This window comes from Geodermatophilus sp. URMC 64 (assembly GCF_053502555.1).
Map to the genome: position 1 here is coordinate 4,332,365 of NZ_CP199955.1, position 894,246 is coordinate 5,226,610.

The following is an 894,246-nucleotide window of genomic DNA, read 5'->3' on the forward strand; positions in this document are numbered from 1 at the left end:
CATCGACGCCGTCGGGCACGGGCTGCCGGCCACGGTACTGGCCAGCGTGGCGATCAGTGCCTACCGGCACGCCCGCCGGAACAGGATGGACCTGCCCGACATCGCCGCGGCGGTCAACACCGCCGTCGCCGGGCAGTTCGGCGCCAGCCAGTTCGCGACAGCTGTGCTCGCCCGCCTGGACGTCGACACCGGCCGGCTGCGGTGGATCAACGCCGGCCACCCCGCGCCGCTCATTCTGCGCGGCCCTTCCCTCGTGCAGCCGCCGCACTGCCCTCCCACCCGCCCACTGGGCCTGCAGGAGTCCAAGTCGACCTGCTGCGAGACGCGGCTCGAGCCGGGCGACCGGCTGCTGCTCTACACGGACGGCATCACCGAGGCCCGGTCCCCGACAGGTGAGTTCTTCGGCGAACAGCGGCTGGCCGACTTCATCTCCGCCGCAGTCGCAGCCGGGGAGTCGGCGCCGGAGACCGTGCGGCAGCTCATGCGTCACGTGCTCGCGCACCAAGGCGACCAGCTCCAGGACGACGCCAGCATCGTGGTCCTGGAGTGGCGGACCGGCAACGAGGCACGGTTGCAGTTGTAGACCTGGCTGACTCCGTGTCGAGTGGTCACGAGACGCTCGCTTTGCGTCCTGGCCATTGCTAGGCCGGCCCTGCGGGCTGTCCCCTCATGAGCCGCCGTGGGCAGCTCGACAGGGCTGAGGGTGGCGTCCGCGGCGAGTGTGGCTCGGTGACGCGTGGGCTGATCCTTCAAGCGCCGGTCACGTGGCCGACGGACGCGTCGACGGCGACGCCGGGACGTGATCAGTCGCTAGATGGCGGCCAGAAGAACGCATGACCGACAGCCCACCACGTCCGGCCGCCACTCGTTGCCACGCGACCAACTCGGAGTGCTTTGTGAACTGGATCCGATCGACCAGTCCGGCCCGCAGGGGAGCAGGTGGAAGAGCGGTCGCCATGAGGAGGTACCGCTGCTCGAAGAGGAAGCCGCCACGGTCGCGCCACAGGCGTACGATCTCGTCCTCGCGGAGGCGTCGGCCCTGAGTCGAGTAGCCACGGGGCTGCGCGGACGCCGGCGTACCCGGCCAAGTCTTGTTCTCCGAGCGTCGAGCCGCGCCATACACGACGCCAACAGCGACGGCCGAGTAGATGACGACGCCCACGGGGAACGCCGCGAGGCCGGAGTCGATGACCGACTTGATCGAAGCCAGCGGAACCGCAAGCAGCGTCGCGTCACCCCCGCCGGGTCTCGACCCGCCGCAGCATCCGGGCTTGCACAGCTTCCATGGGCCCGACCTCCCATTTCGACCCCAGGAGCCATCGGCAGGACGAGACCCAACTCGAGCGGAGGCAGGGCGCGACCCCGATCCCGGACCGCCTAACCGGCAATCGGAAGGTGCCAATCGCCGATTACCGAGGCACGTATCACCTCGCCGGGGGACGCAGCCTGTCGGTACGACAGCCCGTCGCGGCGGGCCGACCGTCCCAAAGCGGCCCGTCAAGGGACACCTGTCTTGCGGGCAACCAGCCCCGTGGCGCTGGTCAGCAGGCCGGCGCTCAGGCATTCGCCGAGCCACTGCTGGTACATGCCCGAGCTCCATCCGCGTTCGAGGACGAGCAGCCGGTACACCTCGGGCGAGATGAGCGTCCAGACGACATCGCGGGCCAGCTCTCGGGTCAGCCCGGGTGCGAGCGCACCTAGTTCGGCAAGGTGGTCGGTGAATCCGGTGGCGCCGATGAGCCGTTCGCGGCTGATGGTCTCAGCGAGCTCGGCGAGTTCGGAATCTGCGCTTCGTGCCGCCGACAGCAGCGCCGCGGCGAGGGGCCCCACTCGGGAGATGAGGTCGCGGGAGATCGCGGCGTAGCGCTCGACTGCTCGATGCGGGTCGGTCTCTGCCATGAGGTCGCGGAAGGCCGGCCGCTGTGCCAAGGGAACCGGGTCGAGGTCACCGGCGAGCAGAACGTCGTAGACCCGTTTCACCAGGGCCGGCTTCGGCCCGAACATCTTGTAGAGCCAGGGCACCGATACCCCCGCCGCAGCGGCGATGCCGGCCATCGTGGTGGCCCCGTAGCCGTCCGCGATCAGCATCTCGGCGGCCACTTCGGCCACCCGCAGTTGGCGGGCGCGGGATAACTGGGCGCGAGCGGAGTTGTCGTAGGACCGCGGCGCGCGCTTGACGGCCGGACTCATTAGGTAGACGCTCCTTCTATCTAATTTCTGGCCGAGGAGCTTGCCATGTCCGACGCGTCGATGCTCACAGACCTCGAAGTCGCCCACGATCTGGCGATCCGGGACTTCCGGCTCATGGAGAGCTGGGACGACGCCGAAGCTTCAACCATCCTCGCGCCGACCTACGTCAACGGCGAGGCCGCGCCGGAGCCACCAGCCGCTCGTGTGCCGGGCGTCCCCGGGGCCCGGGCGACCTACGACTGGCTGCACTCCGCGTACGAGGATCTGCGTTGGACCCTCCACACCGTTGTTGCCGAGGGCGAGTGGGTCGTCGCCCGTACGACGATGTCCGGGCGGCAGGTCGGCCCCTTCGTCACCTACATGCCGGACGGACAGGTGCGGGCGGCGTTCCCGGCAACGGGGCGAAGCTTCGCGGTGTCCCAGACCCACTGGTTCCGTGTCGCCGACCGCCAGCTCGTGGAGCACCACGCAGATCGCGACGACATGGCTCAAGCGGTGCAGCTCGGCTGGCTGTCATCCACTCCCGGCCATCCCGGTGAGGGCATTGCGTGATTGCACCGAGGGTTGCCGGCAGGCGTGCATCGGCGCCGCGCTGGAATCCGATCTTCGCCCCCGACACCAGGTGGGGACCTGATGTAGACGTAGCCGGCCGTAGGTCGCCGGCGTGCGAGCCGGCTCAGACCATCGCCGGGCCCTTGGAGACGGACCCAAGCCGAGAATCGCGGGTCCTCGAAGTCGCCTCTGGGACAACTGACCGTTGCCTGTCGAGTAACAGCTTCGTCGATGGTGACTGCCCACTCCGCTGCCCAGCATTCCTATTCCGCCCTCGGCCCGGCTACCGCAGCTCGGGAGTCGGCCGAAGGCCGAGCCCGTAGGGACGGGGAGCGCCCTCCCTGAGACCAAGACAGCCGGCGCACTGCTCGGGGCGGGGCGGGCGGACCATGGTTGCAGACGACGGCGGTCACCCAGACGCCGCCTGGCGGGCATCGGCATGAGCCCGAGGTCTGACCGCCGGGAGACACGGCACCCCCAGGTGGGTGGCATCACCCCACCGTGCCGCTGGCCGAGCGAACCGTGGGAAGCGCCGCCACGGTCACCGCGGGCCGACGCGCCGACGCCTCGGCGGCGCGCGCCGCGTCCATCCGCAGACGTTACCGCAGGTCAACGGCGCAGGGCAGCCCCCTGATCAGCGGCAAGGCGCCACCCGGAATGGACGAGGAATGGCGCCCGATAGCGGCTCTTCATCAGCGGGTTCGGGGGTCGAGGCCCTGATGGCGCACCCACGCTCCACCTGCGGCTTAGTCCTCTGGACGGGGCCGTTTCGTCGTGTACGGGCAGGCGCTGAGCCCTAGGTTGGGCCGGTGCCGTGGAAGCGGGGCGTCTTCGCGCTGTTCGCCGTCGCGGCCGGCACGAACGTCCCGACGCCGCTGCTCCTGCTCTACCGGGACCGCTTCGGGCTGTCCAACGAGGTCCTCACGGCGCTGTTCGGCTGCTACGCCGCCGGGCTGGTGCCCGCGCTGTTCGTCGCCGGCCCGCTGTCGGACCGGCTCGGCCGCCGGCCGGTGGCCGTGCCCGGCATCGCGCTGTCGGTGCTGGCCTCGCTCGCCTTCGCGTTCGCCGGCGACTCCGTCGCCCTGCTCTTCGCCGCGCGCTTCGTGCAGGGCGTGGTCAGCGGCGTCGTCTTCAGCGTGGGCAGCGCCTGGGTCGGCGAGCTGTCGGCGGCGTCGGGCGAGGCCGCCGGCGGACGGCGGGCGGCGTTCGCCATGACGGCGGGCTTCTCGCTGGGCCCGCTGACCAGCGGCCTGCTCGGGCAGTTCGCCCCCGCCCCCACCGTGCTGCCGTACCTGGTGCACGCGGTCGTCGCCACGGCCGGACTCCTCGTCGCCGCCCGGTTGCCCGAGACCGTGCCGCGCAGGGCACACGGCCCGGACGGCGCACCGGCGCCCGCCGTGCCCTTGATCCGGCCGGGTGACGGACGCCTGGTCGCGACCGTGCTGGCGCCCATGGCGGTCTGCGTCTACGCGTTCCCGAGCGCCGTCGTCTCGGCCGTCCCGTTGCTGGGGACGCTGCCCGGCAGCGGCGTGGCCGTCACCGGGGTGCTGGCCGGCGTCACGCTCGGGGCCGGCACGGTCGCCGCTCCCCTGCAGCACCGGCTAGGCCGCTGGACCGCCGTCGCCGGCGCCGCCATGGGCACGGTCGGCTTCGGCGCCGCGGCCGCCTTCGTCGGCTCCGGCGGGCTGGCCTGGCTGGTCGTCGCCGCTCCGCTGCTGGGCGCGGGCGGCGGGCTGTGCCTCGCCGCCGGCCTGACCCTCACCGCCCGCCTGGCCGCACCGACCCGGCGTGGCGCCCTGACGTCGGTGTTCCTGGCGCTGGCCTACGTGGGGTTCGCGGCGCCGTTCCTGCTCACCGCGGGCGCGCGGCTGGGCTCGGCGACCGCGGTGCTGGCGGTGGCCGCCGGCCTGACCGGGCTGCTGGCCGTGCGGCTCGTCCGGCCCGCCCGGCGCGGCCGGCTGTAGAACGCGCGAACGGCGTCCCCTCCCGGCGGGGAGGGGACGCCGTCCGTGCGATCGGGTCAGCCCTGCGCGTCGGCGAGGTCCGCGGCGAACTCGCCCTCGAACGGCTCCTCGGCGACGGTGGCGCCGCCCGGCACGTCGGCCGGCCGCTCGATGTAGCTCTGCAGGCTCGGCGACTTGCCGAGCTCGAACTTGTCGATCGGCACGATGACGCCGCCGGTGTCGATGTCGGTCAGGCCGTTGAACGCGTCGAGCACGCCCTGCCGGGTCAGGTCACCGTTCTCGCACGCCGAGTTCAGGACCTCGTTCATGACCTGGGCCATGCCGTAGCCGAGCAGCACGCCGCCGGCACTGGGGTTCTGCACGTCCGGGAACGCCGCCTGGTAGGCCTCGAGGATGTCCTCGTGCCCGTCGAACGTCGCGATCGGCGCCGCGACGTACAGGTGGTCCTTGAGCCACTGCGCCGTCGGACCGGCCAGCAGGCCCGGCGCGTAGACCGGGTTGCTGCCGAGGATCGGGACGTCCAGGTTCTGGGCCTGCGCGGCCGCGGCGACCGACGCGGTCTGCGTCGGCGCGACGGTCAGCGTGATCAGCTTCACGCCGGCCGCGGCGAACTGGCTGACCTGGGCGCTCATGTCCTGGTCGGTGGCCTTGATCTGGGCCTCCACCAGGTTCAGGCCCTTCGCCTCGGCGACGGCACGGCTCCCGGCCAGGCCGGTCGCGCCGTACTCGCCCTCGAAGTAGATGTGGCCGACGGTGTCGCCCTCGGCGAGCAGGCCCTGGTCGAACAGGTAGCTGTAGCCGTTGGCGATCTCGACGTCGTACGTCGGCCCCAGCACACCGGTGCCCGGGATCTGGGTCAGCGTCTCGCCCCACGCGGACGGGAAGTTGACGATCTGGTCGGCCTCGTAGTCCTGCGCCAGGGCCGTGTTGATCGGCGACCCGATCGTCTGCTGCATCGCCAGGATGCCGTCCTTGATCGAGCTGTACAGCTGGACGCCCTGCTGCGGGACGTAGCCGGTGTCCTGGACGTTGAGCTCGACGTCGTAGGTGTCGCAGACCTGGTTGTCCTGCCAGTACAGCGTGTTGCCGTTGGTGATGTCGTTGCCGAGGGCGGCGAAGACGCCGGTCAGGTCGGTGAGCACGCCGAGGCTGATCGTGGTGCCCTCGACACCGACGTCGGTGGTGACGTCGCCGGCGTCCCCTCCCCCGCCGCCGGAGTCGCTCGGGGCTTTTGTGCTGCAGCCGGTCGCTGTGACGACGACGGCGGCAGCACAGAGTGCCGCCGCACGCGAGTACTTCCCGATTCTCATCTCGTGGTGCTCCCTTGGGCTGGACGGTCGGACGGGGTGGTGCTGGGGGAAGCCTCGGCAGCGGACGACCGCGCCGCGGCGCCCGCCGCGGGAGGAGGTCGTCGCCGGCGGAACCGGTTCGCGATCCCGGCCAGGCCGCTGGGCAGGAACAGGATCACGAGGATGATCGCGGCGCCGTACAGGTAGCGGGCGGCCTCGCCGGCCGCCAGACCCTCCCCACCCGCCCCGGTGACGAACGGGATGGCCCCGGCGTAGCGCTGGAACACCAGGGGCAGCGCCGTGACGAACAGCGCTCCCAGCACCGCTCCGCCCACGGACCCCAGCCCGCCCAGCACGATCATGGCCAGGTACTGGATCGAGACGAACAGGCCGAACGACTCGGGGGCGATGCTGCCGATCGAGAGCGCGTAGAGCACCCCGCTCAGCCCCGCGTACATGGAGCTGACCAGGAACACCCGCGCCTTGTAGGCCTGCACGTTCACACCCATCACCGACGCGGCGACCTCGCTGTCACGCAGGGTCTGCAGCGCCCGCCCCGGCCGGCTGCGCAGCAGGTTGCGCGCGAAGAGGTACGCCGCGAGGGCGATGACCAGCCCGAGGTACCAGAGCCGCTCCGCCTCCCGGAACGGGATGCCGAGCACGAACAGCTGGGGGTCGGCGTTGCCGAAGCTGAACCCGAACAGCGAGAAGTCGGCGACCCGCCGCCCGTTGAAACCGCCGGTGACCGACGTCCAGCTGTTGAGCACGTGCTGGCCGATGAAGACCAGCCCGAGCGAGGCGACGCCGAGGTAGATACCCCGCAGCCGGGCCGCGACCGGGCTGAAGATCAGCCCGGCCAGACCGGCCAGCAGCACGCCGAGCACCAGGCCGGCCAGCGGCGGCCAGCCGAGCCCCTTGACGTCGGCGACGCCGAGCCCACCGGACTCCCCGGAGACGAAGGTGTAGGTGACCGCGCCCACCGCCAGGAAGAACGAGTGGGCCAGCGAGAGCTGTCCGCTGGTGCCCACCAGCAGGTTCAGCCCGATGGCGCCCACCGCGGCACCGAAGACGGCGAAGCCGGTGCGCAGCCAGAACTCCTCCACGTACAGCGGGAGCGCCAGCAGCACCACGAGCAGCACGATCAGGACCACCGGGCGCAGCCACGACCGGCCCGGGCGGACAGCGGCGGCGCGGGGGCCGGCGGTGCGCGTGGCCCCGGCCGGCACGGTCAGTTCAGACACGGGTCAGCTCCTTCGTGCCGAAGAGCCCCGACGGCCGCACGAGCAGGACGACGAGCATCACGATGTACGGGATGACGGCGGAGAAGCCGCGGCCCAGGAAGAGCAGCTGGTCCTGGTAGCCCGCGGCCAGCGCCTCGGTGACCCCGATGAGCAGGCCGCCGACCAGCGCTCCCCCGGTCGAGTCCAGGCCGCCGAGGATCGCCGCCGGGAACGCGCCGAGCGCGACCGTGTAGACCGCCGGGCTCACCCCCGGCGTGGGGGCGCCGACCAGGAAGAGCGCGGCCACCGCGGCCAGGGCGCCGGCCACGATCCAGGCGACCATCGAGACGCGGCCCTGCCGGATGCCCATGAGCGCCGCGGCCTCGCCGTCCTCGGCCGAGGCCCGCATGGCCACGCCCCACGTGGAGTACTTGAAGGCGAGGAAGAACCCACCGATCAGGACGGCGGCCACGAGGATGGCCAGGGCCCGGTTCAGGCTGATGCCGACCGAGCCGATCCGGAACACTCCGCCGCCCCAGGGGTGCGGCACGTTGAGGATGTCCGAGCCGATCCGCCGGATCAGATCGGTGAGCAGGATGATGTCGACGCCGATCGTGACGATGGCCAGGCTGATCACCGGGGCCCCGCGCAGCGGGTTGATGATCAGCCGCTCGACGATCAGGGCCACCAGCGCGGTCAGGACGACGGCGGCCAGGGTGCCGAGCCAGAAGCCGAAGAGGTCGGAGAACCGGACGATGGAGTAGGCGCCGAGCAGCAGCAGCGAGCCGTGCGTGAAGCTGACGACCTCGCTGGCCTTGAAGATGATCACGAAGCCGAGCGCGATGAGGGCGTACATCGCGCCCAGCGAGATGCCGTTGAGCAGCAGCGAGAGGAACTGGGTCACGAGCGGCCCCCCGGGGTCTCGGTGGTGGCGTCGGACGAAACGTCGTGGTGGGCGGCGGCCGAGGGGTCGATCTCGTTGCCCGACCCCAGGTAGGCGCGGATGACCTCGGGGTCGGTCTGCACCTCGGCCGGGGTGCCGTCGGCGATCAGCCGGCCGAAGTCGAGGACGGTCACCCGATCTGCCAGCGACATGACCATGCCCATGTCGTGCTCGACGAGGATGATCGAGATCTCGAGGGCGGAGCTGATCTCCCGGATGGCGTCGGCCATCCGGGTGGTCTCCTCCGCGTTCATGCCGGCCACGGGCTCGTCCAGGAGCAGCAGCCGCGGTTCGGTGCACAGCGCGCGGGCCACCTCGACCCGCTTCTGGTCGCCGTAGGAGAGGACGCCGACCGGCGTGTGCAGCTTGTCGCCGAGGTCCAGGAACTCGGCGATCTCGGCGACCCGTTCCCCGTGCCGGCGGCCCTCCCGGGTGGCGCGCGGCAGCCGCAGGCCCGCGGAGAGGAACCCGGCCTTCGTCAGGTGGTGGCGCCCCAGCATGAGGTTCTCGGCCACCGACTGCGCGCCGGAGAGGGCGATGTTCTGGAAGGCGCGGGCCACGCCCACGCCGGCGATCTGGTAGGGCCGCATCTGGTCCAGCCGGGCGTCGCCGAACCGGACCTCTCCCTCGGCGGCCTGGTAGACGCCGGACAGGACGTTGAACATCGTCGACTTACCGGCCCCGTTGGGGCCGATGACGGCGTGGATGGTGCCGGGGGTGACGGTGAAGGAGACGTCGGAGAGCGCCTTGATGGCGCCGAAGCGCACGCTGACGTGCTCGACCTCGAGCGTCGGCACGTCGGCCCGCGGCGCGGCGTCGCGGTCGAGGGTCTCGGTCATGGTGTCCACCTCGAGAGGGTGCGGCGCGGCCGGACGCGGCCGCGTTCCACGGGTTCGTCGGTGTCGTGGCCCAGGTAGAGGCGGCGGACCTCGTCGGTGGCGGCGAGTTCCTGCGCCGCCCCCGACAGGGACACCTCGCCGACGTCGAGCACGTAGGCGAGGTCGGCCACGCCGAGGGCCATCGTGGCGTTCTGCTCGACGAGCAGCACCGACGTCCCCTGGCGGTTGATCTCGCCGATCACCTCGCCGATCTGCCCGATCACCCGTGGCGCGAGCCCGAGCGACGGCTCGTCGAGCAGCAGCACCTTGGGGCTGGCCATGAGCGCCCGGCCGATGGCGAGCATCTGCTGCTCGCCGCCGGACAGCAGGACGCCGCGCTGGGCCGAGCGCTCGGCGAGGACGGGGAACAGGTCGTAGACCCGCTGCTGCGCCTCCGCCTTGGCCGCCCGGTCGCGGCTGCCCATCCCCCCGGCGCGGAGGTTCTCCTCGACCGTGAGCCGCCCGAAGATCCGCCGTCCCTCGGGCACCTGCACGACACCCGCCCGGACCGTCTGCCCCGGATCCCGGCGGGTCAGGTCGACGTCGCCGAAGCGCACGGAGCCTGCGTCGACCCGGCCGCGGTGCAGGCCGAGCGTTCCCGAGATGGTGCGCAGCAGGGTCGTCTTGCCCGCTCCGTTGCTGCCCAGCACGGCGACGACGGCGCCGTCGGGGATCTCCAGGCTCACCCCGCGCAGGGCCTGCACCGCCCCGCCGTAGGTGACGTGCAGACCCTCGACGGTCAGCATGTTGCCCGAACCAACGATTGTGACGTGGCCCACATGACGACGAACACTAGGGGTGATCGCGCCGCTGCGGCTCCCCGTCGTCCGCTTTCTTTCCCAAGTCGTCACCCGGACGTGTCGGCGGCGCGCCCGCACGGCGTGTCGCGTGTGCCGCCGCGGCCCTCCGGGCATCCGGGTTCCATGACGACGCCGAGCGCCTGGCGCACCCACCTCGACGGGCTGCCCCTCGAGGCCCGCCTCCGGGCCCTGCTCGTGTACGAACTCGCCGCCGACCGCGCCGCCGGCGCACCGCTGGAGGTTGCCGCGGCCACCCTGCGGGCCGCGGCGCAGGCCGAAGGCCTCGACGTCCACCAGCCCTGGATCGACGCCGCCGCGGCCCGGATCAGCGCCGGGGAGGAGAGCTCGCTGGCCGGCTGAGGACGGCGGTCAGCCGACCCCGATGGTGATCACCGGGCGCGCGGCCGGGTTCAGCCAGCGCATCAGCGTCTGCAGGTCGGCCCGCGGTATCGCCACGCAGCCGGCAGTGGCCGCGCTGTTCGCGATGTGCAGGAAGAACGCCGACCCGGCGCCGCGCACGCCCCGGCGGTTGACGTCGATGACCACGGCGTTGTCGTAGAGCGTGCCGGCCGAGGTCAGCCGCTCGCCCGCGCGCTCGTCGAACGGGCAGGTGCCGGGAGCGCAGCGGTGGTACCGGTTGTACTGGGCGCTGTTCACGTCCGACACCCACCAGTCGTAGCCGTCGATCACCCGGTACGGCAGCGCGGTCCCCGGGTTCGCCAGCCGGCCGAAGCCCTCGGTGAGGGTCCAGGTGCCGGCGGGCGTGCGCGCCGTCGTCTCGCTGGGCACCCCGATCCCGGCCGACCCGACGCGGGCGGTCACCGGGCCCAGCACCGCCGTCCACCCGGCGGCGCGCTTCTCCCAGGCGGTCAGCGTCGCGGTCGTCGCACCCGCCGACGGCGCCACCACGGTGACCAGCTGCGTGCCGGGCGGGGTCACGCCCAGCGGGACCAGCCCGCCGCCGGCCTTCGGCGCCCCGGTCACGACGACCCCGCCGGACGGCGTCCAGGTCAGGCGGCCGTACCGGAAGTCCTGGGCGCGGCCTCCGGTGATGCCGTACTCGTCGGAGACCGGGAAGCCGAGCGCGCTGTTCTCCGCGCCCATCGCGCCCCAGCGGGCCCAGATGGCGCCGTGGATGCTGTGCGCGCCGCTGGCCGGCGACCACACGATCGCCCCGCCCTGGAACAGGTTGTACCGGCCCTGCAGATCGGGGGTGGCCAGCTCGTCGGTGGTCGGGAAGCCGAGGCTGCTCTTCTCCCAGCCCAGGGCGGCCCAGCGCTCCCGGATCGCCCCGCCGACCTGGTGGGCGCCGGCGGCCGGCGTCCAGTAGACCGAGCCGCCCTGGAAGTGGTTGTACCGGCCGTAGACCCGCGGTGTCGCCCGCTCGTCGGTGAGCGGGTAGCCGAGCAGGCCCGCCGGCCCGCCGAGCACCTTGTACCGGTCGAGGATCGCGCCGATCACCTGGTGCGTGCCCGTCGCGGGTGAGCTGAACACGTCCGCGGCGGCGGGCGGCAGTCCCACCGCGACCACGGCGCAGAGCGCGGCGACCAGCACCGCGCATCGCCGTCCGACGTGCCGGACCCGTCCGCCGCTCCTCGACCGCACCCGGCCAGGAAACAAGCCGCCCGGACGCGCGACCAGGCACCGCGCGGGCGGCGCGCCCCACCCGCACCACCCGCCCCGGCAGTGGTCAGGAGGACGCGCGGACGACCAGCTCCGTGGGCAGCACCGCCGAGCGGTCGGTGCCGTCCGCCTCCCCCTCCGAGATGAGCCGGATCAGCATCTCGGCCATCTCCCGTCCCATCTCGTCGACCGGCTGGCGCACCGTCGACAGCGGCGGCTCGGTCACCCGGGACAGCGGCGAGTCGTCGAAGCCGACGACGGCGACGTCCTCGGGCACCCGCCGGCCGGCCTCGCGCAGCGCCCGCAGCGCGCCGATCGCCATGAGGTCGTCGGCGGCGAAGACAGCGTCGACGTCCGGCCGCCGCTCGAGCAGCGCGCGCATCGCCCGCACCCCGCTGACCTCGCTGAAGTCGCCCTCGACGACCAGCTCCGGGTCCACCTCCCGGCCCGCGTCGGCGAGGGCCGCGCGGTAGCCGGCGAGCCGGTCCTGGCCGGCGCCCATGTCGTGCGGGCCGGTGATCGTCGCGATCCGGCGGCGGCCACGCTCGAGCAGGTGGCCCACGCCGGCGCGGGCGCCCCCGACGTTGTCCACGTCGACGTAGGCGCCGTCGTAGCCCCCGGGCGGCCGGCCGCCGAGGACCACCGGGAGCCCGCGGGCGCGCAGCTGCCGCGGCAGCGGGTCGTCGCCGTGCAGCGACACCAGCAGCACGCCGTCGACGTGCTGCGGGCTGAGGTAGCGCTCCAGCCGCCGCTGGCCGTCCGGCCCGGCGGTGAGCGCGAGCACCAGCTGGCGGTCCGCGGCGGTGACGCCGGCGCTGATCCCGCGGACGACGCCGGCGAAGAACGGCTCGCCGAACACGCGGTCCTCGCTCTCGGAGATGACCAGGGCGACGGCGTCCGTGCGGCGGGTGACCAGGGCCCGCGCCGCCAGGTTGGGCACGTAGCCGAGCTCGGCGACCGCCGCCTCGACCATGGCGCGGGTGCGCTCGGAGACCTGCGGGGAGCCGTTGATCACCCGCGACACCGTGCCGCGCCCGACTCCCGCCCGCTCGGCCACCTGGTCGAGAGTGGGGCGCTGGCTCGAGGCGGTCACCGCGGCAGTATCCCGCCGGTCAGCACGGCCTCCTGGTGGCCCCGGATGAGGCCGGCGTACCAGAGGCCGCTGTCCTTGGGGCGGCGCCGCTGGGTCCGGTAGTCGACGTGCACCAGGCCGAACCGCTTGCCGTAGCCGTGCGCCCACTCGAAGTTGTCCATCAGCGACCAGACGAAGTAGCCCCGCAGCGGCACCCCGGCGGCGATCGCCCGCGCGCAGCCGTCGACGTGGGCGGCGAGGTACGCCGTCCGCTCGGGGTCGTGCACGGCGCCGTCCGGCGTGACCTCGTCCTCGTAGGCCGCGCCGTTCTCGGTGACGTAGAGCGGCAGCCCGCCGTACTCCCGGTGCAGGCGGCCGAGCATCTCGGGCAGCCCGCCGGCGTCCACGCCCCAGCCCATCGCCGTCGGCGGGCCCTCCGGCGGGGAGGTGGCGGCGATCGCGGCGCCGGGCAGAGGGGAGGTGCGCACCACGTGTCGGGTGTAGTAGTTGACGCCCAGCAGGTCCAGCGGCGCGGCGATCGTGGCGGCGTCGCCGTCCTGCTCGAAGCCGAAGTCGGTGACCGCCGCGAGGTCCGCGCGGACGTCGTCGGGGTACCGGCCGCGCAGCACCGGGTCCAGGAACAGCCGGTTGTGCAGCCCGTCGACCCGGCGGGCGGCGTCGAGCACCGCCGGGTGGTCGTCGGCCGGGGTCACCGGGTAGAGGTTCAGCGTGATGCCGACCTGCTCCGCGCCGCCGGCCCGCAGGACCGGGACGGCGAGGCCGTGCGCGAGCAGCAGGTGGTGGGCGGCGGCCACGGCGGCGCCCGGCTCGTGCCGTCCGGGGGCGTGCTCGCCGCTGGCGTAGCCGAGGAAGGCCGAGCACCACGGCTCGTTGAGCGTCGTCCAGAACCGCACCCGGTCGCCGAGCGCGGCCACGGTCAGCTCGGCGTAGTCGGCGAAGCGCTCAGCGATGTCGCGGACCGGCCAGCCCCCGGCCCGCTCCAGCTCGTCGGGCAGGTCCCAGTGGTACAGCGTCACCCACGGTTCGATCCCCTGGCCCAGCAGCTCGTCGACGAGCGCGCAGTAGAAGTCCAGACCCCGCTGGTTGGCCTGCCCGCGCCCGCCCGGTTGCACCCGCGGCCAGGACACCGAGAAGCGGTAGGACTGCAGGCCCAGGTCGGCCATCAGCGCGACGTCCGCCCGCCACCGGTGGTAGTGGTCGGCCGCGACGTCCCCGGTGTCGCCGCCCCGGACCCGGCCGGGGAGGCGGCTGAAGGTGTCCCAGATCGACCGGCCGCGGCCGTCCTCCGCCGCCGCGCCTTCTATCTGGTACGCCGCGGTCGCCGCGCCCCACAGGAAGCCGGCCGGGAAGGCTGCCGGATCGGGAGCCGGCGCGGCCGCGTCCTGGACGGGGAGGGGCAGGACCTCGGTCGTCACTTGATGCCACCTTCCATGATGCCGCCGATGATCTGGCGGCCGAACAGCACGAAGACGACGACGAGCGGCAGGGTGCCGAGCAGCGTGCCGGCCATGACCAGCGCCTGATCGGTGTAGTAGCCACCCGAGAGCCGGGAGAGCGCGACCTGGACGGTGGGGTGGTCCGGGTCGAGGGTGAGGTAGGGCCAGAGGAAGTCGTTCCAGCGCTCCATGAAGGTGAGCAGCCCCAGCACCGCCGCGGCAGGGCGCAGGGCGGGGAAGACGATCGAGAAGAAGATCCGCGCCGTGGACGCGCCGTCGACCCGGGCGGCGTCGACCAGCTCGTCCGGGACGGCGGAGACGGCGTACTGCCGCATCATGAAGACGCCGAAGCCGCTGACCAGGAACGGCAGGACCACCGCCGGCAGCTGCCCGTTGAGGCCGAGCCGGCCCATGAGCATGTACAGCGGCACGAGGCCCAGCTGGACGGGAACCATCATCGTGCCGATCACCGTGAGCAGCAGGACGTTGCGGCCGCGGAAGCGCAGCTTGGCGAAGGCGAAGCCGGCCAGGCTGGAGAGCAGCACGACCGAGACGGTGCAGACGCCGGCCACGATCAGGCTGTTGACCATCGCCCGGCCGAAGAGGATGTCGCGGTTGGCGAGGACCCGGCCGATGTTGTCGTCGAGCTGGTCGCCCGGGGTCAGCGGCGGCGGGATGCTGGTGATCTCGTCGTTGGGCCGGGAGGCCATCACGACCATGAACCACAGCGGCGCCACCGACAGCAGGACGGCGAGGACCAGGGCGAGGTAGGTCAGCGGGCCGGCCGACCACAGCCGGCCGCCGGCCCGGGACCAGCGGCGGGTGCGGCGGACCGGCGCCGGCGCCTCCTCCACCAGCCCGGGCAGGACGGCGGGCGCCGCGGCGGTCAGCTGCTGCTGCGTCATCGCCGTCCCCTACTCCGCCGATCGGATCCGCGTGATCAGCCAGACGTTGACCACGGCGACGACGGCGATGAGCAGGAACATGACCCAGGCGATGGCCGCGGCGTAGCCGAAGTCCTGGCCCGGGAACGCCTGCTCCACGAGGTACATCGCCACGGTCTGCGACTGCCGCTGGGTGCCGCCGAGCAGCGCGCCGGCGCCGGAGTTGAACAGCAGCGGCTCGGTGAACAGCTGCACGCCGCCGATGGTCGAGACGACGGTGACGAACAGCAGGGTCGGCCGCAGCAGCGGGACGGTGATGCTCCAGAACTGCCGCCACGCGCTCGCGCCGTCGATGGCCGCGGCCTCGTAGAGGTCCTTGGGGACCGCCTGCAGCGCGGCCAGCAGGATGAGCGCGTTGTAGCCGGTCCAGCGCCAGTCGACCATGACCGAGATCGCCGTCCAGGACGACAGCCGGCCGGCCTGCCAGTTGACCGCGTCGAGGCCGACGCGGTCGAGCAGCCAGTTCACCAGCCCGAAGTCCCGGGCGAAGATCAGCGTGAAGATGATCCCGACGGCCGCCACCGAGGCGACGTTCGGGACCAGCACCCCGAGCCGGAACGCGGTCCGCATCCGCAACCGGCGGTTGAGCACCTGCGCCAGGCCGAGGGCGAGCAGCAGCTGCGGCACCGTCGCCAGCACGAACATGCCCAGCGTGTTGCCGACGGCGTTCCAGAAGTAGGAGTCGGCCAGCAGCTCGGTGTAGTTGTCCAGGCCCACCCAGGAGTGGGTGCCGAGCAGGCTCCAGTCGTGCAGGGAGACCCAGAAGGTCCGCACCAGCGGGTACAGCCCGAAGACGGCGAACAGCAGGAAGAACGGCGCGACGAACAGGTAGGGGCTGTACCGGGTGTCCCAGCGGGACAGCGCCCGGCGCCGGCGGGTGCCGGGCCGGGCGTCGTCCCGCCGGGGCGGGGCCGGCGCGGTGGTCGCCACGGTCAGGACGCGGCCTGCTGCGCGGCGTCGATGGCCTGCTGCCAGCCCTCGTCGGGCGAGGCCTCCCCCGACTCCACGCCGCGGAGCACGTTCTCCACCGCGTCGCGGACCACCTGGTTCTTCGCGCCCAGGTAGACCGGCTGCAGCTGGCTGGCGCCGGCGACGAACAGCTGGCCGACGGGGGCGTCGTTGAAGTACTCGTTGGTGGCGTTCTGCAGCTCGGGCCGCTGGTAGAGCGTCGGGTTGCTTGGCAGGTTGCCCTCCGCCTCGAAGGCGGCCAGCTGGCCGTCGGCGGAGGTCAGGAACTCCACCAGCTCCACCGCGAGGTCCTGGTTGCTGCTCGAGCTCGGCACGGCGAGGAACGAGCCGCCCCAGTTGCCGCCGCCGCCGGGCACCGTGGTGATGTCCCAGTTGCCGGCGTTGTCGTCGCCGGACTGCTCCTGGATGTAGCCGGTCATCCAGGCCGGGCAGGCGATCGTGGCGAAGGCGCCGCTCTTGAAGCCGGCGTTCCACTCGTTGGAGAAGGACTTCAGCTCGGCCGAGAGCCCCGCGGCGTCCATGGCGACGGCGGTGTCCCATGCCTCGCGGACTGCCGGGTTCGCAGCGAAGACGAGGGTGCCGTCCTGGTCGAAGTAGGTGTAGCCGGGGTCGGTGCCGGCGGTCTGCATGAGCACCGAGTTGTAGGTGTTGGTCGCCCCGTCGACGAAGTGCACGTCGTCGCGGCCGATGCCCGCCTGGAACTGCTTGCCGGTCTCGATGTACGCCGTCCAGTCGGGCCAGAGGGCGCCGACCTGGGCGCGGTCGGTCGGCAGCCCGGCCTGCGCGAACAGGTCGGTGCGGTAGCACATCGCCAGGCCGCCGACGTCGGTGCCGAGACCGATCGTGTAGTCCCCCTCGGGGGTCGTGGCCTGGTCGAACTTCCAGTCCAGCCACTGGCTGCGGTCGGGCGAGGCGGCGTCCTGGAGGTTGACGAAGTTCTGGGGGTTCTCGAGGAAACTGACGATCTGGCCCTCCTCGATGGCCACCACGTCGCCCGCCCCGCTGCCGGCGGCGATCCGCTGCGTGAGCTGGGTGTTGTACTGGCCGAGATCGCCCTCGGCGGTCTCCACGATCTCGACCCCGGGGTGGTCGGCCTCGAACCGGTCGTAGAGGTCGGCGTAGCCGAACCGGCCGAACAGGTTGACCCGCAGCGTCGTGCCGTCGTCGCCGGAGTCGCCGCCGCAGGCCGTGACCAGGCCGCCGGCGACGCCGAGGACGGCGACCGCGGTCACCGCACGGCGAACCCTCCGTCCGGAGCGGGAGAGATGGGCCGATGCAGCGCGGCTACCTGTCACGGTGCCCTCCTCGGGGCGTCGGTGCCGATCCTGTGGGAGCGCTCCCGGCAGCGTGACGCAGGTCGCATCTCCGGTCAAGAGCTTGTGGGAGCGCTTCCACGAATCGTTGCGCGAGCGTGATCTCAGCCGTCGCCGGGAAGCCCGCGCGCCCCGCCGCCGTTCCCCTTCCCGTGACCCGCCCCCGCCCCGTCGACGTCGCCGTGCTCGGCGCCGGGCAGGCGGGGCTGGCCACCGCCTACGGACTGCTCCGCCAGGGCTTCGCCCGGGAGACGGGGTTCGTCGTCCTCGACGACAACACCCAGCCGGGTGGCGCCTGGCAGCACCGCTGGCCCTCGCTCACCGTCGGGACGACGCACCGGGTGCACGACCTCCCGGGCCTGCCCTTCGACGCAGGCGCCGACGACGACCGGGCGAGCAGGGTCGTGCCGGCCTACTTCGCCGCCTACGAGCGCGCGTTCGACCTGCCGGTGCACCGGCCCGTGCGGGTCACCGCGGTGCGGCCGGGCGAGCGTCTGCTGGTCGAGACCTCCGCCGGCGACTGGGCGGCGCGCGCGATCGTCAACGCCACCGGCACCTGGACGCGGCCGTTCGTCCCCCGCTACCCCGGTCAGGAGCTGTTCGCCGGCCGCCAGCTGCACACGGCCGACTACCGCTCGGCCGCGGAGTTCGCCGGCCGCCACGTGGTCGTCGTCGGCGGCGGCGCCTCGGCGGTGCAGCTGCTCGGGGAGATCTCGCGGGTCACCTCGACGACCTGGGTGACGCGGCGTCCGCCGATCTGGCGCGAGGGCCCCTTCGGGACCGACGAGGGCCGCGCCGCGGTCGCCCGCGTCGAGGAGGCCGTGCGGGCGGGCCGCTCCCCCGGCAGCGTCGTCGGCGTCACCGGGCTGGTCGTCACGCCGTGGGTCCGCGACGCCCTCGACCGCGGCGCGCTGCGGCGACTGCCCATGTTCGACCGCATCACCGCCGACGGCGTGGCCTGGGACGACGGCCGGTTCATGCCGGCCGACGTGATCCTCTGGGCCACCGGCTTCCGCGCCGCGCTCGCACACCTCGCGCCGCTGCGCCTGCGCGAGCCCGGGGGCGGCATCCGGATGGCCGGCACGCGCACCGCCCGGGACCCGCGGGTGCACCTGGTCGGCTACGGCCCCTCGGCCAGCACGATCGGCGCCAACCGCGCGGGCCAGACCGCCGCCCGCGAGCTGCGGGCCTTCCTCTCTCCCGCGTCGCTGGCCGCCTGAGCCGGCCTCAGCTGCCGCCGACCCCGATCGCGGTCAGGAACACGAGGACGACGGTCGCGACGGCGAACACGCCGTGCGCCCCCACCAGCCCGGCCGGGATGTGCCGTTCCGGTGCGGGATCGGTCTCGGCGACCGCGCCGCCCGCGCCTCCGGCGGACCCGCCGCCGACCAGCTCGCCGCGGCGGGTCTTGTTCCAGCGCAGCACGAGCACGTCACCGAGGACGGCGACCAGGACCAGGACGACGAACGCCACCCAGGTCAGCGCGTCGGCGTCCGCGACCAGGTAGATGATCCACACGACCAACCCGGCGGCGGCGAGCAGGAAGTGGCTGAAGACCACCGGGGGCCGGAAGGCACCGCTGGTCGATCGGGTGCCGCCGGCGCGCAGCCAGCGGCCGAGCATCGTGAAGCCCAACCCCGCCGTGACGATCCAGGTGATCAGCGCGGCAACGGCCATGTCAGTCTCCTCGTCTTCCGGGGGCTCGAACGTCGACGGGTGCGCCGGGCCGGGCGAACCCTTCGGCCTGCTCCGCCTCCTCGGCCACGCGGACCCCGTACCGGTAGGCGAGCTTGCCGCCGAGGGAGCCGGAGATCCCGAGGGCGGCGAGGCACACGGCGGAGAGCACCAGCGGCCCGATGCCGGTGGGCCCGTCGTCCGCGGACAGCCGCCAGAGGAAGCCGAGCGCGAAGCCGACGGTGATGGCCAGGTTCAGGCCCATGTGGACCAGCGCCGTCCGGTGGGCCGGGGTCCCCGACGGGATGAGCAGGAAGTCGAGGAAGCCGACCGCCGCGGCCGCCAGGGCGCCGAGGACGCCGATCGCGATCAGCCACAGCGCGCCGGTCGCCAGCGCGGCGCCGTCCCGGACCACGTGCGAGCCGATGTCCAGGACCAGGCTCGAGACCCAGGCGCCGATGGGGACGGTCACCAGGATCGGGTGGAAAGGATGCCCGTAGGGGCCGGCCAGCAGCGCCGAGGCCGGCCGCTTGGCGCGGGTGTCCACTGGCTCCATCGCGACCTCCGAGAGGGTCGGCATTTGCCAATGGATGTTGGTCTTTTAGCGCCGGGGCGTCAAGAGGAAGGGGATCGGCGCACCGATGTTGGCGATACGATGCCGCCCATGAGCACCCCGGGCCGGCAGCTCCCGGACCTCCAGGCCGTGGCCGCGCTCGCCGACCCGGTGCGCCGCGCGCTCTTCGAGCACCTGCGGCGGGCGGACGGTCCGGTGACGCGCGAGGCGGCCGCCGAGGCGGTCGGGATCTCCCGCAAGCTGGCGGCGTTCCACCTGGACAAGCTGGTGGCGGCCGGCCTGCTCGAGGCGCGGACCGGGGACGGCGGCGGCCGGGGCATCGGGCGCCGTCCGAAGGTCTACGCCCCCTCCGGCACGGAGGTCCGCGTGACCATCCCGCCGCGCAGTCCCGACCTGCTCGCCGAGCTGCTGGTCGAGGCGGTGCGCACCGAGCAGCCGACCGAGACGGCGGGCGAGGCGGCCCTGCGCGTCGCCCGTGCCCGCGGCGCCGCCGACGGCGCGGCCGAGCGCAGCGCGCGGCGCACCGGCCGGCTCGGTGCCGAGCGGGCGCTCGCCCTGGCCGGCGCCGTCCTGTCGCGGCTGGGTTTCGAGCCGGTCCGGGAGGCGGGCACCGCCCTGCGGCTGCGCAACTGCCCCTTCCACCCGCTCGCCGCCCGCGACCCCGAGCTGGTGTGCGGGATCAACCACGCGTTCGTGACCGGGCTGCTCGAGGGGCTGCAGGCGCGGACGGTCGATGCGGCGCTGGAGCCGACGCCGGGCCAGTGCTGCGTGCGGCTGCAGCCCGCGCGCCCCTGAGCCCGCGGTTTGGGACAGTGGAGGCGATGAGCACCTCCACTGACGACGCCGCCGAGGGCCGTACCCGCGCCGGCGAGTACCTGCGCCTGCTCGAAGCCGGCGACCCCGCCGCCGACGACCTGCTCGCCGGCGTGACCGGGATCCGCGAGCTGGTCTTCCTGGGCGCCGGGCTGACCGGCATCGCCCGCACGCTCGGCCGGCAGCTGCCCCCTGCCCAGCGCGCCCAGGCCAGCACCCGGCAGCTGCGCCTCGGCCAGCTCCGCGACGCCAACCGCACCGACCCGGAGGGGCTCCGGACGTGGCTGCGCCGGGCCGGGGAGGAGATCCTCTTCCTCCGCTCGCTGCGCGCCGCCGCGGACCGCGCCGTCAGCTGACCCGCGCCCTCAGCTGACCCGCGCCCTCAGCTGACCGGCGCGGTCAGCTGACCCGGACCGAGGCGCGGGCCAGCGGCAGCACCGCCACCAGCACCGCGCCGATCAGCGCGTAGGTCCACGGCAGGCCGAGGCCGACGGCCGCCAGTCCGGGCAGCAGCGCGCCGGCGCCGGTGCCGCCGTCGAACGCGGCGTTCCAGAACGCGCTCGCCGTCGTGGCGCCGCTGTCACCGGCCCGGCGGAACGCGGCCAGCAGCGTGAGGTTCTGCGTCGCGCCGTAGCCGAGCCCGAACACGGTCGCGCCGGCCAGCACGGCCGCCGTCCCCTCCTCCACGCCGAGCGCGAGGACGACGAGACCGGCGGCGGCCAGCACCACCGACAGCGGCAGCAGCACGCGCATCCCGATCCGGTCGGCCAGCACGCCGGCGCGCCAGCGGCTGACGGCGGCGGTGAGGTTCATCAGCAGCAGCGCCGTGGTCGCGATCGCGCCCTCCGGCCGCTCGATCGGCAGGAAGGTCACCACCGCGCCGCCGGCCAGGGTGACCACGAAAAGCAGCACCGACGGGACCAGCGCGCTGCGCACGGCGCGGCGGGACGCGCCCGGCCCGGCCGCCGCGGGCGGTGCGGACGGCGCCGCGCGGACCAGCCGGGGCACCAGCGGCAGGCCCAGCACCGGGGCCGCGGCCAGCCAGGCCAGCCACTCGGCGCGCCCGCCCAGCACGAGCGCCACCCCCAGCGGGACGGCGACCAGCTGCGGCACCGCGATGGCCAGCCCGTACAGACCGAAGGACTCCCCACGCCGCTCCGGAGGGGCGAGCAGCCCGGCCAGCGTCGCGCCCACCACGGTGAGAACCGCGAAGCCCGCGCCGCGCACCGCCGAGATGCCGGCCAGCCAGCCGAGGGAGTCGCCGGCCGCGTACAGCGGGGAGGGCGCGCCGAGCGCGAGCAGCCCGCCGGCCAGCACCGGGCCCAGGCCGAACCGCCGCGTCAGCGCGGGCACCGCCAGCTGGACCGCGATCGTGACCAGCAGGAACACCGTGGTGACGACGCCGGCGGCGGTCGCGCCGGCCCCGCCGGCGACCGCGTAGGCCGGCAGCGAGGCCAGCGTCAGGCAGAAGCTGACGAACCCGAGCGAGGTCGCCGCGATCAGCGCCCGCAGCGCCGGCAGCCGCCACAGCGACTCCCGCACCTCTGCCCCGGCCACGCCCCCACGGTATGCAGGGCCGGTGCCCTTGCTGACCATCGGCCACGGTCCCGACGACCGGGTCCGCCTCGGCGCCCGGCTGGCCGCGGCCTCGGTCGCGGTCCTGGTCGACGTCCGCCGGTTCCCCGGCAGCCGGTCGAACCCGGACGTCCGCCGCGAGGCGCTGGCCGACTGGCTCCCCGCGGCCGGCATCGGCTACCGCTGGGAGGAGCGGCTCGGCGGCCGGCGCCGGCTGCCCCGCGGCGAGCCGGTCGCGGACGGATGGTGGACCGACGCCGCGTTCGCCGCCTACGCCGCGCACACCCGGACGCCGGAGTTCGCCGCGGCGCTCGACGAGGTGCTCGCGGAGGCGGCAGGGGCAGCGGTGGCGGTGATGTGCAGCGAGAGCGTGTGGTGGCGCTGCCACCGGCGGCTGATCGCGGACGTCGCCGTCCTCGGGCGGGGGGTGCCGGTCGCCCACCTGATGCCCGACGGCCGGCTCGCCGAGCACCGCCCGTCGGACGGCGCCGTCCTCGCGCCCGACGGCCTCGTCCGCTGGCCGTAGCGGAGGAGATCCGTGCGCGTGACCGCGACGGATCTCCTCCGCTCAGCCCTGGTGCGGGTAGCGGTGGTCGGTCGGCGGGACGAACGTCTCCTTGATCGAGCGGGTCGAGGTCCAGCGCAGCAGGTTCTGCGCCGCGCCGGCCTTGTCGTTGGTGCCCGACGCCCGGCCGCCGCCGAAGGGCTGCTGGCCGACGACGGCGCCGGTCGGCTTGTCGTTGATGTAGAAGTTTCCGGCGGCGAAGCGCAGGTACCGCTCGGCGTGGGCGATCGCGGCGCGGTCCTGCGCGATGATCGACCCGGTGAGCGCGTACGGGGCGACCGACTCCATCTGCTCGAGCACGCGGTCGTACTCGCCGTCGTCGTAGACGTGCACCGCGAGCACCGGCCCGAAGTACTCGGTCGCGAACATCTCGTGCCCGGGGTCGGTGCCCTCGACGATCGTCGGGCGGACGAAGAAGCCCTCGCTGTCATCCACGGTGCCGCCGGCGACCACGGTCAGCGCCGGGTCGTTCTTCGCCCGGTCGATCACCCGCGCGAGCTTGTCGAACGAGCACCGGTCGATGACCGCGCCCAGGAAGTTGGCGAAGTCGGTGACGTCGCCCATGGGCAGCGCCTCGGTCTCGCCGATCAGGTCCTCGCGCAGCCGCGCCCAGACGCTGCGCGGCACGTAGGCCCGGGAGGCCGCCGAGCACTTCTGGCCCTGGTACTCGAAGGCGCCGCGGATCAGCGCGGTGCGCAGCACGTCGACGTCGGCCGAGGCGTGCGCGACGACGAAGTCCTTGCCGCCGGTCTCCCCCACGACCCGCGGGTAGGCGCGGTAGGAGGCGATGTTGTTCCCGACGGTGCGCCACAGGTGCTGGAAGACGGCGGTGGAGCCGGTGAAGTGGATGCCGGCGAGGTCGCGGTCGGCGAGGACGACGTCGGAGACGGCCACGCCGTCGCCGGGCAGCAGGTTGATCACCCCGGGCGGCAGGCCGGCCGCCTCGAGCAGCCGCATCACGAAGTGCGCGGCGAACTGCTGGGTCGGCGCCGGCTTCCACACGACGGTGTTGCCCATCAGCGCCGGCGCCGTGGGCAGGTTGCCGGCGATCGCGGTGAAGTTGAACGGCGTGATCGCGTAGACGAACCCCTCCAGCGGGCGGTGGTCGGTGCGGTTCCACACCCCCGGCGAGGACACCGGCTGCTCGGCGACGATCTCCCGGGCGAAGTGCACGTTCCAGCGCCAGAAGTCGATCAGCTCGCACGCGCTGTCGATCTCGGCCTGGTAGGCGGTCTTGCTCTGGCCCAGCATCGTCGCGGCGTTCAGCGTCTGCCGCCACGGCCCGGCCAGCAGGTCGGCGGCCTTGAGGAACACCGCCGCGCGGTCGTCGAAGGAGAGGGACTGCCAGGCAGGCGCCGCCCCCTTGGCAGCGAGAACCGCGTCCTCGGCGTCGGCGTGCGTGGCGTGCGCCGAGCGGCCCAGGACGGCGGCGTGCCGGTGCGGCTGCACGACCTCGAACTCCGGCCCGCCGGGCATCCGCTCCTGGCCGCCGACGGTCGCGGTCAGCTCGAACGGGGCGTCGGCCAGCTCGGCCAGCCGCAGCTCCAGCGCGGCCCGCTCCGGCGAGCCGGGGGCGTAGGTGAGCACGGGCTCGTTGCGGGGAGCGGGCACCCGGGTGACGGCGTCCATGGGGCTCAGCCTTTCGTCGCGAGGGAGCGCAGGAAGAAGCGCAGGTTGGCGGGGCGCTCGGCCAGTCGGCGCATGAAGTAGCCGTACCAGTCGACGCCATAGGGCACGTAGGCGCGCACGCGGACGCCGGCGGCGGCCAGCCGGCGTTGCTCGTCGGGCCGGATGCCGTAGAGCATCTGGACCTCCCAGGTGTCCGGCGTCCGCCCGTACTCGGCGGCCAGCCGCTGGGCCAGGCCGACCATGGCCGGGTCGTGCGAGCCGACCATCGGGTAGCCGGGACCGCGCATCAGGACGCCGAGGCAGCGGGCGTAGGCGGCGTCCACCTCCCGGCGGTGGGGGAAGGCGACCTCCGGCGGTTCCCGGTAGGCGCCCTTGACCAGCCGCACCCGTGAGCCGGCGGTGGCCAGCGCGTGGGCGTCGTCCTCGGTGCGGCGCAGCATGGCCTGCAGCACCGCGCCGACCCCGGGGTGGTCACGGCGCAGCTCGGCCACGGCGGCGAGGGTGGCGTCGACGGTGCGGGACTCCTCCATGTCGAGGGTGACCGTCGTGCCCAGCGCCTGCGCCGACTCGACGACCGGGCGGACCAGTTCGAGGGCCAGGTCCTCACCGCCGGGCAGTGCCTGCCCGAAGGCCGACAGCTTCACCGAGACCTCCGCGGCCGGGCCGAGGCCGAGCGGCGCCAGCCCGTCGAGGGCGGCCAGGTAGGCGTCGCGCGAGCGCTTGGCCTCCAGCCGGGTGGTGACGTCCTCGCCGAGGTGGTCGAGGGTCACCGCGATGCCGTCGGCCGACAGGGTGCCGACGACGGTCAGCGCGTCCGCCAGCGTCTCGCCGGCCACGAAGCGGTCGACCACCCGCCGGGTGGCCGGGGTGCCCACGACCAGCCGCCGCAGGGCGGGGCGGCGCGAGGCCGCCAGCAGCCCTCTCTGCATCAGCACGAGCCACCTCCGCACCGCTTGACGACGCCTCCGACGCTAAGCACCCGCGGGCCCGGGGACCAGCGACAGACGTACGACGTCCCCCGTACTGATTTCATACACCTGTACAGGAGGGAGGCGGTGTGCGCGACGAGCTGCAGGAGCTGGTCGACCAGGTGTCCCGGCTGCTGGCGGCGCCGGTCACGCTGGAGGACGCCGAGTTCACCCTGCTGGCGTTCTGCGCCCACGACGGCGCGGGGGGCACCGGCATGGACGCCGTCCGCACGCGGTCGATCCTCACCCGGGGCTCCCCACCGGAGACCCGCCGCTGGTTCGAGGAGTTCGGGATCGCCCGGGCCGAGGGGCCGCTGCGGACGCCGGCCGACCCCGGCGCCGGCATCCTCACCCGGCTGGTGATCCCGGTGCGGCACGCCGGCCGCACGCACGGCTACCTGTGGCTGCTCGACGAGGGCCGCACCGACCCGGACGACGCGGACGACGCGGCCCTGGCCGCCGCGGTGGAGCTCGCCGCCGAGGCCGGCCGGCTGCTGGCGGGCCGCGAGCCCGCGGAGGGCGCGCTGGACCGGGTGCTGCGCACGGCGCTCACCGGGGGCGGCACCGCCCGCGACCGCGCCTTCCGGACCCTGGGCGACCGGTTCGGGGCCGGCGCCGCGCAGCTCGTGGTGGCCCTCGCCCCGGCCGGCGGGGTGCTCCCGTCCGGCTGGCGGGCGCCCGGCGCGGGGGCCGTGAGCGCGGTGCTGGCCGAGGACGGCGAGCGGGTCGCCGTGCTCGTGCCGCTGCGGCGGGCCGGCGACCTGCGGCCGGCCACCGCGCTGACCGCCGCCGCGCTGTCCACGCTGCCGCCCGGCAGCAGCGCGGGGCTCTCGGCGGTGCGCTCCGGCATCGGCGACCTGCCGGGCCAGTGGGCCGAGGCCCGCGCCGCCGCCCGCGTGGCGGCCGGCGTCGAGGAGTTCGCGCCGGTCGCCCACTGGGCCGAGCTGGGTGCCTGGCGGGCGATCACCGCGCTGCCCGGACCCGACCCCGCCGTCGGCCGGCTGCTCGCCGAGCCGGTGCTCGCCCGGACGGCGGAGGTCTTCCTCGACTGCGCCGGCAGCGCGTCCCGGGCGGCGGCCGCCCTGGGCATCCACCGCCAGACGCTGTACTACCGGCTGGGGCGGGTGTCCGAGCTGACCGGTCTCGACCTCGCCGACGGGGCGGACCGCCTGCTCGTGCACACGGCGCTCAAGGCCGGACGGCTGGACCGTACGTGCAGTGGGCGGTGATGCCCCTCGCAGTCACCGCAGCCTCCGCCGGGCCACGGGTGCCGGTGGGTCGACGCCTCAGGCCCCAGCGAAGTAGTCCGTCACGGCCCGCTGGGCATTCGCGATCGGTTCTGCCTGCTTGGCCGCAGGGGGCGCGAACTCGGTGGTCTCGAGCTCATAGGTGAACAGGTCGATCGTCTGGTCCGCTTCCGCCCTGGTCCGCAGCTGCCCTTGCTCTGCGGGGAACATCAGGGTCTCGAAGACGCCGGCAAGGTGGCGCTTCAGCACATCTGCCTCCGGCCCCGGGAGGTTCGCAGCTGCCCTCGCTGGGCCCTCCGTCAGGCGAAGACCGAGGACGTCCGGCTTCAGCGGGTAGAGGCCGGGTGATCCAGCCACCTCCGCACCTCGGTGGTCGAAGGCGTGCAGGGGCAGATTGTTCAGCAGGCCGCCATCCACCCAGAAGCCGCCGTAGTCGTCGACCACCCCCCCTTCCCTCGCCGGCACTTGCGCCTCCACCAGCACCGGCTTGAAGAGGAGAGGCAGATTCATCGATATCCCAACCGCCTCCGCCACCGGAAAGTCCGGCGTCAACCGCTCCGAGAACATCGCTGGCTTGTGCGTGGTGACGTTCGCTCCCGTGACCACCAGGTCGATGCCGGTCAGCTGACGGAACGCTCGGAACGACAAAGCGTCGGCAGGGCGGACCCGACCGAAGTCCCCGCCTGCCATCCTCAGCAGCTTCCCACCCAGGAACGTGTTCATCTGGGACTGGAAGAACCGCCGGGGCTGGAACCCCGGGAAGAGGCCGCGGTCGAAGAGGAAGTTGTAGAGGTAGGCGTCCGGCTGCCGCGCCAACCGTTGCAGTATGGGGGTCGGCGGCCCCAGGACACCGAACCGGATCAGTTGCGGCAGGAGGAATTCCGCGGCCGCCAGCCGGCCCGAGACGCTCGCGGCGCGCGCGGCGACGAAGGCCCTGACATCCACGCCCGGCGGCGCATCGCTACGGACACCGGGCCGGTTGTCCTTGTCCACGACTCGGTAGCGCCCTGGATCGGGCCCGTCGAAGAACCGGGTGAAGGTCGACGGATTGGAAAGGATTCGCTCGAGCGCGGCGGCCGTCGCCCCCATACTGAGCAGCAGTGCCGTGATGGCCCCGGCGGAAGCTCCGCTGATCCCGCGGATCTGGCTTTGCCCGGGGCGGTCGATGTCAATGGGCAGGACGCCCAGTCGTTCAAGTGCCCGGACGGCCCCGAGGTAGGTCACGCCTTTTCCTCCGCCGCCCTCCAGCGCCAGGAAGTGCACGTCCTCGGGCCGCCGGATCCTCACGGCCGCCTCGTGGGTCGCGGCGGCCATGGTGCAGCGCAGGACAGGGGACCGTCCCTACCGCCGAGCCGACCGAGTCCTCGTCCGGCTCCGACCGGTGGCGACGCATCGGATCGGATCGTGCCGGCGGCGGCCACCGACTCCGACAGCGGGCTCACGGGTTCAGATCCGGTCCGGGCTGGAGGTAGATGAGGTTGGTGGGCGTGGTGACCGGCCAGGTGCTGCCTTGGAGCACGCCGGCTCCCTCGGCCTGAGCCGCTGCCACCAGTTCGGCGGCGATCGACACGTAGAGCGGGTCGGAGCTGCTGATCGGTGGCGGGGCGCCGCCGTACCACACCTGTCCTGTGGCGAAGAACCAGAGCGCCACCTGCTCGAATCCCGGCCTGACGGGCACCACTGCCCTGGCGAGCCCCGCCTCGAGGAAGGCGTCGTGCAGCACGTCCACGCCGTCACCGCTGGCTGCGTACGGCCATGCCGTGTGCCGTCCCCAGAAGTACGGATACAGGGTGTAGACGATGTTCTCCCACTCGAATGCCTGCTCGTAGAACGAGATGACTGCGGATTGACCCACCGCGGCTGCGTCGTCGATGAGTGGTTCGTCCTCGGGTGATGCCTGGACGATCGCGCCGAAGGAGCGCAGCGGCGAGCCGGACAGGAGGCTGATGACCGACTTCTTCAGCTCCGCGCGCTCCACTTGCCTGTTGAGGGCGGGGTTCTGGCCGGTCACGATGCCGGCGGAGCTGATGCTCGTCGCGCGACGGCGCTCCTCCCATGCGGAGTGCTGGGCCTCGTAGGCCTGCATGATCGCGTTGAACGTGCGGATCTGCCACTGCTCCAGCAAGCGGTCCGTGCGCTGGCACACGATCTCGACCGTGTAGGCGAATCCCCAGGCGTTGTTGATCGTGAAGGCGAGGGGCACCGTGCCGTCCTCGTCCGCGAGCAGCACGCTGAAGGGTAGCGGCATAGCGGCGTCCCCATTCGCGTCGTGAAACGTGGCGGCACCGACTGCGATCCAGACGTCGAACTTCCACGCGCTCGCGTGCATGACACCGTTGGCACGCACGGCCCGGTAGCCGTCCGGCACCTCCAGGCGGTCCTCGGAGCGGTAGAAGAGGAACGCCGGCGTGGCGGCGCCCGGCGTGTTCTGCTGGTACTCCTGCCGGCCGGACGCCGCGACCGTGGTGAAGAGAGGCGGCGGAGGCTCGACCGCCGCCGAGTACCGCCGGGCGACGTCACGGTAGTTGGCGGCGTCGAGCTGGTCCGGCGAGGTCAGGGGCCCGTCCTCCGGCAGGGCGGGAGCCGCGGGTTCCGGGTCCCCGACCTCCTGCGGCCCCTGCCCCGCCCGCCAGCGGAGGTACGCCCCCGGCTCGGGGACGTGCACCTCGAACATCAGCCGCAGACCGTAGCTGTAGGCGCCGACCTCCTGTACGTCGTCGACGAACCGGTAGATCCCGGCCTTGTTGGGCTGGGAGTCCCCGTTCGTCAGCTGGTGGCGGTTGGTCTCCTCGATCTCGCGGATGGTGATGCGCTGGCGTCGCTCAAGGGTCCGCTCCGCAACCCGCTTGACCGCCCTGTCGACCGTCTCCCGGGCGGTGGTGGTCGCGGTCCGCGTGGCGTTGCTCGTTGCGGACGACGAGGTGTAGCCAAAGCTGGCCGACGCCTGGACCGTCCCGTAGCTCCCGGAGACCTGCGCGCCGACCTGCAGCTGCACCTGCGCGTTGACCTCGTTGCGGGTCTCGGTCTCGAGGCTGAAGCGCTCCGTCGACTGGAGGTCCCGCTCGTCCACGACGGTGCGCTCCGTCTCGAAGAACGTCTGCTCCTCCGTGCGGTCGAGCCGCCGGTGCGTTCGTTCTCGGGTCTCACCGGAGAGGACGTTCTCGATGTAGGTGATCGTGCCGAGGACGTACTCGTCGTGCTCCCGCCGGACGCTGAGGAGCTCACCGATCCCCGGAGGCCGGACCATCCCGGCGACCGGGAGCCGCAGCGCCCCGTATCCGATCGGGAAGCCGCCGGTGGGATCGGGGACCCCATCGGCGGCCCTGGCCGATCGACGACCGGGCACAGCGCTCGCCCGCTCGACCGCATCGATGGCGGATATCGCGTTCACGACACCCGGCGCGACGCGATCGAGCAACGCCCGTGTGCCCTCCGACAGACGATCGCGCACTGCCCCCTGGAGGAGGACCTGCGGAGCGCTCAGGGTGACTGATTCGGTCGGTCGGAGGCGCCGGGGCAACTCATCCGGAGGGTCCTCCTCGAGGGCGGGCCGAAGTTCCAGTGCGTCGTCGGGGTTGACGAGGACCGCGACGAGTTCGGCCAGGGCTGCATCGCGATCCCGTCGGATCCGCTCCGGTTCCAGGATCTCGACCCCCTCCTCGTCAGGGGCGATTTCCTCGCGGATCCGGTCGGCGGCCGCCTCCTGGACGAGTAGAGCGGACACCGCCGGCGAGAGGACCGGCAAACAGGTGTCCAAGAGCTCGCGAAGCCGGGTGTCGAACTCTTCCTCCTCACCGCCCCGGACTTCACCCTCCCAGCGCAGCGCCTGCTGGGCGACCGCCGCCACGACCACCAGCCGGGAGATGTCGCCGCGGGCGTCACCCGCCAACTCCGACAGGAGGGCAACCGCGATGAGGGCGTCCTGAGCGGTCAGCCGAGCGTTGTCCACGACCGCCTCCACGTCCAGGATGGCGCGGATCTGCCGCACGAATCCCCTCAGGGTTAGCGTCTCGACTGGACCGAGAGACTCGTCGAGCCGCCGTAAGCCGGTGAGAGGCCCCTCGACCGAGCCGGGGCCCGCCAGCCATTCCCTAGCCACGGCGGCCACGTCTTCCCCGGCACCCGCGGCCGCCACCACGGCGTTCTCGAAGTCGCTGGAGGGCTCCGACCAAGCGCGGAGGACAGGCCCCAACTCCTGGGGCGTCGCAGGCTCTGCCCCTCGTAGCTGGACGAAGCGGAATAGTTCGTCGGGCATGGCATGCTCCTGCCGCTCGGGACGTGCGGCGTCCTCCAGGCGCGCCCACGGAGCATCGCGGGCAGCCGATGGCCATTCATCGTGCCGACGAGTCGTCACCGAGCCGTCAATCCGGTGTGAACCGGGCTTCGCACCTGGCCGCTGAGTCTGGCGCCCAGCCGCACGGTCCGGGGGACGCGCCTCGCGGACAAGCACGCCGTCTGCGGACACCGGGCTCAAGGCCGGACGGCTGAGCAGGTGATTCATAGTGCACCTAAGCTTGCGGCAATGGCTGCAGGGGAAGAGGCGTCGCCTCGTAGCGGCGTCGACGTCCTGCGGACGCTGCGGACGGCGACGGCGCGCGAGCACGAGCAGGTCGAGTCCGCGCTCGACCTGATGAGTCCCGACCTCGACCGGGCCCGCCTGGCCGACGTCCTCGGCCGGCTGCACGCGTTCTGGCGGGCCGCCGAGGCGGGGCTGGACGACTGGGCCGAGCGCGAGCCGGAGCCCGCGGGCGCGGTGGAGTGGGGCCGCCGACGGCGGGCGGCGCTGTTCGCCGCGGACCTCGCCGCCCTCGGCGCCGAGTCCGTCCCCGGCCTCCCCGTCCTGCCCGACGTCGAGGGGACCGACGAGGCGCTCGGCCGGATGTACGTGCTCGAGGGCTCGACGCTCGGCGGCACGTTCATCGACCGCCACCTCGCCGGCCTCCCCGGGCTCGGCGTCCGGGTCACCGCCTTCTCCCCCTACGGCGCCGAGACCGGTGCCATGTGGCACGCGTTCCGGCGGTTCACCCGCGAGCGCGTGAGCGATCCCGACCGCGCGGTCGCCGCCGCCGGCGCCACGTTCCGGGCGCTCGCCGCCTGGTGCGCACCGGTGGCCGCGTGAGCGGACCGGTGCCGGAGGTCGACTGGCTCGCCCCCGGCACCCCGGTCGACCTCGACAACTGCGCCCGGGAGCCGATCCACGTCCCCGGCAGCATCCAGCCGCGCGGCGTCCTGCTCGCGGTGAGCGAGCCGCACCTGGTCGTCCAGCAGGTGTCGGACAACGTGGCCGAACTGACCGGGGTTCCCCCCGCCGAGGCGCTCGGCCGGCCGCTCCGGGAGGTCCTGGGCGTCGCCCCCGCCGAGGCGGTGGCGCTCACCGCCAGCGCCTTCGGCGACCTGCGGGAGCGCAACCCGGTGGAGCTCACCCTCGACGTCGACGGGACGCCGGTGCCGGTCGACGCCATCCTGCACCGGGCGGTCATCCGGCCCGGCGACCCCCCGCTGCCCGGCCTGCCGGCGGACACCGGCGGCGAGGCGGTGTCGAGCCTGGTGGTCGAACTCGAGCCGGCCCGCGGCCCGCGGCCGTTCTCCTTCCCGAACACCTACCAGGCGGTCCGGGGCACGGTCGGCGAGCTCAACCGGGCCAGCACGCTGCAGGAGCTCTACGACATCACCGCCCAGGCGGTGCGCACGCTGACCGGCTTCGACCGCGTGATGGTCTACCGGTACGACGCCGAGTACAACGGCGAGGTCGTCGCCGAGGCCCGGGCCGAGCACCTGAACTCCTTCCTCGGGCTGCACTACCCGGCCTCCGACATCCCGGCGCAGGCGCGGGCGCTGTACGAGAAGAACTGGATCCGGCTGATCTCCGACGTCGACTACGTGCCGGCGCCGCTGGTCCCGACCGACCACCCCGGCAACGACCGGCCGCTGGACCTGACGTACTCGGCGCTGCGCAGCGTCTCCCCCATCCACATCGAGTACCTGAAGAACATGGGCGTGCGCGCCTCGATGTCGATCTCGCTGCTGCGCGACGACAGGCTCTGGGGCCTCATCGCCTGCCACCACTACGCCGGGCCGCACGCCCCGCCCTACGCCACCCGCGCCGCGGCGGAGTTCCTCGGGTCCACGCTGTCGCTGCGGCTGGTCGACCGCGCGCTGGAGGAGGAGACCCAGCGGGCGCTGCGGGTCCGCTCGACGCTGGCGTGGCTCACCGCGGCCACCCTCGACGAGGACCGCCCGCTGGCCGACACCCTGCTCGGCTCGCCGGACCTGCTGGACCTGCTGCCCGCCGACGGCGTCGTCGTCCGGCTGCAGGGGCACACCGGCAGCCGCGGCGTGACCCTGCCGGACGGCCTGGCCGAGGCCGTCGCCGGCTGGGCGGCCACCCGCGGGGCCGACGTCGTCGCCACCGACGCCCTGCCGCGGCAGGCGCCCGAGCTCGGCGTGCCGGTCGAGCTGGCCTGCGGCGTGCTCGTGCTGCCGCTGCCGGAGGGACAGTTCATCCTCTGGTTCCGCGGCGAGAGGGTGCAGACCGTCGACTGGGGCGGCGACCCGCACAACAAGGCGATCGCGATGCGGGAGGGGGACGAGGTCCGGCTCTCCCCGCGCCGGTCCTTCGACCGCTGGCGGGAGGTCGTGCGCGGCCGCTCGGAGCCCTGGACCGGCCAGCAGGTGGCCGAGGCGACCGAGCTGCGCACCCACCTGCTCGAGGCGCTCTACGCCCGCTCGCGCAGCATCGTGCGCGCCGCCGAGACGCTGCAGCGCAGCCTGCTCTCCGATCCCCCGCAGCCCGAGCACCTGCAGGTGGCCGTGCGGTACGTGCCCGCGGCGCGCGAGGCCCAGGTCGGCGGCGACTGGTACGACGTCTTCGGCCAGCCCGACGGGTCGACCATGCTGGTCATCGGCGACGTCGCGGGGCACGACACCGAGGCGGCGGCGTGCATGGCGCAGCTGCGTGGGCTGCTGCGCGGCATCGCCTACGACAGCGCCGACAGCCCGGCTGCCGTCCTGGCCCGGCTCGACGGCGCGATCGAGGGACTCCGCCTCGGCGCCATGGCCACCGTGCTGGTCGCCCGCCTCGAGGAGACCGGCGCCGGCACCCGGCTGCGCTGGTCGAGCGCCGGCCACCTGCCGCCGGTGGTGGTGGACCCGGACGGCGCCCAGCGGGTGCTGGCGGCGCCCGGGCTGATGCTCGGGGTCGCGCCCGCGGTATCCCGCGCCGACAGCGAGGTCGTGCTCGAGCGCGGCGCCACCGTCGTCCTCTACACCGACGGGCTCGTCGAGCGCCGGGACCAGGTCTTCGACGAGGGCGTGGAGCACCTGCGGCAGGAGCTGGCCGGCCTGCGCGAGCGGCCGGTCGAGGAGCTGTGCGACGCGCTCCTCGCCCGGCTGCTGCCCGAACGGGCCGAGGACGACGTCGCGCTGGTCGCCGTCCGCCTCCGGCCGCGGTAGCTCAGGCCTGCTCGGGGTTGGAGAAGCGCGGGTTCAGCCCGTCGTCCTGGGCACCGCCGGCCCCCGGCAACGGGGTCTCGTCCTCGGCCGCCTCCGCGACCAGGTCGGCGTCCTCGTCGGCGGGTGTTCGGTCGACGTCGCTCTCCAGCGCCTGCAGCAGCCGCTGCTCGTCGGGCCCCAGGTCGGCGGGGCCGAGGTGCTCACCCGGCGCGCCGGCGTCGGATCCGGAGGCCATCGCGCTGTCGGGGAACTCAGCGCTGTCGGGGAGGTCGTCGCGGTCCATCGCAGATCTCCTCAGCGGGGGAAGTTCGGCTCGAGGCGCGGCACGATCTGCATCTCGGGAACGTAGGCCGACGGGTGCAGCAGGAGCAACGTGCGGACGGTCTCGGCCACGGCGGAGGGCGGCATCATCAGGTGGGACGGGATGCCCCACTGCTCCATCATCGGGGTGTCCATCGCCGCGGGGATGACGCTCTGGACGCGGCAGGGGAACGGCCGCTCGCTGCCGTCGGGCAGCCGGATCGCCTTCTCCCGCAGCTCGCGCTGGATGCACCTGGTGGCGTTGCGGAACCCGGCCTTGGAGCCGTTGTAGGCGATCGCGCCGCTGCCGGAGGTGATCGCCGAGAGCGACACGATGTGGACGACGTCGGCGGTGCGGCCCTCCGGCAGGTGCTGCACGCGCTTCATGAACTCGCTGGTGAGGAAGATCGGGCCCTCGCAGTTGACCGCCTGCACCATCCGGTAGTCGGCGAGGTCGATGTCGGTGATGTAGCCCGGGCGGTCGATGCCCGCGACGTTGACCAGGATGTCGAAGGCGTCCCCGTGCCGGTCGAAGAGCGCCCCGACCACGCCGCGCCGGTTCTCGTCGTCGGTGACGTCCAGCGCGACGACGTCGGCCGAGCCGCCCGCCTCGGCCACCATCGCCCGGGTCTCCTCGCTGCCGGCGGCGTTGATGTCGCCGATGGCCACGTGCGCGCCGGCCTCGGCGAGGGCGACGCAGGTCGCCCGGCCGAGCCCGCTCGCCCCGCCCGTGACCAGGGCGACACGCCCCTTGAGCGACCCGGTGACGTCCATGCAGTTCTCCGTTCTGGGTGATCAGCGCCTGCTCGTGATCACTCTCGCGGACAACCGGGCGGCCCGCAGTTCGGGCGGTCAGCGGGTGGGCGCCCGCCCGGGTGCGGCCAGCCCGGGCAGCCGATCGGCGGGGGTGGCCCAGACGTCGGCGAGGGTGACCGTGCGCAGCTTGCGCTCGCTGATCAGGTCGAGCAGCTCCCCGTAGACCGTGGTGACCGCCGGGTGGTTGGCGTGACCGATCACGATCGCCTGTTCGATGAACCACTCGCGGGCGAACGCGACCAGCTCCGGACCCGTCAGCACGGTGGAGTCACCGAGGGTGCCGTTCCACATCGCGATCGTCGGGTGCCCCTGGTCGGCGGCGATGGCGTCCACCCGCTCGTCGTGCGACCCGAACGGCGGCCGGAAGAACGGCATGTCCCGGACGCCGAAGGTGTTCCGCAGGAAGTCGCGGTTGCGGGCGATCTCCTCGGCGATCTCCGCGTCGGACAGCGTCATCAGGTCCGGGTGCGACCAGGTGTGGTTGCCGATCGCCACCTGCCCGGAGTCGATCAGCGGCTGCAGCGCGGCGGCGTTGTCGGTCCAGGAGCTGTACATCCCGTTGGGGAAGAAGGTCAGCCGGACCCCGGTGTCGGCCGCGAACTGGGCGTAGGCGGCCACGACCTCGGTGCTGGTGCCGTCGTCGATGGTCAGCGCCAGCGACGTCCCCTCGCCGGGCAGGTCGGTCACCACCCCGAGCGGCGGATCGACCGGCACCAGGCCGACGACGTTCGCCGCGGGCTCCGCCGGTGGCCCGGCGGCGGCCGCCGGCGGGGCGGCGGCCGGGGGGGCTTCCGCCGCCCGGGCAGGCCGGATCTGCTCGGTGCCGTGGGCGACCGCCGCGCCCGAGACGCCCGCTGCCAACAAGAGGAGGAACCGCCGTCGGTCCATGGCCGGGACGCTAACGACGGCCGGACCGCGCCCCGGGCAGCGCGCGGGCGACGCGCCGCAGCCATTCGCAGGGTCAGACGCGATATACGGACAGTGATGGTGTCGGGTGCTCTCAGCGTACGCCCGGCCACGCTACGTCACTGGTGACGACGTACCCGGGGCCGCCGCCCCACCCCCCGGAGGGGTGAACCTGCGTCCTTTTCCCGCTGGGGTCCATCCAGCAACTCCCCCGCTGAGCCGAAGCCCTTCGCGCAAGGCATCGCAACCAACACACGGAGGTGCACGTGATGCTCAGCAGTACGAGGGGAAGGGCACCCGCCCTCGCCTCACAGGGCGTGACATGGGGCGGGCTGCCCCTGCACGCACGCAGGGTCGCGACGGTCGCGACCGCATTCCTCCTGGCCGCAGGCGTGGCCGGTCCCGCGATGGCGTCGGCCGCCTCGGCCGCGAGCCCGTCGTCGGCCGCTCTCGTCCCGGTCATCGTCCAGGAGCAGGAGGGCACCGAGAACGGTCCCGAGCGCGCCGTCGAGGCGTTCGGCGGCTCGGTCACCCAGCAGTTCTCGGTCTTCCAGGGCTTCAGCGCGAAGCTGCCGGCCGACCGGTTCGACGCGCTGCGGGCCGTGCCCGGCGTCGCCGCGGTGACCCAGGACGCGACGCTGACCCTCAACGGCCTCGGCGACGGTCTGATCGGGTCGGTCACCAAGACCGTCACCGACACGACCTCCACGGTGACCGCGCCGGTGACCTCCACGGTGACCGCGCCGGTGACCTCCACGGTGACCGACGCCACGACCGCCACGACGACGGCTGTCGCGGACACCACGACGGCGGTCGCCGACGTCACCGAGGACACCGTGACCGACGTGGCCGAGGTCGCGGAGGACACAGCCACGGCGGTCGGCGAGGTCGCGGAGGACACCACCGCGGCGGTCGCTGACGTCGCGGAGGACGCCGTGGCCGCGGTCGGTGACGTGGCGGCGCAGGCGGCTCAGGCCGGCTCGCTCTACACGCTCGCCAACGAGGTCACCGGCGCGTCGGCGATGTGGGACGCGGGCTACACCGGCCAGGGTGTGGACGTGGCGGTCATCGACTCGGGCACCGTCCCGGTCGCCGGCCTCGACGACCCGAGCCGGCTGGTCTACGGCCCCGACCTGTCCTTCGAGGCCGGCACGCCGGTGGAGAACCTGGACACCAACGGTCACGGCACCGCCATGGCCGGCATCATCGCCGGTCACGACGCCGACGCCACCGCCCCCTACAGCGGTGACTCGGACAGCTACGTCGGCATGGCGCCGGACGCCCGGATCGTCAGCATCAAGGTCGCTGACGCGCTGGGGCGCACCGACGTCTCCCAGGCGATCGCCGCGATCGACTGGGTCGTCGAGCACGGGGACGAGAACGGCCTGAACATCCGCGTGCTGAACATGTCGTTCGGCACCGACGGTGTGCAGAGCTACCTGCTGGACCCGCTGGCCTACGCGGCCGAGCAGGCCTGGCACAAGGGCATCGTCGCCGTCGTCGCCGTCGGCAACGAGGGCTTCGGCACCCAGAAGGTGAACAACCCGGCCTACGACCCGTACGTCCTCGCGGTCGGCAGCGCCAACGCCAACGGGACGGCCACGACGGCCGACGACACGGTCTCCTCGTTCTCGAACGACGGTGACGGCACCCGCAACCCCGACCTGGTCGCTCCCGGTGAGCGCGTGGTCAGCCTGCGGAGCCCGAACTCGTTCCTCGACCAGGAGCACCCGACCGCGCGCATCGGTGACCGGCTGTTCCGCGGGAGCGGCACCTCGCAGGCGGCCGCGGTCGTCTCCGGTGCAGCGGCGCTGCTCATCTCGCAGCGCCCCGACATCACGCCGGACGAGGTCAAGGCGCTGCTCATGGGCTCTGCCCAGGAGATCCCCGGCGCCAGTGCCGCCCGGCAGGGCAGCGGCCTGCTCGACCTGGCCACCGCCCTGAACACGCCCACCCCGGAGAACGCGGTCCAGAACTACCCGCGCTCCACCGGTGACGGTTCGCTCGAGGCCGCGCGTGGTTCGGTCCACGTCGAGGTCGACGGTGACACCGTGACCGGCGAGGTCGACGTGACCGGCACGGACATCGAGGACTCCTCGGCCGAGACGATCGCCGAGGGCGTCACCGAGCAGCAGGCCGAGCCGGCCGAGCAGCCGGAGCTCTCCGGCGTGACCTGGTCCGGGGTGACCTGGAGCGGCGTGACCTGGTCCGGGGTGACCTGGAGCGGCGTCACGTGGTCCGGGGTGACCTGGAGCGGCGTGACCTGGTCCGGGGTGACCTGGAGCGGTGTCACGTGGTCCGGGGTGACCTGGAGCGGCGTGACCTGGTCCGGGGTGACCTGGAGCGGTGTCACGTGGTCCGGGGTGACCTGGTCCAGCAACTCGTGGTCCTGAACGACCGGTAACTGAACCCAGAAGGAGGTGACGACGATGGCGAACGGTGCTCCTGTCACGGGATCGCGTGCGATCCGGCTCAATGTTCCCCAGCGGATCATGCTGCTCACGGCCGCCCTGGCCGCGGTGGCGGTGGCGCTGTTCGCCGTCGTCGTCCGCACGCTTCCCGGAGCGCCCACGGCCGTGGCCCTGCCGTGGGTGCTCTGGGCGGCGGCCTTCGCGATCAGCGAGGCCTTCCCCGTCCACGTCCAGGTGAAGAAGGACTCGCACAGCTTCTCGGTCAGCGACCTGGTGATGGCCGCCGGCCTCATGCTCACCACCCCGGGCGACCTCGTCGTCGCCTACTTCGCCGGCGTCGCGGCCGCTCTGTTCCTGCACCGCAAGCAGCGGGGCCTCAAGCTCTGCTTCAACACGGCCCTGTGCGCGCTGACCGGCTGCGTGGCCACGGTCATCGACGCGGTCCTGTCCGCGCCGCTGGCCACGTCCTGGTACTGGCTGGCCGCCCTGGTCGCCGTCGTCAGCGCGACCCTGGTCGGCAACGCCTGCATCTTCGCGGTCATCAGCATCTCCGAGGGCCGCGTCGACCTCAGCAAGTTCATGGCGATGTGCACGCCGACCGTGCCCGCCGCGATCGCGGCGGCGGCCGTCGGCCTCGTCGTCGCCCGCACCGCGGTCGACGACCCGGCCGCGCTGGCCCTGCTGGCCCTGCCGACGTCCCTGATCATCGTCGCCTACCGCGCCTTCACCAAGGCCCACCAGCAGCAGGAGAACCTGCGGCGGCTGCACGAGGTCACCGCGCTGCTGCACCACAGCGACAGCCACGCCGCCCTCGGCGAGTTCCTGACCTCGGTCCGGTCGGCCTTCCGGGCCGAGATGGCCGAGCTGGTCCTCCTGGACACGACCGACCGCGAGGCGCTCACCGTGAGCACCAGCCGGGAGGGCACCGAGCCGACCGTGCTGGCCCCGCTCGAGGACCGCGAGTCCTTCCAGGGCCTGCTGCGCACCGCCATGGCCGCGGGTGTGCTCACGACGCGCGCCGGCGTGGGCCGGGGCGGGCTGGAGACCTACGCCTCCGACCGCAGCCTCAAGGACGCCATCGCCGCGGTGCTGCGCACCGACGACCGGGTGCACGGCCTGCTCGTGATCGGCGGGCGCCACGGTGAGGTCACCACGTTCACCGACAGCGACCTCGCCCTGCTCGAGACGTTCTCCCGGCACGTGGGCACGTCCCTGGAGCGCGGCCGGCTGGAGGAGACGCTGCGCCAGGTCACCGACCTCAAGGAGCAGCTGCGCCACCAGGCGCTGCACGACCCGCTGACCGGGCTGCCCAACCGCACGCTGTACCTGGACCGGGCCAAGCAGGCGGTCGAGTCGGCCGGGCGCTCGCAGGTGTGGCCGGCGATCCTCTACATCGACCTCGACGGCTTCAAGCCGGTCAACGACACCTACGGCCACGACGCCGGCGACCTCCTGCTGCGCACCGTCGCCGACCGCTTCCGCGCCTGCCTGCGGCCGTCGGACACCGCGGCCCGCCTCGGCGGCGACGAGTTCGCGATCCTGCTGGGCGGCCCCATCGACCGCGAGGGCGTCGAGCGGGTCATCGGGCGGATCCGCTCGCAGCTGGAGGTCCCGGTGGACCTCGGCGACGGCCGGATCGCCACCGTCGGCATGAGCATCGGCGTCGCCCTGGGCGACGAGGGCATCGCGGACGCCGACGCCCTCATCCGCCAGGCCGACATCGCGATGTACGCCGCCAAGCGCAGCGGCGGCAACTCGCACCTGTTCTACGAGGAGGGCCTCGGCGAGCAGGGCGACATCCGTCAGGACGCCGAGTCCGAGCTGGCTGCGGCCGTGCGCAACGGCGAGTTCGTGGTGGCCTACCAGCCGCTGATCGACATGCGCACCGGCCGGCCGATCGGCGCGGAGGCCCTGGTCCGCTGGCAGCACCCGACCCAGGGCCTGCGGACGCCGGACCAGTTCATCCCGCTGGCCGAGGAGACCGGCCTGATCACCGACATCGGTGTCGTCGTGCTCCGCGACGCCTGCCGGCAGGCCGCGCGCTGGGTGCGCTCGATCGCCCCGGACGACGAGCTGCTGGTCACCGTCAACCTCTCGGCGCGGCAGCTGCAGCACGAGGGGCTGGTGGAGGAGGTCCGCGCGGCGCTGGCCGAGTCCGAGCTCGAGCCGCACCGGCTGGTCCTGGAGATCACCGAGACGATGCTCATGCACGACCGCGACACCGCGGCGGCCACCCTGTGGGCGCTCAAGGACCTCGGCGTGCGGATCGCGATCGACGACTTCGGCACCGGCTACTCGTCGCTGGCCTACCTGCGCCGCTTCCCGATCGACATGCTCAAGGTGGCCCGCGAGTTCGTCGACGGCCTCGGCCGCGACGCGCACGACGACGTCATCACCCGCGCCATCGTCGAGCTCGCCGGCACGCTCGGCCTGCTCACCGTGGCCGAGGGCATCGAGACGACGCAGCAGCAGGAGCACGTGGCGGCGCTGGGCTGCGACCTGGCGCAGGGCTATCTGTTCTCCCGGCCCGTGGACGCCGACATGGTCATGTCGCTGGTCCGCGGTGAGTCCTGGGAGGACATCCCCGGCCAGGAGACGTCGGAGGACCTGACCACCACCGCCTGACCGGCTACGGGACCAGACCCGCGGCCTCGATGAGGCGGGCCTGTTCGCGGCACCAGGGCGACCAGGCGTCACCCTCGGTCTCCTGCCGGCGGCGGAACGCGGCCCAGTCGAGCAGCTCGCAGTCGGCGACCTCGGTGGGGTCCGGCGCCGGGGTGCCGCTGAACCGGCCGAGGTAGACCGGGCACACCTCGTTCTCGACCACCCCGCGGAACTCCGCGCGGTAGCGGTAGCCGGGCAGCGCCGGCCGCAGCGCAGCGACGCCGAGGCCGAGCTCGAAGTCCGCGCGGCGGGCGATGGCGGCGGCGTCGTCCTCCCCCGGACCCGGGTGGCCGCAGACGGTGTTGGTCCACATGCCGGGGAACGTCTGCTTGTCCTCCGCGCGACGGGTGACCAGCAGCCGGCCGGCGTCGTCGAAGAGGTAGGCGGAGAAGGCCCGGTGCAGCGGGGTCTCGCCGTGGTGCACCTGCGCCTTGGGCAGCGTCCCGATCGCCGTCCCCGCGTCGTCCACCAGCACGATCAGCTCCTCCGCCACTCCCCCATCGTCCCAGGCGGCTGCCACCTGGGATCAGCCGAGCTGATCCCAGGGGCTCCTGGCTCACGGTGCAGCGTGAGCCAGGACGCGCTGCCGTGAGCCAGGACAGCGATCCGCGGCCCCCGCACGCGGACCGGGTTGCCGAGCGGCAGAGTTGACCCCGTGGACAGCTTCCGGCGCGGTGACATGGTCTTCGACGTCCAGGACGGCGGACCTCCCGACGGCGAGCCCGTCGTCCTGCTGCACGGGTTCCCGCAGGACTGCACGGCCTTCGACCGGGTCTCCCCCGCCCTGCACTCCGCCGGCCTGCGCACGCTGGCGCCCGACCAGCGGGGCTACTCCCCCGGCGCGCGGCCGGTCGGGCGGGCGCACTACCGAATCCGCGACGCGGCCGACGACGTCCTCGCGCTGCTCGACGCCGCGGAGATCGACCGCGCGCACGTGGTGGGGCACGACTGGGGCGGCGCGGTGGCGTGGGCCCTCGGCGCCTGGCACCCCGACCGGCTGCGCACGCTCACCTCCCTCTCCACGCCGCACCCGGCGGCGATGCAGCAGGCCGCGCTGCGCAGCGACCAGGGACTGCGCTCCTGGTACATGGCCTTCTTCCAGCTGCCGTTCGTGCCGGAGACCCTGCTGATGGCCCGGGACGGCGCGGCCCTGCGCCGGGCGCTGTCCCGCGGCGGGCTCCCGGCCGAGAAGGTCGACCAGTACGTCAACCGGCTGCAGGAGCCGGACTGCCTGTCCGGCGCGCTGAACTGGTACCGGGCCATCCCGTGGAGCGCCCGCCAGCCGGTCGGCACCGTGCGGGTGCCGACGCTGCACGTCTGGAGCACCGGCGACACCTTCCTCGGCCGCACCGCCACCGAGGCCACCGCCCGCTTCGTCGACGCGCCCTACCGGCTCGAGGTGCTCGAGGACGTGCCGCACTGGATCCCCGAACTGGCCCCCGAGCGCACCGCCGAGCTGATCACCGCGCACGTCAGGACGGCGTGACGGCCTCCCGGAAGTGCGGCAGCAGCGTCGACCACCCACCGAGGTTGCGCTCGCGCCAGGCGGGACCGCGCTCGCCGAGCCGCGCCCAGCCCGAGTGCTCGATCTCCACCCGGGTGGCCGAGTCCCCGACCGGGAGGAAGCGGATCTCGACGTCCGTGGCGTCGGCGCGGTCGGTGCGCAGGAACCACAGATAGCCCAGGCGGACCGGTGGCTCCCAGACGGTCACCTCGCCCCACTCGTGCTCGGCGCCGTCCGCCGTCCGCTCGTAGATCCGGCCTCCCACGCGGCCCTCGAGGACGACGGTGGCCTCCGTGGACCCGCTGACCGTGTGGTCGGCCGGCCACCACCCGGCGATGCCCGCCGTCCAGGTGCGGAAGGCGTGCTCGCCGGAGCAGGCGACCTCGAAGGCCAGCCGCAGGGGCTCGGCGGTCACGGCCGCTCCCTCGTGTTCTCGGCGACCAGCCGGAAGCGGACGGCGGCCTCACCCCACACGCGCTGCAGGTAGGCCTGCACCGCGTCGAGCCCCTCCTCGCGGAGGCGGTAGATGCGCCGGGTGCCGCGCGGCTCCTCGGCGACGAACCCCGCCTCCTTGAGCAGCCGCAGGTGCCGGGACACCGCCGGCCGGCTGATCGGCAGCGCCGCGGCGATCTCCTGGACCGAGCGGTCGCCGCGGCCGAGCAGGCTCAGGATCTCCCGCCGGTTCGGGTCGCCGAGCGCGTCGAACGGGTCCCGGGCGGCGGGCTCAGGCACCCGACTCGACGCGCTTGCGCAGCCCGGCGGCGAACTGGTCGAACGACGGCTGCAGATCGGGCATCGACCGCCAGATCAGACCGAGCAGCGGTCCGGTGTACTCCTCGCGCATCCGGAACAGGGTGCCGTCGCCGTCGGGGGTCAGCGTGTAGGTGCGCTCCCCGCGGAACAGGCCGAGCGGCATGCCGCCGCTGAACACCAGCCGGCGGAACGGCTCGACCGTCGTCACCCGGACCGGGAAGGCGCGCCCCGGCGCGGCCGCCGACCTGATCGTGATCTTCTGCCCCTCCGCGATCGTGCCCTCGACGGCGGCCACCCCGGAGTCCCAGGACGGCCACCCGGCCGCGTCGACGAGCACCGCCCAGACGTCGTCCGGGCTCGCGGCGATCGACGCCGTCGACTCGTAGGACCTCATGCCGGCTCCTCTGCTTCGGTAACGTGGCGGTTACCGTAACCCAAAGGTTACGGAGCAGGAAGGTGCTTTCTGTACCGAAAGCCCGGGTATCCGGGCCGGTCATGACGACCACGACCGCCGCGTCGACCCGGGCCGAGCGCCTGGACCGGCTGCCCTTCACGCGGGAGCACGGCCGGCTCGTCGTCGGCTCCGGCCTGGGCTGGGCGCTCGACGCGATGGACGTCGGGCTGATCTCGTTCGTCATGGCGGCGCTGGCCGCGCAGTGGTCGCTGTCGGCCGGCCAGCTGTCGTGGATCGGCTCGATCGGCTTCGTGGGTATGGCACTCGGCGCGACCCTCGGCGGGCTGCTGGCCGACCGGTTCGGCCGGCGGCAGGTCTTCGCGCTGACCCTGCTGGTCTTCGGCGTCGCGACCGGCGCCGCGGCGCTGTCGTGGTCGGTCGGCGCGCTGCTGGTCTTCCGCTTCCTCATCGGGCTCGGCCTGGGCGCCGAGCTGCCGGTCGCCTCGACGCTGGTGAGCGAGTTCGCGCCGGCGCGGGTGCGCGGCCGGGTGGTCGTCGCGCTGGAGGCGTTCTGGGCGGTCGGCTGGGTGCTGGCCGCGCTGATCGGCTACCTCGTCGTCCCGCGCAGCGACGCCGGCTGGCGGTGGGCGCTGGCGCTGGGCACCGTGCCCGCCGTCTACGCGGCGGTCGTCCGGCGGACGCTGCCGGAGTCGGTGCGCTTCCTCGAGCTGCGCGGCCGGACCGAGGAGGCGGAGGCGGCGGTGCGGCGGTTCGAGGACGCCGCCGGCGTCGTCCCGCCGTCGGCTCCCCCGGCCGCGCCGGCCGCCGCGCCGCGCGCCCGCGGGCTGTGGGCGGCCGGCACCCGGGTGCGCACCGCCGCGCTCTGGGTCGTGTGGTTCAGCATCAACTTCGCCTACTACGGCGCCTTCATCTGGCTGCCGACGCTGCTGGTCGAGGCCGGCTTCTCGCTGGTGCGCTCGTTCGGCTACACGCTGGTCATCACGCTGGCCCAGCTGCCCGGGTACGCGGCGGCGGCGTTCCTCATCGAGAAGTGGGGACGGCGGCCCACGCTCGCGGTCTTCCTCGTCGGCTCCGCGCTCGGGGCGGGCCTGTTCGCCGCCGCGGACGGCGCGACCGCCGTCCTGCTGACCGGGATGGTGCTGTCGTTCTTCAACCTCGGCGCGTGGGGCGCGCTGTACGCGGTGACGCCGGAGGTCTACCCGACCGCGCTGCGGGCCTCGGGCGCGGGCGCCGCCGCGGGCTTCGGCCGGATCGCCTCGATCCTCGCGCCGCTGTCCGTGCCGCCGCTGCTCGACGCCGGCGGCAGCGGGCTGGTGTTCGGCGTCTTCGCGTTCTTCTTCGCCCTCGGCGCGCTGGCCACCTGGGGGCTGCCGGAGCTGCGCGGCCGGGCCCTGGACGGATGACCGCGGACGAGGTGCGCGACCGGCTGCGCGGCAGGGGATGGCCACGCCGGTCGCTGCGGGCCAGAGTGACCGCCCATGAGCCTGGACCCCGGGGAGACCAACCCGGAGCACTACGCCGTCGTCTTCGAGAACGAGCGGGTGCGCGTCCTCGAGTACACCGACCGGCCCGGGGACCGGACGACGCCGCACGCGCACCCCGACAGCGTCATGCACACGCTGAGCTCGTTCCGGCGCCGGCTGATCCACGGCGACCAGGTCCGCGACGTGGAGATCGCCGCCGGGACGACCGGCTGGCTGCCGGCCCAGGAGCACGCCGGCGAGAACATCGGCGACACCGAGACGCACGTGCTGTTCGTCGAGCTCAAGGACGGGAGCGGCTCCGGCGGCCCGGCGCTGGGCCCCGCCTGAGTCCGGCTGACCCGGTGGGATCGGGCCGTTCCGGGCCGCAGGTGGCACGACGATGTGCGCAGATCGCCACCCAGCGCGGGGAGGTGACGGGGATGGATGAACTCAGTGTCAGGAGTTGGTTCCAGGCCTACCTGGCCGACTTCATCGCTCTCGGACGCGGCGACGATGACGACGCCCGGCGGCTGCTCGCCCACTACGGGGTGCCCCTGCTCGTCAGCACCGACTCCGGCTCCGTCTCCCTCTCCGACGAGGATCTGGTGCTCGCCGCCGCACGTCAGCAGATCGCCGGCATGCGCGCGGCCGGCTACGACCGGAGCGAGGAGCTCTCCGCGGCCACCACCGTGGTCAACCGGACGTGTGCGCTGCACCGCGCGGCCTTCGTCCGGCTCCGGGCAGACGGCTCCGAGATCGCCCGCGTGGACACGACCTACGTCATCACCGACGGCCCCGCCGGCCCCCGCATCTCTGCCCTGCTCGGCCACTCGGCGGGCTGACCGCCCCCACCGAGCGGGCCCCGCCGGAGGTCAGAGCTCGAAGGCGAGCGGGTGGCGGGCCTCGTAGACGCCCAGCCGCCCGCCGCCGGGCAGCCGGAGCGTGGTCACCCGCCCCCAGCCCTCGTCGCTGACGGGCGTCTCGAACTCGACGCCCTTGGCGGTCCACTCGGCGACCGTCGCGTCGACGTCGTCGCACACCAGGTACAGCTCGACCGCCCCGGAGGTCTCGGCCGGGTGGACGGCGACCTCGCCCGGCGGCAGCTGCGCGATCAGCCACCCGCCGCCGGCGTCGACCGACGGCCGGTCCAGCAGGTCGATCAGGAACGCCCGGTCGGCGTCCGCGTCGCTGCTGTACAGGATCACGTGTGCGCCCTTGATCACGCAGCGACCGTAGGTTCCCGGCGGTCCGGATGGGTAGCGCCCAGCGCATGGCGAAGCTCTCACCCGGCCACCTCCAGGGGCTGACCGTCGCGGTCACCGGCGCCAGCGGCAACGTCGGGACGGCGCTGGTGCGGCGGCTGACGGCCCCGGGGAGCGGCGTGGCCGAGGTCCGCGCGCTGGCCCGCCGGCAGCCGCCGGACATCGCGCCGTACGACCGCCTGCGCTGGCACCTGGCCGACCTCGGGGAGGCGGCCAGCGAGCAGGTCCTGCCGGAGTTCCTCGACGGGGCGGACGCCGTCGTCCACCTGGCCTGGGCGCTGCAGCCGGGCCGGCATCCCGAGCAGCTGCGCCGGGTCAACGTCGAGGGCACCCGCCGGGTGGTGCGCGCCGCGGTCGCGGCCGGCGTCGGCCACGTCGTCCACATGTCCTCGCTGGGTGCCTACGCCCCCGGCGCCCCGGCGCAGAAGGTGACCGAGGACTGGCCCACCACCGGCATCCCGACCTCGCAGTACAGCCGGGACAAGGCCGAGGCGGAGCGGGCGGTCCGCGAGATCATGACCCGCCACCCGGAGGTCGTCTCGAGCATCGTGCGCCCGACGCTGGTGCTGCAGCCCGAGGCGGCGAGCGAGATCGGCCGCTACTTCCTCGGGCCGGTGCTCCTCGGCCTCGGCCGGATGCTGCCCCCGGCGCTGGCCCACCTGCTCCCCCTGCCGCTGCCCGGCGTCGCCGTGGCGTTCATCCACGCCGACGACGTCGCCGACGCGCTCGGCCGGATCCTCGACCGGCGGGCGTCGGGCGCGTTCAACCTCGCGGCGGAGCCGCTGATGGACGGCGACGCGATCGCGCGGGCGCTCGGGGTCGTCCGCGTCCCCGTGCCGGCCCTCGCACTGCGGACGGCGCTGCGCGCGGCGTTCACCGCGCGACTGGTGCCCACCGAGCCCGGCTGGCTGGACATCGGCCTGCAGGCGCCGGCGCTGGACAGCACGCGGGCCCGCAAGCTGCTCGACTGGGCGCCGTTCCACCGCGGCGACGAGGTGCTCGCCCAGTTCGTGGCCGCGCTCGGCCGCGGGGAGGGCGCGCCCGGCCCGCTGCTGGAGCCGGCCGGCGGCCCCGCGCGCGACCCCGCCGGCGACCCCGCGAACGCCCCCGGCCCCCGCGCCAACTGACCCGGCGAGGGACCTCAGCCCGGGAACGCCTCGGGGCTGGGTCCGAACGAGCCCCCAGGGCGTTCCGGCCAGACCACCGTCTGCGCGGGCGCGCTGCCGAGCAGGACGCGGGTCATCGCGTTGCGGCTGTCGAGCAGCTCGTCCAGGGCTCGGGCGAGGTCGTCGGCCGAGACGGCGATCGCGGTGGCGTCCGGGGTGCGGGTGGCGGCGACCAGGGCCGCGCGGCGCAGCAGCTCCTTGAGGAAGGAGGCGGTCGCGCCCTCGGTCCGCGCGAGGACGTCGTCGAGCCGGGACGTGTCGACGTCGAGGTCGCCGCGGTAGAGCTCGAACAGCGCCCGCCGCGCCGCGGCGTCGGGGAGCTCGAGGGCCACCGCCTGGTCGACCCGGCCGGGCCGGGCGGCCAGCGCCGGCTCCAGCAGGTCCGGCCGGTTGGTGGTCAGCACGAAGAAGACGTCGGCGTCCTCGGCCAGCCCGTCCATCTCGTTGAGCAGCTGGAACAGCAGCGGGTGCTGGCCGGGGTGCATGCCGCGCTCCTCGGCGATGAGGTCGACGTCCTCGACGACGACCATCGCCGGCTGCAGCGCGCGGGCGATCGAGCAGGCTTCGGCGACGAACCGCAGGGCATCGCCGGTCAGCTGGACCACGGTCGTGCCGACCAGCCGGCTCATCAGGAACCGGACGGTGTGCGTCTTCCCGACCCCCGGGGGGCCGAAGAGCAGCAGCCCGCGCTTGAGGTGCTGGCCGGCGGCCAGCAGGCGGTCCTTGTGCCGCGCCACCTCGACGGCCTGCCGCTCGACCTCGGCCAGCGTCTGCGGGTCCAGCACGAGCTGCTCGACCGACAGCGTGGGACGGCGGTGGAAGGCCAGCAGGGCCTCGCTGGGGCCGAACACCTCCCCGCCGAACACCTCGCCACCGAAGGAGAGCACCTGCCCGCGGAAGACGTTGCGCGCCAGCGCCTCCGCGCGGATCTCGGCGGCGGCCCGCCGCGCCCGCTCCGGGTCGGTGCCGGCCACGTGCAGCGACGTCACCGGCATGCCGATCTCCGGCTCCGGCCCGCGGAAGAACACGGCCAGCCGGGTCTCCCCCTCGGTGATCAGGTAGAGGCCGCACCGGATGCACGGCCGGACCTCGCCGTCCGGGCCCGCAGCGCGGTTGACCCGGGACGGGTTGCCCGGCCGGGGCCCGAACGGGTCGTGGGGCGAGGAGTCCATGCCCGTGAGCAGCTCCCCCAGCCCGAACGGCCGGTGCTGGTAGCCGACGATGCCGACCAGCTGCGAGCTCCGCGCCGGGTCGGCGAGCCAGGCATCCAGCCCGGCCTGCATGTTGACGTGCTCGTAGCTCGGCCCGCGCTCCTGCACGACCTCGAGCCCGGCCGCGCCCTCGCCCAGGTGGTCGGTCAGGATCCGGGAGAGGGTGATCCGCTCGTCGGCACGGGCGGCGCCGACCACGGCTTTCACGCCGCGGCGCAGCAGCCGGCCGACGTCGGCCAGCTCGGGCCGCAGCGGCTCGGGCGCCCCGCCGTCCAGCTCCGGGGCCGGGCCGTAGCTCGCCCATCCCGCACCGTGCTCCACGGCCGCGGACCGTAGCGGAACCGAACCGCCTCGTCAGCCGCCTTTCGCCCCGGTCAGCCGTCCGAGGACTTCGACGTCCAGGCCCCCACCGCGCGGCCGGTCCGGGCGAAGACCTCCGACGCGCGCTCGGCGCGCAGCGACACGAGCAGCCCCTCCGCCTCGGCCAGCGTCGTGCCCGGGTCGTCCTCCGCCACCAGCCGCCCGACGGCCTTCGCCCGCCGGCCGTCGACGGAGAGCAGCTCGCCGGTGACCAGCAGCGGGACGCCGAGGTGCACCGGCCGCCGGTAGCTGACCGTCAGCGTCGCGGTCAGGCCGCCGTGGCCCGTGACGCGGGCCGACCGGGCCACCACGTGGTCGAGCAGCGTCGCGACGACGCCGCCGTGCACGAGGCCGGGTGGCCCCTCGTGCGGCTTGCCGACCGTGACCCGGCCGACGCAGCGGCCCTCGTCCGGGAAGTCCTCGACCGCCATCGGCGGCGCCACCGGGCTGCCCGGCCCGTACACCGGGCTGTACCAGCGCTCCCCGGTCTCCGGGTCGTCGACCGACGGGATCTCGTGCACCTCGCGCAGCTGGGCGCGCAGCAGCTCGGTCACCTCCCTGGTCATGAGGGCGGCCTTCTCCAGGTCGGCCACCGGCACCTCGGTGCGGACGGCGACGTCGACCAGCTCGCGCAGTGCCGACCCGAGCGCGCCCACGGCGTCCCGCCGGACGGCCCGCTCCTCAGCCACGGCTCATACCCGCCTCGCGCAGCAGCGCCCCGCCGATGATCAGCCGCTGCACCTCGCTGGTGCCCTCGTAGAGCCGGAACAGCCGGGCGTCGCGGTAGAAGCGCTCGACCGGGGTGGTGCGCAGGTAGCCCATGCCGCCGTGCACCTGCACCGCCCGGTCGACGGCGCGGCCGACCATCTCGGTGCAGAACAGCTTGGCCGACGACGGGCCGACCGAGGTGTCCTCGCCGGTGTCGTAGCGGGCGGCGACGTCGAGCACCAGGCTGCGGCCGGCCAGCAGCTCGGCGTGCATGTCGGCGAGCATCGCCTGGACCAGCTGGAACCGGCCGATCGGGGCGCCGCCCTGCTTGGCGGCGGCGGCGTAGGCGACCGACTCGTCGAGCACGCGCTGCGCCATGCCGACGCAGAGCGCGGCGATGTGCAGCCGCCCCCGCGAGAGCACGGTCAGCGCCTTGGCGTAGCCCCGGCCCTCCTCGCCGATCAGCGCCTCGGCCGGCACGTGGACGTCGTCGAAGAACACCTCGGCGGTCCACGCGCCGGACTGACCCATCTTCTTGTCCTTGGGCCCGACGCTCACCCCCGGCGTCGACCTCTCGACGACGAAGGACGAGATGCCGCGGCCGCCCTTCTCCTCGGGGTCGGTGCGGGCGAACACCATGAAGACGTCGGCGATCGGCGCGTTCGTGATGTAGCGCTTGGACCCGTTGATCACCCAGCCGTCGCCGTCCCTGCGGGCGGTGGTGCGCAGCCCGGCCGGGTCCGACCCGGCCTCGGCCTCGGTGAGCGCGAACGAGCCGATCAGCTCCCCGGCGGCCAGCCGCGGCAGGTAGGCCTTCTTCTGCTCCTCGTTGCCGAACTTGGCGATCACCTGGCCGGCGATGCCGTTGTTGGTGCCGAACAGCGAGCGGAACGCCGGCGTCGTGTAGCCGAACTCGAAGGCGAGCTGCACGTCCTCGGACATGGTGACGCCGAGCCCGCCGTACTCCTCGGGCAGCGCGTAGCCGAACAGGCCCATCTCGGCGGCCTGGGCGCGCAGGTCGTCGGGCACGCGGTCGTCGTCCTCGATCTGCTCCTCGCGCGGGATGATCTCCTCACGCACGAGCTGCCGGACGGCGTCGCGGATCTGGCGGAAGTCCTCGGCGTCCATGCCGCTCATGGTGGCCCCTCAGGAGCGCTGCGGCCGCGCGGGGTCGGGGCCGCCGGGAGGTGGCGGTCTGGCGAACTTCTCTAAACGCAACGGAGTCAAGTCATGACAATGTGTTGTGCCGGAGCGAGGAAACGGCATAGGGTCGGAACCGGCTGCAGCCCATGGCCCCCGACACAGCGCCCCGCCCGGAGACCCTGTGCCACTGCTCAACGTCGTCCTCGTCCCAGCCCCCGACCAGGTCGTCGTCCGCCTCACCGGCGACGCCGACCTCTCCACCGTCCCGCTGCTCTCCGACGCCCTCGCCCAGGCCGCCGGCCTCGGCACGCCGCACCTGGTGGTCGACGTGGCCGCCGCCCGCTTCTGGGACAGCTCCGCCCTGCGCACGCTGGCCGAGGTCGGCGCCGAGCTGGCCGGGGACGGGCGCGGCTGCCGGATCGTGGGCGCGGGCGCGGCCACCCGGCGGCTGATCCGCGCGGCAGGCCTGGCCGACGTCCTCACCCTCGACGGCCCGGTGTACCAGCGGGTCGCGCCGGAACCGGACCGTCCGGCACGCCGCCCGGCGAGCCTGCGCACGCGGCCGAGCCTGCGGCCCGCCCGCACCCCGGTGGGCGCGATCCCCCTCCACCGCTGGAGCTGACCGGCGCCGGACCGGTAGGAAGGGCTCCGTGGGCGAGGTCGTCGTGCTGCGGCACGGGCAGACGGAGTGGAGCCGCAGCGGTCAGCACACCAGCGTGACCGATCTGCCGCTGCTTCCGGAGGGCGAGGAGCAGGCGCGCGGGCTGGGGCGCACCCTGGCCGGCCGGTCGTTCGCGGAGGTCTGGGTCAGCCCCCGGCAGCGGGCCCGGCGCACCGCCGAGCTGGCCGGCTTGTCCCCGACGGCGGTGGACGAGGACCTCGTCGAGATGGACTACGGCGGCTACGAGGGCCGGACGACCAAGGAGATCAGCGCGGAGCTCGGCCAGGAGTGGTCGGTGTGGCGCGATCCCGTGGTCCCGGGAACGACGCCGGGCGAGACGCTGCAGCAGGTGGCCGCGCGGGTGGACCGGGTGCTGGACCGGCTGCGCCCGCGGCTGGCCGACGGCGACGTCGTCCTCGTGGCGCACGGGCACGTGCTGCGCGTGCTCACCGCGCGCTGGCTGCGGCTCGGTCCCGAGGCGGGCGCGCTGTTCGCCCTGCCGGCCGGCTCCTTCGGGGTGCTCGGGCACGAGCACGCCCGGCCGGCGCTCACCGGGTGGGGACTGCGCTGACCGGCTGCCACCCGGTGGCGGGCTCCTCGACCGCGGCGCGCGGCCGCGAGGGACGGCCGAACAGCCAGCCCTGACCGAGGTCGGCGCCGAGTTCGGTGACCTCGGCGGCGATCCGCTCGCTCTCCACGCCCTCGGCGACGACGACGGCGCCGAAGGTGTGCGCCTGCTCGACCACGGCCTGGATCATCGTGCGCGCGCCGTCCTCCGGGAGCTGGCGGACCAGCGCCTTGTCCAGCTTGACGACGTCCGGGCGGACCGCCGACAACAGCGACCGGCCGGCCCAGCCGGCGCCGACCTCGGCGAGGGCGACCCGGAAACCGGCCGAGCGCACGTGCTCGAGCACCGAGTCCAGGTGGCCGCGGGCGGCGATCGCCTCCGCCTCGCCGATCTCGAGGACGAGCCGGCGCGGCTCTATCCCCGCGTCGTGCGCGGCCCGCTCGGTGCTGGCCAGGCAGACCTGCGCGCGGAACACCGACCGCGGCGAGAAGTTGACGAACAGGTCGGCCTCGCCCAGCCAGCCGGCGGCGCCGTTCACCGCGGCCTCGCGGCCGATGCGGTCGAGCCGGTGCAGCCAGCCGGCCGACTCGGCCACGAAGAACAGGTCGCCGCCGGACACCTCCCGGCCGTCGACGATGCCGCGCAGCAGGGCCTCGTGCGCGACCTTGGCCCGGCCGTCCAGCGACACGATCGGCTGGTAGACCGACCAGAACTCGGCCTCGGCCAGGACGCCGATCTCCACGGTGATGCCGCGGCGGGCCAGTTCGACGGCGAGCGTGGGTGCGTTGAGCAGCGCGGAGGCGAACGCGTCGTCGTCCGCCGGCGGGTCGGTGGCGACGCGGACCACCTGGGTCTCGGCGTCGGTCAGCTCGTGCGCCAGGCGGGCGAGGAGCCGGTCGAGCCAGCGGCCGCCCCGCTCGTCGACGATGTCGAGCATCCGCGGCGCGGCGTGCACGGACAGGCCCATGGCGCGCGCGGTGCGCGCGATCGCCGGGAGGACGTGACTGATCGGGGTCGCGAGCAGGATCCGGGTCGCGCGCCCCGGCAGCTCCCATCCCGGGTGTTCCGCAGTGCCCACGAACCGAGGATGACCGATGCGCCACCCCTGTCCGGACAGGCGCGCGGTGCGGCAGGATCAGTTCCGGGCCGGGAAAGTTCCAACACGGGTGGGAACCTCTGGCGTTCCTGACTTAAGTGTCTAAAGTCTTGCCCCATGACCGCAGTCTCGGCCCTCGAACCTCCCCGATCCAGCCGGGGCGGTCGCCCCCGGGACCCCAGCCGGGACGGCGTGATCCGGGCCGCGATCCTGCGGTTGCTCGCCGAAGTCGGCTACGGGGCCCTGACCATGGACGCCGTCGCCGCCGAGGCCGGCGTGGGCAAGGCGACCATCTACCGGCGCTGGCGCACCAAGCAGGACCTCGTCGTCGACACCATCGCCGAGCTCAACCGCGAGGAGGCCGCGGCGCCCGACACCGGGTCGCTGGAGGAGGACCTCCGGGTGATGCTGCGCCGGCTCGTATCCGTGATCAACGGTCCGGTGGGCGCCGCGACGCTGTCCCTGCTCTCCACGGTGCCGCACCAGCCGGCGCTGGCCGAGGCCTTCCGCACCGGCCCGCTGGAGGTCTGGCGCAGCGCGTTCGACCAGGTGTGGGCGCGCGCCGAGCAGCGCGGCGAACTGCGGGCGGGGGTCAGCGGCAGCCTGTCGGCCGAGGCGACGAGCGCGCTGCTGGTCCAGCGGTGGCTGCTCACCGGCGAGCCGGTCGACGACGCCTACGCCGACCAGGTGCTGCAGACCGTCGTCCTGCCGCTGCTGAAGAGCTCGGGCGCCGCGACCTCCTGAGTCACCAGCCGAGCGTGGTCGGCCCGCCCTTGAACGGGCCGACCACCTCGTCGGTGATCCATCCGCCGTAGAAGTCGCCCGGCTGCGGTCGCACCACCTCGCCGTCGACCAGCGCGCGGTCGACGCGGCCCGGGTAGAACGCGACGGCGCCGCGCAGCAGCTCGTAGCCGGCGGTCGGCCGCTCGTAGGACCAGGCGACCGCAGGGACGCGCCGGCCGCCGACGACGGCGTCCCAGTACGTGGCGGCGCCCTTCCACTCGCACCACGAGGTGCCCTCCGCGCGTTGGAGCACGCCCTCGACGACGTCCGCGCGCGGGACGTAGTAGACCGGCGGGTGGCTGGTCTCGCAGACGCGGACCGCACGGGTGGTGTCGGCGACGACGCGGCCGCCGAGCTCGACGACGACGTGCCGCGGGGTCACGACGGCCGAGGGCGGGCGCGGGTAGTCCCACACCGACTCCTGGCCGGGACCGACGGGATCGGGGGTCACACCCCCGGTTTCGGCTTCAGTCGTGGTTGCGGATGCGCCGGACGACGGCGACGGTCAGCAGCAGCCCGACCGCGCCCATGGTGGCCATGCCCACCGGGGTCTGCAGGAAGCTCTGGACGGCGGCCTGGCCCTTGGCCCGCAGCCGCGTGGGGCTGCTCCGGTAGACCAGCTGGTCCAGGGTCGCCGCGAGCGACTCGCGGGCGGCGTCGATCTCCAGCTGGATCTGTCGAGGGTCGCGAGGCACGGCGACAGCCTGCCAGACGGCGCTGCGTCCAGCGCGTCTGCGTATCTCGGCGGCACCCGTCCGGGCGACTTCCTAGACTGCTGGTCGCGCGGGAGTGGTGTAACGGCAGCCACGCCAGACTTAGGATCTGGTGCCTTCGGGCGTGGGGGTTCGACTCCCCCCTCCCGCACTCGATCGTCGGCGTTCCCGCGACGCGAGGTTCGCGTCAGCTCCGCAGCTGCCGCCACGCCGTGGGGACGGCGGAGCCGTACCGAGGCCGAGCATCCGGAAGGCCTCGGTACTCCTCGGCCGGTCCCTGTGCAGACACCGCTCGACGAGCCGGACGACGCCCACGGCGCCGTCCAAGCAGCCGGACGACGTGCGCGAGAGCGGCCCCGCTGCCCACCAGCTCGAGGGGCCTGACCGCGATAGTCCCCCGGGAGATCACCGCGGCTGCCTGACCGGTTACCTGCGAGCCCACTCCTCCGGGTCAGCGCTTCTGCCCCCGCAGCTCGCCGGTGCGGACGAGGTGGTCGGCGACGTCGCGAACCTTCGTGTTGGTGGTCATGGACGCATGGGCCAGCAACCGGAACGCCTGGTCGGCGGTGACCTTGTGGCGCTCCATCAGGATGCCCTTCGCCTGGTCGTTGACAGCCCGGGAGTCCAGTGCGGCCTGCAGGTTCCCGGCGAGGTCCCGGGTGCTCTGGTAGTCCTGCATGTTGGCGATGGCGACGGCGGCGTAGGGAGCGAAGCCCGTGGCCGCCGCCCGGCCCGCGTCGTCGAAGGCGTCGGCCTCACGGGCGTAGATGTTCAGCGCGCCCGAAGTCGTCTCGTCGATGATCAGCGGCACGGACAGCGAGCTGAGGTTGCCGCGCTCGGCGGCGCGGCGCGCGTAGTCCGGCCAGCGCTCCTCGGTGCGGGTGTCGACGATCTCGGTCAGCTCGTGGGTGGCGGCCGCGTGCAGGCACGGCCCGTACCCCTCGCTGTACTGCGCCTCGTCGAGGTCCATGGCGAGCTGGCCGGTGAAGGCGACGGTGGCCGCCGCCCGCCCGGGGGCGAGGACGGAGATCGACGCCTCGGGGGTGCCGGGCATCACCGTCCTGGCCGAATCGGCCACGGCCTGCAGCAGCGATTCCATGGACTGCTCGCGCAGCGCCAGGCGGCCGAGGCGCTCCAGGGCGGCTGCGCCCCCGGTGGAGGCCGGCCGGCTGTCGCTGGACATGGGCGTACTCCGACGCGACCGCGCCCCCGGTGGAGGCCGGCCGGCTGTCGCTGGACATGGGCGTACTCCGACGCGACCGCGCCCGCTCCCGAACGCGACGACGCGAGCTCTTTTCGCTCGGACCGGGAGCCTACGCCCGAACGCGGCGTCCAGGGCCCTCATCAGGCCGAGCGCCCGGGCTACCGTTCCGGGAGGTCTCCGGTCGCGGAGAGCTCCTCGGCGATGTCGAGGAGCCGGCGGTTCGTGCGGGAGGACGCCCCGACCAGCAGCGCAAACGCCTGGTCACCGGTGAGCCGGTACCGCTCCATGAGGATGCCCTTGGCCTGCCCGATCAGGTCCCGGCTGCTCACCGCCCGCTGGAGGTTCTCCTCCTGCTGGGCACCCGACAGCGCGACGGCGGCGTGCGTCGCGAAGACGAGCCCGACGTCCTCGGACTCCTCGCCGAAGGCGTGCGGCCGACCGGCGTACAGGTTGAGCGCGCCGAGGTTGTCGCCCTCGACGAAGAGCTGGAGGCTCAGGTTGCTGCCGATCCCGAGACCTGCCGCCTCGGCGGCGAACCGCGGCCACCGCTCCTCTGCGGCCATGTCGTCGATGCGCACCGTCTTCTGGTGCCACACCGAGTCCAGGCAGGGACCTTCCTGCAGCCGGGTCTGCACGTCGTCCACCTTCCGGGGAAGGTCGCCGGTGGCTGCGCGGGACTCCACCCGCCGCCGGCCCTGCACGTAGCTCACGCTGGCCGCCTCGGCGCCCGGCACAGCCCCGACCGCGCCGGCGGTGATGGCTTCCAAGGTGGCCTCGACGTCGCCGTGCTGACGCTGCAGCGAGCGCGCCAAATGGCTCATGACGTCGCCGAGGGTCGTGATCGCCGTGCCGCCGCCGGTCGGTGCGCTGTCCCGCTCCCGCCGGCTCTGCTCGGACCTGCCACCCCGGTCGGGTTGGCTCCCCATCGGCTGAATGTAGCCCCGTCAGGAGCCGATCAGTGCCTGATCCAGGACGGCGATCAGCTCGGTGCGGGTGACGATCCCGGCGAGCCGCCCGGCCCGGTCGCAGCGCCGCCCGTCAGGCCCGGAGGTCCGCGTGCACCCGAGGACTCCCCCGGTCAGCGCGGGCTGAGCGCCTCGGCGACGACCGGCACCAGCGCGGCGAACGCCTGGCCGCGGTGGCTGCGGGCGTCCTTCTCGGCCGGCGCGAGCTCGGCGGCGGTCACGGTCAGTCCCTCGGGGACGAACACCGGGTCGTAGCCGAAGCCGTTGGTGCCGCGCTTCTCGTGGATCACCCGGCCCCGCCACTCCCGCTCCAGCACGTGCTCGGTGCCGTCGGGGGTCACCAGCGCCGCGGCGCACACGAACGCGGCTCCGCGCCGCTCGTCGGGCACATCGGCGAGCTGGCCGAGCAGCAGGGCGGTGTTCGCGTCGTCGTCCCCGTGCCGGCCCGACCACCGGGCCGACAGGATGCCGGGCATCCCGTTCAGCGCGTCCACGGCGATGCCGGAGTCGTCGGCGACGGCGGGCAGCCCCGTGTGGCGCACCGCCTCGCGGGCCTTGAGCAGGGCGTTCTCGGCGAACGTCGCGCCGGTCTCCGGCGCCTCCGGGTACTCGGGGACGTCGGCCAGCCCGACCACCGCCACCCCCGGGACGGCGGACTCCAGCAGCCGCTGCAGCTCGGCGAGCTTGCCCTGGTTCCGGGTGGCGAGCAGCAGCTTCATCGCGCCAGCGCCTCCTGCTGGATGCGAGTGAGCTCTTGACACCCCGCGACGGCGAGGTCGAGCAGCTGGTCGAGGGTGCGGCGGTCGAACACGGCGGCCTCGGCGGTGCCCTGGACCTCGACGAACCCGCCGTCCCCGGTGCAGACCACGTTCATGTCCGAGCCGGCGCGCACGTCCTCCTCGTAGGCGAGGTCGAGCCGCGGCTCCCCGTCGATGACGCCGACGCTGACCGCGGCCACGGAGGTGACGATGGCGTCCTTCTTGGCCAGCTTCTTGCGGTCGGCCAGCCACGTCACCGCGTCGGCCAGCGCCACGTAGGCGCCGGTGATCGCGGCGGTACGGGTGCCGCCGTCGGCCTGCAGGACGTCGCAGTCGATGGCGATGCTGTTCTCGCCCAGCGCGCCGAGGTCGATCGCCGCGCGCAGCGAGCGGCCGATCAGCCGGCTGATCTCGAGGGTGCGCCCGCCGATGCGGCCTTTCACCGACTCGCGGTCGCTGCGGGTGTGGGTGGCCCTCGGCAGCATCGCGTACTCGGCGGTCACCCAGCCCAGGCCCGAGCCCTTGCGCCAGCGCGGCACGCCCTCGGTGACGCTGGCCGCGCACAGCACCCGGGTTCGGCCGAACTCCACCAGCACCGAGCCCTCGGCGTGGTCGAGCCAGTTGCGGGTGATCGTTACCGGGCGGAGCTGGTCGGCCGTGCGGCCGTCGGGGCGGGTCACGGGTGGCCAGCCTAGTTCGGCCGGCCGGTCACCCCGTCCGCGTGGCCAGGAAGACGAACCGGTCGAGGCTGAAGAACCAGTCCCGGCCCTGAGCACGCAGGTCGTCCGCCCACGCCTCGGCGTCGGCCTCGGTCAGGCCGTCCCGGCCGGCCACGAAGGCGGCGATCATGCCGAGCAGTCCCGCGCTGAAGGTCCGCGGCTCGTAGCCGACGTTGAGCAGCGTCAGCGCGTGCACCCCCTGCACCTCGAAGCCGGCCTCGCGCAGGCAGCCGCTGAGCCGGCGCGGCAGATGCGGGTCGGCGAGGTGCTGGTCCCACGCCGCGAGCACCCGCCGGGTCCGGGCGTCGTCCCCGGAGCGCCAGACGACGGAGTCCCAGTCGGTGTCGAGCAGCAGCACCCGCCCGCCGGGGCGCACGACCCGGTGCAGTTCGGCGAGGGCGGCGGGGACGTCGGCGACGTACTCCAGGACCTGGGTGGACACGGCGACGTCGAAGGCGGCGTCGGGGTACGGGATCGCGGTGGCCGCGCCCTGGCGCAGCTCCAGCGTCGCGCCGCCGGTCACGCTCGCCCGCCGCTGCGCGAGGGCCAGCATGCTGGCGCTGACGTCGATGCCGCAGACGCGGCCGCCCGGGCCGACCGCGCGGGCCGCCTCGGCGGCCAGCAGGCCGGGCCCGACGCCGACGTCGAGGACCCGCTCCCCCGGCTGCAGCGCGAGCCGCTCCAGGACACTGCGCCGCTGCCCCACGACGTCGTCGGTCGTGTAGACCTCCTCGAGGCGGCGGGCGCCGTCGGCGTCGAACGCGAGCACCGCGCCACTCTGGCACGCCGGCCCCCGGCCCGGCGGCCACCGGAGCACCGCCCGGGCGGACCCGGCAGGATCGCGCCATGCGATCGGAAGTCCGCAGCGTCCGCACCGGCGGCGTCCCCTGCGTGGTCGACCTGACCGACGAGTGCGCCGAGTTCGTCTCCGCGGAGGCCGACGGGCTGCTGCACGTCTTCGTCCCGCACGCGACCGCCGGGCTGGCGATCATCGAGACCGGGTCGGGCAGCGACGACGACCTGCTCGCCCAGCTCGACGAGCTGCTCCCGCGCGACGACCGCTGGCGGCATCGGCACGGCAGTCCCGGCCACGGCCGCGACCACGTCGTCCCCGCGTTCGTGCCGCCGTACGCGAGCGTGCCGGTCCTCGAGGGCCGGCTGATGCTGGGCACGTGGCAGCGGATCTGTCTGGTCGACACCAACACCGACAACCACACCCGGCACGTCCGGTTCTCGTTCGTGGCGGGGTGAGCTCCCCCGTGTCCCCGCGTCGGCAGGGCAGGGCAGGATGCCGAGCATGACCGAGACCGACGTCGCTCCCGTCCGCCTCTCCCCCGGCGACCCGGCACCGGACTTCACCCTGCCCGACGCAGACGGCAACCCCGTCTCGCTGTCGTCGCACCGCGGCCGCCGCGTGATCGTCTACTGCTACCCCGCCGCGCTGACCCCGGGCTGCACCACCCAGGCCGTCGACTTCACCGCGGCCGCCGGTGAGCTCGCCGAGGCCGGGCTGGACATCATCGGCATCTCGCCGGACCCGCCGGAGAAGCTGATGCGCTTCCGCGAGAAGGAGAACCTGGGCATCACGCTGGTCTCCGACCCGCACAAGCAGGTGCTCCGGGCCTACGGCGCCTACGGCCCGAAGAAGATGTACGGCAAGGAGGTCGTCGGCGTGATCCGCTCGACGTTCGTCGTCGACGCCGAGGGCCGCATCGAGCGGGCCGCGTACAACGTCAAGGCCACCGGGCACGTCGCCAAGCTGCGCCGCGACCTCGGCCTGGCCTGACCTCTCCCCACGACGACCCGGGTCCGGCGACCGGGGTGTCCCCCGGCCGGTCGGGTCCGGCACGATGCCGGGCATGACCTCTCAGATCGGCGTCACCGGCCTCGCCGTCATGGGTGCGAACCTGGCCCGCAACCTCGCCCGCCACGGCCACCAGGTCGTGCTGCACAACCGCACCAAGGCGCGGACGGACGCGCTGATGGCCGCGCACGGCGGCGAGGGCGACTTCGTGCCGACCACGACGACCGAGGAGTTCGTGGCCGCGCTGCAGCGCCCCCGCAGCATCCTGATCATGGTGCAGGCCGGCCCGGCGACCGACGCCGTGATCGACGAGCTGGTGCCGCTGCTCGACGAGGGCGACATCGTCATCGACGGCGGCAACGCGCTGTTCACCGACACGATCCGGCGGACGAAGGCCCTGGCCGAGCGCGGGCTGCACTTCGTCGGCACGGGGGTCAGCGGCGGCGAGGAGGGCGCGCTCAACGGCCCGAGCATCATGCCCGGCGGCTCGGAGGAGTCCTACGCCATCGTCGGGCCGATGCTGGAGAGCATCGCCGCGGTCGTCGACGGCACACCGTGCTGCACGCACGTGAGCACCGACGGTGCCGGCCACTTCGTGAAGATGGTGCACAACGGCATCGAGTACGCCGACATGCAGCTGATCGCCGAGGCCTACGACCTGCTGCGGCGCCGGCTCGGGCTCTCGGTGCGGGAGATCGGCGACGTCTTCGCCGGCTGGAACGAGGGCGACCTCGACTCCTACCTGATCGAGATCACCGCCGAGGTGCTCCGCCACGAGGACGCCGCGACCGGGCAGCCGTTCGTCGACGTCGTCCTCGATCAGGCCGAGCAGAAGGGCACCGGCCGGTGGACCGTGCAGTCGGCGCTCGACCTCGGGGTGCCGGTGAGCGGCATCGCCGAGGCGGTGTTCGCCCGCGCGCTGTCCGGCCACGCCGAGCAGCGGGGACCCGCGCAGAAGGTGCTGCCCGGCCCGGCGGCCGAGCCCGAGCCCGTCGAGGACCGCGACGGCTACATCGAGGCCGTCCGCCAGGCGCTCTACGCCTCCAAGGTGGTGGCCTACGCGCAGGGCTTCGACCAGATCGCCGCCGGCGCCAAGGAGAACGGCTGGGACATCGACCGCGGCGCGCTGGCCACCATCTGGCGCGGCGGGTGCATCATCCGGGCCCGGTTCCTCGACCGGATCCGCCAGGCGTTCGCCGACGACCCGGACCTGCCGACCCTGCTGGTGCACGACTACTTCCGCGACGCGGTCGCCGCCGGCCAGGACGGCTGGCGGCAGGTGGTCGTCGACGCCGCCCGCTACGGCATCCCGGCTCCCGGCTTCGCCAGCGCACTGGCCTACTACGACGGGTTGCGCGCGGAACGGCTGCCCGCGGCGCTCATCCAGGGGCAGCGCGACTTCTTCGGCGCGCACACCTACCGCCGCGTCGACCGGGAGGGCTCCTTCCACACCTTCTGGGGCGCCGACCGGCGGGAGGAGCCGAGCTGAGCTACCGCACGAGCATCCCGGCGTCGACGGGCAGGGCGACGCCGGTGATGTAGCGCGCCTCGCCGGAGGCGAGGAAGGCCACGGCGGCGCTGATGTCCTCGGGCTCGACGAGCATCACGTCGAGCAGGTTGGCGACGTCCTCGGTCGGCTTCGGCGGCTCGTGCTCGAAGCCGCCGCCGAAGAGCTCCTCGACGGCGGGGTTGAGCACCATCGGGGTGGCGACGCCGGACGGGTGGACGGAGTTGACCCGGACGCCGTGCGGCGCTAGCCAGGTGGCGAAGGTACGCATCAGCCCGACCACGCCGTGCTTGCTGGCGACGTAGCCGTCGTCGCCGCCGCGCCCGCTGCCGCCCCGGCCGGTGAGCCCGAAGACCGAGCTGGTCAGCACGATCGCGCCGCCCCGCCCCTGCTCGATCAGCACCGGTGCGGCGGCCTGCACGGTGTTCCAGACGCCGACGAGGTTGACGTCGAGCTGGTCGCGGAAGGCCTGCCGCGGGTCGGCGGCGCGGTCCATGAGCCCGATCCCGGCGTTGGCCAGGACGACGTCGAGCCCGCCGAGCTCGGCGACGCCGTCCCGCACGACCTGCCCCAGCGCCTCGGGGTCGCGGACGTCGACCTGCGCGGTGACCACCCGCCGGTCCTGCGCTTCCACCAGCCGGGCGGTCTCGGCGAGATCGGCGGGGGTGGCCAGCTCGTAGGCGACGGTGGGGATGCCGGCGCACAGGTCGACGGCCAGGACGTCGGCGCCCTCGCTCGCCAGCCGGACGGCGTGGCTGCGGCCCTGCCCGCGGGCGGCACCGGTGATGAACGCGATCTTCCCGTCGAAGCGACCCATGTCAGCACCGACCGCCGACCGATCCGGGACTCATCGGGTCACCCGTGCCCGTGTTCGGCCCGGACGGCCGCGCGGGCCTCGGCGTAGCGCACGACCTCGAAGCAGATGAGCGCGACCAGGACGGCGGCGAGCACGCCCAGCTGGGCCAGCGCCGGTAGCGTCCCCACCGCGAGCGGCGCCAGCAGCAGGACGACGACGGTCACCGCGCGCGGCCGGTTGATCGAGCCGACGTTGCGCTCACGGAAGGCCAGGTGCGCCAGCAGGTAGACGGCCACGCCGGCGTAGAGCGCCCACAGCGGGGTGCCCTTCAGCGGGTCGGCCAGCGTGTGGTGGCCGGTGTCGGAGACGTACTCGGCGACCTTCTTCAGGCCGAGGGCCAGGTAGATGATGCCGGCGACCATCGGGAAGTGCAGGTAGGTGTAGGAGTCGCGGGCCAGCCGGACCCGCTCGGCGCCCTGCTTGCCGCGGAGCACCCGCTCGGCGACCGGCGCGACGACGTCGAAGTACAGCCACCACAGCGCGACGCTGACGGTCAGCCCGAGCAGGGCGGCGACGATCGTGGGCACGGTGACCGGCAGGTCGCTCGCGCCGACGCCGACCGCGATCAGCGACTCCCCCAGCGCGATGATCACGATCAGGCCGTACCGCTCGGCGAAGTGCCCGGGCGCGGGCAGCCGCCAGCCGCCGCCGAGCAGGTAGACGCCCGAGTAGTCGACGATCAGCGCCAGCGCCCACAGCGCGGTCTGCGCCGCGCCACCCAGCACCGCCCCGACCACCAGCAGGACGGCGGCGGCACTCACCGGCACCGCCGTGCGCAGCACCGTCCGCCGCAGCGCGGCGTCCCCGCCCGCGGCGATCACGTAGACCGCGAGATGCCCGAGCCGGACCAGCGCCAGGCAGACCGCCAGCAGCACCGGGGCGCTGATGCCCCCGCCCTCGTCGCCCCACGCCTCGGGGATGGCCAGCGCGACCAGGAACAGCGCGGCCATCGCGACGATCACGGCCGCGCGCACCACGCCCTCGTCGGCCCGCGCCTGGTTGCCCAGCCAGGCGTAGCTGCACCACGCCCACCACAGGAGCAGGAGCAGCACGAGGCCGCGCAGCGCGCCGCGCCAGCCGAGGTCGTCGGCCATGAACGCGGTCACCTGGGTGATCGCGAAGACGAAGACCAGGTCGAAGAAGAGCTCCAGCGTCGTGACGCCGGAGCTCTCGCTCGTCGGCCGGATCCAGATGTGGCCCCGGCGCGGGCGCCCGTCGGCCCCGTGCGGCGCTGCCTCGGCCGTCACGGGCGGGCGACCCCCCGCGTCACCGGCACCCCGCTCACCGGCTCGCCGTTCACCGGCACCCCGTTCACCGCCCCCTCCTTCGCCGACCCGTCGCCGGCCCGCGTGGCGGCGCCGGCGGTGGTGCGCAGCCGCAGCCGCGCGGAGCTGTTCTTCTTCAGCGGGACCGCCCGGCCGGCGGCTGCCAGACCCGCCTCGGGCAGGTCGCTGTAGATGGCCTCGTACTCGCCGGCGCGCACGAGGAAGGTCTCGTGCCAGATGCCGGTGCGTCCCCTCGGATCCCGCCGGTACCAGTTGAGCCAGGCTTCCCGGTGCAGGAGCTCCTCGTCGCGCGCGAAGGCCTCCAGGTGCTCGAAGCTGCGCCAGTACTGGACGATCGTGGCGAAGCCCATGCGGTAGCCGAGCAGTCCCTTCTCCGGGTGCTCGGTCAGGTAGTCGAGCATGGCCTGCATCCCGCGCCGCCGACCGCCGAGGTCCAGGAAGCTCCGCACCGCCAGCCACGGCTTGTTCAGCCGCGCGCCGATGAGGAACACGACGAAGTCGCCGTCGATCTCGGCGGCGTACTGACCGCGGTGGATCTGGGCCATCGGGGCCTCTCCTCTCGTCCGCGCCCCCCGAGCGGACGCCGGTCATCGTGGGAGGTGTGCGCCGCCGGCCTCCAGAGCCGCCCACCCCTGGAGGACCGGCCCGGCTGCCCGGCGGCGCGCCGGAGGCACACGGTCAGCCCGCTGTCGCGCTCCGACACGACACCCGGCCCCGGTCAGGCCCGCCACGTGCCCGGCCGTGGCTGGCACTCCGGCCCGCACGGGTAGCCGTCGTCCCACGGGAACGTGCCCTCCCGGTGCGGCCAGGCGAGCTGGTAGGCGGGCACCGAGAACTCGTCGGGGCGGTGGTAGAAGCGGTTGGCGCCGAAGAGGATCTCGCCGGGGTTCGGCAGCTCCTCCACGACCAGGCTGCCCGCCCAGTCGGGCCAGGTCAGCCGCTCGCCGGCCACCAGGTCGCGGCCGCCGACGACCAGCCGCGCCGCCCGGTCGAGGTGGTGGTGGGTGGGCTCCTGGCTCAGCCCCACGATCACGAGCTCGGGATGGCCGAGGCCGAACAGGCCGGTCGTGTAGCCGAAGGCCGGCTCGGCGGGCCCGTCGCCCCAGACGTAGGTCACGGTGAAGCGGTGCTCCCGGATCATCCGGGCGGTGTGCGCGTCCTCCTGGTCGAGCCAGGCGGTGAGCTGCGGATCGGTCGTCATGGGCGGAAGGGTGCGCGCGGGCACCGACAACCGGACCGGAGCCGATCCGGATCTGTGGACGACGCCCGCCCCTGTGGACGGGCGGCCCCGTCAGCCGCCGTCCGCGGCCCCCGGCCCACCGCCGTCCTGGCTCACGGCAGGACGTCCTACCTCACGGCAGCGGGTCCTCCCTCACGTCCCACCGTGAGGGAGGAGCCCCTGGGATCAGCTCACCTGATCATGGGCGCACCGACGGCGGCGTCAGCGGCCGTCCGCCTGCGCGGCCCGCTTGCGTCGCTTGCCCTCGTGCATGGCGGCCACCCGGGCGACCGGGATGGTGTGCCCCTCCGCGACCAGGTCGGCCGGCAGCTCCTGCGGCTCCGGCAGGGCCGCCGCCCACGGATCGGCGTCCCCGAGCCGCCCGGCCGCGGTCGTGACGGTGACGTCGCCGGGGCGGGCGTCGGCGAGCGCGTCCCACGCGACCGGCGTCGACACCGGCAGGCCGGGCCGGATCCGCGGGCTGTAGGCGGCCACGATCGTCGACGAGCCCGAGCGGGTGGAGTCGAGGAAGACGCGGCCGTGCCGGTCCTCCTTGATGTACGCCGTCGTCGCGAGCTCGGGGTCGTGCGCGGCGGCGCGCGCCGCCAGCGCCCGGGTGGCCGCGGCGACATCCTCGGGGCCGGAGCCGCGCACCGGCACCACGACGTGCACGCCCTTCGAGCCGCTGGTCTTGACCGCGCCGGCCAGGCCGCTGTCGTCCAGCGCCCGCCGGACCAGCCCCGCGGCCTGCACCACCACGCCGAACTCGGCGCCTTCGGGCGGGTCCAGATCGATCACCAGGCCGGTGGGCTCGGCCTCGGCGCCGGCCCGGAAGAACGGCACGTGGTACTCCACCGCCCGCTGGTTGGCCAGCCACAGCAGGGTCCGCCGGTCGTCGCAGAGCACCTGGTGCACCTCGCGGTTCGCCCCGAAGGACCACACCGCGACGGTGCGCACCCACTCCGGCGCGCCCTTGGACACGTTGCGCTGCATGAACGGCGCCTGGCCCGGGCGCACCCGCTTCACGGACAGCGGCCGCCCCGCCAGCTGCGGCAGCAGGCGGTCGGCGAAGGCGTCCACGTAGTCGACCAGGTCCCCCTTGGTGACCTCGAGGCCGTCGCCCAGCGGCGCGTCGAGGCTGCTCAGCGCGACGCCGTCCCGCTCCTCGTCGCTCACCGCACCTCCTCAGACGTCGTACGAGGCACCCGGCGCCACCAGCTCGGCCGCCGAGAAGGCCGACCGGGCGTGCGACAGCTGCGCCCCCGCGTCCACCCAGGCCGGCACGTGCGTGACCAGCAGCCGGCCGACGCCGGCGGCCGCGGCGTGCTCGCCGGCCTGCCGGCCGGTCAGGTGCAGACCGGAGGGCTGGACGCGGTCGCCGTCGGGCTGCGCCGCCTCCGCGAGCAGCACGTCCGCGCCCCGGGCCAGGTCGATCACCTCGGGGCTCGGCCCGGTGTCCCCGGTGTAGACCAGCGAGCGACCACCGGCGGTGAGCCGGATCGCGTAGCACTCGACCGGATGGGCGGTGCGGGCCAGCGCCACCTGGAACGGGCCGATCTCGAGCGTGCCGGGGCCCACCGGGACGAAGTCGAACACGTCGCTGAGGCCGTCGCCGTCGAGGTCGTAGGCCAGGGCCAGCCGGCGCTCGGCACCCACCGGCGCGTAGAGCGGCACGAGTCGCCGGCCCGACCGGCCCGAGTACCGGTGCCACACGACGAACGGGGCGACGTCGAGGCAGTGGTCGGCGTGCAGGTGGGAGAGGAAGACGGCGTCGACGGCCGCCGGGTCGATCACCGTCTGCAGGGTGCCGAACGCGCCGTTGCCCAGGTCGAGCACCAGCCGGAAGCCGTCGTGGTCGACCAGGTAGCAGGACGCCGGGGAGTAGGGGCCGGGTGCGCTCCCCGAGCAGCCGACGACGGTGAGCCTCACGCGGCGCCCACCGAGGAGGCGTGCAGCACCGCGCCGACCTCCGGCCCGAGGAAGCGGCGGCCCAGCCGGGCGAACGGTTCCGGGTCGCCCGTGGCGAGGAAGAGGTGCTCGGGCGGCGGGGCGTCCTCGTCGCGCAGCAGGTCGGCGCGGGTGAGCACCCGGTAGACGTCCTTGGCGGTCTCCTCGGCGCTGGAGACCAGCGTGACGTCCTCGCCCATGACCAGCGAGATCACGCCGGTGAGCATCGGGTAGTGCGTGCAGCCGAGGACGACGGTGTCGACGCCGGCCACGAGCAGCGGGTCGAGGTAGGACTGCGCTAGGCCGAGCAGCTGGCGGCCGCTGGTGACCCCGCGCTCGACGAAGTCGACGAAGCTCGGGCAGGCCGCGCTGGTGACCTGGATCTGCGGGGCGGCGGCGAAGGCGTCCTCGTAGGCGCCGCTGGTGACCGTGGCCTGGGTGCCGATCACGCCGACCCTGCCGTTGCGGGTGGCCGCGGTCGCCCGGCGGACGGCGGGCAGCACGACCTCCACCACCGGGACGTCGTAGCGCTCGCGGGCGTCGCGAAGCGAGGCGGCGCTGGCGGAGTTGCAGGCGACGACGAGCATCTTGACCCCGCCGGCCACGAGGTCGTCCATCACCGCGAGCGAGTGCCGGCGCACCTCGGCGATCGGCAGCGGGCCGTAGGGACCGTGGGCGGTGTCGCCGATGTAGCGGACCGCCTCGTGCGGGAGCTGGTCGAGGACCGCCCGGGCGACGGTGAGCCCGCCGACCCCCGAGTCGAAGATTCCGATGGGGGCATTCGGCCCCGGCTGCGTCGTCCTCATGTCGCAGGTCAGGCTAGCCGTCGGCGCCGACAGAGCGCGGTCCGACGGCCGGGAGAGCCGTTCGCGTGCGCGAAGGGCCCCCTCCCGTCCCGGGAGAGGGCCCTCGTGGTGCACCGGCGGCCGTCAGCCGGACAGCCGGCTCCGCAGCAGCGCCTTGCCCTGCTCGGCGCCCTTGCGGCTGTCGGACTGGGCCTTGCGGAACAGCTCCGCTGCCTCGTTGTCGCCGTCGCGCTCGGCGTCCTGGATGTAGGTCTCCAGCCGCAGCGCATTGCTCAGGCACTGCTCGGTGAACCAGATGAGGTTGTAGTCCTTGTCCTTGGTGCCGGTGACTCCGCCGGTCTCGCTCGTGGCTGTCATCTGCATTGCCCCCTCGTCTCAGGCGACTGCGGAGAGATGCGCCGGTGCCGCGGCACCCACGCACCGACTAGTGCAGCGCACCCGACCGGCGGGCGCCACTCAGGCCCAGAGCTGACCCTCGAGCTGCGCGGTCGCCTCCTCCAGGGTGCCCGCGTAGGCGCCGGTGGACAGGTACTTCCAGCCGCCGTCGGCCACCACGAAGCAGATGTCGGCCCGCCTGCCCGCCGCGACCTCCTTGTCGGCGATGCCGAGCGCCGCGTGCAGGATCGCGCCGGTGGAGATGCCCGCGAAGATGCCCTCCCGCTCCACCAGCTGGCGGGTGCGGTGGATCGCGTCCTCGGGGCCCACCGAGAAGCGGGAGTCCAGCAGGTCGGGATCGTAGAGCTCGGGGATGAACCCCTCGTCGATGTTGCGCAGCCCGTAGACCAGCTCGCCGTAGCGCGGCTCGGCGGCGATGACCTGCACCTCGGGCTTGTGCTCACGGAAGTAGCGCGAGCAGCCCATGAGCGTGCCGGTGGTGCCGAGCCCGGCGACGAAGTGCGTGATGGACGGCAGGTCGGCCAGGATCTCCGGCGCCGTCCCGTCGTAGTGGGCCTGCGCGTTGGCCGGGTTGCCGTACTGGTAGAGCATCACCCAGTCGTCGTGCTCGGCGGCCAGCCCCTTGGCGACGGCGACGGCCTGGTTCGAGCCGCCCGCCGCCGGGGAGGAGATGATCTGCGCGCCGTACATCTCCAGCAGCTGCCGCCGCTCGATGGAGGTGTTCTCCGGCATCACGCAGATGAGCCGGTAGCCGCGCTGCCGGGCCACCATCGCCAGTGAGATCCCGGTGTTGCCGCTGGTCGGCTCCAGGATCGTGTCGCCCGGCTTGAGCTTCCCCTCCTTCTCGGCGCTCTCGATCATCGAGATGGCGGCGCGGTCCTTGATGGACCCGGTGGGGTTGTGGTCCTCGAGCTTGGCCCACAGCCGGACGTCGGGGGTCGGCGACAGGTTGGGCAGCCCCACGAGGGGCGTGCCCCCGAGGGAGTCGACGAGCGAGGCGAAGCGGGCCATGAGAACTCTTCCGGACGAGGTGACGGGCGGGGGTTACCCCGTCAGCAGCCGCCCGCGACCGCCGGCAGGATCGTCACCGAGTCGCCGTCCTTGACCTCGGTGTCCAGCGCACCGGTGAAACGGACGTCCTCGTCGTTGACGTAGACGTTCACGAACCGGTGCAGCTTGCCCTCCTCGGTCACCAGGCGGTTCTTCAGACCGGGGTGCTTGCTGTCGAGGTCGTCGACGAGCGCGGCGAGGGTGCTGCCGCTGCCCTCCACGGTCTTCGCGCCGCCGGTGTGGGTGCGCAGGATGGTCGGGATCCGGACCTCGATGGCCATGGGTTGCGGTTCTCCTCGGAAGGGTGGGGGTCGCTGCGCAGAGTGCGCCGGCGATCGTGGCAGGTCGACCGGGGCAACGCCTCGTCGCGCCGGGGGATTCCGACGGCGAGGCGGATCACCCGTCAGTCGTAGACGACGGTCGTCGGCGAGTGGCCGAACAGGTAGGACTCGACGACCTCGACGTCCTCCTCGCGGACCTCGCCGTCGACGATGCGGAAGCTGCGGAACTCGACCTGGTCGCCGGCCAGTCCCGTCTCGGCGCCGTGGTGCCGGGTGGAGACCAGGACGTAGTGCGCGTTCGGCTCGGAGGCGTAGCTGATGTCGGTGCGCGAGGGGTAGGCCTCGGTGGCGGTGTGCGAGTGGTAGATGACCACCGGCTCCTCGTCCCGGTCGTCCATCTCCCGGTACAGCTTCAGCAGGTCGGCCGAGTCGAACTCGTAGAAGGTCGGCGACCGGGCCGCGTTCAGCATCGGGATGAACCGCTCCGGGCGGTCGCTGCCCTCGGGGCCGGCGACGACGCCACAGGCCTCGTCCGGGTGGTCGTCCCGGGCGTGGGCCACGATGGCGTCGTAGGTCGCGCGGTCGATGCGCAGCACGCCGCCAGTCTAGGTGGGCGTTCCGAGGGCCCGGCCGGACGGCCCGGCCGGGCCGCGGGACGGGGCTATCCGACGGTGACCTGGATCTGCTGCATCACGGGCGTCCCGTTGACCACGACCGGCGGGTCGGCGCCCTCGACCTCGCCGAACTCGTAGGTGCCGATGGTTCCGTCGTCGAGGTGCAGCATCGGCCAGTAGGCCCCCGAGGCGATCGGCTCGTCGGCGGTGATCTCGACGTTCGTCGAGGTGCCCTCGGGGATCTGGGCGAAGTAGTGCACCGGGCCGGGCTTGCCGTTGTCGTCCTCGTGCAGCGCGATCCAGCCGCCGTCCGGCGCGCCCTCCAGGGTGACCGACGCGACGACGACGGTGGTGCCGTCGCTGTTCTGGTCCTCGGCCGTCAGGGTTCCGGTCGCGGCGGCCCCCGAACCGCTCGCCGACGAGGACGCCGAACCGGTGTCGGCGGCGCTGGAGGTGGCCGCGGACGTGCCCTCGTCGTCGCCGCCACCGCAGGCGGCGAGTGCGCCGGCCGCCGTGATGAGGATGGTGACGCCCAGCAGGAAGGATCGGGTTCGGGGAACGGCCATGGTGGCTCCTCCGGCGAGTGGCGGCGGGCGAGCGGCCGCCCGCGCACACGGGTGGTCATGAGGGGGCACGCGCGGAGCCGGGAGTTCGGTTCAGCCTGCGGGCACGGCCGGATACGGTGCGGTCTCGTGTTGATCGAGTCGCTCCTGGTCGCCGGCGTGGTGGCGCTGCCGCTGCCCGCGATGGCGCTCGGGGTGCGCGGCGTGAGCCGGCGGCGGGGGCTGCGCGCCGAGGACCGCGCCTCGTTCGTGACACTGGTCGCGCTGCGGGTGCTGGTCCTGCTGCTGGTGTTCGCCCTCTCGGGCATCACCCTGCTCTCGGCGATCGGCGCGATGATCCGCGATCTGGAGCTGCCGAGCCTCGTCTACACGTTCTTCGGGCTCGACCTGCTGCTCGGCCTGCTGATCCTGCTCACCTTCGGCCGGCGCGACCGGCGGCGAGTGCGTCGACCAGCGAACCCTGCAGCGCGGTGAGCCAGTAGTAGACGGCCAGCTGCTGGCCCTCGTCGCCGGTGAGGTCCTCGGGCGGCTCGGTGTCCTCGGTGATCTCCAGCCGGGTGCCCAGGGCCAGGCGCAGGTCGTTGCTGCTGCGCAGCCAGGCGGCGGCCTGGTCGGGGTCGAGCCGGACGTCGCCGCCGTCCGGCGGCAGGGTCGCGCGGACGGTGGCCAGGTCGTCGGCCTTGCCGCTGCGCAGCGCGGACTCGGTCAGCTCGCGGTAGTCGGCGGCCAGCCGCGGGTCGCCGCGGTGCCCGTCGGGCAGCAGCCGGGCCAGCACCGGGTCGTCCCCGATGTCCTCGGCGTCGGCGGCCAGCAACTGCTCGAGCTGGTCGAGCAGCAGCCCGAGGATGCCCGCCTCGGCGGGGTCCAGCCGGGCCACGACGTCGTCGCCCTTGCGCTTGAACGGCCTCATGAATCCCGCTGGTAGCTGGCCCACAGCCCGTAGGCGTGCAGCCGGCTGGTGTCGTGCTCCATGCGCTCCTTGGGGCCCGAGCTCACGATCGCCTTGCCCTCGTGGTGCACCTGCAGCATCAGTTTCGTGGCCGTCGCCTCGTCGTAGCCGAACAGCTCCTGGAGGACGTAGGTCACATAGGTCATGAGGTTGACCGGGTCGTTCCACACGACGGTGACCCACGGCCGGTCGAGGTCGGTCTCCTCGTCGACCGTGACGTCCGGGGTGCGAGCAGGCGCGAGCGGTCCGGCCACGGCCCCCACTCTAGGACGCCCGCCATCCCCCGGACGCCGACGCGGCGCAGCCCGCCTACGCTCCGGAACCATGCCGATGACCGAGGCGCCGCCGACGCATCCCGCGCTGCTGACCGACCGGTACGAGCTGACGATGGTGGCCGCCGCGCTGGCCGACGGCACCGCCGACCGCGACTGCGTCTTCGAGGTCTTCGCCCGCCGGCTGCCGCACGGCCGCCGCTACGGCGTGCTCGCCGGCACCGGCCGGCTGCTCGAGGCGCTGCCCCGCTTCCGGTTCGGGGACGACGAGCTGGCCACGCTGCGCGAGCAGGGCCTCACCGACTCCCGGCTGCTCGACTGGCTGGCCGACTTCGCCTTCACCGGCGACATCGAGGGCTACGCCGAGGGCGAGCTGTACTTCCCCAACTCCCCCGTGCTGATGGTGCACGCCCCGTTCGCCCAGGGCGTGCTGCTGGAGACCCTCGCGCTCTCGGTGCTCAACCACGACAGCGCGATCGCGTCGGCCGCGGCCCGCATGGTGGGGGCGGCGTGCGAGCGGCCGTGCATCGAGATGGGCTCCCGGCGCACGCACGAGGAGGCCGCCGTCGCCGCGGCGCGGGCGGCGTACCTGGTCGGCTTCGCGTCCTCCTCCAACCTGGAGGCCGGCCGGCGCTACGGCGTCCCGACGACCGGCACCAGCGCGCACGCCTTCACCCTGCTGCACGACGACGAGGCGGCCGCCTTCCGCGCGCAGGTCGCCACCCTGGGCACGAGGACGACGCTGCTGGTCGACACCTACGACGTCGACCAGGGCATCCGGACGGCGGTGGAGGTGGCCGGCCCCGAGCTCGGCGGCATCCGGCTGGACTCCGGGGACCTGCCCACGGTCGCCGCGCACGCCCGCGAGCTGCTCGACTCCCTCGGCGCCACGAAGACCCGGATCATCGTCACCAGCGACCTCGACGAGTACGCGATCGCCGGGCTGATGGCCTCCCCGGTCGACGGCTACGGGGTGGGCACCTCGCTGGTCACCGGCTCGGGCGCGCCCACGATGGGCATGGTCTACAAGCTGGTCGAGCGCGAGGGCGTGCCGGTCGCCAAGAAGTCCGAGGGCAAGAACTCGGTGGGCGGGCGGAAGAACGCCGTCCGACGGCACGACCCCCAGGGGACGGCGACCGCCGAGGTGATCAGCAGCGGGCCGATCGAGCCGCAGGACGGCGACCGCGACCTCGTGCTCCCGCTGGTGAAGGGCGGCACGGTGCTCAGCACCGCCACCCCGGCCGAGGCGCTGGCCGAGGCGCGGGCGCACCACGAGCGGGTGCGCGCCGCGCTGCCGCCCGAGGCCTGGGCCCTCTCCCGCGGCGAGTGCGCGCTGGAGATCATGGCCGCATGACGCGGGCACTGATCGTCGTCGACGTCCAGAACGACTTCTGCGAGGGCGGCAGCCTCGCCGTGGCCGGCGGCACCGCCGTGGCGAGCGCGATCACCGAGCACGTCCGCTCCGGGGCCGGCGGGTACGCGCACGTCGTCGCCACCCGTGACCACCACGTCGACCCGGGCGGCCACTTCGCCGAGCACCCCGACTTCCTGGAGACCTGGCCGGCGCACTGCGTCGTCGGCACCGGCGGGGTCGAGCTGCACGAGAACCTCGACCGCGAGCCGATCGAGGCGGTGTTCGACAAGGGCGAGTACGCGGCGGCCTACTCCGGGTTCGAGGGCCGGGCGGACGGCGTCCCCCTCGCCGACTGGCTGAGGCAGCACGGGGTGGACGCCGTCGACGTCGTCGGCATCGCCACCGACCACTGCGTGCGGGCCACCGCGCTCGACGCCGTGGGCTCCGGATTCGCCACCCGGGTGCTGCTGCCGCTGACCGCCGGCGTGGCCGAGGCCTCCACCGACGCCGCGCTGGAGCAGCTGCGCACCGCGGGCGTCGAGCTGGAGGGCGAGGTCCACCGGGCCTGAGGGCCAAAGTGGCCATTTTGGCCCTCAGGGTGCGGCATCGAGGACCTCGTCGCGGGTGAAGCCGAGCACCTGCAGGACGGCGTCGAGGTAGGGCAGGTTGAGCGCGGCGTGCGCCTGCTCGCGGACGACGGGCTTGGCGTTGAACGCGATGCCCAGGCCGGCGGTGTTGAGCATGTCCAGGTCGTTGGCGCCGTCCCCGACCGCGACGGTCTGCTCGAGCGGGATGCCGTGCTCGGCGGCGAACCGCGCCAGCGCCTTGGCCTTGCCGGGGCGGTCGACGATCTCGCCGACGAGCCCACCGGTCAGCCTCCCGTCGGCGACCTCGAGGGTGTTCGCCGCGGCGAAGTCCAGGCCCAGCTGCTCGGCGAGCGGGTCGGTGATCTGGGTGAAGCCGCCGCTGACGATGCCGCAGCGGAAGCCCAGCCGCTTGAGCGTGCGGATCAGCGTGCGTGCACCCGGGGTGAGCACCAGCGCCTCGCGCACCTCGTCGAGGACCTCGACCGGCAGGCCCGCCAGCGCGCCGACCCGCTTGCGCAGCGACTCGGCGAAGTCCAGCTCCCCGTTCATGGCCGCCGAGGTGATCCGGGCGACCTCGGCGGCCCGCCCGGCGCGGGCGGCCAGCTCGTCGATGACCTCGCCGCGGACCAGCGTCGAGTCGACGTCGAGCACGATCAGCCGCTTGCTGCGCCGGGCCAGCCCGGCCTGCTCGACGGCGATGTCGGCGCCGGTGGCGGCGGCGATGTGCGCCAGCTCGGTGCGCAGGGCCGTGGACTCGGCGCCGGAGACGGTGAGCTCGAAGCTGGTGACCGGGTAGTCGGACAGCCGGCGGATCGCGTCGATGTTGCCGCCCAGCGCGGCGATCGCCTGGGCCGCGCCGGCGACCGCGCCGGGGGGCACCGGCCGGCCGAGGACGATCACGTGGTGCGGACGGCCGGGCCGCTCCGGCTCCGGGTCGGAGGCCGGCTCGACCCGCACCTGCACCCCCGTGGCCGCCGACACCTCACCGGCCAGCCGCACCAGCCGGGCCAGCAGCGCGTCCTCGCTCTCCTGGCCGCCGCCGTCCACCGGCAGCTCGCCGACGACCACGCCGAGCACGAGCTGGCCGTGGACGACGACCTGCTCGACGTCGACGACCACCAGGGGCGACGTCCCGTCGGACGCCCCCGCCAGCGCGCCGAACAGGCGGGCCGTGACGCCGGGGCGGTCGACCCCGGTCACGGTCAGCAGGGCGCGGGGGCCCTCGCCGGTCACGACGGCCGGGATCTGCGGGGCGGGGTGGAGCGACACGTCGTCATGGTGCCCCACCGGCCGCGCCGCCCCGGGAACCGGCTCGGCGCCGTCCCCTCGTGGCGCACGAGCGCCGGCCGCCGGACACGCGAACGCCCCGCCGGCCGAGAGGCCGACGGGGCGGACGCGACGGACCGGGCGGCCCTCGTCAGCTGGGGTCGGGGTCGTTGGGCCCCTGTCGCCGGCCCTCGGTGAGGCCGATCTCGCTGACCCCGGCGTACGGCTCGTGCCGCTTGCCGGAGTGCGCCTCGGCGTGCAACCGCTCGACGAGGTGCGGGTAGTGCGCCTCGAACGCCGGCCGCTCCGAGCGGATCTTCGGGATCTCCAGGAAGTTGTGCCGCGGCGGCGGGGACGACGTCGCCCACTCCAGCGAGTTGCCGTGGCCCCAGGGGTCGTCGCGCAGCGCCAGCTGCCCGTACTTCCAGGACCGCACCACGTTGTAGAGGAACGGGATCACCGAGGCGCCGAGCACGAAGCTGAAGACCGTCGAGATCGTGTTCAGCGTGGTGAACTCGTCGGTCGCCAGGTAGTCGGCGTAGCGCCGCGGCATGCCCTCGTTGCCCAGCCAGTGCTGGATGAGGAACGTGCCGTGGAACCCGACGAACGTGAGCCAGAAGTGGATCTTGCCCAGCCGCTCGTCCATCATCCGGCCGCACATCTTCGGGAACCAGAAGTAGATGCCGGCGTAGGCGGCGAACACGACGGTCCCGAACACCACGTAGTGGAAGTGCGCCACGACGAAGTAGGTGTCGGAGATGTGCCAGTCCAGCGGCGGGGAGGCGAGCAGCACGCCGGTCAGCCCGCCGAGGAGGAAGGTGACCAGGAAGCCGATCGACCACAGCATCGGCGTCTCGAAGGTCAGCTGCCCCCTCCACATGCTGCCGATCCAGTTGAAGAACTTGATCCCGGTCGGGACGGCGATCAGGTAGGTCAGGAAGCTGAAGAAGGGCAGCAGCACCGCGCCGGTGGCGAACATGTGGTGGGCCCACACGGCCAGGGAGAGGAAGCCGATCGCCAGGGTCGCGAAGACCATGCCCTTGTAGCCGAACAGCGGCTTGCGGCTGAACACCGGGATGATCTCGGTGATGATCCCGAAGAACGGCAGCGCGATGATGTAGACCTCGGGGTGGCCGAAGTACCAGAACAGGTGCTGCCACAGCATCGGGCCGCCGTTCTCATCCGAGTAGATGAGGGCGCCGAGGTTGCGGTCGGCCAGCAGCCCGAACAGGGCGGCGGTGAGGATCGGGAACGCCAGCAGGATGAGGATGCTGGTGACCAGGGTGTTCCAGGTGAAGATCGGCAGCCGGAACATCGTCATGCCGGGGGCGCGCAGGCAGACGATGGTGGCGACGAAGTTGACGCCGCCGAGGATCGTGCCCAGGCCACTCACGGCGAGGCCGGCGATCCAGAGGTTGGCGCCGGCCCCGGGGCTGTTCACGACGTCCGAGAGTGGTGTGTAGGCCGTCCACCCGAAGTCGGCCGCACCTCCCGGGGTCAGGAAGCCGGACACGGCGAGCAGGCTGCCGAAGAGGAACAGCCAGTACGAGAAGGCGTTCAGCCGCGGGAACGCGACGTCGGGGGAGCCGATCTGCAGCGGCATGATCAGGTTCGCGAACGCGAAGAACAGCGGCGTCGCGAAGAACAGCAGCATGATCGTGCCGTGCATGGTGAACAGCTGGTTGTACTGCTCGGGTGAGAGGAACTGCAGACCCGGACGGGCCAGCTCACCGCGCATGAGCATCGCCATCAACCCGCCCACCAGGAACCAGGTGAACGCGGTCGTCAGGTACATCAGGCCGATGAGCTTGTGGTCCGTGGTCCGCAGCAGGTTCGAGAGCCGCGACCCCTTCTGGGCCACATGAACCGGGCTCGGCCGGCTCACGATGGGCGCAGGTGCGATCGTCACAGCCGGAGCTTAGACGGTGGCTGTCAGCTCGCCCGTCGGGTCCCTGGAGGCGCGCCGGGCATCGCGACCGGGTCGTGACGACCCGGCGGCGCGGCGATCACGACCGCGCGGACGGACCTCCGCGGCGGGCACACTCCCCGGCATGCCGAGGCCGATCGTCAGCCGCGCCCGGGTCCTCGCCTGGCGCCTGTCGGCCCACGGCCTGGCCGCCCGCCTGCCGGCGGAGCGCCGCGCCGAGGCGGTCCGCCCGGCCGGGTTGCGGACCGGAGGGCCGGACTCCGCCGTCGTCGGCTGGCACGCCCGGGCGGACGGCGTCGGGGCGGACGACGTCCGCGACGCCCTCGGCGCCCGCCGCTGGGTCGAGGCCCCGACCGCGCGCGGCGCCCGGGTGCTGGACCCCCGCGACCTCGGCACGCTGACCGCGGGCGCGCTGCCGGTCGACGACGACGCCCTCGTCGACCGGCTCCGCCGCCGCGGCGTGGCCGCCGGGCAGCACCCGGCCGCGCTGCTGCGCGACGGGGCCGACGCGGCACGGGCCGCCCTCGACGCGGCCCCCCGGACGCAGGGCGAGCTCTCCCAGGTGGTGACCGCCGCGCTGCCGCCGTCCGTCTCGGCCTTCTGCAAGCCCTGCCGTGCCGTGCACGTCGACACCGGGTTGTTCGCGATGGTCGGGCTGGCCGTCGGCTGGGTCCGTGCGGCCGACCGGGAGGACGGCGCCTTCGTCCGGCCCGAGCAGTGGCTGGACGACCCGCCGGTCAGGGATCCCGCGGCGGGCGCGGCGGCACTGCTGGGCTGGTTCCTGCGCGCCCACTCCCCCACCACCCCGGGCGAGCTGGCGACGTGGCTCGGCCTGGGCGCGGCCGAGGCGCGGCAGCGCTGGACCGCCGCGCCGGAGCTCACGGAGGTCGACCACGACGGCCGCCGCGCCTGGGTGCCCACGGCCGACCTGCCCGGGCTGACGGCGGCCGAGCCGGCAGAGGGGGTCCGACTGCTGCCGCCCTACGACGCGGCGCTCGAGGGCCCGGACCGGTCGACGCTGGTCCCCGACCGGGCGCAGCAGAAGGAGGTCTGGCGGATGGTCGCCAACCCCGGCGTCGCCCTGGTCGACGGCGCCGTCTCCTGCGCCTGGCGGGCCCGCAAGCAGGGCCGGCGGCTGGACGTGCGGCTCGTGCGGCTCGACGGCTGGCGGCCGGCCCACGAGCGCCGGATCACCGAGGAGCTGGCGGTCGTCGCCGCGCTGCGCGGGGCCGAGCTCGGCGACGTCCGCACGGACGCCACCGGCCCGGTCAGCCGACCGGGACCCAGGTCGTGACGTCGACGGCCACCGTGACCCGCACCGGCTCCGGCAGGGCGGCGATGCGCGCGGTCAGCTCGGCCGGGTCCACGTGCCGCGCGTGCGGGCCCATGCCCACGAGGGTCCGCACGGCCGCGCGCCCGAGCGCCAGCACCTCCCGGTGCCCGGCCGCGGCCACCGGCCGCAGGTGCGGCTCGAGCGACGCCGCGGTGCGGGCGCCCTTGTCCGGGTCGACGCGCAGCAGCCCGAGTGGCGTCACCAGCTCGGCGAGGTGGTCCGCGCCGGGGGTGACCACCACCAGCCGGCCGTCGGGGCGCAGGACGCGTGCGGTCTCCGGGCCGTTGCGCGGCGCGAAGACGACCAGCACGCGGTCGACGGCGCCGTCCCGGATCGGCAGCCGCGCCCAGGTGTCGGCCACGACGGCCATCGCCCGCGGATGCGCGCGGGCGGCCCGCCGGACGGCGTAGGGCGAGGAGTCGAGCACGATCCCGGCCGCGCCGGGCGCCCGGTCGAGGACGGCGGCCAGGTGGTGGCCGGTGCCGCCGCCGAGGTCCAGCAGCGTCCCGGGCGTCCCGCCGGCGAGCACCGCCGCGGCCAGGGCCGCCGTGACCCCGGCGTAGGCGCCGGCGGCCAGGAAGGCGACCCGGTCGGCGACCATCTCGGCCGAATCGCCGGACGGCGGCCGGTGACCCGGCGGCAGCAGGGTGACGTGGCCCTGCCGGGCCCGGTCGAACGCGTGCCCGGCGGCGCAGCGCAGCCCCTCGGCGGTCGCCGTCATGCCCGCGCCGCAGACCGGGCAGGCGAGCAGCGCAACCGCCCGTTCGGGCAGCGGAAACGAGGCCGGCACGTCAGCGCGGCACGGTGTGGAACGTGACCTCGTGCAGCGCGCCGTCCGCCGCGACGGCCGTGACGAAGGTGCCGTACGGCTGCCGGCGCCGGTCGGTCGGCGAGCCGGGGTTGAGCAGCCGCAGGCCGGCGGGCGCGGTGGTGTCCCACGGGATGTGGCTGTGCCCGAAGACGAGGACGTCGGCGTCCGGGAAGCGGGCCGCGCAACGCTCCTCCCGGCCCTTCTTGTCCCCCGTCTCGTGCACCACCGCCAGGCGCAGCCCCTCGATCTCGGCCCGCGCCACCTCGGGCAGCCGCTCGCGCAGCGGGCCGTGGTCGTTGTTGCCGTGCACCGCGACGAGCCGGCGGGACCGCTCCTCCAACCGGTCGAGCAGCGCGACGTCGACCCAGTCGCCGGCGTGGACGACGACGTCGGCCGCCTCGATCGCCGTCCACACGCCATGAGGTAGGTCACGTGCGCGCTTCGGCACGTGCGTGTCGGAGATCACCACGAGCGAAACAGGCACGACGACATGCTCGCAGCCCGCTAGGTTCATCGATCGGCCGGCGACCCGGCCGTTCCGTAACCGCTCCCGAGGACGACCTGTGACAGACCCCGCGACCACTTCCTCCACTCCCGTCGCCGAGGACCCCGGCGAGCCCTATCCGCGGCGCTGGCTGGCCCTGGCGGTCATCGCGGTGACGGTGCTGATGATCATCCTCGACGCGACGATCGTGAACATCGCGCTGCCGTCGGTCTCGGCCGACCTGGAGATCAGCGCCGCGACCCAGCAGTGGATCGTCACCGCCTACACCCTGACCTTCGGCGGCTTCCTCCTGCTCGGCGGCCGCATCGCCGACTTCTGGGGTCGCAAGCGGACCTACCTGGTCGGCGCCGCCGGCTTCGCGATCGCCTCCGCCGTCGGCGGCCTGGCGGTCAACGAGGGGATGCTGTTCATCGCCCGCGCGGCGCAGGGCGCGTTCGGCGCGCTGCTCGGGCCGGCGTCCCTGGCCCTGCTGACGGTCCTGTTCACCGATGCCAAAGAGCGCGCGAAGGCGTTCGCCGTGTACGGCGCGATCGCCGGCGGGGGATCCGCGGTCGGGCTGCTGCTGGGCGGCGTGCTGACCGAGTACGCCGACTGGCGCTGGTGCTTCTGGGTGAACGTGCCCGTCGCCGTCGTGGCCATCGTGGCCGCGATCCCCTTCGTGCCCGAGAGCAAGGCCCCCGGCGACTCGAGCTACGACGTCCCGGGTGCGGTCCTGGTGACCCTCGGCCTCACCTCGTTCGTCTACGGCTTCACCAAGGTCGCGCAGGCGGCGCAGGAGAACCCGACCGAGAACGCGTGGGCCAACGGCTGGGCATGGTTCTTCATCATCGGCGGGGCCGTGCTCGTCGCGGCCTTCGTGGTCGTGGAGCTGCGGGTGAAGAACCCGCTGCTGCCCATGCGGCTGATCCTCGACCGCAACCGCGGTGGCGCGTACCTCACCTCGACCCTGGTGGGTGCCGGCCTGATCGGCGCCTTCTTCTTCCTGAGCCTGTACTTCCAGCTGGTGCTGGGCTACAAGCCGGTGGAGGCCGGGTTCGCCTCGCTGCCGACCACTCTGGGCGTGCTCGTGTCCGCCGGCGCCGCGAGCGCCCTGGTCCCGAAGCTGGGGCCGAAGCCGCTCATGGTGGTCGGCGGCCTGCTGGCCGCGGGTGGCCTGTTCCTCATGTCCTTCCTGGACGTCGACACGTCGTTCTGGGCGCTGGCCTTCCCCGGTGAGCTGCTCCTCGGCCTGGGTCTCGGGTTCACCTTCGTGCCGCTGTCGAACCTGGCGCTGGTCGGCGCGGGCGAGCACGACGCGGGCGCGGCCAGCGCGGTCCTCCAGGCGGTCCAGCAGGTCGGCGCCTCGATCGGCACCGCGCTGCTGGCCACCATCTCGGTCGCGGCGATCACCTCGTCGCTGACCGCGGACCCGAGCAAGGGCGTCCCGAACCCGGCGGCGCCGGGCACCCTCGTGCCGGGGCCGGTCGCGCTGACCGACGGCTACACGACGGCGTTCGTCTGGGGCGCCGTCCTGCTGCTCGCCGGCGCGCTGGTCTCCGCCGTCCTGGTCAAGGCGACCAAGGAGGACCTGCCCGCCGAGGGCGACGCCCTGGTCCACGCCGGCTGAGTTCCCCGGCGCCGGTCGCCACGATCAGCTCAGCTCACCGCAACGCGTCCTGGCTCACCTCGCACCGTGAGCCAGGACGCGCGGGGATCAGCTGGGCTGATCGTGGCGGGCCGACGCTCAGCCGCGGTTCTGGGCGGCCATCGCCCGCAGCCGGGCGTTGTAGGCCTCGAGGTCGGCGTCGGCGTCCCGCTCGGCCTGGCGGTCCAGCCGGCGGCCGCGGCGCTCCTCCGACCCGGCCCACGAGAAGAACACGATGGCCAGCACGACCACGTTGGGCAGCTCGGCGAAGGACCAGGCGATGCTGCCGGCGGTGCCCTGGTCGGCCAGCAGGTCCACACCCCAGGACGACGGCGGCGCGGCGAAGGACCCGACGACCAGCGACCCGGCCATCATGATCGCGACGCCGAAGAAGGCGTGGAACGGGATCGGGACGAGCAGCTCCAGCATCCGGCCGGGGTAGCCCAGGGTCCGCGGCCACGGGTCCTGCCCGAGGATCGGCCCGAAGAACAGCAGGCCGGTGACCAGGAAGTGGGCCAGCATGAACTGGTGGCCGAGCGGGTTGGCCATCAGGTCGTCGAAGACCGGCGTGAAGTAGACGCCGTAGAGGCTGCCGAGGAACAGCGGCACCGTGAAGAACGGGTTGGCGAGGAACCGGGCGACCCGGCTGTGCAGCGCCTCCAGCAGCAGCGCCCGCGGCGCGCCCGCGGCACCCCTGCCGCGCGGCAGCGCCCGCAGCGCGAGCGTGACCGGGGAGCCGCACAGCAGCAGCAGCGGCGCGACCATCGACAGCACCATGTGCTGGGCCATGTGCACGCTGAACAGCACCATGCCGTAGCCGGACAGCCACGTGCCGGTGACCGCGAACAGCGACACCGCGCCGGCGGCGAAGGACGCCGTCCGCCACCACGGCCAGGCCACGCCCGAGCGGCGCAGCCGCACGACGCCGACCAGGTAGGCGACGAGTGCGACGACGCTCGCGAACGCCAGCAGCGACCAGCCGTCGAGGTGGGGCAGGAACATCCGGCCCCACGTGGGCGGCTCGTCGGGCATCCACATGCCCGAGTGGTCCGCGTGCCGCACCGACGCCTCCTGCCCTGCCGATCAGTTGTGCGCCCCCACTGTCCCACCGGAGGGCTTCAGTCGTGGACGGGCGCCTCGTGCTCGGCGTGCGTCCCGGCTTCGAGTTGGAAGGTGCAGTGGGCGACGTCGAAGTGGTCGCCGAGGCAGGCGCAGAGCGCGTCGAGCACCCGCCCGCCGTGCCCGGCCTCGAGGGCATCGTCGGTGACGACGACGTGCGCGGAGAGCACCGGCAGCCCCGAGGTGATCGTCCAGGCGTGCAGGTCGTGCACGCCGAGGACGCCGTCCACCTCGAGGATGTGCGCGCGGACGTCGTCCAGGTCGACCCCCCGCGGCGCGGCCTCGAGGAGCACGTCGAGCGCCTCGCGGAGCAGGTGCCAGGCCCGCGGCAGCACGAGTCCGGCGATCGCCAGGGAGGCGAGCGCGTCGGCGTAGCTCCACCCCGTCGTGGCGATGACCACCCCGGCGACGAGGACGGCGAACGAGCCCAGCGCATCGCCGAGCACCTCGAGGTAGGCGCCGCGCACGTTGAGCGACTCGCCGCGGCCGCGGTGCAGCAGCGTCAGCGCGACCATGTTGACCAGCAGGCCGACGCCGGCGACGGCGAGCATCAGCCCCGAACCGATCTCGGGGTTCCGGCCGATCCGCCGGACCGCCTCGACCAGCACGTAGCCGGCGACGCCGAGCAGCAGCAGCCCGTTGGCGACGGCGGCGAGGATCTCGATCCGCTGCCAGCCGAAGGTCCGCCGTCCCCGGGCGGGGCGCTGGGCGAGGGTCACCGCGCCGAGGGCGAGCGCGATGCCCGCGGCGTCCGTGGCCATGTGGCCGGCGTCGGCGAGCAGGGCGAGCGACCCGGACAGGACGGCGCCGACGACCTCGGCGACCAGCATGCCGAGGGTCAGCCCGAGGACGACGAGCAGCCGCCTGCGGTGCGCGGCGCCGGCGGTGCCGCCGTGGGCGTGGGCCGCGTGGTCGTGTCCCATCAGGCGGCCTCCCTCCCTGCCCGCTGCACACCGGGCAGTGTGCCCGACGCGCGACGCCCCCGGCCGGATCGATCCGGCCGGGGGCGTCGTCGGTCGGCCCCGTCCCGAGGCTCGCCCGAGCCTGCGAGGGGTGAGGAGGACGGGGTCCTTTCTCAGATCCGGACGCCGCGGTCCCGCAGCCACGGGATCGGGTCGACCTTCGCCCCGTCGAGGCCGCCGACGTGCACCTCGAAGTGCAGGTGCGGGCCGGTGGACTGGCCGCGGTTGCCGAGCAGCGCGATCGTGTCGCCGGCCTTCACGACCTGGCCGGGCACGACCAGGATCTGCTCCATGTGGCCGTAGACGGTCACGTCGCCGTTCTCGTGCTGGATGTAGACGGCCAGGCCGTAGCCGCTGGCCGGCCCGGCCTCGAGGACGACGCCGTCCATCGCGGCGTACTCGGGGGTGCCGATCGGCGCCGCCAGGTCGATGCCGGCGTGCAGCGTGCCCCACCGCGATCCGAAGCCGCTGGTGAGCCGGGCTCCGTCGACCGGCAGGACCGCCTTCGGCCGCGCCGCCTCGGCGATGGCCGCCGCGGCCACCCGGTCCGCCTCCTGCTGGGCCGCCACGGCGGCGTCCTGCTCGGCCTCGCGGGTGGCCCGGCTGGCGGCGAGCTCGGCCAGCCGGTCGGCGTCCTGGGCGTCGGGGGCGAGCGTCGTCTGCTGCGAGGAGATGCCGAGCTCGGCGGCGACGCTCATCGAGTGGCTGGGCTGCTCGACCGGGTCGGCCTGGGCGGCGGAACCGGCAGAGACCGCGCCGATGGCGATCGCGCCGATCACTGCGGCGGCCAGGTACATCGCCGGACGGCGGCGCAGCCGGCTCCAGCGGCCGGGCGCCGAGCCGGTGGACGGCGCGATCTCCGTGACGACGACGACGTCCGCGGGGGCCTCGCTGAGCTGCTCGACGACGGCGCGGCTGCGGGCCTCCTCGACGGCGACGAGCGACGCGGCGTCGGCGAGGTCGCGGACCGGCTCCGCGGCAGCCACCACGAGGACCTCGGGCGCCGGCTCGGCCGCGGCGGGGCGCGGGCGCGGCGTGGGCCGGGGCCGCGGCCGGGGGGCGGGCGCCTCGGCGGCCGGGGTCGCAGCGGGCTCGGGGGTCGCGGACTTGGTCCTCGCGGCCTTCGCAGGCGTGGTCTTCGCGGGCGTGGTCTTCGCGGTGGCTGCCTTCGGCGCGGCGGTCTTCGGCGCGGCGGTCCTGGCGGGCTTCGCCTTCGCCGTGGCGGGCTTCGCGGTCGCGGGCTTCGTGGTCTTCCCAGGCGCGGCCTTGACCGTCGCCGCCTTCACGGCCTTCGCCACCGCGGGCTTCGCCGTCGCGGCCGTGACCGTGGCGACCTTCGCCGCCTTGGCCGCGGCGGGCTTCGCGGTCTCGGCGACCTTCGTGCCGGCCGTGCGCGTGGCCGCGGCCGCGGACCGGGCCGCCCCCGCGGCCCTGGTCACCGTCGCCTTGGCGGTCGCACGGGCGGGAGCGGTCTCGGCCGACCCGCGGCCACCGGTGCGGCGGGGAGTCGTGGTGCCCCGGGTCGACCGCGCCTGCCGCTGGCGCGGCTCGGGGGTGCTCTCCAGAGCCTTCTCCCCTGCCCGGGCGGCCGGCCGCCGCCGGGACCGCGTGCCACCGGCTGGAGCGAGGGTCGATCCGGTGCGCGTGCGGGGCTCCGGGGCCTCGTCGAGAAGGTGGTCGTGGTCGAGCGAGCTCATGCACCTGACTTCCGTCGGCGGACAGGACAAAGCCCCGGGGAAGAGGGCGGTGGAGCCCGCAGCGGTGCGAGCGGGAGCTATGTAAACACGCCGTGACCTGTTCGTGATCTGAGCGCCGTGGGTATAGACCCTCAAATCGTGGGCGGCGTCACTAAGGCCCATCGATGTCGTTCGACCACCCGTCAACAAGATCCGAACAGAGAGTCACGGACACGCCGCACCGGGGCTGTCCCGGGCGCGACGTGGGTCACGAAGGGGCAGGAGGCCTTCTCGACAGCCCCTTTAGGGCCCGATCGAGGGAGAAGACCTTCATGCGCGCAGTGACCTGGCACGGTCGTGCCGACGTCCGAGTCGAGACGGTTCCCGATCCGACGATCCAGGAACCGACCGACGTCATCATCGAGATCACCTCGTCCGGGATCTGCGGCTCCGACCTGCACCTGATCGAGGTCATGGCGCCGTTCATGACCGTCGGTGACGTGATGGGCCACGAGCCGATGGGCGTCGTCCGGGAGGTGGGCGCCGAGGTCACCGCGGTCAAGCCCGGTGACCGCGTCGTCGTCCCCTTCAACATCTCCTGCGGCACCTGCTGGATGTGCTCACAGGGCCTGCACTCCCAGTGCGAGACGACCCAGAACCGCGACCAGGGCTTCGGCGCCTCGCTGTTCGGCTACACCAAGCTCTACGGGCAGGTGCCCGGCGGTCAGGCCGAGTACCTGCGGGTGCCGTTCGGCAACACGCTGCCGATCAAGGTGCCCGACGGCCCGCCGGACGACCGGTTCGTCTACCTCTCCGACGTCCTCCCCACGGCCTGGCAGGCGGTGCAGTACGCCGACGTCCCGCAGGGCGGCAGCGTCCTGGTGCTCGGGCTCGGCCCGATCGGCGACATGTGCACGCGCATCGCCCAGCACCTCGGCGCCGGGCAGGTGTTCGGTGTGGACGACGTCCCGGAGCGGCTGGCGCGGGCCCGGGCGCGGGGCGTCTCCACGATCGAGACGACGAAGAAGGACGAGGTGGTCGCCGCCGTCCGCGACGCCACCGACGGCCGCGGGCCGGACGCGGTGATCGACGCGGTCGGCATGGAGGCGCACGGCTCGCCGCTGGCCAGCATCGCGCAGAAGGCCACCGCGATCGTGCCCGACGCGATCATGGAGAAGGTCATGCAGGTGGCCGGCGTCGACCGGCTCGCCGCGCTGAACACCGCCATCGAGGCGGTCCGGCGCGGCGGCACGATCTCCCTGTCCGGCGTCTACGGCGGGGCCACCGACCCGCTGCCGCTCATGCGGATGTTCGACAAGCAGATCCAGCTGCGCATGGGTCAGGCCAACGTGTGGCGCTGGATCCCCGAGATCCTGCCGCTGGTGGAGGCCGAGGACTTCCTCGGCGTGGAGGGCTTCGCCACCCACCACGTCCCGCTGGAGGAGGCCCCGCAGGCGTACATGAACTTCCGCGAGAAGAAGGACGGCGCGGTGAAGGTGCTGCTCAAGCCGTGACGCACGGCGCCCGGGCCGGTTCTCCCGGCCCGGGCGCATGGCGGGGCCCGGCCGGGGCAGGAGCGGGGCATGACCGTCACCGCGGAGAAGTCGGGCCGGTTCCCCCTCGGGGACCACAAGGTGCACCGCATGGGCTACGGCGCCATGCAGCTGGCCGGCCCGGGCGTCATGGGTCCGCCGGCGGACCGGGCGGGCGCCGTCGCCGTGCTGCGGCGGGCGGTGGAGCTGGGTGTGGACCACATCGACACCAGCGACTACTACGGGCCGCACGTGACGAACGAGATCATCCGCGAGGCGCTGCACCCGTATCCGGAGAACCTCACGATCGTCACCAAGGTCGGCGCCCGGCGGACCGCCGACGGTCACTGGCCGGAGGCGCTCTCCCCCGACGAGCTGCGCCAGGCGGTGCGCGACAACCTCGACCGGCTGGGCGTCGACGCGATCGACGTGGTCAACCTGCGGATGCCGGGCTTCGCGGCGCCGGTGCAGCGATCCCTCGCCGAGCCCTTCGAGACCCTCGCCGAGCTGCAGCAGCAGGGGTTGATCAGGCACCTGGGCGTCAGCAACGTGACGACGCAGATGTTCGCCGAGGCGCACGCGATCGCACCGGTCGTGTGCGTGCAGAACCACTACAACCTCGTGCACCGGGACGACGACCCGCTCATCGACGCCCTGGCCCGCGAGGGTCTGGCCTACGTGCCGTACTTCCCGCTCGGCGGGTTCACGCCGATCCAGTCGGCCGCGCTGGAGACGGTGGCCCGGCGCCTGGAGGCCACGCCGATGGAGGTCGCGCTGGCCTGGCTGCTGGCCCGCTCCCCCAACATCCTGCTCATCCCGGGGACCAGGTCGATCGCGCACCTGGAGGAGAACCTGCGGGCCGCGGCGCGCGTGCTGGGCCCGGTCGAGCTCGCGGAGCTCGACCGCATCGGCGGCACCGGCGACCCCGACGTCGACCTCTAGAGACGTACTGACCAACACGTTGGTCGAGGGCGTGTTCGGCTTCGACGCGGTGACCGGCGCCGGAGAACGGCGAAGGCGCGTAGGCTCGGCCGGACGCCGGCGGAGCGCGGCTGTCGGTGTTGCGTCCAGCAGCGGCGTGGCGCATTGCGGAGCCCACCTCGGGCTTCGCCGCCGAGGTCGCCCCCCGGTATCGATCAGACCGGAGGCCGCCGTGGCCCGCAGCGAGAGCCAACGATCCACCGAAGCCGCCGAGGCGCTGGAGCACCTGGGCCGGCTGTCCCTGCGGGAACTCTCCATGGAGAGCCTGCTGCAGTCGATGGCCGACCTCACCAAGAGAGTCATGCCGGGCGACCCGGAGGCATCCGTGACGCTGCTGATCAGGGACGCGCCGAGCACGGTCGTCGACACCGGGCCGCTGGCCCTCGGCCTCGATGAGGTGCAGTACAACCGCGGCGACGGCCCGTGCCTGCACACCGCCCGCAACGGCGTCCTGGTCGAGATCGGCGACACGCGCGCGGACGGCCGGTGGCCGGACTATGCGCGGTACGTCGCCGCGCACGGCGTCCTCAGCATGCTCGCCGTTCCGCTGACCGTCGCCGGGGAGGAGCAGCTCGCGGGATCGCTGAACATCTACGCCCGGTCGCCGCATGCCTTCGACGAGGCCAGCCGGGCGGTGGCCACCGGGTTCGCCCCCTACGCGGCGGTCGCCGCCGGAACCGTCCAGGCGTACCGCAGCGCCCGGGAAACGGCCGACAACCTCCAGATCGCGCTGGAATCCCGGGCCGTCATCGAGCAGGCCAAAGGCATCCTCATCGAGCGCCACAAGCTGACCCCCGACCAGGCCTTCGAAGCCCTGGCCACCGTGTCGATGAGCAGGAACGTCAAGGTGCGCGACATCGCCGAGCGCCTGGTTCTCACCGGCGAACTCCCACTCGTCCGGACCCGGTCCGCGCCGGTCCGCTGACCAGGCCGTCGAGCAGCGACACCGACAGCCTTCCCGCGCAGGCGCCCTGTGCAGCCGCGGCGCCCACCCGGGGGGTTTGCCGCGGTCAGGCCCCGTCACTCCTGACCGTGGGGTGGCGGGGCCGCCCTGCCTGATGCGGTGGGCCCAGCACCCGGTCGAGGTGCTCGTTGCCCAGCAGACCCGTGGGGTCCAGCCGATCACGGACGGCGATGAACTCGCCGAACCGCGGATAGCGCTGCCGGAGGACGTCGGCGTCCAGGCCGTGCAGCTTGCCCCAGTGCGGCCGGCCGCCCACCTCCCCGGCGATCTTCTCGAGGATCTGGAACCAGCGACCTGGATCGGTGTGCGCGGGCACGTGCGCGGCGATGTAGGCGCTGTCGCGCCCTGAGGCGGTCGACAGCGGGATGTCGTCGGCGGCGGCCACACGGACCTCGACCGGGAACGCCTCCCGCCAGTCGCTGGCCTCGTGCGCGCGGCGCAGCTCGCCGAGGACGGCGGGGGCCTCGGCGCGCGGCACCGCGTACTCCATCTCCAGGAAGCGGACCCGGCGGCGGCTGACGAAGACCCGGTGGGCGTGGTCGGTCCAGGTGCGCTGGGTCAGCGCCCGCGCCGACAGCCGCGCCAGCGGCGGCACCAGCGCCGGCACGCGCTTGCCGGCGGCGATCACCCCGGCGAAGGCGGCGTTGGAGAGCACCTCGTCGTCCCAGACGGCGCGCCAGCGCGGCAACGGGTCGAGCCCCTCGGCCAGCGGCACCCGGGTGTTGCACTTGATCAGGACGGCGTCGGTGTGCGGGAACCAGTAGAACTCGACGTGGTCGCTGCCGGTCATCAGCTCGTCGAACTCGGCCAGGGCCCGGGTGAGGGTGCCGGGGCCCTCGACCGCGCGCAGCGCGAACGCCGGCTCGGCCTGCAGGGTCAGGGCGGTGACCACGCCCAGTGCGCCCAGGCTGATCCGCGCGGCGGAGAACACCTCGGGGTGGTGCCCGGCGTCGCAGTGCAGCACCTCGCCGGCCGACGTCACCAGCTCCAGCCCGCGGACCTGGGTGGCCAGCCCGCCGAAGCGCGCCCCCGTGCCGTGGGTCCCGGTCGCCAGGGCGCCGGCGACCGTCTGTCGGTCGATGTCGCCGAGGTTGGTCAGGGACCAGCCGCGGCGGGCGAGCTCGGCGTTGAGCCGGTGCAGCGGCGTCCCGGCGCCGACGGTGACCAGCCCGTCGTCGGTGATCTGCCGGATGCCCACCAGCCGATCGGTGAGGAGCTGCACGTCCTCGGGCCGGCCGATGCCGGTGAAGGAGTGGCCGCTGCCGATCGGGCGCACCCGCCGGCCGTGCGCGGCGGCCCGGGTCAGCACGTCGGCGACCTCGTCGGCCGAGGAGGGGCGGACGACGTCCACGGTGGCCTGCTGGTTGCCCGCCCAGTTCCGCCAGCGGGTGCGCTCACCGCTCAGGCCGGCAGGTCCTGCTTCCTGCTCCACGGCGCCGCACTCAACACGGGCGAGGCGCCCCGGGTCAACGGGTTGACCAGGCGTGATGGAGCCAGCACGCTGCCCGGACATGGTCACGTCGACGCCCGCGGAGGTCGCGCCGCGCGAGGAGCGACAGCGGCTGGACCGCGCGACCGCCGACCTCGATCCCCCGTTCGCCGTCGTCGACCTCGACGCCCTGGACGCCAACGCCGGGGACCTGGTGCGGCGGGCCGGCGGCAAGCCGGTGCGGGTGGCGAGCAAGTCGGTGCGCTCGCGCGCGGTCCTGCGGCGCGTGCTGGCCCGGCCGGGGTTCGCCGGCGTCCTCGCCTACACGCTGCGCGAGGCGCTCTGGCTGGCCGGTGGGGACGACCCGGTGAGCCCGGACGTCGTCGTCGGCTACCCGACCGCCGACCGCGCCGCCCTGCGCCGGCTGGCCGCCGATGCCGAGGCCGCCGCGCGCGTCACGCTGATGGTCGACTCGGCCGAGCACCTGGACCTGCTCGACCAAGTCGTCCCTCCGGGGACGCGGCCGGCGCTGCGGGTCTGCCTGGATCTCGACGCCTCCTGGCGGCCCGCCGGCGGCCGCGTGCACGTGGGCGCGCGTCGGTCGCCGGTGCACTCCCCCGCCGACGCGGCCGCCCTGGCGCGGGCGGTGGCGCGGCGGCGCGGGTTGCGGCTCGTCGGCGTCATGGCCTACGAGGCGCAGATCGCCGGGGTCGGCGACGCGCCGCCCGGGCGGCCGCTGCGCGGCTCCGCAGTCCGTGCGATGCAGCGGCTCTCCGGCCGGGAGCTCGCGGCCCGGCGGGCCGAGGCGGTCGCCGCCGTCCTCGCGGTGGCCGAACTGGAGTTCGTCAACGGCGGCGGCACCGGCTGCCTCGAGCGGACCGCCGTCGAGGACGCCGTGACCGAGGTGGCGGCCGGCTCGGGGCTCTACTCCCCCGGCCTGTTCGACGGCTACCGCGCCTTCCGCGGCCGGCCCGCGGCGCTGTTCGCGCTGCCGGTGACCCGGCGCCCCGCGCCGGGGCTGGTCACCGTGGCCGGCGGCGGCTGGATCGCCTCGGGGCCGCCGGGCGCCGACCGCGTGCCGGTTCCCACGCACCCGGCCGGTCTGCGGCTGCTGCCCGCCGAGGGTGCCGGGGAGGTGCAGACCCCGCTGCGCGGACCGGCGGCCGACGACCTGCGCATCGGCGACCGGGTGTGGTTCCGGCACGCCAAGGCCGGCGAGCTGTGCGAGCACGTGGACGCGCTGCACCTCGTCGAGGGCGACGCCGTGGTCGACGCCGTCCCCACCTACCGCGGCGAGGCCAGGCCTTCGGCTGACGCGACGCCCGCGCATCAGCGGGGGCGGAGGGGCGGGTGGTGAGGCCGGTTCCCCGCGTCTTCCGCGAGGCCCCGGCGGTGCCGATACGAACGCATACGGTCCCGTCCGTATCGAACCGCCCCTCGAGGAGTGAACGTGTCCCGCCCCGGCCCCGTCCGAGTCGTACGGTCCGCCGACCTACGGTCAGCCGGCGTACGGCCCGCCGACCTTCGGGCCGCCGCCGAAGAAGGGTGCCGGCCTGGCGATCGCGTCGATGGTGCTCGGCATCGTGGCGCTGCTGCTCAGCTGGATCCCGATCATCAACAACGTCGCCGCGGTCGTCGCGGTCGTCGGACTGGGCCTGGGCATCCCCGCGCTCATCCGTGCCCGCCGCGGCACGCACGGCGGGCAGGGCCCGGCGATCACCGGTCTGGTGACCTCGGTGGTCGCGATCGTGCTGGTCATCCTGACCCAGATGCTCTTCGTGAAGGCCATCGACGAGGCCACGCAGGGCCTCGAGGAGGCCATCGCGGAGTCCGAGGTGGCCCCGGCGGAGGGCGCCGAGCCGGTCATCGAGGAGGACGTCGACGCCACCGCCGACGTCGTGCCGCTCGGCGTCCCCGTCCAGATCGGCGACTACGAGGTGACCGTCGACGCGGTCGAGCTGAACGCCGACGCGACCGTCGCGGCCGCCAACCAGTTCAACGAGCCGCCGACCGGCCAGTACGTCATCGCCCAGCTGAGCGCCACCTACCTCGGCGCCGAGGAGGGCACGCCCGGCTGGGACCTGACCGCGGTCTTCCACGGCAGCGACGCCCGCCAGTACAGCGACAGCGAGTGCATGGCGACCCTGCCCGACGATGCGATGGACGCCCCGACCCTGAACAGCGGTGGAGCGGACACCTTCCAGTTCTGCATGGACGTGCCGCCGGCCGCCATCGACGGCGGACAGCTCTCCGTCGAGCCGACCGTCTCCTTCGACTCGTCGGAGCGCGTGTACTTCGCGCTCAGCTGACCCGCAGTTCCTCGCGCCGCCGGTCCTTCCCGTTCGGGTCGGGCCGGCGGCGCGGTCGCTGACGACCCGCTCCGGGCGCCGCGCCGGTTGACCATCGGCGAGTGGCTGTCCGGCACGCCGGCGGGGGCAGCCACCTGCCGATGATCAACGGGGCTTGTCGCCGGCGAGGGAGCGGGCGGCCGCCGTCTCGTCGGCGTCGAAACCGATCTCGCCGGCGGTGCCGTGCTGGGCGGCCTGCTGGTCGATCCAGCGCCGGTGCGCCTCCCACGCGGACTGCCGGGTGGTCCCGAGCGCCGAGCCGATCGCCGCCCACGAGGCCCCGCGCGCCCGCGCGGTCCGGACGGCGAGCTGGCGCCCGTAGCCGCTCTTGCGGGCGATGACCTCCCCGAGCGCCAGCAGCTCCAGCGCCTCGTCGTGGCTCAGCGGCGGCTCGTCCAGCGAGTCGCGGAGCCGCAGCTCCTCGAACCGGGCGACGGCCGCCGTCAGCGTGACTCGCCGCTCCAGCTCCTCGACGTCCATGCCTCAGCATCTGTCAGGTCAGCCTGACAGTCAACGGGCGCGCTGGACTCGGGTCTCGTCGAAGACCGGCTCGGCCGACTCGTACACCCTGCTGTCGGCGCCGAACACGAGGAACCGGTCGAAGGAGCGGGCGAACCAGCGGTCGTGGGTGACGGCGAGGACCGTGCCGTCGAACGCGGCGAGTGCCTCCTCCAGCGCCTCGGCCGAGAGGATGTCGAGGTTGTCGGTGGGCTCGTCGAGCAGGAGCAGCGTCGCGCCGGAGAGCTCCAGCAGCAGGATCTGGAACCGCGCCTGCTGCCCGCCCGACAGGGTGCGGAACAGCTGGTCCCCCGACTCGGCCAGGCCGTACCGGCGCAGCGCGGCCATCGCCCGGCCGCGGTCGACGCCCGGCCGCCCCGGCTCGCCGTGCCAGAGAAGGTCGACCAGGGTGCGGTCGGACCACTCGGGGTGGGCGTGCGTCTGGGCGAAGAACCCCGGGACGACGCGGGCGCCGAGCCGCCAGCCGCCGGTGTGCGCGACGTCGTCCCCGGCGAGCAGCCGCAGGAAGTGCGACTTGCCCGCGCCGTTGGCCCCCAGGACGGCGACCCGGTCGCCGTACCAGACCTCGAGGTCGAACGGCTGCATGAGCCCGGTCAGCTCCAGCTGCTCGGCCATGACCGCCCGGACGCCGGTGCGGCCGCCGCGCAGCCGCATCGCCACCTTCTGCTCGGGCGGGCGGTCCGGCGGCGGCCCGGCCGCCTCGAACTTGGCCAGCCGCGTCTGCGCCGCCGAATAGCGCGACGCCATGTCGGGCGAGTTGGCCGCCTGCTGCTGCAGCGTGCGGACCAGGTCGATCAGCCGCTGGTGCTCCTCGTCCCAACGCCGGCGCAGCTCGGCCAGCCGTTCGTGCCGCGCCGTCCGCGCCTCGGCGTAGGTCGCGAACCCGCCGCCGTGCACCCACGCCGTCCCGCCCTCGACGGTGACCACCCGGTCGGCGACGCGGGCCAGCAGCTCGCGGTCGTGGCTGACGAACAGAAGCGTCTTGCGGGTCTCGAGCAGCCGCTCCTCCAGCCACCGCTTGCCGGGGACGTCGAGGTAGTTGTCGGGCTCGTCGAGCAGCAGCACCTCGTCGGGGCCGCGCAGCAGCGCCTCGAGCGCGAGCCGCTTCTGCTCACCACCGGAGAGCGTGGACAGCTCGCGGTACTTGCACCGCTCGTAGGGCACGCCCAGCGCCGCGACCGTGACGGTGTCCCAGGTGACCTCGGCCTCGTAGCCGCCGGCGTCGCCCCACTGGGCGAGGGCGTGCGCGTAGGCGATCTGGGCCGGCTCGTCGTCGGTCTCCATGAGGGTCAGCTCGGCGGCCTCGACGGCGTCCCACGCCGCGCGGACGGTGGGCGGCGACAGTCGACGAGGAACCGCTGGACCGTGGTGTCGTCGCGGACGGAGCCGATGAACTGGCGCATGACGCCGAGGCCGCCGCTGCGGGCCACCGTCCCGGCCTCGGGGGTCAGGTCGCCGCCGATGATCCGCAGCAGCGTCGTCTTGCCCGCCCCGTTCTCGCCGACCAGCGCGGCGCGGACGCCGTCCCCCACCCGGAACGAGACGTCGTCGAGCAGGACCCTTCCGTCGGGCAGGGTGTGCCGCACACCGGAGACGTCGACGAAGCCCACCCGGCCATCCTCCCGGCACGGGCAACCGGCTTTCAGCGGACGGCCACCGTCGCCTTCGGGATCCCGTTGAACTCGCAGGCCGTCACGCTGGTGTAGGCCCCCATGAAGGGCGCCACCACGAGATCGCCGACCTCCAGCGCCGGGAGCATGGCCGTCGTCGTGATGACGTCCGTGCTGTCGCAGGTCGGCCCGGCGACGACGCTGGGGACGGTCTCGCGGTCCTCGGCCCGGTACGCGTAGAGCGTGGGCTGGACGTGGTCGCTCAGCACGTTCGAGAAGCTGCCGTACACGCCGTCGTCCAGGTAGTACCAGGGCGCCCCGCCGCGCCGGGTCACCCCTACGACGGCGGCCACCGCCAGCATCGCCGGCGCGGCCACGAACCGCCCGGGCTCGGAGATCACCCGGATCCCCCGGCGGATCAGCGGGCGGATCTCCTCCTCGATCGCGGCGACGAAGCCGTCCAGGTGCGGGACGGCGGCGTCGTAGGGCACCGGCAGGCCGCCGCCGATGTCCAGGACCTCCAGCGGGAAGCCCACGCCCGCCAGGCAGTCGAGCAGCATCGCCGCGTGCCGGATGTCCTCCACGAGCGGGTCGACGCTGCTCAGCTGGCTGCCCGGGTGGAACGACAGACCCGTCACCGCCAGGCCCTTCCGCCGCGCGGCGCGCAGCAGGTCGAGGGCCTCGTCGGGCTCTGCGCCGAACTTGTAGGACAGGTCGATGAGCGCCGCCGGGTTGCGGTACCGGAGCCGGAGCAGCAGCTCGACCCGGTCCTCGGCACCGGCGAACTTGTCCAGCTCGCGCTCGGTGTCGAAGACGAACGTCCGGATGCCCGCCCGCACGGCCGCCGCGACGTCGGCCGGCTTCTTGACCGGGTGCGTGTAGATGCACCGGTCCGGCGCCACGCCCAGCCCGGCCACCAGCGCGACCTCCTGCGGCGAGGCGACGTCGAAGAAGCCGCCCTCGTCGCGGAGGGCGGCCAGCGCCGACCGGTGCGCCAGGGCCTTCACCGCGTAGTACGGCCGCACGTCCGGCAGCGCCCGCCGCAGCACCCGGTACTGCTCCGTGAACCGGGCCGGGTCCAGCACCAGCAGCGGGGTGCCGTGCCGCGCCACGAGGTGCGGCAGGTCGAGCCCGGCCAGCTCCCGACCCAGGTCGGCCGCCGTCGGCACCGCCCACGTCGGCTCGGTGAGGGTGGCCATCACGCGGGCGCCCGGCCGAGGAGGTAGATCCCCACCGTGCCGGCCAGGATCAGGCCCAGGCACACGTACTGCGCCGCCGAGATCGTCTCGCTCAGGAAGATCCGGCCGAGCAGCACCACCAGGACGATGCTCGCCCCCGCCCACACCGCGTTGGCCAGGCCGGCCGGGATCGTCCGGGTCGCGAAGGAGAACATGACGAACCCGAGCAGCAGGGCCAGCACCCCGCCGATCAGGTGGCCCGGCCGCTCGAAGCCGTGGGCCTTGCCCAGCAGCACGACGCCGGTCACGTCGGCCACCACCGTCAGGGCCAGGAACACCATGCCGGGGAGAGCGTCCCCGCCTCCCCGCAGATACCTCCCGAGGGGTGGTCAGCCGGCCGCGGCGGCGTTGCGTCCCGCGGCGGTCGCCGCCACCGCGTCGCGGACGACGGCGGAGAGCTCGTCGGCGTCCACCTTGTCCAGCGAGCTGAACCGGATGCAGCTCTTCCCGCAGGAGACGCTGCCCAGCCGGTCGGCGCGGGCCTCGGCGAGGTAGGCGCCGTCGACCACCGCGAACACGTACAGCGACAGGTGCCGCTTCTGCGCCGCCAGGGAGATCAACGGCGTCCGGGTCGCCTCCTTGGCCGACCTCGGCTTGTACGGCATGAGGCCGTAGCCGAGCATCCGGCCGCTGCCCGCCGGGACGAGCTGCCGGTCGATCCCCGGCGCAGCCGCCATGACCAGCGCGTCGACCCGGCGCAGCTCCTCCTCGCGGGGCCCGGCGGCGGCGAACCAGTCCTCGATCTCGTCGGGCATGGCCGTCACCCCGCCAGCGTCGACACCAGGACGGCGGCGACGCCCAGGACGAGCGCGAACACGAGGACCCCGGCGACCATCCGCCGCCGTCGCTGCCCCGCCGGACCCGAGGTACCACCCATCCCCATCACGGGCGGGGGCTAGCGGCAACCGGTGACCGAACGACTCAGTTGATCGACTCCTGCAGCCGGTACCGCGCCAGCCGCTCCACCAGCTCCGGCATCGCCCCAACCGGCGAACCCCCGAGGTCCCGCCGGCTCTGCCGCACGACCCGCACGATCAGCTGCGGGCGCAGCGTGTCGCTGAACTCCTCGGCCAGCCGGGCGACGGCGGAGTCGACCGAGATGTCGACGGAGGGGTCGGCAGCGGTGGGGACGACCGAGGTCATGGGCGGTCCTCTCGCGGATGCGGGGTCATGGGGCGGCGGGCGGTCTGCGCCGTTCCGTATCGGGTGCACACCTTGACCGATGGGACGGGCGTGGCGCCAGGGACCAAGGTCCAATGGGCAGCTAACCCGGCCGCCGTCCCCACAGGAGCGTGTCGAGGGCGATGCCCTCCGGGGTCTCCCGACGCACCTGCTCGAGCCGGTCCGTCTCCAGCAGCGCCGCGACCGGCGCCAGCCGCGCCACGCTGTGCAGGATCGCCGGCTCCTGCGGCCCGCCCACGCCGGCGGCGATGTTCGCCACGTCGTGCCCGAGCACCAGCAGCCGCCCGCCGGGCCGCAGCCAGCCCACCGCCCGGGTGAGCAGCGCGACCGTGTCCGCCTCGGGCAGGTGCAGGTAGGCGACGAGGACCACGTCGAGCGACGCCGCGGGCGCGTCCCAGGACAGGACGTCGGCCTCGACCCAGGTGACCCGGTCGGCGCCCGGCTGCGTGCGCCCGCGGTCCAGGCCGACGGCCGAGAAGTCGACGGCGGTCACCCGCCAGCCGAGCCCGGCCAGCCACAGGGCGTGCCGCCCCTCCCCCGCGGCCAGGTCCACCGCGTCGCCGGGCGGCAGCTCCGCGAGCAGCGAGGCGATCAGCGCGTTCGGGCCGGTCGACCACTGCTGGCGCTCGGCGTACCTCTCGTCCCACTCCGCGGCGCGCATGCCGGGGAGTGTGTCAGTGCACGGTCATCCCCCCGGCGACGTTGAGCGCGTCACCGGTCAGGAAGTTCGAGTCGTCCGAGGCGAGGAACAACGCCGCGCGGGCGACGTCCTCCGGCTCGGCCAGCCGGCCCAGCGGCGACAGCGCGGACCACGCGGCGATGTCCTGCACGCTCCGGTCCGCGGTCCCCATGTCTGTGCGCACGAAGCCCGGGCACAGGCAGTTGACCGTGATGCCGTGCGGGCCGAGCTCCTGGGCGGCGGCCTGGGTCAACGCCACGACGGCGGCCTTGGAGGCGGCGTAGTGCGCGTACCCGGCGCCGCCGGTCCGGCCACCGGCGCCGGCCATGTTCACGATCTTGCCTGCGGAGTCGTCGGACGGCGTCCGGAAGGCGATCATGGCCCGCGCCGCCATCTGGGTGGTCACGAGCATCGCCCGCGTGTTGACCCCGAAGACCTCGTCCCACTCCTCCGGCTCGAGGTCGAGCAGCGCGCCGAAGCGCAGGATCCCGGCGTTGTTCACGAGGACGTCGAGGCCGCCGAGCCAGGCGATCGCGCGGTCCATGGCCTCCCGCGTGGCGCCGACGTCGGCGAGGTCGACGGTCCAGGCCCGGCCGCGGACGGTATCGGCCAGGGAGGCCGCCTCGTCGGCGCGGCGGTCGAGCAGCGCCACGCGGGCGCCCTCGGCGGCGAAGGTGCGGACGATGGCGGCGCCCACCCCGCGGGCGCCGCCGGTCACGATGACGCGGCGGCCGGCGAGGCGGGTCACGAGAACTGCGACATGGTGCGACATCCCTCCGTTCCGACGCGCCGGTACCCACGAATCCGCGTCCCTCACGGTCGGGCGCCAGGGAATTGCGGCCGGACGTCGTACCGGCCTGTCACAGTCGCGCCATGACGACGTCGCACGAGGTGGCGCTGCTGCGGCTGGTCGCGCAGCGCCTCGCCGGCCCGCCCCTGCCGAGTGCGGCGGAGGCGGTCCGGTGGCTGACCGCCGTCCAGGCGCAGGACTACCCCGGCGCGCTGGCCTCGGTCGCCCTGCGCACCGCGGGCGCCACGCGTGCCGGCGTCGAGGCGGCCCTGGACGCCGGCGAGGTCGTGCGCTCGTGGCCGATGCGCAGCACGCTGCACCTGGTCGCCGCCGAGGACCTCGGCTGGCTGCGGGACCTCTGCGGCCCCCGCGTGCTGGCCGGCGCGGCCAAGCGGCGAGCCGGCCTCGGCCTGACCGAGGCCGACACGGAGCGGGCGCGGGAGCTGGCCGTCACCGAGCTGACCGGCGGCGGCCGCCGGACCCGCGCCGACCTGCTGGAGCTGTTCGACAAGGGCGGCGTCGCCCCCACCGGCCAGCGCGGCTACCACCTGCTCTGGTACCTGGCCCAGACCGGCACGCTGTGCCTGGGGCCGACCGCCGGCCCGGGCGGCGAGCAGCTGTTCGTCCTCGCCGACGAGTGGATCCGGGCGCCCCGCCTGCTCACGGGAGAAGACGCCCTGGGCGAGCTGGCGCTGCGGTTCTTCCGCAGCCACGGCCCCGCCACGGTGGCCGACCTCGCCCGCTGGTCCGGCCTGACCCTCACCGCCGTCCGGGCCGGGCTGGCGCGGGTCCGTCCGCAGCTGGCCGCTATCGACGTCGACGGTGTCGAGCACCTGCTCGACCCGGCGACGCCGGACCTGCTGGCCGACGCCCGCCGCGCGGCGCGGGGGGTCCTCCTGCTCCCCGGGTTCGACGAGTACGTGCTGGGCTACGGCGACCGCAGCGCGATCCTCGACGCCGCGTTCGCCGACCGGATCGTCCCCGGCGGCAACGGCATGTTCCGGCCGACCGTGGTCAGCGACGGCCGGATCGTCGGCACCTGGCGGTGGAACGGCAAGGGCGCGAAGCGGGTGCTGGTCGCCGAGCCGTTCACCGACTTCCCCGACGACGTCCGGACGGCGATCGAGGCCCGTGCGGCGGCTCTTCCCTAGACGACTCGCTGGACGACGCCGTTGCGCCGGAGGACGGAAACGGCTCCGACCGTCGCGTAGCCGCGCCACTCCACCGCGGCGGCCGGCGAGTAGGAGGCGAAGTCGACCCGCCAGCCGCCGTCGGGCTGCTGCGCGCCGGCCAGCCGGGCCAGGTCCGCCTCCACCACGCCGGCGCGGAACAGCCGGCGGGACGGCGCGTCGGGCTCGGGGCTGAGGTCCAGCGGGTGCAGCGCCTCCCCCGGCGAGCCGCCGGCCACCGGCACCGCGCCGTCGGGGGGCACGAACGCGCCGAGCACCTCGAGCAGCTCGTCGGCCTCCGGTACGGCCCCGGCCGCGGCGTCGGCGAAGCGCACCGCGAACAGCAGCTCGTAGGCGTGCGGGGCCTCCTTCATCCCGCGGATGGCCGCCGTGCAGTACGCGGTCGCGGTGCGCAGCCACGGCGACGCGGCGACGTCGGGCCGCACCCGGGCCAGCCGGTGCGCCTGCGCGGCGACCTGGCTGGTGGTCTGCAGCGCGGACGCGGTCGGGTCCCCGCCCACCCAGAACGGCGCGCAGCCCGCCGGATCGCGCACCGGCAGGGCGAACGGCAGGCCGCCGTCGGGCAGGGTCACCCGCTGCAGCCAGTCCAGCAAGGCCTGTGCGCGCGGCTCCCCGGGGTCGGCCGCCTCGACGAGCACCTCGAGCGCGTGCATGGCGCCGGCCGGCTGGCTCTCCGGCGCCCGCAGGTCGGGCTCGAGGCCCCAGCCGTAGCCGCCGTCGGCGTTGGCGTAGCCGTCCAGCGCGGCGAGCACCGCGCCGCGGTCGCCGCCGCCCAGCAGCAGGTCGAGGCGCCGGCGGTCGAGCAGCCGGGCGGAACCGGTGACGAACGTGGTCGCGGCGTGCAGGTCGACGTCCATGGCGGGAAGCCTCCCGCCCTGGTCAGCCCGCGTCTTGCACGTTTCGGTCATCCGCGCCGCGCAGCCGCCGCGCCCGCTCGCGCAGCTGCGCCGGGGTGCGCCCGGAGAGCTCGACGGCGTCCCGGGTCAGGTGGGCCTGGTCGGCGTACCCGGCCTCGACGGCCGCCCCGGCGAGGTCGGCGTCCGGGGAGGCGGCCAGCCGGCCGAGGAAGCGCTGGAAGCGCAGCACCCGGTGCAGCCGCTTGGGCCCGTAGCCGACCGCCCGCTCGAAGCGCCGCAGCAGCTGCCGCTCACCGAACCCCGTCGAGCGGCTCAGCGCCCGCACCAGGCCCGGTCCGCGCCACCGCCGGGCACCGGCGACCGCCGCCAGCACCGCGGGGTCGGGCTCCCCCGCCCGCGCCCGCCGCTCGAGCGCGAGCCGTTCCAGGACCGCCGCGGCGTCGGCCGGCCGCCGCGCCGCGGCGAGGGCGTCGGTCCACCGGTCCAGCGGGCCCCACAGCTCAGCGAGGCCGGGCCGTTCGTCGACCAGCGCGGAGGCCGGTACCCCGAGCAGCGCCGGTCCGCTGCCCGGCGGCAGCCGCAGTCCGACGACGAACCCCGACGCCGGCTGCGGCGGGACCCACCACCGCCGGTCCGGGCCGGCGACCGAGAGCCGCGCGCCGTCCCAGAGCAGGTCGGTGCAGCCGTCGGGCACGACCGGGCCCACGTCCCCGCGGGCCACCCACACGCAGGTGGCCAAGTCGGCCAGCGGTGCGCCGACCGGGCGCTCGGCGTAGCCCACGGGTCCGAGCGTGCCACGCCCGAGGGGTGGCAGCGCGGCCGTCGGCGCACCAGGGTGGACGCATGGAGTACACGCGCCTGGGCGCCACCGGTCTCGAGGTCTCGCGGATCTGCCTGGGGATGATGAGCTTCGGCGAGCCGGACCGCGGGGCGCACCCCTGGAGCCTGCCCGAGGAGGAGAGCCGCCGGCTGATCGAGAAGGCGATCACCAGCGGGATCACCTTCTTCGACACCGCCAACGTCTACTCGGCCGGCTCCAGCGAGGAGATCACCGGCCGCGCGATCCGCGACTTCGCCAGCCGGGACGACGTCGTCCTCGCGACCAAGGTGCACGGCCGGATGCACCCGGGGCCGAACGGCGCCGGGCTGTCCCGCAAGGCGATCCTCCGCGAGCTCGAGGACAGCCTGCGCCGGCTCGGCACCGACTACGTCGACCTCTACCAGATCCACCGCTGGGACCCGCACACGCCGATCGAGGAGACCCTGGAGGCGCTGGACTCCGCGGTGCGCTCGGGCAAGGTGCGCTACCTGGGCGCGTCGAGCATGTGGGCCTGGCAGTTCAGCAAGGCCCTGTACCTCGCGGGCGAGCACGGCTGGCACCGCTTCGTCTCCATGCAGGACCACTACAACCTGCTCAACCGCGAGGAGGAGCGGGAGATGCACCCGCTCTGCGCCGACCAGGGCATCGGCGTGATCCCGTGGAGCCCGCTGGCCCGCGGCCGGCTGACCCGCGACTGGGACGAGACGACGGCCCGCTCGGACACCGACCGGTTCGGCCAGACCCTCTACGACGAGAGCAGCGACCGCGCGATCGTCGAACGGGTCGCCGAGATCGCGCGCGAACGCGGCATCCCGCGGGCGCAGGTCGCGCTCGTCTGGGTGCTGGCCAAGCCGGTCATCACCGCGCCGATCGTCGGGGTCACCAAGGACGCGCACCTCGACGACGCCGTGGCCGCCGTCGACGTCCGGCTGACCGACGAGGAGATCGCCCGGCTCGAGGAGCCGTACACGCCCCACGCGGTGGCGGGCTTCTGAGCACCCTCGGCGGGATCAGCGTGCGCAGGGTGTCAGGTCCCGCGTCAGGAACCGACTGCCTGCGCACATCGTCGGCCGCACGGTGGTCCCGATGATCGCGGCAGGACCCCCGCCCGGCCCGCGCGTCAGGCCGCCCGCTCGACGAGGAAGACCGGGATGAGGCGGTCGGTCTTCTCCTGGTACTCGGCATAGGGCGGATAGGCCTCGACGGCACGCTTCCACCACAGGTCGCGCTCCTCGCCGGAGAGCTCGCGGGCCACGCCGTCCCAGGGCTCCGGGCCGTCCTGGACCGTCACCTGGTCGGGCGCCCGGCGCACGTTGGTCACCCACGCCGGGTCGGTGGGGGCGCCGCCCTGCGACCCGACCATCGCGTAGGCGCCGTCGTGCTCGACCCGCATGAGGGCGTTCTTGCGGACCTTCCCCGACGTGGCGCCGCGGGTCCAGAAGATCGCGATCGGCAGGCCGGTGTCGCGCAGCGTGTTGGCCTCGCGGCCGCCGGTCGCCTCGTAGCGCGCCACCTGCTCGCGGACCCAGTCCTGGGCGCTCGGCTCGTACTCACCTTCCAAGGGCATGACCCGAATCTAGGTCGGCTCCCCGGCCCCGGCAGGACGACGCGCGCCGAGCTCTCGCCGGTCCGCGGCGCATCGGTCTGGCTGCGCCGCTCGCGCCGCGTCGGCGACCTCGGCTGGGGCCTGCTCGGGGCCTGCGCCCGGGACGACGAGCAGCTCGCTCAGCGCGTCGCCGCCGCCATCCGCGCCGACCTGGGCTGAGCACCGCGTTTCCGGAGCGGCGATCCGGGAAGCCAGCGCAGATGAGGTTCAACGAGGGTGCCGACCTCGACACGTCGGACATCACCGATGTCCGGGGCGGTGGCGGCGGAGGTGGGTTCGGAGGCCGCGGCCTCGCGGTCGGCGGCGGCGGCCTGGGAGTGGTGGGCCTGCTCGTCGTGGTGCTCATCAACGTCCTCGGCGGGGGCGGCGGCTCCGGCGGCACGGGGTTCAGCGGCTTCGGCAGCATCGGGCAGGGCCAGTCGGCCGACAACACGCAGCTCGAGCAGGAGTGCCGGACCGGCGCGGACGCCAACCAGCACGAGGAGTGCGCCGTCGTCGCCTCCATCAACTCCATCCAGGAGTTCTGGGAGCAGGCCCTGGGGCAGCGCTACCAGCGGACCGACACCGTGTTCTTCTCCGGCTCCGTGCAGACGCAGTGCGGCGGCGCGACGAGCGGATCGGGGCCGTTCTACTGCCCGGCGGACCAGCTCGTGTACATCGACCTCACCTTCTTCGACACCCTGCAGCAACAGTTCGGCGCCGAGGGCGGGCTGTTCGTCGACGCCTACGTCCTCGCGCACGAGTACGGGCACCACGTGCAGAACCTGCTCGGCATCAACCAGCAGGTGAACCCGGGCGAGACGGGGCCGACCAGCGGCACCGTGCGCCTCGAGCTGCAGGCCGACTGCTTCGCCGGCGCATGGGCCAACCACGCCGAGAACGTCCCCACCGCGTCGGGACGGCCGCTCATCACCGACATCACGCAGGACGACGTCGACCGGGCTCTCGACGCCGCCTCCCGGATCGGTGACGACTTCATCCAGCGGGAGCTCGGCGGCGGCACCGTGGACCAGGACGCCTTCACGCACGGCTCCTCGGAGCAGCGGCAACGGTGGTTCACCACCGGCTACCAGACCGGCGACCCCAACCAGTGCGACACCTTCGCGACCGACGACCTGGGCTGAGCGGGCCGCACTGTTGGATGAGGGGGTGAGCGACCTCCTCACCGTCGAGCGCGACGGCGCCGTGGCCGTGCTGACCGTCAACCGGCCCGCCAAGCGCAACGCCATGACCGCGGGCATGTGGGCCGCGCTGCCCGACCTGCTCGCCGGCCTGGCCGACGACGCCGCCGTCCGCGTCCTCGTCGTCACGGGGGCCGGGCCGAGCTTCTGCGCCGGCGCCGACATCGCCGATCTGCTCAGCGGGCCGGACGCCGAGGACCCGATGGCCGCGGTCCGCCGGGACAACCTGGCCGCCCAGGCGGCGCTGCGCGCCTTTCCGCACCCGACGGTTGCGGCGATCCGCGGGCACTGCATCGGCGGCGGAGTGGAGCTCGCGGCCTCCTGCGACCTGCGCTTCACCGACCCCACCGGCGTGTTCGGGGTGACCCCGGCCAAGGTCGGCGTGGTCTACGCCCCGGCGTCGACCCGGGCGCTGATCGACCTGGTCGGGCCCGCGATGACGAAGTACCTGCTGTTCAGCGGCGAGCTGATCGACGCGCCGACCGCGCTGCGCGCCGGGCTGGTCGACCGGCTGGTGCCGGCCGCCGACCTCGACGCCGAGGTCCGCCGCTTCGCCGACGTCCTGGCCTGCCGCTCGGCGCTGAGCCAGCGGGCCACCAAGGAGGTGGTCGCCGCGCTGACCGCCGGCCGGGACGGCGAGGCCGAGGTCGCCCGCTGGTACCGCGAGACGATCAGCAGCGGCGAGCTCTCGGAGGGGGTCGCCGCCTTCGCCGAGCGGCGGTCCCCGCGCTTCCCCTGGGCCGGCTGAGCCGACCGCTGCCGGGTCGGTTCCGTTTCGGTTGGGCGCCACCGGGTAGCAGCCCGTCGCACGACGGCGCTCCCCCCGCCCGAGGCGCATGGACGCGCCCGGCGATGCCCTGCTGCCCCGGAACCGAACCGGTCGGGCACGTGTGGGAGATCCACTACGGGGTAGCGCCAGGTGCGACCACAAACGACCGCCGAGGAGGACCGATGACTCACTCCATCGACGCCCCATTCCCGCCCCCGCCTGCGACCACGACCACGGGCACGACCACGAGCACCAGCGGCGCCACGAGCGTCGGTGGCACGTCGTCCACGACCGAGGTGGCCAAGGACGAGGCGAAGAACCTGGGGCAGACCGCCCAGCAGGCCGGCAGCCAGGTCGCCTCGACCGCCGCCGATCAGGCCAAGGAGGTCGCGCAGGAGACCCAGCGGCAGGCCAGGGACCTGCTCGACCAGGGCCGCTCGCAGCTGAAGGAACAGACCATCTCCCAGCAGCAGAAGGCCGCACAGGGCCTCTCGTCGCTGGCCCAGGAGATGCGCGGGCTCGCCGACGGCACCAGCTCGGGCGCCCCCGGCCCCGCCCGTGACCTGCTGCAGCAGGCCGCAGGCTTCGTCGAGAGCTTCTCCCACAAGCTGCAGAACCGGGAGCCGGCCGACCTGCTCGACGAGGTCCGCAGCTTCGCCCGCCGCAAGCCGGGCACCTTCCTGCTCGGCGCGGCCCTGCTGGGCGTCGCCGCCGGCCGGCTGACCAGCGGCGTCAAGGCCGCGCACAGCGACTCCGGCTCCTCCGGCGGCCAGTACCGTGCGACCGGCTACACGACGAACTACGTCGACCCGGCCCCGACCTACTCCGGCTACACCGACACGACGGTCTACGCCGAGCCGGCCTACACCGAGACGGTCACCACCGGCACCACCGGCACGACCGGCGGCGCTCCGCTGCCCCCGCCGCCGTACGGCACGGTGCCACCAGCCGGCAGCGCCGTCCCGCCGACCACCCCGGCCGGCTGGGACGACCCGAACCGCGGCCCGGGCGGGGTGTGATCGATGAGCACCCCCTACACCGGCTCCACGGCCGGGTCCGCCCCCGGCTACCAACCCGGCTACCAGCCGCCGCCGGGGGACCCGAACTATGCGGTGCCCCCGGAGTCCTACGGCTCGCACAGCGGCGCCATGGGCACGCCCATGACCGACCAGGGTCGCCCCGACGTCGAGGGCACCTCGGTCGGACAGCTGCTCGGTGAGGTCAGCAAGGACCTGTCGACGCTGATGCGCCAGGAGCTCGAGCTGGCCAAGGCCGAGCTCAAGGTCGAGGCGAAGAAGGCGGGCCAGGGCGCCGGGATGTTCGGCGCCGCCGGCTTCGCCGGCTACATGGTCCTGCTCTTCCTCTCCATCGCCCTGTGGTGGGCGCTGGAGAACGTCATGGACGCGGGCCTGGCCGCGCTGATCGTTGCCGTGATCTGGGCGGTGATCGGGGCCATTGCCTTCGTGATGGGCCGCAAGAAGTTCCGCGAGGTCAACCCCAAGCCCGAACGGACCGTGGACACGCTGCAGCAGGTGCCCGGCGCCCTCAAGCCGAACTGATCAGACTCAGGAGTAGTGAGACATGACCAGCAGTGACCCGGACGTCATCCGGCGGCAGATCGAGGACACGCGGCGCGAGCTGAGCTACGACGTCGACGCCCTCAACGAGAAGGTCAACCCGGCCCGTGTCATGGACCGGCGGGTGTCCGCCGCCAAGGGCCGTTTCGCACGGGCCAAGGAGAAGGTGATGGGGAGCGCTTCGGACACGACCTCGTCGATGCAGTACCGGGCCCAGAACGCGGCCGGCTCGGTGCAGGGCGCCGCGTCCAGCGCGGCCGAGTCGGTGCAGAACGCGGCGTCCTCCGCCGTGAGCACCGTCCAGGAGACGCCGGACATGGTGGTGCGGCAGACCCAGGGCAACCCCCTGGCCGCCGGGGTGATCGCCTTCGGCGTCGGCTGGCTGGTGTCGAGCCTGCTGCCTGCATCGGAGAAGGAGAAGCAGCTGGCCCAGCAGGCCGAGCAGGCGGTCCGCGAGAACAAGGACGCGCTGCTGGCGCCGGCCAAGGAGGCCGCGCAGCAGATGGGCGAGCAGCTCAAGCCGGCCGCGCAGGAGGCCGCCGAGTCGGTGAAGGCCACCGCCCAGGACGCCGCCCAGACGGTCAAGCAGGAGGGCCAGGCGGCCGCCCAGGACGTCCAGGGCCAGGCCCAGCAGTCCAAGGACACGGTGCAGAGCCAGGCGCGTTCCTGACCTGACCCACCGGCGGCGCCGTTCTCACCCCGAAGGGGTGGGGACGGCGCCGTCGTGCTGCAGGCGGCTCCCCGGACCGCCGTTGCCCTTCTCGTGGACGATCCGACGGCGCCGCGCGTGCTCGTGGCCGACGACGAGGAGGACATCCGCGCGCTCGTCGGCCTGGCGGTGCGCAAGGCCGGCTGCACCGTCGCGGCCTCCGTCGCCGACGGCGACGCCGCGCTGTCCGCCACCCGCGCCGAGCTCCCTGACCTCGCCGTCCTCGACGTCTCCATGCCCGGCCGCACCGGGCTCGAGGTCTGCACCGCGCTGCGCGCCGACGAGGCCACCGCGGGCATCCGCGTGCTCCTGCTCTCCGCCGGCGCCTCCGCCGACGACGTCGCCCGCGGCCTGGCCGCCGGTGCCGACGCCTACCTCGCCAAGCCCTTCGGCCTCGCCGCGCTGGTCGCCCGGGTGCGGGAGCTCGCGGCATGACCGAGCTGGCGAACCCGACGCACGTGATCCAGGAACTGCGGCGCACCGTGGCCCGGCAGGCCGCGCAGATCGAGCGGCTGGAGGCCGAGCAGGCGACCCTGCACGCGCAGATGCAGACCCGCGGCGAGGAGCTCGAGGTCGCCACCCGCATGCTGCGCGCCCGCGCGCGCACGATGACCAGCGTCATCGACGCGGTCACCGAGCAGTCGATCATCGGCACCGACCGGGACGGCGTCATCCGCGTCTGGAACCCCGGCGCGGAGCGGATGCTCGGCCTGCCGCGCGCCGCCGTCGTCCGCCAGCGGTCGATCACCGAGTTCCACCTGCCGGAGGAGCTGGAGGAGGCGGGCGAGGCAACCGGCGTCCCCGACGGCATCGAGGCGCTCGTGCACGCCGCGCAGGAGAACGGCAGCGACGTCCGCGACTGGACGTACGTGGCCGCCGACGGCACGCACCGCGCCGTCTCGGTGGCCATCACGCCGCGCACCGACGACCGCGGCGTGCAGGCCGGCTGGAACTTCGTCGGCACCGACGTGACCGAGGCCCGCGCGACCGAGCGCATGAAGGACCAGTTCGTGAGCCTCATCAGCCACGAGCTGCGCACACCGCTGACCTCGATCCTCGGCTACCTCGAGCTGGTCCTCGACGACGAGGACGAGCCGCTGACCGAGTCGCAGGCCGGCTACCTGCGCACCGTCGAGCGCAACGCGCAGCGGCTGCTCGCCCTCGTCGGCGACCTGCTGTTCACCGCGCAGGTCGAGGCCGGCCGGTTCACGCTCACCCCCGAGGACGTCGACCTCGCCGCCGTCGCCCGTGCCGCGGAGGAGACCGTCCGCGTGACCGCCGCGGCCGCCGGCGTGGACGTGCGGGTCGACGTCCCCGCGGAGGGGCTGGTCGTCTCCGGCGACGCGATGCGCCTGGGCCAGGCCTGCGACAACCTCGTCTCGAACGCCGTGAAGTTCACGCCCGCCGGCGGGCGCGTGACGATCGCGCTGCGCGCCGCCTCGCGCGACGGCGTCCCGGTGGCCGAGCTGTCGGTCAGCGACACCGGCATCGGGATCCCCGCCGGCGAGCAGGGCAAGCTGTTCACCCGCTTCTTCCGCGCCTCGACCGCACGGCGCGCCGCCGTCGCCGGCGTCGGCCTGGGCCTGTCGATCACCAAGGCGATCACCACCGCGCACGGCGGCACGCTGGAGCTCTCCAGCGCCGAGGGCGCGGGCACCACCTTCACGCTCGCCCTCCCCCGCTGACCCACTCCGCGCTCTATCCCGATAAAGCACGCTTGTCGGGCCGCGAGAGCGCGAGATCCCGGGGTTCTCTGCCGATCTGAGGCTTTCCCGAACGAGCCTTGCGGATTCCTTGCGGATTCCGGGCGGGTGCCCTGCGGTTGGCCGCTCAGAGTTCTCCCTGTCGCCGGGAACGCCCTGCGACGACACGGACACAGGGAGAACGGACATGAGCAGCAAGACCCGCCGGAGCACCACCCGCAAGGTCGTCGGCTCGCTGGCCATCGCCGGCACCGCCGCCGCCGTCGCCGGTCTCGGCACCTTCGGTACCTTCACCGACAGCACCACCCCGGTCGCGACCACGGTCCAGACCGGCACCCTGGACATCAACCTGAACCAGCCGGCCGGCGCCTACGCGATCCCGGTCACCACGCCGAACTTCGTCCCGGGCGACTCGGTCACCCGCGCGGTGAACCTGTCGAACGACGGCAGCACGGCGCTGTCCTCGGTCACGCTGACCTCGCTCTCCACGGGCGCGGCCAACAACCTGACCACCGACACGGTCAACGGCCTCCAGCTGGCCGTGAAGGCCTGCTCCGTGGCCTGGACCCAGGGCGGGACGGCGGCCGCGCCGGCCTACACCTGCTCCGGCACCGAGCGCGCGATGTACAGCGGCCCCGCCGCGATCAGCGTCGCCCTCCCGAGCCCGGCCAGCCTGAACCCGGGCGGCGTGGACTACCTCGCCTTCTCGGTCTCGCTGCCGACGTCGGCCGACAACACGTTCCAGAACAAGACCGCCTCGCTCAGCCTGACCTTCACCGGTACGCAGCGCGCCGCTGCGGCCAAGTGATCGCGGTCTGACGACTCCCAGGGATCTCCGATGACCGCCGTGCTCCCCGTCCGCCGTCCGGGGGCAGCCCTCGCGCTGCCCCCGGAGGTCGAGACGGCCACCTCCGCAACCGCCCGCCGGGCCGACCTGGCGCGCGCGCTGCTCGCCGGCACCACCCGCTGGTTCGTCCGCGGACTGGTCGTCGTGGCGGCGCTGGCGTTCGCGATCCTCGCCGTCGGTCCGCACGTCCTCGGCTACCGCACGATGACGATGCTGACCGGCTCCATGTCGCCGCAGATCGACCCGGGCGACGTCGTCATCTCGACTCCGCTGCAGATCGAGGACGTCACCGAGGGCATGGTGATCAGCTACCACATCCCGATCGACGACCACCGCGTCGTCACCCACCGGGTCATCTCGGTCGAGCACGGGGCCGACGGCAGCATCACCGTCCAGACCAAGGGCGACGCGAACAAGGCGGTCGACCCGTGGAAGGCCACGCTGCAGGGCGACACCGCCTACCAGGTGCAGGCCGTGATCCCGGAGCTCGGGCACGTCATCCAGGCGCTGCGCAACCCCGTCGTCTCCAAGGCGCTGATCTACGGCGCCCCCGCGCTGCTCGCCGGCTGGTTGATCCTCTCCATCTGGCGGCCGGCCGAGGACGACGAGGACGACGAATGACCCGCATCGTCCTGGACGAGGACGGCGTGCAGCGGCTCCTGGCGCGGCTGGCTCATCCCTCCGCGGCCCTCGAGCCGATCCACGACGCCGACGACCTCCACGAGGTCGACCTCGACGCCGAGCTCTGGAACCGCCTGCCGGAGACACCTTCCGGCTCCCGAACCCACTGACCAGCCACATCCCGAGAGGAGGCCCCGACAATGACCCGCATCCGGCGCACCGCCGTCCTGCTGAGTACCGCCGCCGCCGTGCTCCTGGGCTCCGCGCTCCCGGCCGGCGCCCAGTTCGCCGACACCGCGACCGCGCAGGCCGCCGTGATCACCACGGAGACCGTGGCCCCGCCGACCAAGGTGCGGGTCCAGACGTCCTGCACCCTCACGACGACGACGACCAAGGTCACCACGGACCCGACGACGGGTTCGAGCTGGTCGACGACGACCACGTCCATCACGTCGACCAGGTCGATCATCTCGGACCGGACGACGTCCCAGAGCGGCAACACCACGACCACGACCACCCGGTACACCACGGCCTACGTGGACGTCTCCTGGACTGCGAGCAACTCTCGCGGCGTCACCGGCTACGGACTCTTCGCGTACGTGAACGGTGCCGGCACCTACCCGCTGGGGCAGACGCCCGCCACCCGGATGAGCGACACCGTCGACGCGCAGTACCTGGTCCCCGGCGTGCAGCTCACCGTCCGCACCCTCACCAGCTACGGCTGGACCGCGGACGCCCCCCGAACGGACACCATCACATGCTGACCGCCCTCGTCGTCGACCCCTCGCGCAACGCCCGCCACCGCGTCGGCGTGCTGCTCCGGCTGGGCGGCTGGCAGGTCGTCGAGGCCGCCGGCTCCCGGGACGCGCTGCGCGCCGCCGCCGGCCACGACCTCGACCTGGTCGTGACCGAGGCGGTCCTGCGCGGCGAGAGCGGCCTGGCCCTGCTGGCCGAGCTGCGCCGGTCCGGCTCCCGCGCCCGGTTCCTGGTCGTCACCGCGAACCCGACCCAGCGGATCCGCACCGCGGCCGCCTCCGTCGGCGCCCTCGGGTGCCTGGCCAAGCCGATCGACCCGCGGGCACTCATCGACTTCCTCCGCAGCCGGATCGCAGGATCCGCCGCGCCGGCCCGGCCCCGCCACCTGCGGGTCGTCCGCGAGGTGGAGGACCTGCACCAGGCCGACATCGACGCCGACACGATGGACCGGCTGCAGGAGATGTACGTCAGCGCGCTGCCACACCGGCTGTCGCTGATCACCGACGGCGCGCGCTCCGGCGACGCCATGGCCGTGGCCTCGGCCGCGCAGACCCTGGCCGGGGCCAGCGGTCAGCTGGGCCACCCGGAGATCGCCACCGTGTGCCAGGACATCGCCGCCGAGGCCCGCCGCGGCGTCGTCACGCAGAGCCGGCTGATGGAGCTGCAGCTGCTCAGCCTTCGAGCCACCAGCGGGAGCCGGTCCGCGACCAGCGCCCTGCTGGCGGGGGTGGTCTGAGCTCTCGTCGGAGTGGCTCGGGGACGCGATCGGGCGTCGGAGTGGGCACGTGCCCACCCCGACGCCCGCTCGCGTGTTCGGCGCGCGGGATCAGCTGACCTGATCGAAAGGGGTCCTCCCTCACGGTGGGACGTGAGGGAGGACCCCTTTCGGTGAGCTGAGCTGATCGTGGCGGCCGGGCGGGCCGGGCGGACCTGTCAGGCGACGAGGCGGTAGCCGACACCCCGGATGGTCTTGATCTCCGGCGAGCTGAGGCCGGCGGCCTGCAGCTTGCGGCGCAGGTTGGACATGTGGGCCTCGACCAGCCGGAGGTTGCCCTCCCAGTCGGTCTGCCAGACTTCGCGCAGCAGCGTCTCGCGCTGGAGCACCCGGCCCGGTCGCGAGGCCAGCGCCGCGAGCAGGTCGAACTCGGTGCGGGTCAGGTCGACGACGGCGCCGTCCACCCGGACCTCGCGGCTGTCCTCGTCCACCTCGAGCTCGGCGAGCCGGCGCACCGTCTCCTCGATCGGCTCACGCGGGGTGGGGACGACGGCCCGCGGACGGCGCAGCATCGCCTGCACGCGGGCGACCAGCTCGCGGGGCGAGAACGGCTTGGCCATGTACCCGTCCGCGCCGACGGCCAGCCCGATCAGCAGGTCCACCTCCTCGGCGCGGGCGGTGAGCATGAGGACGTAGCACTCGGTCTCGGCGCGCACCTGGCGGCAGATCTCGGTGCCGTCGGCGTCCGGGAGGCCGAGGTCGAGCACGATCAGGTCGGGGGTCTGCCGGCGGACCTCCGCCATGCACTCCTCGCCCGTGCCGACCGCACGGACGTCGAACCCGGCCTTGCCGAGGACCGTCGCGACGAGCTCGCGGATCTCGTCGGTGTCCTCGACGACGAGCACGGACTGATCGGGCAACGACCTCTCCTCCTCACGTCTGACGGTCGCAGGCAGGCAGGGCGGTCCTGCGTCACCTGCTCGGGTGATCGGCAGGTCGCTGTCCGTGCTTGAGCGGGACGGCTGCGCCCAGCCGGCGCCCCTCCCCCGTCCGGGTGAATACGGCGATCGGCCGCCGGGTAGATGAAACGCGTCACAGCAGGGTCCGCTGACCGGGAAGGATGACGGAGAGCCACTGGACGACTCCACTCTTCCCCTGCGAGCGCCAGCAGCCGCCCCTACCGTCGAGAACGATGCCGTCGCTTCGGAGACACCGCACCGCACCGGCCGCCGGCGCCAAGGGCCGCCGGCTCGACCTCGACGTGATCCGGGGCACGGCGATCGTGCTCGCCCTCGGCTGGCACTTCAGCGGCCCGAGCGGCAACGTCGTCATCGACGTCCTGCAGTGGCCCGGCAAGCAGTTCGGCTGGGCCGGGGTCGACCTGTTCTTCGTGCTCAGCGGCTTCCTCATGGGCCGGATCGTGCTCGGCGAGCACGCCCGCACCGGCACCTTCGACGGACGGCGGTTCACTGTCCGCCGCATCTTCAAGCTCTGGCCGGTGCTGTACCTCTTCCTCGCGGTGCACGCGCTGTTCGGCGCCGAGCCGCTGGGCTCCTACCTGTGGCAGAACGCGCTGCACGTGCAGAACTACGCCGGCACGTCGCTGTCGCACCTGTGGTCGCTGGCCGTCGAGGAGCACTTCTACCTGGCGCTGGCCCTGCTGTTCCCGGTGTTCGCCCGCCGCCGGGGGTCGCTCAAGCTGCTCGCCGGGATCCTCGTCGGAGTTCTGGTCGCGGCGCTGGTCTTCCGGGTAACCGGCAGCCTCGCCGGGGTCAGCGAGACGCGGCTGCAGTGGCGGACGCACTTCCGCGTCGACTCCCTCGCCGCCGGTGTGCTGCTCGCCGTCGCCAGCGTGCGCTGGCCGGAGTGGTTCGCGGGGCTGCTGCAGCGCCGCCGGCTGTGGCTGGGCGTCACCGCGCTGGGGGTCGGGTTCCTCGCCACGGTCGGCAAGTCCGGCCCGGTCGGCAGCACGGTCGGCTTCACCGTCGCCTACCTGACCGCCGCCGCCGTCCTCCTGCTGCTGTACCAGGCCGCCTGGGTGCCGCGAATGCGCTGGGTGACCGCGCCGATGGCAGCCCTGGGCCGCTTCTCGTACGGCATCTACATCTGGCACGTCTTCGCCGCGCAGCTCGCGCTCGGCTGGCTCGGGATGGACTGGGAGGCCTCGACGCCGGGTGCCCTGGCGGTGAAGTACGGCGTCGCGATCGGGGTCGGCATGGCCGCGACGGTGCTGGTCGAGCGCCCGGCCCTCGCGCTGCGCGACCGCATCCTCCCGGCGACCCCGACGCCGCAGATGGTCGCGGACCCCGCGCCGCGGCCGGTGCCGTCGCGGATCGAGCAGCCGCACCATGCGCACCTGCTCGAGGGGCCGGTGCTGCCCGCGCGCCTCGCCGCCGCCTGACTCAGTTGAGGGTGCGGGTGCCGGCGGGCAGGGTGCCGCCGGCGAGGAGCTCCGCCGTCGCGTCCTGCAGCGCGGTCAGCGCGACCCGCTGGGTGAACGGGCCGGTGGAGACCCGCGCGACGCCCAGCTCCTCGAGCTCGCGCACCGCCGGCGAGACCTTCGGCACCGCGATGACGCTGAGCTTGCGGGGGCCGAGACCGTCGACCAGGGCGGCGATCTCGTCCCGGTCGACGGCGCCGGGCACGAACACCACCGGGGCGCCCGCCTCGAGGAACGCCCGGCCCCGGCGGACCGCCTCGGCCACGAGCGAACCGCGGTCGGCGTCCCGGCCGGCGTGCAGGAACGCGTCGGTGCGGGCGTTGAGCACGAAGTCGATCCCGGCGTCCCGGCCCGCGCGCAGCACCGCCTCCACCGCGGCGACGGCGTCGTCGAGCGGCCTCATCCGGTCCTCGAGGTTGCCGCCGACGGCACCGGCCGCGATCGCCCGCCGCGCCGTCTCTCCCGGGTCGCCGTAGCCGGCCTCGAAGTCCATGGTCACCGGCAGGTCCACGGCCGCGGCGATGCGGGCGACCATGTCCAGGTGCAGGTCCAGCGGGATGTTCTCGCCGTCCTCGTAGCCGAAGGTGGCCGCGATCGAGTGGCTGGCCGTGGCCAGCGCCCGCACCCCCTGGGTCGCCGCCACCACCTGCGCCGAGACGACGTCCCACACGTTGGCCAGCACCAGGATCTCCGGTGCGGTGTGCAGGTCGAGCAGGGTGCGGGCGCGGGCGGCGAGATCCGGCATGCCGGACAACCTACGGGGCCAGCAGGTCCGCGAGGTCGTCGAGGATCAGGGTCGCCGCGGTCAGGCCGATGCCGGTGAAGAAGACGTCGTCCTCGACCTGGTAGGCCCGGCCGGCCTCGACCGCGCTCAGCCGCGGCCACAGCGGTCCGCCGACGACGGCCTTCTGCCCGGAGTCCACGGTGTCCCCGAAGGAGGAGTAGAGGACGACGTCGGCGTCGGCCAGCGACAGCTCCTCCGGGCTAAGCTCGGCGAACTGCGGCACCTCGCCGGCCGGCAGCTCGGGCTGGGGCAGCCCGACGTCGGCGAGCACCGTGCCCAGGAACGACTCCGGCCGGTAGGCGCGAACCGTGCCCTGCACGAAGCGCACCGGGCTCACCGTCGGCAGCGGCTCCCCGAGCCGCTCGCCGAGGCCCGCCGCCTCCTGCTCGTAGTCGGCCAGCGCGGCCTCCGCCTCGTCCTCCAGACCGAGCGCCTCGGCGGCCAGCAGCAGGTTGTCCTTCCAGACCGCACCGACCTGCTCGGCGAACACCGTCGGGGCGATCGCCGACAGCTCGTCGTAGAGCTCCTCGTGGCGCACCTCGTTCGACAGGATCAGGTCCGGCCGCAGCGCGGCGATCGCCTCGAGGTTGGGCTCGCCGATCGTACCGACCTGCTCGACGTCAGCGGCGTCCTCGGCCAGGTAGCTGAGGAAGCCGGAGGAGACGTCCGTCGTCACCGCGCCGACCGGGGTGACGCCCAGGGCCAGCGCCGAGTCCAGCTCGCCGGTGTCGAGCACGACGACCCGCACCGGTTGCTCGGCGATCTCCGTCGATCCCATCGCGTGCTCGACCGTCCGCGGGAAGGCGCCGTCGGCGGCGGGCGGCGACCCGGCGGCGGGCTCCTCCCCGGACGTGCCGCCGCAGGCGGCGAGCGGCAGGGCGGCGGCCAGGACGAGGACGGCCAGCCGGAGGGAACGGTGCGCGGTCACGATTCTCCTTGCTCTCGGGACGTGCGGGAACTCCCGACGGGGACGACGAGCACGCCGTCGGACACCGGGTCGGGCAGGACGACGGCCTGCAGACCGAACACCTCGGCCAGCAGGTCCGGTGTGAGCACCTCGCGCGGCGGGCCGGCGGCGACGATCCGGCCGGCGCGCATCGCGACCAGGTGGTCGGCGTAACGGGCGGCCAGGTTGAGGTCGTGCAGCACCATGACGACGGTGCGGCCGCGGGTGTGCAGCCGGTCGACCAGGTCGAGCACCTCGACGGCGTGCGCCAGGTCCAGGTGCGTCGTCGGCTCGTCCAGCAGCAGCAGGTCGGTGCCCTGGGCCAGCGCCATCGCGATCCAGGCCCGCTGCCGCTGGCCGCCCGACAGCGCGTCGACCGGGCGGTCGGCCAGGTCGAGGACGCCGGTCTCCTCCATGGAGCGCGCCACCACTGCCTCGTCGTCCTTCGACCACTGCCGGAACCACGCCTGGTGCGGGTGCCGGCCCCGGGTGACCAGATCGGCGACGGTGATCCCCTCCGGCGCGACCGGCGACTGGGGCAGCATGCCGAGCACCCGGGCGACCTCGCGGGTCGGCTGCCGGTCGATCCGCTTGCCGTCGAGCAGCACCTCGCCGCCGCGCGGGCGCAGCAGCCGGCCGAGCGCGCGCAGCAGCGTCGACTTGCCGCAGCCGTTGGGCCCGATGACGGCGGTCACCGCGCCGTCGGGGAGGGCGAGGTCGAGGTCGCGGACGACGACGCGCTCGCCGTAGCCGAGGGTGATCCCGCGGGCGGCCAACCGCGAGGTCACGGGAGCGTCCACGGTCAAGGTCATGCGTCGGTCCTCCGGGTGCGACGGGCGAGCAGGTAGATGAGGTACGGGGCGCCGATGACGGCGGTGAGGATGCCGACCGGCAGCTCGGCGGGCAGCAGCGTCCGCGAGACGACGTCCCCGCCGACGACCAGCAGCGCGCCGACCAGGCCGCCGGCCAGCACCGGCGGCCCGGCCGAGCGGACCAGCCGCAGCGCCACCTGCGGCGCGATGAGCGCGACGAACGGGATCGGCCCGGCGGCGGCGACCGCCACGGAGGCCAGCGCCACCGCGAGCGCGACCTGTCCGGCCTGGGCCGTCTGCAGCCGGATGCCCAGCGCCCGCGCGCTGTCCTCACCGAGCCGCAGCGCGCGCAGCGATGCGCCGGTGACGACGCACAGCAGCGCCGCGAGCCCGACGACGATCCCGACCGGGACGACGTGCTCCCAGCCCCGGCCGTTGAGGCTGCCGGTGAGCCAGACGGTGGCCCGGGTCGCCTCGGTGATGTCGGCGAGGATCAGCAGGTAGTTGGTCAGCGACGCGAGCACCGCGGCGACCGCGATGCCGACCAGCACCAGCCGGAAGCCGGTCACCCCCTGCCGCCAGGCCAGGGCGTAGATCGCCGCCGCGGTGAGCAGCCCGCCGAGCAGCGCAGCGACCGGCAGCCCGACGGTCGCCAGCGCACCGGCCCCTCCCCCGCCGATCACGATGACCGCGACGGCCGCGGCCGACGCGCCCCAGCCGATGCCGAGGACGTCCGGGCTGGCCAGCGGGTTGCGGGCGACCGACTGGAGGATCGCCCCGGACATGCCGAACGCCAGCCCCACCAGGACGGCGGTCAGCGACCGGGGCAGCCGCAGCTCCAGCACGATGAACCGGTCGGCATCGGCACCCCCGCCGACGAGCACCTGCAGGACCTGCGGCACGGTCAGCGGGAAGTCGCCGCGGCCGACGTCGACGGCCATCAGCAGCAGGACGACGGCGGCCAGCAGCACCGGCACGGCCACCGCCCGCGGCCGCCAGGCGGCGGAGACCGGGCCGAACCGCACCGCCCGCCGCACGGCCAGCGTCACAGCGTCACCAGCTTCCGGCGGCGCACCAGCGCGATGAAGAACGGCGCCCCGACGAAGGCGAGCACGAGCCCGACCGGCAGCTCGGCCGGCCGGGCCAGCAGCCTGCCGACGACGTCCGAGGTGAGCAGCAGGATCGCCCCGAGCAGGCCGGCGTAGGGCAGCAGCCAGCGGTGGTCCGGGCCGGTGATCGCGCGGGCGAGGTGCGGCACGACCAGCCCGACGAACGCGATCGGCCCGGTGACCGCGACCGCGGCGCCGGTCAGCAGGGTGACCGCGGCGATGCCGGTGCCGCGGGCGAGGACGATCCGCTGACCGAGGCCGCGGGCGACGTCCTCACCCAGCTGCAGGGTGTTGAGCGCCGGCGCGTTCAGCGCGGCCAGCAGCAGGCCGGCGAGCAGGAACGGCAGCACCCGGACGACGACGTCCTCGCCCCGGCCGACCAGCGAGCCGACCACCCAGAACCGGTAGGCGTCCAGCGTGGTCTGGTCGCTGAGCACGAGCGTGCTGGTCAGCGCGGAGAGCAGCGCGGTCACCGCCGCCCCGGCCAGGGCCAGCGTGACCGGCGTCCCCCCGCCCTCGCCGAGCGTGCCGAGGACGAAGACGACGACGCTGGCGACCAGCGCGCCGCCGAGGGCGAACCACACCGAGCCCGTGACGGAGGTGACGCCGAAGGCGTAGACGGCCAGGCAGACGGCGAACGCCGCGCCGGAGCTCACCCCGAGCAGCCCCGGGTCGGCCAGCGGGTTGCGGGTGTGGCCCTGGATCAGCCCGCCGGCGACCCCGAGGGCGATCCCGACCGCGAGCCCGAGCCCGGTGCGCGGCAGCCGCAGGGATCGGACCACCACGTCGTCGTCCGACCCGGTCGGGGAGAACAGCGCCGACCAGACGTCGCCGGGGGAGATCGCGCGGGCGCCGGCCGCGATGCTCGCCGCCGCCGCGACGGCGAGCAGCACCAGCAGCGCGAGCAGCCCACCGAGCAGGAGGGCACGCCGCCGGGACGCGGGCGCCTTCCTCGCGGGCGCCCGCACCGCCGGTGCCTGGACCACGGTCAGGCCGCGGCGTTCTGCGCGGCCGCGGCCAGCTCGTCGACGAGCTGGTCGAGCGCGTACGGGATGGAGAGCACGCTGACCGAGCTCACCGCCGCGGCGAAGCTCTGGTCGTCGATGAGCACCGCCGAGTCGCGCTGGATCGCCGGGACCTGCGCGTACACCGGCAGCGCCGCCACCTCCTCGGCGGTCAGCCCGTCGGCGAAGCCGACGACGACGTCGGCGGTGATCTCCGGCGCCCGCTCCAGCGAGATCTGCGAGTAGAAGGTGCTCGCCTCGCCGGTGGCGGCGAGGGTGTCGACGGCCGGGTCCAGGGTGAGGCCGAGTTCCTCGATGAGCTGCACCCGCGGGTCGGCACCGAGGTACAGGTACAGCGCCTCGGCGCCCATGCTCGTGTAGGCGAAGCTCAGCCCCGCGAACTCGGGGTGCTCCGCGGCGATCTCCGCCACGGACGCGTGCGTGTCCTCGATCAGCTGCTCGGCCTCGTCGCTCCTGCCCAGGGCCTCGCCGATCATGCGGGTCTGCTCCTCCCACGGCGTCGCCCACGCCTCGCCCGGGTAGGCGACGGTCGGCGCGATCGCGCTCAGGTCCTCGTAGACCGACTCCTCGAAGCCCTCGTACGGCGCGAGGATCACGTCGGGGCGCAGCGCCGCGATCTCCTCGAGCGGCGGGCCGTCGGTGGTGTCGAGCAGGGTCGTCCGCTCCGGGTCGTAGAACTCGTCGTCCCACGGGAGGACGCCGTCGTCCCCGCCGCCGTACGGGTAGGACGGCATGCCGACCGGTGTGACGCCCAGCGAGTAGACGATGTCCTGCGCGCTCCACCCGAGGACGACGACCCGCTCGGGCCGCTCCTCCACCGTGGTCGCCCCGAAGGTGTGCGCGATGGAGACCGGGAAGGCGCCGCCGGACGCGGCCGTGCCGGCGTCGTCGCCCTCGCTCTCGGTGCTGCTGCCGCAGCCGGCCAGCACGGTCAGCGCCGCGAGCGCGGCCAGGGTCGCACGGATCCGCATCCGACAGTTCTCCTCGATCTCGTCACGGGACCTTCCCGCGGAAGTGAGGGAAGGCTAGCCTAACTTTGATCGAGGTCCGCAACCGCCGGGGAGAACGCCGATGACCGTCCAGACCGTCGAGGCCGTGCCGGCCTACCGGCCGTTCGCCGTCCGCGCCCTCCGCGTCCGGCGGCTGACCCCGAGCTTCGTGCGGGTCACCTTCGGCGGCGCCGACCTCGACGAGTTCGCCTCGGGCGGCCTCGACCAGCGGATCAAGGTGCTCCTCCCCCTGCCCGGCCGCGGCCTGGCCGACTGCCCGAGCGGGCCGGACTGGTACGGCGAGTGGCGGGCGCTGCCGCCGGAGCGGCGCAACCCGATCCGCACCTACACCGTGCGGGCGAGCCGGCCGGCGGATCGGGAGGTCGACGTCGACTTCGTGGTGCACGACGGCCCCACCGGGCCGGCCGGTGAGTGGGCGCTGGCGGCGCGGGCCGGCGACGAGGTCGTGCTCATCGGCCCGAACGCCCGCTTCGCCGGCGACACCGGCGGGGTCGAGTGGCGGCCGCCGGCCGGGCCGGTGCAGCTGCTGCTGGCCGGCGACGAGACGGCGGTGCCCGCGATCTGCGCGATCGCCGAGGCGCTGCCGGCCGACGCGACCGGCCGCATCGTCCTCGAGGTGCCGTCGGCCGAGGACGTCCTCCCGGTCCGCGCCCCCGCCGGCGTCCGGGTCACCTGGCTCCCCCGCCGCTCACGGGCGGGCGTCGCGCCGCACGGCGAGCGGCTGACCGCGGCGGTCCTCGCCGCCGCGCCGCTGTCCGGCGAGACCAGGGCGGCCCCGGCCGACCCCGAGCACGACCACGCGCTCTGGGAGGTGCCGGAGGGCACGGCCGCGGCGGCCCACTACGTCTGGCTGGCCGGCGAGGCCGGCGCCGTCACCGCACTGCGCCGCCGGCTGCTGGCCGACACCGGCCTGGACCGCGCGGCGGTCGCGTTCATGGGCTACTGGAAGGCCGGTCGCGCCTCGGCCTGACGGTGTGCCGACGCCGGAAGTCGAGCACCCTCGAATCGACCGGCGGGCTCGGGGTGCTCTCCGGGTTCTGATCCGATCGAGTGGATCTCTCCGCGGTTCCGCTGGAGATGCCCCTGACCGGCGCCGATGAGGCGGGTGCCCACCGAAGGGCGACGTCGGGGCCCGCTGCCCCGCCGACCGAGAAAGGGACCGCTCATGATCGGTCTCACCCGCACCACCGGCGAGCGCTGCTGCCTGGACCCGGCCGCCATCGAGCGCGTCGAGGCCGACCCGGACACGGTCGTGTTCCTGACCGACGGCGCCAAGTACGTCGTCGTCGAGTCGCCGGACCAGGTGATCGGCAAGGTCCGCGACTACCGGGCCGCGGTCATGGTCAACGCCTGGCGGCTGATCGACACCCCGACGCACCGGGCGGAGGTCACCGGGGCCGGCATCGTGCCGTTCTCCACGCGCCGCCAGCCCTGAGCCCGCCGCTCCCGGGGTCGAGTTCGCCCTGTCGGGGTCCTGCAGCGCCCCGGAGGCACGAGTTCGCCTGCCGGAGCCGCGCTGGACGCCGTGCTCTTCGCCCGGACGGCTCCGGTGGGCGGGCCGGCGGTAAGCCGCCCCGAGCCGGGCGGATTCCGCACCGGCAGGGGTAAGACCGGGGCGCCCCGCTGACACTCATCAGACATGCGCACCGACTGGCAGAGCACGCGGGACGCCGTGCAGGAGGAGCAGATCGTCGCGTGGCGGCGCGGCCGGCTCCTCGAGGCCGGGTTCGGGTTCGACCTCGCCGACGCCCTCGCCGGGGAGTTCCGGGTGGATCTGCACGCCCTGCTCGAGCTGGTGGAGCGGGGCTGCCCGCCGGTGCTCGCCGCACGCATCCTGTCCCCCGTGGACGGCGAGGGAGCCCACCGGTGAACGACGCCGACGTGGTGCCGCAGGCCGCCGTCCGCCCCCGGCGCGCGCCGGACGACGGCTCCCGCGCGGACGACGCCGAGACCTGGCTGGGGCCGCTGCGGGCCGGGGGCGAGCAACGGGAGCTGGCGATCGGCCGGCTGCACGCGCTGCTGCTCCGGGCGGCGCGGTTCGAGGCCTCCCGGCGTAGGGCCGCCCTCTCCGGGATCGGCGGCCGCGAGCTCGACGACCTGACCCTGCAGGCGGCCGACGACGCGCTGGTCGCCGTCCTGGCCCGGCTGGACACCTTCCGTGGCGCCAGCCGCTTCACCACCTGGGCGTACAAGTTCGCGATCTACGAGACGTCGGTCAAGCTGCGGCGCCGGGCCTGGCAGGACCGCGAGATCCCGCTCGAGCCGCAGTCCTGGGCGCTGCTGCCCGAGCGCGGTGAGCAGCCTTCCCAGCACGCCGAGACGGCGGAGGTCCTCGCCGCGGTCCGGCACGGGATCGCCGCCCTGACGCCGCACCAGCGCCACGTGCTGGTGGCCCTGACCCTCAACGACGTGCCCATCGACGTCCTCGCCGAACGGCTGGGGACCACCCGGGGCGCGCTCTACAAGACCCTGCACGACGCCCGCCGCGCACTGCGCGGCCGGCTCACCGAGCGGGGCCTGCTGTCCACTGCCACCGCCATCGCCGAGGAGGCGCGGTGAACGACCCGCGACGTGCCCCCGCACTGAGCCGTCTGCTCGGCCCCAGCCGGGAGGAGGTCACCTGCGAGGTCTGCTTCGACGAGCTGGACCGCTACGTCGAGCTGGAACTCGCCGGGGCCGACGCCGAGGCCGCGGTGCCCGGGATGGCCGCCCACCTGCAGGGCTGCCCCGCCTGCTCCGAGGAGCACGCCAGTCTCACCGCGCTGCTCACCCCCGGGGCGGCGCGGTGACCATCCGTCCGACCCCCCTGCCGCGGCTGCGGCAGGGGGCCCTCCGATCCCTCTCCGGGAGCAGGCCATGAGTCTCCTGAGCCTCGGACACGGCGGTGCGAGCCCGCTGCACCGGGTGTCCTTCCTTCCCCGCCTTCCCCGCCTTCCCCGCCGGACCGCGGAGCACGTGCCCGCCCCGGTCGCCGTGGACGACCAGCCGGCGGTCGACGGGCGGGTGTTCGCCGTCCAACGGCTCGGCGCGGTGGGCGTCGGGACGTTCCTGCTGGTCTTCGGCACGCTCGGCCTCACCAGCGGCGTGCCGTTCCTCTCCACCCACGGGCAGCGCCTGCTCGGGCTGTCCTCCAACGGCCTGCTGTCGGTGCTCTCGGTGGTCGTCGGCGCGGTTCTCGTCGGCGCCGCGCTCCGCGGCCCCCGGGTCGCGTCGACCGTGATGATGGTCCTCGGGTCGCTGTTCCTGCTCTCGTCACTGGTGAACCTGGCGCTGCTGCAGACCGGCTTCAACGTGCTGGCCTTCCGGATCAGCAACGTCCTCTTCTCGATCGGCGTCGGCGTCCTGCTGCTCGTGCTGGGTGCCTACGGCCGGGTCAGCGGCAACCTGCCGGAGACCAGCCCCTATGCGCACCCGCACCCCCACGTCGTCGAGCCGCCGGAACTGCCGTCCACGCCCGAGGAGGTCGCCGCGGAGGCGGCGATGCGGGAGGCCGAGATCGCGGTCGTCGAGCACCGCGCGACCGAGGACCAGCAGCGCCGCGTGGCGGCCATGGCCCGGGTGCACTCGCGGCCGGACCGGCGCCACGTGTGGATGGAGTTCGACCGGCCGACGGCCGGCCCCGGCAGTCACTCCCCCGCGGCGGTGACGAGGGCCAGCAGGGCGGCGTAGAGGACCAGGCCGACGACGAACCAGCCGAAGCTGGACCGCCGTCCCGACGGGATCTCCTCCTTGAACACGTTGAGCAGCACCGACCCCGCCAGCAGCGCGGTCAGCAGGGCGACCAGCAGCGTGCTGGACGGTGCGAGGACCGCCGAGAGGAGCCAGCCGGCGATCAGTGCGCCGGCCAGCGCGAGCCTGCCCCGGCCACCGAAGCGGTCGGGGTAGCGCTCTTCCAGCCCACGGTCGGTCAGGACGAAGTGCAGCCCCATGGCCACGGTGAACAGCAGGGCGAAGGCCAAGCCGGTCCGCAGCCGCAGCACCATCGTGTAGGTGATCAGCGCGTTGTAGACCAGGAACGACCCGAGGTGCAGGCGGTACACCCCGGCGCTCTCCCGTTCCGGGCGGCTCCCGCCGGAGCCGGAGCCGGCTCCGACACCGGCGAGCCGGGGGCGGCGCTCCCGGTCGGCCAGCCGCTCGAGGCCGTAGAAGACGGTGAACCCGGTCAGCGCCACCGCGAAGATGCCGAGGTCGATCAGCGGGGTCGGACGCAGGACGTCGGCCAGCGCCTCCCCCACCGCCTCGTTGCCCTCGGCCAGCTCGGGGAGCAGGTGCACGAAGACGTAGGCGACCGCCAACCCGCCCGCGAACGACCCGGTCGCCGCCTCGGGAACGAACGGCAGTCCGCGGATCCGCGGCGCGGCGAGATGCAGGCCCGCCAGCACGACCGCGACGAGGAGGGCGACGGCCACCGCCGCCCCTGTGCTCAGCTCGACGTCCACCCCAGGGGCATGGGCACTGTTGGCATCAGCCAAACGTCAGGCAGGATCCCGTCCGAGCAACGGCATCATCACCTCGTCGACGACGGCCGCCGGCAGGTCGGGACCGATCTCGCGGCCGCGCAGCAGCCAGCGCTGCAGCACGAGGGACGGTCCGGCCTCGGCCGCCAGACTGGTTCCCGCGTCCGGCGGCACCTCACCGCGGGCGGCCGCCCGGGCGAAGGCCGCCGCGAAGGCGCGGTCCCAGCGGTCGAGCGGGCCACGGCGGTAGGCCTCGGCGAGCGCCGGCTCCTCGTCGAGCACGCCCAACAGCGCGCGGCTGGCCCCACCGCCGGGGCCGGCGAGGATCTCGGTGAGCGCGCCCAGCAGCGCCACGAGGTCGTCGCGCAGCGATCCGGTGTCGACGACGACGAGGGTGTCGTCGCTGGCCGCGTCGATGACGCTGACCAGCAGGTCCACCTTGCTGGGCCAGCGCCGGTAGATGGTCGCCTTGCTGACCCCGGCCACCATCGCGACCTCGTCCATGGTCAGCCCGCGGTAGCCCACCTCGGAGAGCACCCGGAGGACGGCGGACCGGATCGCCTCGTCGAGCGACGGGTCGAGCGGGCGCCCGCGACGGCGGCGGTCCGCGGTCACCCCCGCACCGTACCGATCTCACCGCCCACCCCGATCGCGTCCCGGGCCAGGGCGCGCACACACCGGAACTCGCCGGTTTCCGTGTTCGCTGCCTACCGTCGCGCCCGGACGCGGTGCCGATCCGGCACCGGCAGACCGCGGCAAGGACGCCGCGGACGGGGGGAAGCGTGCACAGCCGGCTCAGCTGGGAGTCGCCGAGTTCGCGGCTGGTGCTGCGCGCCGTCCTCGAGGCGCTGGTCGACCACGGCTACGCGGGCGTGACCCGCGAGACCATCGCGCTGCGGGCCGGCGCGGCCGCGGCCGCGCTGGGCGAGGATCCCGACATCGAGGACCTCGTGGCCACCGCGATCTCCGGCGTCGAGCTCTTCGGCACGCCGCCGTCGACCGGCTCGCTCCGCGGCGACCTGCGCGCGCTGCTCAACCCGTGGCGCAGTCCCCGCACCGCCGACGAGATGGCGGTGGCCGCGGTGCTCAGCGACGCGGAGTGGCACGCCCCGCTCAAGGCCGCGACCGCGCAGGCGCTGGACCTTCCGCTCGCCCAGGCGCTCGGCACCGTGCTCAGCCGGGCCGCCGGGGGCGAGGCCCCGCCGTCGGCGCTGCAGACGCTGAGCTGGGTGCTGCGCGGGCTCATGCTCGAGCGGCTGCGCTCCGGCTCGCGTTCGGCGGTCGACCTGGACCTGCTCGTGGACTTCCTCGTCGCCGGTCTCGAGCGGCAGGCCCCGGCGGGCGACCGAGGGTCGGCCTGACGACCGCGGCGGGGACTTTCCTGTTCGACCCCGCCGCGGTCCCCCGTCGTCAGACGGCGGCCGGGCTGCGGGCCGGGACGGCCTCGCCGAGAGCCAGCGCGATCGGGGCGGTGTCCATCACCTCGGTGAACGACGTCACCCGGCCGCCGCGGAGGGTCCAGATGTGCACCCACGGGACGCCGTCGAAGGAGTTGCCGGCGACGGTCCGGCCGCGGTGCCGGCCCTGGACGACCACGGTGTCGCCGGCCTCGAGGTAGCTCTCGGGCTCCACGTGCAGCTCGGCGAAGTTCTGCGGCAGCTTGCTGAAGAACTCCCCCGCCCCCTGTGGCCCGCGGTAGACGCCGCCGAACCGGATGCTCTCCGGCGTGGACCACACGAGGTCGTCGGCGAACAGGCCGAGCACCCCGGGGATGTCGCCGGCGGCGAAGGCCGCGTAACCGCTCCGGGCGATGTCCGCGTTCCCGGACGTGGCGACGTCGGGCGTCTCCGTGGCGGCGACGACGCCGGCCCGCGGCGTGAACACCTCGTGCGCCGGGTGGAAGGTCACCTCCGGCTGCACGTCCAGTCCGAGCGAGGCCATCGCCGGGCCGAGCCGCTGCTCGCCGAACGCGCCGAAGGCCGCCTCGCTCTCCCAGGCGTCGGCGTTGTGGCAGTCCGGCCCTTCCCACCAGGTCAGGTGCGCGTGCCCGCCGTCCGGCGGCCGCTGCAGCCACCCGGTGCGCTCGCGAACGGCGTCGTACTGCTCCGGCGTGATGCCGCGCAGCACGACCTCGGCGATGACCGTCATGTCGAACCTCCTCCGATGGACCCCCGTCGACGTGCAGCAGTGCGCCACGGCCGAACCGGCCGGATCACCGAGAACGCGGTGATCCGGTGGCGGCTCCGGTGACGCATCGAGGACGTGCAGGCGCCCCTGGCCGTCGACCCGACGGCCGTCCGACGGCACCACCGCGTGCGGCCGAACGGCTGTCGTCCGGGGTGGCGCAGCGGTACGGTCCGCGCCGTGGAGTCCTCCGGCTCCCTGCTCGCCGCTCGGCTCGCCGCCGGTGACGACCGCGCCCTCGCGGAGGTGTTCGACCAGCTCGGGGCGGCCGTCCATGCGACCGCGCTGCAGATCCTCGGCAGCTCGGCGGCGGCGCAGGACGTGGTGCAGGACGTCTTCGTCGACCTGTGGTGCCACCCGCAGCGCTACGACCCGACGCTGGGCAGCCTGCGCACCTACCTGACCCTCTGCGCGCGGCACCGCGCGCTGGACGTCGTCCGCAGCGAGCTGCGCCGCGCCGGCCGGGAGGAGCGGCACCAGCGGCTGGTGCCCGAGCCACGTCAGGCGACGCCCGGGGAGCAGGTCGCCGATGCCGACACCGCCGCGGCCGTGCGCGCCGCGGTGCGCTCCCTGCCACCGGACCAGCGGCGGGTCGTGGAGCTCGCGTACTTCGACGGGCTGAGCTACCGCGACGTCGCCCAGCGGATCGGGATCCCGGAGGGGACGGCGAAATCGCGCTTGCGCCTCGCCCTCGCCAAGCTCGAGCACCTGCTCGACCGCCAACTCCTGGAGCCGTCGTGATCACCGGTGCGTCGCTGCCCGCGGGGCTGCGCGAACGCGTGCTGACGGCCGCGCGCGAGGCCCGCGCGGCCGGCCGCGCCCTCCCCGAGACCCCGGACATCTCCCCCGTCGAGGCGTTCAGCCGGGCCGCGGACGCCTTCGCCGGCCTGCTCGCGGCGCTCGAGGACGCGCACTGGCGGCTCCCCGTGCTGCGCGACCTCGACGTCCAGGGACTGGTCGGGCACCTGGTGGGGGTCGAGGAGGACGTGCAGCGCGCGCTCGCCGGAGATCCGGACGTGGCCCGCGTCGACCACATCGCGTCGACCCAGCCGGTGGCCGAGGAGCAGGCGGGGCGGCTCCCGGAGGAGACCCGCCGGACCTGGCGCGCCGCCGCGGAGCGCACGGTGGCGCAGGTGCGCGGCCGCCGCCTCGACGGGGTCGTCGCCGTGCACGGGCTGCGGCTGCCGCTCGGCGCGCTGCTCGTCGTCCGGGCGTTCGAGCTGTGGACGCACGAGAACGACATCCGGACCGCGGCCGGCCTGCCCGCCTCCGTGCCGGACCCGTCGACGCTGCGGCTGATGACCGACCTCGCCGTCGGCATGCTGCCCTTCGGGGTGGCGCGGGTGGCAGACGACCTGCCGGCGCTCGACGTGCACCTCGTGCTCACCGGCGCCGGCGGCGGCACGTGGGACATCCCCCTCGGCGCCCGGGCGGACGGCGAGGTCCCGGAGGTGGCGATCGTCGCCGACGCCGTCGGCTTCTGCCGGCTGGTGGCCGACCGGATCGGACCGGACGCGCTGGGCGCGCACGTCAGCGGGGACGTCGAACACGCCCCCGCCGTGCTCGCCGGCGCCGCCGCGCTCGCCCTCGACTGAGCCGACGCACCGGGTCAGCGGCACTCAGTGCAGGTACTCGTGCCGCCGCCACAGCAGCATCGGCGCGGCCATCGCCGGGAGCATCAGCAGGTGACCGGCGGTGAACACCAGGTCGGCCGAGACGGCGCCGGCCCAGTACGGCACGAGCAGGACGAGGAACGGCACGTACATCGCGGCGGCCATCTCGGCGATCGCGACGCGGGAGTGCTTGCGGAAGGCCATCCAGGCGGCCATGCCGATCGCCATGTTCGTGGCCATCAGCAGGACGTGGACCTCGAAGACGTCGGTCCAGCCGGGCCAGACCAGGCTCCAGACCGGCCCGAGCGCCATCATGCCGACGAGCATGGCCACGACCATCTCGAGGTAGTGGCGGACGAAGTGCCAGACCACCCGGCCGCGGCTGCGGGTGTGCGCGCTGTGCTCCGTGTGCAGGATCTCGGTCGTCATGGCCGCAAGGCTGGCGGCGGACGGCGTCCCGCAGACGTGCCGGAGGTCATGACCGGGGGTCACGACCGGGCGTGACCCGGCTGTCAGAGCAGGTCGAGGGCGCGGGCGCGCAGCGCGGCCTGGGTACGGTCCCGGGCGCCGAGCTTGGCCAGCACGTTGGTGACGTGGTTCTTCACCGTGCCCTCGGCGAGGAACAGCGCCTGCGCGATCTCCCGGTTGCTGCGGCCGCCGGCGAGCAGCCGGACGACGTCCAGCTCGCGGTCCGAGAGCGGCACGACCAGCGGCTGCGGCCGCGGTCGCGGGTCGTCGGAGAGCCGGGCGAACTGGGCGACGACCTTGGCCGCCACCGACGGCTGCAGCACCGACTCGCCGCGCCGGGCGGCGAGCAGCGCCTCGACCAGCCGGTCGGACGACACGTCCTTGAGCAGGTAGCCGACCGCGCCGGCCCGCAGCGCCGCGAACACGTCCTCGTCGTCGTCGAAGGTGGTCAGGGCGAGCACCCGGACGTCGGGCTGCTCCACGCGCAGCCGGCGCGTGGCGGCGATGCCGTCGAGCACCGGCATGTGCAGGTCCATGAGGACGACGTCCGGCTCCAGCACCGCCGCGCGGTCCAGCGCCTCGGCGCCGTTCCCGGCCTCGCCCACGACCTCGACCTCGGGCCGCGCCTCGAGCAGGGTGGTCAGCGCCTCGCGGAACAACGCCTGGTCGTCGGCGAGCAGCACCCGCACCGGCGTCACCCGGGGACCTCCACCAGCAGCGTCGTCCCGGCGCCGGGCGTGGACGTGACGTCGAGCCGGCCACCGAGCCGGGCCGCCCGCTCGCGGATGCCGACGAGACCGAAGCCGGACGCGTCCTTGCCCGGCAGGCCGCGGCCGTCGTCGCAGACCTCCAGCCGCACCGTGGCCGGCCCGCGGAAGTCGAGGACCACCCGGGCGGAGGCCGCGTCGGCGTGCTTGCGCACGTTGGTGAGCGCCTCCTGCGCGGCGCGGAACAGCGACTCCTCGGCCTCGGCCGGCAGCTGCCGCACCTCGCCCTCGACGTCCAGCCGGGTCGGGACGCCGGCAGCGGACGCCTCCGCGGCGAGCGCCTCCAGCGCCGTCCGCAGCGGCGGCCGGGTGCGCTCGGCCCGCAACGCGCCCACCGACCGCCGGACCTCGGCGAGCGCCTCCGTCGCGGAGTCCTGCGCCTTGGCCAGGACGGCGTCGGCGCGGGCCGGGTCGGCGGCCAGCACGGCGCGGGCGGCCTGGACCTGCATCTGGACGACGGTGAGGTGGTGGCCGAGGCCGTCGTGGATGTCGCGGGCGACCCGGTTGCGCTCCTGGGTGGTCGCCAGCTCCTCGGCCTGGGCGGCGTACGCGCGCAGCTGCTCGTGGGCCGCGGCCAGCTCTTCACGGGACCGCTGCTCGCGCAGCAGCAGCACGGTGACCACCGCGGTGAACACGGCCGCACCGAGCATGCCGAAGCCGTTGCGGACGAAGTCGCCCCAGCCCATACCGAGGTGCACCAGCGGCACCACGGCCGTGAGCGCCACGGCGGCGGGCAGGGGCAGCAGCAGGTAGCCCTGGCTGACCAGCACCAGCAGCAGGAGAGTCGCGCCCACGCCGGCCCCACCGAGGCCGAAGACCGCGTAGCCGACCGCGAGCTCGAGCAGCACGTACCCGACCGCCAGCCGCCGTCTCCGCCGCGCCGGCTGACGGTCGACCCAGCCGAACCCGAGTACGGCGATCAGCGTGTAGACCGCGGCGACCGCGATGGCCGCGACCGGCTGGGGGTCGGCGGTGACCTCCACGGCCAGGACGGCCAGCGCCACGCCGGCCATGACCGCCAGGGCTCGCCTCACGTGATCACTCTGCGACCCGGGGTCCGGCGGGTCAACGACCTCACCCGCGCACGCGGCGCACGGGGCAGACGACGGGGGTTCCGGTGACCGGATCGGCCAGGACGACGGACTCGACGCCGTACAGGTCGAGGACCAGCTCCGGCGTCACGACGTCGGCCGGCGCCCCCTCGGCCATCACCGTCCCGCCGCACATCGCGACGAGGTGGTCGGCGTGCCGGCACGCCGTCGACAGGTCGTGCAGCACGAGGACGACGGTGCGCCCGGACGCCGCGAGGTCGTGCACCAGCTCCAGCACCTCGAGCTGGTGGCCGAGGTCGAGCGCCGACGTCGGCTCGTCGAGCAGGACCACCGCCGTCTCCTGGGCGACGACCATCGCGATCCAGGCGCGCTGGCGCTGCCCGCCGGAGAGGGTGTCCAGCGGCCGGTCGGCCAGCCCGTGCAGGTCGGCCGCGGCCAGCGCGCGGTCCACGGCGGCGGCGTCGTCCGGCGACCACTGCCGCAGCAGGCCCTGGTGCGGATGCCGGCCGTAGCGGACCAGGTCCCGCACGGTCAGCCCGTCCGGCGCCTCGGCGGTCTGCGGCAGCAGCCCGATCCGCCGGGCCGCCTCCCGCGGGCGCAGCCGGGCCAGGTCGCGGCCGTCGAGCAGCACCGCCCCGGCCTGCGGCGCGTGCACCCGGGCCAGGGCGCCGAGCAGCGTCGACTTGCCGCAGCCGTTGGGGCCGACGATCGCCGTCACCCGGCCCGGCGGCAGCGCCAGGTCCAGCGCGCGGACGACCGGCGCACCGCCGTAGCCGACGTCGAGCGCGGCGGTGCCGAGGCCGGCGGCGCCGGTGCGGGTCTCCGTGAGCGTCACGGCAGCCTCCGAGTGCGGGTGGTGAGCAGCAGCCAGAGCAGGTAGGGCCCGCCGACCACGGCGGTGACGATGCCGACGGGCAGTTCGACCGGCGCGGCCAGCGTCCGGCCGAGCAGATCGGCGAGGACGAGGACCAGCGCGCCGGCCAGCGCGGCACCGACCACGGGGACGGCGCGCGGCCCCGCGGCCTTCCGGGCGATCTCGGGCGCGAGCAGGGCCACCAGCCCGAGCGGGCCGGCGACGGCCACGGACAGGCCGGTGGCGACCACCGCGGTGGCGACGACGGCCAGGCGGATCCGCCGCACCCGAGCGCCCAGGCCGATCACCACGGCGTCGGCCAGGCGCAGCAGCCGCAGCTGCCGGCCGAGCAGCACGGCCACCGGCAGCACCACGGCCAGGCCGGCGGCGAGCACCGCGACCGCGGTCGGCGACCGGCTGTTGAGGCTGCCGACGGTCCACGGGAACGCCCGGTTGGCGTCGTCGATCGCGGCGCGGGCCAGCATCAGCTGGGTCAGCGCGCCGAGCGCGGCCCCCACCCCGAGCCCGACGACGAGGAAGCGGTAGCCGCGCGAGCCCGCCCCGCCGGCCAGCCCGATCGCCAGCGCCGCGGCCGTCGCGGCGCCCACCAGCGCGAAGGACGACGGCGCCAGCGTCGTGGGGACGGCGACGACACTGGCCACGGCGAACGCGGTTGCGCCGTCGTCGAGCCCGACCGTGTCCGGCGTGGCCAGCCGGTTGCGCGCCAGCGTCTGCAGCAGCACGCCGGCGGTGCCGAGCGCGGCGCCGACCGCCAGACCGCCCGCGATCCGCGGCAGCCGCAGCTGCTGCACGAGCAGGACGTCGCGGGCCTCCCCGACGCCGAACACGGCCGGCAGCGTCCGGACCGGCGGCACCGACGCCGTGCCGACGGCGAGGCTCACGGCCACGGCGCCGACCACCAGCACGGCCAGCACCGACGCGGACACGGCGGCGCGGCGGTCGAGCAGCACCGAGCGGCCGAGCGCGGCCAGACGCCACGTCCCGGGCGGCGCGGCGACGGCGGAGGCGCTCACAGCGCGGGCAGCCGGCGCGAGCGGACGACGGCCACCAGCACCGGGGCGCCGAGCAGCGCGGTCACGACGCCGAGCGGCATCTCGTAGGGCCGGACCAGCAGCCGCGAGGCGACGTCGGCCACGAGCAGCACCGCCGGGCCGAGCAGCACGCAGACGGCGAGCACCCGCCGCAGGTCCGGGCCGACCAGCGCCCGGGCGAGGAAGGGGACGACCAGGCCGACGAAGGCGATCGGGCCCGCCGCGGCGACGGATCCGCCCACGAGCAGCGCCACGGCGGCGAGCGCCAGGACCCGCGCCCGGGCCGGCGAGTGGCCCAGCCCCCGCGCGGCGTCGTCCCCCAGCGAGAGCGCCGAGAGGGGGCGGGCCACGGCCAGCGCCACCAGCAGGCCGGCGGCCAGCACCGGCCCGACCTGGGCGAGCGTGCCGAGGTCGCGCCCGGCGACGGAGCCGACGGTCCAGAAGCGCACCTCGTCGGCGGTCCGCTGGTCGAGCAGCAGGAGCACCGAGGTCGCGGCGTGCAGCAGGCTCGACAGCGCGGCACCCGCGAGCACCAGGCGGATCGGGTCGTCGCCGGTGCCGCGCAGCCGGGCCGCCCCGGCCGCGAGCAGGCAGCCCGCGGCGGCGCCGAGCACGGCCACCCCCGGCCCGAGCGTCGCCGCGCTCGCCCCGAGCGCGATCACCAGGACGACGGCGAACGAGGCGCCGGCGCTGACCCCGAGCAGCCCCGGCTCGGCCAGCGGGTTGCGCGCGGCGGCCTGCAGGACGGCGCCGGCGATGCCCAGCGCGAGACCCACGGCGACGGCCACGAGGGTCCGCGGCACCCGGAGTTCGAGGACCGCGAAGCGCGCGTCGTCGTCCCCGCCGCCGGCGAGGACGGCCAGCGCGCGGCCCGGCCCGACCTCCCCCGCGCCGAGGGCGAGGCCGGCCAACACGGCCAGCGCCAGGGCGATCGCGGCAGGCACCAGCCCGCGCACCAGCACCCGGCTCACGGCACCCTCCCCTTGACCCACCCGACTTAGGTGAGGCTAACCTACGCCCCGGTGCCGAGGGACGGCGCCGTCCGATAGCAGGAGGAAGTTCGTGACCCACCCGCCCGCGGCGCTCCGGCGCCGGGCTCTGCTCCCCGTCGCCGCCGCCTCCGCGCTGGCCCTCACCGCGTGCGGCGGCGGGGCCGAGGCCGCGTCGTCCTCCTCGGCGAGCCCGGCCGCCGCGGACACGACCGTGCGCACCGCCTACGGCGACCTCGCGGTGCCCGCGGAGCCCGAGCGGGTGATCACGCTGGCCGAGTCGGCGCTCGACGTGGCCCTGGCCGTGGGCGTCACCCCGGTAGGCACGACCGCCAGCCGCGGCGGGGACGCGCCGCCGGCCTACCTCGGCGACGACGCCGCCGCGATCCCGGTCGTGGCCAGCGTGGCCGAGCCGAACCTGGAGGCGATCCTCGAGGCCAGGCCCGACCTGATCCTGGCCGCGGCCGGCCTCGAGCAGGAGCAGTACGACGCGCTGTCGGCGATCGCGCCGACCGTCGTCCCCGAGACAGCGGCCCGGGGCGAGTGGGAGGCGCCGCTGCACACCTACGCCGAGGCCCTCGGCGCCGACGACGAGCTGTCCGAGCGGCTGGACGCGGTGGACGAGCGGGCCGAGGCCGTGGCGCTCGACGGCACGGTCGCCGTGATCCGCTGGATGGTCAACGGGCCGGTGCTCATGAACTCCGGCCACATGCCCGGATCGCTGCTGGCCGCGGCGGGCGCGGAGCCGATGCAGGCCGCGGTCGACCTGGGCAGCAAGCCGCACAGCGACCCGCTGTCGCTGGAGAACCTGGCCGAAGTCGACGCCGACCGGCTGTTCCTGGCCGCCTTCGGCACCGACGGCGCCGCCGCCCTGGAGGCCGCGGAGGACCAGCCGGCCTTCACCCGTCTGAAGGCGGTCCAGGCGGACACGGTCGCGGTCGTCGACGGCGGCGTGTGGAGCAGCGCGTCCGGCCCGATCGCGGCCGAGCAGGTCATGGACGACATCGAGGAGGCGGTCTCCTGATGGCCGAGCGACGGCCGCGGACGCCGCGGGTGGCCGAGGTGCTGCGCACCTCCCGCGTGACGCCGCACATGATCCGCGTGGTGCTCGGCGGCGAGGGGCTGGCCGGCTTCCCCGCCGGGTCCTTCACCGACCACTACGTGAAGCTGCTGTTCCCACCGCCCGGCGCGACGTACGCCGTGCCCTACGACGTCGAGCAGGTGCGGGCCGAGCTGCCGCCCGAGCAGTGGCCGGTCACCCGCACCTACACCGTCCGGGCGTGGGACGCCGACGCCAGCGAGCTGACCATCGACTTCGTGCACCACGGCGACGAGGGGCTCGCCGGCCCGTGGGCCGCCGCCGCGCGGCCGGGCGACCGGATCCAGCTGCTCGGCCCCGGCGGCGCGTACACCCCCTCCCCGGACGCGGACTGGCACCTGCTCGCCGGCGACGAGTCGGCGCTGCCCGCCATCGGCGCGGCGCTCGAGCGGCTGCCGGCCGGGGCGCGAGCGCTGGTGTTCGCGGAGGTCGCCGACGCCACCGAGGAGCAGGACCTGGCCACCGGGGACGGCGTCGAGCTCGTCTGGGTGCACCGCGGCGCGGGCGCGCCCGGGGAGGCGCTCGTGACGGCGGTGCGGGCCGCCGTTCTGCCGGAGGGCACCGGGCACCTGTTCGTGCACGGGGAGGCCGGCGCCGTCCGGGAGCTGCGCCGGCACCTGCGGACCGGGCGCGGGCTCGCGCCGGAGTTCACCTCGATCTCCGGCTACTGGCGGCGCGGCGACACCGAGGACCGCTGGCAGGCGACCAAGCGGGAGTGGAACGCCGCGATCCAGGCCGAGGAGGTGTCGGTCGGCGCGTGACGTGCGGCGAATCACACTGAGGCGTTCGCGCAGGTCAGCACCGTGTTGAGCGTGGGAACGGAGCCGACGCCGGGGCGGCTGAACCCGTAGCCTGGACGGGCAGCCCGCTGTGCGCCGCCGCCGGCCGGGCGCCTCCTCCCTGCACAAGCCGTCCCCTCCCCCGGAGCTCATGACTTCCCCGCGCACCCAGATCGCCCCGAAGACCGACGAGACCGAGAAGCCGAAGGCCGGCCTGTCCGCCGTCCAGATCGCCTCCGGCGCGCTCGCCGCGGTGTCCTCCGCGGTGCTGCTCTCCTTCTTCGGCGTCGCCGGCACCCTCATCGGCGCCGCGCTGGCCAGCGTCATCAGCACGGTCGGCGCCTCGCTGTACACCACCTCGCTGAAGAAGACCAACGAGCGGCTGCGCCGGGTGCTCACCCGGGAGCAGGCCGCGGCCACCGAGCCGGCGACGGCCCCGGCCGAGCCGGCCACGCAGGTCCTGCCGGCCCGTCTCGACCCGCGGCGGGCGCCGGCGAAGCGCTTCGAGCCGCGCTGGGGCCGGGTCGCCGCCTACGCGGTGGGCGTCTTCGTGGTGGCCATGGGCATCGTCACGGGCATCGAGCTCATCGGTCAGCAGCCGGTGTCGGCGCTCGTGGGCGGCTCGTCGTCCACGGGGACGACGACGCTCGGTGAGCTGACCAACGCCTCGTCGTCCTCGGACACCACGCCGTCGACGCCGTCCACCCCCACCACGACGGCCCCCGCGACCTCCACCGCCGACAGCTCGCCGGCCGAGCCGACGGAGACGACCTCGACCGACGAGGACGACACCGAGTCGGCGTCCCCGTCGGCCACGACGTCGTCGTCCGGGTCGTCCGCCTCGAGCTCCGCGGCGTCGCCGACCCGCTCCGCAGGCACGAGCTCGGCTCCCACGCAGGGCGCGGCGCCGACGCCCTGACCCGCGCCACCTGAGAAGCCCCGGCCGATTCCCGGCCGGGGCTTTCTCGCGTCGTGGTCTGCCCACCGCGGGCACGGGTCAGCGGCGGCCGCTGCGGCGAGTGGCGTCGCGGACCTCCCCGACCAGCTCCTCGAGGACGTCCTCGAGGGCGACCACCCCCAGCGGGCGGCCGCCGTCGACGACCTCGGCGAGGTGGGCGCCGGTGCGCTGCAACAGCGACAGCGCCTCGTGCAGCGGGATCCCGGCCGCCACGGTGGGCAGCGGGCGGACCGCTCCGGCGGGCAGCGGCCGGTTCCGGCGCGCGAGCGGCACGTGCAGCACGTCGGCCAGGTGCACGTAGCCGACCAGCCGCCCGTCGCCGGCGGCGACCGGGAAGCGGGAGAACCCGGTCTCGGCCACGCGCTGCTCGACCTGCCCGGCCGTGACCGTCTCGGGCACGGTGACCAGCCGCTCGCGCGGCAGCAGGACGGCGCGGGCGGTGCGCTCCCCGAAGGCGAGCGCGTCGACGACGTGCTCGTGCTCCTCCCGGCCGAGCAGACCCTCCCGGCGCGCCTCGTCGACCAGCCCGGCGACCTGGTCGGCGGTGTAGACGTGCCCGCCCTCGTCGACCGGCGCGACGCCGAACAGCCCCAGCACCGCGGTGGCGGCCGCGGTGAGCGCGACGATCGCCGGGCGGAAGATCCGGATGAACCCCAGCAGCGGCGGGGCGAGCAGCATGGCCGCGCGCTCCGGGCCGGCGAGCGCGATGTTCTTGGGCACCATCTCGCCGAGCAGCATGTGCAGCACGCTGGTGGCCAGCAGCGCGAGGGCGAACGCGAGCGGGTGCAGCACCGCCTCGGGCAGGTGCACGGCCGCGAAGACCGGCTCGAGCAGGGCGGCGACCGCGGGCTCGGCGACCGCGCCGAGGCCGAGGGAGCAGATGGTGATGCCGAACTGGCAGCCGGAGATCATCAGCGGCAGCTGCTGGGCCGCGCGCAGCGCCGACCGGGCGCGGCGCGAGGTCTCGGCGAGGCCGGCGAGCTTGGTCTGCCGCGCGGCGAGCAGGGCGAACTCGACGCCGACGAAGAACCCGTTGCCGGCGATCAGCAGCGCGGCCAGCAGCAGCGCCACCGGCGTGCTCATCGCGCGTCCTCCGCGGCCGGCCGGGCGGGCGGGGGCACCAGCACCACCCGGTCGACCCGCAGGCCGTCCATCCGCTGCACCCGCAGCGACGCGCCCCGGGGCAGCTCGACGACGTCGGCCACCCGGGGGATGCGGCCGAGGGAGGTCTGCACCAGCCCGCCGAGGGTCTCGTAGGGCCCCTCGGGCACGTAGACCTCGGTGAGCGAGGTGACCTCGTCGGGGCGCAGCAGCCCGGACAGCAGCCAGGAGCCGTCCCGGCGGCGGCGCGCCGGCGCCGCGGCCGGCCGGTCGGACTCGTCGGCGACCTCGCCGACCAGTTCCTCGACGATGTCCTCGAAGGTGACCACACCGGCGGTGCCGCCGAACTCGTCGACCACGACCGCCATCTGCAGGCCGCGCTCGCGCAGCAGGTCCAGCAGCGGGTCGAGCTCGATCGAGGTGGGCACCTGCACCGGCGGCACCATCACCTCCCGCACCCGCGTGGCACTCCGGCGCCCGAGTGGCACCGCGACGGCGTGCTTGACGTGCACCAGGCCGACGACGTCGTCGGGGTCGTCGCCGATGACCGGGAAGCGGGAGTGACCGGAGGCGCGGGCGGCGTCGAGGACGGCGGCGACCGGGTCGGCGGCGCGGACGAAGCGGACCTGCACCCGCGGGGTCATCACGTCGGAGGCACGCTTGTCGCCGAAGGTCAGGGAGCGGACCAGCAGCTGCGCGGTCGCGGTGGCCAGGGCGCCGCGGTCGGCGGACTGGCGCAGGACCAGCGACAGCTCGTCCGGCGTCCGGGCGCTGCGCAGCTCCTCGGTCGGCTCCACGCCCACGGTGCGCAGCAGCCGGTTGGCCGTTCCGTTGAGCACGGCCACCAGTGGCCGGGACGCCGCGGCGAAGCCCAGCTGCACCGGCAGCACCGCGGTCGCGGTGGCGAACGGGCGAGCCAGCGCCAGGTTCTTGGGCACCAGCTCGCCGAGCACCATCTGCACCACCGAGGCCAGCAGCAGCCCGACCGCGACCGCGACCGGCTCCACCGCGCCCTCGGGCAGGCCGAGCGCGGTCAGCGGCCCGTGCAGCAGGGTCGCGATCGACGGCTCGGCGACCAGGCCGACGGCCAGCGAGGTGACGGTGATGCCCAGTTGCGCGGCCGACAGCTGCGTCGACAGCCGCCCCAACGCGCCGCGCAGCCGGCGGGCGCGGGGATCACCGGCCGAGGCGGCCGCGTCGACCTCGGTGCGCTCGACGGTGACCAGCGCGGTCTCCGCGGCGACGAACAGCGCGTTGCCGGCGATGAGCAGGACTCCCACGCCGAGCAGCAGCCACGGCGTCACGCGCCGGCTCCCGACGGCGGGGCGCCGGAGCGCGTGCGGGCAGACATGAGGTGGTTCAGCCGTCCTTTCCTGGAGGCGCCGGCCGCACGCGGTCAGGGCCCGGACACCCGCGACGCTCTGGCGGGCAGGCTCCACGGTGCCACCCCGGCCGACGACGGCCACGACCCGAGTCGGCGAAGGGCATGGCCGGGACGGGGAGCCTGCGCTCGGAACCCGACCCGGTGCCCCGGCCGGGGAGTTCCCCCTCCACCCGGCCGCGGCATGGTCCGTCGATGGGTTCCCGGGCCGCGGGCGGCCACCGGAAACCTGTGCATCACCTTGACACGGACTGTGCGGACCGACATCTCGGACGGCGGATCGCGCCGTCTGGCAGGTTGACGCCCGTGGCCGATGCCCCGCCGGTGCGCCTGCTCTACGTGCCCTACGACTCGGCGGTCTACGACGCCCGCATGGGCGCCGGCCCGCTCGCACTCGAGCGGGGCGGCGCCGCGGGACGGCTGCGCGAGCGCGGGCACGACGTCTCCGAGCAGGTGCTCGAGCCGGCGTCCGCCTGGCACGCGGAGGTGCAGACCGCCTTCGAGCTGCAGCGGGCCGTGGCCGACGCGACCGACGAGGCCCACCGCACCGGCCGGCTGCCGCTGCTGCTGGCGGGCAACTGCAACGCCACCGTCGCCGTGCTGGCCGGCCTGTCGCGGCCGGGCCGGCGGCTGGGCCTGATCTGGCTCGACGCCCACGGGGACTTCAACACCCCCGAGCTGACCGAGTCGGGTTTCCTCGACGGCCAGGCCCTCGCCATGGTGGTCGGCCGCTGCTGGCGGGCCATGACGGGCACGGTCGGCTCCTTCACGCCGCTGCCCGAGGACCGGGTCCTGCTCGTGGGCGCGCGCGACCTGGACGCCGCGGAGCGGACCGCGCTGGAGGAGTCCGGGGTCGGGTGGCTGCCGCCGGCACGGGCCCGGGACGACGGCGCCGTGGCCGCGGCGCTGGACGACCTGGCCGGCCGGGTCGACGCCGTGCACGTGCACGTGGACCTCGACGTCCACTACCCCGACGCCGTCGCACCGGCCAACCAGTTCGCCGCCGCCGACGGGCTCCTGGCCGACGACGTGCAGCGGATCGTGCGGCAGGCCGCCGACCGGATGCCCGTCGTCGCAGCGACCCTCGCTGCGTTCGACCCGGCCTGCGACGACACCGGCCGGATGCGGGAGACCGCCCTGGACCTCCTCGATCTCCTCGCCGCCGTCGGGACGTGAGCGCGGCGCTCCCCAGGTCGCAAGCCGAGCACCTTGCGGTCAGGCCGGTGCGGTGCGCCAGTGGCTACAGTCCCGCATACCCCCAATTTGGGGGGGCAGGGTCCGAGAGAAGGAGCCGAGAGTGGGGACCATCCGGCTGCTCTGGGTCGAGCCGCCCCGCGGCGTGCGGGCAATCGAGGCAGAAGCCGACCGGAGCCTCCTCGATCGCCGCGCCATCGAGCCGCGCGCCGCGGCCGGCTTCCCAGGACCGACCGGGAGCTACGGGCTCCTGCCCGAGGAGTGCTGGCGGACGATGGAGCCGCAGGACCCGGCGCCCGTCTTCCTCCACGAGTCCTACGAGGCTGTTCTCGAGAAGTGGGTCAACTCGCTGCCCGACGCCGCAGCCGAGGTCAGCATCGTGGCCAGGGTGCGAGACGCGGTGATGCAGCTGGTCGAGACGCGGCTCGCCGCCGATCCCGCGGCGATCTCGGTGAGCCCGACCGTGACCACGACGGAGCCCACCCCGCAGGGCATGGCCGTCGTCGGCCGTTGCGTCGTCCTGAGGCCCGCGCGCGGACTGCGCCGATCGGCCCCGGAGACCACGCCGGGGCGCATCAGCCCGTCCGGGTAGCGGGCGCCGCGTCGGCCGGCAGCACCTTTCCCGGGTTCATCAGCCCGGACGGGTCCAGCGCCTGCTTGATGCCCTGCATCAGCTCGAGCTCGAGCCGGTCCTTGTAGCCGGCCAGGACCGCCCGCTTGGCCTGCCCGACCCCGTGCTCGGCGCTGATGCTGCCGTCGAACGCGCACGTGGCGTCGTAGACGACCCGGGCGAGGGCGTCGGCTCGCGCCCGGAACTCCTCGTCATCGCTGCCGACGGGCTTGCTGAGGTTGTAGTGCAGGTTGCCGTCGCCGATGTGGCCGTAGGTCACGATCCGGATGCCGGGGACCGCCTCCCGCAGCGCCCGGTCGGTGCGTTCGACGAATGGCGGGATGCGGCTGACCGGCACGATTGCTGCGTATCGCCGGCGCGGTCGACGCCTCGGTGATCGTCATCGGCCTGCGCCGGCGTTCCCCGGTGGGCAAGCTGCTCATGGGCAGGACGGCGCAGCGCATCCTGCTCGACGCCGATCGGCCGGTGCTCGCCGTCAAGCCCTGACGTTGCCCTGATCCGTGGCGGTGAGCGCCCGGCCCAGGCACAGGAACCACACCGGCACGGCGAGCCCGCCGAGGACGCCCGGCGCCCCGCCGACGACGAAGGCGACCCACCGAGCGAGCGATTTCTCCGGCAGCAGCAGCCCGGCGCCCGCCACGGCACCGCCGGCGAGCACTCCCCCGCTGCACAGGACGCCGAGCCGGGTCACGTCGTCCGGCAGGGTTGAGCGCCGGCCCCGGCTGCTCTGCAGGATCCAGGCGGCCAGGCCCTCGAACGCGCCGATCGCGATCGGCATCTGCACCCTGAGGGGCACCAGACCGGCCACCAGCGCCGGTCCGGCGAGGGTGAGCACGCCGGTCGAGGTCAGCCCCAACCGGCGGGTCCACCGGCCCGGGCTGACGGCCAGCACCACCGGAACCATCAGCGCGGTGCCGACCGAGCCGACGACGTCGTTCGCCGACCCCAGCGACACGGGCAGCGGCCGGCGCCGTCCTTCCTCGACCGCGTAGAACGCCACGAGCAGGACGTTGGCGGCCATCCCCGTGACACCCGCGGCGCGGGCCCACGGGGCGGCGCGACGAAGGTCCACCTCGCCGAGGTGGCTCCGTCCGTCGCCGGACGTCCAGGGACGCAGGTCCCGGTCGACGCTGGCTGCGTCAGGCGGCCGCGAGGTCCCGCGAGATCGCCTCCGCCGCGGACTGCAGCGCGGCGGTCCAGGCCGGCAGCCGGTCGCGGGAGAACCGCACGCTGGGCATGGCCAGCGAGATCGCGGCCGGCGGTGCGCCGGCGCCCAGTGCGACGCCCACCGCGGTCAGACCGCTCTCGGTCTCCTCGTCGTTCACGGCGACACCCCGCCGGCGGACGCTCCGGAGCTCCCGCTCGAGCCGGCTCGCCGTCGCCTCGTCCAGCGCGCCGAGCACCGCCGCCAGCTCCGGGCGCGGCAGCCCGGCCAGCACCGCCTTGCCTCCGGAGCTCAGGTGCGCGGGCAGCGCCCGGCCGGTGCGGTCACCGACGCGCAGGACGCGAGCGCACTCGACCGTGGCGACGAACCGGACCTCCGAGCCGGCCAGCACCGTGAGGTTGACCGTCTCCCCCAGCTCGTCGACCAGCCGCCGCATGTACGGCAGCGCCGCCTCGCGCAGCCGCGGGACGGCGGCCTGCGGCGGCGCACCACCCTGCAGCAGCCGCCCGGGCCCGTAGCGCCGGTCCGGGAGCTGCTCGGCGAAGTCGCGGTAGACCAGCATCCCGAGCAGCCGGTGGGCGGTGGACACCGAGACGCCCAGCCGCTCGGCGGCATCGGTCACCCGCATCGGCCCCTCCTGGTGCAGGAGGGTCGCGAGCAGCAGGGCCGAGTCCACCGACGAGATCGCGTACGCCGGACGATTCCTCACAGCAGAAAAGCGTATCCCTCCGCACGGAATCGTCGGACAGTCGATGGTGCGGACACCTGCGCCGAGGAGGATTTCGAGCATGACCCAGCAACTGGCCTCGCCGGTCTCCCTGACCGCCGTCGACGCCCCCGACCAGCCGACCCCCACGCCCGAGCTCGAGCAGCTGTACCGCGGCTTCGAGCAGGAGCTGCTGGTCCCGCTGTGGACCGAGATCGGCGACCTGATGCCGGTGCACCCGCGCTCGCGCGCCGTGCCGCACGTCTGGCGGTGGCAGAACCTGCTGGAGCTGGCCGACCAGGCCGGCCACCTGGTCCCCGTCGGCCGCGGCGGCGAGCGGCGGGCGATCGCCCTGGCCAACCCCGCGCTCGGCGGCAAGCCCTACGCCACCCCGACCCTGTGGGCGGCGATCCAGTACCTGATGCCCGGCGAGAACGCGCCGGAGCACCGGCACACCCAGCACGCGTTCCGCTTCGTCGTCGAGGGCGAGGGCGTGTGGACCGTCGTCGGCCGCGACCCGGTGCCGATGAACCGCGGCGACTTCCTGCCGCAGGCCGGCTGGAACTGGCACGCCCACCACAACGCCGCCGACCGGCCGATGGCCTGGATCGACGGGCTGGACATCCCCTTCCAGTACACCTCCGAGTCGCAGTTCTTCGAGTTCGGCCGCGACACGATCAGCGACGAGGAGCGGACGACGCCGGAGCGCTCCCGCTCGCAGCGCCTGTGGGGCCACCCCGGCCTGCGCCCGGTGTCGGCGCCGGGCGCCACCCCCGGGACTCCGCTGCTCAACTACCGGTGGTCCGACACCGACGCAGCGCTGACCGACCAGCTGGACCTGGAGGCCGAGGGGTACGCCGGCACCGTCGAGCCCGGGCATGCCGCCGTTCGCTACACCAACCCGACCACCGGCGGTGACGTGCTGCCGACGATCCGGGCCGAGATGCACCGGGTGCGCCGCGGCGCCGAGACCGCCCCGCGCCGCGAGGCCGGCTCGTCGGTGTACCAGGTCTTCGACGGCAGCGGCACGGTGACCGTCGGCGAGCACTCCTGGAGCGTGAGCCGCGGCGACCTGTTCGTCGTCCCCTCGTGGCAGCCGCTGTCGGTGACGTCCGAGGCGGGCACCTCCGACTCCGACTCCGGCGCGCTGGACCTCTTCCGGTTCAGCGACACCCCGATCTTCGAGGCCCTGCACCTGGACCGCGTGGCGGTGGACCGGTGAAGCTGGCGACCATCCGCACCCTGGAGGGCACGACCCGCGCGGTCCGGGTCGAGGACGACGAGCTGGTCGACCTCGGCGCCGCCGACGTCGGCGAACTCCTCGCCGACCCGGGCTGGGCCGAGCGGGCCGCGGCCGCGACGGAGCCCGCGTCCCACCTGCGGGGCGCGGCCTTCGCGCCGGTCGTCCCGCGTCCCGGCAAGATCGTCTGCGTCGGGCTGAACTACCGCAACCACATCCTCGAGATGGGCCGGGACCTGCCGGAGCACCCGACGCTGTTCGCCAAGTTCGCCGACACCCTCGTGGGCTCGGGCGACGACATCGTCAAGCCGCCGGAGACGACCGAGTTCGACTGGGAGTGCGAGCTCGCGCTGGTCATCGGGACGCCGGTCCGCCGGGCGACCGGCGCGGAGGCCGAGGCGGCCATCGCGGGCTTCGCCGTCCTCAACGACGTCACCTGCCGGGACTGGCAGTTCCGCACCCGCGAGTGGCTGCAGGGCAAGAACTGGGAGGCCAGCACTCCCCTCGGCCCCTACCTGGTCACGCCCGACGAGCTGCCCGGCGGGGTCCGGCCCCGGCTGGAGATCAGCACGAAGATCGACGGCGAGACGGTGCAGAAGGACACCACCGGCGACCTGCTCTTCGACCCGGTCGCCCTGGTCGAGTACGTCTCCACGATGATCACGCTCCGCCCGGGGGACGTCATCGCCACGGGCACGCCGGGCGGCGTCGGCCACGCCCGCACGCCGGCCCGCTACCTCGAGGTCGGCCAGCGCCTGACCACGGAGATCGCCGGTCTCGGCCGCTGCGAGAACACGGTCGTCGCCGATCCGGCCGTCGGGTAGGGATTGCGCCGTGGAGATCCTGATCGTCGGGACGATCACCGTCGACCCCGCGCGACGCGACGCACTGCTCGCCGCGATCCGGCCGCTGGTGCAGAAGACCCGGCAGGAGGAGCCGGGCTGCCTCGCGTACGCGTTCACCGCCGACACCGTCGACGAGAACGTGGTCCAGGTGCTCGAGCACTGGCAGGACGAGGCGTCGCTCGCCGCGCACTTCACCCATCCCAACTTCTTCGCCACCAAGACGGCGCTGCACGAGAACGGGTCGGGCACGTCGTCCATCCGGAAGTTCCGTACCGACCTGAGCGAACCGGTACGGGACGGCGAACGCCGGTACCGCGCCGACTTCTTCACCGCCGAGGACTGAGAGCCCCGAGTCAGTTCATCCGGCGGCGGGCCTCCTTCAGCTCGCGGTCGACGGCCCAGGCGTCGGCGACCGGGCCGAGGTGACCGAGCTTGTCGGGATTGACCACGCCGCGGATGGTCTGGATCTGCCCGTCGAGCACCTCGAGGACCAGGGCGTAGAGGACCCTGCCGCCGCGGTCGCGGAAGATCGCGCCCGGCTGGCCGTTGATCTCCTGCGGCTCGAACGTCACGTCGATCCGGATCAGCCAGGGGAAGACCGAGCCCAGCACCCGGGCCACGTTCTCCGCACCCAGGACGGCCCGCGCCAGCTGCGGGGCCTTGCCTCCGCCGTCCCCGATCAGCTGCACGTCGCCGGCGAGCAGATCCTGCAGCCGGCCCACGTCGCCGTCCCTGAGGGCGTCGAAGAACCGCGCCGCCAGCTCCTGCCGCTCCTGACGGTCCGCCGCGAACCGCGGCCGCCCGTCGGCCATGTGCCTCCGCGCCCGCACCAGCAGCTGCCGGCAGGCCGCTTCCGAGCGCTCCACCGCCGTGGCGATCTCGTCGAACCCGAAGGCGAACACGTCGCGCAGCAGGAAGACCGCCCGCTCCAGCGGGCTGAGCCGCTCCAGCAGCAGCAACGCCGCCATCGAGACCGAGTCGGCCAGCTCCGCCGACCGTGCGGGGTCCTGGTACGGATCGCTCAGCAGCGGTTCGGGGAACCACGGCCCGACGTATTCCTCCCGCCGCACCCGCGCCGAGCGGAGCACGTCGATCGAGATCCGGGTGACCGTGGCCGACAGGAAGGCCTTGGCCGAGTCGGGCCGGGTCGCGGAACGGTCGAACCGCAGCCAGGTCTCCTGCACGGCGTCCTCGGCCTCGCTGACGCTGCCGAGGATCCGGTAGGCGATCGAGAACAGCAGCGGTCGCAGCTCCTCGAACTCCTCCACCTTGCTCACGCCGCCTCCCCTCCCCCGGCCACGCTGGGGGCGTTCAGTTGAACTGCCCGGGTCGATAGTCGCCGGCAGGCTGCTGCGTGATGATGTTCAGCCGGTTCACCGCGTTCATGAAGGACACCAGGATCACCAGGGCAGTGACCTGCTCCTCGTCGTAGTGCTTGGCGGCGTGCGCCCACACGTCGTCGCTGACCCCGACGGCCGCATCCGCGACGCGGGTCCCCTGCTCGGCGAGCTCCAGCGCGGCACGCTCGGCCTCGGTGAAGACCGTGGCCTCCCGCCACGCCGCCACCAGGTTCAGCCGCACCGACGTCTCGCCGGCAGCGGCGGCGTCCTTGGTGTGCATGTCGACGCAGACGGCGCAGCCGTTGATCTGGCTCACGCGCAGCGCCACGAGCTCCTGCGTCGCGGTCGGCAGCGGCGACTCCTTGAGCACCCTGCCCAGCGGCATGAAGTGCGTGAAGGCCTTGCGAGCGATCGGGCTGGCGAAGTAGTTCAGTCGCGCGTCCATGGTGTGCTCCTCCGTGGGTGTCGGTGGCTACACCCCTGAGACGAGATGGCCCGACGCCCAGTGACATGGACGGACGTGACCTGCGCCTCATGCGATCTCTTTGGAGCGGCGAGTCGGCCGGAAGGGGTAGTGACCCGTCCGTGGACCTGGTGACCTTCCTTCTGGCCCGCGTCGCCGAGGAACACTCCGAGGCGTTGGCGGCAGGGAACTCGCGAGGCGTTGCCGACTCTCGGGTCAAGCGGTGGGTCGTGGCCGAGCACATGCCCGTGTCCGCCCCGAACGAGCCGACGCACTGCCGCGTCTGCCGACGTCCCGACGACCCGCTTGCCGGATACGTCCTCTCCCCGTGCCCGACGCTGCGCTACCTGGCCTTCGTCTACGCCGACCACCCCGACTACCGGGCGGAGTGGCGGCCCTGACCTTCCCTCGCCCCGCGTTCGATGCTCAGGCGGCTGCCGACGCGACGAGCAGTTCGCACGGGGCGACGAAGCCGTCGCCGGTCTCGAACTGCCCGAGGGCGTGCTCGATCTGCTCCCACACGGCGGGCCTGTCGCTCTCCGGGACGCCGGCGAGCATCTGGTGCAGGGCGCCGAAGGACTCCTGCTCGAATCGGACGCACTCGGCCGCCGACGGCAGGCGCAAGGGTGCGGGGACCGCCTCGACCCGGATGTCGTCGAAGCCGGCGGTGCTCAGGGCCTCGTCGAGGACACCCGGTGAGCCGAGGGTGAAGGGTCCTGGCTGGCCTGGCGCGGGCGCCGGGAGCTGGGCCGCGCGCCGGATGATCGAGACGGGGACGGAGAAGAAGGCGTTGCGTTCCGGCGTGGAGAAGACGATGGCCGCGATCCTGCCGCCGCGCCGCAGCGCCCGGTGCATTCCGGCGAGGGCAGCCCGCCGGTTCGGGAAGTACATGAGCCCGAGACGAGAGATCACGACGTCGAAGGACGCCGCCGGCAGGACGTCGAGCGCCTCCCCGTCGGCCTCGCGGGTCTCCACGTTCATCAGCCCGGCCTCGGCCGTGACCTTGGCGGCGTACGCGAGGATCCGCGGGGAGATGTCGGTCGCCAGGACGTGACCGCTGGCCCCGACCCGTCGTGCAGCCGCGAGGGTCTGTCCCCCTCCGCCGGCGGCGACGTCGAGCACGCGGCTGCCGGTGGTGACGTTCCCGGCATCGAGCATCTGCTCCGTTGCCGGGCCGAGCCATGTCTCCAGCGTGGGTCCCCAGCGGTGCCAGGCGTCGGCGGCGCTCTCCCACTGATGCCTGGTCGTGGCCTTGTACTGGTCGGGATCGAACGTCATGGCGCCCTCCGATCGGAGTGCACCCGACTTCCCGCACGGGTGCCGGTGAACGGGGATTGCGATCGTGCGCCGAGGCCGAGCCGGTGTCGATACCCGGTCACGTCGCGAGGGGAGGGCGAGGGCGGGCTCCGAGTGGCGTGTCCTACGACCAACGTCGTCTTCCCATGTCGATCCGACGCGTGGATTAGTACATGTATGGGGGACACCTCGCGCCGGCGGGATCGCTGACGGAACGGATCACGACCTGGATCTCGAGGAGAGACGTTGAAACCGATCAGAGTTCTGCGCATGGCGGCCGTGCCGGCAATTCTGCTGTCCCTCTTTACCGGCCAGGTCATCCTCGCGAACAGTGCGTCAGCTGTGACGGTCGCCAAAGCCGAACTGAAGAGCGGTCAGCTGAAAGTCGAGGGAGTGTCGACACCTGGCATCTTCACCATTGCCAGTTCCACGACGAGTTCAGCGGGCGCCCGCTCGGGTGCCGACGGCAGATTCGTCATCCAGGCATCCGATTTCACCGCTCCTGACTGCAAGATCACGGTTTCCGACGGTGGAAGGTCGCCGATCATGACCGCAGCCCTGTCCGGCTGCACGCCGTCCACCAAGCCGGTGACCGCGCCGGCCGCTCCGACCGGCACCTGCGTCATCACCCCGGCTGACCCGGCAACGCTGACGCTCAACCGGTCAACGAGCTACCTCTTCACCACTTCAGGCTGCAACACCACGTTCAACACGGGCGCCACCCCGACGCCGGTGCAGTGGAAAGTCGTGGCGGGAAGCATCCCCACCGGCATGACCGGCCCCAATTCGCAGGGCACGGACGCCGGCAACATCATCGGCACACCGACGGTGGCCGGCACCTACACGTTCACCCTGCAGGTGACCGACTCGGCCGACCAGCGCGACCAGGAGAACGTCACCCTGACGGTGGCCTGAACTCGAACCGGCGCCCGTCACAGCCGCCACCGTTCGGCATTCCCTCCACCTTGCGACCCGGTTGCCCGGCAGCGGCCGGGTCGCTAGGCGTTCCGGGAGCCAACCGGCTCCGTCATGTACGCGGTGACCGCGCTGGTTCTTGCTGTCGCCGGCGCGGTGGTGGCCCTGCCGCGGTCACCGGCGACTTCCCCCGGCCCCGGAGAGTGAGGAGCCGGTCGACGACACCAGAGGTCCGTGCCGCGCGCCGACAGTTCCGGGACGTCGACACGGCGAGCACAGAGTCCGGCCTCGCAGCGGGCACCGTACGGAAGTCTGAGCACCCGACCGCCGCAGGTCATACGACGTTGGATGACCACCGCGGGCTGCGCAAAGTCGAACCACAGACTCAGGTGCTGCAACTCGAACCCCTGACCCCACACTGCCCAGCCGTCAGATCCGGGTTCACAGCAGTTCACGGTCGTTCCGCCGGTGCTTTCAGCGCGCCTGTCGCGGAAGCCCGCAGAAAATTGCACCCGAACCACTGAACAACGGTGGGACGACGACAATGCACCCAAATGGCATACCGTGATGCCGCCTGCGCTGTCGATCTTCGACTCCCACATCGCTCTCGAAGTCCCTGCTCGAGGCCACCCAGTCTGCGAAACGACCATGCCGCCGGACGAGTGCGAAGTCGCATTGACGAAACGGTGACAGGAGCGTGACGGGGATGACCTAACGTCGCGGGTTGCGTACGCAGAGCGCGGCGACTTATCCGACGATGCCGAGTGGTGACGGTCCATGGCATTGATCCGCCCTCGGAGGCCCAGTGTGGCCTTGGTGGCCGCCGTCATCTTCGGAGCGATCGGGGTGTTCACCTTCTGGGTGGGCCTGCTGGATTTCCTGTCCGCCGCCAACCTGCAGTACAAGTTGATCGGGTTCGCGTTCGCCGTGGCCGGACTGGTTCTGCTCACGGGGAGCGCGGTTCTCGGTCGGGAGCAGTGGCGGAGGAAGCGCGGTCGCGTCGCGGCGGTCACCGCAGGCATCGCCGGGGCGTTCGTCGGCGGCTACCTGCTCTTGATGCAGTACCGGGCGCCCGGCCTTTCTCCGAGTCGACTCCCTCCGTTCCCGGCGTGGGTGCCGTGGGCCGGCATCGCAGTGGCCTCGGTCGCGGGCGCCGTCCTCGGGTGGATGAGCACCAAGGGCCATGCCGACGAACAGGTGTGGACCGCTTTCGGAAAGCCCGTGTTCGCCGGCGGGCTCTCCGTGACCGTGCTCTTGAGCGGGGTGCAGTGGTGGTACACGCAGCAGTACCAGCCGAACGCGACCCCGGCGGCACTGACGGTCACGACGGAGCTGAGGCCGGCGGCCTCGGCATCGACCGCCGCGGGCGCGGAGGACATGCCGAACCCGCACATGTTCGAGGGCACGATCACGGTCAAGAACGTCAGCGACGCCAAGGTGCAGATAGTCGCCTCCCTGTATCTGGTCACGAGGATCACCGACGCCCTGCGTGAAGGGATCGAAGGGATCAACGAGGTCGACCAGGAACGGCAGCAGGTGGCCTGCTTCCTCGAGGAGCTCGCACCCGTGACCGACCCTGAGTGCGACGACCCTGGAATCTTCCGGTACGGCCAGTTCAGCGCTGGGGATCCGAGGGGCGAGGACGACTATCCGATCTCCCGCACCACCACCCCGGGAACATTCCAGACACTGCAATTGGGAAAGATAGTCGATGACATGTCCTGGCTCGAGCCCGAGGAAGAGTTCGAGCACAACGTGCTCATCCACGTCCCGGAGGAGCAGGGGGAACCCCGCGCCCCAGACGAGTCCCCCACCCTGACATCGCTGGAACTGTCGGCATGGTTCGCCGTGGCTCAGGGATCGCGACTCGTTCTCGAGCGGATTCCGAGCCACGGGCCGGAAATGGTGCCGCAGGCCCTCATGAGCAATGAGGAGTACCGCGACTACAAGGAGGCGGCCAGGGCCGCCCAGCTCGATGCAGAGCCGGTCCAGGACAGCGCCAACAGCACGGCAACAGACGCTGACGCCACCGAAGAAGTGGAGATCGGACGTCGGCAGGCGTACTACGAGGAACTCACCATGTCGACGAGTCCGAGAGATGCTCCGCTCCCTGTGACAGGGGAGCCAAGGAGGACGCCCCGTCCATACCCGCACCGATACTCCGTGGTGGAGCGGCCGATCGAGGACTTGAGCACCCTCCACCGTCTCGTCTGGGGGTCTCAGGCCGTGGACACGGTGCAGGTCCTCAGCATGCGGCTGTACGACCCAGGGAATCCGTCCGCTCCCATCGATCTCACGGAGGTCGAACTGGCCGACATGGTCACGTGTATCAGCCCTGCCGGCACATTGGGGGACGCGGCCGAGGATTCCGAGATCCGACGCGACCCGACCGCGGTGTGCCCCGGATTCTGGTACTCCCTCGCTGACGACGAGGGGCGCCTGGCGAACGACTACGAGCGCCGATACCAGGAGATGGCCGATTACAGAAAGGACATGGCGGACTTCTACGGACTCGTCGAGACAGGGTCGGCAGACGTGGTGTCATTGACGACAGAGGCCGAGGCAGAGATCGCCGCGACCACGATGCCCGCGTCGCCATCGGTCCAGCCTCTGCCCAGCGAGGTCTTCCAGCAGTGCAAACCGGCGCTCGAGTCCGCGAAGCAGCTCACGGACTACTACAAGGAGAACATCCGGAGCGCCTTCGAACGCCATGCCGCCGGGATGAGTGGAGCGCCAACCCTGCAGGACGGTGCCGACGCAGCCGAGGTCTTCGACGCGTACGTCGAGCGAGCGATCAGTGCGCTGCTGGCCTGCAGCAACAGCGAGGCCCCGGAGGACAGTCCTGCGGCTTCCTGCACCAAGGCCGCGGCCAACGACATCGATGCCCTGAGGTACGCCCGTGACCTCGGTCAGGCATTGCAGGAGGCCGAGTCGACGGACGCCTGGCTCGCACGCGGACGGGATGCCGTGCAGGCGTACCAACGGGCCGAGGATGCGGTCGGCCCGTGGCTCGCGGCATGCCGCTGAGACAAGGAAACGGTGCAGAGATGGACGGCACACTGCTGAGCCAGCCGGATGGATCACGAGGCGTTCGGGCTCGAGGCCCGTCGTACCGACACGCTGCAGGTTCGTGGTGCAGACAGGTGCGGATGTGGTTCGGGCCCCGGCGTTCTCTGCATCCACGGGCAAGGGGGGCGGCCATGTCGACCACGCTCATCCGCCGGATCGGCTCCGCCGCCTCGGTCCTCGTGGCCTTCTTCGCCCTGATGCCGGCGGCTCAGGCGGCCCCGGCCGATGATGAGCGCGTCAACACCGAGGTGGCGGGCGTGCAAGCGGCGCTCGTGCGCATCAAGGTGATCACGGACGTGACCATCGCCCACATCAATCACTCGACGGGTGACGTGGTCATCCACCAAGGCACCTACGAGGTGCCTCAAGCTGAGGCGACCGGCGTGCTGGTCACCGGGGACGGCGTCGTCGCCACGCTGTACCGGTTGCTCCGGGAGAACCTGGACGTGGTCACCGTCCCGGCCGCCAACCGACTCTTCGTCGAACAGATCGGCGCGCAGTTGGTGGACGGGAACAACACGAGGGGTCGCACACACGCGACGGACCCCGCGCTGGACGAGCATCTTCAGCACTGCTACCAGCGGGTCGAGCACTGCGTCGTCGTCCCTCACGCGCGTTATGAGGTCGTGCTGCTCAGCGCGGACCAGCAGGACCCCGTTCCGGCCACCCTGATCAACGAGCCCTCCGGCCCGACCGACGTGGCCCTCCTGCGCGTCGGCGCCGGAGGCCTCCCGACCGCCAGCCTGTCCCCGACCGAGGAGGCCGTCGACGATGCGGCGGTCGTCGGGCTCACCTGGGCGGTCTCCCAGTCGAATCCGGGCACGCGCGCCTGGCAGCCCGCAGACGTGTCTGCACGCTTGAGGGGCAGCACGCTGACGGGGAGCCGGGACCTGACGACCTCGCTGGCGGGTGGGCTCAACGGCGGACCCGTCATCGATCGGGCCACCGGCGGCGTCCTCGCCCTGGCCGACTGCGACCCGGCTACGAACGCCGTCTCCGCGGTCGGAGCCGCCAGCGTCGAGGCTGCGCTGATTGCCGCCGATATCCCGACAGCCCGGTCCGGGTTCGACATCGCGTTCGCCGACGGGCTCACGCAGATGAACCAGCACGAGTACGCGGCGGCTGTCGAACGGTTGGAAGCGGCGACGACGTACTTCGACTCGGCTCTGGCCCGCCAGTACCTCGAGGTCGCCCGCGAGCGCGCCAATGCCGAGGAAGACGCCGCCGACACCCCTATCGCCGACGGCGGTGGGATCGCGTGGTGGATGTGGGGCTTGGTGGCGCTGCTGGTGCTCGCAGCCCTGGCCGCGGGGCTGCTGATCGGACGACGCCGCCGACCGGCCGGCCCGGACAACGGGCCCGCGCGTTCCCGGGCGGCCGGCCCCAGTTCCGACGGCGCCGACCACGATGTCGTCGCGCCCCCCCGCCCGAGGGATGGAACAGCCCCCGCGGAAGGGACCGCAACCGCTGCCCCGCGTCATGCTGACGAGTGAGCCAGCCGTCGCCCAGGAGCACGGCTCTCGGGCCTCGTGGCTGAAGATGAACGCCGCTCCGCTGTCCATGACGGCGACCCAGCACCGGTCGCGGAGATGGCCGCGACCGTGAGCGCGGATGAGGGCTTCTCCGAGAACGTGTATCCGTTCGGGAGGAGGGACGCGCCCCGGCCGGAGAGCTCCACTCCACCGGATGAGGACTCCCCTCCCGGCAACACGTCGCCCGCCTCCTCGACGTCGTCCCCAGAGCGGGTTGCCCCCGGGGACCGGCGACGCCGCCGGTGGCCGGTGTGGTCCGTCGTCGGAGTAGTTCTGCTGGTGGCCGCTGGGGTGCTTCTCGTGGTCTGGCGACCATGGGAGCGCGGGGCCGACCGGGTCACGCGCCAACTCGGGGTCGGCGGGTACTCGGCGGACGTGCCGCGCGACTGGGAACTGTGGCGCCGGCCGGGAATCGAAGGTCAGACCGTGTTGGCCCCCGCCGACTGGTCCGGGATCTTCCTCGGCGAGCCCAGCGCACGACGGGACGCCTCCCTCACGGTCCAACGAGACCCGGAATCGGTGGTCGGCCTGTACGTCGCCGAGAGGCCCCTGCTGGACGCGAGAGACCCCATCGGGCAGCGGGACCAGATCCAGGCGACGTTGCCCTCCGCCACGATCGCTCCACCGGGCGAGCCGACACAGCTGGCCGGCCGAGACACCAGCACGTTCGACGGGACTCTGCAATTGGCCTCGGGGGAGGTACTGCACCTCCACCTGTACTTGATGGAGGGACTGTCCCCGGTTCTCCTCGTGTTCTTCGCTCCCGCCGAGCTGGACCACGCGTGGGTGCCGACGTTCCGCGAGGTCACCACCTCGATACGGGAGTAGAGCGTCGCCCTCCCGAGGGAGATCGTCCGATGAGAAGGGTGGAGCTGAGGGACGGTCGTCGGCTCCCACAACCATCCGAGCAGCGGGTTCGCCGCCGCGCGAAGCAGCAGCGGACGAACGCGAACAGCCGCGGACTGCAACCGTCGAGGGCGGTCCGTCAGCGGCGGCGAGCCCCGGCAGTCAGCTCGTGTGCGCCGTAGCTGTTGTCGTCCGGGTTGACGGTGACGCCCGGCGCGAGGAGCTCGTCGATGCGGTCGAGCACGTCCGTCGACAGCCGGATGTCGGCCGCCGGCAGGTAGGACTCCAGCTGTTCCATCGTCCGGGGGCCGACGATCGCCGACGTGACGCCCGGGTGCTCGAGGACGAAGGCGATCGACATCTCGATGAGGGTCATGCCCGACTGCTCGGCGAGCTGGGCGAGGTCCTCGACGATGTCGAGCTTGCGCTGGTTGGCGGGACTGCTCATGTCGAACCGGGCGCTGGGCCGGGCGCTCGAGGTGGGGGTGCCGGCGGCGTCCTTGCGCCACCGCCCCGACAGCCAGCCGCCGGCCAGCGGACTGTAGGTGAGCGTCCCCATGCCGTACCGCTGGGTGGTGGGCAGGACGTCCTCCTCGATGCCGCGCACGAGGATCGAGTACGGGGGCTGCTCGGTGACGAACCGCTCCAGGCGCCGCTCGCGGGAGGCCCACTGCGCCTCGACGATCTGCGAGCCGGAGTAGGACGACGACCCGAGGTAGCGGACCTTCCCCTGCCGGACGAGGTCGGTCAGCGCGCCGAGGGTCTCCTCGACGTCGGTGTCCGGGCTGGGCCGGTGCACCTGGTAGAGGTCGATGTGGTCGGTGCGCAATCGCCGCAGCGAGTTCTCGACCTCGCGAATGATCCAGCGGCGGGAGCCGCCGCGGGAGTTCGGCTCCTCCCCCATCGGAAAGAAGAACTTCGTCGCGAGGACGATGTCGTCGCGCCGGCCCTGCAGCGCCTCGCCGAGGATCTCCTCCGAGACGCCGGCGGAGTAGACGTCGGCGGTGTCCACGAAGTTGATGCCGGCGTCGAGGGCGCGGTGGATGATCCGGATGGAGTCGGCACGGTCGTCGTTGCCCCACGGGCCGAACATCATCGCCCCAAGGCACAGCGGACTGACCTGCACGCCGGTGCGGCCGAGCGGACGGAATTCCATAGCGCGATCCCTACCCTGACCCGCGGGGGGCAGGCGTCGAATGCGTGCTCGGCGACCCGGGTGGCGGATCATGACCGCGGCCACCCGATGTGGAAGGGCGCGCTGGCGTGCGGTTCTGCGGGCCCGGCCTCACGCCGGCACGAACGGACGAGGGCCCAGGTGCGCCCATGGGGGCACGGGCACAGCAAGCAGGTCCGCTGCACCGGGCGCCATCACGTACGCCACCAACGTCGGCGCCACCAGTCTGAGGGGCAGGACGTGCTCGACACAGCCGGTGGCGAGGGCGGCGTTGGGCATGCTCGGCGCCGCGGCGTCACCCGGGTCCTGCGCGAGCACCCGGCCGCCGGCCCGCCGAACCGCGCGCACCCCCGCGGCCCCGTCGGAGAGGAAACCGGTCAGCACGACGGCCAGCACCCCGCCTCCGAATGCGCCGGCGGCGCTGATGAGGAGCTCGTCGGCCGTCCGGGCGGTGTCGCAGGGCCGCAGCGTCATGCGGCCGTCGGACTGCAGGTCCGCGGTGGTCCTCGCCGGCAGGACCGTGACGCCCGGCTGCAGGACGCCGGAGGCAGCGGTGTGCACCGGAAGGCCGCCCCGGATCTGCAGCAGGCGGGTGAGCACTCCGGGCGTGCCCGGGCCACGGTGCTGGACCACCAGGACGGGGACCGGGAAGTCCGCCGGCAGCCCGGACACAACGGTGCGCACAGCGACCACACCGCCGGCGCTGGCCGCGAGCACCACGACGGAGAAGCCCTCACGTCGGTCCGAGGTCGTGCCTACCGCCACCGACCGAAGGTACCCGACTATGTCAGGTGCCGGACATAGCCAGGAGAGCGTGTACCGGCACCCGACCGCCCTGGCCACCTGGTCGCTGTGTCAGGTGACGTGCACAGGGGTACCGGCCCTGCGGCGTGGCCCAGCCGTTCGCGCCGACACCCGGCACGGTGCCGGGTTGCGGCACGGCCTGCGGGTCGGGCCACGAACCGACCGGGACAGAGCCGACCACACTCCCGAGCCCAGGGACGTCCGCCCCAAGTCGGGAGCCGCCCCATGTCCTCGGAACAGCAGTCACCACAGCCCATGGCGCGGCTCGACGCCCGGCGCAACCTGATCCTCCGCGCCCTACCCGACGACGAGTACGAACGCCTGATCCCTGCGATGCAGCCGGTCTCGCTGCAGGTGCGCGATCAGGTCTACCTGCGCAACGGCAACATCGACGCGGTGTACTTCCCCGTCTACGGCGTGCTCTCCCTCCTCGCCACCGTCGAAGGCGAGGCTGTTATCGAGGTTGCCACCGTCGGCTACGAGGGCATGTCGGGGCTGCCTGCCTTTCTCGGCACGGCGACCAGCCCCCACGACGCCTTCTGCCAGATCGAGGGCGGCGCCATGTGCCTGCCGACCGACCGGATGCGGCAGATTCTGCGGGGCAACGGGGCACTGCACGACCTGCTGCACCGCTACACACAGGCCACGATCGTCCAGCTGTCGCAGGGCGTCGCCTGCAACCGGCTGCACACCACCGAGGAGCGCTGCGCGCGCTGGCTGCTGCAGACCCGCGACCGGGTGGGCGCGGACGAGTTCACGCTCACCCAGGAGTTCCTCGCGCAGATGCTCGGCGTGCGGCGCGGCACGGTCTCGCTGACCGCCGGCGTCCTGCAGCAGGCGGGGCTCATCCGCTACACCCGCGGCCGGATCACCATCCTCGCCCCCGAGCGCCTGCACCAGGTCTCCTGCGACTGCTACGACATCATCCAGGAAGAGTTCCGGCGGATCGGCTTGCTTCCGCACCCCCGGGACGACGGGACATCCGCCAGGTCGTGATCGGACGTCGGCCGTCCCACGTGCCCATGTCTGCCGCGTCGGCGTGGAGCCCGCCCGGTGCACCGTCCGCGTACCGAGTCGCCTGGTCGGCGCGCAGCTCCTCCCACGCGTCCAGGTCTGCCCACAGGGCGTCGAGCGCGGATCCCTGGGACGGTGCCGAGCCGCCCAGCGCCACCGACTCAGGACACGGCGGCCCGCACGAGCGCGGCGACCTTGTTCTCCACCTCGGGGGTCCACGTGACCACTGCGAACCCCACGGGCCAGAGGTCGCCGTCGTCGAGGTGCGCCGAGTCCTGGAACTCCAGGGTCGAGTAGCGCTGGCCGAACTTGCCGGCGTTCTTGAACGCCAGGACGACCTTGCCGCCCGCGTTGGTGTAGGCCGGCATGCCGTACCAGGTCTTGGGCGCCAGGTCGGGAGCGTTGGCGGTCACCGTGACGTGGACGCGCTCGGCGATCGCCCGGTCAGCCGGATCCATCTTCGCGATGCTGTCGAGCAGGGCCTGCAGCCCCTCGGCCTTCTTCGCGCCGCTCTTTCCCTCGGCGCGCAGTTCCTCCGCACGCTGCTTCATCGCGGCCCGCTCTGCAGCGCTGAAGCCGTCGGTCGTGTTCGTGCTGGTGTGGGTGGACATGCTGGTGCTCTCCTCTTCGCCGTCCGGCCTCGTCACCATGGTCCGGGACGAGGTTCGCGTGGATCTGTCGACGGAGCGTCGTGCTCCTTGATGGATTGACACGTCCCGGCCCACGTGTGTGACACCGGATCGACCGACCACCCCGTGGACGCACCCGGGGGCGGCGGCCGCACCACTCCGGCAGGGGATCGGGGGCTGTGCCCGGCATCTTCGGACAAGGCCCCGACCTGCCCCTCAGCCGTCGTCAGCCGGCCGTACGGCTCGCCGCGCCCGGGGTCGTATCGCTGATCTCTCCCGCGCCTTCAGGAAACAGCACCTCGCACGGGGCATCCGCCGACCGGAGCCCCCGCCGGTGGACCGCGGGAGGTGCCACAGACGTTTCCGCCATGGCTGCGCGGGCACGACTTGCACTGCGGGTCGAGGGCGACGCGGCGCCAGCCGAGGGCGCGTGGGCCGCACCGAGGAGGGCCTCTCCCTGTGGACGTTGCCGATCGCTTCACCACGGCCCTCGCCGCCGACCCCGGCGTCGAGCCGGACGATCAAGAACTGCTGCCGGTGCGGCTGGTGCACGCCGCGGCCGCCGTGCTGCCCGCCGACGGGGTCGGGCTGAGCATCCACGGCGAGGCGGACCTCCGCACGCCGCTGGCGTCCAGCAGCGAGGACGCCGCCACCGCGGAGCGGCTGCAGTTCACCGCAGGAAGCGGGCCGTGCCTGCTCGCCGCCGAGTCCGCGCTGCCGGTGTTCGCCACCGAGGACCTCCTCGCCCGGCGGTGGCCGCCCTTCCTCGACCTGCTCGCCACCCGGACGCCCTTCCGCAGTGTGCTGGCCCTCTCCCTGCCCGGTCGGTTGCGCGGCATGGGCGCGATGGACCTGTACTTCACGCGCCCCGACGGTGTGACCGCCATCGACGTCCTCGAGGCCCGGTGCGTCGCCGAACTCATCTCCGGCCACCTCGACCGGGCCGCGGACTGGTCGGCCTGGACGCCGACCGAGCAGCCGCCGTGGATGAGCACGCCGGACGCGCGGCGCCGCGGCCGACTGTGGCTGGCCGTGGGCATGCTCACGCTCGCCCTCGGGCGGCCGGCCGCGGACGCGCTCGCGTTGCTGCGCGGCCACGCCTATGCCGCCGGCCGGACGGCCGACGACATCGCCACCGAATTGGTCGAGCGCCGCCTGCATCCCGGCCAGCTGGGCGAGGACGCGGGCAGCGAACAGTGACCCGCCCGCCCGGGGCCACGGAGACAGCCCCGCTCGGCAGGCCGGCCCGACCAACCGTTCGCCGCTAGGACCGAGTCAGCCAATCCATCGCGGGACGGCGCCGGTCGGCGAACCGGCGGAGCGATTCGACCGTCAATCGACACCCCGCCGGGCAGTCGAACTCGACAGGACTATCCCCCCGCCAGCCAACGGCCGCGGGGCGCTGACATTGGGGACAGGTCTCCCAGGTGACACGCTCGTTCATGGCGCAACCCGAACGCCCAGGGCAGCGCTCGAGCCCGGCTGTTCGGGCACCGCTGCAGCGGGGACGCTACTCCTAGAGGCGCCTCCACTGATGGCTGAGGTCCGTCGCCGGAGCGGTCAGGCCGTATGGTCGTCCGTCGCCCTGTCCCGGTCAGCGGCCCCCGCTCGCGGCCTGATCCAGCTCATCGACTCCGACGAGCCGCCACTGCGCTGGGCCGCCGGCGCCGCCTTCGAGCAGGAGGCCACCCCTGACCCCTACCCTGCCAGGCCGTCATGATCAGGTTTATACGGGTTCACCGTCGTTCCGTAAGACGTTTCACCTGGGTCTTTGATCCTGTGCGAACGTCACCGAACGGCCTCGGACAAGTGCAATGGCAACCACAACTGCAATCAGCTCCCCCAGCTCTCAGCAGTGCTCATGAGTGGGAGAAGGAGTCTTGCCCCTTCTGCGAACAGGCTCAGGGGGCCGACGCGGCCGACAACGCCATCAGTGGGACGTCAAGAACGCGGGGCCTCTCGCTGACGGATCGTCAAGATCACAGAGTTCTGGCGCCCGGCCGGCTTCGAGCCGTGACGTCGGTAACCGATCGCCGCATGGCCGCCCGCGGAGCCCGCCGGCGTTTCGGATCAGCGATCCTGACGCGACCGCGACGCCGGCCCGTAGCTCCGCGGGACCGGCTTCGGCCGCTGAGGAACGGCAGTCACTGCAGTTCCACGAACCGCTCGACGTCGTCGGGGCGACCGGCGATGACGATCACGCTGCCGTAGGTGAGCACCGTGTCCATGCCGGCATGCGTGAACGACGCCTGTCCCTCCGGCTTGACCGACACGACGGTGACGTGGTGCTTCTTGCGCAGCCCGGACTCGCCGAGGGGGACGCCGACGAGCTCCTGCGGCGGCTTGGTCTTGGCGAACACCCACTGCGGGTCCAGTTCCACCCAGTCCAGCAGCCGGCCGGCGACCAGGTGGGCGACCCGTTCGCCCATGTCCTGCTCGGGGAAGACGACGTGGTGGGCGCCGACGCGCTCGAGAATGGTGGCCTGCTGGCGGCTGACGGCCTTCGCCCAGATGTCGCGGATCTCCAGTTCGGCGAGCAGCGCCGTGGTGAGGATGCTGGCCTCGAGGTCGTTTCCGATGGCGACGACCACGCGGTGGAAGTCGCCGATGCCGATCTCCTCGAGCGCGTCCGGGTCGGTGGAGTCGGCGGCGACGACGTGGCCGAGCTGTCCGGACAGGCGCTGGACGATGTCGGGGCGGCTGTCGACCGCGAGCACCTCGGTGCCGCCGCGGGCCAGTTCCAGGGCGAGGGCGGTGCCGAACCGGCCGAGGCCGATGACGGCGACGGGTTCCTTGTGACTAGCCAACGATGGTCCTCTCCTCGGGCAGCTGGTGACGGCGGGCACGCTCGCGCAGCGCCAACCCGGAGGCCAGGGTCAGCGGCCCGATGCGGCCGACGTACATGAGCACCACGAGCAGCACCTGCGCGGCCGCGGGCAGGTCGGCGGTGATGCCGGTGGACAGCCCGACGGTGGCGAACGCGGAGATTGTCTCGAACAGGACCTGGTCGAAGGAGAAGTCGCTGAGCGCCTCCATCAAGAAGGTGGAGACGGCCACCAGGCCGATGCCGAGCAGCGCGATGGCCAGCGCCTGCCGCTGGTTGGTGGCCGGGACCCGGCGGCGGCCGACCTCGACGTCGGGGTCGCCGCGCATCTCCGCCCAGAGCACGTAGGCCAGCAGGCCGAAGGTGGTGACCTTGATGCCGCCGGCGGTGCCGGCACTGCCGCCCCCGATGAACATGAGGGCATCGGTGAACAGCAGGGTCTCGGGCGCGAACGCGGCGATGTCGAGGTTGTTGAATCCGGCCGTGCGGGGCATCACCCCGGCGACGAACGCCGCCAGGATGCGGTCACCGGTCGGCAGCCCGCCGAGCGTGTCGGGGTTGCCGCCTTCGAAGATCAGCATCCCGGCCCAGCCGAGCACGAGCAGGACGACGGTGACGACGACGGTGATGCGGGTCAGGACAGACCACGTCCTCGGCCGCCGCCAGGTCCGGGCGAGCTCGAACACCACGGGGAAGCCGAGGCCGCCCACGATGACGGCCGCGGCGATGGGCAGGCTGATCCACGGGTCGCCGGCGAATCCGATCAGGTTGTCCCGATAGGGCGAGAAGCCGGCGTTGTTGAACGCCGAGATCGCGTGGAAGACCCCGTCGTAGATCGCCCGGGGAAGGAACTCGTCGTAGCCGACGGCGAACCGGACCGCGAGCACGGCCGCGACCACGGCCTCCGACGCGAGACTGAAGAGGACCACACGGCCGACGACCCGGCGGACGTCGGACGGGGACAGCGCCTTCGTCTCCGCCTGGGCGATCAGCCGCGCCCGCAGACCCAGCCGGCGGGACAGCAGCAGCGCGACGAGAGTCGCCAGCGTCATGATGCCCAGCCCGCCCACCTGGATGAGCAGCAAGATGATCGCCTGGCCGAAGCCCGACCAGTAGGTGCCGGTGTCGACGGTCACCAGCCCGGTCACGCACACCGCCGAGGTCGAGTGGAACAGCGCGGTGAGGATGTCCGCCCGGCCCTCTCCGGCTCGCGCGACCGGCAGCATCAGCAGCGCGGTGCCGACGACGACCGCGGCGGCGAACGCGGCGGCGATCACCCGGCCGGGGTGCGGCACGCCACTGGCCGAGCGGGACCGGCCGGGCCGGCCACGGAGGACGGAGGTCACCGCGGCTGCTCCTGTCGGATGCGACGGCTCCTGGACACGGCGCCACCCTGACACAGTGCCGCCCACGGCACGGCCGAAACCGGAGGCAGCCGGCGATGGCCAACACCGCCGCGACAGCGAACATCCCGACCGCGCCTGGAGCGTTCCACGGCTCGGCCGGGACGTCGTTCAAGTGAACGAACGGCGAGAACCAGCGCACCGCGCCCGGCCACCCGAAGGAGTCGGCGAACACCAGCAGCAGGTAGCCGCCGACCGCCGGTGCCACCCCGACCGCGAGCACGGCCGACGGCGCCCAGCCCCGCGCGGCCAGGGCCGCGCCAGCAGTCCGAACGGGGTGAGCCCTCATCCGCCGCAGGTGTGACGGTCCCTCAGCGCACTGCGAGGGCTCGACCGCGGGCGCGGCCTGGAGGAGCGAAACGCTGAGAACCCGCCTGCCACCCGCCGCTGACGACGGCGGACGCCGTGCCACCACGCAAGACACGGACAACCCTGCTCACAAGGGTGGAGCTGAGGGGACTCGAACCCCTGACCCCCACACTGCCAGGCCGTCTTGACCGCGTTCATCGCGGTTCGCCGACGTTCCGGAAGCCGGTTGAAGTGCACTTGTGGACGGCCACGAAAGTGAGCGCGCAACCGCGGACGACGCGAACTGCAACACAATTGCAACCAAGGTGGCCAGCCCTTAGCCACGCTCATCAGTTGCCTTCGCGGTAGGAGGGGCCGCGCCATTCAGTCCGCGTTGCCCGCTCGCACCCGCCCGTCGGAGACCTGCCTCAACGACCGTGAACGCCGTGGGTTGGCCACCATGGTGGCACCAAGGTCAGGCGGCCCGACCGGCCCGACCTGGCGCCGCCGACGTCCTGATCTTGGAATGGTTCGCTCCCTTGGCGAATGCCGACTGAGCCGTTCGAAAGAGAGGTGCGCACATTTGGCCGGGAGGCGCCCAGTGGCCATTGGCGGCCATATTGGATGCATAAAGGGTGCACGGAACTCGGCGGTTGAGCTCGCTCTGCGACCGGTCGTGCTCATGTAGGTCCGCGTCAGCCCTGGCAGACGTCGGGCACGGCCCGCTCGGCCATCGACCGGTCCCGCGCTGTCCCGGCGGGGAGCAGCGCGGGACCGGTCGGCGGTGGTCCTCCGCGTGAGATGGCTGCTACTTGGTGTTCCACCCCGCGTCGACCCGGTGCGTGCCGCCGGTGACGTAGCGGCCCGAGTCGGCGGTCAGGTAGAGCACCGCCTCGGCGACGTCCTCGGGCTGCACCCACGGCACCGGCAGCAGGTTGAGGCTCTGGAACGCAGGGGCGACGTCGTCACGACCCGGGTTCTCCAGGTCGGGCCGGAACAGCTTGTAGGCGCTCTCGTTCTGGATCAGCGTGGTGTCCACGTTGGTCGGGTGCACCGAATTCACTCGGATCCTGTCGGCGGCGAGCTCCTGCGCCAGCACCTTCATCAAGCCGACGACGCCGTGCTTGGCCGCCGTGTAGGCGACGGTGTTCGGGTTGCCGCGCAGGCCCAGCGCGGAGCTGATCAGGACCAGCGCCCCGCCGTCGCCCGTGCGCCTGATGTGCGGGATGGCCGCCTTGGCGGTCAGGAAGACACCGGTCAGATCCACGTCAACGACGTCGCGGAAGGCCTGCGCCGGATAGTCCTCCACCGGTACGTTCGGCCCCCCGATGCCCGCGTTGGCGACCGCGATGTCCAGCCGGCCCAGCTCGGCCACGCCGTCGGCGAGGGCCCGGGTCAGCGCCGCCTCGTCGGTGACGTCGACCGTGGCGGTGACCATACGCCGGCCGTACTTCTCGACCAGAGCGACCGTCTCCGCCATGTCCTCGGGGGTCGACACCGGCGCCGTCGCACCGGGAATCGGGCCGAGGATGTCGACGCCGATGATGTCGGCGCCCTCCTCCGCCAGCCGAACGGCCGTCGCGCGGCCGATGCCCCGCGCGGCACCGGTGATGAAGGCCACCTTGTTCTCGAGCTTGCCCATGACAGTCCCTCTCCTTCTGGCGCCTGAAAGACGCCGCTCAGTCGGTCCTGATCTCGCGCGGTCCCAAGCGCGAGCACAGACCGGGCCTCAGACGCGCGTGCTGATCGATGGGACGGCCGGGAGTCCTCGCACACCCACGATGCCGCTCACGGTGCGGGCCAGCGTGCTCAGCGCGTCCTTCTCGGTTTCAGCCGGCACCTCAGGGGTGCCTCGTGTGCGCTGGATCGTCGCCACTCCCTCGCTGACCGCCACGTTCCAGCAGCCGGGCTCACCGGTGTAGCTCTCGATCAGCCGGAGCAGATCGGCCCGGAGTTGCTCGTCCGGGCGGACCAGCGTGCGCACGAGGTCACGACGGCTGACGATGCCCACCAGCCTGCCGCTGTCGACGACGGGGATGCTGCGCAATCGCTCGTCGACGAAGAGCCGGGCGACGTCGGCCACGTCAGCTGTGGCCTCCACGGTCCGGACGTCCGCCGTCATCACCCCGCGAACGAGCGCCGGCGGAGGAACTGACCCGGTGTCCTCATCTCGGCGCAGGCGCAGGCGCGGGTCCGGCAGCACCCTGCCCCTGAGGACATCGGCCTCGGTGATGATCCCCAGAAGCCGATGCTCCTCATCGACCACGGGGACGGCCGCGAAGCCCCGGGTCGCCAGGATCTCGGCCACGGACTTGACCGACGTGTCCGGTGCGACGGTGACGACCTCGCGGGTCATGACGTCTCGAGCTTGCACGGTGCTCCTGCCTATGCGATCGGTTGACCAGGGGTGGCGGACCCTCGGCTGGTGCGGCGAATCCCTCGCCGCCGAACCCTGTCCGCGTCCCTTCGACTTCGACGATGCCCTGCCAGACGCCGCCCGACCAGGGACGACGTCGGACAGCTGTGACCGCCCGCATTGCCGGTCGTCGGCAATAACTGCCAAAGGAGCGAGCGTCCGGATGACTAGTACATGTGCCGGCCACCGGCACCCCGATCTCCGGCCGATCCGGCGGTCGGTGGTCGCCCACGCCACCATCGCCGCGACCTGGGCGCTCACCGCACGACCGCCCCTCTGCGTCTGCCGACACAGAGGGCTCGGCGGGATGAACTGCGGCGTCCAGCGCGGTTCAGTCCTCCTCTGACCAGCGCCAGAGGCGGCCGTGATAGGCCATCTCCACCGGCCGGCGCGTCCTCCGGTCCGTGAGGGATGGCGTCTGGGCCGGCGACCGGGTTGCTGTGCTGCGGCTGCTCCTCGGCAGCGGCGAGTAGCGCCAGACCGCCAACCCCAGCGCGGCAGCCGCGGCGACCACCAGCCCAGCGACCTGTGCGTCGAAGAGCACCAGGAAGATGGCCCCCCAGACGCCGCCGATCACCGCCACCGGCGCGTCGTCCAGCTCCCTCGGCACCGCCCTTTGCCGGACGTTCGCCCGCCGGCCGGGGCGGGCGGGCTCCTGGGCGTCCTCCGCCCAGAACCGCTCGACGTCGTCCCACACCCGCTGCTCGGAATCGCTGAGCACATCAACCTCCTTGCCGACACCCACCCTGCGGCTCGGCGGGACTGGTCGGCTACCTGCCCATCCGGTCGGACTTTGCGGCCCGGCATTGCCGGTCCCCGGCAACCCGTGCGTTCACCCGTTGCTCTGCCGCGACAGGGCGGGAGGCACGGTGCACGACGCGCCATGCTGAGCGGCGGCCTCCCGGTCGGGGCGCGCGTCGGCGTCTTGCTAGGAATGTCGTGGTGGCCTCCCGCCGTAAGCCACCCGATCATCGAGCGGACCGTTCGCTGGTCGCCGGTCACCGCTCGAGTGGCAGCCCGGATCGGCGGTCACGGTGGTCGCGCTCCCGCGGTGCCGTGGCGCCGGTTGACGAGGCCGCGAGGGCGACTCCGGCGATGCCGGCAAGCAGGCCCACGATGCCCACCATCAGGGCGGTGATGACCAGTCCGGGGATGCCGCCGTCGCTCGAGCTCGCGGCCGACGGGGTGGAGGACCGGTCGGTGCCGGCCTCCCTGGGCGCAGCGGCCAGGCTGAGAACCGGCGCCGGCTGGTCCGGCTCGGTCTGGCCCTCGACGGCGGGCTCGATCCAGGCGACGGTCGTCCCGTCGGAGTAGCCCTGCAGCGCTGGGAAGGTCAGTGCATCGACACCCTCGGGCAGCGGGCCTGTGCTGATGCTGAAGGCCTGGTACTGACCCGAGCCGATGCCATTGCCGGAGTCGGCCGTCCAGATCACCTCGGACACGGCCTCGGTGATCGTCGAGCCCTCGATCTCGATCGGCGTGTCCAACTGCGACGTAGTCGTCCTGGCGGTCCAGCCCGGCGCCGGCTTCACGCTGACGAACGCCAGCGGCGTGTCGGTCGGCAGCTGCACCCGCAGGGAGGTGGTCTCGGCGGTGTCGGACTCGTTCGGGACCCGGAACGTCAGCTCCGCAAAACCGCCGGGGGCGGCGTCCGGTGCGCTGACCGACACGTGGGCCAGCGCCGAGCCGACCCCCAGGGCCAGGACGGCCGCGATGACGCCGGCGACGACGGGAGCGGCCCAGCGCAGTCGAATGGTCACGGGTCCTCCTCAGGGCTGTTCCTGTACGGCCAAGGCCGTTCGGTCATTTCTCTGGCGAGCCGACGCCCGCAGTGCCGCACCGAAGGGTTGGCACAACGCAAGACCTGGTCCCCACCGTCGGGCTGATCACCGAGGCCGCGAGCAGCACCCGCGAAGTCCCGCGCCTCCGGCGTCCATCACCAGGGGAACGACGGCGGCATGTCCGCGGAGCCGTCTGCGGTGCCCTCCGTGGCGGACGAAGGGCTCTCCCGATCCCAGCGGCGCAGGAGGAGCCACACCAGAGCCGTCCCGAGTCCGACCACCGCGCCGGCGAGGAGCGCGCCGAGGACGACCAGGAGAGTCGTGACGTAGACGCCTAGGACCACCGCAGAGACGCCGGCGAGCACCGCGGCCGACACGTCCTCGAACCCGCTGGCATGCCGCTTCCGCGGCGCGTCCTGATCCACGTGGACGCGGGCTACCTGATCGGCCTCGGCCGCGTAGATGCGCTCGATCTCGGCCCATATCTGCTGTTCGCGTTGGCTCAGCACGTTTCCCTCCCGTGCTTCCACCGTGCCGCCCAGGTCGGCCCGCCGGCTAGGCCCGAGGGCGGTGACCTCCGGGAGGTTGTGATTGCCGGCCCCCGGCAACGACCTCAACCCCCACTGGTACCGAGGCCGCGGCTGAACCGCCGGCCGCACGCTGGTTCCCGACCTGAACTGGGAGGCGACTGCCCGCCGCCTCCCGAGTCGGCCAGCCAGGCGACCTCGCGGGAATCGCCTCCCCGCTCCGAGGCCCGAGGGACCGGCCCAGCGCTAGTGGGTGAGCTTGAGCCCGATGACGCAGCCGACAATGCCTGCCAGGAGGAGGACCCGGAGCGCCGACACCGGCTCCTGCCCTGCCCACATCGCATAGCCGGCGGTCAGGGCAGCACCGATACCGACCCAGACGGCATACGCGGTGCCGATCGGTAGGCCGCGCATGGCGTAGGCAAGACCCGCCATGCTGCTGGCGAGCGTCACCGCGAAGACGATGGTCGGCGCCAGGCGGGTGAACCCCTCGGACCGGCCGAGAGCCGTAGCCCACACGGCCTCGAGGACGCCGGAAAGGATCAGAACAAGCCAATACACGGTGTCTCCAGGGACGCCGTCTTGTCGCTGTCCGGGTACGGCGGCTCGTCCGGGAGTCCTTCTCCGGACTCACTTCCACCTTCTCACGAACGGCGCCGAGCCCGTGGTGATCGTCACCACGTGCCGGATCGTCTCGCTCGCCGTCCTCCGGCAATGACTTCGCACCACCCGCAGAAACCTTGCTACGACCCGCGCAGGCGATGAGACGCGTCACGGCGCAGCGCGTTCCGCGACGCCCGCAGCGCGCGACAGCCGGCTGGCTCCGTCTCCATTCTCGAGTTGCCGAGGGACGGCAACGACGGCCACCACCACGTGACCGGTGCACACCCTGTCTGGACGCGGAACGAGCCTGCATCGTCGTAGTCGCACAGATGTCGCGATGCGACCATTCTGAAGGGAGTGCGACCCATTGACTGCTCTGGCATTTTTCGGCCTCTTCTTCGCCGTGGTAGCGGCCGCCCGTCTCCACCATTGGGCTGGCAAGACCCGGGAAGCGGACCACCGACCTCGCGAAGCGCCACCCGCGCTCGCTGCAAGCCGGACGATGTGACGAGGCCGTGGAAGGCGACCTGGCCACGGTGGCTCTGGCCGCGAAGTCCGTTGACGCTCACTTGTCACCGCCGCTTCGACGCGTGAAGGACGCTCCCCATGCGCAAAGAGCAGCAGACGCTCTCATCGCCGGCAGGAGCCGCCTCCTCACAGCCACCGTGCTCGCGTGGATGTTCTGGGCGCCAGTGGCGAGAGCTACTCGATAACGCAATCGCCGCCTCAGAAATGGATCGCGAACTGCAACCCACCGGCTGATCGGGAACGCATGGCCGGCGACACGCCGCACGCCGGCTGATCACCTCCGGTCAGACCGTGGAGCCCGAACGGGATACGCCAACTGACCCTGTTCATCAGCACCTGGTCAAAGGACAGAGAGGAATTCACGATGCCGTCCGAAATGGTGCGGATAGACCGCCCGATCGTCCACGCAGCAGCGCGTCCAACGAGGGACCGGCGGCCGAACGACTCACCGCCCCTTCCGACGGCGGGGCAGGTGATGTCTCGTCATCCCGCAGTGGTCGATGCCGACACGTCGCTGTTCACCGCCTGGGGGCGCCTGCGCGGTGAGCACCATCGGCATCTTGTCGTGATCGACGACGGCGTGCGCCCGATCGGGATACTCGACGAGCGGGACATCGCCCTCGAGTGGCCGCCGGGTCCACTCGCAGCACACCACCTGCCGGTTTCCCAACTGCTCCGGTTCCGGACCGGGCCCCGGGTACGCGGCTCGGACGACCTGGCCAAGGTTGCACGAACCATGCTGGATGCTCGCACCGACGCGGTTCCTGTCGTGGACGAGGACGGCCGGTTGGAAGGCCTCGTCACGGTGCGGCACTACCTCGAGTTCATCGCGGCCGCTCGGTAAACGGCTGGTCATCGGCGTTCCATGGGAGCGCCGACCTGCCCGTCCCGGCGGCGACGGCCGACTGAGGTCAACCTCGCTCTGGCAGTCAACGGGGGTAGGTGGAGCCTGGGTGCGCTATGACACGGCCGGCGTCCCTGAGCGGGCGCTGACCTCGGGGAGCGAGCGGGCGGCGACCACCCCGGCCGCGCCGAGCAGAGCCAGGAACGCCAGCGCCGCCTCGGCGCCCAGCAGGGCCAGGGCGCTGGAGACGACGCCGGCCCCGAGCAGCAGCGCACCCATCAGCGTGTTCGCCACGGCCACGTACTCCGTGCGGCGGTCGCCCCCCGCCATGTCGACGAGGTAGGTCTTGCGCGCCATCCGCACGCCGGTGTGCGTCAGCGCCAGCAGCAGGTGGACCACGGGGTAGAGCAGCACCCACTCGCGCACCGCAGGGACGGCGAGCAGCGCCAGGAGCGCGAGGATGACCGCGGAGGCGGTAGCGGCGCCCGCGATCATCATCTGCCGACTGGAGCGATCGGCCCAGCGTCCGAAGGGGCGCCCACCCACGACGCTCGCCACGCCCGACGCGATGACGAACGCGCTCAGCCCACCCAGCCCACCGCCGTGCTCGGCGGCGAGAGCGACGACGAAGGGCGGACTCAGAGCGGAGACCAGCAGCAGAGTGCGCACCACGATGAAGCGCCGGAAGGCGGCGTCCACCCGCAGGAGCGTGACGGAGCGCCTGGCCCAGCCCGGACTCTCGTCCGTGATCGGGACGGCGTCCCCGGTCGGCTCGCGGATCCCCGCATAGACGGCGAGCGCCACGGTCCAGGCGAGGGCACCGGCGGCGAGCAGCGCGACGAGGGGTCCGGCGTCGCCGCCGTGGACGAAGCGGATGCACACACCGACGGTGATGGCGACGACGCCGGAGAGCACCGTGGCCAGCCCGGTGACCTGTCCCCGCTGGCCCTTGGGAACGGTGCGGCCGAGGACATCCTTGCCGACCAGAGAGTTCAGGGCACGAGAGAGGGAGAAGACGGCGAGGGCCGCGAGGATCGCAATGCCGGCAGCCGTACCGCTCGCGGTCGCCGCTGTGACGGCCATCGAGGCGGTGGCCAGCGCCTGGCCGGCCGAGCCCGCCACCCACAGCCACTTGCGCACCCGGTGGCGTCGCACCCACGGCACGAGAACCGCCTGGGGCAGCATTGAGCCGGATTCGCGGATCGGTACGAGCAGGCCCACCAGCACACCCGGAACTCCGAGCGCAGAGAACAGCCACGGCAGCACCGTCTTGGCGTTGACGATCTGATCGCCGGTGCTCTGGAGTCCCTGAGCGGCGATCTGGCGAAGGCCGTTGGTGGCAACGTCGCTCACGCGCGCGTCCGGGATGTCGGCCGCCTCCCCATCGGGTGGACGGACGAGCCGCCTGTAGAGGCTCACCATCGTCATCATCTGGTTCCCGTCCTGGTCGTCGTCCGTCTCAGCCCGCCAGCCCGCGGCGGACTCCGGCGCCGCGGGCGCATCGCTGGGCAGACCTCGCCGCATGGCGCCGGAACACGTCGGCGCGCGAGTCCATGGCCACTGGGCAGGAGCCACCGCGATGCAGCGACGGAACTCGTCACTGCTCCGTCCCGCGGGTGTCGATCCTGGGCCCAGCCGGTCGTGCTCGAGTCTGCCGGGGAAGGCGCGGGGTCTCGATGGCGACGACGGGACAGCTGCGTACAGCAATCACTGCCGGAGTCCGGCAAGCGCGTGAACTCGTCGCGCCGTCATGGTCAGGCCTCGATGCCCGGCACGTGCGGGCAGATCAGCTCGCGCTGCTTGCTGGACTCCGGCAAGCAGCCCGTCCGTGACATGGCCGGCCGACGCCATGGATGCCGGCCCCGAATCGGACGACGCTTGGTGTATCGCCACGACGAAGGGAGCCGATGTGACGACCGTTCTGATCCGCGGTGCAGAGTTGGAAGTTCCGGAGATGCGGTCGCCCGCAGCGCGGGCCCCAGCGATCCAGACGGTGGAGCCTGCCCGGGTACGGCCCGAAGACGTCGGAGTGCCCGTTGACGAGGGGGCCGCCTCCAGTCCGCCGATCGACATCGTCGATCAGTGGGGAATGCAGTCGTTCCCCGCCAGCGACCCGCCCGCGAACTGGTGACGGACGCATAGCGACGTCCTTCCCCGCTGCTCCGGTGAGCTGAGCGCCGCTCAGCCTCCCTGCCGGCCTCGGCCATCCCGCGAGGCGGGTGGCCGCCCAGCATGGCTCCCTCGGTACTGTTCTTGCCGATCGTCGGCAATGCGGGAGGAGGGAAGATGCCCCGTAGCCAGGAAGGGGCGCGTCCCGACCGGAGGGCAACGCCGGGTGCCTCCGACGAGTGGCTGGCCTCGGTGGCAGCCTCGGCGGCGTCCGCCGTCCAGGCGCCGGCGGAGCTGCTCGGCGAGTACCTGCCGCTGCTGGCCGAGGCCGCGATCAACGGCCGCCGGCCCGACGACGTCGAGCTCGAGGCCGTCCGCGAGCTCGGCCGGCGCGCCGCCGCGCAGGGCGTGGGGGCGCGACGCGCGGTGGACCTCTACCTGTCCGCGGCCTGGCGGCTGTGGCGGCAGCTGCCGGTCGTGGTGCGCTCCGCCGATCCGGAGAAGGTCCGCCGGGCGGCCGAGGCGGTCCTGCGGGTGCTCGACGACGCCATCGGCGTGCTCGTCGACGGCCACCAGTCCGAGCGCCGCGACATGATCCGCCGGGAGGAGGCGCTGCGCGCGGAGTTCGTCGACGACCTGCTGCGCGGGGACGCCGACGTCTCGCGCATGGTGCAGCGCGCCGAGCCGTTCGGCATCGACCTGGGCAAACCCCACCACGTCGCGCTGGTGGCGCCGCGGGACGGGGAGGCCGCGCTCGACCGCGCGGCCACCGGCCTGGAACGGGCCGTCGTCGACCGGTTCGGCGATCGCGAGGTGCTGGTCGCGACCAAGGACGGCCGGGTGGTGGTCGTGCTCCCCGGCGGTGCCGCGCCGGCCCTCGCCCGCACGCCGGGCGGCGACGTGGGCAGCGTGCTGCACCAGGACCTGCGCCGGCTGCGGGTGCCCGGCCGGTGGCGGGTCGCGGCCGGGCGCGCCTTTCCCGGCGCCTTCGGCGTGGCCCGCAGCTACGAGGAGGCGCTGGAGGCGGTCACCGTCGCCGACCGGCTCGGCCTGGAGGGCGACGTCCTCGACGTCCGCGACCTGCTCGTCTACCGCGTGCTGGGCCGGGACCAGGCGGCCATCGTGGACCTGGTCCGCGACGTGCTCACGCCCCTGGAGCGGGTGCGCGGTGGCGCGCAGGTGCTGCTGGAGACGCTGCGGGCGTACTTCGCCGCCGGCGAGGTCGCGACCGAGGCCGCCCGGCGGCTGCACGTCTCGGTGCGCACGGTCACCTACCGCCTGGCCCGGGTCGCCCAGCTGACCGGGTACAGCGTCGCCCAGCCCGACCAGCGGTTCGCGCTGCACACCGCCGTGGTCGGCGCCCGGCTGCTCGAATGGCCCGCGAGGCCGCTGCCCGGCGAACCCTGACCGGGCGCGACACCCGGGAAGGCGGCTCGATGCGGTCACCCGGTGTCGCGACACGGCGCTGGACGGCCAGCCCCAGCGCGACGCCGACGATGAAGCAAGCCAGGCCCACAGCCACCACGGTGGCGGCCAGACCGGCGGGCGCACCTTCGTCCGGGCCGGAAGCGCCCGAGATGCTGACCGGCGTATGAGCAAGGGCAGTGCCCGCTCCTACGGTCAGCGCGGTTACGACGGCGGCGAGCACCGTCAGGACGGCTCGGCGCCAGCGGGTGATCACGACGCTCTCCTTCCGCTGAACAGGTCGGGGGCCGTCCCGGCCATCGGGGGCCGTCCGTCCGCGGACGCGATCGGCGCCCCTCGGAGGGGTCGCCTGGCTGCGCCCAGCTGGACGCGCACCCGGGCCTCGGTGGCGCTGGCCAGTCCCCGGCGCACCCCGGCCCGCAGCAGTTCGGCGCGACAGTGGGTCACCGCGCGTATGACGGCCCCGGCCGGCAGCGCGGGATGGAACTCGCGGACGAGGGACTCGGTCCGCGCGAGCAGCGCCTTGCGCTCGGCGACGACGGTCGCGGCCTGACCCACCTCGGTCACCCCTCGCCCGTCGTCCCGGCGGTGGACCCGCTCGGTGGCCCCTCCTCGCCAGTGCCCGCGGCCAGTTCGGCGAAATGCCACAGGGTGACCAGCCCGAACAGCCGTCCGTCTCGGCCCACCACGGGCACCGCGTCGGCCTGGGCGCTCAACATGGTCCGGGCGACCGTCGCTACGTCATCGCCGGCTCCTACTCGGGGGCGGGCACGGCCGCGCAGCAGGGTGTGCACCGGCGTGCGGTGTGGGTTCATCGGTCCGGGCGGCCACTCCAGGGCGACGGTGCGGTCATCGAGCACGCCCAGCGGCCGGTGGTGGTCGTCGACCACCACGAGATGCCGGAGACGGGCGCGATGGAGCAGGTCCCACGCCCGCCACATCGAGTCACTGTGGTGCACGGTCGACGGCAGGCGGGTCATCAGGTCGGCGGCGGTCAGGTTGCGGCGAGTGGTGGACCGCGCCTCCACCAGCGCACCGGGCAGCGGCTGGACCGCAGGTCGCGGCATCAGTTGCGCGCCGTCTGCAGCCGCTCGGCCGAGATGGACCAGGGAGCTCATCCTCTACTCCTCTCCACGGCCTTCGCCGTGTCTCCAGGGGATTCGGCCTCGATCCTGCGGGGAAACCGACGCGCGCACGAGAGCCTCGGCGGGACAGATGCGTCGGCGATGGATTGCCGACCCCCGGCAATGGAGCGCCGCAGCGGTCGAGCCGCAGCGCGCATCGCTTGCCCGGTGGCGGCGATGTGGGCGGTCGCACCCGGAGCCGTCCCACCGGGAGGCGACGCGGCTACGCGTCGGACCGCGGTTCCTCCGGGCGGCCGCTGCGGCGGTTGGCGGCGAGGGCCATGGCATGGCCCGACGCCGGCGAGGTGAGCGCCACGAAGGCGATGCCCAGCACCGCGAAGGTGATGATGCCGGCGTTCTCGGTCGCCACCGACGAGGCGAGGACGGCGATCACCCCGGGACCGGTGGCCAGGCCCTGCGCGTGCAGCTGGCTGTAGGTGTCCGGCAGGCGCAGCAGGCCGATGAGGCTGATGGTCAGCAGCACCAGGCCCACCAGCAGCAGGGCCACCCCGACGACGTCGAGCACGACGGCGATCATTCGAACGGTCCTCCCGAGGACAGGTACCGCGCAGCGGCCGCGGAGGAGACCAGGGAGAGCAACGCGAGCGCCACCGCCGCGTCGAAGTAGTAGGGCTGGTCGCGCAGGTACGACACCAGCGCGAGCAGGGCGATGACGACCACGGCGAGCAGGTCCAGCGCGACGAGGCGCTGGACGGCGTCCCGGGCCCGGAGCAGCACCAGCCCCCCGGCCACGAGCAGCAGCGTGACCCACACCAGGGCGACGACGAGGAGAGGGGTCGGCACGGCGATCAGGGGAAGACCCGGCGCTGGCGCCGCTCGTAGATGTCCAGCTGCTCGCGGCGCACCGCGTCCGGGTCGCGTGCGTCCAGGACGTGCAGCAGCAGCTCGCCGCGCTGCTCGTCGGCCTCCACGACGATGGTGTCCGGCGAGAGCCCGACCCGGATGCCCCAGGCGGCCGCGGAGCTCGCCCGGGGACCGATGGGCACCGTGACCAGGCCCGGGGCGGGGAGCCGTCCGCGGAGGCAGCAGAGGGCGACCTGCCACGAGGCGCGGGCCATGTCCACGACCGTGCCGCCGAGCAGCGCGGGCACGCCGGCCAGCCGCCGCGCGGGTGTGATTGCCGCCGGTGTGGGATCCGGGCGGCGCACGGAGCGTGTGGTCGCGACGATCGCGAGGGCGAGCAGGGTCCCGACGAGGACGTCGCCGGGGCCCACGCTGGTCAGGACCAGCAGGTAGACGGCGACGAGCACGATGACGCGACCGGCGTCGGCGATCATCCCTACCTTGGTCAACTCTGCCTCCCGGACAGGACTTCGGCGGCGCGTTCGCTGAGCGCCACCAGGGGCTCGGGCCACAGCCCGAGCGCCAGGACGACCAGGGCCAGCGCGGCGAGGACCAGCCGACCCGGCAACGCGGTTGCGCCGCGCTCGGAGTGGTCACCGCGCCAGAACGCCCGCTGGTAGGTCTGGAACATGTAGACGAGCGACAGCGCGCTGCCCAGCAGCAGGAGGACGACGAGTGCGGCACTGCCCGCGGCGACGGCGGTGCGGAACAACTCGAGCTTGCCGACGAAGCCCACCGCCGGCGGCACGCCGGCGACGCTGAGCGCGCCGATGACGACCGCTCCGGCGACCAGACGTCCCCGCAGCCCCGTGGTCAGGAACAGCAGCGCCTTGTTCAGCGCGTTGACCAGGGCGTACAGGACGGCGGCCACCAGGCCCACCGCGCCCCCGACGCCCAACGCCACCAGCACGTAGCCCACCTGGCCGATGGCGGAGTAGGCCAGGGTCTCCGGGAGATCACCCCGTGACGTCGCCAGCACCGCGCCGTAGAGGATCGACGCCACGCCGATGACCACGAGGGCGGTCGAGGCCAGCCACAGCTGCTCCGGGAACATGCCGCCACCGAAGCGCAGCAGGCCGTAGCCGCCGATGTTGGCCACCGCCCCGCTCAGCACCGCCGCCACAGCGGGCCGGCTGCCGGCGTAGACCGTCGGCAGCCAGAAGTGGAACGGGAACAGGCCGAGCTTGACGCTGAAGGCCACGAAGAAGCCGACGGCGACCAGCAGTCCCGCGTTGGCGCCGACCGCCGGCATGCGCGCGGCGATGTCGGCCATGGCCAGGGCACCGGTGACGTGGTAGGTGCCGGCCACCGAGATCAGGAAGATGAACGAGCCGAGCAGGTTGACCGCGGCGAAGATCAGCGCCGCCCGCAGTTGCCGGGCCGTTCCCCCGTACGCCGTGAGCGCGTACGAGGCGGTCATCGAGATCTCGAAGAAGACGTAGAAGTCGAAGAGGTCTCCGGTGAGGAACAGGCCGGTGAGCCCGGCGGCGAGCAGGACCAGCAGGCCGGGGAAGGTCCGTGCCTGCGGCCCGGTGACTGCCTCGTGCGCCGCCGCGGCCAGGAGCACGAGCGCCGACACCAGCGCGAACGCGATGCCGAGCGCGTCGGCCCGCAGCACGATCCCGATCCCCGCCGGCCAGCCGCCGGTCACCAACTGCTCGGGGCCGGAGGCGATCACGCGCACGGTGAGGACGGCGACCAGCGCCAGGGTCGCCGCCAGCGCCGCGACGGCCGCCCACGCCACTGCCGGTCGTCGCCCGTCGAGCACGACGAGCAGCGTCCCCGCTGCCCAGGGCACCAGCAGGGTCACCGAGAGGACCGTCATGTGGCCTCGTCGCAATCGCGCTGCTGGTCCGGCTCGAGGGCCTGCTCGTGCTCGGCCTCCCGCGCGGCCAGCGTCTGCCGGTGCGCCGTCCGGAAGACCACGACGACCCGGTGCACGAGGGCGAGCAGCAGCGCGAGGGTGGCCAGCCCGATGACCAGGGCGGTGAGGACGAGCGCCTGCGGAACCGGGTCGCTGACCGGCCGGCCCGGGTCGGGCGCGATCGGTGCCTGACCGCGGGTGAGGCTCACCCCGATCAGGGTCACCGCCGCCGCCTGGGAGACGAGCGCGATGCCCCCGACGACGCGGAAGAGGTCGCGCTGCTGGAGCAGGTAGGCACCGCTCCCGAAGAGCACGCCGGCGGTCAGCGCGAAGGCGAGGATCATCGCCGTCCCCCGTCGGCAATGGAGTCGTCGACGGGGTCGCCGGCCTCGCTGTCCGGGTCGGCGAGCTGGTGCAGCAGCACGGTCAGCACACCGACGACGAGGAAGAACACGCCCAGGTCGAACAGCAGCGGCGTGAACAGCTCGAGCGCCCCGACGGTGGCGACCTCCTCCCCCGGCCCCGGGAGGTGACTGAACGGCTGCTGCCCGAGGGCGAGGGGGAAGAAGCCCGCGAGCAGCGACAGGACCAGGCCGCCGACCGCGAGGGCCGGGGTGAAGCGCAGGAACGGGAGCTCGCGCTCCGCCTGCGCGGCTCCCAGCGCGACGAACGACAGCGCGACCGCCAGGGCGACGACCACTCCCGCGGCGAACCCGTCACCGACTTCCGAGTAGGCCTTGACCATCAGGCCGACGGCGACGACGAGGCTCGGCCCCCGCACCAGCCGGGCCACCTCTCGCAGCACCGTGTCCGATCTCTTCACCACAGCCTGCCCTTCCGCAGCAGCGTCGCGACCCCGACGCCGGCGATCAGCAGCACGGTGATCTCGCCGAGGGTGTCCAGGCCGCGGAAGTCGGTGATGATCACCGTGACGACGTCCTTGCCGTGCGCACTCGGAGTCAGCCGGATGAAGTCCTCAGCGATGCTCGGGGCCTTGGTCGGGGCGGAGAGGAAGCCCCAGACGCCGGCGAAGGCCGCCAGCCCCGCGACGCCGCTGGCGAGCATCTTCCGGCGCCGGCGCTCCCGGGGCGGGACCGCCGACTGCGGACGCGTGGGGAACCGCCCGACCAGGGGGCCGTCGCGGGGCTGCCGGGCCAGTGCGGCCAGGAAGACCAGCGTGATCGTCGTCTCGACCAGGACCGACACCAGCGCGATGTCCGGCGCCCCGACCAGCGCGTAGACACCGGAGAGTGCGAAGCCGGCGACCGCCAGGGCGAGCACCATCCCCAGCCGCGCCGCGGATCGGGCGGCCACGAGGGTGGCGACCGCGACCAGCCCCAGCAAGGGCAGGACCAGCCAGTCACTGCCGCGGAGCGTGCCGACGGCGAACGCGCCCACCGTCGGGGTGACGAGCAGCGCCAGTCCCGTCAGCACCCCCGCCGGCACGAGCACTGCCGCCACGCTGGTCCGCAGATCGCGCACCTCGCGGTCGTGGACGGCACCGGAGACCCGGAACAACACCCGCAGCGTCCGGTGGTAGACCCGCAGCGGGCCCAGCTTGTCCCCAGACCGCGCCAGCACGGCCGACGCCCGGCCGGCGCCCCGCGGGAGCGCCACGAGCAGGCCGCCCAGCACCCAGGCGCCCAGGGTCATCAGCGTGGCCGGCGAGGCGTCGACGTGGTAGCCGGGCGAGAGCGTCACCGGCGCACCCTGGGTCACGCTGCCGGCGTCCTCGGCCAGGCGCTCGAAGGGCCCGGGCACCAGGCCACCCGCCACGCTGACCACCGCGAGAACGGCCACCGGTGCGGTGAGCAGCACCGAGGTGGTCCCCACGGCCGTGCGCGTCCGCCCGAGGAACAGCAGGGTCCAGAAGCGCGCGATGTACCCGAGCGTGAGGCCCGCGGCGAGCACCGCGATGGCCGTCGTCCAGGGCCCTGCCTCCTGGGCCGCACCGAAGAACAACTCGTCCTTGAAGAACCCGACCGTGAGCGGCAGCCCGGCGAGGTTGGCGGCGGCCAGCCCGGCGGAGGCCGCCAGCACCGGCATCCGCCGTCCCAGCCCCCCGAGCCGGGACAGCCGGTCCTCCCCCGTGGCCATGGTGACTGCGCCCGCGGTCATGAACAGGGCGCTCTTGGCCACGCCGTGGGCGAGCACGTAGAACGCCGCGGCACCGCTGGCGGCGGGTCCCCCGATGCCGTAGAGCACCACCACGTACCCGTACTGGGAGATCGTCGAGTAGGCGAGCACCTGCTTGAGCACGTCCTGGCCGAGCGCGAGGATGCCCCCCACGACGATCGAGACCGTACCGATCACCAGCAGACCGGTGAGCACCGCTTCGCTGCGGGCCAGCAGTGGATTGACCCGCCCGAGCACGAGGACGCCGGCGGCCACCATGGCCGCCGAGTGCAGGTAGGCCGACACAGGGGTGGGCGCGGCCATCGCCTTGGGCAGCCAGAAGTGGAGCGGCACCTGGGCGCTCTTGGCCAGCCCCGCCACCGCGAGCAGTGCCGCGGCGATCGTGGTCGTCGCCCCCGGCTCCGCGCGATCGAGCAGCTCCGGGATGGAGAAGGTGCCGTACCGGGCATAGAGCAGGACGGCGGCGATCAGCAGCGCCACCGCGCTGACCACGGTCACCAGCAGGGCCATCAGCGCCGACCGCCGCGCCTCGGTCTCGGCGCGGTCGAAGCCGATCAGGAAGTAGGAGCAGACCGCGGTCAGGTCGAAGAAGACGAAGAGCAGGACGAGGTCCTGCGCCATGGCCAGCCCCACCATCGCGAACGCGAACAGGGCCATCCACGGCCAGAACCGCCACCGCTCCCCCGCCGAGCGGCCCTGGTGCGTCAGGTGCCGCGAGAGGTACGCCGTGCCGTACGCGAAGACCAGGGCCCCGATACCGGTGGCCAGCAGCGCGTACAGCGCGCCCAGCCCGTCGAGGGAGAAGCTCAGGTGCAGGTCCAGGGTCGGCGCCCAGGGCACCGACCAGGTGCCCCCGCCCCCCGTCCACGCGATCAGGCAGCCGAGGAACGCGGCCGCCGCGAGCGCACTGGACAGCCACCCCTGCCAGTCCGTGGCTCGGTCCCGTCCCGGTGTCGTCGCCGTGGCGACTTCGGCGTGGGCGCGCGCGACCATGGCCACTCCCTGTCGACCGCCGCTGCTGAGCGCCGGAGCGAAAGCGGCAGGACGCACGTCCTCGCCGCGAGCGGTGGAACCGAGCGCGCGGCACATACCCGGGCGCGTGTCCGCGAATCGACGCGGTTCGGTGCCGGGGCCGTACTCGGCGGGGTCAGGGCTCGATCAGGCCTGCGCGGACGGCGACTCGTGGCGGCCGGTCCGGGGAGACTACGCGTTGATCTTGTGGGTCTCGTCACGGATGGCCGCACCGGCAGCCGCAAGGGCCGCCAGGTTCTCCCGGCCGTGGTGGGCGCAGAAGATCAGGTCGTTGCCGGTGGGCAGGACGGCGCGGATGAAGCCCTGCGCGCCGCAGGCCCCACGACCGGTCCTGCCGTTGGGGCCCCATACGACGGCACGTGCATCGCAGCGGTCGGCGAGCGTCAGCGCGCCGACGGTGGGCGCGGAGACCCTGACGTCCCCGTCCCGAGTGGCGGTGGGCATCGAAGCTCCTCCTGTTGTCGATCGTTCAGGTCGATGGACGCGTGGCGCCGGCCCGGCGCCGATCGCGTGGGGCGGGTTCCTCGCCGTGACGGCGTGGGAACCGCTCGAGGTCGTCCCAGAGCTGCTGGTCGTCCTGCTGAGCACTGCCCCGGTTGCTGAGCTCGACCATGCCCTCCGGAACGCACCCCGGCCAGGGGCATGACCGGTCACCCGGTACACCTCGGGCTTGCCGGTCGTCGGCAACCGGATCCGCGGCGCCGCCTGCTGCTGGGGGGCGGGAGCGCCACCCGAGAGGCGGTGATCGGCCTCGGTGCGGCCTCCGGCCGTGACCGCGTCAGAAGCGAGCGGACGCGGCACAGGCCGGGCTATCCCGGTGTCACGGGGGTATCCCAGCTCGCGTGCCGGACCTGACCGCCGTCCTCGCCCCCGCGTCCCCGTGCTGGACGTCGTCATCCGCGGCAGCGTGACGTTCATCGCGCTGCTGGTGACGCTGCGGATCGTCGGCCAGCGGGAAGCGGGTGGGTTCGGCATCACCGGCGTGCTGCTCGTGGTCCTCGTCGCCGAGGCGGCGGCCGCCGGACTGCACGAGGAGGCCAGCTCGGTCGCGGACGGCCTGCCTGCTGGTGGCCACGATCCTGTTCTGGAGCGTCGTGTTAGACGCCGTCGCCTACCGGTGGCCCCGGCTCGGCCCGCTCCTCAAGGCTCGACCGCGGCCGCTCATCAGGGCCGGGGAGATCAACCGCGAGGTGCTCCGGCGGGAGTTCATGACTCGCGACGAGGTGCTTCCCAGCTCCGGCTGCACGGCATCGAGGACCCGGCCGAGGTCGAGCGTGCCTCCATCGAGCCGAACGGCATGATCAGCATCGTCCGCCGCGACCGGGAGGAGCCCGAGGACCCCGTTCGCCGGAGACCGCGTTCTGACCCCGGTCCTCGACCGGGCGACGGCGATCAGCCGGCCACCGGCACCTGGGTCACCGGGCCGCCGGACGCGACGGCTGCGCCCGTCGCCGCGGGCGGTCCGGGCGGGCGGGGGATGCCGGCGGCCGCGTAGATCGCCGGCTCGTCGAGCGTCTCGTGCTCCAGCAACTGCGCGGCGATCGCATCGAGCTCGTCGCGGTGCTGCCGCAGCAACCGCCGCGCCTCGGCGTAGGCCTCGTCGCTGATCCGCCGCGCCTCGTCGTCGACCGCGTCCAGCATGGCGTCGGACACGCCGGCCATCCGCGGGTCGGCGTCCTTCGGGAGCACCGAGACCCGCCCGACACGCTCGGACATCCCCCACCGCCCGGCCATCGCCCGGGCGATCGTCGTGGCCGTCTCCAGATCGCTCTCCGCACCCGTGGTGACGATGCCGAAGACCTCCTCCTCGGCCGCCATCCCGCCCAGTGCGCCGATGATCCGCCCGCGCAGGTAGCGCTCGTCGTAGCCGTAGCGGTCGGCCTCCGGGGTGGAGAGCGTGACCCCCAGGGCGTGGCCGCGCGGGATGATCGAGACCTTGCGGACCGGGTCGGCGCCCGGCTGCAGCATGCCGAGCAGGGCGTGCCCGGCCTCGTGGTAGGCCGTCCGCCGGCGCTCCTCCTCGGGGATGATCACATTCCGCTCGGCGCCCAACTGGATCCGCTCGAGCGCGTCGGAGAAGTCCCGCTCGGTGACCGAGTCGGCCCCGCGCCGGGCGGCACCGAGGGCGGCCTGGTTGACCAGGTTCGCCAGGTCCGCACCCGTCATCCCCGGCGTGATCGCGGCGACGCGGCGCAGGTCGACGTCCGGCGCGAGCGGCACCCCGCGGACGTGCACCTGCAGGATCTCGTGGCGGCCGGTCAGATCCGGCGGGTTGACGTGGATGGTGCGGTCGAAGCGGCCGGCGCGCAGCAACGCCGGATCGAGGACGTCGGCCCGGTTGGTCGCGGCGAGCACGACGACGCCCTCGGAACCGGAGAAGCCGTCCATCTCCGTCAGGACCTGGTTGAGCGTCTGCTCCCGCTCGTCGTGCCCGCCCTGGGCCACCGCGCCGCCGCGGGCCCGTCCGATCGTGTCGATCTCGTCGATGAAGACGATCGACGGCGCGACCTTGCGGGCCTCGGCGAACAGCTCGCGCACCCGCTGGGCGCCCACCCCCACGATCATCTCGATGAACTCCGAGGCGCTGGCCGAGAAGAACGGGACGCCCGCCTCCCCGGCCGTCGCCCGGGCCAGCAGCGTCTTGCCGGTGCCCGGTGGGCCGGCCAGCAGGATGCCCTTCGGTGCACGCGCGCCGAGCCGGCGGTACTTCTCGGGATTGCGGAGGAAGTCGACGATCTCGGAGATCTCTGCCTCCACCTCGTCGATGCCGGCGACGTCGTCGAAGCTGACCCGCACGCTCTCCGGGGCCACCGGCTTCTGCCTCGCGCCACCACCGAACATCCCGCCGCCGAGCGCCCGGGCCTGCCGCCGCACCAGCCACCAGTAGAAGGCGATGATCGCCAGGAACGGGAGGAACGAGATCAGCAGATTCCACAACGCGCCGCGCTGCTCCACCACCGGGGTGGCGCTCACGGTGGCGCCGGAGTCCTCGAGCGCGGCGAGCAGGTCGTCCTGGGCGAAGGTCGGCCGCTCGGTCGTGAACTGCTCGTACGTCTCGTCGGCGCCCTCCGAGACCGGCGCCGCCGTCCGCAGGTCTCCTTCGAGGGTGTCGCCGCGGGCGAAGATCTCCGCCACGTTGCCGGCGTTCACCTGCTCGAGGAACTGGGTGTAGGAGATCTCCCTCGCTCTGCCGTCGTCCTGCCAGCTCACCGCGCCGAAGAGCAGCAGGTAGCCGATGAGCATGGCCAGGAGGGCGGGCAGCCACCGCCCGCGGCCCGACGACTCGCCGCCATCGCCGTCCCCGCGGGGTGCCGGCATCCCCTCCGTGCGCCAGGGCCGGTCAGGTGCCTGGGCAGGTGGCCGAGGGCTGGGGTGGTCGCGGTCCCCCCGCACCGGCTGCCGGAGCCTCCCGTCGCTCATCGCGGCACTCATCGCTCCCACCCGCTGCGCATGCTCGCCGTGATCCGCTGGGCACCGGCCCGGCCGACGCCGTCTCGATGTGGCCGGAAACGCCACAGCAGCAGACCGACAGCCGTCCCCGCCCCGACAGCCGGTCCGGCCACGGTCGCGCCGAAGAGGACCAGGAAGACGGCGACCCACAGGCCGACCGCGAAGATCCCCGGCGCTTCGTCCAGCCGACGCGGCCGCCACCCGTTCGCCACCTCGGCGACACGGCTCCTGGCCACCCGGTCGGCCTCCGGCCCGTACCTGCGGTCGATCTCGTCCCAGATCTCCTGTTCACGTCGGCTCAGCACGACACACCTCCCACTGACTCGAGGGTCCGCCGGCGGAACGTGGCCCACCCAGGAACCGCGCCGGTCGATCCGGCGCACCGGGCTTGCCGGTCCTCGGCAACGTCGTCCGCGCTGACCGGAAGCACCCCCCGGCTCCTCCTCGGACTCAAACCCGGCTGTCCTCCGGAAGGCGGGGACCCGGGGAGCCCAGGACGTACTGCTCGGCGAAGGCCGCACCAGCCGGATCCACCTGCGGGAAGAAGCGCCACAGCAACCACATCAGGCCGGCGGCCGCCCCGACGGCGACACCGGCCATCGGAACGCCGAAGAGCACCAGGAGGACGGCACCCCAGCCGCCACCGACCACCACCGACGGGAGATCGCCCCGCCGGCGCCGCCACTTCTCCGGCCTCGCGGCGACGCAGGCTCCGGCCGCCTCCTCGGTCTCGGGGCCGCATCTCCGCTCGATCCGATCCCAGGTCTGTCGCTCGTGTTCGCTCAGCACGTCATCCCTCCCGTCGACCGCGGAGGCCGGCCCGCGCGACTCGACCTGCACGCCCACGTCGTTCCGAGGGAAACCATGCCTGTGTGAACGGTGCCCCGGCAGGGCCCGCGCCGGTCAGCGTTTGCACGGCTGCATTGCCGACCGTCGGCAATCGCCCCTGCCCCGGATGGGTTCGCGGAGTGTGTTCGCCTGAACCCCTGGGAGCAGGAATTACTCACCCGCGACCGCTTCCTCGCCCGGGTGTTCCTCGGCGGCCTACCCTTCGCCGCCACGCCCGGGACTCCCACCGTTCGTTGCCGAGGTGTTGCCCCGACCGCGGCTCCAGGAGGCGCCATGACGCAGGCCGGGACCCCCAGTCGGCAGCTGATGCCCGCGGCGTTCTTCGGGCACGGCAACCCGATGAACGCGCTCGAGGTCAATCGTTACAGCGCGGCGTGGCGGGTATTCAAGCAGGCCGTCCCCCGGCCTCGCGCCGTCCTCGTCACAGCGCGCATTGGTACATCAACGCCACCCCGGTGACCGCGATGCCCAGGCCACGCACGATCCACGTTTCTTCGGCTTCCCTCAGGCGCTCTTCGATGTCCAGTACCCGGCTCCGGGGCTGCCCGAGCTGGCCGACGAGATCAGCGACGTGGTCCATCCCACCTGGGTCGGTGCCGACGTCGACAGCTGGGGCATCGACCACGGCACCTGGTCGGTCCTCGTGCACGCCTTCCGGATGCGTCCATCCCGGTCGTGCAGTTGTCGATCAACGCCACCAAGGGCTTCGAGCACCACCTGGAGCTCGACCGGACGCTGGCGCCGCTGCGCGAGCGGGGCGTGCTCGTCATCGCGAGCGGCAACGTGGCCGGCCTGGCCGGGGCCGCGGTGGGCGACAGCACGGACGTCCTGGTCACGGCTACGCCTACGGGTCGCTGTCGATGACCGCCTACACCCTCGGCCTGACCTGTCCGGCCGTCACCGCCGACGACGGAGCCCCACGTCCGCCGGCCGAGACCCCGGCGGACGAGTCCAACATCTGACCGGTCGCACGGGCCCGACCTCGTCGGCGGGCGGCAGTTCCGGCACGGCGGACGCCAGGTCGAGACGAGCGGCTGGTCGCTGACCGAACTCCGCTACTGCCGAGGCCGTGGAACTCGGACACCTCTGCCGCCTCGGCGCTTCCTGCCTCGAGCCGAATCGGGCTCGCTGTCGGCTCACATCCGCCCGGAGGCGCAGGTCGGCCAGGCGCCCGACCCGATCATCTGCTGGCGGTCGGCAAGGAGTGCGACCCGAAGATGACCGACCGGAAGCATGGAGCAACTGCCTCGTGTGCGCGATTTTGACCATGGATCACAAGAGCAAAGAGGTTCGTAGACGGCCGTTCCCAGCATCCCGAGTGGGAGCTCCTGGGGAAGCAATCCTTCGCGCTCACCGACGATTGGTGTGCCGGCTCCGAAACGGCACCGCGCGGCGAAACGGAGATCGCATGAATGAATTTCTCGCCGAGGATCTCGTCCGGCTGAAGGGCGAGGTGGGAGCGCCGCGACTCTCCCTGTTCCTACCGCTGTCTCCCGGCACCTCTCGATCGTCCAAGGTCCGCATTCGCGCCAAGAATGCGCTGCTGCGCGCGGACAAGGCCATGCGAGAAACGAGCTCGGCGCGACCAGACACGGCACATGTCCTGGGCCTCGTGAAAGAAGCCCTGGATCAGGCACGCCCCATGGGTGGCAACCATCTCGGCCTGGCAGTGTTCGCCGATTCCGAGCGCGTGCGTCGATACGTCGTCCCGCTACGCCTGCCTGAACTGGCGGCGGTGGGAGACAGGTACACGATCGCGCCGGTGCTTCCGGCACTCAACGGGCAGGGTCGCTTCTACGTGCTGACTCTGAGCCAGGATGAGATCCGGCTCCATCAAGGGTCGCCGCTGTCGCTGGAGCCGGTCGAGGTGGAAGGACTGGAACTCTCGGCATGGAGAACCATGCCGCGGCTGCGGACTCCTGAGGTGCATGCGTTCGTCGCCGACCGTGGCGGACAGCGAAGCCGGGCGATCTTCCACGCCGTCGACCGGGAGTCGAATCAGCGCAAGGAGCGGGCGCTGCAGCACTTCCGCGGCACAGATCGCGCGCTGCGCGAGGTGCTGCAACCTTCCGGCGCGCCACTCATCCTGGCCGGCGTCCAGCACCTGCAGGCGCTGTACCGCGCGGTCAACACATATCCCCACCTGCTCGAGGCCGGCATCGACGGCACCGCGGAGCAGACGGACCTCGAGCAGCTGTACCGCCTCGCTCGGGCCGCCGCGGAGCCGGAGATCCGGCGGCACCGGAGGGCCGCCCTCGAGCGCTACCACGAGCTGCGCGGAACCGGTCGCACGGTCGGCACGGTCACCGACGTCCACCGCGCCGCGGTCGAGGGACGTGTCGAGACCGTGCTGATCAACGAACGAGCCTGCTCCTGGCCGTCCGCGAGCGCCGAGCACACACTGCTTCCCTTGGACAGCACGGCGTCCGCCGACGAAGAGATCGAACTGGCCGTAGTGGAGACGCTTCGGCAGTCGGGTACGGCTCTGGTGATCCCCGAGGGGGAATGGCCAGCGGCCGAGGACGTGGTGGCGGTGCTGCGCTACTAGCCGCGCCAGACCGACCCTCTGCTGCGGCTACAGGGTGGCGGGTCGCCTCGCCGCCGACCAGTCCTTCCCGCGCCGGGCGATCACCCCTCGATGTGGAAGGCGTCAAACATCGCCGTGCGTATGCGCGCGCCTCGTGAACGGGTCACGCACTGAATGCCGAATCGAGAGACGACAATGAACCATCCGAGTCCATCTCGGGCCGTCGTTGACTTTGTCGGACTGTGTCAGGGCCTCCCGGCGGACCTCTTCGAGGTTTCGCGACAGCCCGGGGGCGGTCGGCGGGTACTTGTCGTACGCCCGCGACCCGACACGCCCCCTTACCGGTGGGGTTTTGCCTTGCCATTCGAGACCGCTGTCTCTCGGGGCACGTCCCCGTGAGCCCGGCAGCCAGCGCGCTGTACCTGATCCTGGCTCTGATCCTCGCCTCGGTCGGTTCCTGGCTCGTGTTTCCGGCGCATGGGCGGAATGACTCATGGAGACCCCTGCGCGGGCTGCTCCTCATCATGTCCGCCGGCATCCCCGCCACCGTTTACGGAGCGATCTCCAGCTAGCGCCCGCCCGCCGCACTCCCGGCACTCCTCACGGCGCCACGGGATGGTGATGCTCAGCGGGGAGCCGGCCAATAGCGGTGGCCCACGGACGCAGGCGGTCACCCCGGGGTCTCGATCAGAGGAAGCGTCCGAGCGATGGAAGGAGTGCCGACTCCGAGCCCGGCCGGCGTCCGGCAGTCGCCGCCGGCACCGCCCGGTGACCACACCATGGCGCCGACCGCGACGGTGCGAGGTCCGCCCGAGACGAACCGCTCGTGACCACCGAGCACGCTGACCCCTCCCGGGAGTCTCACGGGCCTTCGGTGGCAACAAGAGTATCGTAGTACGATGTATCCTCGGGGCAGGAGGCGGACCATCACGGCTCCGCCGACTCGCTCAAGGCAACAGAAGGAGCCGATCGATGAATGAGCAGATCGAGATCGAGCGGCAAGGCGATCACGAGTTCGTCGTGCGCCTGGGGACCGGCGAGCAGGCCGTGGAGTCCTGGTTCAACCTATCTCCCGGCGTCCTCGGTCAGCTCGGCGTCGCTCCTGCGGCAGAGGAGGACCTCGTGCGACGGACCGCCGACTTCCTCCTGCAGCACCAGGACCTCGCCGATTTCCCCCAGGTCGTCGAGTTGGAGGACGTCCTTGCCGTCTACGACGGATACCGGGACAGCGTGTGCTCCCCGGTCGACGGCTGACGAGCGGTCTGCCCACGGCGCGGCAGGCAGCCGGTGCCGCGCTACCAGCTGCTGCTGAGGACGGGCGCTCCGTGCCCGTTGTGCTCGCCGCGAAGGGCGACCAGCTCCTCCGCGAGCTTGCCGCGCTCCACCGCGACGCGCGGCATCGCAGAGAAACGGCGCTGACCCTGCCCGCGTGGCATGCGGAGACGTAGCACCGCGCAACAGAACCCCTCGGAGGTCAGCGACCGTGGATCCGACCACTGCCGAACTGCTCGTCGATGAGCACGCCGTCCTCATCGAGCAGGTCACCACCCGCACCGAGAAGATCCTGCAAGCCGTGGCCGGACACCGGTGGCCGGCGGACCAGCTCCAGCGATTGATCGACTACCTCCACGACGAACTGCTGGATCAGACGGTCCATGAGGAGCGATTGCTCTTCCCCGCAGCCGGAGGGTGCTCGGCCGAGCAGATCCGTCCGCTGCTCGCCGATCACGCGGCTCTGCGGCGATCGGTGGAAGAACTCACGCGACTGGCCGCGGACGCCGCCCCGACCCCGGACGCCGATCAACTCCTGCGGGTCATGCGATCCCTCCGGCGGATGCTGAGTGCCCACGCGGTGCGCGAGGAGCGTGCACTGGCGCCCGTCACCCTCGACGGGGTCGGGGCTCGGCGCCGTCCGGCGTGGTCACGCACGTGGTACTGGCTGCTCGAGACCCCCGTCCTGGACCTGGACGCGCTACCGGCCTGTTCTGTCGCCGAAGCGGTCACCCGACGACTGGCCCGGCTGAGGGTCGGCGACAGCGTCGAGATCCGATGCAGCAGAGATGCGGCGGCGGTGCGTACGACGCTGGCTCGCCGTAGGTCCGCTGGATTCAGCGAGACAGGCATCACCGGAGGTCCGCAGGAGTGGAGGAGACGGATCACCCGCCTCGAGTGACGCCTTCTGACACGGCTCCGGCTGCGCATGTGGGACGACGACTGGCAGCCGACCGGGCCTCCGCATCGCCGGTCTCGCCGGCCCACAACCCCGGCCAACGGCGGCCCCTGCCGCGCAGGCCATGCAGCTCGGCCGCGCCTGGGGCGCTACCTGGCCACGCGACCCCGACCCGGGCCAGCGCGTCACCGAAGAACAGTCCGTCGGTGACCCGGTCCGCGTGCGCGACGGCATCGGCTGCTCCCCCGAACGCGCGGGGGACGATGCCGGGGATGGCGCCATCCGGCTCCGCCACTGCCCGTCAGCCCTCTGCGTCCTGAGCCGGCGGCCGCCCGTTCTCCTGCCGGGCCCGCGGGTAAGGAATTCCGCCAGCGGTCCGGGTCGTGGGCGAACCACTTGCGGAGCTCGTGGCTGGGCCCGACAGCGGGCAGCCAGCTGTCCAGCCGGAGGTGGTCCCGGCGGATGCCGCGAGGCCAGAGCCGTTCGACCAGGAACCGGCGCCCGCGCACGTCCCGCTCGCGGTCGTTGACGCGGACCAGCGCGACCTCGCCCATGAGCCGCTCCATCCCTCGATATCCCGGTTCAGGCGGCGTCGGTCATGGGACGGCGGGCGCCAGCCCCTGGCCCGGCTGGCCACACCGCCTCGGAGCGGACGACGACCACGGGACTGTGCGCCCGCCGGACGACTGTTCTGCTGACCGAGCCGAACAACCGGGTCCGCAGCGAACCGCACCCGCGGGAACCGACCACGACGAGCGCCGCCCCTCTCGACTCGGCGATCAGCGAAGTAGCCGGATCCCCGGGCAGCACTTTCCGTTCCACATGGACGTCGGCGAACCGGTGGCGCCAGTAATCGAGGACGCGGTCTACGCCGGCCCGCGCGCGGCCCTCGGTGGCTTCGGGGTGTTCACACGCCGCCTCCATGTCGGCGGGAAGGTCAGGTCGCCACGCATGCACCGCCATGAGCGGGATCCCGCGCTGTGCGGCCGCCCGAAACGCGAAGCCGATGGCGGGAGCGCCGCCAGGCGAGGGGCCGATCCCGACGACGACGCGCGGCCTCGTCGCTCCCGAGCGCACGCCCGGCCGAGAACGGACGACGACGACGGGACAGCGAGCGCGGCCAGCCACCTGCTCGGAAGCGGATCCGGAAAGGGCGCTGTGCCTGCCGGTCGAGATGCGGCCGCCGAGGACGAGCAGTGCGGCGTGCCGGCTCAGTTCCGTGAGGACACGGGAAGGACCGCCGGGGAGCAGGAGGGCCGAGAGGTCGAGGTCCGGTGCCACCGACCTGGCCCGCCGCACGGCGGCGCGGAGCAGGTAGGCGGCGTCCGCCGGCGTAGTCGACACAGCATCGGCTACCGGGACCATCACGTACGGGTCGAGGGCGAGGGGTGGGCGGAAGGCATGCACGAGGACGAGTGGCGCGTGTCGCGTGGCCGCCTCGGCGGCGGCCCAGTCGACGGCCTCGTCGGAGGAGGCGCGATGGGCCCCCACCACGACTGCGCCCCGGCACCCGTCTGCGGTCATCTCCCGCCCCTAGCCGGTTGCGGCGCGACAGGCACCACGCCGATCACGTGGCCGTCCGTCGGGACGGCCACCGGTTCCGCGTCGGGTTTCGGCGGAGCGGGCGGCGGTGCCATCGCGGTCGCCGGGGGTTCGCTCGCCCTCCCTGTCCCGAGCTCTGCGGGGGTCGACCGCTCCAGGAAGCGGAGCAGCTCCACCGGGAACGGCAGCACCACGGTGGAGTTCTTCTCCGCCGCCACCTCGACCACGGTCTGCAGCAGCCGCAGTTGCAGCGCCGCCGGGTGGGCGGCCATCACCTCGGCGGCCTGGGCGAGTTTCTCCGACGCCTGCAGCTCGCCCTCGGCGGTGATCACCCGCGACCGGCGTTCCCGCTCGGCCTCGGCCTGCCGCGACATGGACCGCTTCATCGACTCCGGCAGGGTGACGTCCTTGATCTCCACCCGGTCGATGTGCACACCCCAATCGACCGCCGGGCTGTCGAGCATCAGCTCCAGCCCCTGGTTGAGCCGCTCCCGGTTCGAGAGAAGGTCGTCCAGATCGCTCTTGCCGATGATCGACCGCAGCGACGCCTGCGCCACCTGCCCGATCGCGGCCTGGTAGTTCTGCACATCGACGACGACCCGCACCGGGTCGTAGACCTGGTAGTAGAGGACCGCGTCGACCTTGACCGTGACGTTGTCGCGGGTGATGCCGTCCTGGGCCGGGATCGGCAGCGTGACGATCTGCATCGTGACCTTGTGCAGCCGGTCCGCCCCCGGCGCGATCAGGGTCAGGCCCGGATTCCGGACATCTCCGTGCAGCCTGCCGAAACGCAGCACCACCCCGCGCTCGAATTGGGTGATGACCCGCACGCTCGACCCGAGCAGGACGAGGAGCACGACGAGGACGGCGCCCAGCACGTAGATCACCATCACTCGGCCTCGGCGATCCGCCCGGACGGACGAGGCCGCCCCTGTTGCTTCTTCCTGCGCCGGTGTTGCGACCGGTCCCGCCAAGGGGCGGTGCCGACTCCGCGGGGGCCGATGCCACGGTCCGCCGTCCTCAGCGCCGGCCCGAAGCGCCAGAGCAGCCAACCGAGCCCGGCAGCTGCGGCGATCGCCAGCACGCCGGCTGCCGCACCGGCGCTCAGCAGCGTGAGCGCGAGCGTGATCGAGACTGCGACCACGATGGTCGCCGAGGCACGTGATGGGTGACGGCCCCGGGATGGACGGCGCCAGCGGCCGCGCCCTGGTCGAGGCCCTGGTCGCGGCGCTGGTCGAGGAGGCTGCGCGGCCTCGGCGTGGTAGTTGCGCTCGAGTTCGTCCAGGACACGCTGTTCCCGATCGCTGAGCATGACCAACCTCCTCAAGGCGGCCTGTCCGATGTCGGACGGGTGTCGCATCGCAGGAAGTATCGTAACACGATATTCTTGGCCGTGGCAGAGGCCGAGTCCGCGCTCAGGGAGGAGAATCCCTTCGTGACAGTGGAGCGCTCGGAAGCTGGAGAACCGCTCACCAAGCAGGACTTCGAGGCCCTGGCACGCTTTCGCTTCGGCATCCGGCGCTATCTGCGCTTCAGCGAGGAGACGGTCCGCCGCCACGGGGTGACGCCTCAGCAATACCAGCTCATGCTGGCACTCAAGGGCTTCCCGGATCGGGACTGGGCAGTCGTGCGGGAGCTGGCCGACCGCTTGCAACTGAGGCATCACAGCGTCGTCGAACTGGTCAGCCGGGCACAGGGCGAGGGCTACGTGACGCGGACGGCAGACCCGGACGACGCACGCGCCGTTCGAGTTTCGTTGACCGACGAAGGCGAACGGCTCCTGGGGCGGCTCAGCGCCCTGCACCGTGACGAACTCCGCCGGATGAACAGGATCCTCGCGCTGCCCGAGTGGGCGGCGGAGTGACCGACACCCGTCCAGAAGGACCGTTGGCTCGGCCTCGGGGGGCCCAACCCGGCGATCAGACCGCGCGCGACCGCGGCGGCGACGCTCCTCCGTCGGATCCGGCCTCAGGGCGCCGCCAGGTGGGCTGAGCGCGGCGTCCCGGCCGGGTGTGTCGATGGGCGGTGCATCGTGCGCCCCAGGCCATCTTCGCGACCGCCAGGAGGACCGCAGCGTCGGTCGCCGCCTGCAGGCTGTGCCGAGTCGGCGGGACGACGAGACACAGCGTCATCTGCACCCACGAAGGCGGCGGGACTCGCCCACCACGCCCCCGGCCGGCCCTCGGCCGGGACGCGGCGGACCGGATGGGGCGCGCTGCGGGATTGAGCCGGCACCGATCGACTCCAGTGGCCACCACGGTGGGATCAGAAACGACTCAGGCCGCACTCCCGACGGGAGAAAGGACTGGTCGGAGGGGTGGAGCTGAGGGGACTCGAACCCCTGACCCCCACCCTGCCAGGCCGTCATGATCGCGTTCTCGGACGTCCGCTGACGGCCGCTACGACCGCCTGACGTGCCTGTTCTCGCAATCGGCGACACCCGTTGCGGGGCGACGGGGACTGGACACCGTGCGGGGGAACGAGCGAGCGACCTGCGGCTCCGGCGCTGGGTCACCACTGCCCGTGCTCACCTTGCCGCTGCCCGGCAAGGGAGCGGCACTCAGGTTGGCCGGTCGGCCCGCTGTCAGTCCTGCCGTCGGCAAGGCACCGTGAGGTCAGGTTCTTCGGAGGAGCGGAACCCGCCGCCGGGAACCGATGGCGGCCGGACGCACAGCGTTCCGGGCCGCCACCCTCCGCATCGGCTCCGCGATGGGCGGAGCCGCGAGATCTGCTGCCCGCTGGGACAGCGAGGGAGTGCGATCTCGACCGAGCGGTGCACGACGGACACCCGGAAGAGAGGCAACATCGTGGCAGGACGAGTGCAGGGGAAGGTCGTTCTCATCACCGGGGCCGCCCGCGGCCAGGGCCGGGCCCACGCGATCAGGCTCGCCGAGGAGGGGGCGGACATCATCGCGGTGGACATCGCCGCCCCAATCGCCAGCGTGACCCCTGAGTTCTACGAGGCGGCGACGCCCCAGGACCTGGCCGAGACGGTGCGGCAGGTGGAGAAGCTGGACCGGCGGATCGTCGCCAAGCAGGCCGACGTCCGCGACATCGAGGGCCTGACCGCTGCGATCGACGACGGCGTCGCGGAACTCGGTCGACTCGACGCGGTGATCGCGAATGCCGGGATCTTCACGTTCGGCACGGAGACCCACAAGGTGTCCGAGCAGGCGTGGCAGGACCTGATGGACGTCAACCTGACCGGGGTCTGGCACACCGTCAAGGCGGCGACACCGCACCTGCTCGAGGCCGGCGCCGGTAGTTCGGTCACCATCATCAGCTCGCTCGCCGGCTTCAAGGGCCTGGCCAACGTCGCGGCCTACACGGTCACCAAGCACGGCGTCGTGGGTCTGATGAAGGTCCTGGCCAACGAGCTGGGCCGGCACGGCATCCGGGTGAACACCGTCCACCCGAACGCTGTCGACACCCCCATGGTGAAGAACGCGACGACGTACAAGCTGTTCCGCCCCGATCTGGAGAACCCGACGCTGGAGGACGCTGAGCCGGCGTTCGCCGGCCTGAACCCCTTCGGCATCGGCTTCATCGACCCCCTGCACGTGGCCCACGCCGTCCTGTTCCTGACCTCCGACGAGGCCCGGTACGTCTCCGGCACGCAACTGTCGATCGACGCCGGCGCGGCCATCCAGTGAGCGCGGGCGGGTGGGACGGGCACGGCTCGTCCCACCCGCCGGTGCACGCAACACCTTTGACGACAACACGAGGAGGACGACGACGATGGGCAATCCCTGGTTCGAGACGGTGGCCGAGGCACAGCGGCGGGCCAAGCGCCGGCTGCCCAAGGGTGTCTACGGAGCCCTGGTCGCCGGCGCGGAGAAGGGCCTGACGGCGGCCGACAACACCGCCGCCTTCGACGAGGTCGGCTTCGCCCCGCACACCGCCGGCCTGGCCAACGCCAAGCAGATGGCCACCCGGGTCATGGGCCAGGACCTCTCGCTCCCGGTGATGATCAGCCCCACCGGCGTGCAGGCGGTGCACCCCGACGGCGAGGTCGCCGTCGCCCGCGCCGCCGCCGCCCGCGGCACCGCGATGGGCCTGTCGTCGATGGCCAGCAAGCCGATGGAGGAGGTCATCGAGGCCAACCCGAAGACCTTCTTCCAGCTCTACTGGGTCGGCTCCCGCGAGGACATGGCCGCCCGGGTCGACCGCGCCCGCCGGGCCGGCGCCGCCGGGCTGATCGCCACCCTGGACTGGTCGTTCTCCTACGGCCGCGACTGGGGCAGCCCGTTCATCCCGGAGAAGGTCAACTTCGAGGCGGTCCGCCGCTACGCCCCGCAGGTGGCGCTCAAGCCGCGCTGGCTGCTCGACTTCGCCAAGACCAAGAAGCTGCCCGACCTCACCGTTCCGAACATGGTCGCCACCCCCGGGGACCCGGCGCCGACCTTCTTCGGCGCCTACGGCATGTGGATGTCCTCCCCGATGCCGACCTGGGAGGACGTCGCCTGGCTGCGCTCGCAGTGGGACGGGCCGTTCATGCTCAAGGGCGTCATGCGGGTGGACGACGCCCGCCGCGCGATCGACGCCGGCGTCACCGCCATCTCGGTCTCCAACCACGGCGGCAACAACCTCGACGGCACCCCCGCCTCCATCCGGGCGCTGCCCGCGATCGCCGAGGCGGTCGGGGACCAGATCGAGGTGCTCCTGGACGGCGGGATCCGCCGCGGCGCCGACGTCGCCAAGGCCCTCGCCCTCGGCGCGAAGGCGGTCATGATCGGGCGGGCCTACCTGTGGGGGCTGGCCGCCAACGGCCAGGCCGGCGTGGAGAACGTCCTCGACCTGCTGCGCGACGGCCTGGGCGCGGCGATGGTCGGCCTCGGCAAGAGCTCGATCGACCAGCTGCGCCGCGACGACCTCGTGCTGCCGCCCGGCTTCGAACGGCGCCTCGGCGTCGGCGGCCCAGACGCCCCCCTCGGCATCCGGCCGGTTGCGCGCTCGGCCTGACCCGCGCTCGGCGGGGAAGCGCGGATCATGACGGGACGCGGACAGGGCGGGTCCTCGCCCCCGCCCTGTCCAGGCCCAGATGTACTCCTCGGCGATCGCGCCGTTGACCCTCGTGGCCACCGTGACCATGCGCCCCCGCGTTCTTCCCCGACGACGACCGTCCACTCACCGGCGAGAGCTGACCGCGCGCTCCCGTCAGGACGGCAGCTTGCCGGCCTGCAGGCCCAGGACCGCCTCCAGGCGGCGGCAGGTGCCGGCGTCCGGACACGTCCGCCCGGTCTCCCAGCCGTGCACGGTCTGGCCCGACCGGCCCACCGCGCGGCCCAGCGCCACCTTGGTCAGGCCGGCCGCCACCCGCGCGGCGCGCAACCCGGCCGGGACGTCCCCGGAGTCCCAGCGAGCGCCGGCAGGCAGCGGCAGCAGCTCGATGCCGGCCGCGGCGAGCACGAGGGGGGCCGGGAACCGGTACACCGCGGCCATGCGGCGCCCCACCGCCACGGATGGCCGCCGCTCCGCCGCCCGTAGCGGGCGAGGGACCCGATCGCGATCCCCAGGTGCGCGGCCGCCTCGCGCTGCGACATCCGCGCCTCCCGGCGCATCCGCCGGAGGGGCCGCGGATCGGGCACCCGCACCGGGACGCACGGCGCCGCCAGCGCGGCCACGTCGGTGCCCAGCAGTTTCGCGAGCCGGGCGGCGCGCGCGGGCGGGACGGCGATGCCCGCGGTCTCCCACATGGACAGCGTCGTGGCCGCGACGCCGACCGCCGTCGCGAGCGCGCGCTGAGTCACACCGCGCCAGCGGCGGACGGTGGCCAGCGAGGGCAGCGGCTCGCTGTCCAGGCGGGCAGGCGGAGCGGTGGCGAGCGGGCGCTCGATCTCGGGTTCGGCCAGCCCCAGCACCGCCCCAGGGAGGGCCAGCGGTACGCGCGCAACCGCACGCTGATCGCCGCCAAGGCTCACGGCGCCACGTCATGCCGGCCCTCGCCCGCGAGGCAGCCGACCGGATGAGCGCCGTGCTGCTGACAAGTGAGGCAGGGCTAACTGCAACCACGGAGATGGGTGAAACCGCACAGGACGAAGAAAGTCCTGCTCACAAGGGTGGAGCGGAGGGGACTCGAACCCCTGACCCCCACACTGCCAGGCCGTCCTGATCGCGTTCAGGGCGGTTCGCCACAGTTCCATAAGCCGTGTGACCACCGGATCAAACGGCCGCGCACGGCTACGAATGACCGCGAACGCGGCCAACTGCAACCAGAACTGCAACCACCGACGGCGGGCTCACCCGGCAGCAACGACTGTGACCGTCGCCCCTCAGCCGTGGGCCAAGGACTCCCGCTCGTCTCGAGCCGCGATCCGTCTGTAGCTGTGCGTGACCGAGCGTAGGGGTCAGGCCACGGTCGCTCGAGTGCCCTACGCGCCTGAAGGGCCAGCGCCGGGCCGGGCCGGCTCGAGGATGCCCAGGTCGCGACCGAGTCCTTCGAGGAGGTCGCTCACGGCGTCGGCACGGGAGTGCCCGTAGAGCACGAGGTCGGGCCGGACGAGGATTGCATCAGCCTGCATGTCGTCGAACATCCGGCCGTAGACACCGTCGACGTCCTCGACACCATCGGCACCATCGGCGCCCACGACGACGGGTGTGATGCCGACATCGTCGAGGATCTGGCCGGCGCGCGGCGAGAGTCCGGACAGGACGTCGCCGCGCGTGAGCAGGACGAACCTGAACCCGGTGAGGTCGTCAAGGCGCTGCACCGTGCCATCGACGCCGACCCGTCCCTGGCCCGGAACCGTCCCGGCCTGCGACTGCAGCTTGCCCTTGTCCGCTCGCGCGAGCACTCCGTCGGTCAGGACAGGAAACTTCGGTGTCGGTGCCAGCTTCAGCCGGAACATCAGGTCGCGCAGGGTGGCGAGGACAGGGTTAGTGGTGTTGGCGATCTTGCCGAGGGCGCGGGCGTCGAGCATGAGCTTGCGCACGTGCGGCGTCCGTTCGAGCTCGTAGGTGTCGAGGAGGTCGTCACCGGCGACGCCGCGCAGGATCAGGTCGAGCTTCCAGGCGAGGTTCGACGCGTCGCGCATCCCTGAGCACGCACCCTGCCCGAGGTAGGGCGGGTTGGTGTGCACCGCGTCGCCGGCCAGGATCACCCGTCCTTGCTTCCAGCTCTCCGCGAGCCGGCACTCGAAGGTATAGACGAGGACGCGGATCAGTTCGACGTCGTCGGCCTTGATGCCGTGGTACTCCTCGAGCAGTCGCAGGGCGGCCTGCGGCGTCTCGATGTCCTCGGTCTTCTCCTCCGGGAGGACCGCGAACTCGAACCGCTGCCGCTGCCGGCCGATCGGCATGAACATGTAGCCCCGTTTGGGGTCGCAGACCTGCACCGCGTTCTCGTTGAACTTCGCGGGCAGCGGCGCCTCAGGGGTCGTGTCGACGCACAACCAGCGCTCGTTGAAGCCGAAGTCCTTGCGCGGAATGCCCAGGCTCTCCCGCACGAAGCTCTTGGACCCGTCGGCGCCCACGAGGTACTTCCCGCGGATACGGACCTCCTGATCCGGCTCCGCGTCGGCCGCCGGGCTCCGGCGCCACTCCGTACAGATGAGCTGGACTCCGTCGCCGTCCTGGGTGAGCGCCGTGGCCAGGTACCCCCGCAGCAGCCGCACGTTCCCCGTGGACTCGATCCGCTCGAGCAGCGCCTCCTCGATGTGCGGCTGGTGCACCGAGATGTGGTCGTCCCAGACCATCTTCTTGGTGTTGCCGGCCGCGACGTCCAGGAGCACCTGCCCCTTGCCGTTGATCCACTCGTAGTGCGGTGTCACCCACGAGTCACGCAAGGCCCGGTCGACGTCGCAGGAAAGGTTCAGCAGGCGGGCCGTCTCGCCGTCGATGTGGGTCAACCGGGGCTTGCCGTACAGCGTCGGCCACTTCTCCACCAGCACCACGGAGTGGCCGAGCCCACCCAGTAGCGATGCCAGCGTCAGCCCCGTGGGGCCCGAGCCCACGACGACGACGTCGGCCTCGATGTCCTGCATGTCCACGGTCAGACCTCTTTCTCGGAAGCGCGCTGGGGCGTCAGGTGGTCGGCGAACCAATCCGCGACCACGGAGTCGCGTTCGGGGGCGTGGTTGTAGAGCGTGTGCTCGCCGTCGGGCCACTCACGGAGCTCGCCGCGGGACCCGGCCGCTTCGGCGAACGGTGCTTGGACGGCGGCATCGGGAATGAGGGGGTCGGCGCCGCCGTGCAGGACGAGGACGGGGCAGTCGATGCGGTGGCGGGCGGGATCGAGGCGCAGCGTGTCGAGAACGCCGGTCAACTGCTCGTCGTCGTCGGTGCCGAGCGCAGCGGCGAACTGCGCGCGAGCCATGCGGAACGGCGGCAGCTGAGGAGCGGGCGGGGCGCCGTTGACGACGCACGCCCCGACCCGCCGGTCCTGGGCAGCGAGGTGGGCGGCGAACAGGCCGCCGAAGCTGTTGCCCTGGACGCCGATGCTGTCGCCGAGCCGAGGGTCTGCCTCGACGGCGTCGAGGAAACGGGCAAAGCCCTCGGCGACCTGCGCGTCGACGTAGAGCCCGTCGACGAGCCTCGGCTCTCCCTGCCCCGGCCCCTCGGCGAGCAGGCAGGCGAGCCCGCGGGCGGTGAGCGCCTCGGCGGCGCCGAGATAGGCGGCTCCCCAGCCGGAGAGTCCGCCCCAGACGACGACCGTCGCGTCTGCTCGGCCGGACGGCGGCAGGCAGAGCCAGCCGACCAGCCGCCCGTGCCGGTAGGGCACCTCCACCCGCTCGATGGCCGGCTCGTTCCAGCGGGCGACCTGGGCGACGTGTCGGACGTAGCTGCGGTAGAGCTCCTGCTTGAGCGGGGTGTCCGCGTTCTCGGCCATCTGGGCGAACAGTGCCGCGCCCATGGCCCAGCGGGCGGACTGCGCCGCGGTGAGCCGATGCCCAGCGGCGAACGCAAGCTCCCCGGCGGCACGGCGCGCGTCGGCCAGCTCGGTCGCGACGTGCGCCCACTCGCGGCCGGCCGCGGTGCCGGTGAGCAGGGCCCGGGCGTCGGCCGCGTTCATGCCGCAGTCGACCAGCCTGGTGTAGGGCATCCCTCGGTGCAGCGCTGCCACGGCGGGATCGAGCAGCGATGCGTTGTCGGCCAGGTCGTGCACGCCACGCGCCTTTCGTGCAGCCGGGGATCGCCGGCGGCGGAGCAGCGCTGCACTGTGGCCGCGCCCACGAGAAATGTGAGCGATAGTTCACACACTTTGGCGAGGGCTGTCAACCCTCGCCGCTCAGCGGGCCGTCAGCGATGTCTCGCCGAACCCAGCCGTCTCGAGCAAGTAGGCCGTGACCGCGACGCAAAGCTGGTCGATCAGCTGGTCCCACGACAACGGGCGGCTCGACTCCAAATGCTCACCGTGGATGACGCGGTGCGCGCAGCCGGCATAGGTGAGCCGGTAGGCGAAGTCGATGGCCGCCTCGACGTCGGGATGGTGGCGCAGTGCAGCGGCGGCCAGCATGACCGTGTCCCGGAAGGTGCGAGCGCCCTCCATGCTCGCGGTGGCCCCCTCCTCCAGGACGACCGGATTCTGGGTTCCGAGCAGCATGAACACCCGCAGCAGAGGCGCGTGCGCCCGGAAGGTCTCGGCCACCCCGGTCACCGCGGCGGCGATCACCTGGGCCGGCGGCGTCGCAGCGGTCAGCCCGGTGTCGGAGACCCGCTGGCGGAACTCGGCGCGGAAGTCCTCGGTGAACCTCGCCTGGATGGCTCCCAGCAGTCGTTCCTTGTCGCCGAACCGGCGGTAGACGCTGCCCACCGCCACCCCGGCGGCCGCGGCCACGGCCGCCACCGTGAGCGCCTCCGGCCCACCTTCCTCGAGCAGGCGGGTGCCGGCGACGAAGATCCGGTCCTGGGTGACACGACTACGTGCCTGCAGCGCCGGCGGCACGATCGACGGGTCGCTGCTCACAGCCGCAGCCTACGGGCGGGGTTGACCCGCGTCACCATTGATGTGAACCTCTCCTCACATCGAGGCGGCGCGGAACCGCCACCGATTCAGGGAGGGCGGCGATGGGAGCTGACGCGGCAACGCGGGAGCTGTTCAGCGAAGATCGGTCGGCGGACGTGGTCGCCGCAAGTTTCGAGGCCACGCCGGATCCGCGGCTCCGGCAGGTGCTGACGTCGCTGGTGCACCACCTGCACGCGTTCGTCAAGGACGTCGAGTTGACCGAGGCGGAATGGGGCGTCGCGCGCGACTTCCTGACCCGCACCGGGCAGATGTGCTCCGACGTGCGGCAGGAGTTCATCCTGCTTTCCGACGTCCTGGGCGTCTCGATGCTGGTCGAGACGATCAACCACCGCACCGGCGGGACGTCGACCGAGTCGACGGTGCTGGGCCCGTTCCACATGGTCGAGTCGCCGCGGCGCGAGCTCGGTGACGACATCAACCTCGACCGCAAGGGCACCCCGTGTCTGGTGTCGGGGCAGGTCACCGGCCCGGACGGCGAGCCGCTCGCCGGCGCGTCGGTGGACGTGTGGCAGGCCAACGAGGAGGGCTTCTACGACGTCCAGCAACCCGGCATCCAGCCGGCGGGCAATCTGCGCGGGCTGTTCACCACCGACGACCAGGGTCAGTTTTGGTTCCGCTCGGTCGTGCCGCGCTATTACCCCATCCCCGACGACGGCCCGGTTGGTCAACTGCTGGCCGCGACCGGTCGGCACCCCAACCGGCCGGCGCACCTGCACTTCATCGTCGCCGCTCCGGGCTACCGACCGGTCACCACGCACGTGTTCGTCGCCGACTCCCCCTACCTGGACTCCGACGCGGTGTTCGGGGTGAAGGAGAGCCTGGTCCGCGACGTGCCCGAGGTCGACGACCCCGCCCGCGCCGCCGAGGTCGGGCTGGCCAACCCCTTCCGTGCCCTGACCTTCGACATCACGCTGCTGCGTGAGCACCAGGCACCGCCGGCGGACCCCGAGGTGGCCACCGTTCCCGGACCGCCGTTGTGACCCGCGCCTTCACCTACACCGCCCTGCCCATGCGGGTGCGTTTCGGCGCCGGCTCGCTGGCCCAGGTGCCCGACGAGGTCGCCGCCCTCGGGCTGACCCGGGTACTGGTGCTCTGCTCCCCGGAGCAACAGAACACCGGAAAGCTGGTCGCCGATGCGCTCGGCGACCGCGCCGCCGAGGTGCTGCCGGAGGCCCGCATGCACGTCCCGGTGGAGGTCGCGCATCGCGCTCGCGCACTCGCTCGCGAGCTCGGCGCCGACGGCTGCGTCGCGGTCGGCGGTGGCTCGGCGGTAGGCCTGGGCAAGGCCATCGCGCTTGAGCACGGGCTGCCGGTGATCGCCGTCCCGACCACCTACGCCGGGTCGGAGATGACGCCCATCTGGGGCGTGACGGAGGGGGGCACCAAGCGCACCGGCCGCGATCCGCGGGTGCTGCCGGCCAGCGTGCTGTACGACCCCGAACTCACCCTCACGCTGCCGTCGGCCCTGTCAGCCGCCAGCGGCATCAACGCGATCGCCCACGCGGTCGAAGGTCTCTACGCGCCGGACGCCTCGCCGATCGTCTCGCTGATGGCCGAGGAGGGCGTCCGTGCCCTGGCCGCCGCGCTGCCCGCTGTCGTCGCCGACGGCGCCGATCTCGACGCCCGAGCCGAGGCCCAGTACGGAGCCTGGCTCTGCGGCGCTGTTCTCGGCGCGACCACCATGTCGCTGCACCACAAGCTGTGCCACACCCTCGGCGGCACGCTCGACCTTCCGCACGCGCAGACGCACACCGTCGTCCTGCCGCACGCCCTCGCCTACAACGCGCCGGCCGCACCGCAGGCGGTCGCCGCGCTCTCTCGCGCCCTGGGTGTGGTCGGCGATCCGGCCAGGGGCCTGTGGGAGCTCGCCGGCAGGCTCGGCACACCGCGGTCGCTGCGCGAGCTCGGCATGGCTGAAGCCGACATTCCCAGAATCGCCGAGCTAGCGGTCGGAAATCCCTACGCGAATCCCCGCCCGGTCACTCAAGAAGGCATCACCGCACTTCTCCGCAGTGCATGGACCGGCGACCCACCGCGATGAGCTAGCTAGCAGCCGCGGCGAGGGAGGCGCCACCTCAGCCGCCCGACGGCTGGTCCGGGGCGTTCTGTGCGGCGCTGGCGGATACGGCCGCGACCACGAGGTCGGTGAAAGCGCTCAAGACCAAGACCGGCGGTGGAGCTGAGGGGACTCGAACCCTGACCCCCACTGCCAGGCCGTCATGATCGCGTTCGCGGCGGTTCACTGCCGTTCCGTATGCCGGTTGACGTGCACTCATGGACGACCACGAACGTCTGCGCACATTCGCGGACGGCCCGAACTGCGACCACAACTGCAACCAGCCCTGTCGGCCTCGAGCCACGCTCATCAGTTGCCTTGGCTCGGCGCCATCTGCGCCGCCTGGCGCAGCGCTTCGATCATGCTGCCGACCTCGGCCTTCCCGGTCCCGGCGATGTCGAAGGCCGTGCCGTGATCCACCGACGTCCTGATCACCGGGAGACCGACGGTGATGTTCACGCCCGCCTCGATACCGAGCACCTTGACCGGGCCATGGCCCTGGTCGTGGTACATCGCGACAACGAGGTCGTAGTCGCCCCGGCCAGCGACGAAAAAGGCGGTGTCTGCTGGCAGCGGCCCGCGGGCGTCGATGCCGTCGGCTTGCAGCCGCTCGATCGCCGGGACGATCTTCTCCTCCTCCTCGCCGTAGCCGAACAACCCGTTCTCGCCGGCGTGCGGGTTGATACCGCATACGGCAATCCTCGGCGACGAGACGCCGGCCCGGATGAGCGCCTCGTGCCCGCGGCGGACGGTGCGCTCGACCAGGCCGGGCTCGATCCTGGCCACTGCGTCGAGCAGGCCGATGTGCGTCGTCACGTGGATGACTCGGAGCCGCGTTGAGCTGAGCATCATCGACACCTCCTCGGTGTCGGTGAGGTGCGCCAGCAGCTCGGTGTGCCCGGGAAAGACGTGACCGGCGGCGTGGAGCGCCTCCTTGTTGAGAGGCGCCGTGCAGATCGCCTGGACGCGACCCTCCATCGCCAGCTCGCTGGCCACCCGGATGTACTCGTAGGCGGCGTGGCCGGCAACCGGGGACAACCTGCCCCACGGCAGGTCGGCCGGCAGCAGGTCGAGATCGATGACGTTCACCCGGCCGGGCGGGAACTCCGCCTCGTCGATCGAGTCAACGGCGACCACGTCGGCGCCCACATCGAGGATCTTGGCTGCCGCCCGGAGGCGGCGCGCATCCCCGACCACGACGGGCCGGCAGAGCTCGGCGATCTCAGGGGCGGCCAGGGCGCCGACGACGATCTCCGGGCCCACGCCCGCTCCGTCGCCCATGGTCACGGCGATGATCGGTCGAGGGGCTGCGTCGCTGGTGGGGGTGCCGGCCGGTGCGGGGACAGCGTTCATGGTGTGCCTTCCTTCGAGCCTCGGACCGAGGCGGTCGTCGGTGGTGTGGTGACGGGGCCGATGGAGTGCAGCGCCGCGAGCATCGAGAGCAGGGAGTCGGGGCCTCCGAAGCTGCCCGGCCGGGTGACGACACTGGCACCGTCGGGCATCCGGCAGAGGACGGCACCGTGGTGCACCTGCCCGAGCGGAGTCAGCCGGGTGACGCCGAGGGCGTCGAGGACCCGGCGTGCGGTCTCGCCACCGGTGAGCGCCATGTCGACGGGCGCACCGATCCTGGCCAGCGCACGCGCGACGAGGTCGCTGAGCCCAGCTGACAGACGCCGTGAATCCGCGGGGACGAGCGGTGCCGCCGGGTCGGGGCGGACGACGACCGGTCCTGCGGCGACCGCGGTGGCAAGCTGCTCGACCGCGCCCGAGTCGGATGCCGGCGCCAGCAACGCGGCGGTCGGCAGACGCATCTCGTATACGCCGGCGTCGACCAGGCGCGCCACCTGCTGCGCGACGATCTCCTCGGCGGTGCCCACGACCAGCAGGGGGCCGCGGCTGTCCGGTCGCGGCGGCGGAGGTGCGCCGGGCGCGGCTGACCAGGTGCGCCCGAGGGCAGCCGCGAGGCCGGCGGACCCGGCCAACGCGACGTCCGGCAGATCGGGCGACAGCGCCGCCACCGCAGCGACGACCGCCTCCAGATCGGCATCCGTCTCGCCGTCGCAGATGGGGACAAGACCGGCGCGGAGTGCGTCGGCGATGGCCATGGACAAGTGGTCCGACCGCACGGCCTGCAGGTTCAGCGCCACAGTCCGCAGCGGCGCGCAGGCCACCGCGACCGTGTCCGGTGCGGGCACCCCCTGGGCCGCCCAGGCACGCGTCTGCGAGAGGGGCGCGCCGTCGATGCTGAGGATGCCGTCGCGTACCACCCGGTGGAGGGCGGGCAGGGCGGGGGCGAGGACCACGCCACTCCGGGCGTGCAGCACATCGAGTCGCGCCGCCACATTTCCCCGCAGCAGGGAGTCCAACTTGGCCAGCACGCGCGGTGCCGGCTCCGTCGTCGTCACCGCGCTGAGCACGGTCCTCGCCCGCGAGGCTGCTGCCGCAGGCGTCTGCTCGCGGTCGTCGAGGTCGACGACGAGCACGTCGGCGTCGGCGGGGAGATCGTCGGCCGGCGGGGCGAGAACCAGTTCGGTGCGCAACGTGCGCGACATGAGCACGGATGCGGTCTCCGCCGCGCCGGAGAGGTCGTCGGCCAGGACGAGCACCCCGCGGGCGTCTTCTGTTGTCAGCGCCAAGCCTGCTCCCTCCATCCTCGCGCGATCCCGATCCACGCTGGATTGCCCGAGCGGACAGCCCAGGTACTCCCCCATGACGACGACGGAGGCGAGGTCAGCTTCGGCGGAGGACGGCCCGCAGGGTGCGCAGCGCCACCGACAAGGCGACGAGATCGGTCCGCCCGGACGTCTCCAGCTCCGCGAGGGTCTGGCGAGCACGTCGCACGGCCGGCGCGTGCTCCGCTTCCCACCGCGCGACCGCGGAGTCGACGTCCGAGGGCGCCGGGGAAGCCGGCAGGCCGCCGCGCGCGTGGCCGAGTACGGCCGTGGCCAGTTCACGGTGCACGGTGTAGAGGTCGTCGCGAAGCGCCGCCCTGGCGAGGGTCTCCCAGCGGTCCGTGCGCCGGAGGGCGGAGACCTCCGTGAGCAGGCTGTCGAGGCCGTACCGCTCCGAGAGCACGAACCAGGTCGCGGCCACGTCGGCGTCGGGCACCACCGTGTCCTCCGCCACCTCAGCGATGTCGAGGAGCGTGAAGACCGAGAGCAGAGCGGCCGTGCGCAGCGCCTCGACGGCGTCGACGCCCCCCGAGGTGAACTGGCCGGCCAGGTCCTGCACGTAGTCCAGGTCTTGGCCGAGGAGCAGGTCGGGGATCCGCTCGCCGAGCTCGCGGATTACCGGGCCGAACCGCTCGGCCTCGCGCAGCACGTCGATTCCCTCTGGCCGGGCGTGGAGGAACCACCGCACGGCGCGGTCGAGGAGCCGCTGGTGATGGTGTCGCAGCCGGGCCTGGACGTCCGCGGGCACGCGTCCGTCCAAGGCCTCGGCTGCCGCCCGCCGCGCCTCGAGATCGAACACGTGCGTGGCGACGGCGTGCGCGCGCACGACCTCGGCGGCGTCGGCCCCCGTTTCCTCAGCTGCGCGGAAGGCAAAGGTGATCCCCGCCGAGGCGACCACCCGGTTGACCAGAACCGTGGTGACGATCTCCCGGCGGAGCGGGTGCTCGTCGAGCCGATCGCCGTAGCGCTCGACCAGTTCCACGGGAAAGTACTCACGCACAGCTTTCCGCGCCCACGTCTCGTCCGGCAGCGGGCTGGCGAGCACGGCCGCGCCGAGCGAGATCTTGGCGTAGGCCAGCAGAACGGACAGCTCTGGCGTCGTGAGGCTTCCGCCCGCCCGCCCACGCCGATCGAACTCGGCTGTCGTCGGCAGCGCCTCCAGCTCGCGGTCGAGCTGACCCGCGTCCTCGAGGGCCTGGAGAAACCGTCGGTGCGCCGGCAGGTGCTCACCGGCGAAGGCGGTCTCGATGGACAGCACCCGGTTCTGCTCGTCGTTGTCCCGGAGCACGAGGCGGGCGACGTTCTCGGTCATCCGCGCCAGCGTGCGGTTGCGTTCCTCGGCGTCGAGCACGCCGTCCATGACCAGCCGGTCGAGCAGGATCTTGATGTTGACCTCGTGGTCGCTGCAATCGACCCCGGCCGAGTTGTCCACGGCATCGGTGTTGAGCTTCACCCCGGACGATGCGGCCTCGATCCGGCCTCGCTGGGTCAGCCCGAGGTTCCCGCCCTCGCCCACGACGCGGACGCGCAGGTCGGCGGCGTTGATCCGGACCGCGTCGTTGGCCTTGTCGCCGACGTCGGTGTGCGGTTCGGTCGAGGCCTTGACGTAGGTGCCGATGCCGCCGTTCCAGAACAGATCGACCGGTGCGGCGAGGATCGCCCGAACCAGGTCGTCGGGGTTCAGCCCCGTCGTGCCCACCGGCAGCCCGAGCCGGGCCGCGACCTGCGGTGTGATCGGCACGGACTTGGCCATGCGCGGATGGACACCCCCACCGGGGCTGAGCACCGCCGGGTCGTAGTCGGCCCACGACGACCGGGGCAAGGCGAACAGACGCGCCCGCTCGCGGTAGGACACCGCCGGGTCGGGGTCTGGGTCGAGGAAGACGTGGCGGTGGTCGAACGCCGCGACCAATCGGATGTGCTCGGACAGCAGCATGCCGTTGCCGAAGACGTCGCCGCTCATGTCGCCCACCCCGACGACCGTGATATCGGTGGTCTGCGGGTCGACGCCGAGCTCGCGGAAGTGCCGCTTGACGCTCTCCCACGCGCCCCGGGCGGTGATGCCCATGGCCTTGTGGTCGTAGCCGTTGGACCCCCCGGAGGCGAAGGCGTCACCGAGCCAGAAGCCCCGCTCGGTGGCGATGGCGTTGGCGATGTCGGAGAAGGTCGCGGTGCCCTTGTCCGCGGCCACGACGAGGTAGGGATCGTCGCCGTCGTAGCGGACGACGTCGGCCGGTGGCACCACGACCTGCCGGCCGCCCGCGTCGACGAGGTTGTCCGTCACGTCGAGCAGCCCGCTGACGAAGGTGCGGTAGCAGGCCACCCCCTCGGCCCACCACGCGGCGCGGTCGGCGGCCGGATCGGGTAGCCGCTTGGCGACGAATGCGCCTTTGGCGCCGGTCGGGACGATGACGGCGTTCTTGACGACCTGCGCCTTCACCAGGCCCAGCACCTCGGTGCGGAAGTCCTCAGGCCGATCGGACCAGCGCAGCCCGCCGCGGGCGACCTCACCGAAGCGCAGATGCACGCCCTCCACCCGGGGGCTGTACACCCAGATCTCGTACGCCGGCCGGGGCTCGGGCATCCCGGCGACCTGGGCCGGTTCGACCTTGAAGGACAGGTGTTCGGGCGGCTCGCCGTCGGCTCCGCGCTGGAACGCGTTCGTCCGCAGGACGGCACGGACGGCGGACAGCAGGGCCCGCAGGATGCGATCGGCGTCCAGACCCTCGACGGCGTCGAGCGCCGCCCGGGTCTGCTCCTCCAATACCCGCACGTCCCGCTTGCGCGACCGCTCATCCGGATGCCGACGGGGGTCGAAGCGGGCCTCGAACAGCTCGACGAGGAGTTGGGTCGTCGCGGCCTCGGACACGAGGATACCGGCGACGTAGTCCAGGCTGTACGACAGACCGGTCTGTCGCAGGTAGCGCAGGAGAGCCCGGACCACGGACACCTGGCGCCACGTCAGCTCAGCGGCGAGCACGAGCCGGCTCAGCGCGTCGCTGTCCGCGCGCCCGGCCCAGGCAGCGGCGAAGGCAGCGCAGAACCGGTCGCGGTCCTGCCTGTCGTCGGCTCGGGACGGCCCCCACGGGAAGGACGCTGGCAGGCGGAGACCCACGTCGTACACCCAGACCCGCTGGCCGTCGACGCGCTGGAGCAGGTGCGGGCGCTCGTCGGTGACCTCCACTCCGAGATCGGTGAGCAGCGGCAGCACCTCGGACAACGTGGCCGGGGTGTACCGGTAGAGGCTGAGTTGCCAGGTGCCGGGCTCGCCCGCGGCAGCCTCGCGTAACGCGAGGACCGGTTCCGATGGCGTGTGCGACTCCGCTGTGGCGATGGTCGCGAGCAGGCTCTCGACCCGGCGGAGGTCGTCGACGGCGCGCCGCGCCGGCACCTCCGCGCGGTAGCCGTCGGGAATGCCCGCCAGCCAGCGATGAACCAGGGCTGCCCCGTCCTGCTCGCCCAGCTCCCCCCTGGCCGCGTCCAGCAGGTCGTCCTCCCAGGAGCGGACCGTGGCCGCGACGGCGGACTCCAACTCGGCGGGGTCGGGCTTGCAGAGCGACTCACCGGGCCGGGGACGCACGACGACGTGCAGCCACGCCAGCGCCGACTCGGACACGTGTAGGGCACTCTCGGTCGTCCACCCCCCGAGCGTCTGCTGGAGCAGGTCCGCGACCGCGCCGCCGACTCGGGTCGTGTAGCGGTCGCGGGGCAGGAAGACCAGGCAGGAGACGAACCCGCCGGTGACGTCCGAGCGCAGGAAGACACGGGTGCGCCGGCGCTCCTGCAGCCTGGTGACGGCGAGCGCGGTCGGCAGAATCTCCTCGACCTCTGCCTGCAGCAGCTCGTCGCGGGGAAAGCGCTCCAATACGTTCAGCAGATCGCGCCCCGAGTGGCTGTCGGGAGCAAGACGCGACCGCCGCAGCACCTCCGCGACCTTGTCGGCGACCACCGGGACGCGGCGCACGCTCTCGGTGTACGCGTCCGAGCTGAACAAGCCGAGCAGGCGGATCTCGCCGATGATCTCGCCCTGCTCGTCGTACCGGCGGACCCGCACTTCGTCGGCGTACGCGGAACGGTGCACGGTGGCGCGTGCCTCGGCCTTGGTCACCTGCAGCAGCCGGCGTCCGGCGGGCAGGAGGGCTGACCCGCGGTGGTGCCGCTCCTCCGCCAGCACACCCAGCGCACTGTCCTGGCGGGGGGCCAGCCACGGGCCGCCGTGCCCGTCCGCCCGGTCGTACTCCAGCCAGCCGAGGAAGGTGAACCGGTCGTCGGCGAGCCAGCGGAGGAACCCTGCCGCGGATCGCGCCTCGTCACCGCCACGCTCGAGCTCCTGGGCGAGCCGCAGCACCGCGGCACGGATGGGCCGCCCGTCCCGGTCCGCCGCGCGCACGTCCGCGAGGACGTCGACGAGCTCGGCCACCAGGGTGGCCTGGGCCTCCGAATCCGCCTGCCGGTCGACCTCCACGCGGATCCAAGCCTCGACGACGTCCTGGTCCTCCGCCGAGGCGGCGGGGGCGAGGCCGAGCAGCGCGCCGGTCTCGTCTCGACGGGCGGCCAGTCGGGGATGCGCGACCGAGTGGATTCCTCTGCCGAGCCTGGTGAGTGCGGAGGTGATGCTGTCGACGAGGAACGGCATGTCGTCGGTGACGACCTCCACGGTCGTGCGCACCGGGCCTGCGCCGGACGCCGACCCGTCGACCGCCCGGACCACGGCGTGCCCCGGCGTGCGCCGGAGGCCGGCAGTCAGATGTGAGACGACGGCGGCGGCCAGGTGATCAGCCGAACGCTCCGCAAGTTCCCCGGACGCGTCCGAGGTGGACCACTCGCGGCTCAACAGCCCCGCCGAGGCCGCTGAGCGCAGCGCGGGGGGCAGGGTCTTCCCCCAGGTGGTCGCGGTGACCGGTCGCGTCGGGGCGGGGTCGGCGGGCACGGTGGTCGGAGGCATCGTCGGCTCCTGCTGTCAGGCGGTGCGGTCGGGGATCCGGTGCGACAGGAAGGGGATTCGAGGGCCCGCCCCCACCCGAGGCGGACGGGGGATCGGCGGCGACGCGCCCCGGCGGGGCCGAGACTTCCTGCGACGCTCGTACGCGCCCGTGGGCGAACAGGCACCGACGGCGCCCGCGGGGTCAGCCCATGTGCGGATAGCGGTAGTCGGTGGGCGGCACGAACGTCTCCTTCACCGACCTCGGGGACACCCAGCGGAGCAGGTTCAAGATCGAACCCGCCTTGTCGTTTGTACCGCTGGCCCGGGCCCCACCGAACGGCTGCTGGCCGACGACCGCACCGGTGGGCTTGTCGTTGACGTAGAAGTTGCCGGCCGAGAACCGCAGCACCTCCATGGCCTCCACGATCGCGGCACGGTCCTGCGCGATGATCGACCCGGTGAGTCCGTACGGAGCCGCGTCGGCGGCTTGCCGGACGACCCGGTCGTAGTCGGCGTCGTCGTAGACGAACACGCCGAGGATCGGCCCGAAGTACTCCGTGGTGAACACCTCGTGATCGGGGTCGTCCGCCTGCACGACCGTGGGACGGACGAAGAACCCCTCGCTGTCGTCGGCGGCGCCACCGGCGAGGAGGTCAACCCCGTCCTCGCCGCGGACACGGTCCAGGACGCCGACGAGGCGGTCGAAGGAGCGCTGGTCGATGACCGCGCCGAGGAACATCGAGAAGTCGGTGACGTCTCCCATCGGCATGCCCTCGACCTCGTCAAGGAAGGAGTCGCGCAGCCGGTTCCACACCGACCGAGGGATGTAGGCGCGGGAGGCCGCGGAGCACTTCTGTCCCTGGAACTCGAACGCGCCGCGCACCAACGCGGTCCGCAGGACGTCGACGTCGGCTGACGGGTGGGCGATCACGAAGTCCTTGCCGCCGGTCTCGCCGACCAGGCGCGGGTAGGCCCGGTAGGCGGTCAGGTTCTCGGTGACCGTCCGCCAGAGGTGGCCGAAGGTCGCGGTGGAGCCGGTGAAGTGAATCCCAGCGAGGTCCTGGTCGACGAGAGCGACGTCGCTGACCGCCCGGCCGTCTCCCGTGACCATGTTGATGACACCCGGCGGCAGACCGGACTCCTCGAGCACGCGCATCGTGTAGTGCGCGGCGAGCTGCTGGGTCGGCGAGGGCTTCCAGATCACCGTGTTGCCCATCAGGGCCGGTGCGGTGGGCAGGTTCCCCGCGATCGCGGTGAAGTTGAAGGGGGTGATCGCCAGCACGAAGCCCTCGAGGGGCCGGTGGTCGAAGCGGTTCCAGACACCGGGTGAACTCAGCGGCTGTTCCTCGAGGATCTGGCGGCCGAAGTGGACGTTGAACCGCCAGAAGTCGACCAGCTCGCACGGTGCGTCGATCTCGGCCTGGTAGCACGTCTTGCTCTGACCGAGCATCGTGGCCGCGTTGATCGTGTGGCGCCACGGTCCGGCCATGAGCTCGGCAGCCTTGAGGAAGACCGCGGCCCGGTCGTCGTAGGACATCCGCTGCCACGCCGGCGCGGCGGCGCGAGCGGCCTCCACCGCCGCTCGGACGTCGCCCTGCGTCGCGTTGTGCATCGTGCCGAGGACGGCGTCCTTGCGGTGTGGCTGGAGCACGTCGATGGGTTCACCGCCGCCGAGCCGCTGCTGCCCACCGATGGTCATGGTGAGGTCGACTCGCTCGGCGGCGAGTTTCTTCAACCGGTCCTCGAGTACGGTGCGTTCCGCGCTTCCCGGGATGAAGGTGTGCACGGGCTCGTTGACGGGCGGGGGGACCTGGGTGACGGCGTCCATGATCGCGGAATCACGCTCCGGGGTGTCGGGTCTACCGGCTGACGAGGGCTCGCAGGAAGAACGCGAGGTTGGCGGGGCGCTCGGCGAGACGGCGGGTGAAGTAGCCGTACCAGTCGGTGCCGAAGGGGATGTAGATGCGAACGGTGTGGCCGGCGTGGGCGAGGCGGCGCTGCTCGCCGGAGCGGATTCCGTAGAGCATCTGGAACTCGGCGTCGGCCGGGCCCTTGCCGCGGTCGGCGAGGAATCGCTCGGCGCCCCGGACCATGCGCAGGTCGTGGGTGGCGATCATCGGGTAGGCGCCGCCGTCGACAAGGATGCGCGCGCACCTGACGTACGCCCGGTCGGTGTCGGCCTTCTTCAAGTAGGAGACGGACGCCGGCTCGGCGTACGCGCCCTTGACCAGCCGGACCCGTGAACCCGGGTACGCGAGGTCCCGGGCGTCGGCCTCGGTACGGAAGAGCATGGTCTGCAGGACGCACCCGACCCGGGGGAAGTCCGCGCGCAGCGTGCGCAGGGTTCCCAGGGTGTGGTCGACGGTGGTGTGGTCCTCCATGTCGAACGTGACGTCGACGCCGCGGGCGGTGGCGTGCTGCACCAGATCGTGGGCCCGTTCCGTGGCCTCCTTCGGCCCGTCCGGCCCGAGGGACTGACCGAGGGCGGAGAGCTTGACCGAGATCTCGTTGCCCTCGGCCAGTCCGGTGTCGGCCAGCCGGGTCACGAGCCGGCGGTAGGTCTCGACGGTCTCGACGGCTTGGGCGACGTCGGTGATGTCCTCGCCGAGATAGTCGAGGGTGGACCTGAGCCCGGCGCCGGTCAGGGTGCGGACAGCGCTCTCCGCTGCGTCGACGTCCTCGCCGGGCACGAATCGCGACACGACCGAACGGCTGAGCCGGCTGCGGGTCATCGCCCTGCGGACCGCCGGGTTCCCCGTCACTCCCTGGAGCGTCTGAGCGAACACGCTGTCCCCTTCATGCTTCATCGGCTTGCAACCGACGGTAAGGTGTCACACCTTACCGGTCAAGAGACGGCCGGGTCACCGAATGGACGACGTCCTCGTCGACTGGCCATTCGTCCAAGGACGCCCACCGCTCATCGCAGGACGAAGCCGGGCACCTGCGGGTCGGCGGGGTCGACGACGAAGGTGTGCTCACCGGTTCGGTACGCCATGCCGGTGACCTGCGGGACGATGGCCGATCGGCCGGCGGCACTAGTTGCGGCCACGACGGTGCCGGTGAACTGGGAGCCGACGATCGACTCGTGCCGGAGCTGCGGCCCGTCCGGGGACACGCGGCCCTGGTCGGCCAGGACGGCCAGTCGGGCGCACGTGCCCGACCCGCAGGGTGAGCGGTCGACCTCGCCGTCGGCGAACACCGTCACGTTGCGTTGGTGCACCGATCCGCCGTCCCCCCCGAGATCCTCGTGCAGGATCGTGCCGTAGATCCCGCTCAGTCGCGGATCGTCCGGGTGAGTGGCGTGGTCGGTGTCGTTGAGCGCCCACTTGACCTCGCGGCCGAGCGCGATGAGGTCCTGGTAGTGGGTTGGCTCCACGGTGAGCCCGACACTAGTGGCGTCGATGCTCGCGTAGATGGCCCCGCCGTAGGTGACGGTGACCGCGACCTGGCCGCGACTGGTCCTCAGCGGGACGTCGCGGGCGAGCACGTAGCTCGGCACGTTGACGAAGTCAACCGCGACGGAGCGGCCGGCGTCGCGGTGCACGCGCGCCGTGACTCTGCCGGACGGAACGTCGATGACGACGTCGACGCTGCCGTCGTCGGGCGCCCGCACCACGCCGGTGTCCACGGCCCACACGCCCAGCGCGATCGTGCCGTGCCCGCAGGCGGTGGAGAAACCGTCCTTGTGCCAGAACAGCACGCCCAGGTGAGCTCCGTCATCGTCCGGCGGGACGAGGAAGCCGCCGTACATGTCGGCGTGACCGCGGGGCTCGAAGCAGAGCAGCTCCCGCAGCCGCTGTGCGTCCGGGCTGTCCATCGCGCGTGCCCGTCGGTCGGCGACCGTTGTGCCGGGCAGCGGCACCCCGGGTTCGGCGACGATCCGGAACGGCTCCCCGGCCGTGTGGTAGTCGGTCGTCGACACGGACCACGCGTTCACCGGAGCACCTTCTGGGCCAGGGCGCGGGCGATGGCCCAGTCCTGCACCGCGACGCCGACCGTCTTGAACACCGTGCGGTCGCGTCGCACAGGCGGGTCGGCGAGAGCATGGCCCAGTTCGGTGAGGTCGTTCGTGGTGATCGCGCCCGCCGACAGCGCGTGATGGATCTCCCCTGACTCCTCGAGGATCGCGGGCAGGTCGTCGATGACGACCGTGGCCTCCGCGAGCAGGTCATCCGGAAGCTCCCGCATCGTCAGGCGGAAGGCGCCGATGGCGTTGACGTGGACCCGCGGCGACAACATGGCGGCGGTCACGAGCGGCTCCGTCGCCGGGGTGGCGCAGGTGACTATGTCCGCGTCGGCCACCGCGTCGGCGATGTCGCTACTGACCGCGGTGGCGACGCCGGACAGTTCCGGGCCGAGCACCTCGACCAGCGCCGCGGCTCGGTCCTTGTCGACATCCACCACGGTGAGCTCCTGCAGTGGCCGGACCGCGTGCACGCCGCGCACCTGATCCGCGGCCTGCCCCCCGGCGCCGATGATGGTCATCCGGCTGGCGGTGTCGGGCGCGAGCAGATCGGTCGCCACACCGGAGATCGCGCCGGTGCGCAGCGCGGTGACGGCGGCGGCATCGGCCACCAACTGCTGCGTGCGACCCACCTCGGCCCAGGTCACCGAGCCGATGATGGCCGGCTGCCGCGCGAAGTTGAGACTCAGCGTCTTGACCATCGCCGTGGCGCTCGGGCGGTGGTGGGCCGACATGACCAGGAACTGACCGTCCCTCATCGCCGTCCGGGTCGGCTGCTCGAAGTGCCCCGCGGCGAGGTCGAGGAACGCCTGACGGACCGCGTCGATCGCCTCGCTCATGGAAGTGGCGGCCCGCACGTCTGCGGCGTCCAGCGTGACGGTCTTCATCCGTGTCCTCCTGAGGAGTGATCTCGGGCAAGGGAAGCATGTGACATGTAGCACCTTACACACCGCATGGCATGCTTAGAGAAGATTCGAGCCCGGCGTAAGCGAGGGAGTGCCCAGATGGCGCGCGGCCCGTACGAGAAGGACGACGAAAGTCGACTGGCGTTCCCCTCGTTCTCCAGCAGGCGGAACCTGCGTGAGGAGATCAGGGACATGCTCCGTGGCGCCGTGATCTCCGGCCAGCTGCAGCCCGGGATCGTCTACTCGGCACCCAGCCTTGCCGAGGAGTTCGGAGTCTCGGTCACGCCCGTCCGCGAGGCGATGCTCGACCTGGCCAGCGAGGGACATGTGGAAGCCTTGCGGAACAAGGGGTTCCGGGTGACCGAACTGTCGCCGGCCCAGCTCGACAGCATCACCGATGTCCGCGTCCTGATCGAGGTGCCCACCGTGCGCGCCGTGGCAGAGGCGGGTGCGAATCCGAGCGAGATCAAGCGGTTGAACGCTCTGGCAGACCTGATCATCGAAGCCGCCGAACGACACGATCTTATCGAGTACGTCACCGCGGACATGGAGTTCCACCTGGCTGTGCTGGGGCTTGCCGGCAATCCCGAGCTGGTGGAGGTGGCCCGGTCGTTGCGGACGAAATCGCGCCTCTACGGACTGCAGTCACTGACTCCGGACCAGATCTTCCCCTCGTCGCGGGAGCATGCGGACCTCGTCCACCTCATCGAGGCCCGCGATGGCGACGGCGCCGAACGACTCATGCGGCAGCATCTCCGACATGTCCGGGGCATATGGGCCGGGGGCAGCGAAGCGAGCGAGGACAGCGCACACGTCGCCGAAAAGAGCAGCACCCCTATGGGCTGATCCGCCCGCCCAGGGGTCCCGCTCGTCCCGCATCCTCCCGGCCGCTGTGCCGGAGCCAGCACCCGTCGGCCCGGGGTCCCCGTACCGCGCTTGGTCGGATCCGACAGGCCGCTGTGAGTAGGGGAACGGACAAGCCCTTCCCACGGCTGCGACTTCGTTGACCGTGGCGTCCTCGCGCCGACGCGGCAGGTGAGCGGTCGAGGGGAGCCACTGCTCGCCGGGCTGACCAATCCTCCCGCCCCCAGTCGGCTCGGCCTTCACGGCCTCGCGCTGTCCGGTTCCCGGGGAAAGTTCGAACGGGCATTGTGCCCCTAATCGGCCAGTAGTATGTTACCCATCACATGTGACGCCTCTTACCGGCAGTCCGGAGCTCTTCCCCGCCAGGGCGCGTCATCCCATGACGCTCGTTCGACTTCGAAGGGACCTGAGCAACATGACGAAGACGCGCAGCACGCGAGTGCGCCGGCGCACCCGCCTGACGCTCACCGCAGCATCCGTCGGCCTCCTGACCGCGATGACAGCGTGCGGTGGGAACACGTCGAGCGGCGACGAGGAAGCCGCCGGAAGCAGCGGACAGATCAAGGTGGCGGAGGTCGAGGCCATCTCGGCCACCGTTCCGGAGGAAGTCGCCAAGACCGGCACGTTGCGGGTTGCCTCCGAGGTCTACCCGCCGGCCGTCATCGTTCCTCCCGGGGGCGGCGACCCCTCCGGCTGGGAGGTCGCAATCGCGAAGGACATCGCCACGATCATGGGCCTGAAGGCGGAGATCACGATCGTCCCGTTCGACGGTCTGATCGCCAGCCTGCAGGCCAACCGATTCGATGTCGCCATGGGCGAGATCTACGTCGCCCCGGAACGCCAGGAGCTTCTCTGGTTCGTGTCCGACCACGAGTCGGGCGACTCCTTCCTGGTTGCCAAGGACAGCGAGATCGAGGAAATCTCGAAGCAAGAGGATCTCTGCGGTCTGACGGTCGCCGTCCAGCTCGGATCCATCGAGCAGCAGCGGATGGACGAGGCGGCCGCCGCCTGCAAGGAGCAGGGTTCGCCGACGCTCACCGTCGATACCTACAAGGAACAGGCACAGGTCAACCTGGCTCTGCAAGGCGGCAACGCGGACGTGAGCATCGGGTCGACCAGCCAGCTCGCCTATGTCCTGGACCAGGCCCCCAACCAGTTCCGGCTGCTCGACGCAGACTTCCTCCCGACCCTGGCCACCGGTATCGCGCTCGCCGACACGCCCTACGAGGCGGACATGGCAGAGGCCGTGCGGGCGGCCACCCAGGAGCTCATCGACTCCGGTCGGATGCAGGAGATCCTCGACGAGTTCAACGCTGGAAAGGGCAACGTCGAGAAGGCCGAGATCCACGCCCAGACCGGGGTATGACGACGGCTCGACGACGAGACGACGGGTGAGGCCGGCGCGCCGATAGCGCCGGCCCGCGCCGGATCGGGCGGAGGCTCACGCCAGGCACGACTCACCGCCGCCGGCCCCCCGCGCGCCCTCAGGAATGCGGCGCCAGGGATGCAGGGTGACGAAGAACGTGGTTCACCAGTTCGAGAGGCACTGACATGCACGGCTCCGACGCACCATCGGCGACTCCCTATCCCACCACGATCGTCAGGCGACTGCCCTACGGGCAGTGGCTGGCAGTCGCGGTCCTGGCCGTGCTCCTGGCCATGCTGGCCCACACCCTCCTGGTCAACGATCGCTTCGGCTGGGCCGTCGTGGGCGAGTTCTTCTTCAGCGACCAGATCCTGCAGGGTCTCTGGCGCACGCTGTGGTTGACGGCGCTCGCGATGCTCATCGGCGTGGTCCTCGGCACCGCGCTGGCGGTGGCTCGGATGTCGACGAACCCGGTGCTCTCTCAGACCGCGGGCGCCTACATCTGGTTCTTCCGAGGAACGCCCCTCCTCATCCAGTTGGTCTTCTGGTACAACCTCGCCGCGCTCTATCCGAAACTCAGTCTCGGCATACCGTTCGGCCCCGAGTTCGTGACCGCGGAGACGAACGCCCTGGTCACCGTGTACGTCGCGGCGGTCCTCGGCCTCGGCCTGAACGAGGCGGCCTACATGGCGGAGATCATCCGTAGTGCCCTTCTGTCGGTGGATTACGGCCAGACCGAGGCGGCCCACGCGCTCGGGATGACCGGCATGTTGACGTTCCGGCGAGTCGTCTTTCCACAGGCCGTCAAGATCCTGCTCCCGCCGACCGCCAACCAGACGATCGGCATGCTGAAGTACACGTCGTTGGTGAGCGTCCTGGCCCTGCCGGAATTGCTCTACTCGGCGCAGCTCATCTACTCGCAGAACTTCCAGACGATTCCGCTGCTCATCGTCGTGGCCCTCTGGTACCTGGTCGTGACGACCGTGCTCACCTACGTCCAGTACTTGCTGGAGAAGAAGTACGGACGCGGAGACACCCGGCGCCCGGCACGGAAGGAAGCGACCTTCCTTCCGCACTGGAGGCGGCGCGACAAATCCCTTCTTCCCACTGATGTTGCTGCGTCACAACCCACTGCGGAGGCCCAGCGATGACCCTGGCACCGGACGGACGAGAGCGTGTGCGGGAGACCGCGGAGGGCGGTGGTCGGGACGCAGTGGTGCAGATCATCGACCTCCACAAGAAGTTCGGCTCCCTCGAGGTCCTCAAGGGCGTCGACCTGAAAGTCACCCAGGGAGAAGTCATGTGCATTCTCGGCCCGTCGGGGTCCGGGAAGAGCACCCTCCTGCGGTGCATCAACCACCTGGAAGTGCCGCACCGGGGAGCTGTCCTGGTGCACGGCGAGCCGATGGGCTACCAGCGCCGAGGGGACAAACTTCACGAGCTCCGCCCGCGAGAAATAGCGCGTCAACGGACGCACGTCGGAATGGTCTTCCAAGACTTCCGGCTCTTTCCGCACATGACCGTGCTCGAGAACGTCATCGAGGCACCTATCAGGGTCCAGGGCCGCAGTCGTGCGGACGCCGTCCAGACGGCACAGACGGTTCTTGGGAGTGTGGGGCTCCGGGAGAAGGAGAACGCCTACCCCAACCATCTGTCCGGGGGGCAGAAGCAGCGGGTGGCCATCGCCCGCGCCCTTGCCATGTCCCCGTCCATCATGCTCTTCGACGAACCGACATCGGCGCTCGACCCCGAACTGGTGGGTGAGGTCCTCGAGAGCATGCGGAGGCTGGCCAACGAGGGCATGACGATGGTCGTCGTCACGCACGAGATCGGTTTCGCTCGCAACGTCGCCGACACCGTTGTCTTCATGGCCGACGGGGTCATCGTGGAGCAGGGTCGTCCCGAAGCCGTCATCGACAACCCCCAGCATCCGCGCACCAGATCCTTCTTGAAGAGCATCCTCTAAGCCCCCTGAACCATCTTTCTCCAGTCGACGTCACTTTGAACGGAATGCGATGAAGCCCCTGTCGAACGACCCGCTCCTGCAGCCGCTCCAGATCAAGCACCTTACCTTGCGCAATCGCATCTTCAGCACCGCGCACGCTCCCCTGTACTACCTCGAGGACAACGGCGTGCCGGGTGAGAAGTACGCGATGTACACGGAGGAGAAAGCGAAGGGCGGCGTCGGGCTCACGATCATCGGTGGGTCCAGCAACGTCGCCATCGACTCGGCTAACGTCTTCGACAACTTCGACGCCTTCGATCCGCGAGTCGTGGATTTCTACCGAGACGTGTCCCGGCGGGTGCACGGCCACGGCGCCGCCATCATGGTCCAGATCACGCACCTGGGGCGCCGGTCGGTGGACGTCCGTGGCGACTGGCTGCCCACCGTGTCACCGTCCGCCATCCGGGAGCGCGCGCACCGGAGCTTCCCGAAGGAGATGGAGGACTTCGACTTCGAGCGACTCGTCCGGGCGTATGGCGACGCCGCCGCCCTGGCGAAGGAGGGCGGCCTCGACGGCGTTCAGGTGCAGGCCTCCGCAGGCCACCTCATCGACCAGTTCTTCGCGACACGGACCAACGCCAGAGACGACGAGTACTCGCTCGCGACCGGGAAGCTGAAGTTTGCCCTCGACGTCCTTCGTGAGGTGCGTCGCCGGGTCGGCGACGACTTCATCGTGGGGGTGAAGATCGCCGGCGACGAGGGCGCCGAAGGAGGCGTCCGGCTGTCCGAATCGATCGAGATCGCTCGTGCGCTCGGAGCGTCGGGGCTCGTCGACTTCCTCGACGTGATCTACGGCAGCGGCTACAACGACGCCGAGCTGGCCGACATCATCTCCGGCTTCGGCCGGGCCCAGGGCGAGCACCTGGGAATGGCGGGCAGCATCCGCGCCGCGGTCGACCTGCCGGTCTTCCACGCCGGGCGGATCGCGGACCTGGCGACGGCGCGACACGCGCTGCGCGAGGGGTTCGTCGACGCGGTCGGGATGACCCGGGCGCACATCGCCGACCCGCACATCGTCACCAAGCTGCTCGCGGGCAAGGAGGACGACATCCGCCCCTGCGTGGGGGCGCTGTCCTGCATGTCCCCGAACGGCACGTACTGCGTCCACAACCCGGCCACGGGCCGGGAGCAGTACATCCCCCAGCTGATCCAGCCGACCAGCGGGCGCATCGAACGGGTCGTCGTGGTCGGCGGGGGTCCGGCGGGCCTGGAGGCGGCCCGTGTCTGCGCCGAGCGGGGGCACGAGGTCACCCTGCTCGAGGCGGCCGACGTCCTCGGCGGGCAGCTGTTGCTCGCGTCACGCAGCCATCGGCACTCGGAGAAGGCGGCGATCATCCACTGGCTCGCCGCCCAGGTGAAGGCCGCCGGCGCGACCGTCCGACTCAACACCTACGCCGACGCGGCCGATGTGCTGCAGCTCGACCCGACCGTGGTCATCGTGGCCACCGGTGGCATGCCCAACACCGACGTGCTGGACGAGGGCAACGAGTACGCCGAGTCGACCTGGGACGCCGTGGGGAGCAGCCGGACCACGGACGGGTCGGTGCTCGTGTACGACGACCACGGGACCGAGCAGGCAGCCCTGGCCGCCGAACATCTCGCCGGACTTGGGGCCCGCGTCGAACTCGTCACCCCGGACCGGACCCCCCTGCAGGACGTCGTCCCTCTGCTCACCCCCGACTACCTGCGGGCGCTCTACGGCAAGGGCGTTGTTCTCACCGCCGACCACGAACTGGTCACGGCCCGCAAGGAGGGGACGGCCCTGCGGCTCGAGCTGCGCAATGTCTTCACCGGCGAGATCCAGGAGCGGACCGTCGAACGCCTCGTCGTGGAGCACGGGACACTGCCGGTCACCGAGGTCTACGACGAGCTGCGCTCGAAGTCGGTCAACGGCGGCCAGACGGACCTGGCCGCCTTCGCCAAGGGCGCCCGGCAACCCACGCTGGATGCCCCGACCGGCTCCATCGCCCTGTTCCGCATCGGGGACGCGGTCGCGCACCGGGGCATCCAAGCGGCGATTTTCGACGCCCGTCGTCTCTGCATGAACCTCTGACCGCAGCGAGCGAAGCTGCTCCGTCAGTAGCCGCAGGCCTGGATGGCTGCTGGCGGGGCAGCGCTCCGACGAGCCGGCCGTCCACGAGCGCGGTGCGCCGGCATGGCAGTCGGTTCCCAACGGAAGGAGGACGCGGACCCATGCCGACCAATCGCCTTGGCAGCAGTACGCAGGCGATCTACTCGGCCCGGCTCGATTGCGGTTCCGCGCTGGCGTACGAGGCAGCGACCTTCGTGCCAGCTGTGGGTGAGGTGGTTCCCTGTCGTCGCCATGGCTTCTGCCCCGTCACCTCCCGAGATGGGGGGGACGGCCGAGGGGTGGATCGAGTCGGTCGCACGACACGTCGCAGGTCGCTCGGCGACCTCATGGCGTTCATGAACAGCCGGCCCGTCACGACCCTCCATGCGCTGAGGCACCATCGCTTCACGCTCCGACTCCTGAGCGCGGCTCAGAATTCCGGCCTGCTTGACCTCGATCTTGCCACCGGCCGCGTCACTCTCGCCCGCCCGTCCCCCGCCATGTCCGCCGCGGTGGGCCGTCGACCCGATGACGATCAGCCTCGACGGCGCGAGGCATTCCTCGCCGGCGAAACCTTCCATGACGCGGGACGCAGGTCATGACCGTCCTCGATCGTTTCAGCCTCGTGGGCAAGGTCGCCCTGGTGACCGGCGGCAATCGCGGGCTGGGTCTGGCCATAGCGAGGGCGGTGGGTGAGGCCGGCGCTTCGGTGGCCCTTGCTGCGCGTTCTGCAGAGGCGGCGGCTCACGCCAGAGCGGAACTTGCCGCCGCCGGCATCACAGCAATCGACGTGCGACTCGACGTGACCCGACGCGACGAGATCGAGGCGGGCATCGACCGAGTTTGTAGCGAGTTCGGGCGTATCGACGTGTTGGTGAACAACGCTGGCGTGGGCACCATCCGCACGGCGCTGGAAACCTCCGATGATCTCTGGAGGCGGACCTTCGCGACGAACGTGGACGGCGTGTGGGAGACCTCGCGGGCCGTCGCGAGCCGGATGATCGAACGCCACAGTGGTTCCATCGTCAACGTCGGCTCCGTCGGAGCGACCATGGTCTTGCGCCGACCGCAGGCCGCCTACATGAGCTCAAAGGCTGCCGTACATCAGCTGACGCGGGCCCTTGCCGTGGAATGGGCCCACCACGGCATCCGGGTCAACGGCGTGGCCCCCGGGCCCTTCCTCACGGACATGACGGAACCGGATCAGCCTGAGTACCTGGACCGCCTCCCGCTGCGTCGATACGGAGCCCCGGATGAGCTTGGTCCCGCCGTGGTGTACCTCGCCAGCGAGGCGTCGAGCTACGTGACCGGCGAGATCCTCACGGTCGACGGGGGCGTCGGCTTGTGAGATAGAGCCTGCGCCTCCGTCCGCGCCGACCAGGAGTCGCGCGGTAGACCAAGCCCACTGGCGTCCCGCAGCCGCTCGAGGCGCCCCACGAGTCCCTGGACTCAGTGTGTCGAGACCCGACCGTCTGCCTGGGCGGGCCGTTGACCGTGCAGCCGTGCTCGTGCTTGACCGCTGTGCGAGGGCGGCAGAGATTGCTCATGGACCCGTGCAGCCGGGTGCCGGTGCCTCCCGGGACGCATTGACCCGGGAGTCGGCGATGTCGGTGCGGCGAGGGCAAGCACGATGAGCGTGGCGCAGATGAGCGCGAGGCCGATCCAGCCCATCATCGTCAGTCGCTCATCCACCACGAGAACTGCCAGCACCGCCGCGACGGCCACCGAGGTGAGGGTGAGGGTCGTGGCGGTGCTGGGGCGTAGGCGGGTGAGCCCGTAGCCGAACAAGAGATACCCGAGGAACATCGGCACCAGGGCCATGTAGGCGACCACTGCGACCGACTGCGTCGACGCCAGCAAAGGCGCGCCTGTGATCAGGAGGACGGGGATCAGAAGGCCTCCGCCGGCCCCGAAGACGGCGCCCATCGACGCCGCCCGCGGTATGTCGCTGTCCATCAGCCGATGGACCACCCAGGAGTACAGCGCGTAGCTCGAGCCGGCCAGCAACGCCAGCCCGACGCCGGCGGCTGTCGCCGTGGCGGTCGCTGCCGGTCCGCCCGCCTGCGACAGGCATAGAAGGACGCTGCCGAGGATGCCCAGGGACGCGGCCAGCATCCACGACCTGCTGAGGAGCCGGCGTTCCAGGACACGTTCCAGGACGCTGGAGGCCAGTGGCGCGGCCGCCCCTGAGACGACCGTCCCGATCGCCACGCCACTCAGGTGCATCGAGCTGTAGTTCGCCAGCGGATAGATGCCCAGCGCCACCGCCCCGACGGTCACCAGTCCCGCGTGCCCCCGCAGCGCCTGCCTCGAGCGGCGCAGGGACGACAGGCCGATCACCGCTTGCAGCAGGCCGCCGATGCCCAGTGCGGCCGCTCCGATCGCCAACGGGCCGGCGTCAGCGGCGAAAGTCGCGGCGGTTCCCGTCGTGCCCCACAGAACCGAGGTGACGAGGACCGCGGCAAAGCCGCTGGTCCTCGGGCTCACAGCGCGGCCAGCATCTGGGCGGCAAACGCGCGAGCATGGTGCAGACGAGTCGACTGGCCCTCCAGGCCAGCGCGGGCCATCGCCCCTTCCAGCAGGAAGCTGAAGTGCTCCGCCAGCCGCTCCGCCGCCGCGCTGTCGGTCAACGAACTCAACGACTCGAGAAGGAGGCGCTCGACTTGCTGCTTGTGGCGCCGCACCGCCATCCGTCCAGGATCGCCGACGGGAAGTTCGGCGGCGGCGTTGAGCAGGCCACAGCCTCGGAAACCGTGGTCATAGGCGGCGGCAGCGTGATCGATGTAGGCGTCGAACACCGCCAGCACCCGCTCCCGAGCTGTCGCGGCGTCTAGGATCCGGGCTCGGTACAGGTCGAGCCACTCTTCGTTCCGCCGGTCGATGTAGGCCTCCACGAGCGCGGCCTTCGAGGCGAAGTTGTTGTACAAACTCATCTTCGCCACGCCCGCCGTGGCGGTGATCGCGTCGATGCCGGTGGCACCGATGCCCTCGGCGTAGAAGCGCTGTGCGGCAGCATCCAGAATCCGTGCGCGGGCGGAACCATGGCCACGACCCGCGCTGGGCTTGTGTGTAGTGATGACTGAACCCCCCTGCCCTAGGTAGACCAGTCTACCTAGGCCGAGAAGCAGCGCAATCGAGAGGATCGGCGGGGCCTTCGGAAGGACACTTCGACCGGGTTGTGGTTCCGATCGCCGCTGCTACGTGCCGGTCGACGGGGGCCTGGCCACCCTCCACGCCAAGCAACAGGCCGCCGCACGTCTGACCGCGGCCGAACACAGAGCCCTCCAAGGCACACGGCGCATCCACGGTCCGGTCCGCTCCGCTCCAACCTGCCGGCTGGGTAGCGCCCGATACGACGCGAAGAACAACCGCAGCCACAAGGACACCCTGGTCGTCGCGGTGATCGACGGCGGCGGCCGGGTAATGCTGGTCCGCCAGCTGCCCAACGATCCGGCCGGCTTCACCGCCCTGGCCGCCCTCGCCGTTGAGCACCGAGTCGAGCGGGTCGGCATCGAGGGCTCGACGAATTTCGGCTGGGCCCCCGCCATGCACCTGATCGAGGCCGGCGCAACCGTGGTGGAGGTGCCGCCGCTGCTGACCTCCCGGGAACGGCTGTCTCGACCGGGTCAGGGCAAGACCGACCCGGTCGACGCGGTCTGCATCGCCCGGATCACCGCCCGGGAAGAGAACCTGCCGGCGGTGCGGCCGATGGACGGGCTGCCGGCCGATCTACGGGTGCTGATGGACTACCGCGAGCAGCTCATCTGCGAGCGCACCGCCATCGTCAACCGGGTGCACACCGACCTGGGCTGGCTGCGCCCCGGCTATCAGTACCACCTGCCCCGGCTGACCAGCCCGACCCACCTGCGGGCGGCGCAGGAGCTACTGGAGAACGACTCGAGCATCCGCGCCACGGTCACCCGCGCCCGGTTGGCTCGGTTGCTGGCCATCCACGCCGAACTGGCCGGCCTGCGCGAGCAGATCACCGCCCTGGTACAGCAGAGCGGCACCACGCTGACCGGCATCTACGGCGTCGGGGTGTTCGTCGCCGCGCGGATCCTGGCCGAGGTCGTCGACGTTTGCCGCTATCCCTCCCGGCATGCCTTCGCCGCCGCCAACGGCTCCGCGCCCATTCCCGCCTCCTCCGGGCGCACCGTGCGCCACCGGCTCAACCGCGGCGGCAACCGGCAGCTCAACCGCGTGCTCTACACCATCGCGATCACCGAGATCCGCGCCGACACCGAAGGCCGCGCCTACGACGAGCGCAAACGCGCCGAGGGCAAGACACCCCGCGAAGCGCTGCGCTGCCTCAAGCGCCGGCTCTCCGACGTCGTCTACCGGACCCTGCGCGCCGACCAGGCCTGCAGCCAACCCGTGCCGATCGCGGCCTGAAGGGCGGTGGACGTGAGGTCGGCTAATGGGACACGGCTCTACGGCCTCAGCCGGCTGCGTGGCAGGACTTCCAGTCCCTCTCCCGCTCTTCGCCTCAGCCTGACTCCCACGCCCACCGCAGCCCTCAAGGTAGAACTTCGGCGGCGCTAGACATAGAGGCCCATCTCGGCCCTCGCCATTCGTTGTGACGAGAAGGCGTTGACGGAAGCCGACGGCCGCACGACTGACGGCGGGCCGAGCACGCAGCCGTTTCCCGCGTGCGCCTGACTGCCGGGTGGGCACGAACCCGATCCGATATGGGGTGCGACCTCGGTCCTCCAGCAACCGGACCCAGAGCGGCGCTGAAGGCGGCCACGGTTGGGGCGCAGTCGCCCGGCTCGACGCCGAAGACACGACGCCGAAGATGCCGAGCCATGTCAACGCCACCCTCACTGGAGAATGCACAAGATCAAGTGCTACACACCTCATGCACCGTCGGGTTCCGCAATTCGTGGTGACGAGTTACGGGAGGCTCGTCTGCACCGTTGTCTTCATGGGAAACAGCGGAAGCTCGGAATACCGTGCACGACGGCGCGAGCGCGAGCGGCAACGGCGTCAGCAGGCCCAACGAACCCCAACCAGGGAGGCCCGCACCGAGGTGAAGCCCGCCGGAGTAGACGGCCCCGCACGACGGACGGCCGCCACGACCTGCGGATGGTGCGGTGGGCCGATCACTCCGCGAACCCGAGGGCCGATCCCCAAGTGGTGCTCGGCCACCTGCCGGCACCGCGCCTGGGAGCAGGCCAAGGCAGCGGCCCCGGGCCGGTCTGCTGTGGAGCTCGTCGAGCGGGCGTGGAGGTCCCGGTTCCTCTGGTGCCCACGCGCCGTGAGTGGCCCACGCTGCTCAGCGCGCTCGCCTCCCAGCTGAACGACGAGCGGGTCTACGACCGCGACCTGCCCGCCCTGGCCCGAGCACTGCAACCCGCACTGGAGGCCTACCGGAGACGTGCTCACCTCACCGGCGCACCCGTCGTCGTGCGCTGACCACGAACTTCAGTACTTCTCCAGTAGGGAAGAGAAGGCCGCCGCTCGAGTCTCCGGTCCCCACGGTCGCCACCGGGTTACGGGAGAGGTGGGGGGACTGGAGATCGGCGGCAGGGCCCTCCCCCACTGTGGTGAGGCAGTCAGGAGGCAACGCCCACGCACGGTGGAACCGGGAGATGTCGACATGGCTTATCCGGAACATCCGAGAGCCGACCTGGCCGCCGATCCGCTCCTGGTCACGCCCGAGGAAGCCGCAGCGGTGCTCCGCGTCGGCCGGACGACGGTGTACGCGCTCATGAAGACCGGCCAGTTGCGGCCGGTTCACATCGGCCGCAGCTGCCGACTTACTCGCGCCGAGCTCGAGCGATACGTGAGCCGACTCGCGGGTCCCCAGCCGGTCCACAGCCTCCGCCGGACGCCGCATGAATCCACAGCCCGCCTACTCCCGGTGTGCGCGACCCCTGAGACTGAACCTCCGGCCCACGACCCCGGGGTAGCCGATGGCAGGACGCACGTCGAACGGCGAGTCGACGATCTACAAGGGCGCCGACGGGCGCTGGCACGGGTACGTCTCGGTGGGCTTCACGCTGAACGGCAGGCTGGACCGTCGGCACGTCAGCAGCAAGAGCTGCGGCGTCGTGGTCGCGAAGGTCCGCGAGCTCGAGCGCAAGCGCGACTCCGGGACGGTCACCGAGGCCTCCACCCCCACAGTGGCCGCCTGGCTCGAGCACTGGCTCAACACCATCGCCCCACGCCGCGTTCGCCAACGGACCCTGGAGACCTACGAGTCCGCCGTCCGCCGGCACCTGATCCCGGGCATCGGACGTCACCGGATCGACCGACTACGGCCGGAGCACCTCGACCAGCTCTACGCCGCCCTGCTCGACGACGGCTACTCCCCCGCCACGGTGCTTCGCCACCACCGCATCCTGTCGAGAGCGCTGACCGTGGCAGTCCAGCGCGGACACGTCCCGCGCAACGTCGCCGCGCTCGTCGACCCGCCCGCTCAGCGGCAGAGCGACTTGGCCACCGCCCTGAACCTCGAGGAGGCCCGGGCCGTCCTGGAAGCGGCGGCCCAGGTCCGCAACTCCGCCCGCTGGACCGTCGCCCTCGCCCTCGGCCTGCGCCAGTCCGAGGCCCTGGCGCTGCAGTGGAAGGATGTCGACCTGCTCAACAACACCTTGACCGTGCGGCGCAGCATCCACCGCGTCCGGGGTGGCGGGCTGATCTATGAAGAGCCCAAGAGCAAGCGCAGCCACCGCACGCTGGCCCTTCCGCTGCCACTCGTCGCCGAGCTGCACCGGCACAAGGCCGCGCAGCTCGGCGAGCGGATGCTGGCCGGCTCCGAGTGGCAGGACGAGGACCTCGTCTTCGCCCAGCCCAACGGGCGGCCGATCGACAAGAAGAGCGACTACGACGACTGGACGCGCCTGCTGCAATCCGCCGGCGTCCGCCACGTCCGCCTGCACGACGGCCGGCACACCGCCGCCACCTTGCTGCTGAGCGAGAACGTCCACCCGCGGGTGGTCATGGAGCTGCTCGGCCACAGCCAGATGCGCACGACGATGGACATCTACAGCCACGTCATGCCGGCGCTGGCCCGCGAGGCGGCCGACCGGATGGGCGCCGTGCTGCTCATGAGGCCTGCGTCAACTGCAACCACAATTGCAACCAGAGACGACTCAGGCCGCCCTCCCGAGGGAGAACGGCCTGGTGAGATGGGTGGAGCTGAGGGGACTCGAACCCCTGACCCCCACACTGCCAGGGCGGCTGGTGGGGGTTCGTGGGGGTTCACCGGAGTGCGTTTGTGCACGTCAGGCGACTGTGCGGTCTTGGATGAACCCGCTCGAACGACTCTGAACGCCTCACTTTGGCCACCAGCGTGGCACCACGCGGAGGCCGCCTGATCGGAGCGGACCACCACGCACAGCAGCCTCGTCGGCCGATCATGATCGGCCTGCATGTGGCGAGCTGACTCGAACCCTGCGATTTGGTGAACAGCCCGGGTCACCGGACCGGACAGGGTGCCGCCACCGACGCGCTGCCGTCCAGACCACACACCATGTCGGCGACTACGTGCGGACGGCCGCCGCGTACCGTCCGAGCGACCGCGGGCACGGCGCGACGGGGTCGTCGACTGTCTCTCCTGTCCGGAGCCAGAGGGGGCTTGCCGACTGATGACCAACGGAGCACGACCGCCGTCCGGGGCCCTAACCGACGCCAGGCTGCCCCTTGTCCCCCCGTCCGCCCTGGCGACCCGGGCCACCGCGCCGCTGCTGGCGGAGGACGGGCGGGTCGAGGAGCCCGCCCTACTGGTTGATCTCGGCGCCCGACCGGAGGAGGTCGCGGCGGCAGCGGCGGCCGCCGCCGGGAGCGATCGGGTCCTCATCGGCTTCTCCCCAGACGGCGCCCCGGACCCTCGCTGGAACCCGCTCGTGCGGGCGCTGGACCTGACCCTGGTCCCGAGCGGGGAGGACCGTGGCGCCCCGGAGCTGGTGGCGGTCACCGACCCGGCGGCGGAGGCGCTGGCCGTGCTACGCGCTGTGCACGCCAACCCCGGGGCGAGCACCGTTCTCGCCGGCCTCCTCCGCTGGAGCGGGGCACTGGACGTGCCGGCCGCTCTCGACGCCGAGTCCCTGGCGTACTCGACCCTGCTCGGCGGTCCCGAGTTCGCCGTCTGGCTGGCCCGCCGGGGTCCTCGGCCGCTGCCGCCGCCGGCGTCCGAGGAGCCGGTCCTGCTGCGGCGGGACGGCGACGAGGTCCGGGTGACGCTGAACCGGCCGCAGCGCCGCAACGCCTACGGGCGGCAGCTCCGGGACGCGCTGGTGTCGGCGCTCCAGGCCGTCGCCTGGGACGAGAGCATCGTCCGGGTGGTTCTCGACGGCGCCGGCCCGTCCTTCTGCTCCGGCGGTGACCTCGACGAGTTCGGCACCACGCCCGACCCGGTGACCGCGCACCTCGTGCGCACCCGCGCCGGGGCCGCCCTGCCGCTGCACCGCGTGGCCGATCGCGTCGAGGTGCGGCTGCACGGCGCCTGCGTCGGAGCGGGTATCGAGCTGCCCGCATACGCGCATCGGATCGTCGCCGCGCCGGACACCCGCATCCGGCTGCCGGAGATCGGCATGGGCCTCATCCCCGGAGCCGGGGGCACGGTGAGCATCCCGCGCCGCATCGGCCGGTGGCGGACCCTGTACCTGGCGCTCAGCGACATTTTCCTCGACGCGCAGACAGCCCTGTCGTGGGGGCTCGTCGACGAGGTCGTCCCGGCCCAGGGCCCATGGAAGGACTGAAGCCGCGGACGGGTGGAGCTCTGCCAAGCAACCCCGGGGCGACCGCGACAGGGGTCACCAGTCGAGGTCGCCACGTTCCAGACGTGAGGTCAACCGACGTGCACGGTCTGCCGCGTCGCGAGCGGCAAGGTCGGTGTCGCCCACGCGAGCTCCCAGTCGTCCGAGCTGCGCGGTGAGTACTCGGCGACGGGCCCGCAGGGTTCGCCCCCCGCTGGACAGTGCGTCTGCGTTCCCGAGGACCGTGTCGGGCGCCTGCTCCGGCGCACGCCGGCCGCCGGAGTCGGAGAACTGATTGTCGGGAACGACGATCTTCACGGGAATCACCTCTTGTAGCTGCGTCGAAGACCGTGTCGGACTACGGCGATGGGGATCAACCACGGAGCACGAGACTCATCGCCTCGCCGCGGGTGGCCTGGTTGTCTCGGAAGAGCCCGCGGACGGCGGACGTGACCGTGGTCGAGCCGGGCTTGCGGATACCGCGCATGGCCATGCACAGGTGCTCGGCCTCGATGACCACCAGCACACCCCGCGGCTTGAGCACGTCGGAGAGCGCGTCGGCGATCTGCGACGTCATCCGCTCCTGCACCTGCGGGCGCCGGGCGTAGACCTCCACCAGCCGGGCCAGCTTCGACAGCCCCGTCACCCGGCCGTCCACGCCGGGGATGTAGCCGATGTGCGCCACCCCGTGGAAGGGCACCAGGTGGTGCTCGCAGGTCGAGTACATCGGGATGTCCTTGACCAGCACCAGCTCGTCGTGGTCCTCGTCGAAGACGGTCGCGAGGATCTCCCCCGGGTCCTGCCAGAGGCCGGCAAAGGTCTCGGCGTAGGCCCGGGCCACGCGGGACGGGGTGTCCTTCAGGCCAGGCCGGTCGGGGTCCTCCCCCACCGCCAGGAGCAGCTCCCGGATCGCGGCCTCGGCACGGGCGGCGTCGAAGCAACGAGCCACCTGTCCCTCCCCTGCTCATCACCACTGAAGTCGCTGGCGAACGCCAGACGGCCGCCCCGCGCGGCGAGCTCGATCAGCCGTCGCCGTACACGGGCACTTGCGCACCGCTGACCGGCCACGCGTCAGGGCCGACGAGAAACGCGATGACCTTGGCAATCGCGGCCGGCGGCACCGCCCGGGCGGCCAGGTCGGCTGACATCCACGTACGGTTGTCCGGGGTGTCTATGACAGACGGCAGCACGCAGTTGACGCGGATGCGCTGCCCCCGGAGTTCCTCCGCAAGCAATTCGGTGGCTCGAACGACGGCGGCCTTGCTGGCTGCGTGGGCCACCGGGGCGTCCCCCCGGACTGCCGTCCTGGACCCTACGGTCACCACGGCTCCGCCGCCCCCGCCGGCCATTCGGGGGGCCGCTTCCTGCACGCACCACAGCAATGAGGCCACGTTCGACTGCCACATCTCTTCGAGCAGGTCCTCGGTGAGACCGGCCAATGGGCTCGGCCGGAATCCCCCGGCCAGCGCCACGAGCGCCGTCGGCACACCCATGCGGTCGATCGCCTTCCATGCAGCGTGGACGGCGGATCGGTCGCCCAGGTCCACCGCGATCGCGTTGACGTCCGGCTGCGCACCGATCTCGTCAAGTCGTTCACCGGCGCGGTCTAGGGCGACCAGGGACCAGCCCGATTCGAGGAACTCTGTGAGCACGGCTCGTCCGAGGCTGCCCGCCGCCCCAGTGACCACCGCGATCGGGCGTCCGTTCGCCGTCATGTCCGCTCCCTGTCCGCACACGCTGAGACGGTCATCGCTTCCACACGCACGCGGTCCTCGACGTGCTCGGTCGCTTCGATGCCGCCCTGCGCCGCGAACCGGTCGCGCCGAGGGAGAGCGTCACCGCTCCACGAGGACGTCGCCATGGCTTTGGTCACCACACCTCTGCTGCGACCGCCCGGACCGCAAAAGAGTATACGACAATCCACCCGCGTAACGGAATGCCGCTGGTAGACCGACTGCTACCCGGCCAGGAGGCCGAGGACCTCCTGTCGTTTGTCCAGGACCTGGCGGATCGGCGCTCGCCGTCCGCGTCGAGGAGCATGAGGCCCGAGCAGGCGGGCGTTACTCACCTTCCGGGCCGCATGCCGGGTCGGATGCTGCGCACTGCCCTGCCGTGCCGAGCGGGTCGACGGCGGCTAGCAACACGCGTGCACGCCGTCCCGACGACCCTGGCGAACTGGGATGGGCCCGCTCGGCTCGACCGACTGACCGGCTCGGGGGAACAGGGGCTGAGCAGCGCCTTTCGGCGCTGGACCGGCCGGCAGGCCAACAGCCCTTGCTTCACCGCCGACTCGTTTGAGTATACTCAGTGTTAGATGCGGGTCTGGTCAAAGGGGTGGGCACCATGAATCTCGGGATATACCTGGACATGCGCAATCCTCCGGGGTGGCGCCGGGACTGGTCACGTCTCTACGGGTTCACCCTCGAGCTGTGCGAAGAAGCCGAGCGACTCGGGTTGCACTCGGTGTGGACCAGCGAGCACCACCTGTTCCCCGATGGCTACCTGCCGCAGCCACTCACCTTCAACGCAGCCATCGCCGCCCGGACGAAGACGATCCGCATCGGGACAGGCATCATCGTCGCGCCTCTGCACTCGGCGGTCGAGATCGCGGAGCAGGCCGCCATCGTGGACATCGTGAGTGGCGGACGGCTCGACCTCGGCCTCGGGGCGGGTTATCGGCCCTCCGAATTCGAGCTCTTCGGTGCGGATGTGACGAAGCGCTATTCGTCCACCGATCAGCGCGTTCGGGATATCCGTCAGATCTGGGCCGAGGGAGCGGTGACTCCACCGCCCGTCCAGGAACGGCTCCCCATCTGGCTCGGTTACCTGGGGCCCCAGGGCGCGCGACGGGCGGGCCTGCTGGGCGAGGGCCTGCTCTCCGTCAACCCCGCCCTGCTCGAGCCCTACCAGCAGGGGCTGCTCGAAGGAGGGCACCCGGCTTCCGCCGCACGCATGTCGGGCCACCTGAACGTCTTCGTGAGCAACGACCCCGAGCGCGATTGGCCACTCGTCGGGCCGTACCACAAGTACCAGTGGGACTCGTACCGCGAACTGATGGTGGAGGGCACGGACAATCCGCCGCCCCGGCCTCTGGACCTCGACGTCGCGCGATCGCGTGGTCTGACGATGGGTAAGGGGAACAACCAGGGGATGGGGAACATCCTGGTGGGGACGCCAGAGGACGCCGCGCGCCAGCTCCGCGAGTACATGGGTGACGCCCCCGTCGAGACGCTCTTCATCTACGTCTCGCCCGGTGGCCTGCCGGAGGATCTCACCATGCAGCATCTGCAGGTCCTCGGAGGTCAGCTCGCCCCGCTTCTCAAGTGACGACCCAGTGGGTCCGTCCGGAGGCCAGAGGTTCTGGTCGATGTGCTTCGGCGGGAGACGCTGCGACGCCGTGCCCGTGAGAGATGCACTCCTGCTGCACGGTCAGGCGCCATCCAGCCCGCTGGCCACGCCGGCCGCCATTCCTGGCACGCCCGAGCGCGAGCTTGCGCCGCTACGGCGATCTGACAGCCAGGGGCAGCGTCGCGCTCTGCGTTGCAGGATCGGCAGCCAGGAACGGCTCACGCAACATCTCAGCACGACGCCATGTTCCGACGCGCCGGTGCGGAACCGCCGGCGCCCGTGATGGCGTCCGTCGGATCAGAGGACGAGGTTGAAGTTATGGCGTCGCCGTCCAGCCCTGGCATTTATCTTCCGGAATGGCTTCGCGCCATCGGCCGTCACCGCGGGAGTGACGTCGCTCTGCGTGATCCAACCGGGACGGTGACCTACGCCGAGTTGGTCGACCGCATGGATAACTGCGGTCGGGCGCTGCTCGGGTCGGGGTTCCAGCCCGGGGATCGCCTCGTCACCGCCATGCAGCCCTCGACGGCACACGTGGTGGCCGTCCTCGGGTCCATGGCCGCCGGTATCGCCCCGGTTCCGATGAACACGCGCAGCACAGCGGTCGAAGCCAAGGCATTCTTCGAGCGATTGTCACCGGCGGCCGTCCTCGCCGAGCCGATGTTCGAAGATCTGGCCCGAGCGACGGGACGTCCCCAGCTCGAGGTGCCCGACTCGCTGTCCACGGGGGCCACCGCGCCCGTCGCCGTGATCGGCGACGCCAGAGCGCTCCCGCGGCCGGATCGCGAGTTGCCGGCCCTGATCCTCCCGACCGGCGGGACGACCGGGACTCCGAAAGCCGCTTGGTGGGACCATGCGCGGCTGATGGAACGACTTCAGCTCATCGCGATGAACAATCCGGTGGCTGCGACGGACGTAGAGCTCTACTACTCTCCCTTCTTCCACGTCACCTTGCCGAACATGCTGCTCAGCGTGCTGCTGCAGGGCCGGACGGTGCTGATACAGCCGCGCTTCGACGCCGCTGCCGCTCTACGGGCCCTCGAGCAGGGCGCCTCACGATTGAGCGGTGCACCCACGATGTATGCCGCGCTCAAGAGCGCGGCCGGCTTCGCCGAGGCTCCGCGCTCACGGGTGACCCGTGCCATCTTCGGGTCCGCACCCGCCACGGAGGCCTTCGTCAGGGAGCTCCTCGTCGACTATCCGAACGCGCGCGTCGCCAACGGTTACGGGGCTACCGAGTTCGGTGGGACCGTCTGCGTACTGGAGCACGAGGACCTCACCGCAGGTCGCATTCGCGGGATCGGCCGGGCCTATCCGGGTGTGGTCATCCGCGTGGTCGACCAACGAGGCGAGGAGGTGGCGCCCGGAGAGACCGGTGAGATCGTGGTGACCGCACCTGGAGTCAGCAACGGCTACTTCGGGGACCCCGAGCAGACGGCCGACACGTTCCGGCCGGACGGCGTGCACGTCGGGGACCTCGGGGCCATCGACGAGCACGGGTACCTGCACCTCCGAGGACGCCTGAAAGACATCATCATCACTGGCGGTGAGAACGTGTGGCCGGCCGAGGCGGAGACAGCCCTGGCCGAGCATCCAGCGGTCTCGCAGATCGCCGTGTACGGCATTCAGGACGATCACTGGGGTGAGATGGTCTGCGCAGCAGTGACTCTTCGTCCAGGTCGCACCCTCACCCTCGAGGATCTGCGGACATTCGGACGGACGGCTCTGGCCGGATACAAACTCCCTCGGGAGATGGTCGTCTATGACGCGTTGCCGTTGACCAGCAACAACAAGATCGACAAGCGGGCTCTGCAGCGTCAACACCGGCTGACGCACGCCGCGCGCCCGAGCTGACGGGCTTCCTGTTTTGGGGTTCGGTGCTGCTGCGTCACAGGCGCCCCCATCGGGGTGCAACGCGTGCACTGCTCGAGTTCCTGCCCCAGGCCGACGCCACGGTCATCGGGCAGCAAGGAGGGACCGCCCGGTTGACGCGGCCGTGCTCAGGGAGCTGGGACCGCGCTCCGACACCGCGCGTGCGGACCCTCGATAAGTTCCGAGTCACCGAGCCGCGATCGCCCGGAGATCACGCCGGCGCTGGGATCGATCGCGGGATCGAGCGGCTCCTCGGTCGGGCCCACCGCGTCGCCACCGGTAGCGAACGGTTGCTGCCGGGCAACAGCTGTGGGTTGCGGGACGTCGCGGTCATCCGGCAGTAGAGGGTGCCCTACCCGGCCGGACTCGGAGGGGTGAAGTCCAACTGTGTGTGGACTTGTCACGCGACTCGACACGCTGGCAAGACAGTATAGTGGACTAATCAGGGCTCCGACGCATTGACGTGACCCTGCCACAACCCCGGGCAACCGGGGTACCGAGGTGCATTGTGCTTGCGAGGGGTCACGGGTGACAAAGGGCAACCCTGTCGGGGTCGATAGCGCGGTCAATGCTGACGCAGGACCAGGCGGGGCGGCACGCGCTTCGACGCTTGCCTCGGCGATCGCCCGCCGCATCGAGGGAGAGATCGCCGCCGCGGGCTGGCCTGTTGGCCGGGTACTCGGATCGGAGAGCGACCTCTGTGTCCGCTACGGCGTGAGCCGGGCGGTCCTCAGGGAGGCCATCCGTCTCGTCGAGCACCACGGCGTCGGGCACATGCGCCGAGGCCCGTCCGGAGGCTTGGTGGTGCGGGCTCCCGAGGCTGGTCCCCTGACAGCTGCCATGGTGATCCACCTCGAGTACGTCGGGACCACGGTCGAGGACCTGCTCGCTGTTCGTCTGCTGTTGGAGCCACTGGCCGTGCGTCTGGCTGCCGAACACATCACCGAGGAAGGCATCGAGACCCTGCGGTCGGTGTTGGAGGAGGAACGGTCCCAGACCACCGAGCAGAATCCGCTGGGCGCGAACCTGCTCCACGTCACCCTCGCCCGGGTCAGCGGCAACCCCGTGCTGGAGCTCTTGATCGGCGTCCTGGTCCAACTCACCGAGCGCTACGCCAAGCTCCCGGCGCAGAGGAACGGGTCCGCATCGGATGTCCGGGCCGCCTCGGAACGAGCGCACGAGAAGCTCGTCGATGCCGTGGTCGCCGGGAACGCGACCGTGGCCGAGTCCCGCATGGTCCGGCACCTGACGGCCATGCGGGACTGGATGTTGTCCACCCGCCAGCGGCCCATCGGCCGCTCACCTGGCTTCCTCACCATGGGGCTGGACGGCAAGCACAAGCTCGCAGAGATCACTGCGCGCCGGATCATCGCCGACATCATCAGGTCCCGCGCCAAGGACGGGGAGGTCGTCGGCTCCGAGGCGCAGCTCTTGCAACGCTATGACGTGAGCCGCGCCGTGCTCCGGGAGGCTGCGCGGCTCCTCGAATACCACTCGGTGGCCCGGATGCGGCGCGGACCAGGCGGTGGGCTGGTGGTCTCCACCCCGGATGTGAGCGCCAGCGTGCAGGCTGCGGCGGTGTATCTGGACTACCGCGGCGTTGCCCTGGACGACCTCAAGGCCGTCCGCAACGTCCTCGAGCTCGGTGCGCTTGAGCTCGTCATGGCGCGGCAGGACGCCCCCGAAGTCGCGAACCGACTGGCCGAACACCATCAGGTGCGACCGGACACCCCACTGGCCGTCATCGACGACTTGTCCCGCTTGCTGCACCGTGCGATCGCAGAGCTGTCGGGCAATCCGGTGCTGGAACTGTTCGTCGCCCTGCTGACGGAGGTCTGGGCCCGTCACCACCACAGCCCTGTCGACGTCTCCGCCGAGGACGGGGAGGCCGCCGCGCACGTTGCCAGCGTGCACGACCGCATCGTCGAGGCCGTCGTGGCGGGCGACCTGCCCCTGGCGCGCCACCGGATGCACCGGCACCTCGAGACGCTGAGTGCCTGGTGGGAGTGAGGTTCGACCTGGGTCAACGAGGCCGCGCGCGCCCGCGATGAGCTCCCGACCGGGACCGATGATCATCGCGGGAGACAGCCGGCGAATGACCCTGCCGCTCGAACTCGTGCGCCGCACGCTGACGGCGACCGGGTGAACCGACGCCGCGGACGCCGGCCCGACTCGGAGCTGGTTTCTCGGACCGGCGCGGCCCCGTGCCGCACCGGTGAGCCACTGACCACTGAGGCGGAGAGGGCAGCTCATCGCTGCACGTCGGCTGCTCGCGGTTCCTGGTGAGCGATCCGCTGGGGGGTCCGCATGAACCGCTCGGACTCCGCATGTCGTTCCTGCGGAGGCCGTCCGCCCGGCTAGGTGTACTGCCCGGAGACGTTGGTGCACCGGCTTATGGGCGGGAGGTTGCCCAGAGCGGTGTGGGGCCGGTGGTGGTTGTAGTGGTGCAGCCAGCCTGACAGGGCGGCTCGCCGGTTGGTCTCGGTGGGGTAGAGCCGCTTGTAGGCCCACTCCTCGAGCAGCGTGCGGTTGAGCCGTTCGACCTTGCCGTTGGTCTGCGGCCGGCGGACTCGGGTGCGGGAGTGCTTGATGCCCAGCTGGGCGTGTGCCTCGCGCCAGGCGTAGCTGCGGTAGGCGCTGCCGTTGTCGGTCAGGACGCGTTCGACGGTGATGCCGTGGCCGGCGAAGAACGCTCGTGCGCGGGCCCAGAAGGCCAGCGCGGTGGTGGCGGTCTCGTCGTCGAGGGCCTCGGAGTAGGCCAGCCGGCTGAAGTCGTCGACGGCGGTGTGCACGTAGCAGTAGCCGAGGTTGGGATGCCCTCCGCCGCCCTTCTTGCGGGGGCGAGCGGGATCGCGGTGGGCGCTGCTGTTGCGCTCGCCCTGGTCGCGGCCGAGCTTGCGCCAGCCACCACCGTCGGGAATGTTGCCCAGCTTCTTCACATCGACGTGCACCAGCTCGCCGGGCCGGGTCTTCTCGTAGCGGCGGATCGGTTCGCCGGTGACCCGGTCGACGTGCCAGAGCCGGTTGATCCGGCAGGCGACCAGAATCCGGTGCACCGTCGAGGGCGCCAGCCCGACCCGGGCGGCGATCGCCACCGGCCCGAGTCGCTTCTTCCAGCGCAGATGCACGATCCGCCGGACGACCGGCTGCGGCGTGCGCCGCGGCGAGGAGTGCGGCCGGCTGGAGCGGTCGACCATGCCGGCCGGGCCGAGCTCGAGATAGCGGTCCCGCCACCTCGTGGCGGTGGTGCGGGCGACCTGGAACCGCTCCGCGGCCCGGGCGACCGGCCACCCGTGGTCGACGATGCAGCGGGCCAGGCGAAGCCGGCCGGTCTCGGTCATCGGCGCATTACGGTGAACCACGAGGGACCTCCTGGGTCTGGCTGGGTGCTTGGCGGCTCCCAAACCAAACCCGGAGGTCCCTCCCTACATCAAGATCCGAATCCCTCGGACGCGGTGCACCAACCTGTCCGATCAGTACAGCTAGGCGTCGTACCGGTCAGCTCAGCCGGCGGGCTGATGGAGCAAGGCTCGAACACCGTCCGATCCTGCGTGCCCGTGACTGCGGCCCACGCTGAACCTGCCACACCCCTCTGCTATTCGGTACACTGAGATAGCGCACGAGGTCGACATAGACGAAAGCTGAAGGGGTCCCCTTGGATCACATGGCGATGCGATCGGTATGCGGTATCGAGCTCGACTCCCTCGGGGCGCGCTTCGATCACGTAGGGGTGGCGGTACCACGCATCGCCGACGCCGTACCGATCTACATGACCTTGCTCGGCGGGCGGTTCTTGTTGGCGAACATCGAGGAGGCCGACGGTTTCGCCGCCCTCCAGCTCTCGTTCGGGCAGGACGGGAAGTTCGAGATCATTCAGCCGTACGGTCCCTCAAGCCCTCTTGCCCGCTTCCTGTCCTCGTATTCCAGCGGCGCGTTGCACCATGTGACCTTCAAGGTCGACGACGTCCGGTCCTCGATCGCCGCCGCCGCGAGGATGGGTCTGGAGGTGGTCGGCGTCGACTTGGAGCGGCCCTTCTGGCAGCAGGCATATCTGCATCCCCGGAACTCTCTCGGGGCGCTCGTACAGATCGTCCAGTCCGATGCACCGTTCCCCCAAGATCCGGAGATGACACTGGACCGGCTGCTGGAACTCCTGGACGAGTCCTGAGGCCGCGACACCTCAGCCGCCCTCAGGGACGTCTGTGCTGGTCCAGCCGGTGGCCTGCGCCGCACAGACGGCCTGCTCGTGGTCGACCGCTTCGGTTCCCGGAGCGGTGATCATCGCCCGCTGCCGCGCCGCGAGGAGCACTTCCATGTAGGGCGGCCGGGAGTGGTCGTCAAGGCGTATGCACGTAGTCGAAGCCGATGAGTTGCCAGCTCGTGCCGGTGATCGGCGGTGGCTGTGCGCCCGCCGTTGACACGGCCGTCGGGATCCGGCCGAGCATCATGACGTCGACGGGCAGCAGGTCGCTGTGCCGGCCCGCACGGCATCTTCCCGGGCAGCCGGTCCACCTCGGTACCGGCTGCGGTCGGGCCGGTCCGGCCGAGCATGGCGCTACTTCTCGGCACGCCCGGCAGGACTCGGGTGGCCGTAACTCCTGCGGCCCGTACCGGTCCGGCCAGCCGGCCAGTGGACTCCGATCAAGGCACGTCGACGAAGAAGTCCATTTCAGGCCGCTGGCCTCCCCCGTACTGCGCCAGGTCGACGACCCCGCACTCGGCGAGGATGTCCACGTCGAGCAATGTCTCTCCGGTTCGGTCGGCTGGGAGTCGGAGGACCGCTGTGGCGGCGTCGGCCATGATCTGCGGGGACCGAGCCCGTGCGGCTGCCTCCTCGCCGCCGAGGAGGTTGAGCACCGCGGCGGTCGCAATGGTGCTCTGCGGCCACAGGCAGTTCGCGGCGATGCCGGCGTCCGCGAACTCGGCCGCCCATCCCAGCGTCAGAAGCGTCATCCCGTACTTCGAGAGCATGTAGCCGGGGAACCGACCCAGCCACTGCGGCGCCAGGTTCAGCGGCGGGGAAAGGGTGAGCACGCGAGCGTGCTCCGACCGTTTCAGGTAGGGCAGCGCCGCACGTGTCAGCAGGAACGTGCCCCGCGAGTTGACCTGCTGCATGAGGTCGAAGCGCTTGACCGTCAGTTCCTCGGTACCGGCGAGCGTCAGCGCGCTGGCGTTGTTCACCACGATGTCGATCCCGCCGAAACGCTCGGTGGCGGTCGTGACCGCGCGATCGACATCCGCGTCATTGCGGAGGTCGCCGACGACGGCGAGTCCGCGACCGCCGGCGGCCTCGATCGCAGCCACAGCGGTGTGCACGGTCCCGTCCAGGCGGGGATCTTCCTTGTCGGTCTTGGCCAACAGGACGACGTTCGCGCCGAGACGGCCGGCCTCGACGGCGATGGCCAGCCCGATGCCGCGACTCCCCCCGGACATCAGGATCGTGCGACCGGATAGCTGCGAATCCACGTGTGACTTCCCTCGATCGAAGTACGGCGGCAGCGCGCCGGCTGACAGCGACGACCCCTCACCGCTCGCAAGGGAGGTCGTCTCCCCACCCGCTCAAGCAAGTCCGTCGACGGAGCTCCGTGCAGCCGTGCGCCAACACCCTCGGTAGTGGTAATAAGTACACGGATTGTAGAGGACCAGACCCGCCCGGAGAAGAGCACCTGATCTGTTCGCACCGGCGCCGATCAGCTCTACCGTTCACGCGTCCGCGGCTGTGAACCGTGACGCCAGGCCGCGGAACCAGGTTCGCGCGAAGACGCGGGGCGCATGACTCGAGTCGATCCCTGATCCGACTCCTGGTCTGACTGTGAGCAGCGAGGCGGGCCTTAGGGCACGCCTCGCTCATCCGGTGGTCCACCGCGGCGCGCGCTTCTCGGCGAACGCACGGGCGCCCTCCGCGAGATCGGGGTGGTTCCAGTGCATGCGCACCAGCGCCCAGCCGTACTCCATCGCCTGGTGGTAACCCATGTCCTGCGCCGCCCAGATCGCCTGCTTCGACAGGGACGTGGCGTGCGGTGAGTTGTGGACGATGTCCGCGGCGATGGCATCGGCTGTGGAGATGAGGTCCTCCGGTGCGACCAGCTCGTCCACGAGGCCCAGTTCATAGGCTCGGCGTGCCGGCAGCCGGAAGTTGCGCCCCTGAAGCGTCATGCGCAGCGCGGTGCCGAGCGGCAGGCGTTTGGCCAGTCCGATGTTCTCGATGCCTCCGACCATCCCGACGTTCACATGCGTGTCCACGAAAGCGGCTGAATCGGCGGCCACGACGATGTCGGCATCGACGACGAAGTGCAGACCGCCACCGGCGACGAGGCCGTTGACGGCCACGATCACCGGCTTCCAGACGCGGTTGTGGATGGGAGACCACAACACCTCCTCCGTCAAGGGCCCGTCGGAGTCGTGGGCGCGTCCGCTCTCGGCGATGTCGCCCATGTCGGCACCCGTGGAGAAATGGCGCGTCCCCGCACCCGTGACGATGACGCACCGGACATCGGGGTCCTCACGAGCGTCGTCCCAGATGGCGCGGATGCGTGAGTGCATGGCCCGCGTCAGGGCGTTGCCGCGCTCGGGACGATTGATGGTCATCCGGGCGACGTGCCCTTCCTTCTCGTACAGCACGTCCTCGAACGGCTGCGAGAGGTCGGCCGGCTTGATCATCATGTTCTCCTATGCGCGCGCCGCAGCCGCGGACGCCACCAGTCGAGCCGGCAGGTCACCGGCACCCTATTCCTTATACTTTATCATGGTATCGGTCTCGCATACCAGGTGGCACGCGTGAGCCACGGGGGGCAGCCGGGCCGCTGTCGACTCTTGGGATGCGTTCCCGGGACGATCCCGTGGGATCACGTCACCACGATGCACCACCGAGGCGACATGGAGAAGCGACTGCTGGGCGCCGGCGACACTGGCATCTGCCCGCACTGCTCAGCGTCGCCGCCCGCGCCACCGAGTGCGCGGTCGCGCAGCCGCCTACCTGCAGAGGGACCCGGGACGTCCTGAGGCGAGCTGCGCGGTGCCCGCGAACGGCGCCCCGGGTTCGCGCGACGAGCGGAGACGGCGAGGCCGGAGAGGCTCGGCACCGAGTTCCGGCGGCTCGTGAGAGTGAGGCCGGCGTCCACTATGCGGACCGGGTCGAGGCACGTGCCCGCGAGAGCGTGCGTGCGGCCGTGCACTTGACAGGTACCGATCGCGACACCGAAGCTATCTTCCGAAATCAGTATCCTCCACTGGGTCGTCCCTCACGACGCAGTTTCCCCGCGCGATCGTCCCGCCGCGGTGGAGCCACGCCAGAGGACGAGCCGAGTCCATCCGCCTGATCCGGGAGCCGCAATGGACGTCGCCGAGCCGGGAAGCTTCGACAGCAAGCGCTTCCGCCAGGTCCTGGGGCACTTCCCGACGGGAGTCGTCGCGGTCACCGCCGTCGATCCGGACGGTCAGGCGGTGGGCATGGCCGTGGGCTCCTTCACCAGCGTGTCGCTCGACCCGCCACTCGTCGCGTTCCTGCCGGACAAGAGCTCGTCCAGCTTCCCGAAGATCCGCTCGGCCGGCGCGTTCTGCATCAACGTCCTCGCGGATGACCAGGAACAGGTGTGCCGGGCACTCGCGGCCCGGAGTCCCGACAAGTTCCGCGACATCCCCTGGCAGTCATCGCCGTCCGGTGCTCCGCTCATCGACGGCGTCGTGGCCTGGATCGACTGCGAATTGGAGACGGTCCACGAAGCTGGTGACCATTACATCGCCATCGGCCGCGTCCGCCACCTCGCCACGGGCGGACCGGACCTGCCGCTTCTGTTCTTCCAGGGCGGGTACGGCCGGTTTGCGCAGCTGTCGCTCACGGCCCAGCCCGAGACGGACATCCTCGAGCAGCTCACCCTGGTCGACGCCGTCCGCCCGCACATGGCGGAGCTCGCGGCGCAACTCGGCGTCGAGTGCCTGGCCGCAGCCGTCGTGGAGGACGAGATAGTCATCCTCGGGAGCGCAGGACAGTCACGGCACGGGGTGGGCCCCTCGAGGATCGGCCAGCGCATCCCCTTCGTCCCCCCGCTCAACGCCATCTGGGTGGCCTGGGCCCCTGAGGACGCCGCGGAGCGGTGGATCAGCAAGCTCGACCACCCCGAGGGCGCTCGGCGAGCGGAGCTCCGTACACAACTGGAGCGTGTCCGTCAGCGGGGATGGTCGCTCGGCCTCGGCAACGAGGAGCATCGGGTGCTGGAGGCCGCCGTTGCCCGGACGCCGGCGGCTCCTGTCGATCCGAACGCGAAGCGAGCCGCCCGCGGGCTCGTCGACCGGCTAGCGGGCAAGTACGAACCGGGCGATCTGGAACCTGGCGAGAGCTATGACGTCCGCAACCTGACCGCACCGGTGTTCGACGCGAACGGTCAGGTCGTTCTCACCCTGACCGTGTACGGCCTGCCTCCGCAGTCGACGAGGGAGGATGTCGATCGGTACAGCACTCACCTGCTGGCTGCGACCGACGCGGCGACGGAGGCGATCGGCGGAGTACGGCCTGGTAAGGGGCGGACGGTCTTGAACCCCTAGCTGCCCTAGCGCCGAGGCCGGTCGGTCAGGCCCGACTCCGGTCCGTCGGGGGTCGGGACGGCGAGGAGCTCGATGCTGACGGGGCCTCGTAGCCGGGGGCCCGGATTCGGACTTCGGTCGTGCCCGGGGCGCCGAAGAGCTACACGGCAGGACAGAAGCCCCGACACACCACCGTCCTCCCGCAACCGCATGGGCGCCCGCTATGGGGCGGCCGGCTCCGCCAACGCCGGTCCGGCTCGAAAACACACGCTGACTGAGCGGCCGGTCAGCAACATGTGATTGGGGGAAAGCTGCCCACCCAGACGCCGTACCGGGGCTGTCAGCAGCAGCGCGGCGATCGACAGATTCGGACTTGACGATTGGGCCACCGATCCCTATCTTGAAGGAACAAGGTATACTCTTTTACATAGCCCACCAACGTCGACATGACCGGTGAAGCTCACAGCAATCGGCCCAGGGAGTACACGTGGAGTTCGACTGGAGCGACGAGCAGGCCGCTCTCCGGGGCGAGATCCAGACGTTCCTCGACCGGGAACTGGACCACGACCTCATGGTCAACGAGCCTGAGATCGACAGCTACGAGCGCGGCATGTATGCGAAGAAGTTCGCCGCAGCGCTCAACCGCGAGTCGCTGCTGGTGCCCGGGTGGCCCGAGGAGTGGGGTGGCACGGGGGCGGGTCCCTGGGACCAGCTGATCCTCTCCGAGGAGCTGGTGGCCCGGGGCGAGCCTCGAGCCGGGCAGATCATGAACACGCAGTGGGTCGGGCCGATGATCATGAACCACGGTAGCCCCGAGCAGAAGGAGTACCACCTCCGCCGCATCCGGGCCGGTGACATCGTCTACTGCCAGGGCTTCTCCGAGCCGGAGGCCGGCTCGGACCTCGCCTCGCTGCAGACCGAGGCCGTCCTCGACGGCGACGACTACGTGGTCCGCGGCCGCAAGATCTGGACCTCCTGGGCGAACACCGCTGAGTGGTGCATCCTGCTGGCGCGCACGGACCCCGACGCACCCAAGCACAAGGGGATCACGATCCTCCTGGTCCCGCTCGACACACCGGGCCTGCAGATCCGGAGCATTCCGGCGTTGATCGGTGACTACTACTTCCACGAACTCGTCTTCGACAACGTCCGGGTGCCCAGCAGCAACCGGCTGGGCGCCGAGAACGCCGGCTGGGAAATCGTCCGTGAGGCCCTGGCCAACGAGCGAACCGGTCGCCTCCGGTACGCCCATCAGCTCGTGCGCCTGGATCAGACAATCGCGTGGGCCGCTGAGCGTTCGAGGCTTGACGACTCGGCCACACAGGAGCTCCTCGGGCGGGCCTACGCGGCCGCTCACGCCGCCCGGATCCTCGTGTACCGCACCGTCGACGAGCAGGCGCGCGGCGCGCAGTCCGGTGCGACTCCCAGCATCACGCGCATCGCCCTGGCCTGGGCGGAGCGCGAGGTCGCAGAGTGCATCAACCGCATCATGGGCACCGAAGGCCTGGTCATCCGGACCGCGGCAGACCTGCAGTTCAAGGACTCGATGATGGTCGGCGTCAGCTCCGGAACCTACGAGATCCAACTCAATCTGATCGCACGTGCACTCGCTCTGCCTGGAGGTCGCTGACATGGACTTCTCGTTGACCGGCAAGCAAGCCGATCTCGTGCGTCGCTCCGACGAGGTGTTCCAGAAGCGGGCCGGTGGCGACCGCGCACGCGCGCTCGCCGGCGCAGGGCAGTCCGACAGGGACCTGCTGGGCGCCCTGCGGGACGAGGCTCTCCTCGACGTGTCGCCCCTCGACGCCGTCCTCATCTCAGAGGCCGCTGCATACGCCGCCGCATTCGCGCCGGTCTCGCAGCGTCTCCTGGTGGCGCCGGTCGTGCTCGACCAACCGCCGCTCGTCGTCGGACTGGCCGAGCACGTCGACGAGCCGCTCGTGCGTTTCGGGGCGGACGCCGATGTGGTCCTCGCCCTGGACGGGGACGACGTGCAGGTCTTCGATCAGCAGGGCTTCACGGCGGAAGCCGCACATGTGCGCACGAGTTTCCCCATGGCCCGCCTGAGGTTCGATCGACCTCTCCGAACCCTGCCGGGCGCGGGGCCCGCGCTGCGGCGCAGGTGGCAGCTCGCACTCTCGGCGGAGATCGTCGGGTGCGCCAGTGCGGCGCTGGACCTGACCCTCGCCTTCGCTCGTGAGCGCAAGCAGTTCGGTCGGGCGATCGGGTCCTTCCAGGCCATTCAGCACCGCCTCGCGGAATGCACGGTGGCGGTCGAGACCGTTCGTTGGCTGGTGCGTGAGGCGGCGTACCACGGGGCGCCTGCCCTGCTCGCAGGGATCGCGGCGACCACGGCGACCAACCACGCATCCCGGCTGCTCATCGACACCCACCAGGTCATGGGCGCACGGGGGCTCATCTACGAGACAGACCTGCACCTGTGGACGCTTCGCATCCGCGCCCTCCGGGGCGAACTCGGCGGTGTCGGCGCTCATGCCCGAACGGTCTTCCAGGCGGCCGTGGAAGCACTGCCGGCGGTGCAGGGAGCCCGGAGCGGGCCGAGCTGAGCGGCGACGTCGGTGCTCGGCCGTCGACGGCGCACCGCCCGGCGGTCGTCCGCCACCCGTGCCCGCGGACAGCAGACCGATTGTCGTCGGACACGCCCGGTGCTCCCCACGGTCGGTCTGATCGCCGCGGTGCTTGACCGCCGCCGACGAGCTTCTGCGTCCTTCCAGGATGTAGGGCGGCACGGCGCTGGCAGCCACAGCCCGTTCTGATGCCGGCCGACCGATCCGGTCCGGAAAGAGCGACCTGATTTTGCATAGCCGCCCATGGGCGGTCCCTGACGGAAGGAGTCCACAGTGCGTGACGCAGTGATCGTGGAAGCAGTCAGGTCGCCCGTCGGGAGGCGGAAGGGCGGACTGGCGGGAGTACACCCGGCGGACCTGTCGGCTCACGTGCTCGATGCACTGGTCGAGCGCGCGAACCTGGATCCCTCACTGGTCGACGACGTCGTGTGGGGGTGCGTCTCCCAGGTGGATGAGCAGACCTTCGACATCGCGCGAACCGCGGTGCTCACCGCGGGCTGGCCCGAGACGGTCACCGGTGTGACGGTGGACCGGCAGTGTGGCTCCGGTCAGCAGTCGGTCCACTTCGCTGCCGCTGGTCTGATCGCTGGGCACTACGACGTGGCCGTCGCCGGCGGGGTGGAGTCGATGAGCCGGATGCCCATGGCGTCCTCGCTGGTGAACGGCAGCCCGTACTCGGAGACCTTCCTCGGCCGATACGGCGGAAGCGCCCCGAACCAGGGAATCGGTGCGGAGATGGTCGCCGAGCAGTGGGGTCTGTCGAGGTCCCAGTGCGACGCATACGCCGCGACCAGTCACGAACGGGCTGCCGCCGCTCAGGACGAGGAACGGTTCGTCGGCCAGATCGCCCCGGTGACGCAGCCCGACGGATCGGTCGTCTCGGCCGACGAGGGAGTCCGCCGTGGGACGACGACGGAGATCCTGGCGGGCTTGAAGCCGGCCTTCCGACCTGACGGCGGGATCATCACCGCCGGCAACTCTTCGCAGATCTCCGACGGTGCGGCGGCCCTGCTGATGACCACCAGCGAGAAGGCCCGGGAACTGGGCCTGACCCCGATCGCCCGCGTGCACACCGCCGTGCTCGCCGGCGCCGATCCCGTGATCATGCTCACTGCGCCGATCCCGGCGACGCAGAAGGCGCTCACCAGGTCCGGCCTCTCGGTGGACGACATCGGCGCGTTCGAGGTGAACGAGGCCTTCGCGCCGGTACCGCTGGCCTGGATGGCTGAATTCGGCGCGGATCCCAAAACGCTCAACCCCAACGGCGGCGCGATCGCCCTCGGGCACCCGCTGGGGGCTTCCGGAGCCCGGATCATGACGACCCTTGTGCACCACATGCGTGACAACGGCATCCGTTACGGCCTGCAGACCATGTGTGAGGGCGGCGGCCAGGCCAACGCGACGATCCTGGAGCTCCTGTGATCCTGGCTTCGCGCGCGTGTCCGAAAGACCCACCGGTGGTCACCACGTCACCGGCACGTCGTGCCTCCCGGCCAGCGAGCCGGGTCCCCCGTCGGCGGGTGTGAGCATCGTCCGAGCCCCGCAGTGCGTCGCGACCGCGACCGTGACGCGCGAGCAAGAGCCGCCGCATCGCCAGCGCTGCCTCCACCGGTCGAGCCTGCCCTGCCGTCCCCCTCACGCCTTCGACGATCCTCCGGGCAAGGCGCGGGGACCGGTCCTCACCGCGGTCCGACGGCCCAGCGTCCCGCCGGACCGAGATCCATCAGCTCAGGCCCACCAGGGGCGCCACGGCCGCGAGGTGCCACTCCAACTGCCGTCGCAGCGCCTCCGGGAAGACCTCCGCCGGAGGTCGAACCGCGGAGTCGTGGATGAGACCACGGCTCCGTAGGCACTCCTTCCGTACGGCCAGCGCGATCTTGGCCTGCTGCTCGAAGTTGACCAGCGGCAGGTATGGCAGGAAGGCGGCGCGGGCCGCATCCTGGCCCTCGGAGCGGAACGCGGACACGCAGGCGACGAGCGCCTCGGGAAACGAGAAGCCGGTCATGGCCCCGGCCGAGCCCGCGGCGAGTTCGTCGAGCAGACCGATGCCACCCAGCCCTCCGAACACCGGACGGTCCAGCAGCGCGCTCAGCACGGCGATCGCCGGCGGGGTTGGGGGAGACTCGGCCTTGACCGCAGCCACGCAGGCCAGGTCGGTCAGCGCCGAGGTAAGGTTCGCAGTGGGGATCGAGACACCGCTGACCAACGGGTAGTCCTGCACCACCAGCGGCACACCGGTGGCCCGGTACACCGCCTGCAGATGAGTCGCCAGCGGAGCCGGCTGCGGCGAATTGACCTGCACCATCGCCGAGGTCATCCGGTCGCCCACGGTGTCGCGGGCCGCCAGGATCTCTTCGACAACCGGCGCGGTGCTCAGCGAGGTCGCGCCGACCACCAGGGGCAGGCCGCAAGCGCCGGCCACCGTCGTCAACACGTTCCGGCGCTCGGCGGACGACAGCTGGGCGGCCTCACCGAACACGCCGAGAACGGTGAGCCCGCTGACGCCGACGTGCTCATAGTGCTGGACCAGCCGCTCGAGACTGCGTTCATCGACGTCACGTCCCGGCCCGTGGAAGGGCGTGGGCACGACGGCCCAGACACCCGCTTCCAGGGCGATGCTCACGACGGACCTCGCGAGGAGTCACCGCCTGGCAGGGTCAGGTCCGCGAGACGCCGGCGGTGCCAGCGGGAGTCGCCGAAGAGGGTCTGGTTCAGGACCGCTCGTTTGAGGAACAGGTGGGCGTCGTGCTCCCACGTCATCCCGATCCCTCCGTGCAGCTGCACGCTGTCGGCTGCCACCGCGGCGGCGACGTCGGCGACGTAGGACTTGGCCCGGGCGGCGGCCACCGCTGCCTCGGGGCCGTCGAGGAACTGCAAGGCGTCGGACACGACCAGCTCCGCTGTCTGCACCTGCATGAGCATGTCCGCGCACCTGTGTTTGATCACTTGGAAGGAGCCGATCGGGCGATCGAACTGGACCCGCGTCTTGACGTAGTCAACGGTGCGGGCGAGCACCTCCCCCGCGATGCCCAGGCTGTCCACCGCCACCCCGACGGAGGCTCGCTGCAGAAGGGCGGTCACCTCCGCCGTGCCGGCCTCCCCGGCGGCGAGGACGGCGTCTGCGGGAACCACGAGGCCGCGGGCAGTGACCTCGTCGAAGGAACGGGTCAGGTCCAGCATGGGTGTCGGCGTAATCTCCAGGCCCGCCGCCTCGCCGTCGACGATCGCCAGCAGCTCACCGTCGTCAGTGGTGGCGCGGAGCACCACCAGGTCGGCGCCATGGGCGTCCGGCACGTAACCGCTCGTCCCGTCGACGATCCAGTCGTCGCCGTCGCGGCGGGCGCTGAATCCTGCTGCCACGATGCCGCCGTCGCGGTCGGACAACGCGGCGGTGCCGCGGCGGCTGCCGTCGGCCAGCGGGCCGAGCCAACGCTCCCAGAGCTGGGGCGTTCCGCTGCGGATCAGCGCACCGGCGGCCAGCACCGCGGAGGCGAAGAGCCGCCCCGGGGCGAGGCTGCGGCCGAGCTCTCCCAGCACGACGGCGAGGTCCGCGAACGAGGCACCGCCTCCGCCGGCCTCCTCGGGTACGTCGATCCCGGTCCAGCCGACCTCGACCAGCCGGGGCCACAGCGGGTCGTATCCGTGCTCCTCGCGACCGATGCGGTCGCGCAGAGCATCCGGTCCCGCCAGGTCGAGCAGCATCATCCGGGCTTCACGGCGCAGTTCTTCCTGGTCGAGGAGGAGTTCCTCACTCATCGGGCGCTCCTCCCGGTCGTCGCATCGGCCGGACGCGGCTCGCGCGGCAGGCCGAGCACTCGTTCGGCGATGACCGTGCGCTGGATCTCGTTGGTGCCGCCGCCGATCGTCCAGCTCCACGACCCCAGGTAGTCCAGCATCCACAGACCCGACGCCGAGTAGCCGGCACTCGACGGCTTGTCGCCGCGATGTTGACCTGCCGGCCCCTTCAGGTCGACACCGAATCTCATGAGGTCCTGCAGCAACTCGCTGTAGTAGACCTTGATCAAGGAGGCCTCGGGCCCTGTCCCGCCTCTGCTCACGAGATCGGTGAGCACCTTTCGACAGAGCAGTCGCAGGATCTGCACCCGCGTACCGAAGTCGGCCAGGGCCTCCCGGACCGCTACGTCATCCACGGCCCACCCACCGGCCAGTGGTGTCTCCGCGGCCAACTCCACCAGGAGTTCCGCTGCCTGGTTCATGCGCTCGACCAGCTCCAACACCGCCGGGCCCCGCTCGGCGCTGAGGGTGGCCTGGGCGATCGCCCAGCCGTCGTTCTCCTCCCCCACGAGGTTCTCTGCCGGAACCACCACGTCGGTGAGGAAGATCTCGGCGAACTCAGCTTGCCCCGTCGACTGCTTGATGGGTCTGACCTCTACTCCCGGAGACTGCAAGTCCACGAGGAGGAGGCTCAGTCCCCGCCGCTTGGGCGCATCGGGATCGGTCCGCGCCAGCAGCAAGCAGTAGTCGGACCTGTCGGCACCGGAGGACCAGACCTTCTGACCGTTCACCACGAAGTGGTCCCCTGAGCGGACAGCCCGCGTCCGCAGCGAGGCCAGGTCTGACCCCGCTTCCGGCTCGGAGAAACCCTGGCACCACGTCTGCCCACCCAGGATGGCGGGGAAGAACCGGGCCTGCTGGTCCGGGCTGCCCCCCTCTACCAGAGTGGCGTAGACGTGGTTCAACGCCACGTCGAAGGAGTTGAGGCGTGGCGCGTTGGCCCGGCTCAGCTCCTCGAAGATCACCACCTGTTCGGCCAGGGAGAAGCCGCCCCCGCCGTGCTCGCGGCTCCAGTGCGGCGCGGCGTACCCGCCGGCACGCAGCTGCTTGAGCCACCGGCGCTCGAACTCCAACAGCGCCGGCCCGTCGGCGTGGTGCAGCTCGTGCTCCCAATCGGACGGCACGTGTCGAGCGGCCCAGGCGCGCACGTCCGCGCGGAAGGCGGCCAGGTGGTCACGGTTCTCACTCATCTCGGATCACCCCTCCACGTCGCCTGCACCGGCCCCGCGGTAGCCACTGCAGCCGGTGTCCCTGTCGTCGCCGTCCCCGTCACTGCAGACTCGCGTTGTCCGCGCGCCTCGGGTGAAGACCCGTCGCTGGATGCGCCAGCCGTCTTGCGTCCGGACGACGTCGTCCACGTAGCTTCCCGACCCGACCCGCTTGTCGGGGAGGATGGTCAGCACCCTGCTGTGCAAGCGGACCGGTCCGTCGTCTGCCACCCAGACGTTGGCGATCAGGTGTGCCGCCACATGGCCACCGAAACCCACCAGTTGGTCGCGGATGGCCTCCACCCCCTCGGCCACCCCGAAGCCGATGTCACGGAAGTCGAACGTCGCGTCGCCCACGAAGACGGACGTGAGACTCGGCCAGTCGCAGGCATCGAGGATGTCGCAGTACCGGGCGGCGAGCTCGTGCAGCTCGACCCGGTCGGCCGTGCTGATCGTCATGGTGAGGCCTCCATCGGCAGCATGCGGAGCAGGGGTGCTCGCGTATGTGGCGTCATCTCCGGCAGGGCGATCAGGCCAGCAGCGGCGGGTTCGTTCGTCCGTGGAGCACTTCGAGGTGCGGAATGGCGACGTCCAGCACGTCGCCCCATGAGGCAGTGGACTGGAGCGGGTGGACGGCGACCGGGTACGGGATGGCGCGGCGTCCGGCCGCCCAGCCCCGATCGTCGCCAGTTCACGACGAGGTCGGGAGCGGAGACCCCGTCCACCCCTGGGCACCGGTCACCGTCCGTCGGCGGACGTCCCCCGAGCACCCGCTGGGCCGGGCCGGAGCACCGACAGGACGCGAGTCACGGCCGGCCGACACGCCCCGGCGACCGCTCATGCGTGCGGCCACGGAACGGAGGCAGCCACATTCCATCCGGCACCTCGCTCCGTTCGACCAGCCGCTTCAGAGTATCCTTAATTCTCTACGGCCACAACCCGATCCATGGCGCTCGCTGCCCCGCCAGCGATCCCGGATCGGACGGCGCCCGCGACATTCCGGCTCACCTCATGCGGGCGTCGCTGTCGGCGGGGTGGGAACGAACGGACCGGCTCCTGCCCCTCCCCTGTGCAGACACCACCGTGCCCGTGACCCAGCGGGAGAGGTGCCCGGTCAGCCGAGATGCCGGAAGGAGCGGCCGTGGTGATGTTCGGGCAGGTACGGCCCTCGCCCTGGGAAGAGCTTCTCGCGTAGGGTGCCGGGGCTGTACTCCCGTTGCATCATCCCCCGCCGCTGGAGCTCCGGGGCGACGTGGTCGACGAAGTCGGCGAAGGTGCCAGGCGTGATCATCTGGATGAAGCTGAAGCCGTCGATCCCGGCGTCGGCCCACTCCTGCATGTGGTCCGCGATGGACTCCGGGGTGCCGACGATGCGCGACTTCTGCGCGAAGAACCGCCCGAGGTCGGCCACCGTCAGCTGATCACCGTTGGGCTCGTTCTCGATCCACAGCTGCAGGTTGCCGCGGAGGCCCGGAGCTCGCTCGAGGACCTCGGTCACCGGAGTCTGCGGATCCAGGGTTGCCAGGTCGATCCCGAGCGCCCCACCTCGCATCGCCGCGGAGGCCTCGATGTCGATGTACTCGTCGAGCTCCGCGGCCTTGCGCTGCGCCTCCTCCTCGGTGGAGCCGACGACCAGGCTCATGCCCTGGAGGAACACCACGTCCTCGGGTGACCTACCGGCCGCCTTCACGCGCTCGCGAACGTCCCGCACGACCGCTGGGACGTCGCGCGGCGTGTCGACCATGAGGAACACACCCTCGGCGTGGCGGGCGGCGAAGTTGCGGCCCGCCGGCGACGCCCCGGCCTGGAACAGCAAGGGAGTCCGCTGAGGGGACGGCTCTACCAGATGCGGCCCCTCGACGCTGTACCGACGGCCCTTGTGATGAATCTTGTGGATCTTCTTGGAGTCGGCGAAGATCCCGCGCTTGACATCGGCGAGGACGGCGTCGTCCTCCCAGGACCCTTCCCACAACTTGTAGACGACCTCGAGGTACTCCTCGGCCCACTCGTAGCGCTCGTCGTGCTCCAGGATCTGGTCGAACCCTACGTTGCGGTAGGCGTTCTCGGTGGCGCTGGTCACGACGTTCCAGCCCAGACGACCGTTCGAGAGGTGGTCGAGCGTGGAGGCCTTCCGCGCAAAAGTGAACGGCGGGTACTGGATGATGGAGCTGGTGTAGACGAACCCGATGTTCTCCGTGGCATGCATCATCGCCGGCAGGAGTGTCGCGGGGTCGCCGATCGGAATGTGGATGCCGCGCTCAGGAAAGATGTCCCAGCCGCCGCGATAGTCGCCCTGCAGGCCCGCGACGTCGGCGATGAAGATCGAGTCCATGCACCCGCGCTCGGCGATCATCGCCAGCTCGACCCAGGTGTCCAGGTCGTGGCGAGCCAGGCTCTTGGTCTCCGGGTGTCGCCACATCCCGTGATAGATGTGAGAAACCGAATCCATCGTGAAGATGTGGAATTGCAGTCGGCGCGACATTCAAGACCTCTCTGATGCTCGACGAGCGGACCCTCGACGCTCCGGTCGCCCGTTCCTCGACTCGGCATCCGCGTACGGACGCCCCGCCTTCCCAGCAGTCATCCTCCAGCCCGGCATCGGCCGACGTCAAGACTTGAGGATACTGTTTTGGTCACCGGGCAATGGCGGCTCGGGCCGTCCGCCAGTCCACCCGCGTCGGACATCGTCTCGCAGAGAGTGGGGCCGCACGTCCCGCGGCGCATGCCGCGCCTCGTCCTGGTCTGATGTTGTCCAGCGGATCCACCTTGTGAGTGGACTACCGGAAATAGGTATCCTATACTGCGTACGGCGGGGCAGCTTCCGGCCATCTCCGTGACGCCACAGCCGGTCGGTCGCACTGCACGACCGTGTGATCGCCGGCCGACGTTCGCCGTCCGTGCAGCAATGCACGGCGGCCATGGTTCGTCGTGGACGTGGTGTCGAGAGGTGCTCTCGGGACAACGGTCGATCTGGAGGTGGACGTGGTCCCCACACGTGGAGCGGCTGCTGGGGCACGCCGATGAGTCGCGCGGACCGGGTGCGGCTGGACGGCGTCGAGGACGCCATCGCCGCGATCAAGGCCGGCCGCGCGGTCGTCGTGGTGGACGACGAGGACCGCGAGAACGAGGGGGACCTCGTCTTCGCCGCCGAGCTCGCCACTCCGGAGCTGGTGGCCTTCATGGTGCGCTACACCTCCGGCTACATCTGCGTGCCGGTCACGGAGGCCGACGCCGACCGGCTGGACCTGCCGCCGATGTTCCGGGTCAACCAGGACCGCCGCGGCACCGCCTACACCGTCACCGTCGACGCTCGCGAGGGCGTCAGCACCGGCATCTCCGCCAAGGACCGGGCGCGCACGATCCGCCTGCTCGCCGCCGCGGACACCACGTCCACCGATCTGTCCCGCCCTGGCCACATCGTGCCGCTGCGGGCCAAGGACGGCGGCGTCCTGCGCCGGCCCGGCCACACCGAGGCCGCCGTCGACCTGGCGGTGCTCGCCGGGCTGAAGCCGACCGGAGTGCTCTGCGAGATCGTCAGCGAGAAGGATCCCACCGGCATGGCCCGCGGCGACGAGCTGCGGGTGTTCGCCGACGAGCACGACCTGTGCCTCATCTCGATCGCCGACCTGATCGCCTACCGCAAGCGGTTCGACAAGCTGGTCGAGCGCGTCGCCGAGGCGACGGTGCCCCTGGCGCCGGGCACGTTCACCGCGGTCGGCTACCGCGGAGCCTACGACGACCGCGAGCACGTCGCGTTCGTCGCGGGCGACATCGGCGACGGCGAGGACGTGCTGGTGCGCGTGCACTCCGAGTGCCTCACCGGCGATGTCTTCGGCTCGCTGCGCTGCGACTGCGGCCCGCAGCTGCAGGCCGCCCTCGCCGCGGTCGCGCAGGAGGGCCGCGGCATCGTCCTCTACATCCGCGGGCACGAGGGCCGCGGCATCGGCCTGCTGCACAAGCTGCAGGCCTACCAGCTGCAGGACGCCGGTGCGGACACCGTCGACGCCAACCTCGACCTCGGCCTGCCCGCCGACGCCCGCGACTACGGCACCGGCGCGCAGATCCTGGTCGACCTCGGCGTGCACACCATGCGGCTGCTCACCAACAACCCGGCCAAACACGCCGGGCTGGAGGGCTACGGACTGAAGATCGTCGGCCGGGTGCCGCTGCCCAGCCACGTCACCGAGCACAACGTCACCTACTTGCGCACCAAGCGCGACCGCATGGGCCATCTGCTCGACATCCGCGAGCCGCAGACTCAGCCCTCGAGCAGCCCAGCGGGTTTCGGCGATGCCTGGGATATGCCGGCCGCCAGCGGCCTCTCGGCCGGACGAAGCAGCGGCTGAGGAGATGGGGACGCGCGGCGAGCCGCACAACGGATGAGGGCACGGTGTCGGGTCGGTAGGTGCCGTGGAGGAACTGGTCGTGGGTGCTCGTCGGCAGCGGACCGCCGGGGATTGGCCGTGCCCTCACCGCAGCTCGACATCCTGGCCTGGAACGCCGACGGCACCAACCTGCCGGCCGCGCTGCACTCCGAGTTCCTCGACGTCTTCCGGTCCAACAGCCTGGCCACCGGCGCCCTAGAGGTGATCGGCACGCCGGTCAGCTTGGACCGGATCGACGTGCCGCTCTTCGTCACCGGCGCGCTGAACGACCACCTCACCCCCTGGACCGGCTGCTACCGGACGACGCAGCTGGCTGGCGGGCCGAGCACTTTCGTGCTGAGCAACGCCGGTCACGTGGCCAGCCTGGTCAACCCACCCGGCAACCCGAAGGCCAGCTACGCCATCGGCGGCGAACCGGGGACGGACCCGGAGCACTGGCGCCGGACGGTGGAGCAGCGAACCGGGACGTGGTGGGAGGCCTGGGCCGACTGGGTCCTCGAACGCTCCGGCGACGACCGGCCCGCACCGGCCGGCACCGGCTCCGCCGATCACCCACCCATGGAACCCGCCCCGGGGTCCTACGTCCTGGACCGGACGCCGCCCCGACGATATGCCATCCCGTCGGGATCGACATCGTTCTCGATGGTGCCGCCGACCCGGCTGTCAGCTGTCGCGCCGGGTGGCGGCCGTCGCCCGGCGGGCGAACCAGGGCAGCACGTCGGGACGGTCGACCGCGTCGGCGGACACCACGCGGTCGATCGGCGCTCCCTGGAGCAGGCGCTTGACCGGGACCTCGAGCTTCTTGCCGGTGAGGGTCCGGGGCACCGCCGGGACGGCCACGATCTCGTCCGGGACGTGCCGCGGGGACAGCTGGCTCCGCAGAGCCGCGGCGATCCGGTCGCGCAGCACGGCGTCGAGCTCCACGCCGGCGGCAGGAACGACGAACAGCGGCATCGCGTAGCCGCCGTTGGGGAGCTCGACGCCGACGACCAGACTGTCGCTGACCTCCGGCAGGGACTCGACGACGCCGTAGATCTCGGCCGAGCCCAGCCGCACGCCCCCGCGGTTGAGCGTGGCGTCGGAGCGGCCGGACACCACCACGCTGCCCCGGCGCGTGACGGTGACCCAGTCACCCTGCCGCCAGACGCCGTCGTAGGTCTCGAAGTAGGACGACCGGTACCGGCTCCCGTCCGGGTCGTTCCACAGGCCGATCGGCATGGAGGGCATCGGCGCGGTGACGACGAACTCGCCGACCTCGTCGACGACCGAGCGTCCGTCCGGGTCGTAGGCGGCCGTGGCCACACCGAGCCAACGGGCGGAGATCTCCCCCTGCCACACCGGCAGCAGCGGGCTGCCGCCGAAAAAGGCCGTGCAGACGTCGGTTCCCCCGCAGACGCTGTCGATCCGCACGCGCGGGGGCAGCTGCTCGCCCAGCCAGCGCCAGCCGTCGATTGGCAGCGGTGCCCCGGTCGGGATCACGGTGCGGACGCGCAGCGCGCCGTCCGGCGGCAGCGTCACGCCGGCTCTGGCACATCCGGTCACGTACGCCGATCCCATGCCCAGCACGGTCGCGCCCGTGCGCGCCGCCAGCCGCCAGAGGGCGTCGACGGAGGGATGGGCGGGGCTCCCGTCGTAGAGCACGACGGTGCAGCCGTGCAGCAGGCCCCCGATCAGGAAGTTCCACACGCCATCCAGCTGGTCGAGCTCGGGAAGAGGAACGTGTCCTCGGCGCGCAGGTCCAGGCAGAGGCCCAGCGCCTTGAGGTGTTCCACGACGATGCCGCCGTGGCTGTGCACGATCCCCTTGGGCAGGCCCGTCGTCCCGGAGGTGAACAGGACCCACAACGGCGAGCCGAACTCGACCTGCTCGAACACTGGCTCCCTGGGCGCGGCCACCAGGTCCGCGTACCGCAGTGCACCCGGGATTGCCGGGAGTTCGCCGTTGGGGTCGAGCGACTGCACCACGATGACGGCGCGGACGGTGGGCAGCTCGCTGCGGAGCTGCGCGACCACCTCGCGCCGATCGTGCGCCTTGCCCGCCCACCGGTAGCCGTCCACCGCGATGAGCACCACGGGCTCCACCTGCGCCAGACGGTCGACGACGCTGCGCAGCCCGAAGTCCGGGGCGCACGAGGTCCACACCGCGCCGATGCTGGCCGTGGCCAGCAGCGCCACCACCGCCTCGGGGATGTTGGGCAGGTAGCCGGCGACCCGGTCGCCGGGGCCGACCCCGAGCTCGCGGAGCGCGGCGGCCAGCGCGCCCACACGGCCGCGCAGGTCGTCCCGCGTGATGTGGTGGGGCACCAGGTCCTCGGCGACGGCGACGATCGCGGGCCGGTCCCTGGGAGCGCGGTCGAGCACGGCCTGGGCGTAGTTCAGCCGCGCGCCGGGAAACCAGCGCGCGGGCATCCCCCGGTCCCCGAGGACGGCCGAGTACGGGACGGTCGCGGGCACGGCGAAGAACTGCCACACCGAGGCCCAGAAGTCCTCGAGCTCCTCGACCGACCAGCGCCACAGGGAGTCGTAGCCGTCGAACGACAGGCCACGCTCCCGCTGCAACCAGCGGAGGAACTCGCCGACCCTGCTGGACTCGACATCACCAGGGCTCGGCAGCCAGGTGACCGGCGGCACGGACCGGACGGCATCGTCGCCGGCAAGGGTCATCGACTCTCCTCGGGGATGAGGGCACCGCACGGCTCATGCATTTCCGCCAAGGGCTCTCGCGGACTCAGCTCGCGAGGACCGCCGGACGCAAACGGTACACACTTCTCGTACCGGTCCGCCGTCTCGGCGCGCTCTCGCGCTCGGGGTCCCTTAGCCTGCACTGGGCGTGGCACGGTCCACATGACGAGAGGCAGGCGGATGCTCTACACCGCGTACGAATGGCAGCGGCGGCTCACCGCTCCCAGCCGGGCCACGACGCAGTTCCTCGGCCGCACCCTGGAAGGGTTACCTGCGCCGGTGGCCGGCCTGACGGCTTCCCGCCGGCTCAGAGCCGCCTGTCAGATCGTGGCCGCCTCTCAGCCCACTCACGTCCGCCCGGACTGGGGCATCGACTCGGTGGCTGTCGAGGGCGGGGTGGCCGCGGTCGACGTGACGCCCGTGCTGTCGACACCGTTCGCCACCCTGCTGCACTTCGCCAAACCATCGGTCAGCGGCCAGCCACGGGTCCTGCTCGTCGGGCCCATCTCTGGACACTTCGCCACGCTGCTCGGCCCACGGTCCGCACCCTGCTGGCCGACCACGACGTCCACGTCCTCGACTGGCACAACGCCCGCGACATCCCGCTCGACGAGGGCCGGTTCGGGCTCGACGAGTACATCGACCATGTCATCGACGCCCTCCGGCAGCTCGGACCCGACAGCCACGTGCTGGCGGTCTGCCAGCCGGCGCCGCTCGTCCTTGCCGCTGTGGCCGTGCTCGCGGCCGCCGGCGACGCCGCCGCGCCGCGCAGCCTCACGCTCATCGCCGGGCCGATCGACACGCGAGTCAACCGGAACCGGATCAACAAGAGGGCCCACCGCCATCCGCTGTCTCTGTACGAGAGGCTCCTCATCTCACGGGTCCCCGACCGCTACGCCGGTGCGGGGCGGCGGGTCTACCCCGGGGTCGCCCAGCTGACCGGCTTCATGTCGCTGAACCCGCGCCGGCATCTCGACGCCCACGCGAAGCTCTACCGGGCGCTGGTCTCCGGCGACGTGCAGACGGCGACCACCGTCCGGGACTTCTACGACGAGTACGGCGCAGTCATGGACGTGCCCGCGGAGTTCTAGCTGGAGACCCTGCAGCGGGTCTTCATGGAGCACGACCTCCCTCGCGGGGTCTTCTCCTGGCGTGGGCAGCCCGTGGACCCATCCACCGTCCGAGACACCGGACTGCTCACCGTCGAGGGTGCCCAGGACGACATGTGCTCGCCCGGGCAGACGGAGGCGGCACACCGGCTGTGCACCGGGATCCCGCCGGAGCGCAAGCGCCACCACCTGCAGGACGGCGTCGGGCACTACGGCGTCTTCGCCGGGTCCCGCTGGGAGGCCGAGATCTACCCGGCGATCCGGGGCTTCATCGCCGAGCAGCACGCGCTGCGCCCAGCACCAGCTACCCGGGCCTGAACCGCCGGCCGTACCCGAATGTCGGCTACGTCAGCCTCCCTCGGACCCGGCGCGGGACAGACTGACTCTCGGCATGCCAGCCGCTCCCTGCGCCGTTGACTCCCGCCAGCCACAGGCACGATGGCCCATGCGCGTTGCCGTCTTCGCGGGGTCTCGGACCGGCCCGCCATCGCACTGCCAGGCGGCCGCGGACCTCGGAACCGGACTTGCCCGTGCCGGTGTCGGGATCGTCTACGGCGGTGGGCACGTCGGCCTGATGGGCAGCTTGTCCGACGCCGCGTTGTCTGCCGACGGCGAGGTCATCGGCGTGATACCGCAGGAACTCGTGGACGACGAGCTGGCCCATCCGCGGCTGTCGGAGATCGAGATCGTCATGTCGCTGCACGAGCGCAGGGTCCGCATGGCCGACCTCGCCGATGCGTTCCTGGTACTGCCCGGCGGCGCCGGCACCCTTGCTGAGTTCTTCGACGTCTGGTCGTCGGGGATGCTGGGCCTGCACGCCAAGCCGACAGCTCTGCTGGACGTGGACGGTTGCTGGCGGCCTCTGCTCGCCCAACTACGGCTGCTGTCGGAGGACGGCTACCTCGAGGACCGCTTCCTGGGTGCCCTCGGCGTGGTCAGCAACGCCGCTCGGCTGCTGGCGTTCATCGGCACCTACGAGCACCCTGGGCGCAGACGGAGGTCACCCGGTCACGAGTGACTCACGCAGGGCGGAGGCTGCTGAACAGCGAACGTCGACCGGCGCGTCCGAACCCTCGACGCCGAGGCGCCGCTCGAATGCCCCGACTCAAGCAGTGTCCGCACCCAAGATGAGGGAGACCGGGTCGCTCTGCCTGGCGGTCGGCCAGCTACCCGGCGGATGCCGTGGATCCGAGGCGCGAAGGGAGGATGGTGCGCGCGGACGTCGCGGACTGGCACGCCGGCGCACGTTCGGCGCACCGTTCACGGCCGAGAACGCAAGCGCGCCCACCACGACGTCGGTGATCGTCCCGGCGCTCGACGAGGAACCCACGGTCGGACTGGTCGTTCGCGGTGGCGTCGACGTGCTGGTCGCCCAGGGGCGGCTGGTCGACGAGGTCGTCGTGGACTCCGGCCCGACCGCCGCGAGGCCGCGCGCTCGGGCGGATGCCCAGGACTGTCGTTCAGACCGCGCTGGAGCGGCTGACCGAGGAAGGGGCCCTTACCGAGGCCCGCGTGCGCAGCTGCGAGCCTTTCGGTATCCTCTTCGTCGCGCACATCGTTCGCGGAGCCTTATAGACCGGCACGCACGTCCGCGCACTCGGGTTCCGCGGCTGCGAAGGTGACGGAGGCGGCTGCTGTGTACGTCTGCATCTGCGAGGCCGTGAGCAGCGTGACCGTACGGCAGGTCATCGCCGACGGCGCCAGAACCGTCCGGCAGGTTGCCGAGGCCTGTGGCGCAAGCAGGGACTGCGGACGGTGCGTGGCGCACATCCGGACCTTGCTCGAGGAAGGGCATGGTCCGCGAGCGCGAGGCCGGGTCCGGGTGGCGCCGTGAGCAGGGGCGAGGAGGGTGATCCCACGATGGTGTACCTGGTCACGATCCATCCCGTGAGCGACTACACGCGATGGAAGGCGGAGGTGGACCGATATGAGCCCGCGCTGGCCCGTCTCGGCGTCACCCGGCGCTGGATCTACCGGGGCGCCGACGACCCGGACGACGTCATGACCGTGCTGGAGCTGCCGAGCGTCGGTCACGCCGAGCGGCTGATGAGATCCATGCCGGCCGAGCTACCGGGGTGGATGGAGCGCAGCGGGCTCGAGATCTACCCGACCTTCTTCGTCGGCCAGGAGACCGAGGTTCGGGAATTTCGGCCGCCGTCAGATGCCTGACCTCCGGCCAGCGCCTCCGCCGGTCGGTCGTCCCTCTCGGCGGCGAGCGCCGCCGCGCCCGCGCGTCGAGCTCGTCCGGCGCGACCACGTCGTCGATCGCCCGGCCAGCGCCCGCTCGGCGCCGACGGGACGACCGGCCATGAGCAGGCACGTCACCAACGAGGGCCCGGCCAGCACGGCGCCGGGTCGAGCCACCGGTGTCGATCATCAGCCGTGACCGGTCTCAACAAGGCTGTGCGCAACACGTCGCTCCCCCGCCACCCGACCCCGAGCTGCGTGGTGCCTCGCCCCGAGCAGAACGGTGCCGGTTCGGCGAGACGGTCGCGACCCCGGCCTCGGTGTGTCCTTCGACGAGGCCACGTGCGTCCTCCTCGTCTGCCGGTTCAGACGTCGGTCACCCGGATGCCGGCGTGCACCTTGTACCGACGGTTCACCGACACGAGGTTGATGGTCAGCGCCTCGACCTGCCGGGCGTTGCGCAGCCGGCCCGCGTAGATCCCGCGCAGGCCCGGCAGCCGCCCGGCGAGTGCCTGCACGGTGTCAGTGGCGTCGCGGTCGTCACCGACGACCAGCACGTCCCCGTCCAGGGCCGGCTCGGACAAGTCCTCCAGCAGCACCGCCGACAGGTGGTGGAACGCGCCGACCACCCTCGAATCAGGCAGCAACGCGGCCGCCTGTTGGGCGACCGAGCCCTGCGGCACGTCGATGACGTAGGCGCCCTGCTCGTCGAAGCCCATGGGCACGACGCAATCGACCACGATCTTGCCGGCCAGCGGTGCCGTCAGGTCGGCCAGCGTGGCGGCGTGCCCGCCAAAGGGGACGGCGACTATCACCAGATCCGCCGCACCGGCGACGTCGGTGTTCGACCCGCCGTACACGGACACCTCGCCCCCGCCCGCGGCCACGGACGATGCGCGCTCCGCCACCTCGGCCGCGACGCCCTCGCAGCGTCCGGCGTCCCGGGAGCCGAGAAGAACCCGCTGCCCGGCGGCGGCCAGCCGGACGGCCAGCCCGCGGCCCTGTGGCCCGGTGCCACCCAGAACGCCGACGGTGAGGGAGCTGACGTCGGGCAATTCGCGGGCACGAGGAGCGGCAGCAGCGGCGGTCACCCCCTCATACAATCAGGACACCCTTTGGACGTCAAGCAATGCCTCGCCGACGATTCTGGACTAGGCGGCGTGGCGCTTCCCACGGAGCGTCGCCGTCACCTGCAGCGCGCCGGGTCGGGGCCAGGCGCCGCAGCCGCCCGGCGGGTGACGCGGCACCATCGCGACGTTGTTGGAGGAGAGGGTCTTCGAGTCCGCCCCGAGCGTGGACATCCGCTCACTCGAGCCTTGGTGAATTCGCGGGCCTCTCCGACGTCGTCGTCAGCAGCGCCCCCACTCGTCGGTCGGTCCGCCGCCGATCGTGCCACCGTGGAACGCGCCGCGCTGGTCGGGCACAGGTGCTCGGTCCTCCCCCGGACGCAACTAGGGCCGGATGCGCCAACCCCGTGCGGCTGCACGGCGACGACGCTGCCGTCGTCGACATGCCGGCCGAACTCGTGCCCGAGGACGACCGGCACCCACCCCGGCATGCAGGTCGCTGCCGCAGATTTCCGGCCCGTGGTTACTCGCATCTTCCGACGGCTCGCGAGATTCCGTATACTGAATTCGTGATCATGAATCGCTGCACCACATCTCGTCATCTTGCCGATTTCTCGCGGATCGCCGCCGAACGGCCGGAGCTCAAGCAGGCAGCGGTGGCGCTCTGCGTCACCATGCACGAGGGGGCACCCTCCCTCCTGCTCACCCGCCGGGCGGCCCGGCTGCGCGGCCACGCCGGGCAGTGGGCCCTGCCGGGCGGTCGGCTCAACCCCGGCGAGACCGCGGTCGAGGGGGCGCTCCGCGAGACACAGGAAGAGGTCGGCCTGGAGATCGGCGCGGACGCCGTCCTCGGTGTGCTCGACGACTACGTCACACGGTCGGGCTACGTCATGACGCCGGTCGTCTGCTGGGCCGGTGAGGTGGGCGAGCTCACGCCCGCCGAGGCGGAGGTCGCCGAGGTGCACCAGGTGCCGCTGGCCGACCTCGACGTCGAGCCGCGGTTCATCTCGATCCCGGAGTCCGACGCCCCGGTGATCCAACTGCCGCTGTTCGGCCGGTACGTGCATGCCCCGACGGCAGCGATCATCCACCAGTTCTGCCGGATCGCCTGCCGTGGCGAGGTGCAGCGGGTGGCCGGCTACGAGCAGCCGGTGTTCGCCTGGAGCTGAGCCCGAGGCTGGAGCGACGCGGTCGCGTCAGCCGGTCTCGGGGGTACCGGTCACCCAGAGGGCTGCGACGACGTGCGGCGGACGATGCCGATCCGGTCCGGGGGGCCTTGGCGCCGCCTGCGTGTTTCCGAACCCGCAGGTCCTCGTGCAACAGCGTGCTGCCGCCCGCCCGACCCCACCCAGGCAACTGTTCGTGGTCAGCACAGCCGGGCGGTCGAACCGGGGCAACGACCCGCAGAGAACGCAGACGCCCTCCTCGGAATCGCCGTCGTCAGCCGGCCTGCGCCCAGGCACTCAGCTGTACCGGACCAGGGCGACGACCGGGATCAGCCGGGCCGTCATGGCCTCGTACTCCGCATAGACGGGGTACCGATCCTTGAGCATGACCCACACCCGATCGCGCTCAGCGCCGAAGAGCGGCGCGGCCCGGGCGCCGAACGTTTCGTCTGCGTACTCGACCGTGACCCCAGGCTGCGCGAGGATGTTCAAGAGCCAGTCGGGGTCACGAGCGGCACCGCGGCTGGAGGCGACAACCAGTAGCCTGTCGTCCTCGGCGTGGCACCGCAGGGGAACTGTCCGGCGCTCACCCGTTCGCCGTCCGACGGTGGTCAACAACAGCATCTCGTCGCGGGAGATGAGGCTGCCTAAACCGGCGGCCCCGGCCCGATAGCGCTCGATGACCCGGCGGTCCTGCTCCTTCATGTCCATCACCTGTCCTCGGGTCGACGGCGGCCGGTTGCACCTGCGCTGACCCAACTGCCAAGACCCCGGTGCTCACGACCCGCATGGACGCCTTCCGAGCGACGGTCGACCCCGCGCGCTCGACCGACCGTTCCCGGCAGGCAGGAGCAGCGCGCGGGGTGCACGCCGCGACAGGGTCAGCCCCCGTCGCCCGTCAGCGCCGCAGCACTCCGGCGGCGCAAGCGGGTGAAGTCGCGGTGGCGGATCCGCCAGCCGTCCGGGGTCCGGATGACCCGATCGATGTAGGTCCCGGACCCGGCCCGCCGGTCCGGCAGGATGCCCAGCACCCTGCTGTGCAGCCGGACCGAGTCGCCGTCCACCACACGGATGTTGGTGATGAGGTGCGCCAGGGGGCGCTGCTCACTTCTGTCCATCCACGCCCGGATGGCCTCGAGGCCGCACAGCGGCTCCACCCCGATGTCGGTCAAGTCGAAGACGGCGTCCTCGGTGAATACGCTGGCCAGACCCGGCCAGTCGCAGGCGTCGATGAGGTCCCCGTACCGTGCGGCGAGCTCGTGCAGCTCCATGCGGTCGGCGGTGGTCAGCGGCACCCGGTTCCCCTCCGAAGGGTCATATCCATATCCGTATGCATTCGACGAGGGGCGCTCTCCGCGCGGCAGATCGCCGACCACCTCCGTCACAAGTGGCAGGCAGTCCTCGAAGCGGTCACGCGGCGGCGAGGGCCTCGTCCTAGCCGGCCCCGGCCGCGAGAAGCTTGCGGTACGGCATCAGCTGCTTGATCGCGGCGAAGCCGATGACCGACTGGAGCAGGCCGTCGCCGCCGGTCAGTGCGACGAAGGCGCCGTCGAGGTCGCCGTGGACGACCCGCAACTCGTCCTGTGGCCGCACCCGACCGAAGACCTGTAGCCGTCCGCCGAGCTGATCGGTCCAGACGTATGGCGCGGAGTCGTGGACCGTAGGCGTGCCGGTCAGGTTGGCCGCGACCACCCCGGCGGTCTCGATCGCGTTCGTCCAGTGCTCGACCCGCACGTCCTCGCGATAGCGCGGATGCCGCCACCGGGCGACGTCGCCCACCGCGTAGACCCTGTGGGCGCCGGCGGCCGCGAGGTGCTGGTCGCATACCACGCCATCGCGCAGGTCCAGTCCGGAGTCCGCCAGCCATGCGGTCTCCGGGACGGTGCCGAGCCCGAGGACGACGACGTCGGCCCGCAGCAGGGTGCCGTCGATCAGGCGCACGCCTTCCACGCGGTCGGTGCCCTCGATGGCGGCGACGGCCGACCCCAGCCGCAGGTCGACGCCGGCCGCGACGTGCCGGCGGGTGAGCGCGGCACCGATCTGCGGCCCCAGGCCGCGCACCATGAGGCTGGGTAGCGGTTCCACGATCGTCACCTCGTGGCCGAGGCCGCGCAGCGTCCACGCCACCTCCGCGCCGATGAATCCGCCGCCGACGACGACGACGCGGCCGCCTGCGGCGCAGGCGGATCGGATCGCCGCCGCGTCGGTGGCCGACCGCAGGACGAACACGCCGGGTCGCGGCTCGAGCTCGGGCAGGGTGCGCGGCGTGGATCCCGTCGCGATCACGAGCGCGTCGAATGCCAGGCTGTCGCCACCGTGCAGGGCGAGCCGACGAGCCTCGAGGTCCAGGTCGGTGGCGCGGTCGGTCACCAGCCGCACGCCCAGCTCGGCCAGCGCCTCCCCGCTGATCAGCGCGGGCGCCTCCGTGCCGGTATCGGCGAGGAACCCCTTGGACAGCGGCGGCCGGTCGGCCGCCACGCCGTCCGGCGCACCCCGCTCCTCCCCCACCAGCAAGATCTCCGCGTCACTGCCCTTGCGCCGCAGGGCCTGGACGGTGCGGACACCGGCGAGGGACGCGCCGACGACGAGGATGCGCTCCGCCATGACCGATCCTTTCGTGCTCGTTCTCATCCGCGTGTCCGCTAGCCGCCGTCCGCGTGGCATGGCGACCCGGTCACCAAGCCGGCCCGATCGGAGGCGAGGAAGGCCACCACCTCGGCGACCTCCTCGGCTGTCCCCGCCGGCGCAGCGGATGCTGGCGACCAAGGGAGTCCCGCTGTTCCGGCGGGGTGCGGGTCCTGCGCAGCATCAGTCACCGTCTGCCAGGCGTCGAGGGGCGGTCCGTGAGCGGCGCCCGACCCTCCCGGCGCCCCGGAGGGCGCCGACGGGATCGGCTCCCACCCCGGGTGCACCCTGGTCCTCCTGTCGCGGAGGAGCAACCGCTCGCCTCCCCTGACCCTCGGTTCGGCCCACCGGTCCGGAGGACTACGACAAGGTCAGCCAGAGCTCGTGCGGAGCACGAGGGTTGCCCGAGTACGTGAGCGGCTTCCCCGCCTGGAGCTGGTAGTCCGGGACCCGCTCGTGCCATACCTGGAGGGCGGTCTGGAGCTCCAGCCGGGCCAGGTGCGAACCGAGGCATCGGTGGAACCCGGCGGCGAAGGCGATGTGCGGGTTGGGCTTGCGCTCGAAGTCCACCCGCAGGGGCTCCTCGAATGCCTTCGGGTCGAGGTTCGCCGTGTGCCAGTTGATCTGCATCCACGAGCCGGCGGGGATCGTCGTGCCGCTCGGCAGGTCCAGATCGGCGCGAGCGATCCTCTGCCCCTGCAGGACCGGGCTCTCGAAACGCAGCAGTTCTTCCACGGCACTCGTGATGAGCTCAGGGTTCTGCACCAGCTTGGTCCGGTCCTCGGGGTGCCGCGCGAGGTAGCTGAGGAAGCAGGCGAGCGACGAAGCCACCGTGTCCAGACCGGCGACCATGAAGAGACCCAAGATGTCCAGCATCTCCTCGCGGCTGAGTCGGTGACCGTCAACCTCCGCGGCGAGCAGCCAGCCGATGATGTCCTCTTTCTGCTCCGTCGTCTTCTCCCGCTCGTCCAGCTCACGGGTGAAGTAGGCCTGGATCCAGGCGACGGCCTCGCTCCGAAGGGTCGCGAATTCGTCCGCGCTCAAGCCGACCATCGACGGCTCGGCAGCTAGCGACACACGCTTGAACCTCAGGAAGTCGCTGACGTCATCCATCGGCAGCCCCATGATCGACAGGAAGATCGTCGACGGCAGCGGCTCGCACCAGCGGGAGATCGCCTCGACCTGTCCCTCGTTGATGAAGTCATCGATCAGCGAGTTCGCCTGCTCACGAACGCGGTCCGCCAGCGGAGCGACCCGCGCAGCTGTGAAGACCGGCTCGAGCAGGCGCCGGTACTTCTTGTGCTCGGCCCCGTCCAGACCCAACGGGATGGCGGGGCGATCGCTGCCGAGATACTTGAACCCCTGCTCGACCTGGGGGTGCTTGGTGACATAGCGGATGTCGTCGCGCGTCTGGATCGCGTAGAAGTCACCGATCTTCCGGACCGGCTGGTGGACCACCAGGTCGCGCAGCATGTCCTGGGGCTGCGGCGAGGCCATGGCCGCCGCAAGCTCCGCCTCGGCGAAGGGCTGAGTCATGATCGCGTAGATCATCCGCATCTGCTCGTCCATCGACAACTGCGGGGTGGCCTCGTCCTTCGGCAGCTCGGTGCTGGTCATCCAATCCTCCCGGGACACGTGCGGGCGCGCGGTCTTGCCGCGCGCTCCGGTCCGACGCCTGCCCACGCGCTCATCGAGTGACTTCTGGCGATGTCGCTCAATGCCTCTCCGATCACCACATCCACCTCGTGGTCCGCGGAACCCGCGAGACGGAGCGGTGTGAGCGTGTGGGGCACCATCGGCTTGTACTGGGTATACTCATGTGGGAGAGGTCACTTCCGCAAGAGTCATGTGAGCGGCGCCCACGAAAACCCGGTTTCCGCATAGGGTGCCCGGATATCTCGGGCGACCGAGGGATCTGCGGTTACGCGGCCGAGCCGCCTCGATCGCCGAGGACGCCTGTACGGCGATCCCCCACCCGCGCGCAGACCGGGGACGGCGATGGCTCCTGCCGCACCTCGTGTGCGGCCTTCACCGAGTCCCGCGCCGGACGCCGGAGCTAGAAGCCCGCCCCACACGAGCACCCGATCGTCGAGCGGGTCATCGCCGACCTCGGACGTGGTCCGCTGCGCCTATCTCCCGTCGGGCGCCTTCGCAGCGACATCCCCCTGGCCGGCCCACCCGCGAAGGCTTCACACCGCAACCGCCCGCGCTCAGTTCGTCGCCGTCCCCCGCCCGGCTGGCCCGGCCCGTCTGCCGGCTGCCGTCTGCACCCACCCGCGCGACGACCCTGGCAGGCCGCCCGGAACCAGCCATGGATGCCACCTACGGGCGCCGCGCCGGCCCCACCACCGACCCCGCATGACCCGGACCGGGACCAGCAAAGAAATGCCCCACCGCTCAGTGGCTCACCCACGCCACCCCCCGCGATCAGATCAGCGGTTCAACGAACCGACGCGTCGGAGGGTGGATCGACGATCAGCCCTGCGTCACTCGAGAACGATGGCTCCCTCGGGACACTCCTCGGCAGCCAGGCGGAGCGCTTGCTCCGATTCTGGACTCACCACTTCGGTGACGGGCCGGCCATAGCCCTCATCGTTCGGCTGGAACAGCTCAGGGGCAGTGGCATAGCACCTACCGTGACCACTGCAACGTCCTTCGTCGACGAACACCTTCATCGTTGCCTCCCGCTTGTTCCAGGGTGACGGCGGAGCCACGTCGGTCGCGCGGTGTTCCAGCTCTCTGCCTCGGCGGAACTCGGACCGGCGCGCTCCCGAGTAAAGCAGCCATGGTCGACGCTGTCGACAGCTACGGCCGCATTGAGTGCACGGAGTCGCACACCACTCGCCGGCCAGCCGATGGCGCCACATGCCCCGCGATGACCCCGAGCCGCCGTGGCTGCCCGGGCTCCGTTCGCTATCGCGGACGCATGGAAGCCCCTGCCGAGTGGAGCGGTGGGCTGGTTTCCCCAAGCCTCATCGGGCGAGCGGCTGGTTGCAGGCGAGCGCGTTCAGTGTACCTTTTGGGGGCGGTTACGCTCCGCGCCGTCAGCGCAGACGGCGCTTCGACGGCGAGGAGACCCTGCATGGTCGCGGCCACCGACGAGGAGCTGCTGGAACGGCTCCCCGATCTCCTGATCACGCACGACAACAAGGAGTTCTACCGGGGACTGCTCGAGAAGGAGCTCCGCCTCGGCTGGTGCGCCGATTGCGGCAGGTGGCACCACCCGCCCAAGCCCGTGTGCGCCGAATGCTGGTCGACGAACGTGTGTGCCACCCCGGTCAGCGGCCGGGGCACGGTGCACCTCCTGATCTGGTTGCGCCAGGGCCCTCCGGCGGAGGGGGTCGACTACTCCACTCCCCACCCTGTGGCGACCGTGGAGCTGGAGGAACAGGCCGGGCTGCGCTTCACCAGCACCGTGATGGACGTGACGATGGACGACCTCGCCATCGGGGACGCCGTGGAGCTGGCCTGGGTCGAACGCTCCGGCGCGCCATACCCCGTGTTCCGGAAGACGCGGCCGTCCCGCTCCGGCCGCTGAGCCTGCGCCACCACACGAAGAAGGCAGGACAGATGGCGCGCAACCCCATCAAGGACCAGATCGCCATCGTGGGTGTCGGGTCGACCGGCTTCTCCCGCGACTCCGGCCGCCAGTCCCGCGACTCGCTCGCCGCGAGGGCCGCTATCGCGGCGATCGAGGACGCAGGGCTGTCCAAGGCCGACATCGACGGGGTCTGCGGCACCACGCCGAGCGCGGCGCGGATGGTGTCCCTGCTCGGACTGCCGGAGGTCACGCACTACACCAATCAGCCCAGCCCCATGGTGTTCACCATCGTCGACGCGATGAACGCCGTGTTCTCCGGCTCGGCGGACACCGTGCTGGCATACCACTCGGTGTACCGCAGCCCGGCCGTCTCACGGTCGGCCGCGGCCGACCCGTTCCGGCGCAACCTCGGCTGGGGTGGCGAGCCGGCGGGGCGACACTGGCGCACGGACCCGGAGTCTGTCGAGGGCGCGGTCGGGTACACGGCCTGGGCCAGTCGGTACTTCAAGGAGTACGGCGCCAAGCGCGAGCACCTCGGGTACGTGGCGATCAACGGCCGGACGAACGCGGCGGGCAACCCGCTCGCGGCCATGCGGGAACCGCTGTCCATGAAGGACTACCTCGGCGCACGGATGATCCGCGACCCGCTGTGCATCCTCGACATGGATGTGCCGGTCGACGGGGCGGACGCGTTCGTGATCACCACGGCCGAGCGCGCCGGCGACCTGACCGACCACCCCGTGCTCATCCACGCCGCGACGTCAGGGATCGTCGCCAAGAACGAGGAGGACCAAACACCCGGACTGCACCACCACGGCCAGCACGTCGTGGTGAAAGAGCTTCGGGAGAAGAGCGACATCCGGATCCCGGACGTGGACCTCTACTTCCCCTACGACGGCTTCAGCTTCCTCACCCTGGCCTGGATGGAGAACGTCGGATGGTGCGGTCCGGGCGAGGCCGGCGCGTTCATCGAGAGCCACTGGGACAAGGACGCGAACCGGATCATGATCGACGGCCGGATCCCGGTGAACCCGCACGGCGGTGCGCTGTCCGAGGGAGGGACGCAGGGGTCGGGCCACATCCGCGAGGCGGTCCTGCAACTGCGTGGCGACGCCGGTGCGCGGCAGGTCGCCGACGCGCGCACCGCGTTCCTCACCCCTGGCGGCTTCTTCTACAACGCGCAGGGGCTGGTGCTGCGGCGCGACTGAGGCACGCGCCGTCGGCCGCTCAGGCACCCGCGGGTACGGCGCCCGCTCGGTCGGCGACGGGGGTCAAGGGCGCCAGCGCCGACATCCGTCGGTCGCCCGACGGAGCCGGCGACGCGACGGTGGGCGACCCAGGGGCGGCCCACCGTCGCGTCGATCAGGCGTTGGCGGGAGGTTCGCCGATGTGCGGAAAGAGGTCGAGGAAGGCCCCGATGGTGACTCGGTGGCGCACCGCTTCCGGCACATCGTCGAAGAGCTCGTGCAGCGTCTTCTGCGTGTGTCCGTAGGTGCCCTCCAGGTGCGGGTAGTCGCTACCGAACATGACGTTCTGATAGCCCATGCCCATCACCGTCTGCACCGCCGTCTCGTCATGCTGGAACGAGACGTACACCTGCCGGTAGATGAATTCCTTCGGCGCCATGGACAGGACGGGCCGCACGAACATCGAGTGCTGCCGGTAGCCCTCGTTCATCCGGTCACCGAGGAAGGGCGCCCAGGCGGCACCGCCTTCGGAGACCAGGACCTTGAGGGTGGGGTGACGGTCCAGTGCTCCGCCGGCGATCAGCTGCGTGACCGCCCGCTGACCGCCGTAGGTCGTGTCCACGTAGTTGAGGACCGCGCCGCCCGGACCCCGGAACATCACGGTCTCGCCGTCGGTGCCGATGTGGATCGAGAGAACCATCCCGGTCTCCTCGACCGCCTGCCACAGCGGCTCCCACTCGTCGTTGTTCCAGGTGGGGCGGCTGAGCGGCGGCACGGTGGGGATGAAGACGGCGTGGAAGCCGGTGTCCGCCAGCCGATGGACCTCGGCGACCGCGTCCTCGACACGCAGCAGCGGCAGGGTGCCGGTGGCGATCAGCCGGTCGGGCGCGACGTCCTGGATCTCGGCCTTCGCCCAGTCGTTGAGCGCCTTCGCGCCCTCCGCCACCAGCACGGGGTCCTTGATCATGTTGGCCCACATGCCCAGCGACGGGAAGACCACCTCGCCCCAGATGCCCTCCTGGTCCAGGTCCTTCAGCCGCTCGCGGGTGTTGCCGGAACCCGGCGGACGCGTCGACAGCGTCATGATGTCCTCGCCCGCAAACTCGCCGTCCTTGATCGGCTTGGGCAGTGGACGACGCATCGACTCCCCGTCGATGTACACGGTTTCCCAGCCGTCCTCCTTGACCGACCGCGGCATCCGCTCAGCGAGGGCCGGCGGCAGGATCTGCTGGAACAGGTCCTGCGGCTCGAGGAAGTGCGAGTCTCCGGAGTGTGCCCAGATCTTCTTCTGCATCGGTTCCCTGCCTTTGGTGAGAGTGGGACGGTGAGACCGCCGTCAACGGTTGAGCGCCTCGCGCCCATGAGGATACGTCGTTTAGTACACTCAACCAAGACCGCTGGACTGATGACGAGGAGTTCCGATGTTCGACGACCACGACGAAGAGGTCATGGGTGAGCCGACCTTCGAACTGCGCCTGAAGGATGGGGAGCCTCAGGTGAGTGGCTGCTACTTCATGCATCCCGTGCTCCAGGTGCTGGACGCCCGTTGGGACGAGGACCGGCCGGGGCGCATTCTCGTGACGGCTTCCGACGGGAGCCGGTGGTGCGCCGACGGGGTCCACCGCCGCGGCACGGTGAATGTGACACTCAAGCCCGTCGACGCCTGAGCTGACCTCAAGGCCCGGGTCAGACCTGCCAGTCGACCCGGGTGGGGTCGGAATACCTTCGCCGCGCTTCGGCCTGCGCGGCTCCGGGGGCCCATCGGGCAGGGTCCTCCGATTCGAGACGAAGGTCGGGCGCGAAGGTCGGCGTCCGGAACACCAGGGGGAACACCTGTGGCGGAGGACGGAACGCCGGCGGACACGGAGGCGGCCCACGGTGCGCCGAAGACTCCCCGGTGGTGGACGGAGCGGGTCATCCCCGTGCCCCCCGCCGGCTACGCCGAGATGATCGAGGCAGTGCGCACCCTGCAGGACCGGGTGGCAGCTGCGGTACCGGACGCGGACCTGGTCAGCGACGTGACCACGTGCCTCCTGCACGCCGCGGAACTGTTGGGACCTGCGGAACGGGACGAGTGGTATCGGCTCAGCGGTGTCCTGGAGGACGTCCCCGGCCGCGGGTCGGCGCTGATCCCGGTGCTCGAGGACGTCGAGAGCGACCCGACGTCGCTGCGGGGACGGGTGCGCTTCCGGCCGTTCCACCTCGGCGGCAACGGAGCGGCGCACGGCGGGGCGGTCCCCCTGCTGTTCGACGACGTCCTGGGTCGCTTCGCCAACGCGTACGGTCGGCCCCTCTCCCGCACGGCCTACCTGCACGTGAACTACCGGAGCATCACGCCCGTCGGACGTGATCTCGTGCTCGAGGTCACTTTCGAACGGGAGGAGGGTCGCAAGCGGTACGTGTCTGGGGTGCTGCGCGACGGGGACACGATCTGCGCCGATGCCGCGGGGCTGTTCGTGGAACTGCGCGTCGGACAGCCGTGACCCCCTCTGCACGCTGATCAGCAGCCGGTCCACCGACCGGCCCGCCACGGTCGCCGTGATCGGGCGGACCTGCACAACACCTCCGTCGTCCACCACGACGTCGAGTCGCCCGACATCACCAGCTCGACGGCGAAGGCCCCCGGGGTCACACCAGCCGGCCGGTCACACCTTGGTGGCGCCCTGGTCCACGGTGAGCTGCGTTCCGGTGACCGCGCGCGAGAGGTCGGATGCCAAATACACGACCGCGTCCGACAGGTCGTTCGGCTCCGCAACCGGCAGGGCCGGCAGCAGACTCCCGAAGAGCAGCCCGTAGGACGGATGCTCAGCGAGCACCTTCTCCAGGGTCGGATCCTCGGCCATCGGTGTCGCCACGCCCCAGGGATGCACCGAGTTGACGCGGATGCCGTACTCCCCCAGTTCGATCGCAGCGGTCTTGGTCAGCCCGACGACGCCATGCTTGGCCGCGCTGTAGTGGCCTTGCGCAGGCAGCGACTTGATACCGGCGACCGAGCTGATCGTGATGATCGACCCTCCGTTCCCGGCGGCGAGCATGTGCGGCACGGCCGCCCGCAGCGTCCGCCAGACACCGGTCAGGTTGATGTCGATCATCGTCTGCCACTGCTCCTCCGACATCTCCCAGAACCTGTTCCAGTTGGAGATCCCCGCATTGGCGACGACGACGTCCAGCCGCCCTCCTAGCTCCGGCACCGCCTCGGCCAGCAGCCGGTCGAGTGCGGCGGAGTCCCGCACGTCCATCTGCCGGGCCACGATCCTTCGACCTTCGGCCTCGACCAGTCTGGTGGTCTCCGCGAGGTCGTCCGGTGTCGCGGGTGGGTAGGTGTTCTCCGCCGCCACCGGAGCGGCGACGTCGATCGCGACGATGTCCGCGCCTTCGCGGGCCAGCCGCACGGCATGGCTGCGACCCTGGCCCCGTGCTGCGCCGGTGATGAACGCGACCTTCCCCTGCAACAACATGACCTACCTCCAAGCGCCCGGTACGGTTCAAGAAAAGTACATGCAATCGAGGTGACCGTCGGGGCCACGCGGCACCCTCTACCGTTTCCGCCCCGACGAGGTCCGCAGAAGTTGCCCTTGCATCGGTCGAACTCTTGGCGCAGAGTATACTCTATGTCCGTATCTGCGGAGGTCTTCCGCTGCTGCCGAACCGGACCCAAGCTGCCTGCCGTGCGGGTCGGCCCAAGTCGTGTTCGCCCAGGTCGTCCGGTCTCGGGCTGGAATCGTCCGGCGCCGGCGACTGTCGCGGCCAAAGGCCACACCCAGCCCGACGGGGTCCTGGACGACTCCCCCACCGCCGGGTCCGTAGCCGGTGCACCGTCCTCGGCACCTGGCGCCGTGGACCCATCACGTTCCACTAACTCACTCACCGTGGAGGCCGAGAGATGCGGTTGCAGGGCAAGACGATCGTGATCACGGGCGCGGGCTCGGGCCTCGGCCGAGAGAGCGCGCTGCTGTTCGCCCAGGAAGGCGCGAACATCATCGTCACCGACAAGATCGAGAAGAGGGTCGACGACGTCGTCGCCGAACTCGAGAAGGCCGACAAGCGTGCGGTCGGCCTGCGTGCCGACGTGACCTCGGAGGAGGACATGAACGCGGCCGTCGACCTGGCGGTCTCCGAGTTCGGGCGGCTCGACGTCATGTTCGCCAATGCCGGGATCATGCCGGAGGGCTTCGGCTCCATCAACCTCGAGGACACGACCCTCGAGCAGTGGAACGCGGTCAACGACGTCGTCCTGACGGGCGTCTTCCTCGCCGCCAAGGCCGCGGTCCGCGTCTTCAAGCAGCAGGGTGGCGGCGGCAACATCGTCGTCACCGGGTCCGCGGGCGGCATCGTCGCCTACCCGGGCTTCTTCTCCTACTGCGCGGGCAAGGCCGGGGCGCACCAGCTCGTCAAGGCGATGTCCCTCGACCTGGGCAGGTACGGCATCCGCGCGAATGCGTTGGCCCCGACCCACGGGATGAGCATCAACTTCGCCATGCCGCCGGACGCCGACGTGCTCGGTCTGTCCTACGAGCAGGCGGAGGCCGCGGAGAAGGGCGGCTGGAAGCCCGACGCCTCCCCGATCCCGCTCAAGCTCGACACCCCGCCCACCATCCGCGACAACGCCAACGTCGCCCTGTTCCTCGCCTCGGACGAGTCCCGCTACATGTCCGGCGTGGTGGTCCCCGCCACCGACGGCGGCACCCTCTCCCGGGTCGCCATGTACTTCGAGGACACCTGGGAGCAGAACCTGGTCCCGGACGACGTCGAGAAGGCGGCCGGCGCCTGACGGCCATGGCGGCGCTCGGGAGCTCGACCGGGCGCCGCCAGCCGCGACAGCACCGTTGCTCTTAGGAGAACTCGCATGAAGGCTTGGCAGTACATCGGAGCCGGTCATCCGCTGACGCTTAATGAGGTCGAGGAGCCCGTTGCAGGTCCCGGTGAGATCGCGGTCTCGGTGAAGGCCGCGGGCCTCTGTCACACGGATGTCGGCATTCTCGAGGGAACCGTTCCTGAGTGGGTCCTTGCCGGTGTTCCACACACCCTCGGCCACGAGGTCGCGGGCGTCGTGCAGGCGGTCGGCGAAGGTGTCTCGAAATTCGCTGTCGGCGATCGCGTGGGACTTCACCAAAGCGTAGAAGGCCCAGGGCTCGGTATCCCAGGGGGGTATGCCTCGACCGTGGCGATCAGTGCGGACCTGGCCGTCAGGATGCCTGATGAGGTCAGTTTCCCGGAGGCAGCAGCCGGGACTGACGCCGGAATGACGCCCTACCACGCCATCGTCACGGTCGGTGCCGTCACCAGGGGCACCAAGGTGGGCATCATCGGTCTAGGTGGGCTCGGATTCAACGGCGTGCAGATCGCGGTCGCTCTCGGGGCCGAGGTCTACGCGGCAGAACCCCGCCTCAGCGTGCACCAGCTCGCCAAGGATCTCGGCGTCAAGGAGGTCGTCACTGATGCGACCGAGCTGGAGCCCTTTGGTCTGGACGTCATCGTCGACTTCGCCGGGTTCGGTACCACCACCGCCGGCGCGATCCTCGCCATCAAGCCCAAGGGAAAGATCGTCTTGGTCGGAATCGGCCGCAATGAGGCCACCATCAACACGACGGTCTTCATGAACAAGAATCTCGTGTTGGAGGGCTCGACCGGTGGTTCGCTCGAGGACCTCGCTGCCTATTACGAGCTGGTTGCTGAGGGCAAGGTGAAGCCCGTCATCAGCACCACCTCCTTCGACCAGATCAAGGAAGGGCTCGACCAGGTCGCCGCCGGCGCGGTCACGGGACGGCTGGTCGCGGTCCTCGACGAATCCTGACGAGCCGACGCACGGCGAGGGATCGGCCAGAAGTGCGATCCCTTCAGCGAGGACGGGTCGCGCCAGTCCGACACGATCTTCGCCGAGGATTGATGTCCCCACGTCGCGTCGGATCGCCGGGGGGCCTACACACCCGGATCGACCCTGGATGCCCGGCCGCCGCCACCGGTCCGAATCGGCACCTGCACGTCGGAGTCGCTTGATCGTTCTCCGCGTGCGCGGTGACCGGGGGCTTCGACGCCGATGACCACCGGCGCGGCCGCGTCGGTGCCCTGGCCGGGGCGTGCTTGCCGGCCAGCGTCCACGCCCGCGGGTCGAGCCTGCGGCGACGGCGCCGAGGCAGCGAGACACCGTGCATCCGAGGCGACCGGGCAGAACGCCCGAGTGCGCCCGCCGCGGCGCGATGTCGCCAGGCGGGCGCCGGGCACGGCCGGCGAGACCGCCGATGCGTGCGGGCCAGCAGCACGTCGTCGGCTCCGGAGACGACCGTGTGCCCCGGCCCCGTCGACGGTCGGATCGGGATACAGACCGCTCGCCTCCTCACCCGAGGAGGTGCTCCCACGGTCGCACTGATCAGGCCCTCGACGAACTCGGCCCTGCAGGTCAGGGGCATCTTTCGTGCATCTGCGGAACGGCCTCATTCCTCGAGTGCGGAGAAGCCCGGGCGAGTCGACGGAGCTGCTCTGCGGCGATACGCTGTGTCATCGGATGTCGAGCGTCTTGCGTCGGAGGTCACCTCGTCGAATCGTGAGGAGCCCCCGAGGGCTGTAGTTGCGTCGAGCCCGGCCTGGTCACCACGCTCGAGCGTGTCCACCCGGCGGGAGATCACGCCTGAAGAGGAGCAGACCCTGCTGCTCGACTCGGCTGAGGTGATCCTGGCACGCGGGGGTGGGCGGGGATTCAAGGTCGACGCGGTCCTGCGGCACGCCCACCTGTCCACGCGGTCCTTCTACCGGCATTTCCGCACGAAGAACGATCTGTTCGTCGCGCTGATCGTACGAGACATGGCACGGCTGACCGAGCGGTTCGTCGCCCTGACCGAGCGCCCTCAACCGGCGTCGACGGCCGTCGCCGAGTACGTGCACCTGATCCTCGACTTCGCCTACGGCGACGGACCCGCCCACACCGTTCCCGTCTACACGACGATCTGGCACGAGTTGCGCGCGGAGTACCCCCAGCTGTTCGACGACGTCGAGGGTCGACTTCTGGCCCCGCTCGTCACCCTCCTCCGACGAGGCCTGGATGACGGCGAGTTCCCGAGGTGCGTTCCGGAGGATGACGCGTATGCCATCCGCGCGATCGCGTCGTGGAGAACCATGGAGCAAGTCGCGTCGACGCCCACGCGGCCCCGATATCCCCGATATGAGGTGGAGGCGAGCATCCTCCGGATTGCCGCTCGCCTCACCGGCGGATCGTTCGTCCCGTTCACCCCGCGGTAGGCGCTGAACCCGGACCACCACACGGTCATGCACCGCGAGCGCTGAAGGGGCCGTTCCTGTGCCCTGTGCGCCCGGGTCCGGGCCACCGTAGCCGGCGCGGCGCCGTCATGCGGGACCGCATGGAGGACGGGATGCGGAGAGGATTCATCGATCGAAGACGGCGCGCTCCGGGCGATCCCGAGCCTCGAACCGGCTCTCCTCGACCTACCAGCCGTCTGGGATGGCCGGGCGCAGCGGGAGCCCCGTGGCCCTGGTCATAGGCGTCGAGCAGCCTTCGACGTCTGCCAGGTTCCGCTCACCGGACCAGACGTAGCGGGCGACGAGCACGGGGGTGCACGCATGGAGGACGGACTCCCCGCTAGGGGTTGGGCGGTCCTGAGCGCGTCCGCGAGGGAGGCCGCCAGGATTTTCCAGATCCGCGCTCACGAGCGGACCACAGATGTCCGACAGCTCGGGGCGAATCAGCCGGACCGCGTCCGCCTCCGCCGTGACCAGCAGCCGACATGTCGTCCACGCTCATGTTCCGCTGGGCGCCGAAGTTGCGGTTGAGGCGTCGAGCATCCAGAGCACCGCTTCCGCCCGAGCCCGCTCGCCCGCCTTGGCGGAGCGGTGACGTGACGATGGAGCGCGGCCGCCTCAGCGTCAGGGCGTTGCCCAGCATTCACACCGGCCCATGATCGTCGTAATCCGATCACCCTATCGGCGGAACGAGGTTTTCATGTCCGGGTTGTCAGCCCCTTGCGGAAGTGACCTCTTCCACATGAGGATACCCAGTATCGACCGGCTGCTGCCCACGCCAGGAGCGCGTCGGCAGGCGTCGGACGAAGGCGAACCGGCGGTGAGGTGTTTCCCGAGGGCGTGCTGCCGTCTGCAGCTCGGGGCGAGGACGGCTCCGACGTCCTCCACGCACGATGACCATGAGGCGAAGGAGCCCTCGCATGTCCGAAACGATCCTCGACGGCCTCACCGTAATCGAGTTCGGCGCAGGCAGTCGCGCTGCAGCGCTGGCCGGCGTCATCCTGGCCGACCACGGTGCCCGTGTGCTCAAGGTCGAACCGCCCGAGGGCGACAGGTTCCGCGCCTCGGCGCCGTCGGCGTTCCTGGTCCTCAATCGGGGCAAGGAGAGCGTCATCGCCGACCTCCGCACGGAGGAGGGCCGTGCCACGGCGCGGGAGCTCGTCAGCCATGCCGACGTGCTGATCGAGGGCTTCCGGCCCGGCACCGCCGAGCGGTTCGGCCTCGGGTACGACGACCTCGCAGAGCTCAACCCACGCCTTGTGTACTGCTCCATCACCGGGTTCGGCCGCTCCGGCCCGTACTCGCGGATCCCCGCGTACGAGGGCGTCGTCGCGGCCAAGGCGGGCCTCTTCATGCTGAACGGCGAGGGCGAGTTCGGCTATCGCGAGGACCCGATCTACGTCGACGCACCCATCGCCAGCAACGGCGCCGGACAGTACGCGGCCTCGGGCATCCTCGCGGCCCTCATCGTCCGCGAGACCACCGGCCGGGGGCAGCGGGTCGAGACCGATCTTCTCCGGGGCATGTCCGCGGTCGACTACTACGGCATGGCCGAGCAGCAACTCCGGGCCGGCATGATCAGTGCGCCGGCGAAGCCGGTGTCCGGCGGTCGCAAGACGATCGCCGCCACCCGGATGGCGATGATGCCGTGCACCGCTGACGGCAGGTACGTCTTCTTCACTCATCTGCTGTCCCACCAGGCGAAGGGCATCCTGCGGGCACTGGAACTCGAGTCGCTCCTGGAGGACCCGCGGTTCGCCGGGGCTCCCTCCTTCACGTCTGCCGAGGATGCTGAGGAGTACGAGAACCTGGTCTGGGAGCGGTTCCGGGAGCGGGACTACGCCTACTGGGAGCCCCGGCTGCTGGCCGAGCCCGACGTCGCCTTCGAGCTGGTCCGCAGCGGCGAGGAGGGTCTCGATCACCCCCAGGTCCGGCACAACGGTGACGTCGTCACGATCGACGACCCGGTCCACGGCCCCGTCGAGATGGTCGGCCCCCTGGCCCGCTTCCCCGCCACGCCTGCGCGCCTGGAGCGCAGCGCCCCGGCGCTGGGTGCCAACGACGGACCCGTCCCCCCGGCACAGACTGCGCCGACCACGGACGCCGCCCCGGAGCACCCCCTGGCCGGTATGAGGATCGTGGAGTTCGGCTACTTCTACGCCTCGCCGTTCAGTGTCGCACTGGCCGCGTCACTCGGGGCGCGGGTGATCAAGATCGAGCCGGAGACGGGCGACCCGATGCGAGACGCCTACGGGGCTCCCGAGATGGGCGCGACCAAGACGATGGAGGGCAAGGAGAGCATTGCTCTGGACATGAAGTCCCCCGACGCGCGCCGGATCATCCACGAGCTCGTGGCCAAGGCCGACGTGTTCGTGAACAGCTTCCGGCCGGGCATCGGCGAGAAGTTCGGGGTGGACGCTGACACGCTCACGGCGATCAACCCGGATCTCATCTACGTCCACGCCACCGGGTACGGCAGCGACGGGCCCTACGCGTTCCGCCCGATGTACGCGCAGTGCGCGAGCGCCATCGCCGGGGCGGTGCAGCGGCAGGCGGACGGATGGGCCGACCCGGCCCGGACCGAGGGATTGCCCGCGATGGCGATCCAGGCGGTCTACCAGCCCCGGCTGCGCACCTACGTCGACGGCGACTCCAACGCCTCCATCGCACAGGTCACCACCCTGCTGCTGGCGCTGCTGCACAAGCGGCGCACCGGCCGGGGGCAGCGCGTGGATCGCAACATGGTCGGCGCCAACCTCTGGGCCTACGCCGACCAGGCCATCCGCTACGCGGGCAAGCCGCCGCTCCCCCAGCCGGACGAGGATCTCAACGGCCTGAATGCGCTGTACCGGCTGTACCCGACCGCCCGAGGGTGGGTCTTCCTCGCGGCACCCCGTGACAGTGAGTGGGTGGAGCTGGTCAAGGGTCTGGACCGCGTGGAACTGCTGGATGACGAGCGGTTCGCCACCGCCGGGTCGCGAACGCGCCACGACGCGGAGCTGGTGCAGGTGCTCGAGGAGGCGCTGAGCCGCCGCGACGCCGACGAATGGGAGAAGCTGCTCGTGCCGCGCGGGGTCGGGTGCGTCACCGCCTTCCCGCGCTCGTTCTCGGCGTTCGCCTGCACCGATCCGGTCCTCCGGGAGACCGGCCAGATCGTCGAGGTCGAGCACCCGTGGTTCGGCCGGATGCTGCGACACGGCCTGCCCGTGGAGATGTCGGAGACGCCGGGCCGGGTGGCCCCGGGTTGCCTCGCCGGCCAGCACACTCGCGCCCTCCTCGCCGAGCTGGGCTACTCCGAGGAGCGGATCGAGCAGCTTCTCGACAGCCGTGCGGTGTTCGTCCCCGCCTGAACCGCCCGTCGACGGAGGTCACGTCGTAATCCGGCGCACGCGCATCTCGATCATTCCCCACTCCTGACAAGAGAGGACCCGCACGATGAAGCCAAGCGTGGGCACGACCCTGAAGAGCACGAGCGATGAGACGACGGTGGTCGTCGTCCGGTGGGGCGGCGCCGACGGCGACCTGACGTGTGGGGGGACACCCATGGTGGACGCCCGGGGGCCGGACGCCCAGACGACGCATGAAGCCGACCCGGCCCAGCAGGCGGGCACCCAGATGGGCAAGCGCTACGTGGACGACGACAAGGGTGTCGAGCTGCTCTGCACGAAGGCAGGCCGCGGCACCCTGTCCCTGGACGGCACGCCCCTGCTGCTCAAGGGCGCGGCGCCGTTACCTGCTTCGGACTGAGGCGGTGCCAGCACCCGGCCCCACCACCTGAGGGCACCGACGTGGCCGCCCTCGCAGCCATCCCGTCATCCTTCCGCGTTCCGCGGTACCGGCGTCGCCGAGAGAACCACCCGGCTGCACCCCGTCCCGCGTCTACACACCGATCAGGAGAACAGCAATGACCGCAGCATCCGAGATCAGCCGCGAGGGGATCCCGGTCCACCTCCACATCGGCTCGGACCAGCTGACCAGCGGCAGTGGAGGAAGCCACGACCACGTCAGCCCAATCACGGGCAAGGTCACCGGGACCATCCCGCTCGCCGGTGCGGAGGAGATCGACCGGGCGGTCCGGGCCGCCCACGAGGCCTTCCAGACCTGGCGGCGGACCCCTCCGGTCGAACGTCGCCGACTCCTGCTGCGCCTGGCCGACCTTTGGGACCAGCACGACGCCGAACTCAGCCGGCTGACCACCCTCGAAACGGGGTTCAACTACACGCCACCCACCGGCGAGCAGTCCTTCTTCACGGCCTACACCCGCTACTACGCGGGCTGGGCGGACAAGTACACGACCGACGTCGTCGCGACCTGGTCAGAGCAGAAGCAGTTCGCGTACACCCTCGCCCAGCCCTACGGGGTGGTGGGGGTGATCGTCACCTGGAACGGGCCCCTCGGCTCGATCGCGATGAAGGTGCCCGCCGCGCTGGCCGCAGGGAACACCGTGGTGATCAAGCCCTCGGAACTGACCCCGTACGGGCCCGAGTACTTCATGGGCCTGGTCCGGGAGGCCGGGTTCCCGCCCGGCGTGATCAACATCCTGCCCGGTACCGGTGAGGCGGGCGCGGCCCTCGTCCAGCACCCGCTGGTCAAGAAGGTCACCTTCACCGGTGGCTCCACCACCGGAGAACAGATCGTGAAGTCCTGTGCCGGCTCGTTCAAGCCGCTGGTCCTCGAGCTGGGCGGCAAGTCCGCCAACGTGATCTTCGACGATGCGGACCTGGACGTCTCGTGCACCCACGGCGGGCTGCTCTCCGTGGGGGTCCTGGCGGGGCAGGGCTGCTCCTTCCCCAGCCGGATGCTGGTTCAGGAAACGATCTACCCCGAGGTGGTCGACCGCATGGAGGCGATCGCGAAGTCCTTCACCGTCGGCGACCCCTTCGACCCCGCCACCGTCACCGGTCCGGTGATCAATCAGGCCGCGCTCGACCGCATCCTCGGCATGATCGAGCGGGCGCCGTCCGAGGGGGCCCGACTCGTCACCGGCGGTTCCCGCGCCCAGCTGCCCGGCGAGCTGGCCGGTGGCTACTACATCGAACCCACGGTCTTCGCCGACGTCGATCCCCAGTCCGAACTGGCGCAGAAGGAGGTCTTCGGTCCCGTCCTCGCGATCACCCCGTTCAAGGACGAGGCTGAGGCGATCGAGATCGCCAACTCCACCCAGTACGGACTCGCGGCGTACCTGCGTACGAACGACGTCAGCCGGGCGCTCCGGGTGGCCGAACAGCTCGACGCGGGCGACATCCACGTCAACGGGGCCGGCAACCTGATGATCAACCGCCCCTTCGGCGGCCGTGGCCTCAGCGGTCAGGGCAAGGAAGGCGGCAAGGCCGGCTACGAGGAGTTCTTGCAGTTCAAGAGCGTCGGAATCGGCATGGGCGAGGGGCCGATCATGTCCTACGGATCCTGACGTCCCGCGGGCGGGGCCCCTCCCCGGCGTCGACGCCGGCGAGGGGCCCCCGGGCGCATCGAGTCCACAGCTGAGCGTCCTCTCCGTCCCCGTGGCTCATCCGTGCCACGACGCCAGGGAACGTCCCAGTCCCCCTCCCCCATCGACCGGAGTGCACCCATGAACGTCACGATGCTGCTGGACATGGTCTCCGACGCCCTCGGCGACCGGATTCTCGTGGGCTCGCGCGAGGAGGGGCTATCCGCGACACGGCTGCGGGAGCTGTCCATGGGCGGGGCCGCCCTGATCGCGGAGGCCGACGCCGACGCACTGGTCTACCTCGCGGTCAGCGGCCCGGCGTTCCCGGTCGCGCTGTTCTCGGCCGCCCGAGCGGGGGTGCCGCTCGTGCCGGTCAACTACCGGCTCGGCGCCGAGCAGCTCGAGGCGCTCCTGCGGAACCACCCCAGGGCCCTGGTGGTGGCCGACACCGGCCAGACGGCCCTCCTCGAGCAGGCCGGCCTGAGCCCACGCTCCCCCGACGACTTCCTCGCCGCGGCCGCGGCGGCCGCCGTGGCCGAGCCCGCAGCGGAAGAAGCCTTCGTGGACCCCACCTCGGCCGCCGTGATCATCTACACCTCGGGCACCACATCGGCTCCGAAGGGCGTCGTCCTACGCCACTCCAACCTGGTCTCCTACGTGCTCGGTACCGTCGAGTTCGCCAGCGCGGACGAGAGCGATGCCGCCCTGATGAGCGTGCCGCCCTACCACATCGCGGCGGTGTCCAACGCCCTCACGAACCTGTACGCGGGCCGCCGGGTGATCGTGCTGGACGCGTTCACACCGCAGGAGTGGGTGCGCACCGTGCGGGAGCAGGAGATCACCAACGCGATGGTCGTGCCGACCATGCTGGCCCGGATCATGGACGAACCCGATCTCGATCGGTCGGTCCCCTCGCTGAAGGCGCTGGCCTACGGCGGCGCCGCGATGCCGCGCCGGATCATCGAGCAGGCCCTCGCCGAGTGGCCACATGTCAGCTTCGTCAACGCCTACGGGCTGACCGAGACCTCCTCCACCATCACCGTTCTGGGCCCCGACGAGCACCGCGCGGCCCAGACCTCGGACGACGAGGCCGTCCGGGCCCGCTTGTCCTCGGCCGGCCGCGCGGTGCCCGGCATCGAGATCGAGGTGCGCGACCCTGACGGACAACCGGTCCCCGACGGCTCCCCCGGGATTGTCTGGGTGCGTGGCGAGCAGGTCTCCACGGAGTACGCCGGGAAGGGCTCCTCGATCGACGAGCAAGGCTGGTTCTGCACCCGGGACCAAGGCCGGCTCGACGCCGACGGTTACCTGTTCATCGAAGGCCGGGTCGACGACACGATCATCCGCGGCGCCGAGAACATCGCCCCCGCCGAGATCGAGGACGTCCTGCTGCGCCACCCGGACGTCGCCGACGCCGTCGTCGTGGGGGTACCGGACGAGGAGTGGGGACAGCGCATCGAGGCCGTCGTCGTCCCCCGGCCGGGAATCGAGCTCGACGATGCCGTCCTTGGGGAACTGCGGGAGACCGTGCGCGGCACGCTGCGCAGCTCCAAGACACCGGACCGGATCCTGTGCTGGCACGAGCTCCCGCGCACACCCACCGGCAAGCTGCTCCGCCGCGACGTCCTCTCCGGCCTCCGGTCCGCGTCCGACTGATCGGCCGGCTCCCTGACTGCGCGGACGAGCCGCCAGCTCCCCTCACAAGCGTCGCCGTGGCCCGATCGGGACCGTCTTGTCCATCACGGCACTGCTGTCGCTTCGAGGCGTCGCAACTCCGAGACATTCCCCTTGTGGCCGCCTGCGTGGCAGCCCTTGAATCTGAGGCCCGGAGCCAGAACGGAGACTCCCGTGCACACCGCACACGACGAGGTGGACCTGCACCTGCAGGTGGCCACTCGGACGACGGGCGCCGAGGGTGTCGTCGTCCTCGACCTGCGCGACCTCTCGGGGGCCGAACTTCCCGCCTGGGCACCGGGCGCGCACATCGACCTCAAGCTGCGCGACGGCCTGGTGCGCCAGTACTCGCTGTGCGGCGACCCGAATGACCGGTCGGTGTGGCGGGTCGCCGTGCTGCGGGAGCCGACGAGCCGCGGCGGATCCGAACACGTGCACGAGGCGCTGTCCGAGGGCAGCGAGGTCGCCGTCCGCGGCCCGCGCAACAACTTCGAGCTGGTCGCATCCCCGAGTTACCTGTTCATCGCCGGCGGCATCGGCATCACACCGATCCTGCCGATGCTCGCCGCCGCCGAGGCCGCAGGCGCGGACTGGGAGCTGCACTACGGCGGGCGCAGCCGCCGCTCCATGGCCTTCCTCGAGGCGCTCGAGGACGCGACCGGAAACCGGGTCACCCTGCACCCGCAGGACGAGGTCGGGCTGATCGACCTTCCAAAGATCCTCGGCACCCCTCGGCCGGATACGCTGGTCTACTCCTGCGGCCCCGAGCCGCTGCTCAACGCCGTCGAGCAGCACTGCGGCGCCTGGCCCGAGGGCAGCCTGCACGTGGAGCGGTTCAGCCCCAAGGAGCAGGGCGAGCCGGTGCTCGCCGACTCCTTCGAGGTCGAGCTGGCCACGAGCGGCCTGACCTTGACCGTGCCCCCGGACAAGTCGATCCTCGACGTCGTCGAGGAGGCCGGGATCGAGGTGTTCTCCTCGTGTGCGGAGGGGACGTGCGGCACCTGCGAAACGCCGGTGTTGCAGGGCGAGGTCGACCACCGCGACTCCCTGTTGACCCCGGCGGAGCAGACGGCCAACGACACGATGTTCATCTGCGTCTCCCGGGCGGCCTGCCCCAAGCTGGTACTCGACCTCTGACGACCCGCTGTCCGCACGGCCTCCGACGCCGCGGCCGCATTGGGCTGCGCTGTGTGAAGAATCTCGGACAGGTCCTCGGGTCGGTCAGGGGCGGCGGTCGCCGCGGTGCGGTAGTCGGTGAGCGTTTCGAACGGGGTCCCATACCCCAGGTGGACATCACGCAGGATCTCGGCGATCGCGTCGTGCGGCGCGTACGTCTCGTCGACCGCGGGCAGAGCCGTGGTCCCGGAACATCCCGCCCGCCCGGCCAGTCGGATGCGCTCGCCGTCGTCCCAGCACCGGGCGGCTGCGATTCGGCCGCCCTGTGCGAGCGGCTGGTCGACCAGGAGCAGTCCCCAACGGATGGCGCGTCGGAGCCGGGGAGCTCGAAGGCGGGCCACCTCCGGGCGACGGCCTGCCGATCAGCCCAGGATGCCGCACGAGTGACCTGTGCGAGCCGCCTCCCGGTGGTTGGCGGCTGTCGGCCGTCAGGACATCGATGCCAAGAGCGCCAGTCGAGGGCGGATCCGGCGGTCCAGGAAGTCCTGGAGCGCGTCCCCGAAGACCGCGTTGTCGTCGCCCGCGACCATGTGACCGGCGTGGGCCACGGTCGCAATCTCGGCGTGCGGTACCAGATCGAGGAATCGAACGGCGTCCTGGACGCTCAGCACGTCGGATTCCCCGCCCCGCACGAGGAGGGTGGGCACGCGCAGCGTCGCGGCGGCCGCCCCGAGGCGGGCCGGGTCGATGAGCGGGTCGCGTTGCACCGCTTGGTCGGACGGCGAGCTGAGGAAGGCCGGGTCCCAGTGCCAGAACCACCGGTCGCCGACCCTGCGGAGGTTCTTGCGAAGACCATCGAGATTGGTCGGCCGCGGCCGGTGCGGCAGATACGCGGCCACCGCATCGGCCACCTCCTCCAGCGAGCCGAAACCGCCCTTGGCGTGGGCACTCATGAAGTGGCGGATCCGGCCCGTTCCCGAGGGCTGGAGGAAGGGAGAGACGTCCACCAACACCAGTGCCGAGGCGAGGCGAGGCAGCTGGCCGAGCGCGGCGAGCGAGGCATTGCCACCCAGCGAGGCACCGATCAACACCGGCGGTCGGCCGACGTACTCGACGATCCCGGTGATGTCGCCGGCGAATCGATCGAGCCCGTAAACGCCATCGGGCGACCAGTCGCTCTCACCGTGGCCCCGGAGATCCACGGCGAGCGCATACAGGCCCGAGCCCGCCAGCGCCGCGGCACTCCTCCCCCACGAGTGGCGGGTCTGCCCGCCGCCGTGGAGCAGGACCACCGGTGCATTCGCCGGGTCGCCGTAGGCGTCGGCCCTCAGCACGACATCTCCCGTAGGGATGTCGAGGGTCGTCGGGACTGCCGTGGCGGGGACTGGCTGGGGCATCGGTGACCTTCCGTAGCGGGCGACAGGGCTCACGGTCGTTTGCGCAGGTGTCCGCGGTCCTACGGAGGCAGCGTCGACGAAGCGGAGCTGCTCGAGCTGCACAACCATCCGTCAGCCCACGCCGACGGAAACGGGGCCAGTGCGCAAGCGCACTCACCGTCGGCCGGTTCGGGAGGGCTCACTGTTCGTCGCGACCCATGTACGTCTGGAAGAGATCGGTGTCGGCCAGTGCGGCGGCCGGTCCGCTGTGCACGACCCGGCCGCGACGGAGGACGTAGGCCGTGTCCGCCAGGGCCAGTGCGCGCGAGACGAACTGGTCGACCAGTAGCAGGGACGATCCTTCCTCGACCAGTTGGCGCAGGAACGCGAAGATCTCGTCGACGACGATCGGCGCGAGGCCGAGGGAGGCCTCGTCCACCAAGACGAGGGACGGGCGCCGCACATACGCGGCCGCCATGGCCAGCATCTGCTGCTGACCACCGCTCATCGTCCCCACGATCTGATCGAGTCGCTGGCCCAGGATGGGAAAGGCCGTGCGGGCGCGATCAACCGCCTCGTCCTCGGCCCCTCGATGCGACTGGAGGAGCAGGTTCTCCTTCACCGTGAGTCCGCGAAAGACTCCACGCCCCTCGGGCACCAGGCAGAGCCCATCGGCCGCCCTGCGATGGGCCTTCACCTTGGTGATGTCCCTGCCCTGCATCCGCACCGTGCCACTGGTCGCCGGCAGGAACCCCGACACGGTGCGCAGCAGGGTCGACTTGCCGGCGCCGTTCGGTCCCAGCAGGGCCACCGCCGTCCCTGCAGGCACGGTCAGGGAGACGTCCCACAGCACCCGCGTGCTCCCGTAACCGGCGGACAGCCGCTCGACGTAGAGGGCGGCAGCCCTCGTGCCATGGTCGCCGTGTGCCGCATGGGCCTCGCCCATCACAGCCTTCGCGCGCATAACGTCCGACGCCTCCCCCTGGCCGAAAGCATGTGCAGTCAGCGGCCGGTCCGGGGCCGCGCCGGTCGTCACGAGACACCTCCCGCGGGGCTGTGGCTCACCGTGGCTTCCGCGGCCATCTCGAGTTCCGCGTCGACCTCACCCAGGTAGGCGGCTTGGACGACGTGACTCGACGCGACCTCCGCCGGCGTGCCCTCGAAGATCAGACGTCCGAAGTCCAGGACGTACAAGTAGCTGCAGATCTCCATGACGAGCCCCATGTCGTGCTCCACCAGCAGGACGCCGATGCCGCGCGAGGCGACCACTCGCTCGAGGATCTGGCCGAGTCGCGCGCTCTCCTCCTGGTCCAGACCTGATGACGGCTCGTCGAGCAGCAGGACGTCGAAAGGACCGGCGAGGCACCGGGCCAGCTCAACGAGACGCCGTTGGCCCGTGGACAGGGCACCGACCTGCTCCTGCGCCAAGTGGGCGATGCCGCACAGCTCCATGGCGTCCGCCGCGCTGCGGCGGGCCTCGCGCCACTCGGCGGGTCGAGCAGCGAACTGACTGATGACGTTGGCGCCGGCCTGAGACGCCTCGTGCCCCAGGAGCACGTTGTCCTCAACAGTGAGCGTCTCGCACAGCTCCATACGCTGGAAGGTCCGCCCGAGACCGAGGCGTCCTCGGGCAGCCGGCGGGGCCGTCGTGACGTCCCGGCCGTGCAGGCTGACCGTTCCCTCGAAGCGGCGGTTCAGCCCGCTGCAGGCGTTGAAGGTCGTCGTCTTGCCCGCGCCGTTGGGTCCGATCAAACCGGTGATGCGGCCCGTCGGCGCCTCGAAGGTCAGGTCCTCCACAGCGTGGATGCCCCCGAATGTCACCCGCAGGTCACGCACGGCCAGACCGGTTCGGTCCGCCGACAGCCGGATGGGCTCCGATTCCTCCGGCGCGAGCTCCTCGGGCGCCGTGCTCGCCGGTGCCACGGCTGCCGCGGGCACGCTGCGCCGCCCACCTGCCCGATCCAGCAGCTCGCGGAGCCGGCGCGGCATCGGAGGCGTGCCGCCCTCCATGCCCACGAGCACCGCGAAGACGCCGAAGATCGTGTTGATCACGTGAACCGTGTCCCCACCGGGGATGTAGCCCGGCAGCACGCTCGACACCGCCACCAGCGCGTACCACGGCTCGGCGAACGGAGCAAGGGCGAGCATCGCCAGCAGGAGCAGCGAGTAGAAGGGCTGGAAGGCGGCGTCGGCACCGACGGCGAAGCCTCGGGAGACCCCTAGAAGGACGCCGGCAAAGCCGGCGATGAAAGCGGACGCGCAGAAGACGATGAGTTTGCTGAGCTGGGTGCTCAGGCCCAGCGACGTGACTGCGGTCGGAGAGCCGGACATGCCCTGCAACATGCGGCCGAGGCGGCTGCGCTGGATGACGACGAGCAGGACCGAAACGACCACGAGGGCGCCGAGGACCACGTAGTAGAAGTCCTGAGCAGTCGGCGCCCACTCCGGCCGAGGCATGCGGCGGCCCTCTGCGACCGTGGTGAACATCCAGGGCTGTCTGTAGAACAGCTGCTGGACGAGGATGCCGAATCCGAACGTGGCCAGCGCGAGAAACAGGCCGGAGAGCCGGATCGCCGGTAGGGCGATCAGTGCGCCGACCGGCACGGCGACCAGCGCGCCGAGCACGGCTGCCGCGAGCCAGGGCAGGCCGAGGTCGACGTGGAACTGGGAGAAGGCGACAGCGCCGATGGCCGCGAACGCGGCGTGACACAGCGAGACCTGACCCGAGGTACGGACCAGGAGACCGAGCGACAGCAGGAGGATCGCGGTCACCAGAGCGACGATCCAGAAGGAGAGCTTGCCCCCGACCATCTGCGGCACGAACAGAGCAGGCACCAGCAGGAGGATGCCGAGACCCACCCGCAGACGCGTCGGCGCACGGTACTGCAGCGGCGGGCGCACCTCCGCCCGTCCAGGCCCTGCCAACTTGGACTTGGGCAGGACCAGCAGCACCGTGAACAGGACGAGGAAGGGCAGGGCCGACGGAAGGCCCGTCAGCCACGGGATGTCGAGGACGAAGTTCTTCGACATGTCGGCGGCGACCCCGATGAGAATCCCGCCGAGGAAGGTCAGGGGAACGCTGGAGAACGCACCGATCGCGGCAGCGCCGAAGGCCTGGACGACGAGAAAGGTCAGGCCGATGGCGTCGAGCCCGATGATCGGGATCACCAGCACCCCGGAGAGCGCCGCGAAGGTCGACCCGATGATCCACGCGACCCGACGGACGCGCTGCGGGTCGGTCCCGCGCATGGCGAGCAGGTCCGGGTCGTCCACGACGCCTCGCATGGCCACACCGGTGCGGGAGAAGCGGAAGAGCGCGTAGAGGGCGGCGACCGCGATCACCGCGACGGCGGTGATGATCACCTGGTCCCCGCCGATGACGACGCCGCCCAGGGTGAAGGTCTCAGTGCCGTACGGCAGGTACTGAGGCACTCGGATGGGATTGGGTCCGTAGACGATCGAGGCGAGACCCTGAACGGCGAGGATGAGTCCCACGGTCGCGACGATCTGCAGCGCGATGCGCTGAGGCGCCAACCGGGCGGCGATCCTCTCCATGACCAGACCCATCAATGGGCCGAGCACCACGACGGCGATGAAGAATGCCCAGCCCCACTCGAGCTCCAGCTCCTCCTGCAGCCCGTAGAAGACATAAGCGGCGAGCGTGGCGAGGGCGCCGTGTCCGAAGTTGAACAGCCCTGATGTCTTGTACGTGAGGACCAGGCCGGTACCGGCGAGGCCGTAGATCGCGCCAGCTGCGATGCCGCTGACGATGAAGGGCAAGAGGTGGCTCATGGAAGTCCCGTCCTTGTCCGGCACATCTACGCCTGGCCGGTGCCGTTGAAGAAGGGCTCGGCGCGGATCGGCCGAGTCTCCTTGCGGTGCGCCTGCGACAGTCTCGAAAAGAGTGTACTAAACGGCACTCTATGGTCAAGTGCTTTGGCGAGCCGGAACGAGCGCGGGGTGGCCCACCAGGCGCCCCCGACGGCCTTGGCCGGCTCCCGTCGCCCAGATGGCCGACCGCTACCGCATGCGGCGAGCACGGCAGCGACGACAGGGTTCGCACAGCGACCATCGGTTCTTCGGCCGGTGCGCGTGGCAGCGGATCGAGACACGTCTCATGCGGTACGCGCGACGCACGACCGCCCGGACGATGAGCCATCGACGCTGGGGGGACGGGCGAGACCGCCCGTCCCCCCAGCGTCATCAGCCGGCGGGTTCCTCGCAGACCGGATCCCCCACATCCGGGTCAAACTCGCCGTCCTCGAACTGGTAGAGCCAGTAGCAGCTGATCGTCGGTGACGGCTCGCCGGGCGAGAAGGACACGGGCTGAGGAAGCAGCCCGTCGAGAGTCTCATCCGAAAGGGCGGCGTAGGCGTTGGCGACGGTCTGGCGGGTGACGTTCTCGTCCTCTCCGATGCCCGAGAGAGCCTTCTTGAACAGCTCGCCGGCAGCCCACGCGCCAGTGGAGTAGGGGCGCTCCCAGGAGCTCTCCTCGACGCCGTACTCGTCCATCGCGTCGCGGTATTCCTGAACCGGCTCGGAGTCGATCCACCACGGAAACGCGTTGATTCCGCCCGCCATCCGGATGTCGGGCACCTCGTACAGCTCAGGCCCGAGGGTCGAGTTGGACGCGCCGAACCAGCCCTCGTATCCCTGCCTGATGCAGTCGCCGGCGAGTTTGGCCCCCGATGTCGCCTGCAAGGAGACCTGAAGGTACTCGGTGCCGCGGTCAATGATCTCCAGGCACTCGGCCGTGTAGTTCGGCGCCGTGGAGGCCACCTGAAGGGCGCCGGTGTAGTCCACCCCGAGGTCCTCGGTGGCCGCCTCGAACACCGGGGCCGCCGCGAGACAGGAGGGGTCCTCCGCGCACGCCACCGCCGCGACCGACTGGGCCCCGACATTCACGGCGGCGGCGACCTGCAGGTTGACCGCGTGGGGGAACGACGTCGTGAGCATGTTCCAGTTCGGAAGGGCTCCCCAGACCGTGGGGTTGTAGCCGTACCCGCCGACCACGGCGAGGTCGGACTCGGCGAACACGTCCCCCACCGCGCCCTCGGTGATCACACTGAGGTGCACCACCCCGACGACGGACGGGTCCGCGACGAGCCCCTCGGCGCCGGCGACGGCCGTCGCCGGGTCCCCGCGCGTGTCCTCGACCCGGAGTTCCACCGGGTGACCGCTGATGCCTCCGTTGTCGTTCGTCCAGTCTGCCCAGGCCTCGAGCACTTCGAGAGCCTCCGGATCCCCCTGGACGATGGGGCCGGACGCGTTGGCCAGTACGCCGAGGACGACGGGAGACCCCGACAGATCCGCGCCGGAACCGCCACCTCCGTCGTCACCGCAGGCCGCGGTGAGCAGCGCAGCGACCCCAACGACCGCGATGCCGCGACCTCGAAGCTTACCGGTACGACGCATCTGTGTTCCTCCGACGACAAGGGTGAGGCGAGCGGACAGAAGAGTAGACGGAACCGTCACTTCTGTACAGATCTCGTATACTCTTTCTCGGCATGGCTACGGAGCGTGGCCGCCGCCTGTTGCTCGAGTGCGGGCCGGAGCTTCGCTCGTCGACAGCCCGACCTCCGTCCCAGGGGCAACGGCTCCGAAGGCGTCGGCATGACCACGATCGCCGTCGTCGGCAACCCCAAGCCGCACTCCCGCGCGCGCGGCGCCGCCGGCCTTGTCGTCGAACGGCTCACCGGCGCGCCGCCGGACCGCGTCATACACGTCGTCGGGCTCGGAGCCGGCCTGCTCGAGTGGGGCGACCCCGCGGTGGCAGAGGCCGTCGCCGCACTGAAGGCCGCCGAGGTCGCCGTCGTCGCCCAGTCCTACCTACAAGGCAACGTACACCGGCCTGCTCAAACTGTTCCTCGACCAGATCGCCACCGGCGACCTGACCGGCGTGGTCGCCGTCCCGCTGATGCTCGGTCGGCGGACCCACCCACGCGCTGGCCCCCGAGCTGCTGCTCAAGCCGGTGCTGGTGGAGCTCGGCGCGACCGCGCCGACCCGCGGCCTGTACCTGATAGACAAGGTCTGGGACGACCCGGCGCAGCTCGACCCGTGGCTGGCCGTCGCGAAGCCGCAGATCGACGCAGCCCGCACGATCGGACGGGCTGACTCCGCCGGCGGCACCGCCCAGGCCTTTTCACGGTGCTCATCGGTGACGACCCGGCCAGCGAGGTCTACGTCCGCAACAGGCTCCCGGGCCTGCATCGCGGCCGGCATGGCCGACCGGCACCGTCAGCTGCCCCGCGAGGTCGACCAGTCGACCGCCGCCGCCTTGGTCGACGAGCTCGCCGCCGATCCGGAGGTCTGGGGGCTCCTGCTGCAGCGGCCCACGCACCGGCCAGTTCGCGAACGCGATCTCTAGCTGGCCCGTACAGTGTGCCGGTCCATCAAGGCGACCAGCCGCGCGAGGCCGCCGTCCGGGCCCGTTCTCGCGTCCCAGGTGAGCAGCACCTCGTCCTGGGCAATTCCGTCGACGCGGAGGTTGTGGGCGGGTTGGACGTAGCGGGACCACTTTAGACCTGGTTGTCGCGCCGCTGAGTGGTCCGCAGGGTGCATGCCCTCCACTCAACTGCTCATGAGTAGAGACATGATCAGGTCGGTGCGCCTGGGCATTCGAGGGGTCCCCGAAGATCTGCAGCGCGCTGACCTGCACGCACGATGTGTACAGGCGGCCTCGTGTACCCATCGAATGCAAGACCCGGGTTGACAAGCCAGGGGGCGCGTGCATACATACAGTGTCCTTTATCGCCCCGGCGTTGCTGTCGCCACCCGCCGCCGACCGATCGCGACGCGCAGAGATGACGGGTGACTGCGATTCGGCTTCAGGCCGTAGCCAACGCCCGGAAGAAGGGAATCACGGATCGTGATAAGACGAACTGCGCAGGTCCTGGCGAGTGTGGCAGGAGTGCTGCTGGCGGCAGCAAATATCCCAGCGGCAACTGCGGACGCAGTCGCCGTGTCGCCTAGTGAAGAAGACGTTGGGCGCGCCGACCGGACGCCGGATGGTGATTGCGAAGCAGACGGGCCTATCGGGTTCATCTGTGGGCAGAACAACCCCGAGGACCTGGCCGATATCCCTGGCTCGCCGTGGGTCATAGCCTCGACGTACTCGACCACCGCCGACGACGGTTACCTGTCCGCGCTCCACCAGAGGAACGGCTGGAGCGTGCGGCTCTACCCCGATGAGTCGGCGGGCACGGCCCCTGACAACACGTACAGCGGATGTTCCCAGAAGCCCGACGCCTACAACTCACATGGCATCGGCCTGCTGCCCGGCAGGAATGGAGTCCACACGCTGGCCGCCGTTCGGCACAAGGGACGGGACTCGATCGAGATCTTCCGCGTGGACGCGCGTGGTTCCCAACCAAGACTCACCTGGGTCGGATGTGTTCTCGAGCCTGCTGGCCACGACGTCGATTTCAACTCTGTTGCATGGCTGCCCGACGGTGGCCTCGCGGTGACCGGGTTTGCGACGAACAACGTCTGGGAGTGGCGCCCTGGCACTGGCTGGTCCGAGGTCCCGGGAACCAGGGGCATCGACCAGCCCAACGGGATCGAGGTCTCGCCGGATGGCAGGTGGCTCTACATCGGCGCCTACGAAGGCCGGACCATTTACAGGATTTCGCGTGAGAGTACCCCTGAGCCCACGACCACGCTGCCAGTCGACTTCAAGATCGACAACCTCCACTTCGACGATCACGGGCAAATCCTCGCTGCTGGCGCCGAAGCGACGCCCGAGCAATCACGGGATTGCGCCCTCCTAGGGCAGTGTGCCGGTGTGACATCACGAGCCATCCGTGTCGATCCGGACCTCAGCGAGGTGGAACCGCTGTTCACCTACCCGGCGAATGATCGATTCGGAATGGCAACGACAGCGATTCAGGTGCACAGCCGGATCTGGATCGGCAGTTTCGGACCGAGCGTCGCAGTGATCAAGGACCGAGGTCGACACCGCTGAACCGCCGCATGGCGTCACGAGGTCGCGCCGCAGGGTGTGCCCTGGCGCGGATGGCTGCGACACGCCGGTCGGGCGATGGGCAGGCATGGCAGCTCGCGGGTGATCATCAAGGTCCATACGTGAGGATCGTCATGAGGTGCCACGCCTGCTGAGTGACCGTCCACCAAGGTGGGGCCAGGAGACGAGGACATGGGCCATTCGCAGCCGGTCCGCGGCATGCCTGCCGGCGACCCGCTCCTGCTGACGCCCGAGGAAGCCGCACGGGTGCTCCGCGTCGGCCGCGCGACCATCTACACGCTCATGAAGGCCGGCGAGATCCACCCGGTCCACATCGGCCGCAGCTGCCGGATCTCCCGCGCGGAGCTGGAGCACTACGTCCGCCGGCTCGACGCTCCCCCGCAGAGTGCGTCGTCCCGACGGCGCCGACCTCGGCGAACTACCACGGACCAACGCGGCTTGTTCGAGCTCCCGCGCGATCCGGTGGACCGAGCGTGACCTGTGCATTTCCGGGCTTCGGTGTCAGAACACACCGCGACACTCGATGCCGCTTCAGTAAAGCGACGCAGGGAGCGATCGATGACGGACATCGAGGAACGAGACAGCTCCGGTCCGTGGCGTCGGGCGACGTCCGCGAACAGAAAGCGTGCCAGCGGCGAGTCCTCGATCTACCAGGACGAGGACGGTCGGTGGCACGGCTTCGTCTCGATGGGCAAGAAGGAGAACGGCCGACGCGACCGCGGCACGTCTCCGGCGCCAGGCGCGCCGACGTGGTGACGAAGGTCAGGGCCATCGAGGCCAAGCGGGACGCCGGCATGGTGGAGGCGGCCGGCCACCCACGGTCGGCGAGTGGCTGGACCACTGGATCGACAACATCGCGGCACGCAAGGTGCGCGCCAGGACCCTGGAGAGCTACCGAAGCACCGTGCGGCTGCACCTTCGGCCGGGGATCGGACACCTCCGGCTCGACCGGCTCCAGCCCGAGCACCTGGAACGCCTCTACGCCGGGCTCGCCGACAAGGGGCTGAGCCCGGCCTCGACCCTGCGGGCGCATCGAGTGCTGTCCCGCGCCCTGCGCGTCGCGACCCAGCGCGGCAGGGTCGCGCGCAACGTCGCCACCCTGGTCGATCCGCCGGCCGTGAAGCGGCCGCAAACCGCGTTGCCGCTCAGCCAGCAAGAAGCCAGGCAAGTGATGGCCGCCGCCCAGACGCACCGCAACGCCGCTCGGTGGACAGTCGCGCTCGCCGTCGGCCTACGGCAGTCCGAGGCCCTCGCCCTGCGGTGGGCCGACGTCGACCTGGATCACGGAGCACTCACCGTCCGGCGCGGCCTCCATCGCGTCAGCGGGCGGGGCCTGGTGTACGAGGAGCCCAAGGCCGATCGCAGCCGCCGCACCCTGGCCCTCCCAGCCCCGCTCGTCGAGGCGCTGAGCGCCCACCGGACCGCCCAGCGCGAGGAGCGCATCGCCGCTGGCCCGCTGTGGGAGGACCACGACCTGGTCTTCGCCCAGCCCAACGGCCGGCCGATCGAGCGCAAGTCCGACTGGCGCGCCTGGAAGGCCATCCTGCGCGAGGCAGGCGTGCGCGAGGTCCGGCTGCACGACGGCCGGCACACCGCGGCGACGCTACTGCTGGCCGAGGGCGTCCATCCGCGGGTCGTCATGGAAGTGCTCGGCCACGCACAGATGCGGACGACCACGGACACCTACAGCCACGTGATGCCGGCCCTCGGCCGGGACGCGGCGGACCGGATGGGACGAGCGCTGTGGCACTGAGCCGGCACCGAGATGGCTCCAGTGGCCACCACGGTGGCACCAGAAACGACTCAGGCCGCTCTCCCGTAGGAAGAACGGCCTGATCAGAGGGGTGGAGCTGAGGGGACTCGAACCCCTGACCCCCACACTGCCAGTGTGGTGCGCTACCAGCTGCGCCACAGCCCCGCACGACCCGGTCTGGTGCGTCCGAGCCGTTGGCAACTGTACAGGGCCGCGGCGGCGGTCCGGTGGCAGGGGTGGGTGCGCCGCGTCACGCCGTCCCACCCCTGCCGGTGACGGTCAGCCCTGCTTCATCTGGGCGATGCGGATGTGGTTGCCGAACGGGTCGCGCAGTCCGAAGTCGATGCCGTAGGGCTGGTCGACCGGCTCTTCCGCGATCTCCACGCCCTTCTCCTTCAGCTCCGCGTACGTCTTGTGCGCGTCGTCGCAGCGGAAGAAGAGGTGGCCTCCGGTCGAGCCCTTGCTGAGCAGTTCGCGGACCTGGGCGGCGGTGTCCTGGCTCATCGACGGCGGGCCGGGGACCTCGAGGAGGATTCCCCGGTCGTCGCCGGGGACCTGCACGGTGAGCCAGCGCATGAAGCCGAGATCGACGTCCTCCCGGACCTCCATGCCGAGCTTGCCGACGTAGAAGTCCAGGGCCTGGTCCTGGTCGGTGACGTAGATCTGCGAGGTGCCGAGTGAGTTCAACATGCGCAGAACGCTAGAAGGCCTCACTGACCTGGGGCTTCTCCAAAACTGCTCGGTCTGGTCCAGGCCATGGCGAAGCAGGAGGGAACTGGCGGCAGCGGCCCGCGCCGCCGGTACTCACTCGGCGGCTCGCCGACGATGTCACGGAACACCCGGCTGAACGTGCCCAGGCTGGCGAACCCGACGTCCATGCAGATGTCGGTGACGCTCTTGTCCGTCGACCGCAGCAGCCACATCGCCCGCTCGACCCGGCGCCGCTGCAGGTAGCGGTTCGGCGTCTCGCCGAACGCCGCCCGGAACTGCCGGATGAAGTGCGCCTCCGAGACGTGCGCGATCCGCGCCAGCGTGGGGACGTCGAGCGGCTCGGCGTACGCCCGGTCCATCGCGTCGCGCGCCCGCAAGAGTCGCCGGTTGTTCTCCTCCGACGCCCGCCTCACGGCCGCGATTGGACCAGATCAGACCTCGACGCCGCGGGCGTTCAGCCACGGGAGCGGGTCGATCCGCTTGCCGTCGATGCCGCCCTGGTGCACCTCGAAGTGCAGGTGCGGGCCGGTGGACTGGCCCCGGTTGCCCAGCAGCGCGATCTCGTCGCCGGCCTGCACGTACTGCCCGACCTCGACCAGGATCTTGTCCATGTGGCCGTAGACGGTGACGTCGCCGTTCTCGTGGAGGATGTAGACCGCCAGGCCGAACCCGCTGGCCGCGCCGGCCTTGAGCACCACGCCGTCCATCGCCGCGTACTCGGGCGTGCGCATCGGCGCGGCCAGGTCGATCCCGTAGTGGAACGTGCCCCAGCGGGCGGCGAACGTGCTGGTCAGCCGCGCCCCCTTCACCGGCAGCACCGCCTTGGGCCGCGCGGCCTCCCGGGCGGCGGCCTCGGCCTCCGCGCGGGCGGCACGGGAGGCGGCGACCTCCTCCAGCCGGGCCTGGGCCTCGGCCTCGGTGATCGAGGCCATCGGCATGAGCTCGACGTCCTCGTCGCTGGTCGCCAGCATGTCCTGGGCGGCGAGCACGGACGTCGATTCCGCGGCGGCCTCCGAGGTGCCCTGGAAGCTGATGACCCCGGCGCCCAGCCCGCCCGCGACCAGCGCGGCGAGCAGCAGCATGGGACGGCGCCGGTGACCGGAGGACCGCGTCCTGGAATGGCGTGCCGAACGCTCGAGGAGGTCGGCGTCGTCGTTCCGCGCGCTCATGCACCTGCCCGTCTCGGGGGAAGCGGCCCGGATCCGGGCCCGATTCGGTCGATGCAGATACAAACACCGCGTGATCTGTTCGTGACCCCCCGTGCGGCGTGTCCCGCCTTGACACGCCGTGTGAACCGTCTCACGAATCACACCGGTGTCATCACGGTGCGAAACCGTCAGACCCCACTGCCCGCTCCACGGCGGCGAACCAGGCGGCGCTGAACGCAGCACCGTCGACCTCGGTGACCACCTCGACGCGGCGCTCCCGCGGGTCCGCGCCCCAGTGCAGGACGCCGTCCTCGACCCAGGCGTGCAGCCGTTCGGTGCGGGTGCGCACGCCGTCCCAGCCGCCCGCCACCGCGCAGGCGACGGGGTCGAAGTGGAAGTTCACGAGGTCGTCCGGCAGCCCGGGGTGGGCGCGCCCCAGCTCGGCGTAGCCGGCCTCGTCGCGCCGGGCTTCGCTCTGGTGGGCCAGCAGCTCCCCCACCGGGCCCAGCGCCCGCAGCCGCGGCAGGTCGCGCCCGGTCAGCGGCGCGGACAGCGTCGCCGGCAGCGGCACCAGCGTGAGCCGGCCCGCGGCAGCGGCGACGACCTCGGCGGCCCGGGTGTCCCACTGCACGTTCCAGTCGCGCTCCGGCCCCCAGGCGGGGAACCCAGGCGCGGGCGGGTCCACCCAGCCGCCCATCACCACGAGATCGGCGGCGGACAGCGCGCCCGGCCGCAGCAGCTCGAGCGCCGCGAGATTGGTCAGCGGCCCGATCGCGGCGATCCGCACACCGTCGGCCACCGCCCGCTCGAGCACGTCCAGCGCCGCGCCGGCGGGTGCGGGGCGGGGCGTGGTCGGCGGGAAGAGCGCCTCGTTGGGCTCGGCGAGCTCCCGGGTGGTCAGCGACATGCCCGCGCCCGCGGTCACCGGGACGTCGGAGCGGCCGAGGAGGTCCAGCAGCGCGGCGACGCAGCCCGCCCGCCGTCCGCCGGGGTCGATCGTCGTCGTGATGCCGGCGAGCTCCACGCCCGGCCAGCCGAGCAGCATGGTCAGTGCGCAGGCGTCGTCGGGGTCCCCGCCGAGGTCGGTGTCGAGGTGCAGCCGCATGCCGCCACCTTGGGCCAAAGTGGCCACTTTGGCCCGAGCACTCAGGCGGGGAGGACGGCGTCCTCGCGGGCGGCCGGGCGGGCCGTCTCGCGGAACCGCCGCGCGGCCGCGATGCCGCCGACCACCAGTCCCGCCCCCAGCGCGATGAGCACCGCGACCGCCGCCCGCGCCAGCCACTGCGGTCCGTTGGACAGCACGTGCGCGCTCCACAGCACGTCGACGTCCGGCAGGCCCTCGATCAGCAGCAGCCAGCCGAGCAGCAGGGCCATCAGCCCGGTCATCACGCCGCGCCCGCGCACCGCCGCCCGCAGTCCCAGCCCGGCGACCAGCAGCACCATGGCCGCCGGTAGCAGCGCCGAGACGATCGCGCCGGCGTGCGAGCCGAGCGAGGCCGGCGGCGCCGGCGTCGCCAGCGCGTGCCACAGGGCGGCGACCGCCCCGACGGAGAGCAGCGCCCCCAGCGGCCGCGGCGAGCGGGCCAGCAGCCCGGCGAGGGCACCGGCCAGCGCCAGGACGGCGTACACCGGCCAGACCACCCACGGCGACGGCGGCGGGCTCCAGGTCAGCTCCCCGGCCACCGTCACCTCCTGCCCGCCGTAGAGCATGGGGATCTGCCACTCGAACACCCGGTGGGTGCGCGTGGGGTCGGCGGCGATCGGCGGCGGCAGCTGGCCCTGGCTCATCCAGTGCGTGCGGTGGTCGTGCCACACGTAGGACGGCTCGGTGGAGACCTGCTGCCAGTCCGGCTCGGCGGCGGGGTCGGCGTCCGCCGGCAGGGTGACCCGCCCGAAGCGGTCCAGGTTGATCCAGGTCGCCGGGCTGTGCGCGTTGCGCCAGACGCCGTCCGGGCCGATGCGCAGGTACGGCTCGTCGGAGTAGCCCGGGACGAGGACCTCGGTGTTGCTCGTGTTCACCAGCTCGAACTCGTCCCCGAACTGCAGCACCCGCACCGAGACCCCGGGCATGGCCGGGGTCACCGCGAGCACCCGCCCGTCGAAGTCGCTGCCGGCGGCGCCGCCGCCGACGTGCGCCTGCGCGGGACCGGCCACGAGCAGCGCCGCGATCGCCGCGAGGACGACGAGCAGCACCCGTCTCACGAGCCGGCCACCGTCGCGAGGTCCTCGGCGATGTCGCGCGGGGTGTTGCCGGCGTCGAAGGCCACGTGCGCCTCGTCGTCCGCGCCGTACAGCAGCAGCAGCGACGAGTGCACCTGGCCGTTCTCCTCGGCCAGCGGCACGCCGGCCGACAGCTGCGCCTGGTCGATCGCCGCCTGATCGCCGGTCAGCCCGACGAAGGAGGTCGGCAGGTCGGCGTCGAACCGGTGCAGGTACTCCCCCAGCACCGCCGGCGTGTCCCGCGCCGGGTCCGTGGTCACGAAGACCACCTGGACCTGCTCCGCCGTCGCCGGGTCCATGCCCCGCAGCGCCACGGCGACGTCGGCCATCGTCGTCGGGCAGACGTCGGGGCAGTTGGTGTAGCCGAAGAACAGCAGCGTCGGCCGGCCGCTCGTGGCGCCGGCGAAGTCGTACGGCGCGCCGCTCGTGTCGGTCAGGGTGAACGTGGGCCGCTGGTAGGGCGGGTCCAGGTCGATGCCCGCGTACGCGCCGCGGGGCCCGGACACCTCGGCCGGCGCGGAGCCGTGCCCGTGCGCCGATCCGGCCTGCGACACCGCGGTGTCCCCGGAGCCGCCGGACCCGCCGCAGCCGGCCAGCAGCAGCCCCGCCCCGAGCAGGGCGGCCAGCCGGCCGCGGACAGGGGTGGTCACGAGGACACGGTACGTCGCCCCGCCCGCCACCCCAGGACGACGCCGCCGCCACCGACGAACAGCGCGAGCAGGGCGAGGAAGAGCGCCAGGCCGGCCGGCTCGTTCGTCGTCTCGCCGTCGTGGGTGTGGTCCGCGGCGGCGCTCGTGTCGCCGCTCCCGTCGGACGTGGCGGCCAGCGTCAGCACCGGCGCCGGGCGCTCCGGCTCGGGCTGGCCGGCGACGGTGGGCTCGATCCAGGCCGACTCGGTGCCGTCGCTGTAGGTCTGCACCGCGCTGAAGCTCAGCGAGTCGACGTCCGGGAACTGGCCGAGCGAGAGCGCGAACTCCTGGAACTGCCCCGGCGCGATGCCCGCCCCCGGGTCCGCGGCGAAGTCCACCACCGACACCGCCTCGGTGATCTCGTCGCCGTCCTCCCCCGTCACCGGCGGGTCCAGCTGCGTCCGGGTGAGCGTCGCCGTCCACCCCTGCACCGGCTGGTAGCTCACGAAGGCGAACGGGGTGTCCGCGGGCAGCTGGATGCGCAGCCGCACGGTGCTCGCCGTGTCGCTCTCGTTGGGGACGCGGAAGACGACCTTGCCGAACCCGCCGGCCGCGGCGTCCGGCGAGGACACCGTCACGTGCGCCGAGGCGACGCCGCTGCCGAGGGTGAGCAGGCCGATCAGCGCGGCCAGGACGATGCCGAGCCGGGTGGCCGGGCGGGGCAGGGACACAGTTCTCCTCTGTCGTGGGGGATGGCGCGGGTCAGCGGACGGTGAAGTCGGTGCTCGCCGTACGGGCGGTGAACTCGTCCACGCGGACGGTCACCGTGAGCGTCCATGAGCCGGCCGCGGGGATGGTCATCCCGTCCGCGACGTAGTGGCCGGGGCCACCCGGCAGGAGGGGGACGTCGATCGGGCCGAGCTGCTGCTCGGACTCGGTGATCGTCACGCCGATGTCCGCCGGCTGGGTGAGCTGGCCGGCGTCGTCGAAGAGGTAGACGTGCAGCGTGTTCGGCCCGGTGCTCGCCGGGTCGACCGAGATCTGCACGCTGCCCTCGGACCCGCCGCTGCCCTGCAGCGGCACGGTCACGTCGACCGGCTGGGCCAGCTCGGACTCGGCCGGCGGCGTGCCGACCAGCACCGACGTCACGCCGAGGACGACGAGGGCGAGCAGCAGCTCGACGAGCACCGATCGCCGGAACGGCGGCAGGTCGTCGGCCGCTCCCCGGGCCTGCGCCTTGGCCCGCCGGCCCACGGCGGGGTCCTCGGTCTCGACCGTCGACTCGGCGGCGAAGGCCTGCGCGGTCACCCGGCGGCGGGGCCCAGGCACGCCCAGGTGCTGCTGGACCCACACCCGCGAGACGCCCGCCGCGGCGAGGATCACCGCGACCAGCAGCAACTTGGCGACCAGCAGCCAGCCGTACCTCGTGCCGACCAGGGCGGCCGGCGAGCCGACCTCGCGCACGGACTGGACGATCCCGGTGACGACCAGCGCGACCACCGAGCCGAACGCCAGCCGGGAGAACCGCGGCAGCGCCACCGCGAGCTCGCCGGCCGGCACGCCGGGCCGCAGCAGGCCGGCCAGCAGCCCGGTCAGCCCGCCGAGCCAGACGGCCATCGCCGCCGCGTGCACCGCGGTCACCGGCAGCGCCAGCCCCGGCCACGCGCCGGCGACCGGGTGGCCGACCGCCGCGGTGGTGATCACCAGGCCGGCCGCGGCGGCGCCGTTGAGCGCGAGCATGCGTGCCGACGGCGGCGTCCCGCGGCGCCAGGCCGAGGCCAGCCCGGCGAGCAGGTAGAACGCCAGCAGCGTCCGGACCATGAGGACGACGCCGTAGCCGGTGCCCGCGGTGGTGTCGAGCAGCGACAGGTCGAACACCGACCCGAGCCCCGACCCGGCGGCGTAGGGGCCCTGCAGCGCGAAGCTCGCGAGGGCGCCGACCGCGACGGCGACCGCGCCGGCCTCGCTGAGCCGCCGCAGCCGCTCGGAGCGCCAGCCCGCCGGCCAGCACACCAGCAGCAGCACCGGGATGCCGACGGCCAGCGCCAGGCCGGCGAAGCCGAGCCAGCGGGCGATCGGCAGGGCAGCGGCGATGCCCGGGTCGGCGGCGTCGCCGACGTCGCCCGCCCCGGCGCTGAGCAGCTCGCCCTCGCCGACCACGAAGGAGTACGCGCCGGCGACCGGGTGGGAGTCCGCCGAGATCACCCGGTAGGTGACCAGGTAGCCGCCGTCGGGCAGGTCCGCGCGCAGCGGGATGGTGAGGACATCGCCGTCGACGGACGGCGCCCCGGTGTCGACCCGCGCCTGGCCCGAGTCGAGCACCCGCGCGTAGCCGGCGCCCAGCGAGACGCCCTCGGTGAACGTCAGCGTCACCTGGGCGGGGGCAGCGTCCAGCCGGGCGCCCGACTCCGGGCTGGTCGACTCCAGTTCCGCGTGCGCCGCCGCCGGCCCCGCGACGACGATCCCGGTGAGCAGCCACCCGCCGAGCAGGGCGACGAGCAGCAGTGCCGCGCGCCGCCTCATGCCGCCACCCGGCCCCGGACGGGCGCCGTCGCCGTGCGGCGGCGCCGGCCGCGCCAGGCCATGCCCGCCACGAGCAACACCCCGACGACGAGCAGCAGGTGCAGCACGGCCCGGTCGGCGTGCACGTGGCCGTCGGCCAGGTCGCGCACCGTGACCACGGTGAGCAGGGTCGTGAACGTGCCGAGGAACGGCAGCGCCCCCGCGGCCAGCCGCGGCGCGGCGGCGACGGCCAGGAAAGCCGCGGCCAGCGCCAGGTTCCAGGCGCCGGTCTCGTGCGCCATGTGCACCGGCGCGCTCATCGCCCCTGATCCCGCGGCGAGCGCGGGCCAGGCGATGCCGGCCTGCGCCACCCCGACCGCCAGCAGCGCGAGCCGCAGCGCGGTTCCCACCAGCCTCGCCCGCGCGGCGGCGGCGGTGCCCGGCAGCTCGCGCGGCAGCGCGGCGAGCACGCGCGCGGTCAGGTCCGGCACGGGCGGGGCCGGTGCCAGTCGCGCCCGGCGGGTGACCGCCGCCGTGTCGTCGGCCCAGGCGGCGCACCGGGGGCAGCCGGCGAGGTGGTCGTCGAGGACCCGCTCGGGCATGCCGAGGGCCTCTCCGTCGAGCCGGGCGGAGAGCGCCTCGCGGTAGGCAGGACACTGCATGTGGGAATGGTCGCTCCCCAAAGCGCGGGAGTTCCCGTCCATTCGGCCTCTCCGCAACGAAGATGAGGACGTGGACGAACTCGAGCGGCTCGCGGCGGACGCCGTCGACGGCGATCCGGTGGCCACCGCGGCACTGGTCCGGGCCACCCAGTCCGACGTCTGGCGGCTGTGCGCGGCGCTCGGCGACCGGCAGTCGGCCGACGACCTGACGCAGGAGACCTACCTGCGTGCCTTCGGCGCCCTGCACCGCTTCGAGGGCCGCTCCTCGCTGCGCACCTGGCTGCTGTCGATCGCGCGGCGGGTGTGCGCCGACGCCGTCCGCGCGCGCCGCCGGCGACGGCTGGCCCTGGTCCGGGAGGACGCCGACCTCGAGGCCCTGGCTCGTGGCGACGGCGCCGACCGCGTGGGCGAGGGCGCCGTGGTCAGCGACCTGCTGGGCCGGCTGGACGCCGACCGGCGCGAGGCGTTCGTCCTCACCCAGCTGCTCGGCCTGCCGTACGCGGAGGCGGCCGAGGTGGCCGGCTGCCCGGTGGGGACGATCCGCTCCCGCGTGGCCCGCGCTCGCGCCGACCTGGTCGACGCCCTCGCCGAGCGGAGCGACACGGCCCAGGGCTGAATGAACGTCGGCGGGCGAGAACCTGAACAACAGGTGAACGCCGGGGCACCCGATGATTCACCGTTCGGACGGGTACCTATGCTCCCCGACGGCCTCCGTCCGCCGGCGGCCGTCCCTTCACCGATCCGGAGCCACGCGTGCCCTTCAGCCTGTCGCCCAAGGACTCGAGCTTCTACCCGCTGTTCACCGCATCGGCGGAGAACCTCGTCGCGGCGACCAACGTCCTCTCCGAGTTCATCCACGACCACGCCCGGCGCGAGGAGCTCGCCAAGGAACTCCGCGACCTCGAGCACAACGGGGACCAGTCGACGCACGCGATCTTCCGGCAGCTGAACACCAGCTTCGTCACGCCGTTCGACCGCGAGGACATCTACAACCTGGCCAGCGACCTCGACGACGTCATGGACTTCGTGGAGGCTGCCGCCGACCTGGTGATCCTCACCGGCCTCGGCACGCTGCCCGCGGAGATGAGCCAGCAGACGGCGCTGCTGCAGCGCGCGGCCCAGACCACGGCCGAGGCCATGCCGCGGCTGCGCACGATGAAGGACCTCTCCGACTACTGGATCGAGGTCAACCGCATCGAGAACGAGGCGGACAAGCTCTACCGCCGGCTGATCTCCCGGCTCTACAGCGGCGAGTTCGACGCGCTGGAGATCCTCAAGCTCAAGGAGGTGGCCGACCAGCTCGAGGAGGCCGCCGACGCGTTCGAGCACGTGGCCAACGTGGTCGAAACGATCGCGGTCAAGGAGTCCTGACCCCGCATGGACGGGCTCCTCCTCGCCGTCATCGTCATCGTGGTCGTGGCGCTGGCGTTCGACTACACCAACGGCTTCCACGACGCGGCGAATGCGATCGCCGTCGCCGTCTCGACCAAGGCGCTCACGCCGAAGGCGGCGCTGGCCCTGGCCGCTGTCGCCAACCTGATCGGCGCGATGATCTCGACCAAGGTCGCGAAGACCGTCGGGGAGGGGATCATCTCGACCCCGTCGGGCAGCGAGGGCCTGCACATCGTCTTCGCCGCCGTGATCGGCGCGATCACCTGGAACCTGATCACCTGGTACTTCGGGCTGCCCTCGTCGTCGTCGCACGCGCTGATCGGCGGCCTGGTCGGCGCGGCACTGGCCGCGGCGCACAGCGTGCTGTGGGCGGGCGTGTTCGACAAGGTGATCGTGCCGATGGTCGTCTCGCCGCTGGTCGGCTTCGGCCTGGGCTACCTGTTCATGCTGGCGATCCTGTGGGCGTTCCGGCGAGCCAACGTCAGCCGCGCCAACCGCAACTTCCGGTACGCGCAGATCATCAGCTCCACGACCATGGCGCTCGGGCACGGCCTGCAGGACGCCCAGAAGACGATGGGCATCATCACCCTCGCCCTCGTCACCGCGGGCGTGATCAGCGACTTCACCGTGCCGCTGTGGGTCATCCTCGCCGCGGCGCTGGCGATCAGCGCCGGCACCTACGCCGGCGGCTACCGGATCATGCGGACGCTGGGCCGGCGGGTCATCCAGCTCACCCCGGCCGGCGGCTTCGCCGCGCAGACGGTGGCCTCCGGGGTCATGGTGGCGACCGCGACGGTGTTCGCCGTCCCGGTGTCGACCACGCACATCACGACCACGTCGATCATGGGCGTCGGCTCGACCCGGCGGCTCTCGGCGGTCCGCTGGGGCGTGGCCGGCAACATCGTGGTCGCCTGGATCGTCACCCTGCCGGCCGCGGGTCTCGTCGCCGCGGCCGTCTACTTCCTGACGAGCGCCCTGCTCGGCTGACACCATCAGCGGGTGACCGGCAGCCAGCTCGAGCAGCCGGTGGCCCTGGGCACCGTGCGCGGCCGCTGGCTCATCGCCGTCACGGTGCTCGCCTCGGGGATGGCGTTCCTCGACGGCACCGCCGTGCAGGTCGCGCTGCCCTCGATCGGGCGGGACCTGGGCTCGACGCTGTCCGGCCTGCAGTGGACGATCACCGGCTACGTGCTGACCCTGGCAGCGCTGATCCTGCTGGGCGGCGCGCTGGGCGATCGGTACGGCCGGCGCCGGGTGTTCCTGCTCGGCGTCGCCTGGTTCGCCGCGGCCTCGCTGCTGTGCGGCCTGGCCCAGTCGCCGGGGCAGCTCGTCGCCGCCCGGGCGCTGCAGGGCGTGGGCGGCGCGCTGCTCACCCCCGGCAGCCTGTCGCTGATCCAGTCCTCCTTCCGGCACGGCGACCGGGGGAAGGCGATCGGGCTGTGGTCGTCGCTGGCCGGGATCGCCGGGCTGGTCGGCCCGTTCGTCGGCGGCGCGCTGGTCGATCTCGCCAGCTGGCGGCTGGTCTTCCTCGTCAACGTCCCCGTCGCGGTGGTGATCATCGCGATCGCGGGGCGGCACGTGCCCGAGAGCCGGGACGACCGCCACCACGGCCGCTTCGACGTCCTGGGCGCGGTGCTCGGAGCGCTCGGGCTCGGCGGGGTCACCTACGCGCTGATCGCCGCCGGTGAGGACCCGGGCCGGGCGGACGTGATCGTCTCCGGCGCCCTCGGCGTGCTGACCGGGATCGCCTTCGTCGTCCGCGAGCGACGGATCGCCGACCCGATGCTGCCGCCACGGCTGTTCCGGGACCGGCAGTTCACCGGCGCCAACGCGTCCACCTTCGCCGTCTACGGGGCCCTGGGCGGCTTCTCCCTGTTCCTGGTGCTGCAGCTGCAGGAGGTCCTCGGCTACGGCGCGACCGCGGCCGGCGCGGCGATGCTGCCGTCGATCCTGCTGATCACCGTCCTCTCGCCGCAGGCGGGGGCGCTCGCCGAACGGATCGGCCCGCGGCTGCCGATGACCGTGGGCCCGTTGATCACCGCGGCGGGCACGCTGTGGCTGGCCGGGGTCGACGGCGGCCAGCCGTACTGGGTCGAGGTGCTGCCCGGCTCGGTCCTGCAGGGACTGGGCATGGCGACGACGGTGGCGCCGCTGACGGCGACCGTGCTCGCCGCGGCGCCGGACGTGATGGCCGGGGTGGCCAGCGGTGTGAACAACGCGGTCGCGCGGGCCGCCCAGCTGCTCGCGGTGGCCGCGCTGCCGGTCGCCGTCGGGCTCTCCGGCACCGACTACGCGCGGCCCGAGGCGTTCACCGGCGCGTTCCGGAGCGCGATGGTGATCTGTGCGGCGCTGTTCGCGGCCGGGGGGATCATCTCCTGGCTGACCATCCGCAACGACGTCCTCGAGCCCGGCTGACGGCCCATCCCGCTCCCCGGGACTGGGGGTGCGTCATTCTCGATCGACCTGATAGACATAGTGCGTGGCTTCGACGGCGGTGCTCCTCGTGGGGCGCATCCATGTCGACCTGCTGCGTGTCTGCACCGCGACCTGTCCGGGCTCCTGACCCCCGGCGTCTGACCGGCGCCCTCGTCCTGTTGCTCGTCCACGGCTCGACCGCGCCGTCGAATCCCCGGAGTTCCAGCCCCCGTGAAGACCCTCGTCCTCATCGCCCTGGTCGGCCTGGGCGCCCAGCTCGTCGACGGCAGCCTCGGCATGGCGTACGGCGCCACCTCCTCGACCCTGCTGCTCGCCCTCGCCGTCAACCCGGCGAGCGCCTCGGCCAGCGTGCACCTCGCCGAGATCGGCACCACGCTGGTCTCGGGGCTGTCGCACTGGAAGTTCGGCAACGTCGACTGGAAGGTCGTCGCGAAGGTCGGCGTCCCCGGTGCGGTCGGCGCGTTCGCCGGCGCCACGCTGCTCTCCCACCTCTCCACCGAGGTCGCCGCGCCGGTGATGTCGCTGATCCTGCTGGCCATCGGCGTCTACCTGCTCGTCCGGTTCACCCTGCGCGGCCTCGACCGGCGCAACCTGGGCAAGCCGGTGCGCAAGCGGTTCCTGGGCCCGCTCGGCCTGGTCGCCGGCTTCATCGACGCGACCGGCGGCGGTGGCTGGGGCCCGGTCGGCACCCCGGCGCTGCTGGCCAGCGGTCGGATGGAGCCGCGCAAGGTGATCGGCTCGATCGACACCTCCGAGTTCCTCGTCGCGCTCGCCGCCAGCCTCGGCTTCCTGCTCTCGCTCGGGTCGCAAGGCATCGACCCGGTGTGGGTGCTGGGCCTGCTCGCCGGCGGCCTGGTCGCGGCGCCGATCGCGGCCTGGCTGGTGCGTCACCTGCCGCCGCGGCTGCTGGGCTCCCTGGTCGGCGGGATCATCGTGCTGACCAACACGCGCACGCTGCTGAACAGCGACTGGCTGGACGCGCCGGGCGGGGTCCGCGCCGCGGTCTACGCCGTCCTGGTCGCCGTCTGGGCCGCGGCCATCGTCCACTCCTACCGGCAGTTCCGCGCGGAGCGCGTGCTGGAGTCGGCGGACGCGATCGCGGCCGAGGCCGAACTGAACGCGGCGGCCGAGAACGACGTCGCGCTGGAGCGGCCGGTCGAGGCCCCGCTGACCGCCGGGCGGCCGAGCGCCCCGCAGGACTGAGCTCGCCGCCGTCCTCAGCGGTCGGCGAGCAGCTTCTCCTCCAGCTCCGGCGGCAGGCCGGGCAGCGAGCGACCCGGCGGCGGTGCCGGTCGCTCGCTGCGCCGCATCCACGCCCAGGTGTCGGCGATCGACTCGCGCAGCGGCCGGCTGGGCAGGCCGAGTTCCCGGGCGCGCGCGGTGTCGACGTCCCACGCCGTGACCGCGACATCAGCGGGCAGCCAGAACGGCAGGTGCTGCCAGGGCTCGACGCCGGCGGCCAGCAGGTCGGCCTCCGGCACCAGCACCCACTCCGCGTCGCCGCCGGTGACCTCCCGGCAGAGCTCCAGCACGCCGCCGACGGTGGTCATCCCGGCCGGGCCGGTGGCGTTCACCGCGCCGCCCTGCCCGCGCTCGGCCATGAGGACGAGCCAGCCGGCCAGGTCGCGGGCGTCGACCGCGGCCATCGGCTGGTCGAGGGTCTCGGGGACGACGACGCGCCCCCCGCGGGCGATGCGGTCCAGCCACCAGCCGAGCCGGTAGAGCGGGTCGTGCGGGCCGACGATCAGCCCGGCGCGCGCGGTGAGGAACCGCTCGCCCAGCGCCGCGCCGAGGATGCGCTCGGCCGCGGCCTTGTTCGGCCCGTACTCGTCGTCGTCGGTGTCCCAGGTCGGTTCGACGTCCTCGCGGCCGATCGGGCCGGGCGGCCATGTCCGGTAGGCGTTGAGGCTGCTCACGAACGCGTAGCCGGCCACGTCTGCCAGGGCGGCGGCGGCGTTCCCGGCGGCGGCGCGGGTCTGGCACGAGGTGTCGACGACGAGCTCCGGCCGCCAGTCGCCGAGCGCGGCGGGCAGCGCGGCCGGGTCGTTCCGGTCGCCGCGCAGCGCCCGGGCCCCCTCGGGCGGCGCGCCGGACACCCCGCGGGTGAACGTGGCGACGTCGTGGCCGCGCTCGAGCGCCGCGGTCACGACGTGCCGGCCGAGGAAGTGGGTGCCGCCGAGGACGAGGAGCCGCATGCCCCCACCCCAGCCGAGCGGGCGGACCGTCGTCCAGCCGGTTCGCGGGAAGCGGAACCGTTCAGCCCGCGGGCGTCAGCTCCGGTACCTGCGGGATCGGGGTGGCACGGGCCGCGGCGAGCACCATCTGCGGCGACCGGGGCAGCCCGCGGCGCGTGCACAGCCGCAGCGCCCGGGCGCCGGTGACGACGTCGGTCTCCGGCGGGACGACGAGCAGGTCGGCCCGCCGCGCCCCGCCGTCCCAGCTGATGCAGACCACCTGCGCGTCCATGCTCTGGAAGCCGCCGGTGCGGATGACCCGGCCCAGCACGGCGATCTTGCGCGGGATCTGCTCCCACGCCTCGAGCGAGTAGGTGAACCGCTCGACGCGGACGCCGCGGCGGCCGAGCTCGGCGATCAGCTCGGGCAGCTCGACCGTGAGGTCGTGCCCACGGGGCCACCAGGCGCCGTCGAACGCGGAGTCGTTCGCGACCCCGGCGTCGTGCCGGAGGCTCACCCGGACGTCGATACCGCCCCGGAAACCGTTCCTGCCCAGGGCCGTTCGGGTGATGACCATGCGCGCTCGCGCCGCCTCTCGTGCTCTGTCGTCCGACCCGCGGGGAGACGGGTCCGAGCAGAACGTAGGCGGGTAGAACCGCAGGTCAGTGGCGGGACGATGCGGGCGTGGCGGACCGGTCCGGCCGGTCGCCACCGCCCGTGATCAGCCCGCCACTGGACCCTGACGCACGACGAGGGGACGGTGCTTACGCCTTGGGCTTACGGTTGCGGGACTTGGCGCGCTCGGTCTGGTCGAGGATCACCTTGCGGATGCGCACCGTGGCGGGCGTGACCTCGACGCACTCGTCCTCGGCGCAGAACTCCAGGGCCTGCTCGAGGTTGAGGATCCGCGGCGGCACCAGGCGCTCGAGCTCCTCAGCGGTCGACGACCGCATGTTGGTGAGCTTCTTCTCCTTGGTGATGTTCACGTCCATGTCGTCGGGCCGGGAGTTCTCGCCGACGATCATGCCCTCGTAGACCTCGGTGCCCGGGGCGACCATGAGCGAGCCGCGCTCCTGCAGGGAGAACATCGCGTACGAGGTCGCGACGCCGGTGCGGTCGGCGACCAGGGAGCCGGTGGGCCGGGCCCGCATCTCGCCCTGCCACGGCTCGTAGCCCTCGAGCACGTGGTGCAGGACGCCGGTGCCGCGGGTCTCGGTGAGGAACTCGGTGCGGAACCCGATCAGCCCGCGCGACGGGACGATGTACTCCAGCCGCGCCCAGCCGGTGTCGTGGTGGATCAGGTTCTCCATCCGCCCGCGGCGGGTGGCCAGCGCCTGGGTCAGCGTGCCGACGTACTCGCCCGGGGTGTCGATGGTGACGCGCTCGACCGGCTCGTGCAGCTTGCCGTCGATCTCCTTGGTGACCACCTGCGGACGGCCGACGGTGAGCTCGAACTCCTCGCGGCGCAGCTGCTCGACGAGGATCGCCAGCGCCAGCTCCCCGCGGCCCTGCATCTCCCAGGTGTCGGGGCGCTCGGTGGGCAGCATTCGCACCGACACGTTGCCGACCAGCTCCTGGTCGAGCCGGTTCTTGACCAGCCGGGCGGTGAGCTTCTTGCCCGAGCGGCCGGACAGCGGCGAGGTGTTGATGCCGATCGTGATCGAGATCGACGGCTCGTCGACGGTCAGCGGCGGCAGCGGGCGCGAGTCCTCGGGGTCGGCGAGGGTGTCGCCGATCATGATGTCCTCGATGCCGGCGACGGCGACGAGGTCACCGGGGCCGGCGCTGTCGGCCGGCGTCCGGGTGAGCCCCTCGGTGACCAGCAGCTCGGTGATCTTGACCCGCGAGATGGTGCCGTCGGTCTTGCACCAGGCGACCTGCTGGCCGTTCTTGAGCGTGCCGGAGTGGATGCGCAGCAGCGCCAGCCGGCCGAGGTAGGGCGAGGCGTCGAGGTTGGTGACCTGCGCGCGCAGCGGCTCCTCGGCGTCGTAGACCGGGGCCGGGATGGTGTCCAGCAGCGTCTTCACCAGCGGCGCGAGGTCGGGGCTGTCCGGGCTGGAGCCGTCGGCGGGCCGGGTCAGCGAGGCCTGGCCGGTCTTGCCGTTCGAGTACACGATCGGGAACTCGAGCGCGTCCTCGCCCAGGCCGTTGTCCTCGAGCAGCTCCATGAACAGCTCGTAGGTCTCGTCGACGACCTCGGCGATGCGCGCGTCGGAGCGGTCGGTCTTGTTGACCACCAGGATCACCGGCTTGCGCTGGCCCAGGGCCTTGCGCAGCACGAAGCGGGTCTGCGGCAGCGGGCCCTCGGAGGCGTCCACCAGCAGGACGACGCCGTCCACCATCGACAGGCCGCGCTCGACCTCGCCGCCGAAGTCGGCGTGGCCGGGGGTGTCGACGATGTTCACCGTGACCGGGTTGCCGTCCTCGTCGGCCAGCCGGATGGCGGTGTTCTTGGCGAGGATGGTGATGCCGCGCTCGCGCTCGAGGTCCATCGAGTCCATGACGCGGTCCTGCGTCGTGTCGGCGTCGGTCCCCTCGCCCTTCGCCCGGCCGAGCGCGCCGGCCTGGCGGAGGAGGGCGTCGACCAGGGTGGTCTTGCCGTGGTCGACGTGGGCGATGATCGCCACGTTGCGCAGGTCGTCGCGGGTGGGCATGCGGAGAGGCACCTCAGAGGAGTTCGGGGAGTCCGCGGCGTCCACGCGCGCGGCATCTCGTGCAACAGTCGCCGGCCCGGCGACCTTCCCACTGTACGGACTCAGGAGCGGACGACGTCCCGGTCGGCCACGACGTACGTCACCCCGGCGGCGGCGATCGTGACCAACGCCACGGCCAGCCAGGAGTTCAGCCCGACCCCCAGGGCGAGCACGTGCGCCAGCACGAAGGCCGCCAGGTAGAGCACGCCGAGCCCGATCGCGACGGCCCAGCCGCGGCGGCGCACCCACAGCGCGGCCGCGCCGATCCCGCAGGCGGCCAGCAGCGCCCCGCCGAGCGCGCGCACGCCCGTGCCCTGCGCGACGCCGAACCCCGCGACCAGTCCCACCGCCACGAGCAGCGACGACGGGAAGCGGGTGCGGGTCAGCGTGCGGTCGGCCATGCCGCCAGTCTCCCCCGGCCCGGTTCCCCGGCGGCGGCCGCGGTCAGGAGGGACGCGGGGCGAAGATGCGGAAGGTGTTGTCCTCGGGGTCGCGGAGCTCCACCCAGCGCGCGACCCCGGCGACCTCGTGCTCGGCGACCCGCCGGGCGCCCAGCGCCTCCACGCGGTCGGCCTGCGCGCGCCAGTCCTCGCCGCCGCCGAGGTCGAGCATCAGCCGGTTGCGACCGGTGCCCGGATCGTCCGAGTGGACGAACATCCACGTCGGCCCGTCGCCCTCGAAGCCGATCGTCGCGAAGTCGCGGGTGGCGCCGCCGTCGACCGGGCGCTCGAGCACGCCGGACCAGAAGCCGGCCAGCGCGGCGGCATCGGCGCAGTCGAACGAGTACATCCCCACGGTCAGGCCCATGCAGGGCTGACGACGCGGCGTGGCCGGACTCATCGGTCCGGCCGCAGCGTCAGCTCGCCTGCGCGGACCGCACCGCCGCGGTGACCCCGCTCGCCGTGAGGTCCTCGAGCTGGTGGCCGTCGACGAAGACGGTCGGCGTGCCGGTCACGCCGTCCTTCGACGCCTGGTCGGTGATCTGGTCGACCCAGTCGCCGTAGGCCAGCCCGCGGATCGCCTGCTCCACCGCCTCGCCGCTCGCGCCGGCCTGCTCGGCGTAGGCGATCAGCTGGTCGTCGGTCAGCCCGGAACCACCCTCGGCCGGCTGGTTGGTGTAGAGGAGGTCGTGGAACGTCTGGAAGGCGTCCGGCCCGGCCGCGTTCACCACCACCGCGGCCGCGTTCAGCGCGCGCGTGGAGTAGTCGTCGTTCGCGTTCGTGTCGAGGAACGCCATGCCGTGGTAGTGCAGCTGCACCGTGCCGTCGGCGACCAGCGAGGCGAGGGTGCTGCCGGCGGAGTCCTCGAAGGACTTGCAGACCGGGCACTGGAAGTCCTCGTAGAGGTCGATCGTCACCGGGGCGTCGGCCGCGCCCACGACGACCACCTGCCCGCTGTCGGTCGTGTTCGCCGGCACCGCCGCGCTCGCCGCGGTCGCCGTCCGTGAGGTCTGGACGGCGATGACCACCACGACGGCCACCACCAGCAGCACCGCCGCCACCACGCCGCCGATCACGGCGTGCTGCCGGCGCTGCGCGCGGGCGCGGGCAGCGGCCTCGGCGGCGCGCTTCTGCTCGATGCGGGCGCGGGCGGCGCGGCGCTTGGCGCTATCGGGCACGGGCGAACTCCTCCTGGGGAAGCGGGCGGCCGCCCAGCGCCAGCCGGGAGCGCGGCCATCGGGCGAGGGCGAGCGCGACGATCAGCAGCGCGGTGTCGCGCAGGACCTCGGCGGGGTAGGCGGTGCCGGCCGCGGCGACCTGACCGCCGCCGCCGAAGCAGCCGCAGTCGATCTGCAGTCCGCGGGCCCAGGCCGAGCCCACGCCGACGAGGAAGACCGCCAGCAGCACGGCCGAGGCGATCGCCGCCGTCCGGACGAAGACGCCGGCCAGCAGCGCGAGCCCGACCGCGATCTCCACCACCGGCAGGCCGAAGGCGACCGGTGCGACCAGCGCCTCGGGCAGCAGCCGGTAGGCGCGCACCGCGCGGACGGCGACCGCCGGGTCCGGCAGCTTCAGGGCGCCGGCGACGACGAACACGCCGCCCAGCACCAGCCGGGCCGCGGTCGCGAGCCAGGGCGCGGCGGATCTCACGACATCACGGTCCGCCGCCTGCCTGCGAGTTCGGTGCCGGTGACCTGTGAGAACGCCGGACATGCGACGTCCGATGCGCGTTGCTCAGCCGCGGGGCGACCGGCCACCATGAGGGCGTGTTCGCGCTTCCGGCGGTCTTCGCCGCGCTGCCCGGTCTCCGCCGCTGCGGCTGCTGCGGCGGGGTGTTCCCCCGGGGACGGATGCGCGCCCTGGCCGCGACGCCGGGCAGGGCCGTGTGCGGCGACTGTGCGCGGTCGGCCGTCGCGCACGGTGGGGGGACGACGACGCTGAGACCGAACGCCCGGTAGGCGCCGGCCACGGCGGTCGCCTCCTGCCATGCCCCCCGGATACAGCTGTCCCCGCCTCACCGGACGGCGAGGCGGGGACGAAGGCTGGGGTGTGTCAGGCGGTGCGGAGCACGGCCTCGATCTCGAGCTCGACGGTGACCTTGTCACCGACGACGACGCCGCCGCCGTCCATCGGCATCTTGATGTCGACGCCGAAGTCGTTGCGGTTGATCTCGGTCTTGGCGGAGAAGCCGGCGCGGGTGCCGCCGTAGGCGTCCGGCCCGAAGCCGTTGAGCTCGAGGGCCAGGGTCACCGGCTTGGTGTTGCCCTTGAGGGTCAGCTCGCCGTCGACGAACCAGTCGGCGCCGTCGGTGCGCACCGCGGTGGACCGGAAGGTCATCTGCGGGTGGTTCTCGACGTCGAAGAAGTCGGCGGAGCGGATGTGCGCGTCGCGCTGGTCCTGGCGGGTGTCGATCGAGGCGAGGTCGATCGTGGCGGTGACGGAGGACTGCTCCGGGTTCTCGGCGGTGACGAGCTCACCGGAGAACTCGCGGAAGTAGCCGCGCACCTTGCTGACCATCATGTGGCGGACCGAGAAGCCGACGGTCGAGTGCGACGCGTCGATGTCCCAGGTGCCGACGACGTAGCCGGGGATCTGGACGGCGGTGCTGCTGGTCATGCGGATTGCCTCCGAAATAGTTGAGCGCTTGACCTTCTGCTCGGCTTGAGCGTAGTTGAAGGCTTGACTATTCCGCCAGTACCCTGGAGGCATGAGTACGCAGGTGTTGCCTTCGTCACAGGGCAGGGCGACCGCGGGCGAGCCGCGCTGGCTCGACGAGGACGAGCAGCACGCCTGGCGGGCGTGGCTGTTCAGCTCGATGCTGCTGCAGGATCGGCTCGACCGGGAGCTCACCCGCGAGACCGGCATCTCCCACGCGTACTACGAGATCCTCGTCGCCCTGTCCGAGGCCCCGGACCGGATGTTGCGGATGAGCCAGCTGGCCGACCGCTGCCTGTCCTCGCGCAGCCGGCTCTCGCACGCGGTCTCCCGGCTCGAGGAGCGCGGTTGGGTGCGCCGGCAGGTCTGCCCCGACGACGGCCGCGGACTGCTCGCCGTCCTCACCGACGAGGGGTTCGCCGCGCTCGAGGGCGCGGCCCCGGTGCACGTCGAGGGCGTGCGCACGCACCTGTTCGACCAGCTCTCCCCCGAGCAGGTCGCCGCGATGCGCGACATCGGCGAGACGCTGCTGCGCCACCTCGACCCGCAGGCCGGCGCCTTCTCCACGTAACCGCTGGTGCTTCATCGCGATCAAGCGCAGGGCGAGGCTCGTACCGGAACTCCGCCCCGTCGACCCGCAGCGTGATCTCGGTGTCGACGGCGCGCTCCTGCCCCGGCGGCGGGGGCGGAACGAACGGTGAGTGATCTCCCGGCCGGTCCGGGATCGCGCCCCCTGCCTCCCGGGAGCGGAGGACCGGCAGCGTCCACGGCGCCGGACACGTTCCTTCCCCCGAGGAGTCCCCCGATGACCGCTCCAGCCACGAGGCACGCAGCGACGGCCACGACCGTCGGCGCCGCTCTCTGGACCCTCGTCCCCGTCGCCTTCTCCGCCGTCGACCTGGAGAACGCCGACCGGGGCACGCTCTCCTTCGTCGCCTCCGTGACGGCCGCGTGGCTCTGCCTCGCCATCGCCCCGCTGCTGCTCGTCGCCGGGTTGCCGCCGCTCCGCCAGGCCATCGCGCCGGAGGGCGGACGCTTCGTCGCCACGGGCGCGGCCGTCGCCGGCGCCGGCTTCGCCGCCATGGGCCTCGGCAACGGGATCGAACTCGCGTCGATCACGGCCGGGGGCGGCACCGTGGCCGCCGGCCACGCGATCTTCCTGGTCGGCTACCTGGTGTCGATCGTCGGCGGCGTGCTGCTGGGCATCGCCGTCCTGCGCCGGTGCCCCGACGTCCTGGGGCGCATCGCGGGCACGCTGCTCACCCTCGCCTTCCCGATCGGGCTGGCCATCGGGTTCGTCGGGACGTCGCTGAACCCCGACAACGACGCGTGGTTCTTCGCCGCCGTGACCGTCCCCACGGGCCTGGCCTGGCTGCTGCTGGGCCGTCGGCCGGCGGGCTCGCGGACGGGCGTGCCGACGGCCACCGCCGCCTGAGCGCCGACGCCGGGGACCGCCGCGGTCCCCGGCGTTGACGCGCAGGGCGCGGACGGTCATGGTGCCGACGACGAGGGGTGGCGAGGTGAGCGCGCAGCAGATCACCACGGCGGGGACGGTCCGGGTGGCCCGGGCCGGAGCCCTCCTCCGCGTGGTGGCGTGGGCCATCGTGCCGCTCTACGCGGCGGGCCTGGTCACGTCCCTGGTGCTCCGCGCCCGGGTCGACGCGGCGCAGCGGGTGAACCCGGCCGAGGGGGTGCCGATCCTCGTCGGCTTCGGCCTGTCGGCCGTGCTCGGCGCGCTGCTGGTCTCGCGCCGGCCGGGCAACCCGCTCGGCTGGCTGCTGTCGGGCACCGCGGTCCTGATCTCGCTCGCGGTCGCCGGGGACGCCTGGGCCGAGTACGTCGTGACGACGACCGGCCGGGCCGACGCCCTCGCGACGTTCGGCGCGTGGCTGCAGAGCTGGTACTGGTTCGTCCTCCTCGGCCTCGTCGTCGTCGGCCTCCCGCTGCTCTTCCCCGACGGCCGGTTGCCCTCCCGGCGGTGGCGGCTGGTGACCGCCCTGCCCGTGGCGGGGGTGGGGACGGCGGCCGTGCTCGGGATGCTGTCGGAGACCATCAGCCCGCACGAGGTCGACTTCCCGATCGACAACCCGATCGGCATCGCCGGCCTGCCGCCGGTGGAGCAATCGCCGGTCTTCGGCGTGCTGAGCGCCCTGCTCGTGGTCGGCCTGGTGGAGGGCGTCGCGGCGGTCGTCGTGCGCTGGCGGCGCTCGCACGGCGAGGAACGGCAGCAGATGAAGTGGTTCCTCTTCGCCGTCGCACCGGTGGTGCTGCTCCCGCTGGACCAGCTGCCCTGGGTGAGCGGCGTGGCGTTCGCCTGGGTGCTGATCGCGCTGCCGGTCGCGGTGGCGGTCGCCGTGCTGCGCTACCGGCTCGACGGCATCGACGTCGTGCTCGACCGGACGCTGGTGTACGCGGGGCTCACCGCTGTCGTCGTCGCCGTCTACGTGCTCGTCGTCGGCTGGCTGGGTGGGCTGCTGCACCGGCAGGACGACCTGGTCGTCTCGCTGGTGGCGACCGGCCTGGTCGCGGTCCTGTTCGCCCCGCTGCGCGACCGGCTCCAGCGCGGCGTGAGCCGGCTGCTCTACGGCTCGCGCGCGGAGCCGTACGCCGCGCTGTCCCGGCTCGGTGAGCGGCTGGAGGGCACGCTCGCGCCGGACGCCGTCCTGCCCACGATCGTCACCACCGTCCGCGAGGCGCTGCGGCTGCCGTACGCCGCGATCGTGCTCCCGGACGACGACCGCCCGGTGGCCGCCGCCGGCGAGCCGGTGCCCGAACCGGTCCGGCTGCCCCTGACCTACCGCAACGCCGAGGTCGGCGCGTTGCTGCTCGCGCCGCGGAGCGGCGAGAGCGGGTTCTCCCCCGCCGACCGCCGGCTGCTCTCCGACCTGGCCCGGCAGGCCGGGGTGGCGGTGTCCGCCGTCCGGCTGACCGCGGACCTGCAGCGCTCCCGCGAGCTGCTGGTCGGCGCGCGCGAGGAGGAGCGGCGGCGGCTGCGCCGGGACCTGCACGACGGGCTCGGCGCGCAGCTGGCCGGGCTGACCGTGCAGGCCGGGGTGCTGCGGTCGCTGGTCGCCCGGGACCCGGCCGCGGCGCAGGAGCTGGCCGGCGAGCTGCGGCAGGAGCTGCGGACGGCGATCGCCGACATCCGCCGGCTGGTGCACGGGCTGCGCCCGCCCGCCCTCGACGAGCTGGGCCTGCGCGGGGCGCTGGAGCGGCTGGCCGAGCGCTCGACGGCGGACGACGGCCTGCGCGTCGCGGTCGAGACGCCGGCCGAGCTGCCCGCGCTGCCGGCCGCGGTCGAGGTGGCGGTGTACCGGATCGTGCAGGAGGCGCTGGCCAACGTCGTCCGGCACGCGGCAGCGGCGACGTGCACCGTGCGGCTGGACGTCGACCCCGCGGAGGTGTGCGTGACGGTCACCGACGACGGCGCCGGCTTCGCCCCGGGGTCCCCCGGCGTCGGGCTGGCGTCGATGCGCGAGCGGGCGGAGGAGATGGGCGGCGTCTGCACGGTCGGGCCCGGCCCCTGCGGCGGCACCGTCGTCCGGGCCCGGCTGCCGCGCACCGGAGGCACCGCGTGACCGCGCTGCGCGTGCTGGTGGTCGAGGACCACCCGCTGTTCCGCAAGGGCGTGGTGGCCCTCCTCGACACCGTGCCCGACGTCGAGGTGGCCGGCACCGCCGCCTCCGGCGAGGAGGCGGTCGCCCGGGCCAGGGAGCTCGCCCCCGACCTGGTGCTCATGGACCTGCAGCTGCCCGGGATGAGCGGCATCGAGGCCACCCGCGCGATCGTCGCCGCCGACCCCGCCGTGCGGGTCCTCGTGCTCACCCTGTTCGAGGACGAGGACTCGGTGTTCCTCGCGCTGCGCGCCGGGGCCCGCGGCTACGTGCTCAAGGACGCCGACGAGGAGGAGCTGGTCGGCGCCATCCGGGCCGTCGCGCGGGGCGAGGCGGTGTTCGGCGAGGCCGTCGCGGGGCGGGTGCTGGCGTTCTTCGCCGCCCCGCGGCCGGCGCCCAAGGTGTTCCCGGCGCTGACCGACCGGGAGCGCGACATCCTCGAGCTGATCGCCCGCGGCCAGCCGAACCCGTCGATCGCGCGCACGCTGTCGCTCTCGCCGAAGACGGTGGCCAACTACGTGTCGGCGATCTTCGCGAAGCTGCAGGTGGCCGACCGCGCGGAGGCGATGATCCGCGCCCGCGAGGCCGGCCTCGGGGGTTAGGGCCAAAGTGGCCACTTCGGCCCTCAGTCGGGGGGGACGTCGTCCGGCGGGGCGGGCCAGCGGGGGACGCCGGCGACGTCGGGGCCGTCGCCGAGCGGGGTGCTGAACTGCGGCGGGCGCTTCTCGAGGAACGAGGTCACGCCCTCCGCGGCGTCCGGGCCACCGCCGAGCCGCATGAGCGCCTGCGACTCCAGCCGGTGCGAGTCCCACGGGGACGGCGCGCCGAGCATCGACCACAGCAGCCCGCGGGCCGCGGCGACCGCGACCGCGGACGTGTTGTCGACGATCTCCGCGGCGAGCGCGCGGGCGGTGGGCAGCAGCTCGTCGTCCCGGACGACGCGGGAGACCAGCCCGCCGCGCAGCGCCTCCGCCGCGTCGAACACCCGCCCGGTGGCCACCCACTCCATCGCCTGGCTGATCCCGACCACCCGCGGTAGGAACCAGCCGGACGCGGCCTCGGTGATGATGCCTCGGCGGGCGAACGGGAAGCCGAACCGCGCGGACTCGGCGGCGATGCGCACGTCCATCGGCAGCGTCATCGTCGCCCCGACGCCGACCGCGACGCCGTTGACCGCGGCGATCACCGGCTTGCGCAGCGCGGCGAAGGCCAGAGAGACGACCCCGCCGCGGTCGCGGGGGACGCCGCCGATGGTCTCGCTCATCGGCCCGGCCGGCCGGTTGGCCACCCGGTTCGCGTCGAAGGTGTCCCGGCCGCCGGAGAGATCGGCGCCGACGCAGAACGCCGTCCCGGCACCGGTCACCAGGACCACCCGGACCGACTCGTCGGCGTCGGCGGCCGCGGCGGCCTGCACGAGCTCGTCGGCCATCGTCCCGGTGAACGCGTTGCGCTTCTCCGGCCGGTGCAGCGTGATCGTCGCGACCCGGTCGGCGACGTCGTAGCGGATCTGGGCGAACTCCGTCACGCGAGCGCACCCGCGACCGCGAGGCGGGCGACGGCGTCGAGGTGCTCGGCCTCGTCGCCGAGCAGCAGCCGGTCCACCTTCGCCCGGCGCCAGTACAGGTGCGCGTCGTGCTCCCAGGTGAAGCCGATGCCGCCGTGCACCTGGATCAGGGTCTCCGCGGCCCGCTCCAGCGTGCTCGCCGCCTGCGCCTTCGCCGCGGACGCGGCCAGCGGCAGCTCGCCGGGTGCGGCGTCGGCCGCCCAGGCCGCCCACCACACCAGCGAGCGCAGCTGGTCCACGGCGACCCACGCGTCGACCAGCATGTGCTTGACCGCCTGGTAGGAGCCGATCGTCCGGCCGAACGCCTCCCGCTCCTTGGCGTAGGCCACCCCGAGGGCGACCGCGCGGTCGGCGGCGCCGAGGTCCTCCGCGGCCAGGACGACGGCGCCGACCTGCCGCGCCCGGGCCCACAGCTCGGCGGCGTCCTCGACCAGCACCCGGCGGGAGGTCAGCCGCACCGACGCCAGCCCGCGGGTGGCGTCCAGCGGCCTGCCCGCGGTCGCCTCCCCCTCCCCCACGACCAGCGCCCGGCCGTCCAGCGCGAGGAACGTGGTGGCGTCGGCGGCGTCGATCGACGGGTGGGAGCCCTCCGGGGAGCCGTCGACGACGGCGAACGCCGCCGACCCGTCGGCCAGCTGCGCGGCCAGGTCGGGGTGGTCGGCCAGCAGCACCGCCGCGCGGGCGGCCGTCACCAGCGAGGGACCGGCCAGGACGGCGCCGCCCTGCTCGGCGACGACGGCGAGATCGAGCAGCCCGCGGCCGGCGCCGCCGGCCGACTCCGGCACGGTGATGCCGAGGAAGCCGACGTCGGCCAGCGCCTTGCGGCCGGGCCGCACCGGTCCGGCGCCCTCGAGCGCCTGCCGAGCCGCGCCGGCCGAGGCCTGCTCGCCGAAGAACTCCCGCGCCGCCGCGGCGGCGTCGCGCTGGTCCTGATCGAGGTCGAAGTTCATCGCGCACCCCCGGAGAACGGCGCCGTCTTGTCGGAGCGGGGTTCCGGCGGCAACCCGAGCACGCGCTCGCCGAGGATGTTGCGCAGCACCTGGTCGGTGCCGCCGGCGATCGCCAGGCCGGGGAGGTAGGCCTGGGTCCGCTGCCAGGTGTCGTCGCCGTCGGCGGTGGTCCAGTAGACGGCGTCGTCGCCCAGCAGCCGCACGCCGGCGTCGGCGACCAGCTTGGCCGCCGCCGTGCCGGCGAGCTTGCCGGCGCTGGACTCCGGCCCGGGGAGGCCGCCCTGGCTGAGCACGGTGAACCGCCGGTAGCCGGTGTAGCGGGTGGCGAGCGCGGCGACGACCGCGCGGCCGACCGCCTGCCGGGCGAGCAGCTGCCGCTCCGGGTCGAGCCCGGGCAGCCGGTCGCGGGCGTGCGCGACGAAGGTCTCGACCGGCAGGCCGAGGTCGCTGCCGGCGCCGCCGATGGCGACCCGCTCGTTCATCAGCGTGGTCAGCGCGACCCGCCAGCCCTCACCGGGCTCCCCGAGCCGCTCGCTGTCGGGGATGCGGACGTCGTCGAAGAACACCTCGTTGAAGCCCGCGCCGCCGGCCATCTGCCGCAGCGGCCGCACGGTCACCCCGGGGGCGTGCATGTCGACGACGAACATGGTCAGCCCGGCGTGCTTGGGCCGGCTCGGGTCGGTGCGGGTGAGCAGGATGCCGTAGTCGGCGACGTGCGCCAGCGTCGTCCACACCTTCTGCCCGTTGACGACCCAGTCCTCGCCGTCGCGGACGGCGCTGGTGCGCAGCGCGGCGAGGTCGGAGCCGGACGCCGGCTCGCTGAACAGCTGGCACCAGACGTCGTCGGCGCGCAGCAGCCGGGCGAGGTAGCGGGCCTTCTGGTCCTCGCTGCCGTGCGCGATGACCGTCGGCCCGCACATGCCGATGCCGATGTGGTTGATCAGCGCCGGGATGCGCGCGCGGGCCAGCTCCTGGGCGACGATCGCCTGCTGCACGAGGGTGCCGCCCTGGCCGCCGTGCTCGGTCGGCCAGGTGACGCCGACCAGGCCCGCCTCGGCGAGCACCCGCTGGGTCCGGCGCATCTCCGCCTCGTGCCGGCGCGCGTCGGGGGCCTCCTGCCCCGGCTCGACGTGCAGCAGCTCGCCCGCGTGCTCCTCGAGCAGCGACCGGACGTGCGCCCGGTACGCGGCCTCCTCGGGGGTGTCGTCGAAGTCCACGGCGCGCCTCTCGTCGTCGAGCAGGGGGAGGTCTGCGAGCCTCGCACCGCGGCGCGGTAACGGTCAACGGTGACCGGAAGGGGTCCGACGTCCTACGCTCTCGCGGTGGTCGCGCCGCCCTCCGCCCCCGCCTCCGACGGCGCGCGGGCCCGGCGCAGCGCGGACAGCCGGGCGCTGATCCTGGAGGCGGCGGTCGGCTGCCTGGTCGAGGAGGGGTACGCCGGCGCCTCGACCCTCGCCGTCCAGGCGCGGGCGGGGGTGTCCCGCGGCCGGCTGCTGCACCACTTCCCCTCCCGCGCCGAGCTCCTGGTCGCCGCCGCCGAGCACCTGGCCACCACCCGGCTGACCGAGCTGCGCGAGCGCGCGGCTGCCCTCATGGCCGACGAGCCGACGGGCCCCGCGCGGGTCGACCGGGCACTGGAGCTCATGTGGGCGACGTTCCAGGAGCCGCCGTTCTGGGCCGCCATGGAGCTGTGGGTCGCCGCCCGCACCGACGGCGAGCTGCGCGGCTCGCTGCAGGCCCAGGAGCGGCGGCTGCGGGCGGCCATCCGGGCGGTCGCCGACGAGATCTGGGGCCCGGAGATCGCCGCCGCCCCGCTGTACGCCGAGCTGTGCGAGCTGCTGTTCACCAGCATGCGCGGGGTCGCGATGGTCTACGCCTTCGAGGAGCGCCCGGCGGCGACCGACCCCCACCTGGACCTCTGGAAGCGGCTCGCCCGCCGGCTGCTGTACGCCGATCCCGGTCAGGGTTGACTGCCACGTCACCTCACGGCGAGCATGGCGCGCATCACACCGATCCGAGGAGCGATGCGATGAGCGTCCAGATCCCCGTGCTGCAGGGCCGCGGCATGACGATGAGCGACCAGCTGGCCCGCTGGGCCCGCAAGACGCCCGACGTCTTCGCGCTGCGCTTCGACGGCGGCGGCCGCACCTACGCGGAACTGGACGAGCGGGTGACCCGGCTGGCCCGCGCCCTGGAGGAGCGCGGCGTCGGGGTCGGCGACCGGATCGCGGTGCTGGCGCTGAACGGGATGGAGGTCTGGGAGGCCTACCTGGCCGGGGTCCGGCTGGGCGCGATCGTCGTCCCGGTCAACTTCCGCCTCGTGGCCGACGAGATCGCCTACGTGCTGGCCGACAGCGGCGCCGTCGCCCTCGTCGTCGACACCCCGCTGGCCGAGGTGGCGGCCAAGGCCCGGGAGCAGGTGCCCGACGTGCGCACGGCGCTGGTGATCGGCGGCGGGAACGCCGGGCCGGGCAGCGAGGACTACGAGACGGCGGTGCAGGCCGCGTCGGCGGAGCCGCTCGACCGGATCATCGACGAGTCCGCGCCCGCGTTCATCATGTACACCTCCGGCACGACCGGCCGGCCCAAGGGCGCGGTGCTCACCCACCACAACCTGCTGATGCACGTCTTCAGCCAGGTGGCCACCTACGGCGTGGACCCCACCACCGAGAAGGTCGGCGCTCCCGGGGCCCCGATGTTCCACATCGCCGGGCTCGCCGGCGGGCTGCCGCCGCTGCTGCTCGGCGGCACGCACGTGATCCTGCGCTCCGGCGGGTTCGACCCGGTGGCCACGCTGGACCTCATCGAGCGGGAGCGGATCAACAGCATCTTCCTGGTGCCGGCGATGTGGGCCGCCGTGGTCGCCGTCCCGGACATCGCCTCGCGGGACCTGTCCTGCCTGACGCGGATCTCGTGGGGTGCGGCGCCGGCGTCGACCACGCTGCTGCGCACGATGATCGACACCTTCCCGCAGGCCGAGGTGATGACGGCGTTCGGGCAGACCGAGTGCAGCCCGGTCACCACGCTGCTGCGCGGCGAGGACTCCGTGCGCAAGATCGGCTCGGTCGGCACCCCGATGCTCAACGTCGAGGTCCGGGTGGTCGACGAGCTGATGAACGACGTCCCGCGGGGCGAGGTGGGCGAGATCGTCTACCGCAGCCCGATGGTCATGAAGGAGTACTGGAACAAGCCGGAGGCGACGGCCGAGGCGTTCTTCGGCGGCTGGTTCCACTCCGGCGACCTCGTGCGCGAGGACGAGGACGGCTACTACTACGTGGTAGACCGCAAGAAGGACATGATCATCTCCGGCGGGGAGAACATCTACTGCGCCGAGGTCGAGGATGTCCTGGCCGGGCACCCCAAGGTCGGCGAGGTCGCGCTCATCGGCGTCCCCGACGAGAAGTACGGCGAGGCGCCGCTGGCGGTGATCAGCCCGCGCGACCCGGCCGACCCGCCGACGCCGGAGGAGCTGTCGGAGTTCTGCCGCGAGCGGCTGGCCCGCTACAAGACCCCGAAGCACTACTCGATCGGCGGCCCGCTGCCCCGCAACCCCAGCGGCAAGATCCTCAAGACCGAGCTGCGCACCCAGCACAAGGCCGGCTCGCTCGTCGCCGACCCCGCCGTCTGAACGGAGGCCGAGAGCGCAGGTTTCCTGCGCTCTCAGCCTCCGTGCCAGGCCTCGGCGACGCGGTCGAGCACCGACTTGGCCTGCGCGCGGCCGGCGCGGGCCGACGGCGCACGGGCGGCCGGGTCGAGCACGTTGCGGCCGATCGCCGCGCGGCTGGCCTCGTCGGGCGTGACGACGGCGACCCGCGCCACCAGCCCGGTCACCTGCGCGTCGACACTGGCCATCGGGCCGGCGCCGCGCGCGATCGGCGCCAGGACGACGACCCGGTCGTGGCCGGCCGCGAGGTCGGCGTTGGCCGCCGAGCGCATGCCGCCGTCGACGTAGCGTCGGCCGTCGATGGTCACCGGCGGGTAGACACCGGGCACCGCGCACGACGCCGCGACGGCCTGCAGCAGGGGCACGCCGGAGTCGCGGTCGAGCGCGCGGAACTCGCCGGTGGCCGCGTCGACCGCGGTCACCACCAGTCGGCGGTCGGGCCACGCCGTGCTCAGCAGCCGGGAGCCGATGACGTCGAGCCGCTCCTGCTCGGTGGGCGTGAGGCCGGCCGCCTCCGCCTTCATCGCGAGCGCGCCGACCCGGCGGCGGAACTCCACGTCGCGGCCGCGGCTGGTCAGCATCGCCCACGCGTAGCGCGCCAGGTTCGCCCGCGTCATCCGCGCCACGCGCTCGCTCGACGGCGGCTCGAGCTGCCGCTCGAAGAGGAAGTCGGGGGCGCCGCCGCAGGTCACCTGCGCGCCGACCACCGAGCCGGCCGAGGTGCCGACGACCAGGTCGGCGGTGGTGAGGTCGACGCCGGCCTCGGCCAGGCCGGCCAGGACGCCGATCTCCCACGCGATGCCGGTGATACCGCCGCCACCGAGGACCAGTGCTGTCCGGTTCACCACGCCATCGTGGCAGGTCCTGTCGGTTGTGACGTGAGCCACGCTAACGTTTTTATACGGACCCGTACCGAGAGGACACCGATGACCGCCACGGACCCCGCAGCCGACACCGCCGCCAGCTGGCCCCCCGGGCTGCCCCGCTCGCTGGACTACCCGCAGGTGCCGGTCGGCTCGATCCTGCGCGCGGCGGTACGGCGCTGGGGCGACCGGACGGCGTTCCTGCACCACGACGTGCCGCTGACGTTCACCGAGCTCGGCCGGCGCGCGCACGCGGTGGCGAACTGGCTGGCCGACTCCGGCGTCGGGCCGGGTGACGTGGTCGCCGTCCACCTGCCCAACTGCCGGCAGTACCCGGCCGTCTACTACGGCGTGCTGCTGGCCGGGGCCACCTTCTCCCCCACCAACCCGCTGCTGACCCCGCCCGAGCTCGCCGCCCAGCTCGCCGACTCCGGGGCGCGGGTGCTGGTCACCTGGGAACAGGTGCTGCCGGCGGTCCGCGCGGCGGTGCCCGCGACCAAGGTCGAGACGGTCGTGGTCACCGGCGCCCCGCACGTCACCGACTTCGGCGCCCGGCTCGAGCTGGGCGAGGGCGAGACCGACCTCGCCGAGCTGCTCGCCGCCGACGACACAGACCGGCACCTCGACGCCGGCCTCGACGTGGCCGACACCCTCGCGCACCTCGCCTACACCGGCGGCACGACCGGGGTCAGCAAGGGCGTGGAGCTGCCGCACCGCAACGTCGTCACCAACGTGCTGCAGTCCGCCTGCTGGACGTCGGGCTCGCTGCCCACCCTGGACGCCGAGGGCGACGTGACCCTCGACCAGATCGGCGGCGAGGACGAGTTCCCCACCCGCCTCGGGACGGCGACGATCATCAACCTGACGCCGTGGTTCCACGCCATGGGCGCGATCGGCTACCTCAACGGCATGGTGCTGGCCGGCACCACCGTGGTCATCCACGACCGGTTCGACCCCGCGCGCTACGTCGCCGACGCTCAGAGGTACCGGGTGACCAGCATCGGCGGCGCGCCGCCGGTCTTCGTGGCGCTGCTGCAGGTGCCCGGCATCTTCGACGCCGATCTGTCCAGCGTCCGTGGCATCTCCAGCGGCGCGGCGCCGCTGCCGGTGCCGCTGATCGAGAAGCTCGAGGCGCTGCTGCCGGGCGCCGTGATCGGCGAGGGCTACGGGCTCACCGAGGTCACGATGATGGCGACCGGCAACCCGTCGTTCCGGTCGGGCACCCGCAAGGCGGGCACGGTCGGCGTGCCGATCTTCGACACCGAGATCAGCATCCAGCCGCTCGGCGGCGGCGCGCCGCTGCCGCCCGGCGAGCGCGGCGAGGTCTGCATCCGCGGCCCGCAGGTGATGCGCGGCTACGCGCACCGGCCGGAGGCCACCGCCGAGGCGATCGACGCCGACGGCTGGTTCCACTCCGGCGACGTCGGCATCCTCGACCAGGACGGCTACCTGTCGATCGTCGACCGCACCAAGGACATGCTGCTCTACAAGGGCTACAACGTGTTCCCGCGCGAGCTGGAGGAGATCCTGTTCTCCCTGCCCGGCGTGGCCGGCGCCGCGGTGGTCGGCCGGCCCGACGAGGAGGCCGGGGAGCTGCCGGTCGCCTACGTCGTCCGCAGGGCCGACGACGCCGGCGCCGCGCTGACGGCCGAATCGATCCTGGCCCAGGTCAACGAACGCGTCGTGCACTACAAGCGGCTGCGCGACGTCGTGTTCATCGACGCGATCCCGGTCTCGGCGGCGGGCAAGGTGCTCAAGCGGGAGCTGGCGGCGCGGGAGCGGGCGGCGGCCTCGGCGTAGGCGTCGTCCACCTCGTCGCCGTGGGAGATCCCGGGTTCTGGCGCGCGCTCGGTTACCGTCCCTCCCGTGGTCGACGGCATGGAGGACCCGCACACCGGAGTGCGGTTGGCGCACGTGGAGGATTCGCCGCTGCGCCAGGTGGGCCGGCGGGTGGTGCTCGCGCTCGCGGTCCTGGCGGCCACCGTGCTGATCATCTACCTCGACCGCGACGGCTACCGCGACGGTGACAACGTGGGGCTCTCGCTCCTCGACTCCGTCTACTACGCCACCGTCACGCTCTCGACCACGGGCTACGGCGACATCACCCCGCTCACGCCGGCCGCCCGCATCGTGAACATCCTGGTGATCACGCCCCTGCGGATCGCGTTCCTGCTCATCCTCATCGGGACGACCCTGGAGGCGCTGACCGCGCGCTCGCAGGAGGAGTTCCGCATCCGGCGCTGGAGGTCCCGCGTGCGCCATCACGTCGTCGTCTGCGGTTTCGGCACGAAGGGGCGCAGCGCGATCCGCTCCCTCCTGGCCACCGGTACCCCGGTGGAGGAGATCGTCGTGGTCGACCCCGCCCCCGCGGCGGTCGAGGAGGCCACCTCGACCGGGCTCACCGGGATCATCGGCGACGCCAGCCGCACGGAGGTCCTGACCCGCGCGGCAGTGCAGCGGGCGAGGGCCGTCATCGTCGCGGCCAACCGGGACGACGCGGCGGCGCTGATCACGCTCACCGTCCGGCAGCTCAACCCCGGCGTGCCGATCACGACGAGCGTGCGCGAGGAGGAGAACGCCAAGCTGCTGCGCCAGTCCGGCGCCGACACGGTGATCACCACCTCGGCCACCTCCGGGCGGCTGATGGGCCTGTCGACGGCGTCCCCCGGCGTGGTGGCCGTCGTCGAGGACCTGCTCACCTCGGGCACCGGGCTGGACCTCACCCAGCGCCAGGTCGCCTCCAGCGAGGTAGGCCTGAGCCCGCGGCAGCTGCGCGACGTCGTCCTGTCGGTGACCCGCAGCGGCCAGACGTTGCGCTTCGACGACCCGCTGATCGGCACGCTGCAGTCCGGGGACGTGCTCGTGGTGGTCAAGTCGCACGGCCCGGCGGCGGCCGTCGTCTGACAGCAAGGCCCGCCGGGCGTGGCGCTCGGTCCAGTCGGCGGACCCACGTCGCGGTGGGCTCGCCGCGGCCGCGAAGCACGACGTCGGCGTCGCGGACCCAGTGCGCGCGCTCCTCCGGCGGCGCCGCGCGGACCGTGGGCTCGCTGGCCACCGCGCGTCCCGGGTGGTCCTTGGCCAGCTCGGTGAGCCGGGCGGCCTCGTTCACCGGGTCGCCGATCACCGTGTACTCCAGCCGGCTGGCCGCGCCGACCTGGCCGGCCCACACCCGCCCGCACGCCACGCCGACGCCGATGTCGAGCTCGCCGGCGGACCGGACGGCGTCGCAGATCCGGCGGGCCGCGCGCAGCGCCGCGCCGGCCGGGTCGGCGTGCTCGGCCGGGGCGCCGAAGACGCACAGCACCGCGTCGCCCTCGAACTTGTTGACCAGCCCGCCCTCGTCCTCGACCGCATCGACGACCACGGCGAAGAAGCGGTTGAGCAGGCCCACCATCTGCTCCGGCCCGGTGCGGCGGACCAGCGAGGTGGAGCCGACGACGTCGACGAACAGTGCCGCGGCCGTGCGCAGCTCGCCGCCGAGCTCGACGCCGGCGTCCAGCGCGCGCTGGGCGACCGTCGTCCCGACGTGCCGGCCGAACAGGTCGCGCAGCCGCTCCCGCTCCGCCAGGCCCGCGGCCATGCTGTTGACGCCCTCCTGGAGCAGGCCGATCTCGCCGGCGTCGTCGACGACCACGCTCGCCGCGTAGTCGCCCTCCCCCACCCGCTGGACCGCGCGGCGCAGGTCGCGCAGCGGCTGGCCGACGTAGCGCGCCGTGAGCAGCGTGGCCAGGCCGCCGACCAGCAGGGCGACCACGGAGAGGAAGACGACGACGGCGCGGCCGGGACCGTCGGGGTTCGACGGGTCGAGGACGAGCAGCACCAGGCCGAGGAGCGGCACGCCGCTGGTCAGCCCCCAGGTGAGCAGCAGCCGCGGGCGGACACCGAGGGTCAGCCGGCCGGCCGGCGGGTGCGCGGCCAGCGCGCGGGCGGTGACCGCGCGGGCGGCGCGGGCGACGAGCAGGTAGGTGACGCCCGCGGTGACGACGCCGCCGAGCAGCGTCGCGATGCCGGTGCGGAACCCCACGCGCGCGTCGGGGAAGGCGGCCGCGGAGACGACGCCGACGAGCGCCGCGGCCACCAGCCAGACGAGCCCGGCGACCAGTGCGGTGTCGACCGGCAGCCGCAGCGCGTGCGCGGCCTCCTCGCGGGTCGGCGCGCGGCCGGCCATGAGCCAGGCGTTGGTGACCCGCTGGCGGCGCATCCCGATCAGGGTGCCGGCCGGCAGGGCGACGGCCGTGTAGCCGATCGCCGTCCAGAGGACCGTCGAGCGGCCGGTGTCGGCGCTGCCGTCGGAGACGCCGATCAGCAGCAGGATCACCGTGGCGACGCCGACCAGGTTGGCGACGGTGACCAGCAGCACGATCAGCGGGACGGCGCCGCGGCCGCTGGGCGCCCACGAGGCCCACCCGCCGCGCCGGTCGCTGCTCATGACCGGGTCAACGAGACCCGTCGCCACCGGCAACGGCCCGCTCCCCGATCGTGATCATGCCGTCATGATCGCGGACGGGGCGGATCAGCGCTGGTCGAGCAGGGTGCGCAGCCGGGCGAGGTCGGCCCGGTTCGCCCGGCGGACGGCGGTCGCCATGACCGGCGCCGCCCAGCGGGCGAAGCCTCGCGGCCGGCCGCGGTTGCGCAGCGTCATCCGGGTGCTAGTTGGGTCCAGCGACTGCCAGGTGTAGGTGGTCTCCATCGGGAAGGGGCCCTGCGCCGTCCGCATGACCAGGCGTTCACCGGGCACCAGGTCGGTGACCTCGTAGGTGTAGGCGAGGCGGCGACCGAGGAACCGGGCGACGAAGTCCATCCGCGAGCCCACGGCGAGCGGTGGCGCGGTCCGCCACGCGACCGAGTCGATGTTCGCGTACCACTCCGGGGCGTTCGACGGGTCACTCGCGTAGGCCGCGACCTCGGCGCGGGGACGGCGGATCACCGTCTCGGTCACCACGTCGATCTCCCGGCCCATGGCCTACCCCAGACCGTGGGGCGCCAGGACCAGCTCGCACTTCGGGCAGCGCAGGTCCCGCCGGACGTCGACCCACGCCCAACCGTCGATCCGGAGGAGCCGGTCCGCGTCGACGAGGTCGCAGAACGACGTGCCGTCACCGTCGACCGCGTGCACCGTGCCCGTACGCGGGGGCGCCCCGGACGACGTGCCGGCGCCGGGGACGACCGCGTCCACCGTGCGGTCCGCCGGACCGGGCAGCCGTCCGGCGCGCAGCCGCACGGTGAAGCCGTCGGCGTGCGGGATGAGGGCGATGTCGAGGTCGGCGAGCTGGTGGCACAGCCACAGCCCGAGTCCGGGACCGGCCGAGCCCTCCGGGGCGGGGATGAGGCCGGTGAGGGGGTGTGCCGGGCCGGCGCCGGTGTCGTGGACGCACACCACCATCCGGTCGGTCGCCGTCCAGACCCGGACCGTGGTGGGCGGGCGTCCGTGCAGCTCCGCGTTGACGACGACCTCGGCCAGCGCGAAGAGCAGGTCGTCGAGTGCGGCGGGGCCGATCCGGCCCGCGGCGACGTCCGCGACGCGGCGCCGGGTCTCCTTCAGCGACGCGCCGGTCAGTTCGAGGGCCGGGGCGGTGGACTGCAGCGGATCGAACTCCGGGGGCAGGCTCTCGAACGCGTCGACGTCCTGGTAGCGGGGGCTGTCGGCCGCACCGCCGTCGGGCGTGACCAGGCGACGGTGGGTGCGTTCCACGACGTCACGCACGTCGTCCGGCACGCTGGTGGCGTCGTACAGGCAGCGGCTCCAGACGGGGTGGTCCTGCCAGACGGTGTTGACGGCGGACTCGTACCGGTCCCAGCCCGCGAAGCGGCCGCCGTTGCCCTCGTGCGGAACCTCCCCGGTGATCCGGATCTGGCCGGCACCGGCGGACAGGTGCCGGTCGAACTCACGCCGCCACGCTTTGAGGGCACGTGCGGGCGAGGCGTACAGGCGCGCGTCGCCGATGAACGTGACCCCGTCCGTTCGGGGCAGCGCTCGCCGGATCAGGTCGCACTTGCGTTCGTCGTACCCGATGACGACCGGTTCGCCCGCGGCCACCCCGCCGGTCACGAATGGCACGATCAGCGCCAGGAACTCGCCGTCGTCGACGTAGAACCCGCCCTCGTGGAAGTTCCCGACCCAAGCGCGCGCCGCACCTGTCCTCATGGCTTCGCCTCCAGGACCCGGTGAGAAACGCTACGCCGATCACTCGACGTGGTCGCGTCGGAGGCAGGCTTCCAGTTGCTCGGGCGCGTCGCCGACCACGCGGCCCGTACCCGACCTGACGCCCGCCTGCTCTCTCCCGGCCTCCGCGCCGGGCGGCAGGTCACGCGGAGGCCGGGACGGCGGCGTCCTCCCCTTCCTCGGCGGCGACGAGCCCGCTCGTGTCGGCCGCTCCCCACAGCTCCGCGACCTTGCCGTCCACCACGCGGTACACCTCGATGCCGGTCAGGGTGACCGTGCGCCCGCTGGGCGGGATGCCGAACAGCGTCCCGCCGTGGACGGCGCGGGTGGTGTAGCGGACCGCGACCCGGTCGCCCTCCGCGATCAGGTCCTCGATCTCGTTGCGGCAGTCCTGCAACCCGGCGTGGAGCAGGACCGCCGACTGCACGAGCCCGTCGGCGTCAGGGCTGCAGCCGGGCGGCATGCCGTGCGCGCGGAAGTCCGGCGCGAGGAGCGACGTCAGGCCGTCCCGGTCGACGGCGGCGAACGCGGCGTACAGCCGCGTCACGATCTGCTTGTTCATCTCTGCGGTGTCGGTGGTCATGACCGACGAGGGTGGAGCGGTCCCGCGCCGCGAGCATCGGGGGAATCCCGCATCTTCGGCCTGGTCCGCGGTCAGCCCGTCCGGACCGCGTGCGCCACGGCCTGCGCGCGATTGCGCAGTCCCAGCTTGGCCAGGATCCGCCCGACGTGGTGCTCGACCGTCTTGGCGCTGATGAACAGCCGGTCGGCGATCTCGGCGTTGGTCAGGCCGTGGCCGAGCAGCTCGAGGACCTCGGCCTCCCGCCGGGTCAGCGGCGCCGAACCCCTCGGACCGGGCAGGGACGCCACGCCGAGGAGACGGAGAAGGGCGGCCGCGGCGTCGGCGTCGCGCCGCGCCCCGGCCCGGGAGAAGGCCTCGTGCGCGCTGCTCGCGTGCGCGACGGCGACCTCCGGGCAGGTGGACGCCACGTCCCGGGCCAGCTCCAGCTGGGTCTGCGCGGCGTCCACCGGGAGATGCGCCCGCGCGAACGTGGTCAGCGCCTCGTGCAGGCAGGCCCGGGCGTCGCCTGCCCCCGTTGCGATGCACAGCCTGCCCCGCGCCAGGGCCGCGACGGCCTTGAGCGGATCACCGGACTGGTGCGCGGCCAGGCCCGACAGTCGATCGGCCACCCGGGCGGCGTCCTCGACCGCGCCCGCCGCCAGGTGCACGTCGACGAGCAGGGCGAGCAACGCGCCCTCCGTGGCGTCCTCGAGGCCCGTCGCGGTCAGGGAGCGCTCGAGCAGGTCCTGGGCCAGAGCCGTCTCGCCGCGGGCGAGATGGAGCGCGGCGAGCGGCCGGACGGCGCTCTCGTGCTGCCCGAGCCCGGTCAGCAGCTGGCCGGCCTCCTCCGCCCGGCCCTGGCGCAGCCGCAGGTCGGCCAGGCGGCACAGGACGTTCGCCCGGATCTGCTCGTGCTCGGCCGGGAAGCTGCGCAGCGCCGCGGTGAGGGCGTCCTCGGCCTCGGGCCACCGGCCTGCGGCCACCAGGAGCCCGCCGTAGTACGCCCGGCAGTACCCGCCGATCGTGGAGAGCCGGCGGCGCCGGGAGACGTCATCGGCGGCGCGCAACCACTGCTCGGCACGGACGACGTCGTTGGTCCGCTCGCAGACGTTGAACAGCCCGCAGAAGACGCTCTCCGCCACGGAGACGTCGCCGACCTCGCCTGCGCACACCGAGGCCAGGGCCTCGTCCAGGTACCGCAGCCCGCGGGGGAACCCGGAGAGGACCAGCATGATCCCCAGAGAGGCGAGCGCCTCGCACTCGAGGTCGCCGTCCCCGCATCGGCGGGCCACGTCGATCGCCTCGAGGTAGAGCCGCTCCTGCGCGTGCAGGTCACCGCCGCCCTGCGCCTCGGCCACCAGCACCCAGCCGTGCTCGTTACCGTCCTCCCCGGCCTGCTCGAGCAGGGTGCGGGCCCGGGCGACCCAGCCCCCGTACACCGCCCACTGCCCGTGGACGGAGCCGTGGAGCCAGCCGAGCGACCGGGCCGCCCGGGCGGCACCCAGGAGGTCGCCGTCCCGCCGGTAGGAGAGGTACGCCCGCTCGTAGGCGGCCATCGCCGCGGCGTAGTCGGCACCGAGGTGATGTGCCTGTGCGAGACCCTCGTGGACCTCGCCGGTGTCCCGCTCCTGTGCGACCAGCTCGAAGATCTGCCGCGCGGTCTGCGCGTCCCCGCGGCGACAGGCCTCCTGGCCGTCGCGGATCCTGGCGTCGTCCGACGCTGCAGTCACCGGGCGATCGTGGCACGCCCGAGCGCCTCGATCGCCGTCCGCTGCCACCCGCGGGACGACAGCGCGCCCGACTGACCGGACCACGCGCGACCAGGCCCGTCAGACGTTGGCCGCGTACGCCTGGGTGAGCAGGTCCACGACCTCGTCGTCGACGTCGTCCGGGACGCCGAGGCCGAGCCGCACCGTGCAGGCACCGTTGCCGACGCTCCGGGCGGGCAGCAGCCGACCGCCCGGCTCGCGGTCGGGCAGCCGCAGCCCCAGGTCCACCCGGGTCCGCGTCGTCGCCTGGACGACGGCGAACGTGCGCCGCGGGCTGACCAGCGACACGTATCCCTTCCGCGCCTGCACGTGCACCTCGCCCACGCCGAGGGCGGCGGTGACCACGGCGTCGTACACCGGCCGCAGGGCGGGCTTGCCGGCGTACTGGCCGTCGACCAGCTCGTCCGCCGTGGCCGTGAAGAAGTCCGGGTACCCGAACCGCTCCATGACCAGCAGCATCTGCGGGTAGCCGGTGATGCCCCGGTCCGCGAGCCACGTCCGCACGTCGGGCTCGCTCGCCAGGCCCGCCTCCCGGACGCGCGCCGACCAGGTCGCGACGTCGTCGCCGGTCGCCTCGACCAGCCGCCGCTCGATCCAGTCCCGCATCTCCGCCCAGCTGCGCATCTCCGCCACCCGACCATCCTGGGACACGCGGCGGCGCGCGCTCGACCGTGCCCTTCGCCCACTACTCCCCGGGCCAGCTGCACGACGCCCGGCTGATCGACGCGCTGCGGCGGGCAGTTCGGCGCGGCATGGCCTCGGCGCGGCGTCCCGCTCGATCGCGCCCGGCGACCGGCTCGTGCTGTGCAGCGACGGCCTGTTCAACCACGTGCCGGACGACGAGCTCGGCGCCCTGGTGCTCGACGGGCGCACACCCCAGGCCGCGGTCGACGCACTCCTGGAGCGGGCGCCGGCGCGCGGCGGCGACGACAACCTGTCCGTCGTCGTCGCCGATGTGTGCGCTTGACCGCGGACTAGGCTCCGGCGTACCACGGCGGCGAGGTGAGCCATGCGGGAGATCAGCACCGTCCTGGACGGCCTGTCCTACCTGGAGTGCCCGCGCTGGCACGAGGGCCGGATCTGGGTCTCGGACTTCTACACCCACCAGGTGCTCTCGGCCCGCGAGGACGGCGGCGACCTCCGGGTCGAGGCGGAGGTGCCGGGCCAGCCGTCCGGACTCGGGTGGCTGCCGGACGGTCGGCTGCTGATCGTCTCCCAGCACGACAGTCGGCTGCTCCGTCGCGAGGCCGACGGGTCCCTGGTGACACACGCCGACCTGTCGGCGCACGTCACCGGCGAGCCCAACGACATGGTGGTCGACGAGCAGGGGCGCGCCTTCGTCGGCAACTTCGGCTTCGACCTGATGGCCGGCGCCCCGGTCGCACCGACCGTCCTGCTGCGCGTCGACCCCGACGGCGCGGTGAGCCAGGTGGCCGACGACATGTGGTTCCCGAACGGCAGCGTGATCACCGACGACGGCGTCCTGCTGGTGGACGAGTCGTTCGGCAACCGGATCACCGCCTTCGACATCGGGGCCGACGGCGCGTTGACCAACCGGCGGGTGTGGGCGTCGTTCGGTCCGCTGCCGACCGACCGCGACCTGCAGGCGGCGCTCGGGCAGCTGGCGGTCGCGCCGGACGGGTGCGGCCTGGACGCCGAGGGCGCGCTGTGGGTCGCCGACGCGCTCGCCGGCCGGGTGCTCCGCCTCCGAGAAGGCGGCGAAGTCCTGGAGGAGCTGCCCGTCGGCACCGGCGTGTTCGCGTGCATGCTCGGCGGTTCCGACGGTCGAACCCTGTTCCTCTGCAGCGCGCCGGACTTCGACCGCACCGCCCGGAGCGCCGCGCGCGAGGCTCGCCTGCTCTCCTGCCGGGTCGACGTGCCGCACGCCGGCCTTCCCTGACACCACCGTCCCCCAGGAGGAGTGCATGCAGGTCTCCGTCGCCTTCCCGACCGCGCTGGACTCGCACGAGAACATCGCGCTCGCGGAGGAGCTCGGGTACGAGCGGGCCTGGCTCTACGACACCCCGCAGAACAGTCCCGACGTCTGGATGGCACTGGCTCTCGCCGCGGAGCGCACCACCCGCATCGGCCTCGGGCCGGGCGTCCTCGTGCCCTCGCTGCGGCATCCGATGGTGAACGCCGCCGCGACAGCGGCCCTGGTCGCGCTGGCACCCGGCCGCGTCGAAGTGGCGTTCGGCACGGGGTTCTCCGGACGGCGGGCCATGGGCTATCGAGGCATCCGGTGGTCGTTCATGGCCGACTACATCCGGGCCTACCGGGGGCTGCTGCGCGGGGAGGTCGTCGAGTGGGAGGGCGCCAAGATGCAGATGCTGCACCCGGCCGGTCACGCGCCCGCCCGACCGATCGACGTGCCGATCCTGATCAGCGCCCTGGGCCCGAAGGGGGCCGAGGTCACCCGGGAGCTGGCCGACGGGCTCTACGCGACCCTGCAGCTCCCCGACTTCGCCCGGGAGTTCTCGCGCGTCTCCTACCTGGCCTGGGGCACCGTGCTCGACGAGGGGGAGGACCCGACCTCCGAGCGCGTCCGCCTCGCCGGCGGCCCGGGCACTGCCCTGGCCTGGCACGGCGCGTACGAGTTCGGCGGCCAGGCAGCGGTGGCCGACCTGGCCGGGGGACAGGCCTGGAACGACGTGGTGAGCCGGACGCCCGACGAGCTGAGGCACATCGCCGTGCACACCGGTCACTGCGTCGAGCTGAACGAGGCCGACCAGGCCGCCTGGGACGCGGGGGGTTCCACGCTGCTCGAATCGACCACGCTCAGCGGAACGGCCGAGCAGGTGCGCGGCAAGCTCCAGGATCTGGCCGACGCCGGTGTCACCGAGATCGTCTTCCAGCCGTGCGGGCCCGACGTCCGCCGTGAGCTCGAGAGGTTCCTCGAGGCCGCCCGCAGCTCGACGGCTGCGGCCAGGAGCTGAGCGACCGGCGTCGCAGACGCGAGAAGGCCGGGGACCACTGCTGTCCGCAGTGGTCCCCGGCCTTTCGGTGGTGGGGTGGAGGTGGCGGGAATCGAACCCGCGTCCTACGACGCCAGTCCAGGGCTTCTCCGAGCGCAGTCCGCTGTGCCTCTGCTCGACCCCACCGATCTCACGAACAAGTCGGTGTGACGGGCCCAGTCGCTGTGAGATGTCCCGTACGCGCCCGCGACCGGCACGCACGGTGAGTCATCTAGCTGATGCCAGGATCCGGACCGATGACGAACCCGGGCTGACAAAGGCCTACTTCGCTAGCTGTCAGGCAGCGAGAGCGAAGTTGGCCTTGGCGTCACTCTTGGTGGCGCTTATAGGTGTGCAACGCGTGGTTAACGAGCTCATCGTTGCCTTCCTCGGCTCGCTTCCCCTGGTCGAACGACCGCAGTCGAGACCATTCACCCCCTGTGTAGTTGTGCAGACAGGGTAACCGCAGGCCCCCGCCTGATGTTCCCCGCGCCACGCGCCGGTCACCCGACAGTGGGCCTCAGATCCAGTCGCGGCGCTTGAAGACCAGGTACAGCGTCACGCTCACCCCGAGCATCAGCACCAGGGCGAACGGGTAGCCGAGGTGCCAGCGCAGCTCCGGCATGACGTCGAAGTTCATCCCGTAGACCGTCCCGACCAGCGTCGGCGCGAACAGGATGGCGGCCCAGGCGGAGATCTTCTTGACCTCCTCGCCCTGCGCGATGCTCGCCTCGGTCAGCTCGCGGATCTCGTCGTTCTGCCGCTGCGCGACCAGCGTCGCGTTCACCGTCAGGATGTCGCGCAGCTGCAGCCGGAAGCCCTCCACGCGCTCGTTGACCTGGACGACGTGGTCGGCGACGTCGCGCAGGTAGCTGCGCAGGTCCTCGTCGACGCCGTACTTGTCGAACCCGGCGGTGATCGCGGCGAGGATGCCGGTCAGCGGCTGCGCGGCCCGCTGGAAGTCCAGCACCTCCTGCGACAGCTCGTAGATGCGCCGCGACACCCGCGGGTCGCCGCGGAACACCTCGGCCTCGATCTCGTCGATGTCGTTGGCCAGGCCGTCGACCACCGGCCGGTACCCGTCGACGACGGCGTCGAGGATCGCGTAGAGCACCGCCTCGCTGCCCTTGGCCAGCAGGTCCGGCTCGCTCTCCAGCCGCCGCCGCACCCGGGAGAGGTCCGGCGACTCGCTGTGCCGGACGGTGATCGCGAACTCCCGGCCGAGGAAGAGGTGCAGCTCGCCGAACTCGACCTCCTCGAGCTCGTCGACGTAGCGCGCGGCCTTGAGGACGACGAACAGCGTGTTGCCGTAGCGCTCGAACTTCGGCCGCTGGTGGGCCTTGATCGCGTCCTCGACCGCCAGCTCCGGCAGGTCGTACTGCTCGGCCAGCTCGCCGAGCTCCGCCGGCTCCGGCCGGTACAGACCGAGCCAGACCAGGCGGTCCTCCCCCTGCGCCAGCTCCTCCCGGCTCTCGGCCGCGGTCGCCGGCGTGGCCACGCGGCGGCCCGCCGAGTAGACGGCGTTGTCGACGATCCGCGACGAGGCGCCGCGCGGGTCCCGCGTCGGCTGGGGCTGCGTCACGGGCACGGTCGGCGTCGGGCGCGGCTCGACCCGCGGGCGGCGGGTGAGCGTGGAGAGGGCGGTCAGCGGAGTGCGGCGGTCGGCCATGACGGGCTCCCGGGACGACGCGGGGACGGGGGACGCCGGAGAGGTCCTCCCCCGCGCCGACCGGGCGTCAGGCGGGGCGAACCTCGGGACTCGGACTGGGAGGCTCGCTGCGCATCGCTCGGCCCTCCCCTGTCGTCGCGGGCCGCCGTCCGTCGCGGAGGCCGTCGTCCATCGTGACACGCCGTGTCCAGCGCGCCACCCCCGGGCGGGTGAGCGCCGCTCAGCCGGCGACCTCGCCGTCCGGCGGCGGCACCCGCAGGGCGACGAGGAAGCGCGACACCATCGCGTACCCGGCGACCAGCGCGGCGAGCTCCACGACCTGCCGCTGGTCGAGGTGCTCCTGCACGGCGGCGAAGACGTCGTCCGGGACGTCGACCGCGCGGGTGGAGGCGTCGGTGAAGGCGAGGACGGCGGCCTGCGCGGGAGACCAGACCGGCTCCTCGCCCCCGGACCGCAGCACCCGCAGCTGCAGGTCGGCGAGCCTGGCGCGGCGGGCGATGGGCTCGTGCGCCGCCCACTCGAACGCCGCGCCGTTGAGCACCGCGACGCGCAGGATCACCAGCTCGCGCAGGTCGGCCGGCAGGGTCGTCCCCGACCGCAGCGCGCCGAGCAGCGCGTTCCAGCCCTCGGCGACCGGCGGGCTGTGCAGCAGCAGCCGGTCCAGCGTGGAGAGCTCCCCGCCGCGGCGGGCCCGCATCAGCTCGGCGACCGGTCCCTCGTCGGGCGCCTCGGGCAGCCGCGGCGGGTTCATCAGCGCCCGGCGAGCAGGCCGCTCGGGTAGGCGCCGGCCGCGACCAGCCGGGCGGAGAGCGCCTTGCCCAGGTCGACCACGCGGGCGGTGCGCTCGGCGCCGAGGTGTTCCCAGGGCGCGGCCGACATCTCGTCGGTCTCCACCTCGATCTGCGCCCGCAGCGCCGCGCCGTCCGGAGTGAGCTGCCCATCGGCGAGCAGTTCCCGCTCGGTCAGCGACGCCGTCGTGGCGGCCCAGTCCTCGTCGCTCCAGCCGCGGGTCGCCTTGGCGCCGGACTCGGTGAACCCGCGGCCGGTGACCGTGTGGGTGATCAGCGCCTCGAGTCCGGTCAGCCCGGCGCGCAGCAGGGCGGCGAGGTGCCCGTCGCCGCGGTGCTCGCGCAGCAGCGTCGCGCCGTGCCACAGCACCAGCAGCGGCTCCTCCGGCCAGGGCAGGTCGGCGTGCCCGGCGTAGAGCGGACGCGCCTCGGCGGTGAGCACGCCGCACGCCTCGCGCACCAGCTCGGCCAGCTCCGCGATCTCCGGGGAGCCGGCCACGTCGGCGCCGAGCAGCCGGGTGAGCGACGCGCGGGCAGCGTCGAACCGGGCGGCCACCACCTGCTCGGGCTCGGCGAGCGTCCAGGCGCGCGGGATGTGCCGGGCGACCAGCGCCGGCGCGAAGTTGTAGAAGGTCGCCGCCACGACACCCGGGCCGACCCGGCCCATCGGCGCCGCCCGCCCGGCGAAGTAGCACATCCGCCCGGGCCGCAGCCCCACCGCCGTCAGGTGCTCGTCGTGCTCCGGGGCGAAGTAGAGGTGGTTGTGCAGCGGCTCCACGGCACGGTGGGCGCGGGCCACCACGCGCGGATCCAGGGCGAGGTGATCGACGCTGACCATGCGCCGCACCCTAGCTACGCGCGGACGGGCGCCAGAGCGCGGGCCCAGGACACCTGGCTGCGCCGCGTGGTGAAGCCGAGGCCCTCGTAGAGGCGCAGCGCCCCGGTGACGTTGTCGCTGTCCACCTGCAGGCCCGCGGTCTGGCAGTCCGAGTCGACGGCCACCTGCATCGACCGCACGATGGCCGCGCTCGCCAGCCCGCGGCCGCGCGCCTCGGGCAGCGTGCCGATCTGGCCGAAGTGGGCCTCGCGGACGCCGGTGGCGCGGGTGTCGGACTCGTAGACGTAGACCAGCGTGTAGGCGACGACGGCGCCGTCGGCGAGCGCGAGCACCGAGAGGTCTGGCCGGAAGGCGCGCTGCCCGGTGAACATGACCTCCCACGAGGCCGGATCGCGCTCGCTGGACCCGTGGTGCGCGGTGAAGGCGGCGTTGTGCGCGCGGCGGACCTCGTCGTCGCGGTCCCAGGTGAACGGGACCAGGTCGACACCGGACACCGTGGGGACGTCGGGCAGGTCGGTGAGCGGGCGCTCCATCATGCGGTACCAGCGCACCGCGGTGAGCTCGGCGCGGCGGACCAGCGCCTCCAGCGACGGCATCGTGGTGGGGACGGCGACCGCCAGCCGGCCCGGCGCCTCGGGGTGCCGCTCGGCGTGGATCTCCGCGCCGCGGGCGAGCTGCCACGCCAGCAACGCCCGCCCGATCCCGCGGCCGCGGTGCGCCGGGTGCACCCGCCCCTCGAGGTAGACGGCGAAGGCGTCCCGGAACGTGGGCGGGGCGATCGCGGTGGCGTATCCGAGCAGGGCGCCGTCCGCTCCGTGCACCGCGAGCCCGTCGCGGCGCAGGTCCACCAGCTCGTTGACCCACCACTCGGTGAGGTCGTCGGCGTCGAAGTGCTCGCCGGTGTCGTCGGCCTCCTCGGCGGCGTCGAGCAGCGCGGCGACGGCATCGACGTCGTCCGGGGTCAGCGGCCGCGAGGTCAGGCCCTCGGGCAGCGCGGGAGCGGTCGGCACGCAGCGAGGCTAGGGAGCGGGGCGCGGCGTCGCGAACCGAATTCCCGACCCGACGGCTGGTCGCCGCCGCGCCGCCCTCGCGCGAGGCCGTGAGCGCCCCCGTTGTGCGACTCCGGAGACGTGCGGACCATCGCCTGCGCACGGGGACCGAGTGGAGGCGGGTGCCATGCCTCACTACATGTTCATCGCCAACTACTCCGCGCAGGGCACGCGGGGCCTGCTCGCCGCCGGGGGGAGCTCCCGGCGGTCCGCGGTCGAGAAGATGGTGTCCGGTGTCGGCGGCCGCCTGGAGAGCTTCTACTACGCCTTCGGCAGCGACGACCTGTACGCCATCCAGGAACTTCCCAACGCCGAGACCGCCGCGTCACTGGCGCTCACCATCAACGCCAGCGGAGTCGGCAGCGTGCGCACCGTCGTCCTCATGACGCCCGAGGAGGTCGACGCCGCCGCGCAGATCCACCCGGACTACACCCCGCCGAGCGCCGGCTGAGAGCTAGCCCCGGGTCCAGAGGCAGAACGGGTGGCCGGCGGGGTCTAGGTAGACCCGGACGCCGTCCTGCGGCTGGAACTCGGCCGGGCGGGCGCCGGCGGCCTCCGCGACGGCGCTCGCGGCGGCGAGGTCGTCGACCTCGATGTCGAGGTGCACCTGCATCTGCTGGTCGCCCGGGCCGGCGGGCCACACCGGCGGCACGTGCTCGGGCTCCTCCTGGAACGACAGGCCGGGGCCGCCGTCCTCCGGGCGGAGGGTCACCCACCCCTTCTCGGTCGACCCGAACGGCCAGCCGAGCAGCTCCTGGTAGAAGGTCGCCAGCGCGGCGGGGTCCGGTGTCCCCAGGACGGCGGACGTGAGCGTGAAGCGCGGCATCAGGACTCCACTCCGAACAGTCGGGCGCCGTTGCCCCACAGCACGGCGCGCAGCCACTCCTCCCCCAGGTCCAGCCGGTGCAGCGCCGCGAGCTGGTGCGCGTACGGGTACGGGATGCTCGGGAAGTCGCTGCCCAGGAGCACCTTCTCGCCCAGCGCGGCCAGCCGCGACCGGTCGGCCGGGTCGAAGGGCATCAGCCGCTCGGTGAAGTCGGTGGCGAACATCGTCGTGTCCAGGTGCACCCGCTCGTAGCGCTCGGCGAGGTCGAGGAACGCGCCGTACTCCGGCATGCCGAGGTGGGCGATCACCAGCCGCAGCCGCGGATGCCGCTCGAGCAGCCCGGTCATCGGCTCCGGCCCGGTGTGCTCGCCGGCCAGCGGCCCGGAGCCGCAGTGGATCACCACCGGGGTCCCGGTCTCCTCGAGCCGCGCCCACACCGGCTCCAGGAGGTGGTGCCGCGGATCGAAGGCGCCGACCTGCACGTGCACCTTGAACACCCGGGCGCCGCGGTCGAGCGCCTCGGCCACGTAGGCCGGCGCCTCCGGCTCCGGGTAGAACGTCGCCGACTGCAGCACCCGCCGGTCGCGCTGGGCGAAGTCCGCGGACCAGTCGTTGAGCCAGGCGGCCATCCCGGGCTTGTGCGCGTAGGGCAGCGTCGGGAAGGCCCGGACGCCGAGCCGCTCGAGCACCGCCAGCCGCTCGTCGTCGTCGGGGATCGCGTAGGCGATCGGCCAGTGCGCCCCGTAGTGCGCCTCGGCGTCCTCGAAGTACTTCCAGACCTTGGCCTGCACGCGGTCGGGCAGGAAGTGCACGTGCGCGTCGATCAGCCCGGGCAGCCCCAGCTCGCGCCAGTACCGGGGGACGTCGGCGTCGTCCTCGGGAGGCCTGATCACAGCGTCACGACGACCTTGCCGCGGACGTGGCCGTCGCCCACCAGCCCCTGTGCCTCGCGGACCTGCTCCAGCGGGAACGCCTTGGCGACCGACACCCGCAGCTGGCCGGCGTCGGCCATGCGGGCCAGCTCCTCGAGGTCGTGCTGGTCGGGGCGGACGAAGACGTAGCGGCCGCCGAGCTCGCGCACCCCGGGGTCGACGACGGAGGCGATGCGGGCGGGGTCGCGCACCTGCCGCGGCGCGTCGGCGAGGGTGTCGCCGCCGACCAGGTCGAGCACGGCGTCGACCGGCTCGGGGAGCTGCCCGCCGACCGGCCCGGCGGAGTAGTCGAACACCTCGGCGGCGCCGGCGTCGCGCAGGAAGCCGTGGTTGCGGGGACTCGCGGTGGCGACGACGTGCGCCCCCAGCGCGGCCGCGATCTGGACGGCGAAGAACCCGACCCCGCCGGCGCCGCGGTGCACCAGCACCCGGTCGCCCTCGCCGACGCCGAGCGCCTCGGTCAGCGCCTGGTAGGCGGTCAGCCCGGCCAGCGGCACCGCCGCTGCCTCGGCGAACGACAGCGACCGCGGCTTGAGCGCCACGCAGCGCTGCGGCGCCGGCACCAGCTCGGCCATCGCGCCCCACTGCACGTCGTCCCGCCGGACGTAGGCGAACACCTCGTCGCCGGGCGCGACGTCGGCGACCGCGGGCCCCGCGGCCTCGACGACGCCGGCCAGCTCCCAGCCGGGAACGATCGGGAAGTGGTGCGGGAACGCCCCGGCCAGGCGCCCGGCGCGGATGGCCAGGTCGACGGGGTTGACGCCGGCGGCCCGGGTGCGCACCAGCACGGTGTCGGGCCCGACCGGCGGCTCGGGCAGGTCGTCGCGCACGCTCAGGACGCCGACGTCCCCGAACCGGTCGTAGCAGGCACCCCTCACCGGCGGCCCTTGACGTAGCGGCCGAACGCCTTCTGGATCTCCCGCCGCGAGTCGCGCTCGGCGAGGTCGTGCCGCTTGTCGTAGGACTTCTTGCCGCGCGCGAGCGCGAGCGTGGCCTTGACCTTGCCGTCCTTGAAGTACAGGTCCAGCGGGACGAGCGTGAGCCCGCCCTCCTTGGTCTTGCCGATGAGCTTGTCGATCTCGGCCCGGTGCATGAGCACCTTGCGCTTGCGCCGCGGCGCGTGGTTGGTCCAGGTGCCCTCGGTGTACTCGGGGATGTGCACGTGCTGCAGCCACACCTCGCCGTTGTCGACTGTGGCGAACCCGTCGACCAGCGAGGCACGGCCGGCACGCAGGCTCTTCACCTCGGTGCCGGTGAGCACCAGGCCCACCTCGTAGGTGTCGAGGATCGAGTAGTCGTGCCGCGCCTTCTTGTTCTGGGCGATCAGCTTCCGCCCCTGTTCACGCGGCATGCCCCCAGGCTACCGAGGACGGCGTCCCGCCCGGTCAGCGCGGCAGGTTCTTCTGCACCGCCGACCAGGTCATCAGCAGCGCTGACGTCGCTCCCCAGGCGGCCGTGCAGACCAGCCAGAGCGGCGTGACGGCGACCGCGGTGGCCCGCTCCGCGGCGCTCACCGGCACTCCCCGCAGGGGCACAATCCGCTCCAGAGGGTGCGCAACCGTTCGCGCATGCTCGATCAGCCCTTTCCACGCCATCGGGGAACGCCTGCTGTTTACCCGCCAGTAATCCGGCTCACACACCGGCCTCGCGTGGTGATCAGGGTCACGGACGCAGGGTGGCGACACACCGCCGCACGGACGGTGTGTCGCCACAGATCGAGGACCCTGGGGGCGGCAGTTCCCTACATGCGGACGTAGAGGCGCAGCGTCACGTAGGCGGCGATGCCGGCCAGGCCGACACCGGCCGCGGCGATGATCGGGCTGATCGTCGCGATCGCGCCCCAGTCGACCGGCGGGATGATCCCGGCCTTGATCGGGCCGGCGAGCGTCTTGTCGACGAACAGCACCTTGGTGAGCACGAGCCCGCCCACCGCGAGCAGCGCGCCGATGAGCCCCGCGACCGCGGCCTCGAGGATGAACGGCAGCTGGGTGTACCAGCGGGAGGCGCCGACCAGCCGCATGATGTTGGTCTCGTTGCGCCGGTTGAAGGCCGCGAGCTGGATCGTGTTGGAGATCAGCAGCAACGCCGCCAGGGCTTGCACGACGGCCACCGCGATCGTCGCGTTGCGCGCGCCGTTGAGCAGGCTGAACAGCCGGTCGAGGAAGTCGCCCTCGTCGCGGACCTGGTCCACGCCGTTCTCCCCGTTGGGGAACTCCGCGGCGATGACCGAGTAGCGCTCGGGGTTGACCAGCTCCACGCGGAAGCTCTCCGGAAGCGCGTCCGGCGGGGTGTTCTGCACCAGCTCGGGCTGCTGGCTGAACTGCTGCTGGAAGCGCTCGTAGGCCTCTTCCTTGGACTCGTAGACGTAGCTCGCCACCTCGGGGGAGCCCTCGAGCTTGGTCGCGATCGCGTCGCGCTGCTCGTCGGTGACGCCGTCGGCCAGGAAGATGGAGACCTGCACCTTGTCGTAGTAGATCTCCTTCATGTCGGAGATCATCCCGGCGATCAGCAGGCCGGTGCCCATGAGCCCGAGGGAGATGGCCGTCGTCAGGATCATCGCGACCGTCATGGTCAGGTTGCGACGCAGCCCGGTGGCCACCTCGGAGAGCACGAAGTTGACGCGCATGGAATCCCTGTCGTAGGTGTCGCTCGTGAAGCGGGGTCAGCGGCCCGGCAGCTATCGGCCGACGCCGTAGACGCCGCGCGACTGGTCGCGCGCGATCACGCCGCCGTTGAGCTCGATGACGCGCCGGCGCATGGAGTCGACGATGTGGTAGTCGTGCGTCGCCATGATCACCGTGGTGCCGGTGCGGTTGATCCGCTCCAGCAGCAGCATGATCCCCTCGCTGGTCTCGGGGTCGAGGTTGCCGGTGGGCTCGTCGGCCAGCAGCACGAGCGGGCGGTTGACGAACGCGCGGGCGATGGCCACCCGCTGCTGCTCACCACCGGAGAGCTCGTGGGGCATGCGGTTGGCCTTGCCCTCGAGCCCGACCATCTCCAGCACCTCGGGGACGACGCGCTTGATAGTGCGCTGCGGCTTGTTGATCACCTCGAGCGCGAAGGCGACGTTCTCGGCCACGGTGCGGTTGCGCAGCAGGCGGAAGTCCTGGAAGACGCAGCCCATGGTGCGGCGCAGCTTGGGCACCTTCCACTTGCTCATGGTGTTGAGCGTCTGGCCGTTGACCGTGATCGTGCCCTCGGTGGGGTCGTCCTCCTTCAGCAGCAGCCGCAGGAAGGTCGACTTGCCCGAACCGGAGGACCCGATGAGGAAGACGAACTCGCCCTTCTCGATCTCGGTGGACACGTCATCGAGGGCCGGCCGTCCGCTGGCCGGGTAGAGCTTGGTGACGTGTTGCATTTCGATCACGAGGTTCCACGGTACCGGTCCCCTGCCACCCGGCGCCGCGTACGCCACGGAACGCTCCGGAGTTGATTCTCCCCAGCCGCGTGATCAGCGGCCCGGGGAAGGTCAGGAGGCGGGCACGGACTCCTGCTGACGGCGCCAGCGGATGCCGGCCTCGATGAAGGAGTCGAGGTCGCCGTCCAGGACGGCGGTGGTGTTGCCGGTCTCCTGCTCGGTCCGCAGATCCTTGACCATCTGGTACGGGTGCAGCACGTAGGAGCGCATCTGGTTGCCCCAGCTGCTGCCCTCGCCCTTCAGGGCGTCCATGGCGGCCCGCTCCTCCTCCTGCCGCTTGGCCAGCAGCCGGGCCTGCAGCACGCGCATCGCGGCGGCGCGGTTCTGGATCTGGCTCTTCTCGTTCTGGCAGGAGACGACGATGCCGGTGGGCAGGTGGGTGATCCGGACGGCGGAGTCGGTCGTGTTGACGCTCTGCCCGCCGGGACCGGACGAGCGGAAGACGTCGATGCGGATCTCGTTCTCCGGGATGTCGACGTGGTCGACCTGCTCGACGACCGGCAGCACCTCGACGCCGGCGAACGACGTCTGCCGGCGGCCCTGGTTGTCGAACGGCGAGATCCGCACCAGCCGGTGGGTGCCCTGCTCGACCGAGAGCGTGCCGTAGGCGTAGGGGTGCTTCACCGCGAAGGTGGCCGACTTGATGCCGGCCTCTTCCGCGTAGGAGATGTCGTAGACCTCGACGGGGTACTTGTGCCGCTCGGCCCAGCGCAGGTACATGCGCATGAGCATCTCGGCGAAGTCGGCGGCGTCCACCCCGCCGGCCTCCGAGCGGATGGTGACCAGCGCCTCGCGGGAGTCGTACTCGCCGTTGAGCAGGGTGCGGACCTCGAGCTCGTCGATCTCCTTGCGCAGGGTCTCCAGCTCGCGGTCGGCCTCGGCGAGGCTGCCGGCGTCGCCCTCCTCCTCGGCCAGCTCGTGCAGCACGGCGGCGTCGTCGAGCCGGCGGCGCAGGTCCTCGACCCGGCGCAGGTCGCCCTGCAGGTAGGAGAGCTTGGAGGTCAGCGCCTGCGCCCGCTCGACGTCGTCCCACAGGTCGGGCGCGGCGGACTGCTGCTCCAGCTCGGCGATGTCGCGCCGCAGCTTGTCGACGTCGAGGACAGCCTCGATCGACTTCAGGGTCGTGTCGAGTTCGTCCAGGACGACGGAGAAGTCAGCGGCCACGTCCACCCAGGGTAGTCGCGCCGCGAGGATCGCCGGAGTAGGGACGAGGGGCATGGAGGAACCCCGTGAGAAGCGGTCCCGCGAGGACTACGAGCGCGGCCTGCCCGACTACCACGATCCGACGGCGGGCTTCGGCGGCGCGCCTCCGGCGCAGTCGGCGCTGACCCTGCGCCTGGTGCTGGCGGTCTTCGGTCTGCTGGTCTGCGTCGCCGGCGGCGTCGTGCTGCTGGTGGCCGGCGTTCCGGTCTGGGTCGCGGTGGTGTTCTTCGTGCTCGCCGCGGTGGCCCTGGTCGACCTCGTGGTCGTCGTCCGCCGCAAGGCCCGCGGCGAACCCGGGTAGGCGATGCCTCAGCGGGCGGAGGACGTCGAGAGCCGCGGAGCCCGGCGCCAGACCGACATCCAGCGCTCGAGCTCGTCGGCGGGCATCGGCCGGGCGATGTGGTAGCCCTGCGCGAAGGTGCAGCCCAGCTCGGCCGCCAGCTGCAGCTGCTCGGCGGTCTCCACGCCCTCGGCGAGGGTGCGCGCGCCGCAGGCCGCGGCGAGCCCGACGACGGCGGCGATGGCCGCGGCCGCGGAGCCGGCCCGCCCGTCGATCCCGGCGACCAGGCTGCGGTCGATCTTCAGCACCCCGGTCGGGATGTTGATCAGCTGGTTGATCGACGACCAGCCGCTGCCGAAGTCGTCGATGGAGACCTCGACGCCGGAGCGCCGCAGGGCGGCGAACTGCGCCGCGGCCCGCTGTGGTTCCTCGGCGACCGAGGTCTCGGTGAGCTCGATGACCAGCCGCTCCGGGGGGAGGCCGGCGGCGGCGAGGGCGTCGGCGACGTCCTGCACGAGCGTGCCGGTGGCGAAGTGGCTGGCGCTGATGTTGACGCCGGTGACCAGCTGCAGGCCGCGCCCGTGCCACTCGGCCGTCTGCCGGGCGGCTTCGGTGAGCACCCAGCGGGCCAGCGGGGCGACGAGGTCCTGCCGCTCGGCCGCCGGGAGGAACTCCCCCGGCGGCAGCAGGCCGCGCTCCGGGTGCTGCCAGCGGACCAGCGCCTCGACGCCGCTGCACTCGCCGGTGGGCAGGAACATGATCGGCTGGTAGTGCAGGACGAGCTGGCCGTCGTCGATGGCGTCGCGCAGCTCGGCGGCGAGCAGCGCCTTGTGCTCGGCGGCGTGCCGCAGATCGGTGGTGAAGACCCGCACGCGGTTGCGCCCGGCCGCCTTGGCCGCGTACATCGCCAGGTCGGCGTCCCGAACCAGGTCGGTGGAGCGGACGGCAGGCACGTCGCCGGCGCCGGTGGTGGCGATGCCGATGCTGGCGGTCAGCCGCGCGGTGCGGGCACCCAGCGCGAACGGCTCCTCGAACGCGCTCTGGAAGCGGGCCGCCAGCGCCTCGGCGCCGGCGGCGTCGCAGTCCCGGCAGAGGACGACGAACTCGTCGCCGCCGAGCCGGCCCACCGTGTCGCCGGCGCGGGTGCGGCCGGTCAGCCGCGCGGCCAGCTGCCGCAGCAGCTCGTCGCCGACCTCGTGGCCCAGCGAGTCGTTGACCTCCTTGAAGCCGTCGACGTCGAGGAAGAGGACGGCGACCGCGCCTCGGCCGCGACGCTGCAGTTCCTCGTCGATCAGCTCGTGCAGGTGGGCGCGGTTGGGCAGCTCGGTGAGGTGGTCGTGGCGGGCCTGCCAGGCCGACGTCCGCTCGGCGCGCACCCGGCCGGTGATGTCGGTGTGCGTGAGGACGATCTGCCCGGCCTCGTCGACCCGCGAGGCCTGCAGGTGGATCCAGCGGGTGCCGTCGGGCCGCGGCACCGCGTAGTCGACGGAGACCGCGTCGCGCTCGCCGCGGGAGAGCTCCCGCAGCGACTCGATCACCGAGCGGGTCGCGGCGTCGTCCCGCCGGCGCAGCGCGGTGTCGAAGTAGTTCTCGTCGACGCCGACGACGATCCGGCTGGCGGCGAGGTCTCCGGTCACGGCCATCCAGGCCGCGTTGGCCAGCAGCACCGTGCCGTCGGCATCGAGGAGCAGGGTCGGCGAGGGCAGCGCGTCGAGCACCGCGTCGACCCGTACGGCCTGGTTCGCCGCTCGTGCTGGCACGCGCCCTCCCGAACCCGCGGAGCGTCGTCCTCGTCGCTCCTCTCCCGTCCACCATCGGCCGGGGGCGCCCTGTTGTTCAGTTCCGCCACGCGGTCGGACCCGTTTGGGTGAACGCGGGCGGCGTGTCGGTCCGGACGCGCGGTTCAGGCCTCCCGCGTCTCGGCGGCCAGCCATTCCAGGTAGGCGGGGTTGCCGCCGACGACCGGCAGCGCGAGCACGCAGGGGACGTCGTAGGGGTGCAGGTCACCGGCGCGGGCCACGATCGCCGGCACCAGCGAGCGGCGGGTGTGCAGCGCGACGCGGGCCTCCACCTCGTCGTGGACGGCGCCCTGCCAGCGGTAGATCGAGCGGATCTCGCGGGTCGTGTGCCCGCAGGCGGCCAGCCGCTCCTCGACCAGCGTGCGGGTGAAACCGGCCAGCCAGTCGGCGTCGTCCGCGGTGACCACGACCTCGCAGAACTCCTCGCTGTCCACGCGGCGATCCTGCCGTGGGTGCAACGCCCGCAGGTCGGGGTAGGGCGCTGCCATGAGCGACTTCGTGACGATCAAGCTCGACGGCGAGGAGTACGTGCTGCGGCCCCAGGAGGGGCAGCTGCAGGTGGGCCGCCGGGTCGGGGGCGACGTGACCTGGCTGGACGACGTCGACACCAGCGTGTTCCCCGATGCCGCCCGCAGCGCGATCGAGCGGGGCGACGCCGCCGACCCGGCGCTGCTGACCGCGCTGCGCGGTGTCGTCCAGGCGGAGGTGGAGCGCGGCGGCTGAGCCGCCGCGCTCCACCGGGGGTCACCTCAGTTCGACGACGAGGTGCATCCCCATGACGGCGTGCGGCATGCCGGTCTCCTCGTCTGCGACGAAGCAGAGCAGCACGTAGGTGCCGGCCGGCAGGTCGTAGGTCACCTTGATCCGCTCGCCGGGCGAGACGACCTCGTTGCCGACCGACGGACGGGACGGGTCGAGGAACGCCGGGGGTTCCTCGCTCTCGCTCTCGAGCGCCGCCTGCACCTGCTCGTCGGTCGTCCCCGCCACCACCGGCTCCATGATCATGAAGTGCGGCGTGTCGTCCTCGTTCGCGAAGCTGTAGGTGCCCTCGGCCGGCCAGACGCGCGGGGCGTAGAAGCGCTCGTCCACCGTCGTCACCAGCACATCGCTGTCCACGCCGCTGTCCCGGTCCCCGTCGTCGGTGACGGTGAGCGTCGTCACGGCCGGCGCGGTGCCCTGGAAGTTGGCCAGGTCGACGAGGTTGTAGGTGCCCGCCTCGAGTCGCGTCGTGACGACCAGCGGCGTGTCCTCGGCGACGTCGGCGAGCCCGTGGAACGTGGCCTCGTCGTCGATCTCCCGGGTCGACCGGGCCCGGGCCTCGGCGTCCTCGCTGAACTGGTCCGCCAGGTCGGCGAAGAACTCGTCGAGCGTCACGCCGTGGTCCAGCTCGAACAGCTCGATCGCGCTGCCTCCGCCGCCTTCCGGCGTCTCGGGGTTCGTGGTGGACACCTCGAACCGGATGGGCCCGGCCGGCACGCTGTCGGGGGTCACGGTGACCGAGTCGCCGTCGCCGACCACTTCGACGGTCGGGATGTCGGCTCCGTGGTGGTCACCGTGGGGATCGTCGTGCGCGAGCGCCGAGGGGGCGCCGGTGACGACGAAGGCGGTAGCGGTGATGAGGACGAGGGTGTGACGGAGCATGCGACGTCGCACGGGTGTTCCTCTCGCAGTCCGGACAGTTCGGCTCCCCCGCTGCGTGCCACCGGCCGCGACCAGCCGACGGCCCGGGCAGGATGTCAGCGCTCTGCAACCGCCGGAACCCGGAGCGCACGAAATCGGTCCACCGGTGCGGCCGGTCGGGGCAGGCTGTCTCACGGCGAGTTCACAGCGCGACGGACCTGTGACTGTTCGGGAACGGGCGCGCCCGGCGACGTCAACGGTCGCGAAGCCGCCGCACGAACGCCAGCCCGGACCACGTCGCGTCGACCGCGCACACCTTGACGTCGACCAGCCCCTCGGCGAGGCCGAAGTCGCGGACGACGTTCTCCGTCAGGTCGGTCGGCACCCCGCTGCTCTTCTTGGGCCAGCACACCCACAGCCGTCCCGCCGTCTCCAGCCGCGGGACCAGCGCCGGCCAGCGGCTGCGCAGCCGGGCGGCGTCCGGGGCGAACAGCAGGACGACGTCGTAGGGCTCGCGGCCGGGCCGGCGGTGCGGGGTGACGCCGTCGGGCAGCGGCTCCAGCGGCAGGTCGCCCGGGGCGCCGTCGAGGAGCACGCGGGCGCCCGGCTTGATGCCGAGCTTGGCCGGCAGCGGCGTCCCGCTGTAGCCCGCCGTCACAGCTGGTCCGGCCACAGCAGCCGCGCGGTGTCGTCCCAGGTCTCGAGCCCGCGGCCGCCGCCGAGCGCGATGCCGTCGAGCTCGAGGTCGGCGAGCAGCCCCCAGTGGTCGGACGGCGCCGCCTGCGCGTCGCCCTTCAGCACGACCCTGGCCGAGCGGACGACGACCCGCGGCCGCCAGGTGAACGGCGAGCCGACGAAGACGTAGTCGATGCGGCGCGCGTGCTCCGGCTGGGCGAACACCGCGGCGGCGAACGGCGCGACGTACGGGTTCGCCGACGACCACGTCGCAGGCTCCCCCTCCCCCGCCAGCGCGAAGGCGTCGGCCCAGGAGGTGCTGCGGCCCTGCAGGCTCTGCAGCCCGGTGAGGAAGCGGATGCTGGCCGCCTCCGGTGTCGCGTCGAAGTCGCCGGCCAGGATCGGCGGGTACTCGTCCCCGGCGGCGAGCTCGGCGAGCCCGGCGTCCAGGGCGACGACGGCGTCCTCGCGCAGCGCCTCCTGGTGCGGCCAGCCGTGGGCGGTCGTGGCCGAGCAGAACCAGAGGTGCGCCCCGCCCACGGAGACCCGGACGGCGAGCCCCACGCCGCCGTGCGGCAGTTCGATCACGCGCCTGCCGCGGACGGGGTGCCGGGTGGCCACGGCGATCCCGGGGTCGCCGCGGTACTCGCCGTCCCGGCGCTCGTAGACGACCTCGTAGCCGAGCGGGGCGAACAGCTCCTCGGCCTGGTTGCCCGACCCTGGCCCGCTGTCGACCTCCTGCAGGGCGATCAGGTCGGGCGCCAGGAGGCCGACCTCCTGGCGCAGCAGCCGGGCACGGACGTCGTAGGGGCCGCTGCGGGCCCAGATGTTCGCCTGGAGGACGCGCACCCCGCGCAACCTACGGGGTCCCGTCGTCCCCGATCGTGCGCAGCCCGGCGCCGGGACAGGACGACGTCCGCGAGCCGACGCAGCTGAGGAACGCGGTCTCGCGCGCCTGGTAGGCGGTCGGCTCGGCGTTCCAGGAGCGGACGTGCCCGGCGCCCTCGACGAGCACCTCCTCCACCAGGTCGGGGTGCGCCGCGCGCAGCGCGTCGCTGGTGGCGACCGGCACGGTGTCGTCGGCGGTGCCGTGGAAGACCAGCGCCGGCACGCGCAGCCAGTCGCCGGGCAGGTAGTCGACGGCGTCCCAGTCCAGGTCGTAGCGCCGGCCGGCGATCCACTCGGCCGTCGCGGTGAGGACGTCGGGGATCGGCGTCCCCAGCACCGGCAGCTCGCGCCGGCTCGCGCCGTGCTCGACGGCGGCCCGCAGGTCGAGCGCCGGCGCGTCCAGGACCACGCCGGTGACCAGCGACGCGGACCCGGAGTGCTGCAGGAACGACGCGACGATCGCGCCGCCCATCGACGCGCCGAACAGGACGACGCGCTCGGCCCCGTGGTCGACGGCGAACGCGACGGCCTGCTCCAGGTCGCGCCACTCGGTGGCGCCGTAGCCGTACCGGCCGCTGGAATCGGCCGGCGCGTCGGGGTCGTTGCGGTAGCCGATGAGCAGCACCGGCATGCCGACCGTGATCGCCGGCCCGGCCGCGCGCAGCGGCTCCGCGGGCGAGGAGCCCTTGCCGTGCACCCCGATGAACCAGGTCGACGTCGGTCCGTGGACGTACCAGGCGGGGCACTCGCCGCCAGCGCACGGGAAGGTGGCGTCCTCGTAGGCGACGCCGTAGGCGGCCTGCGGATCGGCCCAGACGTCGGCCTTCAGGGCTGCGGGGGTGCCAGGGTCGGGCGGGGTCCCGGTGGTGACCGTGAGCGTGCGGGTGACGCCGGCGCCGTCCTGACCCGGCTCGCCCCCGAGCACGCCGGCGCCGTCGGGCCAGACCAGGCCGTAGATGTCGCCGGTGATCAGCGGATCGGGGTCGGGGTCGCCGTCGGTCCGGCGCAGCACGACCGACGACCCGGCGGCGGACTCGACGACGAGGTCGTAGCGCTGGGGCTCGTCCTCGTGGTCGGCGGCGAGCGCCTCCGACTCGATCTGCCCGGCGTAGTACCAGCCGCCCCCGCCCAGCAGGACGGCGACCAGCAGCACGAGCACGCCGAGGACGACGAGCAACCGGCGCAGCAGCCGCCGCCGGCGAGGGCGGACGGGCCCGGCCTCCACGACGCCCTCGCTGACCATGGCCGCAACCTATGCGACCGGATGTCAGCCGCCGGGCGAAGGTGGCGGTGAGGGTCAGAGGCCGGGTACGCCCGCCAGGACGCTCCCCGTACCGCTGATCCGCTCCGACGGGGAGCTGCCGTGGGTGTACCGGACGGTGCGCCACTGCCCGGGCGCCCAGGCCCGCATCATCAGGCCGTCCTCCGAGAGCGCGACGAGCGCTGCGCTCTCCGTGACCAGCAGGCCCGCTTCCACGAGCTCGTCCTCGCCACCCGCGTTCTGGACCGTCCACACCGGCATGCGCGCTCCCTGGCTGTTCGGAGACGTCGGCGCCTGTGCTCGGCGCACCCATGCACCCAACCGAGCACGGCGAGTCATCGTCAACGGGCAGCGGGCGTGGCATCGCTGTCCGTCAACGGAACGGAATGGACCGGAATGGGCGCAGGTCAGGCGACCGCGGAGAGCCGTCCGGTTGACGCACGGCTGCCCCGTTCAGTAAGCACCGGCCCGAGCGCGGTCTCGGTATCCACGCGGCCTGCTCTCGCCATGCATGGACTCGTCGAGGAGGAACCGATGGCAGGACGTGTAGAGGGAAAGGTCGCCTTCATCACCGGCGCGGCCCGCAGCCAGGGCCGCAGCCACGCGCTGCGGTTGGCCCAGGAGGGGGCCGACATCATCGCCGTCGACATCGCCGGGCCGGTCCCGTCGATCCAGATGTACCCGCCGGCGACCGAGGAGGACCTCGAGGAGACCGTCCGGCAGGTCGAGGCGCTGGACCGCCGGATCGTCGCCACCAAGGCCGACGTCCGCGACACCGGGGCGCTCAAGGCCGCGCTGGACGAGGGGATCGCGCAGCTGGGACGGCTGGACATCGTGCTGGCAAACGCCGGCGTCTTCGAGCTCGCGCCGTCCCTGGAGCTCTCCGACGACGCCTGGCAGGAGATGCTCGACATCAACCTGACCGGCGTGTGGAACACCTGCAAGGTCGCGCTGCCGCACCTGATCGAGAACGGCGGCGGGTCGATCGTGATCACCAGTTCGACCGCGGGGCTCAAGGGAACGCCCAACACCATCCACTACACGGCGGCCAAGCACGGCGTCATCGGCATCATGCGGACGCTGGCCAACGAGTTCGGCAAGCAGTCGATCCGGGTCAACACCGTGCACCCCACCGGCGTCGACACGGTCATGATCCAGAACCCGAAGGTCTGGGGGCTGTTCACGCCCGACGACCCCGAGCCGACCAAGGAAAAGTTCACCGAGCTGTTCGAGACGCTGCACCCGCTGCCGGTCCCGTACGTGGAGGCTGTCGACATCTCCAACGCGATCCTGTTCCTCGTCTCCGACGAGGCCCGGTACATCACCGGCGTGACCCTCCCGGTGGACGCCGGCTACACCGTCAGGTGAGCCGCCGGAGGGACGGGACGGGTGAACCCCGTCCCGTCCCTCCGGAGCTTCGCTGCAGCAGCGGGGCCCATTGCACGAGTACCGCTGCACCATCCGACCAGTCCTCAGCCGTCGACGTAGCGGTCGCGTTCGACGACGAACTGGCCGGTGGCGGTGTTGGCGTCAATGAACTCCGGCAGCAGCGGGATCCGCACGGTCACCGTGACGCAGACGCTGAACTCCTCCCCCGGCGTCAGCGCCGGCGCATAGGAGCCGGCCGCGCCACATCCGGCCCCGGCCGGCGCGTAGGCCACCACGACGTCGGTGGCGTCGACCGACTGGTCCTCCACCGCCAGCTCCGCGGCCCGCTCGGCCCGCGCCAGCCCGGTCGCGACGTCCGGCGCGGTGCCGATCGCCCGGCCTGCCTCCCGCGCCGCCTCGGTCGAGGCGAACACCCCGCGCTGCACCGCCGAGAACCCGGCCACGATGTAGACCAGCGGCACGAAGACCACCAGCGCGATGAACACGAACTCGACCAGCGCCGAGCCGCGCTCCTCGCGCAGCCGGTCGCGAAGCCTCCTCACGGCTGCTCCTTGACCGCGCGGCCGGCCACCTCGAGCGGCAGCAGGTTGCCCAGCGCGGCGAACAACGTCGGCACCGACCCCGAGCAGCGCACCACCACCAGCCTCAGCCCGGTGGCGTCGACCTCCTCCGCCGACATGCACGCCAGCCCCTCGGCCGTCTGCACCGACGTCGCCCGGGCCACCACCTCGACCGTGCGCGCGGCGCCCAGCGCGGAGTCGACGTCGGCGTTGGCCGCGTACCGGGCGCCCTCCTGCGCGCTCGCCGTCACCACGTTGCGCACGTGCACGTAGACCGCCACCTGCAGCACCGCGAGCAGCAGCGCCAGGATCAGCACCGAGACCAGCACGAAGTCGACGACGGCGCTGCCGCGCTCGCCGTCGTCCCGACGCTCCAGGCGCCGCCTAGCCACCGCTCGTGACGGAGGACAGCGCGTTCTGCACCGCGGAGACGATCGCCTCGCGGAACGGGATGAGGATCGCCAGCACGAGCGCCGCCGTCATCACCGTGATCATGACCCAGCCGGGGACGTCGCCCCGCTCCGGATCCTCTCCGCGCACCCGCTCCGCCAGCGCGACCAGCGCCGCCCACAGCCCCCGCGTCATGTCGTCGTCCTTCCTGTCGGCGTCCGCGGGCTCACTGCGCCAGCGAGACGATGCTGATCAACCCCGGGAACAGGGCGAAGAGAACGGTCACCGGCAGGATCAGGAAGACGACCGGGACCATCATCGCGATCTCCTTCCGCCCGCCGGCCTCGAGCAGCCGCCGCTTGCCGGCCTCCCGGACGTCGGCCGCCTGCGCACGCAGCACCTCGGCGAGCGGCGTGCCGCGCTCGATCGCGACCAGCAGGCCGTCGATGAAGCGGGCGAGCGGCTCCAGCGACGTGCGGTCGGCCACCTGCTGCAGCGCCTCGGTCAGCGGCACCCCGGCCCGCGCCCGGCCGAGCGCCGACCCGAGCTCGCGCGCCAGCTCGCCGCCCGACAGCCGGATCACCCGCGCGATCGCCGCGCTCGGGCTCTCCCCCGCCGTCACCGCGAGCGCCAGCAGCTCGGCGACCACCGGGAACTCGGCGAGCAGCAGCTGCTCGCGCTTCTGGACCTGCTGGGTCAGCCACCAGTCGCGGCCGAGCACGCCGCCGACCAGCCCGGCCACGCAGAGCAGGCCGGCGGAGAGCACGTTGAGGCTGCCGGCCATCACCGAGCCGACGACCGCCAGGACGGCGGCGCCGAGCAGACCCAGTCCGCCCCAGACCACCTGCTCGATGCGGAAGTCCTCGACCGTCGCCTCGCCGCCGAGCGCGTCCAGCCGGCGGCGCACCGCCGACCGGCCGCCGAGCACGCGGTCGACCAGTCGCGCGCCGTCCCCGATCACCGGTCCGAAGATCCGCCGGACGGCGGTGAGCAGCCCGGCCTCGGTCGCGGTGCCCAGCAGCCGGGACGGCGGAGGCGTGTCGTGCACGTACGGGGCCAGCCGGTCGACCAACCGCACCGACCGGAACGGCGGCGCGTAGGTCAGCACCAGGACGAAGCCGACCGCGGCCATGAGCCCGAGCAGCATCCCGACCAGGCCGGCGGTCACTGCAGCACCCGCACGTCCTCGGGCAGCCGCCCGATCCGCAGCATCAGCCGGTAGGCCACCACGCAGACCACGCCGCCGCCGACCAGCAGCGCCGTCCCCACCGGGGAGTCGTAGGCCGCCAGCGTCGTCGACTGGGTGGCCAGCAGGAGCAGCACGACCCAGGGCGCCGCGACCGCGAGCCGCGCGGCCGAGACGACCCAGCCCTGCCGGGTCTCCAGCTCGGCGCGGGCGCGGGCGTCCTCCCGCAGGAAGGTGGCGAGGGTGCGGAGGACCCGGCCCAAGTCGGTGCCGCCGACCTCCCGCGCGACCCGCAGCGTCTCGACGATGCGATCGCCCACCGGGTCGGCGAGGTCGTCCTTGAGGTGGTCCAGGCACGGGCCGAACCGCCCGCTCGACCGGTACTCGGCGGCGAACCGCTCGAACGGCGGCCGCAGCACCTCCGGCCCGCGGGTGGCCAGGGCCGAGAGCCCCTCGGGCAGGGAGAGCCCGGCCCGGACCGCGGAGGCGAGGTTGTCGACCACCTCCGGCCACACCTCGCGCAGGTCGGCGCGGCGCTTGCCGGCCAGCCGGCGGACCTGCGCGTACGGGAGCGCGAAACCGAACACCCCGAAGACCAGGCTGACGGTGACGGTCCCGGTGGTCAGCAGGACGACGACCAGCGCGAGCAGGCCCAATCCGATCTGCAGGGCGAGCAACTGCGCGGCGTTGATCCCGGTCAGCCCCGCGGCGGCGAGCAGCTGCTGCCGGCGGCCGGGACGGCGGGGATCGGTGCGCCGCCGCGGCGCCCGCGACCCGCTGCGCCAGATCAGCAGCAGCCCGACGCCGAGCAGCAGCCCGAGCAGGGCGCCGGTCATCGGAGCAGCCCGGCCAGGTCGAACCCGGCCGCGGCGAAGCGCTCGGCGTGCGGCGGGTAGCCGTCGGCGCGGACCAGCCGGCCCTCACGCGTCGTGAAGACGTCGGCGGCTTCGATCACCCCGCCCTCGGCGCGGCCGGGCAGCGCGACGATCTCCCGCAGCCGCCGCCGTCCGTCGGCGTCGGTGCCGACGTGCACGACGAGATCGACGCTGGCCGCGACCGTGGGGACGACGAACGCGGTGCCGATGTTCTCCCCCGCCAGCAGCGGCAGGGTGCACATCTTCACGATCGCCTCGCGGGCGCTGTTGGCGTGCAGCGTGCACATGCCGGGCAGGCCCGAGTTCAGGGCGATCAGGAGGTCGAGGCACTCCTCCTGGCGGACCTCGCCGACGACGATCCGCGAGGGCCGCATCCGCAGCGCTTCCTTGACCAGGCGGCGCAGCGGGATCTCGCCGGCGCCCTCCAGGTTCGGCTGCCGGGTCTGCATGGCGACGACGTCCGGAAGCGGAACGCGGAGCTCGAAGACCTCCTCGCAGGTGATGACCCGCTCGCGCGCCGGGATGGCCGCGCAGAGGCAGTTGAGCATCGTCGTCTTGCCGGCCTGCGTGCCGCCGGAGACGAGGACGTTGAGCCCCGACGCGACCGCCGCCTCGAGGAACCGCGCCGCCTGGGGGGTCAGCGTGCCGAGGGACACGAGCTCGTCGAGGCTGTGCGCCTGCAGCACGAACTTGCGGATGTTGACCGCCATGTGCCGGCGGGTGATATCGGGGATGACGACGTGCAGCCGCGAGCCGTCGGGCATCATCGCGTCGACGAACGGCGTGGACATGTCGATCCGCCGGCCCGAGGTGCGCAGCATCCGCTCGACCAGGTCGGCCAGCTCACCGGGCTCGAGGATCGTCGTCGTCAGCTCCGACCGGCCACGGCGGGCGACGAACACCCGGCCGGGCTCGTTGACCCAGATCTCCTCGATCTCCGGGTCGTCGAGGTAGCGCTGCAGCGGGCCGAACCCGGCCACCCGGTCCAGCACGTCGCGGACGACGGACTCGGGGTCGGCGATCGGCGGCAGTGCCGAGGTCAGCGACCGCTCCGAGTAGTCGGCGACCACGTCGCGCACCAGCACGCGCACCGGTGCGGGGTCGGTGAACGGGTCCAGGCCGCGACGGCGGATCAGCTCACGGACCTCGCCGTCCACGACGTCCAGCGCAGTCGGCACCCGCGGACTGTAAGAGGACCGGCCGGTCCGCGGGCGGCCGCGCTCACGATCTGTGGACAACCGAACGCGAGGTCCACCCGATCAGGCGACCGCCGCACCGAGATGCGTCTGAGGGGCGGATCCCGGCCGGGGTTCCGCCCCTGCGGCGCATCTCGGCGGAGACGACGACCCGCGCCTCAGAGGGTGTCGGCGAACCCCCGGATGTCGCGTACGGCCGCCTTGTACGACTCCGGCACGGCGGCCCGGAAGGACATGTCCGCCGCGTGCGTGAGCCCCAGGTTGACCCGCCCCACCACCGGCACGCCGGCGCGCTGCAGCAGCCGGAAGTAGGCGATGCCCTCGTCGCGCAGCGGGTCGAGCTCGTTGACCGAGATGACGTGCGGCGGCAGCCCCTCGACGTCGGCCTCGGTGGCGAAGTACGGCCAGCAGAGTGGGTTCTCCGCGTTCTCGCCGGTCGGGTCGTAGACCGCGACGAGCATGTCCATCATCTGGCAGTTGATGTAGTGCCCGTCGTTCTCGACCATCGACGGCAGCTCGCGCAGCTTGCGCTCCCGGCTCCAGCCGTAGCCGCCGCTGATGTACGGCACCATCGCGTAGACGCCGTCGATGCGGTCCAGCCGCCCCTCGCGCTTGGCCTTCAGGGTGGTGGCGAGCACGAGGTTCGCCCCGCCCGACTCGCCCTGCAGCACGATCCGGGTGATGCCGAGCTCGTCGCGGTGCTCGTGCACCCAGTCCAGCGCGGTGCTGCAGTCGTCCAGGCCGGCCGGGAAGGGATTGGGGCCGTCGGCGGTCCACGCGTTCCGGAAGCCGACGGTGACGACGACCATGCCGGAGGCGGCGAGGTCCTCGCTCCAGCGCCGGTGCACCGCGTTGTGCGCCTCGAGGATCGTCATGCCGCCGCCGTGGATGTAGATCAGGCACGGCAGCGGCCCCTCGACGCCGGCCGGGCGGAACACGTGCAGCGGGATGTCGTTGCCGTCGACCCCGCGCACCGTCTCCTGCCGATAGTCCACGTCGGCGCGCACCTCCTCGGGCCAGTCGCTCGGCAAGGCGGCGTACAGCCCTTCGAAGCCGGCGTGCGACTGGCCCACGAACTCCGCGATCTCCTCGGCCGAGGCGGTGCGGTCGAACGGCGGCGCGGCGGCGTGCCCGTCCAGGCCGAACGCGGCCAGCGCGGCCCGCAGGCCGGGGTGCAGCCGGGGATCGGTGCGCAGCTCGACGTCCGGGTCGGCCAGGCGGCCTTCCTGCCGCGCCCGGACTTCCTGCGTCATCTCGCCCATGTGTTCTCCCGGTGCGACACGTTGCCGACATGAGGCACGGGACTGTGGCCTGGGTCACGGACGCTGTCAAGGTGACCGGGAGGCGTTCCCCGTGCTGGGATCACACCGTGACGGAGACGGACGTCGAGGCGGCCAAGCGGGCACGCGCGCAGCAGGTCTACGACCGGACGGGCAGCCTGGCGACGGGCAACCTCATCGCGCAGGGCGCCAGCGGGTTCTTCGGCTTCGCCGCCAACCTGCTCGTCGACGCGGCCGCCGTCCCCTTCTACGCCCAGCTCTGGAACGAGATCCGCGGCATCTACGGCAAGGGCGAGATCACCGCCGAGGCGGTCAAGGCCTACCTCAAGCCCAACCTCGGCTTCCTGGCGCAGGACCTCCTCTGGGACAAGGTGGTCGGCTCGATCCCGATCATCGGCGTCCCGTTCAACATCGTCTTCGCCAAGGCGCTGACCTGGCGGCTCGGGGCCTGGTTCGGCCTGCTCTCGGCCATCGCGGACGACGACAGCGAGGCGCTCACCCGGGACACGCTGCGGCTGACCCGCGAGGTGTTCCCGTCGTCGCGCAGCGTCTTCGACTTCGCCGCACCCGACCGCGACGTCGACGTCTTCGTGTCGTTCATCGCCTCGGTCGACGGCCTCACCACCGACGAGGTGCGCAGCCGCACCGAGCGGGCGCTGCAGGCCCTTCGCGGCGAGTGATCCGACACCTTGTGACGCGGGCCTCCCACCCGGACGGGTGACGCGACGATCCGACCCCAGAAAGTTGTGCACCGCATTCTGCCGTTGGCTGGCTGTAGTGAGAACAACGATGTTCATCGACAGCGAAGCAGCGGAGAAGAAGCGATGAGCGAGCACGACGCCAACCGGCCGGTGGAGACGTCGCAGGCCGACGTCACCCTGGTCACCCGCGGCATCACCGTCACCGCGGTGGTGGACGTCTCCAACGAGTTCGGCCTGGTGGTCCGGCCGGCCGGCGAGCACGCGGCGTGGCAGACGTCGGTCAGCACCGGCGACCCGGTCGAGGTCTTCTGGGTCGCCGGCAACGAGGAGCGAACCCTGCCGGCCAAGATGGTCGAGGTCGAGGACGGCGAGGAGCCCCGGTGGCACCTCGCCCCCACCGGCCCCGCCGAGCGCAGCCAGCGCCGCAAGGCCGTCCGCGCCCGCCTCGAGCTGCCGGTGGTGATGCCGTGGTTGGACTCGCAGCTCACCGGCAGCACCGTGGACCTCAGCGAGGCCGGCATGCGCGCGCTGATGGACGGCTGGGGCCTCCCGCCTCAGGCCGGCACCCGCGTCGCGTTCACGATCTCCCTCGAGAACACCTTCGTCGACCTGCACGGCGACATCGTCTGGGTGACCGCGCGGGGGCCGAAGTGGCTGATGGCCGTGCAGTTCCAGGACGTCGCCGAGCGGGACGGCGACGTGCTCCGCAAGCGGGTGTTCGAGGCCCTGCGCGCCGAGCGCGCGCTCGCCGCGCGGTAGCCCCTACCGGGCCAGCACGACGGCCGTGTAGATCGCGATGTTGAGCAGCACCATGCTGCCGAAGAACGCCGTGACCCCCGAGATGCGCGACCGCACGGCCGTCCGCTTGCTGCCCGGCCGCTGCTGCACCGTCATCCGGCTCCCCCTCGTCGACTCCCCCGGCCCTGCCACCGTCCGTCAGGGCCCGGCGGGTCGCCAAGCGCGCCACGGCACGCGACGGCGCGCACCGGTGTGTCAGCAACTCCCTCCGGCGTACCCGGTCACAGCGGGCCACGCCTCCGCCGGCGTCGTCGGCCAGTCGTAGATCGACACGCCCACCGCGCCCCGCTCGCCGGCCGCCCGCGCCATCTCCGCGTAGTCGGCGGCGGTCTCGGCGGCGTCGAAGCCGCCGACGACCGACACGACCGCGCACTCGTCGCCCAGGTGCGCGCGCAGCCGGGCCACGTTCTCGCTCACGTAGCGGTAGGGGTCGGACCACTCCGGCTCCGTGCGGTTCGACCAGTACGCCATCGGCAGCCACACGTCGTAGACGTCGCTGATCTCCGCCCACGGGAAGTCCGGCCAGTAGCCGGGGTTGAGCAGGTCGGTCACCACCGGCGGCAGCACGATCGCACCGAGGACGACGTCCGGCGCGGCCTCCCGCAGCCGCCGCGAGAGCTCCACCAGCGCCGCCTTGCGCGGGCCGAGTTCGGTGTCCTCGGTGAACTCGATGTCGACCGCCACCGCGTCGAAGCCCTCGCCCGAGGCGCGGAAGTCCAGCATCTCCTGCAGCCGCCGCAGGTCGCCGTCCACGTCGGTGAAGTGCGGCAGGTACCAGGCGACCACCTGCATCCCGCGCGCGTGCGCGCGGACCAGGAACTCCCCCAGCAGATCGCTGCTGAGCAGCCCGGGGAACCGCGGATCGTCGGCGGCCGGCTGCAGGTAGAGCGTGCGCACACCGGCGTCGGCCATGGCGTCGACGTCGGCCGGCGCGACCGGCGGCGCCGGACCGCCGAACTCGCGGGTGAACCGGTACCGGGACAGCCAGGTGCCGACGCCCTCGTACGGCGACGGTGCGACCGCGGCCCCGGTCGGCGATGCCTCGATCGGCGACGCCTCGGCCGGCGACGGGCTCGCGGAGGTCTCGGACGAGGCGCCGCGCGGCTCGCCCAGCGTCTCCGCGGTCAGGAGGACGGCGCCGATGACGACCACCAGCAGGGCGAGCAGGACCGGACCGAGGTGGCGCGCCCGCCGCCGATGCCGCCCCATGACCACCCCCGTCGCAGCATGGAACCCCGTACCCCCGTCCCGGGCAACGACGCGCCGTCAGCGCCCGAGCCCCGCCTCCCGGGCCCGCAGCGCCGCCGCTGTCCGGTCCGGCAGCTGCAGCTTGGTGAGGATCGCCGAGACGTGGTTGCGCACCGTCTTGTCGGTCATGCCGAGCTGCCGGGCGATCGCCGAGTTCCGCTCCCCCGCCGCCAGCAGCTCCAGCACCTCCCGCTCCCGCCGGGTGAGCTCGGGGAACACGGCCGGCTCGGGCCGCCCGCCGGTCCAGAACTCGACGATCCGCCGGGCCACGCTCGCGTCGTAGAGCGCCTCCCCCGCGGCCACGGCCAGCACGGCGCGCACCAGCTCGTCGCGGCCGGCGCCCTTGAGCAGGTAGCCGCGCGCCCCCGCCCGCAGCGCCCGCACCACCGACTCGTCGTCGGCGTGCATGGTCAGCACGAGGACGCCGAGCCCGGGGTCGCGCGCCAGCAGCGCCCGGGTGGCCGCGGCGCCGTCCAGGTCGGGCATCGCCAGGTCGGTGAGGACGACGTCCGGCGTCGTGGCAGCGACCACCGCGAGCAGCTCGCGCCCGTTCGCCGCCTCGCCGACGAGCTCCACCTCCGGCGCGGTCGCGAACGCCGCGGCGACGCCGAAGCGGACCATCGGGTGGTCATCGGCCAGCACGACGCGCACCGGCCGGGTCACGGATGCCCCACTGGCAGTCGCACGACGACCGCGCCGCCGTCCCCGCCCGAGCGCACGGCGAACGAGCCGCCGAGCTCCTCGGCGCGCTGGCGCATCGAGGTCAGCCCCACGCCGTCGCGCGGGCGATCGGGCAGGCCGCAGCCGTCGTCGCGCACCTCGAGCACCAGGTCGGGGCCGACGCTCACCCGTACCAGGCAGTGCGCGGCGCCGGAGTGCCGGACGACGTTGTTCACCGCCTCGTCGACGATCCGGTAGGCGGCCGCCTCGACGTCCGGCGGCAGCGCCGGCATCGGCTCGGGCGCCTCCACGTCGACGGCCAGCCGGCCGGCGACGCCGGCGGCCCGGGCGCGCAGTGCGGGCACCAGCGCCTGGCCGTCGAGGGCCGACGGGCGGAGGGCGTCGATGATCCGGCGTACCTCGTCGACCGCCCGCTCGGCTTCCTCGCGCAGCCGCCCGACGACCCGCTCGGCGGCGTCCGGGTCGGTCCGCACGGTGGCCGCCACCGCGTCGAGGCCGAGCACCACCCCCGACAGCGACGGCCCCAGCCCGTCGTGCAGATCGCGGCGGAGCCGGGCGCGCTCGTCCTCGGCGCCGCGCTGCCGCCCCTCCGCGAGCGGGTCCGGGCGCGGGCCGCGCACCAGGCGGTCGACCCCGCGCTGCAGCCGGTTGCGGGCCGGCACCAGCAGCACCGCGACCAGCGCGGCCCCGACCACCTCGGGCAGCGGGCCGGTCGGCACGAGCGCGGAGACCGCGACCGTCGTCCCCACGTAGACGGCGAGCACCAGGGCGGTCAGGACGCCGTAGAGCAGCGTCCCCCGGACGACGACCTCGACGCCGAGCAGCCGGTAGCGCAGCACGCCGACCGCCACGGCCAGCGGCACGAGCGCCAGCCCGGCGCTGAAGAGCCACCCGGGCGGCTCCGTCACGGCCAGCACGAGCACGCAGCTGACCGCCACCAGCAGCCACAGCAGCTGCGCCCGGGCGGCGCCGCGCGCCCGCGCCGTCCGCACCAGGGTGCCGGTGAGCGCGGCGAGGACCGAGCCCAGGAACAGGACGGCGCCCCCCACGCCCAGCGCGAGCCCCGCCGGCACCGGCAGCTCGACCACCGGCCGGCCGACCGGGCTGACGTCGTCGAAGCCGGACGCGGTCGCCAGCGCGAGGGTGACCAGCAGCGCGCCCGCCGCACCGGCCACGCACACCCACCGCGACCGCGGCGAGGGCAGCCGGCCGTCCGGGTAGAGGAGCAGCAGGAGGGGGACGAGCAGGTAGAGGCCGGGCACCCACAGCGCTCCGCCCGCCGACGCCGCGAGCGGGCCCAGCGGCAGGTGCAGCTCGGGGCGCAGGAAGGCCCAGGCGGCGTAGACCGTCGCCAGGTTCTGCGCCGCGCCCACGAGGGCGAAGGCCAGCAGCAGCCAGCCGATCGCGTTGCGCGGGCGGCTCACCGCCAGCAGCAGGCCGCCGGCGACCACGCCCGCATCGACGACGAGGTCGCCGGGCGAGTAGGGGTCGACGCGCACGCCCCGGAGGTCGGCCTGCCCCAGGAGCGCCGTCACGACGAGCACGGCGACCGCTGCTGCGGCCAGGACGACGGCGAGCACGCGACGGCCCGGCACCCGCTGCCGGACCGCCCGCGCGTCCACCGGCCCAGTGTCGATCCGCGCGGTCGGTCTGTCAGGGGGCTCGCGTCCCGGACCGGGTCGGGAGAACCGCCCGGTCCGACCGGGACGGCGGCCTCATGGCGGCGCGCATTTCCGTCGCCAGCCTCGACAACCACGCCGCGGCGCCGTGCCGCGGTCGAGCGAGAGGAGGAGCCATGTCCCACCCCACCACCACGACGGACGCCCGGCGTCCCGCCGTCCCGGTCCCTGGCGGGACCACCGACCGCCGTGGATCGGCGGTTGCCGCCGTCTCCGGGCTGGTGCTGGTCGTGCTCGGGCTGGTCGCGACCGTGCCCGAGGGGCCGCCGGTCGGGCAGGCGTCGGCTGACCGGATCCGGGCCTTCGTCGGGGGCGACGAGGTCGGGCTGCGCATCGGGCTCACCGGCGGGCTGCTCGTGGCGGTGGCGCTCGTGGTGTTCACCGCGGCGCTGGCCGGGCGCATCCGCGCGGTCCGGCCGGGCTCGGCGCTGGCCGGCACGGTGGCCGGCGCCGGCCTGCTGCTCGCCGTCGTCCAGCTGCTCGACGTCGCCGCGGTGGGAACGCCGCTGCTCCTGCCGGAGCTGATCGACACCAGCCTGGCGGAGGTCGACGACGCGGTCCTGCGCGGCTGGTACGGGCTGACGGCGTTCACCCACTTCCTCGCCGTCCTGCAGATGACGCCGGTCGCGATGGTGATCCTCGGCGTCTCGATCGCGGCCCTCCGGCTCGGGCTGCTCCCCCGGTGGCTCGGCTGGGGCGGGACGGTCATCGGTACCGCGGCCGCCCTCGGCGTCGTCGCGGTGATGGTCGGGGTGAGCCCGCTGTACCCGCTGTGGTTCGTCGGCCTGTACGGCTGGTGGCTGTGGACCCTCGCGGTGTCGGGATGTGCCGCGGTGCGCCTGTGGCGGGCCTCTCGTCCGGCGTGACAGCCGGCGGCACGCCGCCGTCCGCACGGGGACGGCGGCGTGCCGGGCGGGTCAGGCGCCGGGGCGGGCGCCGCCGATGAAGCCGGACCAGCGCATCGAGGCGATGCGGACGGTCTTGCCGCTCTCCGGGGCCTCCAGGATCCGGCCGTCGCCCAGCCAGATCGCGACGTGGTAGATCGTCGACGGATTGCCCGTGTTGCTGGCCCAGAAGACGAGGTCACCGCGCTGCAGGTTGCTCCGCGACACCTTGGGCAGGCTGCGGTACTGGTCGCGGCTGGTGCGCGGGATCGAGATCCCGGCCTGGTAGTAGGCGTAGCGGGTCAGCCCCGAGCAGTCGAAGCCGACGACGCCGGCGTCGATGCCCCATCCCATGCTGGGCCCGGACAGCGAGCCGCCGCCCCAGGCGTAGCGGGTGCCGAGCCAGCGCTGCGCCGCGGCGATCGCGCCCTCCGCCGCCGACGACGGGGCCGGCCCGGCCGAGTCGCCACCGGACGGCGCCGGCTCGGGGGCGGGAGCGGGCCCGGGTGCGGGAGCGGGGGCAGGGGCGGGCGCGGGCTCCGGCTCGTCGGCGACGGCCTCCGCGGCGGCGGCGGCCTGCTCGCGGTCGTACGCGTCGGCGGCGGCGCGCTCACCCTGCAGGTCGGCCAGGGTGTCCTGGGCGGCGTCGAGCTGCTCCTCCAGCTGGGCCCGCTGCGTCTCGACGGCGGCGGCCTGCTCGCGGGCGTCGGTCTCCAGCGCGGTGGCCGCGTCGAGGGCCTCCGACGCATCCTGCTGCAGGGTGTCGGCGGTGGTGAGCGCGGTCTGCGCCGCGCCCCGGGCCCGCTCGGCCTGCTGCTCGACCACGGTGACCCGGGTCAGGACGTCGGCGCGGTGGTCACCGGCGGCGTCGAGCAGGGCGGCCCGCTCGAGCATCTGCGCCGGGCTGCCCGAGGAGAGCAGGCCGGTCAGGCGCGAGCTCGTGCTGCCCGACATGTAGCTGTCGCGGGCGAAGGTGGCGACGTCGGAGCGCGCGCCGGCCAGGTCGGCCTGCGCCTGCCGGGCGGCGGCGTCGGCGGCCGCGGCGGCGGTCTGGGCCGCCTCGTACTCGGCCTGCTTGGCCAGGAACGTGTCGAGCGCGATGTTGGCCTGCGCGTGCGCGGCCTCGACCTGGGCCTGCGCGGAGGCGATCTGCGCGGAGATCCGGCCGACCTCCGCGGCGGCGGCGTCGGCGGCCGTCCGGGCCTGGCGCAGCTCGCTGTCGGAGGGGTCCTGCGGGCGGGCCGCGGCCACGCCGGGCGCGATCCCGAGGCCGACCAGGGTCGCCACGGCCACCCCGGTGACGCGGGTCGCCCAGCGCAGGAGCGTGCGTCGTCCCGTTCCGTTCTCGACCGGCAGCCGCACCGAAATCGACTCCTCGCGTCCGTTCGCGCATTCCTCGTGAATGCGACTGGAAAGGAATCGACCCGATCGGGTGAATGCTTGAGAACCTTTTTCCAGGACTCAATGCGAAATGCGCTAGCCCCATGTCGACAAGGGGATCGCGCCTTTCTCCACGCGGCGCCAGGCAGCCGGCGGCACACCGTGCGCGGTGCGGAACCGGCGGATGAAGTAGCCAGGGTCGGCATAGCCCACCCGGGTGGCGACGGCCGCGACGGTCAGCCTGGGGTCGGCGAGCAGCCGCCGCGCCTCGGCCATCCGCCGCTCGGTCAGCCACTGCTGCACCGTCCGGCCGGTCCGGCGGCGGACGACGGTGGTCAGGTGCCCCGGTGTGAGACCGACGGCGTCGGCGACGTCGCGCAGCGAGATCGGCTCGGCGAAGCGCCGCTCGATCACGTCGAAGACGGCGGCCAGCAGCGGCTCGTCGGCGAGGCGCAGGTGCCGGGAGACGTCCGCGGCGAGCCGGGCGAGGTCGACGAGCAGCAGCGTGAGCAGCGCCTGGGCGGCCTCGGCATAGCCGTCGCGGGCGCCGGCCAGCTCCTCGGCCAGCTCGGCGAACCGCCGGGTCCAGGTGGGCCGGTCGACCTCGGGCACGTGCAGCCGCTGCGGACCGCCCGCGCCGGTACCGACGAACGGGAACAGCAGCGGATGGGCACGCCACGAGATCCCGGCGCCGGCCCGTGCGTCCACGGCGTCCACCGGGAAGAACACCGTCCACGCCGACGCCCCGGCCACGTCGCCGGTCCACTCCGGGCCCACGACCTCGTGGGGCGCGATGACGAAGACGTCGCCGGCGCGCACCGTCCACGCGCGATCGTCGACGCGCAGCGTGCCGCCGCCACGGTCGAAGTAGGCGACGACGACGAAGTCGTGCGCGTGCGCCTGGAAGCGTGGGGCGCCTTCGGGGTGGTCGTCCGCGCTGAGCCGTGCCACGGCGATCGGCGGCGTCCCCGGCACGCGCGGGTAGCCGAAGACGGGCGCGCCGGCCACCCGACGGCCCGTGGGAACGCTGCGTCCCCAGCCCGGCGCGGCAGCCACGGAAAGTCCTCCTGCGCCCGAGGATCGCCCCTGGTCGCGGCTCTGACGAGGGCGAACAGTGGACGTACCCGGCCGACGATCGTCCGATCCCGGCCATCGGTCAAGGGAGAGACGACGCCATGAGCACCGACCTCGCCGAGGAGCAGCACGGTCACCTGCCGCCGATGGGCAGGGAATGGCTGCTGCCGCTCTACGACCCGTTCACCCGTCTGCTCGGCGTCCGCCGGCTGCACGAGCACCTGGCGGAGACCGCCGCCGTCCGCCCCGGGCACCGGGTGCTGGAGATCGGCTGCGGAACCGGCAACCTCGCCCTGCTGGTGAAGGCCCGGTGCCCGGAGGCCACGGTGACCGGTATCGACCCCGACCTGCCGGCGCTGGCCATCGCCACCCGCAAGTCGCGCCGCCGGCGGCTGCCGGTCCGGTGGGACGTCGGTTCCGCGGCCGAACTGCCCTACGCCGACGGCAGCGTCGACCGGGTGCTGTCCTCGCTGATGCTCCACCACGTGCCGGACGGGCAGAAGGCACGCGCCATCGCGGAGGTGCACCGGGTGCTGCGACCCGGTGGCGAACTGCACCTGCTCGACTTCGGCGGCCCGCGCCGGTCGCACGCCTCCGTGCTGCTGCGGCGGGCGCAGGCGGATACGCGTCTGCGGGGGCAGTGGGAGGAGGGCATCGCCGACCTGCTGCGCGGAGCCGGCCTCACCGAGGTGGCGGTGACCGGGCGGTTCACCAAGCTCGGCAGCCCGATCACGGCCTACCGGGCGGTCAACCCCGGCGCATGACGACCCGCGGAGCGCGGGACACGCCGGTCGGCACAGGGACGGCGGAAGACCCTCCCGAGCCGCACCCGCCCGGCGTAGCGTGCCCGCCACCGGAGCCGTTCCGGCCCTCCGCGAGGGAGCGAGAGCCATGGCCGACAAGTCGCCCCACGACGCCCACTCCGCGAAGAAGTCGGGCAAGTCGCTCAAGGAGAAGCGCAGCGAGCGCAAGGAGAAGCAGCAGGTCGCCGCGCAGATGGAGCGCCTGCTGCACCCCCGCGAGGCGCCGCGCCGCTGACCGCGGCTACGCCCCGATCGCGTTGTCGGGCCCCATCCGGCCCGCGTCGTCCTTGCCGCACACCGAGCAGGAGCGGTAGCGCGCGCCGTCCTCGGTGCTGTGCAGCCGCCAGTCGTGCATCCGCAGCACGCGGCAGCGGAAGCGTCGTCCGAACGACGACATCTGCACCTCCTCCGGGGAAGTGGGGATCAGAGACCGAGGGGCGGCGCGAAGCTGCTGGTGCGCTCCCGCTCGCAGACGGCGCACGCCCGGTAGCGCTCGCCATCGGGGTTGCTCGTCGTCCGCCAGTAGTGCAGGCGCAGGACGTGACAGCGGAACGAGCGCCAGGGTGAGGTGGTCGGAGCCATGGCGGCCCTCCTGGAGGATGGACGGAACCGGTCAGCCGGCCGCGCCGGCCAGCCAGTGGGGTGGATCGGGCTTCTCCTTCGCGCAGACGGCGCAGGCGAGGTATCGCCGGCCGTCCGTCGTGGCGAAGGTGCGCCAGTGGTGCCAGTGCAGGTGCCGGCAGAGGAACCTGCGCCAGGGCGGGTCCGCCGACCCGGGGACCACCGGCAGACGGACAGCGGCGCCCAGCGTGCTGCGCAGCGCGTGGGCCCGGGCGAGCACGCCGGCGGCGTAGCGGAGCTGGCGACCCACCGGCAGGCCGTAGAGCTCCGCGACGAACTCGGCCTGGTAGCGCCTCCGGTCGGCGGGGGTCGGCAGGAACCGCGCGACGGTCTCGACCGCCAGACGCGCCGCCGCGGTCGGTGGGCGGACGGGCGCGGTGCCGGGCGGGGCCACCTCACGCCTCCCCCGCCTGCGGACGCAGCTGCCGCACCGCCGACGGGTAGTGGGCCCTGGCCAGCGCCGTCCGCGCGGCGAGCAGGCCGTCGGCGGTGAACCGGTAGTAGCGGCGCGGCGGGCGGCCCTCGGCCTGCGGGTCGATGTCCTCCCACCTGGAGGTGAGCCAGCCGATGCCCTCCAGCCGGGCGAGGATCGGGTGCACGGTGCCGCTGCGCAGGCCCGCCCGCTCGCCGATCTCGAGGCCGTAGAGCTCCTGCTCCGGGTAGCGCAGCAGCGCCTCGAGCACCAGCTGCGTCGGGATGGTCATCCGGGGCTCGGCGTCCATGGTCGTACTCTACCTAGCCCCCTAGGTAGAGAACAAGCATGGCGACGGCGCGAGCTACCTCCGGGGCAGGACGGCGTCGATCAGGTGCGGCCCCGGCTCGGCGAGCGCCCGCCGCAGCTGGTCGGCGAGCTCCTCCGAGGTCTCCGCCCGGGTGGCCGGCACGCCCATGCCCTGCGCCAGCGCCACGAAGTCCAGATCGGGGCCGCCGAGGTCCAGCAGCTGGGCGGCCCGCTTGCCGTCGCCGGCCGCCCCGACCCGGGAGAGCTCGTTCTCGAGGATCGCGTAGGAGCCGTTGTCGCAGACGACGGTGGTGACGTCGAGCTGCTCGCGGGCGTAGGTCCACAGCGCCGAGATCGTGTACATCGCGCTGCCGTCGGCCTGCACGCCGATCACCGGCCGGCCGGGGGCGGCCACCGCCGCCCCCGCGGCCATCGGCAGCCCGTCGCCGATCGCCCCGCCGGTCAGCGACAGCACGTCGTGCCGCGGTGCGCCGGCGGTCAGCTCGCCCAGCCCCACGCCGGACGTGATCGCCTCGTCCACGACGATCGCGCCCTCGGGCAGCAGGGCGCCGAGCACGGCCGACAGCGACCGCGGCGTCAGCGGGCCGGTGGGCAGCTCGGGCCGCGCCGCCTCCAGCAGCTCCGGCTGCGCGTCCTCGGCGATCGCCTCCGCGAGGGCCTGCAGCCCGGCGACGGCGTCCTCCCCCGGCGCCGCGAGCACGTACACGGTGCAGTCCTCCGGCACCGGATGACCGGGCAGCCCCGGGTAGCCGAAGAAGTGCACCGGTGCCGGAGCGCCGGCCAGCACGAGGCGCCGGGTCCCGGCGAGCGCGGCCATCGCCATCTCCGGCGGGTACGGCAGCTTCGGCAGGTCGGGCAGCCCGGCACCGCGCGGCAGGCGGGACGGGAAGGTCTCGCAGATCAGCCGCGCCCCGGTGCCGGCGGCGATCCGCGCGGCCGCCAGCTGCCCCTCCTCCCGCAGGGCGTCCCCGCCGAGGAAGAGCACCGCCGGCTCCCCCGCCGTCAGCGCCGCGGCCGCCTCACCGACCGCCGCGGGGGCCGGGAAGGAAGCGGGATGCACCGGCACCGGCTCCGCCACGGCGGCGCCGTCCTCCCACGAGACGTCGGCCGGGAGGATCAGCGTCGCGATCCCGCCGGGCGCGGTGAGCGCGGCGGCCACCGCGTCGGCGGCGTCCGCGCCGACGTCGGCGGGGGTCAGCGACCGGTGCACCCAGGTGGAGAAGGTGCCGGCGACGGCGTCGATGTCGGACTCCAGCGGCGCGTCCAGCCGCTTGTGCGAGCGCGCGTGGTCGCCGACGACGTTGACCATCGGCGTCCGGCCGCGCCGCGCGTTGTGCAGGTTGGCCAGGCCGTTGCCCATCCCCGGCCCCAGGTGCAGCAGGGTCGCCGCCGGCCGCCCGGCCATCCGCGCGTAGCCGTCGGCGGCGCCGGTGGCCACGCCCTCGAAGAGGGTCAGCACCCCGCGCATCTCGGGGACGTCGTCCAGCGCCGCGACGAAGTGCATCTCCGAGGTGCCGGGGTTCGCGAAGCAGACGTCGACCCCGGCACCGACCAGCGTGCGGATGAGGGCGTGCGCCCCGTTCACGGCATCTCCGGCAGCCCGACCTGGACCTCGTGCACGTCGAAGTGGTACATCGTCGCCCCACCGGTGGCGAAGTTGGCGACGTCCTCGGCCGTGGCCTTGCCCTCGTTCGAGGCGAACGCCTTGCCCATCGCCGCTTCCGACTCGAAGTCGAGCTCGGCGACCAGATAGGGCGCCTCCTGGGAGGGGTCCAGCGACTGCGGCTGGCGGCCCACGGTCAGCCGGATCAGGCCGGGCATCTCCATCGCCAGCGGCGTGTGGGTGTCCCGGTAGTAGTCGTCGAACGCCCCCGGGTCCTCCGGCTTGCCGTAGTTGACGACGACACGATGCACCATGGTCCGTACCTCCGTTGGTCGCGGGCGTTCTCCCCCGCCAGCCAAGCAGCCTCAGAAGGTGAGCACCAGCCGACCACGGATCCCGCCGCGGGCGAGCAGCCGGTGCGCCTCGGCAGCCTCGGCCGCGGGGAACGTCCGTGCCACGCGCAGGGTCACCACGCCCTCCTCGGCCTGCTGGCGCAGCCGGTCCAGCGCGGCCCGGTCCTGGGCCACGCGGCGGACCAGGGTCGGGAACACCCGCAGGTCGCGCTGCCCGTCGCCGCGGTAGCCGCGCACCGTCGCCACCGCTCCCCCGTCGCGGACGGCGGGCAGCACGAGCGCGTCCTGCACCGAGCCGTCGGCCAGCCCGTCCACGCCGTCGGGGAACTCGGCGCGGATCCGCTCGGCGACGTCGTCCCCCCGCCGGACGACGACGTCGGCACCGAGGTCGCGCACCAGCTGCTCGTCGGCCTCCGACGCGTCGGCGACCACGGTCAGGCCCTCGGCCTTGGCCAGCTGGACGACGTAGCCGCCGTACGCGCCCGCCGCGCCGGTCACCGCGAGCACCTGCCCCGGCCGCAGCCCCATGAGGTCGAGGGAGAACCGGGCGGTGAGGCCGTTCATCGGCAGCGTGGCGGCCTCGACGTCCGTCGCGTTCTTCGGCGAGCGGACGACGGAGTCGGCGGGCAGCACCAGGCTCTCCCGGTACGCACCGTGCGCCCCGGTCGGGACGACGATGCCCATCACCGGCGCCCCGATCTCCAGGTCGGGCCGGTCGACGCCCTCGCCGATCTCGTCGAGGACCCCGGCGGCGTCCATGCCCGGGACGAACGGCGGCTCCTTGACCGGGTCGCGCTCGGCGTAGGCCCCCTTCACCAGGTGGGTGTCGGTCGGGCTGACCGCCGCCGCGGTCACCCGCAGCCGGACCTGCCCCGGCCCGGCGTGCTCCTCGGGCACGTCGACGATGTGCAGGGCCTCCGGCCCGCCGAACTCGGTCACCCCGGCTGCGCGCATGCCGTCCTCTCTACCCGGTCACTCTGTGTGAGTTCGCTGTGTACAGAGAACGCACAGCCGCTCTCCGGCTCCGCTCCAGCTGGCCCCACGACGGTGATCGCCATGCCACCGTTGCTGGAGAGCGCCGCCGCACGCGCCGAGGACCCCCTCCCCTGGCGCCCCACCCTCGACGTCGTCGTCCCCGTGCACAACGAGGAGGCCGACCTCGAGCGGTGCCTGCGCCGGCTGCACGCCCACCTGTCCGGCCTGCCCTGGCCGTTCCGGATCACCGTCGCGGAGAACGCGAGCACCGACGGCACCCTGGCCGTGGCCCGGCGGGTGGCCGCCGAGCTGCCCGGCGTCGAGGTGCGGGTGCTGCTCGAGCCCGGCCGCGGTCGGGCGCTGCGCGAGGTCTGGCTGGCCTCCGACGCCCCGGTGCTCGTCTACACGGACGTCGACCTGTCCACCGACCTCGCCGCGCTCCTGCCGCTGGTCGCGCCGCTGATCAGCGGCCACTCCGACCTGGCGATCGGCACCCGGCTCTCCCGCTCGTCGCGGGTGGTCCGCGGCCTCAAGCGCGAGGTGATCAGCCGCGGCTACAACCTGCTGCTGCGCGGGGCGCTGGCCACCTCGCTGTCCGACGCGCAGTGCGGCTTCAAGGCGATCCGGGCCGACGTGGCGCACCGGCTGCTGCCGCTGGTCGAGGACACCGGCTGGTTCTTCGACACCGAGCTGCTGGTGCTCGCCGAGCGGTCCGGGCTGCGCATCCACGAGCTGCCCGTCGACTGGGTCGACGACCCGGACAGCCGCGTCGACATCGTCCGGACGGCGAAGGCCGACCTCGCCGGCATCGCCCGGATGCTGCGCGCGTTCGCCACCGGCCGGCTGCCGGTCGCCGAGCTGCGCGCGTCCATCGGGCGGGGGCCGCTGCCCGACCCGGTGCCGGGCGTGCCCGCGGGCATGGTTGGCCAGCTCGCGCGCTTCGCCGTCATCGGCGTGCTGTCCACGCTGGCCTACCTCGGCATCTTCGTGCTGCTGCGCGGCGTGGTCGGCGCGCAGGCGGCCAACCTCACCGCGCTGCTGCTGACCGCGGTCGCCAACACCGCCGCCAACCGGCGGATCACCTTCGGCATCCGCGGCGGCTCCGGCGCCGCGGTGCACCACGCGCAGGGCCTGGTCGTCTTCGGCCTCGGCCTCGTGCTGACCAGCGGCTCGCTCGCCGTCCTGCACGCCGTCGCACCGGGCGCGTCCCGGGCCGCGGAACTCCTGCTGCTCGTCGCCGCCAACGCCGTCGCGACGCTGCTGCGCTTCGTCCTCTTCCGCGGCTGGGTCTTCCGGCCGCGCCCCGCATCCACCCCTGCCGACGGCGCCCTGGCCGTCCTCGAGATGGAGACCGTTCGATGACCACCACCCTGCCCGCCGCTGCCGCGGAACGCACCGCGCCGCCACCCGCGCCGCCCGCTCCTCCGGCGCGGCCGTCCCGGTCGCGGCGGCTGATCCGCGGCCGGGACGACGACCCGGGCTGGGTGCGGCCGGCGCTGCTCGGCCTGCTCGCGGCGACCGGCCTGCTCTACCTGTGGGACCTCGGCGCCTCCGGCTGGGCGAACGCCTTCTACTCGGCGGCGGTGCAGGCCGGTTCGCAGAGCTGGGAGGCGTTCTTCTACGGCTCCTCCGACGCGGCCAACTCGATCACCGTCGACAAGCCGCCGGCCTCGCTCTGGGTGATGGCGCTGTCGGTGCGGCTGTTCGGGCTCTCCTCGTGGTCGATCCTGGTGCCGCAGGCGCTCATGGGCGTGGCCACGGTCGCCGTCCTCTACCTCGCCGTCCGCCGGGTGGCCGGGTACGGCCCGGCGCTGCTCGCCGGGGCGGCCATGGCGCTGACCCCGGTGGCCGCGCTGATGTTCCGGTTCAACAACCCGGACGCGCTGCTCGTCCTGCTCATGACGATCGCCGCCTACGGGGTGACCCGCGCCGTCGAGAAGGCGAGCCTGCGCTGGCTGCTCGCCGTCGGGGCGCTGATCGGGCTGGCGTTCCTGACGAAGACGCTGCAGGCGATGCTCGTCGTCCCCGGGTTCGCGCTGGTCTACCTGGTGGCCGCGCCGACGACGCTCGGCAAGCGGATCGGGCACCTGCTGGCCGCCGGCGCCGTGCTGGTGATCACCGGCGGCTGGTGGGTCGCGATCGTCGAACTGGTCCCCGCCTCGATGCGGCCCTACATCGGCGGCTCGCAGACCAACTCCGTGTGGGAGCTGATCTGGGGCTACAACGGCCTCGGCCGGCTGACCGGGGACGAGACCGGCAGCGTCGGTGGCGGAGGCGGCTGGGGCGAGACCGGCCTGACCCGGTTGTTCGACGCGGAGATCGGCGGGCAGATCGCCTGGCTGCTGCCCGCGGCGCTGGCCCTGCTCGTCGCCGGGCTGGTCGCGGTCGGCCGGGCCCCGCGCACCGACCGCCGCCGGGCGGCGCTGCTCACCTGGGGCACCTGGCTGGTGGTCACCGGGCTGACGTTCAGCCTGATGGCCGGCATTTTCCACGCCTACTACACGGTGGCGCTGGCCCCGGCGATCGCCGCCCTGGTCGGCATCGGCGGCGGGCTGCTGTGGCAGCGCCGTGCGGCGCTCTGGGCGCGGATCGCGCTGGCGGTCGCGCTGGTCGGCACCGCCGTCTGGTCGTGGGTGCTGCTCAACCGGTCGACGGACTTCCTGCCCTGGCTCGAGTGGCTGGTGCTCGTCGCCGGCGTCCTGGCCGCGCTCGGGCTGCTGGCCGTCGACCGGCTGGGCCGCGCCGTGGTGGCCGCCGTCCTCGCGACCGGCATCCTGGCCGGGCTCGCCGGACCCGCGGCCTACGCCGTCCAGACGGCGGGGACGGCGCACACCGGGTCGATCCCCAGCGCCGGGCCGTCGGTGGCCGCAGCGGGCTTCGTCCCGGGCGGCGGCGGGTTCCGCGGCCTGGGCGGCGCCCCGCCGGCGTTCGGTGGCGGGACCGTCACCCTGCCCACCCCGCCAACCGGCGGCACGACCGGCACCGGCGGGTTCGGCGGCCTCGGGAGGGCCGGCGGCATGGGCGGGCTGCTCGACGCCGGCGCGGTGAGCGACGAGCTCGCCGCGACCCTGGCCGAGGACGCCGGCTCCTACACCTGGGTGGCCGCGACCATCGGTGCGAACAACGCGGCCGGCTACCAGCTGGCCACCGAGCTGCCGGTCATGCCGATCGGCGGGTTCAACGGCAGCGACCCCTCGCCCACGCTGGAGCAGTTCCAGGCCTACGTCGAGGCCGGCCGGATCCACTGGTTCATCGGCGGCGGCGTGGGGATGCGCAGCGACGGCGGCAGCGACTCCGGCCAGGAGATCGCCGCGTGGGTGGAGGAGAACTTCACCGCCGTCACGGTCGACGGCGTCACGATGTACGACCTCACCCAGCCGGCCGCCTGACGCCACCTCCCGGGCTTTCGGTACAGAAAGCCCGGGAGGTTGGGTCACCGCTTGAGGGCGTACTCCTTGAGCAGGCCGCGGCTGATGATCGTCTTCTGGATCTCGCTGGTGCCCTCGCCGATGAGCAGGAACGGCGCCTCGCGCATGAGCCGCTCGATCTCGTACTCCTTGGAGTAGCCGTAGCCGCCGTGGATGCGGAACGCCTGCGTGGTGACCTCGGCGCAGTACTCGCTGGCCAGCAGCTTGGCCATGCCGGCCTCGACGTCGTTGCGCGAGCCGGCGTCCTTCAGCCGCGCGGCGCGCACCATCATCGCGTGCGCGGCCTCGACCTTGGTCGCCATCTCGGCCAGCTGGAAGGCGATCGCCTGGTGCTGGGCGATCGGCCGGCCGAAGGTCTCCCGCTGCTGGGCGTAGGCGATCGCCAGCTCGAACGCGCGGATGGAGATGCCGCAGGCGCGGGCGGCGACGTTGACCCGGCCCACCTCGACGCCGTCCATCATCTGCGCGAAGCCGCGGCCGGGCGTGCCGCCGAGGATGTCGTCTGCGGAGACGGCGAAGCCGTCGAAGACCAGCTCGGTGGTGTCGACGCCCTTGTAGCCCATCTTGTCGATCTTGCCGGGGATGGTCAGCCCCGGGAGGACCTCGCCGAAGCCGGCGGGCTTCTCGATGAGGAACGTGGTCAGGTTCTGGTGGGCCTTCTCTGCGCCCTCGTCGGTGCGCACCAGCGCCGCCACCAGCGTGGAGGACCCGCCGTTGGTCAGCCACATCTTCTGGCCGTCGATGACGTAGCCGCCGTCGGCCTGCCGGACCGCCTTGGTGCGGATCCCCGCCACGTCCGACCCCAGCCCCGGCTCCGACATCGAGAAGGCACCGCGGACCTCGCCGGTGGCCATGCGCGGCAGCAGCCGCTCCTTCTGCTCCGGCGTGCCGTGCTGCAGCACCATGTAGGCGACGATGAAGTGGGTGTTGATGACGCCCGAGACGCTCATCCAGCCGCGGGCGATCTCCTCGACCACCAGCGCGTAGGTCAGCAGCGACTCCCCCAGACCGCCGTACTCCTCGGGGATGGTCAGCCCGAAGATGCCCAGCTCCTTGAGCCCATCGACGATCGCCTGCGGGTAGACGTCGCCGTGCTCGAGCTCCTGCGCGTTCGGGATGATCTCCTTGTCGACGAAGCTGCGGACGGTCGCCAGGATCTCCTGCTGGATGTCGGTCAGGTCGGCGGTCTGCGCCAGGCGGGTCATGCGGGCTCCTCCGGGGACTCCGGTGTCCGTGGGTTACCGGTGAGTATGGGCCACCGGCCGGTGCCGCTCCCGGTGTCCCTGGTCACGTCCGGGCGCCCGGGACCGTTACCGTCGCCCGCGTGAGCACCCGCTCCGCCCGCCTGGCGACGCTTCTCGCGGCCGCCGTCCTGCTGGCCGGCTGCACGGGCGACGGGTCCTCGTCGGAGCCCACCTCCGGATCGGCCGCCGAGACCTCCCCGGAGCCGGCCCCGGCGGAGGCCGAGGCCTCCGCGGAGGCCGCCGCCGACCCCGCCGACGCGACGGACGCGCCGAGCGCGGCGCTGTCGATCGCGCTGCGCGCCGAGGACCTCCCGGACGGCTGGACGGTGCAGGCCAACCCCGTCCCGGACGGCGACCTGGCCGGCAACCCGAGCCTGGCCGGCATCTGCGGCGGGACGTTCCCCAGCGAGGCCGCGCGGACGGCGAAGTTCCCGGTGACCGGGGTGGACCCGGACGGCACGCCCGCCGTGGTGTCCGAGGCGATCAGCTACCGGACGGCCGGCGACGCGGCGGGCGCGCTCGGCGAGCTGCGGGCGGCGTTCGCGGCCTGCCCCGCCGGGGACCGCACGATCGTCGACCCGCCCCCGCGCGTCGACGGGCTCGCGGCGGACACGGTCGTGGTGGAGTACGAGCTGGCGTCCGGCGCCCGGCAGCAGGTGGTCGCACAGGCCCGCGGCGCCGTCGTGTCGGTGCTGCTCGGCGAGGACCCCACGGCGACCGCCGGCGCGGCGCGGTCCATCGCCGGGCGGCTCGCCGCACTACCCCCCGCCGCGATCGGCCTCTGAGGCCGGAGGAGAGAGGAAGCACGATGAGCGGACCTGGCTACGGCCCGCCGTCCGGACCGCCGGTCTACGGGCCGCCGCCGTCCTACGGGCCGCCCGGGTACGGCCCGCCGCCCTACCCCGTCTACGGCCCGCCGACCAACGCGCTCGCCATCGCGGCCCTCGTCTGCGCGCTCACCATCGCGCCGGTCGGGCTGGCCCTGGGCATCGCCGCGCGCAAGCAGATCCGCCGCACCGGCGAGCAGGGCGACGGGCTGGCGCTGGCCGGGATCATCATCGGCGGCATCGTCACGGGCATCTTCGTGCTGATGATCGCTGTCCTGATCATCGCCTGGTTCGCCCTCGCCCGGTCCTCCTTCGGGCCCTGAGCGCAGTTCATCCCGATGAAGCGCGGGTGCCTTATCGGGACAAAGCGCAGTTCCTCTACTCCTCGGGCGGGGTGAAGGACGACGAGCGCTGCATGCCGGCGGCGCGGCCCTTGCCGGCGACGACCAGGGCCATCTTGCGGCTGGCCTCGTCGATCATCTCGTCGCCGAGCATCGCCGAGCCCTTCTTCCCACCCGCCTCGGACGTGTAGTACTCGTAGGCGTCCAGGATCAGCTCGGCGTGGTCGTAGTCCTCCTGCGACGGCGCGTAGATCTCGTTCGCCGCGTCGATCTGGCCGGGGTGCAGCACCCACTTGCCGTCGAAGCCGAGCACCGCGGAGCGCTTGGCCACCTCGCGGAACGCGTCCACGTCGCGCACCTGCAGGAACGGGCCGTCGATCGCCTGCACGCCGCGGGCGCGGGCGGCCATGAGGATCTGCATGAGGATGTAGTGGAACGGGTCGCCCGGGTAGTCCGGGTGCAGGGCGCCCACCACCAGCGACTTCATGTTGATCGACGCCATGAAGTCGGCCGGGCCGAAGATGATCGTCTCGATCCGCGGGCTGGCGAACGCGATGTCGTTGACGTTGATCAGGCCCTGCGCCGTCTCGATCTGCGCCTCGATGCCGATCCGGCCGACCTCCAGGCCGTTGGCCTTCTCGATCTGGGTGAGCAGGAAGTCCAGCGCCCGCACCTGCGCGGCGTCGGCGACCTTCGGCAGCATGATGCAGTCGAGGTTCGCGCCGGCGCCCTCCACGACCTCGATGACGTCGCGGTAGGTCCACTCCGTCGTCCAGTCGTTGACCCGGACGACGCGGATCTTCTCGCCCCACCCGCCCTCGTTGAGCGCCGCGACGATGTTCTTGCGGGCGCCGGGCTTGGCCAGCGGCGCGCACGCGTCCTCGAGGTCGAGGAACACCTGGTCGGCCGGGAGGCCCTTGGCCTTCTCGAGGAACCGGGGGTTGCTCCCCGGGACGGCGAGGTTGGAACGGCGGGATCGGAGCTCGGCCACGGTGCCTCCGCTTGGGTCGGGTTCTTGCTACCGGAGAGTAGCGACGGCGATTCCGGACCGCCCCGCCGGCGTGAGCAACGCCTCAGGTGGCCGGCTCCACCAGGGTCGCAGGCCGGCTCGCCCGGACCACGAGCCCCACCCCCACGACGACGGCGGCCATCCCGGGCAGCGCGAGCAGCGGCGGCAGCTGCTGCAGCAGGACCAGCGCGACGATCAGCGAGCCCGGCACCTCCAGCAGGACGGCGAGGCTGACCACCGTCGGCCCGACCGAGGACAGCACCAGGTTGAGCAGCGTGTGCCCGAAGATCTGCGCGACGACGGTGATCGCGGCGATCAGCCACCAGTCGCGAGCGGAGAACCCGGCCAGCGGCACGCCGACGACCAGCGCGGCCATAGCGATCGCCAGCGCGCAGACCGAGTAGCAGGTGATCGTGTACGCCGAGGTCGCCAGGCGCTGCCGCGCCCGCGCGCCGGCGAGCACGTAGCCGCCCGCGCAGATCGCGCCGAGGGTGGCCAGGCCGTCGCCGGCCAGGGCCTCGAGGCTCACCGTGACGTCCACGCCGGCGATCAGCGCGGCACCGACGACGGCCAGCACCAGCCCCCACCAGACCTGCGCGGGCAGCCGCACCCCGCTGATCCGCGCCGCCAGCGCGGTCCAGATCGGCGTCGTGGTGACCAGCGCGATCGAGGCGGCGACCGTCGTCATGTACAGGCTGGGCAGCCAGGCCGCGAAGTGCCCGGCGAGGAAGAGCCCGGCCACCACGGAGCTGCCGAGGTCCCGCGGCCGCAGCCCGGCCAGCGTGCGCCGCTCCCGGGTGGCCAGCACCGGCAACAGCAGCGCCGCGCCGGCGGCATTGCGCCAGAAGGCGATGGCGAGGAACGGGGCGGCCACCAGCGCGGTCAGCGGGCCGGACAGGGAGATGCCGACGACGGCCACGCCCATGAGCGCGAACTCGCGACCACCGGGCCGGCGGACCGCCCAGGCGTCGGCCGCCGAGCTCAAGGCACCCGGATGCGACCGCTCGCCACCGGCACCACCGCGCCCTGCACCGTCGCGGACTCCGCGCGGCCGGCGCTCGCGGTGACCGTGCAGGTGAGCACCGACGGGCGGCCCAGCTTCTCGCCCTGGCGGATCCCGTAGGACGACGTCCCGTCGGGGGCGACCAGGCCGGTGGCCACCAGCCACACCCCGGCGCCCAGGGCTGCCGACCCCGTCGCGGGGTCCTCACCCCACTCGAGGTCGTGGGCGAACGCCCGGGCGTAGGAGGTCGCGGTCTCCGCCGTCCACGCGCAGACCACGACGCCCTCCCCCACTCCCAGCTCGCCGAGAGCCGCGGGGTCGGGCCGCGCGTCGTCGACGACCTCCGGGCGCACGGCGAGGAAGGTCCACGGCAGGCCGCAGCCGGCCACGTGCGCGGGCAGCCCGACGGCGTCCACCGCCGACAGGCCCATGGCCTCGGCCAGCGTGCCGGGGTCGGGGCCGTCCTCGAGCGTGGGCCGCCCGCCGGTCAGGGTCGCGCCGTCGTCGTCGACCGCGATGGGCAGGACGCCGGCGCCGCACTCCTGCCGGACCGTGCCCGCCGGCAGCCGACCGGAACGCACGAGCGTGTGCGCGGCCCCGACGCTCGGGTGGCCGGCGAAGGGAAGTTCGGCGAACGGCGTGAAGATCCGCACTCTGTAGTCCGCGGCGGAGTTCGCGCCGTCCTCGGTCGGCGCCATGAGGAACGACGTCTCCGAGAGGTGGAACTCGAAGGCCAGCGCCTGGCACTGCTCGGTGGTCAGCTGGTCGGCGTCGTAGACAACGGCCAGGGGGTTTCCGGCGTACGCCCGCGGCGCGAACACGTCGACGACCTCGTACTCCAGGAACTCCGGGCTGCTCACGGCGCCGACGGTAGCCTTCGGCCGTGACGACGGCGACGAGGGCGTATGTGTCCCGGCTCGCCGGGCTGACCGTCTTCGACCCGAACGGCGACCGCGTCGGCAAGGTGCGCGACGTCGTCGCCGCCCTCCGCGTGGGCACCGCGCCGCCCCGCGTGTTGGGGCTGGTCGTCGAGGTGGTCGCGCGCCGCCGCATCTTCGTGCCGATGGGCCGGGTCACCGGCATCGACCAGGGCGCGGTGCTGCTCGGGTCGGGGACGCTGAACCTGAAGCGCTTCGAGCAGCGCCGCGGCGAGACGCTCGTCCTCGGCGAGCTGCTCGACCGGGCCGTGTCCATCCGCGAGTCCGGCAAGAGGGCGACCGTCGTCGACGCCGGCATCGAGCAGACCCGCACCGGCGACTGGCTGCTGACCAGGCTGGCCGTGCAGGAGCCCGGCCGGCTGGGCCGGCGCGGCCAGCTGCACCAGCTGGCCTGGGACGAGGTCGTCGGGCTGGCGCTGGCGCAGGGCGGCCAGGGCGCCGAGACGCTGATCGCCACGTACCGCGAGCTCAACGCCGCCGACCTCGCGCACGCGCTGCAGGAGCTGCCGATCAAGCGCCGGCACGAGGTCGCCGAGGCGCTGGACGACGAGCGGCTGGCCGACGTCCTCGGGGAGCTGCCGGAGGCCGAGCAGATCACCATCCTGGGCACGCTCAGCGAGAGCCGCGCGGCCGACGTCCTCGAGGAGATGGACCCGGACGACGCCGCCGACCTGCTGGCCGAGCTCTCCAACGTCGACCGCAACCGGCTGCTCGAGCTGATGGAGCCCGACGAGGCCGAGCCGGTCCGCCAGCTGCTCAAGTACTCCGAGGACACCGCCGGCGGGATCATGACCAGCGAGCCGGTGATCCTCACCCCGGACGCGACGATCGCCGAGGCGCTGGCGCGGGTCCGCGACCCCGAGCTCACGCCGGCCCTGGCCAGCCAGGTCTACGTCGCCCGGCCGCCGTCGGCCACGCCGACCGGGCGCTACGTCGGCCTGGCGCACATCCAGCGGCTGCTGCGCGAGCCGCCGTCCAGCCTGGTCAGCGGCGCGCTCGACGACCTCGACCCGCTGCGGCCCGAGGCGCCGCTGGCCGAGGTCACCCGCTACTTCGCCACCTACAACCTGGTGGCCGCGCCGGTGGTCGACCACCAGGGGCGGCTGGTCGGCGCGGTCAGCGTGGACGACGTCCTCGACCACCTGCTGCCCGACGACTGGCGGGAGCGGGCCCGCCGTGGCTGAGGGCCGGCGGCTCGACGTCCCGCGGGGTCACGCGCGCACGTTCGGCAACTTCCTGCGGCTCAACCCCGACGCGGTGGGGCGCTTCGCCGAGGGGATCGCCCGCTTCCTCGGCACCGGCAGCTTCCTCGCCGTCCAGACGATCATCGTGGTCGCCTGGATCGGGCTGAACGTCTTCGCCGTCCGGCTGCAGTGGGACCCCTACCCGTTCATCCTGCTCAACCTGGCTTTCTCCACCCAAGCCGCCTACGCCGCGCCGCTGATCCTGCTCGCGCAGAACCGGCAGGCCGACCGGGACCGGGTGCAGGCCGAGGAGGACCGGGCCCGCGCGGCCACCACCCGCGCCGACACCGAGTACCTCGCGCGCGAGCTGGCCGCGCTGCGCGTGGCGATCGGCGAGCTGGCCACCCGCGACTTCATCCGCAGCGAGCTCGCCCGGCTGGCCTCCGACGACGGCGAGCCGCGCGAGCGCAGGCGCCGCGACGCCGTTCCGTGACCGCGGCCGGGAGGCTGTCCACCACACGGCTGGAGCTCGAGCCGCTGCGTGTCGAGCACGCCGCCGAGGCCGCCCGGGTGTTCGACGACGAGCGGCTGCACCGCTTCACCGGCGGGACTCCGGCGACCGAGGCACAGCTCCGCGAGCGCTACGCCCGGCAGGTGACCGGGCGCTCCCCCGACGGCAGCGAGGTCTGGCTCAACTGGATGCTGCGCCGCCGCGACACCGGGGAGCTGGTCGGCACCGTCCAGGCCACCGTGCGCGGCCGGACCGCCGAGCTGGCCTGGGTGGTGGCCGTCGCGCACCAGGGCCAGGGCTACGCGCGGGAGGCGGCGCTCGCGACGGCGGTGTGGCTGCGCGGTCAGGGCATCTCCCGGTTCGCCGCGCACATCCACCCCGACCACGCGGCGTCCGCCGGCGTCGCCCGCGCGCTCGGCCTCTCCCCCACCGGGACGGTCGTCGACGGCGAGACCCGCTGGACCGGCACGTGAGAACTGTCGGTTCCAGACCTCACAATCGCGGTCTCCGGAGCGTCTACCGGGCATGGAGACCACAACGATGAGCAGGACGCACACCGTGGTGCCCTCGCCGATCGGCCCGCTGACCCTGGTGGCCGAGGACGGCGCGCTGGTCCGGCTCGCCATGTCCCCGCCGTCGCGGTTCGTCGACGCCGAGATCGGCGAGCGCAGCGACGAGGGGTTCGGCGACGTCGTCGGCCAGCTCGGCGAGTACTTCGCCGGCGAGCGCACCGCCTTCGACCTGCCGCTGCGGCCGGTGGGCAGCGACTTCGAACTGGCCGTGTGGGAGCAGCTGACCCTGATCCCCTACGGCGAGACCCGCTCCTACGGGTACGTGGCCAAGGCGGTCGGCGAGCCGGGCGGCGCCCAGGCGGTCGGCGCGGCGAACGGCCGCAACCCGCTGGCGATCGTGGTGCCCTGCCACCGGGTGATCGGGGCCGACGGCAGCCTGGTCGGCTTCGGCGGCGGGCTGCCCCGCAAGCGGTTCCTGCTCGACCTCGAGCAGCGCGGCGACCGGCTGTTCTGACGTGCGCCTCGAGCCGTTCGAGGCGGTCGTGCGGCGGCACGGGCCGACGGTGCTGCGGATCTGCCGCGCCGTCGTCGGCCCGGACGCCGCCGACGACGCCTGGTCCGAGACGTTCCTCGCCGCGCTGCGGGCCTATCCCGACCTGCCGCCGGGCAGCAACGTCGAGGCGTGGCTGGTGACGATCGCCCACCGCAAGGCGATCGACCAGCTGCGCGCCGCCGCCCGCCGCGCCGTCCCCGTCGCCGACCTGCCCGACGCGCCGAGTGCCCTCGGCCGGCCCGGCGACTCCGACGGGGACCTGTGGGCGGCGCTGGCCGCGCTGCCCGACAAGCAGCGGCAGACCGTCGCCTACCACCACCTCGCGGGCCTGTCCTACGCCGAGGTCGCCGCCCTCGTCGGCGGCACCCCCGAGGCGGCCCGCCGCGCCGCCGCCGACGGCGTCGCCACCCTGCGCCGCTCCTACCGAGGAGAGCTCCGATGACCCTGGACCACCTGACCGCGCGACTGGCGCACGCGGCCGACGAGGCCGGCCTGCTCGACGTCGCCTTCACCACCCTCGACTCCCCCGTCGGCCCGCTGCTGCTGGCCGCGACCGGCCAGGGGCTGGTGCGCGTGGCCTACGCCGCCGAGGACCACGACGCCGTGCTGCAGTCCCTCGCCGACCGGATCAGCCCGCGGGTGCTGCGCGCCCCGGACCGCCTCGCCCCCGTCGTCCGCCAGCTCGACGAGTACTTCGCGGGCCGGCGCACCGCCTTCGACGTGCCGCTGGACCTGCGGCTGTCGGCCGGGTTCCGCCGCGCGGTCCTGACCCGGCTGCGGGAGGTCGGCTACGGGACGACGGCGAGCTACGCCGCGCTGGCCGCCGCAGCGGGCAGTCCGCGGGCGGTCCGCGCCGTCGGGACGGCGTGCGCGACCAACCCGCTGCCGGTCGTCGTCCCCTGCCACCGGGTGGTGCGCAGCGACGGCGCGCTCGGCAACTACGTGGGCGGGGTCGCGGCCAAGCGCGCGCTGCTCACCCTGGAGGCGGCGGCATGAGGGACCGCGTGGACGCCCTCGACTGGACCGCCCTGACCGCGGAGGTCGACGCGGCCGGCAGTGGGCAGACCGCGCCGGTGCTGACGCCGGAGGAGTGCCGGGAGATCTCGGCGCTCTACGACGACGTGGGCCGGTTCCGGTCGACGATCGACATGACCCGCTACCGGTTCGGCAGCGGCCAGTACCGCTACTTCGACCACCCGCTGCCCGACGTCGTGGCCGCGCTGCGCCAGGCCTTCTACCCGCACCTGCTGCCGATCGCTCGGGAGTGGGCGTCACGGCTGGGCCGGCCGGCGCCGTGGCCGGACACCCTCGACGAGTGGCTGGCGAGGTGCCACGACGCCGGGCAGGCCAAGCCGACGCCGATCCTGCTGCGCTACGGCGCCGGCGACTGGAACGCTCTGCACCGCGACCTCTACGGCGACCTGGTCTTCCCGCTGCAGGTGGTCGTCGGGCTCGACGAGCCGGGCGTCGACCACACCGGCGGCGAGTTCCTCACCGTCGAGCAGCGCCCGCGCGCCCAGTCCCGCGGGTACGCCGCGACCCTGCGGCAGGGCTGCGGGATCGTGTTCACCACGCGGGAGCGGCCGGTGCGCTCGGCCCGCGGCTGGTCGACGGCGCCGATGCGACACGGGGTGAGCACCGTGCGCTCCGGCGTCCGCCACACCCTCGGCCTCGTCTTCCACGACGCGGCCTGAGGCGTGCCGCAGGATCGCCCCGTGTACACCCTCGTGGGTGCCGACAGCCGCCCCTACTCCAGCGAGACGCCCGGCGAGTTCGGCGGCAACTCGAGGCTACGGATCTACGGGCGATTGGACTGCTGGAGTGCACGCGCTGCCCTGCCCAAGGGATACGCCAAGATCCGCGTCTTCTTCGCCGACGAGGCCACCGCGATCGCCGCCGGCTACCGGCCGTGCGGCAACTGCATGCGCAACGAGTACCGCGAGTGGAAGGGCCGTCAGCCAGGGACTCGGTAGTCCTCCGCCGAGATGCGCGATGTGGTTGTCATCAGCGCCTGATGGCCACCACATCGCGCATCTCGGTGGGGATGGTCAGGCCAGCACGCCGTAGAGGACGGCGGGCCACAGCCGGGTGCTGCGGTGCCGCGGCAGCAGCAGGATCAGCGCGAGCACGGTCAGGACGTCGACCACGCCCTGCACGAGGTGCGGCCCCGACCACGCACCGATCACCCAGTACCAGGGCCGCGGCGCTCCCTCACCGCCGAGGACGATGCCTGCCGCAGCGGCGATCAGCGCACCCGGCAGCGGACCCGGCCGCCGGGTCGCCCACTGCGCGGCGACGGCGGTGACCGACACCGCCTTCGCCGACAGCAGCAGCCAGGCCCACAGCAGCCAGGTCCAGCCGAAGCCGAGGACCAGCGCCGCGCCCGCGGCGGCGGACCGCGGCGCCGACGCGCCGTACCGTCGCCGGGTGCCCGCATGGCAGCCGGAGCGCGCCGTCGACACGGCCCGTGCCGAGGCCCTCATCGGCGCCGCCTTCCCGCCGCTGCGCGGGCTCCCGGTCACCCCGCTCGGCGAGGGCTGGGACAACACCGTGTTCGCCGTCGGCGGTACCTGGGTCTTCCGCTTCCCCCGCCGTGCGATGGCCCTGCCGGGTTTCGCCCGCGAGCTCGCCGTCCTGCCCGCGGTGGCGCCGCGGCTGCCGCTGCCGGTTCCCACGCCGGCCTGGGTCGGTGCCGACGACGACCCGGACGAGCCGTGGCCGTTCGCCGGCGCCCGGCTGCTCCCGGGCACCGAGCTCGCCGATGCCGCGCTGCGCGACGCCGACCGGGTGGCGGCCGCCGTCGGGCTGGGCCGCTTCCTCCGGGTGCTGCACGACCCCGCCAGCCGCGCCGGGATCGACGCCGTGCTCCCCGTGGACCCCATGCACCGGGCCGAGCCCGCCGCGCGGGCCGAGCAGACCGACGCTGCGCTCGAGGAGCTGGTCACGCTGGGCATCTGGCCCGGCGACCCCGCGGTGCCCGAGCTGCTCACCGAGGCCCGCCGGCTCGGCCGCCCGAGCGGCGATCCGGTCCTGGTCCACGGCGACCTGCACGTGCGCCACCTGCTGGTCGACGGCGCCGGCCGGCCCACCGGGGTCATCGACTGGGGCGACGTCTGCCTCGCCGATCCCGCCCTCGACCTCGCCCTGGCCTTCGCCGCCTTCTCCGGCGCCGCCCGCGCGGCGTTCCTCGACGCCTACGGCGGGCTCGACGCCGAGCGGGAGCTGCGGGCCCGCGCGCTCGCCGTCCGGCTCTCCGCCCTGCTGGCGGGGTACGCGGCCGGCGACGGCCGCCCCGGGCTGCTGGCCGAGGCCCTCGCCGGCCTGCGCCGCGCGGTCGGGTGACCGGTCACCCGCCCCACAGCACGTGCACCAGCGCGCCGGTGGCCCCGGCCAGCACGAGGACGACGATGAACGGCGCCCGCAGCGCCAGCGCCACCGCGGCGACGGCGAGACCGGCCAGCCGGCCGTCGACCACCAGGTCGTGCCCCGAGGCGACCGCCTGCACGACGACCAGCGCGGCGAGCAGCGCGGCCGGCACGAAGTCGACGACGCGGGTGACCCACGGCTGCTGCACCCACGCCGCGGGCACGGACAGGCCGGCCAGCTTGAGCAGGTAGCAGCCCAGCGACCCGGCGAGGACGACGGTCCACAGCACGCCGCCGCTCATGCCTGCTCCTCGACCGTTCTCCGGGGCCGCCCGGCCAGCGCCACCGCCACCACCGCCGCGATCACCTGCACGCCCGGCGGGACGAACGGGGTGAGCACGAGGGCGACGACCGCGCCGCCGAGAGCGACCCGGCGTTGCACGGCGACCTCGGGGAACGGCGCGCGCAGCCGCGGCCACAGCAGGGCCAGGAAGGCGGCCGGGACGACGGCGTCGAGGGCCGCCTTGGCCGCTCCGCCGAGCGCGGCGGCACCGAGCGCGCCCACCAGCGTCGTCGCGTTCCACATCAGGAAGATCGAGCCGCCGCCGACCAGGAAGGCCAGCCGGGCCAGCCCGCGGTCGGGCGCGGCGACGGCCAGCGCCGTCGTCTCGTCGATGACCCAGTGCGCCGTCCCGAACCGCCGGATCCCCCGCGGGGCGAGCAGCGGCAGGAGGCGGACGCCGTAGACGGTGTTGCGGGTGCCCAGCAGCAGGGCGCTGCCGACGGCCGCCAGCGCGCTGCCGCCGGCGCCGATCACGCCGACGAGCGCGAACTGCGAGGCGCCGGTGAACATCAGCAGCGACATCGCCGAGGCCTGCCAGGCGGACAGGCCGGCGGAGACGGCGGCCGCGCCGAACGCGGCGCCGTAGAGCCCGACCGCCAGCCCCAGGCCGAGGGCGTCGCGCAGCGTCTCGGAACGGGAAGCGGCGGACGACGACACTCCGGCGACCTTAGCCAGGGCCGGTTGCGCCGCAGCCGGCCCCGCCGTCGTCCCGGGGTGCGTCGGTCAGCGCCCGGCCCGCGCGAGCGCCTCGTGCAGCTGCGCGTGCAGCGCCTTGGCGGCGGGAAGGAGCCCGTCGACCGCCCCGGCCTCCGCATCCGGCGTCCCGGCCCGGTCCAGCAGCCGCACGGCCGCCGCGAGCTCGCGCACCACCACGACCCCCGGGGCGGACGTCAGCGGCATCCCCGGCTCGGTGCCGAGTGCGCCCGCCGCCTCCCGGGCGACCGCCGCCAGGGACAGCAGCGTCCGGCCGGTCGCCGTCCGGCTGTCGAACGACTCGGCGGCGTCGTCGGCCGCGACGGTGAGCGCGTCGTGCATCAGCTCGCGGAGGAGCTCGGCGCCGGAGGGGGTGCGGGTCGTGCTGTCGGTGCGAACCAGGGTCGTCGTCATGCCGAGAAGACTGGTTCTGAGGGGTGTCCCCCGGCATCGGGCGACCGGGCAGTCCTCCGGTCGGCCCGGGGCTCAGCCCGCGTAAGGGGGTTCTGAGGGCCTCAGGCCGGCGGTGCGCAGCAGATCACCTCGCCGACCGGCGGCCCGGCGCGCCGGCGGCCGTACAGTGGCGGGTGATCAGGTCCGCGCCGGTCGCCGCAGGCGCACCGGGCACAGGGCCCCGTCGAAGGAGACACACGCACTGATGTCGGACACGCTGACCGGCTCGCCGGCGCTCGACGCCGTCACCGCGGCTCTGGGCACCGTCCAGGACCCGGAGATCAACCGCCCGCTGACCGAGCTCGGCATGGTCAAGGACGTGCAGATCGGCGCCGACGGCACCGTCCGCGTCGAGGTGTACCTGACCGTCGCCGGCTGCCCGATGCGCGAGACGATCACCAACCGGGTGACCGAAGCGGTCTCCGCCGTCCCCGGGGTGACCTCCGTGCAGGTCGGCCTCGACGTGATGAGCGACGAGCAGCGCGCGGAGCTGCGTCGCACGGTCCGGGGCACGGACGCCGCCGACCCGGTGATCCCGTTCGCCCAGCCGGGCTCGCTCACCCGCGTCTACGCGGTCGCCTCGGGCAAGGGCGGTGTCGGCAAGTCCAGCGTCACCGTCAACCTCGCCGCGGCCCTGGCCAGGCGCGGGCTGTCGGTGGGCGTGGTGGACGCCGACATCTACGGCCACTCGGTGCCGCGCATGCTCGGCGTCGACGACCGGCCCACCCAGGTCGACAACATGATCATGCCGCCGCAGGCCCTCGGCGTGAAGGTCATCTCGATCGGCATGTTCACCCCCGGCAACACCCCGGTGGTGTGGCGCGGGCCGATGCTGCACCGCGCACTGCAGCAGTTCCTCGCCGATGTCTGGTGGGGCGACCTCGACGTCCTCCTGCTCGACCTGCCGCCCGGCACCGGTGACGTCGCGATCTCCATCGCGCAGCTGCTGCCCAACGCCGAGATCCTCGTGGTGACGACGCCGCAGCAGGCCGCCGCCGAGGTGGCCGAGCGGGCCGGCGCCATCGCCACGCAGACCCACCAGCAGGTGGTCGGCGTCATCGAGAACATGTCCTGGCTGGACCTGCCCGACGGCAGCCGTATGGAGATATTCGGCTCCGGCGGCGGCGAGGCGGTCTCCGACGCGCTGACCCGCACGCTCGGTGCGCGGGTGCCGCTGCTCGGCCAGATCCCGCTCGACACGCGGCTGCGCGAGTCCGGCGATGCCGGCGCCCCGATCGTGCTCGCCGAGCCCGACTCCCCCGCGGCGCGGGCGCTGACCGCGATCGCCGACGGCCTGGCCACCCGCCAGCGCGGCCTCTCCGGGATGAGCCTGGGGCTGACCCCGGTCCGTCACTAGAAGGACCCCGTCCTCCTCACCCCTCGCAAGCTCGGGGCGAGCCTCTGGACGGAGCCGTCAGGTGGCGTCGATGTCGAAGGGCGGGGGCGTGCCGGCGTCGCGCGGCTTCGCCGTGGCCGCGGCCACCGGGGCGCCGCTGGGCGCCGGCGGGGCGTCGTCGGCCAGCAGCTGGTCGCGGATGAACGTCCGCGGGTGGTACTTGCGCAGGTCGAGGTTGCGCAGCTGGGCCAGCTCCTCGGGCATCGACTCGTCCACCTGGGCGCGGAGACCCGTGACGGCCTCACGGATCTTCTTGATCCCCTGCGCCGCGTCCTTCGCCAGGCCGGGCAGCCGCTCGGGGCCGAAGATGAACAGCGCGGCGAGCGCGAGGACGACGATCTCGCCCCAGCCGATCGAGTCGAACACCCGCCCGCTCCCGTTCCGTCGTCCGTCCGCCGCTCATCCAGGGTAAGGGGCCACCCGGCGCGCGGCCGTCCCCCAATTCGGGCCGGTTCAGGCCTGGTCGAGCGTCGCCTCGAGCGTCTGCGACGAGCCGTTCCGGACCACCTCGACGGTGACCCGGTCACCCGGCTTGTGCGCGTCGACGGCGACGGTGAGCTCCTCGGAGCTGCCGACCGCCTGGTCGTCCACAGCGATCACGACGTCCTGCTCGCGGATGCCGGCCTCGGCCCCGGCGCTGCCGGGCTCGACGTTGAGCACCAGCGCGCCGTCCCGGGTGCCGTCGGTGACCGACCGGGTGTTGACCCCGAGCGTGGCGTGCACGGCCGTGCCGGTGGAGATCAGTTGCTCGGAGATGTCGCGGACGGTGTCGATCGGGATCGCGAAGCCCAGGCCGATCGAGCCGCCGGTGGTGCCGTTGCCGCCCAGCGAGGCGATCGCGGTGTTGATCCCGATGACCGCGCCCGAGCCGTCGACGAGCGCGCCGCCGGAGTTGCCCGGGTTGATCGGGGCGTCGGTCTGGATCGCACTGATGACGGCGTTGGTGTCGCTGCCCTCACCGGACAGACGCACCGGGCGATCGAGCGCGCTCACGATGCCGCTGGTCACCGTGCCGGCCAGGCCCAGCGGCGAGCCGATCGCGACCACCGGGTCCCCGACGACGACCGAATCGGAGTCCCCCAGTGACGCGGTGACCAGGCCCGGCTTCTCGACCTTGAGGACGGCGATGTCGCTGGCGGGGTCGCGGCCGACGATGCGCGCGTCCGACCCGCTGCCGTCGGAGAACACGGCCCGGATCTCGGCGTCGTCGTTGCCGTCGGCGCCGGAGACCACGTGGTTGTTGGTGACGATGTAGCCGTTCCCGCCGTCGACGACGACGCCCGACCCGGTGGCGCCGGCGTTGCCGAGCCGCACCTCGATGGAGACGACCGACGGCATGATCCGCTCGGCGATGTCGGCGACCGAGCCCGGCTCACGGGAGACCCCGGGGTCGACCTCCGACAACTGCGTGCCGGGGGCGAGCAGCGGCGTCTCGGCGGCCTCGCGGGTGAGGTACCAGCCCACCCCGCCGCCGATCGCGCCGACCAGCAGGACGGCGAGGAGGACCAGCGCGGAGAGCCGGATCGACAGGTCCCGCAGCCGGACCTTCCTGCGGCCCTGCGCGTCGACGACGAGCGGGCCCTCCTGCTCCTCCTCGTCGTAGACGGCTGGTGCGCCGAGGCCGGCCGGCGAGTGCGGGTCGCGCCAGGGATCGGAGGCCGCGTCGGGCTTCCACCAGGGTCCGGTCGCGGTGCGCCGGCGGCCGGGGCGGCCACCGGGCGGCTCCTGCAGGCCGCGGCCGGGTCCGGACGGCGCGAACGCCCGCAGCACCGCCTCGGGAGGCGGCGGCGGGGCCGGGGGCGCGGGCGGCACGGGGCGGTCACCGGCGAAGCTGCCGGCCACGCTGGCCGGGCGGCCGAACGCCGCCTGCTGCGCGGGGCTCGGGTCGGGGACGGCGCTGCGGCGGGGGGTCACCCGGTCGCCGGGCGCGTCGAAGGAGCCGGTGGCGCCCTCGGGACGCCCGAAGACGGCGTCGTGCTCCTCGTCCTCCGGCCGGCGGTCCCCGGTGCTGCTCAGGGGGTCCCGCCCGGGGCGGACGCGGGCAGGTTCGCCTTGCCGAAGGTGAAGGCGCGGACGACGGGCGGCACGACCTCAGTCTGCTCCTCGGGGGCCGACGGCCGGGCGACCGGCCCGGACGGCGTGCCGCGGTCGGCGCCCGTCGCCGGCAGGCTCAGGGCGAGCGCGGCGACGCCGAGCCCGAGTCCGGCGAGCGTGCCGGTGACCCCGCGGCGCAGCCAGCGGGCGGTCGAGTCCGAGCGGTGCGGACGGTGCGGCCGCAGCGAGTGCGCCCACGAGCCCGCATCGCCCGAGACGGTGAGCGAGTCCGGTCCCGCGGCCAGCGTCCCCGAGCCTCCGCTCCCGGGTACGTCGGTGGTGAAGGGGATCGCGCACAGCCGGGAGAGCAGGTCCCCCGGGACGGCGACCTCCTGCGAGCGGTGCAGCGCCTCCTTGGCCTCGCGCTGCGCCTGCACCGCCATCCGGCACTGCGCGCAGCCGGAGAGGTGCGCGGCGGCCCGCCGGGCGGGACCGGGGGGCAGCTCGCCGTCGACGAGGGCGGCGATCGCCTCCTGTGCGAGGTGGCTCTCGGGGATGGTCATGCGGCGCCTCCCTCCACTGCAGCGCTGTCGACGGCCGGGTCGGCGGCGGGACGGCGGGGTGCCAGGTGGGCCAGCGCCTCGCGCAGCTGCACCCGCCCGCGGTGGATGCGGCTGCGCACCGTCCCGAGCTTGATGCCCAGCGTCGCCGCGATCTCCTCGTAGGTCAGCCCCTCGATGTCGCAGAGCACCACGGCGACGCGGAACTCCGGCGAGAGCGCGTCCAGCGCCGCCTGGATCTGCGGATCGAGGTGGGTGTCGGCGTACACCTGCTCCGGGCTGGGCGTGCTGCCCGGCAGCCGCTCGGTGTCCTCAGGCAGCGCGTCGAACCGGATCCGCTGCCGGCGCCGCACCATGTCCAGGAACAGGTTCGTGGTGATCCGGTGCAGCCAGCCCTCGAACGTGCCCGGCGTGAACTCCGCCAGCGACCGGAACACCCGGACGAAGGTCTCCTGGGTGAGGTCCTCGGCGTCCTGCGCGTTGCCCGACAGCCGGTAGGCCAGCCGGTAGACCCGGGCGGAGTGCTCGCGCACGACCTGCTCCCAGGTCGGGGCCACCCAGACCTCGGCGGCCTCGGGGACGACGGGCTCGGACACGTCCCCAGGATCGCAGACGAGTGCCGTCCCCATGCCCTCCTCGGGCGCAGGGGTGGGCGATGCCGCTCGGATCAGGCGCACATGGCCGTCAACGGACGGGGCCTGCGGGGGTGTTCCCGCCCACAGCCGACTCCCAGCCGGTCCCTGCGCGCACACCCGTCACGCCGCAACCCGATCGCGGGAGCGGGGCCCACTAATCTCGCCCGGTGATGAGCGCCGAGGGACCGCCGCCGGCAACCGGCAGCGCCGAGGCCGCCGCCTACGCCGACCGGTTCGCCACCGAGTCCCCGGCGATGCTGGCCACGCGGGCCCGGCTCGCGCACCACCCGGGCGCGGTGTCCGTGGAGCCCGCGGCCGGTGCCGCGCTCGCCGTCCTCGCCGCCCAGGGGCGGGCCCGCTCCGTCGTCTCGATCGGCGGCGGCGGGATCGCCGGGCTCTGGCTGCTCAAGGGCATGCGCCTGGACGGCGTCCTGACCGCGCTCGACGGCGACCCCGAGCAGCTGCGCGCCGCGCGCACGGCCTTCGCCGAGGCCGGGATCCCGCAGGGCCGCACCCGGCTGATCTTCGGCACCCCCGGCGAGGTGCTCCCCCGCCTCTCCCCGGGCGCCTACGACCTGGTCTGCTGCGCCGGCGCCCCGCGGGAGTACAACGGCCACCTGCCGGCGCTGCTCGACCTCATCCGGACCGGCGGCAGCCTGGTCTGCCACGGCCTGCTCGCCGGCGGCCGGATCGCCGACCGGGCCGCGCGCGACCCGCAGACGGTCGCCTGGCGGGAGCTGGCCCGCACCGTCCGCGAGGACGAGACGCTGCTCTCCGCCGTCCTGCCGGTGGGCAGCGGCCTGCTCGTCGCGACGAAAAGGGATTAGCCGACGCAGTCGGTCCTGCTGCCCGTCGGCCCCGTCCCGGGTCCCACCTCGAGCCTGCGAGGGGTGGGGAGGACGGGGTCCTTTCAGAGGACGGCGCGGGCGCCCTTCCCCAGGACGGCGACCCCTCCGGCGGAGACGTGGTAGTGCTGCCGGTCGGCCTCGTGGTCCACCCCGATCCGCGCCCACGCTGGGACGACGACGTTCTTGTCCAGGATCGCGCGGCGCACGTAGGCGCCCTCCCCGATCTGCACGCCGTCCATGAGCACGCTGTCCTCGACGCGGGCGCCGCGGTCGATCCGCACGCCGGGCGAGACGACGGAGTGGTGCACCGAGCCGCCGCCGATGATCGCGCCGGCGCTGACCATCGACTCCTCCGCGCGGCCGCCCAGCACGAACTTGGCCGGGGGCAGCTGCGGCGGCGAGGTGAGGATCGGCCAGCGGTCGTTGTAGAGGTTGAAGATCGGCGTCACGGACACGAGGTCCATGTGCGCGTCGAAGTAGGCGTCGATCGTCCCGACGTCGCGCCAGTAGCCGTGGTCGCGCTCGGTCGACCCCGGCACGATGTTCGTGGAGAAGTCGTAGACCCACGCCTCACCGGCGTGGGCCAGCATCGGCATGATCGAGCCGCCCATGTCGTGCGCGGACGACTCGTCCGTGGCGTCCTTCCGGAGGGCCGCCAGCAGCGCGTCCGTGGTGAACACGTAGTTGCCCATGGAGGCGAAGCTCTCCTCCGGCGAGTCGGGCAGACCAGGCGGCTCGGCTGGTTTTTCCAGGAACCCCCGCACCTTGCCCGCCGCGTCGGCGTCGATGACGCCGAACTCGGTGGCCTCGTGCCGCGGCACCCGCAGCCCGGCGATGGTCACGCCCGCACCGGTCTGCAGGTGCTGGTCGATCATCTGGCCCGGGTCCATGCGGTAGACGTGGTCGGCCCCGAAGACCATCACGATGTCCGGCCGCGCGTCGTAGATGAGGTTGAGGCTCTGGAAGATCGCGTCGGCGCTGCCGGTGTACCAGCGCGGGCCGAGCCGCTGCTGCGCCGGCACCGGGGTGATGTAGTTGCCCAGCAGCTGGGACAGCCGCCACGTCGTGGTGATGTGCCGGTCGAGGCTGTGGCTCTTGTACTGGGTGAGGACGGCGATCTGCCGGACCTCGGCGTTCACGAGGTTGGACAGCACGAAGTCGATGAGCCGGTAGTTGCCCCCGAAGGGGACCGCAGGCTTGGCCCGGTCCTGGGTCAGGGGGGCGAGCCGTTTGCCCTCACCACCTGCCAGGACGATGCCGAGCACTCGAGGACCGCCGCGCATGCTCGGCAACGTAGCCGGTCAGCGCGCGATCCGTCCCGCTGGACCAGCGCCTCCCGCCCCCTAGGGTGACGCCGTGCGCATCGGGATCGTCACCAGGGAGTGGCCGCCGGACGTCTACGGCGGCGCCGGAGTCCACGTCGAGCACCTCGTGGCGGCGATGCGCTCGCTGCCCGCGGGCCCCGACATCGACGTCCACTGCTTCGGCGGGCCCCGGCCGGACGCCGTGGGCCACGAGGTCCCGGCGAACCTGAAGGACGCCAACGGTGCCCTCCAGGCGGTGGGGATCGACGTGGAGATGGCCGCCGCGCTGGGCGGTGTCGACCTCGTCCACTCCCACACCTGGTACGCCAACCTGGCCGGGCAGCTCGCCTCACTGGTGCACGGCGTGCCGCACGTGGTCAGCGCGCACTCGCTCGAGCCGCGGCGGCCGTGGAAGGCCGACCAGCTCGGCGGCGGCTACCGGCTCTCGTCGTGGGTGGAGCGCACGGCCTACCTCGCGGCGGACGCCGTCGTCGCCGTCAGCCGCGGGATGCGCGACGACGTCCTCGCCGTCTACCCGGAGCTCGACCCCGCCCGGGTGCACGTCGTCCACAACGGCGTCGACGCCGAGGCCTACAAGCCGATCGAGGCCCCGGACGTCGTCCGCTCGCTCGGGGTCGACCCCGACCGGCCGTACGCGCTGTTCGTCGGCCGGATCACCCGGCAGAAGGGCGTGGCCCACCTGCTGGCCGCCGCCGAGCAGCTGCCCCCGGAGGCCGGGCAGCTGGTGCTGTGCGCCGGTGCAGCGGACACCCCCGCCGAGCGGCAGCAGGTCGCGGACGCCGTCGGCGCCCTGCAGGCCCGCCGGGGCGGCATCGTGTGGATCGAGGCGATGCTGCCCCGCGAGCAGCTGGTGCCGCTGATCACGGGCGCCACGGTGTTCGTCGTCCCCTCGGTCTACGAGCCGCTGGGCATCGTCAACCTCGAGGCCGCCGCCTGCGCCACCGCCGTGGTCGCCAGCGCGGTCGGCGGCATCCCCGAGGTCGTCGACGACGGGCGCACCGGGCTGCTCGTCCCGTACGACGCCGACGACCCTGCCGCCTTCGAGGCCGGGCTCGCCGCCCGCATCGCCGAGCTGCTGGCCGACCCGACGCGCGCGGCGCAGATGGGCGCCGCCGGCCGGGAGCGGGTGCTCTCGGAGTTCGGCTGGCCCGCGGTCGCGCAGGAGACCGTCGGGCTGTACACCGCCGTCCTCAACGGGCAGGCCTGAACCGGAGCACGTCTCCGGGGCGGAGCTGCGCGGCGGCCGGGAGGTCGGCGGTGACGACGACGGCGAGCACGGGGTAGCCGCCGGTCACCGGGTGGTCGGCGAGGAAGAGCACCGGCGCGCCGTCGGGGGGCACCTGCATCGCGCCGGGCACCAGGCCCTCGCTGGGCAGCTCCGCCTCGATGGCACGCTCCAGCCGGGGACCGGTGAGCCGGATGCCGACACGGTCGCTGTCGGCGCTGACCGCCCACTCCGCGGAGACCAGCCGGGTCCACGCCTCACCGGTCAGCCAGTCGCGTCGCGGGCCGGGCAGCACCCGCAGCACCGGGGCGTCCGCCGGCGCGGGCACCGGCGCGACGTCGACCACAGGCTCGTCACCGGCGCTGTCCCCTACGGCCAGGAGCGCTCCTGCCGTCAGCGGTTCCGGCCCCAGCCCGCTGAGCCGGTCGGTGCTGCGGGAGCCGAGGACCGGCGGCACGTCCACTCCCCCGCGGACGGCGAGGTACGAGCGCAGCCCGACGGCCGGCACCCCGAGCAAGAGCTCGGCACCGGCGGGCACCGTCGTCGGCGCGTTCATCGACGCCGGACGGCCGCCGACGGTGAGCGCGGCCGGGGCGCCGGTGAGCGCGACCAGCACCGTCCGCTCGGCCCGGGCCCGCAGGCCGCCCGCGGTGATCTCCACGGTGGCCGCGCCGGGGAGGTTGCCGACCAGCCGGTTGGCCAGGTCGTGCGAGGCCCGGTCAGCCGCGCCCGACCGCGGCACGCCGATGCCGGCCCAGCCGGTGCGCCCGGCGTCCTGCACGGTGGCCAGCGGGCCGGGCGCGAGGATCCGCAGCACGTCAGCGCACCTCCCGCAGGCGGACGCGGGTGCCCGGGCTCAGCAGGGCCGGCGGGTCCCGGTCGACGTCGAACAGGACGGCGTCGGTGCGTCCGACCAGCTGCCAGCCGCCGGGCGAGGCCCGGGGGTAGGCGCCGGCGAACGGCCCGGCCAGGCCGACCGAGCCGGCGGGCACCCGGGTGCGCGGCGTGCTGCGGCGCGGCACGTGCAGGTGCTCCGGCAGCCCGCTGAGGTAGCCGAAGCCGGGCGCGAAGCCGGCGAAGGCCACCGTGAGCTCCACGCCGGTGAGCTCCTCCACCACCCGGGGCACCGGCCGGCCGGTCAGCTCCGCCACGTCGTCGAGGTCCGGGCCGTCGAAGACCACCGGCAGCTCGATCGACCGGACCGCCCCGTCGCCCGCCGGCGCGGTCAGCGGCAGCCGGCGGAGCCGGGCGGTGTCGGTGTCGACCGGCGCGCGGTCGAGGAGGACCAGCACCGTGCGCGCCGCCGGGACCAGGTCGACCTGACCGGGCAGCGGCTCGCGCTCCAGCGCGGTGCGGACGGCGGCGACCGCACCCAGGTCGGGCACCTCCACGAGCAGCGCCCGGTCCCCGTACGGCAGCACGGTGATCCCGTCGTCCGCCGCCATGCCGCCATGATCCCGCCACCGGCCGGGGACCGCCCCGTGGAGCCGGGCGCCGCCGGGAGGCGGACAATCGGGGAGTGACCATCGCCGGACGGTTCGAGGACGCCCTGGTGGCGGCTTCCGAGCCCGGCTCGGAGGGCCCGGAGCTGCTGCCGGTCCGGCTGGCGCGCGCCGTGGTCCGGATGCTGCCGGTCGACGGCGCCGGGATCAGCCTCGCGGGCGACCACGCGCAGCGCATCCCGCTGGGTGCGAGTTCCGAGGCCGCGGCCATGGCCGAGCGGTTGCAGTTCACCGTCGGGGCCGGGCCGTGCATGGCCGCGCAGACGGGCCGGGAACCGGTGTTCGCCCTCCACGAGGACCTCCGCCGCCGCTGGCCGCCGTTCGCCGATCTGCTGGCGGCACGGACGCCGTACTGCGCGGTGGTCGCCCTGCCGCTGCGGGAGGCGATCGCCGGCCTCGGTGCCATCGATCTCTACTTCACCCGCGACGACGCCGTCGCGGAGGTCGACGTCTTCGAGGCGCTGGCCGTCGGCGACCTGATCACCTCCGCGCTGTCCGAGACGGCGGTGTGGTCGGTGTGGTCGCCGGCGCGCGGCCCGGAGTGGCTGCACGGCCCGGCGGCGGAGCGGCGGGCGGCGGTGTGGGAGGCGATGGGCACCGTGTCGCTCCACCTCGACGTGGACCCCGCCGAGGCGCTCGCCGTCCTCCGGGGCGCCGCCTACGCCTCCGGCCGCAGCGTGGACGACGTCGCCGCGGACGTGCTGGCCGGCCGGATGGACCTCGGCGACCTGGACCCCCCGGAGGAGTCCGCCTCGGCCGACCCTGCTCCGGCCGGGTGACCGCCCTCAGGCGGTGAACGACCCGACCCGCAGGCCGGCGCGTTCGAGCGCGCTGCGCACGCCCCGCGCCAGCTCCACCGCGCCGGGGGTGTCGCCGTGCACGCACACCGAGTCGACGGCGACGTCGACCGTCGTGCCGTCGACCGCCACGACGACGCCCTCGGCCGCCATCCGCACCGCGCGCTCGGCCACCGCGCGCGGGTCGTGCACCAGCGCGCCGGGCGCGCGCCGGGACACCAGCGTGCCCTCGGGCGTGTAGCCCCGGTCGGCGAAGCCCTCCGCCACGGTGCGCAGGCCGGCCGCCTCCGCCTTGCGCAGCAGCACCGAGCCGGGCAGACCGAGGACGGGCAGCCCGCGGTCGTAGGCCGTGACTGCCTCGACCACCGCCTTCGCCTGCGCCTCGTGCGTGACGACGGCGTTGTAGAGCGCGCCGTGCGGCTTGAGGTAGGAGACGCGGCCGCCGCTCGCGCGGGCCACCCCGTCGAGGGCGGCCAGCTGGTAGAGCACGTCGTCGGTCAGCTCGGTGGGTGCGACGTCGATGAACCGGCGGCCGAAGCCGGCCAGGTCCCGGTAGGACACCTGCGCGCCGATCGCCACGCCGGCCGCGACGGCGCCCGCGCACACGCGGCGCATCGTCGACGGGTCGCCGGCGTGGAACCCGCAGGCGACGTTCGCGCTCGTGACGACGCCGAGCAGCGCGTCGTCGTCCCCGAGCCGCCAGACGCCGAACCCCTCGCCGAGGTCGGCGTTGAGATCGATGGCCCGGCCGTCGGATGTGGTCACCGGCGCAGTCTGGCACCGCATGCGCGGTCGGCTCCTGTCGTGGGTACCCCCCGGCGCGACCCGACCGGACCCGGATCGAGGACCGTCATGAGCAGCACGGACGAAACGGCGACCGCGGCACGCAGCCCCCGGAAGGTGATCGTCGCCAGCCTGATCGGCACGTCGCTGGAGTGGTACGACTTCTTCCTCTACTCCACCGCGGCCGCCGTGGTGTTCAACCGGTTGTTCTTCCCCGACTTCGCGCCGGCGACCGGGACGCTGCTCGCCTTCACGACGGCCGCCGTCGGCTTCGTTGCCCGGCCGCTGGGCGGGATCGTCTTCGGCCACCTGGGCGACCGCCGCGGCCGCAAGCAGGTCCTGGTGATCACCCTGCTGATGATGGGGCTCGCCACGATGCTCATCGGCGCGCTGCCCACCTACGACGCGATCGGCATCGCCGCCCCGCTGCTGCTCGCGCTGCTGCGGTTCGTCCAGGGCCTCGGCCTCGGCGGCGAGTGGGGCGGCGCGGTGGTGATGACGCTCGAGCACGGCGCCGGCGACCGGCGCGGGCTCAACGCCAGCTGGCCGCAGGTCGGCGTCCCCATGGGCAACCTGCTGGCCGCCGGCACGCTCGGGCTGCTCGGCGCGGTGCTCAGCGAGGACGCGTTCCTGTCCTGGGGCTGGCGCATCCCGTTCCTGCTGTCGGGCCTCCTGGTGCTCGTCGGGCTGTGGATCCGGATGTCGGTGGCGGAGAGCCCGCTGTTCGCCGAGGTGGAGCGCGCCGGGGCGAAGGTGAAGATGCCGCTGGTCGAGGTGGTCAAGCGGCATCCCCGCCAGCTGCTGGTGGCGATGGCCGCCCGCATCGGGACCGACGTCGCCTTCTACACCTTCACCGTCTACAGCCTGGTGTTCATCACCGACAGCGTCGGGCGGGAGCGCAGCGTCGGGCTGACCGCCGTCCTCGTCGGCTCGGCCTTCCAGCTCGTGCTGATCCCGCTGTTCGGCGCGCTGTCCGACCGGTTCGGCCGGCGGCCGGTCTACGCCCTCGGCGCGGTGGCGGCCGCGGGGTGGTCGTTCGCTCTCTTCCCGCTCCTCAACAGCGCCTCGACGGCGGTCATCGTGTTCGCCGTGTCCGTCGCGCTGCTGACCCACGCGGCCATGTACGGGCCGCAGGCGGCGTTCATCGCCGAGCTGTTCAGCACCGAGCTGCGCTACAGCGGCGCGTCGATGGGTTACCAGCTCGCCGGCGTCCTGGGCGGCGGCATCGCGCCGATCGTGGCGATCGCTCTGGTCGACGCCACGGGCACCTCGTACTCCGTCTCCCTCTACGTGCTCGCCATGCTGCTGCTGACGCTGATCGCGCTGGCGGTCGCGCCGGAGACCTCGGCGCGCTCCCTGCGGGAGGACTCGCAGGTGGCGGCCGCCACCCGCTGACCGGCCTCTGAGGAAGGACGCGATGGTGCGGCCCAGCCAGCCGGCGACGGTCGAGAGCGGCCCCAGCAGCCCGGTCGCGGCCGTGGCGAGGGCACCGGCCGAGTAGCGACGAACTGACCCGACTGCGGACCGGTGTACAGCGTGCCCTCGACGTTGTTGATGTTGACCGCGTTCTGTGAGCCGATGTGCACGCGGGCCTCCTCAGCGGTACCGGTACGGAACGGGGAAGCGCTGCTCCACCTGCCGTCTGCCGGCGGTGGCCGTCACGTGCAGCACGATGCCGACCACGATGAGGACGGCGCCCGCGAGCGCGGCGACGTAGCCGACGAGGAGCACCGGGCTGAACAGGTCCAGGTCACCACCGTTCGGCGGGTCTGCGTCGTCGCCGCGTCGTTGAGGGCGGCGAGGAACGGGAGCATCCGCGACAGCACCGCGGCCAGGCCACCCACCACCAGGACCAGGCCGAGTCAGACGAACCACCGGGCGCGGGTATCTCGTGCGCGCTCTGGCTGGGCACGACCATGCCGCCGCCCCCGGGCGCAGCGGCCGGATAGGCCTGCGTCGCGGGATGGGTGGCCCCGGCGGGCCGTCGAGGCGCAGCCGCTGATGGCCGACCCCGATCAACGCCCCGCCGCCGACCTCGGTCGAGCAGGTGACCCGCAGGCCGCCGACCGTCGTCCCGTTGGTGAAGCCGAGGTCATGGCGAACCACCGGTCGGCGATCCGGGCGAGCTCGGCGTGGTGCCAGCTGACCCGCCGGCGTGCCGTGCGGCGCGAGTACGACCAGGCGCGACGCGAGGGCGTCCACCACGCGCACCTCCCGGCGCGGGGATCGGGACCCCGACGCCAGGGGCGCCCCGGGACCCGGCCCAGGCCCCTCCGGCTCTGCCGAGCGGGGGCGGTCAGCCGGTCTGGCCGGTGTCCGCGTGCGCCACCCCGACCGGCTTGGACTCCGGCGATCCGCGCTGGCGGAGGTAGACGGAGAAGATCGCCATCGACCCGACGGCGAGCATCTCCGACTGCCAGTTCTGGAAGGACCGGTTCCAGAAGTCGGCCTCGACGAGGTAGCCGCCGAAGCTCACCGGGTCCTGCCGCTCGCTGAGCTGCTCGCTGTTGAACGCCGCCCACCCGGCCACGGCCGAGGCCGCCCAGGTCAGGAGGAACAGCGTGCCCATGAGCACGCCCAGCGACCGGGAGAACAGCGTCGTCCGCCAGTTCCCCGCCTTGGCCCACGCGGGCGAGTCCTCGTCGGCGTGCCGGCCGACCTTCTGCTCCTCGTCGGACTCGGTGCCCTCCTCGCCGGGCTGCTTCGACTCGGCCGAGCCCTTCTGCACGAGCCACACCGTGGCGAATATGTAGAGGAGGAACTGCAGGTACTCCGACTGCCAGTTCTCCATCACGTCGACCATGAAGGACGACGACGTCACGTAGTCCAGGAACGAGACCGGCTCGAGACCGTTCGAGATCTGCTGGGCGTTGAAGTCGGCGGTCCCCGAGATCGCCTGCCCCACCAGCGTGGCCAGGAAGAGCGTGCCGAAGGCGAGGCTCAACGCGTTGTTGCGCAGGAAGCCGTAGCTCGGTTCCTTCGTCGTCACCGCCCGGTCACCCCCAGCACGACGGCGTAGGCGATGCCCAGCAGGATGATCACCAGGTAGGTCGCGAAGACCGCGCGCACACCCTTCACGGCCCCTCCACCTCGCAGTCGTAGGGCGCCTCGCCCCGGGGCTCGCAGCCGGCCGCGGCGACCCGCCAGCCCGCGTGGGTCTCGGTCAGGAAGACCGTCTCGTCGCCTAGCCGGACCTGCGCGTCACCGCCCCACACCTCGACCGCGGTCACCTCGCCGCCGGGCAGCGGCACCTGCGTCAGGGCGTCCTCACACGGTGTGGACTCCTCGGACTCGAAGGCGACCAGCGTCGCCGGCGCCAGCAGGTCGCAGCGGGCCTGCGGATCGCCGGCGGGGTCCTCGAACGCGGTGGCCACCCCGGCCACGTCCGGTTCAGCGGCACTCGAGCACCCGGTCAGCAGGAGGGCGAGCAGCCCTCCCCCGCCGAGCAGCACCCGTCCCGGAACCACCCTCGACCTTCCCCTGGGCACGGCACTCTCCTCGGGGTCGGCGGCCCGGGGAAGTCCCGATGCGCCCGGCGGACCGCGCAGCGATGGCCGGCCTGGGTTCGGCCGGGCACCGAGCGGCTACCCCCGTTGCCTGCCGGGCCAAACGATCATCACCCGAGCGGGGGACCGGGCCGGCCGATCTACCGTGGCCGCGTGGCACGGGTCGTGGTCGTCGGGGCGGGGCTCGGCGGGTTGGCCGCGGCGGCCCGGCTGGCCGCGCTCGGTCACGCGGTCACCGTGCTGGAGCAGGCGCCCGAGGTGGGCGGCAAGCTCGGCTGGTTCGCCCGCGAGGGCCACGGCTTCGACACCGGGCCCAGCCTGCTCACGCTCCCCCAGCTCTATCGGGACCTGTTCGCGGCGACCGGCGGTCCGCTGGACGACGTCCTCGACCTCGTGCCCCTGGACCCGGCGGCCGAGCTGCGGTTCGCGGACGGCACCCGGCTGCGGATGCCCGGCCGCCGCGCGGACGTGCCCGGCGCGCTGGACGACGCCCTGGGCGCGGGCGCCGGGGCGCAGTGGGCCGCGCTGCTGCGGCGGGCCGAGGCGATGTGGCGGGTGGCCGAGCAGCCTTTCCTCCGGTCCCCGCTGGCCGGCGCGGCCACGCTCGCCGGCCTCGCCCGCACCCCGGCCGACGTGGCCACGATCGCGCCGTGGGCCACGCTGCGCGGCCTGGGCCGGCGCCACCTGCGGCACCCGCACCTGCGGACCCTGCTCGACCGCTACGCCACCTACTCCGGCTCTGACCCGCGGCGGGCCCCGGCGGTCCTCGCCACGGTCCCGTACGTCGAGCAGGAGCACGGTTCCTGGTACGTGCGCGGGGGGCTGCGCCGGCTCGGCCTCGCCGTGGCCGAGCGGGCTGCCGAGCGCGGCGCGGTCGTGCGGACGTCGTCGCCGGTGGCGTCGGTGATCGTCGAGGGCGGCCGGGCGGCCGGCGTCCGGCTGGCCACCGGCGAGTTGGTGCCCGCCGACGTCGTCGTCTCGGCCGCCGACGCGACCGCGCTCTACCGCGACCTGCTGCCGGCCGACCGCCGCACCCGGGCGGTCCGCGCGGCGCTGGCCCGGTCGACGCCGTCGCTGTCGGGCTTCGTCCTGCTGCTGGCCCTGCGCAGACGCACGCCGGGGCTGGCCCACCACACCGTGCTGTTCCCCGACGACTACGACGCCGAGTTCGATGCCGTCTTCGGCACGGGACGCTGCCGCGGCGCACCGCGGCCGGTCACCGACCCCACCGTGTACGTCAGCGCACCGGACGACCCCGCGACCCGCCCTGACGACGACAGCGAGTCGTGGTTCGTGCTGGTGAACGCGCCGCGGCACGACCCGGACGGCGGGGTGGACTGGACCGCCCCAGGCCTGGCCGACGCCTACGCCGCGCGGGTGCTCGCGACGATGGCGCGGCGGGGCCTGGAGGTGCGGGAGCGGCTGCGCTGGTGCGTCGTCCGGACGCCGGCGGACCTGGCGCGCGACACCGGCAGCGTCGGCGGCTCCATCTACGGGACGTCGAGCAACGGCACCCGGGCGGCGTTCTTGCGGCCGGCCAACGCCTCCCCCGTCCCGGGCCTGTTCCTCGTCGGCGGTTCCGCCCACCCCGGCGGCGGCCTGCCGCTCGTCGCGCTGTCGGCCGAGATCGTCGCGGGGCTGGTCGGGCGCGCCTGACCCGTCCGGGCGCTCTGAGAGACCCGGCGCCGTGCAGGTCGCATACCTGTGGCCGCTGGAGGTCCGCGCCGCGAGCGGACCCTCGCAGTGCCGGGTGTGCGGCTACGGCGGCCGCTGACCGCGCTGGCCCTCGACCCGGTCCAGGCGCCGAGGTGGACGCCGTCCAGCGCCTGTGTCTCGCCGAAGCGCTTGGTGAGGCCCTCGACCTCGATCCCGTAGGTGGTCGTTCTCCCGTCGTCGCCGCCGACCATGACGAAGGGTGCTGACCGACCGCGCACACGACGTTGACACGGCTTGGGGCAACGTCTCAGGTCAGTACCGCTAGAACGGTGGCGGGTCGTCGGCCGGATCCGGCGGTGGCGGCGGTGGGGGTCGCCGGCGCATCGCCCAGGGGCGGGTGGTGCGGGTGACGCCCGACGGGGTGGTGACGTGCAGCGTGCCGTCGGGGTCCATGGCGAACCGCCAGCCGCGGAAGAGGGTCTTCAGCCGGTGGTGGGTGCGGCACAGGCAGCACAGGTTGGTGCAGTCGGTCGGCCCGCCGCGGGAGTGGGCGACGACGTGGTCGTGGTCGGCCCAGCCGACCCGCTGCCCGCAGTAGGGCATCCGGCAGGTGCGGTCGCGGGTGCCGATGAACTCCCGCTGCGCGCCCGTGGGGGTGTAGCGGTCGGTCGCCGCCGGCGGGTTCAGGCCCGCGCCCCGCTTCACCAGGCGCTGCAGGTCGGCCAGGGACGCGGTGGCGAGCAGCCGGCCGGTCTCATCGGTGAGCGCGAAGGTCAGTGACCCGCCCTCGGGGGTCTGCAGGCCGAGCGCGCCGATCCGGCGCAGCAGGTCGGCCAGGTGCGCCGGGGTGATGGCGAAGCCGTTGACCTGCGCCGGGGCGGTGCTGGCGCCTTTCAGTGCCTCCAGCGCGGCGGTGATGGTCAGGCTGGCCCGGGCACCGGCGGCGCCGATGGCGGCGCCGCGCACGAGCAGGGAGAACAGCTCGTTGCGGAGCTGCCCGATCGGGCGCGGATCGCCGTCGGCCTTGGCCTGCTGGGCCAGGGTGTTGAGGAAGTCGAAGCCCTCGGCGGCCTCCTCGGCCGGCAGGTCGGCGCCGAGGGTGGCCCGCCCGTCCGGGCCGGGCTCGACGAACACGTCGGCGTTGCGCTCCGCCAGCGTGCGGCTCTCGTCGGCCGCGGCGGGGTCGAGGTCGAGCAGCACCTCGAGGATGCGCCGCTTGAGCGCGGCGAAATTCAGCCCGGCCGCCTCGGGCAGCACCACCGCCTCCACCCGGGCGGCCAGCGCCGGGCGGGTGTGTTCCAGGGTGTCGGCGAGGATCTGCGCCCGCCGCTCGTCCAGCGCACCGCGCCGCAGCGCGGCGCCGGTGGCCGGCAGGCGGTGCCGCCAGGTCCAGGCCCGGCGCAGCCTGTGCGTCGCGGTACCCCGCCCGACGCCGAGCACCAGGCCCAGCTCGTCGGGAAAGGACTCGCTGATCCCGGGGAACTCCGGCTCGGTCTGCCGCCAGTCCCGGCTGCGCGCCCCCGGGTGATCGTCGGCCGGGTCGTCCTCATCGGGCCGGTCGGCGGCGAACCCGAGGATCAGATCCGCCTCGCGGGCGGCCAGCCGGGCCCGCTGGGCCTGCAGGCGCTGCAGCTCGGCGGCCTTCTGCTCCGCGGTCAGCCAGGAGACCGGCAGCCGCGGTTCCGGCGCCGGCCGGGTCCGCACCCAGTCGACCAGAAAGCCCTCCACCGTGGAGGTGCCCGCCGTCTGCTGCATGACCCCAACCTAGGGACGGGGTCTGACAGTTCTGGCGCCTTCAGCAGGACATCTGTCTGCGGCGCCTGACAAGGTCGCCCGGTGCGCACCGACCCGCCGAACTCCGGTTCCGAGCTCGAACTGCTCAGCGGATTCCTCGACTTCCTCCGCGAGACCGTGCTCCTGAAGACCGAGGGCCTGACCCGCGAACAGCTTGCCCAGCCGCATCCGCCGTCGACGCTGACCCTCGGCGGCCTGCTCAACCACCTGGCGCTGGTCGAGGACTGGTGGTTCCGGGTCAACGCCCTCGGCCTGCCGCACGTCGAGCCGTGGGCCGCGGTGGACTGGACCGCGGACCCCGACTTCGAGTTCCGCACGGCGGCCGACCTCGAACCGGAGGAGCTCCGCGCCAGGTACCGAGAGGCGTGCGACCGGAGCCGTGAGGTCGTCGCACGCGCCCAGAGCCTCGATCAGCCGACCGCGCAGCCACCGCGCGAGGGCGGCACCCGGAACCTGCGCTGGGTGCTGATCCACATGATCGAGGAGACCGGACGCCATGCGGGCCACGCGGATCTGCTCCGCGAGGCGATCGACGGGACGACCGGCGAGTAGCGGCCTCAGCGGCCGGTCGCGCCCTTCCCCATGTCCCGCGCCGCACCCGGCAGCCCCGCCACGGGCCATGCTGGCGCGATGCCCGAGCCCATCGACCTCGCCGCCGTCCTCGCCACGTTCGCCGAACCATGGCAACCACGCACGGTCGCCACACTGAACGACTACGACGTCCGTGTCGTGCGCACGCACGGTGAGTTCACCCGGCACAGCCACCCGGAGACCGACGAGTTCTTCCTCGTCCTGCGCGGTTCGCTGACCATCCGGCTCGACGACGGCGACGTCGAGCTCGGCCCCGGCCAGGCCTACGTCGTCCCACGCGGCGTGCCGCACCAGCCGGTGTCCAGGGACGGCGCCGAGGTGCTCCTGGTGGAGCCCAGCGTGACCGTCAACACCGGGGACAACCCCGGCGAGCTGACCGCCGAACGCCATCTGGCCAGGTGAACGCCCCGCCCACGGGCACACAATTCCATTACGCGCGATCAAGGTTCTGATTACGCACTGTGGCGACGCCACGGGAGAAACTTCTCCAGTCAAGAACGGGGGCCCACAGGCCCTGTTGGTGTCTGTGTACCTCAGGTGCTAATGGGGCAACTTCCGCCCCGGGACCACCCAGGGGAAACACGAACATGTCGGGGGACCACATGCCGCAGGCCGTAATGCAGAACGCTCGGGGGCTCGAGGGCGCACGCGTGCTCATCGTCGACGACCACCGGACGTTCGCCGAGCTACTCAGCGGCGCCCTGGCCTCGGCCGGCATGCAGCCCATCGGGACGGCGTCCTCGGCGGCCGAGGCGATCGCGATGGTGGAGCAGCTGCGCCCCGACGTGGTCGTCATGGACATCGAGATGCCACGCCAGGACGGGCTGGCCGCCACGCGGCGCATCCGCGAGGTCTGCCCCGAAGCGATCGTCGCCGTCGTCACCGCGCACCGTGATCCGGAGTGGGTCATGCGGGCGGCGCAGGCCGGCGCCTCGGCGTTCGTCCCCAAGGACGGCTCGCTCGTCGAGATGCTCGACGTGCTGCGCAACGTCCACGCCGGCCAGATGCTCGTCGCCCCTTCCGCCTTCGGCCGCACCGGCGCGTCGTCCGGCCCCGCCCCGCGCGACCCCACCGTCCCGCAGCTGACCAAGCGCGAGCAGGAGGTGCTCGAGTACCTCGGCCAGGGCATGCAGGTGAAGGGCATCGCCCGCGTCCTCGGGATCACCCTGGAGACCTGCCGCGGCTACGTGAAGTCGCTGCACGCGAAGCTCGACGCGCGGTCCCAGCTGGAGGCCGTGGTCAAGGCCCAGCGCCTCGGCCTGCTCGACAAGCGCGACGCCTCCTGACCGGAGGCCACCTCAGGCACCGCAGGCCCAGCGGCGCGCGTCCGGACGGACGCGCGCCGCTCGGGCATGCCGGCACCGTCGCGTCCCTCGCCGGTGGCGACGACCGGGCGTGTAGCGCCGATCCCCCAGCTTGTGGGGGGTGTCCACACCCCAGGTGGCGGCTTGGACGACGGGCACTCCCGCGGCACAGTTGTCCGCAGCAACGAGCCCGTGACCGAGCGAGGGAGACCCGATGGAGACAGCCGGCGACCTGATGACGCTGTCCCTGTTCGGCGGCGCTGCTGTCGCGTCGGAGACCCTCCGGTGAGCGCGGCCGTGGACACCGCGGGCGAGCTCTCCGCCGCTCGGGTCCGCGCCCGCCGGACGACGGCGGGGTGGTCGTGGACGGCGATCCTGGCGTTCGCGGCGTCCGGTCTGCTGCACCTGCTCGTGGCCGCCCGCCACGTCGACCACAGCACCGCGGTCCTCGGCTTCTTCCTGATCGTGGCCGCCGGGCAGGTCGGGGCGGCAGGTCTGCTGTTCGTGCTCACCCGGCCGGGACTGCGGCCGTCAGCCGGCCTGCTGACCGCGGGCATCGCGGGGACCGTGGGGCTCATCGGCCTCTACCTCGTCGCGCAGCGCACCGGCCTGTTCACCGACCTCCTCGGCACGAGCAGCGCCGCCGCAGGGCAACACGCCGGGCACGGGGACCCGGTGCCGGCGGAGTCGGGTGCGCGCGATGCCGCCGTCCTGGGTCTCGAGGTCCTCACCGTCGTCGCGCTCTCCGCCCTCCTCCCGCGCACCTGGCGCGGCCGGGTGGTGGACGCCCTCTGCGCGCTCGGCGCGCTCACCTGGCTCCTGTGGCTCACCGGCGTGCTCGGGTGAGCTCCTCCCCCGGAACCCCGGGCTCGGCGGCCGTCCCCCCCGTGCGGTCGCCGGGCCCGGCCCGGGTTCTGCGCCGAGCGGGGACCGTCGTCCTGGTCCTGCTCATGCTGCTGGTGGTCGGCTCGACCATCGGCGTGCTGCCCGTGCAGCTCGAGCGGGTCGGCTCGGACAGCATGATGCCGACCATCGACCCCGGCGACCTGCTGCTGGTCCGCGAGTGGGGCGGTCCACCCGAGCGGCGCGACGTCGTCACCGTTCCCGATCCCGACGGCGGCGAGCTCCTGGTGAAGCGGGTGGTCGCCGTGGGCGGCGACACCGTGGGCATCGAGGACGGCGTCCTGGTGGTGAACGGGACGCCGGTGTGCGAGGCCGCCATCGACCCCGCCCTGATCGACGGCGAGTTCTTCGGCCCGGTCGACGTGCCGGCCGGGCAGATCTTCCTCCTGGGCGACAACCGGGACCGCTCCATCGACTCCCGCCACTTCGGCACCGTCGCGGCAGCGGACGTGGAGGGCGAGGTCGTCGGCCGGGTCTTCCCGTCCCCGGGCTCCCTGCCCGACCCGCGCTGCTGAGCCCGGATCAGCCCCGGGCGGCGCCGTACCCGAGCAGCGCGGCGAGCCCGAGCGCGCTGCGGGCCGCGTACGGCATCCGCCACAGCCCGCCGTGCACGGCCAGGTTCGCCTCGTCCTGCCACGGGTGCTCGTGCGCGGGGCCGCCCTGTGTGTGCAGGTCGTGCACCAGCAGCGCGGCCATGAGCACGTTGGACGTCGCCGGCTCGAACACCTCGACCCCGAAGCGGTGCGCCCCCGCGTAGGCCGCGGCCAGCGCCCGGTTCTTGACCACCGAGCGGGTCCGCGTGGGCGGAGCGACGTTCATCGACACCGTCGCCCCGGCGGCCCGGGCGGTCGTCGCCCGCCAGCGCTGCAGCCGCTTGGCCAGCGCGTAGTTCGGCCCCTGCTGCGCCACCAGGACGTCGCTGATCCCCGGGTCGGCGCCGGGCACGTAGGCGCGGCGCAGCAGCCGACCGGCAGACAGCGTGCGCAGCGGCCGGCTGATCAGCTTGGCCCGCGCCGAGCGCCCGGCGTAGGCGGCGGCCGAGTGCGCGACCGCCTCCCCGGGGACGGCGAACACGTCGGTGGGCGTGGCGAGGAAGGCCAGCGCCAGCTCGGGGCGGGCCTGCTGCATCCGCACGGTCAGCGCGTCGACCGCCACCGACACCCGCACGTTGGCGGCGCCGTCGGCGTAGACGTAGTTCCCGAGCACCGGCGTCCCGGGCAGCCCGGCGAGCCAGTCGCCGATCGCCGGCACCTCGGTGACCAGGTCGGCGCCGGCGTGCCCGGCCACCTGCCGGTCGTCCGGATCGCCGCCGGAGGTGACCGGCAGCAGCAGGGTGCCGGCGTTGCGCCGCGCGGTCTCGACCACCCGCTGCCACAGCGGCGGGCGGGGCAGGTCGACCCCGGCGACCCGTGCGCCCCAGCGCAGCAGCGAGGGCAGCGGACCCATCTCCGCCCCGGCACCGAGCACGACCACGGTGGTGTCCGGCAGCCGCAGCCACTCGGGGTGCGCGACGACCGCTCGCACGGCCTCAGCCGCCGAGGGCTCCAGCACCCCGCGCTCGGCCCAGTCGTCGAGCCGGCGCAGCAGGTCGTCCCCGCGCAGCCGCCGCCCGGCGTAGGGCAGGGAGAACTCCTCCTCGCGCTCGCCGGTCCCGTGCACCTCGACGGTGTCCAGGGCGCGTGGCGGCGGCGCGGTGGCCCAGGCGTCCAGCGGGACCTCCGCGTTCGGGGGCAGCGCGACGCACATCCGCCGGTGCAGCGAGGCGAGCCCGGCCGTGGCGATCGAGCGGGCGGCCTCCCCCGAGGCGAGCCCGGCCTCGACCAGCCGGCGGAAGTGCACCAGGTAGCCCGCCCGCCAGTTGGTCTCCTGCTCGGCGGCCAGCGCGCCGGCCGGGTCGACCGGGCGCAGCGCGTCGGCGACGACGGCGCGTCCCAGGGCGGCGGTGCTGCGCCGTCCGTCCGGGCCGGCGGGGAAGACGACGCCGCTGTCGTCGCTCATGACACTCCTCGTCCGTGCCGGCCGGCGCCGGCCGCGAAGCGGGCCGCCCCGGGCAGCGCGTCGACGGCCAGCGACGCGCGCCCGTGCCGGAACTCGTTGGCCAGCGCGGCCGCCTCGTCGAGCCCCTCCTGCTCCAGCAGGGAGGTGCGGTCCTGACGCAGGCAGGTCTGCGGGAAGGCGGCGAGCTGGGCGGCCACGGCGACCGCGGCCTCGTCGTCGGCGTCGCGGCCATCCTTCAGGGCCCCGCGCCGAGCGTGCGAGGTGTGGGGGGAAGGGTGGTCCTTCTCCGGCCCCGACCGCTCGACCGTCACCGCGCTCATCAGCGCTCCAGGACCGAGGGCGGCGGAGCCACCGGTGCGCCGGCCTCCAGCCACCGCACCAGCGTGCGGGCGCCGAAGCCGGTGCCGCCCTTGACCACCTCGGCGTCGTCCGAGGCCGCGCGGGCGGGGCCGGCGACGTCCAGGTGCGCCCACGGCAGGTCACCGGCGAACGGCCGCAGGAACAGCGCCGCCGTCGTGCTGCCGGGGTTGCCGGGCGCGTTGTTCGCGTCGGCGACGTCGCTGTCGAGCAGGTCCCGGTACTCATCGGCCAGCGGCATGCGCCACAGCGCCTCGCCGGCGTGCGCCCCGGCGGTGGCCAGCGCGTCGGCCAGGCCGTCGGTGGTGGTGTACAGCCCGGCGGTCTTCGTGCCCAGCGCGATCTTCATGGCGCCGGTGAGCGTGGCGACGTCGACCAGCACCGTGGCGCCCAGCTCGAGGCGGGCGTAGGCCAGCCCGTCGGCGAGCACCATCCGCCCCTCGGCGTCGGTGTTGAGCACCTCGGTGGTCCGCCCGCCCACGTGCCGGACGACGTCGGCCGGCCGGTACGAGGAGCCGGACACCGCGTTCTCGGCGGCGGGGACGACGGCGGTGACCGCGACCGGGAGCCGCAGCCGCGCCGCGGCGTCGACGGCGGCCAGCACCGCGGCGCCGCCGGCCATGTCGGTCTTCATCTCCCGCATGCCGGCGTTGGGCTTGATCGAGATGCCGCCGGTGTCGAAGGTGATGCCCTTGCCGACCAGGACCGGGTGCCCCTCGCCCGCGCCGGCCGGCCGGTAGGAGGCGACGATGACGCGCGGCGGCGTGGCCGAGCCGCCCCCGACGGCGAGCACGCCGCCGAAGCCGCCGGCCCGCAGGTCGTCGGGCTCCAGCACGGAGACCCGGACGTCGTCGAGGCCGGCCAGCCGCTCCCCCGCCTCGGCGGCCAGCCAGGCGGGGTTCTTCGTGTTGCTCGGGGTGTTGACCAGGTCGCGGGCCCAGGCGACCGACTCGGCGGTCACCTGCCCCGCCCGCGCGGCGGAGGCGAGGTCACCGGCGTCGGTGGCCACCACGGTGACGGTGTCCAGGCGCGGCGGGTGCGGCGTCGACGTCTCGCGGAACCGGTAGCCGGCCAGCAGCGCGGCCTCGACCGCGGCGCGCACCTCGTCGGCGCCGGCCGGCGCGACGCTGGTGTCGACCGGGAGCACCAGCCGGCGCGCGCCGTGCTCGGCGAGGGTCTGCGCGCGCCGGGCGGCGGCCGCGGCGTACCCGCGCAGGTCGGGCACGGTGCCGTCGCCGACGCCCACCGCGACGACGGTGCGCGGGCGGCGGCCGGGCACGGGGACGTCGGTGAGCCCGCCGGGCTTGCCGCCGTTGCCGGTGTCGGCCAGGACACCCGCGACGTAGTCGGCGCCGACCTCGGCCGGCAGCCACGCGGGCAGCGCGCCGCGGGCCCCGACCGGGACGGCGAGAACGTCCTCCTCGGTCAGCGCGGGGAGGGTGGCGAGGAGGTCGACCCGCGGCAACGGCGCGGCCCCGGTCGCCGGCGGTCTGCCGGTGGCCGGGGCCGTGTCGTCGTGCGCGGGGCTGCCCGGGGGCAGGCTCGCGGCGCTGGTCAGCTGGTCGCGCCCTTCAGTGCCTCGGACAGCGCGGCCGCCTCGTCCGGCGACAGCTCGACGACCAGGCGACCGCCGCCTTCGAGCGGTACGCGCATGACCAGCCCACGGCCCTCCTTGGTGACCTCGAGGGGACCTTCACCCGTGCGCGGCTTCATGGCCGCCATGCGTGCCTCCTTCGCCGGCCGTCCGCACCCTCCCGCGGGAGAGCGAACGGCATCCGTCGCTGCTGACCTCTCCGGTCAATGATCCCGTATCGCGAGCTTCCGTCCAACACGAGCCCCCTCAGCGGGTGGCGCGGAAGCAGGCGGCGACGTGGTCGTCGACCATGCCCGTGGCCTGCATGAGGGCGTAGGCGGTCGTCGGGCCGACGAAGACGAAGCCCCGCCGCTTGAGCTCCTTGGCCATCGCGACCGACTCGGGGCTCGTCGCCGGGACGTCGGCGATCGTGGCCGGGCGCGGCCGCGGAGCCGTGGGCGCGAACGACCACAGCAGGGCGTCGAGGCCCTCCGGCAGCTGCTGCGCGGCCCGTGCGTTGCGGACCGCGGCGGCGATCTTCGCGCGGTTGCGCACGATGCCGGCGTCGGCCATCAGCCGCGCCTCGTCGTCCTCGGTGAACTCCGCGACCGCGTCGATGGCGAAGCCGGCGAACGCCTCGCGGAACGCCGGCCGCTTGCGCAGGATCGTGATCCAGGACAGCCCCGACTGGAACGCCTCGAGGCACACCCGCTCGAAGAGCGCGTCGTCGCCGTGCAGCGGCGTCCCCCACTCCTCGTCGTGGTAGGCCACGTACTCCGGCGCACTCGTGGCCCACGCGCAGCGCACCGTCCCGTCGTCCACGGCGGGCACGCTAACCCGGGCCTGCGACAGAACCCGTCCGGCTACCGTTCCGGATCGTGACCACGCTCGCCGAGGACCGCCACCCGCGGACGGCGCACCGCCCGCCGGTGGCCTGGGCCCTGCTGGCCGCCCTCTCGGCGGCGCTGACCGTCCTGCTGCTGGCGTTCGCCGGCCGCTACGGCTACCACCGCGACGAGCTCTACTTCCTGCGCGCCGGGCGCGAGGCGGCGTTCGGCTACGTCGACCAGCCGCCGCTGACCCCGCTGCTCGCACACGCCATGGACACGCTGGCCCCCGGGTCGCTGGTCGCGCTGCGGACGCCCTCGGCGATCTCCGCCGGGCTGGTCGTGCTGCTCACCGGGCTGATCGCCCGCGAGCTCGGGGCCCGCCGGGGCGGGCAGGTGCTGGCCGCGGCATCGGCCGCGGTCGCGGCGGTGTTCATCGCCGTCGGCCACCTGCTGTCCACGACCACCTTCGACGTGCTCGCCTGGACGGCGCTGTCGTGGCTGCTCGTGCGGGCCTTCCGCGACGGCGGCCCGGTGTGGCTGGCGGCCGGCGCGGTCGCGGGCCTGGCGCTGCAGAACAAGACGTCGCCGGCGTTCCTGCTGGCCGGGGTGCTCGTCGGCGTGCTCGCGGCCGGGCCGCGGAGCGTGTTCCGCTCCCCGTGGCCGTGGGCCGGCGCCGCGGCGGCCCTGCTCCTGTGGGCGCCGAACCTGGTCTGGCAGGCGGCGCACGGCTGGCCGCTGCTCGATCTCGCGGGCGCGATCGCCGGCGGCAGCTCCGGGACCAGCGAGCCCTGGTACCTGTTCGTCCCGATGCAGCTGGTGCTGGTCAGCCCGGTGCTCGTGCCCGTGTGGGCGGCCGGCTGGTGGCGGCTGGCCCGCGATCCGGAGCTGCGGACCTGGCGGGCGTTCGCCGTCGCCTACGCCGTCCTGACCGTGCTGTTCGTGGTCACGGGGGGCAAGCCGTACTACATCGCTGGCCTGTACCCGGTGCTGCTGGCCGCCGGCGCCGACCCGGTGCTGCGCTGGGCCGAACGCGGCGCCGGGGCTCTGCGCCGCCGGCTCGTGGCCGCCGCGCTCGTGCTGAGCCTGGCGATCGCCGCGTTCCTGTTCCTGCCCGTGGTGCCGGTGGCCGCGCTGCACGCCACCCCGGTGCTCGCCGTGAACTACGACGCCGGCGAGACGGTCGGCTGGCCGCGGTTCGCCGCGCAGGTCCGCGACGTGCGGGCGGGCATCCCGGCCGGCGAGCGGGTCGCCGTCCTCACCGCCAACTACGGGCAGGCGGGCGCGGTCGACCGCTTCGCGCCGGAGCTCGGGCCGGCCTACAGCGGGCACAACTCGTACGGGACGTGGGGACCGCCGCCGGACGACGCCACGACGCTGATCGTGGTCGGCTACGACCGCGCGACGCTGCAGCGGTGGTTCGGCGACGTGACGCCGGCCGGGCGGATCGACAACGGCGTCGACCTCGACAACGACGAGCAGGGCACGCCGCTGTGGGTCGCGCGCGACCGGCTCGAGCCGTGGTCGCGGCTGTGGCCGGAGGTCCGCCACATCGGTTAGGGGACGGGCGCCTCGACGGCCTCGGCCGGCTGCGGTGCGCTGCGCCGCGTGGCGAGCACGCAGCCGGCGAGCACCAACGGCAGGCCCAGTGCGATGCCGAGCGTGAAGTCCTCACCGAGCAGGAGCACGCCGAGGAGGACGGCGACCGCCGGGTTGACGAAGGTGATGACCAGCGCCCGCTGCGGCCCGACCTCGCGGATGAGCAGGAAGAAGACCGCCAGCGCCAGGGCGGTGCAGACGACGCCGAGGCCGGCGACCGCCAGCAGGGCTCGCGCCGGTGCGTGCACGGCCTCGTCGAGCTCGGGGATCGCGAACGGCGCGTAGACGATCCCGGTGACGGTGAGCGCGAGCGCGCTGGCGGCGACCCCCGGCACCTCCGGCAGCGCGCGGGTGACCACCATCGGCCCGGTCGCGTAGCCGACGACGACGACGGCGACCGCCACGATCGGCAGCAGCTGTGCCCCGCTCACGTCCAGGCCGAGCAGCGCGACGATCCCGACGACGCCGAGCGCCATGCCGGCCAGCCGGACCGCGGTGAGCCGGTCCTCGTCCCCCGCGATCCGCCCGGCCAGGGCGGCGACGAACGGCGTCGTGGCGACGAGCAGCCCGGTCAGCGAGCTGGACAGCGACGTCTCCGCGTAGGAGAGCAGCAGCCACGGCACGGTCATCTCGAGCGCGGCGAACAGCAGCAGCGCCTTCCAGTGCCGCAGCGCCGGGCGCAGCCAGCCCTTCGTGGCGGCCCACGGGAGCAGCAGGACGGCGCCGACGACGCAGCGGCCGAAGACGACGAGCACCGGCGAGAGGTCCTCCACCGCGACCTTGATGAGCAGGTACGGGATCCCCCAGATGACCGACATCGAGAGGAACAGCACCCAGCCACGGCGACTCACGGGGCGATCCTGCCAGCCAGGCGGGTCGGTCCACGTTGCGCTGCCCTGCCCGAAACCGCTGGGATCGTGCCCATGGACGCCGAACAGCGGTTCGCCGCCCTGGTCGAGGCCCTCGCCACGCGGCCCGGCGTCGGGCCGCCCGGTGCCGGCGGACGGCGGGGGTTCGGGTCCGCCGCGCTGACCGTGGACGGCCGCATCTTCGCGATGGTCGTGGGCGGCGGGCTCGTGCTGAAGCTGCCGCGGCACCGGGTCGAGGGGCTGGTCGCCGCGGGCACCGGGCTGCCGTTCGCCGCCGCCAACGGCACCCCGATGCGGGTGTGGGTGGCCCTCGACCACGGCACGCCGGAGTCCGACCTGGCCCTGGCGGAGGAGGCGCTGGCGTTCGTCCGCGGCTCGTAGGCTGGGTTCGTGGACTGGTCTGCCTACGCCTCCTTCCTCGGGCTGGCGACGCTGCTCGTCCTGGTGCCGGGCGCGGACTTCGCCGTCGTCACCCGCAACGCCCTGGTCGGGGGCCGCCGGCGCGGCTGGTGGAGCGCGGTCGGCGTCACCACGTCCAACGTCGTCCAGGGGGCCGCGGCCGCGGCCGGGCTGGCCGCCGTCATCGTGCGCATCGAGCCGCTGTTCCAGGCCATCCGCTGGGCCGGGATCGTCTACCTGGTCTGGCTGGCCGTGCAGTCGCTGCGCTCGGCGGTGCGCGGCGAGTACGCGTCGGCGCCGGACCCCCAGACCTCCCCCGGCCAGGCGTTCGCCGGCTGGCGGCAGGGATTCCTCTCGAACATCACCAACCCGAAGGTGCTGGTGTTCTACCTGGCGGTTCTCCCGCAGTTCCTCGGCCCGGACGCGCCGCTGTGGACCCTGCTGCTCTTCGCGCTGACCCACGCCGTCGTCGGCCTGGTCTACCTCGTGGCGCTGGTCGGCGTGCTGGACCGCGCCCGGGGCTGGCTGGCCCGCCGGCGGGTGCGCCGGTCGCTGGACGCCCTGACCGGCGTGGCCCTGCTCGGCTTCTCCGCCCGCCTCGCCGTCGAGTAGCGGGCTTTCTGTACCGAAAGCCCGTCATTCGGGGCGGCTGAACATCCAGGCGGCGACGGCGAGCAGGAGGCCGCCGACGCCGGCGACGATGACCACGTCGAGCCAGACCGGCACCGGCCACGAGCCCCAGTGCAGCGCGATCGAGGCGTCCAGGCCGGGATCGACGTAGTGCAGCACCAGCCGGCGCACCGCATCGACGCCGTAGGTCACCGGGTTGACCAGCGCAAGGACGTGCAGCCAGGCCGGGAGCGCGCTGCTGACCGGGAAGAACGCCCCGGACAGGAACATCAGGGGCGCCAGGAGCAACTGCACCCGCGGCATGACGGTCTGGATCGACTGCACCCGCACCGCGAGCACCAGCCCGAACGCCGTGATCGAGAACGCGATGACGAACAGCAGCACGATGGAACCGATGATCATCAGTGGCGCGTAGGGCACCCCGACCAGGCCGGCCAGTGCGAGCAGGACGACGGACTGCAGCGTGGCCACGGTCGCCCCGCCGAGCGTCTTGCCCAGCACGATGCTGGTGCGGCTGACCGGGGCCACCAGCATCTCGCGGAGGAACCCGAGCTCGCGGTCCCACACGATCGAGATCGCCGAGAACACCGCGGTGAACATGACCGAGGTGGCCAGCACACCGGGGAAGAGGAACGTCGAGTAGTCGGCGTCGCCGAACGCGTTGCCCGGGATCGAGGCGCCCAGCCCCTTGCCCAGCACGAAGAGGAACAGCAGCGGCTGGGCGAAGGAGGAGAGGATGCGGCCGCGGTCGGTGCGGAACCGGTAGAGCTCCCGCTGCCAGACGACCTTGGCCGCGCGCAGCTCGTGGAGGGGACCGCGGGTCGCGACCCGCACCGGTGCGATCGTCGTCATCGCCGTCCTCCGAACATGAAGGCGGTCATCCGGTTACCGCCGGAGGCCTCCTGGCGGTCGGCCATGCGCGCGCCGGTGTAGGCCAGGAACACGTCGTCCAGCGTCGGCCGGGAGACGCTCACCGAGCGCACCGTCAGCCCGAGCTCGAACAGCTTGGGGACGAACTGCTCGCCGTCCGGGGTGAGGACGACGAGCGCGCCGCCCTCCCGGGTCGTCTCCACGCCGAGCCGCTCCCGGATCAGCGCCTCCGCGGCGTCGTCGTCCGTCGTGACGACCCGCACCCGGTCGTGCCCGACGCTCGCCTTGAGCGCCGAGGGGGTGTCGAGCGCGCCGATCCGGCCGGCGTCGATGATCGCGATCCGGTCGCAGCGCTCGGCCTCGTCCATGTAGTGGGTGGTGAGGAAGACGGTGATGTCCTCCTCGGCCCGCAGCTGGTCGACGTAGCGCCACAGCGTCGCTCGCGACTCCGGGTCCAGGCCGATGGTGGGCTCGTCGAGGAAGAGCACGCGCGGGGAGTGCAGCAGCCCGCGGGCGATCTCCAGCCGGCGCTTCATGCCGCCGGAGAAGGTGCGCACCTTGGAGTCACGGCGGTCGGCGAGGCCGACCATCTCCAGGACGCCGTCGAGCCGCGGGCCGACGCTCGCCCTGGGCATGCCGTAGATCTCCGCGTGGAAGCGGAGGTTCTGCTCGGCGGTCAGGTAGTCGTCGAGCGTCGTCTCCTGGAACACCAGGCCGATGTGCCGGCGCACCTCGGTCCGGTCGCGGACGACGTCGAAGCCGGACACCCGCGCGGCGCCGGCCGTCGGCTGCAGCAGAGTGCACAGGATCTTGATGGTGGTGGACTTGCCCGCGCCGTTGGGGCCGAGGAACCCGAAGAGCTCCCCGGCGCGCACCGAGAGGTCGATGCCGCGCACCGCCTCCACCTCGTCGTAGGTCTTGACCAGGCCGCTGGCCTCCACCGCGGGCGGGCGGTCGACGGCGGCTTCCCCGGCAGGGGTCCCTAACGTTGTTAGAGCCACTCCCGCAGCCTGCTCTAACGCCGTTAGAGTGTCAACCGTGCCGATCACACGGAACGACGTCGTCCGCGCGGCGATCGACGTCCTCGACGACGAGGGGCTGGCCGGGCTGACGCTGCGCGGCGTCGCGGCCCGGCTCGGCGTCAGCGCGCCGACGCTCTACTGGCACGTCAAGGACAAGCGGCACCTGCTGGACCTGGTGGCCGAGCAGGTGCTCGCCGAGGCGCCGGACAGCGCCGGCGCCCCGCGCGAGGGCCAGTCGGTCTGGGAGTGGCTGGCCGAGAGCACCCGCCTGCGCCGGGCGCTGCTGCTGGCGCACCGCGACAGCGTGCAGGTCGTCGCGGGCAACCGGCCCACCGAGGAGGGCCGGCCCGGCATCGAGCGGACCCTCGAGGTGCTGGTGGCGGCCGGCCTCGAGCCCGGGGAGGCGGTGCGGGTGCTCACGGCGCTGGGGTCGTTCCTGCTCGGCGACGCCCTCGAGACCCAGGCGGCGCGGGACCGCCCGCTGGAGGAGCTGCCGGCCGGCGACCCGGGCCGGTTCCCCCTGCTGACCGCGGCGACCCGCACGGTGGGTGGCGACGACGAGCGGTTCGAGGAGGGGCTGGGCCTGTTCCTCGAGGGCCTGCAGGCGCGCCTGGAGCGCCGCCGCGCCGCCGCCGTGACACCGGTCGGCGAGATCACCCCCGCCTGAGAGCGGGAATGCACGTCGACCCCGAGGGCGTGGCGCCCTGGGCGATGCAGCTGGTGGCGCACATCGAGAAGAGCGCCCCGCCGACCCGGACCGCGGTCTGCGCGGCCGCGGCGGTCGCCGTCGTCCGGCTGCTCGCCGACGACCGGGCCCGGCCCGGCGGTGAGTGGTTCCCGCCGGTCCGGCGGTGGACCGACGGGCGCATCCGCAAGCACTGCCGGCGAGCCCGGGGCGCGGCCTGGGAACGGCTGGGGGCGCTGCCGGGAGTCACCGCCGAGGTCGGCGGTGCCGAGGTCCGCGCGCTCGTGCCCACCGCGACCGACGAGATCCCCCGGGAGGTGGCGAAGCTGCCGCTGTCCGGCAGCGAGCTCGACGACCCGGAGGCGTGCCCGGCGATCGACCCGGTGCCCGGCGGCCCCGTCGTGGTGTCGATCTGCCCGGAGCCGTTCCTGCCGCTGGGCAAGGCCGCCGCGGCCGCCGGGCACGCCGCGCAGGTGACCGCGCTGCGGATGCCCGCGCAGCGGCTGGCCGCCTGGTCGGACGCCGGGTTCCCGCTGGTCGTCGAGCACCCCGGCATCGCCCGGTGGGCGCGGCTGCGCTCGCGCGCTTCCGTGGAGATCCTCGACGCCGGCTTCACCGAGGTGGCACCCGGCACGTGCACGGCGCTGGCCCGCTGGGCGTAGTCGGCGCACCTGTCGCGCCGTCCCTGTCGCGGCTACGGTCCGGGCATGAGTGAGAAGTCGCTCGCCAACGCCCACCGCCGCATCGCCGATGCCGAGCACCGGGTCGAACGGATGATGCTCGATCAGGCCGACGACGTGTCCGACCCGGCGGACATGCGGCAGCGCGCCCACGAGATCTCGGCGAACGCCCGCGACCACGAGAAGTCGGCGAAGCGCATCGAACGCCGCGCCGAGCGGAGCGGTGGGTGACCGCTCTCGAGGACGCGGCGGCCCTCGCCGCGCGGGAACACGGCCTGACCGTGGTGGCCACGCTGCGCGGCGACGCCACGATCCAGACCTCCGTGGTCAACGCCGGCCGGCTCCCGCACCCGGCCACCGGGCGGCCGGTGCTCGCGAAGGTCACCTACGGCCGGGTCAAGCTGGCCAATCTGCGCGCGCGCCCCCAGGTGACGCTGACCGTCCGGTCCGGGTGGGAGTGGGTCGCCGTGGAGGGCCGGGCCGAGCTCGCCGGCCCCGACGACCGGCAGCCGTGGCTGACCGACGCCGACCGCCTGCGGCTGCTGCTGCGCGAGGTGTTCACCGCCGCCGGCGGGCAGCACGACGACTGGGCGGAGTACGACCGCGTGATGGCCGAGCAGCGGCGCACCGCGGTCCTCGTGGAGCCGACCCGGGTCTACAGCAACCGCTAGGACGTGTGGTCGCGGGCGAACGCGGCGAACCGGCGCAGCGAGAAGCGCATGCCTGCCCGCATCCCCGGCTCGACCAGGGGCCAGCCGAGCCGGCCCAGCCCGCCGAGCGGCAGGTCGACCTGCTCGGTCCAGACGAACGTCGAGTGCGCCCCGTGCGGCCGCACCTCGAAGATGCCCGCCCCGCGCACCACGCGGCCGGTGTGCCGGACGTCGACCCGGGCGGGCGGCTCCCAGCGGACGATCTCCATGGTGTCGACGACGCCGATCCGCCCGCGCCGGGGCAGCGGCAGCCCGGTGACCGCGATCAGCCGGCCGCCGACGCCCCGCGCCGGCCCGACGACCGGGCGGACGTCGGTGGCCACCATCCACTCGCCCTGCCGCGCCCAGTCGGTGAGCGCGGCCCACACCTGCGCCGGCGGGGCGTCGACGTCGATGCTCTCGGTGAGCTCAGGCATCGCTGCGCTCCCCGTCGGCCGGTGCGGCGTCGTCGGACTCCCCGGCCTCGGGGCTGCGGTGTGCGCCCTCCCCCAGCCGCGCCCGCAGCGTCGCGAGCTCGGCGTCGCGCTCGTCGAGCGTCTGGGCGAACTGGCCGAGCAGCCAGTCCACCTCGGTCATCCGGTAGCCACGGAAGGCGACCGAGATGCGCAGCGCGCGGATGTCGTCGCCGACCACCGGCCGGTCGTCGGGCAGCTCGACCGGCGAGCGGTCCAGCTCGGCCGGCGGCTGGGTCTCGCCGCGGCCGAGCAGCAGCGAGCCGACGAGGAAGAGCAGGCCCCCGACCAGGAGCACCCCGACGACGAAGAGCAGGAAGGACAGCACCTCAGCCCTCGACGGGCCCGCCGGCCGGCGTCTGGTCCGACCGGATGCCGTGATAGCCGACCGGCGCGCGCATGCCGCCGCCGCTGTCGCCGGCGGCCTCGCGCTCGGCTTCCGACTTCTGGATGACCCGCACCGCCTCGTCCACGTCGTCGGTGACGTGCAGCAGATCGAGGTCCCCCGGGCTGATCGTGCCGGTCTCGACCAGCGTCGTGCGGACCCAGTCCACCAGCCCGCCCCAGTACCCGGTGCCGTAGAGGATCACCGGGAACCGGGTGACCTTGCGGGTCTGCACCAGGGTCAGCGCCTCGAACAGCTCGTCGAGGGTGCCGAACCCGCCGGGCAGGATCACGAACGCCTGCGCGTACTTGACGAACATCGTCTTGCGCACGAAGAAGTAGCGGAACGAGATGCCGACGTCGACCCACTCGTTGAGCTCCTGCTCGAACGGCAGCTCGATGCCCAGGCCCACCGACAGCCCGCCGGCCTCCGAGGCCCCGCGGTTGGCCGCCTCCATCACGCCCGGCCCGCCGCCGGTGATGACGGCGTAGCCGGCCTGCGCGAGCGCCGCGCCGAGCTCGACGCCGGCGGCGTAGTGCGGGTGGTCGGGCGGGGTCCGGGCGCTGCCGAAGACGCTGACCGCCCGGGGCAGCTCGGCCAGCAGGCCGAACCCCTCGACGAACTCACTCTGGATCCGGAGCACGCGCCACGGGTCGGTGTGCACCCAGTCGGTGGGGCCGCGCCGGTCGAGCAGCCGCTGGTCGGTCGTCGTGCCCTGGTAGGCCGGGTCCGGCTCGCCGCCGCGCAGCAGGATCGGGCCGCGCTGGCGGGTCGGCCGGGGACGGCGGCCGTTCTCAGGGGGCTGGGTCATTCGGCGCTCCGGGACAGGTAGGCGGTCAGGGCGTCCTCGGCCGGCTTCAGGGCCGCGACGCGGACGGATTCCTCGCGGGTGTGGGCGAGCTGCGGGTCGCCGGGGCCGTAGTTGACCGCTGGGATGCCGAATGCGGCGAAGCGGGCGACGTCGGTCCACCCCAGCTTGGCCCGCGCCGGGCGGCCGACCGCGGCGACGAACGCGGCCGCGGCGGGCTCGGCCAGGCCGGGCAGCGCGCCACCGGCGTTGTCGGTCACGGTGAGGGTCGCGCCGGTCGCGAGGGCGTCGGCGAACACCTCCCGCACGTGCGCCTCGGCGGCGTCCTCGTCCCGGTCGGGGGCGTAGCGGAAGTTCACCGTCACCGAGCAGGCGTCGGGGATCACGTTGCCGGCCACCCCGCCCTCGATCCGCACGGCGTTCAGCCCCTCGCGGTAGGTGCAGCCGTCGATCTCGACCTCGCGGGCCTCGTACCCGGCGAGCGTGGCAAGCACGCCGGACGCCGCATGGATCGCGTTGACCCCGAGCCAGCTGCGGGCGCTGTGCGCGCGCCGGCCCTTGAACTCGAGGACGGCGCGCATCGTCCCCTGGCAGCCGGCCTCGATCTCGCCGTCCGTCGGCTCCAGCAGGATCGCCAGGTCGCCGTAGAGCCAGCCCCGGCGCTCCCGCGCCACCCGGCCGAGACCGTTCTTGGCCGACTCGACCTCCTCGTTGTCGTAGAAGACGAACGTCAGGTCGTGCGCCGGCTCCGCCCCGGGGACGCCGAAGCGCGCGGCCAGCCGCAGCATCACCGCGTCGCCGGCCTTCATGTCGCTGGTCCCGCAGCCGAACAGCCGGTCGCCGTCGAGCGTGCTGGGCACGTTGTCGGCGATCGGCACGGTGTCCAGGTGCCCCGCGAGGACGACGCGGCTGGGCCGGTCGAGGTTGGTGCGGGCGAGCACGGCGTTGCCGACCCGCTCCACCTCCAGGCCGCCCAGCCCGCGCAGCGCCGCCTCGACCGCGTCGGCCAGGACGTCCTCGGTGCCGGACACCGACGGGATGTCGACGAGGGCACGGGTGAGCGCGAGGACGTCGGCGGACAGGTCCAGTTGCGCGTTCCCCACGACCGTCGAGCCTACGGGCGCCGTCCGGCTCCGGCCGGAGGTGGATGCCAGCGCCTCGGTAGCGTCGTGACCCGTGACGAACGCCGAACCGCAGCGCGCCTCCGGAGTGGGCCTGGCCACCGTGACCACCGACGGGACCGTCCTCGACGTCTGGTTCCCCTCCCCCGCCCTCGACGCCGGCAACGGGAAGCCGGGCACGCACCAGATGGGGACCCTGGAGCTCGGCGGCGCCCTCGGACCCGACTACTCGGGTCTGGTGCGCAGCGACGAGGCCCGCGGGGTGCAGGTCATCCCGGTGCAGACCACGATCGAGGACCTCGCCGCACCGCCGGCGGACACCTACGACGTCTGGCTGCGGCTGCACCTGCTCTCGCACCGGCTGATCCGCCCGCACGGCGCCAACCTCGACGGGATCTTCGGCCTGCTCACCAACGTGGCGTGGACCAGCGCCGGGCCGGTGCTCGCCACCGAGGTGCAGCGCCGCGCGGCCATGCTGCGCGCCGCGCACGGGCACCTCACCGTCTTCGGCGTCGACAAGTTCCCGCGCATGGTCGACTACGTCGTCCCGACCGGTGTGCGGATCGCCGACGGCGACCGGGTGCGGCTGGGCGCGCACCTCGCCGAGGGCACCACGGTCATGCACGAGGGGTTCGTCAACTTCAACGCCGGCACGCTGGGCCCGTCGATGGTCGAGGGCCGGATCAGCGCCGGCGTCGTCGTCGGCGCCGACAGCGACGTCGGCGGCGGCGCGTCGATCATGGGGACGCTCTCCGGCGGCGGCAAAGAGGTCGTCTCGATCGGCAGCGGCTGCCTGCTCGGCGCCAACGCCGGTGTGGGGATCTCCCTGGGCGACAAGTGCGTCGTCGAGGCCGGCTGCTACGTCACCGCCGGCTCGCGGGTCACGCTGCCCGACGGCTCGGTGGTCAAGGCCCGCGAGCTCTCCGGCCGCGACGGGCTGCTCTTCCGCCGCAACAGCGTCAGCGGCGCGCTGGAGGCGCTCCCCCGCGACGGCGACTGGGGTGCCCTGAACGCCGCTCTCCACGCCAACTGACAAGGGGCTTCCCCCGCGCTCCTAGTAGGGCCAAAGTGGCCACTTTGGCCCTACTGGGAGGGACGCCGTGGCCGGGACGCCGTACAAGATCCTGCTGGACGAGTCGCAGCTGCCGACGCAGTGGTACAACGTCGTCCCCGATCTGCCGAGCCCGCCGCCCCCGCCGCTGCACCCGGGGACGCTGCAGCCGGTCGGGCCGGACGACCTGGCGCCGCTGTTCCCGATGGACCTGATCCTGCAGGAGGTCACCGGGGAGCGGTACGTCGACATCCCCGGCGAGGTGCTCGACGTGTACAAGCTGTGGAGGCCGTCGCCGCTGTTCCGCGCGCACCGGCTGGAGAAGGCGCTCGGGACGCCGGCCCGGATCTACTACAAGTACGAGGGCGTCTCACCGGCCGGCTCGCACAAGCCGAACACCGCGGTGCCGCAGGCCTTCTACAACGCCAAGGCCGGGGTGCGGAAGCTGACCACCGAGACCGGCGCCGGTCAGTGGGGGACGGCGCTCGCCTTCGCCAGCGCGCTGTTCGACCTCGAGTGCGAGATCTGGATGGTCGGCGCCTCCTACGACCAGAAGCCGTACCGGCGCACGATGATGCAGACCTACGGTGCGCAGGTGCACCGGTCGCCGTCCGACCTCACGCAGGCCGGCAAGGCGATCCGCGCCGACAACCCCGACCACCCCGGCTCGCTCGGCATCGCGATCAGCGAGGCGGTGGAGGTCGCCGCGCAGGAGCCGGACACCCGCTACGCGCTGGGCAGCGTGCTCAACCACGTGCTGCTGCACCAGACGGTCATCGGCGAGGAGGCGCTGCTGCAACTGGCCGTGGTCGATGAGCAGCCCGACGTGATCGTCGGCTGCACCGGCGGCGGCTCCAACTTCGGCGGCATGGCCTTCCCGTTCCTGCGGGAGAAGCTGGCCGGCCGGATGGCGCCGACGATCCGCGCGGTGGAGCCGGCGTCCTGCCCGTCGCTGACCCGCGGGGTCTACGCCTACGACTTCGGCGACACGGCCGGCATGACGCCGCTGCTCAAGATGCACACGCTCGGCCACCGGTTCATCCCGGACCCCATCCACGCCGGTGGCCTGCGGTACCACGGGATGTCCCCGCTGCTGTCGCACATCTACGAGCTGGGTCTGATCGAGGCGATGGCGCTGCCGCAGACGGAGTGCTTCGCCGCCGCGCTGCGATTTGCGAAGACCGAGGGGATCGTGCCGGCGCCGGAGCCGTCGCACGCGCTGGCCGCCTGCATCCGCGAGGCGCTGGCCTGCAAGGAGTCCGGCGAGGAGAAGGTGATCCTCACGGCGCTGTGCGGGCACGGCCACTTCGACCTGGCCGCCTACGACGCCTACCTCTCCGGCCGCATGGTCGACGAGGACGTCCCCGACGAGCGCTTCGCCGGCGCCCTCAGCGAGCTCCCGCAGGTCCCCGCCGGCGCCTGAGGCCCCGTCCCGGGTCCCACCCCGAGCTAGCGAGGGGTGGGGAGGACGGGGTCCTTCGACTGGTCGGCGGGGACGTCGAGGTGCTCGAGCAGGGCGACGACGAACTCCTGTGGCCGCTCGACGTGCGGCGAGTGGCCGACCTCGGGGAAGACGACCTCCCGGTAGGAGCCTCCGGCGGCCGCGTACCGGTCGAGCACCGCGCGGGTCTGGGCGATCATCGGCTGCGGCGGGAACTCCTCCGCGCCCGGCCAGCCGGGGACGGCGCCGACCGAGCCGAGGAACGCCAGGTCGAAGGCCGAGGTGTCGGAGACGATCTGGTCGGCGTCGCCGCGCACCCACAGGATCGGCGGCTTCTCGGCCAGCTCCACGATGCCCGACAGGTCGAAGACGGTCGGCGCCATCGTGTTGAGCACGCCCCGCTCCCCCGGCGCCGCGCCCGGCCAGCTGTCCACGACCTGCGCGTCGCCCGGGTAGTGGTCGGTGCCGCACCGGGTGGTGTTCATCGACGCGACGAAGATGTCCTCGAGCTGCGGATCGATCGGCAGCGAGCCGGGCGCCACGTAGAACGCCCGCAGGATCGACCGCGGGCTGGTCGGGCTCGCGTCACTGGTGTCACCGGCCTCGAGCGCCGCGACGAACTCCGGATTGGCCGCGCCGCCGCCGGAGCCGCAGCCGGCCGGGTGCACGAGCCGCCCGTCGGCCCCCGCCGTCCCGCCGAAGCCGTACGGCGAGACCGGGGCGACCAGCGCCACCGAGGCCACCGTCGCCGGGTGGTCGAGCAGGTACTGGAGGACGACGCCGGCGCCCATGCTCCAGCCGACGAGGTGCACGCGGTCGAGGCCGAGGGTGTCGACCAGCGCGGCGACGTCGTCGGCCCAGTCGCGCACACCGCGCCGGGCGTCGATCGGCAGCGGGTCGGTGCCGCCGTAGCCGCGCAGGTCGACGGCGAGCGCCCGCACCCGGCCGGTGTCGGCCAGCGCGAGCAGCGGCTGCTGCCAGAACAGCGACGAGCTCACGTTGCCGTGGACGAAGAGGACCGCCTCGCCCGGACCGGAGAGCTCGGTCCCCTCGGCGGCGAGGACCTGCTGGGTCAGCCGGGACGTCTCGACACGGGTCGCGGTGATCCCGGGCAGCAGGTGGTCGGCCATGGGGGCTCCTCTTCTCGCAGGTCGGCGGCTCACCGTAACGATCACCGACCCGCGGCGACAGCGACTCGTGTCCGGCACGACGTCCTCGGGTGACCGGGACCGAGGGTCTGCGCACCTACAGTCGACGGTGATGAGCCCCGCACGCACGGTCGCCCGCCGGCCCACGGCCCGGAGGACGACGGCCAGGCCCGGGGTCCGCCGCCGTCCGGTGCGCCGGCGGTCGAAGCCGTCGCGGACGAAGGCGTCGCGGTCGAGGTCGTCGCGGCTGACCACGCTGCGGCCGGCCCAGCTCTGGCCGCCGATCCTCGTGCTGATCGTCGTCCTCGTCGGATTGGCGTGGGACGCCGACGGGCAGGACGTGCCCGTGGCCACCGCCGAGTGCACCCTTCCGGCCACCGGCCTGACGCTGACCGGTGAGCAGATCGCCAACGCCCGCACCATCGCCCAGGTCGCCTACGACCGCGGGCTGCCCGAGCGGGCGGTGGTGATCGCGCTGGCCACGGCCATGCAGGAGTCGCGGCTGCGCAACCTCGACTACGGCGACCGCGACTCGCTCGGGCTGTTCCAGCAGCGGCCGTCGCAGGGCTGGGGCACGCCGGAGCAGGTGCAGGACCCGATCTACGCGGCCGGCACGTTCTACGACCACCTGGTGCAGGTGCCCGGTTGGGAGACGATGCGCTTGACCGACGCCGCCCAGTGGGTGCAGCGCAGCGGCTTCCCGGAGGCCTACCAGAAGCACGAGGGCATGGCGGTCGAGCTCGCGGCCGCGCTCGGGCACGACGACCTGCCTTGCGGCTGACCCGCGATCCGCGCCGTTTCCGGGCCGCGACAGCGGCACGGATCGCTGTCAGTGCCGGTCCCCATCCGGGCGTCGGCGTAGAGCTTCGGGGACCGCACGGAGTCCATGCGGGGCGGCCGTCGGTGCCGGTACCCCACGGGGCACGTGAGCCGAACCGGAGAGGGCCGGCAAACGACGCGTACAGGCAGAATCACCGTCCCGGGGGCCGGTTCACCCGGTCGTGCGGATGAGCCGCAGGGTTGAGACCCTTAACCTGAGGCCGTGACCCAGCGGGGGGTTGGTGACCGGCGTCGTTCACCGGCGGTCGTGGTGACGTGGGTGGCCGCTGCAGCGGCCACCGTGACCGTCGCCGTGGTCGCCCTCCCGTTCATCCGTTTCGCCTACCGGGCGCCCGCCGTGCACGTGGCGCTCGAGACCGCGGACGCCATCATCGCGCTCCTCGTCGCCTATCTGATCTACGGCAGGTTCCGCGACAGTCGCAGAGCGCAGGAGCTGCTGCTGGTGCTCGCGCTGTGCACCCTGGCGACGGCGAACCTGGTGCTCAGCGCGCTGCCCAACGCCGTCGCGCTCGCGGAGGGCGAGGAGTTCAGCCGCTGGGCCGGGCTGGTCATCCGATTCGCGGGTGCCCTGCTGCTCGTGGGAGCGGCGCTGACGTCCCCGGCGGCGCGGCTCGCGCCGCGCCGCGCCGGAGCGGTAGGCGCCGGTGTGACCGCGGGTCTGGTGTTGCTCGCCGCGGCGGGGATCGCCTTCGGCGACCGACTGCCGCCGACCGTCGACGCGGCGCGGTCGCTGGCGGATGCCAGTTCCCCGGTCCTGGCGGCGCATCCCGCCGTGTTGGTCGTCCAGGCCGTGGCAGCGCTCTGCTATGCCCTGGCGGCCATCGTGCTCACCCACCAGGCACGGGCGACCGGGGACCAGCTGATGCCCTGGGTGGCGGCCGGCTGCGTGCTGGGAGCGGCGGCCCGCGTCCACTACCTGCTCTTCCCGTCGCTGTACTCGGAGTTCGTGTACACCGGAGATCTGCTCCGGTTGTCCTCCTACCTGCTCATGCTGGTCGGCGCGGCACGCGAGATCCGGTCGTACTGGGAGCTGCGGACGAGGACCGCCGTCATGGAGGACCGCAGGCGCACGGCTCGGGACCTGCACGACGGGCTCGCCCAGGAGCTCGCCTACATCACCGCCCAGTCCAAGCGGCTCGCCGCGCAGCCGGACGACGTGACCGTCGCCGAGCGCATCGGCGCAGCGGCGGCGCGCGCCCAGTTCGAGGCCCGGAGCGCCCTCCGTGCCCTGACCCGGCCCGTGGACCTGCCGTTCCCCGAGGCGCTGCAGCAGGTGGTCGACGACCTGGCCCTGCGGTACGAGATCAAGGCGGTCACCGACCTCGCACCCGACGTGCGTCTGGGTTCCGACGATGCCGAGGCGGTGCTGCGCATCGTCGGCGAGGCCGTGCGCAACGCCGTCCGGCACGGCGAAGCGCAGTGCATCGAGATCCGCCTGGAGGAGGAGCCGCTCTGCCTGTCCATCACCGACGACGGCCGGGGCTTCGCCACCGGCCCTGCCGACGGACAGCGGGTCGGCGGCTTCGGTCTCACGAGCATGCGCGAGCGAGCGTCCCGGCTCGGGGCGGACCTGAGCATCACCTCTGTTCCGGGCGCGGGGACGACGGTGCGGGTGACGTGGCGGTGAGCACGCTGCGCGTCGTCCTGGCCGACGACCACGCCCCCACGCGGGAGACCGTGGCGGAGGCGCTGAGTGCTCAGGGCGTCGAGGTCGTGGCCTCCGTCGGGAGCGGCGACGCCGCCCTGCTGGAGGCGCGGGAGCACCGGCCCGACGTCTGCCTCCTCGACATCCACATGCCGGGCAACGGCATCGTCGCCGCGGCGGACATCACCCGGGAGGTTCCGGGCGTCGCCGTCGTGATGCTCACCGCGTCGGGGGACGACGAGGACCTGTTCGCCGCCCTACGAGCCGGGGCCTCCGGGTACCTGCTCAAGGAGATGGATCCCGACCGGCTCGCGCCCGCGCTGCGCGGCGTGCTCGCGGGCGAGGCCGTGCTCCCCCGGTGGCTGGTCAGCAAGGTCGTCGACGAGTTCCGCTCCCGTCCACGACGCCGGATCCCGCTGCCCAACCGCGGGCGGCCGGCGGAGCTCACCGAGCGGGAGGCCGAGACCCTCGACCTCTTGGCAGCCGGGTTGTCCACGGAGGAGATCGCCCAGCGGCTGTTCCTGGCCCAGGTGACCGTCCGCACGCACATCGCCGCCATCCTGCGCAAGCTCCGCGTCACGGACCGGGCCGCGGCGATCAAGCTTGCCCGCGAGGCCTCCGGCGACAACTGACCGGGTCGCGTTGAGGGATCTCAACGGGCTGGCCATGGGCGTGCAAGCGATTGCGCCCTAGCGTCTCTACCGACAGACCGCGACGCACTGATCCTGGGCCTTCATCTGGTCGCTTGGGCCCCGGGGAGCGAGCAGCGAACCCCTCGCGGTGTCCTCCGGGCTCTGCTGAGCCCTCTTTCGGTACGGGGGTACCTCCATGCGGACGCGCACGCGATCCCAGGTCCTGACGGCACTCGTCACAGGCCTGCTCATCACCGGAGGCGGCCTTGCGGCCGCCGACGACATATCGAACACCATCGACGCGACGGTTGACACCGTCGCCGAGGTCATGCCGCTGAACGTCGGCGGCGCCAACGGCACCACTCAGCTCACCGTGACCCCGCGGAACGGTGACGGCAAGAGCGGCTGCAACCTGACCGCCGCCAGCAAGCTGAGCCTCAGCGTCACCTCGAGCAATCCCGCTGTGGCGACCGTGTCCCCGTCCTCCGTGACGTTCGAGAGCTGCGGTGACACCAAGACCGTGACGGTCACCCCGGTGGCGCTGGGCTCGGCGACCGTCTCCGTGTCGCAAACGAGCAACAACACCGGGGGAACGTTCAACCTCGCGCCCGCGGCGTTCACGGTGAACGTCGTCCCACCCCCGAACACCGCCCCCGCGATCGCGGTCACGGGTGTCACGGGTGGAGCGATCTACGACAAGGGCGCGGTGCCGACTGCCAGCTGCCAGGTCACGGACGCCGAGGACGGCAACAGCTCGTTCGTCGCCACGCTGAGCCCGCCCACGGGCATCTACGCCTCCGACGGTCTCGGCAACCAGACGGCGAGCTGCTCGTACACCGACGGCGGCGGCCTGACGGCGAGCGCGTCCGAGACGTACACCATCGTCGACCCCTCGGCACCGGTGATCGCGTCCAGCGTGAACCCGGCGTCGCCGGACGGCGACAACGGCTGGTACAAGAGCAACGTCTCGCTCACCTGGAACGTCAGCGAGCCGGAGTCGCCGAACTCGCTGCAGAAGACGGACTGCGCCGACCAGAGCATCACGGCCGACCAGGCGGCGACGACCTACAGCTGCTCGGCGACGAGTGCCGGCGGGTCCGCCGGCCCCGTCGACGTGACGATCAAGCGGGACGCCACAGCGCCCTCGGTGAGCTACACGAGCGCCGCGGGCACCGCCGGCTCGAACGGCTGGTTCGTCACTCCCGTCACCGCGACGTTCACCGCAACGGACGCCACGTCCGGGCCGGCGAGCGCCACTGCCACGGCCGCGTCCGTGGGACAGGGTTCCAACGTCCTGGTGGGCAGCCCGGCATTCACCGACAACGCGGGCAACACGACGCCGGCAGGCCAGGTCACCGAGAGCTTCAAGATCGACCTGGACGACCCGACTGCCACCTTCAACGGCAACCCCGTCGGCTCGGTCTACTTCGGCTCCGTGCCGCCGGCTCCGACCTGCTCGGCCAGCGACCCCACGTCGGGGCCGGCCGGCTGCTCCGTCACCGGGTACAGCACGGCGGTCGGCTCCCACACCCTCACCGCCACGGCGACCGACAACGCCGGGCGAACCGGCACGGCCACCCAGGCCTACACGGTGCTCCCGTGGACCGCCCGCGGCTTCTACCAGCCGGTCGACATGGGATCGACGGTCAACACGGTGAAGGGCGGCAGCACCGTTCCGGTCAAGTTCGAGCTGTTCGCCGGCAGCACCGAGCTCACCGCGACGGACATCGTGAGCCTGAATGCCGTCCGGACCTCCTGCAGCCCGACCGCTCAGGTCGACGAGATCGAGGTCCTTGCCCCTGCCGGCAGCACGGTTCTCCGGTACGACACGGTGGCCGGGCAGTACGTCTACAACTGGAAGACGCCGACCGGTGCCGGTAGCTGCTACCGGCTCACCATGACGGCGGCCGACGGCTCGACCCTCTCGGCCAACTTCCGCACGAAGTAGCCCCGCACCACCACGGAGGCGCCGGTCCCGCTCAGGGGCCGGCGCCTCCTGCCGTTCAGGCGAGGACGGCGGCGACCGCGAGGCTCTCCTCCTCGATCCCGAGCCCGTCCTCCGCGCTCCACAGCGCGGAGACGACCGCGTAGACCGCCGTCCACGCGCGGCCGCGCTCGAGGTCGACGTCCATCGCCGGGCAGATCAGCGCCAGCCGGCGCTCCAGCAATCGGGCGAGCGCGGAAGGCTCCTGCGGCAGCGTGCCGAGCGGGTTGAGCATCGCCACCGCGACGTCCAGCGCGGGCTCGGCCCACACGCCCCGCGGATCGATCGCCACCGCGCCGTCGCCGCGGCGCAGGACGTTGCCGTGGTGCAGGTCCCCGTGGCAGAGCACCGCGGCGGCCGACGTGCTCAGCAACTCGTCGCGGAGCACGGCGGCGGCCGCGGTCAGCCCGTCCGGCAGCAGCGGATGGCCGGTGCGCAGGTCGGCGAGGCCGGCGGGGTCGAGCGCGACGGCCGGACGCGGCGTCCCGGCCTGGTGCAGCGCCCGCGCCACCCCGCCGATCAGGGGGAACGCCTCGTCGTCCGGCAGCTCCGTCAGGTCGGTGCCCGGCCGCACGCGGGCCAACAGCAGCGCGACGGCGTCCGGATCGTCGAGGTCGGCGTCCAGCAGCCGCACTGCGCCGCAGCCGTCCCAGGCGGCGAGGATCCCCGCTTCCCGCGCCAGATCCTGTTCCGCGGTGGCGATCCCGAGCTTGAGGACGACCTCCTCGCCGGCGCGCCGCCCGGGCGCCACCAAGTGGTGGTCGGCGGCGAACGGCGCGTCCAGCCACAGCCCCCACCGCCGCGCGCGGTCGGCCACCAGCGAGGGCAGGCGGGCGCACCAGTCCGCGCCGCGCGACCCGTGGACGGCCGTCATCGACGCCGCCAGCCCGGGTGGGACGACGACCCCCGCGGTCACCTGCCCAGGCGCTCGACGGCCGCGTCGATCCGCTCGTCGGTGGCGGTCAGCGCCATGCGCACGTGCTTCGCGCCGGCCGCGCCGTAGAAGGTGCCGGGCGCCGCGACGATGCCCAGGCCGGCCAGCCAGTCGATCGTCGTCCAGCAGTCCTCGTCGCGGGTGACCCACAGGTACAGCCCGGCCTCGGAGTGGTCGACCCGCGCCCCGGCCCGGCGGACGGCGGCCAGCAGCCGCGCCCGCCGCGCCCGGTAGCGCTCCTTCTGCTCCGCGACGTGCGCGTCGTCGGCGAGCGCGGCGGCCATCGCCTCCTGCACGGGCCCCGGGACGAGCAGCCCGAGATGCCGGCGCACCTCCCAGACCCGCCGCACCAGCGCCGGGTCGCCCGAGAGCAGGCCGCCGCGGTACCCGGCGGCGTTGGACTGCTTGGACAGCGAGTGCACGCCGAGCAGGCCGATGTGGTCGTCGCCGGCGATCGCGGGATGCAGCAGCGACCGCGGCTCGACGTCCCAGCCGAGCGTCACGTAGCACTCGTCGGCCACGACCGGCACCCCGTGCGCGCGGCCCCAGGCGACCCAGCCCCGCAGCTGGTCGTCGGTCAGCACGCGGCCGTGCGGGTTGCCCGGCGAGTTGAGCCAGACGAGGACGACGCCGGTCGCGTCGTCCGGCGGGACGTCGGTCCGGTGCGCGGCCAGCCCGGAGAGCACCGCGCCGACCTCGTAGGTCGGGTAGGCGACCTCCGGGATCAGCACCGTCCCGCTGCCGGACAGCCCGAGCAGCGTGGGCAGCAGCGCGACCAGCTCCTTGGAGCCGATCGTGGGGATGATCGAGGGGTCCGCGCCGTGGGGGTCGGCGAGCACGACGCCGAGCCGCCGGCGCAGCCAGTCCGCCGCCGCCGTCCGCAGCGCCGGAGTGCCCAGCGCCGTCGGGTAGCCGGGCGAGTTCGCGCCGGCGCTCAGTGCCTGTGCCAGCACCGCGGGCGTGTCGTCGACCGGGGTGCCGATCGACAGGTCGACCACGCCGCCCGGGTGCCGGGCCGCGCGGGCCCGTGCCTCGGTCAGGGCGTCCCAGGGGAAGTCGGGCAGCCGCCGCGCGGCCGCGCCGGCTTCAGCGGTGGTCAGTGGCCCTCGCCCTGCGGCGGCAGCGCGGCCACGAGCGGGTGGTCCTTGGCGATCTTGCCGGTCTTGGCGGCGCCGCCGGGGCTGCCGAGGTCGGAGAAGAACTCCACGTTGGCGTTGTAGAAGTCCTTCCACTTGTCCGGGACGTCGTCCTCGTAGTAGATGGCCTCCACCGGGCAGACCGGCTCGCAGGCGCCGCAGTCCACGCACTCGTCGGGGTGGATGTAGAGCATCCGCTCGCCCTCGTAGATGCAGTCCACCGGGCACTCGTCGATGCAGGCCCTGTCGAGGACGTCGACACAGGGCTGAGTGATGACGTAGGTCACGGTGGTTCCCTCCCGGGGACGCGCGGGCAGCGACCGCCGGCCGCAGCCGCGATCTGTTTTGTCGCGGCAATAAGTATCACCTCCCGCGGACGGGCGAGCGCGACGCCCTCCCCCGCGGCCCGGACCTCCCCCGCAGGGGTGGTGCCCGGAGAACCGGCTCAAGCCCCGCGGGCCGGTGCCGATCTCGCCAGCGTGACATCGGTCCAGGCTCGACGGGCACTCGGGACGCGGCCGCGCGTCCCCGCGCCGCGCCCCGGTCTGCCGCCGCACCGGCCGGCCGCGCCCGGCTCGCCCTACGACGCCGGGGCCGCCCTCGACCACGAGCTCGGCCGGCTGAGGAGAGCGCTCGGCGCGTCCCGTGTCTCGGTCTGGGTGCACGAGGCGACCACCGGCACGGCCACGCCGTACCGGCAGTCGGTCTGCCCCGGGGCCGCCGTGGCCGACGACACGCTGCTCAGGAACCCGCTCACGGTGTCGCGCTCCCCGTTCGTCTCCGCGGTGATCAACGGTGGCCGGCCCGTCGTCGTCCGCGCGGACGGCCGCCGGGCCGCCGACAAGGAGGCCGCCCGCTACGGCATCCGGTCCGCGCACGGCGAGCCGCTGATCCGCAACGGTGAGGTGGTCGGCGTCCTCACGATCGAGCCGGCCGCGGCTGCCTCCCCCGCTCCCCTGCGCCAGGCCGTGCCCGGCATCGCGCTCGCCCTGACCGAGGCCTGGCGGCGGCGCACCGAGCGCCGCCGGCTGGACTCCGCCGAGGTTCTGCTCGGGCTGGTCGAACGAGCCCACCAGGCGGACTCGATCGAGGACGTGCTGTCCGTCGCCTGCCGTCAGCTCGCCGAGCTCGGCGAGGTCGAGCGGGCCTGCGTCTTCCTGCTGGAGGACGGCCGGCTGGTCCCCCGCATGGCCGGCTACGCGGACGGACGGCGGGACGAGGCGGAGTGGCAGCAGTTCCGCACCGCCGCGGCTGCGCTTCCGCTGGCCGAGACCGTGCTGCGCACCGGCGAGCCGATGGCCGCCGACCGGGACTCCGAACTGCTCTCCGGATGGTGGGCCGACACCTTCTCCATCGCGTCCGCGCTGGCCGTGCCGCTGGGCCGCGCGCCGGACGTGGCCGGTGTCCTCATCCTCGACAGCCCCCGGCTGCGCCCCTTCTCCGAGGAGGTGCGCCGGATGGCCTCGGCCGCCGGCGCCTACCTCGGCGGCGTCCTCGAGCAGGTCAGCACCAGCCACGCCCGCGCGGCGTCGCTGGCCACCGCCGAGGTGGTCCGCCGGCTGCTGGTCGACGGCGCGCACGCCACGAGCGTCCCGGAGGCGGCCGAGGTGCTGGCCCGGGCCGTGCAGGGGCTGGTGGGCACCGAGCGCAGCGCCGCCTACAAGGTCGACGCCGACGGCTTCATCGAGGACGTGCGCCACGTGGGCTGGCCCGACGCGCACAAGGAGGTCATCCAGCAGCAGGTGATCGGCAGCCCGGCGGCCGACGTCAAGCTCTGGCGGCACACCGTCGAGGAGCGGCTGCCGGTGTTCGTCGAGGACGCGGCGGCCAGCGACCTCATCGACCCGCGACTGACCGAAGCGCTGGACCTGAAGTCCTACGTGAGCATCCCGCTGCTGGCCGGCGACCGGCTCATGGGCCTGGTCGTCACCGGCTCGACCACCTCGACCGGCGCCTGGTCGCCGGAGATCCGCGAGGCCGTGCGCCGGGTGACCCTCGAGGGTGCGCTGGTCGTGGAGAACGCCGTGCTGCGCGCCGTGGAACAGATGCGGCTGAAGCAGCTGGCCGACGAGGCGCACCACGACCCGCTGACCGGCCTGCCCAACCGCCGCCGGTTCATCGAGGAGCTGGAGCGGACCGTCTACGACGACGCGGCCCGCAGCTGCGCCGTCCTCATGATCGACCTCGACCGCTTCAAGGAGATCAACGACAGCTTCGGGCACAGCGTCGGCGACGACCTGCTCTGCCTCGTCGGTCCGCGGCTGGAGAAGGCGCTGCAGCCCGGTGACCTGCTCGCCCGCATGGGCGGCGACGAGTTCGCCGTCCTGCTGCCGGACGCCGACCGCCCCCGGGCCCACGAGGTGGCCCACCGGCTCGGAGCCGCGCTGCGCGATGCCTTCGTCCTCGACGGGATGCCGCTGCACATCGACGCGAGCATCGGCATCGCGCTCTGCCCCGACCACGGCCGCGACCGGTCCCTGCTGCTCGCCCGCGCCGACACCGCCATGTACGCGGCCAAGCGCGACCGGCACGGGTTCGAGGTCTGGGCGCCCGACGGCACCCCGGACTCCCGCAACCGGCTCGAGACGCTGGAGCAGCTCCGGTCGGCCCTCGACACCGAGGAGCTGGTGCCCTACTACCAGCCCAAGCTGGACCTGCGCACCGGCTCGGTGGTCGGCGTCGAGGCGCTGGTGCGGTGGCAGCACCCGCGGCGCGGACTGCTCACCCCAGACGTCTTCCTGCCCCTGGCCGAGCAGGCCGGGCTGATGCGCCGGCTCGCGCTGCGGGTCCTGGAGCGCTCGCTGTCGGACCTGCGGTCGTGGCGCGCGGCCGGCCACGAGCTGTCGGTCGCGGTCAACCTGTCGGTCTCCAACCTGCAGGACGTCGCCCTGCCCGAGCAGGTCGCGATGCTGCTCGACAGCCTCGACGTGCCCGCCCCGGCGCTCACGCTGGAGATCACCGAGGACGTCCTCATGGCCGACGCCGCCCGCAGCCAGCAGGTGCTCGACGGCCTGCGCCGGCTCGGCGTGAAGCTCTCCATCGACGACTACGGCACCGGCTACAGCTCGCTGGCCTACCTGCGGGCGCTGCCGGTCCATGAGCTCAAGCTCGACCGCAGCTTCGTCCGCAACCTCACCTCGGACCCGCGGGCGGCGGCGATCGTCCGCAGCACGCTGCAGCTGTCGCGCGACCTCGGCATGACCATGGTCGTCGAGGGCGTGGAGGACGCCGACGCGCTCGCCGCCCTGTGCGCGTGGAACTGCGACATCGCCCAGGGCTTCCACGTGGCCCGGCCGATGCCCGCCGGGCAGTTCCTCGACTGGCTGACCGCCCGGTCCCTGCCGGCCGACCTGCACCGCTGAGGCACCATCTCCTGGTGCCCACCGTCGCCGAGCAGCCGACCGTCGCGGAGCTCGAGCGGATCTCCGCGGAGAGCTGGCGGGGGCTGGAGCGGGAGCGCTACGGCGACTGGCTGCTGCGCGCCGGCGGCGGGTTCACCGGCCGGGCCAACTCCGTGCTGGCGGTCGGCGACCCGCCGGAGACGGCCGCGGTCGAGACGGTGACCCGCTGGTACACCGCGCGCGGGCTGCGGCCCCGCGCGCAGGTGCCGCTGCCGGGTGCCGAGGCGGCCGACGCGGCGTTCGCCGCCGCGGGGTGGTCCCGGGACGAGGACGTGCTGGTGCTGACCGCGCCGTTGGCGGGCTGGCCCGTCCCGGCGGTCGCCGTCGACCTGGCGCCCGAGCCGGACGAGGCCTGGCTGACCGGCTACCGGTACCGCGGGACGCCGCTGCCGCCGGTGGCGCGGGAGGTCCTGATGGCCGCCGACGAGCCGGCGTTCGCCGCCGTCCGCCTCGACCCGGACCCCGCCCCGCTGGCCGCGGTCGCCCGCGGCGTCGTCGTCGACGGCTGGCTCGTGGTGACCGCCGTGACCGTCGACGAGCGGCACCGCCGCCGCGGCCTGGCGACGGCGGTGATGGCCGGCCTCGCCGGATGGGCGGCCGAGCGCGGCGGGCACTCCTGCCTGCTGCAGGTGACGACCTCGAACGCACCGGCTCTGGCGCTCTACGGCCGGCTGCGCTTCACCGAGCACCACCGCTACCACTACCGGGTGGCGCCGTCGTCCTCCTGAACCGGTAGCGGCCGCGGCGCGGCCAGCACACGGCCGACCGCGAACGCCGCCGCCACCACGCCGAGCCCCAGAAACGCCAGGCCGACGTACCCCAGCGCCCCCGTGCCGACGACGACCAGGTCGCCCTCCGGGCGACGCTGTGTCGCGGCGATCGCCACGGCGCCCCACGCCAGGGCGGGCAGGACGGCGACCACGCGGGACCCCGACCAGCGGTACGCGGTGCCGACCACCAGCAGGTTGCCCACGACCGCGGCCGGCACGGAGACCGGGACCAGCACGCCGCCGACCCGCAGCGGCAGCCAGAACACCTCGACCAGCGCCAGCCAGGCGCCGACGACGAGGGCCGCGACGCCCCAGCCGGCGAGCGCGAGCAGCCTCATCCGGTCAGGCCGGCGAACAGGTCGTCCTCCCAGCCCTGCTCCCCCGGGCCGGCCGGACCGCGCTCGCCGCGGACGAGCCGGTAGTACTCGGTGCCCAGCACCTCCTGCCCGAGGTTGTTGGACAGCGCGAAGAACGGCCCGTCGACGGTGATCTGGGTGGGGTGGGCGCGCAGGGCGGCGTCCTTGCGGTGGGCGTGGGCGCGGGCGTCGACGGCGGCGGTGATCAGCTCGTCGGGCACGACGAAGTCGACCTCCTCGATGTCGCCGAGGCCCTCGAACGGCGAGGCCTCACCGAGTTCGGCCATCGCCGCGATGCCCTGCTGCACCACCGAGCGCGGCAGGGCGCACCAGTAGACCTTGGCCACCTGCCACGGCTCGCCGAGCTCGGGGTGGAAGTCCGGGTCGGCGGCGGCCTCGACCGCGCGCATCGCCACGCGGTGGGCCTGGATGTGGTCCGGGTGGCCGTAGCCGCCGTTCTCGTCGTAGGTGACGACGACCTGCGGGCGCACCTCGCGGACGACGGCCACCGCGTGCGCGGCGGCCTCCTCGAGGTCGGCGTTCCAGAAGGCGCGCGGGTGCTGGTTGGCCGCCGTGCCCATCATCCCCGAGTCGCGGTAGCGGCCCGCCCCGCCCAGCCAGCGGTGGTCGGTGACGCCGAGCGCGGCCATCGCGGCGGAGAGCTCGCTGATCCGGTACCCGCCGAGCTGGTCGGCCTGGTCGGCGGCCAGCTGCGCCAGCTCAGGGACCAGCACCTCGCCTTCCTCACCCAGCGTGCAGGTGAGCAGGGTGACGCCGACGCCCTCGGCGACGTAGCGGGCCATGGTGGCGCCGTTGTTGATGGACTCGTCGTCCGGGTGGGCGTGCACGAGGAGGATCCGCCGGTCTGAGATCACGCGGGCCATCTTCCTATGCCGCCGTCCCGACCCGTCGGGGCATCGGAAGCTCTACCCCCCCGATCCGCGCGGATCGAGGGGTAGAGCTTCCGTTGCCCTACAGGACCTTGACCGCCTCGGCGTAGTGGCAGGCGTTGGGGTGGCCGGCGCCGCGGTCCTCGAGCGCGGGCTCCTCGTTGATGCACAGCTGCCGCTCGCTGTCGCTGAGCACGTTGGCGAACTTCTGGCAGCGGGTGCGGAACCGGCAGCCGGACGGCGGGTTCGCCGGGCTGGGGACGTCGCCGCTGATGATGATCCGCTGGCGCTCCCGCTCGCGGCGGGGGTCGGGCAGCGGGATCGCCGAGAGCAGCGCCTGCGTGTACGGGTGGGCCGGCCGCTCGAACAGCTCGTCCCGGCCGGCCACCTCGATGATCTTGCCGAGGTACATGACCGCGATCCGGTCGGAGATGTGCCGGACCACCGACAGGTCGTGCGCGATGAACAGGTAGGACAGGCCCAACTGGTCCCGGAGGTCCTCGAGCAGGTTGATGACGCCGGCCTGGATCGACACGTCGAGCGCGGAGACCGGCTCGTCGAGCACCAGCACCTTCGGCTCGAGCGCCAGCGCCCGCGCGATGCCGATGCGCTGCCGCTGGCCGCCCGAGAACTCGGCCGGGTACCGGTTGGTGTGCTCGGGGTTGAGCCCGACCCGCTCCACCAGCTCGCGGACGCGCGCCCGCAACTCCTGGTCGTTCTTCGTCAGGCCGTGGATGATCAGCGGCTCGGCGACGATGTCGAACACCGGCAGCCGCGGGTTCAGCGAGGCGTACGGGTCCTGGAAGACGATCTGGATGTCGCGCCGCAGCGGCCGCATCTCCTTGCGGCCCAGCCCGACGAGCTCCCGGCCCTCGAACTTCACCGAGCCGCCGGTGGCCGGCTGCAGGTTGAGGATCGCGCGGCCGGTCGTCGACTTGCCGCAGCCGGACTCACCGACCAGCCCGAGCACCTCGCCCGGGTAGAGGTCCAGGTCCAGCCCGTCGACGGCGCGGACCGCGCCGACGGTGCGCTTGATCAGCCCGCCGCCCTTGATCGGGAAGTGCTTCTCCAGCCCGCGCACCATCAGGATCGGCTCGCCGTTGTGCCGCGCGGCGGCGACGCGGTCTGCGGCAGGGGCACTCACTTGGCCTCCTCGCTGGCGCTCGTCGACCGCGTTCGCGGCACTGCTGCACTCATGGGTGAGCTCGCAAGCTCGCTCACGTCTGGGTTCCCTTCGGGCTGACCACGGTGCCGGTCTCGTCGTCGGTGCCGGCGGTGGGCTCGGTCTGGTCGTGCGGCGGCGGGGTGCGGACGTCGGTGTCGCGCCCGCCCTCCGGCGACGCCGTCGCGGCCTCGACCGGGTAGGCGTCGCCCCCGAGCAGCGTGTCAGCACTGGTCTCGTCGAAGACCTCGGCGGCGTGGCCGTGCGCGTGCTCGACGATCTCGGTGCGGATGCACGCCGCGGTGTGCCCGCGGCCGACGTCGAACAGCGGCGGCTCGGCGGCGTCGCACTCGGGGATGTGCAGCGGGCAGCGGGGCGCGAAGGGACACCCGGGCGGCATGTTCACCAGGGACGGCGGCGAGCCGACGATCGGGGTCAGCCGCTCCCGGCCGGTGCTGTCCAGGCGGGGCAGCGAACCGAGCAGGCCCAGCGTGTACGGCATCCGCGGCTCGTAGTAGATCTCCTCCACGCTGCCGACCTCGACCGGCCGGCCGGCGTACATGACCAGCACGCGGTCGGCGACCCCGGCGACGACGCCGAGGTCGTGGGTGATCAGCACCATGGCGGCGCCGGTCTCCTCGAGCGCGGTGTCGAGCACCTCGAGGATCTGCGCCTGCACCGTGACGTCCAGCGCCGTCGTCGGCTCGTCGGCGATGATCACGTCCGGCTCGTTGGCCATCGCGATCGCGATCACGACGCGCTGGCGCATGCCGCCGGAGAACTCGTGGGGGAAGGAGCGGACCCGGCCGGCGGCGTTCGGGATGCCGACCAGCTCGAGCAGCTCGACCGCGCGCGCCTCCGCCGCCTTGCGGGACAGCCGCTTGTCGTGGACCCGCAGCGTCTCCTCGATCTGGTACCCGACGCGGTACACCGGGTCCAGGGACGTCATCGGGTCCTGGAAGATCATCGAGACGCCCTTGCCGCGCACCCGCGACATCGCGGGATCGGCCTGGCCGAGCAGCTCCTGGCCGCGGTAACGCACCGAGCCGGTGATCTGCGCCGAGGCCGGCAGCAGGCCCATGACGGCCAGCGACGTCACCGACTTTCCCGAGCCGGACTCACCGACGATGCCGAGCACCTCGCCGGAGCGCAGCGTGTAGTCGACGCCGCGGACGGCGTGCACGAGGCCGTCCTGCGTCGGGAAGCCGACCCGCAGGTCGCTGACCTCCAGCAGCGGTGCGCTCGGGTCGAATCCGGGCAGGCTGTGCGCCCGCTCGGGCTGGAGGGTGCCGGTCGAGGTGGCACCCGCCGGGGCGGTGGTCATGGAGCCCCTTTCTCAGGCCCGCACGCGGCGGTTGCTCGGGTCGAAGGCGTCACGGATGCCGTCGCCGATCAGGTTGATCGACAGCACGATGATCAGCAGCGTGATGCCCGGGAAGTAGAACAGCCAGGGCCGGGTGCTGGCGGCCTGGACACCGTCGGACACCATGCGGCCGAGGGAGGTCTGGTTCGCCCCGTTCACACCGAAGCCCAGGTAGGTCAGGGACGCCTCGAGGATGATCGCGGTCGCCGCGGCCAGCGTCGTCCAGACGATGAGCGAGCCCAGGGCGTTCGGGATCAGGTGCTTGAAAATGATCCGCGAGTTCGATGCGCCCAGCGCGTGCGCCGCCTCGACGTACTCCTTCTCGCGCAGGGAGAGGAACTGGCTGCGGACGATGCGGGCGAGGTCCAGCCAGCCGAAGAGCCCGAGGATGATGCCGACGCCCAAGGGGGTGCGCGAGCCCGGGAAGTTGCTGGCCACGACCAGCAGGACGACGAGCAGCGGCACCGTGAGGATCAGGTCGACGATCCGCATGAGGACGTTGTCCACCCAGCGGCCGAAGTAGCCGGACAGCGCGCCGACGAGGACGCCGAGCGGCAGGGCGATGACCACGAAGAGCAGCACGATGAACATCGACCGCTGCACGCCCTGCATGAGGCCGGCGAGCACGTCGCGGCCGATCTCGTCGCTGCCCATGATGTAGCCCGCCGTGCCGGGGGCCACCGACTGAGCGTTCCGGTTCTGCGTCGCGTAGTCCACGCCGTGGATGAACGGCCCCACGAAGCCGAACAGCAGCATGATCACGAAGATCACGAGGCCGGTCATGCCGACCTTGTTGTGCAGGAAGTGGCGGATGACCTGCTGGCGCTGGCTGCGCGCCTCGACGGTGAACTCGCGGTCGACGCCGCCGGTCGGCGGGGTGCCGGCCTCGGCGGGGAGCGCCTGGGCGCCGGTGCTGGCCTGGGTGGTGGCCATGACTCTCTTCTCTCTCGCGCACCGGGCCGGTCAGGCCAGGCGGATCCGCGGGTCGAGGACCGCGTAGAGGATGTCGGCGATCAGGTTGAACAGGACGATGACGGCGGCACTGACGATCAGCCAACCGAGCACGACGTTGATGTCGTTGTTGGCGATGCCGTCCTCGAGCAGGTAGCGCCCCATCCCGTTCCAGACGAACACCTTCTCGGTGATGACTGCCGATCCGAACAGCGTGCCGATGCCGAGCGCCACCACGGTGGTCAGCGGGATCAGCGCGTTGCGCAGGCCGTGGCGGTACACCGTGCGCCGGTAGGTCAGGCCCTTGGCCCGCGCCAGCCGCATGTAGTCCGAGCCGAGGACGTCGAGCATCGACGCCCGCTGGAAGCGGCTCCACGCGGCGAAGGTGAGCAGCGCGAGGCTCAGCGTCGGCAGCACCAGGTGCCCCAGCCGGTCGGTGAAGATCTCCCAGTCGCTGGTCGCGAACTGCTGGATGCCGGGTGTCTCCTCGCCGATCGTGTAGAGCACCTGCTGGCCGAAGAGCCGGTTGATCCGCACCGCCAGGAACTCCTTGAGGAGCGCGGCGAACCAGAAGGTCGGCAGCGCGATCAGGATGTAGGCGATGAAGGTGAAGACGTAGTCGGAGGGCTTGTACTGCCGGACCGCGCCGATGACGCCGACGATGACGGCCAGCAGGACCGCGAGGATCACGGCGGCGAGCATCATGCGGCTGGTCACGCCGGCGCGGGTGAGCAGCTCCCCGCTCACCGGGGTGCCGTTGACGCTGGTGCCGAAGTCGCCGGTGACCACGCCGGTCAGCCAGTTCCAGTAGCGCACGAAGAACGGGTCGTTGAGACCGAGCTGGTCGGCGACGTTGTTCAGGAACTCCTGCGTGGGCGGCGGCTGCCGCTGCCGGTAGTGGGCCAGCGGGTCGAAGCTCTGCGCGCACAGGAAGAAGACCAGGAAAGAGCTGGCCAGCAACACGAGGACGGACCCGATGATCCGCCGGATCGTGAAGAAGAACATCAGCGCACCTTACGTCGAGGAGCGAACGTCCTCCGCGGATAGGTTCCCACGCCCGGAGGTACCCCCGCAGGGCGCGCGGGAGACCGGAGATCCTCGTGCACGGAGGCCGGAACCGAGCCGGCGCACGCCGGTTCCACGAGGGGAACGCGGGCCGCGGGGGAGACCGTGGGCGGGCAGACCGCGGCCCCCGGGGCGGAGCGCTCCGGGGGCCGCGGTGGTGCTGGCTGCCGGGCGGGCCGGCGAGGGTGGCCGAGCGCGCCGGCAGCGCGCTCGACCACCTCATCTCACTGGGACAGCGCCCACTGCTCCGAGTTCCAGAGCGGACCCGCCTGCGAGGCGTTGTCCTCGACGTTCTGGATGTTCGCCTGGTAGGCGATGAACGTCGGCTTCTGGTACAGCGGCAGCGTCGCCATCTGCTCCCACAGCGCCACGTCGACCTGGTTGGCCAGGGCGGCGGCCTTGTCGGGGTCGGGCTCCGACACCATCTGCGCCAGCAGGTTGTCGATCTCCGGGGTACCGGTCCGGGTGTAGTTCTGGCCCAGGCCGTTGGCCGGCGAGTAGTAGATCGACTGGTTCGACGCGACGAACGGCGTCGACACCCAGGCGAACAGCGCCGCCTGGAAGCCACCGGCCACGAGGCTGGTCGGCTTGTCGACGTCGGCGAAGATGTCCGGGTTCGCGTTGAACGTGGCCTCGATGCCAGCCTCCTTGAGCTGCGGGATCATGACCTCGATCGTGGTCTGCCGGAGCGGGTTGTTCGCCGTCGTGTCGATCTGGATCGCCAGGCGCCCGCGCTGCGGGTGGGTGTAGATGCCGTCCGGACCCAGCGTGTAGCCCGACTGCTCGAGCAGCTGCTTGGCCTGGTCGGTGTTCTTCTCCTTGTACTCCTCAGGAGCGTTGTCCTGGTACTCCGGCTGGTTGTTCACGTAGAGCCGGTTGTCGAGGACCTGCGCGTCGGAGGAGAACTGGGCGACCGTCTGGTCGACGATCTCCTGGCGGTCGAGCGCCATGGCGAACGCCTTGCGGACGTTCGGGTCGGCCAGGTGCACGTCCTGGGTGTTGAAGTCCACGTGCTCGAAGGACAGGCCGAAGGTGATGTCACTGGTGACGTTCGGCTTCAGCGCGTCCACCTGGTCCACCAGGTCCAGCTGCGGCTGCGGGTAGATGACCCCGAGCTCCTGGTTCTGCAGCCCCTGGACGGCGGTCGTCGGGTCGTTGCCGATGCCCTGGACGACGAGCTGGTCCAGCGCCGGCTTCTCGCCCCACCACTTCGGGTTCGGGGTGAGGACGACGACCTGGGCGCCGACGTCGATGTTCTTCTTGAGCAGCTGCCACGGGCCGCCGGAGATGTCGCTCGGGATGCCGTCGGCGATCGGCCAGCCGTTGGTGAAGGTCTGGCACTGCGCCACCGGGTCCGGGTTGGCCATCAGGTGCGCCGGGTACAGCGGCGTGAACAGCGCCTGCCAGTCGGCGTACGGCTCCGCGAAGGTGACCACGACCTCCTTGTCGCTGGCGCCGGCCTCGACGCTGGCGATGTTGGCGTAGCCGTTGGTCGAGAGCACCGACTCACAGCCGCCGTCGGCCGGGTCCGCGCTGCGCTGGGAGTTCCAGGTGTAGGCGAAGTCCTCGACGCTGATCGGGGTGTCGTCGCTCCAGACGGCGTCGTCGCTGATCGTGTAGGTGATCGTCTGCGTGCCGCCACTGGTGTCGAGCGTGGGCTCCTCGGTCACCAGGTTGGTGTCCGGCTCGACCGAGAAGTCGGGCTTGACGATGAACGGGCCGGGGAGGACCCGGCCCATGATGTTCTGCGTCGAGGTCGCGTTACCGGCCGAGATGCTCTGGAAGAGGTTCTCGGGCCAGTCGGTCGCCTCGCCGTAGATGACGCGGCCGCCCTGGGACTCGGAGCCCTCCTCGCCGCCGCCGCCACCACCCCCACAGGCGGTCAGCGCCATCGCACCGGCAACGCCGGTGGCGATCAGCGCGGCATGGCGCTTGCTCAACTTCACGTGCAATGCCTCCCTCGTCCCGCGCGCGCGGGGGGAATGGACTGGTCGGCCAGCCGCCGGGCCGCGAGTGCCCAGCACTGACTCTCACTCGAAAGGCGCGCCGAGCAGGCAGAGGCCTGCTCCGCACGTCGGGGCGACCCTAGGCACGGTGCGGACGGAGCGTCCACGACCGACACCGATTTGTGACCTGCACCCACGACCCGCCCCGCCAGCCTCAACTTCCGCTCGTGTCACGGGCGTGGAACGAGACCACTTCCGGCCCATGACCCTCAGCTCAGCAGACCTTTCGGCAGATCGCCGTGGAAGCTCCGTGTGTCGGCGCGGCGGCGCGCGGGTATCGCAACGGCTCCAGCGGATCAGAGGAGGTCTCATCCGATGAGCGACAAGATGGAGAACAAGGCGCAGGAGCTGGCCGGCCGGGCGAAGTCGGCGGCCGGCGCGGCCACCAACGACCGCGACCTTCAGGCCGAGGGCGAGAAGGACAAGACGGCCGGCAGCCTCAAGCAGGCCGGCGAGAAGGTGAAGGACGCCTTCAAGTAAGCCCTCGTCACCGGCGACACACGCAAGGGGCGCCGGTCCCGCTCGCCGGGACCGGCGCCCTCCCGCGCCCCCGATTTTTCGGGCTGACCCGCCGCGCCTTTTCGGGCTGAACCACCGCGGCTTTTCGGGCTAAACCACCGCGGGCACATCAACCGACAGCGTCGGACTCCGCCAGGGCCTCGGCAACCCTGCTCACCACCGAGGCAGGGTCGTGCAGATCGAACGAACTGAGCCGGATGACGCGCCACCCCGCGGCGACCAGGCGCTCATAACGCGCATCGTCCCTGCGGATCTGCAGCTCGTCGAAGTGGTAGGCGCCCTCGTATTCGATGATCAGCTTCGCCTCCGGCCACGCGAGGTCGACCTGGCCGAGGAAGACGCCATCCACCCACACCTCGAACTGCGGCACGGGACGTGGCAGGCCGGCCCGCACGCAGGCGACCCGGACACGGGACTCCGGCGGACTCATCGCCCTGCCGTCGACCAGCGGGAGGACGGCCTGCGCCCTCTTGCTCCCCCACCGGCCTCGGCGCGCGTCGAATTCGTCAGCCAGCGCTCGCTCGGTCAGCGGACCGTCGTCGAGCTTCGAGTCCCTGAGCATCCCGTCGAGCAGGGCCACGGCCGTCGGCAAGGTCTCGATCGTCGCGATGTCCCACGCCGTCCGCCGAGCAGTCGTGAGCCGGACGCCGTCATCCGTCGTCCAGACCTCCGAGGGCCGGAGATCGGTCTTGTGCACGCGAACGCCGCGCGGTCCGTCCCAGGTGGATCCTCGCGGTGCGATCACCAGCACGGGGTCGGCGAGGCCGGCGAACGGAGCACCGAACCATGCGGCAGCTGAGCGACCGCCGATCGCCGCCTCCGGCGGCATGACCAGTGCGGCGGCACGGGCTCTCAGCCGGTGGTCGTCAACCATCGAAGGATCCACGTACACGTTGTGCATGACCCGGCGGAAGACCCCGGACTCCAGCTGCCTCCGGGTGAGGAGCCCCTCAGCCACGGCATGCGAACCGAGAAAGAGGCCCCCGAGGAACCGCCGGTGCGATGTCACGCCGCCAGCCTGTCGCAGCCGGGACGTGTGGCGATGCGTCCGTCCACAGGGTCGGCGCGACGTGGGTCAGCCCGAAAATCCGCCGTGGATCAGCCCGAAAAAGTGCGTCAGGTGCGGGCGAGGAGGGCCTTGACGTCGGGGAGGAGCGGGCGGTCGGCGGGGATCCAGTCGAGGTCGTCGAGTTCGTCGGCGCGCACCCAGCGCAGCTCGGCGTGCTCGCGGGCCACCAGCTCTCCCCCGGCCAGCCGCGCCCACCACACCCGCAGGGTCGAGGCGCCCGGTTCGCCGCCCGCGACGACGCCGTCCAGCAGCACCTCGCCCACAAACGCCTGGGGGACGACGTCGACGCCGAGCTCCTCGCCGATCTCGCGTACCAGCGCCGACAGGTCCGACTCCCCCGGCTCCACCTTGCCGCCCGGGAACTCCCAGCAGCCGTCGTACGGGCCGCCGGACCGCTGGGCGACGAGCACGCGGTCGCCCTCCACGACGGCGGCGCCGACCACCTGCACCACCTCGAGCGCGCGGCGCGACGCGGCGGCCGCGTACAGGTCGAGGTGGGCCTGCATCGCCCGCAGGACCCGCCGGCGCAGCACCAGCTGGTCGACGAGCCCGCCGAGCGGTCCGGGCAGGCCGGTCTCCCAGTCGACCTGCTCGTCGACGAGCGTGCCGGCGCCGGTCGCGGAGAACCGCCGGGAGTGGGTCAGCCAGCCCCGCCCGCGCCGGGCGGCGTAGACGTCGCGCACCGGCCGGATCGACACGACCTCCTCGAGCGGCTCCGTCCAGGGCCGGCCGAGGGTGCGCGCCACGTCGAACGCGACGGTCAGCGGCGCCTCCACCAGAGTGGTGAAACGCAGCTGGAACACGGATGCACCTTCCCAGACAGGGCAGGATGGACCCGCAGCACCCGGGAGAAGGAGCACCGTGCGCATCACCGCCCGCGTCGACTACGCCGTCCGCGCCGCCCTCGAGCTGGCCGCGGTCGCGCCCGACGCCCTGACGTGCGAGCGGATCGCGACCGCGCAGAACATCCCGAACCGGTTCCTCCAGGCCATCCTCGGCGACCTGCAGCACGCGCGGCTGGTGATCAGCCAGCGCGGCCGCGAGGGCGGCTACCGGCTGGCGCTGCCGCCGTCGGAGATCTCCGTCGCCCGGGTCATGCGGGTGGAGCAGGGCTTCCTCGCCGACGTCCACGGGCAGCGGCCGGAAGAGGTCGAGTACCCCGGAGCGGCGGGTCCGCTGTCCCGTGTCTGGGTCGCCGCGCGCGAGGCCTACCGCCGGGTGCTCGACGAGGTCACGCTCGCCGACGTCGTCGCCGACAAGTTCCCCTCGCACGTGGCGGAGCTGGTCGCGATGGAGAGCGCCTGGCGCTCGTTCGGCGACAGCCGCACCGGCTGACCAGCGGCCGCGGGCCCTCAGGAAGACTGGGCCCATGTCCGACGGCGTCACCGTGTTCCTCACCGGCCTGTCCGGGGCCGGCAAGTCCACCATCGCCGACGCCCTCGTGACCGATCTGGAGTCCGACGGCGTCCCGGTGACCGTGCTCGACGGCGACGTCGTCCGGACCCACCTCTCCAGCGAGCTGACCTTCTCCCGCGAGGACCGCGACCTCAACATCCGCCGGATTGGCTTCGTCGCCGGTGAGGTGGTCAAGCACGGCGGCACCGTCGTGGTCGCGGCGATCGCCCCCTACGAGCAGGCCCGCGAGGACGCGCGGAAGCTGGTCGAGCAGCACGGCCGGTTCGTCCTCGTGCACCTGTCGACCCCGCTCGAGGTCTGCGAGCAGCGGGACGTCAAGGGCCTCTACGCCAAGGCCCGCGCCGGCGAGCTGCCCGCCTTCACGGGCGTCAGCGACCCGTACGAGCCGCCGGCCCGCGCGGAGGTCACCATCGACACGTCGGTCACCCCGCTCGAGGAGTCGGTCGCCCGCATCCGCGCGGCGATGGACGGCGGAGTGACCTGAACCACGCCGCCGTGTTGCGGGAGTGTGACACCATGGAGCGCATGACAGACCGTGGCGCTCTGCTCGTCGCGCGTCTGCACATCGACTTGGCGCTCGTCTCCAGCGCCGTGTGTCGCGCCCTGCGCTGACACCGGTCCCCTCGCGCGACACTGCGCACCCCGATCTGGCCCAAGCGCACCTCCCCGCCCGGGTCGCTGCCCCGTGCGCGGACGGCGCAGGAAGAAGTCCGACGTGACCACCCCACCCCGCACCAGCACCCGGCCCAAGCGCGGCGAGGGTCAGTGGGCCCTCGGCTACCGTGAGCCGCTCAACCCCAACGAGCGGATGAAGAAGGACTCCGACGGGCTCGACGTCCGCCAGCGGGTCCTCGACATCTACGCGCACACCGGCTTCGACGGCATCGACCCCAGCGACCTGCGCGGCCGGTTCCGCTGGATGGGCCTCTACACCCAGCGCGCCCAGGGCATCCCCGGCGGCAAGACCGCCGTCCTCGAGCCCGAGGAGCTCGAGGACTCCTATTTCATGATGCGGGTGCGGACCGACGGCGGTGCGCTCACCAGCGAGCAGCTGCGGGTCATCGCCGGCATCAGCACCGAGTTCGGCCGCGACATCGCCGACATCACCGACCGGCAGAACATCCAGTACCACTGGATCCGCATCGAGGACGTCCCGGAGATCTGGCGGCGGCTGGGCGCGGTCGGCCTGACGACGACCGAGGCGTGCGGGGACACCCCGCGCGGCATGCTGAACTGCCCCCTCGCCGGCATCCTCGAGGACGAGGTCCTCGACGCCTCCGGCGTCCTGGCCGAGACGGTCGCCAAGTACGTGGGCGACCGCGAGTTCAGCAACCTGCCGCGCAAGTGGAAGACGGCGATGTCCGGCTGCGCCGACCACTGCATCGGGCACGAGATCAACGACGTGTCGTTCGTCGGCGTGCGGACCGAGTCCGGCGAGGTCGGCTACGACCTGTGGGTCGGTGGCGGCCTGTCCACCAACCCGCGCTTCGCCGAGCGGATCGGCGTCTTCGTCCGCCCGGAGCAGGTTCCCGACGTGTGGGCCGCCGTCACCGGCATCTTCCGGGACTACGGCTACCGGCGGCAGCGCAACCGCGCCCGCATGAAGTTCCTGATGGCCGACTGGGGCCCGGAGAAGTTCCGCCAGGTGCTCCAGGACGAGTACCTGCACGTGGCGCTGCCCGACGGCCCCGCCGCCGCGCCGCCGAAGCACGACCAGCGCGACCACGTCGGCGTCATGAAGCAGAAGGACGGCACCAACGCCCTCGGCTTCGCGCTGCGCACCGGGCGGATCAGCGGCTCGCTGCTGGCCCGCATCGCCGACCTCGCCGACCGGTACGGCCAGGGCCGGGTCCGGACCACGGTCCAGCAGAAGATGGTCATCCTCGACGTCGCCGACGCCGACGTCGAGCCGCTGATCGCCGCGCTCGCCGAGCACGACCTGCTCGTCCGCCCGAGCGCGTTCCGCCGCGGCACCCTCGCCTGCACCGGCCTCGAGTTCTGCAAGCTGGCGATCGTCGAGACCAAGCAGCACGCCCAGGACCTCTACGCGGAACTGGAGAAGCGGCTGCCGGAGTTCGACACGCCCGTCTCGATCAACGTCAACGGCTGCCCGAACAGCTGCGCCCGGTTCCAGACCGCCGACATCGGCTTCAAGGGCTCGATGGTCCGCGACGACAGCGGCGAGATGGTGGAGGGCTTCCAGGTCCACCTCGGCGGCCACCTCGGCTTCGAGGCCGCCCTCGGCCGCAAGTTCCGCGGCCACAAGGTGACCAAGGCCGAGACGGCGGACTACTGCGAGCGGGTGCTGCGCGGCTACGTCGAGCGGCGCCAGGACGGCGAGTCGTTCGCCGCCTACGTCGCGCGCGCCGAGGAGGCCTGGCTGCTGTGACCGAGGGCGCGCCGGACGGGACGCGGCACCTGCCCGTGTTCTTCTGCCCCTACTGCGGCGAGGAGGAGCTCACGCCGCACGAGGAGCCCGGGGCCTGGCGCTGCAGCGCGTGCCTGCGCACGTTCACCGTCCGCCTGATCGCGACAGGAGTGCAGCAAGGATGACGACCGCCGTCCGGCCGACGCCGGAGCTCGCCGCCGAGGCCGACGCCCGCTTCGAGGGCATCGCCGACCCGGTCGAGCAGGCGCTCGCCGTCCTCACCTGGGCCGGGGAGACCTTCGGCGAGGACTTCGCGATCGCCTCGTCGATGGCCGACGGGCTGCTGGCGCACCTGGCCAGCACCGCGATCCCCGGCGTGCAGGTGGTCTTCCTCGACACCGGCTACCACTTCGCCGAGACGATCGGCACCCGCGACTGGATCACCAGCGCCCTGCCGATCACCCTCGTGAACGTCACCCCGCCGCAGACCGTCGCGGAGCAGGACGCCGAGTTCGGCGCGAAGCTGCACGACCGCGACCCCGACCTGTGCTGCTCGCTGCGCAAGGTGCAGCCGCTGGCCAGGACCCTCGCCGGCTTCGCCGCCTGGGGCTCGGGTGTCCGGCGCGACGAGTCGCCGACCCGGGCGGGCACCCGGCTGGTCACCTGGGACGCCAAGCGCGCGATGATCAAGATCAACCCGATCGCCGCCTGGACCCAGGACGACGTCGACGCCTACATCGAGCGCCACCAGGTGCCGGTGAACCCGCTGTTCGAGCTCGGCTACGGCTCCATCGGCTGCGCGCCGTGCACCCGCCCGGTCGCGCCGGGCGAGGACCCCCGCGCCGGGCGCTGGGCGGGTCGCGGCAAGACCGAGTGCGGCCTGCACACCTGACGAAGGACCTCGTTCCACCCCACGACGCGCTTCGCGCGCCGCGGGGCCCTGGAACGAGGCAGCTCCAGCACGGCACCATGAGCGGCATGGCATCGCGCCTCTCCCCCGACGAGCTGTCGGCCGCGCTGCACGGTCTGCCGCTGTGGTCCGGCGACGGCGAGGGCCTCCACCGCAGCGTCGAACTGCCGAGCTTCCGGGACGCCGTCGCCGCGATCGGGTCGATCGCCGACGTCGCCGACGAGATGGACCACCACCCCGACATCGACCTGCGCTGGCGCACCCTGCACCTGCATCTGGTCACCCACTCGGCCGGTGGGGTGACCGAGAACGACCTGGCGCTGGCCCGCCGGATCGACGGGCTGCTCCCCGGCTGAGCGCGGACCTCCGTCAGGCGGCGAGGAGCTGCTCGAGCTCGGCCCGGTCGACCGGGTCGGGCGCGGGCGGCGGCAGCTCGGCGGCGACCTCGGCGACGCGGGCCCGCAGCGCGGGATCGCCGAAGACGTCCGCGCTCGTGCGGTGCACGTTGAGGATCTGCAGGAAGGCGCGGTAGAGGTCGTCGTCGTGCGCGGCGGCTCGCAGGAAGAGGGCACGGGGGTCCGGCTCGGGGAGCCGCCCGGGCTCGGCCAGGGCGGCGCCGATGCCGCCCAGCCGGCTGCGGTCGAAGCCGACGGTGTCGGCGTACCAGGCGCGCACCTCGTCGTCGATCCGCCGGGCGTGGTCGAGCGCGACGTCCTCCGGCGGGACCTCCCGCAGGGCGTCGCGCAGGTGCTGCGCGTGCCGCAGTCCGAGCGCCAGGCCCCGGCCGAGCATCGGGTTGTTGCAGGCCACCGCGTCCCCGACGGCCACGAGGCCCGTCGCGCACGGCGCCTCCCCGCGGATCAGCCGGCGCCACCGGCTCTGGATGCTGGCCATCGGCGCGACCCCGCCCACGGGTGTGGCCACGGCGGGGTCGACCCAGTCGCGGGTCGGCGGCAGGACGGCGGTCAGAGCCCGCAGCCGCGACGGGTCGCGCAGCCCCCGCAGGAGCCGGTCGCGGGCGGCGCCGACGACGGTGACGGAGAACCAGCCGTCGTCGGCGGTGAACCGGACGACCGTGAAGGTCCGGTAGTGGGCGAACGGCAGCGCGCTGTCCGGCGGGACGACGCTCCCGGAGAGCCGGAACCACTGGGTCCAGTAGGTGAAGCCGTCGAGCTCGGCCTCCTCCAGCGGAGCGGCGGCGCCGATGTCCTCCAGGAGCCGGGGCAGCGGTGAGCGGCGCCCGGCGGCGTCCACCACCAGGTCGCAGTCCACGACCGCGCCGGCAGTGGTCTGCACCCCGACGACGTGCGGCACTCCGGGGTCCCGGCCGGGGACGGCGCGCAGTCGCCGGGCACCGACGCCCGGTAGGAGCGTGATCCGGGGATCCGCCGCGGCGCGCCGGTGCAGCACCATCTCCAGCGTCGTCCGCCGGACACCGATACCGACCAGGTCCTCGTCCCCGGCGCGGCGGGGGCGCTCGCCCAGGTAGTCCAGCTGCGCCGCGCCGGCCGCCGCGAGGTCGTCGAGGACCTCCGGCGCCTCGGTGCGCAGGATCTGCCGGACCCGTCCGAAGAAGGCGTGCGTCTGCCGGAGCTGGGGCACGCCGTGGCGGTCCCAGTGCGCCCACACGTCCTCCGGGTCGGTGCTGGGCGGGGCGCCGTCCCGCTCCAGCACGGTGACCTCGTGCCCGTCCGCGGCGAGCAGCAGCGCCGTCCCCAGCCCCACGATGCCCGCCCCGATCACGCACGTCCCGGCCATGGGGACCAGCGTGGGACGCCGACCTGTACTGCGACCTGCCCGCCGGGTTCACACTCGTTTCATGTCCGTGGCGGTGTGCCTTCTCGGACCGGTGAGGCTGGTCCGGAACGGCGCACCGATGCCGCTGACCCGGGCCAAGGAGCGGGCACTGCTCGCCCGGCTGGCCCTGGCCGTGCCCTACGCCGTGCCGGTCGACGATCTCGTGCGGGACCTGTGGCCGGCCGATCCGCCGGCGCGGGCGGTCGACGTCCTGCGGGTGCACGTGTCCAACCTGCGACGGCTGCTCGGCGGGCCGGACACCGCGGGCGGGGAGCTGCTCGCGACCGTGCCCCGGGGCTACCGGCTGGCCGTGCCCGCCGACGCGGTGGACCTCCATCGCTTCGAGCGGGCCGTCCGCGCCGCGCGAGACGCCGCCCGGGAGCGGGACGGCGGTGCGGCGGGGCACGTCGCCGTCCTCGAGCAGGCGCTGGCCCTGTGGGAGGGGTCGCAGGAGGCGCTGGCCGACGTGGACCTGCCGTTCGCCGAGCTCGAGCGGATCCGCCTGACGGAACTGCGCCTGTCCGCCGTCGAGGCACGGCTGGACGCGGGCCTGCGGGCCGGCCGCGCCGGGGATCTCGTCGCCGAGCTGGAGGTGCTCTGCCACCGGCACCCGCTGCGCGAGCGGTTCTGGGCCCAGCTCATGACCGCGCTGTACCGGGCGGACCGGCAGAGCGATGCGCTGGCCGCCTACCGGCGGGCGCGGACGCGGCTCGGCGAGCTGGGCGTATCCCCGGGAGCGGAGCTGCAGCAGCTGGAGCGTGCGGTCCTGACCCAGTCGCTCGCCCCCGCCGCGGAGCCCGCGCCGTCGGCGGACCGCCCGAACGTGCAGTACGTGGACGTCGACGGCGCCCGGGTGGCGTTCGAGGTCGTCGGCCGGGGCCCGACCGACCTGCTCCTGCTGCACGGCGGGTTCCTGCCGTGCGACACGCTCTGGGACGCCGCCCTGCCGGCCACCTTCCTGCAGCGGCTCGGGCGGCGGTTCCGGCTGGTGCTCTGCGACCGCCGGGGCGTGGGCATGTCGGACCCACCCGGCGGCCCCCTCACCTACGACCACTGGGTGGAGGACTGCCTGGCCGTGCTCGACCGGGTCGGCAGCCAGCGGGTGCTCGTGTACGCCCACGAGCACGCCGGGCCGGCCGCGGTCCGGCTGGCCGCCGAGCACCCGCAGCGGGTCGCCGGGCTCGTGCTGCACAACACGCGGGCAGCGGCCGCGGACGACGGCGATCGGCTGGCCCGGACCGAGCGGATGATCGACGCCGGACCGGCCAGCGGGGTGGACCTGCTCGACGCGGTCGCCCCCAGCGCCGGTCACGACCCCCGCCTGCGGGGCTGGCTGGAGCGGGCCGGCCAGCTCGGGGCCGGCCCCGCCCGCGCCAAGGAGCTGCACCGCCTGTTCCACCGCGAGGACGTCCGCGACCTGCTGCCCGCCGTCCGGGCGCCGGTGCTCGTCCTCCACTCGGCCCGCAACCGCTTCTACGACGTCGCCGGCGCGCGGGCGCTCGCCTCGGGCCTCCCCCGCGGCCGGCTGGTGCTGCTCGACAGCGCCGACCACGTCGCCTGGGCCGGCGACACCGACGCCGTCCTGGGCGAGCTGGTCCGCTTCGCCGATGAGCTGGCGGCGGGATCGGGCTCCCGATCCGTGCTGGCCGCGCTCGTGGCGGTGACCGGCGACGACCTGGCCGAGGCCGCCGAGGAGCTCCGCGGGCGGGCGCTGTGGGGTGTCACGGTCGGGGACGGCGCCGCCGTCGCGGCGCTCGGGTCGGCCTCCGGCGCGGAGGAGCTGGCCGCTCGGCTGTGTGCGGGACGGCTGGGCCGGCGCGCGGCGGTGGACGTGGCGGAGCTCGGCCCCGGAGCGGACTGGCCGGCGGTGTCACGGGCGGTGCGCGCCGCCCGGGACGCCGCGCCCGGGACCGTCGTCCGCTGCCCTGCCGCCGCGGTGGTGCTCGGCGGTGACGGATCGCAGCCGGTTCAGCCGGGGAGGGGGCAGAACAGGTCCACGCGGTAGCCGTCGGGGTCGGCGACGGTGGCGTAGCGCTGGCCCCACGGGGCGTCGAAGGGCTCGTGCACGACGCTGCCCCCCGCGCCGGCAGCCCCTCCGGCGGCGTCGTCCACCTCCGCCGGCGAGTCGAACAGGACGGCGAAGGCCGCGGTGTTGCCCGGCCGCGGCGGCTCGCCGTGCAGGCCCTCCAGCAGGGCGGCGGTGTCGATCATCAGCCGGACGCCGGCCTCGGCCTCGACGTGCTCGGTGCCGGCCTCCAGCGGCGGGAACCGGAAGCCGAGCCCTTCGTAGAACGCGACGGTGCGGGCCAGGTCGGTGGCGCTCACGGCGACGGCGGCGATCTGCATGCCCGGGGTCTACACCCGGGCGGTGACAGGACGGCTCAGCTGCGGCACTCCACGTTGGTCAGGCCGCTGCGGGCACCGGACGCGGTGTTGTCGCAGGTGACGGTCGTGCTCTCCCGCATGCCTCGCGGCCCGGCGGCGTTGATGCCGTAGCCCGGCCCCTCGACGTGGGCGGTGTTGCCGCGGAAGACGTTGTCCCTCCCCCACCCGTCGACCACCTCGTGCACCTGGAATCCGTCCTCGGGACTGGTCGTGCCGACGTTGTCCTCGATGACCCAGCCGTTGCCCTTCACGTCGACCCAGGAGTCGCCCTCCACCATCCCGGCCCCGTCGAACCGGTTCCCGCGGACGACGCCGTCGCTGGTGCCCTCCTTGACGTCCACGGACTCGGCGGTCGTCGCGGCGATGTCGTTGCCCTCGACCAGGTTGCGGTCGCTGCGGTCGGGCCGGCAGTCGGAGAGGTCGCACCAGTTGCTCTCGGCGCTGCCGACGTACACGCCCTCCCCGAACTTCGGCTTGCGCAGCCCGGTGTCGCGCACGGTGTTGCCGCGGACGACGTTGTCCGTGCTGCCCGTCCGCAGGTGGATCGCCTCGTCCCCCACCGACTGCACCAGCAGCCCCTCCACCAGGTTGCCCACGCCGGCGTCCACCATCAGCCCCTTCTGCCCGCCGGTGAGCGTGAGGCCGACGACCCGCCAGTGGGCGGCGCCGTCCAGGTGCAGCGTGTAGCCGCCGCCGTCGACGTCCCCGCCGTCCAGCACCGCACCGCGGCCGCCGCAGAGCGTGATCGGTGCGCCGGCCGTGCCCCGGGCCGTGGCGACGAACGTGCCGCGGTAGCGGCCGTCGGCCACGTGGATGGTCGTCCCGGGCCGGGCCGCGGCGAGCGCGGAGACCAAGTCGTGGGCGGAGCGCACCTCCACCGCACCCGCCGTCTCGCAGGTCGCCGCCGGCGGCGGGGACGGTGCCGCGGTCGAGGCGGACGGGGAAGCGGGCTGCCGCGACGGCCCGGACGGCGACAGGGAGGGCGACGCGCCGGACCCGCCGCGCCCGCAGGCGACGAGCAGGAGCACGGCGACGGCGAGCGGGACCAGACCCCGCGGCCCCCGGCTCATCCGCCGCCGCCTCCTCCCGATGCGGCCGGTGCGCCGGCCGCCCGCGGAACGAAGACCGGCGCCGCGCGCAACTCGTCGGTGTAGGGCAGGGTGCCCGGCGCCGGCCGTCGCCGCCGGCCGCGCAGCGAGGCCAGGACCGGCACCAGCAGGACGACGACCCACAGCACCACCATGGGGTGCCGGGGGATGAAGCGGGACCAGTAGACCCAGTCGTCCTCGTCCACCGTCCAGCGGTCGGTGTCGTTGCCGGCGACCCGGACCTCGGCGTCGTCGTCGAGGCGGTAGGTGTCCACCGCGGCCGGGCCGCGGCCGGTGACGGTGTTGGCGACGACCGACGCGGCGGACGTGCCCGACACGGAGACGCCGTAGTGGGCGGCCGCCCGCACGTCGTTGGCCCGTACCGCGCCGTCGGCGTCCTCCAGCCGGATGGCGGTCCGGCCGCCGCCGATCCGGTTGCCCTCGAGCCGCGCGACGCCGTCCTGCAGGGAGATGCCGAAGCGGCGGGTGCCCCGCACCACCGTGTCGCGGACGGTGGTGGGGAACCGGGTGCCCACCAGGACGACGCCGTCCCGGCCGCCGCCAACGGCGAGCCGGCTGATCGACACCGCGGAGCTCTGGACGATCCGCACCCCGGTGCGGCCGTTGCCGTCGGCCCGCCCGCCGGTGACGGTGAGACCGCCGAAGATGCGGGTGGAGGCGCCGCCCGCGGACGGCCCGTCGGCGAGCGGCGCGCCGCTGAAGGAGATGCCGGACACCGCGTTGCGCGAGGCGTCGACGCCGGTCAGCCGCACGTCCTCGGTGCCCATGTCGGCCGAGACGCCGTGCCGGCCGTTGCCCGTCGCGCGGCCGCCGGTCACCTCGGTGCCGACCGTGCGGCGGTGCAGCCCCAGCCCGTCGACGGCGTTGTCGACGAAGGCGGAGTCGGTGATCGTCAGGCCGCGGGCGCCCGAGGCGAACACGCCGTAGTGGCCGCGGGCGAACAGCGACCCGCGCACCGAGCCGCTGGTGGCGGCGCGGGGGCTGCCCGTCCACGCCACCCCACCGGTGCGGCCGGACCAGAAGCCGAGATCGCGCGCCTGCACGAAGTCCAGGGTCATGCTGCCGCCGGCGGTGCGCACGTAGGCCCGGCCGTCCAGCGGGCTGGGATCGGCTGCCGCGGGCCCGGGGCTCCAGCTGGTCACGCTCAGCGGGGACCCCGGGTCGCCGGCGAGGACGAGCGTGGCCTTCCACGCGACCAGCGAGACGAAGCGGCGGCCGTCGCTGCGCAGCCGCAGCGTGGTGCCCGGCGCGACGATCCGCAGACTCGCGCCCGGGGCGACGAGGACGTGCCGGACGACGTCCACGCCCCCGTCGGGAGCGCGGACCGCGGCGCCGAGCGCCTCGAGGTCGGGCAGCCCGTAGTCACGGCCGATGGGAGGGAGCACCACCGTGGCGTCCCGCCCCGCCCCGGCCGTGTACGGCGGCGCACCGAACGGGACCGCGGCGACCAGGTCGAGCAGCCGCCGGTCCTCCGCCTCGAGCAGGCGGCTCTGGCGCTCCGCCCGCACCCCGGCCAGGTCGTGGCGGAGGACGGCCAGGCGGGCACCGGGGGCGTGCGCGCCCGGCTCCGGGTCGCCGCCCGGCACGGGAGTCGTCGGCAGCACGGCGGCACCCGTGACGACGGCGGCGGTCAGCACGAGCAGGCAGCTCAGCGCGACGCGTGAGGGCACCCGCGACCGGCTCACGAGGACACCGCCACACCCTGGGGCCGGGCCATCCCCGGAGCGAGGCTCGCCTCGTCCTGGCCCTCGCCTCCGACGAGCGCCGAGCGCCGGGTGAGCCACCCCTGCCGGTTCATCGTGAACAGCGCGTAGGTCTTGATCGGCAGGGCCACCAGCGCGATGACGACCACCACCACCGGCAGCAGGACGATGTCCGCGGGCTTGCGGCGCAGGTGCGAGAGGCTGCGGATCGTACGGCCGATCAGCAGCCAGGCCCCGGCGAAGAGCAGCCCGCGGACGCCGGCCGGGCCCGTGCCGGCGAGGATCACGTAGTAGACGGCGGCGAACATGGTCACCGGCGTGAAGAGGATCTGCAGCACCGTGACCTGGCTGACCAGGGGCACCTGCCACAGCCACCCGTTCCAGGCGGCGGTCAGGTAGCAGCGGTAGGAGTTGCGGCTCCAGCGCACCCGCTGCTTGCAGAACGCCCGGAACGTGTTCGGGAACATCGACAGCGCCCGCGCGCTGCTCTGGTGCACCGTCCGGTACCCGCTGGCCAGCACCAGCCAGGTGAGCCGGCCGTCGTCCCCGGCGATGCAGCGCCGGCCGAGGAAGAACTCGTGCTCCAGGTGCTCCAGCACGGGGACGACGGCGCTGCGCCGGTAGGCCGCCGTCCGGCCGGAGACGCAGACGACCGCGCCGGCCAGGCCCGTGGCCGGCACGTAGTCCAGGTACCGCAGGTCGATGATCCAGTCCGCCACCCGCCGCCAGACGTTCCAGCCCGGCCGGTAGACGTTCTGCCGGGTGCCGACCGCGCCCACCCGGAGGTCGGCGAAGGGCATCTGGACGGCGGAGAGCAGGCCCGGCTGCCAGGCGGTGTCCGAGTCGCACAGCACGAGCACCTCGCCGCGGGCCGCCCGGATGCCGACCCCCAGGGCGGAGCGCTTGCCCCGGTGCGGGAAGACGATGACCGTCAGCCGCGGCTCCCGCCGCTGCTCGAGCCGGCGCTGCGCCTCCCGGTCCTGCACGTCCAGGACCACGATCACCTCGGTCGGCCGCTGGGCCAGCCAGGTGTCCAGGCAGCGCTCGAGGACGTCGGGGTCCTCCCGGAACGAGGGCACGACGACCGACGTCGTCGTCCGGAAGTCGTTGACCACCGACCGGTACCGGTTGGACAGCAGCTTGCGGATCAGCCAGATCGACCAGGAGAGGATCCCGATGACCCCGATCGGGACGAACAGGTGCCAGTCACGGGCGAAGGCGGACAACAGGTCGGACACCAGGCGCTCCCCCATCGGCGGGCGGCGCCGTTCCCCTTCCCCCCGTCACCTCGGGCAACGACACGCGTGCTCCGCGATACGTCTTCGTCTCGGCAACGGTGCGGGAGCGTAAGGGCAGGTCCACGACGTGGACCACCATTTCGGGCCCGGCGCGTCCCGGTGGCGCGGCCCGGTCACGCTCAGGACGCCGACACGACGGGGCCGCGGGTGACTCGCCGTGAGCGGCCTGATACGGCTCAGCCCTGGACAGGGGCTCCGGCAGGACGGCGCCGTCGGCGGACGGCGATGAGGAGCAGCAGCCCCCAGAGCAGGAACCAGGGGTCCCAGAGCAGCACGTGCCAGCGCAGCGCCCGGGGGTCCGCCGGCTCGCCGAGCAGACCGGTCAGCGCGAGCCCGCCGAGCAGCATCTGGGCGGCCCCGTACAGGGCGAGGGCGACGCCGACGGCCAGCGCGGTACGCGCCAGCAGGAGCGCCGGCACCCGGGCGCCGAACGGCCGGACCAGCGCCAGGGCCAGCACCCCGCCGGCGAGCTTGGCCAGCACGGTGACCAGTCCCAGCACCACGCCCGCCGCTCCGCCGCCGCGCGCCAGGCGCTCCAGTCCGCCGCCCACCGTGTCCAGCAGCGCGGTGCCACCCGCCGTCCAGTAGGCGCTGACCGCGGCGTAGGCGAACGCGAGCGCGGCCGCCGCCCAGGCGGGACCGCGGGCCGACCTCACCGCTCGACGGGCAGGACCAGCAGCCGGAACAGCCGGTCGGCCTCGGCGTCCGGGTCGTCGGTCAGCCCGGTGTGCACCGGCCCCGGCTGGACGACGGTGCTGCGCGGCGCGGTCAGCCAGCGGAACCGCGAGCCCAGCGCCTCCCGGCCGGCCGCGCCGGCGACCGGATCGGCGGCGCAGACGTCGGCCGCCGCCTGCAGCGCCCGCCCGATCGCGCCGGCGTCCGCCGTCGGGTCCAGCGCCCGGAGCCGGTCGGCGTCGAGGTGCACCCGCGAGCCCAGGTAGTCCCGCTGGCGGCAGTACACGAGGACGCCGGCGTTGAGCACCTCGCCGCGCTCCACGCGCGGCACGACCCGCAGCACCGCGTACTCGAACACATCTCTCCGAGGGGCGGACCTCACCGCTGGGTCACCCCCTCGGGCGGCGGCGGCCCCAGCCATCCCGGCCGGTTCTCCCCGCGCGGCGCCCGCCGCCGCCCGGCGCCGCCCGCCGCGGCCGCGGCCACGACCCCGGGCAGCCACGAATCTCGGGCGCCCAGGCGGGCGAGCAGCTGCTCCACGTAGCGCGTGCGGACGGCCTCCGGCGGGTCGTCCGGCGACGGACCCTCGAGCCACTCGTCGGGCACCAGCGCGAGCACGCCCTCCAGCAGCCGGCCGGTCACGCGCGCAGCCAGGGCGTCGTCGGCTCCGGCGACGTCCGGCGCGCACTCGATCAGGGCGTGCTGCGTCGCGTCGTAGGGCCGCTCGACCGCGGCCGCCGCGCCCGGCCAGTGGTGGTGGAAGGTCAGCGCGGCCCCGTGGTCGATCAGGTACAGCGAGCCGTGCCAGAAGAGCATGTTCGGGTTGCGCCACGACCGGTCGACGTTGCCGATCAGCGCGTCGAGCCAGAGCACCCGCCCGGCCAGCGCCGGCTCGACCGACGCCACCCCCGCCTCGAAGTCCAGCGCGCCGGGCAGGTAGTCCAGGCCGAGGTTGCGGCCTGCGGAGCGCTGCATCAGCTCCTGCACCTCGACGTCCGGCTCGCCCACGGCGAGCTCCGCGGCGACGTCGACGGTCACGAGCGCGGGCACGGGCAGGTCCAGCGCGCGGGCGAGCTCGCCGCAGACCACCTCGGCGACCAGCACCTTCACGCCCTGGCCCGCGGCGCGCCACTTGACCACGTAGGTGCCGAGGTCGTCGGCCTCCATGAGCCCCGGCAGCGAGCCACCTTCGCGCAGCGGGGTGACGTAGCGGGTGGCGGTGACGTCGGGCAGCACAGTGCGCGAGACGTTACCGGCAGGCAGGGTGACGACGTGGGCCTGTTCCGAGCCGCCGACCTGGACCGGCTCGCCGCCGCGCCGTTCACCTACGCCGAGGTCGGCGCGACGAGGGAGGGACCGCTGCCGCCCGGCTACGCGCACGCGGAACGCACGGCGGTGGTCGGCGAGGGCCGCGCCGCGTTCGACCGGGCCGTGGCGGCCGTCTTCGACTGGCGCATGCAGCGCGGCGCCGGCCTGCGCGTGCGGGCGAGCGGATCGCCGCGGGAGGCCGGCACCGTCGTCGTCCTGACCGCCGGGTTCCGGCGGCTGGGTTACGACATCCCGTGCCGGGTCGTCTGGGCACGGACGGACGGCGACGAGCAGGGCTTCGGCTACGGCACCCTGCCCGGGCACCCGGAGAGCGGCGAGGAGGCCTTCGTCGTCACGCTGCGGCCGGACGGCGCCGTCGTCTTCACCACGCGGGTGTTCTCGCGGCTGGCCTCGCCGCTGGCCCGGCTCGGCGGGCCGGTCAGCCGGGCGGTGCAGGCGGCCGCGCTGGACCGCTACGTGGCCGCCGTGCGCGGTTAGACGTCCCGCCGCTCGAGCAGCAGCGCGGCGAGCGCCCAGGCCGCCACCGCCCAGCCGCCGACGACGGCCAGCCCCACCGGCCAGCCGGTGCCCGCGGCGAGGAAGGCGTCCTCCCCCACCCGGAGTGCAGGCAGCACCTGCGAGGCGCGCTCGGCTCCGGCGATCGCCAGCACCGGCGGGAGCACGAACACCAGGGCCGTGCCCAGCCCGGCCCCGCCCGCCGTGGAGCGCAGCGACGTGCCCAGCCCCACCGACAGGACGGCGACCAGCGCGGCCCACACCACCTGCAGGAGCAGCTGCCGCAGGACGGCCGGCGCGGCCAGGTCGACCCCGCCGGGCACCACCGTCAGCGTGCGCGCGGCCAGTCCGCACCCCGCGGCGGCGACGGCGGTGAGCAGAGCGCACCAGCCGGCCACGACGGCGGTCTTCGCGGCCAGCAGCCGGCTGCGCCGCGGCACCGCGGTGAACGACGCCACCGCCAGGCCGGTGGTGAACTCGCCGGCGCCGGCCAGCACCCCGAGGACGACGAGCACCAGCTGGGCGAAGCCGAAGCCGGTCAGCGCGCCGGAGATGGCGACCTCCGCGCTGGGCGCCCGGTCGGTGGTCGCCGCGGCCAGCCAGCCGAGCGCCAGCGCGGCGACCAGGTAGACCGCGGTGCACACCCAGGTGGACGACAGCGAGCGCAGCTTCGTCCACTCGGCGGCGAGCAGGTTCACCGGGCACCCGCCCGGTACTCGACCTCGTCGCCGGTCAGCGCCAGGTAGGCCGACTCCAGCGACGCGGTGACGCGGGCGAGCTCGTGCACCGGCACACCGGCGGCGAACGCCACCTCCCCGACCGCGGAGACCTCCATCCCGGTGACGCGCAGCGCGCCGTCGTCCTCCAGGGCCACCTGCGCGCCCGTCCGGGTCAGCGCGGCCGCCAGCAGCCGGGACCCCGGCGTGCGCACGCGGACCCCCGCCCGCGCGCCGAGCAGCTCCTCGATCGGGACGTCGGCGAGCAGCCGCCCGCGGCCGAGGACGACCAGGTGGTCGGCGGTGTCCTCCATCTCGCTCATGAGATGGCTGGAGACCAGGACGGTGCGCCCCTCGGCGGCCAGGTCGCGCAGCAGCTGGCGGACCCAGCGGATCCCCTCGGGGTCCAAACCGTTGACCGGCTCGTCGAGCAGCAGGACGTCGGGGTCCCCGAGCAGCGCGGCGGCGATGCCCAGCCGCTGCCCCATGCCGAGGGAGAAGCCGCCGACCTTCTCGTCGGCGACGTCGGCGAGGCCGACCAGCTCCAGCAGGTCGTCGGCCCGGTGCCGCGGCAGTCCGTTGCTCTGCGCCAGCGCCCGCAGGTGCGCGCACGCCCGCCGCCGGGGGTGCCGGGCGCGCGGGTCGATCAGCGCCCCGACCCGCCGCAGCGGCGAGTCCACGTCGCGGTAGGGCATGCCGAGCACGGTCGCCGTCCCCGCGGTGGGCCGGGTGAGGCCGACGATGCAGCGCATCGTCGTCGTCTTGCCGGAGCCGTTGGGGCCGAGGAAGCCGGTGACCCGGCCGGGCTCGATCCGCACGGTCAGGTCGTCGACGGCGACCCGCGCGCCGTAGCGCTTGGTGAGGCCGTCGAGCTCGATCACCCCGACAGCATCGCCACCGGGACGGCGAAGTCGCGGGAGGCGCGGCCGTCAGCCACCGTCCGCGGCCACCGCGCGTTCCCGCTCGATGAGCTCCTTGGCCCGGAGCAGCCGCAGGAAGGTGACCACGAGCAGACCGCCGGCCATGTTGAGCAGCGCGGTGTACCAGAACCAGCCCAGCCAGTCGGCGTAGCCGAACGGGGCGCCGGCGTGCAGCGCGCTGAAGATGATCAGCGAGTCCAGGATCGAGTGGAACAGCGACAGCCCGGCCAGCAGGAAGCCGCCGGCGACCGCGGCCACGATCTTCGCCGGGTCCGACGTCGTCCCGTGCTGCATGCGGGTCATCAGCGTCAGCGTGCTGCCGGCCAGCAGCGCCAGGCAGACCGCCCGCAGGTCCAGGGGCGCGTCGACGAACGGCACCGCCGACTCGATCGCCGTGGGCGCCAGCTGGGGAAACGCGGTCATGATGAGCCAGGTCACCAGCCACCCGCCGGCCAGGTTGGCGACCAGCGTGCCGCCCCACAGCTTGGCCAGCTGCGACCACGACGCCCGCCGCGCCACCACCGCCGTCACCGGGACCAGGAAGCCCTCGGTGAACAGCTCGCTGCGGGCCAGCAGCAGCGCGATGAAGCCGATGCTGAACGCCAGGCCAGCCAACAGGTGGCTGCCGGTCTCGGCGAGGACCGCGAACAGCGCGAGCACGCCGGTGGCCACCTCCAGGCCGCCGGCCAGCCCGGTCGAGAGCACTTCGCGCCAGGTGCGGTGCAGCCGCTGGGCACCCTCGCTGACGATCGTGTCGAAGGCCTCGGTCAGCTGGTCCTCGGCCGGGGCGTCGGAGTCGCCGAGCTCAGCGCGGGTGTCATAGGTCGTCACGGCGTAGCCCGGTACCCGTCGGCACCACGGCATAGCCTCGCGGTGGTGGACGGCGACCCGGTGGTGACGCTGCACATGTGGGGCGTGCCGGGCCGCGCGGTGCCCGGCGCGCTGCTGCGCATGGCCGCCGACCGCCGGCCGCTGCGCCGCACGCCCGGCCTGCGCTTCGCCAAGCTGCTGGGCACCGGCAGCGGCCGGACGTTCACCGTCCGGGACGCCGACCCGCGGCGCTGGGCGCTGCTCGCCGTCTGGGACGACGACGCCGCGGCCGGCGCCTTCGCGGACGGTGACGTCGTCGGCCGGTGGCGCCGGCTCGCCGACGAGGAGTGGACCGCGCGGCTGCGCCCGCTCGCCGCCCGCGGCCGCTGGTCGCGGCGGGAGCCGTTCGGCCGGCCCCCGCCGCAGCGGTGGGACGGGCCGGTCGCCGCGCTCACCCGGGCCCGGCTGGTGCCCCGCACGGCGCTGCGCTTCTGGCGCGCCGTCCCGCCGGTGTCGGCCGATCTGCACGAGAGCCCCGGGCTGCGGCTCGCCCTCGGCGTCGGGGAGGCGCCGATCGGCCTGCAGGGCACCTTCAGCGTCTGGGAGTCGGCGGCCGCGCTCAACGCCTTCGCCTACGGCCGGGCGCCGCACGCCGCCGTGGTGGCGCGCACCGCGCGGGAGGGGTGGTACGCCGAGGAGCTGTTCGCCCGCTTCGGGGTGGTGTCGTCCTCCGGCACGGTGACCGGCCGGGACCCGCTGTCCGACATGGTGTGACGGCTGGCCGGGACCGGCCGCCCGCGGCGCGCGGAACGGCACCGTCCTCTGACTTCGCGCGCTGACGAGCGTCACGACGCATCGCTGGAGCGGCCATGCATCGCAAGGGGCGATAGTGGCAACCGTGACCCTGTCCGGCGTCCTCGACCCCGGCGCCGTGGGGATCGGCGACTTCACCCCGGGGAAGCCCGTTGAGCTCGGCTGAGCACGGCATGCCGGCGCCCCTCGAACCGCCGTGGGGCACCGGCACGCCCGGCCTGCTGCGGCTGCCCTCGGGGCGGGTGGTCCGCGGCCGCGGCGTGCGCCGGCCGCTGCCCGACGGCCCGCTCCCCCAGTTCGGCGTCTACCTGCTGGGGCGGGCGCCCGAGGTGGCGTGGGAGTCGGTCTGGGTGCGCTGGCCGGACTTCCGGCTGCCCACCGACCCGGCCGCCGCCCGGGCCGCCCTCGAGCAGGCCTGGGCGCGGGCCGCGACCGAGCGGGTCGAGGTGGCCTGCGGCGGCGGGGTGGGCCGCACCGGCACCGCGCTGGCCTGCCTCGCCGTGCTCGACGGCGTGCCGGCCGACGAGGCCGTGGCCTACGTGCGCGCCCACTACCACCCGCGCGCCGTCGAGACGCCGGGGCAGCGGCGGTTCGTCAGGGCCTTCGGCTGAGCGCCCTCGGCCCGGGGCCCGGCCGGCCGGTCAGGACGACGGCCCGGCGGAGCGGCCCGCGGCGAGGACGGGCACGTCGTCGACGAACGGGATCTTCGTCGAGTACTGCTGGAACAGCTTGACGCCGTCGTCCACGGACAGGTGGCCGAACTCGAGCAGCGTGGACAGCCCCTCCAGCTCCGCCTTCGCCGCCTCGGCGGTGGTGAGCCGGTTGAGGGCGGCCTCGTGCGACTTGGCCAGGTTGCTCATCACCGCGGCGCCGATGGACACCAGGAGCGCGAGCAGGCACAGCGTCCGCCAGACGTAGGAGTCGCTCGAGAGCCCGAAGATCTTCTGGACGCCCTCGGCGAAGGTCTCCCCGCCGACGGCCGGCCCGGCGGTGAAGACCGCGGCCAGCGAGCTGAGCACGATGGCGATGGTGGCCTGCCGCCGGATCCCGGGTCTGTTCGCCCGGAGGAACTGTGCGACGGACGCCCGCCGTGCCTCGATGCGCGCCACCAGGTCCCGCCGCAGCTGGTCGTTCTCGTCCATGGTCGCCTCCCCCGGCGCAGCGTCCTCCTCGCCGGGAGACGGCGACAACCCGTTCCGGAACGTCACACACACCGGTGCACGGCGGCCCAGAACTCGTCGGGCTCGTCGTGCGCGCCGGTCATCATGCGCTGGGTCAGCAGCACGGCGGCGAGGTCGCGTGAGGGATCCACCCAGGCGGTGGTCCCGGTGCCGCCGTCCCAGCCCCACCGGCCGGGCGAGCGCCACGGCCGCACGCGTTCGGTGTCGACGCCGACCTGCAGCCCCCAGGAGCGACCCCGGCCCAGGAACTCCCGGCCGGCCGCCCGCTGCTCCGGGGTCAGGGCGTCGCGGGTCATCGCGGCGGCCGACGCGGCGGAGAGCACCGGCCCGCCGCCGTCGGCGACGGCGCACAGGAAGGCCAGCACCTCGGGGGCCGTGGACACCAGCCCGCAGGACAGGCTCTGGAACCGCGGCCGCCCGGCGAGGACGCCGTCCGGGGGGTCGACGACGTCCAGCCCCCCGTCGGTCGGCCAGTACAGCGGGGGCAGCCGGTGCGGATCGACCGCGCGGAGGCCGGTGTCGGCCAGCCCGAGGGGGCCGGTGACCTCGTCGGCGAGGAGGTCGGCGACGCTGCGGCCGGTCGCGCGGGAGAGCAGGACGGACAGGACGTCGGAGCAGGTGTGGTAGTTCCAGGTCTCCCCCGGCTGTCCGGACAGCGGCAGCTCCCCGAGCCGGGCCAGGTACTCGTCCGGCGAGAGCTCGGGCGGCAGCGCGCTCGGGCCCACGCCGCGGTCGTTCATCGCCTGCTCCAGCGGGCCGAGACCGGGCGCCCAGCCGAGACCGGCGGTGTTGGTGAGCAGGTGCCGGACGGTGATCGGCCGGACCGCGGGCACGGTGTCCTCCAGCGGCCCGCCCCGGCGGGCGGTCACCCGCGGCTCGGCCAGCTCCGGCAGCCACCGGCCGACGGCGTCGTCGAGGCCGAGCACGCCGTCCTCGGCGAGGGCGAGGGTGAGCGCGCCGCCGAACGGCTTGGTCACCGACGCGAGCCGGAACAGGGTGTCCGGCTCCATCGGGGCACGGCCGTCGACGGCGAGCCGACCGCCGGCCAGCACCTCCGTGTCCCCGTCGTGCCGCACCGCGGCGACGAAGCCGGGTAGCCGGCCGGAGTCGACCTGGGCCTGCAGGACGTCGGCCACGGGCCGGAATCTCCGCGTCATGCAGCGAGAGACCTCGCCGCGGCCCGGAAGTCATCGCCGGGCTCAGCCCGACGGACCGAACCGCTCCACGCGGATGTCGTGGTCGGGCACGCCGACGTCGAGCAGCAGCTGGCTGGCCGCCTCGGCGAACCGCGCCGACCCGCAGACGTAGGCGGTGTGGCCCGGCTCCCACAGCGACCGCAGCTCGTCGACCATCAGCCGGGCGGCCGCGCGATCGCCGTAGGGCTCGCGGGTCAGCACGATCAGGGCGCCGGCGTCCATGAGCTCCATGGCGTAAGGCAGCTCGACGAGCGTCCGGCTGGAGACGGCGATGCGCAGGAGGTCGGTGCGGCCCAGCCGGCGGGCGTGGCGCAGCATCGCCAGGAAGGGCACGACCCCGGTGCCGCCGCCGACCAGCAGCGCCGGCGACTCGCCGTCCCAGATGAACCAGCCGCCGATCGGCCCGCGGACCTCCAGCTCGTCGCCGGGCTCGACGACGTCGGCCAGGAAGGTGGAGACCTCGCCCTCGTCCAGCCGCTCCACGAACAGCTCCACCTGCGGGTCCCCGGGAGCGGACGCCACCGAGTAGGAGCGCTGGGCCCGGTAGCCGTCGTCGGCGGTCAGCCGGACCACGTAGTGCTGGCCGGCCAAGTGCTCGACCCGGTCGGGGATGTCGAGCCGCAGCTCCACCGTGCGCGGGATCGGGTGCCGCACGGTGGCGACGGTCGCCGTCCGCCAGCCCCCGCTGGGCGCCGACGGGCGCGTCGCGAGCTCAGTCACCCTGATACCTCTGCTCGCGCCAGGGGTCGCCGCGGTCGTGGTAGCCGTTCTGCTCCCAGAAGCCGGGCTGGTCCCGGTGCATCAGGGTCAGCTTGGTGACCCACTTGGCGCTCTTCCAGAAGTAGAGGTGCGGCACCAGCAGCCGCACCGGCCCGCCGTGCTCGATCGGCAACGGCTTGCCGTCGAACTCCCAGACCACCCAGGCCTTGCCGCCGGTGACGTCCTCGAGCGGGAGGTTGGTGGTGTAGCCGGTCTTCGACGTCGCCATGACGAAGTGCGCGTCGGGCAGCGGCTGCGCCGCCTCGAGCAGGGTGTCGACGCTGACCCCGGCGAACCAGGTGTCGAACTTCGACCAGGTGGTGACGCAGTGGATGGCGCCGCGGTACTCCGAGGGCGGCAGCGCGTGCGCCTCGTCCCAGGTCCACGTGCGGGACTGCGCCACCCCGCCGTCGACGGTGATGCTCCACGTCTCGGGGGCGATCCGGGGCGTCGGCTCGGCGGTCAGCACCGGCCAGTCGCGGCCCACGTCGTACTGGCCCGGGGGCAGCCGCGGGTCGCGCTCGCGCCGGCGGCCGAGGAAGCCGCGGGTGGTTCCGGCCATGTCGGGGTCCTCCTCCGCGCAGGCGGGTCGAGGGACGGACGAACCCTAGCGGTCGAAGGCCGGTAAGGGCGTCCTTACATGAGGTTGATCACCTCGTGTTGACATGGCCGCAACCCCTGCGGCGGCTTAGCGTGAGATCTCGTGGCAACGGTGACTTCTTCGGGCCAACGACGGACCCCGAAGGTGGCGAAGACCAACTCGGTCGCGAAAAAGATCGTCATGGCCGTCAGCGGCATCATCATGGTGCTGTTCCTGATCGCGCACATGATCGGCAACCTGCACGTCTACCAGGGCGCCGAGTCGTTCAACGACTACTCGGAGTGGTTGCGCACGTTCGGTGAGCCCGCGCTCCCACCGCGCACGCTGCTCACGGCCATCGAGGTCGTGCTCGTGGTGTCGGTGGTCGCGCACATGTGGTCGGCCATCTCGCTGTGGCGGCAGGCCCGCGCGGCCCGCCCGGAGCGCTACGCGGTCAAGAAGTCGGTCGCGCAGAGCTACGCCTCCCGGACCATGCGCTGGGGCGGCGTGATCATCATCCTCTTCGTCGTCTACCACATCCTCGACCTCACGTTCGGGGCCGCGAACCCGGCGGGCACGGACTCCACCCCCTACCAGCGGCTGGTGGAGGGCTTCCAGAACCCGATCGTGACCGCCGTCTACGTGATCACGCTGATCCTGCTGGGCATGCACCTGCGCCACGGCATCTGGAGCGCCACGCAGACGCTCGGTCAGAGCAACCGCCGTCGGGAGAAGACGGTCAACCTCTTCGCGCTCGGCTTCTCGGTGCTCCTCATCGCCGGGTACCTGATCGTGCCGTTCTCCGTGCTCTTCGGGCTCGTCGACTAAGGACCTCCATTGCCTCTCGATCTGTTCACCGTCGGCAACCCGATCGCCGACACCAAGGCACCGACCGATGTGCCCATCAACGAGCGCTGGAGCGAGCGCCGCTTCCGCGGCCGCCTGGTCAACCCCGCCAACCGGCGCAAGCTGACCGTCATCGTCGTCGGCACCGGGCTGGCCGGCGGCTCCGCCGCCGCGACCCTCGGCGAGGCCGGCTACAAGGTCAAGTCGTTCTGGTACCAGGACAGCCCGCGCCGGGCGCACAGCGTCGCGGCGCAGGGCGGCATCAACGCGGCGAAGAACTACCGCAACGACGGCGACAGCGTGCACCGGCTGTTCTACGACACGGTCAAGGGCGGCGACTTCCGCTCCCGCGAGAACAACGTGCACCGCCTGGCCGAGGTCAGCGTCAACATCATCGACCAGTGCGTCGCGCAGGGCGTCCCCTTCGCCCGCGAGTACGGCGGCCTGCTCGACAACCGCTCCTTCGGTGGCGCGCAGGTCTCGCGCACCTTCTACGCGCGCGGCCAGACGGGCCAGCAGCTGCTCTACGGCGCCTACCAGGCGCTGGAGCGGCAGATGGCGGCGGGCAACGTGGAGCAGTTCGCGCGCACCGAGATGCTCGACCTGATCGTCGTCGACGGCCGGGCCCGCGGCATCGTCGCCCGCGACCTGGTCAGCGGCGAGATCAGCACCCACTACGCCGACGCGGTCGTGCTGGCCACCGGTGGCTACGGCAACGTCTTCTACCTGTCCACGAACGCCAAGGGCTCCAACGCCACGGCGATCTGGCGGGCGCACAAGCGGGGGGCGTACTTCGCCAACCCCTGCTACACGCAGATCCACCCGACCTGCATCCCGGTCAGCGGCGACTACCAGTCGAAGCTGACGCTGATGAGCGAGTCGCTGCGCAACGACGGCCGGGTGTGGGTGCCCAAGGAGCGCGGCGACACCCGCGACCCCCGGGACATCCCGGAGAGCGAGCGGGACTACTACCTCGAGCGGATCTACCCCTCGTTCGGCAACCTGGTCCCCCGCGACATCGCCTCCCGCCAGGCGAAGAACGTCTGCGACGAGGGCCGCGGCGTCGGCCCCAACGGCCTGGGCGTCTACCTCGACTTCGGCGAGGCGATGCAGCGGCTGGGCCGCAAGGCCATCGAGGCCAAGTACGGCAACCTCTTCGACATGTACGCCCGGATCACCGGCGAGGACCCCTACGAGGTCCCGATGCGGATTTACCCGGCCGTGCACTACACCATGGGTGGCCTGTGGGTCGACTACGACCTGCAGTCGACGATCCCCGGCATGTTCGTGATCGGCGAGGCCAACTTCTCCGACCACGGCGCCAACAGGCTGGGCGCCAGCGCGCTCATGCAGGGCCTGGCCGACGGCTACTTCGTGCTCCCGGCGACGATCAGCGAGTACCTCGCCGACGGCCCGTTCGAGAAGATCGACGACAGCCACCCGGCCGCCGCCGACGCGATCAACGGGGTCAAGGCGCAGATCCACAAGCTGCTGACCATCGACGGCAACCGCAGCGTGGCGTCGTTCCACCGCGAGCTCGGCCGGCTGATGTGGGACCTGTGCGGCATGGAGCGCTCCGAGGAGAGCCTGCGCAAGGCGCTGGACCGGATCCCCGAGCTCAAGCAGGAGTTCTGGACCAACGTCAAGGTCGTGGGCGACTGGAGCTCGTTCAACCAGAACCTCGAGCAGGCCGGCCGGGTCGCCGACTTCATCGAGCTCGCCGAGCTGATGTGCATCGACGCCCTGCACCGCAACGAGAGCTGCGGTGGCCACTTCCGCGCGGAGAGCCAGACCCCCGAGGGCGAAGCGCTGCGCGACGACGAGAACTTCGCCTACGTCGCGGCATGGGAGTGGACGCCGGACGGCCAGCCGCCGGTGCTGCACCGTGAAGCCCTCGAGTACGAGTACGTCCACCTCGCGCAGCGGAGCTACAAGTGACGATGACGGCCCCCGGCCCGCACACGGAACGGCGGACCATGAACCTGACCCTGAAGATCTGGCGGCAGAAGGGTCCGTCGGTCAAGGGCAACCTGGTCACCTACCAGGTCAGCGACATCTCCCCGGACATGTCGTTCCTGGAGATGCTCGACGTCCTCAACGAGAAGCTGATCCTCGACGGCGACGACCCCGTCGCCTTCGACCACGACTGCCGCGAGGGCATCTGCGGCATGTGCGGCGTCATGATCAACGGCATGGCGCACGGTCCCGAGCAGACCACCACGTGCCAGCTGCACATGCGCTCGTTCAAGGACGGCGACACGATCGTCATCGAGCCCTGGCGGTCGCGGGCCTTCCCCGTGATCAAGGACCTCGCCGTCGACCGGCGGGCGTTCGACCGGATCATCCAGGCCGGCGGCTACATCAGCGCCCCGACCGGGACCGCGCCCGAGGCGCACTCCATCCTGGTGGACAAGAAGTCCGCGGACGCGGCCTTCGACGCCGCGACCTGCATCGGCTGCGGCGCCTGCGTCGCGGCCTGCCCGAACGGCTCGTCGATGCTGTTCACGGCGGCCAAGGTCACCCACCTCGGGCTGATGCCGCAGGGCCAGCCGGAGCGCAACGACCGGGTGATCAACATGGTGGCCCAGCAGGACCGCGAGGGCTTCGGCGGCTGCACCAACATCGGCGAGTGCTCGGCGTCCTGCCCCAAGGGCATCTCGATGGAGACGATCTCCCGGCTCAACCACGACCTGCTCGGCGCGCTGCGCGCCGGCGCACGGCCCAAGAGTTGAAGGACCCGCCTGCCCCCACCCCTCGCACGCTCGGGGCGGGACCCTGCAGGCGGGCCGACCAGTACGTGCGCGGGCGGAGATCCCTTCGGGGGTCCCCGCCCGCTCGCGTTCCAGCCCCCCGGGTGGCGTCCGCTGAGTTCAATGTGCGAACCTAGATCCATGACGGCTGAGATCGCCCCCGACCTGTCCCCCGCCGCCGAGTTCCCCGCGGCATGGGGAGAGGCCCGCTCACGCACGGTGGCCTGGCACGACCCGCGGATCACCGCCGCAGGCGCCCTCGAGCGCTCGGGCCTGGAGACCCTGCAGGCGATCCGGGACGGCGTGCTCCCGCCGCCGCCGATCGCGCTGCTGATGCAGATGGACATCGTCGACCTCGCCGAGGGCCGGGTCGAGTTCGGCTGCCGGCTGGACGAGTCGGTCTACAACCCGATCGGCGTCGTCCACGGCGGGCTCGTGTGCACGCTGCTCGACACGGTGGCCGGGTGCGCGGTGCACACGACGCTGCCGCAGGGGCTCGGCTACACCTCCATCGAGCTCAAGGTGAACTACCTGCGGCCGGTGCACGCCACCAGCGGTCCGCTGACCGCGATCGGCACCGTGGTCAAGCCCGGGCGCCGGGTCGCCTTCGCGGAGGGCGAGGTCCGCGACGCCGCCGGCCGCACGGTGGCCACGGCGTCCAGCTCGCTGCTGGTCTTCCCCATCCCCACCACCTGACGGGCTTTCGGTACAGAAAGCCCGTCAGGAGGCGACGGCGGCGGGCGAATGGTCGGCCAGCCAGGCCCACAGCGCGTCCGGCGGCAGCGGCCGGCTCAGGTGGTAGCCCTGGACGATGTCGCAGCCGAGGAAGGTCAGCGCGTCGAGGGTGGCCTGGTCCTCGACCCCCTCGGCGACGAAGGTCAGCCCCATCGCGTGGGCGAGCTGCAGCGTCGAGGTGACGATCGACTCCGCCCGCGGGCTGCCGGCCATCTCGCCGACGAAGGCGCGGTCGAGCTTCAGCTCGGTCACCGGCAGCGTGGCCAGGTAGGCGAGGCTGGAGTAGCCGGTGCCGTAGTCGTCGATGGCCACGCCGACGCCGGCGTCCCGCAGCCGGGCGAGGACCCGCTCGGCCCGCTCGCGGTCGGCCATGAGCAGGCTCTCGGTCACCTCGAGGACCAGCACGCCGGAGGGCACGCCGTGCGTGGCCAGCAGGCGCGCGACCTCGTCCGGGAACTGTTCGTCGACCAGGTTGGAGGGACTGACGTTGACCGCCACCGTCAGCCAGCGGCCCTGGTCGGCCCACGCGCGGCACTGGGCCAGCGCCAGCTCGATGACCCGGGTGGTCAGCGGGCCCATGAGCCCGGCGGACTCCGCGAGCTCGATGAACTGGTCGGGGAAGACCAGGCCGCGCGTGGGGTGCTGCCAGCGCACGAGGGCCTCCACGCCGTCGACGTCACCGGTGGCCAGCGCCAGCTTGGGCTGGTAGTGCAGGACCAGCTGGTCCTCGGCGATCGCCTGGCGCAGCTGGGCGACGTCCTCCAGCCGGTGCCGGCCGGAACCGTCGCGGGCCTCGTCGTAGACGGCGGCGCCGGACCGGGCCCCCTTGGCGGAGTACATCGCCAGGTCGGCCAGCTGCAGCAGCTCCTCCGCCGACGACGCGTGGCCGGGACCCACGGCGATGCCGAAGCTGGCGTCGACGGTCAGCCCCATGCTGCCGTGGCGGAACGGCCGCTGCAGCTCGCTGCGCAGCCGGCCGGCGAGGGCGAGCGCGCCGTCGGCGTCGAGGTCCTCGGCGAGGACGACGAACTCGTCACCACCCAGCCGGGCGAGCAGGTCACCGGACCGCAGCAGGCCGGCCAGGCGGGGCCCGACCTGGCGGAGCACCGCGTCGCCCGCGGCGTGGCCGAGGGAGTCGTTGATCTCCTTGAACCGGTCGAGGTCGATGATCAGGACGGCGAACGACCCACCGGAGGCCAGCCGCTCGTCGGCCGCCTCGAGCGCCTCGTACACGGTGCGCCGGTTGGCCAGGCCGGTGAGCTCGTCGGTGCGGGCCTGCCGGCGGCTGTCGGCCAGCGCCCGCACGTCGCGGAAGGTCAGCGCGGTGCGCGCCAGCGCCGCGAGGACGGCGCCGAGCCCGAGCACACCGGCGACCGGGTCGCCCCCGTTCTGGTAGCCCTGGAAGAGCAGGCCGAGCGCGGCGAAGGCGCAGGCGGCCGGGACGACGAGCGCGGTCATGCCCTCGGGCCGGCCGGGCTCCCCCTCGCCGGAGGGCAGGCAGGCGGCGACGCCGAAGCAGACGAACGCCAGGCCGTAGCCGGCATCCAGCGAGCCGGCCTGGTAGCCGCCGTGCACGACCGAGTAGGCGAAGAGGGTGTCGGTCGCGGCGAAGATGACCATGCCGCCGGCCAGCCACCACCAGCAGCCGCCGGCCGCGCGCCCGACGATGACCAGTGCGCCGCCGACCAGGACCAGCAGCAGCAGGTCCGCGATCGGATAGGCGGCGCCGGCCAGGACGACGGCGACGCTGCCCCCGGTCAGGCGCAGCGAGGCGCCCAGGGCGAACGCGGCCGCGAACGCCGCCGCGGTGAGTCCGGTGACCACGCCGTCGAGCAGCATGCTGGGGGTCAGCCGCTGGACCCGGGCGCGCAGCATCAGGAACACCGCCGCGTACGCCAGCGGGTAGAAGGCGATGAACCCCGCGTCGGCCCACGAGGGCCGCGGGACGACGTCGGCGCCGGCGTAGAACACCTGGTGCACGAGCGCTCCGCACAGGTAGGCGCCCACGCCGGCGGCGAAGCAGAGCCAGGCGGCGCGATCCCGGCCGCCTCCTCGCGCGCGGACGACCAGGACGACCACCAGGCCGACCATGAAGAGGATCTTGCCGCCGCCGGCCATCAGCGCGACGACGCCCGTGGCGTCCAGCGCGCTGGCCAGCAGGCAGAGCAGGTAGGTCCCGCCGAACACGCCGGCGAGCGCGCGCACACCGAGCAGCGACCGGTCGGCTCCCTGCCGCCGGCCCCGTTCTCCCCGGAGGACGCCGAAACGCATCAGGACCATGCGAACAGCGATCGGCCGCTCCCCCACCGTCCTTCAGTCGCCCGGCCGCCGGTTTCCTCCCGAGGGGGGAGAAGAGCGGGAACCGCCCCGGCCTCGCTCGGCAGGGTGATTCCCGGCGAAGCCTGATGACACGCACTGTTGTGAATGCGCTACTAAGCGTGCTGCCCATGGACCGGGTGGCGTTGTGCCCTCACGGAGAAAGCGCAGGCAGTCCATGACGATCTACACCGGAGCGCGGCCATGAGCCGCGGCATCCCCGGCCGCACCCTGCGCGCGCTCACCGCTCTCACCACCGGTGCACTGGCCTCCGTCGTGCTCGCCGCGCCTGCGGAGGCCGCCGACCTCGGCTACGACACCAGCGGCAAGGGGGCGCTGTTCAACATCGCGCAGGTCGTGGGCGCGCACGCCTCGTACACCGCCGGGTACACGGGTAAGGGTATCGGCGTCGCGCTCATCGACACCGGCGTCAGCGAGGTGCCGGGGCTCGACACCGGCAACGTCTGGCACGGCCCCGACCTGTCCTTCGACAGCCAGTCCCCCGAGCTGGCGCACCTGGACGCCTACGGGCACGGCACCCACCTGGCGTCGGTCATCGCCGGACGCGACCAGGCCGGGACGCCGGCGTCCTACCTCGACCCCACCCGGTTCACCGGCATCGCGCCCGACTCCACGCTGGTCAGCCTCAAGGTCGGCGCCCACGACGGCGCCGTCGACGTCAGCCAGGTGATCGCCGCGATCGACTGGGCCGTCGAGCACCGCAACGACCCGGGGCTCAACATCCGGGTCATCAACCTCTCCTACGGCACCGACTCGAGCCAGGACCCGGCCGTCGACCCGCTGGCCTTCGCCGTCGAGAACGCCTGGAAGCACGGCATCGTCGTCGTCGCCGCCGGCGGCAACGACGGATCGTCGACGTACTCCCTCGCCAACCCGGCCCGGGATCCGTACGTGGTCGCGGTCGGCGTCGACGACAGCAAGGGCACGGTCGACACCCGCGACGACGACGTCCCTGCCTGGGGTACCCGCGGGACCAACCAGCGCCACGTGGACGTCGTCGCGCCGGGGGTCTCCGTGGTGGGCCTGCGCGTGCCCAACGGCTACGCCGACCTGCAGCACCCGGAGTCCCGCGTGGGCAGCCGGTTCGCCAAGGCGTCGGGTACCTCGCAGGCCGCCGCGGTGGTCAGCGGTGAGGTGGCACTGCTCCTGCAGGAGAACCCGGCGCTCACGCCCGACCAGGTCAAGCAGAAGCTGATGACCACGGCCGAGTCCGTGCCGCGGGAGAGCAACCAGTACCGCGGCAACGGCGTCGCCGACGCCCGGATCGCCCAGGTGGCCGGCGACAACGCCGCCCGTCAGTCCGTGGCCTTCTACGGCACCGGCACCGGCTCGCTCGAGGCGGCGCGCGGCTCGTCGCACGTCTCCGACGGGGTGGCGCCGATCTCCGGCGAGGTCGACATCTTCGGCAACGCCTGGGACGGCGCCGCGTGGGCCGCGGCCACCGCGAACGAGACCGTCTGGGACGGCGGCACCTGGCGCGGCCTGCCGATGACCGGCGACGGCTGGGACGGCCGGACCTGGCGCTCCGCCGACTGGTCGGGCCAGTCGTGGACCGGGCAGAGCTGGACCGGGCTGCGGTGGACCGGGCTGCGGTGGACCGGGCAGTCCTGGACCGGGCAGAGCTGGACCGGGCAGAGCTGGACCGGGCAGTCCTGGACCGGGCTGCGGTGGACCGGGCAGTCCTGGACGGGGCAGAGCTGGCGCAGCGCCGACCTGGCCAGCGTGGGCTGGAGCTGACACCTCCCCGATCACCCCTCCGGGGTGCCCGGGCCCGGCAGGGGCGGGTGGAACTTCAGGTTCCGCCCGCCCCTGCCGACGTCTCGGTGAGGAGGTGACGCAGATGCCGACGACGACCACGCCCGGCCGGGGTGCCGCCGGTGGCCTCCGCCTGCGCCGGGAGTCCCTCCTGGTGCTGGGCACGGTGGCCGTCCTGCTCGGGATCGCCGCGGCCCTGGCGCCGACCGTGGCCGAGACGGCCCCCTTCCTGCCGGGCACCGCCGTCCCGTGGTGGGCCCTGGCGCTGGCGTTCGCGGCCACCGAGGTCTCGGTCCTCACCATCCAGGTCAACCGCGAGGCGCGGTCGGTCTCACTGAGCGAGCTGCCCCTCGTCCTGGGGCTGTTCTTCGCCTCCCCGCTGGCCCTCGTCGCCGGGCGGGTGATCGGCTCCGCCGCGGCCCTGGTCCTCAAGCGCCGGGCGCCCGTCCTGAAGACCACGTTCAACCTGGCGCTGTTCACCGCCGAGACGGCGGTCGCGGTCGCGATCTTCCGCGTCCTCGCGCCCACCGGCGCCGACGGCCTGCACCCCTGGACCTGGATCGCCGCCTACGCCGGTGCCTTGGTGGCCAACATCCTGGGCGGTCTGGCCATCGGCGTCGTCATCTCCATCTACGACGGCGGACTGCGCCCGGTCCGGCTGGCCCGCGACGCGGTGAGCGCCGCGGCCACCGCCCCCATGGTGGTGACGCTCGCCCTGGTCGCCGTCACCAGCCTGTCGGCCGCCGTCGAGAGCGCCTGGCTGCTCGTCGCGTTCGGCGCCCTCATCCTGCTGGCCTACCGCGGGTACGCCTCGCTGGCCGACCGCCACCTCAACCTGGAGCGGCTCTACCGGTTCAGCCAGGCGGTGACCAGCGCGCCGGAGATCGACGGCGTCCTCACCAGCGTGCTCGGCGAGGCCAAGGAGCTGCTGCGCTCCGAGCGCGCGTCGGTCGGGTTCGTGTCCGAAGGGGGGCACGTCGCCCGCGTGCGGCTGGGTGCCGGCAACCGGCTGTTCCGCACCGAGGAGCCGCCGAACGACGTGGACGCCTGGCTGCTCCGGCGGGTCGTCGAGGACGGCGAGTCCCAGCTCTTCGCCCGCGGCAGCCGGGACCCCGCCGTCCGCCGGCTGCTCGACCAGCACGCGATGCGCGAGGCCGTCGCGGTGCCGCTGCGCGGGGCCGCCGGCGTCATCGGCGTGCTGCTCGTGGCCGACCGGCTGGGCGACGTCCGCACCTACGACCACGGCGACGTCCTGCTGCTCGAGACGGTCGCCAACCACGCCGGCGTCGCCCTGCAGAACGGGCAGCTCATCGGCCAGCTCAGGCACGACGCCCAGCACGACGCGCTCACCGGCCTGCCCAACCGGGCGTTCCTGCAACGCGCCCTGACCGGCGCGCTCGACGCCGTCGCCGCCGGCGGCTCCCCCGGTGCCGCCGTCATGATCCTCGACCTCGACGAGTTCAAGGGGGTCAACGAGACCCTCGGCCACCAGCAGGGCGACCGTCTCCTCGTCGAGGTCGGCGCACGGCTGACCACCGCGGTCGGCACGGCGGGCACCGTCGTCCGCCTCGGGGGCGACGAGTTCGCCGTCGTGGTGCCCGGCACGGCCGACGAGGACCGCGTCCTGCACCTCGGCCGCCGCATGGTGCGGGCGCTCGAGCAGCCGGTCGCGCTCGACGGGCTCGAGGTGGAGATCGGCGCCTCCGTCGGCGTGGCCCTTGCGCCGCTGCACGGCACCGATCCGGCCACGCTGCTCAAGCGGGCGGACCGGGCGATGTACGACGCCAAGATCTCGACCCGCCGGCTGCGGCTCTACGAGCCCGAGCTCGACAACGAGAACCCCCGCCGGCTGACCCTCGTCTCGGCGCTGCGCACCGCCCTGCAGGACGGCGGCATCTCCGTGGTCATCCAGCCCCAGGCCCGGCTCGCCACCGGCGAGGTGGTCGGCGGCGAGGCACTGGTCCGCTGGGACCACCCGGAGCTGGGCCCCGTCTCCCCCGACGAGTTCATCCCGGTCGCGGAACGCAGCGGCCTCATCGGCCCGCTCACCACGCTGGTGCTCGACTCCGCGCTGGCCGCCTGCGCGCAGTGGCGGGCCGCCGGCGCCGACTTCGGCGTCGCCGTCAACCTCTCCGCGCGCAGCCTGCACGACGCCGATCTGGTCGACGAGGTCGCGCGTCTGCTGCGCCGGCACGGCGTCCCGGCCGGCCGGCTGACCCTCGAGGTCACCGAGAGCTCGGTCATGGCCGACCCCGCCCGCGCGGTCGCGCTGCTGCACCAGCTGCGCGACCTCGGCGTCCGCCTGTCCGTCGACGACTTCGGCACCGGCTACTCCTCGCTGTCCTACCTCAAGCGGCTGCCGGTGCACGAGGTGAAGATCGACCGCAGCTTCGTGAGCGGGCTGCGCGAGCAGGGCGAGGACGTGGGCATCGTGCGGGCCATCGTCGACCTCGGCCGGCACCTCGGCCTGGAGGTCGTCGCGGAGGGCGTCGAGGACGCCGACACCCACGAGATGCTGGTGGACATGGGCTGCGACCTGGTGCAGGGCTGGCACCTGGCCCGGCCGATGCCGCCCGGGGAGTTCCTGCCGTGGCTGGCGACCCGTGCGCACACGGCCCGGCGACGGGGGCTGCGCGTCGTCTGACACTCGCGGCGGCGCTCGCGCGTGCCAGCATGCGCGGGACCGCTCCGAGCGAGGGAGAGAGCCGTGGCGACCTGGGACGACGTCCGCCGCGCCTGCGCGGCGCTGCCCGAGACGAACGAGAGCCTCTCCGGCGAGGGCACCCGGCAGTGGCGGGTGAAGGACAAGCTCATCGTCTGGGAGCGCCCGCTGCGCCGCCGCGACCTCGAGGAGCTCGGGGCCGCCGCACCCGACGGCTCCGTCCTCGGCGCGCGGGTCCCCGACGAGGGCGCGAAGTTCGCGTTGATCGCCGAGGAACCCGGCGTCTACTTCACGACGTCCCACTTCGACGGCTACCCGGCGGTCCTCTGCCGGCTCGACGCGCTCGACCCCGCCGGGCTGGAGGAGCTGGTCACCGAGGCCTGGGCCTGCCGGGCCCCGAAGCGGCTGCTCGCCGAGCACCGCCCCGGCGACTAGGTTGCCCGCATCCACGACGGCGCTGGGGGCGCGATGGAGGTCCGGCTGCTCACCGCCGACGGCGTCCGCGCGGCCAAGCCGGGAGACCTCCCGGACCTGCTCGCCGCCGGGACCGGCGTCGTGTGGGTCGACGTGCCGGAGGGCGATCCGGATGCCGCCGGCGTGCTCACCGACGTCTTCCGGTTCCACCCCAAGGCCGTGGCGGACAGCCTGGGCCGCAGCCCGGTGCCGAAGGTGCACGTCTACGCCGACCACGTCTTCGTCGTCCTGCACGCGCCCGAGCCGGGACGGGGCGGCCACATCCACTACGTCGAGCTCGACCAGTTCGTCAGCGAGCGGTACGTCGTCACCGTGCACGGGCCGGTGAACCCCGCCGTCCCTCCCGCGGCGATGCTGGTCGAGACCGAGGCGGTCGCCGCCCGCGTGGCGGGCGGGCGGTTCCGGCCCGCCTCGGGCTACCAGCTGTCCACCGCGATCGTCGCGGCGCTCACCGGGCGGATGCGCGAGCACGTCAGCGCCCGGACGGCCGAGGTGTGGCAGTTCGAGCAGCGGGTCACCGCCGACCACTTGGCCGACCCCGAGCAGTTCCTCGACGGGATGTTCCGCGTGCGGCACGGGCTGCTCAGCGTGCGGACCATGGCCGCGCAGAGCGCGGAGGTCTACGGCCGGATGCACGCCCTGGCGGTGTACGGCCCCGAGGGGCAGCGGCTGCTGGACGACAACGTCGACCAGTTCCGCCGGATCGCCACGATGGCCCGCAGCCAGGAGGACTACCTGCAGGGCGTGATCGAGTTCTACCAGACCCGCACCAACACCAAGATGACGATCGCGGCCGAGCGGCTGGCGGTCATCGCCGCGGTCACCCTGCCGATCACGGCGCTCTCCTCGGTCATGGGCATGAACGTGATCGTCAACAGCAGCACCCACTGGGTCACGCTGGGGGTCCTGCTGGTGATCATGGCCATCTCGTCGGTGCTGCTGCTGGTCTGGGCCAAGCGGCACGGCTGGTGGTGACCCCTGCGGGAGGGGCACCGCGAGCTTGCGGAGATCTTGCGGCTTCCTCGCGGGGAGGATGCGGTCCGGGGCCGAGAGTCCGATCTGCCGGCTGGCACCCGCCGGGCGGAGCGGATCGGAAAAGGAGCACATCGGCATGCGGATCAATCGTCCCGGGCGGGCGCGCACCGCCCGGAAGGTGGCCGGTTCGGTCGCCGTCCTCGGCGTCGCCGCCGCGGTGGCCGGCCTCGGCACCTACAGCACGTTCACCGACAGCACGAGCCCGGTGAACACCGGCGTCGCGACCGGCGTCCTGTCCCTCTCGCTCAACGACGGGAACGGCGCCGCCGCGGTCCAGCCCTTCCCGGGCGGCGGCCTCATGGCCGGCGACTCGGTGACCCAGGCGCTCGACCTGGTCAACGACGGCAGCACGGCCTTCGGCTCCGTCACGATGAAGATGTCGGCGACCGCGTCGACCATCCTCGACACCGACACGACCACCGGCCTGCAGCTGTCCGTCAAGTCCTGCTCGGTCGCCTGGAGCGGCTCGGGCGCCTCGTCGTCGTGCGCCGGCAGCCAGTCGTCGGTCTACTCCGGCCCGATCGTCATGTCAAAGGCCCTGACCGGCGCGGCCAGCCTCGCCCCGGGTGGGGTCGACCACCTGCTGCTCACCGCGAGCCTGCCCGCCTCGGCCAACGGCTCGGCCTACCAGGGCAAGGCGAGCACTCTCAGCCTGGTCTTCGACGGGGTGCAGCGTGCCGGCGCCGGCCGCTGAGCGCGCGGAGGTCACGTACCTCGCGACGGTGCAGCTGCCCTACCGCGACGTGCGCAGCGCGACGCTGGGCCTGCGGGCCGAGCTGCGGCACCGGGTGTCCGTGGTCGGCGGCGGAGCCCCCGACTGGGACAGCATGGTGCTGCGCGGCCCGGCTCCGGTGGTCGACGGCCGGGGACGGCGGTGGTTCGAGTACACCGCCACCGTCCGCGGCCCGGGGGGAAGGGACGTCGCCGTCCCTCAGGTCTGAGGGACGGCGGCGGCCACCGCGGCCAGGTGCCGCTCCCTGTCCGCGGGCGGCAGGAAGCTGGCCCGGAAGCTGTTCTCGGCCAGACGCCGGCGTTGATCCGGCGTCAGGCCGAGGGCTCGGGTCACCGCCACGACGTTGTCGTGCAGGTAGCCGCCGAAGTAGGCCGGGTCGTCGGAGTTGACGGTGGCGACGAGGCCCGCGTCGAGCATCGCGCGCAGCGGGTGGTCGGCCAGCCGGTCGACGCAGCGCAGCGCCACGTTCGACAGCGGGCACACGGTGAGGGGCACCCGCTCCTCGCGCAGCCGGGCGACCAGCGAGGGATCCTCCACGCTGCGGATGCCGTGGTCGATGCGCTCGGCGCCGAGGCGGTCGAGCGCCGCGGTCACGTACGACGGCGGACCCTCCTCGCCGGCGTGCGCCACCCGGTGCAGCCCCTCGTCGGCGGCCATCGCGAACACCCGCTCGAACAGCTCGGGCGGCCGGCCGGCCTCGGCGCTGTCCAGGCCGACCCCGATCACCAGGTCGCGGTAGGACAGGAGCCGCGGCAGCAGCGCCTCGGCCTCGGCCGGGTCCCGGTCGCGCAGGAAGCAGGCGATCAGCCGGGCGGACAGCCCGTGCCGCTGCTCGGCGGCCCCGAAGGCCTCCCCCAGCCCCTCGAGGACCACCTCGAGCGGCACCCCGCGGGCGAGGTGGGCCTGCGGGTCGACGAACACCTCCGCGTGCCGGACGCCCTGCGCCGCGGCGCGGGCCAGGTAGGCCTCCGCGAGGTCGGTGAAGTCCCGGGGCTCCCGCAGCACGGCCATGAGCTCGTAGTACAGGTCGAGGAAGGACTGCAGGTCGGAGAAGTCGTAGGCGCTGCGCAGCGCGTCCAGCCCGTCGAAGCGCAGCCGGACGCGGTTGCGGGCGGCCAGGCGCAGCGCCAGCTCCGGCTCGAGGGTGCCCTCGATGTGCAGGTGCAACTCGGCGGTCGGCAGCGGCGGGACGTCGTCGGCGGGCACGGTCCGATCCTGGCTCACGCGGCGGCCGGTGCGGGCAGCCGGCGCCGGACGTCGCGCACGGCCACGGCGAGGGCGGCGAGGGTGAACGCGACGCTGACCAGCAGTCCCCGCGCGTAGGCGGAGCCGTAGTCCGCTTCGCGGACCGCTCCGCCGGCCGCGGCACCGGCCGCCGAGGCGTAGAACACCGCGGTGATGACGGCGGCGCCGACGGCGTTGCCGATCCGCTGCGAGGTCTGCAGCATGCCGCCGGCCGTCGACCCGCCGCGGACGTCGACCTCCGCGAGCGACAGCGCCTGGTTGGGCGTGATCACCGCACCGCCGCCCAGGCCGGCGACGAACAGCGCCGGAGCCATGAACAGCGCGACGGAGAACGGACGGACGCTGCCGGCGGAGGCCGCGGCGATCAGCGCGGCCGCGCCCACCCCGAGCCCGAAGAGGACCAGGGCGGCGACGAGCACCCGCCCGCCGGCGCGCGGCAGCAGCCGGCCGGCGATCGGGGCGGCCAGCGCCGCCCCGACGGCGTACGAGGAGGCGGTCAGGCCCGACTGCAGCGGGGTGAAGCCCAGGCCGTCCTGCAGGAACAGCGCCAGCACCAGCGGCGTCCCGGTGTAGGCGCAGAAGAACAGCACCGCCAGGACGACTCCGTCGGCGTAGGAGCGGATCCGGAACAGGTCCAGGTCGACCAGCGGGTGCCCCCGCCGCCGGGCCGGGCCGCGCTCCCACGCCACGAAGCCGGCGAGCACGGCCAGTGCCGGGACGACGAGGACGAACAGCCGGGCGTCGTGGCTCGCGTCGAACTCGACGGCGGGGAACAGCAGCCCGAACACCCCCACGGCCAGCAGCCCCACGCCGGGCAGGTCGAGGGCCGGCGTGTGCGTCCGCGGCGGCGGGTCGGGCAGCAGCCGCCGGCAGAGCAGGAACGCGACGACGCCGATGGGCACGTTGACGAGGAAGCACAGCCGCCAGCCGAACTGCTCGCCGCCGACGGCGATGATCGCGCCGCCCACGACGGGGCCGGTCGCGGTGGCGATGCCCACCGCGGCACCGAGCGCCCCGAACGCCTTGCCCCGCTCGGCCGGCGCGAACAGCTGCTGCACCAGGCCGGACACCTGCGGGTTGAGCAGGCCGCCGGCCAGGCCCTGCAGCACCCGGGCGGCGAGCAGCACCCCGGGCGTCGGCGCGAGACCGACCAGCGCGCTGCAGCCGACGAAGGCGCCGATGCCGAGCAGCAGCATCCGCTTGCGGCCGCGGTCGTCGCCCAGCCGGCCGCCGATGATCGGCACCATGCCGAACGCCAGGGCGTAGCCGGAGACGGTCCACTGCAGCTCGGCCGGGTCGGCGGACAGGCCGCGGCCGATCGAGGGCAGCGCGACGTTGACGATGCTGATGTCGAGCAGGGTCAGGAAGACCGCGGTGATGCACGCGGCGAGAGCCGGCCACCGGCGGGGATCGAGGTCGCCGGCAGCCGAGGTCACCGTTGCATCCTGCAACGCTTGTCTGTGCCGGCGGGGACGGCCCCCGCCGGCAGGATCCCTACAGGACCAGGTCGGCCAGGCGCGCCAGCCCCAGGTACTGCGGCCGGCCGGTCGCTGCCTCGTCCGCCGACCGGGCCAGCGGGTCGGCGTCCGCGTACGCGGCGAGGTCGTAGCCGGTGGCCTCGGCCAGGTCGCGGACGGCGATCTGGAACGTCCGGTAGGCCCCGAGCTCGAAGCCCTCGACGGCCTCCGTGCGGTCGTGCTGCTCGAGCAGCTCCCGGATCAGGTCGCCCTGGCTGAGCAGGTACGCGGTGGCGTGCAGCCCGGTGCCGTCGCCGTTCGGCATGACCACGATTTTCCAGAACTCCCGCGGCGCGACGACGCCGGGCGTGATCTCCGGGTCGTCGTCCCGGACGACCGGGCCGGTGAACACGCACACCCGGAACCCGTGGGTGCGGGCGCTGGTCAGGATGTACTTCTCCAGCCCCAGCCACAGGTCGCTGCCCCGGTTCATCTCCGCGTGCTGGGGTGCGGCGTTGGTGTAGTGGAAGGTGTCGCCGTCCGCCCGGACCGCCAGGGCGGTGGCATCCGCCCGGTCGGCCGCAGCCGGGTCCCAGTTGGGGTCCTCGCGGCGCACCAGGTGCCCCCGGTCGATCTCCGGGTCGTCGAAGTCCGACTCGCGCAGCTGGCTGCCGGCCGGCAACCGGCCGTCGGCGAACCAGCGGTCGTCCCCGCGCTTGATCCGCACGGTGTGGGCGCCGTCGATGTTGACCGCGGTCATCAGCGGCTGGCGCCGGCCGGTGGAGAACCGGACGCCGAAGTGCGTGTACCGCAGCTCGAAGGGCTGCTCGGGGAGCTCGTCGCCGGGCCGGGCGAGGTCGGCCAGCACGGCGTCGGGGAGGCCGGGCCAGGGCGCGGCCAGGCCCTCGCCCAGGAAGCCCGGGTCGTAGCCAGGACGGTCGGCGAGCTGCTCCGGGGTGTGGACGCCGGCCGAGGCCGCCTCGGTGTCGTCGGCCGCCCGCCGCGGCACCGGGATCACCGCCGGGCCCGTGCCCGCCAGCGCCGCCTTGATGCTGCGCACGCCGACCGCGCTGTTCTCCACGCCGTAGACGCCGGCGAAGTGCAGGCCGACGACCCGCCCGGTGTCCAGCGAGATCAGCGGCGACCCGGAGTTGCCGCCGAGGCTGGTGCAGTCGTGCGTGAGCTGGGTTCCGGCGGAGAGCGCCTGCATCACCCGGCCGGGCGCGAAGCGCTTCACGTCGAACAGGTCGTGGAAGTACTGCGCCTGGGCGTCGACGTCGTTGCGGCTGTCGAACGCCGGGTAGCCGATGAGCGCCACGAGGTCCTCCACGCCGGCCTCCTCGTCGGCCAGCGGCAGCGGGTCGGGCAGGCCCTCCCCCACGATCCGCAGCAGCGCGACGTCGGGCGCCGTGTCGTCGGCGAGGTAGACGATCTCCCGGACGGCGAACGGGCGGGCGTCGGTGCGCAGCGACCCGACCTCCTCCTTGAAGTCGAGGTTCACCCCGTACCGGCTGCCGGTGGACGGCGAGCGCAGCAGCACCCCGCGGCCGTCGGCGGCGCGCCGGGCGACGAGCTTGGCGACGTGCCGGTTGGTGGCCACCACGCGGGAGTCGGCGTCGTTGCTGATCACCCAGCCGGTGCCGCCCCAGGCCATCCGGTGGTTGACGAACTCGACCCGGCCGACGGAGAGCACGTCGGCCTCCACGGCCTTGATCCGGGCGTCGGTCCCGGCCGGGAAGTCGGGCAGCGGCTCGAGCTCGACCGCGTCGTTGCGCACGAGCAGCGGCGGGCGGCCGACCCGCTGCACGATGGCCTCCAGGGCGTCGGTGGGTACGACGCTCTCGAGGGGCTCGCGGTCGGCCTCGAGGAGATCCGGCGCCTCCGGCGGGATCACGTCCCGGGCCGCGGCGGGCACCGTGCCCGCGGCGACGGCCGCGCGGACGGCCGCCTCCAGCGCGGGGTTGTTCGCCAGCCGGGCGCGGACGCCCTCCAGCCTGTCCTCGGCGATCGTCATGCGCGCTTCTCCTGTCTTCTACAGCTCCCGGTGGACCAGCAGGACGGCCAGGGCTGGGACGAAGGCCGCGGGCACCCGGCGGCGCAGCAGCACGGCGGCGACGGCGGCCGCGCCCTCCGGAACGGCCTCCCGCGCCGCGAGCAGCGCGCCGGGCAGCCGGCGGGCGACCCGCCCCGTCGGGTCGGGGCGGTCGTCCCCGGTCCAGGCGGCGAGCTGCTCGCGGCTCGCCGCCGCGGGGTCGCCGGCCGCCTCGAGCGCGACCAGCCGGTCGGCGAGGGTGACGTCGAGCGGGCGGGACCAGGCACGCCACGTCGCCGGGGGCGCGCCGTAGGACCACTGGCCCGCGGCGGTCCGGCGCCAGCGCTCGGCGCTCTGGGCGATCAGCCGCAGGTCCGGATCGCGCAGCCGGAACGCCGCCGCGCCGGCCCACTCGGCGAACAGGCCGAGGGCGGCCAGGCCGTCGACCGGCTCGACCGGCTGGGCGGGGCCGGCGGACGGCGGCACGCCCGCCGGCGGCAGGCCGCCGAGCCCGACGAGCCGGCGGTCGGCCGCCGCGGCGTGCCGCTCCGGCGCCGGGTCGCCGCGGACCCGGCCGAGCGTGACCGCGGCGTCGACGTAGGGCGTCAGGACCGCCAGCAGGCGGGCGGACCCCGGCGGCGCGTCCGGGGACACCGGCCCGAGGCGGCGGGCGAGCCGCTCCCCCGCCGCGGCCAGCGCCGGCGCGACGCCGCCCTGGGCCAGCCAGGTCGCCGCCGCGGCGCCGACGGCGTCCGCACCGTGCCACGCCGACGCCCGCGAGGACAGGCCCACCCGCCGCGCGGCGAACCCCAGGGCGCCGTCGCTGAGCTCGGACCGCAGGCCGCAGTAGGCGACGTCCTGGACGACCCGGGCCAGCCGCTCGTCGCGGCCGAGCGCCCGGACGAAGGCGGCGAAGAACAGCTCGGCCCGCATCTCGAGCCGTGGGGCGGCGAGGTGCGCCGGCAGGTCGGCCAGGTCGCCGTCGTCGGGGCGCGGCCGGTCGCGCTCGCCGAGCAGCCGCCGGGCCGCGGTCCACCGGCCGGCCCGCCACAGGAAGGCCAGCGCCGCGTCGGCCACCGCCGAGCGGGGGTCGAGCTCCCGCCCGGCGACGGCCCGCTCGTACACGTAGCCGGCCTCCTGCCAGTCGCCGCGCTCCACGAGCGCGCCCAGCTCCGCCGCCGTCCCGGCCGCCGGCGCACCGCCGGGCACCGGGCCGCCGCGGGCCAGCGACGACCGCTCGCCGCGCGCCCGGCGCACGACGTCCTGGGCCCCCGGCGGGAGGTCGGCGAGGCTGCGCGCGTCGACCCGCCGCAGGACCGCCCGGTCGATCTCCGGCGGCGCCGGGTCACGGCGCATCAGCTGGAGGCGGTGGTACGCGGCCTCGACGGCGGCCCAGGACTCCGGACGCCGGGCGAACCAGCGCGCGGCGGCCCGGTCGATCGCCGCGGCCTGCGCCGGCCGCGTCTCGTACACCCGCCGGAGCAGGAGCCGCCGGACCTCCGGCCGGTACCGGAGGAAGCCGGCGGCGACAGGGTCGGGTGCGACCAGCCAGGTCTGGCCGGCCAGCTGGTCGAACAGCTCCGCGGAGCGGCCGGCCTCGACCCGGCCCAGCCCGACGTGCGGTCCGACGACCTCGGCGAGCACGGCGGCGTCGAACCGGCGGACGACCAGGCCCGGGAGGAGCAGCCGGCGCACCCGCTCGTCGGCGAGGGACGCCCGGGCCCAGCGGCCGAGCAGCGCGGCCTCCGACCGCTCGTGCCGCGGGGAGGTCACCGCCCCCGTCTCCCGGGCCACGGTCGCAGCGACCCGCAGCAGCAGCGGGTTCCCCCCGGCCGCCGTCCGGACGGCGGCCGAGGTCTCGGGAGCGACGTCGAGGGCGGCCAGCACCTGGTCGGCGCCGGCGTCCGGCAGGCCGGCCAGGTCGATCCGCCCGCCGATCCGCTGCGGCGCGCCGTCGAGGGCGTCGCCGCGGCCGGCGGCGAGGACGGCGACCGGGTGCAGGCCGAGCCGGACCAGGACGTCGAGCCAGTCGAAGATGCGGGCCGGATGCGTCTCGCCGCGGGCGCGCAGGGCCTCGAGCGTGTCGAGCACGAGCAGAACCGGCCGGCCCGCGCTGCGCACCTGCTCCCCGATCGCCTGCCCCAGCCGGACCGGCAGCCGTTCGCGGGACCTGCCCTTCAGGCGCAGGGGGCCGGCCGCGGGCGCCCCGGACGCCGCCAGCCGGGCCTCGCGGAGCGCGTGCGTCTCCTGGCCGGTCTCCGCGGCCAGCTGACGGGCGAGCTCGACGGTCAGGCCGGTCCGGTCCTGCGCGTCGAGGCCGGCCCGCTCGAAGTCCAGCCGCACGGCGAGCCAGCGCTGCGGCGCGGAACGGGCCCGGCGGACCGCCTCCTCCAGCAGCGTGGTCTTGCCGAGCCCCGCCGGTCCGCCGAGGAACAGCGCCCGGACCGGTGGGGCGACCGCCGGGGTGCGCAACCAGGCCGCGATCGCGGCGAGCTCGTCGTCCCGGCCGACGACGCCCCCGGCGAGGAGGGTGCTGCGGCGCTCGTCGGCGTCCAGCCGGGCCAGCGCCGCGCGGACGTCGTCGAGCAGGCCGGCGGCCGGCGCCGGCGGGCCGGCCCGGTCGAGGGCGACCGCCAGGCGGGCGAGCGCGTCCCGCGGGCCACCCGCCGCGACGGTGCCGCGGACCGCGGCGGGCGCGCACTCACCCGCGCCGACCAGGGCGTCGAGCAGCTCGCCCGTCTCGCCGTCCGCCGCGCCCAGGCCACGGCGCCAGGCGACCGCGTCGGCGATGCCCCGCCGGTTCTCGACGTCCGCGAGGGCCCACCGCCGCTCGACCCCGCGCATCAGCCAGGCGCCCTGCCGGGTGTCGCACACCCGGGCGAGATGGGCGCTGAGCTCGACCAGGCGGTCGGGGTCCGGAACGCCGCCCTGGACCGCGCGCAGCGCCTCCCCCGGGTCGAACACCCCCGAGAGCGCGGCGTAGTCACGCAGCTCCTGCTCCTGGAGGTCGGGGGCCACGCTGGTCATCCCGCGCCCCCGCGCCTGGCCCGCCAGGCACGCAGGTCCGCCCGCAGCGCCGTCACGACGGTCTCCACGTCGTCGGCCCGGTAGATCCCGTTGAACGAGGTCAGCGGCGTCAGCGCCCGGTCGGCGATCTGGTCGAGGACCGCCGGGTCCGCCGGCCGCCCGGTGAGGTCGGCGTGGGCACGGGCCAAGAAGTCGAGGACGGCGCCGCGCGGGAACCCGCCGAGGTACTCGACCACGAGCCCGGGCGGACCCGCGCCGGTCGCCGCGGACGGCGCGGCGAACTCCTGACCCGGCAGGGCGACGGTCTCGAACCCGGCCACGACCAGGCGCAGGTGCGGCTGCAGCAGCGCCGCGGCGACGAACCCGTCGAGCAGGAGGCGGGCGGACTCCGACAGGGCGACCGAGGGGTTGTCGAAGAAGAACCACACGGTGCGGCCGGCGGCCGCGGCGGCCTCCTCGACCGCGGCGGCCAGCTGGCGCGTCCGGTCGCGCGCCGCGGACTCCGGGGTGACCGGCCCGGGTCCGGCCGGGTCCGGCAGCGGGTGCAGCGGCAGGCCCGCGGCGGTGACCCGGCGGCAGATGTCCGCGACGAGGTCGGTGACCAGCTCGTCGAACCCGATCCGCACGAGCGTGGAGCCGGCGCCGTGGCGGTGCAGCAGCCGGCTCAGCAGGTCGTGGGAGAACGCCAGCCCCGTCGTCCCGCCGGCTGCGACGTCGCGCCGCTTGAGCCGCAGGCCGCGGACGCGGCCGGTGGCGTCGCGGGCGGCCGCGACCGCCTCGAAGAAGAGGTCGCGGCCCAGGACGAGAGCGCCGGACTCGGTGCCGTCGAGCGACCACAGTGCCGTCGGGCCGGTGTCGGCCGCCACCAGCGGCCGCAGATCGGCCAGGAACCGGGACAGCGGGACCAGCCGTCCGCCGCCGTCCCACTTGCCCTGGTGCACGCCGGCCAGCTGCAGGGTGGCGTCGAAGCAGGCGCCACCGGACGAGCCGCCCTGCGTGGTGATGTCGTGCCGCCAGCGCGCGGTAACGTTGCGGATCTTGGCCAGCTGCCCCACGCCGTAGCCGCGGTCCGCGCCCTCCGGGTAGTGGACCAGGAACAGCACGCCGTGCGTCGCGGTCGCAGGCGCCGTGGCGGGCAGCCCCGCGAAGCCCAGGTGCGCGGCCGCCGGCCGGCGCATGAGAAGGACGGCGACGTCGTTGCGCCCCTCGACGTCGGCGTCCCGCCGCGGCGCCCGCCCGTCGTACTCGGCGTCCCCGCAGAAGGAGGCGAAGCTCGGCGGGACGATGACGTCCTGCTCGGTGGAGTCGGCCAGGGCCACCCGGATGGACGGCGCCGGCTCCTGCGGTCCGCCCGGCGGGCCGACGGCGACGACGTGCCAGGCCGTGAGCACCAGACTCGGCCCGATCAGGCAGCCGCTGCCGGCGACCTTGCCGTTGACCAGGACCCGGCAGCGGAAGGACTGCGCGCGGGCGCTGAACACGGTGAACGTCGCGGGGTCCACGTGGTCGGCGAAGTCCGCCGGTTCGGGCCGGGTCAGCGGCACACCCTGCCCCTGCAGCGCCGCGGCGAAGGCGTCGACCAGGCGGCGGTGCTGCAACTGCTCGAGCCAGAGCTCCGCGGGGTCACGGCCGAGGAGGTCGGCCGCGGCGGCCAGGCTGTCTGCCGTCAGCCGCGGGCCGTCGCCCTCCTGCACCGCCGCGAGCGCCGCACCGGCCTCCAGCGGGTGTCCCCGGATGGCCTCGGCCAGCTCGGCCTCGTCCCACATCCCCCGGCCCCGCCGATCACCCGACGGGAGCGGGCACGGTCGGCGCCATGGCAGATCGCCTCGTTCCCCCAGCGATGAGGGGCCTCACTGTCCGCCCCTCCGGCAGGGGGCGGAAGTGATTTCCGCGCGATCCGGAACCCCCCGGGGACGCCGCTGCCGGAGGAAGGCTCAGGCGGGGTCGGCCATCGCCTCGGCGGTCAGCGTTACCGAGCGCAGCCGCTCCTCGGTCGTGGGCGACTGGAAGGCGACGATCAGCTCGTCGGCGTCGGCCTGCTTGACGAACCCCTCGAGGTAGTCCCGGACCTCCTCGCGGGTGCCGACCGCGCTGTAGGTGAGCATCTTCTCGACGTGCCGGCCGGCGGGTGACCCGAGCAGCAGGTCGGCCTCCTCCTCGCTGTAGTCGTGGTCGCGCCGGCCGAACAGCCCGGTCGCCCGGATCCGGCGGGTCTGCTGCAGCTGCCGCTGCGCGTCCTCGGTCGTGTCGGCGGCGAGGACGTTGACGCCGGCGATCACGTAGGGCCGGTCCAGCTGCGCCGACGGCCGGAACTCCTGGCGGTACGTGGCGACGGCGGGCTCGAGCATCGCGGGCGCGAAGTGCGAGGCGAACGCGTACGGCAGGCCCAGGGCGGCGGCGAGGGTGGCGCCGAACAGTGACGAGCCGAGCACGTAGAGCGGGACGCGCGAGCCCTTCCCGGGGATGGCGTCGACGCCGGGGACGCGGGTCTCGCCGGCGAGGTAGGCCTGCAGCTCCAGGACGTCCTGCGGGAAGCGGTCGGCCGAGCGGTCGTCGCGGCGCAGCGCGTACATCGTGTTCTGGTCGGATCCCGGCGCGCGGCCGAGGCCGAGGTCGATCCGGCCCGGGTACATCGCGTCGAGGGTGCCGAACTGCTCGGCGATGGTCAGCGGCGAGTGGTTGGGCAGCATGACGCCGCCGGCGCCGAGCCGGATGGTGTTCGTGTGCGCGCCGACGTGGGCGATGAGCACGCTGGTCGCCGAGGAGGCGATGCTCGGCATGTTGTGGTGCTCGGCGTACCAGACCCGCGAGTACCCCGTCTCCTCCGCGCGCTGCGCCAGCGCGACGCTGGCCGCGATGCTCTCGCGCACGGTGCTGCCCCGGGCGATCGGAGCGAGGTCGAGGACGGACAGGGGGATGCGCATGAAGGAGCCTTTCCGAGGGGGTACCTCCAGGGGAACCCCTCGGACAGGCATCCGCTTCCCGCGTTCGGTTCAGCCGGCCGTGTCACGCCTCCGCGGCGCGGCGCCCAGCCGGCCGCCGCGCAGGGCCGCGACCCAGCCGACCAGGACGACGTTGGCGGCCAGGTCCAGCCCCGCGCCGATGCGGGCGCCGAGCAGGTCGGTCTCCAGGCTCTGCTGTGCGGCCTGGACGGGGTCGATGTGCGTCACCGCACCGCCGTCCCCGGTGGTGTGGTTGGCGTGCTGCACCTGCAGCAGCTCCGACTGGAACCGGTAGTCCATCGCCGCGCTGATGCCGACCTCCGCGGTGCCGACCAGCGCGGCGGCCGCGGCGATCAGCAGGGCGGCCGGCACCACGGTGCGCAGCGAGTGCAGCGCCGGCCCGAAGCGCCGCCGGGCGATGGTGTGGGCGCCCAGCACGACGGCGAAGAAGATCGGCAGCGTGAACGCGGTGGTCTGCAGCCAGCTGACGAACGGGCCCTGGCTGCGCTCGATCGCGCCGACGGCCCCTTGCACGGCGGTGAGCACGAACCCGTCGGCGGCGGCGAGGAGCACGGCCAGGGTGGTGACCGTGCCCCAGGGGACGGGCCGGGGAGCCGGCAGCGCCCGCGAGCGCTGCCGGACCGCCGGGGTGAGGGTGGCCGTGGTCACGGCGTGATCTCCCAGCCGAACATCATCGCGTGGTCCTCGTGCGCCAGGTTGTGGCAGTGGGCCACGTACTGGCCGACGAAGTCACGGAATCCGCGGTAGATGATCACCGACTCGCTCGGGTCGAGGGCGACGAGGTCCTCGCGCGAGTAGTCGTCCGGGTGCCCGGGGCTGCCGTTGCGCGCCGACACGTCCTTGCCGTTGCGCATCACGGTGCGGTGCTCCTCCATGTGCAGGTGGAAGGGGTGCACCCAGCCGCCGCCGCCGTTGCGGATCTCCCACAGGGCGAAGCTGCCCTTCTTCTGCGTCGCCGGCAGCATCCGCCCCGCGGGGTTCTTCAGGCTGGTCGCCGGCTTCGTCGGGTCGAAGGCCTGGCCGTTGATCAGCCACTCGGTCTCCCCGCCGGCACTGCCGCGCTGCACCTCGAAGACCAGCCGGTTGTCGAGCATGGTCTTCCAGTTGCTCGGCAGCGGCGGCAGCTCGCGCAGCGGCGTCCCGTCCTTGACCTGGCTGTAGTCGGGCTCCATCTTGTCGTCGTCGATGACGATCTTCATCATCGGGACCTTGTAGTTCTTGTCCGGGGAGAAGCGGGACGAGTTCGACCACATCCGGCCGTCGGGCATCTTCATGACGTTGGTCAGGTAGATGACGTCGTCCTTCTTCGTGGGCGAGCCGTCCATGTACCGCGTGAAGTCCACGACCATCTCGCGCCGCTTGGCCGGCCACAGCTCGAACGAGTCGCGGTTGAACGCGAACGGCACGAGCCCGCCGTCCGAGGCGACCTGCAGCCACTTCATGCACTGCTGCCCGTCGGGGATGCGGTACTGCCCCTGCAGGTCGGCGTCCTTCATGCCGAGGTCGCGGGCGGAGACCGGGCCCTTGGTCGACGTCATGAGCTGCAGCTCGTAAATGCGGGCGATCGAGGCGTCGAGGAACCGGAAGCGGTACTTGCGCCGCTTCACCTTGAGCGTCGGGTAGGCGACGCCGTTGACCGTGAAGATGTCGCCCACGAAGCCGTGGTTCGGGAAGTGCTTGAAGAACGTCTTGCCCCACCACTCCGGGTGCGCCTTGTTCGCCGACTCCGGGAACTCGCTGTCGTGGAAGTCGTGGTGGGTGGTGACGCCGTCGTCGAGCCGGCAGTCGTAGAGGGCCAGCGGGATGTCGTACTCGACGTCGAACGCGCCGTCCTGACGATCGATGCGCTTGCCCGGCAGCCGCAGCCCCTTGGTCTCGTCGCCCGGGTCCAGCTTCGGGTCGTAGATCGGGTAGAGCCCGACCATCCCCTTGTAGACGTTGGACCCGGTCTGGTCCATCCGGTGGTCGTGGAACCAGAAGAAGCTCTGCTTCTCCCGGTCGTCCCCGCCGGCCGGCCAGTTCAGGTACAGGTTGTCGCACCACATGCCCGGCCGGTAGCCCTCGTACTTGGGGCCGTTGCGCATCGAGTAGTGCGGGTTGCCGTCGCTCTCCGGCGCGGTGTGCCCGTTGTGCAGGTGGGTCAGGAACGAGTAGTCGTGCGTGCCGAAGTCCTGCCGGTCCAGGTTGTCGGGGTTCTCGTCCAGGTGGTTGGCGAAGCGGACCAGGGCCGGCTTGCCGTACTCGGCGTTGATCATCGGCCCGGGGAACGTGCCGTTGAAGCCGTAGATCGTGCTCGGCGGCAGGTCCCGCAGCGTCCCCGCGGCGACCGGCTTGCCCGCCTCGTCGAACGACTGCGTCGGCTGCCCGTCCGGGCCGATGGCCAGCACCTTCGACGTGGTGAACGAGTGGGTGTTCACGCGGACGTCGATCTTGTAGACCAGCGGATCCGGGTAGCCGGCCGGCTTCCAGATCTGGTGCCGCTCGTTGTTCAGCGAGCTCTGCTGGCCGGGCCCGGGGCCCGGCGCGCCGCCGGCCATGCCGGCGATCTCCGAGCTCGGGACCGGCGCCAGCGCCTTCGGGATCGGCAGCTCGTCCTTGAACGGCTCGAGGATCAGCGGGCTGGTGGGCCACACCTCGGTGTAGACGGAGTCGGCGATGGCGATCGAGGCCGCGCCGAACACCCCGTCGGCCGAGAGCAGGCCACGCGAGCCGAGGCTCGGCAGCAGGGCGTTCCCGGCGGCGTAGAGGCCGACGGCCGCGGCGCCGGTCGCCCCGACCCGCAGGAACATCCGCCGCGAAACCTCGTGCGCGCTCGGCGTCGCCTCGTGCGTGGTGGCCGGTCCGTGGTTCAGGGTGTCGGAGCTCACCGGGCTCCCCTTTCGAACTCGCCCCGTGTGTGTTGAGGAAAGGGTTCCGCCCGGACGTGTCGGGCGGCAGCCCGTCAACAGGGGGGTGCAACACCCGAAAGTTGGGGAGGGCAACCCCGGGTGGCCGCGGCTGCACTCGATTTCCGTAGCGCAGGGTGAGTCAGCGGCTCTGCTGCGAGGCCAGGGGGGATCTGGTGCCGGCCGGTCGTCGGAGGCGACGGTCAGGACAGGCCGACGGGCCGGGTGGAGGCGTGCCGGTCACGCACACCTCCACCCGGCCCGCTCGGTGCCGTCGGTCAGGTTTCCCGGCGCCGGGGCGCGGCGTCGAGCCGGCCGCCGCGGAGCGCCACCACCCAGCCGACCAGGACGACGTTGGCGGCCAGGTCCAGCCCCGCGCCGATGCGGGCGCCGAGCAGGTCGGTCTCCAGGCTCTGCTGTGCGGCCTGGACGGGGTCGATGTGCGTCACCGCACCGCCGTTCGCGCTGGCGTGGTTGGCGTGCTGCACCTGCAGCAGCTCGGACTGCAGGCGGTAGTCCATGGCCGCGCTGATGCCGACCTCGGCGGTGCCGACCAGGGTAGCGGCGGCGACGACCAGCAGCCCGGCCGCGGCCACCTTCCGGGCCGAGTGCAGCGCCGGCCCGAGCCGGCGCCGGGCGACGGTGAACGCGCCCAGCACGACGGCGAAGAAGACCGGCAGCGTGAGTGCGGTGATCTGCAGCCAGAAGACGAACGGACCCTGGCTGCGCTCGATCGCGCCGACCGCACCCTGCACGGCGGTGAGCACGAACCCGTCGGCGGCGGCCAGCAGCACCGCGAGCGCGGTCACCGTCCCCCACGGGACGGGCCGGGGGCCCGGCAGCACCCGCGAGCGCTGCCGGACCGCCGGGGCCAGGGTGGCCGTGGTCACGGCGTGATCTCCCAGCCGAACATCATCGCGTGGTCCTCGTGCGCCAGGTTGTGGCAGTGGGCCACGTACGGACCGACGAAGTCCCGGAAGCCGCGGTAGATGATCACCGACTCGCTCGGGTCGAGGGCGACGAGGTCCTCACGGGATTTGTCGTCCGGGTGACCCGGGCTGTTCACCGTCACGTCCTGGCCGTTGCGCATCACCGTGCGGTGCTCCTCCATGTGCAGGTGGAAGGGGTGCACCCAGCCGCCGCCGCCGTTGCGGATCTCCCACAGGGCGAAGCTGCCCTTCTTCTGCGTCGCCGGCAGCATCCGCCCCGCGGGGTTCTTCAGGCTGGTCGCCGGCTTCGTCGGGTCGAAGGCCTGGCCGTTGATCAGCCACTCGGTCTCGCCGCCGGCACTGCCGCGCTGCACCTCGAAGATCAGCCGGTTGTCCATCAGGCTCTGCCAGTTCGGCGGCAGCGGCGGGAGGGGGCGCAGCTTCTTGCCCTCCGCGATGTCGCTGTCGTCGGGAGCCATCCCCGCTCCGTCGATGACGAACTTCAGGATCGGGACCTTGTACTGCGGGTCCGGCGTGAAGCGGGGTGTGTTGTTCCACATCCGGCCGTCTTCCATCTTCGTGACGTTGGTCAGGTAGATCTCGTCACCGTCGCTGGTCGGCGAGCCGTCCTGGTACTTGGTGAAGTCGATGACCATCTCGCGGCGCTTGGCCGGCCACAGCTCGAAGGCGTCCCGCTCGAAGGCGAAGGGCAGCAGCCCACCGTCGGAGGCGATCTGCAGGAACTTCATGCACTGCTGGCCGTCGGGGATGCGGTACTGCCCCTGCAGCTCGCCGTCCGTGTATCCGAGGTCCTTGGCGGCCTTCGGGCCCTTCGTCGAGCTCAACAGCTTCAGCGTGTAGATGCGGGCGATGGAGGCGTCGAGGAACCGGAAGCGGTACTTGCGCCGCTTCACCTTGAGGGTCGGGTAGGCGACGCCGTTGACGGTGAAGATGTCGCCCACGAAGCCGTGGTTCGGGAAGTGCTTGAAGAACGTCTTGCCCCACCACTCCGGGTGCGCCTTGTTCGCCGACTCCGGGAACTCGCTGTCGTGGAAGTCGTGGTGGGTGGTGACGCCGTCGTCGAGCCGGCAGTCGTAGAGGGCCAGCGGGATGTCGTACTCGACGTCGAAGGACCCGTCGGAGTTGTTCTTGCGGACGCCGGGCAGGCGCAGGCCCTTGGTCTCGTCGCCCGGGTCGAGCTTCGGGTCGTAGATCGGGTAGAGCCCGACCATCCCCTTGTAGACGTTGGACCCGGTCTGGTCCATCCGGTGGTCGTGGAACCAGAAGAAGCTCTGCTTCTCCCGGTCGTCCCCGCCGGCAGGCCAGTTCAGGTACAGGTTGTCGCACCACTCCCCCGGCCGGTAGCCCTCGTACTTCGGCCCGAACCGCATCGTGTAGTGCGGGTTGCCGTCGCTCTCCGGCGCGGTGTGCCCGTTGTGCAGGTGGGTCAGGAACGAGTAGTCGTGCGTGCCGAAGTCCTGCCGGTCGTAGTTCTCCGGGTTCCCGTCCAGCATGTTGTTGAACCGGACGAGCACGGGCTTGCCGTACTCGGCGTTGATCATCGGCCCGGGGAACGTGCCGTTGAAGCCGTAGATGCAGCTCTTCGGCAGCTCGTACCCGGCAGCCGGGTCCACGGGAACCGGGTTGCCGGTCTCGTCGAACGCGTTCGTCGGCTGACCCAGGTTGGTGATCGGCAGCACCTTCGACGAGGTGAAGGAGTGGCCGGCGACCTTGATGTCGATCTTGTAGACGATGGGATCCGGGGAGCCGACCCGGGGATCGGTGGGCCAGATCTGGTGCTGCTCGTTGCCCAGGGAGTTCTGCTGCCCCTGGCCCGGGCCCGGAGGCTTCGCCCAGGACTTGTAGTCGGCGCTCGGGGCGAGCGCCTTGGGGATCGGCAGCTCGTCCTTGAACGGCTCCAGGATCAGCGGGCTGGTCGGCCACACCTCGGTGTAGACGCCGTCGGCGATGGCGATCGAGGCCGCGCCGAACACGCCGTCCGGAGAGAGCAGGCCACGCTGGCCGAGGCTCGGCAGCAGGGCGTTCCCGGCGGCGTAGAGGCCGACGGCCGCGGCGCCGGTCGCACCGACCCGGAGGAACATCCGCCGCGAGACCTCGTGCGCGCTCGGCGTCGCCTCGTGCGTGGTGACGGCAGCGGCCTGCGTGGTGGCCGGCCCGCGGTCCATGGTGTCGGAGCTCACCGGGCTCCCCTTTCCAACTCGCCCCGTACGTGTCGAGGGAAAGGGTTCCGTCCGGGCGTGTCGGGGGGCAGCCCGTCAACAGGGGGATGGCACACCCGAAAGTTGGGGAGGGCAACAGCCGGGTGGTCGACGCCCGTTGCCGACGGTCACTCAGCGGCTCTGCAGCGCATCCAGAGCGACGGCCATCGCGGCCGCGACGCGGAAGTCGAGCCGGGGATCCGGGACCGTCACCGTGTAGCGGTCCCGGATGGCCTTGCGCCGCTCGCTGACCAGCACGACCCGGCCGGTGGCGGTGTCGACGAAGTCGAAGTGGAAGACGAACGGCACCCAGATGTCGCCGAGGTAGGGGATGAAGTCCCAGATCCGCCGCAGGATCGCGATCGCCGGACGGCGCTCCCGCCCGACGGCCTGCAGGCCGGGCACGCTGAGGTTCCAGGTCGAGCGCAGGAGGCTCGCGCCGAACTGCTTGCTGAAGCTGCCCAGGACGACGCCGTTCTCGTCGTAGACGTCGTGCTCGGCGTGGACGTCGAGCACCTGCCGGGCCTTGAAGGAGAACACCCGGCGGGTCTTCGCCTCGTCGGCGTAGAAGTCGACCTGCTCCTTGAGCTTCATCCGCTTCTGCTCGGCGAACGCGAGGAGCTGCCCCTCGCTGCCGTCGGGGTTGGCAGCCCGGATCTCGTACCGGTTGACCATCACCGTGATCCGCTGGCTGATGAGGAAGTTCGGCACGACCATCGCGGCCGCGGGCGGCCCTCCGGCGTAGTCGGTCACGGTGCGCTCCCAGGGCTCGTCGCGGGCAGGTCCGCCCATCCTGGCGTCGTCCCGACCGGACGTCGACGTTCTCCTTGCCCGCCGGTCCCGGGCGGGGCTAGCGTCCGCGCGCATCGCTGCGGGGGGCGAGCCCACACGAGCACTCGGGAGCACCCCATGTTGAGCGACAGCCGGGTCGAGGCGAACATCCCCGCGGCGGACCTCGGGCGGGCGCGGGAGTTCTACGCGGACAAGCTGGGCCTCACCCCGGTCCACGAGTTCGGCGGCGTCCAGCTGACCTACGAGACCGGGGGCGGCACCCGGTTCAACCTCTACCAGACCGCCTACGCCGGGCAGGCCGGCCACACCATCGCCCAGTGGCACGTGGCCGACATCGAGGCCGAGGTTCGCGACCTCAAGGCCAAGGGCGTGGCGTTCGAGGTCTACGAGGGCATGCCGGGTGTCTCCTGGGACGGCGAGATCGCGTCCCTGCCGGGCATGGGCAGGGCGGCCTGGTTCAAGGACAGCGAGGGCAACATCCTCTGCGTCGACCAGCCCGAGGCCTGAGCCGGACGTCCTCGCCGACGCGTGTACTAATCCCCTTCCTCGCCGCTCTGGGGAGGAGTAGACCTGCCCGCGTCCGCGGGGGTCGGATACCGAGAGGGGAACACGGTGAGGCAGACCTATCGAGTGATGGCCGGGCTGATCGCGCTGGGGGTCGTGGTGCAGGCCGCAGCCATCGCGTTCGGCTGGTTCACCGCGATCAGCGACCTGGACTCCGGCCTGGTCATCGACGAGAACTACGAGGGCAACGGCGGGCACGCGCTGCACGGGATCGTCGGCCTGTACGTCATGCCCGCCCTCGGCCTCATCTTCCTGATCGTGGCGCTGGTGGCCGGCCGCGCCGTGCCTCGCGGGCGCACGTGGGGCGCCATCGTGTTCGTCGCGATCCTCGTCCAGGTCGTGCTGGCCATCGTCGCGTTCAGCGCTCCGGCGATCGGCGCACTGCACGGGCTCAACGCGCTGGTCATCCTCGGGACCGCCGGCCGGGCGGCGATGCTGGCCCGCACCCCGGCCCCCGCGGTGGACCGGTCCGCGGCCGGGACGTCGCTCCCTGTCTGACCGGCCCCGCCGCCGCTGGCGGCTGTACGTGCCGCTGGCCGTCGGCGTCCTCGTCCTGGGCGCGCTGGGCTGGTACTGGATGGCAAGCCTGGTGCCCTCGACCTACTCGGTCATGGACATGGGCTACGTCGACTCCGGCGGCGGGCCCGCGCACGCCCACGGCGCCGGCCGCAGCGTCGCGGACCTGACCGGTCCGGAGACGGGGCAGCCGGCCCTCGCCGTCGAGCTCGAGGCACGCCGGGGACCGGTGCGGCTGGCCAGCGGCGAGGTGGTGCAGGGCTACACGCTGGGCGGCACGTCGCCGGGGCCGGCGCTCGAGGTCACCCAGGGCGACCTGGTCGAGGTCACGCTGGTCAACGTCGACGTGCCGGACGGCGTCACGCTGCACTGGCACGGGGTCGACGTCCCCAACGCGGAGGACGGCGTCGCGGGGGTCACCCAGGACGCCGTGGCCCCCGGGGACAGCCACGTCTACCGGTTCGTCGCCGAGGACGCCGGCACGTACTGGTACCACTCGCACCAGGTCTCGCACGAGCAGGTGCGCGGGGGGCTGTTCGGCACGCTGGTCGTCCTGCCCCCGAACGGCGTGGCGGAGACCGACGTCGTCGCCCCGGTGCACACCTACAGCGGCCGGCGCACGCTGAGCGGGAGCACCGGGACGACGGAGGTCGCCGCCGACGCGGGAACCCGCGTGCGGGTGCGCCTGGTCAACACCGACTTCGGTCCGCTGCGGGCGTGGGTCAGCGGCTCGCCGTTCCGGGTGCTGGCCGTCGACGGGTCCGACCTGGCCGGGCCCACGGACCTCATCGACGAGGGCGTGGTGGTCACCGCCGGCGGGCGGACCGATCTGCTGGTCACCGCGCCCGCCCGGGTCGACGTCGGCGGCGGCGCCGCGCTGGTGCTCGGCCCGCCGGGTACGGCGGTCGAGGCGCGCACGGCGCCGTCCCGCCAGGTCGACCTGCTGGCGTACGGCAGCCCGGCGGCGCTGCCCTTCGACGCCGAGCACCCGGACCGGCACTTCCGCTACGACATCGGCCGCCGGATCGGCCTGATCGACGGCCGGCCGGGGTTCTGGTGGACCATCAACGGCGGCCTCTACCCGGACGTCCCGATGTTCCACGTCGAGGAGGGCGACGTCGTGCGGATGACCATCCGCAACGACAGCGGCGACGTCCACCCGATGCACCTGCACGGGCACCACGCGTTCGTGCTGTCCCGCGACGGCGTCCCGTCCACGGGCAGCCCGTGGGAGGTCGACTCGCTCAACGTCCTCGACGGCGAGACCTACGAGATCGCGTTCGTCGCGGACAATCCCGGCATCTGGGCCGACCACTGCCACAACCTCGAGCACGCCAGCGACGGACTGGTGGCCCACCTCGCCTACGCCGGGGTCACCGAGCCCTTCCGGGTGGGGGACGACGCCGGGAACGACCCGGAGTGACCCCGGTCAGCCCCGCTGCTCGACCACCTCGGCGGTCACGATCGGGTGCTCGGACGTGCTGTCGGACATCGGCATCTCCCGGGCGACGTTGCCCTGCGCCGCCGCGGCCCGCTCCGTGGCGGGGGCCCCCCGCTGCGCCGGCGTCCGGAGAGGTGCCTGCGGCAGGGCCGAGGGCTCCGCGCGGCCCCACTCGGACTCCACGTCGGTGAGCAGCGCCTCCAGGTACGCGCGCAGCTGCGTGCGGCAGGCCTGCGCGAACGCCTTGAGGTAGGCGACCTGCTCCTCGAGCTCCTCGGTGGTGGCGCTGCGCTGGGGAGCGGCCGGCTCCTCGGCGGCCGGCGTGCCGGTGCCGACCATGCGGGCGGCCTGCTCGTGCGCGGCCTGGATGATCGCGCCGGCGCTCTCCCGCGCCGTCCGGAGCGACTCCTCGTAGCGCGCCCGGGCGTCGGCGGTCATCTGCCGGCTGAAGTCCTCCGCCTCTGAGACGTACTGGTCGGCCGTCTGCTGGGCCGTGGCGAGCAGCTTCACGGCCTGGTCGCTCGGGGCCTCGTGGGTCACGGCCTCCTCGACCTGGTCCTGCAGCGCACGCACCTGCGAGCGCAGGTCGGCCTTCTCGGCGTGCAGCTGGCTCACCTCCTGCGCGACCCGGTTGAGGAAGCGGTCGACCTCCTCCTCGTTGTAGCCGGGGCGCAGCATGGTGCCGCGGGAGAACTGCACGCTGTGCAGGTCGTTCGGGGACAGCCGGCGTCCCCGCTCTCCGGACCCGCGCTCGTTCGTGGTCATTCGGTCACGTCCCCCTCAACGTTGGGTCCCTGTCGGCTGGCGGCGAACACCTCGGCGCGGATGCGCTCCCGTTTCAGGCCGGACGCCACGAGCCGGGACTCGGTGTCCTCGACCATGGGCGCCGGCCCGGCGACGTACACGTCCCGGCTCAGCCACGGGCCGTGCCGGAGGACGACGTCCCCGATGTCTCCGTGTTCGAGCGGTGACTCCTTGTCATCGGAGACAGCGTAGGTGACGGACAACCACGGGTACTCCTGCACCAGGCGGTCGAGCTCGGGCCGGTCGTAGAGCTGGTCCTCGATGCGGGCGCCGACGAACAGGTCCACCCGCCGGGCCGGGCCGTAGCGGGCGACCTGGTCGACCAGTGCCTTGAGCGGCGCGAGGCCCATGCCGCCGGCGACGAGCAGCAGGTCGCGGTCGGCCTCGGCGTCGAGGGCGAGGTGGCCCAGGGGCGGGCCGAGGCGCACCCAGTCCCCCACCCCGGCCTGCCGCACGAGGGCCGAGCTGACCGGGCCGCCGTCCCGGGCCTTGACGTGGAGCTCGATGTGCCCGTCCTGGCGCGGCGCATTGGCCGGCGAGTAGTAGCGCCAGAGCTTCGGCCGCAGCTCGGTCTCGATGGAGATCGACTGCCCGGCCGCGTAGGGCAGCTCCTTCTCCGGCCGCAGCCGGAGGACGGCGATGTCGAACGTCCGGCGCTCGTGCGCGACGATCTCGGCGTCCCACCACGCCGGCTGGTCCTCGGCGGCCAGTGCCGCGTCGATCATGACCTTGGCGACCAGCTGGTAGGCCGCCGTCCAGTCCTGGGCGAGCTGCGGGTTCCACTCGTCGTCGAAGTGCCGGAGCGTGGCCAGCAGGCTCTCGCCGACCGGCGGGTAGTGCTCGGCGACCGTGCCGAACTTGCGGTGGTCGCGGCCGAGCGCCTGGAGGACCGGGATGACGCTGTCGAGGTCGTCGAGATAGTTGACGACGTCCCCCAGGGCCTGGAACAGCCGGTCGCGCTGGTGCGCCATCGAGACCGGGAACAGCCGCCGGGTCTCGGGATGGGTCAGGAACAGGTGGGAGTAGAAGTACAGCGGGGCCTCGTCACCGGCGGCCGCGGCCTTGGCGAAGTTGGCCCGCATCGCAGCGATGTCCACGCGGTAGAGCTCCTCCGGACGGCGGTCAGCGGGCCGCGCTGCGCGCGCGGACGAGGGCGTGCGGGGCGAGCCCCGGATGATCGCGGGCGCCGTCCCCGGCAGGCCCGCAGGTCTGCTGTCCGCATGGTCGTTCGTCGGTCGACATCACCTGCTCCGCCTTCTCCCCCGTGATGTCGGTGTCCTCCACCCTGACATGGCGATCGAGATCTCACGACCCGGGCTGCGAGGACGACGGCGTGTCCGGCCGATGTCGGCAGGCAGCGGCCGGACTCAACCCGAGACCCGCGAGAAGGCATCCGGGGCTCTTCGTCAGATCGTGGCCGTGTGCCCCGGCCCCCGGCGGGGGACCGTCCCGCATCATCGTTGGGCGCTGGCAGGAGGCCGCGCCGCAACACTTTTCCAAGGAGGACGCCGGTGCACATCCGTGCCTGCACACGGCGTCCGATCGTCGGCCGGCCCGTCGCGCGCCGCCGGCCGGCCGGCCGGGGCCGCCCGCGGTGGGTGCACTCCGGGACGGGCGCCGCGGCCGACCGCCGCGGCGACCTCGGGCTGGCCGATCCCGCCGCCGAGGACTTCCGCGACCACAGCTGGCGGGGCCCGATCCGCTAGCAGCGGTGTCACCCCGCGGGCCCGCTGATCGGCGCGGTCACCAGCGGGACGCCGGAGCCGTCGAGGATCCGCACGCTCTCCGCGCCGCGGGGCGGCAGCGGCGCGATGCCGGCGCCGTCGACGAGCGGGACCGTGGCGGCGAGCGCGCCGTCCAGGAGGAGCACCTCGGCCCGGGCCCCGGCGCTGGGTCCGCTCACGACGAGGGAACGGGACAGGCGCAGGGCGAACACCCGGTCGAGCACCGCGGTCCCGGCCGGCGCAGGCCGGACCAGCGTGCAGTAGGTCGGCCGCCCCGAGGTGGACCGCGGGTCCGTCCGGTAGGTCGCGACGTAGGCCGTGGTGGCGCCCGAGGGGAACGTCCCGCCCACGAGCAGCGCGCCCGGGGTGCTCAGGAGGAGGGTCAGGGCGATGTCGTCGGCGTTCGCGCCGTACTGCGCGGCCAGGACGCCGACGGCGAAGTCGAGCTGCCCCTCCGGGACCGAACCGCGGAGCCCGCGGGGATCTGCCGGCTCCACCGGGAAGGGCCGCCCGTCGCCGTCCGAGCGGTCGGTGAGCTCCGGGTAGAACGGAGCGACGCCCCCACCCTGGCGCAGGATGCGCACCGGTGGCGTCCCGAGCCGGCTCGCCAGCGGGTCGACGCGCACCGCGCCCGCGCCGTCGTCGCTCGGGACGTGCGCCCATCGCTCCTGGGTCTGGCCGGACGCCGTGACGGTCCGCCCGGTCACGACCTCGATCCGGTCTCCGGGGAAGGACACCACCGTGACCACGGTGCTGTCCGCCCGGGCGGGGACGTCCCACAGCGCCAGGGGGTCGTGCGGCCCCACCTCCGCCGGCCTCGCGGCGAGCCGCATCCGGCCCGGATCGGCGTTCTCGGGGCCGGTGAACCAGGCGTGGAACACCACCGCGCCCTCGGGGCGCGCGAGCACCAGTGCCACCCGTCCCCCGGGGACGTCGCCCGCGAAGGCGACCGTGCGGGTGCCGGCCGGTGGGTCCACCGGCTCGCTCACCGGCCGCGCGCCGGCGGGGTCGCGCCACGCCCAGCTCAGCGCGGCCACGCCGGCCAGCCACTGCCCGTCGCCGGCCAGCGAGCCCCGTGTCGGCTGGTCGACGAGCTCGCGCGGCGCGACGGTGCGGGCGACCTCCTCCGAGCGAGCGGCGGGCTCGGCCTCCCGCGCCTCGTCGACCCCGCCTCTCAGCAGGGGTACGGCGGCGAAGGGCAGGAGGACACCGAGGCCCGCGCCCGCCAGCCACAGCCGGAGACGCCGCTGCCGACGGGCGTCGTCCCCGGGCCCCATGAGGTCCTCTCCGCTCGAGGGATGACGGTTCCGGCGGCGATCAGGCCGACGGCAGGCCGCGGTCGCGCGGGTATCCGAAGAAGCCCCGCTTCTTGATCAGCTCGGCCACCTCGGTCGGCACCTGCGACTCCCAGCCGGTGTCCTCGGTGGGGATCCGCCGGAGCACGTCCCGGCTGAGGATGGGCAGGTAGTCGGGCTTGTAGTTGTCCAGGCAGACGAAGCTGCCGCGGCGGTAGAGGTAGTCGAACAGCGGCCGCAGGTCCTCGGCGACCTCGACGGTGTCCACGGTGACGACGGAGCCGTCCCGGAGCATCGGGTAGACGAACAGCCGCAGGTCGTTCTTGAACAGCCGGCCGAAGCTCTCCAGGATGCCGCCGGGCAGGTCGGCGTGGCGCGACTCGTCGAACAGGCCGAGCAGGCTCGGGACACCCATGACCATCCCGATCCGGCCGTCGGTGCGCAGGGCGAGGTAGGCGGCGAGCCGGTGGTAGGCGAGGAAGTCGCTGATCAGCACGGTCAGGCCGCACGCGGAGAGCAGGTCGGCGCGGGCCAGGAAGTCCTTCCGCGAGACCTCGCCCTCGGCTCGCAGGTTGGCCATGGTCAGCTCGGTGAGCATCAGGATGTCGCGGCCTGCGACGGCGGGATCGGCCTCGAACTTCTCCCTGGCCGCCTCGAGCATGTCGATGTTGACGACGGTCGGCGGCCGGAAACTGCCGCGCTCGACCAGGATCGCCTTCTTGCGCAGCACCTCGCTGGGCTGGAGCACCTGACGGTCCGGCGCGAACATCGCCGCGCCGCTGAGGCCGAGCTGGACCAGCTTGAGCGCGAGCACCCGGTTGTCGACCGCGCGGAACTCGATGCCGCGCATCTCGATCAGGTCGATCTCGATGCGGCCGGTGGTCAGCTGGTCGAGCAGGCTCTCGACGACGCGGTCGGGCTCGTGGTGCTGGAAGAAGGCGCCGTGCAGCAGGTTGATCCCGACGACGCCGAGGGCCTCCTGCTGCTGCCCCGCGTCGTCGTCGAGCATCCGCACGTGCAGGACGATCTGGCTCGGTTCGTCCCGCGGGTGGGACTGGAACTTCACACCGATCCAGCCGTGGCACTCGTTGCCCCCGCGATAGCTGCGGGCGACCACCGTGTCGGCGAACGCGAAGAAGGAGGTGTCGTCGCCGCGCTGGTCGCTCAGCCGCTCCAGGTTGAGCTCGAACTCGTGGTCGAGCATCGCCTGCAGCCGGCCCTTGGAGACGTAGCGGTCGGCCTTGCCGTAGACGGCGTCGCTGACGGCCATGTCGTAGGCCGACATCGTCTTGGCGACCGTGCCCGCCGCGCCGCCGGCACGGAAGAACCAGCGCGCGACCTCCTGCCCCGCCCCGATCTCGGCGATCGTGCCGTACCAGCGCAGGTCGAGGTTGATCTGCAGCGCCTTCTGCAGGGTGTCGACGCCGGCGTCCATGCGGGCTCCCCTTCCGGTACCCCCGCGGGTGGCGCGGAGCCTAGCCCGAGGCGGTCCTCATCGACCCCTGAGCGCGCGCCCGATCCGCCACCACGAGGCGCCGTCCGCCCGGGCTCGCGCGACGGACCTGCCGATCTCCCGGTCGAGCCGGCGCCGGACGGCGGCCCGGGCGGCCACCAGCTTCTCGATGCGGGCCAGCGCGCGTCGCCCCGGTTCCCGCCGGTTCACGGCGCCGCTTCCTGCCCGGCAGGAGCGGCCCGCCAGGCGGCCCGCCACTCGGGCGCCTCCCAGGGCTCCATGGAGTAGTCGGTCTCCCGGGCGACCTTGCCGCCGCGGAACTCGGCGATGTCGACGCCGTACTTCCACGGGCCGCCGTCGTAGCGGAGGCGGAGCTCGATGACCCACACGGCGCCACCGCCGCGGACCCGGTCGATGACGAAGTCGACCTTCGCCGGGAACTGCGCCCGCCACTCGCGGAAGTTCTCGACGCCGGCGAACCGCTCCCCGGACTGCGGGAACTCGAGCACGGCGTCGTCGGTGTAGACCTCGTGCGCCTTGGCCATGTCGATGGCGGCGAGGTCGAAGTGGTGCTGCATCGTCGCGCGGACGGCGTCGGCGTCCAGGGTGCCCGCGGCCGCCCCGGCGGCGGGCTCGTCCGCCGTCCCGGGCGCCCGCCAGCGCGCCCGCCACTCGGGGGCATCCCAGGCCTCGGTCCAGTAGATGGACTCGCGGGAGACCAGCGCACCGCGGAACTCCAGGATGTCGACGCCGAAACCCCACGGCCCGTCGCCATAGCGGACGCCGAACTCCGCGACCCAGACGTCGCCGGAGCCGCGGACCCGGCGGAGCTCGAGGTCGACCGACGGGGCGGGGTACTGCCGGCGCCACTCCTTGAAGTTGGGGACGCCCTCGAACCGCTCCCCCGACTGCGGGAACTCGAGAACGGCGTCGGGGGCGTAGATCTCGTGCGCGCCGTCCTCGTCGCCGGCGGTGCTCCGGTCGATGTAGTGCTGCAGGGCGGCTCGGACGGCTGCGGCGTCCATGACTCCCCCTACGGAACGAGGCGGTACCGGCCGAACGTACCGCCGTCCGCGCCCGCGCAAAACGGTGCGCCGCAGCGCCGTTGCGGCACTACGGTCCGCCGCGTGACCCTGCCCCGTGAGCGCCCGCCCCGGATCGCCGACGAACGGACCCAGCTGATCGGGTGGCTGGACATGCAGCGATCCCTGGTGCCCTACAAGTGCGAGGGGCTCGCCGAGGAGGACGCGCACCGGGCGCTGCTGCCGAGCTCTCCCCTGATGACCGTGGCCGGCCTGGTGTCGCACCTGCGCTGGGTCGAGCACTGCTGGTTCGAGGTGGTCTTCCTGGGGCGCGGCGAGGAGGAGAACCCGCAGTTCGGGGACGTCGACGACGCCGACTTCATGGTCGACGACGTCCCGCTGTCCCGGCTGCTGGACGAGTACGCCGCCCAGTGCGCGGCGTCGAACGAGACGATCGCCGCCGCGTCGTTCGACGACGTCGGGCGGCATCCCGAGTACGGCGCCGAAACGCTGCGCTGGATGCTGCACCACATGCTCGAGGAGACCGCCCGGCACGTCGGGCACCTGGATCTCCTGCGCGAGCAGCTGGATGGGACGAAGGGGTACTGGTGAGGCGACCGCGTGGCCGACGCCACGTCGCCCGGGTGCGCGGGGTCGGGCGGCGGTCACCCTAGAGTCGGTGCACCGCCGGCCCCGAGGGCCGTGCACCTCCTTCACCTCCCCACGAGCGGCGCCGGGCATGCCGGTGCCCGTTCGTCCCGCTGTTCGGGTCCGCCGTTGCGGGTGGCGCGACGGGGGTGGGAACGTTCGGCAGTCGACGACAGGGAGCTCTCCGCGTGGCCCGGCACAGCGTCCAGCACGTCCTGGCGGCAGCCAGGGCCGCCGACCCGCGCGTCGTCGCGCCGGCCCGCCCCCTCCGGGGCCGGCCGCCCCGCCCGCTCTCGACCGGCAACCTGCTGGCCGACTGCGAGCGGTGGTGCCGCGACCACCTGACGCCCGGCCCCGCGGGATCATGCAGCACCCGGCCCGCTGACCGCGGACAACAGATCCGCAGCGGGCGCTGAAGATGCTCACGTCATGAGCTGACCGGCGGGGACTCCTTCTCCGTCGCGTCGAGTGCCGACTCGACCCAGGAGACGGCCGGCCAGACTTGGCTCGATTCCTCGGCCGTCAGCGCGGCGTCCAGACGTCGGCGGGCCAGGGCCACGCCCTTCTCCGGCAGGCTCCATCGGCGCTCCGCGGCGTCCAGCTCCCAACTGGCCACGGCCAGATATCCCCGCCGTCCGTGCGGGCGCCAGGAACGCTCGTTGCGCATTATCGCGCGCTCGTACTCCGCCAAGGCGAACTCTTCCCGGTTCAGGGCGAGCAGCGCCAACGCGAGATCGAAACCCTCGGACCCGGATCGGCGGGGGACGGTGAGCCGGAGCAGGCGGTCGACCGCTGCCTCGAAGTTCCCGAGCTGGAACTGGCAGACTCCTTCGTCGAGCAGCGATGCCCCGGCCAGCGAGAGCCCCTGCCCGAAGGCCTCGACGGCGCCGTGCGGGTCATCGAGCGCGAGCCGCGCCTCGCCGAGCCGCCGGTACAGCCAGCTGCTCGGCCCCTGCTCGCGCAGCACCCGCTCCACCGTCTCCGCGTAGGCGGGCCCGGCGTTCGGCTCGTGGCGCAGCGCCCAGATGAGTGGCTGGAGGGGACGGGGATCGGCCGGCGATCGGATGACGGCCTGATTGAGGGCACGGTGGCTGGTGGTGAAGAAGCCGGCGTCATTGAGCAGTACCCCGGCCAGCGTGAGCCCCTCCGGAGTGGGCGAGTCCGACAAGAGGAGCCGTGCGATCGTCCACGCCTCGTCGGGGGCATCGAGCTGGACGAGGCGTTGGCCGACGTCGAGAAGCAGGCCTGGCTGATCCGACCGCTCCTGCCAGAGCTTCTGAAGCCGCTCGAGTGCCTGGTCAGGCTCGTCGAGGAGGTCGTAGGCCTCCGCCAGGTCCATCAGCAGTTCCGCGTCCGGTCCGCCGGACGGCGCGGGCGTGTCCGACGAGCCGGATCGGCTGGTGGCGCGCTCGAGGACGGCAACGGCTTCGTACGCGTTCCCGCACTCCAGCTGCGCCCGCCCCAGCCCGTGCAGGAGCTCCACGTTGCCCGGCTCCAGATCGACAGCTCGGGTCAGGCTCGCGATGGCGCCGTCCGTGTCCTTGGATTCGAGCTGGGTCCAGCCCAGCTGCGACCAGCCCTCTGCGTCGCCCGGGTAGTCCGTGACGTACGCGTTCGCCTTGGCCAGGGCCTCGGACCGGCGCCCGAGGAGGCGAGCCAGCCGGATGTACTCGAGAACCACCGACCGCTCGGATTGACGTCCCAGCACGGCAAGGTGGCGGAGAGCCTCCTGCGACATCCCCAGCTGCCAATAGACCTCGGTCAGCATGGCGCGGGCCTGCATGGCCGACTCATCGGTCCCCACCACTCGCTCCAGCACCTGCCGCGCGGGGTTGAGTCGACCCAACATCGCCAATGCATAGCCTTCGGCCTCGAGCATCGACGCGCTGTCCTCCCCGGCACCTCGAGCCTGCTCGACCAGCTCGAGGGCGCCTTGCGCGTCGCCCGCGGCGAGCGTTGCCCAGGTCAGCCGCTCCCGAAGTCTGGGGTCCGTGGGATTGCTCTCCCGGATCTCGGTCCACAGCTGAGCCGCCCCCCGGAAATCGCCCCTCTTCTGCAGCACCTCGGCACGGAGCTCGTCGACGGGGAGTCCGGGTGCCGCCTCCGGACCGATGGCGGACAAGGAGCGTTCGGCCCCGTCGGCGTCACCCAGGTCGAGGAGGAGCTGCGCCCGCCGGAAGAGCAGCCTGGGATGGCGAGGCCATGCCGACAGGGCGGCATCCAGCTGCTGGCGTGCCCGGCCTGATTCCCCCAGGTCGACGAGCACGTCGGCGCGGCGGACGGACAGTTCTGGCGACCCGAGCTCGTCTGCTGACTGCTCCAGCAGCGCCAGCGCCCGCTCACGGTTCTCCGGACCGAGTGCGGTGGCGAGAAGCAGATCCACCTCGGCGTTCGGCCCGAGAGCGTCCCGTGCCTGGGTCAACGCCGTGACCGCGTCGTCCGCATCGCCGGCGTAGAGGTGCAGACGCCCAAGCTCGAGGAGCAGGCTTCCTCGCAACCTCTTCTGAGCCCTCGGAGAGACGAGCGCTCGGGTGGCCAGGCCCGTCGCCAGCCGGTCGAGCCGCCGGTCCACGAGCTCGCTGACGAGCGGCAGGACGACGTCCTCCTCGATGGCAACCGACGCCAGGAGTGCGTCGGCCTCCCCGGATCGATCGGTTCGTTCGTACGCCTCGGCCAAGGACGCCACGACGAGGGGATGTCGGTAGCCGGCGTCGACGGCCGGCTCGAGAGCCTGCACTGCCTCGGGGAATCGACCGAGCGCCGCGAGATCCAGGCCTCGGACGACCAGGAGCGACGGCTCCCCCGGTCGGAGCTCCAGTGCACGCTCGGTGACGGACAGGGAGTCCTCGTGCCGATTGAGCCGAAGCAGGGACTCGGCCAGTCGTGAGAGCAGCTCCGGATCGGCATCGCGCGACTGGACCGCCGGACCGAGAAGCTCGACGACTTCCTCCGGCCGACCCGCGTCCCGGAGCAGGTCGGCCAGACTCGCCAGCACGTCAGAGTCGTCCTCCGTTGCCTCGTGGACCAGTCGCAGGACGTCGATGGCGTTGTCGACACGCCCGGCGAGTCGAAGCTCGTCGGCGTAGCGAAGCCACGCGGACGTGGGCGTTCGGTCCAGCGCTTGAGCTCGCAGGAGATCCGCCCGCGCGGCTCGCTTGTCACCGACAGCCGCGCGGCGGGCGAAGAGCACCGGGTGCCGGACTCCGGCAGCGATCGCTCGATCCAGGACCTCCTTCACCTCGCTCGCTCTGTGCAGCCGCAACAGCAGGCGAGAGAGCTCATCGGCGACCTGGATGTCGTTCGGCGCCCTGGCCCCGACAGGGGACAAGTAGTCCACAGCCCCCTCGAGATCCCCCTCGCTCTCGCGGACGGCTGCTTCGAGCAAGTCGTCGATGACGCCGGGGGACGTGCCGACCGCCCCAGGGTTCGCGTCGACGAGTTGGTGGAGCAGCCTTCTCGCTCGTCGCGCGTCGCCGAGTTGCGCGTATGCCAGGGTCTCCACCCGAAGGGCTGCCACCGAGGTGCCCGTTTGCGTTGCGTCCATCGGTGCGCGCGCGACCCGGTCCGCCTCCTCGGCCGCAGCAGCGAGACGGCCGGACAACCGCAAAGCCTCAGCGAGCACGAGCCTCGCGCCGGCACGTTCGGGATGCGTGGTGATCACCTGCTCGAGCTGGTCCACCGCCAGATCCGCCTGGCCCAGCGCGAGGAAGGCATGACCGGCGCGTTCGCGCAGGGCCGTGCCATCGGCGTCCGCCTGCTCCAGCAACCGCGCGCAGGACGCCTGGAGATGTGCGTCCGAGGGCCGGCGGGACGCCGCCTCCGCCAGGAGGTCGACCGCAGTCCGGTGGTCCTTTCCCGCGATGCGCAGCATCGCCACCGCGGCCGCAGCCCACGGGTCGAGAACGGCTCGCCGGCCCGCCAATATGGCGAGCATCGAGGAGGGGTCGTCCCTGCGGAGCGCGAGGACGGCGACCGACTGTGCGTCCAGGCTCTCGATGGGGCATTCCCCCAGCCGCTTGTCGGCATCGTCCCAGTCCGTGGACCTCCCGGTGCACCACGCGCGGCCTCCGGCGGCCGAGGCCAGGACTACCTGACCGGCCAGGGCATCGGAGAATCCGTCGGCCGCCTTGGCCGCCGCGGCGAAAAGACGCACAGCGTGCTCGTTGTCGCCGGAGACCGCGGCCCTCCATCCCTCCGCGAGGAGGGAGGCAACTCGCGTGACGTCGGCCTGCGGTCGCGTGGATACGACGCCGGGCATCAACCAGTTGCTAATCACGACGCTCACCCACCGCTCGACCCCTTGGCCACGCTCCCCATGCTGGGCTTGGACACCGATCCCGCACGCGGCGGCTTCCCCGTCGACATGCGCATGCGGAGGTTCGCCAGCTCACCCGCCCATTCCTCGGTCGCCACAACGTCTCGGCCGAGTCCGAGACGAGCCCACCACGCCGCATTGAGCACGTGACGAAGACCCACCTCCGGGCTCTTCACGAACTCCTTGGCCGCCTCGACGTCGGACAGCAGCGCCAGATCGATGGCTTTGCCCCAGTCGCCCAAGGAAAAGGGACTGTCGAGGCCGATCTCCACGGGCAACCCCGCGGCGATCTCCGCGAGACGGGAGCTTCTGCTCTCATCGATCTTGGGTGCGCGCGCCTGCTTTTCGGCGGCTCGCCACCGCGCGAAGAGGGGATCGACGACCTTCGCCGGAAAGTCGTATCCGAGTAGCGACCCACGAGGTTGATCGACGAGGGCGCAGCGCGCGATGCAAGCACGGTCGGCGTCTGTGAGTCTGCCTCTTCCGATCGGCTTGCCGCGCGGATCGAGTTCCAGGTAGAGCAATGCTGCTACATAGGCCGGCCCGAGCGCCCACGTCGCTATGACGTCAGCGGCGAGCGTCTCCAGCCCCACCGCTCCGAACAGAGCGCGATCACCACGTGCAGAGGCGGCGTGCGCCCTGATCCAGGCAGCGATCTGCTCGCCCGCGGCCAGCCGGCCGAATTCGTGCGCGACGAGGGGCAGGCCCCACAGTGACCACTGCCCGACGCCGAGGGTCAGCACCGGCAGATCGACGAAACGTAGCGCGGCTTCCCGGGCCGGGATCATGAGTGAGTACCTGCCACCGGACGACAAGGACTTGGACAACTCCCCGGAGGCAAGGGCGTAGGAGATGTCACAGAGATCATCGATCCGCTGTCCCGTCATCGAGACGCCCCGCTCGCGGATGGAGATTCCCCCGAGGAGATCCACGTACTGAGCGAGGACTCGCTGCGTTGCTGGAACGACGTCGTCCCCTATCGCCGCCCATGCCTGCGCGACCTCGCCGCGGCGAGCCGTCCGCCCGACGTCGTCGAGCTTGGACCTCCAGTGGTCGGCCACCTTCTTGACCTGACCGGCGAGGTCCGGGTCGAAGGCCACGAGCTGTTGTTCGCTCACCCTCGCGGACCCGGCGATCCTGGACAGTTGCTCAGCCGCCTTCGTCAGGTCGTCCTTCAGGGTGGCTGCCGGGCCGGCGACCTTCTTGATCACGAGGTAGAGCTTCTGCGCATCCAGTTCTTCGAAACTGTCCTCACCGTCTCCTCCCGCGCCTTCGTCCGAGAGGGCCTTCCCGAGCAGGTCCACCAGCGATTCGGCCTGCGTGACGAGGAGCTCGAGCTCCGTTTTGGCCATGGCGGAAGCACGGGACAACTCCTTGATCCTCTTGGCACTCTCGGCGAGAACCATCGACAGTTCGGCCACGTGGGTCAGGCCCCGAACCAGCGAGGCCACGCGCTGGTTCAGGATGTCCGGCATCTCCGAGACTGCCGACGTCCCCGAGACGTCCGCCATCTCTGCAGGGTTCACGCCACCGCCCCCCTCAACGCCGCGGCGATTCGGCCGGCAGCAGCGGGTTCCTCGCGCCAGTCGTGGCGCATCCGGATGAGCCAGGCCGCGTTCAGCAGAGCCACCAGGTCTCCGGCCACCGGTTGCCTCCCCTCTTCCAGCTCAGTGGCCGCTGCGAGGGCGGCGCGCCATACCGAGAAGCGGTTGCGGGGCACCACCGCCGCCTCGAGCTCCTGGCGGACTTCCGACAGGAACTCGACCCATTCCGCACCGGCGTCCACCGCACCACCCTCGGCCGCCCACGCCTGCTCGAGCCAGGCGACGACGTCCTGGGGAACCTCCCCTGTTCGCTGAAGGCTTTCCAGAAGGTCGAGGGAGAGGCCGACGCGGAAGCTCCACGCGGGGTGGTTGGACTCGACCGAGCGCCGGACTCTCGGCGATGCTCGCCAGACCAGCGCCGCGGTGTAGGCGGGACCCAGGAGCAGGGTGGCCAGGCCGTCGGCCAGGAGTTCCTGCACCTTGGAAAAGTTCAGCCAGCCGGGCTTCCTCTTCCCAGCCACCTGCTCGGCGAAGGCGCGCAGGCTCCGCTCGCCCCGGGAATCCTCCAACCTATCGACAGCGACGTGACCCAGTTCGTGGACAGCGATGGGCAGCGACCAGGCATCGAGGGGATACCGGACGTAGACGACCCATGCGCCCTTGCGCGTGTGCTCGCCGGTGGCGACGAGGACGAGACGATCGAACGGCAGGTCGAGGGCACCGGCCAGCCGGGCGAGGAGGGCGTCCGCGACCTTGCCCATGCCGGCGTCGACCGACGTCCCCCGGAGGCAGGCACCGGCCACGACCTCCAGGGCATCCTCCACCGCTTCCCGGCCAAGGGTTTCCGCGTCGAAGAGGTCTGCCCAGGCCTCCTGCCATTCCGCCTGGTTCTCCGCAGTGACCTGCAGAGAGTCGTCGAACGCTGGCACGGCCCGGAGAACGTCGCTGACGCGCTTGTCGAACCATCCGGTCAGGCGCCGGACGACCGCGGCTGACTCATCAGCCCCTCGAGCCTTCCCGCGAACGAGCTCCTGCGCGGCCACCATGCGTTCCAGCAGGGCCGCGCGCCTCGACTCGAAGAGGAGCATCTGTCGGTTCGCCGGCGTATTCATGGCACTCGAAGTGGAGCTCGCGACTACGTCTTCTTCTCGTCGCGGAAGATCTCATACCTGAATTCCAGGTCGTCCTTCCGGAACCGCTCGCCGTCGGAGGGGTGCACACCGAGACCGAAGTCGTCGCGGTTCTGGAACCAAGTTGCCCGGTAGAGCCCGATGGCTCGTCCCGTGGCCTGCGACAACAACCGGAAGACGACGCCGCTCAGGCGTGCCGCCGCGGCGGCGGCAGCCGTCACCACACCGACGGCGGGAACTCCGAAGGCGAGCTTGCTCACGTCTCCGAGCGCTCCGGAGATCTCCGCCGACTCCTTCGCCAGCAGTTCGGCGAGATCCGGCTGGTCATCGGCCGCTCTGGAGGCAGCGATGGTGACGTCGAGGAAATAGGCAGGGTATCCGGAGTAGAGCAGCATGCCCTTCGCCTCTTTGTCGATCGGCAGCTGCTCGTGGTCCCGCACGCCAGAGAAGCGGAACGTGGTGGGCGAATAGAGGTCCGGCACACCATCCGATGGGACCGTTACGCAGATCGCGTCGAGGCGGATGTCCGCGGCTCCGAAGAGCCGCCGGGTGTCGTGAATGGTGACATCTCGAATGGTCACGGAGATCGGCGTCGCGCTGACGCCTTCGAAGCCCGCGGTCGTCGAGATCTCGAACTGCTCCTGAACGCGGGACAAGGTCTCCGTTTCGTCGATGAGCCAGTCGGACATTGCTCCCCCCTCATGCCCTGCTCGCCGGCATGATGACACGGCTGCGCCCTCTTTTGGAGCCCTGACCGACTCATATCTCATTGCCACACGTGTGCCTACGCTGCGCAACTCCCTCGCTGGCTGTGGTCTCACGGTCGAGCGGAAAGACCCCGCTGGATCAGGAAGGCCCCGTAGCCGACGACCCGGCGGGGATCCGCGCCGACGTCGGCGGAGGTGGCCAGCCGCAGCAGTTCGACGGCGAGATCGCGCTCCGCGGCGAGGTGCAGCAGGCCGCACAGCGGCCAGTAACCGCACGCGTCGTCCGGCCGGAGCGCGGACGCGTCCCGGGCGAAGACGGCGGCGGCGGTGCGGTCGTCCCGTTCCCGGGCGGTCCGCTGGTCGAGGTAGTGGCTGAGGTCGGTGGAGACGACGGCGACCGCACCGGGCTCCAGCAGGCGGGCCAGCAGGTCCGACACCGCGGACGGCGGCGTGCGGCCGACCACGACGGGGAGCACGCGGACATCCGGGGTCAGGCTGCGCTGCAGGAACGGCAGCTGGGTCTCCAGGGAGTGCTCGGGCGCGTGCGGGGCGTCGTCCACCGCGACATCGGGGGATCCGGCGGCGACGGTCCTCGCGTCGTCGTCGATCCCGACCGGCCCCAGCGGGGTGGCGAAGGCGTCGACGCCGGGAACGGCCATCCCGTCCAGCGGCACGAAGTGCGCCGGCCCGAGGACGACGACGCGGGTGATCTCCTCGCGCCACGGGACGAGCTGCGCGTAGGCGTGCGCCGCCACTGCCCCGGAGTACTGGAAGCCGGCGTGCGGGGCGACGACCGCGACCGGGCGGGCTCGGGGTTCCTCGGCCGGCACGTCGCCCAGCAGCTCGTCGACGAGGGCGGCAAGGGCGTCCGGGTCGGCGGGGTAGAACCGGCCGGCGACCGCGGCCGGTCGGACGCGCATCGGTCAGCTGCGGGCGAGGGACACCGGCAGCCGCCGGGCTCCCCACCGGCCGACCGGCCCGTCGAACCGGCCTGGGACGGCGGTGCCGCAGGCCGTGCAGCGCCCGTCGTCGGTGAGCCGGTAGCCGCCGATGACGTACCAGTCGCGCTCGACCACGGCCTGCCCGCAGCCGGGGCAGGTGGTCCGTCCGCCGTCGGCGTCGTGGACGTTGCCGGTGTAGACGAAGCGCAGGCCGTGGCGCAGCGCGATCCGGCGGGCCCGGGTCAGCGTCGACGGCGGGGTCGGCGGGACGTCGCGCATCTTGAAGTCCGGGTGGAAGGCGGTGAAGTGCAGCGGCACGTCGAGGCCGAGGTTCGCCGCGATCCAGGCGCACTCGGCATCGATCTCCTGGTCGGAGTCGTTGTGCCCCGGGATGAGCAGCGTGGTGATCTCGAACCACACGTCGGTCTCGTGCCGCAGGTAGACCAGGGTGTCGAGCACCGGCTGCAGGTGGCCGGCGGAGACGCGGCGGTAGAAGTCCTCGGTGAACGCCTTGAGGTCGACGTTCGCGGCGTCGACGTGCGCGTACAGCTCCCGCCGCGCGGCGTCGCCGATGTAGCCGGCGGTGACGAGGACCGACCTGATGCCCCGGGCCCGGCAGGCGTCGGCGACGTCCACCGCGTACTCGAGGAAGATCGTCGGGTCGTTGTAGGTCATGGCGACGCTGCGGCAGCCGAGCCTCTCGGCGGCCTCGGCGATGTCGTCCGGGCCCGCCGCGTCGGCCAGCCGGTCGATCTCGCGGGACTTGGAGATGTCCCAGTTCTGGCAGAACCGGCAGGCCAGGTTGCAGCCGGCGGTGCCGAACGACAGCACCGCGCTGCCGGGCAGGAAGTGGTTGAGCGGCTTCTTCTCGATCGGGTCGACGCAGAAGCCGCTGGACCGCCCGTAGGAGGTCAGCACCACCTGGTCGCCCGCGCGGCCGCGGACGAAGCACAGCCCGCGCTGCCCCTCGTGCAGGCGGCACTCCCGCGGGCAGACGTCGCACTGCACGCGCCCGTCGTCCAGCCGGTGCCAGTGGCGACCCGGAACCGTGTACCCGTCGTCGAGACTGATCTCGGTCATCGCGCCCCCCGGCCCACGATAGGCCGCTCGGAGCCCCGGGTTTCCCCCAACGGACACGGCGGTACCGGCGCGGCATGGGGACGCCGCCACGAGCGCTGCTCCTCGACCTGGCCGGGGTGCTGGCCGACTTCGACCGGGAGACCCGCCTCGACCGGCTGGCCACCGCGGCCGGTCTGACGTCCGACGAGGTCGCGGCCCGGCTCTACGACAGCGGGCTGGTGGCGGCCGCCGACGCGGGGCAGCTGGGCGCGGAGGAGTTCCGGGCGGAGCTCGTCGACCGGCTCGGCCTGCCGGACGGCGCCGACCTCGACGAGCTGTGGACCTCCGCGTTCAGCCCCTACCCCGGTGCCGTCGCCCTGCTCGAGCGCCTCGACCCGGCGCTGCCCCGGGGCCTGCTGACCAACAACGACGCGCTGCTGGCGACGCTGCTCCCCCGCCGCTTTCCCGACCTGTTCGCGCGCCTGGACCCGGTCGCGTTCGCCGGCGCCCTCGGCGTCGCCAAGCCCGACGCCGCTGCGTACCTGCGCGCGATCGAGCAATGGGCCGTCGGCCCCGGCGAGGTGCTGTTCGTCGACGACTCGGGGAAGAACGTCGACGGTGCCCGCGCTGCGGGCCTCCGGGCGGAGCGGGCGACGGGTGTGGACGAGCTGACCGCCGTCCTGGTCGCCGCCGGGCTGGTGGGTTGAGCAGCCGCGCTCGACTACCGACCGTGCTGCATGCCGCGGACCATGCGGATCTCCCGCACCCCGTCCTCGACCTGGGCGGTCCCGTCGGCGACGAAGCCGTGCTTGCGGTAGAACGCCTGTGCGCGAGGGTTGGGGTCGGCCACCCACAACGCCGCCGACTCACCGGGATCGACGACCGCCTCCAGCAGCGCCCGCCCCGCACCCGTGCCGTGGTCGGCTGCGATGACGTAGAGCACGTACAGCTGCCTCGCCCACGCCGCCGCGGCGTCCAGCGGCGGGCCCGACATGGCGATCCCGACCAACTCGCCGTCCCGCTCGCCGACAGCCACGCGGTTGGCGCGATGGCGCTCGTCGGTCAGCGCGGCGGTCCAGAACCGCTCCCGAGCAGCCGGGAAGCCCGGGTCGTCGAGGACTGCATCCGGCACGAGCCCTCGATAGGTCTCCTGCCAGCACCGGACGTTCACGCGCGCCATCTGCGCGACGTCCTCGACCCGGGCCGGGCGAACCGTCAGCGAGGAACTCACCGCCGAACCGTAGTGCGGCGGTTCGCTGAACTCACGACTCTGCCGGGGACCCTGGTCGCGGGCCGACCGTACTGACTCTTACGCGCACACAGAAGGAATGTTCCGGCAATCCCTTTTCGCGGACGGCGCAACAATTCAGCGGTCAGCGGAAAAGGTGTGATATGGGCATGTCGCACGGCCATTCGGAGCAGACTCCGACCCATCGGCACAGTCACCGATCCGGAGGTTCCGCCCATGCCCGCTCCTGCGTCGACGAGCGGCGATGGTGTACGAATGCTGAAGGTAGGACGATCGGCGAGCCTGCACGACGCGATCTTCGACCGGCTGCTCCGCGAGCGGATCATCTTTCTCGGCCGCGAGGTGGACGACGAGATCGCCAATCAGTTCGCCGCGCAGATGCTGCTCCTCTCGGCCGAGGATCCGAAGCGCGACATCCACCTGTACATCAATTCTCCGGGCGGCTCGGTCAGCGCGGGCTTGGCCATCTTCGACACCATGCGCTTCGTCGACTGCGACGTCGCCACGTACGGCATGGGGCTGGCGGCGTCGATGGGCCAGTTCCTGCTCACGGCCGGGACGCCGGGCAAGCGCTACGCCCTGCCGCACACGCGCGTGATGATGCACCAGCCCTCGGCCGGGGTCGGCGGCACGCAGTCGGACATCGCGATCCAGGCCGAGCTGTTCGGACGGCTCAAGCGTGAGGTCAACGAGCTGCAGGCGCTCCACTCGGGGCAGACCGTGGAGCAGATCGAGCGGGACTCCGACCGGGACCGCTGGTTCACCGCGGAGGAGGCCCGTGCGTACGGACTGGTCGACCACGTCGTCGCCTCCGCGGCGGCGCTGCCGGCCCCGCCGGAGGGACGACCGGACGCCGGGTGACTGCGACGGGTGACCGCGACGGGTGACCGCTGCTCCCGAGGCGCACGACGCGCCGCCCGATCCGCAACCCCCGGCACCGGAGGCGGCATCGGGGCGCGCCCTCGCCGGCGTCGGCGGATGGCCGGTTCCCGCCGCGACCGAGCCCGTCCGGTGCGCCGGGCGATCAGCGAACCGTTCGGCCGCATCGCGCCCGACGGGCTGCTCCGGCCCGGCACAGAGCATGCTGTCCCGGTGCCGGAGATGCGCAGCGAGCCGACGGCGACCGGCGTGGGGACCTCGGTCGCGGCAGCGGCCCCGGCCGTCCCGGCGCGGGTGTCGCGGCGCAGCGCCGCCCGGCGGCTGCTCCGGCGGACCCTGGGCAACGCCTGGAACGACGACATCTTCAGCGAGTCGGCGTCCGCGGCGTTCTGGCAGACCCTCTCGGTGCCCCCGCTGCTGCTGGGGCTGTTCGGCACGCTGGGCTTCGTCGGGCAGGTGTTCGGTCCCGACACCGTGGCCGCGGTGCAGCGGTGGATCATCCAGCTCACCGGCGGCTTCTTCAGCGAGGAGGCCCTGGACGAGATCGTCGTCCCCACGGTCGCGGACATCCTGAACACGACCCAGGCGGGTGTGGTCTCGGTGGGGTTCGTGCTCTCGTTCTGGTTCGGGTCCTCGGCGATGGCCGCGTTCGTCGATGCCATCACGCGGGCGTGGGGCCAGTACGAGATCCGCAACCTCCTGTGGCAGCGCGTCCTGGCGGCGGTCATGTACCTGGTCAGCCTGCTGACCGGCATCATCGCCATCCCGCTGCTGACCCTCGGCCCCGAGCGGCTGCTGCCGGTGCTGCCGGACTCGTGGGAGCCCACGGTCAAGGCGGTCACGACCGCGCTCTACTCCCCGCTGACCGGCGTCGTCCTGCTCGTGGCGCTGACGACGCTGTACAAGGTGGCGCTGCCGCTCAAGCCGCCCTGGTACCGCGGCCTGCCCGGCGCCTTGCTGGCCGCGCTGGTCTTCTTCGCGGGAACCACCGGTCTGCGGCTCTACCTGGACTGGATCTCCGACACCGGCTACACGTACGGCGCGCTCGGTGCGCCGATCGCCTTCCTGCTGGCCACGTTCTTCATCGGGTTCTCGATCATCCTCGGCGCGCACCTCAACGCCTCGGTCCAGGCGCTGTGGCCGGTGCCCCTGCGCGACCGCCGGGGCCGGCGGGCGAAGTCCGGACCGGGGACGCCGGCGCTGCGCCGGGCCGTGCGCGAGGATCCGGAGGCCGCCGCCGCGCTGCTCGAAGAACTCGACTACACCGTGCAGCGACCCGCACCGCCGCGCGACTGACCGGCTGCGGGGCCGGCCCTTCCGCACCGGACGGCGCGGCATCATGGACCGCCTCTCAGCCGAGCCGCCGCGATCGGGAGGACGCCATGAGGACAGCAGCCGTCAGGTCGACCGCGACCGGGGCCACCGCGGTGGGAGCGTCGGCGACCGGGGCCCGCAGCGTCGCCTTCGCGGCCGTGCTCGCGTGGGCCTCCGCGGCATCGGCCTTCGCCGCCGTGGCGATCTGGCGCCTGGTGATCCGGAAGCTGGCGATCGGGCAGATGAAGGTGGACCGGCTGGAGATCGACGAGCTCACCGTCCGCCGGTTGCACGTCCTCGAGCGGGAGTGACGGCGCTGCGCGTCCCGTGAGCGCCCCGCCGGAACCCGAGACGCGGTACGCGCGGCTCGGCGACGAGCGCATCGCCTACCAGGTCGTCGGCAGCGGGCCGCCCGACCTCGTCCTGTCGTCCGGGACGTTCAGCAGCATCGACCTGGACTGGGACGACCCGGAGCTGGTCGCCATGTACCACCGGATGAGCCGGTTCTGCCGGCTCATCCGGTTCGACCGCCGCGGCTCCGGCGTCTCGGATCCGCTGCCGCTGCGGGCCCTGCCGCCGTGGGAGTCGTACCTGGAGGAGGTCCTCGCGGTCATGGACGCCGTCGGCGCCCGGCGCGCGGCGGTCATGGGAGTGTGGGACGCAGGCCCGATGGCCGCGTTGTTCGCGGCCACGCACCCCTCCCGGACGAGCGCGCTGATCCTCGCCAACACCGCCGCGCGGGTTCTGGCTGCCGACGACTACCCCATCGGCACGACACCGGAGCGCGCGGCCGCCGTCGTGGACCAGGTGGTGGAGACGTGGGGCACCGAGGACCAGGTGCACCTGCAGGTGCCCAGCCACGCCTCCGACGAGCACTTCCGCCGGTGGTTCGCGCGCTACACCCGCAGCATCGCCAGTCCCGGCGCGGTCCGCGCCTACCTGACGGCGATGCTCGACGCCGACGCCCGCCCGGCGCTGCGCAGCGTGCACGTGCCCACGCTGGTGCTGCACCGCCGCGACTACGCGATGTACCGCATCGAGCACGGCCGCTACCTCGCCGAGCTCGTCGAGGGCGCGATCTTCGTGGAGCTGCCCGGGCGCGACGGTCCGCTGGCCTGGGAGCACCCGGAGCTGGCGGTCGACGCCATCGAGGAGTTCCTCACCGGCGCGCTGCGCAGCACCGCGCCGGAGCGAGCGCTCCGGACCATCGTCTTCACCGACATCGTCGGATCCACCCGGCTCGCCGACGCCCTCGGTGACGCGCGCTGGCGGCAGCTGCTCGACCAGCACGACGAGACGGCGCGGCGGGTGGTGGCGGCCTTCGGCGGCCGGCTGGTCGAGACGACGGGGGACGGCGTCCTGGCGACCTTCGACGGCCCCGGGCGCGCGGTCCGCGCGGTGCTCGCGCTGCGGGAGGACCTCGGCCGCCTCGGCCTGGAGATCCGGACCGGCGCGCACACCGGCGAGGTGGAGGTGCGCGGTTCCCACGTCGGAGGCATCGCCGTCCACATCGCCGCCCGCGTCATGCAGGCGGCCGGCGCCGGCGAGATCCTCGTCTCCCGGACGGTGCGGGACATCCTGGCCGGGTCGGGGCTGCACCTCGCCGAGCGCGGGCCGCACGCCCTGAAGGGCGTGCCGGAGGAGTGGGAGCTCTTCGCCGTCGAGTCGTGAGGCGGCTCAGCCGAACTGCCGGTCGTAGCCCGGTCCCACCCCGGTCAGGACGGCGAGCGCGCGCAGGTGGCGGCCGGTGTTGCCGGCGGTCCACAGGAACCGGTCCGCGTGCGGCCACGCGTAGGCAGGCGCGCCGTCGTCCAGCAGGCCGGTCAGGCGCGGTTCCCCCAGAGCGGCGGCGGAGAACGCGTACAGGTCCGGGAGCCGGGGCGCGATCACCCCGTAGTCCAGCGCGCGGGCGAGCGGCTGCTCCCGGGCGATCGCCTCCGTCAGCGGCATCCGCAGCGGATAGTGGCTCGGGAAGGAGCGGCGGAGGTCGAGGAAGAGCCGGACCGCCGGTCCCCGCGGGTCGGCGAGCACCGGGCCGAGGGGGCGCAGCGGGCCGAGAGCGAGCCGCGGACGGGCGACCAGCGCGTGGGTGTAGAGCACCCGCAGCAGCGCGACGTTCATCATGAACCGCTCCACGGGCAGTTCGTCCGCCGTCAGCCGCTCGTGCTCCAGGTAGGCGGCCACGATGCTGGCGTTGTGGGCGCGGTACCAGGCCGCCGGCGCGGGCTCGCGGAGGAACCGCAGCCACAGCTCGACGCTGGCTGCGCGGGGCTGACCGTGCGCGCCGGCGGCCAGCAGATCGGCCTCCACCTTGTCCCGCAGCAGCCGCTCGTTGACCGCCCGCCACCACGGGCTGCCGGGCTGCTCGGCGTCCGGCGGCGCGAGCACTCCCCTGGCGAGCGCCCACCGCAGGAAGCTGAGCTCGGCCGGGGCGTACCGCCGTCGTGGACCCGCGGCGTCCCGGTAGAAGCGCGCCGCCAACGCGTAGCGCGCCGCAGGCTCGTCGCGGACCTCGGCCACTCGCTGGGCCGCGGTCGCCGCCGCATCGCCCATCGGGGCCCTAGAAGCGGTAGTGCAGGACGATCGTGCCCTTGCGGGACCAGGCCGTGCTGTGCGACGACAGCCGGTAGTACAGCCGCAGCACCGGCGGGAACCGGGCGATCTCGGGTTCGCGGCTGAGCAGGATCTCCCGCACCAGGTGCAGTCGGGGGTTCCAGCGCTCGAAGACGCGGGGGTCGTCGACGCCCGGGAACTTGAGCAGGCCGGAGACGCCCTTGGTGCCGGGAGTGTGCTTGGTCGCCCAGATCGCGAACTTCGCGTAGGAGTTGAAGACCATCTCACCGCTGGGGAAGTGGCCGATCAGCCGGTCGAGCAGGGAGGTCACGTCGTCCTGGGTGAGGAAGCCGATCAGGCCGTCGGCGACGATCACGGCCGGGCGATCGGTCGGGACGGCGTCCAGCCACTCCGCGGTCGTGACGTCGGCGCCGATGGTGTGCGTGTTCGGCCGATCCGGGATCAGGCCCGCCCGCGCCTCGATCACCGCCGGGAGGTCGACGTCATACCAGTCGACGGTGGACGGCGGGTCGAGGCGGATCGCCCGGGTGTCCAGGCCCGCGCCCAGGTCGAGCCCCACCGCGTCCGGGTGCCGGGCGAGGAACGCCGACACGACCTCGTCCATCTTCTTCGCCCGGAGGGCCGCGTTCAGCCGCAGGTTCGTGTCGATGTGCAGGTGGCCGTAGTCGTAGCCCAGCGTGCGGACGATCTGGTCGGCCATGGCGTCGCCGAGGACCGGATGCGGGGAGCGGTTGTCGAGCGCGCGGCAGCAGAGCGTCACGAAGAGGCTGTCTTCGAGCGGCGTGAAGGCGGGCAGGGTGGTTGCCATCGTTCGACCCCTCGTGGTCGTCGTGGATGCGTTCCCACGTGCGGCGGCGGCCCCCGCTGATCCGCTCCCTTCCGCCTCCACCCAAGCGCATCCCGGACGGCCTCCCACAGGGCGCTTCGGCCCTTCATCGGTCCGGTTCAGCCTGCGTCGTCGCCCGGGGCCTCGTACGCGTCCACGCCCCGGCGCGCCAGAGCGGGAACGGCGTCGCGGGCCAGCCAGTCGCCCGCGGCGGCATCGTCGCGGAGGACGGCGTCGAGGTGGGCGAGGGTCAACGCGCCGGCGAAGGTGTGCGCCGCCTCCGCCGTGCACAGCTCGGCGAACGGCCGCAGAGCGCCGGGGATCCACGCGGCCTCACCGGGCAGCGAACTCGCCCGCAGGGCCTCGTGCGCGCTCGCCGCGTCATCGAGGAAGTGCAGGTGATCGGCCCGCCGCAGGACGAACATCCGCTTGGGCGGCGGACAGCGTCGGAACAGTTCGGCGACGCCGTCCAGGGGCGTCAGGACGTCCTGGTCGCCGGTGAGGACCAGCGTGGGCACGGGCCGCCCCCAGGCGAAGGAGAGCGTCACGGGCAGGACGCCCGGCCGGGGATGCGAGCTGCCCGCCGGCGCCAGGCTCACCACGGCCCGCACGCGCGGCTCGACCTCGGGCGCGGCCAGCGCCGTCCAGCCGCCGAAGCTGTGCCCGACCACGGCGGCTCGGCTTCCCTCCGACAGCCGGTCGAGTGCCAGGCGCAGGTCCGGCACGCGGCTCGCGACGACCGCCTCGATGCGGCGGGCTGCGGCCTCCGCTGTCTCACCGTGCGGTGCCCTGAGCTCCGGGACGACGACCTCGCTGTGATCCAGCGCGGCGACGGCGTAGCCGTGGGCGGCGAGGTGCTCGCACAGGTACGTCGTCGAGTGCCGATCCCCGCCGCTCAGGTGTGAGACCAGCACGAGGGGTGGGCGTGCCGATCCGACCGGCCGCCACACATCACACGGGAGCCGGCGGCCGCGGACGCGATCGACCAGGTCGGAGGACTGCACGTCGACCCGGCACGGACCGGCCGCGAACGGGTCGTAGGGAGCGGCCACCGGGCAAGCCTGGGCTCATCGGGTGCTCGCGCACCACCAGCGCCTGCTCGGCGGGTGTCATCGCGGACGCCGCTCGCTGACCGCATCCGGGGGCGCCCCCGTGGCCGAAGAGGGGATGACAGTTCGGACACGGGAGCCGCCCAGCATGGACAACAGCTCTGCCGTCACCCGCATCGCGGGACACGCTCGAGGGGCACCGGATGCCAGGGCGCCCATTGCCGGTTCAGCCCCCAGGCCATGACGGAACCGGACGACATCATCCGGCGGGTCAGCAGCAGCGAGCCGATGAGCGTCGCCGAACTCCAGCGCGCGCACGCGTCGTTGGGGCGCTACGTGCAGTCGGGGCGGCCGGACGTCCTGGCGGCCCGGCTGCGCGTGGCCATCCGGCTCGAGCAGCTCGGGGCCTGAGCCCGCCTCGCCGCACCGGTTGGCGGACGGCATTGGCGGGTAGCGCGGGGACGGCGCGATCGACGGGCCGCCCGCGCAGCGCCCCGCTTCGCCGGCCGCCCGAGGTGGGGAGGCGGCCATGGCATTGCCCGATCGAGGCATCCTGCGGACCTGGGTCGGCAGAACGGTGATCGACCGCGACGGCGCCGAGATCGGCGTGTGCACCGCCGTGCTGACCGACGACGGCACGGGACTGCCGGAGTGGCTCTACGCCGAAGTCGACGAGGCGACGGTGATCGTCCCGCTCGTCGACGCGACCGAGGCGGGCGAACACGTGCAGGTCGCGGTCAGCCGCAGCAAGGTCGGCGACGCGCCGCGACCCGCGGGTGACACCCAGCACCTGTCCCAGGGCGAGGAAGCGGCGCTCTACCGCCACTACGGGATCGAGTACTCGCGGGCCGCATCGGAGACCGTGCTGCCGACCGATGTCCCGCCGCCCGATGCTCCCGTCGGCACACCCGAGGCGGTCGCCGACCAGCCCGACAGGGCGGATGTCGCTCGACGGGGTCCGGGCGTGGCAGCGGTTCTCGCGGTCCTCGCCGGCGTGGGGGTCCTCGTCGCCGGGGTACTGCGCCTGCGCCGGCGGCGGTCCCAGCCGCAGCCGGGACTGACCGTCCGACGCGCCCGCGACGGTGCCGCGGCGGCCGGACGGGTCGCTGCCGCCGCCGCGAGCAGTGCCCGCGCCGCATCGGTGGAGGCGACGGCGCGGACGAGGGAGATGGTCGCCGCGGCGGCGCCCCTGGTCGCGGCCATCGGGGGGCTCGTCTGGCGCGGGACGCGCGCTGGAGCGGCGTCCGCCCTGCATGCCGCGAGCGCGATCAGGCTCGGCGGCGCCGTCGAAACGGTTCCCGAGGTCGTCTCCGAGACGGGCAAACGACTACGGAAGGGCAGGAAGAAGCTCATGGGCAGGTTGTCGTTGGGATTGGGCTTCGGCGTGGGATACGTCGTCGGTGCCCGCGCGGGGCGGGCGAGGTTCGAGCAGATCAAGCGCGCCGCCTCGAGCTTCGCGGAACGGCCGGAGGTCCAACAGGCACTGGACAAGGTGAAGGATGCCGCCCCGGCCGCGCTGCAGGCCCGCATCGGCGCGATGTCCCAGCGCACGTCCGGGGCCACCAGCGATGTGGGACGACCTGCTGGCGAGGACACCGTCACCGTCCTCCCGCCGGTCGTGGATGCCGACCCGGTCATCGGGGCATCGGGCGACGTCGTCCCACCGCCTGCGCCGAGCGACGGACCGGACGGGCCGCCGTGACCCCCTGCACCGAGGAGCGCGGCGCGCTGATCTAGGCGGCGGACCAGAGCACGGCCACCGCGGCGACCGAGCCCACCACGGCGGCGCCGTAGCACAGCACCGCGACGGTCCGCTTCTTCTTGATCTGCAGCCCGTCGTACAGCGTGTACCGGAAGCGGTGGGCGCTGTGCACGAGCGCCAGCACGAACGCGACGAGCAGGGCGATGAAGGTCAGCGGGTGACCGACGACGGCGCGCAGGTGGGCGTAGTCGAGATCGAGCCAGCCCAGCGGGACCAGCAGCCCGAACAGAAGCACCATGATCGGCAGGGCCACCGCGGCCAGCACGCCGCCGGCGCTGAACATCAGCCACACGAGCGGTTCGACGCGCCGCCGGCTCATCGGGTCACCAGCCAGAGCACGAACAGGGAGACCACCACCAGGCCGGTGTACTGCCCGGCGAGGATGTGGAAGTCCGGCACCTTCCGGCCGTCCAGCCGGACCTCCATCGCCTGCGGGGTGAGGGCGAACCAGGTCACCGTGTGCAGCAGCACGAAGACCAGCGCCAGCAGGTTCAACGCGATGACCCACGGCGCGGACGCCCAGTCGAGGAAGCGCCGGTACTGCGCCTCGCCCTGACCGACGGCGTAGAGGAGCAGCAGCAGGTACACCACGAACCAGGCGATGAAGACGCTGCTGATCTCGCGCATCACGAAGACGAAGTAGGTGCGCTTCCGGGTCCACCACCAGGTCGAGATGCGCGGCCGGTACAGGCGCAGAGGGGCCGGCGTGCCCCCGGAGGGAGTCATCGCGCGCCCCGCGGGAGCAGGAAGGCCTTCACCGTCTGCAGCGCCGTCTTCAGCTTGTACCGCTGGATGGCGGAGGCGGGATCCACGTGCTTCGGGCACACCCGCGTGCACTCGCCGACGAAGGTGCAGCCCCAGACGCCCTCGTGCTCGATGAGGACGTCGAGACGCTGCCGCCCGCCGTGATCGCGCGAGTCGAGGTCGTACCGCTCGGCGAGCGCGATCGCGGCCGGTCCGATGAACTCGGGGTCGAGGCCGTAGACCGGGCAGGCGGAGTAGCAGAGCATGCAGTTGATGCACATGCTGAACTGCCGGTAGGCGTCCAGCTCCTCGGGCGTCTGGAGGTACTCCACGTCGGGCTCGACGTTCCGGTGCGGGTCGTCGTCCGGGCGGATGATCCAGGGCTTGACCCGCGGCAGCTTCGCCATGAAGTCGGACAGGTCGACGACCAGGTCACGCACCACCGGGAAATTCGCCAGGGGCTCGATCGTGACCGGGCCCGGCGCGTAGTCGGAGAGGAACGTGGCGCAGGTCAGCTTGGGTTCGCCCTCGACGTTCATGCCGCAGCTGCCGCAGATGCCCATGCGGCACGACCAGCGGAACGACAGGGTGGTGTCGACCTCGTTCTTGACGTGGTTGAGGCCGTCGAGGACCGTCCACTCCTTCCGCATCGGGACCTCGTACTCCTGCCAGTGCGGCTCGGAGTCGGTGTCGGGTCGGTACCGGGACACCCTGAGCTGGATGCTGTCCGCCATCGCTACCTGCCGTAGATCCGTTCACCCGGAGCCCACCGGGTGATGGTCACTGGCGCCCGTTCGACCCGCGACGTCCCGTCGGGATTGCGGTACACGAGCAGGTGGGTCAGGAAGCGTTCGTCGTCGCGGGTGGGGAAGTCGGTGCGCTGGTGCGCGCCCCGGGACTCCTCCCGCTGCATCCCGGCCGTGAGGATGCACTCGCTGATGTCGAGCATGTTGGCCAGCTCCAGGGCGGCCAGGAGCTCGGTGTTGAACGAGCGGCTGGTGTCCGCCAGGCCGACGTTCGCGACGCGCTCCTGCAGTTCGGCCAGGGTGTCCGCGCCCTTGGCCATCTCCGGTCCGGTCCGGAAGATGCCGGCGGCCTCCTCCATCGTGGCCTGCATGTCGTCGCGGATGGCGGCGATGCTCTCGGTGCCGGGTCCCTTGCCCAGCAGGTCGTGCTCCAGGCGGCGGACCTCGTCGTCGGCCTGCGCCTCGATGACGGACGGCGTCGTCCCCGCGGCGGAGGCGTACTCGGCCGCCGCCCGCCCGGCCCGGGCCCCGAACACCAGGCACTCGGGCAGCGAGTTGGAGCCGAGCCGGTTGGCGCCGTTGATGCTCACGCACGCCGTCTCGCCCGCGGCGTAGAGCCCGCCGAGCCCGGTCGCGCCGTCCATGTCGGTGGAGACCCCGCCCATCATGTAGTGCACCACCGGGCGGACGGGGATCAGCTCGTGCACGGGGTCGATCCGCTCGTACTTCAGGCACAGCTCGCGCACGAAGGGGAGCTTCGTGTCGATCAGCTTCTCGCCGAGGTGGCGCAGGTCGAGGTGGACGACGTCCCCGTAGGGCGACTCCACGGTCCGGCCCTTCTCCATCTCGTGCACGAACGCCTGCGACAGGCGGTCGCGGGGGCCGAGCTCCATGCTCCGGAGCTGGGGCGCGTAGGTCGGCGTGCCCAGGTCGTAGTCCTGCAGGTAGCGGTAGCCGTCCTTGTTGAGCAGCCAGCCGCCCTCGGCGCGGGCCGCCTCGGTGATGAGGATGCCCGTGAAGGGCAGACCGGTCGGGTGGTACTGGACGAACTCCATGTCCTTGAGCGGCGCGCCCGCGCGATAGGCCAGGGCCATGCCGTCGCCGGTGTTGATGTTGGCGTTCGTGGTGAACGGGAAGACCTTGCCGCAGCCGCCGGTGCACAGGACGACCGCCTTGGCGGTGACCGCCTGGATCCGCCCGCTCATCAGTCCGATCGCCACGACGCCGTGCACCCGGCCGTCGTCCACCAGCAGCCGGGTCACGAACTCCTCGTCGTACCGCTTGACCTCGCCGAACTTCAGCGACGTCTGGAACAGCGTGTGCAGCATGTGGAAGCCGGTCTTGTCGGCGGCGAACCAGGTGCGCATCTTCTTCATGCCGCCGAACGCGCGGACCGCGACGCGGCCGTCCGGCCGCCGGCTCCACGGGCAACCCCAGTGCTCGAGCTGCAGCAGCTCCTCCGGCGCCTCCCGGACGAAGGCCTCGATGGCGTCCTGGTCGCCCAGCCAGTCGCTGCCGGAGACCGTGTCGTAGCAGTGCTCGTCGAGGCTGTCGTCGTCGCCGATGACTCCGGCCGCGCCGCCCTCGGCCGAGACCGTGTGGCTGCGCATCGGGTAGACCTTGGAGATCACGGCCACGTCGAGCCGGGGGTTGGTCTCGGCGATGGCGATGGCGGCGCGCAGGCCTGCGCCGCCTCCTCCCACGATCAGGACGTCGTGCGTCGCGCGTATGACGCTGTCACTCACCTCGCCACTCCTCGTCCGCCAGAACCTTTCCGTTGTGGTGGACGACCATGCGGTGGCAACTGCCGTCGTGGAACTCTTCCCGGGCGCTCCGGCACCCGCAGGAGTACCGGAGTTCCTCGGTGATCAGACCCTCGTGGTCCTCGGTCAGGTACTTCTCGCCGCCGTGCGTGTGGCCGCACGGCGCGAGCCTTGGGTCAAACGGAGCCGCGACGGCACTCACGGCTCACCTCCCCTACTGCGCAGGGACAGTGACCTCCGACCAGCAGGGACGAGCGTGCTCCGCGCCGCCCGGATTGGGAAGGGTTGTGGCGCCGGACGGGCCGTGGTGCCGCCCGAGTCGGAGGTCCGCCCTCCTCGTCGGGCCGAGACCAGAGCCATGATGCAGCGCACGTCGACGCGGAACTGCACACATCAACGACGTCGGTCAGGGGATCCTCAGCGTCTCCGTACAGCCGCGACACCGGGAGCGAGGAATGGCGTTCATACTCGGCATCTTCGACCTGCTGGCGTATGCGATACCCGGATCGCTCTACCTGACGACGTTCGCGTACGTGTCCCACCGGGCCGGCTGGATCGACGTGCCGAGCCTTCTCGGACTCCCCTCTTTGCTCCTGCTCATCGCCCTGGCTGTTGCGGCGTTCTTGACCGGGCAGGCGTCGCACCCTCTCGGAAAGGTGGTCGATCGATTCAACCCCTTCGGGTCGACGGAACCGTCGAAAGAAGCTCGAGAGGAGTTCCTCCGACGCAACGCCATTTCGACCCCGCGCACATTCCTGCAGCTGGATCCGTTCACACTGCTCGCCGCGCTCGAGGCGGACGACAGGGAAGCCGCTGCTGACGTCTTCCGCCTGAGATCCATCAGCCTGATGCTCAGTCGCTCGGTCCCGGCACTCGTCCTGGGCGCCGTGGTAGCTCTCGTGGAGATCTTCACCGGCGGACTTCCACTGTTCGCCGGGCTGACCGGCCTCGTCCTCGCACTTGTCGCCGCGGGATGCCTCTACCAGTCAGCGACGTTCCGCAAGTCGGCGATCATCCGAACGTACGAACTGTCCTTCTGGAACGACGACCTGGACGACCGACTCCCGGATGAGGGTCAGTAGGCCGAGGGGGGCCGATCGCGCCTCATCAGACGTTGAAGCGGAACGAATTCGGGGTCATCGAACGACGTTGACAGCTTACGGATATGCCTTCTGAGCTGCGCACATGCCGTTGAGCAAGATCGGCCGCGATGGGCCCTGATTGACCGTTCTGCGGACTCTGTGCGGACTGCCGCGGCCTGGTTCGCCCTCCAGGGACACCTCGCGCTCGCTGCGGACAGCTCTGGTGTCCGGTCGCGTCCTCCATGGGTCCCCAATGCCGGCCGAGCCTAGAGGGGTATGACCAGCTTCTCGATCGCGTTCGACCGGGTACCAGCGAGTTCGACGTCGAAGCGTTCACGCTTCTGCCGGAGGCCACGTCGTCCTGACCCGGCGAACACCCACGTCGACCCCGGCGCCGACCCCTGTCGTAGGAGCTCTGCGGCCCTCATCCCCCGGTATCTCCTCCATAGGTTATGGACGGTGACGCTCGGGCGGCGTCCTCCAGATCAGCAGTGACGTCCCCAGGGAGGAGGGGTGACATTCGACTGGCCGTCGCGGTCGATGGCAGTGACGGTTCAACGTTAGGTACTGCTGCTGGCGATGGGGCCAGCGCGCCGGCGTCGCCGGCGTAGCCGAAATCTCGGCATGCATTTACCAATGCCATTCAACAATGACCGGCATGTCATCCCCCGAAGATGCCGACAAGCCCTGTGAAGCGCGGCCCGAGCTACCTCTGTCGGTAGCACACGTGCCGTTCCTCGGTAAAGGTTCTAATGATCGGTTAAGCATTGACTGCGGTTGGCTATTGGGGAGGCGATGGAGAGAGCATTTTGGGGCGGCATCATGGAGAGCTAGGGCCGGCCGTGTGATCTTGGCCGAGTCCACCTCGGCGTCGGATGGCCCCAGATGCCGCGACTCCTCCTGTACGGGAAGCCCTATGGCAACCGGAACCCCGTCGGCAGCATCTACGGGGCTCTCGCGGAGGCCCAGACCACCTGCGCCGTCCCCCCAAGCGGGCGGGGCACCCGGCCCGGCTGGGCAAGCTGCGGTGGAAGAGTCCTCGCGGGCTGTGTGCCAAGGGCCTTGCGCCCCTCGGCCGCGACGGCGGTGCGCTCGCCGCGGTGGCGGTGGTCTTCGTCGCCAAGGCCCGTACCTTTGAGGTGGGCCCGTCGCGGCTGCGTGCGGGAAGGTCTCCCTATCCCGGTCGGGGTAACACGTGATCGCACGTGCGGCACGGGGTCTGCAGGGAGCGCTCAAGGACAGCTGTGCCAGTCGGGTCAGCCGATCGCGTCGAGTTTCGGACGCTCGGGTAGTCACCGCCCCGGGTCGATCGCGCTGGGGTTGCGCTCCTCGCCGAGTGACCACCAAGCGAGTTGACCTGGTGCCAGGGTCAGGTAGGCAAAGTCGCTCTGACCCGGCAGGCGAGCCATCAGTGTCACAAACTGGTTGCTCGCCCGAGCTGTCACGATCTCCTGGGCGCGATCCGCAAGATCGACGGAGTCGTCCAGTTCCCACACGAGGTCCGTCCCGGCCATCCGCAGCATCTTCGGCATGGTTCAGCCAATCAGCCGTGCCTCCGGATGGGCCACTCGACCCCATCGCGGATTCTCTGGCGGAATGTCGATTGCTCCTGAGGTTGTCGTTGGTGCTGGTGAATCCACCTGGGCTCGCCGAACATCCCCTGCCCGTGATTCGCCAGGGCTCCCGGAACCGGTGGCTGTTCCCTTGTCGATCGCACGTCAGCCGACCAATAGGCCAACCGTGGCCACGCGGCAAGCCGATGGCCGTCCCACCCACAACCGCCAAGCGAGACCTCCTGCCATGGCATGTGGAATCACGTCTGCTTGACCGCGTCCGAGGAAGCAGGAGGGAACGCGTAAGTTGGTGGTCGGTGTCACTGCGACGCCAAGCCCCTCCGCTGACGGAGGGAGATCGGCGGTCCCTTCGATGGGGCCCACCACTACCCAGAGGCACTACCGACGCGGAACGGTCCGGTCATGACGACCATCCGGGTCACCCGCCGACCCCCAATCTCCCCGGACGGCGTCGACCGCACGGCGACGTCGTCGTCGCTCCCCTTGCCCGAGCCTGGCGATGAGGAGGCCGCCCGCGTCGCTCTGATCGATCCACCGGCCGCAGGTAGCGCATTGGATGGGGCATGGTGGCCCCGATCGCGGAATCTGACGCGTGAGCTGCCCCCGCTTGTCGAGGAGCTGCACCGGCGGGGAATCCGGGTGACTCGAGTGGCCTACAACCCCGACGCGTGGGAGCTGGCGACGCGGCGGCTACAGGCGGGCGGGCGAATCATCCGTCTCGGCTGGTTCCGCGGCGTGGACCGGCAGTTGCTGAACTTGACCGCTGACGTGGGGCCCGGTCGGGTGGATCTCCTCGTCGTTCCGCCTGAGACGACGGCGGCAGTCGCGCAGCGCGCCTTCTCGGCCGCCACTGACCGTGCCAACCGGGACACCCCTACCGCGCTGCTCGACGCGCTGAGCGCAGCGGGCCCGCCGGTGTCACCACCGCCCTCACTGTCCTCCCGGTCAACCATCGAGGAGGCCACGGTCTGGGAGTCCGAGGGAGGTCACTTGACTCGCTGACGCGGGCATCCACACATCCAAATGTGCGGATGGTGCCCGGAGGCGCCCTTGTTCTGCACGGGCCGGGCGACTCAGAGCCACGGCGAGGGCGCGGTCCCTCCGCTCGTTGGGCGGTGCGTCTCTGCGCGAACAAGTCGTCCGACTCGTCTTGTCCGGCGCAGAGAGGCGTAGGATCGGAATCGTCCGGAATGGGTGACAGGCCACCGCCATGGTGCCCACCGAACCGGCAATGGCATCGGTCCGGAGCAGTCCATGTCTCTTCATCCCACCAACGATGTCCCGGGCGCCGACCAGGCTCCCGTCAACGGGGGCTCTGTGCCCCCCAGCCCGCAGCCAGAGCAGGTCAGCGCCCCGCGGCCGTCAACGGGGCCGCGGCAGCGGGTGCGCGGCACGCGCACCGGACGGCTGTGGGTGGCAGCTTGCGCCGCAGCACTGATCACCGTCGCACTGATCATCTTCATGGTTCAGAACACCCACACTGTGGTGGTGTCCTTCCTCGGCCTGACCGGCAGCACCTCCCTGGCCCTCATGCTGCTCATCGCTGCGGTCGGCGGCACCCTCCTCACGCTGCTCCTCGGTAGCGCGCGCATCATCCAGTTGCGCCATGCAGTACGGAAGCGGCACGACTGAACTGCCGATCCGGCGGCACCGCTCCTGCTTGGCCGGCCCGGGCCCAACCGCCTCGAGACAGGACTTAGGGGACAACCGAGGGTCCACCCCGCTTCCCCATAAACCAGCGGTCCTCCGACTGCGTAGCGCCGGGGGGAAGGGTGGGCCGGAGGCCCATCCCGGAGGGACGCGCAGCGCCCTTATCTGTGGAGGGGCCCCTGGTCAATCGTGTCCATCCACCTGCCCCCGACAGCTGCGGTTGTTGCCGGCCCGGAGCCGCGGTCAAGGTGGAGCGCCCCACTGGACGAACGACCTTGACCGCGGCGAGGACCGGCACACCATGTCCGCGGCCGGGGGCAGGGTCAGCTTGTTCCGCGCGATGAGCGGCTCCCGTCCGGCGGTGCGCCGGTGGTCGCAGGGGCAGGGGTGCGGCGCGCGGGCGCCCAGCCTTATCTCGGTGCGCGCAGCCAGGGGTGGGGCGGCTGCGGCGACATGATGATCTCTGGGGTGTCCCACGGGACAGGCGGCCGCTCAGTCTTTCCGGGCCGTTTCGTGCTGATCGCACGATCGGCAGCGCTATGTGCAGGAGCGGGCCGCGGGCATCGGCGGTGGGCAGATGCGCGCACTGCATCCCCTCGGATCGGGGTCGCGGATCAGGCCGGGGCGAGGGCCTGGTCACCGAGGGCGCGCAGGGTGTGATGCGCCCGGCGGACCATCTTGCGGGCCACCGAGAGGGTGGCCCGTCCGCCACCGACCCGGTCGGCGACCCGCCGGTAGTAGGCGTACTCGGGCGAGCCAGGTCGGGCGGCGCACTGGGCGGCCTCGAACAGCACCCAGCGCAGCAGCGGCGAGCCCTGCCGGGACAGGTGCGCGGCGGTGCGTTTGCCGTCGGAGGAGTGCACGGTGATGTCCAGGCCGGTGTGCCGCACCGCCTTGCGCGAGGCGGAGAAGCGGCGGGAATCGCCCAGTTCGCTCCACAGCGCCGCGGCGGTGATCGGCCCGATGCCGTAGTCGGCCTGCAGTGCCCGGCAGCCGGGCTGCCGGTCGGCGAACGCGGCGATCTGGCGGCGCAGCGGATCGAGCTCGGCATCCAGGGCGTCGATGATCCGCAGCGCGGTCGCCACCGCCTGGCGCCCGGCCGGCGAGAGGCCCTCACCGGACTCGAGCATGCGACGGTTGTCCAGGCTGAGCAGGCCGCCGCTGACCGCCGCGACGCCGTGGTGCAGCAGGATCGCGTGGATGCGCTGCACCCAGCCGGTGTGCTGCTCGCGCAGGTCCTTGAACAACTGCAGCCGGGCGCGCATCTCCAGCACGTGCGCCGGCGGGATCCACGACTCGGGCAGCCGCCCGTCGGCGAGCAGATCGCGCAGCAGCCGGGCGTCGGCCCGGTCGGTCTTGGCCCGCCGCTTCGGCGCGCACAGCCGCGGTGTCGGCCGGCTCGGCCAGATGCGCCTCGATCCCGGCGCGTTGCAGCTCCTCGACCACGAACCGCCAGCCGGTGCAGCCCTCGACCGCGAACGCCGCCGGCGCGCCCGTCCCGGCGAACAGATGCTCCAGCCAGCCGCGCAGCAGCATCCGGTCGGCCGGAGCGATTCGTCCGTGCCGGGACTCGCCGCTGCGCTCGTCGAGGTAGTCAAAGGTGATCTGCCGCCGGTGGATGTCGAACCCGCCTACGATCCCCATCGAGACCTCCTCAAGCTCCATCACAGTCGACGCACCCAGGCTGCGCTGAGCTGAGGGGGTCCCTCATGTCCTCCTTCCAGCGCCCCTCCAGCAGCCGCGGCTGCGGCCGGGCGGGGAGCGGCAGCCCATGGTCAACCCCTCCCATGCGGCCGGCCCGACGGACGGAACCCCCGGTCACCGCTACTGGAGAACAACTGGAGAAGCGGGTGGACGCTCCGGTGCGGGCGAGCACCGCCGCCATCACGCCGCTCTCCAGCGTCGAAGTGGCAGTGGTCCGCCATAGATTCTCGCCGCAGCCCCGCCGGCGGACCCGTGGGCGCTACACCGGGACCTCGGGCGGGCGCCCGATCGACCGACGACGAGGGGCAGCAGCATGGCCAGCATCTCGAGGCTGCCGAACGGCAAGTACAGGCCGCGGTACCGGGACGAGCACGGCAAGGAGCATGCCCGCCACTTCGACCGCAAGGTCGACGCCCAGCGCTGGCTCGACGAGGTCACTGCTGCCGTGGTCACGGGCACCTACGTCGACCCTGGGGCGGGCCGGCAGACCTTCGCCGAGTACTACGCCGAGTGGTCGGTCCGCCAGGTGTGGGCGCCCGGCACCGAAACGGCGATGAGCCTGGCCGCCCGGTCCACGACCTTCGCCGACGTCCGGATGCGGTCCCTGCGCCGCTCGCACGTCGAGCACTGGGTCAAGAGCATGGTCTCCCGCGGCCTGGCACCGGGCACCGTGCACACCCGGACCAACAACGTCCGCGCCGTCCTGCGCGGCGCCGTCGCCGACCGGGTCATTCCCCGCGACCCGAGCGAGGGCATCGCCCTCCCCCGCCGCCGCCGCGCGGCCGCCGCCATGACACTGCCGACTCCAGCTCAGGTCGGCGCGATCCTCGAGGCCGCCGACGGGCCCTTCGGCGCCTTCGTCGGGCTGTGCGGCTTCGCCGGCCTGCGCCTGGGTGAGGCGGCCGCCGTCCGCGTCGGCGACGTCGACTTCCTCCGCCGCACCCTCACCGTCGCCCGCCAGGTCCAGCGCGCCCCCGGCGGCGCGATCGAGCTGCGCGCACCGAAGTACGGCAGCGAGCGGCAGGTGTACCTCGCGCCGTCTCTGGTCGACCTGCTCGCCCGGCACGTCGCCGCCCACTGCCCAGAGGGCACCTGGCTGTTCACCGGGGACGCCGGCCAGCCGCCACACCAGAACACCGTCGGCCACCGCTGGCGGACGACGCTCGCCGCGGCCGGCCTCAGCGGCGTCAAGCTGCACGACCTCCGGCACTTCTACGCCTCCGGGCTCATCGCCTCCGGCTGCGACGTCGTCACCGTCCAGCGCGCCCTCGGGCATGCCACGGCGACCACGACACTGAACACCCACAGCCACCTGTGGCCCACCGCGGAGGACCGGACGAGGCGCGCCGCGGAGCAACTGTTTGCGGACAGTTGCGGACTCTCTGCGGACTCGGGTACCTCCGCAAGCCACTGACCAGCGGAAACTCACCCAGTCAGACGTTGAAGCGGAACTCCACGACGTCGCCGTCCTGCATGACGTACTCCTTGCCCTCCATGCGGACCCAGCCACGGGCCTTGGCCTCGGCCATCGAGCCGGCCTCGACGAGCTGGTCGAAGGAGACGATCTCGGCCTTGATGAAGCCGCGCTGGAAGTCGGTGTGGATCACGCCGGCGGCCTGCGGGGCGGTCGCGCCGATCGGGATCGTCCAGGCCCGCGACTCCTTGGGCCCGGCCGTCAGGTAGGTCTGCAGGCCGAGGGTCGCGAACCCGACCCGCGCCAGCTGGTGCAGCCCCGGCTCGTCCTGCCCGACGGCGGCCAGCAGCTCGGCGGCCTCTTCCTCGGGCAGCTCGGCGAGCTCGGCCTCGATCTTCGCGTCGAGCAGGATCGCCTCGGCCGGCGCCACCAGCTCGCGCAGCGACGCGATGGTGGCCTCGTCGGCCAGCTCCTCTTCGTCGACGTTGAAGACGTAGAGGAAGGGCTTGGTGGTCAGCAGCGACAGCTCCCGCAGCGGCTCGAGATCGATACCGGCGGAGAACAGCGTCCGCCCCTCGTTGAGGATCTGCTGCGCCTCGACGGCGGCCTTGTGCAGCGCCGCCCGCTCCTTGTCCTTGCGCGACTCCTTCTCCAGCCGCGGGACCGCCTTCTCCAGCGTCTGCAGGTCGGCGAGGATCAGCTCGGTGTTGATCGTCTCGATGTCGTCCTTCGGGCTCACCTTGCCCTCGACGTGGACGACGTCCGGATCGGTGAACACGCGGATGACCTGGCAGATCGCGTCGCTCTCGCGGATGTTGGCCAGGAACTTGTTGCCCAGGCCCTGCCCCTCGCTGGCGCCGCGGACGATGCCGGCGATGTCCACGAACGACACCGTCGCCGGGATGATCTTCTGGCTGCCGAAGATGTCGGCGAGCTTCTTGAGCCGGCCGTCGGGGACGCCGACCACACCGACGTTCGGCTCGATGGTCGCGAACGGGTAGTTCGCGGCCAGCACGTCGTTCTTGGTCAGCGCGTTGAACAGCGTCGACTTGCCGACGTTGGGCAGGCCGACGATCCCGATGGTCAAGCTCACGGGAGTCCAGCCTACGTGGGTGCCACGGCGCCTCAGAACGTGCGCGGGTAGTACTCCCCCTCGCCCAGCGTGGCGATCTGCGACCGGAAGTCCGACTCGAACGGCCAGTCGTCCTCCTCGCCCTCCACCGGACCTTGCGCGAACCGACCGGCAGGTCCACCGATCCGCTCGTCGCTGACCAGCGAGTACGCCTGCCGCCGGTAGGTCCAGTTCTCCGGCTGGAGACGGTGGCAGGCGTTGAAGTGCGCGATCGCCCGCTCCCGCCGGCCGGTACGCCACAGGTGGTCGGCCAGCTCGAAGTGGGCCGCGGCCTCCGACACCGCCTTCGGCCGCGGCTGCGAGCGGGCGACGACCTCGGACGGGCTCAGCGCGTACGCGCTCTCCGCCCCCAGCTCGACCCAGTCCCGGATCGCATCGGCGTAGGCCCCGCGGTCCTGACCGGTCCTGGTCAAGGTGCGCACGTCCAGCGCGCCCTTCGGCGTCGGCGGTGCGCTCCTCGCACGCCCGAGCCGGGGCATCGACTCGGCGATCGTCGCGGGCAGGTGCGACGCCCCGTCCGGCCAGCCGGGCTCCGGCGGCCGCACGATCAGCCCCTGCTCGTCGATCCAGACCACGTTCGGGATGTTGACGACGCCGAACAGCGCGTCCATGCGGTGCGTGGGATCGAGCAGCGAGGGGTGTTCCGGCCGCGCCGCCTCGATGTGCGGCCGGGAGGCCTCGGGGCCGGAGAGCTCCAGCGAGACCGTGACCACCTCGAGGCCGCGGGGGTGCAGCTCGGTGCGCAGGGCCTGCCACCCGGGCAGGTCGAAGGCGCAGCCCTAGTAGGGCGCCCAGGCGACGAGCACGACCTTCTGCCCCCGCAGCGACGAGAGGCGGAACTCCGTGCCGTCGAGGTCGTCGAGCAACAGCTCGGGCGCCTCCGCGGTGACGAGCGCCCGGTCGCCCAGCGACTCCGGGCCGAGCGCCCAGAGGCCGGTCTCCTCGTCGTGCACGAGCGCCATGCCAAGTCGCTCCGCCGTCCGCACGAGATCGAAGCCGGAGCGGTCGAGCGGGACGCAGGCCTCGGCCTTGCAGGCACCCTCCGGCTTGATCTGCCAGCCCGTACCCGCGGCGAACCGCGCCGGCGAGACGTCGAGCGAGTCGAGGATCACCCCGGCGACCGTAGCCCACGGCAATGTCCGGAAACCGCCAGTCCTGCGTCGGTGGGCGGTGGCAGGCTCGCTCCCGTGACCGAGGCCCTGGACCACGAGCGCTGCTACCGCGCGGTCGCCGGCCGCGACGCCCGGTTCGACGGCTGGTTCTTCACCGCGGTGCACACCACCGGCATCTACTGCCGCCCGTCCTGCCCGGCCCGCACCCCGCTGTCCCGCAACGTCTCCTTCTTCACCACCGCCGCCGCGGCCCAGGCAGCCGGGTTCCGCGCCTGCCGCCGCTGCCGGCCGGACGCCGCCCCGGGCTCACCCGAGTGGGACGTGCGCGCGGACGTCGTCGCCCGCGCGATGCGGCTGATCGCCGACGGCGAGGTCGAGCGCTCCGGCGTCCCCGGGCTGGCCGCGCGGCTCGGCTACTCCGAGCGGCAGCTGCACCGGCTGCTGGTCGGCGAGCTCGGCGTCGGCGCCCTCGCGCTGGCCCGCGCCCGCCGCGCGCAGACCGCCCGCGTGCTCATCGAGACCACCGACCTGCCCATGGCCGAGGTCGCCTTCGCCGCCGGGTTCGCCAGCATCCGGCAGTTCAACGACACCGTCCGCGAGGTCTTCGCCGCGACGCCGACGACCCTGCGGCACAAGCGCCGCGGTGCCCCGGGCACGCCCGGCGAGCTCACCCTGCGGCTGGCCGCCCGCGCGCCCTACGACGCGGCCGAGGTCCTCCTCTTCCTCGGCGCGCACGCCGTCCCCGGCCTGGAGGAGTGGGACGGGACGACGTTCGCCCGCGTCCTCGACCTGCCCCACGGCCCCGCGGTGGTGCGCCTCTCCCCCGCCGACGGCTCCGCGGTCACCGCCCGGCTGCGGCTGACGTCCCTGCGGGACCTTGGCGCGGCGGTCACCCGCTGCCGGCGAATGCTCGACCTGGACGCCGACCCGGCCGCGGTGGACGACGTCCTCGGCACCGACCCCGCGCTGGCCGGGCTGGTCGCCGGCGCGCCCGGCCGCCGCGTGCCGGCCTCCCCAGACGCCGCGGAGCTCGCGATCCGCGCGGTGCTGGGCCAGCAGGTGTCCGTCGCCGGCGCCCGCACGCTCACCGCCCGGGTGCTGCGCGCGGCCGGCACCCCGCTGCCGGAGCCGGTCGGCACGCTCACCCACGCCTTCCCCCGCGCCGAGGCGCTGGCCGAGGCCGACCTCACCGCCGTCGGGCTGACCGGCACCCGCCGCCGCACCGTGCACGCGCTCGCCGCCGCCCTCGACCGCGGCGACGTCCCGCTCGACCCCGGCGCCGACCGGGCGGAGGCGGCCCGCGCGCTGGTCGCCGTCCCCGGCATCGGCCCGTGGACGGCGGCGCTGGTGGGCCTGCGCGGCCTCGCCGACCCCGATGTCTGGCTGCCCGGCGACCTGGCGCTGCGCCGCAGCCTGGCCGCGCTCGGCAGCTCTGACCGCGACGCGGCTGGCCGCTGGCGGCCGTGGCGCTCCTACGCGGTCATGCACCTGTGGGCGCTCGCCGTGCCGTCCCTGTTCACCCGCGCCGCGCTGCCGAGGAGTGCCTGATGACCGCCCGCCACGCCACCGTGGCCACCCCGCCCGGCCCGTTCACCGTGGTGGTCGCCGAGGACGACGCCGTCCTGGCCGCCGGGTGGACGGCCGACGTCGGCGACCTGCTGCCGGTGGTGCACCGCTCGCTGCGGCCGGCGACGAGCGAGCGCGTCGCCCGGCTGCCGGTCCTCGACGCGGTCGAGGCCTTCCACGCCGGCGACGTCACCGCGATCGACGACGTCGTGGTCCGGCAGCGGTCGGGGCCGTTCCTGCAGGAGGCGTGGGAGGAGCTGCGCCGCATCCCGGCCGGGAAGCCGGCCACCTACGCCGCGTTCGCGGTGCGCTGCGGCCGCCCGACGGCGGTGCGCGCCGCGGCCAACGCCTGCGCGCGCAACGCCGCGGCGCTGTTCGTGCCCTGCCACCGGGTGCTGGGGTCCGACGGCGGTCTCGGCGGGTTCCGGTGGGGCACCCCGGTGAAGCGCTGGCTGCTCGACCACGAGGCCTCACACGGCGCAGCCTGACCGGAACTGTCGGTGGCGTCGGGCACCCTGCCCGACATGGACGCCGCCTCCCTGCTGCTCGGGCTCCTCCTCGGTGCGCTGCTGGCCACCGCGGTCACCCTCGGCGTCGTCGCGCTGCTCGCCCGCCGCCGCCCGGCAGAGGCCGGCCTCGAGCCGCTGCACGAGTCGCTGGACCACCTGCACCGGCTGCTCACCGGCATGGAGCGGGCCCGCGCCACCGCCCACGGCGAGCTGCGCGAGCAGATGGGCACGGTCGGGCACGCCTCGGCGCAGCTGAAGCAGGAGACCGCCGCGCTGGTCACCGCGCTGCGCACCCCGCACGTCCGCGGCCGGTGGGGCGAGGTGCAGCTGCGCCGCGTGGTCGAGGTCGCGGGCCTGCTCGAGCACTGCGACTTCGTCGAGCAGCCCGGGTCGACCAACGACGAGGGCGCCGGCGTCCGCCCCGACCTCGTCGTCACCCTCGCCGACGGGCGGCAGGTGGTGGTCGACGCGAAGGTGCCGTTCACCGGCTACATCGAGGCCGTCCAGGCTCCTGACGAGGCGGTGCGGGTGCAGCGGGTGGCCGCGCACGCCCGTCAGCTGCGCGCGCACGTCGACGCCCTGTCGGCCCGCCGCTACCCGACCGCGTTCCGCCCGGCGGCGCCGTTCACCGTCCTGTTCGTCCCGTCCGACGGCTTCCTGACGACAGCACTGGAGGCCGAGCCGGGGCTGCTGGAGTACGGCTTCGCCCGCGACGTCGTCCTCGCGACGCCGAGCACGCTCCTGGCGCTGCTGCGCACCGTCGCCTACTCGTGGCGGCAGGAGCGGCTGGCCCGCGACGCCGACCAGGTGCTGGAGGTGGGCCGCCGGCTGCACGCGCGGCTGACCACGCTGTCCGGCCACCTCACCCGGCTCGGGGCCGCGCTCGGCACGACGATGACCCGCTACAACGAGACCGTCGGCTCCTACGAGACCTCGGTGCTGGCCGCCGCCCGCCGCTTCGACGACCTGGGCGTGGGCGAGAAGCCGGTCCCCGAGCCCCAGCGACTGGAGGCCACCGTGCGGGCGCTCCGCCCGGCCGACCCCGACCTGCTGCCGCCCTGCGAGGAGGACGCCCGCGACGGCACCCACGGCTGACGCCCCCGCGGGGCACAACCCGCAGCCCCCGCGCGTTGCACGGTCGGACCGGGGGTACTCGCAACTGTGTGGTCACGTGCCGTGTCGACTTCGGCACTTGTTGACAGGGCGACTCGGCCTCGGCGTCCCGCCGGGTCGCGGTCGGACTGGCTACCGTGACGAACCGGAACGGGGTGGCCGCTCGGGTTGCCCGCAACGGGACGGGAGGGCGCCATGGCGGTGAACGCAGCCGACGCCTGGCAGCACAGCGGGGCGCCGGTCGGCCGGTCCTCCCGGGCACGCGCGGATCGCGCGATGGCCGCTGATCGACCGGCGCGTCCGCGCGGTGCGATGCCGCCGCGCCCCCGGCCGGCCGACCGCCCCCGCGCCCGGGCCGACTACTCCGACGAGTCGCCGCAGTACTCCCGGCCGCCGGTGCCGCGCCGTCCCGCCGAGCCCAACCGTCCCGTGCGCGCGAGCGAGCGGGAGCGCTACGACGACGAGCGGGCCGCCGCTCGGCCGGCCCGCCGGCCCGCCCCCGCGGTCGAGGCCGGCGGCAGCAAGCTGCGCGGCATCCTCGCCGTCCTCGCCGTCTTCCTCGTCACCCTGGCCGCCGCCGGCGCCGAGTCGTTCCTGGCCACCGGCCTGGGCATGATCACCCTGGTGGCGCTGGTCGTCTCCACCGTGATCGCCGCGTTCGTGGTGCGCCGCCGCGACCTGCTCAGCGTCGTGGTGAGCCCACCGCTGGTCTTCGCCGCCGTCGCGGCCGTGAACATGATCGCGGCGCCGTCGGTGCAGCTGTCGGGCATCAAGGCGTTCGGCCTGCTGATGGTCACCCTGCTGGTCCAGGGCTTCCCGACCATGGCCGTGGCCACCGGCGCCGCGATCGTCGTCGCGCTCATCCGGCTCGCTGCCCGCCGCTGACCGCCTCGGCCGGCGCGCCGGCCAGCGTGTCCTCGCCCGCGCTCGCCGCGATGTGCTTCGCGGTGTCCACGTAGTGCCGGAAGCGGCACACCCGGCCGGACTCGTCGAACGTCCACAGGTGCAGCTCCTCATCGGCGAACCGTCCGCCGCCGGGTAGCTCGAACGACGCCCGGATCTCGGCGACCACCTGCGGGCCGTCGCCGATCAGGTCCAGCACCTCGAAGTACCCCGGCGTCCAGGCGCCGACGAGGGCGAAGAAGCCGGCGACGTCGTCCCGCCCGCGCCGCGGCACCATGTGGGGCACGCCCGCCCGCTGGGTGAAGTTGTCGGTCCACTCCTCCCACATCACGTCCTCGGTGAGCCGGTCCAGGATCGCCGGGACGTCGCCGCGCCCGAAGGCCGCGTAGATCTCGGCCACAGTCGTCGTGGTGCTGCTGGTCATGGGGATCGCCTCCGCGAGTCGGGATCGAGCGCGGGAAGCGTCGCGCCGGCCGGCGGGGCGGGCATCGGTCGTTCGGCCTACCCCGGCAGCAGCCCGTGCTCCATCGCGAAGACCGCCGCACCGGCGCGGGTCCGCCGGCCGGTCTTGTCGAAGACGTGCGCGAGGTGGTGGCCCACCGTGCGGTCGGAGACGCCGAGGTGACCGGCGATCGCCCGGTTCGACAGCCCCCGCGCGGCCAGCCGCAGCACCTCGACCTCGCGGTCGGTGAGGTCGCACGGCCAGGCCGGCCGCGGGCGGGGCAGCCCCGCGCCGGCGACCACCGCGGCGCAGGCGTCGGCGTCCAGCCGGCCGGCCGCGGCCTCCGCGGTCAGCACAGCGGCCGCCTGCGCGGGGGTGGCCGCCGGCCGGTGCGGGCGGCTCTCGGTCAGCGCCGCGAAGACGTCGGCCGCCGCCAGCAGCCGCGCCGCCACCGGCAGCTCGGCGCCGCCCACCCCGCGGTGGTAGCCGCTGCCGTCGCAGCGCTCGTGGTGACCGGCCGCCACCCCGGCCAGCGGCGCCAGCCCGCTGCAGCGGCGCAGGATGCGGTCGGTCCAGTACGGGTGCAGCCGCACCCGCTCCACGTCGGCCGCGCCGAGCGGCCCCGCCCGGTCCCACACCGCGCTCGACACCACCGCGCGGCCGAGGTCGTGCAGCAGCGCGGCGGCGCGCAGCGACCGCCGCTCCTCCTCCGGCCATCCGGCCGCCCGGGCGCCGGCGTCGGCGAGCTCCGCGACGTGCGCGGAGTGCCCCAGCAGGTGCCGGCCCTTGAGGTCGACGACGGCGGCCATCGCCGAGCACAGCCGGTCCAGCTCGGCGTCGCCCAGCGCCGCGGCCGGCGCCGGCTCGACCGCGAGGACGGCAGCCAGCAGATCCGGCGCGTCGAGCACGGCCAGCAGCTCGTCGGCCGAGCAGAGGAACGCCGCCGCGAGGTCCGGGTCGAGCTGTCCGCCGGCGCGCCGGCCGACCTCGGCGACCACCGCGGCCCGGCCCCCGTCGGCCGCGGCCAGCACGGCCTGCTCGGCGACGTGGACGACGCGCATGACCGGCGAGATCTCCTCGCCCCGCCGCCGGCCCGGCAGGCCACCGCCGTCCCACCGCTCGTAGACGTCGTCCAGCGCGTCGACGACGGCGTCCGCGAGCCCCAGCTGCCCGCCGAGCGCCCGGCTGACCTCGCACCCCGCCGGCACTGGCCCGCGGCCCCTCGGTGGGGGCGATCTCCACGAAGCGGCGGGCCATGGCCACCTGCCGGCCGGGCACCCAGCTGCCGAAGTCGGCCAGCTGCGCGGCCAGCACGGCAGGGTCCCCGGGGTCGAGCCGGCTGAACGCGGCCTCGAACGCGGTGTCGTCCCCGAACAGGGCGGCGTTCTCCGACGCGTGCGAGGTGCAGCCGATCGAGCGCAGCAGGGCGGTGTGGAAGACCGCGGCCCGGTCGTGCTGGTCCAGGCCCAGCGTGCCGGCGAAGGCGGTGGCCAGCGCGCAGGTGCGCAGCCCCTTCTCGAACGGCAGCCCGGTGGCCAGGTCGGTGGTCAGCGAGAGCGCGGCGAAGACCTCGGTCACCCGGACCCGCGGCATGCGGGGAGGGTAGGCGGACCCGACGGCGCGCGGGGTCTCAGCGCGCGCGGGCCGGGACCCGGCGCACGAGGGCACCCGAGGCGTCGAACCGCCGCTTGAGGGAGAACGCCCGCGGCGTCGGCCCGTACCGCCGAAGGTGGGTCAGCCGGGCCCGGGCGGCCGGGACATCGGGTCGCTCCTCGTCGGCCACCCACCACAGCGCGGTCGTCGGCGGCGGCGCCGGCTCGAACCACCGCGACCGGCGGCGCAGGAAGGCACCGTGCGGGCTGCGGTAGACGAAGTCGTGCAGCGCCTCGTAGCGCGTCCACAGCGACACGTTGACCACCCACAGGCCGGTGTCGTCCTCGACCAGGGGCGCGTGCCCGCCGGCCTGCAGCCGCCACACGAAGCCCGGCGACCGCTCGGCCAGCTGGTTCACCGGGTCGAAGCCGGCGGCGAACTCGCGCATCACCGGCGAGTCGATCGGCCCGCGCATCCGGGCGACGTTGACCTGGGCGAGCAGCACGCCTCAGCCGGCGGCGTTGCGCCGCGACCGCAGCTCGTGCGGCAGCGCGAAGACCAGCCGCTCCTCGGCGGCCTTGACCGTCTCGACATCGGGGTAGCCGCGCTCGGCCAGCCAGTCGAGCACCTCGCTGACCAGCACCTCGGGCACCGACGCGCCGCTGGTGACGCCGACCGTCGCGACGCCGTCGAGCCAGGCCGGGTCGATCTCGGTGGCGAAGTCGACCAGGTGCGCGGCGCGGGCGCCGGCCTCCAGCGCCACCTCGACCAGCCGCACGGAGTTCGACGAGTTCGTGGAGCCCACCACGATGACCAGGTCGCACTCGCCGGCCATCTGCTTGACCGCCTGCTGCCGGTTCTGCGTGGCGTAGCAGATGTCGTCGCTGGGTGGCGACTGCAGCGTCGGGAACCGCTCCCGCAACCTGTCGACGGTCGAGAGCGTCTCGTCGACCGACAGCGTCGTCTGCGACAGCCAGACCACCTTGTCGGGGTCGCGCACCTGGACGTTCGCGACGTCGTCGGGTCCGTCGACGAGCTGGATGTGCTCGGGCGCCTCGCCGGAGGTGCCCTCGACCTCCTCATGACCGCGGTGGCCGATGAGCAGGATGTCGTAGTCGTCCTTGGCGAAGCGCTTGGCCTCGGAGTGCACCTTGGTGACCAGCGGGCAGGTCGCGTCGATGGTGCGCAGCTGCCGGTCGGCGGCCTCCTGGTGCACCGCCGGGGAGACCCCGTGGGCGCTGAAGACGACGACCGAGCCCTCGGGCACCTCGTCGGTCTCGTCGACGAAGACCGCGCCGCGCCGCTCGAGGGTGGCGACGACGTGCTTGTTGTGGACGATCTGCTTGCGGACGTAGACCGGCGCCCCGTGGATCTCCAGGGCCCGCTCGACGGCGACCACCGCCCGGTCCACCCCGGCGCAGTACCCGCGCGGGTCGGCCAGCAGGACGCGTCCGCGCTGATCAGCCATGACGCCCATGGTAGGTGGGCATGCGGCCCCGCTCCCGGACTGAGACGAGCGCCACGTAGGGGTGGATCGGCGGCTCCCGGGTGTGTCGCGCGCGTGGTTGTGGGGCAGGGTGTGCGCATGTCCCGTGAGATCCCCCAGGTCGTCCGCGCCGCCGCCGGGCTGGCCGCCACCCTGCTCGACGAGACCCGCAAGCTGCCGCAGACGCTCCCCGGGCTGCCGGTGCGCGTCATCGGTCTGACCATGCAGACCGCGATGTGGCTGCAGCATCAGTACACCGGGCTGGTCGCCCGCGGTGACGAGCTCTTCACGGGGATCCGCGGCGAGGCGGAGCCGGGCCTGGCCACGTTCGACGAGGACCTCCCCGTCGAGGAGGCGCCCGCGGCTCCCGGTTTCCGCGACTCCGCGTTCGACCGCGTCGGCGACGAGGTGACCGAGGAGGACCTGCTCGCCGGCCTGGCCGACGACGCCGCGGCCGACACCGCCGTCCTCAGCACCGAGGACATCGCCGAGAGCGCCGACGGCGCCGAGGAGGTCCTCGAGGAGCTCGCCATCGAGCAGCTCGTGGACGACGAGCTCGCGGGCCTGCCGCCGGAGCCGGCGCCCGCGGAGGTGGTCGCCGCCGTCGAGGAGATCACCGCCCAGGTCGACGCGGCCGACATCGCGACCCCCGCGGAGGAGGATTCCGCGGACGCCGCCGCCGTGGAGAACGCCCTGCTGGAGGCCGACGCGGCCGGGGCCGCCGCCGAGCCCGGTGCCGCGGACGGCGGCGTCGGCACCCTGGTCGACGTCCCCGCGCCGGACGGCGGGGTCGCGACCGTCGAGGCCACCGTGACCGACGAGGGCGTCGCCGCCCCGGAGGCGGCGCCGGAGCCGGCCGTCGAGGCCACGGACGAGGGTGGGACGCCGGTCGCCGCGGCCACCGGCGTGCGCACCGACGTGGCCGAGGACGCCGGGCCCGCCGACGACGAGGGGACCACCGGGGCGCAGGCCGCCGGCACCGCGCCGATCGAGGGCTACGACGGCTGGTCGATCGCCCAGCTGCGCGGCCGGCTCCGGGGCTACGCGCTCTCCACCGTGCAGGACCTCGTGACGTACGAGGAGGCGACGCGGGCCCGCGAGCCCTACCTGCGGATGCTGCGCAACCGGCTGGAGAAGCTCGTGGACCAGGCGGTCGAGTCCAGCCCGCTCACCCCGCGCGGCGCCTGAGCCGTCGGGGGCGGATGGCACCCTCAGGGGCGTGACCGCACCCTCCTCCCCCGAGGCGCCGTGGCCGGTGCGCACGGTCGCCCGCAAGGTGGCCGAGTGGATCGGCCGGCTGGGCGAGGTGTGGGTCGAGGGCCAGGTCGCCCAGCTGTCCCGCCGCGGGGGCGCCGCGACGGTCTTCCTCACCCTGCGCGATCCAGCGGCCGACCTCTCCATCCCGGTGACCTGCGCACGCGACGTGGCGGACCGGCCCGGGCTGGAGCTCTCCGAGGGCGCCCGGGTGATCGTGCGCGCCCGGCCCGACTACTACATCGCCCGCGGCTCGTTCAGCCTGCGCGCCACCGAGATCCGCGCCGTCGGGCTCGGCGAGCTGCTGGCCCGCATCGAGCGGATCCGCCGGCTGCTCGCCGCCGAGGGGCTGTTCGACGCCGTCCGCAAGCGGCCGCTGCCCTTCGCCCCGGCGGTCGTCGGCGTGATCACCGGCCGCGACAGCGCCGCGGAGCGGGACGTCGTCGTCACCGCGCGGCGGCGCTGGCCGGCGATCCGGTTCGAGATGCACCACTGCCTGGTGCAGGGGCCGAGCGCGGCCGCGTCGGTGATCGACGGCCTGCAGCGGCTGGACCGGGATCCCGACGTCGAGGTCATCGTGATCGCCCGCGGCGGCGGTTCGGTGGAGGACCTGCTGCCGTTCTCCGACGAGGGGCTGGTGCGGGCGATCGCCGCCTGCCGCACGCCCGTGGTCACCGCCGTCGGCCACGAGACCGACACGACGCTGGTCGACCACGCCGCCGACGTCCGCGCCGCCACCCCCACCGACGCCGCGCACCGGATCGTGCCGGAGATCGGCGAGCAGCGGCGGCTGGTCGACGGGCTGCGCGCCCGCGCCCGGCACCTGCTGGCGACCCGGCTGGAGCAGCAGGAGCGGTGGCTGGAGTCGGTGCGCAGCCGGCCGGTGCTGGCGGCACCCGAGCGGCTGCTGCACGGCCGCGCCGACGACGTCGCCGCGCTGCGGGCCCGGGCCCGGCGCACCGTCACCCACCGGGTCGAGGGCGCCGAGCGCGACCTCGAGCACGCCCGCGCCCGCGTGGCCGCCCTCTCCCCCGCCGCGACCCTGGAGCGGGGCTACGCCGTCGTCCAGCGGGCGAACGGCGACCTCGTCCGCGATCCCGACGCCGTAGCCGACGGCGAGCGTCTGCGCGTGCGGGTCGCCGGTGGGCGGCTGCCCGTCCGCGTCGACCGCAGCACCGATCAGGAGGAACCGTGACCACGCCGGAGCCCACGCAGACCTACGAGCAGGCCCGCGAGGAGCTGGCCGAGGTGGTCCGCAAGCTGGAGGCCGGCGGGCTCACGCTCGAGGAGTCCCTGGCGCTGTGGGAGCGCGGCGAGGCGCTGGCGGAGTTGTGCCAGCACTGGCTGGACCGCGCCCGCGAGCGGCTGTCCGCGGCCGCACCGAAAAACGGCGAGGCCGCCGACGGCCGGCCTGCGTAGCGGCCCCCTGCAGGGTCCCGCCGCGAGCCTGGTGACGTGCTGGAACGGCCGCCCTGCAGGGTCCCGCCGCGAGCCTGCGAGTGGCGGGGAGCAGGGCGGTCCTTCCTCAGCCGGGGTAGGGCGCCAGCGCTGCGGCGACCGTCTCGAGCTCCTCGTCGGACGCCGAGCCGCTGATCACCACCGTCACGCCGTCGCGCTCGCGCGAGAGCACGGTCTCGGTGTCCCGCTCGTGCAGTCGCGTCGAACGGGTCCACGTCTCCCCGGCGATCTTCAGGGTGCCCCCCTCGGTCGCGTCGCCGAGCAGCGCGGTGACGGCGTCGGCCCGCGGGTCGTCGCTGACCACGAAGCCGGCGAACTCGCCGGCCGGGGTCACGTAGCCGATCTGCAGGGTGACCGGGTCGCCCTCGCCGGCGTCCCCCGCGTCGGTGCGGGCGCTGGTCGCGACGTACCCGCCGGGCAGGTCGGTGGGCACCGGCAGCGGGTAGCCCGCCCGGTTCGCGGCCAGGCTCACGGTGCTGTCGAGGTTCTCCGCCGGCTTCACCGGGTCCACGTCGGGGGTCTGCCGGAACGTCGTCCACGCGACCACGGCCAGCACGATGACGATCAGCGGCAGCAGCGACCGCAGCATGTTGGCGAGGGTGAACCGGGCCGACCGGTCCGTGGCCGGCGGCACCTCGGTGGCCACCGGCCCCCCGTCGTCGGGGGTCGGGTGCACGCGATCGTCCGTCGGGCCGTCTCCGGTCATGCACCTAGGATCGCAGCACCCGGTGGTCGAACCTGGAGGTCCCGTGTCGCTGCCCGAATCGCTGGCCCCGAACCCCACGGGGGGCTTCCGGGCGGACCGGCCCGCCCCCGACCGCAACCTGGCCCTCGAGCTGGTGCGCGTCACGGAGGCGGCCGCCATGGCGGCCGGCCGCTGGGTCGGCCGCGGTGACAAGAACGGCGGGGACGGCGCGGCCGTCGACGCCATGCGGGCCCTCATCGGCACGGTGAGCATGAAGGGCGTCGTCGTCATCGGCGAGGGCGAGAAGGACCAGGCGCCGATGCTCTACAACGGCGAGCAGGTCGGGGACGGCCAAGGCCCGGAGTGCGACGTCGCCGTCGATCCGATCGACGGCACGACGCTGATGGCCAAGGGCATGCCGAACGCGATCGCCGTCATGGCGGTCGCCGACCGCGGTGCGATGTACGACCCGTCCGCCGTCTTCTACATGGAGAAGATCGCCACCGGGCCGGCCGCCGCCGACGTCATCGACATCACCGCGCCGGTCGCCGAGAACATCCGCCGGGTGGCCCGGGCCAAGAAGGGCTCCCCCGGCGACGTGACCGTCTGCATCCTCGACCGCCCGCGGCACGAGCAGCTGGTGCAGGAGGTGCGCGAGGCCGGCGCCCGCATCAAGTTCATCACCGACGGCGACGTCGCCGGCGCGATCGCCGCGGCCCGCGAGGGCACCGGTGTCGACCTGCTCATGGGCATCGGCGGCACCCCGGAGGGGATCATCGCCGCCTGCGCCCTGAAGTGCATGGGCGGTGCGCTGCAGGGCCGGCTGTGGCCCAAGGACGACGAGGAGCGGCAGAAGGCGGTCGACGCCGGGCACGACCTCGACCGGGTGCTGTGCCTGGAGGACCTGGTCCGCGGCGACGTCTTCTTCGTCGCGACCGGGATCACCGACGGCGAGCTGCTGCGCGGCGTGCAGTACCGCGCCGGCGGGTGCACCACGCAGTCGCTGGTCATGCGCTCGCGGTCGGGCACGATCCGCCAGATCGACAGCCTGCACTCGCTGGCGAAGCTGCGCGCCTACTCCGCGGTGCGGTTCGACGCGACCGACCAGCTCGACTGACCCCGTCCCCGGTGCGTCAGGCCGGCGGGCGCCGCTCGGCCAGCCGGTCGAGCAGCGCGCGCCACCGGCCGGCGGACTCGCCGGGGGCCAGGCTGCGCAGCCGCACGTCGCCGAAGACGCTGCGGACGCGCACCACGACGTGCGGCGTCCCGGTCAGCCGTGGCACGGCGGCCAGGGCGGTCTTCCGGCTGCCGAGGACCGTCCAGCCCTCGAGCACCGCGTCCACGCCCTCGGGGACGACGACGTCCACGTCGCCGAAGACGCTCCACAGCTCCAGCTCGATCCGCTGCGCGTCGGTGCGCAGGCCGCTCAGGTCGATCCGGACGTCGCCGAACACGCTCCCGGTCCGCCGCGGAACCGGGGACCCGTCGCCGATCCGGATGTCGCCGAAGAGCTCGACCAGCGTCGCGGGACCGCGGGCGCCGACGAGCTCCCCGGAGGTCTGCGCCGGCAGGTCGGCCACGACGGGCTCGAGCTCGGCGGTCGTCCGCGCGGCGTAGGCCGCCTCGGCGCGCGCGCCGAACTCGTCGACGTCGATGCGTCCCTCCGCGAGCGCCTGCTCCAGGCGGGCCACGACCGCGTCGCGGTCGGCGTCGGACGCCCGGATCCCGGCCTGCTGTCCCGGCTGCTCGGTCATCGGTCGCCTCCCGTGCCGGCCCGGCGTTCCCTCCGAGCAGCGTGGCACGACCGGCGGCGCAGGAACATGCCGCCGGTCCCGCGACGACGGACGGCCCGGCTCCTCCGAGGAGGGACCGGGCCGTCCGGGTGATCGGCGAGCGCGTCAGCCGGGGAAGGCGTCGACGCAGAACCGCTGGGTGCCCTCCGGCTGGCGGCCGGCGCAGGTGTCGGCGTAGCGGGTGTAGTTCGCCAGGTTCGGGTCGTCCTTGGTCCCCTGGAAGAGGGCGTCGCAGGCGCCCATGACGCCGTCGTAGCAGGCCTGCGCGAACGCGTCCCAGGCCGGATCGCCACCGAGGCCGGTCGGCGGGATCGTCGCAGGCGGGATGCTGCCGCCCGGCACGCTGGACTGGGTGTCCTCGGTGCTGGTCGAGGTCTCCTCGCTGCTGGACGACAAGGACGACGAGCTCGACGAGCTGGTCGTGGTGGACGACGCCGTCGTGGTGCTGCTCGCGGCCGCGGGGTCGTCGTCGTTGTTGCCGAGCAGCAGGAACAGTGCGACGCCCACGCCGGCCAGCACGAGCACGCCGGCGAGGACCAGCGCGATGATCATGCCCTTGTTGCTCTTCTGCGGCGGCTGACCGTAGCCGCCCTGCTGGCCGTAGGGCTGCCCGTACTGGCCCGGCTGGCCGTACTGACCGGGCTGGCCGTACTGCGGCTGCCCGTACTGCGGCTGCTGGCCGTAGCCGCCCTGCTGGCCGTACTGCGGCTGCCCGTACTGCTGCCCGCCGTACTGGCCGGGCTGGCCGTACTGCGGTTGCTGCCCGTACTGGCCCGGCTGGCCGTACTGCGGCTGCTGGCCGGGCGCGGCCGGCGGGGGGTACTGACCCGGCTGCGGGAACTGCGTCGTCTCGTCCCGCTGCCCCTGGCCCCTGGACCCGAACTGCTCCGTCGGCTCGTCCTGCGGGGCCTGTCCCCAGCCCTGCTGCCCGGGCTGCTGACCCGAGGGGTCGTTGCCGCCCTGCGGCGGGTACGGCGGCTGTGACATGGCGCGGATCTCCTCGGGTCTGGGTGGCGTGCGGATGGTAGGGGCACCCGACGCGAGTCAGGATCCCCCTCGCGACGCGTCCGGTGGGCTGCGTCGTGCGCGCCGCGTCGGTCAGTCGCCCAGGTCGGTGCAGAACGGGACGGTGTACTCCTTGACCCGGCCGCCGCAGGTCTGCGCGTAGCTCTCGTAGTCCGACAGTGGCGGCGACTCGTAGAAGAGGTCGTCGCAGCTCTGCAGGTCCCCGTCGAAGCAGCCCTGCGCGTACTGGTTGAGCACCGGGTCGGGGCCGGGCGCCGGCGGCAGCGGGTCGGACTGCTCCACCTCGCCGGGCGGGTACGCCGACCAGCCGTAGTCCCCGGACAGCAGCCCACCCATCGACTCCTCGAGCGAGCGCGTCAGGCCCTCGCCGATCGACGTGCCGATCTCCTCGCCCACGCCCTGGGCGATCTCCCGGCCGATGTCCTCCGCGCTGCTGAGGAAGACCGCACTGACGAGGAACGCCGCCCCGATCGCGCCGGCCAGCGCGCCGCCCGTCCCCACCAGGCCGAGGACCACGCCGCGCCGGTTGCCGGCCGGCGGCGCCGGGACGACGGGCGCGCCGGCCGGCGGTGCCCAGGACGACGTCTGCCAGGACGGCGTGCTGTACGCCGGCGGGACGACGTCGTAGTCGGTGGGCTGAGGCCAGCCCGACGGGTACGCGTCAGGGGCGCCCGCGGGGGTCTGCGGCTCGGACATGCGGCCCTCCAGGGCTCTCGGCGTCCGGCGGAGCGTAGGTGTCGCGCGCTCCGCGACCCGGCAGCGGCGCCGGAGCCCGTCCGTCGCCGTGACCGAACGGCGATCCGGTGTCTCTCTGATCCCAGCCGCCCCAGGCGGTCAGTCCTCCAGATCGGTGCAGTAGGCCACCTCGAGCGGCTTCACCCGGCCGCCGCAGGTCAGTCCGTACTGCTCGTAGTCCGACATCGGGTCGGAGAGCGTGTACAGGTCGTCGCAGGCCTGCAGATCGCCGTCGTGGCACCGGTCGGCGTACCCGTCGAGCCCCGGGTCGTCGCCCAGCCCGGCCGGATCGGCCGGCGGCAGGGTGCTGGTCGGGGCGGCGGCCAGCAGGTCCGCCTGGGTGCGGCCCACGTTGATCCCGCCGATCACGACCACCGCGATCAGCGCGGCCGCGAGCAGCACACCCCCGACCACGAGGGCAACGGTCCTGCGGCTCGGGGACCGTCGGCCGGGTGGCACCGGCGGCGGGCCCCACGGAGCGGGCGGTCCCCAGGCCGGCGGGGCGCCGTACGGCCAGGACGGCCCGCCGTAGCCGTACGGCGCGGCCGGTGGCCAGGGCGCGGGCGGTGAGGCGGCCGGAGGCTGCGGGCCCGGCCAGGTCGGGTCGACGTCGCCGGGTACGGACGGCGGCGGCTGGGTCATGACTCCTCCGAGGGCTGCGGGTCCGGCGCAGCGTAGGTGCCGGCAGCACCGGATCCCGGCCGCGGCGCCGGGAGGCAGCCCCCGCCCCAGGGCGACCGGGATCTAGGGTCGCTCCCGGAACACGGACACCATCCACACCACACGGGAGCGCAGCAATGGCCCAGCAGCCCGCCCCTCAGCAGGACGGCACGGAGTACCGCATCGAGCACGACTCCATGGGCGAGGTCCGGGTGCCGGCCTGGGCCAAGTGGCGGGCGCAGACCCAGCGGGCCGTCGAGAACTTCCCGATCTCGGGCACCCCGATCGAGCGGGAGCTGATCGCCGCGCTGGCCGCCATCAAGGGCGCGGCCGCCACCGTCAACGCCGACCTCGGCGTCCTCGACAAGGAGGTGGCCGCCGCCGTCTCCGACGCCGCCGCCGACGTGGCCTCCGGAGCGTGGGACGAGCACTTCCCCATCGACGTCTTCCAGACCGGCTCGGGGACGTCGAGCAACATGAACACCAACGAGGTCATCGCCACGCTGGCAACCGAGGCGCTCGGCAAGCCCGTGCACCCGAACGACCACGTCAACGCCTCGCAGTCGTCCAACGACGTCTTCCCCTCGGCCATCCACGTCGCGACGACCCGGGCGATCGTGCGCGACCTCGTCCCGGCCCTGCGCCACCTCGAGGCCTCGCTGTCGCGCAAGGCCGAGGAGTTCGCCGAGGTGGTCAAGAGCGGGCGCACTCACCTCATGGACGCCACCCCGGTGACCCTGGGCCAGGAGTTCGGCGGCTACGCGGCGACGGTCCGGTACGGCGTGGAGCGGCTGGAGGCCTCGCTGCCCCGCATCGGCGAGCTGCCGCTGGGCGGCACCGCCGTCGGCACCGGGATCAACACCCCGCCCGGCTTCGCCGCGGCGATCATCGACACGCTGGCCGCCGAGCTGGACCTGCCGCTGTCGGAGGCGCGCAACCACTTCGAGGCGCAGAGCTCGCGCGATTCGCTCGTGGAGGCCTCCGGGCAGCTGCGCACCATCGCCGTCGGCCTGACGAAGATCGCCAACGACCTGCGCTGGATGGGCTCGGGCCCGCGCACCGGGCTGGGCGAGATCTACCTGCCCGACCTGCAGCCGGGCAGCTCGATCATGCCGGGCAAGGTGAACCCGGTGATCCCCGAGGCGACGATCCAGGTCGCCGCCCAGGTGATCGGCAACGACGCCGCCGTGGCGTTCGCCGGCACCACCGGGAACTTCGAGCTCAACGTGACCCTGCCGCTGATGGCACGCAACGTGCTGGAGTCGATCCGGCTGCTGGCCAACGTCAGCCGGATCCTGGCCGACCGCACGGTCGACGGCATCACCGCCAACGTGGAGCGCTGCCGCGAGCTGGCCGAGTCCTCGCCGTCCATCGTGACGCCGCTGAACAAGTACATCGGCTACGAGGAGGCGGCGAAGGTCGCCAAGCAGTCCCTGGCCGAGCAGAAGACCATCCGCCAGGTCGTGGTCGAACGCGGCTACGTCGAGCAGGGCAAGCTCACCGAGCAGCAACTCGACGAGGCGCTCGACGTCCTCTCCATGACCCATCCCTGAGACGGCTGCGTCGCGGGCGCGGTCTCCGCGCCTGCGACGTCGCTTCGGGGCGGGCGTGGCGGATGTGATGCCGGGGCCGCGCGTCGCCTCCGGCGTCGGCACCCACCGCGTTTCCGTTGGCACACTGCGTGATGTGAGCGTCACGAACCAGCCCGAGTTGGATCGGCTCGAATCCATCGCCACGGACGGTCTGTACAACCACGGCCCGATGCCGACCAGCCTGCGGTACTTCGCCGGCATCCTCCGGCGGCACTGGCGGGGCGCTCGCTGCCTCGAGCTCGGCCCGGCCGAGGGGATCGTCACCGCGGAGCTGGCCGGAGCCTTCCCCGAGCTGACCGTCGTCGAGGGCTCCAGCACGTTCTGCCACGAGCTGTCGGCCCGCTTTCCCGGTGTGACCGTGGTCAACGCGCTGTTCGAGGAGTTCACCCCGGCCCACCGGTTCGACACCGTCGTCCTCGGGCACGTGCTCGAGCACGTCGTCGACCCCGTCGGACTGCTCGACCGGATCCGGGACTGGGTCGCGCCGGGCGGCGTGCTGATCGCCACCGTGCCCAACGCGCAGAGCCTGCACCGCCAGGCCGCGGTCCTCATGGGCCTGCTGCCGACGGAGAACGCGCTGAACGACACCGACCACCACTACGGGCACCGCCGGGTGTACGACCCGGCCGAGATCCGGGCGGACTTCGCGGCCGCCGGCTGGACCGTCACCACGACCGGCGGGTACTGGCTGAAGCCGGTCTCCAACGCGCAGACGGCCGAGCACTGGTCGCCGGAGATGCTCGACGCCTTCCTCGAACTGGGCGAGCGCTACCCCGACGTCGCCGCGGAGATCTATGTCGTCGCCGAGCCGTGACGCCGTGCTCGAGCAGTCGCTCCGGCGCCTGGACTGGCAGCCGGTCCTGCTCGACGAGACACCGCGGCGCCTCGACCTCCTCTCATTGACGCCGTCCTGGCCGACGCGGGAACTGCGCATCCGCGTCCACCGCAACACCGCGTTCGAGTACGTCGCCTCCCTCCTGCCGCCGTTCCTGGCGTTCGGCGGCCTCTCGGCGACGTTCGAGTACGGCGACTACGACGACTCGCTGAGCGGTGTGGGGCTCGACGGCCCCTCCGCCGACGTGGAGCTCGTGTGGCTCGACTTCGACCGGTACCCGGACGCCGACCCCGTCGCACTGGCCGATTGGCTGGTCGAGCGCCTGCAGGCACTGCGCGCGCGGACCCTGGCCCCCATCCTGGTGGCGGACCGGCCGGGCCCCGGCGAGGCGGCGGCGGCGTTCAACCGCCGGCTCGAGCAGTGCTGCCGGCGGATCGCCGGTCTGGCGACCGCCGACCTCTCCGCGGTCGCCGAGCGGGTCGGGAACGGCTTCCTCGACCCCCGGACCAGGTCCGTCGCCGGCACCAGCATGAGCGCGCGGGCCGCCGTCCTGACGGCGCAGCGGATGGGGCTGCGCTGGCTGCCCGCCCTCGTCGCGCCGCGGATCAAGGCCCTCGCGGTGGACCTCGACATGACGCTCTACGACGGCGTGCTCGGAGAGGACGGACCGGACGGCGTCGTCCTGACTCCCGCGCACCGCGACCTGCAGCAGACCCTGCGCGACCTCAAGGACGACGGCGTCCTCCTGGCGCTGGTCTCCCGCAACGAGCCCGACGACGTCGACGCCCTCTTCGCCGCGAGGACCGACTTCCCGCTGCGGCCGGCGGACTTCTCGGCGCGCGCGATCGGCTGGGGCGCGAAGAGCCAGGCGGTGGCGGTCGCCGCGGCCGAGCTGCGGATCTCGACGGAGGCGGTGGTCTTCGTCGACGACAACGTCGGCGAGCTCGCGGAGGTCGCCGTCGGCGCGCGGGTCGGCGGGCTGATCCACGCCGCGGACCCCGGCCGGACGGTCACCGCGCTGTCCCTGTTCCCCGGCCTGCACGGTCATGCGCGGACCGACGAGGACGCGCTGCGCGCGGCCGACCTGGCCGCTGCCGCGCTCCGGACGCCGGGCGCCGCCGGCGATCCGGAGGAGTACCTGCGGTCGCTGCGGCTGCGCCTCGAGCTCGCCCTGGACGACGCCGACCACCTCTCCCGGATGGCGGCGCTGACCGCGAAGACCAACCAGTTCAACGCCGCGCTGCGGCGCACGGGACCGGCCGAACTGGCCGGATGGCTGGAGGACGACGACGTCCACGTCGTCACCGCGGGCCTGAGCGACCGGCTCTCCGACAGCGGCATCGTGGCGCTGGTGGCCGGCCGGCGCGGGCCGGGAGACCGCCTCGTCGTCGAGGAGTTGTGCATCAGCTGCCGGGCGCTGGGGCGCGGCATCGAGGACGTCCTGCTGGCCGCGGCCGTCGGCGGCCTGATGGAGGCGTCCGGCACCGACTCCGCGACGGTCGTCTACGAGCCGGGACCACGCAACGAACCGGCGCGCGCCTGGCTGGCCGCACACAGCGGTGCGCCCGTGACCGCACCCGGCGAGGTCGCCCTCACCTGGAACCCGGCGACCTGCAGAAGCCTCCTCGCGGAGGCCCCCATCGCCCTCACCTGGAAAGGACGGACATGACGCGCAACGACGTCGAGGCACGCGTGCACGAGGTGCTCGCCCTGGTCCTCAAGCTGCCCAGCCCGCCACAGGAGCCGCTCCTCAGGGCGGAGGTCCCCGAGTGGGACTCGCTCAGCCACGTCGAGATCATCTACGCGGTGGAGGAGAGCCTCGACGTCACCTTCTCGGAGGAAGAGATGAGCGAGCTCGACGGCTCGGCCGCGATCGTGGCAGCGGTGGAGCGGAACCTTGCGGCATGACGTCCGCCTCGACGGGCCGGCGTTCCGCCTCCGGCCGGTCGGGCTGAACGACGCCCCCACGATCGTGCGACTACGGCGGGATCCGACCCGGTCGCAGTTCCTCCACGAGACCCCGCCGTCGGTCGAGGTGCAGGTCCGCTGGCTGGAGGCCTACCTCGAACGGGCCGGTGACTACTACTGGGCGGTCGAACGCCGCGTCGACGGGACCACGGAAGGCTTCGTGGGCGTCTACGACCTCGACGGTGACGTGGCCGAGTGGGGCCGGTGGGTGCTGAGACCCGGCTCGCTGGCGGCGGCGGAGAGCGCGTGGCTGGTCCACCAGGCCGGGTTCACGCTGCTGGGCCTGGAGTCGATGGTCACCCGGACCCTCGCCGACAACCGTGCGGTGGTCGCCTTCCATGCCCGGTACGGGGCCGAGGCCCTGCGCACCCTGCCCGGCCACGCGCGGATCGGCGGCGTCGCGCACGACGCCGTCGAGGCGCGCATGACCCGCGCGCTGTGGGAGACAGCCGGTCCCGGGCTGCTCGCGACGGCGGAGCGGACGGCGTCGCTGCTGGCGCGGCGCGCGGGGACGCGCACCCCGGCTGCGCCCCCGGGCGGCGCACGACGCTCCGGCTAGGTTGGCTGCCGTGGAGCGGGAAGGTCGGTACAACATCCAGCGCATCGGGTCGCGGACGCAGGCCGAGGCGCAGGCCTCCCTCGTTCGGCGGCTGCGCGAGAGCCCGATCCCGGACGCCGAGCTGGCCGACCACCTGCCGCTGTACTCGTCACGCCACGCCGTGGGCCGCGTGCTGCTGATGCACGCGCTGTACGAGCGGATCCTCGACGTGCACGGCGTGATCCTGCTGTTCGGCGTCCGATGGGGACGCGACCTGGCGATCCTGCAGACGCTGCGGTCGATCCTGGAGCCCGGCAACGCGACTCGCCGGATCATCGGGTTCGACACCTTCGAGGGCTTCCCCTCGGTATCGGACCTCGACGGAGGCGCGCGGCCGGGCGACTACGGCGTGTCTGCCGACCACGCCGACGTCCTGGAGGCCCTGCTCGGCGACCGCGACGCCGACGAGGGCAATCCCTATCCCCGCCGGGAGATCGTGCAGGGTGACGCGACCGTCACCCTGCCGCGGTGGCTGGAGGGCCATCCCGAGACGGTCGTCGCGATGGCGTACTTCGACATGGATCTGTACGAGCCCACCCGCGCCTGCCTGGCGGCGCTCGAGCCCTACATCACCAGGGGGGCCGTCATCGGCTTCGACGAGGTGGCGCACCCCGGTTGGCCCGGGGAGACGGTGGCGCTCCGCGAGGTCCGGGGACTCCACCGGGTCCGGCTGCAGCGCACCCGGTTCGCCGGGACGCCGTCGTTCTTCGTGGCGGAGTAGCGCACCACCGGCCGTTCAGCGCTGCAGCAGCTCGACCAGGCTTCGGGTGCGGAGCATCACGAAGGCCACCGGCCGGTGGTCGAAGGCCACCGCGGGGGCGGGCGCGGAGACCGTCCGATGACCCGCCGCACGCAGCTGCGCCAGCGCCCCGTCGAGATCATCGGTCTCGTAGCAGACGTGGTACATCTTCACGCCGCGCGCGAGCCAGTCCATCAGCGGCGACTGCTCGTCGATCGGCTCGAGCAGCTCGACCCGGAACGGCCCGAGGACGTGGAAGGACCCTCGCACCCGCTGGTGCGGGTCCTCGAACTCGCCGCCCTCGGGGGCGAAGCCCAGCAGCGCGTGGGCGGCTGCCTCCTTCGCCAGATCGCGGCAGGCCAGGCCGACGTGGTGGAACGAGAGCCCGGGCAGCCCAGGCAGCGCACCTCCGTCCGGCCGCTGCGCGGACGTCACCGGACCGCCTCCCGCAGCTGGCGTCACGGCGTGTCCCAGAGCGGTGAGGTCAGGACCTGCTCCAACTCCTCGAGCGACTCCGGCTGCAGGGGCAGTTCGGCCGGGAGAGCCGGCCCGACGAACCGAGGAGCCCGCGGGTCGATGTTGAGGTCCCCGCAGTCGTCGGTGTCGGTGCCGTTCGCGGCGAGGACGGGCAGGAGGGCCTGGACGCTCTGCGCCCCGGACCCGTCGTCGTCCGCGGTCAGCGGAAGGCTCACCCGGAGCGGGGGGTGGTCCTGGGCGAGCCGCACGAGCCGCATCATCCAGGCCGGGTGGTCCGCCCACCCGCGGGCCACGCGGACCGACAACCGCCGCGCGCCGCGGTCCTGACCGGCCACGAAGAGGTCGGCACGCATGCGGCCGTCCATCTGCGGCCCGAGCGCGAAACCGAAGGCCGCCGGCTCCGGCGCCCTGTCCCGGCCGAGGGTGAAGGGCAGCAGTGCGCTCCCGTAGTCGCTGTCCCGCACCTGCCCCGGGTGCGCCTCGAGGTCCGCGATCGGCACCTCCTCGGCCTGTCCGTACACCTGCTCCAGGGCCTCGTCCCAGCCGCGTCCGGTGTGGGCCGCCAGGACCTCCGACCGGGCGTGTTCGCCGCGCTTCCGGCGCAGCTCCGGGTCCTCCACGAGCGTGCGGACGTCGGCCAGGTAGTCCTCCTCGGTGCGGTGGGCGTACCCGGTGCCCGCGAGCCCCGGCGCCCGCGAGGAGAACAGCTCGGCGTACCCCTCGTGCAGCTGCAGGCTCACGGGAGGCAGTCCTGCGGCAGACGCCTCGAGGATCGCGGTCTCGCTGCCGCACGGGAAGGAGTCGAGGTAGACGTCCATGCCGGGGAACAGGCTCTCGACACCCTCCACCCTGCCCAGCGGGAAGACCCGCCCGGGGAACTCGGACTGCAGGCGGCTCCAGGGGCCATCGGCGGGCGGGCCGGCCAGGACCACCACGAGCTGGGGAATCCTGGCCAGGACCGGGCCGAGCAGCTCGTCGAAGCCTCGGCCCCAGATGGGCTTCATCTTCATCGGACCCGCGACGGACAGGGCGGCCACCTGGCCGGGCCGCAGCCGGAGCTGCGCCCGGACGCTCTTCCTCGTCGAGCTGACCGACCCGGACCCGATGGGGATCGGGAGGAGCGCGCTGCGTCGCTCCGGCACCCCGCGGAGCTCACGGCTCACCCGCTGACCGATGCCCCGGTTGTCGACGACCAGGTCGGCGGCGCCGAGGCCGAGCCAGAAGGTGTGGTCGGAGTGGTTCTCGTAGAGCACCGGCGGCCGCGGGCCGGGCAGGCTCGCCGCGGCCAGCGCCACGGCGTCGTAGGGGTGCACGTGGAAGACGACCCTGCTCGCGCCCGCCATGAGCCCCCGGAGGGCGTGCGCCCGGTCGGTCAGGCTAGGGAAGCCTTCCCGGAGGTCGTAGATGCGCCCACCCGAGCGCGTGACCGCCGTCCGCAGAGCGTCGGGCACCGGGTTGTACTGCATGGTCAGCGCCACGTCGGCCGGGCGCGGGTCACTCTCCAGCCAGCGCCACACCAGCCGGGTGTGGCCGCCGAGGGAATAGCCCTCCGAGAGCACGTGCAGCACTCGACCGTCCGCCGGTCGGCGGTCGATCCGGGTGGCTCCGTCGCCGCGCACCGCGTCCCGGACCAGTCGTTCCAGGTCCGGATCGCACAGGACGCCCGTCGGGGCGTGGTACGCGAAATTGGCCGCAACGGTGGCGGCCCGGAGGACGCGCTCGACGTCGCCGCGCCGGGCGTGGCTGCGGGCCACGTCGACGACCCGCTCGTATCTCTCCAGGTTCTCCTGCAAGCGAGGGTCGGGTGCGGTCGAGGCCTGCATGTTCGGCTCCATCGTCGTCTCGGGAGACGCGGCGCACGGCCGGCCGCACTCGGCAGGGCCCGAAGGGTGCGGCGCACCGTGCGCTTCCGTCGACCTCGGCGGGGCCTCGGCCCGCAGCACGAGGTGGCTACGCCCCGGACGCTAGTGGAGAAACGCCGCCGGGCCGGGCAGGTCGGCGGCTGACAGCCTCGGCGCGCACAGCAGCCGCACGAGCCCCACCCGAGGCGCCGAACCGGGCCGCCCGTGGAGCGGGTGTGACGGAAGAGTCGCCACCGCCGCGGCAACCGGCGACATCCCCGGGGTGCCCCCTCACTCTGCGTACATTCCGTGCTGGTTCATGTTCGCTCCGCGACCAGCTCGCGTGCTCCACGGATGGACGGCAGATGACCACCTCGCAGGCCGCGCCGCATCCCGCGGCCCCCCACGACCGCCGGTCTCCCTCGACCGGCCGCCGGGCCGGCGACTGGCACCCGTCCGCGCGGCGCGAGGGCGCCGGGTGCCGGATCGTCGACCTCCCCCGGGTCACCGACCCCCGCGGCAACCTGACCTTCCTCGAGGGCGGCGCGCACGTGCCCTTCGACATCGCGCGGGTGGTCTACCTCTACGACGTCCCGGGCGGGGAGACCCGCGGCGGGCACGCGCACCGCGAACTGCAGCAGCTGATCATCGCCGTAGCGGGCAGCTTCGACGTGGTGGTCGACGACGGGCACGACGTCGAGCGCTTCTCCCTGAACCGGTCCTACTACGGCCTCTACGTGCCCGCGATGGTCTGGCGGGAGATGGAGAACTTCTCCAGCGGAAGCGTCTCGCTGGTCCTCGCCTCGACCCCTTACGACGAGGCCGACTACTACCGGGACCACGACGAGTTCCTGCGCGCGGTCCACGGGCAGCAGCGCCCGTGACCGGGGTCCTCACCGGGACGGTGCCGTTCAACGAGACGGCGCGCGAGTACCGCGCGCTGCAGGAGGAGCTCGAGGCCGCGGCGCTGGCGGTGCTCCGCGGCGGGCACTACGTGCACGGCGCCGAGCACGCCGCCGTCGAGCGCGACCTCGCCGGCTACCTGGGGGCGCCCTACGCCGTCGGGGTGGCGAACGGGACGGACGCCCTCGAGATCGCGCTTCGCGCCGTGGGGGTGCGCGCCGGCCGCGAGGTGGTGACCGCGGGCAACGCCGGGGGCTACGCCGCGGCCGCCGCCCGGCTGATCGGCGCGGACGTCGTCGTCGCCGACGTCGACCCCCGCACGCTGCTGCTCGATCCGGCCAGCGCAGCGGCGGCGTGCACCGACCGCACCGCCGCCGTCGTCGTCACCCACCTGTACGGGCGAGCGGCCGACGTCGCCGCGCTGCGCGGGGCGCTGCCCGCCTCCGTCGCGATCGTCGAGGACTGCGCGCAGGCGATCGGCGCGGACGGCGCGGGCGGCCGCTGCGGCACGCTCGGGGACGTCGGCACCTTCAGCTTCTACCCGACCAAGAACCTCGGTGCCCTCGGCGACGGCGGCGCTGTGACCTGCCGCGACGCGGAGACGGCCGAGCGGGTCCGGGCGCTGCGCCAGTACGGCTGGTCGGAGCGCTACGTGGTCGGGACCGAGGGCGGCCGCAACTCCCGGCTCGACGAGCTGCAGGCGGCGCTGCTGCGGGTCAAACTCCCGCACGTCGACGCGTGGAACACCCGGCGCCGCGCGATCGTCGCCGCCTACGCCGCCGCCGCGGTGGGCACGTCGCTCGAGCTGCCCGCACCGGCGGCGGGGGACGTGGGCCACCTGGCGGTCGGGCGGCACCGCCGTCGCGACGACCTCGCCGCCCGGCTGGCCGGGCTGGGGGTCGCGACCGCCGTCCACTACCCGGTGCCCGACCACGTGCAGGCGCCGCTGGGCGCCCGGCCCGGGCCGACGGGGGTCGCCGAGGTCGAGCGCGCCTGCGCGGAGGTCATCAGCCTGCCCTGCTTCGCGTACCTGACCGACGCGGAGGTGGACCGCGTCTGCGACGCGATCCGCCGGTGCGCCTGAGCGCGTGCCGCCTCCGCACATCCAGCCACTCCGCCGGCCGGCGGGAACGAGAATGGAGCCGACCACCGTGTCCTCCGGAGACGTGTCCACCCTCGAGAGCCCGGCCGCCGCGCCGCAGCCGCTGCTCCCCCGCTCCGGCCGCCGCGCGACCGACCACTGGCTCCCCGTCGGGCCGGGCGAGGGCTGCCGCATCGTCGAGCTCCCGCGGGTCCAGGACCCGCGCGGCAACCTGACCGCCCTCGAGGGCGGCCGCCACCTGCCCTTCGACGTCCGGCGGGTCTACTACCTCTACGACGTGCCCGGCGGTGAGTCCCGGGGCGGCCACGCCCACCGCGCGCTGGAGCAGGTGATCATCGCCGCGGCGGGCAGCTTCGACGTCGTGGTCGACGACGGCGTGCGCACCGACCGGTTCTCCCTCAACCGGTCCTACTACGGCCTCTACCTGCCCCCGATGGTGTGGCACGAGCTGGACAACTTCTCCAGCGGGAGCGTCGCGCTGTGCCTGGCCTCGGAGCGCTACGACGAGGCCGACTACTTCCGGGAGTACGACGCCTTCCTCGCCGCGGCGGAGGTGGACGGCGCCCCCGTCCGGTGAGCTCCCGGTCCGGCGGTGACGGCGGGCGGCCCGGCGCGCGATCCGGGGGGAGTTAGCAGTAGCGTCGGCGGTTGATGAGCGAGACAGATGTAGCCCTGCGCTACCCCGGTGGAGAACTGCCCCTGCCCGTCGTGCGCGCCACCGAGGGCGCCGACGGCATCGACACGAGCAAGCTGCTGTCGACGACCGGCCAGGTCGCGCTCGACATCGGCTTCGTCAACACGGCGTCGTGCACGTCGGCGATCACCTACATCGACGGGGACGCCGGCATCCTTCGCTATCGCGGCTATCCGATCGACCAGCTCGCCGAGAGGTCCAGCTTCCTGGAGGTCACCTACCTCCTGATCTACGGCGAACTGCCCACCGCCGACGAGCTGGAGTCCTTCGACCAGCGGATCCGCCGGCACACCCTGCTGCACGAAGACCTGAAGATGTTCTTCAACGGCTTCCCGCGCGACGCGCACCCGATGCCGGTGCTGTCCTCGGCGGTCAGCGCGCTGTCGACCTTCTACCAGGACTCGCTCGACCCGTTCAATCCCGAACAGGTCGAGCTGTCGACCGTGCGGCTGCTGGCCAAGCTGCCGACGATCGCGGCCTACGCCTACAAGAAGTCGGTGGGCCAGCCGTTCCTCTACCCCGACAACTCCTGCGGGCTGGTCGAGAACTTCCTGCGCATGACCTTCGGCTTCCCCGCGGAGCCCTACGAGGTCGACCCCGACATGGTCAAGGCGCTGGACATGCTCTTCGTCCTGCACGCCGACCACGAGCAGAACTGCTCGACGTCCACCGTGCGCCTGGTCGGCTCCTCGCAGGCCAACCTGTTCGCCTCGATCTCGGCCGGCATCAACGCGCTGTTCGGCCCGCTGCACGGCGGCGCCAACCAGTCGGTGCTGGAGATGCTCGAGGCCATCCAGCGCGACGGCGGGGACATCCCGCGCTTCGTCGAGCGGGTGAAGAACAAGGAGCCCGGCGTCAAGCTCATGGGCTTCGGCCACCGGGTCTACAAGAACTACGACCCGCGCGCGGCGATCGTGAAGCGGACCGCCGACACGATCCTCGGCAAGCTGGGCGGCAACAACGAGCTGCTCGACCTCGCCCAGCAGCTGGAGGAGATCGCGCTCAAGGACGAGTACTTCGTCCAGCGCAAGCTCTACCCGAACGTCGACTTCTACACCGGCCTGATCTACCGGGCGATGGGCTTCCCGACCCGGATGTTCACCGTGCTGTTCGCCCTCGGCCGGCTGCCCGGCTGGATCGCGCAGTGGCGGGAGATGATCAACGACCCGGCGACGAAGATCGGCCGGCCGCGGCAGGTGTACACCGGCGCGACCGAGCGCGACTTCGTCGAGGTCGAGAAGCGCTAGTCCGAACCGCACGGGGCCGGCGTCGCGGACGCCGGCCCCGTGGCGCGTCCGCGCCCGTGTCCCCGCTGGTCCGGGGCCCCTACGGTGGATCCGCTCGCGCATCTCCTGGAGGACCGTCCATGGCCGAACCGCCCGCCGAGGACGTCCTCATGCTGCCGCCGATCCCCCTGGCGACCGGCAACGTGCTGGAGCCCGAGGACGACGGGAAGCCGGTGCGGATCACCAAGCTCGAGTTCGTCGTCTCCACCGAGGACGGCGGCGAGCTGCGCATCCCGCTGGTCCACCGGCACGGCGCCTGGTGGGCGCCCTGACCTCCCGGTCCACCGATCGGGCGACATCGGCCGAGATTCACCCTCCCCCCGTGGGGTGAGCCCGCCCCGCCTCCCCCTCCTGCGCCTCCCCCGCGACGTCGATGGACGGCTAGCGCTCCGCTGCGACCCGCAGCCGGAGCCGGCCAGTCCGGACGACGAGACCCCGGGGGGACGCTGTGCCCGGCACGCGCGCGACCGCGCCCTCCGCCCGGACCCGAGCCGCCACGTCCGGTGCCGCGGCGCGGCCGGTTCTCTCCGCCGCCGAGGCGCAGGCGCTGCGCCGGCTGCTCGCCGAGCGCGCGGCCGCCGAGGGCCGTCCCGCTCCCGCTGCCGGCAACCGACCGGTCCGCCGCACCACCGCCGCCGGAACGGCCACCACCCGCAAGCCCGCCGCCCGCAAGCCCGCCGCCCGCAAGCCCGCCGCCCGCAAGCCGCGGACCCGTGCCGCGCGCGAGGCCCGCAGGGCGCAGCGCCGGCTGACCCGCCGCCGCTGGGCCCGGCGCTTCGCCGTCACGGTGAGCGCGCTCGCCGTCCCCGCGGTCCTCGCGCTGCTGCTGCCGGCCGGCGCTCCGCACGGCGCCACCGGTCCCACCGACGCCACCTCGCTGGCCCTCACCGCGCAGACCACGCTGCTCGACGCGGCCGGCCGCTACCGGCAGCTGGAGCAGCAGGTCACCCAGCGCCGCGCCGAGCTGGCCGCGGCCCGCACCACCGAGGAGGAGGCCCGCGCCCGGGTCGCCACCGAGCAGTCGGTGGTCGGCAGCTCCGCGGCGGACCTCTACCGCAGCTCGGCGACCGGCCGGTACCCCCTGCTGGACCTGAACCTCACCGACCCCGACGCCACGGCCGGCGCCCTCTACCGGCAGGCGCTGGCCGCCCGCGCCGACGAGGCGCTGGAGGGCGCGGTCGTGCGCGCCGAGCGCAGCGATGCCGCCGCCGAGGCCGCCGCCGCGAACGTCGCCGCCGCCGAGGCGGCTCTGCGCGTCGCCCAGCGCCGCGCGGCCGCGCAACTGGCGGACGTGCGCGCCGAGGTCGACGGGCTCAGCACCGAGGTGACGCTGACTCTCGCCGGGCTCAGCACCCCGGTCGCCGGACCGCAGCAGGACCGCAACGCCGCCGCGCTGCACCGCTGGCAGGACTACCTCGCCCGGCTCGACGCGGCCGGCATCGACCCCCCGTCCGCCCGTGAGCTCGCCGACCCCGGCGACCTCCCGGCCGGCTTCTCCCCCGCTCTGGACGACCAGGGGCAGCCGGTCCCCGGCGTGGCGTGGGCGGTCATCGGCAGCAGCCCGGTCACCGTGCTGCCGGCCGAGACGGTCGCCGCGGTCAGCTCCGCGCTGTCCCAGCTCGGCAAGGGCTACGTCGCCGGCGCCACCGGCCCCGACACCTACGGCTGCGGCGGGTTCACCGCGGCCTCCTGGCTGCTCGCCGGCTACGCCCTGCCGGTCACCCCGGCCGAGCAGTGGACCACGGGCGCCGCCGTCCCCGTGGCGCAGCTGCAGGTGGGCGACCTCGTCGTCACCGACGGCGGCCAGGACGTCGGCATCTACCTCGGTGCCGGCGAGGTCGTCGGCGCCTCGGCCGGCGGCTTCTCGGTGGCGGTGCGCTCGCTCGGCGCCGACGTCCACGCCGTCCGCGCGACCCTGCCGTCGCCGGACCAGCCGAACGCGGCGCTGACCCCGGCCGCCGGCATGGGCGCCTGCGGTGCTCCGCTGCCGCCGCCCGGCAGGGTGGACCCCGCGTGGGGCGGCTACGCCAACGGACGGATCCCCGCGTCGGCGCTGTGCCGCCTCGGCGTGGCCGGGCACACGCTGCGCTGCGACGCCGCGGCCTCCTACGCCGCGCTGAGCGACGCGTTCCGGGCCGCGTTCGGCACCCCGCTGTGCATCACGGACTCCTACCGGTCCTACACCGCCCAGCTGGCCGCCTACCGGGCCAAGCCGCGCCTGGCCGCGTGGCCGGGCACGTCCAACCACGGCTGGGCGCTGGCGGTCGACCTGTGCGGCGGCGTGAACATCGCCGGCAGCCCGCAGTGGACCTGGATGCAGGCCAACGCCGGCCGCTTCGGCTTCGTCAACCCGCCCTGGGCCCGCCCCGGCGCGGAGAAGCCGGAACCCTGGCACTGGGAGTTCGGCGTCTTCGACTAAAGCCCCCGCTACGGCTGAGGCCCCGCTGCAGGGTCCCGCCGCGAGCTTGCGAGCGGTGGGGGGCAGTGGGGTCCTTCTACCAGGGGAGGTCGGCGAGGGAGCGCCAGGGCAGGACCACGCGGGCCTCCCCCGTCTCCCCGGCCAGGCGCGCGGCGACGCCGGCCCCGGCGCAGGCGACCGGACGGCGCGGCGTCACGACCACCGACATCTCGCGCAGGTCGAGCCCGGCGGAAGCGAGGCGCTCGATCATCCGCTCGGGCGCGACCAGCGCGGCCGTGGCCAGCAGCGGCGCCGTGGGGTGCGACCAGAGCCCGACCGGGCCCTCGATCCGCAGGTCGAGTTCGACGGCGTGCGCGCGGCCGGTCGCGGCCGACCGGGTCCGGTGCACGAGGGAGGCGTCGGCGGACGGCGACGGCGTCCACGGCACGAGCAGGTCCCCCCGCCGGACGACGACCCGCCAGCCGACGGCGGTCTCCCGCGCGTCGGTCCAGTCGAGGACGGCGACACCCTCGGCCGCCGCGGCGGCGTCGGTCACCGGCCGGTGCGCCACCCAGGTCGACAGCGCCGCGGCGATGTCCCCCGGCGTCGCGCGGACGCCGGCGTCGGTCATGTCCGCGGCGAGGTCGGCCAGGTGCGCCCGCACCCGCCGCTCGCGCTCCTCGAGGACGACCGCCCGGTCGAGCACCGAGATCCGCAGCGCCGCCGTGGCGAGCTCCGGCAGGACGGCGTCGGCGGCCTCGCGCAGGTCCTCGACGCTGACCGGCTCGGCCCGCCGCCGCTGCAGCAGGCCGAGCGAGGAGCGGCCGAAGGGGCTGCCCATCAGGCGGCTCCCCCGCCCAGCACGGAACGCAGCGCGTCCGGCAGGCCGGGGACGGCGAGCACGCTGGCCACCTCCGCGGCCGAGAGCCGGACCGCCAGCACGTCGGCGTCCCAGCCGGTGGCCAGGCGCACCCGGGCCGCCGACGCCGGCCAGACCGCGTCGCGGGCCGCGGCGACGTGCAGCTCGGTGAGCACGTCCTGCAGGTGGATCGCGGCGACCGGGTGCACGGGGCAGGTGGCCAGCGCCTCCCCCACCGCGGCGGCCAGCTCGGCCCGGTGGGCGCCGGTCAGCCAGTGCGGGACGAGGACGGGAAGCGATTCCTCGGCGGGCAGCGCGCTCACCGGCGCACCCCCACCGGACGGCCCGGCGTCCCGGCTGCTGTGCAGCGGCTGGGAGTCGGGCACGGTGTCACGGCTTGGATATCGGCAGTGGGGTCGCCCCATCGACCCGGGTCACGGGCGATTTCCGACAGCATCTGCGGCCGATTCCCGTAACCGCTCGGCTCGTCCCCGCCGCGAACCGGTCGGGCCCTCTCCGAGGTTTCCGGAGAGGGCCCGAGGGGCGACGGGTGCGTGCGGCGTCAGTCGGAGAGCTCGGCCAGCCGGGCCTTCAGCGCCTTCTCGACCCGGTCGGCGTAGACGTTCATGTTCCGCACCGAGGTGTTGAGTTCCGCCGACAGCTGGGTCTTGGTGCGCCCGCCCCAGGTGGTCAGGTACCAGGTGGCCCAGCCCAGCACGTTGGGCTGGCCGGCCCGCTGGTCCCGGCGCGCCTCCGGGTCGGGCGCGCAGGCCGCGGTGAGGGCGTGCGAGAGCAGCGTCTGCTCGGCCTCGCCCATGATCTCGTCGGGCGCCTCGGAGGAGTCCGGCAGGAGCACCTCGGTCGTGTCCGGGCCGCCGTCGAGGGACTGCAGGTTGCGCAGCCCGTTGAGGGTCGCCACCGTCTGCGAGTTGCGGCGCAGCGTCGCCACGCTCTGCCCCATGAACGCGGCCAGCTCCTTCTCGCTGGGCCGCCGCTGGTGCTCGGCGATGAAGGCCGCGATGGCCTTCTGCTGCTTGTGCTCGGTGTCCGCCGCGGTACGGCCGTGGGCGTTGCGGCCCAGGTCGTGCACCCACTTGGACAGCTGGGTGGCGAGGAAGGCCCCGAACGGGACCCCCTTGGCCTCGTCGTAGTGGCCGACCGCCTTGAGGATCCACTCGAACACCTGCTGGCCGAGGTCGTCGGGGTCGGGCAGGTGCAGGCGGATGGTGCTCATGTTGCGCTGCAGCCGCTTGAGGCTGACCGGCCCGTAGTGCCGGCAGAGGTCGGCGAGGAAGTCCGCCGGCAGGTCCCGCGGGGTCCGCCGGCGGACGTCGGTCTCGGCGCGCAGGCCCACGGTCGTGCAGCCGTGCCGTGCGCACCACGCCCGCACCCACTCGGCGAGGACGGACGCCGATCCCGGGGCGCCGTCGACCCGGTAGAGGCCGTCGCCCTGGTCGTAGCTCACCGTCACGCCGTCGGGGGCGTCGTCCCGGAACTCCTCGAGCGGCAGCTCGCGGTCGGTGCGGAAGTGCACGCGGTCGCGGGCGGTGATCGGCGCCAGCGCCCATCCCTCGGCCTCGGGGATGCCCCCGAAGACGAGCGGGGCGCGGGTCGCGGTCGCGGACGAGGAACGGGACGGGGAGAGCGCACGATCGGACACCGGAACTCCTGGCACTGCGTGGGGAAGAGAGGAGGTGAGAGGAGAGGCGGCGGGTCAGGCCGGGATGCGCTCGGCGAGCAGCGCCTCGCGCGGAGCGGGCACCGGCTGCGCGGCGCCGCGGGCGGCCGTCTCCAGCAGGGCGGCCGCCGCGGCGCGCTCCTCGGCGCTCGGCTCGGCGGTGTAGACCGGCATGTGGTCGTACAGCGAGGTGAACATCGCGCTGACGAACGCGTAGGCCTCCTGCGCCTGCGGCGAGAACTTGGCGATCGCGGTGCGCGGGCCCAGCTCGACGCCGACGGTCAGCCGCACGACCCGGTCGTCCTTGCTGACGCCGGTGACGGCGAACGCGACCGACTCGTGCTCCGCGGCCAGTGCGGCCAGCGCCGCCAGGCACTTGCGGGTGGCGCCGCGGCGCGGCCGCAGCTGCACGTGCACGACCACGGTCTCGTTGTCGACCGCGACTGCGCCGTCCGTAACACTGCGTTGCATGATGATCGCCCCCTGTTCCGTGCCTGGGGGAAATCTGCCGCATGAGGAGCCGGACAGCGGCACAAGACTCGCCGTGTCCTACGCAGTTGTGAGGGGTCCGGTTCAGCAGGTCTTGCCCGTGTCGCACGACCGGGAGGTCGGCGACCGGGACTCGCTGGCGAAGCCTGCCAAACCTTCCGGACCCCGCGCCCGACATCTGTCAGGCGGAGGGCTGCTCCTCCGGCGCCGCGGCGTCCTCGACCGCGGTGGGCACGAAGGCGGCCAGCGCGCCGAGGCTGTCGGCGGTCACCTGGGCGGCCAGCAGGTTCGCCTCGGCGATCTGCCGGTAGACCTCCTCGCGGTGGATCGGGACCTCGCGGGGGGCCTTGAAGCCCAGCCGGACGGTCCCGCCGCGCACCTCGACGACGTGCACCTCGATGTCGTCGCCGATGCGGATCGTCTCGCCGACGCTCCGGGTGAGTGTGAGCATCTGTTACCCCTCCATGGGTTGTGGTGGCCTCCGTGGCATTCGGTACTGCGTGCCTGCCGGAGCAGGCGGGGCGACTCCCGCCGCCAGCATCGTTATCGGCGCAGGGGACGCCGGATCGGATGGGCCCCGTCGGCGAGCACGACCTGGCGGGCGCGGCCGGAGACGGGGTTGACCACCACGGGAGCCCGGAGGTTCGCCGTGGCGGCGCCGACGTCCCCGCGGGGGACGGTCAGCAGGCAGTACAGCTGTGCGTCGGCCGGGTCCTCCAGGTCCAGCTCGGCGCAGACGGTCATGGGCAGGGACGGGGTGTAGTCCGGGAAGAACGCGGCCGGGGGCACGGCCAGGAACCGCGGACCGTCGGGGTCGACCGACTGCAGCCAGAACAGCGGCCCGTCGGTCGCGGCGACCAGGGCGTAGTCGCGGTGGCGCGGGAAGCCGGGCAGCGGCTCGGTCAGCCCGAGCACCACGACGGAGGCGGGCAGGGTCGCGGCCGGCGCCAGGGTCATCGGGGCAGGTCCTGTTCGGTCAGCGGAGGAAGTCGAGCAGCGTCGGCTGGACCACCTGGGCGGTGGCCTGCAGCGCGGCCTGGTAGCCGACCTGCTGCATCTGCAGCTCCATGATCGTCTTCGGCAGGTCGATCTCCTCGGTCGCGGAGAGCTGCGTCTTCAGGCTCAGCGCCTGGCTGGAGTTGACCTGGCCGGCCGTTTCCATGCGCGTGGAGCGCGTGCCGACGTCCGCGGCCGCGGCGAGCAGCCCGTCGATGACCGTGTCGAGGTTCTTCAGGTCGTCGGTGAGCGCCGTCGTGTCCGCGACGTGGGAGACGACCGCGTTGACGACGGAGAACAGGTCCTTGCCGCCGGCCGGGTCCCCGAACGCCTCGGGGCCGGTGATGTCCACCCGGAGGGTCTCGACGTCGGAGATGCGCCGGGTCAGCGGCTGGACGGCGACCCCGCCGGCACCGCCGATGCCGATGTAGCCGCCCGTCGCGTCGTACGCCCGGGTGCCGGTGGTCACCCCACCGAACAGCGGCCGGCCCTGCACGACCTGGTTGGCCTGGCCGAGCATGCTCTCCCGGATGCCGGCGACCTCGGTCGCGATCGCCTCCTGCGACTGCGCGGACTGCGCGCCGCCGTTGAGCGCCTGGACCGTGAGGTCCCGGACGCGACGGACCTGGGCGAGCATGTCCTGCAGCGCCGAGTCGGTCGCGTCGAGGAACGTCTGGCCGTCGGTGATGTTGCGGGCGTACTGCTCGTTGCCGGTGATCGCCTGCCTCGTCTGCAGCGAGGTGTTCGTCCCGGTCGGCGAGTCCGAGGGCTTGCTGATCGTCTTGCCGGAGGTGAGCTGCTGCTGCAGCTTGGCGACCGCCGACAGGTTGCTGTTCAGGCCCTGCAGGCTGGTCTGGACGACCGCGCGCTGGGTGATCCGCATCATCGTCTACGTCACCGCACCATGTTGATCAGCGTGTCGAGCATCGAGTTGATCGCCGAGACCAGCTGGCCGGCGGCGGCGTACCCGTGCTGGAACTGCAGCAGGTTGCTCATCTCCTCGTCGAGGTTCACCCCGGCGACCGACTCCCGCGACGCGTCCACCTGGCTGCTGATGACGCTCTGCGTGGTCAGCCGGTTGGTGGCCGTCGCGGCCTCCACGCCCAGCGAGACGATCATCTTCCGGTAGGTGGCGTCGGTGCCGGTCGACGTCAGGCCGAGCTGGTAGATGCGGTCGGCGTTGGAGTTGTCCCCGGACGCGACGGTGCCCATGCCGCCGGCCGGGTCCGGCACCGGCGCCAGCGAGGCCGCCGCCAGCTTGCGCGGGTCGGTGATCCGCATCGTCAGGTTCGCCGCGGTGATCGCCGTGAGGTCGACGGTCGCGGCGCCGCTGCCGTCGTCCAGGAGGGGACCGCCCTGGACGCCGTAGTCGTCGTAGCCGTCGTCGTGGACGTCGTTGAGCTGGGTCGCGAGCTGGCGGGCGAGGTCGTCGATCGACGTGCGGTACTGCGGGATGGTCGACGTCATCGCGGTCAGCTTGCCCTCGGCGGTGCCGCCGGCCCGCACGAGCATGGTGCCGGGCGAGGTGACGATCCGCGGCGGGTCGCCGGCCAGGTCATCGGGGTCGCTGCTCCCGAGCAGCGCGAGCTTCAGGGTCGAGCCCCCGGAGACCAGCGTCGCCCCGCCGACGGCCACGGTGATGCCGCCGTCCTCGGCCGGGCTGGAGGTCGCGCCGACCTGCTGGGACAGCTTCAGGACCAGCACGTCCCGCTTGTCGACCAGCTCGTTGCTCGGCAGGCCGGACTGCGTGGCCCGCCGGATCGCTACGTTGAGGTCGGCGATGGAGGCCGCGGTCGCGTTCACGTCGTCGACCAGGGTCGAGAGGTTCTCGTAGTCGTCGGTCCACTGCTGGTCCAGCGCGGCCCGGGTGGTGCGGATCCCCGCGACGAGCGTCTCGGTGCGCTGCAGCACCTCGCTGCGCGCGCCGGGGTCGGTCGAGTTGTTGTGCACGTCGCCCCAGGCCGCCCACATGTCCGACAGCTGCGCCTGGATGCCGGTGTCGCCCGGCTCGCGGAACGCCTGCTCGATCTGCGCCAGCGTGTCGTCGGCCACGGTGAGGGTGGCGGTGCTCGCCTGCTCGGTCTGCGCCCTCCCCTCGAGGAAGGCGTCCCGGATCCGGGCGATCTTCTCCGCGCTGACGCCCTCGCCGACGTTGTTGCTGACCGCGTAGGTCGCCGGGACGGCGGTGCCGCCGAGCGACTGCAGCTCGGCCCGCTGCCGCGAGTAGCCCTCGGTGTTGATGTTGGCGATGTTCTGGCCGGTGACGTCCAGCGCCCGCTGCTGGGCCCACAGCGCCGTCCGCGCCGTGTTGAGCCCGCTGAAGGTCCCGCTCACAGGGCGCCGTCCAGCGTGACCGCGCGGGAGCCGCCGGTCTGCGCGCGGCCGGTGGCCCCGTAGGTGCCGGCCGACGGCGTCCGCACCGAGAGCAGGGCGTCGCCGAGCACGGCCATGCCGCCCTCGATCAGCTCGCGGTTGGCGTCGGACAGGCTGCGCAGGTCGGTCACCAGGACCAGCAGCGCCTCGTGGTGCTTGGCGAACAGGTCGTTCCACGGCGTCGGCGCCTTCTCGGCGAGCTGACGCAGCGACGGGTTCGCGCCCAGGCCCAGGTGGACGGCGAGCGCCTCGGTGGCCGCCGCCCGCTCGACCTCCAGGGTGCGCAGCTGGTCGAGCACGATCTCGATCTCGTGCGCGATGCGCGCCAGCCAGCGGGTCTTGCCCGTGAGGATCAGGTACTGCTTCTCCTCGGCCTTGAACAGCAGCAGGTCGAGCAGCTCCTGCTCGCGCCAGAGCAACGTCGACAGATGCTGGTAGTCCACGTTCTCCACCGCCTTCCTCTTCTCGCCTTGTCGACAGGGGCATCGGCACGTCCGCGGAAGGGCTCAAGCCGAAATCGCGACACGACCGGGTGAAGCGCTCAAGGACCGGAGGAAATCTGCCGACGACGGTGCGATGGGCCCCGGAACGTGCCGAGAGAGAACGGCGTGAGACCTGCCCGTGCCCTGGTGACCGAACGCCCCGGCACCCGACCGCCGCACGACCAGCGGTCGGCGCGTGACGTCGACGCGCTCGTGACCGAGCACCTGCCCCTGGCGCACTTCGCGGTGAACGCGGTCGCCTCGAGGATCTCGCTGCCCGGCCACGTCAGCCGCGAGGACCTGATCTCCTGCGCCCAGGTGGCCCTGGTCGAGGTCGCCCGCCGCTTCGACCCCTCCGCCGGCGCGTCGTTCGCGACCTACGCGCTCGCCCGGCTGCAGGGCGCGGTGCTCGACGAGCTGCGCAGCGGGGACTGGGCCAGCCGCTCCGTCCGGGCCGCCGCCCGGCGCACCGACGCCGCCGCCGACGCCCTCGCCATCTCCCTGGGGCGCCCGCCGACGAAGGCGGAGCTGGCCGAGAGCCTCGGCGTCGCCCCCGGCGAGCTCGACGCCCTCCAGGTCGACGTCCACCGTGCCGTGATGGTCAGCATCGACGCCGACCACGGCGGCGAGAACGGCTCCTTGGACATCCCCGACACCGGCGAGTCGCCGGAGCGGGCACTGCTGCGCAACGAGCGCAGCCGGCATCTGCAGGAAGCGATCCGGGCACTTCCCGATCGGCTCGACGAGGTCATCGAGCGCAATTTCTTCGGTGACGAATCATTGACCGAGATAGCGGCCGATCTGGGGGTCACCCTCTCCCGGGTCTCGCAGATGCGCGCCCGTGCTCTGACCCTGCTGCACGCCGCGATGAGCGAGGTGTGGGAGGGCCGCGCGGTGCCGGCGGACGGCGGCGTGCGCGCCCGCAACCAGCAGCGGATGTACGTGGACCGCGTCGCCGGCCGGGGCGCGGCCGCGTCCCCCCTCCCCCGTCAGCTCAACCCCTGGGCGGTCGTGCCGGGCCGCGGCCCGGCGGCGCAGCCCGCGTGACCTGATCGGCGGAGTTTCCGGAAACTTTCGGCCCATTCGCCTCAAGGCCACGGGGGTCCCCGCCGAAATCAGATCTGCAACACCCCGCAGCACGGACGCAGCGGGCCACCGGAAATGCCCCATTCCAAGGAGGAAGCACCATGGGCATGAGCGTCAACACCAACGTTGCGGCGATGAACGCCTACCGCAACCTGTCCACCACCAACAACGCGATGGGCAAGTCGCTGGAGCGGCTGTCCTCGGGTTACCGCATCAACAAGGCGGCGGACGACGCGGCCGGTCTGGCCATCTCCGAGGGTCTGCGTTCGCAGATCGGCGGTATGACCCAGGCCGTTCGCAACACCCAGGACGGCACCAGCGTCGTGCAGACCGCTGAGGGTGCGCTCAGCACCACCACGTCGATCCTGCAGCGGATGCGCGACCTGTCGGTCCAGGCCTCCAGCTCCGGCAGCCTGAACGACGACGCCAAGGCGAGCATCCAGAAGGAGATGACGCAGCTCAAGTCCGAGCTGAGCCGCATCTCCGACACCACCACGTTCAACGGCACCAAGCTGCTGGACGGCAACTACAAGGGCACCTTCCAGGTCGGGGCCAACGCCGGAGAGACCATCTCGGTCAACATCGGCAAGGCCATGAGCGCTGCGGGCCTCGGCGTCGACGGCGTCGACGTCACCGGCGTCGGCAAGTACACGGCCTCGGCCGGTGCTGCTGCGGGCAAGGTCAGCACCACCAACGCCACCTCGGCGGCGTCGGCCTCCCTGCTCATCACCGCCGACTCGGGTACTGCGGCGAACTTCGCGGCGAGCGCCGCGTCGTTCGAGGACCTGACCGGCCAGATCAGCTTCGGTGGCAAGACGCTCGACCTGAGCTCCGTCGACTACTCGGGTGCCGCTGCCGGCGGTGCCGACGGGATCACCAACGCGACCGAGGCCCTCGCGGCTCTCAACAAGGCCGCGAAGGCCGCCTTCGGGGTGACCACCGACCCGTTCGCCCTGTCCGGCAACAACCTGACCTTCGGGATCAAGGACGCGGTGACCGGCTACACCGGCGCGAACGGTGTGGCGCTCAACGCGGCGGGTGGCGCCTCCACCGCGGCCGAGGTGGCGGCGGCGACCGCGACGTTCTCGGGTGCCACCGGCGCGTCGGACGGCATCAAGAAGATCGACGCGGCCATCAAGGCCGTGTCGGCGCAGCGGGCCGACCTGGGTGCCATCCAGAACCGGTTCGAGCACACCGTGAACAACCTGAACGTGGCCATCGAGAACACCACCGCCTCGGAGTCGCGGATCCGCGACACCGACATGGCGGCGGAGATGACCGCCTTCACCCGCGCCCAGGTCCTGACCCAGGCCGGCACCTCGATGCTGGCCCAGGCCAACCAGTCCACGCAGAGCATCCTCAAGCTGCTGGGCTGATAGCGCTCCGCACCACCTAGCACCACCCGGTGAGGGGGGAGGCCCCGGCCTCCCCCCTCACTGCGTGCAGCACCGGCCCCGACGACAGAGGAGGAACCGCCATGGCAGGCGTGAGCATGGGCACCGGTCTGACCTCGGGGATCGACTACAGCACGATGATCACCCAGCTGATGCAGATCGAGGCCCGGCCGCAGACGCTGCTGAAGAGCCAGCTGGCCGACACCAAGACCCAGGCCGGCGCCCTGCGCCAGGTCAACACCGCCTTCGCCGGGCTCAGCTCCGCCGCCCAGGCGCTCACCAAGGCCGCGGCCTGGACGCCCGCGAAGGCCACCAGCTCCTCCTCCACGGTGACCGCCACCGCCTCCGGCGGCGCGCAGAGCGGAACCCTCAGCTTCACCGTCGACCGGCTGGCCAAGGCGCACTCGGTCGTCGCGAGCCAGACCTGGGGCAGCACCTCGGAGGCGTTCGGCCTCGGTGCGACCCTCACCTTCACCAGCCCCGACGGCACCACGACCTTCGGGTCGGTCACCCCGACCGACTCCGACGGCGACGGGACGGTCACCCTCGCGGACGCCGTCTCGGCGATCAACAAGAACTCGCTCGGCTACACCGCCACGGCGGTCAACACCGGCTCCGGCTACCAGCTCCAGGTGACGTCGAACGCCACCGGGGCGGCCAAGAACTTCCGGATCAACTCGGACACCACCCCCGGCGGCCTCACCACGGCCCTGGTCACCGGCCAGGACGCGAAGATCGTCATCGGGGACGGCTCGGGCACCTCGACCATCTCCGCCACGTCGGCGACGAACACCTTCACCGGCGTCCTGGACGGCACCAGCTTCACCGTCAGCCAGGCCGGCACCAGCGCCACGATCACCGTCGGCACGGACACCGGCGCCATCACCTCGGCGGTGAAGGCGATGGTCGACGCCGCCAATGCCGCCATCGCCAAGGTCAAGGAGACGACGGACAGCAGCGAGGGCAGCGATGCGGCGCTCAAGGGCAACGCGACGCTGACCCAACTGGCCGGGAAGATCCTCACCGAGGTCTCCTCCGCCGTCGGCGGCAAGTCCCCCGCGACGGTCGGCATCCAGCTGACCAGGGACGGCACCATCACCTTCGACGCCGCGGCGTTCACCAGCGCGCTGTCCGCCACCCCGGCACTCGCCCAGAGCATGCTCAGCGGCGCGACGGGTGCCGGTGCGGACAACGTCGCCTACACCCCCGACGACACGATCGACGTCGACGGCCTCGCCGCCCGGCTGTCGGTCCTCGCCGAGCAGGCCAGCGACTCGGCCGCCGGCGTGATCACCGCCCTGGCCAACGGCCGGGACACCCGCGCCAAGGACATCCAGAGCCAGATCGACGCGTGGGATCTCCGCCTGCAGAAGCGGCAGGAGACGATGACCGCGCAGTTCAACGCCATGGAGTCGGCGCTGGCGTCCCTGCAGAGCCAGTCGACCTGGCTCACCTCCCAGATCAACTCGCTGCCGAAGTGGTCCTCCTCCTCCAGCAGCTGATCTTCGTTCCGTCGGACTCTCCGTCCCGATCCCTGAAACCCCAGGAGACCCTTCCCGATGAGCACCGCTTCCCTCCGCGCCCGCTACCTGAGCGACCGCGTCGCCACGGCGTCGCCCCAGCAGCTGCTGGTCATGCTCTACGACCGGCTGGCCCTCGACCTCGAGCGCGGTGAGGACGCCCTGGTCCGCAACGACCGTGAGACGGCGCGCGAGCAGATCCAGCACGCCCAGGAGATCGTCCTCGAGCTCCGGGCGACGCTGAAGGTGGACGTCTGGGAGGGCGGCCCCCGGCTGGCAGCCCTCTACGTCTGGCTGGTGCAGGAGCTCATCCAGGCCAACCTCAAGGGCGACGTGCGGCGCGTGCGCGACTGCCGCAAGGTCGTCGAGCCGCTGCGTGACGCCTGGCGGGAGGCCGCGGCCTCCCTCGCCGGGGTCCCCGCATGACGAGCCGGCCGGGCGCCGACCGGAGCCCCCGGTCGAGCACCTGGCACGCCGTCCTGGACGACCTGGAAGGTGAGGTCCTCGAGGCCGAGGCGACCCTCGCCCGTGACCGCGCCGAGGAGATCGCCGCCTGGGGGCGGCGGTCGGCCGACTGGGTGCCCCCGTCGTCGCTGGGCCCGCTCCCCGACGAGCTCCGGGAACGGGCGGCCCGGCTGCTCCAGCACCAGCTCGCGGTCGCCGAGCGGCTGGTCGAACGGATCACCCAGAGCCAGCGGCAGCGCGACGTCGCCGCACGCATGTCCTACGGCCCCAGCCGCCCCGTGGCGGCCTTCTTCGACCAGGGGATCTGAGCGCCGGTCGCCCCGCGCACGTCCCGTTCGGCTGCCGGGCTGCCGATGACTACCGGAGCACCGGCAATCGAAAGGTCCGTCCTCATGCGCGTCCTCATCGCCTATTCGGCCGCCAGCCCCGGCTCGGTCCACTACCGCATCAACGAGCCCGCCCGCGCGGTCAGGGAGTCCGGCGCGGACGTCGAGGTGCGGACGAGCCTGGGCATCGCGACGACCGTGCGACCCACGGCGGACGGCGCCACCGAGGTGACCGACGTCGAGACCGGCGGCGCCGACGTCGTGGTCCTCCAGCTGCCCAAGACGCCCGCCATGCTGCAGACCATCCGCGTCCTCAAGGCCAAGGGAGTGGCCGTGGTCGTCGAGGTGGACGACCTCCTCTCCGGCGTCCCCTACGGCCACATGGGTCACGACAACCTGGTCCGCAAGGGGATGGGGCGCGTCTTCCTCGAATGCGCCCGGGAGGCCGACCTCGTCACCGCCTCCACGCCCGCGCTGCTGGAGGAGTACGCGCCCCACGGCCGCGGCGTCGTGGTGCCGAACGCCATCCACCGCAGCATCGTCGAGCTGCCGCCGGCCTACGAGCGCGAGCCCGAGATGGTCACCGTCGGCTGGACCGGCAACGTGCTCGGCCACCCCTACGACCTGCAGGAGATGGGGTCGGGGCTGCGTCAGGCTCTGGACCGGGCCCGGGACCAGGCCCGCTTCGCCGTCCTCGGGCAGAAGTGGGACGCCCGCGCGCGGCTGGGGCTGGCCGAGGAGCCGGAGGAGATCGCCTGGCTGGACGACGCGGACGAATACCTCGCGCGGATGGGCGAGGAGTTCGACGTCGGCGTCGCACCGCTGCGGATGGACCGGTTCAACATCTGCAAGAGCTGGCTCAAGCCGCTGGAGTACTCCGCGCGCGGCGTCTTCTGCGTGCGCGCCCGCACCCCTGAGTACGAGCGGCTCGGCCTGGGCCTGCCGGCGAAGGCGCCCAAGGACTGGGCCAAGTGGATCTCGGTCGGGATCCAGGACGCCGACCGCCGCCGTGAACTGGCCGCGGCCGCGCGCGAGAAGGTGCTCGCCGCGCACCTGACCGAGCACACCGCCGAGCAGTGGGTCGGCGCCTGGCGGCAGGCCCTGGACAACCGGGCCCGCGCCCGGGTCCGCGAGAGCGGGCTGGCCGCCGCCCGCGCCTGACCGCTCCCCCTCGAGAACGCCCGGATCGCCGCCACACGCGGAGATCCGGGCGTTCTGCTGTCTGCTCCCCCGTGCTGCCGTCGGCCGGTAACGCGCAGTCACACCGGTCCCGGCGTTCACCGCACGCACCATCACCCCCTCGTGTGCCGCCCGCTCGGTCAGTCGCGGACCCCAGGGTGCCGATGAGGGGTGAGCACGGACAGCAACGTCTCGCCACGGATCGGCGGACCCTGCACCTGCGCGCTCGCGCGCGGGTGCCCATGCCGCGTATCCGGAGGTACCTCGTGTCGTCCTGCGCCTTCCGCCGGCGGTCCGGCCCATGCTGATCGAGGACCGCACCATGACGGCGCTGCACAGCGCCCTCTCCGGCCTGGCCACTCGTCAGCGGGTCACTGCCGACAACATCGCCAACGTCAACACCCCGGGATTCCTCGCCGGCCGCACCGACTTCGAGACCGCGCTGAAGAGTGCCGTCACCAACGGCGACACCCCGTCGATCTCCGGCGGGACCGTGGCGCGGTCGCTGGAGCCGACGAACACCAACGGCAACAACGTGAACCTGGACAGCGAGACCGTCATCGCCACCGAGACCGGCCTGCGCTACCAGCTGGCCCTCAACGCGCTCGACGGCAAGTACGCACTGCTGCGCAACGCGCTGGCGACGACCTGACATGGCGCTCTTCGACGCGATGAGCATCGCCGGCTCCGGCATGCTCGCGCACCGCAAGTGGCTGGACGCCGTCTCGGACAACATCTCGAACATCAACACGGTCTCGGCGACCAACGAGGACGCGTTCAAGGAGCGGTTCGTCGACGTCCAGGCCGTCGACTACGGCTCGGGCTCCGGCGGCGTGCGCGTGGCCGGGGTCAAGTTCGGCAGCGGCGAGGGCCGGCTGGTGTACGAGCCGGACAACCCCCTGGCCGACGCGAACGGGTACGTGAAGTACCCGGACATCGACCTCGGTGACCAGATGACCGAGCTGATGATGGCCCAGCGCGGCTACCAGGCCAACGTCGCCGTCATCGAGCGGGCCAAGGACGCCTACACCGCTGCGCTGCAGCTCGGGAAGGGCTGACCGTGACCTCCCCGATCCCCGGCGTCTCGATCGCCGGGTTCACCGGCGTGGCCGCGCCCAGCGGCATCGGCGGCGCGACCGCGGTCTCGAGCAGCAGCGGAGCCGACTTCGCGTCGGTCCTCGCCTCGTCGCTCGACCAGCTGCAGGGTGCGCAGTCCACGGCGGACAACCTCGCCACGCAGGCCGCCACCGGCGACCTGCAGGACGTGCACGACTACATGATCGCGAGCAACGAGGCGTCACTGGCGACGCAGATGGTCGTCACGATCAAGAACCAGGCGGTCAACGCCTTCAACGAGATCATGAGGATGCAAGTCTGATGCCTGCTGCGCTCGCCGGGCCGTTGGCGCGGATCCGGTCCGTGCTCTCGACGATCAGCCTCGGGCAGAAGGTCGTCATCGGCCTCCTGACCGTCGGGCTGGTCCTCGGCGGGTTCTACTTCTACAGCTGGATCACCGCGCCCACGTACTCCCCGCTGTTCTCCAACCTGTCCTCGACCGACGCCTCGGCGATCGTCGACGAGCTCAACGCCCAGGGCGTCTCCTACGAGCTCACCGACGGCGGCGGCACGATCATGGTGCCCAACGAGCAGGTCTACGACCTGCGCCTGTCCATGAGCGGCAAGGGGCTGCCGGCCGGCCAGGACACCGGGTACGCGCTGCTCGACGAGCAGGGCATCACCACCAGCGAGTTCCAGCAGCAGGTGACCTACCAGCGCGCCATCGAGGGTGAGCTGGCCAGCACGCTCGAGGCGATCGACGGGGTCAACACCGCGGTCGTCCACATCGCGCTGCCCAAGGACGAGGTGTTCGTCGAGGACCAGGGCAAGCCGACCGCCTCGGTGCTGCTCGACCTCGCCGCCGGCACCGACCTCTCCGGCGAGCAGATCAACGCGGTCACCAACCTGGTCAGCTCGAGCATCGAGGGCATGGACCCGACCGACGTGACGGTCGCCGACTCCAGCGGCAAGGTGCTCTCGGCGGCCGGCACGGGGCTGACCGCCGCGGCCGGCGACCAGCGCTCGCAGATGGAGCAGGAGTACGAGAACCGGCTCGCCGCCAACGCGCAGAAGATCCTCGACCAGGTCCTGGGGCCCAACCGCGCCGTCGTCTCGGTGCGCGCCGACCTCGACCTGTCGCAGCGGCAGTCGACGTCGGAGACGCACAGCTACAACCAGGGCACTCCCCCGGTCTCGGAGAGCACCTCCTCGGAGACCTACACCGGCGACGGCACCGGCGTGGGCGGCGTGCTCGGGCCGGAGAACACGGCGGACGCCACCACCGGCGGCGGCACCTCCAGCTACGAGAAGGAAGAGTCGACGGTCAACAACTCCGTCGACACCACCACCGAGACCGTCCAGAGCGCGCCGGGCACGATCAACCGGCTCACCGTCTCGGTGGTCATGGACGGCACCGTCGCCGGCAACCTCAACCAGCAGCAGGTCCAGTCCCTCATCGGCAACGCCGTCGGCCTCGACACCGCGCGCGGCGACGCGATCACGGTCGCCGCGATGCCGTTCGACACCACCGCCGCCGATCAGGCGGCCGCCGAGATCGAGGCCGCGAAGGAGGCCGAGCAGCAGGCGCAGATGTGGTCGCTGATCAAGACCGGCGGCATCGGCCTGGGCATCCTGCTGGTGATCCTGCTCGTCTGGCTGCGCTCGCGCCGCCGCGGCGAGGTCGAGGAGGAGTACGAGCCCCTCGAGCTCTCCGACGACATGCTCGCCGAGCTGGAGCGGCTGCGGGTGCAGAGCACCCGTGACGAGCCGCCGGTCATCGACACCGCCGCCCTCGAGCTGGAGGCGGCCGAGCGCCAGCGGGTGCGCAGCGAGATCTCCACGATGGTCGCGGAGAAGCCCGACGAGGTCGCGGCGATGCTGCGCGGCTGGCTGTCCGAGTCGAAGTCAGGAGCGTCGGCGTGAGCACGGACCAGAGCGGAGCGACCCGATGAGCATCGCCTCCGTGGAACAGCTCGTCGGACTGGGCGGCGGTGCGGGGAACCTGCCCGCGACCACCGCCCAGGACGCGCCGGCGCGGCCGGAGCTGCCCGGGCTGCGCAAGGCGGCGGTCTTCCTGGCCCAGATGACCAAGGAGGAGGCCGGCATCCTGCTGGCCAAGCTGCGGCCGCGGGAGGTCGAGTCCCTCACCCGCGAGCTCATGCGGCTCAACGCGGTGGAGCCGGAGGACGTCGACGGCGTCCTCAACGAGTTCCACCAGATGATGACCGCGCAGCGGTTCGTCGGCCGCGGCGGCGTCGAGTTCGCCCGCGAGATCCTGGCCGCGGGTCTCGGCGAGGACAAGGCCGACGGCATCCTGTCGCGGCTCAACGTCGTCTACACCGAGGTGCCGTTCGCCTCGCTGCGCAACGCCGACGTCCGCCAGCTGGTCACCTTCCTCAAGGACGAGCACCCGCAGGTCATCGCCCTGGTGCTCGCCCACCTCACCGCCGCGCAGTCGGCCGAGGTGCTCTCCGGGTTCGTCCCCGAGCAGCAGGCCGAGGTGGCGCACCGCATCGCAACCATGGACCGCACGTCACCGGAGATGGTGCGGCTGGTCGAGGAGGAGCTGGGCCGCCGGATGGGCTCGCTGCTCGCCCACCAGGACATGACCACCGTCGGCGGCGTGGAGACCCTGGTCGAGATCATCAACCGCTCCCCGCGGCCCACCGAGCGCTCCATCCTCGAGTGGCTGGACAACACCGACCCGGAGCTGGCCGACCAGGTCCGCAGCCAGATGTTCGTGTTCGAGGACATCGTCACGATCGACGACCGCTCCCTGCAGCTGGTGCTGCGCGAGGTCGAGGCCAACGACCTGGCCACCGCGCTCAAGGGTGTGCGCCCGGACGTCCGGGACAAGGTGGTCCGCAACCTCTCCGAGCGCGCCGCCGAGAACCTGCTGGAGGAGATCGAGCTGCTCGGCCCGGTCCGCACCCGCACCGTCGAGGAGGCCCAGGCCAAGGTCGTCGGTGTCATCCGCACCCTCGAGGAGCAGGGCGTCCTGACCATCAGCCGAGGGGGCGAGGATGACTTCGTCGCGTGAGGGTGCGCTGCTGCGCGGCGCCTCCGCGGCCCGGGCGGTGTCCTACCGGGACGTCATGCCGTACCAGGCCCCCGCTCCGTTCGCGGGCCCGGAGCCGTCCCGGGACTCCGGGCCGTCCCCCGAGGACCGGCGGACGACGATCCGCCGGGCGGCCGACCAGCCGGTGCCGGTGGAGACCCCGGCCGACGCGCCGGTGACGGGGCGGCCGTCGTTCCGGCTCGGCGACGTCTACGCCGAGGAGCTGGAGCGGCTGCGGCAGCAGGCGCGGGCCGAGGGGTTCGCGGCCGGCCACGCCGAGGGGCTGGCCGCCGCCGAGGAGGTCGTCGCGCAGACCGAGCGGGCGGCCGCCGAGCGGCTGGCCGAGGTCCAGGCCCGCTGGGAGCGCCGGCTGGTGTCGGCGACCGCCGCGCTCGGCGCCGCGGTGACCCAGCTCGACCAGGCCGCGGTGCCGGTGGCCGAGGACATCCGCGAGTCGATCCTGTCCGCCGTCGTCGTGCTGGTCGAGGACCTCCTCGGCCGGGAGCTGGCGCTGGCCGAGTCCCCCGGCCTGGACGCCGTCCGCCGGGCGCTCACCCTCGCGCCGGGCGACAGCCCCGTCGTCGTCCGCGTGCACCCCGACGACCTGGCCGAGATCCCCGCCGAGGCGCTCGGGGCTCTGCCGGGGCACGTGTCGGTGCTCGGCGACCCGTCGGTGGAGCGGGCCGGGGCGGTCGCCGAGACCGGCCCGCAGCGCATCGACGCGCAGCTCGGCGCGGCGCTCGAGCGGGTCCAGGCGGTGCTCGCCTCGTGACCATGGGACCGGCTCCCTCGCAGGGGCCCGCCGCGAGCGTGCGAGCGGTGGGGGGCGAGGGGGTCCTTTCGCTTCTTCCCCGGGCCCGGGCCGCGGCGCGGCCCCAGGTCACCGGCCAGGTGGTCGGCGCCATGGGCCTGACCCTCTCGGTGGACGGCGTCGTCGCGGCCGTGGGTGACCTGGTCGAGGTCAATCCCGGCGCGGAGCGGGCGCTGCTGGCCGAGGTGGTCGCGGTGGCCCGGGACAAGCTCACCTGCATGCCGCTGGGCGACCTGTCGGGCGTGCACGCCGGCGCCCCGGTGCGCAACACCGGCCGGCCGCTGCAGGTGCCGGTGGGCGGCGGGCTGCTGGGCCGGGTGCTCGACGGGCTCGGCCGGCCGGTGGACGGCGGCCGTCCGCTCGGCGCCGGCGTCTCCTGGGTCGACCTGTCCAGCGAGACCCCGCACGCGCTGTCGCGGACGCGGGTGGACCAGCCGCTGACCTTCGGCGTCCGCGCGCTGGACACCCTCGTCCCCTGCGGCAAGGGCCAGCGGCTGGGCATCTTCGCCGGCTCGGGCGTGGGCAAGTCGACCCTGCTGGCGCAGATCACCCGGGGCACCGACGCCGACGTCCGGGTGATCGGGCTGATCGGCGAGCGCGGCCGTGAGGTGCGGGAGTTCCTCGAGGAGACCCTCGGCGAGGAGGGCATGGCCCGCACCGTCGTCGTCGTCGCCACCTCCGACGAGCCGCCGCTGGTGCGCCTGAAGGCCGCGTTCGTCGCGACCCGGATCGCCGAGGGCTTCCGGGACCAGGGCCTCGACGTGCTGCTGCTCATGGACTCGATCACCCGGACGGCGATGGCCCAGCGCGAGGTCGGGCTCTCCGCGGGCGAGCCGCCGGCCACCCGCGGCTACCCGCCGAGCGTCTTCGCGATGATGCCCAAGCTGCTGGAGAAGGCCGGCACCGGCGCGACCGGCTCGATCACCGGGCTCTACACCGTGCTGGTCGAGGGCGACGACCACAACGAGCCGATCGCGGACACCGCCCGCGGCATCCTCGACGGGCACATCGTGCTGACCCGCAAGCTCGCGACCACGGGGCACTTCCCCGCCATCGACGTCCTGGAGTCGATCTCCCGGGTGGCCGGTGCCGTCGTCGCGCCGGACCGGATGGCCGACGCCCGCGAGGCCCGCCGGCTGATGGGCGCGCTGCGCGACGTCAAGGAGCTCATCGAGATCGGCGCCTACCAGGCCGGCAGCGACCCGACGGTCGACCGCGCCCGCGCGCTGGCCCCGGCGATCGACGCCTTCCTGCAGCAGCCGGTCGGCGACGGCACGCCACCCGAGGAGTCCTGGGCCTGGCTGCACCGGATCGTGACCGGTCAGGCCGCCTGATGGCCAAGCGTGCCGCCTTCCGGCTGCAGCCGGTGCTCGAGCTGCGCCGCACCCAGGAGCGGGCCGCCGCCTCGGCCGCCGCGGAGGCGGCCAACGCCGCGACCGAGGCCGACCGGCGCGCCGCCGAGCGGGAGCAGTCCCTCGCCGGGGCCCGGCCGCCCGCCTCGGCACCGCCCGGTGTCTTCCTCGCCTCCATGGCGCTGCTGCGCGTGGCCGCCGAGGACGCCGCCGCCCAGCGCGCCCTGGCCACGGCCACGGCCGAGCAGGCCGAACTGGTCCGCGCGCAGTGGACGGCGGCCGCCCAGCGGACCAAGGCGCTCGAGCGGCTCAAGGATCGGCACGCCGAGGCGATCCGGTTGGCCGACCAGGCTGCCGAGGAGAGAGCCGTGGACGACCTCGTCACCGGCCGTGCCGGCCGCCCGCGCACCGGGGAGGTGCCGTGGACGGAGTGACCGCGGTGCAGTCCCGCATCGCCGAGATCCAGCAGCGGTTCGTCCTCGGCACCCGGTCGACGAGCAGCACCAACTGGGCGTCGGCGGCCGCGGCGGCGGGTCTGTCGGGCACCGACACCGGCTACGCGACCGGGACCGCCGGGACGGCGTCCGAGCAGGGCGTCGTCAGCGAGGCCATGAAGTACCTGGGCGTGCCCTACCTGTGGGGCGGCACCGACCCGTCGAAGGGCCTGGACTGCTCGGGCTTCACCCAGCTCGTCTACGGCAACCTCGGCATCGACCTGCCGCGGACCTCCTCGCAGCAGGCCACGTCCGGCCAGGCCGTCGCCTCCCTCGCCGACGCCCGCCCCGGCGACCTGGTCTTCTTCGACTACAGCTCCTCGCGGCCGGGCGTCGACCACGTCGGCATCTACATCGGCAACGGCCAGATGATCGCCGCCCCGCAGGAGGGCGAGACGGTCAAGGTGCAGTCCGTCGGCAACCCCACGGTGATCCGCCGCGTGCTGCCGGCCGAGGCGAGCACCGCCAGCACCGCCGCCGCCGGTGCGTCGCTGGCCGGCGTCCCGTACGCCAACCTCTTCACCAGCGCCGCGGCGCGGTACGGGGTGGACGCGTCGGTGCTGGCCGCGGTGGCCTCCCAGGAGTCCGGCTTCGACTCGCGGGCGGTCTCCTCCGCGGGCGCCCAGGGCCTCATGCAGTTCATGCCGGCGACCGCGAAGGGCCTCGGGGTCGACGCCTTCGACCCCGCGTCGTCCATCGACGGCGCCGCCCGCTACCTCTCGTCCCTCACCCAGCAGTTCGGCTCCACCGACCTCGCGCTGGCCGCCTACAACGCCGGCCCGGGCAACGTCCGCCGCTACGGCGGCATCCCGCCCTTCAGCGAGACCCAGAACTACGTCCGTGCCGTGATGAGCAAGGCGGAGGCCTACCGATGAGCGCTCCTGTGATGCCGGGCCTGCCGGCGGTCCGCTCCGCGTCGACCCCCGGCCCGGGCGCATCTGGGGCCGAGGGCTCCGCCGCGTTCGCCTCGGCCCTGGACGGCGCCCTCTCCGCCGGCCGCGAGACCGCCCCCGGCCGGGTCGTCAGCGAGGCCGCGCACCAGCGCAACGAGGAACGGGCCGCTGACCGGGCGGCCGACCGGGCTGCCGAGCCCGCGCGCGGGTCGCGCGGCCGCGCGGTCGGGCCGCGCGACGGCCGGCCGGACGGCTCCGCCGCCGAGAAGGCGACCGACGAGACCGCCGCCGAGGACGAGGAGGCGGCGACCGCGCCGGATCCGGTGGCCGCCGCACCGGCCGCCGCGTGGGCGCTGCTGGTCCAGGGCGCGCTGAGCGCCGCCCCGCAGCCCGCGGTCGCCCCGAACCCGGTTGCCGGCGCTCCCTCGGTCGGCGAGGTCGCCGCCGGGGTGGCCCCGGCGGCGACCGCGGGCACCGGACTGCCGGCGGCCGCCGACCTCCCGGCGGGCGCCGCCCCGGCCGGTCCTCCGCTCCCGGCCGCGGTTCCTGCAGCGGCCGCGGTCCCCACGCTCGACGTGCCGGCCGCGCCTCCCGCGGGCGCCGACGCCACCCTTCCCGCGCCGTCGGCGGGAAGCGCACCCCTGCCGGCCGACGCCGCCGCGCCGGAGAGCGTGCCGGTGGTGCTCACGGCGGCGCCCGCGCCGGCGGCCACGACCGCGCCGGTCGCCGCGACGCCTGCCGGCGACGTGCAGGCCGCCGGTGCGGCGGACGCCCCCGCCGCCACGGCGCCCGCCGAGGGCAGCACCGCCGTCGCCGAGGCCGAGGGATCCCTGCCCACGTCCACCGGCGGGGGCTCGGAGCAGCCGCCGTCCGACGGCGACGGGTCCGCCCCCGCCCCGGCTCAGCTCGTCGCGGCCGCGGCACCGGCCGCTCCCGCGCCGGCGCCGGCGGCGTCGGCGCAGGCCGCCCCGGCCGCGCAGCCCCCGGTCAGCAGCCAGGTGGCTCAGCCGGTCGCCGTCCTGGCCAGCCGGCCGGACGGCGTCCACACCATGACCGTGGTCCTGACGCCGGACAACCTCGGCCCGGTGCACGTGCAGGCGACCGTCAGCAACGGCAGCCTCGACCTCACGCTGCACGGCGCCTCCGAGCACGGCCGGGCGGCGCTGCTCGAGGCGCTGCCGGAGCTGCGCCGGGAGCTGCAGAGCGCCGGCGTCACCTGTTCGCGGCTCGACGTCTCGCGCGACGCCGGCTCGTGGTCGGCGGCGCAGCAGCAGTCCGCCGGCCAGTCGTGGCAGCAGGGCTCGCAGCAGCGCGGCGAGGGCCGGTCCGGCCCGTGGCTGCGCACCCCCGACCGCGGTGAGGGCCGGCCGGTCCCCACCTCCGCCTCGTCGTCCACGTCGACCGGCGTGGACGTGCGCGTCTGACACACGGAGACGACGAATGACAGCCCCGGTGAGCGGCACGAGCACGGTCGCGACCAGCACCGCGACCCCCTCGATCAGCCGCGACGACCAGATGGACAAGGACACGTTCCTGAAGCTGCTGGTCGCGCAGATGCGCTACCAGGACCCGAGCAACCCGGCGGACACGACCCAGTTCATGTCCCAGACGGCCACCTTCACCCAGGTGGAGAAGCTCGAGCAGCTGGTCACGCAGAACGCCTCCCTCGTGGCGCTGCAGAAGTCGATGAGCGCCGGCTCGCTCGTCGGCCACACGGTGACCTACACCGACGACACCGGTGTCGAGCAGACCGGCAAGGTCACCTCCGTCGTCCTGGGCGACGACACCACCGAGTCCACGGCGACCATCGACGGCCAGTCGGTGCCCATGGGCCGGATCACCGAGGTCGCCTGACCTCCCCCGCTCCCCTTCCCCGATCCGACCCCCAGCGAGGAGTTCCTCCCCATGCTCCGTTCGATGTTCTCGGCCATCTCCGGCCTGCGCGCCCACCAGACGAAGATGGACGTCGTCGGCAACAACATCGCCAACGTCAACACCGTCGGCTTCAAGAGCAGCAGCACCGTCTTCGAGGACACGCTGTCCCAGGTCCTGCGCAACGGCTCCGCCCCGACCGCGGACACCGCCGGCACCAACCCCGCCCAGGTGGGCCTCGGCGTCAAGGTCGCCGGCATCACCACCAACTTCAGCCAGGGCTCGACGCAGAACACCGGCCGCTCGACCGACTTCATGATCAGCGGCGACGGCTTCTTCATGACCCAGTCCGGCAACGAGACGCTCTACACCCGCGCCGGCTCGTTCGACTTCGACGGGGTGGGCAACCTGGTCACCCCGGACGGCGCGATCCTCCAGGGCTGGATGGCCGTCGGCGGGGTCATCAACACCAACGGCCCGGTGGACGACCTGAAGATCCCCTACGGGCAGATCGTGGCGCCGGTCGCCACCACCGGCGGCGCCGCCGCGGGCAACCTGTCCGCCGAGGCCGTCTCCACCGACGCGCCGGTGCAGACCCAGGTCACGATGTACGACGCCCTCGGCAACGAGCACCAGATCAGCTACGTCTTCACCAAGGACGCCCTCCCGGCCACCACCTGGACGATGAAGGTGATGGAGGGTGCCACGCAGTACGGCGCCAACCAGACCCTCGGCTTCAGCGCGACCGGCGTCATGACCACGCCGGCGGCCAAGGAGATCACCGGCCTCACCGTGCCGTGGGGCACGATCGACATCGACCTGACCAAGGTCACCCAGTACGGCGGCAAGAGCACGGTCACCGCGACCACGACCGTGGACAGCGGGTCGGCGCTCGGCACGCTGGAGTCGTTCTCCCTGGGCAACGACGGCACGATCACCGGCATCTACTCCAACGGCCGCCGGGAGCCGATCGGTCAGCTGGCGCTGGCCACGTTCACCAACCCGAGCGGCCTGACCAAGGCCGGCAACAGCTCCTACCGGGTGGGCGACAACTCCGGCAACCCGCTGGTCGGGGTCGCCGGGACCGGCGGCCGCGGCACGCTCACCGCCGGCGCGCTGGAGATGTCCAACGTGGACCTCTCCGAGGAGTTCACCGGCCTGATCGTCGCCCAGCGTGGCTTCCAGGCGAACAGCAAGGTCATCACGGCGTCCGACGAGATCCTGCAGGACCTGGTCAACCTCAAGCGCTAGTCCGCACCGGCGCCGATCCCCCCGTCGGCGTCTGCGGCGGCCCCGTCCCGGGTCCCACCCTGAGCTTGCGAAGGGTGGGACCCGGGACGGGGTCCTTCCAGCGACGGCCCGGTCGCCCGCAAGGGCGCCGGGCCGTCCGGCATCGCGGCACCTGCGGCATCCCCGCGCGAACCCCGCATCGGTGAACAGGCCGTTCGGCTCAAGCCGGACCGCTTTCGAGCCGATACGGAGAATGCAGTTCTGCCCCACCGTCGGGGCCCAGTTCCCCGAGCGAAGGACCCACCGTGATCCGTGTGACGCGCCTCAACGGCGAGGGATTCGCGCTCAACCCCGACCTCATCGAGCGCGTCGAGGCGCACCCCGACACGGTGGCGTTCCTCGTGGACGGCACCAAGTACGTCGTGCGGGAGAGCGTCGAGGACGTGCTGCAGGAGATCCGCGAGTACCGCGCGAGCATCCTCGCCACCTCCTACGAGATGGACCGCGGCGAGTACCGCTCGTCGTCGTCCGCCGACGGCCCGGCCACCGGCTCGTCCGTCGTCCCGTTCCCGACCCGAGAGGAGCGCTGATCCATGGATCCGGCGACTCTGATCGGCATCGCCCTCGCGATGGTCGCCCTCCTGGTCACCATGATCATGGAGGGCTCCAGCCCGATGGCGATCATCCTGCTGCCGCCGCTGATCCTGGTGTTCGGCGGCACGTTCGGCGCGGCGATCGCCGGCTCGGCCATGGCCGACGTCAAGAAGATGGGCGGCTGGTTCAAGCAGGCGCTCATGCCGGCGAAGGTCCCGCCGATCGCCGACCGCATCCAGACCCTGGTCAGCCTCGCCGAGAAGGCCCGCAAGGAGGGCCTGCTCGCGCTGGAGGCCCAGGTCAAGGAGATCGAGGACCCGTTCCTCAAGCGGGGCCTGCAGATGGGCATCGACGGCACCGACCCCGAGGAGCTGCGCGGCGTCCTCGAGGGCGAGATCGCGGCCAAGAAGGCCGAGGACAAGGTCGCCGCCAAGTTCTTCACCGCCATGGGCGGCTACGCCCCGACCGTCGGCATCATCGGCACCGTCGTCGGCCTGATCCACGTGCTCGAGAACCTCTCCAACCCGGAGTCCCTCGGCCCGCTGATCGCCGGCGCGTTCGTCGCGACCCTCTGGGGCGTGCTCTCGGCCAACATCTTCTGGCTGCCGATGGGTGCCAAGATCACGCGGATCAGTGACCTCCAGGCGGCCCAGATGGAGCTGCTCGTCGAGGGCATCACCGAGATCCAGGCCGGCACCAGCCCGCGCGCCGTCCGCATGAAGCTCACCTCTCTGGTCCCGCCGAGCGAGGTCAAGCAGCAGGAGGCGGCGTGAGCTCGGCCGGCCGCGGCCGGCGCAAGCACAAGGGCCACGAGGAGGAGGAGCACGAGAACCACGAACGGTGGCTCGTCTCCTACGCGGACATGGTCACCCTGCTCATGTGCCTGTTCATCGTGCTGTTCGCCATGAGCCAGGTCGACAAGGAGAAGTTCGCCGCGCTGGCCAGCGGCCTGTCGGCCAGCTTCGGTGCCCCGGTCTCCGCGATGGACACCAACGCCACCGGGTCCACGGCGTCGGTGCTGGACGGCCTGCCGAACCCGGTGGACATCGCCGCGGGCGTCGGCGAGACGAAGACCTCCCAGGGACTCTCGCAGGAGCAGGTCGACGCGGCCGCGGCGCAGGCGGCGCTGCAGCGGGCGGAGGCGATCGAGGCCGAGGCGACCGGCGCCTACGACGAGCTCGCCGCCGTCCGTGACCGCATCGACGCCGCCCTGGCCGCCGCCGGTTACCCCGGTGCGGCGAAGTACGAGATCGACGAGCGCGGCCTCGTCGTGCACGTGGTCTCCGACGGCGTCCTCTACGACGCCGAGTCCGCGGCGCTGCGGGCCGACGGCGTGCGGGTGCTCAACGCGATCGCCCCGGAGCTCGTCGCGCTGCCCAACCACATCCGGATCGAGGGCCACACCAACTCGATCCCGGTGACGCCCGGCGGCCCGTACCCGTCCAACTGGGAGCTCTCGACCGACCGCGCGACCGCCGTCGTCCGGTACCTGATCACCCGCGGGCTGCCCGCGCCCCGGGTGTCGGCCACCGGCTACGCCGACACGCAGCCGCTGGTGCCGGACTCCGACCCCGCCTCGGTGACGGTCAACCGGCGCGTCGACGTCGTCGTCCTGTCCAACGCCTCCGCCGAGGCCAACGCACAGCTGGCGGCGCTCGACGCCGCGCACGGGAACTAGGAGAAGACACATGGCTGACAAGACCAAGACCGACGGCGAGGAGACCCCGGCGAAGGGCGGCAAGACGAAGCTGCTGGCCGTCGTCGCCCTCCTGCTCGTCGCCGCCGGTGCGGCCGCCTACTTCTTCCTGTTCTCCAGCAGCGGGGAGGCGGAGGCCGCCGAGCCGGAGCCGGGCGAGGTCGTCGTCCTGGAGCCGATCGCGGTCAACCTGGCCGGCGGCGGCTACCTCAAGATCGGCCTCACGCTGCAGCTGACCGCCGACGCGGCGTCGGGCCACGGCGGCGGCGAGGTCGACGGGTCCAAGGCCCTCGACCTGGTCATCTCCTCGTTCTCCCAGGCCAACCCGGCCGACGTGACCGGCGCGCGCGACGCCCTCAAGGAGGCGCTCGAGAAGAAGATCGTCGACGCCTACACGGAAGACGGGCACGAGATCGTCATGGGCATCTACTACAACGAGTACGTCACCCAGTAGCGGTCGACCCCGTACGCGAAGTGCCAGTTCCGGACGCCGGGACTGGCACTTCGCGCATGTGCTGGTCCCAGTAGTCACAGGTCTCCCGCGGGCCGACGGCAACAACCGACAGCCGGTCAGGGTGCCCCCCTCCCCCGCCGATGAGGGGGGACGTGACCCGACCCGAGACCGGCGCCGCCTCCGGGGCAGGCCCGTTGTCCCAGGCCCTGGGGTCACGGGCGCACCGCAGCGAGCCCCGCACGTACGACTTCCGCCGGCCGACGAAGCTCTCCCGTGAGCACGTCCGGGTCCTGCAGATCGCGCAGGAGGCCTTCGCCCGCCAGGCCACCACGCACCTGACCTCGATGCTCCGGACCGGCGCCCGCCTGGAGCTGGCCGGCATCGAGCAGTTCTCGTACGACGACTACATCGCCACGCTGCCCGACCCGGTCTACATCGCCACGTTCACGATCGAGCCGCTGGCCGGCAAGGGGATGCTCGCCTACCCCCTCGACATCGCCATGGCCACGGTCGACCACATGCTCGGCGGCTCCGGCGCGGCCGAGCAGCCGAACCGGCCGATGACCGGCATGGAGAGCGCGATCCACGGCCACCTGCTCGACCGGCTGCTCCACGAGTTCGCGGCGTCCTTCGCGCACATCACGACCGTGCAGCCCGAGATCGACAGCATCGAGTACAACCCGCAGCTGGCCCAGGCCGCGGCTGGGTCGGACACGGTCATGGTCGCCTCGTACACGCTGGCCATCGGGCAGCGCGAGGGCGAGGCCACGCTCGTGCTGCCGTTCTCCTCGTTCGCGCCGGCGCTGAACAACGCCGCCTCGCCGCAGCTGTCGGAGTCGGCGCTGCGCAAGCGCAAGCGGGCCCAGGACGCCCTGGCCGCCCGCCTCAACCTCGTGCCGGTCGACGTCAGCGTGCGCTTCGCCCCGCTGAGCGTCTCCTCGGAGGACCTGCTCTCCCTCGCCGTCGGTGACGTGCTGCTGCTGCGCCACCCTCGCGACAGCCCGCTCGAGGTCACCACGAACGACGTCACGTTCGCCTACGCGATCGCCAGCAACCACCGCCGCCGGCTGGCCGCCGCCATCGTCCCCACCCCCGCCGCTGCCGTGAAGGACACCGCATGACCGCTCCACGCACCGCCGAGCACTCCGACTCCGAGACCGTCACCGCGGTGGTCTCGGCGGCCGCGCGTGCCGCCGCCGCGCTGGTGCCCGCCACCGCCGAGCTGGTGCCCGGCGCCCCGGTCAGCGACCCGGACACCGTCCCCCTGCCGCCGGCCGCCGCGTCGGCGATCACCGCGGGGCTCTCGGGGGAGGTCAGCGGGGACGTCGTCCTCGTGGTGTCGGCCGACGTCGTCGAGGCGCTGTCGAACTCCCCCGTCGGCCGGATGGACGTCGCCGCTGCCCTGCGCCCCGCGCTCGAGGCCGCCGCGGCGACCCTAGGGCGGGTCAGGGTCGCGTCCGAGCGGGTCGAGGAGCCGGTCGCCGCCCTCGACGGGCTCCGCGACAAGGGCATGTTCGTCGCCGTCCCGCTGCTGGCCGACGGCGAGCACCAGGCGACGTTCGCGCTGCAGGTGAACCTGCCCCGCCCCGCCGCCGGCGGCCAGCGCGGCAGCCTGGACCTGCTGCGGCACGTGGCCATGGAGGTCACCGTCGAGATCGGCCGCACCCGCATGACGGTGCAGGAGCTGCTCTCCCTGCACCCCGGTGAGGTGGTCGAGCTCGACCGCGCGGCCAGCGCCCCGGCCGACCTGCTGGTCAACGGCACGCTGATCGCCCGCGGCGAGGTCGTCGTCGTTGACGAGGACTTCGGCCTGCGGATCAGCGAGATCGTCACGGACGCGGCAGAGGCCCTCTGACATGACGTGGATGATCATCCGGCTGTTCCTGTCGCTGGCGTTCGTCGCCGGCGTCCTGTGGTTCGCGGCGCGGCTGGCCAAGAAGCGCGGCCTGGGCCAGGGCAGCGGCCTGATCGAGGTCGTCGCCCGGCAGCGGATGGGGCGGTCGAGCACCGTCAACGTCGTCCGCATCGGCGACACCTGCCTGGTGGTCGGCGCCACCGAGGAGCAGGTCACCCTGCTCGCCGAGGTGGACGCCGAGACCGTCGACGCCGCCGTCGCCGCGCGGCAGGTGCCCCGCCCGTCCCGGGCCCCCGAGGACGGCGAGCACGAGCCCGCCGCGCCGCCCCGCGTCGTGGCCCGGACCTCGTCCGGTGCGCTGAGCGGCACGGTGTTCGACCGCAACGGCTGGGGCTCGTTCGTCAGTGAGCTGCGCGAGAAGACGGTCCGGCGCTCGTGAGTGTCACCGGAACGCTGCAGGCGTCCCGGCGTCCGCTGTTCACCCGGCGCCGGCTGGCGCTGGCCCTGCTGCTGACCCTGGCCGCCGTGGTGGCCGTGCTGCTGGTGGCCGGGCCCGCGCACGCGGCGCCGACCGACCCGGTGGCGCCGACGGCCCCGGTCGACCCGGGGGCCCCGGCCGTCGACGGCGGGGTCGACATCTCCGTCGGCGGCGGCAGCCCCAGCACGTCGATCACCCTGATCCTCGCGATCACGGTGCTGTCGGTGGCGCCGTCGGTGCTGCTGCTGTGCACCTCGTTCACCAAGATCGTCGTCGTCCTGTCGCTGGTCCGGAACGCGCTGGGGCTGGCCCAGTCGCCGCCGAACCAGGTCATGACCGGCATCGCCCTGTTCCTCACGCTGTTCGTGATGGGCCCGGTCTTCTCCGACATCAACGACGTCGCCGTGCAGCCCTACCTCAACGGGCAGGTGTCGGTCTCGCAGGCCTACGACGCCGGCGTGGTGCCGCTGCGGGAGTTCCTCCTCGACAACACCCGCGAGGACGAGCTCAAGCTGATGATCGGCCTCTCCGGCGAGGAGGCGCCCGCCGACCGCGAGCAGGTCAGCATGACCACGCTCATCCCGGCGTTCGTCCTGTCGGAGCTCAAGAGCGCGTTCATCATCGGGCTGGTCGTATTCATCCCGTTCCTGGTGCTGGACATGCTGGTCAGCGCGGCGCTCATGGCGCTGGGCATGATGATGGTGCCGCCGGCGATCGTCTCGCTGCCGTTCAAGCTCCTGCTCTTCGTCGTGGTCGACGGATGGGCGCTGATCACCACAGCGCTGGTCCATTCCTACGGAGCGGGGTAGCCGATGAGCGACGCTGACGTCACCGAGATCGCGGCGCAGACGATGCTGCTGGCCGCCAAGGTCGCGGCGCCGATCCTGATCACCGCGCTGCTGGTCGGGTTCCTGATCTCGCTGTTCCAGGCGGCGACCCAGATCCAGGAGCAGACGCTCTCCTTCGTGCCGAAGATGATCGCCGTCTCGATCGCCCTGCTCGTGTCCGGCAACTGGGTGCTCAACGAGATGGTGAGCTTCACCCACACGCTGTTCGACATGCTGCCGGCGCTGCTCGGCCGGACCTGACCGGCCGTGGACCTCTCGGTCCCCGCGGTCACCCTGGTCGGGCTGCTCCTGGCCACCGCTCGAGCCGCGGGCTTCGTGCTGCTCGCGCCGCCGTTCAACACCCGCACCATCCCGGCGGCCGCGAAGGGGGCGCTCGCCCTCGCCCTGTCCGTCGCGCTGCTGCCCACGGTGACCGCGGGGCTGCCGGCGTCGCCATCCCCGGGCTTCGTGATCGTCGGCGCGGTGACCGAGGTGGCGGTCGGCGCGGGCCTGGGCTTCATCGTCCAGGTGCTGTTCACCGCGGTGCAGATCGCCGGCGACATCCTCGACCTCACCGGCGGCTTCTCGCTGCAGCCCGCCTACGACCCGCTGGCCATGACGATGACCAGCAACATCGGCCGGCTGCACTACATGCTGGCCACCACGCTGCTGTTCACCAGCGGCGGCCACCTGATGCTGGTCCGCGGCTTCGCCACGTCGTACGAGGGGCTGCCGGTCGGGGGCACCGTGCCGACCGACCAGCTGGCGGCGGTGCTCATGACGGCGCTGTCGATGATGTTCCTCGCCGCGCTGCAGATCGCCGGCCCGATGGTCGCCGTCCTGCTGCTGGCCGACGTCGCGCTGGCGCTGCTCAGCCGGGCCGCGCCCGCGCTGAACATCTTCTCCCTGGGCTTCCCGGTGAAGATCATGCTGACCCTCACGCTGCTCGGGCTGACCTTCCCGCTGCTGCCCCCGGCGCTGGACACGCTCATCGAGCACGCGACCCGCGCGATCGTGTCGCTCAAGGGCGGGTGACGCGTGGCCAAGGACGGCCCGGGTGGTGAGAAGACAGAGAAGCCCACTCCCAGGCGCCTCAAGGAGGCGCGCAAGGAAGGGCAGATCCCGCGGACGCCGGAGCTCGGCACATGGGCCGGCGTCGCGGCGGCCAGCGTGCTGCTGCCCATGCTGGTGAGCACCTCCTTCACCAAGGTGCAGGCCCTGTTCGTGCAGATCGGCGCGGTCGCCCAGCGGCCGGAGGCCGCGGCGATCTCCACGCTGATGGGCGAGGCGCTCTCGGTGTTCCTCACCAGCCTGCTGCCCACCGCGCTCGGGCTCATGGCGGTCGGCTTCGCGACGTCGGCGGCGCAGGGCGGCATCACGTTCGCGACGAAGGCGGTCAAGCCCAGCTTCAAGAAGCTCAACCCGCTCAACGGCATCAAGAAGATGTTCGGCGGCCAGGGCCTCTGGGAGGCGGCGAAGTCGCTGATCAAGACGGCGGCGCTGGCCGCGGTGGTCGTGGTGACCAGTGGGCGGGCGGAGGAGCTCGTCTCGTCGTCCGGGTCGCTGCCGCTGGCGTCGGTGGTGGCCACCTTCACCGACTGCGCCGTGCTGCTGATGCGCACCATCGCGATCACCGGCCTGGTCATCGCGATCGCCGACTACATGATCGTGCGGTTCCGCACGATGAAGCAGCTCAAGATGAGCAGGTACGAGATCGAGCAGGAGCACAAGCAGTCCGAGGGTGACCCGCACGTGAAGGCGCAGCGGCGCTCGATGCAGATGGCGATGTCGCGGAATCGGATGATGAGCGACGTCAAGGAGGCCGACGTCCTCCTGGTGAACCCGACGCACGTCGCCGTCGCGCTGAAGTACGAGGCGGACAAGGGCGCGCCCCGGGTGGTCGCCAAGGGCGCCGACGAGATCGCGAGCAAGCTGCGCGAGATCGCCACCGAGGCGCGCGTGCCGCTCGTGCAGGACATCCCGCTGGCCCGCGCGCTGCACGCCTCCTGCGAGATCGGCCAGGAGGTCCCGGCGCAGCTGTTCACCGCGGTCGCCCGGGTGCTCGCCTTCGTCATGCACCTCTCGGCGCGCGGCGTCCTCGGCGGCTTCCACCGACCGGGCTTCGAGGCCCCCGACGTCGAGGACCTGCCCAAGGCGGGACGGCGCCGGGCTGCTCCCGCGTGAGGCACCAAGGACGCGCCGCCGGACTGGCAGAAGTAGCTGATTGATCCCGCAGTGGGTACCACCACCCTCGGCAACTGCCGATGTGTGCCGACGTGAGCCGAGTGTCGAAGGTCGCCGTGCCCGTGGGCGTGGTGGCGATCGTGCTCATGCTCGTCGTCCCGCTGCCGGCGGCGGTGCTCGACCTGCTGCTCGGGCTCAACATCACCGCGTCGCTGCTGATCCTGCTGGTCGCGATGCAGATCAAGCGGGCGCTGGACTTCGCCGTCTTCCCGTCGCTGATCCTCATCGCCACGCTGTTCCGGCTGGCGCTGAACGTGTCGTCGACCCGGCTGGTGCTCACCGACGGCTACGCCGGCAAGGTCATCGAGGCGTTCGGCCACTTCGTGATCGGCGGCTCGCTGATCGTCGGCCTCGTGATCTTCGTGATCCTGACGATCATCCAGTTCGTCGTCATCACCAACGGTGCCGGCCGCGTGGCCGAGGTCGGCGCCCGCTTCACCCTCGACGCCATGCCCGGCAAGCAGATGGCGATCGACGCCGACCTCAACGCCGGCCTGATCGACGAGAAGACGGCGCGCAAGCGGCGCACCGAGGTCACCTCCGAGGCCGACTTCTACGGCTCGATGGACGGTGCCTCCAAGTTCGTCAAGGGCGACGCGATCGCGGCGATCATCATCACGCTGATCAACCTGATCGGCGGGTTCGCGATCGGCGTCATGCAGAACGGCATGGCGCCCGCCGACGCCGTCACGACCTACTCGCTGCTGTCGGTCGGCGACGGCCTGGTCTCGCAGATCCCGGCGCTGCTCATCTCGACCGCGACCGGCATCATCGTCACCCGCTCGGCCTCCGACAGCGACATGGGCAGCGACCTGCTCGGCCAGCTGGGCCGCTACAAGCAGCCGCTGCGCATCGCCGGCGGCGCGGCGGTGGCGCTGTGCCTCATCCCCGGTCTGCCGAAGCTGCCGTTCCTCCTCGTCGGCGGCCTGTTCCTGGTCATGGCCGCGCGCATGAAGGAGGCCCCGGTCGAGGACCCGGAGGCCGACGCGCTGGCGGAGGCCGCCGAGAACGAGCCCAAGCCGGACTCGCCGGAGGCGATCGCCGAGAAGATGCGGGTCGACCCGCTCGAGCTGGAGGTCGCCTTCGACCTCGTCGACCTGGTCGACAGCTCCCGCGGCGGTGACCTGCTCGACCGGGTCAAGGCGCTGCGCCGGAAGGTGGCCATGGACACCGGCCTGGTCATCCCGCTGGTGCGCACCCGCGACAACCTGGACCTGCCGTCGTCGCAGTACGTCATCTGGCTCAACGGCGTCCCCGCGGCCAAGGGCATGTCCCCCGCCGGCACCGTGCTGGCGATCGGCGACAACCTCGACGGGCTGCCGGGCAAGGCGACCCGCGAGCCGGTTTTCGGGCTGCCCGCCAAGTGGGTGCCGATAGAGCTGCAGCGCCAGGCGGAGATGTCCGGCGCGACCGTCGTCGACCGCTCCTCGGTCATCACCACGCACCTGGCCGAGGTCGTCCGGCAGAACGCCGCCGACCTGCTCGGCCGCGAGGACGTCAAGCTGCTGGTCGAGATGATCCGCCGCTCGCACCCGATCGTCGTCGAGGAGCTCACCCCGGCGCTGCTCACCCTGGGCGAGATCCAGCGGGTGCTGCACGCGCTGCTGGAGGAGAACGTCTCCATCCGCGACCTGGTGCGCATCTTCGAGGCGCTCTCGGTGCGGGCGAAGACGTCCACCGACCTCGACGGCCTGGTCGAGGCGGCCCGCTCGGCGCTCGGCTCGGCGATCAGCCAGCCCTACGTGACGGCCGACGAGCGGCTGCACGTCATGACCCTCGAGCCGGCCTTCGAGCAGCGGCTGCTGGAGTCCATCCGGCAGACCGACGGCGGCCAGGTGCTCGCCCTCGACGCCGGCACCGTGGACGCCCTCGTCCACGGCTGCTCCGGAATGCTGGAGGAGGCCGAGCGTTCGGGCCTCTCCCCTGTCCTGGTGTGCTCCCCGCAGGTGCGGGCCGCGCTGGCCCGCCTGGTGCGCCAGGTCCTGCCCAGGCTGCCGGTGATCTCCTACACCGAGGTGTCCCGGACAGCGCAGATCGAGTCGCTGGGAGTTGTGAGCGGTGCCGTTGCGATCCGTTGAGGCCGCCACGCGTGACGACGCGATCGCCGCGGCCCGTGAGCAGTTCGGGGCCACGGCGCGGGTCGTCGGCGTCCGGCGGGTGCGCTCGGGTGGGGTCCTGGGGTTCTTCGCGACGGAGCGCTACGTGGCCGAGGTCGACCCCGAGGTCCCGGCCCGCCCGGCGCGGCCGGCACCCGCCAGCGGCCCCGCCGCCTCCCTCGAGGAGCGGGCCCGCGCGGCCGCCGAGTCCATCGCCCGGTTCACCGCGGCCCAGGACGACAAGGTCGACGAGCTCGCCGGTCTGCTGGCGCCGGAGACCCCGGCGGAGCCGGTTCCGGTCTACACCCGCAGCGCCTTCCAGAAGGCCGCGGCGGAGAACGCCCGGAAGTCGGCCGCGGCCCCGGCCGCCAGGGCGGCGGCGAAGGCGACGCGCGCGTTCACCCCGGAACCGGTGACGCCGGTTCGGGAGTGGCCCACGGTGGAGACGGACGCCGAGGGACCGGTGGTCCCCACCCCCGGCGCGTCGGCGTCCCCGTCCCCCTTCACCGCGGCCCTGGCCCGCATGGTGTCGGGTGACCGTGAGGTGCGTCAGGCGGTCCAGGACGCCCTGCAGGAGACCGACGCCCTGCAGGAGACCAGGGACGACCGCGGCGAGATCGAGACCCCCCGACCGAACTGGGCGGCCATCGTCCGGGCGGCGGAGAAGTCAGCACAGCAGGGTGCGGCGCACCCAGAGGAGGAACCGGTGGACGAGCAGAACGAGCAGTCCCCGGACGTGCGCCCGATGGCCGTCCCGGCCTGGGCCGCGGAGCCCGCGGTGGCCGAGGCCGAGCCGCCGGCCGCCGCGGTCGCGTCGTCCTCCCCCCGGGAGGAGGTGATCGCCGACATCCTCCGGGCGGCCCTCGCGCAGGGGCAGTCGGACGAGGCGCTGGCCGACATCCTGCGGACCGTGCTCGCCGGGTCCTCGCCTGCCGCGGCATCGATGGGGTCGCCGGTGGAGACGCCCGTCGAGGCGCCGGCCCCCGAGCCGCTGTGGGCGGAGCCGGCGCCGGCCGAGCCGGTGTGGGCCGACGTCGCTCCCGACGCCGCCCACCTGGACATCGCCGCCGACGAGCCGATCTTCGCCGAGGTCGTGCTGCACGAGCCGGCCGCGCCGGTCGTCGAGCCGGCGCCGCCGGTCGTCGAGGCCCCGGTCGTCGAGGCCCCGGTCGAGGCCGTCGTCGTCGAGGCGCCGGTCGAGGCCGTCGTCGTCGAGGCGCCGGCCGAGGCGGTCGTCCCCGAGCCGGTCGTGTCCGTGGCCGCCGAGCTGGTCGCCGAGCCGGTGGAGGACGTCGTCGCCGAGATGCCGGTGGCGACCCTGGCCCGGACCGCCAGCGACCCCGCGCCGCTGCCGCTGGACGCCACGACCGTGATGCCCCCGCTGTCCCTGCTGCCGCCGCTGCCCTCGGCCCGCCGCGGTGGGCTGCCGCCGGTGCCGCCGGCCGCGTCCCGCCCGGCCGTGCCGTCGCCCGCCGCCGCGTCGCGGTCGGCCGCACCGGTCACCGAGCCGATGGCGTCGTCGGCGCCCGCCACCCCGCTGGCCACCGTGGTGCGCCTGCCCTTCGCGCCGCTGCCCGATGTCGACTTCGTCGAGCCGGCGTCGACCGAGGTCGAGGAGACCGTCGTGCCAGCACCCGCGCCCGCACCCGCCGCTGCCGAGCCGGCCGTGGTCGAGCCCGCCCCGCTGCCCGCCGTCCCCGCGCCCGTCGGCGACGTGGCGGCCCGGCTGGTCTCCGTCGGCATCCCCGCCGACGTGCTGGGTGCGGACTTCGCCGCCGCGGCCGCCACCCAGGGCACCTACGCCGCGCTGACCGCGGCGCTGGCCGCCCGGCTGCCCGTGGCGCCGGCCCTGCCGACCGGCCCGGGCGAGGTCCTGTTCATGGTCGGCCCGGGCGTGGAGACCCTGCGCGCGGCCCGCTCCCTGGCCGCCTCGCTGCGGCTCGACCCCGACCGCGTGCAGTGGGCGACCCGGGGCGACCTGGCCGCGCTGGCGCCGAAGGGCAGCCGGATGACCACGATCGAGGCGGCCATCGACCGGCGCCAGGACGCCGCGCGCGCCGGCACCATGACGATCGTCGCCGTGGACGCGCCGCTGCGGACCGACGCCTACTGGATGTCGCAGATGCTGGCGATCTGGGGGCCGTCGGCGGTGTGGGCGGTCGTCGAGGCGACCCGCAAGCCCGAGGACCTGGAGCAGTGGCTCGACGGGCTTCCCCGCGTCGACGCGCTGGTCGTGCAGGACACCGACCTGTCCGCCGACCCCGCCGCCGTCCTCGCGCGGGTCGACACCCCCGTGGCCCTCCTCGACGGCGTCCCGGCGACGCCGCACCGCTGGGCCTCGCTGCTGTGCGAGCGGCTGGAGACGCTGGAGGCATGAGTCCGCTCCGCTGGGACGTACTCGGGGTCGGGTTCGTGCTGGCCCTGCCGCTGCTGGCGCTGTACCTGCACGGTGACCTCACGGTCGAGGCCATGACCGGCCGCCTGCCGTGGTGCCTGGTCGCCGGCTACGTCGTCGTCGCGCTGCTGCGCTGGGCCGGGCGGCCGCGCGACGAGGCCCCGGCCGGGGCCATCGAGCCCGCCGAGCCCGAGCCCTCCCCGACCATCTAGCCATCGCTCCTGCGGTGTTGCTGCCGCTCCTGCGGTGATGCAGCACCGCAGGAGCGGGCAATGCACCGCAAGAGCGGCCGTCCACAGATGGGCCGGGAGCCGCGTGCGCGCAGGTGCGCCGCGCGAGGCTCGCTGCGTGACCGACCTGCTCCGCCGTTCCGATGCCCTCGCCGACGGGATGACCGACGGCGAACTCGCCCGGCTGGTGCGCCGCCGGGAGCTCACGCGGCTCCAGCGCGGCACCTACCTGCGGGACGCCGCGCTGTTGGCGGGAGAGGCGCGGCACGTCGCGGTGGTCCGGGCGACGGTCGCCGGCCTGCGGGTGCCGGGCGTGGTCAGCCATGTCTCGGCGGCGGTGCTGCACGGCCTCCCACTGTGGAACGTTCCGCTCGGACGCGTGCACGTCACGCGACGCCCACCGGCCCACGGCAGCGGTTCCCGTCGGGTGCACCTGCACGTCGCGCGACTGCCGGACGACGAGGTGACCGTCGTCGACGGCGTCGCGCTCACCGACCTTGCCCGGACCTCGGTGGACGTCGCCCGCACGCTGCCCTTCGAGCAGGCCGTGATCGTCGTGGATGCCGCGTTGGCCACACGGAAGGTCACCCGGGACGAGCTGATCGCCTGCCTGGACCGGCTCGGACCGGTCCCGGGTGCCCGCCGGGCCACCCGCGTCGTCGCCTTCGCCGACGGTCGCAGCGAGAGCCCCGGTGAGAGCCGCAGCCGCGTGCTCATGCACCGGCTACGCCTGCCGGCACCGGATCTGCAGTTGCGGGTGCACCGGCCCGACGGCAGGGAGGTGGCCCGCTGCGACTTCGGCTGGCCGGAGCAGCAGACGGTGGCGGAGTTCGACGGCCGGATCAAGTACGGCCGCCTGCTGCGCCCCGGCCAGGACCCGGGCGACGCCGTCTTCGAGGAGAAGCTGCGGGAGGACGAGATCCGGGACGGCGGCTGGAAGGTCGCCCGCTGGATCTGGCGCGAACTGGACAGCCCGCAGGTCATCGGCGACCGGTTGCGCCGGGCGTTCGCGCGCCGCTGACCGCACTCTTGCGGTCTTTCCACCGCTTCCGCGGTCGTGCAGTACCGCAAGAGCGCGCGGAAGACCGCAAGAGTGCGGCGGCACCCCCCTACAGCGGGAGGTCCTCCAGCATCTCGGTGACCAGGGCGGCGATGGGCGAGCGCTCCGAGCGGGTGAGGGTCACGTGCGCGAACAGCGGGTGCCCCTTGAGCGCCTCGATGACGGCGGTGACGCCGTCGTGCCGGCCGACCCGCAGGTTGTCCCGCTGCGCCACGTCGTGGGTGAGCACGACCCGCGAGCCCGACCCCAGCCGCGAGAGCACGGTCAGCAGGACGCCGCGCTCGAGCGACTGCGCCTCGTCGACGATCACGAACGAGTCGTGCAGCGACCGGCCGCGGATGTGGGTCAGCGGCAGCACCTCGATCAGCCCGCGGTCGGCGATCTCGTCCAGCACCGCCGGGGACACCAGCGCGCCGAGCGTGTCGTAGACCGCCTGCGCCCAGGGCGACATCTTCTCGCCCTCGGTGCCCGGCAGGTAGCCGAGCTCCTGGCCGCCCACGGCGTACAGCGGGCGGAAGATGACCACCTTCTTGTGCGCCCGCCGCTCCATCACCGACTCGAGGCCCGCGCAGATCGCCAGCGCCGACTTGCCGGTGCCGGCCCGCCCACCGAGCGACACGATCCCGATCTCCGGGTCGAGCAGCAGATCCAGCGCCACCCGCTGCTCGGCCGACCGCCCGTGCAGCCCGAACGCCTCCCGGTCACCGCGGACCAGGCGCACCTGCTTGTCCGGCGTCACCCGCCCGAGCGCCGACCCGCGGGAGGACAGCAGCACCAGCCCGGTGTGCGGCGGCAGCTCGGCGGCGCCCGGGGAGAAGACCTCCCCCGACTCGTACAGCGCGTCGAGCTCGGCGTCCTCCAGCGACAGCTCGGCCATGCCGGTCCACCCGGCGTCGACGGCGTCCAGGACCCGGTACTCGTCGGTGTCCAGGCCGACCGCCGCCGCCTTGACCCGCAGCGGCACGTCCTTGGTGATCAGGCAGACGTCGCGGCCCTCGGCCCGCAGGTTCAGCGCCACGACCATGATCCGCGAGTCGTTGCTGTCGTTGCGGAAACCGGCCGGCAGGACGGCGGCGTCGCTGTGGTTGAGCTCGACGTGCAGCGTGCCGCCGACGTCACCCACCGGGACCGGCGCGTCGAGCCGGCCGTGGGCGACTCGCAGGTCGTCGAGGATCCGCAGCGCCTGACGGGCGAACCACCCGAGCTCCGGGTGGTGCCGCTTGTCCTCCAGTTCCCCGATCACGACGAGCGGGAGCACGACGTCCGCGTCGCCGAAGCGCAGCAGCGCGCCGGGGTCGGACAGCAGGACGGAGGTGTCGAGGACGTACGTGCGGCGAGTACTCACGAGTCGACTCCCGTGGGGCGCGTGCTGCGCCCCGGCTCGAAGGTGACCGGGTCCCGGCACAGGAGCCGGGCACCGGCCCCCCTGGTCGACGAACTCGTCAGCACCAACCGGGCCTCCCGTGGACGGCGAGGTGAGCTCGCCCTCCACCGCCGACGGTAGAACCGGCAGGTGACAGAAGCGTGACGAGCAGGCGGCGTGTCCCCCCTCCGAGGGACCCATCCGCCTCACTCGTCTCAGCTGGACTCGCGCTTGAACCGCCGCACGCCGAACCACCAGCCCAGCACCGCCAGCGCGAGGGTCAGGCCGAGCCCCCACCAGGCGGTCGGGGTCGAGTAGTCGCCGGCGAAGAACGACCGCGCCCCCTCGACGATGTGCTTGAAGGGGTTGACATCGCTGATCCCCTGCAGCCAGCCCGGCGCGAGGCTCATCGGCAGCAGGATCCCCGACAGCAGCAGGATCGGGAAGACGACGGCGTTGAGCAGCGGCGCGAACGCGTCCTCGCTCTTGAGGGTCAGCGCCAGCGCGTACGACACGGCCGAGAGCGCCGCCCCGAGCAGGCCGACCACCACCAGGGTCAGGACGACGCCGACGAACGGTGCCCGCAGCCCGAACGGCAGCGCCACCAGCACGAGCACGATGCCCTGCACCAGCAGCACGATGACGTCGCGCAGCACGCGGCCGAGCAGCAGCGCCGTCCGGCTGGCCGGGGTGACCCGCTGGCTCTCGATGACGCCGGCCCGCCACTCGGCGATCAGCCCGAAGCCGACGAACAGCGCGCCGAACATGCCGACCTGGACCAGGATCCCCGGCACGAAGATCTGGTAGGCGTTGCCGGCGGCGCCCAGCGAGCCCGACAGCGGCTCGAGCAGCGGCCCGAACAGCAGGATGTAGAGCACCGGCTGGGTCAGGCCGATGACCACCCACGCCGGGTTGCGCAGCGACAGCCGCATGGCCCGGGCGAAGATCGTCCAGGTGTCGCGGGGCACGCTGCTGCCCATCACGGGCAGGGTCATCGCAGGGCTCCTTCCGGCTCGGGGACTTCGGCGGACGGTGACGGCGCCCCTTCCTCGCGCAGCGACCGGCCGGTCAGCTGCAGGAAGACGTCGTCCAGGCTGGGCCGGCGGCTCTCGATGCCGGCGACCTCGACGCCGGCGGTGTCCAGCTCGCGGACCAGGCGCACCAGCGCCGCGCCGCCGTTGGGCACGCGTCCGACGACGCGGTGGTCGGCCACCTGCGGCTGCTCCGCGCCGGGCAGCGCGCCCACCAGCCGGGCGACCTCGGCAGCCGCGGCGGCGTCGGCCACGGTCACGGTGAGGACGTCGCCGCCGACCCCGGACTTGAGCTCGTCCGGCGTCCCCGACGCGACGATCACGCCGTGGTCGATGACGAGGATCCGGTCGCAGAGGGCGTCGGCCTCGTCGAGGTAGTGGGTGGTGAGGAAGACCGTCGTCCCCCGCTCCTCCCGCAGCGCCCGGATGTGCTGCCAGAGGTTGGCCCGCGCCTGCGGGTCGAGGCCGGTCGTCGGCTCGTCGAGGAAGACCAGCCCCGGCTGGTGCACCAGGCCCATCGCGATGTCGAGCCGCCGGCGCTGCCCGCCGGACATCGCCTTGGGCTTGCGGTCCCACAGCCCCTCGAGGTCGAGCTCGGCGAACAGCCGCTGGCCGCGGGCGGTCGCATCGGCGGTGCTCATGCCGTAGAGCCGGGCGTGGTCGACGACCTCCTCGCCGGCCAGCGCCTCGGGCTGGGTCGAGCCGCTCTGCGAGACGTAGCCGATGCGCCGGCGGACGCCGACCGGGTCGGCCAGCAGGTCGCAGCCGGCCACCGTCGCGTTGCCGGCCGTGGGCACGAGCAGCGTCGTCAGCATGCGCAGGGTGGTGGTCTTGCCGGCGCCGTTCGGCCCCAGGAAGCCGACGATCTCGCCGGCCGCCACGTCGAGGTCCACGCCGTCGACGGCGCGCACCTCCTGCTTCTTCTTGCGGAACGTGCGGACGAGTCCGCGGGCGTGGATCACGCGCGGGAGTATTCAACTTTGACTAGAAGGGGGTCAAGCCGTTTTCTCGGGCGGCAGATCGGCCAGGACGGCGGGCGGCCACACGCCCGCGTGGGGGCGGTCCGGCGCCCCCTCCTCGCCCGCGAAGCGGTAGTGGCCGGCGTCGATGCGGGCGCAGACGTCGCGCACCCAGGAGCGCTCGCCCGCCACCCACGCTGCGATGGCGTGGAACAGCTCGACGGTGCTGGCCGGCGCCATCCGCGACGACTCCACGCTGCGCACCGCCGACGCCATCCCCGACACCGTCGCCTCGAGCACCAAGTCCCGGGCGCGCAGGGCCTCCCGCACCTCGGCCCGCGGCAGCGTCGTGAAGAAGCACAGTCCGGCGAGCAGCCGGCTCGGGTCCCCGGACTCGGGCTGGCGCAGAGCGGTGCCGAGCAGCCGCTGGTACTCCACCTCGCCGTCGGCGGTGAGCCGGTAGGACACCGGGTCGCCGGGCAGCTCCTCGAGCAGGCCGTGCGCGGTCAGCGTCCGCAGCCCCGAGTAGATCGACCCCGGCTTGACGTGCGCCCAGTCCTCCACCTGCCAGCTCAGCAACTCGCGACGCAGCAGGTACCCGTGGACCGGCTGGAAGATCCGGACCGCCCCGAGCAGGAGCAGCCGCGTGGTCGACATGCGCCCACTGTGCCCCGCCGCAGGCCGTGCGGACAGCGGGCTCACTCCTCCCGGCGATCCCGGGGGACGTCGGGCAGCCACGGCAGCTCGCGGGTCGGCGGCAGCTCCCGACGCGGCCGGCGCGGCTCGGGTGGCTCCCGGGGCTCCCGCGGCTCCGGCGGCCAGCGCTCACCGGCGTCCTCCCTCCGGACGGCGGGCCGCCCGCCGCGCGGCCGGACCGCCACCAGCGCCCAGAGCACGGGCACGAGCAGCACCGGCCACTGCACCGCCAGGTCGCCGAGCCACAGCAGCAGGACGAGGAGCAGTCCGAACAGCCACGCCGCCGTCCACAGCCCCAGGACGCGGGCCTGCCGCGGAGTGCGCCGCGCCATGAGCTCAGGCGGCCCGCAGCTCGCCGGCCACCACCGCGGGCGTCAGCGGCTCGTCGAGCAGCCGGAGGAACCGGTCGGCCACCGGCTGGCCCGCCGGCCGGGCGGCCAGCCAGCGGGAGAGCAGGTCGAAGCCCTCGACGTAGGTGGAGATGTAGGCGCGCCACAGCGGATGGGTCAGGAACCGCAGCTGCTGACGCGCGCGCTCGGTGCTCACCAGCGACCACCGCTGGAGGAACGCCACCACCTCGTCGGCGTCGGCGCCGCGGTCGTGCAGCAGGATCGCGGCGTCCTGGCGGACCCGGTTCAGCGGCGCGGCGGCCGCGGTCACCCGCTCGGCGAGGTCGCCGTCCAGGCGCAGGCCCAGGTCGGCCAGGATCTCCGCCGCCCACGGCCCCCAGCCGTCCCCGATCGACGCCTCGACGCCGAGGTCGGCCAGCCCCTCGGCCATGAGGCACTCCGGGGTGTTGACGAGGAAGACGGTGTGCTCGGGCCGGTCGGCCAGCTCGACCAGGCCGAGCTCCTTGCGGCAGTGCTCGGTGTGGTGGCCGGGATAGGACTCGTGCGCCACCAGGTGCGGCAGCTGGCCGAGCCGGTGCGGCAGGTCGGCGTTGATCGCCACCCGGGAGCGGAAGGCGCCCTCGTAGTAGTTGAACCCCGACCACGGCTGGTCGGTGACGACCTCGTACTTGACGGTCTCGGCGTCGGGCAGGCCGTAGGCGAGCCGGACCCGGTCGCGCAGCGCGCTCGACAGCGCGTGCACGGCCTCCTCGAGGCGGTCGGGCGGGCACTCCTCCCGGCGGCGGTGGACGGCGTAGCGCTCGGCCAGCGTGCCGGTGCCCGGCAGCAGCGCCTCCAGCTCCGCGTGCGCGGCCGCGTAGACCGCGGGATCGCCCAGCTCGACGTCGACCTGGAAGTAGGCGGCCACCTCGTCGAGGAAGGCGACCGGCTCACCGCTCATCTTCCGCGCGGTGCACTCCAGGCCGGTGAGCTGTCCGCGCAGGAACGCCGTCCGGTCGGCCGGCAGGTCGGCGGAGTCGAGCTCGTGCAGCAGCCCGCGGGCCTGGTCGCGAAGGCCCTGCGGGGTCGGGGCCGGCTCGTCGACGACCTCGGCGCGGATGCGCGGATCGCCGGTGTAGGCGTCGACGAAGCCGGACTCCAGTCGGTCGAACCGCAGGCCCAGCCGCACGTACTCGAGGGGGACGTCGACCATGCCGCGAGTCTGTCAGCTCCCGAACCGGCGATGTCTCGCGGAGTAGTCGCGCAGCGCCCGCAGGAAGTCGACCCGGCGGAAGTCGGGCCAGTAGACGTCGGTGAAGTAGAACTCCGCGTGCGCGGTCTGCCAGAGCAGGAAGCCGGAGAGCCGCTGCTCGCCGCTGGTGCGGATGATCAGGTCGGGGTCCGGCTGCCCGCGGGTGTAGAGGTGCTCGGCGATGTGCTCGACGTCGAGCACCTCCACCAGCTCGTCGAGGCTCGTGCCGCGCTCGGCGTGCTCGGCCAGCAGCGAGCGGACGGCGTCGGCGATCTCCCGCCGTCCGCCGTAGCCGACGGCCAGGTTGACCGTCGCCCCCGGCCGGTCCCGGGTGAGCTCCTCGGCCTGCTTGAGGACGGCGACCGTCTCGGCCGGCAGCAGCTCCAGCGCACCCATCGCCCGCAGGTGCCAGCGGCGGTGGACGGCGGAGAGGTCCTCGACGACCCCCTCGATGATCCGCAGCAGCGGCACGAGCTCGGGCTCGGCGCGGGACAGGTTGTCCGTGGAGAGCAGGAAGATGGTGACGACCTCGACGCCCGCCTCGTCGCACCAGCCGAGGAAGTCGACGACCTTGTCCGCACCCACGCGGTGCCCGGCGTTGACGTCGTCCAGGCCGATCGAGCGGGCCCAGCGCCGGTTGCCGTCGATGATCACGCCGACGTGACGGGGGATGTCCGCGCCCTCGAGCGCCCCGGCGAGGCGCCGTTCGTACACCCGGGTCAGTACGTCGCGGACCCTCTGGCGCGCCCCCACGGGGGTCACAGTAGGCCCCGCCGGGTCCGTTCCCCGGCATGCCCCGCGACCTCGGCCGATGCCGCCGGCGGGTGGCAGCAAGCTCACAGCCCGCTCGTGGTGCCGACCGACCTACGGATTCGTAACCTCGGTGCATGAGCGTTCTGCCCCCTGACCAGGAACCCGTCCGGGTGGAGGCCGACGAGGCAGAACTGGAAGCGCCGCGCGGGCAGGCCGTGACCGCCGTCCTCGAGGAGGGCGAGCAGGTCGAGCGGACGTGGACCGCCGCCGACTTCGCTGACGACGACTGGGACCACCCCGACACCCGCCCGCGGCTGCGCGGCTGGCTGCACCTGTTCGCGTTCTTCGGCGCGATCGCCGCCGGCGCCGTCCTGGTCCCGCTCGCCTCGGTGCTCGGCGCCCGGGCCGGCTTCTCGGTGGCCGTCTACTGCCTGACGATCTGCGGGCTGTTCGGCATCAGCGCGCTCTACCACCGCGGCCGCTGGTCACCGCGCGGCTGGAAGATCATGAAGCGGCTCGACCACTCGATGATCTTCCTGTTCATCGCCGGCACCTACACGCCGTTCTCGCTGCTGGCGGTCGACCAGCCGGCCGGCTACTGGGTGCTCGGCATCGTCTGGGCCGGCGCACTGGCCGGCGTCACGCTCAAGCTGAGCTGGCCCACCGCCCCGCGCTGGGTGGGCGTCCCGTTGTACATCGGGCTCGGCTGGGTCGCCGTCTTCGTGCTCACCGACATCCTGCACATCGCCGGGGTGACGTCGCTGGTGCTGCTGGCGGCGGGCGGCGTCCTCTACACGCTCGGCGGCGTGGCCTACGCGATGAAGAGGCCCAACCCGTGGCCCGGCGTCTTCGGTTACCACGAGGTCTTCCACGCGATGACCATCGTGGCCGCGATCTGCCACTACATCGCCGTCTACTTCGCGATGTACAACTCCCCGTTCGTCGCGTGACGCGCTTTTTCGGGCTGAAGCACCGTGCATTTGCCCGAAAAAGCTCAGGTCCAGGGTGGGCGGGCGTCGCGGCGGGTGGACCAGGCCCCGGCCCGGCGCCACACGCGCGCGACGACGTCGGCGTCCTCCTCGGTGACCAGGTTGCCCATGACCCGCAGCGCGATCGTCATCAGCACCCGTGAGCGCATGCCGACCGGTCCCGCCGCCGGCAACAGCCGGGGCAGCGTGAGCAGGCCGGCCAGGCGGCGGGCGATGGAGAACGCCGCCCCGTAGTTGCGGCGCAGGACGGCCGGCCACGCCTGCGACCAGTCCTCCTCGTCGAGCAGCCCGGCCAGGTCGCGGCCGGTCTCCAGGCCGTAGTCGATCCCCTCGCCGTTGAGCGGGTTGACGCAGCCGGCCGCGTCGCCGACCAGGGCCCAGTTGCGCCCCGCGACGCCGGACACCGCCCCGCCCATCGGCAGCAGGGCGGACGCCGGGGCGCGGACGTCGCCGTCGAGCTGCCACTCCTCGCGACGGCTCTCGGCGTAGGCCCCCATCAGCGTGCGCAGCTGCACACCGGCGGGACGCTTCCCCGTCGCCAGCGTGCCCACGCCGATGTTCACCTCGCCGTCGCCGAGCGGGAAGACCCAGCCGTAGCCGGACAGCAGCTCGCCGTCGACGCCGCGCAGCTCCAGGTGCGAGGAGATCCACTCGTCGTCGCTGCGGCCCGAGCGGATGTAGCCGCGCGCCGCGACCCCGTACGCCGTGTCGCGGTGCCACTCGCGGCCGAGCACCCGGCCCAGCGGGGAGCGCGCGCCGTCAGCGACGACCAGGCGCTCGCAGCGGATCGTCGTCCGGTCGTCGCCGCGCTCGAGGACGACGCCCGTCACGCGGTCGCCGTCCCGCTCGACGTCGACGGCGCGCGCGCCCTCCACCGGGACGGCGCCGTCGGTCAGGGCCACCTCGCGGATCCGGGCGTCGAGCTCGGTGCGCGGCACCGCGCCGCCGTGGTCGGGCAGCGAGCCGCCGGGCCAGGGCAGCAGCAGCTCCTGGCCGAACCCGGCCGCGCGCAGACCCCGGTTGCGGCCGCGTTTGCGCACCCACTCCCCCAGGCCGAGCAGGTCGAGTTCGGCGATCGCCCGCGGGGTGAGCCCGTCGCCGCAGGCCTTGTCGCGCGGGAAGACCGCCGCGTCGGCCAGGACGACGTCGCGCCCGGCCCGCGCCGCCCAGGCGGCCGCGGCCGAGCCGGCCGGCCCGGCGCCCACGACGAGGACGTCGGTGGAGGTCGGCTCGGCGGCGGCGCTGGCTGGCACGCGCCCCAGTGTTCCCGACGTTCAGCCGAACAGCGGGATCCGGTCGGCGAGCGCGCCCAGCTCGGCACGGTCGGCGCCGGACAGCGGCTCGCGGCCGGTGGCCCGGCGCGCCGCGGTGGCGTCGTCCCACCCGGCGGGCAACGGCCCGCCGAGCAGGCCCTCGAGCACCCGGCGCACCTCCGCCAGCGGCGCCTCGGCCGGTCCCGGCCGGTCGAGGTGTGCGATCAGGTCGAGGTGGTGGATCGCGGCCTCGACCACGTAGTGCGACAGCTCGTCGGCGACGGTCATCGCCGCTCCCTGACCGCGGACGACGTCGGTGGGCCGCACCCGCTCCGCCGCGACGAGCACCGCCGCGCAGGCGTCGGCGTGCCGGCGGGCGAGGTCGGCGATGTCCTCCCGGACGCCGGCCGCGATCACCGCGTCCTCGCCGTCGTGCGGTGACGGCCGGCCCGGCCGCCAGTACTCGACGGCGTCGGTGTCGGCCGGCCCCACGGCCGGGCTGTTGAGGTCGACCAGCGCGCGGTGGGCGTCCTCGACCAGGTGGAAGGCGAGGTCGAGGACGCGCCACCCCCGGCACCCCGACGGCCGCCGGCTCTCCTCCTCGGTCACCGACTCCAGGACGGCGGCGAGGTCGCCCAGCGCCGTCCGCAGCACTGCCAGATCGGCCATGCCGGCAGCGTCGCAGGTCAGGTCAGATTCGGCCCGCGGGAGCGCACCTCCTCGACCGAGGCCATGGCGTCGCGCAGCTCGCCCAGCCACTCCTCCGCGTGCTGGCCGACCAGCCGGACCGCCCAGGCCAGCGCCTCGGAGCGGGAGCGCGCCACCCCGGCGTCGACCAGGGTGTCGAGCACCAGCCGCTCGGGCTGCCGGAGCCGGGTCATGACGGGCACCGACAGGTTGGTGAACACCTCCCGGTTGTCGCCGCAGACCGCGCCCCACGCGACCGACCGGCCGTAGCGCTCCTGCGCGGCGTCGTGGATGGCCATCCGCTGCTCGCGGGTCTCCTCGCGGAACCGCGCGATCCGGCCGGCGCGCGCGGCGGCCGGATCACCCTCGCCGGCCTCCGGCTCGGCCAGCGTGCCGATCACGGTGATCTCGTCGCGGTCGATGACCAGCTCGACCGGCCCGGTGAACCAGCCATCGGGCAGCCGGCCGGCCAGCCATCCGGCGACCTCGGCGCGGTCGACCGGCGGCGACGACTCGGCGCCGCGTCCCCGGCCGCCGAACCCGCGGCCGCGGCCGCCCCAGCCGCGGCCGAACTCCCGGCCGAACGGGCCGCCGGCGAATCGATGTGCGTGCATGACACCCTCCCGGCATCCGTGTTGATTACACAGTTACACGGTAAGCCGGGTGGATAGGGGTCAGGAAGGGGCCATCGCTGCGCTCAGAGCGGACACGTCCGTGACCGGCGCGGAGCAGACGAAGCCGCGGCAGACGTAGGCGGCGGGTCGGCCACCCACCAGCGGCCGGTCGGCGAGCAGCGGCACGCCCGGGGTGTCCGGCTCACCGACGACGACCACCGCACCGGGACTGGTGGACGCCCGCGCCGCCGCGGCGAGCGCGTCCCGCTCCGGCCCGGCCGGCCCGCTCACCGCCACCTCCAGCGGCCCGGCGAGCAGCGCCTCCCCCACCGCCGCGGCCCAGCCGGCCGCCCGCGGCGCCCGCTCCACCAGCCGGGCCAGCCCGGCCAGCGCGGCCTCGCCCAGCTCCCGATGCCGCGGCGACCCGGCGAGCGCGCCGTAGCTCACGGCGGCGCCCGCCGCGGCCGCGACCCCGGCCGGCGTCGGGCCGTCGGTCGGGTCGTAGGGCCGGTGCACCAGGGCCTCGGCGTCGGCTGCGGTGTCGTGCCAGCCGTCGGCGTCCACGAACTGCTCGGCGACGACGTCGAGCAGGTCCCCGGCCAGCTCCAGCCACCGGCCGTCGGCGGTCGCCTGGTGCAGGGCGAGCAGCCCCTCGGCCAGGTCGCCGTAGTCCTCGAGCACGCCCGCCGGGGCACCGGCGACGCCTTCCCGGGAGACCCGGCGCAGCCGCCCGTCGACCCAATGCGTCCCCGCCAGGAGTTCGGCGGCGCGCCGGGCGGCGGCGATCGACTCCGCCGAGCCGGTGAGGACGCCGTGGTCGGCCAGCGCCGCGATGGCCAGCCCGTTCCAGGCGGTCACCACCTTGTCGTCGCGGGCTGGCTGCGGCCGCCGCGCCCGCGCCTCGAACAACCGGCGCCGGACGTCGGCCAGCCGGTCGGCGTCCTCGGGGTCGGCGAGCAGCTGCAGGGTGGAGCTGCCGTGCTCGAAGGTGCCGGCGGCGGTCACCCGGAAGACCTCGGCGGCCCACCGGCCGTCGTCCGCACCGAGCACCTCGACGAGCTGGTCCGGCGTCCACACGTAGGTGAGCCCCTCCACCCCCTCGGTGTCGGCATCCAGCGCCGAGGCGAAGCCGGCCTCCGGGGTGGCGAGGTCGCGCAGCAGGAAGGCGGCGGTCTCGTCGGCGACGCGGCGGGCCCAGCCGTCGCCGGTCGCCCGCCACAGGTGCGTGTAGGCGCGCAGCAGCAGGGCGTTGTCGTAGAGCATCTTCTCGAAGTGCGGCACCACCCAGCCGGCGTCGACCGAGTACCGGGCGAAGCCGCCGGCGAGCTGGTCGTAGATGCCGCCGCGGGCCATCGCCTCGAGGGTGCCGCGGGCCATCCTCAGCGCGCGGTCGTTCCCGGTGCGGGCGGAGTGGCGGAGCAGGAACTCCAGCACCATCGACGGCGGGAACTTCGGCGCGGTGTCGAAGCCGCCGGCGCGCTGGTCGTAGCTGCCCTGGAGAGCGTCGACCGCCCGGTCCAGCAGCTCCGCCGACAGGGGTGCGGGCTCGAGCTCGAGCCGGTTGGAGATCGCGGCGGCGACGCGACCGCCGGCGGTCTCGACCTGGTCGCGCTGGGTCCGCCAGGCGTCGGCCATGGCCGTGAGCAGCTGCCGGAAGGCCGGCATGCCGTGGGCCGGCCGGGGCGGGAAGTACGTGCCGCAGTAGAACGGCCGGCCGTCCGGGGTGGCGAAGACGGTCATCGGCCACCCGCCGTGCCCGGTCAGCGCCTGGGTGGCGGTCATGTAGACGTTGTCGACGTCCGGGCGCTCCTCTCGGTCGACCTTGACGCAGACGAAGTTCTCGTTCATCTGGGCCGCGGTCGCCTCGTCCTCGAACGACTCGTGCGCCATGACGTGACACCAGTGGCAGGCGGCGTAGCCGATGGAGATCAGCAGCGGGACGTCGCGCTCCCGGGCCTCGGCGAAGGCCTCCTCACCCCACTCCCGCCAGTCGACCGGGTTGTCCGCGTGCTGCAGCAGGTAGGGGCTCGTCGCGCCGGCGAGACGGTTCGGCATGCATCCCACATTCCCTCACCGGTGCGCGCGCGAACGAATGCTGGGAACCCGCCTCCGGGCTCAGCGGGACACCGGCTGCGGAGTGGTCGCTGTGGTCGCGGTCGCCGCGGGTGCCTCTGGGGCGGGCAGGGGGAGCCGCTTGAGCAGCAGGGCGTTCACCGCGACCAGGAAGCTCGAGCCCGACATCGACAACGCGGCGATCTCCGGCCGTAGCACGAGCCCGAAGGCCGGCTCGAACACGCCGGCGGCGATGGGCAGCGCGATCGCGTTGTAGCCGACGGCCCAGCCGAGGTTCTGCCGCATCTTGCGCAGCGTGCCCCTGCCGATGGTCAGCGCGGTGGGCACGTCGAGGGGGTCGGAGCGCATGAGGACGACGTCGGCGGTCTCGATGGCGACGTCGGTGCCGGCGCCGATGGCGATGCCGAGGTCGGCCTGCGCGAGCGCCGGGGCGTCGTTCACGCCGTCGCCGACCATCGCGACCCGCTTGCCGGCCCGCTGCAGCTCGGCGATCTTCGCGGCCTTGTCGCCGGGCAGGACCTCGGCGATGACGGTGTCGATGCCCAGCTGGCCGGCGATGCGCCTTGCGGTGGCCTCGTTGTCTCCGCTGAGCATGACCACCTCCACACCTGCCTCGTGCAGCGCGGCCACCGCGGCGGCCGAGGTCTCGCGCGGGGCGTCGGCCAGCGCGAGCACGCCGGCGGCGCGGCCGTCGACGGCGACCAGGACGGCGGTGCGGCCACCGTCGGCCAGCTCGTCCCGGCGCGCGCCGAGCGTCCCCAGGTCGACGCCCTCGTCGGCCATCAGCTTGGCGTTGCCCACCAGTACCCGTCGTCCGGCCACCTCGGCGGCCGCCCCGTGGCCGGGCACGTTGCGGAACCCGGTGGCGGTCAGCGCCGGCACGTCGAGGTCGTCGGCGTGCCGGGCCACGGCGGCGGCCAGCGGGTGCTCCGACTCCCGCTCCACCGCCGCGGCCAGGGCCAGGACGTCGCCGGCGTCCATCCCGTCGACGACGAGGTCGGTGACCTCCGGCTCGCCCTTCGTCAGTGTGCCGGTCTTGTCCAACACCACGGTGTCGATCCGGGCCGAGACCTCGAGTGCGGTGGCGTTCTTGAACAGCACGCCCCGCCGGGCACCCAGGCCGGTGCCGACCATGATCGCCGTCGGGGTCGCCAGGCCGAGCGCGTCCGGGCAGGTGATCACCACGACGGTGATCGCGAACAGCATCGCCGTGGCGAACGAGGCCCCGGCCAGCAGCCACACCGCCAGGGTGAGGCCGCCGCCGAGGAGCGCGACGAGCACCAGCCAGAACGCGGCCCGGTCGGCCAGCCGCTGACCGGGCGCCTTCGAGTTCTGCGCCTGCTGCACCAGCTGGACGATCTGCGCCAGCGCGGTGTCGGCACCGACCTTCCTCGCCCGCACCCGCAGCGTGCCGGTGGTGTTGACCGAGGCGCCGATGACCTCGGCGCCGGGCGCCTTGTGCACCGGCAGGCTCTCGCCGGTGACCATCGACTCGTCGACCTCGGAGTCGCCGTCCTCCACCGTCCCGTCGACGGGGATCTTCGCGCCCGGCCGGACCAGCAGCAGGTCGCCGACGACCACCTCGACGGTGGGCACCTCCACCGGCTGCCCGTCGCGCAGCACCACCGCACGCGGCGGCGCCAGCTCCAGCAGCGCGCGGATCGCGTCGTTCGCCCCGCCGCGGGCCCGCATCTCGAACCAGTGCCCGAGCAGCACGAAGGCGGTGAGCACGGTGGCGGCCTCGTAGAACACCTCGCCGCCCCCGGTCAGCGTGATGACGAGGCTGTAGATCCAGCCGGCGCCCACCGCGACGGCGACCAGCACCATCATGTCCAGCGTCTTCGCCCGCAGCGCCCGCCAGGCGCCGTCGAAGAAGATCCAGGCCGAGTAGAAGATCACCGGCAGCGACAGGACCAGCGAGAAGACGTCGTCGCGCAGGCCGAACGGCGCGGGCGCGGTGAAGCCGAGCACCTCCCGGCCGATCGGTGACCACAGCAGGATCGGGACCGACAACAGCGCCGCCACCAGGAACCGGTTGCGCATGTCGCGGACCATGTCGTCCATCGACATGCCGGCGTGGTGCCCGCCGTGGCCCATCGCTTCCTGCGGGGTCATCCCGGCGTGACCGCCGGGTCCCGCCTCGTGGCTGCCGTGCTCGTGCGGCGCTCCCCCGGTGTCCGCCGCCGGCCGGTGGCCGTCGTGGTGGCCGGCCGGGCCGTGGGGCTGCGGCTCGACCGCGGGGTCGCACACGTGCTGGGGCACCGACTGTCCGGCGCAGTGGTAACCGCAGTCGCGGATCCAGGCGGCGAGGTCGGCCACCGAGGTCCGCGTGGGGTCGTAGGTGACCGTCGCTGTCTGGGCAACGGGGTTGGCCTCGACGCTCAGCACGCCCGGCCGGCGGCCGAGCACCGCTTCGGCAACCGACTTCTCCGACGCCCAGTGCACACCGGCGAGCTCCATGACCACCGTCTGTTCCGTCGGCACTGCCACTCCCTCCGTCGGAACCGGATGACCGCGCGAACAACAGTACCCCCAGGGGGTATTCCGCCGATGTCGCAGCCCGGACCTGGCGCCCGGAAGCGGCTGCTGCCGGGCCTCGGCCCGGACGGTCCGTAGACGGCTGGTCCCGGGCCGCCCCGAGAAGGCGACGAGCTCAGCGGCCGGTCCGGGTCAGCCGCTTGCTCCTGGCCGCGATCGCCGGCGCGGTCAGCCCGATCGCGCCGCGGATGGCGCGCGGCAGCGGCGGGATGCGGGCGTAGTCGATGCCGCCCCAGGGCGGCTGCGGGTCGTAGTCGATGGCCCGTTGCACCCGGCGGCCGGTGGCCTCGCCGGTCAGCCGGGCCGCGAGGTGCAGGGCCATGTCGATACCGGCCGACACCCCGGCGGACATGAGCAGGTTGCCGTCCTCGACCCATCTGCGCTGGTGGTAGGTGGCGCCCAGGTTCTCGAGGACGTCGGAGTAGAACCAGTTGGTCGTGGCGTCGCGTCCATCCAGCAGGCCGACCGCGCCGAGGATCAGCGAGCCGGTGCAGACCGAGGTGATCAGCTCGGCCGAGGCGGCGGCGGAGCGCACGTAGTCACGCACCAGTGGGTCGCTCATCGCGCGGATGGTGGGCAGCGCGCCCCCCGGCACGAGCACGATCGCCGGGTGCGGGACTTCCTCGAACGTCCGGTCCGGGATCACCGGCACACCCACGTCGGTGGGCACCGGCTCGCGGCGGGCCCACACGACCACGGTCCGGTAGCCCGGCGCGAGCCGCTGCACCATGGTCAGCACCTGCAGCGGGCCGACCATGTCGAGCACGGTCAGCCCCGGGTAGAGCACGAACGCGATGAGCCGCTCATCGCCTCCCTCGGGAACGGCGGTGGGGACGCCGGCGGGGTCGCGCAGCATCCGGGCGAGGTCCTCGTCGGCGAGGTCCGGCTCCACCCGGCCGAACGGCGGCTGGGGGTCGTACTCCGCGGACAGCTGGCCCAGCCGGGCGACGGCCTTGCCGCGCAGCCGCGCCAGGAGGGGCAGAGTCATGTCGATGCCGGCCGTTCCGCCGGCGGCGGTGTGCAGCCGGCCGTCGGCCAGCCACCGCTCGGTGGCGGGGATCGCGCCCAGCTTCTCCAGCGGCTCGGCGTAGGCCCAGTGGACGGCCGCCCGCTTGCCGCGCAGCAGGTCGGCGGCGGCCAGGACGAGCGCGCCGTTGCCGGTGGAGCCGACGACCTCCGCCGCAGCAGCGGCCGAGCCGACGTAGGACAGCAGCGCCTCGTCCTCCGCCGCGGCCAGGGTGGACGCGCCGCCGCCGGGCACGATCACCGCCCACGGGTTCGGCACGTCGGCGAAGGTGGCGGTCGGCTGCAGCTGCAGCGGCGTATCGGTGGCCAGCGCCTCGGCGCGCTCGCCGACCACGACGGTGCGGTAGCGCGCGCCCCCGATGCCGGGCGTCTTCAGCACCGTGAGCGGACCGATCAGGTCCAGCGGCGTCATGCCGGGGTAGACCGGAAATGCGAGGACCTTCTCGTTGCGGGGCATGGCGGTCTCCTTCCGATGCTCGGCGTCACTTCCGGACGTGGGGCGGGGCCGCCTGCGCATCGGGCGCACCCCGCGGCCCGGGCACCTGGCCGCTGTGCAGCGCGGCGGCCGTGCGGGCCGCATGGGCAGCGACGTGGGCGGCGTCGTCGGCGACGAAGCCCAGCAGCGCCGAGCCGCGGGTGTGCTGCCAGGGCAGGCCGAGGAAGTACAGCCCGGGCACCTCGGTGACGCCGCGGTCGTGAGCGATGCGGCCGTCGCGCAGCACGCCGGGGATGTCGATCCAGGTGTGGTCGGGCCGGTAGCCGGTCGCCCAGACGACGACGCCCACCTCGCGGCTGGTGCCGTCGGCGAACCGCACGGTGCGGCCGGTGGCGTCGACCAGCCGGGGCCGGAACCGCACGCCTGCCCGCCGCAGGCCGCGCCGGCTGCTGCCGATGAGGAACTCGCCGCGGGCCTGCATCCGGCGGCCGAGCCGGGACCCGGCGGTCACCCGCATCAGGCCCAGTCGGGTCAGCCACCAGAACAGGTCGCGGCCGAGCAGGCGCTGCGGCAGCGCCGGGTAGGCCGAGCCGGCCGAGAACTCCACCGGCCGAGTCGCGGCCAGCTCCTCGGCGATCTGGAAACCGGAGTTGCCACCCCCCACGACCAGCGCGGGGCCCGCGGGCAGGGCGTCGGGGCTGCGGTACTCGGCGCTGTGCACCTGGGTCACCGAGGCATCCAGCCCGGCGGCCGGCGGTGGCACGAACGGGGTCTGGAACGGGCCGGTGGCCACGATGACCGCCCGGGCGGTGTACGTCCGGTCGGCGGTGTCGAGCCGGAACCCGCCGTTCGTGCGCTGCAGCCCGGTGACCCGAGCGTTCAGCTCGACCGGCAGGTCGAAGGCAGCGGCGTAGTCGCGCAGGTAGTCGGTGACCGCCTCCTTGCCCGGATAGGTGCCGGCCGGCGCCGGGAACGGCCGGCCGGGCAGCGCGTCGTGCTCGGCCGGGGTGAACAGCCGCAGCGACTCCCACCGGGTGCGCCAGGTGTGCCCGAGTTCGACTGCCGCCTCCAGGACCCGGAACTGCATGCCCTGCTGGCGTAGGTGCCAGGCGGCGGCCAGGCCGGCCTGCCCACCGCCCACGACGACGACGTCGAACGGCTCGACCGGGGCGGTCACGGGGTCGCCGCCCGGTCGACGGTGAAGCTGAACATCATCCCGGAGTGCATGTGCTCGGCGATGTGGCAGTGCGCCATCCACAGGCCGGGGTTGGTGACGTCGAGCAGGATGTCGACGGTCTGCCCGGTCGGGATGAGCACGGTGTCCTTCCACACCAGGTTGGCCTCGGGCACCCCGTCCCGGCTCAGGACGAGGAAGCGGCCGGCGCCGTGGATGTGGAACGGGTGGTGCATCGGATGGTCGGAGTCCATCTCGTTGACCAGCCGGATCTTGACCCGGTCTCCGGCGGTGAACCGCCAGTCGACGGGGAGCCCGTCGCCGCCGGCGGTGCGGTCCAGCAGCTTCCAGCGCATCGTCTCGGTGGTGGTGACCCGGTTCATCTCGGCCATCTCGTCCTCCCACTCGATCCCGTCGGCGGTGGCGGAATCGTGGTGGTGGGCGTGCGCGCGAGTTGCGTCGTGAGCCGTCGAGGACGTCTCCGCGGCATGCGCACCGTGGCCCATGTCGTGGCCGTGCTCCATGTCGTGGCCCGCAGTGGCGCCGGCCGTCGCCATCAGTTTCATGCCGCACTTCGGGCAGCGCCCCGGCTGGTCGCTGACCACCTCGGGGTGCATCGGGCAGGCGTAGGTCACCGCCGGCGCGGTGGCCATGAGCTTCATGCCGCACTTCGGGCAGCGCCCCGGCTGGTCGCTGACCACCTCGGGGTGCATCGGGCAGGCGTAGGTCACCTGGCCGGCCGCCGCGGCCGCACCGGGGTCGTCCATCTCGGCGACGATGGCCAGGACCTTGTCCGGCGGCGCGGCCAGCCACGACTCCAGCCGCTCGCGCTCCGCTGCCAGCTCCGGCGCGGTGCGCAGCACCTCGAACTGCTCGCGCAGTGGTGGCTCGGCGACCTCACCGGTGACGGTGATCGCCGCCAGCCGATAGGTCCGGTTCGGCGTGCGGTGCTCCAGCGCGAACTCCCCCGCCCGGTCGAACAGCACGTCGACGACCGCCCGCTCCGAGGGGGCGAGCACCACGTCGTCGGCGAACTGCTCGTGCTCCATCCGGCCGCTGTCCCCGCCGACCAGCTTCATCCGCGCTCCGGGCACATCGACCCGGAAGACGCGGCTGTTGGCCGTGTTCGTCAGCCACAGCCGCACCACCTCGCCGCTCTTCGCGGTGAACGCCGGAGCGGTCTCGCCGCCGGTGAGCATCACGTTGCCGTAGCGGCCCATCGCCGCGTAGTTGGTCTCGGTGCGGCTGAACGGGGCGATCACGCCGTCCTCGATCAGCAGGTCGTCGAGGGACAGCACGACGTCGCGGTGCGCCGGCGGCCAGTAGTCCGGCTCGGCCGGCTCGACCAGGATGCTGCCGTAGAGGCCCAGCTCCTGGGTGACGTCCTCGCGGATGTGCGGGTGGTACCAGTACAGGCCCGGGTCGGGGAACTGGATGCGGTAGGTGAACTCGCCGCCCGGCGGGATCGGTGCCTGGGTCTCGTGCGGAACCCCGTCGAAGCGGTTCTCCAGGCGCAGCCCGTGCCAGTGCACCGTGGTGTCGAGGTCGGTGTCGTTGCGGACGTGCACGACGACCTCCGAGCCCTGCCGGACCTTCAGCGTGGGGCCGGGGACCGAGCCGTTGTAGCCGAGCATTCGCACCGTGGCGTCACCCAGGCGCTTAGCGACCGGGCCGGGTCGCAGATGCAGCTCGTCGCCGTCGCCGAGCTCGAGCACCTCGGGCGTTGTGGCCTCGGGCAGGTCGGTGATGTCGGTGGAGAAGAAGGTGGTGTCCACGGGTGACCTCCTGGTCGGGTGGGGTGGACGGCTGAGGTTGAGCGTCGGCGGTGGCCGCGCCGCTCGACCCGGTGATTCCGCCAGGTCTGCTCAGGAGAGGACGGGGACGCCGGCCGTGATCGCGACGGCGATCAGTCCGGCGGCGACGAAGTCGACCGTGGCGCAGAACGGCGGCCACCAGCGGGTGCCGGCGACGAAGCCGGTGCGGTGCTGCCACATGTCCTTGACGCCGTGGCCGACCAGGCCGGCGACGATCAACCAGGCCGTTCCGGTCACCGCGGCCGCGGCGACGACCACGAAGGCCGACGCGACGGCCGTCTCGACGGCCAGGACGTGCCGGCGCCCGTCGGCGACGGCGAAGCCGATGTAGATCGCGGCGATCAAGGCGAGCCCGAGGGCGTAGACCGTCGCGGAGTCCAGCCAGAAGAAGGCCAACGGGGAGGCGGCCTGGAGAACGCCGATGACGACGCCCCAGGCCACCGGTGTGCGCAGGCTGCGGCGCACGGAGCGGGGTCGGACGGCGGTGGTGCTGGTCATGAGGACCTCCGGCTGCGGCGGGGGTGGGTATCGGGTCCGTGGTCGAGGGTCGGTGTGGATCCGACGTCCTCGGACCGGTGATGTCGCCGGGTTCGCACACCGGATGGCCCGGTTCGGGTGGTGCCGGTAGGCGGGGAGCCGTCGGTGGCCGGGGCGACGGTGTAGCCGGCCGCGGTGTAGCCGGCGCCAGTGACGGCCGCGGTGATCGCGGCGGGATCGGCGGAGCCGGTCACCTGCACGGTGCCGGTGGCCAGATCGGCTCGGAGGGTCTGCACCCCGGGGACGTCGCTGATGCAGGCGCTGATCGCCCGTACGTCCTGCCGTGCGGTCATGGCCGGCACGTGGACGGTGATCATGGCGTCTCCCTCGGTGGGTGGTTCCACCGTGACGGGGGGCGCTGTCCGAACGCTGTCCGGGCGCTGACCGCACGTCCGGCGGCCGACCGTGAACGCGTTGTGCGGGCTTGCTGCGAGGTCGAGACTGGGCGACTCGGCCAGACGGACCCGTTCCGGGAGGGGCGCCGCATGGACATCCGCGTCCTCGGGCCGGTCGAGGTGGTCGTCGACGGGCTGGTTCGGTCACTGCCCGGGGGTGGCGAGCGGGAGCTGCTGGCGCTGCTGGCGCTCTCGGCCGGGCGGGTGGTCGCCGTTCCGGCCCTGGTGGACGGCCTGTGGGGTGAGGCGCTGCCGGTGAACCCGGGCAATGCGCTGCAGGTGCGGGTGTCGAAACTGCGCCGGGCGCTGGCCGCCGCCGGTGCGCCGGGCGAACCGGTGGTGACTCGTCCGCCCGGCTACCTGCTCGACATTCCTCGTGATCGCGTCGATGCGCTGCGCTTCACCGACCAGGTGGCGGCAGCCCGCGCCGCCGACGGCGCCGATCCGGTCGCGGCCGCGCGGCTCTACCGGGAGGCGCTGGCGGCCTGGCGAGGGCCGGCGCTGGCCGAGTTCGCCGGCTCGGCGTGGGCGGGGCCGGAGGCCGCCCGGCTGGCCGAGCTGCAGCTGGCAGCCCGGGAGGAACTGGTCGACCTGGAGCTGGCCGCCGGGCGGCACGCCGAGGTGCTGGGTGAGCTGGAGGAGCTCACCCGTGCCCATCCGCTGCGCGAGCGACTGCACGGCCGCCTCATGCTCGCCCTCTACCGCACCGGCCGGCAGGCCGACGCCCTCGCGGCCTACCAGCGGGCCCGCGCCGTGCTCGACGCCGAGCTCGGCCTGGCCCCCGGAGCGGAGCTGCGCGGCCTGCAGGAGGCGATCCTGCAGCAGCGGCCGGACCTGGCCGCCCCGGAGCGGGGCGCCAGCACCCAGGCCCCGAAGGCACCCGCCCCCACGCTCCGGCACCGGCTGCCGGCGCGGCTCACGTCGTTCCTGGGCCGCGAGAGCGACCTCCGGCGGGTGGGCGAACTGCTGCAGACCGCGCGGCTGGTCACCGTCACCGGTCCCGGTGGGGTCGGCAAGACCAGCCTCGCGCTGGAGGCCGCGCGCGCCGCCGCCGAGCGCTTCGGCGACGGCGTCGCGTTCGTCCGGCTGGCCGGCGTGACCGACCCGGGGCAGGTGCCGTCGGCCGCGCTCGCCGCGCTGGGCATCCGCGACGTCGCGACCGCCACCGCGGAGGACCAGCTGCTCGGTCACCTCCGGGACCGTTCGGTGCTCCTGCTGCTGGACAACTGCGAGCACCTCGCCGACGCCTGCGCGTTGCTCGCCGAGCGGCTGCTGGAGTCGTGCCCTGCTGTGCGGCTGCTGGCCACCAGCCGCGAGCCGCTGGCCGCCCGCGGTGAGGTGCAGTACGCGGTGGACCCGCTGCCGGTGCCCGGCGGCGAGCAGGGCGTTGCCGACGTCGTGGGCAGCGCTGCGGTGCAGCTGTTCGTCGACCGGGTCCGCGCCGCGCTGCCGGATTTCGCCCTCGGCGAGGACAACGCGGTGGCGGTTGCCGAGATCTGCCGGCACCTCGACGGCATCCCGCTGGCCCTGGAGCTGGCCGCCGCGCGCGTGGCGGCGCTGCCGGTCGGCGAGCTCGCCCGGCGGATGGGCGACCGCTTCGCGCTGTTGACCACCGGCCCCCGCACCGCCGAGGCCCGGCAGCGCACGCTGCGGGCCACCGTCGACTGGAGCTACCAGCTGCTCTCCGACCCGGAACGGGTGCTCTTGCGGCGGCTGTCGGTGTTCCGCGGCAGCTGGACGCTGGACGCGCTGCAGGCCGTCGTCGCCGGCGACCCCCTCACCCCGACCGCCGTGCTCGACCTGCTCGGCCGGCTGGTCGACCGGTCGTTGGTCGTGGTCGAGCGCACCGGGCCCGACCGGGGCGCCGGACCGCGCTACCACCTGTTGGAGACCATCCGGGAGTACGCCGCCGAGCGGCTGGTGGAAGCCGGCGAGGGCGACGCGATCTCCCGGGCGCACGCCGGCCACCTCACCGTGCTGGCCGAGCGGGCCGAGGTGGAGCTCCGCGGCGACGGGCAGGCCCGCTGGCTGCCACGGCTGGCGCTCGAGCGCGACGACATCGACGCCGCGCTGGCCTGGTGCACCGCGCATGCGGACACCGAGCCGGACGCCGGGCTGCGGCTGGTCGGCTCCCTCGGCTGGTACTGGTACTTCGCCACCCTCCCCGACGGCGGCCGGCAGGTCGCGGCGATGCTCGCCGCCGCACCCGGCGGTTCCCCAGCGGCGCGGGCGCGGGCGCTGCAGGCACTGGCCGTCGCCGCCCGGCCCGGGGCCTGCATCGTGCACCCCAACCCCGAGTGCGCCGCCGCGGCGGCGCAGAGCCGCGCGCTGTTCGCCGAGCTGGGCGACGCGCTCCGCGCCGCCCTGTCGGACACGCTGGCCGCGGTCGAGGCCATCGGCGGCCCGGAGACGAACGCGGCCTTCGCCGTCCTTGCCGAGGCCGACCGGGAGTTCACCCGGAACGGCGACGCGTGGTGCGCGGCGCTGGCCGACTTCGTCCGGCTGGAGCTGCACGCCGGCACCGGCGACCTGGACGCGGCTACTGCCGACGGTCACCGCGCGCTGGCGGCGTTCCGCGCGCTGGGTGATCAGTGGGGTGTGTCGGCCATCCAGTTCCACCTCGGCATGGCTCTGCACCGCGCCGGACGGTGGGAGGAGGCGCTGGCCATGTACGAGGGAGCGCTGGCCAGCGTCCGCGACGTCGGCCCGGCCAACACCGTCCAGTACGCCCTCGCCGGCGCCGGCCACGTCACCCTGCTCCTCGGCGACGCCGACCGCGCCGAGCAGCTGTTCGCCGAGTCGCACGAGGTCGCCCGCCGGCTCGGCGCCGACGGCAATCCCCGGGCCGCGGTCGGCGAGGGGCTGCTCGCCCGCGACCGCGGCGACGTCACCGCCGCACGGCAGCACTTCACCCGTGCGCAGGAGCTGCTGGCCGGGCTGACCGAGCCGGAGTGGACCGCCGCCGCCCTCGTCGGCCTCGGCCACCTCGCCGAGGCCGACGGCGATCTCGACAGCGCCGAGTTCTTCCACCGCCGCGCGTGGCAGACCGCGCCCGGCCATGCCGCCGCCCTGGAGGGCCTGGCCTGCGTCGCCGCCGCCCGCGGCGACGCCGCAACCGCGGCCCGTCTGCTCGGTGCAGCCGCGTCCTGGCGGCAGCGCCGGCACCGGCCGGCGTCCCGGCTGGAGCGCGCCGACGCCGAACGCGCCGGCCACGGCGCCCGCACTGTGCTCGGCGACGCCGGATTCGACGTCGCCTTCGCGGGCGGCACGGCCAGGCCCGACGCCGTCCTCGACAACGCCGACCGCGTGCCCCTCCGGCGCTGAGGGACGCGGCGCGATCCCAGACGCCCGCCTGGTCAGGCCTCCTCGGGCTCGCGCTCCTTGCGGCGCAGCAGCCAGGACGTCAACCCGAGCAGGAGCACCAGGACACCGAGGACGCCGATCTCCGCGAGCCGCTGGGTGAACTCGTCGCCGCGCCCGACGACGCCGGCCGCCTCGACCGAGAGGACGACGATCTCCTTGATCGAGGCGATGATGCCGACGATCAGGAAGGGCTCGGCGACCAGTTCCCGCCGCTCCACCGTGGCGCGGACGGCGAAGAGCAGCTCGACGAAGATGAAGACCAGCAGCAGGATGTCGAGCGCCTCGAGCAGCGGGGCCTGCGAGAAGTCCGACAGGACCCCCAGCGTCGTCCGCGCCGCCAGCACCAGGAGGGCCAGCGCCCCCACGAGCAGCAGGACGGCGATACCCGCGTAGACGACGTTCTCGGCGACCTCGAGCGCCCGCGTACCCGCCCGGCCGAAGCCGGGCGGCGGTACACGCTTCTCCGGATCGCCGCGCCCTCGCTGGTCCACGCTGCGGATCTTCGTGCACCGGCGGGGCAGCGCGCGCGCCGTGGAGCCGACCGTCACCCGTGGTGAGGAGCCGCTCGCTTTAGCGCACGACAGGCAGGAAGGCAAGCAGCCACGCCGCATTACCTATCAGGAGATGCCAAGGAAATGCCCAGCAGTTCGTGATCTACGTAACAACCTGCCTATACCCAGGTGGGGCGTGTCGGCGGATTCTGACGGCGGCGCCAACCAAAGGAGGTCCGCCATGAGAACCCCTCTCCGCCTTCTCGTTCTCGTCCTGACGAGCGTGCTCGCCGCGCTCGCCCTCACCGTCCCCGCCCAGGCGGCCACCAACCCGTACTGCGGCATCACGTGGGGATCGCTCGACAAGAGCCGTTCCGCCGGTGCCGGCGGCTACGTCGACGACGTCCGCGCGGGCCGGCACGCCTGCTACGACCGCCTCGTCATCGACATCCACGGCACCCGCAGCTACGGGACCTGGCACGCGGGCTACGTCGACGAGGTGCTCGCCGACCCCTCGGGGCTGCCCGTGCCGCTGCGCGGCGGCGCGTTCCTGCAGATCTCCCTGCGCGCACCGACGCACACGCCCAACGGCACGCTGACCTACGCGCCGGCCGACGACCGGCACCTGGTGAACGTCGCGGGCTTCCGCACCTTCCGCCAGGTCGCCCTCACCGGCTCGTTCGAGGGCGTGACGACCATCGCGCTGGGCGTGCGCGCCCGCCTGCCCTTCCGCGTGGTCGCGCTCACGGGCATCCCCGGCACGGCGAACGGAACGCGCGTCGTCCTCGACGTGGCGCACCACTGGTGACGCACCCCGACGGCGTCCCCGGGGTCGGCCCCGGGGACGCTCCCCGGCGCTCCCGTCGCGCCGATCCGCTCCTCTCCTCCGCCCTCTGGAGCACACCGTGACATCGATCCGCACCCGCCTCCGGCTCCTCGTCGTGGCGCTGGCGACCCTCGCCGGGCTCGCCGTCGTCGCCCCCGCCCAGGCCGCCGCCCCCTACTGCGGCATCACCTGGGGCTCGCTCGCCAAGACCACCGGCAGCTTCACCGACGCCGACATGGTGCACGGGGTCCGAGCGGGCCGGCACACCTGCTACGACCGCCTGGTCATCGACCTGCTCGGCGAGGACACCAGGTTCAGTTCGTACGACGTCCGCTACGTCCGCGCCGTCACCGCCGACGGCTCCGGCGCCGTCGTCCCGCTGCGCGGCGGCGCCTTCCTGCAGGTGACCGTGGGCGCGCCGTCCTACGACGGCGACGGCAACGCCACCTTCGCCCCGGCCAACCGCCGTGAGGTGGTGCCGGTCGGTGGGTTCCGCACCTTCCGGCAGGTCGCCTGGGCCGGCTCCTTCGAGGGCCGGACCGACTTCGGCCTCGGCGTCCGGGCCCGGCTGCCGTTCCGCGTGTTCGTCCTCCCCGGAGTGCCGCAGTCCGACGCCGGCCCCCGCCTGGTCATCGACGTCGCGCACGCCTGGTAGGCCCGCTCCCCGGCGGCCGGTCACCCCTCGCGGGTGGCCGGCCGCCGGCCGTTCCGGGGCTTGACGCGGGCGGTCACACACACGAATACTCGATGCAGAGTATTCGGAGGTGTCATGACCCGACGCCGGGTGTCCAACCCGCTCGCCCTCGCCGTCCTGGGCTGCCTGGCCGAGCGCCCGATGCACCCCTACGAGATCTCCACGACGCTGCGCACGCGCGGCAAGGAACAGAGCATCAGGCTCAACTACGGCTCGCTGTACTCGGTGGTGGAGTCGCTGCAGAAGCACGGTCTGATCGCCGCCCGGGAGACCACCCGCGAGGGACGGCGACCCGAGCGCACGGTCTACGAGATCACCGCCGCCGGCCAGGACGAGTTCGAGGACTGGCTGGCCGAGTTGCTCAGCACGCCGGTGCGCGACTACACCTCGCTCGAGGCCGGCCTGTCGCTGATGCCCGGCCTGCCGCCCGACGAGGTGGCCCGGCTGCTCACCGAGCGCGCGGACAAGCTGCAGATGGAGATCGGCGCGCTGGACGCCATGTTCGCCTTCGCCGCCGAGCGCAAGCTGCCGGAGCTCTTCTCGGTGGAGAGCTCGTTCCGCCGCGCCATGCTCGCCGCCGAGCTGGACTTCGTCGCCCGGCTGGCCGAGGACATCCGCTCCGGCGCCTTCGGGGGCACCGCCGTCTGGCGCCGGCTGCACGAGCTGCGGGCCGAGGGCCTCTCCTTCGAGGAGATCCTCCGCGACCCGGTCGCTCACCTGGGAGAGGAGGCACGTCCGCTCGCGATCGACCCGGCGGCACAGGACCGCCCCTAGCGACAGAACCCCTGCCCGGTGCGGCAACACCGGACAGGGGCCCGAACACCCGAGCGGGACCGCACGCGGCCCGTCCGAGGCGCACTCACCACGATAGGCGCGCCGGTCCTGCTCCCCATCCCCCTCGGGAGCACGACATGTCCCTGTCCCCCTCGGCTGCCCTCTCGGCCGCCGACCTGGTCAAGACCTACCGCGGCGGCCGCGGCGCGCCACCGGTGCGGGCCCTCGACGGCCTGTCCTTCGAGGTCGCGCCCGGCTCCGTCTTCGCCCTGCTGGGCCCGAACGGCGCCGGCAAGTCGACGACGGTGCGCATCCTCACCACGCTGTCGCGGCCGGACTCCGGCACGGCCGCCGTCGCCGGGATCGACGTCCTGCGGGCGCCGGACGCCGTCCGCCGGGCCATCGGCCTGGTCTCGCAGAAGCCCTCCGGCGACCCCATGGCCACCGGCCGGGAGAACCTCGTCCTCGCCGCCCGGATCCAGGGCAGCTCGGCGGTCGAGGCGACCGCCCGCGCCGACCGGCTGCTCGACCGGTTCGGCCTCGCCGACGCCGCCGGCCGGCTGGTCAAGACGTACTCCGGCGGCATGGCCCGCAAGCTCGACGTCGCACTCGGCATCGTGCACGCGCCGCGCGTGCTGTTCCTCGACGAGCCCACCACCGGCCTGGACCCCGAGGCCCGCGCCGAGATGTGGGGCGAGATCGGGCGCCTCGCGGCCGAGGAGGACGTCACCGTCCTGCTCACCACGCACTACCTGGACGAGGCCGACCGGCTGGCCGCGCGGCTGGCGATCGTCGACGCCGGCCGGGTGGTCATCGAGGGGACGCCGGAGGCGCTCAAGCGCGAACTGCACGGCGACACCGTGGTCGTGGAGCTCGCCGAGCACGACGTCCCGGTGGGTCTGGCCGCGCTGGCCGGGATCCGCGGGCTGGCCGACGTCACCGCCGACGGGACGACGCTGCGCGCCCGGGCCGACGGCGGGGCGGGCGCGGTACCGCCGGTGCTCGCCGCCCTGGACACCGCGGGCGTGGCGGTCGTCTCGGTGACCGTTGCTCGCCCGTCGCTGGACGACGTGTATCTGCGTCACGTCGGCCGCAGCTTCGAGGCCGCGGCATGAACGCCCTGGTCGCGGACGCCGTCCGCACCCCGCGGGTGCCGCGGTCGTCGCTGCTGCTGCACGCCGGGCTCCTCACGGCGCGGTCGACGAAGGCGCTGTGGCGGCAGCCGGCGTTCGCCGCCGCCACCCTGGTGCAGCCGATCATCTGGCTGCTGTTGTTCGGCCAGCTGTTCCGGCCGGTCGCGGAGATCCCGGGATTCGCCGCCGCGCACGGCTCCTACCTGGAGTTCATCACCCCGGGCGTGGTCATCATGACCGCGCTGTTCTCCTCCGGGTGGGCGGGCACCGTCTACATCGAGGACATGCAGCGCGGCGTGATGGACCGGCTGCTGGCCTCACCGGTGCGCCGCGGCGCGATGATGATCGGCACCCTGGCCTACCAGGGGCTCACGACGGTGCTGCAGACGCTGGTGATCCTCGGCATCGCGCTGCTGGCCGGTGCCCGGTTCCCCGGCGGGGTGGCCGGCGGCGCCGTCACGGTGGTGGCCGCGGTGCTGATCTCGCTGATCGTGGCGTCGCTGTCGAACGCTCTCGCGCTGCTGCTCCGGCAGCAGGAGGCGCTGATCGGGATCAGCCAGTTCATCGTGCTGCCGCTGCAGTTCCTGTCCTCGGCGATCATGGACACCCGGTTCTCCCCCGACTGGGTCGCCGACGTCGCCCGCTACAACCCGGTGGACTGGGCTGCGGTCGCCGCCCGGGAGGCGCTCTCGGCGAACACCGACTGGGCGGCGGTCTGGTCGCGGCTGGGCCTGCTCACCGTGCTCGCGGCGGTGATGGCCTGGCTGGCGACGCGGGCGTTCGGCGCCTACCAGCGGTCGCTGTGATCCCCGGCCGGCCGGTCAGCCCCGCGCGTCGGGGTCGGCCGGCCGGTCCTCCGGCGGCGGCTCGATCGCCCTCGGCGCCCGGCGCAGCGTGTCGAGCAGGTCCTGGCCCGGCTCGGGCCGCTCCTCGAACAGCTCCGCGGCGTCGTCCGGGACGACGACCTCCGGCGGGTCGAAGCTGGCCGGCACCCGCTTGAGGTGCCGGCTCATCGACTTCACGAGGAAGACCACCGCGATCAGCAGCAGCACGATGAGCAGCAGGCCCAGCGGACCGGCCTTGCCGACGTCCTCGGGCAGTTGCTCGTCGGCGGCGACGATGACCAGGTTCATCGCACTCCCACCTCGCTGCGGATCCCGGCGAACAGATCGTCCTCCGGCGCCGGGACGTCCACCAGGGACCGGGCCAGCTCGTAGTCCTCGGTGGGCCAGACCTGCTGCTGGACCTCCATCGGACAGGCGAACCAGCGGCCGGTCGGGTCGATCTGGGTGGCGTGCGCGATGAGCGCCTCGTCGCGCACCGGGAAGTACTCGGCGCACGGCACGCGGGTGGTCACCCGGTGGGACACGTCGCGCGCCGGGTCCCAGTTCGCCAGCCACTCCTCGTACGGCGACTCCGCGCCGCTGGCCAGGATCGCCTCGTGCAGCGCCCGCGTGCGGTCGAGGGTGAAGCTCATGTGGTAGTAGAGCTTGCTCGGCTGCCAGGGCTCGCCCAGCTCGGGGTAGCGGTCCGGGTCGCCCGCGGCCTCGAAGGCGTGCACCGAGATCTCGTGGGTCTTGATGTGGTCGGGGTGCGGATAGCCGCCGCGCTCGTCGTAGGTCGTGATCACCTGCGGCTTGAACCGGCGGATCAGGGCGACCAGTGGCGCGGCCGCCTCCTCGAGCGGTACCAGGGCGAAGCAGCCCTCCGGCAGCGGCGGCAGCGGGTCGCCCTCGGGCAGGCCGGAGTCGACGAAGCCGAGGAACTCCTGCTCGATGCCGAGGATCTCGCGGGCCCGCGCCATCTCCTCGACCCGGATCTGGGGCAGCCGCTCCCAGACCTCGGGTCGGTCCATGGCCGGGTTGAGGACCGAGCCGCGCTCGCCGCCGGTGCAGGTCGCCACCAGGACGCGCGCGCCCTCGGCCACGTACTTGGCCATGGTGGCGGCGCCCTTGCTCGACTCGTCGTCGGGATGGGCGTGCACGGCGAGCAGGCGCAACTGGTCGGGCGAGGTCACCCGGGCATTGTCCCCCGCCGGTGCGACGGGGCGGCGGACCCCGCGGGGAGCCCGGCGGCCGGCGGCGCACAAACCCCCTGTTCGGGTGCTCCACCAGGGTGAAAGGTGGTGCTCGTCACGGGTCGGTCCGGTACGGTTCCGCATTCCCCGGGTCGGCTCAGGGCCGTGCATCCGAGCGGATGACGGTGTTAGCTTGGCCCGGATCGAATTCGAGGCCGTTCCCTTCGGGGGGCGGCTTCCCGACTTTCAGGAGTACCCCCACGTGTCCACCACTGACGAGCAGGACCAGGGCGTCTGGCTGACGCAGGAGGCCCACGACCGGCTGAAGGCCGAGCTCGACGAGTTGGTGGCCGCCCGCCCGGCCATGGCCGCGGAGATCAACGCCCGCCGCGAGGAGGGCGATCTCCGGGAGAACGGCGGGTACCACGCCGCCAAGGACGAGCAGGGCAAGCAGGAAGCGCGCATCCGCCAGCTCACCGACCTGCTGCGCAAGGCGAAGGTCGGGAACGCGCCCACCACGGCCGACAAGGCCGTGACCGGCACCGTCATCACCATCCGCTTCCAGGGCGACGACGAGACCGAGAAGTTCCTGCTCGGCTCGCGCGAGATCGCCGGGACGACGCGGCTGACCGTCTACTCCCCCGAGTCGGCGCTCGGCTCGGCCATCCTGGGCGCCAAGCCCGGAGCCACGGTGACCTACCAGGCGCCGAACGGCCGGGACATCACCGTCGACGTCGTCGCCGTCGAGCCGTTCGTCCCCTGACGGGGAGGCGGGTGACCGGCATGGCCGGGCACGCCCGCTCGCGCCGGGCGGAGAACACCGGGTTCGTCTGCGGGCACTGCGCCGCGGACGTGCCGGCCAACACCGATGGGCACTACCGCAACCACTGCCCGTTCTGCCTGTGGTCGCGGCACGTCGACGAGCTGCCCGGTGACCGCGCCAGCGAGTGCCGGGCGCTGATGGAGCCGATCGGGCTGGTGGAGAAGTCGGGCAAGGGCTGGCAGGTGGTGCACCGCTGCACGGCGTGCGGCCACCGCCAGCCCAACCGGCTCGTCCGCGACGGCGACGCCCCCGACGACCTCGACCTGGTGCTGCAACTGCCCTGGCTCTGAGAGGCTGGCCCCGCTGCAGGGTTCCGCGCCGAGCTTGCGAGGCGTGGGGGCAGCGGGGTCCTTTCTCAGGCGACCGGGGCCAGGCCGCGCCTCCGGAGCAGGGGCCCGGGGTCGGCGTCGCGGCCGCGGACGGCGCGGAACGCGGCCAGCGGGTCCACCGAGCCGCCGCGGGAGAGCAGCCGCTCGCGGAAGGTGTCGCCGTTCTCGCGACGCAGCCCTCCGTTCTCCTTGAACCACTCGACGGTGTCGGCGTCGAGCACCTCCGACCAGATGTAGCTGTAGTACCCGGCCGCGTAGCCCCCGGCGAAGATGTGCTGGAAGTAGGCGGTCCGGTACCGCGGCGGCACCAGGTCGGAGGCGACGCCGGCCTTCTCCAGCGCGGCGCGCTCGAACTCGACGGGGTCGCCGATCTCGGTCTCCGGGGTGATCCGGTGCCACGCTTGGTCGAGCAGCGTCGCGGCCAGGTACTCCAGCGTCGCGAAGCCCTCGCCCCACAGGGACGCCGCCTCGATCGCCTCGACCACGCTCGCCGGCAGCGGCTCCCCCGTCTCGACGTGCCGGGCGTAGTGGGCCAGCACCTCCGGCCAGCGCGCCCACATCTCGTTGACCTGGCTCGGGTACTCGACGAAGTCGCGCGGCACGCTGGTGCCGGCGAAGCGTGGATAGGTCACCGCCGAGGAGAGCCCGTGCAGCGCGTGGCCGAACTCGTGGAAGAGCGTGTTCACCTCGTCGAGGGTCAGCAGGGTGGGCTGACCGGCCGCGGCCTTGGTGATGTTCAGGTTGTTCAGCACCACCGGCCGGGTGCCCAGCAGCCGCGACTGCGTGACGAACGAGCTCATCCAGGCGCCGCCGCGCTTGCCCTCGCGGGCGAAGTAGTCGCCGAGGTAGAGGCCGACCGCGGCGCCGTCGGCGTCGGTGACCTCCCAGACCCGGACGTCGGGGTGGTAGCCGGCCAGCTCCGGCCGCGGGGTGAACCGGAAGCCGTAGAGCCGTTCCGCGGCGGCGAAGACGCCGTCGACGAGCACCCGGTCCAGCTCGAAGTACGGCCGCAGCGCCGCCGTGTCGACGGAGTACCGCTCGGCGCGCACCTGCTCGCTGTAGAACGCCCAGTCCCAGGCGGCCAGCTCGACGCCGTCGCGGGCGGCCGCCTCGGCCAGCGCCTCGGCCTCCCTCTCGGCGTTGGCGACCGACGGCCCGACCATCGACGTCAGCATGGCGTCGACCGCCTCGACCGTCTTCGCGGTCTGGTCGGCGACGACCACGTCGGCGTGGGTGTCGAAGCCGAGCAGCCGGGCCCGCTCGGCCCGCAGCCGGGCCATCCGCGCGGCGACCGGCCGGTTGTCGTGCTCGCCGGACGACGCCCGCGACACGGAAGCCTCGAAGACCCGGCGGCGCAGCTCGCGGTTGCGCAGCTTGGCCAGCACCGGCTGGCCGGTGGGGAGCAGGAGCGTCAGCAGGTAGCCCTGCTGCCCGCGGTCGGCGGCGGCGCCCGCGGCGGCGGCGATCTCCTCGTCGTCGAGGCCGTCGAGCTCGGCGGCGTCCTCCACCCGCACGGCCGCGGCCTCGGTGGCGATCTGCAGGTTCTGGCCGAACGTGGTCGACAGCGCGGACAGCTCCTGGTTGAGCTCGGTCAGCCGGGCCCGCCCCGCCTCGTCCAGCTGCGCGCCGGAGAGGACGAAGTCGAGGTGGTAGCGCTCGACCAGCCGCACCGCCTCCTCGTCCAGCCCCGCCTCGTGGCGCTGCGCGTGCACCGCGTCGATCCGGGCGAACAGCGCCGGGTCCAGCCGCAGGGCGTCGTTGTGCGCCGCCTCCAGCGGGGCCAGCTCCCGCTCGATCTCCCGCAGCCGCGGGGTGGACAGCGACGAGGCGAGGTTGCCGAAGACCAGCGCGGCCCGGGTCAGCAGCTCACCGGAGCGCTCCAGCGCGACGACGGTGTTCTCGAAGGACGGCGGCTCGCCGGAACCGACGATCGCGGCCACCTCCGCCCGCTGCTCGGCCATGCCGGCCAGCAACGCCTCCCGGCAGTGCTCGAGGGAGATGTCGGCGAACGGCGGGAGCCGGAACGGCAGGGACGACGGTGCGGCCAGCGGGTTGTCGGCGGAGAGGGCCGGCGCGGCGGTGGCGGGGTCGGAGGCGCTCATCGGCGCCCATCCTGCGCCTCGGCGCCGCCGCGGGTGCGGGCGGCCCACCGGGTCGGAACACTGCCGCCGTGCGGGACTACGCGGACGCGGTCGCCGGCCGGGTGCACGATGCCCTCGGGACGCGGCTGGTCGGCGTGTGGCTGGTCGGCTCCGCCGTCCTGGGTGACTTCGACCCGCGGCGCAGCGACATCGACATCCAGGCGGTGGCGAGCGGGCCGCTGCCGCTCGCCGAGCGCCAGGACCTGGCCGCGCGTCTGACGCACGAGTCGCTGCCCGTTCCCGCCCGCGGTCTGGAGTTCGTCCTGTACGCGGCCGGCGACCTCGCCGCCGAGGGCGGCCCCCGCTTCCAGCTCAACCTCAACACCGGCCCGCGGATGGACGCGCACGTGGCCTACGACGCCGCTGAGGACCCCGGCTTCTGGTTCACCATCGACGTCGACATCGCGCGGAACACCGCGGTGCCCCTGCTCGGCCCGCCGGCCGCCGACGTCTTCCCGGACCTGCCGCGCGAACTCGTGGCGACCGCCGTCCTGCAGGGCCTGGACTGGTGGTCGAGGCACTCCGGGACCCCGACGCAGACGCTGCTGTCCGCCTGCCGCTCCTGGGCATGGGCCACCGACGGCCGCTGGCGGTCCAAGAGCGAGAGCGCCCGCTGGGCGATCGCCCGGCTGCCGGAGCCGGACGGCGTCGAGGCGGCCCTGCGCAACCGTGCCGGCGAGGGCGGGCCGCCGGGCCGCGACGACGTCGAGGAGGTGGTCGCCGAGGCCCGGGCGGCGCTTCAGCGGCTCGCGGTGCGCTGGTAGATCCGCACCGACAGCGGCACGAAGATCGCCAGCAGCAGCGCCATCCAGATCAGCGTGTAGAGCACCGGGTTCTGCATCGGCCAGGCATCGGAGGCCTCCAGGCCCGGGGCGGTGTTGCCGAACAGCTCACGCGTGGCCTGCACGACCGCCGAGACCGGGTTCCAGTCGGCGAACGCCTTCAGCACCGGCGGGAAGTTGTTGGTCGGCACGAAGGTGTTGGCGATGAAGGTCAGCGGGAAGATCACGATGAAGCTGGCGTTGTTCACCACCTCCGGCGTCCGGACCAGCAGGCCGACGGTGGCCATGAGCCAGCTCATGGCGTAGGCGAACAGCAGCAGGAGCAGGAAGCCCAGCACCGCCTCCCCCACCGACGAGTGGATCCGCCAGCCCACGATCAGCCCGGTGATCACCATGACGACGATCGACACGACGTTGAGCCCCACGTCGGCGCCGGTGCGGCCGACCAGCACGGCGGAGCGGGCCATCGGCAGTGACCGGAACCGGTCGATCAGGCCCTTCTGCAGGTCCTCGGCCAGGCTGTAGCCGGTGATCGTCGACCCGAAGATCACCGTCTGCGCGAGGATCCCGGGCAGCAGGAACTCGGCATAGGAGATGCCCTGGAGCGGGATCGCGCTGCCGAACACGTAGACGAACAGCAGCACGAACATGATCGGCGACAGCGTCGCGAACACCAGCAGGTCCGGGACCCGCTTGACCTTGATCAGGTTGCGGCGGGTGATGGTGAGACCGTCGGAGACGGCCACGCCCAGCGACGTCATCGCGCACCTCCTCCGGCCTGCGCCGGCTCGGGTCGGCCGTTCACCGCCGCGTCCTCCGCGGCGTGCCCGGTGAGGGTCAGGAAGACGTCGTCGAGGTCCGGACGGCGCAGCCCGACGTCGACCAGCTCGGCGTCGCTGCCCTCCAGCAGCCGCAGCGCCTCGGCGAGCACCTCGGCACCGCCGCGCACCGGCAGGGTCAGCCGCCGGATCTGCTCGTCGATCTGCGGCTCGTCGATCCCCAGCGGACGCAGCCGCTCGGCGACGCCGGGCAGCATCGCGGCACTGGTCACGGTGAACTCCAGCCGCTGCCCGCCGACCTGGGCCTTGAGCTCGTCCGCGGTGCCCCGCGCGATGACGCGGCCGTGGTCGATGACCACCATGCGGTCGGCGAGCCGGTCGGCCTCCTCCAGGTACTGCGTGGTGAGCAGGATCGTCGTCCCGCCGTCGGCGAGGTCGGCGATGAACTCCCACATCGACAGCCGGCTGCGCGGGTCGAGGCCGGTCGTCGGCTCGTCGAGGAAGAGCACCCGGGGACGGGCGATCAGCGAGGCGGCGATGTCCAGCCGCCGGCGCATTCCGCCCGAGTAGGTCTTCGCCGTGCGGTTCGCCGCGTCGGTGAGGTCGAAGCGCTCGAGCAGCTCCCCCGCACGCTTCCGGGCCTCCCGCTTCGGCAGCCGGTAGAGCCGGCCGACCATCTCCAGGTTCTCGAGGCCCGTGAGGTACTCGTCGACCGCGGCGTACTGGCCGGTGAGGCCGATGGCGGCGCGCACCCGGTCGGCGTCGCGCACCACGTCGAGCCCCATCACCTCCGCGCGCCCCGCGTCCGCGGTCAGCAGGGTGGTCAGGATGCGGACCACGGTGGTCTTGCCCGCCCCGTTCGGGCCCAGGAGGCCGAGGACGCTGCCCTCGGTGACGGTGAGGCTCACACCGTCGAGTGCTGTGGTGTCGCCGAAACGTTTGACCAGGCCGTCGACGACGATCGCGTCGGTCATGGCGTGCACGCTAGGGCCGCGGGGTGACGGTTTCCGACCGCTTTTCGCCAGGGGCGTATCGCCAGATGCATGCCCTCAACGACCGCGCGGGACCGTCGAACTCATCGCCGGGGTCACTCCGGGGTGGGCGCGTAGCCGGCGCGCACCAGCGCCGCGGTGACCTCCGCGGCGTGATCGGGCCCGCGGGTCTCCAGGACGACGAAGACCTCCACCTCGCCGACGTGCAGGCGCGCCCCCGTCCGCTCGTGCTCCACCTCGAGCACGTTGGCGCCGACGGCGGCCAGCTCGCTGAGCACCGCGGCCAGCGAACCCGGGCGGTCGGGCACGCGCAGCCGCAGGGACAGGTAGCGCCCGGCGGCGGCCATGCCGTGCTGGACGACCTTGAGCAGGAGCACCGGGTCGATGTTGCCGCCGGACACCACCGCGGCCACCGGCGGCGCGAACGCCGTCGGGTCGGCCAGGACGGCGGCGACCGCGGCCACCCCGGCCGGCTCCACCACCAGCTTGGCCCGCTCCAGGCAGAACAGCAGCGCGCGGGAGAGGTCCTCCTCGCTGACCGTGCGCACCTCGTCGACCAGGTCGCGGACGTGCGCGAACGTCAGCTCGCCCGGCGCCGGCACGGCGATGCCGTCGGCCATGGTGGTCATCGAAGGCAGGGCCACCGGCCGGCCGGCGGCCAGCGAGCCGGGGAACGCCGCGGCCCCCTCGGCCTGCACAGCGACCACCCGGACCCCGGGACGGCGGCTCTTCACCGCGGCCGCGATGCCCGACACCACTCCCCCGCCACCGGCGCCGACGACGACCGTGGCGACCTCGGGGCACTGCTCGACGATCTCCAGCCCGACCGTCCCCTGCCCGGCGATCACGTCGGGGTGCTCGAACGGGTGGATGAACACCGCCCCGGTCCGCTCGGCGAACTCGGCGGCGGCCACGAGCGGCTCGGCCAGCGTCTGCCCGAGCAGGTGGATCTCGGCGCCGTAGGACTTCGTCGCGGCCAGCTTGGGCAGCGGCGCGGTCTCCGGCATGAACACCGTCGCCCGGGCGCCGAGCAGCTGCGCGGCCAGCGCCACCCCCTGCGCGTGGTTGCCGGCGCTGGCCGCGACGACGCCGCGGGCGCGCTCGTCGGCCGTCAGCCGGGCGATCCGGGTGTAGGCGCCGCGGATCTTGAACGAGCCGGTCCGCTGCAGGTTCTCGCACTTGAGCCAGACCGGCCCGCCCACCCGCTCGGCCAGCCCGCGCGAGTGCTCGAGCGGCGTCCGGCGGACGACGCCCTCGAGCAGCGCGGCGGCGGCCTCGACGTCCGCACCGCTGACCAGGGGGACCTCGGCAGTCGACACGCGGCCGATCCTCGCATCGAGCGCGCGGCGGACCGGTGACCGCAGACACCTCCGCGTCGTACCGTGGCTGAGGTGACGGACCCCGTGCTCCAGCCGGCCACCCCTTCCCCCGCACCCACGACTCTCGGCGACCTCCGCGACAGCGGTGCCACGTACCGCACGGTCAAGGCCGAGATCCGCGCCAACCTCCTCGCCCGCCTGGCCGACGGTGTGACCAGCCTGCCCGGGATCGTCGGCTTCGACGACACCGTCGTCCCCGAGATCGAGCGGGCCCTCATCGCCGGCCACGACGTCGTCCTGCTCGGCGAGCGCGGCCAGGGCAAGACCCGGCTGATCCGCACGCTCGTCGGGCTGCTCGACGAGTGGACGCCGGTCCTCGTCGGCAGCGAGCTCAACGAGCACCCGCTGCACCCGATCTCGGTGTGGGCGCACCGGCAGATCGCCGAGCACGGCGACGCCACCCCCGTCGGCTGGCTGCACCGCAGCGACCGGTTCGGCGAGAAGCTGGCCACCCCCGACACGAGCGTCGGCGACCTGATCGGCGACGTCGACCCGATCAAGGTCGCGGAGGGCCGCACGCTGGGCGACCCGGAGACCGTCCACTACGGCCTGGTGCCGCGCACCAACCGCGGCATCTTCAGCGTCAACGAGCTGCCCGACCTCGCCGAGCGGATCCAGGTCGCGCTGCTCAACGTGCTGGAGGAGCGCGACATCCAGATCCGCGGCTACCGCGTGCGGCTGCCGCTGGACCTGCTGCTCGTCGCGAGCTCCAACCCGGAGGACTACACCAACCGCGGGCGGATCATCACGCCGCTCAAGGACCGCTTCGGCGCCGAGGTGCGCACCCACTACCCGATCGAGCTGGCCGACGAGATCCGGTTGCTGCACCAGGAGGCGCACGTCTCCTGGCTGGGCAACGGCGCACTGGACACCCCGATCATCCCGGAGCACCTGGCCGAGATCGTCGCCCGCTTCACCCGGCTGGTGCGCGAGTCCAGCCACGTCGACCAGCGATCCGGCGTCAGCGCCCGGTTCGCCATCGCCGGGCTGGAGACGATCGCCGCCTCCGCCGTCCGTCGGGCCGCCGTCGCCGGGGAGACCCGGCCGGTCGCCCGGGTGGTCGACCTGCCGAGCATCGTCCCGGCCAGCCGGGGCAAGGTCGAGTTCGCCGACGCCGGGTCCGACCCGGACGACGAGCGCGAGCTGGAGGTGCTCGAGCACCTGCTCCGGCAGGCGACCGCGCAGACCTTCCGCGCCCGGTGCGCCGGGCTGGACCTCTCCGGGCTGCAGGAGCACTTCACCGGTGGGGAGACCGTCGAGTCCGGGGAGCTGGTGCCGGCGGCCGCGCTGCTCGGCCAGCTCGGCACCATCCCGAAGCTCGCCGAGCTGCTCGGCCGGCTCGGCGTCCCGGAGGGTGAGCAGTCGGCCGAGCAGGCCGCGGCGGCGGTGGAGTTCGCGCTCGAGGGCCTCTACCTGACCCGCCGGCTGGCCAAGGACACCGACGGCACGCGCACGGTGTACGGAGCCTGACGTGGCCGGGGCGGGCGGGCGGAGATTCGGCAACCGCGGCTACCGGTACGGCCGGTGGCGGGGCGGTCCCGATCCGCTCGCCCCGCCGTACGACCTCGGCAACGCTGTCGACGAGATCGGCGACTCGGTGCTCGGGGGCAGCGGCGTCCGCGAGGCGCTGCGCGAGCTGCTGCGCCGCGGCATGCAGGGCCGCCGCGGCCTGGACGAGCTGCGCCGCTCGGTGCGCGACCGGCTGCGCCAGGCCCGGACGGCCGGCCGCATGGACGGCACGCTGCAGGAGGTCCGCGAGCTGCTGGACAAGGCGCTGACCGCCGAGCGGCGGGAGCTGTTCCCCGATCCCGACGACAACGCGCGGCTGGCCGAGGCCGAACTGGACGCCCTGCCCGACGACACCGCCGGTGCCGTCCGGGCGCTCAAGGACTACCCGTGGCGCTCGGACGAGGCCCGGCAGGCCTACGAGCAGATCCAGGACCTGCTGCGCCGCGAGGTGCTCGACAGCTCGTTCTCCTCGATGAAGCAGGCGCTGGAGAACGCCAGCGCGGAGGACCTGCAGGCCGTCAAGGACATGGTCGCCGACCTGTCGAACCTCCTCGACGCGCACAACCGCGGCGAGGACACCGACGAGATGTTCCGCGACTTCATGGACAAGCACGGCCAGTTCTTCCCGGACAACCCGCAGAACATCGACGAGCTGATCGACTCGCTGGCCCGCCGGGCGGCCGCGCAGGAACGGATGATGGCCGGGATGTCGCCCGAGCAGCGGGCGGAGCTGGCCGACCTGATGGCCCAGACCATGCAGGACATGGGGCTGGCCAGCGAGATGGCCCACCTGCAGGACGCGCTCCGGCAGGCCCGCCCCGACCTGCCGTGGGGCCAGCGCGGCCAGGTGCCCGACGGCTCCCAGCAGCTGGGCCTGGGCGACGCCACCACCGCGGTCGCCGAACTGGCCGACCTCGAGGCGCTGTCCAATCAGCTCTCGCAGGGCTACGCCGGCGCCTCGCTGGCCGACGTCGACGAGGAGCTGCTGGAGCGGGCGCTCGGCCGCGACGCCGTCGACGACCTCGCGGCGCTGCGCCAGATGGAGCGCGAGCTGGAGCGGCAGGGCTACCTCAACCGGTCCGACGGGAAGCTGGAGCTCTCCCCCAAGGCGGTCCGCCGGCTCGGCGCCACCGCGCTGCGGCGGGTGTTCGCCAAGCTCACCGCCACCGGCCGCGGCGAGCACGACGTCGCCGACGCCGGCGCCGCCGGGGAGCTCACCGGCAGCTCGCGGGAGTGGCGCTTCGGCGACGAGCAGCCGCTGGACGTCGTCCGGACGGTCAAGAACGCCGTCCTGCGGACCGCCGCCGAGCCCCGGGCGGAGGGCGACCGCGCGGTCAGGATCGCGGTCGACGACTTCGAGGTGGTCGAGACGGAGCGGCGCACCGGCGCCGCGGTCGCCCTGCTGGTCGACCTCTCCTACTCCATGGCGCTGCGCGGCACGTGGGGCGCGGCGAAGTCGACCGCCATGGCGCTGCACTCGCTGGTGACCACCCGGTTCCCGCAGGACGCCATCCAGATCATCGGCTTCTCCTCCACCGCGCAGGTGCTGCGGCCGGAGACGCTCGCCGAGCTGTCGGTCGACACGCTGCAGGGCACTAACCTGCAGCACGGCCTGATGCTCGCCCGCCGGTTCCTCGCCCACCACCGGGACGCCGAGCCGGTCGTGCTGATCGTCACCGACGGCGAGCCGACCGCGCACCTGGAGGACGACGGGACCCCGTTCTTCTGCTGGCCGCCGATGCCCGAGACGATCGCCCGGACGGTGGCCGAGGTGGAGCGGGTGGCCCGCACCGGGGCGACGGTGAACGTCTTCGCGCTCGACCCGGACCCGGGGCTGGTGCACTTCGTCCACGACCTCACCCAGCGCGCGGGCGGCCGGGTCTTCCAGCCCGACAGCGAGCGGCTCGGCGAGTACGTCGTCGCGGACTATCTACGCACCCGGAGGGGGCGCCGCGCCCGCTGAAGGGACACTGGCCGGGTGAGCTCCGACGCGCTGACCGGGACGATCACGATCGAGAAGGTCGACGCCGTCGCGTGCTACCCGTTGCGCATGCAGGAGCTCCGCGAGGGCCGGTCACCGGAGATCGAGGAGGACGACGCGCCCTACACGCTGCACCTCGCCGCCCGCCTCGACGGCGGCGAGATCGTCGGCGTCGTCCGGTTCCACCCGCGCGACTGCCCCTGGCGGGACACCGAGGGCTCCTGGCAGCTGCGCGGCATGGCCACCGATCCGCGGGTGCGCGGCCGCGGGGTCGGGCGGGCGCTGGTGGCCGAGGGGCTGGCCCGGGTGTCGGCGTCGTCCGGACAGCTGGTGTGGTGCGACGCGCGCAAGGCCGCCGTCGGCTTCTACGAGCGGATCGGCTTCACGATCGTCACCGACGAGTACGACCTGCGCCCGGTCGGACCGCACCGCGGGATGCTGATCGAGCTACCGATCCGCTGACTGCGGCGCGGGGTCGTCGCCGCTGGAGCTGATCCCCGGGATCACACCCGCGCGGAACGCGTCGACGAAGAGCCGGTGGTCCTCCTGCGTCCGGCGGGCGTAGTCGTGCGCGAACTCGACCATGTCGGCCAGGAACTCCTCGCGCCGCTCGCCGATCATCGCCGTGATCGCCTCCTCGGTCTGGAACGGCACGAGGTCGTGGTCGCTGTCGGCGTCACCGACGCAGTGCACCTTCGCCGTGGCCCGCCCGAGCTGCGCCATCACCGGGCGGATCTCGTGCGGCTCGGTGAGCTCCTCCCAGTCCAGGTCCAGCTCGTACGGCGAGAGCTCGGCGACGAAGAAGCCGACGCCGTGGATCTCGGTGTGCCCCACGAACTGCGACGTGTGCGCCTGCAGCGCCCGCTGGCTCAGCGCCGTCCGGTGGCCCTCGTGGTCGAAGTGCTCGCGGATCGCCGCATCGGTCACCACCCGGCTCGGCGCGGCGACGTTGCCCTGCTTCAGCGACAGGACGACGTCGTTCTCCAGCGCCTGGTCGTAGCCGTCGAGCAGCACGTTGTACGCGGGCAGGCCGGCGCTGCCGATGCCGAAGCCCCCGGTGCCGACGACGTCCTTCACGTCGAAGGCCACGTCCCTCCGCCGCGCGGGCGGGTGCACGGTCTCCCGGTAGCGGTCGATCGCGGCGAGGACCTCCGCCCGCTCGTCGTCCTCCAGCCGGCGGTTGCGCGGGCTGTCGGCGAACCGGCGCTCGAACCTCTCGACGACGGAGAGCCGGTCGAGCAGGGCGATCCGGGTGCGGGCCGTCGTCTCGAGGATGGCGTCGTGCACCGCGCCCTCGGTGTTCTCCCGCACCAGTGCGAACGTCCGGTCGTCGGCGGAGCGGGTGAAGGCGGCCACCTGGTCCAGGTAGGAGGTCAGGTAGCAGCGCAGCAGGTCCTCGATGACGTCGTCGGACAGCGCCTTGCTCCAGGCCAGCAGCGCGAAGCTGGCGGCGAAGCGGCGCAGGTCCCAGCTGACGTGGCCGAGGTAGGCCTCGTCGAAGTCGTTGACGTCGAACACGATGCGGCCGGAGCCGTCCATGTAGGTGCCGAAGTTCTCCGCGTGCAGGTCACCCTGGATCCACACCCGCGACGTCCGCTCGTCGCTCCACGGATCCTCGAGCGTCGCCATGTCGGCGTAGAACAGGCAGGCCGACCCGCGGTAGAACGCGAACGGGTCGGCGGCCATCTTGCGGAACTTGGTGCGGAAGGCGTCCGCGTCGGCCCGCATGAGCTCGGCGAAGGCGTCGACCAGCACGTCCACGATCACCTGCGCGCGGTCGGACCCACTGTCGGGGGATACCGGTACGGGAGGCGAGGACACAGAGTCACCGTAGGGGGCGGTTAGCCTGCGAGGCAGGTGATCGACCACCCGAGAAGGGGACGGGGACAGGGTGACGCGGGCGAGCACAGCGCGACGGCTGGCGGCGGGGGCCGCTTACGGCGGTGGTGGCGTCGGCCTGCTCGGCGCGGCGCTGCTGGGGCTGCTGCGGGAGCAGGCCCGGTCGGCGCGCCGCAAGGTCGAGGCCCGCACCGCCAAGGCCGATCCACCCTCCGGGAACGGCCTCTACGGCCGCGGCCGCGGCAAGCCGCTCGTGTTCGCCGTCCTCGGCGACTCCAGCGCCGTCGGGCTGGGCGTGGAGCGGGCCGCCGAGACCCCGGGGGTGCTGCTCGCCGCGGCCCTGGCCGAGCTGGCCGAGCGCCCGGTGCGCCTGGTCCGGCTGGCCGTCTCCGGCGCGGTCTCCCGCGACCTCGACGACCAGGTCACCAAGGCGCTGGCCGAGCAGCCGGACGTCGCGGTGATCATGATCGGCGCGAACGACGTCACCAGCCGGACCAGGCCGGCGGTCTCGGTGCGCCACCTCGCCGACGCCGTCTCCCGGCTGGTCGAGGCCGGCTGCGAGGTGGTCGTCGGCACGTGCCCGGACCTCGGCACGATCCGGCCGATCGGCCAGCCGCTGCGGCTGCTGGCCCGCCGGTGGAGCCGGCAGATGGCGGCCGCGCAGACCATCGCCGTCGTCGGGGCCGGTGGGCGGACGGTGTCGCTGGGCTCGGTGCTCGGCCCGAGCTTCGCCTCCGACCGCACCCTGTTCAGCGTCGACGAGTTCCACCCCAGCGCGGCCGGCTACGCCGCCGCGGCGGCGTGCCTGCTGCCCTCGATCGCCGACGCCGTCGGTGTCTGGCCCGCGGTCCCCGAGCGCGGGCTGCGCCCGCTGCGCCGCGAGACGGTGAAGCCGGTCGCCCGGGCCGCGGCACGGGCGGCCAGCCGGCCGGGCACCGAGGTCCAGCCCACCGAGGTCCGCGGCTCCGACACCGGCCCGCGCGGGCCGTGGGCGCTGCTGCGCCGTCCCCGGCCGACCGAGATGCCCACCCCCGAGCAGGCGGAGGAGGCAGCCGAGGCACCGATCGGGGGCTGAGGTCCCCGGCCCCGGCGCGTTACCCGGGGGTAGTTTCGCGGGTGTTCCGCCGTCCGGTGCTCCAGCGTCGGAGCCGACCTTTCTCGTGGAGGACCCCATGCCCGAAGCAGTCATCGTCGCGACCGCGCGTTCGCCCATCGGTCGCGCGTTCAAGGGGTCGCTCAAGGACCTGCGGCCCGACGACCTCGCCGCCACGATCGTGCGGTCCGCGCTGGACAAGGTGCCGGCGCTCGACCCGGCCGACATCGACGACCTGATGCTCGGCTGCGGCCTGCCCGGCGGCGAGCAGGGCTTCAACATGGCGCGGGTGGTCAGCATCCTGCTCGGCTACGACCACCTGCCCGGGACGACGATCACCCGCTACTGCTCGTCCTCGCTGCAGACCACCCGCATGGCCATGCACGCGATCAAGGCCGGCGAGGGCGACGTCTTCATCTCCGCGGGCGTCGAGATGGTGTCCCGGTTCGTCAAGGGCAACTCGGACTCGCTGCCCGACACCCACAACCCCGCGTTCTCCGAGGCCGAGACCCGGGTCGCCAAGGTCGCCGAGAGCGGCGCCGACACGTGGACCGACCCGCGCGAGAACGGCGACGTCCCGAACGTCTACATCGCCATGGGGCAGACCGCCGAGAACCTGGCGCTGCTCAAGAACGTCTCCCGGCAGGAGATGGACGAGTTCGCCGTCCGCAGCCAGAACCTGGCCGAGGAGGCCATCAACAACGGCTTCTGGGAGCGGGAGATCACCCCGGTCACCACGCCCGACGGCACGGTCGTCAGCAAGGACGACGGCCCGCGCGCCGGCACCACGCTCGAGGGCATCTCGGCCCTCAAGCCGGCGTTCCGCCCCGACGGCCGGGTCACCGCCGGCAACGCCTGCCCGCTCAACGACGGCGCGGCCGCGGTGATCGTCATGAGCGACACCAAGGCCCGCGAGCTCGGCCTGACCCCGCTGGCGCGGATCGTCTCCACCGCGGTCACCGGGCTCTCGCCGGAGATCATGGGCTACGGCCCGGTGGCGGCCAGCCGGCTGGCGCTGCAGCGGGCCGGGATGAGCATCGACGACATCGACCTCGTCGAGATCAACGAGGCGTTCGCCGCCCAGGTGATCCCGAGCTACCGCGACCTGAACATCGACATCGACAAGCTGAACGTGCACGGCGGCGCGATCGCCGTCGGCCACCCGTTCGGCATGACCGGCGCCCGCATCACCGGGACGCTGATCAACGGCCTGCAGACTCGGGACGTGACCTTCGGCCTGGAGACGATGTGCGTCGGCGGTGGGCAGGGCATGGCCATGGTCATCGAGCGCCTCTCCTGACCCCGGCCCCGGGCTTTCGGTACCGAAAGCCCGGGACGGCCGTCGGCTCCGGGGGTCGAGTTCAGGCATCCGGGGTCCTGCAGCACCCGGGGAGCGCGAGTTCGACCCCAGGAGGGTGCCGTGACATGACGGTGGCCCGGCCCCCTCGCGGGGACCGGGCCACCGTCGTGCGGAGCCGGGGTCAGCTCACTCGCGGAAGTAGCTGAGCAGCCGGAGGATCTCCAGGTACAGCCACACCACGGTGACCAGCAGGCCGAAGGCGATGTACCACGCGAACTTCGCCGGTGCGCCGCGGCGGATCGCCTCGTCGGCCATGTCGAAGTCGAGCAGCAGCGAGAACGCCGCAACGCCGATCACTACCAGGCTGAACACGATCGCCAGCGGACCACCGTCGCGCAGGCCCAGGCCGTTGTCGGACCAGAAGTACGCGAGCCAGTTGGCCAGCGACAGCACCAGCACGCCGACGAGCGCGCCGATGACCCAGCGGGTGAGCTTGGGGGTCACCCGGATGGCGCCGGTCTTGTAGACCACGAGCATGCCCGCGAAGACACCGAGCGTGCCGATCACCGCCTGGATGACGATGCCCTCGTAGACGCTGTTGAAGGCCTCGCTGATCGCGCCGAGGAACACACCCTCGACGGCGGCGAAGGTGAGAGTGGCCGCCGGGTTGGCGATCGTCTTGAACGAGATCACCAGGCTGAGCACGAAGCCGACCAGGATCGCCGGGAGCGCGAGGCCCCAGCCCGTCGTGCCGGGCAGCGCCCAGATCCCGGCGGCGGCCAGGATGGTCACCAGGAAGGAGATCCCGGTCTTGGTGACGACGTCGTCCATCGTCATGTATCGGGTCGCCGGCTTGGTGTACGGCGACGGGGCGGCGTAGGGGTCGTACTGCGTGGGGGCGCCGTACTGAGGCGCCCCGTACTGCTGGGTGGCACCCCAGCCGCCGTACTGCCCGCTCCGGGTGGCGCTCTGGAAGCCGCGCCCGAAAGCCGGGTTGCTGCTGGGCATCGTCATCTCCTCGAGGTGACTGGTCGGACCGGAAGTCCACGGTGGCGGACTCCACGCAGTCAGGTCAACGCCCCGCGCCGCCTGCGCGTTCCCGGAGCCCGGCGGTCACCCCGACGGGGGTGGACGTGCCCCCGGTCGGGTTCGAACCGACACTGGGACCCTTTTAAGGGGCCTGCCTCTGCCAGTTGGGCTACGGGGGCGGTGTGCGCACGGTAGCCCGACGGACGGCGGCCGCCTCGCGTGCGCTGCCCGGCGGTCGCCCGTCGTCCCCGTACGGTGACCGGGATCGCGCCGTCGTCCCCGGAGGTCCCATGCCCCGCACGCCCCACCTGCCGTCGGTCACGATCATCGGCGCCGGGTTCGGCGGGATCGGGATGGCCGTCCGGCTGCTGCAGGCCGGCGTCCGGGACGTCACCCTCCTCGAACGGGCCGATCGCGTCGGCGGGGTGTGGGCGGCCAACAGCTATCCCGGCGCGGCCTGCGACGTCCCCGCGCCGCTGTACTCCTTCTCCTTCGCGCCCAAGACCGACTGGACCCGGCGCTACCCGCCGCAGGAGGAGATCCGGCAGTACCTGGAGGACACCGCCCGCCCGTTCGGCGTGCTCGAGCGGACCCGCTTCGGGACCGAGGTGGTCGATGCCCGCTTCGACGACGCCCGCCGCCGGTGGGTGCTCACCCTCGACGACGGCGCCACACTGGAGACCGACGTCATCGTCGCCGCCTGCGGCCAGCTCTCCCGGCCCGCCGTCCCGGCGATCCCGGGCCTGGAGACGTTCGCCGGCACCGCCTTCCACTCCTCGGCGTGGCGGCACGACCACGACCTGACCGGCCGCCGGGTCGCCGTCGTCGGCACCGGCGCGAGCGCGATCCAGTTCCTGCCGCACGTGGCCGAGCGGGCCGCCGCGACGACGGTCTTCCAGCTCGACGCACCGCACGTGGTCCCGAAGCCCGACCGGCCGTACGGCCCACGGCTGCGGGCGGCGTTCCGGCGCGTCCCGGGACTGCTCAGCCTCAACCGGGCGGCCACCTACGTCCAGTACGAGACGCGGGCGCTCGGGTTCACCCGCCGGCCCGGCCTCATGACCCTGATCGACAAGCAGGCCCGCGCCCACCTGCGCCGCCAGGTGGGCGACCCCGCCAAGCGCGCGGCGCTGGCCCCGCAGGGGACGCCGGGCTGCAAGCGGATCCTGCTCTCCGACGACTACTACCCGGCGCTGGACCGCCCCTCGGTCGCGGTGGTGACGGCGCCCATCACCGCGATCGGCCCGGACGGGATCCGCACCGCCGACGGCCGCGAGCACCCGGTCGACACGATCGTCTGGGGCACCGGCTTCCGCGCCACCGACTTCCTCGTCCCGATGGCGGTGACCGGAGCCGGCGGGCGCGATCTGCGGCGGGCGTGGGCGGACGGCGCCGAGGCCTACCTCGGCATCGCCGTCGCGGGCTTCCCCAACTTCTTCCTGCTCTACGGGCCGAACACCAACCTCGGCCACAACTCGATCGTCTACATGCTGGAGAGCCAGATCCGCTACGTCCTCCAGGCGGTGCGGCGGCTGGCCGAGGGTGCCGCGACGGTCGACGTCCGGCCCGAGGTGCAGCGCCGGTTCAACGCCTGGGTGCAGGCGCGCATCGGCGAGACGGTGTGGGACCGTGGCTGCACGAGCTGGTACCGCACCACCTCGGGCCGCAACACCACCAACTGGCCCGACTTCACCTTCGTCTACCGCGCCCGCACCCGGCGGTTCGACCCGGCCGACTACCGGATCGAGCCTCAGCTGGCCTGAGCGCGGGGCGACGGCTCGGGCTGGGGCGGCGGCAGCGCCCCCGGGCGGCCGGTGTTGGCGGCGAACACGAACTCGCGGCGCGGGTCCTGCAGCTGGCCGAGGGAGATCACCTCGCGGCGGAACAGCAGCGCCAGCGTCCAGTCGGCGACCACCCGCGCCTTGCGGTTGAGGGTGGGCAGCCGGCTGACGTGGTAGCTGCGGTGCATGAACCAGGCCACGAAGCCCTTGAGCTTGATGCCGTAGACCTGCGCGACGCCCTTGTACAGGCCGAGGCTGGCCACCGAGCCCGCGTACGCGTGCCGGTAGGGCTGCGGTTCGTCACCGGACAGGACGGCGACGATGTTGTCGGCCAGCCGCTTGGCCTGCCGGACGGCGTGCTGGGCGTTGGGCGCGGTGGTCGCCGACGGGTCGTCCTTGGTGACGTCCGGGACGGCGGCCAGGTCGCCGGCGGCCCAGGCGCCGTCCACCCCGCGGACCTGCAGCGTCGCCTCGCACTCCACCCGGCCGCGGCCGTCGACCGGCAGGTCGGTCTGCGCCAGCATCGGGTGCGGCTTGGTGCCCGCCGTCCACACCAGGGTGTCGCTGGGGAACTCCTCGCCGTCGGAGAGCCGGACCAGGCAGTCGTCCGAGATCGACTCGAGCCGGGTGTTGAGGCGGACGTCGATGCCGCGCTCGGTCAGCTGCCGCACCGTCCACGCGGCCATGTCCAGGTCGACCTCGGGCATGATCCGGCCCATCGCCTCGACCAGCACCCAGCGCATGTCGGCCGGCGACAGCCGCGGGTAGTAGTGCTTGATCGCGTACCGGGCCATGTCCTCGAGCTCGGCGAGCGCCTCGATGCCGGCGTAGCCGCCGCCGACGAAGGTGAAGGTGAGCGCCCGGCGGCGCACCGCGGGGTCGTCGGTCGAGCTGGCCGCGTCCAGCCGGCCCAGCACGTGGTTGCGCAGGTAGATGGCCTCGCCGACGGTCTTGAACCCGATCCCGTGCTCGGCCAGCCCGGGGATCGGCAGCGTCCGGGCCACCGATCCGGCGGCCATGACCAGGACGTCGTAGGAGAGGTCGAAGTCCTTGCCCTCCAGCGGGGCCACGTGCGCGCGCCGCTCGGCGTGGGACAGGCCAGTGACCGCGCCGGTGATCACCCGGCAGCGCGGCAGCGTGCGGCGCAGCGGCACCACGACGTGTCGGGGCTCCACCGAGCCGGCCGCCGCCTCGGGGAGGAACGGCTGGTAGGTCATGTGCGGCTGCGGATCCACGACGACGATCTCGGCCCGCCCGCGGGAGAGCCGCTTCTGCAGCCGCAGGGCGGTGTAGAGGCCGACGTAGCCGCCGCCCACGACGAGGATCACCGGACGCTGCGTTGGCGCACCCATGCCGGGAGCCTAGGGGCCTGCGCGGGCCTCAGGCGACGGTCGCGGCCAATTCGGTGGCCCGGGACAGGACGGCGTCCAGCATCGGCTCGGTGAGCTTGCCGGTGAACGTGTTCTGCTGGCTGACGTGGTAGCTGCCCAGCAGGGTCAGCGGCCCGCGCGGGCCGGCCAGCTCGACCTCCACGCCGTGCCCGAACGCCGGCCGGGGGCGGGGCAGCGCGTAGCCGGCGGCGCCGAGGATCGGCCAGAGCGCCGTCCACCCGAACCCGCCGAGGACGACGACGACCCGCAGCCGCGGCAGCAGCGCCAGCTCCCGGGCCAGCCACGGGGCGCAGGTGTCCCGCTCCTCCGGCGTCGGGGCGTTCGCCGGCGGCGCGCACCGGACGGAGGCCGCGACCCGGACGTCGGTGAGCTCGAGCCCGTCGCCGATGTGCGTCGACGTCGGCTGGTTGACCAGGCCGGCACGCCACAGCGCGGCGAAGATCCAGTCGCCGCTGCGGTCGCCGGTGAACACCCGGCCGGTGCGGTTGCCGCCGTGCGCGGCGGGGGCGAGCCCGACGACGGCGATCCGCGCGTCGGCCGGGCCGAGCCCGGGCACCGGCCGGCCCCAGTAGTCCCAGTCGCGGAACGAGGCGCGCTTGACCCGGGCCACCTCCTCCCGCCAGGCGACCAGCCGCGGGCAGGCCCGGCAGCCGGACACGCGGGCGTCGAGGACCGGCAGCTCGCGGGCGCCCGCCGCGGAGCGCACGACGCCCGCGGCGCTGCGCGTGACCGGGAAGCCGTCCGCGTCGAGTGCCACGCCTCGAAGCAGACCACGACCGTTCCGCTCTCCTCGGCAGGGGGTCGGGCAACGCCGTTCCCGCACATCGCTGCCGGGCCGGGTTGGAGACGCTCAGCCGCGGGCCAGGCGCAGGGCGATGCCGTCGAGGATGTCGTGCTCGCTGACGACGACCTCGTCGAGGGCGAAGGCGTCCATGACCACCCGCAGCACCAGCGCGCCGGCGCCGATGACGTCGACCCGGCCCGGGTGCATCACCGGCAGCGCCGCGCGGCGCTCGTGGGAGGCGGTGAGCAGGCCGGCGGTGACCGAGCGGACGGCGCCGACGGGGATGCGCGAGCCGTGGATGGCCACCGGGTCGTACGCGGGCAGCCGCAGCGCCAGCGCGGCCACGGTGGTCACCGAGCCGGCCAGGCCGACCAGCGACGCGGCGTCGGCGACCGGCACCTCGTCGGCCACCACCGCCAGCGCCGCCCGGATGTCGGCCTCGGTGGCACCGATCTCGTCGGCGGTCGGCGGGTCGCCGGCCAGGTGCCGCTCGGTGAGCCGCACGCAGCCGATGTCCACCGAGCGGGCGGCCCGCACCCCGGAGGAGTCGCCGAGGACGAACTCGGTCGAACCCCCGCCGATGTCGACGACGAGGAACGGCGGCCGCGGCGGCGGGTTGCCGTGCGCCTGCGCCGCCTTGTCGAGGGAGGCGGTCGCGCCGAGGAAGGACAGCTCCGCCTCCTCCCGGCCCGGGACGACGTCGGGCTTCTGGCCGAGCGTGGCCACGACCATGTCCTCGAAGTCCGCGCGGTTGGCGGCGTCCCGGGTGGCGCTGGTGGCGACCATGCGGACGGCGGTGGCACCCAGGTCCTGCGCGGTCGCGGCGTACTCGGCCAGTACCCGGCGGGTGCGCTCCAGCGCCTCGGGGGCCAGCCGTCCGGTGGCGTCGACGCCCTGGCCGAGCCGGACGATCTCCATCCGGCGCACGAGGTCGGTGTGCGGGCCGCCGTCCTCGGGGACGTCGGCGACCAGCAGGCGCAGCGAGTTCGTGCCGCAGTCGATCGCGGCGACCCGGGTCATGCGTCCTCCTGGGCGCAGGGACCGTTCGCCCACCACTCCCCCATCTCGGCCACCGCGCGGTCGCCGATCGGGTTGACCCCGGAGCCGGCGGCCAGCGCGTGCCCGGCGAGGGCGTGCAGGCACTTGACCCGGTCGGGCATGCCGCCGGCGGTGTTGCGGGTGGGCAGCACGCCGCGGGCGTCGCGCTCGGCGAGGTACGCCTCGTGCGCGGCGCGGTAGCCCGCGGCCAGCTCCGGGTCGGTGGCCAGCTCCGCCTGCCACTCGCGCATCCGGCCGGTGGCCTCCAGCCGGCTGGCCGCGGCGGTCGCCCGCGGGCAGGTCAGGTAGTACAGCGTCGGGAACGGCGTGCCGTCCTCCAGCCGCGGCGAGGTCTCCACCACGTCGGGCTGGCCGCACGGGCAGCGGTGCGCCACGGCGACCAGGGCGCGGGGCGGCCGGCCGAGCTGGCGGGCCACGATGTCCCGCTCGTCCGGGGTGACGGGCGTGCGCTCAGCCACCGGACCCCGCAGCATCGCCGTCGGCCGTCGCGAGGGACTCCATGAGCCCCTCGTACCACGGCGGCCGCTCGGCCGAACGGGTCTCGCCGGACGGCAGCGTGCCGGCGTCGCCCTCGACGGTGCGCCCGTCGACGACGACGACCAGCCGGTCGCCGGGCAGCACGTAGGTGAGCCGCTCCCGGGCCTGCCGGACGGTGAAGGCGGGGTCGGCCTGGCGCTCCAGCTGGTCCTGCAGCTCCTGCGCGCGCTGCTCGAGGCGGCTGCGCTCGGCGGCCAGCTCCACCAGCTGGGCGCGGCCGGCGAGGAACTGGCGGACCGGCCCGGCGAGGGTGAGCGCGAGGAGCAGCACGAGCGCGCCGAGCAGCACGGCCCGGCCGGTGAACAGCGGCCGGCGCCGGGCGCCGGCCCCACTGCGTGCCGGCCGACGTCCCGAGCGCCGCTGGCCCGGCCGGCTGGGCGCGGTGGAGCGGGCGCTGCGCACCGGGCCGGTGTGCACCGGCCCGGTCGCGCGGGAGACCCCCCGGCCGGCGGCCCGCCGGCCCGCGGGCGCCGCGCCGCGCCGGCCGCGGACGCTGCTCATCGGTCGGCGGACCTCACGCGGTCAGCCGTGGGAAGGCGGCGGCACCGGCGTAGCGCGCGGCGTCGTCCAGCTCCTCCTCGATCCGCAGCAGCTGGTTGTACTTGGCCACCCGCTCGCTGCGCGCCGGGGCGCCGGTCTTGATCTGCCCGCAGTCGGTGGCCACCGCCAGGTCGGCGATCGTGGTGTCCTCGGTCTCGCCCGAGCGGTGGCTCATCATGCAGCGGTAGCCGCTGCGGTGCGCCAGGTTCACCGCGTCGAGGGTCTCGGTGAGGGTGCCGATCTGGTTGACCTTGACCAGCAGCGCGTTCGCCGCGCCGCGGGCGATGCCGTCGGCCAGGCGCGTGGGGTTGGTGACGAACAGGTCGTCGCCGACGAGCTGCACCCGCTCGCCGAGGGCGTCGGTCAGGGCGATCCAGCCGTCCCAGTCCTCCTCGGACAGCGGGTCCTCGATCGAGACGATCGGATAGGCCTCGACCAGGCCGGTGTAGTACTCCGCCATCTCGGCCGACGAGAGCTTCCTGCCCTCGAAGGCGTAGGCGCCGTCGGTGTGGAACTCGGTCGCGGCGACGTCGAGGGCGAAGACCACGTCGCGGCCGACGGAGTACCCGGCCTGCTCGACGGCGCGGGCGATGAGGTCCAGCGCCGCCCGGTTGCTCGACAGGTTCGGGGCGAAACCGCCCTCGTCGCCGAGGCCGGTGGACAGCCCGTCCTTCTTCAGCACGGCCTTGAGCGCGTGGTAGGTCTCGGTGCCCATCGCCAGCGCCTCGGCGAAGGTCCCCGCGCCGATCGGGGCGATCATGAACTCCTGCACGTCGACGTTGCTGTCGGCGTGGGCGCCGCCGTTGAGGATGTTCATCATCGGCACCGGCAGCAGGTGCGCCGACGGGCCGCCGACGTAGCGGAACAGCGGCAGGGCGGCGGAGTCGGCGGCCGCCTTCGCCACGGCGAGGCTCACGCCGAGGATGGCGTTGGCGCCGAGCCGCGACTTGTCCGGCGTTCCGTCGAGGTCGATCAGGCGCTGGTCGATCAGCCGCTGCTCGCTGGCGTCGTAGCCGACCAGCTCCGGGCCGATGACGTCGAGCACCCCGTCGACGGCCTTGGTGACCCCCTTGCCGCCGTAGCGCTCACCCCCGTCGCGCAGCTCCACGGCCTCGAAGGCGCCGGTCGAGGCGCCGCTGGGGACCGCCGCGCGGGCGATCGTCCCGTCGTCGAGGGCGACCTCGACCTCCACGGTGGGGTTTCCGCGCGAGTCGAGGATCTCCCGCGCGCCTACGGCGTCGATGCTGGGCACGCAGAGCAGCCTAGCCAGCCCGGCGGCGGGCCAGCGTCAGCCGCGTCGATGCGAAGTCCGCCTGCCACGATGGGCGGTGATGAGCACTCCTGCCGCGCCACCCCGGCCGCACCGGCGGGCCGCGACCCAGCTGCTGCTCGGCTACCTGCCGCTGCTCACGGTGGGCGTCGTCCTGCTGGCCGTCCTGGCCGTGCGGCTGTCGGCCACGCGGGAGCCGCTGGCCGCCGCCACCGCCACGGCGACCGCGAGCGTCGTCGACTCCGGTCGGCCGCCCGACGGGCGCGGCGTGTCGGTGACCTTCGAGGACGACGACGGCGCACGGCGCACGGGGGTGCTGGTGCTGCGCGACCCGATCGAGGTCGAGGCCGGCCGCCAGGTCACCGTGCAGTACGACCCGGCGTCCCCCGCCGAGGACACGGCGGTGTACGCCAACGGCGACGCCGCGCACCGGGCGGTCGAGGACGTGCTGTTCGGGATCGTCGCCACGCTGTTCGTCGTCCTCCTCGCCTCGGTCGTGACCGGGCTGCGGTTCCTCGCCCGCCGGCGGCTGCGCCGCGCTCCGGTCACCGAGGCCACGGCCAGCCGCGTCGTCGTGCGCCAGGGGCTCGTCGTCCGCAGCTGGCTGGAGCTGGCCACCGCCCGCGGGCAGCGGTGGCTGCCCGTGCACTGGTCGCCGGAGCTGGCGGCGCTGGAGCCGGACAGCCCGATCGAGCTGCGCGGGGACGTCGCCGGGCGGGCGGTGCTGCCGGTGGTGGACGGCGCCGAGGTGTGGCCGTCGGGCCGGCTGAGGTCCCGGGCGCCGCGGGGGGAGCGGCGGGTGGCCGCGCCGGCCGACGCACCGGCCCGGCCCGCGACGTGGGGGCGCCAGGTGCGCAGCGACGTGGTCGTGGTCTTCGCCGCGCCGCTGCTGGGCCTGCTCTGGGCCTACGTCGACGGCAGCGGGGTGGCCGGTTTCGTCTTCGCCACCGCGCTGTCCGCGGCGCTGCTGTTCTGGCTGGCCCAGCTGCTCGGCTCCGACCCGAGCCCGCCCGAGCGCCGCGCCTGAACCGGGCTTTCGGTACCGAAAGCCCGGGTTCCGCCTGGGGCTTTCTGTACCGAAAGCCCCAGGGCGGCCGCCCCGGTCAGGCGTCGGCGGCCTCGGCGGCGGCGTCCAGCTCGCCGGCGTAGCGGCGGACGGCCTCGCGCAGTGCGTCCTCGGCGTCCCAGCCGCGGCCGGTGGCGGCGACGACCAGGCCGAACAGCTGCTCGCCGAGCGCCTCCGGGCTGTCGACGGACAGCTCGGCGGGCGGCGGGGTGGGCAGCCCGGCCCGCCCGGCCCGGCGCACCAGGGCCGCGCCCCACGAGGCGGCCGGCTGGGAGCGGGAGACCCCCTCGGTCGGCGAGCGGCGCTGCTTCTCGGCCTTCTTGATCTCCTCCCAGCCCGCCTCGACCTGGGCGACGTCACGGGGGCCGGCGTCGCCGAAGACGTGCGGATGCCGGCGGACCAGCTTGTCGACGAGGTCGCCGGCGACGTCGTCGATGTCGAACCGCCGCCCCGGCTCGGCCTCGGCGCCGAGCCGGGCGTGGAAGACGACCTGCAGCAGCACGTCGCCGAGCTCCTCGCGCATCGCGCCGGCGTCGTCGTCGACGATCGCGTCGTAGGCCTCGTGCGCCTCCTCCAGCAGGTACCCGCGCAGCGAGGCATGGGTCTGCTCGGCGTCCCACGGGCAGCCGCCGGGCGACCGCAGGCGGTCCATCACCCGCACGACGTCGAGCAGCCGCGCGCCGGGCGGCTCGGGCGCCGCGGCCACGACGGGGACGCCGGGCAGGTCGGCCAGCTCCGCGGCGGTGGCCAGGCACACGACCTCGTCCGGGCGGGCGCGGACGGTCGCGGGGTCGGCGACGTCCTCGACCTGCACGTCCGCGGCCCGCAGCGCGTCCGCGGCCCCGGCGGCGCCGGGCAGCGCCAGCACCGGCCGGTCGCCGGTGACGGCGCGCCAGCCGGCCGGCGCGAGCAGCCCCGGCAGCCGCGCGCTGACCTCGAGCGCGAGCGCGACCGGCACGCCGATCAGCCCCCGGTCGTGCCCGACGGGGTGGCGGGCGCCCCGCCGGCGCCGGAGTCGTCGTCGAGGATCTCGACGACGCCGTCCTCGCCCTCGACGACGGCGTTCTCCTGCAGGACGCCGTAGCGCGGGTTGACGCGGACGTCGAGGTCGTCGCGGAAGTCCTGCACGAGCTGCTGCGCCTGGTCGTCGACGGTGGACTCTGCGGCGGCCTGCAGGTCCGGCCGGACGTCCTCGAACGGACGCACGGTGACGTCGGCGACGAACGTCACCACCACGCCGGCGCCCTCGACCGGCACGCTGAAGGCGGTGCCGGGCTGCGCGGCGCGCACCTGGTCGGCCACCACCGACGGGATCTGGTCGGCGCTGCGGGGTTCGGGCTGCGGCAGGGTGATCTGGCCCGGGAAGGCGGCGGCCGCCGCCGCGTAGCTCGCCGGGTCCGCGGTCAGCTGGCCCACGACGGCGTCGGCCGTGGCCTGGTCGGGCACGGCGATGAAGCCCACCGAGTACTGCGTGTACTGGGCGAGGTTCTGGTCGTACTGCTGCCGCAGGGCGGCGTCCGAGAGCGGGTCGTCCAGCCCCTCCGCCGCGGCGATCTTCTGCCGCACCAGCTGCTGCCGGACGTTCTCGAAGACGTCCTCGCGGGAGACGCCCTGGGCGGCCAGCTGGGCGTAGACCGCGTCCGGGTCGTTGCCGGCGAGCAGGGTGTCGATGCGGTCGCGCACCTCGTCGTCGGTGACGGTGACGTCCCACCGCTCGGCGGCCGCCGCGTACACGTCCTCCCCCACCAGCAGGCCGAGGACCTGGCGGGCGAAGGCGTCCGGGTCGGTGTCGGCGAACGCGGCGACGTCGTCGTCCTGGAGTCGCTCGTCGATCGCGGTCTGCAGCTCCGCGACGGTGATCTGGTCGTCGCCGACGTAGGCGGCGACGTTGGGCGAGGTCCGACAGCCGGCCAGCCCCGCGACGGCGAGGACGGCGGCGGCCCCGGTCAGGACGATCCGGGGAACTCGACGCATGTGCACGTCGCGAGACTCCCACATGCGGCGTGGCGAGCCTCGCATGCGGCCCTGCAGTTGCGGAGGAGATCCGTGCGCGTGACGGGCACGGATCTCCTCCGCACACGTCAGGAGGCGGCCTTGACCGGCTGCTCCAGGACGGAGGACAGCAGCGCGTGCAGGTTCTCCAGCAGCGCGACGTCGCGCAGCGGGGTGCGCCGGTCGGGGCCGACCGGGACCTTGAGCGAGATGGTCTCGACGGCCGACTTGTAGGTAGCACCGTCGGCCAGCCGGGTCAGCCGCATCTGCTGCGACTCGCGCAGTGGAACGGGCGAGATGCGGATGGCGCGACCCTGCAAGGAGACCTCGGTGACGCCGAACTTCCGCATGGCGGCGCGGAAGCGGGCCACCGCCAGCAGGTTCAGCACAGGCGCCGGCGGGGCGCCGTAGCGGTCGGTGAGCTCCTCGAGCACCGCGGCGGCCTGGTCGTCGTCCTGGACGGAGGCGACCTTGCGGTAGGCCTCCATCCGCAGCCGCTCTCCCGGCACGTAGTCGTGCGGCAGGTGGGCGTCGACGGGCAGGTCGACCCGCACCTCGACCGGCTCGGCGGGGGCCCCCTCGCCGGTGACCTGGGCCCGGTAGTCGGCGACGGCCTCGCCGACCAGCCGCACGTAGAGGTCGAAGCCGACCCCGGCGATGTGCCCGGACTGCTCGCCGCCGAGCAGGTTGCCCGAGCCGCGGATCTCGAGGTCCTTCATCGCCACCGCCATGCCGGCGCCGAGGTCGGTGTTGTGCGCGATGGTGGTGAGCCGGTCGACCGAGGTCTCGGTCAGCGGCCGGGTCGGGTCGTAGGTGAAGTAGGCGTAGGCCCGCTCGCGGCCGCGGCCGACGCGGCCGCGGATCTGGTGCAACTGGGAGAGGCCGAAGGTGTCGGCCCGGTCGACGATCAGGGTGTTGGCGTTCGGGATGTCCAGGCCGGACTCGACGATCGTCGTCGCGACGAGGACGTCGTACTCCTTCTCCCAGAAGCCGACCATGATCCGCTCGAGCTCGTGCTCCCTCATCTGCCCGTGGCCGACCGCGACCCGGGCCTCGGGCACCAGGTTGCGGATCTTCGCCGCCGCCTTGTCGATCGACTGCACCCGGTTGTGGATGACGAAGACCTGGCCGTCGCGCAGCAGCTCGCGGCGGATCGCGGCGGCCATCTGCTTGTCGTCCCAGGCGCCGACGTAGGTCAGCACCGGGTGCCGCTCCTCGGGCGGGGTGAGGATGGTCGACATCTCGCGGATGCCGGTCAGCGACATCTCCAGGGTGCGCGGGATCGGGGTGGCCGACATCGACAGGACGTCGACCGCCGTCCGCATCGTCTTCAGGTACTCCTTGTGCTCGACGCCGAAGCGCTGCTCCTCGTCGACGACGACCAGCCCGAGGTCCTTGAACCGGGTGGTCGGCTGCAGCAGCCGGTGGGTGCCGACCAGGATGTCGACCTCCCCGCGCGCCAGCTCCTCGAGGATCTGCCGCGACTCGGCGTCGGACTGGAACCGCGAGAGCACCCGCACCTTCACCGGGAACTGCGCGACCCGCTCGGAGAAGGTCTTGTAGTGCTGGTTGGCCAGCAGCGTCGTCGGCACGAGGACGGCGACCTGCTTGCCGTCCTGCACCGCCTTGAACGCCGCCCGCACCGCGATCTCGGTCTTCCCGTAGCCGACGTCGCCGCAGATGATCCGGTCCATCGGCACCGGCTGCTGCATGTCGGCCTTGACCTCGTCGATCGCGGCCAGCTGGTCGGGGGTCTCCTGGAACGGGAAGGCGTCCTCGAGCTCGCGCTGCCAGACGGTGTCCGGGCCGAAGGTGTGGCCCTTGGTGGCCATCCGCGCCGAGTAGAGCCGGATCAGCTCGGCGGCGATCTGCTTGACCGCCTTGCGGGCCTGGCCCTTGGTCTTCTGCCAGTCCGCGCCGCCGAGCTTGGACAGCGCGGGGGACTCCCCGCCGACGTAGCGGGTGAGCTGGTCGAGCGCGTCGGTGGGGACGAACAGCCGGTCCGGCGGCTGGTTCCGCTTGCTCGGCGCGTACTCGACGATCAGGTAGTCGCGCTGCCCGCCGTTGACCGTGCGGCTGACCATCTCGACGTAGCGGCCGATGCCGTGGTGCTCGTGCACGACCAGGTCGCCGGGCTGCAGCTGCACCAGGTCGACGGCGTTGCGCCGCCGCGCGGGCATCTTGACCGCGTCGCGCATCGTCGTCCCGCGCTGGCCGGTCAGGTCGTGCTCGGTGAGCAGCGCCAGGCCGGCGGAGGGGAAGGCGAAGCCGGTCTCCAGGTTGCCCTGGGTGACGTGGGTCAGGCCGGCGTCGGGGGCGCCGGCGATGTCGGGCACCAGCCGGACGCCGAGGTCCGCCTCGGTGAACTGGTCGGCGGCGCGCTGCGCGGGGCCGGGGCCGGCGAAGGTGACGACCACCCGCCAGCCGTCGCGGTGCCAGGCCCGCTGCTGCTCGACGGCCTTGCCCTGGTCGCCGTGGAAGCGCTCGACGGTGGTGGCGTCGAGGGTGACGTGCGTGTCGTCGTCCTCGGCCTGGAGCGTGAAGGCGCCGGTCGTCCACCACGGCAGGCCGCGGCCGCGGGCGGCGGCCTCGACGTCGGCCAGGTCGCGGAAGGACGACGCCCCGAGGTCCAGCGGCGCCTCGCCGGCCTCCGCCGCGGTGGCCCAGGACGCGGCCAGGAACTCCGCGGCGGTGCGCACCAGGTCGGCCGCGCGGCTGCGCACCCGCTCCGGGTCGAGGACCAGCACGTGGGTGCCACGCGGCACGAGGTCGGTCAGGAGGTCCATGTCCCCGGTGATGAGGGCCGGGGTCAGCGACTCCATCCCCTCCACGGCGATCCCCTCGGCCAGCTTGCCGAGGATCTCCAGCAGGCCGGGGTGCTCGACGGCCAGCGCGGCCGCACGGGCCCGGACCTCGTCGGTGAGCAGCAGCTCGCGGCACGGCGGGGCCCACAGCCGCTCGGGCCGCTCGTCGAGGGAGCGCTGGTCGGCGGCGGAGAAGTAGCGCAGCTCGTCGACCTCGTCGCCCCAGAACTCGACGCGGACGGGATGCGGCTCGGTCGGCGGGAAGACGTCGAGCAGGCCACCGCGGACGGCGAACTCGCCGCGCTTCTCGACCAGCTCGACGCGGGTGTAGGCGGCGTCGACGAGGGCGCGGGCGACGTCGTCGAGCTCGGCGGCGTCGCCCGGCTTCAGCTCGACCGGGGTGAGGTCGCCCAGCCCGGGAGCCAGCGGCTGGAGCACGCTGCGCACCGGCGCGACGAGGACGTCGATCGTCCCGTTGGCGCCGGGGTGGGTCAGGTCGCGCAGCACCGCCAGCCGGCGGCCGACGGTGTCCGCGCGGGGCGAGAGCCGCTCGTGCGGCAGGGTCTCCCAGGCGGGGAAGGTCTCCACCCGGCGCTGGGGCAGGAAGCAGCGCAGCGCGTCGGCGGTGGCGTCGGCGTCGCGTTCGCCCGCGGTGACGACGAGCACCGGCACGCCGGCGCCCGTGCCGGTCGCCGCCAGCGCCGCGGCGACCAGCGGCTGGACCGGCGGCGGTGCGGTGACGGCCAGCTCCGCGGATCCGGCCGACGCGACGACACGCGCCATGCCCGGATCGGTGAGGACGACGTCCAGCACGCCGCGCAACGTCACGGGGATGTTCCTCCTGGGCTGGGGAGGCCGCGGCGCCGGACGCGGCGGGGGCCGGTTCCCAGGTTAAACCCCGGGAACCGGCCCCCGCCGTCCTCGACCGGGCTGCTCAGGAGCTGAGCGCGCGGGCGACGCGGCCCACCGGCTCCTGGGCGTCGATGGCCAGCAGCGCCTTGCGCAGGATCGTGCTCGAGGTGTGCATGGTGTACGGGAAGTACCGCACCTCGACGCCGACCGCGGCGAAGTCGCGCTCGAGCTTCTCCCCCTTGGGCGTCCCCCGCCAGTCGTCGCCCTTGAAGATCACGTCGAAGCCGACCTGGCGCCAGGTGTCGATCTTGTCGGGCACGACCTCCGCGTGCACGTCGTCCACGAAACGCAGGTTGCGGACGATCTCCAGGCGCTCGGCCAGCGGGATCACCGGCAGCTTGCCCTTGGTCTGCAGCAGCATCTCGTCGGAGACGACGCCGACGATCAGCCGGTCGCAGTGCTCCTTGGCGTGCTTGAGGATGTTCAGGTGCCCGATGTGGAACAGGTCGTAGGCACCGGGCGCGTACCCGATCACGGTCATGGTGGTTCTCCCCCGTTGCGTTCTGCGGTCCGCGCCGACGGCACGCGTCCACCTGACTGTGAGTGATGTCAGGAGACGCCTGCGGCGCACGACCGCTTTCCGACCAGGGAAAATACGCGAGTGAAGGTCACGCACGGTGAGGTTCGCGGGTCACTTCACCCGTTCGGATGCGGGCGCCGCGGGGCTCTCCGGCCGTCGTCCGCCCCGAACGGGTGAGCCCGCCCGCGGAACCTCCGGGAACGCCCCGTCCGGCCTCTAGCATCCGGAACTCGAGAGGCTCACGGACAGCGGGGGTGCCGGCCTCGGAGCACCGCTCCCGGCTGCCCTGTGACAGGCAGCATCGGGGACGGTTATGGAACTGACGGACTACCTTGCCGCGATTCGTCGCTACTGGCTCACCTGGGTCGGCATCACCGTGCTCGGCGTGGTCCTGGGCGCGGCCGCGTTCCAGCTGACGCCGCGCACCTACGAGGCGACGGCGCAGGTGTTCGTGTCGGTGTCGCCGTCGATCCCGAACAGCGCGCAGTTCGTCGCGCAGCGGGTCAAGACCTACCCCGACGTCGCCGTGAGCGCCGCCGTCCTGCGGCCGGTGATCGAGCAGCTCGGGCTCGAGGAGAGCCTCGCCGCGCTGCAGGACCGGGTGTCCGCGGACGTCCCGGTCGACACCTCGCAGGTGCGGGTGACCGTCTCGGGCGGCGACGCGCGGGAGGCGGCGGAGATCGCCAACGCCGTCGCCGGCCAGCTGACCGCTGCGGTGGAGGAGCTGGAGACGCCGTCGTCGGGCAACCGTCCGGTGACCCTCACGGTGAGCGACCCGGCCTCCGTGCCGACCGGCCCGGTCTCCCCCGTCGCGCTCTACGACCTCGGTCTCGGCCTGGCCGTGGGCCTGTTCCTCGGCCTGGCCGTGGCCGTGGTCCGCAGCCGCCTGGACACCAGCGTGCACACCGAGCAGGACGCGCGCCGTGCGTGGGGCGCCGAGGCGGACCTGGAGGTGCTCGCGCCGCGCCGCGGCCGGGCCCGCCGCAGCGCCCTGACCGGCCGGCCGGCCACCGAGCTGGCCCGCCGGCTGGAGTTCACCGCCGAGGGACGGCGGCTGCGGGTCGTCCTGGTCTCGCCCTCGCCGGCGGACAAGGCCACGCCGCGCGCGCTGGCCGACGAGGTCGCCGCCGAGCTGCGCCGGCGCCGGCTGCCCACCACGGTCACCGGCCCGGAGGCCGCCGCGCGGGCTTCGGCGGAGGAGGGGCCCGGCGTCCAGCTCACCGTGGCCGACCCGCTGGCGCCGCTGTCGTTCTGGCGGCAGGTGGCCGAGCACTACGACGGCGTGGTCCTCGTGGCCGCCGCCGGCCGGGTGGACGCCGCCGAGCTGCAGGAGATGCGCGTGCTGCTGCGCGCGACCGGCGTGCAGACCCTCGCCGTCGTCGTCACCCCCCGGCGCACCCGGCCGGCGCCGGCGGCACCCGAGCCGGTCGCGGTCGACCGGACGGCGGTCGCCGCGCCGGCGCCCCGCCCGGCGAACGCCCGTCCGCCGCGGGCCGAGGCCGGCGAGCCCGCGCGCACCGGCCGCTGACCGGGGCCCGCGACTAGCTCCGGGGCGACCCGACCGGCGGGAAGACCTCGTCGACGTCGACGTTCATCACGACCTCGCAGTCGCAGAAACCGCCGTACTCCTCCAGCCCTGCGTGCAGCCGCGCCGGGTCCACGCCCGCCCGGACGGCCCAGGCGTCGGTCGCCGCGCGGGTGAGGCCGCAGCCGTCGCTCGCCACGGCGGAGTCCACGTGCGCGAGCAGGGCGATCAGCTGCACCCGGTCCAGGAGCAGCAGAGAAGAGCCGGGAGCCCTCGCTGCCCAGTCCGTCGACGCCATCCGTCGCCCCCTCCGATCCGGCCCGACGTCCTCATCGGCAGGCAGCGGGCAGGGTCGTACGGGCGGGTCACCGCCCCGCGGGCTCCAGCGGGCGGTGCGGCGCCTCCGGCGCGGGGCGGAGCTCGTCGCCGAGCCGGGCGCGGGAGCCGCCCTCGGCCAGCAACGACACCGCGAAGAAGGCCAGGAAGGCCGGGGTCGCGTCGAACAGGCCGCTCTCGAGCAGGCTGCGGCCGGTCACGAACACGACGACGCCGAGGAACAGCACGCGGTGCGGGTGCGGGGCGCGCAGCGCACCGCGCACCACCCAGAGCACCCAGCCGATCGCGACGAGCAGGCCCAGCAGGCCGGCCTGCACCAGCAGGGACACCCAGCTGCTGTCCAGCGGCTGCTCGTTCCACCACTGGCCCTTGACCTCGATGATCTTCACCGACAGGCCGCCGCCGAACACCAGCTGCCAGCCCGTCTCCGCCCAGGAGGCGGCGGCCCGCCAGGCGATGAAACGGGAGTCGAGCGTGCTGGTGCCGGTGCCGTCGCGCTCGGCGAACGAGGTCAGCACCCCGGTGGTCAGCACCGCGACCGCTCCGACGGCCGCCACGACGAGGGCGCCGACGACGAGTCCCACCCGGGCCCGGCGGATGTGCAGCGCCATCACGACGACCGCGACGACGAGCATGAGCAGCCCCGTCCGCGAGCCGGTGACCCAGATGACGCCGAGGGCCGCGACCGCGGCGCCGGTGCGCAGCCACCCGGCCTCACCGAGGACGGTGCGCCAGGCGACGTACAGGACGACGACGCCGGCCAGCAGAGCCAGCTCGTTCGGGCTCAGCGGCGGCACGCCACCCGCCAGCCGCCCGGAGGCCAGCGTGGACACCCCGGTCACCGCCGCGACCAGGCCGACGGTGCCGCAGGCCAGCGCGAGTGCGGAGAACGCCTCGTGCACGGTGGCGGTCCGGAGGAGGAAGAACACCGTCAACGCCAGGACGGCCACGCGGACGCCGACCAGGCCACCGGCCGCCGGCGTGCCGTGGGTCAGGGCACCGAACACCGAGCCGCCGAGCAGGGTGGCGAGCACCCACAGCGAGCCGGTGCCCAGGGCGCGCCGGGTCCCGGCCTGGGCCGCGAGGAACGCGATCAGCAGCGCGACGGCGGACAGGCCGCCCTTGGCCACGACCACGGGGTCCAGCGAACCCGAGAAGTACTGCGCACGGCGCCAGCCGACCGTGCCGGCCACCAGCAGGAACGCCACGAGGAGCTGCCCCGGCCGACCAGGGGCGAAGCCCGGCCTCATGCCGCCTCCCCGGAAGCCTCGATGGTCACGCCGCGGGATGCTACGGGCACGAGGCGTGCCCGAGGGCGCTGACACGGCGAATATCAGGCTTACGGAGGACCGAGGCGGGCGCAGGCAGAAATGGCGAACGTCTCCCGCCATTCCCTTTTTCCGTTCCGCCCATCCCGCGGTGGCGGTCATCACGTCCGGCGCCCCACCCGATGGAGTCAATCAACGTTCCGAGCTGGCCATTTCCAGCTCTATCTTCGTCTTCGACGGGGAAATTCCTCGCGCCGGGACACACGTCGGCACACCGCGCTCGGAGGAAGAGCAAACGATGTTCAACTCATGGATCGATCGAGCGGAAGAACTCTCCAGGGAATTCCGGGAGGCCCGGCCCTTCCCGCTCCTGGTCATCGACGACTTCCTCGACACCGCCGTCGCGGAGAGCCTGCTCGAGGAGTTCCCCCAGCCGGACGCGATGCCGAAGTCCCGGGACTACCTCTTCGGCGACAAGCACGAGCTGTCGAGCGTCGCGGAGCAGGGCCCCACCAGCAAGGCGTTCTACGACGCCCTGATGGGCGAGCAGTTCCAGAAGTTCATCACCACGCTCACCGGGATCGACCTCTTCGTCGACCCGGCCTTCCACGGCGGCGGGTTCCACCAGAGCGGTGACGGCGGCTTCCTCGACACGCACGTCGACTTCAACATGCACCCGCTGCACCCGAACTGGCGGCGGACGCTCAACGTCCTGCTGTACCTGAACAAGGACTGGAAGGCCGAGTACGACGGCCGCCTGCTCATCAAGTCCAGCCCCGACGAGGAGCCGCGGGCCATCGAGCCCCTGTTCAACCGCGGCCTGATCATGGTGACGGACGACCACACCTACCACGGCTTCAAGAAGATGAGCCTCCCGCCGGGCGTGACCCGCAAGTCCATCGCGACCTACGCGTACGAGCTGGTGCCCGAGGGCAGCGTGGTGGCTCGCACCACCGGTTGGTCGCCCGAGGCGGCCGGTCCGCTGAAGCGCGTCTTCGCGCGGCACTACGACACGGCCGTGAAGGTCAAGACGAAGCTGTTCGGCAGCGCCACCGCCAACAACCGGTGACCGAGGCGTCCCCCGGGCCACGCACCCGGCAGGCCTGACGGCGACGGATCGGCCGGCGTCCCTCCCGGACGCCGGCCGATCCGCGTCGCGACGAGCGGCCGCCGGCCGCTCTCGCACCCACCCTCTCGCTGACGCGCTCCGGCGAGCACCGACACCGCGGCTGATTGGAGACTCGCTGTGGACCTGCGGCGTTCCGGCCGGACCATCGCCATCCACCCGCACGCCGACCTGTACGGCAGTGACCGCATGTTCCTCGAGAGCGTCGCCGCACTGGGGCCCGATGTCCTGGCGGTCGTGTCCAAGGACGGCCCGCTGGTCGACGCGTTGAGGCAACGGGCGATCCCTTGCGAGATCAAGGAATTCCCCGTTCTCCGCAAGGTCGATCTCCGGACACCGGCCAAGGCAGTTCTCTTCGTCCTCCAATTACTCCGCTCCCTGGTCACATTGACGTCCTGGCTGCGCGCACAGGACGCCGCCGTCGTCTACGTGAGCACGATCGCCGCACCGGAATGGCTGATCGCCGCGAGATCGAGCGGGGCCCGGGTCGTCTGCCACGTCCACGAGAGCGAACCGCAGATGTCCCGTCTCGCGAGCGCGCTCCTGCTGTCCCCGCTGCTCGCCGCGCACTGCGTCATCGCGAACAGCGCGGACACCCTGGCCTGGATCGGGTCGTCCCTCGGCACACTCCTGACCCGTCGCACCCGGGTCATCCACAACGGCGTGCGCGAGCCCTCCGGGAGCGGCTCCTCGCCGACCACTGCGACGACCGCGCGCAGCCTCGTCGTCGTCGGCCGGCTGGCCGCCCGCAAGGGCCAGCAGACCGCGATCTCCGCCCTCGCGCTGGTCCGGCGGGCCGGCTTCGACGTCACGCTCACCCTCGTCGGCGACAGCTACCCCGGGTACGAGGACTACGTCGAGGCCCTGCACGCCCTGGCGGCCCGCGAGCAGGTCGGTGACAGCACCGTCTTCGCCGGCTTCCAGGACCCAGCGCCCTACGTCGCAGCGGCCGACGTCGTCCTGGTCCCGTCGCTGATCGAGCCGTTCGGGCTGGTCGCTGCCGAGGCGCTGCTCCTGGGCCGGCCGGTCGTCGCCTCCCGGGTCGGTGGTCTGCCCGAGATCATCCGGGACGGCGAGACGGGGCTCCTCGTCGATCCCGACGACCCGCGGGCCCTGGCCGACGCGATCATCCGCCTGCTCTCCGATCCGGCGCTCGCGGCCGAACTCGGCCGGGCGGGCCGGGCCGACGCCCAGGCCCGGTTCTCCATGGCCGCCTACTCGGCGCACCTGTCGGACGCCGTGCTGGAGGGAAGCGCCGCACAGCTCGGCCGATGAGTTCCGGTCGGGTCGCGAGTCCGTTCTGGTGACCGTCGCAGGCCGCCCTCGACGAGCTCGTCGTCCACCCCTCCATGTGGTACGACGGCGCGCCGCACCAGAGGCAGTGCGAGGGCTGCACCTTCAACGTCAGGCAGATGCGCGACGCCGTCTACCTCAACGCCCGCGGGCTGCTCGACAGGACGCCCTACGGCCGCGGCGAGGCCTGGGAGGACAAGCCCGAGGGCTGGCCCGAGGGGCACCACGCCTGCTGGTACTGGCGCTCGGACGCGAACGGGAACGCCACCTAGGGCCATCCGCCCCGTGCCGCAGTGGACCCGCCCCGGCGCGACGCCCGTGCACACCCTCGGCCGGCACGACCACCACCACTGACGATGGAGGACTGCGTCGGTCAGGCGGCCGCCGCGTGCACGGCCGGGACCGCCGTCCTCTCCCGCAGCATCGGCGAGAGCACGTGCCGGCGGACGGCCGCGGCGGTCAGCAGCGGCCCGGCCGCGAGAGCGAGCGGCGCCCAGATCTCGCCCCCGTCGACGACCTGCACCAGGACGACGACCAGGACGAGCGCGGCGAACTCGAGCGACCGCAACGCCAGCACCCGGCGCTGCCGCCGGTGCACCGTGGCCAGGCCGCTGTAGGGCAGGAGGAAGGCACCGGCGACGGCGTAGGCACTCCAGCCGGCCACGGCCAGGACCGGCACGGCGTACTCGCCGCCGGTGAGCAGCGGCTCCACGAGCGGCTGGAGGACGACGGTTGCGGCGCCGATGGCCGCGACCGCACCGGCGAGGCCGAACGCCACCCGGTCCGCGACGCGGATGGCCTCGGCGACCGGCCGGTCGCGGGTGGCCACGAAGTGCGGCAGCAGGAAGGACCCCAGACCGGCGACGACCACGAGCGTCGGCGCGGTGTACACGCGAGCCGCCTCGAGCGGACCGTAGGCGGCCGCGCCCAGGGCGAGGACGACGACCAGCCGCAGGCAGGTGAGCAGGCCGGGCCGGACGGTCTGCCCGGCCGCCCGCCAGACGCCGAAGGAGACGACCGCCCGCAGGTCCGGCGACCGCCACGGCCCGCGCGGCCGCTCCCCCGGGGACGCGCAGAACCACGCGACGACCGCGGCGGTCGCCTGCCCGGCCACCAGCGCGACGAGGAACGAGGTCAGCGTCAGCGGACCGGCTCCGGCCCACAGCAGCAGGACACCCAGGGAGAACACGAGGCTGGTGGCATCGACCGCCGGCAGCGACCAGAAGCGGCCGGTCGCCATGAGCAGCCGGCGCAGGACGTCCTCGAGGACGTAGGCGGCCACCGCCACGGCGAGCACGAGGACCGCCCACGACGAGACGACCCCGGTGACGACGGCGGCCGCCGCGCCCAGGCCACCGGCCCCGACGGCGACGACCACGGCCACGACGTGCAGTCCGGCGCGCACACCGCGCTCCCGGCGGTCGAGGACCGTGAGCGAGTCGCCCACCAGACCGCTGGACACCGCGGTGACCAGGACCATCGCGCCGTAGATCACGGAGAAGGTGGCCAGCCCCGCCGCACCGAGGGAGCGCGCGGCGGCCACCTGCAGGACGAGACCGGCGACGGCCTGGGTCACCTGACCGGCGACCGCGCCGGCGGCCGGTCGGCGCAGGAGTGCGCCCAGCCCTCGCGTCATGCCGTCATCCTCCCAGCACGAAACCGCAGCTCAGCACGCCACAGCCGGCCTCTCACCCGAAGATCCCCCCACCGCCGGGGGCGGTGGGGGGATCTTCCGGATCAGCGGACGACGTCAGTCGGCCGGCACGACGACCAGGTCGTCGAACCGCAGCGTCACCCCGGATGCCGCGCTGCCGGAGAGGTAGCCCAGCAGACCGACGGAGCCGGGCGCCTGCAGCGAGGCGGTCGTGTCCGTTCGCGTCACCGTGGGCGTGGCAGGCTCCGGTGTGCCGGCCGGCCAGACGGTGACCGCCAGCTCCGTGGTCCCGGTGCCGCGGACGACGAAGCGGACGTTGAGCACCTCGTCGGTGGTGTACCCCTCGGGCAGGATCACGTTCGTCCCGAGCTGGGTCTCGCTGGACGACCCGGCCAGCCGGGTGACCGCGACGCCGATGCTGCCGTCGGCGAGCAGCCGCACACGGGCCCGGTACTCCTGGTTCGCCCCGACCCGCCGGCCGACCAGGTACACGTACGTGCCCGAGCCGCTCGGGGTCTGCGTCGAGGACAGGGACGCCGTCATGTCGACGTCGGTCCGCGAGACGGCCCCGAGGTAGGACCCGGTGTTCGTGCCCGGGGTCATCGCGAAGACCGCCGACCCCGCCGAGACCGACTGCCGCGCGCCGCCCGCGGAGACGGTCCAGGTGCCGCCCGCGTCGGCGATGCCGAGGCCCCCGGCGACGATCCGCTGGAAGGCATCGGCGGCCAGAACGGCGCCGGACACGTGCAGCGTCTGGCTGACGGTCGAGCTGTCGCCGTCGTCGTCGGTGACGGTCAGGACGACGGTGTAGTCGCCGTCCGCGGCGTACGTGTGGCTCGCCGTCCGCCCGCTGCCGGTGCCGCCGTCCCCGAAGGTCCACGCGTGGGAGACGACGGTGCCATCGGCATCGGTGGACCGTGCGGCGTCCAGCACCACCGTCCTGCCGGTGGCCGTGGCGTCGAACGCCGCGGTCGGGAGGACGTTCGGCGGGGGCTCGGTCGTCGTCACCGACGCCGTCCTCGTCGCCGTGGCGCCGTCGTCGTCGGTCACGGTCAGCGTCACCGTCCAGGTGCCCGCCCGGCTGTAGGCGTGCGCCGGGGCCGGGCCGGTGCCGGTGGTGCCGTCGCCGAAGTTCCACGCGTAGGACGCGATCGTGCCGTCCCTGTCGGTGGAGCGGCCGGCGCCGAAGGTGGCGTCCAGGTGATCGACCGAGGAGGTGAACGCCGCGGTCGGCGGCAGGTTGATCGGCTGCCCCGTCGTCGCGACCGCATAGTGGTTCGCGACCTGGGCGGCCGACAGGACGCTCGGGTAGACGGCGACCTCGTCGATCCGCCCCGAGAACGTCCACGCCCCGCCCCAGTTGCCGTCGGCGCCGACCCGCCAGTAACCGTTGTAGGCCTGCGCAGCCTTGGTGTCGGTGCGGGAGCCGACGACCCGGCCGTCGACGTAGAGCACCATGCCGTCGGGCCCCAGCGTCGCCACCACGTGGTGCCAGCGCCCGTCGTTGTAGCGCTGCGTGCTGGCCACGGTCCTGGCGGCGCCCGGGTGCACGCCGAACAGCACCCGCCCGGCGGTGTCCATGTAGATGTGCCGCTCGTAGTTGGTGCTGAAGCCGGTCTTCGCGTCGCCGAAGCCGACGATGCGCCCGCCGGCGGTGGAGGTGGTCTGGAACCACGCCTCCTCCGAGAAGACCTGCGGGCCCGCGACCGCCGTCTGCGTCGCCGCGTAGGCAGTGGCACTGCCGTTGAAGGAGAACGCCGTGTCCGCGTCACCTGCCCCGAGCGCGCCGGCGACGCCGCGGGCGGCCCCACCGGCCAGGGTCATGTCGGAGATCCCGCCGTGGTCGATGGCATTGCCCGACCGCTCGCCCAGGGTCCAGTAGCCCATCGGACCGTCGGCCCGGACGGCGTCCGCGTACGGCCGGGCAGCCGAACCAGTGGTCACCGAGACGTCGATCCACGCGGAGCTGACCGTGTTGCCGAAGGGGTCGCTCGCGGTGACCCGGTAGGAGTGCGCACCGGCCGGGAGCCCGGTGTCGGCCACGGCGATGACCGGCCGCTTCCACCACTGCGACGCCCGGACGCTCTCGTAGATCGGCGTCGTCGTGTTGCCGTCGCGGTACAGGCGGTAGGTCAGGTTCTCGTTGTCCGCGTCGGACGTGGCGGTCCAGCGGATGCGGACCGCACCTGCACCGAGCGCGCTGGCCGTGGGCGCCAGGGTGGCCTCCGGGCCGATCTTGTTCGGCGCGATCGTGGGCAGGGCGTAGCGGACCAGCCCCTGCTGGCCGACGCCGTTGACCCGCGGGAACTCACCGCCGTAGGACAGGTACTGGCCGTTGCCGGTCACGCTGAAGCCGGCCTGGAACTGGCCGGTGTACTCGCCCGGCGTCATCGTCGGCCACCACGGCAGCATCGTCGGGGCAGGCTTGTTCGCCACGAGGGATCCACCGAAGGTTGCCGTCCCGTTCCGGCCGGTCGCGGCCAGGGTGTAGGCGACCCCGAACTTGTGCACCCGGACGGTCTGCTCCGGGAAACCGCCCATGTTGCCGCAGTTGTGCGCGTGCGAGGACACGTACAGGACCCCGGCCATCGGGAAGCTCGAGTAGCTGTCCCCGCGGCAGTCGGCGAACCAGCGGGGCGTCCCGCCGGCCGCGGTCGCGATCCACGGGCCCTCGAAGTTGCCCGTGCCGCCGTAGTGGTAGGTCGTGCCGTAGACCGTGGTCCCGTCGCTGTGGAGGCTGAACACCGCGGCGTCGACGCCGTTGTTGGTGATGGTCTTGTTGACCGCGAACGGCTGCACCGCACCGGTGGTCGCGTTGACCGCCCCGACGCCGGTGTTCTTGCCACCGTTGAGGTAGTAGAACCGCCCGCCGATGACGACCTGGGTGTTGTTGCTCGTCACCGCCAGGGCCAGCACCTCGTTGGCGCCCTTCACCGGCCCGTTGCCCGGGACCGGCGCCCACGACAGCAGCGCGCCGGTGGTGGCGTTGACCGCGGCCACGCGGGTCCGGCTGACCTTCCCCACGGCGCTGAAGGCGCCGCCGAAGTACACGGAGGTGTTCGTGGTGGCGAGCGCCCGCACGGTGCCGTTGACGCTGGGCGCGAAGGACGTGATCAGCGCGCCCGAGGTGGCGTCGAAGGCCGCGAGCCGGTTGCGGGTCACCCCGTTGGCCTGGGTGAAGTCACCGCCGACGTAGATGCGCGTGCCGTCGGGCGAGGCCTTGATCGCGCGCGCCTGGGCGTTGACGCTCGGCGCCCATCCCGGGATCAGCGCACCGGTGCGGATGTCGTAGGCCAGCAGGTTGTCGCGCACCGTCTCGTTCGTGCCGAGCGCGGCGCCCGCGGGGCGGGCATGGGCGAACGAGCCGGCGACGTAGACGGTGTTGCCGACGGTGACCTGCGACCAGACGACCCCGTCGATCTGCACGGTGGGCAACCCGTCGGCGGAGACCGTCGCGGGTGTCGTCGTGCTCGTGGGATCGAGGGGCGCGGAGTCGGCCAGGGCCGCTGCCGGGACGGCGAGCTGGGCGCCGCCGACCAGGAGCAGGAGTCCGAGCAGGCCGGCGACAGCTCGCCGGGCCGCGCTGGACGCGCGTGCGGGCATGGGTGTTCCCCCGTGATTCATCGTTTCGAAGGCCGGAGCAGGCCTGGCGAGATCCGATACTAAGAGTGACGAAAACAGGATGGCCAGGGGTGAGGTGATCACCCGATACGGTGGTTGACCTGGGATTACGTTTCGAGCGGTTAGGTCGGTGCGATCACCGACAGTGACTTCCGCGGTTCCCGATCGGAGGACGCGGGACACGCTTCCGGGCACCGGGACGACACCGTCCCCGGCCGCCTCGAGGAACGGCCGGGGACTGGCGGCGGAGGGATCCGCGGTCAGCGGACGGGCGTCACCGACAGGCCGGTGAACCGCACCGCCAGCGGCGCCGTGGCGCTGCCGGACAGGTAGGCGGACAGGGCCGGGCCACCCGGCGCCTGCAGAGCCGCCTCGGTGTCGGTCCGCGTGACCGTCTGGACGCCCGGCTCCAGCGAGCCCGCCGGCCACACCGTGGCCGCCAGCTGCGTCGTGCCGGTGCCGGAGACCTGGACGCGCACCGAGAGCGGCGTGCCCGGGGTGTAGGTGAGGCCGGGAACGGTCACCTCGCTGCCGATGACGGCCTCCGCGGACGTGCCGGCCAGCTTGGTCAGCGCCAGCCGCACCGAGCCGTCGGCCAGGAACCGCAGCCGGGCGCGGTACTCCAGGTTGGTCCCCACCCGGCGGCCGGTGACGTACACCGAGGCCCCGCCGCCCGTCGGCGCCGCCGACAGCGAGAACGTGGTCAGCACGTCCGCGCTGGTCTCGGCGACCTCCCCCAGGTAGGAGCCGGTGACGTTGCCGGCCGCGTCCAGGCGCAGGGTGGCCGCGCCCGGCGCCACCGACTGGCGGGTGGTGCCGTTGGACATCGTCCAGGCGCCGCCGACGTCGGCGGTGCCCAGGCCGCTGGTCACCGTCCGGTCGAAGGCGTCCGAGGCGAGCACCACCGGGACGTAGATGGTCACGTCCTGGCCGTTCGTGCCGGTCGCGCCGTCGTCGTCGGTCACGGTCAGCGTGACCGTGTACGTGCCGTCGGCCGCGTAGGCGTGCGTCGCGGTCGCCCCGGTGCCGGTGGTGCCGTCACCGAAGTCCCAGCGGTAGGAGGCCAGCGAGCCGTCCGGGTCGGCCGACGCGGACGCGTCGACGCTCACCGTCCGCTCGGTGACCGCGCTGGTGAACGACGCGGCGGGCAGCCGGTTGGCCACCACCGTCACCGGCACGGTGGTCGTGCCGGTCGCGCCCCGGTCGTCGGTGACCGTGAGCGTGACGGTGTACGTGCCCGCCGTGGCGTAGGTGTGCGCCGCGGTCTTCCCGGTCGCGGTGGCACCGTCGCCGAAGTTCCAGGCGTAGCTCGCCACCGTGCCGTCGAGGTCGACCGAGGGCGACGCGTCGACCGCGAGGTCGAGGTCGTCGGTCACGGTGCCGAAGCGGGCCGTCGGGGCGACGTTCGCCGGCTTGCCGTTGCGGCCGACGGTGTGGTGCGCCGCCACCTGCTCGGCCGAGAGTGCCGTGCCGTAGAGCGCGACCTCGTCGATCCGGCCGTTGAAGGTGTCCGACCCGGCCATGGCGTCGTCGCTGCCGACGCGGAGGTAGCCGGTGAACGCCTGCGCGGAGGTGGTGTCGCTCCGCGAGTCGACGACCTTCCCGTCGACGTAGAGCGCCATGCCACCTGCGCCCACCGTCGCGACGACGTGGTGCCACTTGCCGTCGTTGAAGGAGGCGCTGCTGCCCACCGTGCGCTGGGTGGTGAAGATCCACAGCTTGGCGCTGACGCCGAAGTTCACCCGGCCGCGGCTGTCCAGGTAGATCTGCCGGTCGGAGCTGCTGCTGGTGCCGCTGCTCCGGTTGCCGAAGCCCATGATCCGGCCGCCCTTGGTGGACGTGGTCTGGAACCACGCCTCCTCGGTGAAGACGGTGGGGGCCGCAGCGGCGGTCCGGGTCGACAGGGTCGCCGACGCGGTGTTGTTGAACGAGAAGGCGGTGTCGGTGTCACCGGTCAGCGCGCCGGCGACACCCTTGCCCACCCCGGAGCCCACGGTGAGCGCGGAGCCGCCGATGCTGTCGGCCGCGCTGGACCCGGAGGTCTCCCCGAGCCGCCACTGGTTCGTGGCGCGGTCGGCCCGGACCAGTTCCGGGTAGCTCTGCGCGGTGCCCGGCGCCGGGACGCCGGCGACCTCGACGGTGGCCGCGGCCGAGGTGACCGTGTTGCCGAACGGGTCGGTCGCGGTGACCACGTAGCGGTGGGTGCCGCCGGTCAGGCCGGTGTCGGTGATGGTCATCGCCGGCGTCTTCCACCACATCGAGGCCTGCAGCGCGGTGTACACCGGCGTGGTCTCGCCGTCGCGGTAGACGCGGTAGGTGAGGTTCTCGTTGTCCTGGTCGCTGGTCGCCGTCCAGGTCAGCTTGGCGCTGCCCGCCCCCGCGGCCGTGACGACCGGCGTGAGCGCGCCGGAGGCGGTCGGGCCGACCTTGTCCGGGGCGACGTCCGGGACGGCGAAGCGGACCAGGCCCTGCTGGCCGACGCCGTTGACCCGCGGGAACTCACCGCCGTAGACGACGTACTGCCCGTTGCCGGTGACGCTCCAGCTCGCCTGGCCCTGCCCGGTGAACGTGCCGGGGGTGATGGTCGGGAACCACGCCAGGTTCGACCCGGAGGGCGAGTTCAGGAAGTTGGACCCCTTGAGCAGGTGCGTCTTCAGCGTGCCGGTCGGCGCCAGCGTGTAGGCGGTGCCGAACTTGTGCACGCGGGTGGTCTGCTCGGGGTAGCCGCCGATCGCCGCACAGTCGTGGGTGTGGCTGGCCACGTAGATGACGCCGTCGGTGACGTAGCTCGAGTACGTGTCGCCGCGGCAGTCGTTCACCTCGACGATCGCGCCGCCGTCGGCCTTCGCGACGAAGGAGCCCTCGAGGTTGCCGGGGCCGTAGTAGTCGTAGGCCGTGCCGATCACCAGGTCGCCCGAGATCGTGAGGCTGTAGACCGCCGAGTTGATGCCCTGGTTGGTGATCTTCTGGTTGATCGCGAACGGCCGGGTCGCGCCGGTCACCGGGTCGAGCGCGGCGACACCGGTGGCCTTGATGCCGTTCATCGAGTCGAAGCGGCCGGCCGCGACGACCTGGCTGCCGTTCCCCGTCACGACGAGGGACATGACCTGGTCGCTGGTGGCCTTGTTGCCGTCGCTGTTGCCGGCGGTGGAGCCGACACCGGGGACCGGGGCCCACGGCAGCAGGGCGCCGTCGGCGGCGCGGACGGCGGCCAGCCGGCTGCGGCTCACGCCGCCCACGGCGGTGATGCTGCCGCCCAGGTAGACGGTGTCGTCGGTGGCCGCGATCGCCCGCACCTGGCTCTGCATGTTCGGGCGCCAGGTGCTGATCAGCGTGCCGCTCGCGGTGTCGAACGCCGCCACGCGCTTGCGGACCTGGCCGTCGACCTCGGTGAAGTCACCGGCGACGTAGACCCGCGAGCCGTCGGGCGAGGCCGAGACCGCGAGCACCTGGCCGTTGAGGGTCGGCGCGAAGGAGGTGATCAGCTCGCCAGTGCGGATGTCGTAGGCGAGCAGGTTGGACCGCGGCGTCTCGTTGGTGCCCGCGGCCGCGCCGGCCGGGCGGGCGGAGGTGAACGAGCCGCCGACGTAGACGGTGTTGCCGACGACGGCCTGGGCCCAGGCGACGCCGTTGATCTGCACCGTGGGCAGCGCGTCGGCCGCGACGGTGACCGGCGTGGCCGCGGACGCGGTCAGCGGGCGCGAGTCGGCCCGGGCCACTCCGGGCAGGAGGGCCGTGGCGCCGACCGCCATGAGCAGTGCCACGAACCCGGACAGGGCGCGCGTGGACCTGCGCGCCGGCAATGCGGACATGAACGTTCCCCCGTGTCGTCCCCCGTCGCCGGCCCGGCGAAGCGGGCCGACGCGTACAGAGAGTGACGGTGCCACGAAGATGGACCTTTGAGCACCACACGATCGAGGGATCGGCTGCGGGAATCCGTCGTTCGGGGGACCCGGACCTCACTCTCCGTGGTGGCACCGGGGTGCGTCGCTGAGCGCGAAGAGGCGGCACACCTGCGGAAGGTGTGCCGCCTCCTCGAGACGCGGTGCTACGTGCCCGGACGGGCGATCAGCGCACCGGGCCGGCGAACAGCAGGAGCGGGGCGCCGGCCTGGTAACCCACCTCGACGGTGACCGCGTCGCGGGCGTCGGAGGGCACGGTGAACACGTAGACGCCGTCGGCCGACTCGCCCGGGTCGACCATGTCGACGCCGAACGGCCGCTGCGACGGATCGTCGAGCGGAGACGCGGGGGTCTTGTCCGCGCCGTAGTACATGTTCACGGCGGCGCCGGCGAGCGTGATCGGGTCGGCCGTCCCGTTCTCGACGTGCACGGTCACGCGGATCGCCGGCCCGGCGATGTTCCCCGGCCCGTTCGCGGTGCCCTGGATGGCCTCGATCCCGGTCAGGGTGGCGACGACCCCGTTGCCGACCGCGGCCGGGGAGTCGAGCGCGACCTCCGGCAGCGCCGCCGGCAGTTCGTCAACGTTCTCCGTCGGCCCCGTCGGGATCGGCGTCGGCGGGTTGGGGACCACCTCGGCGTCGCGGCTCGCCGTCGTGCTCGCCGCGGCGGCGCCGTCGGCGGCCTCCGCCGTCCCGTTGCCCCGGTTGACCACCAGGAGCAGCGCCACCAGTGCGGCGGCCAGCACGAACGCCGCACCGGCGAGGAGCAGACCCCGGCGGCGGGTGCGCGCGCCGTCCGGCGCGGGGCCCGTGGTCGGCGGGAGGGTCTTGGTCACTGCGGCCTTCTTCCCGGCGTCGCCCGTCCGGGGGCCGCCGTCGTCGCTGGAGGTCATCGGGGCAGGCGGCCGATCTCGCGGAACCACTTGACGCACGCGAGCAGCAGGTAGCCCGCCGTCGCCGCGAACAGCGCGGTGTACACCGAGAAGAACGCCAGGGGTGCGCCCATCAGCAGGAAGACGCAGCAGAGCAGCCCGTAGTCGGTGGGGACGACGATCAGCGAGCGCAGCACGCTCGGCCGTTCCGCCGTGCGCGCGGCGCGGGTGACCGCACCGTGCCGCTCCCGCAGGGCCTCGTTCAGCATCGTGGCGAAGAACAGCACCGCCGCCACGACGCAGAAGCCGATGGGGACGAGCAGCCATGCCCCCCGGTCGACGGTCTCGAAGCGGTAGACGCCGATCAGGACCGCGAGGTGCAGGCTGGAGATCTTCGCCGCGTCGATCATGTGATCCAGCCACTCCCCCGCCGGCGAGCCGCCGCCGCGCAGGCGGGCCAGCTGGCCGTCGGCGGAGTCGAGGGCGTAGCCGAGCACCAGGCAGGCGGTCACGGCGACACCGGCCGGCCACGACGGGCGGACCAGCGCGACGATCGCGATCGCGGTCGCGGTGAAGCAGGCGCTGATGCCGGTGACCACGTCGGGCGTCAGCCGGGCGTGGAACGCGAGGGCCGCGAGCAGGCGCCCCAGCCTCCGGTTGACGAACCGCGAGTAGGCCGGAGCGCCCTTGGTGCCCTTCTGCGCCGCGGACAGCCGCCGCACGGTCTCGGACAGCGTCTCGGTGACCGGTGCGCCCGGCCGGACGGTGGCGGTCACCGCTGCGCCCCGCCGGAGGCCAGCCGCGGCTGCGGCAGCGCGAGCAGGCCGCGGTCCTCGACCGCCGGTGCCGGCGCCGGGACGAGCAGTTCCTCGAGCGGGACGACGTCGGCCGCCCGCCGCCGTCCGTCGGGCCGGCGCTTCGGGTAGGCGCGCGCGGCGAGCCGTTCCGCCAGGCGCTCGTAGCCGTCGGCGACGTCGTCCCAGTCGTAGCGGCCGGCGAGCACGCGGGCCACGGCCCCGGCCTCCACGACGGCGTGCGGGGAGGCCTCCGCCTCCTCCAGGAGGACGGCGACGTCGGCCGCGTCGGCGAAGTACCGGCCGGCGTCGGCGGCGACCTCCCGGTTGAAGTCCACGTCGTACGCGACCACCGCAGCGCCGGCGCCGAGCGCTCGCAGCAGCGAGGGGTTGGTGCCGCCCACGGAGTGCCCGTGCACGTAGGTGTAGGCGTGCGCGTACAGCTGGTCGAGCTGCACCTGGTCCCACACGCCGCCGAGGAAGCGCACGCGGTCGTCGGCCAGGCCGTGCACCCGGGCGGTGTACTCGTCGGCGTACGGGGCCGAGCCGACGACCACCAGCGGCTTGCTCGCCGCGCTGCGGCGGTAGCCGTCGACGATGACGTCGACGTGGTTCTCCGGCTCGAACCGGGCGACCACGAGGTGGTAGCCGCCGGGCTCCAGGCCCAGCTCGGCCAGCCGGTCGGATCCGGGCGCGATCAGCGGCGCGCCGTAGGTCAGCAGGGTCGTCGGGGCGGCGAACTCGCGGCGGTAGTAGTCGGCGATCCCCTCCGCGTCGGCGATGAGGACGTCGGACCAGCGGACGGCCAGGCACTCCGCCGTCCGGTAGTAGCGCTGCCCCGTCGGGCCCCACTTCGCGCGCTTCCACTCCAGGCCGTCCACGTGGGTGGCCACGGGGATGCGAGCCAGGCGCAGGGCCGGCAGCAGCGGGGCGTTGGCGGCGTTGAACACGATGGCCGCGTCGGTGCGGTGCGCGAGCAGGTGCGCGATGGACAGCGCCGAGTGGCTCAGGGTCTCCAGCGCGCGCTTGCGGGCGGCCGGGAGGTGGACCAGCCGCATCCCGAGGTGCTCGACGGGCCGCTCGATCTGCCCCGTCGTCGTCCGGCAGTACACGACGACGTCGTGCCCACGGGCCACCAGGCGGCGGCCGACCTGCTCGACGGCGGTCTCGAAGCCGCCGTAGCGGGCGGGGACACCCCGTGTCCCCACCATGGCGATCCGCATCGTGCCCCCGTCCGTTCGTCCGGCGCTACCGTCCGCGCCCGGCCGACCCGGAGGTCCGGACGGCGAACGCCTGAACAGCCTGAGCGACGCAGCGCCGTCTCGACCCCGAACGCAAGGAGGGCGTCACCCCCGCGGGTGACGCCCTCCTGGGACCGGTGACGGCCCGGTCAGTACGCGCCGGAACGGCTCAGCACCGCCCGGCCGGTCTTCCAGAGGATCAGCAGGTCCAGCGACAGGGACCAGTTCTCGACGTAGCGCAGGTCCAGCCGGACAGCCTCGTCCCACGGCAGGTCGCTGCGGCCGGAGATCTGCCACAGCCCGGTCAGCCCGGGCTTCACCAGCAGGCGGCGGCGCACCGACGTGTCGTACCGGGCGACCTCGCTGGGCAGCGGCGGCCGGGGGCCGACGAGGGACATGGAACCGCCGAGCACGTTGAACAGCTGCGGCAGCTCGTCCAGCGACAGCCGGCGCAGGACCCGCCCGACCGGGGTGATCCGGGGGTCCTCCCGCATCTTGAACAGCAGACCGTCGGACTCGTTGCCTCCCCGCAGCGCCTCGAGCCGCCGGTCGGCGTCCGCCACCATGCTGCGGAACTTGATCATGCGGAAGGTGCGGCCGTGCACGCCGACCCGCTCCTGGTGGTAGAAGACCGGCCCGGGGCTGGAGAGCCGCACCGCGAGCGCGATGGTCAGCAGCACCGGGGCCAGCAGGACGATCGCCAGCGCAGCGACCGCCCGGTCGACCCCGCCCTTGACCACCCGGCGCCAGCCCTCGAACCGCGGTGCCTCGACCGCGAGCAGGGGCAGGCCCTCGAACGGCCGGATGTGCAGCCGGGGGCCGGCGACCTCGATCAGGCCCGGCGCGACGAGCAGCTCCAGCCCGGTGCCCTCCAGCTGCCAGGACAGGCGGCGCAGGTACTCGGCCGCCGTCTCGCTGGCCGACGTCACCGCGATCGTGTCGGCGCCGTGGCGCACCGCCATGTCGATGACGTCGCCGAGCCCCGCGACCGGGAGGCCCGCGGACTCACGGACGACGTGCTGGTCGGCCGGCGTCACGCAGGCCGCGACCACCCGCAGGCCGGCGTACGACGCCCGCTCGAGGCCCGCGACCAGGTCGAGGACGGCGTTGCCGCGGCCGACGACGACCACGCGCTTGGTGCAGTGCCCGAGGCCGCGCAGGCGGCCCAGCCCCTTGCGGGCGGCGAAGCGCAGCAGCACGGTGCCGAGCGCCAGCGCGGGGACGGCGACGGCGACCAGCGAGCGAGAGAGGTCCAACCCGGCCGCGTAGGACAGGAAGCCGGCGGCGGCGAGCAGCAGCAGTCCGGCACGGACGACGCGGCGGTACTCCTCGCTGCCGGTGCCGAACACGCTCTCGGAGTGGGCGCCGACGGAGGCGAGCAGCAGCGGCCAGACGGCGACGAGCGCGCCGGACGCCCAGAACAGCACGCTCGAGACCGGCGCCTCGGCGTGGACGAGCAGGACCCCGCCGGCCGCGGCCGCGGCGGCGAGGACCTCCAGCGTGATCAGGACGGCGCGGTAGCGGTCCACCCACGCGCGGCGCGGCGAGCGCCACGGGAACCCGAGGCGTTCGGCGCCCAGCTGCGACAGGTGCGCGGAGCGCAGTTCCGGGACGGCCGCCGTCCCCCGTTGTTCGACAAGCAATGTTCCCCCCGTTGCCGACGACTACTCACCGTGGTCGGAGCAGGCGCTGATCGCCGGGGCCGGTCACCCGAACGGGCCCGGCCAGCGGCCACCGAGCCGCCTGCCAGGGAGAACCTCACTGTGCGTGACATGCCTGGTCAACCCGGAACGGGCGCGTTCACCCTTCGGGGGCGGCGCGATCACCCGCGCGGGCAGCGGGTCACGTGCGGGGGTGGATGTCGTTCTGCGCCGCCTCGAGGCCGCGGGCGAGCAGCAGCTCGGTGGCGTCGGCGGCCTCGGAGAGGAGGAAGGGCAGTTCCTTGCGCTCGGTCGCGGAGAAGTCCTTGAGCACGAAGTCGGCCGGGTCCTGCCGGCCGGGCGGGCGGCCGATGCCGACGCGCACCCGCAGGTAGTCCTTGGTGCCGGTCGACCGGGTGATCGACCGCAGGCCGTTGTGCCCGCCCTCGCCGCCCCCGCGCTTGAGCCGGACGCTGGCGAAGGGGATGTCGAGCTCGTCGTGCACGACGACGAGGTCGGCCGGGTCGAGGTGGTGGTAGTCGAGCAGGCCGCGGACCGGGCCGCCGGACTCGTTCATGTAGGTCGTCGGCCGGGCGAGGACGACGCGGCGCCCGGCCAGCCGGCCCTCGCCGGACAGCGCGCGGGCGCGCGCGCCCTTGCCGGGCGAGAGGCGGATGCCGGCGCGCTCGGCGAGCTCGTCGAGCACCATCGCGCCGACGTTGTGCCGATTGCCGGCGTAGCCGGGGCCTGGGTTGCCGAGCCCGACGACCAGGAAGGGGCCCTCGGGCACGACGACGGGGGCGCCGGCGGTGCCGGCGCCCCCGCGGGTCGTGCTGTCGGTCAGCGGAAGCCTCAGCCGTTGTCGGCGGACTTCTCCGCCGACTCCATCGACTCACCGCTGCCCTGGGCCTGCGGCTCGGGGACGACGTCGCCCTCGCCGACGCCCTCGGCCGCCGAGGCGGACTGCTCGCGCTCGATGCCGGCCTCGGCCTCCGCCCCGGCGAGCTCGGCCTCGAGAGCCTCGGCGGACTGCGCGGCCTGGAACGCGATGGCGACGGCCGCGCCGTCGGTCACCAGGGTGGCGCCGGACGGCAGCGGCAGGTCGGCCGCGGTGATGCTGTCCTGGGCGGTCTTGCCGGTGACGTCGACCTCGATGGTCTCGGGGATCCGAGTCGCGTCGGCCTCGATGGAGACGGTGTTGAGCTCGTGCAGCACCAGCGTCTCGGGAGCCGCGTCGCCGACCACGTGGACGGGGACGTCGACGGTGACCTTCTCGCCGCGGCGGACGACGAGCAGGTCCGCGTGCTCGTGCTGGCGGGTCAGCGGGTCGCGCTGCACCGACTTGGTGAGCGCCAGCTGCTCCTTGCCGTCGAGGACGACGGTCAGCAGGGCGTTGGCGCCGCCGTTGCGCAGCGCCGCGGCGAACTCGCGGGCCGGCAGCGACAGGTGGACGACGTCCTGGCCGTGCCCGTAGAGGACGGCGGGGATGCGGCCCGCGCGGCGGGTCCGGCGGGCGCTGCCCTTGCCGAACTCGGTGCGGGCCTCGGCGACGAGGCGGAAGTCAGCCAATGTGTGCTCCTAGAGATCGGGTTCGGTGCCGGCGCACGATCGCGGCACACCCCGCAGGGCACACGCACGTCGATCACGGAGCAGCAGCTCCCTCGCCGGGCTGACGACCAGGCTACCTCAGCGCGACCGGTCGCCGTCCCCGGGCTTTCTGTACCGAAAGCCCGGAACTCAGCTGGCTCCGCCGAACAGCGACGTCACCGAGCCGTCCTCGAAGACCTCCTTGATCGCCCGGGCCAGCAGCGGGGCGATCGACAGGACGGTCAGCTTGTCGAACTGGCGGGCCGGCTCGATCGGCAGCGTGTTGGTGACGATGACCTCGCTGACCCGGCTGTTCTTCAGCCGGTCGACCGCCGGGCCGGAGAGGACGCCGTGGGTGGCGGTGACGATCACGTCGGCCGCACCGGACTCGAACAGCGTCTCGGCGGCCTTCGCGATCGTGCCGCCGGTGTCGATCATGTCGTCGACCAGGATGCAGACCCGGCCTTCCACCTCGCCGACGACGCGGTTGGCCACGACCTCGTTGGGCCGCATGGGGTCGCGGGTCTTGTGGATGAAGGCCAGCGGTACACCGCCGAGCTTGTCGCTCCACCGCTCGGACACGCGGACGCGGCCGGAGTCGGGCGAGACGACGGTGAGCTCGCGGTCGCCCCACCGGTCCTTGACGTGCTCGACGAGCAGGTCGAGGGCGAAGAGGTGGTCGACGGGGCCGTCGAAGAAGCCCTGGATCTGCGCGGTGTGCAGGTCGACGGTCATCAGCCGGTCGGCGCCGGCGGTCTTGAACATGTCGGCGACCAGGCGGGCGGAGATGGGCTCGCGGCCGCGGTGCTTCTTGTCCTGCCGGGCATAGGGGAAGAAGGGCGCGACGACGGTGATCCGCTTGGCCGACGCGCGCTTGAGCGCGTCGACCATGATCAGCTGCTCCATGAGCCAGGTGTTGATCGGCGCGGAGTGGCTCTGCACGACGAAGGCGTCGCAGCCGCGGACGGACTCCTCGAAGCGCACGAACAGCTCGCCGTTGGCGAACTCGTACGCGGCGGTCGGCGTGGTGGTCACCCCGAGGTGACCGCCGATCTCCTCGGCCAGCTCGGGGAATGCCCGGCCGGAGAAGAGCATCAGGCTCTTGCTGGTCGTCTGCCGGATCGCGCTCATCGGCTGTTTCGCCCCTACTGGTCGTCCGTCGCGGAGCTCCCGGACTCATCGGAGGTGGCCGTCCGGGACTCGGCCGCTTCCGCAGCCTCCGCCGCGGGCGTCCCGGCCCGGCGGCGGCGCACCCAGCCTGCCACATTCCGCTGCCTCGCCCGCGCCACACCCATGGCGCCCGGGGGGACGTCCTCGGTGATCACCGACCCCGCCGCGGTGTACGCGCCGTCCCCGATGGTGACCGGCGCCACGAGCATGGTGTCGGAACCGATGCGCACGTGGTCCCCGATGGTCGTGTGGTGCTTGTGCACTCCGTCGTAATTCACAAAAACGGTCGCGGCGCCGACGTTCGCGCCCCGCCCGATGGTGGCGTCGCCGACGTAGGACAGGTGCGGCACCTTCGAGTCCTCGCCGACGGCGGCGTTCTTGGTCTCCACGAACGCGCCCACCTTGGCGCCCCGGCTCAGCCGGGTGCCCGGCCGCAGGTAGCTGAACGGGCCGACGGTCGCCGCCGAGCCGATGACCGCGCCGGTGCAGTGCGAGCGGACGACGCTGGCCCCCTCCCCCACCTCGCAGTCGGTGAGCGTGCTGTCCGGGCCGACCACGGCGCCGGCGGCGACGGACGTTCCGCCGAGCAGCTGGACGCCCGGCTGGAGGACGGCGTCCGGCTCGACGGTCGCGGTCACGTCGACCCAGGTCGTCGCGGGGTCGACGACCGTGACCCCCGAGATCATCAGCTCGTCCAGGACGCGGTCGTTGAGCGTGCGGCGTCGGGCGGCCAGCTCCCGCCGGTCGTTGCAGCCGAGCACGTCGGCCGGGTCCTCGGCGATGTGCCCGCCGACCCGGGCCCCGTCGCGGACCAGCAGGGCCAGGACGTCGGTCAGGTAGATCTCGCCCTGGTCGTTGTCGCCCTTGACCTCGCGCAGCGCATCGCGGACGGCGGCGATGTCACCGACGTAGACGCCGGCGTTGACCTCGCGTATCTCGCGCTGGCGCTCGTCGGCGTCCCGCTCCTCGACGATCGCGCGCACGGCGCCGTCGCGGTTGCGGATGATCCGCCCGAGCCCCGTGGGGTCGGCCACCACGGCGGTGAGGACGGTCAGCGCGTTGCGGTCCTCCCGGTGGGTGGCCACGAGGTCGAGGACCGTGGCCTCGCGCAGCAGCGGCGCGTCGCCGTTGACGATCAGGACGGCGCCCTCGATCCCGGTGAGCGCGTCCAGGCCGATCGCCGCGGCGTGCCCGGAGCCCCGCTGCTCGTCCTGCACGACCGGCAGCGCGGCCGGCGCGATCCGGGCCAGGTGCTCCTCGACGGCCTCGCGGCCGGCGCCGACGACCACCACCGTCCGCGCCGCCCCGAGCGGCTCGGTGGCGGCCAGCACGTGGCCGAGCATCGAACGGCCGCCGAGGGTGTGCAGCACCTTCGGCGTCGCCGAGCGCATGCGGGTGCCCTGGCCGGCGGCGAGGACGACGACGGCGGCCACGGCCGCCGGGGAGGACTGCGGGCTCACGGAACTGGGCGCCTTTCGAGCGATCGCGTGGTCGGCTGCGGCCGGGACGCCGTCCCGGCCGACTCGCTGGGGGACTCGGACTCGAACCGAGACTTCCCGGCTCCAAAGGCCGGCGGGCTGCCGATTACCCCATCCCCCATCGACCGGCTGCGCCCTGCGCCGCAGCGGCCGGCGGGCGCCGGTTCGGACCCGGCTCCCGCGACGAGCCTAGGGCCGCGCGCCGCCGGAGGCGCGGACGGTTGGGGAGGCCGAATGGCGGGCATCCCTACGGGCACGTAGGTTACGGCGACGTAGCTTTCCGCGGCGGCAGCCCGCCCGCCGCCCTCTCCCGTCCCGCTCAGCACCTCGGAGGCCCCTTGTCTGCTCCCACCCTCGACCGGCCCGCGACCCGTCCCAGGGTCGCCCGCCCGGTCGGCCCCGCCGACCCGGACGCCGGTCTCCCGGCCAACGCCCTCGGCGCCGAGAAGGGAGCGGGAGAGCAGATCGCGCTCTACGTCTTCGTGCTCGTGCCCTTCCTCGCCCTGGCCGCGGTCGTGCCCGCGGTGTGGGGCTGGGGGCTGTCCTGGACCGACGTCGTCCTCACCGTCGTCTTCTACTTCGTCGCCTGCCTCGGCATCACGGTCGGCTACCACCGGTACTTCACCCACGGCTCGTTCAAGGCGAATCGCGGCCTGCGGATCGCGCTGGCGATCGCCGGCTCCGTCGCCATCCAGGGCCCGGTCGTGCAGTGGGTGGCCGACCACCGGCGGCACCACGCGTTCTCCGACCGCGCCGGCGACCCGCACTCCCCGTGGCGCTACGGCGACGACCTGCGTGCGCTGACCAAGGGCATGTTCCACGCCCACATCGGCTGGCTGTTCGACCGCCGGCAGACCAACCCGGAGCGCTACGCCCCCGACCTGCTCAAGGACGCCGCGCTGCGCCGCACCAGCCGGCTGTTCGTCCTGTGGGCCGGGATCGGGATCTTCCTGCCGGCCCTCATCGGGGGCCTGGTCACGATGAGCTGGACCGGCGCCTGGACGGCGTTCTTCTGGGCCGGGCTCGTCCGCGTGGCACTGCTGCACCACGTGACCTGGTCGATCAACTCGATCTGCCACACCATCGGCTCCCGGCCGTTCGCCGCCCGCGACAAGTCGACCAACTTCTGGCCGCTGGCGATCCTCAGCGCGGGCGAGTCGTGGCACAACCTGCACCACGCCGACCCGACCTGCGCCCGTCACGGCGTCCTGAAGGGCCAGATCGACATCAGCGCCCGGACCATCTGGCTGTTCGAGAAGCTCGGCTGGGCCCGCGACGTGAAGTGGCCCGACCCGGTCCGGCTGGCGGCCAAGCGCCGGACCCCGGCCTGAGCGTCCCCGCGTCTCCTCCGCCCGGGCGATCCGGCACCCGCCGGTCGCCCGGGCGGAGCTCGTCGAGGGGCACGATGAGGACCATGACCAGCAGCGCGGGCCGGCCACGGGTCCGGATGACCGGTGCCCAGCGGCGCCAGCAGCTGCTCGACATCGGCCGCGAGCTGTTCGGCCAGCGCGGCTACGAGGCCACCTCCATCGAGGAGGTCGCCGCCCGCGCCGACGTCAGCAAGCCGGTCGTCTACGAGCACTTCGGCGGCAAGGAAGGGCTCTACGCCGTCGTCGTCGACCGCGAGATGCAGCTCCTGCTCGACCGGTTCGCGTCGGCGCTGTCCACGCCGGGCTCACCCCGGGAGCTGCTGGAGCGGGCCGCCCTGGTGCTGCTGGACTACATCGAGGACGACACCGACGGCTTCCGGGTCCTCACCCGCGACTCCCCGGTCACCAGCGGGACGGGGACGTTCTCGTCGCTGATCGGCGAGGTGGCCCGCAAGGTCGAGCACATCCTCGGTGACCAGTTCGCCCACCGCGGCTACGACCCGCAGCTCGCCGAGCTCTACAGCCAGGCCCTGGTCGGCATGGTGGCGCTGGTCGGGCAGTGGTGGCTGGACACGCGGTCACCGGGCAAGCGCGAGGTCGCCGCGCACCTGGTGAACCTGGCCTACAACGGCCTCTCCCACCTCGACCCGTTCCCCGGCCTGGTGGGGGACCCCGCCGGTACCTGAGGCTGGCCCTCCTGCAGGGGCCCGCCACGAGCGTGGTGACGGACTGGAACGGCCACCCTTCAGGGCCCCGCACCGAGCGTGCGAGGTGTGGGGGGAAGGGTGGTCCTTCAACCGATGAGGCGGGCGCCGGGCACGGGGCCGTGGACCACGCGCACGGTCCGGAAGACGCCCTCCCCGGACAGCGCCGCGGCGAGCCGGACGGCGGTGTCCTCGTCCTCGGCCAGCGCCGCGACGGTCGGCCCGGAGCCTGAGAGGAACGCGGCCAGCGCACCGGCGTCGGTCGACGCCCGCATCGCCCGCCGCAGCTCCGGGCGCAGCGCGACCGCGGGGGCCTCGAGGTCGTTGGCGAGCACGGCCGCCACGGCCGACGGCGGACCGCCGCTGAGCGCGGCGATGACCGGCTCAGGGGACGGCGGCTCCGTGCCGTCGGGCAGGCGGCCGGTGGCCCGCAGCCGGTCCAGCTCCGCGTAGACCGCGGGCGTGGACAGTCCCTCCCGCGCGATGCCGAGCACCCAGTGCGTCTGCCGCCGGGCCAGCACGGGCGAGAGCCGCTCCCCCCGGCCGCTGCCCAGGGCGACCCCGCCGAGCAGGCTGAACGGGACGTCGCTGCCGAGCTGCGCGGCCAGGCCGGCCAGGTCGCCGCGGGTGGCGCCGGTGTTCCACAGCGCGTCGAGGGCCACCAGTGCCGCGGCGGCGTCCGCACTGCCCCCGGCCAGCCCCGCCGCGGTCGGGATCGACTTCGCGATGTCGATCGACGCGTGCGCCTTGACGCCGGCCTGCTCGGCCAGCAGGACGGCGGCCCGCCAGACCAGGTTGCGCCGGTCCGTGGGCACCCGGTCCACCGACGAGCCCGGCGCCGACCCCTCGCCGGAGACGCTCAGCGACAGGCCCTCACCGGGCCGGACGGTGATCGTGTCGAACAGCGACACGGCGAGGAAGACCGTCTGCAGGTCGTGGTAGCCGTCGGGCCGCAGCGGGCCGATGGAGAGGTGCACGTTCACCTTCGCCGGCGCGCGCGCCACGACGGCGCCACCGCCGGTGATGCGGCCCGGCCCTCCGGACGTCGACCAGCTCATGGCCGTTCATCCTCCGGCACGGGCGTGGCCGCGAGGCGGGCGAAGTCCGTGACAGAGAGCTGTTCGCCCCGGGTGGCGGGGTCGATCCCGGCCGCCCGCAGCCGTGCCTCGGCCGCCGCCGGGCTGCCCGCCCAGCGGGCGAGCGCGGCGCGCAGGCTCTTGCGGCGGGTGGCGAACGCGGCGTCGACGACGGCGAACGTCGCGGCCCGGTCACCGGGCGGGGGCGGACGCCGGACCAGCGCCACCAGGCCGGAGTCGACGTTGGGCTCGGGCCAGAAGACCCGGCGGCCGATCGACCCCGCGCGGCGCACCTCGCCGTACCAGGCCGCCTTGACCGAGGGGACGCCGTAGGCCGCGCTCCCGGGTGCGGCGGCCAGCCGCTCGGCCACCTCCGCCTGCACGAGGACGAGCGCGCGCTCCACCGTCGGCAGCAGCTCCAGCAGGTGCAGCAGGACCGGCACGGCGACGTTGTAGGGCAGGTTGGCCACGAGCGCGGTCGGCGGCGGGCCGGGCAGTTCCCGCACCCGCAGCGCGTCGGCCTGCACGACGGTCAGCCGGTCGGCGAGCGCGGGAGCGCGCTCGGCGACGGTGCGCGGCAGCCGGTCGGCCAGGCGGGGATCGATCTCGACGGCGATCACGGCCGTCACCGCGGGGAGCAGCCCGAGGGTCAGCGAGCCGAGACCCGGGCCGATCTCGAGGACGACGTCGTCCGGGCGCAGCTCGGCCGTGCGCACGATCCGCCGGATCGTGTTCGCGTCGTGCAGGAAGTTCTGCCCGAGCGTCTTGGTGGGTCGCAGCTCGAGCTGCCGGGCCAGGTCGCGGATCGCGGCCGGGCCCAGCAGCGCGTCGGGCTCCGGGGTGCTGCTCAGCGGGATCCCATCAGCCGAGCAGGCGGCTGCCGCAGGCGGGCCAGGGCGAGGTGCCGCGCGCCTCGTACAGCCGGGAGCCGATGGCGATCTGCTGCTCGCGGGTGGCCTGGTGCGGGTACTGGGCGTACTGCCCGCCGCCGTTGGCCAGCCACGTGCCCTGGTTGAACTGCAGGCCGCCGTAGTAGCCGTTGCCGGTGTTGATGGCCCAGTTGCCGCCGGCCTCGCACCGGGCCAGCGCGTCCCAGTTCAGGCCGGTGGCCGGGCGCTCCTGGGTGCCGACCGTGACCAGCTCGTCGACCGCCGGGCGGGTCACCGTGGTGTCGAGCTGCTCGCGGCCGGTCTCGACGCCGTCCACGACGGTGATCCGCCAGGTCGTGGCCTGCTCGCCGTCCACGCCCTCCTGGGTGACCGTCTCGTCGCCCTCGAAGGCGTTCGGGTCCTCGGTCTCGACCCGGCCGTGGGCGACGGGGGTCGTCTCGACGACCTCGCTGACCTGCACCCGGAAGACCTGCAGGCGCATGCGGTCCAGCAGTGCCTGGGTCGGGTAGAGGCTCGTGCGGTCGGTCGGGCTCAGCGTGATGCCCTGCTCGGCGAGCAGGTCGCCGGCGGTCGCGGCGGTGGTGGTGACCACGCGCTCCTGGCCGTCGGCGACGAGGGTGACGTCCTTGGGCGTGGTGATCGAGAGCTGCATCCCGTCCAGCGGGAGTCGCTCGCTGCGGCTGGCCGAGAGGACCAGGTCGTCGGCGCGGTAGCCCAGCTGCTCGAGCGCCTCGTCGACGGAGAGGGCGGTCACGTAGACCTCGCTGCTCACGCCGTCGACGGTCAGCCGCAGGGGCCGCGCCCGGTTGAGGACGACGGTGTCGCCGTCGGAGACCTCGGCGTCCTCGGCCGGCAGGACGACGTCGTGGGCGGCGGGCACCAGCCCCTCGTCCTCCAGGACCTCGCCGACGGTGCCGGCGTAGGTGCTGACCGTGCGGGCCTGCCCGTCGACGGTCAGGGTCAGCGACTTCTGGGCCAGGTAGTAGGCCACCGAGCCGCCGACGAGCCCGACGAGCACGACGGCGAAGAGGGCGAGCTGGAGAGGACGGCGCACGACACTTCCACGGGGTCACGGAACCCGGGCAGGAGGGCCGCGCACCGCCCGAGGGGACGGTCCGCCGCCGTGCTGGCCGATCCAGGCCGCGCGCCACCGGGACGTGGAAGACCCGGTCGGTCGACGCCGCCCGGGTCGGTCTCCACCCCGGCTGTCAGTCACGACACGATAACGAACACGGTGCGAGGAGCAAGGTGCGTGCGCAGTCAACCAGAGGGCTGCAATGTCGCTATGTGGACGCGCCGACACGCAGTGTCACGGACGTGCCGGACGATGCCGGTGTGACGACTGCGGCGCGTGAGGGCTCGTGGTGAGCAAGCCCACACTGTGGCCGCCCTCGCACCGGGGCACCCGCGCCCTCCGGGGCGGCCCCCTCCAGGGCACCGCCCCGAGCCTGCGAGGGGTGGGGAGGAGGGGGTCCTTCCATCAGCCGGCTAGGGCGCGCTCGTTGGAGCGCACCGGGCGCAGCCAGGTGAGCAGGAAGCCCGCCACCGCGACGCCGGCGGCCAGCGCGGAGAAGCCGCCGGCGACGAGGGCCACCGGCAGCAGGTCGAAGCCCTCGGAGACCCGGTCGCCGCGCTCGATGCCGGCCACCAGCAGGAGGGCGCCCAGCGGCAGGAGAGCCAGCACGCTCGTGGCGGCGGCGACCAGGTGGGCGGTCCAGGTGCGCAGGGCCTCGTCCACGGGGACGTCGGCGCCCTCGGCCGGCAGCGGGCGCAGGAGGATGCGCAGCAGCGCGATCTCGGCGAGCGCCCAGGCCGCGAGCGGAACCGCGAGGGCGACCCAGCCGACCGCGTCGGCCAGGAGGTCGCCGCGCCACAGGACGACGGCGGTGACCACCTCGGCGACGACGACGACGCGCATGGTCCACAGCAGCCATGCGGAGATCTGCTCGCCGCGGCGGGGCCGCCGCACCGGGCTCGCCGGCTCCCAGCGCGGGCGCGGGCGGGTCGCCTCGGCCAGCACCACGCCGATCAGCAGGCCGATCGCCAGCGCCGGCACCCACAGGAAGACCGACGCCTCGGCGAAGAGCACGACGCTGCCGACGATGCCCAGCACGCCGAGCAGGAAGCCCAGCCGGCGCAGCCGCCGTCCGTGCTGCGCCTGCCGGTGCAGCGTCGCCGTGCCCTGCGGGGTGGGCGCGGCGAACTCGACCGCGGCCGCGGCTACCGCGCGACGGCCGGCGGCCAGCCACCACCCCCGGGCGAGCAGCACACCGGGGACCAGCACGGCGATGAAGAGCACGACGGCGATGAGGCGGCCCACGGCACAAGTGTGCATCGCTTCCCCCGGCGCGGGCACCGGAGTGCCTCCCGCACCGTCGGCCGCCTAGCTCTGCCAGGGACCGAAGACGCGTTCCGCCGTCGCGGTCAGGGCCTCGCAGAGCTGCTCGAGCCCGACTCCGGTGACCTCGGCGAGCGCGCGCACGGTGTGCGGCACCATCCGCGACGCGTTGGGCCGGCCGCGGTGCGGCATCGGGGTGAGGAAGGGCGCGTCGGTCTCCACCAGCAGCTGGTCGACCGGGGTGAGCGCCGCGGCCTCGCGCAGGTAGCCGGCGTTGCCGAACGTCAGGGTCCCGGCGAAGGAGAGGACGTAGCCGCGCTCCACGCAGGCCTTGGCGAAGCGCGCGTCGCCGGAGAAGCAGTGGAAGACGGTGTGCTCCGGGGCGCCCTCGTCCTCGAGCACGCTCAGGATCTCCTCGTGCGCGTCCCGGTCGTGGATGACCAGCGCGACCCCGCGGTCCTTGGCGATCCGGATGTGCGCGCGGAACGCCGCCTCCTGCGCCTCCCATCCGTCCGGCCCGGTGCGGAAGCGGTCCAGGCCGGTCTCCCCCACCGCACGCACCCGCGGCAGCGCGGCCAGCCGGTCGATCTCGGCGAGCGCGGCGTCGGTCGCGCGGCCGGCGCCCGCCTCGTTCGGGTGCACCGCGACCGCGGCCAGCACGTTCGGGTGCCGGGCGGCGAGGTCGGCCGACCAGCGCGAGGAGGCGACGTCGACGCCCACCTGCACCAGCCGCGGGACCCCCACCGCCACGGCGGCCGCGATCTCGGCGTCCACCTCGTCGTCGGTGGGCAGCGCGCCGTCGTCGTCCTCGGCCGGGCGGTCACCCAGGACGATGTCGAGGTGGGTGTGGCTGTCCAGCGCCGGGGAGGGCAGCGGCTCCGGGGACGGCGGCGGTTCCCCGCGCCGGTTGGCGCGGGACGCGGCGGATCGACTCATGCCATCGCCTCGCTGGCGCTCGGCGCCGGCATCCGCCGGACGACTGCTGTGCTACTGGGTGAGCTCGCGAGCTCGCTCACTGCGCCTCGGCCTCGAGACGGGCGAGCTCCTCCTCCACCACCGACTCGTCGAGCTTCTTGAACACCGGCGTCGGCGGCTGCAGCGGCGTCCCCGCCTTCAGCGGCCGGGAGGCCCAGACGGCGTCGGCGGCGGCGTAGTCGCCGGTGATGATCGGGTACGGGGAGCCGTCGTCGAGGTCCGCGCTCTCCACCACCTGCGGCGCCGGCGACCACACCCCCGTGCCGCCGAGCAGCTCGTGCACCTGCTGCGCCGAGTGCGGGAGGAACGGGGTGAGCAGCGTGTTGCAGTCGCTGACCGCCTGCAGCGCGGTGTGCAGCACGGTGTCCCGGCGGGCCGGGTCCTCCTTGAGCTTCCACGGCGCCTGGTCGGACAGGTACTTGTTCGCCTCGCCCACCACCCGCATCGCCTCGGTCGCCGCCGCCTTCTGCCGGTTGCGCGCCAGCAGGTCGCCGACGGTCGTGAAGGCGCCGGAGGTCGCCGCCAGCAGCGCCCGGTCGGCGTCGGTCAGCTCCCCCGGCGTCGGGACGGCGCCGACGTTCTTCGCCGCCATCGACACGCTCCGGTTGACCAGGTTGCCCCAGCCGGCGACCAGCTCGTCGTTGTTGCGGCGGCGGAACTCCGCCCAGGTGAAGTCGGTGTCCTGCGTCTCGGGCCCGGCGACGGCGATGAAGTAGCGCAGCGCGTCGGCGTCGTAGCGGTCGAGGAAGTCACGGACGTAGATGACCACCTGCCGGGAGGAGGAGAACTTGCGCCCCTCCATGGTCAGGAACTCGCTGGAGACCACCTCGGTCGGCAGGTTCAGCCGGCCCAGCGAGCCCGGGGTGCCGCCCTTGTCGCCCTCGCCGTTGTAGCCCTGCAGCTGGGCCGGCCAGATCTCGGCGTGGAAGACGATGTTGTCCTTGCCCATGAAGTAGTAGGCGTCGGAGTCCGGCGTCTGCCACCACTGCCGCCACGCGTCGTCGTCCCCCGACCGGCGCGCCCACTCGATCGACGCGGACAGGTAGCCGACGACGGCGTCGAACCACACGTAGATGCGCTTGTCCGGCCGGTCGCGCCAGCCGTCGAGCGGCACCGGCACGCCCCAGTCGATGTCGCGGGTGTAGCTGCGCGGCTTGAGGTCGTCGAGCAGGTTCTTGGCGAAGTTGAGCACGTTGGGCCGCCAGCCCTGCCGCGAGTCCAGCCAGGCGCCGAGCGACTTGGTGAACGCCGGCAGGTCGAGGAAGTAGTGCTCCTCCTCGACGAACTTCGGCGTCTCGCCGTTGATCCGGCTGACCGGGTTGATCAGGTCGGTCGGGTCGAGCTGGTTGCCGCAGTTGTCGCACTGGTCGCCGCGGGCGCCGTCGTAGCCGCAGATGGGGCAGGTGCCCTCGATGTAGCGGTCGGGCAGGGTGCGTCCGGTGCTCGGGCTGATGGCACCCAGCGTCGTCCTCGGGAAGACGTAGCCGTTCTTGAGCAGGCCGAGGAAGATCTCCTGGCTGATCGCGGCGTGGTTGGCCGTCGTCGTCCGGGTGAACAGGTCGTAGGACAGCCCGAGGCTGGCCAGGTCGCCGACGATGATCCGGTTGTTGCGGTCGGCGATCTCCCGCGGGGTGACGCCCTCGGCGTCGGCCGCGACGGTGATCGGCGTGCCGTGCTCGTCGGTGCCGCTGACCATCAGCACCCGGTTGCCGGCCATCCGCTGGTAGCGGCTGAAGACGTCGGAGGGGACGCCGAAGCCGGAGACGTGGCCGATGTGCCGCGGGCCGTTGGCGTAGGGCCAGGCCACGGCGGTCAGGATGTGCCGATCACTCACGGCACGAGCGTAGTGAGGCGCGTCGAGCGACTTCCGCTCAGTGCGTGCTGGAGACGACGCTGCCGGGCGCGTCGGGGCCCGCGCCCACGGCCGGCGCGACCAGTGCGACCGCGCCCAGGACCAGTCCGATCACCGCCAGCGTGGCGGTGCAGAGGCCGCGGTGGGCGGCGACCGGGTCGGTGCGCCGCTCCCGCGGGCGGGGGCCGGCCGCGACCCAGGCCAGCGCCGTCGGCGACCCGGCCAGCAGCAGCTTGCCGGTCGGCACGGCGAGGGCGAGCAGCGCGACGGCGGGCAGGGGCAGCGCCGGGGGCAGGTAGCCGTCCAGGTGGGGAGTGAACAGGCCCACGAGGAGCAGCAGGCCGACGAGGGCCAGCTCGACGTAGGCGACCCAGGCGTAAACCCCGCGCCCGGCGCCGTCGGCGAGGGTGGCCGCGCCGCCGGCGCAGCCGACGATCCAGCCGGCCAGGGTCAGCAGCAGCAGCGCGACGACCGCGCCGTCCGGCCGGTGCGGGGAGGTCAGGACGCCGTCCAGACCGGTGAGCGCACCCGCGAGCAGCGCCACGGACTCGACCACCCCGAGCGCGGCGGCGCCGACGACGGTGGCCGGCAGGCGGCGGACCGACGGAACCGCCCCGCGCGTTTCGCGGACGTCGAGGGCACTGGTCGCCACGAGGAGCTCCTTGACCGGGGACTGCTGTCCCCGGTTCCGTCGGTGCTCTCGTCCAGGCGCTGAACGACCCCGTCGGGGGGTCTCCCCCCTCCGGGTGAGGTCAGGTCAGGCCGGCGTCCTCCGGCATCCGCTCGCGGGTGGCCAGCCGGCTGCGGCGGTGCCCGTAGACGAAGTAGGCGCCGAGGCCGATCGCCATCCAGATGAGGAATCGCAGCCACGTGTCGGCCGGGAGGTTGACCATCAGCCACAGGCAGGCCAGCGCGGCAAGGATCGGCAGCACCGGCGTCCACGGCACGCGGAAGGAGCGGTGCAGGTCCGGCCGCGTCCGCCGCAGGACGAGGACGCCGACCGAGACGAGGAAGAAGGCGAACAGCGTGCCGATGTTGACCAGCTCCGCCAGCGTGGTCAGGGGCACGAGCCCGGCGAGGACGGCGACGACCACGGCGGTGATCAAGGTGATGCGGTAGGGCGTGCCGTAGCGAGGGTGCACCTTGGCCAGCCCCTGAGGGAGCAGCCCGTCACGGCTCATGGCGAACAGCACCCGCGACTGGCCGAGCAGCAGGATCATGACGACCGAGGTCAGTCCGGCCAGGGCGCCGATCGAGATGATGCTGGCGAAGACCGGCAGGCCGACGGCGGAGAAGGCGCCGGCCAGGGGCGCGTCCGGGTTGAGCTCGGTGTAGTTCTGCATGCCCACCACCACCAGCGACACCGCGACGTAGAGCAGCGTGCAGATGGCCAGGGATCCCAGGATGCCGCGGGGCATGTCGCGCTTGGGATCGCGGGTCTCCTCGGCCGCCGTCGCGACGATGTCGAAACCGATGAAGGCGAAGAAGACGATCGACGCCCCGGCGATGACGCCCATCCAGCCGAAGGTGCCCTGGTTGAAGCCGAGCAGCTGGATCAGCGGCGCGTGGATCCCGCCCTCGCCCTCACCGGCCGGCTGGGCGGGCGGCACGAACGGCGAGTAGTTGTCCGCGTTGAGGTGGAAGACGCCGACCGCGATGACCAGCAGGACGATCGCGACCTTGATCGCCACGATGACCGCGGTGACCCGCGAGCTGAGCTTGATGCCGAGGATCAGCACGCCGGCCATGACCAGCACGATCACGATCGCCGGGATGTTGAACCTGGCCTCCTCCCCGGCGATCGACGAGGGCAGCGGGGTCCCGATGTCGCTGAGCAGCTGGTTGAGGTACCCCGACCAGCCGACGGCGACCGTCGCGGCGCCGAGCGCCAGCTCGAGAACCAGGTCCCAGCCGATGATCCAGGCGATGAACTCGCCGAACGTCGCGTAGGAGAAGGTGTACGCCGACCCGGCCACGGGGACGGTGGAGGCGAACTCCGCGTAGCAGAGCGCCGCCAGCCCGCAGACGATCCCGGCGATCACGAAGGACACGGCGACCGCCGGGCCGGCCTGCGCCTGGGCGACGACGCCGGTGAGCACGAAGATGCCGGTGCCGATGATCACGCCGACGCCGAAGACGGTGAGATCGAGGCCCGACAGGTTCTTCTTGAGCCGGTGCTCCGGTTCGTCCGTGTCGCGGATGCACTCCTCGACCGTCTTGATCCGGCGGTTGGCTGCGGGCACGGCGTCCTCCCTCGTCCGGGTGCGAGATCGACTTCCCGGAAGGCGCCACGGCTAACCACAGCCGGCGGACCTACGCTGACCGCGCCACACCGCCCGTCGCCGGCCGCCGAGGAGGGACGCCGATGAGCACCACCGACTCCCCCGGCACGCCGCTGGGGCTGCCCCCCACCACGCGGCCGCGCCCAGCAGGCGCGTCGCGTCCGGCGCCGGGGCGCCGGGTCTCCCACAGCCCGATCGTCGACTGCGCCGTCTACGTCGACGGGCGCCGCCAGCCGCACGTCTCCCCGGACGACGCCCTGGCGGTGGCCGTGGACCGCGGCGGCTTCGTGTGGCTGGGCCTCTACGAGCCGACCCAGGCCGAGCTCGACGAGATCGCCGAGCGCTACGAGCTGCACCCGCTCGCGGTCGAGGACGCCGTCGAGGCGCACCAGCGGCCCAAGCTGGAGAGCTACGACGACGCGCTGTTCATGGTGCTCAAGACCGGCCGCTACATCGAGCACGAGCAGCTGACCGCGACCAGCGAGGTGGTCGACACCGGCGAGGTCATGGTCTTCCTCGGCCGGCACTACGTGATCACCGTCCGGCACGGGGAGCACAGCGGCCTGACCGAGCTGCGCCGGGCGCTGGAGGACCAGCGCGAGCTGCTGTGCCTGGGGCCGTCGTCGGTGCTCTACGCCGTCGCCGACCAGGTCATCGACAACTTCACCGACGTCGCCAGCGCCGTCGAGGAGGACGTCGACGAGCTCGAGGCCTCGGTGTTCAGCCCCGAGCGCACCGACGACATCGGCCGGATCTACCAGCTCAAGCGCGAGCTCATGCAGCTGCGGCGGGCCGTGGCGCCGCTGGAGATCCCGCTGCAGCGGCTGGCCGAGCGGCAGATCGACGTCGTCCCCGAGGCGATGCGCTCGTACTTCCGCGACGTCCTGGACCACGCGCTGCGGGTGCGCGAGCAGGTGAACGGGCTGGACGAGCTGCTGTCGTCGATCCTGCAGGCCTCGCTCGCCCGCACGTCGCTGTCGGACAACGAGGACACGCGCAAGATCAGCGCCTGGGCCGCCATGATCGCCGTCCCGACGCTGATCACCGGCGTGTACGGGATGAACTTCCAGTTCATGCCGGAGCTGAGCTGGCGCTACGGCTATCCGGCGGTACTGCTGCTCATCGTCGTCGTCTGCTGTGTCCTCTACCGCGGCTTCAAGCGCAACGGCTGGCTCTGAGCCCCGCCCGCGGCGTCGTTGTGCACCCAGGCGCTCCGCCGGCGCCGGCGAAGACCGACTGGGCGCACAACCGCTCAGCCCACGAGCTCCCGGAGCCTGGCCAGCAGCTCGGCTGGGCGCTGGAGGTCCGCCGCCGTCACGTGGACGACCCGCCAGCCGGCGGCCTGCAACCGGTTCAGCCGCTGCCGATCGCGTGCGAACTGCCCCGGCTCCGCGTGCCAGAGCCCGTCGTACTCGGCGGCGACGCGCCGGTCGGGCCAGGCGAAGTCGACGCGGCCCACGAACCGCCCGTCCCGATCCCGAACCTCGAACTGCGCGACCGGCGCCGGCAGGCCGCTGCGCAGAAGGAGCAGTCGCAGCCGCGTCTCCTGCGGTGACTCAGCCGCACCGTCCGCGAGCATTGCGACGAGACGGGCCCGGGCCGATCCCGCCCCTCGCGTCGGCCGCCGCGTCGCGGACGGAGGACAGCGACACCAGCCGTCGGGTGATCATCCGGTCCACGGCGGCGACGGCCTCGTCCACCGGGAGGGCGCTCGAGAGCCGGACCGCGGTCGCCTCCGGCGTCGTCACCCGCACGCGGCGATGCTCGCGGACCGCGTCGTCGAGCAGCGTGGCCCGGCGGACGCGGAGGCCGGGGATCCGCACAGGATGACGTCCTGGGGGCAGCGTCAGCTCGACGTCATCCCGCTCCGAGGCAAGGTCGAGACCCCAGAGCACAGCTGCGCTCAGACCGGTGACGACCGCACCCGGCAGGAGCACCCCCGCCGCGGCACGCGCGCGCAGAGCGTGGTCGACGGGCGCGTCCCGGTGCACGTAGACGTCCGGGAACAGTCGCCGCCACAGCGCGCCGTGCAGCTGGTGCCTCGTGAGCAGCCCGGCCGCGACCGCCGTGGACCCGCGGAAGATCGCGCGCCGCAGTTCGGGAGGCACGGGAGCGGGCTGCGGCACCCCAGCACGGTGCCGCAGGGGCGCGCCGACCCGCTGACGCCGTCCACAGGCGCCGCCGTTGTGCGTGCAGTCGCCGTTCCGGCCGCCTCGAAGGGCGACCCAGCGCACAACGGCACCGCCGTCAGGTCGCCTTCGACGAGACGACGGCGTCGTAGACGGTGCGGCGGGGCAGACCCGTCCGGACGACGACGGCGCGGATCGCGTCCTTGCGGCTGGCGCCCGCGGCCTCCTCGGCGGCCACTGCCGCGGCCAGTTCGGCGGCGCCCAGCTCCACCGGCGCCGGCGTCGCCCCGGCCACCACCAGCGTGATCTCCCCGCGCACCCCGTCGGCCGCCCACGCGGCGAGATCGCTCAGCGGGCCGCGGCGGATCTCCTCGTGCGTCTTGGTCAGCTCCCGGCAGACGGCGGCCTCGCGGTCGGTCCCGAACGCGTCGCACGCGTCCCGCAGCGCGTCGGCCAGCCGGTGCGGGGACTCGAAGAAGACCATCGTCCGGCGCTCGTCGGCCAGCCCGGCCAGCCGCGACCGCCGTTCGCCGGCCCGGCGCGGCAGGAACCCCTCGAAGCAGAAGCGGTCGCAGGGCAGGCCCGACACCGCCAGCGCCGTCGTCACCGCGGACGGCCCCGGCACCGAGGTCACGACGACGCCGGCCTCGATCGCCGCCCGCACCAGCGTGTACCCCGGGTCCGAGACCGAGGGCATGCCCGCGTCGGTCAGCAGCAGCACCGTGGCGCCGTCGTTCAGGGCGGCCAGGAGGCCGGGCAGCCGCGCGCGCTCCACCGACTCGTGGAACGTGACGATCCGCCCGGTCAGCGAGACGTCCAGGTCCGAGGCCAGCCGGTGCAGGCGGCGGGTGTCCTCGACGGCCAGGACGTCGGCCTCCGCCATCGCCTCGCGCAGCCGGGGGCCCACGTCGCCGGGCTGCCCCAGCGGAGCGCCCCCGAGAACCAGCCGTCCGGTCACGGACACGAGCCTGTCACGGCCGGGGCACCGGCACGTTCGGCCCGCCTCCAGGGGCCCGGCGCGAGCCTGCGAGTGCCGGGGGGCGGGGGGTCCTCTGTCTACCCTGGCCTGCATGGCGGTGCCGGTGGAGACAGCTGCGCCCGCGGCCGTCCCCGCGACAGTCAGCACGCCGCCGCCCGCGCGCCGCTGGCCGCTGCCCCGCCCCCACCGCGACCGCATCCCGCCGCTGCCGACCGACCGGTTGTCCTCCTGGCTGCTCGCCCTCGGCCTGGGCCTGGCCAGCTTCGTCGTCCGGCTGTGGGACATCAGCTACCCGAGCGACAAGCTCTTCGACGAGGCCTACTACCCGCCCGAGGCGCACGAGCTGCTGCGGTGGGGGTTCGAGTACAACCGCGGCTACACCTTCATCGTCCACCCGCCGCTCGGGAAGTGGCTGATCGCGCTGGGCGAGGCGGTGTTCGGCTATGACTCGCTGGGCTGGCGGTTCCCGTCGGCGGTGGCCGGCTCGATCGCCGTCGTCGTCCTGGTCCGCCTGACCCGGCGGCTGACCGGGTCCACCTGGCTCGGCCTGGTCGCCGGCCTGCTGCTGGCGCTGGACGGGTTCTCCTTCGTGCTCTCGCGGATCGGCCTGCTCGACGTCTTCCTGCAGCTGTTCGTCCTCTCGGCGGTCGCCTGCCTCGTCGTCGACCGCGACACGGTCCGGCAACGGATCCGCGAGCGCGGGGACGCCGTCGGCTTCCGGCTCGGCCCGCGCGGGTGGCGGATCGCCGCCGGGTTCCTCTTCGGCTGCGCCTGCGCGGTCAAGTGGAGCGGCATCTACTTCCTGGCCTTCTTCGCGGTCCTCTCGCTGTTCTGGGACCGCACCGCCTGGCGCGACTCCGGCGTCCGCCGCCCGACCCGCGCGGCCGCGCGCTACGGGCTGCCCGGCGCGCTCTGGGCCCTGGCCGTCCTGCCGGTGCTCACCTACGTCGCCAGCTTCACCGGCTGGTTCCTCGGCGAGACCAGCCAGGGCCGGCACTGGGCCGACCAGCACCCGGAGACCGCCTTCCCGTTCGTCCCGGGCGCGCTGCGCTCGCTGTGGCACATGCACGCCGAGTGGTGGAGGTTCCACAACGGCCTGTCCAGCCCGCACCCGTGGGAGTCGGGGCCGTGGTCGTGGCTGGTCGACGGCCGGCCGATCCTGCTGTGGAACCCGCAGGGCCTCACCGACGAGTCCGGCGGGCAGATCGTCCGCTACATCCTCATGGTGGGGACGCCGACCCTCTGGTTCGCCTTCGCGCCCGCGCTGCTGTGGCTGCTCTGGCGGATCGTCGCCCGCCGTGACTCCGCGGCGATCACCGTCGCCGTCGCCATCGCCGCCGGCTGGCTGACGTGGTTCCTCAACCCCGAGCGGACCATGTTCATCTTCTACATGGCGCCGGCCCTGCCGTTCTTCGTGCTCGCGGTGACCCTCGTGCTGCAGGACCTGCTCGGCACCGGGCACCCCGAGGGCTGGCGTCGCCAGGCGGGGCTGGGAGTCGTCTGCCTCTACGTGGCGGTTGTGGCGGCCACCTTCGTCTTCTTCTACCCCGTGCTCACCGGGCAGCCGCTGCCGCACGCCGACTGGCTGGCGCGGATGTGGTTCCCCTCCTGGTTCTGACGGCCGCCTGAAGGTGCGAGGTGGTCCTCTAGATAGTTGGGTGTTACAACTGCCCCGTGGATGCGGACGAACTCGCGGGACGGCTGGACGACGCCGTCGCCGCACTGCGCTCGGCCACCCTGCCGCGGGCGGGGCTGAGCCTCACCGCCGCGGCGACCCTCGCCCGTCTGCAGCGCGCCGGCCCGGCCCGGCTCACCGAGCTGGCCGTCGCCGAGGGGATCAGCCAGCCGTCGATGACCGCGCTGATCGGGCGGCTGGCCGACCAGGGGCTGGTGTCCCGTGCAGCGGATCCGCGGGACGGCCGTGCCGTCGTCCTCTCCCTCACCGCGGCGGGCGAGGAGCTCCTGGCGCAGCGGCGCGCCGAGCGCACCCGCCGCATCGCCGGCCCCCTGGCCGACCTCTCCCCCGCCGACCAGCGGCGCATCGCCGAGGCGCTGCCCGCACTCGTCCGCCTGGCCGACGCGCTGCGCCGGCCCCCTGTCCCCGTGGAGGTATCGCGGTGAGCTCGGCTCAGAGCGCGAGCATGTTCAAGCAACCCAAGGCCGTCTTCGCGGTCGCGTTCGCCTGCGTCGTCAGCTTCATGGGCATCGGCCTGGTCGACCCGATCCTGCCGGCGCTGTCGGTGCAGCTGCACGCCTCGCCCAGCCAGGTGAGCCTGCTGTTCACCAGCTACCTGGTGGTCACCGCCGTCGCCATGCTCGTGACCGGCTGGGTCTCCAGCCGCATCGGCCCGAAGCGCACCCTGATCGCCGGCCTGGCGATCATCGTCGTCTTCAGCGCGCTGGCCGGGCTCTCCGGCTCGATCGACGGCATCGTCGGCTTCCGCGCCGGCTGGGGACTGGGGAACGCGCTGTTCATCGCCACCTCGCTCGCGGTCATCGTCGCCTCGGCGACCGGCGGCTTCGCCGGCGCGATCGTGCTGTACGAGGCCGCGCTGGGCCTCGGCATCGCCGCCGGTCCACTGGTCGGCGGCCTGCTGGGTGACATCAGCTGGCGGGGACCGTTCTTCGGCGTCGCGACGCTGATGGCGATCGCGCTGCTCGCGACGGTCGTCCTGCTCGACGAGATCCCCAAGCCCACCCACCGGACCCCCCTGTCCGCGCCGCTCAAGGCGCTGCGGCACCGCAGCCTGCTGACCATGGCGATCACCGCGGTGCTCTACAACTGGGGCTTCTTCACGATGCTGGGCTACGCGCCCTACCCGATGGAGCTCGACGCGATCCAGCTCGGCTTCGTGTTCTTCGGCTGGGGCCTGCTGGTCGCGCTGTTCTCGGTCTTCGGCGCCCCGAAGCTGCAGGCCCGGTTCGGCACGGCGCCGTCCCTGTACGGCGCGCTCGGCTTCTTCGCCGTCCTGCTGCTGCTCATCGGCCTGTTCACCGACAGCCGCTGGGCGCTCATCGTGTGCGTGATCGCGTCCGGCGTCGTCGTCGGCATCAACAACACGCTCACCACGCAGGCGGTCATGCTGGTCGCCCCGGTCGAGCGGCCGGTCGCCTCCGCGGCCTACGGCTTCGTGCGCTTCATCGGCGGCGGCCTGGCGCCGTTCGCCGCAGGCAAGCTCGTCGACGCCTGGAACATCCACGTGCCGTTCGTCGTCGGCGCGGTCGCGGTGGCGCTCGGCATCGCCGTGCTGGCCACCGGCCACCGCATGCTCAGCCGCGCCGACGCCGCGATGGCCGCCGGCGGGCACGGGATCCCGGACGACGAGGTCGCGGGCGAGGTCGCCGACGAGTTCGGCGGCGCCCCGGGCGCCATCGACGACGAGCTGCACGTCGCCCGTTCCTGACGCGGTCCTCCGCGCCGCCCCATACGGTGAGCGGCAGGGACCAGCGAGGAGGACGGCGATGACGAGCACGCAGGAGCGGCCGCGGGTGCTGACCCAGGTCGACGGCGACGTCTGGCGCATCACCCTCGACCGGCCCGAGGCGGGCAACGCCCTCGACCCGGCGCTGGCCCACCAGCTGGGGCAGGCGCTGCGCGAGCGGCCCGAGCAGACCCGCACGGTGCTCCTGCTGGCCAACGGCAAGCGGTTCTGCGTCGGCGGCGACGTCTCCTACTTCGCCGGCGCGGAGGAGCCCGGTGCGGCGGTCGGCCAGCTGGCCCACGACTGGCACGAGGTCGTCCGGCTGCTGATCAACACGCCCGTTCCGGTCGTCGCCGGTGTGCAGGGAGCGGTCGCGGGGGCCGCGGTCGGGCTGATCGGGGCGTGCGACATCGTCGTGTGCGCCCGCTCGACGAAGATCGCCCCTGCCTACGGCGGTCTCGGCTTCTCCCCCGACGGCGGCTCCTCCTGGGCGCTGACCCGGGCGCTGGGGGCGCCCCGGGCGCTCGAACTCATGCTGACGAACGGCCATCTCAACGCCGCCGAGGCGCACACGTTCGGCCTGGTCAGCCGCCTGGTGGAGGACCAGGACCTGCACGCCCAGGCGATCGAGCTGGCGCACCGGGTCGCCGCCGGCCCCGTCCGGGCGATGGTCCGCACCCGCGCGCTGGTCCGCAAGGCCGCCGTCCGGACGCTCGACGAGCAACTGGACGACGAGGCGCGGCTGATCGCGGAGTCCGCCGCCGACCCGGAAGGCCGGGAGGGCGTGCGGGCGTTCCTCGAGAAGCGCACGCCCGACTTCCGCGGCGCTCGGTGATCCCGGCGGCGGCCGGCCAGGATGATGCCCTGCCCGGCCGCCCCGGAACCCGCCGCTCGGTCAGTACCGCCGGTCGGTGACCACTCCGGTGGCCGCCGTCCACGTGATGTAGCCGCGCTCGAAATTGGCCCGGCGGCCACCGGGGATCGCGAACTCGTCGCTGGTCGGGTAGCCGAGGTAGGACCGTTCCCAGCCCAGCTGCGACCAGCGGGTGCGGATCGCGCCGTGCACCTCGTGGGCTCCGGTGCGCGCCGTCCAGTAGACGGAGCCGCCCTCGAAGTGGTTGAAGCGGCCGAGCCCGTCGGGGGTCCTCGTCTCGCTGGTCGTCGGGAAGCCCAGGATCCCGGACTCCCACCGCAGCGCTCCCCACTCCTGGTAGATCGCGCCGTGGACGCTGCGCGCCCCCAGCCCGGGCAGCCAGTAGATGCCCCCGTTCTGGAAGGTGTTGTAGCGCCCCCGCCCGTTCGGCGTGCTCAGCTCGTCGGTCTTCGGGTAGCCGTGCGGGCTGCGCTCGAAGCCCATCGCCTTCCACAGCGTGGCGATGTCCCCGTAGACGGCGTGGGCGCCGGTGGACGGCGACCAGTACACCGAGGCGTTCTGCAGGGCGAAGTGGTTGTAGCGGCCGACGCCGTCGGGCGTCGTCCTCTCGTCGGTGAGCGGCTCCCCGAGCTTCACGTGGCCGCCCACGGCCAGGTAGTCGGTGAGGATCGAGCCGTGCACCTCGTGCGCCCCGGCCCGCGGTGACCAGTACATCCGGCCCTTGGCGTAGGTGCGCCAGCGCACCGCCGCGTCCCCGGCCTCCGGCGCCGTGGGCGCCCCCAGCAGGGTGCGCAGCGCCGCCTCGCCGTTGTACCGCCGGTCGATCGGCGTCAGGTACGTGGCGGTGAGGGTCAGGTCGGCATCGGGCATCACCTGCGTGCGCTCCCGCGCCGCGCCGTCGCTCCACCGGTCGAAGGTGGCCACGTTGTCGGAGGCGACCACGGGCGCGATCACCGACACCCGCGCGCCGGCGGTGACCTGCGCGGTGGCGCGCGCGGCACCGTTGACGGTGATCGCGGCCGGCGTGCTGGCGACGATGGTGAGCGTCCGCAGCCGCGGCGCGGCGGTGAAGGCCTGCTGCGTCCGCACCCCGGCGCTGTCGGTGGCGGCGACGTTGATCTCCAGCCGGGTGTCGTCGCCGTGGTCGTCGAACGGCCGGTCGAACGTCGGGCCGGTGAAGGTCTCGCCCGGGTGGTTGTGGCAGTAACCGCCGCTGCAGTGCACCAGGACGACGCTCCAGGTGACGTCGAGCGGTCCGTCCTCGGCGTCCGTCGCGGTTGCGCCGGCCTGCACCGCCTCGCCGACGGCGAACTGCCGCGTGGCCGGCGGAGCGGTCAGGCTGATCACCGGGACGTTGTTGGCCGGTGCCACGGTGAACGTCGTCGTCCCTGTGGCGCCCTGGGCGTCGGTGACCGTGAGCCGGCCGGTCCGCACCGTCGCGTCGGGGTACTGGTGGCTCGCCTGGGCGCCGGTGGCCGTCGCGCCGTCCCCGAACTCCCACCGGTAGGTGAGCGCGTCGCCGTCGAGGTCGCTGGATCCCCGCCCGTCGAAGGCGACGGTGCGGGTCGCGGGGTCGGTGGTGAAGACGGCGCTCGCGGTGGGCGCCCGGTTGCCGGCGGCGTAGCTCAGCCGCTTCAGCACGGCGCCGCCGATGTCGGCGTAGACGATGTCGCCGTTCGCCGGGTGCGCGGCGAACCGCACCGGCGCGCCGTTGCCGGTGCCGAAGCCGCCGGCCTCCGGCTGCCGGGCGAGCACGCCCTGGCTGTCGTAGCGCAGCGTGTAGACGCGGCCCGCGGCGTAGTCGCCGAAGAAGTAGGCGCCCTGGTAGGCCGCCGGGTACGCGGAGCCGGTGTAGACGATCCCGCCGGTGACGCTGGTGCCGAGCGGACCGTGGGGGTAGGTCCACAGCGGCGCGGAGTTGCCCACGCCCTGGCAGCCGGCGAGGTCCTTGTAGCCGGGGGTCTGGGTGTTGCCCTCCCAGCACGGCCAGCCGTAGCTCGCGCCGGGCCGGATCAGGTTCACCTCCTCCCAGGTGTTCCAGCCGACGTCGCCGAGGATCGGCCCGCCCGTGGTGGGGTCCAGGCTCAGCCGGAACGGGCTGCGGAAGCCGCTGGCGTACACCCGACTCTTGAAGGACGACGGGTTGGCGGCGTCGTAGTAGGGGTTCGACGGCACCCCGCGGCCGTCGGGGAGGACGTGCAGGAGCTTGCCGTAGCCCGTGTTGATGTCGAGCGCGCGCAGCGCCAGTGGGTCGACGAACCGGAAGTCGGCGCTGTCGCCGATGGAGACCCAGAGCGTGCCGTCCGCTGCCGCGACGATGCCGGTGGTCGCGTGCACGTCCGAGCCGTTCGGCAGGTCCCAGATCACCCGCTCGGTGCCGATCCCGGTCGGCTCCGGTGAGCCGGTGACCGTGAAGGAGGCCAGGCGCATCGTCCAGGCGTTGTTCACCAGCAGCGTGCGGGCCAGGTAGATGCGCTTGCTGGTCGCGTAGTCGGGAGCGACCGCGAGCCCGACCAGCCCGAGGTCCTGGGTGGTGACGACGGGCAGCGTGGCCAGCGTCCGCGCGGCGCCGGCCGCCGACGCCCACGCCACGCGGCCGTTCTTGCCGATCGTGAAGTAGCTGCCGTCGGGCAGGAACGCGAAGTCGGTCAGGACGTCGCTCTGTCCGCTGGGCATGTCCCGCACCGCGAACCCGGCCGGCAGGGCGGCCTGCGCCGTCACCGGGACGACGACCAGTGCCCCGAGGACGACCGCCGCGACCAGCCCGATGCGCAGCAGGCCCGCACGCAGCGCCTGCGGCAAACTCCGTGGAGCGGTTCCCCCGTTTGTGATCATGGTGGCGGAGTGTGAGGGCTGATTACGCAGCGCCACAATATCCTGGGCGCCGCTGGCACGAATTTCACCCTCTCCGGCGGTGGACGCTCCGAAAATCGTGACTCTGAGTGCCTGTCCCCGCACATAGACGGCGCATGAGCAGTGGGATGACTACACGGCGTTCTCGTCGAGCGGGAGCGCGGTGAAGGTCGCCTGCGCGCGAATGCCGACACTGTCCGTGGCGGTGGCGCGGATCTCCAGCCGGGTGCCGGGCCCGTGGTCGTCGAAGGGCCGGTCGAACGTCGGGCCGGTGAAGGTCTCGCCCGGGTGCTCGTGGCAGTACCCGCCGCTGCAGTGGATGAGGACCACGCGCCACGTGACCTCCAGGGCGCCGTCCTCCACGTCCGTCGCCGTGGCACTCGCCCGGACCGGCTCGCCGACGGCGAACCGGTGGTCGGCCGGGGGTGCGGTCAGCGCGACCACCGGGACGTGGTTCGCCGGGACCACCGTGAGGGTCGTCGTCCCCGTCGCGCCCTGGGCGTCGGTGACGGTGAGGCGGGCGGTGAGCGGTGCGGTGCCGGGGGCGGCGTAGGTGTGGGTCGCCTGCACACCGGTGCCCGTGGCGCCGTCCCCGAAGTCCCAGGCGTAGGTGACCGCGTCGCCGTCGAGGTCGGATGACCCGCTGCCGTCGAAGGTGACCGTGCGGGTGGCCGGGTCGCTGGTCTGGGTCGCGCTCGCCGTGGGCGCGCGGTTGCCCGGGGCCGCGACCAGGCGCTTGAGCACCGCCCCGCCGATGTCGGCCCAGACGACGTCGCCGTTCTCGGGGTGCGGGGCGAACTTCACCGGCGCGCCGTTGCCCGTGCCGAAGCCGGCGGCCTCGGGCTCGCGGGTGAGCGCCCCCTCCGCGTCGTAGCGCAGCGTGTAGACGCGGCCCGCGGCGTAGTCGCCGAAGAAGTAGGCGCCCTGGTAGTCCGCCGGGTAGGCCGTCCCGGTGTAGACGATGCCGCCGCTGACGCTGGTGCCGAGCGGGCCGTGGGGGTAGGTCCACAGCGGCGCGGTGTTGGCGGCGCCCTGGCAGCCGGGCATCTCGGCGTACCCCGGCGTCGCGGTGTCGCCCTCCCAGCACGGCCAGCCGTAGCTGGCACCCGGCCGGACCAGGTCGATCTCTTCCCAGCTGTTCCAGCCGACGTCGCCGACGATCGGCCGCCCGGTCGCGGGGTCGAGGCTCAGGCGGAACGGGCTGCGGAAGCCGCTCGCGTAGACCCGGCTCGGCCAGGACGCCGGGGCGGCGGCGTCGAAGAACGGGTTGTCCGGCACGCCCTGCCCGTCCGGCAGCACGTGCAGCACCTTGCCGTAGCCGGTGTTGATGTCCAGCGCCCGCAGGGCCAGCGGGTCGGCCACGCGGAAGTCGGCGGCGTCCCCGGTGGAGACCCACAGGGTCCCGTCCGGAGCCGCGACCAGGCCGGTGATCTGGTGCACGTCGGAGTTCTGCGGGAGCTCCAGCAGCACCTGCTCGGCGTCGATGCCGGTCGGCTCGGGGGCTCCGGTGACGGCGAACGACGACACCCGGGTCACCCGGGCGCCGTCCACCTCCAGCGCCCGGGCTAGGTAGATGCGCTTGCTGGTCGCGTAGTCGCTCGCCACGGCGAGGCCGACCAGCCCGAGGTCCTGCTGCGTGACCACCGGCAGCGTAGCCAGCGTCCGGGGGGCGCCCGCGGCCGACACCCAGGCGACCCGGCCGTTCTTGCCGGTCGTGAAGTAGCTGCCGTCGGGCGCGAACGCGAAGTCGGTCAGCAGCTCGCTCTGCCCGCTGGGCATGTCCACGACGGCGAAGCCGGCGGGCAGGGCCGCCTGTGCCGTGCCCGGTGCGACCGCGACGCCCGTGGCGACGACGGCCGCGACCAGCGCGCTCCGCAGCAGCGCCCTGACCGCACTCCGTCGCCGGAGCCTTCCCCCTGGCTGATCCATGGCGGCGGAGTCTTTGGGAAGCCGGCGGGGGGATCAAGCTGAACCGCGGATAATGATCTCCGGACGGCGAACACGCGGGCTCGTTCTGACCGAGGGTGCCTGTGTGCGTGCGCTCGGCCAGTCGCGCCGGACTGCGACGGACCGGCACACACAAGTACCGGCGCGGCCACGACACGCGAACGCCGCCGGGGCGGGATGCCCCGACGGCGTCGGTGTCGTGCACGGGTGGAGCTGAGGGTGTCTGAGTTCAGGACATCGTGCACACCTGTCTCGGGACATCGTTCACACCCTGACCCGAAGGGGTGTGTGCGATGGGGATGCCGGAGCTGGTGGTCGCCGCGGTCTTGGTGGAGGGACGCAAGAAGGCTGAGGTTGCCCGGGACTACGGGGTCTGCCGACGCTGGGTGATCACCCTCGTCCAGCGCTACCTCGCCGAGGGCGAGGCCGGGCTGCAACCCCGCTCCCGGCGGCCGCGCACCAGCCCCCACCGAACCGCCCCCGAGCTCGAGGACGAGATCGTCGCCATCCGCAAAGATCTCGATCGGTACGGCCACGAGGCCGGCGCGGCCACCATCGCCGCCCACCTGCAACGCCGGCACGGATCGGCTCCGGCGGTCTCCACCATCTGGCGGATCCTCACCGCCCGCGGGTTCGTCACCCCGCAGCCGCACAAGCGACCCCACAGCTCCTACGTGCGCTTCGAGGCGGTCCAACCCAACGAACGCTGGCAGGCCGACATCACCCACTGGCCGCTGGCCGACGGCACCGACGTCGAGATCTGCAACTGGCTCGACGACCATTCCCGCTTCTGCCTGGCCAGCACCGCCGCCCCGGTGTTCACCGCCGGCGCCATCGACCGGCTGTTCCGCCGCCTCGCCGCCACCCACGGCGACCCGTCCGGCGTGCTCACCGACAACGGCGCGGTGTTCACCGGCCGCTACCGCGGGCACGGCCGCGTCGCCCTGGAGGTCACCCTGCACGGCCGCGGCGTGGTGTTCGCCCACTCTCGCCCGTATCACCCGCAGACCTGCGGCAAGGTCGAACGCTTCCACCAGACACTGAAGAAGTGGCTGGCCACCCAGCCCGCCGCCGCCTCCCTCGCCCGACTGCAGGCCCAGCTCGACGAGTTCACCGGCTACTACAACACCGTCCGGCCCCACCGCGCCCTGCACCGGCGCACCCCCGCCGAGGCCTACACCGCCCGACCCAAGGCCAGCGCCACCGGCATCCCGTTCGTCGACGGCCACTACCGGGTCCGCCACGACAAGATCGACTCCAACGGCAAGCTGACCCTGCGGTACAACAGCCGCCTGCACCACATCGGCCTGGGCCGTCGCCACGCCGGCAGCCCCGTGCTCGTCCTGGTCCACGACCGGCACGTGCGCGTGCTCACGACCAGCGGAGAACTGCTGCGCGACCTGACCCTCGACCCGACCCGGGACTACCAGCCACAGGCCCAAACGTGAACGATGTCGCGGGACACCTGTGAACGGTGTCCCGCGACATCGCACGGGTGGAGCTGAGGGGATTTGAACCCCTGACCCCCTCGATGCGAACGAGGTGCGCTACCGGACTGCGCCACAGCCCCGCGACGGACAGATTACCCGTCGAGCGCTCCAGCGCCGCCACCGGGGCGGCGCCCGAGCGTCGGATCAGCCGTTGACCACCCGGGCGGGGCGGTACTCGTCGATGTCGGCGAAGCCGATGTCGTCGTCGTCCAGCCCGACGACGGCGCTGTGCTGCCAGCCCGCCGGCGCGGCCGTGCGCGCGGCGACGACGCGGCCGGGGCGCAGCGGGTGCACCGGGGCCAGCGGCAGGCTCGGGTGCGGCAGCTGCGGCGGCGCCTCCGGGGTGACGGTGGCGTGCTCGGCCTCCGCGACGGCGGCGGCCCGCCGGTCGGCCGCCGCGGCCAGCCGGGCCTCGCGCGCCGCGGTCCGGGCGGCGCGGCGGGCGGCCATGCGCTCTCGGCGGGCGGCCTTCCGGAGCACCAGCACGTAACCCACGACCGCCAGGTCGAGCAGGCCCTGCGCCGGCCACACCCAGGAGCTGAGGAAGAACGCTCCCGCGAGGGCCAGCAGGGCCAGGAGGACGAGGCCGCCCAGCACGCGCCGGCGCAGCTTGTGCACGTCGACCTTGAGCTCGCCGCTGGTGCGCAGGGCCTCGCGGTCGATCGTCACCCGCTCGGTGTCGGCCGAGACGACGTGGTTGGCCGTCCGCCGCCGCTGCAGCGTCCGCCCGGACGAGGCCGGCTCGCCGCGGTCGGCATGCGAATCACCGCGGGTCACCACCATCGGCACCAGCACGACGAACCACAGCACGACCAGAGCGGCGAGAAGCGCGCCCGATCCCATCCAGAACACCACCTGTCACACGAGTCACCGGCTTGGCGCAGGTTAGGCAGCGGATTCACCCGAATCGGGGAGGCGCGCTGGAGTGTCGCGTGCGAGTTCTGGAACTGGTGTGACGACCGGCGCGGCGTGTCGACAAGAGGACACCGCCGGCGAGGGGTCAGCGTGGTAGGGACTCACGCCAGCGGGCGAGCACGCCGGCCGGCACGTCTTCGGCCAGCAGGGCGTAGGTGAGGTGGTCGCGCCAGTCGCCGTCGATGTCCAGGTACCGGCGCAGCAGCCCCTCGCAGGAGAACCCGAGCCGCTCCACCAGCCGCCGGCTCGGACCGTTCTCGGGGCGGATGTCGGCCTGCAGGCGGTGCAGCCCGACCGGCCCGAACGCGTGGTCGCAGACCAGCGCGACGGCGAGGGAGGCCATGCCGCGCCCGGCCACCGCGCGGTCGATCCAGTAGCCGAGGTGTCCCGAGCGCATCGCACCACGGACGATGTTGTCGATCGTCACCTGGCCGGCCAGCCGGCCCTCCACGTCGATGGCGAACGGCAGCGAGGTCCCCGCGCGGGCGCGGCGGGTCACCGCGCGGCGCATCGCCCGGTAGGCCGCCGGGGTGTGCCGCAGCCGCCAGGGCAGCGGGGCCGACGGCTCCCACGGCGTCAGCCACTCCTCGTTGGCCAGCCGCAGCCGGCTCCACTCCGCGGCGTCCCGGCGGCGCAGCGGGTGCAGCTCCACCGGCCCCCAGGCCAGCCGTGCCGGCCACCCCGGGTGCACGACCGGATCGCTCATGGGACCTCGGTCAGCCGCCGAGCAGCAGCGGCATGACCGTCACCAGCCCGCCGGGGGCCACCTCGGTGACGTCCTCGTCGACGACGATCAGGCAGTTGGCCCGCGCCATCCGGGCGAGCTGCGCCTCGCTGCCGTCGCCGACCGGCTCGACGACGTAGCCGCCGTCGGGGTGCCGCATCACGGTGCCGTGCAGGTACTGGCGGTAACCCAGGGGCGACACCAGCTGCTGGGCCGAGATCGCCTGCACGGTGCGGCGGAACAGCTGGCGCTTGCCGAGCATGAGCCGGATCGCCGGGCGCACGAACACCTCGAAGGACACCAGCGCCGACACCGGGTCGCCGGGCACGCAGATCGCCGGGACGGAGTCGCGGCCGAGCCGACCGAAGCCCTGCACGGGCCCGGGGTGCATCGCGATGGAGGTGAACGTCGTCGGGCCGAGCCCGGCGAGCACCTGCGGCACCAGGTCGAATCCGTCACCGGCGAAGGTGCCGGAGACGAGCACCAGGTCGCTGCGCAGCAGCGCGCTCTCCAGCCGCTCGGTGAGCCGGTCCCGGTCGGTCGGCAGGATCCCGCCGCGGTAGGCGTCGGCGCCGGCGTCGCGGGCGGCCGCGGCCAGCGCGTAGGAGTTCACGTCGACGACCTGCCCGGGGGCGGGGTCGGTGCCGACGTCGACCAGCTCTGCCCCGGCGGAGAGGACGGTGATCCGCGGCCGCGGGCGCACGTGCACCCGGTCGCGGCCCACCGCGGCCAGCAGGCTGATCTGCGCCGGCCCGATCGGCGTGCCGATCTGCACGGCGGAGTCGCCCACGGCGACGTCGTCCCCCGCCCGGCGCACGTAGCTGCCCGACGGCGGCGCGGCGTGGACTGCCACCCGGACCTCGCCCTGGTCGGTCCACACGGCCGGGACGACGACGTCGGCGCCGGCCGGCAGCATCGCCCCGGCCGTCACCTTCTGCGCCAGGCCGGGCCCGATGGAGACGGGCGCACCGCTGCCCGCGGCGGTCTCCCCCACGACGGCCAGCTGCACCGGCGCCTCGAGCGTGGCGACGGCGACGTCCTCCGCGCGGACGGCGTAGCCGTCCAGGGCCGCCTGGTCGAAGGCGGGCAGGGCGCGCTGGCTGACCACGTCCTCGGCGCAGAGCAGGCCCTGCGCGTCGAGCACCGCGAGCTCGATGGGGTCGACCTCCGGCACGGCGGCGAGGATCTCGTCGAGGTGCCGCTCGACGGTGGGCACCTGCGGGGTCGCCGGCGCGGGTGGCGGCGAGGGCATGCGCTCGAGGTCGATCTGCGTGGTGTCGCGGACCGTCCCGGCCGCCGGCTCCCGGACGGCATCCTGGACGGCCTCCTGGACAGCAACGCCGTGCCGCAGGTCCATCTGCGACGTGTCGCGCCGCGACCCGAACCCCCCGCTCGTGCTGTCGTCCGTCATGCCCACGCGCTCGATGGTGCCCCCTGTCGCCCGCGCTCAGGCCGGCGACGCGCCATCGGCGGGCAGGTCGGCGACGAACTCGGTCAGCCACGCGCGCAGCGGCGGGCCCAGGTCGTCGCGCTCGGTGGCCAGCCGGATGACCGCCTTGAGGTAGTCCAGCCGGTCGCCGGTGTCGTAGCGCCGACCGCTGAAGACGACCCCGTGCAGCGGCTCGCCGCGGTCGACCAGCGTGGCCAGCGCGTCGGTGAGCTGGATCTCCCCGCCGCGACCGGGCGAGGTGTTCCGCAGCACCTCGAAGACCTCCGGGGCCAGCACGTACCGGCCGATGATGGCCAGGCTGCTCGGCGCCTCCTCCACCGGTGGCTTCTCCACCAGGCCGGTGATCCGCACGACCTCGTCGCCCTCGCCGGTGTGCCCGCTCGGCTCGACGGCGACGGCGCCGTACTTGTCGATGTTCTCCCGGCCGACGTCGAGCAGGGCGATCACCGAGCCGCCGTGCTCGGCCTGCACGGCCAGCATCTGCTCGAGCAGGTGGTCGCGGGCGTCGATCAGGTCGTCGCCCAGCAGGACGGCGAACGGCTCGTCGCCGACGAACGCCGCGGCCTGCAGCACCGCGTGGCCGAGCCCCTTGGCCTCGCCCTGGCGCACGAAGTGCACCTGGGCGACGTCGGTGGACGCGTGGACGGCGGAGAGCCGGTCGGCGTCGCCCTTCTTCTCCAGCGCCGTCTCGAGCTCCGGCGTCCGGTCGAAGAAGTCCTCGATCGCGGACTTGTTGCGGCCGGTGACCATGAGCACCTCGCGCAGGTCGGCGCGCGCGGCCTCCTCGACGATGTACTGCAGCGCCGGGCGGTCGACCACCGGCAGCAGCTCCTTGGGCACGGCCTTGGTCGCCGGCAGGAAGCGGGTGCCCAACCCGGCCACCGGGATGACCGCCTTGCGGGTCGGTCGGGAACTGGCAGTCGGCATGCAGGGAGCCTAACTAGGCTTCCGAAGTGATCACTCACGGCGAGCCGGTCGGTGCCAAGGCAGCGCTGCGCGAGCGCTTCCTCTCCCGCCGTCGCGCCCGCACCTCGGCCGAGCGCGCGGCCGCGGCGGCCGCGGTCAGCGCGGCGCTGCTGCGCGGCCTCGCCGGCACCCGCACCATGGCCGCGTTCGCTCCGGACGAGATCGAGCCGGGGTTCGGCCGGCTGCCGGCGGCGTACACGCAGCTGGGCGCGCGCGTGCTGCTGCCCATCACACCGAACGACGGCGACGAGCTGTCGTGGGCGGTGGACACCGGCCGGCTCGCGCCCGGGCGCTACGGCCTGCTGGAACCGGTCGGCCCGCGGCTGGGCCCGACCGCGATCGGGACGGCGGAGGTCGTCGTCGTCCCGGCGCTGGCCGTGGACCGCGGCGGCGTGCGGCTCGGCCGCGGTGGCGGCTACTACGACCGCGCGCTGGTGCACGCCCGCGCGGACGCCGTCCTGGTGGCGGTGGTCTTCGACGACGAGCTGGTCGACGAGCTGCCCGCCGAGACCCACGACCGCCGGGTGACCGCCGTCGTCACCCCCTCCGGGGGCTGGCAGGCGGTATCCCAGGGTGGCTGACACAGTGGACTGATCCACCCCCGACGTCGTGGGAGGGGCCCGTGTCCCCCGAGATCGTCACCATCATCGGGCTCGTCGTGATCTTCGCGATCGCCACCTTCCTGCCCATCAACATGGGGGCCCTGGCGTTCGTCGCCGCATTCCTCATCGGCACCCTGTCGGTGGGGATGAGCACCGACGACATCCTCGGCGGCTTCCCCGCCGAGCTGGTGGTGACGCTGATCGGCGTCACCTACCTGTTCGCCATCGCGCAGAACAACGGCACCGTCGACCTGCTCGTCCGGGGCGCCGTGCGGCTGGTCGGCGGCCACATCGCCGCCATCCGGTGGATCATGTTCTTCGTCACCGCGCTGCTCACCGCGATCGGCGCGCTCTCCCCCGCGGCAGTGGCGATCATCGCGCCCATCGCGCTGACCTTCGCCGCGCGGCACGGGATCAACCCGCTGCTCATGGGCATGATGGTCATCCACGGCGCGCAGGGCGGCGGCTTCTCGCCGATCAGTGTCTACGGCGTGACGGTGAACGAGATCGCCGACGCCGAGGGCCTGCCGGACTCCTCGATCGCGGTCTTCCTCGGCAGCCTGTTCTTCAACCTGGCGATCGCCGTGGTGCTGTTCCTCGTCCTCGGCGGCCGCCGGCTGATCGGCCGGAAGGTGACCGTCGCCGTGGAGGAGAAGGAGGAGGTGCACGCCGGGCACGGGCACGGCAACCCCGTCGTGCGCGGCCACGGGGCCCCGCCCGGTCCGGGCGTCGGCGGGGACGACGCCGGGGAGGAGCACCTCCGTCCGCGGCCGGTCACGCCGGAGCAGATCCTGACGCTGGTCGGCCTGGTCGCCGTCGCCGTCCTCGCGCTGGTGTTCGACCTCGACATCGGTCTCGTCTCGATCACCGTGGCCGTCGTGCTCGCGATGTTCTCGGCGAAGATGCAGAAGGGCGCGGTCAGCCAGATCAGCTGGTCCACCGTCCTGCTCATCGCGGGCGTGCTGACCTACGTCTTCGTGCTGCAGGAGGCGGGCGCGATCGACTACGTCGGCGAGGCGGTGATCGGCCTGGGCGTCCCGCTGCTGATCGCGCTGCTGCTCTGCTACATCGGAGGGGTGGTGTCGGCCTTCGCGTCGTCGACGGCGATCATCGGGGTCGCCATCGCGCTGGCGGTGCCGTTCCTCCAGGAGGGGAGCATCGGCGCCGTGGGCGTGGTGGTCGCCCTGTCCGTGGCCTCGACCATCGTCGACGTGAGCCCGTTCTCGACGAACGGCGCGCTGGTCCTGGCCAACGCGCAGGACGTCGACCGCGACCGCTTCTACAAGCAGATCCTGGCCTACGCGGGGATCGTCGTCGCCGTCGGGCCGTTCCTGGCCTGGCTGGTGTTCGTCGTCCCCGGGTGGCTCTAGACGATCGGAGACCCCCGTGTCCGGACCGCTCGACGGCGTCCTCGTCGTCGACCTCACCCGCGCCCTCGCCGGCCCGCACGCCGCGATGATGCTCGGCGACCTCGGCGCGCGGGTGATCAAGGTGGAGAACCCCGGCGCCGGGGACGACACCCGCGGGTGGGGTCCGCCGTTCGTGCAGCCCGAGAGCGGGGACCGCGAGTCGACGTACTTCCTGTCGGCCAACCGGAACAAGGAGTCGATCACCCTCGACCTCAAGGACGAGGGCGACAAGGCGCTGCTCACCGAGCTGCTGCGCCGCGCCGACGTGCTGCTCGAGAACTTCCGCCCGGGCACGCTGGCGCGCCTCGGGTTCGGCACCGACGTGCTGGCCGAGCTGAACCCGCGGCTGGTGACCCTGGCGATCAGCGGCTTCGGGCACGACGGGCCGGAGGGCGGCCGCGCCGGCTACGACCAGATCGCCCAGGGCGAGGGCGGGCTGATGTCGGTGACCGGGCCCGGCCCCGACGACCCGCAGCGGGTGGGCGTGCCGATCGGCGACCTGCTGGCCGGGATGTACGGCGCGTACGGCGTGCTCGCCGCGCTGCTCGAGCGCGAGCGCACCGGCCGCGGCCAGGTGGTGCGCACCTCGCTGCTCGCGGCGATCGTCGGCGTGCACGCCTTCCACGGGACGGCGTGGACGGTGGCCGGCCAGGTCGGCCGCGCGCAGGGCAACCACCACCCCTCGATCGCGCCGTACGGGCTGTTCCACTGCGCCGACGGCAGCGTGCAGGTGGCCTGCGCCAACGAGTCGCTGTGGCGGCGGCTGTGCGCCGAGTTCGGCTTCGACCCGGAGGCACCGGGCATGGCCAGCAACGGTGAGCGCGTGGTCAACCGGCAGAAGGTGATCGACCTGCTCGAGGGTGCCTTCGCGTCGATCGCGGCCGAGGACCTGCTCGCCCGCCTCAACAAGGTCGGCATCCCGGCGGGCAAGGTCCGCACGATCGACGACGTCTACGCCTGGGACCAGACGGCGTCCCAGGGCCTGCTCGTCGACGTGGAGCACGCGACACTGGGCCCGCTGCGGATCCCCGGTCCCCCGCTGCGGTTCTTCGCCCCGGGTCCGGACGGCGAGCGCGAGACCACCCGCCGCGACCACCTGCCCCCGCCGGTGCTCGGCTCCTCGAACGAGGCCATCCGGGCGTGGCTGACCGACGGCGTGCCCCAGCCGGACCAGGACGACGTCGTGGACGGGCACGCCACATGACGACGGCCCGCCCGGCCCGCCTCGACGCCCGGGCACTGCGGGACCTGGTGCTCGACCCGGGGTCGTGGACCTCGTGGGACAGCCCGATCCAGCGCCGGGACACCGACCCGGAGTACGCGAAGGACCTCGCCGAGGCGGCGGAGCGGACCCACCAGGACGAGGCGATCGTCACCGGCGAGGGGCGGCTGCGGGGCCGCCGGGTCGCGGTGATCGCCGGCGAGTTCGGCTTCCTCGCCGGCTCGATCGGCGTGGACGCCGCCGAGCGGCTGATCGCCGCGGTCGAGCGGGCGACCGAGGAGGGGCTGCCGCTGCTGGCCGCGCCGGTCTCCGGCGGGACACGGATGCAGGAGGGCACCGTCGCCTTCCTCCAGATGGTCGGCATCACCGCCGCGATCGCCCGGCACAAGCAGGCCGGCCTGCCGTACCTGGTCTACCTGCGCAACCCGACGTTCGGCGGCGTGCTGGCGTCGTGGGGCTCGCTCGGCCACGTGACGATCGCCGAGCCGGGGGCGTCGATCGGGTTCCTGGGGGCGCGGGTGTACGAGGCGCTCTACGGCGAGCCGTTCCCCGAGGGCGTGCAGACCGCCGAGCACATGGCCGAGCGGGGGCTGCTCGACGCCGTCGTCCCGCACGAGGAGATCGCCGACGTCGCCGACCGCGCGCTGCGCGTGCTGGCCGCACGGCAGACCTGGCACCTCGACGTGCGGGGCGCGGAGGGCCCGCGGCCGGAGGACGGCACCGACGCCGACGACCCCGAGGACCACCGCAGCGCGTGGGACGTGGTCACCGCCTCCCGCCGGCCGGACCGCCCGGGGGTGCGGCGGCTGCTGCGCACGGCGGCGACCGACGTCGTCGGCCTGTCGGGCACCGGCGCCGGCGAGAAGGACCCGGGGCTGCTGCTGGCGCTGGCCCGCTTCGGCGGCGCGCCGTGCGTGGTGCTCGGGCAGGACCGGCGCGGGCAGTCGCTGACGGCGCCGCTGGGCCCGGCGGCGCTGCGCGAGGCCCGGCGCGGCATGCACCTGGCCGAGGAGCTGCGGCTGCCGCTGGTCACGCTGATCGACACTCCCGGCGCCGCCCTCTCCCGCGAGGCGGAGGAGGGCGGGATGGCCGGCGAGATCGCCCGCTGCCTGCAGGACCTGGTGATGCTCAAGGCACCGACGCTGGCGGTGCTGCTCGGCCAGGGCACCGGCGGCGGCGCGCTGGCCCTGGTGCCGGCCGACCGCGTGCTGGCCGCCGCCAACGGCTGGCTCGGCCCGCTGCCGCCGGAGGGCGCGTCCGCGATCGTCTACCGCGACGTCGACCACGCCGGGCAGATGGCGCAGGAGCAGGGTGTGCGGGCCACCGACCTGTGGCGGGCCCGCATCGTGGACCGCGTCGTCCCCGAACGGCCGGACGCCGCCGACGAGCCGGCGGAGTTCTGCGGCCGGCTGGGCCGGGTGCTCGGCGAGGAGCTGGCCGGCCTGCTCGGCCGCGACGACACCGAGCGCTTCCGCAGCCGGCTGCACCGGTACCGCCACCTCGGCCGCTGAGCCGCTCCTACTCCTCCAGATCCCCGCCGTGCTCGACGCGCAGGCTGTGGTCGGGATCGAGCCGTTCGAGCACGGTCTCGAGCACCTCGCAGAGCGCCTGGGTCTGCTCGGCGGTGAGCGGGTCGAACAGCGCCGCCCGGACGGCGTCGACGTGCCCGGGTGCCGCCGAGCGGACGACGTCCCACCCGGCATCGGTGAGCACCGCGACGTTGCCGCGGCCGTCCTCGGCCGAGCGCTCCCGGCGCACCCAGCCGCGCTCCTCGAGCCGGGCGACGGTGTGCGAGAGCCGGCTCTGCGACTGGTTGGCCCGCCGCGCCAGGTCGCTCATCCGGCGGCTGCGCCCGGGTGCCTCCGAGAGCATCGCGAGGACGACGTAGGCGGCGTGGGTCAGGCCCGCGTCGCGCTGCAACTGGGCGTCGAGCACCCGCGGCAGCAGCTCGGAGGCGGTCAGCCAGGCCCGCCACGTGCGCTGCTGCTGCTCGTCGAGCCAACGCTGCGCCACGTCACCGACCGTACCGGGCGGTACCACGCGCAGCGGGGTGCGGCGTCACCTTCGGTGCCCACCCGCCGCGTGGGAGCCGGTACCGGTCCGGAATCGAGCCGCGCCGTGCGGCCCCCGGCAACGGTCCCCCCGCTTCTCGAAACGAAGGTTACAGTCGCTAACGTTATGTGGACCACCCGACCACGTAAGGTGAGCATCGTCGCCGCCATGCTGCTGCTGGCGATCACCGGGATCCTCACCTTCTTGACGTGGCGGGTCACCACGCACAGCGAGCAGCGACTGCTGAGCCGACAGGTGGCGCAGGTCGGGACGCTGGTCACCAACCAGGCGGCGGTCCTGGAGGTCCAGCTCGCCGACATCGCCCAGGTCGCGGTGAACACCCACGCCAATCCGGCGGCCTTCGCCCGCTTCGCCGACCGCGAGCTGGAGCAGACCGGGCAGTCGCTGTCGCTGTGGCGGACCGCGGACGGAGAGACCGAGCAGCTGGCCGTGCAGGGCCTCGAGCCACGGCTGCCCGACGACGGGACCGGCGCGCTGGCCGGCCTGGAGCCGACCGGCGAACTGGTGATCCTGGGCATCCTGCCCGGCGAGCCGGATCGGCTGGCCTACGCGCTGATGCCGGCCGACGGCAACACCGAGCTCGTCGTCTACGCGGAGACACCGCTGCCCGAGGGCCGGCGGATGGCGGTGCCGCCGAACTCTCCGGTGGCCGGCCTGGACCTCGCGCTCTACCTGGGACGGACGACGGAGCCGGGGCAGCTGCTCCAGGCGACCGCGCCCACGCCGATCGACGGCGACACCCGGCGCACGACGGTGCCCTTCGGCACCAGCACGGTCACCATCGTCGCGGCCTCGCCCGCCCCTCTGGCCGGCACGCTGTCGAGCGCCCTGCCGTGGATCGTGCTCGGTGTCGGCTGCCCGCTGGCCGTCGGAGGAGCCGCGACGGTCGAGTTCGTGTCACGCCGGCGGGCGGTCGCAGAGCGGCTCGCCGAGGAGAACGCGCGGCTCTACCGCCAGCAGCGCGGCATCTCCGGGACGCTGCAGCACGCCCTGCTGCCCGCCGTGCCGGAACTGTGCGGGGTGGACGTCGCCGCCCGCTACGTCGCGGGCGTCGACGAGCTCGAGGTGGGGGGCGACTGGTACGACGTCATCGAGCGACGGCCCGGCTGCTGCGTGTTCGTCGTCGGCGACATCTCCGGCCGGGGCCTGCCCGCGGCGACGACGATGGCCGCGCTGCGGTTCGCGGTGCGCGCCTACCTCGCCGAGGGCCACTGCATCGAGACCGTGCTCACCCGGCTGCGCGGCCTGCTCGACGTCCACGCCGACCACCAGTTCGCCACCGTGCTGCTCGGTGAGCTCGACGCGAGTGCGGGCCGGCTGCGTCTGGTGTCCGCCGGCCACTTCGGCCCGCTGCTGCTCAGCGACGGCGGGGCCGAGTTGCTCGACTGCGCGGTCGCGACGCCGATCGGCGTGCCGAGCGCCTCCCCGCCGGTCGTCACGACCGTGCAGGTGCCGCAGCCGGCCACGCTGCTGGCGTTCACCGACGGCGCCGTAGAGCGCAGCGGCGAGGACATCGACACCGGCCTGGAGCGGCTGCGCTCCGCGGCAGCCGCACGCGAGAACGAGCCGCTGGAGCCGATGCTCGACGACCTGCTGCGCACGCTCACCGCCGAGGGGCGGAAGGACGACACGGTCCTGCTCGGTCTGCGCTGGGCCGGCTGACCGGACGCCGCACCTGCTGACCGGGCGGCGAACCCGCTGCCGGTCGGCGGGTCAGCGGCCGGTGCGCTCGCGGTACCGGGCGGCGCGCTTGGCCGCCGCGGCCCGCTTGCGCTCGCTCTCCTGCTTCTGCCGCACGAGGGCGCGCTGGTCGCGGTACGCCTGGGCGGTGCCCACCGGGTAGCCGGCCTTGACGACCCGGTTCTCGGCGGTCTCGGTCATGTAGGCCAGGGAGTAGATCATCGCCAGGAAGATCCCGCCGCCGGCCGCGGCGGCGCGCAGGCCCCAGCCGGCGGGCAGCAGCGTCAGCACCAGCGCGATCGGGATCGACATCTGCACGAAGGTCCGGGCGATGTGCCGCAGCGCCCAGGTCTCGGTCGTGGTGTCGTAGAGAACCCAGCCGCGGTTGCGCCGGGGCAGCCGGCCGCCGAGGGCGTACCAGAGCCAGCGGTGCGGAGCCGGACGGACGATCGGCTCGGCCGGTACGCCGGGCTGCGCTTCGGGTTTCCCCATGACGACTCTCTCCTGGTCCGTGAGGCTCACATCCCCATGGTCTCCCAGAACGCTAGGCGTACCAAGGATTGGGGGACCAACTGTCAGCGGGTTCACATCTCAGGCGACGGTCGCCTCGGTGGTTCCGGCCGGGGCGGCCAGCGCCCGCTGCGAGGCGCTGATCACGCGGGTGAGCGCCCCCTGCAGTGCGATCAGCTCCTCCACCGGCATGCCCAGCCGCTCGACGATGCCGGCGGGGATCTGCTCGGCCTGCGCGCGCAGCGCCCTGCCCTTGTCGGTCAAGGCGAGCGCGAGGTTGCGCTGGTCCTTCGGATCCCGCTCCCGCCGCAGCAGGCCGCCCGCCTCGAGCCGCTTGAGCAGCGGCGAGAGCGTGCCGGGGTCGAGCTGCAGCAGGCCGGAGAGGTCCTTGACCGAGAGCGGCCCGTGCTGCCACAGCGCGAGCATGACCAGGTACTGAGGATGGGTCAGCCCCAGCGGCTCGAGCACGGGCCGGTAGACCGCGACCACGTTACGGGCGGCCACGGAGAGGGCGAAGCACACCTGCCGCTCCAGGGCCAGCATGTCGTCGGACCCGACGGGCTGCGCGGGCGTCTCACCGGTCGTCACGACTCCAGCGTAGGACCCGTGGCAGCCCAAGCATTGGTCCACCAAGCACGTCCGGCTCCAGGCTCAGGACGACGGGTCGCGGTCGGGATAGCGGGCACGCGCCAGCGCGTACCCGCCGAACGCGGCGAACCCGACGGCCACCCCGGCGAGCAGCCACGGCCCGCCCCGCGCGTCGGCGATCGCGGTCATCGCGCCGTCCAGGCCGGTCGCGGTGGAGACGTCGGCCGACGCGGCGGCCTGCCACAGCAGCACGCCGACCAGGCCGAAGGCGATGCCCTTCGCGGCGTAGCCGACCCGCCCGGCCGTCTCGATCCACGGCTCGACGCGGTCGGGCGCGGTCGGCAGGTCGATGTCCTTCATGAACCCGCCGGTGAGCCCGCGGACCACGCTGTAGAGGCCGACGGCGACCACCGCGACGGCGACGACCACCACCAGCGCCGTCCCGCCGGGGATCTGCAGCGTCCGCCCGGTGAGCGTCCGCAGCCGCTCGTCGGCCTCGTAGTCGAGCCCCACGGCGAAGAGCAGCGCGGTGACCCCGAGGACGGCGTACACGGCGGCCTTCGCCAGGCACTTGCCGCAGACGAACGCGGTCCGCCTGCGGTGGGCCCGGTCGAACAGACCGCGCCACCACAGCAGCACCTCGCCGGCCTGCCAGAGGGCCAGCGCCAGCATCCCCAGGCCGATGACCCACAAGAGCACCAGCCCGCCGGGTGAGTCCGCGACCGTCTGCAGGGCACCGGTCTGGTCGGCGTCGGTCCGGTCGGTGCCCCGCGCCAGCTGCAGGGCCAGCCAGCCGATGAGCAGGTGCATGACGCCGTAGGCGACCAGCCCGACGCGGGCTACCGCCTCGAGCACCGGGTGGTCAGTGACCTCCCGGGCGTGCTCGACCACGCGATGCACGCGGTCGAGCAGGGAGCGGGCGGCGGAGGTCACCGCACCGATGCTGCGGTACCCGGCCCGGATCCGCACGGGACGTGCTCGCCGGCGGTCGTCTCCGATGGCCGAGCGAAGGTCCGGGGGCTGACCGACGCCCTCCGGAAAGCATGGCCTCCTCGCGGAGCCCGGTGTGACGCGTCGGGCTCAGGACCTCCCGATCAACGCCCCGACGAGCACGAGGGCCAGGCCCGGGACGACGAGCGAGCCGACGACGACCGCGACCCGGCGGCCGGTCATCCAGCGCTCGGCCGTCGTCGGTGGCGGCGGCTCCCGCTCCGGCCCGGGCGGATCGGCCAGCCAGCGCTGGGCGGTCACACGTCGACTTCGCCACCAGCGCACCCAGCCGACGGTCGCGCCGATCATGAGAATCGCTCCCACAGATGCGCTCACCGGCCGGTCCCACTGGCCGGCGAGGAGAAAGCCGAGCGGACACAAGAGCGCTGCCCAGCCGAGTCACGCGGTTGCGGCCAAGTAGCGCGCCTGCCGGTCGGCTCTCGTCCGCAGTTCCGGGCCGGGGTCGACGTGCCGTCGCAGCGCTGCCTGGATCCGGTAGGCGGCAGACGTGTTGTCGCGGAGCGGCGGGATCACGTGGGAGGTATCACCAGCAGGTCACGCCGACGTTCAGCGCGTTCGGCCCCGGACCAGTCGATCTCGCCCGCCGGCGGGGTCACGCGACCGGCTCCGCGACGCCCGGCAGCGGCGGGGCGGCCGGCCACCCGGCGGCGGGCTGGGTCGCAGGTCGGCGGGCAGGGGGGCACACGGCGCCCACCGTAGGAAAGGCCACCGAGACCTGCGGCTTCTGCGGACGGCACAGAGCCACCCGGTCGGGGCATGCCGCGAACCCGTGCGCGCGGCCGGAATGCCGCACCGGCAGCAAGGCGTTCACCTCCCGACGGACCTGATCCGCCGCACACGTCACCCTCACGAGTCCGCACCGCTGACACTCACCGACAGGCGTGGACGAAGTGCACGGTGAGGGCGCATCATTGGCACTCGACAGGGACGAGTGCCAACCAGGCTCACCCGACGAGGAGCGCAACCGCCGTGCCCACGTACCAGTACGTCTGCACCAACCCCGACGGCAAGCACGAGTTCGAGCTCGTGCAGTCGTTCACCGACGAGCCGGCCAGCGAGTGCCCGAGCTGCAGCAGCCCCGTTCGGAAGGTCTACGGCTCCGTGGGCGTGGTGTTCAAGGGCTCCGGCTTCTACCGGACCGACAGCCGCGCCGGGGCGTCGGCGAGCAACGGCTCCTCGTCCTCGAGCGGCTCGTCGAACGGCTCCTCGTCCGGCGGGTCCTCGGACTCCTCGAAGTCGTCGTCGTCCTCCTCGACGTCGGGCAGCGCGGCGAAGGCCGCCGCCGGCTGACCCTGCTCCCGATCGACCGGTACCGGCCCCTCGCTGTCCACAGCGGGGGGCCGGTTCCACAAGTGGCGCCGGCCGCCTCCTCCCCGCCCGTGGGATGAGCACGCTGTGGGAGTGCTGCGCTTCCGCCGCCCCCGCTCCCCCGTCCACACGCTGCGGCGTGCCCTCGCGGCGCTGCTCGCGGCCGGCGCGCTGCTGCTCGCACTGCGCTCGCCGGCGCCGGCCGCCGTCGCCGGGCCTGTCACCGTCGCGGTCACCGTCGCCGCCGTCGACCTCCCGGCCGGCACCGTGCTGGTCCCCGCTGATGTCGCCGAGGCGCGGCTGCCGGCCGGAGCCGCACCCTCGGGCACCGTGGCGGATCCCGGCGAGCTCGTGGGCCGGCGGCTGGCCGGGAGCGTGCGCGCCGGCGAGCCGCTGACCGACGTGCGGCTCGTCGGGCCGGGGCTCACCGCGGGCCTGCCGGAAGGCCAGGTGGCCGCACCCGTCCGGCTGGCCGACCTCGCGGTCACCGGGCTGCTCCGCACCGGCGACCGGGTCGACGTGCTCGCGACCGCGCCCGACGCGGAGCGCGCCGAGACGGTGGCCGCCCGGGCGCTGGTCCTGGCCGCGCCCGGCCCGCCGGCGGACCCGGCGGCCGCGGGCGACGACGCGGGCCTGCTCGTACTCGCCGTGGACGCCGCGACGGCCGCCCGGCTGGCCGCGGTCGCCACCACCTCGACGCTGACGGTGAGCCTGCCACCGCCCTGACCGGCCCGTTGCCTGGCCGGGGCCGCCCGTATGTGGCTGGATGACCGGGTGTTCAGAGGCTTCAAGGACTTCCTGCTCCGCGGCAACGTCGTCGACCTCGCGGTCGCGGTCGTCATCGGCGCGGCCTTCACCGCCGTCGTCGACTCCTTCGCGGACTCCTTCCTGACCCCGCTGATCGGGCTGGCCGGAGGTGGCGGCGAGCTCGGCGGCGAACTGGAGGTCAACGGCCAGCACTTCACCTGGGGCGCGTTCGCCAGCCAGGTGATCAGCTTCGTGCTGACCGCGGCGGTCGTCTACTTCGTCGTGGTGCTGCCCATGAAGAAGCTGCTGGAGCGCCGGCACCGCGGAGAGGAGCCGGGTCCCACCGTGCCCACGCAGGTGGAGTTGCTCGTCGAGATCCGCGACCTGCTCCGCGCCCAGCAGGGCGCCGTCCCCGGGGCCACGCCCTCCGGGCCGGGGACGACGCCCCTCCCCGGTCAGCTCTGAGCGGCGGTCAGTCGCTGCCCCAGTGCGGCGGCCGGTTCTCGAGATAGCGGCGGTCGTCGTCGCGGGCGTCGTCCGGGCGCTCGCCCCAGCCGAGGTCGCTGTCGTCCGGCGCCCGCTCCGGTGCAGGCCGCGCGGGTGCCGCCGGCCGCTGCTCCACCGGCTGGCCGAGCCCCTCCAGCACCTGGGCGCCGGGGAGCCGGGCGAGCAGCGCACCGGGGACGGCGAGCTTGCTGCCGCGGGTGCCCGAGCCGATCACGACCAGCTCCGCGCCGGCCACGGCGGCGTCGACCAGCACCGGCCAGCTCTCCGGCAACCCGATCGGCGTGATGCCGCCGTACGCCATGCCGCTCTCGGCGACGGCGACGTCCTGGGGGGCGAACGAGGCCTTGCGGGCGTCCAGGTGCCGACGCACCAGCCCGTTGACGTCGGCCCGTGTGGTCGCCAGCACGACGCAGGCGGCGAGGGTGGTCTGCCCGGAACGGCGCGCGGCCACCACGACGCAGTTGGCCGAGGCGGTGGGAGGCACGCCGTAGGCGTCCATGAAGGCCGCGGTGTCGGCGAGCTCGTCGTCGATCTCGGCAACCCACGCCGGGCCCGGCAGTGAGGGCAGGGCCGCCGCGACGGGTGCGCCGAGCAGCTCGGGGTGGTCGGCGGCCGGGCGCCAGGACAGCGAGCCGAGCCGGGGCGCGGTCATCGGGCGGCGACGGGTCGGCGGGCGGAGCGCATGCCCCGATCGTGCGGCACGCCGGCGCGTCGCCGCAGGCGGGGTGGCCGGAACGCTGCGCCGCGCGGCCGGGATCCGGCTGTCGCGCCCGGCCTCCGTGTGGTCAGGATGGGGGCATGATCGGCCAGCTGCACTCCGTCGTCATCGACGCACCGGACGCCCACGCGCTCGCCACCTTCTACGCCGAGCTGCTCGGCATGGAGGTCAACGGCTCTCCCGGCGACGACTGGGTGGTCGTCACGGGCGCCGGACACCGGCTGGCCTTCCAGCAGGCGCCGGACCTGCAGCCGCCGGACTGGCCCGATCCCGACCGTCCGCAGCAGTTCCACCTCGACGTCTACGTCCGGGACATCGACGAGGCCGAGCCGAAGGCGCTCGCGCTCGGCGCGAAGCGGCTGCCCGGCGAGGGCGGCGACTTCCGCGTCTACGCCGACCCGGTCGGGCACCCGTTCTGCCTGGTGTGGGACGCGGCGTGACCATGGACCTCCCCTCCCCCGACCTCGCCTCGGCCAGCCGGTTCGTCGCCGCCTCCGGGTTCGTGGTCACCGAGTTCACCGGCTCGCGCGTCGACGGCCACGTCGACCTCGGCCCCGACCAGCAGACGCCGTGGGGCGTCGTGCACGGCGGCGTCTACTGCACGGTCATCGAGTCGGCGGCGTCCATCGGCGCCAGCGCGGCGGTGGCCGACCGCGGCCAGTTCGCGGTCGGGGTCAACAACCAGACGGACTTCCTCCGCCCGGTCACCGCGGCGCGGGTCGACGTGCTCGCCGAGCCGATCCAGCAGGGCCGGACCCTGCAGCTGTGGCTGGTGACGCTGACCCGCGCGGACGACGGCAAGATCGTCGCCCGCGGCCAGGTGCGGCTGCAGAACGTGCCGCTGCCGCAGTCGGCTCAGTAGGCGCGGGCGACGACGGCGAGGGCGCCGGGGGTGTCGTCGTCCGCCGGCGGGCCGCCGTCGGGCAGGACGAGGCAGCGGACGGTGACGCCGTGCTCGGCCAGCCGCGCCTCGCCGTCGGGCCCCAGCCGCGCCCACTCCACGCGCGCCCAGCCCTCCTGCCCGGCGGCCAGGGCGTCGTCGGGCGTCCGGACGTCGACCGTCCCGTCGGCCAGCCGGGCCCGCGCCTCCTCGAACAGGCGCGTCTGGTCCTCGTCCAGCGCCGCGACGACCTCGTCGACGACACCGGTCAGGGCCACCGGCGCCCGGGTGCCTGCGATCCGGCGCACCACGCTCGCCCGGCCGTCGGCGACGTCGCGCGGGCCGAGGTCCACTCGCACCGGCACGCCCTTGAGCTCCCAGTCGACGGCTCGCCGTCCGAAGGAGACCTCCGCGCGGTCGTCCAACTCGACCCGCACCCCGCGCGCACGCAGGCCCTCGACCACCGACCGCGCCGCCTCGACCACGCCGTCGCCCGCTCGCGCGACCACGACCACCACCTGGACCGGCGCGAGCCGGGGTGGCAGGCGGAGCCCGGCGTCGTCCCCGTGGCCCATGATCAGGCCCCCGACCATGCGGGTCGACGAACCCCACGACGTCGTCCACGCGTGCCGGCGCTCGCCGTCGGCGGCGAGGAAGTCGATGTCGAAGGCCCGGGCGAAGTTCTGCCCGAGCTCGTGGCTCGTGCCCATCTGCAGGGCCTTGCCGTCGCGCATCATCGCCTCGCAGGTCAGCGTGTTGACCGCACCGGCGAAGCGCTCCTTGCGCGTCTTGCGGCCCGCGACGACCGGGATGGCCAGGACGTCCTGCAGCACGGACGCGTAGACCTCGTCCAGGATCCGGCGCGCGTACGCCCGGGCCCCGGCCTCGGTGGCGTGGGCCGTGTGCCCTTCCTGCCACAGGAACTCGGTCGTGCGCAGGAAGATCCGCGGCCTCAGCTCCCACCGGACCACGTTGGCCCACTGGTTGAGCAGCAGCGGCAGATCCCGGTGGCTCTGCACCCACCTGCCCATGTACTCGCCGATGACCGTCTCGCTGGTCGGCCGGACGACGGCGGGGACCTCGAGTTCCCGGCCGCCGGCGTGGGTGACCACGGCCAGCTCGGGGCTGAAGCCCTCGACGTGCTCGGCCTCGCGTCGCAGGTAGGGCTCGGGGATGAGCATCGGGAAGTAGCAGTTGCGGGCGCCCGCGGCCTTGATGCGCGCGTCGACCTCCGCCTGGATGCGCTCCCAGATCGCGTATCCGTACGGCCGGATCACCATCGTCCCGCGCACCGGGCCGTTCTCGGCCAGCTCGGCCTTGGCGACGACGTCCTGGTACCAGCGGGGGAAGTCGGCGGACTGGCGGGTGAGAACCGACGGCGTGACCACGCGGAGACGCTGCCAAACAACGCCGGGACGCGGCACCCGGTTTATCCGCCGCGGCCGGGCAGGTGCGCCGGGTCGAGGACGACGGTGAACAGCGCCCGCGGGTCCTGCAACGTCGCGCGGGGCCGGGCGGCGGAGCGCGGCACGACGCGGTCCCAGCGGGCCGGCCGGCGGTGCGGCAGCAGCTCCCGGCCCTGGAACAGGTAGTCGCCGACCACCTCGCCGAGCAGCAACCCGGCGCCGTGCTCGATCGGCACGGCGACGGGATCACCGGGGCGCATCTCGTCGAGGAACGCCGAGAGCTGGCGCAGGTCCTTGGCCGGCCGGCGTCCGGAGAGCTCCTTCGCGAGGGCGCGCAGCTCGGCCGGGGACAGCCCGGTCGCGTCGATGTCCACACCCGACTGGGTGCCCAGGCCGACGACGCCGGCGGCCAGGCAGGCGCCCAGCTCGCCGTGCGCGCGCGGGCGCACCACCCACACCCGCACGCCGTCCGGCTCGGGTGCCGCGGGGACGTCGTCCGGCTCCGGCCAGACGTAGGGCAGGTCGTCGGGTTCCGGTCCGAACAGCTCGGCGAAGCGCGCCCGGTAGAACTCCGGGTCCTTGGCCAGCAGGTTCGACCGGTGCGACCGGTGCAGCGCCTCGTCGCCGACCCAGGACGGCAGCAACCCTGCCTCGGCCAGCTCGGCCTGCGAGCGGCCGTCCACCTCGGGCGCGAACTCGGCGATCGGCGTCGCGGTGCTGTCGGCGAAGCCGCGCTCGCGCCAGACCCTGACCATCGCCAGGCCGTAGGCGACCAGCGCGGGCGTCCGGCCACGCCACATGCGCACGGCCGGGTGCGACGCCCAGCCGTAGTCGGGCAGCTCGAGGGCGCGCAGGATCTGGAGGGTCTCGACGCGCTGCTTGCCGAGGCGCGGCGAGTCGAGCAGCCGGGCGCTCTCCTCGAAGTCGGCGACGGGGACGAAGGTCTGCATCGGCGACCATCCTCGCCGAGCCCGCCCGGGGCCGCCGGTCGATCAGGCCGCGGCCGCCACCTGCCGGGCGAGAGCGGGCAGGACGTCCCCCAGCGGCGCATCGAGGCGCACCTCGGCCTTGGCGTCCCCGCGGGTGGGGCCGACGTTGACGATCGCGACCGGGATCCCCTGCTTCGCCGCGTGCAGCACGAACCGGTAGCCGCTCATGACGGTCAGCGAGGAGCCGAGGACGAGCAGGCAGGCGGCGTCGTCCACCAGCCGGAAGCAGCCGTCGACCCGGCCGCGCGGGACCGTCTCGCCGAAGAAGACGACGTCGGGCTTGAGCGGCCCGGAGCCGCAGGCGAGGCAGTCGACCATCACGAAGCCGTCGAGCACCTCGTCGGGCAGCTCGGCGTCGCCGTCGGGGTTGATCTCGTCGGTGCGCGGCCCGAAGTCCGGGTTGGCCGCGCGCAGCCGCTCGTCGAGGGCAGCTCGGCTCGCGACGTGGCCGCAGGCCAGGCAGATCGTGCGGTCCAGCCCGCCGTGCAGCTCGACCACGCCGCGGGCGCCCGCGGCCTGGTGCAGCCCGTCGACGTTCTGGGTGATGACGCCGGAGACCAGCCCCGCGTGCTGCAGCTCGGCGACCGCGCGGTGCCCGGCGTTGGGCCGGGCGCTCCTGATCTGCCGCCACCCGACGAAGCTGCGCGCCCAGTAGCGGTGCCGGCCGCGGGGACCGCGGGTGAAGGTCTGGTACGTCATCGGCGTGTGCCGGCGCAGCGAGCCGGTGGCCCCCCGGTAGTCCGGGATCCCCGAGTCGGTCGACAACCCCGCGCCCGAGAGGACGACGACGTCACCGTCGGCGACCAGCGCGGCCAGATCGTCCAGGGACTGCGCCGGGACGGCTCCCTCGCCGCTGCTCGGGAGGGCGGTCGGCGCGGCGGTCACCCCGCCATGGTGCCTCGCCGGCGGCCGGCGTGCCGGGAGCTCACGCCAGCTCGCGCTCCAGTCGGGTGAGCAGCTCGCCGTACACCCGGCGCAGCCCCTTCGGCGCGAAGGTGCGCTCGAAGAACCCGCCGATCCCGCTCGCCCCGTTCCAGGTGGTCCGCGCCCGGACGGTGGTCACCCCCGCGTCGGCGGGACGGAGCGTCCAGGTGGTCACCATCGAGGAGTTCACGTCGCGCTCGACCACCGTGTCGGCGTCGGGCTCGGTGACCTCGACCAGCTGGTCGCGGACCCGTTTGGAGGTGGCCGCGAAGCGCCAGCGCACGCGGGTGCCCGCGCCGGTGCCGCCGGCCTCCACCCGGTAGTCGCTGAACTGCTCGGGCATGGCCCGGCGGCGGGCGCCCTCGTAGTCGGTCAGTGCGGCCCGGACCCGGTCGGCCGGCGCGCGGACGACGTGCTCGGCGGTGGCGACGACCTCGCTCATGCCGTCCATCCTGCCCGGGGCTCACCACGGTGTGCGCCGGGGCGACCAGTCGTCGCACGGCTCCGTGGCCACCCGCGCGCGGGTGGCCACGGAGGCGCGGCCCGGGCAGCGCCGCCCCCGGGTTCAGCAGCCGAGTTGCGCGGCGAGGTCCTCGAGCGAGTCGGCGACGACGAGACCGGGCAGCTCCGGCGGCTCCTCGGCGACGCCGGTGCCCCACTCGTCCGGACGGCGCACGAACAGCGGGCGCAGCCCCACCTCGGCCGCCGCGCGCAGGTCGTCGGCGTGCGCGGCGCCCATGCCGACCTCCTCCGGGGCGCAGCCGAGCAGCTGCGCCGCCCGCCGGTAGACCCGCGGGTCGGGCTTGTAGCTCTCGGCCAGCTCGGCGGAGAGCACGGCGTCCACCCGCCAGCCGCCGAACCGCAGCAGGTCCACGAGCAGCGCCACGTGCCCGTTCGAGAGCGTCGCCGTGGCCAGCCGCGTGCGGAGCCGCTCCAGCCCCGGCGCGGTGTCCGGCCACGGCCGCAGCCGCCGCCAGGCCTGCACCAGCCGCTCGCGCTCGGCGGGCGGGAGGTCCACACCGTGCCGGGCCAGGACGTCGTCCAGGGTCTCCCGCTGCAGCACGTCGAGGTCCCGCCACACCGGCTCGCGCCGGGCCCGCGCCAGCGCCGGCGGATAGGCCCGCCGCCAGTCGTCGACCACGGCGGCCCAGTCGGCGGCGGCACCGGTGCCCGCCGCCTCGGCGAGCACGCTCGACCGCCAGTCGACGAGCGTGCCGAAGACGTCGAACACCACCGCGCGCAGCTCCGCCACGACGCCACCCTGGCAGGGAGTGGGCAAGCTCACCGCTCGGCAGGACGGCGGCGGGGTAGTCACGAGAGCAATGTCTGTTCTTGCCCTCCCCGCGCCCCTGTACGTCGACCGCTCCGGCTCCGGCCAGCCCCTGCTGCTCCTGCACGGCATGGGCAGCTCCCGCCGCGACTTCGCCGCCGTCGTCCCCCTGCTCCGGCAGCACTTCGACGTCCTCGCGATGGACCTGCCCGGGTCCGGGCACTCGCGGCACCTCGACGAGCGGCCCACGGTCGCCGCGCTCGCGGACGCGGTCGAGCGCACCCTCGACGCGGAGAACGTCGGCACCGTGCACGTGCTGGGCAACTCGCTCGGCGCTCGCATCGCCCTCGAACTCGCGGTGCGCGGCCGCGCGCGCTCGGTTGTGGCGATCGCGCCGTCCGGCCTCAACGTCCCGCCGGAGCGCGTCTACCAGGGCGGCGGCATGGCGCTGGCCCGCGTCGTGATGCGGACGGCCGCCCCGCTGATCCAGCCGCTGTCCCGGTCGGCGCTCGGCCGGATGGCGCTGCTCGCGCCGCTGAAGGCACGGCCCTGGAGCACCAGCCGCGAGGAGGCGATCGGCGCGCGCGAGGGCTTCGCCGACACGCGTGACTACTGGCGCACCCTCTTCTACGGGCTGATGCTCGACGTCCCGCGCGGCCTGGACCGCATCGACTGCCCGGTCACGCTCGTGCAGGGCGCGGCGGACTGGGTCGCCTCCGGGCAGACCGTCCGCTACCTCCCGCTGATCCCGGGGTCGCGGTTCCGTCCGCTGCTCGCCGCCGGCCACGCCCCGCAGTCCGACCGGCCCCGGACGATCGTGCGGCTGGTCCAGGAGGCCGCCGCCCGTGCCGTCCAGACGCCCGCCGGCGTCACGCCCGTGGCGACCCGGCGGTCAGCGTGACTCCTCGGCGTTGAGGTAGGAGCACCGGAACCGCGCGTTCGACATCGCCTCGGTGAACCGCGCCTCCCAGGCGGGGTCGGTCGCCGGGAACGTGTCGAACACCCGCTCCTCCAGGACGGCGGGACGCCCGTCGAGGCCGGTGTAGCTGCGGCGCAGCAGGATCCGGGTCGTGCCGTCGACCTCGTCGTGGGCGGCCGCCCAGCGGGCGCGGGCGATCTCGTCGGCCAGCCACGCCCGGTCCCGGGCCGGCAGCCGCGGGGTCTGGCCGCCGAGGACGCCGGGCTGCAGCACCCGCCAGGCCGCCCAGATCCCGAGCCCGAGCAGGCCGATGACCAGCGCGACGAGCGCCAGCTGCACCAGCACGCCGCCGACGGTAGTTCGCCCGGACCTCTTCCGGGGAGGACGGCGCCGCGGTCGGGCAACGGCGACCGGCTAACCTCTGCGGCGTCCGGCGTCGGGTCCCACCCGCCGACGCCCTCGTAGCTCAGGGGATAGAGCAACCGCCTCCTAAGCGGTAGGCCGCAGGTTCGAATCCTGCCGGGGGCACCACGGGGACAACTCGTCGCCGCCTCCTCTTCAGCTCGACCGCCTTCCTGCCGATCACCCGGTCAGGTGACGCAGGACCGCTGCGCCACCGCGCGCGACGGCGGGGAGGTGGGACGGCGATGCCGAGGCTGCTCGCGGTCTCCCCGTGATGCCGGCGCCGGATGTGGCATCCGGCCACGGGGACCGCCCCGACGGTCACCGGCTCGCGCTGCTCGGGTACGCGGCCGCCCTCGGCGGCTGCTTCCTGGCGTTCGGCGTGGACCCGGTCCTCGGCTTCCTGGCCGGCGCGCTCAACGTCGTCTTCGCGCTGTACTTCTTCCGCCACCTCGCCTTCGCCGTCTGCGCCGCGCGCTGGGCCGGGTCGGACCTGCTGGCCGCCGACGTCGACCTGACCGGCTACGCGCCGCCCGTCGCGGTCTTCGTGGGCTGCAAGAACGAGGAGCTCGTCGTCGACGGGATGGTGACGGCGCTGCTGGCGCTGGACTACCCCGCGGACAAGCTCACGATCGTCGTGGTCGACGACGGCTCCGACGACCGCACCGGCGAGATCCTGGACCGCCGGGCGGCGGCCGACCCGCGGCTGCGGGTCCTGCACCGCCGGCCCGGCGCGGGCGGCGGGAAGTCGGGCGCGCTGAACGACGCCCTCGCCGGCGTGGACGCCGAGATCGTCCTCGTCTTCGACGCCGACCACGAGCCGGACCCGTACGTGCTGCGCCGCCTGGTGCGGCACTTCCGCGATCCGCAGGTCGGCGCCGTGATGGGCCGCTGCATCATCCGCAACGGCGAGGAATCCACCATGGCCACGACGGTCTTCGTGGACTTCCTCTCCGGCTACCTGGTCAACGAGTACGGCCGGCAGGCCATGTTCGAGCTGCCCGCGTACGGCGGCGCCAACTGCGCGGTGCGCATGTCCACGCTGCGGGCGCTGGGCGGGTGGAACCCGCAGACGGTCACCGAGGACACCGACCTCACGCTCCGGGTGCTGCTGCGCGGTCAGCGGGTGCGCTACGACGTCTCCGCCGTCGACTACGAGGAAGCGGTCATCAGCGCGCAGCGGTTCTGGAAGCAGCGCTACCGCTGGGCCCGGGGGCACCAGAAGTGCTTCCGTGACTACTGGAAGCCGATCCTGCGCTCGCCGCACCTCTCGCTGGTCGAGAAGGGCGAGTCGCTGATGTTCCTGCTCGGCTACCACGTCCCCGTCCTCACCGGCGTCGGCGTGCTGCTGAGCGTGCTGCGGGCCTTCGACATCGGGGACCGCCCGATCGTCGGGCTGCTGCCGCTGTCCATGCTGCTGTTCGTCGGCCCGCTCGCCGAGCTGTCGGTCGGCCTGCTCGTCGGCCGGGTGGAGCGCCGGGCGGCCTGGTCCCTGCTCGGGTTCCTGCCCGCCTTCGCGCTGTCGATCTGGGTCACCACCCGCGCCTACCTGGACGGGATGCTGGGCCGGCCCTATACCTGGGTGAAGACCACCCGCTCGGGTTCCACCTCGACGGTCGTCCCGGCCGCGACGCAGTCGGCAGGCGCCCGGTGAGCGGCCGGCACCGGCGGGGACGGCGGCTGCCGTGGGGCACCGGGGGCGGCCGGCGGCGGCTGTCGGTGCTCGTGGAGCTGATCGCGGCCGCGGCCGTCTGCGTCGCCGGCTACACGCTGACCGCCCCGTGGTTCCAGGAGAACGAGGCGCGGTGGGTCGTCGGCGCGCTGCGCCTCGCCGGCGTCGACCAGGTGTCCGACGCGCTGCCCGGCCGGATCCTGATCTTCCGGGCGGACGGCGAGCTGCTCAACGCCGAGGTCACCGCCTCCTGCTCGGCCGTGCTGTCGGTGTTCGGCCTGACCGCGCTCACCCTCACCGTGCTGCGCAGCCGCCGGCTGCACGCGCTCGCGGGCCTCGCCGCCGCGGTCGTCGGCGTCGTCGTCCTCAACGACCTCCGGCTGACCGTCTCCACGCTCGCCGGCCTCTGGTGGGGGCACGGCGCGCTGGTCCTCTTCCACGACTGGGCCGGGACGATCTGGACGTTCGCCTCCACCCTGGCCGGCTTCCTGCTCATGGTCTGCCTCACGCTGCCGGCGGCCGAGCGCGCCGAGCAGGACGTCGCCGGCCACCACACCGCCCGCCGCCCGAGCAGCTGGGCCCGGCCCGGCCTGGGCTACCGGCTGCCCGAGCTGGACGACGTCTCCCCCGGTCGCCGGCGCCGCACGCTGACCGGCCTGGTGCACCGCTACCTGCTGCCCCGGTGGGTCTCCCGCCGGCTGGGCGCCCGCCGCGAGGCCGGCCGGATCGACTACCGGATCGGCCACCTGCCCGCCGTGGAGCGGGTGACCCGGGTGCGGGCGCTGGCCGGTGCCGGGCTGGGCGTGCACACCGCGACGCTGCTCGCGGTCGCCACGTACGAGCAGGAGCCGCGGGTCCTCGACGCCCTGGCCGAGGCGGTCGCCGCCCGTCAGTGGGAGCCCGTCGTCAACGACCGGGTCTCCGCGCTGCGCCTGTGGGCCCGCGGCTGGCTGTTCCACCGGCCGGCGCCGGCGGCCGACCCGCCCGAGGACCTCGCCCGGCGCTTCGCCGCGCTCGCCGCGGCGGTCGCGGCCGGTCCCGTGCCGACCGACCCCTCCGTCCCCACCCGTCCGAGATCCGAGGACCCCCGATGACCCTGTCGCCGCCTCTTCCCCCGGCGCCGCTGCCCTCCACCCGGCCCGGCCGGCCCGCCGTCCTGGTCACCGGCGCCGGCGGCCCCGCCGGGATCGCGGTGGTGCGCCGGCTGCTCGCCCTCGGCGAGCGGGTCGTCGCCGTCGACGCCGACCCGGCCGCGGCCGGTCTCGCGCTCGCGGACGTCGGCCTCGTCGTCCCCCGCGCCGACTCGGCCGACTTCCTGGACGCCCTCCTGCTCGCCGCCGCCGTGCACGGCGCCGACGCGCTGATGGCGACCGTGGCCGAGGAGCTGCCCGCCCTGACCGCGGGCGCGGACCGGCTCGCCGCCGCCGGCGTGGCGACCTGGCTGCCGGACCTGCCGGCGGTCGACCTGTGCTGCGACAAGGCCGCGTTCGCCGCCCGCCTGCGCACCGCCGGCGTCCCCTCCCCCGCGACGGCGCAGGACCCGGCCGGCGCCGCCGCGGTGCCCGGGCCCTGGATCGTCAAGCCGCGCTCCGGCCGCGGCAGCCGGGGCGTCCAGGCACTGGACGACGCGGCGGCCGTCGCCCGCGCGCTGGCAGCCGACCCCTCCCTGATCGTCCAGCACCGGCTGGCGGGGCGGGAGTTCACCGCCGACGCGCTCGTCGCCCACGACGGCCGGCTGCTCGCCGCCGTTCCCCGCTGGCGCGACGAGACGAAGGCCGGCATCTCGGTCAAGGGGACGACGTTCGAGTCGCCCGCCGTGGTCGCCGTCGCGGCCGCCGCCCTGGCCGCGGTGGGCCTCACCGGACCGGCCAACGTGCAGGGCTTCGTCGCCGACGACGGCACCGCGACCGTCGTCGAGATCAACCCCCGGTTCTCCGGCGGCCTGCCGCTGACCCTCGCGGCCGGCGCCGACGTCGTCGCCACCTACCTGGCCGGGGTCCGCGAACCCCTCGCCCGGCTGCCCGAGCTGTCGTTCCGCCCGGGGGTGCGGATGAGCCGCTACTTCGCCGAGACGTACTCGAGCGAGGACGGCGCCCCGGTGGCCGACCCGTGCACGCGGGCGGCGGTGCGCGCATGACCCGCACCCGGCACGTGCTGGTGCCCTTCGGCACCCGCCCGGAGGTGGTCAAGCTGGCCCCGGTGGTCGCGGCCGTGGCCGCGGCCGGGCACGAGGTCACCGTGGTCGACACCGGCCAGCACACCGACCCGGCGCTGAGCTCCTCGCTGCAGGAGGCGCTCGGGCTGGCGGTGTCGCACCGCTTCGCCCTGCCGCCGGAGCCCGCGGCCCGGGTGGGTGCGCTGCACGCCGACGCCGCGACCGCGGTGCAGAAGTTCACCCCCGACCTGGTACTGGCGCTCGGCGACACCAACACGGTGCCGGCGTACGCCCTCGCCGCCCGGGCCGCAGGCGTGCCGTTCGCCCACGTGGAGGCCGGGTTGCGCAGCTTCAACGCGCGCAGCGTCGAGGAGGTGAACCGGCGCGTCGCCGCGGCGGTGGCCCAGCTGCACTTCGCCCCCACCGACCGCGCCGCCGCCTTCCTCGCCGCCGAGGGCGTGCCCGCGAACCGCGTGTTCGTAGTCGGCAACCCGGTGATCGACACCCTCGTCGCCCGCGGCGTCCGGCCGGCGCCGGTGCCCGACCGGGCCGGCGTCCTGGTCACCGCGCACCGGCCGACCAACGTGGACGACCCCGTGCGGCTGGCCCGCCTGGTGGCCGTGGTGCAGCAGCTGGCCGACCGGATCGGTCCGGTCACCTTCCCCGTGCACCCGCGGACGGCCGCCCGCCTCGCAGCGGCCGGCCTCACCGACGCCCTGGGCGGGCATCCCGGCGTCACGCTGACCGGACCGGCCGACTATGACACGCTGCTCACCACCCTCGCCGGCTCCCGGCTGGCCGTCACCGACTCGGGCGGCATCCAGGAGGAGGCCGCCTACCTCGGCGTCCCCGTCGTCGTCCTGCGCGGCTCCACCCCGCGCTGGGAGGGGGTCGAGGCCGGGACGACGACGCTGGCCGGCCTCGCCGACGACGGCGCGGCGGCCGCGGTCCTCGCCGCGGCCACCGCCCACACGAGCGCCGCGGCGCAGGCCCGCGCGGCGGCGACGCCGTGCCCGTACGGCGACGGCACGACCGGGTCACGCATCGCCGCCGTCCTGAGCGACCCGGGCACCGACGCACTGCTGGCCCTGCCCGAGCCCGACTTCACCGACGGGCGGCTGCCGTGGTGACCGCCCCGCCGCTCGGGGTGGTCGTCGACCTCGACGACACGCTCTACCCGCAGGCGGACTACCTCGCCGGGGCCACCGCCGCGGTGGCGCACGCGGCGGCCGCGGCGGGCCTGGACGGCGCGGCCGTGCACACCGCGCTGACCGCCGAGCTGGCGGCCGGCTCCGACACCGGCGGCACCATCGACCGCGCCCTGCTCGCCGCCGGGGTGCCCGACGCCGCCCTGCCCGGTCTCGTGCCCGGCCTGGTGGCCGCGTTCACCGGGCACCGGCCCCGGCACCTGCCGCTGTATCCCGGCGTCCGCACGGCGCTGGAGTCCCTGGCCGCCGCGGCACCGCTCGCCTGCCTGACCGACGGCAACCCGTCGATCCAGGCGGCGAAGCTGGCCGCGACGGGGCTGGGCGACCTGCTCCCGGTCGTCGTCGTCACCGACGCGCTGGGCGGCCGGGCGCTGCGCAAGCCCCATCCCGCCGGCCTGCTCGCCGTCGCCGAGCGGCTCGGCGTCCCCGCCGGCCGGCTGCTGGTGATCGGGGACCGTCCCGGCAAGGACGTCGCGGTGGCCGCCGCCGTCGGCGCCGGCTCGATCCGGGTCCGGCAGGGCGAGTACGCGACCGCACCGGACGACCCGCGCGCGGACACGGTGGTCGAGTCCTTCCCCGCGGCGGCGGCACTGGCCCTGGCCGCGCTCGAGCCGGGCCTGGCCGCCCTGTCCTGACCCTTCCGGGTGAGCTGCCGCCCGCGCGGGTCTCCAGGCCCGGCCGCCGTGTGCCGATGGGACCGCGACAGCAAGTAGGCCCGCGGAACCCGAGGACGCAGGTGGACGGCAGACGGAGCAACGCACGGGTGCTCGGGCGACTCGCCCGGCACGCGGCGCTGGCGCTCGCCGTCGTGGCGGCGGCGACCGTCGTCACCCCCGGCGTCGCGGCCGCCGCGGGCGGCGACGTCCTGCCGGTGCTGAACTGCGTCACGCCCGACGGCCGCGGCGGCTACACCGCCTGGCTGGGCTACCGGAACACCGGCACGAGCACCGAGAGCATCGACCTCGGTTACCGCAACCGCATCTCGCCCAGCCGGTACGACGGCGACCAGCCGACGCGGTTCAGGTCGGGGACGCAGAGCCGCGTCTTCTCCCTCACCGTGAGCTCGGGCAGCGTCGCCTGGACGCTGGACGACACGACCCTGTGGATCAGCGCCTCGAGCTCACCCAGCTGCTCCGGCCAGACCGCGACCCCGGAGCCGGCGGGCCAGGTCACGCCGCTGGTCGACTGCATCGAGCGGGAGAGCTCCTGGACCTACACCGCGGTGATCGGCTACTCGAGCACGTACAAGAACACCGTGACCCTCCCGCTCGGCTCGGACAACTCCGTGCTGCTCTCGCAGGACGACCCGCCGACCGTGTTCTCTCCCGGTGTCCACCACGGCGTGGCGAGCCTGTCGATCACGGCCCTGGGCGCGTTCTGGACGCTGGACGGGACGTCCCTGTACATCGCCCCCGGTCGCGCGCCGGAGTGCCCGGCCGAGACCACGATGCCCGCGGAGGGCAACGACACCGCCGCCGCGTTCGCGCTGGTCGGTGCCGCCGCCGTGGGCGCGCTGCTCATCCGGCGCGCCCGGCGCCAACTGAGCGGCGGGAAGACCACCTCGGATCCGGAGGACGGGAATGCGTAGCGTGCTGGCGGTCGGGGCGCACCCCGACGACATCGAACTCGGCTGCGGGGCCACCCTGCTGGCGCACGTCGCCGCCGGTGACCGCGTCACCATGCTGGTCGTGACCGGCGGCGAGAACGGCCCGGGCGACGCCGGCCAGGTCATCGGCCGCCGGACCGAGCAGATCTCGGCCGCCCGCACCCTCGGCGCCACCCTGCGCTGGGGCGGCCTGCGCGACTGCGCGATCCCCAACGACAGCAGCACGGTCGCCCTCGTGGAGGACGTCCTCCGCGAGGTCGACGCCGACCTGGTCTACGTCCACGCCCCCGAGGACAGCCATCAGGACCACCGCACGGTCGCGGCGGCCACCCTGGCCGCCGCCCGGCGACTGCCGCGGGTGCTGCACTACCAGAGCCCCTCGACGCTCACCTTCACGCCGAGCGTGTTCGTCGACGTCACCGCCCACCTGTCGGGGAAGCTGGCCGCCCTGCGCTGCCACGCCTCGCAGGTCGACCACTCCGCGATGGTGGAGCCCGACGCCGTCGTCGCCTCCGCCCGGCACTGGGGGGCGCACGCCCGCATCGGCTACGCGGAGGCCTTCGCGCCCACCCGGATGGTGCTCGACCTGGCCCCGGTGCCCGGCTCCGCGCGCACCGGCGTGAGCACCTCCGACCGGCTGCCCCGCCTCGTGCCGCACGTCTGAGCGGCGCCCGCCCGCCGATGTCGGTCGACGTGCCCACCGGCGCGTCGTCGGCCACGGTGGGGACATGGCGCTGGTCCGCTGCGACTTCTTCTCCGACGTGCTCGGCCTGTCCACCTCGATGACGGTCCTGCTGCCGCAGGCCACGTCGTCCCAGATCGGCCTGACCGGCGCCGCGGGCCGCGGCGCCGCGCCCACGCTCTACCTGCTGCACGGCCTGTCCGACGACGACACCATCTGGCTGCGGCGGACGTCGATCGAGCGCTACGCGGCCCCGCTCGCCTGGCCGTCGTCATGCCCCAGGCCGGCCGCAGCTTCTACACCGACGAGGTGCACGGCAACCGCTACTGGACGTTCCTCTCCGAGGAGCTGCCGGCCCTCGCCCGCTCCTTCTTCCCTCTCTCCGACCGGCGCGAGGACACCTTCGTCGCCGGCCTGTCGATGGGCGGCTACGGCGCGGTGAAGTGGGCGCTGCGGCACCCCGGCCGGTTCGCCGCCGCGGCCACCCTGTCCGGCGCCGTCGACGTCGTCGGGCTCGAACGGCTGGAGCACGAGCCCGACCGGGAGAAGCTCTGGCACACGATCTTCGGCGGGCGGCCGATCGAGGGCACGGACGACGACCTGTTCCACCTGCTGGAGACCGTCGACCCGGCGGAGGCGCCGCGGCTCTACGTCGGCTGCGGCACCGGGGACCGGCTGCTCGCGCACAACGAGCGCTTCCGCGACGCCGCCCGCGCCCTCGGCTTCGACGTGACCGACGACTTCCGCCCCGGCGAGCACGAGTGGGGGTTGTGGGACGCCGCCATCCAGGACGTCCTGCGCTGGCTGCCGTTGCGATCCTGACGGAACGCAACCGCCCGGATACACAACCGGTGGGTGCGCAGCCACGGACGGTTGACTTCGCCGCCGGCGGGGAACAGTCCCGACACCTGACACGTCGGTCTTGAACAACAGGGCCGGCGAGCGTGTCCGGGTTACCGTGCTCGGGCACACGTCGCGTCCCGACAACGGCGCCGGGCGACGGAAGGTGGACGAAGGACGATGGAGACGACTGTGGTCGACGTCCCCGAGCGGGGACGCTTCGAGATCCGGCTCGGCGACCGCGTGGTCGGCCTGGCGAGCTACCACGTCGAGAACGGCACCATGACACTGCCGCACACGGAGGTCGACCCCGGCGTGGGGGGCCGGGGAATCGGCACGGCGCTGGTGGCCGGCGTGCTCTCGGCGGCGCGTGAGCGCGGGCTGCACGTGCTCCCCTACTGCTCCTTCATCCGGCACTACATCCAGCGCCACCCCGAGGAGGTCGATCTCGTCGCCGCGGAGGACCGGCCGCACTTCGGCCTGGAGCCCGCCACCCGCTGACCTGCGCGCCGGTTGTGCGCCACCTAATCTGGCGCAGGTGCCGACGTCGCTGCTGTGGTTCCGCCGCGACCTGCGGCTCTCCGACCACCCCGCGCTGCTCGCGGCCCGCGACGCCGCCGGACCGGACGGCACGGTGCTCCCGCTGTTCGTCGTCGACCCGCGGCTGTGGGAGCCGGCCGGACGGCCGCGCCGGCAGTTCCTCCGCGACTGCCTCGCCGACCTGTGCTCGTCGCTGGACGGCGCGCTCGTCGTCCGGTCCGGTGACCCGGTGGACGTCGTGCCCCGGCTCGCGGCGCAGGCGGGCGCCGACAGCGTGCACGTCAGCGCGGACGCCGGGCCCTACGGGCGCCGCCGGGACGCGGCGGTCGAGCGGGCGCTCGGCGACGTGCCGCTCGTCCGCACCGGGTCGCCGTACGCGGTGACCCCTGGCCGGCTGACCAAGGACGACGGCACGCCGTACCGGGTCTTCTCCCCCTTCGCTCGCGCCTGGCGCGCGCACGGATGGCGCACCCCGGCCGCGCACCCGCGCGCCGTCGCGTGGCACCGCGGCGCCGCCTCCGAGGACCTGCCGCCTGCCCAGCACCTCGACGGCGTCCGGCTCCCCCCGGCCGGTGAGGCCGCTGCCCGGGCCGCCTGGCGGCGCTTCCGCGACGAGCGGCTGGCCGGCTACGACGACACCCGCGACCGCCCCGGCGTCGACGGCACGAGCCGCCTGTCGGTCTACCTCAAGTACGGCTGCGTGCACCCGCGCACGCTGCTGGCCGACCTCGCCGGCGCCGACGACGTGCCGCGCGCGCACGTCCGCCGGTTCACCGACGAGCTGGCCTGGCGGGACTTCTACGCCGACGTCCTGTGGCACCGGCCCGAGACCGCCCACGAGTCCTTCGACCGCCGGATGGCCCGGCTCGAGTACGACACCGGCCCGGACGCCGACGCCCGCTTCGACGCCTGGGCGCAGGGGCGCACCGGCTACCCGATCGTCGACGCCGGCATGCGGCAGCTGCTCGGCGAGGCGTGGGTGCACAACCGGGTGCGGATGATCGTCGCGTCGTTCCTCACCAAGGACCTGCACGTCGACTGGTGGCGCGGCGCCCGGCACTTCCTCCGGCACCTGGTCGACGGCGACCTGGCCAGCAACAACCACGGCTGGCAGTGGGTCGCCGGCACGGGCACCGACGCCTCGCCGTACCACCGGGTGTTCAACCCGGTGCGCCAGGGCCAGCAGTTCGACCCCGACGGCGCGTACGTCCGCCGATGGGTGCCGGAGCTGCGCGACGTCCCGGCACGCTGGATCCACGAGCCCTGGCGTGCCCCGGACGGCGTCCCGGTGGGTTACCCGCCGCCCATCGTCGAGCACGCCGCCGAGCGCGAGGTCGCGCTGGCGCGCTACGAGCGGGTGCGTGCCCGTGCCTGAGGGACACACGCTGCACCGACTGGCCCGCGAGCAGACCGCGCTGTTCGCCGGCCGCCCCGTCCACGTGACCAGCCCGCAGGGCCGGTTCGCCGCCGGCGCGGCGCTGCTCGACGGCCGGGTGCTCGACCGCGCGACCGCGCACGGCAAGCACCTGTTCGGCCACTTCGGCGGCGACGTGCTGCACGTGCACCTCGGCCTGTACGGGTCGTTCACCACCGGCGCCGGCGTCCCGCCGCCGGCCCGTGGCGCCCTGCGCATGCGGTGGGTGGCCGACGGGCCGGACGGCGCCGGCGTCTGGACCGACCTGCGCGGGGCCACGGTGTGCGAGGTGCTGCCCCGGCCGGAGGTCGCCGGCATCCTGGCCCGGCTGGGCCCGGACCCGCTGCGGCGCGGGGCGGACGGCGGCGCCGCGTTCCGCCGCATCGCGGCCAGCCGCACCGCCCTCGGGGCGCTGCTCATGGACCAGTCGGTGCTCGCGGGCGTCGGCAACGTGTACCGGGCGGAGCTGCTGTTCCGGCACCGGGTCTCCCCGTTCCGGCCCGGCCGCGCCGTCGACGCCGACCTCTGGGCGCGGATGTGGACCGACCTGGTGGCCCTCATGCGGGCCGGCGTCCGGCTCGGGCGGATCGTGACCACGCTGCCGGCGGACCGCGCGCGTCGGCGGGGCGCGGTGGACCCGGCCGACGCCCACTACGTCTACCGGCGCACCGGGCTGCCCTGCCGGATCTGCGGCACCGAGGTCCGCACGGAGGTCATGGTGGGCCGCAACCTCTACTGGTGCCCCGTGTGCCAGGCCGTCTGACCAGCCGTCCGACCCGCCGCCTGACGCGCCCCCCAAAGGAGGGCACCGAGGCCTTCGAACCGGCCGCGGACGGACCTGATCCGTGTACCTTCCGGATCGATGAGACGTGCGCTGCGGGCACTGCTCGTCTCGGGCGCAACCGCCGTGGCCCTGGTCCTCGGCCTCCCCGCGACGAGCGCCTCCGCCGCGCCGTCGACCGGGGGCCACGACGTGTCCCACCCCCAGTGCGGCGAGCCGCTGCCCACCGGCCAGGACTTCGGGATCGTCGGGGTCAACGGCGGCCTGGCCACCACCGCCAACACCTGCCTGGCCACCCAGCTGCGCTGGGCCTGGCGCTCCTCGGGCGAGGTCGACGGGCAGCCGCCCGCGCAGGTCTACGTGAACACCGCCAACCCCGGCCAGGTGCGCGACGAGGTGACCACCTGGCCCTCGTCGGGCAGCACCCCGTACGGCGCCTGCGACGGCCGCAACACGACCGCCTGCTCGTGGCAGTACGGCTGGGAGCGGGCCCGCACCTCGGTGACCTCGTTCTTCGTCCCGGCCGCGCAGGACGCGGGGGTGGACGACGACCCCGCCCGGTACACGTGGTGGCTCGACGTGGAGGACGCCAACACCTGGCAGTCGGGCTCCACCGCCGCCCAGACCCGCAACCGGGCCGCGCTCGAGGGCATGGCCGCCTACCTGAATGCCCGCGGCGCGGTGGTCGGCCTCTACGCCGTCCCGGCGCAGTGGCGGGAGATCGCCGGCACGGTGCCGGCCGAGAGCAACCTCTACGAGCTCGACAGCTGGCTGCCCGGGGCGAGCACGGCCTCCGGGGCGTCGGCGAACTGCCGCAAGGCGCCGCTGACCGCCGGGGGCCGGGTCACCCTCACCCAGTACGTCAGCGGCGGCGTCGACCGCAACGTCTCCTGCGGCTGACGGCTACAGCGCCCCCTTCCGCCCGTCCCCGGCCGGCACCGCGGTCAGCCGCCGGACGACCGGCGGCCCCTGCACCTTGCCGGCCAGGGCCGCGCCGAGCCCGGTGAGCGCCGGGGCCGAGCCGTGCGCCCGCAGCGCCTCGGGGCTCTCCCAGCGCTCCACCATCCAGAACTCGCCGTCCCCCTCGTGCAGCGCGTAGAGCTCGCAGCCGGGTTCCTCGTGCACCTGCGGGATCGCGCTGAGCAGGGCCTCGCGGACGGCGTCCTCCTCGCCGGGCTTGGGGGTGATGGTGGCGACGACGACGACCGGCACGGGGATCCTCCGAAGGTGGACGGGGCGAGGGGTGGCCTGGTGCACACCCACCGCGCCGGGTCAGGATGCCAGGCGTGACGAACGACAGCGCCGGACCCGCTCCCTCCGCCGACCGACCGCTGCGGGTCGCGGTCATCGGCGCCGGCCCGGCGGGCATCTACGCCGCCGACGCCCTGACCCGGCAGGACGACGTCCCGGTCGCGGTCGACCTGGTCGACCGGCTGCCCACCCCGTTCGGCCTGGTCCGGCACGGCATCGCGCCCGACCACCCGAAGATGCGGGCGATCCGCGAGACGCTGCACCGGTTCCTCGACCACCCGCGCGTGCGGTTCGTCGGCAACGTCGAGATCGGCCGCGACCTCACCCTGGACGAGCTGCGCCGGCACGTCGACGCGGTGATCTACACCTACGGCTCGGCGCTGGACCGGCGGCTCGGCATCGAGGGCGAGCACCTGCCCGGCAGCCTGGCCGCCACCGACCTGGTCGCCTGGTACTGCGGGCACCCGGACGCCGACCGGGCGCTGGTCGAGGACGCGGTGCGGCACGCCCGCTCCGTCGTCGTCATCGGGGTCGGCAACGTCGCGCTGGACGTCGCGCGGGTGATGGCCCGCACCGGTGAGGAGCTCGAGCCCACCGAGATGCCGCAGCACGTGCTGGACGCGCTGGCCGCCTCGCCGGTCCAGGAGGTGACGATCCTCGGCCGCCGCGGCCCCGCGCAGGCGGCGTTCACCACCCAGGAGCTGCGCGAGCTCGACGGGCTCGCCGGCGCCACCGTGCTGGTGGAGCCGAAGGACCTCGAGCTCGACCCCGACGCGGAGGAGCGCGCGCAGGCCGACCGGGTGGTCAGCCGCAACCTCGCGGTGCTGCGGGAGTGGGCCGGCCACACCCTCGAGCCCGGCCGGATCCCGCTGCGGCTGCGGTTCTTCAGCCGGCCCGCCCGCCTGCTCGGCACCGACCGGGTGGAGGCGATCGAGATCGAGCGGACCGCGGTGGACGGCGACGGGCGGGCGGTCGGCACCGGCGAGACCGAGGTGCTGCCCGCCGACCTCGTCATCCGCTCGGTCGGCTACCGCGGCATCCCGCTGCCGGGCCTGCCCCTCGACGAGCGCTCCGGCACCGTGCCCAACGTGGAGGGACGGGTGCACCGCGACGGCGCGCCGTCGGCCGGCGAGTACGTCGCCGGCTGGATCAAGCGCGGGCCGACCGGCGTCGTCGGCACCAACAAGCACGACGCCCGCGAGACGGTCGCCCACCTGCTGGCCGACGCCGCCGACGGCACGCTGCGAGTGGGCGGGCCGGTCGACGACCTGGTGCAGACGCTGATCGACCGCGGCGCGGAGCCGGTGCTGCTCGAGGACTGGCGGGCGATCGACGCCGCCGAGATCGCGCTGGGGGCGACCCGCGGCCGGGCCCGGACGACGCTGCACGAGCGCGAGTCGCTGCTGGCCGCGGTCCGGGAGGCAGCCGCCCGCCCGAGGTAGTCGCCGTCCTGACCCACCGTGCGACGTCCTGGCTCACGTCCCACCGTGATCCAGGAAGGGCTGGGATCAGCTGAGCTGATCGTGGCCCGCCCCGGCGGCGGCCACCAGACCCGCGAACAGCCGCCGGTCGTCGCCCACCTCCGGGTGGCCCTGCACGCCGATGACGAACCGGGCGCCGTCGAGCTCGGCGGCCTCGACGGTGCCGTCGTCCGCCCAGGCCACGGCCGTGAGTCCGGCGCCGAGCCGCTCGACGGCCTGGTGGTGGTGGCAGGCCCAGGTGGCCTCGGTGCCGATCAGCCCGGCGAGCCGGCTGCCCGGCGCGATCCGCACGTGGTTGTCGCCGTAGACGCCCGGCGACGGCACGTGCACGTCGGTGCCGACGACGTCGGGCAGGTGCTGCACCAGTGCGCCGCCGCACGCGACGGCCAGCAGCTGCAGCCCGCGGCAGACGCCGAGCACCGGGAGGTCGCGCTCCAGCGCACCGGCCAGCAGCGCCAGCTCGGCGTCGTCGCGGTGCGGCTGGGCCGGGCCGGTGCGCGCCGCGCGGGTGGCGCCGTAGCGGGCCGGGTCGACGTCCGCGCCCCCGGCCAGCACGAGCGCGTCGAGCCGGTCGAGCACCTCCGCGTCGCCGGGCAGCGGCGGCAGGAGCACCGGGATGCCGCCGGCGGCGGACACCTGCCGCACGTAGTCGGCCGGGAGCAGGACGGCGGGGCAGTTCCAGACGCCCCACCGGGCCGTCTCCTGGTAGGTGGTGACGCCGACGACCGGACGACGGGTCACAGCGGGGTGACGTAGGCGCCCGAGATGCCGCCGTCCACCAGGAAGGTCGAGGCGGTGATGAACGAGGCGTCGTCGGAGGCCAGGAAGGCCGCCGCCGCGGCGATCTCCTCGGACTCGGCGAACCGGCCCATCGGCACGTGCACCAGCCGGCGCGCGGCGCGCTCCGGGTCGCTCGCGAACAGCTCCCGCAGCAGCGGGGTGTTCACCGGGCCGGGGCACAGCGCGTTGACCCGGACGCCCTGCCGGGCGAACTGCACGCCGAGCTCGCGGCTCATCGCCAGCACCCCGCCCTTCGAGGCGGTGTAGGAGATCTGGCTGGTGGCCGCGCCCATGACCGCGACGAACGACGCCGTGTTCACCACCGCTCCCCCGCCCCGTTCCAGCAGGTGCGGGATGCCGTACTTGCAGCACAGGTACACCGAGGTCAGGTTCACCTCCTGCACCCGCCGCCAGGCGTCCAGCTCGGTCTCCAGGATCGAGTCGTCGTCTGGCGGGGAGATGCCGGCGTTGTTGAAGCAGACGTCCAGCCCGCCGAACCGGTCGATCGCGGCGGCGTACATGCCCTGGACGTCGCCGGCGTCGGTGACGTCGGCCCGCACGAAGAGCCCGTCGATCTCCTCGGCCAGGGACGTGCCGCCGTCCTTGTCCAGGTCGGCGACGACGACGTGCGCCCCCTCCGCGGCGAACCGGCGGGCGCTGGCCCGGCCGATGCCGCTGGCCGCGCCGGTGATGACCGCGACCTTGCCCTCGAGCCGACCTGCCACCTGTCCTGCCTCTCGGTCCAGTCGCTTCACTCAGTTGCGAGGAAGACGTTCTTCACGTCGGTGAACGAGTCGAGCGCGTCCGGCCCCAGCTCCCGGCCCAGCCCGGACTGTTTCATCCCGCCGAACGGCGTCCAGTACCGCACCGACGAGTTCGAGTTCACCGAGAGGTTGCCGGCCTCCACCGCCCGGGCCACGCGGAACGCCCGCCCGAGGTTCTCCGTCCAGATCGAGCCGGACAGCCCGTACTCGGTGTCGTTGGCCAGCCGGATCGCCTCGGCCTCGTCGTCGAACGGGACGACGGCGACGACCGGGCCGAAGATCTCCTCGCGCCAGGCCGGCGAGGCGGGGTCGACCGGCGCGAGCACGGTCGGCGGGAACCAGAAGCCGGGTCCGTCCGGCGCGCTGCCGCGGAAGGCGACCGGGGCGTCGTCCGGCACGTAGGCGGCGACCCGGTCGCGCTGGCCGGCGCTGATCAGCGGGCCCATCTCGCTGTCCTCGGACCGCGGGTCGGCCACCTTCAGGCCGGTGACCGCGCCCTCGAGCCGGCCGAGGAAGTCGTCGACCACCGAGCGCTGCACGAGGATCCGGGACCGGGCGCAGCAGTCCTGCCCGGCGTTGTCGAAGACCGCGTACGGCGCCGCGGCGGCCGCCTTCGCCAGGTCGGCGTCGGCGAACACGATGTTCGCGCTCTTGCCGCCGAGCTCCAGCGTCACGCGCTTCACCTGCTCGGCGCAGCCGGCCATGATCCGCTTGCCGACCTCGGTGGAGCCGGTGAAGCACACCTTGCGCACCGCAGGGTGCGTGACGAACCGCCAGCCCACCACCGAGCCCTTGCCCGGAAGCACCTGGAAGACGCCGTCCGGAAGGCCGGCCTCCCGGGCCAGCTCGGCCAGCCGGATCGCGGTGAGCGGGGTGAGCTCGGCGGGCTTGAGGACGACGGTGTTCCCGGCGGCCAGCGCGGGTGCGAACCCCCAGCCGGCGATCGGCATGGGGAAGTTCCACGGCACGATGATCCCGACGACGCCGAGGGGCTCGGCGAAGGTGACGTCGACCCCGCCGGGCACCGGGATCTGCCGGCCGGCCGCCCGCTCCGGCGCCGCCGAGTAGTAGGTCAGGACGTCGCGGACGTTGCCGGCCTCCCAGCGGGCGTTGCCGATGGTGTGGCCGGAGTTGGCCACCTCGAGCCGGGCGAGCTCCTCGAGGTGGTCGTCGACCAGTTCGGCGAAGCGGCGCAGCAGCCGGCCGCGGTCGCCCGGCGCCACCGCCCGCCAGGCGGGGAACGCGCGCGCCGCCCGCTCGATCGCGGCGTCGGCCTGCTCGAGCGAGGTCTCCTCGACGGTGGTGACGATCTCCTCGGTGGCGGGATTGACGACGTCGAAAGCAGTCACAGGCGCTCGAATCCCCGGAATCTCTCCCAGTCGGTCACCGCGGCCTCGTAGGCGGCGAGCTCGACGCGGGCAGCGTTGGTGTAGTGGTCGACGACATCGTCCCCGAACGCCGTCCGCGCCACCCCGCTCTTCTCGAACAGGTCGGCCGCATCGCGCAGGGTGGCCGGCACCCGCGGCTTGTCGGAGTCGTAGGCGTTGCCGGGGAACGCCGCCTCGAGCGGCAGGTCGTTCTCGATGCCGTGCAGCCCGGCGGCCACCACCGCGGCCAGCGCCAGGTAGGGGTTGACGTCGCCGCCGGGCACCCGGTTCTCCACCCGCAGCGACGACCCGTGCCCGATCACCCGCAGCGCGCAGGTGCGGTTGTCGAAGCCCCAGGCGATCGCGGTCGGCGCGAAGCTGCCCAGCGCGAACCGCTTGTAGGAGTTCACGTTGGGCGCCATGAGCAGGGTCAGCTCCTGCTGGCAGGCCAGCTGGCCGGCGAGGAAGTGCTCGAACACCGGCGAGAAGCCGTGCGGCCTCATCCCCGCGAACACCGGCCGGTCGTCCCCGTCGCGCAGGCTGACGTGCAGGTGGCAGGAGTTGCCCTCGCGCTCGTTGAACTTGGCCATGAAGGTCAGGCTCATCCCGGACTGCGCGGCGATCTCCTTGGCGCCGTTCTTGTAGACGACGTGGTTGTCGGCGGTGCCGAGCGCGTCGCGGAAGCGGAAGGCGATCTCGTGCTGGCCGAGGTTGCACTCCCCCTTGGCCGACTCGACCGTCATCCCGGCCCCGGCCATGCCGTTGCGGATCGCGCGCAGCAGCGGCTCCACCCGCGCCGTGCCGAGCAGCGAGTAGTCGACGTTGTACTGGTTGGCCGGGGTGAGGTCCCGGTAGCCGCGGTCCCAGGCCTGCTCGAAGCTGTCCCGGAAGACGATGAACTCAAGCTCGGTGCCGGCCATCGCCGTCCACCCGTGCTCGGCGAGGCGGGCCAGCTGCCGGCGCAGGACCTGCCGCGGCGAGGGTGCGACCGGGGCGCCGTCCAGCCACTCCAGGTCGCCGAGCAGCATCGCCGTCCCGGGTAGCCACGGCACCCGGCGCAGCGTGGCGAGGTCCGGGCGGACGGCGAAGTCCCCGTAGCCCTGCTCCCACGACGAGATCGCGAACCCCTCGACGGTGTTCATGTCGACGTCGACGGCGAGCAGGTAGTTGCAGGCCTCGGTGCCGTGGGCGAGGACCTCGTCGAGGAAGAACCGGGCGTGGAACCGCTTCCCCTGCAGCCGGCCCTGCATGTCGGGGACGGCGAGGACGACGGTGTCGACCTCGCCGTCATCGACGAGCCGGGCGAGCTCCTCGGCCGTCAGGGTCACGCGGTCTCCTCCGCCAGCTCGATGTCCCGCTCGACCTCGGCCAGCTCCTCCTCGGTGCCCTGGACCTTCGGACCGTTGAACCACTTCCGCGCCGAGACCAGCCACCAGATCCCGGCGAAGCCGAGCACCACCAGGACGGCGACCGGCGTGTAGTTGAAGGTGGTCGCGTCGACCGGGCTGACCTGCGGCAGCATGAACAGCACGGTGATGAAGGCGACCCAGACCACCGCGATGATGCCGACGGGCCGGCTCCAGCGCCCGAGGTGCCAGGGGCCGCGCTGGAAGTCCTCGCCCGCACGCAGCCGCAGGAACGTCGGGATGACGTAGGCGATGTAGAGCCCGATGACCGCGATGGAGGTCACCGCTGCGTACGCCGTGACGTTCCACAGGTACGGCAGGCCGAGGACGAAGGCGCCGCCGGCCGCGAGCCAGATGGCGTTGGTGGGCGTGCGGGTCCGGGCGTTGATCCGGTGCCAGAAGGCCGACGCCGGCAGCGCGCCGTCCCGCGAGAAGGCGTAGATCATCCGCGAGTTCGCCGTCACCGACGACATGCCGCAGAACAACTGCGCGCCGATGACGATCAGCAGCAGGAGCTTCGCCGTCGTGAGCCCGACCGCGTCGACGAAGATCTGCGCCGGCGGGACGCCGGTGTCCGGCGCGTCCAGCGCGTTCTGGTAGTTCTGGATGGCGAAGGTGACGCCGATGAGCAGCACCCAGCCGGCGATCAGCGAGACGACGATCGACATGACGATCCCGCGCGGGCCGGCGACGTCGGCCGACCGGGTCTCCTCGGTCATGTGCGCCGAGGCGTCGTAGCCGGTGAAGGTGTACTGCGCGAGCAGCAGGCCGATCAGGGCCACGTACACGGTCGAGCCCCAGCCGGTGTTGTTGACGAACCCGGTGAACACGAAGTCCGCCGACTGGTGGTTGTCCGGCACGAACGCCAGCACACCGACGATGATCAGCACGCCGAGGATGTGCCACCACACGCTGATGTCGTTGAGCAGCGCGACGAGCCTGACACCGAAGGTGTTCAGCAGGCCGTGCACCAGCAGGATCAGGCCGAAGAGCAGGATCGTGTGCCAGGGGCGGGTGTCGAAGCCGAACTGCAGGTCGAGGAAGGCGTTGAGGAAGAACGCCGCGCCGAAGTCGATGCCGGCGGTGACCGCGACCTGGCCGAGGAAGTTGAACCAGCCGGTGAACCAGGACCAGGCGCCGGGGTTGTTCCGGGCGAGCTTGGCCGCCCAGTAGTAGAGGCCGCCGGCCGTCGGATAGCTGGAGCAGACCTCGGCCATGGCCAGCCCGACGATGATGACCATGATCCCGACGATCGGCCAGCCCCAGACGATGACCGCCGGGCCACCGGTGTTCATCCCGAAGCCGTAGAGGGTCAGGCAGCCGGACAGGATCGAGATGATCGTGAACGACACCGCGAAGTTGGAGAAGCCGGACATGTGCCGGCGCAGTTCCTGGGCGTAGCCCAGCTGATGCAGGCGGGCCTCGTCGCTGCTGGGTCCGGGGGCGTTCGGGGAGTGCCCGGCGGAGGTGCGAGGGTCCACGGCGTCGCCTTCTCTCTCGCGTCGGCGAACCGGCGGCATGCCGCTCGAGAGTGCGCCGCCTCGGAGCGCGGGCGGGCCCGGTCGGCGGAGTCGCGAGGCCCGCGTCGGGAACCAAGGGGGACCCATTGACGGGGTGGAGGCCGCCGGCTGTCAAGGGGATCGCCCCCGACTCCGCAGGTCAGGCGAACGCGCGGAGCAGTTCCTCGGCGGTCTCGCGGGTGTCCGCGGCGACGAACCGGATCAGCCCCTCGGTGTCCGGGCGCAATCGGACCTGGTCGCCGTCCGGGGTGAGCGCGACCCCGCCGGCCGCCGCGAGCAGGGCCAGGCCGCCGGCGACGTCGTGCACGTGCGCGCCGCTGCGGTCCAGGTCGTGCCAGGCCGCGGCCGAGCCGTCGGCGACCAGGCAGAGCTCGACCGCGGTGCAGCCGGTCACCCGCACCCGGCGCGCACTCGCCGGCACGGTGACCGCGTTCCCGCTGGGCGCGGACGGGACGACGACGGTGCTCCCGGCGCGCGGGCGCACCGGCAGCCCGTCGCGCCAGGCGCCCTCGCCGTCGGCCCACCAGCGCCGGCCCGAGGACAGGTCGACCACCACGCCGGCCAGGGGCCGCCCGTCCTGCACCAGACCGGCGGAGAACGCCCACGGCGGCAGCCCGGCCAGGAAGTTGCCGGTGCCGTCGAGCGGGTCGAGCACCGCCCACGGCGCGCCCTCGGGCACCCGCCGGTCGGTGCGCTCCTCGCTGAGCACCGGCACGCCCAGCTGACCGATCACCTCCGCGGCGGCCACGTGCGCGGCCTCGTCGGCGGCGACCGACGGGCTGCCGTCGGCCTTGACGCGGTCCTCGCCGGCGCCGCGCGCGAGGGCGACCGCCGTCTCGACGCGGGTGGCGGCCAGCGCCGCCAGGTGCAGGAACCGCTGCGCCACGGGGACGTCCGGCCCGGGCGGCGGCACCGGCACGACCCCGCGGCCGCCCGGCCGGTCGCGGACGCGGTCGCAGCCCCAGGCCGCCGCGGTCGCGAGCACCGCGGGGGTGTCCGGCCCGATCCCCGAGGAGGCCAGCAGCACCGCCTCCGCGATGCCCTCGGGCGTCCACTGCCGGCGCAGCAGGACCGCCGAGCCGTCGTCCCCCACGAGGACCCGGTAGGCCGGATCGCTCACCGCCGGGGCCAGCGCCGCCGGGGCCAGCGCGAGGGACGCCGCCGCGCGGGACAGCCCCGGACCGCCGGTGGCGACCCGGTGCTCAGCCACTGTTGCGAAGCGCCGTGGCGATGCCGTTGATGGTCAGCTGGATGTTGCGGCGGGTCAGCTCGTCGTCGTCGCCCCCGCGGCGGCGGCGCAGCATCTCGACCTGCAGGTGGTGCAGCGGCTCCAGGTACGGGAAGCGGTTGCGGATCGAGCGGGCCAGCGACGGGTTGTCGGCGAGCAGCCGGTCGTCGCCGGTGACCGCGAGGAGCATCCGGCAGCTGCGCTCGTGCTCGGCGGTGATCTGGTCGAAGACGCGGTGCCGCAGCCGGCGGTCGGGCACCAGTTCGGCGTAGCGGGCGGCGAGCCCCAGGTCGGTCTTGGCCAGCACCATGCCCATGTTCGACAGCACCGTCCGGAAGAACGGCCAGCGGCGGTGCAGCTCCTGCAGGCGGGCGAGACGGGCGCCGTCGCCGGGGGCCCCGTCCCCGGCGACATAGCTCTCCAGCGCGGAACCGGTGCCGTACCAGCCGGGCAGCATGATCCGGGCCTGCGACCAGCTGAACACCCACGGGATCGCGCGCAGGTCGGAGATCTTGTCGCCGGCCTTGCGCGACGGCGGCCGGCTGCCGATGTTCAGCTCCGACAGCTCCCCGATCGGCGTGGCCGCGCGGAACCACTCGACGAAGCCCGGCGTCTCGTGCACGAGCGCCCGGTAGGCCTGCTGCGCGCGGGCGGCGAGGTCGTCGAACAGCTCGTACGTGGCCTCGGCGTCGTCCCCCAGGCCCTCGATGTCGAGCAGCGTGGCCTCCAGCGTGGCCGCGACCATGGCCTCGAGGTTGCGGCGGGCGCGGTCGGGCTCGCCGTACTTGGCGGCGATGACCTCGCCCTGCTCGGTGAGCCGCAGCTGGCCCGCGACCGCGCCGGGCGGCTGGGCCCGGATCGCGTCGTAGCTCGGGCCGCCGCCGCGGCCGACGGTGCCGCCGCGGCCGTGGAACAGCCGCAGCCGGAGGCCCTCGCGGCGGGCGACCTCGACCAGCGCCAGCTCGGCGCGGTAGAGCGCCCAGTTGGCGGCCAGGTAGCCGCCGTCCTTGTTGCTGTCGGAGTAGCCGAGCATGACCTCCTGCACGTCGCCGCGGGAGGCGACCAGGGCGCGGTAGAGCGGCTGGTCGAGGACGGCGGTCATCGTCGCGCCGGCGTTCTGCAGGTCCTCGATCGTCTCGAACAGCGGCGAGATGCCGACCGGACAGGTGGGACCGTCCTCGCCGTCCGGGTCGAGCAGGCCGACCTCCTTGAGCAGGACGGCGACCTCGAGGACGTCGCTGACCGACTCGCACATGCTGATCACGTAGTTCGGGATCGCCCGCGGGCCGAGCAGCGCGACCTGCGCGGCGGCCGCCTCGAGGACGTCGAGCTCCCCGCGCACCTTCTCCGACAGCTCCGCGCCGCGGCGGACCAGCGGACGGCGCAGCCGCAGCTCGGCGGCGAGCAGCTCGACCCGCTGCTCCTCGCTCATCGACGCGTAGTCGGGCGTGACGCCGGCCCAGGCGAGCAGCTCGGCGACCACCTCCTCGTGCACCTCGGCGTTCTGCCGCAGGTCCAGCCCGCAGAGGTGGAAGCCGAACACGTCGACCGCCTCGCGCAGCCGGGCCAGCCGGTCGTCGGCCAGCGCGCCGGCGCCGTGGCTGCGCAGCGAGGTGTCGACGGTGTCGAGGTCGGCGCGCAGCTCGGCGGGGTCGGCGTAGGGCGGCAGCTCGACGTCCGGCTCCGGGCCGTGGATGTGCCCGACGGCGCGCTTCGCGGTCGCGGCGACGCGGGCGTGCACGCCGACCAGCGCCCGCCGGTACGGCTCGTCGGCGCGGAACGGGGAGTCGTCGCGGCTGGCCTCGGCCAGGTGGTACAGCTCGGGCGTCGGCGTGACCAGCCGGTCGGACATGGACAGCTCGACCCGCAGGGCCTCGGTCTCGGCGAGGTAGAAGCGCAGCGCCGTCTCGGCCTGGCGGGTGGTGGCGGTGCGGAGGGCGTCGGCGGTGACGTAGGGGTTACCGTCGCGGTCCCCGCCGATCCAGGAGCCGGGCAGCAGCATCGGCCGCCGGAACAGGCCGGCGTCGGGCCAGCGCTCGGTGAGCGCGCGCCGGAGCTCCGCGTTGATCGCGGGGATGACCTCGAACAGCGAGAGCTCGTAGTAGCGCAGCGCCTCGTCGATCTCGTCGGCCAGCCGCAGCCGCGAGAGCCGCAGCAGCGCCGTCTGCCAGAGCGTGAGGACCGCGCGCCACAGCTTCGCCGACCACTCGTCGTCGGCCTCGCCGAGGGCCGCGCGATCGCGCGCCCGGATCAGGTCGGCGACCTGCCGCTGCACCTGGGAGATGGTCTTGCGCCGGACCTCGGTCGGGTGGGCGGTGACCACCGGGCAGACCAGCGCCCCGGCGAGCTCGCGGGCCACCGTGTCGGCGTCGAGGTCGGCGCGGTCGAGCAGGCCGAAGGTGGCGGCCAGGCTGCCCTGCTGCGGCGGCGAGCCCTCGCGGCGGTGGAACCGGCGGCGCCGCTCGTGGTGGATGTCCTCGGCCAGGTTGGCCAGCAGGGAGAAGTGGCTGAAGGCGCGGATGACGTGGTTGGCCGAGCGGATGTCCAGGCCGTCCAGCCGCGCGGCCAGCTCGTCGCGCTCCACCTCGGAGCGGCGGATGCGGAACGCCTCGACGCGGGTCGCCTCCACCAGCGCGAGGACGTCCTGGCCGGCCTGCTCGCCGATCACCTCGCCCAGCACGCGGCCGAGCAGCCGGATGTCGTCGCGCAGCGGGGCGTCGTCGGCGCGGTCGTCGGAGGTGTCGCCGTTGTGGTGGCGGAGGTCGGCGACGTCGACGGTTGCTTCGGACACCCGGGGATCATCCCCCGCGCATGTGAACGGCTCATGTCGGCGCCGGGCCGCCGTCCCCGGGCTTTCGGTACAGAAAGCCCGTCAGCTCTCCTCGAACTGCTCCAGGGCGCGCAGGGCCAGGTCGTCACCGGCGGCCACACCCAGGCGGAACTGCTCGACCGCGCCGTCGACGTCCCCGCGCTCGACGAGCAGCAGGCCGAGGTTGTGGTGGCAGAAGACGTCGCCGGCGCGGATGCCGGCGCGGTAGGCCTCCTCGGCCGCCTCCTCGTCGCCGAGCTCGTCGCAGTAGAGGTTGCCCAGGGGCAACCAGGACTCGGTCTCCCCCAGCTTGGCGCCGTGCTCGAGCACCCCGCGGGCCTCGTCGGTGCGCCCGGTGTCGCGCAGCAGCCGGCCGAGGTCGGCCCGGGCCGAGGGATAGTGCTTGGCGCCGGCCCTCAGATCCGCCTCGAGCGCCGGGTCGAAGGTGGTCGCCCAGCGCCAGCTCGCGACGACGGCGGCGGCGACGGGATCGCCGAGCGCGGCACCCCGCTCCGCGGCGGCGAGGGCCTCCTCGCGCTCCCCCTGCTCGCGCAGCAGGAAGGCCAGGCCCAGCCAGCCGGTGGCGTCGCCGGACTCCCCTGCGCCGCGGTAGGCGCGCATGGCGCCGGCGAGGTCGCCCAGCTCCTCGAGCACCAGCCCGAGGTTGCGCCAGGCGTCGGACTCACCGGCGGCGAGCGCGGCCTGGTACGCCTCGACCGCGTCCTCGCAGCGGCCCTGGGCGGCCAGCGCGTTGCCCAGGTTGAACGACCCGACCGGGTCGCCGAGCTCGGCGGCACGTCGGAAGCACAGCTCCGCGTCGCGCTGCCGGCCGGCCTCGGCCAGGTCGCAGCCCAGGTCGATGAGCTCGCCGGGGTCCCCGGAGGCCCGGAGCCGCCGGAGGCGCCGGTCCAGGTCCTCTCGCACGCAAGAGATCATCACCGGGCGAACGCCCCGGCGGGACGGCTCGGCCGCCGACCTCACCCGATGGGGCGGGCGCCGCTGGCGCTGCCGAAGGCCTCCCGCCAGGCCGGCATCAGCGTCGCGCGGCTCCACTCGAGGAACGGCGCCTGCTGGTCGCCGCCGATCTGGACCAGCGCGAGGTGGGTGAAGCCGGCGTCGGCGTAGGCCTTCGCCGCCTCGAGCACCGCGTCGACGTCGTCCCCGCACGGGATGTTCTCGGCGACGTCGTCCTCCCTGACGAAGGACGACGCCGAGTCGAAGGCCGGCGGGCCGGGCAGCTCGGCGTTGACCTTCCAGCCGAGACCGAACCAGCGGAACAGCGCGTGTGCCCGCTCCACGGCGGCCGACCGGTCGGCGTCGTAGCAGATCGGCAGCTGCCCGACCCGCGGCTTGCCGGCCCCGCCGGCGGCGTCGAACTGCTCGAGGAGCTCGCGCTTCGGCTCGACGGCGATGACGAGGTCGGCGAGCTCACCGGCGATCTGCGCGGACTGCTCGCCGGAGACGGCGATCCCGATCGGCACCCGCTGCTCGGGCAGGTCCCACAGCTTCGCGGACTCGACGTCGAAGTGCTCGCCCCGGACGTTGACGTACCCGCCGTCGAACAGCTCGCGGATGATCCGGACCGCCTCGACGAACATCTCCTGGCGGACGTCGGCCGCGGGCCAGCCGCCGCCGACGACGTGCTCGTTGAGGTTCTCCCCGGAGCCGAGGCCGAGGGTGAACCGGCCGCCGGAGAGCAGCTGCAGCGTCGCGGCCTGCTGGGCGACGACCGTGGGGTGGTAGCGGAACGTCGGGCAGGTCACGTAGGTCATCAGCGGGATGCGGCTGGTCGCCTGCGCCGCGGCGCCGAGCGTGACCCAGGCGTTGGGCGAGTGGCCCATCTCGTCCAGCCACGGGAAGTAGTGGTCGCTGCTGACCGCGAAGTCGAAGCCGACCTCCGCGGCGGCGACCACGTGACCGACCAGGTCCGCCGGCCCGGCCTGCTCGGTCATCATCGTGTAGCCCAGCTGCATCGCCATGCGGCCCCGGCTACCCGAGGCCCCTGACGGGCAACCGGATCATGCGCGCTCGGCCTGCAGCGCCTCCCGCAGCTTGATCTTGCCGCTGGTCCGCAGCAGCGCACCGGCGTAGATCCGCCCGCCCAGCCGGACGATCAGGGCGATCGCGACCAGCATGAGGACGACGGCGACGCCGACCTCCCACCAGGCGGCCTCCCCCGCCGCCATGCGCACCGGCATGACCAGCGGCGAGAGGCCGGGGATGTAGGAGGTGACCGTGGCCAGCGTGCTGGTCGGGTCGCCGGCCGCCTGGATCGCGATGATGAAGCCGCCCACGAGCAGGATCGTGGTGGGCGTCAGCACGCTGCCGAGGTCCTCCTGCCGGCTGACCAGCGACGCCGCGACGGCGAACACCGACGCGTAGAACGCGTAGCCGACCACGAACCAGGCGACGACGGAGCCGATCGTGCCGACGACCTGTCCCGGGACGTCGACGAGGTCGAAGGCCAGCGCCCCCGCGCCGCCCACCACGGCGATGGCGACGATCTGCGCCAGCCCGAGCAGGCCCAGGCCGAGGATCTTGCCGGCCAGCAGCTGCCACGGCTTCATCGTCGCCAGCAGCAGCTCGACCACCCGGCTGGACTTCTCCTCCACGACGCCCTGCGCCACGAACTGCCCGAAGAGGATCAGCAGCGTGTAGAGCAGACCCACGCCGATGATCGCCACGACCGTGGCCTGGGTGCGGTCCTCGCCACCGGCCTCCAGCGGGACGACCTGGAGCTGCGGCGGGGGGTCCAGCGCCACGTTCGCCTGCTGCAGCTGCTCGGCGGTGGACAGGGTGGTCAGTGCGCCCTGCACGAGGTCCCGCTCGGTGCCGGCGTCCCGCTCGACCAGCAGCCGCGGAGCCGAGCCCTCGGGGTCGACGACCGCGGCGTCGACGTCGCCGTCGTCGACCGCGCGCCGGGCGGCGGCCTCGTCAGCGAGCTCGCGGACCTCCACCTCGGTGCCGAGCAGGTCGCCCTGCGCCACCAGCACCTGCTCGATGTTCCGGCCGTCGCCGACGACCCCGATCGTGGTGGTCGACCCGCCGCTGTTGACCACGATCTGGAACACCATCACGCCGATGATCAGCAGCAGCAGGACGGCGGAGCTGATCAGGAAGTTCTTGTCGCGCATCCGGGTGGAGATCTCCCGCCCCGCGACGAGGCGGACCAGCGCGGCGCTCCCGAGGGGGCGGGGCTCACTCCATGCCCCCGGTTCGCTCCCGCGGGACGCCCCGCTCCTCGCTCGTTCCTCGCTGCGATGCTCACGTCCCTGTCCGCTCACGCCGCCACCTCCGCGCCGGCCGGCTCGGCCACCGCCTCGCGGAACAGCTCGACGAGGCTGGGTTCGCGCCAGGCGAAGTGGGTGACCCGCCCGGACTTCAGCGCCGCGGCGAGCACCTCCTGGTCGTCGGTGCCGCCGTCCAGCTCGAGCATCGTGTCGCCGGCCTGCTGCGAGACGACCCGGACGCCGGGCATCCCGTCGGCCCAGCCGGGTCCGGCGTCGGGGACGACGACCCGGAGCACCCGGCCGGCCTCCCGCCGGCGCAGCTCCTGGACCGTGCCCGCCGCCACCATCCGGCCGCGGGCGAGGATGCCGACGGAGTCGCAGAGCCGCTCCACCAGGTCCAGCTGGTGGCTGGAGAAGAGCACCGGCACGCCCTGGCGGCACTGCTCGAGCAGCGCCTCGGCGAGGGAGTCGACGCCGACCGGGTCGAGGCCGGAGAACGGCTCGTCGAGGATCAGCACCTCCGGGCGGCTGACCAGCGCGGCGGCCAGCTGCACCCGCTGCTGGTTGCCCAGCGACAGCTTCTCCACGCGGTCGCCGCGCCGCTCGCCCAGGCCGAGCCGGCCGACCCACTCGTCGCTGGCCCGCGCGGCCGCGGCGGCGTCCAGGCCGTGCAGCCGGGCGAAGTAGGTGACCTGCTCGCCGACCCGCATCTTGGGGTAGAGCCCGCGCTCCTCCGGCATGTAGCCGACCCGCCGCCGGGCCGCCTCGTCGAGCGGGCGCCCGCGCCAGCGGACCTCGCCGGCGTCGGCCCGCGCCAGGCCCATCGCGATGCGCATCGTCGTCGTCTTGCCGGCGCCGTTGGCCCCGCAGAAGCCGAACATCGACCCCGGGGGCACCGTGAAACCGACCCCCTGGAGCACGGCGTTGTCGCCGTAGCTCTTGTACAACCCGTCGAACTCGAGCACCCGCGCTCCTCCGTCTTCGCTGCTCCGGCACGTGACCGTATCCGGTCGGCGCGTCACTTTCCAGATCGGAAACTCGCGTGTCGGGGGAATTCCGAGGCGATAGCGTGCCGGTGTGCAGGAGGTCGGGACGCGGCTGCCTGCCGACCTCTGGCGGGTGTGCGCCGCCGCCGTCCTCGCCGGCATCGCCGTCGTCACGCTGCCCTCCCTGACCCACGCCCGGCTGGCTGGGTAGCCCCGGGCGCCGTCCTGCGGTCTCATCACGGACATGAGCGAGCGCAACGGTGTGGCGCAGCCGCCGGCCGGGGTCGGGCTGGACGGGCTGCGGTCGGCCGCGGCCGGGTGCCGGGCCTGCGAGCTGTGGGAGCCGGCGACGCAGACGGTCTTCGGCGAGGGGCCGGAGACCGCGCGGGTGGTGTTCGTCGGCGAGCAGCCGGGTGACCAGGAGGACCGCAAGGGCGAGCCGTTCGTCGGCCCGGCCGGCCGGCTGCTGGACAAGGCGCTGGCCGAGGCCGGCATCGACCGGCGCGACGTCTACATCACGAATGCGGTGAAGCACTTCCGCTTCACGCCGACGCCCAAGCGGCGGATCCACCAGACGCCCGGCCCCGAGCACCTGCGCGCCTGCCGGCCGTGGCTGGAGGCCGAGTTCGAGGTGCTCAAGCCCGAGGTGGTGGTCTGCCTCGGCGCGACGGCGGCCAAGGCGCTGATCTCGCCGTCCTTCCGGATCACCAAGGACCGCGGGCAGCTGCTGCCCTGGACCCCGCCCGGGGCGGCGGCGGAGGACGACGACGAGGACGCTCCACACCAGGCGTGGATGCTCGCGACCACGCACCCGTCGGCGGTGCTGAGGACGCCGGACGAGTCCCGCGGCGCCGCCTACGACGCCCTGGTCGCCGACCTCACCGTGGTCGCCGGCGCACTGGCCTGAGCTGGAGGGAAGGGATGGGCATGGAGCGGCTCTACACCGCGGAGGCGACCGCCTACGGGGCGCGGACCGGAGCGGTGGTGACCTCCGACGACCGGCTGGACCTGCAGCTGTCCCGGCCGGCCGGCATGGGCGGGGACGACGGCCCGGGCACCAACCCCGAGCAGCTGTTCGCCGCGGGCTACGCCGCCTGCTTCCACAGCGCGATGCGCTACGCGGCGAAGGAGCTGGGCCTGCCGCCCGGCGCGCTGGAGGGATCACACGTCACCGCGCGGGTGCACTTCCTCAAGGCGCCGCCCGCCGACTTCCGCCTGGCCGTCGAGCTCGAGCTGACCGCCCGCGGGCTGGACGCCGAGCCGGCGCGCGCGGTGATGGAGCGGACCCACCAGATCTGCCCGTACTCGCGGGCCACCTCCGGCAACATCGAGGTGCAGCTGCTCGTGGCGGAGCCGGCCGCGCCCTGATTACTGCGACGAGCGGGAGGCGCGGAAGTAGCGGAACGACGGGACGACGAGCGCCACCAGCAGCATCGCCAGGACGACGAGGATCCCGCCGGACACCATCGCGACGGTGACCGACGTGGCGCTGGCCAGCGCACCGGCCCGCAGGTCGCCGAGCCGCGGGCCGCCGGCCACGACGACGATGAAGACGCCCTGCATCCGGCCGCGCATGTTCTCGGGCGCGGCCAGCTGCAGCATCGACGTCCGCAGGACGGCGCTGACCATGTCCGCGCCGCCGGCGACGGCGAGGCAGGCCACGGCCAGCCACAGCGCCGGGGCGAAGCCGAAGCCGATGATCGCGAAACCCCACACCACGATCGCGCCCAGCACCACGGCGCCCTGGCGGTCGACCCGGGACACCCACCCCGAGGAGAGCCCCGAGAGCAGCGCGCCGATGGAGATGCCGGCGAACAGCCACCCGAGGCTGTTCGGCGAGGACTCGAAGCGGGTGGCGGCCAGCTCGGGGAAGACCGCCTGCGGCCAGGCGAAGAACATCGCGCAGATGTCGACGACGAAGGTCATCAGCAGCACCGGCTGGGTGCGCAGGAAGGTGAAGCCCTCCCAGACGCCGCGCACCGCCGCCCCGATCCGCAGCGGCCCGGCGTCGCCCCCCGGCGGCAGCGGCGGCAGGCCGCGCAGCAGCAGCAGCGCGGCGAGGAAGCCCAGGGCATCGACCGCGTACGTGACGAACAGGCTGCCCGCGCCGATGAGCAGGCCGGCCAGCAGCGGGCCGACGATGACCCCGACCTGCCGCACGGTCATCGCCAGCGCGTTGGCGCCCGCGACGCCCTGCGGCCCGACCAGCGCGGGGATCACCGCCCCGCGGGTCGGCTGGTTCACCGCGGCGAAGCCGGAGACCGCCGCGGTCAGCAGCCACAGGACGACGAGGTTCCCGTCGCCCGGCAGCGCCGCCTGCACCGCCAGCAGCGCGCTGGTCACCGCGGCGCCGATCGAGGTGATCAGCATCAGCCGGCGGCGGTCCATGGCGTCGGCGATCGCGCCCCCGAGCAGGCCGAAGACGATCAGCGGCACGAGCGCCACGATCGAGGTCACGCCGACCAGCAGCGACGAGCCGGTCACCCGGTAGACCTGGTACGGGACGGCGACCAGCGTCATCTGCTGGCCGAGCATCGTGGCCGCCGTCCCCCAGAACAGCCGCCGGTAGTGCCGGTTGCGCAGCGGCGCGGTGTCGATCGCCCAGGCGCGGGGCGTGCGGGCCTGCTCGGCCACCGGCTCGGCGACCTTGCCCGCCCCCTCGACGGGGTCGACGGGCGTCGGCGTCGGCTCGGTCACGGGGCGAGCCGCTGGACGATCCAGCCGCCGCCCTCGGCGTCGTCGCGGACGAAGCGCAGCCGGTCGTGCAGCCGGTCCGCGCCCCCCTGCCAGAACTCGACCCGCTCCGGCACCACGCGGTAGCCGCCCCAGATCGGCGGCCGCGGCACCGGGCCGCCGGTGGTCTCCTCGTCGAGCAGCCGCACCCGGTCGGCCAGCTCCTCCCGCGAGTCGACGACGGTGGACTGCACGGACGCGACCGCGGCCAGCTGGGCGCCCCGCGGGCGCGGGTTCCACAGGTCGTCGGAAGCCGCGTCGCCGACCCGCTCCACCCGGCCGCTCACCCGGACCTGTCGGTGCAGCGCGTGCCACGGGAAGACCAGCGCGGCCCGCGGGTTGACCGCCAGCTGCGCGCCCTTGGCCGAGGCGTAGCTGGTCACGAAGACGAACCCGAACTCGTCGTACCCCTTCATCAGCACGATGCGGGCGTCCGGGGCGCCGTCCGCGTCGGCGGTCGCGACCACCATCGCGTTGGGCTCGGGCAGCTCGGCGGCGACGGCGTCGGCGAACCAGCGGTCGAACTGCTCGACCCAGGTCGGCGCCAGGTCCTCCTCGCGCAGGCCGCCGGCACCGGGCGAGCCGTAGTCGGTGCGCATGCGGGAGAGATCGGGCACCTCGCCATGCTGGCACCGCATCCGGCGCCGCGCCGCGCCGCGCGCACGTCACGACCGGTGAACAGCCTCACACAGCGGGCCCGGATGGAAACACCGCCGACACACGGCCTAGGGTCCACCCAGTCGTGCGCGCACCCTTCGTCGCGCACACGTCCCGCGCGCAGAGGAGCAGGCGAGATGGCCGACGACTTCGTACCCGGCCTGGAAGGCGTCATCGCTTTCGAGACCGAGATCGCCGAACCCGACAAGGACGGCGGCGCGCTCCGCTACCGCGGCGTCGACATCGAGGACCTAGTCGGCAAGATCACGTTCGGCAACGTATGGGCTCTGCTGGTCGACGGCAAGTTCGGGCCCGGCCTGCCGCCGGCCGAGCCGTTCCCGATCCCGGTGCACACCGGCGACGTCCGCGTCGACGTGCAGGCCGCGCTGGCGATGCTGACCCCGATCTGGGGCTACAAGCCGCTGCTGGACATCAGCGCCGAGGAGGCCCGCGAGGAGCTCGCCCGGGCCGCCGTCATGGCGCTGTCCTACGTCGCCCAGTCCGCCCGTGGCATCGGCGTCCCGGCCGTGCCGCAGCGGCGCATCGACGAGTGCAACACGATCGTCGAGCGGTTCATGACCCGCTGGCGGGGCGAGCCCGACCCGCGCCACGTCGCCGCCGTCGACGCCTACTGGACCTCCGCGGCCGAGCACGGCATGAACGCCTCGACGTTCACCGCCCGCGTCATCTCCTCCACCGGCGCAGACGTCGCCGCCGCGCTCTCCGGCGCGATCGGCGCCATGTCCGGCCCGCTGCACGGCGGCGCCCCCTCCCGCGTGCTGCACATGCTCGACGGCGTGGAGCAGGTCGGCGACGCCGAGAAGTACGTCAAGGACCTGCTGGACCGCAAGGAACGGCTCATGGGCTTCGGCCACCGGGTCTACCGCGCCGAGGACCCGCGCGCCCGCGTCCTGCGCAAGGCCGCGCAGGAGCTCGGCGCCCCGCGCTTCGACGCCGCCCTCGCGCTGGAGAAGGCCGCGCTCAAGGAGCTGCGCGAGCGCCGTCCCGACCGGCCGATCGAGACCAACGTGGAGTTCTGGGCGGCGATCGTCCTCGACTTCGCCGAGGTGCCCAGCCACATGTTCACGTCGATGTTCACCTGCGCCCGCACCGCCGGCTGGTGCGCGCACATCCTGGAGCAGAAGAAGACCGGCCGCCTGGTGCGCCCGTCGGCCCGCTACATCGGCCCGGAGGCGCGCAAGCCGGAGGAGGTCGACGGCTTCGACACGATCACCGTGAAGTCCATCACCGCCGCCGCGCCTGCCTGAAGCGCGCACTGACGTACTGACGGCCCGGGTCCGCGCTCGCAGCGACCCGGGCCGTCGTCATCCGGCCCGACCCACCCCGGAAAGAGGCACCTCCCGCATGACCATCCAGATCCCCGCCGAGCTCCTGCCCGCCGACGGACGGTTCGGCTGCGGTCCGTCCAAGGTCCGGCCCGAGGCCCTCCGGGCCCTGGCGACCGACGGCGCCGCGATCATGGGGACCTCGCACCGGCAGGCGCCGGTGAAGAACCTCGTCCGGCAGGTCCGCGAGGGGCTCACCACGCTGTTCGACCTGCCCGAGGGTTACGAGGTGGTGCTGGGCAACGGCGGGACGACGGCGTTCTGGGACGCCGCGATCTTCGGGCTGATCCGCGACCGCAGCGCCTTCGGCACCTACGGCGAGTTCTCGGCGAAGTTCGCCTCCGGTGCCGCCGAGGCGCCCTTCCTCGCCGACCCGGTGATCGCCAAGGGTGAGCCCGGCACGCTGGCGCTGCCCAAGGCCGAGGCCGGCATCGACGTCTACGGCTGGGCGCACAACGAGACCTCGACCGGCGTCATGGCCCCCGTCGTCCGCCCGGCCGACGCCGACGACGACGCGCTGGTGCTGATCGACGCGACCAGCGCCGCCGGCGGCCTGCCGGTCGACGTCGAGCAGACCGACGTCTACTACTTCGCGCCGCAGAAGAACTTCGGCGGCGACGGCGGGCTGTGGATCGCGCTCATGTCGCCGGCCGCCCTGCAGCGGGTCGCCGAGATCAAGGCGTCGGGCCGCTGGATCCCCGGCTTCCTAGACCTCTCGATCGCGGTCGACAACTCGGGCAAGGACCAGACGTACAACACCCCCGCCGTGGGCACCCTGTTCCTGCTGGCCGACCAGATCCAGTGGCTGCTCGGCCTCGGCGGGCTCTCCGGGGCGGTGGAGCGCACGCGGGAGTCGTCGAGCCGGCTCTACCGGTGGGCGGAGAAGTCGGAGTACGCGACGCCGTTCGTGGCCGAGCCGGCGCAGCGCTCCTACGTCGTCGGCACGGTCGACTTCGTCGAGGGCGTGGACGCCGCCGCGATCGCCACGACGCTGCGCGCCAACGGCGTCGTCGACGTCGAGCCGTACCGCAAGCTCGGCCGCAACCAGCTGCGGGTGGGCATGTTCCCCGCCGTCGACCCCGACGACGTCAGCGCGCTGATCGCCTGCATCGACCACGTCGCCGAGCGCCTGTGAGTGCTTTTTCGGGCTAAACCACCGTGGTTCAGCCCGAAAAAGCACGTCAGGCCAGCAGCCAGGTGTCCTTGGTGGCCTCGCCGGTGGGCTGCGTCGCCGGGGACGGCGCCACGCGGGTGAGCGGCGCCGGCAGGACGGCGGTGCCCGAGCGCCCCGCCACCGAGAACACCCGCAGGTCCACCGGCCGCGGCTGCAGGGCGCCGTCGACCAGCGTCGGCGCGGTGGAGAGCTCGACCGGCTCCGCGGCGACGAACCGGTGCGGCGCCGCGGCGACCTCGGCCTGCAGCTGGGCCAGCTCCACCGCCGAGCACTCCGGACCGGCGACCGCGCCACCCCCGCCGTAGGCGCCGACCGGCGTCAGCACCAGCTCGTGCAGCCGGTCGCGGACCTCCGCCCACTGCGCGGGGTCGGCGAGCACCCAGGTGCGCACGGAGCCCAGCAGCGGCTCCTCGCCGAGGTAGAAGCGGATCAGCCGCGGGACGACGGCGTACGTGGCCGGATCGTCGGCGAGCGCGTTGCCGGGGACGTTGGCCAGCCCGAGCGTGCCGCTGCGCACGCCCTCGGCGAGCAGGGGCGCGAGCTGGGTGCCGGCCGGCGTCCGGTGGGCGGCCAGCTCGGCGTCGGCGAAGCGCCGGTACAGGACGTCGACCGGCAGCCGCCGGTCGTCGACGACCGCCTCGATGCCGCCGTCGGTCCGCGGCCAGAGGTCGGCGGCGCGCACCAGCGGGACGTCGAGCGCCTCGGCGAGCAGCCGGTGCTCGAACCAGGCGGGATCGGTCTCCCCCACCGTGAGGACGGCGATGCGCGGGGCGCCCGGGCAGGCCGGCGGCGCCGCGTCGGCCAGCGCGGCGCGCAGCGCCGGGACGGCGTCGTGCGGATCGGCGACGCGCACCGCATCGTCGGCGAACAGCTCCGGCACCGCGGCGCGGGCACCGGCGCGGGCGGCCAGCGCGTAGCCGAGGCCGGCGGGCGCCCGGAGGTCGTCGGCGAGCACCGTCCAGCCCGTCGCGGTGCGCACCACGTCGGCGGCGGCGACGGTGGCCCGCGGCTGGCCGGGCCAGGCCAGCGCGACCGCACCGGGATCGCGGCCGGGGCTGTGTGCGACCGCCCACGCCGGGAGCACGCCGGCACGCACCACCTCCGGATCGCGGTCGGTGTCCCCGCGGCGGCGGCCGGCCGGGCGGTAGGCGTCGGCGAGGAAGGCGACGAGCGCCCGGTGCCGCTGGGCCACGCCCGCGGCCAGCCCGGCCCAGGCCGCGGCGTCGACCAGCCGCGGCACCGGGTCGCTGGGCACCGGCCGTACCGTCTGCCGGCCGTCGGCCCAGCCGGCCACGACCACGCCGCGGCGCTCCCGCTCGGCGGCCAGGGCGGCGGCCGCGGCGGCCAGCCCCGCCGTCCCCAGCCGGTCCAGCACCGACCCGAGGACGGCGTCGTCCTCGAAAACAGAACTCACAAGTGGCGATCGAACCAGGCCGCGACCCGATCGCTGAGCTCCACGAGGTGGTCGCGCCCCACGATGGTGTGACCTTCACCCCGCAGGAGCAGCAGCTCGCTCGGCCCGCCGCGGGCCAGCAGCGCCTGGTGCGCCTGCACCGACTCGGCCACCGGCACGTTGGTGTCCCGGTCGCCGTGGCACAGCAGCACCGGCGAGGTGAGCCGGTCCAGGTGCGTCATCGGGGAGATCGCGGCCAGCATGTCGCGGTCGGCGACGGGGTCGCCGTACTCGGTGACCGAGGCCGCGGCCATCCACCGCTCGGTTCCGGCGAAGAAGCTGCGCAGGTCGCTCATCCCGGCCAGCGTCGCGCCGGCGGCGAACAGGTCGGGCCAGCGGGTCAGCGACACCAGGGTGAGGTAGCCGCCGTAGGACCAGCCGTGCGCGCCGATCCGGCCCGGCGCCGCGATGCCCGCGGTGATCAGGGCGTCGACGGTCGCCGGGACGTCGTCGAAGGACGCCTCCCGGGCGGGGCCGTCGTCGGCGGCCGCGAAGGCACGGCCGAAGCCGCCGGAGCCGCGCACGTTGGGCGCGAAGACGGTGATCCCGGCGGCGACCAGCGACTGCGCGACCGGCGACCAGGCCGGGCGCTCCTGGCCCTCGGGGCCGCCGTGGAAGCTGACCACCGTGCGGTTGGGCCCGCGGACGCCCTGGGGGACGTAGAGCCAGCCGGAGAGCTCCAGGCCGTCGGCCGCCCGGTAGCGGTACAGCACGGGGGTCACCAGCAGGTCGGGGTTGGGCCGGCGCGGCGAGCAGGGCAGCGGCCGCGGCGCGCCGCCGTCCAGCGGCACCACCCACAGCGCCCGCGGCGCGCAGGGGCCGGTCAGCTCCGCGACCAGCGCGCTGCCGTCGGCGGCCAGCGACCAGCCCGGCATGACCGGCTCGGGCAGCGGCACCTCGCGCACCACCGCGCCGTCGGCCAGGGCGTGGATGCTCAACTGGGTCACCCCGTCGGCGGTCCAGACCGCGAGCACGGTGCCGTCGGCGCGCACGGCGTAGCCGTCGAGGTCGGCGTCCGGGCGGTACAGCACCACCCGCCCCTCCCCCGGCACACCGTCCTCGGACAGCGGGACGGCGACCAGCCCGGCGCGGTCGCTGCCCGGCTCGCCCGGCAGCGACGCCCGGACGAACACCGACCGGCCGTCGGGGCCGAACCGGCCGTCCTCGGAGGCGATGCCGCCCGGCGCGTCCAGGGGCAGCACCCGCCGCTGCTCGCCGGTCGCGACGTCGATGAGGACGACGTGCCGGAAGCCACGCGGACCCCGGCGGGCCAGCAGCCGGCGCTCGTCGGCCGAGACCGAGGTGACGGCGAGGAAGCCGCCGCGGGCCAGCGTCCGGTGCGCGCCGCTCTCCGCGTCGACCAGGACGATGTCGGCGTCCGGCCCGTCCCCGGGGGCGATCGAGCAGACGTAGTGCCCGGGACGGGTCCAGCCGCCGGCGAAGACGGTGGCGAACGGGTCGGCGCCGGCGACCACCCGGTGGTCGCTGCCGTCGGGGCGCACCACGTGCAGTTCGGCGCAGATGGAGCCGCCGGGGCTGACCAGGTAGGCCAGCCAGGAGCCGTCGGGCGACCAGGCGACGGAGACGACCTCCTCGCCGGGGCCCGAGAGGACGGCCGGCGCGGTCTCCTGCCCGAGGAACGCCACCTCCAGGCGGGGCAGGCCGGAGCGGTCGCTCACGTAGGCGATCCGGCCGTCGTCGGGCGAGAGTGCCGGGCACCACGCGCCGGCGGCCCCGGCGATCTCGGTGATCGTGAGGCGGACCTCGGTGGGCAGGCCCTCGACCGGCCCGCCCGGCAGAGGTGCGGTGGTCGTCCTCGGTTCGGTCAGGGGGCTGGCCATCGCACCTCCTCGGCTCGGAGTTCTCGCACCCGCCCGCAGAGCGGCCGGGCGAGCGGCAGGATTCCACGCGGGAGGCGTGAACCGGCTCACCCGGCGCACGCCGTCGCCGCCGCCGTCCCAGCGGCCCCACCGGACCCCCGCCACTGTGCCGACCGCATGTTGCGGACACGTGACATCCGGAGCGGACACGCGCCACGCCGGGCGTGCCTGCCGGACCGGTTCGCGCGGCGCGGATAGCCTCGGACCCCAGGTCTCTCTCCGGGGCCGTCCGCCGTCCCAGCAGGAGGTCGCCTTGCGCACGCTGCGCCTCGTGGCGCTCTCGGACGACGGCAAGAGCCTGATCCTGACCGCCGAGGGCGTCGACGGGTCCGACGAGGTCGAGCGGTTCGAGCTGCCCATCGACGAGCGGGTCCGCGCCGCCGCCCGTGGCGACGCCCGCCTCGGCGCGATCGAGGACCTCGGCAACACGCTGCCGCCGCGGGTCATCCAGGCCCGCATCCGCGCCGGCGAGACCCCCGAGCAGGTGGCCGAGGCCTCCGGCACACGGGTCGAGCGGATCATGCGCTTCGCCCACCCGGTGCTGCAGGAACGCGCGCGGGTCGCCGAGCAGGCCCGCGACTCCCGGGTGCGCCTGTCCGAGGGGACGACGACCACGTCGCTGGAGAAGTTCATGAGCGCCCGGCTGCGGCTCATCGGCGGCGACCTGGACGACGTCCGCTGGGACGCCCACCGCAGCGACGACGGCTCCTGGCTGGTCACCGCGGCGTGGCAGGCCGGCGGCAAGTCCGGCGCCACGCGCTGGACCTACGACATCCCGGCCCGCACGGTGACCCCGCTGGACGCCGCGACGACGGACTTCGCCGAGGGCACTCGCCTGGTGCGCGTCGTCCCCGACGTGCCCGCCGGGCCGTTCGGTGCCGCGCCCGCCGGCCGGCCGGTCACCGTCGTGCGCGACCAGGAGCCGCCCGAGCCCGGATCCGCCCCGGCGTCCCCGGCGGCGCGGGACGAGGACGACGACGAGCACGTGCGCGACGTCGTCCCGGCCGACGGCTCCCCTGCCGGCGACCCGTTCGACGAGGACCCCGAGCTCGCCGAGCACGACACCGTGGTGCTGGGCCGCACCGGCGAGGACTCCGAGGACCCGCGCGCCCGCATCCCAGCGTGGGAGGACATCGTCTTCGGCGTCCGCCGCCACCGCTGACGCCGCGACCGGGCTTTCTGTACCGAAAGCCCGGGGCGCCCGCCTCTCGAAACTCGTTCGCCAGCGTCAGTACCCCGACCTAGCCTCGGGGAGCCATGGCTGCGCCCTCCCCCGGCAGGCTCTCCGCCCTCCGCCGGCTCGTCCCGTTCGCCCGCCCCTACCGCGGGCTGATCCTGCTCACCTTCGGCTCCGCCCTGGCCGCGACGCTGGCGCAGCTGACCGTCCCGCTGGTCACCCAGGCCGTGGTCGACGGCCCGCTGGCCCGCGGCGACCGGGACGGGCTCTGGCCGCTGCTGGCCCTCGCGCTGGTCTTCGGCGTGGCCGAGGCCGCGCTGTTCCTCCTCCGCCGCTGGTCGATGGGCAAGAGCAGCCTGCGGCTCGAGCGCGACCTGCGCCAGGCGCTCTACGAGCGGCTCCAGCGACTGCCGGTGGCCTTCCACGACCGGTGGGCGTCGGGCCAGCTGCTCTCGCGGGCGACCAGCGACATGTCCACGATCCGGCGGTTCGTCGGCTTCGGCGCCGTCTTCCTCGCGGTCAACCTGATCACCTGCGCCGTCGTCCTGGCGCTGCTGATGGTCAGCTACTGGCCGCTCGGGCTGCTCGTGCTGCTCACCACCGTGCCGCTCACCGTCGTCGGGCTCCGCTGGGAGAAGCGGTACAACACCGAGTCGCGCCGGGCGCAGGACCAGCAGGGCGAGCTGGCCACCGACGTCGAGGAGGCGGTGCAGGGCATCCGCGTGGTCAAGTCGCTCGGCCGCAGCCGGCTGGTCTACGAGCGCTACGACGCCAAGGCCCGGCACCTGCGCAAGCAGCAGCTGGCCAAGGTGCGCACCCTGGCCCTGCTCTGGTGCGTCTTCGAGTTCCACCCGCAGCTGACGCTGGCGATCATCCTGGTGGGCGGCGCGTTCGCGGTGAGCGGCGGCGCCATGACCGTCGGCGGCCTGGTCGGCTTCGTCGCCCTGTTCACCGTCCTGCTGTGGCCGATCCTGTCGCTGGGCTTCCTGCTCGCCATGGCGCAGGAGGCGGCCAGCGCCTGCGACCGCATCGGTGAGCTGCTCGACGAGCCGATCACCGTCACCGACCGCCCCGGCGTGCGGCCGGCCGCGATCGGCCGCCCGGCGCGGCTGCGCTTCCAGGACGTCGGCTTCACCCACCCCGGCTCGCGCACGCCCGTGCTCGACGGCGTCGACCTCGACGTGGCCCCCGGGGAGACGGTCGCCCTCGTCGGCGCCACCGGTTCCGGCAAGACGACGCTGACGGCGCTGGTCCCCCGGCTCTTCGACGTCACCGCCGGGCGGGTCACCCTCGACGGCGTCGACGTCCGCGACCTGCCGCTCGCCCAGCTGCGCAGCGTGGTCGCCACTGCGTTCGAGGACGCGACGCTGTTCTCGATGAGCGTCTGGGAGAACCTCACCCTGGGCCGGCCGGACGCGACGGACGACGAGGTCGCCGAGGCGCTGGCCGTGGCCCAGGCCGGGTTCGTCCAGGACCTGCCCTGGGGCCTCGACACCCGGATCGGCGAGCAGGGGCTGTCGCTGTCCGGCGGCCAGCGGCAGCGGCTGGCGCTGGCCCGCGCCGTGCTGGGCCGGCCGTCGGTGCTGGTGCTCGACGACCCGCTGTCGGCGCTGGACGTGCACACCGAGGCGCTGGTCGAGGCGGCGCTGCGCGAGGTCCTCTCGGGGACGACGGCGCTGGTGGTCGCCCACCGGCCCTCGACGGTGCTGCTCGCCGACCGCGTCGCGCTGCTCGAGGCCGGGCGGATCACCGCGGTCGGCAGCCACTCGGAGCTGCTCGCCGAGGTGCCCGCCTACCGCGACCTGCTGGCCCAGGAGAGCGAACTGGCCGAGGTGCTGCCATGAGCGCCGAGCAGAGCTGGCGCGGCGTCGCCGCCGAGGACGACGACAACCTCTCCGCCGGCGCCGGCCTGTTCCTGCGCGCCCGCTCGCGGCGGCTGCTGGGCGAGCTGGCACGCCCGCACCGCCGGTCGCTGTGGGGACTGCTGGCGACCATCACCACGCAGAACCTCGCCTGGCTGGCCGGGCCGTTCCTCGTCGGGGTCGGCATCGACGTCGCCGTCCCCGCCCTGGTGGACGGCGATCCCTGGCCGCTGGCGTTCATCGCCGGGGCGATGGCCGCGGCGGCGGTGGCCGACACCGTGCTGCGCTACGTCTTCATCACCTGGTCGGGCCGGGTCGGCCAGGCGGTGCTGCTCGAGCTGCGCCGGCGGGTCTTCCGGCACGTGCAGCGGCTGCCGCTGTCGTTCCACGAGCGGTACACCTCCGGCAAGACGATCAGCCGGCTCACCAGCGACGTCGAGGCTCTCTCCGAGCTGCTCGACGAGGGCCTGGACAACCTGCTCTCCGCACTGTTCAGCGTGGTCGCCATCGGAATCGTCCTGGTCGTCCTCGACCCGCCGCTCGGCCTGGTCGTCCTGCTCGGCTTCGCGCCGCTGTACTGGGTGGTGCGCTGGTTCCAGCGGCACTCGACGGCGGCCTACCGGCGCACCCGCGCGACGATCGCGGCGCTGATCGTGCAGTTCACCGAGACCTTCGGCGGGATCCGGGCCGTGCAGGCGTTCCGCCGCGAGCCGCGCAACGACCGGCTGCACGCCGCGCTCAACGAGGAGAACCGGCTGGCGCACGACCGGGCGTTCTGGCTGATCGCCGTCTTCGTGCCCGCGGTGACGCTGATCGGCAACCTGGTCACCGTCGCGGTGCTCGGCTACGGCTCGCTGCGGGTGCTCGACGGCAGCCTCGCCGTCGGCACGCTGGTCAGCTTCCTGCTCTACCTGCGGCGGTTCTTCGACCCGCTGCAGGACGTCGCGATGTTCTACAACTCCTACCAGTCGGCGACGGCGGCGCTGGAGAAGCTCTCCGGCGTCCTGGAGGAGGAGCCGACCGTCCCCGAGCCGGCCGACCCGGTGCCCCTGCCCAAGCCGCGCGGCGAACTGGTCTTCGACGGCGTGACGTTCGGCTACACCGAGCGCACCGTGCTGCCGGAGCTGGACCTGCACGTCCCGGCCGGGCAGACCGTCGCGCTGGTCGGCGCGACCGGCGCGGGCAAGTCGACGCTGGCCCGGCTGGCCGCGCGGTTCTACGACCCGGTCGGCGGCCAGGTCCGGCTCGACGGCGTCCCGCTGGACCGGCTGGCCGACGCCGACCTGCGCCGCGCGGTGGTGATGGTGACCCAGGAGAGCTTCCTGTTCTCCGGCTCCGTGCGGGACAACATCGCGTTCGGCCGGCCGGAGGCGTCGCAGGAGGAGATCGAGGCCGCCGCCCGGGCGATCGGCGCGCACGCGTTCATCAGCGCGCTGCCCGAGGGCTACGACACCGACGTGAGCAAGCGCGGCGGGCGGCTGTCGGCTGGGCAGCGGCAGCTGGTCAGCTTCGCGCGCGCCTTCCTCGCCGACCCGGCGCTGCTCATCCTCGACGAGGCGACGAGCTCGCTCGACGTGCCGAGCGAGCGGCTGGTCCAGCGGGCGCTGCAGACCCTGCTGGCCGACCGGACGGCGCTGATCATCGCCCATCGGCTCTCGACGGTGGAGATCGCCGACCGGGTGCTGGTCATGGAAGCCGGCCGGATCGTGGAGGACGGCTCGCCCGCCGAGCTGGTCGGCGGCCTCGGCCGGTTCGCCGATCTGCACCGCGCCTGGGCCGACAGCCTGGTCTGAGCAGGCACACTGAGGGGAACGGCACTACCGGCGAAGGAGTTGGTCAGGGCATGTCAGCGTCGGTGTCGATGCCGCTCGGCGGCGTCCAGGTCGGGTCCTACGACAGCTACGAGCAGGCACAGGCCGCGGTCGACTACCTCTCCGACGAGAAATTCGCCGTGGAGAACGTGACCATCATCGGCTCGGACCTGCGGATGATCGAGAAAGTGACCGGCCGGCTCACGATGGGCCGGGCCGTCGCGGCCGGGGCCGCCGGCGGCGCGTGGTGGGGCCTGTTCGTCGGCCTGCTGCTGGGCATCTTCTCCGACAGCGGCACGGCGTGGATCGGGTCGGTCCTCACCGGCCTGGCCATCGGCCTGGTCTTCGGTGCGGTGTTCGGGGCGATGGGCTACGCCGCCACCCGCGGCCGGCGGGACTTCACCAGCACCAGCCAGATCGTGGCCAGCCGCTACGACGTCATGTGCAACCCGGCGCACGCCGAGGAGGCGCGGGCGCTGCTGGCACGCTTCTCGCTGCGCGGCTGAATCAGAGGCCACTCAGCGCAGGAGGGCGAACGCGATCGCCGCGGCGGCCGCGACGCCGAGCGAGTCGACGCCGGCCCGCATGGGGATCCGCGCCCGCACCCGCGCCGCCGCCTGCGCCGCCGGTGTGAGCCCCGGGCCCTCCGCACCGAGCAGCACCGCCGTCCTCGGGTGGCGGCGCGGGTCGACGTCCCCCAGGTCGACGGCGTCGGCCGCGGGGGTGAGCGCCACGGTCAGGTAGCCGGCCTCGTGCAGCCGGCCGAGGTCGCCAGGCCAGTCCGGCAGGACGGCGAACGGCAGCGCCAGGACGTGCCCCATCGAGACCCGCACCGCCCGCCGGTACAGCGGATCGGCGCAGCGGGGGTCGAGCAGCAGGCCGTCGATGCCGAGCGCGACCGCCGAGCGCGCGATCGACCCCAGGTTCTCGGCATCGTTGAGCGCCTCCAGCACCGCCAGCCGCCGCGGCGCCGCCGGGTCCGGCCCGGTCAGCAGCGCGCCGAGGTCGGCCGGGGGACGGCGGTCGGCCGACGCGAGCACCCCGCGGGTGAGCCGGAAGCCGATCACCTCCGACAGCACCCACTTGTCGGCCTCGTAGGCGGGGACGTCGTCCGGCAGGTCGAGCGCGGCGACCCGCCCGGGGACGCCGAGGACCGCCCGCACCCGGTACGGGGAGGCGAGCAGCCGCTGCACGGCCGGCACGCCCTCGACGATCACCGGCCCGGTGCCGCGCGGCGTCCCCGGCCGCCGGTCACCGGCGACGAGATCGCGGAAGTCGGCCACCCGCGGGTCGGCCGGATCGCTGATCAGGACGGGCGCGGGCACGCCGCCGATCATGCCCAACGGTCCCCTCCGGACGCTTGCCCCCAGCGCTCGAGGGGCGGGAGGCCCCGTCCCTAGCTTGCGAAGGATGTGGGTGGGTCCTTCCAGGGCACGAGAAGGGGACCAAAGGCCCCGTTGACCGCCACCGAGAAACTCATCTAGCGTTGAGTTCATCATCCGTTGAGTTCTTCGGAGGTGCACGTGGACAGCGCCGTCACCGTCACCGACCTGGTCGTCGACCGCGGCGGCCGCCGGGTGCTGAAGGGTCTGTCGTTCGCCGTCCCGGTGGGGCAGGTGACCGGCCTCCTCGGCCCCAGCGGCAGCGGGAAGACGACGCTGATGCGCGCGATCGTGGGCGTGCAGAAGGTGCGCTCCGGGGAGGTCGCCGTCCTCGGCGAGCCCGCCGGGTCACCGGGGCTGCGCGCCCGGGTCGGCTACGTCACCCAGAGCCCCAGCGTCTACGCCGACCTGACCGTCCGCGAGAACGTCCGCTACTTCGCCGCCCTGTACGGGATGAGCTCGCGCGAGGCGGATGCCGCGCTGCGCGACGTCGGCCTCGGCGCCGCGGCGGGCCAGCTGGTCCGCGACCTCTCCGGCGGGCAGATGAGCCGCGCCTCGCTGGCCTGCGCACTGGTCGGCTGCCCCGAGGTGCTGGTCCTCGACGAGCCGACCGTCGGGCTGGACCCGGTGCTGCGGGTCGAGCTGTGGGACCGGTTCCACGCGCTGGCCGGCGCGGGGACGACGCTGATCGTCTCCAGCCACGTCATGGACGAGGCCGGCCGCTGCGACCGGCTCCTCCTGCTCCGCGACGGCGAGCTGCTCGCCGACTCCACGCCGGCGCGGCTGCGCGCCGACTCCGGCACCGACGACCTGGAAGAGGCGTTCCTGACCCTCGTCCGCAACCGTCAGGAGGTGGCGGCGTGACGACCCTGACCCGCGCCGATGTGATGACCCCGTCGGCGTTCAGCCCGCGCCTGGCCGGCGCGACGGCGGCCCGTGTCCTGCGCCAGCTGCGGCACGACCACCGCACGATCGCGATGATGCTGGTGCTGCCGAGCCTGCTGCTCGGCCTGCTCTACCTGCTGTGGAAGGACGTGCCCGCGATCCCGGGCCAGCCGGGGATCTTCGACCGGGTCGGGCTGATCATGATCGCCATCTTCCCGTTCGTGGTGATGTTCCTCGTCACGAGCATCGCGATGCTCCGCGAGCGCACCTCCGGCACCCTCGAGCGGCTGCTCACCACTCCGCTCGCGCGGCTGGACCTGCTGCTCGGCTACGGCGCCGCGTTCGGCGTGGCCGCCGCGCTGCAGGCGCTGATCACGGTGACGGTGGCGACCACGCTCTACGACCTCGACGTCGCCGGTTCGCTGTGGCTGGTCGTGCTGATCGCCGTCCTCGACGCCGTGCTCGGTGTCGCGCTGGGGCTGCTGGCCTCCGCCTTCGCGCGGAGCGAGTTCCAGGCGGTGCAGTTCATGCCGGTGATCGTGCTGCCGCAGTTCTTCCTGTGCGGTCTGCTCGTCGCCCGCGACCAGATGGCCGACTGGCTGAGGTACATCAGCGACGTGCTGCCGCTGACCTACGCCGTCGAGGCCCTGCAGGAGGTCGGCCGGTCGGCGGCGGAGACCGGCACGATGTGGCGGGACATCGGGATCGTCGCCGGCGCCGCCCTGCTCGCACTGAGCCTGGCGGCGGCCACCCTGCGGAGGAGGACCAGCTGAGCGCACCGCCGCGCCGGAGCGCGGTCCGGCCGACGGGCCGGCGCCCCGGCAATCCCGACACCCGCGAGGCGGTGCTCGCCGCCGCCCGCACCGCCTTCGCCGAGCGCGGCTTCGACGGCGCCACCATCCGCGGGATCGCGACCGCCGCGGGCGTCGACCCGGCGCTGGTGCACCACTACTTCGGCAGCAAGGACAAGTTGTTCCTGGAGGCGGTCCACGCGCCGGCCGATCCCGAGGAGCTCCTCCCCGAGGTGCTCGCGGGCGGGCCGGACGACCTGGGCCGCAACCTGCTGCGGATGTTCCTGCGCGTGTGGGACGGCCCGGCCCGCGCCGGCGGGCTGGCCCTCGTCCGCTCGGCGGTGGGCAGCGAGTGGACGGCGAAGCTGCTCCGGGAGTTCCTCGTCGCCCGGGTGCTGCGCCGCGTCGTCGGCACGCTCGGCTACCCCCCGGCCGAGCGCGACGCCCGCGGCGCGCTGGTCGGCTCCCAGCTGATCGGCATCGTCATGGCCCGCTACGTGCTGAAGCTCGAGCCGATCGCCTCCGCCTCGCGCGAGTCGCTGGTCGAGGCCTATGCCCCCACCCTGCAGCGCTACCTGACCGGCGACGTCGTCCTGCCGGACTGACGAACGTGTCCCCACCGTGACCGGCGGGCCCTAGAGTGCCGCCTCGATGACTGGTCAGGAGGGGTTCCGGTTCGCCGCTGACCCGCTGGCCGACCCCGTGTTCCGCGCACCCGGCACCGAACCGGCCGACGGCCCGGCGGCGGTCTGCCGCGACGTGGTCAAGACCTACCGGACGGCGACGGAGTCGGTGACCGCCCTGGACGGCGTCAGCCTGGCGATCCCGCGGGCGCGGGTGACGGTGGTGGTCGGTCCGTCGGGGTCCGGCAAGTCCTCGCTGCTGCGGCTGCTGGCCTGCGTCGACCGGCCGGACTCCGGCGAGGTGCGGGTGGCCGGGCGGCGGGTGGACTCCCTGCGGGCACGGGCCCGCCGCAAGCTGCGGCAGCAGCAGGTGGCCTATCTGTTCCAGCGGCCCGGCGAGAACCTGCTCCCCTACCTCGACGCCGTGGCGCAGGTGCGGCTGGCCGCCCAGCTGCGCGGCGCCCGGGTGAGCGACGCCGCGGTGCACGAGCTGCTCGACCGGCTGGGGCTCGGCGCCCGCGCCGACCACCGGCCGGCGCAGCTCTCGGGTGGGGAGCAGCAGCGGCTGGCCGTGGCCTGCGGCGTGGTCGGCGACCCGGCGCTGGTGGTCGCGGACGAGCCCACCGCCGAGCTGGACACCGCCGCCGCCGAGCGGGTGCTCACCGCCATGGAGGACCTCACCGCCTCCGGCGTCGGGTTCGTGATCTCCTCGCACGACCCGCGGGTCATGGCGATCGCCGACGGCTTCGTCCGCCTCGACCACGGCCGGGTGGTGGAAGCGTGAGCGGCTTCACGGGTGTGGCGCTGCGCAAGACGTTCACCCGCGGCACCGAGCCCGTGCACGCCCTCGACGGGGTGGACCTGCGGGTCGCGGCCGGGGAGCTGGTGGCCCTGGTGGGCCCGTCCGGATCGGGCAAGAGCACCCTGCTGGCGCTGCTGTGCGGCTGGGAGACCGCCGACTCGGGCACGCTGACCTACGCCGGGGAACTGGCCGGCCGGCCCCCGGCCATGCTGGGCTGGCCCGAGCTCGCCCTGGTGCCGCAGGCGCTCGGGCTGGTGCCCGACCTCTCGCTGGCCGACAACGTGCTGCTGCCCGCCCGGCTGCGCGGAGGCCTCGGCGACGTGACCGAGCGCGCCGAGCAACTGCTCGCCGACTTCGGCCTCGGCCACCTCGCCGACCGCTATCCGCACCAGGCCTCGCTCGGCGAGCAGCAGCGGGTCGCCGTCGCCCGTGCGCTGCTGCTGCGGCCCGCCGTCCTGCTCGCCGACGAGCCCACCGCGCACCAGGACCGCGGCCACGCCGACGCCCTGCTCGACGCGCTCACCGCCCAGGCCCGGGCGGGCTCCGCCGTGCTGGTCGCCACCCACGACGAGATCGCCTGGTCGCACGCCGACCGCGTGCTCTCGATGCGTGACGGCCGGCTGACCGAGGGCTCACCTTCGTGAGGGGCCTGTGGCGGCTGCCGCCGTGGAGCCGCGCGCCGTGGCTGGGGCTGCGCGCGCCGGCCGCCGTCGTCGCCGTCCTGGTGACGACGGCGATCCTGGCCTGCGCCGTCGCCTCGGCGCCGCTGTTCCTCTCCTCCGCCCGCTCCGCCGCCCTGCAGGAACAGCTGGCCCCGCAGTGCGCCGAGGCGGCGTGGCCGCAGATCGGCTCCGTCGCCGCCGCCCCGGCAGGCACCTCGCCCGACGAACTCGCCGACTACGCCGACAGTTTCGAGTGGACGGCGACCGGGCGCACCAGCGAACCGGTCCTGCAGGTGACGCGGGCGGTCGGTTCCGGTGGCAACGCGCAGTTCGGGATGCTCGTCCGTGACCCCGCCGGTGAACCCCTGACCCAGCCGGCGAACCTCTTCTGGCGGCCCGGGGTCACCTCGCACGTGGAGACGGTGCAGGGCTCGGACACCACCGGGGTGTGGCTGCCGGCCTCCTACGCCGAAGCGGCGCACGCCGGCATTGGGGACACCATCACGATGTCGGGGACGCAGGTGGCGGTCGCCGGCGTGTACACCGACCTGTTCGAGACCGATCCGGGCCCGTACTGGTGCGACTACCAGCGGCTGTTCCTCAACCTGGCGTCGGCCAACACCCCGCCGCCGGCGCTCGTGCTCGCCACCGACGAGGACACCTTCTTCCGCCTCGCCGCGGCGGCCGGCTTCTTCTCGGTGCAGGAGCAGGTGCGCACCGACGCGCGGACGCTGTCGGTCACCGACGCCCGCGGCCTCCTCGTCGACCAGGAGCGCGCGCAGCGGGCCGCTCTCCCGAGCGACCTGGTGCAAGCGCAGCCCAACGAGCGGCTCGCGGATGCCGTGGACCGTGCCGAGACGATCGAGCGGGGCCTGCAGGGGCCGGTGCTCCCGGTGGCGATCGCGGGCGGTCTGCTCGCCCTCGTGCTGGTCGCGGCGGCCGGCAGCTTCTGGGCCGACCGCCGGGTCGACGAGGTCCGGCTGCTGGCCGCCCGCGGCGTGGGACCGGCCCCACTGGCCGGCAAGGCCGCGCTCGAGCTGGCGCTGCCCGCGGTGGTGGGCACCGCGGTCGGCTGGGGCGCCTCCCGGCTGCTGATCGCGGGACTCGGGCCGGCCGACGACCTCGACCCGGCGGCCACGACGACCGCGGTGTGGTCGGCGGTCGTCGCCTTCGTCGTCGGCCTGGGCTGCGCCGCGGCCGTGGCCGGGCTGCGTGCCCGCGGCACCGCCGAGCGGCCGCTGGGCGCCGCGCCGCGCTGGCCGTCGCTGGTGCCCTGGGAGCTCGCACTGCTGGTCGCGGCCGGCTGGTGCTGGGTGCTGCTGGAGAGCCGCGACGCGATCGTCGACGACCACGGTGTCGCCCAGGTCAACGGCCTGCTCGTGGCGTTCCCGCTGCTGGGAATCGCCGGCGCCGCCGTCCTGCTCACCCGGCTGCTCACCCGCCTCCTGCCGGCGGTCCGGCGAGTCGCCGCCCGCCGCTCCCCCGCCGTCTTCCTGGCGGTCAACCGGCTGGCCGCGGCCCGCCTGGCGACGGCGACGCTGCTGGTCGCCGTCACCCTGCCGGTCGCCGTCCTCGGCTACACCGCGACGCTGACCTCGAGCAGCCAGCGGTCGCTGGACGCGAAGGTCGGCGTGCAGGTGGGCGCCGAGCGGGCGGTCGTGACCGTCGCCCGGCTGGCGCGCGACGCGCAGACCGCCGCCGTCGGCACGGTGGTCGACCGCTACAAGGGCAGCGCCACCGGCGCCGGCGGGAACCGCGTCGAGGTGCAGGTGCTCGCCGTGGACCCGGCCACGTTCGCCGGCACCGCCTTCTGGGACGACACCTTCGCCGACGAGTCCCTCGACGACCTCGTCGCCGCGCTCACCGGCCCGGACACCGGGGGCCGGCTGCCGGTCGTCGCCGCCGGACTGCCGGACGGCGACCCCGACCTGCGACTGGGCAACCGGGAGGTCCCCGCCGAGGTGGTCGCGACCGCGCGGGTGCTGCCCGGCCGCCGCACCGCCGATCCGGTCGTGCTCGTCGCGGCCGACCGGCTCCCCGAGATCAGCCGCGAGGCCGGTGCCGACCGCACCTCGGAGCTGTGGACCGGCGCGCCCCGCGCCCGCGCCGTGGAGGCCGCGACGGCGGCCGGCGCCACGGGCCCGCGGGTGGTCGAGCCCGACGACGTCTTCACCACCGCCAACTTCCTCGGCATCACGTGGACCTTCGGCTACCTGTCGGCGCTGGCCGTGTTCGTCGGGGTGATCGCGGTCGGCGGGCTGTTGCTCTACCTGGAGGCGCGCAGCCGCACCCGGGTCTCCGGCTACGTGATGGCCCGCCGGCTCGGGCTGTCGAAGGGCGCGCACCTGCGCTCGCTGGTCGTCGAGCTCGCCGGGGTGGCGCTCGCCGGGCTGGTGCTGGGCGCGGTGCTGGCCGCCGTCGCGGTCGCCGTCGTCTACCGGCGGCTGGACGTCGACCTGGTGCGGCCGCCGACGCCGCTGCTCGACGTCCCGTGGACCGCGATCGGGTCCACCGCGCTGGCCGCCGTCCTCGTCGCCGTCCTGGCCGCCGCCTACGCCCAGCGCGCCGCCGACCGGGCCGACCCCGCCACCGTCCTCCGCGAGGACGCCTGAGAAAGAACCCCCTGCCCCCCGCCGCTCGCACGCTCGCGTCGGGCCCCTGCAGGGGGCCTCAACGCGCGAGCGGGGCGCGGGCGAGCTGGCGGCTCTGGGCGACCAGTCGGCCGGTGGAGTCCCAGATCCGGTAGTCCTCGTCGAGCCAGCCGCCGGCGATCTCCCCCGCCCGGGCCTCGACCAGGCACCAGCCCGTCGCCGGCAGCGCCCGCACGAGCACCTGCAGCTGCACGGTCGGCGCCCACCCGAACTGGCCGATCCCCCAGCTGGTCGGGGGCAGCACGTCGGCGAACAGGATCAGCGCGAACGGATCGGGGTCGCGGCCGTCGGCCAGCCGCACCCACGCCCGCATGAGCGGCTCCCCGGACGGGCTGCCCACGGCCCAGCCCGCCGTCGCCGGGTCCATCCGCGTCTCGACCCGGTCGCGGATCCCGACCTCGGGCACGGGGTGCCCACCGAGGTCCGCGCCCGCCTGGGCGACCAGGCACTCCTCCGGGCCGGCGACCTCCGGCATCGCCGAGGAGTACACGGGGACGTCGTCGCCGAGGGTCGCCGTCGTCGCCTGGACGGCGAGCGTGGGCCCGTCGGCGGTCCCGAGGACGACGGAGGAGTGCGCCAGCGTGCGCCCGCCCGAACCCGGCGTGACCGCGAGCGAGGCCGGTCCGGGGCCGGTGGCGCGCAGGTAGCTCGCCGACAGCGCGACCGGGTGCGGGTGCGGGCTGTCGAGCACCGCCGCGCGAGCGGCGACCGCGAGCAGGTAGCCGCCGTTGAGGATGCCGCCGCCGACGTCCCAGCCGGGGTCCAGGTCGGCGACCAGGCCGCCGCCCTCGGCGCGGGTCACGGCGGTGGCGGCGTCGAAGTCGGGCACGGCATCGTCGGTCTGCGGCACGACGGCCAGGGTGCCAGGGTGATTCTCATGGAGTACACGCACCTCGGTCGCAGCGGCCTGTCGGTGTCCCGCCTGTGCCTGGGCACGATGAACTTCGGCTGGCAGACGCCCGAGGACGACTCGCACGAGATCATGGATCGCGCGCTCCAGGAGGGCATCAACTTCTTCGACACGGCGAACGTGTACGGCTTCTCCGAGGGCAAGGGCCGGACCGAGGAGGTCATCGGCACGTGGTTCGCCCAGGGCGGCGAGCGCCGCGAGAAGACCGTGCTGGCGACCAAGGTCTACGGCGGGATGTCGGACTGGCCGAACGACACCTTCCTGTCCGCCCGCAACATCGTCCGCGCCTGCGACGCCTCGCTGCGCCGGCTGCGGACCGACTGGATCGACCTCTACCAGTTCCACCACGTCGACCTGCGCACGCCGTGGGAGGAGATCTGGCAGGCCTGCGAGACGCTGGTCGCGCAGGGCAAGGTGCTCTACGTCGGCTCCTCCAACCACGCCGGCTGGCAGATCGCCGCAGCCAACGAGGCGGCGGCGCGGCGCAACTTCCAGGGCCTGGTCAGCGAGCAGTCCATCTACAACCTGCTCACCCGCCAGATCGAGCTGGAGGTGATCCCGGCGGCGGAGCACTACGGCGTCGGCATCATCCCGTGGAGCCCGCTGCACGGCGGCCTGCTCGCCGGCGCGCTGGAGCGGTCGGACGAGGGCAGCCGCCGCTACGAGGGGCGCGCCAAGCAGGACCTGGAGGACAACCGACCGGCGCTGGAGCAGTACGAGGCGCTGTGCCGGGGCCTCGGCGAGCGCCCGGCGGACGTCGGCCTGGCCTGGCTGCTGCACCAGCCGGCCGTCACCGCCCCGATCGTCGGCCCGCGCACCATGGCGCAACTGGAGGGCTCGCTGCACGCGCTCGACGTGACACTGGACGGCGAGGCCCTCGAGCGGCTCGACGACATCTTCCCCGGCTACAAGCCGGCACCCATGGAGTACGCCTGGTGAAGGACCCCCTGCCCCCCGCCGCTCGCAAGCTCGCGGCGGGCCCCTGCAGGGGGCCGTTCCATCACGTCACCAGGGGCCACGCGGCGACCGTCTCGTAGCGCGGGGCCGGGCCGAGGTGGCTGCGCAGCAGCAGCAGCTCGGTCACGGGCCAGTCCGGCCCCGCGTAATCGGCCAGCCGGTCGGTCAGCACGCCGTCGGCCGGCCGGCCCGGGCGCCACCGGCCGATGGTGAGGTGGGCACGGAAGGGCCGGTCCTCCACGGGCAGGCGCAGCGACCGGGCGGCGGCCGCGAGACGCCCGGCCAGGTCGGTCAGCGGTCGCACGTCCCCGGCCAGCCCGGCCCAGGCGACCTGCGGACGGCGGCGGGAGCCGAACCGCCCGCCGCCCGAAAGCCGCAGGGTCATCGCCGGGGTCGGCGCGACCGCCGGCCCCGCGGCCTCGATCAGCGGCGGCACCCGGTCGGCCGGCACGGTGCCGAGGAACAGCAGGGTCAGGTGCCAGCGGTCGGGATCGGTCCAGCGGGGCTCGCCGGGCGCGCCCCGCAGCGGCCGCAGCGCCTCGGCCAGGTGCGCCCGAGCCTCCGGCGACGGGTCGACGGCGAAGAACAGCCGGGGATCGCCGGAGCTCAGCCGCGCACCACCAGTCCGGCGCCCTCGAGCGCGGAGATCACCCGCAGGCGCTCGATGTCCCGCGGGATGCCGACCGGGGTGTCGGGCAGCGTGTGCGGGATCTCGAGCACCGCGGCCGCCTCCATGAGGACGGCGTCGTAGGCGCTCCACAGGGCGCGCCAGCGGACCAGCGGCGCCCCGGCGGGCACGAGGGCGAACTGGCGGGAGAGCCGGCGCAGGTCGGCGGCCACGAGCTGGATGGGCCGGCCGGTCGGCTCGGGCGACCGGTGGACGTGGTTGCCGCGCAGCACGAACCGGCGGCGGCGCGCGGCCCAGCGGCCGTGCAGCACGAAGCGGTCGAGCAGCGGCAGCTCGAACCAGAAGAGTGCGAGAAGGAGGACGACCCCGCACGGCAGGAGAACGGCCGACATTCTCCCCTCCCCGAGCCCAGGACGGTTGCGACGACGGTACCCCGCACGGCGCCGGAACGGCGTCCGCGCAGGCGGGGATGGACATCGGCGGCTGCCCGGGGCTGAGATGCCGCCCATGAGCAGACGGACCCGCCCCTGGCCGCCCGGCATGCCCTGCTGGGTGGACCTCACCGTGCCCGACGTCGCCGTCGCGACGACGTTCTACTCCGCCGTCCTGGGCTGGACCGTCCAGGACACCGGCGAGGAGTTCGGCGGGTACGCCATCGCCTCGGTCGACGGCGCGGCCGCCGCGGGGATCGGCCCGCAGCAGCAGCCGGGTGCGCCGGCCGCCTGGACCCTCTACTTCGCCAGCGACGACGTCGACACGACCGCTGCCGCCATCTCGGAGCACGGCGGCACGCTCCTCCTGCCGCCCGGCGACGTCGGCCCCCTGGGGCGGTTGTGCATCGCCGCCGACCCGTCCGGCGCCGTCTTCGGCGTCTGGCAGCACGGGGCGCACATCGGCGCGGGGGTCGTCAACGAGCCCGGTGGCGTCACCTGGGAGGACCTGCGGTCCACGGACCCGCAGGCGGCCAAGGCGTTCTACACCGCCGTGCTCGGCTGGACCACCCAGCCGTTCGCCGCCGCCGGGCCCGACTACGACCTGTTCCACCTGCCCGGGGACGACGCCCCGATGGGCGGCGTGGGCGGGATGATGGGGGCGCCGGAGGGCACGCCGTCGCACTGGGTCGTCTACTTCGCGGTCGCCGACGCCGACGCCGCGGTCTCCGCGGTCACCGCGAACGGCGGCACCGTCCTCATGAGTCCGATCGACACGTCCTTCGGCCGGATGGCCGCCGCGCAGGACCCCGCCGGCGCCGCCTTCTGGCTCGCCCAGACGGACGGGACCGACCAGCCCGACCGCGGGGACTGACCGGTTCAGCCGCCGGCGGCCCGGGTGCCGGTCGCCGACCCGGCCGCCGCCTCCTCGGCCGCCCGCAGCGGCGGCGACGGCACCGACGCCCCGATGGGCCGGCTCACGTGCAGCGCCAGCCGCGGCGGGGCGACGTGCGCCTCCAGCCGCACCCGTCGTCCCCGGGCGAGGTACAGCCCGGCGCCACAGCCGGCGACGACGACGAGGGCCCCACCCAGCAGCAGCCCCCACGGTGCGCCCAGGTGCTCGGAGACCCAGCCGATCAACGGGGCGCCCAGCGGGGTCCCGCCCATGAAGCACATGAAGTACAGGGCCATCACCCGGCCGCGCATCTGCGGGTCGGCACCCAGCTGCACGTAGCTGTTCGCGGCGACGCTGAAGACCAGCGCGGACGCACCCGTGGGCACGAGCAGCACGGCGAACGCGGCGTAGCTGGGCATGAGGCCGGAGACCACCGTCAGCAGCCCGAAGACGATCGAGGAGACCACGAGGAAGCGCTGCCTCGGACGCGCGCTGCGCCGCGTCGAGAGCAGCGCCCCGGACAGCGACCCGACGGCGAAGGCGGTCGAGAGCAGGCCGAAGTCCTGGGCGCCGAGCCCGAACTCCTCGCGGGCCATGAGCGCGATGGTGACCTGGTAGTTGAAGCCGAACGTGCCGACGAGGAACACCAGCGCCATCGCCAGCACCAGGTCCCGGTGCGCCGCGGTGTAGCGCACGCCCTCGCGCAGCTGCCCCTTCTTCCGGCCGACCGGCGCGCTGCGGCGCAGCTCCCCGGCCCGCATGCCGGCCAGCGCCGCGATCGTGAACGCGAAGCTGGCCGCGTTGACGAAGAACGCCGGGGCCGTGTTGCCCGACGAGGCGCCGATCAGCACACCGGCGACCGCCGGCCCGACCAGCCGGGCGCCGTTGAAGATCGTCGAGTTGAGGCTGACCGCGTTGGGCAACAGCTCCGGGCCGACCATCTCCGACACGAACGCCTGGCGGACCGGCGCGTCGATCGCCGACACCGCGCCGAGCAGGCCGGCGAGCACGAACACGTGCCACAGCGCGATGCCGCCGGTGGCCACCAGCAGGCCGAGCGCCAGCGCGAGCACGCCCATGAGGAACTGCGTCACGAGCAGGACGCGGCGTTTGTCGTACCGGTCGCCGAGCACCCCGCCGTAGGCCGACAGCAGCAGCGAGGGGCCGAACTGCAGGGCGGTGATCAGGCCGAGCGCGATGCCGCTGTCCCCGGAGAGCTGCAGCACCAGCCAGTCCTGGCCGATGCGCTGCATCCACGTACCGGTGTTGCTGACCAGGTTCGCCGAGGCGTACAGCCGGAAGTTGCGCACGCGGAGCGAGCGGAACATCCCGCCGCCCGGCGCTCGATCAGCGCTCGTCTACCTCACCCACTGGCCAGCTTGTCCATGATCACGGCCGCCTCGCGCAGCACCATCCGCTCCTCGGCGGTCAGCTGCTGCAGCTGCCCCGACAGCCAGGCCTCACGCGCCCGCGCCTCGCTGGCCAGCAGCTCGTCGGCCGCCGGCGTGAGCCCGATGACCACCTGCCGACCGTCGGTCGGGTGCGGGGTGCGGGTGACCAGCCCCATACCCTCCAGCGCCACGACGACACGGGTCATCGACGGCGGCTGCACCCGCTCCTGGGCGGCGAGCTCCCCCGGGCTCATCGGCCCGTGCCGCTTCAGCGTGGAGAGCGCGGCCAGGTGGGTGAGGGTCACGGAGGTGTCCACCCGCTGGTTGCGCAACCGGCGGGAGAGCCGCATGACGGCCAGGCGCAGGTCGTGGGCCAGCGCCGCGGTGTCCAGCGTCGTCCGGCTCACGATCCTTAGCCTAACTCAGAAAATCTGCTGCAACGGCTCCAGCGCGAAGTAGATGAGGAAGAGCACCGCGATCAGCCACATGAGCGGGTGGACGTCGCGCCGCCGGCCGGTGACCGAGCGCAGCAGCACGTAGCTGATGACGCCGGCGCCGATGCCGTTGGTGATCGAGTAGGTGAACGGCATCAGCGCGATGGTCAGGAACGCCGGGATGACCAGCGTCAGGTCGTCCCAGACGAGGTGCCGGACCTGGGTGATCATCAGCGCGCCCACGATGACCAGCGCGGGCGCGGCGGCCTCCGACGGCACGACCTGCACCAGCGGACTGAAGAACATCGCGACGAGGAACAGCACGCCGGTGACGACGCTGGCCAGGCCGGTGCGCGCGCCGTCGGCGACGCCGGACGCGCTCTCGATGTAGGTCGTGTTCGACGACACGCTGGCCGCGCCACCGGCCGCGGCGGCGAGGGAGTCGACCAGCAGCACCGGCTGCGACCGGGGCAGGTTGCGGTCCTCGTCGAGCAGGTCGCCCTCGGCGCCGACGGCGGTCACCGTGCCGACGGTGTCGAAGAAGTCCGCGATCATGATCGAGAAGACGATGAGCAGGGCGGCGATGATGCCGATCCGCTCGAACCCGCCGAACAGCGAGAACTTGCCGATCAGCGACAGGTCGGGGGTGCTGACGACGTCGTCCGGCAGCGTGGGGACCTGCAGCGCCCAGCCGCGCGGGTTCTCGGCGCCGTCGGCACCGAAGCGCGGACCGAGGTCGGCGATCGCCTCGACGACGATCGCCAGGATCGTCGTGACGACGATGCCGATGAGCAGCGCGCCCTTGACCCGGCGGACGACGAGCACGCTCATGAGCAGCAGGCCCACGACGAACACCAGCAGCGGCCAGCCGGCGAGCTGGCCGTTGATGCCGAAGCTGATCAGCGGGTTGCCCGGGCGGATCACGCCGGCGTCGGCCAGCCCGATGATCGTGAGGAAGAAGCCGATGCCGACCGCGATCGCGGTCTTCAGCTGCGGCGGGATCGCCTCGAACACGGCCCTCCGGAAGCCGGTGAGGACGAGCAGCGTGATGAGCAGGCCCTCGAGGACGACCAGGCCCATGATCTCGGGCCAGGAGAGCTGGGTGGCCGCGTAGACGGCGACGATGGCGTTGATGCCGAGACCGGTCGCGAGCGCGAACGGGTACCGGCCGACGACGCCCATGAGGATCGTCATCACGCCGGCCACCAGCGCGGTCACCGCGGCGACCGCGGGGAAGGGCAGCGTGTTCCCGTTGATGTCGGCGCCGGACAGGATGATCGGGTTGAGCACCACGATGTAGGCCATCGTGAAGAAGGTGGTCAGCCCACCGCGCGCCTCCCGGCCGACGGAGGAGCGACGGGCGCTGATGCTGAAGTAGCGGTCCAGCCCGTTCCTGGGCCGGGCCCGGGGGCCTTCGCTGCGGCGGGGTGCCTTCTCGGTGCCGGCGACCACCTCGGCGGGGGTCCCGCTGTCGGTGGTCGACGCGCGTGCGCCCGTGGACGGGCGGGACTTCTCGGGCATGGACCTACTCCTGGACGTGCGGGAACGGCGGCGACAGCGTGCCACACACCGGGGGCGGTGCCGCGCCGGCTCGTCCGCGGGCCTAGGGTGCGCCCGTGCCCGGTCCCGAGAAGCAGGCCCCGCCGCCGTTGCAGGTCGACACCGTCCGCGTCGTCCTGGCCGGGACGGCGCTGTGGGCGGTCGCCCTCGTGGTCCTGCTGCTGCTCGGCGACCGGGTCGACCGGCTGTGGACCTGGACCTGCGTCGCCGGCATCCTCCTGGCCGGCATCGGGCTGGCCATCATGCGCTGGCAGGGGCAGCTCGGCCGCAAGGACTGAACGCGGCCGCCCCCGCTCTCACAGCACGTCGAAGTCTGCGGTGTCGTAGCGCGCCGACGTCACGACCTCGGTCGCGTCCTCCACGACCAGGGTGGCCTGGCTGTGCGCGCCGCAGCCGTAGTCGACGGTGACCACGCGGCCGTCGGCCGGTGAGTAGGCGTTGCCGCACGCGCCGAGGCGGCCGCGCAGCGAACCGGCGAGGGGCAGCCAGAAGCCGCAGGTGCCGCAGGGGCCGGGGGCGTGCCGGGCCATGGCCGCGCGCGGCCCGAAGTCGCCCGCCGCCCAGCGGCCGGCGGCCTCGCTGCGGCCCTCGGCGGACATGACCCGCTCGCGGCCGAGGCCGAGCTCGGCGGCCACGGCCTGCGCCTCGGGGTCCTGAGCGGCGTCGTCCTCGATCACGTAGCTGGGCACCAGGCGCGGATCGTCCTCGGTGGAGGGCAGCACGTCCCCGACGGAGAGGTCCCCGGGGCGCAGCCGCTCGTGCCAGGGCACCCAGGCGGGGGCGAGCAGCGCCTGCTCGCCCGGCAGGAGGACGACCTCGTCCACCGTGACCTCGTCGGCGCCCGGCACCCGGGCCAGCGTGACCGCCCAGTGCCAGCCCGCGTAGCCGGCCAGCCGGCTGGCGAAGGTGTGGGTGATCACCTCACCCAGCGCCGGCGGCAGGTGCTCACCGGTCGGCTCGCGGACGGCGCCGAGGTGCTCGCCGACCAGGTCCGGGTCACCGGCGGTCTCGGCGGCCGCGGCGCGGGCCTGCTCGACGGCGGCGAGCAGCAGGTCTCCGGATGCGACGTCGGCGGGCGGGAAGGAGTCGGGCACGCCCCCATTGTCCCTGACGCGGCAACGACCTCACCGCCCGCGCCCAGTTTCGTGGGGCACGATGGACCGGTGTCCGCCGATCGTCCTCCTGGTGCGCGCCGGCGGTCCGGCCTGCGCCGCCACGACGAGGACGAGCCGACCGGGCGCATGGACACGACGCCTCTGCCGCTGCCGCAATGGGCCGCCCAGCAGGGGCCGGCACCGGACGGTCCGCCGCCGGGCGGTTTCTCCCCCACCGTCCCGGACGCCGCGCCGCCGCCTCCGCCGCGCACGACCGTCACCCGCGTCGCCGCGGCCCGCACGCGGGAGCTGACCGGCGCGGCGGTCCGCCGCGTGCAGGCGGCCAGCCGGGCCGACGGCGCGGGCGAGAGCGGGCTGACGCAGCTGCTGTGGGTCAACGCCGTGCACATGGCCGGCGACGCGATGATCGCCGTCTCCCTGGCCGGCACCCTGTTCTTCGCGGCGACCACCGACGCCCAGCGCGGCAACGTCGCCCTCTACCTGCTCGTGACGATGGCGCCGTTCGCCGTCCTGGCCCCGGTGATCGGCCCGGTGCTGGACCGGCTGCAGACCGGCCGGCGGTGGGCACTCGCGGCCAGCACGCTCGGGCGGGCCGTGCTCGCGCTGGTGATGGCGCGGCACTTCGACGACTTCTGGCTGTACCCGGCCGCGCTCGGCGTCCTGGTGCTGTCCAAGGCGCACAACGTGCTGCGCGCCGCCGTGGTCCCGCGCGTCCTGCCCGCGGCGATGTCGCTGACGTCGGCGAACGCGCGGCAGTCGGTGTTCGGGCTGCTGACCGCGGGGATCGTCGGCGGCCTGGCGGCCGGGATCGCCAAGCTGCTGGGCTTCGAGGTGGAGCTGTGGGCCACCGCGCTGGTGTTCGCGGTCGGCGGCGTGCTCGCCGTCCGCCTGCCCAAGCACGTCGACGTCCCTACCGGGGAGCTGCCGGCCGACGTCCTGACCACCGCTCCCCTGCCGGCCGGCGGGCGCCGCCGCCGGGTCAGCGCCACCGTGGTCCTCGGGCTGCGCGCGAACGCCGCCCTGCGCGGGCTGGGCGGGTTCCTCACGATCTTCTCGGCCTTCCTCGTCGAGGAGACCGTCGAGGGCGGCTGGCCGGCCACGCTCACGCTCGGCGGCATCGCGGCGGCGGCCGGGGTCGGCAGCGTCCTGGGCACGGGGATCGGCTCCCGGCTGCACGCGGTGAGCCCGGACCGGCTGGTGCTGATCTCCGCGGGCGCGGCGGCGGTGATCACCGTCGTGGCCGCGATCTTCTTCAGCCTGCCCATGGCGGCGCTGGTCGCGGGCGTCGCCGCGGTCACCAACGCGCTGGGCAAGGTCGCGCTCGACGCGATCATCCAGCGCGACGTCCCCGAGTCGCTGCGGGCGTCGGCGTTCGCCCGGTCGGAGACCTGGCTGCAGCTGGCCTGGGTGGCCGGTGGCGCGATCGGCATCGCGCTGCCGACGATCGGCTGGCTCGGCTTCACCGTCGCCGCGGCGCTGCTGGTCCTCGCTCTCGGGCTGATGGTGTGGAGTCTCTACCGTGGGCGCAGCGGCCGGCCCGCGGAGGTCCGCCCGGACGCGCCGACCACGCCGCTGGACGAGCAGTGGGGCTGAGCCGCGCGACGGCTGCGGGCACGGTGCTCCTCGCGGTCCTCACCGGGTGCGGCCGGGACGCGCCGGCGGGACCGCCCGACGTCACCGTGGACGTCGGCGGCCAGACCGTCGACCTGGGGCCCACGCAGTACTGCCTCGACGGCACCGGGCAGCGCTACGACGTCGCGCCGCCGATCATCGAGGTCTCCCCCGACACCACCATCACCCTCACCGTCCCCGACGAGCTCGCCGAGCGGGGCTGGAGCGTGCAGGTCTTCGACGAGAAGCTCGACGAGAAGCTCGGTGAGGTGGAGGTCGACGAGGGCAAGGCGGTCTTCGACGAGATCAACTCCTCCGACGTCGTCCCGCCGACGTTCTACCTGGTCGTCGTCGAGGACAAGGGCGGCGACTGCGGCCTGTTCACCGGCGCCTGGCCGGTGGGCTTCATCCGCGCCGGCGGCGAGGCCAGCGGCAGCTCGACGCCGAGCCCTCCGGCCGGCTGACCGGCGTCAGGTCTCCAGGTCGGTGGCGACCGCCCGGAGCACCGCGGCGACCTTGCGCGACTCGGCGCGGTCGGGGTGCCGGCCGCGGCGCAGGCTGTTGGAGACGTCGTCGAGCAGCTTGATCAGGTCCTCGATGATCGGGACGAGCTCGTCGGGTTTCTTGCGGGACGCCGCCGCGTGCGTGGCAGCGACCGACGGCAGCGGGTCGAGCACCCGCACCTGCAGCGCCTGGTCGCCCCGCCGTCCGGCGACGATGCCGAACTCGACCCGCTGACCGGGCTTGAGCTCGGTGGTGCCCGAGGGCAGGGCGTCCTTGTGCACGAAGACGTCCGGACCGTCCTCACGGGACAGGAAGCCGAACCCCTTCTCCGGGTTGAACCACTTGACTCTGCCGGTGGGCACGTTGGATCCCTCAGTTCTCGCCAGGCGGCCCGGCGCTCGGCCGGAGGACGACGCGGCGCGCCGGCCGCTCGCCCACAGGTTAGTCGCCGCCCCCGCCGGCGGAACCGAACCCGCGCCCGCCGTCCTCACTCTGCGGTCAGCGCGGCACCATGGCCCGCTCTTGCGGCGTCTCACACGCTCTCGCGGTCGTGCATCGCCGCGGAAGGGTGCAGAACACCGCAAGAGCCCGGCGCCTGACGCGGTTCCGGGGGCGAACTCGCGCCTCGGGGGTGCTGCAGGGCTCCCGGAGCGCGAAGTCGACCCCAGGAGCGGCGTGACCGACCCCGGAATCAGCGGGCGCCTCAGCCGCCCGCAGTGGGGGGCTCGATGATGCCCAGCCGCTCGAGCAGGATCAGGAAGACGGCGGCGAAGTCGTTCTCGGCCACCTCGCGGCGCACCCGCTCCCAGTCGACCTGCTCCCGCATGGCGCGGGCGACCGGGATGATCCGGCCGAAGTCGCAGTAGTGCTCCTCGAGGGCGAGCAGCTTGGTGACGACGATGTCCGTCGCCTCCAGCACCGGCATCTGCACCGAGAGCACCGAGAGCGTCTCCGCGCGGTCGATCAGCTCGTTCTCGACCGGGTGCCCGCAGGTCCGCCAGATGACGTCGACGAAGGACCGCTCGCCGACGACCTTGGTGAGCCAGTCCTCGGCCGGCGGGACGACGTTCAGCCCCGCGTCGGCGAGCGCCTTGGTGGCCCGTTCCGCCTCCTCCTCGGCGACCAGGAAGTCTGCGTCGTGGTCGGGTTCGGGCGCACCGCGGACCCAGGCCGCATAGCCACCGCACAGGGCGAAGGGCACTCCCTCCTGCTTGAGCGCGACGGCCGTTCGCTTGAGAAGGTCGCGGATCTCGTCCCGCTCCGAAGGCTCCACGACCCCCTGCTACCCCCGGCGGCGCCGCGGACGAACCTCGGGCGGTAGATCGCCTACGGGCGGGGCACAGGAGGCTGCGTGCGCATCGCGACCTTCAACATCCTGCACGGGCGCTCACTGGACGACGGCCTGGTCGACTGCGACCGCCTCGCCGACGCGGTGAAGCAGATCGACGCCGACGTCCTCGGCCTGCAGGAGGTGGACCGCGACCAGCCGCGCTCCATGAACGCCGACCTCACCGCCGTGGCCGCCGAGGCGATGGGCGCGGTCGACTCGCAGTTCGTCGCGGCGCTGTCCGGGACGCCGGGCGGCACCTGGATGGCCGCGACCGGCGACGAGCAGCCCGGCTCGGCCAGCTACGGCATCGCGCTGCTGTCCCGCCTGCCGGTGGTGTCGTGGCGGGTGGTGCGGCTGCCGGCGCTGCGGGCCCGCGTGCCGATGTGGTTCAAGGGACGGCGCCGGCCGATCATCGTCAGCGACGAGCCCCGGGTGGCGGTGGCCGCGGTGCTGGAAGGGCCCGACGGGCAGTTCACCGTGGCCAACACCCACCTGTCCTTCATGCCGGCCTGGAACGCCCTGCAGCTGCGCCGGCTGGTGCGCTCCCTGGCGGGCACGATCGAGCCGCTCGTGCTGATGGGCGACCTCAACATGGAGCCCCGGCAGGCGACGCGGATCAGCGGCCTGCGGTCGATCGCGGCGGCGGACACCTTCCCGTGGGACGAACCGCGCCGGCAACTCGACCACGTGCTCGTGCGCGGGCCGCTGCGGGCCACCGGCCCCGCCACCGCGATGCGCCTGCCGCTGTCGGACCACCGGGCGCTCGTCGTCTCCGCGGCAGCCGCCTGAGCTGCGTCGACGCGCGCCCCGGGAGATCATGACCGCATGGCGCGATGGTTCAGCCTGGCAGCCGCCGCGGTCCGCCTCGTCGGCGGGATCATCGGCGCGGTGATCCTCGTCCACGCGGTCTTCGTGCTGTTCGAGGCGAACCCGCGCAACCCGCTGGTGGAGTTCACGCGGTCGTGGCGGGAGAACCTCGGCTGGTTCACCGTCGACCTGTTCTCGACGGACACCCCGAAGATCGGCGAGGCGATCAACGCCGCGCTGGCCGCACTGATCTACGTCGTCCTCGGCAGCCTGATCTCGAAGCTGATCGTGCGCCTGTCCCCCGCCCCGAAGGCCAGGACGAAGTCCTGACCACGGATCTCAGGCGTTCCGGACGGCGGCGGCGGACTGCAGGCCCAGCTCGTCCACCGACACCTGGCGCATCTCGACCTTGCGGATCTTGCCGGTGACCGTCATCGGGAACTCGTCGACGATCTTGACGTAGCGCGGGATCTTGTAGTGGGCCAGCTTGCCGCTGCAGAACTCGCGCAGCGACTCCGCGGTGAGCGGCTCGGCGCCCGGCCGCAGTCGCACCCAGGCCATGAGCTCCTCGCCGTACCGCTCGTCGGGGACGCCGATCACCTGCGCGTCGACGATGTCGGGGTGGGTGTAGAGGAACTCCTCGATCTCCCGCGGGTACACGTTCTCCCCGCCGCGGATGACCATGTCCTTGATCCGGCCCACGATGTTCAGGTAGCCCTCGGCGTCCATCACCGCGAGGTCGCCGGTGTGCATCCAGCGCGCTCGGTCGATGACCTCGGCGGTCTTCTCCGGCTCGTTCCAGTAGCCGAGCATCACCGAGTAGCCGCGGGTACAGAACTCCCCCGGCGTTCCGCGGGGCACGGTCAGCCCGGTCTCCGGGTCGACGATCTTCACCTCGAGGTGCGGGTGCACCCGCCCGACCGTCGAGGTGCGGCGGTCGAGGTCGTCGTCCGCCCCGGTCTGCGTGGAGACCGGTGAGGTCTCCGTCATGCCGTAGCAGATGGTCACCTCGGTCATGCCCATCTCGTTGACCACGCGCTTCATCACCTCGACCGGGCACGGCGAGCCGGCCATGATCCCGGTCCGCAGCGACGAGAGGTCATAGTCGGCGAAGTCGGGCAGGCCCAACTCGGCGATGAACATCGTGGGGACGCCGTACAGCGACGTGCACCGCTCGTCCTGCACCGCCTGCAGCGTGGCCGCGGGGTCGAAGCCGGGCGCCGGGATGACCGCCGTCGCCCCGTGCGAGGTGCACGCCAGGTTGCCCATGCCCATGCCGAAGCAGTGGTAGTAGGGCACCGGGATGCAGACCCGGTCGGCCTCGGTGTAGCCGCAACCCTCACCCACGAAGAAGCCGTTGTTGAGCAGGTTGTGGTGGGTGAGCGTGGCGCCCTTCGGGAAGCCCGTCGTCCCCGAGGTGTACTGGATGTTGATCGGGTCGTCGGCCGACAGCTGCGTCTCGCGCTTGGCCAGCAGGTCACGGTCGCCGGTGCGGCCGAGCGCCATCATCCGCTGCCACTCCGGGTCGCCGATGAAGAGGACCTCGCGCAGCTCCGGGCAGTCGCCGCGGACCTCGCCGACCATCGCCTTGTAGTCACTGGTCTTGAACGACGGAGCGCTGACCAGCACCGAGATGCCGGCCTGCTTGAGCACGTAGGCCAGCTCGTGCGTGCGGTAGGCCGGGTTGATGTTGACCAGGATCGCGCCGAGCTTGGCGGTGCCGTACTGCACGAAGGCCCACTCCGCGCAGTTGGGCGCCCAGATGCCGACGCGGTCGCCCTTGCGCACGCCGAGGGCGTCCAGGCCCAGGGCGCAGGCGTCGACCTCGGCGACCAGCTCCGGATAGGTCCACCGCCGACCGGTGGCGCACTCCACCAGCGCCTCGTGGTCCCCCACCCGCGCCGCCGTCCGGTCCAGATTGGCCCCGATGGTGTCCCCGAGCAGGGGAACCGTGGAGGTCCCGCTCGAGTAGGACGGCAACGCGGGTGCGGTCATGGCTACTCCCCTGCCATCAGTCCGGCGCGGTTGGGCTTGTCGGTCGGGTGCGCGTAGCGAAGCCGGTCGACCGGGATGGGAAAGGCGTGGTCCTCACCGAACGGGGACAGCGACCCCGCCGGCTCCGCGGTGAACTCGCTGACCGGCGGGCCGCCGGCCTCGTTGCGGCCCCAGGTGGGCTCGACCAGGTGCGGGTTCTTCGCCTTCTTCGCCATGTCGCCTCCGTGTGTCCCGGCGCACCGAGGCGGTGCGCGCTCGGACACATCTTCCCGCGCAGCGCACCACAACTGCAGGAGGACCGGTAGTCCCCTGCAACGTCCGTGTCACCTCCGGCGCGGAACCGTCCGCGCCCCGACCAGCGTGCCCAGCCCCTCGGCGGTGAGCACCCACTGGGCGCGACCCACCGGCGCGGCCAGGATCTCCGCCCCGTCGAGCCGCTGGACGGCGCGGGTCCGCCAGATCGCCGTGCTCAGCAGCCGCAGCCGGACCTGCTCGTCGTCGGGGTCGAGCTCGTCGTACCCCTCGGGCTCGAAGGCGACGATCGCGGGTCCGGCGATGCGCAGCCGGCCGGTCCGCCAGGTCGTGCCGGACAGCGCCCGCCGCCAGCGGGTGGTGCGCACCAGCGCGCCGGTCCCGGCGATCACCGCCGCGATGCCGAACAGGACGAGCGCGAGGACGGCAAACCCGAGGATCGAGTAGCTGCGGCCGGTGTTGTTCGCGACGGCGACGGTGGCGGCGCCGAGCACGACGCCGAGGACGACGGCCATGACGCCGCCGCCCAGCCACCGCAGCCCGCCGGCCTGGTGGGCGGCCAGCGCCGTCGCGGTCTGCGGGTCCTCCGCGGCCGATCGCACCCCTCCATGCTGGCGCACGTCCGGGCGGGCCGGGGCCGCACGGGGGACGACGACGTAGCGTGGACCGGATGTCCGCCGAAGGCCCCGCCACGCTCGCCGCCTGGCTGCGCACCCGCAGCGACGAGCAGCTCTCGGCGCTGCTGGCCGCGCGGCCCGACGTGGCCCGACCCGCGCCGAGCGACGTCGTGGCGCTGGCCAGCCGGCTCGCCGTCCCCGTCTCGGTGGACCGCGCGCTCGACGAGCTGGACGCCGCCACGCTGCAGGTGCTCGACGTCGTCCTGCTGGCGGCCACCGACGGCGTGCCCGCCGACGAGCTGCCCGCCCGGCTGCCGGAGGTGCCCGACGACGTCCTCGAGGCGGCGGTAACGCGGCTGACCGACCGCGCACTGCTCTGGGGGGACGACGTCCTGCGGGCGCCCGAGCCGGTGCGCCGCGCCGTCCGCTACCCGGCGGGGCTGGGCCGGCCCGCGACCGAGGTCCGCCTCGCCCTGCCCGCGGACCTGCCGAAGGTGCTGGGCGAGCTGCCGGCCGACGAACGGACGGTGCTCGAGCGGCTGGCCGGCGACCGCCCGGTCGGCCACCTCCCGGACACCCCCGGCAACGGGCAGGCCACCCCGGCCCGGCGGCTGCTGCAGCGCGGGCTGCTGGCGCGCATCGACGCCCTCAACGTCGAGCTGCCGAGGGAGATCGGCCTGACCCTGCGCGGCCCACTGCCGTACGGTCCGCCGCGGCTGCGGCCGGAGCCGGCGGTCGTCACCCGCGACCCCGCGGTGGTCGACCGGCAGGCCGCCGGCGCCGCGCTGGAGACGATCGGCCGCATCGGCGAACTGCTCACCGCGCTGGAGGACGAGCCCGCCGGGCTGCTGCGCAGCGGCGGGCTCGGCGTCCGCGACCAGAAGCGGCTGGCCCGGACCCTGAAGGTCTCCGAGCCGGACGCGGGCTGGCTGCTGGAGCTGGCGCACGTCGCCGGGCTGCTCGACGTCGGCGGCCCGCACCGCGACGAGTGGCTGCCCACCCGCGGCTACGACCAGTGGCGCGAGCTCGACCTGCCGGCCCGCTGGGCGGCGCTGGCCGCCGGCTGGCTGACGAGCATCCGGCTGCCGTCGCTGGTCGGGCAGCGGGACATGGCCGGCAAGGCGGTCAACGCGCTCTCCCCCGACCTGGTGCGGCACACCGCCCCGGCGATCCGCCGTCCGGCCCTGGCGGTGCTGGCCGAGTACCCGCCCGGGTCGGGGCTGGCGCCGGAGGACCTGGTGGAGCTGCTGCGCTGGCGGACCCCGCGGCGCGGCGACCGGCTGGCGCCGGTCCCCGACATGCTCGCCGAGGCGGCGCGGCTGGGCGTCGTCGTCGGCGGCGTGCTCTCCACCGCCGGCCGCGGGCTGCTCACCGACGGGGAGGACGGCGCGGCCGACGGCATGCGCGGCCTGCTCCCGGACCCGGTCGACCACGTGCTGGCCCAGCCCGACCTCTCGCTGGTCGCGCCCGGGCCGCTGGTGGCCGACCTCGCCGACACCCTCTCCGTGGTCGCCGACGTGGAGTCCTCCGGCGGCGCGACGGTGTTCCGGGTCTCGGAGTCCAGCGTGCGCCGGGCCCTGGACGCCGGGTGGTCGGCGGGCGACCTGCACGAGTTCTTCGCCCGCGCCTCGCGGACGCCGGTGCCCCAGGCGCTGGACTACCTCATCGACGACGTCGCCCGCCAGCACGGCCGGCTGCGGGTCGGCGCGATCGAGTGCTACGTGCGCTCCGACGACACCGGGCTGCTGTCGCAGGTGCTCAACGACCGGCGGACGACGGCGGCCGAGCTGCGCCGCCTGGCGCCAGGGGTGCTGATCAGCCCGCTGGGCGCCGACGAGGTGCTCACCGTGCTGCGCGAGGCGGGCTACGCGCCGGCCGGGGAGTCGCCGGGCGGCGCTGTCCTGACCCGGCCGCCGGGGCGGCCGCGTGCGGCGGGCCGGCGCACCGGCTCGGAAGCGCTCGCCGTGGGCCGCCCGCTGACGCCGGAGGAGCTGGCCACCACCGTGCGCGAGATCCGGGCCGGCGACGCCGCGCTCTCGGCCCGGCGCAGCGAGGCGGTGCGGCAGGTGCCCGGGGTGACCACCGCCGGCACCCTCGAGCTGCTCTCCCGGGCCGTCCGCGAGGGCCGGCCGGTGTGGCTGGGCTACGTCGACGCGCAGGGCAGCGGCAGCCAGCGGGTGATCCGGCCGGTGTCGCTGGCCGGCGGCTTCCTGCAGGGGTTCGACGAGCGGCGCGGCGAGGCCCGCACCTTCGCCGTCCACCGGATCACCTCGGTCGCCCTCGTCGACGAGGACGACGTCGCGACCTGAGCCCTCCGCTCACCGGGTCAGCAGCACCGCCAGGGCGACCAGGCCGAGGACGACGATCGCCGAGCGCAGGACCGCCGACGGCAGGCGCCGGCCGAACCGGGCGCCGGTGTAGCCGCCCAGGATCGCGCCGCCGGCGACCAGCGCGGCGGCCCGCCAGTCCACGCGGTCGGTCGCGACCACCACGTACGCCGCGGCCGCCACCGCGTTCACCGCGGTGGTCAGCACGTTCTTCACGGCGTTGAGCCGCTGCAGGGACTCCCGCAGGAGCAGGCCGAAGATGCCGATCTGCAGCACCCCCTGGCTGGCGGCGAAGTAGCCGCCGTACGTGCCGGTCGCGTAGGCGCCGGCCACCAGGGCGGCCAGCCGTCCGGCGCCGATCCTGGGCTCTCCGCCGTCGTCGCCGGATGGCCGGCGCCGCGCCAGCGCCCGCTGCACCGCCGGCTGGACGGCGACCAGCACCACCGCCAGGCCGACGAGCACCGGCACGATCGCCTCGAAGGCCGACGCCGGCAGGTGCAGGAGGAGGAACGCGCCGGTCAGGGCGCCGAGCACCGACGCGGGCAGGAGCCGCACCAGCAGTCGGCGCTGGCCGCGGAGCTCCCGGCGGTAGCCGATCGCGCCGGTCAGGTTGCCCGGCACCAGGCCGAGCGAGTTGCTGACGGTCGCGGTCACCGGCGGCAGGCCCACGGCCAGCAGCACCGGAAAGGTGACCAGGGTGCCCGAGCCGACGACGGCGTTGATCCCGCCGGCGGCGAACCCGGCGGCCGCCACCGCCAGCATCTCCCAGCCGGTCATGCGTCCATCGCGCAGCAGCCTCGCACAGCGCCCGCCTGGTCTTCCCGCCGCACGGAGCTGCTGGTGGGGTTCGACGAGCGGCGCGGCGAGGCCCGCGCCTTCGCCGTCCACCGGGTCACATCGGTCGCACTGGTCGACGAGGACGACGAGCTGCCGGCGGGCTGACCACCTCGGCCTCCACCGCCACGGCCCGGCCCGGCCAGCGGGCCCCCGGCCAGGCACCACGGCTGTCAGCGCGGCCAGGCGCGGCGCACCACCGGGGTCAGCGGGGCGCCCAGCGCATGAGGATCCGCGGGAACCCGCCCGCGACGGCGGGGGTGTCGGCCGCCTTGGTGAACCCGGCCTTCTCGAACGAGCTCCGGGTACCGACGAAGGCCATGGTCAGGTCGACCTTCCGGCCCTCCTTGTCGACCGGATAGCCCTCCACGGCCGGGGCGCCGTGGGCCGTTGGTCCGCGAATCGACCCGGTGGCTCAGGCACCAGCAGACGCTCGAGGCCGGAGCTTGACGCCGAGCATCGTCGCGACGTCGTCGAACCGCGCCGTCGTCGCCGGCTCTCTCGCGATGGCCACCGAGCCACGCTGGCGCCGGATACCCGCCGTACCGATGAGAACGGGGGTCCGGCACCGTCTTCTCCGCGACACCGACCGCACCCCGATTGCCGAGGAGCAACCATGGGCGCCATCAAGGTCCACGAGTTCACCACCGTCGACGGCGTCGTCGACACCCCGATGTGGACGGTGGACTACCCGTTCGCCGACGACCTGTCCGCCAGCATCGGGGCGCTGACCGGCTCCTCCTCCGGCATCCTGCTCGGACGGCGGACCTTCGAGATGTTCGCGCCGGCGTGGTCCACGCGCACGGTCGAGGAGGACCCCGGCGCCCCGTTCTTCAACGACACCCGCAAGTACGTGGTCTCCGCCACCCTCGATGACGCCGAGTCGGTGTGGCGGAACTCGACCGCGGTGGGCGGCTACGACGCCGACCGCCTGCGCGCGCTCAAGGACGAGGTCGGAGATCTGTACGTCAGCGGCAGCGCCACGCTGGTCCGCGCCATGCTCGCCGACGGGCTGGTCGACGAGCTGCACCTGTTCGTCTACCCCGTCGCGCTCGGCACCGGCATCCGGCTGTTCCCCGACGGTGCACACCGCACGCCGCTGGCGCTGCTCGGGGCCGACCGCCTGAGCAACGGGGTGGCCCACCTGACCTACGGTCCGGCGGCATGAGCGATCCCTTCGCCGCCTTCCGGGCGGCCGTCGAGGCCGACGAGATCGACGCCGCCGTCGCACTGTTCGCCGAGGACGTCACCTTCCACTCGCCCGTGGTGCACCGGCCCTACGTCGGGCGCGAGCCGTTGCGCGCGATCCTGCGCGCGGTCACCACGGTGTTCGAGGACTTCCGCTACACCGCCTCGTACGGCGGGGACGACGGACACGTCCTGCGGTTCACCGCGCGAGTGGGCGACCGGGATCTGGAGGGCGTGGACATCCTGCGGGCCTCCGACGGGGTGCTCACCGAGCTCACGGTGATGGTGCGGCCGTACTCCGCCGCCACCGCCCTGCGGGAGCGCATGGCCGCCCTGCTGCAGTAGCGCCGCGGACGGAAGGACCTGTCGGCGGGCGGCGTTACCTTGGGTAGTCCGGCGCTGCCCATGCGCCTCCCCCGCTCTGCAGAGAAGGTTTCCGCGTGACCGACGGTCCCCTCATCGTCCAGTCGGACAAGACCCTGCTGCTCGAGGTCGACCACCCGCTCGCCCGCGAGTGCCGGGCGGCGATCGCCCCGTTCGCGGAGCTGGAGCGCTCCCCCGAGCACGTGCACACCTACCGGGTGACGCCGCTCGCGCTGTGGAACGCCCGCGCCGCCGGGCACGACGCCGAGCAGGTCGTCGACGCCCTCGTGCGCTACTCCCGCTACCCGGTGCCGCACGCGCTGCTGGTCGACGTCGCCGACACGATGGACCGCTTCGGCCGGCTCACCCTGGCCAACAACCCGGTGCACGGCCTGGTGCTCACCACCTCCGACCGCGCCGTGCTGGAGGAGGTCATCCGCTCCAAGCGGGTGGCGCCGATGCTGGGCGTCCGCATCGACGAGGACACCGTCGTCGTCCACCCGTCGGAGCGCGGGCGGCTGAAGCAGGCCCTGCTCAAGATCGGCTGGCCGGCCGAGGACCTCGCCGGCTACGTCGACGGGCAGGCGCACCCGATCGATCTCGACCAGACCGGCTGGCACCTGCGCGACTACCAGCAGGAGGCGGTCGAGGGCTTCTGGTCCGGCGGCTCCGGCGTCGTCGTCCTGCCGTGCGGCGCGGGCAAGACGCTGGTCGGCGCAGCGGCGATGGCGCACGCGAAGGCGACCACGCTGATCCTGGTGACCAACACCGTCGCCGGGCGGCAGTGGAAGCGGGAGTTGATCGCGCGCACCTCGCTGACCGAGGACGAGATCGGCGAGTACTCCGGCGAGCGCAAGGAGATCCGCCCGGTCACCATCGCGACCTACCAGGTGATGACCACCCGCCGGAAGGGCGAGTACCGGCACCTGGACCTGTTCGACGCGCAGGACTGGGGCCTGATCGTCTACGACGAGGTGCACCTGCTGCCGGCGCCGATCTTCCGGCTCACCGCCGACCTGCAGTCCCGGCGCCGGCTCGGGCTGACTGCCACCCTCGTGCGCGAGGACGGCCGGGAGGACGACGTCTTCTCGCTCATCGGGCCCAAGCGCTACGACGCGCCGTGGAAGGACATCGAGTCGCAGGGCTACATCGCCCCGGCCGAGTGCATCGAGGTGCGGGTCAGCCTGGACGACGACGAGCGGATGACCTACGCCGTCGCCGAGCCCGAGGAGCGCTACCGGATCGCGGCGACGGCGGCGTCGAAGATGCCGGTGATCCGCCGGGTCCTCGACCGCCACCCCGAGGAGCAGAAGCTGGTGATCGGCGCCTACCTCGACCAGCTCGAGGAGCTCGGCACCGCGCTGGACGCCCCGGTGATCCAGGGCTCCACCACCAACCGGGAGCGGGAGAAGCTCTTCGACGCCTTCCGCGCCGGCGAGCTGCGCACGCTGGTCGTGTCGAAGGTGGCGAACTTCTCCATCGACCTGCCCGAGGCCGCGGTCGCCGTCCAGGTGTCGGGCACGTTCGGCTCGCGCCAGGAGGAGGCACAGCGGCTCGGCCGGGTGCTGCGTCCCAAGGCCGACGGCCGGCAGGCGCACTTCTACACCGTCGTCAGCCGGGACACCCTGGACTCCGAGTACGCCGCCCACCGGCAGCGCTTCCTCGCCGAGCAGGGCTACGCGTACACGATCGTCGACGCCGCCGACCTGGCCGGCCTGGGCGAGGTCAACGGTCCCGACTGGACGGACGAGCCGGCCGACTGAGCTGAGGAGTGCCCGGCGCGGTTTCCGCGCCGGGCACTCCGCTTCAGGCCGGGGTTGGTTGCGCTCGGCTCTCGCACCGGCCGCACCGTGCCGATAGGCGAGTGTGGAGCACGTCCTGCACTTCCTCGCCGCGGTCGTGCTGGGTCTGACCGTCGTCGGGGTGCGCGTGCTCGTCGCGAGTCGTCGACGAGCCGCCGTGCGGCACGGCGAGGCCACGATCGTCCCGGCCCGCTTGGCCAGGGGATCCGAGCGCCCACGCGCCGGCAGCCTGGTGCTGTCGACGCAGCTGGTCTGCTGGTTCGCCCGCCGGGGATCCGATCAGGTCGACCTGGCCGGCGGCGAGGTCCTGTCGGCCGCCCCCGCGACCGGGTTCAACGCCAGAGAACTCGAGGACGTCGTCCGCCTGGGGCTGCCCGACGGATCAGCGGTGACGGTCCGCCTCTTCACCGAGGACGCGGCCACCCTGGTCGAATCGCTGCGCCGGGGACCACGGCCGTCCGGTGGGCCGTCCTCCCTGCGGAAGCCACCGCGGTCGGGTGCCTGGGCGGTCGCCTCCCTCGTGCTGGGCGTTGCGTTCATCGCCGTCTACGTGGCCATGGCGCTCTCGTCGGATGCCGCGGTCGCCACGGTCACCGATGGCGACGGTGAGGGGACGTGCCAGGTCACCTGGACCAGTGCGGGCGGCCATCCCGACACCGGCGAGGTGGACTGCCTCGACGAGACCGTGGGGAGCACCCGGACCGTCTGGGTGCTCAGCGACGAGCCCGGCGACGTCGTCGACCCCGGTCACCTCACCGCCGGCATGGTGGGCCTGGGCCTCGTGCTCGGGCTCCCCGGCGGCGTGCGCTGGCTCGTCGTCCGACGCCGTCGGCGCACCTGGCTTCTCGCCGGGGGCCACGCCGCAGCCACCCCGCTGAGCCCGGCCCCGCCCCTGTTCTGACCCCCGGGGCGGCTGGGAAAGCCGGGACCGGCGGGGTGTGACGGGACGGTCCGGCACCGACGTGGGAATCGCCACACCCGCCACAGGCGCGCAGGCGAAACAGCAGGTCATGAGCGTGACCGGGCGTCCCCATAGCCGACCCGCGCATGGCACGCCCGCCCCTGGGCGGTTGGGCGTGTTGCTCAAGCGCCCCGCAGAATGGCTCCCGACATGGGGAGTGCAGCACGAGCGGAGGCCCTGGGCCCGCAGACCACCAGCCGACCGCTCCGGGCCTGGCAGCAGGCCGCGCTCGAGCAGTACGAGGAGCACTCCCCCAAGGACTTCCTGGTCACCGCGACCCCGGGCGCGGGCAAGACGACGTTCGCGCTCACCCTGGCCGCCCGGCTGCTCTCCCGCCGCGAGGTCGCCCGCGTGATCGTGGTCTGCCCCACCGACCACCTGCGGCTGCAGTGGGCCGAGGCCGCCGACCGGATGGGCATCGTCCTCGACCCCAACCTGCTCAACTCCGTCGGCCCGGTGCGCGCCGGCACGCAGGGCTACGTGACGACGTACGCGCAGGTCGCCGGCAAGCCGATGCTGCACGCCGCCCGCGCCACCGCGGTCAAGACGCTGGTGATCCTCGACGAGGTGCACCACGCCGGTGACGGCCTCTCCTGGGGCGAGGCGGTCGAGGAGGCCTACGGCTTCGCCGCCCGGCGGCTGTGCCTCACCGGGACGCCGTTCCGCACCAAGCCCGACGAGCGCATCCCCTTCGTCCGCTACGAGGAGGACACCTTCGAGGGCGACGACGGCGAGGGCGGCGTCGGGCTGGTCAGCCGCGCCGACTACACCTACGGCTACAAGGAGGCGCTGGCCGACAACGTCGTCCGCCCGGTCGTCTTCGCCGCCTACACCGGCACCTCGCGCTGGCGGAACTCCGCCGGCGAGGTGGTCGCCGCCTCCCTCTCGGAGGCCGGCACCCGCTCGGTGGAGATGGCGGCCTGGCGCACCGCGCTGGACCCCAAGGGCCAGTGGGTGCCGCACGTGATCGCCGCGATGGACGACCGGATCACCCACCTGCGCGAGAACGGCATGCCTGACGCCGCCGGGCTGATCCTCGCCAGCGACCAGGACGACGCCCGCGCCTACGCCAAGATCGTCCGCCGGGTCACCGGCAAGGCGGCCGAGCTGATCCTCTCCGACGACCCCAAGGCGTCGAAGAAGATCGAGCGGTTCGCGACCGGCTCGGCGCGGATCGCGGTCTGCGTGCGGATGATCTCCGAGGGCGTCGACGTGCCGCGCGCCGCCGTCCTGGCCTGGATGACCTCCTACCGCACTCCCCTGTTCTTCGCCCAGGCCGTCGGCCGCGTCGTCCGCGCCCGGGCCGCGCACGAGTCGGCCACGGTCTTCCTGCCCGCCGTCCGCCCCCTGCTGACGCTGGCCGCCTCCATGGAGCAGGAGCGCAACCACGTCATGCCGCCGCCGCGGAGCCAGCCCGACGAGGAGCTGGAGGCGCTCGACCTGCCGCCGCGGGAGCCCCAGGAGGGCGGCGCCAAGGAGTGGGAGGCCCTGGAGGCCGACGCCCGCTTCGCGCACGTCCTGCACGGCGGGACGGCGCACACCGGCGAGGGCAGCGGCCCGCTCGGCGTCGAGGAGGAGGAGTTCCTCGGCATCCCCGGCCTGCTCACGGCCGAGCAGACGGCGGAACTGCTGGCCAAGCGGGACGACGAGCTGCGACTGCGCGTCGAGGCCGCCCGCCGGATCGCCGACGACGACGAGCACTTCATGCTCGTGGAGGACCACCCGGACGAGGACGACGCCGGCCGGTCGTGGCGGGACGCCGCCGAGCTGCGCCGCGAGATCAACCGGCTGGTGAGCCGGGTGTCGGCGAAGACGTCGACCCCGCACGCGGTGGTGCACACGCAGCTGCGCAAGTCGGTGCCCGGGCCGCCGTCGGCCTCCGCGTCGGTCGACGTGCTGCGCGCCCGCCGCGAGCGCCTCCGCACCATGCTGTGACCCGCTGGGGGCCGAAGTGGCCACTTCGGCCCCCCAGCGGCCGACCGGGGTCACCCCGGAGAAGCAGAACCAGGGGCGGATCCGGGCGTTCCCCGATTCCGAGCGGCCGCCGGGGCGACGACGCTTCTGGGCATGACAGCGATCCCCCCGACCGTGGACCAGCCGACCGCCGAGCAGCCCCCGCCCACCCCCGCCCCGCGCCCGCAGCTGCGCCGCAGCGGCTCCGAGAAGATGCTCGGCGGTGTCTGCGGCGGCCTGGCCGAGTACAGCGGCATCGACCCGCTGCTGTGGCGGGTCGGCTTCGTCGGCCTGACGGTCGCCGGAGGCGCCGGCGTCCTGGTCTACCTGCTCCTGTGGGTGCTCATGCCGAGCGGCCCCGTGGGCCCCGACGACCGGACGAACGTGCTCGACGAATGGGTCGCGCGCCTGCACGACAAGCTCACCGGCGAGCGGACGACGCCCGGCCGCCCCTGACCCCCGGCGGCCGGCTCAGGCCGGCGGCAGCAGCCCGCGCTGCGCCGCGATGGCGACCGCCTCGGTGCGGCTGCCGGCGTCGAGCTTGGTCAGGATGTTGCTCACGTGCACGCTGGCGGTCTTCTCGCTGATGAACAGCGCGGCGCCGATCTGGCGGTTGGTGCGCCCCTGCGCCAGCAGCGCCAGCACCTCGGCCTCCCGCGGCGTGAAGACCGCCGCCGGATCGACCGCACGGCCGGCACCGGGCAGCACCGGCTCCAGCCGGCCGCGGCGGGCGAGCGCCTCGACGCCCGAGCGGAGCGGGGCCGCCCCCAGCCGGACGGCGACCTCGTGGGCGGCCCGCAGCTCGGCGCCGGCGGCCTCGCGGTCGTCGGCGCCGAGCAGCGCCTCGGCCAGCCGCCAGCGTGAGCGGGCCTCCTCGTAGACGTGGCCCAGCCCGGCGAAGGCATCGACCACCGCCTGCCACGCCTCGACCCCCGGCTTGCCGGTCAGCCGCGCCTGCTCCGCGTCGAGCCGCAACTGCCAGGCGCGCCCTTCCGGCCCCACGAGGAAGCCGGCGGCGGTGTACGCGTCCACGGCGTCGGCGGCCAGGGCTCCCAGCCGTTCCCCGTCGGCCACCCAGCGGTCGGCGGCGGCGGTGTCGCGGACCAGCCGGGCGGCCGCGGCGGCGTCGGCCGCGGCACCGAGCGCCATCGCGATCAGCCGGACGGCGGCCATCCGGTCGACCTTCCACAGCTCGGCCAGCCGGAGCACGGCCTCCTCGGCCCGCCGGACCGCCGTCTCGGCGTCCCCGGACCACCCAGCCAGGTCGATCTCGGCGGCGGCCAGCGAGATCATGAGCATGACTTGCGTGCCCAGCCGCCCGCTCAGCGTCCGGGCCCACGCGATCCGGGCCTCCGTCGCCGGGTCCCCCCGGCCGACCTGCACGAGCAGACCGGCCGCGCGCACGTGGGCCGCCATCTCGGGCACGCGGGCCAGCTGATCGGCGGCGGCCAGGCTGAGGTCCCAGTCGCCCGTCATGTAGCCGGCCACGACCTGCAGGTGCCGCAGCTCGGCGGCGTAGAACGACCACTCGACCCCGACGGCGCAGGCCCGCTCCACGGCCGCGGTGCTGCGCCGCAGGGTGTCGGCCACATCGCCGGCCTCGTAGGCGACGATCGCCTGGTTGAACAGCACCCGCATCTCGACGTCGAGGTCGCCCGACCGGCGGGCGCGGGTGAGCGCCTCGGCGAGGCGGCCTTGCACCGCCGCGTAGTCGGCCTCGTCGCGGAAGCGGACCACCGACACCGCCGTGTCGGCCCAGGCGCTGTCCAGGCCGAGGGCGTCGGCGGCCGCCAGCGCCTCCTCGGCGGAGGCGTCGGCCTCCCGGCCGCGGTCGACGTAGTAGGCGGCCCGGGCGTGCGTGGCCGCGGCCCAGGTCCGCTCCGGGCTGGGCGGCTCGGCGGGGACGAGCGCCATCGCCGCGCTGGTCTCGCGGTACGCGCCGGCGTGGTCGTCGACCCAGATCAGCGCCTGGGCGAGCGTGTAGTGCACCCGGGCGCGCACCAGCGGGTCGCCGTCCGGGCCGAGGGTGTCGCGCGCGGCACGCAGCAGCGCGATCCCGCGGCCCAGGTCGCCGCCGGCCCGCGCCGCGGCGGCGGTCTCGATCAGCAGCTCGATCTGGCTCCGGCCGGCGCGCTCGGCGGCATCCGGGACGGCGGACCAGAGGGCCAGCGCCGCCTCCAGCTGCTGCAGCTGCTCGGCCGGCGCCCCGGCCCGCTGCGCCTCCGCGGCCGCCTCCAGCGACGCGGTCAGGGCGCCGGGGAGATCGTTGCTCTCGCGGGCGTGGTGGGCGCGCTCGGCCGCGGTGCCGGCGGACGGGTTCGCGGTCAGATAGGCGGCGACGGCCGCGTGCAGCCGCACCCGCTCGCCGGGCAGCAGGTCGGCGAGCACGGCCTCGCGCAGCAGCGCGTGCCGGAAGCGGTAGCGGCCGCCGTCGGAGACCACGAGCAGGTGGTGGTGCACCGCCTCGGCCAGCGCGCCCTCCAGCTCGCCGGTGTCCAGCCCGCTGACGACGGCCACGAGCTCGTGCCGCACCCGCCGGCCGGCCACCGCGGCGACCCGCAGCACCTGCTGCGCGGCCGGGCTCAGCAGCTCGACCCGGGCCAGCAGCACGTCGGTCAGGCCGAGGGGCAGGGTCTCCCCTTCCAGCCCCGCGGCGAGCAGCTCCTCGGCGTAGAACGCGTTGCCCTCGGCCCGCGCGACGACGTCGTCGACGGCGGCCGAGTCGGCGCAGCCGGCCTGCGCGGCGAGCCGGCGCACGAGCTCCTCGACCGCGCCGTCGGGCAGCGGCGCGAGTTCCAGCCGTTCGACGCCGGGCAGCCGGACCAGCTCGGCCAGCAGCGGACGCAGTGGGTGCCGGCGGTGCAGGTCGTCGGAGCGGTACGAGGCGACGATCGCCACCCGCTCGTCCACCAGCCGGGCGAGCAGGTACCGGAGCAGGTCGCGGCTGGACCGGTCGGCCCAGTGCAGGTCCTCCAGGACGACCAGCAGCGGCGCCGCCGCGGCCAGCTCCCCGAGCAGCGCCGCGACCGACTCGAACAACTGCAGCCGGCCGTCGTCGACCGCCGGGCGCAGGCTGCGGTGCGGGAGCCCGCGCCCGAAGTCGCCCGCGTCGGCGGACTCGGCCGAGGCCACCCCCGGCCGGCCGGCCAGCAGGTCGGTCAACGCCGGCAGGCCGGCCGCCGCCGGCGCCAGGGCGGGGTCGGCGGCGACCGGCCGCAGCAGGTCGACGAACGGCAGGTAGGGCAGGCCGACGTCGCCGAGGTCGACGCAGTGCCCGACGAGGACGCGGACGCCCCGCTCACCGGCGCGGGCGGCCAGCTCGTCGAGCAGCCGGGTCTTGCCGACGCCGGCGTCCCCGGCCAGCAGAACGGCGGACGGACGCCCGGCCGCGGCCCGGTCGACGTGCGCCAGCAGGTGGTCGAGCTCCTCGGCCCGGCCCACCAGAGGTCCGTCGTCCCATCGCGGCACGTCGTCGATCGTGGCACGCGCCACCGACAGGACGAGCCCCGCCAGGGGCTCGGCGACGGCGGTCAGAGCGACGGCCGGCGACGCGGGAGCCAGCGGCGGCCGCGGCTGCGGTTGCCCGCGGCCTGGAGCAGCTCGCGGCGGTAGGCGAGTTCCGCCTCGAGGGCGGGGTTGCTGTAGGTCGACATCGTCTTCTCCTTCTGCGTCTCGGACGAGAAGGAGATTCCTGCTGAGGGGTGGCCCCCGGCATCGGTCGACCGGGCAGTCCTGCCGCCGGAATGACCGGCTGAGGCGGCCTAAGGGGACCTCAGACCGCGCTCAGCTGCCGCTCAGCGCAGCTCGGTGCCGTTGGTCTCCCGCATGGTGAGGATGACGGCGAACGAGATGACGGCGGCGATGGCGACGTACCAGAAGAACCACAGCGGGTGCCCGGCGTCGGACAGCCAGGTGATCACCAGCGGTGCGGTGCCGCCGAAGGTGGCGACGGTTAGGTTGTACCAAGCGCCGATGCCGGTGGCCCGCAGCTCGGTCGGGAACAGCTCGCTCATGATCGCCGGGGCCAGCGAGGCCATCAGCGCGTACAGCCCGAGACCGGTGCAGAACACCACGATCAGCGAGAACAGGTTGTCCCGGACGAGGAAGGACAGCGGCACGATGAGCACCGCCATGGCCCCGGACCACACCAGCAGCTGGGGCTTGCGGCCGAACCGGTCGGAGAGCTTTCCGAACGGATAGCAGAGCGCGACGAAGAGCGCAGTGCCGATCGAGAGCGCGACGAAGACGTCGGTCTTGTCGGCGCCCCGGAAGGTGATCGCGAAGGGCGTCAGCGCGCTGAAGAACGTGTAGTACGACAGCGTGTTGAGCAGCGTGAGGGCGACCAGTTGCAGCACGGCCTTCGGGTGGTGCTTGATCGTCTGCAGCAACGGGTGCTTGGTCGCGCGGGCCTTCTCCGCGCTCTCCTCGAACTGCTCGGTCTCCACCAGGGAGCGGCGCAGCCACATGCCGATCAGGCCCAGCAGGCCGCCGATGAAGAACGCGATGCGCCAGCCGTAGCTCTCCAGCTGGTCGGTGTCCAGCACGTTCGTGAGCAGCACGCCGAGCAGCGAGGCGACCAGCAACGCCGAGCCCGTGGAGATGTAGAAGAACGAGGAGTACCGGCCGCGGTGCTCCTTCGGCGCGATCTCCCCGAGGTAGGCCGACGCGTTGGAGACCTCCCCACCCAGCGACATGCCCTGCGCGATGCGGGCGACCAGCAGCAGGATCGGCGCGAGCCAGCCGACCTGCTCGTAGGTGGGCAGGATCGCGATGACCATCGAGCCGCCGGCCATCAGGAGGATGGTCAGCAGCATCCCCGCCTTGCGGCCGCGCAGGTCGGCGAACCGGCCGAGGAGGATGCCGCCCAGGGGCCGGAAGAAGAAGGCCAGCGCGTACGCGGACGTCGCCCCGATCAGGGCCAGCGCCTCGTTCTCGGCCGGGAAGAACTGGCCGGCGAAGAAGACGACGAACGTCGCGTAAACCGTCCAGTCGAACCACTCCACCGCGTTGCCGATGCTGGCCGAGACCAGCGTCTTCACGGGCAGCCGGTGCCGCCCGGTGTCGAGGGTGGAGTTCTGTCGGAGGGTGTCGGCCATCGTGTCGGCCTTCCGTGGGGGCGGCGTCCGTTCGGTACGGAACTAACCCGACCGGAGGCGTTGCACACGCCCACGGCCCATTTCCCTCGAGGGATTTGGGCCGTTCCGCCGCCGAGGCCCGGACCGGGTGCTGGCCGCCTCGCGGCGAGAGGCACAACGCGGCTCCGGCCCCCGACCGTGCGGCCGAGGCGGTATTCCGCGAAGGCGATAACCAATTGGCACCCGGGGGCACAGATCACCCGGCCCGGACGTCTTCGACCATACCCCCGCTGCGGGACCCGACACCCGGGCCGCGGAGGTCAATTGAAGCCGCGGTCGTCCTGCTTGAGGGCGGTGTCCACGGTGAGCGCCGAGGCGATGACCATGCTGGCCAGCGGCTCGGGCAGGCGGAAGTGCACGTGGACGACGTAGTTGTCGGCCGTGGTGAACAGCGTCCGGGCCACGCCCTCCCACGTCTTCGTGATCCGCGCCACCTCGGTGCCGGCGGCGTCGGTGATGGCGAAGTTCCAGGCGCGCCAGTTCTCCGCCTGGATGGCGCCGACCAACTGGCCGCCCGCGACCAGGTCGAAGCGGATCTTGCCGAAGACGTTGGCCTGCACGATCTCGCCGACCGGTGCCCCGTCCGGCCGCGTCACGACCACCCGCGACCTGACCAGCTTGGCCGGCCGGGTCAGCACCAGCACCACGCCGCCGGCGTCCCGGACCTCGAGGCGGTGGGTCAGGAACTGGTCGAAGTTGGACACGAAGCGCAGCGCCTTCTTCACCGCGCTCTGGCCGACCTGGACCACCGCGCCGATCTGCTGACCCTGCCCGTCGTAGACGGCGTACTCGTTGGTCAGCTCGATCAGCTTGGTCCGCTGGCTGACCACGATCACCGGCTGCTCGTAGAGCGAGGCGCCGGAGTGCGCGACCGTCTGCTGGACGGCGCCGGGCTGCGCGCCCGGCGAGGGGGGCGGCGGCAGCGGTGGCGGCGTCTGCTGCTGCGGAGGCGGCGGCGGAGCGGCGGGCGCCTGGACGTGGTCGGTCCAGCCCTGCCCGTTCCACCACCGGGTCCCTCCGCTGCCGGCGGGATCGGGGTACCAGCCCGGTGGGGGCGGCGGCTGCGTCACGGCGCCACGCTAACCCGGCCGCGTGGGCGGTCGTGCCAGACTCCGCGCCGTGGCGGACCTGACGACGGCGGAGCAGCGGACGCTCGACGCCGTCGACGAGGACTGGCTGGTCGACCGGCTGCGGCGGCTGGTCGCCGTCCCCTCGGTCGGCGGGACGGCCGCCGAGAGCGAGGCGCAGCACCTCGTCGGCGACTGGCTCGAGGAGCTCGGCTGCGACGTCGACCGCTGGCCGATCGACCTCGCCGCGGCCGCGACCGAGCCGGACGCCCCCGGGCAGGAGGTCGTGCGCACCGAGGCGTGGGGCGTCGTCGGCACCACGCAGGCGGACGGCGTCCCCGCGCTGGTGCTGGCCGGGCACACCGACGTCGTCCCCGCCGGGGACCGCGCGCTGTGGCCCGGCGACCCGTTCGACCCGCGGGTGGACGGCGCCGCCGTGCACGGTCGCGGCTCGTGCGACATGAAGGCCGGCGTCGTCGCCTCGCTCGGCGCGCTGGCCGCCGTGCGGGCGGCGGGGCTGCGCCTGGCCCGTCCGGTCGCCGTGCACAGCGTGATCGGCGAGGAGGACGGCGGCCTCGGCGCCTGGGCGACGCTGCGCCGGGGGCACAAGGGTGAGACCTGCGTGATCCCCGAGCCGACGGCGGGCGCGCTCGTGACGGCGAACGCCGGCGCGCTGACCTTCCGGCTGGAGGTGACCGGGCGCGCGGCGCACGCGGCCTACCGCGACGAGGGCGTGAGCGCGGTCGAGCTGTTCGCCGAGCTGCACGCCGAGCTCCGGGCGCTGGAGGCGGAGCGCCAGGTGGGTGCCGACCCGCGCTTCGGCGGCGCCCGCTTCCCCTACGGGCTGTCGATCGGCAAGGTGTCGTCCGGCGACTGGGCGAGCTCGGTGCCCGACCGGCTGGTGGCCGAGGGCCGCTACGGCGTCGTCGTCGGCGAGCCGGTCGAGGCGGCCCGTCGCACCTTCGAGCAGCGGGTCGCCGCGTTCTGCGCGGCGCACCCCTGGCTGGCCGGGCACCCCGTGCGCGTCACCTGGACCGGCGGCAGCTTCGCCAGCGGTCAGCTGCCCGCCGGGCACCCGCTGGCCGACGACGTCCGCCGCGCCGTCCGGGACGCCGGGGGTGGCGACCCGGAGGAGCGGGCCGTCGCCGCCGGCAGCGACCTGCGGCAGTACGCCGCGGCGGGCATCCCGACGCTGCACTACGGGCCGGGTGACCTGCGGCTGGCGCACGGCCCGGACGAGAAGGTGCCGGTGGCCGACCTGGTCACGGCCGCCCGGGCACTCGCGCTGCTGGCCGTGCGGACGGCGGGCGTGCGATGACCGTCCGGTTCGAGGACTGGGCGGCGCTGGCCGGTGACTCCCCCACCTCCCGCACCGAGTGGGCCGCCCTGGTCGAGGCCTGGAGCGAGCCGCACCGCCGCTACCACGACCTCGCGCACCTGGCGGCGGTGCTCGGCATCGTCGGGGAGCTGGCCGCGGCCGCCACCGACGCCGACGCCGTCCGGCTGGCCGCCTGGTACCACGACGCCGTCTACGACCCGCGGCGCGACGACAACGAGCGGGTCAGCGCCGCCCGCGCGCGGGCCGGGCTGCGCGGGCTGGTGGACGACGCGCGGATCGCCGAGGTGGAGCGGCTCGTGCTGCTCACCGCCGGCCACGACCCCCAGCCCGGGGACGCCAACGGGGCGGTGCTCTGCGACGCCGACCTCGCCGTCCTCGCCAGCCCGCCGGAGGCCTACGCGGCGTACGCCTCGGCGGTCCGCGAGGAGTACCGGCACCTGTCCGACGAGGTGTTCACCGCGGGCCGGGCCGCCGTCCTCGAGCGGCTGCTGGCGCTGCCGGCGCTCTACCGGCTGCCGGCCGTGGCCGAGCAGTGGACGGCGCGGGCGCAGGCGAACCTCACCGCGGAGCTCACCCTGCTGAGGGCTCGTGGTTCTTCTTCCGCCGCAGACCCGCCGCCCGCAGCCGGCTGAGCAGCTCGCGGGCGCCGACCGCCTGCGCGCCGGCGGCGACCGCCACCTCGTAGAGCTCCTCGGGGAGGTCGTAGTGGTCGCCCTGGAACGCCCGGCGCGGGATGCCGAGCTCGGCCGCCACGAACGCGTGCAACTCGTCGTAGGAGACGTCGCTGACCAGGTGCGACCACTTGCGCCCTCGCCACGGCCACACCGGGGGGTCGATCAGCAGCGCCACGCGGGTCAGTCTGCCTGCCGGATAGCGTTCCGCGGATGAGCGAGGAGATCCGCTGGGGCGTCGTCGGGCCGGGCCGCATCGCCGAGAAGCTGGTGCAGGACTTCGCCGTCGTCGACGGGGCCCGGGCGGTGGCGGTGGCGTCCCGGTCGGCGGCCCGCGCGGAGGAGTTCGCCGGCCGGCACGGCCTCGAGCGGGCGCACGGCTCCTACGCCGCGATCCTCGCCGACCCCGACGTCGACGTCCTCTACATCGCGACGCCGCACGCGCAGCACCACGCCGTCGCGCTGGGGGCCCTGCGCGCGGGCAAGGCGCTGCTGGTGGAGAAGGCCTTCACGGCGACGCTGGCCGGCGCGCAGGAGGTCGTCGACGTCGCCCGCGAGACCGGCGTCTTCGTCATGGAGGCGATGTGGACCCGCTTCCAGCCGGCGATCGTGCGGCTGCGCGAGCTGATCGCGGACGGCGCGATCGGCGAGGTCCGCGCGGTGCAGGCCGACCTCGGCGTGATCCGCGAGTACGAGCCCAGCGACCGGCTGTTCGACCTGACGCTCGGCGGCGGCGCGCTGCTCGACCTCGGCGTCTACGTGGTCAGCTTCGCGCAGATGCTGATGGGCAGCCCCGACACGGTCACCGCCGCCGGGTCGCGGTTCGACAGCGGGGTCGACGCCGAGGCCGCGCTGCTGCTCGGCTGGGCCGACGGCCGCAGCGCCGCCCTCAGCACGTCGCTGCGCTGCGGCCTGCCGGGTCAGGCGCGGGTCTTCGGGACGGCGGGCTGGATCGACGTCCTCCCCCGCTTCCACCACCCGGACACGATCGTGCTGCACCGCAACGGCGCCGAGCCCGAGACGATCGCCCGGCCGCACGTCGGCGGCGGGTACGCGCACGAGCTGGTCGAGGTGAACGAGTGCCTCCGCGCCGGGGCGGCGGAGAGCGCGGTGATGCCGCTGGCGGACACCCTCGCCGTCCAGGCGGTGCTGGAGCAGGCGGCCGGGCAGCTGGGGGTGCGGCACGCGGAGGACCCGACGGCCTTACCCGACCGAGCAGGGACCTAAGTCCTCAAAGGTTCAAGTTGGGTGGGTCGGCCGCCGATAGACGTGAGGCCGGTCGCCTCGGGCCGGTCCCGTCCACGCCCCTCCCGGGGCCGGCCGCACAGGAGTACCGAATGTTCCTGCTCGAGGGTCTCGCCGCTGTCGCGGCCAAGATCGCGTCTGCCTCCACCGTCGCCCAGATCGCCACCGGCGTGGGCATCACCGTCGCCGGCGTGACCGGCGCCGGCGCCGCGGGGGTCCTGCCGGGTGCCGTCCAGGACGGCGTCGCCGGCGCCGTGGAGGCCGTCTCCCCGTTCGACCTGCCCGACTCCGCCGACGACCGCGTCACGGGCGTCGACGACGACCCGCAGGAGGCGGAGACCGACGACTCGGGCCGGGACGGCGCCGACGACGTCCCGGGCGCCGACCCGACCCAGGTCCCCGTGGTGTCCACGCCGGCCGCGCCGAGCACGTCGCACGAGACCGAGGTCGAGGACGAGGTCGAGCACGAGGCTGGTGACGACGACGGCATCCACCAGCACCGCGGCGGCCGCACCGCCGAGCAGACGCCGGCCGTGCGCACGGACAACTCCGGCCCGGGCAGCGTGAACAGCGGTCGCGACCACGACGAGGACGACGACGACCACGCCACCGGCGCCACCGCCCCGTCGACCGTCGACACCCCCGAGGTCGAGGACGAGAGCGACGACGACGGCGGCCACCACGGCGGCCGTTCGGGCTCGGGGTCCGGCTCCGACGACGACTCCGACGACGACGACGACAACTCGGGCCACGGCGGCGGGGACGACGACTGACGCACGCCCCGGCCGGGCGGCGACCCGCTACGCGGCGGCCCAGGCCAGGCCCGAGGCCTGGTCCGGCGTCGGCACGCGGGTCGTCGTCCGGCCGGTGGCGCGCACGGCCGCGGCGAACGCGACGGCGTCGATGACCGCCGCGCCGCCGGGGTCGTTGTTGAAGTAGACGACGACGTCCTCGTCGTCGGTCCAGGTCGCGGCCAGCCGCTCGGCCCACAGCTGCAGCGTCTCGGGCCGGTAGCGTGGCCAGGGTTCCGCGACGCCGGTGTGCAGCCGGAGGTAGGCCCAGTCGGCGGTGCGCCACAGCGGGGCGATCGGCTGCTCCTCGCGGTCGGCCCAGCACAGCGCCGCCCCGTAGTGCTCGAGCAGCGCCCGGATCTCGTCGGTCCACCAGCTGTCGTGGCGGGGCTCGACGGCCACCCGCACGCCAGGCGGGAACCGGGACAGGCACTCGCGCAGCAGGTCGGCGTCGACGCGCAGCGTGGGCGGCAGCTGCAGCAGGATCACGTCCAGCTTGGCGCCCAGGCCCACCGCCCGCTCCATCAGCCGCGCCACCGGCTCCTCCGGCTCGCGCAGCCGCTTGATGTGGGTGAGGTAGCGGCTGGCCTTGACCGCCCAGCGGAACTCCGGCGGAGTGCGCTCCCGCCACTTCTCGAAGGTCGCCCGCTCCGGCAGCCGGTAGAAGGCGTTGTTGCTCTCGACGGTCGCGAAGTGCTGGGTGTAGTGCTCCAGCCACAGCCGCTGGGGCAGCCGCTGCGGGTAGAAGCGGCCGCGCCAGTCGCGGTACTGCCACCCCGACGTCCCGATCAGCACGGTCACCGCGACCGCCTACCCGGGCGGGGTCGGGACGACGCACGTCGGCCGGCGGGGTCCCCCACATTGGGGTGACCACTTCCCCCATGCAGCGGCTGCCTGGGAGGGGCCTGTGTAACGGACCGTTCCTGCGGGCCTCCTCACCCGAGCGGGGCACCAAGCGGCTCGACTGCGGAGAGGCCATGACTACGACACGACCGAGCAAGTACAGCGGTCGCGGGGGCGGGACTGCCGCTGCAGCTCCCTCCGCGTCGCGACAGCCCCAGCGCGGCAAGCGAGCACGCCGCGTCCTCCTCGCCGGCGCCCTCGCGGCCGCCTCGGCCACGAGTTCCTTCGTGCTGGCACAGCCTGCCGGCGCCGCCCCACCGGCGTTCCCCAACAACCTCGTGGTCTTCCCCGACCGCGACTTCGTCACCGTCGAGGGCTTCCAGAACCGCGTCGGCCAGACGGCCACCCTCGAGGTGATCCGCGCCGGCGCGGTCGTCGGCTCGGCGCAGTCCGTCGTGGCGGCGGGCGACGTGGCCTTCGAGGTCAACCACCCCGGCGGCGCCTGCTGGGGCGCCGGCACCGACCTCAAGGTCACCCCCGACATCCGTGCCGGGGACAAGGTGCAGATCCGCTTCGGTGCCACCGTCCTCGGCGACACGATCGTGCAGGACGCGGCCGTCAACGCCGGCGCCGTCCGCAGCGGGAACACCGTCACGGTCCGCGGCTACCTCAACGACGGCGTCAACGCCGCCCAGGTCGAGCAGCGGGTCATCAACCCCGACCTCAAGGACACCTCCATCGGCCGCCGCGACATCCGCGCGGTGCCGGGCGGCACCGGGGACACCGGCTACACCTCGAGCCTGGCCATCGACGAGGCGGCCAACACCTTCACGGCGACCTACAACTTCACGGGGCCGGATGCCGCGACCGTGGCGGGGATGGTGGCCGACGGTGGCGGCGAGCGGTTCATGTCCTGGCAGGTGCAGGACGGCGCGGGCAACCGGCAGGGTCTGACCATCGCCGAGTTCGGCGAGCTGGGCGGTCCCGGCATGGGTGGCTGCCCGGCCGGCCCGACCGACGCGGCCGCCCCGGCGGGCTCCTTCTCGGCAGTCAAGTCGACCACGGACCCGACGAAGACGACGGTCTCGTGGACGCCGGCCGCCGCCGTGCCGGACGCCCAGGCGGTGACCGGCTACAGCGTCCTCGCCATCGAGGCCCTGCCCGCGGGCGCGGCGGCCGACACCCCGCGCAACCAGGTCGGTGTGCGCCTCGGCGCGGCGGCCACGAACACCACGCTCACCCTCGACCCGGCGAAGCAGTACGACATCGAGGTCCGCTCGATCGCCGGCCCGCGGATGAGCGAGGCCTTCACAGGCGGTCCGACCGCCGGCGGCACGACGGACGGTCAGGACGGCGTCGGCCCGCAGTTGACCACGACCCCCGCCCTCAACGGCGACACGGTCGTCACCGGGGCCACCGTGACCGTGTCCGGCTCGACGGACGTCTACTACACGACGGACGGTAGCGCCGTCCTGACCGGGGACGTGCCGTCCGCCACCGCCAAGGTGTACACGGGCCCGATCCCGATCACCGCCGCCAACACCCGGGTCAACGTCGTCGGATTCGACGCCGCTGGGGACTTCACCACCCTCACCGGCCTGGTCTCGCCGGCGCCCGCTGCTCCGGCGGCGGTCCCGACGAACCTGGCGGTCGAGAGCGTCGGTGCCGCCGGCGCCGACGCCGCCAACCCGCAGGGACGCGTGAGTCTGTCCTGGAACGCCGTCCAGGACGCCACGGACTACCGCGTCCAGGTCTGGACCGTGACCGGGACGGGCACGACTGCGACAGTCACGCGGGCGGCCCAGTTCGACAAGATCGTGACCACGCCCACCGCGGACATCACCAACCTGCCCAAGAACGCAGACGGGCAGCGGTACCGATTCCGGGTCGCGTCCCGCACGCCGGCGGCCACCACGTTCTCGGCCAACTCCGCGAACGTCGACGCGACGGTCCCCGGCGACGAGGTCTCGATCGAGCTGGCCGACTACCGGACCGGCAACGAGTTCCGGCTCGGCGGCAGCGCGAGCATCGTGGGCGCCACGATCACGATCCTCCGCTCCAACGCCGCGGGGACCGCTCCGACGACGACGGTCATCGGGACCGCACCGGTCACGGCCGTCGCCCCGCCGGAGGTCGGTGGCGAGTGGGTGCTCCGCCTGGCGCCCCCGCCCGCCAACCCGGGCAAGATCTTCATCAGGTCGAGCCAGGGCGGCGTGGCCGGTCCCTTCGACGTCACCGTCGTCCCGTGACCGCCTCCCGGCCGGTCCGACGCCCACCCCAGGGCTGAACCCGGCCGGGAAGCACCACAACTGAACAGCACCGAGGGCCCGTCACCAGCCGGTGGCGGGCCCTCGGTGTTGGGTGTTGAGGTGGGCCATGGCCGCGCCCGCCCGGTTCAAGGACCTCTGCCTCGACGCCCGCGACCACCAGGCGCTGGCCGACTGGTGGTGCGCCGCCCTCGGCTACGTCCGCCGCGACGCCGACCGGCCGGCGTCCGACCCGGTGGCGATCGAGGACCCGACCGGACGCGGACCGCTCATCTGGCTGAACCCGGTGCCGGAGTCGAAGACGGTCAAGAACCGGGTGCACTTCGATGTCGACGGCGACCGGGACGCGCTGCTGGCGGCGGGCGCCACGCTGGTGCGCGCGCGGGACGACGAGATCCGCTGGGACGTGCTGGCCGACCCCGAGGGCAACGAGTTCTGCTGCTTCGCCCCCGACGCATGACGCGAGAGACCGGCGACCCCGGTATGCGGCGTGATCATCTCGGGTCCAGCGGTGCCTCGGCGCGAGCGAGGCAGCGGTGGACTCGAGGTGATCTTCGAGGCCGACCCGCAGACGCCGACAGGGGCGGCCCGCTCGGAAGCGGACCGCCCCTGCCGGGCAGTGCTGGTGTTACCGGGAGGCCGGACTCAGAAGTCCATGCCGCCCATGCCACCGTCGCCACCCGGAGCGGCCGCGGCGGCCTTCTCCGGCTTGTCGGCGACGACGGCCTCGGTGGTGAGGAAGAGGCCGGCGATCGACGCGGCGTTCTGCAGCGCCGAGCGGGTCACCTTGGCCGGGTCGATGATCCCGGCGGAGACCATGTCCACGTACTCGCCGGTGGCGGCGTTGAGGCCGTGGCCGGTGTCGGAGTTGCGGACCTTCTCCACCACGACGCCGCCCTCGAGGCCGGCGTTGACGGCGATCTGCTTCAGCGGCGCCTCGAGCGCGACGCGCACGATGTTGGCACCGGTGGCCTCGTCACCCTCGAGCTCGAGCTTCTCGAACGCGACACCGGTGGCCTGCGCCAGGGCGACGCCACCACCGGCGACGATGCCCTCCTCGACGGCGGCCTTGGCGTTGCGCACCGCGTCCTCGATGCGGTGCTTGCGCTCCTTGAGCTCGACCTCGGTGGCCGCGCCGGCCTTGATGACGGCGACGCCGCCGGCCAGCTTGGCGAGGCGCTCCTGCAGCTTCTCGCGGTCGTAGTCGGAGTCCGACTTCTCGATCTCGGAGCGGATCTGGTTCACGCGACCCTGGATCTGGTCGGCGTCCCCCGCACCCTCGATGATCGTCGTCTCGTCCTTGGTGGTGACGAACTTGCGGGCGCGGCCGAGCAGCGACAGGTCGGCGTTCTCGAGCTTGAGACCGACCTCCTCGCTGATGACCTGGCCACCGGTCAGGATCGCGATGTCCTGCAGCATGGCCTTGCGGCGGTCACCGAAGCCCGGGGCCTTGACGGCGACGGACCTGAAGGTGCCGCGGATCTTGTTCACGACCAGGGTCGCCAGGGCCTCGCCCTCGACGTCCTCGGCGATGATGGCCAGCGGCTTGCCCGACTGCATGACCTTCTCCAGCAGCGGGAGCAGGTCCTTGACCGAGCTGATCTTGGAGTTGACGACCAGGATGTACGGGTCGTCGAGCACGGTCTCCATGCGCTCGGGGTCGGTGACGAAGTACGCCGACAGGTGCCCCTTGTCGAAGCGCATGCCCTCGGTGAGCTCGAGCTCGAGGCCGAAGGTGTTGCTCTCCTCGACGGTGATGACACCTTCCTTGCCGACCTTGTCCATCGCCTCGGCGATGAGCTCGCCGATGGCGGTGTCGGCGGCGGAGATCGACGCGGTGGCGGCGATCTGCTCCTTGGTCTCGACGTCCTTGGCGGTCGAGAGGAGGTACTCGGTGACCGACTCGACGGCCTTCTCGATGCCCTTCTTCAGCGACATCGGGTTGGCGCCGGCGGCGACGTTGCGCAGACCCTCGCGGACGAGCGCCTGGGCCAGCACGGTGGCGGTGGTGGTGCCGTCACCCGCGACGTCGTCGGTCTTCTTCGCGACCTCCTTGACCAGCTCGGCGCCGATCTTCTCCCAGGGGTCCTCGAGCTCGATCTCCTTGGCGATGCTCACACCATCGTTGGTGATGGTGGGCGCGCCCCACTTCTTCTCGAGGACGACGTTGCGGCCCTTCGGACCGAGGGTCACCTTGACGGCGTCGGCGAGGGTGTTCATGCCCCGCTCGAGGCCGCGGCGCGCCTCTTCCTCGAAGGCGATCATCTTGGCCATGTGGTGGTGTCCTCCATGCATGGATCGCTGCACGGCCGGGCCGGCGCCCGCGACGGACGACACCCGCCGGCGTGGGCGCTCCGTCGGCCCACGGACCGGTGCCTCACCGTTCCGACCATGATTGGCACTCGGAGTCCCCGAGTGCCAGAACCGAGTTTGGCACTCGACCCTGGCGAGTGCAAGGAGAGGGTCTGGGAGACGCCTGGAAGCTCATCTTCGTCGGCGAGCGTCACGGTCGCGGCGCGAGCCGCTTCCTCGCACGGAGCTGCGCCGTCGAGGTGCGCTAGCGTCGCGCCCTCTGGCCGAGGGGGTGCCCGATGGCGAGGATGCCCGACCCGAGAGTGCTGGTCGAGGTGCTGCGCAGCGGGAACCTCCGCGCCCGGCTGCGGGCGGCGCGGGACGGGCAGGCGGCGGTTCGCCTGCAGCTGGTCGCGGCGGCCGCCGATCTCGGGGTGCTCGACGCGCTCGCCGAGGGGCCGGTCGGCACCGCCGCGCTGGCCGACCGCCTGGGTGCGCCCGATCCCGACCTCCTGGCGGCCTACCTCCGCGTGCTGGCGGCGGCGGGGTTCATCACGGGCGAGGGCTCATGGGCGCTCACCAAGGCCGGTCGAGCGGTCGTCGACGACGACCAGGTCCGGGCCATCTACCAGGGCTTCGGCGGCTACCACACCGAGCTCTACCGGGAGCTGCGACCGCTGCTCTCCGGCGCCCTGCGACGCCGCGACACCGAGGAGCAGGCCGAGGTCATCGCCCGGCTCTCCGCCGTCTTGGAGCCGCTGCTCCACGACCTGCTCACCCGGACGGTCCGCGAGCGCCGGCCGCGCCGGGTGCTCGACATCGGGTGCGGTGCCGGCCTCCACCTGGCGGCGATGCTCGAGGCCGCTCCGGACGCCACCGGCGTGGGTCTGGACGCCGACCCCGACGCCGCGGCGCTGGCCCGGCGCACGCTGAGCGAGCGGGGCCTGGCCGACCGGGCCGCCGTCGAGGCGGTCGACATCCGGAACGCGCTCGCCGTCGGTCGCCCGGGCGCCCTCACCGACCGGATCGACCTGGCCCTGCTCGCCAACGTCATCTACTACGTACCGGTCGACGGGCGGGTGGAGCTGCTGCGCGCGGTCGCCGGCCTGCTCGCCCCCGGCGGCGCTCTCGTGGTCGTCACCACCGTGGCGGGGCCGCAGCTGTTCAGCCGGCACCTGGACCTGCTGCTGCGGGCGCAGGAGGGCCGCACGGAGCTGCCCGCCGTCGACGGGCTGCTCGGGCAGCTCCGCGAGGCGGGCTTGCGGCCGGACCCACCGGAGCGGATCGGTCCCGCCGGCGCTGCGCTCAGCGCGGTGACAGCGATCCGCTGAGGACGTCGGCGGCGGAGATCACCCCCGGTGACGCTCGCCGACAGTCTCGAGCCGTCCGACGACAGCGACGAGGCCCGGTTCCCTGAGGGAACCGGGCCTCGCTGGGAACGGTCTCAGGCGACGCGGACGGCGTCGGCCTGCGGCCCCTTCTCGCCCTGGACGACCTCGAAGGTGACCCGCTGGCCCTCGTCGAGGCTCTTGTAGCCGTCCATCTGGATGGCGGAGTAGTGGACGAAGACGTCCTGGCCGCCGTCGACGGCGATGAAGCCGAAGCCCTTCTCGGCGTTGAACCACTTCACGGTGCCCTGTGCCACGTGTGCTCCCACGTTTCGTGCGTGCGGACGATCCCCCCTCAGTGGAGGGACCGGGTTACTCGCTCTTCCGCCCGCTCGAACACGTGCGTGGAACTCGAACCGCGCGAGACGGTACAGCACAGGACACGCCGGGAGCGCAACTCCACGCACGGCGAACACCCGGTTTCAGCGGGAATGTCGTCTCCGCGGGTGAACCGGTCCCCCGGAGCCTACGCCCCTACCCGATGAGCCCCGCGGCCCGTACCGACTTCAGCGACGGGTCCACCCGGTGGGTGAACCCGACGACCGGCTCCAGCGGGTCGAGGGTCTTCAGCCCCTCCCCCGTGTTGAGGACGACGGTCTCCTTGGTCGGGTCCAGCCGCCCGTCGGCCACCAGCTGCTTGAGGACGGCGACCGTCACGCCGCCGGCGGTCTCGGCGAAAACGCCCGTGGTGCGCGCCAGGTCACGGATGCCTTGGACGATCTCCTCGTCGCCGACCCGGCCGACCGAGCCGCCGGTGCGCCGGATGGCGTCGAGGGCGTACGGGCCGTCGGCGGGGTTGCCGATGTTGAGCGACTTCGCGATGCCGAACGGCTTGACCGGCCTGACGACGTCCCAGCCGTTCTCGAACGCCGTGGCGATCGGGTCGCACCCGGCCGACTGCGCGCCGAAGACCGTCCACTCGGTCGCCTCGACGATGCCGGCCGCGGTCAGCTCCCGCCAGGCCTTGTCCACCTTGGTCAGCAGCGAACCGGACGCCATCGGGATGACCACCTGGGCCGGGATGCGCCAGCCCAGCTGCTCGGCGATCTCGTAGCCCATCGTCTTGGAGCCCTCGGCGTAGTAGGGCCGCACGTTCTGGTTGACGAAGGCGGTGTCCTCGAACTCGTCGGTCTCGGCGAGCTCGCTGGTCAGCCGGTTCACGTCGTCGTAGGAGCCGTCGACGGCGACCAGGGTCTGGCCGTACACGGCGGACTGCACGACCTTGCCCGGCTCGAGGTCGCTCGGGATGAAGACGAAGGACGGGATGCCGACGCGGGCGGCGTGCGCGGCGACCGAGTTGGCCAGGTTGCCGGTCGAGGCGGCGGCGATCTTGCGGTAGCCGAGCTTCTTCGCGGCGGTGGCGGCCAGGCTGACCACCCGGTCCTTGAAGGAGTGGGTGGGGTTGGCGGAGTCGTCCTTGACCCAGAGGCCGCCGGTGATGCCGAACTCGGCGGCCAGCCGGTCGGCGCGGATCAGCGGCGTCATGCCGGGCTCGAGGGTCACCCGCTCGGCGGGGTCCTGCCCCACCGGCAGCAGCGGGGCGTAGCGCCAGATGCTCTGCGGGCCGGCCTCGATCTGCTCCCGCGTGACCGCCTTCATGATGTCGGGGTCGTAGTCGACCTCGAGCGGGCCGAAGCACTCGGCGCAGGCGTGCTCGGCGATCAGGCCGAACGTCGCGCCGCAGTTGCGACAGACCAGGCCGCGCGCGGGATTGGCGGCGTAGGCGGACGTGGGAGCGGTCAGGGTCATGCGACGACTACCTCCTCATCTTCCCCGCGGCGGGCCGTCGAGCCGCGCGGGACGGAATTGGCACCTCCCCGCCTTGGTGGCGGCGGTTGCCGGGGCTTCACCGGGCCGTGTCCCTCTGCCCCTCTGGATGAGTGGAACGCCTCGACTGTACCCAGGTCGCCGGAGTGCCCCGGCGCACGGTCAGGATGGCCCCATGGCCGGCCCGCCCACCCCGCGCATCGTCTACACCGACATGGACGGCACGATGGTCGGCCCGCGCGGCTCGTTCTGGCACAACGCGGCGCGCGAGCTGACCGCGGAGCCGGCCACCGCGCTGCTCGAGCTGCACCGCGAGGGCGTGCCGCTGGTGCTGGTCAGCGGCCGCACCTACAACCAGCTGCTGGAGGCCGCGCGGCTCTTCGCCGCCGACGGGCTGATCGCCGAGCTCGGCGCCCTGGTGAGCTGGCAGACCGGCCGGGAGGTCGAGCTGCTGCCCGGCGAGCTGCCCGAGCGCTACGCCGGCCGCGCCCCCATCGAGGTGATGACCGAGCTGGGCATCGTCGAGCGGCTCCTGGCCGAGCACCCCGGTCTGCTCGAGTGGCACGAGCCGTGGCACGCCGACCACGCCGCCGACGCCATGCTCCGCGGCCGGATCGACCCGCTGGCCGTCGACGCGTGGCTCGCCGAGGAGGGCGCCGGCTGGCTGACGATCAAGGACAACGGCGCGATCCCGGTGTCGTCGCGGATGACGTTGGCGCCCGAGGCGCTGCCGCCGCGGGTCTACCACCTCATGCCCCGCGGCATCTCCAAGGGCGCCGCGATCGCCTGGGACCTGCAGCGGCGCGGGATCGATCCGGCCGACGCCGTCGCGATCGGCGACAGCGCCAGCGACCTGGAGATGGCCCCCGCGGTCGGCCGGCTGTGGATCACCGCCAACGGCGCCGCCGTCCCCGGGATGGCCGAACGGCTCGCCGCCGTCCCCAACGTCACGGTGACCGACGCCGCCATGGGCGAGGGCTGGGCCCAGGCCGTCCGCGCCAGCCTGAACGGAGGCTGAGCGCGCAGGATTGCTGCGCGCTCAGCCTCCGTCAGGAGGTGACGTCGCGGCGGGCGAAGTGCCGGAAGCCGAGGCAGGTGAAGACGGCGGCGTAGACCAGCGACTGGACGACGCCGCGGAACAGGTCACCGGAGTCGACCGGCGTCTGCAGCAGGTCGGTCCACGCGAACTCCTCCGCGGTCGGGAAGTAGTCACGGATCGAGCCCAGCTGCTCGACCTGGTCGAGGATCGCGAAGACGAACATCGTGAACACCGCGCCGCCGACGGCCGCCAGCGGCGCGTCGGTGATCGTCGAGAACCAGAACGCGAGGGTGCCGACGACGAGCAGGTGGACGGCGAGGTAGCCGACCATCCCGGCCAGCCGCAGCAGCCCGTCGCCCTGGTCGAGGGTGACCCCGACCGGCGTCTGGATGTCCTCGAAGCCGAAGGCGATCCCGCCGGCGACCAGCGCGGTGAGCACCAGCACCACCAGCGCCCCCACCGAGAGCACCAGCGCGGCGTACCACTTCTGCCGGAGCAGCCGCATCCGCGGCACCGGGGTGGCCAGCGTGTAGCGCAGCGAGCCCCACTGCGCCTCGCTGGCCACGGTGTCGCCGAAGAACAGCGCGTAGACGACCACGAGGAAGAAGCTCGTCGTCGCGAACAGCACGAACAGCGTGAAGTTCAGCCCGCTCGACGTGGCGACGTCGACCAGGTTGATCCGGCTGTTCTGCTGCGCGTCCTCGCTGGCGCCCAGCTGCAGCGCCGCGATGAGCACGAGCGGCAGGGACACCATCAGGATCAGGACGCCGATGGTCCGCCGGCGCTTGAACTGCCGGCGCAGCTCGACCCACAGCCGCAGCGTGCGCTCCGGCCGGTACCCGGCCACCGCGCCCGTGGGCTGCACGTGCTGCTCGACGGTGCTCACTGGACCGGCCCCTCTCCCACGAGCGCCAGGAACGCATCTTCGAGGCGCCGTCGGGGCGTGAACTGCTCGACCGCGATGCCCGCCTCCACCAGGGCCTGCAGCGCCTCGGCGCGGCTGGTCGGGCCCAGCTCGGCGACCAGCCCCTCGTCGGTGCGCTCGGCGCTCACCCCGGGCAGCCCCGACAGGACGGCGAGCGCGCGGCCGGTGTCGGCGTCGTCCGCCAGCCCGATCAGCACCGCGCCGCCGGTGCCGACGATCTCCTCCACCGTGCCCTGCGCAATCTTCTGCCCCTTGGCCATGACCACGACGTGGGTGCAGGTCTGCTCGATCTCGGCCAGCAGATGGCTGGAGACGATCACCGTGCGGCCGGTCTGCGCGTAGGAGCGCAGCACCTCGCGCATGGCGTGGATCTGCGGCGGGTCCAGCCCGTTGGTCGGCTCGTCGAGGACCAGGAGGTCGGGCAGGCCGAGCATCGCCTGGGCGATCGCGACCCGCTGGCGCATGCCCTGGCTGTAGCGGCGCACCGGGCGGTCGATCGCCTTGCCGAGGCCGGCGACCTCGATCGCCTCCTCCATGTGCGCGTCCTCGGCCGGGCGGCCGGTCGCGGCCCAGTAGAGCCGCAGGTTGTCCCGCCCCGACAGGTGCGGCTGCAGGCCGGTCCCCTCCACGAAGGAGCCGAGCCGGGACAGCACGGGGGCACCGGCGCCGGCGGCGTGGCCGAAGACGCGGATGGTGCCGGCGGTGGGCCTGATCAGGCCCATCAGCATCCGCAGGGACGTCGTCTTGCCGGCGCCGTTGGGCCCGAGGAGGCCGAGCACCTGGCCGCGGCGAACCTCGAAGGAGAGGTCGCGGACGGCGACGAACTTGTCCTTGTAGGCCTTGGTGACCCCCTCGAAGCGCAGCGGCACGTCCTCGCCGTCCGGATCGACCTGGGAGATCCGGCGCCGCCGGTACCGGCCCCACAGCAGCGCGGCGCCCCAGCCGAGCAGGAGCAGGCCGACCACGACGGCGAGCAGCACCCACCAGCGCGAGGAGCCCGCGGGGTCCTCGGTGTTGCCCGACACCCGGGGCACGGCGAGGTCCGCGGAGGCGTTCCCGAGGCCGGCGGCCAGGCCCACCCCGTAGACGGTGGCGTCGGCGGGCAGGGCATACGCCTGGTCGGTGGAGGAGACCACGACCCGCAGGGTGTGGCCGGCCTCGAACCGGTGGTCGATGGCCGGCAGCGTCACCGGCACGAGGGTGGGCGCGGCCGGGTCGGCGGACACGCCGGTCAGCGACAGCGGGGCCACCAGCCCGGAGGGCAGCGTCATCGACCCGTCGGGGCCGACGTCGTAGAGCTTGGCGAACAGCGTCGCGGCACCGGCCGGCGAGGTGACGGCGAGGTCGATCGTCGGCGCGCCGACCACCTCGACGGCAGCGTCGAGCGGCGCGCTGTCGAAGGCCGCGAACTGGCCCGGGATCTCCACCGTCTGCCCGCCGAGCGCGCTGCCCAGCGCGCCCAGGCCGGGCACGGTCGTGATGGCCGCGGGGTTGCCGCCGGCGGGCGTGACCACCGGCTGGGCCGGTCCGCTGACCTGCACGGCGCTCCGCCGCGCCGGGTCGGCGCCGGCCAGCCCCGGATAGGCGTCGGCGACGACCGTCTGGCTGCCGCCCTGCACGAAGCCGCCGCCGGTGCCCCCGAGCCCGGTCGGCGCGGGGAACTCGAAGCCGGTGCCGGGGTCGGTGCCGCGGTCGGGGTCGCCGGCCGGCCGGAGGTACCAGTCGAACCAGCCGGCGATCTGCTCGCGCAGCCGCTCGGTGACCCGGTCGGAGGCGCCGGTGTCGTGGCCCCCGGCGTACCAGAGCACCTTGACCGGCGTGCCGTTGGCAGCGATGCCGCGGGCGTTCGCGTCGGCCTGGCCCAGGCCGAACAGCGAGTCCTGGGTGCCCTGCACCAGGAGCGTCGGCGCGGTGATCCGGTCGAGCACCGAGGCCGGGCTGCTGCGCTCGAGGACGGCGCGGATCTCCGGCGTCAGGGAGCCGCTGGCGGCGGCGACCTGGTAGGCGGCGCAGATGTCGGCGCGGAACCGGCCGCAGAGCAGCGCCTGCTGGACGGCCTGCGGGTCCACGGAGGCCGGGTCGAGCCGCGGGATGCTCTCCGCGGACCCGTTCGCCGTCGCCTCGCCGTCGGTCTCGCCGTCCGCGCCGGTCAGCGCGCCGAGCAGCCCGGCCGAGCCCTCGCCGAAGAAGATGCCGGCCCACAGCCGCTTGTAGACACCGGACCCGTTGCCCTGCGGGACCGCCGCGACGGTCTGCGCGCCGTCCACGGACCCGGTCTGCGAGGGGAACAGCGCCGCGGTCAGCGAGTTCCAGGTGATCTGCGGCGCGATCGCGTCGACGCGGTCGTCGTAGGCGGCGCCGAGCAGGGACAGCGCCCCGCCGTAGGAGGCGCCCGCGACGCCGACCCGCGGATCGCCGTCGCCGTCGGAGAGCACGTCGTCGCGCGCCGCCAGCCGGTCGACGAGCGTGGAGAGGTCGGCCACCTCGAAGCGGGGGTCGTCCAGCCCGATCTGACCGGTGCTGCGCCCGAAGCCGCGGGCGGAGTAGGTCAGGACGACGAAGCCGCGCTCGGCCAGGAAGGTGGCGTCGTCGGCGACCGAGTCCTTGCTGCCGCCGAAGCCGTGCGCCAGGACGACCGCGGGCGCCGGGTCGTCCGCCGTCGCCGACGACGGGACGTAGAGGGTGGTGTCGAGCTCGACCGCGTCGGCGCCGGAGCCGGACGGCACGCGGGCCCCCTCGGTCCGCACGTCGTCGGCGGCCGCGGCCGGCGCGGCCGGCACCAGGACGACCAGCGCCCCGGTGAGCAGGACGGCCAGCAGTGCGGCGAGGGTTGGGCGCCCGGCGGATCGCGGGCGGGCAGGCTTCAGCCCGCGGAGTGGACGCACGCAGCGGCCAACGGTCGACAGCTGGGGCGTGTTCCGACGGTGGGAGATCAGGGCTGCCAGTCTCCGGCCACGACGACGACCAGGCCGGGCGTGGGCTGATCGGGCACCTCGAAGAAGCGCGGCGTGGGCCCGCCGGTGATCTGCGGGAACTGCTCGACCAGCTGCTCCGCGGCCTGGCGCTGCGTCTCGTCGCCCTCGGTGAAGAACACCGTGGTGACGGGCACGTCCCCGCCGGTGTAGCCGCCGGTCGCGGGGGTCTCCCAGCCGCCGCCCTGGAACTGCTCGGCGATCCGCCCGGCCAGGCCGGTGACGTCGGTCGCGTTGAGCACGGTCACCGGGACGCGCACCGGCGTCGCCGGGGCCTGCTCGACCGGCGCGGGCTCCACGTCCAGCGGCGGCAGCGTGGCGTCGGCGACCCCGCTGGGCGGCGCCGCGGCGCTGGTGCCCGCCGCCCCGCCCGACGCGGCCTCCTGCGTCTTCGGCGAGGTGAAGGAGTAGACGCCGAGGACGCCGAGCGCGACCACGGCGACGGCCACGAGGGCCATCACCAGGCGCTTGGGCGCCCCCCGGCCGCCGGCATCGTCCTTGCCGTCGAGGTAGTCGCGCGCGGTCAGGGTCTCGCCCTGGCGCTTGAGCTCCTTGCGGCGCTCGACGTCGACGGCCTGGCGCGCCGCGCGGTCGGCCGCCCGGCCGCCGCGGACCTGGGTGGACGGGCCGGTGCCCGGGTCGGTCAGCGGGCCGGCGTCGGTGATCGCGCCCGACGAGCGGCCGCGGACCGGCTCGTCGTAGTAGTCCTCGCCGGTGTACGCCTCGCCGGCGTAGTCCCCGTCGGCCGCGTCGTCGTAGCCGTCGTAGGCGTAGTCGTAGTCGTCCTCGTCCACCTGGGCGCCCTGCCGGCCGCGGGAGATCTCCCGCTCGGGGATCGCCGTCGTGGCCGGCGGCGGAGCGATGCGCTCCTCGGCGCGCTCGGGGGTGGACCGGCTGGGCCGCGTCCAGTCGCCGTAGGCGGGGCCGGACGGGTGGGCGCTGCCCTGCCCCGGGCGCACGCCGGCGGGGAGCCCGGCGGCCAGCGCCGCCGATGCCGGACGGGGCTGCGCGCGGACGCCGGCCGGACCGGTCGACCAGGGAGCGGAGCGCTCCTCGTCGCGGGCACGGACCGGGGCGGGCTCCGCCTGGGTCGGCGGGCCGGAGTACGGGTCGGCCTGCGGCTGGACCCGCCGGGAGACGGGCCGCTCGGGAACCGGCGCCGAGGGGTGCCCCTCGGGCAGGGACGGCGCCGGCGTCCGGGCGGAGGAGGGCGCCGGCCGGGCCTGGTCGGCGAGCGGCAGCCCGGACGGCGGTGAACCGGGCAGCGGGGTCTCGGCCAGCCGCTCGGGCGAGTACTTGTCCGGCTGCGCCTCGGGGGCGGCCACCGGGAAGGGGGCGACCGTGGTGCGCGGGGCCACCCGTCGCGGCGCCGCCGGCGGCACCGGGGGCCGACGGCTGACCGGCGCCGGCATGTCGGGCTGGCGGACGTCGGGCCGGGGCACGCTCGGCAGGCGGGCGGAGTCGTCCCCGAGCTCACGGCGACGGTCCGCCCGGCGCCGTCCCGGCGTGGTCGGGTGGTCGCTCAGCTCGGCATCCGCGGGCGGGCGCCGGCGGCTGCCCGGTGCGTCGGTACGGCGACGGCCCGGCTCGGGAGCGCTCTCCCGGTCCGGTCGTCCGTCACTGCCTGGCGCGGCGTGCCTGCCCACGGTGAGCAAATCTAAACGGCCGGACCGCCGTTGCCCAGGATCTCCGGTGAACGTCCGCGTCGCCGGGCGCTGCGCAGCCTCCGGAGGCGTCGGACGAGCAAGGGATCGGCCGCGAGCGCGGCGGGTCGGTCGACCAGGGCGTTGAGGACCTGGTAGTAGCGGGTGGGCGTCACGCCGAACTGCTCGCGGATCGCCGTCTCCTTGGCTCCCGCCGAGCGCCACCACTGCCGCTCGAAGGTGAGCATCTCGTGCTCGCGGCGGCTCAGGCCCGCGGGCGCTGGGGTCGTCTCCCCTGGACCCTCGACCCGTGGCGGGGAGACCACGGGGGCCGGGTCGGTGTTCATGGGTGCTGTCTCCTGACCGGCGTCCACCGCCCCGACGGGGGCGGTGCGGATGGCACGACGGTAGGCCGAGGGGCCGACACTTTCGACCCGGGACGGCGTGCCGGCGTTCAGACGGCGGCGGGCACGGGTTCGGCCGGGCGACGGCCCGCGGCCCGGGCGGCGCGCAGGCTGTCGACGGTGAACACGCCCAGCGCCACCCACACGATCACGAACCCGGCCAGGCGAGCCGGAGGCATCGGCTCGTGGCGGATGAACACGCCGATCGCCAGCTGCATGAGCGGGGTCAGGTACTGCAGCAGCCCCACCGTCGACAGCGGGATGCGCCTCGTGGCGGCGGCGAACAGCAGCAGCGGGACGGCCGTCGCGACGCCGGAGCTCATCAGCAGCAGGAAGTGCCCCGCTCCCGCGCTGACCGCCGTCCCGTCGCCGGAGGTCTCCAGCACGCCGACGACGACCGCCGACGGGAGGGCGACGATCGCGGTCTCGACGAACAGGCCGGGCGCCGCCTCGACCTTCACCAGCTTCTTCATCAGGCCGTACAGGCCGAAGGTCGCCGCCAGGGTGAGGGCGATCCAGGGCGGCCGGCCGTAGTCGACGGTGAGCACGACGACGGCGACCGCGGCGATGCCGACCGCCGTCCACTGCAGGGGCCGCAGCCGCTCGGAGAACACGACGACGCCGAGCAGCACGCTGACCAGCGGGTTGATGAAGTAGCCGAGCGAGGTCTCGACGACGTGCCCCGAGTTGACGCCGTAGACGAAGACGAGCCAGTTGACCGCGATGAGCGCCGCGGCGCCGCCCAGGACGAGCAGCGTGCGGCGGTCCCGGACGGCGGCGCGCACGTGCGCCCAGCGGCGGACGGCGGTGAGCAGCACCGAGATGAACAGCAGCGACCAGAGCACCCGGTGCGCCACGATCTCGACGCCGCCGGCCGGCTCGAGGAGCGGGAAGTACAGCGGGAACACGCCCCAGAGGGCGTAGGCGGTGATGCCGGCGGCGACTCCGGTCCGGCGCTCGTCCACGCCCCCACGCTACTGCGGCCCCGTCCAGGGGCCCGCCCTGAGCGTGCGAAGGGTGGGGAGGACGGGGTCCTTTCTCAGGGGTGCTGGATGTAGTCGACGAGCGAGGCGCGCTCGGCCTCGAGCTCGTCCAGCCGGGCCTTGACGACGTCCCCGATGGACACGATGCCGACCAGCCGGCCGCCGTCGACGACCGGCACGTGGCGGACCCGGTGGTCGGTCATGGTCTGGGCGAGGTCGTGCACGCTCGCGGTCGGCGGGCAGGTGTGCACCTCGGCCGTCATCACGCTCGACACCGGCTCGGCGAGCAGCCCCGCCCCGCGCTCGTGCAGGCCGCGGGCGATGTCGCGCTCGCTGAGGATGCCGTCGATGTGCTCGCCGTCGGCGGAGACGACCAGCGCGCCGATGCCGTGCCCGGCGAGCAGGGCGAGCGCCGAGCGCACGCTCTCGCCCGCGTCGACGGTGGCCACGTCGTGGCCCTTGCGGCGCAGTACCTGGCTGATCTGCACGGGAACCTCCTCCCCACGTGCTGCGCAGTGTGGCCCCGGACCCGGCTCCCGGCAACGCGTGTGCACCCGATCCGGGGACGGCGGAACAGGCCTACCGTCGTGCTGTGCGCACCCGGCACGGACGGCGACCCAACCCGCTGCAGTGGATCTGGTACGCCTTCGGCGGCGGGCTCCCGCGCGAGCTGGCGCCCTGGGTGCTCTTCGACACGACCGCCCGCACCTGGTGGCTGCGGCACATCGCGCGCGCCGTGGTGCAGCTCCTGCCGCTGATGGTGATCTGCGTGGTCGCCGTCCCGGTGCCGATGGCCTACCGGCTCAGCGCGGCCTTCGGCGGGCTGATCCTCGGCCTGCTCTTCTCGCTGGCGTTCATGACCGAGACCACCGAGCACCGCGTCGCCAAGGCCGGGTACGAGACCGGCACGGCCGCCCGCGTGCGCGAGGAGCGGGCCGAGCGGGAGCGCATCGAGCGGCATGCGCCCTACCGGCAGGACGGCGCGGGCAGCTTCGACTAGTCCTCGACCCGGAAACCGATCTTCAGCGTGACCTGGAAGTAGGCGACCGCGCCGTCGGCGACCTGGCCGCGGACCTCCTTGACCTCGAACCAGTCGATGTTGCGGACCGTCTGCGAGGCCTTGGTGATCGCGTTCTTGATCGCGTCGTCGATGCTGGTCCGGCTGCTGCCCACGATCTCGCTGAGCCGGTACACGTGGTCGGTCACGGGTCGCCTCCTCGCGTGCCCGCCGCCGGGCGGCAGCGGAGCGCCTGCGAGCCTGGCACGCCCGGCGACCGGCGGAAACCTCGAAGGAGAGCCGACGAGGGGACTCGAACCCCTAACCGCTCGATTACAAGTCGAGTGCGCTACCAATTGCGCCACGCCGGCGGTACGTGAGGACTGGCCCCGAGGACAAGTCTAGGGACACCGCACGGGACGACTCCGCCGCGCCGGCTAGCGCAGGGCGGCCTCGGCGAGCAGGTCCACCTGCGACGGGTCGCTGACGGTCGGGTCGAGGATGAGCTCGTCCACCCCGACCTCCTCGAACGCGGCGATGATGTCCCTGATCGCCTCGGGTGACCGGTGCGCCGAGCTCGCGATCATCTCCGCGGTCTCGCGCCCGAGGATGCCGTAGTAGTCGTGCAGGTAGACCCTCGACTGCTCCTCGGTGTCGCCGAGGGAGAAGTAGTTCAGCGCCACGATCCGCGGCGCGCCCTCGCGGCCGGCGTCGCGCCAGGCGGCGCGGAGACGCTCCAGGAACGGCGGGAGCAGCTGCGGCGGCGCGCCACCCGCCGTCCACCCGACGCCGAACTCGACGGTGCGGCGGATCGCGGCGTCCGACGTCCCGCCGATCAGGATCGGCACTCCCCCGGTCAGCGCGTCCGGCACCACCGGCCGTGAGTCCTCCAGGAGCGCCTCCCCGGCGAAGGCCCGCCGCAGGTCGGCCAGCTGCTGGTCGAACAGCCGCCCGCGGCCGCCGAAGTCGCGTCCGGTCAGGCGGTAGTCGTCCTCCCGGGCGCCGACGGCCAGGCCCAGCGTCAGCCGGCCGCCGGTCAGCTCCTGCACCGAGGCGGCCTGCTTGGCGAGCTCCGCGGTGCTGCGTGTCGGTGCCAGGAGCACGTCGGTGAGGAACCTGATCCGCTCGGTCACCGCCCCGGCGGCGGCGAAGACGGTCAGCTCCTCGAAGCCCGGATACGCGACCCGCCCGATCGAGCCCATGCTCGAGAAGCCGGCGGCCTCCGCTCGCCGCGCCCACTCGAGCAGCTGCGGGCCCGTGGTGCCCCGGACGGTGTTCGGGATGCCGATGCCGATGTCCACCCTGCTGTCCTCTCGTCAGGTCGTGCCCGCCCAGCCGGTCCACCGTTCGACGGCGACCACGAGGAGCGGACCGGACGGCGGCTCCGCGCGGTACTGCGGGAACCGCAGGACGCGCGCAGGGATTCCGGCGTGCCCGTCAGCCCTGCGGCGCCGCAGGTGTCACGAGCTCCTCCGAGGTCGTGGCCGCCGTCGTCGACGCGGAATCCGTCGCCGGCGTGGCGGGTGGAGGCTCGGTCGCCGGGAGCGACGCCGGAGGGTCGGACGGCGGCGGGGTGCTCGGTGGCGGCGTGCTGGGAGGCGGCGTCGTCGGTGGCGGCGGTGTGGTCGGTGGCGGCGTCGTCGGTTGAGTGGTCGGCGGTGGGCTGCTCGGCGGAGCCGGAGTCGCCGGAGCAGGGGTCGCGGGGGCCGGCGTCGTGGGAGCCGGTGTGGTGGGCGAGGGCGCCGGAGCGGGCGGGAGCGGAGCCGGCGCACCGGCCGCCGCGGGCACCTCCTCGGCCGCGGCCGGCGGTGGCCCGGGGTTGGCCGGCGGCAGGGCCGGGTCAGGCGGCTCGACCGTCGTCGGGATGACCGGCGGCGCCGTGCCCGCGTAGGTGGCGGCGAGGGTCAGGACCGTCGCCACGTAGCTGTCGGAGTGGTTGTAGGCCAGCACGGCGCGCGTCTGCCCGCCCACCGAGGAGAGGTCGCCGCCGGCGGCGCAGAGGTAGGCCGCCGTCGCCGCGGCCGCGTCGTCGATGTCGAACGGGTCGCGCTGCCCGTCGCCGTCGCCGTCCCGGCCGTAGGAGGACCACGTGGAGGGGATGAACTGCATCGGGCCGACGGCGCGGTCGTAGACCGTGTCACCGTCGAGCCGGCCGCCGTCGGTGTCGCGGATGAGCGCGGTGCCGACGCCGTCCAGGGCGATCCCGATGACCGGCGGCGTCGAGCGCCCGTCGGTGCGCAGCTCTGCGCCGGCGAACCGCCCGTGGTTGGACTCCACGCGCCCGATGGCGGCCACCAGCGACCAGGCGACGTGGCACGACGCGGGGGCGGCGTCGGCGGCGCGCTGGTAGGCCGCGAGCGCGACCGACGGGATGCCGCTCGCGGCCAGCGGGGAGACGGCCGCGCTCGTGCTCGCGCCCGTGCTCGCGGCCGACGATCCCGCCGCCGAGGATTCCGCGGGGACGGCGGCCGGCTCCGGTGTCCCCGCAGGGAACGGCTCGGTGCTCGGCGCCGCGCCCGTGGCCCGCGCAGGGGCATCGGCGGGCAACGTCGGCTCGGCCTGTCCGACGGAGGCATCGGCTCCTCCGCGCGCGACGGCGAGCAGGGCGGCGATCGTGACGCCGACGGCCAGCCGGCGACGGAACGCCGCCAGCTCGTTGCGTGCCACCATCGACGCCGGCTCCGTCCGCAGGCCCGCCGCGATCCGTGCGGCGAGGGGTGCCCGGCGTCCTGGACCAGCCGGCTCCGGCGCCCACGCTAGGAACCCGTTCCGGGAGCGCACACCCCCTCACTGGGGGCCTGCCCCCACCCCATTCGACGGCGCCTCGGGCAGCGCTCAGCCGGTCTGACCCCCAGCGGCATTGCCGCGCACGTACTCGGCCGGGTCGCTGCCCGGCTGCGGGCCGTCGGCGAGCCAGCTCGCGAAACCCTCCGGGTCGCGCCGCTCGAGCTCGTCCAGCGCCTCCTGCCGACGGCGCACCAGGGACTCCCGCGCGGCGGGCTCGAGCCAGCCGGCCAGCGCGGCCGTCGTGCGCACCCACTCCCGGCCCAGCGCGGCGGTGGGCAGGTCGGACACCGGCGCGGTCAGCCGGGCGGCGCCGCCCGCGTCGGGGCGCCCCGCCGGCCCCACCGGAGTGCCGTGCCCGAGCCAGGTCGCCACCGGCCGCGGCGGCAAGGCCGGGCCGCTCGGGTCCGCCGGCGCGGTGCGGTCGGCGGCGGGCCGCACCGTGCGCGAGCCGCGCAGCAGCCACACGAGCAGGGCGCCGACCGCCCCCGCGGCGCCCACCAGGACGGCGGCCATGCCGCCGCCGACGGCCGCGGTCCCGGCCACGACCATCAGCGCGCCCACCGTCCACGCCCCCGCGCGCACCGCGGCCTCGAGCGGCGGCGTCCGCTCCGGCCCCGTCGTCTCGCGGGCCAGCCCGGCGGCCAGGCAGGCCGCGACGGCACCGGCGAGGACGACGGCGATCACCCCCGACGCGCCCAGGACCACACCCCCGGCGAGCGCGAGGACGACGGCGCAGAGGACGCCGGCACCGAGAAGGAGCCGGGCGAACGGACCGCGGATGGGCACGGGCAGCCTCCTGCGAGCAGGCCGGACACGGATGATCCACGGTCGCTCACACCGCCGTCCGGGTCCCGTCCGGGGGGTCGCTCCCGCGCTCGATTCCGGCACTACCCAGACCGCATGCGGCTTGCACTCGCAGTGTGCTCTTCCCTCGGACGGTGCCGGCGAGCAGGCTTCTCCCCGGAAGCCGACGCCGCTCCGGCGCCGGCCGTGCTGTCGTGCGGAGGTGCCCTGTGACGACCTCGACCTCATCCGCCCCGGTCGACCGGGACGCCGGTGGTCCACCCGTCCGCGACGTCGTCGTCGGGGTGGACGGCAGCGAGGTCGCGATCTCGGCGGTGCGCTGGGCGGCCCGCGAGGCCGCCGCACGCGGAGCACCGCTGCGGATCATCCACGCGGCCGACTACCTCGGGGAGCCGGCATCCCCCGGCGCGCCCCCGCCCGAGCTGCCGCACGCCCGGCGCATCACCGCCGCCGCCTACACGGCGGCCCTGCACGCGGCGCCGGGGCTGACCGCCGCGACGGAGGTCGTCCCCGGCGACGCGATCGCCGCGCTGCTCAAGGCCACGGCCGCCGGGCAGCTGCTGGTCCTCGGCATCAGCACCACCGGCGCGGCCGACGAGCTGGTGATGGCCCCGGTCGCGCAGCGGGTGGCGGCGCGCTCGCCGCAGCCGGTCGTCGTCGTCCCGCGGTCGCGGCCCGACGCCTCGGGCGGCCGCCCCGTGGTCGCCGTCCTCGGGCTGGGGGACCCCGCGGAGGACGAGGCGGTCGCCACCTTCGCCGCGGCCGCCGCCCGGCGCGGCGGGGTGCCGCTGTCGCTGCTCCAGACCCGCCGCCCGGAGGAGGCGGACGACGCCTGGGCCGACCGGCTCGGCGACGTGGAGGTGCGGCAGGTGTCGATGCCGGGCGCACCGGCCGTGGACCTGCTGGGCGCGGCCTGCCCGACGCCGCTCATGGTCCTGAGCACGGGGCACGGCGGCCGGTTCCACCGTGGGCTCGACGGACTGCACCGCTGGCTGCTGCGCCACTGCACCTCGCCGATGGCCCTCGTGCCGGCCGCGGGCCGCGCCGCGGACAGCGCCCCGGAGGAGGCGACCACCGGGACCTGAGCGGCGTCCAGACGACTCACAGGTTCCGCCCAGCACCAGATCAGCCCTCGCGCCGACAGTCGGTGCAGAACGTTCGGCCGGACGGCCGGGCAGAGGGAGGACTGGAGCAGTGACCGAGCACGGACACCCGGACGCGTCCGGGCAGGACCCGCGGACCACCCCGGCCGGGGCGACCCCGGCGCAGCCGGCGTACGGGCAGCCGGCCGCCCCCCAGCCGGCTGCCCAGCAGCCGGCCGCGCACCAGGCGAGCGAGCACCCGAGCGCCCCGGCGCAGCCGGGCGTGTGGCTGCCGCCGCAGGCGCACCAGCAGGTCCGTCCGCCGACCGGCCAGGTCTTCGGCGCGCCCGCCTACCAGGGCGCGGTCCCGCCGGGCGGCTCCGTGCCGCCGCCGGTCCGTCGCTCCGGGCGGCTGCGGATCGGCATCGCCGGCCTGGTCGCCGGTGCGGTCATCGGCGGCGGCGCGGGAGCCGGCGTCGTGGCCCTGGTCGACCAGCCGGGCAGCCCGGCCTCGTCGGCCGCCGCCGCGCAGAGCGTGGTCATCAAGGACCCGAACTCGGCGACGTCCGTCACCGCGGCGGCCGCCAAGGCCGCGCCCAGCGTGGTGACCATCTACGTCACGGGGTCGTCGGCCGCGGGCAGCGGCTCCGGCGTCGTCCTGACCGACGACGGCTACGTGCTGACCAACAACCACGTGGTCACGCTGGAGGGCGAGGCGTCGAACGCCGACATCCAGGTGCGCACCGCCGACGGCACGCTCTACGACGCCACCGTCGTCGGCACCGACCCGTCCAGCGACCTCGCCGTCGTCAAGCTGGACGGCGCCAGCGGCCTGACCCCGGCCACCTTCGCCGACTCCGGCAAGGTGCAGGTCGGCGACCTCGCCGTCGCCATCGGCGCGCCGCTGGGCCTGGAGAACACCGTCACCGACGGCATCGTCAGCGCCACCAACCGCGCCGTGCAGACCGGCTCCACCCAGAGCGACGCCACGGTGATCGACGCGATCCAGACCGACGCGGCGATCAACCCCGGCAACTCCGGCGGCGCGCTGGTCAACGCCGCGGGCGAGGTGATCGGCATCAACACGGCGATCGCCTCGGTCGCCTCCTCCGACCTGCCGGGCCAGCAGTCCACGCAGAGCGGCAACATCGGCGTCGGCTTCGCGATCCCCAGCAACACCGCGAAGCGGATCGCGACGGAGATCATCAAGACCGGCTCGGCCAACCACGCCGTCCTCGGGGTCAGCGCGCAGACCGCGACCGACGGGCAGAACACCGAGGTCGGCACGGGCGCCGAGGTGGTGCAGGTGCAGGCGGGCAGCGCGGCGGCCGACGCCGGGCTGCGGGCCGGTGACGTCATCACCGCGGTCGACGACCGGCCGGTGACGACGTCGACCGAGCTCACCGCCGCCGTCCGCAGCGCCCCTCCCGGCGAGAAGGTGACGCTCACCGTCCGCCGCGGCAGCGACACCACGACGGTGGACGTCACCCTCGGCACCTCGACCAGCTGATCCGGCTGCGTCGTCCCGACCGGCGGCCCCGGCACCGACCCCCGCGGTGCCGGGGCCGCCGTGCGTCCCAGCAGCCCACAGCCGCGGTGCCTACGCTCGGGAAGGTGCCGGCTCCCCGATCGCTCGCGCCCCTGGCGGGCTCCCTCGACGACCCGCAGCGCGCCCGCGACCTCGCCCGCATGAAGCGGCTGGCCACCGGCCTGTTCCTGTTCGCCGCGGCCGTCTTCCTCGCCTGCGTGCTGATCGGCTCCGACGCCGGGGCGTGGGTCGGCTACGTCCGGGCCACGGCCGAAGCCTCGATGGTCGGCGCGCTGGCCGACTGGTTCGCCGTCACGGCCCTGTTCCGGCACCCGATGGGGCTGCCGATCCCGCACACCGCGATCATCCCGCGCAAGAAGGACCAGATCGGGGCCAGCCTGGGCACCTTCGTCCAGGAGAATTTCCTCACCCGCGCGGTCGTCGAGGACAAGCTGACCACGGTCGACGTCCCCGGCCGGTTGGGCGACTTCCTCGCCGCGCCGGGCCGCGCCGAGCGGCTGGCCGGCGACGCCTCGGCGGTGCTCACGGCGTTCACCGGCCTGCTGCGCGACGAGGAGCTGCAGCCGGCCGTGGCCGCGCTGGTCGACCGCAAGCTGCACGGCACCCCGGCCGCGCCGATCGTCGCCCGCGCGCTGGAGCTGGTGGTCGACGGCGACCGGCACCAGGAGGTCCTGTCGGTCGCGCTGCGCGGCCTGGCCCGCTTCCTGGAGGAGAACCGCGTCGTCTTCCGCGCCCAGCTCGGCGACGCCTCCCCCGCCTGGGTGCCCGACTGGGTGGACGAGCGGCTCTTCACCAAGGTCTTCACCGGCGTCCAGCAGTTCCTCGAGGAGGTCGGCGCCGACCCCCAGCACGAGCTGCGCCGCGCCTACGACGCCCGGCTGCGGGTCTACATCCACGCCCTGCGCACCGATCCCTCGACCGCCGGGCGCGTGGAGGAGGTCAAGAAGGAGCTGCTCGAGCACCCCGCCGTCCGCCACTGGTCGGGCTCGCTGTGGAGCAACGCGAAGAACGCCGTCCTCGCCGCGGCCGCCGACCCGGACTCCGAGCTGCGCGCCCGGATGACCGGGATGATCCGCGAGCTGGCGCACAACCTGCAGACCGAACCCACCCTCCGGGAGCTCGTGCAGCGGCACGCGCACACCGTCGCGGGCTACCTCGTGGAGCGCTTCTCCGGCGACGTCGCCGACCTGGTGGGGACGACGGTCCAGCGGTGGGACACCGACGAGACCAGCCGGCGGATCGAGCTGCAGGTCGGCCGGGACCTGCAGTGGATCCGCGTCAACGGCACCGTCGTCGGCGGCCTCGCCGGCCTGCTGATCTACACCGTCGCCCAGCTGATCGGCTGACCCCTCGCCGCGGGACCGCGGAGCTCCCGGGGGACGGACGCTCTACGGTCGCGCGCATGACCTCGCCCGTGCACACCGACGTCCCCGGGATGCTGCCCGGCCTGTTCCCCTACTCGCTCGCCGTCCGCGTCGGGGACACGGTTCGGACGGCGGGCATCGTCGGCATCGACTACACGTCCGGCCGCCCGAGCTCGCTGACCGACTTCCGGACCCAGGTGCGGGCCACGATGGACAACCTCGTCGCGGTGCTGGAGGCCGCCGGCACCTCGGCGGAGCGCGTGTACGAGACCCGGTGCTATCTCACCGACATGGGCCGCTGGGACGAGTTCAACGGCATCTACAGCGAGTACTTCACCCCGCCGATGCCGATCCGCACCACGATCTCCTGCGGCCTGGTGCCGCCGTTCCTGGTCGAGGTCTCCGCGGTCGCCCGGGCCGGCTGAACCGCGCGCGAGTTCAGCGGCGGGCGGCGGCTGCCTGGTACAGAGCGATGCCGGCGGCGACGCTGACGTTCAGCGACTCGGTGTCGCGCGAGATCGGGATCCGGACGACGACGTCGCAGCGCTCGCGCACCAGCCGGGACAGCCCCGCTCCCTCCGCGCCCACGACCAGTGCCACGGGATCGGCGAAGCCGTCGTACTCGTGCAGCTCGACGTCCCCGTCGCCGGCCAGGCCCACGGTCATCAGCCCGGCGTCCTGGTAGCCGGCCAGTGCCCGGGCCAGGTTCACCGCCCGCGCGACCGGGAGCCGGGCGGCGGCGCCGGCGCTGGTCCGCCAGGCCGAAGCGGTCATGCCGACCGCCCGGCGCTGCGGCACGACGACGCCGTGCGCGTCGAACGCGGCTGACGAGCGCACCACGGCGCCGAGGTTGCGCGGATCGGTGACGCCGTCCATCGCCACGATGAGCGGCGGCCGGCCGGAGTCGTGCGCGGCGGCGAGCAGGTCGTCGGGGTGCGCGTACTGGTAGGGCGGGACCTGCAGGCCGATGCCCTGGTGCAGGGCGCCGCCGGACATCCGGTCGAACTCCGCCTTGCCCACCTCGAGCAGCGGCAGCCCGCGGTCGGCGGCCAGGTGCAGCGCCTCGGTGATCCGCTCGTCGGTGCCGCCGCGCGTGGTCTCCCCGGTCACCACGTACAGCGCGGTCGCCGGGATCTGCGCCCGCAGCGCCTCCACCACCGGGTTGCGGCCCAGGAGCAGCTCGGGGGCCTCCTCGGCGCGCTGGCGCTGGCGGGCCCGGTCGGCCCGCTGCCGGGCGTCGGCAGCCGCCCGGCGCTGCGCGGGGTGGCCGGGGCGCATCTCGGCCGGCGGCGTCGCCCCGCGACCGGCCAGCGCCCGGCGCCCCTTGCCGCCGGTTCCGGCGGTGGCGCCCTTCTTGCCCGTGCCGCTGCGCGCCCCGCGGCGCTGGCTGTTGCCGGCCATCAGCGGGCCAGCTCCCAGCGCGGCCCCTGCGGGGTGTCCTCGACGAGAACGCCCAGGGCGGCGAGCTGGTCGCGGATCGCGTCGGCGGCGACGAAGTCCTTGCGGGCCCGGGCCGCCTGGCGCTGCTCGAGCGCCAGGGCGACCAGCCCGTTCGTCACCCCGGCGAGCTTCTCGTCGGCACCGCCCGCCCACTGCGGGTCGAGCGGGTCCAGCCCGAGGACGGCGAGCATCGCCCGCACCGACCCCAGCGCCCCGGCGACGAGGGCATCGTCGCCGGCTGCGAGAGCGGTGTTGCCGGCGCGCACGGTCTCGTGGATCGCGGCGACGGCGGCCGGCGTGCCCAGGTCGTCGTCCATGGCCTCGACGAACTCGGTGCAGAGGACCGCCTTGCCGGCGTCCTCCCCGACCCGTTCGACGGCCCGCTTCACGAACGACTCGATCCGCTGGTAGCCGGCCGCGGCCTCGGCGAGGGCCTCGTCGGTGAACTCGACCATCGACCGGTAGTGCGGGGCGACCAGGTAGTACCGCAGCTCCACCGGGCGCACCCGCTTGACCACCTCGTCGATCAGGGCGGTGTTGCCCAGGGACTTGCTCATCTTCTCGCCGCCGAGGGTGACCCAGCCGTTGTGCAGCCAGTACCGGGCGAACCCGTCGCCGGCCGCGCGCGACTGCGCCTGCTCGTTCTCGTGGTGCGGGAAGCGCAGGTCCAGACCGCCGCCGTGCACGTCGAACTCCGGACCCAGGTAGCGCTCGGCCATCGCCGAGCACTCCAGGTGCCAGCCGGGCCGGCCGCGGCCCCACGGAGTCGCCCAGGAGGCCGTGTCCGGCTCGCCGTCCTTGTGCCGCTTCCACAGCGCGAAGTCGCGCGGGTCCCGCTTGCGCTCGTCGGTGTCGGTGTCGGCGGCCGGCTGCAGGTCCGCCAGCCGCTGGCCGGTCAGCGCCCCGTACTCGGGGAACGAGCGGACGTCGAAGTAGACGTCGCCGTCGACGGCGTAGGCGTGCCCGGCGTCGATCAGCCGCTGCATCAGCTCGATCATGTCGGGCACGTGGCCGGTCGCGCGGGGCTCGTAGGTCGGCGGCCGCACCCCGAGGACGTCGTAGGCCCGGGTGGAGGCGCGCTCGTTCTCGTACGCCCACGCCCACCACGGCACGCCGTGCTCGCCGGCCTTCGCGAGGATCTTGTCGTCGATGTCCGTGACGTTGCGCACCAGCGTGACGTCGAGGCCGTGCCCCTGCTCCAGCCACCGGCGCAGCACGTCGAAGACGAGCGCCGAGCGGACGTGGCCCACGTGGGGCGGCCCCTGGACGGTGAGCCCGCACACGTACATGGAGGCCCGCCCTGCACGCAGGGGCGTGAAGTCGCGCACGGCACGCGCGGCCGTGTCGTACAGGCGGAGGCTCACCGCTCGGAGTCTACGGACGCCGTCCTGACCACCAGCGCGGTCGCCACCGCGGCCCGCCCCTCGCCGCGGCCGGTGAGCCCGAGCCCGTCGGTGGTCGTGGCGCTCACGCTGACCGGCGCCCCCAGCGCGGCCGACAGGGCCGCCTCCGCCTCGGCCCGCCGCGGACCCACCTTCGGCGTCGGCGCGATCAGCTGCACGGCCGCGTTGCCGACCCGCCAGCCCGCCGCGGCGAGGGTCTCCCGGACGTGCTCGAGGACGGCGACGCCGGAGGCGCCGGCCCAGCGGGGGTCGTCGGTGCCGAGCAGGCCCCCGATGTCGCCCAGCCCCGCGGCGGAGAGCACGGCGTCGGTCAGCGCGTGCGCGGCGACGTCGCCGTCGGAGTGGCCGGCGCAGCCGTCGGCGCCGGGCCACTCCAGCCCCGCGAGGAAGCACCGGCGGCCGGCCTCGATCGGGTGGACGTCCGTGCCCAGCCCCACCCGCGGGAGCTCGGTCACCTGCGCGCCTGCAGTTCGGCCAGCGCCAGGTCGTGCGGCACGGTGACCTTGGCCGCGCGCTCGTCGCCCTCCACGGTGTGCACCGGCACGCCGGCGGCGCGCACGACGGCGGCGTCGTCGGTGAGCTCGGCGTCGTCGGCGAGCGCGGCGTAGGCAGCCACCAGGGTGGTTCGGTCGAACCCCTGGGGGGTCTGCACGCGGCGCAGCGGCGCCCGGGGGACGGCGTCGGTGATCAGGCCGTCGCCGTCCACGACGACGGTGGTGTCCACGACCGGCAGCACCGGGACGACCGCCCGGGCCCCGCCGGCCAGCGCGGCCAGCACGCGGGCCACGACGTCGGGCGGCGTGAGCGGCCGGGCGGCGTCGTGGACCAGGACGGCGTCGGCGCGCTCCCCCGCCGCGGCCAGCGCGGCGCGCACCGAGGCGGTCCGGGTGCTCCCGCCGCCGACGAGCCGGACGTCGGTCGGCAGGACGGTCGCGAAGGCGGCCTGCTCGTCGGCCGGCACCGCCACCACGACGTCGTCGACCCCGCCGCCGCGCAGGGTGTCGACGGCCCAGCACACCAGGGCGCGGCCGGTCAGCGGGACGAGCGCCTTGGGGCGATCGGCCCCCAGACGCAGACCACTCCCGGCCGCTGCGACGATGCCGACAGCGTGCACGGGAGTGGTCGGGAGGTGCGGTGCGAGCTCGCCGGGCGAGCTCAGCTGGCGAGGACCTCGTCGAGCAGGACCTCGGCCTTGTCCTCGTTGGTGCCCTCGGCGAGCGCGAGCTCGCTGACCAGGATCTGGCGGGCCTTGGAGAGCATGCGCTTCTCGCCGGCGGACAGACCGCGGTCCTTGTCCCGGCGCCACAGGTCACGGACGACCTCGGCGACCTTGTTCACGTCACCGGAGGCGAGCTTCTCGAGGTTGGCCTTGTAGCGGCGCGACCAGTTGGTCGGCTCCTCGGTGTGCGGGGCGCGCAGCACCTCGAAGACCCGGTTCAGCCCCTCCTGACCGACGACGTCACGCACGCCGACGATCTCTGCATTGTCGGCCGGCACGCGCACGGTCAGGTCGCCCTGGGCGACCTTCAGCACGAGGTAGGCCTTCTCTTCGCCCTTGATGACGCGCTTCTCGATCGCCTCGATGAGCGCCGCACCGTGGTGCGGGTAGACGACGGTCTCGCCGACAGTGAAGCCCATGTGTGTGTGACCCCTTTCGCTGCCTCCAGACTATCACGGAAGACTGTCGGGCGGATCGGCCTGCGGCCGTAAATCTGCAGGTCAGAAGGCACATCAACTGGTCGAGAGGGGTTGACACGGCGTGGTCGATGTGCCTGCCGGGCGGCCGGGACCCCTGGCGACGGCGCGCGGCCTGGTGCTCGCGACGCACGCCGGACCGGCCGCCGCGGTGACCCTCGTCGCCACGCTCCTGGCGGTCGCCGCGGGGGTCGGACCGGGGCGCACCGTCCTGCTCTGCCTCGCCGTCCTCGCAGGTCAGGCGTCCATCGGGTGGAGCAACGACTGGCTCGACGCCGACCGCGACCGGGCCGTCTCCCGGGCCGACAAGCCGGTCGTCCAGGGGGCGGTGAGCCCCCGGCTGCTGCGTTCGTGGGCGCTCGGCGGGCTCGCGCTCGCCGTCGTCCTGTCGCTCCTGCTCGGTCTCGTCCCCGGGCTCCTCCTGCTGCTGCTGGTGGCCAGCGGCTGGGCCTACAACGCCGGGCTGAAGCGCACCGCGCTGTCGGGCGTGCCGTACCTCGTCGGGTTCGGCGCCCTCCCGGCGGGCGTGGTCGCCGCGGCGCCGGGGACGCCGGTCGCGCCCTGGTGGCTGGTCGGCGCGGGCGCGGCGCTCGGCGGCGCGGCCCATCTGGCCAACGTCGCCCCCGATCTGGAGGACGACCTGGCCACGGGGGTCCGCGGGCTGCCGCACCGGCTGGGCGCGACCGCCTCCGCCGTGCTGGGGGCGGTCCTGCTGGGGACGGCGTCCCTGCTGCTGGTGCTGGGGCCGCCCGGAACGCCGACGACGGCGGGCTGGGCCGGGTTGGTCCTGGCCCTGCCCGCCGTCGTCCTCGCGGCGCTGGCCGGTACGGCGCGCTGGCGCCGCCTGGCCTTTCCGGCGGTGATGCTGCTGACCGTGCTCGACGTCGTCCTGCTGCTCGCGGGCGGCGCCGCCGTCAGCTAGCGCCTCAGCGGTTGCCGCGGCCCGAGTTGCCGTGGCCGTTCCCGTTGCCGCCGGCGTTGCCGTTCCCACCGGCGTTGCCGTTGCCGTTGCCGGAGTTGCCCCGGACGGTCGTGGTGGCCGTCTCCTCCGGAGTCACCTCGGCCTCGGGCTCGGCGCTGTCCACGTCGGACTCCTCCGCCGGGGCCTCGGGCGTCGCGGTGTCGTCGTCCACGGGCCACTCGACGTGCTTCCGGTGGGCCCACTCGCTGATGGTCGCCCCGTTCGCGTACCCCTCGCGGGCACCGGCGCTGACCCACGCACCGAAGGACGGGTAGCCGTCCGGACCCTTCTCCCACTCCTCCCGGGACAGCTGCTCGTCCTCGGCCGCCACCGGCTCCTCGACGGCCTGGGTGTCCTCGGTGTCCTCGGCCTCCGGGGCGACCACGTCGTCCTCGGTCGGCGCGGGCTCCTCGGTGGTCAGCTCCTCCTCGGAGGTCGCGTCGTCCGCGGCGGGGACGTCCTCCGGGTCGGTCGCCTGGACGCCGACCGTCTCGGCGACGGTCGCGAACCCGTGCTGCAGCGGGTCGGGGAGGACGCCGGCGGACCCGGCGCCGGTGAAGGCCACCAGCACGATGCTCGCGCCAGTGGCGGCCTGGGCCACCGCGCCGGCGGAGAGGAACTTGGCGATGAGGGCGGGGATGAACATGGCGAAACGTCTCCGTCTCCGGTTCCGGGACCGCGACGGGTTCCCGGCCGTGGGGGCCGTCCTGGTGGACGGGCTCGACTGGTCGGTGAGAAGACCGTCGGCGAACAGATCGGCGAGGGCGGCGGAGGGCCGTCCGGGCCGGTCCGCCGTCGCCCGGACCGCCTCCGTGAAGGCGGCCAGGCCGTCGGACCGGCCGGCCGCCCCCGTGGGGGCGGGCCGGCCGGCGAGGGCCGCCTCGAAGGCGTCCTCGACGGCTGCGTCGTCGGCTGTTCTGGTCATCTCGCCCCCGTCATCGCCGGGCGGGCCGACAGGGGTACGCCGCGCCGGGAAGTTTTTTCCGTCGAGGTGTCGAGGCGGTCCCGCAGCGTGCGCAGGCCGCGTCGCTGCAGTGCCTTGACCGAGCCCACGGAGCGGTCCATCACCTCGGCGACCTGCTCGACCGTGAGGTCGGCGAGGATGCGCAGCAGCAGCACCGACCGCTGGTCGGTGGGCAGTCCCGCGCAGAGCTCGTGCACGGTCTCGGCGCCGACCCGCAGCAGGACGTCGTCCTCCACGTCGCCGCCCGCGAGCTCGACCAGGTCCCCCGGGTCGTCGGCGAGCTGGGGCCGGCGGCTGCGCCGCCTCCAGTCGTCGAGCAGCCGGCGGTGGGCGATGGTGAAGACCCACGACCGCAGCCCGGCCTCGTCGCCGCTGAACCCGGCCAGGCCGGTGAAGACGCCGAGGAAGGTCTCGCTGGCCAGGTCGTCGGGCTCGGCGGCGCCGTGCAGCCGCAGGTAGCCGGTCACGGCGGGCGCCAGGTCGCGGTAGAGCTGTTCGAACGCCCAGCCGGCGCCGACCTGCGCCGCGGTCAGGACGCCGTCGAAGGCAGGCCCGATCGCCATCCGTCCTCCCCAGGTCCGAGTCGTGCTCCCCCTTCCATCGGCGGGTCCGCACCGGAACTGGAGGACGGCGACGCGGCGCCCCTTCCCTGCGGGCGGCGCCCGGAGGTCGACCGTTACGCTCGGCCCCATTCGGGAACTGATCCCGTCGTGCCACCGGCGCCGGTGGTCCGCACGTCCCCTGGGAGGTCGACGGCTGTGAACCGCGCACTGCGCGCCGCCACGGTGGGTGTCCTGCTCTTCACGCCGGTGGCGCTCTCCGCGTGCAGCGCCGGCCAGGTCAACCAGACCTCGACCCAGCTGCGCGACAAGGTCGGCCCGTCGGCGATCGTCGGCGACCTCGAGCTGCGTGCCGTGCAGCTCGCCTACCCGACCAGCGGTTCCTACTCCGCCGGGGACGACGCCGAGCTCAACATGGCCGTGGTCAACGACGGCGCCGAGGACGACGCCCTCACCGGGATCAGCGGCACCGGCTTCGAGCGGGTCCGCGTGACCGGCTCCTCCACCGGCACGGGAGCGCCCGCGTCGCCGACCGCGACCACCTCCGCGGCACCGACCAGCGCCTCCGGCGGCCAGCGAGCCCTGAACATCACCGTGCCGGCCGACTCGACGCTCTTCCTCGGCCAGAACGGCCCCACGGTGACCCTCGTCGGGCTGAGCGGGGAACTGACCCCGGCCCAGACGATCGAGCTGACCTTCACCTTCCAGCGCGCCGGTGACATCACCCTCCAGGTGCCGGTCGCCGTCCCGTCGAGGGAGGTCGCCCGCGGCAGCGCGTTCAACTTCCACGAGGAGGAGAACGAGGGCGACGAGCCGGGCAACGAGGCCGCCGGCGGCATCCCCAGCCAGCGCGAGGAGGGCAACGGCTGACGCCGTCCTCCCCCTTCCCCGTCGCCTCCCGGGGACTGTCGGACCCCGGCGTTACCGTCGGCGAGTGCCACCTGCCGGAGTGAAGTCCCGTCCCGCCCACCGCTGCACCGAGTGCGGCTACGGCTCGGCCAAGTGGGTCGGCCGCTGCCCCGAGTGCCAGGCCTGGGGCACGCTGCAGGAGGTCGGCGCCCCGGCGTCGCCGCTGCGGGCGGTGGCGGCCGGTCCGGTGTCCGCGCCGGCCCGCCCGATCGCCCAGGTCGACCTGGCCGAGGCGCGGGCCGTGCCCACCGGCATCGAGGAGTTCGACCGGGTCCTCGGCGGCGGGCTCGTGCCCGGTGCGGTGCTGCTCGTGGCCGGCGAGCCGGGCGTGGGCAAGTCGACCCTGCTGCTCGAGGTGGCCCACCGGGTCGCGGCCACCAACGGGCCGGCGCTGGTCGTGTCCGGCGAGGAGTCCGCGGCGCAGGTGCGGCTGCGGGCGGAGCGCATCGGCGCCCTGCACGAGCGGCTCTACCTCGCCGCGGAGACCGAGCTGTCCGCCGTCCTGGCGCACGTCGAGGACGTCGACCCCACGCTGCTGGTGCTCGACTCCGTGCAGACGGTGCGCTCCCCCGCGGTCGACGGCACCGACGGCGGGTCCACCCAGGTCCGCGCGGTGGCCAGCGGGCTGACCGGCGTCGCCAAGGCCCGCGGGATGACCACGATCCTGGTCGGGCACGTCACCAAGGACGGCGCGATCGCCGGGCCGCGGGCGCTCGAGCACCTGGTGGACGTCGTCATCTCCTTCGACGGCGAGCGGCACTCCACGCTGCGGCTGATCCGGGCGGCCAAGAACCGGTTCGGTCCCGCCGACGAGATCGGCTGCTTCGAGATCGGCGACGCCGGGGTCGTGGGCGTGCCCGACCCGTCGGCGCTGTTCGTGTCCCGCCGCGCCACCCCGGTGCCGGGCAGCTGCGTCACGGTCACGCTCGAGGGCAGCCGCCCGCTGCTGGCCGAGGTCCAGGCGCTGGTCGCTACCTCCGGCGGTGGCGGTTCGCCGCGCCGGGCGGTCAGCGGCCTGGACTCGCAGCGGGTCGCGATGGTCAACGCCGTCGTCGAGCGCCGGGGCGGGGTGCGGCTGGCCGACGCCGACGTCTTCGCCGCCTCGGTGGGGGGCGTGCGCATCGCCGAGCCGGCCGCCGACCTCGCCCTCGCGCTGGCGATCGCCTCCGCCGCCAAGGACCGCCCGCTGCCGCAGGGCGTGGTCGCGCTCGGCGAGGTGGGCCTGTCCGGCGAGATCCGCCGCGTGGGCGGCACCGGCCGCCGGCTGGCCGAGGCCGCCCGGCAGGGCTACCGCGTGGCGCTGGTGCCCGAGGACGCCGGAACGGCGCCGCCCGGGATGCGGCTGATCGAGGTGCCGGACCTCGGCACCGCCTTCGCCCGGCTGTTCTCCGACTGAGCCGGCGTCGCGCCGCACACGTCCGCGGGGTCCCGAGCCCGACTCTCCGCCGTTCGTGCACGTAGACTCAGCCGCCGCAACGTCTCGACCGTCAGGAGCGCTCGTGCCCGCCGCTGTGGACCCCGAGGTCGCCCTGCGGGAACTCCTCGGCCGCATCGCACCGGGGACCGCGCTGCGTGACGGGCTCGAGCGGATCCTGGCCGGCCGCACCGGCGCGCTGATCGTCCTGGGCTACGACCGCGTCGTCGAGTCGCTGTGCACCGGCGGGTTCGCCCTCGACGTGGCGCTGTCGGCCACCCGGCTGCGGGAGCTGGCGAAGATGGACGGCGCGGTCATCGTCTCCTACGACGGCACCCGGATCGTCCGCGCCGGCGTGCACCTCATGCCCGACCCGACCATCCCCACCGAGGAGTCGGGCACCCGGCACCGCACCGCGGAGCGGGTGGCGATCCAGACCGGCTTCCCGGTGATCTCGGTCAGCCAGTCGATGCACATCATCTCGGTGTACGTGGCCGGCCGGCGCTACACCCTCGAGCACCCGACCACGATCCTGGCCCGCGCCAACCAGGCCCTGGCCGCCCTCGAGCGCTACAAGCTGCGCCTCGACGAGGTCGCCAGCACCCTCTCGGCGCTGGAGATCGAGGACCTGGTCACCGTCCGCGACGCGATGAGCGTCAGCCAGCGGCTGGAGATGGTCCGCCGGATCGCCGACGAGATCGAGGGCTTCGTCGTCGAGCTCGGTACCGACGGCCGGCTGCTCGCCCTGCAGCTGGACGAGATGCTCGCCGGCGTCGAGGAGGACCGCGGCCTGCTGGTCCGCGACTACCTGCCCGGCGGCGGCCGTCGTCCGCGGACGATCGACCAGGTGCTCACCGACCTCCGCGCGCTGTCGGCCACCGAGCTGCTCGACCTCTCGGCGGTCGCCCGCTGCTACGGCCTGCCGACGTCCCCCGACGCGCTGGACTCCCCGGTCAGCCCACGCGGCTACCGGTTGCTGGCCCGCGTGCCGCGGCTGCCGACGGGGATCATCGACCGGCTGGTCGACCACTTCGGCGGGCTGCAGAAGCTGCTGGCCGCCACCATCGAGGACCTGCTCGCCGTCGAGGGCGTCGGCGAGGCGCGGGCCCGCGGCATCCGCGAGGGGCTGTCCCGGCTGGCCGAGACCTCGATCCTCGACCGCTACAGCTGAGGACGGCCTCCCTCCAGGGGCCCGCCGCGAGCTTGCGAGTGGCGGGGAGGAGGGAGGTCCTTCTGCCCGTCCTCCTCAGCCCTCGCAAGCTCGGGCCGAGCCTCTGGACGGGGCCTTCAGAGGATGGTGAAGGGCGCGTCCGGGCTCACCGCGGTGTCCAGCCGGCCCCGGACCACATAGGCGCCCGGCGCGAGCGGCGCCCGGGGCGCGGTGCAGGTCGGCTCGCTGGACAGCCCGCCCCACACCACCGGGAACGTGACCACCTCACCGGGCGCGAGCGTGCGCAGGTCGCTGCTGATCTCCGGGAAGCAGTCGTTGCTGCCCCAGACACGTGCGCCCGCGCCGTCGAGGAGCACGAGCTCCTGCAGCTGCTTGTCCAGGGCCCGGACGCAGGGGACGGGCGAGGTGTTGGTGACCGCCAGCTCGAAGGTGGGCTTCCCGCCGACCGGGGCACTGCCCGGCGTCCGCACCTCCAGCCCGATCATGTCGTCGGTGCACGGCCCGCCCGGTGCCGGCGGGGGCGGCGCGGGTGGCGGGGTCTCCTCGGCCGGCGGAGCCGTCGTCGTCGCCACGGTCGGCGTCCGGACGCTGGCCAGCGACGGGAGCACCCGCTCCAGCGCGGGGACGGCGATCGAGGTGCCCGCCGGGCGGGTGGACGACGCGGTCGCCGTCGCGTCGGTGATCCGGCCGGTGGCGACGGCCCAGCCGGTCCATCCGCCGCCGCCGAGGACGGAGAGCACCAGGGTGAGCGCCAGGGCGCGTCGCCGCCAGTAGACGGCGGCCGGGAGAGGGCCGACCGGGTGCAACACGCCGGGAACGGTAACGGCCGGGCCGGACCGGACCGCTCCGGCGCGCCGCTGCCGGGGAACGGCACACTGGACCGTCGTGGACACCCCGACGAGCGACACCGGCGAGGTCCTCGTCGACTGGTACGCCACCGCCGCGCGCGACCTACCGTGGCGCCGGCCGGGCGTGGATCCCTGGGCGGTGCTGGTCAGCGAGGTGATGCTGCAGCAGACCCCGGTGGCCCGCGTGGAGCCGGTCTGGCGGGCATGGATGGCGCAGTGGCCCACCCCCGCCGCGCTGGCCGCGGCGACGCCGGCGGAGGTGATCCGGGCCTGGGGCAAGCTGGGCTACCCGCGGCGGGCGCTGCGGCTGCGGGAGACCGCCGTCGCGCTCACCGAACGGCACGGTGGCGCGGTGCCCGACGACGTGGCCGCCCTGGAGGCGCTTCCCGGCATCGGCACCTACACGGCCCGCGCGGTGGCCTGCTTCGGGCACGGGCGCCCGCAGCCGGTGGTCGACACGAACGTGCGCCGGGTGGTGGCCCGGCTGGTGCACGGCCGCGCCGAGGCCGACACCGCGCGGGCGAGCGACCTCGCCGACGTCGCCGCGCTGGCCCCGGCGGACCCGGCGCGGGCGGTGCGCTTCTCGGTCGCGGCCATGGAGCTCGGCGCGCTCGTCTGCGTGGCCGGGACGCCCCGGTGCGCCGTCTGCCCGGTGCGCGACCGCTGCGCCTGGCGGCTGGCCGGCTGCCCGCCGCACGAGGGGCCGCCGCGGCGGGTGCAGAAGTTCGCTGGCACCGACCGGCAGGTGCGCGGGCGGCTGCTGGACGTGCTGCGCGCGGCGGCGCACCCGGTGGAGGCGGCGGAGCTGGACGCCGCCTGGGACGACGCCGTCCAGCGGTCCCGCTGCCTGGACTCGCTGCTGGTCGACGGCCTGGTCGAGCAGACTCCCGACGGCCGCTTCACCCTGCCGCGGAGTTGACCATCGGCAATTGGCTGCACGACACGCCGTCAGTGGCAGCCAGTCGCCGATGATCACGGCTGGAAACGACAGAGGCCGCCCCACCCGAGCGGGTGGAGCGGCCTCTGTGCCTAGCGGGTCACTCGGCCTTGGCGGCCGGGCCCTCCTCGTCGCCGCCCGAGAGGGCGACCGGCGGGGTGTCGGGCACGTCGATCGGCTTGGCCTCGCCGCGGAAGGTGAACTTCGCCTCGGCGCCCTCGCCCTCGATGTCCACCACCACGATCTGGCCGGCGGCCAGCTCGCCGTAGAGGATCTTCTCCGACAGCGCGTCCTCGATCTCCCGCTGGATCGTCCGGCGCAGCGGCCGGGCGCCCAGCACCGGGTCGAAGCCGCGGTGCGCCAGCAGCTTCTTGGCCGGCTCGGTGACCTCGAGCGCCATGTCCTTGTTCGACAGCTGGGTCTCCACGCGAGCGAGCATGAGGTCGACGATCCGGATGATCTCGGCCTCGGTCAGCTGGTGGAACACGACGATGTCGTCGATTCGGTTGAGGAACTCGGGCCGGAAGTGCTGCTTGAGCTCGTCGAACACGCGGGTCTTCATGCGCTCGTAGTTCGACTGCGTGTCGTTCCCGGCCTGGAAGCCGAGGCCGACCGCCTTCGAGATGTCCCGCGTACCGAGGTTGGTCGTGAGGATCAGGATCGTGTTCTTGAAGTCCACGATCCGGCCCTGACCGTCGGTGAGCCGGCCGTCCTCGAGCACCTGCAGGAGCGTGTTGAACACGTCCTGGTGCGCCTTCTCGATCTCGTCGAAGAGCACCACCGAGAACGGCTTGCGCCGCACCTTCTCGGTCAGCTGGCCACCCTCGTCGTAACCGACGTAACCGGGAGGCGCACCGACGAGACGGGAAACGGTGAAGCGGTCGTGGAACTCGCCCATGTCGATCTGGATGAGCGCGTCGTCGTCACCGAAGAGGAAGCTCGCCAGTGCCTTCGCCAGTTCCGTCTTACCGACACCCGAGGGGCCGGCGAAGATGAACGAACCGCCCGGACGGCGCGGGTCCTTGAGGCCCGCACGCGTGCGCCGGATCGCCTGGCTGACGCTCTTGATGGCCTCTTCCTGGCCGATGATCCGCTTGTGGAGCTCGTCCTCCATGCGGAGCAGACGCGTGGTCTCCTCCTCGGTGAGCTTGAAGACGGGGATACCGGTCCAGTTGGCCAGCACCTCGGCGATCTGCTCGTCGTCGACCTCGGCGACGACGTCCATGTCGCCGGCCTTCCACTGCTTCTCGCGCTCGGCCTTCTCGCCCAGGAGCTGCTTCTCCTTGTCACGCAGCGACGCGGCCTTCTCGAAGTCCTGCGCGTCGATGGCCGACTCCTTCTCGCGGCGGATGCCGGCGATCCGGTCGTCGAACTCGCGCAGGTCCGGCGGGGCGGTCATCCGCTTGATCCGCATCCGGGCGCCGGCCTCGTCGATCAGGTCGATCGCCTTGTCCGGCAGGAAGCGGTCGGAGATGTACCGGTCGGCCAGCGTCGCGGCGGCGACCAGGGCGCCGTCGGTGATGCTGATCCGGTGGTGCGCCTCGTAGCGGTCGCGCAGGCCCTTGAGGATCTCGATCGTGTGGGTCAGCGTCGGCTCGCCCACCTGGATCGGCTGGAAGCGCCGCTCGAGGGCGGCGTCCTTCTCGAGGTGCTTGCGGTACTCGTCGAGGGTGGTGGCGCCGATGGTCTGCAGCTCGCCACGGGCCAGCATCGGCTTGAGGATGCTGGCGGCGTCGATCGCGCCCTCCGCGGCACCGGCCCCGACGAGGGTGTGGATCTCGTCGATGAACAGGATGATGTCGCCGCGGGTGCGGATCTCCTTGAGGACCTTCTTCAGCCGCTCCTCGAAGTCACCGCGGTAGCGGGAACCGGCGACCAGCGCGCCGAGGTCGAGGGTGTAGAGCTGCTTGTCCTTCAGCGTCTCGGGCACCTCGCCCTTGACGATGGCCTGGGCCAGGCCCTCGACGACGGCGGTCTTGCCGACGCCGGGCTCGCCGATGAGGACCGGGTTGTTCTTGGTCCGCCGCGACAGGACCTGCATGACCCGCTCGATCTCCTTGCCGCGCCCGATGACCGGGTCGAGCTTGGAGTCGCGCGCGGCCTGGGTCAGGTTGCGGCCGAACTGGTCGAGGACCAGCGAGGTCGACGGCGTGCCCTCGGCGGGGCCACCGGCTGCGGCCGGCTCCTTGCCCTGGTAGCCCGAGAGCAGCTGGATGACCTGCTGGCGGACGCGGTTGAGGTCGGCGCCCAGCTTCACGAGGACCTGGGCGGCGACGCCCTCGCCCTCGCGGATCAGGCCGAGCAGGATGTGCTCGGTGCCGATGTAGTTGTGGCCGAGCTGCAGCGCCTCGCGCAGCGACAGCTCGAGCACCTTCTTGGCCCGCGGGGTGAAGGGGATGTGCCCGGACGGGGCCTGCTGGCCCTGGCCGATGATCTCCTCCACCTGCTGGCGGACGCCCTCCAGCGAGATGCCGAGGGACTCGAGCGCCTTGGCCGCGACACCCTCACCCTCGTGGATCAGGCCCAGGAGGATGTGCTCGGTGCCGATGTAGTTGTGGTTGAGCATCCGGGCCTCTTCCTGGGCCAGGACGACGACTCGGCGGGCTCGGTCGGTGAACCGTTCGAACATCTGCTGCTTCTCCTCTGACCGGCTGGTCCGGCTCGTTCTCCCCGGTTGCCCGGGGGGAACATCCGACTGGAGTCGGCGCGCTGGCGCACCGGTCATTCCACTGTAGTCACGGACCACGCCGTCCCGTCGGCGGAAGCCCTGGGACGGTGGGTGGCTGTCCGGTCCAACCGATGCTGGCGCAGAGGTGTTCCGCCCGTGTTACGCCGTCAGCGGACACGCCGCCGACGCGCCGGACGCCGTCCATCCCCTCCCGCCCGCCCCGCCTACCCCTCGGTAATGCCGACGGCCCGGCTTCCCCGAAGGGGAACCGGGCCGAAGGTGACCTGCCGGAACGGCCGCCCCGTCCAGAGGCTCACCCTGAGCTTGCGAAGGGTGAGGAGGACGGGGTGTTTTTCAGTGGGCGGCCTCGTAGGCCTCGACGACGCTGGCCGGGATGCGGCCGCGGTCGCTGACCTGGTGGCCGTTCTTGCGGGCCCAGTCGCGGATGGCGCCGGCCTGCTCGCGGTCCATGCGGCCACCACCGGTGGCACGCGAGCGGCCCCCGCCCGAGGCGCGGCCGGCGGCGCGGCCGACCTTGCGCGCCGCCTGGACGTAGCGCGAGAAGACGTCGCGCATCTCCTTGGCGTTCTTGTCCGACAGGTCGATCTCGTAGTTGGTGCCGTCGAGGGCAAAGCTCACGGTCTCGTCCGCGGAGACGTTCTCGTCGAGGTCGTCGCTCAGGATGACCTGAACCTTGCGCGCCATTCGTTCCTCATTTCGTCGAGCCGCCCGGGCGGGGTCAATTCCACCCGGGTCGGGGTGCGGCTCATTCCACCACAACTCCCGACCATTTGACCAATGTCCGGGCGTGGCGTCACTTGAGAGAATGAAGATTCCAGCCTTCGGACGACGAGTTTCGGAACGCACAGCGTTCTCTCAGGTGGAAAGCGGGCGCACCAGAGGGAAGAGAATGGTCTCGCGGATGCCGAGGCCGGTCAGCGTCATCATCAACCGGTCCATGCCCATGCCCATGCCACCGGTCGGCGGCATGCCGTACTCCAGCGCTTCCAGGAAGTCCTCGTCGAGCACCATCGCCTCGGGATCACCCGCCGCGGCGAGCGCCGCCTGGGCGCTGAAACGTTCCCGTTGCACCACCGGGTCGACGAGTTCGGAATAGGCGGTGGCGCGTTCCACGCCGCCGATGTACAGATCCCACTTCTCGGCCAGGCCCGGCGCGCTGCGGTGCGCCCGCGTGAGCGGCGAGGTGTCGACCGGATAGTCGACGACGAAGGTCGGCGACTGCAGCGTGTGCTGGACGAGCGCCTCGAAGATCTCCTCGACCACCTTGCCGGGCACCCATGCGGGGTCGACGCCGACGTCGTGCCGCTCGGCGACGGCGCGCAGCTTCTCGACCGGCGTCTCGGGGGTGATCTCCTCCCCCACGGCGTCGGAGACGGCGGTGTAGAGGGGGATCTGGGGCCAGACGCCGGAGAGGTCGACCTCGGTGCCGTCGTGGTGACGGGCGACGTGGTCGCCGAACAGCGCGGCCGAGCACTCCTGGATCAGCTCGCGGGTGAGCGTGGCCATCACCTGGTAGTCGGCGTAGGCCTGGTAGCACTCGAGCATCGCGAACTCGGGCGAGTGCGAGCTGTCGGCGCCCTCGTTGCGGAAGTTCCGGTTGATCTCGAACACCCGGTCGAGCCCGCCGACGATGCAGCGCTTGAGGAACAGCTCCGGCGCGATCCGCAGGTACAGGTCGAGGTCGAAGGCGTTCATGTGGGTGCGGAACGGCCGCGCCGCCGCGCCGCCGTGCACCGTCTGCAGCATCGGCGTCTCGACCTCGAGGTAGCCGCGCGCGGTGAGCCCGGACCGCAGCGTCCCCATCACCGTCGCGCGCTGGCGGACGGTCCGCCGCGCCTCGTCACGGACGATCAGGTCGACGTAGCGGCGGCGGACCCGCAGTTCCTCGCTCATCGGCTTGTGCGCCACCGGCAGCGGCCGCAGCGCCTTGGCGGTGAGCTGCCAGCGGTCGGCGAACACCGACAGCTCGCCGCGGCGCGACGTCCCGATCTCGCCCTCGACGAACACGTGGTCGCCGAGGTCGACGTCGGCCTTCCAGGCGGCCAGCGAGTCGTCCCCGACCCGGTCGAGGGAGAGCATCACCTGCAGCTCGGCGTCGCCCTCGCGCAGCGTCGCGAAGCACAGCTTGCCGGTGTTGCGGACGAAGATCACCCGCCCGGTGACGCCGACCCGCTCGCCGGTCATCGTGTCGGGCTCGAGGTCGGAGTGCTTCTCCCGGACCTCGGCCAGCGTGGCCGTGCGGGGCACCGCCACCGGATAGGGATCGACACCGGCCTCGCGGAGCCGGTCGAGCTTGGCGCGGCGGACGCGCAGCTGTTCGGGTAGGTCGTCGCCGGGGGGTTCATCGGTCATGACGCCGCACAGCCTACGGGGAGGCCGGACGCTGGGCGGGCGGGTGACGGACAGCCTGATGCCGTTCGAAGGCCAGCCGCAGCCCGTGCACGGTGAGGTCGGGCTCGCGCTCGCCGATCGACCGGCAGCTGTCGACGACCACCGGCGAGAGCCCGCCGGTGGCGACGACGACCGGGGCGGCCCCGAACTGCGCCACGATCTCGGCCGCGATCCGGGCGACCAGGCCGTCGACCAGCCCGGCGAACCCGAGCACCAGTCCCGACTGCAGCGCGGCGACCGTGTTCTTCCCGATCGCCTGCGGGGGCACGGTCAGCTCGACCGAGCGCAGCTGCGCGGCCCGGGTGGCCAGCGCGTCCAGGCTCACCTCGACCCCGGGGGCCAGTGCGCCGCCCAGGAACTGCCCGTCCGGGCCGATGGCGTCCACGTTGGTCGACGTGCCGAAGTCGACGACGACCACCGGTCGGCCGCGGCCGTCGGGCCAGCGGCCGAACAGCTCGTGCGCGGCCAGCGCGGTGACCACGCGGTCGGCGCCCACCTCGCGGGGGTTGTCCACGTGCAGCGGCACGCCGGTGCGCACCCCCGGCCCGATCAGGACGACGGGCACCTCGAGGGAGTCGAGCAGCTGGCGCAGGGTCGGCAGCAGCGCGGGCACCGTCGAGCAGGCCGCCACCCCGGTGATCTCGGCGTCGCGCAGCAGGCCGCGCCAGAGCATGCGCAGCTCGTCGGCGGTCGCCCGCGGCTGCGTCGTGACCCGCCAGCAGCCGACCCGCCGGGCGCCGTCGAAGGTTGCGAGGACGGTCTGGCTGTTGCCGACGTCGACGGTGAGGAGCATCCGTCACCCGGCCCGCAGGTCGAGGGCGAGGTCGAGGATCGGCGAGCTGTGCGTCAGCGCGCCGACGGACAGGTAGTCCACGCCCGTCCCGGCGACCTCGCGGGCGACCGCCAGGGTGAGGCCGCCGGTGGCCTCCAGCTCGGCCCGCCCGCCGACCTGCTCCACGACCTCGCGCAGGACGGCCGGAGGCATGTTGTCGCAGAGCAGGAAGTCGGCACCGGCCGCCACGGCCTCGACCGCCTGCGCGGGGGTGTCGACCTCGACCTGCACGGTGACCTTCGGGGCGCGCTCGCGCACCGCGGCGACCGCGGCGGCCACCGAGCCAGCGGCGGCGACGTGGTTGTCCTTGATCATCGCCACGTCGTAGAGGCCCATGCGCTTGTTCTCGCCGCCGCCGCAGCGGACGGCGTACTTCTCCAGCGGCCGCAGCCCCGGCGTCGTCTTGCGGGTGTCGAGGACCCGCGCCTTCGTGCCCTCGACCGCGTCCACCCAGGCGCGGGTGTGCGTGGCGATCCCGCTCGCCCGGCTGGCGATGTTCAGCGCGCTGCGCTCGGCGGCCAGCAGCGCCCGCACCGGGCCGCGGACGGTGAGCAGCACGTCGCCGCGGCGCACGCGGTCGCCGTCGGAGGCGACGCCGGTCAGGGTGGCGCCGGGTGCCAGCCGGAGGAACACCCGGGCGGCCACCGGCAGGCCGGCGACCACGCCGTCCGCCCGGGCCACCAGGTCGGCGGTGCCGAGCTGCCCGGCCGGGATGGTGGCCGAGCTGGTGACGTCGTGGGCGACGGCGAGGTCGGGCGGGCCGGGCAGCGGCGCGCCGCCGGTGAGGTCCTCGGCGAGGGTGCGCTCGACGAGCTCGGCCACCCAGGCCTCGGACAGGCCGGTGCCGGTCAGGTCGGCCGGGTCGCCGCTCACCAGCCACCTCCGACGGGCGCGCCGACCGGGCGGCGGGTGAGGTGCATGCGGCCGTCGTCGTCGAGGCGGACGTCGACGTGCACCCGCCACGCCTCCTCCGTGCCGGGGTGGTCCTCGCGCCAGTGGCAGCCGCGGGTCTCCTCCCGGGCGGCCGCGGCGGCGGTCAGCGCGCCGGCCACGGTGAGCAGGTCGGTGGCCTCCCAGCTCTCGACCCCGGGCCGCAGCGGGCTCAGTCCTCTGGCCAGGGCCGCCAGGTCCGCCGTGGCCCGGCTCAGCCCGGCGCCGTTGCGCAGCGCGCCGACGTGCTCCGACATCGTCCCGGTGACGCGGTCGCGGCCCGCTGGGTCGAGCAGTCCGGACGTCGACGGCTCCTCCGCGCGCGCCGGCTCCGGCGGCGGCAGCTCCCGGGCCAGCGAGTCGCCGATGCGCGCGGCGAAGACCAGCCCCTCCAGCAGCGAGTTGGAGGCCAGCCGGTTGGCCCCGTGCACGCCGGTGCAGGCGACCTCGCCGCACGCGTACAGCCCGGGCACCGTGGTGCGTCCGGACAGGTCGGTGGCCAGGCCGCCGGAGGCGTAGTGGGCGGCCGGGGTCACCGGGATCAGCTCGGTGACCGGGTCGATGCCGGCCGCCCGGCAGCTGGCCACGATCGTCGGGAACCGCTCGGCCAGATCGGGCACGTGCCGGGCGTCGAGCCAGACGTGCGGCACGCCGTCGCGCAGCTGGATGCGGGTGATCGCCTTGGCGACGACGTCGCGCGGGGCGAGCTCGGCCATCGGGTGCACGGCGGTCATGAACCGCTCGCCGGCGCCGTCGACCAGCACCGCGCCCTCGCCGCGCAGCGCCTCGCTGACCAGCGGCTGCTGCCCGCGGGCCCCGGGGCCGCGGTACAGGGAGGTGGGGTGGAACTGCACGAACTCCAGGTCGGTGGCGACCGCACCGGCGCGCAGGCCGAGCGCGACGCCGTCCCCGGTGGAGACCGACGGGTTGGTGGTGGCCGCGTACACCTGCCCCATGCCGCCGGTGGCCAGCACGACCGCGCGGGCGCGGACGGCGCCGACGCCGTCCTCGCTGCCCTCCCCCAGCACGTGCAGGGTGACCCCGGCGGCGCGGCCGTCGGTGTCGCGGAGGAGGTCGAGCACCATCGCGTGCTCGACGAGGGTGATGCCGGGATCGGCGTGCACGGCGCTGCAGAGCGCGCGCATCACCTCGGCGCCGGTCGCGTCACCGCCGGCGTGCACGATCCGGTTCGCCGAGTGCCCGCCCTCGCGGGTGAGCAGCAGGTTGCCGAGGTGGTCCCGGTCGAAGGCAGCGCCCCAGCCGATCAGCTGGCGCAGCCGCTCCGGGCCCTCGTGCACCAGGGCGTCGACGGCCGCCGGCTCGCAGAGGCCCACTCCCGCGACGAAGGTGTCGTGGGCGTGCGCCTCCGGGCTGTCGGACGGGTCGAGGACGGCGGCGATCCCGCCCTGCGCCCACCGGGTCGACCCGTCGTCCACCAGGACCTTGGTGACGACGGCGACCGACAGCCCGGCCGCCCGCGCGTGCAGGGCGACGCAGAGCCCGGCCACCCCGGAGCCGACGACGCAGACGTCCGCGGAGAGCTCCCAGCCCGGGGCGGGAGCGGCGAGCCGGAGCGGAAGGCCGGTCGCGGTGAGTGTCGTCACCCCCGGATCGTGTCGCCCCGCACCTGCCCGAGTACACCCGGGGAGGGCGCGGCGGGGTCTCCGCCCAGCTCGACGATGCGGTTGGCGCCGTCGACGTGCACCACCTTGGGGATGTAGCTCTTCGCCTCGGTCTCGTCCATGACGCCGTAGCTGATCATGATCACCAGGTCGCCGGGGTGCACCAGGTGCGCCGCGGCACCGTTGATGCCGATCACGCCGCTGCCCCGCTCACCAGGGATGACGTAGGTCTCCAGGCGGGCGCCGTTGGTGACGTCGACGATGGCCACCTGCTCGCCGGGCAGCAGGTCGGCGGCGTCCAGCAGGTCCTCGTCGATGGTGACCGAGCCGACGTAGTGCAGGTCGGCCTGGGTCACCGTCGCGCGGTGGATCTTGGACTTGAGCATCGTGCGCATCATCGGTGGGCTCCCAGGTTCACGGGCACGTTGTCGATCAGGCGGGTGCTGCCGGCGCGGGCGGCGACCAGCAGGCGGGCGGGGCCGGCGGCGGGCGCCGGGCCGAGGTCGGGGTCGGTGAGCTCGAGGTAGTCGAGGACCAGCCCGGGCGCGGTCGCGAGCACCTCGTGCGCGGCGGCGAGCACCGCCTCGGCGCCCTGCCGGCCGGCGTCGGCGCCGGCACGCAGCGCCGCGGACAACGCCGCCGCGGTGTGCCGTTCCTCCGCGGACAGGTAGCGGTTGCGGCTCGACAGCGCCATGCCGTCGTCCTCGCGGACCGTGGGGACGCCGACCACCTCGACGCCCAGCGCGAGCTCCCGGGCCATGGCGCGGATCAGCGTCAGCTGCTGGTAGTCCTTCTCGCCGAAGATCGCGATGTCGGGGCGCACCAGGCCGAAGAGCTTCGCCACCACTGTCAGCACGCCGGCGAAGTGCCCCGGCCGGACGGCGCCCTCGAGCACGCCGCCGAGCGGACCGGGCTGCACGGTCACGCCCAGCGACCCCGGCGGGTAGACCTCCTCGACCGGCGGGTGGAAGACGACGTCGGCGCCCTCCTCGGCCAGCGCGGCCAGGTCGGTGTCCCAGGTGCGCGGATAGCGGTCGAAGTCCTCCCCCGGCCCGAACTGGGTCGGGTTGACGAAGACGGAGACGACCACGCTGCCGCCGCGCTGCCCGGCGGCGCGGACGAGGGTGCGGTGCCCCTCGTGCAGCGCGCCCATGGTGGGCACGAGCACCACCAGGCCGGGCAGCTGCGCGCGCAGTCGGGCGAGCTCGGCGGTGGACTCGGCGACGGCCGGGGGCGTTCCGACGCTCACCGGGAGCTCGCGGTGTCAGGCGGGGTCGTGGGGTGGGCGGACGGCACGGCGTCGTAGAGCAGGTCGAGCAGCGGAGCGGCCTCGTGCCGCTTGAGCCGGCCGGCACCGAGCGCCCGCTCGGTGGTCCGCTGCGCCATGGCGACGTACGCGGCCACGGAGGCCGGCGCGCGCTCGTTGAGCGTCTCGAGGTGGTCGGCCACGGTGCCGACGTCCCCGCGGCTGACCGGGCCGGTGAGCCCGCGGTCCCCGCGCCGCAGGCCGTTGTCCAGCGCCGCGGTGAGCAGCGGCGTCAGCACCCGCGCCGGCTCCTCGACGCCGGCCGAGCGCAGCAGGTCGGCCGCCTCGGCGACCAGCGTGACCAGGTGGTTGGCGCCGGTGACCAGCGCGGCGTGGTAGAGCCGCCGGTCCGCCTCGGCGACGTAGAAGGGCTCGCCGCCCATCTCCAGCACCAGGGTCTCGGCCACTGCGCGGTGCTCGGGGCGGCTGGTGACGCCGAACGGGACGCCGACGAGCCGGTCGACGTCCTCGGGGGCGCCGGTGAAGGTCATCGCGGGGTGCAGCGCCAGCGGCAGGACGCCGGCCAGCTGCGCGGGCGCGAGCACGGCCAGCCCGTGCGCGCCGGAGGTGTGGAAGGCCATCTGCCCGGGGCGCCAGACGCCGGTCTCGGCGAGGCCGGCGACCAGGCCGGGCAGGGTGTCGTCGGGCACCGCGAGGACGACGAGGTCGCTGGTGGCGACGACCTCGTCGGCGTGCAGCAGGGGGACGCCGGGCAGCAGGCGGGCGGCCCGCTCGGCGGAGGCGGTGGACAGGCCGGCGGCCGCGACGACGTCGTGTCCTGCGGCGGCGAGCGCGGCGCCGAGCACGGCACCGACGCGGCCCGCGCCGATGACACCCACGCGGAGGCGGGCGGGAGCGGTGGCGGCGGGCGCGAGGCCGGCAGCGCGATGGGTCCTGCGGGCAGCAGGCATCGGTGCACCTCTCGTTCCAGTCCCTCGCGGGTACCGGACTCAGGGGCGGGTCCACGCCGTCGTGGACCTCGGTGGGCAGCGCTGGTCTCGCTGGGTGGTTCCGGCGCCGTCCCCGCTGCAACCCGGATGTGTCACGCGGGTGTGGCACCGATGGCGAGTGTGTGACCGCGGTGCGCACCCCGCAACGGATCGGGAGTGTGGGGTGCCTCACCCTGGGGCCCGCACCTACGCTCCGCGCGGCGACGGGGCCCGACGAAGGAGGACGCGTGTCCGCAGGCAAGCCCTCGATGGAGGGACGCACCGCACTGGTGACCGGCGGCAGCCGGGGCATCGGCCTGGCGATCGCGCAGAGCCTGGTCGACCGCGGTGCGCGGGTGGTGTTGACCGCCCGCAAGCCCGAGGCGCTGGCCGAGGCGGTGGAATCGCTCGGCGGCGCGGAGGTGGCCGTGGCGGTGCCGGGTCACGCCGGCGACGCCGAGCACCGAGCCCACGCCGTCCGCACGGCGGTGGAGACCTTCGGCAGCCTGGACATGCTCGTGGGCAACGTCGGCGTCAACCCGGTGTACGGACCGGTCGTCGACCTGGACCTGGACACGTTCCGCAAGGTCCTCGACACCAACGTCGTCTCCAGCCTGGGCCTGGTGCAGGAGGCGTGGCGGGCGTGGATGGCCGAGCACGGCGGCTCCATACTCATCGTCGCCTCGGTGGCCGGGCTGCGGTCGTCGGAGAACATCGCGGCCTACGGCGTCAGCAAGGCGGCGCTGATCAACCTGACCATCCAACTGGCGGTGGAGCTCGGCCCGAAGGTGCGGGTCAACGCGGTGGCGCCCGCCGTGGTGAAGACCCGCTTCGCCGGCGCGCTCTACGAGGGCCGCGAGGCCGAGGTCGCCGCCAACTACCCGCTGAAGCGGCTCGGCGTCCCGGAGGACGTCGGCGAGGCCGCGGCCTACCTGCTGGGCGACGGCGCGGGGTGGATCACCGGGCAGACCCTGGTGATCGACGGCGGCGGCCTCTCCAAGGGGCCGCGCTGACCGCTCGGCGTCAGTTCTGGCCCAGCACGCGGGCCAGCACGTCGTCCGGCTCGTCCTCGTCGCGGTAGCGCCTCCGGCGACGGCCGCCCGACGGCGGCTGCGCCTCACGGTCGGCGAGGATCTCGGCCAGCCGCCGGTGCCCGGCGGAGTCGGCCTCCTCGTGCACCGGCGCCGGCGCGGGCGTCGGCCGGGGGCGGGGCGAGGGCCGGGGGGACGGCGACGGCCGGACGATCGGCTCGTAGCTCGTCGCCGGGGCGGCCGGCCGCTCCTCGGTGCGGTCGTCGAGCGGCTCGTCGGTGCGGCGCCGGCGCTGCGGCACCGGGGGCTGCCGGTCGGCCGGCGGCGTCGCGACCTCCTGCCACGCCGGCGTCTCGTGCCGCGGCGGGTGGTCGGCCTGCTCCGCGGCCGCGTGGCGGGAACGGCGCGGCGCCGTGTCCGCCGGCTCGACGAGGGCGCGGTCGGCCAGCCACTCCAGGGGCGTGGGCGGCGGAGGCGCGGGCGGGGTGGGCCGGGCGGTGACCGGCGGCGCGGGTGCGGCCGGCGCCGGGGCCGGCGGGAAGGCCGCCGTCCCGGGCGCCGGATCCGTGCGCTCCCACGACGGCGTGCTCCACGCGGCGGCCGACTGCTCCACCGTCCACGAGGCGGCCGCCGGCCGGCTCCCGGGCAGCGGCCGGTCCACGCGCACGCGCTCGGCCTGCCGCGTCTCCGGCAGGTCGTCGAGGCGCACCGCGGGCCAGCCACCGGTCAGCTCCCGCGGCGGGCGGTCGTCCTCCCACATGGCCGGCGCCTCGACGGTGCGCGGGGTCTCGGCGGTGCCGGCGTCGGCCGGCGTCCGGATCGACTGGGTGCGCAGCAGGATCCGCTCGACCAGCATCTCGCCGTTGAGCTGCTCGGTGAGCTCGGCCCGCAGCCGGCCCATGTCGGCGCGCAACTCGGCGAGCTGGGTGAGGTCCTCCCGGAGCGCGGAGAGCGAGGCGACGTCGGAGCGCAGCGCCGCCAGCCCGGCCACGTCGTCGCGCAGCGCGGACACCCGGGCGACCTCGTCCCGCAGCGACGAGACCCGGGCAACTTCGTCGCGCAGTCCGGACAGGCCGGCGATCTCCTGGCGCAGCGCCGTGAGCTCCGCGCGCATCGACTGCTCGGCCTCGCGGCGCAGCTCGTTCTCCAGCTCCAGCTCGTACGCGCGGTGGGCGGCGGCCTCCCGGTCGAGCTCGTGCTGGTAGCCGCGCCGGAGCTCGGCCTCGCGCTCGGCGGCGGCCTGGGTCTCGGCGCGGCGCCGTCCGGCGAGGAAGGCGGCGAGCACGAACGCCCACGCCGCGGCGATGACGGCCAGCCGCAGGTGCTGGGGGTTGTCGGTGAGGAAGACGACGGCGGTGGCCGCCACGGCGAGGACGAATCCGGCGACGAGGCCGGAGGTCCGCAGCGCCGAGGACGGCGGGGGCTCGTCCCGGCGGTCCCTCGGGGCGGGGTGCCGGGCGACGTCGTCGTCCTGGGGCCCCCGCATGGTGACAGCGTAACGGCGGACAGTGATCCCGACCGGGAGGAACGGCTCAGGAGCGAGCGGCGTCGGGCACAGTGACCGCATGTCGCTGTCCCTGCTCGACTGGCGCCGCCGGGTGGCCGGTCTCTACGCCGCGGCTCGCTCGTCGGCCGATCCCGAGGCCGGGTGGCGCACCTGGCGGGACGGCCGCGACGAGCTGTTCGCCTCGCACCCGGACTCCCCGCTGGACGCCGCCGCGCGCCGCGGTTTCGCCGGCCTGCCGTTCGCGGCGTACGACCCGGCGCTGCGGTTCGAGGCGACGCTGGCGCCGGCCGAGCCGCGCCGGCTGGAGCTGCAGACCGACAGCGACGGCGTCGTCCCCCTGGACCGGATCGGCACCGTGACGCTCGGGCCGCTGGGGCCGGTCGACGTCTGGTGGCTGGGCGGCTACGGCGGCGGGGTCTTCCTGCCGCTGCGTGACGGCAGCGCGGGCCGGACGACCTACGGCGGCGGCCGCTACCTGCTGGACACGATCAAGGGCGCGGACCTGGGCGGGACCGGCGAGCGGCTGGTGGTCGACCTCAACTTCGCCTACCACCCGTCCTGCACCTACGACCCGCGGTGGTCCTGCCCGCTGGCGCCGGACGGGAACCGCACCGCGGTCCCCGTCGACGCCGGCGAGCAGCTCCCACCCGGCGGCTGGTGAAGGACGTCCCTGCCCCGCCACTCGCACGCTCGCGGCGGGACCCTGCAGGGAGGCCTCAGCTCTGGGCGAGGGCGCCGTCGGAGCTGAACACCAGGCCCATCGAGACCTCGCCCTGCTGGATGGCCGCCTTGGTGAGCGGGCCGCCGGCGTCGAACTCCTGGAAGCCCGCGAACTTCAGGCCGTAGGTCTCCTCCAGGCCCGGCTGGCAGGCCGGCCGGGTCGGGCACTCACCGGGCCCGCCGAGGGTCAGCGACCCGTCACCGCAGGCATCGGCCAGCTCGGAGAGCGTGGTGACGCCGAGGTTGTCGGCGAACTCCTGCGTGACGGCGAAGGCGTTCTGGTCCGCCGCTTCGGCCGGCTCGCCGAAGACCAGCCCGACGCCCTCGGCCAGGGGCGTGAGGGCCTCGACCGTGGCGTCGACGTCCCCGGAGGCGACCTCGGTGGAGTCGTCGCCCTCGATGAACTCGGTGACCGTGGCCAGGTACTCGGGGAAGGCCTGGATCTCGCCGCGCTCGAGCGCCGGCAGGTACAGCTCGCGGTTGCCGACCGTCTGCACGGTGGCCTGGAAGCCGGCGGCGTTGAGCACGTCGGCGTAGAGCGTGGCCAGCACCTGCGACTCGGTGAAGTCGGCGGCACCGACGACGACCGGGCCGCTGCCGCCGCTGACGCCGGAGTCCAGGCCCTTGTCGGCGACGTAGCCGGCCGCGACGTCCTCGACGCTCTGCCGCTGGACGTCGACCGCGGCGTTCATCTCGATCAGGTCGTCGGTGGTGAGCACCCCGGAGACCGCGTTCAGCGTGTCGAGCAGGGCCGGGTTGGCCGCGGCCGCCGCGGCGTTGACCGCCGGGATGACGTTGTCGGCGTTCTGCAGGTGCTTGTCGTCCTCCAGCACGACCAGCTGGTCACCGGCCACGGGGGCGCAGGCGTCGCCCGCCGCGGTGCCGCCGCTGTCGTCGCCACCGCCGGTGCCGGAGGAGCCGGACTCGCCGCAGGCCGCCGTGGCCAGCACGGAGGCCAGTGCGAGAGGGATGAGGTACCGGGCGCGCCGCGTCATGGCTCCCCGCCTTCTGTGTCCCGGGCGGTCCAGGTGCGACCGCCACGCGTGTCTGGCGGGAGGTGTCCCGCGGCGATCATCGAACCCCGCGCTTCTCCATCGAGGCAATGCGGGGGTGCACCGTCTTTGCCGATCTGTTACGGGCTTCACAGGGGGACGTCGGCCGCCATGGGGTCCCCCGCGCGGATGGCGGCCCGGGGACGGGCGGTGAACGGCAACCGCTTCTGGCCCGGGGTCAGCGCCCACGACAGGGCGGCCAGGACCAGCTCGGTCAGGATGGCGAGCGCGGCCACCAGGATCGCCCCGGCCAGGACGGCGCCGTAGTCCTGCTGGCGGAATCCCAGCGTGATGATCCGGCCGAGCCCGCCGCCGGCCACCAGCGCGGCCAGCGTGGCGGTGGCCACCACCTGGACGGCGGCGGTGCGCACCCCGGTCATCAGCAGCGGCGCGGCCAGCGGGAGCTCGACCCGCATGGCCACCTGCCGTCCGCCGAACCCCATCGCACGGGCCGCCTCGACCACGTCGCGGTCGACGCCGCGGAACCCGACGTAGGTGTTGGTCAGGATCGGCGGGACCGCGAAGACCGCGAGCGCGATGGTGGTCGCCGTCGGGCCGAACCCGATCGGCGTGACGGCGAAGAGGGTGAGCAGCGCGAGGGTCGGCACCGCGCGCGACACGTTGGACAGCGCCACGGTGAACCCGCCGCCGCGGCCGGTGTGCCCGAGCAGGACGCCCACCGGGATGGCGACCACCATGGCGGCCAGCACGGCGAGCGCGGAGATCCGCAGGTGCTCGGCCAGCAGGTCCAGGATGCCGTTCGGGCGGGTCCAGTTGAACGGGTCGTTGAGGTAGACGAAGGCGTCGCCGAGCAGGTTCATGCGCGCACCCGGCTCGCCCGGGGGGTGAGCAGCCGCTCCACCCCGACCAGCAGGAGGTCGGCGAACAGCGCCAGCAGGACGCAGCCGACCGCGCCGGTGACGATCTCGGCGCGGTAGAAGTTGGCGGCGAAGCCACCGGTGATCAGCTGGCCGAGGCCGCCGTGGCCCACGATGACGCCGACGGTCACCAGCGCGACCGTCGACACGGTGGCGACGCGGATGCCGGCCATGAAGGCGGGCAGCGCCAGCGGCACCTCCACCTGCCAGAACAGCCGGGCCGGGCCGTAGCCCATCCCCCGCGCGGCCTCCCGCACGTCGGCGGGCACCGACTGCAGCCCGGCGAGGAAGTTGCGGACGAGGATGACCAGGGAGTACAGGACGAGGCCGACCAGCACGGTGGTCGTGGTCAGCCCGGTGACCGGGGCGACGAAGGCGAACATGGCCAGCGACGGGATCGTGTAGATGACGGTCGACAGGCCGAGCACCGGGCCGGCCAGCCAGCGGCTGCGCCGGGCCAGCACGGCCAGCGGCAGCGCGATGACCCCCCCGAGCAGGACCGCGAGGACGGTCAGCCGCACGTGCTCGCCCAGGTAGCCCAGAATGGACGACCAGTTGTCCACGACGTAGGAAGGGTCGAACCACGGGTTCGGGGCGGCATCCGCCGCCAGCACCGCGCTCACGACCGAGCGCATCCCAGGAGGGGCACGACGTGGACGCTACTGCGCTGCCGGGCGACGGCGCGACGGCGCGGGACGCCGGGTCCGCGCAGGAGATCCGGCTCGAGGGCGTCAGCAAGATCTACCCCGACGGCACCGTGGGCGTCGCGGAGCTCGACCTGACCTTCGCCGCGGGGGAGCTGACCGTGCTGGTCGGGCCGTCGGGCTGCGGAAAGACGACGACGATGAAGATGATCAACCGGATCATCGAGCCGTCGACCGGGCGGATCCTGCTCGGCGGCGAGGACGTCACCCGCGTCGACCCCGATCAGCTGCGCCGGCGCATCGGCTACGTCATCCAGAACGTCGGCCTGTTCCCCCACCAGACCGTGCGCACCAACGTGGCGACGGTGCCGCGCCTGCTCGGCTGGGACAAGCGGCGAATCCGCGAGCGGGTCGACGAGCTGCTCGACTCGGTCGGCCTCGACCCCGGCGTGTACGGCGACCGCTACCCCGCCCAGCTCTCGGGCGGTCAGCGCCAGCGGGCCGGTGTCGCGCGGGCGCTGGCCGCCGACCCGCCGGTGCTGCTCATGGACGAGCCGTTCTCCGCCGTCGACCCGATCGTGCGCGAACGGCTGCAGTCGGAGTTCCTGCGGCTGCAGGCCGAGGTCCGCAAGACGATCGTGTTCGTCACGCACGACATCGAGGAGGCGGTCCGGCTCGGCGACCGGATCGCGGTCATGAGCCAGGGCGGGCACGTCGAGCAGTTCGCCTCCCCCGCCGAGCTGCTCGGCCGGCCGGCCAGCCCGTTCGTGGCCGACTTCGTCGGGGCCGACCGCGGGCTCAAGCGGCTGGCGGTCACCGGCATCGACGTCGAGGACCTGGAGCAGCCGCCGGTGGTGCGGGAGACCGACCGCCTCCCCGACGCCCGGGCCGCGCTGGAGCGGGCGGGGGCGCGCTGGGCCGTCGTCCTCGACGACCACGGCACCCTGCACGGCTGGCTGTCGGCCGAGCGCGCGACCGGCGACGGCACGGTCGGCGCCGCGGCGCGGCGGATGGAGGCGTGGGTGCCGGTCGACGCGACGCTGAAGACGGCATTCTCGACCATGCTGCAGCTGGAGGCGGGCTGGGTGGCCGTGCTGGACGGCGACCGGTTCTGCGGCGTCCTCACCCCGACCTCGCTGCACGCCGCCCTGCGCCGCTCCGTCGAGGGCGCCGAACCCGAGACCGCCGGCGCCGCCCGGTAGCGGGCTTTCCGTACCGAAAGCCCGCTCAGGCGTGCGGGGTCAGGGGCGGCGGGTCGTCGTCCCCGCCCGGGGGGACGCGGCAGACCGACTCGAGCCGCAGCGCCGCCCCGGCCAGCGCGGCGGCCAGGACGACGCCCAGCACCGCCGCGACCGTGTCGCCGCCGGCCGCCTGCAGCGAGCCGATCTCGGGGGCGACGTGCAGCAGCACGCCGGCCCAGATGCCGACGAAGACCGCGCCCACCCAGGCGCTGGCCTGGGCCAGGACGGCGAGCCGGGCCACCAGCATCGGCTCGACCGGGCGAGCGGGTCCCGGGGTCCGGCCGGCCGCGGCCGTGCCGCGCCGCTGCGCCGTCCGCGCCTCGCGCTCGGCGGCCAGCCGGTTGCCCAGCGTGCGGGCGCCGAGCGCCTCGGCGAGCGCGAGCACGCCCAGCGGAACGGCCAGCCACCAGTCCAGCCGCGGCAGGTCGCCGTAGAAGGTGCGCACCAGCAGCCACGCCGCCACGGCCAGCCCGACCGCGGCGACGGCCAGGTCCCGCCGGTTCACCGGCTTCACCGCAGGTCCTCCCACGTCACGACGGCGGCGACGTCCTCGGGCGGCAGCTTCGCGACGAGGTCGGCGACCTTCCCGTGGCCGGGCAGCTCCGCGACCGGGTCCAGGGTCAGCCACGGCACCAGAACGAACGCCCGCTCGTGGGCCCGTGGGTGCGGCAGCGTCAGCTCGGGGTCGTCGGAGAGGACGGGCGCGCCGTCGTCCCCGGTCACTGTGACGACGTCGACGTCGAGCGTGCGGGCGCCCCAGCGGACCTCCCGGGTGCGCCCGGCGGCCTGCTCGATCTCGTGCGCGCGGGCCAGCCAGCCCGCGGCGTCGCGCGGTCCCCGGACGACCGCGATCGCGTTGAGGTACGGCGGCTGCTCGACCGGGCCCCATGGCGGCGTCTCGTAGAGCACCGAGCGGGCGACCAGCCCGTCCTCGGCGAGGGCGGTGAAGGCGGCGCGCAGCGTGCCGGCGCGGTCGCCGAGGTTCGCGCCGAGCGAGAGCACCGCGCGGGTCACGGCCGCTCCCGGCGGATCGCCACCGTGACGTCGTCGAAGGGGACGCCGAGGTCGGCGTCGGGCTTGTGCACGGTGATCTCGACGGCGTCGACCAGCGCGTCGGCCAGGCAGACGTCGGCCAGCCGCTGGGCGAGGGTCTCCAGCAGATCCACCGGCTCGCCGGTGAGGACGGCGTGCAGCCGCTGGGCGAGCTCGGCGTAGTTGACCGTCTTGCCGAGGTCGTCGCCGGCCGCGGCCGGTGCGGTGTCGAGCTCCAGGACGGCGTCGACGCGGAAGGTCTGGCCGCGCTCGCGCTCCCAGTCGTAGACGCCGTGGTGGGCGTGCGCGCTGATGCCGCGGACGGTGATGCGGTCGGGGCGGCGGGGTGGGTGGGTGCTAGGCACCGCGCACCGCCGCGACGACCTTGACCGCGTCGACCGAGGCCGCGGCGTCGTGCACCCGCACGCCCCAGGCGCCGGCCTGCGCGGCGAGCACCGTCGTCGCGAGGGTGGCGGCGTCCCGCTGCTCGGCGGGGCGCAGGTCGCCGTCCGGGCCGGCCAGCAGCCGGCCGAGGAACGTCTTGCGGGAGACGCCGACCAGCACCGGCAGCCCGAGGGAGACGATCCGGTCCAGCCCGGCCAGCAGGGCCCAGTTGTGCGGGGCGTTCTTGGCGAAGCCGAGCCCCGGGTCGAGCACCAGCTGCTCCGGCATGACGCCGGCGGCCAGCGCGTCGTCCCGGCGGGCGGTGAGCTCGGCGCAGACCTCGGCGACGACGTCGTCGTAGTGCGCCCGCGCGTACATCTGCCGGCTGTGCCCCCGCCAGTGCATGAGCACCCAGGGCACACCGGCGTCGGCGACCAGCTTCGCCATGCCGGCGTCGGCCAGGCCGCCGCTGACGTCGTTGACCAGCACCGCGCCGGCGTCCAGCGCCGCCTCGGCGACCTCGGCGCGGGTGGTGTCGACGCTGACCCGCACACCCGCAGCCGCCAGCTCGGCGATGACCGGCAGGATCCGGCCGCACTCCTCGGCGGCGTCCACCCGGTCGGCGCCCGGGCGGGTGGACTCCCCGCCCACGTCGACGTAGTCGGCGCCGGCCGCGTGCATCTCCAGGCCGTGCGCCACGGCCGACCCGGCGTCGGCGTAGCAGCCGCCGTCGGAGAAGGAGTCGGGGGTCACGTTGAGGACCCCCATGACCACGCAGTGGCCGGGGTGGGGCAGTTCGATGCGGGTCACCGGCCCGTGCCCATGGCTCGGTTCCGGGCTCGCTCCGCTCCTCGCTCGTTCCTCGCTGCGATGCTCACTCGCCCGTCACCCTCGCATCACGAGGCTCATCGCCTCGCTTCGCGTGGCCAGGTTCTCCCGGAAGATGCCCCGGACGGCGGAGGTCACGGTGCGCGCTCCCGGCTTGCGGATGCCGCGCATCGCCATGCACAGGTGCTCGGCCTCGATGACCACCAGCACCCCGCGCGGCTTGAGGACGGCGGCGAGCGCGTCGGCGATCTGCGAGGTCATCCGCTCCTGCACCTGCGGGCGGCGGGCGTAGACCTCGACCAGCCGGGCCAGCTTCGACAGCCCGGTCACCCGGCCGTCGTCCCCGGGGATGTAGCCGATGTGCGCCACCCCGTGGAACGGGACCAGGTGGTGCTCGCAGGTCGAGTACATCGGGATGTCCTTGACCAGCACCAGCTCGTCGTGGTCCTCGTCGAACGTGGTCGCGAGGACCTCCCCCGGGTCCTGCCAGAGGCCGGCGAAGACCTCGGTGTAGGCGCGCGCGACCCGCGCGGGGGTGTCCTTCAGGCCGGGGCGGTCGGGGTCCTCCCCCACCGCGATGAGCAGCTCGCGGATCGCCGCCTCGGCACGGGGCCGGTCGACGCCCTTGAGCGCCCCCTCGATCCCCCCGTGCAGGTCCTCCGTCACCGCTGGATCGGTGCGCCGACGTCGCCGACCGGGGTGTTGTCGCCGCTGACGTGGCCGTTGCCGTTCTGCGCGGCCCGCTCGGCGGGCGTGAGCACCGGCGGCTGGTCGGACGGCGTGCGCTTGCCGAAGCCGTTGTACGGCGCGAGCGAGGGACGCTTGGTGACCGGCGCGCAGATGCGGGCCATGTCCTCCTTGGACAGCGTCTCCTTCTCCATCAGCTCGAGCACCAGCTGGTCGAGGACCTCCCGGTACTCGACCAGGATCTCCCAGGCCTCGTCGTGCGCGGCCTCGATCAGCGCGCGGATCTCGGCGTCGATGTCGGCGGCGACGGCCTCGGAGTAGTCCGGGTGCGAGCTCATGTCGCGGCCCAGGAACGGCTCGGAGTCGTCGCGGCCGTACTTCACCGCGCCGAGCTTGGCGCTCATGCCGTACTGCGTGACCATCGCCCGGGCCATCGCGGTGGCCTTCTCGATGTCGTTGCCGGCACCGGTGGTCGGCTCGTGGAAGACCAGCTCCTCGGCCGCCCGGCCGCCCAGCGCGTAGGCCAGGGTGTCGATCATCTCCGACCGGGTCTGCGTGTACTTGTCCTCGGTCGGCAGGACGAGCGTGTGCCCGAGCGAGCGGCCGCGCGGCAGGATCGTCACCTTGTGCACGGGGTCGAGGTTGGGCAGCGCGTGCGCCACCAGGGCGTGCCCGCCCTCGTGGTAGGCGGTGACCTTCTTCTCCTTCTCGCTCATCGCCCGCGTCTTGCGCTCGGGGCCGGCGATGACGCGGTCGATCGCCTCCTCGAGGGTGGCGTCGTCGATCAGCGAGCGGTTGTTGCGCGCGGTGAGCAGCGCGGCCTCGTTGAGCACGTTGGCCAGGTCCGCGCCGGTGAAGCCGGGGGTCCGGCGCGCGACGGTCGCCAGGTCGACGTCCGGGGCGAGCGGCTTGCCCTTGGCGTGGACGGCGAGGACGGCCTTGCGGCCCTCGAGGTCGGGCCGGTCGACGGCGATCTGCCGGTCGAAGCGGCCGGGGCGCAGCAGCGCCGGGTCGAGGATGTCCGGCCGGTTCGTGGCGGCGATCATGATGACGCCGCCCTTGACGTCGAAGCCGTCCATCTCGACGAGCATCTGGTTGAGGGTCTGCTCGCGCTCGTCGTGCCCGCCGCCCATGCCGGCGCCGCGGTGCCGGCCGACGGCGTCGATCTCGTCGACGAAGATGATCGCCGGGGCGTTGTTCTTGGCCTGCTCGAACAGGTCGCGCACCCGGCTGGCGCCGACGCCGACGAACATCTCGACGAAGTCCGAGCCGGAGATCGAGAAGAACGGCACCCCGGCCTCGCCGGCCACCGCACGGGCGAGCAGCGTCTTGCCGGTCCCGGGCGGGCCGAACAGCAGCACGCCCTTGGGGATCTTCGCGCCCACGGCCTGGAACTTGACCGGGTTCTGCAGGAAGTCCTTGATCTCGTGCAGTTCCTCGACGGCCTCGTCGGCGCCGGCGACGTCGGCGAACGTCGTCTTCGGGGTGTCCTTGCTGACCACCTTGGCCTTGGACTTGCCGAAGGCCATGACCCCGCGGCCGCCGCCCTGCATCGAGTTGAACAGCCAGAACAGCAGCAGGAGGAGGACGACGAACGGCAGGAAGCTGACCAGGATCGAGACGAACACGCTCTCCTGGGTCACGGTCGTGTCGAACTTGACGCCGTCGCCGTTGTCGGTGCCCGTGCCCGACACCAGGTCGAAGATGTGCTCCGAGGCGCCGATCGGGTACGAGGAGCTGATCTTGTCCGTGCCGTCGACCGCGTTCTTCAGGTCGAGGTCGAGGGTCTGTTCCTTGTCGTTGATCGTCGCCGACTCGACGTTGCCCCGGTCGAACTGCTCGAGCGCCGTGGAGGTGGACACCTCCGTGTAGCCGCCGTTGCCGCGGAACAGGGACGAGAACGCGACCGCCAGGAGAACGACGAGCACGACCCAGAACCACACGGAGCGGAAGATCTTCTTACGTTCCATACACCGAGACCGGGCGGCCGGGCGCCCCGGCTGCCCGTCGACCCTCCTGATCGTCCGGGGACACCGCCGGCGACCCGGTCACCCCGGCGCACGGCTCGGCGTCGTCGTGTCCGACGGTACACCGGCGCTGCTGTGCGTTCCCTGGTCGCGAGCCGTGAACAAGCCCGAAGGAATGACGTGTGTCCCGGTCGCGGGGCCCCGGACGGCCCCCGACCGGGACACGAGCAGCGGCTCGGCGCAGCAGGGGAACGGCACCCGGCCGCGGTGTCGTCCGGCACGGCGACCTCTACGACGTGTAGACCTCCGGCCGCAGCGTCGCGATGTAGGGCAGGTCGCGGTAGCGCTCGGCGTAGTCCAGGCCGTAACCGATCACGAACTCGTTCGGGATGTCGAAGCCCACGTACCGCACGGGCACCTCGACCTTGATCGCGTCGGGCTTGCGCAGCAGCGCGCACACCTCGAGGGAGGCCGGCTGCCGCCCGCCGAGGTTCTTCAGCAGCCAGGACAGCGTCAGCCCGGAGTCGATGATGTCCTCGAGCACGAGCACGTGCTTGCCGGTGATGTCGCGGTCGAGGTCCTTGAGGATCCGGACCACGCCGGAGGAGCTGGTCGCCGAGCCGTAGGAGGAGACGGCCATGAACTCCATCTGGGTGGGCAGCTGCAGCGCGCGGGCGAAGTCGCTCATGAACAGGACGGCGCCCTTGAGGACGCCGACCAGCAGGACCTCCTTGCCGGCGTAGTCGCGGGCGATCTCCTCCGCGAGCTCGGCGATCTTGTCCTGGATCTGCTGCTCGGTGAGCAGCACGTGGTCGATGTCCGGGCCGTAGCCGTGGTCGTTCCCCAGCGCGCCGGTCACGGTCGCAGGCTCTGTCACGGACGGTGCTCCTCGGAGTGCTCGGGGCGCGCACCCGGATCGGTTCCCGCGGGGCGCAGCACCAGCCTGCCAGACGCCCGGACCACTCCCGCACCGCCGGGTAGGTCGACCCGGCCCTGCCCGCGCCAGGCCACGAGCAGCCGGTCGACCGCGTGCAGGTGGACCGCCTGAAGGCCGGGGATGCCGCCGGTACGCAGCCAGGTGCGCAGCACCCGCCGACGCAGCGCGGCCGGCAGCGCGGCCGCGCCGGGCGCGTCCAGCCCGTCCGGTCCGGTGAGCCGGGCGGACTCGACGGCGGCGAGGTCGTCGAGCGCGTCGAGGTCCTCGCGCAGCAGCGCGGCGGTGCGGGCCAGCGCCGGCGCCACCCCGCCGCCCAGGACCTCCTCGAGCAGCGGGAGCGCCTCGCCGCGCAGCCGGGCGCGGGTGTAGGCGGGGTCGGCGTTCCAGGGGTCGTCCCACACGGGCAGCCCCTGGTCGGCGCAGGCCTGCCGGGTGGTGGCGCGGCGGACGCCGAGCAGCGGCCGCCACCAGATGCCCCTCTCCTCGACCATGCCGGCGACCGACCGCGGCCCGGAGCCCCGGCCCAGGCCGAGCAGCACCGTCTCGGCCTGGTCGTCGAGGGTGTGCCCGAGGGCCACCCGGGCGTCGCCGGCGGCGGCCTGCAGCGTCCGCAGGCGCGCGGCTCGGGCGGCCGCCTCCGGTCCGCCGTCCGTGCCGACCTCGGCGGTCAGGACGGCGACCGGCTCCAGCCCGAGCTTGCGCAGCAGGCCGGCGGTGGCCTCGGCCCGCTCGGCCGACCCCGGCTGCAGGCCGTGGTCGACGGTGACCGCGCCGGCGGGGACACCGGCCCGCGGCGCCTCGAAGGCGATCGCGGCCGCCAGCGCGAGGGAGTCCGCTCCCCCGCTGCAGGCGACCAGCACCGGCCGCGGCGGGCGGGTCAGCCCCGGGCGGACGGCGGAGCGCAGCTGCGCGACCGCCGGGCTGGGCCCGCTCATGGGCTCAGGCGGTGATGGCGGGGCGGCCGAACACCCGGTCCACCCACTTCTGCGGGGCGGTGAGCTCGTCGATGAGCGGCAGGTTCGCCGGCCCCTCCCACACCCGGTTGAAGCCCTGCATGCCGACCAGGTCCACCACGCCGCCGACGAAGTGCCGGCCGTCGGCGTACTGCTTCATCTTCTGCTCCAGACCGAGCAGCCGGCGCAGCACGCGGTCGAACGGGCCCCGGCCCTTGCGCCGCTGGGCGAACCGCTTGCGCAGCGTCTTGACCGACGGGACGACGTCCGGGCCGACGCCGTCCATCACGTACTCGGCGTGGCCCTCCACGAGGCTCATGACGGCGGTGACCCGGTCGAGCACCTCGCGCTGGCGGGGGTCGCGGACCAGGGCCAGCAGACCCTCGCTGTCGCCGTCCCCGCCCCGGATGGCGTCGCCGAGGCTGTGCAGCACGTCGGTGAGCCGCTCCCGGAGCACCTCGGGGGTGAGGTCGGTGGCCTCGACGAACTCGG

Annotated in this window: 893 protein-coding genes, 7 tRNA genes, 1 other RNA gene, 8 pseudogenes and 2 riboswitches (2 of these 911 only partly in view); of the genes and pseudogenes, 394 read left to right on the forward strand and 515 right to left on the reverse strand. The window is 73.5% G+C overall.

Translation table 11 applies throughout. The features are described 5' to 3' along the window. Positions 1–583: the 3' portion of a PP2C family protein-serine/threonine phosphatase gene (locus tag ACWIYF_RS21050; protein ID WP_448624770.1), read on the forward strand. 512 nt of this gene lie to the left of the window's left edge; only the last 583 of its 1,095 coding nucleotides appear in the window; its start codon lies beyond the left edge, outside the window; its stop codon occupies positions 581–583. 914 nt (positions 584–1,497) lie between these two features. Here the strand turns inward: ACWIYF_RS21050 and ACWIYF_RS21055 are convergent. Then, positions 1,498–2,190, reverse strand: a complete 693-nt coding sequence (locus ACWIYF_RS21055) for a TetR/AcrR family transcriptional regulator (protein ID WP_448624771.1) — start codon at positions 2,188–2,190, stop codon at positions 1,498–1,500. Between the two features lie 45 nt (positions 2,191–2,235). Here ACWIYF_RS21055 and ACWIYF_RS21060 point away from each other — a divergent pair, with 45 nt between their 5' ends. Both ACWIYF_RS21060 and ACWIYF_RS21065 read left to right on the forward strand, forming a co-directional pair. Next, on the forward strand, positions 2,236–2,742 hold the full coding sequence (locus ACWIYF_RS21060; protein ID WP_448624772.1) for an ester cyclase: 507 nt from the start codon (positions 2,236–2,238) through the stop codon (positions 2,740–2,742). 809 nt (positions 2,743–3,551) lie between these two features. Continuing rightward, positions 3,552–4,706 carry an MFS transporter gene (locus ACWIYF_RS21065; RefSeq protein ID WP_448624773.1) on the forward strand — a complete coding sequence of 385 codons (1,155 nt, stop codon included), beginning with the start codon at positions 3,552–3,554 and terminating at the stop codon, positions 4,704–4,706. 56 nt (positions 4,707–4,762) lie between these two features. On the opposite strand, the gene ACWIYF_RS21070 is transcribed toward ACWIYF_RS21065, so the two are convergent. From ACWIYF_RS21070 to ACWIYF_RS21090, 5 genes are read right to left on the reverse strand one after another with little or no spacing between them, the layout of a single operon-like run. Then, on the reverse strand, positions 4,763–6,016 hold the full coding sequence (locus ACWIYF_RS21070; RefSeq protein ID WP_448624774.1) for an ABC transporter substrate-binding protein: 1,254 nt from the start codon (positions 6,014–6,016) through the stop codon (positions 4,763–4,765). Beyond that, positions 6,013–7,236 (reverse strand): branched-chain amino acid ABC transporter permease, encoded by a 1,224-nt coding sequence (locus tag ACWIYF_RS21075; protein ID WP_448624775.1) that lies wholly within the window; start codon positions 7,234–7,236, stop codon positions 6,013–6,015. The genes ACWIYF_RS21070 and ACWIYF_RS21075 overlap by 4 nt, the downstream gene beginning before the upstream one ends. Continuing rightward, positions 7,229–8,119, reverse strand: a complete 891-nt coding sequence (locus ACWIYF_RS21080; protein ID WP_448624776.1) for a branched-chain amino acid ABC transporter permease — start codon at positions 8,117–8,119, stop codon at positions 7,229–7,231. Before ACWIYF_RS21080 ends, ACWIYF_RS21075 begins: the two co-directional genes overlap by 8 nt. Beyond that, entirely contained in the window at positions 8,116–8,997 is an 882-nt protein-coding gene (locus ACWIYF_RS21085; RefSeq protein WP_448624777.1) for an ABC transporter ATP-binding protein, read from the reverse strand. Before ACWIYF_RS21085 ends, ACWIYF_RS21080 begins: the two co-directional genes overlap by 4 nt. Further along, entirely contained in the window at positions 8,994–9,782 is a 789-nt protein-coding gene (locus tag ACWIYF_RS21090; RefSeq protein ID WP_448624778.1) for an ABC transporter ATP-binding protein, read from the reverse strand. The genes ACWIYF_RS21085 and ACWIYF_RS21090 overlap by 4 nt, the downstream gene beginning before the upstream one ends. Positions 9,783–9,959: 177 nt before the next feature. Here ACWIYF_RS21090 and ACWIYF_RS21095 point away from each other — a divergent pair, with 177 nt between their 5' ends. Then, positions 9,960–10,196 carry a hypothetical protein gene (locus tag ACWIYF_RS21095; protein ID WP_448624779.1) on the forward strand — a complete coding sequence of 79 codons (237 nt, stop codon included), beginning with the start codon at positions 9,960–9,962 and terminating at the stop codon, positions 10,194–10,196. 9 nt (positions 10,197–10,205) lie between these two features. On the opposite strand, the gene ACWIYF_RS21100 is transcribed toward ACWIYF_RS21095, so the two are convergent. The 6 genes from ACWIYF_RS21100 to ACWIYF_RS21125 form a co-directional block, all read right to left on the reverse strand. Beyond that, the gene (locus ACWIYF_RS21100; RefSeq protein WP_448624780.1) at positions 10,206–11,390 is read right to left on the reverse strand and encodes a L,D-transpeptidase family protein; all 1,185 of its coding nucleotides are present in this window, start codon (positions 11,388–11,390) and stop codon (positions 10,206–10,208) included. Positions 11,391–11,526: 136 nt separating this feature from the next. Further along, positions 11,527–12,552, reverse strand: coding sequence for a LacI family DNA-binding transcriptional regulator (locus tag ACWIYF_RS21105; protein ID WP_448624781.1), 1,026 nt, complete (start codon positions 12,550–12,552; stop codon positions 11,527–11,529). Then, a complete protein-coding gene (locus tag ACWIYF_RS21110) occupies positions 12,549–13,967 on the reverse strand; it encodes a GH1 family beta-glucosidase (protein WP_448624782.1) in 1,419 nt (472 codons plus the stop codon). The genes ACWIYF_RS21105 and ACWIYF_RS21110 overlap by 4 nt, the downstream gene beginning before the upstream one ends. Further along, positions 13,964–14,893, reverse strand: coding sequence for a carbohydrate ABC transporter permease (locus ACWIYF_RS21115; protein ID WP_448624783.1), 930 nt, complete (start codon positions 14,891–14,893; stop codon positions 13,964–13,966). Before ACWIYF_RS21115 ends, ACWIYF_RS21110 begins: the two co-directional genes overlap by 4 nt. Positions 14,894–14,902: 9 nt before the next feature. Continuing rightward, the gene (locus ACWIYF_RS21120; RefSeq protein WP_448624784.1) at positions 14,903–15,862 is read right to left on the reverse strand and encodes a carbohydrate ABC transporter permease; all 960 of its coding nucleotides are present in this window, start codon (positions 15,860–15,862) and stop codon (positions 14,903–14,905) included. Positions 15,863–15,864: 2 nt separating this feature from the next. Further along, a complete protein-coding gene (locus tag ACWIYF_RS21125) occupies positions 15,865–17,133 on the reverse strand; it encodes an ABC transporter substrate-binding protein (protein WP_448624785.1) in 1,269 nt (422 codons plus the stop codon). Positions 17,134–17,366: 233 nt separating this feature from the next. Between ACWIYF_RS21125 and ACWIYF_RS21130 the strand changes: the two genes are divergently transcribed. Beyond that, complete coding sequence (locus tag ACWIYF_RS21130) at positions 17,367–18,434, forward strand: NAD(P)-binding domain-containing protein (protein ID WP_448624786.1); 1,068 nt, start codon at positions 17,367–17,369, stop codon at positions 18,432–18,434. A 7-nt stretch (positions 18,435–18,441) separates the two neighbouring features. Here ACWIYF_RS21130 and ACWIYF_RS21135 read toward each other — a convergent pair whose 3' ends face one another. Continuing rightward, positions 18,442–18,891 (reverse strand): hypothetical protein, encoded by a 450-nt coding sequence (locus ACWIYF_RS21135; protein ID WP_448624787.1) that lies wholly within the window; start codon positions 18,889–18,891, stop codon positions 18,442–18,444. 1 nt (position 18,892) lies between these two features. After that, positions 18,893–19,468, reverse strand: coding sequence for a DUF2231 domain-containing protein (locus ACWIYF_RS21140; protein ID WP_448624788.1), 576 nt, complete (start codon positions 19,466–19,468; stop codon positions 18,893–18,895). Between the two features lie 84 nt (positions 19,469–19,552). Between ACWIYF_RS21140 and ACWIYF_RS21145 the strand changes: the two genes are divergently transcribed. Next, positions 19,553–20,257, forward strand: coding sequence for a helix-turn-helix transcriptional regulator (locus tag ACWIYF_RS21145; protein ID WP_448624789.1), 705 nt, complete (start codon positions 19,553–19,555; stop codon positions 20,255–20,257). Between the two features lie 26 nt (positions 20,258–20,283). After that, complete coding sequence (locus tag ACWIYF_RS21150) at positions 20,284–20,631, forward strand: hypothetical protein (protein ID WP_448624790.1); 348 nt, start codon at positions 20,284–20,286, stop codon at positions 20,629–20,631. Between the two features lie 43 nt (positions 20,632–20,674). On the opposite strand, the gene ACWIYF_RS21155 is transcribed toward ACWIYF_RS21150, so the two are convergent. Continuing rightward, the gene (locus ACWIYF_RS21155) at positions 20,675–21,832 is read right to left on the reverse strand and encodes an MFS transporter (RefSeq protein ID WP_448624791.1); all 1,158 of its coding nucleotides are present in this window, start codon (positions 21,830–21,832) and stop codon (positions 20,675–20,677) included. A 22-nt stretch (positions 21,833–21,854) separates the two neighbouring features. On the opposite strand from ACWIYF_RS21155, the gene ACWIYF_RS21160 reads away from it, so the two are divergent. After that, positions 21,855–22,376, forward strand: a complete 522-nt coding sequence (locus ACWIYF_RS21160; RefSeq protein WP_448624792.1) for a DUF488 domain-containing protein — start codon at positions 21,855–21,857, stop codon at positions 22,374–22,376. A gap of 42 nt (positions 22,377–22,418) precedes the next feature. Here the strand turns inward: ACWIYF_RS21160 and pruA (ACWIYF_RS21165) are convergent, their stop codons facing one another. Further along, positions 22,419–24,044: an L-glutamate gamma-semialdehyde dehydrogenase gene (pruA, locus tag ACWIYF_RS21165; protein WP_448624793.1), complete on the reverse strand. Its 1,626-nt coding sequence runs from the start codon at positions 24,042–24,044 to the stop codon at positions 22,419–22,421. Positions 24,045–24,049: 5 nt separating this feature from the next. Then, positions 24,050–24,973: a proline dehydrogenase family protein gene (locus tag ACWIYF_RS21170; RefSeq protein WP_448628781.1), complete on the reverse strand. Its 924-nt coding sequence runs from the start codon at positions 24,971–24,973 to the stop codon at positions 24,050–24,052. A 128-nt stretch (positions 24,974–25,101) separates the two neighbouring features. Here ACWIYF_RS21170 and ACWIYF_RS21175 point away from each other — a divergent pair, with 128 nt between their 5' ends. After that, complete coding sequence (locus tag ACWIYF_RS21175; RefSeq protein WP_448624794.1) at positions 25,102–26,241, forward strand: helix-turn-helix domain-containing protein; 1,140 nt, start codon at positions 25,102–25,104, stop codon at positions 26,239–26,241. A gap of 57 nt (positions 26,242–26,298) precedes the next feature. Here the strand turns inward: ACWIYF_RS21175 and ACWIYF_RS21180 are convergent, their stop codons facing one another. Continuing rightward, positions 26,299–27,573: a patatin-like phospholipase family protein gene (locus tag ACWIYF_RS21180; protein ID WP_448624795.1), complete on the reverse strand. Its 1,275-nt coding sequence runs from the start codon at positions 27,571–27,573 to the stop codon at positions 26,299–26,301. A 124-nt stretch (positions 27,574–27,697) separates the two neighbouring features. After that, a complete protein-coding gene (locus ACWIYF_RS21185; protein WP_448624796.1) occupies positions 27,698–30,514 on the reverse strand; it encodes a hypothetical protein in 2,817 nt (938 codons plus the stop codon). 267 nt (positions 30,515–30,781) lie between these two features. On the opposite strand from ACWIYF_RS21185, the gene ACWIYF_RS21190 reads away from it, so the two are divergent. After that, entirely contained in the window at positions 30,782–31,378 is a 597-nt protein-coding gene (locus ACWIYF_RS21190) for a biliverdin-producing heme oxygenase (RefSeq protein ID WP_448624797.1), read from the forward strand. Next, on the forward strand, positions 31,375–33,711 hold the full coding sequence (locus ACWIYF_RS21195) for a SpoIIE family protein phosphatase (RefSeq protein WP_448624798.1): 2,337 nt from the start codon (positions 31,375–31,377) through the stop codon (positions 33,709–33,711). The genes ACWIYF_RS21190 and ACWIYF_RS21195 overlap by 4 nt, the downstream gene beginning before the upstream one ends. A 1-nt stretch (position 33,712) precedes the next feature. Here the strand turns inward: ACWIYF_RS21195 and ACWIYF_RS21200 are convergent, their stop codons facing one another. The 3 genes from ACWIYF_RS21200 to ACWIYF_RS21210 all read right to left on the reverse strand — a co-directional run bounded on the left by ACWIYF_RS21200 (position 33,713) and on the right by ACWIYF_RS21210 (position 35,715). After that, complete coding sequence (locus ACWIYF_RS21200; protein WP_448624799.1) at positions 33,713–33,994, reverse strand: hypothetical protein; 282 nt, start codon at positions 33,992–33,994, stop codon at positions 33,713–33,715. A gap of 11 nt (positions 33,995–34,005) precedes the next feature. Continuing rightward, positions 34,006–34,785: an SDR family NAD(P)-dependent oxidoreductase gene (locus ACWIYF_RS21205; protein WP_448624800.1), complete on the reverse strand. Its 780-nt coding sequence runs from the start codon at positions 34,783–34,785 to the stop codon at positions 34,006–34,008. A 78-nt stretch (positions 34,786–34,863) separates the two neighbouring features. After that, complete coding sequence (locus ACWIYF_RS21210) at positions 34,864–35,715, reverse strand: polysaccharide deacetylase family protein (protein ID WP_448624801.1); 852 nt, start codon at positions 35,713–35,715, stop codon at positions 34,864–34,866. Between the two features lie 410 nt (positions 35,716–36,125). Here ACWIYF_RS21210 and ACWIYF_RS21215 point away from each other — a divergent pair, with 410 nt between their 5' ends. Both ACWIYF_RS21215 and ACWIYF_RS21220 read left to right on the forward strand, forming a co-directional pair. Beyond that, positions 36,126–38,126: a S8 family serine peptidase gene (locus ACWIYF_RS21215; RefSeq protein WP_448624802.1), complete on the forward strand. Its 2,001-nt coding sequence runs from the start codon at positions 36,126–36,128 to the stop codon at positions 38,124–38,126. Positions 38,127–38,225: 99 nt separating this feature from the next. Continuing rightward, the gene (locus tag ACWIYF_RS21220) at positions 38,226–40,769 is read left to right on the forward strand and encodes a putative bifunctional diguanylate cyclase/phosphodiesterase (RefSeq protein ID WP_448624803.1); all 2,544 of its coding nucleotides are present in this window, start codon (positions 38,226–38,228) and stop codon (positions 40,767–40,769) included. Between the two features lie 4 nt (positions 40,770–40,773). Here ACWIYF_RS21220 and idi read toward each other — a convergent pair whose 3' ends face one another. Further along, positions 40,774–41,301 (reverse strand): isopentenyl-diphosphate Delta-isomerase, encoded by a 528-nt coding sequence (gene idi / locus ACWIYF_RS21225; protein WP_448624804.1) that lies wholly within the window; start codon positions 41,299–41,301, stop codon positions 40,774–40,776. Positions 41,302–41,463: 162 nt separating this feature from the next. On the opposite strand from idi, the gene ACWIYF_RS21230 reads away from it, so the two are divergent. Then, positions 41,464–42,294: an alpha/beta fold hydrolase gene (locus ACWIYF_RS21230; protein ID WP_448624805.1), complete on the forward strand. Its 831-nt coding sequence runs from the start codon at positions 41,464–41,466 to the stop codon at positions 42,292–42,294. On the opposite strand, the gene ACWIYF_RS21235 is transcribed toward ACWIYF_RS21230, so the two are convergent. The 3 genes from ACWIYF_RS21235 to ACWIYF_RS21245 are packed head-to-tail and all read right to left on the reverse strand — an operon-like array spanning position 42,281 to position 43,459. Next, a complete protein-coding gene (locus ACWIYF_RS21235; RefSeq protein ID WP_448624806.1) occupies positions 42,281–42,727 on the reverse strand; it encodes an SRPBCC domain-containing protein in 447 nt (148 codons plus the stop codon). The genes ACWIYF_RS21230 and ACWIYF_RS21235 overlap by 14 nt on opposite strands. Continuing rightward, positions 42,724–43,044 (reverse strand): ArsR/SmtB family transcription factor, encoded by a 321-nt coding sequence (locus tag ACWIYF_RS21240; protein ID WP_448624807.1) that lies wholly within the window; start codon positions 43,042–43,044, stop codon positions 42,724–42,726. The genes ACWIYF_RS21235 and ACWIYF_RS21240 overlap by 4 nt, the downstream gene beginning before the upstream one ends. After that, positions 43,037–43,459, reverse strand: coding sequence for an SRPBCC family protein (locus ACWIYF_RS21245; RefSeq protein WP_448624808.1), 423 nt, complete (start codon positions 43,457–43,459; stop codon positions 43,037–43,039). The genes ACWIYF_RS21240 and ACWIYF_RS21245 overlap by 8 nt, the downstream gene beginning before the upstream one ends. 101 nt (positions 43,460–43,560) lie before the next feature. On the opposite strand from ACWIYF_RS21245, the gene ACWIYF_RS21250 reads away from it, so the two are divergent. From ACWIYF_RS21250 to ACWIYF_RS21260, 3 genes are all read left to right on the forward strand, one after another. Further along, the gene (locus tag ACWIYF_RS21250) at positions 43,561–44,883 is read left to right on the forward strand and encodes an MFS transporter (RefSeq protein ID WP_448624809.1); all 1,323 of its coding nucleotides are present in this window, start codon (positions 43,561–43,563) and stop codon (positions 44,881–44,883) included. A gap of 75 nt (positions 44,884–44,958) precedes the next feature. Continuing rightward, positions 44,959–45,291, forward strand: coding sequence for a cupin domain-containing protein (locus tag ACWIYF_RS21255; protein WP_448624810.1), 333 nt, complete (start codon positions 44,959–44,961; stop codon positions 45,289–45,291). Positions 45,292–45,383: 92 nt separating this feature from the next. Then, positions 45,384–45,785: a DUF6841 family protein gene (locus ACWIYF_RS21260; protein ID WP_448624811.1), complete on the forward strand. Its 402-nt coding sequence runs from the start codon at positions 45,384–45,386 to the stop codon at positions 45,783–45,785. 30 nt (positions 45,786–45,815) lie between these two features. On the opposite strand, the gene ACWIYF_RS21265 is transcribed toward ACWIYF_RS21260, so the two are convergent. Then, positions 45,816–46,166, reverse strand: coding sequence for a VOC family protein (locus tag ACWIYF_RS21265; RefSeq protein WP_448624812.1), 351 nt, complete (start codon positions 46,164–46,166; stop codon positions 45,816–45,818). A gap of 47 nt (positions 46,167–46,213) precedes the next feature. Between ACWIYF_RS21265 and ACWIYF_RS21270 the strand changes: the two genes are divergently transcribed. Then, positions 46,214–47,332, forward strand: a complete 1,119-nt coding sequence (locus ACWIYF_RS21270) for an NAD-dependent epimerase/dehydratase family protein (RefSeq protein ID WP_448624813.1) — start codon at positions 46,214–46,216, stop codon at positions 47,330–47,332. Positions 47,333–47,346: 14 nt separating this feature from the next. On the opposite strand, the gene ACWIYF_RS21275 is transcribed toward ACWIYF_RS21270, so the two are convergent. From ACWIYF_RS21275 to ACWIYF_RS21285, 3 genes are read right to left on the reverse strand one after another with little or no spacing between them, the layout of a single operon-like run. Then, on the reverse strand, positions 47,347–48,903 hold the full coding sequence (locus tag ACWIYF_RS21275) for an AAA family ATPase (protein WP_448624814.1): 1,557 nt from the start codon (positions 48,901–48,903) through the stop codon (positions 47,347–47,349). Between the two features lie 53 nt (positions 48,904–48,956). Further along, on the reverse strand, positions 48,957–49,631 hold the full coding sequence (locus ACWIYF_RS21280) for a PaaI family thioesterase (protein WP_448624815.1): 675 nt from the start codon (positions 49,629–49,631) through the stop codon (positions 48,957–48,959). Then, positions 49,624–50,778, reverse strand: coding sequence for an acyl-CoA dehydrogenase family protein (locus ACWIYF_RS21285; protein ID WP_448624816.1), 1,155 nt, complete (start codon positions 50,776–50,778; stop codon positions 49,624–49,626). Before ACWIYF_RS21285 ends, ACWIYF_RS21280 begins: the two co-directional genes overlap by 8 nt. A gap of 196 nt (positions 50,779–50,974) precedes the next feature. Between ACWIYF_RS21285 and ACWIYF_RS21290 the strand changes: the two genes are divergently transcribed. Next, positions 50,975–51,415 (forward strand): STAS domain-containing protein, encoded by a 441-nt coding sequence (locus ACWIYF_RS21290; RefSeq protein ID WP_448624817.1) that lies wholly within the window; start codon positions 50,975–50,977, stop codon positions 51,413–51,415. Between the two features lie 28 nt (positions 51,416–51,443). Beyond that, positions 51,444–52,025: a histidine phosphatase family protein gene (locus tag ACWIYF_RS21295; RefSeq protein WP_448624818.1), complete on the forward strand. Its 582-nt coding sequence runs from the start codon at positions 51,444–51,446 to the stop codon at positions 52,023–52,025. Here the strand turns inward: ACWIYF_RS21295 and ACWIYF_RS21300 are convergent. Next, on the reverse strand, positions 52,003–53,100 hold the full coding sequence (locus ACWIYF_RS21300) for an EAL domain-containing protein (protein WP_448624819.1): 1,098 nt from the start codon (positions 53,098–53,100) through the stop codon (positions 52,003–52,005). The genes ACWIYF_RS21295 and ACWIYF_RS21300 overlap by 23 nt on opposite strands. Positions 53,101–53,235: 135 nt before the next feature. On the opposite strand from ACWIYF_RS21300, the gene ACWIYF_RS21305 reads away from it, so the two are divergent. Beyond that, the gene (locus tag ACWIYF_RS21305; RefSeq protein WP_448624820.1) at positions 53,236–53,862 is read left to right on the forward strand and encodes a TetR/AcrR family transcriptional regulator; all 627 of its coding nucleotides are present in this window, start codon (positions 53,236–53,238) and stop codon (positions 53,860–53,862) included. Position 53,863: 1 nt separating this feature from the next. On the opposite strand, the gene ACWIYF_RS21310 is transcribed toward ACWIYF_RS21305, so the two are convergent. Together ACWIYF_RS21310 and ACWIYF_RS21315 are read right to left on the reverse strand one after the other, a co-directional pair. Then, the gene (locus ACWIYF_RS21310; RefSeq protein WP_448624821.1) at positions 53,864–54,352 is read right to left on the reverse strand and encodes a DUF427 domain-containing protein; all 489 of its coding nucleotides are present in this window, start codon (positions 54,350–54,352) and stop codon (positions 53,864–53,866) included. Between the two features lie 16 nt (positions 54,353–54,368). Beyond that, positions 54,369–54,596: a DUF3618 domain-containing protein gene (locus ACWIYF_RS21315; RefSeq protein WP_448624822.1), complete on the reverse strand. Its 228-nt coding sequence runs from the start codon at positions 54,594–54,596 to the stop codon at positions 54,369–54,371. An 88-nt stretch (positions 54,597–54,684) separates the two neighbouring features. Here ACWIYF_RS21315 and ACWIYF_RS21320 point away from each other — a divergent pair. Further along, positions 54,685–54,765 (forward strand) — tRNA-Leu (locus tag ACWIYF_RS21320). 300 nt (positions 54,766–55,065) lie between these two features. On the opposite strand, the gene ACWIYF_RS21325 is transcribed toward ACWIYF_RS21320, so the two are convergent. The 5 genes from ACWIYF_RS21325 to ACWIYF_RS21345 all read right to left on the reverse strand — a co-directional run bounded on the left by ACWIYF_RS21325 (position 55,066) and on the right by ACWIYF_RS21345 (position 59,029). Then, positions 55,066–55,797, reverse strand: a complete 732-nt coding sequence (locus ACWIYF_RS21325; RefSeq protein WP_448624823.1) for an ANTAR domain-containing protein — start codon at positions 55,795–55,797, stop codon at positions 55,066–55,068. A gap of 179 nt (positions 55,798–55,976) precedes the next feature. Next, positions 55,977–56,744: a GAF and ANTAR domain-containing protein gene (locus tag ACWIYF_RS21330; protein ID WP_448624824.1), complete on the reverse strand. Its 768-nt coding sequence runs from the start codon at positions 56,742–56,744 to the stop codon at positions 55,977–55,979. A gap of 152 nt (positions 56,745–56,896) precedes the next feature. Further along, complete coding sequence (rdgB, locus tag ACWIYF_RS21335; RefSeq protein WP_448624825.1) at positions 56,897–57,502, reverse strand: RdgB/HAM1 family non-canonical purine NTP pyrophosphatase; 606 nt, start codon at positions 57,500–57,502, stop codon at positions 56,897–56,899. Next, entirely contained in the window at positions 57,499–58,221 is a 723-nt protein-coding gene (gene rph / locus ACWIYF_RS21340; RefSeq protein WP_448624826.1) for a ribonuclease PH, read from the reverse strand. The genes rdgB and rph overlap by 4 nt, the downstream gene beginning before the upstream one ends. Positions 58,222–58,249: 28 nt before the next feature. Continuing rightward, entirely contained in the window at positions 58,250–59,029 is a 780-nt protein-coding gene (locus ACWIYF_RS21345; protein ID WP_448624827.1) for a methyltransferase domain-containing protein, read from the reverse strand. Between the two features lie 77 nt (positions 59,030–59,106). Here ACWIYF_RS21345 and ACWIYF_RS21350 point away from each other — a divergent pair, with 77 nt between their 5' ends. The 3 genes from ACWIYF_RS21350 (at position 59,107) to gndA (ending at position 61,553) form a co-directional block, all read left to right on the forward strand. Beyond that, the gene (locus tag ACWIYF_RS21350; RefSeq protein WP_448624828.1) at positions 59,107–59,511 is read left to right on the forward strand and encodes a YjbQ family protein; all 405 of its coding nucleotides are present in this window, start codon (positions 59,107–59,109) and stop codon (positions 59,509–59,511) included. A gap of 46 nt (positions 59,512–59,557) precedes the next feature. Further along, complete coding sequence (gene bcp, locus ACWIYF_RS21355; RefSeq protein ID WP_448624829.1) at positions 59,558–60,046, forward strand: thioredoxin-dependent thiol peroxidase; 489 nt, start codon at positions 59,558–59,560, stop codon at positions 60,044–60,046. 73 nt (positions 60,047–60,119) lie between these two features. After that, positions 60,120–61,553: an NADP-dependent phosphogluconate dehydrogenase gene (gene gndA, locus ACWIYF_RS21360; RefSeq protein WP_448624830.1), complete on the forward strand. Its 1,434-nt coding sequence runs from the start codon at positions 60,120–60,122 to the stop codon at positions 61,551–61,553. A 1-nt stretch (position 61,554) separates the two neighbouring features. Here gndA and ACWIYF_RS21365 read toward each other — a convergent pair whose 3' ends face one another. The 12 genes from ACWIYF_RS21365 to ACWIYF_RS21420 form a co-directional block, all read right to left on the reverse strand. Beyond that, positions 61,555–62,388: a mycofactocin-coupled SDR family oxidoreductase gene (locus tag ACWIYF_RS21365; RefSeq protein WP_448624831.1), complete on the reverse strand. Its 834-nt coding sequence runs from the start codon at positions 62,386–62,388 to the stop codon at positions 61,555–61,557. A gap of 38 nt (positions 62,389–62,426) precedes the next feature. Continuing rightward, positions 62,427–63,674, reverse strand: a complete 1,248-nt coding sequence (locus tag ACWIYF_RS21370; RefSeq protein ID WP_448624832.1) for a low temperature requirement protein A — start codon at positions 63,672–63,674, stop codon at positions 62,427–62,429. Next, positions 63,671–64,258 carry a DUF4188 domain-containing protein gene (locus tag ACWIYF_RS21375; protein ID WP_448624833.1) on the reverse strand — a complete coding sequence of 196 codons (588 nt, stop codon included), beginning with the start codon at positions 64,256–64,258 and terminating at the stop codon, positions 63,671–63,673. Before ACWIYF_RS21375 ends, ACWIYF_RS21370 begins: the two co-directional genes overlap by 4 nt. Before the next feature lie 173 nt (positions 64,259–64,431). Next, positions 64,432–64,914 (reverse strand): DUF4262 domain-containing protein, encoded by a 483-nt coding sequence (locus ACWIYF_RS21380; RefSeq protein ID WP_448624834.1) that lies wholly within the window; start codon positions 64,912–64,914, stop codon positions 64,432–64,434. Positions 64,915–65,154: 240 nt separating this feature from the next. Continuing rightward, a complete protein-coding gene (locus tag ACWIYF_RS21385; protein WP_448624835.1) occupies positions 65,155–66,108 on the reverse strand; it encodes a DNA polymerase domain-containing protein in 954 nt (317 codons plus the stop codon). 9 nt (positions 66,109–66,117) lie between these two features. Next, the gene (locus ACWIYF_RS21390; protein ID WP_448624836.1) at positions 66,118–66,861 is read right to left on the reverse strand and encodes an MBL fold metallo-hydrolase; all 744 of its coding nucleotides are present in this window, start codon (positions 66,859–66,861) and stop codon (positions 66,118–66,120) included. Continuing rightward, on the reverse strand, positions 66,858–67,685 hold the full coding sequence (murI, locus tag ACWIYF_RS21395; RefSeq protein WP_448624837.1) for a glutamate racemase: 828 nt from the start codon (positions 67,683–67,685) through the stop codon (positions 66,858–66,860). The genes ACWIYF_RS21390 and murI overlap by 4 nt, the downstream gene beginning before the upstream one ends. A 123-nt stretch (positions 67,686–67,808) precedes the next feature. After that, positions 67,809–68,042 carry a hypothetical protein gene (locus ACWIYF_RS21400; RefSeq protein ID WP_448624838.1) on the reverse strand — a complete coding sequence of 78 codons (234 nt, stop codon included), beginning with the start codon at positions 68,040–68,042 and terminating at the stop codon, positions 67,809–67,811. A 99-nt stretch (positions 68,043–68,141) separates the two neighbouring features. Then, positions 68,142–69,092, reverse strand: coding sequence for a PLP-dependent cysteine synthase family protein (locus ACWIYF_RS21405; protein WP_448624839.1), 951 nt, complete (start codon positions 69,090–69,092; stop codon positions 68,142–68,144). 41 nt (positions 69,093–69,133) lie between these two features. Continuing rightward, positions 69,134–69,412, reverse strand: coding sequence for a MoaD/ThiS family protein (locus tag ACWIYF_RS21410; RefSeq protein ID WP_448624840.1), 279 nt, complete (start codon positions 69,410–69,412; stop codon positions 69,134–69,136). A gap of 122 nt (positions 69,413–69,534) precedes the next feature. Beyond that, positions 69,535–70,008 carry a Mov34/MPN/PAD-1 family protein gene (locus ACWIYF_RS21415; protein ID WP_448624841.1) on the reverse strand — a complete coding sequence of 158 codons (474 nt, stop codon included), beginning with the start codon at positions 70,006–70,008 and terminating at the stop codon, positions 69,535–69,537. A 65-nt stretch (positions 70,009–70,073) separates the two neighbouring features. Continuing rightward, on the reverse strand, positions 70,074–70,592 hold the full coding sequence (locus tag ACWIYF_RS21420; RefSeq protein ID WP_448624842.1) for a DUF7282 domain-containing protein: 519 nt from the start codon (positions 70,590–70,592) through the stop codon (positions 70,074–70,076). Between the two features lie 126 nt (positions 70,593–70,718). On the opposite strand from ACWIYF_RS21420, the gene ACWIYF_RS21425 reads away from it, so the two are divergent. After that, positions 70,719–71,063 (forward strand): hypothetical protein, encoded by a 345-nt coding sequence (locus tag ACWIYF_RS21425; RefSeq protein WP_448624843.1) that lies wholly within the window; start codon positions 70,719–70,721, stop codon positions 71,061–71,063. Here ACWIYF_RS21425 and ACWIYF_RS21430 read toward each other — a convergent pair. Together ACWIYF_RS21430 and clpS are read right to left on the reverse strand one after the other, a co-directional pair. Beyond that, positions 71,002–71,499, reverse strand: a complete 498-nt coding sequence (locus ACWIYF_RS21430; protein WP_448624844.1) for a DUF2017 family protein — start codon at positions 71,497–71,499, stop codon at positions 71,002–71,004. The genes ACWIYF_RS21425 and ACWIYF_RS21430 overlap by 62 nt on opposite strands. Next, positions 71,496–71,792, reverse strand: a complete 297-nt coding sequence (gene clpS, locus ACWIYF_RS21435; protein WP_448624845.1) for an ATP-dependent Clp protease adapter ClpS — start codon at positions 71,790–71,792, stop codon at positions 71,496–71,498. The genes ACWIYF_RS21430 and clpS overlap by 4 nt, the downstream gene beginning before the upstream one ends. A 70-nt stretch (positions 71,793–71,862) precedes the next feature. Between clpS and ACWIYF_RS21440 the strand changes: the two genes are divergently transcribed. Beyond that, complete coding sequence (locus ACWIYF_RS21440) at positions 71,863–73,164, forward strand: nicotinate phosphoribosyltransferase (RefSeq protein WP_448624846.1); 1,302 nt, start codon at positions 71,863–71,865, stop codon at positions 73,162–73,164. After that, positions 73,161–73,733, forward strand: coding sequence for an isochorismatase family protein (locus ACWIYF_RS21445; protein WP_448624847.1), 573 nt, complete (start codon positions 73,161–73,163; stop codon positions 73,731–73,733). Before ACWIYF_RS21440 ends, ACWIYF_RS21445 begins: the two co-directional genes overlap by 4 nt. 24 nt (positions 73,734–73,757) lie before the next feature. On the opposite strand, the gene serB is transcribed toward ACWIYF_RS21445, so the two are convergent. Together serB and ctaD are read right to left on the reverse strand one after the other, a co-directional pair. Further along, the gene (gene serB / locus ACWIYF_RS21450; RefSeq protein WP_448624848.1) at positions 73,758–75,020 is read right to left on the reverse strand and encodes a phosphoserine phosphatase SerB; all 1,263 of its coding nucleotides are present in this window, start codon (positions 75,018–75,020) and stop codon (positions 73,758–73,760) included. A gap of 148 nt (positions 75,021–75,168) precedes the next feature. Then, positions 75,169–76,926, reverse strand: a complete 1,758-nt coding sequence (gene ctaD, locus ACWIYF_RS21455; protein ID WP_448624849.1) for an aa3-type cytochrome oxidase subunit I — start codon at positions 76,924–76,926, stop codon at positions 75,169–75,171. Between the two features lie 142 nt (positions 76,927–77,068). Between ctaD and ACWIYF_RS21460 the strand changes: the two genes are divergently transcribed. Next, a complete protein-coding gene (locus ACWIYF_RS21460) occupies positions 77,069–78,238 on the forward strand; it encodes a DNA glycosylase AlkZ-like family protein (RefSeq protein WP_448624850.1) in 1,170 nt (389 codons plus the stop codon). On the opposite strand, the gene ACWIYF_RS21465 is transcribed toward ACWIYF_RS21460, so the two are convergent. Together ACWIYF_RS21465 and ACWIYF_RS21470 are read right to left on the reverse strand one after the other, a co-directional pair. Continuing rightward, entirely contained in the window at positions 78,213–79,049 is an 837-nt protein-coding gene (locus ACWIYF_RS21465; RefSeq protein WP_448628782.1) for a putative RNA methyltransferase, read from the reverse strand. The two genes, ACWIYF_RS21460 and ACWIYF_RS21465, sit on opposite strands and share 26 nt — an antisense overlap. A gap of 19 nt (positions 79,050–79,068) precedes the next feature. Beyond that, a complete protein-coding gene (locus ACWIYF_RS21470; RefSeq protein WP_448624851.1) occupies positions 79,069–79,602 on the reverse strand; it encodes a metallophosphoesterase family protein in 534 nt (177 codons plus the stop codon). 49 nt (positions 79,603–79,651) lie between these two features. On the opposite strand from ACWIYF_RS21470, the gene ACWIYF_RS21475 reads away from it, so the two are divergent. Next, positions 79,652–81,199 (forward strand): MFS transporter, encoded by a 1,548-nt coding sequence (locus ACWIYF_RS21475; RefSeq protein ID WP_448624852.1) that lies wholly within the window; start codon positions 79,652–79,654, stop codon positions 81,197–81,199. A gap of 117 nt (positions 81,200–81,316) precedes the next feature. Here the strand turns inward: ACWIYF_RS21475 and ACWIYF_RS21480 are convergent, their stop codons facing one another. The 3 genes from ACWIYF_RS21480 to ACWIYF_RS21490 all read right to left on the reverse strand — a co-directional run bounded on the left by ACWIYF_RS21480 (position 81,317) and on the right by ACWIYF_RS21490 (position 84,995). Further along, on the reverse strand, positions 81,317–82,279 hold the full coding sequence (locus tag ACWIYF_RS21480) for a cytochrome c oxidase assembly protein (protein WP_448624853.1): 963 nt from the start codon (positions 82,277–82,279) through the stop codon (positions 81,317–81,319). A gap of 56 nt (positions 82,280–82,335) precedes the next feature. Continuing rightward, positions 82,336–83,259 (reverse strand): cation diffusion facilitator family transporter, encoded by a 924-nt coding sequence (locus ACWIYF_RS21485; RefSeq protein ID WP_448624854.1) that lies wholly within the window; start codon positions 83,257–83,259, stop codon positions 82,336–82,338. A 152-nt stretch (positions 83,260–83,411) separates the two neighbouring features. After that, on the reverse strand, positions 83,412–84,995 hold the full coding sequence (locus ACWIYF_RS21490; RefSeq protein ID WP_448624855.1) for a M23 family metallopeptidase: 1,584 nt from the start codon (positions 84,993–84,995) through the stop codon (positions 83,412–83,414). A gap of 311 nt (positions 84,996–85,306) precedes the next feature. Here ACWIYF_RS21490 and ACWIYF_RS21495 point away from each other — a divergent pair, with 311 nt between their 5' ends. The 3 genes from ACWIYF_RS21495 (at position 85,307) to ACWIYF_RS21505 (ending at position 88,412) form a co-directional block, all read left to right on the forward strand. After that, positions 85,307–86,488 (forward strand): zinc-dependent alcohol dehydrogenase, encoded by a 1,182-nt coding sequence (locus ACWIYF_RS21495; protein ID WP_448624856.1) that lies wholly within the window; start codon positions 85,307–85,309, stop codon positions 86,486–86,488. A 69-nt stretch (positions 86,489–86,557) separates the two neighbouring features. Next, on the forward strand, positions 86,558–87,448 hold the full coding sequence (locus ACWIYF_RS21500) for an oxidoreductase (RefSeq protein WP_448624857.1): 891 nt from the start codon (positions 86,558–86,560) through the stop codon (positions 87,446–87,448). 211 nt (positions 87,449–87,659) lie between these two features. Continuing rightward, entirely contained in the window at positions 87,660–88,412 is a 753-nt protein-coding gene (locus ACWIYF_RS21505) for an ANTAR domain-containing protein (protein ID WP_448624858.1), read from the forward strand. A gap of 85 nt (positions 88,413–88,497) precedes the next feature. Here ACWIYF_RS21505 and ACWIYF_RS21510 read toward each other — a convergent pair whose 3' ends face one another. Further along, positions 88,498–89,883 (reverse strand): D-arabinono-1,4-lactone oxidase, encoded by a 1,386-nt coding sequence (locus tag ACWIYF_RS21510; protein ID WP_448624859.1) that lies wholly within the window; start codon positions 89,881–89,883, stop codon positions 88,498–88,500. A gap of 79 nt (positions 89,884–89,962) precedes the next feature. On the opposite strand from ACWIYF_RS21510, the gene ACWIYF_RS21515 reads away from it, so the two are divergent. Together ACWIYF_RS21515 and ACWIYF_RS21520 are read left to right on the forward strand one after the other, a co-directional pair. Beyond that, positions 89,963–91,237 carry an alanine racemase gene (locus ACWIYF_RS21515; protein WP_448624860.1) on the forward strand — a complete coding sequence of 425 codons (1,275 nt, stop codon included), beginning with the start codon at positions 89,963–89,965 and terminating at the stop codon, positions 91,235–91,237. A gap of 202 nt (positions 91,238–91,439) precedes the next feature. Further along, positions 91,440–92,189: a DUF4190 domain-containing protein gene (locus tag ACWIYF_RS21520; protein ID WP_448628783.1), complete on the forward strand. Its 750-nt coding sequence runs from the start codon at positions 91,440–91,442 to the stop codon at positions 92,187–92,189. A gap of 144 nt (positions 92,190–92,333) precedes the next feature. On the opposite strand, the gene ACWIYF_RS21525 is transcribed toward ACWIYF_RS21520, so the two are convergent. From ACWIYF_RS21525 to ACWIYF_RS21565, 9 genes are all read right to left on the reverse strand, one after another. Then, the gene (locus ACWIYF_RS21525; protein WP_448624861.1) at positions 92,334–92,708 is read right to left on the reverse strand and encodes a hypothetical protein; all 375 of its coding nucleotides are present in this window, start codon (positions 92,706–92,708) and stop codon (positions 92,334–92,336) included. A 30-nt stretch (positions 92,709–92,738) separates the two neighbouring features. Beyond that, on the reverse strand, positions 92,739–94,031 hold the full coding sequence (locus ACWIYF_RS21530) for an ATP-binding cassette domain-containing protein (protein WP_448624862.1): 1,293 nt from the start codon (positions 94,029–94,031) through the stop codon (positions 92,739–92,741). A gap of 5 nt (positions 94,032–94,036) precedes the next feature. Continuing rightward, a complete protein-coding gene (locus ACWIYF_RS21535; RefSeq protein WP_448624863.1) occupies positions 94,037–94,357 on the reverse strand; it encodes an ATP-binding cassette domain-containing protein in 321 nt (106 codons plus the stop codon). Positions 94,358–94,389: 32 nt separating this feature from the next. Continuing rightward, positions 94,390–95,556, reverse strand: a complete 1,167-nt coding sequence (locus ACWIYF_RS21540) for a type III PLP-dependent enzyme (RefSeq protein ID WP_448624864.1) — start codon at positions 95,554–95,556, stop codon at positions 94,390–94,392. After that, positions 95,556–95,876, reverse strand: a complete 321-nt coding sequence (locus tag ACWIYF_RS21545; RefSeq protein WP_448624865.1) for a DMT family transporter — start codon at positions 95,874–95,876, stop codon at positions 95,556–95,558. The genes ACWIYF_RS21540 and ACWIYF_RS21545 overlap by 1 nt, the downstream gene beginning before the upstream one ends. Positions 95,877–95,924: 48 nt before the next feature. Then, on the reverse strand, positions 95,925–96,350 hold the full coding sequence (locus ACWIYF_RS21550) for a DUF1801 domain-containing protein (protein WP_448624866.1): 426 nt from the start codon (positions 96,348–96,350) through the stop codon (positions 95,925–95,927). Between the two features lie 166 nt (positions 96,351–96,516). Further along, positions 96,517–96,738, reverse strand: coding sequence for a three-helix bundle dimerization domain-containing protein (locus tag ACWIYF_RS21555; protein ID WP_448624867.1), 222 nt, complete (start codon positions 96,736–96,738; stop codon positions 96,517–96,519). A gap of 121 nt (positions 96,739–96,859) precedes the next feature. Then, positions 96,860–97,438: a class I SAM-dependent methyltransferase gene (locus ACWIYF_RS21560; RefSeq protein WP_448624868.1), complete on the reverse strand. Its 579-nt coding sequence runs from the start codon at positions 97,436–97,438 to the stop codon at positions 96,860–96,862. Between the two features lie 13 nt (positions 97,439–97,451). Continuing rightward, entirely contained in the window at positions 97,452–98,204 is a 753-nt protein-coding gene (locus tag ACWIYF_RS21565) for an SDR family NAD(P)-dependent oxidoreductase (RefSeq protein ID WP_448624869.1), read from the reverse strand. A 125-nt stretch (positions 98,205–98,329) separates the two neighbouring features. On the opposite strand from ACWIYF_RS21565, the gene ACWIYF_RS21570 reads away from it, so the two are divergent. After that, positions 98,330–99,397, forward strand: coding sequence for a winged helix DNA-binding domain-containing protein (locus ACWIYF_RS21570; protein WP_448624870.1), 1,068 nt, complete (start codon positions 98,330–98,332; stop codon positions 99,395–99,397). On the opposite strand, the gene ACWIYF_RS21575 is transcribed toward ACWIYF_RS21570, so the two are convergent. Continuing rightward, entirely contained in the window at positions 99,394–100,293 is a 900-nt protein-coding gene (locus tag ACWIYF_RS21575; protein ID WP_448624871.1) for a hypothetical protein, read from the reverse strand. The genes ACWIYF_RS21570 and ACWIYF_RS21575 overlap by 4 nt on opposite strands. Positions 100,294–100,315: 22 nt before the next feature. Continuing rightward, positions 100,316–101,074 (reverse strand): helix-turn-helix domain-containing protein, encoded by a 759-nt coding sequence (locus tag ACWIYF_RS21580; protein ID WP_448624872.1) that lies wholly within the window; start codon positions 101,072–101,074, stop codon positions 100,316–100,318. Between the two features lie 62 nt (positions 101,075–101,136). On the opposite strand from ACWIYF_RS21580, the gene ACWIYF_RS21585 reads away from it, so the two are divergent. Continuing rightward, positions 101,137–102,108 (forward strand): aldo/keto reductase, encoded by a 972-nt coding sequence (locus ACWIYF_RS21585; RefSeq protein ID WP_448624873.1) that lies wholly within the window; start codon positions 101,137–101,139, stop codon positions 102,106–102,108. 125 nt (positions 102,109–102,233) lie between these two features. Here ACWIYF_RS21585 and ACWIYF_RS21590 read toward each other — a convergent pair whose 3' ends face one another. Beyond that, the gene (locus ACWIYF_RS21590; protein WP_448624874.1) at positions 102,234–102,680 is read right to left on the reverse strand and encodes a nitroreductase family deazaflavin-dependent oxidoreductase; all 447 of its coding nucleotides are present in this window, start codon (positions 102,678–102,680) and stop codon (positions 102,234–102,236) included. 239 nt (positions 102,681–102,919) lie between these two features. Between ACWIYF_RS21590 and ypfJ the strand changes: the two genes are divergently transcribed. From ypfJ to ACWIYF_RS21650, 12 genes are all read left to right on the forward strand, one after another. Continuing rightward, positions 102,920–103,843 carry a KPN_02809 family neutral zinc metallopeptidase gene (gene ypfJ, locus ACWIYF_RS21595; RefSeq protein WP_448624875.1) on the forward strand — a complete coding sequence of 308 codons (924 nt, stop codon included), beginning with the start codon at positions 102,920–102,922 and terminating at the stop codon, positions 103,841–103,843. 25 nt (positions 103,844–103,868) lie between these two features. Next, the gene (locus ACWIYF_RS21600; protein ID WP_448624876.1) at positions 103,869–104,648 is read left to right on the forward strand and encodes an enoyl-CoA hydratase/isomerase family protein; all 780 of its coding nucleotides are present in this window, start codon (positions 103,869–103,871) and stop codon (positions 104,646–104,648) included. Between the two features lie 203 nt (positions 104,649–104,851). Then, the gene (locus ACWIYF_RS21605) at positions 104,852–105,688 is read left to right on the forward strand and encodes a hypothetical protein (RefSeq protein WP_448624877.1); all 837 of its coding nucleotides are present in this window, start codon (positions 104,852–104,854) and stop codon (positions 105,686–105,688) included. A 3-nt stretch (positions 105,689–105,691) separates the two neighbouring features. Continuing rightward, positions 105,692–106,228, forward strand: a complete 537-nt coding sequence (locus tag ACWIYF_RS21610; RefSeq protein WP_448624878.1) for a phage holin family protein — start codon at positions 105,692–105,694, stop codon at positions 106,226–106,228. A 22-nt stretch (positions 106,229–106,250) separates the two neighbouring features. Then, positions 106,251–106,916 (forward strand): DUF3618 domain-containing protein, encoded by a 666-nt coding sequence (locus ACWIYF_RS21615; RefSeq protein WP_448624879.1) that lies wholly within the window; start codon positions 106,251–106,253, stop codon positions 106,914–106,916. Positions 106,917–107,009: 93 nt separating this feature from the next. Next, positions 107,010–107,390 carry a response regulator transcription factor gene (locus tag ACWIYF_RS21620; protein WP_448624880.1) on the forward strand — a complete coding sequence of 127 codons (381 nt, stop codon included), beginning with the start codon at positions 107,010–107,012 and terminating at the stop codon, positions 107,388–107,390. After that, positions 107,387–108,640: an ATP-binding protein gene (locus tag ACWIYF_RS21625; RefSeq protein ID WP_448624881.1), complete on the forward strand. Its 1,254-nt coding sequence runs from the start codon at positions 107,387–107,389 to the stop codon at positions 108,638–108,640. The genes ACWIYF_RS21620 and ACWIYF_RS21625 overlap by 4 nt, the downstream gene beginning before the upstream one ends. 205 nt (positions 108,641–108,845) lie before the next feature. Continuing rightward, the gene (locus tag ACWIYF_RS21630; RefSeq protein ID WP_448624882.1) at positions 108,846–109,466 is read left to right on the forward strand and encodes a TasA family protein; all 621 of its coding nucleotides are present in this window, start codon (positions 108,846–108,848) and stop codon (positions 109,464–109,466) included. Positions 109,467–109,496: 30 nt separating this feature from the next. Next, positions 109,497–110,126, forward strand: a complete 630-nt coding sequence (locus ACWIYF_RS21635; protein ID WP_448624883.1) for a signal peptidase I — start codon at positions 109,497–109,499, stop codon at positions 110,124–110,126. Beyond that, positions 110,123–110,296, forward strand: coding sequence for a hypothetical protein (locus ACWIYF_RS21640; protein ID WP_448624884.1), 174 nt, complete (start codon positions 110,123–110,125; stop codon positions 110,294–110,296). The genes ACWIYF_RS21635 and ACWIYF_RS21640 overlap by 4 nt, the downstream gene beginning before the upstream one ends. A 30-nt stretch (positions 110,297–110,326) precedes the next feature. Beyond that, on the forward strand, positions 110,327–110,890 hold the full coding sequence (locus ACWIYF_RS21645) for a hypothetical protein (protein ID WP_448624885.1): 564 nt from the start codon (positions 110,327–110,329) through the stop codon (positions 110,888–110,890). Continuing rightward, positions 110,884–111,618, forward strand: a complete 735-nt coding sequence (locus ACWIYF_RS21650) for a response regulator (protein WP_448624886.1) — start codon at positions 110,884–110,886, stop codon at positions 111,616–111,618. The genes ACWIYF_RS21645 and ACWIYF_RS21650 overlap by 7 nt, the downstream gene beginning before the upstream one ends. 197 nt (positions 111,619–111,815) lie before the next feature. Here ACWIYF_RS21650 and ACWIYF_RS21655 read toward each other — a convergent pair whose 3' ends face one another. Continuing rightward, positions 111,816–112,517: a response regulator transcription factor gene (locus ACWIYF_RS21655; RefSeq protein ID WP_448624887.1), complete on the reverse strand. Its 702-nt coding sequence runs from the start codon at positions 112,515–112,517 to the stop codon at positions 111,816–111,818. Between the two features lie 272 nt (positions 112,518–112,789). On the opposite strand from ACWIYF_RS21655, the gene ACWIYF_RS21660 reads away from it, so the two are divergent. After that, complete coding sequence (locus ACWIYF_RS21660) at positions 112,790–113,998, forward strand: acyltransferase family protein (RefSeq protein ID WP_448624888.1); 1,209 nt, start codon at positions 112,790–112,792, stop codon at positions 113,996–113,998. A 1-nt stretch (position 113,999) separates the two neighbouring features. On the opposite strand, the gene ACWIYF_RS21665 is transcribed toward ACWIYF_RS21660, so the two are convergent. From ACWIYF_RS21665 to ACWIYF_RS21690, 6 genes are read right to left on the reverse strand one after another with little or no spacing between them, the layout of a single operon-like run. Continuing rightward, a complete protein-coding gene (locus ACWIYF_RS21665; protein ID WP_448624889.1) occupies positions 114,000–114,782 on the reverse strand; it encodes an isocitrate lyase/PEP mutase family protein in 783 nt (260 codons plus the stop codon). A 10-nt stretch (positions 114,783–114,792) separates the two neighbouring features. Then, the gene (locus ACWIYF_RS21670; RefSeq protein WP_448624890.1) at positions 114,793–115,749 is read right to left on the reverse strand and encodes an ABC transporter substrate-binding protein; all 957 of its coding nucleotides are present in this window, start codon (positions 115,747–115,749) and stop codon (positions 114,793–114,795) included. Next, positions 115,746–116,579: an ABC transporter ATP-binding protein gene (locus ACWIYF_RS21675; RefSeq protein ID WP_448624891.1), complete on the reverse strand. Its 834-nt coding sequence runs from the start codon at positions 116,577–116,579 to the stop codon at positions 115,746–115,748. The genes ACWIYF_RS21670 and ACWIYF_RS21675 overlap by 4 nt, the downstream gene beginning before the upstream one ends. Beyond that, the gene (locus ACWIYF_RS21680; protein ID WP_448624892.1) at positions 116,576–117,628 is read right to left on the reverse strand and encodes a FecCD family ABC transporter permease; all 1,053 of its coding nucleotides are present in this window, start codon (positions 117,626–117,628) and stop codon (positions 116,576–116,578) included. The genes ACWIYF_RS21675 and ACWIYF_RS21680 overlap by 4 nt, the downstream gene beginning before the upstream one ends. Next, on the reverse strand, positions 117,625–118,656 hold the full coding sequence (locus ACWIYF_RS21685) for a FecCD family ABC transporter permease (protein ID WP_448624893.1): 1,032 nt from the start codon (positions 118,654–118,656) through the stop codon (positions 117,625–117,627). The genes ACWIYF_RS21680 and ACWIYF_RS21685 overlap by 4 nt, the downstream gene beginning before the upstream one ends. A gap of 20 nt (positions 118,657–118,676) precedes the next feature. Further along, positions 118,677–119,684, reverse strand: coding sequence for an iron-siderophore ABC transporter substrate-binding protein (locus tag ACWIYF_RS21690; RefSeq protein ID WP_448624894.1), 1,008 nt, complete (start codon positions 119,682–119,684; stop codon positions 118,677–118,679). Positions 119,685–119,784: 100 nt separating this feature from the next. On the opposite strand from ACWIYF_RS21690, the gene ACWIYF_RS21695 reads away from it, so the two are divergent. From ACWIYF_RS21695 to ACWIYF_RS21720, 6 genes are all read left to right on the forward strand, one after another. Beyond that, the gene (locus ACWIYF_RS21695) at positions 119,785–120,693 is read left to right on the forward strand and encodes a siderophore-interacting protein (protein WP_448624895.1); all 909 of its coding nucleotides are present in this window, start codon (positions 119,785–119,787) and stop codon (positions 120,691–120,693) included. 195 nt (positions 120,694–120,888) lie between these two features. After that, positions 120,889–121,158 carry a flagellar FlbD family protein gene (locus ACWIYF_RS21700; protein WP_448624896.1) on the forward strand — a complete coding sequence of 90 codons (270 nt, stop codon included), beginning with the start codon at positions 120,889–120,891 and terminating at the stop codon, positions 121,156–121,158. 204 nt (positions 121,159–121,362) lie between these two features. Then, positions 121,363–121,593 carry a hypothetical protein gene (locus ACWIYF_RS21705; RefSeq protein WP_448624897.1) on the forward strand — a complete coding sequence of 77 codons (231 nt, stop codon included), beginning with the start codon at positions 121,363–121,365 and terminating at the stop codon, positions 121,591–121,593. Further along, complete coding sequence (locus ACWIYF_RS21710) at positions 121,590–122,282, forward strand: RNA polymerase sigma factor (protein ID WP_448624898.1); 693 nt, start codon at positions 121,590–121,592, stop codon at positions 122,280–122,282. Before ACWIYF_RS21705 ends, ACWIYF_RS21710 begins: the two co-directional genes overlap by 4 nt. Next, positions 122,279–122,512: a hypothetical protein gene (locus ACWIYF_RS21715; protein WP_448624899.1), complete on the forward strand. Its 234-nt coding sequence runs from the start codon at positions 122,279–122,281 to the stop codon at positions 122,510–122,512. The genes ACWIYF_RS21710 and ACWIYF_RS21715 overlap by 4 nt, the downstream gene beginning before the upstream one ends. Before the next feature lie 67 nt (positions 122,513–122,579). Then, on the forward strand, positions 122,580–123,392 hold the full coding sequence (locus tag ACWIYF_RS21720; RefSeq protein ID WP_448624900.1) for a DUF4383 domain-containing protein: 813 nt from the start codon (positions 122,580–122,582) through the stop codon (positions 123,390–123,392). Here ACWIYF_RS21720 and ACWIYF_RS21725 read toward each other — a convergent pair. Together ACWIYF_RS21725 and ACWIYF_RS21730 are read right to left on the reverse strand one after the other, a co-directional pair. After that, entirely contained in the window at positions 123,350–124,132 is a 783-nt protein-coding gene (locus ACWIYF_RS21725) for a hypothetical protein (RefSeq protein ID WP_448624901.1), read from the reverse strand. The genes ACWIYF_RS21720 and ACWIYF_RS21725 overlap by 43 nt on opposite strands. A 66-nt stretch (positions 124,133–124,198) precedes the next feature. Next, on the reverse strand, positions 124,199–124,795 hold the full coding sequence (locus tag ACWIYF_RS21730; RefSeq protein WP_448624902.1) for a TetR/AcrR family transcriptional regulator: 597 nt from the start codon (positions 124,793–124,795) through the stop codon (positions 124,199–124,201). Positions 124,796–124,962: 167 nt separating this feature from the next. Between ACWIYF_RS21730 and ACWIYF_RS21735 the strand changes: the two genes are divergently transcribed. Then, on the forward strand, positions 124,963–125,541 hold the full coding sequence (locus ACWIYF_RS21735) for a hypothetical protein (protein WP_448624903.1): 579 nt from the start codon (positions 124,963–124,965) through the stop codon (positions 125,539–125,541). 49 nt (positions 125,542–125,590) lie between these two features. Here ACWIYF_RS21735 and ACWIYF_RS21740 read toward each other — a convergent pair whose 3' ends face one another. Then, on the reverse strand, positions 125,591–126,328 hold the full coding sequence (locus tag ACWIYF_RS21740) for a nuclear transport factor 2 family protein (RefSeq protein ID WP_448624904.1): 738 nt from the start codon (positions 126,326–126,328) through the stop codon (positions 125,591–125,593). Between the two features lie 216 nt (positions 126,329–126,544). On the opposite strand from ACWIYF_RS21740, the gene ACWIYF_RS21745 reads away from it, so the two are divergent. Together ACWIYF_RS21745 and ACWIYF_RS21750 are read left to right on the forward strand one after the other, a co-directional pair. Beyond that, positions 126,545–127,105 (forward strand): sigma-70 family RNA polymerase sigma factor, encoded by a 561-nt coding sequence (locus tag ACWIYF_RS21745; protein WP_448624905.1) that lies wholly within the window; start codon positions 126,545–126,547, stop codon positions 127,103–127,105. Then, positions 127,102–127,959 (forward strand): maleylpyruvate isomerase family mycothiol-dependent enzyme, encoded by an 858-nt coding sequence (locus ACWIYF_RS21750; RefSeq protein ID WP_448624906.1) that lies wholly within the window; start codon positions 127,102–127,104, stop codon positions 127,957–127,959. The genes ACWIYF_RS21745 and ACWIYF_RS21750 overlap by 4 nt, the downstream gene beginning before the upstream one ends. A 24-nt stretch (positions 127,960–127,983) precedes the next feature. Here the strand turns inward: ACWIYF_RS21750 and ACWIYF_RS21755 are convergent, their stop codons facing one another. The 6 genes from ACWIYF_RS21755 to ACWIYF_RS21780 form a co-directional block, all read right to left on the reverse strand. Further along, positions 127,984–128,406 (reverse strand): hypothetical protein, encoded by a 423-nt coding sequence (locus tag ACWIYF_RS21755; RefSeq protein ID WP_448624907.1) that lies wholly within the window; start codon positions 128,404–128,406, stop codon positions 127,984–127,986. An 83-nt stretch (positions 128,407–128,489) separates the two neighbouring features. Then, the gene (locus ACWIYF_RS21760; protein WP_448624908.1) at positions 128,490–129,143 is read right to left on the reverse strand and encodes a response regulator; all 654 of its coding nucleotides are present in this window, start codon (positions 129,141–129,143) and stop codon (positions 128,490–128,492) included. After that, on the reverse strand, positions 129,140–130,246 hold the full coding sequence (locus tag ACWIYF_RS21765) for a sensor histidine kinase (RefSeq protein ID WP_448624909.1): 1,107 nt from the start codon (positions 130,244–130,246) through the stop codon (positions 129,140–129,142). Before ACWIYF_RS21765 ends, ACWIYF_RS21760 begins: the two co-directional genes overlap by 4 nt. Positions 130,247–130,286: 40 nt before the next feature. After that, positions 130,287–131,099: an ABC transporter ATP-binding protein gene (locus ACWIYF_RS21770; protein ID WP_448624910.1), complete on the reverse strand. Its 813-nt coding sequence runs from the start codon at positions 131,097–131,099 to the stop codon at positions 130,287–130,289. Further along, positions 131,096–132,151, reverse strand: a complete 1,056-nt coding sequence (locus ACWIYF_RS21775) for a FecCD family ABC transporter permease (RefSeq protein WP_448624911.1) — start codon at positions 132,149–132,151, stop codon at positions 131,096–131,098. The genes ACWIYF_RS21770 and ACWIYF_RS21775 overlap by 4 nt, the downstream gene beginning before the upstream one ends. Continuing rightward, positions 132,148–133,140 (reverse strand): FecCD family ABC transporter permease, encoded by a 993-nt coding sequence (locus ACWIYF_RS21780; RefSeq protein ID WP_448624912.1) that lies wholly within the window; start codon positions 133,138–133,140, stop codon positions 132,148–132,150. Before ACWIYF_RS21780 ends, ACWIYF_RS21775 begins: the two co-directional genes overlap by 4 nt. Positions 133,141–133,231: 91 nt before the next feature. Here ACWIYF_RS21780 and ACWIYF_RS21785 point away from each other — a divergent pair, with 91 nt between their 5' ends. The 3 genes from ACWIYF_RS21785 to ACWIYF_RS21795 all read left to right on the forward strand — a co-directional run bounded on the left by ACWIYF_RS21785 (position 133,232) and on the right by ACWIYF_RS21795 (position 135,955). Next, positions 133,232–134,182 carry an ABC transporter substrate-binding protein gene (locus ACWIYF_RS21785; RefSeq protein ID WP_448624913.1) on the forward strand — a complete coding sequence of 317 codons (951 nt, stop codon included), beginning with the start codon at positions 133,232–133,234 and terminating at the stop codon, positions 134,180–134,182. After that, positions 134,182–135,018 (forward strand): siderophore-interacting protein, encoded by an 837-nt coding sequence (locus ACWIYF_RS21790; RefSeq protein WP_448624914.1) that lies wholly within the window; start codon positions 134,182–134,184, stop codon positions 135,016–135,018. The genes ACWIYF_RS21785 and ACWIYF_RS21790 overlap by 1 nt, the downstream gene beginning before the upstream one ends. Before the next feature lie 169 nt (positions 135,019–135,187). Further along, positions 135,188–135,955, forward strand: coding sequence for a hypothetical protein (locus ACWIYF_RS21795; protein WP_448624915.1), 768 nt, complete (start codon positions 135,188–135,190; stop codon positions 135,953–135,955). Between the two features lie 78 nt (positions 135,956–136,033). Here the strand turns inward: ACWIYF_RS21795 and ACWIYF_RS21800 are convergent, their stop codons facing one another. Beyond that, on the reverse strand, positions 136,034–137,077 hold the full coding sequence (locus ACWIYF_RS21800; protein ID WP_448624916.1) for a hemolysin family protein: 1,044 nt from the start codon (positions 137,075–137,077) through the stop codon (positions 136,034–136,036). After that, positions 137,074–138,399, reverse strand: coding sequence for a hemolysin family protein (locus ACWIYF_RS21805; protein WP_448624917.1), 1,326 nt, complete (start codon positions 138,397–138,399; stop codon positions 137,074–137,076). Before ACWIYF_RS21805 ends, ACWIYF_RS21800 begins: the two co-directional genes overlap by 4 nt. Before the next feature lie 383 nt (positions 138,400–138,782). Between ACWIYF_RS21805 and ACWIYF_RS21810 the strand changes: the two genes are divergently transcribed. Beyond that, the gene (locus ACWIYF_RS21810; RefSeq protein ID WP_448624918.1) at positions 138,783–139,652 is read left to right on the forward strand and encodes an arginase family protein; all 870 of its coding nucleotides are present in this window, start codon (positions 138,783–138,785) and stop codon (positions 139,650–139,652) included. A 121-nt stretch (positions 139,653–139,773) separates the two neighbouring features. Beyond that, the gene (locus tag ACWIYF_RS21815) at positions 139,774–140,262 is read left to right on the forward strand and encodes a hypothetical protein (protein WP_448624919.1); all 489 of its coding nucleotides are present in this window, start codon (positions 139,774–139,776) and stop codon (positions 140,260–140,262) included. Here the strand turns inward: ACWIYF_RS21815 and ACWIYF_RS21820 are convergent. Further along, positions 140,246–140,638, reverse strand: coding sequence for an FAD-binding oxidoreductase (locus tag ACWIYF_RS21820; RefSeq protein WP_448624920.1), 393 nt, complete (start codon positions 140,636–140,638; stop codon positions 140,246–140,248). The genes ACWIYF_RS21815 and ACWIYF_RS21820 overlap by 17 nt on opposite strands. Before the next feature lie 2 nt (positions 140,639–140,640). Between ACWIYF_RS21820 and ACWIYF_RS21825 the strand changes: the two genes are divergently transcribed. After that, on the forward strand, positions 140,641–140,787 hold the full coding sequence (locus ACWIYF_RS21825) for a universal stress protein (RefSeq protein ID WP_448624921.1): 147 nt from the start codon (positions 140,641–140,643) through the stop codon (positions 140,785–140,787). Here the strand turns inward: ACWIYF_RS21825 and ACWIYF_RS21830 are convergent. Together ACWIYF_RS21830 and ACWIYF_RS21835 are read right to left on the reverse strand one after the other, a co-directional pair. Next, the gene (locus tag ACWIYF_RS21830; RefSeq protein WP_448624922.1) at positions 140,777–141,373 is read right to left on the reverse strand and encodes a hypothetical protein; all 597 of its coding nucleotides are present in this window, start codon (positions 141,371–141,373) and stop codon (positions 140,777–140,779) included. The genes ACWIYF_RS21825 and ACWIYF_RS21830 overlap by 11 nt on opposite strands. Before the next feature lie 67 nt (positions 141,374–141,440). Then, complete coding sequence (locus ACWIYF_RS21835; protein ID WP_448624923.1) at positions 141,441–142,175, reverse strand: IclR family transcriptional regulator; 735 nt, start codon at positions 142,173–142,175, stop codon at positions 141,441–141,443. Positions 142,176–142,254: 79 nt separating this feature from the next. Here ACWIYF_RS21835 and ACWIYF_RS21840 point away from each other — a divergent pair, with 79 nt between their 5' ends. The 3 genes from ACWIYF_RS21840 to ACWIYF_RS21850 are packed head-to-tail and all read left to right on the forward strand — an operon-like array spanning position 142,255 to position 144,600. Next, entirely contained in the window at positions 142,255–143,394 is a 1,140-nt protein-coding gene (locus ACWIYF_RS21840) for a cupin domain-containing protein (protein ID WP_448624924.1), read from the forward strand. Further along, positions 143,391–144,236 (forward strand): fumarylacetoacetate hydrolase family protein, encoded by an 846-nt coding sequence (locus ACWIYF_RS21845; RefSeq protein WP_448624925.1) that lies wholly within the window; start codon positions 143,391–143,393, stop codon positions 144,234–144,236. The genes ACWIYF_RS21840 and ACWIYF_RS21845 overlap by 4 nt, the downstream gene beginning before the upstream one ends. 10 nt (positions 144,237–144,246) lie before the next feature. Next, positions 144,247–144,600, forward strand: a complete 354-nt coding sequence (locus ACWIYF_RS21850) for a putative quinol monooxygenase (RefSeq protein WP_448624926.1) — start codon at positions 144,247–144,249, stop codon at positions 144,598–144,600. A 10-nt stretch (positions 144,601–144,610) separates the two neighbouring features. Here ACWIYF_RS21850 and ACWIYF_RS21855 read toward each other — a convergent pair whose 3' ends face one another. Next, positions 144,611–145,534, reverse strand: coding sequence for an RNA polymerase sigma-70 factor (locus tag ACWIYF_RS21855; RefSeq protein ID WP_448624927.1), 924 nt, complete (start codon positions 145,532–145,534; stop codon positions 144,611–144,613). Positions 145,535–145,568: 34 nt separating this feature from the next. Beyond that, positions 145,569–146,042, reverse strand: a complete 474-nt coding sequence (locus ACWIYF_RS21860) for a carboxymuconolactone decarboxylase family protein (protein ID WP_448624928.1) — start codon at positions 146,040–146,042, stop codon at positions 145,569–145,571. A gap of 89 nt (positions 146,043–146,131) precedes the next feature. On the opposite strand from ACWIYF_RS21860, the gene ACWIYF_RS21865 reads away from it, so the two are divergent. Then, positions 146,132–146,461 (forward strand): DUF6221 family protein, encoded by a 330-nt coding sequence (locus ACWIYF_RS21865; protein WP_448628784.1) that lies wholly within the window; start codon positions 146,132–146,134, stop codon positions 146,459–146,461. A gap of 25 nt (positions 146,462–146,486) precedes the next feature. Here the strand turns inward: ACWIYF_RS21865 and ACWIYF_RS21870 are convergent, their stop codons facing one another. Then, positions 146,487–147,338: a class I SAM-dependent methyltransferase gene (locus ACWIYF_RS21870; protein ID WP_448624929.1), complete on the reverse strand. Its 852-nt coding sequence runs from the start codon at positions 147,336–147,338 to the stop codon at positions 146,487–146,489. 288 nt (positions 147,339–147,626) lie between these two features. Here ACWIYF_RS21870 and ACWIYF_RS21875 point away from each other — a divergent pair, with 288 nt between their 5' ends. From ACWIYF_RS21875 to ACWIYF_RS21890, 4 genes are all read left to right on the forward strand, one after another. Further along, positions 147,627–148,271 carry a PKD domain-containing protein gene (locus tag ACWIYF_RS21875; RefSeq protein WP_448624930.1) on the forward strand — a complete coding sequence of 215 codons (645 nt, stop codon included), beginning with the start codon at positions 147,627–147,629 and terminating at the stop codon, positions 148,269–148,271. 816 nt (positions 148,272–149,087) lie between these two features. Continuing rightward, entirely contained in the window at positions 149,088–151,298 is a 2,211-nt protein-coding gene (locus ACWIYF_RS21880) for a hypothetical protein (RefSeq protein ID WP_448624931.1), read from the forward strand. 173 nt (positions 151,299–151,471) lie between these two features. Next, positions 151,472–152,833 (forward strand): trypsin-like peptidase domain-containing protein, encoded by a 1,362-nt coding sequence (locus ACWIYF_RS21885; protein ID WP_448624932.1) that lies wholly within the window; start codon positions 151,472–151,474, stop codon positions 152,831–152,833. Between the two features lie 96 nt (positions 152,834–152,929). Then, positions 152,930–153,700 (forward strand): hypothetical protein, encoded by a 771-nt coding sequence (locus ACWIYF_RS21890; RefSeq protein WP_448624933.1) that lies wholly within the window; start codon positions 152,930–152,932, stop codon positions 153,698–153,700. Between the two features lie 157 nt (positions 153,701–153,857). Here ACWIYF_RS21890 and ACWIYF_RS21895 read toward each other — a convergent pair whose 3' ends face one another. Together ACWIYF_RS21895 and ACWIYF_RS21900 are read right to left on the reverse strand one after the other, a co-directional pair. After that, a complete protein-coding gene (locus tag ACWIYF_RS21895; RefSeq protein ID WP_448624934.1) occupies positions 153,858–154,874 on the reverse strand; it encodes an aldo/keto reductase in 1,017 nt (338 codons plus the stop codon). Positions 154,875–155,003: 129 nt separating this feature from the next. After that, a complete protein-coding gene (locus ACWIYF_RS21900) occupies positions 155,004–155,657 on the reverse strand; it encodes a chemotaxis protein CheB (protein ID WP_448624935.1) in 654 nt (217 codons plus the stop codon). A gap of 264 nt (positions 155,658–155,921) precedes the next feature. Here ACWIYF_RS21900 and ACWIYF_RS21905 point away from each other — a divergent pair, with 264 nt between their 5' ends. Further along, a complete protein-coding gene (locus ACWIYF_RS21905; protein ID WP_448624936.1) occupies positions 155,922–156,692 on the forward strand; it encodes a Crp/Fnr family transcriptional regulator in 771 nt (256 codons plus the stop codon). A 179-nt stretch (positions 156,693–156,871) separates the two neighbouring features. Here ACWIYF_RS21905 and ACWIYF_RS21910 read toward each other — a convergent pair whose 3' ends face one another. After that, positions 156,872–157,321: an iron chaperone gene (locus ACWIYF_RS21910; protein ID WP_448624937.1), complete on the reverse strand. Its 450-nt coding sequence runs from the start codon at positions 157,319–157,321 to the stop codon at positions 156,872–156,874. A 477-nt stretch (positions 157,322–157,798) separates the two neighbouring features. On the opposite strand from ACWIYF_RS21910, the gene ACWIYF_RS21915 reads away from it, so the two are divergent. Then, positions 157,799–158,539: an ANTAR domain-containing protein gene (locus ACWIYF_RS21915; protein WP_448624938.1), complete on the forward strand. Its 741-nt coding sequence runs from the start codon at positions 157,799–157,801 to the stop codon at positions 158,537–158,539. A gap of 944 nt (positions 158,540–159,483) precedes the next feature. On the opposite strand, the gene ACWIYF_RS21920 is transcribed toward ACWIYF_RS21915, so the two are convergent. From ACWIYF_RS21920 to ACWIYF_RS21955, 8 genes are all read right to left on the reverse strand, one after another. Beyond that, positions 159,484–160,146, reverse strand: coding sequence for a potassium channel family protein (locus tag ACWIYF_RS21920; RefSeq protein WP_448624939.1), 663 nt, complete (start codon positions 160,144–160,146; stop codon positions 159,484–159,486). Next, positions 160,139–161,509, reverse strand: coding sequence for a TrkH family potassium uptake protein (locus ACWIYF_RS21925; protein WP_448624940.1), 1,371 nt, complete (start codon positions 161,507–161,509; stop codon positions 160,139–160,141). Before ACWIYF_RS21925 ends, ACWIYF_RS21920 begins: the two co-directional genes overlap by 8 nt. 1,153 nt (positions 161,510–162,662) lie before the next feature. Beyond that, complete coding sequence (locus ACWIYF_RS21930) at positions 162,663–163,496, reverse strand: mycofactocin-coupled SDR family oxidoreductase (protein WP_448624941.1); 834 nt, start codon at positions 163,494–163,496, stop codon at positions 162,663–162,665. Between the two features lie 87 nt (positions 163,497–163,583). Further along, a complete protein-coding gene (locus ACWIYF_RS21935; RefSeq protein ID WP_448624942.1) occupies positions 163,584–164,210 on the reverse strand; it encodes a CBS domain-containing protein in 627 nt (208 codons plus the stop codon). A gap of 391 nt (positions 164,211–164,601) precedes the next feature. Next, the gene (locus ACWIYF_RS21940; RefSeq protein ID WP_448624943.1) at positions 164,602–164,991 is read right to left on the reverse strand and encodes a hypothetical protein; all 390 of its coding nucleotides are present in this window, start codon (positions 164,989–164,991) and stop codon (positions 164,602–164,604) included. Positions 164,992–165,268: 277 nt separating this feature from the next. Next, entirely contained in the window at positions 165,269–166,030 is a 762-nt protein-coding gene (locus ACWIYF_RS21945; RefSeq protein WP_448624944.1) for a YcnI family copper-binding membrane protein, read from the reverse strand. A 176-nt stretch (positions 166,031–166,206) separates the two neighbouring features. Further along, entirely contained in the window at positions 166,207–166,560 is a 354-nt protein-coding gene (locus ACWIYF_RS21950) for a DUF3040 domain-containing protein (RefSeq protein WP_448624945.1), read from the reverse strand. 264 nt (positions 166,561–166,824) lie between these two features. Continuing rightward, positions 166,825–167,139, reverse strand: coding sequence for a DMT family transporter (locus ACWIYF_RS21955; RefSeq protein WP_448624946.1), 315 nt, complete (start codon positions 167,137–167,139; stop codon positions 166,825–166,827). 10 nt (positions 167,140–167,149) lie between these two features. Continuing rightward, positions 167,150–167,213: riboswitch (guanidine-III (ykkC-III) riboswitch) on the reverse strand. Positions 167,214–168,184: 971 nt separating this feature from the next. Here ACWIYF_RS21955 and ACWIYF_RS21960 point away from each other — a divergent pair. After that, on the forward strand, positions 168,185–168,553 hold the full coding sequence (locus tag ACWIYF_RS21960; protein ID WP_448624947.1) for a CBS domain-containing protein: 369 nt from the start codon (positions 168,185–168,187) through the stop codon (positions 168,551–168,553). Between the two features lie 114 nt (positions 168,554–168,667). Here the strand turns inward: ACWIYF_RS21960 and ACWIYF_RS21965 are convergent, their stop codons facing one another. Continuing rightward, a complete protein-coding gene (locus tag ACWIYF_RS21965) occupies positions 168,668–169,906 on the reverse strand; it encodes a hypothetical protein (RefSeq protein ID WP_448624948.1) in 1,239 nt (412 codons plus the stop codon). Positions 169,907–170,381: 475 nt separating this feature from the next. On the opposite strand from ACWIYF_RS21965, the gene ACWIYF_RS21970 reads away from it, so the two are divergent. Together ACWIYF_RS21970 and ACWIYF_RS21975 are read left to right on the forward strand one after the other, a co-directional pair. Beyond that, positions 170,382–170,684 (forward strand): hypothetical protein, encoded by a 303-nt coding sequence (locus tag ACWIYF_RS21970; RefSeq protein WP_448624949.1) that lies wholly within the window; start codon positions 170,382–170,384, stop codon positions 170,682–170,684. A 155-nt stretch (positions 170,685–170,839) separates the two neighbouring features. Further along, entirely contained in the window at positions 170,840–172,069 is a 1,230-nt protein-coding gene (locus tag ACWIYF_RS21975) for a PucR family transcriptional regulator (protein WP_448624950.1), read from the forward strand. Positions 172,070–172,339: 270 nt separating this feature from the next. On the opposite strand, the gene ACWIYF_RS21980 is transcribed toward ACWIYF_RS21975, so the two are convergent. The 10 genes from ACWIYF_RS21980 to ACWIYF_RS22025 form a co-directional block, all read right to left on the reverse strand. Then, complete coding sequence (locus tag ACWIYF_RS21980) at positions 172,340–172,645, reverse strand: hypothetical protein (protein WP_448624951.1); 306 nt, start codon at positions 172,643–172,645, stop codon at positions 172,340–172,342. Between the two features lie 5 nt (positions 172,646–172,650). Beyond that, complete coding sequence (locus ACWIYF_RS21985; protein ID WP_448624952.1) at positions 172,651–173,205, reverse strand: CBS domain-containing protein; 555 nt, start codon at positions 173,203–173,205, stop codon at positions 172,651–172,653. A 229-nt stretch (positions 173,206–173,434) separates the two neighbouring features. Beyond that, the gene (locus ACWIYF_RS21990) at positions 173,435–173,749 is read right to left on the reverse strand and encodes a cation:proton antiporter (protein ID WP_448624953.1); all 315 of its coding nucleotides are present in this window, start codon (positions 173,747–173,749) and stop codon (positions 173,435–173,437) included. Continuing rightward, positions 173,746–174,015: a monovalent cation/H+ antiporter complex subunit F gene (locus ACWIYF_RS21995; protein WP_448624954.1), complete on the reverse strand. Its 270-nt coding sequence runs from the start codon at positions 174,013–174,015 to the stop codon at positions 173,746–173,748. Before ACWIYF_RS21995 ends, ACWIYF_RS21990 begins: the two co-directional genes overlap by 4 nt. A 5-nt stretch (positions 174,016–174,020) precedes the next feature. Next, entirely contained in the window at positions 174,021–174,524 is a 504-nt protein-coding gene (locus tag ACWIYF_RS22000) for a Na+/H+ antiporter subunit E (protein WP_448624955.1), read from the reverse strand. After that, positions 174,521–175,900: a complex I subunit 5 family protein gene (locus tag ACWIYF_RS22005; RefSeq protein ID WP_448624956.1), complete on the reverse strand. Its 1,380-nt coding sequence runs from the start codon at positions 175,898–175,900 to the stop codon at positions 174,521–174,523. Before ACWIYF_RS22005 ends, ACWIYF_RS22000 begins: the two co-directional genes overlap by 4 nt. Next, positions 175,897–176,283 (reverse strand): sodium:proton antiporter, encoded by a 387-nt coding sequence (locus tag ACWIYF_RS22010; RefSeq protein ID WP_448624957.1) that lies wholly within the window; start codon positions 176,281–176,283, stop codon positions 175,897–175,899. The genes ACWIYF_RS22005 and ACWIYF_RS22010 overlap by 4 nt, the downstream gene beginning before the upstream one ends. Then, on the reverse strand, positions 176,280–176,762 hold the full coding sequence (locus tag ACWIYF_RS22015; protein WP_448624958.1) for an MnhB domain-containing protein: 483 nt from the start codon (positions 176,760–176,762) through the stop codon (positions 176,280–176,282). Before ACWIYF_RS22015 ends, ACWIYF_RS22010 begins: the two co-directional genes overlap by 4 nt. Further along, a complete protein-coding gene (gene mbhE, locus ACWIYF_RS22020) occupies positions 176,759–179,068 on the reverse strand; it encodes a hydrogen gas-evolving membrane-bound hydrogenase subunit E (RefSeq protein ID WP_448624959.1) in 2,310 nt (769 codons plus the stop codon). Before mbhE ends, ACWIYF_RS22015 begins: the two co-directional genes overlap by 4 nt. 210 nt (positions 179,069–179,278) lie before the next feature. Next, positions 179,279–179,551, reverse strand: a complete 273-nt coding sequence (locus tag ACWIYF_RS22025; protein WP_448624960.1) for a DUF7455 domain-containing protein — start codon at positions 179,549–179,551, stop codon at positions 179,279–179,281. Between the two features lie 436 nt (positions 179,552–179,987). On the opposite strand from ACWIYF_RS22025, the gene ACWIYF_RS22030 reads away from it, so the two are divergent. Beyond that, positions 179,988–180,602 (forward strand): YetF domain-containing protein, encoded by a 615-nt coding sequence (locus tag ACWIYF_RS22030; RefSeq protein WP_448624961.1) that lies wholly within the window; start codon positions 179,988–179,990, stop codon positions 180,600–180,602. Here ACWIYF_RS22030 and ftsH (ACWIYF_RS22035) read toward each other — a convergent pair. From ftsH (ACWIYF_RS22035) to ACWIYF_RS22050, 4 genes are all read right to left on the reverse strand, one after another. Continuing rightward, positions 180,500–182,425 carry an ATP-dependent zinc metalloprotease FtsH gene (gene ftsH, locus ACWIYF_RS22035; RefSeq protein WP_448624962.1) on the reverse strand — a complete coding sequence of 642 codons (1,926 nt, stop codon included), beginning with the start codon at positions 182,423–182,425 and terminating at the stop codon, positions 180,500–180,502. The genes ACWIYF_RS22030 and ftsH (ACWIYF_RS22035) overlap by 103 nt on opposite strands. 110 nt (positions 182,426–182,535) lie before the next feature. Beyond that, a complete protein-coding gene (locus ACWIYF_RS22040) occupies positions 182,536–182,862 on the reverse strand; it encodes a hypothetical protein (RefSeq protein WP_448624963.1) in 327 nt (108 codons plus the stop codon). A gap of 145 nt (positions 182,863–183,007) precedes the next feature. Further along, entirely contained in the window at positions 183,008–183,346 is a 339-nt protein-coding gene (locus tag ACWIYF_RS22045) for a hypothetical protein (protein ID WP_448624964.1), read from the reverse strand. A 481-nt stretch (positions 183,347–183,827) separates the two neighbouring features. Next, positions 183,828–183,986 carry a hypothetical protein gene (locus tag ACWIYF_RS22050; protein ID WP_448624965.1) on the reverse strand — a complete coding sequence of 53 codons (159 nt, stop codon included), beginning with the start codon at positions 183,984–183,986 and terminating at the stop codon, positions 183,828–183,830. A gap of 95 nt (positions 183,987–184,081) precedes the next feature. Between ACWIYF_RS22050 and ACWIYF_RS22055 the strand changes: the two genes are divergently transcribed. From ACWIYF_RS22055 to ACWIYF_RS22070, 4 genes are all read left to right on the forward strand, one after another. Further along, positions 184,082–184,270: a hypothetical protein gene (locus ACWIYF_RS22055; RefSeq protein WP_448624966.1), complete on the forward strand. Its 189-nt coding sequence runs from the start codon at positions 184,082–184,084 to the stop codon at positions 184,268–184,270. A 544-nt stretch (positions 184,271–184,814) separates the two neighbouring features. Further along, positions 184,815–185,954, forward strand: coding sequence for a baeRF3 domain-containing protein (locus tag ACWIYF_RS22060; protein ID WP_448624967.1), 1,140 nt, complete (start codon positions 184,815–184,817; stop codon positions 185,952–185,954). Positions 185,955–186,905: 951 nt separating this feature from the next. Further along, positions 186,906–187,187: a hypothetical protein gene (locus ACWIYF_RS22065; RefSeq protein ID WP_448624968.1), complete on the forward strand. Its 282-nt coding sequence runs from the start codon at positions 186,906–186,908 to the stop codon at positions 187,185–187,187. Positions 187,188–187,416: 229 nt separating this feature from the next. Beyond that, complete coding sequence (locus ACWIYF_RS22070) at positions 187,417–188,106, forward strand: hemerythrin domain-containing protein (RefSeq protein ID WP_448624969.1); 690 nt, start codon at positions 187,417–187,419, stop codon at positions 188,104–188,106. A gap of 182 nt (positions 188,107–188,288) precedes the next feature. On the opposite strand, the gene ACWIYF_RS22075 is transcribed toward ACWIYF_RS22070, so the two are convergent. Genes ACWIYF_RS22075 through ACWIYF_RS22090 form a run of 4 tightly spaced genes read right to left on the reverse strand, consistent with a single transcriptional unit; the run spans position 188,289 to position 190,789 of the window. Next, the gene (locus ACWIYF_RS22075) at positions 188,289–188,669 is read right to left on the reverse strand and encodes a DUF488 domain-containing protein (RefSeq protein WP_448624970.1); all 381 of its coding nucleotides are present in this window, start codon (positions 188,667–188,669) and stop codon (positions 188,289–188,291) included. Between the two features lie 16 nt (positions 188,670–188,685). After that, entirely contained in the window at positions 188,686–189,627 is a 942-nt protein-coding gene (locus ACWIYF_RS22080; RefSeq protein WP_448624971.1) for a universal stress protein, read from the reverse strand. Continuing rightward, positions 189,624–190,535, reverse strand: a complete 912-nt coding sequence (locus tag ACWIYF_RS22085) for a slipin family protein (RefSeq protein ID WP_448624972.1) — start codon at positions 190,533–190,535, stop codon at positions 189,624–189,626. The genes ACWIYF_RS22080 and ACWIYF_RS22085 overlap by 4 nt, the downstream gene beginning before the upstream one ends. After that, positions 190,535–190,789, reverse strand: a complete 255-nt coding sequence (locus tag ACWIYF_RS22090; protein ID WP_448624973.1) for a hypothetical protein — start codon at positions 190,787–190,789, stop codon at positions 190,535–190,537. Before ACWIYF_RS22090 ends, ACWIYF_RS22085 begins: the two co-directional genes overlap by 1 nt. Before the next feature lie 249 nt (positions 190,790–191,038). Between ACWIYF_RS22090 and ACWIYF_RS22095 the strand changes: the two genes are divergently transcribed. From ACWIYF_RS22095 to mftD, 3 genes are all read left to right on the forward strand, one after another. Continuing rightward, positions 191,039–191,509 carry a MarR family winged helix-turn-helix transcriptional regulator gene (locus ACWIYF_RS22095; protein WP_448624974.1) on the forward strand — a complete coding sequence of 157 codons (471 nt, stop codon included), beginning with the start codon at positions 191,039–191,041 and terminating at the stop codon, positions 191,507–191,509. A gap of 955 nt (positions 191,510–192,464) precedes the next feature. Beyond that, positions 192,465–193,298 carry a mycofactocin-coupled SDR family oxidoreductase gene (locus ACWIYF_RS22100; protein WP_448624975.1) on the forward strand — a complete coding sequence of 278 codons (834 nt, stop codon included), beginning with the start codon at positions 192,465–192,467 and terminating at the stop codon, positions 193,296–193,298. Between the two features lie 85 nt (positions 193,299–193,383). Next, complete coding sequence (gene mftD / locus ACWIYF_RS22105; RefSeq protein ID WP_448624976.1) at positions 193,384–194,607, forward strand: pre-mycofactocin synthase MftD; 1,224 nt, start codon at positions 193,384–193,386, stop codon at positions 194,605–194,607. A 195-nt stretch (positions 194,608–194,802) separates the two neighbouring features. On the opposite strand, the gene ACWIYF_RS22110 is transcribed toward mftD, so the two are convergent. From ACWIYF_RS22110 to ACWIYF_RS22130, 5 genes and pseudogenes are all read right to left on the reverse strand, one after another. Further along, entirely contained in the window at positions 194,803–195,087 is a 285-nt protein-coding gene (locus ACWIYF_RS22110; protein ID WP_448624977.1) for a helix-turn-helix transcriptional regulator, read from the reverse strand. A 179-nt stretch (positions 195,088–195,266) separates the two neighbouring features. Beyond that, a pseudogene (locus ACWIYF_RS22115) lies at positions 195,267–195,566 on the reverse strand (helix-turn-helix domain-containing protein); the annotation flags it as partial. A 450-nt stretch (positions 195,567–196,016) separates the two neighbouring features. After that, entirely contained in the window at positions 196,017–197,627 is a 1,611-nt protein-coding gene (locus tag ACWIYF_RS22120; protein WP_448628785.1) for a bifunctional 3-(3-hydroxy-phenyl)propionate/3-hydroxycinnamic acid hydroxylase, read from the reverse strand. Between the two features lie 8 nt (positions 197,628–197,635). After that, a complete protein-coding gene (locus ACWIYF_RS22125) occupies positions 197,636–198,748 on the reverse strand; it encodes an alpha/beta hydrolase family protein (protein ID WP_448624978.1) in 1,113 nt (370 codons plus the stop codon). 123 nt (positions 198,749–198,871) lie between these two features. Next, positions 198,872–199,549, reverse strand: coding sequence for a TetR/AcrR family transcriptional regulator (locus tag ACWIYF_RS22130; RefSeq protein ID WP_448624979.1), 678 nt, complete (start codon positions 199,547–199,549; stop codon positions 198,872–198,874). A gap of 101 nt (positions 199,550–199,650) precedes the next feature. On the opposite strand from ACWIYF_RS22130, the gene ACWIYF_RS22135 reads away from it, so the two are divergent. Next, positions 199,651–200,589, forward strand: coding sequence for an intradiol ring-cleavage dioxygenase (locus ACWIYF_RS22135; protein WP_448624980.1), 939 nt, complete (start codon positions 199,651–199,653; stop codon positions 200,587–200,589). Continuing rightward, positions 200,586–201,650, forward strand: coding sequence for a maleylacetate reductase (locus ACWIYF_RS22140; protein WP_448624981.1), 1,065 nt, complete (start codon positions 200,586–200,588; stop codon positions 201,648–201,650). The genes ACWIYF_RS22135 and ACWIYF_RS22140 overlap by 4 nt, the downstream gene beginning before the upstream one ends. Positions 201,651–201,974: 324 nt before the next feature. Here ACWIYF_RS22140 and pdxA read toward each other — a convergent pair whose 3' ends face one another. The 7 genes from pdxA to ACWIYF_RS22175 form a co-directional block, all read right to left on the reverse strand. Further along, positions 201,975–203,018, reverse strand: a complete 1,044-nt coding sequence (gene pdxA / locus ACWIYF_RS22145; RefSeq protein ID WP_448624982.1) for a 4-hydroxythreonine-4-phosphate dehydrogenase PdxA — start codon at positions 203,016–203,018, stop codon at positions 201,975–201,977. Beyond that, positions 203,015–204,376: a four-carbon acid sugar kinase family protein gene (locus ACWIYF_RS22150; protein ID WP_448624983.1), complete on the reverse strand. Its 1,362-nt coding sequence runs from the start codon at positions 204,374–204,376 to the stop codon at positions 203,015–203,017. The genes pdxA and ACWIYF_RS22150 overlap by 4 nt, the downstream gene beginning before the upstream one ends. A gap of 19 nt (positions 204,377–204,395) precedes the next feature. Then, positions 204,396–209,282, reverse strand: coding sequence for an NAD-glutamate dehydrogenase (locus tag ACWIYF_RS22155; RefSeq protein WP_448624984.1), 4,887 nt, complete (start codon positions 209,280–209,282; stop codon positions 204,396–204,398). Positions 209,283–209,463: 181 nt separating this feature from the next. Further along, entirely contained in the window at positions 209,464–211,089 is a 1,626-nt protein-coding gene (gene pruA / locus ACWIYF_RS22160; RefSeq protein WP_448624985.1) for an L-glutamate gamma-semialdehyde dehydrogenase, read from the reverse strand. Positions 211,090–211,120: 31 nt separating this feature from the next. After that, the gene (locus ACWIYF_RS22165; RefSeq protein WP_448624986.1) at positions 211,121–211,963 is read right to left on the reverse strand and encodes a proline dehydrogenase family protein; all 843 of its coding nucleotides are present in this window, start codon (positions 211,961–211,963) and stop codon (positions 211,121–211,123) included. A 215-nt stretch (positions 211,964–212,178) separates the two neighbouring features. Continuing rightward, positions 212,179–213,198 (reverse strand): proline racemase family protein, encoded by a 1,020-nt coding sequence (locus tag ACWIYF_RS22170; protein WP_448624987.1) that lies wholly within the window; start codon positions 213,196–213,198, stop codon positions 212,179–212,181. Next, positions 213,195–214,112: an ornithine cyclodeaminase family protein gene (locus ACWIYF_RS22175; RefSeq protein ID WP_448624988.1), complete on the reverse strand. Its 918-nt coding sequence runs from the start codon at positions 214,110–214,112 to the stop codon at positions 213,195–213,197. The genes ACWIYF_RS22170 and ACWIYF_RS22175 overlap by 4 nt, the downstream gene beginning before the upstream one ends. 117 nt (positions 214,113–214,229) lie before the next feature. On the opposite strand from ACWIYF_RS22175, the gene ACWIYF_RS22180 reads away from it, so the two are divergent. From ACWIYF_RS22180 to ACWIYF_RS22210, 7 genes are all read left to right on the forward strand, one after another. Then, positions 214,230–214,976: a GntR family transcriptional regulator gene (locus ACWIYF_RS22180; RefSeq protein ID WP_448624989.1), complete on the forward strand. Its 747-nt coding sequence runs from the start codon at positions 214,230–214,232 to the stop codon at positions 214,974–214,976. A gap of 433 nt (positions 214,977–215,409) precedes the next feature. After that, positions 215,410–216,360, forward strand: a complete 951-nt coding sequence (locus tag ACWIYF_RS22185; protein ID WP_448624990.1) for a transporter substrate-binding domain-containing protein — start codon at positions 215,410–215,412, stop codon at positions 216,358–216,360. A 185-nt stretch (positions 216,361–216,545) separates the two neighbouring features. Beyond that, positions 216,546–217,511, forward strand: a complete 966-nt coding sequence (locus tag ACWIYF_RS22190) for an amino acid ABC transporter permease (protein ID WP_448624991.1) — start codon at positions 216,546–216,548, stop codon at positions 217,509–217,511. Beyond that, positions 217,508–218,326, forward strand: a complete 819-nt coding sequence (locus tag ACWIYF_RS22195) for an amino acid ABC transporter ATP-binding protein (RefSeq protein ID WP_448624992.1) — start codon at positions 217,508–217,510, stop codon at positions 218,324–218,326. Before ACWIYF_RS22190 ends, ACWIYF_RS22195 begins: the two co-directional genes overlap by 4 nt. A gap of 49 nt (positions 218,327–218,375) precedes the next feature. Beyond that, entirely contained in the window at positions 218,376–220,418 is a 2,043-nt protein-coding gene (locus ACWIYF_RS22200) for an oxidoreductase (RefSeq protein WP_448624993.1), read from the forward strand. Between the two features lie 140 nt (positions 220,419–220,558). Then, the gene (locus ACWIYF_RS22205) at positions 220,559–221,038 is read left to right on the forward strand and encodes a hypothetical protein (RefSeq protein WP_448624994.1); all 480 of its coding nucleotides are present in this window, start codon (positions 220,559–220,561) and stop codon (positions 221,036–221,038) included. After that, complete coding sequence (locus tag ACWIYF_RS22210) at positions 221,035–221,784, forward strand: SDR family NAD(P)-dependent oxidoreductase (RefSeq protein WP_448624995.1); 750 nt, start codon at positions 221,035–221,037, stop codon at positions 221,782–221,784. The genes ACWIYF_RS22205 and ACWIYF_RS22210 overlap by 4 nt, the downstream gene beginning before the upstream one ends. Before the next feature lie 101 nt (positions 221,785–221,885). Here ACWIYF_RS22210 and ACWIYF_RS22215 read toward each other — a convergent pair whose 3' ends face one another. Then, on the reverse strand, positions 221,886–222,923 hold the full coding sequence (locus ACWIYF_RS22215; RefSeq protein WP_448624996.1) for a DMT family transporter: 1,038 nt from the start codon (positions 222,921–222,923) through the stop codon (positions 221,886–221,888). Next, positions 222,920–223,579, reverse strand: a complete 660-nt coding sequence (locus tag ACWIYF_RS22220; protein WP_448628786.1) for a TetR/AcrR family transcriptional regulator — start codon at positions 223,577–223,579, stop codon at positions 222,920–222,922. Before ACWIYF_RS22220 ends, ACWIYF_RS22215 begins: the two co-directional genes overlap by 4 nt. 58 nt (positions 223,580–223,637) lie before the next feature. On the opposite strand from ACWIYF_RS22220, the gene ACWIYF_RS22225 reads away from it, so the two are divergent. From ACWIYF_RS22225 to ACWIYF_RS22245, 5 genes and pseudogenes are all read left to right on the forward strand, one after another. Continuing rightward, positions 223,638–224,828, forward strand: coding sequence for an IS110 family transposase (locus ACWIYF_RS22225; RefSeq protein WP_448624997.1), 1,191 nt, complete (start codon positions 223,638–223,640; stop codon positions 224,826–224,828). 852 nt (positions 224,829–225,680) lie between these two features. Continuing rightward, positions 225,681–225,851: a hypothetical protein gene (locus tag ACWIYF_RS22230; RefSeq protein WP_448624998.1), complete on the forward strand. Its 171-nt coding sequence runs from the start codon at positions 225,681–225,683 to the stop codon at positions 225,849–225,851. A 184-nt stretch (positions 225,852–226,035) separates the two neighbouring features. Further along, positions 226,036–226,218, forward strand: a pseudogene (locus tag ACWIYF_RS22235) (helix-turn-helix domain-containing protein); the annotation flags it as partial. Positions 226,219–226,426: 208 nt separating this feature from the next. Next, positions 226,427–227,758 carry a tyrosine-type recombinase/integrase gene (locus ACWIYF_RS22240; protein WP_448624999.1) on the forward strand — a complete coding sequence of 444 codons (1,332 nt, stop codon included), beginning with the start codon at positions 226,427–226,429 and terminating at the stop codon, positions 227,756–227,758. A 270-nt stretch (positions 227,759–228,028) separates the two neighbouring features. Next, a complete protein-coding gene (locus ACWIYF_RS22245) occupies positions 228,029–229,141 on the forward strand; it encodes an enoyl-CoA hydratase/isomerase family protein (RefSeq protein ID WP_448625000.1) in 1,113 nt (370 codons plus the stop codon). 54 nt (positions 229,142–229,195) lie between these two features. Here the strand turns inward: ACWIYF_RS22245 and ACWIYF_RS22250 are convergent, their stop codons facing one another. From ACWIYF_RS22250 to ACWIYF_RS22260, 3 genes are all read right to left on the reverse strand, one after another. Further along, positions 229,196–229,456: a hypothetical protein gene (locus ACWIYF_RS22250; RefSeq protein WP_448625001.1), complete on the reverse strand. Its 261-nt coding sequence runs from the start codon at positions 229,454–229,456 to the stop codon at positions 229,196–229,198. 55 nt (positions 229,457–229,511) lie between these two features. Then, a complete protein-coding gene (folE, locus tag ACWIYF_RS22255) occupies positions 229,512–230,087 on the reverse strand; it encodes a GTP cyclohydrolase I FolE (protein WP_448625002.1) in 576 nt (191 codons plus the stop codon). A gap of 73 nt (positions 230,088–230,160) precedes the next feature. Next, positions 230,161–230,853 carry an SDR family NAD(P)-dependent oxidoreductase gene (locus ACWIYF_RS22260; protein WP_448625003.1) on the reverse strand — a complete coding sequence of 231 codons (693 nt, stop codon included), beginning with the start codon at positions 230,851–230,853 and terminating at the stop codon, positions 230,161–230,163. A gap of 628 nt (positions 230,854–231,481) precedes the next feature. Here ACWIYF_RS22260 and ACWIYF_RS22265 point away from each other — a divergent pair. The 4 genes and pseudogenes from ACWIYF_RS22265 (at position 231,482) to ACWIYF_RS22280 (ending at position 236,368) form a co-directional block, all read left to right on the forward strand. Continuing rightward, entirely contained in the window at positions 231,482–232,465 is a 984-nt protein-coding gene (locus tag ACWIYF_RS22265) for an LLM class flavin-dependent oxidoreductase (RefSeq protein WP_448625004.1), read from the forward strand. A gap of 339 nt (positions 232,466–232,804) precedes the next feature. After that, positions 232,805–234,340 (forward strand): class I adenylate-forming enzyme family protein, encoded by a 1,536-nt coding sequence (locus ACWIYF_RS22270; protein ID WP_448625005.1) that lies wholly within the window; start codon positions 232,805–232,807, stop codon positions 234,338–234,340. Positions 234,341–234,886: 546 nt separating this feature from the next. After that, a pseudogene (locus ACWIYF_RS22275) lies at positions 234,887–235,114 on the forward strand (GntR family transcriptional regulator); the annotation flags it as partial. A gap of 84 nt (positions 235,115–235,198) precedes the next feature. Further along, positions 235,199–236,368 carry a FadR/GntR family transcriptional regulator gene (locus ACWIYF_RS22280; protein ID WP_448628787.1) on the forward strand — a complete coding sequence of 390 codons (1,170 nt, stop codon included), beginning with the start codon at positions 235,199–235,201 and terminating at the stop codon, positions 236,366–236,368. Between the two features lie 347 nt (positions 236,369–236,715). Here the strand turns inward: ACWIYF_RS22280 and ACWIYF_RS22285 are convergent, their stop codons facing one another. Continuing rightward, the gene (locus ACWIYF_RS22285; protein WP_448625006.1) at positions 236,716–237,720 is read right to left on the reverse strand and encodes an IS481 family transposase; all 1,005 of its coding nucleotides are present in this window, start codon (positions 237,718–237,720) and stop codon (positions 236,716–236,718) included. Between the two features lie 302 nt (positions 237,721–238,022). Between ACWIYF_RS22285 and ACWIYF_RS22290 the strand changes: the two genes are divergently transcribed. Then, positions 238,023–238,526, forward strand: coding sequence for a VOC family protein (locus ACWIYF_RS22290; RefSeq protein WP_448625007.1), 504 nt, complete (start codon positions 238,023–238,025; stop codon positions 238,524–238,526). Between the two features lie 473 nt (positions 238,527–238,999). On the opposite strand, the gene ACWIYF_RS22295 is transcribed toward ACWIYF_RS22290, so the two are convergent. Both ACWIYF_RS22295 and ACWIYF_RS22300 read right to left on the reverse strand, forming a co-directional pair. Beyond that, complete coding sequence (locus ACWIYF_RS22295) at positions 239,000–239,824, reverse strand: SDR family oxidoreductase (protein WP_448625008.1); 825 nt, start codon at positions 239,822–239,824, stop codon at positions 239,000–239,002. A 381-nt stretch (positions 239,825–240,205) separates the two neighbouring features. Further along, positions 240,206–241,018, reverse strand: a complete 813-nt coding sequence (locus ACWIYF_RS22300; RefSeq protein ID WP_448625009.1) for an enoyl-CoA hydratase/isomerase family protein — start codon at positions 241,016–241,018, stop codon at positions 240,206–240,208. Positions 241,019–241,690: 672 nt separating this feature from the next. Here ACWIYF_RS22300 and ACWIYF_RS22305 point away from each other — a divergent pair. From ACWIYF_RS22305 to ACWIYF_RS22320, 4 genes are all read left to right on the forward strand, one after another. After that, positions 241,691–242,899: a flavin reductase gene (locus tag ACWIYF_RS22305; protein WP_448625010.1), complete on the forward strand. Its 1,209-nt coding sequence runs from the start codon at positions 241,691–241,693 to the stop codon at positions 242,897–242,899. 466 nt (positions 242,900–243,365) lie between these two features. Then, positions 243,366–244,508 carry an acyl-CoA dehydrogenase family protein gene (locus ACWIYF_RS22310; protein WP_448625011.1) on the forward strand — a complete coding sequence of 381 codons (1,143 nt, stop codon included), beginning with the start codon at positions 243,366–243,368 and terminating at the stop codon, positions 244,506–244,508. 1 nt (position 244,509) lies between these two features. Beyond that, positions 244,510–245,445 (forward strand): acyl-CoA dehydrogenase family protein, encoded by a 936-nt coding sequence (locus tag ACWIYF_RS22315; RefSeq protein ID WP_448625012.1) that lies wholly within the window; start codon positions 244,510–244,512, stop codon positions 245,443–245,445. A 294-nt stretch (positions 245,446–245,739) separates the two neighbouring features. Continuing rightward, positions 245,740–246,888, forward strand: coding sequence for a thiolase family protein (locus ACWIYF_RS22320; protein WP_448625013.1), 1,149 nt, complete (start codon positions 245,740–245,742; stop codon positions 246,886–246,888). Positions 246,889–247,189: 301 nt separating this feature from the next. Here the strand turns inward: ACWIYF_RS22320 and ACWIYF_RS22325 are convergent, their stop codons facing one another. From ACWIYF_RS22325 to ACWIYF_RS22345, 5 genes are all read right to left on the reverse strand, one after another. Further along, complete coding sequence (locus ACWIYF_RS22325; protein WP_448625014.1) at positions 247,190–248,089, reverse strand: dihydrodipicolinate synthase family protein; 900 nt, start codon at positions 248,087–248,089, stop codon at positions 247,190–247,192. Further along, positions 248,086–249,222: an acyl-CoA dehydrogenase family protein gene (locus ACWIYF_RS22330; protein ID WP_448625015.1), complete on the reverse strand. Its 1,137-nt coding sequence runs from the start codon at positions 249,220–249,222 to the stop codon at positions 248,086–248,088. The genes ACWIYF_RS22325 and ACWIYF_RS22330 overlap by 4 nt, the downstream gene beginning before the upstream one ends. Beyond that, positions 249,219–250,451, reverse strand: coding sequence for an acyl-CoA dehydrogenase family protein (locus ACWIYF_RS22335; RefSeq protein ID WP_448625016.1), 1,233 nt, complete (start codon positions 250,449–250,451; stop codon positions 249,219–249,221). Before ACWIYF_RS22335 ends, ACWIYF_RS22330 begins: the two co-directional genes overlap by 4 nt. A gap of 6 nt (positions 250,452–250,457) precedes the next feature. Next, positions 250,458–250,928: a nuclear transport factor 2 family protein gene (locus tag ACWIYF_RS22340; protein ID WP_448625017.1), complete on the reverse strand. Its 471-nt coding sequence runs from the start codon at positions 250,926–250,928 to the stop codon at positions 250,458–250,460. A gap of 655 nt (positions 250,929–251,583) precedes the next feature. Then, entirely contained in the window at positions 251,584–252,951 is a 1,368-nt protein-coding gene (locus ACWIYF_RS22345; RefSeq protein ID WP_448625018.1) for an LLM class flavin-dependent oxidoreductase, read from the reverse strand. Positions 252,952–253,489: 538 nt separating this feature from the next. On the opposite strand from ACWIYF_RS22345, the gene ACWIYF_RS22350 reads away from it, so the two are divergent. Beyond that, positions 253,490–254,815, forward strand: a complete 1,326-nt coding sequence (locus tag ACWIYF_RS22350) for a bifunctional 3,4-dihydroxy-2-butanone-4-phosphate synthase/GTP cyclohydrolase II (protein ID WP_448625019.1) — start codon at positions 253,490–253,492, stop codon at positions 254,813–254,815. A gap of 702 nt (positions 254,816–255,517) precedes the next feature. Here the strand turns inward: ACWIYF_RS22350 and ACWIYF_RS22355 are convergent. Together ACWIYF_RS22355 and ACWIYF_RS22360 are read right to left on the reverse strand one after the other, a co-directional pair. Next, the gene (locus ACWIYF_RS22355) at positions 255,518–256,540 is read right to left on the reverse strand and encodes an AMP-binding enzyme (RefSeq protein ID WP_448625020.1); all 1,023 of its coding nucleotides are present in this window, start codon (positions 256,538–256,540) and stop codon (positions 255,518–255,520) included. Then, a complete protein-coding gene (locus ACWIYF_RS22360) occupies positions 256,525–257,517 on the reverse strand; it encodes an AMP-binding protein (RefSeq protein WP_448625021.1) in 993 nt (330 codons plus the stop codon). The genes ACWIYF_RS22355 and ACWIYF_RS22360 overlap by 16 nt, the downstream gene beginning before the upstream one ends. 752 nt (positions 257,518–258,269) lie before the next feature. Between ACWIYF_RS22360 and ACWIYF_RS22365 the strand changes: the two are divergent. The 4 genes and pseudogenes from ACWIYF_RS22365 to ACWIYF_RS22380 all read left to right on the forward strand — a co-directional run bounded on the left by ACWIYF_RS22365 (position 258,270) and on the right by ACWIYF_RS22380 (position 260,813). Then, positions 258,270–258,962: pseudogene (locus tag ACWIYF_RS22365) on the forward strand (hypothetical protein). Between the two features lie 127 nt (positions 258,963–259,089). Further along, positions 259,090–259,662 carry an LOG family protein gene (locus ACWIYF_RS22370; RefSeq protein WP_448628788.1) on the forward strand — a complete coding sequence of 191 codons (573 nt, stop codon included), beginning with the start codon at positions 259,090–259,092 and terminating at the stop codon, positions 259,660–259,662. A gap of 618 nt (positions 259,663–260,280) precedes the next feature. Continuing rightward, on the forward strand, positions 260,281–260,478 hold the full coding sequence (locus tag ACWIYF_RS22375; RefSeq protein WP_448625022.1) for a (2Fe-2S)-binding protein: 198 nt from the start codon (positions 260,281–260,283) through the stop codon (positions 260,476–260,478). Beyond that, positions 260,475–260,813 carry a hypothetical protein gene (locus tag ACWIYF_RS22380; RefSeq protein ID WP_448625023.1) on the forward strand — a complete coding sequence of 113 codons (339 nt, stop codon included), beginning with the start codon at positions 260,475–260,477 and terminating at the stop codon, positions 260,811–260,813. The genes ACWIYF_RS22375 and ACWIYF_RS22380 overlap by 4 nt, the downstream gene beginning before the upstream one ends. 383 nt (positions 260,814–261,196) lie before the next feature. Here the strand turns inward: ACWIYF_RS22380 and npdG are convergent, their stop codons facing one another. Next, the gene (gene npdG / locus ACWIYF_RS22385; protein WP_448625024.1) at positions 261,197–261,922 is read right to left on the reverse strand and encodes an NADPH-dependent F420 reductase; all 726 of its coding nucleotides are present in this window, start codon (positions 261,920–261,922) and stop codon (positions 261,197–261,199) included. A 60-nt stretch (positions 261,923–261,982) separates the two neighbouring features. Next, a complete protein-coding gene (locus tag ACWIYF_RS22390) occupies positions 261,983–262,132 on the reverse strand; it encodes a hypothetical protein (RefSeq protein WP_448625025.1) in 150 nt (49 codons plus the stop codon). 341 nt (positions 262,133–262,473) lie between these two features. Between ACWIYF_RS22390 and ACWIYF_RS22395 the strand changes: the two genes are divergently transcribed. After that, positions 262,474–263,067, forward strand: coding sequence for an NUDIX hydrolase (locus ACWIYF_RS22395; protein WP_448628789.1), 594 nt, complete (start codon positions 262,474–262,476; stop codon positions 263,065–263,067). A gap of 294 nt (positions 263,068–263,361) precedes the next feature. On the opposite strand, the gene ACWIYF_RS22400 is transcribed toward ACWIYF_RS22395, so the two are convergent. The 6 genes from ACWIYF_RS22400 to ACWIYF_RS22425 all read right to left on the reverse strand — a co-directional run bounded on the left by ACWIYF_RS22400 (position 263,362) and on the right by ACWIYF_RS22425 (position 268,364). Then, positions 263,362–263,769 (reverse strand): nitroreductase/quinone reductase family protein, encoded by a 408-nt coding sequence (locus ACWIYF_RS22400; protein WP_448625026.1) that lies wholly within the window; start codon positions 263,767–263,769, stop codon positions 263,362–263,364. 176 nt (positions 263,770–263,945) lie between these two features. Beyond that, on the reverse strand, positions 263,946–264,359 hold the full coding sequence (locus ACWIYF_RS22405) for a nuclear transport factor 2 family protein (protein WP_448625027.1): 414 nt from the start codon (positions 264,357–264,359) through the stop codon (positions 263,946–263,948). A 139-nt stretch (positions 264,360–264,498) separates the two neighbouring features. Beyond that, a complete protein-coding gene (locus ACWIYF_RS22410) occupies positions 264,499–265,668 on the reverse strand; it encodes an NAD(P)/FAD-dependent oxidoreductase (RefSeq protein ID WP_448625028.1) in 1,170 nt (389 codons plus the stop codon). Between the two features lie 38 nt (positions 265,669–265,706). Continuing rightward, a complete protein-coding gene (locus ACWIYF_RS22415; protein ID WP_448625029.1) occupies positions 265,707–265,976 on the reverse strand; it encodes an SDR family oxidoreductase in 270 nt (89 codons plus the stop codon). Between the two features lie 73 nt (positions 265,977–266,049). Continuing rightward, positions 266,050–267,306 carry a cytochrome P450 gene (locus ACWIYF_RS22420; protein ID WP_448625030.1) on the reverse strand — a complete coding sequence of 419 codons (1,257 nt, stop codon included), beginning with the start codon at positions 267,304–267,306 and terminating at the stop codon, positions 266,050–266,052. Positions 267,307–268,175: 869 nt separating this feature from the next. Next, entirely contained in the window at positions 268,176–268,364 is a 189-nt protein-coding gene (locus ACWIYF_RS22425; RefSeq protein WP_448625031.1) for a ferredoxin, read from the reverse strand. Between the two features lie 407 nt (positions 268,365–268,771). Here ACWIYF_RS22425 and ACWIYF_RS22430 point away from each other — a divergent pair, with 407 nt between their 5' ends. Next, positions 268,772–269,227, forward strand: a complete 456-nt coding sequence (locus ACWIYF_RS22430; protein ID WP_448625032.1) for a Zn-ribbon domain-containing OB-fold protein — start codon at positions 268,772–268,774, stop codon at positions 269,225–269,227. A gap of 32 nt (positions 269,228–269,259) precedes the next feature. Then, positions 269,260–270,438, forward strand: coding sequence for a thiolase C-terminal domain-containing protein (locus ACWIYF_RS22435; protein ID WP_448625033.1), 1,179 nt, complete (start codon positions 269,260–269,262; stop codon positions 270,436–270,438). Positions 270,439–270,592: 154 nt separating this feature from the next. Here the strand turns inward: ACWIYF_RS22435 and ACWIYF_RS22440 are convergent, their stop codons facing one another. Then, positions 270,593–271,711 (reverse strand): amidohydrolase family protein, encoded by a 1,119-nt coding sequence (locus ACWIYF_RS22440; RefSeq protein ID WP_448625034.1) that lies wholly within the window; start codon positions 271,709–271,711, stop codon positions 270,593–270,595. A gap of 127 nt (positions 271,712–271,838) precedes the next feature. On the opposite strand from ACWIYF_RS22440, the gene ACWIYF_RS22445 reads away from it, so the two are divergent. Further along, positions 271,839–272,084 carry a hypothetical protein gene (locus ACWIYF_RS22445; protein WP_448625035.1) on the forward strand — a complete coding sequence of 82 codons (246 nt, stop codon included), beginning with the start codon at positions 271,839–271,841 and terminating at the stop codon, positions 272,082–272,084. 255 nt (positions 272,085–272,339) lie between these two features. Then, complete coding sequence (locus tag ACWIYF_RS22450) at positions 272,340–272,900, forward strand: hotdog domain-containing protein (RefSeq protein WP_448625036.1); 561 nt, start codon at positions 272,340–272,342, stop codon at positions 272,898–272,900. 162 nt (positions 272,901–273,062) lie between these two features. On the opposite strand, the gene ACWIYF_RS22455 is transcribed toward ACWIYF_RS22450, so the two are convergent. Then, positions 273,063–273,875 (reverse strand): mycofactocin-coupled SDR family oxidoreductase, encoded by an 813-nt coding sequence (locus tag ACWIYF_RS22455; protein ID WP_448625037.1) that lies wholly within the window; start codon positions 273,873–273,875, stop codon positions 273,063–273,065. 425 nt (positions 273,876–274,300) lie between these two features. Here ACWIYF_RS22455 and ACWIYF_RS22460 point away from each other — a divergent pair, with 425 nt between their 5' ends. From ACWIYF_RS22460 to ACWIYF_RS22495, 8 genes and pseudogenes are all read left to right on the forward strand, one after another. Then, the gene (locus ACWIYF_RS22460; protein ID WP_448625038.1) at positions 274,301–275,188 is read left to right on the forward strand and encodes an SDR family NAD(P)-dependent oxidoreductase; all 888 of its coding nucleotides are present in this window, start codon (positions 274,301–274,303) and stop codon (positions 275,186–275,188) included. A gap of 75 nt (positions 275,189–275,263) precedes the next feature. After that, positions 275,264–276,211: a zinc-binding dehydrogenase gene (locus ACWIYF_RS22465; protein ID WP_448625039.1), complete on the forward strand. Its 948-nt coding sequence runs from the start codon at positions 275,264–275,266 to the stop codon at positions 276,209–276,211. An 806-nt stretch (positions 276,212–277,017) separates the two neighbouring features. Further along, positions 277,018–277,650 (forward strand): TetR/AcrR family transcriptional regulator, encoded by a 633-nt coding sequence (locus ACWIYF_RS22470; protein ID WP_448625040.1) that lies wholly within the window; start codon positions 277,018–277,020, stop codon positions 277,648–277,650. A 938-nt stretch (positions 277,651–278,588) separates the two neighbouring features. Continuing rightward, positions 278,589–281,018: a CaiB/BaiF CoA transferase family protein gene (locus tag ACWIYF_RS22475; RefSeq protein ID WP_448625041.1), complete on the forward strand. Its 2,430-nt coding sequence runs from the start codon at positions 278,589–278,591 to the stop codon at positions 281,016–281,018. 97 nt (positions 281,019–281,115) lie between these two features. Beyond that, positions 281,116–281,415 (forward strand): hypothetical protein, encoded by a 300-nt coding sequence (locus ACWIYF_RS22480; RefSeq protein WP_448625042.1) that lies wholly within the window; start codon positions 281,116–281,118, stop codon positions 281,413–281,415. Positions 281,416–281,572: 157 nt separating this feature from the next. Continuing rightward, positions 281,573–283,078, forward strand: coding sequence for an aldehyde dehydrogenase family protein (locus tag ACWIYF_RS22485; RefSeq protein ID WP_448625043.1), 1,506 nt, complete (start codon positions 281,573–281,575; stop codon positions 283,076–283,078). Positions 283,079–283,237: 159 nt separating this feature from the next. Further along, the gene (locus ACWIYF_RS22490; RefSeq protein WP_448625044.1) at positions 283,238–284,752 is read left to right on the forward strand and encodes a class I adenylate-forming enzyme family protein; all 1,515 of its coding nucleotides are present in this window, start codon (positions 283,238–283,240) and stop codon (positions 284,750–284,752) included. Positions 284,753–284,938: 186 nt separating this feature from the next. Beyond that, positions 284,939–285,907 (forward strand): annotated as a pseudogene (locus ACWIYF_RS22495) (PDR/VanB family oxidoreductase); the annotation flags it as partial. A 467-nt stretch (positions 285,908–286,374) separates the two neighbouring features. Here ACWIYF_RS22495 and ACWIYF_RS22500 read toward each other — a convergent pair. The 4 genes from ACWIYF_RS22500 to ACWIYF_RS22515 all read right to left on the reverse strand — a co-directional run bounded on the left by ACWIYF_RS22500 (position 286,375) and on the right by ACWIYF_RS22515 (position 292,677). After that, positions 286,375–287,220, reverse strand: coding sequence for an alpha/beta fold hydrolase (locus ACWIYF_RS22500; RefSeq protein WP_448625045.1), 846 nt, complete (start codon positions 287,218–287,220; stop codon positions 286,375–286,377). A 241-nt stretch (positions 287,221–287,461) separates the two neighbouring features. After that, positions 287,462–288,298, reverse strand: coding sequence for an ABC transporter ATP-binding protein (locus tag ACWIYF_RS22505; protein WP_448625046.1), 837 nt, complete (start codon positions 288,296–288,298; stop codon positions 287,462–287,464). Continuing rightward, positions 288,295–291,054 (reverse strand): ABC transporter permease subunit, encoded by a 2,760-nt coding sequence (locus tag ACWIYF_RS22510; protein ID WP_448625047.1) that lies wholly within the window; start codon positions 291,052–291,054, stop codon positions 288,295–288,297. The genes ACWIYF_RS22505 and ACWIYF_RS22510 overlap by 4 nt, the downstream gene beginning before the upstream one ends. A 411-nt stretch (positions 291,055–291,465) precedes the next feature. Continuing rightward, positions 291,466–292,677, reverse strand: a complete 1,212-nt coding sequence (locus tag ACWIYF_RS22515; protein WP_448625048.1) for an ABC transporter substrate-binding protein — start codon at positions 292,675–292,677, stop codon at positions 291,466–291,468. Positions 292,678–293,240: 563 nt separating this feature from the next. Here ACWIYF_RS22515 and ACWIYF_RS22520 point away from each other — a divergent pair. The 6 genes and pseudogenes from ACWIYF_RS22520 to ACWIYF_RS22545 all read left to right on the forward strand — a co-directional run bounded on the left by ACWIYF_RS22520 (position 293,241) and on the right by ACWIYF_RS22545 (position 296,997). Further along, positions 293,241–293,630, forward strand: a complete 390-nt coding sequence (locus ACWIYF_RS22520; protein ID WP_448625049.1) for a hypothetical protein — start codon at positions 293,241–293,243, stop codon at positions 293,628–293,630. 543 nt (positions 293,631–294,173) lie between these two features. Beyond that, on the forward strand, positions 294,174–295,226 hold the full coding sequence (locus ACWIYF_RS22525; RefSeq protein ID WP_448625050.1) for a WD40 repeat domain-containing protein: 1,053 nt from the start codon (positions 294,174–294,176) through the stop codon (positions 295,224–295,226). A 189-nt stretch (positions 295,227–295,415) separates the two neighbouring features. Then, positions 295,416–295,721: a helix-turn-helix domain-containing protein gene (locus tag ACWIYF_RS22530; RefSeq protein WP_448625051.1), complete on the forward strand. Its 306-nt coding sequence runs from the start codon at positions 295,416–295,418 to the stop codon at positions 295,719–295,721. 81 nt (positions 295,722–295,802) lie between these two features. Continuing rightward, positions 295,803–296,000 carry a hypothetical protein gene (locus tag ACWIYF_RS22535; RefSeq protein ID WP_448628806.1) on the forward strand — a complete coding sequence of 66 codons (198 nt, stop codon included), beginning with the start codon at positions 295,803–295,805 and terminating at the stop codon, positions 295,998–296,000. A 73-nt stretch (positions 296,001–296,073) separates the two neighbouring features. Further along, positions 296,074–296,223, forward strand: a pseudogene (locus ACWIYF_RS22540) (tyrosine-type recombinase/integrase); the annotation flags it as partial. A gap of 57 nt (positions 296,224–296,280) precedes the next feature. Next, a complete protein-coding gene (locus ACWIYF_RS22545) occupies positions 296,281–296,997 on the forward strand; it encodes a site-specific integrase (protein ID WP_448628790.1) in 717 nt (238 codons plus the stop codon). A gap of 92 nt (positions 296,998–297,089) precedes the next feature. On the opposite strand, the gene ACWIYF_RS22550 is transcribed toward ACWIYF_RS22545, so the two are convergent. The 10 genes from ACWIYF_RS22550 to ACWIYF_RS22595 form a co-directional block, all read right to left on the reverse strand. Beyond that, positions 297,090–297,162 (reverse strand) — tRNA-Ala (locus ACWIYF_RS22550). Positions 297,163–297,276: 114 nt separating this feature from the next. Beyond that, positions 297,277–297,687 (reverse strand): VOC family protein, encoded by a 411-nt coding sequence (locus tag ACWIYF_RS22555; RefSeq protein WP_448625052.1) that lies wholly within the window; start codon positions 297,685–297,687, stop codon positions 297,277–297,279. A gap of 20 nt (positions 297,688–297,707) precedes the next feature. Then, the gene (locus tag ACWIYF_RS22560) at positions 297,708–298,121 is read right to left on the reverse strand and encodes a helix-turn-helix domain-containing protein (RefSeq protein ID WP_448625053.1); all 414 of its coding nucleotides are present in this window, start codon (positions 298,119–298,121) and stop codon (positions 297,708–297,710) included. A gap of 18 nt (positions 298,122–298,139) precedes the next feature. Continuing rightward, positions 298,140–298,790 (reverse strand): M23 family metallopeptidase, encoded by a 651-nt coding sequence (locus ACWIYF_RS22565; RefSeq protein WP_448625054.1) that lies wholly within the window; start codon positions 298,788–298,790, stop codon positions 298,140–298,142. A 238-nt stretch (positions 298,791–299,028) separates the two neighbouring features. Further along, entirely contained in the window at positions 299,029–299,961 is a 933-nt protein-coding gene (locus ACWIYF_RS22570; protein WP_448625055.1) for a nucleoside hydrolase, read from the reverse strand. Positions 299,962–300,002: 41 nt separating this feature from the next. After that, positions 300,003–301,058 (reverse strand): hypothetical protein, encoded by a 1,056-nt coding sequence (locus ACWIYF_RS22575; protein ID WP_448625056.1) that lies wholly within the window; start codon positions 301,056–301,058, stop codon positions 300,003–300,005. Beyond that, the gene (locus ACWIYF_RS22580) at positions 301,055–301,726 is read right to left on the reverse strand and encodes an SCO family protein (RefSeq protein WP_448625057.1); all 672 of its coding nucleotides are present in this window, start codon (positions 301,724–301,726) and stop codon (positions 301,055–301,057) included. The genes ACWIYF_RS22575 and ACWIYF_RS22580 overlap by 4 nt, the downstream gene beginning before the upstream one ends. Continuing rightward, positions 301,723–302,436, reverse strand: a complete 714-nt coding sequence (locus ACWIYF_RS22585; RefSeq protein WP_448625058.1) for a YcnI family copper-binding membrane protein — start codon at positions 302,434–302,436, stop codon at positions 301,723–301,725. The genes ACWIYF_RS22580 and ACWIYF_RS22585 overlap by 4 nt, the downstream gene beginning before the upstream one ends. Before the next feature lie 31 nt (positions 302,437–302,467). Then, the gene (locus ACWIYF_RS22590) at positions 302,468–304,228 is read right to left on the reverse strand and encodes a copper resistance CopC/CopD family protein (RefSeq protein ID WP_448625059.1); all 1,761 of its coding nucleotides are present in this window, start codon (positions 304,226–304,228) and stop codon (positions 302,468–302,470) included. Continuing rightward, a complete protein-coding gene (locus ACWIYF_RS22595; RefSeq protein ID WP_448625060.1) occupies positions 304,225–304,869 on the reverse strand; it encodes a zf-HC2 domain-containing protein in 645 nt (214 codons plus the stop codon). The genes ACWIYF_RS22590 and ACWIYF_RS22595 overlap by 4 nt, the downstream gene beginning before the upstream one ends. A gap of 70 nt (positions 304,870–304,939) precedes the next feature. Between ACWIYF_RS22595 and ACWIYF_RS22600 the strand changes: the two genes are divergently transcribed. The 6 genes from ACWIYF_RS22600 to ACWIYF_RS22625 all read left to right on the forward strand — a co-directional run bounded on the left by ACWIYF_RS22600 (position 304,940) and on the right by ACWIYF_RS22625 (position 309,900). Next, a complete protein-coding gene (locus tag ACWIYF_RS22600) occupies positions 304,940–305,485 on the forward strand; it encodes a sigma-70 family RNA polymerase sigma factor (protein WP_448625061.1) in 546 nt (181 codons plus the stop codon). Between the two features lie 137 nt (positions 305,486–305,622). Next, the gene (locus ACWIYF_RS22605) at positions 305,623–306,240 is read left to right on the forward strand and encodes a DUF47 domain-containing protein (protein ID WP_448625062.1); all 618 of its coding nucleotides are present in this window, start codon (positions 305,623–305,625) and stop codon (positions 306,238–306,240) included. Between the two features lie 6 nt (positions 306,241–306,246). Further along, complete coding sequence (locus ACWIYF_RS22610) at positions 306,247–307,248, forward strand: anion permease (protein WP_448625063.1); 1,002 nt, start codon at positions 306,247–306,249, stop codon at positions 307,246–307,248. 12 nt (positions 307,249–307,260) lie between these two features. Next, positions 307,261–308,676: an MFS transporter gene (locus tag ACWIYF_RS22615; protein ID WP_448625064.1), complete on the forward strand. Its 1,416-nt coding sequence runs from the start codon at positions 307,261–307,263 to the stop codon at positions 308,674–308,676. A 79-nt stretch (positions 308,677–308,755) separates the two neighbouring features. Continuing rightward, the gene (locus tag ACWIYF_RS22620; protein ID WP_448628791.1) at positions 308,756–308,824 is read left to right on the forward strand and encodes a putative leader peptide; all 69 of its coding nucleotides are present in this window, start codon (positions 308,756–308,758) and stop codon (positions 308,822–308,824) included. An 83-nt stretch (positions 308,825–308,907) separates the two neighbouring features. Next, positions 308,908–309,900, forward strand: coding sequence for a sulfite exporter TauE/SafE family protein (locus ACWIYF_RS22625; RefSeq protein WP_448625065.1), 993 nt, complete (start codon positions 308,908–308,910; stop codon positions 309,898–309,900). Positions 309,901–309,914: 14 nt separating this feature from the next. Here ACWIYF_RS22625 and ACWIYF_RS22630 read toward each other — a convergent pair whose 3' ends face one another. The 7 genes from ACWIYF_RS22630 to ACWIYF_RS22660 form a co-directional block, all read right to left on the reverse strand. Continuing rightward, entirely contained in the window at positions 309,915–310,892 is a 978-nt protein-coding gene (locus tag ACWIYF_RS22630; protein ID WP_448625066.1) for an NAD-dependent epimerase/dehydratase family protein, read from the reverse strand. A gap of 61 nt (positions 310,893–310,953) precedes the next feature. After that, on the reverse strand, positions 310,954–311,388 hold the full coding sequence (locus ACWIYF_RS22635) for a DUF5994 family protein (protein WP_448625067.1): 435 nt from the start codon (positions 311,386–311,388) through the stop codon (positions 310,954–310,956). A gap of 247 nt (positions 311,389–311,635) precedes the next feature. After that, on the reverse strand, positions 311,636–313,525 hold the full coding sequence (gene typA / locus ACWIYF_RS22640; RefSeq protein WP_448625068.1) for a translational GTPase TypA: 1,890 nt from the start codon (positions 313,523–313,525) through the stop codon (positions 311,636–311,638). A 101-nt stretch (positions 313,526–313,626) separates the two neighbouring features. Then, the gene (locus tag ACWIYF_RS22645; RefSeq protein WP_448625069.1) at positions 313,627–313,965 is read right to left on the reverse strand and encodes a hypothetical protein; all 339 of its coding nucleotides are present in this window, start codon (positions 313,963–313,965) and stop codon (positions 313,627–313,629) included. A 43-nt stretch (positions 313,966–314,008) separates the two neighbouring features. Beyond that, positions 314,009–314,371: a VOC family protein gene (locus ACWIYF_RS22650; protein WP_448625070.1), complete on the reverse strand. Its 363-nt coding sequence runs from the start codon at positions 314,369–314,371 to the stop codon at positions 314,009–314,011. Between the two features lie 49 nt (positions 314,372–314,420). Next, positions 314,421–315,182, reverse strand: coding sequence for a DsbA family protein (locus ACWIYF_RS22655; protein WP_448625071.1), 762 nt, complete (start codon positions 315,180–315,182; stop codon positions 314,421–314,423). Beyond that, positions 315,172–315,654 carry a MauE/DoxX family redox-associated membrane protein gene (locus ACWIYF_RS22660; protein ID WP_448625072.1) on the reverse strand — a complete coding sequence of 161 codons (483 nt, stop codon included), beginning with the start codon at positions 315,652–315,654 and terminating at the stop codon, positions 315,172–315,174. The genes ACWIYF_RS22655 and ACWIYF_RS22660 overlap by 11 nt, the downstream gene beginning before the upstream one ends. A 116-nt stretch (positions 315,655–315,770) precedes the next feature. Between ACWIYF_RS22660 and ACWIYF_RS22665 the strand changes: the two genes are divergently transcribed. Next, entirely contained in the window at positions 315,771–315,962 is a 192-nt protein-coding gene (locus tag ACWIYF_RS22665; RefSeq protein ID WP_448625073.1) for a hypothetical protein, read from the forward strand. A gap of 94 nt (positions 315,963–316,056) precedes the next feature. On the opposite strand, the gene ACWIYF_RS22670 is transcribed toward ACWIYF_RS22665, so the two are convergent. Next, complete coding sequence (locus ACWIYF_RS22670) at positions 316,057–316,620, reverse strand: YceI family protein (RefSeq protein ID WP_448625074.1); 564 nt, start codon at positions 316,618–316,620, stop codon at positions 316,057–316,059. Between the two features lie 91 nt (positions 316,621–316,711). Here ACWIYF_RS22670 and ACWIYF_RS22675 point away from each other — a divergent pair, with 91 nt between their 5' ends. The 4 genes from ACWIYF_RS22675 to ACWIYF_RS22690 all read left to right on the forward strand — a co-directional run bounded on the left by ACWIYF_RS22675 (position 316,712) and on the right by ACWIYF_RS22690 (position 320,875). Next, positions 316,712–317,230 carry a MarR family winged helix-turn-helix transcriptional regulator gene (locus tag ACWIYF_RS22675; RefSeq protein ID WP_448625075.1) on the forward strand — a complete coding sequence of 173 codons (519 nt, stop codon included), beginning with the start codon at positions 316,712–316,714 and terminating at the stop codon, positions 317,228–317,230. Between the two features lie 234 nt (positions 317,231–317,464). Continuing rightward, the gene (locus ACWIYF_RS22680) at positions 317,465–318,094 is read left to right on the forward strand and encodes a hypothetical protein (protein WP_448625076.1); all 630 of its coding nucleotides are present in this window, start codon (positions 317,465–317,467) and stop codon (positions 318,092–318,094) included. An 85-nt stretch (positions 318,095–318,179) separates the two neighbouring features. Continuing rightward, positions 318,180–320,237, forward strand: a complete 2,058-nt coding sequence (locus ACWIYF_RS22685; RefSeq protein WP_448625077.1) for a sensor histidine kinase — start codon at positions 318,180–318,182, stop codon at positions 320,235–320,237. After that, entirely contained in the window at positions 320,234–320,875 is a 642-nt protein-coding gene (locus tag ACWIYF_RS22690; protein WP_448625078.1) for a response regulator, read from the forward strand. Before ACWIYF_RS22685 ends, ACWIYF_RS22690 begins: the two co-directional genes overlap by 4 nt. A gap of 23 nt (positions 320,876–320,898) precedes the next feature. Here the strand turns inward: ACWIYF_RS22690 and ACWIYF_RS22695 are convergent, their stop codons facing one another. From ACWIYF_RS22695 to ACWIYF_RS22705, 3 genes are read right to left on the reverse strand one after another with little or no spacing between them, the layout of a single operon-like run. Further along, positions 320,899–321,798 (reverse strand): enoyl-CoA hydratase-related protein, encoded by a 900-nt coding sequence (locus tag ACWIYF_RS22695; RefSeq protein WP_448625079.1) that lies wholly within the window; start codon positions 321,796–321,798, stop codon positions 320,899–320,901. Then, positions 321,795–322,787 (reverse strand): acyl-CoA dehydrogenase family protein, encoded by a 993-nt coding sequence (locus ACWIYF_RS22700; RefSeq protein ID WP_448625080.1) that lies wholly within the window; start codon positions 322,785–322,787, stop codon positions 321,795–321,797. The genes ACWIYF_RS22695 and ACWIYF_RS22700 overlap by 4 nt, the downstream gene beginning before the upstream one ends. After that, positions 322,784–324,004 carry an acyl-CoA dehydrogenase family protein gene (locus ACWIYF_RS22705; RefSeq protein ID WP_448625081.1) on the reverse strand — a complete coding sequence of 407 codons (1,221 nt, stop codon included), beginning with the start codon at positions 324,002–324,004 and terminating at the stop codon, positions 322,784–322,786. Before ACWIYF_RS22705 ends, ACWIYF_RS22700 begins: the two co-directional genes overlap by 4 nt. Before the next feature lie 105 nt (positions 324,005–324,109). On the opposite strand from ACWIYF_RS22705, the gene ACWIYF_RS22710 reads away from it, so the two are divergent. After that, positions 324,110–324,757 (forward strand): TetR/AcrR family transcriptional regulator, encoded by a 648-nt coding sequence (locus tag ACWIYF_RS22710; protein ID WP_448625082.1) that lies wholly within the window; start codon positions 324,110–324,112, stop codon positions 324,755–324,757. Between the two features lie 59 nt (positions 324,758–324,816). Beyond that, positions 324,817–326,415, forward strand: a complete 1,599-nt coding sequence (locus ACWIYF_RS22715) for a long-chain-fatty-acid--CoA ligase (RefSeq protein WP_448625083.1) — start codon at positions 324,817–324,819, stop codon at positions 326,413–326,415. A 32-nt stretch (positions 326,416–326,447) separates the two neighbouring features. On the opposite strand, the gene ACWIYF_RS22720 is transcribed toward ACWIYF_RS22715, so the two are convergent. Next, entirely contained in the window at positions 326,448–327,296 is an 849-nt protein-coding gene (locus tag ACWIYF_RS22720) for a patatin-like phospholipase family protein (RefSeq protein ID WP_448625084.1), read from the reverse strand. An 81-nt stretch (positions 327,297–327,377) separates the two neighbouring features. On the opposite strand from ACWIYF_RS22720, the gene ACWIYF_RS22725 reads away from it, so the two are divergent. After that, a complete protein-coding gene (locus tag ACWIYF_RS22725; protein ID WP_448625085.1) occupies positions 327,378–329,114 on the forward strand; it encodes a class I adenylate-forming enzyme family protein in 1,737 nt (578 codons plus the stop codon). A gap of 66 nt (positions 329,115–329,180) precedes the next feature. Then, a complete protein-coding gene (locus ACWIYF_RS22730) occupies positions 329,181–330,218 on the forward strand; it encodes a potassium channel family protein (RefSeq protein WP_448625086.1) in 1,038 nt (345 codons plus the stop codon). Here the strand turns inward: ACWIYF_RS22730 and ACWIYF_RS22735 are convergent. The 6 genes from ACWIYF_RS22735 to ACWIYF_RS22760 all read right to left on the reverse strand — a co-directional run bounded on the left by ACWIYF_RS22735 (position 330,184) and on the right by ACWIYF_RS22760 (position 336,432). Continuing rightward, complete coding sequence (locus ACWIYF_RS22735) at positions 330,184–331,743, reverse strand: adenylate/guanylate cyclase domain-containing protein (protein WP_448625087.1); 1,560 nt, start codon at positions 331,741–331,743, stop codon at positions 330,184–330,186. The two genes, ACWIYF_RS22730 and ACWIYF_RS22735, sit on opposite strands and share 35 nt — an antisense overlap. A gap of 84 nt (positions 331,744–331,827) precedes the next feature. Further along, the gene (locus ACWIYF_RS22740; protein ID WP_448625088.1) at positions 331,828–332,274 is read right to left on the reverse strand and encodes an SRPBCC family protein; all 447 of its coding nucleotides are present in this window, start codon (positions 332,272–332,274) and stop codon (positions 331,828–331,830) included. 3 nt (positions 332,275–332,277) lie between these two features. Further along, on the reverse strand, positions 332,278–333,459 hold the full coding sequence (locus ACWIYF_RS22745; protein ID WP_448625089.1) for an anti-sigma factor RsbA family regulatory protein: 1,182 nt from the start codon (positions 333,457–333,459) through the stop codon (positions 332,278–332,280). Between the two features lie 160 nt (positions 333,460–333,619). Continuing rightward, a complete protein-coding gene (locus ACWIYF_RS22750) occupies positions 333,620–334,060 on the reverse strand; it encodes an ester cyclase (RefSeq protein ID WP_448625090.1) in 441 nt (146 codons plus the stop codon). Between the two features lie 71 nt (positions 334,061–334,131). Next, positions 334,132–335,769 (reverse strand): LuxR C-terminal-related transcriptional regulator, encoded by a 1,638-nt coding sequence (locus ACWIYF_RS22755; RefSeq protein ID WP_448625091.1) that lies wholly within the window; start codon positions 335,767–335,769, stop codon positions 334,132–334,134. Between the two features lie 99 nt (positions 335,770–335,868). Then, entirely contained in the window at positions 335,869–336,432 is a 564-nt protein-coding gene (locus ACWIYF_RS22760; protein WP_448628792.1) for a DUF5655 domain-containing protein, read from the reverse strand. A gap of 175 nt (positions 336,433–336,607) precedes the next feature. Here ACWIYF_RS22760 and ACWIYF_RS22765 point away from each other — a divergent pair, with 175 nt between their 5' ends. The 3 genes from ACWIYF_RS22765 to ACWIYF_RS22775 are packed head-to-tail and all read left to right on the forward strand — an operon-like array spanning position 336,608 to position 338,744. Further along, positions 336,608–336,775, forward strand: coding sequence for a PP2C family protein-serine/threonine phosphatase (locus ACWIYF_RS22765; RefSeq protein ID WP_448625092.1), 168 nt, complete (start codon positions 336,608–336,610; stop codon positions 336,773–336,775). 42 nt (positions 336,776–336,817) lie between these two features. Continuing rightward, on the forward strand, positions 336,818–337,708 hold the full coding sequence (locus ACWIYF_RS22770) for an SMP-30/gluconolactonase/LRE family protein (RefSeq protein ID WP_448625093.1): 891 nt from the start codon (positions 336,818–336,820) through the stop codon (positions 337,706–337,708). Between the two features lie 25 nt (positions 337,709–337,733). After that, on the forward strand, positions 337,734–338,744 hold the full coding sequence (locus ACWIYF_RS22775) for an LLM class flavin-dependent oxidoreductase (protein ID WP_448625094.1): 1,011 nt from the start codon (positions 337,734–337,736) through the stop codon (positions 338,742–338,744). 73 nt (positions 338,745–338,817) lie between these two features. Here ACWIYF_RS22775 and ssrA read toward each other — a convergent pair. The 5 genes from ssrA to ACWIYF_RS22800 all read right to left on the reverse strand — a co-directional run bounded on the left by ssrA (position 338,818) and on the right by ACWIYF_RS22800 (position 343,067). Continuing rightward, positions 338,818–339,201: a transfer-messenger RNA gene (gene ssrA, locus ACWIYF_RS22780) on the reverse strand. A gap of 81 nt (positions 339,202–339,282) precedes the next feature. Further along, complete coding sequence (locus tag ACWIYF_RS22785) at positions 339,283–340,431, reverse strand: magnesium and cobalt transport protein CorA (RefSeq protein WP_448625095.1); 1,149 nt, start codon at positions 340,429–340,431, stop codon at positions 339,283–339,285. 220 nt (positions 340,432–340,651) lie between these two features. Continuing rightward, positions 340,652–341,182, reverse strand: a complete 531-nt coding sequence (locus ACWIYF_RS22790) for a carboxymuconolactone decarboxylase family protein (protein WP_448625096.1) — start codon at positions 341,180–341,182, stop codon at positions 340,652–340,654. After that, positions 341,182–342,057: an SCO6745 family protein gene (locus ACWIYF_RS22795; protein ID WP_448625097.1), complete on the reverse strand. Its 876-nt coding sequence runs from the start codon at positions 342,055–342,057 to the stop codon at positions 341,182–341,184. Before ACWIYF_RS22795 ends, ACWIYF_RS22790 begins: the two co-directional genes overlap by 1 nt. Positions 342,058–342,071: 14 nt before the next feature. Next, positions 342,072–343,067, reverse strand: a complete 996-nt coding sequence (locus ACWIYF_RS22800; RefSeq protein WP_448625098.1) for a GNAT family N-acetyltransferase — start codon at positions 343,065–343,067, stop codon at positions 342,072–342,074. A gap of 166 nt (positions 343,068–343,233) precedes the next feature. Between ACWIYF_RS22800 and ACWIYF_RS22805 the strand changes: the two genes are divergently transcribed. After that, positions 343,234–343,557, forward strand: a complete 324-nt coding sequence (locus ACWIYF_RS22805; RefSeq protein ID WP_448625099.1) for a GYD domain-containing protein — start codon at positions 343,234–343,236, stop codon at positions 343,555–343,557. Positions 343,558–343,560: 3 nt separating this feature from the next. Here ACWIYF_RS22805 and ACWIYF_RS22810 read toward each other — a convergent pair whose 3' ends face one another. The 8 genes from ACWIYF_RS22810 to prfB all read right to left on the reverse strand — a co-directional run bounded on the left by ACWIYF_RS22810 (position 343,561) and on the right by prfB (position 349,446). Then, a complete protein-coding gene (locus ACWIYF_RS22810; protein WP_448625100.1) occupies positions 343,561–343,932 on the reverse strand; it encodes a VOC family protein in 372 nt (123 codons plus the stop codon). Next, positions 343,932–344,825, reverse strand: a complete 894-nt coding sequence (locus ACWIYF_RS22815) for an amidohydrolase family protein (protein ID WP_448625101.1) — start codon at positions 344,823–344,825, stop codon at positions 343,932–343,934. Before ACWIYF_RS22815 ends, ACWIYF_RS22810 begins: the two co-directional genes overlap by 1 nt. Continuing rightward, positions 344,822–345,742, reverse strand: coding sequence for an NADP-dependent oxidoreductase (locus ACWIYF_RS22820; RefSeq protein ID WP_448625102.1), 921 nt, complete (start codon positions 345,740–345,742; stop codon positions 344,822–344,824). The genes ACWIYF_RS22815 and ACWIYF_RS22820 overlap by 4 nt, the downstream gene beginning before the upstream one ends. Continuing rightward, entirely contained in the window at positions 345,739–346,215 is a 477-nt protein-coding gene (smpB, locus tag ACWIYF_RS22825) for an SsrA-binding protein SmpB (RefSeq protein WP_448625103.1), read from the reverse strand. Before smpB ends, ACWIYF_RS22820 begins: the two co-directional genes overlap by 4 nt. Positions 346,216–346,249: 34 nt before the next feature. After that, positions 346,250–346,378, reverse strand: a complete 129-nt coding sequence (locus ACWIYF_RS22830; protein WP_448625104.1) for a hypothetical protein — start codon at positions 346,376–346,378, stop codon at positions 346,250–346,252. A 227-nt stretch (positions 346,379–346,605) separates the two neighbouring features. Beyond that, a complete protein-coding gene (ftsX, locus tag ACWIYF_RS22835; protein WP_448625105.1) occupies positions 346,606–347,490 on the reverse strand; it encodes a permease-like cell division protein FtsX in 885 nt (294 codons plus the stop codon). A 51-nt stretch (positions 347,491–347,541) separates the two neighbouring features. Continuing rightward, positions 347,542–348,222, reverse strand: a complete 681-nt coding sequence (ftsE, locus tag ACWIYF_RS22840) for a cell division ATP-binding protein FtsE (RefSeq protein ID WP_448628793.1) — start codon at positions 348,220–348,222, stop codon at positions 347,542–347,544. A 111-nt stretch (positions 348,223–348,333) separates the two neighbouring features. Then, positions 348,334–349,446 (reverse strand): peptide chain release factor 2, encoded by a 1,113-nt coding sequence (prfB, locus tag ACWIYF_RS22845; protein ID WP_448625106.1) that lies wholly within the window; start codon positions 349,444–349,446, stop codon positions 348,334–348,336. A 52-nt stretch (positions 349,447–349,498) separates the two neighbouring features. On the opposite strand from prfB, the gene ACWIYF_RS22850 reads away from it, so the two are divergent. Next, positions 349,499–349,786 carry a DUF6343 family protein gene (locus ACWIYF_RS22850; protein ID WP_448625107.1) on the forward strand — a complete coding sequence of 96 codons (288 nt, stop codon included), beginning with the start codon at positions 349,499–349,501 and terminating at the stop codon, positions 349,784–349,786. Positions 349,787–349,794: 8 nt separating this feature from the next. Here ACWIYF_RS22850 and ACWIYF_RS22855 read toward each other — a convergent pair whose 3' ends face one another. Both ACWIYF_RS22855 and cutA read right to left on the reverse strand, forming a co-directional pair. Further along, on the reverse strand, positions 349,795–351,525 hold the full coding sequence (locus tag ACWIYF_RS22855; protein ID WP_448625108.1) for a putative bifunctional diguanylate cyclase/phosphodiesterase: 1,731 nt from the start codon (positions 351,523–351,525) through the stop codon (positions 349,795–349,797). Between the two features lie 143 nt (positions 351,526–351,668). Then, the gene (cutA, locus tag ACWIYF_RS22860) at positions 351,669–351,998 is read right to left on the reverse strand and encodes a divalent-cation tolerance protein CutA (protein ID WP_448625109.1); all 330 of its coding nucleotides are present in this window, start codon (positions 351,996–351,998) and stop codon (positions 351,669–351,671) included. A 52-nt stretch (positions 351,999–352,050) separates the two neighbouring features. On the opposite strand from cutA, the gene ACWIYF_RS22865 reads away from it, so the two are divergent. Then, complete coding sequence (locus ACWIYF_RS22865; protein ID WP_448625110.1) at positions 352,051–352,287, forward strand: hypothetical protein; 237 nt, start codon at positions 352,051–352,053, stop codon at positions 352,285–352,287. 21 nt (positions 352,288–352,308) lie between these two features. Here ACWIYF_RS22865 and ACWIYF_RS22870 read toward each other — a convergent pair whose 3' ends face one another. From ACWIYF_RS22870 to ACWIYF_RS22890, 5 genes are all read right to left on the reverse strand, one after another. Continuing rightward, positions 352,309–353,205, reverse strand: a complete 897-nt coding sequence (locus tag ACWIYF_RS22870) for a hypothetical protein (protein ID WP_448625111.1) — start codon at positions 353,203–353,205, stop codon at positions 352,309–352,311. A gap of 232 nt (positions 353,206–353,437) precedes the next feature. Beyond that, positions 353,438–353,842, reverse strand: coding sequence for a hypothetical protein (locus ACWIYF_RS22875; protein WP_448625112.1), 405 nt, complete (start codon positions 353,840–353,842; stop codon positions 353,438–353,440). After that, entirely contained in the window at positions 353,839–354,708 is an 870-nt protein-coding gene (locus ACWIYF_RS22880) for an endonuclease/exonuclease/phosphatase family protein (RefSeq protein ID WP_448625113.1), read from the reverse strand. The genes ACWIYF_RS22875 and ACWIYF_RS22880 overlap by 4 nt, the downstream gene beginning before the upstream one ends. A gap of 10 nt (positions 354,709–354,718) precedes the next feature. Then, entirely contained in the window at positions 354,719–355,990 is a 1,272-nt protein-coding gene (locus ACWIYF_RS22885; RefSeq protein WP_448625114.1) for an alpha/beta hydrolase, read from the reverse strand. Positions 355,991–356,044: 54 nt separating this feature from the next. Further along, positions 356,045–356,269 carry a hypothetical protein gene (locus ACWIYF_RS22890; RefSeq protein WP_448625115.1) on the reverse strand — a complete coding sequence of 75 codons (225 nt, stop codon included), beginning with the start codon at positions 356,267–356,269 and terminating at the stop codon, positions 356,045–356,047. 273 nt (positions 356,270–356,542) lie between these two features. On the opposite strand from ACWIYF_RS22890, the gene ACWIYF_RS22895 reads away from it, so the two are divergent. Continuing rightward, a complete protein-coding gene (locus tag ACWIYF_RS22895; protein WP_448625116.1) occupies positions 356,543–357,376 on the forward strand; it encodes a mycofactocin-coupled SDR family oxidoreductase in 834 nt (277 codons plus the stop codon). A 104-nt stretch (positions 357,377–357,480) separates the two neighbouring features. Here ACWIYF_RS22895 and ACWIYF_RS22900 read toward each other — a convergent pair whose 3' ends face one another. From ACWIYF_RS22900 to ACWIYF_RS22930, 7 genes are all read right to left on the reverse strand, one after another. Continuing rightward, the gene (locus ACWIYF_RS22900) at positions 357,481–357,939 is read right to left on the reverse strand and encodes a hypothetical protein (RefSeq protein WP_448625117.1); all 459 of its coding nucleotides are present in this window, start codon (positions 357,937–357,939) and stop codon (positions 357,481–357,483) included. Beyond that, positions 357,936–358,349 carry a TadE/TadG family type IV pilus assembly protein gene (locus ACWIYF_RS22905; RefSeq protein WP_448625118.1) on the reverse strand — a complete coding sequence of 138 codons (414 nt, stop codon included), beginning with the start codon at positions 358,347–358,349 and terminating at the stop codon, positions 357,936–357,938. The genes ACWIYF_RS22900 and ACWIYF_RS22905 overlap by 4 nt, the downstream gene beginning before the upstream one ends. Beyond that, positions 358,342–358,542 (reverse strand): hypothetical protein, encoded by a 201-nt coding sequence (locus ACWIYF_RS22910; protein ID WP_448625119.1) that lies wholly within the window; start codon positions 358,540–358,542, stop codon positions 358,342–358,344. Before ACWIYF_RS22910 ends, ACWIYF_RS22905 begins: the two co-directional genes overlap by 8 nt. A gap of 31 nt (positions 358,543–358,573) precedes the next feature. Beyond that, the gene (locus ACWIYF_RS22915) at positions 358,574–359,515 is read right to left on the reverse strand and encodes a type II secretion system F family protein (RefSeq protein WP_448625120.1); all 942 of its coding nucleotides are present in this window, start codon (positions 359,513–359,515) and stop codon (positions 358,574–358,576) included. Further along, positions 359,512–360,369 (reverse strand): type II secretion system F family protein, encoded by an 858-nt coding sequence (locus tag ACWIYF_RS22920; RefSeq protein WP_448625121.1) that lies wholly within the window; start codon positions 360,367–360,369, stop codon positions 359,512–359,514. The genes ACWIYF_RS22915 and ACWIYF_RS22920 overlap by 4 nt, the downstream gene beginning before the upstream one ends. Further along, on the reverse strand, positions 360,366–361,586 hold the full coding sequence (locus tag ACWIYF_RS22925; RefSeq protein ID WP_448625122.1) for a CpaF family protein: 1,221 nt from the start codon (positions 361,584–361,586) through the stop codon (positions 360,366–360,368). Before ACWIYF_RS22925 ends, ACWIYF_RS22920 begins: the two co-directional genes overlap by 4 nt. Positions 361,587–361,762: 176 nt before the next feature. After that, complete coding sequence (locus ACWIYF_RS22930) at positions 361,763–362,866, reverse strand: alpha/beta hydrolase (RefSeq protein ID WP_448625123.1); 1,104 nt, start codon at positions 362,864–362,866, stop codon at positions 361,763–361,765. A 107-nt stretch (positions 362,867–362,973) separates the two neighbouring features. On the opposite strand from ACWIYF_RS22930, the gene ACWIYF_RS22935 reads away from it, so the two are divergent. Together ACWIYF_RS22935 and ACWIYF_RS22940 are read left to right on the forward strand one after the other, a co-directional pair. Then, positions 362,974–363,564 (forward strand): hypothetical protein, encoded by a 591-nt coding sequence (locus ACWIYF_RS22935; RefSeq protein WP_448625124.1) that lies wholly within the window; start codon positions 362,974–362,976, stop codon positions 363,562–363,564. 144 nt (positions 363,565–363,708) lie between these two features. Continuing rightward, positions 363,709–364,344 carry a PilZ domain-containing protein gene (locus ACWIYF_RS22940; RefSeq protein WP_448625125.1) on the forward strand — a complete coding sequence of 212 codons (636 nt, stop codon included), beginning with the start codon at positions 363,709–363,711 and terminating at the stop codon, positions 364,342–364,344. A gap of 3 nt (positions 364,345–364,347) precedes the next feature. Here the strand turns inward: ACWIYF_RS22940 and ACWIYF_RS22945 are convergent, their stop codons facing one another. The 4 genes from ACWIYF_RS22945 to ACWIYF_RS22960 all read right to left on the reverse strand — a co-directional run bounded on the left by ACWIYF_RS22945 (position 364,348) and on the right by ACWIYF_RS22960 (position 367,934). After that, the gene (locus ACWIYF_RS22945) at positions 364,348–364,479 is read right to left on the reverse strand and encodes a hypothetical protein (protein ID WP_448625126.1); all 132 of its coding nucleotides are present in this window, start codon (positions 364,477–364,479) and stop codon (positions 364,348–364,350) included. Between the two features lie 99 nt (positions 364,480–364,578). Further along, positions 364,579–365,592, reverse strand: coding sequence for a hypothetical protein (locus ACWIYF_RS22950; protein WP_448625127.1), 1,014 nt, complete (start codon positions 365,590–365,592; stop codon positions 364,579–364,581). 57 nt (positions 365,593–365,649) lie between these two features. Next, complete coding sequence (locus ACWIYF_RS22955) at positions 365,650–366,294, reverse strand: response regulator (protein ID WP_448625128.1); 645 nt, start codon at positions 366,292–366,294, stop codon at positions 365,650–365,652. Beyond that, complete coding sequence (locus ACWIYF_RS22960; RefSeq protein WP_448625129.1) at positions 366,291–367,934, reverse strand: histidine kinase; 1,644 nt, start codon at positions 367,932–367,934, stop codon at positions 366,291–366,293. Before ACWIYF_RS22960 ends, ACWIYF_RS22955 begins: the two co-directional genes overlap by 4 nt. A gap of 173 nt (positions 367,935–368,107) precedes the next feature. Here ACWIYF_RS22960 and ACWIYF_RS22965 point away from each other — a divergent pair, with 173 nt between their 5' ends. Continuing rightward, a complete protein-coding gene (locus tag ACWIYF_RS22965; RefSeq protein ID WP_448625130.1) occupies positions 368,108–368,857 on the forward strand; it encodes a hypothetical protein in 750 nt (249 codons plus the stop codon). Between the two features lie 51 nt (positions 368,858–368,908). Here ACWIYF_RS22965 and ACWIYF_RS22970 read toward each other — a convergent pair whose 3' ends face one another. Both ACWIYF_RS22970 and ACWIYF_RS22975 read right to left on the reverse strand, forming a co-directional pair. Next, positions 368,909–370,237: an NlpC/P60 family protein gene (locus ACWIYF_RS22970; RefSeq protein WP_448625131.1), complete on the reverse strand. Its 1,329-nt coding sequence runs from the start codon at positions 370,235–370,237 to the stop codon at positions 368,909–368,911. 114 nt (positions 370,238–370,351) lie between these two features. After that, positions 370,352–371,311 (reverse strand): AraC family transcriptional regulator, encoded by a 960-nt coding sequence (locus tag ACWIYF_RS22975; protein WP_448625132.1) that lies wholly within the window; start codon positions 371,309–371,311, stop codon positions 370,352–370,354. Positions 371,312–371,430: 119 nt separating this feature from the next. Here ACWIYF_RS22975 and ACWIYF_RS22980 point away from each other — a divergent pair, with 119 nt between their 5' ends. Together ACWIYF_RS22980 and ACWIYF_RS22985 are read left to right on the forward strand one after the other, a co-directional pair. Then, the gene (locus ACWIYF_RS22980) at positions 371,431–372,093 is read left to right on the forward strand and encodes a class I SAM-dependent methyltransferase (RefSeq protein ID WP_448625133.1); all 663 of its coding nucleotides are present in this window, start codon (positions 371,431–371,433) and stop codon (positions 372,091–372,093) included. Positions 372,094–372,220: 127 nt separating this feature from the next. Further along, positions 372,221–372,367 (forward strand): hypothetical protein, encoded by a 147-nt coding sequence (locus ACWIYF_RS22985; RefSeq protein WP_448625134.1) that lies wholly within the window; start codon positions 372,221–372,223, stop codon positions 372,365–372,367. A gap of 6 nt (positions 372,368–372,373) precedes the next feature. On the opposite strand, the gene ACWIYF_RS22990 is transcribed toward ACWIYF_RS22985, so the two are convergent. Genes ACWIYF_RS22990 through ACWIYF_RS23020 form a run of 7 tightly spaced genes read right to left on the reverse strand, consistent with a single transcriptional unit; the run spans position 372,374 to position 376,405 of the window. Beyond that, positions 372,374–372,529 carry a hypothetical protein gene (locus ACWIYF_RS22990; protein WP_448625135.1) on the reverse strand — a complete coding sequence of 52 codons (156 nt, stop codon included), beginning with the start codon at positions 372,527–372,529 and terminating at the stop codon, positions 372,374–372,376. A gap of 26 nt (positions 372,530–372,555) precedes the next feature. Next, positions 372,556–372,714 carry a hypothetical protein gene (locus ACWIYF_RS22995; protein ID WP_448625136.1) on the reverse strand — a complete coding sequence of 53 codons (159 nt, stop codon included), beginning with the start codon at positions 372,712–372,714 and terminating at the stop codon, positions 372,556–372,558. Between the two features lie 31 nt (positions 372,715–372,745). Continuing rightward, positions 372,746–373,147 carry a hypothetical protein gene (locus ACWIYF_RS23000; RefSeq protein WP_448625137.1) on the reverse strand — a complete coding sequence of 134 codons (402 nt, stop codon included), beginning with the start codon at positions 373,145–373,147 and terminating at the stop codon, positions 372,746–372,748. A 1-nt stretch (position 373,148) separates the two neighbouring features. After that, entirely contained in the window at positions 373,149–373,475 is a 327-nt protein-coding gene (locus ACWIYF_RS23005; protein WP_448625138.1) for a PadR family transcriptional regulator, read from the reverse strand. Positions 373,476–373,529: 54 nt separating this feature from the next. Continuing rightward, positions 373,530–375,080 carry an acetolactate synthase large subunit gene (locus ACWIYF_RS23010; protein ID WP_448625139.1) on the reverse strand — a complete coding sequence of 517 codons (1,551 nt, stop codon included), beginning with the start codon at positions 375,078–375,080 and terminating at the stop codon, positions 373,530–373,532. Beyond that, complete coding sequence (locus ACWIYF_RS23015) at positions 375,077–375,412, reverse strand: EthD family reductase (protein WP_448625140.1); 336 nt, start codon at positions 375,410–375,412, stop codon at positions 375,077–375,079. Before ACWIYF_RS23015 ends, ACWIYF_RS23010 begins: the two co-directional genes overlap by 4 nt. 51 nt (positions 375,413–375,463) lie before the next feature. Continuing rightward, a complete protein-coding gene (locus tag ACWIYF_RS23020) occupies positions 375,464–376,405 on the reverse strand; it encodes an NADP-dependent oxidoreductase (protein ID WP_448625141.1) in 942 nt (313 codons plus the stop codon). A gap of 102 nt (positions 376,406–376,507) precedes the next feature. Between ACWIYF_RS23020 and ACWIYF_RS23025 the strand changes: the two genes are divergently transcribed. Both ACWIYF_RS23025 and ACWIYF_RS23030 read left to right on the forward strand, forming a co-directional pair. Beyond that, the gene (locus tag ACWIYF_RS23025; RefSeq protein WP_448625142.1) at positions 376,508–377,788 is read left to right on the forward strand and encodes a glycosyltransferase; all 1,281 of its coding nucleotides are present in this window, start codon (positions 376,508–376,510) and stop codon (positions 377,786–377,788) included. After that, entirely contained in the window at positions 377,785–379,815 is a 2,031-nt protein-coding gene (locus tag ACWIYF_RS23030) for a glycosyltransferase family 39 protein (RefSeq protein ID WP_448625143.1), read from the forward strand. Before ACWIYF_RS23025 ends, ACWIYF_RS23030 begins: the two co-directional genes overlap by 4 nt. Before the next feature lie 44 nt (positions 379,816–379,859). Here the strand turns inward: ACWIYF_RS23030 and ACWIYF_RS23035 are convergent, their stop codons facing one another. Then, positions 379,860–381,059: an acyl-CoA dehydrogenase family protein gene (locus tag ACWIYF_RS23035; RefSeq protein WP_448625144.1), complete on the reverse strand. Its 1,200-nt coding sequence runs from the start codon at positions 381,057–381,059 to the stop codon at positions 379,860–379,862. A 119-nt stretch (positions 381,060–381,178) separates the two neighbouring features. Here ACWIYF_RS23035 and ACWIYF_RS23040 point away from each other — a divergent pair, with 119 nt between their 5' ends. Beyond that, the gene (locus ACWIYF_RS23040) at positions 381,179–381,883 is read left to right on the forward strand and encodes a hypothetical protein (protein WP_448625145.1); all 705 of its coding nucleotides are present in this window, start codon (positions 381,179–381,181) and stop codon (positions 381,881–381,883) included. A gap of 23 nt (positions 381,884–381,906) precedes the next feature. Beyond that, positions 381,907–382,248, forward strand: coding sequence for a DUF4190 domain-containing protein (locus tag ACWIYF_RS23045; protein ID WP_448625146.1), 342 nt, complete (start codon positions 381,907–381,909; stop codon positions 382,246–382,248). A gap of 55 nt (positions 382,249–382,303) precedes the next feature. Here the strand turns inward: ACWIYF_RS23045 and ACWIYF_RS23050 are convergent, their stop codons facing one another. The 3 genes from ACWIYF_RS23050 to ACWIYF_RS23060 form a co-directional block, all read right to left on the reverse strand. Beyond that, positions 382,304–383,257, reverse strand: coding sequence for an HpcH/HpaI aldolase/citrate lyase family protein (locus ACWIYF_RS23050; protein ID WP_448625147.1), 954 nt, complete (start codon positions 383,255–383,257; stop codon positions 382,304–382,306). 82 nt (positions 383,258–383,339) lie between these two features. Continuing rightward, a complete protein-coding gene (locus tag ACWIYF_RS23055) occupies positions 383,340–384,260 on the reverse strand; it encodes a DMT family transporter (RefSeq protein WP_448625148.1) in 921 nt (306 codons plus the stop codon). Beyond that, on the reverse strand, positions 384,257–385,138 hold the full coding sequence (locus ACWIYF_RS23060) for a PhzF family phenazine biosynthesis protein (RefSeq protein ID WP_448625149.1): 882 nt from the start codon (positions 385,136–385,138) through the stop codon (positions 384,257–384,259). Before ACWIYF_RS23060 ends, ACWIYF_RS23055 begins: the two co-directional genes overlap by 4 nt. Positions 385,139–385,161: 23 nt before the next feature. Here ACWIYF_RS23060 and ACWIYF_RS23065 point away from each other — a divergent pair, with 23 nt between their 5' ends. From ACWIYF_RS23065 to ACWIYF_RS23100, 8 genes are all read left to right on the forward strand, one after another. Then, the gene (locus ACWIYF_RS23065; protein WP_448625150.1) at positions 385,162–386,400 is read left to right on the forward strand and encodes a magnesium transporter MgtE N-terminal domain-containing protein; all 1,239 of its coding nucleotides are present in this window, start codon (positions 385,162–385,164) and stop codon (positions 386,398–386,400) included. Beyond that, on the forward strand, positions 386,393–386,893 hold the full coding sequence (locus ACWIYF_RS23070) for a DUF1003 domain-containing protein (protein WP_448625151.1): 501 nt from the start codon (positions 386,393–386,395) through the stop codon (positions 386,891–386,893). The genes ACWIYF_RS23065 and ACWIYF_RS23070 overlap by 8 nt, the downstream gene beginning before the upstream one ends. Further along, positions 386,890–387,384 carry a GNAT family N-acetyltransferase gene (locus ACWIYF_RS23075; protein ID WP_448625152.1) on the forward strand — a complete coding sequence of 165 codons (495 nt, stop codon included), beginning with the start codon at positions 386,890–386,892 and terminating at the stop codon, positions 387,382–387,384. Before ACWIYF_RS23070 ends, ACWIYF_RS23075 begins: the two co-directional genes overlap by 4 nt. A 67-nt stretch (positions 387,385–387,451) precedes the next feature. Then, positions 387,452–387,937: a methylated-DNA--[protein]-cysteine S-methyltransferase gene (locus tag ACWIYF_RS23080; RefSeq protein WP_448625153.1), complete on the forward strand. Its 486-nt coding sequence runs from the start codon at positions 387,452–387,454 to the stop codon at positions 387,935–387,937. 1 nt (position 387,938) lies between these two features. Then, positions 387,939–388,418 carry an RNA polymerase sigma factor gene (locus ACWIYF_RS23085; protein ID WP_448625154.1) on the forward strand — a complete coding sequence of 160 codons (480 nt, stop codon included), beginning with the start codon at positions 387,939–387,941 and terminating at the stop codon, positions 388,416–388,418. Continuing rightward, positions 388,415–388,972 carry a methylated-DNA--[protein]-cysteine S-methyltransferase gene (locus tag ACWIYF_RS23090; RefSeq protein ID WP_448625155.1) on the forward strand — a complete coding sequence of 186 codons (558 nt, stop codon included), beginning with the start codon at positions 388,415–388,417 and terminating at the stop codon, positions 388,970–388,972. The genes ACWIYF_RS23085 and ACWIYF_RS23090 overlap by 4 nt, the downstream gene beginning before the upstream one ends. Continuing rightward, positions 388,969–389,670 (forward strand): 2OG-Fe(II) oxygenase, encoded by a 702-nt coding sequence (locus tag ACWIYF_RS23095; protein ID WP_448625156.1) that lies wholly within the window; start codon positions 388,969–388,971, stop codon positions 389,668–389,670. The genes ACWIYF_RS23090 and ACWIYF_RS23095 overlap by 4 nt, the downstream gene beginning before the upstream one ends. A 21-nt stretch (positions 389,671–389,691) precedes the next feature. Continuing rightward, positions 389,692–389,949 (forward strand): Ada metal-binding domain-containing protein, encoded by a 258-nt coding sequence (locus ACWIYF_RS23100; protein WP_448625157.1) that lies wholly within the window; start codon positions 389,692–389,694, stop codon positions 389,947–389,949. Positions 389,950–390,024: 75 nt separating this feature from the next. On the opposite strand, the gene ACWIYF_RS23105 is transcribed toward ACWIYF_RS23100, so the two are convergent. Further along, positions 390,025–390,438, reverse strand: a complete 414-nt coding sequence (locus ACWIYF_RS23105; RefSeq protein WP_448625158.1) for a hypothetical protein — start codon at positions 390,436–390,438, stop codon at positions 390,025–390,027. Here ACWIYF_RS23105 and ACWIYF_RS23110 point away from each other — a divergent pair. Then, positions 390,404–391,318 (forward strand): phosphotransferase, encoded by a 915-nt coding sequence (locus tag ACWIYF_RS23110; RefSeq protein ID WP_448625159.1) that lies wholly within the window; start codon positions 390,404–390,406, stop codon positions 391,316–391,318. The two genes, ACWIYF_RS23105 and ACWIYF_RS23110, sit on opposite strands and share 35 nt — an antisense overlap. Positions 391,319–391,322: 4 nt before the next feature. Here the strand turns inward: ACWIYF_RS23110 and ACWIYF_RS23115 are convergent, their stop codons facing one another. The 3 genes from ACWIYF_RS23115 to ACWIYF_RS23125 all read right to left on the reverse strand — a co-directional run bounded on the left by ACWIYF_RS23115 (position 391,323) and on the right by ACWIYF_RS23125 (position 392,791). Beyond that, on the reverse strand, positions 391,323–391,643 hold the full coding sequence (locus ACWIYF_RS23115) for an AzlD domain-containing protein (RefSeq protein ID WP_448625160.1): 321 nt from the start codon (positions 391,641–391,643) through the stop codon (positions 391,323–391,325). Beyond that, complete coding sequence (locus ACWIYF_RS23120; protein WP_448625161.1) at positions 391,640–392,341, reverse strand: AzlC family ABC transporter permease; 702 nt, start codon at positions 392,339–392,341, stop codon at positions 391,640–391,642. Before ACWIYF_RS23120 ends, ACWIYF_RS23115 begins: the two co-directional genes overlap by 4 nt. A 66-nt stretch (positions 392,342–392,407) precedes the next feature. Beyond that, entirely contained in the window at positions 392,408–392,791 is a 384-nt protein-coding gene (locus ACWIYF_RS23125; RefSeq protein ID WP_448625162.1) for a hypothetical protein, read from the reverse strand. 244 nt (positions 392,792–393,035) lie between these two features. Here ACWIYF_RS23125 and ACWIYF_RS23130 point away from each other — a divergent pair, with 244 nt between their 5' ends. Continuing rightward, positions 393,036–394,187: an Mrp/NBP35 family ATP-binding protein gene (locus tag ACWIYF_RS23130; protein WP_448625163.1), complete on the forward strand. Its 1,152-nt coding sequence runs from the start codon at positions 393,036–393,038 to the stop codon at positions 394,185–394,187. 57 nt (positions 394,188–394,244) lie between these two features. Here ACWIYF_RS23130 and ACWIYF_RS23135 read toward each other — a convergent pair whose 3' ends face one another. From ACWIYF_RS23135 to sigE, 4 genes are all read right to left on the reverse strand, one after another. Then, a complete protein-coding gene (locus ACWIYF_RS23135) occupies positions 394,245–394,592 on the reverse strand; it encodes a twin-arginine translocase TatA/TatE family subunit (RefSeq protein WP_448625164.1) in 348 nt (115 codons plus the stop codon). Between the two features lie 87 nt (positions 394,593–394,679). After that, positions 394,680–396,140 carry a S1C family serine protease gene (locus ACWIYF_RS23140; protein WP_448625165.1) on the reverse strand — a complete coding sequence of 487 codons (1,461 nt, stop codon included), beginning with the start codon at positions 396,138–396,140 and terminating at the stop codon, positions 394,680–394,682. A gap of 98 nt (positions 396,141–396,238) precedes the next feature. Beyond that, positions 396,239–396,823, reverse strand: coding sequence for an anti-sigma factor family protein (locus ACWIYF_RS23145; protein WP_448625166.1), 585 nt, complete (start codon positions 396,821–396,823; stop codon positions 396,239–396,241). Next, positions 396,820–397,416 (reverse strand): RNA polymerase sigma factor SigE, encoded by a 597-nt coding sequence (gene sigE, locus ACWIYF_RS23150; protein WP_448625167.1) that lies wholly within the window; start codon positions 397,414–397,416, stop codon positions 396,820–396,822. Before sigE ends, ACWIYF_RS23145 begins: the two co-directional genes overlap by 4 nt. Before the next feature lie 209 nt (positions 397,417–397,625). On the opposite strand from sigE, the gene ACWIYF_RS23155 reads away from it, so the two are divergent. Next, entirely contained in the window at positions 397,626–398,282 is a 657-nt protein-coding gene (locus ACWIYF_RS23155) for an O-methyltransferase (RefSeq protein ID WP_448625168.1), read from the forward strand. An 83-nt stretch (positions 398,283–398,365) separates the two neighbouring features. Here the strand turns inward: ACWIYF_RS23155 and glgC are convergent, their stop codons facing one another. Continuing rightward, positions 398,366–399,586, reverse strand: coding sequence for a glucose-1-phosphate adenylyltransferase (gene glgC / locus ACWIYF_RS23160; protein WP_448625169.1), 1,221 nt, complete (start codon positions 399,584–399,586; stop codon positions 398,366–398,368). A 73-nt stretch (positions 399,587–399,659) separates the two neighbouring features. Here glgC and glgA point away from each other — a divergent pair, with 73 nt between their 5' ends. Further along, a complete protein-coding gene (gene glgA, locus ACWIYF_RS23165; protein ID WP_448625170.1) occupies positions 399,660–400,835 on the forward strand; it encodes a glycogen synthase in 1,176 nt (391 codons plus the stop codon). Here glgA and ACWIYF_RS23170 read toward each other — a convergent pair. Then, complete coding sequence (locus ACWIYF_RS23170) at positions 400,819–401,670, reverse strand: 5-oxoprolinase subunit C family protein (protein ID WP_448625171.1); 852 nt, start codon at positions 401,668–401,670, stop codon at positions 400,819–400,821. The genes glgA and ACWIYF_RS23170 overlap by 17 nt on opposite strands. A gap of 1 nt (position 401,671) precedes the next feature. Beyond that, positions 401,672–402,298: a 5-oxoprolinase subunit PxpB gene (gene pxpB / locus ACWIYF_RS23175; RefSeq protein ID WP_448625172.1), complete on the reverse strand. Its 627-nt coding sequence runs from the start codon at positions 402,296–402,298 to the stop codon at positions 401,672–401,674. 74 nt (positions 402,299–402,372) lie between these two features. On the opposite strand from pxpB, the gene ACWIYF_RS23180 reads away from it, so the two are divergent. Next, positions 402,373–403,134, forward strand: a complete 762-nt coding sequence (locus ACWIYF_RS23180; protein ID WP_448625173.1) for an ANTAR domain-containing protein — start codon at positions 402,373–402,375, stop codon at positions 403,132–403,134. 6 nt (positions 403,135–403,140) lie between these two features. On the opposite strand, the gene ACWIYF_RS23185 is transcribed toward ACWIYF_RS23180, so the two are convergent. Further along, the gene (locus ACWIYF_RS23185) at positions 403,141–403,917 is read right to left on the reverse strand and encodes a LamB/YcsF family protein (RefSeq protein ID WP_448625174.1); all 777 of its coding nucleotides are present in this window, start codon (positions 403,915–403,917) and stop codon (positions 403,141–403,143) included. Positions 403,918–404,004: 87 nt separating this feature from the next. Between ACWIYF_RS23185 and ACWIYF_RS23190 the strand changes: the two genes are divergently transcribed. Beyond that, positions 404,005–405,330 (forward strand): MFS transporter, encoded by a 1,326-nt coding sequence (locus tag ACWIYF_RS23190; RefSeq protein WP_448625175.1) that lies wholly within the window; start codon positions 404,005–404,007, stop codon positions 405,328–405,330. 201 nt (positions 405,331–405,531) lie between these two features. Here the strand turns inward: ACWIYF_RS23190 and ACWIYF_RS23195 are convergent, their stop codons facing one another. The 3 genes from ACWIYF_RS23195 to ACWIYF_RS23205 all read right to left on the reverse strand — a co-directional run bounded on the left by ACWIYF_RS23195 (position 405,532) and on the right by ACWIYF_RS23205 (position 407,402). Then, positions 405,532–405,666 (reverse strand): hypothetical protein, encoded by a 135-nt coding sequence (locus ACWIYF_RS23195; RefSeq protein ID WP_448625176.1) that lies wholly within the window; start codon positions 405,664–405,666, stop codon positions 405,532–405,534. Between the two features lie 565 nt (positions 405,667–406,231). Continuing rightward, a complete protein-coding gene (locus ACWIYF_RS23200) occupies positions 406,232–406,924 on the reverse strand; it encodes a DUF6766 family protein (protein ID WP_448625177.1) in 693 nt (230 codons plus the stop codon). 85 nt (positions 406,925–407,009) lie between these two features. Next, positions 407,010–407,402: a hypothetical protein gene (locus ACWIYF_RS23205; protein ID WP_448625178.1), complete on the reverse strand. Its 393-nt coding sequence runs from the start codon at positions 407,400–407,402 to the stop codon at positions 407,010–407,012. Between the two features lie 192 nt (positions 407,403–407,594). Between ACWIYF_RS23205 and ACWIYF_RS23210 the strand changes: the two genes are divergently transcribed. Then, a complete protein-coding gene (locus ACWIYF_RS23210; protein WP_448625179.1) occupies positions 407,595–409,097 on the forward strand; it encodes a phytoene desaturase family protein in 1,503 nt (500 codons plus the stop codon). A 321-nt stretch (positions 409,098–409,418) separates the two neighbouring features. On the opposite strand, the gene ACWIYF_RS23215 is transcribed toward ACWIYF_RS23210, so the two are convergent. Then, the gene (locus ACWIYF_RS23215; RefSeq protein WP_448625180.1) at positions 409,419–410,852 is read right to left on the reverse strand and encodes a DUF222 domain-containing protein; all 1,434 of its coding nucleotides are present in this window, start codon (positions 410,850–410,852) and stop codon (positions 409,419–409,421) included. A gap of 81 nt (positions 410,853–410,933) precedes the next feature. Here ACWIYF_RS23215 and ACWIYF_RS23220 point away from each other — a divergent pair, with 81 nt between their 5' ends. The 5 genes from ACWIYF_RS23220 to lepB all read left to right on the forward strand — a co-directional run bounded on the left by ACWIYF_RS23220 (position 410,934) and on the right by lepB (position 414,204). Then, the gene (locus tag ACWIYF_RS23220; RefSeq protein ID WP_448625181.1) at positions 410,934–411,443 is read left to right on the forward strand and encodes a DinB family protein; all 510 of its coding nucleotides are present in this window, start codon (positions 410,934–410,936) and stop codon (positions 411,441–411,443) included. A 78-nt stretch (positions 411,444–411,521) separates the two neighbouring features. Then, positions 411,522–411,884: a cupin domain-containing protein gene (locus tag ACWIYF_RS23225; RefSeq protein ID WP_448625182.1), complete on the forward strand. Its 363-nt coding sequence runs from the start codon at positions 411,522–411,524 to the stop codon at positions 411,882–411,884. A gap of 200 nt (positions 411,885–412,084) precedes the next feature. Then, positions 412,085–412,768 (forward strand): response regulator, encoded by a 684-nt coding sequence (locus ACWIYF_RS23230; RefSeq protein ID WP_448625183.1) that lies wholly within the window; start codon positions 412,085–412,087, stop codon positions 412,766–412,768. 303 nt (positions 412,769–413,071) lie between these two features. Beyond that, a complete protein-coding gene (locus ACWIYF_RS23235; RefSeq protein WP_448625184.1) occupies positions 413,072–413,632 on the forward strand; it encodes a hypothetical protein in 561 nt (186 codons plus the stop codon). A gap of 41 nt (positions 413,633–413,673) precedes the next feature. After that, positions 413,674–414,204, forward strand: coding sequence for a signal peptidase I (gene lepB / locus ACWIYF_RS23240; RefSeq protein ID WP_448625185.1), 531 nt, complete (start codon positions 413,674–413,676; stop codon positions 414,202–414,204). 7 nt (positions 414,205–414,211) lie between these two features. On the opposite strand, the gene ACWIYF_RS23245 is transcribed toward lepB, so the two are convergent. From ACWIYF_RS23245 to ACWIYF_RS23265, 5 genes are all read right to left on the reverse strand, one after another. Continuing rightward, entirely contained in the window at positions 414,212–415,687 is a 1,476-nt protein-coding gene (locus ACWIYF_RS23245) for a hypothetical protein (RefSeq protein WP_448625186.1), read from the reverse strand. Beyond that, on the reverse strand, positions 415,684–416,007 hold the full coding sequence (locus tag ACWIYF_RS23250; protein WP_448625187.1) for a hypothetical protein: 324 nt from the start codon (positions 416,005–416,007) through the stop codon (positions 415,684–415,686). Before ACWIYF_RS23250 ends, ACWIYF_RS23245 begins: the two co-directional genes overlap by 4 nt. Next, positions 416,007–417,509, reverse strand: a complete 1,503-nt coding sequence (locus ACWIYF_RS23255; protein WP_448625188.1) for a leucyl aminopeptidase family protein — start codon at positions 417,507–417,509, stop codon at positions 416,007–416,009. Before ACWIYF_RS23255 ends, ACWIYF_RS23250 begins: the two co-directional genes overlap by 1 nt. Before the next feature lie 89 nt (positions 417,510–417,598). Beyond that, positions 417,599–417,766 (reverse strand): DUF3117 domain-containing protein, encoded by a 168-nt coding sequence (locus ACWIYF_RS23260; protein ID WP_012947303.1) that lies wholly within the window; start codon positions 417,764–417,766, stop codon positions 417,599–417,601. 118 nt (positions 417,767–417,884) lie between these two features. Then, complete coding sequence (locus ACWIYF_RS23265; protein ID WP_448625189.1) at positions 417,885–418,439, reverse strand: DNA-3-methyladenine glycosylase I; 555 nt, start codon at positions 418,437–418,439, stop codon at positions 417,885–417,887. A gap of 56 nt (positions 418,440–418,495) precedes the next feature. On the opposite strand from ACWIYF_RS23265, the gene ACWIYF_RS23270 reads away from it, so the two are divergent. Further along, positions 418,496–420,004 (forward strand): glycosyltransferase family 39 protein, encoded by a 1,509-nt coding sequence (locus tag ACWIYF_RS23270; RefSeq protein ID WP_448625190.1) that lies wholly within the window; start codon positions 418,496–418,498, stop codon positions 420,002–420,004. Here the strand turns inward: ACWIYF_RS23270 and ACWIYF_RS23275 are convergent. After that, positions 420,001–420,894: a DMT family transporter gene (locus ACWIYF_RS23275; RefSeq protein WP_448625191.1), complete on the reverse strand. Its 894-nt coding sequence runs from the start codon at positions 420,892–420,894 to the stop codon at positions 420,001–420,003. The two genes, ACWIYF_RS23270 and ACWIYF_RS23275, sit on opposite strands and share 4 nt — an antisense overlap. A 72-nt stretch (positions 420,895–420,966) precedes the next feature. Here ACWIYF_RS23275 and ACWIYF_RS23280 point away from each other — a divergent pair, with 72 nt between their 5' ends. Both ACWIYF_RS23280 and ACWIYF_RS23285 read left to right on the forward strand, forming a co-directional pair. After that, positions 420,967–421,293 (forward strand): TfoX/Sxy family protein, encoded by a 327-nt coding sequence (locus ACWIYF_RS23280; RefSeq protein WP_448625192.1) that lies wholly within the window; start codon positions 420,967–420,969, stop codon positions 421,291–421,293. A 9-nt stretch (positions 421,294–421,302) separates the two neighbouring features. Then, complete coding sequence (locus tag ACWIYF_RS23285; RefSeq protein ID WP_448625193.1) at positions 421,303–421,923, forward strand: LysE family translocator; 621 nt, start codon at positions 421,303–421,305, stop codon at positions 421,921–421,923. Between the two features lie 24 nt (positions 421,924–421,947). Here ACWIYF_RS23285 and ACWIYF_RS23290 read toward each other — a convergent pair whose 3' ends face one another. Both ACWIYF_RS23290 and ACWIYF_RS23295 read right to left on the reverse strand, forming a co-directional pair. Then, positions 421,948–422,793, reverse strand: coding sequence for an ABC transporter permease (locus ACWIYF_RS23290; RefSeq protein ID WP_448625194.1), 846 nt, complete (start codon positions 422,791–422,793; stop codon positions 421,948–421,950). Beyond that, complete coding sequence (locus ACWIYF_RS23295) at positions 422,790–423,752, reverse strand: ATP-binding cassette domain-containing protein (RefSeq protein WP_448625195.1); 963 nt, start codon at positions 423,750–423,752, stop codon at positions 422,790–422,792. The genes ACWIYF_RS23290 and ACWIYF_RS23295 overlap by 4 nt, the downstream gene beginning before the upstream one ends. A 97-nt stretch (positions 423,753–423,849) precedes the next feature. Here ACWIYF_RS23295 and ACWIYF_RS23300 point away from each other — a divergent pair, with 97 nt between their 5' ends. The 4 genes from ACWIYF_RS23300 to ACWIYF_RS23315 are packed head-to-tail and all read left to right on the forward strand — an operon-like array spanning position 423,850 to position 425,869. Next, on the forward strand, positions 423,850–424,500 hold the full coding sequence (locus ACWIYF_RS23300) for a TetR/AcrR family transcriptional regulator C-terminal domain-containing protein (RefSeq protein ID WP_448625196.1): 651 nt from the start codon (positions 423,850–423,852) through the stop codon (positions 424,498–424,500). Between the two features lie 8 nt (positions 424,501–424,508). Next, positions 424,509–425,180 (forward strand): hypothetical protein, encoded by a 672-nt coding sequence (locus tag ACWIYF_RS23305; RefSeq protein WP_448625197.1) that lies wholly within the window; start codon positions 424,509–424,511, stop codon positions 425,178–425,180. 45 nt (positions 425,181–425,225) lie between these two features. After that, positions 425,226–425,429: a hypothetical protein gene (locus tag ACWIYF_RS23310; RefSeq protein WP_448625198.1), complete on the forward strand. Its 204-nt coding sequence runs from the start codon at positions 425,226–425,228 to the stop codon at positions 425,427–425,429. Next, positions 425,426–425,869, forward strand: a complete 444-nt coding sequence (locus ACWIYF_RS23315; RefSeq protein WP_448625199.1) for a TIGR03618 family F420-dependent PPOX class oxidoreductase — start codon at positions 425,426–425,428, stop codon at positions 425,867–425,869. Before ACWIYF_RS23310 ends, ACWIYF_RS23315 begins: the two co-directional genes overlap by 4 nt. Here the strand turns inward: ACWIYF_RS23315 and ACWIYF_RS23320 are convergent. The 4 genes from ACWIYF_RS23320 to dapE are packed head-to-tail and all read right to left on the reverse strand — an operon-like array spanning position 425,866 to position 428,656. Continuing rightward, positions 425,866–426,324 carry an SRPBCC family protein gene (locus ACWIYF_RS23320; protein WP_448625200.1) on the reverse strand — a complete coding sequence of 153 codons (459 nt, stop codon included), beginning with the start codon at positions 426,322–426,324 and terminating at the stop codon, positions 425,866–425,868. The genes ACWIYF_RS23315 and ACWIYF_RS23320 overlap by 4 nt on opposite strands. Continuing rightward, positions 426,317–426,688: a DivIVA domain-containing protein gene (locus ACWIYF_RS23325; protein WP_448625201.1), complete on the reverse strand. Its 372-nt coding sequence runs from the start codon at positions 426,686–426,688 to the stop codon at positions 426,317–426,319. The genes ACWIYF_RS23320 and ACWIYF_RS23325 overlap by 8 nt, the downstream gene beginning before the upstream one ends. A gap of 1 nt (position 426,689) precedes the next feature. Continuing rightward, entirely contained in the window at positions 426,690–427,556 is an 867-nt protein-coding gene (locus ACWIYF_RS23330) for an LOG family protein (protein WP_448625202.1), read from the reverse strand. Next, the gene (gene dapE, locus ACWIYF_RS23335) at positions 427,553–428,656 is read right to left on the reverse strand and encodes a succinyl-diaminopimelate desuccinylase (RefSeq protein ID WP_448625203.1); all 1,104 of its coding nucleotides are present in this window, start codon (positions 428,654–428,656) and stop codon (positions 427,553–427,555) included. The genes ACWIYF_RS23330 and dapE overlap by 4 nt, the downstream gene beginning before the upstream one ends. 73 nt (positions 428,657–428,729) lie before the next feature. On the opposite strand from dapE, the gene dapD reads away from it, so the two are divergent. Both dapD and ACWIYF_RS23345 read left to right on the forward strand, forming a co-directional pair. After that, positions 428,730–429,707 carry a 2,3,4,5-tetrahydropyridine-2,6-dicarboxylate N-succinyltransferase gene (dapD, locus tag ACWIYF_RS23340; RefSeq protein WP_448625204.1) on the forward strand — a complete coding sequence of 326 codons (978 nt, stop codon included), beginning with the start codon at positions 428,730–428,732 and terminating at the stop codon, positions 429,705–429,707. Positions 429,708–429,774: 67 nt separating this feature from the next. Then, positions 429,775–431,148, forward strand: coding sequence for a TrpB-like pyridoxal phosphate-dependent enzyme (locus ACWIYF_RS23345; RefSeq protein ID WP_448625205.1), 1,374 nt, complete (start codon positions 429,775–429,777; stop codon positions 431,146–431,148). Between the two features lie 26 nt (positions 431,149–431,174). Here the strand turns inward: ACWIYF_RS23345 and ACWIYF_RS23350 are convergent, their stop codons facing one another. After that, positions 431,175–432,296 (reverse strand): alpha/beta fold hydrolase, encoded by a 1,122-nt coding sequence (locus ACWIYF_RS23350; RefSeq protein WP_448625206.1) that lies wholly within the window; start codon positions 432,294–432,296, stop codon positions 431,175–431,177. 130 nt (positions 432,297–432,426) lie between these two features. Here ACWIYF_RS23350 and ACWIYF_RS23355 point away from each other — a divergent pair, with 130 nt between their 5' ends. From ACWIYF_RS23355 to ACWIYF_RS23370, 4 genes are all read left to right on the forward strand, one after another. Then, complete coding sequence (locus ACWIYF_RS23355; RefSeq protein WP_448625207.1) at positions 432,427–433,095, forward strand: hypothetical protein; 669 nt, start codon at positions 432,427–432,429, stop codon at positions 433,093–433,095. 318 nt (positions 433,096–433,413) lie between these two features. Next, a complete protein-coding gene (locus tag ACWIYF_RS23360; RefSeq protein ID WP_448625208.1) occupies positions 433,414–434,781 on the forward strand; it encodes a sensor histidine kinase in 1,368 nt (455 codons plus the stop codon). Next, entirely contained in the window at positions 434,778–435,431 is a 654-nt protein-coding gene (locus ACWIYF_RS23365) for a response regulator (protein WP_448625209.1), read from the forward strand. Before ACWIYF_RS23360 ends, ACWIYF_RS23365 begins: the two co-directional genes overlap by 4 nt. 196 nt (positions 435,432–435,627) lie before the next feature. Beyond that, entirely contained in the window at positions 435,628–437,379 is a 1,752-nt protein-coding gene (locus ACWIYF_RS23370; RefSeq protein ID WP_448625210.1) for a PxKF domain-containing protein, read from the forward strand. 55 nt (positions 437,380–437,434) lie between these two features. Here the strand turns inward: ACWIYF_RS23370 and ACWIYF_RS23375 are convergent, their stop codons facing one another. The 3 genes from ACWIYF_RS23375 to fdxA are packed head-to-tail and all read right to left on the reverse strand — an operon-like array spanning position 437,435 to position 439,772. Next, on the reverse strand, positions 437,435–438,331 hold the full coding sequence (locus ACWIYF_RS23375; RefSeq protein WP_448625211.1) for an aminoglycoside phosphotransferase family protein: 897 nt from the start codon (positions 438,329–438,331) through the stop codon (positions 437,435–437,437). Beyond that, complete coding sequence (gene dapC / locus ACWIYF_RS23380) at positions 438,328–439,449, reverse strand: succinyldiaminopimelate transaminase (RefSeq protein WP_448628794.1); 1,122 nt, start codon at positions 439,447–439,449, stop codon at positions 438,328–438,330. The genes ACWIYF_RS23375 and dapC overlap by 4 nt, the downstream gene beginning before the upstream one ends. After that, positions 439,446–439,772, reverse strand: a complete 327-nt coding sequence (gene fdxA / locus ACWIYF_RS23385) for a ferredoxin (protein WP_448625212.1) — start codon at positions 439,770–439,772, stop codon at positions 439,446–439,448. The genes dapC and fdxA overlap by 4 nt, the downstream gene beginning before the upstream one ends. 192 nt (positions 439,773–439,964) lie before the next feature. On the opposite strand from fdxA, the gene ACWIYF_RS23390 reads away from it, so the two are divergent. Together ACWIYF_RS23390 and ACWIYF_RS23395 are read left to right on the forward strand one after the other, a co-directional pair. Further along, positions 439,965–442,847: a bifunctional diguanylate cyclase/phosphodiesterase gene (locus tag ACWIYF_RS23390; protein WP_448625213.1), complete on the forward strand. Its 2,883-nt coding sequence runs from the start codon at positions 439,965–439,967 to the stop codon at positions 442,845–442,847. A 14-nt stretch (positions 442,848–442,861) separates the two neighbouring features. Continuing rightward, positions 442,862–443,614: a GNAT family N-acetyltransferase gene (locus tag ACWIYF_RS23395; RefSeq protein ID WP_448625214.1), complete on the forward strand. Its 753-nt coding sequence runs from the start codon at positions 442,862–442,864 to the stop codon at positions 443,612–443,614. Here the strand turns inward: ACWIYF_RS23395 and ACWIYF_RS23400 are convergent. The 7 genes from ACWIYF_RS23400 to ACWIYF_RS23430 all read right to left on the reverse strand — a co-directional run bounded on the left by ACWIYF_RS23400 (position 443,587) and on the right by ACWIYF_RS23430 (position 451,389). Beyond that, positions 443,587–443,994: a hypothetical protein gene (locus ACWIYF_RS23400; protein WP_448625215.1), complete on the reverse strand. Its 408-nt coding sequence runs from the start codon at positions 443,992–443,994 to the stop codon at positions 443,587–443,589. The two genes, ACWIYF_RS23395 and ACWIYF_RS23400, sit on opposite strands and share 28 nt — an antisense overlap. Beyond that, positions 443,991–444,887, reverse strand: a complete 897-nt coding sequence (gene mshB, locus ACWIYF_RS23405) for an N-acetyl-1-D-myo-inositol-2-amino-2-deoxy-alpha-D-glucopyranoside deacetylase (protein ID WP_448625216.1) — start codon at positions 444,885–444,887, stop codon at positions 443,991–443,993. Before mshB ends, ACWIYF_RS23400 begins: the two co-directional genes overlap by 4 nt. Positions 444,888–444,984: 97 nt before the next feature. Next, a complete protein-coding gene (locus tag ACWIYF_RS23410; protein WP_448625217.1) occupies positions 444,985–446,046 on the reverse strand; it encodes an ABC transporter ATP-binding protein in 1,062 nt (353 codons plus the stop codon). Between the two features lie 73 nt (positions 446,047–446,119). Then, on the reverse strand, positions 446,120–447,388 hold the full coding sequence (locus ACWIYF_RS23415) for an ABC transporter ATP-binding protein (RefSeq protein ID WP_448625218.1): 1,269 nt from the start codon (positions 447,386–447,388) through the stop codon (positions 446,120–446,122). A gap of 12 nt (positions 447,389–447,400) precedes the next feature. After that, positions 447,401–448,360, reverse strand: a complete 960-nt coding sequence (locus ACWIYF_RS23420; RefSeq protein ID WP_448625219.1) for an ABC transporter permease — start codon at positions 448,358–448,360, stop codon at positions 447,401–447,403. 30 nt (positions 448,361–448,390) lie between these two features. Then, entirely contained in the window at positions 448,391–449,383 is a 993-nt protein-coding gene (locus tag ACWIYF_RS23425; RefSeq protein WP_448625220.1) for an ABC transporter permease, read from the reverse strand. Between the two features lie 284 nt (positions 449,384–449,667). Beyond that, a complete protein-coding gene (locus tag ACWIYF_RS23430; protein WP_448625221.1) occupies positions 449,668–451,389 on the reverse strand; it encodes an ABC transporter family substrate-binding protein in 1,722 nt (573 codons plus the stop codon). 375 nt (positions 451,390–451,764) lie between these two features. Between ACWIYF_RS23430 and ACWIYF_RS23435 the strand changes: the two genes are divergently transcribed. Continuing rightward, complete coding sequence (locus tag ACWIYF_RS23435; RefSeq protein ID WP_448625222.1) at positions 451,765–451,929, forward strand: CsbD family protein; 165 nt, start codon at positions 451,765–451,767, stop codon at positions 451,927–451,929. Positions 451,930–452,077: 148 nt separating this feature from the next. Here ACWIYF_RS23435 and ACWIYF_RS23440 read toward each other — a convergent pair whose 3' ends face one another. Together ACWIYF_RS23440 and ACWIYF_RS23445 are read right to left on the reverse strand one after the other, a co-directional pair. Continuing rightward, positions 452,078–452,977, reverse strand: coding sequence for an endonuclease domain-containing protein (locus ACWIYF_RS23440; RefSeq protein ID WP_448625223.1), 900 nt, complete (start codon positions 452,975–452,977; stop codon positions 452,078–452,080). A 107-nt stretch (positions 452,978–453,084) separates the two neighbouring features. Continuing rightward, the gene (locus ACWIYF_RS23445) at positions 453,085–453,840 is read right to left on the reverse strand and encodes a (deoxy)nucleoside triphosphate pyrophosphohydrolase (protein WP_448625224.1); all 756 of its coding nucleotides are present in this window, start codon (positions 453,838–453,840) and stop codon (positions 453,085–453,087) included. Positions 453,841–453,898: 58 nt separating this feature from the next. Here ACWIYF_RS23445 and ACWIYF_RS23450 point away from each other — a divergent pair, with 58 nt between their 5' ends. The 6 genes and pseudogenes from ACWIYF_RS23450 to ACWIYF_RS23475 all read left to right on the forward strand — a co-directional run bounded on the left by ACWIYF_RS23450 (position 453,899) and on the right by ACWIYF_RS23475 (position 458,087). Continuing rightward, the gene (locus ACWIYF_RS23450; protein WP_448625225.1) at positions 453,899–454,372 is read left to right on the forward strand and encodes an RrF2 family transcriptional regulator; all 474 of its coding nucleotides are present in this window, start codon (positions 453,899–453,901) and stop codon (positions 454,370–454,372) included. Between the two features lie 31 nt (positions 454,373–454,403). Next, positions 454,404–454,937, forward strand: a pseudogene (gene cysC / locus ACWIYF_RS23455) (adenylyl-sulfate kinase); the annotation flags it as partial. A gap of 231 nt (positions 454,938–455,168) precedes the next feature. Next, entirely contained in the window at positions 455,169–456,842 is a 1,674-nt protein-coding gene (locus ACWIYF_RS23460) for a nitrite/sulfite reductase (RefSeq protein WP_448625226.1), read from the forward strand. Continuing rightward, positions 456,839–457,006: a hypothetical protein gene (locus ACWIYF_RS23465; RefSeq protein ID WP_448625227.1), complete on the forward strand. Its 168-nt coding sequence runs from the start codon at positions 456,839–456,841 to the stop codon at positions 457,004–457,006. The genes ACWIYF_RS23460 and ACWIYF_RS23465 overlap by 4 nt, the downstream gene beginning before the upstream one ends. Continuing rightward, entirely contained in the window at positions 457,003–457,713 is a 711-nt protein-coding gene (locus tag ACWIYF_RS23470; protein ID WP_448625228.1) for a phosphoadenylyl-sulfate reductase, read from the forward strand. The genes ACWIYF_RS23465 and ACWIYF_RS23470 overlap by 4 nt, the downstream gene beginning before the upstream one ends. An 86-nt stretch (positions 457,714–457,799) precedes the next feature. Then, complete coding sequence (locus ACWIYF_RS23475; RefSeq protein ID WP_448625229.1) at positions 457,800–458,087, forward strand: 4a-hydroxytetrahydrobiopterin dehydratase; 288 nt, start codon at positions 457,800–457,802, stop codon at positions 458,085–458,087. Positions 458,088–458,100: 13 nt separating this feature from the next. On the opposite strand, the gene ACWIYF_RS23480 is transcribed toward ACWIYF_RS23475, so the two are convergent. Continuing rightward, positions 458,101–459,489: an NAD(P)/FAD-dependent oxidoreductase gene (locus ACWIYF_RS23480; protein WP_448625230.1), complete on the reverse strand. Its 1,389-nt coding sequence runs from the start codon at positions 459,487–459,489 to the stop codon at positions 458,101–458,103. Between the two features lie 91 nt (positions 459,490–459,580). On the opposite strand from ACWIYF_RS23480, the gene ACWIYF_RS23485 reads away from it, so the two are divergent. Then, positions 459,581–461,533 (forward strand): alpha/beta fold hydrolase, encoded by a 1,953-nt coding sequence (locus ACWIYF_RS23485; RefSeq protein WP_448625231.1) that lies wholly within the window; start codon positions 459,581–459,583, stop codon positions 461,531–461,533. On the opposite strand, the gene ACWIYF_RS23490 is transcribed toward ACWIYF_RS23485, so the two are convergent. The 7 genes from ACWIYF_RS23490 to ACWIYF_RS23520 all read right to left on the reverse strand — a co-directional run bounded on the left by ACWIYF_RS23490 (position 461,497) and on the right by ACWIYF_RS23520 (position 467,934). Further along, complete coding sequence (locus ACWIYF_RS23490) at positions 461,497–461,874, reverse strand: VOC family protein (RefSeq protein WP_448625232.1); 378 nt, start codon at positions 461,872–461,874, stop codon at positions 461,497–461,499. The two genes, ACWIYF_RS23485 and ACWIYF_RS23490, sit on opposite strands and share 37 nt — an antisense overlap. A gap of 35 nt (positions 461,875–461,909) precedes the next feature. Then, positions 461,910–462,983 (reverse strand): hypothetical protein, encoded by a 1,074-nt coding sequence (locus ACWIYF_RS23495; protein WP_448625233.1) that lies wholly within the window; start codon positions 462,981–462,983, stop codon positions 461,910–461,912. Further along, on the reverse strand, positions 462,980–464,707 hold the full coding sequence (locus tag ACWIYF_RS23500) for a NosD domain-containing protein (protein ID WP_448625234.1): 1,728 nt from the start codon (positions 464,705–464,707) through the stop codon (positions 462,980–462,982). Before ACWIYF_RS23500 ends, ACWIYF_RS23495 begins: the two co-directional genes overlap by 4 nt. Continuing rightward, complete coding sequence (locus ACWIYF_RS23505; protein WP_448625235.1) at positions 464,704–465,963, reverse strand: glycosyltransferase; 1,260 nt, start codon at positions 465,961–465,963, stop codon at positions 464,704–464,706. The genes ACWIYF_RS23500 and ACWIYF_RS23505 overlap by 4 nt, the downstream gene beginning before the upstream one ends. Before the next feature lie 236 nt (positions 465,964–466,199). Continuing rightward, positions 466,200–466,679 (reverse strand): DUF3995 domain-containing protein, encoded by a 480-nt coding sequence (locus ACWIYF_RS23510; protein WP_448625236.1) that lies wholly within the window; start codon positions 466,677–466,679, stop codon positions 466,200–466,202. Further along, positions 466,676–467,080 (reverse strand): DUF3037 domain-containing protein, encoded by a 405-nt coding sequence (locus ACWIYF_RS23515; RefSeq protein ID WP_448625237.1) that lies wholly within the window; start codon positions 467,078–467,080, stop codon positions 466,676–466,678. Before ACWIYF_RS23515 ends, ACWIYF_RS23510 begins: the two co-directional genes overlap by 4 nt. Continuing rightward, the gene (locus ACWIYF_RS23520; protein WP_448625238.1) at positions 467,077–467,934 is read right to left on the reverse strand and encodes a HipA family kinase; all 858 of its coding nucleotides are present in this window, start codon (positions 467,932–467,934) and stop codon (positions 467,077–467,079) included. Before ACWIYF_RS23520 ends, ACWIYF_RS23515 begins: the two co-directional genes overlap by 4 nt. Before the next feature lie 36 nt (positions 467,935–467,970). On the opposite strand from ACWIYF_RS23520, the gene ACWIYF_RS23525 reads away from it, so the two are divergent. Continuing rightward, positions 467,971–468,504 (forward strand): DUF1990 family protein, encoded by a 534-nt coding sequence (locus tag ACWIYF_RS23525; protein ID WP_448625239.1) that lies wholly within the window; start codon positions 467,971–467,973, stop codon positions 468,502–468,504. On the opposite strand, the gene ACWIYF_RS23530 is transcribed toward ACWIYF_RS23525, so the two are convergent. The 3 genes from ACWIYF_RS23530 to ACWIYF_RS23540 are packed head-to-tail and all read right to left on the reverse strand — an operon-like array spanning position 468,501 to position 470,989. Further along, complete coding sequence (locus ACWIYF_RS23530; protein ID WP_448625240.1) at positions 468,501–469,220, reverse strand: ABC transporter permease; 720 nt, start codon at positions 469,218–469,220, stop codon at positions 468,501–468,503. The two genes, ACWIYF_RS23525 and ACWIYF_RS23530, sit on opposite strands and share 4 nt — an antisense overlap. After that, positions 469,217–470,119: an ABC transporter ATP-binding protein gene (locus tag ACWIYF_RS23535; RefSeq protein ID WP_448625241.1), complete on the reverse strand. Its 903-nt coding sequence runs from the start codon at positions 470,117–470,119 to the stop codon at positions 469,217–469,219. Before ACWIYF_RS23535 ends, ACWIYF_RS23530 begins: the two co-directional genes overlap by 4 nt. A gap of 48 nt (positions 470,120–470,167) precedes the next feature. Continuing rightward, a complete protein-coding gene (locus ACWIYF_RS23540; RefSeq protein WP_448625242.1) occupies positions 470,168–470,989 on the reverse strand; it encodes a formate/nitrite transporter family protein in 822 nt (273 codons plus the stop codon). 45 nt (positions 470,990–471,034) lie between these two features. On the opposite strand from ACWIYF_RS23540, the gene ACWIYF_RS23545 reads away from it, so the two are divergent. Continuing rightward, positions 471,035–471,742: a monooxygenase gene (locus ACWIYF_RS23545; protein ID WP_448625243.1), complete on the forward strand. Its 708-nt coding sequence runs from the start codon at positions 471,035–471,037 to the stop codon at positions 471,740–471,742. A gap of 212 nt (positions 471,743–471,954) precedes the next feature. Then, entirely contained in the window at positions 471,955–472,392 is a 438-nt protein-coding gene (locus ACWIYF_RS23550) for a protein-tyrosine phosphatase family protein (protein WP_448625244.1), read from the forward strand. Between the two features lie 30 nt (positions 472,393–472,422). Here the strand turns inward: ACWIYF_RS23550 and ACWIYF_RS23555 are convergent, their stop codons facing one another. The 4 genes from ACWIYF_RS23555 to ACWIYF_RS23570 form a co-directional block, all read right to left on the reverse strand. Next, entirely contained in the window at positions 472,423–472,923 is a 501-nt protein-coding gene (locus tag ACWIYF_RS23555; RefSeq protein WP_448625245.1) for a hypothetical protein, read from the reverse strand. Between the two features lie 62 nt (positions 472,924–472,985). After that, positions 472,986–474,119 carry a serine hydrolase domain-containing protein gene (locus ACWIYF_RS23560; protein ID WP_448625246.1) on the reverse strand — a complete coding sequence of 378 codons (1,134 nt, stop codon included), beginning with the start codon at positions 474,117–474,119 and terminating at the stop codon, positions 472,986–472,988. A gap of 42 nt (positions 474,120–474,161) precedes the next feature. After that, the gene (locus ACWIYF_RS23565) at positions 474,162–474,878 is read right to left on the reverse strand and encodes an FAD-binding oxidoreductase (RefSeq protein WP_448625247.1); all 717 of its coding nucleotides are present in this window, start codon (positions 474,876–474,878) and stop codon (positions 474,162–474,164) included. Further along, positions 474,871–475,479, reverse strand: a complete 609-nt coding sequence (locus ACWIYF_RS23570) for a sulfite oxidase-like oxidoreductase (RefSeq protein WP_448625248.1) — start codon at positions 475,477–475,479, stop codon at positions 474,871–474,873. The genes ACWIYF_RS23565 and ACWIYF_RS23570 overlap by 8 nt, the downstream gene beginning before the upstream one ends. 183 nt (positions 475,480–475,662) lie before the next feature. On the opposite strand from ACWIYF_RS23570, the gene ACWIYF_RS23575 reads away from it, so the two are divergent. The 4 genes from ACWIYF_RS23575 to ACWIYF_RS23590 all read left to right on the forward strand — a co-directional run bounded on the left by ACWIYF_RS23575 (position 475,663) and on the right by ACWIYF_RS23590 (position 479,789). After that, positions 475,663–476,325, forward strand: coding sequence for a succinate dehydrogenase cytochrome b subunit (locus tag ACWIYF_RS23575; RefSeq protein WP_448625249.1), 663 nt, complete (start codon positions 475,663–475,665; stop codon positions 476,323–476,325). Between the two features lie 9 nt (positions 476,326–476,334). Beyond that, positions 476,335–478,281, forward strand: a complete 1,947-nt coding sequence (locus ACWIYF_RS23580; protein ID WP_448625250.1) for a fumarate reductase/succinate dehydrogenase flavoprotein subunit — start codon at positions 476,335–476,337, stop codon at positions 478,279–478,281. A 2-nt stretch (positions 478,282–478,283) separates the two neighbouring features. Next, a complete protein-coding gene (locus ACWIYF_RS23585; protein WP_448628795.1) occupies positions 478,284–479,075 on the forward strand; it encodes a succinate dehydrogenase/fumarate reductase iron-sulfur subunit in 792 nt (263 codons plus the stop codon). A gap of 159 nt (positions 479,076–479,234) precedes the next feature. Then, positions 479,235–479,789: a PaaI family thioesterase gene (locus ACWIYF_RS23590; RefSeq protein ID WP_448625251.1), complete on the forward strand. Its 555-nt coding sequence runs from the start codon at positions 479,235–479,237 to the stop codon at positions 479,787–479,789. 24 nt (positions 479,790–479,813) lie between these two features. On the opposite strand, the gene ACWIYF_RS23595 is transcribed toward ACWIYF_RS23590, so the two are convergent. After that, positions 479,814–482,108: a putative bifunctional diguanylate cyclase/phosphodiesterase gene (locus ACWIYF_RS23595; RefSeq protein ID WP_448625252.1), complete on the reverse strand. Its 2,295-nt coding sequence runs from the start codon at positions 482,106–482,108 to the stop codon at positions 479,814–479,816. 240 nt (positions 482,109–482,348) lie between these two features. On the opposite strand from ACWIYF_RS23595, the gene ACWIYF_RS23600 reads away from it, so the two are divergent. From ACWIYF_RS23600 to ACWIYF_RS23625, 6 genes are all read left to right on the forward strand, one after another. Then, on the forward strand, positions 482,349–483,902 hold the full coding sequence (locus ACWIYF_RS23600) for a S8 family serine peptidase (RefSeq protein ID WP_448625253.1): 1,554 nt from the start codon (positions 482,349–482,351) through the stop codon (positions 483,900–483,902). Between the two features lie 103 nt (positions 483,903–484,005). Continuing rightward, positions 484,006–486,564, forward strand: a complete 2,559-nt coding sequence (locus tag ACWIYF_RS23605) for a putative bifunctional diguanylate cyclase/phosphodiesterase (RefSeq protein ID WP_448625254.1) — start codon at positions 484,006–484,008, stop codon at positions 486,562–486,564. Between the two features lie 63 nt (positions 486,565–486,627). Beyond that, on the forward strand, positions 486,628–487,017 hold the full coding sequence (locus ACWIYF_RS23610; RefSeq protein ID WP_448625255.1) for an MmcQ/YjbR family DNA-binding protein: 390 nt from the start codon (positions 486,628–486,630) through the stop codon (positions 487,015–487,017). Positions 487,018–487,050: 33 nt separating this feature from the next. After that, positions 487,051–488,031 carry a magnesium transporter CorA family protein gene (locus tag ACWIYF_RS23615; RefSeq protein ID WP_448625256.1) on the forward strand — a complete coding sequence of 327 codons (981 nt, stop codon included), beginning with the start codon at positions 487,051–487,053 and terminating at the stop codon, positions 488,029–488,031. Positions 488,032–488,167: 136 nt separating this feature from the next. Then, a complete protein-coding gene (locus tag ACWIYF_RS23620) occupies positions 488,168–488,785 on the forward strand; it encodes a TasA family protein (RefSeq protein ID WP_448625257.1) in 618 nt (205 codons plus the stop codon). After that, entirely contained in the window at positions 488,766–489,032 is a 267-nt protein-coding gene (locus tag ACWIYF_RS23625; protein WP_448625258.1) for a hypothetical protein, read from the forward strand. The genes ACWIYF_RS23620 and ACWIYF_RS23625 overlap by 20 nt, the downstream gene beginning before the upstream one ends. Here the strand turns inward: ACWIYF_RS23625 and ACWIYF_RS23630 are convergent. The 11 genes from ACWIYF_RS23630 to ACWIYF_RS23680 all read right to left on the reverse strand — a co-directional run bounded on the left by ACWIYF_RS23630 (position 489,023) and on the right by ACWIYF_RS23680 (position 506,373). Then, on the reverse strand, positions 489,023–490,048 hold the full coding sequence (locus tag ACWIYF_RS23630; RefSeq protein ID WP_448625259.1) for an adenosine deaminase: 1,026 nt from the start codon (positions 490,046–490,048) through the stop codon (positions 489,023–489,025). The genes ACWIYF_RS23625 and ACWIYF_RS23630 overlap by 10 nt on opposite strands. Then, positions 490,045–491,505, reverse strand: coding sequence for an MFS transporter (locus tag ACWIYF_RS23635; protein WP_448625260.1), 1,461 nt, complete (start codon positions 491,503–491,505; stop codon positions 490,045–490,047). Before ACWIYF_RS23635 ends, ACWIYF_RS23630 begins: the two co-directional genes overlap by 4 nt. Positions 491,506–491,563: 58 nt before the next feature. Next, the gene (locus ACWIYF_RS23640; protein ID WP_448625261.1) at positions 491,564–493,540 is read right to left on the reverse strand and encodes a DNA/RNA non-specific endonuclease; all 1,977 of its coding nucleotides are present in this window, start codon (positions 493,538–493,540) and stop codon (positions 491,564–491,566) included. A gap of 18 nt (positions 493,541–493,558) precedes the next feature. Further along, positions 493,559–496,576, reverse strand: coding sequence for an AAA family ATPase (locus ACWIYF_RS23645; protein ID WP_448625262.1), 3,018 nt, complete (start codon positions 496,574–496,576; stop codon positions 493,559–493,561). Between the two features lie 5 nt (positions 496,577–496,581). After that, positions 496,582–498,351 (reverse strand): trypsin-like serine peptidase, encoded by a 1,770-nt coding sequence (locus ACWIYF_RS23650; RefSeq protein ID WP_448625263.1) that lies wholly within the window; start codon positions 498,349–498,351, stop codon positions 496,582–496,584. A 168-nt stretch (positions 498,352–498,519) separates the two neighbouring features. Continuing rightward, positions 498,520–499,509 carry an LLM class flavin-dependent oxidoreductase gene (locus ACWIYF_RS23655; protein WP_448625264.1) on the reverse strand — a complete coding sequence of 330 codons (990 nt, stop codon included), beginning with the start codon at positions 499,507–499,509 and terminating at the stop codon, positions 498,520–498,522. A gap of 69 nt (positions 499,510–499,578) precedes the next feature. Next, entirely contained in the window at positions 499,579–500,196 is a 618-nt protein-coding gene (locus tag ACWIYF_RS23660) for a hypothetical protein (protein WP_448625265.1), read from the reverse strand. Beyond that, the gene (locus ACWIYF_RS23665) at positions 500,193–502,415 is read right to left on the reverse strand and encodes a multicopper oxidase family protein (protein WP_448625266.1); all 2,223 of its coding nucleotides are present in this window, start codon (positions 502,413–502,415) and stop codon (positions 500,193–500,195) included. The genes ACWIYF_RS23660 and ACWIYF_RS23665 overlap by 4 nt, the downstream gene beginning before the upstream one ends. Before the next feature lie 296 nt (positions 502,416–502,711). Continuing rightward, positions 502,712–503,323 carry a hypothetical protein gene (locus ACWIYF_RS23670; RefSeq protein ID WP_448625267.1) on the reverse strand — a complete coding sequence of 204 codons (612 nt, stop codon included), beginning with the start codon at positions 503,321–503,323 and terminating at the stop codon, positions 502,712–502,714. Continuing rightward, positions 503,320–505,563 carry a multicopper oxidase family protein gene (locus ACWIYF_RS23675; RefSeq protein ID WP_448625268.1) on the reverse strand — a complete coding sequence of 748 codons (2,244 nt, stop codon included), beginning with the start codon at positions 505,561–505,563 and terminating at the stop codon, positions 503,320–503,322. The genes ACWIYF_RS23670 and ACWIYF_RS23675 overlap by 4 nt, the downstream gene beginning before the upstream one ends. A 150-nt stretch (positions 505,564–505,713) precedes the next feature. Next, entirely contained in the window at positions 505,714–506,373 is a 660-nt protein-coding gene (locus ACWIYF_RS23680) for a hypothetical protein (RefSeq protein ID WP_448625269.1), read from the reverse strand. A gap of 117 nt (positions 506,374–506,490) precedes the next feature. Here ACWIYF_RS23680 and ACWIYF_RS23685 point away from each other — a divergent pair, with 117 nt between their 5' ends. From ACWIYF_RS23685 to ACWIYF_RS23695, 3 genes are all read left to right on the forward strand, one after another. Next, a complete protein-coding gene (locus ACWIYF_RS23685) occupies positions 506,491–506,880 on the forward strand; it encodes a VOC family protein (protein ID WP_448625270.1) in 390 nt (129 codons plus the stop codon). Positions 506,881–506,985: 105 nt separating this feature from the next. After that, a complete protein-coding gene (locus ACWIYF_RS23690) occupies positions 506,986–507,435 on the forward strand; it encodes a hypothetical protein (protein WP_448625271.1) in 450 nt (149 codons plus the stop codon). 28 nt (positions 507,436–507,463) lie between these two features. Continuing rightward, positions 507,464–508,876: a multicopper oxidase family protein gene (locus tag ACWIYF_RS23695; protein ID WP_448625272.1), complete on the forward strand. Its 1,413-nt coding sequence runs from the start codon at positions 507,464–507,466 to the stop codon at positions 508,874–508,876. A gap of 6 nt (positions 508,877–508,882) precedes the next feature. Here the strand turns inward: ACWIYF_RS23695 and ACWIYF_RS23700 are convergent, their stop codons facing one another. The 3 genes from ACWIYF_RS23700 to ACWIYF_RS23710 are packed head-to-tail and all read right to left on the reverse strand — an operon-like array spanning position 508,883 to position 510,982. Beyond that, positions 508,883–509,659: a DivIVA domain-containing protein gene (locus ACWIYF_RS23700; protein ID WP_448625273.1), complete on the reverse strand. Its 777-nt coding sequence runs from the start codon at positions 509,657–509,659 to the stop codon at positions 508,883–508,885. Next, on the reverse strand, positions 509,656–510,795 hold the full coding sequence (locus ACWIYF_RS23705) for an FAD-binding oxidoreductase (protein WP_448625274.1): 1,140 nt from the start codon (positions 510,793–510,795) through the stop codon (positions 509,656–509,658). The genes ACWIYF_RS23700 and ACWIYF_RS23705 overlap by 4 nt, the downstream gene beginning before the upstream one ends. A 25-nt stretch (positions 510,796–510,820) precedes the next feature. Then, positions 510,821–510,982: a hypothetical protein gene (locus tag ACWIYF_RS23710; protein ID WP_448625275.1), complete on the reverse strand. Its 162-nt coding sequence runs from the start codon at positions 510,980–510,982 to the stop codon at positions 510,821–510,823. Between the two features lie 227 nt (positions 510,983–511,209). Here ACWIYF_RS23710 and ACWIYF_RS23715 point away from each other — a divergent pair, with 227 nt between their 5' ends. Beyond that, positions 511,210–511,404, forward strand: coding sequence for a hypothetical protein (locus ACWIYF_RS23715; RefSeq protein ID WP_448625276.1), 195 nt, complete (start codon positions 511,210–511,212; stop codon positions 511,402–511,404). Between the two features lie 8 nt (positions 511,405–511,412). Here ACWIYF_RS23715 and ACWIYF_RS23720 read toward each other — a convergent pair whose 3' ends face one another. The 4 genes from ACWIYF_RS23720 to ACWIYF_RS23735 are packed head-to-tail and all read right to left on the reverse strand — an operon-like array spanning position 511,413 to position 515,195. Beyond that, entirely contained in the window at positions 511,413–512,699 is a 1,287-nt protein-coding gene (locus ACWIYF_RS23720) for a hypothetical protein (RefSeq protein WP_448625277.1), read from the reverse strand. A gap of 40 nt (positions 512,700–512,739) precedes the next feature. After that, a complete protein-coding gene (locus ACWIYF_RS23725; protein WP_448625278.1) occupies positions 512,740–514,152 on the reverse strand; it encodes a TonB-dependent receptor in 1,413 nt (470 codons plus the stop codon). Positions 514,153–514,209: 57 nt separating this feature from the next. Further along, entirely contained in the window at positions 514,210–514,380 is a 171-nt protein-coding gene (locus tag ACWIYF_RS23730; protein ID WP_448625279.1) for a hypothetical protein, read from the reverse strand. Continuing rightward, positions 514,377–515,195: a nuclear transport factor 2 family protein gene (locus tag ACWIYF_RS23735; RefSeq protein ID WP_448625280.1), complete on the reverse strand. Its 819-nt coding sequence runs from the start codon at positions 515,193–515,195 to the stop codon at positions 514,377–514,379. Before ACWIYF_RS23735 ends, ACWIYF_RS23730 begins: the two co-directional genes overlap by 4 nt. 102 nt (positions 515,196–515,297) lie before the next feature. Between ACWIYF_RS23735 and ACWIYF_RS23740 the strand changes: the two genes are divergently transcribed. Beyond that, a complete protein-coding gene (locus ACWIYF_RS23740) occupies positions 515,298–515,804 on the forward strand; it encodes a DinB family protein (RefSeq protein ID WP_448625281.1) in 507 nt (168 codons plus the stop codon). Between the two features lie 463 nt (positions 515,805–516,267). On the opposite strand, the gene ACWIYF_RS23745 is transcribed toward ACWIYF_RS23740, so the two are convergent. From ACWIYF_RS23745 to amrS, 6 genes are all read right to left on the reverse strand, one after another. Continuing rightward, positions 516,268–520,125 carry a tetratricopeptide repeat protein gene (locus tag ACWIYF_RS23745; RefSeq protein ID WP_448625282.1) on the reverse strand — a complete coding sequence of 1,286 codons (3,858 nt, stop codon included), beginning with the start codon at positions 520,123–520,125 and terminating at the stop codon, positions 516,268–516,270. Further along, positions 520,122–521,666 (reverse strand): hypothetical protein, encoded by a 1,545-nt coding sequence (locus ACWIYF_RS23750; RefSeq protein WP_448625283.1) that lies wholly within the window; start codon positions 521,664–521,666, stop codon positions 520,122–520,124. The genes ACWIYF_RS23745 and ACWIYF_RS23750 overlap by 4 nt, the downstream gene beginning before the upstream one ends. Positions 521,667–521,677: 11 nt before the next feature. Beyond that, a complete protein-coding gene (locus ACWIYF_RS23755) occupies positions 521,678–522,787 on the reverse strand; it encodes a hypothetical protein (protein ID WP_448625284.1) in 1,110 nt (369 codons plus the stop codon). A gap of 47 nt (positions 522,788–522,834) precedes the next feature. After that, positions 522,835–523,518 (reverse strand): hypothetical protein, encoded by a 684-nt coding sequence (locus tag ACWIYF_RS23760; protein ID WP_448625285.1) that lies wholly within the window; start codon positions 523,516–523,518, stop codon positions 522,835–522,837. 128 nt (positions 523,519–523,646) lie between these two features. Further along, complete coding sequence (amrB, locus tag ACWIYF_RS23765) at positions 523,647–524,456, reverse strand: AmmeMemoRadiSam system protein B (RefSeq protein WP_448625286.1); 810 nt, start codon at positions 524,454–524,456, stop codon at positions 523,647–523,649. A 3-nt stretch (positions 524,457–524,459) separates the two neighbouring features. Further along, entirely contained in the window at positions 524,460–525,557 is a 1,098-nt protein-coding gene (gene amrS / locus ACWIYF_RS23770; RefSeq protein WP_448625287.1) for an AmmeMemoRadiSam system radical SAM enzyme, read from the reverse strand. Between the two features lie 74 nt (positions 525,558–525,631). Here amrS and ACWIYF_RS23775 point away from each other — a divergent pair, with 74 nt between their 5' ends. Continuing rightward, on the forward strand, positions 525,632–526,243 hold the full coding sequence (locus ACWIYF_RS23775) for an HAD family hydrolase (RefSeq protein WP_448625288.1): 612 nt from the start codon (positions 525,632–525,634) through the stop codon (positions 526,241–526,243). A gap of 14 nt (positions 526,244–526,257) precedes the next feature. On the opposite strand, the gene ACWIYF_RS23780 is transcribed toward ACWIYF_RS23775, so the two are convergent. Next, positions 526,258–526,767: an N-acetyltransferase family protein gene (locus tag ACWIYF_RS23780; protein WP_448625289.1), complete on the reverse strand. Its 510-nt coding sequence runs from the start codon at positions 526,765–526,767 to the stop codon at positions 526,258–526,260. 234 nt (positions 526,768–527,001) lie between these two features. Here ACWIYF_RS23780 and ACWIYF_RS23785 point away from each other — a divergent pair, with 234 nt between their 5' ends. The 4 genes from ACWIYF_RS23785 to ACWIYF_RS23800 all read left to right on the forward strand — a co-directional run bounded on the left by ACWIYF_RS23785 (position 527,002) and on the right by ACWIYF_RS23800 (position 530,649). Next, positions 527,002–527,646: an ATP-dependent Clp protease proteolytic subunit gene (locus ACWIYF_RS23785; protein WP_448625290.1), complete on the forward strand. Its 645-nt coding sequence runs from the start codon at positions 527,002–527,004 to the stop codon at positions 527,644–527,646. Positions 527,647–527,763: 117 nt separating this feature from the next. Continuing rightward, positions 527,764–528,960 carry a YihY/virulence factor BrkB family protein gene (locus ACWIYF_RS23790; RefSeq protein WP_448625291.1) on the forward strand — a complete coding sequence of 399 codons (1,197 nt, stop codon included), beginning with the start codon at positions 527,764–527,766 and terminating at the stop codon, positions 528,958–528,960. Between the two features lie 86 nt (positions 528,961–529,046). Beyond that, positions 529,047–529,289 carry a hypothetical protein gene (locus ACWIYF_RS23795; protein WP_448625292.1) on the forward strand — a complete coding sequence of 81 codons (243 nt, stop codon included), beginning with the start codon at positions 529,047–529,049 and terminating at the stop codon, positions 529,287–529,289. 16 nt (positions 529,290–529,305) lie between these two features. Beyond that, the gene (locus ACWIYF_RS23800) at positions 529,306–530,649 is read left to right on the forward strand and encodes an adenylate/guanylate cyclase domain-containing protein (protein ID WP_448625293.1); all 1,344 of its coding nucleotides are present in this window, start codon (positions 529,306–529,308) and stop codon (positions 530,647–530,649) included. A gap of 6 nt (positions 530,650–530,655) precedes the next feature. Here the strand turns inward: ACWIYF_RS23800 and ACWIYF_RS23805 are convergent, their stop codons facing one another. From ACWIYF_RS23805 to ACWIYF_RS23815, 3 genes are all read right to left on the reverse strand, one after another. Continuing rightward, entirely contained in the window at positions 530,656–531,531 is an 876-nt protein-coding gene (locus ACWIYF_RS23805; RefSeq protein ID WP_448625294.1) for a hypothetical protein, read from the reverse strand. Between the two features lie 7 nt (positions 531,532–531,538). Next, positions 531,539–532,360, reverse strand: coding sequence for a class I SAM-dependent methyltransferase (locus tag ACWIYF_RS23810; RefSeq protein ID WP_448625295.1), 822 nt, complete (start codon positions 532,358–532,360; stop codon positions 531,539–531,541). A gap of 137 nt (positions 532,361–532,497) precedes the next feature. After that, positions 532,498–533,292 carry an alpha/beta hydrolase family protein gene (locus ACWIYF_RS23815; protein ID WP_448625296.1) on the reverse strand — a complete coding sequence of 265 codons (795 nt, stop codon included), beginning with the start codon at positions 533,290–533,292 and terminating at the stop codon, positions 532,498–532,500. 375 nt (positions 533,293–533,667) lie between these two features. On the opposite strand from ACWIYF_RS23815, the gene ACWIYF_RS23820 reads away from it, so the two are divergent. Next, on the forward strand, positions 533,668–533,838 hold the full coding sequence (locus tag ACWIYF_RS23820; RefSeq protein ID WP_448625297.1) for a hypothetical protein: 171 nt from the start codon (positions 533,668–533,670) through the stop codon (positions 533,836–533,838). A 208-nt stretch (positions 533,839–534,046) separates the two neighbouring features. Then, positions 534,047–535,129: a hypothetical protein gene (locus tag ACWIYF_RS23825; RefSeq protein ID WP_448625298.1), complete on the forward strand. Its 1,083-nt coding sequence runs from the start codon at positions 534,047–534,049 to the stop codon at positions 535,127–535,129. A 31-nt stretch (positions 535,130–535,160) separates the two neighbouring features. Here ACWIYF_RS23825 and frdD read toward each other — a convergent pair whose 3' ends face one another. From frdD to ACWIYF_RS23850, 5 genes are read right to left on the reverse strand one after another with little or no spacing between them, the layout of a single operon-like run. Beyond that, positions 535,161–535,508, reverse strand: coding sequence for a fumarate reductase subunit FrdD (frdD, locus tag ACWIYF_RS23830; protein WP_448625299.1), 348 nt, complete (start codon positions 535,506–535,508; stop codon positions 535,161–535,163). Continuing rightward, positions 535,505–535,915 carry a hypothetical protein gene (locus ACWIYF_RS23835; RefSeq protein WP_448625300.1) on the reverse strand — a complete coding sequence of 137 codons (411 nt, stop codon included), beginning with the start codon at positions 535,913–535,915 and terminating at the stop codon, positions 535,505–535,507. Before ACWIYF_RS23835 ends, frdD begins: the two co-directional genes overlap by 4 nt. Further along, complete coding sequence (locus ACWIYF_RS23840) at positions 535,912–536,667, reverse strand: succinate dehydrogenase/fumarate reductase iron-sulfur subunit (protein ID WP_448625301.1); 756 nt, start codon at positions 536,665–536,667, stop codon at positions 535,912–535,914. Before ACWIYF_RS23840 ends, ACWIYF_RS23835 begins: the two co-directional genes overlap by 4 nt. Before the next feature lie 2 nt (positions 536,668–536,669). Beyond that, positions 536,670–538,424 (reverse strand): fumarate reductase (quinol) flavoprotein subunit, encoded by a 1,755-nt coding sequence (frdA, locus tag ACWIYF_RS23845; protein WP_448625302.1) that lies wholly within the window; start codon positions 538,422–538,424, stop codon positions 536,670–536,672. Further along, complete coding sequence (locus ACWIYF_RS23850; RefSeq protein ID WP_448625303.1) at positions 538,417–538,644, reverse strand: hypothetical protein; 228 nt, start codon at positions 538,642–538,644, stop codon at positions 538,417–538,419. Before ACWIYF_RS23850 ends, frdA begins: the two co-directional genes overlap by 8 nt. 253 nt (positions 538,645–538,897) lie before the next feature. On the opposite strand from ACWIYF_RS23850, the gene ACWIYF_RS23855 reads away from it, so the two are divergent. Continuing rightward, complete coding sequence (locus tag ACWIYF_RS23855; protein ID WP_448625304.1) at positions 538,898–539,524, forward strand: hypothetical protein; 627 nt, start codon at positions 538,898–538,900, stop codon at positions 539,522–539,524. A 1,292-nt stretch (positions 539,525–540,816) separates the two neighbouring features. Here the strand turns inward: ACWIYF_RS23855 and ACWIYF_RS23860 are convergent. Continuing rightward, a complete protein-coding gene (locus tag ACWIYF_RS23860; protein WP_448625305.1) occupies positions 540,817–541,047 on the reverse strand; it encodes a hypothetical protein in 231 nt (76 codons plus the stop codon). 453 nt (positions 541,048–541,500) lie between these two features. Between ACWIYF_RS23860 and ACWIYF_RS23865 the strand changes: the two genes are divergently transcribed. Both ACWIYF_RS23865 and ACWIYF_RS23870 read left to right on the forward strand, forming a co-directional pair. Continuing rightward, positions 541,501–542,100 carry a DUF5994 family protein gene (locus tag ACWIYF_RS23865; protein WP_448625306.1) on the forward strand — a complete coding sequence of 200 codons (600 nt, stop codon included), beginning with the start codon at positions 541,501–541,503 and terminating at the stop codon, positions 542,098–542,100. 381 nt (positions 542,101–542,481) lie between these two features. Further along, positions 542,482–542,730, forward strand: coding sequence for a LapA family protein (locus ACWIYF_RS23870; protein ID WP_448625307.1), 249 nt, complete (start codon positions 542,482–542,484; stop codon positions 542,728–542,730). A gap of 632 nt (positions 542,731–543,362) precedes the next feature. On the opposite strand, the gene ACWIYF_RS23875 is transcribed toward ACWIYF_RS23870, so the two are convergent. Continuing rightward, entirely contained in the window at positions 543,363–544,157 is a 795-nt protein-coding gene (locus ACWIYF_RS23875; protein WP_448628796.1) for an IS110 family transposase, read from the reverse strand. On the opposite strand from ACWIYF_RS23875, the gene ACWIYF_RS23880 reads away from it, so the two are divergent. After that, positions 544,105–544,446, forward strand: coding sequence for a hypothetical protein (locus ACWIYF_RS23880; protein ID WP_448628807.1), 342 nt, complete (start codon positions 544,105–544,107; stop codon positions 544,444–544,446). The genes ACWIYF_RS23875 and ACWIYF_RS23880 overlap by 53 nt on opposite strands. Positions 544,447–544,765: 319 nt before the next feature. Next, positions 544,766–545,866 carry a tyrosine-type recombinase/integrase gene (locus ACWIYF_RS23885; protein WP_448625308.1) on the forward strand — a complete coding sequence of 367 codons (1,101 nt, stop codon included), beginning with the start codon at positions 544,766–544,768 and terminating at the stop codon, positions 545,864–545,866. Between the two features lie 19 nt (positions 545,867–545,885). Here the strand turns inward: ACWIYF_RS23885 and ychF are convergent, their stop codons facing one another. Next, positions 545,886–546,959 carry a redox-regulated ATPase YchF gene (gene ychF / locus ACWIYF_RS23890; protein ID WP_448625309.1) on the reverse strand — a complete coding sequence of 358 codons (1,074 nt, stop codon included), beginning with the start codon at positions 546,957–546,959 and terminating at the stop codon, positions 545,886–545,888. A gap of 32 nt (positions 546,960–546,991) precedes the next feature. After that, a pseudogene (locus ACWIYF_RS23895) lies at positions 546,992–548,110 on the reverse strand (ResA-like WAxxUGC motif-containing protein). Between the two features lie 75 nt (positions 548,111–548,185). Here ACWIYF_RS23895 and ACWIYF_RS23900 point away from each other — a divergent pair. The 4 genes from ACWIYF_RS23900 to ACWIYF_RS23915 all read left to right on the forward strand — a co-directional run bounded on the left by ACWIYF_RS23900 (position 548,186) and on the right by ACWIYF_RS23915 (position 552,183). Next, entirely contained in the window at positions 548,186–549,658 is a 1,473-nt protein-coding gene (locus ACWIYF_RS23900) for an AlkA N-terminal domain-containing protein (protein WP_448625310.1), read from the forward strand. Continuing rightward, positions 549,658–550,164: a methylated-DNA--[protein]-cysteine S-methyltransferase gene (locus ACWIYF_RS23905; RefSeq protein ID WP_448625311.1), complete on the forward strand. Its 507-nt coding sequence runs from the start codon at positions 549,658–549,660 to the stop codon at positions 550,162–550,164. Before ACWIYF_RS23900 ends, ACWIYF_RS23905 begins: the two co-directional genes overlap by 1 nt. 36 nt (positions 550,165–550,200) lie before the next feature. Continuing rightward, a complete protein-coding gene (locus ACWIYF_RS23910; RefSeq protein WP_448625312.1) occupies positions 550,201–551,280 on the forward strand; it encodes a DNA recombination protein RmuC in 1,080 nt (359 codons plus the stop codon). Between the two features lie 294 nt (positions 551,281–551,574). After that, entirely contained in the window at positions 551,575–552,183 is a 609-nt protein-coding gene (locus tag ACWIYF_RS23915; protein ID WP_448625313.1) for a DUF6542 domain-containing protein, read from the forward strand. Here the strand turns inward: ACWIYF_RS23915 and ACWIYF_RS23920 are convergent. Both ACWIYF_RS23920 and ACWIYF_RS23925 read right to left on the reverse strand, forming a co-directional pair. Further along, a complete protein-coding gene (locus tag ACWIYF_RS23920; RefSeq protein WP_448625314.1) occupies positions 552,158–552,625 on the reverse strand; it encodes a nuclear transport factor 2 family protein in 468 nt (155 codons plus the stop codon). The two genes, ACWIYF_RS23915 and ACWIYF_RS23920, sit on opposite strands and share 26 nt — an antisense overlap. Positions 552,626–552,702: 77 nt before the next feature. Then, positions 552,703–553,851, reverse strand: a complete 1,149-nt coding sequence (locus ACWIYF_RS23925; RefSeq protein ID WP_448625315.1) for an HD domain-containing phosphohydrolase — start codon at positions 553,849–553,851, stop codon at positions 552,703–552,705. Between the two features lie 47 nt (positions 553,852–553,898). On the opposite strand from ACWIYF_RS23925, the gene ACWIYF_RS23930 reads away from it, so the two are divergent. Then, complete coding sequence (locus ACWIYF_RS23930; RefSeq protein ID WP_448625316.1) at positions 553,899–554,249, forward strand: hypothetical protein; 351 nt, start codon at positions 553,899–553,901, stop codon at positions 554,247–554,249. Between the two features lie 24 nt (positions 554,250–554,273). Here the strand turns inward: ACWIYF_RS23930 and ACWIYF_RS23935 are convergent, their stop codons facing one another. Both ACWIYF_RS23935 and ACWIYF_RS23940 read right to left on the reverse strand, forming a co-directional pair. Next, on the reverse strand, positions 554,274–554,741 hold the full coding sequence (locus ACWIYF_RS23935; protein WP_448625317.1) for a DUF3291 domain-containing protein: 468 nt from the start codon (positions 554,739–554,741) through the stop codon (positions 554,274–554,276). 3 nt (positions 554,742–554,744) lie between these two features. Then, positions 554,745–555,704, reverse strand: a complete 960-nt coding sequence (locus ACWIYF_RS23940; protein WP_448625318.1) for a 4-hydroxy-3-methylbut-2-enyl diphosphate reductase — start codon at positions 555,702–555,704, stop codon at positions 554,745–554,747. A gap of 117 nt (positions 555,705–555,821) precedes the next feature. Between ACWIYF_RS23940 and ACWIYF_RS23945 the strand changes: the two genes are divergently transcribed. Genes ACWIYF_RS23945 through ACWIYF_RS23955 form a run of 3 tightly spaced genes read left to right on the forward strand, consistent with a single transcriptional unit; the run spans position 555,822 to position 558,395 of the window. Continuing rightward, positions 555,822–556,910 carry a lipid droplet-associated protein gene (locus ACWIYF_RS23945; RefSeq protein WP_448625319.1) on the forward strand — a complete coding sequence of 363 codons (1,089 nt, stop codon included), beginning with the start codon at positions 555,822–555,824 and terminating at the stop codon, positions 556,908–556,910. A 31-nt stretch (positions 556,911–556,941) separates the two neighbouring features. Continuing rightward, positions 556,942–558,171 (forward strand): exodeoxyribonuclease VII large subunit, encoded by a 1,230-nt coding sequence (gene xseA, locus ACWIYF_RS23950; protein ID WP_448625320.1) that lies wholly within the window; start codon positions 556,942–556,944, stop codon positions 558,169–558,171. Further along, complete coding sequence (locus ACWIYF_RS23955; RefSeq protein ID WP_448625321.1) at positions 558,168–558,395, forward strand: exodeoxyribonuclease VII small subunit; 228 nt, start codon at positions 558,168–558,170, stop codon at positions 558,393–558,395. The genes xseA and ACWIYF_RS23955 overlap by 4 nt, the downstream gene beginning before the upstream one ends. 106 nt (positions 558,396–558,501) lie before the next feature. Here ACWIYF_RS23955 and ACWIYF_RS23960 read toward each other — a convergent pair whose 3' ends face one another. Continuing rightward, complete coding sequence (locus ACWIYF_RS23960; RefSeq protein WP_448625322.1) at positions 558,502–559,140, reverse strand: DUF4245 domain-containing protein; 639 nt, start codon at positions 559,138–559,140, stop codon at positions 558,502–558,504. A 43-nt stretch (positions 559,141–559,183) separates the two neighbouring features. Between ACWIYF_RS23960 and glpX the strand changes: the two genes are divergently transcribed. Further along, positions 559,184–560,236, forward strand: coding sequence for a class II fructose-bisphosphatase (gene glpX, locus ACWIYF_RS23965; RefSeq protein WP_448625323.1), 1,053 nt, complete (start codon positions 559,184–559,186; stop codon positions 560,234–560,236). Between the two features lie 16 nt (positions 560,237–560,252). On the opposite strand, the gene ACWIYF_RS23970 is transcribed toward glpX, so the two are convergent. The 4 genes from ACWIYF_RS23970 to ACWIYF_RS23985 form a co-directional block, all read right to left on the reverse strand. Beyond that, positions 560,253–560,873, reverse strand: a complete 621-nt coding sequence (locus tag ACWIYF_RS23970) for a DUF1707 domain-containing protein (protein WP_448625324.1) — start codon at positions 560,871–560,873, stop codon at positions 560,253–560,255. A 144-nt stretch (positions 560,874–561,017) separates the two neighbouring features. Further along, complete coding sequence (locus tag ACWIYF_RS23975) at positions 561,018–561,899, reverse strand: hypothetical protein (RefSeq protein WP_448625325.1); 882 nt, start codon at positions 561,897–561,899, stop codon at positions 561,018–561,020. Positions 561,900–562,010: 111 nt separating this feature from the next. Beyond that, entirely contained in the window at positions 562,011–562,634 is a 624-nt protein-coding gene (locus ACWIYF_RS23980) for a hypothetical protein (protein WP_448625326.1), read from the reverse strand. A gap of 138 nt (positions 562,635–562,772) precedes the next feature. Continuing rightward, positions 562,773–563,087: a hypothetical protein gene (locus ACWIYF_RS23985; RefSeq protein ID WP_448625327.1), complete on the reverse strand. Its 315-nt coding sequence runs from the start codon at positions 563,085–563,087 to the stop codon at positions 562,773–562,775. Positions 563,088–563,470: 383 nt separating this feature from the next. Between ACWIYF_RS23985 and ACWIYF_RS23990 the strand changes: the two genes are divergently transcribed. The 6 genes from ACWIYF_RS23990 (at position 563,471) to ACWIYF_RS24015 (ending at position 569,047) form a co-directional block, all read left to right on the forward strand. Beyond that, complete coding sequence (locus ACWIYF_RS23990) at positions 563,471–564,886, forward strand: class II fumarate hydratase (RefSeq protein WP_448625328.1); 1,416 nt, start codon at positions 563,471–563,473, stop codon at positions 564,884–564,886. Positions 564,887–565,019: 133 nt separating this feature from the next. Then, positions 565,020–565,739 carry a class I SAM-dependent methyltransferase gene (locus ACWIYF_RS23995; RefSeq protein ID WP_448625329.1) on the forward strand — a complete coding sequence of 240 codons (720 nt, stop codon included), beginning with the start codon at positions 565,020–565,022 and terminating at the stop codon, positions 565,737–565,739. Further along, the gene (locus ACWIYF_RS24000; RefSeq protein WP_448625330.1) at positions 565,720–567,429 is read left to right on the forward strand and encodes an HAD-IIIC family phosphatase; all 1,710 of its coding nucleotides are present in this window, start codon (positions 565,720–565,722) and stop codon (positions 567,427–567,429) included. The genes ACWIYF_RS23995 and ACWIYF_RS24000 overlap by 20 nt, the downstream gene beginning before the upstream one ends. Beyond that, positions 567,426–567,668, forward strand: coding sequence for an acyl carrier protein (locus ACWIYF_RS24005; RefSeq protein ID WP_448625331.1), 243 nt, complete (start codon positions 567,426–567,428; stop codon positions 567,666–567,668). The genes ACWIYF_RS24000 and ACWIYF_RS24005 overlap by 4 nt, the downstream gene beginning before the upstream one ends. Continuing rightward, positions 567,658–568,287 (forward strand): GNAT family N-acetyltransferase, encoded by a 630-nt coding sequence (locus ACWIYF_RS24010; protein ID WP_448625332.1) that lies wholly within the window; start codon positions 567,658–567,660, stop codon positions 568,285–568,287. The genes ACWIYF_RS24005 and ACWIYF_RS24010 overlap by 11 nt, the downstream gene beginning before the upstream one ends. Before the next feature lie 10 nt (positions 568,288–568,297). Beyond that, positions 568,298–569,047 (forward strand): hypothetical protein, encoded by a 750-nt coding sequence (locus ACWIYF_RS24015; protein ID WP_448625333.1) that lies wholly within the window; start codon positions 568,298–568,300, stop codon positions 569,045–569,047. Between the two features lie 15 nt (positions 569,048–569,062). On the opposite strand, the gene ACWIYF_RS24020 is transcribed toward ACWIYF_RS24015, so the two are convergent. After that, positions 569,063–569,500: a VOC family protein gene (locus ACWIYF_RS24020; RefSeq protein ID WP_448625334.1), complete on the reverse strand. Its 438-nt coding sequence runs from the start codon at positions 569,498–569,500 to the stop codon at positions 569,063–569,065. A gap of 23 nt (positions 569,501–569,523) precedes the next feature. Continuing rightward, positions 569,524–571,365, reverse strand: coding sequence for a hypothetical protein (locus ACWIYF_RS24025; RefSeq protein ID WP_448625335.1), 1,842 nt, complete (start codon positions 571,363–571,365; stop codon positions 569,524–569,526). Between the two features lie 383 nt (positions 571,366–571,748). Here ACWIYF_RS24025 and ACWIYF_RS24030 point away from each other — a divergent pair, with 383 nt between their 5' ends. The 6 genes from ACWIYF_RS24030 to ACWIYF_RS24055 all read left to right on the forward strand — a co-directional run bounded on the left by ACWIYF_RS24030 (position 571,749) and on the right by ACWIYF_RS24055 (position 577,787). Further along, on the forward strand, positions 571,749–572,267 hold the full coding sequence (locus ACWIYF_RS24030) for a sugar 3,4-ketoisomerase (protein WP_448625336.1): 519 nt from the start codon (positions 571,749–571,751) through the stop codon (positions 572,265–572,267). Then, entirely contained in the window at positions 572,264–573,370 is a 1,107-nt protein-coding gene (locus ACWIYF_RS24035) for a DegT/DnrJ/EryC1/StrS family aminotransferase (RefSeq protein WP_448625337.1), read from the forward strand. The genes ACWIYF_RS24030 and ACWIYF_RS24035 overlap by 4 nt, the downstream gene beginning before the upstream one ends. Positions 573,371–573,452: 82 nt before the next feature. After that, entirely contained in the window at positions 573,453–573,965 is a 513-nt protein-coding gene (locus ACWIYF_RS24040) for a sugar 3,4-ketoisomerase (protein WP_448625338.1), read from the forward strand. A 74-nt stretch (positions 573,966–574,039) separates the two neighbouring features. Further along, positions 574,040–575,329 (forward strand): citrate synthase, encoded by a 1,290-nt coding sequence (locus ACWIYF_RS24045; protein ID WP_448625339.1) that lies wholly within the window; start codon positions 574,040–574,042, stop codon positions 575,327–575,329. Between the two features lie 119 nt (positions 575,330–575,448). Further along, entirely contained in the window at positions 575,449–575,640 is a 192-nt protein-coding gene (locus tag ACWIYF_RS24050; RefSeq protein WP_448625340.1) for a hypothetical protein, read from the forward strand. Positions 575,641–575,816: 176 nt separating this feature from the next. After that, positions 575,817–577,787, forward strand: a complete 1,971-nt coding sequence (locus ACWIYF_RS24055) for an NlpC/P60 family protein (RefSeq protein WP_448625341.1) — start codon at positions 575,817–575,819, stop codon at positions 577,785–577,787. A gap of 76 nt (positions 577,788–577,863) precedes the next feature. On the opposite strand, the gene ACWIYF_RS24060 is transcribed toward ACWIYF_RS24055, so the two are convergent. The 9 genes from ACWIYF_RS24060 to ACWIYF_RS24100 all read right to left on the reverse strand — a co-directional run bounded on the left by ACWIYF_RS24060 (position 577,864) and on the right by ACWIYF_RS24100 (position 584,604). Further along, the gene (locus ACWIYF_RS24060; protein ID WP_448625342.1) at positions 577,864–578,607 is read right to left on the reverse strand and encodes a hypothetical protein; all 744 of its coding nucleotides are present in this window, start codon (positions 578,605–578,607) and stop codon (positions 577,864–577,866) included. Beyond that, a complete protein-coding gene (locus ACWIYF_RS24065; protein ID WP_448625343.1) occupies positions 578,607–579,011 on the reverse strand; it encodes a hypothetical protein in 405 nt (134 codons plus the stop codon). Before ACWIYF_RS24065 ends, ACWIYF_RS24060 begins: the two co-directional genes overlap by 1 nt. 176 nt (positions 579,012–579,187) lie before the next feature. Continuing rightward, entirely contained in the window at positions 579,188–580,285 is a 1,098-nt protein-coding gene (locus tag ACWIYF_RS24070; protein WP_448625344.1) for a flagellar biosynthesis protein FliA, read from the reverse strand. Positions 580,286–580,339: 54 nt separating this feature from the next. Then, a complete protein-coding gene (locus ACWIYF_RS24075; protein WP_448625345.1) occupies positions 580,340–580,774 on the reverse strand; it encodes a hypothetical protein in 435 nt (144 codons plus the stop codon). A gap of 199 nt (positions 580,775–580,973) precedes the next feature. After that, positions 580,974–581,243, reverse strand: a complete 270-nt coding sequence (csrA, locus tag ACWIYF_RS24080; protein ID WP_448625346.1) for a carbon storage regulator CsrA — start codon at positions 581,241–581,243, stop codon at positions 580,974–580,976. A gap of 92 nt (positions 581,244–581,335) precedes the next feature. Continuing rightward, entirely contained in the window at positions 581,336–581,749 is a 414-nt protein-coding gene (fliW, locus tag ACWIYF_RS24085) for a flagellar assembly protein FliW (RefSeq protein ID WP_448625347.1), read from the reverse strand. 19 nt (positions 581,750–581,768) lie between these two features. Further along, positions 581,769–582,671 carry a flagellar hook-associated protein FlgL gene (gene flgL, locus ACWIYF_RS24090; protein WP_448625348.1) on the reverse strand — a complete coding sequence of 301 codons (903 nt, stop codon included), beginning with the start codon at positions 582,669–582,671 and terminating at the stop codon, positions 581,769–581,771. A gap of 11 nt (positions 582,672–582,682) precedes the next feature. Further along, complete coding sequence (gene flgK, locus ACWIYF_RS24095) at positions 582,683–584,122, reverse strand: flagellar hook-associated protein FlgK (protein WP_448625349.1); 1,440 nt, start codon at positions 584,120–584,122, stop codon at positions 582,683–582,685. Then, positions 584,119–584,604 (reverse strand): flagellar protein FlgN, encoded by a 486-nt coding sequence (locus ACWIYF_RS24100; protein WP_448625350.1) that lies wholly within the window; start codon positions 584,602–584,604, stop codon positions 584,119–584,121. Before ACWIYF_RS24100 ends, flgK begins: the two co-directional genes overlap by 4 nt. A gap of 186 nt (positions 584,605–584,790) precedes the next feature. Between ACWIYF_RS24100 and ACWIYF_RS24105 the strand changes: the two genes are divergently transcribed. The 33 genes from ACWIYF_RS24105 to ACWIYF_RS24265 all read left to right on the forward strand — a co-directional run bounded on the left by ACWIYF_RS24105 (position 584,791) and on the right by ACWIYF_RS24265 (position 615,269). Further along, positions 584,791–585,690, forward strand: a complete 900-nt coding sequence (locus ACWIYF_RS24105; protein ID WP_448625351.1) for a sigma-70 family RNA polymerase sigma factor — start codon at positions 584,791–584,793, stop codon at positions 585,688–585,690. A gap of 146 nt (positions 585,691–585,836) precedes the next feature. Next, positions 585,837–587,105, forward strand: a complete 1,269-nt coding sequence (locus ACWIYF_RS24110; RefSeq protein ID WP_448625352.1) for a flagellin N-terminal helical domain-containing protein — start codon at positions 585,837–585,839, stop codon at positions 587,103–587,105. Between the two features lie 101 nt (positions 587,106–587,206). After that, complete coding sequence (gene fliD, locus ACWIYF_RS24115) at positions 587,207–588,625, forward strand: flagellar filament capping protein FliD (protein ID WP_448625353.1); 1,419 nt, start codon at positions 587,207–587,209, stop codon at positions 588,623–588,625. Positions 588,626–588,682: 57 nt separating this feature from the next. After that, positions 588,683–589,069, forward strand: coding sequence for a flagellar export chaperone FliS (gene fliS, locus ACWIYF_RS24120; protein WP_448625354.1), 387 nt, complete (start codon positions 588,683–588,685; stop codon positions 589,067–589,069). Further along, positions 589,066–589,416, forward strand: coding sequence for a hypothetical protein (locus tag ACWIYF_RS24125; RefSeq protein ID WP_448625355.1), 351 nt, complete (start codon positions 589,066–589,068; stop codon positions 589,414–589,416). The genes fliS and ACWIYF_RS24125 overlap by 4 nt, the downstream gene beginning before the upstream one ends. 84 nt (positions 589,417–589,500) lie before the next feature. Then, the gene (locus ACWIYF_RS24130) at positions 589,501–590,595 is read left to right on the forward strand and encodes a glycosyltransferase family protein (protein WP_448625356.1); all 1,095 of its coding nucleotides are present in this window, start codon (positions 589,501–589,503) and stop codon (positions 590,593–590,595) included. A 319-nt stretch (positions 590,596–590,914) separates the two neighbouring features. Continuing rightward, positions 590,915–591,265 carry a flagellar basal body rod protein FlgB gene (gene flgB / locus ACWIYF_RS24135; protein ID WP_448625357.1) on the forward strand — a complete coding sequence of 117 codons (351 nt, stop codon included), beginning with the start codon at positions 590,915–590,917 and terminating at the stop codon, positions 591,263–591,265. A gap of 1 nt (position 591,266) precedes the next feature. Further along, positions 591,267–591,671 carry a flagellar basal body rod protein FlgC gene (gene flgC / locus ACWIYF_RS24140; protein ID WP_448625358.1) on the forward strand — a complete coding sequence of 135 codons (405 nt, stop codon included), beginning with the start codon at positions 591,267–591,269 and terminating at the stop codon, positions 591,669–591,671. A 2-nt stretch (positions 591,672–591,673) separates the two neighbouring features. Continuing rightward, positions 591,674–591,991, forward strand: a complete 318-nt coding sequence (fliE, locus tag ACWIYF_RS24145; protein WP_448625359.1) for a flagellar hook-basal body complex protein FliE — start codon at positions 591,674–591,676, stop codon at positions 591,989–591,991. Then, a complete protein-coding gene (gene fliF / locus ACWIYF_RS24150; protein WP_448625360.1) occupies positions 591,991–593,592 on the forward strand; it encodes a flagellar basal-body MS-ring/collar protein FliF in 1,602 nt (533 codons plus the stop codon). Before fliE ends, fliF begins: the two co-directional genes overlap by 1 nt. Positions 593,593–593,617: 25 nt before the next feature. Then, positions 593,618–594,709, forward strand: coding sequence for a flagellar motor switch protein FliG (fliG, locus tag ACWIYF_RS24155; RefSeq protein ID WP_448625361.1), 1,092 nt, complete (start codon positions 593,618–593,620; stop codon positions 594,707–594,709). Beyond that, positions 594,693–595,499: a FliH/SctL family protein gene (locus ACWIYF_RS24160; protein ID WP_448625362.1), complete on the forward strand. Its 807-nt coding sequence runs from the start codon at positions 594,693–594,695 to the stop codon at positions 595,497–595,499. The genes fliG and ACWIYF_RS24160 overlap by 17 nt, the downstream gene beginning before the upstream one ends. A gap of 47 nt (positions 595,500–595,546) precedes the next feature. Next, positions 595,547–596,872, forward strand: a complete 1,326-nt coding sequence (locus tag ACWIYF_RS24165) for a FliI/YscN family ATPase (RefSeq protein ID WP_448625363.1) — start codon at positions 595,547–595,549, stop codon at positions 596,870–596,872. After that, on the forward strand, positions 596,872–597,324 hold the full coding sequence (locus tag ACWIYF_RS24170; protein ID WP_448625364.1) for a flagellar export protein FliJ: 453 nt from the start codon (positions 596,872–596,874) through the stop codon (positions 597,322–597,324). The genes ACWIYF_RS24165 and ACWIYF_RS24170 overlap by 1 nt, the downstream gene beginning before the upstream one ends. Continuing rightward, the gene (locus ACWIYF_RS24175; protein WP_448625365.1) at positions 597,312–598,259 is read left to right on the forward strand and encodes a transglycosylase SLT domain-containing protein; all 948 of its coding nucleotides are present in this window, start codon (positions 597,312–597,314) and stop codon (positions 598,257–598,259) included. The genes ACWIYF_RS24170 and ACWIYF_RS24175 overlap by 13 nt, the downstream gene beginning before the upstream one ends. After that, on the forward strand, positions 598,256–599,701 hold the full coding sequence (locus tag ACWIYF_RS24180; protein WP_448625366.1) for a flagellar hook-length control protein FliK: 1,446 nt from the start codon (positions 598,256–598,258) through the stop codon (positions 599,699–599,701). The genes ACWIYF_RS24175 and ACWIYF_RS24180 overlap by 4 nt, the downstream gene beginning before the upstream one ends. 16 nt (positions 599,702–599,717) lie before the next feature. Beyond that, positions 599,718–600,131: a flagellar hook assembly protein FlgD gene (locus tag ACWIYF_RS24185; protein ID WP_448625367.1), complete on the forward strand. Its 414-nt coding sequence runs from the start codon at positions 599,718–599,720 to the stop codon at positions 600,129–600,131. Positions 600,132–600,182: 51 nt separating this feature from the next. Next, entirely contained in the window at positions 600,183–601,400 is a 1,218-nt protein-coding gene (locus ACWIYF_RS24190) for a flagellar hook protein FlgE (RefSeq protein WP_448625368.1), read from the forward strand. Between the two features lie 284 nt (positions 601,401–601,684). Continuing rightward, positions 601,685–601,969 (forward strand): flagellar FlbD family protein, encoded by a 285-nt coding sequence (locus tag ACWIYF_RS24195; protein WP_448625369.1) that lies wholly within the window; start codon positions 601,685–601,687, stop codon positions 601,967–601,969. 3 nt (positions 601,970–601,972) lie between these two features. After that, positions 601,973–602,746 (forward strand): motility protein A, encoded by a 774-nt coding sequence (locus tag ACWIYF_RS24200; protein ID WP_448625370.1) that lies wholly within the window; start codon positions 601,973–601,975, stop codon positions 602,744–602,746. Then, a complete protein-coding gene (locus ACWIYF_RS24205) occupies positions 602,743–603,651 on the forward strand; it encodes a flagellar motor protein MotB (RefSeq protein ID WP_448625371.1) in 909 nt (302 codons plus the stop codon). Before ACWIYF_RS24200 ends, ACWIYF_RS24205 begins: the two co-directional genes overlap by 4 nt. A gap of 10 nt (positions 603,652–603,661) precedes the next feature. Next, positions 603,662–604,123 (forward strand): flagellar basal body-associated FliL family protein, encoded by a 462-nt coding sequence (locus ACWIYF_RS24210; protein ID WP_448625372.1) that lies wholly within the window; start codon positions 603,662–603,664, stop codon positions 604,121–604,123. Between the two features lie 152 nt (positions 604,124–604,275). Beyond that, complete coding sequence (locus ACWIYF_RS24215) at positions 604,276–605,244, forward strand: flagellar motor switch protein FliM (protein ID WP_448625373.1); 969 nt, start codon at positions 604,276–604,278, stop codon at positions 605,242–605,244. Then, positions 605,241–605,978: a flagellar motor switch protein FliN gene (gene fliN / locus ACWIYF_RS24220; protein WP_448625374.1), complete on the forward strand. Its 738-nt coding sequence runs from the start codon at positions 605,241–605,243 to the stop codon at positions 605,976–605,978. The genes ACWIYF_RS24215 and fliN overlap by 4 nt, the downstream gene beginning before the upstream one ends. Position 605,979: 1 nt before the next feature. Beyond that, positions 605,980–606,417 (forward strand): flagellar biosynthetic protein FliO, encoded by a 438-nt coding sequence (gene fliO / locus ACWIYF_RS24225; protein ID WP_448625375.1) that lies wholly within the window; start codon positions 605,980–605,982, stop codon positions 606,415–606,417. Continuing rightward, complete coding sequence (fliP, locus tag ACWIYF_RS24230) at positions 606,414–607,265, forward strand: flagellar type III secretion system pore protein FliP (RefSeq protein ID WP_448625376.1); 852 nt, start codon at positions 606,414–606,416, stop codon at positions 607,263–607,265. Before fliO ends, fliP begins: the two co-directional genes overlap by 4 nt. Before the next feature lie 3 nt (positions 607,266–607,268). Beyond that, on the forward strand, positions 607,269–607,544 hold the full coding sequence (gene fliQ, locus ACWIYF_RS24235; RefSeq protein WP_448625377.1) for a flagellar biosynthesis protein FliQ: 276 nt from the start codon (positions 607,269–607,271) through the stop codon (positions 607,542–607,544). Positions 607,545–607,550: 6 nt separating this feature from the next. Beyond that, positions 607,551–608,318: a flagellar biosynthetic protein FliR gene (gene fliR, locus ACWIYF_RS24240; RefSeq protein ID WP_448625378.1), complete on the forward strand. Its 768-nt coding sequence runs from the start codon at positions 607,551–607,553 to the stop codon at positions 608,316–608,318. Between the two features lie 3 nt (positions 608,319–608,321). Continuing rightward, the gene (locus ACWIYF_RS24245) at positions 608,322–609,467 is read left to right on the forward strand and encodes an EscU/YscU/HrcU family type III secretion system export apparatus switch protein (RefSeq protein WP_448625379.1); all 1,146 of its coding nucleotides are present in this window, start codon (positions 608,322–608,324) and stop codon (positions 609,465–609,467) included. 92 nt (positions 609,468–609,559) lie between these two features. After that, positions 609,560–611,605, forward strand: a complete 2,046-nt coding sequence (flhA, locus tag ACWIYF_RS24250) for a flagellar biosynthesis protein FlhA (protein WP_448625380.1) — start codon at positions 609,560–609,562, stop codon at positions 611,603–611,605. Beyond that, the gene (locus tag ACWIYF_RS24255; RefSeq protein WP_448625381.1) at positions 611,592–614,000 is read left to right on the forward strand and encodes a hypothetical protein; all 2,409 of its coding nucleotides are present in this window, start codon (positions 611,592–611,594) and stop codon (positions 613,998–614,000) included. Before flhA ends, ACWIYF_RS24255 begins: the two co-directional genes overlap by 14 nt. Beyond that, positions 613,997–614,230 carry a hypothetical protein gene (locus tag ACWIYF_RS24260; RefSeq protein WP_448625382.1) on the forward strand — a complete coding sequence of 78 codons (234 nt, stop codon included), beginning with the start codon at positions 613,997–613,999 and terminating at the stop codon, positions 614,228–614,230. The genes ACWIYF_RS24255 and ACWIYF_RS24260 overlap by 4 nt, the downstream gene beginning before the upstream one ends. A 136-nt stretch (positions 614,231–614,366) precedes the next feature. Beyond that, a complete protein-coding gene (locus ACWIYF_RS24265) occupies positions 614,367–615,269 on the forward strand; it encodes a type IV toxin-antitoxin system AbiEi family antitoxin domain-containing protein (RefSeq protein ID WP_448625383.1) in 903 nt (300 codons plus the stop codon). Positions 615,270–615,357: 88 nt separating this feature from the next. On the opposite strand, the gene ACWIYF_RS24270 is transcribed toward ACWIYF_RS24265, so the two are convergent. The 7 genes from ACWIYF_RS24270 to ACWIYF_RS24300 all read right to left on the reverse strand — a co-directional run bounded on the left by ACWIYF_RS24270 (position 615,358) and on the right by ACWIYF_RS24300 (position 621,691). Beyond that, positions 615,358–616,653: a PhoH family protein gene (locus tag ACWIYF_RS24270; RefSeq protein ID WP_448625384.1), complete on the reverse strand. Its 1,296-nt coding sequence runs from the start codon at positions 616,651–616,653 to the stop codon at positions 615,358–615,360. Positions 616,654–616,886: 233 nt separating this feature from the next. Further along, positions 616,887–617,666 (reverse strand): ABC transporter permease, encoded by a 780-nt coding sequence (locus ACWIYF_RS24275; protein ID WP_448625385.1) that lies wholly within the window; start codon positions 617,664–617,666, stop codon positions 616,887–616,889. Beyond that, entirely contained in the window at positions 617,663–618,664 is a 1,002-nt protein-coding gene (locus ACWIYF_RS24280; protein WP_448625386.1) for an ATP-binding cassette domain-containing protein, read from the reverse strand. The genes ACWIYF_RS24275 and ACWIYF_RS24280 overlap by 4 nt, the downstream gene beginning before the upstream one ends. A gap of 33 nt (positions 618,665–618,697) precedes the next feature. Next, the gene (locus ACWIYF_RS24285; RefSeq protein WP_448625387.1) at positions 618,698–619,318 is read right to left on the reverse strand and encodes a PadR family transcriptional regulator; all 621 of its coding nucleotides are present in this window, start codon (positions 619,316–619,318) and stop codon (positions 618,698–618,700) included. Positions 619,319–619,359: 41 nt separating this feature from the next. After that, complete coding sequence (locus ACWIYF_RS24290; protein ID WP_448625388.1) at positions 619,360–619,689, reverse strand: hypothetical protein; 330 nt, start codon at positions 619,687–619,689, stop codon at positions 619,360–619,362. Positions 619,690–619,693: 4 nt separating this feature from the next. Further along, on the reverse strand, positions 619,694–620,899 hold the full coding sequence (locus ACWIYF_RS24295) for a DUF885 domain-containing protein (protein WP_448625389.1): 1,206 nt from the start codon (positions 620,897–620,899) through the stop codon (positions 619,694–619,696). A 12-nt stretch (positions 620,900–620,911) separates the two neighbouring features. Continuing rightward, positions 620,912–621,691 (reverse strand): isoprenyl transferase, encoded by a 780-nt coding sequence (locus ACWIYF_RS24300; RefSeq protein ID WP_448625390.1) that lies wholly within the window; start codon positions 621,689–621,691, stop codon positions 620,912–620,914. A gap of 134 nt (positions 621,692–621,825) precedes the next feature. Here ACWIYF_RS24300 and trhA point away from each other — a divergent pair, with 134 nt between their 5' ends. Beyond that, positions 621,826–622,641: a PAQR family membrane homeostasis protein TrhA gene (trhA, locus tag ACWIYF_RS24305; protein ID WP_448625391.1), complete on the forward strand. Its 816-nt coding sequence runs from the start codon at positions 621,826–621,828 to the stop codon at positions 622,639–622,641. 44 nt (positions 622,642–622,685) lie between these two features. On the opposite strand, the gene ACWIYF_RS24310 is transcribed toward trhA, so the two are convergent. The 10 genes from ACWIYF_RS24310 to ACWIYF_RS24355 form a co-directional block, all read right to left on the reverse strand. Beyond that, positions 622,686–623,933: a geranylgeranyl reductase family protein gene (locus tag ACWIYF_RS24310; protein WP_448625392.1), complete on the reverse strand. Its 1,248-nt coding sequence runs from the start codon at positions 623,931–623,933 to the stop codon at positions 622,686–622,688. A gap of 21 nt (positions 623,934–623,954) precedes the next feature. Then, complete coding sequence (locus tag ACWIYF_RS24315) at positions 623,955–624,602, reverse strand: maleylpyruvate isomerase N-terminal domain-containing protein (RefSeq protein ID WP_448625393.1); 648 nt, start codon at positions 624,600–624,602, stop codon at positions 623,955–623,957. 17 nt (positions 624,603–624,619) lie between these two features. Further along, the gene (locus ACWIYF_RS24320; RefSeq protein WP_448625394.1) at positions 624,620–625,234 is read right to left on the reverse strand and encodes a hypothetical protein; all 615 of its coding nucleotides are present in this window, start codon (positions 625,232–625,234) and stop codon (positions 624,620–624,622) included. Between the two features lie 60 nt (positions 625,235–625,294). Then, on the reverse strand, positions 625,295–627,289 hold the full coding sequence (locus ACWIYF_RS24325; protein WP_448625395.1) for a thioredoxin domain-containing protein: 1,995 nt from the start codon (positions 627,287–627,289) through the stop codon (positions 625,295–625,297). Between the two features lie 60 nt (positions 627,290–627,349). After that, on the reverse strand, positions 627,350–629,791 hold the full coding sequence (locus ACWIYF_RS24330; RefSeq protein ID WP_448625396.1) for a heavy metal translocating P-type ATPase: 2,442 nt from the start codon (positions 629,789–629,791) through the stop codon (positions 627,350–627,352). Between the two features lie 169 nt (positions 629,792–629,960). After that, positions 629,961–631,328, reverse strand: a complete 1,368-nt coding sequence (locus ACWIYF_RS24335; RefSeq protein WP_448625397.1) for a DJ-1/PfpI family protein — start codon at positions 631,326–631,328, stop codon at positions 629,961–629,963. Positions 631,329–631,353: 25 nt separating this feature from the next. Continuing rightward, a complete protein-coding gene (locus ACWIYF_RS24340) occupies positions 631,354–632,484 on the reverse strand; it encodes a flavin-containing monooxygenase (protein WP_448625398.1) in 1,131 nt (376 codons plus the stop codon). Beyond that, positions 632,481–634,256, reverse strand: a complete 1,776-nt coding sequence (locus ACWIYF_RS24345; protein WP_448625399.1) for a multicopper oxidase domain-containing protein — start codon at positions 634,254–634,256, stop codon at positions 632,481–632,483. Before ACWIYF_RS24345 ends, ACWIYF_RS24340 begins: the two co-directional genes overlap by 4 nt. 90 nt (positions 634,257–634,346) lie before the next feature. After that, positions 634,347–634,793, reverse strand: a complete 447-nt coding sequence (locus ACWIYF_RS24350) for a hypothetical protein (protein ID WP_448625400.1) — start codon at positions 634,791–634,793, stop codon at positions 634,347–634,349. After that, complete coding sequence (locus ACWIYF_RS24355) at positions 634,790–635,149, reverse strand: heavy-metal-associated domain-containing protein (RefSeq protein WP_448625401.1); 360 nt, start codon at positions 635,147–635,149, stop codon at positions 634,790–634,792. Before ACWIYF_RS24355 ends, ACWIYF_RS24350 begins: the two co-directional genes overlap by 4 nt. Before the next feature lie 168 nt (positions 635,150–635,317). On the opposite strand from ACWIYF_RS24355, the gene ACWIYF_RS24360 reads away from it, so the two are divergent. After that, on the forward strand, positions 635,318–638,551 hold the full coding sequence (locus ACWIYF_RS24360; protein WP_448625402.1) for an ATP-binding protein: 3,234 nt from the start codon (positions 635,318–635,320) through the stop codon (positions 638,549–638,551). 32 nt (positions 638,552–638,583) lie between these two features. Here the strand turns inward: ACWIYF_RS24360 and ACWIYF_RS24365 are convergent, their stop codons facing one another. After that, complete coding sequence (locus ACWIYF_RS24365; protein WP_448625403.1) at positions 638,584–639,081, reverse strand: phosphate-starvation-inducible PsiE family protein; 498 nt, start codon at positions 639,079–639,081, stop codon at positions 638,584–638,586. A gap of 241 nt (positions 639,082–639,322) precedes the next feature. Between ACWIYF_RS24365 and ACWIYF_RS24370 the strand changes: the two genes are divergently transcribed. From ACWIYF_RS24370 to ACWIYF_RS24390, 5 genes are all read left to right on the forward strand, one after another. After that, entirely contained in the window at positions 639,323–639,889 is a 567-nt protein-coding gene (locus tag ACWIYF_RS24370) for an AMIN-like domain-containing (lipo)protein (protein WP_448625404.1), read from the forward strand. A 97-nt stretch (positions 639,890–639,986) separates the two neighbouring features. Then, complete coding sequence (locus ACWIYF_RS24375; RefSeq protein ID WP_448625405.1) at positions 639,987–640,562, forward strand: AMIN-like domain-containing (lipo)protein; 576 nt, start codon at positions 639,987–639,989, stop codon at positions 640,560–640,562. A gap of 114 nt (positions 640,563–640,676) precedes the next feature. Next, the gene (locus tag ACWIYF_RS24380; protein ID WP_448625406.1) at positions 640,677–641,375 is read left to right on the forward strand and encodes a PadR family transcriptional regulator; all 699 of its coding nucleotides are present in this window, start codon (positions 640,677–640,679) and stop codon (positions 641,373–641,375) included. Positions 641,376–641,512: 137 nt separating this feature from the next. Then, positions 641,513–642,490 carry an ATP-binding cassette domain-containing protein gene (locus ACWIYF_RS24385; protein ID WP_448625407.1) on the forward strand — a complete coding sequence of 326 codons (978 nt, stop codon included), beginning with the start codon at positions 641,513–641,515 and terminating at the stop codon, positions 642,488–642,490. Beyond that, on the forward strand, positions 642,487–643,314 hold the full coding sequence (locus ACWIYF_RS24390) for an ABC transporter permease (protein WP_448625408.1): 828 nt from the start codon (positions 642,487–642,489) through the stop codon (positions 643,312–643,314). Before ACWIYF_RS24385 ends, ACWIYF_RS24390 begins: the two co-directional genes overlap by 4 nt. A gap of 15 nt (positions 643,315–643,329) precedes the next feature. Here the strand turns inward: ACWIYF_RS24390 and ACWIYF_RS24395 are convergent, their stop codons facing one another. Together ACWIYF_RS24395 and mca are read right to left on the reverse strand one after the other, a co-directional pair. Beyond that, positions 643,330–643,641, reverse strand: a complete 312-nt coding sequence (locus ACWIYF_RS24395) for a hypothetical protein (protein WP_448625409.1) — start codon at positions 643,639–643,641, stop codon at positions 643,330–643,332. Continuing rightward, positions 643,638–644,525, reverse strand: a complete 888-nt coding sequence (gene mca / locus ACWIYF_RS24400; RefSeq protein WP_448625410.1) for a mycothiol conjugate amidase Mca — start codon at positions 644,523–644,525, stop codon at positions 643,638–643,640. Before mca ends, ACWIYF_RS24395 begins: the two co-directional genes overlap by 4 nt. Positions 644,526–644,787: 262 nt before the next feature. Here mca and greA point away from each other — a divergent pair, with 262 nt between their 5' ends. Continuing rightward, entirely contained in the window at positions 644,788–645,288 is a 501-nt protein-coding gene (gene greA / locus ACWIYF_RS24405) for a transcription elongation factor GreA (protein ID WP_448625411.1), read from the forward strand. Positions 645,289–645,308: 20 nt separating this feature from the next. Beyond that, positions 645,309–645,638, forward strand: coding sequence for an RNHCP domain-containing protein (locus ACWIYF_RS24410; RefSeq protein WP_448628797.1), 330 nt, complete (start codon positions 645,309–645,311; stop codon positions 645,636–645,638). A gap of 65 nt (positions 645,639–645,703) precedes the next feature. Here the strand turns inward: ACWIYF_RS24410 and ACWIYF_RS24415 are convergent, their stop codons facing one another. Continuing rightward, entirely contained in the window at positions 645,704–647,779 is a 2,076-nt protein-coding gene (locus tag ACWIYF_RS24415) for a M3 family metallopeptidase (protein WP_448625412.1), read from the reverse strand. Positions 647,780–647,847: 68 nt separating this feature from the next. Between ACWIYF_RS24415 and ACWIYF_RS24420 the strand changes: the two genes are divergently transcribed. Then, positions 647,848–648,582: an aminoglycoside adenylyltransferase domain-containing protein gene (locus tag ACWIYF_RS24420; protein ID WP_448625413.1), complete on the forward strand. Its 735-nt coding sequence runs from the start codon at positions 647,848–647,850 to the stop codon at positions 648,580–648,582. On the opposite strand, the gene ACWIYF_RS24425 is transcribed toward ACWIYF_RS24420, so the two are convergent. From ACWIYF_RS24425 to ilvA, 3 genes are all read right to left on the reverse strand, one after another. Next, positions 648,558–649,361 (reverse strand): ABC transporter permease, encoded by an 804-nt coding sequence (locus ACWIYF_RS24425; protein WP_448625414.1) that lies wholly within the window; start codon positions 649,359–649,361, stop codon positions 648,558–648,560. The genes ACWIYF_RS24420 and ACWIYF_RS24425 overlap by 25 nt on opposite strands. Then, positions 649,358–650,353 (reverse strand): ATP-binding cassette domain-containing protein, encoded by a 996-nt coding sequence (locus ACWIYF_RS24430; RefSeq protein ID WP_448625415.1) that lies wholly within the window; start codon positions 650,351–650,353, stop codon positions 649,358–649,360. The genes ACWIYF_RS24425 and ACWIYF_RS24430 overlap by 4 nt, the downstream gene beginning before the upstream one ends. 113 nt (positions 650,354–650,466) lie before the next feature. Next, positions 650,467–651,690 (reverse strand): threonine ammonia-lyase, encoded by a 1,224-nt coding sequence (gene ilvA, locus ACWIYF_RS24435; RefSeq protein ID WP_448625416.1) that lies wholly within the window; start codon positions 651,688–651,690, stop codon positions 650,467–650,469. A gap of 72 nt (positions 651,691–651,762) precedes the next feature. Here ilvA and ACWIYF_RS24440 point away from each other — a divergent pair, with 72 nt between their 5' ends. Genes ACWIYF_RS24440 through ACWIYF_RS24450 form a run of 3 tightly spaced genes read left to right on the forward strand, consistent with a single transcriptional unit; the run spans position 651,763 to position 655,702 of the window. Continuing rightward, positions 651,763–653,220, forward strand: coding sequence for a sigma 54-interacting transcriptional regulator (locus ACWIYF_RS24440; RefSeq protein ID WP_448625417.1), 1,458 nt, complete (start codon positions 651,763–651,765; stop codon positions 653,218–653,220). 1 nt (position 653,221) lies between these two features. Beyond that, a complete protein-coding gene (locus ACWIYF_RS24445) occupies positions 653,222–655,222 on the forward strand; it encodes a VWA domain-containing protein (RefSeq protein ID WP_448625418.1) in 2,001 nt (666 codons plus the stop codon). 15 nt (positions 655,223–655,237) lie between these two features. Continuing rightward, positions 655,238–655,702, forward strand: a complete 465-nt coding sequence (locus ACWIYF_RS24450; protein WP_448625419.1) for a GNAT family N-acetyltransferase — start codon at positions 655,238–655,240, stop codon at positions 655,700–655,702. Here the strand turns inward: ACWIYF_RS24450 and ACWIYF_RS24455 are convergent. Next, positions 655,688–657,061, reverse strand: a complete 1,374-nt coding sequence (locus ACWIYF_RS24455) for a DUF2252 domain-containing protein (RefSeq protein ID WP_448625420.1) — start codon at positions 657,059–657,061, stop codon at positions 655,688–655,690. The genes ACWIYF_RS24450 and ACWIYF_RS24455 overlap by 15 nt on opposite strands. Before the next feature lie 70 nt (positions 657,062–657,131). On the opposite strand from ACWIYF_RS24455, the gene ACWIYF_RS24460 reads away from it, so the two are divergent. Both ACWIYF_RS24460 and ACWIYF_RS24465 read left to right on the forward strand, forming a co-directional pair. Continuing rightward, positions 657,132–658,154: an SGNH/GDSL hydrolase family protein gene (locus tag ACWIYF_RS24460; protein ID WP_448625421.1), complete on the forward strand. Its 1,023-nt coding sequence runs from the start codon at positions 657,132–657,134 to the stop codon at positions 658,152–658,154. Between the two features lie 97 nt (positions 658,155–658,251). Next, positions 658,252–659,472, forward strand: coding sequence for an acetyl-CoA C-acetyltransferase (locus ACWIYF_RS24465; RefSeq protein WP_448625422.1), 1,221 nt, complete (start codon positions 658,252–658,254; stop codon positions 659,470–659,472). 186 nt (positions 659,473–659,658) lie between these two features. Here the strand turns inward: ACWIYF_RS24465 and ACWIYF_RS24470 are convergent, their stop codons facing one another. After that, positions 659,659–660,480 carry a Bax inhibitor-1/YccA family protein gene (locus ACWIYF_RS24470; protein WP_448625423.1) on the reverse strand — a complete coding sequence of 274 codons (822 nt, stop codon included), beginning with the start codon at positions 660,478–660,480 and terminating at the stop codon, positions 659,659–659,661. A 126-nt stretch (positions 660,481–660,606) separates the two neighbouring features. Further along, a tRNA-Leu gene (locus tag ACWIYF_RS24475) sits at positions 660,607–660,680 on the reverse strand. A gap of 111 nt (positions 660,681–660,791) precedes the next feature. On the opposite strand from ACWIYF_RS24475, the gene ACWIYF_RS24480 reads away from it, so the two are divergent. Continuing rightward, entirely contained in the window at positions 660,792–662,264 is a 1,473-nt protein-coding gene (locus ACWIYF_RS24480; RefSeq protein ID WP_448625424.1) for a flavin-containing monooxygenase, read from the forward strand. On the opposite strand, the gene ACWIYF_RS24485 is transcribed toward ACWIYF_RS24480, so the two are convergent. From ACWIYF_RS24485 to eno, 6 genes are all read right to left on the reverse strand, one after another. Continuing rightward, on the reverse strand, positions 662,252–663,634 hold the full coding sequence (locus ACWIYF_RS24485; protein ID WP_448625425.1) for an NAD(P)/FAD-dependent oxidoreductase: 1,383 nt from the start codon (positions 663,632–663,634) through the stop codon (positions 662,252–662,254). The two genes, ACWIYF_RS24480 and ACWIYF_RS24485, sit on opposite strands and share 13 nt — an antisense overlap. A 28-nt stretch (positions 663,635–663,662) precedes the next feature. Continuing rightward, a complete protein-coding gene (locus ACWIYF_RS24490) occupies positions 663,663–664,430 on the reverse strand; it encodes a uracil-DNA glycosylase (protein ID WP_448625426.1) in 768 nt (255 codons plus the stop codon). A 93-nt stretch (positions 664,431–664,523) separates the two neighbouring features. Continuing rightward, positions 664,524–665,477, reverse strand: coding sequence for a Ppx/GppA phosphatase family protein (locus tag ACWIYF_RS24495; RefSeq protein WP_448625427.1), 954 nt, complete (start codon positions 665,475–665,477; stop codon positions 664,524–664,526). Next, positions 665,474–665,974, reverse strand: a complete 501-nt coding sequence (locus ACWIYF_RS24500) for a DUF501 domain-containing protein (RefSeq protein WP_448625428.1) — start codon at positions 665,972–665,974, stop codon at positions 665,474–665,476. Before ACWIYF_RS24500 ends, ACWIYF_RS24495 begins: the two co-directional genes overlap by 4 nt. Then, entirely contained in the window at positions 665,967–666,554 is a 588-nt protein-coding gene (locus ACWIYF_RS24505; RefSeq protein WP_448625429.1) for a septum formation initiator family protein, read from the reverse strand. Before ACWIYF_RS24505 ends, ACWIYF_RS24500 begins: the two co-directional genes overlap by 8 nt. 13 nt (positions 666,555–666,567) lie before the next feature. Beyond that, positions 666,568–667,845 (reverse strand): phosphopyruvate hydratase, encoded by a 1,278-nt coding sequence (eno, locus tag ACWIYF_RS24510; protein WP_448625430.1) that lies wholly within the window; start codon positions 667,843–667,845, stop codon positions 666,568–666,570. Positions 667,846–667,924: 79 nt separating this feature from the next. Here eno and ACWIYF_RS24515 point away from each other — a divergent pair, with 79 nt between their 5' ends. Further along, the gene (locus ACWIYF_RS24515) at positions 667,925–668,890 is read left to right on the forward strand and encodes a hypothetical protein (protein WP_448625431.1); all 966 of its coding nucleotides are present in this window, start codon (positions 667,925–667,927) and stop codon (positions 668,888–668,890) included. Between the two features lie 76 nt (positions 668,891–668,966). Here the strand turns inward: ACWIYF_RS24515 and ACWIYF_RS24520 are convergent, their stop codons facing one another. The 4 genes from ACWIYF_RS24520 to ACWIYF_RS24535 all read right to left on the reverse strand — a co-directional run bounded on the left by ACWIYF_RS24520 (position 668,967) and on the right by ACWIYF_RS24535 (position 675,118). Then, on the reverse strand, positions 668,967–669,887 hold the full coding sequence (locus ACWIYF_RS24520; protein WP_448625432.1) for a MazG family protein: 921 nt from the start codon (positions 669,885–669,887) through the stop codon (positions 668,967–668,969). A gap of 5 nt (positions 669,888–669,892) precedes the next feature. Continuing rightward, a complete protein-coding gene (locus ACWIYF_RS24525) occupies positions 669,893–670,903 on the reverse strand; it encodes a peptidylprolyl isomerase (RefSeq protein WP_448625433.1) in 1,011 nt (336 codons plus the stop codon). Between the two features lie 107 nt (positions 670,904–671,010). After that, positions 671,011–674,553 carry a transcription-repair coupling factor gene (gene mfd, locus ACWIYF_RS24530; protein ID WP_448625434.1) on the reverse strand — a complete coding sequence of 1,181 codons (3,543 nt, stop codon included), beginning with the start codon at positions 674,551–674,553 and terminating at the stop codon, positions 671,011–671,013. A gap of 106 nt (positions 674,554–674,659) precedes the next feature. Then, positions 674,660–675,118 (reverse strand): adenylyltransferase/cytidyltransferase family protein, encoded by a 459-nt coding sequence (locus ACWIYF_RS24535; protein WP_448625435.1) that lies wholly within the window; start codon positions 675,116–675,118, stop codon positions 674,660–674,662. A gap of 352 nt (positions 675,119–675,470) precedes the next feature. Here ACWIYF_RS24535 and ACWIYF_RS24540 point away from each other — a divergent pair, with 352 nt between their 5' ends. Then, complete coding sequence (locus ACWIYF_RS24540; RefSeq protein WP_448625436.1) at positions 675,471–676,685, forward strand: YveK family protein; 1,215 nt, start codon at positions 675,471–675,473, stop codon at positions 676,683–676,685. 13 nt (positions 676,686–676,698) lie between these two features. Here the strand turns inward: ACWIYF_RS24540 and ACWIYF_RS24545 are convergent, their stop codons facing one another. Both ACWIYF_RS24545 and ACWIYF_RS24550 read right to left on the reverse strand, forming a co-directional pair. Further along, complete coding sequence (locus tag ACWIYF_RS24545) at positions 676,699–676,980, reverse strand: DUF2695 domain-containing protein (protein WP_448625437.1); 282 nt, start codon at positions 676,978–676,980, stop codon at positions 676,699–676,701. A 67-nt stretch (positions 676,981–677,047) separates the two neighbouring features. Further along, entirely contained in the window at positions 677,048–678,268 is a 1,221-nt protein-coding gene (locus ACWIYF_RS24550) for an O-antigen ligase family protein (RefSeq protein ID WP_448625438.1), read from the reverse strand. Positions 678,269–678,584: 316 nt separating this feature from the next. Here ACWIYF_RS24550 and ACWIYF_RS24555 point away from each other — a divergent pair, with 316 nt between their 5' ends. From ACWIYF_RS24555 to ACWIYF_RS24565, 3 genes are all read left to right on the forward strand, one after another. Then, positions 678,585–679,355 (forward strand): 2OG-Fe(II) oxygenase, encoded by a 771-nt coding sequence (locus tag ACWIYF_RS24555; protein WP_448625439.1) that lies wholly within the window; start codon positions 678,585–678,587, stop codon positions 679,353–679,355. Between the two features lie 177 nt (positions 679,356–679,532). After that, positions 679,533–680,687: a glycosyltransferase family 4 protein gene (locus tag ACWIYF_RS24560; protein ID WP_448625440.1), complete on the forward strand. Its 1,155-nt coding sequence runs from the start codon at positions 679,533–679,535 to the stop codon at positions 680,685–680,687. Between the two features lie 137 nt (positions 680,688–680,824). Further along, on the forward strand, positions 680,825–680,977 hold the full coding sequence (locus ACWIYF_RS24565; RefSeq protein WP_448625441.1) for a hypothetical protein: 153 nt from the start codon (positions 680,825–680,827) through the stop codon (positions 680,975–680,977). A gap of 101 nt (positions 680,978–681,078) precedes the next feature. Here the strand turns inward: ACWIYF_RS24565 and ACWIYF_RS24570 are convergent, their stop codons facing one another. From ACWIYF_RS24570 to ACWIYF_RS24625, 12 genes are all read right to left on the reverse strand, one after another. Next, positions 681,079–682,341, reverse strand: coding sequence for a hypothetical protein (locus ACWIYF_RS24570; protein WP_448625442.1), 1,263 nt, complete (start codon positions 682,339–682,341; stop codon positions 681,079–681,081). A gap of 114 nt (positions 682,342–682,455) precedes the next feature. Continuing rightward, positions 682,456–685,962, reverse strand: coding sequence for a PKD domain-containing protein (locus ACWIYF_RS24575; protein WP_448625443.1), 3,507 nt, complete (start codon positions 685,960–685,962; stop codon positions 682,456–682,458). 278 nt (positions 685,963–686,240) lie between these two features. Beyond that, positions 686,241–689,792, reverse strand: a complete 3,552-nt coding sequence (locus tag ACWIYF_RS24580) for a PKD domain-containing protein (protein WP_448625444.1) — start codon at positions 689,790–689,792, stop codon at positions 686,241–686,243. A gap of 256 nt (positions 689,793–690,048) precedes the next feature. Then, positions 690,049–690,774, reverse strand: a complete 726-nt coding sequence (locus ACWIYF_RS24585; protein WP_448625445.1) for a hypothetical protein — start codon at positions 690,772–690,774, stop codon at positions 690,049–690,051. Then, positions 690,771–691,529 carry a CDP-alcohol phosphatidyltransferase family protein gene (locus tag ACWIYF_RS24590; RefSeq protein ID WP_448625446.1) on the reverse strand — a complete coding sequence of 253 codons (759 nt, stop codon included), beginning with the start codon at positions 691,527–691,529 and terminating at the stop codon, positions 690,771–690,773. Before ACWIYF_RS24590 ends, ACWIYF_RS24585 begins: the two co-directional genes overlap by 4 nt. After that, entirely contained in the window at positions 691,526–692,758 is a 1,233-nt protein-coding gene (locus tag ACWIYF_RS24595) for a DUF1972 domain-containing protein (protein ID WP_448625447.1), read from the reverse strand. The genes ACWIYF_RS24590 and ACWIYF_RS24595 overlap by 4 nt, the downstream gene beginning before the upstream one ends. A 179-nt stretch (positions 692,759–692,937) precedes the next feature. Then, positions 692,938–694,431 (reverse strand): sugar transferase, encoded by a 1,494-nt coding sequence (locus ACWIYF_RS24600; RefSeq protein WP_448625448.1) that lies wholly within the window; start codon positions 694,429–694,431, stop codon positions 692,938–692,940. A gap of 199 nt (positions 694,432–694,630) precedes the next feature. Beyond that, positions 694,631–695,218 carry an aminoacyl-tRNA hydrolase gene (gene pth, locus ACWIYF_RS24605; protein WP_448625449.1) on the reverse strand — a complete coding sequence of 196 codons (588 nt, stop codon included), beginning with the start codon at positions 695,216–695,218 and terminating at the stop codon, positions 694,631–694,633. 62 nt (positions 695,219–695,280) lie between these two features. After that, on the reverse strand, positions 695,281–695,997 hold the full coding sequence (locus ACWIYF_RS24610; protein ID WP_448625450.1) for a 50S ribosomal protein L25/general stress protein Ctc: 717 nt from the start codon (positions 695,995–695,997) through the stop codon (positions 695,281–695,283). A 168-nt stretch (positions 695,998–696,165) separates the two neighbouring features. Then, on the reverse strand, positions 696,166–697,146 hold the full coding sequence (locus ACWIYF_RS24615) for a ribose-phosphate diphosphokinase (RefSeq protein ID WP_448625451.1): 981 nt from the start codon (positions 697,144–697,146) through the stop codon (positions 696,166–696,168). A gap of 14 nt (positions 697,147–697,160) precedes the next feature. Then, positions 697,161–698,645: a bifunctional UDP-N-acetylglucosamine diphosphorylase/glucosamine-1-phosphate N-acetyltransferase GlmU gene (glmU, locus tag ACWIYF_RS24620; protein ID WP_448625452.1), complete on the reverse strand. Its 1,485-nt coding sequence runs from the start codon at positions 698,643–698,645 to the stop codon at positions 697,161–697,163. 66 nt (positions 698,646–698,711) lie between these two features. Beyond that, positions 698,712–698,784: transfer RNA gene (locus ACWIYF_RS24625), tRNA-Gln, on the reverse strand. Positions 698,785–699,001: 217 nt separating this feature from the next. On the opposite strand from ACWIYF_RS24625, the gene ACWIYF_RS24630 reads away from it, so the two are divergent. Both ACWIYF_RS24630 and ACWIYF_RS24635 read left to right on the forward strand, forming a co-directional pair. Then, entirely contained in the window at positions 699,002–699,994 is a 993-nt protein-coding gene (locus ACWIYF_RS24630; RefSeq protein ID WP_448625453.1) for an acyl-CoA desaturase, read from the forward strand. Positions 699,995–700,077: 83 nt separating this feature from the next. Beyond that, complete coding sequence (locus ACWIYF_RS24635; RefSeq protein ID WP_448625454.1) at positions 700,078–700,719, forward strand: TetR family transcriptional regulator; 642 nt, start codon at positions 700,078–700,080, stop codon at positions 700,717–700,719. Positions 700,720–700,826: 107 nt separating this feature from the next. Here ACWIYF_RS24635 and ACWIYF_RS24640 read toward each other — a convergent pair whose 3' ends face one another. The 8 genes from ACWIYF_RS24640 to ACWIYF_RS24675 form a co-directional block, all read right to left on the reverse strand. Continuing rightward, on the reverse strand, positions 700,827–701,795 hold the full coding sequence (locus ACWIYF_RS24640) for a 4-(cytidine 5'-diphospho)-2-C-methyl-D-erythritol kinase (RefSeq protein ID WP_448625455.1): 969 nt from the start codon (positions 701,793–701,795) through the stop codon (positions 700,827–700,829). Continuing rightward, positions 701,792–702,529: a 16S rRNA (adenine(1518)-N(6)/adenine(1519)-N(6))-dimethyltransferase RsmA gene (gene rsmA / locus ACWIYF_RS24645; protein ID WP_448625456.1), complete on the reverse strand. Its 738-nt coding sequence runs from the start codon at positions 702,527–702,529 to the stop codon at positions 701,792–701,794. The genes ACWIYF_RS24640 and rsmA overlap by 4 nt, the downstream gene beginning before the upstream one ends. A gap of 145 nt (positions 702,530–702,674) precedes the next feature. Further along, positions 702,675–703,757, reverse strand: a complete 1,083-nt coding sequence (locus ACWIYF_RS24650) for a ubiquitin-like domain-containing protein (RefSeq protein ID WP_448625457.1) — start codon at positions 703,755–703,757, stop codon at positions 702,675–702,677. A 426-nt stretch (positions 703,758–704,183) separates the two neighbouring features. Continuing rightward, positions 704,184–705,023, reverse strand: coding sequence for a hypothetical protein (locus tag ACWIYF_RS24655; RefSeq protein ID WP_448625458.1), 840 nt, complete (start codon positions 705,021–705,023; stop codon positions 704,184–704,186). Between the two features lie 63 nt (positions 705,024–705,086). Further along, complete coding sequence (locus tag ACWIYF_RS24660) at positions 705,087–705,977, reverse strand: TatD family hydrolase (protein WP_448625459.1); 891 nt, start codon at positions 705,975–705,977, stop codon at positions 705,087–705,089. 76 nt (positions 705,978–706,053) lie between these two features. Next, positions 706,054–707,850, reverse strand: coding sequence for a methionine--tRNA ligase (gene metG / locus ACWIYF_RS24665; protein WP_448625460.1), 1,797 nt, complete (start codon positions 707,848–707,850; stop codon positions 706,054–706,056). A gap of 37 nt (positions 707,851–707,887) precedes the next feature. Then, on the reverse strand, positions 707,888–708,520 hold the full coding sequence (locus ACWIYF_RS24670) for a hypothetical protein (RefSeq protein ID WP_448625461.1): 633 nt from the start codon (positions 708,518–708,520) through the stop codon (positions 707,888–707,890). A gap of 100 nt (positions 708,521–708,620) precedes the next feature. Then, on the reverse strand, positions 708,621–710,111 hold the full coding sequence (locus ACWIYF_RS24675) for an amino acid permease (protein ID WP_448625462.1): 1,491 nt from the start codon (positions 710,109–710,111) through the stop codon (positions 708,621–708,623). 122 nt (positions 710,112–710,233) lie between these two features. Between ACWIYF_RS24675 and corA the strand changes: the two genes are divergently transcribed. Further along, entirely contained in the window at positions 710,234–711,328 is a 1,095-nt protein-coding gene (gene corA / locus ACWIYF_RS24680; protein WP_448625463.1) for a magnesium/cobalt transporter CorA, read from the forward strand. Between the two features lie 74 nt (positions 711,329–711,402). Here the strand turns inward: corA and ACWIYF_RS24685 are convergent, their stop codons facing one another. The 3 genes from ACWIYF_RS24685 to rsmI all read right to left on the reverse strand — a co-directional run bounded on the left by ACWIYF_RS24685 (position 711,403) and on the right by rsmI (position 713,237). Then, entirely contained in the window at positions 711,403–711,729 is a 327-nt protein-coding gene (locus ACWIYF_RS24685; RefSeq protein ID WP_448625464.1) for an endonuclease domain-containing protein, read from the reverse strand. Beyond that, positions 711,707–712,276: a hypothetical protein gene (locus tag ACWIYF_RS24690; RefSeq protein ID WP_448625465.1), complete on the reverse strand. Its 570-nt coding sequence runs from the start codon at positions 712,274–712,276 to the stop codon at positions 711,707–711,709. The genes ACWIYF_RS24685 and ACWIYF_RS24690 overlap by 23 nt, the downstream gene beginning before the upstream one ends. A 121-nt stretch (positions 712,277–712,397) precedes the next feature. Continuing rightward, complete coding sequence (gene rsmI, locus ACWIYF_RS24695; RefSeq protein ID WP_448625466.1) at positions 712,398–713,237, reverse strand: 16S rRNA (cytidine(1402)-2'-O)-methyltransferase; 840 nt, start codon at positions 713,235–713,237, stop codon at positions 712,398–712,400. A 112-nt stretch (positions 713,238–713,349) separates the two neighbouring features. Here rsmI and ACWIYF_RS24700 point away from each other — a divergent pair, with 112 nt between their 5' ends. From ACWIYF_RS24700 to ACWIYF_RS24715, 4 genes are read left to right on the forward strand one after another with little or no spacing between them, the layout of a single operon-like run. After that, positions 713,350–714,876, forward strand: coding sequence for a dolichyl-phosphate-mannose--protein mannosyltransferase (locus tag ACWIYF_RS24700; RefSeq protein ID WP_448625467.1), 1,527 nt, complete (start codon positions 713,350–713,352; stop codon positions 714,874–714,876). A 56-nt stretch (positions 714,877–714,932) separates the two neighbouring features. Beyond that, entirely contained in the window at positions 714,933–715,379 is a 447-nt protein-coding gene (locus tag ACWIYF_RS24705) for a MarR family winged helix-turn-helix transcriptional regulator (protein ID WP_448625468.1), read from the forward strand. A gap of 20 nt (positions 715,380–715,399) precedes the next feature. Further along, positions 715,400–716,662 carry an MFS transporter gene (locus ACWIYF_RS24710; RefSeq protein ID WP_448625469.1) on the forward strand — a complete coding sequence of 421 codons (1,263 nt, stop codon included), beginning with the start codon at positions 715,400–715,402 and terminating at the stop codon, positions 716,660–716,662. Between the two features lie 58 nt (positions 716,663–716,720). Then, the gene (locus ACWIYF_RS24715; protein ID WP_448625470.1) at positions 716,721–717,515 is read left to right on the forward strand and encodes an enoyl-CoA hydratase/isomerase family protein; all 795 of its coding nucleotides are present in this window, start codon (positions 716,721–716,723) and stop codon (positions 717,513–717,515) included. Positions 717,516–717,575: 60 nt separating this feature from the next. Here the strand turns inward: ACWIYF_RS24715 and ACWIYF_RS24720 are convergent, their stop codons facing one another. After that, positions 717,576–720,389, reverse strand: a complete 2,814-nt coding sequence (locus tag ACWIYF_RS24720) for a PQQ-dependent sugar dehydrogenase (protein ID WP_448625471.1) — start codon at positions 720,387–720,389, stop codon at positions 717,576–717,578. A 150-nt stretch (positions 720,390–720,539) separates the two neighbouring features. Next, positions 720,540–722,336, reverse strand: a complete 1,797-nt coding sequence (locus ACWIYF_RS24725; protein WP_448625472.1) for a PQQ-dependent sugar dehydrogenase — start codon at positions 722,334–722,336, stop codon at positions 720,540–720,542. A gap of 311 nt (positions 722,337–722,647) precedes the next feature. On the opposite strand from ACWIYF_RS24725, the gene ACWIYF_RS24730 reads away from it, so the two are divergent. Beyond that, positions 722,648–723,802: an IS481 family transposase gene (locus ACWIYF_RS24730; protein WP_448625473.1), complete on the forward strand. Its 1,155-nt coding sequence runs from the start codon at positions 722,648–722,650 to the stop codon at positions 723,800–723,802. 48 nt (positions 723,803–723,850) lie between these two features. Here the strand turns inward: ACWIYF_RS24730 and ACWIYF_RS24735 are convergent. The 5 genes from ACWIYF_RS24735 to ACWIYF_RS24755 form a co-directional block, all read right to left on the reverse strand. Further along, positions 723,851–723,924 (reverse strand) — tRNA-Ala (locus ACWIYF_RS24735). Between the two features lie 64 nt (positions 723,925–723,988). Further along, on the reverse strand, positions 723,989–724,687 hold the full coding sequence (locus ACWIYF_RS24740) for a hypothetical protein (RefSeq protein WP_448625474.1): 699 nt from the start codon (positions 724,685–724,687) through the stop codon (positions 723,989–723,991). Between the two features lie 157 nt (positions 724,688–724,844). Next, positions 724,845–725,465 carry a GNAT family N-acetyltransferase gene (locus ACWIYF_RS24745; RefSeq protein WP_448625475.1) on the reverse strand — a complete coding sequence of 207 codons (621 nt, stop codon included), beginning with the start codon at positions 725,463–725,465 and terminating at the stop codon, positions 724,845–724,847. Positions 725,466–725,475: 10 nt separating this feature from the next. Continuing rightward, entirely contained in the window at positions 725,476–726,894 is a 1,419-nt protein-coding gene (glp, locus tag ACWIYF_RS24750; RefSeq protein ID WP_448628798.1) for a molybdotransferase-like divisome protein Glp, read from the reverse strand. Between the two features lie 36 nt (positions 726,895–726,930). Beyond that, positions 726,931–727,860 carry a UTP--glucose-1-phosphate uridylyltransferase gene (locus tag ACWIYF_RS24755; protein WP_448625476.1) on the reverse strand — a complete coding sequence of 310 codons (930 nt, stop codon included), beginning with the start codon at positions 727,858–727,860 and terminating at the stop codon, positions 726,931–726,933. A 26-nt stretch (positions 727,861–727,886) separates the two neighbouring features. On the opposite strand from ACWIYF_RS24755, the gene ACWIYF_RS24760 reads away from it, so the two are divergent. The 4 genes from ACWIYF_RS24760 to ACWIYF_RS24775 are packed head-to-tail and all read left to right on the forward strand — an operon-like array spanning position 727,887 to position 732,643. Beyond that, positions 727,887–728,480, forward strand: a complete 594-nt coding sequence (locus tag ACWIYF_RS24760; RefSeq protein WP_448625477.1) for a 5-formyltetrahydrofolate cyclo-ligase — start codon at positions 727,887–727,889, stop codon at positions 728,478–728,480. 41 nt (positions 728,481–728,521) lie between these two features. After that, positions 728,522–729,871, forward strand: coding sequence for an SLC13 family permease (locus tag ACWIYF_RS24765; RefSeq protein ID WP_448625478.1), 1,350 nt, complete (start codon positions 728,522–728,524; stop codon positions 729,869–729,871). A gap of 16 nt (positions 729,872–729,887) precedes the next feature. Continuing rightward, a complete protein-coding gene (locus tag ACWIYF_RS24770) occupies positions 729,888–731,114 on the forward strand; it encodes a CaiB/BaiF CoA transferase family protein (RefSeq protein ID WP_448625479.1) in 1,227 nt (408 codons plus the stop codon). Next, complete coding sequence (locus ACWIYF_RS24775; RefSeq protein WP_448625480.1) at positions 731,111–732,643, forward strand: carboxyl transferase domain-containing protein; 1,533 nt, start codon at positions 731,111–731,113, stop codon at positions 732,641–732,643. The genes ACWIYF_RS24770 and ACWIYF_RS24775 overlap by 4 nt, the downstream gene beginning before the upstream one ends. 7 nt (positions 732,644–732,650) lie before the next feature. Here ACWIYF_RS24775 and ACWIYF_RS24780 read toward each other — a convergent pair whose 3' ends face one another. Beyond that, positions 732,651–733,145, reverse strand: a complete 495-nt coding sequence (locus tag ACWIYF_RS24780) for a MarR family winged helix-turn-helix transcriptional regulator (RefSeq protein ID WP_448625481.1) — start codon at positions 733,143–733,145, stop codon at positions 732,651–732,653. A gap of 189 nt (positions 733,146–733,334) precedes the next feature. Between ACWIYF_RS24780 and ACWIYF_RS24785 the strand changes: the two genes are divergently transcribed. After that, positions 733,335–734,867, forward strand: coding sequence for a PP2C family protein-serine/threonine phosphatase (locus ACWIYF_RS24785; RefSeq protein ID WP_448625482.1), 1,533 nt, complete (start codon positions 733,335–733,337; stop codon positions 734,865–734,867). A gap of 51 nt (positions 734,868–734,918) precedes the next feature. Here ACWIYF_RS24785 and ACWIYF_RS24790 read toward each other — a convergent pair whose 3' ends face one another. The 4 genes from ACWIYF_RS24790 to ACWIYF_RS24805 form a co-directional block, all read right to left on the reverse strand. After that, positions 734,919–735,377, reverse strand: a complete 459-nt coding sequence (locus ACWIYF_RS24790) for a DUF5313 family protein (protein WP_448625483.1) — start codon at positions 735,375–735,377, stop codon at positions 734,919–734,921. A 99-nt stretch (positions 735,378–735,476) separates the two neighbouring features. Beyond that, the gene (locus ACWIYF_RS24795) at positions 735,477–735,983 is read right to left on the reverse strand and encodes a MarR family winged helix-turn-helix transcriptional regulator (protein ID WP_448625484.1); all 507 of its coding nucleotides are present in this window, start codon (positions 735,981–735,983) and stop codon (positions 735,477–735,479) included. 63 nt (positions 735,984–736,046) lie between these two features. Then, complete coding sequence (locus tag ACWIYF_RS24800; protein ID WP_448625485.1) at positions 736,047–736,916, reverse strand: DUF1206 domain-containing protein; 870 nt, start codon at positions 736,914–736,916, stop codon at positions 736,047–736,049. Between the two features lie 147 nt (positions 736,917–737,063). Continuing rightward, positions 737,064–737,282 (reverse strand): hypothetical protein, encoded by a 219-nt coding sequence (locus tag ACWIYF_RS24805; RefSeq protein WP_448625486.1) that lies wholly within the window; start codon positions 737,280–737,282, stop codon positions 737,064–737,066. Between the two features lie 681 nt (positions 737,283–737,963). Between ACWIYF_RS24805 and ACWIYF_RS24810 the strand changes: the two genes are divergently transcribed. The 3 genes from ACWIYF_RS24810 to mscL all read left to right on the forward strand — a co-directional run bounded on the left by ACWIYF_RS24810 (position 737,964) and on the right by mscL (position 739,514). After that, positions 737,964–738,284, forward strand: a complete 321-nt coding sequence (locus ACWIYF_RS24810; RefSeq protein ID WP_448625487.1) for an FmdB family zinc ribbon protein — start codon at positions 737,964–737,966, stop codon at positions 738,282–738,284. A 111-nt stretch (positions 738,285–738,395) separates the two neighbouring features. Continuing rightward, entirely contained in the window at positions 738,396–739,028 is a 633-nt protein-coding gene (gene cpaB / locus ACWIYF_RS24815; RefSeq protein WP_448625488.1) for a Flp pilus assembly protein CpaB, read from the forward strand. 48 nt (positions 739,029–739,076) lie between these two features. Then, complete coding sequence (mscL, locus tag ACWIYF_RS24820) at positions 739,077–739,514, forward strand: large conductance mechanosensitive channel protein MscL (RefSeq protein ID WP_448625489.1); 438 nt, start codon at positions 739,077–739,079, stop codon at positions 739,512–739,514. A 7-nt stretch (positions 739,515–739,521) separates the two neighbouring features. Here the strand turns inward: mscL and ACWIYF_RS24825 are convergent, their stop codons facing one another. Further along, positions 739,522–740,208 carry a YbaK/EbsC family protein gene (locus tag ACWIYF_RS24825; RefSeq protein ID WP_448625490.1) on the reverse strand — a complete coding sequence of 229 codons (687 nt, stop codon included), beginning with the start codon at positions 740,206–740,208 and terminating at the stop codon, positions 739,522–739,524. Positions 740,209–740,354: 146 nt separating this feature from the next. Here ACWIYF_RS24825 and ACWIYF_RS24830 point away from each other — a divergent pair, with 146 nt between their 5' ends. Together ACWIYF_RS24830 and ACWIYF_RS24835 are read left to right on the forward strand one after the other, a co-directional pair. Then, a complete protein-coding gene (locus ACWIYF_RS24830; protein WP_448625491.1) occupies positions 740,355–740,714 on the forward strand; it encodes a VOC family protein in 360 nt (119 codons plus the stop codon). 2 nt (positions 740,715–740,716) lie between these two features. Next, positions 740,717–741,136 carry a PaaI family thioesterase gene (locus ACWIYF_RS24835; RefSeq protein ID WP_448628799.1) on the forward strand — a complete coding sequence of 140 codons (420 nt, stop codon included), beginning with the start codon at positions 740,717–740,719 and terminating at the stop codon, positions 741,134–741,136. On the opposite strand, the gene proS is transcribed toward ACWIYF_RS24835, so the two are convergent. From proS to ACWIYF_RS24860, 5 genes are all read right to left on the reverse strand, one after another. Continuing rightward, positions 741,130–742,542: a proline--tRNA ligase gene (gene proS / locus ACWIYF_RS24840; RefSeq protein ID WP_448625492.1), complete on the reverse strand. Its 1,413-nt coding sequence runs from the start codon at positions 742,540–742,542 to the stop codon at positions 741,130–741,132. The genes ACWIYF_RS24835 and proS overlap by 7 nt on opposite strands. A gap of 41 nt (positions 742,543–742,583) precedes the next feature. Then, on the reverse strand, positions 742,584–743,510 hold the full coding sequence (locus ACWIYF_RS24845; protein ID WP_448625493.1) for an MSMEG_6728 family protein: 927 nt from the start codon (positions 743,508–743,510) through the stop codon (positions 742,584–742,586). Between the two features lie 42 nt (positions 743,511–743,552). Further along, positions 743,553–744,434, reverse strand: coding sequence for an NAD-dependent protein deacetylase (locus ACWIYF_RS24850; protein ID WP_448625494.1), 882 nt, complete (start codon positions 744,432–744,434; stop codon positions 743,553–743,555). 40 nt (positions 744,435–744,474) lie between these two features. Further along, the gene (locus ACWIYF_RS24855) at positions 744,475–744,915 is read right to left on the reverse strand and encodes an SRPBCC family protein (protein WP_448625495.1); all 441 of its coding nucleotides are present in this window, start codon (positions 744,913–744,915) and stop codon (positions 744,475–744,477) included. 123 nt (positions 744,916–745,038) lie between these two features. After that, positions 745,039–745,725: a haloacid dehalogenase type II gene (locus tag ACWIYF_RS24860; RefSeq protein WP_448625496.1), complete on the reverse strand. Its 687-nt coding sequence runs from the start codon at positions 745,723–745,725 to the stop codon at positions 745,039–745,041. 70 nt (positions 745,726–745,795) lie between these two features. Between ACWIYF_RS24860 and ACWIYF_RS24865 the strand changes: the two genes are divergently transcribed. Then, on the forward strand, positions 745,796–746,644 hold the full coding sequence (locus ACWIYF_RS24865; RefSeq protein ID WP_448625497.1) for an alpha/beta fold hydrolase: 849 nt from the start codon (positions 745,796–745,798) through the stop codon (positions 746,642–746,644). Here ACWIYF_RS24865 and ACWIYF_RS24870 read toward each other — a convergent pair. After that, entirely contained in the window at positions 746,636–747,007 is a 372-nt protein-coding gene (locus ACWIYF_RS24870) for a hypothetical protein (RefSeq protein ID WP_448625498.1), read from the reverse strand. The two genes, ACWIYF_RS24865 and ACWIYF_RS24870, sit on opposite strands and share 9 nt — an antisense overlap. Before the next feature lie 110 nt (positions 747,008–747,117). On the opposite strand from ACWIYF_RS24870, the gene ACWIYF_RS24875 reads away from it, so the two are divergent. The 13 genes from ACWIYF_RS24875 to ACWIYF_RS24935 all read left to right on the forward strand — a co-directional run bounded on the left by ACWIYF_RS24875 (position 747,118) and on the right by ACWIYF_RS24935 (position 758,862). After that, positions 747,118–747,193, forward strand: a tRNA-Arg gene (locus ACWIYF_RS24875). 145 nt (positions 747,194–747,338) lie between these two features. Beyond that, the gene (locus ACWIYF_RS24880) at positions 747,339–748,718 is read left to right on the forward strand and encodes a glycosyltransferase (protein ID WP_448625499.1); all 1,380 of its coding nucleotides are present in this window, start codon (positions 747,339–747,341) and stop codon (positions 748,716–748,718) included. After that, a complete protein-coding gene (locus tag ACWIYF_RS24885; protein WP_448625500.1) occupies positions 748,715–749,830 on the forward strand; it encodes an exosortase/archaeosortase family protein in 1,116 nt (371 codons plus the stop codon). The genes ACWIYF_RS24880 and ACWIYF_RS24885 overlap by 4 nt, the downstream gene beginning before the upstream one ends. Then, positions 749,827–750,873, forward strand: a complete 1,047-nt coding sequence (locus ACWIYF_RS24890; RefSeq protein WP_448625501.1) for an ATP-grasp domain-containing protein — start codon at positions 749,827–749,829, stop codon at positions 750,871–750,873. The genes ACWIYF_RS24885 and ACWIYF_RS24890 overlap by 4 nt, the downstream gene beginning before the upstream one ends. Continuing rightward, positions 750,870–752,021 (forward strand): non-hydrolyzing UDP-N-acetylglucosamine 2-epimerase, encoded by a 1,152-nt coding sequence (wecB, locus tag ACWIYF_RS24895; RefSeq protein ID WP_448625502.1) that lies wholly within the window; start codon positions 750,870–750,872, stop codon positions 752,019–752,021. Before ACWIYF_RS24890 ends, wecB begins: the two co-directional genes overlap by 4 nt. Continuing rightward, a complete protein-coding gene (locus ACWIYF_RS24900; protein WP_448625503.1) occupies positions 752,018–752,734 on the forward strand; it encodes an HAD family hydrolase in 717 nt (238 codons plus the stop codon). The genes wecB and ACWIYF_RS24900 overlap by 4 nt, the downstream gene beginning before the upstream one ends. A 101-nt stretch (positions 752,735–752,835) precedes the next feature. Next, positions 752,836–753,687 carry a hypothetical protein gene (locus tag ACWIYF_RS24905; protein WP_448625504.1) on the forward strand — a complete coding sequence of 284 codons (852 nt, stop codon included), beginning with the start codon at positions 752,836–752,838 and terminating at the stop codon, positions 753,685–753,687. Continuing rightward, complete coding sequence (locus ACWIYF_RS24910) at positions 753,680–754,369, forward strand: PIG-L deacetylase family protein (protein WP_448625505.1); 690 nt, start codon at positions 753,680–753,682, stop codon at positions 754,367–754,369. The genes ACWIYF_RS24905 and ACWIYF_RS24910 overlap by 8 nt, the downstream gene beginning before the upstream one ends. A 291-nt stretch (positions 754,370–754,660) precedes the next feature. Then, entirely contained in the window at positions 754,661–755,209 is a 549-nt protein-coding gene (locus ACWIYF_RS24915) for an alpha/beta hydrolase (protein WP_448625506.1), read from the forward strand. A 198-nt stretch (positions 755,210–755,407) separates the two neighbouring features. Then, on the forward strand, positions 755,408–755,728 hold the full coding sequence (locus ACWIYF_RS24920) for a GNAT family N-acetyltransferase (RefSeq protein WP_448625507.1): 321 nt from the start codon (positions 755,408–755,410) through the stop codon (positions 755,726–755,728). Positions 755,729–755,765: 37 nt separating this feature from the next. Further along, positions 755,766–757,142 carry a cryptochrome/photolyase family protein gene (locus ACWIYF_RS24925; RefSeq protein ID WP_448625508.1) on the forward strand — a complete coding sequence of 459 codons (1,377 nt, stop codon included), beginning with the start codon at positions 755,766–755,768 and terminating at the stop codon, positions 757,140–757,142. Continuing rightward, a complete protein-coding gene (locus ACWIYF_RS24930) occupies positions 757,135–757,944 on the forward strand; it encodes an Fpg/Nei family DNA glycosylase (RefSeq protein ID WP_448625509.1) in 810 nt (269 codons plus the stop codon). Before ACWIYF_RS24925 ends, ACWIYF_RS24930 begins: the two co-directional genes overlap by 8 nt. A gap of 99 nt (positions 757,945–758,043) precedes the next feature. Continuing rightward, a complete protein-coding gene (locus tag ACWIYF_RS24935; protein WP_448625510.1) occupies positions 758,044–758,862 on the forward strand; it encodes a hypothetical protein in 819 nt (272 codons plus the stop codon). Positions 758,863–758,865: 3 nt separating this feature from the next. Here the strand turns inward: ACWIYF_RS24935 and ACWIYF_RS24940 are convergent, their stop codons facing one another. After that, positions 758,866–759,174, reverse strand: a complete 309-nt coding sequence (locus ACWIYF_RS24940) for a putative quinol monooxygenase (protein WP_448625511.1) — start codon at positions 759,172–759,174, stop codon at positions 758,866–758,868. Between the two features lie 74 nt (positions 759,175–759,248). Between ACWIYF_RS24940 and ACWIYF_RS24945 the strand changes: the two genes are divergently transcribed. Further along, positions 759,249–760,655 carry an FAD-dependent oxidoreductase gene (locus ACWIYF_RS24945; RefSeq protein ID WP_448625512.1) on the forward strand — a complete coding sequence of 469 codons (1,407 nt, stop codon included), beginning with the start codon at positions 759,249–759,251 and terminating at the stop codon, positions 760,653–760,655. Between the two features lie 66 nt (positions 760,656–760,721). On the opposite strand, the gene ACWIYF_RS24950 is transcribed toward ACWIYF_RS24945, so the two are convergent. The 11 genes from ACWIYF_RS24950 to ACWIYF_RS25000 all read right to left on the reverse strand — a co-directional run bounded on the left by ACWIYF_RS24950 (position 760,722) and on the right by ACWIYF_RS25000 (position 774,763). After that, on the reverse strand, positions 760,722–761,435 hold the full coding sequence (locus ACWIYF_RS24950; protein WP_448625513.1) for a gamma-glutamyl-gamma-aminobutyrate hydrolase family protein: 714 nt from the start codon (positions 761,433–761,435) through the stop codon (positions 760,722–760,724). Further along, a complete protein-coding gene (locus tag ACWIYF_RS24955) occupies positions 761,432–762,199 on the reverse strand; it encodes a 3-oxoacyl-ACP reductase (RefSeq protein WP_448625514.1) in 768 nt (255 codons plus the stop codon). Before ACWIYF_RS24955 ends, ACWIYF_RS24950 begins: the two co-directional genes overlap by 4 nt. A gap of 26 nt (positions 762,200–762,225) precedes the next feature. Further along, complete coding sequence (locus tag ACWIYF_RS24960; RefSeq protein WP_448625515.1) at positions 762,226–763,587, reverse strand: aldehyde dehydrogenase family protein; 1,362 nt, start codon at positions 763,585–763,587, stop codon at positions 762,226–762,228. Then, the gene (locus tag ACWIYF_RS24965) at positions 763,584–764,933 is read right to left on the reverse strand and encodes a glutamine synthetase family protein (RefSeq protein ID WP_448625516.1); all 1,350 of its coding nucleotides are present in this window, start codon (positions 764,931–764,933) and stop codon (positions 763,584–763,586) included. Before ACWIYF_RS24965 ends, ACWIYF_RS24960 begins: the two co-directional genes overlap by 4 nt. Beyond that, entirely contained in the window at positions 764,930–766,492 is a 1,563-nt protein-coding gene (locus ACWIYF_RS24970) for an amino acid permease (protein WP_448625517.1), read from the reverse strand. The genes ACWIYF_RS24965 and ACWIYF_RS24970 overlap by 4 nt, the downstream gene beginning before the upstream one ends. A 178-nt stretch (positions 766,493–766,670) precedes the next feature. Continuing rightward, entirely contained in the window at positions 766,671–767,741 is a 1,071-nt protein-coding gene (locus ACWIYF_RS24975; protein ID WP_448625518.1) for an inositol monophosphatase family protein, read from the reverse strand. Beyond that, positions 767,734–770,550, reverse strand: a complete 2,817-nt coding sequence (gene ppc / locus ACWIYF_RS24980; protein ID WP_448625519.1) for a phosphoenolpyruvate carboxylase — start codon at positions 770,548–770,550, stop codon at positions 767,734–767,736. Before ppc ends, ACWIYF_RS24975 begins: the two co-directional genes overlap by 8 nt. Before the next feature lie 81 nt (positions 770,551–770,631). Further along, a complete protein-coding gene (locus ACWIYF_RS24985) occupies positions 770,632–771,492 on the reverse strand; it encodes a tetratricopeptide repeat protein (RefSeq protein WP_448625520.1) in 861 nt (286 codons plus the stop codon). A gap of 53 nt (positions 771,493–771,545) precedes the next feature. Then, positions 771,546–772,547: a TIGR03557 family F420-dependent LLM class oxidoreductase gene (locus ACWIYF_RS24990; RefSeq protein ID WP_448625521.1), complete on the reverse strand. Its 1,002-nt coding sequence runs from the start codon at positions 772,545–772,547 to the stop codon at positions 771,546–771,548. 39 nt (positions 772,548–772,586) lie between these two features. Continuing rightward, complete coding sequence (locus ACWIYF_RS24995; protein ID WP_448625522.1) at positions 772,587–773,702, reverse strand: ABC transporter permease; 1,116 nt, start codon at positions 773,700–773,702, stop codon at positions 772,587–772,589. Between the two features lie 146 nt (positions 773,703–773,848). After that, a complete protein-coding gene (locus tag ACWIYF_RS25000; RefSeq protein ID WP_448625523.1) occupies positions 773,849–774,763 on the reverse strand; it encodes an ABC transporter ATP-binding protein in 915 nt (304 codons plus the stop codon). Between the two features lie 265 nt (positions 774,764–775,028). Here ACWIYF_RS25000 and ACWIYF_RS25005 point away from each other — a divergent pair, with 265 nt between their 5' ends. Both ACWIYF_RS25005 and ACWIYF_RS25010 read left to right on the forward strand, forming a co-directional pair. Further along, the gene (locus ACWIYF_RS25005; protein ID WP_448625524.1) at positions 775,029–775,691 is read left to right on the forward strand and encodes a UdgX family uracil-DNA binding protein; all 663 of its coding nucleotides are present in this window, start codon (positions 775,029–775,031) and stop codon (positions 775,689–775,691) included. A 20-nt stretch (positions 775,692–775,711) separates the two neighbouring features. Then, complete coding sequence (locus tag ACWIYF_RS25010) at positions 775,712–776,152, forward strand: organic hydroperoxide resistance protein (protein ID WP_448625525.1); 441 nt, start codon at positions 775,712–775,714, stop codon at positions 776,150–776,152. On the opposite strand, the gene ACWIYF_RS25015 is transcribed toward ACWIYF_RS25010, so the two are convergent. After that, complete coding sequence (locus ACWIYF_RS25015; RefSeq protein ID WP_448625526.1) at positions 776,153–777,481, reverse strand: MFS transporter; 1,329 nt, start codon at positions 777,479–777,481, stop codon at positions 776,153–776,155. It abuts the gene before it with no gap. Further along, positions 777,478–778,134 (reverse strand): pyridoxamine 5'-phosphate oxidase, encoded by a 657-nt coding sequence (gene pdxH / locus ACWIYF_RS25020; protein ID WP_448625527.1) that lies wholly within the window; start codon positions 778,132–778,134, stop codon positions 777,478–777,480. Before pdxH ends, ACWIYF_RS25015 begins: the two co-directional genes overlap by 4 nt. Before the next feature lie 177 nt (positions 778,135–778,311). On the opposite strand from pdxH, the gene ACWIYF_RS25025 reads away from it, so the two are divergent. Together ACWIYF_RS25025 and serC are read left to right on the forward strand one after the other, a co-directional pair. Beyond that, positions 778,312–779,442 carry a citrate synthase 2 gene (locus tag ACWIYF_RS25025; RefSeq protein WP_448625528.1) on the forward strand — a complete coding sequence of 377 codons (1,131 nt, stop codon included), beginning with the start codon at positions 778,312–778,314 and terminating at the stop codon, positions 779,440–779,442. Positions 779,443–779,539: 97 nt separating this feature from the next. After that, the gene (serC, locus tag ACWIYF_RS25030) at positions 779,540–780,655 is read left to right on the forward strand and encodes a phosphoserine transaminase (RefSeq protein ID WP_448625529.1); all 1,116 of its coding nucleotides are present in this window, start codon (positions 779,540–779,542) and stop codon (positions 780,653–780,655) included. Between the two features lie 46 nt (positions 780,656–780,701). Here serC and ACWIYF_RS25035 read toward each other — a convergent pair whose 3' ends face one another. Both ACWIYF_RS25035 and ACWIYF_RS25040 read right to left on the reverse strand, forming a co-directional pair. After that, entirely contained in the window at positions 780,702–782,108 is a 1,407-nt protein-coding gene (locus ACWIYF_RS25035) for a circularly permuted type 2 ATP-grasp protein (protein WP_448625530.1), read from the reverse strand. Continuing rightward, positions 782,105–783,988: a prolyl oligopeptidase family serine peptidase gene (locus ACWIYF_RS25040; protein WP_448625531.1), complete on the reverse strand. Its 1,884-nt coding sequence runs from the start codon at positions 783,986–783,988 to the stop codon at positions 782,105–782,107. Before ACWIYF_RS25040 ends, ACWIYF_RS25035 begins: the two co-directional genes overlap by 4 nt. 292 nt (positions 783,989–784,280) lie before the next feature. Here ACWIYF_RS25040 and sepH point away from each other — a divergent pair, with 292 nt between their 5' ends. The 4 genes from sepH (at position 784,281) to ACWIYF_RS25060 (ending at position 789,383) form a co-directional block, all read left to right on the forward strand. Continuing rightward, positions 784,281–785,189, forward strand: coding sequence for a septation protein SepH (sepH, locus tag ACWIYF_RS25045; protein WP_448625532.1), 909 nt, complete (start codon positions 784,281–784,283; stop codon positions 785,187–785,189). Between the two features lie 95 nt (positions 785,190–785,284). Next, positions 785,285–787,048 carry an ABC transporter ATP-binding protein gene (locus tag ACWIYF_RS25050; RefSeq protein ID WP_448625533.1) on the forward strand — a complete coding sequence of 588 codons (1,764 nt, stop codon included), beginning with the start codon at positions 785,285–785,287 and terminating at the stop codon, positions 787,046–787,048. Then, positions 787,045–788,859, forward strand: a complete 1,815-nt coding sequence (locus tag ACWIYF_RS25055; RefSeq protein WP_448625534.1) for an ABC transporter ATP-binding protein — start codon at positions 787,045–787,047, stop codon at positions 788,857–788,859. Before ACWIYF_RS25050 ends, ACWIYF_RS25055 begins: the two co-directional genes overlap by 4 nt. 50 nt (positions 788,860–788,909) lie before the next feature. After that, a complete protein-coding gene (locus ACWIYF_RS25060; RefSeq protein ID WP_448625535.1) occupies positions 788,910–789,383 on the forward strand; it encodes a general stress protein in 474 nt (157 codons plus the stop codon). A 12-nt stretch (positions 789,384–789,395) separates the two neighbouring features. Here ACWIYF_RS25060 and ACWIYF_RS25065 read toward each other — a convergent pair whose 3' ends face one another. Further along, positions 789,396–790,202, reverse strand: a complete 807-nt coding sequence (locus ACWIYF_RS25065) for a TrmH family RNA methyltransferase (protein WP_448625536.1) — start codon at positions 790,200–790,202, stop codon at positions 789,396–789,398. Positions 790,203–790,400: 198 nt separating this feature from the next. Here ACWIYF_RS25065 and ACWIYF_RS25070 point away from each other — a divergent pair, with 198 nt between their 5' ends. The 6 genes from ACWIYF_RS25070 to ACWIYF_RS25095 all read left to right on the forward strand — a co-directional run bounded on the left by ACWIYF_RS25070 (position 790,401) and on the right by ACWIYF_RS25095 (position 796,634). Continuing rightward, entirely contained in the window at positions 790,401–791,123 is a 723-nt protein-coding gene (locus ACWIYF_RS25070) for an ABC transporter ATP-binding protein (RefSeq protein WP_448625537.1), read from the forward strand. Continuing rightward, positions 791,120–791,917, forward strand: a complete 798-nt coding sequence (locus ACWIYF_RS25075; protein WP_448625538.1) for an ABC transporter permease — start codon at positions 791,120–791,122, stop codon at positions 791,915–791,917. Before ACWIYF_RS25070 ends, ACWIYF_RS25075 begins: the two co-directional genes overlap by 4 nt. A gap of 71 nt (positions 791,918–791,988) precedes the next feature. Beyond that, a complete protein-coding gene (locus tag ACWIYF_RS25080) occupies positions 791,989–792,540 on the forward strand; it encodes a TetR/AcrR family transcriptional regulator (protein ID WP_448625539.1) in 552 nt (183 codons plus the stop codon). Positions 792,541–792,586: 46 nt separating this feature from the next. Next, positions 792,587–793,342, forward strand: coding sequence for an ABC transporter ATP-binding protein (locus tag ACWIYF_RS25085; RefSeq protein ID WP_448625540.1), 756 nt, complete (start codon positions 792,587–792,589; stop codon positions 793,340–793,342). After that, positions 793,339–794,004: an ABC transporter ATP-binding protein gene (locus ACWIYF_RS25090; RefSeq protein ID WP_448625541.1), complete on the forward strand. Its 666-nt coding sequence runs from the start codon at positions 793,339–793,341 to the stop codon at positions 794,002–794,004. The genes ACWIYF_RS25085 and ACWIYF_RS25090 overlap by 4 nt, the downstream gene beginning before the upstream one ends. After that, the gene (locus ACWIYF_RS25095) at positions 794,001–796,634 is read left to right on the forward strand and encodes an FtsX-like permease family protein (RefSeq protein WP_448625542.1); all 2,634 of its coding nucleotides are present in this window, start codon (positions 794,001–794,003) and stop codon (positions 796,632–796,634) included. Before ACWIYF_RS25090 ends, ACWIYF_RS25095 begins: the two co-directional genes overlap by 4 nt. Positions 796,635–796,692: 58 nt before the next feature. Here the strand turns inward: ACWIYF_RS25095 and ACWIYF_RS25100 are convergent, their stop codons facing one another. Then, entirely contained in the window at positions 796,693–797,523 is an 831-nt protein-coding gene (locus ACWIYF_RS25100; protein ID WP_448625543.1) for an acyl-CoA thioesterase, read from the reverse strand. Positions 797,524–797,550: 27 nt separating this feature from the next. Here ACWIYF_RS25100 and ACWIYF_RS25105 point away from each other — a divergent pair, with 27 nt between their 5' ends. Next, complete coding sequence (locus ACWIYF_RS25105; protein WP_448625544.1) at positions 797,551–798,522, forward strand: aldo/keto reductase; 972 nt, start codon at positions 797,551–797,553, stop codon at positions 798,520–798,522. Positions 798,523–798,583: 61 nt separating this feature from the next. On the opposite strand, the gene thpR is transcribed toward ACWIYF_RS25105, so the two are convergent. Both thpR and ACWIYF_RS25115 read right to left on the reverse strand, forming a co-directional pair. Next, on the reverse strand, positions 798,584–799,150 hold the full coding sequence (thpR, locus tag ACWIYF_RS25110) for an RNA 2',3'-cyclic phosphodiesterase (protein ID WP_448628800.1): 567 nt from the start codon (positions 799,148–799,150) through the stop codon (positions 798,584–798,586). Then, positions 799,147–799,560 carry a hypothetical protein gene (locus ACWIYF_RS25115; RefSeq protein WP_448625545.1) on the reverse strand — a complete coding sequence of 138 codons (414 nt, stop codon included), beginning with the start codon at positions 799,558–799,560 and terminating at the stop codon, positions 799,147–799,149. Before ACWIYF_RS25115 ends, thpR begins: the two co-directional genes overlap by 4 nt. 115 nt (positions 799,561–799,675) lie before the next feature. Here ACWIYF_RS25115 and ACWIYF_RS25120 point away from each other — a divergent pair, with 115 nt between their 5' ends. Continuing rightward, positions 799,676–800,473 carry a VOC family protein gene (locus ACWIYF_RS25120; protein ID WP_448625546.1) on the forward strand — a complete coding sequence of 266 codons (798 nt, stop codon included), beginning with the start codon at positions 799,676–799,678 and terminating at the stop codon, positions 800,471–800,473. A 5-nt stretch (positions 800,474–800,478) separates the two neighbouring features. On the opposite strand, the gene ACWIYF_RS25125 is transcribed toward ACWIYF_RS25120, so the two are convergent. The 3 genes from ACWIYF_RS25125 to ACWIYF_RS25135 are packed head-to-tail and all read right to left on the reverse strand — an operon-like array spanning position 800,479 to position 803,840. Continuing rightward, positions 800,479–801,822, reverse strand: a complete 1,344-nt coding sequence (locus ACWIYF_RS25125) for an MFS transporter (protein ID WP_448625547.1) — start codon at positions 801,820–801,822, stop codon at positions 800,479–800,481. A gap of 35 nt (positions 801,823–801,857) precedes the next feature. Next, a complete protein-coding gene (locus ACWIYF_RS25130; protein ID WP_448625548.1) occupies positions 801,858–802,292 on the reverse strand; it encodes a MarR family winged helix-turn-helix transcriptional regulator in 435 nt (144 codons plus the stop codon). Between the two features lie 15 nt (positions 802,293–802,307). Then, positions 802,308–803,840 (reverse strand): NCS2 family permease, encoded by a 1,533-nt coding sequence (locus tag ACWIYF_RS25135; RefSeq protein ID WP_448625549.1) that lies wholly within the window; start codon positions 803,838–803,840, stop codon positions 802,308–802,310. A 95-nt stretch (positions 803,841–803,935) separates the two neighbouring features. On the opposite strand from ACWIYF_RS25135, the gene ACWIYF_RS25140 reads away from it, so the two are divergent. Next, positions 803,936–804,157: a DUF2530 domain-containing protein gene (locus ACWIYF_RS25140; protein ID WP_448625550.1), complete on the forward strand. Its 222-nt coding sequence runs from the start codon at positions 803,936–803,938 to the stop codon at positions 804,155–804,157. A gap of 18 nt (positions 804,158–804,175) precedes the next feature. Here ACWIYF_RS25140 and ACWIYF_RS25145 read toward each other — a convergent pair whose 3' ends face one another. Continuing rightward, the gene (locus tag ACWIYF_RS25145) at positions 804,176–804,973 is read right to left on the reverse strand and encodes a DUF3027 domain-containing protein (RefSeq protein WP_448625551.1); all 798 of its coding nucleotides are present in this window, start codon (positions 804,971–804,973) and stop codon (positions 804,176–804,178) included. 147 nt (positions 804,974–805,120) lie between these two features. Here ACWIYF_RS25145 and ACWIYF_RS25150 point away from each other — a divergent pair, with 147 nt between their 5' ends. Further along, the gene (locus ACWIYF_RS25150) at positions 805,121–806,587 is read left to right on the forward strand and encodes an MFS transporter (RefSeq protein ID WP_448625552.1); all 1,467 of its coding nucleotides are present in this window, start codon (positions 805,121–805,123) and stop codon (positions 806,585–806,587) included. After that, a complete protein-coding gene (locus ACWIYF_RS25155; RefSeq protein ID WP_448625553.1) occupies positions 806,578–807,069 on the forward strand; it encodes a DUF2771 family protein in 492 nt (163 codons plus the stop codon). The genes ACWIYF_RS25150 and ACWIYF_RS25155 overlap by 10 nt, the downstream gene beginning before the upstream one ends. 6 nt (positions 807,070–807,075) lie before the next feature. On the opposite strand, the gene ACWIYF_RS25160 is transcribed toward ACWIYF_RS25155, so the two are convergent. Both ACWIYF_RS25160 and ACWIYF_RS25165 read right to left on the reverse strand, forming a co-directional pair. After that, positions 807,076–807,471 carry a cold-shock protein gene (locus ACWIYF_RS25160; RefSeq protein WP_448625554.1) on the reverse strand — a complete coding sequence of 132 codons (396 nt, stop codon included), beginning with the start codon at positions 807,469–807,471 and terminating at the stop codon, positions 807,076–807,078. Between the two features lie 341 nt (positions 807,472–807,812). After that, on the reverse strand, positions 807,813–808,382 hold the full coding sequence (locus tag ACWIYF_RS25165; RefSeq protein ID WP_448625555.1) for a hypothetical protein: 570 nt from the start codon (positions 808,380–808,382) through the stop codon (positions 807,813–807,815). A 78-nt stretch (positions 808,383–808,460) separates the two neighbouring features. Here ACWIYF_RS25165 and ACWIYF_RS25170 point away from each other — a divergent pair, with 78 nt between their 5' ends. Together ACWIYF_RS25170 and ACWIYF_RS25175 are read left to right on the forward strand one after the other, a co-directional pair. Continuing rightward, positions 808,461–809,228: an endonuclease/exonuclease/phosphatase family protein gene (locus tag ACWIYF_RS25170; RefSeq protein ID WP_448625556.1), complete on the forward strand. Its 768-nt coding sequence runs from the start codon at positions 808,461–808,463 to the stop codon at positions 809,226–809,228. Between the two features lie 36 nt (positions 809,229–809,264). Further along, the gene (locus ACWIYF_RS25175; protein ID WP_448625557.1) at positions 809,265–809,576 is read left to right on the forward strand and encodes a hypothetical protein; all 312 of its coding nucleotides are present in this window, start codon (positions 809,265–809,267) and stop codon (positions 809,574–809,576) included. Positions 809,577–809,585: 9 nt separating this feature from the next. On the opposite strand, the gene ACWIYF_RS25180 is transcribed toward ACWIYF_RS25175, so the two are convergent. The 3 genes from ACWIYF_RS25180 to ACWIYF_RS25190 form a co-directional block, all read right to left on the reverse strand. Then, on the reverse strand, positions 809,586–811,241 hold the full coding sequence (locus ACWIYF_RS25180) for an AMP-binding protein (RefSeq protein ID WP_448625558.1): 1,656 nt from the start codon (positions 811,239–811,241) through the stop codon (positions 809,586–809,588). A gap of 2 nt (positions 811,242–811,243) precedes the next feature. Then, the gene (locus ACWIYF_RS25185) at positions 811,244–811,456 is read right to left on the reverse strand and encodes a hypothetical protein (protein WP_448625559.1); all 213 of its coding nucleotides are present in this window, start codon (positions 811,454–811,456) and stop codon (positions 811,244–811,246) included. Positions 811,457–811,564: 108 nt separating this feature from the next. Next, positions 811,565–812,095: a hypothetical protein gene (locus ACWIYF_RS25190; RefSeq protein WP_448625560.1), complete on the reverse strand. Its 531-nt coding sequence runs from the start codon at positions 812,093–812,095 to the stop codon at positions 811,565–811,567. Positions 812,096–812,163: 68 nt separating this feature from the next. Between ACWIYF_RS25190 and ACWIYF_RS25195 the strand changes: the two genes are divergently transcribed. After that, positions 812,164–814,419 (forward strand): helicase-associated domain-containing protein, encoded by a 2,256-nt coding sequence (locus tag ACWIYF_RS25195; RefSeq protein WP_448625561.1) that lies wholly within the window; start codon positions 812,164–812,166, stop codon positions 814,417–814,419. Between the two features lie 9 nt (positions 814,420–814,428). Here the strand turns inward: ACWIYF_RS25195 and ACWIYF_RS25200 are convergent, their stop codons facing one another. Continuing rightward, on the reverse strand, positions 814,429–815,214 hold the full coding sequence (locus tag ACWIYF_RS25200; RefSeq protein WP_448625562.1) for a sulfite exporter TauE/SafE family protein: 786 nt from the start codon (positions 815,212–815,214) through the stop codon (positions 814,429–814,431). Between the two features lie 262 nt (positions 815,215–815,476). Beyond that, positions 815,477–815,641, reverse strand: coding sequence for a hypothetical protein (locus ACWIYF_RS25205; RefSeq protein WP_448625563.1), 165 nt, complete (start codon positions 815,639–815,641; stop codon positions 815,477–815,479). A 246-nt stretch (positions 815,642–815,887) separates the two neighbouring features. Here ACWIYF_RS25205 and ACWIYF_RS25210 point away from each other — a divergent pair, with 246 nt between their 5' ends. The 6 genes from ACWIYF_RS25210 to ACWIYF_RS25235 all read left to right on the forward strand — a co-directional run bounded on the left by ACWIYF_RS25210 (position 815,888) and on the right by ACWIYF_RS25235 (position 821,994). Further along, a complete protein-coding gene (locus tag ACWIYF_RS25210; RefSeq protein WP_448625564.1) occupies positions 815,888–816,439 on the forward strand; it encodes a dihydrofolate reductase family protein in 552 nt (183 codons plus the stop codon). Then, a complete protein-coding gene (locus ACWIYF_RS25215; protein ID WP_448625565.1) occupies positions 816,436–816,804 on the forward strand; it encodes a nuclear transport factor 2 family protein in 369 nt (122 codons plus the stop codon). Before ACWIYF_RS25210 ends, ACWIYF_RS25215 begins: the two co-directional genes overlap by 4 nt. A 95-nt stretch (positions 816,805–816,899) precedes the next feature. Further along, positions 816,900–818,585, forward strand: a complete 1,686-nt coding sequence (locus tag ACWIYF_RS25220) for a DNA repair helicase XPB (protein ID WP_448625566.1) — start codon at positions 816,900–816,902, stop codon at positions 818,583–818,585. A gap of 103 nt (positions 818,586–818,688) precedes the next feature. Next, positions 818,689–819,525, forward strand: coding sequence for a hypothetical protein (locus ACWIYF_RS25225; RefSeq protein WP_448625567.1), 837 nt, complete (start codon positions 818,689–818,691; stop codon positions 819,523–819,525). Between the two features lie 210 nt (positions 819,526–819,735). Next, positions 819,736–821,520: a DEAD/DEAH box helicase gene (locus ACWIYF_RS25230; protein ID WP_448625568.1), complete on the forward strand. Its 1,785-nt coding sequence runs from the start codon at positions 819,736–819,738 to the stop codon at positions 821,518–821,520. Between the two features lie 132 nt (positions 821,521–821,652). Beyond that, on the forward strand, positions 821,653–821,994 hold the full coding sequence (locus ACWIYF_RS25235; RefSeq protein ID WP_448625569.1) for a PspC domain-containing protein: 342 nt from the start codon (positions 821,653–821,655) through the stop codon (positions 821,992–821,994). A 15-nt stretch (positions 821,995–822,009) separates the two neighbouring features. Here ACWIYF_RS25235 and ACWIYF_RS25240 read toward each other — a convergent pair whose 3' ends face one another. The 4 genes from ACWIYF_RS25240 to ACWIYF_RS25255 all read right to left on the reverse strand — a co-directional run bounded on the left by ACWIYF_RS25240 (position 822,010) and on the right by ACWIYF_RS25255 (position 827,743). Beyond that, on the reverse strand, positions 822,010–825,006 hold the full coding sequence (locus ACWIYF_RS25240; protein ID WP_448625570.1) for a helix-turn-helix transcriptional regulator: 2,997 nt from the start codon (positions 825,004–825,006) through the stop codon (positions 822,010–822,012). A 62-nt stretch (positions 825,007–825,068) separates the two neighbouring features. Further along, positions 825,069–825,191 carry a hypothetical protein gene (locus ACWIYF_RS25245; RefSeq protein WP_448625571.1) on the reverse strand — a complete coding sequence of 41 codons (123 nt, stop codon included), beginning with the start codon at positions 825,189–825,191 and terminating at the stop codon, positions 825,069–825,071. A 141-nt stretch (positions 825,192–825,332) separates the two neighbouring features. Further along, complete coding sequence (locus ACWIYF_RS25250; RefSeq protein WP_448625572.1) at positions 825,333–826,634, reverse strand: MFS transporter; 1,302 nt, start codon at positions 826,632–826,634, stop codon at positions 825,333–825,335. A gap of 299 nt (positions 826,635–826,933) precedes the next feature. Beyond that, positions 826,934–827,743: a phospholipid scramblase-related protein gene (locus tag ACWIYF_RS25255; protein ID WP_448625573.1), complete on the reverse strand. Its 810-nt coding sequence runs from the start codon at positions 827,741–827,743 to the stop codon at positions 826,934–826,936. Between the two features lie 49 nt (positions 827,744–827,792). Between ACWIYF_RS25255 and ACWIYF_RS25260 the strand changes: the two genes are divergently transcribed. Beyond that, positions 827,793–829,058, forward strand: coding sequence for an ArgE/DapE family deacylase (locus ACWIYF_RS25260; protein WP_448625574.1), 1,266 nt, complete (start codon positions 827,793–827,795; stop codon positions 829,056–829,058). Further along, a complete protein-coding gene (locus ACWIYF_RS25265) occupies positions 829,055–829,711 on the forward strand; it encodes an HD domain-containing protein (protein ID WP_448625575.1) in 657 nt (218 codons plus the stop codon). The genes ACWIYF_RS25260 and ACWIYF_RS25265 overlap by 4 nt, the downstream gene beginning before the upstream one ends. On the opposite strand, the gene ACWIYF_RS25270 is transcribed toward ACWIYF_RS25265, so the two are convergent. Then, entirely contained in the window at positions 829,650–829,928 is a 279-nt protein-coding gene (locus tag ACWIYF_RS25270) for a DUF4031 domain-containing protein (RefSeq protein WP_448625576.1), read from the reverse strand. The two genes, ACWIYF_RS25265 and ACWIYF_RS25270, sit on opposite strands and share 62 nt — an antisense overlap. Before the next feature lie 35 nt (positions 829,929–829,963). Here ACWIYF_RS25270 and ACWIYF_RS25275 point away from each other — a divergent pair, with 35 nt between their 5' ends. Together ACWIYF_RS25275 and ACWIYF_RS25280 are read left to right on the forward strand one after the other, a co-directional pair. Beyond that, the gene (locus ACWIYF_RS25275; RefSeq protein WP_448625577.1) at positions 829,964–830,977 is read left to right on the forward strand and encodes a Gfo/Idh/MocA family protein; all 1,014 of its coding nucleotides are present in this window, start codon (positions 829,964–829,966) and stop codon (positions 830,975–830,977) included. 110 nt (positions 830,978–831,087) lie between these two features. Further along, positions 831,088–831,768: a hypothetical protein gene (locus ACWIYF_RS25280; RefSeq protein ID WP_448625578.1), complete on the forward strand. Its 681-nt coding sequence runs from the start codon at positions 831,088–831,090 to the stop codon at positions 831,766–831,768. 27 nt (positions 831,769–831,795) lie between these two features. Here the strand turns inward: ACWIYF_RS25280 and ACWIYF_RS25285 are convergent, their stop codons facing one another. Then, positions 831,796–832,587, reverse strand: coding sequence for a DUF72 domain-containing protein (locus ACWIYF_RS25285; RefSeq protein WP_448625579.1), 792 nt, complete (start codon positions 832,585–832,587; stop codon positions 831,796–831,798). A 329-nt stretch (positions 832,588–832,916) separates the two neighbouring features. On the opposite strand from ACWIYF_RS25285, the gene ACWIYF_RS25290 reads away from it, so the two are divergent. Both ACWIYF_RS25290 and ACWIYF_RS25295 read left to right on the forward strand, forming a co-directional pair. Next, positions 832,917–834,878, forward strand: a complete 1,962-nt coding sequence (locus ACWIYF_RS25290) for a chitobiase/beta-hexosaminidase C-terminal domain-containing protein (RefSeq protein ID WP_448625580.1) — start codon at positions 832,917–832,919, stop codon at positions 834,876–834,878. A 127-nt stretch (positions 834,879–835,005) separates the two neighbouring features. After that, the gene (locus ACWIYF_RS25295; protein WP_448625581.1) at positions 835,006–835,356 is read left to right on the forward strand and encodes a VOC family protein; all 351 of its coding nucleotides are present in this window, start codon (positions 835,006–835,008) and stop codon (positions 835,354–835,356) included. Between the two features lie 185 nt (positions 835,357–835,541). Here ACWIYF_RS25295 and groL read toward each other — a convergent pair whose 3' ends face one another. Then, the gene (groL, locus tag ACWIYF_RS25300) at positions 835,542–837,170 is read right to left on the reverse strand and encodes a chaperonin GroEL (RefSeq protein WP_448625582.1); all 1,629 of its coding nucleotides are present in this window, start codon (positions 837,168–837,170) and stop codon (positions 835,542–835,544) included. A gap of 326 nt (positions 837,171–837,496) precedes the next feature. Between groL and ACWIYF_RS25305 the strand changes: the two genes are divergently transcribed. After that, positions 837,497–838,519, forward strand: a complete 1,023-nt coding sequence (locus ACWIYF_RS25305) for a methyltransferase (RefSeq protein ID WP_448625583.1) — start codon at positions 837,497–837,499, stop codon at positions 838,517–838,519. A gap of 113 nt (positions 838,520–838,632) precedes the next feature. Here the strand turns inward: ACWIYF_RS25305 and ACWIYF_RS25310 are convergent, their stop codons facing one another. Beyond that, positions 838,633–838,833, reverse strand: coding sequence for a cold-shock protein (locus ACWIYF_RS25310; RefSeq protein ID WP_091218572.1), 201 nt, complete (start codon positions 838,831–838,833; stop codon positions 838,633–838,635). Positions 838,834–839,050: 217 nt separating this feature from the next. Next, positions 839,051–840,325: a threonine synthase gene (gene thrC, locus ACWIYF_RS25315; RefSeq protein WP_448625584.1), complete on the reverse strand. Its 1,275-nt coding sequence runs from the start codon at positions 840,323–840,325 to the stop codon at positions 839,051–839,053. 12 nt (positions 840,326–840,337) lie between these two features. After that, positions 840,338–840,459, reverse strand: a riboswitch (SAM riboswitch). A gap of 59 nt (positions 840,460–840,518) precedes the next feature. Between thrC and ACWIYF_RS25320 the strand changes: the two genes are divergently transcribed. Further along, entirely contained in the window at positions 840,519–841,361 is an 843-nt protein-coding gene (locus tag ACWIYF_RS25320) for an HAD family hydrolase (protein WP_448625585.1), read from the forward strand. Between the two features lie 31 nt (positions 841,362–841,392). On the opposite strand, the gene ACWIYF_RS25325 is transcribed toward ACWIYF_RS25320, so the two are convergent. From ACWIYF_RS25325 to ACWIYF_RS25350, 6 genes are all read right to left on the reverse strand, one after another. Further along, positions 841,393–842,268 carry an ABC transporter permease gene (locus ACWIYF_RS25325; RefSeq protein ID WP_448625586.1) on the reverse strand — a complete coding sequence of 292 codons (876 nt, stop codon included), beginning with the start codon at positions 842,266–842,268 and terminating at the stop codon, positions 841,393–841,395. Further along, on the reverse strand, positions 842,265–845,192 hold the full coding sequence (locus ACWIYF_RS25330) for an alpha/beta fold hydrolase (protein WP_448625587.1): 2,928 nt from the start codon (positions 845,190–845,192) through the stop codon (positions 842,265–842,267). The genes ACWIYF_RS25325 and ACWIYF_RS25330 overlap by 4 nt, the downstream gene beginning before the upstream one ends. A gap of 47 nt (positions 845,193–845,239) precedes the next feature. Beyond that, positions 845,240–846,721 carry a LytR C-terminal domain-containing protein gene (locus ACWIYF_RS25335; RefSeq protein WP_448625588.1) on the reverse strand — a complete coding sequence of 494 codons (1,482 nt, stop codon included), beginning with the start codon at positions 846,719–846,721 and terminating at the stop codon, positions 845,240–845,242. A gap of 215 nt (positions 846,722–846,936) precedes the next feature. Beyond that, positions 846,937–847,269 (reverse strand): DUF3263 domain-containing protein, encoded by a 333-nt coding sequence (locus ACWIYF_RS25340; RefSeq protein ID WP_448625589.1) that lies wholly within the window; start codon positions 847,267–847,269, stop codon positions 846,937–846,939. Between the two features lie 107 nt (positions 847,270–847,376). Further along, positions 847,377–848,291 (reverse strand): EamA family transporter RarD, encoded by a 915-nt coding sequence (gene rarD / locus ACWIYF_RS25345; RefSeq protein ID WP_448625590.1) that lies wholly within the window; start codon positions 848,289–848,291, stop codon positions 847,377–847,379. A gap of 74 nt (positions 848,292–848,365) precedes the next feature. Continuing rightward, on the reverse strand, positions 848,366–848,797 hold the full coding sequence (locus tag ACWIYF_RS25350; RefSeq protein ID WP_448625591.1) for a CBS domain-containing protein: 432 nt from the start codon (positions 848,795–848,797) through the stop codon (positions 848,366–848,368). 104 nt (positions 848,798–848,901) lie between these two features. Here ACWIYF_RS25350 and ACWIYF_RS25355 point away from each other — a divergent pair, with 104 nt between their 5' ends. Beyond that, a complete protein-coding gene (locus ACWIYF_RS25355; protein WP_448625592.1) occupies positions 848,902–849,309 on the forward strand; it encodes a DUF5313 family protein in 408 nt (135 codons plus the stop codon). Here the strand turns inward: ACWIYF_RS25355 and ACWIYF_RS25360 are convergent. The 5 genes from ACWIYF_RS25360 to ACWIYF_RS25380 form a co-directional block, all read right to left on the reverse strand. After that, positions 849,306–849,515, reverse strand: coding sequence for a dodecin (locus ACWIYF_RS25360; RefSeq protein ID WP_448625593.1), 210 nt, complete (start codon positions 849,513–849,515; stop codon positions 849,306–849,308). The two genes, ACWIYF_RS25355 and ACWIYF_RS25360, sit on opposite strands and share 4 nt — an antisense overlap. A gap of 89 nt (positions 849,516–849,604) precedes the next feature. Further along, positions 849,605–849,677: transfer RNA gene (locus tag ACWIYF_RS25365), tRNA-Thr, on the reverse strand. Positions 849,678–849,743: 66 nt separating this feature from the next. Further along, positions 849,744–850,607 carry an LLM class flavin-dependent oxidoreductase gene (locus tag ACWIYF_RS25370; protein ID WP_448625594.1) on the reverse strand — a complete coding sequence of 288 codons (864 nt, stop codon included), beginning with the start codon at positions 850,605–850,607 and terminating at the stop codon, positions 849,744–849,746. A 136-nt stretch (positions 850,608–850,743) separates the two neighbouring features. Next, the gene (locus ACWIYF_RS25375) at positions 850,744–851,976 is read right to left on the reverse strand and encodes a lytic transglycosylase domain-containing protein (protein ID WP_448625595.1); all 1,233 of its coding nucleotides are present in this window, start codon (positions 851,974–851,976) and stop codon (positions 850,744–850,746) included. Between the two features lie 165 nt (positions 851,977–852,141). Further along, a complete protein-coding gene (locus ACWIYF_RS25380) occupies positions 852,142–852,879 on the reverse strand; it encodes a hypothetical protein (protein WP_448625596.1) in 738 nt (245 codons plus the stop codon). Positions 852,880–853,106: 227 nt separating this feature from the next. On the opposite strand from ACWIYF_RS25380, the gene ACWIYF_RS25385 reads away from it, so the two are divergent. The 4 genes from ACWIYF_RS25385 (at position 853,107) to ACWIYF_RS25400 (ending at position 857,317) form a co-directional block, all read left to right on the forward strand. After that, positions 853,107–853,982 (forward strand): universal stress protein, encoded by an 876-nt coding sequence (locus ACWIYF_RS25385; RefSeq protein WP_448625597.1) that lies wholly within the window; start codon positions 853,107–853,109, stop codon positions 853,980–853,982. A 109-nt stretch (positions 853,983–854,091) separates the two neighbouring features. Beyond that, the gene (locus ACWIYF_RS25390) at positions 854,092–855,489 is read left to right on the forward strand and encodes a S1C family serine protease (protein WP_448625598.1); all 1,398 of its coding nucleotides are present in this window, start codon (positions 854,092–854,094) and stop codon (positions 855,487–855,489) included. Between the two features lie 104 nt (positions 855,490–855,593). Beyond that, positions 855,594–856,874: a DUF445 domain-containing protein gene (locus ACWIYF_RS25395; protein WP_448625599.1), complete on the forward strand. Its 1,281-nt coding sequence runs from the start codon at positions 855,594–855,596 to the stop codon at positions 856,872–856,874. 56 nt (positions 856,875–856,930) lie between these two features. Continuing rightward, positions 856,931–857,317, forward strand: coding sequence for a RidA family protein (locus tag ACWIYF_RS25400; protein ID WP_448625600.1), 387 nt, complete (start codon positions 856,931–856,933; stop codon positions 857,315–857,317). A gap of 13 nt (positions 857,318–857,330) precedes the next feature. On the opposite strand, the gene rlmB is transcribed toward ACWIYF_RS25400, so the two are convergent. The 5 genes from rlmB to ACWIYF_RS25425 are packed head-to-tail and all read right to left on the reverse strand — an operon-like array spanning position 857,331 to position 861,373. After that, positions 857,331–858,293 carry a 23S rRNA (guanosine(2251)-2'-O)-methyltransferase RlmB gene (gene rlmB, locus ACWIYF_RS25405; RefSeq protein ID WP_448625601.1) on the reverse strand — a complete coding sequence of 321 codons (963 nt, stop codon included), beginning with the start codon at positions 858,291–858,293 and terminating at the stop codon, positions 857,331–857,333. Next, positions 858,293–859,696 carry a cysteine--tRNA ligase gene (gene cysS / locus ACWIYF_RS25410; RefSeq protein ID WP_448625602.1) on the reverse strand — a complete coding sequence of 468 codons (1,404 nt, stop codon included), beginning with the start codon at positions 859,694–859,696 and terminating at the stop codon, positions 858,293–858,295. The genes rlmB and cysS overlap by 1 nt, the downstream gene beginning before the upstream one ends. Beyond that, on the reverse strand, positions 859,693–860,190 hold the full coding sequence (gene ispF / locus ACWIYF_RS25415; protein ID WP_448625603.1) for a 2-C-methyl-D-erythritol 2,4-cyclodiphosphate synthase: 498 nt from the start codon (positions 860,188–860,190) through the stop codon (positions 859,693–859,695). The genes cysS and ispF overlap by 4 nt, the downstream gene beginning before the upstream one ends. Beyond that, the gene (gene ispD, locus ACWIYF_RS25420; RefSeq protein ID WP_448625604.1) at positions 860,187–860,849 is read right to left on the reverse strand and encodes a 2-C-methyl-D-erythritol 4-phosphate cytidylyltransferase; all 663 of its coding nucleotides are present in this window, start codon (positions 860,847–860,849) and stop codon (positions 860,187–860,189) included. Before ispD ends, ispF begins: the two co-directional genes overlap by 4 nt. 41 nt (positions 860,850–860,890) lie before the next feature. Further along, positions 860,891–861,373, reverse strand: a complete 483-nt coding sequence (locus ACWIYF_RS25425) for a CarD family transcriptional regulator (RefSeq protein WP_097206868.1) — start codon at positions 861,371–861,373, stop codon at positions 860,891–860,893. 121 nt (positions 861,374–861,494) lie between these two features. On the opposite strand from ACWIYF_RS25425, the gene ACWIYF_RS25430 reads away from it, so the two are divergent. Continuing rightward, entirely contained in the window at positions 861,495–862,352 is an 858-nt protein-coding gene (locus ACWIYF_RS25430) for a UbiA family prenyltransferase (protein ID WP_448625605.1), read from the forward strand. A gap of 4 nt (positions 862,353–862,356) precedes the next feature. Here the strand turns inward: ACWIYF_RS25430 and ACWIYF_RS25435 are convergent, their stop codons facing one another. Both ACWIYF_RS25435 and ACWIYF_RS25440 read right to left on the reverse strand, forming a co-directional pair. Next, positions 862,357–863,316: a hypothetical protein gene (locus tag ACWIYF_RS25435; RefSeq protein WP_448625606.1), complete on the reverse strand. Its 960-nt coding sequence runs from the start codon at positions 863,314–863,316 to the stop codon at positions 862,357–862,359. Continuing rightward, positions 863,313–863,918, reverse strand: a complete 606-nt coding sequence (locus tag ACWIYF_RS25440; protein WP_448625607.1) for an RNA polymerase sigma factor — start codon at positions 863,916–863,918, stop codon at positions 863,313–863,315. The genes ACWIYF_RS25435 and ACWIYF_RS25440 overlap by 4 nt, the downstream gene beginning before the upstream one ends. 195 nt (positions 863,919–864,113) lie before the next feature. Between ACWIYF_RS25440 and ACWIYF_RS25445 the strand changes: the two genes are divergently transcribed. From ACWIYF_RS25445 to disA, 3 genes are all read left to right on the forward strand, one after another. After that, complete coding sequence (locus ACWIYF_RS25445) at positions 864,114–864,785, forward strand: hypothetical protein (RefSeq protein WP_448625608.1); 672 nt, start codon at positions 864,114–864,116, stop codon at positions 864,783–864,785. A 64-nt stretch (positions 864,786–864,849) separates the two neighbouring features. Continuing rightward, entirely contained in the window at positions 864,850–866,220 is a 1,371-nt protein-coding gene (gene radA, locus ACWIYF_RS25450; RefSeq protein ID WP_448625609.1) for a DNA repair protein RadA, read from the forward strand. A gap of 103 nt (positions 866,221–866,323) precedes the next feature. After that, positions 866,324–867,409 (forward strand): DNA integrity scanning diadenylate cyclase DisA, encoded by a 1,086-nt coding sequence (disA, locus tag ACWIYF_RS25455; RefSeq protein ID WP_448625610.1) that lies wholly within the window; start codon positions 866,324–866,326, stop codon positions 867,407–867,409. A gap of 116 nt (positions 867,410–867,525) precedes the next feature. On the opposite strand, the gene ACWIYF_RS25460 is transcribed toward disA, so the two are convergent. Then, positions 867,526–868,218 carry a MucR family transcriptional regulator gene (locus tag ACWIYF_RS25460; RefSeq protein ID WP_448625611.1) on the reverse strand — a complete coding sequence of 231 codons (693 nt, stop codon included), beginning with the start codon at positions 868,216–868,218 and terminating at the stop codon, positions 867,526–867,528. A gap of 76 nt (positions 868,219–868,294) precedes the next feature. Here ACWIYF_RS25460 and ACWIYF_RS25465 point away from each other — a divergent pair, with 76 nt between their 5' ends. After that, positions 868,295–869,176: an A/G-specific adenine glycosylase gene (locus ACWIYF_RS25465; protein ID WP_448625612.1), complete on the forward strand. Its 882-nt coding sequence runs from the start codon at positions 868,295–868,297 to the stop codon at positions 869,174–869,176. A 118-nt stretch (positions 869,177–869,294) separates the two neighbouring features. Here ACWIYF_RS25465 and ACWIYF_RS25470 read toward each other — a convergent pair whose 3' ends face one another. The 9 genes from ACWIYF_RS25470 to ACWIYF_RS25510 form a co-directional block, all read right to left on the reverse strand. Beyond that, positions 869,295–871,823: an ATP-dependent Clp protease ATP-binding subunit gene (locus ACWIYF_RS25470; RefSeq protein WP_448625613.1), complete on the reverse strand. Its 2,529-nt coding sequence runs from the start codon at positions 871,821–871,823 to the stop codon at positions 869,295–869,297. A 393-nt stretch (positions 871,824–872,216) separates the two neighbouring features. Continuing rightward, positions 872,217–872,567, reverse strand: a complete 351-nt coding sequence (locus ACWIYF_RS25475) for a histone-like nucleoid-structuring protein Lsr2 (RefSeq protein ID WP_448625614.1) — start codon at positions 872,565–872,567, stop codon at positions 872,217–872,219. A gap of 171 nt (positions 872,568–872,738) precedes the next feature. After that, the gene (lysS, locus tag ACWIYF_RS25480; RefSeq protein ID WP_448625615.1) at positions 872,739–874,235 is read right to left on the reverse strand and encodes a lysine--tRNA ligase; all 1,497 of its coding nucleotides are present in this window, start codon (positions 874,233–874,235) and stop codon (positions 872,739–872,741) included. A 13-nt stretch (positions 874,236–874,248) separates the two neighbouring features. After that, the gene (locus ACWIYF_RS25485) at positions 874,249–875,067 is read right to left on the reverse strand and encodes a type III pantothenate kinase (RefSeq protein ID WP_448625616.1); all 819 of its coding nucleotides are present in this window, start codon (positions 875,065–875,067) and stop codon (positions 874,249–874,251) included. A gap of 3 nt (positions 875,068–875,070) precedes the next feature. After that, positions 875,071–875,979 carry a carboxylating nicotinate-nucleotide diphosphorylase gene (gene nadC, locus ACWIYF_RS25490; RefSeq protein WP_448625617.1) on the reverse strand — a complete coding sequence of 303 codons (909 nt, stop codon included), beginning with the start codon at positions 875,977–875,979 and terminating at the stop codon, positions 875,071–875,073. Then, a complete protein-coding gene (locus ACWIYF_RS25495; protein ID WP_448625618.1) occupies positions 875,976–877,640 on the reverse strand; it encodes an L-aspartate oxidase in 1,665 nt (554 codons plus the stop codon). The genes nadC and ACWIYF_RS25495 overlap by 4 nt, the downstream gene beginning before the upstream one ends. Further along, the gene (gene panD / locus ACWIYF_RS25500; protein ID WP_448625619.1) at positions 877,637–878,044 is read right to left on the reverse strand and encodes an aspartate 1-decarboxylase; all 408 of its coding nucleotides are present in this window, start codon (positions 878,042–878,044) and stop codon (positions 877,637–877,639) included. The genes ACWIYF_RS25495 and panD overlap by 4 nt, the downstream gene beginning before the upstream one ends. Before the next feature lie 8 nt (positions 878,045–878,052). Next, positions 878,053–878,907: a pantoate--beta-alanine ligase gene (gene panC, locus ACWIYF_RS25505; protein ID WP_448625620.1), complete on the reverse strand. Its 855-nt coding sequence runs from the start codon at positions 878,905–878,907 to the stop codon at positions 878,053–878,055. Beyond that, entirely contained in the window at positions 878,904–879,875 is a 972-nt protein-coding gene (locus tag ACWIYF_RS25510) for a Rossmann-like and DUF2520 domain-containing protein (RefSeq protein ID WP_448625621.1), read from the reverse strand. The genes panC and ACWIYF_RS25510 overlap by 4 nt, the downstream gene beginning before the upstream one ends. A 266-nt stretch (positions 879,876–880,141) precedes the next feature. Here ACWIYF_RS25510 and ACWIYF_RS25515 point away from each other — a divergent pair, with 266 nt between their 5' ends. After that, entirely contained in the window at positions 880,142–880,906 is a 765-nt protein-coding gene (locus ACWIYF_RS25515; RefSeq protein WP_448625622.1) for an SDR family oxidoreductase, read from the forward strand. Between the two features lie 10 nt (positions 880,907–880,916). Here ACWIYF_RS25515 and ACWIYF_RS25520 read toward each other — a convergent pair whose 3' ends face one another. Continuing rightward, positions 880,917–882,410 (reverse strand): DUF6779 domain-containing protein, encoded by a 1,494-nt coding sequence (locus ACWIYF_RS25520; protein ID WP_448625623.1) that lies wholly within the window; start codon positions 882,408–882,410, stop codon positions 880,917–880,919. Between the two features lie 79 nt (positions 882,411–882,489). Here ACWIYF_RS25520 and ACWIYF_RS25525 point away from each other — a divergent pair, with 79 nt between their 5' ends. Beyond that, the gene (locus ACWIYF_RS25525; protein ID WP_448625624.1) at positions 882,490–883,092 is read left to right on the forward strand and encodes a DUF1684 domain-containing protein; all 603 of its coding nucleotides are present in this window, start codon (positions 882,490–882,492) and stop codon (positions 883,090–883,092) included. Positions 883,093–883,147: 55 nt separating this feature from the next. Here the strand turns inward: ACWIYF_RS25525 and ACWIYF_RS25530 are convergent, their stop codons facing one another. From ACWIYF_RS25530 to ACWIYF_RS25540, 3 genes are all read right to left on the reverse strand, one after another. Beyond that, positions 883,148–884,146, reverse strand: coding sequence for a glycine betaine ABC transporter substrate-binding protein (locus tag ACWIYF_RS25530; RefSeq protein WP_448625625.1), 999 nt, complete (start codon positions 884,144–884,146; stop codon positions 883,148–883,150). Positions 884,147–884,292: 146 nt separating this feature from the next. Then, a complete protein-coding gene (locus ACWIYF_RS25535; RefSeq protein WP_448625626.1) occupies positions 884,293–885,024 on the reverse strand; it encodes an ABC transporter permease in 732 nt (243 codons plus the stop codon). Then, a complete protein-coding gene (locus tag ACWIYF_RS25540) occupies positions 885,021–885,704 on the reverse strand; it encodes an ABC transporter permease (RefSeq protein ID WP_448625627.1) in 684 nt (227 codons plus the stop codon). The genes ACWIYF_RS25535 and ACWIYF_RS25540 overlap by 4 nt, the downstream gene beginning before the upstream one ends. Positions 885,705–885,733: 29 nt before the next feature. Between ACWIYF_RS25540 and ACWIYF_RS25545 the strand changes: the two genes are divergently transcribed. Beyond that, positions 885,734–886,927 carry an ABC transporter ATP-binding protein gene (locus tag ACWIYF_RS25545; protein ID WP_448625628.1) on the forward strand — a complete coding sequence of 398 codons (1,194 nt, stop codon included), beginning with the start codon at positions 885,734–885,736 and terminating at the stop codon, positions 886,925–886,927. A 25-nt stretch (positions 886,928–886,952) separates the two neighbouring features. Here the strand turns inward: ACWIYF_RS25545 and ACWIYF_RS25550 are convergent, their stop codons facing one another. The 9 genes from ACWIYF_RS25550 to ACWIYF_RS25590 form a co-directional block, all read right to left on the reverse strand. Beyond that, a complete protein-coding gene (locus ACWIYF_RS25550) occupies positions 886,953–887,480 on the reverse strand; it encodes a DUF3180 domain-containing protein (protein WP_448625629.1) in 528 nt (175 codons plus the stop codon). Continuing rightward, positions 887,477–887,980, reverse strand: coding sequence for a 2-amino-4-hydroxy-6-hydroxymethyldihydropteridine diphosphokinase (folK, locus tag ACWIYF_RS25555; protein ID WP_448625630.1), 504 nt, complete (start codon positions 887,978–887,980; stop codon positions 887,477–887,479). The genes ACWIYF_RS25550 and folK overlap by 4 nt, the downstream gene beginning before the upstream one ends. Next, on the reverse strand, positions 887,977–888,363 hold the full coding sequence (folB, locus tag ACWIYF_RS25560) for a dihydroneopterin aldolase (protein ID WP_448625631.1): 387 nt from the start codon (positions 888,361–888,363) through the stop codon (positions 887,977–887,979). Before folB ends, folK begins: the two co-directional genes overlap by 4 nt. Then, positions 888,356–889,192: a dihydropteroate synthase gene (folP, locus tag ACWIYF_RS25565; protein WP_448625632.1), complete on the reverse strand. Its 837-nt coding sequence runs from the start codon at positions 889,190–889,192 to the stop codon at positions 888,356–888,358. Before folP ends, folB begins: the two co-directional genes overlap by 8 nt. 75 nt (positions 889,193–889,267) lie before the next feature. Beyond that, positions 889,268–889,876 (reverse strand): GTP cyclohydrolase I FolE, encoded by a 609-nt coding sequence (folE, locus tag ACWIYF_RS25570; RefSeq protein ID WP_448625633.1) that lies wholly within the window; start codon positions 889,874–889,876, stop codon positions 889,268–889,270. Then, on the reverse strand, positions 889,873–891,867 hold the full coding sequence (ftsH, locus tag ACWIYF_RS25575) for an ATP-dependent zinc metalloprotease FtsH (RefSeq protein WP_448625634.1): 1,995 nt from the start codon (positions 891,865–891,867) through the stop codon (positions 889,873–889,875). Before ftsH (ACWIYF_RS25575) ends, folE (ACWIYF_RS25570) begins: the two co-directional genes overlap by 4 nt. Positions 891,868–892,153: 286 nt before the next feature. Beyond that, positions 892,154–892,741, reverse strand: coding sequence for a hypoxanthine phosphoribosyltransferase (gene hpt / locus ACWIYF_RS25580; RefSeq protein WP_448625635.1), 588 nt, complete (start codon positions 892,739–892,741; stop codon positions 892,154–892,156). After that, complete coding sequence (gene tilS, locus ACWIYF_RS25585) at positions 892,738–893,736, reverse strand: tRNA lysidine(34) synthetase TilS (RefSeq protein WP_448625636.1); 999 nt, start codon at positions 893,734–893,736, stop codon at positions 892,738–892,740. The genes hpt and tilS overlap by 4 nt, the downstream gene beginning before the upstream one ends. Before the next feature lie 4 nt (positions 893,737–893,740). Further along, positions 893,741–894,246: the final stretch of a zinc-dependent metalloprotease gene (locus ACWIYF_RS25590; protein WP_448625637.1), read on the reverse strand. Its footprint extends 577 nt past the window's final position; only the last 506 of its 1,083 coding nucleotides appear in the window; its start codon lies off the right edge, out of view; the stop codon is at positions 893,741–893,743.

Coding starts and splice junctions, on each gene's coding strand:
- ACWIYF_RS22590 (WP_448625059.1), bottom strand. CDS start 304,228: ATGAGGCGGCGCGCGGCACTGCTGCTCGTCGCCCTGCTCGGCGGGTGG.
- ACWIYF_RS22515 (WP_448625048.1), bottom strand. CDS start 292,677: ATGCGTCGTACCGGTAAGCTTCGAGGTCGCGGCATCGCGGTCGTTGGG.
- ACWIYF_RS24745 (WP_448625475.1), bottom strand. CDS start 725,465: ATGAGCGATCCGGTCGTGCACCCGGGGTGGCCGGCACGGCTGGCCTGG.
- ACWIYF_RS21210 (WP_448624801.1), bottom strand. CDS start 35,715: ATGGACCGACGGCGGTTCCTCCTCTTGTTGGCAGCGGGCGTCTCGGGC.
- ACWIYF_RS21545 (WP_448624865.1), bottom strand. CDS start 95,876: ATGGTGTTCCTGGCCCTGACGGTGGTGGCCGACGTGACCGGCGTCGTG.
- ACWIYF_RS24595 (WP_448625447.1), bottom strand. CDS start 692,758: ATGGTGGGGACACGGGGTGTCCCCGCCCGCTACGGCGGCTTCGAGACC.
- ACWIYF_RS21515 (WP_448624860.1), top strand. CDS start 89,963: ATGGTCACGTCGACGCCCGCGGAGGTCGCGCCGCGCGAGGAGCGACAG.
- fliN (WP_448625374.1), top strand. CDS start 605,241: ATGACCGCTCCACGCACCGCCGAGCACTCCGACTCCGAGACCGTCACC.
- ACWIYF_RS21115 (WP_448624783.1), bottom strand. CDS start 14,893: ATGACGCAGCAGCAGCTGACCGCCGCGGCGCCCGCCGTCCTGCCCGGG.
- ACWIYF_RS23775 (WP_448625288.1), top strand. CDS start 525,632: ATGGGGACGCCGCCACGAGCGCTGCTCCTCGACCTGGCCGGGGTGCTG.
- ACWIYF_RS22570 (WP_448625055.1), bottom strand. CDS start 299,961: ATGCGGCTGCACCTCGACACCGACCTCGGCGGGGACCCCGACGACGCC.
- bcp (WP_448624829.1), top strand. CDS start 59,558: ATGACCGAGACCGACGTCGCTCCCGTCCGCCTCTCCCCCGGCGACCCG.
- ACWIYF_RS22485 (WP_448625043.1), top strand. CDS start 281,573: ATGACCGCAGCATCCGAGATCAGCCGCGAGGGGATCCCGGTCCACCTC.
- ACWIYF_RS23310 (WP_448625198.1), top strand. CDS start 425,226: ATGAGTGAGAAGTCGCTCGCCAACGCCCACCGCCGCATCGCCGATGCC.
- ACWIYF_RS22445 (WP_448625035.1), top strand. CDS start 271,839: ATGTTCGACGACCACGACGAAGAGGTCATGGGTGAGCCGACCTTCGAA.
- ACWIYF_RS25040 (WP_448625531.1), bottom strand. CDS start 783,988: ATGGCCAGCCCCCTGACCGAACCGAGGACGACCACCGCACCTCTGCCG.
- ACWIYF_RS24285 (WP_448625387.1), bottom strand. CDS start 619,318: ATGTCGACCACGCGGCTGCTCCTGCTCGGGGCGGTCCGGATCTTCCAG.
- ACWIYF_RS25250 (WP_448625572.1), bottom strand. CDS start 826,634: ATGGCCGACACCCTCCGACAGAACTCCACCCTCGACACCGGGCGGCAC.
- ACWIYF_RS21865 (WP_448628784.1), top strand. CDS start 146,132: ATGCGATCTCTTTGGAGCGGCGAGTCGGCCGGAAGGGGTAGTGACCCG.
- ACWIYF_RS25185 (WP_448625559.1), bottom strand. CDS start 811,456: ATGGCGAAGAAGGCGAAGAACCCGCACCTGGTCGAGCCCACCTGGGGC.
- ACWIYF_RS21220 (WP_448624803.1), top strand. CDS start 38,226: ATGCTGCTCACGGCCGCCCTGGCCGCGGTGGCGGTGGCGCTGTTCGCC.
- ACWIYF_RS22410 (WP_448625028.1), bottom strand. CDS start 265,668: ATGGCGGAGCGCATCCTCGTCGTCGGCGCGTCCCTCGCCGGTGTCCGC.
- ACWIYF_RS22630 (WP_448625066.1), bottom strand. CDS start 310,892: ATGCGGCTCCTCGTCCTCGGCGGCACCCACTTCCTCGGCCGGCACGTC.
- ACWIYF_RS24715 (WP_448625470.1), top strand. CDS start 716,721: ATGACGAGCACGCAGGAGCGGCCGCGGGTGCTGACCCAGGTCGACGGC.
- ACWIYF_RS22555 (WP_448625052.1), bottom strand. CDS start 297,687: ATGTTGAACTCACTCGGCACCTCGCAGATCTACGTCACCGACCAGGAC.
- pruA (WP_448624793.1), bottom strand. CDS start 24,044: ATGGACGCCGTCACCCGGGTGCCCGCTCCCCGCAACGAGCCCGTGCTC.
- ACWIYF_RS21675 (WP_448624891.1), bottom strand. CDS start 116,579: ATGACCTTGACCGTGGACGCTCCCGTGACCTCGCGGTTGGCCGCCCGC.
- ACWIYF_RS22700 (WP_448625080.1), bottom strand. CDS start 322,787: ATGAACTTCGACCTCGATCAGGACCAGCGCGACGCCGCCGCGGCGGCG.
- ACWIYF_RS24370 (WP_448625404.1), top strand. CDS start 639,323: ATGAGAACCCCTCTCCGCCTTCTCGTTCTCGTCCTGACGAGCGTGCTC.
- ACWIYF_RS25005 (WP_448625524.1), top strand. CDS start 775,029: ATGAGCGAGCGCAACGGTGTGGCGCAGCCGCCGGCCGGGGTCGGGCTG.
- tilS (WP_448625636.1), bottom strand. CDS start 893,736: ATGAGCGGGCCCAGCCCGGCGGTCGCGCAGCTGCGCTCCGCCGTCCGC.
- ACWIYF_RS22785 (WP_448625095.1), bottom strand. CDS start 340,431: ATGGCCGACCGCCGCACTCCGCTGACCGCCCTCTCCACGCTCACCCGC.
- ACWIYF_RS21420 (WP_448624842.1), bottom strand. CDS start 70,592: ATGGCCGTTCCCCGAACCCGATCCTTCCTGCTGGGCGTCACCATCCTC.
- ACWIYF_RS24190 (WP_448625368.1), top strand. CDS start 600,183: ATGCTCCGTTCGATGTTCTCGGCCATCTCCGGCCTGCGCGCCCACCAG.
- ACWIYF_RS23885 (WP_448625308.1), top strand. CDS start 544,766: ATGGCCAGCATCTCGAGGCTGCCGAACGGCAAGTACAGGCCGCGGTAC.
- ypfJ (WP_448624875.1), top strand. CDS start 102,920: ATGAGGTTCAACGAGGGTGCCGACCTCGACACGTCGGACATCACCGAT.
- ACWIYF_RS21705 (WP_448624897.1), top strand. CDS start 121,363: ATGCGCACCGACTGGCAGAGCACGCGGGACGCCGTGCAGGAGGAGCAG.
- ACWIYF_RS23415 (WP_448625218.1), bottom strand. CDS start 447,388: ATGACCACCGCCCCGGCGGGTGCCACCTCGACCGGCACCCTCCAGCCC.
- ACWIYF_RS22870 (WP_448625111.1), bottom strand. CDS start 353,205: ATGCTCCGTCACACCCTCGTCCTCATCACCGCTACCGCCTTCGTCGTC.
- ACWIYF_RS21185 (WP_448624796.1), bottom strand. CDS start 30,514: ATGCCCGACGAACTATTCCGCTTCGTCCAGCTACGAGGGGCAGAGCCT.
- ACWIYF_RS22965 (WP_448625130.1), top strand. CDS start 368,108: ATGTCCCACCCCACCACCACGACGGACGCCCGGCGTCCCGCCGTCCCG.
- ACWIYF_RS22890 (WP_448625115.1), bottom strand. CDS start 356,269: ATGCCGGTGTGGACGGTCCAGAACGCGGGTGGCGAGGACGAGCTCGTG.
- ACWIYF_RS25195 (WP_448625561.1), top strand. CDS start 812,164: ATGTCCGCCGAAGGCCCCGCCACGCTCGCCGCCTGGCTGCGCACCCGC.
- ACWIYF_RS21085 (WP_448624777.1), bottom strand. CDS start 8,997: ATGACCGAGACCCTCGACCGCGACGCCGCGCCGCGGGCCGACGTGCCG.
- fliO (WP_448625375.1), top strand. CDS start 605,980: ATGACGTGGATGATCATCCGGCTGTTCCTGTCGCTGGCGTTCGTCGCC.
- ACWIYF_RS22195 (WP_448624992.1), top strand. CDS start 217,508: ATGACCCTGGCACCGGACGGACGAGAGCGTGTGCGGGAGACCGCGGAG.
- ACWIYF_RS22335 (WP_448625016.1), bottom strand. CDS start 250,451: ATGAGTGAGAACCGTGACCACCTGGCCGCCTTCCGCGCGGACGTGCGC.
- ACWIYF_RS24315 (WP_448625393.1), bottom strand. CDS start 624,602: ATGGCCGATCTGGCAGTGCTGCGGACGGCGCTGGGCGACCTCGCCGCC.
- ACWIYF_RS24000 (WP_448625330.1), top strand. CDS start 565,720: ATGTCGTCGCCGAGCCGTGACGCCGTGCTCGAGCAGTCGCTCCGGCGC.
- ACWIYF_RS22930 (WP_448625123.1), bottom strand. CDS start 362,866: ATGGGCGAGATGACGCAGGAAGTCCGGGCGCGGCAGGAAGGCCGCCTG.
- ACWIYF_RS22740 (WP_448625088.1), bottom strand. CDS start 332,274: ATGGGCCGGGAGATCGACGTGGTGACCGAGACGGTGATCCGCCGTCCC.
- ACWIYF_RS25475 (WP_448625614.1), bottom strand. CDS start 872,567: ATGGCGCGCAAGGTTCAGGTCATCCTGAGCGACGACCTCGACGAGAAC.
- ACWIYF_RS23975 (WP_448625325.1), bottom strand. CDS start 561,899: ATGTCACAGCCGCCGTACCCGCCGCAGGGCGGCAACGACCCCTCGGGT.
- ACWIYF_RS21905 (WP_448624936.1), top strand. CDS start 155,922: ATGTCCTCGGAACAGCAGTCACCACAGCCCATGGCGCGGCTCGACGCC.
- ACWIYF_RS23475 (WP_448625229.1), top strand. CDS start 457,800: ATGGCATCGCGCCTCTCCCCCGACGAGCTGTCGGCCGCGCTGCACGGT.
- ACWIYF_RS23940 (WP_448625318.1), bottom strand. CDS start 555,704: ATGGCTGATCAGCGCGGACGCGTCCTGCTGGCCGACCCGCGCGGGTAC.
- ACWIYF_RS23130 (WP_448625163.1), top strand. CDS start 393,036: ATGTCGGACACGCTGACCGGCTCGCCGGCGCTCGACGCCGTCACCGCG.
- typA (WP_448625068.1), bottom strand. CDS start 313,525: ATGCCCACCCGCGACGACCTGCGCAACGTGGCGATCATCGCCCACGTC.
- ACWIYF_RS21645 (WP_448624885.1), top strand. CDS start 110,327: ATGACCCGCATCCGGCGCACCGCCGTCCTGCTGAGTACCGCCGCCGCC.
- ACWIYF_RS21560 (WP_448624868.1), bottom strand. CDS start 97,438: ATGCGCGCCGCGGAGTGGGACGAGAGGTACGCCGAGCGCCAGCAGTGG.
- ACWIYF_RS23005 (WP_448625138.1), bottom strand. CDS start 373,475: ATGGACGCCGAGCCCCGGATGACCATCCCGACGCAGCTGGTGCTCGAG.
- ACWIYF_RS24790 (WP_448625483.1), bottom strand. CDS start 735,377: ATGGGGAAACCCGAAGCGCAGCCCGGCGTACCGGCCGAGCCGATCGTC.
- ACWIYF_RS25525 (WP_448625624.1), top strand. CDS start 882,490: ATGTCGCTGTCCCTGCTCGACTGGCGCCGCCGGGTGGCCGGTCTCTAC.
- ACWIYF_RS21740 (WP_448624904.1), bottom strand. CDS start 126,328: ATGACGGTCATCGCCGAGGTCGTGCTGCGCGGCATCACGCCGGAGCAG.
- ACWIYF_RS22980 (WP_448625133.1), top strand. CDS start 371,431: ATGAGCACCGACCTCGCCGAGGAGCAGCACGGTCACCTGCCGCCGATG.
- ACWIYF_RS23330 (WP_448625202.1), bottom strand. CDS start 427,556: ATGACCCAGCCCCCTGAGAACGGCCGCCGTCCCCGGCCGACCCGCCAG.
- ACWIYF_RS24845 (WP_448625493.1), bottom strand. CDS start 743,510: ATGCAGACCTTCGTCCCCGTCGCCGACTTCGAGGAGAGCGCCCGGCTG.
- ACWIYF_RS21890 (WP_448624933.1), top strand. CDS start 152,930: ATGGCCGCGACCGTGAGCGCGGATGAGGGCTTCTCCGAGAACGTGTAT.
- ACWIYF_RS22735 (WP_448625087.1), bottom strand. CDS start 331,743: ATGAGCAGCGACCGGCGCGGCGGGTGGGCCTCGTGGGCGCCCAGCGGC.
- ACWIYF_RS21640 (WP_448624884.1), top strand. CDS start 110,123: ATGACCCGCATCGTCCTGGACGAGGACGGCGTGCAGCGGCTCCTGGCG.
- ACWIYF_RS21285 (WP_448624816.1), bottom strand. CDS start 50,778: ATGGACGCCGAGGACTTCCGCCAGATCCGCGACGCCGTCCGGCAGCTC.
- ACWIYF_RS21755 (WP_448624907.1), bottom strand. CDS start 128,406: ATGACGACCGAGATCCTGCACACGGAGCACAGCGCGCACACCCGCAGC.
- ACWIYF_RS22180 (WP_448624989.1), top strand. CDS start 214,230: ATGGCGCGCGGCCCGTACGAGAAGGACGACGAAAGTCGACTGGCGTTC.
- flgC (WP_448625358.1), top strand. CDS start 591,267: ATGGCGCTCTTCGACGCGATGAGCATCGCCGGCTCCGGCATGCTCGCG.
- ACWIYF_RS25105 (WP_448625544.1), top strand. CDS start 797,551: ATGGAGTACACGCACCTCGGTCGCAGCGGCCTGTCGGTGTCCCGCCTG.
- ACWIYF_RS21070 (WP_448624774.1), bottom strand. CDS start 6,016: ATGAGAATCGGGAAGTACTCGCGTGCGGCGGCACTCTGTGCTGCCGCC.
- fliG (WP_448625361.1), top strand. CDS start 593,618: ATGAGCATCGCCTCCGTGGAACAGCTCGTCGGACTGGGCGGCGGTGCG.
- ACWIYF_RS24755 (WP_448625476.1), bottom strand. CDS start 727,860: ATGCCGACTGCCAGTTCCCGACCGACCCGCAAGGCGGTCATCCCGGTG.
- ACWIYF_RS22440 (WP_448625034.1), bottom strand. CDS start 271,711: ATGCAGAAGAAGATCTGGGCACACTCCGGAGACTCGCACTTCCTCGAG.
- ACWIYF_RS23615 (WP_448625256.1), top strand. CDS start 487,051: ATGGAGGTCCGGCTGCTCACCGCCGACGGCGTCCGCGCGGCCAAGCCG.
- ACWIYF_RS21255 (WP_448624810.1), top strand. CDS start 44,959: ATGAGCCTGGACCCCGGGGAGACCAACCCGGAGCACTACGCCGTCGTC.
- ACWIYF_RS21055 (WP_448624771.1), bottom strand. CDS start 2,190: ATGAGTCCGGCCGTCAAGCGCGCGCCGCGGTCCTACGACAACTCCGCT.
- ACWIYF_RS24890 (WP_448625501.1), top strand. CDS start 749,827: ATGACCCTGTCGCCGCCTCTTCCCCCGGCGCCGCTGCCCTCCACCCGG.
- ACWIYF_RS22565 (WP_448625054.1), bottom strand. CDS start 298,790: ATGCTGCTGCTCGCCGCGCTGGTCGCGGGCGGGCTGGGCGCCGGGGTC.
- ACWIYF_RS25400 (WP_448625600.1), top strand. CDS start 856,931: ATGACCTCGCCCGTGCACACCGACGTCCCCGGGATGCTGCCCGGCCTG.
- ACWIYF_RS21150 (WP_448624790.1), top strand. CDS start 20,284: ATGAGCACCTCCACTGACGACGCCGCCGAGGGCCGTACCCGCGCCGGC.
- ACWIYF_RS24050 (WP_448625340.1), top strand. CDS start 575,449: ATGGCCGAACCGCCCGCCGAGGACGTCCTCATGCTGCCGCCGATCCCC.
- ACWIYF_RS24495 (WP_448625427.1), bottom strand. CDS start 665,477: ATGACCCGGGTCGCCGCGATCGACTGCGGCACGAACTCGCTGCGCCTG.
- ACWIYF_RS22460 (WP_448625038.1), top strand. CDS start 274,301: ATGCGGTTGCAGGGCAAGACGATCGTGATCACGGGCGCGGGCTCGGGC.
- trhA (WP_448625391.1), top strand. CDS start 621,826: ATGAGCGTTCTGCCCCCTGACCAGGAACCCGTCCGGGTGGAGGCCGAC.
- groL (WP_448625582.1), bottom strand. CDS start 837,170: ATGGCCAAGATGATCGCCTTCGAGGAAGAGGCGCGCCGCGGCCTCGAG.
- ACWIYF_RS24615 (WP_448625451.1), bottom strand. CDS start 697,146: ATGAGCGCGATCCGGCAGACGACCAGCAAGAGCCTGATGCTCTTCTCC.
- pdxA (WP_448624982.1), bottom strand. CDS start 203,018: ATGAACGCTGTCCCCGCACCGGCCGGCACCCCCACCAGCGACGCAGCC.
- ACWIYF_RS21495 (WP_448624856.1), top strand. CDS start 85,307: ATGCGCGCAGTGACCTGGCACGGTCGTGCCGACGTCCGAGTCGAGACG.
- ACWIYF_RS22080 (WP_448624971.1), bottom strand. CDS start 189,627: ATGACCGCAGACGGGTGCCGGGGCGCAGTCGTGGTGGGGGCCCATCGC.
- ACWIYF_RS21590 (WP_448624874.1), bottom strand. CDS start 102,680: ATGCCCTTGGAAGGTGAGTACGAGCCGAGCGCCCAGGACTGGGTCCGC.
- ACWIYF_RS23725 (WP_448625278.1), bottom strand. CDS start 514,152: ATGGACGCCGGCGTCGACACCCTGCAGAAGGCGCTGCAGATCAACCTC.
- ACWIYF_RS25210 (WP_448625564.1), top strand. CDS start 815,888: ATGGGCGCCATCAAGGTCCACGAGTTCACCACCGTCGACGGCGTCGTC.
- ACWIYF_RS25135 (WP_448625549.1), bottom strand. CDS start 803,840: ATGCCCGAGAAGTCCCGCCCGTCCACGGGCGCACGCGCGTCGACCACC.
- ACWIYF_RS23700 (WP_448625273.1), bottom strand. CDS start 509,659: ATGACCACGAACGAGCGCGGGTCCGGAGAGCGGGGACGCCGGCTGTCC.
- ACWIYF_RS25060 (WP_448625535.1), top strand. CDS start 788,910: ATGTCAGCGTCGGTGTCGATGCCGCTCGGCGGCGTCCAGGTCGGGTCC.
- ACWIYF_RS25055 (WP_448625534.1), top strand. CDS start 787,045: ATGAGCGCCGAGCAGAGCTGGCGCGGCGTCGCCGCCGAGGACGACGAC.
- ACWIYF_RS23470 (WP_448625228.1), top strand. CDS start 457,003: ATGACGACCGCCGTCCGGCCGACGCCGGAGCTCGCCGCCGAGGCCGAC.
- mbhE (WP_448624959.1), bottom strand. CDS start 179,068: ATGGTCGCGCGCGCCCACGCCGAAGTCGCCACGGCGACGACACCGGGA.
- ACWIYF_RS25520 (WP_448625623.1), bottom strand. CDS start 882,410: ATGCGGGGGCCCCAGGACGACGACGTCGCCCGGCACCCCGCCCCGAGG.
- ACWIYF_RS21585 (WP_448624873.1), top strand. CDS start 101,137: ATGGAGTACACGCGCCTGGGCGCCACCGGTCTCGAGGTCTCGCGGATC.
- ACWIYF_RS22210 (WP_448624995.1), top strand. CDS start 221,035: ATGACCGTCCTCGATCGTTTCAGCCTCGTGGGCAAGGTCGCCCTGGTG.
- ACWIYF_RS23805 (WP_448625294.1), bottom strand. CDS start 531,531: ATGGGCGATGCGGCGGCGACCGCGGCCCAGCGAGTGGCCGAGGTCCGC.
- ACWIYF_RS22065 (WP_448624968.1), top strand. CDS start 186,906: ATGAATGAGCAGATCGAGATCGAGCGGCAAGGCGATCACGAGTTCGTC.
- ACWIYF_RS21060 (WP_448624772.1), top strand. CDS start 2,236: ATGTCCGACGCGTCGATGCTCACAGACCTCGAAGTCGCCCACGATCTG.
- ACWIYF_RS25230 (WP_448625568.1), top strand. CDS start 819,736: ATGGGGAGTGCAGCACGAGCGGAGGCCCTGGGCCCGCAGACCACCAGC.
- ACWIYF_RS23750 (WP_448625283.1), bottom strand. CDS start 521,666: ATGGCGGACGTCTCGGGGACGTCGGCAGTCTCGGAGATGCCGGACATC.
- ftsH (WP_448625634.1), bottom strand. CDS start 891,867: ATGGAACGTAAGAAGATCTTCCGCTCCGTGTGGTTCTGGGTCGTGCTC.
- ACWIYF_RS24410 (WP_448628797.1), top strand. CDS start 645,309: ATGGCCGGGCACGCCCGCTCGCGCCGGGCGGAGAACACCGGGTTCGTC.
- ACWIYF_RS24385 (WP_448625407.1), top strand. CDS start 641,513: ATGTCCCTGTCCCCCTCGGCTGCCCTCTCGGCCGCCGACCTGGTCAAG.
- ACWIYF_RS23425 (WP_448625220.1), bottom strand. CDS start 449,383: ATGTTCTTCTTCACGATCCGGCGGATCATCGGGTCCGTCCTCGTGTTG.
- ACWIYF_RS24935 (WP_448625510.1), top strand. CDS start 758,044: ATGAGACGTGCGCTGCGGGCACTGCTCGTCTCGGGCGCAACCGCCGTG.
- smpB (WP_448625103.1), bottom strand. CDS start 346,215: ATGCCGCGTGAACAGGGGCGGAAGCTGATCGCCCAGAACAAGAAGGCG.
- ACWIYF_RS25530 (WP_448625625.1), bottom strand. CDS start 884,146: ATGACGCGGCGCGCCCGGTACCTCATCCCTCTCGCACTGGCCTCCGTG.
- ACWIYF_RS23420 (WP_448625219.1), bottom strand. CDS start 448,360: ATGGCCACCACCCAGGCCAGCACCGGCGCCCAGGCGCTCCCCGCCGAG.
- ACWIYF_RS21365 (WP_448624831.1), bottom strand. CDS start 62,388: ATGGGTCGCTTCGACGGGAAGATCGCGTTCATCACCGGTGCCGCCCGC.
- ACWIYF_RS23400 (WP_448625215.1), bottom strand. CDS start 443,994: ATGAGGCTGCTCGCGCTCGCCGGCTGGGGCGTCGCGGCCCTCGTCGTC.
- ACWIYF_RS25265 (WP_448625575.1), top strand. CDS start 829,055: ATGACCGTCCGGTTCGAGGACTGGGCGGCGCTGGCCGGTGACTCCCCC.
- ACWIYF_RS23025 (WP_448625142.1), top strand. CDS start 376,508: ATGCCACCGTTGCTGGAGAGCGCCGCCGCACGCGCCGAGGACCCCCTC.
- ACWIYF_RS24005 (WP_448625331.1), top strand. CDS start 567,426: ATGACGCGCAACGACGTCGAGGCACGCGTGCACGAGGTGCTCGCCCTG.
- ACWIYF_RS24580 (WP_448625444.1), bottom strand. CDS start 689,792: ATGTCCGCATTGCCGGCGCGCAGGTCCACGCGCGCCCTGTCCGGGTTC.
- ACWIYF_RS25235 (WP_448625569.1), top strand. CDS start 821,653: ATGACAGCGATCCCCCCGACCGTGGACCAGCCGACCGCCGAGCAGCCC.
- ACWIYF_RS24060 (WP_448625342.1), bottom strand. CDS start 578,607: ATGGGCAGCCCCTTCGGCCGCTCCTCGCTCGGCCTGCTGCAGCGGCGG.
- ACWIYF_RS22510 (WP_448625047.1), bottom strand. CDS start 291,054: ATGAGCCACCTCTTGCCCTTCATCGTCAGCGGCATCGCAGCTGGCGCG.
- pruA (WP_448624985.1), bottom strand. CDS start 211,089: ATGGACGCCGTCACCCAGGTCCCCCCGCCCGTCAACGAGCCCGTGCAC.
- ACWIYF_RS24535 (WP_448625435.1), bottom strand. CDS start 675,118: ATGACCGTGATCGGGTACGCGCCCGGTGCCTACGACCTGTTCCACATC.
- ACWIYF_RS23865 (WP_448625306.1), top strand. CDS start 541,501: ATGACGACCATCCGGGTCACCCGCCGACCCCCAATCTCCCCGGACGGC.
- serC (WP_448625529.1), top strand. CDS start 779,540: ATGACCATCCAGATCCCCGCCGAGCTCCTGCCCGCCGACGGACGGTTC.
- ACWIYF_RS24185 (WP_448625367.1), top strand. CDS start 599,718: ATGACAGCCCCGGTGAGCGGCACGAGCACGGTCGCGACCAGCACCGCG.
- ACWIYF_RS24045 (WP_448625339.1), top strand. CDS start 574,040: ATGAGCGAGACAGATGTAGCCCTGCGCTACCCCGGTGGAGAACTGCCC.
- ACWIYF_RS25245 (WP_448625571.1), bottom strand. CDS start 825,191: ATGTCGACCTACAGCAACCCCGCCCTCGAGGCGGAACTCGCCTACCGC.
- ACWIYF_RS21570 (WP_448624870.1), top strand. CDS start 98,330: ATGACGACGTCGCACGAGGTGGCGCTGCTGCGGCTGGTCGCGCAGCGC.
- ACWIYF_RS22680 (WP_448625076.1), top strand. CDS start 317,465: ATGACCGCTCCAGCCACGAGGCACGCAGCGACGGCCACGACCGTCGGC.
- ACWIYF_RS24350 (WP_448625400.1), bottom strand. CDS start 634,793: ATGACCAGCACCACCGCCGTCCGACCCCGCTCCGTGCGCCGCAGCCTG.
- ACWIYF_RS24830 (WP_448625491.1), top strand. CDS start 740,355: ATGATCGGCCAGCTGCACTCCGTCGTCATCGACGCACCGGACGCCCAC.
- ACWIYF_RS24640 (WP_448625455.1), bottom strand. CDS start 701,795: ATGAGCTGGTCGACGTCCGGAGGGCCGGGCCGCATCACCGGCGGTGGC.
- ACWIYF_RS21135 (WP_448624787.1), bottom strand. CDS start 18,891: ATGGCCGTTGCCGCGCTGATCACCTGGATCGTCACGGCGGGGTTGGGC.
- ACWIYF_RS24415 (WP_448625412.1), bottom strand. CDS start 647,779: ATGAGCGCCTCCGACCCCGCCACCGCCGCGCCGGCCCTCTCCGCCGAC.
- ACWIYF_RS24540 (WP_448625436.1), top strand. CDS start 675,471: ATGGAACTGACGGACTACCTTGCCGCGATTCGTCGCTACTGGCTCACC.
- ACWIYF_RS21500 (WP_448624857.1), top strand. CDS start 86,558: ATGACCGTCACCGCGGAGAAGTCGGGCCGGTTCCCCCTCGGGGACCAC.
- ACWIYF_RS22340 (WP_448625017.1), bottom strand. CDS start 250,928: ATGACGATCAGCACGGCCGACCGGGTCGAGCTGCACGAGCTCGCCGCC.
- ACWIYF_RS23090 (WP_448625155.1), top strand. CDS start 388,415: ATGACCCTGGACCACCTGACCGCGCGACTGGCGCACGCGGCCGACGAG.
- ACWIYF_RS21260 (WP_448624811.1), top strand. CDS start 45,384: ATGGATGAACTCAGTGTCAGGAGTTGGTTCCAGGCCTACCTGGCCGAC.
- ACWIYF_RS23190 (WP_448625175.1), top strand. CDS start 404,005: ATGAGCAGCACGGACGAAACGGCGACCGCGGCACGCAGCCCCCGGAAG.
- ACWIYF_RS23095 (WP_448625156.1), top strand. CDS start 388,969: ATGAGGGACCGCGTGGACGCCCTCGACTGGACCGCCCTGACCGCGGAG.
- ACWIYF_RS23620 (WP_448625257.1), top strand. CDS start 488,168: ATGCGGATCAATCGTCCCGGGCGGGCGCGCACCGCCCGGAAGGTGGCC.
- ACWIYF_RS22400 (WP_448625026.1), bottom strand. CDS start 263,769: ATGAAGGAGCAGGACCGCCGGGTCATCGAGCGCTATCGGGCCGGGGCC.
- amrS (WP_448625287.1), bottom strand. CDS start 525,557: ATGACCGAGATCAGTCTCGACGACGGGTACACGGTTCCGGGTCGCCAC.
- ACWIYF_RS24990 (WP_448625521.1), bottom strand. CDS start 772,547: ATGGCGATGCAGCTGGGCTACACGATGATGACCGAGCAGGCCGGGCCG.
- ACWIYF_RS23600 (WP_448625253.1), top strand. CDS start 482,349: ATGAGCCGCGGCATCCCCGGCCGCACCCTGCGCGCGCTCACCGCTCTC.
- ACWIYF_RS22760 (WP_448628792.1), bottom strand. CDS start 336,432: ATGCGCAGCTGGGCGGAGATGCGGGACTGGATCGAGCGGCGGCTGGTC.
- ACWIYF_RS21330 (WP_448624824.1), bottom strand. CDS start 56,744: ATGGGGAGCCAACCCGACCGGGGTGGCAGGTCCGAGCAGAGCCGGCGG.
- ACWIYF_RS22865 (WP_448625110.1), top strand. CDS start 352,051: ATGAGCGACTTCGTGACGATCAAGCTCGACGGCGAGGAGTACGTGCTG.
- ACWIYF_RS23785 (WP_448625290.1), top strand. CDS start 527,002: ATGCCCGCTCCTGCGTCGACGAGCGGCGATGGTGTACGAATGCTGAAG.
- ACWIYF_RS24430 (WP_448625415.1), bottom strand. CDS start 650,353: ATGACCGACGCGATCGTCGTCGACGGCCTGGTCAAACGTTTCGGCGAC.
- ACWIYF_RS25125 (WP_448625547.1), bottom strand. CDS start 801,822: ATGTTCCGCTCGCTCCGCGTGCGCAACTTCCGGCTGTACGCCTCGGCG.
- ACWIYF_RS24700 (WP_448625467.1), top strand. CDS start 713,350: ATGGCGGTGCCGGTGGAGACAGCTGCGCCCGCGGCCGTCCCCGCGACA.
- ACWIYF_RS22150 (WP_448624983.1), bottom strand. CDS start 204,376: ATGGGGGAGTACCTGGGCTGTCCGCTCGGGCAATCCAGCGTGGATCGG.
- ACWIYF_RS22465 (WP_448625039.1), top strand. CDS start 275,264: ATGAAGGCTTGGCAGTACATCGGAGCCGGTCATCCGCTGACGCTTAAT.
- ACWIYF_RS24710 (WP_448625469.1), top strand. CDS start 715,400: ATGTTCAAGCAACCCAAGGCCGTCTTCGCGGTCGCGTTCGCCTGCGTC.
- ACWIYF_RS23760 (WP_448625285.1), bottom strand. CDS start 523,518: ATGTCCGACTGGCTCATCGACGAAACGGAGACCTTGTCCCGCGTTCAG.
- ACWIYF_RS22810 (WP_448625100.1), bottom strand. CDS start 343,932: ATGCCGCGCTTCACGCTCACGTCCGCCGTCCTGGGGACACCGGACCCC.
- ACWIYF_RS24380 (WP_448625406.1), top strand. CDS start 640,677: ATGACCCGACGCCGGGTGTCCAACCCGCTCGCCCTCGCCGTCCTGGGC.
- ACWIYF_RS25275 (WP_448625577.1), top strand. CDS start 829,964: ATGAGCGAGGAGATCCGCTGGGGCGTCGTCGGGCCGGGCCGCATCGCC.
- ACWIYF_RS25200 (WP_448625562.1), bottom strand. CDS start 815,214: ATGACCGGCTGGGAGATGCTGGCGGTGGCGGCCGCCGGGTTCGCCGCC.
- ACWIYF_RS24555 (WP_448625439.1), top strand. CDS start 678,585: ATGTTCAACTCATGGATCGATCGAGCGGAAGAACTCTCCAGGGAATTC.
- ACWIYF_RS23860 (WP_448625305.1), bottom strand. CDS start 541,047: ATGCTGCGGATGGCCGGGACGGACCTCGTGTGGGAACTGGACGACTCC.
- rdgB (WP_448624825.1), bottom strand. CDS start 57,502: ATGAAGCTGCTGCTCGCCACCCGGAACCAGGGCAAGCTCGCCGAGCTG.
- ACWIYF_RS24585 (WP_448625445.1), bottom strand. CDS start 690,774: ATGACCTCCAGCGACGACGGCGGCCCCCGGACGGGCGACGCCGGGAAG.
- ACWIYF_RS23605 (WP_448625254.1), top strand. CDS start 484,006: ATGCCGACGACGACCACGCCCGGCCGGGGTGCCGCCGGTGGCCTCCGC.
- ACWIYF_RS25050 (WP_448625533.1), top strand. CDS start 785,285: ATGGCTGCGCCCTCCCCCGGCAGGCTCTCCGCCCTCCGCCGGCTCGTC.
- flgL (WP_448625348.1), bottom strand. CDS start 582,671: ATGCGGATCACCCAGCGCGCGGTCGTCCAGACCAGCCTGCAGGGCCTG.
- ACWIYF_RS21490 (WP_448624855.1), bottom strand. CDS start 84,995: ATGAGCTCGCTCGACCACGACCACCTTCTCGACGAGGCCCCGGAGCCC.
- ACWIYF_RS25340 (WP_448625589.1), bottom strand. CDS start 847,269: ATGAACACCGACCCGGCCCCCGTGGTCTCCCCGCCACGGGTCGAGGGT.
- ACWIYF_RS23030 (WP_448625143.1), top strand. CDS start 377,785: ATGACCACCACCCTGCCCGCCGCTGCCGCGGAACGCACCGCGCCGCCA.
- ACWIYF_RS22950 (WP_448625127.1), bottom strand. CDS start 365,592: ATGGGGCGGCATCGGCGGCGGGCGCGCCACCTCGGTCCGGTCCTGCTC.
- ACWIYF_RS22010 (WP_448624957.1), bottom strand. CDS start 176,283: ATGATCCTCGCCTTCGCGCTGACCGCCGGCGTGCTCTTCGGGAGCGGT.
- ACWIYF_RS23735 (WP_448625280.1), bottom strand. CDS start 515,195: ATGGACGCCGCAGCCGTCCGAGCCGCCCTGCAGCACTACATCGACCGG.
- ACWIYF_RS21870 (WP_448624929.1), bottom strand. CDS start 147,338: ATGACGTTCGATCCCGACCAGTACAAGGCCACGACCAGGCATCAGTGG.
- ACWIYF_RS22745 (WP_448625089.1), bottom strand. CDS start 333,459: ATGAGGACAGGTGCGGCGCGCGCTTGGGTCGGGAACTTCCACGAGGGC.
- ACWIYF_RS22770 (WP_448625093.1), top strand. CDS start 336,818: ATGCGGGAGATCAGCACCGTCCTGGACGGCCTGTCCTACCTGGAGTGC.
- ACWIYF_RS22670 (WP_448625074.1), bottom strand. CDS start 316,620: ATGACCAGCAGCACCGCCGTCCAGATCCCCGGCTACGTCGTCGGCACC.
- ACWIYF_RS24030 (WP_448625336.1), top strand. CDS start 571,749: ATGACCACCTCGCAGGCCGCGCCGCATCCCGCGGCCCCCCACGACCGC.
- ACWIYF_RS24865 (WP_448625497.1), top strand. CDS start 745,796: ATGTCTGTTCTTGCCCTCCCCGCGCCCCTGTACGTCGACCGCTCCGGC.
- ACWIYF_RS21660 (WP_448624888.1), top strand. CDS start 112,790: ATGCCGTCGCTTCGGAGACACCGCACCGCACCGGCCGCCGGCGCCAAG.
- amrB (WP_448625286.1), bottom strand. CDS start 524,456: ATGCGCGTCCGACCGGCCGCGGTCGCCGGCCGGTTCTACCCCGCCGAC.
- ACWIYF_RS23590 (WP_448625251.1), top strand. CDS start 479,235: ATGACGGCTGAGATCGCCCCCGACCTGTCCCCCGCCGCCGAGTTCCCC.
- ACWIYF_RS21860 (WP_448624928.1), bottom strand. CDS start 146,042: ATGGACGCGCGACTGAACTACTTCGCCAGCCCGATCGCTCGCAAGGCC.
- ACWIYF_RS22850 (WP_448625107.1), top strand. CDS start 349,499: ATGGAGGAACCCCGTGAGAAGCGGTCCCGCGAGGACTACGAGCGCGGC.
- ACWIYF_RS23290 (WP_448625194.1), bottom strand. CDS start 422,793: ATGACGACGATCGCACCGGTGCGGGTCGCGACCCGCGGTCCCCTCCAC.
- ACWIYF_RS21960 (WP_448624947.1), top strand. CDS start 168,185: ATGTCTCGTCATCCCGCAGTGGTCGATGCCGACACGTCGCTGTTCACC.
- ACWIYF_RS25375 (WP_448625595.1), bottom strand. CDS start 851,976: ATGGTGGCACGCAACGAGCTGGCGGCGTTCCGTCGCCGGCTGGCCGTC.
- ACWIYF_RS23370 (WP_448625210.1), top strand. CDS start 435,628: ATGCGGACGCGCACGCGATCCCAGGTCCTGACGGCACTCGTCACAGGC.
- ACWIYF_RS23820 (WP_448625297.1), top strand. CDS start 533,668: ATGACGGAACCGGACGACATCATCCGGCGGGTCAGCAGCAGCGAGCCG.
- glgC (WP_448625169.1), bottom strand. CDS start 399,586: ATGCGCGGCGGTCCTCGAGTGCTCGGCATCGTCCTGGCAGGTGGTGAG.
- ACWIYF_RS22390 (WP_448625025.1), bottom strand. CDS start 262,132: ATGTCCACGCTCGGGGCGGACTCGAAGACCCTCTCCTCCAACAACGTC.
- ACWIYF_RS22135 (WP_448624980.1), top strand. CDS start 199,651: ATGGGAGCTGACGCGGCAACGCGGGAGCTGTTCAGCGAAGATCGGTCG.
- ACWIYF_RS22245 (WP_448625000.1), top strand. CDS start 228,029: ATGACCAACGGAGCACGACCGCCGTCCGGGGCCCTAACCGACGCCAGG.
- ACWIYF_RS24660 (WP_448625459.1), bottom strand. CDS start 705,977: ATGAGTCGATCCGCCGCGTCCCGCGCCAACCGGCGCGGGGAACCGCCG.
- ACWIYF_RS22530 (WP_448625051.1), top strand. CDS start 295,416: ATGGGCCATTCGCAGCCGGTCCGCGGCATGCCTGCCGGCGACCCGCTC.
- ACWIYF_RS23840 (WP_448625301.1), bottom strand. CDS start 536,667: ATGGCGGACAGCATCCAGCTCAGGGTGTCCCGGTACCGACCCGACACC.
- ACWIYF_RS21445 (WP_448624847.1), top strand. CDS start 73,161: ATGACGCGGGCACTGATCGTCGTCGACGTCCAGAACGACTTCTGCGAG.
- ACWIYF_RS24550 (WP_448625438.1), bottom strand. CDS start 678,268: ATGAGGCCGGGCTTCGCCCCTGGTCGGCCGGGGCAGCTCCTCGTGGCG.
- ACWIYF_RS22060 (WP_448624967.1), top strand. CDS start 184,815: ATGAATGAATTTCTCGCCGAGGATCTCGTCCGGCTGAAGGGCGAGGTG.
- ACWIYF_RS24685 (WP_448625464.1), bottom strand. CDS start 711,729: ATGCTCGCGGACGGTGCGGCTGAGTCACCGCAGGAGACGCGGCTGCGA.
- ACWIYF_RS23035 (WP_448625144.1), bottom strand. CDS start 381,059: ATGACCCGCCTGGCGCAGACCGCCGACCTGACCGACATCCAGCAGGAG.
- ftsE (WP_448628793.1), bottom strand. CDS start 348,222: ATGCAACACGTCACCAAGCTCTACCCGGCCAGCGGACGGCCGGCCCTC.
- ACWIYF_RS22300 (WP_448625009.1), bottom strand. CDS start 241,018: ATGATCAAGCCGGCCGACCTCTCGCAGCCGTTCGAGGACGTGCTGTAC.
- ACWIYF_RS23560 (WP_448625246.1), bottom strand. CDS start 474,119: ATGACGCGGAGATTCCGGCCCGTGGCCGACGTCCTGCAGGCCCAGGTC.
- ACWIYF_RS24485 (WP_448625425.1), bottom strand. CDS start 663,634: ATGGGTGCGCCAACGCAGCGTCCGGTGATCCTCGTCGTGGGCGGCGGC.
- ACWIYF_RS22990 (WP_448625135.1), bottom strand. CDS start 372,529: ATGTCGTCGTTCGGACGACGCTTCCGCTGCCGCGTGCTGCGGATGCAC.
- ACWIYF_RS21095 (WP_448624779.1), top strand. CDS start 9,960: ATGACGACGCCGAGCGCCTGGCGCACCCACCTCGACGGGCTGCCCCTC.
- ACWIYF_RS24505 (WP_448625429.1), bottom strand. CDS start 666,554: ATGAGCAGCGTCCGCGGCCGGCGCGGCGCGGCGCCCGCGGGCCGGCGG.
- ACWIYF_RS24565 (WP_448625441.1), top strand. CDS start 680,825: ATGCGCGACGCCGTCTACCTCAACGCCCGCGGGCTGCTCGACAGGACG.
- ACWIYF_RS21090 (WP_448624778.1), bottom strand. CDS start 9,782: ATGCTGACCGTCGAGGGTCTGCACGTCACCTACGGCGGGGCGGTGCAG.
- ACWIYF_RS21460 (WP_448624850.1), top strand. CDS start 77,069: ATGCCGAGGCCGATCGTCAGCCGCGCCCGGGTCCTCGCCTGGCGCCTG.
- ACWIYF_RS21800 (WP_448624916.1), bottom strand. CDS start 137,077: ATGAGCACGCCGGTGGCGCTGCTGCTGGCCGCGCTGCTGATCGCCGGC.
- ftsH (WP_448624962.1), bottom strand. CDS start 182,425: ATGCCGGCACCCCGCGGGGACGGCGATGGCGGCGAGTCGTCGGGCCGC.
- ACWIYF_RS21530 (WP_448624862.1), bottom strand. CDS start 94,031: ATGGAGACCGACGACGAGCCGGCCCAGATCGCCTACGCGCACGCCCTC.
- mftD (WP_448624976.1), top strand. CDS start 193,384: ATGGGCAATCCCTGGTTCGAGACGGTGGCCGAGGCACAGCGGCGGGCC.
- ACWIYF_RS24515 (WP_448625431.1), top strand. CDS start 667,925: ATGAGCACTCCTGCCGCGCCACCCCGGCCGCACCGGCGGGCCGCGACC.
- ACWIYF_RS25535 (WP_448625626.1), bottom strand. CDS start 885,024: ATGAACCTGCTCGGCGACGCCTTCGTCTACCTCAACGACCCGTTCAAC.
- ACWIYF_RS24855 (WP_448625495.1), bottom strand. CDS start 744,915: ATGAGCGAGGTCGTCGCCACCGCCGAGCACGTCGTCCGCGCGCCGGCC.
- ACWIYF_RS23355 (WP_448625207.1), top strand. CDS start 432,427: ATGAGCCCCGCACGCACGGTCGCCCGCCGGCCCACGGCCCGGAGGACG.
- ACWIYF_RS23835 (WP_448625300.1), bottom strand. CDS start 535,915: ATGACTCCCTCCGGGGGCACGCCGGCCCCTCTGCGCCTGTACCGGCCG.
- ACWIYF_RS24390 (WP_448625408.1), top strand. CDS start 642,487: ATGAACGCCCTGGTCGCGGACGCCGTCCGCACCCCGCGGGTGCCGCGG.
- ACWIYF_RS23045 (WP_448625146.1), top strand. CDS start 381,907: ATGAGCGGACCTGGCTACGGCCCGCCGTCCGGACCGCCGGTCTACGGG.
- ACWIYF_RS23550 (WP_448625244.1), top strand. CDS start 471,955: ATGCCGGCGCCCCTCGAACCGCCGTGGGGCACCGGCACGCCCGGCCTG.
- ACWIYF_RS24295 (WP_448625389.1), bottom strand. CDS start 620,899: ATGGTCGACGTCCCCCTCGAGTACGTGCGGCTGGGCCTGCGGTTCGAC.
- wecB (WP_448625502.1), top strand. CDS start 750,870: ATGACCCGCACCCGGCACGTGCTGGTGCCCTTCGGCACCCGCCCGGAG.
- ACWIYF_RS22435 (WP_448625033.1), top strand. CDS start 269,260: ATGGCGCGCAACCCCATCAAGGACCAGATCGCCATCGTGGGTGTCGGG.
- ACWIYF_RS23910 (WP_448625312.1), top strand. CDS start 550,201: ATGGACGCCGCCTCCCTGCTGCTCGGGCTCCTCCTCGGTGCGCTGCTG.
- ACWIYF_RS24465 (WP_448625422.1), top strand. CDS start 658,252: ATGCCCGAAGCAGTCATCGTCGCGACCGCGCGTTCGCCCATCGGTCGC.
- flgB (WP_448625357.1), top strand. CDS start 590,915: ATGCTGATCGAGGACCGCACCATGACGGCGCTGCACAGCGCCCTCTCC.
- ACWIYF_RS22290 (WP_448625007.1), top strand. CDS start 238,023: ATGGCGATGCGATCGGTATGCGGTATCGAGCTCGACTCCCTCGGGGCG.
- ACWIYF_RS23795 (WP_448625292.1), top strand. CDS start 529,047: ATGAGGACAGCAGCCGTCAGGTCGACCGCGACCGGGGCCACCGCGGTG.
- ACWIYF_RS23490 (WP_448625232.1), bottom strand. CDS start 461,874: ATGCAGATCGCCGCCGTCGCCGTGAGCGCCACCGACCTGGCCCGCACC.
- ACWIYF_RS22475 (WP_448625041.1), top strand. CDS start 278,589: ATGTCCGAAACGATCCTCGACGGCCTCACCGTAATCGAGTTCGGCGCA.
- ACWIYF_RS21400 (WP_448624838.1), bottom strand. CDS start 68,042: ATGACAGCCACGAGCGAGACCGGCGGAGTCACCGGCACCAAGGACAAG.
- ACWIYF_RS23155 (WP_448625168.1), top strand. CDS start 397,626: ATGAGCGCCGAGGGACCGCCGCCGGCAACCGGCAGCGCCGAGGCCGCC.
- ACWIYF_RS24025 (WP_448625335.1), bottom strand. CDS start 571,365: ATGCAGGCCTCGACCGCACCCGACCCTCGCTTGCAGGAGAACCTGGAG.
- ACWIYF_RS23230 (WP_448625183.1), top strand. CDS start 412,085: ATGCCGCAGGCCGTAATGCAGAACGCTCGGGGGCTCGAGGGCGCACGC.
- ACWIYF_RS23125 (WP_448625162.1), bottom strand. CDS start 392,791: ATGACGACGACCCTGGTTCGCACCGACAGCACGACCCGCACCCCCTCC.
- ACWIYF_RS24545 (WP_448625437.1), bottom strand. CDS start 676,980: ATGGCGTCGACGGACTGGGCAGCGAGGGCTCCCGGCTCTTCTCTGCTG.
- ACWIYF_RS25295 (WP_448625581.1), top strand. CDS start 835,006: ATGGCCGCGCCCGCCCGGTTCAAGGACCTCTGCCTCGACGCCCGCGAC.
- ACWIYF_RS22395 (WP_448628789.1), top strand. CDS start 262,474: ATGAATCGCTGCACCACATCTCGTCATCTTGCCGATTTCTCGCGGATC.
- ACWIYF_RS25180 (WP_448625558.1), bottom strand. CDS start 811,241: ATGACCGCACCCGCGTTGCCGTCCTACTCGAGCGGGACCTCCACGGTT.
- ACWIYF_RS22260 (WP_448625003.1), bottom strand. CDS start 230,853: ATGACGGCGAACGGACGCCCGATCGCGGTGGTCACTGGGGCGGCGGGC.
- ACWIYF_RS22995 (WP_448625136.1), bottom strand. CDS start 372,714: ATGGCTCCGACCACCTCACCCTGGCGCTCGTTCCGCTGTCACGTCCTG.
- ACWIYF_RS24110 (WP_448625352.1), top strand. CDS start 585,837: ATGAGCGTCAACACCAACGTTGCGGCGATGAACGCCTACCGCAACCTG.
- ACWIYF_RS22610 (WP_448625063.1), top strand. CDS start 306,247: ATGGACGGGCTCCTCCTCGCCGTCATCGTCATCGTGGTCGTGGCGCTG.
- ACWIYF_RS22715 (WP_448625083.1), top strand. CDS start 324,817: ATGAGCGTCCAGATCCCCGTGCTGCAGGGCCGCGGCATGACGATGAGC.
- ACWIYF_RS21350 (WP_448624828.1), top strand. CDS start 59,107: ATGCGATCGGAAGTCCGCAGCGTCCGCACCGGCGGCGTCCCCTGCGTG.
- ACWIYF_RS22175 (WP_448624988.1), bottom strand. CDS start 214,112: ATGAAGACCGTCACGCTGGACGCCGCAGACGTGCGGGCCGCCACTTCC.
- ACWIYF_RS23980 (WP_448625326.1), bottom strand. CDS start 562,634: ATGTCCGAGCCGCAGACCCCCGCGGGCGCCCCTGACGCGTACCCGTCG.
- ACWIYF_RS23215 (WP_448625180.1), bottom strand. CDS start 410,852: ATGCAGCAGACGGCGGGCACCTCCACGGTGGAGGGCTTTCTGGTCGAC.
- fliS (WP_448625354.1), top strand. CDS start 588,683: ATGAGCACCGCTTCCCTCCGCGCCCGCTACCTGAGCGACCGCGTCGCC.
- ACWIYF_RS23905 (WP_448625311.1), top strand. CDS start 549,658: ATGACCGCCCGCCACGCCACCGTGGCCACCCCGCCCGGCCCGTTCACC.
- ACWIYF_RS25435 (WP_448625606.1), bottom strand. CDS start 863,316: ATGACCAGAACAGCCGACGACGCAGCCGTCGAGGACGCCTTCGAGGCG.
- ACWIYF_RS21665 (WP_448624889.1), bottom strand. CDS start 114,782: ATGCCGGATCTCGCCGCCCGCGCCCGCACCCTGCTCGACCTGCACACC.
- ACWIYF_RS22885 (WP_448625114.1), bottom strand. CDS start 355,990: ATGGTCAGCGAGGGCGTCGTGGAGGCCGGGCCCGTCCGCCCTCGCCGG.
- ACWIYF_RS22895 (WP_448625116.1), top strand. CDS start 356,543: ATGGCAGGACGTGTAGAGGGAAAGGTCGCCTTCATCACCGGCGCGGCC.
- ACWIYF_RS22265 (WP_448625004.1), top strand. CDS start 231,482: ATGAATCTCGGGATATACCTGGACATGCGCAATCCTCCGGGGTGGCGC.
- ACWIYF_RS21910 (WP_448624937.1), bottom strand. CDS start 157,321: ATGTCCACCCACACCAGCACGAACACGACCGACGGCTTCAGCGCTGCA.
- ACWIYF_RS21140 (WP_448624788.1), bottom strand. CDS start 19,468: ATGCCGACCCTCTCGGAGGTCGCGATGGAGCCAGTGGACACCCGCGCC.
- ACWIYF_RS24360 (WP_448625402.1), top strand. CDS start 635,318: ATGGACATCCGCGTCCTCGGGCCGGTCGAGGTGGTCGTCGACGGGCTG.
- ACWIYF_RS23920 (WP_448625314.1), bottom strand. CDS start 552,625: ATGACCAGCAGCACCACGACGACTGTGGCCGAGATCTACGCGGCCTTC.
- fliD (WP_448625353.1), top strand. CDS start 587,207: ATGGCAGGCGTGAGCATGGGCACCGGTCTGACCTCGGGGATCGACTAC.
- ACWIYF_RS23810 (WP_448625295.1), bottom strand. CDS start 532,360: ATGGCAACCACCCTGCCCGCCTTCACGCCGCTCGAAGACAGCCTCTTC.
- ACWIYF_RS24575 (WP_448625443.1), bottom strand. CDS start 685,962: ATGCCCGCACGCGCGTCCAGCGCGGCCCGGCGAGCTGTCGCCGGCCTG.
- ACWIYF_RS23480 (WP_448625230.1), bottom strand. CDS start 459,489: ATGGCCGGGACGTGCGTGATCGGGGCGGGCATCGTGGGGCTGGGGACG.
- ACWIYF_RS24290 (WP_448625388.1), bottom strand. CDS start 619,689: ATGGCGCGGCGCACTCCGCGGCAGGCCCGCGTCCTGGGGCTGTGGACG.
- ACWIYF_RS22535 (WP_448628806.1), top strand. CDS start 295,803: ATGACGGACATCGAGGAACGAGACAGCTCCGGTCCGTGGCGTCGGGCG.
- ACWIYF_RS21485 (WP_448624854.1), bottom strand. CDS start 83,259: ATGGGACACGACCACGCGGCCCACGCCCACGGCGGCACCGCCGGCGCC.
- ACWIYF_RS22805 (WP_448625099.1), top strand. CDS start 343,234: ATGCCTCACTACATGTTCATCGCCAACTACTCCGCGCAGGGCACGCGG.
- ACWIYF_RS23555 (WP_448625245.1), bottom strand. CDS start 472,923: ATGGACGAGAACGACCAGCTGCGGCGGGACCTGGTGGCGCGCATCGAG.
- ACWIYF_RS22110 (WP_448624977.1), bottom strand. CDS start 195,087: ATGGCCGCGGTGTACCGGTTCCCGGCCCCCCTCGTGCTCGCCGCGGCC.
- ACWIYF_RS24910 (WP_448625505.1), top strand. CDS start 753,680: ATGCGTAGCGTGCTGGCGGTCGGGGCGCACCCCGACGACATCGAACTC.
- ACWIYF_RS21380 (WP_448624834.1), bottom strand. CDS start 64,914: ATGACGACCGATCCGCAGCTCACCGCCTGGCTCGACCAGGAGGACGCG.
- ACWIYF_RS21205 (WP_448624800.1), bottom strand. CDS start 34,785: ATGGACGTCACCGGGTCGCTCAAGGGGCGTGTCGCCCTGGTCACGGGC.
- ACWIYF_RS24320 (WP_448625394.1), bottom strand. CDS start 625,234: ATGCACGCACATCGATTCGCCGGCGGCCCGTTCGGCCGGGAGTTCGGC.
- ACWIYF_RS22490 (WP_448625044.1), top strand. CDS start 283,238: ATGAACGTCACGATGCTGCTGGACATGGTCTCCGACGCCCTCGGCGAC.
- ACWIYF_RS25150 (WP_448625552.1), top strand. CDS start 805,121: ATGGACACGACGCCTCTGCCGCTGCCGCAATGGGCCGCCCAGCAGGGG.
- ACWIYF_RS23145 (WP_448625166.1), bottom strand. CDS start 396,823: ATGACCATCCCCGAGAGCCACCTCGCACAGGAGGCGATCGCCGCCCTC.
- csrA (WP_448625346.1), bottom strand. CDS start 581,243: ATGCTCACACTCACCCGGAGCGTCGGCGAGACGATCCGCATCGGCGAC.
- ACWIYF_RS21200 (WP_448624799.1), bottom strand. CDS start 33,994: ATGGACCGCGACGACCTCCCCGACAGCGCTGAGTTCCCCGACAGCGCG.
- ftsX (WP_448625105.1), bottom strand. CDS start 347,490: ATGCGCGTCAACTTCGTGCTCTCCGAGGTGGCCACCGGGCTGCGTCGC.
- ACWIYF_RS21245 (WP_448624808.1), bottom strand. CDS start 43,459: ATGAGGTCCTACGAGTCGACGGCGTCGATCGCCGCGAGCCCGGACGAC.
- ACWIYF_RS24160 (WP_448625362.1), top strand. CDS start 594,693: ATGACTTCGTCGCGTGAGGGTGCGCTGCTGCGCGGCGCCTCCGCGGCC.
- ACWIYF_RS24775 (WP_448625480.1), top strand. CDS start 731,111: ATGACGACGGCCCGCCCGGCCCGCCTCGACGCCCGGGCACTGCGGGAC.
- ACWIYF_RS23280 (WP_448625192.1), top strand. CDS start 420,967: ATGGACGCCGAACAGCGGTTCGCCGCCCTGGTCGAGGCCCTCGCCACG.
- ACWIYF_RS24995 (WP_448625522.1), bottom strand. CDS start 773,702: ATGCGCGACAAGAACTTCCTGATCAGCTCCGCCGTCCTGCTGCTGCTG.
- ACWIYF_RS24260 (WP_448625382.1), top strand. CDS start 613,997: ATGAGTCCGCTCCGCTGGGACGTACTCGGGGTCGGGTTCGTGCTGGCC.
- ACWIYF_RS21930 (WP_448624941.1), bottom strand. CDS start 163,496: ATGGGCAAGCTCGAGAACAAGGTGGCCTTCATCACCGGTGCCGCGCGG.
- ACWIYF_RS21615 (WP_448624879.1), top strand. CDS start 106,251: ATGACCAGCAGTGACCCGGACGTCATCCGGCGGCAGATCGAGGACACG.
- fliF (WP_448625360.1), top strand. CDS start 591,991: ATGCCTGCTGCGCTCGCCGGGCCGTTGGCGCGGATCCGGTCCGTGCTC.
- ACWIYF_RS23755 (WP_448625284.1), bottom strand. CDS start 522,787: ATGCTCCTCTTCGAGTCGAGGCGCGCGGCCCTGCTGGAACGCATGGTG.
- ACWIYF_RS21875 (WP_448624930.1), top strand. CDS start 147,627: ATGGCGGCCGTGCCGGCAATTCTGCTGTCCCTCTTTACCGGCCAGGTC.
- ACWIYF_RS23080 (WP_448625153.1), top strand. CDS start 387,452: ATGAGCAGGACGCACACCGTGGTGCCCTCGCCGATCGGCCCGCTGACC.
- ACWIYF_RS23225 (WP_448625182.1), top strand. CDS start 411,522: ATGCCCGAGCCCATCGACCTCGCCGCCGTCCTCGCCACGTTCGCCGAA.
- ACWIYF_RS23685 (WP_448625270.1), top strand. CDS start 506,491: ATGTTGAGCGACAGCCGGGTCGAGGCGAACATCCCCGCGGCGGACCTC.
- ACWIYF_RS22005 (WP_448624956.1), bottom strand. CDS start 175,900: ATGACGGTCCTCTCGGTGACCCTGCTGGTGCCCTGGGCAGCGGGGACG.
- ACWIYF_RS21975 (WP_448624950.1), top strand. CDS start 170,840: ATGCCCCGTAGCCAGGAAGGGGCGCGTCCCGACCGGAGGGCAACGCCG.
- ACWIYF_RS22360 (WP_448625021.1), bottom strand. CDS start 257,517: ATGACCCTTGCCGGCGACGATGCCGTCCGGTCCGTGCCGCCGGTCACC.
- ACWIYF_RS21540 (WP_448624864.1), bottom strand. CDS start 95,556: ATGGCCACCCTCACCGAGCCGACGTGGGCGGTGCCGACGGCGGCCGAC.
- ACWIYF_RS21250 (WP_448624809.1), top strand. CDS start 43,561: ATGACGACCACGACCGCCGCGTCGACCCGGGCCGAGCGCCTGGACCGG.
- ACWIYF_RS22120 (WP_448628785.1), bottom strand. CDS start 197,627: ATGCAGGACATCGAGGCCGACGTCGTCGTCGTGGGCTCGGGCCCCACG.
- ACWIYF_RS22350 (WP_448625019.1), top strand. CDS start 253,490: ATGAGTCGCGCGGACCGGGTGCGGCTGGACGGCGTCGAGGACGCCATC.
- ACWIYF_RS24125 (WP_448625355.1), top strand. CDS start 589,066: ATGACGAGCCGGCCGGGCGCCGACCGGAGCCCCCGGTCGAGCACCTGG.
- ACWIYF_RS23790 (WP_448625291.1), top strand. CDS start 527,764: ATGGCCGGTTCCCGCCGCGACCGAGCCCGTCCGGTGCGCCGGGCGATC.
- ACWIYF_RS23640 (WP_448625261.1), bottom strand. CDS start 493,540: ATGACGATCGCCGAGGACAGGCTGGAGGGCGTCCGCGCCCGGCTGGCG.
- ACWIYF_RS22945 (WP_448625126.1), bottom strand. CDS start 364,479: ATGACGGTGCAGCAGCGGCCGGGCAGCAAGCGGACGGCCGTGCGGTCG.
- ACWIYF_RS25120 (WP_448625546.1), top strand. CDS start 799,676: ATGAGCAGACGGACCCGCCCCTGGCCGCCCGGCATGCCCTGCTGGGTG.
- ACWIYF_RS25320 (WP_448625585.1), top strand. CDS start 840,519: ATGGCCGGCCCGCCCACCCCGCGCATCGTCTACACCGACATGGACGGC.
- ACWIYF_RS24730 (WP_448625473.1), top strand. CDS start 722,648: ATGGGGATGCCGGAGCTGGTGGTCGCCGCGGTCTTGGTGGAGGGACGC.
- ACWIYF_RS21605 (WP_448624877.1), top strand. CDS start 104,852: ATGACTCACTCCATCGACGCCCCATTCCCGCCCCCGCCTGCGACCACG.
- fliW (WP_448625347.1), bottom strand. CDS start 581,749: ATGACCCTGGCGCCGGCCGCGACCCTGCCCGCCTCCGTCGTGGTGCTC.
- ACWIYF_RS25010 (WP_448625525.1), top strand. CDS start 775,712: ATGGAGCGGCTCTACACCGCGGAGGCGACCGCCTACGGGGCGCGGACC.
- ACWIYF_RS21470 (WP_448624851.1), bottom strand. CDS start 79,602: ATGAACCTAGCGGGCTGCGAGCATGTCGTCGTGCCTGTTTCGCTCGTG.
- ACWIYF_RS22650 (WP_448625070.1), bottom strand. CDS start 314,371: ATGGGCCTGACCGTGGGGATGTACTCGTTCGACTGCGCCGATGCCGCC.
- ACWIYF_RS25115 (WP_448625545.1), bottom strand. CDS start 799,560: ATGTCGGCCGTTCTCCTGCCGTGCGGGGTCGTCCTCCTTCTCGCACTC.
- murI (WP_448624837.1), bottom strand. CDS start 67,685: ATGAGGACGACGCAGCCGGGGCCGAATGCCCCCATCGGAATCTTCGAC.
- ACWIYF_RS25425 (WP_097206868.1), bottom strand. CDS start 861,373: ATGGGCTTCACTGTCGGCGAGACCGTCGTCTACCCGCACCACGGTGCG.
- ACWIYF_RS24130 (WP_448625356.1), top strand. CDS start 589,501: ATGCGCGTCCTCATCGCCTATTCGGCCGCCAGCCCCGGCTCGGTCCAC.
- ACWIYF_RS25305 (WP_448625583.1), top strand. CDS start 837,497: ATGCCCGACCCGAGAGTGCTGGTCGAGGTGCTGCGCAGCGGGAACCTC.
- ACWIYF_RS21440 (WP_448624846.1), top strand. CDS start 71,863: ATGCCGATGACCGAGGCGCCGCCGACGCATCCCGCGCTGCTGACCGAC.
- ACWIYF_RS23650 (WP_448625263.1), bottom strand. CDS start 498,351: ATGTGGGACGAGGCCGAGCTGGCCGAGGCCATCCGGGGACACCCGCTG.
- ACWIYF_RS21550 (WP_448624866.1), bottom strand. CDS start 96,350: ATGCCCGACGAGATCGAGGACTGGTTCGCCGCCGCCGGGCCCCGCGAG.
- ACWIYF_RS25280 (WP_448625578.1), top strand. CDS start 831,088: ATGTTCCTGCTCGAGGGTCTCGCCGCTGTCGCGGCCAAGATCGCGTCT.
- ACWIYF_RS25025 (WP_448625528.1), top strand. CDS start 778,312: ATGGCCGACGACTTCGTACCCGGCCTGGAAGGCGTCATCGCTTTCGAG.
- ACWIYF_RS21625 (WP_448624881.1), top strand. CDS start 107,387: ATGACCGAGCTGGCGAACCCGACGCACGTGATCCAGGAACTGCGGCGC.
- ACWIYF_RS22985 (WP_448625134.1), top strand. CDS start 372,221: ATGGCCGACAAGTCGCCCCACGACGCCCACTCCGCGAAGAAGTCGGGC.
- ACWIYF_RS23655 (WP_448625264.1), bottom strand. CDS start 499,509: ATGCGCATCCCCCTGTCCGTCCTCGACCTCGCTCCGATCGCCCGGGGC.
- ACWIYF_RS24325 (WP_448625395.1), bottom strand. CDS start 627,289: ATGCCGAACCGTCTCGCCGGCGCGACGAGCCCCTACCTGCTGCAGCAC.
- ACWIYF_RS22595 (WP_448625060.1), bottom strand. CDS start 304,869: ATGCAGTGTCCTGCCTACCGCGAGGCGCTCTCCGCCCGGCTCGACGGA.
- ACWIYF_RS22725 (WP_448625085.1), top strand. CDS start 327,378: ATGACCGCCACGGACCCCGCAGCCGACACCGCCGCCAGCTGGCCCCCC.
- ACWIYF_RS21985 (WP_448624952.1), bottom strand. CDS start 173,205: ATGAGCTCCCTGGTCCATCTCGGCCGAGCGGCTGCAGACGGCGCGCAA.
- ACWIYF_RS22315 (WP_448625012.1), top strand. CDS start 244,510: ATGGACTTCTCGTTGACCGGCAAGCAAGCCGATCTCGTGCGTCGCTCC.
- ACWIYF_RS23250 (WP_448625187.1), bottom strand. CDS start 416,007: ATGAGCGCGGTGACGGTCGAGCGGTCGGGGCCGGAGAAGGACCACCCT.
- ACWIYF_RS22155 (WP_448624984.1), bottom strand. CDS start 209,282: ATGCCTCCGACCACCGTGCCCGCCGACCCCGCCCCGACGCGACCGGTC.
- ACWIYF_RS21610 (WP_448624878.1), top strand. CDS start 105,692: ATGAGCACCCCCTACACCGGCTCCACGGCCGGGTCCGCCCCCGGCTAC.
- ACWIYF_RS24480 (WP_448625424.1), top strand. CDS start 660,792: ATGCCCCGCACGCCCCACCTGCCGTCGGTCACGATCATCGGCGCCGGG.
- ACWIYF_RS23305 (WP_448625197.1), top strand. CDS start 424,509: ATGCACGTCGACCCCGAGGGCGTGGCGCCCTGGGCGATGCAGCTGGTG.
- ACWIYF_RS22910 (WP_448625119.1), bottom strand. CDS start 358,542: ATGACGCGGGGGCTGTGGGCGGCGCTGGTCGCGCTGGCGGAGCGGGTG.
- ACWIYF_RS24635 (WP_448625454.1), top strand. CDS start 700,078: ATGACCAGCAGCGCGGGCCGGCCACGGGTCCGGATGACCGGTGCCCAG.
- ACWIYF_RS21555 (WP_448624867.1), bottom strand. CDS start 96,738: ATGACCTCGGTCGTCCCCACCGCTGCCGACCCCTCCGTCGACATCTCG.
- ACWIYF_RS23970 (WP_448625324.1), bottom strand. CDS start 560,873: ATGACCGAGCAGCCGGGACAGCAGGCCGGGATCCGGGCGTCCGACGCC.
- ACWIYF_RS22050 (WP_448624965.1), bottom strand. CDS start 183,986: ATGGACCACGTCGCTGATCTCGTCGGCCAGCTCGGGCAGCCCCGGAGC.
- ACWIYF_RS23245 (WP_448625186.1), bottom strand. CDS start 415,687: ATGAGCGACGACAGCGGCGTCGTCTTCCCCGCCGGCCCGGACGGACGG.
- ACWIYF_RS21935 (WP_448624942.1), bottom strand. CDS start 164,210: ATGACCCGCGAGGTCGTCACCGTCGCACCGGACACGTCGGTCAAGTCC.
- ACWIYF_RS23990 (WP_448625328.1), top strand. CDS start 563,471: ATGGCCCAGCAGCCCGCCCCTCAGCAGGACGGCACGGAGTACCGCATC.
- ACWIYF_RS21700 (WP_448624896.1), top strand. CDS start 120,889: ATGATCGGTCTCACCCGCACCACCGGCGAGCGCTGCTGCCTGGACCCG.
- ACWIYF_RS21180 (WP_448624795.1), bottom strand. CDS start 27,573: ATGGCCGCCGCGACCCACGAGGCGGCCGTGAGGATCCGGCGGCCCGAG.
- corA (WP_448625463.1), top strand. CDS start 710,234: ATGAGCACCACCGACTCCCCCGGCACGCCGCTGGGGCTGCCCCCCACC.
- ACWIYF_RS22940 (WP_448625125.1), top strand. CDS start 363,709: ATGAGCGAGCACGACGCCAACCGGCCGGTGGAGACGTCGCAGGCCGAC.
- ACWIYF_RS21795 (WP_448624915.1), top strand. CDS start 135,188: ATGACTTCCCCGCGCACCCAGATCGCCCCGAAGACCGACGAGACCGAG.
- ACWIYF_RS23020 (WP_448625141.1), bottom strand. CDS start 376,405: ATGCGCGCAGCCGGGGTGACCGAGTTCGGCGGGCCGGAGGCCCTGCAC.
- ACWIYF_RS23495 (WP_448625233.1), bottom strand. CDS start 462,983: ATGAGCCGGGGGCCGCGGGGTCTGGTCCCGCTCGCCGTCGCCGTGCTC.
- ACWIYF_RS22270 (WP_448625005.1), top strand. CDS start 232,805: ATGGCGTCGCCGTCCAGCCCTGGCATTTATCTTCCGGAATGGCTTCGC.
- ACWIYF_RS24740 (WP_448625474.1), bottom strand. CDS start 724,687: ATGGGATCGGGCGCGCTTCTCGCCGCTCTGGTCGTGCTGTGGTTCGTC.
- ACWIYF_RS24805 (WP_448625486.1), bottom strand. CDS start 737,282: ATGATCGGCGCGACCGTCGGCTGGGTGCGCTGGTGGCGAAGTCGACGT.
- ACWIYF_RS21635 (WP_448624883.1), top strand. CDS start 109,497: ATGACCGCCGTGCTCCCCGTCCGCCGTCCGGGGGCAGCCCTCGCGCTG.
- fliQ (WP_448625377.1), top strand. CDS start 607,269: ATGAGCGACGCTGACGTCACCGAGATCGCGGCGCAGACGATGCTGCTG.
- ACWIYF_RS21720 (WP_448624900.1), top strand. CDS start 122,580: ATGAGTCTCCTGAGCCTCGGACACGGCGGTGCGAGCCCGCTGCACCGG.
- ACWIYF_RS24835 (WP_448628799.1), top strand. CDS start 740,717: ATGGACCTCCCCTCCCCCGACCTCGCCTCGGCCAGCCGGTTCGTCGCC.
- ACWIYF_RS25175 (WP_448625557.1), top strand. CDS start 809,265: ATGGCGCGATGGTTCAGCCTGGCAGCCGCCGCGGTCCGCCTCGTCGGC.
- ACWIYF_RS21405 (WP_448624839.1), bottom strand. CDS start 69,092: ATGGCCCGCTTCGCCTCGCTCGTCGACTCCCTCGGGGGCACGCCCCTC.
- ACWIYF_RS22750 (WP_448625090.1), bottom strand. CDS start 334,060: ATGACCACCGACACCGCAGAGATGAACAAGCAGATCGTGACGCGGCTG.
- ACWIYF_RS22205 (WP_448624994.1), top strand. CDS start 220,559: ATGCCGACCAATCGCCTTGGCAGCAGTACGCAGGCGATCTACTCGGCC.
- ACWIYF_RS21375 (WP_448624833.1), bottom strand. CDS start 64,258: ATGGCCCAGATCCACCGCGGTCAGTACGCCGCCGAGATCGACGGCGAC.
- ACWIYF_RS24075 (WP_448625345.1), bottom strand. CDS start 580,774: ATGCAACGCAGTGTTACGGACGGCGCAGTCGCGGTCGACAACGAGACC.
- ACWIYF_RS24170 (WP_448625364.1), top strand. CDS start 596,872: ATGGCCAAGCGTGCCGCCTTCCGGCTGCAGCCGGTGCTCGAGCTGCGC.
- ACWIYF_RS22280 (WP_448628787.1), top strand. CDS start 235,199: ATGGTGATCCACCTCGAGTACGTCGGGACCACGGTCGAGGACCTGCTC.
- ACWIYF_RS22200 (WP_448624993.1), top strand. CDS start 218,376: ATGAAGCCCCTGTCGAACGACCCGCTCCTGCAGCCGCTCCAGATCAAG.
- ACWIYF_RS24395 (WP_448625409.1), bottom strand. CDS start 643,641: ATGAACCTGGTCATCGTCGCCGCCGACGAGCAACTGCCCGAGGACGTC.
- ACWIYF_RS23435 (WP_448625222.1), top strand. CDS start 451,765: ATGAGCGACAAGATGGAGAACAAGGCGCAGGAGCTGGCCGGCCGGGCG.
- ACWIYF_RS23915 (WP_448625313.1), top strand. CDS start 551,575: ATGGCCGCTGATCGACCGGCGCGTCCGCGCGGTGCGATGCCGCCGCGC.
- ACWIYF_RS24825 (WP_448625490.1), bottom strand. CDS start 740,208: ATGACCGCGCCCCGGCTCGGCTCGCTGTCCTGGCGCCCGGCCGCCGAC.
- ACWIYF_RS25085 (WP_448625540.1), top strand. CDS start 792,587: ATGACTGGTCAGGAGGGGTTCCGGTTCGCCGCTGACCCGCTGGCCGAC.
- panD (WP_448625619.1), bottom strand. CDS start 878,044: ATGCTCAAGTCCAAGATCCACCGCGCGACGGTGACCCAGGCCGACCTG.
- ACWIYF_RS21170 (WP_448628781.1), bottom strand. CDS start 24,973: ATGCAGAGAGGGCTGCTGGCGGCCTCGCGCCGCCCCGCCCTGCGGCGG.
- ACWIYF_RS23570 (WP_448625248.1), bottom strand. CDS start 475,479: ATGGCCGGAACCACCCGCGGCTTCCTCGGCCGCCGGCGCGAGCGCGAC.
- ACWIYF_RS22075 (WP_448624970.1), bottom strand. CDS start 188,669: ATGGAGCGGCTCATGGGCGAGGTCGCGCTGGTCCGCGTCAACGACCGC.
- ACWIYF_RS21840 (WP_448624924.1), top strand. CDS start 142,255: ATGACCCAGCAACTGGCCTCGCCGGTCTCCCTGACCGCCGTCGACGCC.
- ACWIYF_RS22430 (WP_448625032.1), top strand. CDS start 268,772: ATGGTCGCGGCCACCGACGAGGAGCTGCTGGAACGGCTCCCCGATCTC.
- ACWIYF_RS25440 (WP_448625607.1), bottom strand. CDS start 863,918: ATGGCGATCGGGCCTGCCTTCGACGGCGTCCTGACCGCGGCGCAGGTC.
- ACWIYF_RS22190 (WP_448624991.1), top strand. CDS start 216,546: ATGCACGGCTCCGACGCACCATCGGCGACTCCCTATCCCACCACGATC.
- ACWIYF_RS24180 (WP_448625366.1), top strand. CDS start 598,256: ATGAGCGCTCCTGTGATGCCGGGCCTGCCGGCGGTCCGCTCCGCGTCG.
- ACWIYF_RS23855 (WP_448625304.1), top strand. CDS start 538,898: ATGGCGTTCATACTCGGCATCTTCGACCTGCTGGCGTATGCGATACCC.
- ACWIYF_RS25485 (WP_448625616.1), bottom strand. CDS start 875,067: ATGCTCCTCACCGTCGACGTCGGCAACAGCCAGACCGTCCTCGCAACC.
- ACWIYF_RS23960 (WP_448625322.1), bottom strand. CDS start 559,140: ATGACCGGAGACGGCCCGACGGACGATCGCGTGCACCCGACCCCCGAC.
- ACWIYF_RS23015 (WP_448625140.1), bottom strand. CDS start 375,412: ATGGTGCATCGTGTCGTCGTCAACTACGGCAAGCCGGAGGACCCGGGG.
- ACWIYF_RS21650 (WP_448624886.1), top strand. CDS start 110,884: ATGCTGACCGCCCTCGTCGTCGACCCCTCGCGCAACGCCCGCCACCGC.
- ACWIYF_RS22775 (WP_448625094.1), top strand. CDS start 337,734: ATGCAGGTCTCCGTCGCCTTCCCGACCGCGCTGGACTCGCACGAGAAC.
- ACWIYF_RS22085 (WP_448624972.1), bottom strand. CDS start 190,535: ATGGTGATCTACGTGCTGGGCGCCGTCCTCGTCGTGCTCCTCGTCCTG.
- ACWIYF_RS23930 (WP_448625316.1), top strand. CDS start 553,899: ATGGCCACCTGCCGGCCGGGCACCCAGCTGCCGAAGTCGGCCAGCTGC.
- ACWIYF_RS24570 (WP_448625442.1), bottom strand. CDS start 682,341: ATGACGCGAGGGCTGGGCGCACTCCTGCGCCGACCGGCCGCCGGCGCG.
- lysS (WP_448625615.1), bottom strand. CDS start 874,235: ATGACCGATGAACCCCCCGGCGACGACCTACCCGAACAGCTGCGCGTC.
- ACWIYF_RS21630 (WP_448624882.1), top strand. CDS start 108,846: ATGAGCAGCAAGACCCGCCGGAGCACCACCCGCAAGGTCGTCGGCTCG.
- ACWIYF_RS24880 (WP_448625499.1), top strand. CDS start 747,339: ATGCCGGCGCCGGATGTGGCATCCGGCCACGGGGACCGCCCCGACGGT.
- ACWIYF_RS24200 (WP_448625370.1), top strand. CDS start 601,973: ATGGATCCGGCGACTCTGATCGGCATCGCCCTCGCGATGGTCGCCCTC.
- ACWIYF_RS22420 (WP_448625030.1), bottom strand. CDS start 267,306: ATGACCAGCACCGAGCTGCCGAAGGACGAGGCCACCCCGCAGTTGTCG.
- ACWIYF_RS23720 (WP_448625277.1), bottom strand. CDS start 512,699: ATGGGGCCCGGGGACGACGCCCGTCGGCAGCGGCGTCTCCGGCTGTGG.
- ACWIYF_RS22920 (WP_448625121.1), bottom strand. CDS start 360,369: ATGACCGGCGCCCTGCTCGGGCTGCTGCTCGGCGTCGGGCTGCTGCTG.
- ACWIYF_RS22185 (WP_448624990.1), top strand. CDS start 215,410: ATGACGAAGACGCGCAGCACGCGAGTGCGCCGGCGCACCCGCCTGACG.
- ACWIYF_RS24335 (WP_448625397.1), bottom strand. CDS start 631,328: ATGCCCCGCAACGAGAAGGTCCTCGCATTTCCGGTCTACCCCGGCATG.
- ACWIYF_RS21410 (WP_448624840.1), bottom strand. CDS start 69,412: ATGGCCATCGAGGTCCGGATCCCGACCATCCTGCGCACCCACACCGGC.
- ACWIYF_RS21895 (WP_448624934.1), bottom strand. CDS start 154,874: ATGGAATTCCGTCCGCTCGGCCGCACCGGCGTGCAGGTCAGTCCGCTG.
- ACWIYF_RS23260 (WP_012947303.1), bottom strand. CDS start 417,766: ATGGCGGCCATGAAGCCGCGCACGGGTGAAGGTCCCCTCGAGGTCACC.
- ACWIYF_RS22675 (WP_448625075.1), top strand. CDS start 316,712: ATGAGTACGCAGGTGTTGCCTTCGTCACAGGGCAGGGCGACCGCGGGC.
- ACWIYF_RS22025 (WP_448624960.1), bottom strand. CDS start 179,551: ATGCCCACCGCCACTCGGGACGGGGACGTCAGGGTCTCCGCGCCCACC.
- pxpB (WP_448625172.1), bottom strand. CDS start 402,298: ATGGCGGCGGACGACGGGATCACCGTGCTGCCGTACGGGGACCGGGCG.
- ACWIYF_RS22370 (WP_448628788.1), top strand. CDS start 259,090: ATGCGCGTTGCCGTCTTCGCGGGGTCTCGGACCGGCCCGCCATCGCAC.
- ACWIYF_RS21885 (WP_448624932.1), top strand. CDS start 151,472: ATGTCGACCACGCTCATCCGCCGGATCGGCTCCGCCGCCTCGGTCCTC.
- ACWIYF_RS24720 (WP_448625471.1), bottom strand. CDS start 720,389: ATGATCACAAACGGGGGAACCGCTCCACGGAGTTTGCCGCAGGCGCTG.
- ACWIYF_RS21525 (WP_448624861.1), bottom strand. CDS start 92,708: ATGGACGTCGAGGAGCTGGAGCGGCGAGTCACGCTGACGGCGGCCGTC.
- ACWIYF_RS22345 (WP_448625018.1), bottom strand. CDS start 252,951: ATGTCGCGCCGACTGCAATTCCACATCTTCACGATGGATTCGGTTTCT.
- glp (WP_448628798.1), bottom strand. CDS start 726,894: ATGACGGACGACAGCACGAGCGGGGGGTTCGGGTCGCGGCGCGACACG.
- ACWIYF_RS23350 (WP_448625206.1), bottom strand. CDS start 432,296: ATGGCCGACCACCTGCTGCCCGGGATCACCGCGACCCGTGTCGAGACG.
- ACWIYF_RS22425 (WP_448625031.1), bottom strand. CDS start 268,364: ATGAAGGTGTTCGTCGACGAAGGACGTTGCAGTGGTCACGGTAGGTGC.
- ACWIYF_RS21305 (WP_448624820.1), top strand. CDS start 53,236: ATGACCGCAGTCTCGGCCCTCGAACCTCCCCGATCCAGCCGGGGCGGT.
- ACWIYF_RS22455 (WP_448625037.1), bottom strand. CDS start 273,875: ATGTTGTTGCAGGGGAAGGTCGCGTTCATCACCGGCGCAGCACGGGGC.
- ACWIYF_RS21325 (WP_448624823.1), bottom strand. CDS start 55,797: ATGTCCAGCGACAGCCGGCCGGCCTCCACCGGGGGCGCAGCCGCCCTG.
- ACWIYF_RS23115 (WP_448625160.1), bottom strand. CDS start 391,643: ATGAGCGGCGGCGTGCTGTGGACCGTCGTCCTCGCCGGGTCGCTGGGC.
- ACWIYF_RS21575 (WP_448624871.1), bottom strand. CDS start 100,293: ATGGACGTCGACCTGCACGCCGCGACCACGTTCGTCACCGGTTCCGCC.
- ACWIYF_RS21695 (WP_448624895.1), top strand. CDS start 119,785: ATGACCGTCCAGACCGTCGAGGCCGTGCCGGCCTACCGGCCGTTCGCC.
- ACWIYF_RS21990 (WP_448624953.1), bottom strand. CDS start 173,749: ATGATCGCCGTCGTGCTCGACGTCGTCGGGGTGGCCCTGCTGCTGGTG.
- ACWIYF_RS25510 (WP_448625621.1), bottom strand. CDS start 879,875: ATGCCTGCTGCCCGCAGGACCCATCGCGCTGCCGGCCTCGCGCCCGCC.
- ACWIYF_RS23595 (WP_448625252.1), bottom strand. CDS start 482,108: ATGGTCCTGATGCGTTTCGGCGTCCTCCGGGGAGAACGGGGCCGGCGG.
- ACWIYF_RS25215 (WP_448625565.1), top strand. CDS start 816,436: ATGAGCGATCCCTTCGCCGCCTTCCGGGCGGCCGTCGAGGCCGACGAG.
- ACWIYF_RS21270 (WP_448624813.1), top strand. CDS start 46,214: ATGGCGAAGCTCTCACCCGGCCACCTCCAGGGGCTGACCGTCGCGGTC.
- ACWIYF_RS22795 (WP_448625097.1), bottom strand. CDS start 342,057: ATGGTCAGCGTCGATCACCTCGCCCTGGATCCGCGCGTGGTGGCCCGC.
- rlmB (WP_448625601.1), bottom strand. CDS start 858,293: ATGGCCGGCAACAGCCAGCGCCGCGGGGCGCGCAGCGGCACGGGCAAG.
- ACWIYF_RS25470 (WP_448625613.1), bottom strand. CDS start 871,823: ATGTTCGAACGGTTCACCGACCGAGCCCGCCGAGTCGTCGTCCTGGCC.
- ACWIYF_RS22790 (WP_448625096.1), bottom strand. CDS start 341,182: ATGAACCCGCCGCGGCTGCCCGAGGCGCCCGACGAGGGACCGGTCGCC.
- frdD (WP_448625299.1), bottom strand. CDS start 535,508: ATGAGCCGGCGGCGCGTCGAACCGCTCGTGTGGCTGATGTTCAGCGCC.
- ACWIYF_RS22305 (WP_448625010.1), top strand. CDS start 241,691: ATGGACGTCGCCGAGCCGGGAAGCTTCGACAGCAAGCGCTTCCGCCAG.
- ACWIYF_RS24425 (WP_448625414.1), bottom strand. CDS start 649,361: ATGACGTCGCTGGGCGTGGCCGTCTCCGACGGTCTCACCATCACCCGC.
- ACWIYF_RS23945 (WP_448625319.1), top strand. CDS start 555,822: ATGTCCCGTGAGATCCCCCAGGTCGTCCGCGCCGCCGCCGGGCTGGCC.
- ACWIYF_RS24915 (WP_448625506.1), top strand. CDS start 754,661: ATGCCCCAGGCCGGCCGCAGCTTCTACACCGACGAGGTGCACGGCAAC.
- ACWIYF_RS23680 (WP_448625269.1), bottom strand. CDS start 506,373: ATGGGCGGACCTGCCCGCGACGAGCCCTGGGAGCGCACCGTGACCGAC.
- ACWIYF_RS21145 (WP_448624789.1), top strand. CDS start 19,553: ATGAGCACCCCGGGCCGGCAGCTCCCGGACCTCCAGGCCGTGGCCGCG.
- ACWIYF_RS21690 (WP_448624894.1), bottom strand. CDS start 119,684: ATGCGGATCCGTGCGACCCTGGCCGCGCTCGCGGCGCTGACCGTGCTG.
- ACWIYF_RS23585 (WP_448628795.1), top strand. CDS start 478,284: ATGACGGCCCCCGGCCCGCACACGGAACGGCGGACCATGAACCTGACC.
- ACWIYF_RS21190 (WP_448624797.1), top strand. CDS start 30,782: ATGGCTGCAGGGGAAGAGGCGTCGCCTCGTAGCGGCGTCGACGTCCTG.
- ACWIYF_RS24275 (WP_448625385.1), bottom strand. CDS start 617,666: ATGACCCTGCCCGTGATGGGCAGCAGCGTGCCCCGCGACACCTGGACG.
- ACWIYF_RS24355 (WP_448625401.1), bottom strand. CDS start 635,149: ATGATCACCGTCCACGTGCCGGCCATGACCGCACGGCAGGACGTACGG.
- ACWIYF_RS21790 (WP_448624914.1), top strand. CDS start 134,182: ATGGCCGAGCGACGGCCGCGGACGCCGCGGGTGGCCGAGGTGCTGCGC.
- gndA (WP_448624830.1), top strand. CDS start 60,120: ATGACCTCTCAGATCGGCGTCACCGGCCTCGCCGTCATGGGTGCGAAC.
- ACWIYF_RS24525 (WP_448625433.1), bottom strand. CDS start 670,903: ATGCGTCGAGTTCCCCGGATCGTCCTGACCGGGGCCGCCGCCGTCCTC.
- ACWIYF_RS23320 (WP_448625200.1), bottom strand. CDS start 426,324: ATGCCTGAGCTCACCGAGAGCATCGACGTCGACGCCCCGCCGGCGCAG.
- ACWIYF_RS22330 (WP_448625015.1), bottom strand. CDS start 249,222: ATGAGTGAGGAACTCCTCCTCGACCAGGAAGAACTGCGCCGTGAAGCC.
- ACWIYF_RS21430 (WP_448624844.1), bottom strand. CDS start 71,499: ATGAGGCCGTTCAAGCGCAAGGGCGACGACGTCGTGGCCCGGCTGGAC.
- ACWIYF_RS24470 (WP_448625423.1), bottom strand. CDS start 660,480: ATGCCCAGCAGCAACCCGGCTTTCGGGCGCGGCTTCCAGAGCGCCACC.
- ACWIYF_RS24920 (WP_448625507.1), top strand. CDS start 755,408: ATGGAGACGACTGTGGTCGACGTCCCCGAGCGGGGACGCTTCGAGATC.
- ACWIYF_RS24725 (WP_448625472.1), bottom strand. CDS start 722,336: ATGGATCAGCCAGGGGGAAGGCTCCGGCGACGGAGTGCGGTCAGGGCG.
- ACWIYF_RS24210 (WP_448625372.1), top strand. CDS start 603,662: ATGGCTGACAAGACCAAGACCGACGGCGAGGAGACCCCGGCGAAGGGC.
- ACWIYF_RS22645 (WP_448625069.1), bottom strand. CDS start 313,965: ATGGCCGACCGCACGCTGACCCGCACCCGCTTCCCGTCGTCGCTGCTC.
- thrC (WP_448625584.1), bottom strand. CDS start 840,325: ATGACCCTGACCGCTCCCACGTCCGCCTACGCCGCCAATCCCGCGCGC.